The sequence below is a fragment of the Mycolicibacterium tokaiense genome (assembly GCF_010725885.1).
GTDB lineage: Bacteria > Actinomycetota > Actinomycetes > Mycobacteriales > Mycobacteriaceae > Mycobacterium > Mycobacterium tokaiense.
On the sequence record NZ_AP022600.1, the window covers coordinates 1,650,814 to 2,569,172 of the forward strand.

Genomic DNA, 918,359 nt, shown 5'->3' on the forward strand with positions numbered 1-918,359 from the left:
CGTCACCCTCCCACAATGGCGCGCAGCACCACGTAGAACACCGACGGGCCGAGCAGACAGCCGATGCCGGTGTAGAAGGTCGCGGTCATGGCGCCGTAGGGCACCAACCGTTTGTCGGTGGCGGCCAGACCGCCGGCGACCCCGGACGTGGTACCCATCAGCCCGCCGTACGCCATCGCCGACTTCGCATTGTTCAGACCGATCAGCCGGGCGATCATCGGTGTTCCCACCATCACAACCACCGACTTCACCAGACCGGCGGCCACCGACAGCGCGATCACCTCCGACGACGCTCCCACCGCGGTTCCGGTCACCGGTCCGACGATGTAAGTGGCCGCACCGGCCCCGATGGTCGCCAACGATTCTGCGTCGCGATAGCCGAACGCAGCGGCGACCGACGCTCCGACCACGAACGAGACCACCACCCCGAGCAGGATCGACAGCGCGCCGGCCAGGCCGGACCGCCTGATCTCCTTGAGGTCAACGCCGAAGGCGGTGGATACGATCGCGAAGTCGCGCAGCATCGAACCGCCCATCAGCGCCAGGCCGGAGAACACGGCGAAGTCGGCCAGCCCCTTCTCACCCCCGGTCGCCGCACCGCCCCAATAGGCGAGGGCGAGTCCGAAGATGATGGCGATGGCCGAACCGTGCAACCTGCCGCGGGTCAACGTCTTCGACAGCCACCCCGACAGCAGCATCAATGCACCCACCACGACGAAGGCAACGAGGAGGCCGTTCTTCTCCATGACGGAACTGATCACGTCCATGTCAGGCCTCCTGCTTCGCTTCTTCGTCCAGCGGCGGCAGCGGTTCGGCGGGTTCGCCGATTCGTGCCATCACGGGGACCAGGGCGGCACCGGCGACCAGGGCGCCTAAACCGGCCAGGATCGCCATCGGTCCGCCGGTGACGGCCGCGACCACGTTCTGCGTCGAGGCCATCGCGATGACGATCGGGATGTACATCGCGCTCCAGAACAGCACGCCCTGCTCGCTGACCTCGGGGAACTTGCCTCGCCGGCGGAGCCAGTCGGTGGCGACGATCAGCATGATCATGGCGAAGCCCACTCCGCCCACATTCGCGTCGACATTGATTGCAATGCCGAGGAATTCGCCGATGAGCGTGCCTGCCAGCAGGCAGAGTGCCAGCGCTGCCACTCCGTAGATAACCATCGTGTACTCCTAACTCGTAGAAACTTCGGTCGAGGCATCCGCGCCCTCGAACAGGCCGGCGTAGCGCTCTCGAAGTTGGGCCTTCTGGACCTTCCCCATGACGTTGCGTGGGAGCTCCTCGAGGAAGCGCACCGCGCGAGGTTGTTTGAAGCGGGCAAGATCGCCGGCGACGAAGCTCAACAACTCGCCTTCCTGGGGCTGCTCGCCGGGTGTAGGGACCACGACGGCGACGACGCTTTCACCGAACTCGGGGTGGGGTACGCCGATGACCGCGGATTCCAGCACCTGGTGATGGGAGTCGAGTAGTTCCTCGATTTCCTTCGGATAGATGTTGTAGCCGCCCGATATCACCAGGTCCTTGTCCCGCCCCACGATGCACAGGTAGCCGTCCTCGTCGATACGACCGAGGTCGCCGGTGATGAAGTAGCCGTCCGACCGAAACTCGGACGCCGTCTTCTCGGGCATCTTCCAGTAGCCGGAGAACACGTTGGGTCCGCGGACCTCGACGATACCCACCTCACCGTCTGGCACAGTCTGCCCGGTGGCGCGATCCACCACCCGAATAGCGATGTCCGGCAGCGGCTTTCCCACCGTTCCGGGTTTGCGGGGGCCGTCCGAGTACGGGTTTGTGGCATTCATTCCCGTTTCGGTCATGCCGTATCGCTCGACGATCTGGTGGCCGGTGCGCGCTGCGAATGCCTCATGATCGCTGGCGAGCAGTGGCGCCGAACCTGATACGAAGAGCCGCATCGCCGCGCAGTGCTGCGGTGTGAGCCGCGCACTCCTGAGGAGACGGCTGTAGAACGTCGGCACGCCCATCAGCACCGTCGCCCGCGGCAGCAGGTCGAGGATGGCGTCGGCGTCGAACTTGGGCAGGTAGTACATCGACGCACCCGAACAGAGCGTCATGTTCGCCGCGACGAAGAGCCCATGGATGTGGAAGATGGGCAGCGCATGAATGAGTCGGTCCTCGTCCGTGTACTGCCATTCTCCGAGCAGCGCCTGACAATTGGACGCGAGGTTGCCGTGGGTCAGCACCGCTCCCTTGGAGCGTCCCGTGGTGCCGGAGGTGTAGAGGATCGCCGCCGGATCCTCGGCCGCGGCGTCATGGACCTGGTGGTGGCGGTCCTGACCCTGCATGAGGGTGCCGTCGCCGGTCTCTCCGAGTGTTTCGATGACAAGCGTGGACTCGTACTCGGCGTAGTCGGGTCGGCGCTCAGGCGCACACACGAGCACTCGAGGCTGCGCATCGCCGAGGAAGTAGCGCATCTCCGCGCCGGTGTAGGCCGTGTTGAGCGGCAGGAAGACGGCACCGATCTGCAGCGTCGCCAGGTAGAGTGCGACGGCCTCCGGCGATTTCGAGACCTGCATGGCCACCCGATCACCGGGCTCTACCCCGTCGGCGATCAGACGGGCGGCGATCCGGTACGCGAGTTCGGCGGTCTGGCGGTAGCTGACGGTGCGACCGCCGGCCAGTTCGAAGAGCGGTTTGTCCGGTCGTTGATCCACCTGATGGTGGAAGGCCCGGTAGATGGTGGTGAAGGGCGCCACCGGCAAGCTCCTTTCTTGTCGTCTGTGTTGTCGACGTGCGGTTACGAAGATGCGCGCAGGCGCTGAAGCGGACCGCTGACGGCCACGCTGCCCCGCCGGACAAAGTCCTCGTGGCGGCGTTCGAGCTGTTCGGGCTCGTAGCGGTAGTTGACCATCGCTCCGTAGGACTGCCGCCAGGCTTCCGGCGATGGGTTCGCCGGCCAGTTCAGCCGCCAGGCGGCAGCCCCGTTGCCCAGGTGGAAGCGTGCGACCGGATCGATCGGGCGCCCGTCCTCGCGCCGCTCGTCGACGAGATAGCGGGCCACCATCGGAAGCAACCGGGCGCGGATCCGCTCGGCGTGCGCCGCGTCGAGTTGGTCCACGTCGTCGATGGTCGCCAGCTCGTCGACGAGCACGCCGACGGCGGTGTCGTCCAGCGCACGAGCCTCACACCAGTGCCGGAAGCCCGGGATCGGTGAGAGCGTGACGAACTGCCGGAGATGGGGCAATTGCATGCTGACCTGCTCGATGACCTGTTTGACGAGGAAACTGCCGAAGTAAACGCCGGCCAGCCCGTCCAGGGCGTTGTTGATGGAGTAGAGCGCCGCCGTGTCCGCCGTTGCCGGGTCAAGTGCAGGACCAGGTGCGAGCAGCGGTGCGATGCGGTCGGGGATGCCACGAACCAGTGCGACCTCGACGAAGATCAGCGGTAGCTCCCCGGTGGCGGGGTGCAGAAACGCAAACACCCGGCGGTCTGGGGGTTGCAGCCGGCGACTGAGCTCGGCCTCGGTGGCCATCGGATGGACGGTCTCGTATTGCAGCAGCTGCCGAAGAAGCTGTGGTGGCGAATCCGTGGTGACCTCATCAAGTCGCAGGAAGCCACGGTTGAACCAGGATGTGAGCAGGTGGTGGAAGTCGTGATCGAGGGGCCGCAGCTCGGGGCGGTGGCGCATCAGCCGACGTAGGTCGGAGCGCATCTCAACCAGCGCCAGCGTGGCGCCGGGAGCGTGGTTGAGCAGGCGGAGCAGTTGCTGGCGGGCCGGTTCGACAGCAGCGAAAAGGCGGGTCAGTTCCTCGCCAGCGTCAGACCCGTTGTTGCGCAATTGTTCCCACCGGTGGAAGGTCGCGCGGACCTGGTCGGGGTCGACGTCGTAGGCAGTTGTGACGTGCCTGAAGAAGCTGAGTTTGCCGCCGCCGTCCAGCCGGGAGTAGGCGTCCAGGGCCTGTGCCGCGACCGTGCGCATCGACGCTTCTCCGATATCGCTCATCAGGATCTCGCAAGCGGCAATGGTTTTGGCCAGTGCAGTGTCCGCGCCGTCGTGTTCGAAGGCCGGGGGCGTTGTCGTCACCAACATGCTGTCTTTCCGTCCCATGTGGCGGCCCTTCCCGGGCGTGGATCAGGCGGGCGAATGGACGTGGCGGCCGTCATATCTATCTGCGACCGTGATATATATAACAGCGACGATAGCGTATATGAGTGAGCTGCGCCACCCCCTTCAGCGATAACCTGGGCTGCGGAGGTGCACATGGGTCGAATCCCCGAATCGCAGCGGGTGCGAGACGCGCTGGAGACCGCCGTTCTCGACGGTCATTACCGCCCCGGCGACCGCTTGGATCCGGCTCAGCTGGAACGAGAGTTCGGCTGCTCGCGTACCCCGATCCGTGAGGCACTGCAGGCGCTGGAACGCTCCGGCCTGGTGCAGATTCGGCCCAAGCAAGGCACCTACGTCACTGAGATGAGCATCGCGGAAGTAGCGGAGCGCTTCGAAGTGATGGCAGAACTGGAAGGGATGGCAGCCAGGCTGGCCGCCGGACGCATCGAGCGGGAATCGCTCGCTGAGCTCGAAGACGCGCTGCGGGAATGCGAGAGGCACGCGATCAGCGGCGATGCCGACGCCTACTACTACGCCAACGCCCGCTTTCATGGAATCGTGAATGACTCGTGCGGAAATGAGTACCTGCGCCAGCAGGCCTACGCATTGAAGCGGGTGCTGCAGCCGTACCGACGCCTGCAACTGCGCGTGCCAGACCGCATGCGGCGTTCACTGACCGAGCATCGTGCCATCGCTGACGCCATCGCCAGCGGCGACGCGGGGGCCGCCGAGAACGCCGCCCGGGATCACGTTCTGGTGCAGGTCAAGGAATTCAGCCACCTGGTCCGCACCTGGAAGCACCTGTCGGCCAGCTGAGCGAGGCCGGCACGCAGCTTCGGCGGGAGTGGGCCGACGTCTGCCCAGAGACTCACACATCCCGCTTTGATTCAGCACAGTGACGTGAAGCCACAAGGGCCCACTCGAATAGCCTCTGCGACAACAATTTTTTGCCAATTGCGTCGTACGCGTCGGTGAAAATGATCGCGATGACGGGTTGTGCGGCGGCCAGCTCGGCTCGTCGACGATCTCGAACGCTTGGCCGACCACGGCTATGAACACGTCACCGTCCAGTTCGACTGTCCAAGTGGCGTTGCGAGCGAGCATGTAGAGCAGACCGAGCAGTTTGCGTTCGAGGTCCTAGCCAGATCGCTTGCTGCTGCGCCGATAACACACTGACCCGCCGGGTGAGCATTCTCGCAGGAGGGGAAGCTGCCTTGACGACAGTCATCGCCATCCGAAGTGCCGCAAGCCGATTTGACAGTGAGGGCATCTCACCCGCTACCGCGCGCCGATCAGTTCGTCATCCGAGCCGCGCTGCGGCCGAGCACGCGTGAGAGTGCACTGGAGGATTACCTGTAGCGAACTCCTCTTCGTGGCCCCTGGCATCTTCGGGGTACCTGGGTGGGCGATGATCGCCGCCGGATCACCTGCACCGCGAATCTGTCCATCACGACGACACCTTTCCACGCTGGTTCGCGAAGTGCAGTTTGGCGATGCCTGCTGCGTTCTGGGGAACGCGATCAGTCCACGCAAAAGCGAGACGTGCTGTTGGAGAGGAACTTCGACCAGATCGGCGCATTGTCGGTGATCATTGCACACCGCGAGAACCACCCCGCATTCGCCGCCGAGAGCGCACACCAGCTCACTTCCCGCGGAAGTGTACTATCGAGTACAGTTGTTGTATTGGTCGATACAGCAAGGGGGGAGAGATGCTTGAATGCCGTCGGGCGGGTCGCTCCGGTAAATCGATCGGTAACGGGAGTGACGAGCCGGGGCTGGGCACCTCATGCTGTCTTCAGCATGCCCGAGGCGACGACGGCGAGCGCTATGCGCGTAACACCAAATCTATCCGGCTCCAACACCGGCTCGGCTGACCACGAGCGGCCTTTAGGCACACAGCTTCTCTCGGCGACATCGACCGTTGGCTCGCACCGCGGATGTCTACCGACGAGCGAGCAGGCCACAGACCAACCGCCACTTCAGTTCAATCAGAGCGCAAAGGATGCAGGTAGTGATCTCCAGTAAATTCTTGGCCAGTTCCGCTGTGGCAACGCTTGTTACGGCCGCGCTGTCGGCAGCCGTCGTGCCATCCGCGTCAGCCGCGCCATGCCCCGATGTCGAGGTGATCTTCGCTCGAGGAACCCATGAGCCGCCGGGTACCGGGGCGGCGGGTCAGGCTTTCATCGACGCGCTGCGCCCGCAGATCGGCGAACGATCACTCGAGGTCTATCCGGTTGAGTACCCTGCAACCGACCAATGGGCCACGGGCGTTGACGGCGTCCGGGATGCCGCCGCTCGGGTTGTCTTGATGGCGGAGACCTGCCCACAAACCCAGACGGTGCTTGCGGGCTACTCGCAGGGAGCCGCCGTGGCTGGCTTCGTGACGTCTTCTGCCGTGCCCGCCGGTGTCGATCCCACGACGGTCCCCCAACCGCTGGCCCCGGACGTCGCCGAGCACGTCGTAGCGGTCGTGCTGTTCGCCCTGCCGAACGGTCGTGCCACGAACTTCCTCGGTCAGCCGCCGGTGACGATCGGCCCGCTGTACGAGAGCAAGACCCGCGCGCTGTGCGCCGTCGACGATCCTGTGTGCTCGGATGGGCTCAATTTCGCGGGTCACAACTCGGCCAACTACATCGGCGATCTGGCGAGCCAGGGAGCATCATTCGCTGCCAGTCGCGTGATCGACAGGTCGCAGTGACGCCGTGTTTCGACAACCCCTAGAATCACCGTGGTCATTCTGACGCGGGAACTCACGAACTGCTGGCCATCGTCACCCTGTTGCGGCCGGTCTGCTTGGCGCTGTAGAGCGCTCGGTCCGCGGATTGAAGAAGGTCGCGCGGGGACACGGTGTCCGAGTCGATCGCGGCAACACCGACGCTGATCGTGACCGCGCGTTTCGGCCACGGCGCCCTCTGCACAGCGCGCCGAAACCTTTCCGCGAGCACAAACGCGCCCTTGCATGTGGTCTCAGGCAGCACGATCGCGAATTCCTCTCCGCCATAACGGAACAGAGAATCTGACTCTCGCATTTCTGATCGCAACAGGTGCGCAAGTGACCGGAGCACCTCGTCTCCAGCAGGATGACCGAATTCATCGTTGAAGGATTTGAAGTGGTCAACGTCGATCATGAGCAACGACAAAGTCGTGCGTCTTGATTGCGCACGCATGAATTCCTCTTCGACCGTGAGATCGAAAGAACGCCGATTCTTCACCCCCGTCAGCACGTCCGTGACCGACTGCGACTCCAGGTGCACCCTCACCTTCTCGATATCACGCTGGTACTCCTGGAGGAGTTCGACGTACTTCTCCTGGTCCAGAACGGCCTGTTCGAGTGTTGCAATACTCCGACGAAGCTCGAGCTGCACGATGATCTCGCGGGAAAGAATCTCAAGCGCCTCTCGCTGAGTCTCGCTCAGACTGCGCGGCTCGCGATCGATTACACAGAGCGTGCCCAGCGCCTCGCCCGTCGGTGCCACGAGCGGTGCGCCGGCGTAGAAACGGATGCCGGGGTCACCGGTGACCAGAGGATTCGCGGCGAAACGTTGATCCAAGGTGGCATCCTCAACCGTCATCACGACGCCGGGATCCATGATTGCGTGCGCGCAGAACGCCTGTGACCGGGGTGTCTCGCTGACACCCAGGCCCACATTCGCCTTGAACCACTGCCGGTGGTCATCCAACAACGTGATGAGCGCGATCGGTGTGCCGCAGATCGCCGATGCCAGCTTCGCGAAGTCGTCGTACGCCTGCTCCGGCAGCGAGTCCAGGATGTTGTAATCGGCGAGAATTCGCATCCGCTGGTCTTCGTTCTCGGGTACCGGGAATCCGATGTCCGACATGAGCCCCCTCGCGTGTCAAAGCAGTCGCGGCAACACCCTCACTGCGCCTCCTGCAGCGAGGCCACATGGTATCTCGGCAGGCGGCCCACTCTGGCAATATTCCGCTTGACGAGGACAATACGTGCGGCGAAATTCCGGTGACTGTCAGGTTTGCCAGCCGGGCGTCGTCGCCGTCCCGGGGACGATCACCAGGAAAGCCGCTTCTTGGGACGGATGCAGCCGCAACGGCGGTCCTATCGGGTGTGGTGTTGTGGATCCGTTCTCGCGTTGTTCGACGATCCCGCGGGAACCAGCTCAGCGGCGCCTCGCCGCCGCCTTGGCGGCTTCGGCATTCTGCAAGGTCTAGCGTTTACGCAATGGGTTTGTTCAGCCATGAAGAGTTCCGCGACCCGGACGAGGGCGTGGCCGGTGGCGCTGGTGGCGGGGCCATCGAGAGGGCTCGCCGTGCTGATGTTGACGAATTCGGGTCAGATGATCCGGTGGTCGTTGGTCCGGGGTCACCGCCCGAGGATGGTTCGTGCGGTCAGTTCGCCGTGCAGTTTCACGTGTCGACGTCGATGCTGGCCGGGTTGACACGTATTGCTGGTTTGCGCGGGGTCAGCGTGCCGGAGGTGTGCCGGCAGGTGGTCGGTGTGTTTGTCGCCCAGCAGGAGGGCGAATTGGGTGCGTTGCTCGCTGCTGAAGCCGAGGTGGCGGGCTACCGGCCGAGTTTGGATGACGCATAGGCGCACCCTGCTGGGGTGGATTCCTCTGACAGGCACCCCGATCCCGTCTCGAATCTAGGCCGTTCCGGCTCAACAAGTTCCGGGATCTCGCTGACGGAATCGACTCGGCGCGATTCCGGACCAGCGCTTGAACGCAACGCTGAATGCGCTTTCGGACCGGTAACCGAGCGACGTTGCGAGTTCGGTGATCGACGCCGATCCACCGGCCAGTGCTCGTTCGGCTCGGCGCATTCGCCATCTGAACAGGTAGGTGAGAGGGGGAACGCCGGCGATCTTGGTGAACCGACCGGCAAAGCTGCTCCGCGACATTGCGCACGCCGCAGCGAGTTCTGAGATATGCCAGTCTCTACCCACGTCGGCATGCATGAGCTGCAACGCGGGCCTCAATCGGTCGTCGGCGGCGGCACGGACCCATCCTGAGGGCAGTTCATCTGCTGCTGCCGCCCAGGCCCGGAGAACTTGCACGAAGAGCAGCTGCGTCAGCTGTGCTGAGGCAGTGGTGCTTCCAGCACGTTCGCAGGTGAACTCCTCGAAGAGCTCTTCGAGGAGCCAGCGCGCGGTCGTGGCTTCCCGCGCTTCGCCACGCAGGTGCAGGACGGGTGGAATGGCGTCCCGAAGGAAGTCATCGCCGGCCTCGAACAACTCGATGTGCGCGGTGAGGCATACATGGTCGTCGTCTCGATCGATCGGACGGACCGGATCGGTCTCTCGGAGACGAATGGGTGGTTTGTCGACGTCGCTTCCCAGGTCGAAAGGCGTGCGTCCGTCGACCACCAGTACCTCGCCTTCGGCGACCTGCAGGCCCGCAGGATCCGTAGCGAGTCGAAACGACAGGGGCCCTTTCACCACTCCCATGATTTTGATCCGGCCCGGGGCCGGGGACCGGGCCGACCATCTGCCTGATCCGGAGATACCGCCGGACAGCACGCATCGCGCGCGGGAAATTTCGAGAAGATCAGCAACCAGGTCCACACACCCCAACCTAGGACTCTGGCGAAGGAATTCAGGCGTTTGAATGATTCACAATCCCGGGACAAGCCGTCACGCTGGACAGGACACCAAGACCCCGCGGGCCCTCACTGCGGCGGGGAATGACCAGCAGTGAGCCCGAGCGGCCACCTCCAACCCACCGAGATACCGGAGTTCCACATGGCCTTTACCGTCCTCCTGCATGCCAAAGCCAAGTCTGGGCGCAGTCACGATGTGGTCGACTTCTACCGCGAGACCCTCGCCGCCACCCGCTCTCGGCCCGGCTGCATTGGAGTACGGGTAGTCCGCCGCGCCGACGACGACACCGAATTCGCGCTGATCGAGCAATGGGACGACAGGGCGGATCAAGAGGCCTACGCCGCATGGCGAACCGAGACCAGCGCCGATGTCATGGCGCGATTCGGCGAGCTTCTTGACGGACCGCTCAAGGTAGAGTTCTACGAGGAGATCAACGCCTGAGCCACGTACCCGCCGCCACCCATCTGCGTCAGAGTTTGCAGCCGTGTTCTCCCCGATCAAGCCGGACGGAGAGGTTGGGTGAATTCGGCGCGGCCTGGCAAGACGACCCGCCGAGGCCACATTCTCGGAGTTGAATTCTCCGGTTGAACTGGCCGCCTTGGCTTTTAGCACATTCTTTCCAGCACCGGCGGGCCTTGCGACCCGTCGACCGCTCGAAGAGCGCCGTCGCGTTTATCAAGAGACGAGTCCCGGAGGCGTTACTCCCCGCACGCGGCGACCACGTGACGATCGGCAGCCGGACCGACCACGGACCAGAAGTCGGCGGCGCCAACTACATAGCGCTGGACGCGACGGACGCCGAGGCGCTGACCCGTGCCGCCGAGGGAACCGCCGCCATCTTTCACACCGCAAATCCGGGACCATACCCGGTGTGGGAGAAACTCTGGCCCCCAATGTCATCGGCACTTCTGACCGCCACTGAACGCACCGGGTCGGTGTATGCGATGGCAGGGAACCTCTACCCACTCGGGCCTGTCGATGTGCCGATGACCGAGAACATGGAAGACGCTGCCGTCGACCACAAGGGCCGGCTTCGTGCCCGGATCTGGGCTGCCGCACTCGATGCCCACCGGGCCGGAAGAATCCGTGCGTTCGAAGTTCGCGGATCGGACTACATCGGTGGCAAGAGCATCGCCGGTCACATCGGCCAGGCCCTACCCCGAGCCTTGAAGGGGAAACCTGTCTGGATGGTGGGGCGTGTCGACACTCCCCACACCTTCACCGACGTGCACGATGTCGCGCGGTTGCTCGTTGCCGTCTACGACGCCGGACACCTACGGCCGAACCTGGCACGTACCGAGCAACCCTGCGAAGACGCAAAAAGAAATGATCGGCCAGCTTCTCGAGATGGCGGGGCGGCCGCAGGTGCAGGTGCGCGGCTTGAGACCCATAGTGCTGCGCGCGTTGGGTGTCTTCTCCCCTGAGATGAAGGAGATTTCGCAGCTGAGCTACGTGAGAGGACACGCGTCGCCGTACGCTGCGAGCAGCCGGGTGGACGGGGACCGGATAACCGACACACCGGCGGACGAAATGACCTCGCCGCTCTGCATCCTCCACCGAGAATGGCAGCTGGGTGGTACTGCTGGTCTCTGGCAATCGCCATACCACGGCGGCAAGCTCGGGTGCATGCCCACCACACACTCACATCCAGCCCTTCTCATCGTGGGGGCCGACCGCACGGTACCGATCACCGTGCAGCGCCGCTCCCACATGAAACCTGCCGATGCGATGGCGTTCATCGCGCCAATCGACCTCACGACGATCTTCAAACCGCTGTGTCCGTTTCCCGGTGTAGCCGGTGTCGAGAACCAGATCGAAGCGTGGGATCACTCTGGGCCGTCGCGCAATCCGCAGTTCACCGACGGATCTCAGGTCGACGAGCAGCTGACCGAATGGGTCGAGGGCACGAGCTTCGCCTATCAACTGACCAATTTCACCAACGCGCTCTCGAAACTCGCCGAGGGCGTTCGCGGCGAGTGGACCTTCACACCCGATGGAGAAGGAACCCTGATCCGGTGGAGCTACGAATTCAAGCCGCTTGCGGGCCGCCGTTGGATCATCGCCGGCCCATTCAAGCCACTGTGGGCGCGGTACATGCGCGCAGCACTGAGAGCCAGTGTCAGTGCACTCGAGTCACGCGCTGCACCGACAACTGACGGCGCAAAGGCTCTGCGGACTCAGCGTCGCACTACGGGAGCCCACCCGGGTGACTCATCAATGGTTGTCTCAGTGCGAAGAACCCCACGATGAGTGCGGCGCATGCCGGGGCCGCCCGGGTTTCTCTGCCCGCGTGTCGGCGTCGACTGCGAAGATGGCGTGCAGGATCGTCTCGGCGCCGTTTGCCGCGGAGTCTGGGCTCAGTGATCTTGGCCGGAGTCGCTCCCGTCACCATCACCTTTGCCTCGATCTGTGGTACCCCAACACACACGTTCATTTTCGGCACGTTTCAGGCGTTGGTCGCCGCGCCAGACGTCCCGGAAGTCGCGGCGGGAGGGATGAAGTACTCCCGCATAACGATGATGCGCCCGTCACGGATCTCGGCGACGCCGGCGACGCGCGCAGACATCAGTAATTCGCCGGCGGCACTGTAGAAGTCATCGACACGTTCGGTGAACACGTAAGGACCCTGCGACACAATGAACTTGAAGTCGACGATCATCGTTTCGAACCCTGGTGGCTCGGTGGCGACGAGAGCTTGAGCCTCTTCGATGCCCACCGTGGTGACGAGGCCGACGTTCTCCCATACGGTCTCTGGGGTGAAAAATTCGTCGAAGGCTGCCATCGCGACGGCTTTGGAGATGCTCCAGCGTCCGAAGAACTCGCGGAACACAGCGCTGGGGTCCGTGGCGGAAGAGGTGGTGTTGTTGGTGCTGTGTGCTTGTGTCATGCCGTTCAGCGTGCCGAATGGATCCGCGGCGGGGAACGTCCAGTCTTAGCCCCGACTGCAGGCAACCTAGGACAAATTCTTCCCTCCCCTGGACCGTAATGGCGGGAATAATGGGGAGATGGTCAGTGGTTCGGATTCCGCCGGTTCCCTGGGGAGCTTCCTGCGGGCGCGGCGCGCCGAGTTGGACCCCGGTGAGGTGGGGTTACCTGCGCCGGGGGGCCGTCGGCGCGTTCCCGGTCTGCGCCGTGAGGAGGTTGCTCAGCTGGCGGCCATCAGCCACGACTATTACGCCCGACTCGAACAGGGCCGCGTTGCGCCCTCGCCTGCGGTCTTGAACGCTCTTTGCGATGTCCTGCGACTCGACAGCGAGCAACGTAGTTACCTTTACGAACTCGCCGGCAAGCCCGTCCTTGACCGCCGTGCGCCCACATCGGATCCCTTTCGGCCACAAGTTCAACGCCTCCTCGACGCGATGACGGGGGTTCCCGCCTTCCTTTTTGATCGTCGATTCGACATCCTGGCCTGGAACGCGTTGGCCGCCGCGGTCTACGTCGACTTCAGTACCATCCCGCCTGGCCAGCGCAATTATGTACACCTGGTCTTCACCCACCCCGGCGTCCGCGCGCTCTACGCCGACTGGGATGCCGTCGCCCGGACCTGCGTTGCAACACTGCGCAGATCTGCCGCCCAGAACCCGGATGACCCTCGTCTGCTCGCACTGGTCGACGAATTACGCACCCGCGACGACAGGTTCCGCACCTGGTGGGGAGTGCACGAGGTGGTCAATTTCAGTCGCGGAACCACAATCCTGCGCCATCCGGTCGCCGGCGAGCTCACACTGGACTGGGACATCTTCGCCAGCGACGCCGACCCTGGCCAACGCCTGATGACGATGACCGCACCCCCACACAGCCCCACCCACCAAGCGCTGCAGTTCCTCAGCTCGTGGAACAACAGCACCGTCCAGTAAAGGCTCTCTCGCTGAAGGACTTCACGGCCGAGTAACGTCATTCAGGCTTTTCGCAGCCCGTGCGGTTGTACCTGAACAGGCAGCAGGCGACGGTTACTCGCATGTCGCGATGACTACCCCCGCGTCCCATTTGCTGCTAAGCATGTCCTAGCAGTACCAACGTCGGGAGGGCGCTATGGCACTGGATGTGACCATTGAGGATCTGGCGGCCTCTGGGGTGGCGGTCACCGGGCACGGCGAAGAGGTGGCCACGAAGCACTGCGCGGCGGATAGCCGCATGGAGAGCGCCCGGGGCGGATGGCAAGGCCAGGAGTTCTGGTCGATGGAAGAACGGCACGCCGAGGCACTGAAAGTACGAGAACAGCAAGCAGATACCATCGCCGCACGGATGTAGCGGCTCGCCGTGACCCTCACCTTCGCAGACATTGAGCGCTGGGATGCCGGCGACGTCCGCGAGGTGTTTCACGCTGCCAGCAGCCGCGCCCAGGCCGTCCAGGACGCAGCCGACGGTCTAGCGGAGCTACCCGCCTTCACGACTTGGGGCGGCGAAGCGGCGGAAGCCGCCAAGGAAGCGATCGGCAAGACCCGTGCCGACCTCGATGCTCACGGGCAAGAAGCACTCGCCGTTGCCAATGCCGCCCGCAGTGCGGCCGATGAGATCGACCGCATCAAATCCGAGCTCGCCACCCTCAAAGCTGACGCGGCTGCGCTCGGCATGGAGATCGACCCGGTAACGGGACAAGTGGTGGCCGGACCGGGCGTCAGCGGCCACCCCATGGAGGTACTCCTCAAGCAGCAGCAGCTCCAGCCACGCGTAGATAAGCTCATCGCCGAGGCCAACCAGGTGGATATGGCGCTGGCCAACGCCATCGATATGGCCGGCGGAGACACGCCGATTCCTGCGTCGCCGCATACCAACGATCCCGAGATTCAAGCCGCACTGAATCAGCCGATGCCAGAGGACCCACGCGAGTTCAACGAGCTGTGGGACAAGCTGAACAAAGAGCAGCGCGACTGGCTGTTTGAGCAGGATCCGGGTATCGGTAATCACCCGGGGATGCCGTGGGGCGGTGGCGCGGAAAATCCGGGCAAAGACTTCTACAACCGGCAGCACCTGGAGTCGCTTACCGCCGACGCTCAAGCTGACATTGACCGCCTCACAGCTGCGCATCCCGAGTGGGCCCGAGACCCTGCACTGCTCAGCATGCCGGGGTATCCACCGCCCGGGTGGGAGACCTGGCGGCAGCAGTGGGATAAGGCGCATCACGCGCTGAACGGCTACAAGTCGGTCAACTCGGCGCTGCAATCACCGGACGGCGTTCCGCGACTCCTGGGCGTGATCGACGATCAGGGGCACGCTGCCGTATCAATTGGCAACCCGGACACAGCATCACGCACGGCGACGCTGGTACCGGGGACCGGTCAAGATCTCACGGCGTTCGAGGGCGCTTCGTTCAAGTCAGCGGCGATGTATGACGCCGCAATCCGGGCTGATCGAAGTCTCAGCGGCGAACTGGCGGTGATGACGTGGATGGGCTATGACCGTCCGATGACTCTGATGGAGGCGGGATCGGCGGACTATGCCCGCAACGGCGCTGGAGCGCTCGACGCCTACATGGCGGGTCTTGAGGTCACTCATGTTGGCCCCCAGGCAGTCGATACTGTGATCGGACACAGTTATGGCTCAACCCTGGTCGGTGCGGCCGGCGCCGATGGGCATCACCTTGCGGCCGAGAATGTCATCGCCGTCGGCAGTCCCGGCATCCTGGTCAACCATGCCTCGGAGCTCAGCCTTGATGCGGGTGGCAATGTGTATGCCATGCGCGCCGACAACGACATCATCGAGCTCGTGTCGGGCGCGGTTCTAGGGCTGAATCCGACCTGGGACGGCTTCGGTGCCGTCGAGTTGGCGGCGGCGCCCGGTCCGACGTGGGGGCCTGAGTTCCTGGGTTTGCCGTCGGTTGCGGCGCACAGCAGCTATTGGGACCCGGGCAACCCGGCGCTGCTCAATATGGGGGCCGTCATCGCCGGTCAAACACCGCCGCAGATTGTGCCGAACGGATGAGGGGGCAGCGATGGAGTGGCTAGCTGTCCGGGCCGCAGCGCGCTGGGTCGCTGCCGTCGGCATCGTCGGTAGTGCCGTTCTTGGCTGCAGCGAGTCACCGCCGCTGGGGCCCGCAGTTCCGACGGGAGCAACCGAACTAGAAGGGTCGCCCATGACATCTGGACCCCCACCACCACCCGGATGGCACCTCAATGAGGTGACGCCAAGCAGCGAGCAGGAGGCGCACAGCAGTCTCCTCACCTATGTGAAGCAGACGCTCGCAGCGTTACCGCCAGGCACGACGTTCGATAGCGGAGCGTTCGTGGGTTCGGGCGCGACACCCTGGTGCGATGACCAACCGGATGATCCGGCGACGGCGCCGGTCCGGCTGCAGGCGCTGGGCGATATCAAGGTTCCCGATGGCATGGCTCCAGAAGAGATCATCTCGGCCGCGGGCCAGACGTGGCGCAGCTGGGGTTGGTACGTGTACCAGCGTGATGACTTCAAGAGCCCCAACCAGTTTGGCTACGGGCCTGACGGCTACCGGTTGCAGATCGAGGTGTCGAACCCACCCTCGTACCCGCCGACATTGACGGCGATCTCACCGTGTTTCCCAGGCAACCTTGTGCGCGACGACCTGCAGTTTCCCCGCGTGGTCACGGCGGAATAGGCCGCATTGCGGATAGGCGGACTCTGGCGGAAATCTTGCCGTCGTGTACTCGATCTATGTCTGAGCCACTGCCAGTCATCCTGTCGCAGAAGCTGACCGGACGAACCCGTAGCCTCAGCGTAGCTAGGGGTGCTGCTTTCGGTGTAGTCGATGATCGCAGCGGCCATCGACGCCGGGCCCGGAAAGACTGGCGTGGTGGAAGGCGTATCTCCCGTCGTTGTGTCCGTCGCACTGCGGACCCGACCGCCGCCGAGCTCCCCGAGACGGACAATCTATGGGTATTCCACTTCGGAGCTGACCCTGATCCAGTTCATGGTCGTGGAGTCGACCTGTTGGAGCTCTGCGACGGCGCCATCGTAAAGAGCTGAGTAGCCTAGCTTTCTAGCCTCTCTAGCTGCGTCCTCAAAGTAAACATCTTGAGGTCCGCCGTGAAGTCGTTCCGTGCTTTGTCCAGCCGGGTCGTGGCCCGGCTCCGTCGGACGCTCTCCTTGCGAGGAGCGGTCACGTACTTGGAGATCCCAAAGACACGTGTCCGCCTAGTCGTTCCGGAGAAGTCATCCGCGGACCCCGGCACTACATGCGCGTACTCGCTAGCGAATCTGGGGACCCGAAAAATCCCACTTTCATGTCCAACTGGACATCGCCTGGACATTTGAGCTGGGAAATGGACATCAAACGCGGGAAGCCACAGCTCGTGTGGCTTCTCACGTTTCATGTCCATCACCGCGCCGCTGACCTGCATCGTCGGTGGCGTTCTCAGTCGATGTCCACACCGCAAATTCTCACTTTCATGTCCACACCGTCACTGACGTGAACACGGTCCTGCAAACCCATAGCTCGCGAATCCCGCGCACCAGGCCTCAATTCGTCACTGTGATGCAACGTCACGACATCTCCTCCGCGGGGCCGTGCAACTCTGAAAGTTGATGCACTGCAGCCATTTCGGGATCAACAGGCCTGAAGCTCATTGCGACTTCACCTCTATGCCGGCGGGTGGAAGACATCCGGCGTTGCGATCGATTTACCTGTACCGGTTTAGGGATGTGGCACTGCTCCAGGATGCGATCGCTCCGGCCGGTATCGGTTAGCTGAGCGTGTTGTGCGAGGCTACACGCCCGGTGACGCTTGGCTGGCGGCGGCAGTCTCGGGGTTGAGACTAGCCCGGCGATTGTTCGATCGTCGCGGAAGGTGATGCGCGCTACGAAATCGCCGGCCTCGAACGCCGAAGGTGTGTTGGTGATGGTGATGGTGAAGTCGCCGGCGCGCACGGCCTCGGTCGCCTTGGCTCTCAGAGGAACCCGGCATCCCGGCGAGATAGGCCCACGCCTCGGCGAGCCCCTCCTCGGTCAACCCTGCGCGCATCGTCGAATCGAAGCGCTCGGTGATATCTGCCCATCGGCCGTGCGCATGGTCATCGAGCACTTACCGGGCCAAGTCAATGGCGTCCAGAAGGGGGCTGGTGTTCATGACCTCTCCGTTTCGGGGGTCGGTGGGCTTGCCGTACTTCTGGAAGACGGTCTGACGGGAGACGCCGAGCACCTGACCGATGCCCTGCCAGGTGCTGCCCGCGTCCCGGGCCTGTTGCACCGCCGCAGCCATCAATGCCCCAGCCCCACTGCGGATGTGGGCGGCGTCGCGCACCAGATCGAGCGGATCGTGGTCACTCGCCAAGAGCGGCGCGGCGAGGAGCTGAGCGAGTTGGCGATGGAGCTTCTGACCGGCCACCGCGACTGACGATCCCGACATGCGTCAAGTTTATGTTGACAGATTCGGAGATGTCAGTCTGTGGTTGACGCTCCTCGAGCACCGGCAGCTACGCCTCGCGGTGCCAGCGCCGTCTCGTTGCCGGCCCGTGTCCGTCGTGGAGGATGCACGGCCCTAGGCCGGGATCGGTCATCCCGTGATGGATCTGATTTTTGCGATGAGCGCAGCGGGCGTGGTGGGTGTGTAGTCCTCGCCATTGATGCGGATCGTCGGCGTTGCGTTGACCTCGCTCGCGGCAGCCGTGCCCTTCACCGTGTTCAGATACTGCCCACTGGTGACGCACTCGCGCACGCTGCTGTCGGCGCCCGCTTGACGCGCGATCTCGATGAGTTGGTCATCGGTGGGAAACGTTGTGTCCGTCTCGCTGGGCTGCTGGGCATACAATGCGGCGTAGAAGCGGCGAAACGCCGGCTTGTCGGACGTGGTGTCCTCATCGGCCACGCAGTACGCGGCTGCCCCGGCCCGCGACGAGTGGTTCTGATTGGTCGGACGGTCCAGAATCGCGACCATGGTGTAGTCAGCGGCTACCGCGCCACTGTCGATGAGGTCGTTGATGGTTTGGCCGAACTCCATCTCATAGTTCCTGCAGGCGGGACAGAGGAAGTCCTCGTATATCGACACCACGGCCTTGGGTTCAGCGCTGCCCGGTGTAGTGATCACGGTGTCGGTCACCGCGCGGATTGCCGTGGTCTCCCCGCCAGCGGGGGTGTCCTCACCGCCGATCACCATGGCGAGCACAAGCACCACCGCGCCGACGACCACGGCGACGGTGAGCCCAACCTGCACGATGAGCTTGCGCCTACGGCGGGCTGCCGCTTGCGGCTGGGAACCGGGAACGGGTGAAGGTGAGGCCGCCATGCGGCAACGGTAGGCCGCTCGGTGGCATCAGGGGCACGTAACGCCTGCAGGACATCGTCGGGTCAACCCGTAGATGGATCGCGCCCCGGCAGACCGGCACGCCACGCAACCGCAGCGCTTGGCGCACACCTCTCAACCCGTCCACGCGGGACCGCGCCAGAGACCGGGATACAACCGTGGCATCGGCTGGCGGCCCGCAGCCACACTGGGCAGAACCTCCGTCTCGACTATCTAATAGGCATGGGACGCCATACCGTGACGAGGACACTGTGAGACAACAACTCCGCGCACTCAGTCAGTGCTCGCGGGATTGCTGCAGAACGTGTGGTCGGCGTACTCGAAGTCGGAGATGCGCCGATCCACGACGGTGGCGGTGGGGTGCAGCCGCCCGTGCGGCTCGTCGGCGGGGGTGCCGACGAGGCGATGTTCAGAGTTGGGTCATGCCGCCGTCGGCGACGAGATCGATGCCGGTGATGAAGCTGGAGTCGCTGGAGGCCAGGAAGAGTACGGCCTTGGCGATCTCCTCGGGGCGCCCGATCCGGCCGAGCGGCACCATGCCGATCATCTGCTGTTCGAAGGCTCGCTCCTCCTCGGGGGTGCGCCCCGAGGTGTGCAGGATCGGGGTGTCGATCAGCCCGGGGCTGAGCGTGTTGACGCGGATGCCGCGGTCCTTGAATTCGGCGGCCCAGGTTCGCGCGAACGAGCGGACCGCCGCCTTGGACGCGGAGTAGGGTCCGAAGCCCGGAATGCCGAGATAGTGGGCGTTGGAGGCGGTCAGGACGATCGAGGCGCCGTCGCTGAGGAGGTCGACGGCCTTCTGGACGGTGAAGAACACGCCGCGCGTGTTGGCGTTGAAGACCTTGTCGTAGTGTTCGGGTGTCGCGGAGGCTCCTTCGGGTGCCAGACCGCCGACGGCGGCGTTGGCGAAGATGACGTCGACGCTGCCCTTCTCGCGCCGGACCACCTCGTAGAGTCTGTCGAGGTCGTCGAGTTCAGCGACGTCGCCTTGAACCGGGGTGACGTTGTGCCCGATCTCGGTGGCCGCCTTGTCGAGTTCGGTCTGGCGGCGACCGGTGATGTAGACGTGGGCGCCTTGGGCGACGAACTCCGTGGCTGTGGCCAGACCGATGCCGCTGGAACCGCCGGTGATGACGGCTACTTTGCCTTCGAGTTTCCCGGACATGGGTGAACCTTTCTTTGGTGTTGTGCCGCACTCTCTTTCGGCATGCGGTGATCGTCTGGATCGGGTGGCGACAGCTCACGCCCCGTTGCTGGGCGGCATCGGCTGTCGCACCGCGAATCACACCGCTGCGACGGCACCCCCGATGGTCGCGTCGGTGATGCCGTAACGGTCGGACAGGTCGGCCGCCAGTGCGCGCAGTGCGTCTGCGGGCTGTGCGGGGATCAGGATGCGGGTGACGCCGATGGCGGCGTAGCCGTCGGCGGTACGGGAAAGCTCGTCGACGATCGCCCGGCGCCGCGTGCCGTCGTCGAGGCCGGTGAGGTCCCCGCCGTAGGGGACCGTCACCTCGATGGCGTCCGCGTCACGTCCGGCGGCGTCAGCTTCGGTGCGGATGATGGCGAGCAGTGGTTGCAGCGCGTCAGGCCCGGCGACGGTGGGGAAGAAACCGTCTCCGATGCGTCCGGCACGGCGCGCCGCGCGTTCGGAGCCGCCGCCGATGACGATAGGGACGCCGCCGTTGACCGGGTGGGGCAGGCTGACGGCGTCGGTGAAGGTGGCGTAGGTGGTGTCCACGGTGGCCTTGGTGTCGCGCCACAGCGCGCGCAGCGCGGTCACGTAGTCGTCGTGGCGGCGGCCGCGGTCCGCGAACGGCACCCCCACCGCGGTGAACTCCTCCTCGAGCCAGCCGACACCGACACCGAGGTGTACGCGCCCACCGGAGAGCACGTCGAGGGAGGCGGCCTGTTTGGCCAGGACCAGCGGATTACGTTGCGGGAGAACGAGAACACCGGTGGCCAGGATGACGCGCTCGGTGACGGCGGCGGCGTAGGCCAACCAGATCAGCGGATCGGCGAGGTCGAACTCGACCTCGCCGCCCATCATCTTGCCGCTCTCGTCGTAGGGGTAGGTGGTCTCGTAGGTGGCGGGGACGACCACGTGGTCGATCGCCCACACCGAGTCCAGCCCGATCTCTTCGGCGAGGCGAGCGGTGCTCGCGGCAGCGGCGGGGTGAGCACCGTAGAAACTGTTCACGCCTAGCAGGCCGAATCTCATGGTGTGCGTCTTCCCGTCGTCGATGGGGTGAGGTGGTGGGTCAGGGCCGGGCGACGCGGAGCAGGAGTTTTCCCGCCAAGCGGCCGGTGTCGAGGATGCGGTGCGCCTCCCGCACGTCGTCGAAGTCGAGCACCCTGTCGATGCCAATGTTCAATGCGCCGCGCCTGCCGGCGTCGGCGATGTAGGCCTTCGCGGCGGCGAGACGGTCGGGGGATTCGACGAGTTCGAACAGGTCGACGAAGGCGACAGATTTGCGGTCGAGGGCGACCAGGGGCACGTCGACGCGGGCCGCGCGGATGTCCGGTGAGGTCTGCGCGCCGTAGCAGAACACGTGCCCGAACGGCGCGGTGGCGGTGATCAGTTGAGCCAGCAGGGGTCCGCCCACCGTGTCGTACACGACCGTCGCGCCGCGCCCGGCGGTGATCGCGGCGACGACGGCGGCGAGGTCCTCGTCGTCGGTGGCGATGGCGTGGTCAGCTCCCAGCGCCAGCAGTTCGGGCTTGCGGGCGGCGGTGCGGGTGGTGGCGATGACGGTGGCGCCGAAGTCGCGTGCGATCTGAATCAACGCGGTACCGACCGACGATGTTGCGGCGGTGACGATCACGGCGTCCCCGGCGCCGATGGGCACCTTGGTGGCCAGGGTGTAGGCCTGCAGGCCGGCCATCCATGTCGCGGCCTCCTGCTCGTCGGAGCGGTCAGCGGGCACCGGGACCAGGGCCCCGACGGGGACGTCGGCGTGGGTGGCGTAGGTGCCGGTACCGACCGTCGGGGACTGGATCGGCAGGATCGCCACCCGCTGGCCCATGGCGAATCCGTCGACGTCGGGTGCGGTGTCGACGACGGTGCCCACGGCTTCGACCCCGAGCGTCGCCGGCAGGGTGGGGGCGATGACGTAGTGGTCTCGCCGGAACAGGGCCTCGAAGCGGTTCACCCCGATGACGTGGATCGCGACGCGCACGTGCCCGGGCTCGAGTGCCGGCAGCTTCAGCGGCACCATCTCCAGCACCTCGGGGCCGCCGAGGTGGGTGAACTGCACCCGCCTCATGGCGTCATCGGAAGGACGTTCGTCGATTGTCAACGGCTCGGCCATGTTTCGCTCCATTCCGGTGGTGTCACCGCATGCGTCAGCGGTTGCCAGCATATGTAACTATCACTGTTACATCAGACCATATGTAATGATGGTGGTTACAGTCAAATGGTGTGAGGAGATGCAGGTGAGCGCGAACAGCCGGATGAGTCTGGCGGTGCACGTGTTGACGTGGATCGCCTTCGATCGCCGCGGGACCGACAAGGAGATCGCCACCTCGGCGCGCATCGCGACCAGCGTCAACACCAACCCGGTGGTGATCCGGCGCAGCCTGGGAGAACTGCGTAAGGCGGGCCTGGTGCAGGCCACGCGTGGTCGCGACGGCGGATGGACCCTGACCCGCGATGCCGCCGACATCACCCTGCTCGACGTCTATCTGGCCGTGGGCGGTGAGCCGATCTTCGCGATGCACACCACCCCGCCGGATGCCGAGTGCTACGTCGGGTTCGGCATCCAACCCGTGTTGACGCGGGTGTACGCCGATGCCACCGCCTCGCTGTGCAGCACGCTGAAGAACACGACGATCGCCGACGTGCTACGCGACGCGGTGGCCGAGTACGCCGCCAACGCCGCAGTCTCCTAGCTGGCCGCTATGGCGCGCCGGCCACGCAGAACACGTTGCCGTCCGGGTCGGCCAGCACCACCCACCCGAAGTCCGGGCCGGCGGTGTGCCGGCCCACCTCCACAGCGCCCGCGGCGATCAGACGGGCCGCGTCGCGGTCCTTGTCCGGCGAGTGCAGGTCCAGGTGCAGTCGGTTCTTCCCCGGTGCGGGGTCGGGCACCTTCTGGAAGCCCAGCCGCAGACCGGTTGCCAGCGTGACCATCACGAATTCACCTGCCGCCGCGACGGTCACCCGACCGTCGAGGGCGCGGGCCCACCACGCCGCCAGCGCTTCGGGGTCGGTGCAGTCGACCGTCACCATCGACACCTCCAGTGTCGGCGTGTCTCCGTTGCTCATCAGCGGTTCTCCTCTGTTCGTATATCGGCGTGCAGCACAGCCGTCTCGCTGCCCGGCTACGGGGTGAAGACGTCGGCGGCGTGGATGGTGTCGAGGTATTCGCGCACGGCCGCGATCAGCCCGTCGCGCAGGTCGAATACGCACACGATGCGGTTGTCGTAGTCCACGCCGGTCGCCGATCGGCCGGTGGTGTGAGTTTCCACCACGATCCGCTCCTCGGTTGCGGTCACCGAGGTGACGTCGACCCGCGGCCCGTCAGGCAGAGCCGTCGCGACCCGGCCGAGCATCGCCGGGAACTGCTCCCGGTCGTAGGTGCCCGCCAGGGCGAACCGCCCGCCGGGCCTACCGGGCACCGTCCAGGTGAAGTCCGGCGTCGTGCGTGCCAGTGCCGCCTCGATGTCGCCGGCGCCCAAGTCGGCGAAAAAGCCGCTCGCTGTGTCCATGTTCGTCTCCTGTGTGTTCGTCAGCGGTCGGTGATGCGGGTGTCGGCGACCGTTTCGGCGAACCCGACGCCGAACACCTCGACGGGATTGCGGAAGCCTGGGCGTACCTCGCTTTCCAGCACCCGGCGCGCGGCATGGACCGCGGCCAGCGGGGTAAAGGTGTAGCCGTTCACGGTGTCGAGCACTGAGCGCACGATCCGGCCGTCGCGTCCGGTGGCCTCCGCGGCCGCGTGATAGCGGTTTGCATCGCGTTGCTGCGCGCTGGGACCGTCGGGCAGGTCGGCCAGCGCCCCGTCGGGGAACGCGTCACCGGAGGCGTACACGTAGGTGTCGATGTTCGGGATACCGGTCGCCCGCCCAATGGTGATCAAGTCCGGCAGCGTAATCGGCGTGCACTCCACGTCGCCGAACCCGAAATCGAAGTGCCGCACCGCCTTCGGGTCCCCGGTGACCAGGTGTCCGTCGACGCGGTGCAGGGTCTCGGTGGTGAGGTTCTCGCTGGCGCTGATGGCCGAGCCCCGCGACATCGACCCCGCCACGTGCAGAGCGATCCGCAACCGCTGCGGCGCCTCGACGCGGGCGGCGGTGTGCGCGGCCAGACATCCCAGCATGGCCACACTGCCGCCGCTGCCCGGCAGGAGCATGACGCCCGCGGCGGTCGCGGCGGTGTCGAGGGTTTCGGCTAGCCGGTAGCTGTCCAACTCGGCGGCGATGTCGAGGTAGTGGGTGCTGGTGCGGATCGCCGCCTCCATCAGCGGCCGCGCCGTGCGCAGGTAGGGACCGGCACAGTTCAGCAGCACCGTCGTGCCCTTCAGAGCCTCGTCGACCGCGCTTCTGTCGTCGACAGCGAATGCCCGGTTTTCGCAACCCAATCGGTCGGCGACAACGGCGATCGTTTCGCCGTTGCGACCACCGAGCACCGGGTTCAAGCCAAGATCGCGGGCATGCTCGGCGGCCATCGTGCCGGTGTAACCCGTTGCGCCGTATATCAATAACTTGCCCACGTCAGTGCTGCCAACTCTTGTACACGAATTCCAGGCTGTAGCCGTCGGGGTCGAGGACGTTGGCGGCGTAGTAACGCGGGTCGTAGTGCAACCGCGGACCCGGTGACCCGTTGTCGATGGCGCCCGCGGCGATCGCCGCGGCGTAGGCGGCGTCCACCTCGGCCTCGCTGTCGGCGACGAACCCGATGTGGGCGGCGCCGCCGTCAGCTGTACCGCGGCGCAGCCAGAAGATCATCCGTCCGGTGTCGGCGTCACCGAGCCCGTATAGGTCGGGGTGTCCGGGTGGGCCGTCCTCGCCGGCGTAGTCCAGTCGGGTGGTGATTCCCAGCGGGGCCAGCGCGACAGTGTAGAACGCAGTCGACGCCTGCGGGTCGGACACGGTGAGGAAAACGTGGTCGAGCACTTGGGAGTCCCCCTTCTAGATGATGTAGCCGCCGGCGACTTCGATGGTCTGCGCGTTGATCCACCGGTTGTCGTCCGACAGCAGGCTGGCGATCACGGTGCCCACCTCGTCGGGTTCTCCAACGCGACCCAGTGCGGTTTGGGCGGCCAGTGCAGCCTCGAACTCGTCTGTCAGGCCGCCGCCGAGCTCGGTGCGGATCGGTCCCGGCGAGATGGCGTTGGCCCGGATTCCGCGCTCGCCGAACTCCTTGGCCTGATACCGGGTCAGCACGCCCAGGCCGCCCTTGAAGCTGGCGTACGGCGCCACGCCGGGCGTCGCCACCCGAGTGGTCGCGCTGGTCATGTTGACGATGTGTCCCCCGTCGGCCAGCAGGGGCAGCAGCGTCTGGGTCAGGAAGAACGGGCCCTTGAGGTGCACGTTGAACAGGCCGTCGAACTGCGCCTCGGTCACCGAGGCGATCGGCGTGAACTCGCCGTAGCCGGCATTGTTGACCAGCCCGTCGAACTCCTCACGCTGCCACGTCGCACTCAGCGCCGCGCGCAGAGAATCCCGGAATTCGCCGAACGAGGCGACGTCGGCGACGTTGAGAGGCAACGCCACGGCGGTGCCACCGCCTGCGGTGATGTCGTCAACGACGCGCATCGCCGACTCCGGGCTGGCGTTGTAGGTGAGCACGACACCCATGCCCCGGTTCGCGCAGGCCCGCGCCGTGGCCGCGCCCAAGCCGCGACTTCCGCCGGTGACGACGATGATCGTCATATCTGTGGTTCCTTCCGTCCTGTGGCTGACGGAAATGAGTCAACGCCGCACGCGCATAGTGAAGAAGGGCGGGACTTCCTGGGTGCGCCACACCCAGGATCAGCGGTCGTGCTGCGCGTGCTCCTGGCGGCGGGTGGCGCCCAGCGATCCCAACAGTGCCAGCGCGTCCGCGCTGGCCGATCCGGTGGCCGCGGTGGCCACCGTCAACTGCTGCCCCGGAGCGTTGTTGACGTCGAAGGTTTGAAAACTCAACTCGAGCAGCCCCACATCGGGGTGGCGGATCGTCTTGCGGGTCGCCGACAACCCGGCCACCCGCTGGTCGTCCCACATCGTCCGGAAGGCCTCACTGCGCTGATGGAGACGCTCCACCAGCTCGTCCACCTCGGGCACCGGTGGAACGAAGCCCTGCGCCAGGCGCAGCGCGCTGACCGCAGCGCGGGCCACTTCATCCCAGTTGACGTAGTAGTCGCGCGCCACGGGGTCAACGAAGATCGCCGCGAGCATGCTGCTGTTGCGTCGTTGCAGGGGCGCGATCAGCGCTGCGGCAATGGGATTGGCGATCAGGACCCGAAACGACGCGTTGGTCACGTATGCCGCGGTGTGCGCAAACGCCTCCATGGTCTGCAACAACTCGGGGCTGATCATCTCGTCCTCACGGTCCACCCTCGGCGCCAGCCGGGCCAGGCGGAACGCGTGGTCGCGGGCATCCACTGTCATCCGCAACGCCTCGCAGATCGAATCGAGCACGGGGGCAGACGGACTGCGTTCCCGCCCCTGCTCCAGCCGGGTGTAGTAGTCCGCGCTCACCCCAGACAGCACCGCGACCTCTTCGCGCCGCAGCCCGGCCACACGGCGGCCCGGTGCCGCCGGGAGCCCCGCGTCCTGGGGAGACACCCGCGCGCGCTGGGCCCGCAGGAACGCTCCGAGGTCACGCGACGACTCACCGGCTGACACCATGATGCGGACGGTACTCCCCGCGGTCCCGGCGCGGGCACTTCGGCGGAGCCTGCGGAGCCCGGAGAGGGGTCCGCCGTCTCCGTGACGTCCGCGGTTACGGACCCGTGGCGTCGGAGCCGGTGATGTCCGGGCGCTCACCGGGGGGGCCACGGTGACGGCACGCTGGTTTCGAGGCGGTGATGTCCGGGCGCTCACCGGGGGGCCACGGTGACGGCACGCTGGTTTCGAGGCGGTGATGTCCGGGCGCTCACCGGGGGGGCCACGGTGACGGCACGCTGGTTTCGAGGCGGTCGCAGCGTGCGCGGCGTCCCAGTGGATATCGGCCAGCATCTCGGGCTGCGCAGTGGGGAATTCGAGCCCTCGGCCGAGGAAGTCCTCGAATTTGCAGATGGTCCAGCAGATCGGAGGAGCCCTCGGCGTCGGCGTGGCGGTGTCGGTATACGCCGCCGGCGCCGTCGACGATCAGTTCGTACCAGGACTTCGCGACGCCTTCCCGGCCGGGGGGATGACAGCAGCGGCGGCGATCAGCGCCGCGATCACCGTCAGACGTCCCAGTCGGACATCACCTGCACCGGCCAACGCGACGCAGGACGGAACGGACATGTGTGAACCGTTGCGGTGTCACAGTGTTGAACCCACTGGATAGCGACAGGATAAGCCACACGCAGCAGCGGTGTGACTTCTCACGTCTGATGACCACGCCTGTTGCCGCGACCTGCGCTGATACGCACGTTCTCACTGGATGTCCATCTCTGGAATTCTCAGTTTTATGTCCACGCTTAGCGCCGACCCGAGTTGCCCTCAGGGGCTGTGAGCTGAGGCGAGAGCCACAGGCACTCAGCGAATTGGTATCTGTGGTGTGTTGCCGGATTGCTCTGAGCCCTGTGTAGGCCGATCCGGTACCGGAGCTGTGGATAGGGCTCTCACTGCACGGCCAGGACGTCGGGTAGTTCCCAAGCCTCGCCCTCGCGCCATGCGTCCTCAAACGCTTTGCGCGACAGAGTTTCCCGTGTGCGTCTGAGCAGGTCGGCGGTGAGAGGGCGGCGTGGCCAGACCATGGCGCCCGTCGGGTGTGGGTGTGGGCGGCGGCGTAGAGGCGGGCGGCCTGCCGGTGTGAGCCCCGCTGGGTTTCGTAATTGGCGCGGTTCTCGATGAACATCCCCGCCGACGACGTTCCGCCTGCGGCCACGTGGGCGCGCATGACTTTGCGTACCCAGAAGATTCCACGCTCGGGGTCGTCGTGTAGCAGCGCGGCTGTCATGGGCGTGGCGGCGCTCAGCCAGGCTGCAGCGTCGTTGCCGGCGGCGATGGCCTCGTCATGGAGTTCCTCGGCCCGTGTCGCTGCCTCGGCGAGCCGGCCCGCTAGCGCCGTGACGCTGCATCCTTGGATGTCGGTGAACAGCTGGAGATCGGGATCTCCGCTACGCGTCGCGATCTGCTGTAGCCCAGCGTGAACGTCGGTGATCAGCGCGGCGTCGGGATGCACCCATAGCGCGCCGCCGAGAGCGATCAGTCCCTCGCCGACGACGATCAGGGCCTCGTCCTCAAGACCGGCGAGCCGGCCCAGCACCTCCTTGACCAAGGGCCGGGCGGTCTCGACACGTCCTTGCGTCGCAAGCGCGGATGCGAGCACCACCGTGGCCGCCACCCAGTGCGCGGGGTCGTGCCCGGCCGCGGCGTCGCGGGCCAGTCCCAACCACCGCGCGCCCTCGGTGACCCGGGCGCGGAAGTACCAGTAGAAGCCCAGCGGCGTACAGAGCTCGGCGGCCCGGGGATCTGTGCGGTCGATCAGGTTGGCCGCCAGGGTGGCCCGTACTGTCGCCTCGTCGCTGTCGAGCGCGGCGAACCAGGCGTTCTCGTCGGCTCTGCCGAGCCGTGGGCGCGACGCGATCACCGGTCGCGGCGCTCCGTGGCGGCGGCGGGGTCGTCCTGTCCCTGCAGCGTGTGCGCGGCGTGGGCGCGCACTGTGGCGAGTTGGCGAAACGCGGTACGGCCGCCGGCCGCCTGGGTGGCTGTCGAGGTCAACATGGAGCAGTGCACCAGCGCAGCAAGGGCATCGTTGACCTCGGCCGTGGCGAGGTCACCGGCCACGGCCGTGGCCGAGGCGACGCTGAACCACCCCGGCAGCACCGCGAGGCGGCGATGGACCAGCGCCGCTGACGAGTCGAGCGTGGCGTAGCTGGACTCGATCGCCGAGCGCACGGTGTCGCGCCGGCCAGGCCGGCCCAGTGCGCCGGCGTCGGCCTGCGACTGCTCACGAATATCGTGCAGGCTGTGGCTACGGGCGCGGGCCGCGGCCAGCTCGATAGCCAGGGGCAGGCCGTCGACGGCGACGCAGATGTCGGCAGCGGCTCCGCGCACCTCGTCGTTGATCGTCAGGCTCGGGTCCACCCGGCTGAGCCGATCGAGGAACAGGTGCACCGCGTCACCGCCGCGATCGGTCGTGCCGGAAACCGGAAGCGACAGGGGCGCAACGGTCCACGTCACCTCGGAGTCGACGTCCAGAGGGGTGCGACTGGTGGCCAGCAGCGTGCTGTGTCCGTGACCATGGCCCAACAACGCCGTGGCGAGGGTCGCCACCGCCTCGACGACATGCTCGCAGTTGTCGAGAATCAACAGCAGACGGTGGCCGCGGCCATAGTGGGCAAGGCCCTCGAGTGAGGTGGCGGCCGGCGACGACGTGATCCCCAGGGTCGACACCACCGCCTCGACCACCAGCGCGGCGTCCGTGACGGCGGCCAGGTCGACGAACCAGACGCCATCTGCGAAGCGGTGGGCCGTGGCGCGGCCGACCTCGACAGCCAGGCGAGTCTTGCCGACACCGGCAGCCCCGGTCAGCGTGACCAGTGCGTTCGGTTCCAGCAGGGCGCTCACCCGGGCCAGGTCACGGTCGCGTCCCACCAGCGCAGTCAGACTCACCGGAAGGTGAACCTTGTTGGTGGACACCGCGATCGGGGCGGTCCGCGGTGCACTGTCGAGGCTGACGTCCTGATCGAGTATCCGTGCGTGCAGGTCGCGCAGTTCAGGGCCAGGCTCGGTGCCGAGTTCGTCGATCAGCGTCGCTCGGGTCCGCTGGAAGACCGCGAGCGCCTCGTCGGCGCGTCCACTGCGGTAGAGCGCCAACATCTGCTGGGCGCGCAGCCGCTCCCGCAACGGCGCCTCGGCGACCATCGTCTCGAGGTCGGCCAGCGCCTGGTCAGCACGACCGGTGGCAATGAGCCCGTCGAGGCGGATCTCGGCGGTGTGCCGGCGCAGTTCCTCCAGGCGCGCGACGGCGGGCTGCGCCCAGGTCTCGTCACCCAGCGCGCCGTAGGGCTTTCCGCGCCACAGCTGCAGCGCTTCGTCGGCGCGGGTGATCGCGGCGTCGGCTCGCCCGGCCGCCAACAGGTCGCCGGCGTCGCGGGCGATGTGTGCCAACGACAGCGAGTCGATCGTGTGACCGTCGGCGACCAGGCGGTAGCCCGCGTTCTCATTGATCAGCACGGTCGGCGGTTGCCGCTGCGCGCGGTGGGGTTCCAGCAGTTGTCGCAGCCGCCAGATGTGCGACTCCAGCGTCGAGACCGTCGCGTCGGTGGCGCGCTCGCCCCACGTGGCCTCGAGCAACGCCTGCACCGATACCCGCCGATTGACATTGATCACCAACACCGCGAGGATCGCCGCCGCCCGCGAGCCGGCCACCGGACGATCGATCCCGTCGACGGTCACCGTCAACGAGCCCAGATCACGCACGCGCATGGTCTCGAATCTAGCCGTGAGCGGGTGGAGTGCGGTTGGAGCGATATTGGAGCGGCCGCTGCCACTGTGAGGACACACCGCCACCGAGCCCCGGTGCGGACCAGAGAGGAAAGCGAGCCGTCATGCCCGTCTACCAGTGCGTCACCGCCGGAATCGATCTCACCGAGAACCAGCGTGAGCGGATTGCCACCGGTATCACCACCATCCACCACGAAGAGACCAACGCCCCGGAGCCCTTCATCCGCGTCGCGTTCCAGCCGCTGCCGCTGGGCCTGATGTACACCGCAGGCAAGGTCGAACCGTCGATCATCATCACCGGTGGAATCCGTTACGGCCGCGGCGAAGTAACGCGCCGCCGGATCATGCAGCGGCTGCACGAGTTAGCCGTCGAGACCACGGGCAGCCCCGAAGACCACGTGTTGATCGTTGTGTCAGACACCCCGAACGGGTGGGCGATGGAAGCCGGGATCCTGATGCCCGAGCCGTTCCCCGAGGCCGAGGCCGCATGGTTCCAAGCCCTCGCCGACAAGCTGCCGGAGCGCTTCGCCGGCGCCACGCAGCCCACCACGCTCTGATGCCACCGCGATGACGGGAACACCCCTGCTCACCGCAGTAATCGGAGCCGTCGTCGTCCTCACCGGCGCCCTGGTGGCGCGGGGCGCCACCCGCTACGCAGCCCAACTCCAAGCCGCCCAGCGACGCCGCGACGCCGAACTGATGTCGCTGCGGGAGTTTCGTGACGTTCTGATCAGTGCGCTGGGACGACTCAGCGCGTTCCGATACGCACTGTCTCGGGTGGACTCGGACACTCCGGCCGACGAACAGTTCGAGGCAGCCAACCGCCTCCTCGAAGAGGTCGAGGGATACCGCGGCTTCCGTGTGGAGATGGCCGAACACCTCGAACGATTACGCACCCTCGCGCAGTGTCTTGTATGGGCAGACCTGCGCGAAGCCTTTGGGCCGCTCGACCGCATCCTCAACGAAGCCACCCGTCCGCGCGAAGCCGCGGTGCGCATCGAAGAGGACTCGACCCTGCTGGAGCACTTCGTGAGCCTGCTGGCCGACCGACAGCGACAACTGCTCGAGCAGTACCCCGTGCGGCCCCAGAGGTAATTCCTTGCTATCGGTTACCAACGCCAGGGTGGCTATCGATGAGGTCGTTGATGGTTGTGCCGAACTCCATCTCAAAGTTCCTGCAGGCGGGACAAAGGAAGTCCTCGTATATCGACACCACGGCCTTGAGTTCAGCGCTGCCCGATACCCTGCCCCGAAAACGGGTCGAGATTCGAGCCCAGCTGCGGCGCAATGGCTTCTATGAGCGATTCCGCGATTCGCCTGGTCGGCCACAGGCTCATCCTGCGCGGATTCGTCGACACCGACGAGAACGGTGTTGGAAACGCGGTTCATGACCTGTGGACCCCACAGCCTCCAGGACACTCGAGCCGTCCTCCGTGAGGCGATCGCACAGGCAGGCACACCGTCGCGTACCAGTTTCGATTTTGCGGTGGTGGACGTCGAATCGCGGGCGCTGATCAGCAGCGCAGCCCTAGCCATCACCAGCACTGAACACCGCCGGGGCGAGATCGGCTACGTTCTACACCCCGACTTCTGGTCGAAGGGACTGGCCACCGAAGCGGCGCGCATTGCTCTATTGCGACGGGCGGGCTGGGCGCTCGTCGCCGGCAGCCTCGGCCAGCAATTTATCGCAAGCGTACTTGCGTTAATTGGCCTGCCCGGATACCGTGACCTCACGGTGACGCGTCCCGTGCAGCAGATCGCGGAATCAGAATGAATGCGGGTCTGCCAGACGCTGGGCTCGGACAGCGGTCATGGCAGCCTATGAACGAGGAGCGGGGTTGTATCGTGCGAGTTCTCATTACTGGTGGTTCCGGATTCATCGGTCGGGTCGTTGTAGCCGACTTGCTGAGGAATGGGCATGAAGTGCTCGGGCTTGCGCGTTCGCGTCAGGCCGCCGAAGCATTGGAGGAGTTGGGCGCTCAAACCGTAAGTGGGTCGATCGAGGATCTCGGTGTATTGTCATCGGCTGCAGGACAAGTCGATGCTGTTGTGCACCTTGCGTTTCGTCATGATGTGGCACTTGCAGGCAATTTTGGACACGCGGTGGCTTCGGATTTGGCGGCCATCGATGCCCTCGCCCGAGGTTTGCCCCCTGCAGGGGCGTTGACGATTGCCGGGGCCGCTCTGGGGTTGCAGGCTGAGAACGGTTCGCCCGCAACCGAAACGTCGCGCCCCAACGCCTTGGGGCTCAAGCGTCAACCGCCCACTGACGCGATCCTCGACCTCGCCCACCGAGGTATCCGGTCATCTGTGGTGCGGCTTGCCCCGACCGTCCATGGCGTGGGAGACGCGATGTTCATGCCCACCATGATTCGGATCGCTCGGGAGAAAGCGTTCTCGGGGTATCCGGGCGATGGAACTGCACGCTGGTCAGCAGTGCACGTCGAAGATGCCGCAAACTTGTTTCGCCTTGCAGTCGAAAAGGCACCTCCTGGCTCGATTCTGCATGCGGTCGCCGAGGAAGGCGTCCGCGTCCGCGATATCGCGGACGCGATCGGTCGCCGGCTCGGCGTGCCCGCTCGTCCTGTCGCCGACGACGAGGTAGAAAACCACTTTGGGTTCCTTGGCACACTTCTGGCGACAGACGGCCCTGTCTCGAGCGCTCGAACACGGGAGATCACTGGCTGGCAACCGCACAGGAACGGGCTACTCGAAGAGCTCAATCGCGATCACTACTTCGTTCACGACTAGACCCTCGCTCGCGTGATGGCAACGAGTGTCGGCGGGTCGCGGGCGACGGCGACGGGAGCATGTCAACCATGGCGCCAACACCCGACGATCTGCCGTCGCGTCGAGTTCCTCCGGTTGCAGAAAAACTCTCCGGATATCAGACGGCTCGTCATCCCACCAGATCGGCTCAGTACTTCGACGAGTTGCACCTCCTCAACCGTCGCGGTGGCGCGGCTGCCCTGCTGCGCTCGTCGCTGGCTGAAGGGCCGTCCAGCGCCCGCGTCAGTGCACCCGTCAAGGACGACTACACCGCACTCCGTCGAAGACCGCCTTCGCCAGCGTGACAGCCAGGTCCGGTCCGAGTTCCTCCTTCAACACCAAAGCCCGCCAATGAATCGGCGCTACCAGTAATTCGATCACCAATCTGGGATCTGTGTTCTCAGGTACTTCTCCGCGATCGATAGCCCGTTTCACAACCACGGCAGCCGCGGCGGTACGTTCGCGCCACACCCCACCTTGCATCTCTGCCACCGCAAGATCTTTCACAGGCCACGACAGCAACTGCGCGACTGCCAGCCCCAGAGGGGTTGACAGATAACGACACAACTCCGTCGCCAGGATAGTCAGATCCTCGCGGAACGAGCCGGAGTCGGGAACCGGCAGATCTGATTCACTCAGGTCGAGAATGGCTTCGACGAGGAGCTTTTCGCGACTTCCCCAACGGCGATAGATCGACGTTTCGTGCACACCGGATCGCGACGCCACCTGCGCGACAGTGAGCTGATCGATCCCGCCTTCCCGAATGAGCTCGAGCGTGGACTCGATTACGGACTGACGCACTCGTGCTGAGCGGCCATTCACCCGGCGTCGAACATTGGATTCCGCCACCACCCGAGGATAGCTCCGCTCATTTTGCCGCTTGCGGGCCGTTCGAACCCTCTGTACGGTTACAAACGCAAGTCGCCTTGCGTTAATGATCATCGTAGAGGAGGCCCGCATGGACTTGGGCATCACTGATCGCGTCGCACTTGTCACGGGTGCCTCCAGTGGTATCGGCGAGGCCTGCGCTGTGGCGCTCGCCGTCGAGGGTTGCTTGGTGGTCGGCACCGACATCTCCAAGGATGGCCTCGAACGCCTGGAAGCCCGCGATCCCCGTCGGTTCAGGTCCGTGGTCGCCGACCTGGCCGACCCGGAAGGACCCGCCCGCGCGGTGGCTCGTACCGTGGAGCACTTCGGCGGAATCGACATCTTGGTCTGTGCCGGAGGGGTTTTCGGCACAGCGCGTGGCGGTGTCTTCACCGCCGAGGCAGGATCGGCCGCCAGCGAGATCTCCCCGGACGACTGGAATCACACCTTGAACGTGAACCTCCGCGGGTCCTTTCTTGCTGCTCAGGCGGCGATTCCGATCATGGCGAAGAAGCACTGGGGTCGGGTAATCCTGATCAGCTCGGTTTCCGGACAGATGGGTGGCTTCGGGGCGGGCGCCGATTACGCAGCATCCAAGGCTGCACTCGGTGGGATGGCACGGTCCATGGCACTCACCGCCGGCCCGTCCGGAATCACCGTCAACTGCGTCAATCCGGGGATGATCGAATCCCCGATGCTGCTGAACAATCACGACACCAGCAGCACCGACAGGGTGGCTGGTCAAGCGGCGATGCGACGGCTCGGTCAACGCGAGGAAGTCGCCGCGATGGTCACCGTGCTGGCGTCGGAACAGGCCGCCTACGTCACCGGAACGCATCTAGATATCAACGGAGGGTACTACTTTGGCTAGTCTGACCAACCCCCTAGATGGCTTCTCCATCACCCGGGCCGACTTCGATTACGTCGGCGACGATCTCCATCGGCCCGAGTGCGTGCTCGCCGAACCCGACGGCACGCTGTGGTCGGCAGATGCCCGAGGAGGTGTCATGCGGATAGCGGTGGACGGCACCCAAGAGCTGATCGCGCAAACCCCCGCCGGGCCTGCCGATGCCGCGAACCGAGATGCCGGAGCTCGGCTGGTCGACGGCACACTACCCAACGGTCTCGCCTTCGATCGCGACGGCAATTTCCTAATCTCCAACTTTGGCACCGATCGGCTGGAACACATGACGCGCGACGGCAGGACCACGCCCATCGCCGAGACGCTCGACGACTTACCGATCGGAAAGGTTAACTTCGTCTGCCGAGACAGCCGCGACCGCGTGTGGGTCACGGTGTCCACCAAAGCGCACGACTGGCGCCGCCAGATGACACCTGACGTCGAAGACGGACAGCTCCTGCTCTACACCCAGGGGAGCCTGCGCGTCGTCGCGGACGGCCTCCGCTTCGCCAACGAATGCAAGCTCGACGCAGCCGAGGAGTACATCTACGTCGTCCAGACCTGTGGGCGCAACATTCTGAGGTTCCGTGTCCACGAGGACGGCACCCTCTCAGATCGCGAGATCTACGGACCCGCTGACCACGGACGATTCATCGACGGCATCGCGTTCGACCAATTTGGGAACCTCTGGGGCACCTATATTTTCACCGACGGGATCTTCGCGATCACGCCCGAGCGTGACGTCCGCATTCTCTTCGAGGACTCGACCCCGGAGGAGATACACAGCTTCGATCTCCGCTTCCGCGCTGGCACTGTCGACATGGATCTGCTGCTCTCGATGGGCGGACCGGTGGCGACGTGGTGCGCATCGATCACTTTCGGCGGTCGAGACCTCGAAGACGTCTACGTCGGCAGCCTGCGGCAGACGCGCCTTCCCCACTTCCGCTCTCCCGTTGCGGGGCTCCCACTGGTGCACTGGTCCGAGATGGCAGACAGGTAGACGATCATGCGCTGGGCAACTTTTCAGACATCAAATATCACAACACCTCTGGTGGGTCTGCTCCGAGACGGGGCGCTGTACGCGCTCCCGCCGCCGGAAACACTCATCGACGTCATCGCCGACGGCGACGCCGGTCAGGCCGCCGCCGCACAACGCGCGATACGCGAGCCGTTCCACGTGGCCGAACTCGGCGACGCTGAACTGTTGGCGCCGATCCCGCGCCCACCGTCGGTGCGGGACTTCATGGCCTTCGAGAACCACTACGTGACGTCGATGGCAGCGCTCGGTGTGCCGACACACCCGCTGTACTACCAGCAACCGGTCTTCTACTTCAGCAACCCTGCCGCCATCCAGGGTCCCGCCGAAGACGTCCGAATGGCCCCCGGCAGCACGGCTTTCGACTACGAGCTCGAGGTCGCCGCGGTGATCGGTCGCCCCGGAAGCAATATCAGCCCCGCCGAGGCGCAGGACCATATCGCCGGTTACACCATCCTGTCGGATTGGAGCGCCCGTGATGTCCAGGAAGCCGAGATGAGCTTCCAGATCGGACCCGCGAAAGGCAAGGACACCGCTACCAGCCTGGGACCGTATCTGGTGTCCAAGGACGAACTGGCGCCGTACGCGACCGAGCGAGGGTTCGACCTGGCGATGACGGCGAGTGTGAACGGGGTGCAGTACAGCAGTGGTAACTGGTCGTCGCTGTATTGGTCGTTCGCGGATCTGATCGCCTATGCCTCCCGCGGCACCACCCTGGTGCCAGGCGATGTCGTCGGGGCCGGGACGGTCGGGACGGGGTGCATCATCGAGCTGTCGCGGGTGCACGGGGCCGAGCGGTATCCGTATCTGGTCGAAAACGATGTCGTCGAGTTGACGATTGCCGAACTCGGTTCCATCACAGCGACAGTGACTGCCGCGCAGGAGCTCATCCCCCTCAGCCGCACCAGTCGTTCAGCAGACGGGCGCTGATGGAGGCCATTGTGATGGAGCGTTTCGGTGCTGCAGACGTCCTGCGTCCCGCAGCGGCGCCGTTTCCCCAGAGCCGGCCGGGCTGGACCACCGTGCGCCTGCACGCCGCCGCGCTGAACTGGCACGACACTCTGGTGCGCCGTGGGCTCTACGGCTCGCCGCTGCCGCACGTGCCCGGCGCCGATGGCGCCGGTACCACTCTCGCCGGAGAGCAGGTCGTTGTTCTGCCCGCGCTGTTCTGGGGCTCGCGGGAGGCGGCACCCGCACCCGGCTGGGAGCTTCTCGGAGACGCCCGCCCTGGTACCTACGCCCAGTATGTGTCGGTACCAGACGAGTGCCTTGCACCTAGGCCCGCCGGCTTCTCGTGGGTGGAGGCAGCAGCCCTGGCCCTGGTCGGCGGCACCGTCTTTCGGGCACTGGTGACGCGTGCTCAGCTGGTGGCAGGCGAATCCGTGCTGATTCTCGGCGCCGGCGGCGGCATCGGACCCGGCGCCACGGCGCTGGCGAAAGCGATCGGCGCGCTACCCTTCGTCACCTCCTCCAGCCGAGAAAAGATCGCGGCTGCGCAGTCGCACGGGGCAGTCGACGGGGTGCGCTACACCGACGAGGACTGGATTGATCAGGCGCGGGCGATGAGCCCGTCGCGCGACGGCTACGACGTGGTGCTCGACGGCATCGGTACGTGGGCGCAGTCGCTGAAGACACTTCGCCCCGGCGGACGACTGGTGGTGCTCGGCGCCTCGCAGTCCGAACAGTCGACGCTGGCTGCGCGAACCTTCTTCTTCGGCCAGTATTCGTTACTCGGTACGACAATCGGCAGTCCCACCGACTTTCGGAGCTTGTTTCGTCTCGTCACCGAGGGACTACTCGGCGCTCCCCCCATGGATTCGACCTTCGCCCTGACGGAGGCCGCCGCCGCCCACGAGCGGCTGGAGAGCGGCCGCGCCTACGGGAAGATCGCACTCGAAATCAACTGAGCAGCACCGTTTCTGGCCGCATACGGCCATGTGGATATCAACAGGAAGAGAGCAGCACATGACGTACAAGTGGTCACTGTCACCGGAGGTCATCTGGCCTGCCCGGTACGCACAGATGGTGAATTTCGGGTTGCCTGCCGCAGATGTCGAGTCGGTGCGCGAGTCGGTTTTGGATATGTGGTCGGACGGGCCCGGTGGCTGGGTCACCGAATGGTCGAAACTGGGCGCGCGATATGCCGACGACGGAAACCCGACCCTGGCAGCTTTGGCTTACGGATACGCCAAATTCCCCGTGCTCGCCGACGATGCCCGACGCACCGCGCTACAGCACCAGATCCACCAGTACGTGCTTGCGGCACCCTCGTTCCCGGTGGATTTCGAACGCCGTGTGCTCGACATCCCCTATCAGGGTTCGACTACTGCTGTTGCAGTGCACATCTTCTCGGCCCCGGACCTGCCGGCCGATACGCCGGTCATTCTCGCCAGCGGCGGAGCGGACGGCCACAAGATCGACATCCACCACATGTTCATGGGATTCGCGCAGGGAACCAAGGCCCGTATCGTGGCCTTCGACATTCCCGGTACCGGCGAGTCCGAGATCGCGATGACCCCCGAGAGTCGGGAGGTCATCGATGGGCTGGTCAGCTTCTGCCGGTCACTCGGCAACGGACGGGTGGTGCACTTCGGACTGTCGATGGGCGGGTATTTCGCAGCCTACTCGGGGCTGTCCGGACTTGTGGACGCCGCGGTCAACTGCGGGGGCCCCGTCGAGGCAGCCTTCGCGCCAGGCAAGACCTGGGCAGAAGGCGCCATCGGCATCATCGGAAATCTCTTCGGCTTCGATCGCGAACCCACACCGCAGGAGCTGGCCCACCAGGTCGGACCCCACTCCCTGCGGCCACTGCTCGACAAAGACGACAACTGCAAGATGCTCGTCATCAACGGCACCGCCGACGCACTGGTACCGATCGAAGACAGTCTTGTCTTCTCCGGACGCCGCGACACCCTGGTGGTGATGGCCGACGGCGAAACGCACTGCGTGGTCACCAAATGGGATGACACGATCGCACTGATCACCGGCTGGCTGGCCCGCGAAGTCACCTAACTCGGCGAATCTGATCGTGTCGAGCGCCTCGCGGGTGAACGCGATCCGTTGGGCCTCGTCGTCGGTAGTGATGCCGTTCTCGGCGACGATGATCGGGACCTCCCCGACCAATTGGACATCGTCTGGACTTTTACTTGAGAATTGGACATCAAACCTGAGAAGCCACACCCTGGCGGCTGGCCCGCCCGCTATCCCCCGTGCGCCATATTGGTGAACCGCGAGAAATGCAGTTGGTGCGCAACGGTAATCGTCTTCGTCGGACCGTTACGGTGCTTACCCAGAATGATGTCGGCTTCACCGCCGCGCGGGTCGTCTCGGTCGAAGGCGTCGGGCCGGTGCAGCAGGATCACCATGTCGGCGTCCTGCTCCAGCGATCCTGACTCACGGAGGTCGGAGACCTGGGGACGCTTGTCCGTGCGCTGCTCGGGGCCACGGTTGAGCTGACTGATCGCGATCACCGGAACTTCGAGCTCCTTGGCCATCAGTTTCAGGTTTCGGGAGAACTCCGAGACCTCCTGCTGCCGCGACTCGATCTTCTTGCCCGAACTCATCAGCTGCAGGTAGTCCACGACGATCAGCCGCAGGTCCGCTTTCTGGTGCAGGCGCCGGGCTTTCGCGCGGATCTCCATCATCGTGAGGTTCGGCGAGTCGTCGATGTAGAGCGGCGCCTCGCTGATCTCGCTCATCCGCCGGGCCAGCCGGGTCCAGTCGTCGTCGGTCATCCGCCCGGAGCGCATGTCGCCCAGCTTGATCTTGGCCTCGGCCGAGAGCAGGCGCATGACGATCTCGGACTTGCTCATTTCCAGCGAGAAGATGACGCTGGCCATCCGGTGCTTGATGGAGCAGGACCGCATGAAATCCAGCCCAAGAGTCGAATTGTGGGTGGGCACCATCGACTCGCCCGCAAGGTACATGTGCGACTCGTTGCTGACCTCGACACAGCGCACCGGGACGGACTCGATGCGCCGGACGTCGCAGATGAATCGGCTACCGGAACGCACCTCGCTTGCGGAGGCACGTCGTTCTTTGTGCAGCAGAGCTTTTCGCGGTAGGCCGAACACCGTGTCGTCGGTGGCAAACGTCAGCGTGTAGGCGGTCGACGAGGTTTCACGTCGACCGTGGACCCGCTTGGTGCTGACGTGGACCCGGTATCCCAGGCTCACCACCAGTTCCCGTACATCCATTGCCAACCGCTGGTCGGTGACCGAGAACTGCACGCTGCCACCGGCCGTGACCGTTCCGTCGGTATCGAGCAGACCCGCCAGCAGCCGGCGCCGCTGCGCCTCAGACCCCCGCAGGTAGGCGACCGGGATGTGATTGTTGCCGAGAACCCCTACCGTGCGCAGGCGGGCCTGCAACGCAGCCTGGGCAGACCGGCTTACCTCGATGCCCTCGGCCTCGATCTGCATGATGATTTCGGGATCGGCGCAGGTGAGTTGCGCAGCGGCAGTGGTGCCGTCGCCCAACCACGCGCCCAGCGTGTACGGCGGCACCAGGAGGTCCTGTGCCGGCAGCCGAATCGCCTTGGTATTGGTCACCGAGTGGTTGAGACGCCGATCCGCGGTGGCGCAGCGCACCGTCCGCGCGATCTCCTCGGTGGTGCGTACCGCGGCGAGGGTGCGCTGGTTGCGAGAGCGGTTGTAGCCCGCAGCGGCGGCCTGGGCCGACTTGCGCGAGGCGCGGGTATCGGTCAGCCACTGGTGCTCACCGTCGGCGACGATCACGGTGCCGTCGGAGAACTCGACCTCATAGCAGGGTCGACCGAGCATGACCTCGGTCGCGGCCACCACCCGGGTCGGAAGGCCGTCCGGGCCCACCAACTCGTCACCCACGGCGACCTCACCCATGGTGGTCCAGCCGGTCGGCGTCGGCAACGGTGTATCGAGGGCCAGCGCCTTGCCCACACCAGGCCTGGCCGCCACGATGCACATCTGCCCGGCGTGCAGGCCGTTGGTGACCTCATCGAGCTCGGTGAACCCGGTGGGCACACCGCGGGCGAGGCCGCCGTTGGAGGCGATGGCGTCGATCTCGTCCATGGTGGGCTGGAGCAGATGCTCCAAGGCCACGAAGTCGTCGGAGGACCGGCGCTCCACCACCTCGTAGATTTCCGCCTGGGCCCGGTCCACGACGTCGGCCACGTCGGCGCCCTCGGCACCGGCATAGCCGTACTGCACCACCCGGGTCCCGGCCTCCACCAGACGTCGCAGCAGCGCCTTCTCGGCCACGATGTCGGCGTAGTAGCCGGCGTTGGCCGCGGTGGGCACCGTGGAAATCAGGGTGTGGATGTAGGGGGCCCCACCGATACGTTTGAGCAGCCCGCGGCGATCCAGCTCGGCGGCCACCGTGACCGGGTCAGCCGGCTCGCCGCGGCCATACAGGTCCAGGATCGCGTCGTAGACGTTCTGGTGCGCCGGGCGGTAGAAGTCGTTGGGCCGGAGTCGTTCGAGCACATCGGCGATGGCGTCCTTGCTCAGCAGCATCCCACCGAGCACGGACTGCTCAGCCGCCATGTCCTGCGGAGGCTGACGACCGAAGTCTTCACTTGGTGGGGGTGCATCGCGTTCGGAGTGCCCGAGATCATCCACAACGGCCATACCGCGCTCCCGCCTCCTCCCAGACGTTCTCGAACTCACGTTCGATTCCATGGTTCCGCAGATTAGGTCAAGGCTCCGACAAAACCCGGCCCCGCGATGCGCCCGCATGACGCTAGACGGTTGCTGGAGCCTGGTCCAATGGCGGTTGTTGATAGACCTGTGGACGGTGTGTGGATAGACGTGGACAACGATGTTGAGGGGTTGGGGAGAACCTGTGGAGAACGCGCGAGTTTTTCCCGGTTGTTGCAGATAAACGCACCATAGAACGGGCGCGGCGCTGTGGATGGAAAACTTCACGGCGTGTCGGCGCCGGTTGCGGTTCCGGGCGTGTTGTATTGCGTGCGCCTGAGGCCCGGGTTAACAGCACGTTATGTTCGCTGCCGAAGCGGCAACATGATCAGTTCGCCACAAAGACAGCGAAGCCCCGGTGCAAGCTGGTATGGCTCGCACCGGGGCGGATGACGCTGAGACGGTCAGCGGGTCAGCTGGCGGCAACCACGTCGAGCGACGCGGTGGCCGTGACGTCGCTGTGCAACCGCACCTCGACGCTGTGCGCACCCGTGGCCTTGATGTGGGCCTTGGGCAGGTGCACGGTCCGCTTCTCCAGGGCCGGTCCACCGGCCTTCTTGATGGCGGACACGATGTCGGCCTGGGTGACCGAACCGAAGAGCTTGCCCGAGGCACCGGCGGTCTTGACGGTGAGCTGGACGGTGCCCAGCGCCTCGATGGCGGTCTTCAATTCCTTGGCGTGGTCCAGGTCGCGGACGGCCTTGGTGTCGCGGGCCCGACGGATGTCGTCGGCCTGACGCTGCGCGCCCCGGGTGGCCACGATGGCCAGCCCGCGCGGCAGCAGGTAGTTGCGGCCGTAGCCGTCCTTGACCTCAACGGTGTCGCCGGCGGTACCCAGGTGGTCCACCTCTGCGGTGAGAATGAGTTTCATGATCCTGGTTCCCCTTTAGCGCGTGGCCGACCCGAAGGGCAGCAGCGCCACCTCGCGGGCATTCTTGACGGCCACCGCGACGTCGCGCTGGTGCTGGACGCAGTTGCCGGTGACCCGGCGGGCACGGATCTTGCCGCGCTCGCTGATGTAGGTACGCAGCAGGTTGGTGTCCTTGTAGTCGATGTTCGCCCCGCCCTTCTTGGAGCAGAACACGCACTTGCGGGTCTTGACCGGCTTCTCAGGCGCCGGCCGCCTCTTGTTGCTGGACTTAGCCATAGTGTTTCTCTTTCAGATTCAAACTTTGTGTTGAGTTCTGGACTCAGAAGGGAGGCTCGTCGTCGGCCCCACCGAAGGAACCCGACGCGGGGGCGCTGCCCCACGGGTCCTCGGCCGGAGCGGACGAGGCCGCCGGACGGGAGCTCCCGCCGCCGCCACCACCGAAGCCACCGCCGCCGCCACCGCCGGAACGGCTGGCCTTGTTGACCTTGGCCGTGGCGTAGCGCAGCGAGGGCCCGATCTCTTCGACCTCGACCTCGACCACGGTGCGCTTCTCACCCTCGCGGGTTTCGAACGAGCGCTGCTTGAGCCGGCCGGTCACGATGACACGCGACCCCCGGGTCAGGCTCTCGGCAACATTCTCGGCGGCTTCCCGCCAGATGTTGCAGCGCAGGAACAGTGCCTCTCCGTCCTTCCACTCACCGCTCTGACGGTCGTAGATGCGGGGAGTCGACGCCACCGTGAAATTGGCGACGGCAGCACCCGACGGGGTGAAGCGCAGTTCCGGGTCGGCGGTCAGATTTCCGACGACTGTGATCGTGGTGTCACCAGCCACTGGTGTCCTCCAGGTCCCTTGGATCCAAGCTGGATCGATGTTCGCACAACGCGGTCGCAGGCCAACCTACGGCAGCGCTGTGACGCACACGTTCCTTATCAGTGCTTATCTGTGCGCATCACCTTGGTGCGGAGCACCGACTCGTTCAGGCTGAGCTGACGGTCGAGCTCGGACACCGTGGCGGGCTCTGCCTTCACGTCGACGACGGCGTAGATGCCTTCGGCGTGCTTGGCGATCTCGTAGGCCAGGCGACGCCGGCCCCAGATATCCACCTTGTCGACCGATCCACCGTCTTTGCGGATGACGTTGAGGAACGTCTCCAGCGACGGAGCAACAGTGCGCTCGTCGAGTGTGGGGTCGAGGATGACCATGATTTCGTATGGACGCATGAGGAACCCATCACCTCCTATGGTCGTTGCGGCCACGGCGTGTCCGTGGCAGGAGGGTCGCCTGCGTCGGCAACCGGGCCAGGTTACAGGAAAACACCTGGTGAACTGAAATCGCCGCAGTTCAGCTCTGCAGCTCGACCGGCAGTCCGGCCGGCGGCATGTTCTGGAACGCGACCGGGCGGACGAACCGCAGCGCAGCGGCGGTGCCCACCGCGGTGGCGCTGGGGACGGTGGCGGCGGGCCAGGGTCCGCCGTGCTGCTGGGCGTCGGTGACCGCCACCTCGGTGGGCCACTGATTCCAGATCACCCGGCCCGCCCGCTCGGCGAACAGATCGAGCGCAACCGCCGCCTGCGCGTCGATCTCCGCACCGCCCTGGACGGTGGCCGCCCAGATGCCCTCGAACAGCTCGAGCACGCGGTGCGCCTCGGCCTGGTCGCTGTAGCCCACCAACAGCGCAGCGGGACCGAAGAATTCGGAGCCGATGATGCTGGGATCGGCCAGCACCTGCCCAGCGGTGGTGGCGAGGACCCGGGCGCCGGGCGCGCTCTTGGCCGCCGGGCCGATGATGGCCAACTCAACCCCCGGGTGATGCGCCGCGGCGTCGGCAGTGGCCGCAAACCCGTCACCCACACCACGGCCCAGCGGCGGCCCGATCTCCGGGATATCAAGCCGCGCAAGAAAATCCCGCAGGTCAGGCACCAGTACCACCCCGGGATGGGTACGAAAGCGCCCGGCGTCGACGGTGAAGGCGTCGACGAACTCCTTGGCGATGATGTCGGCGCGCTCCCGCCACCCCGCGTGGGTCACCAGGACGGGATTGGTACTGCCCAGCTGCCCGTAGAACGGGATGGGGTCCGGCCGTGACATCGCCAGATCGAAGAGTGTGCGTCCGCTGACCCTCGACCCGGTGAATGCCGCGGCCCGGATCCGGGCATCCTGCAACGCCGCCGCGCCGTCCCGGCGACCCTCGATCAGTCCGAACAACCCTGTAGGGGCGTCGATGCCGGCCAACCTCTCAGCAACGACCCGGGCGATTGCCCGCGAAACGTCCGGATGCCCGTGGTGCGCTTTGACCACCACGGGGCAGCCTGCGGCGAGCGCGCTGACGGTGTCGCTGCCCGCCACCGAGAGCGCAAACGGGAAGTGGCCCGCGGCGAACACCAGGACCGGGCCCACTGCGACGTACCCGCGCCGCAGATCCGGTCGGGGGCCCAGCGGCCAGTCCGGGTCCTCGTGGTCGACGCGGACGTCGAACAGCGTGCGGGCGAGCAACCGCTTGGCAAACAGGCGGGCCTGAAATGCGCTGCGGCGCAGTTCGATTCGAAGCCGGGTGATGGGGAGCCTGGTCTCGTGAGCGGCCATCGCCACCAGGTACTCAGCGTTGGCGTCCAGACCGTCGGCAATGGCGTTGAGCCAAGCAGCCCTGGTCTTCGCGGGGGCGCGGCGGGCCGCCGGGGCCGCCGCAGCCGATGCGCGCAGCACCGCTTCGAGTTCGCCGTCGGTCCCGACCACAGTCTTCGTCTCCTCAGGCGCTCACCGTGCTAGCAGATGTTAGCGCCACCATCGCCGCTCGCACAATCGCAACACCCTGCACAGGTAGCTCTGACAGGACCATTCCGCGATGCGGCGTCACCCCAGCAATCGCTACCGTCACCGGTCCGGGTCGAAGCTCACCTGGCTGCGCCCCGTCACCGGATTGGGTGCCACGGCGGCGGTGACGTCATAGACCCGGGCGAGCAGGTCCGGAGCCAAAACCACCTCGGGCGGACCGGATGCCACCACCCGGCCCTGCTGGAGCACGTACACCACATCGCAGTAGTGCGCGGCGAGGTTCAGATCGTGCAGCGCCACCACAGCGGTGACCCCCAGGCGCCGCGGCAACGCCAGTGCGTCGAATTGGTGGCGGATATCGAGATGGTTGGTCGGCTCGTCGAGCACGAGCAACCTCGGCTGCTGGGCCAGAGCCCGCGCGATCAGCACCCGCTGGCGCTCCCCGCCCGACATCAGGGCAAACGGCTGCCAACGCAGGTGCCCCGCCCCGACCAGTCCCAGTGCCTCGGCCACCAGACGGTCATCGGTGGCATCGTCACGCTGAAAGACCCTCTTGAACGGAGCACGTCCCATGGCCACCACATCGTTGGCCCGCAGATCAAAATCGCCTGCACTGTCCTGCAGTACCGCCGCGACGCTGCGGGCGAACTGCCGACTCGACAGAGCGGCCACGTCCACCCCGTCCAGGAACACCTGCCCGGCCGACGGCGCCAGGATCCGGACCAGCGCCCGCAGCAGGGTGGACTTGCCGCACCCGTTGGGACCCACGATGCCCACCATCGCGCCCGGGTCTGCCACCACCGACACGTCGTCGACCACCACCCGGCCGCCGAGCCGGACAGACACCCCACGGGCCTCGATGCGGGCCGCGGTCACGCCGCCACCGCCCGGCGCGCGTCGCGCCGGATCAGCCACAGGAAGAACGGACCCCCGCACAGCGCCGTGAGGACACCCACTGGAATCTCCTGCGGTGCGGCCAGAGTGCGGGCGGCCAGGTCGGCGAGCACCAGAAACGACGCGCCCGCCAGCGCGGTGGCAGGCAGCGCCCGGCGGTGGTCGCTGCCCACCACCAGGCGCATGGCGTGCGGCAGGATCAGCCCCACGAAGCCGATGGGACCGCTGACGGCCACCAGAGTTCCGGTGATCAGGGAGGTCAGGATGAACATTTGCACGCGAAACCTGTTGGTGTCCACGCCCATCGTGACGGCGGCCTCGTCGCCGGCCAACAGCACGTTGAGGGTGCGCGACTGTGCCAGGAGCACCGCCACGCCGGCGGTCACCGCGGCGGCCGGCAGCCACAGTGACCGCCAGTCCGCACCGCCGAGGCCGCCGAGCAGCCAGGTGAGCACCTGCCGGGCCTGGTCCCCGGTGCGGGCCAGGATGAGCATCAGGCTGGTGACCGCGGACAGGACGTAGGCCACCGCCACCCCGGCCAGGACGAGGCGGGTGGTGGTGATGCGGCCACCGGCGCGCGACAGCAGGTACACCACCACCAGGGCTGCCAGGGAACCGAGAAAGGCGGCGACCGACGTGGACGCGGCACCGAAGACCATGGCGCCGGTGAGGATCACGGCCACTGCTCCGACGGACGCACCCGACGACACCCCCAGCAGATACGGGTCGGCCAGCGGATTTCGCACCAGCGCCTGCAACGCCATGCCCACGACGCCCAGGCCCGCACCCACCACCGCGCCCAGGAGCACCCGGGGTGCACGGGCCTGCATCACGATGCTCTGGTACTGCGGCGCAACCGGCTGCTGCAGAAGGGCTTTGAGCACCTCTCCCGGCGGGACCGCAACCGAACCGACGGCCAATCCCGCCACCACCGAGCCGGCAAGCAGCGCAACCAGCACCAGGATCACCACGGCATACGGCGGATGACCTCTCACGCAGGCACTTTCGGCAGCGGACAGTCGCTACAGGTGCGTCCGGCAGCAGTCCGGTAGTACAGACAACAGCTGCGGCGTTTCGGTGTCGCGATGGGGCCGGTGAGCCGACCCGCCAGCGGCGCTCGTTGCAACAGCAGGGCTGTCGCGGCGTACGAGGACCGGACCCGGCTGGCCGAACGGGTGGCCAGCACCAGCGCGGTGGCCGCATTGCCCCACAGCAGTCCGTCAGCCATCTTGACCGCTGATCGGAGCTCCCGGTGAAACGCCGCGAGCTGGATGTCGACGACGTTGTGAAACAACAACTCTGCCGTCTCCTCGGCGGTGGTGGCGGAGGTGCCTGACAGCGTGGTGAAGCCGACCGCCAGCCTGCCGTCGTGAACGCTGCCATAGCGCAGCGACCCCAGATCGAGCACCTGCCGGGCAATGGCCCATGTCCCCAGCGATACCGTCCACAGGCGTTCGGCGAACTCATACTGCAGAGCCGAGGCGGCCACCCGGGTTTCGGTGGCGCCGAGCCGCGCCGCCGTGGCGCGCACCGCGGCATCCATGTCGAACGCGGGGATGGCGCCGCTGTCGTGGGTGGCGAAGTAGTCGCCGTAGCGGGCCGCCCGGGACAGGGCGGCGGCCAGGGTCACCGGAAGCTGTCCGGGTGCAACTGAGCGGCCAGTTCCCCGACCGCCTGCGGTGCGCGGATGCCGAGCACCGCGTCCTGCAGGGTGAGGACCGCAAATCGACGGTCGCGAATCGCGGTGACCCCGGCCAGTTCCGGCCTGCCGGTCAAGAACGCCTTCTTTTCCTCCACCGACGGCGTGCCGAAGTAGTCGTAGATGACAATGACCTCGGGATCCCGCGCGATGACCTGCTCCCAGGACACGTCGGCGAACGTGTCGTCCAGGTCGGCGAAAACGTTGGTGGCACCGGCCAGTTCGAGGATCTGGTTACCGATCCCCTGACCGCCGGCGGTGAATGCGGTGTCGTCACCGGAGTCGTAGACGAACGCCCGCAGCGGGGTCACGTCCTGCACGGCAGCACTGGCGCGGGCGACGCTGGTCTTCATCTCGTCGGTGAGGGCGCCGGCCCGTTCGGGCACCCCGAAGATCTCGGCGATCCGGGCGACCTCGGCGTAGACGTCGTCCATCGTGATCGGGGCGGTGGCACAGTATTCGGGGTTGAGGTAGGTGGTGACGCCGGCATCGGCGAACGCCGTCCGGGACCGGCCCTGCGCGTCGTCGAAGGCGCTGCGGTAACCGCCGTAGATGAAGTCGGGATCCACCGCGATCAGCTGTTCGAACGAGGCGTCCTTGTCCGAGATGTCCGGAATCGCCTCATAGGCCGCGGCGTATCGGGGCAGCGGCGGATTGTCCGGGTACACCCTGCCGACGATCGAATCCTGCAGGCCCAGTGCGAGCATCAGCTCCGTGGCGTGCTGGTAATACCCGACAGCCCGGGTGGGTGGCTGGTCGACGACGACCTCGACCCCGCAGTTGTCGATGGCCGATGCTGTGGCGCTATCGGCCGGTGGTGAACCGCAGCCGGCGAGCAGCACCGTGGTGATGAGAAAGGCAACGCAGAAGCGCACAGACACACTGACTCCATCCGGGATGTCCTCGTCCCAGGGCAGATTGTCCGGTGGGGGCAGTATCGGACTTCCGGGTTGTCACCCGGTCACCGTGGCGGGACCGCGCCGGATTCGCACCGGCTTCCTGCTTGCCCATCGGAGTCGGCGGTTGAGCCGACAGTGCTGACAGTAACCGATCGGGGGCGCAACCAGGACGGCAGCCATGACGGGGCGGCATCGGGGGCCCGGTCGAAGAGCCCGCCGGCGGGATCGTCGAGCCGGCCGCCGCTGCGCACCAGGTCATCAGCCGGCCGGTAGATCTGGCGGATGATCAGGACACACAGGCCGATGACCGCGAGATCGCGCAGCAGCACGGTGGTGGTGAGGGCCTGCTCCGGCAGCCCCTTGTTCTGCTCGCCGAACAGGAACAGCATCCGCGGCACCCACACCAGGGCGTCGATGGTCATCCAGGCCAGCAGCAGCCGCCGGTGCGGCAACGCCAGCACCGCCAGCGGTACCAGCCACAACGAGAACTGCGGGCTCCACACCTTGTTGGTCAGCAGGAACGCCGCCACCACCAGAAACGCCAACTGCGCCAGCCGGGGCCGCTGCGGCGCCGTGAGTGCGATGTAGACGATTGCGGCACAACACAACCCGAAGAGCACCGCGGTGATGGTGTTGAGAATGATCGGCGGTTCCCAGAACCCCAGCCCGGTGTCGAAACCGGGCCAGCCGGTGAAGCTGCCGAAGACGTTGTACAGCGAGTCCATGTCCTCGCCGCGTCGGCTGTTGAGCCGGAAGAACTCGGCCCACCCCGCCGGGTACAGCAGCATGATCGGCAGGTTGACCACCAGCCAGGCGGCCAGCGCGGCAGCAACGGTCTTCCCCGCCTCGGCCAGCCGGTTGGACCGCAGCGCCAGCACCACGATGGGCAACAGCAACAGCAGCGGATACAGTTTGGCCGCCACCCCGAGGCCGATCAGCACACCGGCCAGCACCGGCTTTCGGCGGGCCCACGCCAACAGCCCGCCCATCGCGAAAGCCGTTGCCAGCGCGTCGAAGTTGGTGAAGATCTGGAAGATCAGCAGCGGTGAGCCGGCCACCAGCGCGGCGTCCCAGATGCGCCGGCCGGCGAGCATCGCGGTGGCCCACACCGTGGTCAACCACGCCAGCGCCAACCCGAAGGCGGCGATGTTGAAGAACATCACCACCTCGGCGACGCCGTTGAGCACCGGCCACGACACCGCCCGCGACAGCGCCGAGTAGGTCTTGGCCAGCGCCATCGACACGTACTGGTACACCCCGGTGAGCACGGGATACTCCATGTAGCGCACCGCGGCGGTGCCGTCGTACTGCGTTCGGGGCTGGCCGTTCTCGTCGGTCTCCAGCCAGCTGGACTTGTACGGGAACTTGCCCTGGCTCAACAGTTCCGCGGTGTACAGCGGCACGGTGTCGGAATAGCAGAGGCTGTAGTACGCGCGCTGATTCTCCCAGTTGGCCACCCGCTGGTCCGATGTGCCGGTGCCGACGGTCTGCAGACAAGGGGACTTGGTGGCCCAGCCCAACGCCATGAACACCAGGGCGATCGCGAAGATCACCCGCAGCGGCGTGAAGAACCGCTGCCTGCCGATCAGCGCGTGCCGTCCCACCGGGCCGCCGACCACGTCGGACATGGCCGCGACCATGGGATCGGTGCGGGTGGGTAGGTCACGGTCGTCGGCACTGCGCGTATCCGCAGCCACCGGCTGCGGGGAGACGTGCTCCGTCACGGAGCCGGCGGACCCGGCGGCGGGACAAGCGCGTTGGGGTCACCTGGCGGCGGGACCGGCGCGTTGGGGTCACCCGGCACCGGCGGAGCACCCGGCGCGGGCGCGGGCACGGTGGTGGGCGGGCCCAGCGGGATGGTGATGCCGGGCGCGAGCTCGATGCTCGGTTGGATGACGGTGCCGGGCGGCGGCGTCGGCGGGGCCGTCGGAGTGGGCCGCGGCGGCGGGGCGGCCGGGACGCCCGCATAGCCGCCGATCTCCGTCGGCTGCGGGAAGTCCTCGTCGTCGGTGCCCTCGAGGGCGCCGTCCATCGTCTCTTTCCAGATGTCGGACGGCAGACCCGAGCCGTACACCGGCGAACCCCACTGGTTCACCAGCGGCTTGGTGCCGTCGGTGGTGCCCACCCAGACCGCGGTCGACAGCGACGGCGTGTACCCCACCATCCAGGCATCCCGGTTGTCGCCGGTGTCGCCGAGCTGGTTGGTGCCGGTCTTGGCGGCCGACGCACGCCCACCGGCGAGATTGTGTCCGTTGGAGTATCCCGCGATGGGCCGCATGGCGGCGGTCACGTTGTCGGCGACCGCCTTGTCGATGCGCTGCTCACCTTCGGTGTCCTGGTTGGCGGCGTCGAAGAGCACCTGGCCCGCAGAGTTGACCACCTTCTGCACAAAATGCGGCCGGTGGTAGACCCCCGAGTCGGCCAGCGTCGCGTACGCCGAGGCCATGTCGATCACCCGGGACTGGTACTGGCCGAGCACCACACCGTTGTTCGGCGGGCCGCCCTGGCCGTCCTCGCTGAGGGTGTGGTCCACCCCGGGGAAGCTCTCCGCGATCCCGGCGCGATGAGCGGCGTCGGCCACATCCGACGGGCCGTTCTCGAGCTCCAGCATCAGGCGGTAGTAGCTGGTGTTGAGCGATCGCTTGAGCGCCTCGGCGATGTTGCAGGTGCCGCAGCTACCGCCCTCGACGTTGCCGATCTGGATGCCGTTGACCGTCAGCGGCGACGAATCCACCTGATAGCCCAGTCCCTTGCCCTGCTCCAAGGCGGCAACCAGGGCGAACACCTTGAACGACGAGCCGGTGGGCAGGCCGGCCTGCGCGAAGTCGAAGCCGTTGGCGTCGGCACCGCCGTAGTAGGCCTTCACCGCTCCGGTCTTCGGATCGATCGACACCACCGCCGAGCGCATGTCGGGGTCCTGGCCCTCGAGCGTCTCGGTGACCGCGGCCTCGGCGGCGGCCTGCGCCTTCGGGTCGATGGTGGTGGTGATCTGCAGACCCTCGGTGTTGAGCTGCTGCTCGTTGATGTCGAACAGATCCAGCAGTTCGGCGATCACCTGACGTTCGATCAGGCCGTTGGGCCCGGTGGTCTGGTTGGCGGTCTGCGCCTGATCCGGCGGAATGGTGGCGGGGAACACCTGGGCCGCGCGGTCCTGCGGGGACAGCGCCCCGATCTCGACCATGCCGTCGAGCACCCAGTTCCACCGGTCCGTCGCGCCCTCCAGATCCACCGACGGGTCCAGGGCCGAGGGCCGCTGGATCAGCGCGGCCAGCAGCGCCCCCTCGGCAACGGTGAGCTGTTCGACGGGTTTGGCGAAGTAGGCCTGCGACGCCGCGGCCACTCCGTAGGAGCCGCGACCGAAATAGATGATGTTCAGATACGACTGCATCACCTGGTCTTTGGACCACTCGCTGGACATCTTGGTGGAGATCACCAGCTCTTTGGCCTTGCGGATCACACCGCCGATACCGGAGCGGGCATCACCGACCAACGCGTTCTTCACGTACTGCTGGGTGATGGTGGACGCTCCCTGCAGATCGCCGCCGGTGAGGTTGTTCTTCGCGGCGCGCAGGAACGCGGTGAAGGAGAAGCCCGGATTGGAGTAGAAGTCCCGGTCCTCGGCTGCCATCACCGCGTCGCGCACCGACACCGGGATCTGGTCGATGTTGACGTCCACCCGGTTGCCTTCGGGCGGAATGATCCGGGCCAGCTCGGAGCCGTCGCTGGCCAGGATGGTCGAGACCTGGGCGGTGCGGATGTCGCCGGGCTTGGGCACCTCGACGATGAAGTAGGCCATGCCGAACGTGATGATCGGCAACAGGATCAGCACTGCGGCCGAGATCACCGCGCCGCGGCGCACCCACTTCCAGTTGATCTGGAACGGCTTCTTCTGCGGCGGCTCTCCGCCACCCGGCGGCCGGCCGCCGCCGTGCGGCGGCTTGGGCGGCGGGGTGCCGTCGAGGGCGGCCTTGACCACATCGATCGGGTCACGCAGGCGCGGATCGGGGACGTCGCGCACCGGCGGGATGACCGACGTGGGCCGCTGGTCCTGGCGGTGCTGCGGGGGCGATGGCAGACGACGGGTCTCACGCTCGGATCTGGCGTGCGCAGGACCGGCCCCTGACCCGCGCTGGTTCTCAGAAGCCGACCTGTCGTGCCGTCCCGGGTTACTCACTGGCCGTTCGCGCGCCCTTGCGCGCTGTCCGGGTGCGCGGCGCCTTCTCGGTGCGGGGCAGACCCAGCACGTACGACTTGACCAGATGGTTCCAGCTGCAGGTTCGACATACCTCCACCACGTGTACGGAGAACTCTTCGTGCTTGGTCGCGAGCAACACCAGTTCCTCGGCGGTGCGAGCGGATCCCGACACCGGCCCCAGGTGGTCACCGAACACCCAGGACACCAGCGTCAGCTGCTCCTTGCGGCAGATCGGGCACATCACCGAGCTGGTCTTGCCGTGGAACTTGGCGGCGCGCAACAGGTAGGGGTTGGCGTCGCAGACCTCGGAGACGCCCGTGCGGCCGGAATACACCTCGGCCAGCAGGGATCGTCGCCGAAGCGCGTAATCCACCACCTGTCGCTGTAATCGCACGATCACAAGAGTACGTCGGGCCCTCGGGCATCGAGGCGGGACGGGCCGGGGCCGGGCATCGTCTTACCGTCACCGCAACACCTGACGCCTGCTGTCGGGGTCTCCTACGATCATCGCGTGGCAACGCGTCAAACAGCTGGTACACGGGCCAAAGACACCAATCGCAACGACACCTGCACCGTGCTCGACGGCGCGCTGGCCGACGGTCAGCTCTCGATGGAAGAGCACCGACAACGAGTGGCCGCGGCCACCACCGCCGCCACCCTGGGCGAGCTGCAGGCACTGGTCGCCGATCTGCAGATCGAGAATTCGCCTGTCAAACTGCCCGACCTCAAGAAGCCCGTGAGCGCGGGTGTCGGACCGGGCGCCGGCTGGGGTCTGCGCGCTGCGGTGGCCGGCGTGCTGGTGGTGCTGGGCATCTGTATCGGGTGGGGTCTGTACGGCAACACCAGCTCGCCGTTGAGTTTTCAGACCGACCCCGGGGCGAAGTCCGACGGCGTGCCCGCGACGGTGCTCACGCCGCCGCGGCAACTGCACTCCCTGGGCGGGCTGACCGGCCTGTTCGAGCAGATGCGCCAGACGTTCGGCGACACCATGGGCTACGACCTGACGATCTACTCCGACTACGCCTCGCTGGAGCGGGCCGACCCGGCCGAGCCGCGGCGGGCCCTGAGGTACTCCTACCGGGGTGGCTTCGACGACCCGTCGGAGACCAGCATGGGCAGCGACGCCCGGGTGGTGGACCTGGCGGCGTTCGACATCCCCACCTTTGTCGGCATCCTGCGCGGCGCCCCGGAAACCCTGGGCATCGACCCGGCCGAGGTGGAGACCGTCTACATGACGATTGGCCCCAGCGATGACATCACCGCCGGCCCCGACGCTCTGGAGATCAGCATCTACGTGTCCCCTGAGTTCGGAAACAGCGGCTATCTGGTGCTGGGTGGCGACGGGCAGATCAAGCGGGTCTCGTACCCCAGTTCGTAGGCGCCGAGACCGACGTTTCGCCGGTTCGTTTTCGCACTTCCGGGCCCATTCGATCGATTGGGCGTGTTCCCGATGTAGCGGTGTATATATCGGCGCGATACACTTTGCCGAGGTGTCGAACCGCCGTAACGGACGAACAGGGAGGTGATTGGGGTGTTGGAACTCGCGATTCTCGGTCTCCTGCTCGAATCACCGATGCACGGCTATGAACTCCGCAAACGGCTGACCGGACTCCTGGGTGCATTCCGCGCCTTCTCCTACGGTTCGCTGTACCCGGCGCTGCGCCGGATGCAGACCGACGGGCTCATCGTCGAGGATGCAGCTCCCGAGGGAACCACCAAGGTGCGGCGGGCCCGCCGCGTCTACCAGCTCTCCGATGCCGGGCGGCAGCGGTTCAACGAGCTGGTGGCCGACACGGGTCCGCAGAATTACACCGACGACGGATTCGGTGTGCACCTGGCCTTCTTCAACCGCACCCCGGCCGAGGCCAGGATGCGGATCCTGGAGGGCCGCCGCCGCCAGGTCGAGGAGCGCCGCGAAGGTCTCCGCGAAGCCGTCGCGCGGGCCAGCAGTTCGTTCGACAGGTACACCCGTCAGCTCCACCAACTCGGGCTGGAATCCAGCGAGCGCGAGGTGAAGTGGCTCAACGAGCTCATCGCCGCCGAGCGCGTCGCCAACGGCCGTACCGACCAGCCGTAAACAACGTCACAACACAGCAGTTATCTGATTGAAGGGATACGTCCATGACTGACCAGGACATCCGGGTCGCGATCGTCGGCGTCGGAAACTGCGCGTCCTCGCTGGTGCAGGGTGTGCAGTACTACAAGGACGCCGACGAGAACGCCAGCGTCCCCGGCTTGATGCATGTGAAGTTCGGGCGCTACCACGTGCGCGACGTGAAGTTCGTCGCCGCCTTCGACGTGGACGCCAAGAAGGTCGGCTTCGACCTGTCCGAGGCCATCTTCGCCTCGGAGAACAACACCATCAAGATCGCCGACGTGCCGCCCACCGACGTCATCGTGCAGCGCGGCCCGACCCTGGACGGCATCGGCAAGTACTACGCCGAGACCATCGAGGTGTCCGACGCTGAAGCCGTCGATGTGGTCAAGGCCCTCAAGGACGCCGAGGTGGACGTCCTGGTGTCCTACCTGCCCGTCGGCTCCGAAGAGGCCGACAAGTTCTACGCCCAGTGCGCCATCGATGCCGGCGTGGCCTTCGTCAACGCCCTGCCCGTGTTCATCGCCTCCGACCCGGTGTGGGCCAAGAAGTTCGAAGACGCCGGCGTGCCGATCGTCGGCGACGACATCAAGAGCCAGGTGGGCGCCACCATCACCCACCGCGTGATGGCCAAGCTGTTCGAGGACCGCGGCGTGCAGCTCGACCGCACCATGCAGCTCAACGTCGGCGGCAACATGGACTTCCTGAACATGCTGGAGCGCTCGCGGCTGGAGTCGAAGAAGATCTCCAAGACCCAGGCCGTCACCTCCAACCTGCAGCGCGAGTTCAACACCAAGGACGTGCACATCGGCCCGTCCGACCACGTCGGCTGGCTCGATGACCGCAAGTGGGCCTACGTCCGCCTCGAAGGCCGCGCCTTCGGTGACGTGCCGCTGAACCTGGAGTACAAGCTCGAGGTGTGGGACTCCCCCAACTCTGCCGGCGTCATCATCGACGCGGTGCGCGCCGCCAAGATCGCCAAGGACCGCGGCATCGGCGGCCCCGTCGAAGCCGCGTCGGCCTACCTGATGAAGAGCCCGCCCAAGCAGCTGGCCGATGACATCGCCCGCGCGCAGCTCGAGAACTTCATCGAGGGCTGAGTTTTCTCGTTGACTCTGCGTTCACCGCGACGATTACTCGCACTTCGTCGCGGTGAACGCAGTGTCAACGTATAGGTTCGCAGGCGTGGTCTCTGACGACGAGTTGCCCGGTCTCGACGAGTTCGCCCTGCTGCCGGAGAACGCCGCCCAGGCCGGCGTCCCGACCGTCCCGCCGGTGCAACGCCTCGCCGCCGGGGCGATCAGCTTCCTCAAGTTCGGCGAGAGCCCGCCTCGCGTGGTGTTCCTGCACGGCGGCGGGCAGAATGCGCACACCTGGGACACCGTGATCCTGGGCCTGGGCGAACCGGCGCTGGCGATCGACCTGCCCGGGCACGGCCGCTCCGCCTGGCGCGAGGACGGCGACTACGGCCCGAAGCTGGCCGCCGCCAGCATCATCCCCCTGCTGCGCGAGCACGCTCCGGACCCAACCCTGGTGGTCGGGATGTCGCTGGGCGGACTCACCGCGCTGCGCATCGCCGCGACCGCTCCCGACCTGGTGCCGCAGCTGTTGCTGGTCGACGTCACCCCGTCGGCACCGGAACGACACACCCAGATGACCGACGCCCAGAAGGGCACCGTGGCGCTGGTCCAAGGTGAGCGCACCTTCCCCAGCTTCGCCGCCATGCTCGAGGTGACGGTGGCCGCCGCACCACACCGAGACCGGGATTCGTTGCGGCGCGGGGTGTTCCACAACTCCAAACGTCTCGACGACGGCACCTGGACATGGCGCTACGACTCCTTCCGCAAGGCGGACGGATTCGACGGCCTGTGGGATGACGTCGCGTCGATCACCATGCCCACGACCCTGGTCCGCGGCGCGCACTCGTTCTTCGTCAACGACGACGACGCCGCCCAGTTCGCCGCCGAGGCACCCGGATTCCAGCGCACCATCGTCGTCGAGAACTCCGGGCACTCGGTGCAGAGCGATCAACCGCTGCGCCTGGTCGAGATCCTGCGCGACGTACTCGGGTAGCGCACTACGCACGACTTCCCCCTGTGCGCGTGACAGGTTCGACGCACGGCACACCGAGGGGGAAGCCATGACCGTCATCGAAGACGCCGCCGCACAGGCGCAGGCGGAATCGGAGTTCGACCGACTGCACCGCGAGCAACAGGAGGCGGCCGCCGAACGCATCCGGCACCGCGAAGCCGAACGCGCCGCCAACGAGCAGGCGCTGCAGGGCCCCGACGGCATCGCCCGCGCCAACGATCCGCTGCGGGTGGAACGCCGCTGTCAGCGGATGAGCAAGTACCGTGCCCAGTCGCTGCTGCCCGTCGCCGAGGTGAGCCCGGCGACGCTCGAGAAGGTGGTGGGAACCGCCGATTTCCTCAGCGTGCGCTACCTCGAGGACGGGGTGGCCGCGGCGCGGGCCATCGGCCGGATCAACGTCCGAAGTGCCACCGGGCCAAGCGGCTTCGGCACCGGGTTCATGGTGTCACCGCGGCTGATGCTGACCAATCACCACGTGCTGCCCGATGCCGTCACCGCGCAGCGCAGCTACGTCGAGTTCAACTATCAGGACGGGCCCGGTGGCTTCCCCCTGCAACCCGTGCCCCTGCGGTTCGCCCCCGGGGTGTTCTTCGTCGCCGACGCCGGCCTGGACTTCGCGCTGGTGGCCGTGGACGCCCCGGCAGAGCAGCTGACGCAGTTCGGCTACAACCCGTTGACCGCCGCGCAAGGCACGGTGACGATCGGCGAGCCCGTGACGATCGTGCAGCACCCCGGTGGGGAGCGTAAGCAGATCGTGTTGCGCGAGAACAAGACCATCGACATCCCGGAACTGCACGTGCACTACGAGGCCGACACCCAGCCGGGCTCGTCGGGCTCCCCGGTGTTCAACAACCAGTGGGAAGTGATCGCGCTGCACCACGCCAGCGTCGCCACGCCCACCAACCCGACGTACAAGTTCGTCAATGAAGGTGTGCGGATCAGCCGCATCCTGCATTTCCTGGCCCAGGCGCAACTGGCACCGGACCTTCGCGCGATCGTCGACACCGATCTGCCGGTGCACACCTCGCCCGAACCGGTCCGACCGTCTGCGGTGACACTGCCCAAACCCGAATCCATGACGGCCATGTCCATCGAAATCCGTTACGACGGAACCATTGTGCGCGCCATCGGCACTCCGAAACCCGACGTGGCCCCGGCCGTGGAAGCACAGCGCACCGACTACTCCGACCGCGGCGGTTACGATCCGCAGTTCCTGGGCCCCACGCTGCCGCTGCCGTCGCCCGGTCCCGGGGTGGCGCTGTCCCCGGAGCTGAAGTATCTGCACTTCAGCGTTCGGATGAACACCGCACGTCGGCTGGCCGCCTACACCGCGGTCAACATCCAGGGGCCGATCACCCGGATAGAGCGGCAGCGGGACCGCTGGATCCTCGACCCGCGCCTGCCCGCCGACCAGCAGACCGGCGAGGCCGTGTACCGGGACAACCCCCTGGATCGCGGGCACCTGGTCCGCCGGCTGGACCCCGCCTGGGGCCCGGATGCCGAGACCGCCAACGCCGACACCTTCCACTTCACCAACTGCGCACCCCAGCACCACGACTTCAACGCCGGCGCCACCAAATGGCTGGGCCTGGAGGACTACGTGCTGACCAACGCCGACAACCATCGGCTGGCGGTCAGCGTGCTGATCGGGCCGGTGCTGGCCGACGACGACCCGCCCTACCGGGGCGTGCTGCTGCCGCGGCAGTACTGGAAGGTGGTGTCGATGATCAAGGCCGACGGCACCTTGTCGTGCACCGGGTACCTGCTCAGCCAGGCCGCGCTGCTGGACTCGGTGGTGAGCCGGGAGGCCTTCTCCTTCAGCGCCTACCGCACCTTCCAGGTGCCGGTGGCCACCATCGCGCAGCTCACCGGCCTGGATCTGGCCTCCTACACCGCGGCCGACCCGTTGGAACGGCTGGAGGCCCTGGCGCTGCCCCGCGAGATACTGCGCGCCGTCGACCTGGTGTTGTGACCCGACCCGGGGATGTCGTTGCCCGTTGTTCACCTTGTGATTGACAACTGCTTGCCCAGCTCCCGTAACTTTCCGCCCTGTTCCGGCCTCAGCCCCGGCCGGTATCTGTCTGCGGAAGGACCATCAGCCATGGCGATCGTGCCGTTGAACCTGTTCGTCAATCACAACGGGCAGTCATCCCGGCAACGCATCACCTGTCGCTACAAGTGCGGCGACCAGTGCGCCCACCCCGCTCCCAACAAGACCGACAACGCCTATTTCGGCGACGTGGTGCGCCAGGCGATGTCGCGGCGCTCCGTGCTGCAGGCCGGCGGTGTGGCCGTGCTGGCCGTCGGCGGCGGCTCGCTGCTGGCCGCCTGCTCTACTGACGAATCGCCCACCGCAGCAAGCACATCCAGCAGTGCCGCCCCGGCCGAACTGGAGCCGTTGCCCGGCATGAACTTTGCCGCGGTGGCACCCAACAGCGACGACGCCGTGGTGATCCCGGACGGATATCGCCAGGGTGTGGTGATCAGCTGGGGTGACCCGGTGCTGCCCGGCGCCCCGGCCTTCGACGTCGCCAACCAGACCGCCGCCGCGCAGCGCGGACAGTTCGGCTTCAACAACGACTTCGCCGGACTGCTGCCCATCGAGGGCTCACCCAACCGCTTCCTGCTGGTGGTCAACCACGAATACACCACCGAGCAGTTCATGCACACCGGCTACGACGCCGACGCTCCCACCAGGGACCAGTTCGAGATCGGCGTGGCCGCACACGGGTTGACAGTGGTGGAAGTGGAACGCACCGCCGACGGCCTCAAGCCGGTCATGGGTCGCTACAACCGGCGCATCACCGCCGACAGCCCTTTCACCCTGACCGGCCCCGCCGCCGGCACCGATTTCGTCAAGACCGCCGCCGACCCGACCGGTCGCACCGTGCTGGGCACCGTCAACAACTGCGCCGGCGGGGTGACGCCCTGGGGCACCGTGCTGTCCGGCGAGGAGAACTTCAACAGCTACTTCGGCGCCCCCGAGGGCGCCCCCGCACCCGGACCCGTCGACGCCGACCGTCTGGACCGTTACGGCGTGAAAGTCGAACCCACCGAACGTAAATGGGAGACCTTCGACCCCCGCTGGGACGTCATCGCCTCCCCCAACGAGGTCAACCGGTTCGGCTACGTCGTCGAGGTCAACCCGTGGGACCCCGAATCGGTTCCGGTGAAGCACTCGGCTCTCGGGCGGTTCAAACACGAGGCCGCCAACATCTTCGTCACCGATGACGGCACCGTCGTCGCCTACTCCGGCGACGACGAGCGCTTCGACTACATGTACAAGTTCGTCTCGTCGAAGAAGATCCAGCCGGGTACCTCGCCCGAGGCGATCGCGGCCAACATGACCATCCTCGACGAGGGCACGCTCTACGTCGCGCAGCTCACCAGCGACATCCCGGACAGCGAGATCGACGGATCCGGTGAGTTGCCGTCGTCGGGTTCCTTCGCGGGCACCGGCACCTGGATCCCGCTGCTGCGGTCCGGGCCCGGCGGGCAAGCCGAGTCGCTGGTCGACGGCATCAGCCCGCAGGAGGTCGCGGTCTTCACCCGGTTCGCCGCCGACAAGGTGGGCGCCACCAAGATGGACCGGCCCGAGGATTTCGAGGCCAACCCGGTCTCCGGCAAGGTGTACGTGGCACTGACCAACAACAGCGACCGCGGCGCCGAGGGCAAAGCCGGCCCCGATGCGGCCAACCCCCGCAACGACAACAAGAACGGCCAGGTGCTCGAACTCACCGACGACCACGCCGGCACCTCGTTCACCTGGGACCTGCTGCTGGTGTGCGGTGATCCGGCCGCAGCCGACACCTATTTCGGGGGCTTCGACAAGACCAAGGTCAGCCCCATCTCCTGCCCGGACAATCTGGCCTTCGACAGCCACGGCAACCTGTGGATCTCCACCGACGGCAACGCGCTGGACTCCAACGACGGGCTGTTCGCGGTCGCGCTGGACGGTCCCAACCGCGGTGAGACCAAGCAGTTCCTGACCGTGCCGCTGGGTGCGGAGACCTGTGGGCCCATCGTGATGGACGACCTGGTGACCGTGTGCGTGCAGCACCCCGGCGAGAACGACGACAACAGCATCGACGACCCGCTGTCGCGGTGGCCCGAGGGTGACAACGGCACCGCCCGGCCCTCGGTGGTGGCGGTGTGGCGCGACGGCGGCAACATCGGCGTCTGACCCGGGTTTCGGCGCGCTGGTGACCGCACAGCGGTTACCAGCGCGCCGAAATGGCTACGTTGGGAACATGACTCATCCCATCCGTATCGGTGTCCAACTCCAGCCCCAGCACGCGCCCGAATACGGCCTGATCCGCGACGCGGTCCGCCGCTGCGAGGACATGGGCGTCGACGTCGCCTTCAACTGGGACCACTTCTACCCGCTCTACGGCGATCCCGACGGCGCCCACTACGAGTGCTGGACCATGCTCGCCGCCTGGGCGGAGCAGACCTCGAAGATCGAATTCGGGGCGCTGGTGAGTTGTAACTCGTACCGCAATCCCGACCTGTTGGCCGACATGGCCCGCACCGTGGACAACATCAGCGGCGGTCGGCTGATTCTCGGCATCGGGTCCGGCTGGAAAGACAAGGACTACCAGGAGTACGGCTACGACTTCGGTACCGCGAGCAGCCGGCTCGACGACCTGGCCGCTGCCCTGCCCCGGATCCGTTCCCGGCTGGGCAAGCTCAACCCGTCGCCGGTGCGTGACATCCCGATCCTGATCGGCGGCCAGGGCGAGAAGAAGACGCTGCGACTGGTGGCGGAGTACGCCGACATCTGGCATGGCTTCACCGATCGCAGCACCTATCCGGGCAAGGCCGCGGTGCTCGACGGTCACTGCGCCGCTGTCGGCAGGGCGCCGGAGGCCATCGAACGGTCCTCTGGTGTGCCAGAACGAAACGTCGACGACATGCTTGCCGAAGCCGACGCGCTGGTGGAGCTGGGAGTGTCACTGTTGACAATCGGGGTCAATGGACCCGACTACGACCTCAGCGCGGCCGAGGCCCTGGTCAGGTGGCGCGATCAGCGCGCCGACTGACGGCATTCACACAGGTTTCACAGATGACATGAACGGTCAGTTTCCGGTGAGTTTCCTGTGAAGATGTAATTGTCTTGGCCTTGACGTGCCCAAACAGATTCAAAGCGGCTAGTCTCGGCTGTGTAGACCCGGTGAACCAGCTGGCACGCCTGTCGAAACAGCGGCAGATTTCACACGTGCCCCACACGAGAGCCGGGGTGCGGGAGGTGCAGATGCCCAAGAAATACGGTGTCAAAGAGAAGGATCTGGTGGTGGCCCACGTGGTCAGCCTGATCCTCACCGGCAAGCTGCGATCGGGGGATCGCATCGACCGCAACGAGATCGCCCACACCCTCGGCCTGAGCCGGGTCCCCATCCAGGAGGCCGTGGTCCAGCTGGAGCACGACGGCATCCTCAGCACCCGCTACCACCGGGGGGCCTTTGTCGAACGCTTCGACGAAGCCGTCGTGATGGAGTACCACGAGGTGTACGGCATGCTGAACGGGATCGCTTCGGCGCGGGCGGCCGCCGACCCCGAATGCCGGATCATCGAACGGTTGGACGCCCTGCTGCCGACCCTGCGCACGGCGTACTCCAGTCCGGCGTTCGCCGAGGCCGGGTGGGAGTTCCGCCGCATCATCACCGAGGAGTACGCGGGGCCGCGGCTGCTGGCCAACATCCGCGCCTCGCAGGCGTTCATCCCGCGCGAATCCTGGGTGACCTACCTGGGGGTGGCCGAGGAGCTGCTGCCGCTCTACGAGCAGGAGACCGAAGCCATCCGCCATCATGACGTCGACGCGGCCCGGGCGGTCAACCTCGAGCGGGCGAACCTGATGGCCCGCGTGATGCTCGACGATCTGCGCCGCCGCGGCGTACTGGGGTCAGCCGCCATCCTTGCGGTCTGAGTGAGTCGAACTCCTGTTCGGCAGGGGTTCGACCACTAGGTTGCTCACGGTGAGGTTTTTTGCCGGCCGCGTTCTGGCCATCACCGTCGTCATGCTGATCGTCGCGGGGTGGGTGTCCACCGCCCCCGCGTCGGCCGCCGATCAATGCGCGCCGCCCGGGGTCACCAGCGCCAGCGCGCTGCCGAACAACCTCGCCGCCGCCAGCACCGGACCGGAAGCGGACCAGTACACCACCGCCTCGGTGGTCCCGCTCGATTCGGTGGACCCTGCGGCCCTGGGTCTGACCACTCCGGGCACCTTGACCGTCGGAACGCTGTCCGATGCTCCGCCGAGCATCTGCATCAACGCCGCCGGGCAGTTCACCGGCTTCGACAACGAGCTGCTGCGCGCCATCGCCGACAAGTTGGGCCTGCGCATCGACTTCGTGGGCACCGACTTCTCCGGGCTGCTGGCCCAGGTGTCCACCCGGCGCTTCGACGTGGGGTCCTCGTCGATCACCACCACCGACGCCCGCCGCCAGACGGTCGGCTTCACCAACGGTTATGACTTCGGCTACTTCTCCCTGGTGGTTCCCACCGGCTCGCCGATCACCGGGTTCTCCGATCTGGCACCGGGCCAACGCATCGGCGTGGTGCAGGGCACCGTGCAGGAGGCCTACGTCGTCGACACCCTCGGCCTGGACCCGGTGAAGTTCCCCGACTACAACACCGTCTACGCCAGCCTGCGCACCAACCAGATCGATGCCTGGGTGGCCCCCTCCCAGCAGGCGGTGGGCACGGTGCGCCCCGGGGATCCCGCCGAGATCATCGAGAACACCTTCAGCCTCGACAACTTCATCGCCTACGCGGTGGCCAAGGACAACCAGCCGCTGATCGACGCCCTGAACTCCGGGCTCGACGCCGTGATCGCCGACGGGACGTGGTCGCGGCTGTACTCGGACTGGGTGCCCCGTGCCCTGCCGCCCGGCTGGAAACCCGGTTCGAAAGCCGCGCAGGTACCCCAGCTGCCGGACTTCGCCGCGATCGCCGCGGAGAATCAGCCCACCGGACCTGTCCCGGCCGCGGTGGCCCCGAAGTCGACGCTGTCCCAGCTCGGTGACGCGTTCTTCTCCTGGGACCTCTATCGGCAGGCCATTCCCGACCTGGTGAAAACGGGGTTGCCCAACACCTTGATACTGACCGTCAGCGCCGCGGTGATCGGCCTGGCGCTGGGACTGGTGCTGGCGGTCGCCGGCATCTCCCGCTCGCGTTGGTTGCGCTGGCCGGCAAGGATTTACACCGACATCTTCCGCGGCCTGCCCGAGGTGGTGATCATCTTGCTGATCGGTCTGGGCTTCGGCCCCGTGGTCGGCGGGCTCACCGGCAACAACCCCTACCCCCTGGGCATCGCCGCGCTGGGGCTGATGGCGGCGGCCTACATCGGCGAGATCCTGCGCTCGGGCATCCAGAGCGTGGAGGCGGGCCAGCTGGAGGCCTCCCGCGCGCTGGGCTTCAGCTACCGGTCCTCGATGCAGCTGGTGGTGGTGCCCCAGGGCATCCGCCGGGTGCTGCCGGCGCTGGTCAACCAGTTCATCTCGCTGCTGAAGGCCTCGTCGCTGGTGTACTTCCTGGGCCTGATCGCCAGCCAGCGTGAGCTCTTCCAGGTGGGGCGCGACCTCAACGCCCAGACCGGTAACCTGTCACCCCTGGTCGCGGCCGGACTACTGTATCTGGCGCTGACCATTCCGCTGACACACCTGGTGAACTACATCGACGACCGGTTGCGACGCGGACGACCACCCACCGAGGCCGACGATCCGCTGGCCCCGTCGACCGGCCGGGAGATGGTGTGATGACGTCGCCGGTGTCGTTGCAAGCCAACGATATTCACCTCGCCTTCGGGACCGCCAAGGTACTGCGCGGCGTCGACATCGACGTGCCCGCCGGCACCACCGCCGCCGTCATCGGCCCGTCCGGTTCCGGCAAGTCGACGCTGTTGCGGACCCTGAACCGGCTCTACGAACCCGACCAGGGCGACATCCTGCTGGACGGCAGATCCGTGCTGCACGACGACCCCGATGCGCTGCGCCAGCGGATCGGCATGGTGTTCCAGCAGTTCAACCTGTTCCCGCACCGCAGCGTGCTCGACAATGTGACCCTGGCGCCCCGCAAGCTCAAGAAGATGTCCACCGAGGCGGCCCGCGAGCTCGCGCTGACCCAGCTGGAGCGAGTGGGGTTGCGGCACAAGGCCGAAGTACGCCCCGGCACCCTGTCCGGCGGACAGCAACAACGCGTGGCGATCGCGCGGGCGCTGGCGATGTCACCGCAGGTGATGTTCTTCGACGAGGCCACCTCGGCCCTGGACCCGGAACTGGTCAAGGGCATCCTGGCGCTGATCGCCGAACTGGGTGCCGACGGCATGACCATGGTGGTGGTGACCCACGAGATGGGCTTCGCTCGTTCGGCCGCGGACACCGTGGTGTTCATGGACCACGGCACGGTGGTGGAGTCGGGGCCGCCTGAGCGGCTGTTCGAGGCCGCCGAGACCGACCGTCTGCAGAGGTTCCTGTCCCAGGTGTTGTGAGGCTCACGGCCACCGCGTTGACCTGCGAGAATTTCGCCTGCAATTCCGTCGGCCGGAGCGAACGACGGGCGTCGAGAGGTTAGACTGGCGAACTATGACAGAGAGCGAAGTCGGCGTCGCGGACGTAGCTGACGTCACCGACCTTGCCGAGGGTCTGCACCGTGCGTTGTCGAAGCTGTTCACCGTGCTGCGCCGCGGTGACAAAACCGCCGCCACCCCGGCCGACGACCTGACACTCGCTCAGCTCTCGATTCTGGTCACGCTGCTGGATCAGGGTCCCATGCGGATGACCGAACTGGCCGCGCACGAGAAGGTCCGCACGCCCACCACCACCGTGGCGATCCGCCGCCTCGAGAAGCTGGGTCTGGTCAAGCGCACCCGGGATCCGTCTGATCTGCGCGCTGTGCTGGTCGAGATCACCCCCAAAGGCCATGCCGAACACCGCGAAGCGCTGACCAACCGCTATGCCGCGCTGGCCTCGATGCTGCGCGGGCTCACCCATGAGGAACTCGAGACGCTGCAACGCGCTCTGGAACCGCTGGAGAAGCTGGCCACCAAGAAAGTCCAGGTCTAACCCAGCCCGGCCGACGATGCGGCGACGAAGGAGCCGGGGTGTAACTAACCCAGCCAATCCAGCACTGCCGCCGCGGTCCAGGACTGTTGCATACTGCCCAACGGTTCCCCGGTGAACGGTTCGTAGTACTCCGCGAAGGTGCCGTCGCTGGCTTGCCGTAAACCTTCGCGCCGCAAGCTGTTCGACCGTTCGGCCCACCCGCGGCGGGCGAAGCACCAGGAGTACAGCCAGGTCAGCACGGGCCACACCGGTCCGCGCCAGTATTCGCGCGGGCGAAAGTCCCGCGACACCGGTGACGTCGACGGAATCAGTGCGTACTCCAGATCCGGATGGCCGCAGAACCGCGGTCCCTCCAACAGCCGCAGCAGGGCGCGCTCCTTGTCGTGCGACAACCCGCCGCACAGCAACGGCGCGAACTGCGCCGCCGTCTCGGTGGCGATCCACCGTTGCGCCCGCACGTCGTAATCCCTTGCCGCCCCGGTCCTTTGATCGGTGGCATCGATGACCCCGGCACGGAACCGATCCGCCCAGGAGTACAGGTCACGAACATCGGAGTGCGGGCGCTTGTAGTCTTCGCCGATCTCAGCGAGCACCGTGCACGCCACCGAGAAGACGGCGGAGACGAACACGTCCTCGACCGCAAAGCTCATCACCTTCGGCAGCAGCGCATCGTCATAGCGCGCTGCCTTCATCTCCTCGAGCAGCCACAGATAGCGGTCGTATTCGGTGTCCGACGGCCGCTGCGTCGCGTCGGTATTGATCTTGTTGTCCTCGCGCTGGTATTCCGGCACCGGACCCGGAATCACGTTGGCGTACGCGGCGTCCCAGCGCGGTGAGTTGTCCATCCCGGACTCCCAGCCGTGGTACACGGTGATCCGCCCGCGGGATTCCTGATCGCGCGCCTCGGCCAGCCAGCGATGCCAGCGCACCATGTCCGCCCAGCGGCGGTCCAGGAACGCCTCGGCCACCGCACGGGTGGACCGCCCGCGGGTACGGGCATGGTCCAGGATGCGCTGCACCGCGATGGCGTGCACCGGCGGCTGCGTGATACCCGAGGTGTGCCGGTTGCGCGGGGCATTGGGCGACAACGCCGAACACGCCCAGCGCGCCGGGCCGGGGAAGTAACCGTCCACCCCGTTGGCGAAGACGATGTGCGGGATCATCCCGTTGGCCCACTGCGCCGAGAGCAGCGTGTCGAGTTCGACCACAGCCCGTTCCACCGACAGGGGGGCCAGACCCACCGCCACGAACGCCGCATCCCAGCTCCACATGTGTGGATAGAGCAGGGGGGCCGCCGTGGTCATCACCCCGAGATCGTTGCCCCGCAGCAGATAGGCCGCGCGGGCCGCGAGCTGGGTCGGCGCGAAGCTGGGGTCGGGTGCCACGGGTCCATTCTGCGTTCCGGGCGCGCAGGGCGCTCGTTAAGGTGGGCCGCATGCCTTCCGCGCTCATCACCGGTGCCTCCCGCGGCCTGGGTGCGGCGATCGCCGCCGCCCTGGCTCCCACCCATACGCTGCTGCTCGCAGGGCGGCCGTCGGCCGAGTTGGACGCCGTGGCTGCCGAACACGGCGCCACCACCTGGCCCCTGGACCTCACCGACGAAGAGTCCCTGGAGGTCAGCAGTGAGGTGCTGACCGAACTGGACGTGCTGGTGCACAACGCCGGCGTGATGTACCCGGGTCGGGTCGGCGAATCCAGCGTGGACGAATGGCGGGCCACCATGGAGGTCAATCTGATTGGCGCCGTTGGTCTCACCCTGGCCCTGCTGCCGGCCCTGCGGGCCGCAGGCGGCCAGGTGATCTTCATCAACTCCGGTTCGGGGCGCAACGTGTCAGCGGGGATGGCGTCCTACTCGGCGAGCAAGTTCGCCCTGCGGGCGTTCGCCGACTCCCTGAGGGCCGACGAACCGGGCCTGCGCGTGACGTCGATCCACCCCGGCCGCGTCGACACCGACATGCAGCGCGATCTGGTCGGATACCACGGCGGAGAGTACGATCCGTCGACGTTCCTGCGGCCCGAGACCGTCGCGGCGGTGGTGGCCCAGGTGGTGGCCACCCCGCCCGACGGACACACCCACGAAGTGGTGCTCAGGCCTCGCTGACGGCAAAGCCCAGCGCCGTCAGCTGCGCCCGCATCAGCTCTTGTTGATATCCGGCCGGCAGCCGGGTCGGGAACAGCTGCGCGTGCACGGACAAGCCGTCGATGGCGGCGATGAGCAACTCGGCGATGTCACCGTCGGCGAGGTCGCTGGTCAGCTGGCCGACACCCCGGACGCCCGCGACCAGGCCGCGGAGATCAGCGAGCAGCTCATCGGCAGCCTCGCGCTGGAACTCGCGCAATGCAGGATTGGACAGCGCCCGCGGCCAGAACGTGATCTCCATCGTGGTCTCGACACTACGGTCGCCGTCGAGGGGCAGATTCTGCATCAACATCGCCCAGAGCCGGCCGAACTCGTCCTTGCCCCGCATGCTGTCCTCGACCCGGTTCCGGAACTCCCGGTGCGTCTTGACGAGGATGGACTGCAGGATGTCGTCCTTGTCCTGGAAGTAGTGGCTCAGCACGCCATTGGAGTAGCCGGACTCGTGCGCGATGGCGCGGGTGGTGGTGTTGTCGAGGCCGACGCTGTCGATCACACGGATCGCGGCGCGCAAGATCTCCGCCCGGCGTTCGTCGTGGTCGACGATCTTCGGCATCACATCCCCTTGCTGATCGGCTGGACCGAGTCTAGGGGTTGGCCGAAGTCACGTCCTCAGTGTGCACCGCACCGGCCGCCACCCAACGGCTTTCACTGCCCGTAGGCCAGCGCAGCTGCCTGGGCGGCCACCGCGTCCAGGTCACCGTCGGTCAGCAGCGCCGGTGTGCCCAGGGTGTTCGCCGCCAGGTAGACGTCGCAGAGCCACTCGAGCAGGCAGGCATGTTCGACGGCCTCCCCGAGGGATCCGGCGCTGCTCACCGCACCATGGTTGCGCATCAACACGGTGCCGAACCCGTCGGCGACGGCGTTGCCGACCGCCACGGCCAGCTCGTCGGAGCCGAACAGCAGGTAGGGCACGGTCGGCACCCGGCCACCGAGGCGGCGGAGGTTGTAGTGCACCAGCGGCATCTGGTCACACACCAGGCCGACGGCCACAGAACTGCGGCCGTGGGTGTGCACCACTGCGCCCGCACCGGTGCGCGCGTAGACACCCAGATGCAGCCCGATCTCCGACGACGGTCTGGCCCCCTCCAGCACCTCCCCGGCATGGGTGACGATCGTGATGTCCTCGGCGACGGCGTCTTCGAGGCGCAGCCCCGAGCGGGTGATCAGCACCAGGTCGTCGGTGCGGACACTGACATTGCCGGCACCCGCCAGCGCCACCCCGTGGCCGGCGAGTTCGCGGCACCGTGCGGCCACCTCGGCACGCGCACTCCGGTCAGGCACGCGGATGACGTTGCCGGAGTGCGGCGAAGGCACCGTCGAGACCGGTGAGCGCCATGTCCAGATCGTCCGGCGTCGTGGCCGCCGACACGAACCAGTTGTGCTTGGGGTGTACGTACACCCCCCGCGCTTGCGCCTCGGCGCTGAATGCGGTGGCCAGCTGGTAATCGGTGTCGTCGACAAACAACAGGTTCGGCATCTGGGCGGGTCCGGTGTAGTGAATGTCGAAGCCCCACCTGCTCGCACTGTCGGCGATGCCGGAGCTCAGTTGCAACCCGACCTCCCGCATCCGGGCCACCGCATCGCGACTGCCGAGCTCGGTAATGGTCGCCAGCCCGGCGGCCATGGCCACCGCCCCCATCCAGAAGGAGCCCGTCACGAAGATGCTGCCTGCCGCGTCGCGGTAACGATCGGTTCCGGTGACCGCCGCCAGCGGGTAGCCGTTGGCGATCGCTTTGCTCCAGGGGGTCAGATCCGGGTGCACCCCCAGCGGTTCCCAGCTGCCGCCGTGGTGCAGACGGAACCCGGCACGGACGTCATCGAGGATCAAGGCCGCGCCGATGGTGTCGCAGTAGGCCCGCACCTCACGGGCGAACGACGGTTCGACCAGTTCCTGGTCGAACCCGGCGTCATGCCGGAACGGGCTGACGATGATGGCGGCAACGTCGTCGGCGTGCTCCCCTACCGCGGCGCGGATCGAGGCGATGTCGTTGTAGTCGTATTCCAGCAGATTCGCCCGGTCGGCCGCGGTGACACCGGCCGGGAACGGCGTGCACCACGGCGCAGCACCGTGATACGCGCCCCTGGCCACCAGGATCATGGCGCGGCTGGTGTGGGCGCGGGCGATGGTGCAGCACATGGTGGTGGCGTCGGTACCGTTCTTGGCGAACATCACCCAGTCCGCGTGCGCGACGGTGCGCACCAGCGTCTCCGCCAGCTCGACCATGACCGGCGCCGCACCGTTCACGCAATCACCCTGTCGCCGTTGCTGTTCGGCGGCTGCCTCGACTGCGGGGTCCTGGTGGCCGAGAATCACCGGTCCCCAGCTGCACATCAGGTCGACGTACTCGTTGCCATCGACGTCCCACAGGCGTGCACCGCGGGACCGCGCGATGTATTGCGGAATCGCCGGGAAGGCGCGCATGTCGAGGTGGCCGTACATCCCGTTGGGCACGACGGCACCTGCGCGCCGGCGCAGCTCGCTGTCGGCACTGCGCTGTCGCAGGTCGGTGCCGACGTTCAGATCGGTGGTCACAGGTTCTCCTTCTCGAGGCGCTCACGGATACGGTGCACAGCCGGGGTGTCGACGGCTGCGAGCACGCTCAGCACACCGTCCAGGTTCTCGATGCCGGCATCCGAGCCCAGCCCGGTGGCGACCAAAGCCCCACAGGCACAGCCGATCAGCGCAGCGTCGGCCGGATCGCAGCCCACCAGGAGGCCGGTGATCATGCCGGCGTTGAACGAATCGCCGCAGCCGGTGGTGTCGACGACGGTGGTGGGCAGAGCGGGCACCGACACGGGCGCAGCGTCGGGCATCACGATGATCGCGCCCTCGGCACCGACCGTGACCGCGACGGCACCGACTCCCCGCGCCAGCAGGCTGTGCGCTGCGGCGACGAGGTCGTGGATCCCGGTGAGCCCGCGCAGTTGCTGGTCATTGGGCAGGAACCAGTCCACCAGCGGCAGTACCGGAGCCAGCAGATCCAGCGTGTCCGGCCTGCCGGGATACAACAGGTCCATGTAGATCGGTGTGCCTGCCGCACCGACGGCCTCGAACAGGTCGAGCCCATCTGAATTCAGCAGCAGCGGAGTGGTTTCCGGGCCGCCGAACAGGACGGCGTCGGCGGCCATGAGAGCAGCGGAATCGACCTCCGAAGCGCTCAGCGTGGCCATCGCGCCAGGAACGTGCAGGGCCGGTCGTTCACCATTGGGGCGGATGGGCAGGATGGTAGACGCGGTGACCGCGCCCGAACGTGGCACCAGCCCGGTGGTGTCGATGCCGTGGGACTGCAGTTGCATGGCGAGCAGGCGACCCAGGAGATCGTCGCCGATGGCGCCGAACGACGAGACGGAATGTCCCAGCTTGGCCAGGTCGACGGCCGCCCCGCCACCGGTTCCGGCCACGGTGGCCCGGATTTCGTCGAGCACGACACTGCCCTGCCCCTCCGGAATGCCCGATACCGGTCGGCCGAGGATGTCCACGATGTGCGGACCGAGCACCGCAACAGTGCCCAGGATGGTGGAGTCGTTCTGGCCCATCGACTTTCACCCCTGCACGGAAGGCGCCGGAGCGGGGTCGAAGTCGACCACCGCGTCCCGTCTCATGCGGTGGACCACGAACCCGGCGACGAAGGCCAGGGGAATCAGGAACGGCAGCAAGTTGGGGATCACGTCTTCGGTGCCGGTGAGCACCGAGTAGTTGGCGATGATCAGACCGGTGGCGGTCAGCAGCCCCAGCGCACCGATAGCGGGTGCCACCAACGTCTTCCACACATGACCGTCCTTACGCCGGCGGAAGAACACCACCACGGTCACCGCGACCACGCCCTGCATGGCGACGATACCGACAGTGAACAGGCCGCCCAGGCTGGTGTAGATGCCGAGGTACGGGTCGGCGCCGACCACCACGAAAACAACCAGGAGAACGGCCGTCAGAATGGACATGGCCTCACTGGCCCGCGCGGGGCCCTGGTAGCGGGGGTGCAGGGCCCCCAACGCTTTCGGCATGGTTCCCTGGGATCCCATGGTCTGCAGGTAGCGGGTGGTCGCGTTGTGCAGGGCCACCAGCGATGCCAGCAGGCTGGTGCAGAAGAAGATCTGCATCAGCGCGGTGAGCCAATCGCCACCCTGCTCCCCCGACAGCACGAAGAGCAGATCACCTTGGGTCTCCTCGGTGGTGGGAACGATCTGGTTCACTCCCACCGAGCCGACGATGAGCCACACGGTGAAGAAGTAGAACGCGGAGATGACGCCGACGCACAGATAGATAGCGCGCGGCACCGTCTTGCCTGGATTGCGTGCCTCGTTGGCGTAGATGACGGCGGACTCGATCCCGATGAACGACGTGAAGGCGATCATCAAGGCCGGGCCGATGCTGCCGGAAAACACCTGTTCAGGCGCAAATATGTCCAGGGGCAGCGCGGCCAGTCCGCTGTGCGCGAGGATCAGGATGTCGAGGATCACCAGCATGGCGAACTCGGCGAAGATGAGGATCAACAGCACCTTGGCGCTGAGATCGGCCGCGTGTCTGCCGAGTAGTCCGACTATCAGCAATGCGGCCACCGAGTACACCCACCACGGCAGGTCCACGCCGTAGTCCAGGGCGATGACATCGACGAAATAGCCTGCAGCTGTGGTGATTGCGATGGTTCCGGAGCCGTAGGCCAAGGTGGTTGCGTAAGCCGCGCCCAACCCGGCGCCGGGCCCGAAGCCGGCGTGGACGTACCGGGCGAACCCGCCGCCACCGGGCACCGCCCGGTTGATGGCAACATAGCCGGCGGCAAAACACCCCAGCACCAGGCCCGCGACCAGGAAGATGATGGGCAGCCCCGCCCCGTTTCCCAGCGTGAAGCCGATCGGGGTGTTGCCGATCATGGAGCCCAAGGGGGCGGCGCAGGCCACCACGAGCAGCGAGACCTTGATGGGTCCCATGTTGGCCCGGAACTGCGGCTGGCCCGGTGCAGTCTGAGCATTCGGTGTGGGTAGTGACATGTGTTGTCTCCCAGGGGAACTTGCAGCGTACGGGGATGGCCAAGCGGCCGGGGACACGGTTCGGGTCCGGCCGCTCATCGTCGACGGCACAGGCCCGCCGGCCCGGCCCCGCAGTGCGGGCCGCAGCCGTGAAAGTTACTTTAGACGGACGTCCGAAATAGAACAACGGTTTGCCCGAATTCGTAACGTGGGCGAAACCGACCGCGCCCAGCACGCCATGAACGCACGCACCGATGCTGCGCGAGAGTGAGAGCAGACCGCGACGGGTCTCACACCACCAGGTTGACCAGACGGCCGGGCACCACGATGACCTTCTTCGGCTCCGCGCCGGCCAGGAACGCCAGCACCTTCTCATCGGCCCGCGCCAGCTGCTCCACCGCACTCTTGTCGGCGTCGGCGGGCACCGTGATGCGCCCGCGCACCTTGCCGTTGACCTGGACCGGGTATTCGACCGTGTCCTCCACCAGGTAGGCCGGGTCGGCCACCGGGAACGGGCCGTGGGCCAGAGACCCCTCGTGACCCAGCCGCTGCCACAACTCCTCGGCGAGATGGGGCGCCAACGGAGCGACCATCAACACCAGGGGTTCCAGCGCCGCGCGGGCACTCACCACCTCCTTGGTGAGGTGGTTGGTGTACTCGATCAACTTGGCCGCGGCGGTGTTGTTGCGCAGATGCGCGTAGTCGTCGGTGACGCCGTCGATGGTCCGGTGCAGCACCTTGAGTGTGGCATCGTCGAGCTCGCCGTCGGTGACCCGGGCGGCTCCCGTCGCCTCGTCGACCACCAGGCGCCACACGCGCTGCAGAAAGCGGTGCGCCCCAACAACATCCTTGGTGGCCCAGGGCCGTGACGCCTCCAGGGGTCCCATCGACATCTCGTAGACACGCAGGGTGTCGGCGCCGTAGTTGTCGCAGATCTCGTCCGGCGACACGGAGTTCTTCAGGCTCTTGCCGATCTTGCCGAATTCCTGGTTGACCTGCTGGCCCTCGTAGTAGAACGCGCCGTCGCGTTCGACCACCTCGGCGGCAGGCACATAGGAACCGCGGGAATCGGTGTAGGCGAACGCCTGGATGTAGCCCTGGTTGACCAGCCGGCGGTACGGCTCGCTGGAGGAGACATGCCCCAGATCGAAGAGCACCTTGTGCCAGAACCGGGAGTAGAGCAGGTGCAGCACCGCGTGCTCCACGCCGCCGACGTAGAGATCGACCCCGCCGGGGTCATCGGGACCGTGCTCGGCGGGTCGCGGACCCATCCAGTACGCCTCGTTTTCCTTGGCGCACAGTTCATCCGGGTTCTGCGGGTCGGTGTAGCGCAGCTCGTACCAGGAACTGCCCGCCCACTGCGGCATCACGTTGGTGTCGCGGGTGTAGGTCTGCAGACCATCGCCGAGGTCCAGCTCGACATGGACCCACTCGGTGGCCTTGTTCAGCGGCGGCGACGGCTCGCTGTCGGCGTCATCAGGGTCGAACGACACCGGTGCGTAATCCGGCACGTCCGGGAGTTCCACAGGCAGTGCAGATTCCGGCAACCCGTGCGCTCGGCCCTGCGCGTCGTAGACGATGGGGAACGGCTCCCCCCAGTACCGCTGCCGGGCGAACAGCCAGTCGCGCAGTTTGAACTCCACGCGGCCCTGCCCGCGGCCGTCGGCCTCCAGCCGCTCGGTGACCGTGGCCTTGGCAGTGGCGACGTCCATGCCGTCGAGGTAGTCGGAGTTCACCAAGGTGCCGTCCCCGGTGTAGGCGGCCGCGGAAACGTCCCCGCCGGACACGACTTCGACGATGGGCAACCCGAACTCGGTGGCGAAGTCCCAGTCCCGCTGGTCGCCGCCGGGCACCGCCATGATGGCACCGGTGCCGTAGCCGGCCAGCACGTAGTCGGCGATGAAGATCGGCACCTGCGCGCCGTTGACCGGGTTGGTGGCGTGCACGCCCAGGAACACCCCGGTCTTGGTCTTGTTCTCCTGACGCTCCAGATCCGACTTCGCCGCAATGGCCGCGCGGTAGGCGGCCACCGCCTCGGCCGGAGTCGCGGCGCCGTAGGTCCAGCGCGGGTCGGTGTCCGTCGGCCACTGCCCCGACACCAGGGCGTCGACCAGGTCGTGCTCGGGTGCCAGCACCAGATACGTTGCGCCGAACAGGGTATCGGGGCGAGTGGTGAACACGCCGATGTCGCCGGCGGGAGAGGCGAACTGCACGGACGCACCGACGGAGCGGCCGATCCAGTTGCGCTGCATGGTCTTGACCTTCTCGGGCCAGTCCAGGTAGTCGAGGTCGTCGAGCAGACGGTCGGAGTAGGCGGTGATGCGCATCATCCACTGCCGCAGCCGTTTGCGGAACACCGGGAAATTGCCACGGTCACTGCGGCCGTCGGAGGTCACTTCCTCGTTGGCCAGCACGGTACCCAGACCAGGACACCAGTTGACCATCGAATCTGCCCGGTACACCAGGCGGTAGCCGTCGATCACGTCGGCACGCTCACCGGAGGTCAGGCTGGACCAGTCCCGACCGTCATCCAGAGTCCTTGCACCGGAATCGAATTCGGCTACCAGCTCGTCGATGCGGCGGGCCCGGTTGACCGCCGGATCGAACCAGGCGTTGAAGATCTGCAGGAAGATCCACTGCGTCCACTTGTAGAAGTCGACGTCGGTGGTCGAGAAGCTGCGACGGGCGTCGTGGCCCAACCCCAGCCGGCCCAACTGCCGCTTGAAGTTGACGATGTTGGCCTCGGTGCGGATGCGGGGGTGGGTGCCGGTCTGCACCGCATACTGCTCGGCGGGCAGGCCGAAGGAGTCGAACCCCAGCGCGTGCAGCACGTTGCGGCCCTGCATGCGGTAGTAGCGGGCGTACACGTCGGTGGCGATGTAGCCCAGCGGATGGCCGACGTGCAGGCCTTCCCCCGACGGGTACGGGAACATGTCCTGGACGAACATCTTGTCCGCCGGGAGGGCCGCGCCGTCGGTGGGTGCCAGGCTGCCGACGGGGTTGGGCACGTGGAAGGTCCCGAGACGCTCCCACTTCTGCTGCCAGGCCTGCTCGATCCGCCCGGCGAGATCCGCCGAATAGCGGTACTCGGGCGTATCGGAGTCGGCGGCGGAGGTGGTCGTGTCGGTCACGCTGAACAGGGTATAAGGGCACCTCCGAGCGCCAAAAACGCGCTGCGCGCCGGCACCGGGATCACGGGGGCGTCTCGGTTGCGTTGCGGGGGAGTCAGCGCATGGTTGCAGGTCGGTTCCAGCTCTGGGAAACACCGGGCGGGCGGGGATACAGTCGGCGCCTGACCTGGGATGGCGCGCACTGTCGGGAGTGCCACGTCAACCGCGGAAACAGAAAGGACCGATTGGCATGTTCGCCTCTGTCACCGGCCGAGTGCTCGCCGGTGGTGTCGTCGCAGGCATCGCCGCTGTGATGGGTTTCGCGGTGTCGCCGGCAGCCGCCGAGCCCACACTGCCGCTGCCGCCAGCGCCTGCGCCCATGGTGGAGCAGGCGGGTGTCTCCCCGTTGGCCCCCGGCATCCCGGCACAACCGGCCGCTGCTCCCATCGCGCCGCAGGCACAGTTGGCCCCGCAGACGCAGTACGCGCCGCAACTACAGCGGGCGGCCCTGCCGGCCCAGCCGACGTTGACGCCGGCCACCTCGGGCACCATCCGGGAGTTCCTGGCCGGCAAAGGGGTGACCCTCGAACCGCAGGACCCACGCACGTTCAACGCCCTGCACATCACGCTGCCGATGCCGTCGGGCTGGACCCAGGTGCCCGACCCGAACGTGCCCGATGCGTTCGCCGTCATCGCCGACCGGGTCGGGGGTGACGGGCTGTACACCTCCAACGCGCAGGTGGTGATCTACCGGCTGGCCGGGGGTGCCTTCGATCCGGCCGAGGCCATCACCCATGGCTTCATCGACAGCCAGCAGCTGACCAGCTGGCAGACCACCGACGCCTCGCTGGCCCCGTTCGGCGGGTTCCCCTCGTCGTTGATCGAAGGCACCTACCGGCAGAACGAGATGGGGCTGAACACGTCGCGCCGGCACGTGCTGGCCCGCTCGGGTGCCGACAACTACCTGGTGTCGCTGTCGGTGACCACCTCGGTCACCCAGGCGGTGGCCGCGGCAGACGCCACCGAGGCGATCGTCAACGGCTTCAAGGTCACCGGACCCGTCCCGGCCGCGCCTCCCGCCACCGCGCCCTGAGATTTTCTGAGGACCGGTCTGACCTCGTATGGTGAGGTCATGCTGATTGCCGGTGTGGTGTGCCTGTGCGCAGCGTTGGCCGCCGCGGCCTCGGGCGTGTGGACGCTGACCCGACCCAAGAGTGCCGATCTGACGCAGCAGGTGCTGCGGGCGGTGGCCCCTGTGCAGCTGGCAGCTGCGGTGATGCTGGCCGCCGGCGGCGTGGTCGCCGTCGCGGTCCCGGCACCCACCGGGCTGGTGGTGCTCATCGTCTGCGTGGTCGGTGCCGTCGGCACCATCCTCGCCGGGTCATGGCAGGGCGCCCGCTTTGCGACGCGCCCGCAGCCGGCGGCCGACTGCGGCAGCAGCTGCGGCTCGTGCACGTTGTCGTGCAGCAGCGCGCTAGTTCCGGCTGACGTCGATGGGGTGCGTGGCCAGTAGCGACATCGGCATCGGCTGCCGTCGCAACACCCTGGACCACAGATCGACCCGCTGTTCGATCAGCACATCCGACGGCAGCGCCGACAGCACCATCCAGTCGTTGCGTTCGATCTCGCCTTCCAGCTGACCGATGGTCCAGCCGGAGTAGCCCGCGAACACCCGCACCCCTTCGAGCACCGGGATCAGGGAGTCGGGATCGGCGTCGAGGTCCACCATCACCATTCGGCCGGACACGTGGCGCAAGCCGGGGACGCCGGTGGCGTCCGTACCGACCCGCAGGGTGCCCAGGCACAGGGCGGCGTCCCGCTTGACCGGTCCGCCGATGAACATCGTCTTGGGTTTGGCCGCCAGCTTGGCCCACTGCGGCAGCACGTTGTACACCGCGGTCTCGCTGGGACGGTTGAGCACCACACCCAAGGTGCCGCCGTCGTTGTGCTCGACGACGTAGATGACGCTGCGGCGAAACGTCGGCTCCAGGAGATCCGTGTTGGCCAGCAGCAACGTCCCCGCGCGTACCCGGTGGGCCGCGGGTGCGACGAAATCCTCGGGGTCTTCGGACGGGGACACGCACCCATCATGGCACCAGCACAACGCTGTGGTGGCGAACAACATCGGTGTGACGGATATTTGTAGGCTGGTCGTCTGTCGTGGCGCAGAGGCGTCCATCCGCGTGCAAGGGAAGTGGTCTCGTGGTCGACGCCCGTGGCGCCGCTGCGTTGTGGCGTTCGGTGCGGGGCCTGCCGCAGTTCTGCCGTCTGATGGAGCTGCGACTGGCCAGTCAGTTCGGCGACGGCCTGTTCCAGGCAGCCCTGGCGGGGGCACTGCTGTTCAACCCCGACCGCGCCGCCACCCCGTGGGCCGTGGCCGGCTCGTTCGCGGTGCTCTTCCTGCCCTACTCGCTGCTGGGCCCGTTCGCCGGGGCGCTGCTGGACCGCTGGGACCGTCGGCTGGTCCTGGTGGGCGCCAATGTGGGACGGCTGGTCTCGATCATCGCCGTGGGCGTGCTGCTCGCAATCGGCGCCGGGGACCTACCCATCCTGTGTGGCGCATTGATCGTCAACGGCTTCACCCGCTTTGTCGCCTCCGGACTGTCCGCGTCACTGCCGCACGTGGTGCCCCGGGCGCAGGTGGTGACCATGAACTCGGTGGCCACTGCGGCGGGTGCGGTCGCGACGTTCCTCGGTGCGGACTTCATGCTGCTGCCGCGCTGGTTGATCGGCGCCGACGACGCCGGGGCCGCCGCGGTGATCTTCATGGTGACCATCCCGGTGGGGCTTGCGCTGGTCCTGGCGCTGCGCTTCCCGGCCCATGTGCTGGGCCCCGACGACACCATCCGCGCGATCCACGGGTCGGTCTTCTACGCGGTGGCTACGGGCTGGATCCACGGTTTCCGCACCGCGGCCGCGGTGCCGTCGGTGGCGGCGTCGCTGCTGGGTCTGGCCGCGCACCGGATGGCGTTCGGCATCAACAGCCTGCTGGTCCTGGTGATCGTGCGGCACACCGACACCCCGCAGGTGGCCGTGGCGGGCCTGGGGACGGCGGTGCTGTTCCTGTCGGCCACGGGGCTCGGCGCCTTCCTGTCCAACCTGTTCACCCCGCTGCTGGTGCGGCGCTGGGGGCGCTACGCCAGCGTCAACGGTGCGCTGGCGGTGGCCGCGGTGATCCAGCTGGCGGCGGTGCCGCTGCACCTGCCGGTGATGGTGGTGTGCGGATTCCTGCTGGGTTCGGCCGGCCAGGTGGTCAAGCTGTGCGTCGACAACGCGATGCAGATCGACGTCGACGACGCGCTGCGCGGGCACATGTTCGCGGTGCAGGATTCGCTGTTCTGGGTGTCGTTCATCGCGGCGATCGCGTTGGCCGCCGCGGTGATTCCCGATGACGGCCATTCGTCGGGGCTGGTGGTGGCGGGAGCCGGGTTCTATCTGCTGGGGTTGGCGGCGAACGCGGTCCTGGGACGGCGCGGCCAACTAGGGTGACGCCATGGCTGATGCCGGTCCGCTGATCGACGAGCTCACGGCCGAGAGCGAAGAGCTCGACGCGCTGGTGGCCGACCTGTCCCCGGCGCAGTGGCAGATGCCGACGCCGGCGCCGGGCTGGACCATCGCCCACCAGATCGCGCACCTGCTGTGGACCGACCGGGCGGCTGTGCTGGCCGCCACAGACGAGCCGGGCTTCGCGCAGCTGGTTGCCTCGGCGGCCGCCGATCCTCTGGGATTCGTCGATGCGGGTGCCGAGGAGGTGGCCGCCTCCCCCGAGCTGCTCGCGTCCTGGCGATCCACCCGCGCGACGCTGGCCGCCGCGCTGCGCGCGGTACCGGCGGGCCGCAAGCTGCCGTGGTTCGGTCCGCCGATGGGTGGGGCATCGATGGCCACCGCGCGGCTGATGGAGACGTGGGCGCACGGGTTGGACGTCGCCGACGCGCTCGGGGTGCGCCGGGCGCCGACCTCACGATTGCGGTCCATCGCGCACCTGGGTGTACGAACTCGTGACTTTGCCTTTACCGTTCATGGCTTGACACCGCCGGCGGAATTGTTTCACGTGGAACTACGCGGACCCGCAGGTGAGCGGTGGTCCTGGGGTCCCGACGACGCGGCCCAGCGGGTCAGCGGCTCGGCGGAGGACTTCTGCCTGCTGGTGACGCAGCGGCGCCCGCCCGGCGAATTGGACGTGACCGCAACGGGTTCCGAGGCGCAGACGTGGTTGACCATCGCGCAGGCGTTTGCGGGGCCACCCGGCGGGGGCCGATGAGCGCTTGCGCGAAGAGGAGCCCCGCCGCATCAGCCTGAGCGGGGGCCGATGAGCGCTTGCGCGAAGAGGAGCCCCGCCGCATCAGCGTGAGCGGCGGCCGATGAGCGTGCGCTTTCTGCACACTTTCGCCGGCGTGTCGGCCGGGAACACGCACGCTCGGCGTCAGAGGGACTGGGCGTCGTCGGCCGCGCCGTCACCATCGGTGTCGACCAGCTTGACGTCCCAGCGACCGTCGCCGTCGGTGTCGACGTACCCGACCCGGCCGTCGTCGCCGAACACCCGGTCCGCGGCGCCGTCCCCGTCGCTGTCGACCAGGAGATCGTCGGCCTCCCCGTCGCTGTCGAAGTCGACGCTCGGGCCACCGGTGGACTCCAGGCCGTCGAGCGTCAGCCACCGCAGGGGGCGACTCGAGGCATCGGCGGGCACGGTCCAGGTCCCGGTGCCGTCGTCGGTGAACCAGGTGGCCTGCCCATCCAGATCCAGCACCGCGTGCTCGGCGAGGCCGTCGCCGTCCAGGTCGGCCAGCGCGTCGTCCAGCAGACCGTCGCGATCGAAGTCCAGCGCCACCCCGTCGAAGACGCCGTCACCGTCGGTGTCGACGTCCGGCGTGCCCGACCACATCGAAGCGGTGCCGTCATCGGCACCCAGGCAGTAATCCATACCTGTCAGTCGGCGGACGAGCCCCTCCGGTTCCACCACGCCAACAACTCGGCCACCGCCTCGTCGTGCTCCAGCGGCCCACGCTCCATCCGCAGGTCCTTCAGGTAACGCCAGGCCTGGCCCACTTCGGGGCCGGCCGGGATGCCGAGCAGCTCCATGATCGCGTTGCCGTCCAGGTCGGGCCGCACCCGGGCCAGATCCTCCTGCTCGGCGAGTTCGGCGATCCGGTGTTCCAGATGGTCGTAGTTCGCCTGCAGCCGCGCGGCCCGGCGCTTGTTGCGCGTGGTGCAGTCGGCGCGGACCAGCTTGTGCAGCCGCGACACCAACGGACCGGCGTCGGTGACGTAGCGACGCACCGCTGCATCGGTCCACTTGCCGTCCCCGTAGCCGTGGAAACGCAGATGCAGGTACACCAGCTGGGACACGTCATCGACCATCTGCTTGGAGTACTTAAGCTCACGCATCCGCTTGCGGGCCATCTTGGCGCCCACCACCTCGTGATGGTGGAAGCTGACCCCGCCGTCGGGCTCGTGCCTGCGGGTGGCCGGCTTGCCGATGTCATGCAGCAGCGCCGCCCAGCGCAGCACGAGATCGGGGCCGTCGTCTTCCAGGTCGATCGCCTGCCGCAGCACGGTCAACGAGTGCTCGTAGACGTCCTTGTGCTGATGGTGCTCGTCGATCGCCATCCGCATCCCGCCGATCTCCGGCAGCACCTGCTCCCCCAGCCCGGTGTCCACCAGCAGCTGGATCCCGGCCACCGGATCGGCGCCGAGCATGAGCTTGTCGAGTTCGGCACTGATGCGCTCCGGCGTGATCCGCGCCATCTGCGGAGCCATCTCGGTGATGGCCGCCCGCACCCGCGGCGCCACGTCGAAACGCAACTGCGAGACGAACCTGGCCGCGCGCAGCATCCGAAGGGGGTCATCGCCGAACGAGGTCTGCGGCGCCGACGGGGTGTCCAACAGCCGGGAGCGCAGGGCGGACATCCCGTCGAGCGGGTCGAGGAACTCCCCCGGCCCGGCTCCGGTGATGCGCACCGCCATGGCGTTGACAGTGAAGTCACGGCGCACCAGGTCATCGGCGAGGTTGTCCCCGAACCGCACCTGCGGGTTGCGCGACACCTGGTCATAGCTGTCGGCGCGGAAGGTGGTGATCTCGACCCGGACGCCGCGGCGCGCCGCACCGATGGTCCCGAATTCGATTCCGGTGGTCCACACCGCGTCGGCCCACGGCCGCAGGATCTTCTGGATGTCCGCCGGCGGTGCGTCGGTGGTGAGGTCCAGGTCGTAGGCCACGCCGTCGCCGGGCTGCGGCAGCCGGCCCAGCAGCGCGTCACGCACCGGCCCACCCACGAGGTAGAGCTGCCGGCCGGCGGCGTCAAACGCCGCTCCGAGGGCGCACAGCACATCCGCATGGCCGTTCAGCGTCACCGCGGCACGGGCCAGCAGTTCGGCTTCGGTCAGGGCGTCGGACACGTTCACCGAGCCTAGATGGCCGCAGGCGCCCATCGGTCACCGACCGGCGAGTGAGGCAAGAGGCACAGCTGACGGCAGCTACTATCGCTTGGGTGTCGGACGGCGAGCAGGCCAAACCCCGACGGCGCCGCGGTCGCCGTCGTGGTCGTCGTGCCGCCGGACCACCGCAGAACGCCCCCGAAGCCGCCGCCGCCGCCGAGGCCGCTCCGGCGCCACCCGGGGACCAGGCTCCCGCCAAGCCCCGCCGCCCGCGCCCCCATCAGAAGAACCAGGGCCGGTTGCGTACCGTCCACGAGACCTCCGCCGGCGGCCTGGTGATCGACGGGCTCGACGGTCCGTTCGAAGAACAGGTGGCCGCGCTGATCGGGCGCATCGACCGCCGCGGCCGCATGCTGTGGTCGCTGCCCAAAGGACACATCGAACAGGGTGAGACGGCCGAGCAGACCGCCATCCGCGAGGTGGCCGAGGAGACCGGGATCGAGGGAAAAGTGCTGGCCGCGCTCGGCAGCATCGACTACTGGTTCGTCACGGAGGGCAGGCGCGTGCACAAGACCGTGCACCACTATTTGATGCGCTTCTCCGGCGGCGAACTCTCCGACGAGGACGTCGAGGTGACCGAGGTGGCGTGGGTGCCGGTGCGGGAGCTGCCGTCGCGGCTGGCCTACGCCGACGAGCGGAAGCTTGCCGAAGTGGCCGGTGAGTTGATCCAGAAACTGCAGACCGACGGCCCGTCGGCCCTGCCGCCGTTGCCGCGCAGCGCTCCGCGCCGCCGGCCGCAGACCCATTCCCGGGCGCGCAGGCGGGGTCAGTCCCGCGGTCCCGACGAGTCCGCTCCCGGCCGGGCGGGCGGCTGCGGACAGGGCCCGTGACGCCGCGGCGGCGCCGCTTGCGCACGTTTTCGATCACGGCGCCCCGCTTCATCACCATCATGATCCTGCTGGCCATGCTCGTGCTGCCGGCCGCGCTGCCCCAGGCCGCCGCCGGTGAACCCGGCGAGGCCCGGTTCCTGGTGATCCATGTCGACCTCATCACCCCCGACACCGTCACCACCACGGGCCCGCCGACCGTCACTGTGACGGGCAGTGTGGAGAACATCGGCGATCGTCCGGTTCGGGACGTCGTGGCCCGGCTCGAACGCGCCCCGGCGGTCACCGACTCCAGCCGCCTGCGCACCGATCTCGGCGGGGAGAACACCCAGTTCAGCCCGGTCGGAGAATTCATCGACGTCTCGACCGAGCTGCAGCGCGGCCAGCAGGCGCCCTTCCGGCTGTCCTATCCCCTGCGCTCAGCCACCGAACCCGCTCTCGACATCCAGACCCCGGGCATCTATCCCCTGCTGGTCAACGTCAACGGCACCCCGGACTACGGTGCCGCTGCGCGGCTGGACGACGCCCGCTTCCTGCTGCCGGTCCTCGGGCTGCCCCGGGAGGACACCCCGGTCGGTGCGGAACTCGGTGGTGACGTTGCCGATGTGGTGGCCCCCGACACCTCGCGTCCGGTTCCGGTGACCATGCTGTGGCCGCTGGCCGACCGACCCCAACTGGCGCCCGGGGTTCCCGGCGGAACCACCCCGGTGCGGTTGTCCGACGACTCACTGGCCACGTCGCTGGCACCCGGTGGGCGGCTGGACATGCTGCTGGGTGCCGCCGAGTTCGCCACCGGACCCACCGTGGACCCCGGCGGAGAGATCACCCGGGCCCTGTGTCTGGCCGTGGATCCCGACCTGCTGGTCACCGTCAACGCGATGACCGGCGGGTATGTGGTGAGCAGCGCCGCCGATCCGCTGACGCCGCCCGGCCAGCCGGGCAGTGGACAGGCTGCGGCGTCGGCCTGGCTGGATCGGCTGCGGGCACTGGCCGGCCGGATGTGCGTGACGGCCATGCCCTATGCCCAGGCCGACCTGGACGCCGTGGCCCGCGTGGGTGACCCGAACCTCGGCGCCTTCGCCACCACCACTGTCTTCGATCTGGTGGACCAGATCCTCGGGGTCACCTCCACCCGTGGGGTCACAGTCGTGGGCGACGGTCCGCTGACCACCCGCGCCACTCAGCTGCTCACCGAGCACGGCCCGACCGTGGCGATCGCCGCCGCAGACAGCCTCGCCACCGACGAGACCACGGGCGAGGGCGTCACCGCCGACCTGGCCCCACGACGGCTGTCGGGTCAGGTGGTGGCTGTCCCGTTCGACCCGACAGTCGGGGCCGCGCTGGCCGCCGTCGGCAGCCAGCCGACGTCACCGTCGTACCTGGACTCGTCACTGGCAGTCCCGGTCGACAACGATTCCGAGGTGTCCCGTCGCCAGGATGCCCTCGCGGCCATGCTGTGGCGCAGCCTGAACCCGGAGATCGCGCCGCGGGCCCAGGTGCTGGTGCCGCCACTGAACTGGGACCCCGACGACGGCGACGCCCAGGCCGTACTGACCACCCTGGCCACCAGTATCCGCTCAGGCCTGGCGGTACCCGCGCCGCTGGCCGATGTGATCGCCCAGGCCGACGCCGTGCACGGCCCACTGCAGCCGGTATCGGCCGCGGCCGACAACAACGTGCAAGGCCGCATCGACGACGCGGTGGTGGGCCAACTCTCCGGCCAGCTGAGCCGGCTCTGGGGCCTGACGGCGGCGCTGACCACCAACACCCAGACCGGTCTGACGGGTGTGGCCTACACCGCCCCGCTGCGGGAGGACATGCTGCGGGCGCTGAGCCAGTCCGAGCCCGCGCCGTCGCGCAACGACCTGGCCCGGCGGCGCCTCGGCGTGGTCGGCGGCACCATCGATGACCTGTTCGGCGCCGTCACCATCGTCAATCCCGGCGGTGCCTACACCCTGGCCACCGAGCGCAGTCCGCTGCCGCTGGCGCTGCGCAACGACCTCGCGGTGCCCATCCGGGTGCGCCTCGATCTGGCCGTGCCCCCGGGGATGACGGTCGAGGACATCGGTGAGCAGGAACTGCCGCCGGGCTTCCTGCCGATCCGCGTGCCCATCGAAGTGCACTTCACCCAACGGGTGGCCGTCGACGCCTCGCTGCGCACGCCCGGCGGGCTGCCGCTGGGCGAACCGGTGCGCCTGTCGGTCAACTCGAACGCCTACGGACAGGTGTTGTTCTTCATCACCCTGGCCGCGGGCGCAGTGCTGGCGCTGCTGACCGGACGCCGCCTGTGGCACCGGTTCCGCGGCCAACCCGACCGCGCCGATCTCGACCGTCCCGAGCCGGGCCGCCCGTGAGCACCACCGGACGTCAACCACCCCAGCGGATCCCGGCGCGGCCGGAGCCGCCCCGCCGCCCGCCGCCCCCGCAGCCTGCCCGCCCCCAACCCGTCTACGTCAAACGCACCCCCGCCACCAAGGCGGTGCGCGCCGAACTGTCCGACGCGGCGGTGGTCTCGCGGTCCTGGGGCATGGCGTTCGCGACGCTGATCAGCCGGATCACCGGTTTCATCCGTATCGTGTTGCTGGCCGCGATCCTGGGCGCTGCCCTGTCGAGCACGTTCACCGTGGCCAACCAGTTGCCCAACATGATCGCCGCGCTGGTGCTCGAAGCCACCTTCACCGCGATCTTCGTGCCGGTGCTCACCCGTGCCGAGCGCGACGATCCCGACGGTGGAGCGGCGTTCGTCCGACGGCTGGTCACCCTGGCCACCGCGCTGCTGCTGGCCACCACGGTGCTCTCGGTGCTCGGCGCGCCGCTGCTGGTCCGGTTGATGCTCGGCGACGACCCGCAGGTCAACGAACCGCTGACCACCGCATTCGCGTATCTGCTCCTGCCGCAGGTGATCTTCTACGGTCTGGCCTCGGTGTTCATGGCAATCCTGAACACCCGCAACGTCTTCGGCGCCCCCGCGTGGGCACCGGTGGTGAACAACGTCGTCGCGATCGCCACCCTCGGGGTGTATCTGCTGGTACCGGGTGAGCTGTCGGTGGACCCGGTGCAGATGGGCAACGCCAAGCTCCTGGTCCTGGGTATCGGCACCACGCTGGGCGTGGTGGCGCAGACCGCGATCCTGTACGCCGCGATCCGCAGGCAGCGGATCAGCCTGCGGCCGCTGTGGGGCATCGACGAGCGCCTCAAGCGTTTCGGCGCGATGGCCTCGGCGATGGTGCTCTACGTGCTGATCAGCCAGGTCGGCCTGGTGATCGGCAACCAGATCGCCAGCACCGCAGCGGCTTCCGGGCCGGCCATCTACAGCTACACGTGGCTGGTGCTGCAACTGCCCTTCGGCATCATCGGCGTGACAGTGCTCACGGTGGTGATGCCCCGACTCTCCCGCAACGCCGCCGCCAACGACACCAAGGCCGTGCTGGCCGACCTGTCGCTGGCCACCCGGCTGACGATGATCACCCTGATCCCCATCGTCGCGGTGATGACCGTGGGCGGCACGGCGATCGGCAGTGCACTGTTCGCTTACGGCAACTTCGGGCAGGTCGACGCGAACTACCTGGGCCTGGCCATCGCCATGTCGGCGTTCACCCTGATCCCCTATGCGCTGGTGCTGCTGCAGCTGCGGGTGTTCTACGCCAGGGAACAGCCGTGGACCCCGATCGCGGTCATCGTTCTCATCACCGTGGTCAAGATCGCCGCGTCGTTGGCCGCCCCGCACCTGACCGACGATCAGGAGCTGGTCGCCGGCTATCTGGGCCTGGCCAACGGTCTGGGGTTCCTGGCCGGCGCCGTCCTGGGCCACGTGCTGCTGCGCCGCACCCTGGTCCCGCGCCGGCAGCGGCTGCTGGAGCTGCCGGTGGTGCGCACCATCCTGGTCACGCTCACAGCGTCGTTGCTGGCCGCGCTGGTGGGCGTGGTGGCCGATCAGCTGCTGGGGCTGGAGTCGCTGACCGAACGGGCCGGTCCGGCGGGTTCGCTGCTGCGGCTGTTCCTGCTGGCCGTGGTGATGCTGGGAATCGTGGCGGTGGTGCTGGTGTGGGCGAAGGTCCCGGAAGCGATGGCAGCGATGGCGGTGGTGTTGCGCCGAATGAGACCCGGTACCGACCGCCTCGACCCCGCATCCACGCCGGCAGCGGTCCCGTACCCTGAGCACAGGAATCTGCCGGGCGCACGGTCTGACCGTGCGCCGGCACAGCACAGCGGAATGGGTAGAGAACCGATGGCGAGCGACGAGAACTCGGGCAACCCCGACACTGGGGCCCCGACGACCAAGTTGCCCCGGCAATCGGCCGATGACTTCCAGCCCGACTTCGCCGCCGACGTCGAGCCGAAGACGGCGCGGGTGGGTTCCGTCCCGGAGCCGGAACCCCCTAATCGACCCAACGCCGACTTCGCCGGCGATCCGACCCGCGAGCCCATGGCCTTCGACGCCCCGCGCGAGCCTGCCATGGACGGCGCCGACAACGACGACGACGTCCACCTGATCCCGGGCGCCAGCATCGCCGGCGGCCGGTACCGCCTGCTGGTGTTCCACGGCGGGCCGCCGCATCTTCAGTTCTGGCAGGCGCTGGACACCGCACTGGACCGCCAGGTGGCGTTGACGTTCATCGATCCGGACGGCACACTGCCCGGCGACGAACTCGATGCCACTCTGAGCCGCACCCTGAAGCTGTCCGGGATCGACCTGCCCGGCCTGGCCCGTGTGCTGGACGTCGCCCGCAGTGGGTCGGGTGGGCTGGTGGTCTCGGAGTGGATCCGCGGCGGGTCGCTGCAGGAGGTGGCCGACACCGCCCCGTCGGCCATCGGCGGTGCACGGGCCATCCAGTCGCTGGCTGCGGCGGCGGAGGCCGCCCACCAGGCGGGGGTGGCACTGGCCATCGACCATCCCAGCCGCGTGCGGGTCAGCATCGAAGGCGATGTGGCGCTGGCATTCCCGGCCACCCTGCGGGATGCCAGCCCCGAGGCGGACATCCGGGGTATCGGAGCGGCGCTCTACGCGCTGCTGATCAACCGTTGGCCCCTGCCCGAGCGCGGCACCCCCAGCGGACTCAGCGCCGCGGACACCGACCCCGCAGGCAACGCGGTGGAACCGGCAACCGTGGACCGCGACATCCCCTTCCCCATCTCGGCGGCAGCGGTCCGCTCGGTGCAGCCCAATGGTGGGATTCGCAGCGCCGCAACACTGTTGAACCTTCTCCAGCAGGCCACCGCGGAGGCCGACCGGACAGATCTGCTGGATCCGGTACCCGCTGACCCGCGGCCGTCGGGTCGGGCCCGGGAAACCGAACCTGCGCCGAACAGCCGCAGGCGCCGCGGGGTGCTGATCGGTGTCGGTGCGGCGGCAGTGGTGATCGTGGTGGCGCTGGTGCTGCTGGCCACGGTGCTCAGCCGCATCTTCGGCGACGTCGGCGGCCCCAGCATCGGCGACCAGTTGGGGCTCAACCCGCCGTCGGAGGAGTCCTCGGGCACCTCGGCCGCCGCGGCTCCCGGCCAGACCGTCCAACCCGTGTCCGCCACCGTCTTCTCCCCGGCCGGCGGCGCCGACAACCCCGACCAGGCATCCGCGGCCATCGACGGCGACAGTGCCACCGGCTGGCCGACCGACACCTACTCCGACCCTGACCCCTTCCCCAGCTTCAAGAACGGCGTCGGGCTGATCCTCACGCTGCCCTCGCCCACCCGGGTGGCCACCGTGGAACTCGAGGTACCGAGCACCGGAACCCAGATCCAGATCCGTTCCGCGGCCACGGCCTCCCCGGCGACGCTGGAGGACACCACGGTGCTGACCCAGCCGCAGACCATGCAGACCGGCGAGAACACCATCGAGGTGAACGCCGAGGCACCCACCACGTATCTGGTGGTGTGGATCTCGAAGATGGGTACCACCGACGGTCAGAGCCGCACCGACCTGAACAACATCGTGGTCAGGGCCGCTTCCTGAGCTGTGCACAGGCCGGCGCCCCGGTGAAGTGTCCGGCGCCGGCCGGGGTCCTAGCGTCCCTGGCGTGCCCAGCTCCACCGCAGACCACGCCCGCGCCGACGCCGACCTGCTGGCCGCCCACGCCGCCGGCGACCCGGATGCCTTCGCCGTGCTGTTCCACCGCTACCACGCGCCGCTGACCCGCTTCGCCCGCAGGCACTGCCGCAGCCCCGAGGACGCCGCCGACGCCGTGCAGGAGGCCATGCTGGCGGTGCACCGCGGCGCCCCTGGCTTCCGCAGTCACGCCACCGTGAGCACCTGGTTGTTCCGGATCGTGTCGCACAAGTGCATCGACCTGCGCCGCCGCGACCTGCGCCGGCTGACCGTGGACCCCGCTGAGGTGCTGGTCATCGACCCCACCGAGGCCATCCCGACGGCTCACCTGGTGCATCTGGCCCTGGGCCTGGTGCCGGTGGATCAACGGGCCGCGGTGGTGCTGGTGGACATGCTGGGCTACCCGGTGGCCGATGCCGCCCGGCTGCTGGAGATTCCCACCAACACGGTCAAGAGCCGGTGCGCGCGGGGGCGCGCCAAGCTGTCGGCCCTGCTTCAGGCGGCCGGTGCGGGACACTGAGGGGGTGCAGTCGGAGCCACCCGCCCACGCCGTCCGTCCGCCGGGCACGCGCCTGCGGACCGCCGGCGTGCTGGCCGGCGTGTCGGCCATCGCCGTCGCGGTCGCGGTGGCGGTGCCCTCGCTGGGCGGTGATCCGGCACCGGCCGCCGGCACCGTGGTCACTGCGCGGTCACTGACGGTCACGGTGCCGCAGAACCGCGTGCCGCTGTCCGAGGACGAGCTGGCCGCGCTGCTGGGCACCCCGGCGGAGCTGGGCCCCCTGGGGGCGGCCCCACGGCTGTCATCGTGTCTGGACGGGTTGGGGTACGGCTCGGGCACCGCCGTTCTGGGTGCGCGCCCTGTCGAGATCAACGGCCGACCCGCGGTGGTCCTGCTGCTGCCGGGCGACGACGCCGCCGTGGCGGCCGCGCTGGCGGTGTCACCGCAGTGCAGCGCCGCGGATACCGGTCTGTTTGCTGAGACCTCGGTGCGCCGGGTACCCGCACCATGACCCGGACGTCGCGGCGCACCGGGGAACAGCCCCGCCTACCCTGTTGTTACAGAACCAGACGATTCGCCACCGATGCGCGCATCGTCGACATGTGTGAGAAAGGCCCGCATGACTGAGTCCCAGAAGGACGTCAAGTCCATCCACGACGTCATCATCATCGGTTCCGGCCCCGCCGGTTACACCGCGGCCGTTTACACCGCGAGGGCGAACCTGTCCCCTGTTGTGTTCGAGGGGACGTCGTTCGGCGGCGCGCTGATGACCACCACGGAAGTCGAGAACTTCCCCGGTTTCAAGAACGGCATCATGGGCCCCGAGCTCATGGACGAGATGCGGGAGCAGGCGCTGCGGTTCGGCGCCGACCTGCAGATGGAAGACATCGAGTCGGTGGATTTCACCGGCCCCGTCAAGGTCGTGACCACCGCCGGCGGTGAGGTGTACCGCGCCCGCGCGGTCATCCTGGCCATGGGCGCGGCAGCGCGCTACCTGGGTGTGCCCGGGGAGCAGGAGCTGCTGGGGCGCGGCGTCAGCGCGTGCGCCACCTGCGACGGATTCTTCTTCCGCGACCAGGACATCGCCGTCATCGGCGGCGGCGACTCGGCCATGGAGGAAGCCACCTTCCTGACCAAGTTCGCCCGCAGCGTGACGCTGGTACACCGCCGCGACGAGTTCCGTGCCTCCAGGATCATGCTGGAACGCGCCCAGGCCAACGACAAGATCCGCTTCCTGACCAACACGGCCGTGGTGGCCGTGGAGGGTGAGGGCACCGTCAGCGGCCTGCGGGTACGCGACACCGTGAGCGGGGAGGAGTCCACCCTGGCCGTGACCGGCGTCTTCGTCGCCATCGGCCACGATCCCCGCTCGGCGCTGGTCCGGGGCGTCGTCGACCTCGACCCCGAGGGCTACGTGCTGACAAAGGGCCGCACCACCGCCACCTCGGTGGAAGGGGTGTTCGCCGCCGGTGACCTGGTGGACCACACCTACCGGCAGGCCATCACCGCTGCCGGGATGGGCTGTTCGGCGGCCATCGACGCCGAACGCTGGCTCACCGACACCCCGGCCCCCAGCGAAGAATCCACCGACCTGATTGGAGCACCTCAATGAGCGACAACACCGTGACCGTGTCCGACGACTCGTTCGCCGACGACGTCCTGGCCAGCAGCACACCGGTACTGGTCGACTTCTGGGCGACGTGGTGCGGGCCGTGCAAGATGGTGGCCCCGGTGCTCGAGGAGATCGCCAGCGAGAAGGCCGGCAAGTTGACGGTGGCCAAGCTCGATGTGGATGCCAATCCGGAGACCGCCCGGGACTTCCAGGTGGTGTCCATTCCGACGATGATCCTGTTCCAGAACGGCGAGGCCGTGAAGCGGATCGTGGGCGCCAAGGGCAAGGCCGCGCTGCTGCGCGAACTCGGCGACGTCGTTTCCTGAATTCATTTTTGTCGGCAGCGCGCGTGCCCCGGCGGCACGCGCGCTCGCCTGGCGTTTTCCGGAAACGGGCGCCGGTCTGAGACAATACTGACTAGTCTTCCTGCCCTGGTTGGCTGCTTCTTCGGCCGCCTACCACCGTGACCGAAGGGCCCTACATGTCGAGTCCGCCCCGCGGAGAAGCCGGTGACGCCTTGCGTCTCGGCGATCGTGGTGTCGCGGTTGCCGAGATCAGGGGTGCACTTGGCGCACTGGGTCTGATCCAGAACCCCGACGACGATCTGACGACTGGCCGCCACGTCGCGGCCGACGTCTTCGACTCCGATCTCGACCATGCTGTGCGCGATTTCCAGCAGCGCCGCGGCCTCTTGGTGGATGGCATCGTCGGAGAGGCGACCTACCGCGCCCTGAAGGAAGCGTCCTACCGACTGGGTGCGCGCACACTGCATCACCAATTCGGAGCGCCGATGTACGGCGACGACGTCGCCACCCTGCAGGCCCGCCTGCAGGATCTCGGCTTCTACACCGGCATGGTGGACGGCCACTTCGGCCTGCAAACCCACACTGCGCTGAGTTCGTATCAGCGGGAGTACGGGTTGGCCTCTGACGGCATCTGCGGTCCGGAGACTCTGCGGTCGCTGTACTTCCTGGGCGCCCGGGTCACCGGTGGCTCGCCGCATGCCATCCACGAAGAGGAACAGGTGCGGCGTTCCGGGCCCAAGCTGTCCGGCAAGCGCATCATCATCGATCCGGGCCGCGGCGGTGCCGATCACGGTCTGATCACCCAGGGCCCCGATGGTCCGATCAGCGAAGCAGATATTTTGTGGGACTTGGCAAGTCGGCTCGAAGGCCGTATGACGGCCATCGGCATGGAGACGTTCCTGTCCCGGCCCGCCAACCACAGTCCCTCGGACGCCGAGCGCGCGGCGACCGCCAACGCGGTGGGCGCCGATCTGATGATCAGCCTGCGCTGCGACACCCAGGCCAGCCCCGCCGCCAACGGTGTGGCCACCTTCCACTTCGGCAACTCACACGGCTCGGTGTCCACCATCGGCCGCAATCTGGCCAGCTTCATCGAGCGTGAAGTGGTGGCGCGCACCGGTTTACGCGATTGCCGCACTCACGGTCGGACATGGGACCTGCTCCGATTGACGCGGATGCCCACGGTCCAGGTGGACATCGGCTACATCACCAATCCCCGCGACCGGGCGATGCTGGTGTCCGCACAGACCCGCGACGCCATCGCCGAAGGCATTCTCGCGGCCGTGAAGCGGCTGTATCTTTTGGGCAAAAACGACCGTCCCACAGGCACTTTCACGTTCGCCGAGCTCCTGGCCCACGAAGCGGCCATGGGTCAGGCGGCAGCTCGCGTCAGCGGTTCCTGACCATCCGCTGGCCCACCTGAGCAACCCGGCCTGCACCGGCACCGGCGCCCACGGGCACCTGCATCTGCGCGCTCTCCAGCAGTCGCTCCAGCGCCGCTTCCACCTCGGCCTTCCAGCCCAGCCCCTTGTCCAGCTCCAACCGCAGCCGGGGGAAGTAGCGGTGTGGAGACACCACAACGAATCCGACCTCCTGGAGGAAGTCGGCCTCGATCATGCACTGCTCCACCGCGCAGTCTCCCAACGCCTGCACCACCGGGTCCAGGGTCGGGTCGGCCATTGCGGGATCCAGTAGCTCGACGGTGTCGGGGGTACGGCCGAAGGCCTCGAGCGCGCGGACGCCACGGCGCACCATCTCGGTGACCACCTGCGCCACCAAGCTGTGCGCCAGGCCTTCGGCATCGGGACCGGGTTCGACTGCCATCGACGTCAGCAGTACCGCGTCGGCGCTCACCGGAGCGGTCGGAAAACGCTGAGCGCGTGGCACGGCGTAGGGCGGCGCGTAGAGGATGTAGCCCAGGCAGGGCAGCTCGGAGTCGTCTTCGTCACCGGTCCCCGCCGCGGTGGCCACCTGACCGCATGACCCCCACTCGAGCATGACCATCGACAGCCACGCTTCCTTCTCGAACTCCGGATCGGTCAGGTGATCCTCGCCGGCGGCCGTCTCCGGTTCCATCTCCCAGAACACACACCGGCGCGCGTGCTTGGGCAGCTGCTCGAACGCTTCGAGACGGAGCGGCGATATACGAGCAGACACTTAGCTTCCCGAGCCTTTCTGCGGTGCGAGCCCCTCCAGGATAGGAGAAAATCGCCGCACCCGGCCATGAGCCATCGCCATTGCGGGAACCCCGGCCCGTTGATCGCGAAACAGGTTGCGGTACAACTGATTTGCCCACTGCTCGGGAAATGTGGCGCTGCCGAAACCCGCTGGCGTCACAGTGACGTTTCTCCCCCGGGTCCCTGGTCACCGGAAAACAGCATCATCACGGCTTGGTTCGGTCCATCATGTCGACGATGCGCTGCAGATCATCAACCGACCCGAACTCCACGACGATCTTGCCCTTGCGCTTGCCCAGACTGACCGTCACCCGGGTATCGAACGCACCGGACAGCCGTTCGGCCACATCCTGCAGCCCGGGCATCTGGATCGGCTTGCGGCGCGGGGCCGACGGGGCCTTGCCGTCCCCGCGGTTGGCCAGCGTCACCGCCTCCTCGGTGGCGCGCACCGACAAACCCTCGGCCACGATGCGCGCGGCCAGTTCCTCCTGAGCCTCGGCGCCGGCCTCCAGCGCCAACAGCGCCCGGGCGTGCCCGGCCGAGAGCACCCCGGCGGCCACCCGGCGCTGCACCGCGATGGGCAACCGGAGCAGTCGGATCATATTGGTGATCAACGGGCGGGACCGACCGATACGCGACGCCAGTTCATCGTGGGTGACCCCGAACTCGTCGAGCAGCTGCTGGTACGCCGCAGCCTCTTCCAACGGGTTCAACTGGGCGCGGTGGATGTTCTCCAACAGCGCGTCGCGGAGCATGTCATTGTCGGTGGTCTCGCGCACGATCGACGGAATGGTCGCCAATCCCGCTTCCTGCGACGCGCGCCACCGCCGCTCCCCCATCACCAGCTGGTAGCGCGCCGGCGCTCCTGGGGCGGTGTTCGGCAACGCACGCACCACGATGGGCTGCATCAAACCGAACTCTTTGATGGAGTGCACCAGCTCGTTGAGCGCCTCTTCGTCGAACACCTGACGCGGCTGACGAGGGTTGGGCTCGATGGCTGCGGGATCGATCTCCCGGTACACCGCGCCGACTTCGCTCACCGCCGGCGGCGGACCGCCGATCAGGACGTCCGCCGCAGCGCTGCCCAATTTCGGACTCAGCGAACCAGTGTCACCGTCGGCCGGTCCGGTCGGGATCAGCGCACCGAGACCCCGTCCGAGGCCACCCTTGCGTCGCGATGCTTGCGTCATGCGTGTCCCTTCGGTGTGGCGGCACCGCGCTCGGCGAGTTCGCGGCTGGCGTCGAGATAGCTCATGGCACCCCGCGAACCGGGGTCGTAGTCAATGATGGTCATGCCGTAACCGGGCGCTTCGGACACCTTCACACTGCGCGGTATCACCGTCCGCAGCACCTTGTCACCGAAGAAGCGGCGCACCTCGTCGGCGACCTGGTCCGCGAGCTTCGTGCGCCCGTCGTACATCGTCAACAGCACTGTGGTGACATTCAAAGTGGGGTTCAGATGCGCCTTGACCATCTCGATGTTGTTCATCAGCTGGGACACACCCTCGAGTGCGTAGTACTCGCACTGGATGGGGATCAACACCTCCGGTGCCGCTACCAACGCGTTCAACGTGAGCAGTCCCAGCGACGGTGGGCAGTCGATGAACACGTAGTCGAAGTCGGAGTCGGCGAGCTCAGTCAACGCATTGCGCAGCCGGTTCTCCCGTGCCACCAGTGAGACCAGTTCGATCTCCGCACCGGCCAGGTCGATGGTCGCGGGCACACAGAACAGGCGCTGATTGTTCGGGCTCTGCTGGACCGCCTCATGCAAGGTGACCTCACCGATGAGCACCTCATAGGACGACGGCGTCCCCGACTGGCGACGCTCGATGCCCAAGGCGGTGCTGGCATTGCCCTGGGGATCGAGGTCGATCACCAGAACCTTCAGGCCCTGGACCGCCAGGGCCGCAGCCATGTTGACCGCCGTGGTCGTCTTACCCACGCCGCCCTTCTGGTTGGCGATGGTGAAGACCCGGCGATGCAGCGGGCGTGGTAAGAGATTGGCGGTGTGGAGTACGTGCATGGCACGCTCGGCGGCCGCACCGATCGGGGTGTCCGAGCCGCTCCCCCCGGTCCACGTTTCACGTGAAACAGTTTCACGTGAAACATCGGCCCCCCGCGGTGGCACGCTCATCGACCCCTCCTGCCCGACGGCTTGCGCTGCCGCTGTCTCGACTCCGCCGTGCGACGCGCCACTACGACGGTCGCCGGCGGCTCTAGATACTCCACGCCACATCTCATCACCTTCGGGTCTACAACACCTAACGATGCCATGGCGGCGCTGTGTTCGGCGATCTCGGACTCCGCCCGGTCACCCTTGAGCGCCAGCATCAGCCCATCCGCCTTCAGCAGCGGCGCGGTCCAGCGCGTCAGCTTGTCCAGCGCGGCGACCGCGCGAGAGGTGACGAAATCGAAGTCTGCGCCCTCGCGCGCGGCCGGCTCCTCCGCGCGATGCCGAGACACCCGCACTCCGTCCAGCGCAAGCTCATCGATCACGTACTCCAGAAACACGGTGCGGCGCAGCATCGGCTCGATCAGCGTGACGTCGAGGTCCGGCCTGGCGATCGCGAGCGGGATACCGGGCAGCCCCGCACCGCTTCCCACGTCCGCACCGCGTTGTCCCTCGGGGATCAGCTCGGCGATCGCGGCGCTGTTGAGAACATGGCGATCCCACAGTCGCTCGGTCTCGCGAGGTCCGATCAGACCCCGCTCCACTCCGTCCGTCGCAAGAATCTCGACATACCGCTGCGCCAACGCCAAACGGCCGCCGAACACGTCGGCGGCCGCTTCTGGGACACTCGCCGCGTGGTCGTGTTTCACGTGAAACATCCTCCCCGATCGACGAGAACTACATCAATGTAACTAGCTCAATCAACCAGGATCACGACACGGCGAGACGGCTCCACACCCTCACTCTCGCTGTGCACCCCCGCAACCGCGGCCACAGCGTCGTGCACGATCTTGCGCTCGAACGGCGTCATCGGAGCCAGCTGCTCGCGCTCCCCGCTCTCGAGCACTCGTCGGGCCACCTTGTCCCCGAGCGCCGCCAACTCATCACGGCGGCGACGACGCCAGCTGGCGATGTCCAGCATCAACCGGCTACGCTCCCCCGTCTTCTGGTGCACGGCCAGCCGGGTCAGCTCCTGGAGTGCATCGAGCACCTCGCCCTTACGACCGACCAACTTCACCAGGTCCTCACCGCCGTCGATGCTCACCACCGCGCGGGACCCTTCCACGTCGAGATCGATGTCACCGTCGAAGTCCAGGATGTCCAGGAGCTCTTCGAGGTAGTCACCGGCGATCTCGCCTTCGGCCACCAATCGGTCTTCCTGATCACCCGGCTTGCCCGTGGACTCAGCCTGGTCCTCGGTGACGACGGCCGTCTCGTCGACCTCGACGGGCTGTTCGGTGGTCTCTGCTTCAGTCATTTCCATCCCTCTCAGTCACACTGTGGCTTCCACACCGTGCCGATGAACCCGGAGGTCGTCAGGCACAACAGTGTCGGTCTTCACTTGGCGGCGGCTCTGGGTTCCCTACCCGCGCCTGCCGTGCGGTCAGCGTTTGCGTTTTTTGGGTTTGGCCCCGGGCCGCGGCGTGTTCGTCGGGGCGGCAGCGCCATTGGTCTTCGCCGTCGGAGTCTCGGGCGCCGTGTCAGCGACCGGTGCCTCGTCCTCGGTGGACGAGGTGGCGGCCGTACCGGTGCCGGGCTTCTTCTTCGGCTTCTTACCGGGGGCCGGGGCATTGGCAGCCCGCCGCTCGATGGCTTCCTGCTTCTTGGCTTCTTCTTCTTCCTCGATCTTGCCGAAGACGTAATGCTGCTGCCCGAAGGTCCAGATGTTGTTGGCGAACCAGTACAGGATGATCGCCAGCGGAAGGAACGGACCACCCACGGTCACGCCCAGGGGAAAGACGTAGAGCGCCAGCTTGTTCATGATCGCGGTCTGCGGATTGGCAGCCGCCTCAGGGCTCTGCCGCGCGATCGAGGCGCGGCTGTTGAAATAGGTCGCCACACCGGCGGCGATCATCACCGGTACACCCACCAGGATCACGGCCACCCGGTCGAATTCGGTGAACGCGTCCAGACCGGTGGTCTGGATCATGGTGGCGCCCAGCGGCGCACCGAAGAGGTTGGCATCCAGGAAGTTGCGGACGTCGGCGGCGCTGAAGAAGTAGTTCGCTGTCTGTGCGTTCTCGGCCACCGACAACTGCAGCTGACCGAAACCGCCCTGGGTGCGGTTGAAGGAGCGCAGCACATGGAACAGGCCGATGAACACCGGGATCTGCGCCAGCATCGGCAGACAGCCGAGGATCGGGTTGAAGCCGTGTTCACGCTGCAGCTTCTGCATCTCCAGCGCCATGCGTTGGCGATCCTTGCCGTACTTCTTCTGCAACGCCTTGATCTGCGGCTGCAACTCCTGCATCTGCCGCGTGGTGCGGATCTGCCGCACGAACGGCTTGTAGAGGATCGCGCGGAGCGTGAACACCAGGAACATCACCGCCAGCGCCCACGCGAAGAAATTCGACGGCCCGAGCAGGAAAGCGAACGCCTTGTACCAGACCCACATGATCCCGGAGACCGGGTAGTAGATGAAGTCCAGGCTGAACCAATTAAACATACGACTCGTTTCTGCCGCCGCTCACGGCATCTGTATCTGGAGTCCTGTCGGGACGGTCGGGGATCGGGTCCCATCCTCCCCGATGCCATGGTCCACACTTCGCCAGGCGAACCACTGTCAGCCAAGAGCCTCGGAGCAGACCGAACTCGGTGAGCGCATCGACGGCGTACTGGCTACAGGTCGGGGTGAATCGGCACGTGGGCAGGCGCAGCGGCGAGACCGTGTGGCGGTAGAGCTGAATGAGGAAGATCAGCGCGCGGGTGGGGAATCGCCGATTCATCGGCGTGCACCCGGTGAACGGTGAGCGCGGTCGAGACCCGCCCGCAGTTGACGGTCCAGCACGGGTGAGGACGCCGCCGCACTGCCGGGAAGTGCCCGGATGACCACCCGGTCACACGGATCCAGATTGTCGACGACAGCGCGAGCCACGTGCCGCAACTTGCGGGCGACCCGGTGGCGGACCACCGCCGTACCCACGGATTTGGCGACGACGAGCCCGATACGGGGACCGTCAGGATGTCCCTCGTCGTGATGTCGATGGACTACGAGATCAGACTGCGCCGCCCGGGCGCCACGTCTGACAGTGGTACCGAACTCGGCGGACCGGGTCATCCGATACTGCGCGGGGAGCAACGTCGGAGACTGCCTGTGTGAATCAGGCAGTCAGCGAGCGACGCCCCTTGCGGCGCCGGCCGGTCACGATCGCGCGGCCCGCGCGCGTGCGCATCCGGAGCCGGAATCCATGCACCCGTGCGCGGCGCCGGTTGTTCGGCTGGAAGGTCCGCTTGCCCTTGGCCACGGCTGTCTCTCCTTGTTGCGTTTGGCCAGCGACACTGCGCCTGCAGTTCACAGGCGAGCGCGATGGCCGTTGGTAAGCTCACTGCGTCTTGCTCGAAACCGGCGCGGTTCACACGGATCGACAAACCTGATCCGGGTTCGCTGCCGTGCCGCCGACGTTCGGGCGACTGTTCGAGGGTACTGACGCGGTTGCGCTGGGTCAAACCTGCTTGTTCCCGCCTGCGCCAGCGCCGGAAACCTCAACCTCAGACGGGTCACCGGCGGCAACGGTCGTGAGCCCGCCCAGCGCCCGCCGGAAGCTTTACGGAATGTTGTCGAACGGTTGGCACCCCGAGATAAAACTGTTAGCTTCTGCCAATGCCGTTTCCGACCGGGACGGCCACGACAACCAAGCGAGGATGCCGGGTCGAGAGCCTCCGCGGATTGCACCATCTGCGAATCGAACCCACATCGCGTCGCCGCTAGACTGCCAGGCGAGGACCAACCGCCGACACTGTCCACACCTGTGGATAACTCTGTGGATGGTTGGACTCGACCCGTCGGTTGTGTACCAAATCAGTTCGAATCAGGGGGATCCGTCGTTGACTGATGACCCCGGGACCGGCTTCGCGACCATGTGGAGCGACGTCGTCTCCGAACTCAACGGTGACCTCCCCAGTAACGGCACCAACGGCGAGAGCCTGGTTCGTCCCCTCACACCGCAACAGCGGGCGTGGCTCAAGCTCGTCAAACCTCTGACCATCGTGGAGGGCTTCGCCCTGCTCTCGGTGCCCAGCAGTTTCGTGCAGAACGAGATCGAACGGCATCTGCGGATCCAGATCACCGACGCCCTGAGTCGCCGGCTCGGTCAACGCGTCGAACTCGGCGTCCGCATCGCGCCCCCCGACGACAACGACGACGGTCTGGCTCTGGTCACCGATCTCAACCCCGAGATGGCCGACACTCCCGCCGAGTCCGACGAGGTCGATGAGGACAGTGAGGCGCTGGCCAGCGCACACGAGAGCTGGCCGTCCTACTTCAACGGCCATCGCAACACCCAGCCCTCGCCGGCCGCCGAAGGTGCCAGCCTGAACCGTCGCTACACCTTCGACACCTTCGTCATCGGCGCCTCCAACCGCTTCGCCCACGCCGCCGCGCTGGCCATCGCCGAAGCGCCCGCGCGCGCCTACAACCCCCTGTTCATCTGGGGCGAATCCGGGCTCGGCAAGACCCACCTGCTGCACGCCGCAGGCAACTACGCCCAGCGTCTCTTTCCGGGCATGCGGGTGAAGTACGTCTCCACCGAGGAATTCACCAACGACTTCATCAACTCGCTGCGCGACGACCGCAAGGTCGCGTTCAAGCGCAGTTACCGCGACATCGATGTGCTGCTGGTCGACGACATCCAGTTCATCGAGGGCAAAGAAGGTATCCAGGAGGAGTTCTTCCACACCTTCAACACCCTGCACAACGCGAACAAACAGATCGTGATCTCGTCCGACCGCCCGCCCAAACAGCTGGCCACCCTGGAGGACCGGCTGCGCACCCGCTTCGAATGGGGTCTGATCACCGACGTCCAGCCGCCGGAGCTGGAGACGCGTATCGCCATCCTGCGCAAGAAGGCGCAGATGGAACGCCTCGATGTGCCCGACGACGTCCTCGAGCTCATCGCCAGCAGCATCGAACGCAACATCCGCGAACTCGAAGGCGCGCTGATCCGCGTCACGGCATTTGCCTCGCTGAACCAGACGCAGATCGACAAGGCACTGGCCGAGATCGTCCTGCGCGACCTGATCGCCGACGCCGGCACCATGCAGATCAGCGCGGCCACCATCATGGCCGCCACAGCCGAGTACTTCGACACCACCGTCGAGGAACTGCGCGGCCCCGGCAAGACCAGGGCCTTGGCGCAGTCCCGCCAGATCGCCATGTACCTGTGCCGCGAGCTGACCGACCTCTCCCTCCCCCGCATCGGTCAGGCCTTCGGCCGCGACCACACCACGGTGATGTACGCGCAGAAGAAGATCCTCAACGAGATGGCTTACCGCCGAGAGGTCTTCGATCACGTCAAAGAGCTCACCGCGCGGATCCGCCAGCGCTCCAAGCGCTGAAGCACACCCCGATCGACCCGCTCCGCCGACCATGTCGGCGTGTCGCCCCCTGCGTGCCGTCGCCAATATTTCGTCACAGTGACCCCAGCGGTCCCACGCCACCATGTGGACGCCCCTGTGTACAACCTGGTTGCCGGTGGGATGAAATCCGGGACAGTCGCGCACAACCACACGTTCTCCACAGCTGCCCGATGTTGTGCGCACAACCATCCACCGGTTCTGCACACCCCCGCAGCGGTCTGGTCAGCACCGGAACCCTGTCATCCCCAATGTGCACAGCCCCTAATACTGTTGCTTATCTTTATCTCTAATCTTCTTTCCAACAGAAGGGGCTTGGGGACATCGTCGTCTCACCGGCCCAACGGCGGCATGCAGCGCAGGTGTCGGCCCGATCGGTTAGCTTTCAAGTTCCAGGAGAAAGCTCTACGGTGAGTCTTCGACTGCGGCTACGGTCGTTGTGCTGGACGTGATCGTGTGATTGAAGGGACGCTATGGCCGTGGCCACCACCGTGGGACTGACCGACTTGAAGTTCCGCCTGGTTCGAGACGACTTCGCCGACGCCGTGGCGTGGGTGGCGCGCAATCTGCCGTCCCGTCCCACCGTGCCGGTGCTGGCCGGAGTGCTGCTGACCGGGTCCGATGAGGGCCTGACCATTTCCGGGTTCGACTACGAAGTGTCCGCCGAAGTCCAGGTTGCCGCCGAAATCGCCTCTCCTGGTGCAGTTCTGGTCTCCGGGAGGCTGCTCTCCGACATCACCCGGGCCTTGCCGAACAAGCCGGTGGACGTCAGCGTGGAAGGCACCCGGGTGTCGCTCACCTGCGGCAGCGCCCGCTTCTCCCTGCCCACCATGGCTGTCGAGGATTACCCGACCCTGCCGACCCTGCCCGAGGACACCGGGGTGGTGCCCTCGGATCTGTTCGCTGAGGCCATCGGCCAGGTGGCGGTGGCGGCCGGCCGCGATGACACCCTGCCGATGCTGACCGGCATCCGCGTGGAGATCTCCGGCGACAACGTGGTGCTCGCCGCCACCGACCGGTTCCGGCTGGCGGTCCGCGAGGTGACCTGGTCGACCACCGGCCCGGAGACCGAGGCCGCGGTGCTGGTCCCGGCCAAGACGTTGGCCGAGGCGGCCAAGACGGGCACCGGGGGTGCCGATGTGCACCTGTCGCTGGGCTCCGGCGCGGGCGTCGGTAAGGAGGGTCTGCTGGGTATCCGCAGCAGCGGCAAACGCAGCACCACCCGACTCCTCGACGCGGAGTTCCCGAAGTTCCGGCAGCTGCTGCCCAGTGAGCACACCGCCGTGGCCACCATCGGGGTGGCCGAACTCACCGAAGCCATCAAGCGTGTGGCCCTGGTTGCCGACCGCGGTGCGCAGGTGCGCATGGAATTCGGTGACGGCGTGCTGCGGCTGTCCGCCGGCGCCGACGATGTCGGGCGGGCCGAGGAAGACCTGCCCGTGGAGTTCGCCGGGGAACCCCTGACCATCGCCTTCAATCCCACCTATCTCACCGACGGGCTCAGCTCGTTGCACTCGGAGCGGGTGTCCTTCGGGTTCACCACCCCGAGCAAGCCGGCGGTGCTGCGCCCGGCGTCCGGAGATGACGCCGACGCGACACCCACCGGTAACGGTCCGTTCCCGGCCGAGCACACAGACTATGTGTATCTGCTGATGCCGGTCCGACTTCCGGGCTGACCGTCGTCCGAGTTCCGTAGAGGAAGGTTTTTGCATGCAGTTGGGTCTCGTGGGTTTGGGCAAAATGGGTTTCAACATGCGCGAGCGACTGCGCGAAGGTGGCCATGAGGTAGTGGGCTTCGACCCCCGTCCCGAGGTCAGCGACGTGCCGGATCTCGCCGGACTCGCGGCGAGCCTGCAGGGGCCCAGGGTGGTCTGGGTGATGGTCCCGTCGGGGCCGATCACTCGCGAGACCATCGTCGGACTGGCTGACGTGCTCAGCGAGGGCGACCTGGTGATCGACGGCGGCAACTCCCGCTACACCGAAGACAAGCCGCATGCAGAACTGTTGGCGCACAAGGGCATCGGCTTCATCGACGCCGGCGTGTCCGGCGGTATCTGGGGCCTGACCGAGGGCTACGGCCTGATGGTCGGGGGCAGCGACGACGACATCGCACGCGTGATGCCGATCTTCGACACGCTGCGCCCCCCCGGCCCCCGCGAAGACGGATTTGTCCACGCCGGACCTGTCGGCGCCGGGCACTTCACCAAGATGGTGCACAACGGCATCGAGTACGCGTTGATGACCGCGTACGCCGAGGGTTACGAGGTGCTGGCAGCCGAGGACCTGGTCAAGGACCCGCAAGCGGTGTACCAGGCCTGGACCAACGGAACGGTGGTCCGCTCCTGGCTGCAGCAGTTGCTGGCCAAGGCACTCAAGGAAGATCCGGAGCTGGCTCAGATCAGCGGGTACACCGAGGATTCCGGTGAGGGCCGCTGGACGGTGGAGGAAGCGATCCGGCTCCGCGTGCCGGTTCCCAGTATCGCCGCTTCGCTGTTCGCCCGGTTCCTGTCCCGTCAAGACGACTCCCCGACCATGAAAGCTGTTGCTGCGCTGCGTAATCAGTTCGGCGGCCACGCGGTCAAGCGGGTCGGGCTGTCCGGCTGACCTTGTTCGTCCGCCACCTCGGGCTACGCGATTTCCGTTCGTGGGAGACCGCCGACCTCGATCTGGAACCGGGACGTACTGTCCTGATCGGGCCCAACGGCTATGGCAAGACCAATCTCGTTGAGGCACTGTGGTATTCGTCGACGCTCAATTCGCACCGGGTGGCCACTGACGCTCCGTTGATCCGAGCGGGCGCCGGCCGTGCGCTGGTGTCCACCATCGTGGTCAACGACGGCCGGGAACTGGCCGTGGATCTGGAGATCGCGGCGGGCCGGGCCAACAAGGCCCGGCTCAACCGATCCCCTGTGCGCACCCCCCGGGAAGTCCTCGGTGTGCTGCATGCGGTGCTGTTCGCCCCTGAGGATCTGGCGCTGGTGCGCGGGGAACCCGGCGAGCGCCGGCGGTATCTCGATGATCTCGCGACCATCCGCCGTCCTCGGATCGCCGCTGTGCGTGCCGATTACGACAAAGTGCTCAAGCAGCGGACCGCGCTGCTGAAGACCGCGACCGGAGGCCGTTATCGCCGGGATGGTTCGGTCCTGGACACCCTGGATGTCTGGGACGGGCACCTGGCCGCCCACGGCGCCGAATTGATCGCCGCACGGCTGCAGCTGGTGGCCGCGCTGGCCCCGGAGGTCGAGAAGGCCTACCAGGTGTTGGCACCGTCGTCGCGTCCGGCCGCGATCAGTTACCGCAGCGCGGTGGAGCAGGTGCGCGAAGCCGGCGCCGCGGAGGATGTGGAATTTCTGGAAGCCGCACTGCTGGATGCCCTGGCCCGGCGCCGCGACGCGGAGTTGGAGCGTGGCGTGTGCCTGGTCGGGCCGCACCGCGACGACCTGGACCTGATACTGGGTGACCAGCCCGCCAAAGGCTATGCCAGCCACGGCGAATCGTGGTCGATGGCGCTTGCACTGCGGTTGGCCTCCTACGAGCTGCTGCGGCAGGAAAGTGGCGACCCGGTGCTGTTGCTCGACGATGTTTTTGCCGAACTCGACACCGCGCGCCGGCGCGCCCTGGCCACCGTCGCGGCCTCCGCCGAGCAGGTGCTGGTGACCGCGGCCGTGGAGGACGACGTGCCGCCGGAGTGGGATGTGCGGCGGATCCACATCGATCTGCAGGAGTCGGAGCAGGGCCGGATGTCGGTGGTGAGGCAGTGAGCGACGACGAGGACGACGGCCCGGTCAAGCCGCCCGCCCATCTGGCCCATCTGTCGGGCATGGATCTGGTGCGCCGCACCCTGGAAGAAGCCCGGGGCGCCGCCCGCAGCCAGGGCAAGGACACCGGACGCGGGGGTCGCTCCCCCGCACCCAAGCGCATCGCCGGCAATCGCAGCAGACGGACCTGGTCGGGTCCGGGCCCGGACCGCCGGGATCCGCAGACACTGGCTGCGGCGGTCAAGGACCTGGCCGCCACGCGCGGCTGGAACAAGCAGGTGTCCGAAGGTGCGGTGTTCGGGCAGTGGGAGTCGGTGGTGGGCGAGCAGATCGCTTCCCACGCCACCCCGACGACACTGCGCGAGGGCGTGCTCAGTGTGGCGGCCGAGTCGACCGCCTGGGCCACCCAGCTGCGGATGGTGCAGTCCCAGCTGCTGGCCAAGATCGCCGCGGCGGTCGGCGACGGTGTGGTGACGTCGTTGAAGATCACCGGCCCGACCGCTCCGTCGTGGCGCAAAGGCCCCCGGCACATCGCCGGACGGGGGCCTCGGGACACCTACGGCTGAGAGCCGCAATAAGCGCAGATTCTCGCCCGCACGCCGTCGTGACGCTCCCATATCCGAGAAATCTTGTGCACGGCGCGACTAGCTGGCTGGAAACGCGCCCTGAGCATCGGTGCTGTGTGTTGCAAGCGGTAGAATCGACCAGTAACACCTGCAGCGGTGCTCGGCCGCGCATGCACAACCCCAAGGAGACGCGTCCGACGTGGCTGCCCAAGACCAGTATGGTGCCGATTCGATCAAGGTTCTCGAAGGACTCGAGGCAGTTCGTAAACGGCCCGGCATGTATATCGGTTCCACGGGTGAACGAGGACTGCACCACCTCATCTGGGAGGTTGTCGACAACGCCGTGGACGAGGCCATGGCCGGCTTCGCGACCAAGGTCGATGTACGCATCCTCGAGGACGGCGGCGTCGAGGTCACCGATGACGGCCGCGGTATCCCGGTGGCCATGCACTCCACGGGCATTCCCACCATCGACGTGGTGATGACCGTGCTGCACGCCGGCGGCAAGTTCGAAGAAGGTGCCTACCAGGTGTCCGGCGGTCTGCACGGCGTGGGCGTTTCCGTTGTGAATGCCCTGTCCACCCGGTTGGAGGCCGATGTCCGCAAGGACGGCCACGAGTGGTTCCAGACCTACGAGCGCTCGGTGCCCGGGACCCTGCGCCAAGGTGAGAAGACCCGGGAAACCGGCACCACCATCCGGTTCTGGGCCGACCCCGACATCTTCGAGACCACCACCTATGACTTCGAGACGGTCGCGCGCCGCCTGCAGGAGATGGCGTTCCTGAACAAGGGGCTGACCATCAACCTCAGCGATGAGCGGGTGACCGCTGACGAGGTGGTCGACGAGGTGGTCAGCGACACCGCCGAGGCACCCAAGACCGCGGAGGAGAAAGCCGCGGAATCGGCTGCGCCGCACAAGATCAAGAAGCGCACCTTCCACTACCCCGGTGGCCTGGTCGACTTCGTCAAGCACATCAACCGCACCAAGACCGCCATCCAGGGCAGCGTCATCGACTTCGACGGCAAGGGCCCCGGCCACGAGGTCGAGATCGCGATGCAGTGGAACGCCGGTTACTCGGAGTCGGTGCACACCTTTGCCAACACCATCAACACCCACGAGGGCGGAACGCATGAAGAGGGCTTCCGCGCCGCCCTGACGACGGTGGTCAACAAGTACGCCAAAGACAAGAAGCTGCTCAAGGACAAGGATCCGAACCTCACCGGTGACGACATCCGCGAAGGTCTGGCCGCGGTCATCTCGGTGAAGGTGTCTCAGCCCCAGTTCGAGGGTCAGACCAAGACCAAGCTGGGCAACACCGAGGTCAAGTCGTTCGTGCAGAAGATCTGCAACGAGGAGTTGCAGCACTGGTTCGACGCGAATCCCGCGGAAGCCAAGATCGTGGTCAACAAGGCGGTGTCCTCGGCGCAGGCGCGGATGGCCGCCCGCAAGGCGCGCGAGCTGGTGCGGCGCAAGAGTGCCACCGACCTGGGTGGTCTGCCCGGCAAGCTGGCCGACTGCCGCTCCACCGATCCCAGCAAGTCCGAACTGTATGTGGTGGAGGGCGATTCGGCCGGCGGCTCGGCCAAGAGCGGCCGCGACTCCATGTTCCAGGCCATCCTGCCGCTGCGCGGCAAGATCATCAACGTGGAAAAGGCGCGCATCGATCGCGTGCTGAAGAACACCGAGGTCCAGGCCATCATCACCGCTCTGGGCACCGGCATCCACGACGAGTTCGACCTCGCCCGGCTGCGGTATCACAAGATCGTGCTGATGGCCGACGCCGACGTCGACGGCCAGCACATCTCCACGCTCCTGCTGACCCTGCTGTTCCGGTTCATGCGCCCGCTCATCGAGAACGGCCACGTGTTCCTGGCACAGCCGCCGCTGTACAAGCTGAAATGGCAACGCAGCGAACCCGAGTTCGCGTACTCCGACCGGGAGCGGGACGGTCTGCTCGAAGCCGGCCGGGCCGCGGGTAAGCGGATCAACGTCGATGACGGCATCCAGCGCTACAAGGGTCTGGGTGAGATGGACGCCAAGGAACTGTGGGAGACCACGATGGATCCGTCGGTGCGGGTGCTGCGTCAGATCACCCTCGACGACGCCGCCGCAGCCGATGAGCTGTTCTCGATCCTGATGGGCGAGGACGTCGAGGCCCGCCGCAGCTTCATCACCCGCAATGCCAAAGACGTTCGCTTCCTTGATGTTTAAGACTGAGGATCAATTGAATGACTGACACCATGCCGCCCGAGGGTGAAGCAGGCGACCGGATCGAACCGGTCGACATCCAGCAGGAGATGCAGCGCAGCTACATCGACTACGCCATGAGCGTCATCGTCGGCCGCGCCCTGCCGGAGGTCCGCGACGGCCTCAAGCCGGTGCACCGTCGCGTGCTCTACGCCATGTACGACTCGGGCTTCCGTCCCGACCGCGGGCACGCGAAATCCGCACGCTCGGTTGCCGAGACGATGGGTAACTACCACCCGCACGGCGACTCCTCGATCTACGACACCCTGGTGCGCATGGCGCAGCCGTGGTCGCTGCGTTATCCCCTGGTCGACGGGCAGGGCAACTTCGGTTCGCCGGGTAACGATCCGCCAGCCGCCATGCGGTACACCGAGGCGCGGCTGACCCCGCTGGCCATGGAAATGCTGCGCGAAATCGACGAGGAGACAGTCGATTTCATCCCCAACTACGACGGCCGCGTGCAGGAACCCACGGTCCTGCCCAGCCGGTTCCCCAACCTGCTGGCCAACGGCTCCGGCGGTATCGCCGTCGGTATGGCCACCAACATCCCGCCGCACAACCTGCGCGAGTTGGCCGAGGCCGTCTACTGGTGCCTGGAGAACCACGAGGCCGACGAGGAGGCCACGCTGGCCGCGGTGATGGAACGGGTCAAGGGGCCCGACTTCCCCACCCACGGCCTGATCGTCGGCTCCTCGGGCATCAACGACGCCTACACCACCGGACGCGGTTCCATCCGGATGCGCGGCGTGGTGGAGATCGAGGAAGACAGCAAGGGCCGCAATTCCCTTGTCATCACCGAACTTCCGTACCAGGTCAACCATGACAACTTCATCACCTCCATCGCCGAGCAGGTCCGCGACGCCAAGCTCACCGGTATCTCCAACATCGAGGACCAGTCCTCGGATCGGGTGGGTCTGCGCATCGTCGTCGAGCTCAAGCGCGACGCCGTGGCCAAGGTGGTGCTGAACAACCTCTACAAGCACACCCAGCTGCAGACCAGCTTCGGTGCCAACATGCTGTCCATCGTCGACGGGGTGCCGCGCACCCTGCGGCTGGACCAGATGATCCGCCTGTACGTGGCGCATCAGCTCGATGTGATCAACCGGCGCACCCGGTACCGGTTGCGCAAGGCCAACGAGCGGGCCCACATCCTGCGCGGTCTGGTCAAGGCCCTCGACGCGCTGGACGAAGTGATCGCCCTGATCCGGGCGTCGGCCAGCGCCGACGTCGCGCGTACCGGCTTGATGGAGCTGTTGGACGTCGACGAGATCCAGGCCCAGGCCATCCTCGACATGCAGTTGCGTCGCCTGGCCGCCCTCGAGCGTCAGCGCATCGTCGACGACCTGGCCAAGATCGAAGCCGAGATCGCCGACCTCGAGGACATCCTGGCCAAGCCGGAACGCCAACGCGCCATCGTCCGTGACGAGCTCAAGGAGATCGCCGACAAGTACGGCGACGACCGTCGCACGCGCATCGTCGGGGGCGAGGGCGACGTCACCGACGAGGATCTGATCCAGCGCGAGGACGTGGTGGTCACCATCACCGAAACGGGCTACGCCAAGCGCACCAAGACCGACCTCTACCGCAGCCAGAAGCGCGGCGGCAAGGGCGTCCAGGGTGCGGGTCTCAAGCAGGACGACATCGTCGCGCACTTCTTCGTGTGCTCGACGCACGACTGGATCCTGTTCTTCACCACACAGGGCCGGGTGTACCGGGCGAAGGCCTACGAGCTGCCGGAGGCGTCACGCACGGCGCGCGGTCAGCACGTGGCCAACCTGCTGGCCTTCCAGCCCGAGGAACGCATCGCCCAGGTCATCCAGATCCAGAGCTACCAGGACGCGCCGTACCTGGTGCTGGCCACCCGCAACGGCCTGGTGAAGAAATCCAAGCTGGAGGACTTCGACTCCAACCGTTCCGGCGGCATCGTCGCGGTGAACCTGCGCGACGGCGACGAACTGGTGGGCGCAGTGCTGTGTTCCGCCGAGGACGATCTGCTGCTGGTCTCGGCCAACGGCCAGTCCATCCGGTTCTCGGCAACCGATGAGGCACTGCGACCGATGGGCCGCGCCACCTCCGGTGTGCAGGGCATGCGCTTCAACGAGGACGATCGGCTGCTGTCGCTGAACGTGGTGGTCGAAGGGACGTATCTGCTGGTCGCGACGGCCGGTGGTTACGCCAAGCGGACCGCCATCGACGAGTACACGGTGCAGGGGCGTGGCGGCAAAGGCATCCTCACCATCCAGTACGACCGCAAGCGTGGCAGTCTGGTCGGTGCATTGATCGTCGATGACGAGACGGAGTTGTACGCCATCACCTCGGGCGGCGGGGTCATCAGGACCGCGGCCCGTCAGGTTCGCAAGGCAGGACGCCAGACCAAGGGCGTCCGCTTGATGAACCTGGGTGAAGGCGACACGCTGTTGGCGATCGCACGCAATGCCGAGGATTCCGACGCCGAGGAACTCGAGGCCGTGACCGATGCCGAACCGGGCGTCGAGAGCGGCGACGAGACCGAAGCCTGATCGTCCCCGCACGAGGAGCACAGTGAGTTCACCGAAGGACCCGGGCCACGCCGCACCCGGGGAAGGCCCTGCCAACGGCCATGGGGGCGAGCGGACCGCAGCGGGCACCCGCCCGGCCGGCCCGCCCGCTCGCGCGGGTGAGGGCGGCGCCGAGGCACCGCCGTGGCAACGCGGCGCCGGCCGTCCGCAACAGTCCGGCCCCGCGCGTCCGGTGGAACAGCAGCGTCCAGCGGAGAAGCCACGCTCGCCGGCCTCCGGTCCGGAGCGGCCCACGCGCTACCTCGCCGGGACCGCGGCGCCGGGCGCTCAGCAGAGCACCGATGCCGACCAGGTCCGCACCAAGGAGTACGCCAGCGAACTGCCGGACCTCTCCGGACCGGCACCGCGTTCACCGCGCAAGCCGTCCGAGCCGGCTGCGGCGCAGCGCTCGGGCGGCGGCCGGGTGCAGGTGGCCCCCAGCACCAGGAGCGGCGGTCCGGTGCGGGCCAGCATGCAGATCCGGCGCATCGACCCGTGGAGCGCGCTGAAGGTTTCGCTGCTGCTGTCGATCGCCCTGTTCTTCGTGTGGATGATCGCGGTGGCGTTCCTGTACCTGGTGCTCGGCGGGATGGGTGTATGGACCAAGCTCAACAGCAACGTCGGTGACCTGCTGACCAGTACCAGCGGCAGCACGGGCGGCGAACTGGTGTCCAGCGGCACCATTTTCGGCGGAGCGCTGCTGATCGGGTTGGTGAACATCGTGCTGTTGACTGCGCTGGCCACCGTCGGCGCGTTCATCTACAACCTGACGACCGACATCGTGGGCGGTGTGGAAGTCACCCTGGCTGACCGGGACTGACGCCGTTTTGGTCGGGATGGCATCGGTGCGGTAATCTCGCTGCTCGGTCGTACCGAGTACGGGCCTATAGCTCAGGCGGTTAGAGCGCTTCGCTGATAACGAAGAGGTCGGAGGTTCGAGTCCTCCTAGGCCCACCAGAGCCCGCGGACGGCCGGCAGGAGGGATGCACCGTGAAACGGTTGCTGTTCCTGTCGGCGGTCGTGATCGTGGGCTTGGCGGTGATCCGGTCCCGCCGCGGTGTCGAGGTCTGGCACAGCGTCGACGACACCACCTCCGACAAGGGGCCTTAGCTCAGTTGGTAGAGCGCTGCCTTTGCAAGGCAGATGTCAGGAGTTCGAATCTCCTAGGCTCCACAAGAAGTCCATTCCCGGCCGGCACCCTAGGGTTGTCCCATGGCCGATGACTCCACCACGGTGACACCGGTGCCACGGGTGCGCTCGTCGGAGTACTTCGTCGCCCGCGCCCATCACGGCAAGCAGGCCCGCCAGCAGGCTCCCCGCCGCAAGGCCGCGCACTGGGACGCCGGAGTCCGCCAGGTGCGTGCACTCGATCGGTTACGCGCCCAGGAGGCGGTCCGTGACCCCCGGCTGCTCCCCCTGCGGTACGCGCGCATGGCGTCGTCGCCATGGGCGTACCTGCGGGGTGCGGCGGCGGTGATGGCGGCGGATCTGGCGGCCGCGCCGCACTCCGATCTGACCGTGCAGATGTGCGGCGACGCCCACGTGCTGAACTTCGGCCTCTGGGCCTCCCCCGAGCGCCAGTTGCTGTTCGATGCCCGCGATTTCGACGAGACCCTGCCGGGCCCGTTCGAATGGGATCTCAAGCGTCTGGTGACCAGCATCTACGTGCTGGCCGATGCTGAAGGACTGGGCGGGGTGTGCGCCTCGGACGCCGGTGCGGCGGTGGTGGCCGGGTACCGGGCGGCGATCAAGAGGTACGCGCAGCTCGGTGAACTGGATATCTGGTACGACAAGATCGACACCAGCGTGCCGCTGGGTGACCTGACGTCGGAGTTCGCGGAGTCCGCCGTCCGCAACCTCGACAAGCACGCCGAGAAGCGCACCCACCACGGCGTGGCCCGCCAGCTCGTCGTCGAGGTCGATGGGCAGCGGCGGATCAGCCTGGACCCGATGAAGCGCTTCGATGAAGGCTTCACCCCCGAAGAGCGGATCCGGGTCTACGAGCAGGTGTACGACACCTACCTGGCCTCCATCCCGCCGCACCTGCGCCGACTCGTCGAACGGTTCCAGCGGGTCGACTCTGTGCGCCAGATCGTCGGGGTGGGCAGTGTCGGAATGCGCGTGTGGCTGCACCTGATGGAGGGCGACAGCGGCCGCCAGCCGGTGTTCTTCCAGGTCAAGCAGGCGACTGCGTCGGTGTACGAGGAGTTCCTCGGCCCCAGTGAGTTCGCCAACCACGGCGAGCGGGTGGTGGTGGGTCAGCGCCTGATGCAATCGGCCAGCGACATCTTCCTGGGCCACATGCGGGTGGATGGCAACGACTACTACTCACGCCAGTTCCGGGACATGAAGATCATCCCCAGCGGCAAGCAGATCGCCGGGTACCTGCCGCAGTTCGCCGCCGTGTGCGGGCAGGCGCTGGCCAAGTCACATGCGCGCAGCGGCCACCCGGAGGCGATCGACGGCTACATCGGCAAGGGTGACGCGTTCGCGTCGGGCGTCATCGGTTTTGCGCGCGCCTACGCCGCGCAGACCCACGCCGATCACGCCGACCTGGTCACCGCGATCGCAGCCGGCGAGGTGCCGGCCGCCGAACGCGGTTGGTGAGCGCCGGTCAGGGTGCCGGGTCCACCTGCACGCTCGGGGGCAACGGAGACGGTTCAGGCTGGCGTGAGCGACGCAGGATGGAGAACGTGATGGCGCCGAGGCCGAGCACCGCAACGCCGGAGACAACGATGAGCAGCCGGCGGGACCGCTTGGGTTTGCGGGCATCGGCGATCACCTCGGGCAAGCTGGTCACCACGTCCTGGGCGGCCGCCAGCTCGCGGGCCACCACGTCCTGGGCGGCTTTCAATTCACGGCGCAGCTGACTCTTGGCGTACTGGCGCCGAATCCCGGATGCGGTGGCGCACAACGATTGTGCGCTCAGGCCCAGACTGCCACGGGCGATGTCGACCGGCCCCGCCGCGGTGTGGGCTAGTCCGCGGCCGAGGCGCTGGCGCGGAGTCAACCGAGCGTCGGTTCTGAAAGTCATCGGGGTGCCTCTCTGGAGGGAAACACAAGCCTGCCATGACACCGTAGGCACACGGGCCGAAAGCGGCGCACTGCGGGTGCCGCCAGAGCGAAATGCGGCGAGTGGCAGACTGGGAAAGGTGACTAGCTCCATACAGACTGCCACTGCAACGCTGCACACCAACCGCGGCGACATCAAGATCGCGCTGTTCGGCAACCACGCCCCCAAGACCGTCGCCAACTTCGTCGGCCTGGCTCAGGGCACCAAGGAGTACTCGCGCGAGAACGCTTCCGGCAGCACGTCCGGACCGTTCTACGACGGGGCGGTGTTCCACCGGGTGATCGACGGCTTCATGATCCAGGGTGGCGACCCCACCGGCACCGGCCGCGGCGGCCCGGGTTACCAGTTCGCCGACGAGTTCCACCCCGAGCTGCAGTTCGACAAGCCGTACCTGCTGGCCATGGCCAACGCCGGGCCGGGCACCAACGGCTCGCAGTTCTTCATCACCGTCGGCAAGACGCCGCACCTGAACCGTCGGCACACCATCTTCGGTGAGGTCGTCGATCCCGAGTCGCAGAAGGTGGTGGATGCCATCGCCACCACGGCCACCGATCGCAACGACCGCCCGAACGAGCCGGTGGTCATCGAATCGATCACCATTTCTTGATGTGATTTCGGCGCGCCCGTAACCGCTGACCGGTTACGGGCGCGCCGAAGTCCCAAAACCGGCCGCGGTGAGGGCGTCGAGCACCTCGAGCGGGCTGGTCCCCAAGTCCCACCGCGTGAACACGTGCAGCCGGTCGTCGGTGGATTCGATCTCGAGTAACTGATTCTTGCGGCCGATCCGCCTGAACTCGGTGATGCGGATCAACGAGATGTCAGCGCGCTCCAGCACCCGCGCCGAGAACCAGCCGCGAATCTGTAGCCCAGCTTCGGTGATAGCCAGCTTGGGCCGTGCACGCCACGAGAAGCTTGCAAACACAATCAGACCCAGTGCGGCAACCCCCACCAGAAGACGGCCCGGCGGGTCTGTGACCACAGTCACACCGGCGATAGCCATCAGCACACCCACGGCACCCAGAGCTGCGACGCCGATTGGTTTGGGTCCCCAACTAGTTTGCTGGGCAGAAGTCATACAGCGCCTCACCACCACAGACAGAGTTATCCACAGGTGCTATCCACAATGGGGATGAATCACACGCGTGTGATTGAGCAAGTCATGGTTGCCGGGCCGTCAATATCCCACGCGCACAATTGAATTCAAAGAGGCCCACTCAACTGTCACCGCCACCGCATCGTCAGCAAAAGACCGGTGATCATGAAAGCAAAAGCGATCGCGTAGTTCCACGGCCCCAGATCCGCCATCCACTGCAGCTCGGACGAGGCCAGTTGGTACACCAGCAGCCAGGCCAGGCCGATCAGCATCAGGCTGATGAAAAACACGACGAACCACACCGGTGACGGCCCGGCTTTCACCTTCACCGGGGTGCGGCTGACCGGGTTGACGGTGAAGTCGTTCTTCTTGCGAACCTTGGACTTGGGCATGGTTACCTTCGTGGGCAGTCAAACGGGTGCGACGATGGATACGGACCAACGACGAGCGTAGCCCAGGGGGCCCGCTTGCCGAGAATCTCGCCGCCGAAGGACACCATGGAATCGCAGCCCACCCGAACCCGCGCCGGTGTGTGGCGCTGGGGTGTGCCGGTGGTGTGCCTGCTGGCCGGTCTGCTGTTGGCGGCCACGCACGGCGTGTCCGGCGGCGACGAGATCCGCCGCAGCGACGCTCCCCGCCTGGTGGACCTGGTGCGCCAATCCCAGCGGTCTGTGGACCGCCTCAGCGCCCAGCGCGACGAACTCGCCGCGGCCGTCGACAACACCCACGGCGGGTCCTCCGACCGCGCCCTGGCCGCCATGGAGCAGCGGGCCGCGGAGCTGTCCGAAGAAGCCAGCGTGGACCCGGTACACGGCCCAGGCCTGGTGGTCACCCTCACCGACGCGCAGCGCGACGCCAACGGGCGCTTCCCGCGCGACGCCTCCCCCGACGACCTGGTGGTGCACCAGCAGGACATCCAGGCGGTGCTCAACGCCCTGTGGACGGCCGGCGCGGAGGCCATCCAGATGCAGGACCAGCGAATCATCGGCACTTCGGCACCGCGCTGCGTCGGCAACACCCTGTTGCTGAACGGCCGGACCTACAGCCCGCCCTACACCGTCACCGCCATCGGCGACGTCGATGCCATGCAGGCCGCGCTGGCCGATGCCCCGCTGGTCACGCTCTACAAGCAGTACGTGGTGCGCTTCGGCCTCGGCTACACCGAGCAGGTGAGCGACGACCTCGAGATCGTCGGGCACACCGCGCCGCTGCGGATGCGCTACGCCCAGCCGATCGGGCCGATCGGCTACTGAAGACCCCGCCACCAAAAGGCCAGGTAGCCTGTCTTCCGTGCGTGTCCTCGTCGTCGACAATTACGACAGCTTCGTGTTCAACCTCGTGCAGTACCTCGGCCAGCTGGGCGTCGAGGCCGAGGTCTGGCGCAATGACGACCAGCGGCTGGCCACCGATGCCCTGATCGCCCAGGCTGCCGCCGACTTCGACGGCATCCTGCTGTCCCCCGGCCCGGGCACCCCGGAGCGGGCCGGCGCCTCCATTCCCCTGGTCCGTGCGACCGCGGACACCGGCACTCCCCTGCTCGGTGTCTGCCTGGGTCACCAGGCCATCGGGGTGGCGTTCGGCGGCACCGTGGACCGGGCACCTGAGTTGCTGCACGGCAAGACCAGCACCGTGTTCCACACCAATGTGGGGGTCTTCCAGGGCCTGCCGGACCCCTTCACGGCCACTCGCTACCACTCGCTGACCATCCTGCCCGAGACCGTGCCTGATCAGCTCGAGGTGACGGCGCGGACCGAGAGCGGAGTGGTGATGGGCGTGCGGCACGCCGAGCTGCCCATCCACGGCGTGCAGTTCCACCCGGAGTCCATCCTCACCGAGGGCGGCCACCGCATGCTGGCCAACTGGCTCGCGGTGTGTGGGCAGGCCCCCGACGAGGGCCTGGTCACCCGGCTGGAGACCGAGGTGGCCGACGCAGTAGCTGCGGCTACTGCGCGAAGCTCAGCGTGATGTTGGCGTCGTTGTTGACCGCTTCCCCGGACGCGGGGTCCTGAGTCACGACCCCATTGGTGGGCACACCGCTGTTCTGCGCATTCGGCAGCTTGATCATGGTGCCCGTCCAGCCGAGTGAGCGCAGCAACGGCTGAGCGTCGTCCCAGAACTGGCCCCGCAGGTTCGGCATGGTGAACTGGTTGCCGCGTGACACCTGGATCTGGACCACCGTGTCGACGGGGACGTTCTGCCCCGCGGCCGGGTTGGTGCCGAGGATGGTGCCCGCGGGCCGGGTGCTGTCGACGTCCACCGGCGTGATGTTGGTGAAGCCGGTCTGGGTCAGCACCGTCCGGCAGTCGTCGACGCTGAGCCCGGTGCAGTCGGGCACCACGCGGCTGCCCGGTCCAGAACCGATGACCACCGTGATTTGGTTGGTGATGGCCGAGGTCTGGTTGGCCGGCGGGTTGGTCTGCAGCGCCCGGTCCTTGAGCTCCGGGGTGGATACCGACGCGCTGCGCGTGACGTTCTCGAAGCCGGCCTCGTTGAGCCGCTGCCGGGCGTCGTTGTAGGACAGCCCGGAGACATCCGGCACCGACCGTTGCTCGGGGCCGGTGGAGATGTTCACGGTGATCTCATCGCCTGCGGCCACCGACGCTCCGGAAGCCGGATCGGTGCCGATGACCCGGTCCGGGGGGACCTCGGAGTCGGGCTGGTTCTGGGTCCGGGTGCGGAACCCGGCGTTCTGCAGCACCACGATGGCGTCGTCGGCGGACTGACCGGTCACGTCGGGGACCTGGACGGCACGTGTCTCGCCCCCGAGGAAGTTGATCGCCAGCGTCACCGCCACGGTCAGCACCGCCAGCACCGCGACGGCCACCACCCACTTGGCCACCGACCCACCCGAGCGGTCCTCCGGCGGCGGCTCGACGTAATGCGCCTGGGCACGGGACAGCTGATCGGTGGCCTCGCGGTCGCGGGGTGCCACCGGGGAGGTCAGGAACGACGTGCGCTCGGCGTCGGTGAATACCTTGGGTGCTTCCGGGGGCTGCCCGGAGTGCACGCGGACCAGGTCGGAACGCATCTCCGCCGCGCTCTGGTAGCGATTGTCCGGGTTCTTGGCCAGCGCCTTGAGCACCACGGCGTCCAGCTCGGGCGGAATGGAGGAACGGCGGGCCGACGGCGGCACCGGATCCTCGCGAACGTGCTGGTACGCCACGGCCACCGGGGTGTCCCCGACAAACGGCGGCTCACCGGTGAGCACCTCGTAGAGCACGCAGCCCAGGGCGTATACGTCGGAGCGGGCGTCCACGGACTCGCCTTTGGCCTGCTCGGGTGACAGGTACTGGGCCGTGCCGATGACGGCGGCGGTCTGGGTGACGCTGTGGGAATCGGCCAGCGCGCGGGCGATGCCGAAGTCCATCACCTTCACCGCGCCGGTCTTGGAGATCATGATGTTCGCCGGCTTCACATCGCGGTGGATGATGCCGTGCTGGTGACTGAAGTTCAGTGCCTGACAGGCGTCGGCGATCACCTCGATGGCCCGCTTGGGCGGCATCGGGCCGTCGTTGTGCACGATGTCGCGCAACGTCACACCGTCGACGTACTCCATGACGATGTACGGCAGCGGACCAGTTGCGGTCTCGGCCTCGCCGGTGTCGTAGACCGCCACGATGGCCGGGTGGTTCAGCGCGGCCGCGTTCTGCGCCTCACGGCGGAAGCGCAGGTAGAAGCTGGGGTCACGGGCCAGGTCGGCGCGCAGCACCTTCACGGCGACATCGCGGTGCAGACGGGTGTCGCGGGCCAGGTGCACCTCGGACATCCCGCCGAAGCCGAGGATCTCGCCGAGCTCGTAACGCCCGGACAGCAGCTCAGGGGTGGTCATCGCACTATCTCGTGAGGCTCATAGAGCAGGTCGGTCACCAGGAAGGGCTGCCCTGGCTTTTCACCAGGATTACCGATCTGCGCGTCCGGAGTCCAGTTCGACGGCGTGGCGGGGGCCGGTTCGGTGCTGTCGGGCTCCCCCGGCGGCGGGGGTGTCACGGTGTCGGTCACCGTGGGCGGCGTCTCGTTCTGGTCCAGGTTGTTCTCGCGGGCGTTGACCACGATGAGCACCGCGATCACGATCGCGAGCGCGCCGAGCACACCCGCCGCCCACAGCAGGGCCCGCTGGCCGCTGGAGAAGGTGCGCCGGGCCGGCGGCGGCCGGTGGCTGCCGGAGGCGGGCCGCGCACGGGTGCCGGCCGCGCGGGCATTGGTGGGCGGGCCGGCCGGGATCCGGGGCGACGATCCGGGGATGGCCGCCGGCGCAGCGCGGCCGATGGTCGGAGCCTGGTTGGGACGCGGTGGACGCCGGCCCGCGCGGACGGCGGCCACGGCGTCGGCGAACGGCCCGCCGCTGCGGTAACGCATGCCGGGGTTCTTCACCAAGGTGATCTCGATGAGCTCGCGCACGTTGGGCGGCAGATCCGCCGGCAGCGGTGCCGGGGTCTCCTTGATGTGCTTCATCGCCACGGTCAGGGCGCCGTCACCGGTGAACGGACGCTTGCCCGAAACCGCTTCGTAGCCAACGACTCCCAACGAGTAGACGTCGGAGGCGGCGGTGGCGTCATGGCCCAGGGCCTGCTCGGGGGCGATGTACTGCGCGGTGCCCATCACCATGCCGGTCTGCGTCACCGGGGCGGCGTCGACGGCCTTCGCGATGCCGAAGTCGGTGAGCTTCACCTGCCCGGTGGGCGTGATCAGGATGTTGCCCGGCTTGACGTCGCGGTGCACCAGCCCGGCGGTGTGGGCCACCTGCAGCGCGCGACCGGTCTGCTCCAGCATGTCCAGGGCGTGGCGCAGCGACAGCCGCCCCGTGCGTTTGATCACCGAGTTCAACGGTTCGCCGTTGACCAGTTCCATCACCAGGTAGGCAGTGCGGCCTTCGCCGTCCATCTCGGTCTCACCGTAATCGTGCACGCTGGCGATCCCGGGGTGGTTGAGCATCGCGACGGTGCGGGCCTCGGCGCGGAACCGCTCGACGAACTCCGGGTCCGACGAGTACTCGGCCTTGAGGACCTTCACGGCGACGCGTCGACCCAGCCGGCTGTCGACGGCCTCCCAGACCTGGCCCATGCCGCCGGTGGCGATCAGGCGCTGCAGGCGGTAACGGCCGGAGAGCGTCACTCCAACGCGGGGACTCATCTACGACCCTCCCTGCAATGCTGCCGCGATCACCGCGCGTCCGATGGGTGCCGCCACGGCGCCACCGGTGGCATCAAGGCGATCGCCGCCGTTCTCGACCAGCACGGCGACGGCCACCTTGGGATCCTTGGCGGGCGCGAACGCGATGTACCACGCGTGCGGCGGGGTGTTGCGGGGGTCGGTACCGTGCTCGGCGGTACCGGTCTTGGATGCGATCTGCACGCCGGAAATCGCCCCTCTCTGCTGTGTGTTCTGCTCGGCGGCGACCATCAAATCCGTCAGTTTAGTCGCGACCTGCGCAGACACCGCACGCCGCTGCTCAGTGGGTGCGGTGGTGCTGATGTTGGACAGATCGGGCGCCTTCAGGCTGTCCACCAGGTACGGGGTCATGGTCACGCCGCCGTTGGCCACGGTGGCGGCGACGACGGCGTTCTGCAGCGGCGTCATCGCCACGTCCTTCTGACCGATGCTCGACATGCCCAGGGCGGCGCTGTCGGTGATCGGGCCGACGGTGGATTCGGCCACCTGCAGCGGGATGGTCGGCGGGGGGTCGTCGAGGCCGAAGGATTCGGCAGTGTTGCGCAGCGCCTCGGAGCCCAGCCGCAGACCCAGCTGGACGAACGCCGTGTTGCAGGACCGGGCGAACGCTTCCTGCAGGGTGGCCGTGGGTCCGGAGCCGCAGGGGTTGCCGCCGTAGTTCTCCAGGGTGACGGTGCTGTCCGGCAACGGGATCGACGGCGCCGAGGTGAACTGGTCACCGACGTCGATGCCGTTTTCCAGCGCGGCGGCGGTGGTCACCACCTTGAAGGTGGATCCGGGTGGGTAGCGCTCGGAGACGGCGCGGTTGGTCAGTGGCGAGGCCGGGTCGTCGCGCAGCTGCTCCCAGGCGGCGTTCTGCTTGGTGATGTCGTGGGTGGCCAGCTGATTCGGGTCGTAGGACGGGGCCGACACCAGTGCCAGGATCTTGCCGGTGGCCGGTTCGATCGCCGCGACGGCGCCGACGCACGGGCCGCCGTTGCACCCCTTCTCCATGGCGTCCCAGGCGGCCTGCTGGACCCGGGGCACGATGGTGGTGTCGACGTTGCCGCCGCGCGGGTCGCGGCCGGTGAAGAAGTCGGCCAGCCGGCGGCCGAACAGTCGTTGGTCGGAGCCGTTGAGCACGGTGTCCTCGGCGCGCTCCAGACCGGTGCTGGAGAAGCTCAGCGAGTAGAACCCCGTGATCGGCGCATACACAAAGGGATTCGGGTACGTCCGCAGGAAACGGTAGCGGCCGTCGGTGGACTGTGAGTAGGCCATCAACTGCCCGCCTGCGGAGATCTGCCCGCGCTGACGGGAGTATTCGTCGAGCAGCACCCGCTGGTTGCGCGGGTCGGCGCGCAGACCGTCGGCGGTGAAGACCTGCGTCAGGGTGGCGTTGGCCAGCAGCACGACGATCAACGCCATGATGGTCACCGAGACGCGGCGCAGAGAGGTGTTCATACCTTCGAGATCACCTCGGTGCCCGCGGATGCGATGGGCTGCTGGTTACCGGGCCCCATGATCGGGCGGCGCGCCGCGTGCGAGATGCGCACCAGCAGCGCCAGCAGCAGGTAGTTGGCCACCAGCGACGACCCGCCGTAGGACATCCACGGCGTGGTGAGCCCGGTCAGCGGGATCAGCTTCGTCACGCCGCCGACCACGATGAACAGCTGGATGCCCAGCGTGCAGGCCAGCCCGGCGGCCAGTAGCTTGCCGAAGCTGTCGCGCACGGCGATCGCGGTGCGTAGCCCGCGGATGATGACGATGGCGTAGAGCATCAGCACACCCGCCAGGCCCACCAGGCCCAGCTCCTCCCCCACCGCGGCGATGATGAAGTCGGTGGAGGCGGCGGGCACGGTGCCGGGCTGGCCGTTGCCCAGGCCGGTGCCGAAGATGCCGCCGGTGGCGAAGCTGAACAGCGACTGCACCATCTGGTAACCGGCGCCGTCGGGGTCGGCGAACGGGTCCAGCCAGTTCTGCACCCGGACCTGGACATGGCCGAAGAGGTTGTATGCCGCAATGCTTCCTGCGGCGAACAGCGACAGCCCGATGATCACCCAGGACAGCCGGTCGGTGGCGATGTAGACCATCAACAGGAACGACGCGTACAGCAGCAGTGAGGTGCCCAGGTCTTTCTCGAAGACCATCACGCCGATGGAGACGATCCAGGCGGCCAGCAGCGGCGCCAGGTCGCGTGGGCGCGGCAGGTCCATGCCCAGCACGTGCTTGCCGGCGCTGGTGAACAGGTCGCGTTTGGCCACCAGCACGGCGGCGAAGAACACCAGCAGCAGGATCTTGGAGAACTCGGCGGGCTGAATCGAGAAGCCGGGCAAGCGGATCCAGATCTTGGCGCCGTTGGTCTCGGAGTAGGCGGCGGGCAGCACCGCGGGGATCATGAGCAGGATGATTCCGGCCAGGCCGCACACGTAGCCGTAGCGTGAGAGCTGTCGGTGGTCCTTGAGGAGGATGAGCACCAGGGAGAAGCCGATCACCCCCACCAGCGTCCAGAGCACCTGCTGATTGGCGCTGGGACCCGAGGACACCTCGGCGGCGCCGATGGCCAGGTCGAGGCGGTGGATCATCACCAGACCGAGACCGTTGAGCAGCGCCACCACCGGCAGCAGCAGCGGATCGGCGTAGGGGGCGAATCGGCGGATGGTCAGGTGCGCACCGGCGAACAGCGCCAGGTAGGCCACGGTGTAGCTGATCAGGTCCAGGCTCAGCCCCTGTTCCTGATTGGCTTCCACGATCAGCAGCGCCACCGCGGTGATCACGGTGGCGAAGCACAGCAACAACAGTTCCGCGTTGCGCCGGTTGGGGAGTGGGGGAGTGACGGCTACCGGCGACTGAGGCGCGGTGGTCACGTCGCCGCCCGGCAGTTGACGCCCGGCTCCGGCGCCGCGGTGGGCAGCGCGGTGGCGGTCGGTGACGGCGAGGTGGTGACCGGCGGCGGGGGTGGGGTGGCCGCGGTGGGGGAGGCGGTGGGCTCGGAGTCCTGCGGGGCCGCGGGCCGCGTGGTGGTGGCGGGTGCCGGCGTGGCCGACGGGGACGGCTGGGCTGACGGCGAGGGCGACGGCCCGATTCCCGGTGTGGCAGAGGGGTTCTGGGGCAAGGTTGCCGACGGCGACGGCGACGGCCGGCGGGTGGTGGTGGGCGTCGGCGGGGCAGGGACGACGCACGGCGGCAGCAGCGAGCTACGGGCCCGTTCACGCAGCTGGTCGATGGCCTCGTCGAGCGATCCGCCGGGCAGGCCCGCGGCCACTTGGGTGCGCTCGGACGGGCGCAGGTCCTGCAGCTGCATGAGTCGGCAGTTGAGATTGTCGCCGGCCTGCCCGTAGCTGATCTGGGACAGCTCGTTGCGGTCGTTGAGGCAGCCGAGCAGGTGCGGTTCTTGCAGCGGGATGCCCAGGAACGAACTCTGGATGCCCCGCATCACCGACACGGTGCCGTCGTATTCGGCCACGTAGTAGTTACTGCGGATGATCTGGCGGGTGACCACCAACCCGGCCAGCACCAGCAGCGCGATCACGGTGATGGCGAGGATCAGTCTGCGCCGTGATCGGGGTCTTTTGGAAGGCGGCTCCGGTTGCGGGACAACACGTTTGGCGGCCGCAGCGCGTTTGGGGTTGAAGGCCGCGGCCCGGCCGGCCGCGGTGTTGGGCGCCGGGCCGTCGTCGTCCTGGCCGGACACTGCGCCGGCCAGGATGGGCTGGGTCTGGCCGTAGTCGTAGTCGACCACGTCGGCCACCACGACGGTGACGTTGTCGGGTCCGCCGCCGCGCAGCGCGAGTTCGATCAGCCGGTCGGCGCTGGCGGTCACGTCCTCGATCTGCAGCGCTTCGGCAATGGTCTCGAAGCTCACCGGATCGGACAGGCCGTCGGAGCACAGCAGGTAGCGGTCGCCGGTGCGGGCCTCGCGCATGATCAGCGTGGGCTCCACCTCGTGGCCGGTGAGCGCGCGCATGATCAGGGAGCGCTGCGGGTGACTGTGTGCCTCCTCGGCGGTGATGCGACCCTCGTCCACCAGGGTCTGGACGAAGGTGTCGTCCTTGGTGATCTGGGTGAGCTCACCGTCGCGCAGCAGGTAACCGCGGGAGTCGCCGATGTGCACCAGGCCAAGTCGATTGCCGGCGAACAGGATTGCCGTCAGCGTGGTTCCCATGCCCTCGAGCTCGGGTTCCATCTCGACATGGGCGGCAATGGCGGCGTTGCCGTCGTGGACCGCGGACTCGAGTTTGCTCAGCAGGTCGCCGCCGGGCTCGTCGTCATCCAGGTGGGCCAGCGCGGCAATCACCAGCTGGGAGGCCACCTCACCGGCGGCGTGCCCGCCCATGCCGTCGGCCAGGGCCAACAGCCGCGCCCCGGCGTACACCGAGTCCTCGTTGTTGGCGCGAACGAGGCCGCGGTCGCTGCGGGCGGCGTAGCGCAGAACCAACGTCACGGGCGCAGCTCGATCGTCGTCTTGCCGATTCGCACCGGCGTTGCCATCGGAACTCGTACCGCCGTCGTCACCTTTGCCCTGTCGAGGTATGTACCGTTGGTCGATCCTAGATCCTCGACGTACCATTCCGAGCCTCGCTGGGACAGTCGCGCATGGCGCGTCGAGGCGTAATCGTCGGTGAGTACGAGCGTGGAGTCATCGGCGCGGCCGATCAGCACAGGTTGGGTGCCCAGGGTGATCCGGGTGCCGGCCAGCGCGCCCTCGGTGACCACCAGGTAGCGGGGGGTGGTGCGACGCTGCCGCGACGGCAGCAGCGCGCCCCGGAACGCCATGCCCCTGCGCACCATCACCGCCCCGGTGGGGGCGTAGATGTCGTTACGCAGGATGCGCAGTACCGACCAGATGAACAGCCACAACAGCAGCAGGAAACCGGCGCGCGTCAGTTGCAGCACTAGTCCCTGCATCTGACGTCCTTCCCGTCGCACCCGTATCGAGCCCGCTGCCCGGCACCGTCACGATACTTGGGCACCCACCCACACGAGCGGGAAGCGCACCGCGGTGTGCCGGGGGAGTTGGTCGCGTGTGTCGGCGAGACCTCAGTGAACCCGGACGACGATCTCGGAGTGTCCGAGTCGGATGACGTCACCGTCGGCCAGCTGCCACTCCTGCACCGGGGCGTTGTTCACGGTGGTGCCGTTGGTGGAGTTCAGGTCCGAGAGCAGGGCCACCTGGCCGTCCCAGCGGATCTCCAGGTGGCGACGCGACACCCCGGTGTCCGGCAGCCGGAACTGGGCGTCCTGCCCGCGTCCCACCACGTTGGCGCCTTCGCGCAACTGGTAGGTGCGGCCGCTGCCGTCGTCGAGCTGCAGGGTGACGTTGGCGCCACCGGCGTAGCCCGCCGGGCCGGCCTGGCCGTAGTCGTAGCCGCCCTGGGCGGGCTGGTCGTAACCGGGTTGGTCGTAGCCGGGCTGGCCGTAATCCGGCTGAGCGTAGCCCTGGTTCTGGCCTTCGTACTTCTGGCCTTCGTATTTCTGGCCGTAGTCGTAGTCGCCGCGCGGCGGTTCGCCGTAGCCACCCTGGTCGGGGTAGCCGCGGCCGTAGTCCGGGCCCTGGCCGGGTGCCGGGCGGCCGTAGCCCTGATCCGGGTAGCCCTGGCCGTAGCCGCCCTGGTCGGGGTAGCCACCCTGGTCGGGATAGCCGCCGCGGCCATAGTCGTCATAGCCGCGGCCGGGAGGCTGCTGCCGGCCGTAGTCACCGCTGGGCGGACCGTACGGGTTGCCCTGTGGCGGCTGGCCGTAGCCGCCGGGGCCACGACCGTAGCCGGGGTCGTAACCACCCGAGGGCGGGCCGTAGCCGGCGGGCGGGCGCTGGTCGTAGGACGGCGCGTATCCGCCCTGCTCGCCGTAGCCGCCCTGCTCGGGGTAGCCCTGCCGCGGCGGGTAGTTGGGCTCGCGCGGCGGGTAGCCACCCGGCTCCTGGGCGCGGGGATCGTCCTGCGGACGGCCTTCCTGGGGGCGACCTTCCTGGGGACGGCCGTAACGGTCGTCGTAGTACTCGTCGCCGGACTGCCCCTGCCCCTGACTGCCGCGGTAACTGGGATTGTCGGTCATCGCTGGTACTCCTGGTTCTGCGGTAAACGCCTGGTCTGATTCTGACGGGGCGGGCTCGGCGGTGCGGTGTCGGGGTGCGGGGCCGGCGGGCGCGTGCGGGATGGCGTCGGGGTTGACTACCCCGCGTGCCCGTACCTGACCGGTGTGCAGCTGCGACGATTCCGCGAACCGCACAACCACGTCACCATACGTTTGCCACCCCTGATCGCTGATGTACCCGGCCAGATGCTTGGCGAACGCGTCTGCCGTCAGCTCACGGTCGGCCACCACCTTCTGGTGGTCTGAGGTGCTGAGCGTAATGACGTACTCGTTGGGCGCCAAAAGCCGGCCACCCTGCAGAGAACGCACACCGTCGGCGGCCTCGCGCCGCAGCATGCCCTCGACTTCCTGCGGCACGATCGAGCCGCCGAACACCCGGGCGAAGGCGTCGCCGACAGTGGACTCGAGCTTGCGGTCGAATCGCTGCACCAGCCCCATGTCACCGCCCACCTGTTCTCGTTGTCGCCCACGATCCGGCGCAGGGACGTGTCGCGTCCCTGCGTCATTCCTCTTGCATGGTATCGGCAGTAACGGCGGCAGTGGCACCATCTGCCCTCTCCTGATGCCAAGAGGGCAGGTCAGCGGGCTGTCAGGGGTCTCAGTTTGGGATCTGAGGGGCTGTGCGTGCTAGTCTCTCCCGGTTGTTTTGGGCGAGTGGCGGAATGGCAGACGCGCTGGCTTCAGGTGCCAGTGTCCTTCGGGACGTGGGGGTTCAAGTCCCCCTTCGCCCACAGTGAGCGGAAGCCGCGAACTCTTCGGAGTTCGCGGCTTTGTGCTTTTCGCTGGGGATTTTCAGCGCCGGCCCGGAAACCCGCCGCCTCTGCGAGCGTCTTGCCCCGAGGATGGTTCGGTGTGCCCGATGCGGCTCTCCGGGGAGACGCAGCTCGCCGCCGCCGGAGCCAGTGTGTTTCGTCCCGGCGAGTACTGCGTCCGTTATGTGGGGGTCTGAGGGTCACTGGGCAGGGTGCCGCCGCTGCCGTAGCGGCAAGACGGGTCTACGAGGTCGAACCGGACTGGTGCGGCCTGTCCATCGACGACCCCGGGCCATGGTGCGCGTCGCCGCGCATCGCGACGGGAACCTGACGGGATGCGAAAGTCGAGCTCGAGCATTTCGTGCGGAACACTCTGGAGCACAGGGGTTCATCGACCACCGCGAGTCCTCTGAGGTTGCGCAGACGGCTTTCCGGGCGATCGACAAACTGCACTCCCACCTCGACGACGGGTCCGCGGACATGGCGCGTCCGGCCTTGTTGTACACACTCACCGCGCTGTAGACCATCGTCGGCCAGGCCGATGACTCCCCGGGCGTGATGGCCGACGAATGTCAGCGCGCCGCAGAGCTGTACGCGCGGACATGCCGGCTCGGCTCCCCTGATTCGGCCGAGCTCGCACCGGCGCTGATGACGGCCCTGGACGCAGCGGGATTCCGGGCTCGCGAACCTGTCGGTGGCCGGGCGCATGCTGACCACAACTTCCGACAGGACAGAAAGGCCGCCCATGTGCTGGCAATGCGATCACCCCGAAAGCACCCTCGATGACTATCTGGACCACCTCCGCGGCATCATCGCCGATCACCGCTGGGCGGTGCAGTGCGTCGAGGACGACAAACGGCCGCTGGCCTACACGGTGGGACTGCACAAACGCGGGCTACCCGAACTCGTGGTCACCGGCCTGCCCCCGCTGGTGGCACACCGGTTGCTCACCAAGACCGCGCACCTGATGGTCGACCACGGCGAGCCTGTCGAGGCTGCCACAGTCATCGACGACGACGCCGAGCTTCTCCTGGAAGTGGTCGACGTCGATCATCCAGATGTGCACCTGCTGATGGCCGTCAACCTGTACGGCCCGAGAATCCGTGCGCTGCAACTGGTGTGGGCGGACAACCGTGGCCGCTTCCCCTGGGAGCCCCGCTGGGCCCACGGCCGGCGTCATCAACCGGTGCTCGGCCGGCGGGTGGAGGCGGCGTAGCGCGCCCGATCGTGGACGGATCCCGACGTTGCCTCCGCCGGGCTCCCGTCGCTGGGCCCGTTCCAGGGGAATGTGGCCATCCGTGGTCGTTGTAAAACCAGGTAGCTTGCTTGCATGCGATCCTCGGCGCTGCTTCTGATTCCCGAAGCCATGGACCGCTTCGGGTCCCTGGTGCACGCCGTCCCCGGTGATCGCTGGAACGACCCGACACCATGCGCCGAATGGGTGGTCCGCGATCTCGTCAATCACCTGGTTTTCGAACACCTCTGGGTGCCGCATGTCCTGGCGGGCGAGACTCTCGATCAGGTGGGCGCCCGTTACGACGGTGACATGGTCGGCACCGACCCCGTCAGCGCCTGGGAACGCGCAGCGAACCGCTCCCGCCCGGCGTGGGCGGGAGCAGAGGCCTCGTCGACGGTGCATCTCTCCTACGCAGATGTGCCACTGTCGACCTACGCGGATCAGATACTCGTCGACTTGACAGTTCACCAGTGGGACCTGGCTCGCGGTTCCGGCCAAGACGAGTCGCTCGATCCGGAGGCGGTCGAGCTCGCCTTGGGCTACGCGCGGGACAACATCGGCCAGTTCGCTGGGTTGGGGATCATCGACCCGCCGATTCCATGCACCAGCGACGACCCCGCGGTGCAGCTGCTGGCGTTACTCGGCCGCGAGGCCTCCTAGTTTGTCTACGGGCGACCAGGGCCCGCCACGCACGGATCGACGAATACCGGCCTGCGACAACCTTTGTTCGCGTCGAGCCGCGCCGACCAGCGCCGCGCGGCTACATGCGCAAGACGGCGGTCACGAGCGCGGCCGCAATCACGGTGGGCAGAAAAGGCACCTTGAAATAGAAGAGCACCGCAGCTGTCAGCAGGCCGGCGGCCGGCGGGCCGATGTCGAGGTGCCCCTGGTCGGTGGCGATGCCGGTGCTGATGAGTCCGGCAAGCAGCGCGGCCGGGACGAGGTCCGCGCTGCGCCGCACGGGCCCGGATTCGAGGACCTTCTCCGGCATGACGTAGCCGATGGCCTTGGCCGCCACACAGGCAAGCGAGGCGAGCACCACGACGGTCCACGAGTTCACGCTGCCCGGCCCTTCTCACCGAACACGTTGGTGACACCGACGACGACGGCGACCGCCACGGTCAGGAGGACGGGGACGCCGGCGGCGAGGTAGGGAGTCGCGGCAACCGCCAACCCCGCCGCCGCCACGGCGACCACGAGCGACTGCCGCCGTCGCAGGCGCGGCCAGAGCAGTCCGAGAAATGCTGCCGGCGCGGCCGCGTCCAACCCGAGGGCTTCGACATCACCAATGGCGTCGCCCAGCAAGGCTCCCAGCAGGGAGCTGACATTCCACACCACAAACACTCCACCGCCCGTGAGCCAGAACCCGTGGCGCTGCAGCGCCGTCGTCGACTGGGCAACGGCCACGGCGGTGGACTCGTCGATGGTGAGGTGCGCGGCCACCCACCGCCGCCACCCCGTGACTCCCAGGGTGGGAGCGAGGGTCACTCCGTAGAACGCGTTGCGCATACCCAGCAATGCAGCGTTGGCAATGGCACTGGGACCCGCTGCCACGCCTCCCGTCGCGATGATCCCGATCAGCGCGAATTGCGAGGCCCCGGTGAACATCACCAGACTCAGAAAGCACGTCTGCCAGACATTGAGCCCAGCCGCAACGGAAAGCGCGCCGAAGGGCAGCCCGTAACTCGCCACGGTGAGCGCCACCACCGCGGCGACGCGCTGCACCCGAGCGTGCTCCGAGGGCATTCAGGCGCCTCGTCCGTCGCCGTTGACTGTGCGCTCGAGAGGGTCACGATCCACGCCGAGGATCAACGTCGGTGGGGCCGCATCCGTTCCCTGGCCAGCCGCGCCGCTCGCCGGCACCACGTCGAACACTTCAGCAGCCGGGTGCGTTCTGCTGAGGCAACTGCTGCCGATCACAAAGCGGCTCCCCTACTGGAAGCGGGCGGCCATACCGCCGTCATGGTTGACCTTCCCTCCCTGGGGCGCGACACGACGCCGATCACCGAGGTGTCGCTGCAGGTGTGGCGTGACCACGTGGTCAACATCGTTGATGCACAACCTGATCCGGTAGTGCTGGTCGGTCACAGCCGAGGTGGATTGTCATGAGCGAAGTGGCCGAGCACCGCCCCGAACGCATCGAGGCGCTGGTCTACGTCGCCGCATTTCTGCTGTCTTCGACCGGTTGCAGCAACTCCCGTGAGCATTGCAGTCACGATCAGCGACCACCGGTTCGATCGGCTTCCCCCCGATTACGTCGAATGTTTACGCGACAACGCCATTTCCCTATCGGCCCAACGCCGTATGCAGGCCGCGCAGCCATGTCGACGAACCTCGGCGCTCGACACGGACCACTCCCCGTTCTTCTCCGCACCACTTCAGCTGGTGACGTTCCTCGTGGGGGCGTCATCAGCACGCGGGGTGAAACTCCAGGAATTGATGCCTTGCGAACGGTTGGGTCCGCGGCGACGTTGTATACCCGGTGACTTTCAACGATTCGCGCAGTAGCCACCAGTTCATGCCGCCCCAGGCGCTTGCGCCCACCCCCGAGCTCTCCGACCTCATGGTCGGGGACACCATGGAGAAGCTGGCCACGGCAAGCCTGGAGCTGGCGCCCGCCGTGACCTCCGGTGCTGTTGTCCATGACAACGGCTGCGGTACCGGCGCGGCCACCACTGCCGTCATGCGCCTCGCCGACCGTGCCGGCGCGCAGGTCACCATCGAAGGGACCGACGTCGACGATGCGGCATTGACCATCTACCGCAACACCATCGCGGCTCGGGGCTGGCCCGCGACTGCCAGCCGGATGGATTCCCAGCACTTGTCGTTCGCCGACAACACGTTCACCCACTCCGTCGCCAACGCCCTGGTGTTCGTCCTGCCCGGCGACGGCATATCCGCCGTGCAGGAAGCTCACCGGTGCCTGCAGCCCGGCGGAACGCTGGTCGTGAACTCCTGGCACTACGTTCCCAACCTCGCGCCGGTGCAGACCGCGGCCCGCGTCACCAGACCTGCCGGTACGCCCGTGCCCCGGGAAGGCATGGACAAGTGGTCGGACCCCGACTTCCTGTACGACGTGGTCGTTCGTGGGGGCTTCACCGGGAACCGGGTTGTGCTCGGTCAGGCCGATGTGGAGGTCACCACGCCGGAGCTGAGGCGTTACGCCACCATGTTGTGGTCGTTCATCGGCGGCACATCCGAATCGGGGTGGCTGACCTCTGACATCGAGAACTGGGACGCGGCAACAGGAATCGTCATCGACGAATTGCGCACAACGCCCGGTTTCCGGGACCTCGGTGATGGACGGGCGACGCTGAAGTTCGTGGCCAATGTGGCTGTGGCGACCAAGTAATTTCCCGAGACATCAACTGTCCTGCCTGACGGCGGTGATGAGACGTTCGAGGGTGTTCCAGTCGACGCTGGGGGCGCGGTCGAAGGTCAGGTAGTCGATCCCGAGTTCGCGCAGACGCCGGATCTTCGCGATGGCCTCGTCGAGCGAACCGGTGAGCACGGCGGGTAAGGCCAGCAGCTCTTCTTCGGTCAGGTCCGGCCGGACCGCGCGCAAGAGACCGAGGTCGGGCGCTGCGCCGTCCAGGGCGATGTCAGTGAAGGAGTGGCAGAACGTGATGTCATCAGCGCGCCCGCCAGCCTGGGCTCGCGTGTAGTCGATGCGCTCGGCGAGGACGGGTTCGGTGACACCTGGATTGATCAGCACCATGTCCGCGTAGTGAGCCGCGGACGCCAAGAGCCGGTCCCCACTGCCGGCAATTCGGATGGGTGGTGCCGGTATGTCGGACTGCGTGACGAAGGCCGGGTCGGCAAGGATCTCACGGATGGCTGTTGCCGTCCTGGCGACCCCGCGCACGCGCTGGCCTGCTGAGGGGAACGGAATCCCAGCGGTCGCAAACTCCTGCTCGGCGTAACCCGCACCGAGACTCGTGATGAACCGACCCCCGCTGAGCTGGTGCACCGCCGCAATGTCCCGGGCCAGCAGGTGGGGGCGGTAGAACGACGCATTGAGAACAAGATTGGTCACCCGCACCCCGGGCACCGCTGTCGCGATGGCCGCGAGGGTGGGCAGCGGTGCGACCATTCCGAGGTGATCGGCGATTTCGATCACGTCAAAGCCGAGCTCGGCAGCGCGGTGGGAATCGTCGATGTAGTCCGTGATGGGAGTCGGACCCAGAAACAACCCCAGTCCCACGATCAGCTTGCCTGTCACGTTGTGCACCATCTTCCGGTCGCGTCACCGTCGACCCGACGGCGTCCTTGTGCACGAACAAACGTCACCGCCGGGGCTTTCGTCCCGTGACGGGCTGAGGCGGCCAGCGCCGATCCGCACGACCTGTGCGTATTCTGCTAGCACCGATCGTGGGCGAGCGGGGGCACACACCACATGGTTGCAGAGGTTCCGATAGTCACCTCACTGAAACGTTGGTGGCGGCAACCAGACTCGTACAACTGGATCAGCAGCTACCTGCGCAACCGCGGCATGTTCACCATCAGCCGCGCTCTCATCGCCTCCATCACCGCGATGGTGGCCGTGGTGGGCGCGGTGCTGATGGCCAGCCCCACCGCAGTGCAGGGCACCGGGCTGCGAGCCCTGGCCTGGACCGCGATCGTGGGCCTGCTGGGCTGCACCGCGCTGTGGATCCGGGGTTGGCCCACCAAACGGCAATCCATCGCCTTCCTGCTGGTGTTCAACCTCTGCATCGCGGTGCTGATCCAGGCGCAGTCGGATCCGATGGTGGGCCTGGTCGGTGTGGTGGCGCTGGCCATCCCCGGTGGGTACATCGCGTGCTTCCACAGCGCCGGCTTCATGGCCTACAACTTCGCGGTGGCGGTGTACCTGTGTGCGCTGCAGGTGTTCCGGCACGGATTCGGGGTGGACGCCGCCGAGGTGGTGGCCGCGCTGCTGTTCGTCCTGTTGATGAACACGGGAGTTCCCTTCGGCGTCCAGGCCGTGGTGCATGTGCTGGGCATCGATCTGCTGCAGGCCCGCCACGATCCGCTGACCGGCCTGCTCAACCGGCGCTCGTTCTTCGACCGCATCGACGAGATGCTCTACGGCAGCCGGGTGTCACCGCGCTACCTGGTGATGATCATGGTGGACCTGGACCGGTTCAAACTGCTCAATGACACCCGCGGCCATGCCGTCGGCGATCAGGCCCTGATCGCGGTGGGCCAGGCGCTGACCGAGATCGCCCGCGGCCGGGTGGTCACCGGCCGGGTGGGCGGCGAGGAGTTCATGATCGCCGAGCTGACCGCCACCGAGGAGCGCACGCCGCTGGCTCAGCAGGTGTGTGACGCGGTGGCGGCCTTACCGTTCCCCATCACCGCCAGCGTGGGTGCGGTGGTGAGCCGGGTGGATCACCTCAGCGACCGCGTGCGCCAGGACGTCGTGGAAGATCTGTGCACCAAAGCGGATGCCGCCATGTACATCGCCAAGCGATCCGGCGGCAACCAGGTCCGCCACGTATGACGGTTGATCCCGTCAGCTACATACTGCCGGGCCCTGACTCCCCGGCTCGCCCCCTCGCTTCGCTGGGGGGACCCCCATCGTCGCCGCCTCGTCGACCCGTCAGTTACATACTGCCGGGCCCTGACTCCCCGGCTCGCCCCCTCGCTTCGCTGGGGGGACCCCCATCGTCGCCGCCTCGTCGACCCGTCAGTCGTCGGGCCGGTTGATCACCCGCAGCGGCGGGCATTCGACGTAGCGCACCTGATTGCCCCCGGCCAGGCGGGCGTCGAACATGGCCACGGTCGCGATGGTCACCAGCTCGTCGAGGACGTCGTAGGAGGGGGCGTTGGACAGTGCGCGCAGCGGGGTGCTGACCACCCCGATGCTGGCGGTCAGCTTGGGTGGGCTGGAGGCGATGGCCCCGCTGAGCCGGTCGGTGAGCGGGCTGACATCGGTGGTCTGGAACGCGTCGGCGATCAGGAACTCCTCCTCGCCGACGTGCGCCACCACCGCGCCGCGGCGCGTCACGTCCCGCAGCGTCTGTGCGACGGCCACCCGGGCCCGGTCGGTGGCCACCTTGCCCTTGGCCTCGCCGAGGGCGCGGAACTGGTCCAGCGTGGTGACCACGATGACGAGATAACGATCGTCGCCGCGGTTGCGCGCACCCAGCAGTTCACTGGTCTGGACGTAGAAGGCGTCCTTGTTCAGCAGCCCGGTGATGGTGTCGATGTCATCGGTCAGCACGTCCACTTCGAGCATGTGCACCAGCGTCTGGCAGGACACCGGCACGGCGATGTTGACGAAGACGATGAACACCGCAGTGGCCAGGGCGAAGACGATGTCGCGGTCGTAGGCCAGCTGGACGGCAGTGATGATCAACGTCAGCAGCGCGATCGTGAGGTTCAGTACCACCAGCCGAGCGGCGTGGAACAGCCCGATGTAGGCGCCCAGGATGGCGAACGCCGCCACGGCGGTGGTGTTGGCCAGCACGTCGCCGCCGGTGAGGCAGGTCAGCGAGATCAGCAGGCTGGAGCAGATCACGAAGGCGGTGGAAGCGCCGCGGCTGGGCCAGGTGGGCCGCAGCCAGAAGCCGGCCATGATCAGACAGCCCACGGTGATGAACACCGAAGCGCTGCGGCCCAGCACATCCTGGGGCCCGACCGGGCTGGTCAGCATCACCAACGGCACCAGGCCCATCACCGTGGTCGTCAGAGCCACGACCCGGCAGGTCGCCGTCTGAACACCCTGGGCGGCCAGGTACGCCGTCATCCAGTAGTAATGGTCGGGGTGGTGCCACCACCGCTGCAGCCCGTCTGGCATCGACTGCCTCTCACCCCCCCGCGCCGACCTGAACACAGCGAGGGTACCTGGGACGTGAGACGAATGGTCTCCGTAGCGCTACCGCCCGGCCGCCCGGTCCGGGGTGCTGTCGCGCAGGACGACGGTGGTCTTGATCCGTCGGATCCGCGGTTGCGGTCCCGGTTCCTGCAGCACCAGACGCAGGGCCTGCACGCCCACCTCGGTCAGCGGAATGCGGACGGTGGTCAGGCCCGGGGTGAGATCCCGCAGGGTGGCGATGTCGTCGAACCCGGCCAGGGCCACGTCGGCGGGCACCGAGACACCGTGATCGCGCAGGGCGGCCATGGCGCCGACGGCCATCACGTCGTTGACGGCGAAGATGCAGTCGATGTCGTCGAGGTGGTCGAGCAGTCTCTCCGCAGCCCGGTAGCCGCCGTCGCGGGTGAAGTCACCTTCCACCACGAACTCGGCGGGCACGCTGATCTTGGCGCCGGTCAGTCCGCGCCGGTATCCGGTGGCGCGGTCGGAGGCGGTGAGCAGGGTGGGCGGGCCGGTCAGGATCGCGTGCCTGCGGTAGCCGAGTTTGACCAGTTCGCCGGCCAGATCGCGGGCACCGGACTGGTTCTCCACCACGATGGTGTCGGTGTCGAGCCGGTGCTGGCTCACCAGAACCGCGCGGCCACCCCCGCTTTCGAAGGCCCCGATCTCCTGGCCCAGGGGCCCGCGCCGGTCGGTGTTGAACTCGCGACTGCCGACGATGATGACGCCCTGGGCCCGTTGCGCCCGCAGGTTGGCCACGTGCTGGACCTCGCGCTGCGGTGAGCGGCCGGTGCTGGCCAGCGTGACGAGCAGGCCTTCGGCGTCGGCGGTGTCGATGACGCCCGCGGCGATGCTGGCGAAGTACGGGTCGGCGATGTCGTGCACGATCAGCCCGATGACGTTGGTGCGGCCCCGCGCCATGGCCTGAGCCTGCGCATTCGGGGTGTAGTTCAGCACCGCGGCCGAGGCCAGCACCCGCTCCTGCAGGTCGGCGCGCACCTTGCGCTCGCTGCCGTTGAGCGCACGCGACGCGGTGGCCAGCGACACCCCGGCGTGGCGGGCCACGTCCTCCAGGGTGACCTGGCCCCGACGGTCAGCTTTCATGACACGGACCTTTCCCCGCCTCAGCGCATGTGGGCTCAATGAAACCACTGGACACAGCGTTGCTCCGGCAAGACCGGAGCAGGTGAGTCGGCACCGACCACAAGGACACGTCCGGTGCTGCTCACGGTGCCTCCTGTGGGTGCGGAAAGGGCTTTCCAGAGAGGATAGCCTGCCGCACCGGCGGTGACGAGGTGGTTGCCTACACTCCCGGTATGCCGCTCACGCTCGACCCGGATGACCGGCCCCACGCGGAGCAGCTGATCAAGAAATCACGGTTCGTCGCGCGGCTGCGGCAGGTGACCGACGAGCGGGGAGTGGCGGACCTGATCGCCGAGGCGCGCACACAGGAGCGCGGCGCCGGGCACCACTGCTTCGCCTACATCCTCGAGGCCCACGTGCGTACCGAGCGCAGCAGCGACGACGGGGAACCCGGCGGCACGGCGGGTGCACCCATGCTGGCGGTGCTGCACGCCCGCGAGCTGGTCAACGTCGCCGCCGTGGTCTCCCGGCACTTCGGCGGCGTCAAACTCGGCACCGGTGGCCTGGTCCGCGCCTACGCCGGAACCGTCTCGGCGGCACTGGATTCCGCCGTGCTGCGACCCAGGATCCGGTGCGAGCGCTACCGGCTCGAGGTGGACCACGCCGACGCCGGCCGGCTGGAGGCCGAGTTGCGGGGCCGGGGCTTCGAGGTGGCGGACGTGACCTATGCACAGCGGGCGGCCTTGACCGTCGTCGCCGACGGGCCCGCCCGGCTCGAGGCGGCTGTGGCGGCGCTGACCGCGGGCAGCGGGCAGTTGGTTCACCTCGGCCATACCTGGCGATGACGGGTTTGGTTCACTGGACCCCATGCGTGCCATACAGATTGCCCGACTGGACGGACCCGAGGCCGCCGAGGTGGTCGAGATCGACGAGCCTGCCGCCGACGGTGTGGTGATCGAGGTGCACGCGGCCGGAGTGGCATTCCCAGATGCCCTGCAGTCGCGTGGGCTCTACCAGTACAAGCCCGAACTTCCCTACACCCCGGGCGGCGAGATCGCCGGGGTGGTCCGCAGCGCTCCCGCCGGGGCACACGTGTCGGCGGGGGACCGGGTGGCCGGGCTGACCATGCTGTGCGGCGGCATGGCCGAGGTGGTCACCCTGCCCGCCGAACGCGTCTTCGCCCTGCCCGACGCGGTGTCCTTCGAGGCCGGTGCCGGGCTGCTGTTCAACGATCTGACGGTGTTGTTCGCCTTGCGCGAGCGCGGGCGCCTGGCCGCCGGGGAGACCGTGCTGGTGCACGGGGCGGCCGGCGGCATCGGCACCTCGACCCTGCGGCTGGCCCCCGCGCTGGGTGCCGGGCGCACCATCGCCGTGGTCAGCACCGAGGCCAAGAAAGAGATCGCCCGCACCGCCGGGGCCACCGACGTCGTGCTGGCCGACGGGTTCAAAGACGCGGTCAAAGAGCTCACCGGCGGCCGCGGTGTGGACATCGTGCTGGATCCGGTGGGCGGTGACCGCGTGACCGACTCGCTGCGCTCGCTGGCGCCGGGCGGGCGGCTCCTGGTGGTCGGCTTCACCGGGGGAGACATTCCCACCATCAAGACAAACCGGTTGCTGCTCAACAACGTCGACGCCGTCGGCGTCGGCTGGGGTGCCTGGACCATGACCCACCCGGGTTATGTAGCCCAGCAGTGGGCCGAGCTCGCACCGCTGCTGGCATCGGGCGCGGTCACCGCCCCCGAGCCGGAGATCTACCCGCTGGAGCGTGCCGGCGAGGCCATCGCTGCGCTGGAAAACCGCACCGCGAAGGGCAAAGTGGTGGTCCGGCTGCGGTAGCCGCCTGCTCAGCCCAGCCCGGAGTCGGTGATCAGCATCGTGCCGTCGGCCGGTTCGATCTCGAACCAGCGTGTCTCCGAACTGGTCCGGCCGTTGGACAGGGTGTAGGTCAGCTGGGCGGAGACGCTGGTGGCGTCGCGGGGAGACACCGCGCCGACGCTCACCGCATCGATCGATCGCCAGAACCGCTGGTACTCCCGCATGCCGCCGGTCTGGGCCTGATAGCCGGACGACAGCATCTGCCAGGCATCGTCGGTGTCCTCCGGCAACAGGCCGTAGTACTCGGTGACCACGTCCCGCATCGCGTCGAACTCCGAGGTCTCGGTGGTGGCCGTCGTCGTCGTCGACGACGACGCGGTGGAGCCGGCGACCGGCGGGATGGTGACCGGCGCGGCGGTCTGTTCGGGCCCGGAGTTGGCGTCGATGACCAATGCCACCAGCACCGCCACGGCCACCGCCGCGGCAATCACCAAGGGCCACAGCAGGGCCGGGGGCTTCGTCGTGCGCGCCCGCGGTGGCGTCGGTGCCACCGCCGGCGGCGTCACCAGCGCCCTGGTGCCGCGGTGGCCGTGCTGCAGATGCGCACGCAGGGCATGCACGAAGTCCTCACACCGGCTGTAGCGGTCGCCCGGATACTTCGACAGCGCCACGGCGAACGGAACGTCGAGTGCCGCCAGATCGGGGCGCACCGCGGCCAGCGAGGGCGGCGGCGCGGTGAGGTGCTGGCTCATCACCACCGCCGGGCTGGGATCGTCGAACGGCGCCCGGCCGGTGAGCAGCTCGAATGTGGTTGCGGCCAGGGAATACTGGTCGGTGCGGCCGTCCAGCGGTTGGTTGCGCAACTGTTCGGGCGAGGCGTAGTGCACCGTGCCCAGGGCCATGTTGGTGCGGGTGAGCTGGGTGGATTCGGCCATCGACCGCGCAATGCCAAAGTCTGCCAGCAGGATTCGGCGTTTGCCCGCCACCGGGTTGCCCAGCAGGATATTGCCGGGTTTGACGTCGCGGTGCAGCAGCCCGCGGGCATGTGCGTAGTCCAACGCCTCGGCGATGCCGGTGGCGATCTCGATGACGTCACCCACCGGGAGTCCGCCGGGATGGAACTCATGGACCAGCCGGCCGGCGTCGGTGCCGTCGATGAAGTCCATCGCGATCCAGAGCTGGCCGCGGTACTCGCCACGATCGTGCACCCCGACGATGTGGGGGTGGAACAACGACGACGCCAGGTCGGCTTCCCGGATGAACCGGTCCCGGAAGTCGCTGTCGCCGGACATGTGCGCGGGCAGCACTTTGAGCGCGTCCTGCCTGGGCAGACGCGGATGCTGGGCCAGGTAGATCTCGCCCATGCCGCCGGAACCGATCATCTTCAAGATCCGGTACCCGGCAAACTGTTCGCCGCCGGTCAGCGGCATCGACGGCCCCCCAGCAAACCTGCGGTGACGGTGTGCATCGGTTTCCTCCTCCCTGCACGATAGCGAGGACGCTGCGCGAGAATCATTTCCGTGACGTCCCCCACGTTCGATCCCCACGCACTGCTGGCGCAGAGTTCCCTCGGCGTGCTGGCCACCATCAAGGCCGACGGGCTGCCGCAGCTCTCGCCCGTGACCCCCTTCTACGACCCGGATGAGCGCGTCGTCTACGTCTCGATGAGCGCACGACGGGCCAAGACGGCCAACCTGCGCCGCGACCCGAGGGCCGCCCTGGAGGTGACCCGCGCCGACGGGTGGGCCTGGGCGACCGCCGAGGGCACCGTCACCCTCAGCACACCCGGCAGCGATCCGCACTCACCCGAGGTGGACGTGCTGGTGGAGCACTACCGACGATTCGCCGGTGAGCATCCCGACTGGGACGAATACCGGGCGGTGGTGGTGGGCGAACAACGGGTGCTGATGGCGTTGGCGGTGCAGCGGGTCTACGGGCAGGCGCTGAAGTAGGTAGGCCCTGTCGGTGCGCTGTGCGAAGGTCTGCACTGCCTAGGATCACTAGACCGACTCCACGACAGGACCCAGCACATGCCACCCCGCGCCGCACGCTCCCGCACGGCAGCCCACCCGCTGCGGGTGGTCGGTGGCACCCGGGCCCCGTTCACCCTGCACCGCGGCGATGCGCGCGAGGCGTACGCCGGCTGGCCCGCGCCGGACACCATCATCAGTGACGGCGCCTACGGGGTGCGCGGATTCCACGGCGACACAATCGATTCCGACGGGCTGATCAGCTGGTACGACGAGCACATCACGGCGTGGACGCAGGCGTCACACCCGGGGACCACACTGTGGTTCTGGGGTACCGAGGTGGGCTGGGCCACCGTGCACGGCGAACTGAACCGCCGCGGCTGGGACTACGTGCAGACCGTGGTCTGGGACAAGGGTCTGTCGCACATCGCGGGCAACGTCAACGGAAAGACCATCCGGCAGTACCCCGTGGTCACCGAGGTCTGCGCGCTCTACCAGCGGCGCTTCGAGGTGCCCGTCGAGGGGGAGGTGCTGGGGGTGCAGGACTGGCTGCGCCACGAGTGGATGCGCTCCGGTCTGCCGCTCTACCTCTCCAACGAGGCCTGCGGCGTGCGTAATGCCGCCACCCGCAAATACCTCACCCGCGACTGGCTGTGGTACTTCCCGCCGGGTCTCATGGTGGCCAGGATGGCCGCCTACTGCAACCAGCACGGCTTCGAGTCGGGCCGGCCGTACTTCTCCCTCGACGGGTCGGCGTCGGTGACGGCCGAACAGTGGGATGCCATGCGCTACCCGTGGACGCACACCCATGGCCTCACCAATGTCTGGCGCCGCGGTCCACTGCATGACGGTGAGCGGCTCAAGGGGTCGATGCGCCGTTCGGCTCCGCGGGTCTACAAGCCCACGCGGGCATCATCGACTCATCTGAACCAGAAGCCGCTGGAGTTCATGGAGCGCCTGGTGCACGCGGTCACCCGCGAAGGTGACGTGGTGTGGGAACCGTTCGGGGGCCTGGCCTCGGCCTCGGTGGCCGCCGTCGCGCTGGGCCGCAGAGCTTTTGTCGCCGAACGTGATCCGCACTTCGCCGAGATCGCCCACGAGCGGCTCTCCGATGCCGTGGCCAACCGGCACATCGCCGCGGAGACCGACGCCATCGAGGGCTCGGAATGACCCTGTTCGGCGGCTACAACGCGCCCACCCCGCCGGTGCGCGACGAGCCCGACCCGGCAACCCCGCGCGGCACCCTGGTCGGCGACGTCCGCGACGCGCTGGCGGCCCTGCCGGTGCACTTCAGCTCGCAGACCTTCATCGAGGGGCTGGAGGCCGGCGATCTGTTCTCGCTGAACTCGATGCTGGGCGGCAGCATCGAGATCCAGGTGGTGGAGACGCTGAACCGGTTGCGCGCGGTGTGGGATCCCGACGGGGCGTGGGCCGAGTACAAGTTCGTCCGCTCGGCGCAGACGTTCCCGGATGTCCGGCTGGTCACCAACAACGCCACCCTGATCGCCGCCGGTCACGGCGTGGCGATGGGCATCGAGCTCAAGGGGTGGTACCTGCTGAGCCGCGAGGCCGAACCGTCGTTCCGCTACGCCGTGAACCGCGAGGTGTGCGACGTGCACGATCTGCTGGTGGTGGTGCCCTGGCATCTGAAGAACGTGCTGTCCGGGCATCCCGTGGTCTACCGGCCGTTTGTCGAATCCGCCCGTCACGCCGCCGACATGCGCAACCACTACTGGTCGGTGGGACGGCGCGCCAAGGATGCGCTGAGCGGACACGAGAAGAGCGACGACTACTACGCGATCACCCCGCCGCCGGACCCGAGACCGTATCCGCTGCCCAAGACCAACATCACCGACAAGGCCAAGCAGGACTCGGGCGGCAACTTCGGCCGGGTGGCGCGCGCCGAGGGCCTGATCGACGGCTACGTCACCGAGATCCTGGCCGAGCGGGTGGCCGGCATCGAAGCCGGCCACTGGGTCCGGTTCTTCAAGACCTACGCCGAGTCGGCCGAGCGGGAAGAGTTGAACGCCAAGATCATCCGGCAGATCGCCCGCTACCGGCAGACCCAGCGGCTGGACACCGACGAACTGGAGTCGCTGCTGCGGGAGTGGGTCAACCGGCTGCCGGACTACTGAGTCAGCGCGGCTCCGGCCCCGTCACCGCCGGCCGTGCCGGATCGTTCGACCACTCCGACCACGACCCGGGATACAGCGTGGCGTCGATGCCGGCGAGGGCCAGCGCGGCGATCTGGTGGGTGGCCGTCACGCCGGAACCGCAGTACACCGTCACCGGTGTCGCTCCCACCGTCCCGAAGCGGGCCTGCAGCTCGGCCACGGGCCGGAAGGTGCCCTCGGCGGTCAGGTTGTCGGTGGTGGGCATCGACACCGCACCGGGGATGTGCCCGGCGCGGGGATCCAGGGGTTCCTCGTCACCGCGGTAGCGGGCCGCGGCCCGGGCGTCGAGCAGCACCCCGGCGCCCGCGGCCACGTCGTCGGCGGTGGCCGTCGGCAGGCCGGTCAGTTCGGTGATCGTCACGTCACCGGCGTCGGGCACCACCTCGCCGGTGGCGGTGGGCAGGCCGGCGCGCTGCCAGGCCGCCCACCCGCCGTCGAGCAACCGCACGTCGGCCACGCCGCCTGCTCGCAGCAGCCACCACGCGCGCGCAGCGGCCTGCCCGCCCCAGTCGTCGTAGACCACCACGGTGTCCCCGGCGCAGATCCCCCAGCGGCGCGCGGCTTCCTGCAGCGCCGCAGCACCCGGGAGGGGATGGCGACCCCGGCCGGTCACCGAGTGATCGGACAGTTCGGTGTCCATATCCACGAAGACCGCGCCCGGGATGTGCCCGGCCAGATAGTCGTCGCGGCCGTCGGGTGCCATCACCTTCCAGCGGACGTCGAGCACGCGGACCTCCGAAAGCTGCTCGGCCAGTTCGGTTACCGAGATCAGGACATCCACGGGTGCCTCCTAGGTGGTATCGGTGCGGGGGTTGAACGCGTCCGGTGGCTGGGCCAGCGCGATCGCGACGGCCGTGCCGATGGGCCCGCTGGTGTCGAACACCGTGGTGGTGCCGGTGGCGATGCCCGCGGCGCTATGCTGGCTCATGGCGGCCAGTCCGATGTACTCGCCTTCGGGCAGTCGGCTCAGCGTCAGGGTGTAGTCGGCGTTGATGTGCCGAAGCCCGCCGGTGCCCCAGTGCGTCATCGGGCTGGTGACCTCACCGCACATCACCGCCCGCGTGAACGGCGTGACCTCCTCTCCGGCGACCAGCGGTCGCACCTGGCGGATCCAGGCGAACTTCTGGTGCTCGGCCTGCTGCCACTCGTGTGCGCCCAGGCCGGCCTCACCGGTTTCGGGGTGGGAACCGTAGGCCCGCAGGAACATCGGCGAACCGGGCGGCAGTTCTTCGGATTCCTCTGGTAGCGGCGGCATGCTCAGCTCCGGCGACCACACTCGGGTGTCGGGTTCCTCGGTGCGGCGCAGGAACACCGCGCTGGCCCGGGACACCACGGTGTCGCGCTGGATCAGCGTCACGTCGGCCACCTTGATACGCCTGCCCTCGCGGTGGACCGTCGTCTGCAGTCGCACCGGTTCCATGAAGGTGGGTCGCAGCAGATCCACGGTCAGTCGGGCGGGCAGGAAGTCCGGGTCGCCGGCGTCACGCTCCACGCCCCAGCCCAGCAGGCCGCTGACGAGTTGGCCGCCGATGGTGGCGCCCCATGGGCCCTGGGCGGCTGCGGTCGGGACGAAGGTGTCGCCGTCGCTGGTGAAAAAAGCATCGGTCACCATCGTCACGATAGGTCACGCCCCCTCAGACCCGGCCCCGCAGTTCCCGTTTGAGCAGCTTGCCGCTCTGGTTGCGGGGCAGCGAGTCCACGAACACCACCCGCTTGGGCACCTTGAACGAGGCGAGGACGTCCCGCACGTGCTCGACGATGACGTCCGGGCCGACGTCGGCGGCATCGTCGCGCAGCACCACCACCGCGGTCACCGCCTCGATCCACTTCTCGTCGGGAGTGCCGATCACCGCCACCTCGGCCACCGCCGGGTGGGTGTAGACGGCGTCCTCGATCTCGCGGGAGGCCACCAGGATGCCGCCGGTGTTGATGACGTCCTTGATGCGGTCGACGATGGTCAGGTAGCCCTGCTCGTCGCGGGTGGCCAGATCGCCGGAGTGAAACCAACCGTCCCGGAACGCCTCCGCCGTCGCCTCGGGGTTGTCCCAGTACCCGCAGCACAGTTGTGGAGACCGGTAGACCACTTCACCGGGCTGCCCGGCGGCGACGTCGGCACCGCTCTCGTCGACCACCCTGGCTTCGACGAACAACACGGCGGTGCCGCAGGACGCCGGCCGGTCGCGGTGCTCCTCGGGACGCAGCACGGTGGCCAGCGGGCCGATCTCGGACTGGCCGAAGCAGTTGTAGAAGCCGATGTCCGGGTAGCGGCTGCGCAGCCGCTCGAGCACCGTGACCGGCATGATCGACGCACCGTACTGCGCCTTGGTCAGCGAGGACAGGTCGAAGGACTCCAGGTCGTCGCGGCCGGCCAGCGGCACCCAGACGGTGGGGGCCAGGAACAGTGACCCAATGCGCCGGTCCTGGATGCAGTGCAGGATCTCGGTGATGTCGGGCTTCTCGATCAGGTGCACGGTGGCCCCGATCGACAGGTAGGGCAGCATGAAGACGTGCATGCCGGCCGAGTGATAGAGCGGCATCGCCACCAAGGGATTGTCATCGCGGTCGAAATCCAGTGCGTCGATGCAGGATATGTATTCGTAGACCAACGCCTCGTGGGTCATCATCGCCCCCTTGGGACGTGAGGTGGTGCCCGAGGTGTAGAGCAGCTGCGCCAGGTCACCGGCATCCGCCGCCGACGACATCTCGGGTACCGCACCGATGGCGGCGACCTCGGCCAGTGACCCCGCGCCGTCGCGCAGCGTGACGACGTGCTCCACTGCGGCGGCCGTCGAGAAGTCCTGGGCCAGAACAGGATCCACGAGCGCCGCCCGCGCGCCCGACTGCGAGATCAGATAGCTGAGCTCGTCGTTCTTGAGGGCGAAGTTGACGGGCACGTGCACCAGACCCGCACGGGCACAAGCCAGGAATCCGATGACGTAGGCGTCGGAGTTCAGCCCGTAGGCCGCCACCCGGTCACCCGGCCGCAACCCGAGCGACAGCAGGTGTGCCGCAGCGCGGGACACCCCGTCGTCGAGCTCGCGGTAGGTCCACCTGCGCTGAGCGAATTGCAGTGCGGTCCGCGCGGGCGTGCGCGCCGCCGAGCGGCGCAGCATCCCGTCGATGGTGTGGCGGCGTGACAGCATGATCGGGGCGTCGTTGCTCACCCTGGCCACCCTAGTCAGGCGATGCCGAAGTCCTTGATCTTGCGGTAGATGGTGGCCCGCGACATCCCCAGCGCCTCGGCGGCGTCGGCCTTGCTGCCGCCGTTCTCGGCGAGGCTGCGCACGATGGCGTCGCGTTCCAGGGCTTCCAATTGAGTGAGTTTGCGCCGGGCCAACGACCGGCACGCGGCGGGCAGTTTGTCCACGCCGATCACCCCTGAGCGTTGCCGGGCCACGGTGGCTGCCAGCACGCCGCGCAACTGCGCCACGTTGCCGGGCCAGGCCATCTTGCTCAGCTGGCGCATGGCTGCGGAGTCCATGCGCACATCGGCGCCGCGGGTCAGCTCGGCCAGCAGCATGGGCACCAGTTCCTCGAGGTCCTCGATGCGGTGGCGCAGGGCCGGCACCGTCACCGTGTGGGTGAAAAACGGCAGGACCAGCATGTCCACCAACGGCGAGCGCCGTTCGGTGCCCATGGTCGCCGCGATCCACCCGCGACCTGCGCACGACTGCATGGCAGCGGCCAGCGGCTGCAGGGCGGCATCGGACAGTTCGTCGACCCCGGCGATCACCACGGCAAAATCGTCACCGTCGGTTTCGGCGTCGAACTCGGCCACGAACTGCTCGGCGCTGCCGAAGGAAACGGGCCGCAGGATGCGCACCGTGCGTTCAGGGGTGACGAACTGGGCGACCGCCTGGCCCAATCGGCTGCGCCCGGAGCCTGTTTCGCCTTCGATGACCACCCAGTCACGGTCGCGGTAACACCGCTCGACCTGCTGACAGCAGCGCCGCCATGAGCTGCTGCGCCCGGCCAACCGGGGGATGGACTGCACCCCGGTGCTCGCGGGGAAGCTCTCCGCCAGGTGCAGGGCCACATGGAACACCACGTTGTCGGCACGCACACCGGCGGAGATGCGCTCGGCTGCCGAGATCTTGACGTTGGTGCCGCTGGGCAGCGCGGCCACGGCGGTGGTCCGGAACGAGGCCCGCGCCATCTCGGCGGCGTGATCGAGCAGCGCGGCCTGGTCGGCGGAATCCAGCGACTGGCGCAGGTACGGATTCATCAGCACCACGTCACCGCCGATGGCGAGCACACCGCCCGGATACCGGCGGGTCTGTTTCAGATAGGCGTCCAGCAGCGCGGTCTCGGTCTCGTTGTTCATCGCACGGAGGCGGTCTTCGATCTGACTGCCTGCGCTCTTGGCGAGGACGAACAGCAACGGATCGGAGTTGCCGGCCCAGCACGTCAGATCGACGACCCCGAGGATGCGCCGGGTGACCGGGTCGCGGATCGGCGAACCGGCGCAGGCCAGCTGACCGAGCGTGCCGACGTAGTGCTCGCTGCCGCGGATGAACACGGGCTGCCCGGTCTCCAGAGTGGTGCCGATGCCGTTGGTGCCGGCGAACTCCTCGGCGTAGCTGTAACCCCGCGCCAGCCGCACCTCGTCGAGGGTCCGGGCGATGCGCGGATCGGCGGCGATGCGGTCGAGCACCAGACCGTCGGCCGAGGTGAGCACCACGCTGACCGCCTGGGAGGACAGATCGTCGGCGATGCGGCGCAACACCGGGGCGGCGGCGTGCGTCAACGGGGTGTCGGTGTCCGGGTCGCGCAGGTAGGGCAGTTCCACCCGGTCGGGATGCACCTGCAGATCCCGGGAGCGACGCCACGAGTTCAGTACGTCGGGCGCCACCGCGTCGGTGCGCAGCGCACCCGCGGTCAGGAACTGTTCGCGGGCGACGTCGACGTTGTTGACCATGGTGGCGCTACCTCGGTCCTGGGGCTGTGGAACCGGAGCCTAGGCGGCTGATCGGGGTCCGGCGTCTCAATCTGAGAATATCGGCCTACCCGCCAACAATGTGAGCTGTGTCTCAGAGTGAGACGCCTGTGTGCTGCAACACACGGTTGTATCGGTCCCGTCGCCGGCATCCAGCCGGCATTGCAGCCCAGGAGGCACACGTTGAGTAGGCAAAGCCTGACCAAGGCGCACGCGAAGATCACCGAGCTGTCGTGGGAACCGACGTTCGCCACGCCCGCCACCCGATTCGGCACCGACTACACCTTCGAGAAGGCCCCGAAGAAGGACCCGCTCAAGCAGATCATGCGCTCCTACTTCCCGATGGAGGAGGAGAAGGACAACCGCGTCTACGGCGCCATGGACGGCGCCATCCGCGGCAACATGTTCCGCCAGGTGCAGCAGCGCTGGCTGGAGTGGCAGAAGTTGTTCCTGTCCATCATTCCGTTCCCGGAGATCTCCGCGGCGCGGGCCATGCCGATGGCCATCGACGCCGTGCCCAATCCCGAGATCCACAACGGGCTGGCGGTGCAGATGATCGACGAGGTCCGGCACTCGACGATCCAGATGAACCTCAAGAAGCTGTACATGAACAACTACATCGACCCCGCCGGCTTCGACATCACCGAAAAGGCGTTCGCCAACAACTACGCCGGCACCATCGGCCGCCAGTTCGGTGAGGGCTTCATCACCGGCGACGCGATCACCGCCGCCAACATCTACCTGACCGTGGTGGCCGAAACCGCTTTCACCAACACCCTTTTCGTGGCCATGCCCGACGAGGCCGCGGCCAACGGCGACTACCTGCTGCCGACGGTGTTCCACTCGGTGCAATCCGATGAGTCCCGCCACATCTCCAACGGCTACTCGATCCTGCTGATGGCCCTGGCCGATGAGCGCAACCGCCCGCTGCTGGAGCGCGACCTGCGCTACGCCTGGTGGAACAACCACTGCGTGGTGGACGCGGCCATCGGCACCTTCATCGAGTACGGCACCAAGGACCGCCGCAAGGACCGGGAGAGCTATGCCGAGATGTGGCGGCGCTGGATCTATGACGACTACTACCGCAGTTACCTGCTGCCGCTGGAGAAGTACGGCCTGACCATTCCGCACGACCTGGTCGAGGAGGCGTGGAAGCGCATCGTCGACAAGCACTACGTGCACGAGGTGGCCCGCTTCTTCGCCACCGGCTGGCCGGTCAACTACTGGCGCATCGACGCCATGACCGACAAGGACTTCGAGTGGTTCGAGGAGAAGTACCCCGGCTGGTACAACAAGTTCGGCCGCTGGTGGGAGGACTACAACCGGCTGGCCTACCCGGGCCGCAACAAGCCGATCGCCTTCGAAGAGGTGGGCTACCAGTACCCGCACCGCTGCTGGACCTGCATGGTGCCGGCGCTGATCCGCGAGGACATGGTGGTGGAGAAGGTCGACGACCAGTGGCGCACCTACTGTTCGGAGACGTGCTACTGGACCGACGCGGTGGCCTTCCGCGCTGAGTACGAGGGCCGCCCGACGCCGAACATGGGCCGGCTCACCGGTTTCCGCGAGTGGGAGACCCTGCACCACGGCAAGGACCTGGCCGACATCGTCGCCGACCTCGGTTATGTACGCGACGACGGCAAGACCTTGATCCCGCAGCCGCACCTGGATCTGGATCCCAAGAAGATGTGGACCCTCGACGACGTGCGCGGCAACGTCTTCAACAGCCCCAACGTGCTGCTCAACGAGATGAGCGATGCCGAACGGGACGCCCACGTCGCGGCCTACCGGGCCGGCTAGTTGCGATTTCGGCGCGCTCGCGACCGCTGAGCGGTTACGAGCGCGCCGAGATCCACGAGAAAGGACACAGCGTGGCCGACGTTCACCGCATCAACTTCGAACCCGTCGACATCGAGATGGAGGTTCGCGAAGACGAGAACATCCTCGACGCCGCGTTCCGCCAAGGCATCCACCTGATGCACGGCTGCCGGGAGGGCCGCTGCTCGGCGTGCAAGTCGTTTGTCCTCGACGGCGACGTGCAGATGGCGGGCCACTCGACGTTCGCGTGCAACGACGCCGAGGCCGACGAAGGCTTCGTGCTGCTGTGCCGCACCCACGCCTACAGCGACGCCACCATCGAACTGCTCAACTTCGACACCGACGAGCTGCTGGGCGGGCTGCCGATCCAGAACGTCCGGACCCGGATCACGGCCCTGCACAGCATGACCCGTGACATCGTGTCCCTGCGGCTGGAGGCGATCGAGCCGGCGGCCTTCGAGTTCAAGCCGGGACAGTACGTCGACATCCACCTGCCCGGCAGCGACGAGCACCGGTCCTTCTCGATGGCCGGCACCCAGGCTGCCCCCGGGCAGCTGGAGTTCCTGATCAAGAAGTACCCGGGCGGTCGGTTCGCCGCCCTGCTGGAGGACGGTCTGGCCGTCGGCGACGAACTGAGCATCACCGGGCCGTACGGGACGAGCACCCTCAAAGACGGTCATGTGCTGCCGGTGGTGTGCGTCGCCGGCGGAGCCGGCATGGCGCCCATCCTGTCGCTGCTGCGACACATGAGCGAGACCGGGTGCACGCGGCCGGTGCGTTTCTACTACGGCGCACGCACCGCCGCCGACCTGTTCTATCTCGACGAAATCGCCCGGGTGGGAGCCGGATTGAGAGACTTCACCTTCACCCCGTGCCTGTCGGAGTCCCTGGCCGAGGCGCCCGACGCGGCGGTGGCCGGCAATGTCACCGACGTGGTGTCCGCACATGAGACCGACATTGCCCGCACCGAGGTGTACCTGTGCGGCCCGCCGCCGATGGTGGACGCCGCGCTGGCACTGCTGGACTCCCGTTCGGTGCCCACCGATCAAGTGTTCTACGACAAATTCACCAGCCCCGCATTCGACTGACCGGCCCCCCAGAAAGAAGGATCACGTGTCCGCTCCAGCGAAACAGCGCAGTTTCCCGAAAATCGAGTTCACCGACTCCGAAGCCGGCGCACAGGAGTTCCCCAGCTCGCGCAGCCGCGCCTACTCCTACTACAAGCCGGCCAAGCTGCGGGCCACCATGTACGAAGACGTCACCGTCGACGTGCAGCCCGACCCGCAGCGGCACCTGTCGCAGGGCTGGATCTACGGCTTCGGTGACGGGCCCGGCGGTTATCCGCAGGAGTGGACGGCCGCGAAATCGTCGAATTGGCATGCCTTTCTGGACCCCAATGAGGAATGGGACCAGACCATCTACCGCAACAACTCCGCGGTGGTGCGCCAGGTCGAACTGTGCCTGAAGAACGCCAAACGCGCCCGGGCCTACGACAGCTGGAACTCCGCCTGGCTGCGCTTCCTGGCCAACAACCTGGGAGCGTGGATGCACGCGGAGAACGGGCTCGCGCTGCACGTGTTCACCTCGATCCAGCGCTCGGGGCCCACCAACATGATCAACACCGCCGTCGCCGTCAACGCCGCACACAAGATGCGCTTCGCCCAGGATCTGGCGCTGTTCAACCTCGACCTGTCCGAGGAGGTCGGCGAGGGGTTCGACGGCTCGGCCCACAAGCAGGTGTGGCAGTCGGCACCGGAATGGCAGCCCACCCGCGAGGTGGTCGAGCGGCTGACCGCCGTCGGAGACTGGTGTGAATTGTTGTTCGCCACCAACATCGTCTTCGAGCAGCTGGTGGGCTCGCTGTTCCGCAGTGAGCTCGTGATGCAGATCGCCGCGCGCAACGGCGACTACATCACCCCCACCATCGTCGGCACCGGCGAGCACGACTACGACCGCGACCTGGCCTACACCCGCAACCTGTTCCGGATCCTGACCCGCGACGAGCAGCACGGGTCGGCGAACAAGGAACTGTTCGGCCAGTGGCTCGACGTCTGGGTGCCGCGCTGCCTGGACGCCGCCCGCGCCCTGCAGCCGCTGTGGAGTCAGCCGGCCGAGAAGGCCGTCACCTTCGCCGACAGCCTGGCCGCCGCCGAAGACAAGTTCGCCTCCCTGCTGGAATCCATCGAACTCGAGGAGCACACCAAGTGACCATGCAATTCGGATCCGCCACCGAGTTCTCCAACAAGTGCGGCGTCACGCTGATGAACACCCCCATCGGGCGGGTGGTCGCCGACGTGATGGGCGCCAAAGACGGCGTGGAACTCACCGAGTACCCGTCGATGATCCGGGTGGACGGTACCCGCCTCATCGAGTTCGACTACGCAGAGCTGACCGACGCCCTCGGCCAGGAGTTCGACGGGTCCATCTTTGAGGAGATCAGCTCCACGCACTACGGCCGCATGGTGCACCTCGACGACAAGACCATGTTGTTCGCCAGCCCCGAGGACGCCGCCGAATACATCGGCTTCGATCTGACCGCCCGCTCATGAAAGCGCTGGTGTTCCACGGCCCCGGAGAGAAGTCCTGGACCGACGTGCCCGACGCCCGACTGGTGGACCCCACCGACATCGTGGTCCGGGTGGACACCACCACCATCTGCGGCACCGACCTGCACATCCTGAAGGGGGACGTGCCTGCGGTGACCGCAGGCCGGGTGCTCGGGCACGAAGCCGTCGGCACCATCACCGAAGTCGGCTCTGCGGTCAGCGATCTCAGCGTCGGTGACCGGGTGCTGGTGCCGGCGATCACCAGCTGCGGCAAGTGCGGGCCGTGCAAGGTGGCCATGCCGTCGCACTGCGCCTCGGTGGGCGGTATCGGCTGGATCTTCGGCCATCTGATCGACGGCACCCAGGCCGAGTACGTCCGGGTCCCCTATGCCGAGACCAGCGTGCACCGGCTGCCGGAGACCATCAGCAACGCCGAGGCCATCTTCCTGGCCGACATCCTGCCCACCGGGTTCGAGATCGGTGTGCAGAACGCCGCGGTGCGCCCAGGAGACTCGGTGGTGGTGGTCGGCGCCGGGCCGGTGGGGCTCTCGGCCATCGCCACCGCCGGGTTGTTCGGCGCCGCGTCCGTGATCGCCGTCGACCTGTCGGATTCGAGGCTCAAGCGGTCGGTCGCCTTCGGCGCCGACCAGACCGTCAACAGCGGACGCGAGGATGTCCGGGCCCGCATCATGGAGCTCACCGATGGGCACGGCGCCGACGTGGCCATCGAGGCGGTGGGGATCCCGGAGACCTTCGAGCTGTGCACGCAACTGGTGCGCCCCGGCGGCCGCGTCGCGAACGTGGGAGTGCACGGCAGGCCCGTCACCCTGCGCCTGGATGAGCTGTGGATCTCCAACATCTCGATCACCACCGGTCTGGTGAACGGCACCACCGTGCCCAAACTGCTGGATCTGCTGGCGCACAACAAGATCGATGCCTCCGCATTCGGAACACACGCGTTCGCGCTGGACCAGATGCTCGACGCCTACGACGTCTTCGCCAACGCCGACACCCACGACGCCCTGAAAGTCGTCATCTCCCGTTAGCCCCCGCAAGCGACAGGAACAGCTGAGCATGTTTTCCCCTGTGACCCTGACGGTGGCCGGCATCCGCGACGAGGTGCTGACAGCCCTGCACACCGTCACCGACCCCGAGGTGGACCGACCCATCACCGAACTGGGGTATGTCCGTTCGATCCTGGTGGACGACGAGGGTGTGGCGGTGCACCTGCGGCTGCCGACAGCGGATCGCTCGCCGAACTTCGCCTATCTTGTGGTCTCGGATGCGCTGGACGCAGTGCGGGATGCCGAGATCGGCGAGGTGAGGATGCTGCTCGACGATCACCACCAGGTTCACGTTCACGACCATCTGGACCGCGCCTTCGCGGTCAAGGCGCACACCGCCGCGATGCAACGCTGCGTCACCGAGTTGGTCCGCCGGGACGGCGTTCCGGAAAGCGAGCTGTGCCATCTGACGCTGCGCGATCTGCCCCCGGGCCCCGGCAAGGTGGCGCTGCTGCGTCGCCGGATGAGCATCGGGCTGAGCACCTGTCCCAACAGCCGGGTGATGGTGGGCGAGGACGGCCGCCCGCTGACCGCCGGGCACGCCAATCCGATTCCCTGACAGAACGCTTCACGAGAGGACAGAAACCATGGCAAAGGAGCTGCGGTACAACAGCGACGCCCGGGCCCGCCTGGAGTACGGCGTCAACGCCCTGGCCGATGCGGTCAAGGTGACGCTGGGGCCCAAAGGTCGCAACGCGGTGCTGGAGAAGCTGACCGGCCCGCCCACCATCACCAACGACGGCGTCACCATCGCCAGGGAAATTCAGCTGAGTGACCCGTTCGCGAACATGGGCGCACAGCTGGTGAAGGAAGTGGCCATGCAGACCAACGGCATGGTGGGCGACGGCACCACCACCGCCACGGTGCTGGCGCAGGCGATGGTGCGCGAAGGCCTGCGCGCGGTGGACGCCGGCGCCAATCCGATGCGATTGCGCCGCGGCATCGAGAAGACCGTGCCGGTGGTGTTGCGGAGCCTGACCGAGCAGTCCGTGGCGCTCGGCGGGCGCAGCGACCTGCTGCGCATCGCGACGCTGGCGGCCAGTGACGACGAGTCCATCGGCGAGGTGATCGCCACCGCCGTCGAGCATGTGGGCGAACCGGGCGTCATCACCACCGAGGAGAGCGACACCCTGGGCCTGCGCGTCGACGTGGTCGACGGCATCGAATTCGACCACGGCTACATCTCGGCCTACATGGTGACCGATCCGGACCGGATGGAGGCGGTGCTGGACAACCCGGTGATCCTGCTGACCAACCGCAAGATCTCGGCGGTGCAGGACATCATGCCCACCATCGAAGCCGCGAAGCGGGCCGACCGTCCGCTGGTGGTGTTGGCCGAGGATGTCGACGGCCCGGCCTTGCAGCTGCTGGTCGGCGGCAACATGCATAAGACCATGCAGTCGGTGGTGGTGCGGGCCCCGGGGTTCGGGCACCGGCGCATCGCCGAACTCGAAGATCTGGCGGTGGCCCTCGGCGGGCACGTGATCGCCAAGGACACCGGCCTCGAACTGAGCGAGGTCCGCGGGGAACACCTGGGCTCGTGTGACCGGATCACCGTCACCGAGAACGCCACCACCATCGTCGGCGCCCGCGGGGAACCCGCTCGCGTCACCGCCCGCGTCGGTCAGCTGGAAGCGCAGCGCGAACGGGCCCGCATCGACGCCGACCGCGACACCCTCGACCTGCGCATCGCCCGGCTGACCGGGCGCGTGGCGGTGATCCGGGTGGGCGGTGCCACCAGCGTCGAACTCAAGGAGCGCATGCTGCGTGTCGAGGACGCGCTGGCCGCCACCCGCGCCGCCGCCGAGGCCGGCATCGTCGCCGGCGGCGGCACCGCGCTGGCCCAGGCCCACCGTGCGCTGACCGAGCTGGATCTGCCCGGTGACGAGGGCATCGGGGTGCAGGTGGTGCGCCGGGCGCTGGCCGAGCCCCTGCGGTGGATCGCCACCAACGCCGGCTTCGAGGGCGACGACGTGGTGCAGATCGTCGAGGACCTGCCGCTGGGACACGGCTTCAACGCCCTGACCGGTGAGTACGGCGACATGTTCGACGAGGGTGTGATCGATCCGCTGAAGGTGACCCGTGCGGCGCTGGAGAGTGCGGCATCCATTGCCGCGCTGCTGATCACCACCGAGACGGCCATCGTCGAACAGGTGGTGGGCCACCCGGGCGCCATCATGGCTCCGGGGTTCGGGGATCTGGCCGAGGGCATGGTGCGGCCGTCCAACATCTACTGAGTGGCTCTCACGCGGCTGCGCGCCGGGTCAATGCCGAGCGGATGAGCTCGAAGTCGTGGGTGTTGACCCGGAACAGGCCGAACCGGAACCGAAAGCCCCAGTGCTGCTTGTCCTCGATGAACTCGAGGTGCTCGATCAGGGGGCGGATGGGCACCGGGGTGCAGGTGACGAACTCCATGCGGCGGCGGAAAGGCCGGAAGTCCGGCGTCACCTCGGCCTGATACGGCGCGTCGTCGACCACCTGACCGAGCGCGGTGAACATCCGTAGCGGCTCACCCTCCGGATAGTCGGTCTTGGGGGAGTAGAAGGCGATCCAGTCGCCCCGGGCGAGTCGGCTGAGCCGGTCTGACTTGCCGTGATCGGCCTGCGTGAAGCCGCCCGCGACGCCGCGCGCGACGTGCTGGGCGCTGATGGTGTTGATCCATGCGGTCATGAGGTCACGGTAGAAGCGGGGTCCGACAAGTTCTGGTTCTGGAACGTGTTCTAATTTGCACAGACCAGGAGGTGCCCATGGCCACTGTTGCCACGATCCCGGCCGGTCCCGCCGAGGTGACCCGCGACTGGCTCTCGTCGGTGCTCGGCGTCGAGGTCGTCGCCGCCACGGTGAGCCCGGTCGGAACCGGGCAGACCGGCGCCACCTACCGGGTGGCGCTGGACTACGCCACGGCCACGGAACTGCCGGCGACCCTCATCGTCAAGTTGCCCTCGCAGGACGAGGCGGTCCGCGAACGGGTGGCCCTGGGCTACCGCTCCGAGCACGCCTTCTACACCGAGGTGGCCCACACCCTGGCCGTGGCGCTGCCGCACTGCTACCACTGCGACATCGACCGCGACGGCGCCGATTTCGTGATGCTGCTGGCGGATCTGGCGCCCGCCGTCCAGGGGGATCAGCTGCGGGGCTGTTCGGTGGCCGAGGCGCAGCTGGCCGCCCGCGCCCTGGCCGGGCTGCACGGTCCCCGGTGGTGCGACCCGGCGTGGCTGACCTTCACCGGCGCCACCATGCCGCGGCCCGACGCCGACTTCGCCCGCGGCCTCGGAGAACTCGCCGTGATGGCCGCCGACACCACCTTGAGCCGGCTCGGGGACCGGGTGTCGACGCAGGACCGCGAAACGCTCTCCGCCACCGCAGCTTTGGTGGGCCAGTGGTTGCTGCTGGAACCGGACCGGTTCAGTCTGCTGCACGGTGACTACCGACTGGACAACCTGCTGTTCGACCCGGACCGCACACGGGTCACCGTGGTGGACTGGCAGACGTTGACGGTGGGATTGCCCGCGCGCGACCTGGCCTACTTCGCCGGTACCAGCCTGCTGCCCGACGACCGGGCCGCGGCCGAACGCGGCCTGGTGGCCGACTACCACGACGAACTGCTGACCCACGGCGTCACCGCCTACGACCTGGACACCTGCTGGCAGGACTACCGCCTCGGCATGCCGCAGATCCCGCTGATCACCACCTTCGGCTTTGCCTTCTCCGCCGCCACCGAACGCGGTGACGACATGGTGGCCACCATGCTGGAGCGGGGCTGCCGGGCTATTCGCGAACTCGCGACGCTGGAGCTGATCGAGGACCGCCTGCGCTGAGTCCCGCGTCGTTTGCGTCGGCGAAGGCCCGGATCCGGGCGAGTGTCCCGGGCGGGATCACCCCGTGGTTGCGGATGGACCAGATCTGCTCGGCGGTGATGTCGAGAAGTTCGGAGATGACGTGCTCGGGGAGCTCGGATGCGCGGCACGCACGGTCGAAGCGCGCGCCGAGGCTCTCGGGCAGCTTGGCCATCAGCTGCGTGCGGGTGCTCTCCAGCGCCTTGATGAGATCCATCAGCTGGCCGTGTGGGTCGGCGCCGGTGTTAACGGCCACCCGCCACGAGTTGGCCGCCAACAGCTCGGCCTTGACGCATTGATCGATGACCGAGCGGACTACGTTTTCGTATTCGCTTGACGTGGGTGCCGGCAGGCGGCTGATCACCGAATTGATGGACTCCAGTTGCGCCGCGGCGAACCCCTCGAACACCTCGGTGTCCGCCCGTCGGGTGACCACGATCGGCGATGCCGCTGCGGGGCGTGGACGGGCCGCACCCGCATCCACCACCGCCGCCAACTCGGCAGCCGGATCCGGGGCCAGCACCAGCCGCGCGTAGGTTCCCGGCGGCAGGCCCAAACCATTTTCGAGCTTCTGAACAGTACCTTTGTGTGCCTTCCTGGTCCCGCGCTCCAGGTAGCTCAGTCCCATGATGCTCACACCGGTGGCCGCGGCCAGGTCGGCCAGGGACAAATCACGCGACTCCCGCAGCGCGCGGAGTGCGGCGCCGGCTGCCTCCCGGCTCACGCCTGCGTTCCGGACATGCAGGGATGGTAGCAGCGGCCGGCGTCTCCGCTTTTCTATATGTTTTTGTATTTGTTTCTTGCCAACGGATCGTGGGAGTTATACGCTTTTGTCATCGCTTCAGACCAAGGAGACGCTCACATGGACCGACCCTGCGCCTCGAATCCAGACCTCTGGTTCGGCTATTCCGACAACGATGGCGCCGACGGTGCCGCCAAGGCCCGCGCCTACGAAACCGCATCGATCGAAGCGCGCACCCTCTGCCTGCGGCGGTGTCCCTTGGCCCAGCAACGGATGTGCGCGCAACGCGCCGTCGAGCACGGTGAGGAATACGGTGTCTGGGCCGGGGTGAAGCTGCCCGGCGGGCAGTACCGCAAGCGCCACCAGCTCGCCGCGGCGCACGACACCCTGCGCAGCATCGCCGCGGGTGAGATCAGTGCGCGGCAACTGCCCGAGAACGCCGCGCTGCTCGAACGCCGTCAAGCAGAGCCGGTTCCGATGGCCGCGGCCGTCATCCATCTGCCACTGCTGCGTCTCACCCCGCGCACCGCGGCCTGACGGCTCGCCATGAGCGAGCTGGACATCCTGAGCCGCGCACACCACCTGTTCTCCGGAGCGGGCCGCGACCTCCCGCCCGCGGGGGACGTAGGCCATCTCGATGCGGCTCTGCGCCGGGCCGCCGAGTTGAACAGCGGCCAGGGGATGGGGCCGTACCGGGCCACCGTGGAGACGGCGCGGGAACTACTGCGCCGCACTGCCGGTACGGACGCAGAGTTCGCGGAACTGGTGTCGCGCGCACGCCACGACCACGTCGTGGCCCGCAGGCTCACCCGAGCGGTGCTGGAGGCCGCCCGCGCCGATCTCGGCGCCGGCGGAGATTCCCCGGTGGCCCAGCGGGAGGCCGTCCGACGCAGCATCGCCCGGCTGCGGGCCCAGCAGGACCACGTGCTGGCGGCCCGTCGCCGTGCCCGTCGCCGTCTCGCACTGCTTCTGCTGCTGCGCTACCGGCGCGGCCGCGGTGTGCGCGGCCTGGGGCCGGTGGGCACGCCCGAGTCGGGCGGGCGGGCCGCCGTCGCCGTCCGCGCGGCGCTGTCACGTCTGGGAATGCCGTACGTGTGGGGGGCGACGGGGCCCGACCGGTTCGATTGCTCCGGGCTGGTCCAGTGGGCCTACCAGCACGCCGGCATCAACCTGGACCGCACCACCTACGACCAAATCCATCAGGGTGTTGCCGTGTCCCGCAGCCAGATTCAGCCCGGCGATCTGGTCTTCCCCCATTCCGGGCACGTTCAGATGGCGATCGGCAACGGCATGGTGGTCGAAGCGCCGTACTCCGGTGCGAACGTGCGCATCAGCCGGCTGGGTTCCGACGTGGTGATCCGCCGGGTTGCATGAGGCCGGCGATGAATTGTCTGCGCCCCCCGGCGGGGGTACCTTCGCAGCATGTCAGACGATCCGGGCACCCAGGTGTCCGCGATCGTGGCGAGGCAGGGTGAGTTGTCCGACCGCCACCAGAGCTTGGTCGCCGCCGACGAAGCGCTGGCGGCCGCCGTCACCGGCGCGCACGATCTCACCGTCGAATCCCGGCGGCGCCTGGATGCCATCGGTGCCGACATCGAGAATGCGGTGGCGCAGCAGCACTCGTGGGCATTGGATACCGCTGCGGGTGTCCGGGAGTTCCAGCTGTTTCTGCTCGCTCGCCACCGCGAGATCACCACGGTGGTCACCGACGCGGTGACGGCAGCCGAAGCGCGGGTGCGCGAGGTACAGCAGTTGGTGGACCGCTACCGCTGACGTCAGTCCGCGGTGGCCAGGGCCGTCGGCGCCGGTTCCGCAGCAGGCAGCGGTTCGGCGTCCGCACTGAAGCAGAACACCGCAATGATGAAGCTGATCGCGGCGATGACGCCGGCGACGACGGCGAACCCGGTATCTCCGTCGCCCAGGCCGGAAGCCAGCGCGATGGCCCCTGCGATGACCGCGGTGAGGGTCAAGAACAGCGCAGTAGCGCTACGGGCCTCGGCGTAGGTGCCGTTGGCGGGCGTACGGTCGGACATCGGTATGCACTCCTGGTCGCAGGACTCCGGGAAACTGCCTGGTTTTTACCCCCACCGCCGAAAACCAAACTCACCTGTGCACATGTGAATTGTCGGCGTTGTGGGCCCTCGGTAGTGTCCGCGCCATGGTGGGGATCGGGTGACGACACAGCAGGACCTCCTCGACGCCGTGGCGCACATCGACCGTGTCACCGGCGACGCGCACGCGTGGAGACAGGGGCTGACGCCGGCCGAGGCCGCGGTCCTCGGGCTGGTGGTGGCGCCCGAGGCCGAGGTCGCCGCCGTACTGGCCAAGGTGAGAGCCAACCACCCGACGCTGTTCGACACCCGCACCGGTGCGCCGGTGGTGCCGACCGCGCCGGTGCCGCCTTCGGCGGACGAACAGCGGGGGGTGGGCGCAGCCGCCATCAAAAAAGCGGAAACCGATCTGGCCCATCAGAACTCGGCGACCGCGCAGCTGGACCTGCTGGTGATCGCGGCCGTGCTGAACGCGCACAGCACCACCGCCCACGGTGGTGCCGAGCTGCGTCGGCTGCAATCGGAGATCGAGAACGCGGTGCAGGTGCGCACCGATCTGGACACCCCTGCCGGTGCGCGGGACTTCCAGCGCTACCTGATCGGCAAGCTGCGCGAGATCGGCGCCGTGGTGCACAACGCCAGCTTGGACGACACGTCGAAAGCCGTGCTGGCCAGTGCCTGGACCGCGCTGTATGAGTCCGCGGCTGCGCCGAAGGCGGCGGAGCCGGCAGCACCTGGGCCCGCGCAGAGCGCTGCCCCGGCGCCCGCCCTGGACGCTCTGCCCGCCTACGGTGCCGAGCTTGGTCCGGATCCGCTGCTCGAGCAGCTGCTCGCCGCCGAACCCGCTTCGGCACCGGCCGCTGCCGCCGCGCCAGCACCTCCACCGGCCTCGCAGGCGGCTGCACCGCCCCTGGGGTTGCCGGGCCTGCCCACGCTGGGGGGTTCCGGCGGCGCGATGCCGCCGTCGGCTGCGGGATGGCCACGGGCAGAGGAACTTCCGATAGCGTCGGAGCGCCGCGGCGCGGCGGAGACCTCCACTCTGGACGATCTGCTGGCCGATGCCGACGCCGCTCTGCAGCAGGAGTTCTCCGACGGCCTCGACGCCGGTGACGAACCACCGGAGGAAGACGATCCGGGCACCGAGGAGCCGGAGAACGAGCCCGACGACGACGTCGCGGCCGAGGAATCCACCCAGGTCAGGCTGCCCGACGGCGATGTGGTCACCGCCGCGAGCCCACAGCTGGCCAAGGCCATCACCAGCGCCCTGGCCGGTACCCCGATCGGCGACGCGTTCCATGACAACGGCCTGCGTGTTCCCCCGCCGGGAACGCCGGTGGCCGACCCGGTAGACCCAGCCGACGTCGACACCGGTGCCGTCGGCATGTTCACCGACCGCCTGGCGGTGGCACTGGACCGCACCCGCGTCCTGCACGGCGGGCAGGTCGGCCCGTTGTCCGACGTCAGCGGACCGAGCTTTTTAGGCTGGATGCCTGCGCCCACACCCGCTGCGACCCCGGCCCCCACCCGCCCGGCAACCACCCCCGCCACCTAGGAGAACCCATGGACGACAACATCGTCATCGATCCGGAGAACCTCCGCGAGGCTGCCCGGCGCCACTCCGAGGCTGCCGAGTACCTGCGGACCGTTCCCGGTACCCATGACGCCATTCAGGAGAGCCTCGATTCGCTGGGCCCGATCTTCGCGGAACTGCGCGACGCCGCCCGCGAGCTGCTGGAACAGCGCCGCCTCTGCTACGACGGCCAAGCCGACGAACACGCCGAGATGGCGGATAATCTGGCGCAATCAGCCACGATGTGGGAGGAGCACGAGGCAGACAGCGCCACCCGGATGCGCGGGCTGCTCGACGAGGACAGATGACGGAACCCAACCCGGACTTCGACACGATGCACCCCAGCGGCCAGGTGCTGTTCCGCAGTTGCCGCGGCGGGTACCTGCACAGCGTGCTGCTGTCCGAGGCGGTGCTGTCTGCTGATGCCGAAAACCTCGCCACTGCTATCCAATTGACCGCCGACGTGTCCTACCTGCGGGCGCTGATGGAGGTTCGTGCGGAGATCATCGCGGCCGGGCACACCCCGTCGGACGAGGTGCCCACCGAAGCCGAGCTGGCCGCCGCGTCAGCGGCGCTGGCCGAGCATCAACTGCACGAGTAGCGTGCGCTCAGCGCACCCAGGTCTGCACCGCGTCGGGCGCCGGAGCGATGTCGACCGGCGGTGCCACCGGGGCGTCGCCGAACAGCTCCCTGGCCCGGGCCAGCAGGGCGCGAACCTCGTCGAGCTGGGCCTGCAGCGTGGAGTCCGTCACCACGGCGACGCTACCGGCGGCGCCGCGGCCCCACAATTCACCCGGTATCGGGGTGGCCGGCCGCCGGTACGCTTGGCCAGTGGCAGTTTTCGGGCGGCGTTCGGCGCGTCAGCGCTTGAAGAGGGCGACCGAACAAGCCTTGTCGGTGCCGACATTCCGGATGCCCGACGACTGCACGCCGTGGGTGCTGGGCGGGGTGTGGCCGGCTGAGCTGGACCACCTCACTGCGGACACGGTGCCGCTGGCGGAGTACCTGAGGCGGGATCTGCAGCGCATCGCGGACTCGGCCAACCACAAGCTGCGGGTGCTCAACGAGACGGTCATGCCGCCGCATGCCCGTGCGGCGGAGCAGAACCGGGTGGTCGACGCTGCCCGCGCTTTCGCGGTGCAGCGGGTGGCCTCGACCCTGCGGCAGCTGAGTCAGCAGAACGACGCCGACACCCAGGTGTTGCCGCAGCTGGACCCGCCGACGCTGGCATTTGCCGCACCGATCATGCCCGCCGAACCCGAGGAAACGCCGGCGGAGACAGTCGAGCAGCGCCTGCGCAGAATGGTCGACAGTCTTGCCCGCCAGGAACCCGGGTTGCGCTGGGCGGTGGGCGTACGAGCCGACGGCAGCACTGTCGTGGTCACCGATCTGGCGCAGGGCTGGGTGCCGCCGGGGATCGTGCTGCCGGCCGGCACTGTGACGCCGTCCCCCGCGCAGCGCGCTGCCGGCCTGCGCGGGCTGCTCGCCGACACCGAGACCTCGGCGCGCTACAACCCCGGCGACCCGTTCGAGCGCGGTCGCCCGGCTGAGCCCGATCACCCACCGGGCGCGGTGGAAGCACCCGCCGTCGAGAGTCTGGGCCGGCAGCTCTGCGAGGCCACCCGCTCTCGCGACGGGCTGCCCCGCCTCACCCACACCCTCGCCGAGGCCGCAGTGGCGGGCACCGGTGTGGCCGAGGCCGAATTGGATGTCTTGCGTGTTCACCTCGATACGGCGCGATATCAACTGCTGGCGCGCTATCCGGCAACGGATTCCGCACTGCTGCTGAATTGTCTGCTGCTCGCGGCCACCACCGCGCTGGCCGCCGGCGACCACACCGTCGCCAACTACCACTTCGCCTGGTTTCACGAGCTCACTGGCAATCACCCGCCTGGCCCGTGACCCGAGGTTGCTGAACGCGGCCGCAATGAATTGACGGGGTTCGCCGCGCGTGGACATACTGGCGGAATGTCGGGGTCGGGCCGAGGCGCACGACGTTGCCGGGGGGCGGTCGCCGATGGATGACCGCGCTCTGGTCGACGACGTGCTCCGAGAATTGAATGCTGCTGCAGACCGGTGGGAGAAATTGGTCGCCGAGGCGGAGAAGATCACCTACAGCGTTGATTTGGGGGATGTCCAGGCAGTGGCCAATTCCGACGGCAAATTGCTGCACTTGACTTTGCATCCGCGCGTCACCCGCGAATACAACCACAGTGAACTCGCGGATCGGCTCAATGCCGCCTTTGCCGCCCTGCGCGAGGAGGCGCGGGCCGACAACGAGGCACGATACGGCGGCGAACTGCGATGAGTACGTCGTGCAACATCCGCCACTTCCGGCGCTGCCGTACCTCGGCAACCACGGAATTGGTGTCACCGGTGCGCCACAACCGCCCTTATCGTGAAAACGTGCAGACGGTGGGACGCGGCGTGCGGAAGGGGCATTCGGCGTGCCACTGAATCTCTCCAATCGCGACCAGAATTCGGGTCACCTGTTCTACAACCGCAGATTGAAAGCCGCCATCACCCGGTTCTCCGTCCGGATGAAACACGATGACAGAAAGCAACAGGCCGCCGTCGCGCTCGGCATCGTCTTCGTCCTCATCGGCATCGCCTGGATGGCGTTGCTGAATGTGCTCAAGCCCGCGGGGCTGGTGGGCGATTCATCGATCATCGGCGACCGCGAGACCGGCGCGGTGTACGCGAAGATGAACGGCAGGCTCTACCCGGCGCTCAACCTGACATCGGCGCGGTTGGTCACGGGCAGCTCGAATGCGCCCGCCTGGGTGAGCGCCGACGAGATCGCCAAGTACCCCACCGGTCCCATGGTCGGAATCCCGGGCATCCCCAGCGATCTGCGGATCTCCGGCGGCACCTCCGCGTGGACGGTCTGCGACACCGCGCCGGTGCGGGGCAGCAGTGGGCCTCCGGTGGTGACCTCGATCGCGGGCCCCCTGTCGGCGGGGGGCCGGGCGGCTGCCATGGCGGCCGACCAGGCGGTGCTGGCGCGCCACGGTGAGGACACTTATGTCATCTGGGGCGGGCACCGGTCGTTGATCGATGCCGGGGACCGGTCGTTGACGTTCAACCTGGGTCTCGATCCGGGCGCGACGTCGCCGGTGGCCATGTCGAACGCGTTGTTCGACGCCCTGCCTGCCACCGAACCCCTGGTGGTGCCGCAGATTCCCGACGTGGGTGCACCGTCGCGGTGGCTGCCCGGCACAGCGGTGGGCTCGGTGCTGGAGTCCCGTGATGCCGGCGGAGCCGTCAACGGCTTCTATGTGCTTCTGCCGCAGGGGATCCAGCAGATCAGCGGATTCGTCGCGGATCTGATCCGCACATCGCAGAGCCAGGATTCACCCACCCCGCAGCTGATCTCGCCGGACCGGCTGGTGGACATCCCGGATGTGGACATCCTCAACGTCGACTACTACCCCGAAACAACCCTGAACTTCATCGACACCGCCGCCAACCCGGTGACTTGCGTGGGATGGTCGAAGATGTCCACCGACCGGCAGGCGACGGTGACCGTGCTGAGCGGGCGTGGGCTACCGGTCTCCCCGGCGATGGACGTCAACATCGTCAAGCTGGTGCGCGACGATCGGGCGCCGGATTCCGTGGTCGCCGATCAGACCCTGGTGTTGCCCGGCGCCGCCAACTTCGTCGCCACCACCAGCGGTGTAGTGACCTCGGATACCCGGGAGTCGTTGTACTGGCTCTCACCCCAGGGTGTGCGATTCGGGATCAGCTGGGACGAAGCGACGCTGCGCGCGTTGAATCTGAATCCGGCCGGCGCCGCGCAGGCGCCCTGGCCGATCGTGCGGACGTTCGCCGCCGGACCGGCGATCAGCCGGGACTCGGCGCTGCTCGCGCGCGACACGTTACCGGGGGGCGGTCAGGTGGCGCTGATACCCGATGCGGCACAAGCGGGAGGTTAGGGATGTCGAAACGGGGATTCGTCCGGGGTCCACGCACTCCCGTGCCCACGGTGCCGCCGGCGCGGGTGGCGGTGGCCGCGCCGCTGGAGCTGCCCGAACGCGAACCGCGCAACATCCTGCTGATGATCGCCATCCCGGCGCTGCTGGTGGGCATCATCGGAACCCTGGTGGTGATGTACACCTCGGGCGTGCGGTCGCTGCGGTCCGGCATCTTCCCGATGATCGGCCTGATCGGCTTTGCGGCCATGATGTTCAGCGGGCGGTTCGGCCGGGCCCGCAAGATCAGCTGGGGCGAGCAGGAGAAGCAGCGCCGGGTGTATCTGCGCCAGCTCGACGATGACCGCGACGAGGTGCAGCGCGCCGCGCAGGACCAGCGCCGCAGCCAGCTGTTCGTGCACGGGGACCCGCACCAGCTCGACACCGTCATCGGCGGACCCAGGATGTGGGAGCGGCGCCCGAGCGACCAGGACTTCCTCGATGTCCGGCTGGGTCTCGGGGTCCAGCAGGCCGCGGACTCCGCGGTGTCGTTGCAGTGGCCGGACGTGCCCGTCGGCGAAGAACTCGAGCCCGTCACCGGCGGCGCGCTACGCGATTTCATCTTGGAGCAGAGCAAGATTCGTGGCATCGGCAAGGTGTTGAGCCTGCGGTCGCGGCCCGGTTTCAGCATCCTGGCCGAGGAGGTGGACCAGGGCCGGGCCCTGCTGCGGGCGATGCTGTCGAGCCTCGCGGTGTACCACAGCCCCAGTGAAGTGAAGTTGATGGTCGTCACCCGCCACCCGGAAGCGTGGCAGTGGATGGTCTGGTTGCCGCACAACCAGCACGACGAGATGTTCGACGCCTGCGGCCTGCGGCGACTGATGTTCTCCTCGCCGATGGAACTCGAAGAGGCTCTGGACTCCGAACTGCACCGCAAGGGCCGCGGCCCGTGGGCGCCCCCGGCCGGCAGCAGCCCGCTGTCCATGCCGTCGCCGATGGAGGCGGCCGCCGGTGGGTCGGCACTGGGCCCGCACTGGGTGATCATCGATGACAACACCGGAACCCCCGAGCAGTGGGAGGGCGTGACCGGCCTGAAGGGCCGGGCCGGAATCACCGTGCTGCGACTGGCGACCCGACCCGGCTCCGGCATCGGGTTCAGCTCCGACGACGAAAAGTTCGAGCTGCGGGAGGGGCGGCTGGCGCATCGCGGCGCGTTCTACGCCGTGGCGGACATGCTTCCCGACACCACCGCCGACCGCTACGCCCGAGCCTTGGCGCGCTGGGCGCCGATGAGTGCGGGAGAGCTGTCCGAGATGGACAGCCAGGGCGGAGAGCTGTTGCGCGCGTTGGGTATCAACGATCCCCGTAACCTCGATGTCGACCGGCTCTGGGCCGAGAGCCGCGGCCGCGGCGACCCCAAGTGGGCGATGGTGCCGGTGGGCGTCAAGCCGGGCGGCGAGTTGCAGTATGTGGTTCTGCGCGCCAAGGATTTTGGTGGCTTCGGCTTCCACTCGGTGGTCGTCGGCACGTCGGGTTCGGGCAAGTCCGAGTACTTCCTGTCGTTGTGCAACGGTATCGCGCTGACACATTCGCCGGAGACCTTCACGGTGATCTTCGTCGACATGAAGTTCGAATCGGCCGCCCAGGACCTCGAGGGGCTTCCGCATGTGGCGGGCTCACTGTCCAACCTCGGCAAGGACGACAGGCACCTGGCCGCTCGGATGCGCAAGGCCATCGACGGGGAGATCGCCCGTCGCTACGCCCTGTTCAAGAACGCCGGTGCGCGTGACGCCAACGAGTACGAGGAGATGCGCCTGGCCGGGCGCGATCTCGAACCCGTGCCGATCCTGCTGGTCATCATCGACGAGTACCTGGAGTTGTTCCAGCATCACCCCGAATGGATCGACCTGGTGATCCACATCGGACAGGAAGGGCGCGGCTGCAACGTCTTCTTCACTCTCGGCGGGCAGCGCCTGGACCTGTCGTCGCTGAGCAAGGCCAAGAGCAACATCTCGTTCCGCGTCGCGCTGCGCGCCGAGACCGCCGAGGACTCCCGTGACGTGATCGGCAGCGACGCCGCCCTGCACCTGCCGTCGAAGGAGGCGGGGTACGCGCTGATGAAGGTGGGTCCCCGTGAACTGGAACAGTTCCGGTGCTTCTACGTCTCGGCGCCGTTCGTGGTGCCGAAGAAGAACGTCGACCTAAACCAGACGGTCGACGTCAGCTTCCGCCAGCCCCGCTCGTTGACGTGGGAGTACCAGCCGCTCTCCGAGGAGGACAGCGCGGCGCTGGCCGTCGCCGATGAGCCGGAAGAACCGGACGAATTCCTGTTCCACGACGATGGATTCAAAAAGAAGAAGCTGCTCGACGTCATCCGCGAGTCACTGCGCGCGCACCCGGCACGTGCTCCGCACCAGATCTGGCTGCCGCCGCTGGAGGTGAGTTCGCGGGCCGACGACCTGGTGTACCGCTGGCGCGGAAAGCCGTGGCACGTCGACTACGGCGACAATCCCGGGCTGGTGTTCCCCATCGCCATCGAGGACATCCCCGAAGACCACCTGCAGCGGGTGCACGTCATCGACGCCGAGATGGACAACGTCATGGTGGTGGCCACCGCCCAGCGTGGGAAGTCGACCACGCTGATGACGCTGATCACCACGGCCGCTCTGATGTACCGGCCTGAGCGGGTGACCTTCTTCTGCATCGGCGCATCGCTGTACCCCGTCGAGGACTACCCACATGTGGCCGGTGTGGTGAGTCTGACCGACACCGAGGGGGTATCGCGAACCATCGCCACCATCGAGGGGCTGATCAGGGCCCGGGAGGCGTCGTTCAAGCAGTATCAGATGGACATCTCCGAGTTCCGCGAACGGCGCTTCGGCCCGGCCGGGGGAGCGGGCACGGATCCGTCGGACAAATTCGGCGACGTATTCCTGGTGATCGACAACTTCGGCGAGCTGTACGAAAAGGACTACGGGTTGGGGGACCGTGCCATCGCGATCGCCCGGCAGGGATTGTCCTACGGCATCCACGTCATCACCAGCGCCAGCGCCTGGCTGGTGGGGCAGAAACAGGCACTGCTGAACGTCTCGAATGCGCGAATCCAGTTGCGCCTCAGCAATCCCGACGAAACCCAGATGGGTACCGGGATGGAACACCGCCGCGCCGCCCGCAACACTCTGGACCGGCCCGGCTTCGGGTTGACCCGCCACGGCCACGAGATCCTGGTGGGGATACCGGAAATCGTCGGACCGTCCGGCCAGGTGATCCCCGTGCGCCAGGTGGGCGCGATGATCGCCGGCAGCACCGGCACCGACAAGGTGGAGAAGCTGGCCCGACTGCCCGAGAAGGTGGCGCTGCGCCAGGTGATCGACGCCTACGCCGCCACCCCGGGAGCTGCCGAGCCGCTGAACATCCCGTTCGCGATCGGGGAGAGCGGGCTGCAGCCGGTGGTGTTGCCGGCCCGGACGACGCCCAACATGCTGGTGGTGGGCCGCGCGCAGTGCGGCAAGACCAGCACCTTGGCCGCGCTGGGCCAGGCCGTCACCCGGCTGTACACCCCTGAGCAGGCGCAGATCACCATCATCGACCCGAAGACGACGCTGATCGGGAAGATCCAGGGGCCGCACGTGCGGGCCTACGCCTACACCGTGGATGACATCGACCAGGTGATCGGTGAACTGGCCGCCGAACTCTACACACGGTTGCCGCCGTCGGGCCTGACCCAGGAGGAACTGCTGAACCGGCAGCGCTGGGACGGCCCGCACCACTTCATCCTGATCGATGACGAGCAGGAGCTGCGGCCCAATGGTGTGCTGGGCAAGCAGGCGGCCACCGCGCCGCTGTGGGGCCTGATCGAGCGCAGCCGTGAGATCGGCCTGCATGTGATCGCCGCTCGCCTGCCTGGCAATTGGGCAGGAGTGTCAGTTATGAATCCGTTCATGCAGAAGCTGACTGGTTCGAGGTCTCCCACTCTTTTCATGGACAACGACCCCGCAACGGTCAAGGTGTTCGCGAGGATCAGCGCCCAGCAACTGCCGCCGGGGCGCGGCATGCTCGTCACCACCGAGGGCGACATCGAGGGGGTCTTGGTGGGCAGCCCCGAGTGATCGTTCGCTCCCGATTCGCTGGGTGCTGTGAAAACTGGTGTCGACCGCACTGCGCAGCACACCTTAGACTCGAGACATCACGCAGACGGTCACCGTCTGCCTTCGTTGCACCTGGACCACAGGGAGGGTTCACATGATGGACGTACAACCGGCGGCCGTCGGACTGTCGTCGGCCACCGAGGCCGGGATCACCGCCTCGATGTCAGCCAGCGCGTCGGCCGCGTCGGCCGCGCTGCTCGGTGCCACCCCCATGGGCGCCGACGGTGATTCCGCCCAGTTCGCCGCCGCGCTCAACGCTGCTGGTGCGGCCTACCTGGCGACCGCGGCCGAGCACGCCGGCCAGCGCAGCGCGTACTCCGGTGCGCAGTCGCTGGCCGGGGCCACCTACACCGCCACCGACGTGATCACCAAGAGCGCGTTCCTGACGTAAATGGAGGTCGCATGGATCCGCTCTGGCCGGTTCTTCGACCCGAGGACAACTACACCCGGCTGACGGCCGGCACCGGCACGGCGACCACGCTGGCCAACATGGCGGCCTGGATCAGTCAGCTGGCCAGCCACGAGATGTCCTTCGGGATGTCGATGATGAACAGTGCCGCCACCATGGCCAGCTGGCAGGGCGAGGGTGCCACCGGCTCTGCCCAGACCGGGATGAGCCTGAACACCGCCCTGCAACTGTTGGCGGGGTGGGTGACGGAGAAGCCGCCGCTGGCCAACGCCGCGGTAGCTGCGTACGAGGCGGCGGTGTCGACCATGGTTCCCTCGCCGGTCGCGGTGGCCAACCGCGTGGACGAGGCGACCTGCCAAGGCATCAACCCGTCGGTCTGGGGCATGCTCACGCCGCGGATCGCCGAGCTGAACCTCGAGTATCACGGCGTCATGTGGCCCAATAACTCGCGGGCCGGCGTGGTGTACGGGGCGGCGCTGGCCGCTCTGACCGCGGCGCTGGCTGTGCCCCCTCCGTTGGCAACGCCGGGTGCGTCGCCGGCCGCGCCGGCCGCCGCTGCCGGTGCGGTCGCCCAGGCGGGGGCCACCCGGGCCGCGGGGGAGGCCATGCAGGCGGGCACGCAGAGCGCCAACCAGTCCGTCCAGGGCATCGGCGGAGGCACGGATGCGATGGGCCAGATGAGCTCGATGGTGGGTCAGGCCCAGGGCATGATGCAGCCGCTGACCGGTCTGATGCAGATGCCCATGCAGATGGCGCAGCAGGGCTTCGGCGCAGCACAGGGCATGATGGGCCAGCTCACCGGCATGTTCGGCAACATGAAGGGCGGCGAAGCGGTGCCCGAGGCGGTGCGCGGAGCGGCCGCGGGTGCACCGGGCGGCGGACTGGGTGGCGCGGGCGGAGGCGCCGGCGGTGCGGTCGGTGGCGGCGTCGGCGGTGCGCACCCGGGTGCCGGGCTCACCAGTTTCACCCGTCCCACCAGCGGTTTCGACCCCGCCGCAGCAGGTCGGGCCACCGGCCTGAAGACCGGTTTCCTGGACGCCGCCGAGGTACGGGGTCCCACGACGGGCGGCATGGGTGGCGGTGGCATGCCGATGTCCCCGGGCATGCTGCAGCGTGGCCAGGGCGGCGACAGCGAGCGGGAACGTGAGGCCAACTATGCCCGGGTGGTGCTCGACGCCGAGCAGGAGCGGCGCCGCACCTGATGCGGCTGCCGCGAACAGCAGTTAACGAAGGGGCGGCTGTGACAGGGGCACATCGGGGTTTGCTCTTTGGTGAAGTGACAGCCGTCGCATAACCCATACACTCGAATGAAGACCCCTCGCTCGGGGGACATACAGCAAGGGAGAGCAAATGTCGCAGATCGTCGTCACCAGCGAGCACCTTCGCTCGGTGTCCAACTCCATCACCACCGCGCTCGAACAGGCCCGCTCCATCGCGCACCAGTATCTGGCCGAGCACGAGAACATCATGAACGCCGCGTGGGCCGGCGGGGGCGCGGGAGCGTCAATGAACACGTCTGTGCAGATCGAGCACGATCTGGCGCAGGCGAACGAGGCCGGAACCCGGTTGTCCACCGGCCTCGCCACCGCTGCCGACCTGATGGACCAGCACGAGGCCGATGCCGCACAGACCTTCAACGGCTTCTCCGGCAACCTCAGCGGTTCCTGACCTCTCACCCCCGAAACCACCTCAGGAGACATCATGGATCAGATCAAGTATGACCACGGCGCGGTCAGCGCGCTGTCTTCCACCGTCAACAGCCAGGCATCACAGCTGCAGTCCATCCACGACGACATCCGCAACCAGACGGAGGCCATCGCGGAGTTCTTCGAGGGCGAAGCGGCCACCACGTTCCGCGAGAGCCAGCTGATGATGCTGCAGGGCTTCCAGGGCCTCATCGAGGTGATGGCCAAGCACGGCCACACCATCGAGGAAGTCCGGGCTTCTGCCCACGGCACCGACCTCGCCATGAGAGGCCTCTTCGGCTAGGCCGCTGCACCACACACAACGTCAAATCCGGTGGGGCGCACGAGATGTGCGCCCCACCGCTCGCCCGGGGGAAGACAACGATGCTGACCACGACGCTGGACGGTCTGTGGGTGCTGCAGATCCTGACGGGGATCGAGGTGGTGGCACCCGAGCTGGGGCTGCGTCCGGTGCTGCCGAGCGTCGAGACCAAGGACATGGCGCTGGCCCATCCCGTCGCTGACGAGCTGAAGGCAGAAGGTGTCATCGACGAGCACGGCGCCGTGGATCCCGCGGTGGTGGAATGGCTCACGGTCCTGGCCCGCCGGGACATGGCCCTCTGGCTGCAGGCCGTTCGACCGGTCGCCGGCGAGGCCGAACCCGTTCCCACCCAGGTGACGCTGGCCCGCTTCGCCCAGTGGTGGGTCTCGCTGGAGCGCAGCGACATCGTGGTCCGCCTCGGCGGTGCGGGCACTTCGAGTTCCGAAGGTGCGGCCAATCAGGTCATCAGCAACCAGCTGGAGCGGCTGTGCGGCCCGGCATCACCCGCGTCGTTCAAGCCCGTCACGGTCGCCACCGACCGGATCCTCGGTGAGGTCAAGGACCGGGACAGCCTGCGCCGGTTCCTGATGTCCACCGGCGAACTCGACGCCGATCAGATGCACATCCTACTGACCACCGCTGACACCGGGCGCTCCGCCCAGGCGTCGATCATCGCGCTGCAGACCGGCGTCGATTCCGGCTCGGAAACCCGTGTGCGCGTAGAGGGCTCGGTGGTCACCGTCATCGATACGCCGGAGGGCCGCGTGATCGCCGAGCACTTCGAGCGCGACGGTCGACGCTGGATGATCATGGCGCCCGGCTCGCTGTCCAACATCGCCGCAGCGGTCAACGACATGGTGCGACGCCTCCCCGCCGCGGCGGACTGGCACGCGTACCGGAAAGTGGTGTAGCTCGTGACCAACCCATGGAACGAACCGCCCAGAGCACCCGAATCGCGTCGCCATGCGCAGCGCGACGTCCCCGGTGCACGGCAGGAGTACCAGGATTCGGTCTCCCAGACACTGCGGATCTCCGACATGGTGGCGCCGCGGAAGATCCCGCCGGGGTCAGGCTGGCGCAAGTTCTTGTACCGCGCCACCTTTCACGCCATCAACCTGGGTGAGTCGCCTCGGGAGCGGCACTACCGCGAACTCAAGGACCGGATCCGCCGCCACATCCGCAAGCAGTACGTCATCGCGGTCATCTCCGGGAAGGGAGGTGTCGGCAAGACCACCATGACGGCCTCCATCGGCGCGGTGTTCCGGGAGTGTCGACCCGAGAATGTGGTGGCCATCGATGCGGCCCCCGGTTTCGGGACGCTGGCCGGGCGCATCGACGAAGCCCCGCCGGGAGACTACTCGGCGGTGCTCAACGACACTGACGTGCAGGGCTATGCCGACATCCGGGAACACCTGGGGCAGAACGCGCTCGGGCTCGACGTCCTGGCCGGCAACCGCGCCTCCGACCAGCCGCGGCCGCTGGTGCCCACCATGTTCACCGGCGTGCTCTCGCGGCTGCGTCGCACCCACAACGTGATCATCGTGGACACCGCCGACGATCTCGAGCATCCCGTCATGAAAGCCGTCTACGACGCCGCCGACACCATCGTTTTCGTCTCCGGGCTCACTGCCGACACCTCCCTGCCGGTCACCCGATCCATCGACCTGCTGCGCGCCATGGGCTACCACGAGTTGGTCTCGCGCAGCATGGTCATCATCAACGACAGCCGCAACAAGTACGACAAAGAAGCGCTGACCTATCTGACGGAGCGGTACAAGCAGTCCGGCGCGAGCGTCGAATTCATGCCCTACGACCCGCATCTGGCCAAGGGCGGGATCATCGACACCCAGCACGAACTCGACAAGAACACCCGGCTGCGGTTGTTCGAGATCACCGCGGCCCTGGCTGACAAGTACACCCCGGACGCCGACAGGCCACAGTGATGGCGAAGGTCAGCTTCCCGGCGCGGTGCGCTGTTGCGGTGGTGTGCGGGGAACATCTCGTCTCGCAGGTGTATCCAGCCTCGGTGCCGATCGAGGTGTTTGTCGATGATGTCGTCGAACTCCTCAACGAGGAGCTGCGCCGGCGCGGCCTGAGTGGGCTGGAGCCCAGCATCGGCTACGAACTCCAGCGCGCCAACGGCGTGCGACTGGACGTCACCAAAACCCTGGACGACCTCGGGGTGGAGGACGGCGCCACGCTGGTGTTGGTACCTGCCGTCCAGGGGGATTCGTTCGAGCCGCAGTACGAATCGTTGTCGACCGGGCTGGCCCGGGTGGGCAAGAGGTTGTTCGCCCCCGTGACCGCCGCGACGGCCGCGCACGTGGCGATCGCCATCCTGGCCATGGTCGCAGCCACGGTGCTGGTGTTCGGTCTGCGCAACCGCGTCACCACCGACGCCCTCGCGGCTGCCATCGTCACGGGTGCGCTGGGCCTGCTGACCCTCGGCGGTGCGGGCGCCGTCGCCAGGTGGTGGCCTGCCCGCAGCGACCTGCTGAGCGGGTTCGGCTGGCTGGCGGTACCGTTGCTGGCCGTCGCGGCGGGCGCCGCGGCGCCCGGGGAGTTGGGCGCTGCGCACCTGTTCATCGCGGGTCTGACGGTGGTGGTCCTGACCTGTGCGCTGACCGCACTGACGCGTAGACACCTGACCGTCGCCGCCGTCATCGTGACGTTGTGCGCACTCGGCGGAATCGTTGCGCTGGTGCGCATGTGGCGCGCCGTACCGGCGCAGTGGCTGGGCATGTGCGCGCTGATCGCACTGCTGTTGCTGCTGACCCTGGGCCCCACCATTGCCCTGTGGGCCGCCAGGATCCGGCCGCCGCACTTTGGGTCCATCACCGGGCGTGATCTGTTCCGGCGCAGCGACGGACTGCCCATCGACGCCGTGGCCCCCGTCGACGACGCCTTCGAGGACCCGGACGGCGACCAGGCCGAGCCCAACCCGGACAACACTCCGCGCGGTGCCCAGATCGCTGACGCCGCACGGCGCGCCAACAGCGTGCTGACCGGCATCTGCATCGCCGCAGCCATCGCCCTGCCCGCCGCCGTGTGGTTCACGCTGATGCCCGGCCGTGAGAAAGCCACCGCGGCGGCGATCCTGGCGGGCCTGTTCGTGCTCATCTTCATCAGCCGGGCCAGGACATTCGCCGACAAGCGGCAGGCGGTCGCGTTGGTGTGCGGCGCCGCGGCCGCGGTGTGCCTGGGCGTCGCGAAATACGTCCTGACCGTGCCTGCCGAGTCGGGCGCCGCGGTGCTGTGGGGCACGCTGGCCCTGGCCGCCTTCGGGTTCGCCGGACTTCTTGCCGCGCTGCTGATCCCTGTCACGCGCTTCACTCCGCTGGTGCGGATGATCACCGAATGGCTGGAGCTGCTGGCGATCGTGGCGGCGCTGCCGTTGGCAGCGTGGATCGGCGGATTGTTCGAATGGGTGCGGATGCGATGAGCGCTGCCAGCGCCGTCCGGCGTGCGGGATCAGCGTTGGCTGTCCTGATGCTCATCGGCATCAGCGCCAATACCCCTGTCGCACAAGCTATCCCACCGCCCCAGGTGGATCCGGCGCTGGTCCCGCCCGACGGCGAACCGGGGCCCGAACGGCCGATGCGGCAGAGCAACATGTGCGCCCAGCCCATGACGGTGGCCGAACCCAGCGTGACCGTCACCGCACCGGGTTTCACGATGCTCAACATCGAGCGGGCGTGGGAGTACTCCACCGGCAACGGGGTGCCGGTGGCGGTGATCGACACCGGGGTCAACCCCAACCCGCGGCTGCCGGTGGTCCCCGGCGGCGACTACATCATGGGCGGCGACGGTCTGATGGATTGCGACGCCCACGGCACCATCATCGCCTCGCTGATCAGCGCGGCTCCGCAGGGCCGTCCCATGCCCGCACCGATGCCGCCGCGGCGGGCGTTCCCGCCGCCGGCCGGCCCGCCTCCGGTGACCGACGCACCGCCCCCGCCGGGCGGAGCACCGCCCCCGCCGGCGCCACCCCCACCGCCGGTGCCGGTGACCATCACCGAAACCCGCACCGAGCCACCACCGCCGCCCCCACCTCCGCCGCCCGTGGCCCCGGCCAATGCGCCGGGGCGCCCCACCATCGGCCGCGAGGACCCGCCCGTCCCGCCGCCGCCTCCGGGTGCGCCGGACGGGGTGGCAGGAGTGGCGCCGCATGCCACGGTGATCTCGATCCGGCAGTCATCGCGGGCTTACGAATACGAGGACCCGGAGCCCGGCGACAACGAGGCACGACGCAAGGCGGGCACCATCGCCACCCTGGCGTCGGCGATCGTGCACGCCGCGAACATGGGCGCCAAGGTCATCAATCTCAGTGTGACGTCCTGCCTGTCGGCGGCCGACCCGATGGATCAGCGCTCCCTCGGCGCCGCCGTCTGGTACGCCGCCACCGTCAAGGACGCGGTGCTGGTGGCCGCCGCGGGCAACGAGGGCGAGGACGGGTGCGCGCAGAATCCGTTGTTCAATCCGTTGAACACCGCCGATCCGCGGGACTGGAGCCAGGTGAAGACCGTCTCGTCGCCGTCGTGGTTCTCCGACTACGTGCTGTCGGTGGGAGCGGTCGACAACGCCGGCGCACCCCTGCCGGCCAGTCTCGCCGGACCGTGGGTGCGGGCCGCGGCACCCGGCGTCGGCATCATGGGTCTGTCACCGCAGGCCGGCACCCCGGTGAATGCCTACCCGCCGGCACGCCCCGGTGATCCGAACATGCCCTTCTGGGGCACCAGTTTCTCGGCGGCCTATGTCAGCGGGGTGGCCGCGCTGGTCCGTGCCAAGTTCCCGGAGCTGACCGCCAACCAGGTGATCAACCGGATCCTGCAGACGGCGCACAACCCGCCGCGGGGCGTCGACAATCAAGTGGGTTACGGCGTCGTCGATCCCGTCGCCGCGCTCACCTTCGACGTCCCGCCTGGGCCGCGGGTGGCGCCGGAATCCCAGAGCCGCATCATCGTTCCGCCACCGCCCGCCCCGCCCCCGGACCACCGGGCGCGTAACGTCGCGCTGGCGTTCGCCGGCGGCACGCTGGGTGTGGTGCTCATAGCCCTGCTGGTCGGACGCGCCAGGCGGGCCCGATGACGGCCCCGGTGCGTCTGGCGGTGATCGTCGGGATCCTACTGTGCGGTCTGCTGGGTTGGTGGGCGGCCGGATACCCCGGTGCTGCAATCGGTGTGGTGGTCGGATCGTTGCTGGGAGCGGTCCGGTACTGGCGTCAGCCGCCGTGGTCCTGGTTGGGTCTGTACTTGCGGCGCAAGCGGGCCACCACCTGGAGCGAGCCGGTGACGGTGGCCAACGACCGCGCCGGGGGCGGGGTCCGTTATCAGGACGACACCGCGATCGTCGCCATCCAGGTGCTCGGGCGGGCCCACGCACCGACGTTCTTCATCGGGTCGACGGCCACCCGCACCCACAACATTCTCGACATCGCCGAGTTGGCGCCCCTGCTGCACCAGAGCCTGGGCCTGACGCTGGAATCGCTGAGCGTGGTCAGTGCCGGATCCCGCCGACGCGCCTCCGGCGACTACCCGCGTGTCTACGACACCCTGATCGGGACGCCGCCGTACGCCGGTCAACGGGAGACCTGGTTGGTGGCGCGCCTGGGCGCACTGGCCAATGCCGACGCGGTGCAGTGGCGCATCTCGGTGGGCACCGCGGCACTGGCGGCAGCACAACGCATCAGCGCGGCTCTGCGGCAGCAGGGCATCCGGGCCAGGGTCGCGACGGCCACGGACATGGTGGAGATGGAACGTCGCTTCGGGGCCTCGGCGCTCGGCGCCGGCCGGCAGCGCTGGCGTTCGGTGCGTTCCGACAGCGGTTGGCTGACCACCTACTGGTACCGCCGGCAGTACATCACCACCGAGATCCTGGAACAGGCCTGGGCGCTGCGCGCGGACGGTTTGGTGCAGAACGTGACGTTGTTCCCCGACGGCACCGCCACCGCCACCGTGACGCTGGTGACTGCGCAGCCACCCACAGCGCCGCCGGCGGTGATCCTCACAGGCCTGCCCGGCGAGCAGGCCGCGGCGGTGGCCGCCAGCCTGTGCGGACCCACCCAGTGGCTGCGGGGAATTCGACGAGCCCCGCTGCCGGCGTCGCTGCGGATCCCGGTGGGTGCCTCCGGGGTGCTGCTCGGCAAGGTGGGTGCCGGTGACCGGATGCTGTTGCCGCTGGGTGATCCCGGGGAGTTGAGCCGGATCCACCTGGCCGCAGAGGATGCGCTGGCCAAACGACTGGTGATCCGGGCGGCCGGCGCCGGCGACCGGGTCACGGTGCACACCAAGGATTTGGCCCGGTGGGCCAGCGTGCGGATGCCCGACATCGCCGTCACCGACCGGCCCCGGCCGATCGCCGGCACGACGCTCAGCGTGGTCGACGGCACCGTCTCCCCGGCGCCGCGGCCCAACACCATCATCTCGGTGGGCGCGCCGGGCCAGGTGGCGCGGGGCAGTGCAGATGTGGTGATCATGCAGAACGGTCCCGCGCACGTCGACGTCACCGCAGCGGGCCGGATGTACCACGTGGAAGTGGAGTTGTTCCGCGCCGAGAACCGTTACGTGTCAACCGAACCGGTCAATCTCTCCGTCGACCGGGAACTCGTGAACGAAAGCAGGGGCTCGTAGATCATGACCAGCAGCGTCGCCACCGCACGCCGGCAGTTCGATCAGGGCATGGCGCTGCTCGAGGTCGATCCCGCCGAGGCGCGCAGCCGGTTCGGTGAGGCCACGCAGATCGACCCCACCATGGCCGACGCGTGGCTGGGGCGCATCGCCGCCGGCGACGACTCCATGACCACGCTGCAGCAGCTGCATGCCTACGGCAGCCGCCTGCACCGGGAGACCAATCGGCTCGGTGCGGGGTTGTCGGCGCACATCAAGGCCGGACCGTATCTCGCCATCACCGTCACCGAGGCCTCGCATGCCGGGCTGGCGCTGGCTTCTGCTTTGATCGACGACGGCCAGTTCGAGAAAGCCGATGGGCTGCTGCAGGATTCGGCACTGCTGGACACCTGGGAGAACCACCAGTGGCAGCAGTACCTGCGGGCGTACCTGATGCTCTCGACGCAGCGGTGGCCCGACGTCATCTCGGTGGCCGCCACGGTGCTGCCGCCCCAGGCCATCATCATGGCCGCGGTGACCGCTGCCACCAACACCCTGGCCGCGCACGCGGCGGCACACCTGGGGCAGGCCCGGGTGGCACTGGACTGGGCCGACCGGGTGGAGTTGCGAGCGGCCAACACCCCGTCGGAGAACCGGCGCCGGGATCTGACGTCGGCCATGGTGGCCGCCATCGACCCCGCCGACTTCCCCTTGATCGCCGCAGACCTGTCCTACGTCCGGGGCATGGCGCACCGCCAGCTGGGCGAGGAGGACCGGGCACAGATCTTGTTGTCGAAGGCGACCATCAACGGCGCTCTCATGCCCGCCGCGCAGCAGGCCCTGGCGGATCCGTCGCTGCAGCTGGTGATCACCGACGAGGACACCATCAACAGCCGCACCAACAAGTGGGACGCCAGCACCGCGCAGTCCCAGGCCGACCGCGAGGAGCTGGAGAACGAGGGCAGGCGCACCGAGCTGCTGGCCGAGGGGCGCGAGCTGCTGAACAACCAGGTGGGTCTGGCCGACGTGAAGCGAGCCGTGGCCGAGCTGGAGGACCAGATCGAGGTGCGCGCACTACGATTGGCGCACGGGCTGCCGGTGAACAACCAGACCAACCACATGCTCTTGGTCGGTCCCCCCGGCACCGGTAAGACCACCACCGCCGAAGCGCTGGGCAAGATCTACGCCGGTCTGGGCATCGTGCGACATCCCGAGATCATCGAGGTCAAGCGCGCGGACTTCTGCGGCGAACACATCGGCTCATCCGGGCCGAAGACCAACGAGCTGATCAGCAGATCGCTGGGCCGCATCTTGTTCATGGACGAGTTCTACTCCCTGGTGGAACGCCACCACGACGGCCGGCCCGACATGATCGGGATGGAAGCGGTGAATCAGCTACTGGTGGCGTTGGAGGTGCACCGGTTCGACTTCTGCTTCATCGGCGCCGGATACGAGAAGGAAGTCGACGAATTCCTCACGGTGAACCCGGGTTTGGCGGGCCGCTTCAACCGCAAGCTGCGGTTCGAGTCCTACAGTCCCGACGAGCTCGTGGAGATCGCGTTGCGCTACGGCCGACCGCGCGCCACCGTCATCGAGCCGCCCGCGCAGGAAGCCTTCAACGCGGGGTGCCGGGTGCTGCGTGCCTATCGCGCGGCCGACGGTGAGCACGGCATCGACGTGATGCAGAACGGCCGCTTTGCCCGCAATGTGGTGGAACGGGCTGAGCGACTACGTGATTCACGAGTGGCCGCGCAGAACCGCACCGACCGCGGGTCGGTCACCATCGAGGACCTCGAGACCATCCGGACGCCCGATATCGTCGCGGCCATGCGTGACGCCTGCGCCGAGAAGCACGTGCCGATCGAGCTCTGACTACTAAAGATCGCGGCGAGTCACGGCGGCCGAGTTGGCGTTGGGTGCGTCGTCGTTTCTGATGGTGGGATATGCGGAGGTGCTGCCGTCGAGGCTGAGGATGGCTCCGGTGGCGCCGGTGAGCTCGATGTGGATGTACTCGTTGTCTTCGTAGGTGGTGTCGCCGTAGACCTGGACGGGCAGCGTGGCGATGGTTTGACCGGGGTGAAGGTGAGGGTGCCGGTTTCCTCGATGAAGTCGGTTCCTGCGGTGGCACTGTTGGTTAGGTAGGCGCGTTCCACTTTGTAGGTGACGGTGATGGTTTCGGTGGAGGCTTCGGACAGTTTGACCCTGACCGGCGTTGTGGTGATTCCGCTGTTGCCTTCGTCGATGGAGTAGACCGACCCGTCGAACGACACCGTGGTGGCGTTGGGTGCGTCGTCGTTTCTGATGGTGGGATATGCGGAGGTGCTGGCGTCGAGGCTGAGGATGGCTCCGGTGGCGCCGGTGAGCTCGATGTGGATGTACTCGTTGTCTTCGTAGGTGGTGTCGCCGTAGACCTGGACGGGCAGCGTGGCGATGGTTTGACCGGGGGTGAAGGTGAGGGTGCCGGTTTCCTCGATGAAGTCGGTTCCTGCGGTGGCACTGTTGGTTAGGTAGGCGCGTTCCACTTTGTAGGTGACGGTGATGGTTTCGGTGGAGGCTTCGGACAGTTTGACCCTGACCGGCGTTGTGGTGATTCCGCTGTTGCCTTCGTCGATGGAGTAGACCGACCCGTCGAACGACACCGTGATGGCGTTGGGTGCGTCGTCGTTTCTGATGGTGGGATATGCGGAGGTGCTGCCGTCGAGGCTGAGGATGGCTCCGGTGGCGCCGGTGAGCTCGATGTGGATGTACTCGTTGTCTTCGTAGGTGGTGTCGCCGTAGACCTGGACGGGCAGCGTGGCGATGGTTTGACCGGGGGTGAAGGTGAGGGTGCCGGTTTCCTCGATGAAGTCGGTTCCTGCGGTGGCACTGTTGGTTAGGTAGGCGCGTTCCACTTTGTAGGTGACGGTGATGGTTTCGGTGGAGGCTTCGGACAGTTTGACCCTGACCGGCGTTGTGGTGATTCCGCTGTTGCCTTCGTCGATGGAGTAGACCGACCCGTCAAACGCCACGGTGATGACCACAATGGCCTTCGGACTGATCGGGATGCTCAGGGGCACCGATGAAGTTCCGCCATGGCCATCAACGACTGTCACGGAAACGATGTCCATGAGATCGGCGTCGGTGCTGCCGGCCTGCGCCGCCTTGTCGCGAGCAGCGGCAGTCGGGGTGTAGGTGAAGGTGCCGTCGGCTGCGACGGTGAGTATGCCCTTGTCGGTTGTGGTGCTGCCCCGGAACTCCAGTGCATCACCGTCGGGGTCTGTCGCTGTGACGACGCCCGTCACGGTTCCTGTGGATTCGTTCGGAACACCGACGGTGGCAGATTCGATGGCAGGCACGCCGTTGGCCGGACTGATGGCGACTTTCACCGTGGTAGTGGCGGTATTGCCGTTCCCATCCGAAACTGTGACCACGAAGCCGTCGACCTTGGCTCCTGCCGACGCATCGAGGGCCGAAGCGCCATGGCGCTGCTCGGAAGTGGGCTTGTACGAGAAGGACCCGTCTTCGTTGACGGTTACGATGCCACCCCCCGAACTGGTTCCAGGCCCACTGAAAGTCAGAGTGTCTCCATTGGGGTCTGAGGCGCTGACTGTCCCGGTTACGACACCGCCGGCGCCGGGCTCCGAGGCGGTGTAACCCGTGATGACGGGGTCCGGTCCGATGGCCGCCACGGTCAGTGGGACCGTCACCGTGATGGTGTCCCGCTGTGCCAAGCCGAAACTCATCGCAAGCGAATGCAGCACTCCCTGGATCGCACCGGCAATGCCGGTCAGGCGAAATCTACTGCCTGCATCGATAGTCACGGTGGCGATGTCGCTGCCCCCGAGTGCGGCTAAGTCAGCGTCGGGAGTGAAGGTGTAGGTGCCGTCGCCCGAGATCTCTACCGTGCCCTTACTCGGCTGATCACTCACCTTATAGGTCAACGTCGCACCGTTGGAGGCGGTGACGTTCAGGTTTCCCGTCACCACGCCGAGTTCGGACTGGCCAGGGGCCTGCTGCGGGTCGGCCTTCGGAGCCTTGTTGAAGAACGTGTACTCGATGATCTGTTGGAAGGAGGGCGGCCCCGGCTGTGCGGTCACGGCCCTGGAAGGCTTATCAGACTCACTCGAATTGTTGACTGATGCTGCGGTGGAGAGTGTTTCAGATTCGGGCGCGTCTTTGTTGATCTGGTCAACAGGGAGTGCTGGCGCGCTCACGTCCGTTTCGGCAAGGTCCGGTTCGTCCTCGTGCCTGGTTTCCGAATCGTCCTCGTCTCCAACCATGTACGGGTCTTCGTCGGGACTATCCGATTCCTTCTCCTGTTGATAGTCCGAGTCGTCATCGAGATCTTCCAGATCTGTCGACGTGGAATCAGTGTCGTCCTGGGTGTCTTCTGTTTCGGATGACTCCGGTGAGTCGTGCTGCGACGATCGGGTAGGCGTGGTGTCGGAGGAGGCGACCTTGGAATCGGGCTTCTCGCTGCTGGCGGGCGCCGGTGTTGTACCGGAGGCGGTTTCGGAGCCGGTACGGGTGGATTGACCACTGTCGGTATCACTATTGGCGTGAGCCGTGCCGGTGGCTCCGCACGCCAGTGCGGCGCCGATGCCGAGCGTGACAGCCCCAGCACCAAGCCACGTGACGGAGCCCCGCTCTTGGCCGATGCGACGATTGCGCTTCGTCGACACCGACGCCTTTGACGCACGGTTCTTCGCCCGGTGCTTACCCGCCATCGCGTTCGCCTTCCCCCCGGCTCAGGCACCCGAGGGGCGCTGAACCACTTCGCTCGGCATGGCCTGCCGGGCGGCGCTCACAGCGCGAGCATAGTTTTACCAGACCGTAAATACAGATGTACCGGCTTCGATGGATTGCGGCTGAGGGTGTCGGCGAATGTTGCATGATGTTCCTGACGGCCTGTCGGGCCTCAGAGTGGCGCTGCAGGAGCAAAAAAGCTGAACCAGCGATCCAAAACCCGCAGCACCAGCAATGAGTCGCTATGTTGCAGTAACCACAGCCTGGCCGGCGATTGCTTCGCCACGTGCCGATCGAGCTCTAACGCACGACGTGCCGCGCGATGGCCGCGGCGATCTCCATGAACCGCGACTTCACGGTCGGCGACATCTCACCGGCGACGTCGATGACGCCGCCGGGGCGCAGGTGCGGATCGAAGGGCACCTCCACCACCACCTGCCCGCGACTGGTGAACTGATAGGCCAGCGACGAGCGGGTCTTCTTGTCGGAGTGTCCGTCAGAGTCGTTGAGCACCACCACGGTTCGCCGCAGCAGCTCGCCGCGTCCGTGATTGGCCAGCCATTCCATGGTCTGCGCGGCTGCTGCTGCGCCATCGGCCCACGGCGAGGACACCACGATCAGCGCGTCGAGGTCGCTGAGTGCCTCCTGGGTGACCGGCGCGTCCATCGTCGAGCCGCAGTCGATCACGGAGATGGTGAAATGCCGGTCCAGTCTTCGGGCGGTTTCGCGGTAGACGGCAGGATCGAGCACGCGGCGCCGCGTGGTCGGGTGCTCTCCGGCCAGCACGTACAGGCCGGTGGCGTTGTGGCCCAGCCGGCGTTGCAGGTCGGAAAACGTGTGCAGGTTCCGGTCGTTGGCCAGTTCCCAGTAGGACCCCTGGACCCGGGGATCGATCCGGCTGGCCAGCCGGCCGAAGGCGGTGTCCGCGTCGATGGCCACCACCCGGTCCGACGGGCGCTGTTCGGCGAAGATCGACCCGATACTGGCGGCCACGGACGTTTTGCCGACGCCGCCCTTGCCCAGTACCCCGATCTTCAGCGGGCCGCGAAACGGGGCGCGCACGACGGCAGCCAACTCGGCCTGGCGGCGCTGGTCCGCCGACGGCCCGGGATTCACCAGGCCGAAGGTGAGCCGGTGCACCACCCGCCGCCAGCCCGAGTCCGGTCGCGGCTTCTGCTGTCGAGGCGGCTGCTGGGGAAGGGGTGCGGGCGCCTGGCGTGGTGGCGCCTGGGGAGACGGCGGGTAGGGCGGAGCCTGCTGCGGATGCCAGGCGGGCCTGGGTGGAGGCCATCCGCCCGCGGGTGGTCGAGGCAGGTTCTCGCGGTCCGGCACTACGTGGCTCCCTCGTGCGTAACGGCTTCTTGACCTCAGTATCCGCCCAGGGCCGTGTGGTCACACAAGCCGTCCCCCACCCATCACAGGCGAGGTTGCTGCTGTGGTTCGCCGCCACCCCAGTACAACCAGCCCCACTCGTCCCCGTTGCGTTCGAAGATGCCGATCGTCACGTACGGCACGACCACCGGCGTTCCGTTTTCGACCGTGTGGGCGTCGATGCGAATCTGCGCCCAGGCGATCTGATCGCGCATCCATGACACCACGACGCGCGGCTCCCACCGCACCTTCGAGGTGGTCACCAGGGAGATGCCGCTCTGTGCCGCGTCCGGGCCCATGAAGTACTCGTCCAGACCGGATCCGGAGATGGCCACGTCGGGGGACGCGAAGAGCTTCGCCACATCCGATCCCGGCGTCGAGAGGCCGGCCAAAGTCTCTGTGATGAATGCGTTGAGCGAATCCCGAACAGCTGTGTCGGTGATCATCGACGGTGAGGTGTAGCCGCGCAGGCTTTCGATCATGATGTCCTCCAGGGTGTGACGACGCACGGGACCTCAGCCTTGGATGTTCTTCTCGGGGTTGAAGCCGTCAGAACTCTCGAATACGTCCATGAAGCCGGTCAACGTTTCGTCGCGATTCCAGTCGCGCTGGAGCTCGCAGTACATCTGCACCCGGCTGATCAGTGTGGCGCCCGCCTGTTCGACACGGCGAAGTGCCGCTCGGTGCGCCGCGACCGAGGTGCCGCCGACCGCGTCGACGGGGATGTAGACCTCGTAACCCTGATCGATGGCGTCCAGGGCAGGAAACGTCAGACACGCCTCCGTCCACAGTGCCGTCATGATCAACTTCCTGCGGCCCGTCTCCTCGACGGCTCGCCTGAACTCCACGTCCTCCCAGCTGTTGATCGACGTGCGGTCATAGGTGGGGTAGTTGCCCAGGACGTCCATGAGGGGCTGTATCGGCGGCTTGTTCCGCCCCGTCTCGATATTCACTGTCGAGTGCACAACCGGTAGCCCGTAATTCACGGCTGCTTTGGCGCAGCCGACGATGTTGAAGACCAGCTCATCCTGCGGAATCGAGCGGATGGAGCTGACCTGAATCGGTTGGTAGTCGATGATGACAAAAGCCGAATTCTCCGGCGTCAGAAGGTTGTCGAACTTCGGGTCGCGAATGGCTTGGCTCGTCATGGAAACTCCTTGTCGTCGAGAGCTTCAGACTCGCGGAGCGGGTGCCGCCTTCGCGTCCGTGAGAATCCCTGAGACACCAGATGCCGCCCCGGATAACGCGGGGCGGCACGGTGATGCGTTCGGTCAGCGGACGTCGACGTACACGGCCTTGGTGTTCACCGGGGCGAACTGGTTGTCGGAGGTGGGGGCGGCCATCGCGAGGGGCGCAGATCCGAAAAGTGTGAGCACGCCCGCGGCGATGGCGGTGGCGAATCCGAACGCAGAAGCGCACCGCCAGTGTCGGCGAGGCGCTGTGTGTCGGGTGTCGGAGTGGCTGAAAGTGGGCAACGCCGCCATCAGCGCCGAGTACCTAGTCTCGATGTGCCCGCCTCTGAGCGACTAATGAGCGACAGCCACCATTGTTACCGGGAGACCCGGGGCGGGACATCGACGGTGTCGCCCGCGACATCGATGGCGACCTTGCCATGCAGCGCATACGCTCGCCGATTCTCCAAGATCTCGTGCGCCTCGCCCACTCGAGCGAGCTCGAGGGTTGCGCCGATGACCGGCTTGACGAGTCCACGCTCCACCAGCGCGGTGAGCGCGTCCAGCTTCGCCTGATTCTGCCGGGTGAAGACGAAGTGGTAGGCGGCGTTCTTGCCCCAGGCCTCGAGGAGATTCTGGGGTTGGGCGATGTCGACGATACTGACGACACGCCCGAAATCGGCCAGTATCAAGGGACTTCGGGTGAGGGTGTCACCGCCGATCGTGTCGAAGACGACATCGACTCCCTGACCCCGGGTCAGCTCGGCTACGGCATCGACATAATCGGCCGAGGCATAGTCGACCGCCGCGTCCGCGCCGAGGGAGCGGACGAAGTCGTGATCGGCGGCTTTCGCGGTGGTGATCACCCGCGCGCCCATTGCTTTCGCCACCTGTATCGCGATCGTCCCCGTTCCACCCGCGCCGGCGTGGATGAGGATCGTCTCCCCCACGGTGAGTCCGGCGCGGTCGACCAGGGCCTCCCAGACCGTTCCACCGACCAGGGTCAGGCTCGCCGCCTCGAGGTGACTGAGGTTGTCCGGTTTGCGGGCGACCAGATCCACGTCGGCGACGTGCTGCTCGGCGTACGAGCCGGGACCGCCGAAGATCTTCGGCGTGTAGTACACCGCATCGCCGATGTGGAACTCGCTGACGTGTGATCCGACTTCCTCGATCACCCCGGAGACGTCGTGTCCGATGATCGCCGGGAGTGCCACGAGGTCTGCGTAGTCACCCCGACGGATCTGGTAGTCAAGCGGATTGACCGCGGTCGCATGAACGCGTACCCGGACCTGGCGGGGCCCGACCTCGGGAACAGCGACGGAGCGCAGTTCAAAACTGTCGGCAGCGCCGAAGCGGGTGAGAACGACGGCGGTCATCATGCTCGTGCTCATGTGCGATTCCTCATCTCGTGGGTGGTTCGTGGACAGGGTGGTTCGGTCAACCGCTGCGCAGCCGCTCGGCAGCGAAATCGGCTGCCCTGCCTGCCATTCCGTTGACCACATAGGCGCTGTGGGCGCTGCGGTCGAACGCACCCGGCTCGCACACCGGATCTTTCGGTGCACACAGATCCAGGGTTTTGTCGAGAAAAGCGGGACCTATCGCCATGGGTGGCGCGTCGTGCCGCAGCAACCGCAGGATCTCCGGCGAGGGTTTACCGAACAGGACCACAGCGGCGACGCTCTCGGCGACGTCCGCGGACAGCGCGGTCAGGGCATATCCGGCGGGAACGGTCTCGCTGGTGACGTACCCGCTCACGGCCGCGCCCTGGGAGTAGCCGCCGAGGACGATCTCGGTGCCGGGGCAGGTGGCTGCGAGGTCACGCAGTCGATTGCTCGCATCCGCGATGCCCTGCGCCGCGAGCTCGAACTGAGCGGATGCGGGGTAACGCACGGCGTGCACGCCGACGGAGCGGCCGGGTAGTCGTTGGCGCAGCGCCTCGATGAAAGCCTCGCCGACCCTCCCGACACCGGGACCCTCGAACGTGCCGCGCGCGAAGACAACTTCGACATCAGAACAGCCGGTGATCGAGACGGCCGGCTCTCCCTCTGCCCGTCCCGGGGTCACGGCGATGAACAGTGCGGCTGCCGCCGCACCGACGGCCATCGCGTAGAGCGATCGGCGTGTCACGCGCGGTCCCCACGATCATCGACGAGGGCGCGCAACAAGACGCGCAACTGGGATCGACCGCGGTGCAGTCGGGACGTGACCGTGCCCACCGGGGTACCCATGATCGCGCTGATCTGCTCGTAGCTCAGGCCCTCGACGTCGGCGAAGTACACCGCCATCCGGTGCTCGATGGGCAGGGCATCCAGGGCTCTGACGATGGCGACGTCGGGCAACGTCTCCAATACCTCGACCTCCGCGGAGCGCAACGCTCCCGGTGCGCCGTCGAGCAGCTGCCGGTCGCCGACGGTGTCGATGGGGACCTCGGCAGGCCGGCACATCCGCTTGCGGTGACCACTGATGTGGGCGTTGGCTTGGATGCGAAAGAGCCACCCCTTGAGGTTCGTTCCTCGTTGAAAGGTCCGAAAACCCGCAAACGCCCGCACCATGGTCTCCTGCACCAGGTCTTCGGCGTCGGCACGCTGCAGGGTCATCCGCATTGCCCCACCCAACAGCGTGTCCATGAGCGGCATCACCTCACGCTCGAACCGTGCGGCCAGTTCGGCGTCGGTACCGTCGGGGTCTGCGCTGTGCAGACGTGCAGCGCTTCGCAGGTTGCTCATGATGATCTCCTACGGCTCTTCGATCAGCGTCAGCGCCGGACGTCCACTCAGGGCTGCCAAGCGGTTCTGCAGTGCGACGATGGCGCGCATCGGCCGCAGATGGCAGGTCATCGAGGCGACTTTGCCTTCAGCGTTGATGCCGATCAGGTCGATACCGTCGAGATCCTCAGAACCCATCCTGGCGTTCGTCACGACCGCAAAATCCCCGTCCCCGATCAGGATTTCGGTGACGGTGACATCATCGACGACCTCGAAGATCGCAGCAAGCATGCTTCCCACCTTGTCGCGGCCGACGATGGGCGCAGCATCGATGGGGGTCTCGAGGATGACGTACTCGGCGATGTGCGCTGCTGCGCCGACGGCATCGCCGGCCTGCAGCGCGGCCAGGAATGCCGAAAGCCCCTGGGGGATGTCGTCCACAAACACAGACTCGCAGGGTCAGCCTTCCCTTCGCGTCGGTGAGAATCCCGTACGCGGTCCGTCGGGCGGGTCAGCGAGCCTGCTGGAAAACGATGCTCAGGATGCGGTCGATGTATGCCGGTTCCAGTGGCATGGCGTGTACCAGCCGGTACTCGATCACCCCGTAGAGCAGGTCGCGCATGGCCTGCCAGTCAGCGTCGGCGCTCATCTCGCCGCGCTGTTGCGCCGAGGCGACACGCGCGCCGAAGTCCTCGATGTTCGGTGCGATGATCTGATCGAACAGCGCGTGCCGGAGGTCGGAGTCGGACTGCCCGGCAGCGATCAGACACCGGTACGCCCCGCCGAAGTCGGTGGTCGTGATCAGCTCCAGGATCGCCGTGAGTTGGGTCCGGACGTCGGCGACGATGTTGCCGGTATCGCGCAGCGATACCACGCTGCCAAGGCTTTCGGTCGCCGCTTCGAGGATCACCGCACCTTTGGATGGCCACCAGCGGTAAATGGTCTGCTTGCTCACGCCTGCCCGCCGGGCGATCGCCTCGATCGAGATGTTGTCGTACGCGAGCTCGCCGATCAGGGACATCGACGCGTCGAGAATGGCGCGACGCGACTGCTCGCTGCGGTTGGCCGGCATAGCAAGAACTTAGACGAGCACCGACATCGCCGGCCTCGTGCCCAGAGGCAGCTGTTGACTCGGTGCGGACCGTCTCGTATCGTTTCTTTGACCCCGCCTCAGGAAGGACTCTTTCGTGTCCGTCGGGCTGAGCACTTCGCAGGACGACGCTGCGCCCTGCGGCCTGCTGGGTCGACGCGCCGAACGCGCTGCGGTCGACACCCTTCTGACTGCGGCTCCGACGGGGCGCAGCGGCGTGCTCGTGGTGCGCGGCGAAGCGGGCATCGGCAAAACGGAGCTCCTGAAGTACGCGCGCGCAACCGCTGTCCCCCTGGGTATTCGGGTGGAATCCGCGGTCGGAGTGGAATCCGAGACGCAGTTTGCGTTTGCGGGGTTGCACCAATTGTGCGGACCGTTGCTGGACCGAATCGACACCCTCCCACCGCCGCAGCACGCCGCAGTCGGTGTGGCGCTGGGCCGTGAGCCGGGTCCCGCACCGGACCGCTTCCTGGTCGGACTCGCCATCCTCAACCTCCTCGCCGAGCACGGGCCGATGCTGTGCCTCGTCGACGATGCGCACTGGCTGGATCAGGCGTCGGCCCAGGTCCTGGCGTTCGTGGCGCGGCGGGTGGCGGCCGAACAGCTGGTGCTGATGTTCTCGGTGCGCGAGCCGGGCAACAGCGGTGCGGACCTGTTGGCCGGACTACCCGAGATACGCCTGGACGGGCTCGCGGACGCCGATGCGCGGGTCCTGCTGAGCAATACTGTGTGCGCACCGCTCGATCGCAGAGTGCGCGAACGCATCATCGCCGAGGCGCGCGGCAACCCGCTGGCCCTGCTGGAACTGCCCAGCGGCGTGCAGATGGCCGGTGGGTTCGAACGCCCCGACATCATGAGCGTGCCACGCCGGATCGAGGACACATTCGCGCGCCGCTCGAGCAGTCTGCCCGCTGACACACAAGAGCTGATGTTGGTGGCCGCCTCTGAACCGACCGGCGATGTGGGGCTGCTCTGGCGCGCAGCGCACCATCTGGGAATCGATTGGGGCGCAATCACTCCCGCGGAAACTGCCGGGCTGCTGGAGATCGACACCCGAGTTCGGTTCCGCCACCCTCTGGTGCGTTCGGCCGTCTGCCGTGTTGCCACCGCACCGGAGCTTCGACGTGCCCACCTCGCCCTGGCGGCCGCCACCGATCCGCAGACCGATCCGGACCGCCGCGCGTGGCACCGCGGACAGTCGGTCCTGGGCACCGACGAACAGGCCGCCACCGACCTGGAACGTTCGGCTGATCGCGCCCTGGCGCGCGGCGGGTTCGGTGCCGCCGCGGCATTCCTGCGGCGGGCAACCGAGCTGACGCCGGACCCCGCTCTACGGGCACGACGTTCCCTGGATGCTGCCAATGCCCAGCACTGCGCCGGTGCGTCGCACGCCGCGCTGACGCTGCTGGAGAGTCTGGACGCCGGTCAGCTGGATGCGCTGCACCGCGCCCGCTTGGAACTGCTGCGCGCTCAGATCACGTTTCACCTCACCCACGGCAGCGAAGCTCCGGGAATGCTGCTGGGCGCCGCTCGGTTGCTGGATCCCCTGGACCCCGCGCTGGCCCGGGAGACCTACCTGCAGGCCCTCGATGCGGCCACCATCACCGGCGCCTCGGGGTCGGGTCCCAGCCTGCTCGAGATCGCCGGAGCTGCCGGCGCGGCACCTGCGCCCACCGAGGCGCCAGGTCCGGCAGACCTGCTGCTGGGCGGGTTGGTGGTGGTGCACAGGCGCGGATTCGCAGTCGGGGCGCCGGTCCTGCGGCAGGCGCTCGATGCGTTTCGCGAGCAGGTGCTCTCGGTCGAGACGGTCCGCGCCGGCGACGCCGGCAACTGGCTGTGGCTCGCCACGCGCACTGCAGCAGCACTCTTCGACGACGAGATGGTCATTGTCCTGGCCGACCGGTACGTACGACTCGCCCGCCAAGCCGGTGCCCTTGCCACGCTGCCCGCCGCGCTGGTCACGGCGTCGTGTGCGCGCATCTACACCGGCGAGCTCTCGCGCGCCGCCGAGCTGGCGGACGAGGCCGCGGCGATATCCCACGCGTTGGGCGTCGTACCGCTGAGCTATGCCCACACCCTGCTGGGCGCCTGGCGCGGCCGCGACATGGAGAACATCACGGCCGCAACACCACGCCCGCGGGGTATCGAAACCACCGTGGCCATGGGTGGGCTCGCGGTGCTGCACAACAGCCGCGGCAACTATCCGGCAGCGCAGGACGCAGCGGCGCGAGCCTGCGAAACATACGACCTGTCGATCAGGAGTCAGGCACTGCACGAGCTCGTCGAGGCGGCCGCCCGCGCCGGCGACCCAGACACCGCTCGGCGCGCCGCCGACGAGCTCGGCGGGCATGCTCACGCCAGCGGCACCGACTGGGCTCTCGGCGTCGCGGCGCGTTCTCGAGCGCTGATCACCGCGGAAGCCGATGCCGAAGAGCACTACCGCGAGGCGATCGACCGGCTGCGACAGTGCCGGATGGGCGTCTTCCTGGCCCGCTCCCACCTCGTCTACGGCGAATGGCTGCGCCGTGAAGGCCGCCGTCATGACGCCCGCGAACAACTGCGCACCGCACACCGGCTCCTGACCGACATGGGTGCAGAAGCCTTCGCCGCCCGTGCGGCGCGCGAATTGCGCGCCACCGGCGAGTCCGCCCGTAAGCGCACCGCCCAACCCACCGATGCGCTCACCGCCCAGGAACTGACCATCGCCCGGCTGGTCGCGACCGGGGCCACCTCCCGGGAAGTCGGTGCGCAACTCTTCCTGAGCCCACGCACCATCGAAACCCACTTGCGAAACATCTTCCGCAAGCTGGGCATCACCTCGCGCCGGCAGCTCAGGGAACTGCCCCTGCTCTGAGCAGACGTCTGCTCCCCGGGGGTGACTTGCCGCGACCTCACCAACCGGGTTGCCTGACCGGCAGGAGCGAAGTGATTACTCACGCAAAGTATCGGGTACACCGCTGCTTACCGTTTCAGTGCTACGGAAACGGGCGCTACGGTTTTATCGGCGCTGCGCGCCTGGGGAGGATTGGCCATGACCCGTGCCCTGCACCACGGTGATTCTGTCGCGGAGATCGTCGGCGCCTGCAGTGCCGACCCCGACCGCTGGATGTCGGCCACTGACGGGCCGTCCGCCGATCTGGCCAAAGCGATCTGCCGGGGCTGCGCCCGGCGCTGGCTGTGCGCGCGGGACGCGGTGGAAACGCCGGGTGCCGAGGGCATCTGGGCGGGAATCCTGCTCCCGGAAGCCGGTCGCGGGCGCACCTTCGCCTTGAAGCAGCTGACCTCGCTGGCTCAGCGCGGCGGCTACCCGGTGCGCAAGCGGCGTCGCCTGCGCCCTGAGGATCTGGGCCTGGCGCCAGACGTCGATCCAGACAGGTAGTGCACTACGCGCGCCGGTGTACCGATCCGCGGGCATCCTGATCTCGCACGGCCGGACCGGAACCATGGCAGGCGGCGCAGGGGGCCGGCGAGGGGTCGCCATGGTTCCGGTCATTCGGGTGCTGTCTAAGAATTGCGTCAGATCTCGCGCAAACCGGGTCTTTGCTGGTGATGGCGACGCGCGCGCACAACAACCTGTTCCGCCGCCGGTCAGGGCGTCGCGCCGCGACGAAATCCGCAGGGCAGCCGCCGGACGGGGGCTTCCAGCTAATTACCTAAGCAATTGATGTGGGGCACGGGGTGACCGGGGTCACTCGCCCATCTAGCTGCACAATGTCCAAAGGTGCTGTTCCGCAGCCGATTTGGCCTTGCAGCCGCGGCGATGGACACAATCGCCGCGGCGGCCCCGCAAACAAAAGTTAGGGTGCGCTAAGTTGGCATGTCAGCCCCCGTTTGGCATATCGTTTTACGACTTTGTCATGACCCCGTGATGGGCCGCCGTTCAGCGCTGCACGGAAGCCGCGGGTCACGACAGCACGAAGGAGCGAACCGAGGGGCCGCAGCCAAAAGCCTCTCGAGTTGCGGTGAGCGTGGACAACCACCGCAAGCAGTACACATAGTCCGTCTCTCTTCATGAAGGGCCAGGTGGGACCGCCGGTGGCAAGAGGACCCCAGGGGATGTACAACCCCGCCTACGAGCACGATTCCTGTGGTGTGGCCATGGTGGCCGACATGCACGGCCGTCGCAGTCGCGACATCGTGGACAAGGCGATCACCGCACTGCTCAACCTCGAACACCGCGGCGCCCAGGGCGCCGAACCCAACACCGGCGACGGCGCGGGCATCCTCATCCAGGTGCCCGACGAGTTCCTGCGCGCGGTAGTGCAGGAGAAGGAGGCCTTTGAGCTTCCGCCGCTCGGCCAGTACGCCACCGGCATCGCGTTCCTGCCGCAGTCGCGCAAGGACGCCACCCGGGCGTGCGAAGCCGTCGAGAAGATCGTCGAGGCCGAGGGTCTCAAGGTGCTCGGCTGGCGCGACGTGCCCACCGACGAGTCGTCGCTCGGTGCGCTCGCCCGCGACGCCATGCCCACCTTCCGTCAGCTGTTCATCGCCGGGGAATCGGGCATGGAGCTGGAACGGCGCGCCTACGTGATCCGCAAGCGTGCCGAGCACGAACTGGGCACCCGCGGACCCGGCCAGGACGGCCCCGGACGCGAAACCGTTTACTTCCCAAGCCTTTCCGGCAACACCCTGGTGTACAAGGGCATGCTGACCACCCCGCAGCTGCGGGCCTTCTACCTGGATCTGCAGGATCAGCGGATGACCAGCGCGCTGGGCATCGTGCACTCGCGCTTCTCCACCAACACCTTCCCGTCCTGGCCGCTGGCGCACCCGTTCCGGATGGTCGCCCACAACGGTGAGATCAACACCGTCAACGGCAACGAGAACTGGATGCGGGCCCGCGAGGCGCTGATCCACACCGACGTCTTCGGGTACCACAACGACCTGAACAAGATCTTCCCGGTCTGCACCCCCGGGGCCTCCGACACCGCCCGCTTCGACGAGGTGCTCGAGCTGCTCTACCTGGGCGGACGCAGCGTCGCCCACGCGATGCTGATGATGATCCCGGAGGCCTGGGAGCGCAACGAGACCATGGACCCGGCCCGCCGGGCGTTCTATCAGTACCACGGCTCTCTGATGGAACCGTGGGACGGCCCGGCCTCGGTCTGCTTCACCGACGGCACCGTGATCGGCGCGGTGCTGGACCGCAACGGCCTGCGGCCGTCGCGCATCTGGGTCACCGACGACGGCCTGGTGGTGCTGGCCTCCGAAGCCGGCGTGCTGGACCTGGAGCCGTCGAAGGTGGTGCGCCGGATGCGGCTGCAGCCTGGCCGGATGTTCCTGGTGGACACCGCACAGGGCCGCATCGTCTCCGACGAGGAGGTCAAGGCGGAACTGGCCGCCGAGCACCCCTACCAGGAGTGGCTGGACGCCGGACTGTTCCACCTCGACGACCTGCCGCAGGGCAACTACGTCCGGATGCCACACCACCGCGTGGTCGCGCGCCAGCAGATCTTCGGCTACACCTACGAGGAGCTGAACCTGCTGGTGGCGCCGATGGCGCGCACCGGAGCCGAAGCGCTGGGCTCGATGGGCACCGACACCCCCATCGCCGTGTTGTCCAAGCGGCCGCGGATGCTCTACGACTACTTCCAGCAGCTGTTCGCGCAGGTGACCAACCCGCCGCTGGACGCCATCCGCGAAGAGGTGGTGACCAGCCTGCAGGGCACCGTGGGTCCCGAGGGCGACCTGCTGAACCCCGACGCCGAATCCTGTCGCCAGATCGTGCTGCCGCAGCCCATCCTGCGCAACGCCGAGCTGGCCAAGCTGGTCAACGTCGACCCTGACCACGAGATCCGCGGCCGCAAACACGGCATGCGCGCAGCCGTGGTGAGCTGTCTGTACCCGGTCGCCGAGGGCGGGGTCGGGCTGCGGCGCGCGCTCGAGGACGTCCGCAAGAAGGTGTCCCAGGCCATCCGCAACGGCGCCCGGATCATCGTCCTGAGCGACCGCGAGTCCAACGAGTGGCTGGCTCCCATCCCGTCGCTGCTCGCGGTGGCCGCCACCCACCACCACCTGGTCCGGGAACGCACCCGCACCCAGGTGGGTCTGGTGGTCGAGTCCGGCGACGCCCGCGAGGTGCACCACATGGCCATGCTCTGTGGCTTCGGCGCGGCGGCCATCAACCCCTACATGGCGTTCGAGTCCATCGAGGACATGATCGACCGCGGCGTGATCACCGGGCTCACCAGCGACCAGGCCAAGGCCAACTACGTCAAGGCCGCGGGCAAGGGAGTGCTGAAGGTGATGTCCAAGATGGGCATCTCCACGCTGGCTTCCTACACCGGCGCCCAGCTGTTCCAGGCCGTCGGCGTCAACCAGCGGGTGCTCGACGAGTACTTCAGCGGGTTGCACTGTCCCACCGGCGGTATCGACCTCGACGACATCGCCGCCGACGTGGCCAGCCGCCACGAGCTGGCCTACCTGGAGCGACCCGACGAGCGCGCCCACCGCGAACTCGAGGTGGGCGGGGAGTATCAGTGGCGTCGCGAGGGCGAATACCACCTGTTCAACCCCGACACGGTGTTCAAGCTGCAGCACTCCACCCGCACCGGGCAGTACAAGGTGTTCAAGGAGTACACCGCGCTGGTGGACGACCAGAGCGAGCGGATGGCCTCGCTGCGCGGCCTGCTGAAGTTCAAAGACGGTGTGCGCGAACCCATCCCGCTCGACGAAGTGGAACCCGCCAGCGAGATCGTCAAGCGCTTCTCCACCGGCGCCATGAGCTACGGCTCGATCTCCGCCGAGGCGCACGAGACGCTGGCGATCGCGATGAACCGCCTGGGCGGACGGTCCAACTCCGGTGAGGGCGGCGAGGACGTCGCCCGCTTCGAGGCCGACCCGAACGGCGACTGGCGGCGCAGCGCCATCAAACAGGTGGCCTCCGGACGGTTCGGTGTCACGTCGCACTACCTGAGCAACTGCACCGACATCCAGATCAAGATGGCCCAGGGCGCCAAACCCGGTGAGGGCGGACAGCTTCCGGGGCACAAGGTGTACCCGTGGGTGGCCGAGGTGCGGCACTCCACCCCCGGCGTGGGGCTGATCTCCCCGCCGCCGCACCACGACATCTACTCCATCGAGGATCTGGCGCAGCTGATCCACGATTTGAAGAACGCCAACCCGCAAGCACGGATTCACGTGAAACTGGTGTCGGAGAACGGCGTCGGGACGGTTGCCGCCGGCGTCTCCAAGGCGCACGCCGACGTGGTGCTGATCTCGGGCCACGACGGCGGCACCGGCGCGACGCCGCTGACGTCGCAGAAGCACGCGGGTGCGCCCTGGGAGCTGGGGCTGGCCGAGACGCAGCAGACGCTGTTGCTCAACGGTCTGCGCGATCGCATCGTGGTGCAGGTGGACGGTCAGCTCAAGACCGGCCGCGACGTCATGGTCGCTGCCCTGCTGGGTGCCGAGGAGTTCGGGTTCGCCACCGCGCCGCTGGTGGTGTCCGGCTGCATCATGATGCGGGTCTGCCACCTCGACACCTGCCCGGTGGGCGTGGCGACCCAGAACCCACTGCTGCGCGAGCGCTTCAACGGCAAGCCGGAGTTCGTGGAGAACTTCATGATGTTCATCGCCGAAGAAGTCCGCGAGCTGATGGCGCAGTTGGGTTTCCGGACCCTCAACGAAGCCGTGGGCCAGGTCAACGCCCTGGACACCACCCGGGCCGCCGAGCACTGGAAGGCCCACAAGCTGGACCTGTCGCCGGTGCTGCACGAACCCGAGTCTGCGTTCATGAACCAGGACCTGTACTGCAGCTCGCGTCAGGACCACGGCCTGGACAAAGCGCTGGATCAGCAGTTGATCGTGCAGTGCCGCGAGGCGCTGGATTCGCAGACGCCGGTGCGCTTCTCGACCACCATCGCCAACGTGAACCGGACCGTGGGCACCATGCTGGGACACGAGGTCACCAAGGCCTACGGAGCCAACGGCCTGCCCGACGGCACCATCGACATCACCTTCGACGGGTCGGCAGGAAACAGCTTCGGCGCTTTCCTGCCCAAGGGCATCACGTTGCGGGTCCACGGCGACGCCAACGACTATGTGGGCAAGGGACTCTCGGGTGGCCGCATCGTCGTCCGCCCGTCGGACACAGTGCCGGCGGACTACGCCGCCGAGGAGAACATCATCGGCGGCAACGTGATCCTCTTCGGCGCCACCAGCGGCCAGGCCTACCTGCGCGGAGTGGTGGGCGAACGGTTTGCCGTGCGCAACTCCGGCGCGCACGCGGTGGTCGAAGGCGTCGGTGACCACGGTTGTGAATACATGACCGGCGGTCGGGTGGTGATCCTCGGCAAGACCGGACGCAACTTCGCTGCCGGTATGTCCGGCGGGGTGGCCTATGTCTACGACCCGGCGGGCGAGCTGGGCGACAACCTCAACACCGAGATGGTGGAACTCGACGCCTTCGACGAGGCGGATCGCACGTGGCTGCACGACACCGTCGGCGCCCACGTCGAGGCCACCGACTCGTCGATCGGCAAACGGATCCTCGCCGACTGGCAGGCAGAGCAGGAGAATTTCGTGAAGGTGATGCCGCGCGATTACAAGCGGGTGCTGCAGGCGATGGCCGAGGCACAGGAGTCGGGCCGCGACGTGTCCGAGGCGATCATGGCGGCCGCTCGTGGGTGACCCGGCCGGCTTCCTGAAGCACACCGTTCGCGAAACGCCGTCGCGCCGACCGGTGATGTTGCGCCTCAAGGACTGGAAAGAGGTCTACGAGGAGTTCAGTCACGACACCCTGCAGGTGCAGGCGTCGCGGTGCATGGACTGCGGGATTCCGTTCTGCCACAACGGCTGTCCGTTGGGCAACTTGATCCCGGAGTGGAACGACCTGGTGTTCCGGAATCGCTGGCGCGAAGCCATCGAACGGTTGCACGCCACCAACAACTTCCCCGAGTTCACCGGCCGGCTGTGCCCAGCGCCGTGTGAGGCCTCCTGCGTGCTGGGCATCAACCAGGATGCGGTGACCATCAAGCAGGTCGAGGTCGAGATCATCGACAACGCCTTCGCCGAGGGCTGGGTGGTTCCGCTGCCCCCGGAGACGCTGACCGGCAAGAAGGTGGCCGTGGTGGGCTCCGGGCCGGCCGGCCTGGCCGCCGCCCAGCAGCTCACCCGCGCCGGACATCAGGTGACGGTGTTCGAGCGCGCCGACCGCATCGGCGGGCTGCTGCGCTACGGCATCCCCGAGTTCAAGATGGAAAAGCGGCACATCGACCGGCGCCTCGAGCAGATGGAAGCCGAAGGCACCGAGTTCCGGGCCGGCGTCAACGTCGGTGTCGACGTCACCGTCGAGCAACTGCAGGAGGACTTCGACGCGGTGCTGCTGTCCGGTGGCGCGACGGCGTGGCGGGATCTGCCGATCCCCGGCCGCGAACTGAACGGCATCCACCAGGCCATGGAGTTCCTGCCGTGGGCCAACCGGGTGCAGCAGGGTGATCCGGTTCTGGGTGAGGACGGCGAACCGCCCATCACCGCCAAGGGCAAAAAGGTCGTGATCATCGGCGGCGGCGACACCGGTGCCGACTGCCTGGGCACCTCACATCGTCAAGGCGCCGCCAGTGTGCACCAGTTCGAGATCATGCCCCGGCCCCCGGAGGAGCGCGCCGACTCGACCCCGTGGCCCACCTACCCGCTGATGTTCCGGGTGTCCTCGGCGCATGAAGAGGGCGGCGAACGGGTGTTCTCGGTCAACACCGAGGCGTTCCTCGGTGACGAGTCCGGCAACGTCCGCGCCCTGAAGGTGCACGAGGTCGAGATGGTCGACGGCAAGTTCCAGAAGGTCGAGGGCAGCGATTTCGAACTCGAAGCCGACATCGTGTTCCTGGCGATGGGCTTCGTGGGGCCGCAGCGGGAAGGTCTGCTGACCGATCTGGGCGTCGAACTGAACGCGCGCGGCAATGTCAGCCGCGGTGACGACTTCCAGAGCACGGTCCCGGGCGTGTTCGTCGCCGGCGACATGGGCCGGGGGCAGTCGCTGATCGTGTGGGCCATCGCCGAGGGGCGGGCCGCCGCCGCCGCGGTGGATGCGTTCCTGGTCGGCGAAACGGCGCTGCCGGCACCGATCACTCCCACGGCGGCGCCGCAGCGGTAACCCGCACAGCGTTCGCCACACAGGTCACAGGCGCACCGGCAGAAACATCAGATGAATCTGTCGGCGCGCCTGTCAGTGTTTGCCATATTCGCGTGATCTGATGTTCTGGCGGAGGGGCCTGCGGTAGCATGAGCCCCGGTTCAGCTATTCCCGATCGCAGGAGTGATAGCGATGCACGTCAACCCGATAACCCGGTCGCGGGTGGGGCGAATCGCCTGGTCATTGTTCCGCCATCCCGTGAAGAGCCGAGAATTCCCCGCCAAGCGGGAGCGCCTGGTCACCGCCGACGAACTGCTGCGCTACGGCGTCTGACCCCGAGCGCGCGCCGTTCGTGAGCGGCGGCCAGCCCTTCTTTGCTCGTTGTTATCGGATTGTTATCCGCGGAGGGCCTCGGCGAGCGGCTCCAGGATGGCCGGGTCGTGCTGCGGCAGATAGATGATCGCCAGGTCCAGGCCCTCGGCGCCCAGGGCGGCAGCCTCGTCGACCACCCGCTGATAGTCCCGGTCCTCGCCGAGGCGCACGTGGGCCGAGAGCATGATCTCCGCGGGGTCGCGACCGATGTCAGCACAGTGTGACGCCAGCACCTCGCGTTTACGGGCGAACTCCGCGGGTGTCCCGCCGACGAAGTTCCAGTGCTGGGCGTACTTGGCGGTGATCTTCAGCGTGCGCTTCTCGCCGTTGCCGCCGATGCAGATCGGCGGATGCGGCTGCTGCGGGCCCTTGGGCTCGTTGCGGGCGTTGCGCAGCTGATAGAAGGTGCCGGCGAAATCGGTGGTCTCGTTGCTCAGCAGGCTGGTGATCACCTCGCACGCCTCTTCGAAGCGGTCGAAGCGTTCCTTGATGGAGCCCAGTTCGATGCCGTAGGCACCCGATTCCTCCTCGTTCCAGCCGGCCCCGATCCCGAGGTCCAAGCGGCCGCCGGAGACGATGTCCAGGGCCGAGGCCATGTTGGCCAGCACCGCCGGATGCCGGTAGTGGATGCCGGTCACCAGCACCCCGACCCGCAGCCGCTCGGTGGCCTGGGCCAGGGCGGTCAGCGTCACCCACCCCTCGAGGCAGGGGCCGGTGGAGTCGGAGAAGATCGGATAGAAGTGGTCGAAGGTCCACCCGGACTCGAAGACGTCGATACCGTCGGCGGCCTGCCAGACCGACAGCATCTCGGCCCAGGTGGTGTTCTGTGGGGAGGTCTTGAAGGCGAATCGCACGTCCACCGACGCTAGTCCTCTTTTCTGGCAGTGCGCGATGAGATAACCGGGCCGGCGGGGTCGGTACTCACATGATCGATCTCACGCACGCCTGCCGCCGCACCGCCGACGTGCTGGCCGATGTCGCAGACCACCACCTCGACGGGCCCACACCGTGCCCGGAGATGACCGTGGGCGACCTGGTGGCCCATGTCGGAATGCTGGCGGTGGCCTTCGCGGCGGCCGCGCGTAAAGATCTGGGGCCGCTGACCGACACGTCCCCGGATGACCAGCCCGCTCAGCTGACACCCGACTGGCGCCACGCCTACCCCGAGCATCTCGCGGACCTGGCGCGGGCGTGGCAGGACCCGTCCGCGTGGGAAGGGATGACGCGGGCCGGTGGGGTGGACCTACCGGGGGACGTGGCCGGGTCCGTGGCGCTGGCGGAGGTGGTGATCCACGGCTGGGACGTGGCCCGCAGCATCGGCCGCCACTACGACGTGGACGACGCCACCGCACGGGCGTGCCTGCAGCACCTCGCGGCTTTCGACACCGCGGGCACCGAGGGTCTGTTCGGGCCCGCGGTGGCCGTCGACGCAGCGGCGCCGGTGCTGGACCGGATCGTCGGCCGCAGCGGTCGCGATCCGCGGTGGTGTCCCTGACCCGGGGCAGACTGGAGCCATGGACCCTGTGACGGCGCTGCGGGAGATCGCGTTCTACAAAGACCGGGCCCGCGAGGAGTCGCGGCGGGTGATGGCCTACCGCAACGCCGCCGACATATTCGAGAACCTGACCGAAGCCCAGCGCCAGAAACACGGCAAGGCCAACAGCTGGCAGACCCTGCCGGGGATCGGGCCCAAGACCGCGACGGTGATAGCCCAGGCCTGGGCCGGCCGCGAGCCGGACACCTTGGCGCAATTGCGTTCGGCGGCAGGTGATCTGGGCGGCGGCGAGATACGGTCGGCGCTGCGGGGGGATCTGCATGTGCACTCCAACTGGTCGGATGGGTCGGCGCCGATCGACGAGATGATGGCCACCGCGGTGCGGCTGGGACATGAGTACTGCGCGCTGACCGACCATTCACCACGGTTGACGGTGGCCAACGGTCTGTCCCCGGAGCGGCTGCGCCACCAACTCGACGTCATCGACGAACTGCGGGAGAGGTTCGCGCCCCTGCGGATCCTGACCGGGATCGAGGTCGACATCCTCGACGATGGGTCGCTGGACCAGGAGCCCGAGCTGCTCGAGCGCCTCGACATCGTGGTGGCCAGCGTGCACTCCAAGCTCAAGATGGACGCCGCGGCCATGACCCGCCGGATGGTGCGGGCGGTGTCCGAGGGCTACGCCGACGTGCTGGGGCACTGCACAGGGCGGCTGGTGACCGGGGGACGGGGCACGCGCGCCGAATCGCAGTTCGACGCCGAGACGGTGTTCACCGCCTGCCGCGACCACGGCACGGCCGTGGAGATCAATTCGCGCCCGGAACGGCGGGACCCGCCGACCCGACTGCTGAAACTCGCCCTGGAGATCGGCTGCCACTTCTCCATCGACACCGATGCGCACGCGCCGGGGCAGTTGGACTTCCTGGGCTACGGCGCCCAGCGGGCGGTGGACAACGAGGTGCCTGCCGAGCGCATCATCAACACCTGGCCGGTGGAGAAGCTGCTGGCGTTCACGGCAGGGTAGGCATCTCCAGCCCCGGGTCGCGGCCGACCAGCACGCCGCGGGTCAACGAGGAGTTGCCGAACTTCTGCCGTACCCGGTCCACAGCCGAGTCCACCGCGAGCAGATCCGGTGCGCTGTCGAAGTTGAGCTCGAGCTGCTGCGCCCCCTCGGTGTCGATGTTGGACACCGCGAAGCCGACCAGGGTGAGCCCACGCTGGCGGATCAGCGGAGCCGCACCGGCCACCAGCTCACGGGCGGCGGCCAGGATGGCCTCGGTGCTGCCGGTGGCCCTGGGCAGGGTGTGTGAACGGGTGGCGCGGCCGAAGTCGTCGAACCGCAGCCGCAGGGTGACGGTGCGCCCGGTCCGGTCCGCGGTGCGCATGCGTCGGGTGATGCGGTCCACGAGGTTGACCACCACGGCGTCGATCTCGCTGTCGGACATGGTGTTCCCGCGGCGGCCCAGCGCACGCTGGGCGCCTACCGAACGCCGCCGCACCCCGGTGACCACGCGGCGCCGGTCGATGTTGTGCGACAGGCAGAACAGTTGGTGCCCCATGCCGCCGCCCACCATGGCCGCCAGCGTGGACTCGCCGAGTTCGGCGACCTGCGCCACCGTGTGGATGCCGTGGGCCCGCAGCTTCTCCTCGGTCTTGGCGCCCACGCCCCACAGCCGGCGTACCGGCAGGGGATGCAGGAACTGCAGTTCGCGGCCGGGCGGTACCAGGAGCAGCCCGTCCGGTTTGGCTTCCTGGCTGGCGACCTTGGCCAGGAACTTGGTGCGTGCGATGCCCACCGTGATGGGCAGCCCCACCTCGTCGCGCACCCGGGAGCGCAACCGGGCGCCGATCCGCACCGGGTCGCCGGCGGTACGGCGCAGCCCGCCGACATCGAGGAACGCCTCGTCCACCGAGACCGGCTCCACCAGGGGTGTGGTGTCCCGGAACACCTCGAACACCGCGGCGCTGGCATCGGAGTACGCCGACATCCGCGGGGGCACCACCACGGCCTGCGGGCACAGCTGCAGGGCCTGGCGCCCGCCCATCGCCGTCTTCACGCCGTACGCCTTGGCCTCGTAACTGGCGGCCAGCACCACGCCGCCGCCGACAATCACCGGCCGCCCGCGCAGCGTGGGATCGTCGCGCTGCTCCACCGACGCATAGAACGAGTCCAGATCGGCATGCAGGATGGTGGCGTCACCGGACACGAACACATGTTCGCATTCGGGGCCGACAGATCAGGGCACCTGGCCGTAGATGCTGTTCAGCCAGATGTGGGTGAGGGTGTCGATCAGGCGGTCCCGGGACACGGCCAGGTCCTCGTCGGCCAGCGCGGCCACCATGGTCCGCTCGTTCATCTCGTTGAGCGCGGTTGCCAGGTCGCGTGCGGGGATGGTCACCGGGGCGGCGCCGCGGGCACGCTCGGCCTCGATCAGCTCGGCGGTCTGACCGATCCAGCGATCCATGAACCTCGACCACAGCGCGCGCAATTCGGGGCCGGTACCGATGGCCTCGGCGGAGGCCTTGCCGAGCACCGGGTCGGAGGCGAAGGCGTCGAAGAAGGTCCCGATGCCGGCGCGCAGGGCCCGGCGCGGTTCGGTGGGCAGGGTCTTCATCGCCGGGAATCCGGTGTCGGCGCGCTGGATCATCGGGTCCAGCAGTGTCAGCAGCACCGCTTCCTTGGACGGGAAGTAGAAGTAGAAGGTGGGTCGCGAGAGACCGGCGCCGCGGGCCAGGTCATCAACGGAGATCTCGGCGTAGGACTTCTCGGCCAGCAGCTGGGCGGCGGTCGCGAGGATGGCCTGTTCCCGGTCCTCGGCGGAGGGCCGGGAGGAGCGCCGGCCGCGTGGCTTGCTGGCAGTGGTCACCGGACAGACTTTACAGGGTGTCGAAATCATCAACAGGGTGTTGACTGCTTCGACACAGCGTTGATACCGTTTGACATATGAGTGAATTTGTCGATGTCGTCATCGTCGGGGCGGGAATCTCCGGAATCAGCGCCGCGTGGCACCTGCAGCAGCGCTGCCCCGGCAAGAGTTTCACCATTCTGGAGGCACGTGCCGACATGGGCGGCACGTGGGACCTGTTCAAGTACCCGGGCATCCGGTCGGACTCCGACATGTTCACCCTGGGGTTCCGGTTCAAGCCGTGGACCTCGGCCAAGTCGATCGCCGACGGCCCGTCGATCCTGGCCTACCTGAAAGAGGCGGCCACCGAGAACGGCATCGACCGGCACATGCGCTTCAACCACAAGGTGGTGGCCGCCGACTGGTCCGATACCGAGAACCGCTGGAACCTGACGGTCGAGGCCAACGGGCAGCGCACCACGATGTCGTGCGGATTCCTGCTGGCCTGCAGCGGCTACTACAACTACGACGAGGGCTACTCACCGCAGTTCCCGGGCGCCGAAGACTTCGCGGGCACCATCGTGCACCCGCAGCACTGGCCCGAGGATCTGGACTATGCGGGTAAGAGGGTGGTGGTGATCGGCAGTGGCGCCACCGCGGTGACGCTCATTCCGGCACTGGTCAATTCGGGGGCCGGACACGTGACGATGCTGCAGCGCACCCCGACCTACATCGGCGCCCTGCCCGACGTCGACCCGGTGGCCGAGAAGGCCAACAAGTACTTGCCGGCCAAGGTCGCCCACGTCATCAACCGATGGAAGGCGATCATCTTCAGCACGTCGCAGTACCAACTGTCGCAACGCTTTCCGAAATACATGCGCAAGACCCTGCTGACCATGGCGGCGCGTCGGCTGCCTGAGGGCTTCGACGTCGAGAAGCACTTCGGGCCCGCCTACAAGCCGTGGGACCAGCGACTGTGCCTGGCGCCCAACGGCGATCTGTTCAAGACCATTCGCAAGGGCAACGCCGACGTCGTCACCGACACCATCGAACGGTTCACCGAGAAAGGCATCCAACTCACCTCGGGTGAGCATCTGGACGCCGACATCATCGTCACGGCAACAGGTTTGAACATTCGCTTCTTCGGCGGTGCCGAGGTGCTGCGCAATGGCGTGCCGATGGACCTGTCGACGTCGGTGGCGTTCAAGGGCATGATGCTCTCCGGTGTGCCGAACATGGTGTTCACCTTCGGCTACACCAATGCCTCGTGGACGCTGAAAGCCGACCTCACCTCCGAGTACGTGGCAAAGCTGCTGAACTACATGGACACCCACGGCTACGACACCGTGGTCCCCGAGGAGCCGGGCGAGCAGGTGGAGCGCCGCCCGTTCGTGGACCTGTCCTCGGGTTACATCCTGCGGGCCATCGACCGGCTGCCGAAGTCCGGCTCGGATGCTCCGTGGCGGCTCAAGCAGAACTACCTGGTGGACCTACGGGTGATCCGGCAGGGCCGGGTCGATGATCCGGCACTGCACTTCACCAAGCACCGTGCGCCGGTGGGGGCTTCGTAGCCCGCTGAACTCGGCCGGCCCTCTCTCCCCCTCGTGCCTCGGGGTCGTCGACCGGCCTAGGGCGCGACCAGGACGATCCCGTCGTCGTCGCTGAAGGCGATATCGCCGGGATGGAAGGTCACCCCGCCGAAGCTGACGGGTACATCACGCTCGCCGGCCCCGGTCTTGGTGCTCTTGCGCGGATTGGTGCCCAGCGCCTTGATACCGATGTCGAGGGTGCGCAGGGTGGCGGCATCCCGGACGGCGCCATTGACGATCAGCCCGGCCCACCCGTTGGAACGGCCCAGCTCGGCGATCAGGTCGCCCACCAGAGCGGTGTGCACCGAGGCGTCGCCGTCGATCACCAGCACCGCGCCACCACCGGGCTCGGAGAGGATGGACTTCAGCAGCGCGTTGTCCTGGAAGCACCGCACCGTCACCACCGGCCCCGCGAAGATGTCGCGACCGCCGAACTGGCGCAGCTGCAGGTCGCAGCTGCGCACGTCGGCGCCGATCTCGTCGACCAGGTCAGCGGTGGCCTTGGGAGTCACAGTCACCGGTGCATGCTAGCCGGGGGTGTTGCGGCGCAGCTGGCGCACCACCAGCACCGCCAGCAGGCTCACCAGCACGGCCACCGCGATCGGCAGTGGCGAGCGTCCCCGCTCCACGGGGACCACCACCGGCGCGGCCACGCTGTCGGAGGCCTTCTCCACCGTCGACTTGGCCTGTGCCGCAGCCTCTTTGGCACCCACGACCACCGACTCGACCGGCGGCGGTGCCTGCGGCGGAACGGCTTCTGGCGCGGCAGCCTTCTTGGCCGGGGCTTTCTTGGCCGGAGCCCTCTTCGCGACCGCTTTCTTGACCGGGGCTGCTTTTTTCGCCGGGGTCTTCTTGGCCGGAGTTTTCTTGGCAACAGCCTTCTTCGCCGGAGGCGCCGGCTGGGCAGGGGGCTCCGGAGCAGCGTCGGGGCGCTTCTCGGGCGGCTCCTGCGGGTCTGCCATCGCACTGCTCCTTCACGTCATCTGCTTGCCGGCCGCATCACCACGATCGTCGACCGCAAGTGCCCCATCATGCCAGGTGGGGCTGTACCCACCGCGGCTCAGCCGGTCACGGTCAGAGCGGCGGCCAAGGTCAGGGCCACCACCATGACGGTCAGCTCGACCACCGACCTGCGGCGCGACTGCGCCGCCGTGACCCGATGCGCGGCCGCCGCGGCCACCCAGCTGCTGCGGTAGCGCGCCGCCAGTGCCACCAGCACCGCGGTGGCCAGGAGCTTGGCCAGCAGGATCCGGCCGTACCCGGTGGTGAACAGGGCGGCCGGCTCCGACAGCCGCAGCACCGCGCTCGCGGTGCCCCCCAGCACCAGGACCGCCACGCAGACCAGCGACAGCCGGGAGTACCGCGGCAGCACCCGCGCCCACTGGCCGCGGGAGCGCACCGTCAGCGCCAGCGCTGCCAGCACCCCGCACCACACCGCCGCGGCCAGCGCGTGCACCACCACGGCCGTGGCGCTGAGAGTGCCCTCGGCCAGGTGCCCCGTCACCGCACGCGCGGTCAACCCGGTGGCTGCGGCACCGGCCGCGGCCAGGCGAACCGCCTGCGAAGGCCGCATCAACATCGCGGTGGCGGCGATGGCGGTGGCCGCCAGCAGGCTGAGCACGCCCGAGCGCCCCGCCGCGGTCAGGGTGACGAATTCCCAGGCGGTGTGCGCGCTGAGCCGGCCGATGCCGACGTCGGACGCCTCGGCCGCGCCGAGCAGCAATCGCACCAGCTCGGCCACCAGCCACAGCGCTGCGGCGGCGACCAGCGGTGTCGATGCGCGGTCCATCAACTCGTCGCGGAACCGGTGCCCGTCGAGCAGATGCACCGCGGCCAGGCCCAGGACCGCGACCGCTGCGACGTCCGCAACCGCACGGACCGCTGCCGCCGACGGCGACAGCAGCGGCTGGGCCAGCAGCCAGGCCACCGCCACGACCACCGCCACCAGCGCGGTGAGCGCCGCGGCGGGACGGACGACGGTCACGACCGGCGCCGGACCGCCCACAGCGCACCACCGGCGACCACCAGGGTGACCCCCACGGCGTACGGCCACACCGGGGCGCCGTCTTCCTGCGGTGCGGGAACCGGTCCCTCGACGGCCGCCGGGGTGGGCGTCGAGGCGGCCGGGGTGGAGGCCGGCGCTGCCGCTTGCGGCGCGGCCTCGGTGGCGGTGAACGACCACGAACCGGAGACCACGTGGCCGTCGGCAGACGTGGCTCGGTAATTCACGGTGTACACGCCGGCCGGGCCCCCGGCCCGCACCGCGATGCCGAGGTCGGCGCCGGTGACGGTGACCTCGCCGTCACCCCACTGGGCGCCGTCGGGGCCGACCACGGTCATGGCGGCGAAAGCGGGCTGCATGTCTTCGTTGAAGGTGGCGGTGACCCGTGGCGGAGGCGTGGGCACCGCGGTGTCCGCGGCCGGGTCGGAGGAGACCAGCGCGGCGTGGGCGGACGCGGCGGGGGCGCAGAGGAAGGCGAGCGCACCCGCCAGCAGGACTGCGGTGACGGCGGCACTCGATGCGCGCAGGAGTGACCGCGATGCGGTTGTCATGGTGATGCGGACTTTCTGGTCGGTGGGTTCGAAGGCGGGGTCAGTACACGCCCGCGGGTGGACCCCGATGCGACAGCGACGCTGCGAGTAACCGAACATGTTGCCGCGGTTGCGGATTCCTGGGGATGCGCGGGACCCGTGGTGGGTGGGCCGGCACCTGCGGCGCCGCCGCGCACCGGCGGACCACCCTGGAGAGCACCTCGGCCGACCTCTGCGCCACGGTCATCAGGGCCGCGCCGACGAGCACCGCGGCGGTGTGTGCGGCGAGCATCAGCTGCCACGAAGCACTCGGCGTCTGGTGCACGTGTCCGGCGGCGGCCAACGCCAGGTGCGCTCCCATCTGCCCGACGGCCAGGATGCCGACCAGGGAGAGTCGCGTGCGGCCATCGGCCACCAGCCCGGTGGTGACGGCGACGGCGGTCAGCAGTGCGGCGGCCGCGCCGGTGGGCCAGCCGCCACCGGCCAGCGCATGTCCGGCGACCGCGAGCGCCGCGGTGAACGCGGCGGCGGTGACAGCACGGAAACCGGACACAGCAGCAGGTGGGTCAGAGCACGCCCAGGCGCGCCATCAGGTCGGCGTCGATGCCGTCGAGCTGCTCGGCGATGGCTGCGTGTGCCGCCCGCCTGCGAGCCGTGGGCATGGATTCGGCGGCGGTGACCGCGGCGGCCAGGTCGGTCAGCCGGTCGCTGATCGCGGAGACGAACTGCTTGGTCTCGGCGTCCTTGGGCTTCTTCTCGGCGACGGTGCGCAGCGACCGCTCGGCACCGGCGATGCGGGCCGAGAGCTGCGCGCCATCTCCGGAGAACTGGCCGAGTTGGGCCAACGGCACCCCGAGCCGGTCGGCGCGGCGTTCGTCGAGCAGACCCCGCGCCGAGGTCGCGGCCCGGTAGACGACGGGCACCAGGATCGGTGCCAGCAGCCGGGTGACGGTCAGTGTGCGCCGGATGCGGGCCGGTGAGAGCAGCTTGCCCTCGCGCGCCGCCTTCAGCTCGGCTTCCGCCACGCGCAGGGCGTTGCGGTCGCTGTCCCGCTGCGCCCGCAGCTGCGCCTTGAGCGACCGGGTCTCGGACCGCATGGCCGACTTGATCCGGCGCTTCTCGTTCTTGGCGTCGAGCTTGGCTTCGAGCTTCGCCTTGGCCTTGATGGCCTTGGCCTCGGCCTTTCGCGTGGCACGGCTCTTTCGCTTGGTGAACAGGCCCATACCTGTCGCCTCCCGGTGCTGTCGTCGCATGTCGCGGCCGATGTCCGCGAGTCCGGGTAAACCCTATCGCCTACTCCGAGGCCGGGTTTTCCGACCTGCGGATATGCGAGAATGGGCCAGAGTTCGAAGCGAACGCCGGGGGTGGCGAGCGCCGCCAACAGGCGCAGGCGTGACGATCGGGATGAACGTGGACGGGTCGCGAGTGCGTGCAGCCGCGATCAGCGCTGCGCTGGCCAGTGGATTGCTGCTCGGCGGCGCCGCCGGTGGTCTGGCGCCGTCGGCCCAGGCGCAGCCCGGTGGACACGGCAGTTCCTCGGACTCCCGTGGCGATGGGAACAAGCCGGGCCGCCCCGACCGACCCGGCAAACCGGACCGACCCGATCGGCCTGACCGCCCCGACCGGCCGGACAAGCCTGATCGTCCGGACAAGCCGGACCGACCCGATCGGCCTGATCGTCCGGACAAGCCGGATCGACCGGACCGACCGGACCGATCGGACCGACCGGACAAGCCCGAACGACCGGATCGCCCCGACGGCCACGGTTGGCCGGGGCACGGCCACGGACCCGATCACGGGGAAGGGCACGGGCACGAGGGTCCGCGCGAAGACCACGAACCCGCAGAACCGGAACAGAATTGCGGGGAGGACCCGGGCGGGGAACCTGGCGAAGAACCCGGAGAAGGCCCCGGTGGTGGTCCGCCGCTCGGCAGCCCGGGCCCGCCCCAGGGCCCGGGGCCGGACAATCCGCCGGCCGGTGGCGGCGGCCATGACGGCTACGACGGGTTCCCCGACGTGCCACGCGGCCCACAGCCGTCGCTGCCGGACATCGGCGACCCCGGTGCCGGCCCGGAAGTCCTCGGCAGCGGGCTCGGGGGCCTGGCCGGGGCGGCCGGTGCACCGGCGCTGGCGCCGATCGCGCCGCCGGTGATCGTCGTTCCCGTTCCGGCAGTGGCCGCCCCCGCCCGCCCCGCGGCGCCGCCGCCGCCCGCGGCCGAACCGGTGGCACCCCGGCCCGCCCAGCAGGCTGCGCCCCAGCCCGCACGTCCCGCCGCACCGCCACCCGGTGCCGGCCCGGTGCGCAACCTCATGCCCGACAGCTACCGCGCCGGTTACCCGCAGTACCTTCGCTCGGCGAAACTCGCCGATATCGCAGGTATTGCACTTCCCGGCGTAGCGGGCATAGTTGCCCTGACGGCGATCGGGGGATTGGTCGGATATCGCCAGGCGAAGGCAGGCCACATCATCCGCGCTGCGGGGACGGTGCGCTTCCTGGAGTGAGGACGTGGGAGGGGGGACATGCCTGCGGGACGACACGTGACCAAAGCGGTCAACGACGTGCTCGAGTTGGCGCCGCGGCGCGGTGAGGTGTCACTGGCGCGCCTGGTCAGCGCGGTGAGCGCGGACCGCGGCCGCCCCATCGAGATCCAGCTCGCCGACCTGCCCGCAGGTGTGTGCGGACAGTGGCGCCAGTACGTCGACCGCGACGTGTTCCTGATCCAGCACGGGCTGCCGACCTGGCAGCGCACCCTCGCCCACGAGCTCGGACACCTGGTGCTCGGACACGAGGGCATCCCGGTGGTCGAAGCGGCGCGCCAAGCCACCGAACTGGCCGGCGAGGACCTCATCGGGTACATGCTCAACCAGCGCACGGGCTGTATGGGCCCCAGCGGCGCCGACGCCGAACAGGAGGCCGAGGACTTCGCCGCGCTGCTGATCTACCGGCTGGGCCGGATGCCGTCGGACCGGTCCTCGATCGTCCAGGTGCGGCTCGGAGAGGCATTTGGTTGACCGTCTGGGTGATCGCCGGGCTGCTCAGCCTGGCGACGGGAGTGCGCATCGGCTGGGCTCTGGTGAACAAGCAATCCCTGGTGAGCACCGCGATGATCATCGCCCTGGGCAGCCTGGCCGCGGTGGCTGCGCTGAACTGGCCGCCCCTGACGCTGTTCCTGGACACGGTGCTGCACTGGCCCAACATCTCGATGGCGTTGAGTCAGGTGGCGCTGATCGGGTGCGCGGCGGGCAGCTGCGTCATGATCACCACCGCCGCGTCCACCCGCAGACCGACGACGGTTCGGCGCATCGCGCTGATCCAGTACGGCGTGGCTGCGGTGATCGCGATGGTCACGCTGGTGCTGTTCTTCGCCGGCGGCCAGCGGCCGGAGATGTCGCCGCAGGAGTACCTCACCCGCACCCTTGCCACGCCCCGCGTGTCGACCTCCTGGCTGCCGCCCCTGCTCTATGTGATGTTGGCGCTGACGCTGGTCTCCTGGGCCGGACTGCGCAATTCCAGCCGCAGTCGGCGGGGCCGCGCCCTGTTCGTGTTCACCGTCGGCATCGTGCTGATCCTCGCTGCCAGCGCCTTCTTCACCATTCAGGCGGTCGGCACCACGCATCTGGTCGGCATCGGTACCGCGGTGACCCTGTTGACCACCGCCATGGTGGTGGTCGCGGCCGGGTCGCTGTTGCCCACCGTCGAGGACTGGGTCGCCGCCCGGCGTGAACTGCGCCTGATCGAACCGCTGCTGGCCGAGTTGGAACGACGGCAACCGGACATCGGCATCGGGGAGCGGCCGCGCGGCCCCCTGGTGTTCCGGGTGGCCGAGCAGCTGTCCCTGATCTCCGACGCCCTGTTCCTCGAGGCGACGTCCGTGCAGCAGTCCGACCGCGACCACCCGCGCGGTGACCGCGCCGAAGCACAGGACGGCACAGCGCCGGAGCAGGCCCGAGCCATCGCCCGCTGGATCCACCAGGGGCCCCGGGCATTTCCCGGTCTGGACACGCTGCGGCAGCCCGACAACTACTCGGACCGGGAATGGATCATCGAGATCGCGCGGCAGTACCGCGATGTCCTGCGGGACGCGTCAGTGCGCGTCTGAGAGTCGCGGACTAATCGTCCAGGTGCTCTTTGCGGCGCAATTCCTCCGCCTTGAGGACCAGATCTTGCTGCGCCTCCGGCGACAACCCGACGGTGCGGGCGGCAATCCGCCGCACGCCCTCGTCGCGCATGTTCGCCAGCCACGTCAGCTCTTTGTCGAGCTTCTCGTAGTACTCGTCGTCGGTGAAGTACGCCGGCTTGATGCGGAAAAAGTTGGCAAGGGCCGTCATCGTTGCGGCGGATGGGTTGGTGCGGTTGCCGGAGCGCAACTGAGACAGGTAGGGCGCAGACATGGTGACGCCCTCCGCCTTGAGTGCGCCGATGACTTCCGCCGACGTATGCGGTCCGCGACCCGGCGGGTACACCGTGTCGAACAGGCGATTCAATCGCGCAGCGAACGTCGTGCTCATTTCTTGGGACCTCCACAGGTGGACATCGCGTTATATCCGTGGCCGTATTTGCTGATCATCGTAGCGAGAGTTGTGACAAGTACCAAGTGCAAACGCCTGACAAATTAACGCCCGTATTCACAGGTTCGCCCGGTAGAACCCGCTCCGGAGCCCTGATCAGGGCGTCAATGGTGATTTGAAGCGCAGGACAGAAGTGTCTGGCCCGAAAATAGCCGGGTTCGTTCGCGTACCGCGTAAACGCTGCCATCGGGGGGTGGCAGCCGATTCGTCCGCGTTACCGGGCAACGATTCCTGAGCGTGAGCTGAGCTGAATTCAGATTTGCTACCGCGCGATGTCACTACGGGATCCGAACCATCTTGACACCACGGGGTTCGCTCTGGGGCTCTCCCGTGTCGTTTACCGGCGGTAATGATCTTCCGTAACCACTCCGGATTCCGTCACCTCAGTGCCCTGCCGGCACCATTGACTCGACACGTGTCAGGTTGGGGCGCAAGGCAGTTGAGGTGACGCGGCATGAGGATAGCCAGAGTGGGTGTGGGGGGTCGCTGCACGTCGAGCTGTGATGATTGCCACAGCGTCGTCGGCCGGACGCAGCGAAGGTCTCAGGCGGCGAGCAGCATCGCCAGGATGGCGGTGTCGGGATGGCTGATCGGGTCGACGCCCACCCGGCTGACCATGGACGTGACCGTACCGTCGTACTCGGCTTCCACCCAGGCGGCGCGGTGCTCAAGGCCCAGGTGCGGCAGCCCCGGCAGCAGGACACAGCCGGAAGCGGCCCCATTGCACTCGGGCAGCGTCGGCGTGGTCTCCGAGGGCGGGTGCAGCATCAGCAGGGCGGGGGGAAACTGGTCAGCGAAGTGGCCGGGCGAGATCGCGGAGTCACCGACTACGGTGCCCTCGGCGAGCACCAGCCCGACGGTGCCCGGGGCAGGCGCCTCGGGAAGCTCCTCGCGGACACCGAAAATCGTTGTGGTGGACAGCAGGCCGGGCCATGAGGCCACCCGAACAGCCACCATCAGCAGTTGCGCCCACTCCTTCGTGGAATCCGGCCAGCGACCCGACACCACAAAACCTTTGAGCGCACCGCCGGAATGGAAGGGGGCGAGTTCGATGGCTCGCCCGGACCCTGAACTCATGTGCCCTCCGCAACTTCGGCTCGGACGGAACGCGCGACACGACGGCGGGTCGGTATCGGACAGGATGAGCCACAGACCCCTTGGCAGGCAAGAGGACACGAGTGCTAACGCGGAACGACCATCTGATGAACAACGGGGCGCCGCGCAGTGCGCGACGCCCCAGTGGGTGAACTGTTCACAAGAGATCAGGCAGGGGGATAGACACCCATCTGCTTGCCCTTGTCGGTCTGCCAGAAGATGTCGGAGATCTCGTCGATGGTGGCCAGCAGTTTCTCGGCGACCGCGGCGTCGAGCGACTTCTTGACGTCGCCCGCGCCGTGGACGCCCTCCCAGAACAGCGTGTGCAGGTTGGGGAACTGCTCGAAGTGGTCCTTGGTGAAGAAGTCGGCCCACAACACCATCAGGTGATGCTTGACCTCTTCGGCCTGACGCTCCTTGATGATGACGGCGCGCGCCTTGAAGTGCTCGTCGTCGGAGTCGTGGTACTTCTGGATGGTCTTGAGGCAGGACAGCGCCTCGATCTTGGCCTGCGCGGGGTCGTAGACACCGCAGTACAGGTCGCAATGGGCATGGGCGGGAGTGGCGTTGGTGAAAAGTCGATGCAGCATGGTCTCAACCTACCCCCGGCGTTGCGGCGCCAAAACCTCGACTGCCGGGTCGTGACCGGGGCGAAACCGCAGCGGCGTTGGCCGGTCCGGCGGTTCCTCGTCGTCGAGCAGTCGATGCTGCCGGCGCTGGCGCCGGGCGACGGGGTGCTGGCCGTGCGGTGCGGGGTGGTGCGGTCCGGTCAGGTGCGGGTTTTTCCGGATCCCGGGCTGCCGTCGCGCTGGTTGATCAAGCGCGTCGGGGCGGTGCACGGAGGAGGTGCCTTCGACGCGGTGTCGGACAACGCCGACGCCGCGGGGGTGGTCGATTCCCGGCAGTTCGGACCGGTGCCGGTGGCCGGTTCCTACGTGGTGGTGTGGACGGTCAGGTCAGGACGACCAGGACCAGGACGCCGAGCAGGATCAATGCGATGACGCCGGCACGCAGGGCCGCCAACAGATAGGAGCGATTGAACGTGGGCGACGACGCATACCAGTGCGGCGGCTGACCCGCGGACTGCGACCCCATCGGTTGCGTTGCCATCACAGACACCTGACCTGCACTATCGATACCGCCCCACGTGAGATGAATCACACGAATAGCCCTGTGACGGCGATCATAAACCGCCAACGGGCCACCAGGAAATTCAGAGCATAACGCCAGCTGCGCGTGGTGCGAAAACGCTCTCGAGCGCCCGGTTACCGCGCAGTCGGCGCCCGGTCGGGCTCGGAAGTTGCCGGAGCTTGTTGATCATGGCTGGACGCTGAGCGGGGTTATCCACAGCCGGGCGCTGTGGAGTGGCTGTATGCGGTGGACAGCGTGCTGGGCAATCGATACGGCCTGTGGACAGAGCTGTGGAAACTGTGGATAGCGGCGATTGCTGCGTGTGCTCCGCTGCTCCGGGGGTGGCTGGGGGATGGCTGGGCCCGCCCGGTGCGTGACAGGATGGCGTCATGGACGACTCGGTTCCCCAGGCAGACGTCCCAGGGCTTCCCGCCGACTTCAGCGCGGACGCGATCCTGCTCGACGTTCGCGAAGACGACGAGTGGCAGCGCGGCCACGCGCCCGGCGCCCAGCACATCCCACTCGGAGACGTGCCGGCGCGCATCCACGAGATCGACGCGGACAAGTCGCTCTACGTCATCTGTCATGCCGGCGGCCGATCGCAGCGTGTCGCCCAGTACCTGCAGCGCCAGGGCTACGAACCGGTCAACGTCAGCGGCGGCATGCTCGCCTGGGCGGGCGCCGGCCGTCCCGTGGTCACCGACGACGGCGGGCCGGGCACCGTCTGATCCTCACCCCCGGACACTCGCCGCGCGCAGTTAGGCTGGTCCGGTGATCCAGGTGTGTTCCGTGTGCGGCACCCGCTGGAACGTGCGTGACAAGCAGCGTCAGTGGTGCCCGCGATGCCAGGGTTCGTTGCTTCCGCCGTCCGCCATGGCCCAACCCGCGCCGGGGCCGCAGCAGACGGGATGGCACCGGCCCGCAGAGGCGCCGAACCAGGCGCACCGGCTGCCGCCGGGCTACCGCTGGATCGCCGTGCGCCCCGGTGCAGCGCCGTCGGCGCCACGACAACGCAGACGGCTCGGACCTACGCCCCGCTACGACGTGATCCCCCGGTGGGGCCTGTTCGACCCGGTCGCGCAACTGCCCCCACCGGCGGAGCCGACGCGCACCGGACCGTCGGCGCGTGCGGTACGGCTGACCCTCTACACCGCGATCGGCATCATGATGGCCGCCGCGGTGCTGCACGCCGTCCGCTATCTCCTGCTCGTCATCAACCGGACCACGCTGCTGCCGCCGTTCGTGGCCTGGACCGCGGTGTGGCTGGGGGTGCTGCTCAGCGTCGCGGTGCTCTTCGCCGTGATCGGCACTGCGGTGGTGATGGCCGGATGGCTGATCCGCCGCCGCGCCGCGGTGTATGCCCACCGCGGCCACGACGATCCGCGGTCGCGGCGGGCCTTGTGGCTCGGCACCCTGATCCCGGTGGTCAATCTGGTCTGGGCACCGGTGTTCGTGATCGAGACCGCGACGGCCGAGGAGGCCTATCCCCGGCTGCGGAAGCCGATCCTGGTGTGGTGGGTGCTGTGGCTGTTGTGCACCGCCGTGTCGGTGTTCGCGATCGCCACCAGCTTCACCAGTGATGCGCAGGGGATCGCGGACAACACCGTGACCGCCACGGTGGCCTACCTGTTGAGCGCCGCCACCGTGGCCGCGCTGATGCGCGTGTACTTCGGATTCGAGCGCAAGCCGGTGGAGCGTCCCGCGCACCGCTGGGTGATCGTCGCCGCCGACACGCAGGGTCCTGACCAGGGCCGCGGCCGGGAAAAAGAGCCTGCGGTTGAGTCAACCGGCCAGGAGCCTGCAGCATAGCGGTATGAGGTCGGCCGATGAGGTGCACGACGGCGGGGACGTCGGTGGGCACCCGTTTGTGGTGGCCCACCGCGGTGCCTCCGCCGATCGGCCCGAACACACTCTCGCCGCCTATGAGCTCGCGCTGCAGGAAGGCGCCGACGGCGTGGAGTGCGATGTACGGCTCACCCAGGACGGCCATCTGGTCTGTGTGCACGACCGGCGGATCGACCGCACGTCGAACGGCACCGGCCTGGTCAGTGAGATGACACTGGCCCAGCTGCGAGAACTGGATTTCGGCTCCTGGCACAGCAACGGCGCCCACGCGAACACCGGGTTGCTGACCCTCGATGATCTGGTGTCGCTGGTGCTGGACTGGAACCGCCCGGTGAAGCTGTTCATCGAGACCAAGCACCCGGTGCGCTACGGCGCTCTGGTCGAGAGCAAGGTCCTGGCCCTGCTGCACCGCTACGGCATCGCCGCACCGGCCTCGGCCGACCGGTCCCGAGCAGTGGTGATGTCGTTCTCGGCCGCCGCGGTGTGGCGGATCCGCCGGGCGGCGCCGCTGCTACCGACGGTGCTGCTCGGGGAGACGTCGCGCTACCTCGGCGGCAGCGCGGCGACGACGGTGGGCGCCACGGCGGTAGGGCCGTCGATCACCACACTGCGTGAGCACCCGGAGCTGGTGGACCGGGCGGCCGCCCAGGGCCGCGCGCTGTACTGCTGGACCGTCGACCACTACGAGGACGTGGGGTTCTGCCGCGATGTCGGGGTGGCGTGGATCGCGACGAACCACCCCGGCCGCACCAAGACCTGGCTCCAGGACGGGCTGACCGGGGCGGGTCGGGACAACTGACCCGACAGCTCAGAGCGCTCCGCCCGCGGCGGCCGGCGCGGTGGCATCGGCGCCGTCTGCTGCGGGCATCTCCCGGGCCACGAAGTCCTCGAGGTGGAACAGGTTGTCGCCGGCCCGCTCGGCGATACGCAGCAGTGTGGTCATCGACGCCACTTCTTCCACCTGCTCCTTGAGGAACCACTGCATGAACTGTTCGCCCAGGTAGTCGCCCTCGTCGCGGGCGGCGGCCGCGAGGTTGGTGATCTGCTCGGTGACGGTGCGCTCCTGCGCCAGGGCCATCTCGATGGCGGCGCGCGGCGTGGCGAAATCGTTGCGCACCGCGTCGATGCCGGGGATCTCGGCGTGGATGTCGCGATCGACCAGGTAGCGCACCAGCATCATGGCGTGGTTGCGCTCCTCGACGGCCTGGCGGTAGAAGTGCTTGGCCAACTGCGGCAGGTCGGCGTCGTCGAAGTAGACCGCCACCGCAATGTATTGCTGCGAGGCGGTGAACTCGTTGCGGATCTGATCGGTGAGCAGCCCGAGGAATTTGGTGTGCTGCGCGTCAGGTGAAGTCATGACGTTGACGATAGTGCAGGTCAGAGCAATTTTCATCCAAGGTCAGCCTTACCGCGGGCAGCCTTTCCTAAGTTGCGCCGCCCTCGCCGTGTGATCTGGTTCACCACTGGGTGGCCTTTGCTCGGCGGCGCGTGTCAGGGCTGGGTGTCCAACGCGGACTGTGGTATCGCCCCATCCGAGGCCAGCGCCGCGAAGAGCTCCGGGGCGGCCGTCTGATCCCAGATCACCACGTCGCCGGAACCGTTGGACGTGTACTCGCCAATGGGAACGGTCAGCGTGGTGGTGTCGCCGCGCAGCGCCCAGCCCAGCCGCGCCAGGTTCCACAGGTGATCGTTGTCGTCGACCGTCAGTGCTCCGACGGCGGCGGCCGGTACGGAATACCAGCGCCACGGGTTCAGCCACACCGCCGGCGCGGCCGCCCGCGCCAGCAGTGCCGACATGAACTGGCGCTGGTTGGTCATCCGGTCCAGGTCGGCGCGGGCGGTGGCGCGACTGCGGACATAGCCCAGCGCCTGAGCGCCGTCGACCGCCTGGCAGCCGGCGGGCAGGTTGATACCCGCGAGGGGGTCGTCGACGGGCTCGGGCGGGCAGACCGTCACCTCGCCGAGCGCGTCCACGATGTCGGCGAAACCGTCGAAGCCCACCTCGGCGTAGTGATCGAGGTGCAGCCCGGTGGCCAGCTCCACGGTCTGCGCCAGCAGCTGCGGCCCGCCGACGGCGAACGCCGCGTTGATCTTGTCGCTGCCGTAGCCCGGGATCTCGACGTAGGAGTCGCGCGGCAGCGACACCATCGTGGTGGGCGCCGACGAACCCAGGCCCGGAATGTGCACCACCATGATGGTGTCTGTGCGGCCGTTGCCGACGTCGCCACCGGTGGCCAGGGTGGCCTGCTGCTCGGGGGACAGGTTGGCCCGGCTGTCCGAGCCCACCAGCAGCCAGTTGGTGCCGCGCCCGGCGTCGGGCCGGCCGGGGTAGTCCGCCAGCGCCGGGATGCGGTGCAGCGATGTCTCGACCCAGAAGCCCACCCCGGCGATCGCGAGGACGGCCACCAGCACCAGCGTCAGCAGCAGGCGCACGATCGGGATGCGCCGGCGTCGCTTGGCGGTGGGCGGGCGCTGCGGTGGCGGCGGCGCGACCGGGCGCTGCGGTGGCGGCCGGCGGGGCGGAGGCGGCGGTGGTGGCGGCCGGCGCTGCTGCGGGGGTGGCGGTGGTGGTGGCGGGCGATGGGCGGGCTCGCGCCGGATCACCTGCGAGGGCTCCCGGATCGGCGGCAGCTGCTGGGGGTGTGGCCGGCGCGGCGGAACCGGAGGAGGCGGTCGCCGCTCGTCGTTCACCTCAGAGAGCTTATGTCGCGCTCGGGCGCCAGCCAGCCCAGATGCTGGGCCAGCAGCGCGTAGCCGACGAACGCCACCACGTCGATCACCCCGTGCGCGATGATCAGCGGCCACAACCGGCCCCAACGCCGGTAGGCGTAGCCGAACACCAGACCCATCACGACGTTGCCGACACCGGCGCCGAAGCCCTGGTACAGGTGATAGGCCCCGCGCAGCAGGCTCGAGGCCACCACCGCCTTGACCGGGTTGACGCCCAGCTGGTCGAGGCGGTTGAGCAGGTAACCGACCACGATGACCTCTTCGGCCCACCCGTTGGCGAAGGCAGCTGCGATCAGCATCGGGACCCGCCACCAGGTGTCGGACAGTTGCGTCGGCACCACCTCGGCGCTCACGCCGAGGGCGCGCGCCGCCACGTACAGACCCAGGCCCGGGATGCCGATCAGCGCGGCCAGCCCCAGCCCGCCCAGGAGATCAGGACGCAGCCGGAAGCGGCCGATCCCGATGCGCGCCGGGGTGAACCCGCTGCGCCACAGCAGGTAGACCGCCAGCGCGCCCCAGGCCACGAGTTGTGCGACGGCAGCCAGGTTCAGCGCCATGTCGATCAGGTCGAAGTACGACCGGCGGGGGTTGAGGGCCACGGACTGATCGGCCAGTCCGCGCAGCACGAAGTCGGTCAGCCGCAGGGTCGCGGTGATGGCGCTGAGGCCGAAGGTGACCGCCAGGACGACGGCGATCTCGATCTTCATGGCCCGGCGTTCGGGCGCGGGCAGTGGGCCGGGTTCGCTCACCCCGACACGGTAGCCGCGGTCAACTCAGGATTGCCGGGCACGCAGACCGTTGACGAACGGGCAGCCCATCAGCACCCGGATGGCCTGGCTCAGCGCGGTCACGTCGTCGACGGGCTTGGCGAACGGCAGCCGGACGTCGTGGTCGCCGTCGTCGCCCTCGACGCGCAGCCGGACACCGTAGCGGTCCAGGCCCAGGGGACGGACGCGGCCGCGGCGCATCGGTCCGGGCAGCCGGCCCGCCAGCCGGGCCACCACGTCGCGGTGGTCGCTGTCGATGTGGCGCAGCCAGCAGGTCTCCATGCTGCAGAAGGGGTCCGGCTCGGCCGCCAGCAGGCTGCTCACCCCGACGGCCTCGGCGCCGGTGGAGTCGGCCACCACCACCGATTCGACCTCCAGCCGCAGCAGCGTGAAGTCGGTGCCGACCTGCAGCAGTACCGGAGCGGGGTGCTCGGCGGCGATCAGGTCCAGCGTCGCGCGGACGGTGCTCGGCGGCACGGGGACCAGCCGGCCCCGGATCCAGACCAGGGAGCGGACGGGTTCGCGCAGCGGCAGGGGTGCGTAGTCGGTGAGCTCCAGCACGGCCTGCACCCCGCCGGTACCCGCGCTGCAGACCCGGGCGGCGGCGACGCTGCCGGTGGGGACCAGGGTGGCGAACGACCCGTCGGCCATCAGATGGTGCACGGGCGTGGATTCCGGGTCGACGCCTTCGAGGGCCAGCAGCGCACTCCCGGCCCGCACGCACGCACTGCGGACGCGTTCGGCGGTGGTGGGTCCGGAACTGGTCACTGCGGTCATCGGGCGCCTTTCGGAGCGTGTCTTCAACTGAGGTAAGCCTAACTTAACTAGCATTTGGCGATCGTGGCAAGCCCCACCGGATAGGCTCGGGGAGTGGTCGGAGTCGCATACCTGGGTCCACGTGGGACGTTCTCGCAGGCGGCGCTGAACCAGATGGCCTCTGCCGGCCTGATTCCCGGTGCCGACCTGAACTCTGAGAACGGCGGCGTCGAACCCCGATCGGTGGACAGCACACCCGCCGCGCTCGATGCGGTACGCACCGGCGCAGCGGAGTACGCGTGCGTGCCGATCGAGAACTCCATCGAGGGGTCGGTGCTACCCACCCTGGATGCCCTGGCCATCGGCTCGCCGTTGCAGGTGTACGCCGAGACCACCTTGGACGTGTCCTTCAGCATCGTCGTCGCGCCCGGCATGGACGCCGCGGCGGTGCGTACCGTGGCCGCCTTCCCCGTGGCCGCCGCCCAGGTGCGCCGCTGGCTGGCCGAACACCTGCCGCAGGCCGCGGTGGTTCCGGCCATCTCCAATGCCGGTGCTGCCGAAGATGTTTCGCAGGGACGCGCCGATGCGGGGGTGAGCACGGCGCTGGCTGCCGACCTCTACGGGCTGAGCGCACTGGCACACGGGGTGGTCGACGAGGCCACTGCCCGCACCCGGTTCCTGCTCGTCGGCGCCCCCGGGCGGCCACCGGCGCGTACCGGAGCCGACCGCACCTCGGTGGTGCTGCGCCTGGAGAACGTGCCCGGGGCCCTGGTGAGCGCGCTGCTCGAGTTCGGCGTCCGCGACATCGACCTGACCCGCATCGAGTCGCGCCCCACCCGCGTCGAGCTGGGCACCTACGTCTTCTTCCTGGACTGTGTGGGACACATCGAGGATTCCGCCGTCGCAGCGGCACTCACAGCGCTGCACCGTCGTTGTGCGGATGTGCGATATCTCGGATCATGGCCGACCGGATCGGCCGCAGGAGCCCTGCCACCCCGACTGGACGAGGCCGCCGCCTGGCTGGCCCGGCTCAAGGAGGGCCGGGCATGAGCGGACGGCTGATCCTGCTGCGGCACGGCCAGACCTACGGCAACGTCGAGAAACGGCTGGACACCCGGCCGCCTGGCGCCGAGCTGACCCCGCTGGGCCGCGACCAGGCCCGCGCCTTCGCCCGCGCTCGCCAGGACCCGCCAGGCCTGCTGGTCCATTCGGTGGCCACCCGCGCCCGTCAGACCGCCGGGGAGGCCGGCGGGCTGTTGCAGGTGGCTCCCCGCGAGTGCGACGGTCTGCACGAGGTGCAGGTCGGGGAGTTGGAGAACCGCAACGACGACGAGGCCATCGAGCAGTTCGGCCAGGTCTATCAGCGTTGGCACGAGGGGGACCTGGACGCGGCGATGCCCGGCGGGGAGAGCGGCAGCGATGTCCTGGCCCGCTACGTCCCGGTGGTGACGGACCTGCGGATGCGCTACCTGGACAACCACGATTGGACCGACGACATCGTGGTGGTCAGCCACGGTGCCGCCATCCGGCTGGTGGGCGCGGTGCTGGCCGGCGTCGACGGCGGCTTCGCGCTGGACAACCATCTGGCCAACACCGAGTTCGTGGCGTTGGCGCCGATCACCGACGGCCGATGGAGCTGCCTGCAGTGGGGATCACTGACCCCGCCGTTCTATCCGGAACCGGACGCCGACGCGGTTCAGGAAGCCCGAACGGCCGCCGACCCGATGGGCTGAGCACATTCGCAGCCCACGGCGTCGCAGTCGACGACGAACGCATGCGCCATGATCTCCGGTGTGGTGCACTGGTCCTCGGTGCAATCCGAGCGGAGCAGTGCGTGCACGATCAACGTGCCGGTGCAGTCTGCTTCCATGCCTTCAGTTCCTACCACCACGGCCTGACAGAACAGTGGCGGCGCGCCCCTCAGGCCCAGCCGAGTTCATGCAGCCGTTCGTCGTCGATGCCGAAATGGTGTGCCACCTCGTGGATCACGGTGATCGCCACCTCGTCGACCACCTGCTGCTCGCTGTCACACATCTGCAGCAGGGCGCCCCGGTAGATGGTGATGGTGTCGGGCAGCGAGCCGGCGTAGAAGGAGTCGCGCTCGGTCAGGGCGACGCCCTCGTAGAGCCCCAGCAGGTCGGGCTCTTCGAGGTTGCGGTCCTCTACCAGCACCACCACGTTGTCGAACGCCGCGGCGAGCTCCGCCGGAATGAGGTCGAGGGCATCGGAGACCAACTCGTCGAACCTCTTGCGGCTCATCCGGACTGCCATCGGCGTCAGGCCGGGGGCGGCAGGACCGGTGCGGGCGGGGCCGGAACGGGTTCCACCGGAGCGGGGGCCGGCGGCGGAGCCAGGGGATCAGGCGCAGGCGCGGGCGCGGGCGGCGGCACCGGTGCGGCCGGCGGCGGCACGACTTCGGGTGCGGGGGCGGGCGCGTCCGGGGGCGGCGGGTTGAAGACGTTGCCCGACGGCGGCGGGGCCGGGGCGGTTGTCTCGGTGACCTGACCCGGCATGTGCTGACTCGGGTCGCGCTCGGTGGTGGTGGCGGTGGTGCCGCTGCTGCTCGAATCCGAGCCCCCGTAGGAGCTCGAGTCGTCGGGGTAGTACTGCTGCGTCGGCTCGGTGAACTCGATGGGCGGCAGGTTCAGCCGTTCGGCCGGGATGTCCGGCGGCGGTACCGGCGGCTGGCCGTTGATCAGCAGCGGGCCCTTGGCGCTGTTGAGCAGCGTCGCCCAGCCGCCGTTGCCCAGGGTGGCGCCGACACTGCACGACACCTGGTGGCTGCCCGCGGTCCAGCTGGGCATCGAGATGGTGCTGTAGATCAGCGTCAGCGTGGTGGTGCGCAACTGGATCGGCGCCAGATAGGCGTCGGTCATCGTGGTGCAGGATTCCTTGATGAAGGCGTCCTGGTCGGCCTCGGGCGGCAGTCCCGGTCCGGGGAACCGCTGCGCCAGGTCCAGCGACCCGGTGATCTCCATGGCGTGCGGCGCCGCGCAGTCCACCGGGATGTCGGTGGGCTGGTTGGTGGCCGGGTCGATCCCCAGACAGGTTCCCGCCGGCCACACCTTCGACTGGTCCACCTCAGCGACCCGGCCCTGGAAGGCGAGCTGCTGGTTGTCCGGGCCCGGCAGTTGCAGACCGCACAACATCCGGCGTTCGCCGGACTGCCGCCAGGCCTTGTCACCCGACCACAGCATGCCGATGGTGAACCGGCTATTCGGGTCGTACCGCGGGCCCAGATAACGGCGCACCGCCACCTGGCACTGCTCCTGGCTGATCTGCTGGATGCGCGTCGGTGAGGGCGGCGCGGCGTCGGGGCCGTACTCGGAGCCCGGGAAGGTGCTCATGTCCACCGACTCGGCGACCTCGAAGCGGTGCTCCTGGGCGCAGTCCACCACCTCGGCGTCATCGGGGGTGGTGTTGGGCCAGTTCAGGCAGTCTCCGGGGTTGGCCTCGTTGAACGTCTTGGTGCCCTTGGAACCGGCGATGGGAATGATGTCGGAGTCCAGGTAGCCCACCAGGCCGTTGCCGGACCCGCTGAGCGGCAGCGCGGTGATGACGCCGGCGATCAGCAGTGCGCCGAGCGCGGTCAGCAGTAGCGCCCGCCGCGTGGCTCGGGCCTGCAGAGTGCGCAGCCAATCGAACCGCTTGCGTTGGGGCTGGTCAGGGGCCGCTTCCGGCGCGTCGGATACTTCGGACATCCGCTCCATTGTGACAGGCGTGTCAGGTGCTGTGACAAGTGATGCGAATGTAACGTTATGTGGTTGTGTCGGGGCGTGCCGATGCCAACCGCCCCGCCCTGACCGGGTCTCCCCGACAAAAGTAGGGTTGGCGGGCGTGATCGACTTGAAGGTGCTGCGCGACGACCCCGATCTCGTCCGCCGTTCTCAGACCAGCCGTGGTGAGGATCCCGCCCTGGTCGATGCGCTCCTGGCCGCAGATGCCGCACGGCGCTCGGCGATCTCCACCGCCGACGATCTGCGTGCCGAGCAGAAGGCCGTCAGCAAGCGGGTCGGGGCGGCCTCGCCCGAGGAGCGTCCTGCCGTGCTGGCACAAGCCAAGGAGCTGGCCGCCCAGGTCAAGGCCGCCGAGGCCGAGCAGGCCGAGGCCGAGCGGGCCTTCGTGACCGCGCACATGGCGATCTCCAACGTGGTGATCGACGGGGTGCCGGCCGGCGGCGAGGACGACTTCGTGGTGCTCGACACCGTGGGGACACCGCCCGACATCGAGAACCCGAAGGACCATCTGGAACTCGGCGAGACGCTGGGCCTGCTCGACATGGAGCGCGGCGCCAAGGTCTCGGGTTCGCGGTTCTACTTCCTGACCGGACGCGGCGCCCTGCTGCAACTGGGCCTGCTGCAGCTGGCCGTGCGGGTGGCCACCGAGGCCGGCTTCACGCTGATGATCCCGCCGGTGCTGGTGCGTCCGGAGATCATGCGGGGCACCGGGTTCCTGGGCGCCCACGCCGACGAGATCTATCACTTGGAGGAGGACGACCTCTATCTGGTGGGCACCTCGGAGGTACCGCTGGCGGGTTACCACTCCGACGAGATCCTGGACCTGTCGCGCGGGCCGATGCGCTACGCCGGATGGTCGTCGTGCTTCCGCCGCGAAGCGGGCAGTTACGGCAAGGACACCCGCGGCATCATCCGGGTGCACCAGTTCGACAAGGTGGAGGCTTTCGTCTACTGCAAGCCGGAGGACGCCGAGGCCGAGCACCAGCGCCTGCTCGGGTGGCAGCGCGAGATGCTGGCCAAGATCGAGGTGCCCTACCGCGTGATCGACGTCGCCGCGGGTGATCTGGGTTCCTCGGCCGCCCGCAAGTTCGACTGCGAGGCGTGGGTGCCCACCCAGCAGACCTACCGCGAGCTGACCTCGACGTCGAACTGCTCGACGTTCCAGGCCCGCCGGCTGTCCACCCGCTACCGCGACGACAACGGCAAGCCCCAGATCGCGGCCACCCTCAACGGCACCCTGGGCACCACCCGGTGGCTGGTGGCCATCCTGGAGAACCATCAGCAACCCGACGGCAGTGTGCGTGTGCCGGCGGCCCTGGTCCCCTACGTCGGCACGGAGGTTCTGACAGCATGATCGATCTGGCTCTGGACGACCTGCGCTCCTGGTTCGGTTTCGGCGTGGCGGGCAACTTCGCCGGTCACCTCGAACAGGCCGGGGAGGCAGCCGATTTCGTGACCGTCGCATCAGTTGGGGACGCGCCCAAGGGGATCTTCCCGTGGTACGCACCAGGCGTCGACGGGTTCTTGTCGCAGTTCCCGCTGTCCCATGACGCCATCGTGCTGCCCGCCAGCGACGAGCCACTGAACCTCCAGATCGAACCCGAGGTGGGACTGGCGTGCCGGGTGGTCTGGGAGGGTGACACCGTGGTGACGCTGCAGCCGTTCGCCTTGGGTGCCTTCAACGACTGTTCGATCCGCCGGCCCGGGGCACCCAAGATCAGCCACAAGAAGAACTGGGGCCCGGCGTCGAAAGGCGTTGCCGCACAGTTCTTCGACATCTCCGACCTGACCCCGGACGGACCCACCGCCACCCTGCGGCTGGTGTGCCACCTGCGCGACTCCTCGGGCGAGGAGCACGCCTACGGCGTGGACAGCCCGCTGCTCGGTTACTCCTACTACGGCGAAGTGCTCCTGGACTGGATCGTTGAGCGACTGGCGAACCAGAAGGGCTCACCGGAGACGCCGTTGGAAGATGTCGGCGCGCTGATGGTGGCGGCGGGGCGGCCCGAGAACGTGCTGATCGGCATCGGCGCCACCCGCTACACCGAACTCGGCGAGTCGACGTTCCTGCAACCCGGCGACCAGGCCATCGTCCGGGTCTACGACACGGCCTCCGAGGCGTTCTCCGAACTGCGGCAGACGGTGTCGGCGGCCGGTTCGTAGGAAATACATCGGCGAGCGGGAGGTAGCGATGGCAGGGCGGACAACGGTGTCGCAGCTGTGGCGCTTCCCGGTGAAATCCATGGGCGGTGACCAGGTCACCCGGTTGCGGGTGGACCGACGCGGCGCCCACGCCGACCGGCTCTGGGCGGTGCGTGATCTCGAGAACGACATCACCGCCTCGGCGCGGCGGATCCCGGCGCTGCTGGGTGCGGTGGCGCGCTACACCGCCGAGCCGGGGCCGGATGCGGGGCCCGGTAATGCCCCTGAGGTGGTCATCACCCTGCCCGGCGGCGAGGACGTCTCCAGCAGTGACCCCACTGTGCACGAACGGCTTTCGGAGTTCGTCGACCGTGACGTGCGGCTGATGCCGCTGCCGCCGCTGTCGGATACCACCGCCCACCGGCTCTCGGTGCGGCAGAGCAAGGCGAACTTCGCCGCTGCCGAGGTGCGCCGCGACTTCGGCCTCGACGACTCCGAGGCGCTGCCCGACACGTCGGTGTTCACCACCAAGCAGATCCTGACCCTGGCCCGGTTCTCCACGCCGCCGGGCACTTTCGTCGATCTCAGTGCGATGCACCTGATGAGCACCACCAGCTTGGCATCGCTGTCGCCCGACGGTGCCGGCTACGACGTCCGCCGGTTTCGGCCCACCGTGCTGGTGGCCGTTGCGGAGCCGGATGACGACTACCCGGAGACGGCCTGGGTGGGTGCCACGGTGCAGATCGGCACCGCCACCGTGTCCGTCACCGTCCCCACCATCCGCTGTGTGGTGCCCACCCGCCCGCAACCGGGTCTGGAGACCGACCGGGCACTGACCCGGCAGCTGGCCGAGCGCACCAACCGCTTCCTCGGGGTGTACGCCGACGTGACCGCAGCGGGGCTGCTGCAGGTCGGCGACGAGCTGCGGGTGCGCCGGCCGCAGCCTCCGGGGGCGCTGCGGGCCGCGGCGTCGGCGGCCGGCAAGGCTGCGGTCCGTCGCGCCCAGTGGGTGCTGGAGAAGACGGTCCTACGGCAGAGCTGACCATGGCCAAGTCGTTCACGCTGGTGCAGCTGCGCTACTTCACCGTGGTCGCCCGGCTGGAGAACATGCGGGCCGCGGCCTACGAACTCAATGTCACTCAGTCCACCCTCTCCGCGGCCATCGGCCAACTGGAGCGCGAGGTGGGGGTGCAGCTGTTCCACCGCCGGTCCAACCGCGGACTGCGGCTCACCCCGGCTGGGCGGCGACTGCTGGTGGGGGCCCGATCGGTGCTCGAGGACGCCGATCTGCTGTACCACTCGGTGCGGGCCGAGCGCGAGGAGTTGGCCGGTGACCTGGTGGCCGGCATCTTCTCGCCGCTGGCACCGTTTCTGGCGCCCCGCATTTTGACCGAATTCGAGCGGCGCCATCCGCAGGTGAAGCTGAGCTTTCTGGAGGTCGATCAGGAGCGCCTGATCCGCGCGCTCGCCGAGGGCACCTGCGAGACGGCGTTGATGTACGACCTGGGGCTGGGCACCGAGTACGCCTACGAGGTGCTGCAGCGGGTGCCGCCACACCTGCTGGTCGCCGAGGACCACCCCCGCGCCGCCACTCCCGATCAGCCGGTGCACCTGCGGGATTTCGAGGCCGAGCCGTTCATCCTGCTGGACCTCAAACACAGCCGCGAGTACTACCTCGACATCTTCAAACGGCTGCAGATCCGGCCGCGGATCCGGCATCTGGTGTCGGGATACGAGACGGTGCGCTCCTACGTCAGCATGGGCCACGGCTACTCGCTGCTGAACTGGCGGCTGTCGCGCGATGTCACCTATGCCGGCGGTCGGGTGGTGTCGCTCGAGCTGGCTGACGACCTGCCGCCCACCGAGTTGGTGCTGGTGCGGCTGCGCGGCGGGCGGGCCACCCGCAAATCCCTCGCCTTCCAGGAGATCTGCATCGAGCTGCTGGCGGATTACTAACAGGTGATCGATTCTGTCGATCAGTGTGACCACTCTTTTTCGTTGGACTCGTTCGACGGCTGCCCGTGACACTGAGGTCGTGCAAACACACGACGACGACGCCGTTGCGGCCGCGTCCACCGCCACCGCGCCGAATACGAGTTCCGGCATGCAGAAGCGAGTGCTGGCCGGCGGCAGCATCGGCCAGTTCATCGAGTTCTACGACTTCACCCTCTACGGGTTGTCCGCGGTCACGTTGTCGCACTTGTTCTTTCCCAGCGAGAACGCCCTGGCGGGGCTGCTGGCCACGTTCGCCACCTTCGGCGTCGCGTTCCTGGCGCGCCCGTTCGGCGGGCTGTTCTTCGGCGCTCTGGGCGATCGGATCGGCCGGCGCAAGGTCTTGTTCGTCACCCTGCTCTCGATCGGCCTGGCCACCACGCTGATCGGGCTGCTGCCCACCTACGCGACCATCGGGGTGTTCGCACCCATCCTGCTGGTGCTCTGCCGGCTCATCCAGGGCTTCTCTGCCGGCGGTGAATCGGTGGGGGCGCCGGCCTTCGTGTTCGAACACGCTCCTCTGGAGCGGCGCGGATTCTGGATCAACGTCACGCTGGCCGCCACCGCACTGCCGTCGGTGGTCGGCGGCACGCTGATCCTGGTGCTCTCCACCACGATGACGCCCGAGGCATTCGACTCCTACGGCTGGCGCATCCCGTTCCTGCTCGCCCTGCCGCTGGCGTTCTTCGGGCTCTGGATCCGCTCCAAGACCGAGGAATCCGAGGCCTTCAAGCAGGTGCTGCGCAAGCACGAACACAAGGAGTACAGCCCCATCCGCGCGGCGTTCCAGGAGAACCGGATGCGGATGGTGCAGGTCATCTGCGTGATGGGTCTGACCGCCATGGGGTTCTACTTCCTGACCGGCTACTTCGTCTCCTACGTCCAGGTCACCGGCGACCTCAGCCGTGAGGCCTCCCTGGGCGCCAATGCCGTGGCCATGGCGATGTACGCGCTGCTGTTGCCCGTCGGCGGCATCATCGGTGACCGGGTGGGCCGCAAACCCATGCTGATCGCCGGCGCCGCGGCCCTGGCCGTGTTGTCCATACCGTGTTTCATGCTGGTCACCAGTGGCTCGCTGGTACTGGCGCTGGCCGGGCAGCTGCTGTTCGTCCTCCCGCTGTGCATCTACGGCGGCGGCTGCTACACCTTCTTCGTCGAGATCTTCACCACCGAGACTCGCTTCACCTCCGCAGCCGTCAGCTACAACGTGGCCTACGCCGCCTTCGGCGGCACCGCCCCGTTCATCGGGACCTGGCTGGTGTCGAGCACCGAAACCGACTCCGCACCCGGGTTCTACATGGCCGGCGCCGCCGTCCTGGTGGGGCTGTTCCTGGTGCTGACCAAGGTGCCCGAGACCCGCCACCGGGTCGGCTGAACCACCCGACACACAAGGAGTCCCCTCATGGGTGCACACGAATTCCTCACCGACTTCCACCACGTGGCCACCTTCGGCGCCACCGACAACAACGGTGTCGACCGCCAGGCCGCGACGCCGGAGGACAAACTCACTCGCGACTGGTTCGCTGCCTTTGTCGCCCAGCGTGATTGGCAGCTGCGGGTGGACGGCATCGGCAACATGTTCGCGCTGGTCGAGCTCACCCCGGGCGCGCCGTACGTGCTCATCGGCTCACACCTGGATTCCCAGCCGCTCGGTGGCCGCTTCGACGGCGCCTACGGGGTGATCGCCGCGCTGCACGCCGCCGAGCGCATCGCGACGCGGGTGGCGGACGAGAACGGCTCACCTGCCTTCAATCTGGCGGTGGTGAACTGGTTCAACGAGGAAGGCGGCCGGTTCCCCCCGTCCATCATGGGCTCCTCGGTGTTCGCCGGGCTGATGGACGAAGCCGAGATGCTGGCGGTGCGCGACCTGGCCGGGGTGTCGGTGGCCGAGGCCCTCGACGCCATCGGCTACCGCGGCACCGACCCGCGCCCGGACGTGGCAGGCTACGCCGAGATCCACATCGAGCAGGGCCGCATCCTCGAGCGCGAGGGCATCGACCTGGGTGCAGTCGACTTCTCCTGGTACACCCAGAAACTCGACATCGAGGTGCTGGGGGAGCAGTCGCACACCGGGGCCACCGCCATGGCCGACCGCCACGACGCGCTGGTGGCCGCCAGCAAGGTGGTGCTGTTGGTGCACGAGGTCACAAAAGCCTTCGAAGCCGAGGCGCTGGTGTCATCGGTGGGCCGCTTCACCGTAGAGCCCAATTCGCCGATCGTGGTGGCCCGGCGCGTGCACCTGGTGGCCGATCTGCGTTCGGCGTCGCCGGCGATCGTCGCCGAAGCCCGAGCCAGCCTGCTGGCGGATATCTCCGACGTGGCACGCTCGCACGACATCACGATCAATGTCCGGGACTTCGACGTCCGCGACATCCAGCGGTTCCCCCAGGCCGGGGTGGAACTGACCGAGAAGGTCGCCGCGGATCTGGGTCTCAGTGTGCGGCCCATCCGCACCATGGCCGGCCACGATTCGGTGCCGATGAACCGCATCGTGCCCACGGTGATGATGTTCATCCCGTCGGTGGACGGGGTGAGTCACTGCGAACGGGAGTTCAGCACCGACGAGCAGATGACCGCCGGTGTCGACGCCCTCACCCAGGTGGCCTGGGAAATGGTCAACGGGGCGCTGGTGCGTCGATGAGCGACATCGCCTTCCTGAGCGCCACCGAGCTCCTGGGCGCATTCCGTCGTCTCGAACTGGCTCCCGCGGAGGTGCTCGAGGCGCAGATCGCCGAGATGCAGACCCGCGGCGCGGACGTCAACGCCTGCACCGAACTGTTGCTGGAGGAGGCCAGGGCGGCGGCCGAGCGGGCCGGTGACACCTACGCCCGGTGTGCGCAGTCCGGGCAGCAACCGCCGGCGCTGCTGGGTCTGACGGTCGCCACCAAAGAAAAGCACGGCATCGCGGGCCGCTCTCTGGAGTCGGGCCTGCTGGCGCACCGCGGCCGCATTGCCGACGCCGATCACCCTGTGGTGCAGCGCATCCGCGGTGCCGGGGGCATCATCCACGCGCGCACCACCAGCCCGGAGTTCAGCTGTGCCACCGTGACGCATTCGCCGATGTGGGGCGTCACCCGCAACCCGTGGAACCTGGAGACCTCGCCGGGCGGTTCGTCGGGTGGCTCCGGAGCGGCGCTGGCTGCCGGGTTCACCACGCTGGCTACTGCCTCGGACATCGCCGGCTCCACCCGCATCCCCGCCGGATTCACCGGCACTGTCGGCTACAAGGCGCCGTTCGGCCGGATCCCCGGGCTGCCCCCGCTGGCTGCGGACTGGTACCGCGGCGACGGACCCATGGGCCGCAGCGTGGCCGACGTCGCGCTGCTGACCTCCGTGCTCTCCGGCCGCCATCCGAGCGACCACGACTCCTGGGGACCCACCGGCGAGCTGCCTGCCCTCGGGGGTGGTGTCGAGGGGCTGCGGATCGGGGTCTCGGTGCGGCTCGGGGACTTCCCCGTCGCGACCGAGATCGCCGCCAACACCCGCACGGTGGCCGACAAGCTCGCCGCCGCGGGGGCGCAGGTGGTCGAGGTGGACCTGCCCTGGACCACCGCGCAGATGCGCCGGACCATCTTCGCCCACTTCGGCCACATTCTCGGTCCGGCGGTGGCGCGGGAGAGCGCGGGCGCGCGGACGTCGAAATACTTGCAGCAGTTCATCGCCGACGCCGCCGCGGGCGCGGCCGACACCTCCCTGGTGGATTCGCTGGCGATGGACGCGCGCATGCGCGGCGAGCTGGCCGCCGCGATGGCCGATGTCGACGTGCTGCTGTGTCCCACCTCGGCGGTGACGTCCCTGCGGGCCGACGGCGACTACCTCGACGGCATCGACGTCGACGGCCGTCACCTGCAGCACTACTGGGAAGCGCACATGACGGCGCCGTTCAATGTGGCCAACGGGTGCCCGGTGCTGGCGGTGCCCAGCGGCATGTCCGGGTGCGGGGTACCTACCGGCGTGCAGGTGGTGGGACACCCGTACGACGAGGCCATGGCGTTCCGGGTGGCACACACCGTGGAACAGCTGGTGGGCTTCGACGGGCGTCCGCCCGCTGGTTCATGAGCGCTGCAGCAGCCCATCGAGCACCGCCACGAATTCCTCGGGGCGCGCCGGGGTGAACGCCGGGCGCAGCTTGAGCCCGGGGACGTCGAGGGTCACCAGCGTGGATCTCAGCGGCCGTTGGATGTCCAGCGGCAGCCACCGCCGCAGATCCGAGCTGCCCCAGATCCGGAACCGCTGCATGAACATGCCGAGCTGGTCCACGTCGTAGCCCCGGATGTCGCGCAGCGGAATCACTTTCGACGTACCCGACGGAAAGTGATAGCGCCGCAACGTGATCGCCGAGCGGTCGAGCGCGACCAAGCCGTCGTCGTAGGACTGCCCGGGTGGGGCGCTCACAACTTACGGCTCCGCAGTTCGTGGCCCTTGGTGGTCAGGCAGCGGCCGTTGGTCAGATTCCACTGCCAGCCGTGCAGATTGCAGGTAAGGGTGTTGCCCTCCACCACACCGAATTTCGATAGATCGGCCTTCAGGTGCGGGCAGCGCCGCTGGATCTCCCAGCCGTCGGTGGTGATGGAAGAGGAGTCGTCGTGGGCCTCGGCGAACCAGCCGTCGGCATAGGCGATGCGCTCGTCGGTCAGGCACTTGAAGAACGTGTAGAGGTACTCGTTGTACCCGCCGACGCGCCACGCCCGGAACCGGGTGGACAAGAAGATGGTGTTCACCCAGTCCGGCTCACCGTCACGCAGCACCGTGCGCACCAGCTCCGGGGCGATCTCGAAGCCGTAGCGGAACTTCTCGTCGGCGATGGGTTCGCGCACAACACGTTTGGGGAAATCGACCACCACGGTCTCAGCGCCTAGACGCAGCTCCACCGGATAGCCGATGCCGTCACAGATCTGATCGGACTGGATCATGATGGGCTCGAACAACTGACGCAGCGGCTCGAGCAGCGGCGGGCCTTCGGCGGGCGCCCACCCGGCCTTCAGCTCGGCCAGCACCGGGGCCATGCGCTCGGCGTAGTCGGCGATGTAGTCCGCCTTGCCGGTGGTGAAGATGGCCTCCACCTCGTCGACGGGCAGCGGATGCACCAGTGAGTTCAGCGTCGAGCCGGTGAAATCCGCCCGGGTGCCGGGCATCATCAGCAGCCCGCGGTCGTGGCCGTGGGTGCGCATCTGGTCCAGGAACACCATCTGGTCCGGGAAGATGTTCGCCGGATCGCCCTGGTCGTCGTTGAGGAAACGCAGCGCGTCGTCGAGGAAACACGGCGGTCCGGCCGAGGGGATCACCCACGTGGCTCCCACCTGCGCGATGTACTGCCGGCAGCGGTCCATCTGACGCTGACGCTTCTGGGTGCCGAAGGCGGCCTTGGCGCGCTCGGGCATGTCGTAGACCATCGGGTACCAGATGGCCCCGGAGAACTGCAGCATGTGGACGTCGACGTGCCCGAATTCGGCCGCCAGCACGTCCAGATCCACCGGGCGGGCGTCATTCATGTTGAACGCCACCGTCTCGCCGTCGGAGACCACCAGCCCGGAGTCGCCGATGGGCCCGTCGGCCGGCGCGCGCAGCGCGATGATCATGACGTCCAGGTCGCCCTTGGGGCCACTGACCCGGTGTTTGGTGGAGTCGACGGTCTCGACGAACCGGTGGAATCCGAGCGTCTCGAGTTCGCGGCGCAGATCCGGCACCGGGTAGTCCGGCAGCAGCACCACGGCGTCCTTGTTGACGTGGCGGCGCAGATTCTCCGGGTCGAAGTGATCCTTGTGCAGGTGCGACACGTAGAGGTAGTCGCAATCGCCGAGCCGGTCCCAATCCAGCGTGCTGTTGTCCGGGAACGGGAACCAGGACCCGAAGTAGGCCGGATTCACCCACGGGTCACACAGGATGTCGCCCGCGGACGTTTCGATCAGGAAGCCGGCATGGCCGACGCTGGTGACCTGCACAAACACCTCTCGTGACACTCGGGCCTCGCTCGAGCAGCAGTGAGGCGCCGCTTCGAGCTTAGCGGCCGCGGTGGCCCACGGCCGTCTGCCACCGCGGCCGGGCGATAGGCTTCACAGTTGTGGAACCGGCATACGCCACCGTGATCGCGCTGTCGCGGCTGGCCTGGAAGATCCAAGGGCTGACCTTCACCGTGACCGGGGTGGAGAACCTGCCGCGCACCGGCGGTGCCGTGGTGGCCATCAACCACACCAGCTACTTCGACTTCACGTTCGCCGGGCTGCCGGCATTTCGCCAGGGCCTGCACCGCAAGGTCCGGTTCATGGCGAAGAAGGAAGTGTTCGACCACAAGATCACCGGCCCGATGATGCGGAGCTTCCGGCACATCCCCGTCGACCGCGAGGCCGGCGCCGAATCGTTTGCCGAGGCGGTCCGCCGGCTCCAGGCGGGCGAACTGGTGGGCGTCTACCCCGAGGCCACCATCAGCCGCAGCTTCGAGATCAAGGACTTCAAGTCCGGCGCCGCGCGCATGGCGATCGCCGCCGATGTGCCGATCGTCCCGCACATCGTCTGGGGTGCCCAGCGCATCTGGACCAAGGACCACCCCAAGAAGCTGCTGCGGCCCAAGGTGCCGATCAGCGTCGCCGTCGGGGAACCCATCGCGCCGACGCTGCCCGCGCCCGAGCTGACCGAACTGCTGCGCCACCGGATGCAGCATCTGCTCGAGCGGGTGCAGGAGCACTACGGTCCACACCCGCCCGGGGAGTTCTGGGTGCCGCACCGCCTCGGCGGGGGAGCGCCGTCGCTGGCCGAGGCCGCCCTCCTCGACGCCGAGGAAGCCGCCCGGCGGGCGCAGGCCAGGACCGAACGGCCGGGCCCGGGGTAGCCGCGGATGGAGCCGGTGTACCGATTCCTCGAAGTGACCGCCGAGTCCCTGGTTGCAGCCACGGGCACGCAGATCACCTTCGGCGGGCTCGAGAACATCCCGGCCTCCGGTCCGGCGGTGGTGGCGATCAACCACACCAGCTACGTCGACTGGCTGCCGGCGGCGCTGGCCGTCAAACGACGTGGCAGGCGGATGCGGTTCATGATCAAGGCCGAGATGCAGCAGGTGAAAGTGGTGAACTTCCTGATCAAGCGGACCAGGACGATTCCGGTGGACCGTTCTCACGGCTCGCAGGCGTATGCGGTTGCCGTGCAACGGCTCCGGGAAGGTGAGCTGGTGGGGGTGTATCCGGAGGCGACCATCAGCCGCAGCTTCGAGCTCAAGGACTTCAAGTCCGGTGCGGCGCGCATGGCGCTGGAGGCCCAGGTGCCCGTGGTGCCTCTGATCGTCTGGGGTACGCAGCAGATCTGGACCAAGGGACATCCGAAACAACTGGGCCGCAGGAAGTTTCCCGTCACTGTGCAAGCGGGGCCCGCGCTGGCGCCGGTCGGCAGTGCGGCCGAGCTCGAGGACACGATGCGAGCGGCCATGTCTGCGGTTCTCACCGAGGCGCAGCGCCACCACCCCCGCCCGCCCGGCGCTCACTGGCTGCCCGCCAGACTGGGCGGCACTGCCCCGACTCCTGAGGAGGCGACCTTGCTCGACCAGGCTGAGCGTGCCCGCAGGCAGGCGGACGGAGGTTGACCGACACCACCCCACCGGCCCTGATCGCCACGGACGTCGACGGCACCCTGCTCGACGACCACGAGCGGGTGAGCCCGCGTACCCGCGCCGCGGTGCGGGCGGCCGTCGACGCCGGCACGACCTTCATCCTGGCCACCGGACGGCCGCCGCGGTGGATCCCGCCGGTGGTCGACGGGCTCGGCTTCGCACCGCTGGCGGTGTGCGCCAACGGTGCAGTGGTCTACGACCCGGCCACCGATCGGATCCTGTCGGCCCGCACCCTGTCCGCGGATGCGCTGGCCGCACTGGCCGACATCGCCCTACGGGTGATCCCCGGGGCCGGTCTGGCCGTCGAACGGGTGGGCCGCAGCGCCCATGACGCCGCCACCCCGCAGTTCGTCAGCTCGCCGGGATACGAACACGCCTGGCTGAACCCGGACAACACCGAGGTGTCCATCGAGGACCTGCTGTCTGCGCCGGCGGTCAAGCTGCTGATCCGCAAGGCCGGTGCCACCAGCGCCGAGATGGCGGTGGAGCTGGAGAAGCACATCGGCACCGAGGGCGACATCACCTACAGCACCAACAACGGCCTCATCGAGGTGGTGCCGCTGGGCATCAGCAAGGCCACCGGTGTCGAGGAGGTGGCGGCCCCGCTGGGCATCGGCGCCGAGGGCATCATCGCGTTCGGCGACATGCCCAACGACATCCCGATGTTGCGGTGGTCCGGGCACGGGGTGGCGATGGGCAATGCGCATCCGGAGGCGGTGGCCGCCGCCGATGAGGTGACCGCGCGCAACTCCGAGGACGGCCTGGCCCTGGTGCTCGAACGCTTCTGGAGCTGAGGGTCAGTCCAGCGAGATCGGGGTGAACCGCTCCAGCTGGATCGGCGGGCCGTCGGGACCCAGCGGCGGGAGTTCCTGTGCCACGCCGTCAACCACCCGGGTTACCAGACCGGTCTCCCGGTCGAAGTTCAGCGTGCCGTGCTGGAAGTTCTGCTTGATCCACTGCGGCTCCTGGATCTCGCCGCTGGTGGGCAACCCGAGCAGGCCGCGCTCGTAGCCCAGCGCCGCCCAGGCGTCGTAGATCGCACCGCCGATGGGCTGAGCTCCGCTCTCAGGTGACCAGTAGATGGCGCCGCGGGTGAAGGCGACGTACCGGGTATTGCCGGTCGCGGTGGCCTCGGGGCCGCGGGGTGCGCCCAGCGGGCTGGTCTCGCCGCCCATCCGCTTCCATTTGGTGTGGATGGCGCCGCCGCGCAGTCGGTCCTCCAGGGTGATCGGCCCGACGGGCTCGTTGAACCGGGAGGCGATGTCGCGGATCAGGTCCATGGCCGCGTACGCCGCATCGCCGGGGCATTCGGTGTTGCCGACGTCGCGGTGGGTGAAGATGGTGGGCAGCGTGGGCGTGGTTCCGCGGGGGAAGTGGGTGTACTGGCCGCCGGCCGAGGTCAGCTTCACGAAGCCCTTGGGGTCCACGTGGTCCAGGCCCAGCCGCCACCCCAGCAGCCGGCCGGTGGTGCGCAGCTGGATGTCGGTGGGCGGGGTCACCTGGAAGTCGCCGATCATGGCCACCCCCCAGGTGTCGGTGTTGAAGCCGCCGGTGTGACCGCCCTCGACGGGCCGGTCCAAGCCGCCCGCCCGGCCCTCGAACACCTGCCCGTACTTGTCCACCAGGGCGTTGTAGGCGATGTCGCACCAGCCCAGGGTGCGGGTGTGATAGGCGTACGCGGCCCGCACGATGGCGGCCGAATCCTGCGGCGCATAGTCGTTGGAACCCGCGGTGTGGTGCACCACGGCCGCGCGGACACCCTTGTCGTAGCGCGGACCGCCGCACTTCATCGACTCGTCGGCGCCCCACTGGGCCCGGCTGATGACGCTGGGCGGCTGGCCGGGTGCCAGCACCCCGGTGGGCGGGGTGAACTGCAGGTCGACGGGCGCCTGCGGCGGTGTGATGAGGATGGCCGACATGTTCTGGGCCAGGCTGCGCTCGGTGCTCGCGGGGCGGTAACCCAGCTCACCGCTGGTGTCGGCGGGTGGGGCGGTGGTGACGGGCGCCCCCGGTGGGCGGGTCACCGAGACCTGCACGGTGTTGGTGAGTCCGACGAAGACGGGGTCGGTGCCGCCCGGGCCGACGTCACCGGGTTCGGTCTGCAGTTCTTCGGCGTCGTACCACGGCCCCCAGCGGCCGTCTCCGTGCTTGGCGCGGACTTTCACCTCGGTGCCGGTCAGGTCGTCGCCGGTCAGCGCCACCATCGAGAACGGGGTGGCCTGGCTGAGCTCGCGGACGGTCTCCCCGCCGCCGAGCCCGGCCAGCGGCTGTTCGACCAGTTTGGTGTCGGCGGCCTGCGGTACGTCGGCGCCCGGGGGGACGCCATCGATGGCCCACGGGACCAGTACCACCGACGCCGCAATGGCGGTCAGGAGCAGAAGTGGTGCAGGACGACGACGCGGCACGGCCCAGATGTTACGTATGTGCCACGTGTTACTGATGTTTCGACACGGCACTATTGGGAATTCTGTGACTTGCTTTCCCGGGGACATGCAACGGCACCGCAGGGTTGTCGTGGGCTCGTTCGAGGGGACGGGGTGAGCCCACCCCTGCGGTGCCGTTTGGTTTCAGGCTTCTCCAGTTATGCCGGCGGCGCGGGCAGCGGTGCGGCGGCCGCGGCCGGCTGGGCCGACTTGATGGCGCCCATGATGCCCGGCATCACCACGCCCTTGAGCAGGTCGATGGCCTGGCCGGCGCCCAGTGAGTTGGCCGCGGCGCTCAGATCGCTGATCAGGCCGCCACCGCCCACCCGGGCGGCGGGCACGCCGAGGCCCAGCGACGGATCACCGAGGATCGGGTAGGTGCCCGCCATCGGGTCCAGGCCGATCGGAGCGCTGATCGGCACCTCGCCGGGCACGCCGAGGCCCAGGCCGGGTGACGACGCCGGCAGTGCGCCCGGCACCGTGAGACTGGGATCGGGCAGCCCGAGGCCCGGGCTGGTCAGCGCCGGGTTGGTCAGTCCCGCATCGGTCAGCGACGCGCCCGGCACCGACACCCCGGGCACGGTGGCCCCCGGTGCGGTCAGCCCCGGTGTGCTCAGGCCCGGCACGTCCAATCCCGGCGTGCTCAGCGCGGGCGTGGTGAGGCCGGGTGTGCTCAGCGCCGGCGTGGTCAGGCCGGGGGTGCTCAGCGCCGGCGTGGTGAGACCGGGCGTGGTCAACCCGGGGGTGGCCAGGCCCGGTGTGGTGAGACCGGGGGAGGCCAGCGCAGGGCTGCCCAGGCCGGCTCCGGTGGGGCTCAGGCTGGTCGGCAGCGTGACCCCGAACTGCGACAGACCCTGCGACAGTGCAGAGATCAGCTCGTTCGGCAGGTCGGTGATCAGGGCGGCCTGGGTGAACTCACGCGTCTGGGGCCCCTCGGGGGTCGACGGCGTGGTAACGGCAACAACGGCAAATGGACTCGCGACTGCCAGGGCGGCGACTGCGCTCATGGCTGTCGAGAGCTTGCGTCGACGTCGGTTCGGCACGGAAGTCTCCTCAATATCTGGACTACGAGTGCTTTCGGATAAGCAACGCTTCCGATGGTAGGGGTGTGACTGGTGTGACCAGAGTGATGAGACCGAACTGTGAACGAATCGCGACCTGGACTCACCGTGCCGTTGCCGGCGCGCAATCCGGCGCCACGCCTGGTCACCCCGGCGTGCCGGGCGCACCCGCCGGGCCAGGTGCGCAACGGTCGGGTAACGGTGGGTTTGCGAGCCGGTGCTCCACCGCGGCGTGATCGGCACGTGCGCCGCGGTCGGATACCCTGACTGCCGATGACCTACGACCTGTATGTAGTCGGGTCCGGATTCTTCGGCCTGACCATCGCCGAGCGCGTCGCAACGCAGCTGGACAAACGTGTCCTCGTCGTCGAGCGGCGCCCGCACATCGGCGGCAATGCCTATTCCGAAGCCGAACCCGAGACCGGGATCGAGATCCACCGCTACGGCGCCCACCTGTTCCACACGTCCAACAAGCGGGTGTGGGACTACGTGCGCCAGTTCACCGACTTCACCGGCTACCAGCACCGCGTATTTGCCATGCACGACGGGCAGGCCTACCAGTTCCCGATGGGGCTGGGGTTGGTGAGCCAGTTCTTCGGCCGCTACTTCACCCCGGACGAGGCTCGCGCCCTGATCCGGGAACAGGCGGCCGAGATCGATACCGCCGACGCCCAGAACTTGGAAGAGAAGGCCATCTCCCTGATCGGCCGCCCGCTGTACGAGGCGTTCGTCAAGGACTACACGGCCAAGCAGTGGCAGACCGACCCGAAGGAACTGCCCGCGGCCAACATCACCCGGCTGCCGGTGCGCTACACCTTCGACAACCGCTACTTCAACGACACCTACGAAGGCCTGCCGGTCGACGGGTACACCGCCTGGCTGCAGAACATGGCCGCCGATGAGCGCATCGACGTGCGCCTGGACACCGACTGGTTCGACGTGCGCGAGCAACTGCGCGCCCAGAACCCCGCTGCCCCGGTGGTGTACACCGGCCCGCTGGACCGCTACTTCGACTACGCCGACGGTCGACTGGGCTGGCGCACCTTGGATTTCGAGGTCGACGTGCTGGACACCGGCGACTTCCAGGGCACCCCGGTGATGAACTACAACGACGCCGACGTGCCCTACACCCGCATCCACGAGTTCCGCCACTTCCACCCCGAGCGGACCTACCCGACCGACAAGACGGTGATCATGCGGGAGTTCTCCCGGTTCGCCGAAAACGACGACGAGCCCTACTACCCGATCAACACCGAGGCCGATCGCGCGCTGCTGGCGTCCTACCGCGAACGCGCGGTCGCGGAGACCGCGCAGGCCAAGGTGCTCTTCGGGGGCCGGCTGGGCACCTACCAGTACCTCGACATGCACATGGCCATCGCCAGTGCACTCACCATGTACGACAACACCCTGGCGCCGCACCTCGTCGACGGTGCGCCGCTGCGTGAGACAGGCACAGAGAATCCATGAGTGACATCCCCTCCGGCGCACTGGCCGCCGACGAGTCGCGCGCCGTGAGCCTGCTCTCGCGCGTCATCCTGCCGCGCCCCGGTGAACCGCTGGACGTCCGCAAGCTCTACATCGAGGAGTCGGACACCAACGCCCGGCGCGCCCACGCGCCCACCCGCACCACGCTGGAGATCGGCGCCGAGTCCGAGGTGTCCTTCGCCACCTACTTCAACGCCTTCCCGGCCAGCTACTGGCGGCGCTGGTCGGTGCTGGAGTCGGTGGTGCTGCGGGTCGAACTGACCGGCAGCGCCCGCGTGGACGTCTACCGCTCCAAGGCCACCGGCGCCCGCATCACCGTCGGCGGCGCCCCGGTCTCCGGCGGCACGGCCGACGCGCCTGCGGTGGTGGAGTTCGACGTCGAGTTGACGCCGTTCGAAGACGGCGGCTGGATCTGGTTCGACATCACCACCGACGCCGGCTCCACCCTGCACCACGCCGGCTGGTACGCCCCGGTGCCCGCGCCGGGCCGGGCCAACGTGGCCGTCGGCATCCCGACCTTCAACCGGCCCGAGGACTGCGTCAACGCTCTGGCGGCGCTGACCTCGGACCCCTTGGTGGACAAGGTGATCAGTGCGGTCATCGTCTCCGACCAGGGCAACAAGAAGGCCGTCGACCATCCCGACTTCGCCGCGGCGGCCGCCGCCCTCGGCGACCGGCTCAGCATCCACAATCAACCCAACCTGGGCGGGTCGGGCGGTTACAGCCGGGTCATGTACGAGGCACTGAAGAACACCGACTGTGAGCAGATCCTGTTCATGGACGACGACATCCGCGTCGAACCCGACTCCATCCTGCGGGCCCTGGCGCTGAGCCGGTTCGCCAAGACCCCGACCCTGGTCGGCGGTCAGATGCTCAACCTGCAGGAGCCCAGCCACCTGCACGTGATGGGCGAGATGGTGGCCGCGCAGAACTTCATGTGGACCAACGCCATCAATACCGAGTACGACCACAACTTCGCCAAGTACCCGCTGGCCGACGAGGAATCCGAACGCAGCCGGCTGCTGCACCGGCGCGTCGACGTCGACTACAACGGCTGGTGGATGTGCATGATCCCGCGCCAGGTGGCGCAGGAGCTGGGCCAGCCGCTGCCGCTGTTCATCAAGTGGGACGACGCCGAGTACGGCCTGCGCGCCGGCGAGCGCGGCTACCCCACCGTCACCCTTCCCGGTGCGGCCATCTGGCACATGGCGTGGAGCGACAAGGACGATGCCATCGACTGGCAGGCCTACTTCCACCTGCGCAATCGCCTGGTGGTGGCCGCCATCCACTGGGACGGCAACATCCGGGGCCTGATCGCCAGTCACTTCAAGGCCACCTGCAAACACCTGCTGTGCCTGGAGTATTCGACCGTCGCCATCCAGAACAAGGCCATGGACGATTTCCTGGCCGGCCCCGAGCACATCTTCTCCATCCTGGAGTCGGCGCTGCCCGAGGTGCGGGCCATGCGCCAGACCTTCCCGGACGCGGTGGTGCTGCCGAGTGCCACCGCGCTGCCCGCCCCGTCGGACAAGCGCTGGCGCAAGAAGGTGACCATTCCGGTGGGCCCGGTGCCCATCGGCTGGCGGCTGGGCCGCGGGCTGCTGCACCAGCTCAAACCCCATGACCCGCAACATCACCAGCGTCCGCAGATCAACGTCGCCACCCAGGACGCCCGGTGGTTCTCGCTGTGCAATGTCGACGGCGTGACGGTCACCACCGCCGACGGTCGCGGCGTCGTCTACCGGCAGCGTGATCGGGACAAGATGTTCGCCCTGCTACGGGAATCGCTGAAACGCCAGCTGCTGCTGGCCCGCCGGTTCAACCGGATGCGCAAGGTCTACCGCGCTGCGGTGCCCACGCTCACCAGCACGCCGAAGTGGGAGACCGTGCTGCTCGAATCGTCGGTCCATGGCTGACACGCCCCACGGCGAGGACGCCGTGTTGGTGGCGGTCCAGGCCGCGCTGGCGCACCGGCCCGGCGTGCTGCCGGTGGCCACGGCCATGTCCCACTTCGGTGAACACAGCCTGGGCTGGCTCGCCGTCTCCGCTGCCGGCGCCGTGGCGCAGCCGTCGCGGCGGCGGCAGTGGCTGGCCGTGGGGGTCGGTGCCTTCACCGCCCACGCCGCGGCCGTTGTCATCAAACGGGTGGTACGCAGGCCCCGCCCACACCACCCGGCGGTCGCGATCAACGTCGGAACACCCAGCAAGCTGAGCTTCCCCTCGGCGCACGCCACCTCCACCACGGCCGCGGCGATGTTGCTGAGCCGGGTCACCGGCCGCCGGTTGACGGTGGTGCTGGTGGCGCCGATGTTGTTGTCCCGCATGGTCTTGGGCGTGCACTACCCCACCGACGTGGCCACCGGCGCGGTTGTCGGCGCCGTCACGGCCAAGGTCGTCCAGAAGGCTTTCGAGCACAGGGAGTCGCGGTCGTGAGTGAAGAAGCCGCACCGGTCGGGGCGCCGCCCAAGAATCTGCCCGCCGGCATCGTCAAGGCGCTGCGGCCCCGGCAGTGGGTCAAGAACGTCTTGGTGTTCCTGCCGGTGGTGCTGGCCCTCGGTGACGAGCGGGTCGGTTACGACTTCCAGGCCGTGCTGCTCAACGTCGTGGTGGCGTTCGTGGTGTTCTGCCTGGCGGCGTCGTCGATCTACCTGATCAACGACGCCCGCGACGTCGAGGCCGACCGCCAGCACCCCACCAAGCGGTTCCGGCCCATCGCGGCCGGGGTGGTGCCGCAACAGTTGGCCTACGGGCTGGCAACGGTTCTCATCGTGGTGTCCCTCGGCGTCTCCTGGTGGGTGACCCCGGACCTGGCGCTGGTGATGGCGGTCTATATCGGCATCCAGCTGGCCTACTGCTTCGGCCTCAAACACCAGGCCGTGCTCGACATCTGCATCGTGTCCTCGGGCTTCCTGATCCGCGCGATCGCGGGCGGGGTGGCCGCCGGAGTCGAACTCAGCCAGTGGTTCCTGCTGGTGATGGCGTTCGGGTCACTGTTCATGGCCGCCGGAAAGCGATATGCCGAACTGCAATTGGCCGAACGCACCGGCGCCAAGATCCGCAAGTCGCTGGAGAGCTACACCACCAGCTACCTGCGCTTCGTGTGGACGTTGTCGGCGACGGCCATGGTGGTCTGCTACAGCCTGTGGGCCTTCCAGCGCGACGGCGCCTCGGCCGGCTGGTTCGCGGTGACCATCGTGCCGCTGACGGTGGCGGTGCTGCGCTACGCGGTGGACGTCGACGGCGGGATGGCCGGGGAGCCGGAGGAGATCGCCCTGCGCGACCGCGTCCTGCAGCTGCTGGCGGTGGCGTGGATCGGGACCATCAGTGCGGCCGTCGTTCTCGGGTGAGCCCCGGGGGGGACTGCAGCAGCTGACCTGGTCCGTGCGGATCAGCCTGGCGTGCAGCGTGCTCACCGCTGCCGCGCTGTTCGCTTGGGGTGCCTGGCAGCGGCGCTGGATCGCCGATGACGGCCTGATCGTGCTGCGCACGGTCCGTAATCTGCTGGCGGGCAACGGCCCGGTGTTCAACGCCGGCGAACGGGTGGAGTCCAACACCTCAACGCTGTGGACCTATCTCAACTACGTGGGCGCACTGGTGGGCGGACCCGTGCGCCTCGAATACATCGCTCTCACACTGGCATACGGCCTCAGCATCATCGGCGTGGTGCTGGTCATGCTCGGCACCGCGCGGCTCTACGCCCCGGGACTGCGCGGCAGGCAGGCGCTGCTGCTGCCCGCGGGGGTGCTGGTCTACATCGCCATCCCGCCGGCGCGGGACTTCGCCACCTCCGGGCTGGAGAACGGCTTGGTACTGAGCTATCTCGGGCTGCTCTGGTGGATGCTGGTGTGCTGGGCGCAGGCACCGGCCACCGCGGCGGCCCGCGGCCGCACCGCCGGTGACGCCACCGGCAGCTGGTTCACCGCGGCCCTGGCCGCAGTCGGCGGGTTGTCGGTGCTGGTGCGTCCCGAGCTCGCCCTCATCGGCGGACTGGCGCTGGTGCTGATGCTGATCGCCGCGCGCAGCTGGCGCACCCGGGCGCTGATCCTGGTGGCCGGCGGTCTGCTCCCGGTGGCCTATCAGATCTTCCGGATGGGCTACTACGCGCTGATCGTGCCGGGCACCGCGGTGGCCAAGGACGCCTCCGGCGCCAAGTGGGGCCAGGGTTGGACCTATCTGACGAACTTCAATGCGCCGTACCTGCTGTGGATCCCGGCCGTGGTGCTGGTGGGTCTGGGGATCGCCGTGGTGGCGGGCCGCGCGCCGCGGGAACTCAGCGTGCCCGCCGGCTACGGCAGGCTGGCCCGCGCTGTGCAGCGCCCGTCGGTGATCGTCGCGTTCTTCGTGGTCAGCGGGCTGCTGCAGGGCGTGTACTGGGTGCGCCAGGGCGGCGATTTCATGCACGGCCGGGTGCTGCTCACGCCGCTGTTCTGCCTACTGGCCCCGGTGGCCGTGATCCCGGTGGTGCTACGGCAGGCCGGGTACCTGCTGGCCGGCGCCACCACCGTGCTGTGGGTGGGGGTGGTCGGTTGGTCGGTGTGGGCGGCGAACTCACCGGGCATGGGCTCCGACGCCACCAAGGTCACCTACTCCGGGATCGTCGACGAGCGGCGGTTCTACGCCCAGGCCACCGGGCATGCGCATCCGCTGACTGCCGCGGACTATCTGGACTACCCGCGGATGCGGGCCATGCTGGTGGCCATCAACAACACCCCCGACGGTGCGCTGCTGCTGCCCTCGGGCAACTACGACATGTGGGACGTGGTGCCTGCGGTGCCGCCGCCCGCGGATCTGACTGCGGCACAACGCCGTAACTACGTCGGCCCGCACACCGTGTTCTTCACCAACATGGGCATGACGGCGATGAACGTCGGCCTCGACGTCCGCGTCATCGACCAGATCGGGTTGGCCAACCCGTTGGCCGCGCACACCCAGCGCCTGGAGAACGGCCGCATCGGCCACGACAAGAACCTGTACGCGGACTGGGCCATCGCCGAGGGGCCCTTCCTCAAGACCGACGAGTGGATCCCGTCCTACATCGACGAGAACTGGATCATCCAGGCCGAGGCAGCGCTGAAGTGCCCCGCCACCGAGGCGGTGCTGGAGTCCATCCGGGATCCATTGGGCGCGCGCCGGTTCGCCTCCAACGTGCTCAACGCCTACTTGTACACGCAGTACCGCATCAACCGAGTGCCCGAGTACGAGTTGCTGCGCTGCGGGCTGCCGGAGCCGGCCCTGGACGAGACCCCCTACACTGGGTTACCGGCAACGGGTCCATGACGTGTGTCGGCGCAGTGTTCGCCGACCGGACCCTTTTCGGTAACGCTGAAGTGTTGTTGCAGCGATACCCAGTCATGTGTGGTGACCACCCGCGAGCTGTGCCACCCGAACAACGAACGGATGGTGTGACCTCGTGACGGCAATCGTGCGCCTGGCGACTGCGCTCCTGGCCGGAGTGATGGCCTGTGCCGCGCTCGTGGCGGCCCCCAGCGCCGCTGCCTTCTCGCGCCCCGGCCTGCCGGTGGAGTACCTGGATGTGTACTCCGCGGCGATGAGCCGGAATGTGCGGGTGCAGTTCCAGCCAGGGAACGTCCCGAACGCGAAGGCGGTGTACCTGCTCGACGGTCTGCGCGCCCAGGACGACTACAACGGCTGGGACATCAACACCGCGGCCTTCGAGTGGTTCCTCGACACCGGTGTGGCCACCGTGATGCCCGTCGGCGGGCAGTCCAGCTTCTACACCGACTGGTACGGCCGCTCGACGTTCAACAACCAGCCCTACACCTACAAGTGGGAGACATTCCTCACCCAGGAACTGCCCGCCTTCCTCGAGACCAGGGGTGTCTCGCGAACCGGCAACGCCGCGGTGGGCCTGTCGATGTCCGGCGGTTCGGCGCTGATCCTGGCGGCCTACCACCCCGGCCAGTTCCGCTACGCGGCGTCGCTGTCGGGCTTCCTCAACCCGTCCACGCCGTTCATGCAGCAGGCCATCCGCATCGCCATGCTCGACGCCGGCGGCTACAACGTCGACAACATGTGGGGCGCGCCGTGGGACCCGGCGTGGAAGCGCAACGACCCGACTGCCCAGGTGGGACGCCTGGTCGCGAACAACACGCGGCTGTGGATCTACTGCGCACCCGGCGGCTCCACGCCCATCGACGACGTGAACGGCGACCCCGGCCAGGCCCTGAGCGCCACCGGTCTGGAGGCGCTGGCGATCGCGAGCAATCTGCGCTTCCAGCGGGTGTACACCGAGGCCGGTGGCCGCAACGCCACCTTCGAGTTCCCGCCCGCCGGCAACCACTCGTGGGGCTATTGGGGCGGTCAGCTCCAAGCCATGAAACCGGACCTACTGGCCACTCTGAACAGCTGAAATGTGCTGTCAGGCCACAGTTTGACCAGAACGAAAGCAGAAGCATCACCAAAGGTGTGGTTGACTGACCGGGCAATGTCGCCCAGTCGTGAAGCCTCCGATGGCGTGCGGCAGAACCAAGGATGGGATGGGTAAGTCTATGAAGTTGGTCGACAAGGTGCGCGGCACCTGGGGCCGGAAGCTGATGGCGGCCGTGGCCGCTGCAGCGGTGTTGCCGGGGCTCGTGAGTGCCGCCGGAGGGTCGGCTACCGCCGGCGCGTTCTCGCGTCCGGGGCTGCCCGTTGAGTACCTGATGGTGCCGTCGGCCGGAATGGGCCGCGACATCAAGGTGCAGTTCCAGAGCGGCGGCCCGAACTCTCCCGCGGTGTACCTGCTGGACGGTCTGCGCGCGCAGGACGACTTCAACGGCTGGGACATCAACACCCAGGCCTTCGAGTGGTACTACGGCTCGGGCCTGTCGGTGGTCATGCCCGTCGGTGGTCAGTCCAGCTTCTACTCGGACTGGTACTCCCCGGCGTGCGGCAAGACCGGCTGCCAGACCTACAAGTGGGAGACGTTCCTGACCCAGGAGCTGCCCGCGTACCTGGCCTCGCAGAAGGGCGTCGACTCCAGCCGCACCGCGGCCGTGGGCCTGTCGATGGCCGGATCGTCGGCGCTGACGCTGGCCATCTACCACCCGCAGCAGTTCCAGTACGCCGCCTCGCTGTCGGGTTACCTGAACCCGTCCGAGGGCTGGTGGCCCTTCCTGATCAACATCTCGATGGGTGACGCCGGCGGCTACGAGGCCAACGACATGTGGGGCAAGACCGAGGACCCCAACAGCGCCTGGAAGCGCAACGACCCGATGGTCAACATCGACAAGCTGGTCGCCAACAACACCCGCATCTGGGTGTACTGCGGCGACGGTGTGCCTGCCGAGGTCAACGGCAACGTCGCGGGTAACAACCTGCCCGCCAAGTTCCTCGAGGGCCTGACCATCCGCACCAACCGGACGTTCAAGGACGAGTACGCCGCTGCCGGCGGCACCAACGGCGTCTTCAACTTCCCCGACGGCGGCACGCACGACTGGCCGTACTGGGGTCAGCAGCTGCAGATGATGAAGCCCGACATCGAGCGCGTGCTCGGTGCAGTGCCCTTCGACCCGGCGGCGGCGGCTCCTGCGCCTGCCGAGCCGGCGAGCATGGGCGGCTAGTTCGCAGTTCGTCAACAGCGGCGGTGACCTCACGGGGTCACCGCCGTTGTCGTCTGTCGGCACCCCGTGATGTGCAACACTGCCTTTCGTGATCAACAAGTTGCTGGCAATGCTGAGCGGGCTGGTGTTGATGGGTGCGCTCGCCACCGCCACCCCCGCGGCGCAGGCCGACACGGTCGAGTACCTGCAGGTGCCGTCGGCGGCGATGGGGCGCTCGATTCCCGTCGCCTTCCAGGGCGGCGGCCCGCACGCGGTCATCCTGCTCGACGCGTTCAACGCCGCACCGGATGTCAGTAACTGGGTGACGGCGGGCAACGCCATGAACACCTTCGCCGGCAAGGGGGTGTCGGTGGTGGCACCGGCCGGCGGCGCCTGGAGCCTGTACACCAACTGGGAGCAGGACGGCGGCAAGCAGTGGGAGACGTTCCTGGCCACCGAACTGCCGAACTGGCTGGCGGCCAACAAGGGCCTCGCACCGGACGGCCACGCCATCGTCGGGGCCTCCCAGGGCGGCACGGCCGCGATCACGCTGGCGGAGTTCTACCCCAACCGGTTCCGGTACGCGGGATCGCTGTCGGGCTTCCTCACTCCGTCGAACACGTTCATGAACGGCGCACTGCACGACGGGATGATGCGCTTCGGCGGCGCCGACACCAACCTGATGTGGGGCCCCGCACAATTCGGGCGGTGGAAGTGGCACGACCCCGACGTGCACACCCAGCTGCTGGTGGACAACAACACCCGGATCTGGGTCTACAGCCCGCAGACCTCCACCGCCAGCGACCCGGCAGCGATGATCGGCTACGCCGACCAGGCCCAGGGCAGCAACCGCACGTTCTACGCGCACTACCGCAGCGTCGGCGGCGCCAACGGCCACTTCGACTTCCCCACCTCCGGTGACCACGGGTGGGGTTCCTGGGCGCCGCAACTGGGCGCGATGTCGTCGGACATCGTCGCAGCTATCGCCTGACCGAGCCGGTACCGTGGAAGGGTGCAGCTGACCCCGGGAACGCGACGACGGCGCGCGTCCGTTGCGATCCTGGCGACGGCGCTGCTCTCCGCACTGGCGGCGGCTGTGATCTCGAGTTGCTCGTCGGGGGAGGACCTGATGACGAGCATGGCTCCGCCGCGGGCCGACGCTCCGGCCTCCCCGAACGGCTCGGATGCCACGCTGCCCAGCGCTCCGAACACCCGCGACCTGTCCATCACGCCGCGGCAGCACGACTACCTCGAGGCGCTCAACGGCTCCGGTGTGCGTCGCTCCAGCGACCTGATGGCGCTCTCGATCGGCAGCTACGTCTGCCAGGCGCGTAACGCCGGGCAGAGTGACCAGGGCGTCTGGGACTTCGTGTTCCCGCTGGTGCGCGGCGAGATCCACGACATGAACCCCAACACCGCGGTGACGGCGATCGCTGCCCAGGTGGACGAGACCACCGCGCAGTACATCCGTATCGCCACCGACCGCCTCTGCTAACCGGAAGAGCCCCCCTTTACCCATGGTCAAGAAGTCCCGTAATACCCGTCGGCGCAGGCACCGGATTCTCGGTCTGGTGGCCGCCGTCGTCGTCACCCTCGCCGTCGCCCTCGTCGTCGCGATCGTGGTCATCGTGGTGCGCCAGCCGGAGAGCCCGCCCACCGCGGTGCCGCCCACGGCGGTGCCCCCGACGGAGACCACCCCGGGCACGAAGCCGCGCCCTGCGTTCCAGGACGCCAGCTGCCCGGACGTGCAGATGATCTCGATCCCGGGTACCTGGGAGTCCTCGCCCACCGACGACCCGCTGAACCCCACCCAGTTCCCGCGGTCGCTGATGCTGGGCGTCACCAATCCCATCGCGGGGTCGTTCCCCGCAGAGCGGGTGCAGGTCTACACCGTCCCGTACACCGCGCAGTTCCACAATCCGTTCTCCGCTGACGGCCAGATGTCCTACAACGACAGCCGTGCCGAGGGCACCCGCGCGGCGATCAAGGCCATCACCGACATGAACACCCGCTGCCCGCTGACCAGTTACGTGATCGCCGGGTTCTCCCAGGGTGCGGTGATCGCCGGTGACATCGCCAGCGACATCGGCAACGGTCGCGGTCCCGTCGACCAGGACCTGGTGCTCGGTGTGACGTTGATCGCCGACGGCCGCCGCCAGGACGGTGTCGGTGTGGACGTCGGGCCCAACCCGCCGGGCCAGGGCGCGGAGATCACGCTGCACGAGGTGCCGACCCTGTCCACGCTGGGGCTGGCGATGACGGGCCCGCGGCCGGGTGGCTTCGGTGCGCTCAACGACCGCACCAACCAGATCTGCGCGTCCGGCGACCTGATCTGCGCCGCTCCGGAGCAGGCGTTCAGCATCGTAAACCTGCCGGCCACCATCGACGTGCTGCTCGGCGGGGCGGGTCAACCCGTGCACGCGCTGTACGCCACCCCGCAGTTCTGGCAGCTCGACGGCCAGCCGGCGACGGTGTGGACGCAGAACTGGGCGCGCGGCCTGATCGAGAACGCACCGCAGCCACCCCACGGCTGACGGGACACACAGATTTGGCGGCCCGCGTCAGCGGACCGTAACATTAAGGAAAAAATAAGACCTGCACGCGTTGCGGTCCGTCGACTTGCATTCGCGGATCTGTACGATCTGTGAGGTTTGAGGTGGGGGCCGAGATCGGCAGTGCATGCCGCCGCCTGCCTCGGCCCAGATGTTCTAAAAGGAGAGTTGTATGCCGTTCCACAACCCATTCATCAAGGACGGGCGCATCACCTTTCCGGACAATGGCAACTTGGTCCGCCACATCGAGCGCTGGGCCAAGGTCCGCGGCGACAAGCTCGCCTACCGCTTCCTGGACTACTCCGTGGAGCGCGACGGCGTCGCCCGCGACCTGAACTGGGCCGAGTTCAGCGCCCGCAACAAGGCGCTGGGCGCCCGGCTGCAACAGGTCACCCAACCCGGTGACCGGGTCGCCATCCTCTGCCCACAGAACCTCGAGTATCTGGTGGCGTTCTTCGGGACGCTGTATTCCGGCCGCATCGCCGTGCCGCTGTTCGACCCGTCGGAGCCGGGCCACGTCGGCCGCCTGCACGCCGTGCTGGACAACTGCACGCCGACGGCCATCCTGACCACCACGGAATCGGCCGAAGGTGTGCGCAAGTTCTTCCGCAGCCGGCCTGCCAAGGACCGCCCCCGTGTGATCGCCGTCGACGCGGTTCCCGTCGAGGTCGGTGCCACCTGGGAGCCGGTGGATATCGACCGCGAGACCATCGCCTACCTGCAGTACACCTCGGGATCCACCCGCATCCCCACCGGTGTGCAGATCACCCACCTGAACCTGGCCACCAACGTCGTGCAGGTCATCGAAGCCCTCGAGGGCGAAGAGGGCGACCGCGGTGTCTCCTGGCTGCCGTTCTTCCACGACATGGGTCTGATCACGGCGATGATCTCGCCGATGATCGGGCACTACTTCACCTTCATGACCCCGGCGGCCTTCGTGCGCCGGCCGCAGCGCTGGATCAACGAGATGGCCCGCAAGCCCGAGGACACCGGCGGCATCATCTCGGTGGCCCCGAACTTTGCCTTCGACCACGCCGCCGCCCGCGGGGTGCCCAAGGAGGGCGACCCGCAGATAGACCTGTCGAACTGCAAGGCCGTCCTCAACGGCAGCGAGCCCATCTCGGCGGCCACCGTGCGTCGCTTCAACGAGGCGTTCGGCCCCTACGGCTTCCCGCCGCAGGCCATCAAGCCGTCCTATGGTCTGGCCGAGGCCACGCTGTTCGTCTCCACCACGCCCGCCGGTGAGCATCCGAAGATCGTCACCGTCGACCGCGACGAGCTGAACAACCACCGCTTCGTCGAGGTGCCCGGCGATTCGCCGAAGGCCGTCGCGCAGGCGTCGGCGGGCAAGGTCGGCGTCGCCGAGTGGGCCGTCATCGTCGACGCGGACACCGCCACCGAACTGCCCGACGGGCAGATCGGTGAGATCTGGATCAGCGGCCAGAACATGGGCACCGGCTACTGGGGCAAGGAAGCCGAGACCCAGGAGACGTTCCAGAACCTCCTCAAGTCGCGCACCACCCCGTCGCACGCCGAGGGCGCCGACGACGACGCCTTCTGGGTGCGCACCGGCGACTACGGCGCGTTTCACGAGGGCGACCTGTACATCACCGGCCGCGTCAAGGACCTGGTGATCGTGGACGGCCGCAACCACTACCCGCAGGATCTGGAGTACTCGGCACAGGAGTCCAGCAAGGCGCTGCGCACCGGGTACGTCGCCGCCTTCTCGGTACCGGCCAACCAGTTGCCCGACGAGGTGTTCGACAACGCCCACGCCGGACTCAAGCGGGATCCCGACGACACCTCGGAGCAGCTGGTGATCGTCGCCGAGCGCGCTCCGGGCGCCCACAAGCTCGATCAGGCACCCATCCACGACGACATCCGTGCCGCCATCGCGGTGCGCCACGGTGTCACGGTGCGCGACGTGCTGCTGACGGCCGCGGGAGCCATCCCGCGGACCTCGAGCGGCAAGATCGGCCGGCGCGCCTGCCGGGCGGCATACCTGGACGGCAGTCTGCGCAGCGGGAAGGTGGCCAACGCCTTCCCCGACGAGACGGACTGACCCCTATTCTCTTCCAGCGCAGTGAGGCCCTGACGATATGAGCGACAACACTCCCGGCAAGCCTGACTTGAGCGTTCCGGAGATGCGCACCTGGCTGCGCAACTGGGTGGCCAACGCCACCGGCCAGTCTCCGGACTCGGTCAACGAGACCGCGCCCATGGTGGAGCTCGGCCTGTCCTCGCGCGATGCGGTGGCCATGGCCTCGGACATCGAGGACTTCACCGGGGTCACCGTCAGCGCCACCACCGCGTTCCGCCACCCCACCATCGAGGCGCTGGCCACGGTGATCGTCGAGGGCGAGCCGGAGGACGAGGACGTCGACGACGACGAGGACTGGTCGCGGTCGCCGGGCAAGCCCGACGGTGAATACGACATCGCGATCGTCGGTCTGGGCACCCGGTTCCCCGGAGAGATGAACACCCCGGGTGAGACGTGGCAGGCGCTTCTGGAAGGCCGCAGCGGCATCTCCGATCTGCCCGAGGGCCGGTGGGAGGAATTCCTGGCCGAGCCGCGCATCGCCGAGCGTGTCGCCAAGGCCCACACCCGCGGCGGCTACCTCTCCGACATCAAGGGCTTCGACGCCGAATTCTTCGCGCTGTCGAAGATGGAAGCCGACAACATCGACCCGCAGCAGCGGATGGCGCTCGAGCTGACGTGGGAGGCGCTGGAGCACGCCCGCATCCCGGCTTCGGCGCTGCGTGGCGGCAAGGTCGGCGTGTTCATCGGCGCCTCCAACAACGACTACAGCTTCATGGCGGTCGCCGACCCGGCTACGGCCCACCCCTACGCGATCACCGGAACCACCAGCTCGATCATCGCCAACCGGGTGTCGTATTTCTACGACTTCCGCGGACCGTCGATGGCCATCGACACCGCGTGCTCGTCCTCGCTGGTGGCCGTGCACGAAGGTGTCCAGGCGCTGCGAACCGGAGAGGCCGACGTGGTGCTGGCCGGCGGTGTCAACGCGATGATCACCCCGCTGGTCACCATCGGCTTCGACGAGGTGGGCGGTGTGCTGGCCCCGGACGGCCGGATCAAATCGTTCTCCGCCGACGCCGACGGCTACTCCCGCGCCGAGGGTGCGGGCATGCTGGTGCTCAAGCGGGTCGCCGACGCGCGCCGCGACGGCGACGAGATCCTCGCGGTGATCGCCGGCAGTGCGGTGAACCACGACGGCCGCTCCAACGGCATGCTGGCGCCGAACCCGGACGCCCAGGCCGAGGTGCTGCGCACCGCGTACAAGAACGCCGGCATCAACCCGCGCAACGTCGACTACATCGAGGCGCACGGCACCGGCACCATCCTGGGTGACCCCATCGAGGCCGACGCTCTGGGTCGGGTGGTCGGCAGGGGCCGGTCCCCCGAGCAGCCCGCGCTGCTGGGTGCGGTGAAATCCAATGTGGGACACCTGGAGTCGGCCGCCGGTGCGGCCAGCTTGGCCAAGGTAGCGCTGTCGCTGCACAACGACAAGATCCCGCCGTCGATCAACTACGCCGGGCCCAACCCCTACATCGACTTCGACCGGGAGCACCTCAAGGTCAACGACACCGTCTCCGACTGGCCCCGCTACAGCGGTCACGCCATCGCCGGTGTCTCCGGATTCGGGTTCGGTGGCGCCAACGCCCACATCGTGGTCCGCGAGGTGCTGCCCAGCGATCTGGTGGAGCCGGAGCCGGCGCCGGAAACCGCTGCGCCGCAGGCAGACAACGCCGACGCCAACGCCGTCTACGTCGGTGGCGTGCGGATGGACGAGTACGGCGAGTTCATCCACGACGACGATGACGCCGATGGCACGCTGGACTTCTACGGCAACGAGTCCGCTCATGGCGAGGGTGAGCACGAGCTGCCCGGCCTCACCGACGAGGCGCTGCGCCTGCTGGCCGTCGCCCGCGAGGAACTCGAATCCCAGGAACCCGTCACACCGATTGTGCCGCTGGCCATCTCGGCATTCCTGACCTCCCGCAAGAAGCTGGCCGCCGCCGAGCTCGCCGACTGGATCGACAGCGAGGAGGGCCGCGCGACCTCGCTGGAGGCCATCGGACGCTCGCTGTCACGGCGCAACCACGGCCGGTCCCGCGCGGTGGTCCTGGCCCACGATCACGACGAGGCGGTCAAGGGCCTGCGTGCGGTGGCCGAGGGCAAGCAGAGCCCGCTGGTGCTGTCCACCGACGGACCGGTCACCAACGGGCCGGTGTGGGTGCTGGCCGGTTTCGGTGCCCAGCACCGCAAGATGGGCAAGAGCCTGTACCTGCGCAACGAGGTGTTCGCGCAGTGGATCAACACCGTCGACGCCCTGATCCAGGACGAGCTGGGCTACTCCATCGTCGAGCTGATCCTCGACGACTCGCAGGACTACGGCATCGAGACCACCCAGGTGGTCATCTTCGCCATCCAGGTCGCCCTCGGTGAGTTGCTCAAGCACCACGGCGCCAAACCCGGTGCGGTGGTGGGGCAGTCGCTCGGCGAGGCCGCCGCGGCCTACTTCTCCGGCGGCTTGTCGCTGGAGGACGCCACCCGCACCATCTGCTCGCGCTCACACCTGATGGGTGAGGGCGAGGCCATGCTGTTCGGCGAGTACATCCGCCTGATGGCGCTGGTCGAGTACTCCGTCGACGAGATCAAAACGGTGTTCTCCGATTTCCCGGACCTCGAGGTGTGCGTCTACGCCGCACCCACACAGACCGTCATCGGCGGTCCGCCGGAGCAGGTGGACGCCATCATCGCCCGCGCGGAGGCCGAGGGCCGCTTCGCCCGCAAGTTCCAGACCAAGGGAGCCAGCCACACCCAGCAGATGGATCCGCTGCTCGGTGAACTGGCCGCCGAGATCCAGGGCATCCAGGCCCGTCCGCTGCAGACGGCCTACTTCTCGACCGTGCACGAAGGTCAGTTGATCCGTGCCGGGGCCGAGCCGATCCACGACGTGGAGTACTGGAAGAAGGGGCTGCGCCACAGCGTCTACTTCACCCAGGGCATCCGCAACGCCGTCGACAACGGCCACACCACCTTCCTGGAACTGGCGCCGAACCCGGTGGCGCTCATGCAAGTCGGGTTGACGACGGCCTCCGCGGGCCTGCATGACGGTCAGCTGATCCCGACGCTGGCGCGTAAGCAGGACGAGGTCGACTCCATGACCACGGCCATGGCGAACCTGTTCGTGCACGGCCACGATCTCGATATCCGAACTCTCTTTGATGCGGGCGATTTCGCGAACATCCCGCCCACCCGGTTCCGGCGCAAGCCGCACTGGCTGGACGTGCACTTCTCCGGCGACAACTCCGGTGTGCTGCCGGGTGCCCACGTGTCGCTGCCCGACGGCAGGCACGTCTGGGAGTACGGCCCGCGCGGCAAGACCGATCTGGCCGCTCTGGTGAAAGCCGCTGCGGTCCAGGTGCTTCCGGATGCCCAGCTCACCGCCTCCGAACAGCGTGCGGTGCCCGGTGACAACGCCCGGCTGGTCACCACCCTCACCCGGCATCCCGGTGGGGCGTCGGTGCAGGTGCACGCGCGGATCGACGAGTCGTTCACCTTGGTGTACGACGCGATCGTGTCCCGCGGTGGGCAGGGTGGGGCACTACCGGTGGCGGCGGCGGTCGGTGTGGCCACCACCCAGTTCGCCGAGCCCGAGCCCGAGGTGGTCGAGGACGACGCCGAGATCCTGAGCGACAACCTCACCGCCGGTGCAGGTCTGGCCGCCGGCTTCGCCAAGTGGTCGCCGGAAACAGGTGAGAGCATCGGCGACCGCCTGGGCGCCATCGTCGGTGGCGCCATGGGCTACGAGCCCGAGGACCTGCCGTGGGAGGTGCCGCTGATCGAGCTCGGCCTGGACTCGCTGATGGCGGTGCGCATCAAGAACCGGGTCGAGTACGACTTCGACCTGCCGCCCATCCAGCTGACCGCGGTGCGCGACGCCAACCTCTACAACGTCGAGAAGCTGATCGCCTACGCGATCGAGCACCGCGACGAGGTGGCGCAGCTGCACGAGTTCCAGAGCACGGCAAGCGAAGAAGAGGTGGCCGCCGCGCAGGCCGAACTGCTGGGCGGGGCCTCCACGGCCGCCGAGATCGAGGAGCGGCTGGCCACGCTGGCCGATCCCGGGGTGGCGGCCGAGGCCGAGGAACTCAACGAGAAGGCGGCGGCCACGGCGGACACCACGCCCGCCGACATCCCGCCCCCACCCACCAACCCTCTGGGTGACACGCCGTTGCCGCCCCCGCCCACCGATCCCACCGGGCAGAACCGGGAAGAGGGCAAGGCGCAGCCCAACCTGGCTGCAGCGGCAGCAGCGCTGAACCAGCAGGCCATCGCGGAGGCGCTCAATTCCGATGTGCCACCGCGTGATGCGGCCGAGCGGCTGACCTTCGCCACCTGGGCCATCGTCACCGGCAAGAGCCCCGGCGGCATCTTCAACGAGCTGCCGCAGCTCGATGCCGACACTGCGGCCAAACTGGCGCAGCGGCTGTCGGAGCGAGCCGAAGGCACCATCACCGCCGAGGACGTCACGTCGGCGCCGAACATCGAGGCGCTTGCCACCACGGTGCGCGAGTTTCTCGAAGCCGGCGAGCTCGACGGCTTCGTGCGCACCCTGCGCAAGGCCGAGAGCGACGACCAGGTCCCGGTCTACGTGTTCCACGCCGCGGGCGGATCCACGGTGGTCTACGAGCCGCTGCTGAACCGCCTGCCGGCCAGCACCCCGATGATCGGTCTGGAACGGGTCGAGGGGACCATCGAGGAACGTGCCGCGGTGTACGTGCCCAAGCTCCTCGAGCTCAATGGGGACAAGCCGTTCATCCTGGCCGGCTGGAGCCTCGGCGGGGCACTGTCCTACGCCTGCGCCATCGGGCTCAAGGAAGCCGGCGCGGACGTCCGCTTCGTCGGGCTCATCGACTGCGTGCGTCCCGGCGTGCCGATCGACACGTCCACCGAGGGCACCCGGGCCCGCTGGGACCGCTACGCGAAGTTCGCGGAGAAGACGTTCAACGTCCAGATCCCGGAGATCCCGTACGAGGAGCTCGAAAAGCTGGACGACGCAGGGCAGGTCGAGTTCGTCCTCAACGCGGTCAAGGATTCCGGCGTGCAGATCCCGGGCGGCATCATCGAGCATCAGCGCACGTCGTACCTGGACCAGCGTGCTCTCGATGTCGCCGAGATCAAGAACTACGACGGGCACGTCACGCTCTACATGGCCGACCGCTACCACGACGACGCCATCACCTTCGAACCCGCCTACGCCACCCGCCAACCCGACGGCGGGTGGGGTGAGTACGTGTCCGACCTCGAGGTGGTGAACATCGGTGGTGAGCACATCCAGGCCATCGACGAGCCCTACATCGCCAAGGTGGGCGCACACATGAGCCAGGCCATCAACCAGATCCAAGCCAACCAGGGAAAGTGAGCGCCCCGTGACGGACGAGAACCCGGTGAAGCAGGCACCTGCGACCACGGCGGAGAAACTCGCCGATCTGCGCGAGAAGCTGGAGCTGGCCAAGGAGCCCGGCGGCGCGAAAGCCGTTGCCAAGCGCGAGAAGAAGGGCATCCCCAGCGCCCGCGCCCGCATCTATGACCTGATCGATCCGGGCAGCTTCTTCGAGATCGGCGCCCTGGCCAAGACGCCGGGTGACCCCAACGCGCTCTACGGCGACGGTGTGGTCACCGGGCACGCCACCATCAACGGGCGCCCGGTCGGGGTGTTCAGCCACGACCAGACGGTGTTCCAGGGCACGGTCGGAGAGATGTTCGGCCGCAAGGTCGCCCGGCTGATGGAGTGGGTGGCCATGGTGGGCTGCCCGATCATCGGCATCAACGACTCCGGCGGTGCCCGGATCCAGGACGCCGCCACCTCGCTGGCCTGGTATGCCGAACTGGGCCGCCGCCACGAGCTGCTGTCCGGTCTGGTGCCACAGATCTCGATCATCCTCGGCAAATGCGCCGGTGGCGCGGTGTATTCGCCCATTCAGACCGACCTCATCGTCGCGGTGCGCGACCAGGGCTACATGTTCGTCACCGGTCCCGACGTGATCAAGGACGTCACCGGTGAGGACGTCTCCCTCGACGAGCTCGGCGGTGCCGATCAGCAGGCCCGCTACGGCAACATCCACCAGGTGGTCGAGGATGAGAAGGCGGCGTTCCAATACGTCCGCGACTACCTGAGCTTCCTGCCGCCCAACACCTTCGACGAAGAGCCCATCGTGAATCCCGGTCTGGAACCGGAGGTCACCCCGCACGACCTCGAGCTCGACACCATCGTGCCCGACGCCGACAACATGGGCTACGACATGCACGAGATCCTGATCCGGATTTTCGACGACGGCGAATTCCTCGATGTGGCAGCCCAAGCCGGGCAGGCGATCATCACCGGTTACGCCCGGGTGGACGGGCGCACCGTCGGGGTGATCGCGAACCAGCCGATGTACAACGCCGGCGCCATCGACAACGAGGAGTCCGACAAGGCCGCGCGCTTCGTCCGCTTCTGCGACTCGTTCAACATCCCGCTGGTGTTCGTGGTCGACACTCCCGGGTTCATGCCCGGCGTACAGCAGGAGAAGAACGGCATCATCAAGCGCGGCGGGCGCTTCCTGTACTCGGTGGTGGAGGCCGACGTCCCCAAGGTCACCATCACCATCCGCAAGTCCTACGGCGGTGCGTACGCGGTGATGGGATCCAAGCAGCTGACCGCGGACATGAACTTCGTCTGGCCCACCGCCCGCATCGCGGTGATCGGTGCCGAGGGTGCCGCGCAGCTGCTGGTGAAGCGGTTCCCCGATCCCAACGCCCCCGAGGTGCAGAAGATCAAGGCCGATTTCATCGAGGGCTACAACCTGAACCTGGCCACCCCGTACATCGCCGCCGAGCGCGGTTACGTCGACGCCGTGATCGAGCCGCACGAGACGCGGCTCAAGCTCCGCAGCGCCATGCGGTTGTTGCGGGACAAGCAGATCCAGCGCGTGCAGCGCAAGCACGGCCTGATCCCGATCTAGTCGTCGAGAGTTCGCTGGCCCACCTCGGTGCGGCGGCGCGGTGACGACCCGATTCCGGTTCTTCTGGCCAGGTCGCCTGCCTTTTGGGCAACTTCGCACTATGCTCTTTCTCGCGATCACTTCATCGGCTCGAATTAGCGGGTTGCGGGTGGGGGGTCCCGTAGACAACCAAGGCGGGTGGAAGTCGGCGTGCTTGTCCCGGAGGCGGCAGGTGAAGTTCTGACGAGCCCGCAGACCGACCCTGCGGAGTTGCATCGCCAGGTTGTCCTGGTGGTCGACGACGATGCCCGGTTGCGTGATCTGCTGGCCACCGTCCTGACGCCGCTGAACTGTGAGATCGTTCAGGCCGCATCTGGTGAGGAAGCGCTCACGCTGCTGCTGCAGCGCCGGGTGTCGGTGATCGTCCTCGACATCAACATGCCCGGAATGGACGGCTTCGAGACCGCGCAGCTGATCCGCGACGTCGAAGAGCTCGCCTCGAAACCGATCATCTTCCTCACCGGCCAGGCCGAGGCCGCCGATCTGCATCGCGGATATGACCTCGGCGCCGTCGACTTCCTGGTCAAGCCCGTCTCCCGGCAGGTGTTCTACGCCAAGGTGAAAGCGCTGCTCGAACTCGACCGGTCTTTTGTGCGGCTGCGCGAGGCCGCGGCCAAGCTGCACGAGCAGCAGCTGCAGGTCGCCCGCGCCGCGGAGATCCGCCAGCGCGACGAATTGGCCTTCACCCGCCGCCGCGAGCGACTCACCAACATCTTCGCCGAGGCCAGCATCGATCTCGCCTCGCTGGAGCAGGCCGTCGTCACCGAGCTGAGCGCGATGTTCGACGCCGACTGTGTGCTCCGGCTGCCGACCACCGACGGAGACTGGCACTACTCGCTGTCGGAATCCGACGGTGATCCGGCGCGGCTGCAGGGCTGGCTCGACGAGCATCTGGCCGGACGGCCTTGCGCTGCACCACATCCTGCGGTGCTGGTGGAGGAGATGACGGCCCGCAGCCAGCGGGTCGGTGCACTGTGCATCGGCAGGTCGCAGGCGTTCACCGAGACCGACGCCGCCCTGTTCCGGGGAGTGTCGGTGGCCGCCGCGCTGGCCATCTCCAACGCCACGCTCTACCGGGTGGCCGCCGAGTACGCCGCCGTGATGCAGGCCACGGGTGACGCCATCCTGGCCGTCGACAAGTCCGGTGAGATCCGCAGCTGCAACAAGGCGGCCACCGCGTTGTTCAGCGGCGAGCACGACGCGCTGATCGGCAGATCCATCGTGGACCTGGCTGCCGAGGACGATCGCGAGCACCTGCGTGAACAGCTGGACGTCACCATGGCCACCCTGCGGGAGCATTCGCTGGAGATGACGCTGACGGCCTTCGACGGCCGCCGGGTGGATGTCACGATCACCTTGTCGCCCATCGGCGAGTCGGTGGACCTGCACGTGGCAGCGGTGGTCCACGACCTCACCGAGATCAAGCAGGCGCAGACCGAGATCCGCCATCTGGCCAGCCACGACCCGCTGACCGATCTGGCCAACCGCCGTCAGCTCAACGAACGTCTGGCCCACCTGGCGCGGCACCGGGATACCGGGTCGGCGCTGGTTGCGATGCTCTACGTCGATGTCAACCACTTCAAGGCCGTCAACGACACCTATGGTCACGACACCGGCGACGAACTCCTGGTGGAACTGGCGGCCCGGTTGCGTGACGCCGTGGATGGGGACACCCTGGTCTGCCGGGTCGGCGGAGACGAGTTCATCGTGGTCTTCGAGGGGGTGTCGTCGACGGCGGCGGCCGTGGCCATGGGCAACCGTGTGCTCGCGCACACCCAGTCCACGCCGGTGCACTGCGGCAACGTGACCATCCAGCCCTCGCTGAGCATGGGCGTCGCGTGCCTCGGCGCCAGCGCCCACACCCCCGAGGAACTGCTCACCCAGGCAGATATGGCGATGTTCGAGGCCAAGCAGACCCGATCCACCGAGTGCGTGCTCTACACCGCGCGCATCGGATCGCAACACCAGGGCAAGGTGTATCTGCGGGCTGAGGTCTCGGATGCCATCGCGCGCTCGGATTTCCGGATGGCCTACCAGCCGATCGTCGATTCCACGACCGGGGCACTGTTCGCGCTGGAAGCCCTGGTGCGGTGGCGGGTCGGCGACGAGGAGATCCCGGCCACCGAGATCATCGCGCTCGCCGAGGATGCCGGTCAGGTGGGGCCGCTGGGCCGCTGGGTCGTCACCCGCAGCTTCGCGGATTTCGTCGCGCTGGGGCGCCGGGATCTGCGCCTGCACGTCAACCTCTCCCCGGACCAGGTCCTGGACGCCGGCTTCCTGGACCACCTCATCGGCGCCCAGCGCGACAATGCGATCCCGCCGCAACGGGTGTGTCTCGAGCTCACCGAGAGCGCGTTCTCCCGCGATCCGGCCCCCGCCCACGCCGCCTTACGGCGCGCCCGGGACTTCGGATTCAGTTTGGCCATCGACGATTTCGGCGTTGAGCACTCCAGCATGACCAACCTGATGCACGTCCCGGTGGACTGGCTGAAGATCGACCGCTCGTTTGTCGCCGAAGTCCCCGGCAACGACCGGATGCAACGGCTGGTGCGCAGCCAGATCGCGGTCGCGGCCACCATGGAGGTGGACCTCATCGCCGAAGGTGTCGAGACACAGCAGCAGGCCGACTGGCTCAGGGAGGCCGGATGCGTTCTGCAGCAGGGATATCTGTACTCCCACCCGATCGAGGCCACGGATCTGGCCACCCGACTGGAAGTCCTGGGGTAGAGCTGCATGACCGTAAGTGAGACGGGCGCCAAGCTGTCGGTGCGACAGCTGATCTGGGTGCTGCTCGGCATGATCACTGTCGTTTTCGTGATCTCGCTGACGGTCACGATCACCGGGCGCATGACGGTGGCAGGTGCTGTCGACGAACTCAGCCAGCGGATGCTGCCCGCACAGGACAATGTCGCCGAGCTCAGCACCGCCTACGTGGACCAGGAGACCGGCCAGCGCGGCTTCCTGCTCACCGGTGACCCACAGTTCCTCGGGCCGTACCAGGAGGGCAAAGAGGTCGCCGATCGGCTGGTGGCCGAACTGCGCGTCGAGCTGGCCGACGACCCCGAAGGCACCCGCCGACTCGATGCCGTGGTGGACGCCGCCTCCGAGTGGGCGATCCAGGCCGGCGATCCGCAGATCGAGGCCCGGCGCGCGGGCCCTCTGACGGCGGAGCAGGCCGAGACGATGACCGCGTCGGGCAAGCAGTTGTTCGACGCGTTGCGGGCAGAGCTGTCCGATCTGCAGGACCGGACCGGGGAACTGATTGCCGCGCAGCTGGATCGGGTGAACGCTGCCCAGCGCTTCTCCAACATCGCCCAAGGGGTGTCGGTGGTGCTGCTGCTGGCCGTGGTGGGGACCACCGCCTGGCTGTCGCGCCGTCTGCTGACCCGTCCGGTCAACAGCGTGCTCGCGGACGTGACCGCGGTCGCCGAGGGTGCCTGGGACCGCCCGATCCGGCGCCTCGGCCCGCGCGAGATCGCGGTGCTCGCCGGTGCAGCGGAAACCATGCGGGCCAATCTGGCCGTCACCAACGAGCGACTCGCCGAGCAGGCCGGCCTGAGTGACAAGGCCCGCATCTCTAAAGAGATCCAGGCCAACCTGATGACCGAGATCCAAGGGGTGTCCGAGCTGGCGGATGCCTGCGGCATCATCATCTCCCGGACCGCGCAGGCCGTCGGCGCTCAGCACGGCGCCCTCTACCTGCAGCAGCCTGACGATCCCGACCGGTACGCCCTCACCGCGTCGTACGCCTTCCACCGCCGCAAGGGCCTGCCCAACTCGTTCGGCCTGGGCGAGGGACTGGTGGGGCAATGTGCGTTGGAGGGCAACCGGATCGAGGTCACCGGAGCGCCCGGCGACTATGTCGAGATCGTCTCGGGCCTGGGCAGGACCGAACCCGTCTCACTGATCCTGATCCCCATCAAGTTCGAGACACAGGTGCTCGGCGTGCTGGAACTGGCCGGGCTGCGGCTGTTCACCGACGAGGACACCGAGCTGCTGGAGAGCATCGCCCTGGGCGCCGGTGTGGCGCTCAGCGCCATCGAGGCAGCCCAGAAGACCCGTGAACTGTTGCGGGTGTCCCAGGCGCAGACCGAGGAGCTGCAGACCCAGGAGGAGGAGCTGCGCGCGGCCAACGAGCAACTGTCGCAACGTGAAGATCTGCTCTCGGCCCAGAACGCCGAACTCGAGGAGACCACCGAGGAGCTGCGTTCCCAGCAGGAGGAGCTGAGAGCCAGCGCCGAGCGGCTCGAAGCCCAGGCCCAGACGCTGGAGACCAAGAACACCGAGCTCGAGCGGCTCAGCGGCTCACTGGAGGCCAAAGCCGAAGAGCTGGCGGTCTCGTCGCGTTACAAGTCGGAGTTCCTGGCCAACATGAGCCACGAGTTGCGCACCCCGCTCAACAGCATCCTGATCCTGGCCGGACTGCTCACCGACTCCGACGAACCGCTGTCGGACAAGCAGCACGAATTCGCGGATACCATCCAGCAGTCCGGCAAGGACCTGCTCAACCTGATCGACGAGGTGCTCGACCTGGCCAAGGTGGAGTCCGGATCGATGTACCTCGAAGAGGAACTGATCGAGGTGAGCGAGCTGGTGAGCTTCCTGGAGCGCACGTTCGGCCCCATTGCCGCCGACAAGGGCATCGGGTTCCGGGTGTCGGTCGACGAGACAGCGCCGCGCCAGATCACCAGCGACTACACCCGTGTCAAGCAGATCGCCAAGAACCTCGTGGCCAATGCCGTCAAGTTCACCGACCAGGGCGCGGTGACCGTCCGCTTCTCCGGAAGCGCCGACGCGCAGGGGAGTCCGGGTACCGGGTTCCTCTCGATGGCCGTCGTCGACACCGGCATCGGGATCGACGAGAAGGATCACAATCTCATCTTCGAGTCGTTCCAGCAGGCCGGGCGCGGGACGGCGCGGCAATACGGCGGCACCGGCCTCGGACTGGCCATCAGCCGCGAACTGGCCCGCCACCTCGGCGGTGACATCACGCTGCGCAGCGCGCTGGGCGACGGCTCGACGTTCACCTGTCACCTGCCCGTCGGCGAGGTGCAGCAGGCCCCGGCCGCCGTCCCGGCACCCAGGCCCGCCGCACCGAAACCCATTGCGCCGCTTCCGGCAACCGATCCGGTCGAGGACGCCGACACCCGTTTCGGGGAAGTGGACATCTCCGCGGTGGCGTGGCCCGCGGGCGGCAAGCCGGTGCTGCTGATCGTGGAAGATGATCCCACCTTCGGCACGATGCTCGCCGAACTGGCGTCCGAGGCCGGGTTCGATTCGGTGGTGACTCCCAGCGGCCGGATGGCGTTGGCGTTGGCCAAACAACACCGGCCGGCGGCCATCACCTTGGACATCGGTCTGCCCGACATGGCGGGGTGGGTGGTGCTCGACGTCCTCAAACATGATCTGGCCACCCGCCACATTCCGGTCAACGTGGTCTCCGGCGCCGATGACGAGGGGCGGGGCCGGCGGATGGGGGCCATCCAGACCCTGCACAAGCCGGCCCCCCTTTCGGAGCTGCGGTCGATGTTCGCCGGCATTGCCGACTTCCTGAAACCCGGTCCGCGCCATGTGCTGGTGGCCGAGGATGACGCCAACCAGCGTCAGGTGGTCAAGCACATGATCGAGAGCGACGACATCGACATCACCACGGTAGGCACCGGGGCTCAGGTGCTGGCAGAGCTGGCGGGCCCGACGTCCTACGACTGCCTGGTGCTGGACCTCGGTCTACCGGACATCGACGGCATCGACCTGATCGAGCGGATCAAAGACCAGCTGCAGCAGAAGAGCCTGCCGGTGATCGTGCACACCGGCCGTGAGCTGACGTCGGCGGAGACCGAGCGGCTGGAGGCCCTGGCCTCGGCCATTGTGCTCAAGAACGCGAAATCACCTGAGCGACTGCTGGATGAGACCGCGCTGTTCCTGCACCGGGTGGCCAACGACATGCCGGACACGGCGCGGGAGATCCTGTCCAACCCGCGTCGGGTCGACGAGTCCCTGGAGGGCAACACCGTGCTGTTGGTCGACGACGACGTACGCAATGTCTTCTCTCTCGGCAGTGCGCTCAAGCGGTACGGCATCACCGTGGTGCCGGCACGCAACGGCCAGGAGGGGCTGGACAATCTGGCCGCGCACCCTGAGGTGGGTCTGGTGCTGATGGACATCATGATGCCGGTGATGGACGGCTATGAGGCGATGCGGCGCATCCGGGCCGACGGGCGGTGGCGCAACCTGCCCATCGTGGCGCTCACGGCCAAGGCCATGAAGGGTGATCGGCAGAAGTGCCTGGACGCAGGCGCTTCGGACTACGTGACCAAACCCGTCGACATGGATCAATTGACGTCGGTGCTGCGGGTCTGGCTGGCAAGCCGGCCGCGCAGCCAGCAGCAGACATCTGAGCGCTGATGAATGAACCTGCGCCCCAACCAGAGTCGGCCAGGGCCCGGGAACTCACGCTGATCGAGGCGGAGGCGTTCTTCTACACGGTCTTCGAATATCTCGGCTACGACTTCCGGCACTACAGCGACGCTTCCCGAAACCGTCGCCTGACCGCATTCGTCGAACGCTACGAGCTGGGTACCATCTCGCAGGCGCAGGGCCGGGTGTTGCGCGAGCCGGCGCTGCTGGCCGCGCTGCTGTCGTCGATGACGGTCAATGTCACCGAGATGTTCCGCGACCCAACGGTGTTCGCGAAGCTGCGCACGGAGGTGTTGCCGCGTCTGGCGACGTTCCCGCGGATCCGGATCTGGGTCGCGGGCTGCGCCACCGGCGAGGAGGCCTATTCGGTGGCGATCCTGCTGGACGAGGCGGGTCTGCTGGAACGCAGCACCATCTACGCCACCGACATCGACGGCGACTCGCTGCGGGTGGCCACCTCGGCCATCTACCCGGCGGACGCGATGGTGCGTGCCACCCGCAACTACCAGGCCAGCGGCGGGCAGCGGCCGTTCTCCGACTGGTACGTCGCCAGATATGACCGCTGCATCCTGAGCCCGCACCTGCGCTCACGCCTGGAGTTCTTCTCCCACAACCTCGCCACCGACAGTGCCTTCGGCGAGTTCAACCTGATCATGTGCCGCAACGTGTTCATCTATTTCGAAGAGACCCTCCAGCGCCGGGCCGAGGCGATGTTCCGAGACAGCCTGGCGCCGTTCGGCAACCTGGTGATCGGGCCCCGCGAGGGACTCACCAGCCACGGGGCCACGCTGTTCACCCCGCTGGACCGCCGACTCGGGATCTTCTCGACGAACCAGCGCCAACATGCCCGGCCCTGAGGTCATCGTGATCGGCGGCAGCGCCGGAGGCATGAAGGCCCTGCGGGGCATCCTGGAGACGCTGCCGCACCTCGGCGACCGCATCGGGGTGGTGGTGTTGCACCGCGCGCCCGACTTCTCACCGTTGACCGAGGTGCTGCAGACCCACACCGAGATCCCCATGTGGGAGCCGCCGGAGAGCCCGTGGCTGTGCCCCCGCGGCGCCATCGTCGTGGCTCCCGCGGGCTATCACCTGCTGCTGGGCCCGGGCCGCCGGCTGTCCCGCGAACCGCAGACACCGGTCGGCCTGTACGAGCCGGCCAGCGGTGTGCGCGCCCACCTGTCGCTCGATGCTCAGGTGGCCTACTCGCGGCCGTCACTGGACGTGGCGTTCTTCAGTGCGGCGCAGTTGCCGAATCCGGTGACCGCCGTGCTGCTGTCGTGCGCCAACGAGGACGGTGCCGCAGGATGCGCGGCGGTGCAGGCGGCTGGGGGCCGGGTGGTGATCCAGGACCCGGCCACCTGTGAGGCGCCGGTGGCGGTCACCGCGGCGCTGCGGGTACTGCAGCCCGACCATGTGGCCGATCCGCGGGGGATCGGCGAATGGCTTGCGCGGGGCTAGGTTTCCACGTTGTCCGCAAGTCGCTCCACGATGGTCTCGAGCTGCCCCGCCGCGGTGTCTCCGCACACGCTGACATCGACGATCACGTTGGTCCGCGTGGTCACCGTCCGCTGGCACTCGGAGCCGGACGACAGCGAGGTACGGGAGATGGACACGGTACGTCCGACTTCGTCCACCACCACCCCACCGAACTGATAGCCGGGGGCGACACCGGTGACCCGGCGCCGCGGGCCCGTCTCGATGACGGCGTCCGCGCACGCGGTCCACGAATCCGGCAGTGCGGCAAGGAATGTGTCGGCGGTTGCTTCGTTGGCCACCGTCACCAGCGCCTGGTGCACCTGCAGCCCGGACCCGTCCGGTGTGTACAGCACCGCGTGCGCCACCCCGGTCGGCGCGGCATCGACATAGGTGTCTTCGACCGCGGGCTCCCAGGCCCACCTGCAATCGGCGGGTACCCCCTCGGTGAGGTAGGTGTCGGCTACCGACGCCTCGGGCAGCTCGACACCGGTGATCTCCCCGACCTGGTCGGCGGTCAACAACAGCGCGGGCAGGTCGGCGTCGTCGACCCGGCTGCCGCTCCACACGGCGGTGCCGGGTGCCGACGCACAACCCGACAACAGCAGAACTCCCGCCAGGCCCAGTGCGCAGCAGCGATGCACACCACGCACTCTAGGACGGGGTGGGGATCGTGTCAGCAGTCCGCGTCCGCAGGAATCCCCACCCGACCAGGATCGCCGCCAGCACCGTCAGGGTCATACCCGCAACAGTCACCGCGGCGTGGAACTGCCCGGTCTGCACCGGTGTCCACGCCGATGCCGTGAGGCTGCCGGCGAACATCGCGGCGAGCACGGTGCCGGACACGGCGACTCCGGCACCGGAGGTCACCTGCGTGACGGTATCGGTGAGGGCGGCGCCGAGAGTGGTCCGGCTCTCGGGCAGGCCGCGCATCACGTTCATCGCGGCTACCACACCCACCACTCGCAGTCCGGCCGCCACCAGGGCCAGCGCGACGGCCACCCAGGCGTAGGTGAGTGTGCCGAAGGCCGCGTAGACCGCCAGTCCCGCCACCACCGCGGTGGCGCTGAGATAGCCGGCCCGTTCCAGCCCGAGGCGCTGCACCAGCGGATTGACGAACAGTCCGCCCGCGAGCAACACCACCACCTGCGGCAGCATCCCCAGCGCGGCCAAGGCGGGTGGCCAGCCCCAGTCCAGCTGCAGCTGCAGCGTCACCAGGTAACCCAGGCCGGCGGTGGCCAGTCCGGCTGCGGCCTTGAATGCCAGGCCGCTGGACACCAGCGGGTGGGTGACCAGGCCGAGGTCCACCAGCGGGTGGCGGGCCAGCCGCTCGCGCAGCACGAACAGCACCGCGGCGACGACGGCGGCTGCGAGCACCACCCAGGACATCGGGGTGCCGGCGACGAACAGCGTCGGTGCAACGAGCGCCAGCACAATCGCCGTTGTTGCCAGGGCAGCGCCCGTCAGGTCCAGCGGAGCACGATGCAGCTCGGTATCGGCGAGAATTCCGTACCGGATCCCGACGATCGCCAGGAGTGCGACCGGCGCGTTGACCAGCAGCAGCGCCTGCCAGGGGGCGACAGCCAGCACCAGCCCGCCCACGGTGGGGCCGACCGCCAGCCCCACCAGCCCCACCGTCGAGATCAGGGTCAGCGCGCGGACCCGCAGGCCGTCGTCGGTGAACAGCCGGAACGCCAGCGCCATCGAGCCGGGTGTCGTCATCGCGGCCGCCACGCCCATGGCCGCCCGCACCGCAATCAGTTCACCGGTGCTGGACACCAGTCCTGTCGCCAGGCTGGCCAGTCCGAGCAGCGTCAGCCCCGCCAGCATGATCCGCCGACGACCGAAGCGATCGGCCACCGCGCCGAACAGCAGCATGAGTCCGCCGAACACCACGGCGTAGGCGCCGGTGACCCATTGCAGGGCGGTGGCCGACGCGTGCAGGTGGCGGCCGATGGTGGGCAGGGCGACAGTGAGGATCGAGTTGTCCAGCATCTCGATCAGGAAGACCGCGCTCAGGCCGAGCAACGCGGGCCAGGCGTCCCGCAGCGAGCGGGGCGGGCGCGAAGATGTAGAGAGCATAGGAGTAAATTAACTGACTAAAGTTAGTGACACAAGATAGTGAGGGTGCAGTGCCACGCACGGGTGAGCGCGGTGGTCCGCAGACGCGGGCCAGGATCTCGGACATCGCCACGCGGATGTTCATCGAGCAGGGCTTCGACGCGGTGACGGTGGCGCAGGTCGCCAAGGCGGCCGGCGTCTCCAGCGTCACGGTGTTCAATCACTTCCCGCGCAAAGAGGATCTGCTGCTAGACCGCGCCGACGAGACCGCCGAGATCCTGCGCTGCGCCGTTCGGGACCGGGCGCCGGGCTCCGACGTGCTGACCTCCCTACGGGCGGCCGCGCTGCACCTGGCCGACCAGCAGCACGCGCTGTCCGGCACCATGCCCGACTCGGCGCCCTTCTTCCGCACCGTCGCCGACTCGCCCGCCCTGCTCGCCCGCAGCAGGGAGATCGCCGCCGAGCTGCAAGCCACCCTGCGCGCAGAACTCGCCCGCGACGCCGCCTTCGACGGCGACAGCGCGCTGTTCGCCGCCCTCGTGATCGCCGGTTACGCCACCGTCCTGACCGAAACCGCCCGCAAGGTCATCGCGGGCGCACCGGACCTGGTGGCCGACCACCGCGCGCGCGTCGAGAGATTGTTCGACGCCTTGCGTGACGGCCTCGGTTAGGGACCGATCCGGATCTGGCCCGGTGAGTACAGCCCCGAGTGTGTCGTGGTGCCGAAGTCCAGGGTCGCCACGGAAGCATCGACGATGGTGTCGAACCGGCGCAGTGAACCCCAGTCCCGGCCCCAGTCGCGGGACAGGTAGCTCGACATCACCTGGGCCCGCAGCAGCAGGTCGGTGATGCCCAGCAGACCGCCGTTCATGCCGTCTTCCCAGCTGTCGGTGTCCAGGCGCTTGGCGTTGTAGTCCGGGGTGATCCGGAAGCGCGGCACCTCGGTGACGCCGTGGGCGTGCAGCATCGGCTGCTGGCACGGGAAGGCCAGGCCCACCGCCCAGTCCATCAGCACCGGCTGCTGCGAGCCCACGTACTCCTGCACCGAGCGCAGCTCGGGCACCCGCGGCGGCGTCACCGCCACCCAGTCGCCAGGGGTCAGCGACAGGTCCTCGACCACGATGCGCACGGCGGTGGCGTCATCCGGAATCTCCGCGCGGTCATACCGCAGATTGCGCCAGGACGGGATCGGGCCCAGGTCGTAGGGCTCCACCCTTCCGCCGGCCACCGGGGCGCCGTCGGGACCCGCTGTGGCGTACTCCAATTCGACAGTCTGGCCCTCGGTGCGGCCGTTGAACACGCTGTTGCCGGTGATGGTTCCTGCAGCCGTCACCACCACCAGGGGGTGGGCGTCGTCACGCGGGGGGAGTTGGTACCACGCCGAGTTCAGGGTGCTCTGCTGCTGCGGGCCCTGGGTGTAGCTGCCGGCCACCGGAACCCGGGCGGGGTCCAGCCCGTAGGGCAGCGGCACCGTGGAGCCGTTGACACCCGGGGTGTCCAGGCGCACCGGGTCGTCCCAGTCCGCGTCGGTGCCCGGCATCGGGAAGGGCTGCCGGATCGCTTCGGCGACAATGCGATCCGGTACTCCGTCGGGGGCGAAGCCCACCGGGTCCACACCGCCCAGCGGACCCAGCGCCCCGTAGTCACCCGGCAGCGGCGCCAGGAAGCCGTCGTTGCTGTCCGGCTCCACCAGCACGTCGTCGGCCAGGCCGCAGCCGCCGGTGAACGCCCGCAGGTTCGACCAGGTGTTGGAGTAGGTCGGGTACTGGCGCACCACGCCGATCGCCATCGAGGCCACGAACACCGCGACCATGAAGCCGGCGATCACCGGGATAGGTGCTGCGGTCACGGCCGCGGCGATGCGGCCGTTGCCGCGGTCGCGCGGGGCGAAGTGCAGCCACAGCGCGTACAGCGCCGTCACCGCGAACAGGGCGAAGAAGATGGTGCTGACCGAGACCGGCCCGATCGTCGGCATCGAGTTGTTGAACGGCACACCGTAACTGGACACATACCACCAGCCGTTGGTGGTGGCCCAGCACAGCGCGAGGATGAACAGCAGCGCGGCCAGGAACGCCATCCGGTTGCGGGCCCAGCGCAATACCAGGGGAGAGACCAGCACCGTGGCCAGTGCGGCCATGGCGCCGCCCACCGCGGCGAACAGGCCCATGTGGTGCACCCACTTGGTGGGGGTGAACATCAGACAGAACACCGTGGCGAAGATGATGCCCATCAGGCGCCAGGCCGGCCCGCGGGCCACCCCGGGAACGCGCTTGCGACGCAACATGATGAACATCGCCGCGAACAGGCTGGTGGCGGTGATCAGGAACCCGAACCGCCGCGACAGCGAGCCGTCGACGGTCGGCAGGATCATGTAGAAGTAGCGCAGGTTCTCGGTGTACCACTCCTGGCTGGGGCCGATCTCGGTGCGGATCCTGGTGGCCTCCAACACTGTTGCCAGGGTCTGGTCGGCGAACACCACCGGCAGGATCACCGTGCCCGCGGCCAGCAGCGGCAGCAGCAGCGGCCAGGTGCCCACCAGCTGGCGGCGCTGGGCGATGATCCGCAGGATGGGCCGGCCGCCGGCCAGCAGGGCCGCCACGGCGATCAGCCCGGTCGGCTGGATCCCGAGGGTGAACGCCGCGGTGATGATCGCCAGCGCGGCGGGCAGCAGGCGACGCCCGGTGACGGCACGTTCGATCAGTACGTAGGTGATCAGGGCGCCGGTGGCGATCTGGCCTTCCGGGCGCAGGCCGTTGTTGAACGGCATCCACGCCGCCAGCAGCACCAGCCCGGCCGCCCAGAGCGCGGGCCGGCTGGCGGCCACCGCGGGTCCGAGTCGGGGCAGCACTTCGCGCGAGAGCAGCAGCCAGCACACCAGCGCGCACACCAGGTCCGGCAGCCGCATCCAGATGCTGGCCGTGCTCACCTGACTCATCAGCGCCAGCAGGTTGTAGTACCAGCCGAACGGGTCCTCGGGGCTGCCGAACCAGCGGAAGTAGTTCGACATGTAGCCGGCGTGCTCGGCCACCCGGGCCATCTGCAGGATGTAGCCGTCGTCGGAGGAGTTGGACCCGCCGATGTACCAGAGCCCGGACAGCCCGATCACCACGGCGTCGACCAGGGTGAAGGTCTTCCATCGGGTGGGGATCAGGCGCTGCATCCGGTGACCGTCGATGCGGTCCAGCCGCCACAGTGCCAGCAGCGCGATCACGGTGCAGACGATGGCCAGCACCATCGACAGCAGTTTCAGCGTGGTCGGTGAGGTGGTGAAGCGGGTGTCGATCTCGGCGGAGAAGCTCAACCCGGGCGGTGCGGGCCCGGTCAGATCGGTGAACACGCCCACGATGGCCGGGCGCAGATTGGGGTCGGCGAAGCCGGTGCGCTGCGGCTGGCCCGCATCGGGGCCCGTGACCTGTGTCAGCCCGACGAACTCGGCGAAGGTGCCCTCTTCGGACGACGTGATCTGCAGCTCGGAGCATCCTCGCGCGCGCTCGCGGGAGACGCTGGCCACCACCACATTGCGGTCGGTGACGTCGACGCGTTCCTCGGTGACGTTGACGAACAGGCCGTTGAGTGCGGCCTGCTTGCCCTCGGCCGGGGCGGTGCCGAGCACCAGCCCGCCGTCGGCCGGCATGGACTGCAGCACCGAGCACGGCACCGTCGCCGTCATCGACACCGGCACCTGCGAGATCAGGGGAGCGGTGACGTTCGACAGTTGACCCAGTTGCGGCCAGTTGAGGTTCGCGGTGGTCTGCGTGACCGGCAGCAGCGGGGCGGCGACGGCGAAGACAAAGCCCAGCAGGCCCGCGATCATGGCGACCCAGCGCGCCACCGTGACGTCCTGGGCGACGTGCCCGCCTTTGAGAGCCTCGGTCATGGCAGTGCTCGAATCGGTCCGGGCCGGCTCCACCCGAACACCTGGGTGGTGCCCTGTTCGATGGTGGCGTCGGGCGCGACGTCGGCGGGCACCACACGTTCATAGCTCTCGATCGAGCCCCAGTCGCGGTACCAGTCGTCGCGCAGGTAGGTCGGGATGGTGGAGGTGCGCAGCAGCGCCTGGATGAACAGGAACGGTCCGCCGTCCTCGGCGGACAGCCACAGGTTCGACGACGCCTGCATCTGCGAGAAGTTGGGCAGGATGCGGTACTCCGGGAGTTCGGCCACACCGAGACGCTCCGCGAACGGGCGCTGGCACGGGAAGTTGGCGGCCACGGCCATGTCCATCAGCACCGGGGTGTCGTCGCCCAGGAAGTCCTGGGCGGTCTCCAGCACCGGGACCCGGGGCGGGGTGAACGCGAACCACTGGTCCTCGCTCAGGTTGGGGTCGTCGGCGACGATGCGCACCACGTTGGCCTCCGGCGGCGCCCACGCCAGCGGGAACCGCAGGTTGCGCCACGCGCGCTGCATGGCGATGTCGATGGGGCCCACCTCGGCGAGTTCGGTGTACGAGCCGTCCGGCTGCCGCACCCCCCACTGCACCTTGAGGTCCTGGCCGTAGCTGAATTCGCCCTCTTCGTTGAAGCTCCAGATGGCGCCCGCCGCGGCGACGGTCACCAGCGGGCGGTCCTCGGTGCGGGGCGGCAGCTCGTACCAGACCGAGGTGGCTTTGGCGGCCACGGTGTTCTCGTCAAAACTGCCCATCACCGGGGTGGTGTCGGGGTCGAGGCCGAAGGGCAGGAACACCCGCGAGCCGTTGACCCCTTCGGGGCCGTAGCCGCCACCGGTGCCGGCCTGGTAGCCGGCGCCGATGTTCGGCTTGTTGGGCGAGCCGTCGGAGTTCGGGGTGCCCGGCTTGATCGACACCGGTTCCACCGGGTCCAGCGAGTCGCTGACACCGTTGGGGGTGAAGCCCACCGGGTCCTCGCCGCCCAGCGGGCCGTACTCACCGAACGGCTGCCCGGGGACGGGCTCCAGCATGCCGGCATTCGGGTCGGGCTCCACCAGCACGGAATCGGCCAGCGCACAGGTGTTGCCCGACAGCGCGGCCACGTTGGCGCTGGCATTGGTATAGGCCGGGTAGCGCTGCGCGGCGGCCTTGACCATGGAGCCCACCTCGAGCACCACCATGATCACCGCGACCACCAGCAGCGGCGTGGACGCCAACACCCGGTTGCGCTTGTTGTTCTTGACCTCGGTGTGGCCGGAGTAGTCCATCCGGAAGTGCAGCCACGCCGCGATCAGGGCGCCGATGATGGCCAGCACCAGGAACATCGTGGTGACCGGTCGTCCGGCGATCACCGGCGGACGGTCGAACCAGGGCACCCCGTAGTTGCCGACGTCGAACCAGGAGTTCCAGCCTGACGTCGCCCAGGCCAGGACGAACAGCAGGGCGGTGATGTAGAGCGCCAGGTTGCGTCGGCTGTGCAGCCCCACCCGGGAGAACGCGAACGCGGTGACGGCGGCCAGCGCCCCGGCCAGCCCGGCGAAGACGCCGTACTGGATGGCCCACTTGGTCGGGGTGAAGGTCAGCAGCAGCAGGCTGACGAAGGTGGTGCCGAGCAGTCGCCACACCGGGCCGCGTGCACCGCCGGGGACATGGCCGCGGCGCAGCTGCACCGCCAGCACGCCGAACAGGCACAACATCAGGATGAAGAAGGCGAAGCGGCGGGTCAGCGACCCGTCGATGCTGTCCTCGACGGTGAGGAAGTAGGGCCGCAGGAAGTCTTGGTACCAGGCGATGGTCGGGCCCACCACGTACTTGATCCGCGCGGATTCGGCGACGGTGGCCAGGGTCTGGTCGCGGAACACCACCACGAACAGCAGCGAGCCGGTGGCCAGCAGCGGCGCGAGCTGGGGCAGTACCCCGTGCGGGCGGGACCTGATGATCCGGGCGATGGCGCGGGCACCCACCAGCAGCGGCGCGATGGCGATCAGTCCCTGCGGCGCGAGCGTCACGCTGAACACGGCCACCAGGATGGCCAGGGCGGCGGGCCAGAGCCTGCGGGTGGCGATGCTGTTCTCGATCAGCATCCAGACCGCTACGGCGCCGAAGGCGATCAACGGTTCGGGACGCAGGCCGTTGTTGAAGGCCAGCCAGCTGGCCAGGAACACCGCGGCACCGGTCAGCACGGTGATCCGGTTGGCGGCCAGGCTGCGGCCCAGGCGCGGGATGACGCAGCGACTCAGCATCAGCCAGGTCGCGATGCCGGCCAGCAGCGCGGGCAGCCGCATCCACACCCCGGCGGTGCTGATGGCCGCCAGGTGGGCGAGCACCGACTGGTACCAGTCGAAGGGCGCCTCGGTGGCGCCGAAGTAGCGGTAGTAGTTGGCGGAGTATCCGGCTTCACCCGAGATGCGGGCGATGGTCAGGTTGTAGCCGTCGTCGTTGGACTGCGGGCCGATGATGTGCCACACCGCCAGCGTGCCGATGACTCCGATGTCCGCGATCCATGTGGTCAGGCCGGCCTTGAAGAACTTGCGGCGCACCCGCGGCACCCGGCGGTCCAAGCGGATCAGCGCGATCACCGACGCGAGGACGCACACGACGCCGAGCACCATTGCGATCAACTTCAGCGCCGTGGGGGTGGTGATGAAGCGGGTGTCGATGTCCACCCGCGCGGACAGCCCGTCCTGCGGGGCCACCTCCAGATCGGTGAACAGGCCGGCCACCTGTGGGCGCTTCTCGGCGGGTTCGTTGCCCGCGGCACCGGGGATGCCCACGAAGTCGGCGTTGACCCCGCCGATGTTCGCGGTGATACGGATGACACTGCAGGCGCCGCTCTCGACGGCGGCTCGGGGCGCGACGGCGGCGACGGTGTCGCGGACGACGACGAACACCGAACCGGCGTTGGCGCGGACGAACAGCCCGTTGCGGCCGGCGTCGATGCCGGCGGCCGGGACGGTGGAGACCACGACGCCGCCGTCGGCCGGCAGGCTGGCCACGGCCAGGCAGGGGATGGAGATGTCGAGGGACTGCGGGGCCCCGGAGACCAGGGGCGCGGTGACGTCGGTGATGTTGCCGTCGGTGCCGGTGCCCTGCGGCCACAGCACGGTCGCCGTGGTCTGACGGACGGGCAGCAGGGGGACCAACGCGCACAGGATCAGCCCGGCGATACCCGCCACAACAGCGATGAGACGGGCTAAGCGGTGTGCGGGCACGAGGCTCGATGGTAGGCGACGTACCTTTGTGGTCCGCGTCGCCAGGCCGGAGTCAGGACAACCGGAGAGGCGCCGGGCTCCACAGGCCGCTGCGTGTCGCGGTCCCCAGCTCCAGTCGGGCGGGCTGCGCATCCGGGTAGAACTGCACCAGCCGCTGCAGCGCTCCCCAATCGCGGGACCAGTCATCCTGCAGATAGGTGGGTACCGTCTCGGCCTGGAACAGCAGTTCGCTGATCCCCAGCGGCCCGCCGCCCAGGTAGTCCATCACCGGTGAGTTGGCCTCGGCGCCGAAGCGGTCGGGCAGGATCCGCCAGCGCGGCACCTCGGTGACACCGTGGTTGTGCCCGAACGGCCGTTGGCAGGGGAATGCCAGCCCCACCAGCCAGTCCAGCAGCACGGGGTCGGTGGAGCCCACCACGTCCTGCAGGCTGCGCAGCTGGGGGATGCGCGGCGGGGTCACCGCGATCCACGCATCGGGGGCCAGGTCGTCCTCGGTGGACACCAGCCGGATCTGGGTGGCGTCGGACGGGATGGCACTCAGCGGTACCCGCATGTTGCGCCAGGCCGGTGCGGCGCCGACGTCGGCGAACCCGACCGATCCGGCGGGTTCGCCCTCGGAATCGGCCCACTGGACCGCGATGTCGCTGGAGTCGAAGCGGCCGGCGACCGAGACCACCAGCAGCGGCCCGGCCTCGTCGCGGGGCGGCAGGGCGTACCAGGCCGAGCGCAGGAACGCCGGCTGTTGCACCCCGGACCGCCAGCTGCCGAGCACCGGTGTGGTGGCCGGGTTCAGCTCGAACGGCAGCCGTGCCCGTGAGCCGTTGACCCCGGTGGTGGCGGTGGTGCCGCCCTCGGTGCCGGCCTCGCCGCTGTCGTTGCTGCTGCCGTCGGTGTCGGCGAAGTTGTCACTGGTCTGAGCGTCGCTCACCGGATCCGGTGAGACGTCGGTGGGAATCCCGTTGGGGGAGAAGCCCACCGATCTCACGGCGCCCAGTGCCTCCCCGACGGGTTCGTCGATGGGCGTCAGCATGCCGGCATTGGGGTCCTGCTCCACCATCACGTCGGTGGCCAGGCCGCAGGTCTTCCCGGTCAGGGCCTGCAGGTTCGAGCGGCCCACGGTCCAGGCCGGGTACTGGATGGCCACCGCGGCGGTCAGCGACACCACTTCGAAGATCACCAGCGCCCAGGCGGCGATGGCCAACGGCGAGTGCAGGATCCGCCCGAGTGGGGTGGGGCGCCAGGGCTTCTCGCCGCGGCCGGAGAAGTGCATCACCGCGGCCACGATCAGCGTCAGCACCGAGCAGCCGAGCAGGATGGTGGTGACGCCGAAGCGGAACTCGGGGAACGAATTCGACCACGGCACACCGAAGTTGGACACATACCACCAGCCGTTGACGCTGGCGAAGCACAGCGCCACCATGAACAACACCACCGCCGCGAACACGGTGCGGTTGCGTCGCGAGCGCATGGCGTGGGCGGTGACGGCGACGGCCGCCAGGGCACCCAGCGAGCCGGCCAGCCCGGCGATCACACCGAAGTGGTGGGTCCACTTGGTGGGGGTGAACATCATCGCCAGGAACAAGATGATGGTGATACCGATGATCCGGCGGCTGGGGCCCGCCGCGGTCCCGGGGATCCGGCCCTTGCGCAGCGACATCGCCACCGCGACCGCCAGCGCCAGCAGCACGGCCAGCACCGCGAACCGGCGGGCGATGGAGCCGTCCGGGGTGGCCATGAACAGCCGCTCGTAGCGGGTGTGCTCGTCGAACCAGGCCAGGCTGGGGCCTATCAGCGTCTTGTACGAGCTGGCCTCGGCCACGGCGGCAAACGTCTGATCACGGAAGGTCAGGAAGATCGACACGGTGCCGGCGGCCAGGATGGGCGCCAGCAGCGGGGCCAGGCCGAACTGCTTGGAGCGACGTTTGAGGATGGTCAGCAGCGGCCCGATGGCCACCAGCAGGGCGCCGACCGACGCGATGCCGGTGGGGCCGGAGAACAGCGTCAGCGCGCCGATGATGCACGCCACCGCCACCGGGAGCAGCCGGCTGGTGGCCACCGCGCGTTCCACCGAACACCAGGTCAGCAGGATGCCCAGCGCGATCAGCGGTTCGGGCCGCAGCCCGTTGTTCAGCGGCAGCCACACCGCCAGGAACATGCCGGCCGCGGTCCACGCCGCCGCGCGGCTGCGTTTGACGGCGTGCCCGAGGCGGGGGATGACCTCGCGGCTGATGATCCACCAGCAGGCCAGCGCCATCAGCAGCGTCGGCAGGCGCATCCAGATGCTGGCCGTGGACACGTGCGCCCACAGCGCCTGCACGTCGTAGAACCAGCCGAACGGCGCCTCCGGGGTACCGAACCACCGGTAGTAGTTGGCCAGGTAGCCGGCGTTCTCCGACACGCGGGCCATGGTGAGGATGTAGCCGTCGTCGGCGGTGTTCGCGCCCACGAAGTGCCACCACACCAGCACCGTGGCCACCACCGCGTCCAGCCAGCCGATGGACCACCAACGCCGGGGCAGCAACCGATGGTGGCGTACCCCGTCGGCGGTGTCGAGGCGGTGCAGCGCCACCAGCGAGGTCAGGGTGAGCAGCACCCCGACGATCATCGTGACCAGCTTCAGCGTCGATGGCGCGGTGCTGTAGCGGGTGTCGATGGTCGCCGAGAACTCCAGCCCGGGCGGCGCGGGTCCGGTGAGATCGGTGAAGACGCCCACGATCTGCGGGCGGAAGTCGTAGCCGCTGCGTTCACCGCGCAGCGGGGAGTCGGGCTCGTCGCCGGTGTAGGACGGCGAGACCTCCTGGGTGAGGCCGACGAATTCGGCGCTCACGCGGTCGGCCTGTGCGCTGAACACCAACTCTCGGCACTGCGGGCTCTCCACCGCGCTCAGGGGTGCGACGACCACCGGGGTGTTGCGCACCACCACCGCCAGGTTGTTGTTGGCGCGTTCGATGAGCAGGCCACGGTCGACGGCGTTGGTGGCCTGCTTGGGCACTGTGGACAGCAGCACGGTGCGCCCGGCGCTACCGGGACCGGTCAGGCCGGCGACGGCCGAGCACGGAATGGTGATCTGCAGGTCGGTCGCGACGTAGCCGATGAGCGGTGCCGTCACGGAGTCCAGGACACCGTTTTGCGGCCAGTTCAGCTGCGCGGTGGTCTGTGTGACCGGCAGGAACGGCGTGGCCAGGGCCATCAGCGTGCCCAGCAGCCCGGTGACGACGGCGACGAGCTTGGCCGTCCGGTAGCTCGATCCCGACACGGAGCTTGATGCTAATTGCCCGCTCGTCACGGCGACTTCCTGATGGCCAGCACGAACGGGCCGATGGTCTGCACGTCGAACTCTGGACTGTCGAACAGCGCGGCATCGAGTTCGACGGTGTAGCGCCGGACGTTGGGCTGGTTGGGGTAGACGTCCTCCGCCAACCGCAGTGTGTAGGTGGACGCGGCGCCGCCCCGCATCAGGAACACTGTCGGCGGCTGCCAGGGCAGCGCATCGAGGGCGGCGGTGAACTCGGCGCTGGTGTCCAGGTCGGCCCAGCTCTCGATCTCGGCGGAGCGCGCCTCGAACTGGGCCAGCGGGTTGGCGTAGTGCGACGTCAGGCCTTGGAAGCCGAAGTACGGATAGAAGGACAGGAAGCTGTAGTCCGCGGTCAGTACCACGGTCTCGTCGCGCGGGCGGCCGGTCTGCTCGGTGATGGCGGCGTCGATCTCGGCGTAGTACTGCTCGGCCCCGGGCGGGCGGCGGTCACCGCGCTGTCCGGCGCCGTCGGTGTCGGTGTACGCGACGGTGATGTCAGGGCCCAGCGTGTCGGGGATGTCCTGGCTGAACGCCATGGCCCCGGCCAGCCCGATCACCGCGGCCACCGGCACCAGCTTGCGCCCCCAGCGGGCGGCGGCCGCCAGACTGACCTCGAGGAATCCGAAGACGCCCGCGGTGGCCAGCAGCACCGTCAGGGTCGGCTGCAGCCGGAAGCTCAGCAGGGTGGTGCCGGCCAGGGTGGTCAGCATCGAGAGCAGCGACCACAGGTACACCGACAGCACGCCAACGGCCAGCGCGCCGGCGCGCACCGAGGACCGGGCCCGGGCGATCAGCCAGATGGTGCCGAGCATGCAGAGTGCGCCCAGCAGGGTGAACTGCAGCATGGGGAAGGTCAGCACGGCGCCGTCAGCGGGCAGGTAGTGCATGGCGCTGCCGGTGTCGCTCAACGGTTCCCGCAGGCTGCGCAGCAGGAACGGCGCCCAGGTGATCAACGCGATGGCGATGGCGATGACGCCGGCGACCGCCAGCTTGATCAGCGGCGCGATGCTGCGCCGGGCCGCGGCCAGCAGCAAGGCCATCACCGTCACCGTCATCGCCGCCAGACCCAGCAGCAGCGTGTAGAAGGTGGCGGTGACGCCCAGGAAGATGCCGGTGCCGACGATGGCGGCCCAGCCGTGCCCTGTGGACCTCAGTCCCGACCAGGCCAGCACGAAGACCGGCGGCAGCAGCACCGTGATGATGGCGCTGTAGGGCTCGGGGGAGGCGTAGGCGATGGTCACCGCGGCGGTGGCGGTGGTGACGATCAGGGCGTAGGTGAAGCGGATCAGCCTGGACCACAACACGAATGCCAGCGCCACCGCGATGGCGATGGAGGTGACGGCCCAGGGCTTGTAGATCTCCCAGCCGGGCACGCCGGCCAGATCCGCGGCCCGGCCGCCGATCCAGAACCAGCCGGGCGGATAGTAGGGCGGCAGCCCGGCGTAGGTCATGTCACGCAGAGCGGGGCTGTCGGTCAGCCGGGTCACGTACTCGGTGCGGAACTGCTGGTCCACCGAGATCCCGAACAGGTACAGCTTGGTGGCGCCCAGCGGCATGCCCAGGGTGGCCACCACGAAGGCGGGCAGGGCCACCAGCGCGGTGCCGTAGGCCAGCCTCTGGCGTCCCCGCACCCAGACCCAGCCGGCGGCGAACAGGGCTGCCAGACAGACGAATTGGCCCACCGTGGTGAGCGCGTGCAATTGGTTCGACGACGGGAACGCCGGCCACTGCACGCGGCCGATCGCGACCAGCGCCACCACCGACACGACAGCGGCAAGCAGAGCCGCCAGCACCATCTGGGTGATGCTGACCAGCGCGTTCCTCATGTCAGATGGGCAGCTTGCGGAAGATGGGCCGCGGGATGTGCCGCAGGATCATCATCACGAACCGGAATGCCCCCGGCGCCCACACCAGGTCCTTGCCTTTGGCCGACGCGCTGACGGCCAGCTCGGCCACGTCTTCCTTGTCCACGGTCAGCGGAGCCTCCTTGGCGCCGGTGGCCTTCCAGTGTTCGATCGTCGTGGTGGTGCGCACCTGCCCGGGCCGGATCACCAGGACCCGGACGCCGTGCTCCTTGAGTGCTTCGCCGAGGCCCAGGTAGAAGCCGTCCAGGCCGGCTTTGGTGGAGCCGTAGACGAAGTTGGAGCGACGGACCCGCTCGCCGGCCGCGGAGCTCATCGCGATGATGCGGCCCGAGCCCTGGGCGCGCATCTTCTCGCCGAGCAGAACCCCGACCGAAACCGCTGCGGTGTAGTTGATCCCGGCGATCTGCACGGCCTTGCGCTGGTTCTGCCACAGTTCCTCGGCGTCGCCGAGCAGGCCGAAGGCCACCACTGCGACGTCGACATCACCCGCGGCGAAGGCCCCGTCGATCACAGCCGGGTGGTTGTCGGTGTCCAGAGCGTCGAAATCGACCCACTCGACGGATTTGGCTCCGGCGCTGCGCATCTGCTCCATCGCCGAGTCCTTGCGGGGATGTCCGGGCAGATCTGCCAGCACGACATGGGCGGGGGCATCACGCAGATAGCGCGCGCCGATGGCCAACGCGATCTCGGAAGTGCCGCCCAGCAGCAGGATGCGCTGCGGGTTGCCAACTGCGTCGAACACCATCTAGAGCAACTCCAAACGTCGGGCCATATCGGAGGCGAACACACCGTCGGGATCGACGCTGCGACGCACCGCGATCCACTCGTCGATCCGCGGGTACATGGCATGGAAGGTCTCGGCGGTGGTGCGCGAGTCCTTGGCGGTGTAGAGGCGGCCGCCGAACTGCAGGACCCGGCGGTCCAGTTCGGTGACGAATTCGTTCAGGCCCGCCTTGATCGGGAAGTCGACGCACACGTTCCACCCGGGGATCGGGAAGCTCAGCGGCGCTTGGTTTCCCGGGCCGAACAGCTTGAACACGTTGAGGAACGAGTAGTGTCCGCTGCCCTGGATGTCGGTGATGATGGTCTTGAACTCGTCGACCGCCTCGGTGGGCACCACGAACTGGTACTGCAGGAATCCAGCCGGTCCGTAGGCGCGGTTCCACTCACCGAACATGTCCAGCGGGTGGTAGAACTGCGTCAGGTTCTGCACCTTGCCCCGGTAGGTGCCCGACTTGCGGTACCAGAGTTCGCCGATGGGTCCGAAGGTGTACTTGTTGGCCAGCCCGTTGGGAAACACGTCAGGCAAAGTGAGCAGTTGCGGGGCATCGAATTTCAGCGGGTCGCGCTGCAGCTTCTCCGGCAGCTGGTCGAGCTTGGCCAGCGACCCGCGCGAGATCGCTGCCCGGCCCAGCTTCGGGGGTGCGCTGATGGCGTCGAACCAGGCGCTGGAGTAGGTGTAGTTGGCTTCGCTGCCGTCGCTGTGGATCGCGATGGTCTCGTCCAGGCTGGCGGTCACGTCACCGTCGGCGATGAAGTACGCCGTCTCCGTGGGCGTCATCGCGACGGTGGCGCGCAGGATGATGCCGGTCAGGCCGTTGCCGCCGACGGTGGCCCAGAACAGGGCCGCGTTCTCGCCGTCCGGCGTCAGGTGACGGATCTGGCCGTCGGCGGTCAGCAGGTCCATCGAACGCACGTGGTTGCCGAAGCTGCCGGCGCTGTGGTGGTTCTTGCCGTGGATGTCGCAGGCAATGGCGCCACCGACGGTGACCTGCCGGGTGCCCGGCAGGACCGGCACCCACAGCCCGAACGGCAGCGCGGCCTTCATCAGCTGGTCCAGGTTCACCCCGGCGTCCACGTCCACTGTGGCTTCGTCGGCGCTGATGGAGTGGATGCGGTTCAGCGCGGGCATGTCGATGACGAGCCCGCCGCCGTTCTGGGCGTTGTCGCCGTAGGAGCGGCCCAGCCCGCGGGCCAGGACGCCGCGGGGGCCGGCCTGGCTGACGGCCTTGGCGATCTCATCGACGTCGGGGGTCGACAGCACTTCGGCGACCGAGGGCGCGGTGCGTCCCCAACCGCTGAGCTGGCGTGTGGTCGTGACAAACATCGAGACGAGGGTACCGCCCTTACCTCAGCCGGAAGATCACCGCGCGCTGCACCACGAAGTTGATGACGGTCGCCGTGCCCTGGGCGATGACGAACGCCACCGGCACCCGCCAGGGCTTGTCGTCCCATCCGGTGTAGAAGAGGTAGTTGATCCCGACCTGCACGGCATAGGTGAGGGCGTAGAGCACCATCACCGCGATGAAGCGGGCCCGGCTGGGGGTGGCCTGGAATGTCCAGCGCCGGTTGATCAGGTATGCCGTGGTGGTTCCGGCGATGAAGCTCACGGTCTTGGCCACGTTCACGTGCCACCCCAGCTGCAGGAACAGCAGGTAGAGACCGAAGTCCACCACGGCGGACAGCCCGCCGGTGACGAGGAATCGCCACACCTGGGTGCCGAGGCTCAGGTTGGGCGGCATAGGGGGCTCGGCCATCGCGGGAAGCCTAGCGGGTGGGGCTGCAACAATGGCTGCGTGCAGGATCTGCTCGAGGTGTGGGACGCGCTGCTGGCGCGGCACACGAGTCACAGCGATGCCGCCGCCGCTGCCGGCAAGGCGCTGCTGGCCCGCTGGTCGGAGCCGCACCGCCGGTACCACGGGCTGTCGCACCTGCGGGACATCCTGGCGTCGGTCGAGGCGCTCGGAGATCACGCCACCGATCTCGACGCAGTGCGGTTGGCTGCCTGGTATCACGATGCGGTGTACGACGGCCGCTCCGACGACGAGGAGCTCAGCGCCCAGTTGGCCGAGGCCGATCTGACGGCCCTCGGGGTGGACGCTGAGCTGGTGGCCGAGGTGGGGCGGCTGGTCCGGTTGACCATCGAGCACGACCCCGCGGCCGGCGACACCAACGGCGAGGCGCTCTCCGACGCCGACCTGGCCGGCCTGGCCCTGCCCGCGGAGCTGTACCAGCGCAACTCGGCGCTGATTCGCCAGGAGTACGGCCACGTCTCCGATGCCGACTTCCGCGCCGGTCGCACGCGCATCATCGAGTCGCTGCTGGCCGGGCCCGGTCTCTATCGCACCCCGCTGGGCCGGCGGGACTGGGAGGCCAAGGCGGTGGCCAATATGAACGCCGAGCTCGCGACGCTACGCTGAGCGGACCACGGTCTGCTCGAGGACGGTTGCCAACGCCTCCACCGCGTGCGGGAAGGCGTGTTCCCCCGGGGTTCCGAAGTTCACCACGACGCCGTCCGGGCGGATAATGTTGTTGTCCGCCAACGGATGTCGTAGCCGGGACAGGCCCGCGATACCCACGCCTGCCGCGCCGGCGCGCCGCAGCACCTCTGGTTCCGCACCGTCGGGCAACATCAGCAGCAGGTGCAGCCCGGCCGACAAACCGGTGACGGTCACCGCGGGTGCCAGCGGGGCGAGACGGCGCACCAGCGCGTCGCGGCGACGCCGGTAGATGGCGCGCATCCGCCGGATGTGCTTGTCGTAGTTGCCCGCAACGATGAAGTCGGCCATCGTCAGCTGGGTGATGCCGTCGACGTAGAACTGCTGACCGCCCGCCGCGGCCACCACCTCGTCCACCAGGGCGGTGGGTGCCACCATCCAGCCCAGGCGCAGTACCGGGGTCAGGCTCTTGCTCGTCGACCCGAGGTAGACCACCCGCTGCGGGTCCAGGCTCTGCAGCGCACCCACCGGTTGCCGGTCGTATCGGAACTCGCCGTCGTAATCGTCTTCCAGCACCAGACTTTCGGTGCGCCCGGCCCACTCCACGATGGCGGTGCGTCGGCTCGGGTGCAGTGGCACCCCATGCGGGTAGTGGTGTGCCGGCGTCACCAGCGCAGCAGGGGTGTCGACGGCGTTCAGGTCGGCGACCGCCGCACCGAGGTCGTCGAAACCGATGGGCACCGTGGTGCCGCCCATCGCGGCGATGCAGTCACGAAAGATGAACAGTCCGTACGCTTCCACGGCGATCGCGCGCTCGGGGCCGAACATCCGCGCCAGGATCTCCACCGAGTGCCGGGTGCCCGCGGTGATCACCACCGAGTCCGGGGTGACGCGTACCCCGCGGGCGCGGGCCAGGTAGCCGGCGAGCGCTTCGCGCAGTTCGAGACGTCCCCGCGGGTCGCCCATCCGCAACGCCTCGGTGGGGGCGGCCGCCAGAGCGCGTCGGGTCGAGGCCAGCCAGGCCGCCCGGGGGAACTGGGCGACGTCCCCGGAGCCCGGCATCAGGTTGTGCCGCGGCGGTGGCAACGCTCCGCGGGGGCGGGCCGGTTGCGGCGCTCCCCGGTGCGGCGAGTCCAGCACCCAGGTGCCCGCGCCCTGCCTGGACGCCAGCCAGCCTTCGGCCACCAGTTCGGCGTAGACATCGGCGACGGTGTTGCGTGCGACGCCCAGGTCAGCAGCCAGTGTGCGGGACGGGGGCAGCGCTGTGCCGGCCGAGAGTCGCCCCGAGCGCACCGACTCGCGCAGCGCACCCAGCAGTTGGTCGCGCACTCCCCGGGCACCCGGTGTGAGGGTCAGGTTCAGGTGGAGGTCTCGCGAATTGGCCCACGAATCCATGTATGAATTGAACCACCATCGCGGGCTTTTTCGGTCCTAGAGTCGAGGCATGACACAGGTACTGGAGACCGAGAAACAACACCGCATCACCCTCAACCGCGTCGCACCCGAATTCTTCGAAGCGATGATGACCATTTCGGCGGCAGCGCAGAAGGGCATCGATCCGCGGCTGGCCGAGTTGATCAAGATTCGCGCCTCCCAGCTCAACCACTGCGCGTTCTGCCTCGACATGCACAGCCACGACGCCCGCAAGAACGGCGAAACCGAGCAGCGCATCTATCTGCTCTCGGCGTGGGAGGAAGCCGGTGACCTCTACACCGAAAAGGAGCAGGCGGCGCTGGCGCTCACCGAGGAGATGACCGACCTGACCCGCGGCGCGCACGTCTCGGACGCGGTGTATGCCAGGGCCGCATCGGTTTTCACCGACGCAGAGCTCGGTCAGGTGATCGCCATGGTCACCGTCATCAACGCCTGGAACCGGATCAGCGTCAGCACCCGGGTGGCGCCGCCGCACCGGCACTGACCTTCGGCCTCACCTGAGAAGCCCCGCGGCCCTTCCGGTCGCAGGGCTGGTGGGCGAAGATGGCGGCATGGATGATGCGGTGACCGCGCTCGACGACGAGACCAGCTGGAACCTGATCTCGGGTGTGCACCTGGGCAGGCTGGTGACCGTCATCGAGGGCTGGCCCGAGATCTTCCCGGTGAACTTCGTGGTGCAGCGCCGCACCATCCTGTTCCGCACCGCCGAGGGCACCAAGCTCTTCGGCGCGGTGACCAATGACCAGGTGTTGTTCGAGGCCGACGATCACACTGTGGCCGAGGGCTGGAGCGTGATCGTGCGGGGCACCGCCAAGGTGCTGTTCGCCGCCGACGACATCGCCGACGCCGAGCAGGCCGGTCTGTATCCGTGGACCGCCACGCAAAAGCTCCGGTTCGTCCGCGTGACGCCGGGTGACATCACCGGCAGGCGTTTCGTTTTCGGGCCTGAGCCGGACTGACGTCAGCCCGCGTGGAGTGCCGGCGGCAACGCGCTGCGCACTCGGTGCCGGGCGGCGCTGACGGTGTCTTCGACCTGGCCGCGGACCGACGACACGGTGGCCAGCACGCCGTGCCATTCCTCGTCGAACACCTCGCGCACGTCCTCACCCCGGGCGGCGGTGGACGCGACCAGGAACGCGGCGTCGAAAGCCGATGCCGCGACGGCGCCCTGCGCCCGGATCGCCGAGCCGGCGAGTTCGGCGGTGCTCACGATCACTGCGTCCGGCAGGGCCGACTGCGTGTTGACGTATGAGCCCACCGCGGCCCGGATGCGGCTGCCGCCTTCGATCGCGGCGTCGGCCAGGGCGTCGCCGGTCAGGCCGAACGCACTCGGCAGCGTGGTCCCGTCCCGCAGCGCGTGGATGACGGCGGCGGGCGACTCGACCAGCGCGGCGGTGACGTCGGTGGCCGCGTCGGTGAGTTGCGCGCTCAACGTCCTGCACGCGATCAGCTGACGCTCGAGGAACCCTCGCACCAGCACGGTGTCGCGTTCGTCCTCGTCCTGGAACTCCGCTTCGTCGGTCTCGCCCATGCGCCCATTGAACGGTCCGTACCCCAATTCCCGGTGGCGCTGAGGTGACCATCTCGGCGTCTTTCGGCGACGGCGGGATGACTCTGTCTCAGGAGCCGGCCCCTGCCTCAATGTCACACCCCGCTGGCATAATCGCACGTATGTTCGAAGAACTTCCGGATCCGGCGACCTGCGGGGAATTGACCCCCATGGAGCTGGTCTCTGCCATCCGGGAGTACCACATCGCGGTGGCCACCAGCACCGCCCGCGTCTGGGCGTTCACCGCCAAACTCGTGGCCGCGCGGGAAGCCGAGGCCGCCGACGAAGAGAAACTCTGGGTCTATGACCCCTGGTCCGGAGCCCGAGATGAAGTCGCCGCCGCCATGGGCCTGAGTCCCCGGCGAGCCTCGGGGCAGCTGCGCATAGCCGAAGCCCTGACCCTGCGGCTACCCAAAGTCGCGGAATTGTTGGAACGCGGGATGATCGACCCCCGCGTGGCTGCCAGCATCGTCTACCGCACCGAGCTGGTCACCCCCACCGCCCAACCTGTCATCGACGCCGAGATCGCCAACCGTGCCGCCCTGTACACCACCTACTCGGATAACGACGTCGAGTTGGCGGTCGATGCGATCATCGAAGAGCACGACCCCGACGCCGTCCGCCGCTACCGCGACGCCACCAAAAGCCTGGATGTGCAGTTCGGCAAACCCGACGACGTCACCGGCACCGCCTCGGTGTTCGGCCGGATCCTGGCCACCGACGCCGAACTGGCCGCCCGCGTGCTCGACGCCATGGCCGCCACGGTGTGCCAGCATGACCCTCGCACCAAAGGTGAACTGCGCCACGCCGGCTTCGGGGCGGTGTTCCGCGGCCACGACCGCCTGGTCTGCCAGTGCGGCAACCCCGACTGCCTCGCCGCGAGCATTCCGTCGAAGGTGACGTCGATCGTGGTGCACATCCTCGCCGAGGCCGGCACCCTGGATGCCGCCCTGGCCGAAGTCGCCGCCGCCCAACACTTCCACCACAACAGCGACCCGGACGCTCCGACGGTCGACCTCGAAGCAATCGCCCGCGACGCAGACGCCGCTACTCCCGACAACGGCAACGGCAACGGCGACAGCCACGACACCCCGCCGCCACCCGAGACGGGATACCACGTCTACCTCACCCCACCTGTCGACAACAGCGATGACGGCGACAACGACGGCGAGGATCCCCCGTGGGCCGCACCCGGACCCGGCACACCACCACCCCCGCCACCGGATCACCCAGACAACGGCACCGCCGCCACCCCCGACACCGCCGAGAGCGACGGCGACGCGTCAGACCCCGCGACCCCCGAAACCCCCGACGCCCGTCACCTTGGCACCGCGGATTCGCCTGCCGCCCTCACCTGCCCACCGGCAGTCAGCACCGGCGGACACATCATCCCCACCCTGCTGCTCGCCGAACTCATCCGCACCGGCGCCACCATCGAACTGCTACCCCCACCCGCAGCTGAGCCCGAACCGCACTACCAGTTCTCCGACCAACTGCGCCGCTTCATCAAGCTCCGCGACCTACGCTGCAGCTTCCCCGGCTGCACCCGCACCGCCGAAAAACTCGACATCGACCACACCATCGCCCACGCCGACCACGGCCACACCCACCCCTCCAACGGCAAACTCCTCTGCCGCGAACACCACCTCGCCAAAACCTTCCCCACCACCGCCGGCACCTGGACCGACGAACAACTGCCCAACGGCGACATCTACTGGACCGCCCCCACCGGCCACTCCTACCTCACCGAACCCCGCAGCCGCATCCTGTTTCCGAACTGGGACTTCACCACCAGCACCATGCCGTTCATCCACCCCAACACACGACGCCGCACCACCACACCCACCGCACCCATGCCCACCCGCCAACGCACCCGCCAACAGGATCGCGCACAACGCATCACCACCGAACGCGAACACAACGCACTACTCCGCGCCCTCGACCACGGCCCACCGGTCCGGTCGCCGTTCCGATGACCGGGTCAGACCCAGTAGGGGACCCGCGCCCGGTACTGCCGCATCGCGAACGCGGTGACCGTCCAGCCGACGATGGTCAACACGATGACCACCACCCAGTGGTGCAGCTGCTGGTCAGCACCCAGCAGAGGTGCGCGCACGATGTCGACGTAGTGCAACAGAGGATTGAACTCGATGATCTTGGCCCAGCCGCCCGCGCCTTGATCGCGCAGTGTCTGGTCGTTCCAGATGATCGGCGTCATGTAGAACAGCAACTGCACCAGGCTGAACAGCAGCGGGCTGATGTCGCGATAGCGAGTGGCCAGAATGCCGAAACACAGCGCCACCCAGATGCAGTTGAGCACGATCAGCGCCAGTGCCGGGATGAACATCAGATCGGTCCAGGTCCAGGGCTGCGGGAAGATGATCGCGATGATCACGAAGATGATGATGTTGTGCGCGAACAGCAGGACCTGCCGCCACACCAATCGGTAGACGTGCACCGACAGCGGCGTCGGGAGCTGTTTGATCAGCCCCTCGTTCGCCACGAAGACGTCCGCCCCTTCGAGGATCGCGGCGTTGATCAGGTTCCAGATGATCAGGCCCAGCGTCACATACGGAAGGTGCACCGCCAGTTCGAGATTGAACAGCTTGGAATACAGCCCGCCGAGCGCCACAGCCATGGTGCCGGTGGCGATGGTGATCCAGATGGGGCCCAGCACGCTGCGCCGGTAGCGCTGTTTGATGTCCTGCCAGCCCAGGTGCAGCCACAGCTCGCGCTTACCGAACCCGTCCACCAGGTCGCGTCGCGCCCGATAGAACGTCTTGGATTGCGCCGCCGCGTCGACGAACGTCATCGCCCGAACCTTTCCCGTCTGCCCAACCGCCGCAATCTGATCCATTCCCGCAGCCCGGCGGGGTCGCGCCGGGAGACCAGGAAGAACCAGCCGAACCGCACCCACTCCTGCGGTATCAGCTTGCGCAAGCCGGGCTGCGACAGCAGGTAGCCGCGGTTGCGGTAGGTGAAGAACCTCTTGGTGGCGTCATCGGGGAACTGCGTGTGCATCCGTCCACCGAGAATCGGTTTGAACTCGTCGCCGCCCTGGGGGTGGACGTACACCGCTTCCAGGCAGGTGCCGAACGGCACGCCGGAGCGCACCAGTCGCCGGTGCAGCTCCACCTCGTCGCCGCGAACAAACAATCGAAGATCCGGCACTCCAACAGCTTCCAGGGTGGCGGCCCGGAACAGCGCGCCGTTGAACAGTGAGGCGATGCCCGGCAGCAGATCGCCGCCGTCGGTCCGCAGCTCCTCGACCCGGCGCCGCCAGACCAGCCCGCGGCGCAGGGGAAAGGCCAACCGGCTCGGGTCGTCGAGGTCGCACACCATCGGCGACACCTCGCCCAGCCCGTGTTTGTGGGCGCAGGCCATCAGTGTGGCCAGCACGTCGGGACCAAGGGGCCGGCCGTCGTCGTCGGCCAGCCAGATCCAGTCGGCACCGCCAGCCAATGCGTGCAACATGCCGAGTGCGAAACCGCCTGCCCCGCCCAGGTTTCGGCGTGATCCCAGGTAGGTGGTGGGCACCGGTTGCCCCTCGACCAGCTGCCGCACCGCGTCGTCGTCGTCGTTGTCGACGACGATCAGGTGGTCCGGCAACCGGCTCTGGGTGGTCAGCACGCCCAGCGATGTCGCCAACTGCTCGGGACGACGATGGGTGACCACCACGGCGTACACCGTGTCGGTCACGTTCGATCCCGGGCGTTTTCTTCGAGGACTTCGCGCACGTGCCTGGCGGCGTCGGGGCCTTCGTAGGCGCCCACCACCTCCTCGATCCCGCCGGACATCCGAATGGTGCCGTGGTCGATCCACATCGCGGTTTTGCACAGCCGTGCCAGGAACTCGTTGGAGTGACTGGCGAACACCAGGATCCCGGACCGCTCCACCAGGGCGGCCAACCGAGTCTGCGCTTTCTTGAGGAACTCGGCGTCCACCGCACCGATGCCCTCATCCAGCAGCAGGATCTCAGGGTCGATGCTGGTCACCACGCCCATTGCGAGGCGCACCCGCATACCGGTGGAGTAGGTGCGCAGCGGCATGGACAGGTACTCGCCGAGCTCGGTGAAGTCGGCGATCTCATCGACTTTGGCCAGCATCTGCTTACGGGTCTGTCCCAGGAACAAGCCGCGAATGATGATGTTCTCGAACCCGGAGATCTCCGGGTCCATCCCGACCCCGAGGTCGAACACCGGCGCCACCCGGCCGCGCACCGTGGCCGAGCCGCGGGTGGGTTCGTAGATCCCGGACAGCAGACGCAACAGCGTGGACTTCCCGGCTCCGTTGTGGCCGACCAAACCCACGCGGTCGCCCATCTCCAGCGACAGCGTGATGTCGCGCAGCGCCTCGATGACGACGACGTTGGAGTCGTTACGTCCGATGGTCCCGCCGGCCTTGCCGAGAAACGCCTTCTTCAGCGACCGGGACTTGGCATCGAAGATCGGGAACTCGACCCAGGCGTCACGGGTCTCGATGTGTGGTCGAGTGGGTGAACTCACGGCGGTGGCTACAGGTATTGCCCGGTGCCGGGGTGCTGTCCACCGCGTTGCTGGCCGGGTACGGCCACACCGGGCGGCAACGCACCCTGGCGCATCTGCTCCAGTTGTGCCCGGGCGGCCATCTGCTGGGCGAACAGTGCGGTCTGGATGCCGTGGAACAGGCCTTCCAACCAACCCACCAGCTGGGCTTGGGCGATTCGCAGCTCGGCGTCCGACGGCACGGCGTCGTCGCCGAAGGGCAGCGCCAAGCGCTCGAGCTCGTCGCGCAGCTCGGGGGCCAGCCCCTCCTCGAGTTCGGCGATGGAGGTCTTGTGAATCTCGCGGAGCCGGTTGCGGCTGGCATCGTCCAGCGGAGCGGCCTTCACCTCTTCGAGCAGTTGCTTGATCATGGTGCCGATCCGCATGACCTTGGCCGGCTGTTGCACCAGATCGGTAACCGACTTGTCCTCGTCGGTTCCAGCCAGGCCGGGGTCCACCCCGATGATCTCGATGTTGTCGTCGTCCGTGCTCACGTCGTCACTGTTCCTTTGCGCCATTGGTCTGCCGCTGTTGTGTAGCGACACTAGTCCGTGGCACCCACACCGCCGTGCTGCGACCGTCGCACGCGCATCTGCCGGCTAGCAGCATCGCGCTGTCAGCAAATCGGAAAAGGCACACTTGCACCACAGATGACCTGTTGGCAATCTTCATCCAGTTAGCGCTCCGCAGTGCGAGGACACTGGACTAGTATTGCTCGCGAGGTGACCCGGTTCGGTCAGCGGCGGTGCGGGTGAGCGCCGCCCGTCTACCACCGGACCGATACCCAGAACTTCTGACGACCTTCTAAGGTGGCTCGCATGGCATTTGACGTCGCCCGGGTGCGTGGTTTGCATCCATCTTTGGGCGACGGCTGGGTCCACTTCGACGCCCAGTCCGGAATGTTGGTCCCCGATTCGGTGTCCACCACGGTGTCCACGGCATTTCGTACCTCGATGGCCAGCGCGGCCGGTCCGCATCCCTCGGCCCGCCGCAGCGCCGCCCTGCACGACGCCGCCAGGCAGGCGGTCGCAGATCTCGTCAACGGCGACCCCGAGGGTGTGGTGCTGGGCGCCGATCGCGCGGTGCTGCTGACGTCCCTGGCGGATGCGTCGTCGTCCCGAGCGGGTCTGGGGTACGAGGTGGTGGTCACCCGGCTTGATGACGAGGCCAACATCTCGCCCTGGCTGCGCGCCGCCAATCGTTACGGCGCGAAGGTCAAGTGGGCCGAGGTCGACATCGAGACCGGTGAGCTGCCCGAGTGGCAGTGGGAAGGCCTGATCACCAAGCCCACTCGGCTGGTGGCCATCGCGTCGGCATCGGCGACGTTGGGCAGCGTCGTGGATCTGCACCCGGTGAGCAAGCTCGCCCACGAGATCGGTGGGCTGGTGGTGGTCGACCACACGGCGGCCGCCCCGTATCGCCTGGTCGACATCCAGGAATCCGACGTCGACGTGGTGGCGCTCAACGCCGTCGGCTGGGGTGGCCCCCCGATCGGTGCGCTGGTGTTCCGTGATCCCGCCCTGATCGACACATTCGGCTCGGTGTCGATGAATCCGTACGCGACGGGCCCGGCCCGCCTGGAGATGGGGGTGCACCAGTACGGCCTGCTCGGCGGTGTGGTGGCCAGCATCGAGTACCTGGCCGGTCTGGACGAGTCGGCCACTGGCAGCCGGCGCGAAAGACTGGCCGTGTCAATGCAATCCGCGTCCGCCTACCTGGACCGGATTTACGACTACCTGTTGACGTCGCTGCGCTCGCTGCCGCTGGTGATGGTCTTGGGCGCTCCCGAGGACCGCATTCCAGTGGTCAGCTTTGCGGTGCAGAACGTACCCGCCGAGCGGGTGGTGCAGCGCTTGGCCGACAACGGTGTGCTGGCCATTCCCAATGCCAACTCCCGCGTGCTCGACGTCATCGGGGTCAACGACGTCGGCGGAGCTGTCACCGTGGGTCTGGCGCACTACTCGACGATGTACGAGGTGGACCAGTTGGTCCGTGCGCTGGCCAGCCTCGGTTAAACCGCCAGCAACACCTTCCCGGTCACCTCGCCGGACTCCAGGAGCCGGTGCGCCCGCCCGGCTTCCGCAATCGGCACCGTGGCACCGATGATGGGACGCACCTGCTCGTCGGCGATCATCGGCCACACCGACTCTGCGACGGCCGCCACGATGGGGCTCTTCCCGGTGGCGCCGCCGATGTGTCGCCCGCGCAGGGAAGTCCCGATCACCCTGGCCCGCTTGGTGATCAGCGCGCCCAGGTTCAGCTCGCCCTTGACCCCGCCCTGCATGCCGATCACGATCAACTGCCCGTCGAGGGCCAGCGCATCGACGTTGCGGCTCAGGTAGGACGCCCCCATGATGTCGAGGATCACGTCCGCGCCCTCGCCGCCACTGGCCTCCTTGACCCGGCTGACGAAGTCCTCGTCGCGGTAGTTGATGGTCAGTTCGGCGCCCAGATCCCGGCACAGCTGTAGTTTCTCGGGGGACCCGGCGGTGACGGCGACGTGGGCGCCCAGGGCTCGCGCCACCTGGATGGCGTGGGTGCCGATCCCGCTGGCGCCCCCGTGGATGAGCACCCACTGGCCGGCGGACAGGTTCGCGGTCATCACCAGGTTGGACCACACCGTGCAGGCCACTTCCGGTAGCGCGGCGGCTTCCTGCAGTCCGATCCCACGCGGCAGGGGGAGCACCTGACCGCGGGGCACTGCAACGTACTCCGCGTATCCACCTCCGGACAGCAAAGCGCAGACTTCTTGCCCGATTTGCCAGCCCGTGGTCGAGTCACCCAGCCCCACCACGGTGCCGGACACCTCGAGGCCGAGAACCGGGCTCGCACCCGGTGGCGGCGGATACTTGCCCGCGACCTGCAGCAGGTCAGCGCGGTTGACGCCCGCGCAAGTGACCTTGATCAGGATCTCCCCGTGATCAGGTGCCACATCGGGCACCTCTCCCCAGGTCAGCTCACCGGACGGTTCCACGACAACGGCACGCATATTTGTCAACCTACTACCTGGAAGTTCGGGCTACCTGGGCGGGCGATATCGCTTACCATCAGCTGATGGAGGGGATGATTGCCGGGCGTACCGCAAGCGATATGCCAGGGCTCGACATCGCGGAAGAGAGGGCGTGGCAACACTTCCTCGACTCGGCGCTTCGGATGTACGCCGCGTTGAACCGGGGGCTCACGGATTCACACCAGCTGACGCTCAGTGACGTGCGCCTGTTGGACATCCTGGACCGCTCGCCCAGCGGCTCCGCCCGCATGGGCGACCTGGCCCAGGCGCTGCTGTCCTTGCCCAGTCGAGTGACACGGCAGATCCGGCGGCTGGAGAAGCAGGGGCTGGTGCGGCGCATGGCCAGTCCCGACGACGGCCGCGGGGTGCTGGCCGCCATCACCGACGAGGGCAGGCGGGTGGTCCGCGAGGCGATGGTCACCTATTGCAACGGGGTGCGCACGCACTTCCTGGGCCAGCTCTCGCGTCCGCAGATGGCCGCGATGGGCGAGAACTGCCGCCGCATCAGCACTGCGCTCAAACACGTCGACCGTCCGGGGAAATTCGGCCGGGCCTGAGCCGCTACGCTTGTCGGCGGTGGCGTGGCAGAGCGGCCTAATGCACTCGCCTTGAAAGCGAGAGACGGCTAACACCGTCCGGGGGTTCAAATCCCTCCGCCACCGCTCTTCGGCCCGGTCGAAAAGCGTTGTGCTGCATCGGCTGCTATTCGCCGGTGAACTCCGGTGGCCGCTTGGCGAACATCGCGGAGATGCCCTCGGTCAGGTCCTTCGACGGCAGGAACGCCGAATTCCAGGCCGCCACGTAGCGCAGGCTGGCAGCGACGTCGGCGGTGCGCTGCTCGTCGAGCACGTCCTTGATGCCCTGGACCACCAGTGGGGGATTGCCGGCGATCTCGGCCGCAGTGGCGCGGGCGGCGGCCAGTGCGGCGTCGGCGTCGTCGTACACGTCGTTGACCAGACCGATCTTCTCGGCGCGGGCGGCGGTGATGTCCTTGCCCGTCAACGCCAGTTCCCGCAGGTGGCCGTCGGACAGGATCCGCGGCAGCCGGGCCAGGCTCCCGACATCGGCCACGATCGCCAGCTTGACCTCGCGCACCGAGAACTTGGCGTCGGCGCTGGCATAGCGAATGTCCACGGCGCTGATCAGGTCCACGCCCCCGCCGATGCACCACCCGTGCACCGAAGCGATGGTGGGGGTGCGGCAGTCGGCCACCGCGGTGATGGAGTCCTGCATGGTCTTCAGTCGCGCGTGGAAGTCGGCGCGGGGCCGCGCCAGGGCGCCGTCGGCCATCATGGGGCCCAACGTGTCACCCATCGCGGCCAGGTCCAGCCCGTAACTGAAGTTCCTGCCCGAACCCGTCAGCACGATGGCCCGCACCTGCGGGTCGGCATCCAGCGCGCGGAACACCACGGGCAACTCGTTCCAGAAGGCCGGGCCCATGGCGTTGCCCTTGCCCGGCCCCAGCAGCGTCACCTGCGCCACGTGGTCGGTGATGTCGACCGACAGCGATTCGTACACCTCACCCATTCCGCCAGGCTAACTGGTTGGTTGGGCGCTGCGGATCAGGGTCCGGCGAATCCGAGCAGAACCTCTTTGAGATCCGCTTCGGGGATGGCCTGGCAGATCACCTGCGCGAGCCCGAAGACGAACACCGGCTGCTGGACGTTCTCGTCGGCCAGGATCTCGTCGATGACGGCCCGGCGGTCCTTCTCACTGAGATCGGCGAACTCGGCGCAGGTCATGCCGTCCACCCGCACCGGTTCGGTGGTCTGGGCCACCACGCCGTCGACGGTGGTGGCGCAGCCCGTGAGGACAGCGACCGCGGCCAGCAGCGCGAGCAGGAACCGCTTCATCGGTTCGACGCTAGTGCCTGTCGGGGAGCGGGCATAACGTGACACCATGGCCGATCCCACGTACACGCAGACGTTCACCCCGCCCGTCGATGAACTGGCGTGCGCCGAAGCCACGCTCACCGTGCTGCACGACGCGGTCCGTCCACTCGCCCGGGACGACATGTCACGTTCGACACCGTGCTCGGAATTCGACGTCGCCGCGCTCACCGACCACCTGATGTCCTCCATCACCACCCTCGGCGGCGCGGCCGGGGCCGAGTTCCCGCAGGACTCCCCGGACGATGCGGTGGACCGCCGGCTCGTCATGGCGGCCCGCCCTGCGCTCGACGCCTGGCACCGGCGGGGCCTCGAGGGAACGGTGGACCTGGGCCCCGGGGCGTTCCCGGCCCGCTCCGCGGTCAACATCCTGGCGCTGGAGTTCCTGGTGCACGGGTGGGACTACGCGCGCGCCGCCGGCCGCGACCTCGAGGTGCCCGACACCCTGGCGGGCTATGTGCTCGACGCCGCGCGGGACATCATCACCCCGGAGGGCCGTTCGGCTGTCGGCTTCGACCAGCCGGTCCAGGTCGGCGACGACGCGTCCGATTTCGCGAAGCTGCTGGCCTTCACCGGGCGGAAACCCTAGATCCAGCCGCGGGCGAAGTCGAGAAAGACGTCGTTCTCGTGCGGCGCACCGATGGTGACCCGCACGCCGTCGGTGCCGTAGGGGCGCACCAGCACCCGGGCGTTGGCGGCCTGCTCGACGAAGTCGGCGGTGCGTTGGGGCCCCAGCGGCAGCCACACAAAATTGGCCTGCGACTCCGGGAGCTCATATCCCGCGTCGCGGAGCGCGGCACTCACCCGGGCTCGCTCGGCCACCACGGCATCGGTGCGGGCCATCAGTTCGTCGGCTGCCTGGATCGAGGCGATGGCCGCGGCCTGGCTGAGGCTGGTCGCGGTGAACGGCACGTAGACCTTGCCCAGCGCGGTGATGATGTCCGGGTCGCCCACCGCGTAGCCCACCCGTGCGCCGGCCAGCCCGTAGGCCTTCGAGAAGGTCCGCAGCACAACCACGTTCGGGTGGTTGCGCACCAGGCCCAGGCTGTCGGGCACCAGGCCGTCGCGGATGTACTCCACGTAGGCCTCGTCGATTGCGATCAGGATGTCGCTGGGCACCGCCTCGACGAACGCGGCGAGCTGGTCCGGATCCACCACCGTCGACGTCGGGTTGTTCGGATTGCAGACGAAGATCAACCGGGTGCGGTCGGTGACGGCGGCCAGCATCGCGTCGAGGTCGTGGGTGTGATCTTTGAGCGGAACCTGCACCGGGGTGGCGCCGGCCACCCGCACCTGCAACGGGTACACCTCGAATGCGCGCCAGCCGAACATCACCTCGTCGCCCACCGTCGCGGTGATTTGAATCAACTGCTGGCACAGGCTCACCGAACCGCAGCCGGCCGCGATGTTCTCGGGCGCGAACCCGACGTGTTTGGCCAGGTGTTCTCTCAGCTCGACGTATCCGTTGTCGGGGTAGCGGTTCAGGGTGTCAGCGGCGTTCTCGATGGCCTTTCGCACGCTCGGCAGCGGCCCGTCAACAGTCTCGTTGCTGGCCAGCTTGATGGCGCCGGGCACGGTTTTGCCCGGTGTGTACGCCGGAAGATCGGCCATCAACGGGCGCAGTCGGGCGGTCATTTGGTCAGCATATGTGAGTACCTGTACGCTTCTCCCTCGGCGGTTCCGGTGCTACCAAGACGGTCCGGTAATCTCCAAGGACGTTCAAGGAGGCGTGCCAGAGCGGCCGAATGGGACTCACTGCTAATGAGTTGTCCGTCTTAAAGCGGACCGGAGGTTCAAATCCTCTCGCCTCCGCCACATAACTGAATAGGTAGTACCCAGCGCCCGTAGCTCAACGGATAGAGCATCTGACTACGGATCAGAAGGTTAGGGGTTCGAATCCCTTCGGGCGCACCACGCATCTTTCTCCGGCGGCTCGCCGGGCATCAATCAGTTAGCTGTTCCGGCGTTTCCGGTGCGCTATCTTGAGCTCTCCTGAAATTGGCGGAGGGGTCAACAGCGTGGCGCGTCGGACCGGTCATCACCGCTGGCTGCAGTTGGGCGCCGCCTCGGCCGGTTTGGGCGCGGCGTTGCTGGGGGTGGGCGTCGCGGGCTTCGCGGCCGCGGACACCGAGAGCCCATCGGCCGCCAGCGCCACCCATACCGAATCCAGCCCCGCGAAGTCGGAGCCATCCGAGTCGGAGTCGGAGTCGGAGTCGGAGTCCGGCGCATCGGACACCTCGGCGCCTTCTGACGCCGAGGAACGGGAAACCGACGAGGACGACGTCGAAGCTGAGTCCAGCGATCGTGACCGTGACCGTGACGAGGAGCCCGAGGCACCGGCCGTTGTCGACGCGGACGAGTCCGTCGAGGCCGAGGACGACACCGACGTCGCAGAGGAAGACTCCCCACCCGTCGAGGCTGCGCCCGCGGCGGTGTCCGGCTCCGAGCGGCCGTGGGCGACGGTGCAGGCGCCGGCGCCCCGGCGCGACCCGGTCGAGAACCTGGTGCGCTCCCTGGTGGCCGGACTGCCGACGCCGGTACGCCGGTCGCTGTTCAACGAGGCGCCGGAGGTCGGCGGCCAGGTGATGCTCGGTGGGGCCGCCGGCGAGGTGATCACCGGCCGTGTCGAGGCGGTGGACCCCGAGGGTGACCGGGTGGTTTACCGGCTCGGTGCACGCCCGGCGGCGGGCAGTGTGGTCCTCGGCGCCGACGGCGCCTGGACGTACACACCGGGGGTCGGCTTCGACGGAGTCGACACGTTCGTCATCGTCGCCGACGACACCGGCTCGCACATCAACCTTCTGGACGTCTTCTGGGCACCGGGCACCCGGTCATCGGTGCTGGTGAACCAGGGGGCCGTCACCTTCGACTTCTCCTACACCACCGGCGCCGAGCACTGGACCGCTGACCGCCGAGCCGCGCTGACCTCCGCGGCAGTGCACTTCGCGGACAACTTCGTGGTGCGCAAGCGGGTGCGCTTGGACTACGAGGTCACCGGCTGGGAGTCGGCCGGCACCGGCGTCCTGGCCAGCGCGAGCAGCGGACTGACCGTGCCTGACGACGACTTCCTGGAGACGTGGGTGCAGAGCAAGCTGCGCACCGGAGTCGACCCCAATGGTGCTGCGGCGGACGGCGTCATCAACTGGAACTTCGCCTACCCCTGGGCCATCGGCGCCACGGTCGCACCCGACGAACTCGACTTCACCACGGTCGTGATCCACGAACTCATGCATTCGTTCGGGCTCCTAACCATGGTGCAGGCAGCGGGCGCCAACACCGGCAGGTACTGGACCGTGTACGACAGCTTCATCTCGGACAGCGCGGGAACCCGGGCCGTCGGCGCCGACCTCACCTGGAATTCGGCGCTGGACCCGAATCTCACCGGCGGCAACGGTGGCCTGTACTTCACGGGACCCAATGCTGTTGCAGCGCAGGGATCACCGATTCCGTTGTATGTCCGGGGTCCGTGGACGGCGAGCAATGTTGCGCATGTCAGTGACGACCTGGACGAGGTGATGAACGCCGGAGTAGACCGCGGGCCCGGCGCCCGCGTGCTCAGCCCGGTGATGGTCGGGATCCTGCGCGACCTCGGTTATGTGGTCATCACCCGCCCGGCAGCCTAGGTCACACCCGGATGTGCCGGGCTGCCACCGAGAGCCGGTGTAGCTGAAAACGCATGGGCGACAGCCGCGGTCGACCCAGCTTCAGTCCGACGTCGTCGGCAACGGCCTCCACTACCTGGTCCAGTGTCCGGTCGTCGGTGGGCACGTGGGTGGCGAACCGGGGGTCGGCCAGTTCGGTGACGCAGCGGTCGATCTGCCGCATGGCCCAGGTGCCGTCGCCGCCGAACACCCGGCTGCCGAGTGCCTCGAGGCGCGTCCCGAGGCGGGCCTGCAGCGTCGCCGGAGAGGCCACCAGCGTGACGTGCCGCAGGTCCACTTCGGTGCGCAGGGCGCCGACGATCTCGTCGAAATAGTCGGCGCGCACGATCGTCATCGGCACGATCACCGGCCCGTCGGCCGCCTGCTCGGTAGCACGCAGCGTTGCCACCACCGCCGCGCGCCACCCCGGCAGGTCCTGGAAATCGTCCCGCGCCGCCGCCGGGAGCATCTTGTGCATCGCGAACCCGATCAGCTCGGGATCGGCGACGTGGCTGCCCGGGAGGCGACGGTGCAGTTCGTGGGCAGTGTGGGTCTTGCCCGCGCCGAAGGCCCCATTGATCCAGATCAACACGGTCTCGACGGTACCGATGATCTAGGAGAACACTCCCGAGTAGGCGTTGAGCGCGGGCTGGCCACCCAGATGTGCGTACAGGACCGTCGAATCCCGGGAGATGGTGCCGTCTTTCACCAGATCGATCAGCCCGGCCATCGACTTGCCCTCGTACACCGGGTCGATGATCATGCCTTCCAGCCGCCCGGTCAGCGTGATCGCGTCCAGCGTGGACTGCACCGGGATGCCGTAGAGGTCGCCGGCCCAGCCCTCGAGCACGGTGATCTCGTCGTCGCGCAGCTCCCGCTCCAGACCGATGAGCGACGCGGTGTGCCGCGCGATGCGCTCCACCTGGGCCCGCGTTTTGTCGAGGGTGGCGGAGGCATCGATGCCGAGCACCCGCCGCGGCCGATCCTGCCCGGCGAACCCGGCGATCATGCCGGCGTGGGTGGAGCCGGTGACGGTGCAGACGACGATGGTGTCGAAGAAGACGCCGAGTTCGGCCTCCTGCTGCGCCACCTCATAGGCCCAGTTGGCAAAACCCAGGCCGCCGAGGGGATGTTCGGAGGCGCCGGCGGGGATCGGGTACGGCTTGCCCCCGGCCTCCTCGACTTCGCGCAGGGCCTCTTCCCAGGAGGAGCGGATGCCGATGTCGAAGCCGGCGGGGTCCAACCGGACATCGGCGCCCATGATGCGGGAGAGCAGGATGTTGCCCACCCGGTCGTTGACGGGATCGTCCCAGTCCACCCACTTCTCCTGTACCAACCGCGCCTTGAGGCCCAGCTTGGCGGCCACCGCGGCCACCTGGCGGGTGTGGTTGCTCTGGTAGCCGCCGATGGAGACCAGGGTGTCGGCGCCCTGGGCCAGCGCGTCGGGGACGATGTACTCCAGTTTGCGGGTCTTGTTGCCCCCGTATGCCAAGCCGGAGTTGCAGTCTTCCCGTTTGGCCCAGATCTGCGCCCCGCCGAGGTGCCGGGTCAGCCGCTCCAGCGGGTGCACGGGGCTGGGCCCGAAGGTCAGTGGGTATCGTGGGAAATCGGAGAGTGCCATGAAATGCAATATATCGCACTATCCTGTTTGACAAAATCCCCTGTGAAAGGCAGAAATGCTGTATGCCGGTACCCCAGAAGACCGCGCCCAAGCGGCAGCTGCTCCGTGATGACGCGTTCAACGCCATCCGGGCGGCCATCGTCGACGGCACGCTGGAGCCCGAAGAAAAGCTGATCGACACCGAACTCAGCGCCTGGCTGGGCGTCAGCCGCACTCCGATCCGGGAAGCACTGGCCCGGCTGGAGGCTGCCGGGCTGGTGCAGACCCGCCCCGGTCGCTACACCATGGTCAGCCCGCTGGACATCCGGGCGCTGCAGGACGCGCAGTCGGTGGTGGCAGCCATGCAGGAGCTGGCCGTGCGCGACGCGGTTCCGGCTATGACGGACGAGCACATCGAGGCCATGCGTCTGGCCAATGACCGATTCAGCCTCGCGCTGCGCGCTCAGGATGTGGACGCAGCGATCGCCGCTGACGACGAGTTCCACGCTGTGGCAGTGGATCTGTGTGCCAACGCCGCGGTCGCCGCGGTGCTGGACCAGTACATGCCGGTATTGCGCCGGATGGAACGGGCGCGTTTCTCCGCGTTGGTCGGGCGCTCGTCGGTGGACCAGCATTCCGAGATCATCACTCTGGCGGAGGCGGGTGACGCCGAGGGCGCCGGCCGCGCGGCGCGGCTGAACTGGATGACGCTGCAGCCTGAATGACGCCTCAGGTGATGGTGAAGCCGCCGTCGACGGTGATGGTCTGGCCGGTGACGTAGCCGCCGGCTCGCGATGCCAACCACACCGCACTGGCGGCCAACTCGGCGGGGTCGCCGGTGCGGCCGAGCACCACACGCGCCATCTGGGTGTCCAGATAACCGGGCTTGTACTCGTCGGTCATCTCGGTCTTGAAGAATCCGGGGGCCAGGGCGTTGACCCGAATCCCCTTGCGGGAGCCCCACTGTTGGGCCAGATCGCGGGTCAGGCCGATGACGGCCGCCTTCGACGCGGCGTAGGCGGCCTGCGGCAACCCAGCGGTGGTGATGCCCAGGACGCTGGCGATGTTGATCACCGAACTGCCCGGCTGCATCACCCGGGCGCACGCCTGCGCCATCCAGTACGAGCCGTCGAGGTTGACGTCGACCACCTTGCGGAACTCGTCCGGGGTCTCCCGGGTGGCGGGGACAGCGGTGCCGATCCCTGCGTTGTTGATCAGCACGTCGACCCGCCCGAACGCCTCCATGGTGGCGTCCACCAGCGCCTGGCAGGCATCGGGATCGGAGACATCGGTGCCGACGGTGATCGCGCGGCGGCCGGCAGATGTCACCAGAGCCGCTGTGTCGGAGAGTCTTTCGACGCGTCGGGCGCCGAGGGCGACGTCGGCGCCGGCTTCGGCGAACGCCTGCGCGAAGGCCACGCCGAGTCCGGAGGATGCGCCGGTGACGATGACCACCGCATCGTCGAGCCGAAACGTGTCGAGAATGGTCATGACGGACTCCTCAGTGCTTGCCGGGCGATCGCGTACTTGTGCACCTCGGTGGGCCCGTCGTAGAGCCGGAAGGCGCGGATGTCGGAGAAAATGGCCCCCACCGGGGTTTCGTCGGAAATGCCGATGCCGCCCAGGATCTGGACACACCGGTCGGCGACCTTGAACAGTTCCTCGGAGACCATCGACTTCACCATCGACGACTCGTGCCTGCCCTTGGCGCCCTGGTCCAGGGTCCAGCAGGCCCACCAGATCGCCAGCCGGCACTGCTGCAGTGCGATCTCGTTGTCGGCGATCATGAAGCCCACACCCTGGTGCTCACCCAGCGGCTTACCGAAAGCCGTTCGGGTGCGGGCATGTTCGACGGCGATGGCGTGGGCGCGGGACGCGGCGCCGAGCCAGCGCATGCAGTGGGTCAGCCGGGCGGGCGCCAGCCGCAGCTGGGCGTAGCGGAACGCCTGACCGATCTCACCGAGCACCGCCGAGGCGGGCAGCCGCAGATCGTTGAACACCACCACGCCGTGGCCCTCGACGTAGTTGCGGTCCATGGTGTCCATGATGCGTTCGATCTCGATACCCGGGGTGTCGCCGTCGCAGAGGAACAACGTGGGGCCGTCGGCGCCGGAGGAGTTGGGGGCCACCCGGGCCATGATGATCCAGGTCCGTGCACCGCGTGCACCGGTGATCAGCCACTTGCGGCCGTTGATCACGTAGTCGGTGCCGTCGAAGATCGCTTCGGTGGCAAGCTGATTGGGGTCGGACCCGGCACCCTCGGGTTCGGTCATCGCGAACACCGATCGCTGTCGCCCCTCGACCACCGGCACCAGGAACTCCTCGGTCTGGGCGGGGTCGGCGATCTTCGACAGCAGGAACATGTTGCCCTCATCGGGAGCAGCGCAGTTGAGTGCCACCGGACCGAGCGTCGACCAGCCCGCCGCCTCGAAGAGCACGGCCTGCTCTACATGGGAGGGCTCACGGCCGCCGAGTCGGCGGGGCGCCTGGAAGGTGAGCAGACCCGCGTCGCGGGCCAGGCCCACCAACTCGGTGCGCAGATCCTCGTTGGGTCCGTGCCGGGTGACGCGGGGGTCGGTCTCGTACGGCACGACCTTGTCGGCCACAAAGGCGCGCACCTTGTCGCGCAGGGCCGCCAGTTCGTCGGGGATCTCGAAGTCGATCACAATCCGCCCTCCATGAATGTCTGTGCGCGGTCGAACAACCGCAGGGTCGCGGTGTGCAGCAGATCGCCGATCTCCTTGGGGGCCTTGCCGGCACACGCGCGGGCGTGGGTGCCTTCCAGGATGACACCGAGCTTGAAGCACGCCATGGCCGCATACCAGGTGATGTTCGACAGGTCGCGGGAACTGTTGCGGCCGTAGTACTCCACGATCTCGGCGGGGGTGGCCAGTCCGCCGGCCTTCATCAGTGCGTGCTCCAGCACCTCGCTCTCGCCGGGTAGGTGCCAGGTGGCCATCATCCAGCCGAGATCGAGCAGTGGGTCGCCGATGGTGCACATCTCCCAGTCGACGATGGCCACCACGTCCGGCCCGGTGGGCGAGAACATCACATTGGCCGAGTGGTAGTCGCCGTGCATGATGCCCGGCGTCCAGTGCGTGGGCAGGTGTGTCTGCAGCCAGGTCGACACCTCGGCGAAGCCGGGGATCTGCGCACCGGGGTAGTTGTCGAAGCTGCTGTAGGACTCCAGTTCTGCGGTCCACCGGGGCACCTGACGTTCCAGGAATCCGTCCGGTTTGCCGAAGTCGGCCAGTCCGACCGCCACGTGGTCCACGGCGCCGAGTCGGGCCAGCGCGTCGGCCATGGACAGGCCCATCCGGTAGCGGATCTGCGGGTCGCCGGCGTGCAGATCCGGCAGCGCGGCACCGGCATTGAAGCCGTCGACGGGCTCCATCAGGTAGAACACCGCGTCCCCGAGTACGGAGGTGTCATCGCACACGGCGATCAGGCGGGGGTGGGGGACGTCGGTGTCGGCCAGCGCCTGTAGCACCGTGGTCTCGCGCAGGATCACCTTGTTGCTGACCGGTCGCAGGTGCAGCGGGCCGCGCCGAAACACATATGGGCGCCCGGAGCGCTCGAAACGCAGCATCACGTTCTGGGTGCCGCCGGTGATGGGCGTGACGGCGGTCAGCGGGCCGTCGCCCAGCCCGTGTTCGGTCATCCACGGGCCCAGCGCTTCGGGGGCTTCCACAGTCGCGAACCTACCGTACGGTTGGTCGACGATCGGGACTGCCTCGATTCCGCTGCTCCGGTTGACGAGTGATCCACAACACCCCACACTGACAGTCATGCGCAGTCAGAAACCCACACAGGCGGGCATCTGACGTGCTGCCGGTCGAACGTCACGAAGCGATCGTGGAGGCGGTCAGCGCCGCGCAAGCGGTCAGCACCGATGAGCTGGTCCGCCGACTCGGGGTGTCGGCGGAAACCGTGCGGCGCGATCTGGCCCTGCTCGAAGGGAAGGGCGCGCTGCGCCGGGTACATGGCGGCGCCGCCCCGGTGGAGAGCAGGCGCGTCATCGAGCCGTCCTACACCGAGCGGTCCATGATCCGGCACCAGGCGAAAGCCCAGCTGGCGCGGCTGGCAGCCGGCCTGCTGGAGAACGGACAGACCGTCGTCATCGACATCGGCACCACCGCGGTGGCGGTGGCGCAGGCCATTCCCCGCAGTTTCACCGGCACCGTCGTCACGCCGTCGTTGCCCGTCGCGATCGAGTTGACCGAGCGCGCCGGGGTCGAGGTCCTGCTTGCCGGCGGGCGGGTCCGCCCGGGAGACCTGGCCTGCTCCAGCGCCCACGCCAAGGCGTTCTTCGCCGACATCTACGCCGACATCGCGCTGCTGGGTTCCGGCGGGGTACATGCCGAAGCCGGCCTCACCGACTTCCACCTCGACGAGATCGACGTGCGGCGCACCATCATCGCCAACAGCGCGCGCAGCTACATCCTGGCCGACTCGTCCAAGGTCGGGCAGGTGGCGCCCTACCGGGTGTGCCCGCTGCGCTCGGTCACCGGCCTGATCACCGACACCGACACCGACGCGGGGGTGGCCGCCGCCTTCGCCGAGACGGGAGGGGTGGTGCTCTCAGCACGTCCGTGAGACGGGTGCGGGCGGCGTTGCAGCGCCGCCCGCGGGACCGAACCAACTCGACCGCACAGTCACAGCCAGTCAGAAAGCCCGATCCGATGACCCATTCTTCCAGACAATCCGAACCCGACGGCGTGGCCCAGTTCGGCTACACCGAATCCCTCGAACGCTCCACCGGTCGCTTCGCGTCCTTCGCCGTGGCGTTCGCCTTCGTCTCCATCGCCACCGGCATCTTCACCACCTACGGCAGTGTGCTGGGCAGCTCCGGACCGATGGGCATCTGGACCTGGCCCATCGTCATCGTCGGGCAGTTGGCGGTGGCCCTGCTGCTAGGCGCGCTGGCCGCCCGCATCCCCGTCACCGGCTACGCCTACCAATGGGTGTCGCGGCTGGCCAACCCGATCCTCGGCTGGATCACCGGGTGGATCTCGTTCACCTTCCTGGCGATCGTGGTGGTCGCGGTCGACTACACCGTCGCCTCCACCGTGGTGCCCGCCCTGTTCGACTTCGAAGGCACCGCGGCTACCGCATTCTTGATCACCGCGGGCGTGCTGCTGCTGCAGGCACTGCTGGTGGGGCTGTCCATGAAGTGGACCGAACGGGTGAACAACTTCGCCGTCACCGCCGAACTGATCGGCATGGTGGCCCTGGTGGTACTGCTGTTCATCGTGGGAGTGGCCGCGCACAAGCTCTCGGCGGACAACCTGTTCTCCACCGGAGCTGTTCCCGCCGAAGGCTATTGGAGCTTCGGCACCGCCACCGCCGCCGGCCCGTGGATGCTCGCCTTCCTGCTGGGCGCATTCACCATCGTCGGGTTCGAGTCGGCGGCCAACCTCGCCGAGGAGACCAAACGCCCGGAAATCGTGGTGCCGCGGGCCATGTGGCAGGCCGTCCTGGCCTCCGGCGTGCTCGGGTTTCTGTTCCTGCTGGTGGTCACGGCCGCCGTCGACGACCCGGTGGCCTTGGCCGAATCCGGGACCCCGATCGCCGACGTCATCCGCGACATCCTGGGCTCGTTCGTGGGCACTGCGCTGCTGGTGCTGGTGGCCATCGCCATCTTCGCGTGCGGCCTGGTGATCCTGCTGTCCGGGGTGCGCCTGGTCTGGGCGATGTCGCGTGACCAACGGTTCCCCGGCTGGCAGGCCCTGAACAAGGTCAACGCCAGGACCAAGACGCCCCTGAACGCCACCATCGCGCTCACCACCATCTCCGCGGTCATCCTCGGCATCTTCTCCACCAGCACCGACGCCCTGTTCAAGCTGTTCGGGGCCGCGACGCTGCTGCCCGCGGTCATCTACGCCATCACCGTCGTGCTCTATATCGCCACCCGCCGTAAGCTGCCGCCCAGCGCCGGATTCAACCTGGGCCGCTGGGAGGTGCCGATCATGGCCGTCGCGGTGATCTGGCTGGTGTTCGCGCTGTCGCTGTTCCGCGACGCGTCATTCCGCGACCCGTGGTTGTACGTGCTGGTCATGGTGGCCATCGGCGCCTGCTATCTGGGCTACCTGCTGGTGACCCGCGGCAAGGACGGATTGCGCATGCCGGACATGCACTCCATCGACGCCGAGCTCGACAGTCAGGGTTCACGTTGACGGTGTTGGCGATCGACCAGGGCACCTCGGGGACCAAGGCCATCGTGGTCGACGACTCCGGGGCCGTGGTGGGGCTCGCCGAGATCCCGGTGCATCCGGTCTATCTCGCCGACGGCGGTGTCGAGCAGGACCCCGGTGAGCTCCTGGAGTCCGTGCTCGGCGCCGGCCGTGCCGCCGTGGCGCAGGCCGGCCGGCGCATCGACGCGGTGTCGCTGGCCAATCAGGGCGAGACGGTGCTGGCCTGGGATCCCGACACCGGCAGCCCACTCAGCCCGGCCATCGTCTGGCAGGACCGGCGCGCCGAAACCGTATGTGCCGCAGTGCAGGACCATGGTGACGAACTTGCCGCGCGGACCGGTCTGGTGCTCGACCCGTACTTCTCGGCGCCGAAGATGGCCTGGCTGCGCCGCGCCGTCACCACCGAGGGCGTGGTCACCACCTCCGACACCTGGCTGCTGCATCAGCTCACCGGGGCCTTCGTCACCGACGCCACCACGGCCAGCCGCTCTCTGCTGACCGACCTCGGCGTGCCCGGGTGGAGCCATGATCTGCTGGCGCTGTTCGGACTCACCGACGAACGCCTGCCCGCGATCGTGGGCAACGACGAGATCATCGGCACCACAGCGGCGTTCGGAGACGAAGCACCCGTCGGCGGCGTCGTGGTGGACCAGCAGGCCGCCCTGCTCGCCGAATCCTGCCTGGACCCCGGGACCGCCAAGTGCACGCTGGGCACCGGGGCGTTCCTGCTGGCCAACACCGGCGGCACCGGGGTGCGCTCGAGCGCGGGCCTCACCACATCGGTGGCGTGGCGGATCGCCGGCCGGGACACCTTCTGCGTGGACGGCCAGGTCTACACCGCGGCCTCGGCAGTGAAATGGCTGACCGCCCTTGGTGTCATCGCCGATGCCGGGGAAATGGACCGGGTGGCCGCCGCGGATGCCGGGTCGGTGATGTGTGTCCCCGCCCTCGCCGGGCTCGCCGCGCCGTGGTGGAAGCCGCACGCCACCGCCACGCTGGCCGGCATGACGCTGTCCACCGAGCGTGGACATCTGGTGCTGGCGGTGCTGCAGGGCATCGCCGCGCAGATCGCGGAACTGGTCACCGCCATCAACGCCGACACCGGCGCACCGCTGACCCGGCTGCGGGTCGACGGCGGGCTCACCCGATCGAGCGTGCTGATGCAGGCCTGCGCCGATCTGATCCAGGTGCCGGTGGACGTGTATCCCTCGCCGCATGCCACCGCCCTCGGTGCCGCCGGCCTGGCGACACTGAGCCTGCACCCGGACCGCCCGCTGGGCAGCGTGATCCCGGACTGGTCACCGGCGGCGACCTTCGACCCGGCGTGGAGCGGTGACCGCGCCACCGAATTCCGTTCGCAATGGCGATTTTTAGCTGATAGGACGTTCCAGTGATTCATGATGTGGCCGTCATCGGCGCCGGCATCGTCGGCTCGGCCGTCGCCCGGGAGCTTTCCGGGCACCGGGTGTCGGTGGCCCTGCTGGAGGCCCGCGACGATGTGGGTGACGGCACCAGCAAGGCCAACACGGCGATCCTGCACACCGGGTTCGACGCCACGCCCGGCACGCTGGAGTCGGAACTGGTGCGCCGCGGTTACCGACTGCTCTCCGACTACGCGCAACAGACCGGTATTCCGGTGGAACACACCGGCGCTCTACTGGTGGCCTGGGACCAGGAGCAACTCGACGCGCTCGCCGGACTGCGGGACAAAGCCGAGGCCAACGGTTACCACCGCTGCGCCATCGTCGACGCTGCCGAGGTGTACCGCCAGGTGCCTCACCTCGGTCCCGGCGCGCTCGGCGGGTTGACGGTCCCCGACGAGTCCATCATCTGCACTTGGACGGTGAACCTGGCGCTGGCCACCGATGCCGTCAACCGCGGTACAACGCTGCTGACCGGGCACCGGGTCGAATCCGTCTCCCGCAGTGGTGATCTCACCACCTTGGGGACCACCGGGGGGACCGTGCGGGCCCGCTGGGTGGTCAACGCCGCAGGGCTGGGCGCCGACAAGGTCGACGCCCTGTTCGGCCACCGCCGCTTCACCGTCACCCCGCGGCGCGGGGAACTCATCGTGTACGACAAATTGGCCCGCGCCCTGGTCGACAAGATCGTGCTGCCGGTGCCCACGTCGCGCGGCAAGGGCGTCCTGGTGAGCCCGACCATCTACGGCAACGTGATGCTGGGTCCGACGTCAGAGGACCTCACTGACCGCTCCGCCACCGCCACCTCCGAGACCGGGTTCGAGTTCCTGCTCGAGAAGGGACGCGTCCTCATGCCGGAACTGCTGGCCGAAGAGGTGACGGCCACCTACGCCGGGCTGCGGGCGGCCATCGACCACCCCGACTACCTGATCGACACCGACGCAGAACAGCAGTACCTGCTGGTGGGCGGCATCCGGTCCACGGGACTCACATCCGGGATGGCGGTGGCCGAGCATGTCCGTGACCAGTTACTCTCAGCGGGAATGGAATTGGTGACACGGACCGATCTGCCCGATCCGCCCGCCATGCCCAACCTGGGTGAGGCCTTCCCGCGGCCCTACCAGCAGGCCGACCGGATCGCCGCCGACCCGGCGTACGGCCGCATCGTCTGCTTCTGCGAGCGGGTCACCGAAGGCGAGGTCCGCGACGCCTGCCACTCGGTGATCCCCCCCACCACCCTGGAGGGGCTGCGCCGACGCACTCGCGTGATGAACGGCCGCTGCCAGGCCTTCTTCTGCGGCGCCGAGGTGCAGGCGCTGCTGGAGGGGAACCGGTCATGACCTACGACGTCGCCGTCGTCGGCGGTGGCCCGGCCGGGCTGACCGCCGCCACCGCACTGGCCGATGACCTGAATGTTGTTGTGCTGGAACGTGAAAGTGTGGCCGGCGGTATCCCGCGGCACAGTGACCATCCCGGATACGGGATCCGGGACCTGCGCAGGTTCCTCAGCGGCCCCGAATACGCGCGCCGGCTGGTGGACCAGGCCGCCCGCGCCGAGATCCGCACCGACACCATGGTCACCGGCTGGGCCGGCGAGCGCACGCTCGAGATCACGTCGCCGCGCGGGCGGGAACAGCTCACGGCCCGCGCGGTGGTGCTGGCCACCGGCGCCCGGGAAAGACCCCGCCCGGCGCGGCTGATCCCCGGTGACCGCGGCGCGGGTGTCTACACCACCGGGCACCTGCAGAACGTCGTGCATCTCAAGCACGGGACGGTCGGCAGGCGCGCGGTTGTGGTGGGTGCCGAGCTGGTGAGCTACTCGGCGGTGCTCACCCTCAAGCACGCCGGTTGCGCCACCGTGCTGATGACCAGCGAGCACGCCAGGCCGGAGTCCTACGCGGTGTTCAATGCGGCCGGACGCACGCCCGCGTTGGGCGCGCGGGTGGCCACCCGCACCCGCGTCACCGCCATCCTGGGCAGCCCGACCGTCCGGGCCGTCGAGATCGAGAACATCGACACCGGCGCCCGCCGCACCGTCGACTGCGACACCGTGGTGCTCACCGGGGACTGGATCCCCGACCACGAATTGGTGCGCGCCGGTGGTCTGGCCCTCGATCCCGGCACGCTGGGGCCGACGGTGGACACCGCCCTGCGCACCAGCCGGCCGGGGGTGTTCGCCATCGGCAACCTGTGCCATCCCGTCGACACCGCCGACATCGCCGCCCTGGACGGCCGGCATGTCGCCCGGCAGGTCCGCGACCACCTCGATGGCCGCCGGTCCGCCGGTGACGGCATCCGCATCGAGGTGGCCGCGCCTCTGCGCTGGGTCTCACCCACGCTGCTGCGCCCCGGTGATCCGGCGCCGTCGCGCGACCGGCTGCTGGCGTGGACCGATCAGCTGGTCCGGTTCCCGACGGTGACCGCGCGGCAGCGCGGCGTCGAGATCGGGCGTCGGCGGCTGCCCTGGCCGGCGGCGCCCGGCCGGGTGTTCCGCATCCCGTCGAGCCTGCTGGACCGGGCCGACCGGCACGGCGGGCAGGTGGTGATCGAAGTTCGCTGACGGGTTTACCCGACCGGTGCTTCGGGCACAGAACAGCCCATGCGCCGCCACGACCTCGTGATCATCGGGAGCGGGTCGGGGAACATGGTGGTCGACGACTCCTTCTCCGACCTCGACGTCGCGATCATCGAGGAACGGAGGTTCGGCGGTACCTGCGTCAATTACGGCTGCATTCCGTCGAAGTTGCTGTCCTACACCGCGGAACTGGCCGACAACATCGCCGGTGCCGCCGACTTCGACATCGACGCCGACCTGCGCCGACTGCGCTGGGCGCAGGTGCGCAACCGGGTGTTCACCCGCACCGACGACATCGCCGCGCAGGGGCAGCGCGGCCGCGAGGACTCCGATTTCGTCACCGTCTACACCGAGCGCGCGGTCTTCACCGGGCCGAAGCGGCTGCGGGTGGGCGACACCGAGATCGAAGCCACCCAGATCGTGATCGCCGCGGGCGGCCGGCCCGCGGTCCCGCAGGTGGTGTCCGGCAGCGGGGTGCCCTACGAGACGTCGGACACCGTCATGCGGATCGACACGCCGCCGCGCCGGCTGGCGGTGCTGGGCGGCGGGTACATCGCCGCCGAGCTGGCGCACGTCTTCGCCGCGGCCGGTAGTGCGATCACGATCATCGAGAAGAACGACTTGCTGCTGGGCGGTCCGCAGGACGACGAGATCCGCACCGTGTTCACCGACCTGATGCGCGCCCGTCACGACCTTCGCCTGGGTGTCGACGTCGGCCGGATCAGCGGCACCGCAGGTGATCTCGTAGTCCACTGCGACGACGGCAGCACCGTCGAGGCGGACATGCTGCTGGTGGCGGCGGGGCGGGTTCCGAACACCGACCGACTCGCCGTCGCCGCCGCCGGTATCGAGGTCGACGACTCGGGTCTCATCATCGTCGACGAGTACGGCCGCACCAGCGCCGACGGGGTGTTCGCGCTCGGGGACATCAGCGTCGGCATCCCGCTCAAACACGTCGCCAACCGGGAAGCCGACGCCGTCAAACACAATCTGCGTCACCCGGATTCGCTTCGTACGCTCGACCGCGACCGGGTGCCGTCGGCGGTGTTCACCCACCCACAGATGGCGTCGGTGGGCATCACCGAGGAGCAGGCCCGCCGCGACCACCCGGGTTACCTGGTGTCGACGTACAGCTACGACGACGTGGCCTACGGGTGGGCGCTGCAGGACAGCGTGGGCCGCTGCAAGGTGATCGCCGACGGCGCCACCGGCCAGATCCTGGGGGCTCACCTGATCGGAGCCCAGGCCGCCACCCTGATCCAGTCGTTCGTCATCGCGATGGAGTTCGGCATCGACGCCGAATCGCTGGCCACCAAGCCCTACTGGATCCATCCGGCGCTGACCGAGGTGCTGCAGAACGCCCTGCTGAACCTCGCGCCCGCGTGACGCTACTGGCGGCGTAGCCGGGCGTGGAAGACGCTCCACCCGATCAGCGTGCCCAGCGCGATGGAGAAGATGGCGGCCACCGTCACACCGAGGGTGGTGACGTCGGGATCGACGTGGGTGGTGACCTCCGAGAGTGACTCGAACCCCAGCGCACCCGGCACCAGCGTCCAGAACGCCACCAGCATCATCACGATGCTGGGTGGTCCGCCCTTGATGTGGCGGACCACCATCACGAACGGCACCACCAGGAAGGCCCCCACCGCCGCGGAGTGCGCGGGGGAGAGGAACAGCCCGCCGATCTGCTGGCCCAGCAGTGCCACCGCGACCGCGGCCATCAGCCAGATCAGCGTTCCCGGCGGCCCGGACAGGTAGAGGTAGAGACCCACCGCGATCACCACGATCGCCACATACAACGACCAGGAGCCCATCTGCGCCGACGGTTGCTGCGGCGCAAGGGGTCCGGCGATGTGGATACCGATCGCCAGCCCGAACACCATCAATCCGAGCTGCGTCACGCCGAACACCACCCGGGCGGTGCCGGCGATGATCGCCGAGCTGGCCAGCTCCAAGGCGCCGATGGTCAACGCGATGCCGGGCAGCACCGCCACCAGCGCGGGGGTGATCACCCGCAGCAGCCCGTCGTTGGCCGCGTCGGCGACAAACCAGGTGGCCAGCAGGGTCACCACCAATGCCGACAGCGGGGGCACCACCGGCTTCAGGGACGGAAAGGGCCGCGCCGCGATCACGATGACACCCACCACCGTGCCCAGGAACACATATCCCCACAGCGACGCCCAGGTCGGGTTCATCACGAGACCGAAACCCAGTGTGGTGACGGCATACCCGGCCACCCCGGCGACCGGGCCGAAGCGGTACGGCGTCTGGCGGGCGGCGGACACCGCCGCCACCGCCTCGGTGGGGGAGATGGCCCCGGCGTCGGCCAGTTCGGCGATCGCATCGACCTTGCCCGCCAGGTTCAGCTGCGTGGTGATCCGGGTGGTCACATCCACCTCGTAGGCGGCGGTGCCCAGCTGGATCATCAGCACCGTCGGCAGGACCACCACGCTGACCTTCTCCGTGGTGTACATCGCCGCGATCTGCCGCAGCCGGATCGCGATCTGATTGGTCGGCTGCTCCACCTCCACCAGCGCGATTCCCAGCTCGCGGAGCATGTCGGCGATGTCGGCGAGGTCGAAGGTGTCCGGTGGGGCCAGCGGGCGCGGTGCCGCCTTGCGGAACGGGTGCAGCGCCCGCGTGACCGGAGAATCGCTCATAGCCGGTGATTGTCGCTCAGTAACCTGAACGGCATGGCCGACAGGCGGGCGCGCGTCACCGACGTCCATCGGATTGCCGCGCAGATGCCACACACCACCCGGATCGAAGGCCCTAAAGGAAACGCCGTCTACCAGGTCGGCGGAAAGTCGTTCGTGTTCTTCCGGACACCTCAACCCGACGCCGTGGACCCCGAGACGGGTGCCAAGTACCCGGATGTGCTGATGCTGTGGGTCGAGGACGAACGCGACAAGCTCGCGCTGCTCCAAGACCCGCGCCGGCTCTTCTTCACCACCGACCGTTTCGACGGACACCCCTCGGTGTTGCTGCGCACCAGCCGCATCGGTGAGATCGGCGTGACGGAGTTGACCGAATTGATTGCCGACGCCTGGTTATCCCGGGCCTCCCACCGGCGGGCGCAGGCGTGGCTGGCGTCCCAGGAGCCCAGCGGTGGCTGCGAGTAATCCGCCGAACACCACGAGTGCGGGGGCCAGGGCCGTCGCCGCGGCCAGCCCGCCGACCAGCAGCGGCCCGCCCGCATCGCCGAGCTCCCGGCCCACCTCGGCCGATCCCATGGTCTGGCCCAGCCGTTCGGCGGGCGACGTCGCGGCCAGGTGCGCAAAGCCCAGCGGGGTGATCACGCCGACGCCCACGCCGATCGCCAAGGCACAGACCACCAGGCCACCTGCGCCGGGGAGCAGCACCGCGACACAACCGGCGCCGGTGAGCACCAGCCCCACCGCCATGCCGGCGCGATCCGGGATCCGGCCGTCGTCGCGCAGGCGCCCGATCCGCGGCTGCACCAGCGAGGTGGCGGCCGCGAGCACCGAGACGACGAGACCGGTGGCCAGCGGGCCCAGGCCGCGGTCGGCGCCGACCACCGGCAGGAATCCGACCCCGACGGACAGCGCCGCGGTCGCGGCCGCCAATGCCGCAGTGGGACGGGTGAATCCGGGGCTGGTGAGGCGCCGGGCCAGATCGGCCACGGTCTGACGGGTGCGGGGCAGCGGCGCCACCGCGGGCACCACCGCCAGCGCCCACACCGCGATCAGGGTCGCGAGCACCGCCAGGGTGCAGAACAGCAACGAGAAGCCCCCGAGGTGGATCAGCACCCCGCCCAGCACCGGGCCCAGGGTGTAGCCCAGTCCTTTCCACGCGCCGTAGTGGCCGAACCCGCGGCCCTGGGCGGCGGCGGGTGTCAGCCGCGACACCAACACCGAGGCGGCGGGGGAGAAGGCCGCTGCGGCGGCGCCCTGCCCGAAGCGGGCCAGGCCCACCCAGGCCGGGTCGCCCGCGATCACGAATGCCGCCGACGCCGCGGCGAATGCCACCAGCCCGCCCAGCAGGACCGGTCGGGCACCCACCCGGTCGGCCAGCGCACCGAACACGGGCTTCAGCAGTACCTCGGCCCCGTCGTAGATCGCGAGCAGCAGTCCGAGCGTCAGCAAATTCTGGTTTCCCGTGAAACCGCCGAGGCTGGCCGCAATGCTGTGGGCGCCGAACGCGGTCACGAAACCGGCCGCGTACAGCGGCAGCAAGGACCGCACGGCTCAGGCGCTCTCGGTCTTCCGGGGTGCTTTCTGCCAGGGCCAGCGTCCGCTGATCTCCACCTCGAGCGACCAGCTGAGGAAGGTCCGGATCACCACGATGCCGCCGAGCACCGCCACGCTCTCCCACGTGGGCGTGACGGCCACCGTCTTGATGATGTCGGCCGCCACCAGCAGTTCCAGTCCCAACAGGATCGATCGGCCCAGCTGTTCGCGGAACTTCGAGTAGGTGCCCGGCTCCCGGCGCAGCAGCCGGCGCACGCCGAACACCGCCGCGATGACGCCACCCACCGCGATGACCGCCACGCCGACCCCGTCGATCACCGTGCCGACGAGTTCGACCCCCTCGATGAAGGTCACGCGCCGGGGTCCAGGTCTGCCCAGAAGCGGCTCAGTGCCCCCGCGGCGCGCACGGGGTCCTGCAGCATCCACCAGTGCCCCAGCCCTTCGAGCACCTCCACCCGGGCGCCGGCGCGGGCCGCGGTGCGCTGCCGCATCTCCTCGGTACCGACGAAGTGGTCCTCGGTGGCGACGATGGCCAGACCGGGCCGCTGTGCGGCGACATCCAGGTGCCGGCCCGCGTCGGTGAGCGCCGGTTGAATGGCCGACCGGTACAGCGCCAGCACCGCGCGGCCCATCGCCTCGTCCTGACCGGCGGCCACCTCGGCCGCCACCGCCGGCGGCATGCCCAGACCCTCGTTGCGTTCGGCGCGCTCGGCGGCGGTGCCGCCCAGCATCGCCTCGATCAGCTCCTCGCCGGCTCCCGGGGTCGCCCAGACCTGCGCCAGGTCGTGCCAGACGTACTCGGGGTCGAAGAGCCCCACCACATCGCTGACCCAGCTGCGCACCAACTCGGGGCGGTGCATCACGACATTGAGCACGTGACCGCCGCCCCAGTCGTGGCCCACCAGGTCCACCGGTCCGTCGAGTCGGCTGAGTTCGTCGGCCAACCAGTCCCGGTACTCCAATTGGGTACACCCGAATCCGTCGGGCACGGGCGCTCCGAAACCGGGCGGGGAGAGCAGTATCACGTCCTGGCGCCCGAGTTCCTCGAGCAGTGGGCCCCAGATGGCGGCCGTTTCGGGATTGCCGTGCACGAAGACCAGCGTCATGGCGTCATCGTCGCACCCGGTGTCACTCCGCGGGCGAAATCACCGTTGCCGTGTCAGTGCCGCCCTGGGCCACGGCGCGGATGGTGGCGGTGTCCCCGGGCTGCACCGGATCACGGCCCTGCCGGGTCTGCGCGGTGATGGTGTAGGTGCGGGTGAAGCCGTCGGCGCTGCGGGCGGTGACCGCCGTTGCGGAGATGTCGGTGACGACACCGGTCTGGGTGAGTTCGGTGGTGTACCCGCCCATTCCGTCGTCGACGACGAACTCGCCGTGCAGGGCTGCGGTCGCAGCGGACCCGGGGCCTGGCCCGAACCCGCCGGGAGGTGGGCCGCCGAAACCGGGGCCGCCGCCGTGCTCGGTGGTGCCCGCGGCGGCGTAGATCACCGCGGCGCCCCCGGCGGCCAGCACGGCTGCGACGGCGACGGCGGCCAGTGTCTTCCGCATCGACCAGTGGGCGGGCTCGGTCTGCGGCGCGCCCCACACGTGGTCGTTCTGGGTCTCCATGCCACCACGGTGGCCCGCTACGCTGTGTGCCCGCTGTGCGGCATCTCGGTGCCCGATATGCGCCGCCGGCTCACAGCCGGCGCATAGGATCGACACAGGGTCGGCCCATCGGCAAACCGAATACTGGGAGCCATGATGTCTGGAGCTGCCGAACGTGTCGTCATGCGCCGAGCCGACGGCAACCCGATCACCGTGCTGGTGGTCGACGACGAGACGGTGCTCGCCGAGATGGTCTCGATGGCCCTGCGCTACGAAGGCTGGAACATCACCACCGCCGCCGACGGGGCCGCCGCCGTCAGCGCCGCCCGTGCCAACCGGCCCGACGTGGTGGTTCTCGATGTGATGCTGCCGGACATGAGCGGACTCGAGGTGCTGCGCAAGCTGCGTGAACAGAACCCGCAGCTGCCGGTGCTGCTGCTGACGGCCAAAGACGCGCTGGAGGATCGCATCGCCGGACTGACCGCGGGCGGCGACGACTACGTCACCAAACCGTTCAGCATCGAGGAGGTGGTGCTGCGGCTGCGCGCGCTGCTGCGGCGCACCGGCGTCACCACCGAGGACAGTGGCGCGCAGTTGGTGGTCGGTGACCTGGTGCTCGACGAGGACAGCCACGAGGTCACCCGGGCCGGTGAGCTGATCACGTTGACGTCCACGGAGTTCGAACTGCTGCGCTTCATGATGCGCAACGCCAAACGGGTGCTGTCCAAGGCGCAGATCCTGGACCGGGTGTGGAGCTATGACTTCGGCGGCCGGTCCAACATCGTCGAGCTCTACATCTCCTACCTGCGCAAGAAGATCGACAGCGGCCGTGAGCCGATGATCCACACGCTGCGCGGGGCGGGGTATGTCCTCAAACCCACCAAGTAACGCGCCCCGGGCCCCGGGCAGCTGGTCACTGCAGGCCCGTCTGCTGCTCGGACAGCTGCTGATGCTGGCACTGGTGTGCGTCGGTATCGGGGCGGCCACCGAACTCGCGCTGTACCAGTATCTGGTGCACCAGCTGGACAGCCAGCTGGTCGAGGCCACCGGCCGCTCGGCGATGATGTCGGGTCTGCCGCCACCCCCGCCGATTCCCGGTGGCATGCCCGGCAGCAGCATCGGGCCGCGACCCCGGCCGGGTCCCGGCCCGGATTTCCTGGACGCCCCGGGCCAGCCCGTCGGGATGGTGGCCGCGGTGGTGAGCCAACAGGGCAGGGTCAACGCCGGGGTGCTGACCACCTTCGGCGAGCGGGCCGATCTGGGGGTGGTCGCCCAGCAACAGCTGGTCTCGGTGACGCCGCACCAGCGGGCGATCACCATTGATCTGGACGGACTGGGGAGCTACCGTGCCGTGGCCACCTACAACCGGTTCGGTGAGACCGTGGCGGTGGGCCTGCCGCTGTCCGACGTACACGGCACCCTGTTGCGGGTGCTGCTCATCTTCGCGGTGGTCACCGTGGTGGCGGTGGCCGTTGCCGCCACTGCCGGGGTGGTGATCATCCGCCGGGCGCTGGCCCCGCTGAACAGGGTGGCGGCCACCGCAGCGCAGGTGGCCAACCTGCCGTTGGATCGTGGCGAGGTGGCCCTGCCGGTCCGTGTTCCCGAGCGTGACGCCAATCCGAATACCGAAGTGGGACAGATGGGTTCGGCACTGAATCGGATGCTGGACCACATTTCGGCGGCGCTGTCGACGCGGCAGGCCAGCGAGACCCGGGTGCGGCAGTTCGTCGCCGACGCCAGCCACGAACTGCGCACCCCGCTGACGGCCATCCGCGGGTACAGCGAGCTGGCGCAACGCCGCCGCGACGAGGTGCCCGCCGAAGTCGCCCACGCCATGGGCCGGGTGGCGTCCGAAGCCGAAAGGATGACACATCTGGTCGAAGACCTCCTGCTGCTGGCCCGGCTGGATTCTGGCCGCCCGCTGGAGCGGGAACCGGTCGACCTGTCGAAGCTGGCCGTGGACGCGGTGAGTGACGCCCACATCGCCGGACCCGATCACGAGTGGAACCTGGACCTGCCCGATGAGCCGGTGCTGGTGACCGGGGATGCGGCCCGGCTGCAGCAGGTGCTGACCAATCTGCTGGCCAACGCCCGCACCCACACCGGTCCGGGTACCACGGTCACGCTGTCGCTGACAGCCGCCGACCGGCACGCGGTGCTCACCGTCGCCGATGACGGGCCCGGCATCCCGGCGCAGCTGCAGTCCGAGGTGTTCGAGCGGTTCGCCCGCGGCGACTCGTCGCGCTCGCGCAAAGGTGGCAGCACCGGGCTGGGCCTGGCCATCGTGGCCGCGGTGGTCAAGGCGCACGGCGGCCGCATCGAGCTGGCCAGCAGGCCCGGCGACACCCGGTTCGTCGTGACGCTCCCCTTCACAGCCGGCACATAGCCGATACCAAGGGTCTGTCCACACGGGCCCAGCACTCTGGCAGGGTGACTCTCCTCGCGCGGCGCGAACCGCTGGCCGTCGCGGCATTGCTGACGGCGACCGCGCTGCTCTACCTGTGGAACCTCGGCGCCACCGACTGGGCCAACAGCTTTTACACCGCTGCGGTGCAGGCCGGTTCCCAGAGCTGGACGGCGTTGTTGTTCGGGTCCAGCGATGCCGCCAACGCGATCACCGTGGACAAGACCCCGGCCGCGTTGTGGGTGATGAGCCTGTCCGCGCGCCTCTTCGGGTTCAGCAGCTGGAGCATGCTGGTGCCGCAGGCGCTGATGGGTGTGGCCACGGTGGCCGTGCTGTACGTCGCCGTGCGCCGGGTGGTCGGTGTCCCTGGTGCCCTGCTGGCCGGGACGGTGCTGGCGGTGACGCCGGTGGCCGCCCTGATGTTCCGGTTCAACAACCCGGACGCGCTGCTGGTTCTCGCGCTGGTGGTGGCGGCCTACTGTGTGCAGCGCTCACTGGACGGTTCGGCGTGGTGGATGGTGGCCGCTGGGACCGCGCTGGGCGTGGGGTTTCTGGCCAAGATGCTGCAGGCCCTGCTGGTGGCACCGGTGTTCGCGCTGGTGTTTCTGATCGCTGCGGAAATGTCTGTGGCGCAGCGCATTCGGCGGCTGTTCCTCGGTGGGCTGGCCCTGGTGGTGTCGGCCGGCTGGTACCTGCTTTTGGTGGAGCTCTGGCCGGCGGATCTGCGGCCCTATATCGGTGGCTCGCAGGACAATTCGATCCTGGAACTGACACTGGGGTACAACGGCCTGGGCCGATTGACCGGCGACGAGGTGGGCGGCCTGGGCAACATGAACCACGACGTCGGCTGGGCGCGGCTGCTGGGCGCTCAGATGGGCGGTGAGATCGGCTGGCTGCTGCCCGCTGCCGTGATCGTGCTGGTGGCCGGATTGTGCTGTGCCCGAGGTATGGTGCGCGCCGCACTGTCGCTGTGGGGCGGGTGGCTGGTGGCCACCGCGCTGGTGTTCAGCTACATGAACGGCATCATGCACTCGTACTACACCGTCGCTCTGGCGCCGGCGATCGCGGCGTGCCTCGGTATCGGGGCGCCGGTGCTCTGGCGCCGCCGCACCGATATCCGGATCGTGATGGTGCTCTCGGGTGCGGTGATCATCACCGCGATCCTGGCGTTCCTGTTGCTGCAACGACATTCGGATTGGCAACCGTGGCTGCGTCCTACGGTGTTGTTCACCGGGCTGGCCGCCGGGCTGCTGCTACTGGTCGTCGGCAAGCTGGCCCCGCGCGCCGCCACGGCGGTGGGTGCACTGGCCTGCGTCGCGGTGCTGGCCGCACCAGCGGCCTACAGCGTCGCCACCGCGGGTACCACGCACAGCGGCGCCATTCCCACGTCGGGGCCGGTGTCCGGGTTCGGTGGGCCGCCCGGCCTGCTCACCGCCGAGCGTCCCCCGGATGAGCTCATCACACTGCTGCGCCAGGACGGGGCGGACTACACCTGGGTGGCGGCGGCGGTGGGCTCCAACAATGCCGCCGGCTACCAGTTGAGCACCGGCCTGCCGGTGATGGCCGTCGGCGGCTACAACGGCACCGACCCGGCTCCCACACTGTCGGAGTTCCAGAAACTGGTGGCAGCCAAGAAGATCCACTACTTCATGGACTCCACCACCCTGCGGATGATGGGGTCGCAGTCCAGCGGCAGTGACGCCGCCCACCGGATCGCGGACTGGGTGCACGCCCACTTCCCCAGCGAGAACATCGCCGGTGTCACCGTCTTCGACCTGACCGCATGACTCATAGCCCGAGCACAGGAAACGCCAATGTCCAACCCACGGCCGACACCGAGTATCAAGACATGACCACAATCGACCTGCCGCGAGCAAAAGCCCGCAATGCCGCCCTCGTCGCCGCCGAGCGCGGCGTGCCTGTCCTGGACGTCGTGGTCCCGGTGTACAACGAACAGGAGCAACTCGCGGACTCGATCCGCCGGCTGCACCGCCACCTGTGCACGGAGTTCCCGTTCGACTTCCGGATCACCATCGCCGACAACGCCAGCGTGGACGCCACGCTCGCCATTGCCGAACGGCTCGCCGGTGAGCTCGACGGGGTGCGGGTGCGTCGGCTTGAACTCAAGGGCCGGGGTCGCGCGCTGCATGAGGTGTGGTCGACGTCGGACGCGCCCGTGCTCGCGTACATGGACGTCGACCTGTCCACCGACCTGGCCGCCCTGGCGCCGTTGGTGGCGCCACTGATCTCCGGGCATTCGGATCTGGCCATCGGCACCCGGCTGGGCCGCGGCTCGCAGGTGGTCCGCGGGCCCAAGCGCGAGTTCATCTCCCGCTGCTACAACCTGATTCTGCGCTCGACCCTGGCGGCGCGTTTCTCCGACGCGCAGTGCGGCTTCAAGGCCATCCGCGCGGACGCGGCCGCACAGCTGCTACCGCACGTGCACGACACCGGCTGGTTCTTCGACACCGAGTTGCTGGTGCTGGCGCAGCGCAGCGGCATGCGGATCCATGAGGTGCCGGTCGACTGGGTGGACGATCCGGACAGCCGCGTCGACATCGTCGCCACGGCTGTCGCCGACCTCAAGGGCATCGCCCGGCTGCTCGGCGGCTTCGCCCGCGGCTCGATCCCCGTGGGCGCCATCGGCGCGCAGCTGACGCCGGCCGCCGAGCCACCACCGTCACTGTTGCGGCAAGTGGTTCGCTTCGCCACCGTCGGCGTGCTGTCCACGCTGGCGTACCTGGTGTTGTTCCTGGCCCTGCGACCGCTCGGCGCCCAGGGTGCCAACCTGGTGGCGCTGCTGGTGACCGCGGTGGCCAACACCGCAGCCAACCGCCGGTTCACCTTCGGCGTGCGCGGGCGTGCCCGGGTGGTGCGCCACCAGTTCGAAGGACTGGTGGTGTTCGGGATCGGGCTGGCCCTGACCAGTGGCTCGCTGGCGGTACTGCACTACTTCGGCGAGCCGGCCCGCGCCGTCGAACTCGCGGTCCTGGTGGCGGCCAACCTGCTGGCCACTGTGGTGCGGTTCGTCCTGCTGCGCGGCTGGGTCTTCCGTTCCGGCAGGAGCGCCTCGTGACAGTCATCGACGACGCCCCGGTGAGTGTCGAAGCCCATCGCGTGCCCACTGCCCGCTGGGAGCGGCCCGCACTGGTGGTGCTGCTGGCCGGTACCGCGGTGCTGTACCTGTGGGCGCTGGGTTCGCTGGGTTGGGCCAATGACTTCTACGCCGCCGCAGCACAAGCCGGGTCGCAGAACTGGAAGGCGTTGCTGTTCGGGTCGCTGGACCCGGGCAATGTCATCACCGTGGACAAGCCACCTGCCTCCCTGTGGGTGATGGGCCTGGCCGGTCAGGTATTTGGATTCAGCTCCTGGAGCATGCTGGTGCCGCAGGGCCTGATGGGGGTGGCGTCGGTGGCGCTGCTCTACGCGGCGGTGAAGCGGACGTCGGGACCGGCTGCCGGCCTGTTGGCCGGGCTGGTGTTGACGCTGACCCCCGTGGCGGCGTTGATGTTCCGGTACAACAACCCGGACGCGCTCCTGGTTCTCTTGTTGGTCGTCGCGGCCTACTGCATCGTGCGTGCGCTGGACGGCAGGGCGGTGCTCTGGACGTCTCTGGCCGGGGTGGCGCTGGGCTTCGCCTTCCTGACCAAACTGTTGCAGGCGTTCCTGATCGTGCCGGTGCTGGCGCTGGTGGTGCTGGTGGCGGTGCCGGTCAGTGTCCGTAGACGGCTGGTTGCCCTGGCATGCGGGCTCATTGCGATGGTGGTCTCGGCAGGCTGGTACATCGCGCTGGTGGCGTTGTGGCCGGCCGATTCCCGGCCCTATATCGGTGGTTCCACGAACAACAGCCTGCTGGAGTTGGCGCTGGGCTACAACGGCCTGGGCCGGGTGTTCGGCGGTGACGGCAATCCCACTCGCGGAGCCGAGAACGGCTCGGCCGTGGGCGGCCCTCCGGGTGGTGGCATGAACATCATGTTCGGGGGCGATCCGGGCATCACCCGCATGTTCGGTCAGTCCATGGGCACGGAGATCTCCTGGTTGTTGCCGGCGGCACTGATCGGTCTGGTGGCCGGGCTGTGGTTCACCCGCCGCGCAGCGCGGACCGACCGCACGCGCGCAGCGCTGCTGTTGTGGGGTGGCTGGACCGTGGTGACGGGGCTGATCTTCAGCTACATGAAGGGGATCATGCATCCCTATTACACCATTGCGCTGGCACCCGGCGTCGCCGCGGTCGTGGCGATCGGCGTGGTCGAGCTGTGGCGTGGGCGTGCCCACCTGCCGGCGCGAATCCCGTTGGCACTCATGCTCGCCGCGACGGGTGTGTGGAGTTTCGTGTTGTTGAACCGGACCCCGGACTGGCTGCCCTGGCTGCGGTGGGTGGTGCTGGTCGGGGCCATCGTGGCGGCCGCGGTGCTCGCCGTCGGTGGACACCAGCTAGGCCGCTACACCGCGGCGTTGGCGCTGGCGGGCGTGCTGTTCGGGCTGGGCGCCACCGGTGCCTACACGGTGCAGACCGTGGTGGGTGGTACCAGCGGCGGCGGGATTCCGCTGTCCGGGCCCGCGCGCGATGTCGGGCTCTTCGGTCCCGGTGGTCCGGGAGGCTCGGGTGGTCCGGGCGGCCCAGGAGGCCCAGGAGGCCCAGGAGGCCCCGGTGGTTCGTCGGAGGAGGTGGAGAACCTGTTGCGCGACAGCGGCGAGCACTGGGCTGCAGCCGCTGTCAGCTCGATGGCGTCAGGGCGCCTGCAGTTGGAGACCGGGCGCCCGGTGATGGCGATCGGCGGGTTCAGCGGCGGGGATCCCGCACCCACGCTGGCGCAGTTCCAGCAGTATGTGGCCGACGGTCAGATCGGCTACTTCCTGGTGAGTGACCGAGGCCCCGGTGGTCGCGGCGGCGGCGATACCGACAGCTCTGCCGCGCAGATCACGCAGTGGGTGAAGGACAACTTCACCGCGCAGACCATCGACGGCACAACGGTTTACGATCTGCACCCTTGACCACGCTCAGAACGGTGGCGGCCGGGTGGCTTCGGCCGCGCGGCCGTCATTGAGTTTGCGCTCGGCGTTGATGCGGTAGATGCGTTGCTTGGCTCGGTTGCGTTTTCGGTATGTGGGGATGTGGTTGATCTTGCCGGGCGGGGTGGGTGTCGGCGGCGGGGTGTTGATGGGAGCTGAGGTGGTGTTGATGGTGGGGAAGTACAGGCGGCTGGCGGGCTTGCTGGTGTAGGTCTGTCCGGTGGGGGTGGTGATGGTGATGGTGCCGTCAGGGGCTTGGCTGTCGGTCCACCCGGTCCAGAAGGTTTTGCCGAAATGGTGCAGTTTGCAGTACATCTTGCCGCCGGAGGCATGGGTTTTGCCGGCCGGCCAGGGGGTGGTGTGGTCCCATTCGCAGAACTGGGCGGGGCGGTCGCAGTTCGGGAACCGGCACGTCAGGTCGCGGGCGGTGGTCCACTCCTGCAGGGCTGTTGACGGTCGGTAGCGGCTTTCGGGATCCGTCCCCGGTGCGGTGAGGTGGCGGACTGGTGCGCCTCGGGCGATGAGCGCGGCGATCAGCGGCGCCGGCATCGCGCCGAAGCCCACCAGGATGCCCGGCGGCGGATTGGGCACGCAGGGTGCTGGTGTGGTCGTCTGGTCGACCTCGGGCTGGTCCTCGGTCTCGGGCTCATTTTCTGCTGCGGGTCGGCATTCGGCAGCCGGGCCGTCGTGGGAGGCCTGGTTCTCGCGGGCGGGTTCGCGAGTGCCGTCGAGGTGCACGCGGGTGCCGTCGGGGTAGACCAGGGTGATGTCACTGCGCGGCTGGCCGGGGTCGGGCGGCAGCGGGGCATCGCCGTCCATCAACGGATCGGGCTGCGCCGCCAAAGTCTCGGCTTCGGTGTAGATGTGCACCACCACCTGCGAGGCCCGGCCATCATCGTCGGCGGCGGCGGGGCAGTCCGGGTTCCCGCACTGGCAGGCCAGGTGGAAGGACCCGGCTCCCAGCGCCCCGTGGGCATCAGCGCGGCGCTGATTCAGGGTCCGGGGGTCGTCTGTGCAGACCCCTTTGGCCATCGCGGTGATCCGCTGCCAATACAGAGCGGCATCGGCACCGGTGAGGCGCAGCAGGACCTCGGTGACCCCGTCTTTGGTTTCCAGGATCTCCACACCGCGGTCGCGGACCCGCACCCGGACCTGGCGCACCGCGGCGGGGTCGTACCGGTTGACCCAGATGTCGATGGCGTTATCGAGTTTCTTGACCGATAGGGCACCCCAGGTGGTGGCGGCCTCGGCGAGGTGGGTTTCGACGACGGCGAGTACGTCGGGGTCGATGATGTTGGTGGTGCGGTGCACGATGCGTCGGGCGATGTATTCCGAGATCTGCCCGCCCAACAACAACTCAGCGACCTTCGGCAACCGAGTCGCCAACGCCAACCCGATTTCCATGTCGTTGGAGGCGCGGCCGTGGCTGGTGTCGCTGGCCAACGAGATCTCGGCGGCGGCGGATTTCCAGGCGGCTTCGGTGTCCTCGACGGTGTCGTAGTCGTCGGTGTAGGTGCGGCTGGTCTTCTCCGCGATGAACAACAACCGGTGCGCGGCGACGGTGGCGGCCAGGGCGGTGTAGGTGGTGATCGCATCGTCGAGTTGCACGTCGGTCATCGGGCGTGTCAGATGGTTTGTGTAGGAGCTGCATGAGCCAGATGGAGCACGATGATGTCCATGGTTGTTCGGCAGGACAGTCAGGCCGGTGACGGCGATAACGGCGAGGAAGTAGACCGGCTGGAGTCAGGCCGGCAGGCGTTCGAGGCGTTGAAGGCCTCGGGCGGTTTCGACGACGTGCTGGCCAAGATCGACGCGGGTGAGCTGCAGTTGACTGGCGAAGGTGGCTTTCTGCAGGAGATGGTCAAGGCGGTCCTGGAGCGCGGCCTGCAGACGGAGCTGACCGGCCATCTCGGCTACGACAAGGGCGATCCCGCTGGGCGGGTACTTCCCAACGCCCGCAACGGTTTCAGCGCCAAGACAGTCTCTAGCGAGGTCGGCGACGTCACCCTGGCCATTCCACGTGACCGTGACGGCAGCTTCATTCCGATGCTGGTTCCGAAGGGCTCGCGGCGCATCGGTGGACTGGATTCGATGATCATCAGCCTCTATGCCGGCGGGATGACCGTCCGCGACATCGAGCATCACCTGGCCACCACGATCGGCACCGAGATCTCGCGGGAGACGATCAGCAAGATCACCGACGCGGTGCTCGAAGAGGTCCTGGAGTGGCAGCGCAGGCCGCTGGATCCGATGTATCCGATCGTCTATCTGGACGCTCTGGTGATCAAGATCCGCGACGGTCATCAGGTCCGAAACAAGTCCGCTCACATCGCTGTCGGAGTCGATATGGACGGGATCCGCCACGTGCTGGGGATTTGGGTCCAGCCCACCGAGGGAGCGAAATTCTGGGCTGGAGTGTGCGCTGAGCTGGCCAATCGTGGCGTTAAGGACGTGCTCATCGCCTGTGTGGATGGGCTAACCGGCTTCGGCGACGCGATTGCCGCGACGTGGCCGCAGACCATCGTGCAAACATGCACGGTGCATCTCCTTCGGTCATCGATGCGTTTTGTTGCCTACGGCGATCGCAAACAGGTGGCCTCTGCGTTGCGCCTCATTTACACCGCACCCACCATCGATGCCGCGGAAATCGCTCTGCACGAGTTCGCCGCGTCCGCTTGGGGGAAGAAGTACCCGACTACGGTTCGAGCCTGGGAGGCAGCCTGGGACCGCTTCATTCCGTTTCTGTCGTTCCCGCCGGCCGTCCGCAAAATTATCTACACCACCAACGCCATCGAGTCGCTGAACTATCAACTCCGCAAAATCATCAAGAATCGTGGTCATTTCCCGAATGATCAAGCGGCAGTGAAGCTTTTGTGGCTTGCGATCTGCGATATCGAAGACAAACGCTCCCGAGAACGCGTTCGTCACCGCGACCGAACGACGCCCCAGCGGTACAAGCAAAGTAACCGTCTCGTCGAAGGCGCCATCGTCACTGGGTGGAAGCACGCACTAGGCGCCCTGGTCCTGGCCTACCCAGACCGACTAGAGCCATACATTTACTAACCAGCGTACTAACCAACGCGGCTCATACACAAAAGTCTTGACAAGCTCCGGTCATCTGCGACCGCGCTGCGCAATCGGGCAACCCTGCGAACATGACCCCACGATATAGACCGGGTCCGACAAAAACTGGCCGCCGAAAACAGCAGTGACAGATGAGTTTTACCGAATCTCGAGTGTGGACTTGACCCCCACCGAACCCCCCAAAGTGGGTCTCAACTCCACACTCGAGAAGCCGGCACCCCCAGTGGCAGAGCAGGATTCACCCGTGCCGAGCGTGCGCACACTGCACACAAACCACGGCGCGCCCCCGTACAAACACGCACGCTCGGCGCCTACACCGTGTCGGCCAGCGCGGACTCCAGGATGTCGAGGCCGGAATGCAGTTCGTCATCGGTGATGGTCAGTGGCGGGGCGATGCGGAAGATCCCACCCATCCCGGGCAGCTGCACGATGTTCATGTGCAGACCGCGCTGCAGGCAGGCCGCCGTCACCGCGGCACCCAGGGCGTCGGCGGGTGCCTTCGAGGTCTTGTCGGCCACCAACTCGACGCCCTGCAACAGGCCGCGTCCGCGGACGTCGCCCACCTGCTCGAAACGCTCTTGCAGCCCGATCAGCCGCGCGGTCAGTTGCTCACCCAGATCGGCGGCGCGGTCCACGAGTTTCTCCCGCTCGACCACATCGAGGACTGTCAGCGCGACGGTCGCCGCCAAGGGATCGGAGGCGTGAGTGGTGAAGAACAGGAAACCGCGTTCGTGGCAGACGCTTTCGATCTCGTCACTGGTGACCACCGCCGCCACCGGCAACCCGGCGCCCAGCGTCTTGGACAGCGTCAGGAGATCCGGTGTCACCCCGTCGCGCTCGAAGGCGTACATCAACCCGGTGCGCCCGATCCCGGTCTGCGCCTCGTCCAGAATCAACAGCATGCCCCGCTCGGCGCACAACTCCTTCAGCCGGCGCAGATAACCCTCGGGTAAATCGATGATCCCGCCGCTGGACAGGATCGGCTCGATCAGACAGGCGGCCAGGCTCCCGGCGGACTGGGCGTCGACGGCAGCGAAACCGTAGGCCAGCTCGGACTCCCAGTCGTGGCTGCCGTCCGCGCGCCGGAAGGGGGAGCGGTAGGCGTTCGGCGTCGGCAGAGTCAGGTTGCCGGGCACCGGCGGTCCGTACCCGCGGCGCCCAGCGCTGTAGGTGGCCGACGCCGCCCCTGAGGTCATCCCGTGCCAGGACCGGTCGAAGGACACGATCTCGTAGCCGCCGGTGTAGAGCTTGGCCATTTTGATGGCCGCCTCGTTGGACTCAGCACCCGTGCTGAGCAGCAGCACTTTCGCCAGGGGATCGGGCAGCGTCTCGGCCAGCCTGCGCGACAGATCCACCACCGGTGCGCTGAGCATGCCGCTGTAGAGATGGTCCAGTGTGCCGACCGCCCCGGACACCGCGGCCACGATCTCGGGGTGCGCGTGGCCCAGCACCGCGCTCATCTGCCCGGACGTGAAATCCAGGATCGGATTGTCCTCGGCGTCGTACACGTAGCTTCCCTTGCCCCGCGCGATGATTCGAGGGACGAATGGCACTCCGTAGCGCAGCACATGTCGATCCACGTCAGTCCAGAAGTCACTCGTTCGCTCCATGTTCAACCATGCTAAGGGCTGAGCGCACTACTGTGATGGCCGTGAAGCCGCCGACTGCCCCCATCGAGAATGCGCACACCGCGCACCTGGCCACTCTGCCGTTCGAGGACACCACCGATTTCGACGACGCAGACCGCGGTTTCATCGCCGCGATGCAGCCCTGTGTGGTCACTGCGGCCGACGGGCGGGTGGTCTGGGACAACGACGCGTACAACTTCCTGGCGGGCGAGGCGCCGACGACCGTGCACCCCAGTTTGTGGCGGCAGTCCCAGCTGGCGGCCAAGCAGGGCCTCTATGAGGTGGTCGAGGGCATCTACCAGGTGCGCGGTCTGGACCTGTCGAACATCACCTTCATCGAGGGTGACACCGGCATCATCGTGATCGACCCGCTGATCAGCACGGAGACCGCCGCCGCGGCGTTGGCGCTCTACCGCGCCCATCGCGGAGAGCGTCCCGTCACGGCCGTCATCTACACCCACAGCCACGTGGACCACTTCGGCGGTGTACTCGGGGTGACCACCCAGGCCGACGTCGACGCGGGCACGGTCGCGGTGATCGCACCGGAGGGCTTCCTGGCCCACGCCGTTCAGGAGAACGTCTACGCCGGCACCGCGATGGCCCGCCGCGCCGGCTACATGTACGGCGCCGCTCTCGAGAAGGGGCCGCTCGGGCAGGTGGGCTGCGGTCTGGGCCAGACGACCTCCGGCGGCGAGGTGGCGGTGATCGTCCCGACGTTGGACATCGCCACCACCGGTGAGACGCATGTGATCGACGGCGTGGAGATCGAGTTCCAGATGGCCCCGGGCACCGAGGCGCCCGCCGAGATGCACTTCTACTTTCCGGGTTTCCGCGCGCTGTGTATGGCCGAGAACGCCACCCACAACCTGCACAACCTGCTGACACTGCGCGGCGCGCTGGTACGGGACCCCCACGGCTGGTCGGGTTATCTGACCGAGGCCATCGACAGCTTCGGCGACCGCACCGACGTGGTGTTCGCCTCGCACCACTGGCCCACCTGGGGTGCGGACCGCATCGTGGAATACCTTGGGCTGCAACGCGATCTGTACGCCTATTTGCACGATCAGACGCTGCGGCAGCTGAACCAGGGGTACACGGGCATCGAGATCGCCGAGAACTTCTTGCTGCCGCCCGCGTTGGAGAAAGCCTGGCACACCCATGGCTACTACGGCTCGGTCAGCCACAACGTCAAAGCGGTGTACCAGCGCTACATGGGGTGGTTCGATGGCAATCCCGCCCGGCTGTGGGCGCACCCGCCCGAGGCGCTGGGTCCACGCTACGTCGCGGCCATCGGTGGCCCGGACCGGGTGGTGGAAGTGGCGCAGCAGGCTTTCGACGACGGTGACTTCCGCTGGGCGGCAACCCTGTTGGATCACGTGATCTTCACCGATGAGAATCACGACGGCGCCCGCCGGCTCTACGCCGACACTCTGGACCAGCTGGCCTACGGTGCCGAATGTGCCACCTGGCGCAACTTCTTCCTGGCCGGCGCCACCGAACTGCGGGTGGGTAATTTCGGCACCCCGGGGGAGACCTCCTCGCCGACCCTGCTGGAGCAGCTGAGCCCGGAGCAGATCTTCGATGCCCTGGCCATCAGCGTCAACGGCCCGCGGGCCTGGGAACTCGAGCTGGCGGTGGACATCTCATTCACTGATCTGGGGTCCAATTACCGGCTGACACTGAGCAACGGGGTGCTCGTCTACCGCAAGACCGCGGCCGACCCAGCTACCGCGGGGGCAACGTTGACCTTGGCCGCGAAGGTGCGCATCCTGGCACTGGCGGCCGGCGATTTCACCTCGCCGGGCTTGGACGTGGGCGGTGATCCGGCGGTGCTGCAGCAGTTGGTCAGTGTGCTGGACAAGCCGGACCCGTCGTTCAACATCGTCACGCCCTGAGAGTTGCCCAGGGCAAGCCCATAGGGTTGCCTGCATGCAATTGCTTCTGATCCGGCATGCACTGCCGCACCGCACCGAGCAGGGACAGGGCTCCGACCCGGATCTGGCGGCGGAGGGGATGGAGCAGGCCCAGCGTCTCCCCGAGGCGTTGCAGCGGTACCCGCTGGCCAGGCTCGTCAGCAGCCCACAGCGCCGCGCCGTGCAGACGGCGCAGCCGTTGGCCGCGGCCCGTGACCTGCCCGTCGACATCGACGACAGGCTGGCCGAGTACGACCGCGACATGGCTGCCTACGTGCCGGTGGAGCTGCTGCGGTCCGAGCGTCCCGAGGACTGGGCCAGGATGGCCGACGGTCACCTGCCCGGCGGCGTGGACGAGGACGCTTTCCGCGCCCGGATCGGGGCCGCGGTCGCCGACATCGTGGCCGAGGCCGAGCACGAGGACACCGTGGCGGTGTTCAGTCACGGCGGCGTGATCAACGTCCTGCTGCACGAGATCCTGGGCACGCGACGGCTGCTGTCCTTCCCTATCGACTATGTGTCGGTGACCCGGCTGCTCTACTCACGCACCGGTTCGGCAACCGTCGTGGCGGTCAACGGCACCGACCACGTCTGGGATCTGTTGCCTCGCAATCGGCGCTGAGCAGCCGGACAAGGTAGCTTTGCCGGATGAAACGTGACGTCGCTGCCGAACTGGACGTGGCGATCACCGCGCCCACCACCCTCGAGTTCCAGATCGCGGTGGCTCCACAACCCGGGGCGCAGGTCACCGAGGAGCTGTCGTTCACGCTGGACGGCACAGAGATCCGGGCGCAGGAGATCACCGGCGAGCACGGCAACCGGATCCACAAGTTCGACGCGGGCACCGGCCTGCTGCAGGCGCGCTACTCGGCCAGCGTCGTCGGCCGCGCGGAACCGGCACCGGTGACCGACATCGACCTGTCCACCTACCTACGGCCCAGCCGCTACGCCGAGGCCGACAAGTTCTTCGGTTTCGCCGCCACTGAGTTCGGCAAGTACGCCGACTCGGTCACGATTCTGGAGAAGGTGTCCTCGTGGGTGGGCACCCGGCTGTCCTATGTACCGGGTTCCAGCGACCCGATCGACGGCGCCGCCGACACGCTCCTGGCCGGTGCTGGGGTGTGCCGGGACTACGCGCACCTGACGATCGCGCTGCTACGGGCGGTCAACATCCCGGCCCGGCTGGTCGCGGTGTATGCACCGGGCTGCGAGCCGATGGACTTCCACGCCGTCGCCGAGGCGTTTGTCGACGGTCACTGGCGGGTAGTAGACGCCACATGCCTCGCTCCGCGTCAGGCCATGGTGCGGATCGCGACAGGTCGCGACGCCGCCGATACCGCGTTCCTGGACAACCACAAGGGATCGATCACCCTCAACAACGCCACCGTCACCGCGGTGGTGGACGGGGACCTTCCGAAGGATTCGGTGGATCAGTTGGTGTCGATCACCTAGGCACACCCGCCTTGAGGTTCTTCTTGGCGGCTCGGCGCAACTGGAAGATCCGCACCGCACCCACCGCCACGGTCAACAGCCCGCCCGCCACAGCGGCAAACAAAATCGCGACCCCAAGCGGCAGGCTCCAGCGCCAGCCGAGGAACGCAAACTCGGCGGACTCCGTGTTCTGTGCAATGAAGATCAGCAGCACGATCAGAATCAGGAAACCGAAGATGAGTGATCCCCACAGGGCGGCAGCGCGGGTGAATTTGACCGCTGATTCCGGAGGCGGTGGAGAGCTGGTCGGGGCAGGGTCCGCGACGGGATCAAACGGTTCCGGCGACGCGGCGGTCGGGTCGGTGCTCATAGGCCCATCTTTGCCCTTTGCGCGACGGAAGCAAACAGTCACGCTAGGGTCGGTTCGATGACCAGGCTGCGCGCCCGCATGCGGATCCTGCTGACAGTGATGGCGACGGCGCTCGCGCTGACCGCCTGCGGCAGTTCCAACCCACTCGGGGGCGGGGAGATATCCGGCGACCTTAAGACGCTGACCGTCGGTTCCGCGGACTTCCCGGAATCGAAGATCATCGCCGAGATCTACGCACAGGCCCTCGAAGCCAACGGCTTCACCATCTCGCGCCAATTCGGGATCGGCAGCCGTGAGACGTATATCCCTGCGCTGCAGGACTTTTCGATCAACCTCGTTCCGGAGTACACCGGCAACCTGCTGAAGTACTTCGATCCCGAGACCACGGCCACCACCCCACAAGACGTCGAGCTGGCCCTACACCGGGCGCTGCCGGGTGCGCTGTCCATGCTCACGCCGTCACCGGCCGAGGACGTCGACACCCTGGCCGTCACAGCCGAGACGGCGCAGCGGTGGAACCTCAAGACCATCGAGGACCTGGCGCGGTACTCACCCGAGGTGAAACTCGGTGCGCCCTCGGAGTTCCTCAACCGCGCCGAAGGCGTGCCGGGTCTGAAAGAGAAGTACGGCCTGGACATCGCCCCCAACAACTTCATCGCCATCAGTGACGGCGGCGGTCCGGCCACCGTGCGGGCCCTGGTCGACGGCACCGTCACCACCGCAGACATCTTCAGCACCTCTCCGGCCATCCCCCAGAACAACCTGGTGGTCCTCGAGGACCCGAAGAACAACTTCCCGGCCGCCAACGTGGTGCCGGTGGTCAGCTCACAGAAGATGTCCGACGAACTGAAGACCATCCTCGATGCGGTGTCGGCGAAGCTGACCACCCAGGATTTGATCGACCTCAACACCTCGGTGGAAGGCAACCAGGGTGTCGATCCGGACGAGGCCGCGCAGAAGTGGGTGCAGGACAATGGCTTCGACACACCGATCGGCGGGTAGATGATCACCTTCGACAAGGTCACCAAGCAGTACCCGGACGGCACCGTCGCCGTCGACACGCTCGATCTCGAAGTGCCGGAAGGCACGCTGACGGTGTTCGTCGGTCCGTCCGGCTGCGGCAAGACCACATCGATGCGGATGATCAACCGGATGATCGACCCCACCTCCGGGACGCTGACCGTCGACGGCAACGACGTCACCAAGGTGGACCCGGTGAAGCTGCGCCTGGGCATCGGCTACGTCATCCAGAGCGCCGGGCTGATGCCGCACCAGCGGGTGATCGACAACGTCGCCACAGTGCCCGTGCTGCGCGGCGAATCCCGCAGAAGCGCACGCAAAGCCGCCTACGGAGTACTCGAGCGGGTGGGCCTGGATCCCAAGCTGGCCAACCGCTATCCGGCGCAGCTCTCCGGCGGGCAGCAGCAGCGTGTCGGGGTGGCCCGTGCGCTCGCTGCCGACCCGCCGATCCTGCTGATGGACGAACCGTTCTCGGCCGTCGACCCGGTGGTCCGCGAGGACCTGCAGACCGAGATCCTGCGGCTGCAGAGCGAGCTGCGCAAGACCATCGTGTTCGTCACCCACGACATCGACGAGGCGATCAAGCTGGGGGACAGGGTGGCGGTGTTCGGTCGCGGCGGCGTACTCCAGCAGTACGACGAACCCTCCCGGTTGCTGTCCAATCCGGCCAACGATGCGGTGGCCGGCTTCGTCGGCGCCGACCGCGGTTACCGGGGGCTGCAGTTCTTCGGCGCCACCGGAATCCCCCTGCATCCGCTCACCCACGTCACCGAGGGCGGCATCGACGCCCTGTCGCTGGCCGACGGGGAATGGTCTCTGGTCACCAGGGATGACGGCACCCCCTATGCCTGGATCGACGCCGACGGCGTGAAGCTGCACCGCGGCGGTAGCTCGTTGTACGACAGCACCATTGCTGGTGGCTCGCTGTTCCGCCCGGACGACACCCTCCGGCAGGCGCTCGACGCGGCGCTGTCCTCGCCGTCGGGACTCGGTGTTGCTGTGGACGCCTCGGGTCAGGTGGCCGGCGGGGTGAAGGCCGACGACGTGTTGAAAGCCCTGGAGTCCCAGCGGTCGAGTCGGAGCTGAGCCGTGAACTACCTGTTCACCCACCTCGACGATCTATGGACGCTCACGGTGATCCACCTCCGGCTGTCCCTGGTGCCCATCGTCATCGGACTGCTGATCGCGGTGCCCGTGGGTGCGCTGGTGCGGCGCAACACCGCCTTGCGGCGGCTGACAACGGTGACTGCCAGCATCATCTTCACCATCCCGTCGCTGGCGCTGTTCGTGGTCTTGCCGCTGATCATCCCCACCCGCATTCTCGATGAGACCAACGTCATCGTGGCTCTCACGCTCTACACGGTGGCGCTGCTGGTGCGGGCGGTGCCCGAGGCGCTGGACGCGGTATCGCCTGCGGTGCTCGACGCCGCGACCGCCGTCGGCTACAAACCCCTGACCCGGCTGCTGAAAATCGAACTGCCGCTGGCAGTTCCGGTGATGGTGGCCAGCCTGCGCGTGGTTGCGGTGACCAACATCTCGATGGTGTCGGTGGGTTCGGTGATCGGCATCGGCGGCCTGGGCACCTGGTTCACCGAGGGGTACCAGTCCAACAAGAGTGACCAGATCATCGCCGGCATCATCGCGATCTTCGTGCTGGCCATCATCATCGACACCCTGATCATGTTCGCCGGGAAGCTGGCGACGCCGTGGGCCCGCCCGGCGCGCGCCACCCGCACCGCGAAGGCAGGTGCCTGATGGGTCCCATGGCGTTCCTCACCGACGCGCTGAGCTTCATCTTCACCGCGGCCAACTGGGGCGGCCCGGCCGGGCTGGGTGCCCGCATCGTCGAACACCTGCAGTACACCGTCGTCGCGGTGTTCTTCTCCGCGCTGGTGGCCATCCCTGTGGGCATGCTGATCGGCCACACCGGTCGCGGCACCTTCCTGGTGGTCACCGGCGTCAACGCGCTGCGCGCCCTGCCCACCCTCGGCGTGCTGCTGCTGGGGGTGCTGCTCTGGGGGCTGGGACTGGTCCCGCCCACGGTGGCCCTGATGCTGTTGGGCATCCCACCCCTGCTCGCCGGTACCTACTCCGGGATCGCCAACGTGGACCGCAACGTCGTCGACGCGGCCCGCTCCATGGGCATGACCGAGACGCGGATCCTGCTGCGGGTGGAAACACCGAACGCGATGCCGTTGATCCTGGGCGGTCTGCGCACCGCGACGCTGCAGATCGTCGCGACCGCCACGGTGGCCGCCTACGCCAGCCTCGGCGGCCTGGGCCGGTACCTGATCGACGGGATCAAGATCCGCGAGTTCTATCTCGCGCTGGTGGGCGCGCTCATGGTCACGCTGCTGGCGCTCATCATCGACGGGTTGCTGGCGCTGGCGGTGTGGGCGTCGGTGCCTGGTACGGGCCGGTTCCGCCGGGTACCGCAGCCCCTGATCGACGACGAGGTTGCCCTCGAATCCCGGCCGCCGTCACATCCGATCAATACAACTGGCCGACCGGGCTACGATCGCGGGGGCCCGTCGCCTACGGTAGAGGAATGAGTGCAGCCACCGCTCACGACGACAGTGCCTGGCCGCAGATCCTGACATGGCGCGCCCACAGCGCGACACGGATGGAATCGGTGCGGGTGCAGTTGTCGGGCAAGCGAATCAAGGCATACGGCCGGATCGTGTCCGCCGCAGACGACACGACCCCGGCGTTCAGCGCGTCCTATGACCTCGTGACCGACGACAAAGGTGCCACCAAACGGCTGTCGTTGACCGTCACCTCGGCTGAGCGGGAACGCCAGCTGTCCATCGCCCGCGACGAAGAGAACATGTGGGTGATCCAGCAGCACTCGGGCCAGACGTCACGCTCGGAGTTCGACGGCGCCCTGGACGTGGACGTGGTGTTCAGCCCCTTCTTCAACACCCTGCCCATCCGGCGCGCCGGCCTCCACGAAGCGGCCGAGACCGTCAACCTGCAGGTTGTCTACGTGCGCATCCCCGAGCTCGAGGTGGCGCCGGCGGCGGTGACCTACGCCAGCGGCCCCGACGGGATCAAGCTGGATTCACCCGTGGCCAACACCACCATCACCGTGGACGACGACGGTTTCATCGTGGACTACCCAGGACTGGCAGAGCGGATCTGATCACGCCGCCGGCGCGACCGGCTGCAGCCAGGGCATCGCGCCATCCGTCGGCGCCGACGGTGACCGACTCGATTCCCGGCCGATCGAACGCGTCATAGGCGGTGCGCCCGGCGTAGCCGGCCTCCACCAGAGCCTGCACGGACTTGTGCTCCGCCAGGGAGCTGCGGGCCTGGTTCAGCAGCTCGAGGGCACGGTCCAACATCACCACCAGGTCTTCGGCGTTGGCCTCACACATCGCGCGCACCAGATCGGGCGCGGTGGCGGCCACCCGGGTGCCGTCCCGGAATGACCCGGCGGCCAGCGCATAGGCCAGCGGGGTGCTCGCGGCCGTCGCGGCAATGGCTTCGGCGGCCAGGTGGGGCAGATGAGAGATCGCTGCGGCGGCGGCGTCGTGTTCGTCGGCGCGCGCCGGCACCACAAACGCCCCGCAGTCCAGGGCGAGTTCGGCGACGGCCGCCCAGACCGCGGGGTCGACGTGGTCGTCGACCGACACCACCCACGGGGTTCCGGTGAACAGGCCGGCGTCCCCGGCGGTCCAGCCGGAGAATGCGGTGCCCGTCATGGGATGTCCACCGACGTAGTTGGCCAGCAGACCGGCGCGGTCGATGTCGGCCAGCACCGCGCCCTTGACGCTGATGACGTCGGTGAGCGGGCAGGTTGGCGCGGTCGCAGCGATGGCGTCCACCAGTTGCCCAACCGCAGGCATCGGCACGGCGATCACGATCAGGGCGTGCTGGGACTCGGCGCGCTGCAGCGTCCGATGCAGGTCGGTGGTCGCGTCGAAGCCGTCGGCGGTGGCTGCTTCGGCTCCCTGGGCCGATCGGTTGTAGCCGTACACGGTCCGGCCGGCCGCGGCCGCGGCGCGCATCAGCGAACCGCCGATCAGGCCGAGACCGAGGACACACACTGCTGGACCGCTCACGCTGCCAGCGTTGCACACCGCCCGCGGCGGCCGGTGCTGCCCTGGTCAACTGCGGTGTGTGCGTATTAGCGTTAGCAACTATGGGACCGCAGCGAGCGTCGAAGCAGGATGTACCGGAAGCGCTCGACGCCGCGGACGGCTTCGGCGTGGCCGTCGTCCGGGAGGACGGCAAGTGGCGCTGTACCCCGATGAAGGCCAAAGCCCTGGGCAGCATCACCGCTGCGGAGACCGAGCTGCGTGAGATGCGCAGCAGCGGAGCTGTTTTCGGCCTGCTCGACATCGACGACGAATTCTTCGTGATCCTGCGCCCGGCACCCGGCACCATCCGGCTGTTGCTCTCGGATGCGACGGCGGCGCTGGACTACGACCTGGCCTACGAGGTGCTGGAGAAACTGGACGTCGATGTCGACGAGGAGGAGCTCGAGGAGTCCGACCCCTACGAAGAGGGTGACCTCGGGGTGCTGGCCGATCTCGGGCTCCCGGGTGCCGTGCTGGGCGTGATCCTGGCCGACAACGACCTGTACGCCGACGAGCAGTTGATGCGGATCGCCCGGGAGATGGGTTTCGCCGACGAACTCACGGCGGTGCTGGACAAACTCGATCGGTGATCGCCGACTCCGAGGCCATCGCCGCAGCTCTGGACGCCGCATCCGAGGTGGGGCCGTTGGACGTGCCGATCGGGGCCGTCGTCTTCGACGCCGCCGGCATCGAGTTGGCCCGCGCGGCCAATGCCCGCGAAGCCCTCGGTGACCCGACCGCTCACGCGGAGATCCTGGCCCTGCGGGCCGCGGCGGTGGCCCATGGGGACGGCTGGCGGTTGGAGGGCGCCACGCTGGCGGTCACCGTCGAGCCCTGCACCATGTGCGCCGGCGCGCTGGTGATGGCCCGGGTGGCGCGGGTGGTGTTCGGGGCGTGGGAACCGAAGACAGGCGCGGTGGGGTCACTGTGGGACGTGGTGCGCGACCGCCGGTTGACCCACCGCCCGCAGGTGCGCGGCGGGGTACTGGCCGACGAGTGCGCCGCCCTGCTGGAGGAGTTCTTCGCGCGGCAGCGGTAATGCCTGATCAGCGCGCGATTAGGGCGCGGCGCAGGAGACCGGTAAGCTGCCACACGGTGGCGTGTCCGAGCGGCCTAAGGAGCACGCCTCGAAAGCGTGTGACGGGTAACCCCCGTCCGAGGGTTCAAATCCCTCCGCCACCGCCATTTTTGTCTAGAGCCCGGCCAGCCACTCCGTCAACGTTGCGACATACGTCGCCGGGGCGGCGCCGTGCATCGAGTGCGGCATCTCGGGGAATTCCCGCAGCGTGAACGAGTTGCCTGCGCCTTCGACCAGCTTGCGGACGTGATTGACCTGGTGGTCGCTGATGGCGCCCAGCAGGTTTCCGGTGTCCGGATCCTCGACGTGGAAGTGGTGCGTGAACAGCACCGGGACCTTGACCTGGCGGAGCATGGCCTCGTGGTCGCAGGTCAGCGCCACCCGGCCGGAGACGAAGGCGTCACCCCATTCCGGGTCGTACTCGAGCAGGTTCTGGGGCGGCTCGTTGGAATCGTGGGACGCCCCGGCGGCCAGCTGCATGGCGCGCATCCATTCGGGGAGTTCGCGGCCCATCGCAGCCTGCATGCCCGCATAGTCGCCGATGCTCCACTGCGGGCCCAGCCACTTGTGCCAGACGCGGAAGATCTCGCCGATGCCCTGCCGAATCGACTGTCCCACCGCGGGAGTGGTCTGCGACGAGAACAGCGGCGGGTCTTCGTAGAACGCGGCGCGCACCTGCCCGGGAGCGGCGAAGGCCGACAGCCAGGCCGCGATCACCCCGCCCGAGGACAGCCCGCACACCACCACCTCGCGGCCGATCACCGGGTCGATGAATCGCACCAGGTCGCCGCCGAACACGTCCAGGCTGTAGCGCCCCGGCGTCCACGTGGAGCGGCCCTGCCCACGCAGGTCGACCGCGAACACCTGGAAGCGGTCGGCCAGCAGCGCCATGGCTTCTTCGTAGCCCCACCATGATTCGCTCTGCCCGGGGATCAACAGCAGAGCCGGATGCGCCGCGTCGCCGGTGACGGCGTAGTTCATCCGGATCTCGCCGAGGTCCACCAACTGCTCAGGGAACGCGTGGTCGACGAACAGGTCGGGGTGGTCGCTGGACTCCAGGTAGGTCACGGCCACCACTGTGCCACCGGCGCCGACGCCGTGGCACGGTCTGTCGGTCAGTGGCTACGCGGCGGCACTGTCGGAGCTGTCGGCGGACGCGGAGGTTTTGGTGTCCTCGGATGCGCCGTCCTCGGAGCTCTCCGCGGACTCGGTGGCTTCGGAAGTGGGCTCATCACTGGCCACCTCCTCATCGGCCGCTTCGTCGTCGGCCACCTCGTCCTCGGTCTCGGTGGACGCGCCCGCATCGTCGAACTCGTCGTCGTCCCAGTCGGTGTTGCCCCCGTCGTCGACGATGAGATCGTCGGGATCGGTGTCGTCCTCGTCGTCGGTGTCGTCGTCGGTGTCGTCGTCGATCGGCGGCACGATGATGGGTTCGTTGTCAGCGGGCTCGTCATCGTCGCCACCCGAAGCGGGCGGGTCGGTCTGCCCACCGGACAGGCCCCCGAGGATGGCGTTCTCGATGTCGTTGGACACGGTGATGATGAGGTCGGTGCCTCCGGAGATGGCGGCGTTGACGTTCGCCAGACCGTCGGCCACCGTGACCGCGGTGCCGACGATCGCCTTGTTCACCTCAATCGCGAACGTCCGCGGAATCTCGGCGATCTCGTCGGGCAGGCCGGCCGCGCTCAGCAAGTTGGACAGCGAGTTCCCGATCTGGAAGGCCTCCACGGTGAGGATCGAGGTCAGGTTGTTGCGCACGCCGTCGGGGTTGATGAGATCGATGCCGAAGGTGAACGGAACCTGAGCCAGCGCGCCCGCGGTGTTGATGCCGATGTTGGCGGCGTCGAAGCTGCCGGCGATCATCAGTGCCGTGGCAGCCAGGTAGCGCTTCGGGTCCAGTGGACCGTGACCGATCTCGTCGATGGAGCTACGCACGGCCTCACCCAGGGCGGTGACGGCCCCGAAGACGTACTCTCCGTCGCTGTCCCGGTAACCGGCGATGCCCCTGAACAGGGTGTTGAACGCCGACTGCGAGGACAGCACAGCTTGCTCGGCCAGGCTGATCGGCAGCCGCAGACCCAGGTACGCCGGCGCCAGCCCGATGGTGCCCAAGGCGGACACGGCGGCCTGGACCACCTCGCTACCGGTGGCTCCGGAGGCCACGTACGCGAGCCGGCGTGCGGCATCCAACGCGGTGGTGGCCTCGGACCGGATGAATTCGAGCGTGCCGTACGTCAGATCAAACGCGGCGTTGCCGGCCTTCTGGGCGATCAGGCTGCCGCCGTTGGTGAACAGGAAGCCGTCGCCGACCACTGCCGCCAGCACATGCGCATACTTCTCGACCGCCAACGGGTTGTTCAGCGCATCGACGGCCGCGGCCAGGACGTTCGACAGCGCGTATGCCATCGTGTCGGTCAACAGATCGGCGATGTCTTCGGCAGCCAGCACAATTGTCTGATTGCCCTGGTCGATGTATGCGGCCAGTGAGCGCAGCGCGCGGTCGTTGGTGATCTCGACGGTTTCCAGCAGTGCCTGCAGCGTCGGATTGCCGACGGCATCGACCAGCGAATCGAAGAACTGATCGTTGAGCGTCATCGCAGTCGTGATGCCGTCCACCACCGTCTGGCCCGGGATCGCTGCTGCCTTGGCCGCCGAGGCGTTGAACGCGTTGATCTGCAGGCGCACGTTGTTGATGAACTCAACGATCTCGGCGGGAGTGACCGTCAGATTGATGTCGGTGACGGTGACTTTCGGGATCGTGACGGTGCGATCGGGGGTGGGCACCGCGACCGGGGTCAGGGCGATGGCGGCGGCTGCGGTCAGCGAGACGCCCGCGGTGAGATACGAACGAGCAGAGATCTGCATGGTGGCGGGTCCTGGTTCCGTGATGTGGCTGATTATTCGGCGGGGGCGGAAGTGCTTGTGCTGTTGGTCTTCTCGGTCGGCATCTCATCGCTCTCGGAGGCGTCCTGGGCTGTGGTGTCGGCGTCCTCGCTGGGCTCGTCTTCGGCCGGGTCCGCGGCCGCATCCTCGAGGGTCTCCTCGTCTGCCGGCTCCTCGTCTGCGACCTCGTCCTCCGCCGGCTCGTCCTCCGCCGGGAGTTCTTCGGCAGCAGTCTCATCGTCCGAGTCATCGACCCCGGAGTCCCCGCTGTCCTCCGACACCGCCAGTGCGGTGACCTGAGGATCGTCGGCGGGCGGCGTATTCGCGCCGAGCAGCGCATTCTCGATGTCGGCGGACACGTCGATCAGGAACCCGGTGGTGCCCCCGATCACCTCGTCGGCGAAGCCCAGGCCATCGACCAGCAGATCGGCCCCGCCGGAGATGACGGTGTTGAGCTGCGTGGCGACCACCCGGGGCAGGTTCGAGATCTCCTCCGGCAGGCCGAGTTCGACGAGCAACCCGGACAGAGCGGTGCCGATCATCTCGTTCATCCGGATCACCGAGTATGTCAGGCTTCCGGTCCCCGGCTCCGGGTTGACGACCCGGTAGACGAGGTCCAGGGGAACTCGGGCGAGGTCACCGGCGGTGGCGACGCTGAGGTTGAAGGAATCGAAGCCTCCGGCGATCAGAGCGCCGGAGGCTTCCAGATAGCGTGCCGGGTCCAGCGGGTTGGCGCCGACCTCGTTGATGGCCAACTGCAGCACGGTGGAGGCGATACCGATCAGGCCGAGGGCGGCTGGGCCAACGCTTGCGACGTTGCCGACGATGCCGTTCAGAAGAATGTTCAGGCCTTCGTCGACCGCACCAATGGTGTTGTTCGCCAACTGAAACGGAGTGTTGAGCACCAGCTGCGCCGGGATCAGCGTGATGCTCTCGATCGCGGTGGCGACCGCACCGATGAGCTCGCTGCCGCTGGCCGACACCACGTCGGTGATCAGTTGACCCACCGCGAACAGCGCGTTGTTGATCTGGCTGGATGCCAGGTGCAGCTGGGTGCGGGTGAGCTCGAGAGGGACATGCGCGGCGCTGCGGATGATCTCACCGGTGTTGGTGCCCACCAGGGCCGCTGAGGCGACGACGCCCGAGGACAGCAGGTTGGCGTAGTTGCCGACTGTCAGCGGATTGTTGAGCACCCCGACCGCGGCCGCAATGACATTGGACAGCGAGCCGGTCACGATGCCGCTGAGCAGGTCGGCGATCTGCTGGTGGGAGTACACCACCGTCTCACCGTTGTCGCCGACGGCGAAGGCGAGGCTCTGCAGCCCGTTGTCGGCGCTGACCTGGAGTGTCTCCAACATCGCCCGCAGCGTCACGTTATTGGTGGCAGCGATCAACGAGTCGTAGATCTGGTTGTTCAGCTCGATCGCGGCCTGCAGGCCCTGGACCACGGTCTGGCTCGGAATTAGGGCGAACTGGGCGACCGCGGAATTGAAGGACTCGATCTCGGCCTGAATGTTGTCGAAGAACGCGGTGACGTCACCGGGGGTGACCGTCAGCTGGATGTCCGCCGTCGTCACCGCCGGCAGGTTGGTCACCCGCTCGTTTGCAGGGACGACGATGGGAGAGAGCGCCAAGGCTGTGGCTGCAGTTAGCGACACGCCAGCGGTGAGGGACGAGCGAGCCGTGATCTGCATGACTGGAACGTCTTTCTGGTTAACGGTCGACAGACTTGACGAGTGTAGGGTAGCTCGCAGAATTCTTTCAAAGAAGTTGAAAATGCGCAGTTCTACCGGTACTCAATCAGTATTCGCGCACAGCTGCAAGTAGATGAATCGAACTCTTTAGCAAACGTAACAGTAGAGCTGCCGTCGCTGGGCTGCGCTATGTGGCAACCATTGCCGGTTCCCATCTGGCTGGAATCCGATCAGGGTAATTGACGTTCGCGAGATCAATGCGACGACGCCGTTGCGGCACTCACACGAACGGGCCCACTCCTCCCCCAGAGTGGGCCCGTTCTGTGTGTGGGTGTTACTCGGTGTCGCTGCCCGAATCCGAGCCGCTGTCAGAGCTACCGGAGTCGGAATCCGAACCGCTGCCGCTGTCCGAACCGCTGTCGGCGTCGCTGTCGTCGCCGGCAGTCGAGTCGGCGTCGGCCGAGTCATCGTCCGCAGCGTCGTCATCGGCAGCGTTGTCGTCGGCGGCATCCTCGTCAGCCGCCGAATCTTCCTCGGCGGCCTCGTCATCGGCAGCCGACTCGTCATCGGCGGCTTCGTCGTCAGCCGGAGCTTCTTCCTCAGTGGCGTCCTCGGCGGGGGCCTCCTCGGCCGGAGCTTCTTCCTCAGGGGTGTCCTCGGCGGGGGCCTCCTCGGCGGGGGCCTCCTCAGACTCGCTCGCCACGGGCACCACGTCGCCGACCGGGTCTCCGGCGGGCTCGGAGGCGGCCCGCAACGCGGGAGCTTCCGTCTCCACGGCCAGCGTGGTGGCACCGGCGCCAACGGGGGGCAGCACGCCGAAGATGGCCTCTTCGATCGAGTTGGACACCTGGATGACGGTGGCCGTGGTACCCGCCACGATTTCCTCGCCGAACTCCAGACCCCCGACGACGATCTCGGTACCGGCGCCGATCACCTCGTTGATCTGGCCGGCGATGAGACCCGGCAGCGCAACGATGTCGTCTGGCAGGCCCAGTGCCTCCAACACGCCGGCGAAGGCCGCGGCGAAGTTGGTGTTGAGGCCCGCAAGCGTGGCGCCCACGCCGGTGGCGATGGTGATGCCCCGATTGAACGGAATCTCTGCCACGCTGCCGACGGTGTTCACGGTGGTGTTGAAGCCGTCGAACCCGCCCGCGATCAGTCCGCCGGTGGCCACCAGGTAGTTCTGCGGGTTCAGCGGGTTGGCGCCGATGGTGTTGATCGCGAATTGCAGGGAGCCGCCGGTGATGGCGATCAGCGCGCCGGCGCCGGCCAGGATGTCGTTGAAGCCCTCCTGGACTCCGCCGATGGCCACCGTCTTGAGGCCGAACACGGCATTGCTCACCACCAGTGCGGGGAACAGCGTGATGCTCTGGATCGCGGTGTTGACGGCCTCCACCAGGTCGCTGCCGGTGGCGTCGGCGGCCACGTTCATCAGCGAGCTCACCGTTCCGATGGCGTTGTTGATCTGGCTCTGGAACAGGTTCAGGCCGGTGTTGACGAAGCCGAAGCCCGAGTTGACCGCCACACCGACGGCGGCTCCGGCGTTGAGGGCGGCGTCCTGGATGGTGTCCACCAGGCCCAGGCTGAGCAGACCGGCGTAGGCGGCGGTGTCCAGTGGGTTGTTGAGCACGTTGACGAAGGAGGACAGCACGTTCGACAGCGAGCCGGTGATGGTGCTGGCCAGCAGATCCGCCAACTCGCCGGTGGTGATCGCGACGTTCTCGGTGGCGCTTTCGACAGCGGTCAGCAGCGAACCGAGGCCGTTGTTCGAGCTGGTCTCGAGGGCATTGAGCAGCGCGGTCAGCGTTGCGTTGCTGGTCAGATCCTTGAGGGTGTCGTAGAAGTCCGTGTTCAGCTCGATGGCGATCTCGAGGCCGCCGGCCAGAGTGGCGCCGGGCAGGGCGATGGCCTCGGCGACACCCTGATTGAACTCCTCGAGCTGGGTCTGCAGCTCGGCGAAGAAGGCCTGAATCTCGGCGGGCGTCACCGTCAGCTGGATGTCGGACATGGTGACGTTCGGGATGGTGACGGCGCGCTCATTTGCAGGGATCGCCAGGGGGGTCAGCACGATGGCGCTGGCTGCAGTTAGCGACACACCGGCTGTCAGGTACGACCGAAGTGAGATTTGCATGATCGGGGCTCCCCTTGGTTACGGATGGGCTGTGTGAGAGATCGTAAGCCTGATCTCAGGTTGCGTTAAGGAAACTAGCAAAATTGCTGCTTAAGAGTTTTTTGAGGTGAATGCAACGGATCAGATTCCGATGCCTAGCTCGGGCTTTTCGTTCGGCTAGCAAACGAACGGAAACGTCAATTCAATAGTCTCTAGTTGCACTAGGTAAAGATTGCCAAAAATTCAACGCGGCAATATTGACGCAGATCAATTGACGTTCGCGAGGTAAACCTACCGATAACCCGCGGCGGCAAGTGGTGTAGATCACACCGTCATGCCGCGTTTACCTCACTGCAACCTCCGGCCCACTGTCCGCCGCGTCCCCGCCGGGCATCTATGACGAAGATCACACTCCGGAAGGGAGGTTCACCCCAGGATGTCGCGCAGCATCGCGGGCTCGATGTTGCCGCCGGAGACCACGATGACGGTGCGGCCCAGCGGGGTGGAGCTCTTGCGGAAGGCGGCCAGCGACACGGCTCCGCTGGGTTCGGCCACCAGGTGGGCGCGCAGCGCCAATTCGCGGACCGCGGAGCGGATCTCGTCCTCGGTGACGGTGATGATGCCGTCCAGCACCTGCTGCAGGTGGGCGAAGGTGAGGTCGGACGGCTGTGAACGCAAGCCGTCGGCGATGGTGCGGTTGCGATCCTCGATGGGCCAGTCCGCGCGGTGCCCCTGCTGAAGGCTCTCGGCGGTGTCGGCCGCCAGCTCGGGCTCGACCCCGAAGACCTTGGCGCGAGGGCACAGTGCCTTGATCGCGGTGCCGATGCCGGATGCCAGCCCGCCGCCGCTGACCGGGATCAGCACCGTCTCGACGTCAGGCATGTCCTCGGCGATCTCCAGACCTGCAGTGCCCTGCCCGGCGATGATCGCGGGGTGATCGAACGGCGGGATCAACACACCGCCGGTGCGCTCGACCACCTCCGCTGCCACCTTTTCGCGCTGACCGGCGCCGCACAGCACCACCTCGGCACCATGATCGCGGGTGGCTGCCACCTTGATCGCGGGCGTCTCTTCGGGCATGACGATGTGCGCCGGGATGCCGTATTGCGCGGCCGCGTAGGCCACGGCCTGCGCATGGTTGCCGCTGGAGTAGGCGACCACGCCACGCGCCCTGGTATCGGGGTCCAGACTGCCGATCGCGTTGAACGCGCCGCGCACCTTGAATGCACCGATGGCCTGCAGGCTCTCCGGCTTGAGCCACAGTCCCGGGGCCCACAACGCCGGCGTCAGGGGTGTCCGCACCACCTGGTGGCGGATCCGCCCGGCGGCGGCGCGGATGTCATCGACGGTGACCAGTTGCATGCGGCGATTGTTCCTGATTTGGCCAAGCGCTGGCGCTGCGGGGCTTTCCGGCGAAGGATGGAGGCCAGACGGATTCTGCGGTCAACCGCTGTTCGGGGCGCCGAATCCGTGCTGAAAATCGGAAATGACAACGAAGGGCAGGGCATGAGTCTGTACGCGGTGGTTGATCCAGCGACCGGTGATGTGGTGAAGGAGTATCCGACCGCGACCGACGAGCAGATCGAGGCAGCGCTGGCCGGGGCGGCCAAGGCCTTCAAGGACTGGTCGAAGACCACGACGGTGGCCCAGCGCGCCGAGCTGATCCGCAAGGTCGCGGACCTGCACAACGAGCGCAAGGACGAACTGGGGGCCATCATCCAGCGAGAGATGGGCAAGCCGCTGGATCAGTCGATCGGTGAGGTGGAATTCAGCGCATCGATCTATGAGTTCTACGCCGACAACGCCGAGAAGTTCCTGGCTGATGAGCCGATCGACCTGCTGGACGGCGAGGGCAGCGCGCTGATCCGGCGCAGCCCGGTCGGTGTACTGCTGGGCATCATGCCGTGGAACTACCCCTACTACCAGGTGGCGCGGTTCGCCGGCCCGAACCTGGTGCTGGGGAACACGATCGTGCTCAAGCATGCTCCGCAGTGCCCGGAGTCCGCCGCGGCGCTGCAGCAGATCTTCCTCGACGCCGGCTACCCCGAGGGCGCCTACGTCAACGTCTACGCCACCAACGAGCAGATCGCCGAGGCCATCGCCGACCCCCGCGTGCAGGGCGTCTCGCTCACCGGATCCGAGCGGGCCGGTGCCGCTGTCGCCGAGATCGCCGGACGCAACCTGAAGAAGGTGGTGTTGGAGCTGGGCGGCTCGGACCCCTTCATCGTGCTGTCCTCCGACGACCTGGATGCCACGGTGGACGCGGCCGTCGACGGGCGGTTCGAGAACACCGGCCAGGCCTGCAATGCCGCGAAGCGGATCATCGTCACCGAGAACATCTACGACCAGTTCGTCGACAAGTTCACCAAGAAGGTGCTGGCCAAGGGTGAGGGGCTGGCGCCGCTGTCGTCGGTGGCCGCCGCCGAGCGACTCGAGGATCAGGTCAAGAAGGTGGTGGCCGATGGCGCCACGCTGACCTCCGAAGGTGAGCGCAAGGGTGCCTTCTTCCCGCCCGGCGTGCTGACCGGGGTCTCGCCGGACAAGCCGTCGGCCCGTGAGGAGCTGTTCGGTCCGGTGGCCACGGTCTACAAGGTGGCCTCGGAGGAGGAGGCGGTGGAGTTGGCCAACGACACCCCGTTCGGCCTGGGCTCGTACGTGTTCACCACCGACTCCGAGCAGGCCAAGCGGGTCGCCGACAAGATCGAGGCCGGCATGGTGTTCGTCAACGCCGTCGGCGCCGAGGGCGCGGAGCTGCCGTTCGGCGGCGTCAAGCGCTCGGGCTTCGGCCGCGAGCTCGGGCGCTTCGGCATCGACGAATTCGTGAACAAGAAGCTCATCCGCATCGCCGGATAACCCCTGCCCGAGCCCGCCGAAACCGACGCACCGGCCCGAAAGTGCGAGTGACTCCGGGCTGTTCGTCGGTTTCGGCGGCGGGCCCTCAGCCGAGCAGGTTGCGCACCTGCTCGGCGAGGGCGACGCCGAGGTTGCGATTGTTCTCTTCGGTGAAGTGGACACCGTCGACGCCGTCGGTGCTGATCACCGATCCGGCGTCGAAGAACGGCACCTTCATGAACGACGCCAGCGCGCTGTAGACCCGCGCCAGCTCCGCGGTTTTCTCCTGCCCTCCGGAGAAGACCAGGTCGAACCATGGGTGCGGCATCGCGGCCAGCGGTGGCGGGGCCACGATCAGGACCGCGGGCGCGGGATACGCCGTCCCCACCCCGCCGGCGCTGGCGAGCACCTGGGTGGCCAGCACGCCCATGCCGGCGGCGATGTCGAACGGGGTGCGGTTCAGGTTCACCTTGGTGTCGTTGGTGCCCAGCATCAGGATCACCAGATCCAGCGGTAGGTGGCTGGCCAGGCATGCGGGTAGATAGGTGGATCCGTTGAGTCGGGGGTCGGCCGGGTCCTCGGCGGTGGTGGTGCGCGCGGACAGACCTTCTTCGAGCACCTCGTAGTCCGGGCCCAGCTGGGCGGCCAACACGCCGGGCCATCGGACGTCTTTCGGGTAGCGGAGGGTGGGCACGCCCTCGTCGACGGGGATCCACCCCCACGTCAGTGAATCGCCGAAACACAGGATCCGTCTGGGACTCATACCGGTCAGGCTACGGTCCCGTCACGGCGGCGCGCGAGTATCGATTTGCACCTACTATGTTGGTGCGTAGAACGCGCTGCGCGTCCCCGACCTCGAGCCCGGAGTTGTGCCTTTGTTCTTCGATCACCGCCGGAACCGGGTGGCCGCCGGCCTCGGCCTGCTCGTCGTGGTCGTCGCCGCGCTCCAAACTGGTTCTTCGGCAACACATTTCGTCGATTCCGTGGCCGCGCCGCAGGTCACGGAGATACCCGAGGTCATCGAGGCGCCCAAGCCGGTGTCGGTGAGCATCGCGCCAGGACCTGATCAGCGTGATGTGGCGCCCGCGGACGAAGTCCTAGTCACCGCCACCTCCGGCACGCTCGCCGATGTCGTGATGATCAACGAATCCGGCCGGCAGGTGCACGGCGTGCTGAGTCCCGATCGCGACCGGTGGACACCCGCCGAGCCACTGGGATACGGACGAACCTACACGCTGACCGCGACGGCCCGGGGGGCCGACGCCGGCCTGGTCACCCGGACATCGACCTTCTCCACGGCCGTTCCGGACCAACAGGCCTCCGTCTCGTTGCGCACCACCCTCGGATCCCGGCTGACCGACGGCGCCAGTTACGGCGTCGGCACCGTCGTGGTGGCCCAGTTCGACACCGACATCGCCGACCGCGCCGCCGCCGAGCGGCAGCTGAAGGTCACCACCACGCCTGCTGTGCAGGGAGCCTGGATGTGGATCAACGATCGCAAGGCCCACTGGCGGCCCAGGGAGTACTTCCCCGCGGGCACCAAGGTCAGCGTCAACGCGGACATCTACGGAGTCGACCTCGGCGACGGGGTCTACGGACTCGAGGACAGCGCAGTCGATTTCGTCATCGGCCGCAAACGTGTGAGCATCGCCGACGACACCACCAAACAGGTCAGCGTGTTCGTCGACGACAAGCTGGTGCGCACCATGCCCACGTCGATGGGCCGGGGCGGCACCACCACCGTCGGGGGCAACACCATCGCGTTCTGGACCCAGCCCGGCATCTACACCGTGCAGGAGAAAGCCAATCCGGTGCTGATGGATTCGTCCACCTACGGTCTGCCCACCTCGGCATCGTCGGGGTACAAGGTCAGCGTCGCGCACGCGGTGAGGATCAGTCCGGATGGCATCTATCTGCACGAGCGTGAAGGCACGGTCTGGGCCCAGGGCAGCCAGAACGTATCGGCCGGCTGCCTGAATCTCTCGGCCGAGAACGCCGAATGGTTCTACGAACTCGCCCAACCCGGCGACGTGGTGGAAGTGCGCAACACCGGCGGCGCCCCCCTGCAGCAATGGCAGAACGGCGACTGGAGCGTGCCCTGGGATACCTGGTTGGCCGGCAGCGCCCTGCACCAGCTCGCCAACCGTTAGCCTCACACCGTGCAACAGCGTGGGTTCGGCGATCTCGAAGCCGTGGTGATGGACCAGGTCTGGGCAGGCGACGGCGCCGTCACCGTGCGTGACGTCTTCGTCGAACTGGCGGCACAACGCGAGATCGCGTACACGACAGTCATGTCGACGATGGACAACCTGCACCGCAAGGGCTGGTTGGAGCGCGAGCGTGACGGCAAGGCCTACCGGTACTGGGCGGCCATGTCGCGCGAGGAGCGCTCGGCCAACCTGATGGCGGAGGCGTTCCATGCCGGCGGAGACACCGACCTGGTGTTGAGTTTTTTCCTGGACACGATGAACGCCGAGGAATCGGACCGACTCCGGGCGGCACTGCGCAAGATCTCACGCGGGCGCCCGGTGTCATGACGGGCGCCGCCTGCATGCTGCTCTACGGGGCCGCGCTGGCATGGCTGGGGCCGGGGTCGCTGGACCGCATCACCCGCAGCGGGGTGAGCCCGCGGCTGTCGGTCGCGGTGTGGCTGTCGGCCATCGCCGTCGTCGCGGTCGTGTGGGTGGTGGCCGGCGCGGGGCTGATCCTCGATGTCGTCCTGCTGCACAGCGGTGCCGATCCCGTGCGTTACTGCATGGACGTTCTGCTGGCGGTACACCGGTTTGGGTGGGTCGGCGATGTGGTGCTGATCGCGGTGGCCGTCGCCGGGGTGTCGGGCACGACGCTGGCCGCCCGGCGCATCGTGGCCGCGATGCACCGGATGTCGGCCCGCAGCTGCGAACACGCCTCCACCGCACACATGCTGGGAGCCCGCGACGGGGTGGTGGTGGTGACTTCCGAGCACCGTGCCGCCTACTGCGTGGCGGGCCGGCCCTCGGCCATCGTGGTCACGTCGGGTGCGGTCTCGAGTCTGGATGCCGCTGAACTCGACGCGGTGCTGGCCCACGAGCGGGCGCATCTACGTGGGCGTCATCCCCAGCTGCTGATGCTGCTGAACGCCCTGCACGGCGCCCTACCCTGGGTACCGCTGGTACGCCGGGCGACCGGCGCGGTGGCACGGTTGGTCGAGATGTGCGCCGACGACACGGCCGCGCGCAGCCACGGCAGCGCCGCACTGCTGCGTGGGTTGGTCGCCCTGACCAGGGCCCCGCGCGTTCCCGGTGGTGCGCTGGCCGCCGGTGACACCGCGATGGTGGCCCGGGCGTGGCGCCTGGCCGACCCGGCTCCCGCCGGCACCCGGTTGTGCCGGCAGCTCGTGCTGTCGCTGACTTTGGTGACGGTGATCGTGACGCCTGTCGCGATGCTGCTGCTGTCGCACCCCTGAACGCTCTACTGTGAGTTATGCAACTCATCTCACCGACCGATGCGATCTTCCTCGTCGGTGAATCCCGCGAGCACCCCATGCACGTCGGCGGTCTGCAGCTCTACCGTCCGCCCGAGGGCGCCGGCCCGGAGTATGTACGCACGCTGCACCAGCAGATGATCGCGCACACCGAGTTCGCGCCGATGTTCCGCAAGCACCCGTCGACCATCCTGGGCGGAATCGCCAATCTGACATGGACTTTCGACGACGAGATGGACATCGACTACCACCTGCGCCGCTCGGCACTGCCGCAGCCGGGCCGGGTGCGGGATCTGCTGGAGTTCACCTCCCGGGTGCACGGCACCCTGCTGGACCGGCACCGTCCGCTGTGGGAGACCTACCTGGTGGAGGGCCTGTCGGACGGACGCTTTGCGGTCCTGACCAAGTGCCACCACGCGCTGATCGACGGGGTGTCGGCACTCAAGCTGGTGGAGCGCTCGCTCAGTGAGGACCCGGGAGACACCGAGGTGGGGGTGCCATGGGATCTGCCCCGGCGCACCCGGCCCGCGCGCGCCGAGCGGGCGTGGCTGCCGGATCTGCTCTCCGGCGCGGGATCGCTTGCCGCTCTTGTGCCCTCGACCCTGGGGCTGGCACGCGCGGCGCTGCTCGAGCAGCAGTTGACGTTGCCGTTCGCCGCACCGAAGACCATGTTCAACGTCAACATCGGGGGAGCCCGGCGGGTGGCCGCCCAGTCCTGGCCGCTGGAGCGGATCCGGCGCGTGAAAACCGCCGCCGGGGTCACGGTCAACGACGCCATCCTGGCGATGTGCGCGGGCGCGTTACGCGCCTACCTGCAGGAGCAGGATGCGCTGCCCGACGCCCCGTTGATCGCCATGGTCCCGGTGAGCATGCGCGGCGACGACGACGACACCAGCGGCAACCAGGTGGGCGCCATCCTGTGCAATCTCGGCACCGATGTGGAGGACGCCGAGCGACGCCTGCGCGTCATCGGCGACTCCATGCGCAGCAACAAGAAGGTGTTCTCCCAGCTGCCGAAGATGCAGGCCCTGGCGCTCTCGGCGGTCAACATCAGTGCCCTCGGGCTGGCCATGGTGCCGGGATTCGTGGGTACCACAAGACCACCGTTCAACATCGTGATCTCCAACGTGCCCGGTCCGCGGAAACCCCTGTACTGGAACGGGTCCCGGTTGGACGGTAACTACCCGCTGTCCATCGCACTGGATGGCCAGGCACTCAACATCACGATGGCCAACAACGGGGACAACCTGGATTTCGGTCTGGTGGGCTGCCGACGCAGCGTGCCCCATCTGCAGCGCCTGCTGGGCCACCTCGAGGACTCTCTCAAGGATCTGGAACGATCGGTCGGTGCCTAAACTCAGCGCCGGGCTGCTGCTGTACCGCACCGGCGACGCCGGCCTCGAGGTCCTGATCGCGCACCCGGGAGGGCCGTTCTGGGCACGCAAAGACGACGGCGCGTGGTCGATTCCCAAAGGGGAGTACAGCGCCGGCGATGATCCGTGGGAGACCGCGCGTCGTGAGTTCACCGAGGAGCTGGGTGTCCAGCCGCCGGACGGTCCGCGCCTGGAGCTGGGCGAGGTCCGGCAGTCCGGCGGCAAGGTGGTCACCGGTTATGCCGTGGCAGGCGATCTCGACATCACCGATGCCCGCAGCAACACCTTCGAGATGGAGTGGCCGCCACGCTCCGGGAAACTCCAGCAGTTTCCGGAGGTGGACAGGGTGGACTGGGTCTCCATCGAGGAGGCTCGGGTGAAGTTGTTGAAAAGCCAACTGCCGCTGCTGGACCGGCTCCTCACCGCAGTCGCCTGACGACCGCTAGGGGCAGGTGACCGCGATCTCGAAGGTCTTGGTCATGGGCTGCATGGGATTGGCCATGTCCACGCCGGTGGCGCTGCCGGTGATCTTGTAGGTGTTGCCGTCCTTCTCGGCGGTCGCCTCGCCGCCGGGCAGTCCTTCGGTGTACCCGATCGCGACACCGTTGACGTTGCCCAGGCCGACCTGCTTGACCACCGGCGGATCGGCCTCGGTGACCTGGGCGCCGATGCCCTGCGTGGCGTTGCCGATGGCGATCTGGATGTTGCCGCCGAGGTTGGTGCAGACCGACTGGCCTTCGATGTTCTGCTCCTGGCCGTCGATGGTGACGGTGGCCGACCCGGGCGGCGGGTTGCCCTTGGCGGCATCGGTGGCCGATGTGATCACGCTGGTGGCCGAGCTCGCTCCGCTCTCCACGGTCTCCGACGCCGAGGACATGGTCTCGTTGGCGGATTGATCACCAGAGCAGCCGACCAGGCCGGCGACCGCGATGGCGGCACCGCTGACCGCCAGTCCGATACCGCGTCCCAATTCACGCTTCACCAGGGTTCTCCTTCATATCGGGACCCGTCGACGTTGACGGGCCTGTCAGCAGTATGGGTCGCTGTCGATTTTCGGTCACGGGGATTGCCCAAAATGCGCCGTCTTACGCGTGCAGCCTCAACACGCGACCCTGATCTCGAACGTGCCCTCGGTGCGGAAGCTGGGATTGTCGGTGGCAAACCCGTCGGCGCTGCCCTTGATCCGGTAGGTGCTGCCGGACAGCTCGACACGCGCCTGGCCCCCGAGGTCGAGGTTGTAGCTGCCGGTGAAACCGCCCAGGTCACGGATGTACACCGACTGTGCGGACAGGCCGTCGGCATTGGACACCACCGAGGTGCTGCCCGAGGTCTCGTCCCCGGTCTCGATGGTCATCAGGGGCCCGGCGGCGGTGCAGGCCACCGAGTCCACCTCACCGAGGTCGCGGTCGTTGATGGTGATGGCAGCGGTGCCGGGCGTCAACGCCCCCTGAGGTAGCGGTTGTTGCTCGGGGCCCGACGAGCAGCCCACCGCAGTCAACAGCAACGCCAGTCCCCACGCCGCGCTTTTCACCCGACGAATGTAGCGTGACGGGTGCGTGTTGAATACCTGTTGTGAGAGACGGCTTCTTCTCGGTACGTGACGTCCTGGCCGGCCGACGTGGCCGAACCGGCGTGATCCGCACCCCGCACGGCGACATCGAGACCCCCGCGTTCGTGGCCGTCGGCACCAAGGCCACGGTCAAAGCCGTACTGCCGGAAACCATGAAGTCGCTTGGAGCGCAAGCAGTTCTGGCCAATGCGTACCACCTCTACCTGCAGCCCGGGCCCGCCATCGTGGACGAGGCCGGCGGACTGGGTGCCTTCATGAACTGGGGCGGGCCGACTTTCACCGACAGCGGCGGCTTCCAGGTGCTGTCACTGGGGTCGGGTTTCCGCAAGGTGCTGGCCATGGACACCACCCGCGTGCAGGCCGACGACGTCATCGCCGCGGGCAAGGACCGCCTGGCCAGGGTCGACGACGACGGCGTCACCTTCACCTCACACCTGGACGGCTCGACCCACCGGTTCACCCCGGAGGTGTCCATGCAGATCCAGCATCAGCTCGGTGCGGACATCATCTTCGCCTTCGATGAGTTGACCACGCTGGTCAACACCCGCGCCTACCAGGAGTCGTCGGTGCAGCGCACCCACGAGTGGGCCATCCGCTGCCTGGCCGAGCACCGTCGGTTGGAGAACGAGCGCGACGACAAGCCCAGCCAGGCCCTGTTCGGGGTGGTGCAGGGTGCCCAGTACGAGGATCTGCGTCGCCAGGCCACCCGGGGGCTGGTCGGGCTGCGCGACGCCGAGGGCCGGGGCTTCGACGGCTACGGCATCGGTGGGGCCCTGGAGAAGCAGAACCTGGCGACCATCGTCGGTTGGGTCACCGACGAGTTGCCCGAGGACAAGCCGCGCCATCTGCTGGGCATCAGTGAGCCCGACGATCTGTTCGCCGCGGTGGAGGCGGGTGCGGACACCTTTGACTGTGTGTCGCCCTCGCGGGTCGCCCGCAATGCGGCGATCTACTCGGCGACGGGGCGCTACAACATCACCGGCGCCCGCTACAAACGTGACTTCACCCCGCTGGACCCCGAGTGCGACTGCTACACCTGCGCGCACTACACCCGGGCGTATGTGCACCATCTGTTCAAGGCCAAGGAGATGCTGGCCTCGATGTTGAGCACCATCCACAATGAGCGCTTCATCATCCGGCTGGTGGACCAGATTCGCGCGGCCATCACCGACGGGACGTTCGACGACTTGCGTGAGCACGTCCTGGGGCGCTACTACCGCTCCTGAACTGCGCGGTTTTCCACACGTGCACAATAAGAAGATGACTGGTGCGCCTGCAGATCCCCAGGAGCTCCTCGTGCGGCTGCTCGATCCGGCCAATCGTGCCGATCCGTACCCGCTCTACCGTGAGATCCGCGAGTGCGGGCCGCTGCTGCTGCCCGGGATGAACCTGGCGGTCTTCTCCCGCTACGACGACTGCTTCGACGTGCTCCGCCACCCGGACTCGGCCAGCGACCGGTTGAAGTCCACGGCCGCGCAGCGCGCCATCGCCGACGGTCAACCGGCCCGGCCATTGGGCACGCCGGCCTTTTTGTTCCTGGACCCGCCCGATCACACCCGGCTGCGCAAGCTGACTCAGAAAGCGTTTGCGCCCAAGGTGATCAAGGCGCTGGAGGCTGACATTGCGCTGCTGGTCGACGGGTTGCTCGACAAGGTGGAGGAGGTAGGGCATTTCGACGTGATCACCGACCTGGCCTATCCGCTGCCGGTTGCGGTGATCTGCCGCCTGCTCGGGGTGCCGTTGGAGGACGAACCCGAATTCTCCCGCGCCTCAGCGCTGTTGGCGCGCTCGCTGGACCCCTTCATCACGTTCACCGGTGAGATCCCCGACGACATGGACGAGCGGATGCAGGCGGGGTTGTGGATGCGCACGTACCTGCACGACCTCATCGACCGGCGTCGCGCCGACCCCGGCGAGGACCTGATGTCGCGGCTCATCGCGGCCGAGGAGGACGGCGACCAGCTCACCGAAGAGGAGATCGTCGCCACCTGCAACCTGCTGCTGATCGCCGGTCACGAGACCACCGTCAACCTGATCGCGAACGCGGTGCTGGCGATGCTGCGCGAGCCGCGCCACTGGGCCACCCTGGGCGCCGATCCCACGCACGCGCCGGCCATCATCGAAGAGACCCTGCGTCACGACCCGCCGGTGCAGTTGGTCAGCCGGGTGGCCGCGGCCGATCTGGAGATCAACGGTGTCACCGTGCCGCGGGGGGACACGGCCATCCTGCTGATCGCTGCAGCGCAACGGGATCCGGCGTCGTTCGTCGACCCGGATGTGTTCGATCCCGACCGGGCGGTCACCAGGCACTTGGCGTTCGGACATGGCCCGCACTTCTGCCTGGGCGCCCCGCTGGCCCGGTTGGAGGCACAACTGGCGCTGACGATGGTGACGGCCCGATTCCCGGACGCCCGCCTGGACGGGTCGGCGGAGTACAAGCCGAATCTGACGCTGCGCGGCCTGGCCGCTCAGGCTGTTCGCGTCTGATCCAGCGCCTCGATGACCTCGCGGGCCGCGCGTTCGCCGGCGTCCACCGCGCCCTCCATGTAGGCGCTCCAGTAGGTGGCGGTGTCGGTGGAGGCCCAGTGGATCACACCGATCGGCACCGACAGGGCCGGGCCGTAGGTGGTCCAGACGTGCGGGCCGTGGTTGGCGTTGTAACAGCCGCGGGTCCATTGGCGGTTGGACCATTCGCCGTCGACGTAGGCCAGCGGCTGCGCAGCCGCGGCGCCGTAATGGCGTACCAGTTCATCGGTGAGCAGTTCGCGGCGCTGCTGCTGGGGCAGCGTGCCGTAGGTACGGGCCTCGTCGCCTTCGAGGAACATCAGGATGACGCCGTGGTCGGTCCCGGGGATGCAGGTGTCGTTGGACATCCGCGCCGGGCCGATGTCGGAGATCAGCTGGCCGTTGAAACCGTCTGCCCGCCAGAAGGGCTGGTCGTAGACGAAGAACGCCTTCATGGCCGAGCCGTTGGGCATGCGCTGGGTCAGCTGGTCGCGGACACCGGGTAGGGGAGGGTCGTACATGATGCGCCCGGCCAGCGTCGGGGAGATCGCCACGATCACCCGGCGGGCGCGTGCCACGGTTCCGCCGCGGCACGTCACCGTGACGGAGTCCGCGGTGTGCTCGATCAGCTGGACCGGAGTCTGCAACACGATGTGCTCGGAGATCAACGCTGCCAGCCGGCGCGGAATCTCGCCGGTGCCGCCGACGAACCGGGTGGTCTGCGCGCCACCTTCGGACTCGGCGAACAGCTCCGAGGTCACACCGCAGGTCTGGATGGTGAACAGCAGGTGCAGGAAGGACACCTCGGCGGTCGGCACGGCCAGGATGCCGACGGTGCAGATTTCGAGCAGCGTCCGCGCGACCGGTGAAAGCCCTTGGCTGTCATACCAGAAGCCGGCGGTGATCGCGTCCCACTCCAGTGCCCGCGGGGCGTCCCACGGCGCCTGCACGGGTACTTCCGCGGCCAGCTCGTCGAGCACCCGCAGCACCCGCTCCAGCTCGCCCAGTTCGTCGGCGAACCGGGTGTGGAACTCGTTCTCGCCCAGCACGCCCGTGCCGCACAGCTCGTAGGAGGTCTGCCCCTCGTCGTACTGCGGGTAGGTCTCGACACCCAGTTCGGCGGCCAGGTCGAACATCCGCTGATGGGTGTCACCGATCCACTGGGCGCCGATCTCCACCGGCACCCCGGGCAGCACCTCCTCGGTGAGGATGCGTCCGCCCACCCGGTCATCGGCCTCGAGTACCAGCGGTCGCAGCCCTGCCGCCAGCACAGTGCGGGCGGCGATCATCCCGGACAGGCCGGCTCCGACAATGACGACATCTGCTTCCATGGCGGGCATCCCGCCATCCTGCTACAAGGGGTTCAGGATCCGCTGCAGAAATTGCCGGGTGCGGTCCTCCTGCGGATCGCCCAGCACCTTCTCCGGCGGGCCCTGCTCCAGGATGACGCCGCCGTCGGTGAACAGCACCTGGTTGGACACCTGGCGGGCGAACTGGATCTCGTGGGTGACGATCACCATGGTCCAGCCTTCGACCGCCAGATCTTTGATGACGGAGAGCACCTCGCCGACCAGTTCCGGATCCAGCGCGGAGGTGGGTTCGTCGAACAACACCAGTTTGGGTTTGAGTGCCAATGCCCGGGCGATGCCGACCCGTTGCTGTTGACCACCGGAGAGTTGATAGGGGTACTGGTCTTTCTTCTCGGACAGCCCCACCTGCTCGAGCAGCGTGATGGCGTCGGCGATCGCCTGATCCTTGGGCTGCTTCTGCACCACCACCGGACCTTCGATGATGTTCTGCAGCACCGTCTTGTGCGGAAAGAGGTTGTGGGACTGGAACACAAAGCCGCTGCGGGACCGGAACTGGCGGAGCTGCTGTTTGGACACCGGTTCGGCGAAGTCGATCTCGATGTCGTCGATGCGGATGACGCCGGCGTCCGCGCGGTCCAGTGCGTTGAGGGTGCGCAGCAGGGTGGTCTTGCCCGACCCGGATGGCCCGATGATCGCAGTGGCCGTGCCCCGTTGCACTGTGAACGAGATCCCTTGCAGCACCTTGTTGTCGCCGAACGCCTTCTCCACACCCGCAGCGGTGACGCGGTAATCGATCTCATCGGAGGTCATCGGACCACATACCTTTCCAGCCGGTGCTCCAGGCGGCTCTGGCCGAACGACAACACCAGGCAGATCACCCAGTAGTAGATCGCGGCGGTGCCGTACAGAGCGAAGAACTCGAATGTCGGGGCGGCGATGATCTGCGCCTGCCGCAGCAGCTCGGTGACCAGGATGGTCGACGCCAGCGAGGTGTCCTTCACCAGCGAGATGAGGGTGTTCGACAGCGGGGGCACCGCCACCCGGGCGGCCTGCGGCAGGATGATCCGGCGCAGCGCACCCACGTAGTCCAGGCCGATGGTCTCGGCCGCCTCCCACTGCCCCTTCGGGATGCTCAGGATGGCCGAGCGGATGATCTCCGCGGCGTAACCGCCGACGTTCAGCGAGAACGCGATGACCGCGGCCGGGAAGGGATCGATCCTCACCCCGAATTCGGGCAGCGCATAAAACACGATGAACAACTGAACCAGCAGCGGGGTGCCGCGGATGATCGAGATGTAGAGGCGGGCCACATTGGTCAGCACCACATTCGACGAGAGCCGGGCCAACGCCACGGCCAGCGCGAGCACCAGGCCGATCGCGAAGCTGATGATGGTCAGCGGGATCGTCATGGTGATGGCCGCTTTGGCCAACGGCCACAGGTTGTCGCGCACCAGGTCCAAAGCCGACCGCGTCGGCGGTGGTCCCTGGTCCTGGGCGGCTGGCGCCGTGCCCGTGGCGTCGGCCTTGAGGTAGCGCTGCGAGATCTCGGTGAGTGTGCCGTCGGCGCGCAGCTGGTCGAGGGCGCCGTTGAGTTCGGGCAGGAAGCCGCTGTCTTTGCGGGCGGCGAAACCCTGCTCGCTGCGCTCGCCGGTCTCGGCGGCGATCTTGACCGAGGTGTCCCCGGTTTCGGCGAGGTAGGCGTAGACGGCGATGCTGTCGTTGACCGTGGCATCGACCCGGCCCTGGTTCAGCAGCGTGATCGCCTGGGCGAAACCCTCGACCCCTTCGACGGTGGCACCGGAGTCCCGCGCCACCTGGGCCCAGTTGCTGGTGATCGATTGCGCGGTGCGCTTGCCGCTCAGGTCCTCCAGTGAGGTGATCGAGTCGTCATCGGCGCGTGTGACGATCACTCCCTCGCCGATCGAATACGGCGTCGACAGATCGTATTTGGCTTGCCGTTCCGGGTTGATGGTGACCTCGTTGGCCACCACGTCGAAGCGGTTGGCCTCCAGTGCGGCGAAGATGGAGTCCCACGGGGTCTCCACGAACTCGACCGGCACGCCCAGCTTGTCGCCGACGGCCCGCGCCACGTCCACGTCATAGCCGGTGAGCTCGCCGGTGGTGGGTTCGTGGTAGCTGAACGGCGCGTAGGTGCCCTCGGTGCCGACGCGCAGCACACCGGCGTCCCGGATGGGGGTGGACGCCGGTGCCCCCGTGGCGTCGGCCTTGAGGTAGCGCTGCGAGATCTCGGCGAGGGTGCCGTCGGCGCGCAGTTCGTCGAGCGCGCCGTTGAGTTCGGGCAGGTATCCGCTGTCCTTGCGGGCGGCGAAGCCCTGTTCGCTCTTCTCCCCGACGGTGCCCGCGATCTTGACGGAGGTGTCGCCGGTTTCGGCGAGGTAGGCGTAGACGGCGATGCTGTCGTTGATGACCACGTCGACGCGGCCCTGGTTGAGCAGGGTGATGGCCTGGGTGAAGCCTTCGACGGCCTCGACGTTCGCGCCGGCCTGGCGGGCCACCTCGGACCAGTTGCTGGTGGCGTTCTCGGCGGCGGTCTTGCCGGCGATGTCGGCCAGCGATCGGATCGAGTTGTCGTCGGCGCGGGTGACGATCACGCCCTCACCCACCGAGTACGGCTGCGACAGGTCGTACTTGGCCTGGCGCTCGGGGTTGATGGTGACCTCGTTGGCGACGATGTCGAAGCGGCCGGCCTCCAGCGCGGCGAAGATCGAATCCCAGGGTGTCTCGACGAACTCGACTCGCACCCCGAGTTTCTCGCCGACGGCCTTGGCGACGTCGACGTCGTAACCGACGAGTTCGCCGGTGGCGGGGTCGTGGTAGCTGAACGGCGCATACACACCCTCGGTGCCCACCCGCAGCACACCGGCGGACTTGATGGGGTCGGATTCGCCGCCTGAGGACCCGCCGCACGCCGCGGTGACCAGAACAGCCAGCACGAACACGGCCAGCAGGGCGCGACGGAGATGGTGGCTCACCGGCGCAACGTAACCGCTGGGGCCGCTGCGGCCAAGGCTTCTGCTCACGCGGGCAGGTATACCCACGGTTCGCGCGGAAGGCGCTGCGGGTCGAACTCAGCCAGCATGCCCTCGAGCCGCCGCGCCCGCATACCCAGGGAATCGGCGATCTTCGCCAGCGCCGGCTCGACACCGATCTCGGCCAGCGTCACCGCGCCGTCGCGCTTGGCCAGCCGCTTGCCCTCGGCATTGAGAACCAACGGCACATGGGCGTACGCCGGCTGTGGATGGCCCAGCAGCGCCCCCAGGTACGCCTGCCGCGGCGCAGAGGACAGGAGATCGTCACCGCGCACCACCTGGTCCACTCCTTGGGCGGCATCGTCGACGACGACGGCCAGGTTGTAAGCGGGCACTCCGTCGCCGCGGCGCAGCACCAGGTCGTCCACCACACCGGTGTAGTTGCCGTACAGCAGATCGGTAACGGTGTAGCTGTAGGTGTCCGAGCGCAGGCGCAGCGCGGGTGGGCGGGTGCGCCGTTGCCGGCGCTGCGCGTCGGTGAGGTCGCGGCAGGTCCCGGGGTATGCGCCCTCGGGTGCGTGCGGCGCACGCGGTGCCTGCTGGATTTCCCTTCTGCTGCAATAACATTCGTAGACCAGTCCACGACCCTGCAGTTCCGCGATGACGCCGTCGTAGCGTGCTGCATGAGCGGTCTGGTATTCGGGCGGGCTGTCCCACGTCACCCCGATGGCCGCCAGGTCGGCGATCTGGCGGGCGGCGATGTCGGGGGAGGTGCGGTCGTCGAGGTTCTCGACCCGGATCAGGAAGCGCCGCCCCGACGAGCGGGCGAACAGCCAGGCCAGCACCGCGGTGCGCAGGTTGCCGATGTGCAGGTCGGCCGACGGGCTGGGGGCGAACCGGCCTGCGGGGGCGGGGCGGGTCATCCCTGGAAATCTAGTGCCTGCCCGCGTCCACGCTCAGACCACCGCGCGCAGGCCCTCCCGGGCGGCCGCGATACAGGTGCTCCAGGACTCCGCATCGACGGCGTGCACGGCAGCGTCGCTGGGGAAGGCGCTGGAGATCACCAGGTCGGGAGCCAGCGCCGCCAGCGTGGTCAGACTCTGCAGCAGCGTGGCCGCGTCGCTCATCGGCGGGAGGTAGCCTGCCGCCCAGCGGCCGTCGGCACCGTGGAACAGGGTGTCGCCGGTGAACAGCATCCGGGTCCCGTCAGCGGCGGTCACCAGGTAACAGGTGCTGCCGACGGTGTGACCGGGGGTGGGGATCACCTCGATGCCGTTGTCGTCGACGTGCCGGGTCGACAGCGCGACGTGCACGGACGCGTGTGTGCCGATGGTGGTCTGCTCGGCCGCGGGGGCGTGCAGTCGGGCGCCGAACCGGCCCTGGATGCGGGCCAGTGCCGGACCCGCCTCGTCCTGGTGGGACAGGTACTGATGGGCCACCCCACCCAGCTCGTCGAGGGTGTTGAAATCGGCGTCGGTGGCCGGGCAGTAGAACAACACGTTGCCGTGCGGGCCGCCGGTCCAGAGATAGGCGTGGGTGGTCAGGCCGGGAAACGGGCTGTCGACCTGGGTCTCCCAGAGATCGTGGCGGATGCGCCGCATGGGTTCCTCCTCGTGAGCGGTGGAACCCAGGCTGCACCCTGAACCTCACTTGAGGTCAAGGTCGATGTCAGCTGGCTTTGGTGCTGCTCTGCAGCGTCACCGAGGCGATGTCGGCGGCGGGCACGCCGATGCCGCGGCCGTTGACGGTGACCGCCAACCGGGTGCGATCGCCCCGGAACAGATCGTGGGAGAACTCGCACGGGGCGCCGTCCTGGTCGTAGGCGGTGCGGGTGATCAGCAGCAGCGCGGAGTTCTTCTTGATTCCCAGGAGGGTGGCTTCCTCGGAGGTGGCGTTGACCGCCTCGATGCGCTCGTCGGCACGCGAGGTGACCAGCCCGTACTGCGACTCCAGTACCTCATAGATGGACCCGCCGAGTTGCTGCTCGAGCAGACCGGGGAACCGGTCGGCGGGAAGTTGCGCGCGCTCCAGCGAGATCGGCGAGCCGTCGGCCAGCCGCACCCGCTGGATCTCGACGACGAATTCGCCCTCCTGCAGTTGCAGGGCCTGGGCGGTGGTCCGGTCGGGGATGGCGATCTTGGTCGACAGCACCCGGGTGCCGGCCACATAGCCCTGGCTGGCCAGGAACGCGGGGACACCGACGACGTCGGTGAGGCTGCGTTGCACCTGGACGTGGCTGATGAAGATGCCCCCGGCCCGTCCGATCACCCGCTCCACCAGACCGGCTTCCTCGAGAGCGGCCAGCACCTGGCGCAAGGTGGACCGGCTGGTCGAATACCGTTCGGCGAGTTCGCGTTCACTGCCGAGCTTGGAGCCCGGGGTGCCGGCGTTGACATCGGCGACGAGCTGGCGCCGCAACTCTTCCACTCGCGATGCCACCGCGGCCCCCTGTCATTTGGTCGTACCAAATACTACACCGCGTCACATCGCGGCGATGGCCTCGGCGGATTCGGGCAGGATCTGCCCGCCGTCGACCACCAGCGTCTGACCGGTGACGTAGGACGCTTCGTCGGTGGCGAAGAAGAGGGCGGCGTTGCCGATGTCGGCGGCGCTGCCGAGCCGGCCCGCGGGTACCGACGCTGCCATCGTGGCCATGTACTCCTCACCGAGGTCGATCAAGCCCTCGGTGGCGATGTTGCCGGGCAGCACCGCGTTCACGGTGATGTTCTTCGGGGCCAGTTCCATGGCCGCAGTGCGGAGGAAGCCGAGCTGGGCGGCCTTGCTGGCGCCGTAGTGCGACCAGCCCGGGTAGCCGGTGATGGGTCCGGTGATCGACGAGGTGATGATCACCCGGCCGTGCCCGCTGGCGGTGAGCGCCGGCAACGCGGCCTGCACGCTGAACACCGTGCCCTTGAAGTTCACCCCCATCACCAGGTCGAGGTCCTCGGGTGTCATGTCCTCCAGGCGGTTCGACGGAAAGACACCGGCGTTGGCGCACAGGATGTCCAGCCCGCCGTGACGCTCGACGGCCTCGTCCACCACCCGCCGGCACTCCTGCGGGTTCGCCACGTCGGCGGCCACCCCGGACACGGTTCCCGGTGTGTCCGCCAATTCGGTCACGGCACGGTCGATGTCGGCCTGGTTACGTCCGGTGAGCACGACGTTGATGCCGGCCCGGGCGAAGGTCTCGGCGATGCCCCGCCCGATTCCCTTGCTGCCGCCGGTGACGATCGCCGACCGGCCCTGCAGTGATGCGAACATGTGTGCCTTTCTGATCAGGCCAGTCGTCGGCCGTCGTGGGTGAGATAACGCTCGGCCAGTACGCAACTACCTGCCGCGTAGGTGACCGACATGGCCTGGGATTCCCGGCTGTGGCTGTGCGAGCCCATCCACGCCAGCAGCAGCAGCCGGCGCAGCAGGACGAACGACGGCAGCATGGCCTCGTGCTCGGCGGCCAGCGGCGCGCGGGTGCGGTAGCCGGCGGTCCACGCGTCCTGCCACTCGGGCAGCGCCGGGTCATCCTCCATGAAGGACACCGCGGTGCCGAAGTCATAGAAATACCAGCCGAATCCGCAGTCGTCGAAGTCGATGACGGTGATGGTGTCGTCGTCCACCAGCAGATTGGCCAGCCGCAGGTCGGCGTGCACCAGCCCGAAGGTGTCGGGGCCGGTGCCGTACTCGGACAACCGGCGCCGCAGCAGCTGCTCGGCCCGCTTCAGGACGGCGGCCTCACCCGGGCCCACACCTACCGCGTCGGACCAGCGGCCCCAGCGCGGCCGGTCTCCCAGGCAGTGCTCCCAGTCCCAGGAGAACCGTGCGAAATGGGGCGGGCGGGTCCACGTCCGGGCGTGGTCGTGCAGCGCCGCGGTGATGCGCCCCAACGTGTGGAAGTCGGTCACCGCCAATGTTTCCGGATCCGGCTCGGCGCCGGGCACCATCGCGAAGTGCACCACATGGCGGGCCACGCCCTCATGCTCGACGGTCACCACCCGCTGCCCGTCGCGGGTCGGAAGCACAGTGGGCACGGTGACGTCGCTGCCGGAGTCCAGGGCCGCCAGCCAGTCCAGCTCGGACTCGATCTCTGCAGCCCGGTGGTAGTCCCGCCGGTGCACCCGCAGGATCGATCGTTCCCCGGTCTCGGAGTCCTCGACCGCGTACGTGGCGTTCTCGGAGAGGTTGAGCAGACGCAGCGTCGAGGTGGGCGGCAGGTCGTAGTTCTGCAGCGCCTGTTCGGCGACCGCCAGGTCGTCGCCGATGAACCCGGCCGCGGCCATCAGTGGTCGCGGCCTTCGATACCGGCCAGCACCGCGGTGATGCGGTCACGGGCGGTGGTGACATCGACTGTGCTGCCGCCGATGTAGAGCCGGCCCGCTGCCCCGATCATCTGGACGTCGACGAGGTTGAGCCCGGGGGCGGCCCGTTCGGCCTCGTTGGCGGCGACCGCGGCGAACAGTGCCGGCGTCATCTCGTACACCAGCAGCGATTCCCCGGGCAGCACCATCGAGGCCTGTCGGTTGCGGTTCAAGATCACCGCGTGCTGGTCGGTGATGTCCTCGATGATGTCGTGGTAGAGCACCCGGGGCCGCAGCTGATCGGCTGCGGCGTTGCCGGTGCCGGTCAAGATGGCGTCGCCGGCGCGGCGGATGTCGGACAGCTCGCCCGAGTGGATCTCCAGGACACCGAACTGCCGCTCCACGTACAGGATTCCGGGCTGGATACCGGGCACCTCGCGCAGCGCCAGATCGATGACGCGCTCGATGGCCAGCGCGGGGGAGACCTCGACGATGAGGGCGTGTTCCCCGGCGTAGGGCGGATAGCCGCGCGCCCGGGTGGGTGTTCCCAGGTAGGCGGCGAACTGCGGTTGCAGGTCCTCGACCGGCAGATAGACCCGGATGTCGGTGCGGGTGCCGGTGCTTGTGGGTTGCTCGGTCACGGCCATCGGCGCACTACTGCGTGGTGACGGAGAAGTGTGCGCCGAGTTCGTTGTGCGGGCGCGGAATGACGTGCACGCTCACCAGTTCGCCGACCTGCGAGGCGGTTTCGGCGCCGGCCTCGGTGGCGGCCTTGACTGCTCCCACCTCGCCGGTGACGGTGATGGCCACCAGGCCGTCGCCGACCTGCTGGCGGTCGGTGATGGTGACATTGGCTGCCTTCACCATCGCGTCGGCCGCGGCGAGTGCGGCGACGTAGCCTTTGGTCTCGATCATCCCGATCGCATTGCTGGCCATGATGTTTCTCCTTCTTCCGGGGTGCTGGGAACTGCTATTCGGTGGTGCCGGGGTCGATCGAGCCGACGATGAGGGCGTCGATGGGCGGCGGGGTGCCGGCGAACCAGCCGGCCGCCACCGAGCCCTGGGTGATCAGGACGCGCTCGCCGAGCCCGCTGCCCAGGACGTCGAACGCGATGAGCTTGCTGCCGCTGCCGTCGGTCTCCACTTCGAGCAGCGCCCCGGCGGGCATGCCGTCCACGCAGCGGGTGGACCAGATGTGGCCGGTGACCGTGCCGGTGATCATGAGCGCTCCTTCGAGACGGTGATGCCGAGGGCTCTGGCCTTCTCGCGGGCCAGCGGGGTCAGCACGGCCCTGGGCCCGAGCACCAGGGTGGCGCCGGTGCCCGCGAGGTCGGCGATATGGCGTTCGGTGACGGCGCCGCGGTCGATACGGTGGCTACCTGCGCCGGTGGTCGCCGTGCGGGCCAGCCGGAACTTCAGCCGCCCCTGCCGTAGGTCGGCGCGTGTCTTCGGGTTCTCGAACAGCGCTAGCAGGGTGCGCACGAAGCCGTCCAGATCGACGTCGGTGGCGATCCGGACGGTGTCGGTGCGGGCCTTCTCGTCGGCGGCCAGCGGACCGGTGGGGACGACGGTGGCAGCCGGCGGGGGTGGGGGTGTGGCGGGTGCGGAGCGGCTGCGGGAGCGGGTGGTTTGACGTCCCTGACGGCATCGCGAACGACCTCGCGGACCAGCAGTCGCAGTTGTTCGCGGTCGATCATCCGACACTCCGGCGCAGCGCATCCTCGGCCGCGGACGCAGCCTGGCGGACGTCGGCCTCGGTGCCGGAGAGGTACACCCGCCCGGTGGCGCCGATCATGCGGAAGTCGACGACCTTGATGTCGGCGGCCTTCTCGGCCTCGTTGGTGGCCAGGATCGCGTAGCTGGCCGGCGCCACCTCCAGGACGTAGAGCGACTCCCCGGCCAACACCATGGATCCGATCTTGTTGCGATTGATCAGGAACGCGTGCTGCTGGTCGATGCTGGAGATGATGCGCGAGGCCAGGATGCTCGGCGGCAGCGCGGACCCGGCGTTGCCGCCGAGCTCGTCGAGCGCGGCGTCGGCGGAGGCCTTGACCGCTCCGGTCTCGCCGTGGAACTCCAGGTAGCCGAACTGACGCTCCACCACCAGCACCCCGGCCTTCACCTCGGCGTGCTTGAGCGCCACGTCGGTGACGGCTTCGATGTCCAGACCCGGCGCCACCTCGATGATCTGAGCGGCCACGTCGGCACGGGGCAGGGCACCTTTGATCCAGGTGCCCAGATACGACATCGTCTGCGGCTGCAGCCGGTCGATGAAGATGAACGAACGCAATTCAGCCACGAATCACCTCTTGATCAGTTGGGCGAGTTCTTCGACGACCAGCGCGCGCAATTCGGCGCGCAGCGCCTCGATGCCGGGATCGCCCGAGCGGGCGGGCGGGTGCGCCCTGGGCGCGGGTGCCGCGGGCACCGCACCCAGGTCATTGGAGGCCCGGGGGTAGGCCGGAACCGGACCGGCCGGCGACCGCCACGGCGAGACCCCGGCGAAGTTCGGCATGGTGACCCCGGCATCGGCGTTGTAGGCGATGCGGGTCCAGTTGACCAGATGCCCCGGCTGCAGGTTCTCCCCGATGGAGCTGCGCCCGACGAAGCCGGTACCAATCGTCATCGACGGTGCCAGGTTGGTCTCCAGACCGGAGCTGCCGGTGCTGTTGCCCACGTTCACCGACACCCGCAGCACCGGAACCTGTGCCGCGAAATCCGCTATCACCCGCGCGTTTTCGCTGTGGATGGCCGCAGAGTGGCCGGCACCGGCAATGCGGATGACAGCGCGCGCGGCGCGGATGCCACGGTCGGCGTCGGCCACCGTCGTCATCCCGAGCACCGGCGAGAGCTTCTCGTGGGTCAACATCTCCTCGGCGAGCACATCGGTGAACGGCGCCACCAGCACGCGGGTCTTCGCAGTGACGCGGATGCCCGCCTGCTCGGCGATCCACGCGGCGTCGCGTCCCACCACGTCGGTGTTGAGTCTGCCGTCACCGAACATGTAATGCCGCAGCCGCCTGGTGGCGTCCTCGTCGAGAATGGCTGCACCATTGCGGTTCATTGCCGCGGTGAGCTTCGCGGCGATGGACTCCTCGGCGATCAGCACCGACTCGTTGGTGCACAGCACCGAGTTGTCGAAGGCCTTGCTGTCGACGATGCGTCGTGCCGCCGCGTCGATGTCGGCGCTGGCATCGACGAACACCGGAACGTTGCCGGGACCGACACCGAGCGCGGGGTTGCCCGAGGAATAGGCCGCCCGGACCACCGCGTTGCCGCCGGTGGCCACGATGACATCGGTGCGGGCATCGCCCATCAGGGTCTCGACCAAGGGGATGGACGGCTCTGCGATCACAGAGACGATGCCGTCGGGCGCCCCGGCCGCCACCGCCGCCTCGGCGAGCACCAGGGCGGCATCCACCGAACACTGCCGGGCCCGGGGGTGCGGCGCGACGACCACCGCATTGCGTGTCATCAACGCCAGCAGCACCTTGAAATACACCGTAGCAACGGGATTGGTGGTGGGGGTCAGTGCCAGCACCACCCCTGCAGGCCTGGGGATCTCGACGATCTTGCGGGCGGCGTCGATGCGAGGCGAGACGAAGTCGTCGTCGCGGTAGTACTCCACGATGCCGCGCGAGCAGGCCCGGTTCTTGACGATCTTGTCGGCCACCACCCCCATGCCGGTCTCGGCGACGGCGGCCGCGGCGAACCGCTCGGCCTCGCGGTAGGCGGCGTCGGCCACCGCGGTGACCACGGCGTCGACGTGCGCGCGGTCATATTCGGCGTACGCGGCCGCGGCCCAGCGCGCACGCTCCAGGATCTGACCCACTGCAACGGTGTTGTTCACGCCGACCTCCGTCCCATCGCGGCCCGCCGCGCCTGGCCGATGGCCAGCTCCATGCGGTCGAGTACGTCCTCGCACAGCTCGCGGTCCATCAGCAAGCCCGGTTTGAGCTGCAGCACACGGGGATCCAAGGTCGAGAAGATCGCCCAGACACCCCTCTCGTAGAGCTCGCGCATGACGAACTTGGCGCCTTCGGGGTGGTCGAACTCGCACCCGATCACCACGCCGTTCTGCCGGATGCCGGTGAACCAGTCTGGATTGTCGGCCTGGATCCGGCCCAGGCCGGCGGCGAACAGGTCGGCGATGTAGTGCACCGAGGACCTGATTTCGGGCCTGCCGCTGATCTCGAGGGTCTTGATGGCGGCCACGCAGCCGAGTTCGGCGCCGCCGAAGGTGGAGATGTGCCCGAACCCGTCCTGGTTGAGCCAGGCGGCGGCGCGCTCACTGAGCATGGCCGCGGTGATGGGGTACATGCCGCCGGAGAGTCCCTTGCCAGTGACGATGATGTCGGGCTCGATACCGTGCTTGGTGATCGCCCACATCTCGCCGGTGCGCATCAGGCCGGTCTGTACCTCGTCGGCGATGTAGAGCGCGTCGTAGCGCACGCACAGATCCTTGACCGTCTCCAGGTAACCCGGTGGGGGCAACGGGAATCCGTAGGTCGCCGGGATGGTTTCCATGATCACGGCTGCGACGTCGCGCCCGCGCAGGGCCTGCTCCATGGCATCGAGGTCGCCGAAGGTGACCTGCACGAACTCGTCGGGGCGGTCGGCGAGGAACAGTTTGGCGAAGCGGTCGTCGCCGGTGGCCACCGCCAGGCCGGTGTGGCCGTGGTAGGCCTTGACGATCGAGACGATCTTGCGGCGCTGCATGGCGTGGCGGGCGCTCTTGAGCGCGATGTCGATCGCTTCGCCGCCGCCGGAGCCGAAGGCGACCTTGGTGATGGATGCCGGTGCGGACTCCACCAGTTTCTGGGCCAGCGCGGTGCGGGCGACGGAGGGAAAGTGGTGGTTGCCCACGTCGAAGAATTCCATGCCCTGCGAAAGTGCCTGCACCACTTCGGGATTGCGGTGTCCGAGGCTGTAGGTGCCGCCGTTGAGGTGCATGTCGATGAGGCGTCGGCCCCCCATGTCCCAGAGGAAGTAGCCTTCGCGGCGGTCGATCACCAGGTCCACCCCGGCGTCGGTCCAGAACTGGGTCTTGTCCGGGTTCCAGAAGGTCTTGGCCCGTTCCAGGACCTGTGCCTTCGACTCGAACGAGAAGGTGCCGTAGTCGTACACGAGTCTCCCTGCGTGTCGTCTGGCCGTGTCGGGCACCACGCTAAATGGAAGGACCATTTATGTCAATGGTCAGAAAAGTCGGGCCAAATCTGAAATCGATACGGCGCTACCGCTTGCGCTCGCTATTTGGTAGTGCCAATATAACCGAGTTCACTGTGGCCTGGGCCACACACCGGGCGCAGTCGCTGCCCCCTCTGGAAGGTACTCCCAACGATGACCGATCGAGTGTTGTCACGCGACGAAAACGCCGGCGGCGGGGTCCAACGACTCAAACGCAACGCCGTCGGAACCTTCGGCGTCATCTTCATGGCGGTGGCCACGGCCGCGCCCATCACCGCGATGGTCGGCAACGTGCCGATCGCGGTCGGTTTCGGCAACGGCTCCCACGCCCCGGCGGGCTACCTGGTCGCCACGATCGTGCTCGGCCTGTTCGCCATCGGCTACGCCACCATGGCCAAGCACATCACCGCCACCGGCGCCTTCTACGGCTACATCTCCCACGGACTCGGCCGCGTCATGGGGATGGCCAGCGGCCTGATCATCACGATGGCCTACATCGTGTTCGAGGGATCGCTGATCGGCATCTTCGCCTACTTCTTCCAGAACCTGTTCGCCTCGCAGCTCGGGATCACCATCCACTGGCTCATCCCGGCTCTGCTGATGCTGGTGCTCAACTGCGTGCTGACGTACTTCGACGTGAACCTGACCGCCAAGGTGCTCGGCGTCTTCCTGATCACCGAGATCGTCATGCTGGCTCTGGGCGCGCTGGCCGTGTTGTTCCGCGGCGGCGGTCCCGAGGGCTTCGCCGTGGCCGAGACGCTGAACCCCATCGGTGCCTTCACCCCGGCCGCCATCGCCGGCGCCAGCGCCGGACTGGGCCTGTTCTTCGCCTTCTGGTCATGGGTGGGCTTCGAGTCCACCGCCATGTACGGCGAGGAGTCCAAGGACCCGAAGCGAATCATTCCCCGCGCCACCATGATCGCCGTGCTGGGCGTGGGTATCTTCTACATCTTCGTGTCCTGGATGGCCATCGCGGGCACCGGCCCCCAACAGTCGGTGGAACTGGCTCAGGACCCGGCCACCGCCGGTGACATCTTCTTCAACCCGGTGCGCAGCACCTACGGTGAGTGGGCCATCACGGTCTTCAACATCCTGTTGGTGACGGGCTCCTTCGCCTGCGGGATGGCCTTTCACAACTGCGCCTCGCGGTACCTGTACGCCCTGGGCCGCGAGGGATTGTCCACCGGCCTGCAGAAGACCCTGGGCGCCACCCACCGCACCCACGGATCGCCGTACATCGCGTCCTTCGTCCAGACCGGTATCACCCTGGTGCTGATCCTGGCGTTCTTCTTCGCCGGCATGGACCCGTACGTGCACCTGTACACACTGCTGGCCATCCTGGGCACCATGGCAATCCTGATCGTGCAGTCGCTGTGCGCCTTCGCGGTGATCGCCTACTTCCACTTCCACAAGAACCATCCCTCCAGTGCGCACTGGTTCAAGACCTTCTTGGCGCCGCTGCTCGGTGGTATGGGCATGCTCTACGTGGTCTACCTGCTCTGGGAGCACAAGGACGCCGCGGCCGGTGCGGCGTCGGGCACACTGCTGTTCAAGCTGACACCGTGGATCGTCGTCGGTGTGTTCGTGATCGGCGCGCTGCTCGCGCTGTACTTCAAGTTGCGTGATCCGCGGCGTTATGAGCTGATCGGTCGGGTTGTGTTCGACGACAGCGAAATCCGCGACTGACAGATCCAGGACCTCAGGAGGGCGCCGTGGCGCAGGAGTTGGGCCGGTTCCGGGTTCTGAACGCGAAGCCGGTCAACCTCGACGGGTTCAGTGTGGCCGACGCCGAACTCGGCCTGGTGGCGATGCGCAGCCCGCACGACCCGGCGCCGTCCCTGGTGATCCAGGACGATGTGATCGTCGAACTCGACGGCAAGACCACCGCCGAGTTCGACGTCATCGACGAGTTCATCGCCCGCTACGGCATCGATCTGGCCGTGGCTCCGGAGGCGATGGCTCTCGACGACGCGTCCCTGGCCCGGATGGCAGTGGACGTCAACGTGCCGCGGGCGGAGGTGGTGCGGCTGATCGGCGGCACCACCCCCGCCAAACTCGCCCGCGTCATCGCCCTGATGACGCCGGTCGAGATGCAGATGGCGATGGCCAAGATGCGCGCCCGGCGCACGCCGAGCAATCAGGCCCACGTGACCAACCAACTCGACGACCCCCTGCTGATCGCCGCGGACGCGGCCAGCGCCGTGGCCTACGGGTTCCGCGAAGTCGAGACCACCGTGCCGGTGCTCGGCGACGCGCCCTCGAATGCGGTGGCCCTGCTGATCGGCAGCCAGGTCGGCACCCCCGGCGCCATGGCACAGTGCTCCATCGAGGAGGCGCTGGAGTTGCGCCTCGGCTTGCGTGGGCTGACCAGCTACGCCGAGACCATCTCCATCTACGGCACCGAGCAGGTGTTCGTCGACGGCGACGACACCCCCTTCAGCAAGGCCGTACTCACGTCGGCGTACGCGTCACGCGGCCTGAAGATGCGGGTCACCAGCGGCGGCGGCGCCGAGGTGCTGATGGGAGCGGCCGAGAAGTGCTCCATCCTCTACCTCGAGTCGCGATGCGTCTCCCTGGCCCGGGCGCTCGGCAGCCAGGGCGTGCAGAACGGCGGCATCGACGGCGTCGGCGTGGTGGCCGCGGTCCCGGAGGGCATGAAAGAGCTGCTGGCCGAGAACCTGATGGTGATGATGCGTGACCTCGAGTCATGCGCGGGCAACGACAACCTGATCTCCGAGTCCGACATCCGCCGCAGCGCCCACACGCTCCCGGTGCTGCTGGCCGGCGCGGACTTCATCTTCTCCGGCTTCGGCTCGATACCGCGCTACGACAACGCCTTCGCCCTGTCGAACTTCAACTCCGACGACATGGACGACTTCCTGGTACTGCAACGGGACTGGGGCGCCGACGGTGGCCTGCGCACGGTCTCACCCGAGCACCTCGAGGCCGTGCGCCGGCGGGCGGCCACCGCAGTGCAGGCCGTCTACCGGGATCTGGGGCTGGCCGACTACGACGATGCCCACGTCGAAGACGTGGTGTGCGCCAACGGTTCCCGCGACCTGCCGGCCGGGCATCCCACGATGGTGGCCGAGGCCGCGGCCTCGATCGAAGCCAGACAGTTGACGGTGTTCGACGTCATCGCCGCCTTGCAGCGCACCGGCTTCGCCGAGGAAGCCGAGGCGATCGCCCGGCTCACCCGCGAACGCCTGCGCGGAGACCAGCTGCAGACCTCGGCGATCTTCGATTCCCGGTTCCAGGTGTTGTCGAAGCTGACCGACCCCAACGACTACACCGGGCCGGGCACGGGGTACACCCCGACACCGCAGCGCCGTGCAGAGATCGACACCATCCGGCAGGCGCGCAGTGCCTCCGAGCTGACCGCCGATCAGGAGGAGCACCGCGGCCACGTGAGCGTCACCGACGGCGAGATCGCCGGGCAGAGCGCCGATCCGCGGGAGGTGTGCATCGGGTTGTCCCCGGCCTGGGGTCGCAGTGTGTGGCTCACCTTGTGCGGCCTGCCGATCGGCGAGGTGTTGCGGCAGATCTCCGCGGGCCTCGAGGAGGAGGGCTGTGTGCCGAGGCTGGTGCGCGTGCGCTCCACCATCGACGTCGGTCTGATCGGCCTGACCGCGGCGCGGTTGTCCGGGTCCGGCATCGGAATTGGATTGCAGGGCAAAGGCACATCGTTGATCCACCGCCGGGACCTGGCACCACTGGCCAACCTCGAACTGTTCAGCGTGGCCCCGCTGCTGACCGCGCAGATGTACCGCGACCTCGGCAAGAACGCCGCACGTCACGCCAAGGGCATGGCCCCGGTGCCCATCTTCACCGGGGGCACCGACGAGTCCATCTCGGCGCGCTACCACGCCCGCGCCGTCGCGCTGGTGGCCCTGGAACGCCAGGCCTGTGAACCGGGTGAACCGCCGGTGGCCGTGGAGGTGGTGCGACGATGACACCGGAACACATCAGCGTGGGCAACGCCGTCGACGGCAAGCTGGGCTTGTCGGATCTGCGGATGGACCCGGCCGTGCTGGCCCACCAGGCGGTGGTGGCCGCCGAGGGTGGCAATCCGCAGTTGGCCGAGAACTTCCTGCGCGCAGCCGAACTGGCCACGATGGACGACGACGACGTGATGAACCTCTACGAAGCGTTACGCCCCCATCGGTCCACCGCCGAGGAGCTCGAAGCGCTGCGGATCAGCCTGGAGAACCAGGGTGCCGCACGGTGTGCGGCCCTGGTGGAGCAGGCCGCACAGGCGTATGCCCGCCGGGGTCTGTTGCGTTGAGCCCCGTGGTGGCGGGCATCGACATCGGCAACCACACCACCGAGATCGTGCTGGCCCGCGTCGACGGCGCCGCCGTGACGCCGGTGACCCACGGCCAGGCGGCGACGCGGGGACGCAAAGGATCCCGGGAATCGCTGGAAGGTGCTGCGGCACTGCTGCATCGCCTCGAGGTGCAGGCAGGTGTGTCGGCCGATGAGCTGGCGCTGGCGGTGCTGAGGCCGGTGGACACCGCCACCGCGCCCATTCCCCGCGCGTACATCCCCGACGCGCCGGTGCGCAGCCTGCGCGCCGCCGCGGCCAGTACCGCGGCCGGGCACGGGCACGGGGTGGGCGTGCACGTGCCCCTGCGCGACCTGAGCGGGCCAGCTGCCGACGCCCCGGTGATCGTCTCCGTGCCTGCCGGTGTCGATTTCGAGGATGCCGCAGCGCAACTCACCGCAGGGGCGGCCCGCGGCTGGCTGATCGCCGGCGTGCTGGTCGCTGCCGACGACGCGGTGCTGATCGCCAACCGGATCCCGTTGGCCGTCCCCGTGGTCGACGAGGTGGCACTCGACATCGCCCCAGGTGCGCTGGTGGCGGTGGAGGTCATCGAGGCCGGCCGGGCGTTCCGGGCGTGGGCGGACCCGATCGCGCTGAGCGCGGCGCTGCACCTGCCCACCGAGCGCTTGGCGCAGGTCGCGGAGTTCTGCCGCGAACTCTCCGACGCCTCGGCCATCGCCGTCACCGCCCGCACCGCCGCGGACCCGCCGCCGGACGGCGGTGCGGACTATGTCGACGTACAGACCGGAGGGACACTCACCCGCTACACCCCGGCGCAGGCCCACTCGGTGCTGCGCCAGTGCATCCCGGGCAGCGCCCGGCAGGTCCGACTGGCAGCGCTGGCCGCGGCCCGGGACGGGTTGGCGGTCCACGACGCGTTCTTCACCGACCTGTCCGCCATCGACAACGGGGTGTGGTTGCGCCGCGGGGTCGCCGATACGCAGGGCACCGTGGTGGCGCTGCTGGCCGCTGACGAGATCACCGACGCCGCAGCAACATTGGCCGAACTCACCGGGCGACCCGCGCTCACGCTGGCCGACGAACCCGAGGCGGCCGCGCGCGGGGCGCGCACCACTGTCGGCCTGCCGCCGGGTGCGCTGGTCTGCGATATCGGCGGCGGCACCATCGACCTCGTCGGCGCAGAGAACACCGTGGTGGCCGCCGGAGCGGGGGAGACGATCACCGTGGCGGTGGCGCGGGTACTCGGAGTCCCCAAGGCGCTGGCCGAGACGGTCAAGCGCACTCCCGCGGTGCGGGTGGAGGGTCCGCACGTGGCGCACGAAGAGGACGGCAGGCGGGTGTTCCTCGATGCGCCAGCGCCGGCCGACGCGATCGGCAGATTGTGTACCCGGGGTGGTGCCGGCCTGGTGCCGTTCTCCAGCCGGCTGGCCGCCGAGGAGTGGCGCAGCCTCCGTCTGGCGGTCAAGCAGGAGACGGTGGCCGCCAATATCGCCCGCGCGTTGCGCGCCTTCCCGGTGCCGCCGCCGGTGATGGTGCTCGCCGGGGGTGGTGCGCTGGACGACGAACTGCTGCGCACCGTCACCGAGGCGCTGCGGGCGGTGCCGGTGGTGGTGGGCCGGGCGAATGTGGACGGTATCCACGGCCCCCGTTTTGCGGTGGCCTCCGGCCTGGTGCACCTGCTCGCTGAGCGTGCGTGAGCGGGACGTGGTGGGTTATCCACAGGGGTTATCCACAGTGTGGATGAATCACACCAGTGTCATTCGGCGGCTCAACAGAGGCCGGGCACCACGTCACTGAGCCGGAATGTCGCCGGTCGCTCCAGTTGCTCGAAGGTGCAGGACCGGGGATCGCGGTCGGGCCGCCAGCGGTTGAACTGGGCGGTGTGCCGGAACCGGTCACCTTCCATGTGGTCGTAGCGGACCTCGACCACCCGCTCGGGGCGCAGGGGGACAAACGACAGGCTCTTGCCGGCATTCCAGCGCGAGCCGACGTTCTTGGCCAGCGCGGTGTTCTCGGCCACCTGGGCCGCCCAGTTCCACGGATGGCCGTCGAACGTGGTGACCAGGGGCTGTAGCTCCTGGAACAGGGAGCGCCGGATGGCCATCGGGAACGCGCCGATGACGCCTACCGAGGCCAGCCGGCCGCGGGCGTCGTACAGCCCCAGCATCAGCGACCCCACCGCGTCGTCGCCCGACTTGTGCAACCGGTACCCGCCGACCACACAATCGGCGGTGCGTTGATGCTTCACCTTGAACATCACCCGGCGGTCCGGCTGGTAGGTCAGCGTCGGCGGCTTGGCGATCAGCCCATCGAGTCCCGCCCCCTCGAACTCCCGGAACCAGCGCCGCGCCGTCGTGGCGTCGGTGGTCGCCGGGGTGAGGTGGATGGACCGCCCGGCGCCGGACATCGCCTGTTCCAGTGCTGCCCGCCGTTCGCCGAACGGGCGCTCCGTGTAGTCCTGGTCACCGAGTGCCAGCAGGTCGAAGGCGATGAAGGCCGCCGGGGTCTTCTCCGCCAGCATGGTCACCCGGCTGGCGGCCGGGTGCAGCCGCAACTGCAGGGCCTCGAAATCCAGCCCGTGCTCCGCGGCGATCACGATCTCACCGTCCAGCACACACCGCGTCGGCAGCTCCGCCCGGGCCGCGGCGACGAGCTCGGGAAAATACCGGGTCAGCGGACGCTCGTTGCGGCTGCCGAGTTCCACCTCGTCCCTGTCGCGGAACAGGATGGATCGGAAGCCGTCCCATTTCGGCTCGTACCAACAGTCGGCCGGGAGATCGGTGACCGCCTTGGCCAGCATCGGCGGCACCGGCGGCTGCACAGGCAGATCCATGGGGCTCTAGGAACTGCACAGCCGGACGGTGAACCCGTCATCGGCGGCCATCAGATCCACCCGGATACCGAGCTGGTGGATCAGCCACAGACCCAGGCCGGCCCCGAGGGTGCTGTTTACGGGCATGAGTCCGGCCAGGCAGTCGAGGGGGCCGAGGCCGCCGTCGCGCACGTGGACCACCACACGCCCGTCCTGTGCCCACAGCCGCAGGGCGGCCGGCGGCTTGCCGTGCACCAGGGCGTTGGTCACGGCCTCCGAGGTGGCCAGCACCAGGTCGTGCAGGGTGACGTTATCGAGATGACCCACCGCGGCACGGTGTATCACCTCCCGCGATTGCCCGGCGGTGATATCCGGGATGTCCAGTAGTGGGGTGGCGGACTCCAGCGGATCGGGCACCACAGGCGCCAGCACGAAGGACGCCGGATCCTGGTAGCGCGGGCTCGGCGTGCGGACGCCGGCCGACAGCAGACTCGGATGAGCCCGCTCGATGACGTCACGGGCCTCAGGCGAGGCCCGGTTGGTGTCGTAGACGCACAGACTCAGCAGGGGGAAGTCGTCGTAGGCGGTGTTGACCGCGGACTCGTAGCGCGACCATGCGCGCAGCTGATCGGCGCTGCCCGCCAGCGGCACCTGACCGGAGGTGCGCACCTGGTGGGCGCCGGCGGCCACCTGCTGGGCGTAGAGCTTGCGATAGCTGGCGATCGCACGCGCCGGTGTGGCGTAGTGGTCCCCGCCGTCGACAAAGGTCACCAGCTCCGAGGCCGGCAGGGCCCGGCGCAGCAGGGTGGTGCTGTGCTGATCGAACCCCAGCACCGAGGGCTCACCCGCCTCGATGCCTTCGGCGACGAACGGCACCACCAGCTCCAGCAGTTCGTCATCGCTGCCGTAGAAGCCGGCCTCGTGGAAATGCCCGGTGTACCCGGCGGACACTCCGGCCCTCATTCCCCTGCCTCCCGCTCCGGTGCGGCCACCACGCTGACGGCCGTCAGATCCAGCAACTCGATCAACCGGGCCGGGACGAGCGCTCCGGTGTGCAGCACCGCCGTCTGACGGTGGCGGCGGGCCACGTTGTCGAGCACCATCAGCGACCGGTGGTCGATGAATGTCAGCCCCGAAGCGTCGATGTGCAGTGTGGTGCCTTTTGATGTTGGCCAGATCCGCTCGAGGGTGGCGGCAAATGCAGACCGGTTCGACGCGTCGAGTTCCCCGGTGAGGACAAACGATATGGCCGCCAGCGGGTCGGCGAACACCTGGAATCCCACGGCAGCGGCATTGACGAACGGATGCAGGCAGATCACTTCCGCTGCCGCCGCACCCAGTTCTGCGACGTTGTAGGCGCACAGCGCCGAAAACGGCAGCACCGCCATCTGCTGATCGACCTGGAATTCGAGCCGGGTCAGAGCGTCGCGCTGCACGATGGTGCGGGCCACGGACGTCACGTCGACCACCGCTCGGAATCCGGTGTAGCCGCGGGCCACGGCATCTTCGGCGGTGGCGAGATACCGGCGCACGGCTTCCTCGGCGTCCAAGACGTCGGTCCCGGGCACGAAGGGGTAGTAGTCGGCGGCAGAGAACACCGCGATCTCGTTGCGGCCGGGCAGCCCCGTCAGCTGGGGCATCGAGAGAAGTTCGGCCTTCAACTGCTCCGTGGTGGCCTCGCCCACGTAGGCCACCAGCTGGTGCTGGCGCAGACCGTCGGCAATGTACTCACCAGCGCGGGTCAGGAACTCGGCGCGGTTCCGGAAACCCCAGCCCATGTGACCGAAGGGGACGACGCCGGCCGCGGAGTCCACGGCGCCGTGCAACCGCGTCACCTGGCATCCGTCGGGGTGGGATCAGCGGTCATGTTCGGCAACCCTACGCCCACGAGCAGGCGCCGAAGGACTGCAGCTGTGGCCGGAGCGGCGTGTGAAACATGCCGTGGGGGGTATGGCCCTTGGAGTGAATATACCCCTAGGGGTATAATTTGAGACGTGATGGGTCCTCGCGAGGATCGCCCGGATACCGACTGAGAGGACTTGTGGTCAACTGTCATGGCAATCGTCACCGGCCTGGGACTCGGGGCCCTCATCGGGGTGCTGCTGGGTCTGCTCGGCGGCGGGGGCTCCATCCTCGCCGTGCCGGCCCTGGTCTATGGGATGGGTTTGGACATCGCGCACGCCATCCCCATCTCGCTGATCGTGGTCGCGGCGGCCTCAGCGGTCGGCGTGCTTCCCAAGATCCGGGCCAAACAAGTCCGGTGGCGCATGGCCGGGATCTTCGCCGCCACCGGGATACCGGCGACGATTGCCGGCAGCGCCATCAGCGCTCACCTGCCCCAGTCCGTGCTGATGGTCGGATTTGCGGTTGTCATGGTGGTCGCCGGAGTCCGCATGCTCACCGACCAGGGCGCCACCGGCACCGCCTGCACGATCGAGGCCGGCCAGGTCAACTGGCGGCGCTGCGCACCACGGTCGATCGGGGCCGGACTGTTGGTCGGGCTCCTCACCGGACTGTTCGGCGTCGGCGGCGGATTTCTCATCATCCCGGCACTGGTCGTCATGCTCGGTGTCGAAATGTCCACGGCCATCGGCACATCGCTGCTGATCATCATCGCCAACTCGGTCGCCGGCATCGCCTCTCACCTCGACGGCATCACCGTCGACTGGCAGATCACCGCTGCGTTCGTCGCCGCCGCGATGGCCACGTCACTGGGCGCCGGATACTTCGGCACCACAACCGACACCGCCCGCCTGCAGCGCTGGTTCGCCTACCTGGTGTTCGCCGTCGCCGCCTACGTACTCGTCGACACCCTGATCCTCCGCTGACCCAACCAAGAAGGAGCAGAACATGGACGTCTCCATCATCGAAACCTCGGGACTCGGTGACCGCAGCTACCTGGTCGCCCACCACGGCATCGCAGTGGTCATCGATCCGCAACGCGACATCGACCGCGTGCTCGCGCTGGCCGACAAGTTTCAGGTCCGCATCACCCACGTGCTGGAGACACACCTGCACAACGACTACGTGACCGGCGGACTGGAACTCTCCCGCACCGTCGGCGCCGACTATGCAGTGCCCGCAGGCGACGACGTCGACTATGCCCGCCGCGCTGTCACCGACGGCGACATCATCGACGCAGGACCAATTCACCTCGAAGTGATCCACACCCCTGGCCACACCCACCACCACGTCAGCTATGTGCTGCGCGACGCCACCGGCACCGTCCACGGTGTGTTCACCGGCGGCTCGATGCTGTACGGCACCACGGGACGCACCGACCTCATCGGGCCCGACGACACCGAGAACCTTTCACACGCCCAGTATCACTCGGTCCACAAGCTCGCCGACCGCCTGCCGCCCGACACCCCGATCTACCCGACCCACGGCTTCGGCAGCTTCTGCTCGGCGACCCCGGCGTCCGGAGACTCCTCGACCATCGCCGAACAACGCAGTACCAACCCGGCATTGACACAGGACGAACAGAGCTTCGTCGACGAACTGCTGGCAGGACTGTCGCCTTACCCCGCGTACTACGCCCACATGGGGGTCATCAACCGCGAAGGGCCCGCACCGGTCGACCTGACGCCACCGGTGTTGATCGACCCCGCCGAGTTGCGCCGCCGGATCGACGCCGGTGAATGGGTGGTGGACCTGCGCACCCGGACGGCATTTGCCGCCGGTCACCTACCGGGCACCCTGGGTTTCGAGCTGTCCGGATCGTTTGTCAGCTACTTCGGCTGGCTCTACGACTGGGGCGCACCGATCACGGTCATCGGCGACTCGGCCGAACACGTCGCCGAGGCCACACGCGAATTGGTGCGCATCGGCGTCGACCGGCTCACCGGTGCTGCCACCGATCGCATCGACACACTCGCCGCCGGCAGCCGGCTGGCGTCCTACCCGGTCGCCGATTTCGCCCGCCTCGCCGACGAACTCAGCTCAGGGTGGGTGTCCATCCTGGATGTTCGACAAAGCCACGAATACGACAAGGGGCACATTTCAGGAGCCGTCAACATTCCCCTGCACGAGCTGCCGAACCGAATCGGCGACCTACCCGAAGGACCCGTCTGGGTCCACTGCGGATCGGGTTACCGCGCCTCTATCGCAACGTCACTGCTGGACCGCGCCGGCATGGACGTCGTACTGATCGATGACGCCTTCGCGAAGGCGGGCGAGCACGGCCTGACAGGTCAGTAGCCGGCGGGCCCACCGCGATCGATGACATTGTCGGGGTACCCGGGTCTACGTGAGTATGAAGAGCATGGACCTGCCGGTGCTGCCTCCGCTGGAACCGATGCTGGCCAAGGCGGTGGCGAAGGTGCCGACCGAGGACGGGGTGTGGTCCTACGAGCCGAAGTGGGACGGTTTCCGAGCGCTGGTGTTCCGTGACGGCGACGAGGTGCGGCTGATCTCGCGCAGCGGCAAGGAGCTGGGCCGCTACTTCCCCGAAGTGGTGGTGGCCCTGCGCGACGAGCTGGCCCCGCGCTGCGTCCTCGACGGCGAGGTGGTGGTGCCGCGGGAGATCGACGGCCGGGTCCGGCTGGACTGGGAGTCGCTGAGCCAGCGGATCCACCCGGCGCAGAGCCGGGTGACGCTGCTGTCGCAGGAGACGCCGGCACACTTCATCGGATTCGACGCCCTGGCCCTCGGGGACCGGTCCATCCTCGGCGAGCCGTTCCGCGTCCGACGGGAGGTACTGCGCGAGGCCGTGACGCCGGCGACCTGGTGCCACGTCACCCGCACCACCGAGGATGCGGCGCTGGGGCAGGAGTGGTTGACGACGTTCGAGGGCGCCGGCCTGGACGGGGTGATCGCCAAGCGGCTCGACGGCGCCTATCTACCCGGCAAGCGTGACATGGCCAAGATCAAACACGCGCGCGATGCCGATTGTGTGGCCATCGGCTATCGCATCCACAAGAGCGGCGAGGGCATCGGGTCGATCCTGCTCGGTCTGTACCGCGACGACGGCGAACTGCAGATGGTGGGTGGGGCGGCGTCATTCACGGCCAAGGACCGGGTGAAGCTGCTGTCCGAGCTGGAACCGCTGCGCGACGGCGATGTCCGAGACGGGGACCCGAGCCGGTGGAACTCCGCGGCCGACAAGCGCTGGATCCCGGTGCGGCCCGAGAAGGTGGCCGAGGTGGCCTACGACCAGATGGAGGGCAACAGCGTGCACGGCAGGCGTTTTCGGCATGCGGTGAAATTTCGGAGATGGCGCCCCGATCGGGAACCGGCCAGCTGCACCTTCGAGCAGCTGGACGTACCACTGAACTACGACCTGTTCGACGTCTTGGAGCAGGCCTGAGATGGCAACCCCGGCACAAGAACTCGATGTCCTGGGCACCTCGGTCCGCCTCACCAGTGCGGACAAGCCGTACTTCCCCGCACTGGGTTCCGGCGGTGTCAAAGGGGCGCTGGTCGAGTACTACCGCGCGGTGTCGGTGGCGGGTCCGATGATGGACGCCCTGCGGGACCGCCCGACCCATCTGCAGCGTTTCCCGGATGGCATCGACGGCGAGGAGATCTACCAGAAACGGCTGCCGCAGAAGCATCCCGATTACCTGCAGACCTGCCAGGTGACTTTTCCGTCCGGTCGAACGGCGGATGCCCTGAAGGTGACCCACCCGTCGGCCATCGTCTGGGCCGCCCAGATGGGCACCGTCACGTTCCACCCCTGGCAGGTGCGCTGCCCGGAAGTCGAACACCCCGATGAGCTGCGCATCGATCTGGACCCGCAGCCGGGCACCGGTTTCCGGGAGGCCGCCCGCGTGGCCGTCGAGGTGCTCGAACCACTGCTCACCGAACTGGGGCTGGCGGGCTACGCCAAGACCTCGGGTGGGCGCGGCGTACACGTCTATCTGCGCATCGCCACCGACTGGGATTTCATCGCGGTCCGGCGCGCCGGCATCGCGCTGGCCCGCGAGGTCGAGCGCCGGGCCCCGGATCTGGTGACCACATCCTGGTGGAAGGAAGAGCGCGGCGAACGCATCTTCATCGACTTCAACCAGAACGCCCGCGACCGCACCATGGCCTCGCCGTATTCGGTGCGCCGCACCCCCATCGCCACGGTGTCCACACCGCTGCCCTGGGCCGAGCTGGCCGATGCCGACCCCGACGACTACACCATCGCCACCGTGCCGAAACTAGTTGCAGAACGCGATGATCCGTGGGCCGGCATGGACGACGTGGCGCAGTCGCTGCAACCGCTGCTGGACATGGTGGCCGCCGACGAGGAGCGCGGGCTGGGCGACATGCCCTACCCGCCGAGCTATCCCAAGATGCCGGGCGAGCCACCCCGGGTGCAGCCGAGCAAGAAGGTGGCCGCCCACTGGGACGACGAGGGCAACCGCATCTGAGCTACTGCGGGGTGGGCCGGTGCTCGGCCAGGGTGCGGAAGTTCTCTACCGGCGAGGCGGTGGGGTCCTCGCTCAGCACCTGGATGCCGACATGGTCGGCGCCCGCCGAGAGGTGCTGGTCGATCTCGGCGTAGATGGCCTCCGGGGAACCGTGGGCAACCAGGGCATCGATGAGTCTGTCGCTGCCGGGACGGTCGATATCGGCCTGCGCGAACCCGTGCCGCAGCAGGTTGTCGGTGTAATTGCGCAGACCGAGATAGGGGTTGTCCACCAGAGACCGGCCGATCTTGCGCGCCTGATCGCGGTCCTGGCACAGCACCACTTTGTGCTCCGGAGCCAGGAAGGCAGTGCTGCCCAACAGTTCTCGCGCGTGACGTGTGTGGTCAGGGACGGTGAGATAGGGGTGTGCCCCCAGGGTCGTCTCGCCCGCCAATGTCAGCGTTTTCTTGCCCAGCGCCGCGATGACGATTGCCTCGGCCGGAACGCCGCCGTGCAGCAGCGCATCGACGTAGTTGGCCATCCGCTCGTAGGGCCGTTCGTAGGTGTCCCGGCTCTCGGGGTGGCCGAGACCGACACCCAGCAGCAACCGGGGTCCGTGGCGGTCGACGATGCGGTGGTAGTGACGGGCGATGCTGCGCGGGTCGTCGTTCCACATGTTGATGATGGCCGTGGCGATCATTGCGGTTTCGGTCGCGGCGATCATCTGCTCGAGCAGGGCCATGTCACCGACGGGATCCGCGCCGATCCCCACCCAGATCGTCTGGTAACCCAGCTCTTCGAGCGCCGGTGCGTACCCGATCCGGGGGGCGTCACCCAGTGCGGGATTGAGCCACGCTCCGTAGGTGCCGAAACGCTGGTGCATGTCTGTCATGTCGACGGCGCGATCGTGCTGAAGATCGGCCAGCAGATCTCGGTGGCGGTGAACCCTCCGGGATCTGAGGGCGTACTACCGAGGTAATGTTCGCGGATGGGCCCCTGACTGCTGATCAGGTGCTCGTTGACATGGATCCCCAAGGCCGCGTAACTGCGGTCGATGCCCTCGTGTCCGCCGGGATGGGTGAGCACCGCGAATTCGGTCTTCGGCAGGACCTCGGCCCGGATACCTTGTGGGGGATTCGCAGAAGGTGGTGCTGCGACGAACATGGTTGCGCTGCCGGTCTGTTCGAGGAACAACGCCCGGTCGTAGAGACCGCCCGGCACCACCGCGGTCGGTGCGCCTGCGGCCTGAGCGACGGCTGCACGCAGTGTGGTCAGCGACTCCCCGAACCACTCGTCGATCGTAGAGACGTCGATGGTGGCACTGACGGACCACACGGCCAGCTCAGGTTCGTGGCGCAGCGTCACGTCGGCGGGACTGCGCACGGGGGAGAGCAATTCGCGCAGGGCACCCACCGTGTCGCGGGTCTGCTGCAGCTGCGCCTCCATCTGCTCGAGATGGGTGGTGATGATGTCGGTGCGGGCACCGGCGTCGTCGGTGCTCAGCAGTGCCTTGATGTCGGGAATGGACATGCCCAGGGACCGGAACCGCCGGATGATGTGCGCATGATCCACCTGGCTGGTGTCGTAGAAGCGGTAGCCGGTGTAGGGATCGATGTGAGCGGGTTCGAGAATGCCGATGTCGTGGTAGTGGCGTAGCGCCTTGCGACTCAGGCTGGTCATCACCGCGAAGTCCCCGATCGAGACCTGTGCGCCCATGGCGCCCTCCTCTGTGTTCTGCCGTCGTGATCGAGCACGACCATCCTGAAGTCTCCCCTTGGGGCAAGGTCAATCTCTCGGCGACATGTGGATCATCGCTTGACCTTCCCGTTGGGGGAAGTTCCATCGTTGGCTCATGACCACAACAGATTGGGACACGCTCCCAGACACCGTGACAACGTTCATGACTGCCGTCGACGCCCGTGAGGTGGACAAGGTGCTGGCCACCCTGACCGCCGATGCCGTGGTGACCGATGAGGGCCACGACCACAAGGGGCACGAAGAGATCGGGAACTGGGTGGCCAACGCGGCCTCCGAATTCACCTACACCACCGAGATCACCGGGGCCATGACCACCGACGCAGGCTACGACGTCGCTCAGCACCTGGAGGGCGACTTCCCGGGTGGGGTCGCCGATCTGCACTACCGCTTCACCCTCGACGGTGCGCTGATCACCCGGGTGGTGATCGAGCCATGACGCGGCGGTGGTTCATCACCGGTGCCACGCCCGGCAACTTCGGGGTGGCCTTCGCCGAGACCGCGCTGCAGACCGGGGACAGTGTCGCGGTCACCTCGCGGCGCCCACAGGAGCTGGCGCAGTGGGCCCAGCAGTACGGCGATCGCGTCCTGGTGGTACCGATGGATATCACCGATCCCGCGCAGGTCGCCGAAGCGGTGCGGACCGCCGAGGAGCGCTTCGGCGGTATCGATGTGCTGGTCAACATGGCCGGCCGGGGCTGGTTCGGCTCGATCGAGGCCATGGACGAGTCCACGATGCGGGCGATGTTCGAGCTCAACTTCTTCGGACTGCTGTCGGTGACCCGCGCGGTGCTGCCGGGGATGCGGGCCCGCGGTGACGGGTGGATCGTCAACATCTCCTCGGTGGCCGGCCTGGTGCCCGCGCCCGGGTTCGGCTACTACAGCGCGACGAAGTTCGCCGTCGAGGCCGTCTCGGAGACACTGCGCGACGAGGTCGCCCCCCAGGGCATCTCGGTGCTGACGGTCGAACCGGGCGCATTCCGCACCAATGCCTATTCCGGCTTCGCCGCCGAACCCGTCGCCGAGCCTGTCGCGGAGTACCACGACATGCTCAAGCAGGTGCAGGCCACCTTCGTGGAGATGGACGGTAAGCAGCCCGGTGATCCGCACCGAGGCGCCCGGGCGGTCATCGCGGCGATGGAACAGGACACCCCGCCGAAACGGCTGGTCCTGGGCAACGGCGGATACGACGCCGTGGTCGAGACCCTGGAAGGCGCACTGGCCGACATCCGGTCCGGCGAGGCACTGTCCCGCAGCGCGGATTTTCCCTCGAATTAGCTGGTGGCGCCGCTGCCGAGCACTGCCTGGGCGACACGTTCGGCTCCGGCGCGGTCGCGCCAGGTGATCTCGATGTTGTTGCCCGGGTAGCGCTGGTCCAGGACGCTGGTCAGCGCGTTGGCCGAGGTGATCGGCACGCCGTCGATGCGCAGCAGGGTGTCGCCCGGGCGCACGCCGGCCACCTCGGCCGGCCCGCCGCGCAGCACGGATTGGATGGGCAGCCCGTCGCCCTCGTCGACGGCGTTCACGCCGACACCGAGGATGGCCGACGGGCCGATGTGCACCTCGGGGCTGGCCGCGCCGGAGCGGATCTGGTTCACGATGCTCATCGCGTCGTTGATGGGGATGGCGAAGCCCTGCCCGCCGGGCGTGGACTCCCCGTTGAGCCGGAAGTTGTAGGTGGCCGCGGCGTTGAGCCCCACCACCTGGCCGGCGCCGTTGATCAACGCGCCGCCGGAGTCGCCGGAGCGCAGATTGGTCGAGGACTCGATGAGGTTGTCCAGGCTGTGGGAGCTGCCGGTCAGTTCATCCTCGGCGCTGATGGTGGCACCGAGTTCGGTGACGGCACCCTGTTCGCGGGTCAGTGGGTTGCCGGTGCCGTTGGCGTTGCCCATGGTGGTCACCGGCTCACCCACTCGCAGCGCCGACGAGTCGCCGATCGGGGCGGGGATCAGCCCGGCCGCCCCGCGCAGCTGGATCACGGCGACGTCGTTGTTGCGGTCGTAGCCCAGCACGTCGGCGTCGTAGGTCTGCCCATTGCTCAGCGTCAGCGCGCGGATGGCGTCGGCGCCCTGGATGACGTGGTGGTTGGTCAGCACCACCCCTTCGGGGGTGAGGATGATGCCGGTGCCGTTGCCGACAACGCCCTGGAAGTCGGCTCGGGTGGAGATCTGGACCAGGCTGTTCTCGACCGGTAGCGGCTCGGCTTGCGCCAGGGGCGCGCCGGTCAGGGGGACAACGAGTGCCACCAGGGCAGCCAGGGTCCAGAGCAGAGAGCGATATGCGGCCATCACTTGCCTCTCGGGGCAGGGGGTCGAAGTGTTACCACCCATATTGCCTGGACCCGCCGACGCGAGACCGTGGGCTCAGTCGTCGGAGACGGCCACCCCGCCGCGTGAGCGGGTGCGACTCTTGCCCGACGGACGACGGTTACGCAGCCGGCCACCTGCGGGTTCGTCCTCTGCGGGCGCGTCCTCGGCGGGGATATCGGGCTCGTCCGAGGCCGATTCGTCGGTCTGGCCGTCGGCATCCGTCGGTTCCTCGGGCACGTCGGCCTGCTCGGTTTCGCTGGCGACCTCGGTGACGGTCCCGGCCTCCGAGACAGGCTGGTCGGCCTTCTTCGACCTCTTGACCTTGAGAGGTTTCGGCGGCGGGGGCGGAGTCTCTGCCACAAAGGCCAGGTGGAAGGTGGCGGCGGCCAGCACCGCAATGGCTGCGGCGGCGCCGTAAACGCCAAACAGCCACTGCCCGGCCTGGTCCAAACTCAGCCAGATCTCGGCGACAGCTGCTCCGATGATCAGCACACCCGCCACGATGTGGCCGATGACCGACCACAGCCGCAGCGTCAGCGACAGCTGGGGATTGCCGAATTCAGGTCGCCGGGCCCGCACCAGGTTGAGGGCGACAGGCAGTGCGCTCAGGCCCACCAGGATGCCGGTGACGATGCGCAGCACCGTGCCGACGGTGTGGGAGACGTCGCCCATCAGTTCCCACCAGCGCGGCAGGACGAAGACGAAATACAGGACCGCGGCGACCAGGAACGACACTCCGTGCCATGACAAGGCGATCCCGCGGCGCATACCCCTCCTTGGGTTGGGTTCCGGGGTGTCACACCAGGTGACACCCCGGAACCGAGTGCGGAGGATAGGGGATTTGAACCCCTGAGGGCTATTAACCCAACCCGCGTTCCAGGCGAGCGCCATAGGCCACTAGGCGAATCCTCCGTCGGACATGCTAGCGGAGTCACCCCCGAAGCCCAGAATCGTTGGTCGCGGGGGCCGGGTATTACACTCGTGGCGGACCCCGCGCGGCGTCCATCCTGTGAACTCCCCCAGGGCCGGAAGGCAGCAAGGGTCAACGGGCTCTAGCGGGTGCGCGGGGTCCCCTCATGTGTGTGTCCTGCCGCGAAAGGCCCCAGGTGTCGTTCCTCTCCCTCGGCCGCGACGAGCTGGTTGCCGAGCACGAACAGCAGCAGCGCAACTACGCCGATCTGCAGGCCAAGAAGCTGTCGCTGGACCTGACGCGCGGCAAGCCGTCGGCCGACCAGCTCGACCTGTCCAACGCGCTGCTGGAGCTGCCCGGCGCCGGCACCTTCCGCGACGGCGAGGGCACTGACACCCGCAACTACGGCGGCCTGCACGGCCTGCCCGAGCTGCGGGCCATCTTCGGCGAGCTGCTCGGCATCCCGGTGCAGAATTTGATCGCGGGCAACAACGCCAGCCTGGAGTTCATGCACGACGTGGTGGTGTTCTCCCTGTTGCACGGTGGCGTGGACTCGCCACGGCCGTGGATAAGGGAGCTCGAGGGCGGTACCGGCGTGAAATTCCTGTGCCCGTCACCGGGTTACGACCGCCATTTCGCGATCACCGAGACCCTCGGCATCGAGATGATCCCGGTGCCCATGCGCGAGGACGGCCCGGACGTCGACCTGATCGAAGAACTGGTGGCCGCCGATCCCGCCATCAAGGGCATGTGGTGTGTGCCGGTGTTCTCCAACCCGACCGGCACGGTGTACTCCTGGGAGGTGGTGCGCCGCCTGGTCCAGATGCGCACGGCAGCAGCCGATTTCCGGCTGTTCTGGGACAACGCCTACGCGGTGCACACGCTCACCCACGATTTCCTGCGCCAAGTCGACGTGCTGGGACTCGCGGCGGCCGCCGGGAATGCGAACCGCCCGTACGTCTTCGCATCGACGTCGAAGATCACCTTCGCCGGCGCCGGTGTCAGCTTCTTCGGCGGATCGCTGGGCAACATCGCCTGGTATCTGCAGTACGCAGGCAAGAAGACGATCGGCCCCGACAAGGTGAACCAGCTGCGGCACCTGCGGTTCTTCGGCGACGCCGACGGGGTGCGGCTGCACATGCAGAAACACCAGCAGCTACTGGCACCCAAGTTCGCGGTGGTGGCCGAGATCCTCGACGGGCGACTGGGCGACTCCAAGGTGGCGTCGTGGACCGATCCCAAGGGCGGCTACTTCGTCAGCCTCGACGTGCTGCCCGGCACGGCCAAGCGGACCATCGCCCTGGCCAAGGATGCCGGTATCGCGGTGACAGAGGCGGGGGCTGCGTTCCCCTACCGAAAAGACCCGGACGACAAGAACATCCGGATTGCGCCGACGTTCCCGTCGGAACCGGATCTGCGCGACGCGATCGACGGCCTGGCCACGTGCACGCTGCTGGCCGCCACCGAGTCGCTGCTGGCGCGGGACAACTAGTCGGTCTGGGTAGGTAGCCTGCTTCCGTGGCTCTCTATCGCAAGTACCGTCCGGCGACGTTCGCCGAAGTGGTGGGCCAGGAGCACGTCACCGCGCCCCTGTCCGTTGCGCTGGAAGCCGGCCGCATCAACCACGCGTACCTGTTCTCGGGTCCGCGCGGGTGCGGCAAGACGTCCTCGGCGCGGATCCTCGCGCGCTCGCTGAACTGTGTCCAGGGCCCCACCCCGACGCCGTGCGGCGTGTGTGACTCCTGCGTTGCACTGGCGCCCAACGGGCCGGGCAACGTGGACGTGGTGGAGTTGGACGCGGCCAGCCACGGTGGTGTGGACGACACCCGCGAGCTGCGGGACCGCGCGTTCTACGCCCCGGCGCAGTCGCGCTACCGCATCTTCATCATCGACGAAGCGCACATGGTCACCACCGCGGGCTTCAATGCGCTGCTCAAGATCGTCGAGGAGCCGCCGGACCACCTGATCTTCGTCTTCGCCACCACCGAACCGGAGAAGGTGCTGCCCACCATCCGGTCGCGCACCCACCACTACCCGTTCCGGCTGCTGGCACCGCGCACCATGCGCACCCTGATCGAAGGCATCTGCGCCAGCGAAAGCGTGAGCGTCGACGACGCGGTGTACCCGCTGGTGATCCGGGCGGGCGGCGGGTCGCCCCGTGACACCCTGTCGGTGCTCGACCAGCTGCTGGCCGGGGCCGAAGGCAACCGCGTGGTGTACCAGCGCGCGCTGTCGCTGCTGGGGGCCACCGACGTCGCCCTGATCGACGACGCGGTCGAGGCGCTGGCCGCCAACGACTCCGCGGCGCTGTTCGGGGCGGTGGAGGCGGTGATCGATGCCGGCCACGACCCGCGGCGTTTTGCCACCGACCTGCTGGAGCGGTTCCGCGATCTGATTGTGCTGCAAGCAGTTCCGGATGCCGCCGCACGCGGGGTGGTGGACGCCCCCGAAGACGAGCTGGAGAAGATGCGCTCGCAGGCCAGCCGGATCGGCATGGCGACGCTGACCCGCTACGCCGAGGTGGTGCACGCCGGCCTCGGCGAGATGCGCGGCGCCACCGCGCCGCGGCTGCTGCTGGAAGTGGTGTGCGCCCGGCTGCTGTTGCCGTCGGCCAGCGACACCGAGGCGGCGCTGCTGCAGCGGGTGGAACGTATCGAAACCCGCCTGGATCTGTCCATCCCCGCAGGGGAGGCCGCCGTCGGCCACACCCCGGCACCCACCGGTAAGCAGTTCGTGCGCAAGAGCGCCCAGAGTGAGGCGCCGGCCGCGGCGCCCGAGCCCGCTGCCCCGGCACCGCCACCGCAGCCGCCGACCCCGCCGGCACCTGCGCCGGCAGCCCCGCCACCTGTCGTGGCGCCCCCTGCCGCGCGCCCGGAGCCTCCGCTGCCGCCGGAGCCCGATCCCGAACCGGCTCCGCCCGAACCCGAGCGCGCCGCGCCGCCACCTCCGGCCGAGGCGCCCGCCGCTGTTGCGCCGCCGGCCACCGGCGAGCCTGACGCCGCAGCGGTCCGCAGCATGTGGACCACGGTGCGGGAGAAAGTGCGTCAGCGCAGTCGCACCACCGAGGTCATGCTGACCGGCGCCACCGTCCGCGCCGTCGACGGCGACACCCTGGTGCTCTCCCACGAGTCGGCGCCGCTGGCGAAAAGACTGTGCGAGCAACGTAATACCGACGTCATCCGGGAAGCGCTCAAAGATGCGCTGGGAGTCAACTGGCGGGTGCGTTGTGAACCCGGCGGTCCGGCGGGGGCACCTGCGGCGCCCGCCCCGGCGCCAGCTGACGCACCCGAGGTGCAGGTCGGACGCCAGGCCGAGGTGTGCGCCGAGGAAGACGCGATGATGGCCGAAGCCGCCGACACCACGGCCGGTCCCCGTCGGGACCCCGAGGAAGTGGCGTTGGAGCTGCTGCAGAGCGAACTGGGCGCCCGCAAGATCGAGGGTTAAGCGTTCCGGCCGCGGAACGGCCGGAAAAATTCACGAAGTTCGTCGGCGAAGATGTCGGGTTGTTCGAACGGCGCGAAGTGGCCGCCCCGCTGCGGTGTATTGACGTAGACCAGGTTGGTGGTGCGTTCCAGCCAACGCCGGGGTGGAGTGGCGATGTCGACGGGAAACAGCGAGAACCCCGAGGGCGTGGCGATGAAGCGGTTGCGTTCCGACGGCGGAATTGCCGCGTTGGCGTTGTACATCCGCATCGATGATCCGATGGTCTCGGTTGCCCAGTACTCGGTGAGCAGGGCCAGAACGTCATCGCGGGTGTACACCGACCACAGATCACCGCCGCAGTCACTCCACGAGCGAAGCTTTTCGAGCACCCACGCTGCCAGTCCCGCAGGCGAATCCGTCAGGCCGACGGCGGCGGTCTGCGGTTTGGTGCGGTGCATGGCGGCATAGGCGCCCTCGGCGAGAGCCCACTGCTGTCCGTCGGCGATCCAGCGCTGTTCGTCGTCGCTCAGGTCGGTTGGATCGTCGACGACCGGTAGACCGGCGTCTGTGCGGTGCACCGCGATCACCCGGTCGGGATGATCCAGGGCCAGGTGGCGGGCGACATGACTGCCGATGTCTCCGCCGGACACCACGAACTTCGGGTAGCCCAGCGAGGTCATCAGCTGTGCCCACATGGCGGCCACCGCACGTGAATCGGGCGCGGGACCTGTGGGGCGGTCGGAGAATCCGTACCCCGGCATATCGGGGATCACCACGTGGAAGCGGTCCCCGGCGGGGATACCGTAGGCCGACGGTTCGGTCAGGCGCGAGATGACCTTGCGGTAGCGCCACCCCGAGTCGGGCCAGCCGTGCGCCAGCAGCACGGGCAGGACATCGGTACCCCGCTCGGCTTCGGCGTGGATCACGTGCACCCCAACGCCGTCGACCGTCACCCGCACGCTGGGCAGGGACGCCAGCTCCGCGTTGTGCGCCGCGAAATCGAAGCCGTCTGCCCAGTACCGGATCAGCTCGGCCACGGTGTCGACATCAATGCCGAGAGACCAACCGGCCGCCTCAGGAGCGTCGGGTAACCGGGTGGCCTGTAGCCGGGCCCGCAGGTCGGCGATGGTGTCAGCGCTGATGGTGGGTGTGTAGCGCTGCACTCGTCAGGCGTTCCACCAGGGTCGCAACGGCAGTCCGCCGTCAGAGCCCTTGTCGTCGATCTTCACTGCCAGAACCTGGTGCAGCTGAACCACATTGGTTTCGAAGCCCAGGCGGGAACCGGCCATGTACAGGCCCCACACCTTGGCGGTGGCCAGCCCGACCTCGGCCACGGCCTCATCCCAGTGCTCGACGAGGTTGGCACACCAGTCCCGCAGCGTCATCGCGTAGTGGTGGCGCAGGTTCTCTTCGTGCAGCACTTCCAGCCCGACGTCCTGAGCCTCGGTGATGATCCGGCCGGAGCCGGTGAGTTCGCCGTCGGGGAAGACATAGCGGTCGATGAAACCCCCAGCAACCGACGTCGATCTGTTGTCGGGACGGGTGATGCAGTGGTTCAGCAGCAGGCCGCCGGGGCGCAGCTTCGACTGCAGGAACGTGAAGTACGCCCCGTAGTTCTGCACTCCGATGTGCTCGGTCAGCCCGATCGAGGACACCGCGTCGAAGCCGGACTCCGCGATGTCGCGGTAGTCGCTGTGGCGTACCTCGGCCAGATCCGACAGCCCCTCTTCGGCGATGGCCTTCTGCGCCCAGGCGGCCTGTTCTGCCGACAGGGTGGCGCCGATGACCTTCACGCCGCGGCGGGCGGCGTAGCGGACCATGCCACCCCAGCCGCACCCGACGTCGAGCAGGCGATCCCCCGGCTGCAGGCGCAGCTTCTCGAACACCAGTCGGTACTTGTTCTCCTGCGCTTCTTCCAGCGAGGCGTCCGCGTCGGGATAACACGCGCAGGTGTAGGTCATGGACGGCCCCAGCACCCATTCGTAGAAGGTGTTGGATACGTCGTAGTGGTGGTGAATGGCGTCGGCGTCCCGGGACTTACTGTGCCGCAGGCCTTCTGCGACGCGGCGCCACCGCGGCAACGCCTCCTGCGGCGGTGGCGCGATGGGTTTGAGGTGTTCGATGCCGATGGAACGCACGATGTTGGCCAGCACCCGCGCCGGGGGGAGCTTGAACTTCAGCTTGTCGGCCATGGCTTTGAGCAGCGGGTAGGGATCACCGGGGTGGACACCGCGGGTGTCCAGGTCGCCGGCGATGTAGGCGCGGGCCAACCCCAGATCGCCGGGGGCGGTGGCCAGGTAGGTGGTGCCGCGCGGAGTCAGCAGGTCCAGACCCAGCCCGGCGTCCTCGGGTCCGGCGGTGCTGCCGTCGTAGGCGGTGAACTTCAGCGGCAGTTCGCCGCTGGCGGTGAAGATCTCCAGGATCTCGGCCAGGGTGAGCCGCCCGGCCCGTGGGGAGGAAGCGGGTTCCTTGAACAGGGTCATCGTCGTTGCACCGCCTTCGCGTACAGATCGAGCAGCCGGTAATCAGGGTCGTAGGCCTTCTTGACCGTCTTGTAGGCTTCACCGCCGTACAAAGCGTCGAACTCCTCCGCAGAGTAGTAAGCGTCGGAGTACAGCGATTTATGCCCCTCCAGTTCGCTGACTTTGCGCTCGATCAGCTTGTTGGTGTGGCCGTCTTCGGGACCGACCGGAACCGAGGACCAGAACCCGATGTTGACGTACGTGTGCCCGGGCCGGATGGGATACAGGGGCCATCCCTGGCTGTCCCGTAACCGCAACGGGCACAACCAGATGGGCTCGATGGGCACGGTGTCGAGGAACCAGTGCACGAAGTCGGCGGTGCGCTCGATCGGCACCTCCACGTCCTGCACCACCCGTTCCCTGGGCGGCCTGCCGTTGCGCTTCTCGATGCGATCGGCGATGTCGAAGCGCTGGTCGTAGCCAATCAGCTTCCAGTAGAAGCTGCTGCGGCGGTACCGGCGTGGCCAGAAGCGACGGATCCGGGGGTCTTGGGCACCGAAAGCCCGTGAGCACCAGAACCAGTCGGTGTCCCAGCGCCACAGGTAGTCGTGGATGGTCAGGCGGTCGCGGGCGGCGCCCTCAGCGTGCCGGATGGACTGATAGTAGACGTCCATTCCTGTGTAATCGCTGACAGGACCTGGTGCGGCCGTGCGCATTCCGAGGATCAGGTAGGACTCGTCGGCGCTGAACACCACCGCGTCGACGTAGTCCACCCGGGTGCCGTCGTGGGTGCCGGTGGACACGGTGCGTTCCATGGCCGACACCAGTTCGGCCACGTCGTGGAACCGGAGGTGGGTGAGTGCGACAAAGGGCTTGACCTGCTCCAACTCGATCTTGAGCCGCACCGAGTAGCCCAGCGTTCCATACGAATTCGGAAACGCCCGGAACAGGTCGGGGTGCTGTTGGGGTGAAGCGGTGACCAGCTCGCCACTGCCGGTGAGGATGTCCATCTCGAGCACCGATTCGTGCGGCAGGCCGTTGCGGAAGGACGCCGATTCGATCCCCAGCCCGGTCACCGCACCACCCAGGGTGATGGTCTTCAGCTGCGGTACCACCAGCGGCGACAGGCCGTAGGGCAGCGTCGCGGCCACCAGATTCTCGTAGGTGCACATACCGGCGACATCGGCGGTTCGGTTCGCCGGGTCCACCGCGATCACACCGGTGAGCCCCGACGTGTCGAGCCCAGGGGCGTCGCGCTTGGCGCGGGCGCGGAACAGGTTGGACGTCGGTTTGGCGAGGCGCACCGTGGCGGTGGGCGGAATGGCGCGGTAGCTGGCGAGCAACCGGTCCACGCCGGCAGCGTGATCCGAATGCGCGTCGGCTGCGGGAACGGACACGCATATACGCTAGTCCCGGACGGCAGTCGGTGCGAGCGCACCACTGCTCCCCGAATCGTCACAATTCCGCCACAGAGGAGTTTCACCTGATGGGACAGGTCACCGCGGCCAGCACGGTCCTGATCGACGCCACCCCGGAAGCAGTGCTCGCTGCCGTCGCCGACTACGAGAACGTCCGGCCGAAGATCCTGTCCGCCCACTACAGCGAATACAAGGTGCTGCAAGGCGGGCAGGGTGCAGGCACCGTCGTCACCTGGAAGTTGCAGGCCACCGAGTCCCGTTCGCGGGTGGTGAAGGCCGACGTCGACGTGGCGGGGCGCACCGTCATCGAGAAGGACGCCAACTCGTCGCTGATCACCAACTGGACGGTTGCGCCGGCCGGCACCGGATCAACGCTCACCACCAAGACGTCGTGGAACGGCGCAGGCGGCATCAAGGGCTTCTTCGAGAAGACCTTTGCACCGCTGGGCCTGAAGAAGATCCAGGCCGAGGTGCTGGCCAACCTGAAGAAGGAAGTGGAGACCCCGGCCTAACCGGCAGGCCGGTCGCCGAGGCGGGCGAGGGACGAGCCCGGGGAGGTAGGGCCGGCCTAACCGGCAGGCCGGTCGCCGAGGCGGGCGAGGGACGAGCCCGGGGAGGTAGGGCCGGCCTAACCGGTCTGCAGGAACGCCGCGATCCCACGCACCACGGCCTCGGCGTACTTTTGCCGGCCCTCGGGCGTGGTGATCAGTGCCTTGTCGGCGGGGTTCTTCATGTTGCCCAGCTCGACGAGCACCGAAGGGTACTGCGCGAGGTTCAGCCCGGCGATGTCCGAGCGCGGATTCAGCCCGCCCTGGCCGATGTAGTTGGCCGCCGGTATCCCCGAGGACTGCAGCTGGTTGGCCATCAGCTGCGCGAACCGCACCGACGGCCCGGCCTGGGCCTGGTTCAGCGGCGGCGACGAGTAGAGGACGTGGAAGCCGCGCCCGGTCGGCGGACCGCCGTCGGCGTGGATCGACACGATGGCATCGGGTTGCAGCGCGTTGGCCATGGCGGCGCGTTCGTCCACGCACGGCCCCAGCCCGGTGTCGTCGCCGCGCGACATCGCGGTGCGGACGCCGAGCGCGCTGAGCGCCTGCCGGATCCGCAGCGTGGTCTCCCAGGTGAAGGAGTGCTCGGGATAGCCCTCGTCGGTGCTGGTGCCGCTGGCCTGGCAGTCCTTGGTGCCGCCGCGACCGGTGGGCACCTGCCTGCTGATGGAGGCGTCGTTGGCGCCGTTGTGGCCGGGGTCGAGGAACACGATCTTGCCGGCCAGACCGGCGGGGGCGGCAGCCGCCGGGGTGGCGGTCAGAACGGAGGCGGCGACGAGCACAGCGGCGGCCGTCGCGGCCCCGACACGGAGGCAGGCTGGGGCTGGCACGGCGCCACCGTAGCGGCCGGGCGTCTAGGCTTGAAAGAGCAAAAGCCCGTCACGGCGCAGTCGAGACCAACACGACATCAAGATGCAAGGGGACTGTCATGCAACCCGGAGGCACGCCGGACATGTCGGCACTGCTGGCCCAGGCTCAGCAGATGCAACAGCAGGTGATGGAAGCGCAGGAGGCCCTGGCCAACGCGGAGGTGCACGGCCGGGCCGGCGGCGGTCTGGTGCAGGTGACGGTTAAGGGCAGCGGTGAGGTCGTGGGTGTCTCCATCGATCCCAAGGTCGTCGACCCCGAGGACGTCGAGACCCTGCAGGACCTGATCGTCGGCGCGCTGGCCGACGCGTCCAACCAGGTGGCCGCCCTGGCCAAGAGCCGCCTCGGTGGGCTGGCCGGAATGGGCGACGCCCTGGGGATCCCGGGCTTCTGAATTGTTCGAAGGACCGGTCCAGGATCTGATCGACGAGTTGGGCAAGCTGCCGGGCGTCGGTCCCAAGAGCGCGCAGCGCATTGCCTTTCACCTGCTGTCGGTGGAGCCGCCGGACATCGACCGGCTGACCGCGGTGCTGGGCCGGATCCGCGACGGGGTCACCTTCTGCGACATGTGCGGCAACGTCTCCGACGCGCAGCGGTGCCGCATCTGCAGCGACCCGCGCCGCGACGGCACGCTGGTCTGTGTGGTCGAGGAACCCAAGGACGTGCAGGCCGTCGAACGCACCCGCGAGTTCCGCGGCCGCTACCACGTGCTGGGTGGGGCGCTGGATCCGCTGTCCGGGGTCGGGCCTGAACAGCTACGCATTCGCGAGCTGCTCAACCGCATCGGCGAGCGCATCGACGGCGTCGACATCACCGAGGTCATCATCGCCACCGACCCCAACACCGAGGGCGAGGCCACGGCCACCTACCTGGTGCGCATGCTGCGCGACATCCCCGGCCTGACCGTCACCCGCATCGCCTCCGGTCTGCCGATGGGCGGTGACCTTGAGTTCGCCGACGAGCTGACCCTGGGCCGCGCCCTGGCCGGCCGCCGCGCGATGGCCTGATTGCAGTTTTCTCACCACGCGACACGTAACCTCTTGCGACGACACGCCGTCAGCTCTCGCAGAGGTTTACGTCTCGAGGCGCTGTCGGCCTGCGCTGGCACAGTCGCGCCATGGACGACGTCTTTCTCGGCAGTCGAGCAGTGCGCGACGGGTTGCTCACGCCGTACCAGCTGCGGACCGGTTTCGTGGCGCTCTATCCCGGCGTCTACATGGCCGACCACACGTGGGCGTCGCTGCGGGTGCGCACCGTCGGGGCGTGGAAGTGGTCCCGGGAGCGTGGCGTCGTCGCAGGACTGGCCGCCGCCGCCTTACGGGGTTCCGACTGGGTGGACCACGACGTGCCGATCGAGCTGATCTCGCCGAACACGAATCCGCCGACCGGCATCATCACCCGCAACGAAAAGCTCCGGGCCCAGGAAATCGGGCGCTCGTGCGGCGTGCTCGCCACCACCGCGGAGAGAACCGCCTTCGATCTGGGTCGGTGGTACGGCAGGGCAGAAGCGTTGGGGCGCCTGGACGCGCTGAAACGAGCGACCGCTTTCACCACGACCAAGGTAGAAGCCCTGGCCGCGCATCACCCCGGTGCGCGCGGGTTGCGTCAGCTGCGCGGGTTGCTGCCGCTGGTTGATGCGGGAGCGGCCTCCTTGCGGGAGAGCAGGTTGCGATTGCTGCTGCTCGATGACGGCCTGCCCCGCCCGAGCACACAGATCGCCGTGGGTGCCGATGGGCACCTGATCGGGATTCTCGACATGGGCTGGGAGCAGTACAAGGTCGGTGTCGAGTACGACGGTGATCAGCATCGGTCTGACCGGCGACAGTACGTGCGGGACCTCGGTCGGCTGCGGCGTCTGCAGGAAGCCGGGTGGATCATCATTCGTGTGATCGCCGAAGACGGCAACGCGGACGTCCTCACGCGCGTGCGCACAGCGCTGCACCGGCGGGGCTACCGCGACACTGAAGCCTCTGCGACGACACGCCGAAAGACGGCGCACACGTTGACGTCTGGGCAGGGAAAGGGTGACGCGGCCTAGGCGCCACGCCTAGGGCCGGCGCGGGGCCGCCAGTCGCTCTCGGCGCAGCTGATCGACCTCGGGCAGTGGCAGCGGAGGCAGCTCACCCACCACCTGGGTCAGCAGGTGATCGGCGAGTTCGGGATTGCGGGCCAGGCACGGACCGTGCAGATAGGTGGCGACGACGCTGCCCTGCACCGCACCGTCGAAGCCGTCGCCGGCGCGGTTGCCCGCACCCTTGGTGACCGCCGCCAGGGGTTGCGCCGACGGGCCCAGAACCGTGCCGCCGCGGTGGTTTTCGAAACCGGTCAGCGGCTGGGAGAGCCCGGCGAGCAAGGGCGTTCCGGACACTTCGCCGATGGTGCGTGACGCCTGCGGCGAGGTGGTCACATCGAGCAGCCCCACGCCCTCGACACGTTCACCCGCCGAGGTCTCATACCAGTGCCCCAGCACCTGGATGGCCGCGCAGATGGCCAGCACCGGTGCGCCCCGCGAGGCGGCCTGCTGCAGACCCGGGTAGCGCAGCAGGTGTCTGGTGGCCAGCCGCTGGGCGTAGTCCTCGGCGCCGCCGAGGGTGTAGAGGTCGAGTTCGGCGGGCACCGGGTCACTCAAGGTGATCTCGACGATCTCGGCGTCGATGCCACGCAGCCGCAGCCGCTGCCGCAGCACCACGGCATTGCCGCCGTCGCCGTAGGTGCCCATCACGTCGGGCAGCACCAGCCCGATCCGTACCGTCACGAGATGACCCGGTTCAGCGCCAGGAACGCGGTGTAGTTGGCGACCACTTCGACATGCCCGGGCGGGCACGAGGCGATGGCGGCCAGGGTGTCGTGGACCAGGGTGTGCTCGACCCCGGCGTAGCCGAGCCGAACGGCGAGGTCGGTGCCGCGTTCACCGGCGGCGACCACCTGGGTGCCCTCGAAGTGTTCGAAGCGCACATCCCACAGCCACGACAGGTCCTCACCGTCGGGCACCTGTCCGTTGACCGCGATCACCACACCTGCCGCCTGCTTGTCGATCATCGACAGCGCCTCCTGCCACCCCGCGGGGTTCTTGGCCAGCAGCACCCGCACCGTGTGCGCGCCGACCTGCACGGTGCGGTAGCGCCCGGCCACCTCGTCGACCAGCGACACCGCGGCCACCGCCTCGGCCGGCGCTGCGCCGAGCGCCACCGCCGCGGCCACCGCCTGGGCTGCGTTGCCGCGGTTCACCGTGCCCGGCAGAGCCAGCGACATCGGCAGCACCAGGCCGTCGGGCCCGTACAGCGACTCGGCGTCGTACCACCACTGCGGAGTCGGGCGCGTGAAATCGGTGCCCGTCGAATGCCAGTCCACACCGTCGCGGACGATGATCTCGCCGCTGCGCGGGCAGCTCACCGAGTCGTTGGCCCAGCCGCCACCGGCGGCCACCCACACCACGTTCGGACTGTCGTAGGCGGCCGAGGTCATCAGCACGTCGTCGCAGTTGGCCACCACCACCGCCGACGGGTGTCGGGCCAGCCCGGCGCGCAGGGTGCGTTCGATGTGGTTGATCTCACCGACCCGGTCCAGCTGGTCGCGGGACAGGTTGAGCAGCACGATCACGGCGGGCGCCACCGCGTCCGCGACATGCGGCACGTGCATCTCGTCGACTTCCAGGGCGGCCAGGCCGGCGGTGCGGTCGGCGGCCAGGGCGGCGATCAGGCCCGCATCCATGTTGGCGCCCTCGGCATTGGTGGCGACGGGGCCCAGGGTGGCCAACGCGGCAGCGGTCATCCGGGTGGTGGTCGACTTGCCGTTGGTGCCGGTCACCACCACCGAACGACGGCCCTGGCCCAGCTGGGCCAGGATGGAGCGGTCCAGGGTCATCGAGACCAGGCCGCCGATCATGGCGCCGGCGCCGCGCCCGGTCACCCTCGAAGCCCAGCGCGCGCCGGCACCGGCGGCCAGGGCGAGGCGCCCACGGGGTGAGATCACCCGGGTGAGTCTAGATCCGTTGCAGCCCGGCCCGCCCTCCCCGGCTCGCCCCTCGCTCCGCTGAGGGACCCCTCGTCGCCGCATCGGCGACCGGGCTGGATCGACACGCTTTTCCACAGCGCAGCGAAGAACCCGGATTGTCAGAGCCGCGTGCCATCCTGGCTGCGTGAGGCATGAATGGGGCCGACCTGCGGCAGACGCCGCCGAGGGCTGGGTGGTGGTGGATCTCGAGACCACGGGATTCAGCCCCGGCCAGGCCCGGGTCATCAGCCTCGCCGCCCTCGCGCTCGATGACGCCGGCCGGGTCGAGGAGTCCGTCGTCAGCCTGCTCAATCCGGGCGTCGATCCCGGACCCACCCACGTGCACGGCATCACCTCGTCGATGCTGGAAGATCAGCCCACCTTCGGCGACATCGTGGGCGATGTGGCGCAGCTGCTGAAGGGCCGCACGCTGGTCGCCCACAACGTGGCCTTCGACTATTCGTTCCTGGCGGCTGAGGCCGAACTGATCGGCGCGGAGCTGCCCACCGAGACCGTCATGTGCACCGTGGAGCTCACCCGCCGGCTCGGCCTGGAACTGGAGAACTTCCGGCTGCAGACCCTGGCCCGGCACTGGGGTGTCCAGCAGCTGCGGCCGCACGACGCGTTCGACGACGCCTCAGTGCTGGCCCAGGTGCTGCAACCGGCGCTGCACCGCGCCCGCGAGCGGGGTATCTGGCTGCCGGTGCGCCCGGTCACCCGCCGAACCTGGCCCAACGGCCGCGTCACCCACGACGAGCTGCGGCCGTTGAAGATGCTGGCCGCGCGGATGCCGTGCCCGTATCAGAACCCCGGCCGCTACGTCCGCGGGCGTCCACTGGTGCAGGGCATGCGGGTGGCGCTGTCGTCGGAGGTCCGCCGCACCCACGAGGAGCTGGTCGAGCGCATCCTGGCGGCCGGGCTGGCCTACTGCGACACCGTTGACCCGGAGACGTCGCTGGTGATCTGCAACGAGGACACCCCCGAGCAGGGCAAGGGATTCGTCGCCCGCGAACTGGGGGTGCCCGTGGTCTCCGACACCGAATTCATGGACTGCGTCACCGGCGTCGTCGGTGGCACCGGTATCGATCAATTCACCGATGCCACCGTCGACGGGGAGCAGTTCGCGCTGTTCTGACCGCGGTCGGCTCAGACGAGCGCTTTCGATTTCAGGGACTCGAACTCTGCGGGGGAGATCGTGCCGGCATCCAACAGCTGTTTCGCCTCGGCGATCTCCGTGGCCGGCGACCGCCCGGCAGCCTGCTTGATGTAGTCCTCGGTCTCCCTGCGCACCTGCGCGGCGGACTCCTGCGCCCGCACACTCATCCCGCGGCCCCGCGCGATGAGGTAGACCACAGCCGTCAGGTACGGCAGCACGATCAGCAACACCACCCAGATGGCCTTGACGATCCCCGACGTCTTGTGATCTCGCCAGAACAGGTCCACCAGGATGTTGAACAAGACCATCAGGTAGGCGATGAACGCGAAGACGACGATGAGAGACCAGAAGTAGTCCCAGAATGAATCCCACATGGAGGGCTCCTTGACGACGGACGCGCGGATTGCGCGACCGTCAGTCAACCCGGGACAGACTCCCTGGGGTCAGGGGCGAAATGCCTCTTTGGCCAGGGACTTCGGACTCAACTGCGCGCAGCGCGGTTCACCGCGGAGACCACAGCCCGCAGCGAGGCGGTGGTGATGGACGTCGCGATGCCCACACCCCACACGGTCTGCCCGCCGATGGACGCCTCGACGTACGCGGCGGCCTGGGCCTCTTCCCCGGACGACATGGCGTGCTCGGAGTAATCCAGCACGTTGACGTCGAAACCGATGGCGCCCAGGGCATCACAGAACGCCGCCAGCGGTCCGTTGCCGGCGCCGACGATCTCACGCTCCTCGCCGTTGACCTTGACCACGGCGGTGATGGTGTCGGTGCCGCCGTCGACCTCGGAAGCGTCGACCTTCTGGCGCATCCGCTCCAGCGGGACCACGGGTGCGATGTACTCCTCGTGGAAGGCGTCCCACATCTCCTTGGGGGAGACCTCGCCACCCTCACCGTCGGTGATCTTCTGGATGGCCTGGCTGAACTCGATCTGCAGCCGTCGCGGCAGGGCCAGCCCGTGGTCGGCCTTCATGATGTAGGCGACGCCGCCCTTGCCGGACTGCGAGTTCACCCGGATCACGGCCTCATAGGTGCGGCCGACATCCTTGGGGTCGATGGGCAGGTAGGGCACCTGCCACAGGATGTCGTCGACATCGGCGCCGGATTCGTCCGCGGACACCTTCATGGCGTCCAGGCCCTTGTTGATGGCGTCCTGGTGGCTGCCGGAGAACGCCGTGTAGACCAGGTCGCCGCCGTAGGGGTGACGCTCGTGCACCGGCAGCTGGTTGCAGTACTCGACGGTGCGGCGGATCTCGTCGATGTTGGAGAAGTCGATCTGCGGGTCCACCCCGCGGCTGAACATGTTCAGGCCCAACGTCACCAGGCACACGTTGCCGGTGCGCTCGCCGTTGCCGAACAGACAGCCCTCGATGCGGTCGGCGCCGGCCTGGTAGCCCAGCTCGGCCGCGGCCACGGCAGTGCCGCGATCGTTGTGCGGGTGCAGGCTCAGGATGATCGAATCCCGTGGCGCCAGATGACGATTCATCCATTCGATGGAATCGGCGTAGACGTTGGGGGTGGCCATCTCGACGGTGGCGGGCAGGTTGACGATCAGCGGCACGTCCGGCGTGGGTTTCACGATGTCCGCCACGGCGTTGCACACCTCAACCGCGTACTCCAGCTCGGTGCCGGTGTAGGACTCCGGCGAGTACTCGAAGCGCCACAGCGTGTCCGGGTACTTCTCGGCCTCCTCGACGCACATCTGGGCGCCGTCGGTGGCGATCTTCTTCACCGCGTCGCGGTCGGCGCGGAACACCACCCGGCGCTGCAGGATCGACGTCGAGTTGTAGAAGTGCACGATGGCGCGGGGTGCGCCCTGGCAGGCCTCGAAGGTACGGGTGATCAGCTCCGGCCGGCACTGCGTCAGCACCTGGATGGTCACGTCGTCGGGGATGGCGCCCTGTTCGATGATCTCCCGGACGAAATCGAAGTCGGTCTGCGATGCCGAGGGGAAGCCGACCTCGATCTCCTTGTAGCCCATCCGGACCAGCAGATCGAACATGCGGCGCTTGCGCTGCGGGCTCATGGGGTCGATCAGCGCCTGGTTGCCGTCGCGCAGATCCACCGCGCACCACGACGGGGCACGGTCGATGACCTTGTCCGGCCAGGTGCGGTCGGGCAGCGCCACGTTCTCCACCTCGGCGGCGAAGCTGCGGTACCGGTTCACCGGCATCGAGGTGGCGCGCTGGGTGTTCCACGCAGGCTGGCCGGGGTTGTGAGCTCCGGCGGGAGTGTTGATGGTGCGTACCGAGCTGAAGGCATCGGTCGAGGGGTTGAAGTTCTCAGTCATGGGATGGCTCCGGATTCGTCTGGATTGACATCAGACCGGCGCATCGCGAAACACCCGCGACGGGAGGCCAGTCTGGATCAGACCCCGTCGCGGCGTCCGAGGAGGAGCACCCGCTGCACGAGCCCACTGTACCGCTGTCGCCCGCGGTGCCAAAACCCGCCTCGGGCTGCCACACTGTCACCGTGAAATGGCTGGTGGGCGGTCTGACGGCCGCGGCCCTGCTCACCGGGTGCAGCGCCATCGACGGGACGCCCCGCTCGGCGCCTGATGATCCGGCGGTCTTCTTCGACGGTCCTGCGGCGTCCTACGGCCAACAGGTGAGTTCCGCGGACCGCATCCGTCTCACGTACCTGCGCGCACTGCGCCGCATCGATGTCTGCGGGCTCACAGACCGTGCAGCATTGGCCCGGATAGGTGAAATCCAAACGCTGGGTTCACTTTTCGCGCTGAACCAATGCGATGTGGAGATCAAGATGCCGGGCCGGGCTGCGCCGAGCTACCTCTCAGCCGCCCTCGAACTGTCCGCACCGGAGGGCCCGGAGGTGCTCAGCGTCTCAGGACTGCCGGTGTCGGAGGCCTACGACGGGGCCTGTGAGTACCTGATCCCGATCGACCTGGCCGCTCTGCCCGACGCCGCCCCCCTGTTCGGGCCGGAGCAGCCCCACCTTCGGGTCAGCATGGTGGCCGCACCCGACTGCGCGACCGTCCGCCGGGTGGTGTCGGGGCTCGCGGCCCGAGTGGCAGACGGGCGGCTGCCGGTGCGCGACGGCGCCGCCACGTACACCACCTCGCTGGCCGAGCGGGATCCCTGCGAGATCCTGGCCGCGCTGCCCGCCGGCGACGTCGGCTACTGGAATGTCCCTGGCACCGGGCCCTACCGCTGCGAGTTCGGGATGGTGCGCGACGCCGGCGACGGTGCGGTGGAGATGGCGCTCTCGCTGCGACCCCGGTTGGTCGATGCCGTCGAGGGACGTGAACGCACCGGCGACGACGTATACCTGGATCGTCGATCCTGCTCGGCGCTGGTGTTCGTCGGCCCGCAACTGCAGCGGCGAGTGGGCAACGGTGCCCTGGTGGACACCGGGGACATCTCGATCAGGCAGAGCGTGGAGGTCACCAGCGGCGAAGCGCCGTGCACGGAAAACCTGCTGGTGACATCGGTGATGCACCAGGCGGCGGAGCTGTTCGGCTGAACCCGCCGCTACAGTGGCGCCGGTGAGGACGCTGGACCGGCGCTGGTGGGTGGCGATCGCCGCGGTGGCGGTGGTGGCCGTGGCGTTCGTGGTGTCGGAGGTCTTCTTCCGCGGGCCGTCGCAGGAATGCCGGCCGGTGGTCGAGTTGCTGGAGTTCAACAAGGCCCAGAGCGAGCAGATCGCCGCGCACGCCGGCGACGCGGACACCCTTCCCACCGTCGCCGACGATGCCGCCTACCAGCAGTGGGCCGACGGATTGGCCCAGCGGGCGCAGCAGATCAACGACCCGAACCTCAGCGGTACCGCGATCCGGTTGGCAGATCTGGCCTCGCAGTTCGTGGCCAAGCTGCCGCAGATGCGTGCCGCCGCGGAAACGCACACCCCTGGTGCCCCCACCCCGGACGTGGTCCACGACATGAACTTCCTCAACGCCCGGATCAGTCAGGAGACCGCCGAGCTCACGGCGGCGTGCGTCAACTAGAGCGGCCAGTTGAGCACCACGTCCGACAGCGGCAGGCGACGGCGGGGGCGGCGGTCCCGCTCGGCGACGTTCTCGGGTGCCTGCGCGTAGTCGCCCAGACGCCCTATTGCGACGATCGCCAGGGGGGTCAGTCCGCCGGTCAGGTCGCGGGCGCCGTCGACGTCGAAACCGGCCATCGGGTGCACGATCAACCCCCGCGACACCGCCTCCACCGACAGGTTTGCCATCGCCGCGCCGGCGTCGACCCGGGCGTACCGCGCGGTGGTGTCGTCCTCGCCGTCGTCGACGCACACCAGCACCAGTGCGCCCGCCGCTGTCGCGTAGGCGTTGCCCCTGCTCAGGAGTTCTCTCAGCTGCGTGAACGCCTGGTCTCCGCGGCGCCCGACGAGGAAGCGCACCGGTTGGCGGGCGCCCCACGTGGCGGCCCAGCGGGCCGCCTCCAGCACGGCGGTGAGGTCCTCGTCGGCCAGGTCGGCTCCGGGGTCGAAGACGCGCGGGCTCCACCGGGCGGCGATATCCGGATGAATGGGTACCGACGTGGATGCGCTGCGGTGGTCCGGGGTGCTGGCCATCGCCTCAATGTAGCGAGGGAAAAACCACGTGCCGGTCTCCCTTATCCTTGGTGGGACCGAATTCCGCTGTGAAAGGGCAGATAGTGGCGCTCGTCGTGCAGAAATACGGCGGTTCCTCGGTGTCGGACGCCGACCGGATCCGGCGCGTCGCCGAGCGGATCGTCGAGACCAAGAAGGCGGGAAACGACGTCGTCGTGGTGGTCTCGGCGATGGGCGATACCACCGATGACCTGCTGGATCTGGCCAAGCAGGTGTGCCCGGCGCCCCCGGCTCGGGAACTCGACATGCTGCTGACCGCCGGGGAGCGGATCTCCAACGCGCTGGTCGCCATGGCCATCGAGTCGCTGGGCGCGCAGGCCCGCTCGTTCACCGGGTCGCAGGCCGGCGTCGTCACCACCGGCACGCACGGCAACGCCAAGATCATCGACGTCACGCCCACCCGGTTGCGCGCCGCCCTCGACGAGGGACAGATCGTCCTGGTCGCCGGGTTCCAGGGCGTCAGCCAGGACACCAAGGACGTCACCACGCTGGGTCGCGGCGGCTCGGACACCACGGCCGTGGCCGTGGCGGCCGCCCTGAACGCCGACGTCTGCGAGATCTACACCGACGTCGACGGGGTGTACACCGCCGATCCGCGCATCGTGCCCAACGCCCAGAAGCTCGACACCGTGAGCTTCGAGGAGATGCTCGAGATGGCGGCGTGCGGGGCCAAGGTGCTGATGCTGCGCTGCGTCGAGTACGCCCGCCGCTATGACCTGCCCATCCACGTGCGTTCTTCGTACTCCGACAAGCCCGGCACCATCGTCAAAGGATCGATTGAGGACATCGCCATGGAAGACGCAATCCTGACCGGAGTTGCCCACGATCGCGGCGAGGCCAAGGTGACCGTTGTCGGTCTGCCCGACGTACCTGGCTACGCCGCCAAGGTGTTCCGCGCGGTCGCCGATGCCGATGTCAACATCGACATGGTGCTGCAGAACATCAGCAAGATCGAGGACGGCAAGACCGACATCACCTTCACCTGCCCCCGGGACAACGGCCCCGGCGCCGTGGAGAAGCTGACCTCGCTGCAGAGTGAGATCGGCTTCACCCGCGTGCTCTACGACGATCACATCGGCAAGGTGTCGCTGATCGGCGCGGGTATGCGCAGCCACCCCGGCGTCACCGCAAAGTTCTGCGAGGCGCTGGCCGAGGTGGGAGTCAACATCGATCTGATCTCCACATCCGAGATCCGAATTTCGGTGCTGGTCAAGGACACTGAGCTGGACAAGGCCGTCGCGGCGTTGCACGAGGCGTTCGGCCTGGGCAGCGACGAAGAGGCTGTCGTCTACGGCGGGACGGGACGCTAGACATGGTGAACATCGCAGTAGTGGGCGCCACCGGCCAGGTGGGCCAGGTCATGCGGACCCTGCTGGAAGACCGCAACTTCCCGGCTGACAGCGTCCGCTTCTTCGCCTCGGCGCGCTCGGCGGGCAAGAAGCTGAGCTTCCGCGGACAGGAGATCGAGGTCGAGGATTCCGAGACCGCCGACCCGTCGGGCATCGACATCGCGCTGTTCTCTGCCGGCGCCACCATGAGCCGCGTGCAGGCGCCGCGGTTCGCAGCGGCAGGCGCCGTGGTGGTGGACAATTCGTCGGCGTGGCGCAAGGATCCGGAGGTACCGCTGGTGGTCTCGGAGGTCAACTTCGATCGCGACGCGGGCAATCGTCCCAAGGGCATCATTGCCAACCCGAACTGCACCACCATGGCCGCCATGCCGGTGCTCAAGCCGTTGCACGACGAGGCGGGGCTGACCCGGCTGGTGGTGTCGAGTTACCAGGCGGTGTCCGGTAGCGGACTGGCCGGGGTGGACGAACTGGCGACGCAGGCCCGCGCGGTGATCGACGGTGCCGAGCAATTGGTGCACGACGGTTCCGCACTGGAGTTCCCGGCGCCGGTGAAATACGTTGCGCCCATTGCCTTCAACGTGGTTCCGCTGGCCGGTTCGCTGGTGGACGACGGAACCGGTGAGACAGACGAAGATCAGAAGCTGCGCAACGAGAGCCGCAAGATCCTCGGTATCCCGGATCTGCTGGTCTCGGGCACCTGTGTGCGGGTGCCGGTGTTCACCGGACACTCACTGAGCATCAATGCCGAGTTTGCGCAGCCGATTTCGCCGGCCCGTGCCCGTGAGATCCTGGCTGACGCGGCTGGGGTGAAGCTGACCGACGTGCCCACCCCGCTGGCTGCCGCCGGGGTGGACGAGTCGCTGGTGGGCCGGATCCGCCAGGATCCGGGCGCCCCCGACGGCCGCGGCCTGGCGCTGTTCGTCTCCGGGGACAACCTGCGTAAGGGTGCGGCGCTCAACACCATTCAGATCGCCGAACTGCTGGCCGCCCAGCTCTGACCCCAGTGCGCCGAAATCGACGCATGGGCCCGTGTGTTCGGGTGGGCGCCGTCATTGTGTCGGTTTCGGCGGTGATGTGGGCGCCGCCTGCGCACGCCACCCCGCTGGCGCCGGGCCAGGTCATCCGCATCGGCCCGATCGCAGGCACTGGCACGCCGACAAGCGACTACGGGATCGGCGCCACCGACCTGTGTGAGTTCATGGAGTTCACCACCGAGCTGTTGCAGGTGTGCGGCGACAGTTTCGCCGGGCAGGGGGTCGGCTTCGGCGGGTGGTACTCGCCGGTGGCGCTGCATGTGGACCGGGCCTCCCTCGACAACCCTGACGGGGTTCGCTACACCGGGGTCAGCGGGGTGTTCTCACCGTTGCTGGCCGACCCCACCCCGCGGGGATCATCTCAGCTGCCCGCCGGGGTGGTGTCGATCAACCGAGAGAATTGGCTGCTGGTGACCACCACGGCCAGCCTGCGTCCGCAGAGCTCTCGGCTGGTGAAAGCCGAAGCGGCCGAGGATCACTGGGCGACGGTACCGGGATCCGTTCGCGATGCGGGGTACGCGGCTGGTGGGCAGTCGCAGATCAGCGGCTTCTACGACCCCATCCCACGGCCCGACTCCGAGACCGGCTGGGTGTACATCGTCGCCAACAACTTCGACCGCACCGCACCGGTGACGCTGTACCGTGTGCCGCCGGCGGACTTCAGCGATCGATCGCGCTGGCAGGGGTGGTCGCCAGCTGGGTGGGGGACCACGCCGACCCCGCTGTGGGGCGACCGGATCGGCGAGATGAGTGTGCGCCAGATCGATGGAATGACGGTGTTCTCGTACTTCAACGCCAGCACCGGCAACATGGAGGTCCGGGTGGCCGCAGATGCGACCGGGCTGGGGTCCGCACCGGTGACGACGGTGGTGCGTGCATACGCGTGGCCGGAGCCCGCCGACAGTCTGCCGCCACCAGAAGTGAACCAGCTGGCGCAACCGTACGGTGGCTACATCGCACCCGGATCAACGCTCGACAACGTGCGGGTGTTCGTGAGCCAGTGGAACACGCAGTCGCGCGAGCGGGCACCCTACCGCGTCATCCAGTTCGCGGTGAATCCCCTGCGCTGACAGGCTGATAACAAGACAAAGCCCCGCGGCACAGGTGCTGGTTTCTCAACACTGATGCAGCGGGGCTTTGCTGGGCCATGCTCTGTGATTGTGCGTCGATAGAGCAGCGGGGCCCGCAGCTTGGATAGCCGCCCGGGGGGCGGGCAAACCAATTACTTGAAGACGTCCTTGACCTTTTCGGCGGCGTCCTTCACTCCGGCCTTGGCCTGATCCAGCTTGCCTTCGTTCTCCGTGCTCTTGTCGCCGGTGACCTTGCCGAGGCCTTCCTTGGTCTTGCCGCCGAGGTCGTCGATCTTGTTCTCTGCACTCATGGTGGTCTCCTAGACACTGGTGAACAGTCCGGCTCGTGATGAACCCGGTCAGGGAGTACCTCGATGGGGCGGCGTTTGAAACATGTTGGCGCTGTGAGTTGCGCCGTCCATCTCATAGCCGTTACACAGCGAACACCTAACGGGCTCTGTGGTCAGCCCGGGGATCATCGCTGACATGAGCGAAACGTCAGAACCGAGAACCGAACCGGTCACCCCGGCCACCGTCCCTCCTCACGAGGAGACGCGCAGGGAAACCGTGGTGGTCCCGAAAGAGCGACAGCCGAGCCGGGTGACGCAGGTGGCCGCGGTGGTGGGCATCGTCGCCGGCGTGGTGTTCATCGTCGCGGTGGTCTTCTTCTCCGGGTTCATCCTGGGCAAGCAGTCCGGCGGCGGGTCAGGTCCCGGCGGGGGTCCACGGCCCAACCACGAGATGATCTTCCGGCAGGGTCCGCCCCCGGGTCCGCCGATGATGTGGCCCGGCCAGGAGCCGGGCCGCGCCGAGCTGGGGCCCGGGCCAGGTCCAGGCCCGGGTGAGGGGCCGGCGCAATCCGAGACCGGTGTCGGACCGCGCCAACCGGGCCAACCGCCGACACCGCCGGCGCGTCCGTGATTACCGGCCACCGAATGGGGTAATCCCTCGCTGAACCATGTGGACAGCCCTCCACAAGCGAAGGGGAAATGAGTCACCCATGACCGAGAAGATCGCAACCACGGACGGTGGGGCGCCGGTACCCAGCGTCGAACATTCGTTGTCCGTCGGCCCGGACGGCCCGCTGCTCCTGCAGGATCACTACCTCATCGAGCAAATGGCGAACTTCAACCGGGAACGCATCCCGGAGCGCCAGCCGCACGCCAAGGGAGGCGGTGCGTTCGGACACTTCGAGGTCACCGCAGATGTCAGCAAGTACACCCGCGCGGCGTTCCTGCAGCCTGGCACCAAAACCGACACCCTGATTCGGTTCTCCACGGTGGCCGGCGAGCGGGGCAGCCCAGACACCTGGCGTGATCCCCGGGGTTTCTCGCTGAAGTTCTACACCTCCGAGGGCAACTTCGACATGGTGGGCAACAACACCCCGGTGTTCTTCCTGCGGGACCCGATGAAGTTCCAGAACTTCATCCGCAGCCAGAAGCGCATGCAGGCCACCAACTTGCGTGACCACCACATGCAGTGGGACTTCTGGACGCTGGTCCCGGAATCGGCCCACCAGGTGACCTGGCTGATGGGCGACCGCGGCATCCCCAAGACGTGGCGCAACATGAACGGTTACTCCAGCCACACCTACAGCTGGGTCAACGCCGAGGGCGAGATGTTCTGGGTGAAGTACCACTTCAAGACCGACCAGGGTGTGGACTTCCTGACCCAGGAGGACGCCGACCGCCTCGCCGGTGAGGACGGTGATTACCACCAGCGGGATCTGTATACCTCTATTCAGGACGGCAACTTCCCGAGTTGGTCGCTGAAGGTGCAGATCATGCCGTTCGAGGAAGCCAAGACCTACCGCTTCAACCCCTTCGATCTGACCAAGGTGTGGCCGCACAGCGACTACCCGCTGATCGACGTCGGCAAGCTGGTCCTGGACCGCAACGTCACCGACTACCACGCCGAAATCGAGCAGGCGGCCTTCGAACCGAACAACATCGTGCCGGGCACCGGGCTCAGCCCGGACAAGATGTTGCTCGCCCGCGGCTTCTCCTACGCCGACGCCCACCGGGCCCGGCTGGGGGTCAACTACAAGCAGATCCCGGTCAACGAGCCGCACGTCGAGGTGAACAGCTACAGCAAGGACGGGGCGATGCGTATCCGCAACGTCACCGACCCGGTGTACGCCCCTAACTCGATGGGTGGCCCGGTGGCCGACGCCCGCCGCGCCGCCGAGGCGCACTGGGTGTCCGACGGTGACATGGTGCGCACCGCGTACACCCTGCGAGCCGAAGACGACGACTGGGGCCAGGCCGGCACGCTGGTCCGCGACGTTCTCGACGACGAACAGCGGGACCGACTGGCGCACAACATCATCGGCCACGTCTCGAAGGGAGTGCGGGAGCCGGTGCTGTCACGGGTGTTCGAATACTGGCACAATGTGGACCCCGACCTCGGCAAGAAGGTCGAAGACGGGGTGCGCAACGGCTAGCGGTCCTGACCCGGGTAGGGCAGCAGCGCCATCTCGCGGGCGTTTTTGATGGCCGTGGCCACGTGGCGCTGCTGCTGCACCGTGAGACCGGTGACGTTGCGCGAGCGGATCTTTCCCTTGTCCGAGATGAACACCCGCAGCGCGTTGGTGTCCTTGTAGTCTACGGTCTCCAGGCCCATGCTCTTGAGCAGATTCTTCTTGGGCCGCTTGGCATCTGGAGCGGGACGGGGACGGCGCGCCATCACCAGCTCGACTTCCGGACGCCGGGCAGCTCGCCGCGGTGCGCCATCTCGCGAACGCGAACCCGGGACAACCCGAACTTACGCAGATGTCCGCGCGGGCGGCCGTCGGCCGCATCCCGATTGCGGACCCGCACCGCGCTGGCATCGCGAGGTTGACGCGCCAACTCGGCCTGAGCGGCGATCCGCTGCTCGACAGAACTGCTCGGAGACTTGATGATCCGCTTCAGCTCTGCACGCCGGTCGGCATAGCGTGCGACGATTTCCCGGCGCAAGTCGTTCTTGACGATCTTCGATCGCTTGGCCATCTCAGCGTTCCTCGCGGAAGTCGACGTGCTTGCGTACCAAGGGGTCGTACTTGCGCAGTACGAGCCGGTCCGGGTCGTTGCGGCGGTTCTTGCGGGTGACGTACGTGAAGCCCGTCCCTGCTGTTGACTTCAATTTGACGATGGGCCGGATGTCGGTGCTCTTGGATGCCATCAGATCTTCTGTCCTTCCTTGCGGAGTCGGGCGACCACGGCTTCGATGCCGTCGCGGTCGATGGTCTTCATGCCCTTGACGCTGACCCGCAGTCGTACATTTCGGCCTTCAGACGGCAGATAGTAGGTCTTCATCTGGATATTCGGTGACCAGCGCCGCTTTGTCCGCCGGTTCGAGTGCGAGACGTTGTTACCGAACCCCGGCGAGCGTCCGGTGACCTGACAGATCGCAGACATCAACACCCTCCTGATGAAAATCGTTTTCGACAAGTGCCGTGACGCACTGTAGCGTGAACATCGGCTAGATGAAAATGATTCCCGATAGTGGAGGTGCGATGCGTACGCCGGTAGTGCTGGTCGCGGGCCTGGGGGACACCGATGCGACCTCGGAAGTGCTGGCCCATCAGCCGGGAACGCTGCTGATCCGGCATCGCTTCGACGGCCATGTGGTCCGTCGCAGCCTGACGACCTCTCAGCACCTCACTGCTGAGGTGGCTTTGGAGCTGGCGCACGGGTGCGTCGCCTGCACCATCCGTAACGATCTGCTGATCCTGCTGCGCCGTGTGCACCGCCGAGACGACGTGACCCGCATCGTGGTGGCGCTGCCGTCGGAGATGGAGCCCGAACCGGTGTGCTTCGCGATCAACCGGGTCCCGGTGCGCGTCGGCCCGGGTTACATCGACGGACCCGCCGCCCGCGATGTCCGGATCCACGCGGTGGTGGTGTGCGTCGACGCCGACAGTTGGCTGGCCACGGCGCTGGGTGACGAGGAACTGCCCGACGGGCGCACCGCAGCACAAGTGGCGGTGTGCCAGGCCGAGTTCGCCGACGTGCTGGTGGTACCGCGGCCGCAGCCGGTGGAACTCGCGGTGCTGCGCCGCCTGGCCCCGCGGGCACGGATCACCGCCGATGCTGACCGGGTGGAGATGGCTTTGGCGAACCTGGAGCCCGACGCCCGGCGCGGACGCAGCGACCACCCGCACGGACCGTTGCTGGCCGGGCAGCCTCCGCTGGCTGCAGACGGCCCGGTGAAGCTGGTGGAGTTCAGTGCCCGGCGTCCGTTCCACCCTGCCCGGTTGCACGAGGCACTGGACCGGCTGCTCGACGGCGTCGTTCGGGCCCGCGGGCGGTTGTGGCTGGCGAGTCGGTCCGAGCACGCCATGTATCTCGAGTCCGCCGGTGGGGGACTGCGGGTGAGCAATGCCGGGAAGTGGCTGGCCGCAATGACATCGGGGGAGATGGCCTACGTGGATCCGGAGCGACGGGCGCTGGCGGATCTGATGTGGGAGCACCGCTTCGGTGACCGCCACACCTCGATGGCGGTACTGGTGTGCGGCGCCGACCCCGCCGAGATCTCGGCCGCCCTGCACCATGCCCTTCTCACCGACGACGAGATGAACCGGCCCAATGGCTGGGCCGAGTATCCCGATCCGTTCGGCGACTGGCACACCGAACCCTGCACGGCCGCAGACGATCTCGCCACCGAAAGCACCCACTCAGTCGAAGGAGACCGATGAAACCCGACATCCACCCCGACTACCACCCGGTGGTGTTCCAGGACGCCACCACCGGCAAGACCTTCCTGACCCGCTCCACGATCACCAGTGACCGGACCATCGACTGGGAGGGCCAGACCTACCCCCTAGTGATGGTCGACGTCACCGCCGACTCACACCCCTTCTGGACGGGTGGCAACCGGATCCTCGACAAGGCGGGTCAGGTGGAGAAGTTCCGTAAGCGGTACGGCGACGGTGGGCGTCAGTACACGTCGCGCACGTAACGCTTCTCGCGTTTGAGGTCGTTGACGTACTCGGTGGTCTGTTCGGTGCCCATCGCCCCGTGCTCGGCCACGATGTCGTGCAGGGCCTTGTCCACGTCCTTGGCCATCCGGGTTGCGTCACCGCAGACGTAGAAATGCCCGCCGTTCTGCAACCAGGCGAACAGGTCCGCGCCGTGCTCGTGCATGCGGTGCTGGACGTAGACCTTGCGGGCCTGATCCCGGGAGAAGGCCAGATCCAGGCGATCGAGCAGCCCCGAGGAGTGCCAACTCGCCAGCTCGTCGGCATAGATGTAGTCGTGCTCGCGGTGCTGGTCGCCGAAGAACAGCCAGTTGTCACCACCGGCCCCGCGTCGCTCGCGCTCCTGCAGGAACGCGCGGAACGGGGCGATGCCGGTGCCGGGGCCCACCATGATCATCGGGGTGTTGTCATCGGCCGGCACCCGGAACGACTTGTTGGGCTGCAGGAAGATCTTCGCGGTGGCGCCCCGGTCGGCCAGGAAGGTCGAACACACCCCGCCGCGTGAGCGACCCGCGCTCTGGTAGCGCACCGCCGCGACGGTCAGATGGATGCTGTCGGGGTGGGCCAGCGAGCTCGACGAGATCGAATAGGCCCGATGCTGGAGGGGTTTGAGCAACCCGATGAACTCCTCGATGCTCAGCTGGTCGCCGCCGATACGCAGGATGTCGAGGATGTCCTTGCCCCACAGCCAGCGATCCAGCGTCTCCTTCACGCCGCCGCGCAGTACATAGGAGAATTCCTCGTTCTCGGCGCGGCTCTCCACCTCACCGAGGAGATCCTTCGACGGCGCGCTGATCTCATATCGATGCCCGAGAAGTTCGCCGAGAGGCTCGCCGTCCACCAGGGTGTCGACGGACACCCGGAAGTGATCGGCGATGGCCTCCACCAGAGCGGGGTCGTTCTCGGGGATAACGGCCAGCGCATCGCCGGCCTCGTAGGTGATGCCGCTGTCGGCCAAGGCGAACTCGAAGTGCCGGATCTCCTTGTCCGACTGGGCACCCGAGAGCAGCCGGTTGACCGCCACCTCGGCGGGGAAGGGATGCTTGCGCGTCCAGCCGGAGCGGGCGGCGATGCTGGGCGGCGGTGTCGCGGGCGTACCGCTGGCGCCGGTGAGGCTCACCAGGCTGCCCACTGCCGACTGCACCCATTCGGCGGCCGGCGCCTCGTAGTCGATGTCGCAGTCGACGCGGCCCACCAGCCGATTCGCGCCGAGCTGCTCGAGCCGGGTGTCGAACAGCTTGCCGGCCTGGCAGAACCCGTCATAGCTGGTGTCGCCGAGAGCGAGCACGCTGTAGGAGACCCCCTCCAGCCGCGGCGCCGTGCTGGCAGACAGTGCCTCCCAGAACAATTCGGCGTTGTCGGGCATCTCGCCCTCACCGTAGGTGGACGTGACGATCAGCACGTGGTTGAGCCCGGCGAACTCGTCGAGTTCGATCTCGTCGAGCCCGCTGACCGTGACGTCGAAACCCTGCAGCCGGGCGGCAGCCGCGGCGTCGTTGGCCACTCCTTCGGCGTTGCCGGTCTGCGTGCCGTAGAGGATGCGCAGCGGCGGCCGCGGCGCGTCGGAGTCCGCGGCGACCGGGGGCGGCGCCGTCATGTTCATGGCGACCCGGGAGTGCAGGCCGGCCAGGAACCCCGAGATCCAGGCGCGCTGGTCCTCGTTGAACGGCGCGTCTTCGGGGATGTAGGCGATTTTCATGGGACTTTCACCGGGGTCTGCGCCGACGTCTCGGGAGTCAGACCCGCGGCGACGGTCGGAATCGTCTTGCACGCGAACAGTTCTTCGAACGACGGCAGCCGGCCGATCCTGTCGACGTTCTTGGCGCTCTGGTGCAGGATCCAGCCGTAAGTGCCGGGGCTGTCCATCGACAGGACGTTGCGCTGCGCCAGTGCCTCTTTGTAGTCGGTGATGCGTTTGTTGGCGATCAGCACCGCGAGATCCTCGTCGGGGAAGATCTCGATGGCTTCCCGCGCGTACCGCTGCAACTTGTTCACCAGGAAGAAATCCTCGGTGAGCACCAGGTTGCGCACCGCCTTGCCGATGCGTGGATCGGTGACGTCCGTGACTCCGGGGGTGCGCGTCAGCGCGAGCTGCTGGGCCATGTTCAGCACTGTGTAGGTGTTCAGCAGCGCGAACATCTCCTCGGTGTCGGTGTCCCCGTAACCGGGCACCGACCCGCCGTGCACCAGCGTCTGATCCCGGTAGGAGCGCTTGAACTTGTGCACCTGGTAGCCCGCCAACGCGGTGGCCAACTCGTCGAGCAGTTCCTTGCGGGTCTTGGCCGCCAGGATGGCGTCGGCGTCCTGGTACTGCAGCAGCGCCCGTGGCATCACGAACACGACGTGCTGACGGGTGGTGGACCAGCCCTGCAACAGTGCCCGCGCCTTCTCCGATCCGGTGGCCTCGGCGTGCCACTCCAACAGTGTGCGCGCGGCGACCTCGTGGAACGCTGCGTCGCTGATCGGAGCCAGCACCACCGAATCGGCGCTGACCTTGCTCGCCAGTTCACCGGCTGGGTCGTACTGGTACAGGAAGCCGCCGCTCATGCCGTTGGCGACACCCTTGCCGAACCCGCCGATGTTGAACACCGCACCGTTGGTCATGTACTCGCAGAGGAACTCGCCCACGCCCTCGACCACCGCCGTCGCGCCGGAGTTGCGGACAGCGAAGCGGTCGCCGGCCTCACCCTCGACGAACAACCTGCCGCCGGAAGCTCCGAAAAGTGCGAAGTTGCCCACCAGGACGTTGCCGCCCGGCGTCTGCGCTCCGCCGCCGGGAGAGCGCACCGTGATGGTGCCGCCGCTGGCACTTTTGCCCACCCCGTCGTTGCAGGTTCCGGTGTGCGTCATGGCCATTCCGTCGTTGCAGAATGCGCCGTAGCTCTGTCCCGCCGATCCGGTGGTGGTGATGACCACGCTCTCCGGGGCCAGGTAACGCCGGCCGCGTTCATCGGTGCATACCGACGACCCCTGTGCTCCCTCGTGATTGAGCATTCGCTCGATGTCGATGGCCAGCTGCCCGCCCACACTCTTGTCGCCGTTGGTCAGCGCTATCGCGGGGTACTGCACCCCGTCGAGCGAGAGTCCGTGCAACAGCTCGTCGTCGACCCGGTAGTCCTTCTCCATGTAGATGGGGTTCTCGACGACGAACTCGTCGACCACCGCCAACATCGCCCGCAGGTCCAGACGTCCGATGCTGGAGGGGTGTTCGAGCAGGTGCAGCAGGTCGCTGCGACCGCGGGCGGCGCGCAGCGACGGCAGTCCGAGGGTGGCCAGGATCTCGCGCACCTCGTGGGAGATGTTGAGCAGGTACTGCGCCAGCGCCCGCGGATCACCTTCGAACACCTCGGCGTTGGTGGTGAGGCCGGCGGGGCACTTGATGTTGCAGTTCTTGGCCATGACGCACTTGAGCATCATCAGCGCGGTGGTGCCGAATTCGTAGCTGTCGGCGCCCAGCAGGGCGGATTTGACGACGTCGCCGGCGGTCTGGTGCGCGCCCGAGCAGCGCAGCACGACCTTTTGCCGGATTCCGTTGGCGCACAGAGCCTGGTGCACCTCGGCGACGCCGATCTCGGCCGAACGTCCGGCGTACTTGAGGCTGGTGACCGCCGCGGCTCCGGTGCCGCCGGTGTTCCCGGCGACGTTGATGACGTCGGCGCCGGCCTTGGCGACGCCGACGGCGATGGTGCCGATGCCCTCCGAGGACACCAGCTTCACGATGACCCGCACCCGGGCGGCCTTGCAGTCGTGGATCAGCTGGGCCAGGTCCTCGATGGAGTACGTGTCGTGGTGCGGCGGCGGCGAGACCAGCTCGACACCGGGGGTGCCGCCGCGGGCAGCGGCGATCTGCACGGTCACCTTGGGCGCCGGAAGCTGGCCTCCCTCACCGGGTTTGGCGCCCTGGCCGATCTTGATCTCGAGTTCCTGCAGCATGGGGTCGGCCAGGTAACCCGCCCACACCCCGAAGCGGCCTGAGGCGAACTGCTTGATCCGGGAGCCGCGGATGGTGCCGTAGCGGGTGATGTGCTCACCGCCTTCACCGCAGTTCGACAGTCCGCCCACCATGTTGGTGCCGTGTGCCACCGCCTCGTGGGCCGGCGCCACCAGCGCACCGTGGCTCATGGCCCCCGATGCCAGAGTGGCCGCGATCTCGTTGGCCGGCTGGATATCCGAGAGCGGAATGGAGTCCGGCGCGGTGCGCAGGCGGCGCAGATAGGCCGCAGCCGACCCGGTGGCGCGGATCCGCAGGCTGTCGCCGATCACGGCACTGTCGGCGATGTCGTCGGCGAAACGGTCTGCCAGGGACTGGGCCAGCGCCTCGAGTCGCTGGGGGCCGTGGCTCAACCGCAGGGTGAACTCGTCGCCGTCGGCGTCGCACGTCAGCCCGCGCACCAGGAAGCTGTTGTTGCCGAACCGGGCGAACTGCCCCATCTCCGAGGTGAACTCGTCGGCGGTGTGCAGGAAGTTCACATCGGCGGGCAGCGCCAGCACATCGCGCAGCGCGGCCGGGCGCCGCGTGCGTTCGGCGTTCATCGCGAAGACGAAGGCGCGGTAACCGGGGGTGATGTCGAAGCTGTTGATGGCCCGGGGGGTCAGCTCGGAGAAGCTGTTGTTGCGGTAGGCCTGGTCATCGAGTCCGAAGGCGCCTTCGAGTTGGTGCAGCGGCAGACCGCGCAGAAATGCGGGGTCGGCCATGTCCGGATTGTCGGGCCGGGCCTCGTCGTCGAAACTGATGGACTCTTCGGTCATGTCGACGAAGCCGCGCACCGCGGTGGTGCCGTACGAGTGGCCGGCCCCCTCGGCACGCTCCTTGAACAGACCCAGCAGCGGCACATCCTTCTCGTCGTGCACGGCCAGCGCACGGGTGTGCCATTCGGCCACCGTCTCGGCCAGGGTGGTGAATCCGACGCCGGCGACCGCGGAGACGACGTTGGGGAAATAGCGCCTGAGCACCGGGTCACCGGTGTCGAGATAGTTGGGCTCGAAGAACTCGCCGCCGATGTAGCTCTCGACGGTGCACAGACCCACCCGGCCCATGGTCTTCATCAGCGATTTCTCGGCGGCCTTGGCGAACTGCTTGAAAGCCTTGCGGACGTTGTCCTCATCGGGCCCGAACTTCTCCTCCGCACGCATCTGCACCGCCAGCGGATACACCGCGGACGCGCCGAAGCCCAGTGCCGTGGCCACGTGGTGCGACGAACATATCTGACCGCTCTCGGCGATCACCGACACCCGCAGTCGCAGGCCCTCTTCGATGAGGCGCTGGTTGATCGCCGACATCACGATGGTCAAGGGCATTGCCGCACGGGCACTCTCGACATGACGGTCGGAGATCACGGCAATGCCGCCGGTCTCCCGGGCGAAGGCCTCCACCTCGTCGCAGAGCGCGTCGATGGCACGCACCAGCGAGTCGGCATTGGCCTGCGGATCGGTGAGGTCGATCCGGTAGCGCATCCCGAACCGGCGCACCGGCGTCTGCTTCTGGTCCCGGATCTTGAGCATGTCCAGGTGCGTGAGAATCGGTGAGGGGACCACGATCTGGGGCGCGGGGACGGCTCCACTGTTGGGTTTGGCGCCCAGGGCGACCCGCAGGGTCATACCGTCGGCCTCGCGGATGCTGTCCAGCGGTGGGTTGGTCACCTGCGCGAACTTCTGCGAGAAGTACCGGGCGATGCCGCCCTCGTGGTTGGACAGGGCGTTGATGGCTGCCCCGTAGCCCATCGCGGAGATCTTCTCCTGGCCGGTGGCCAGCATCGGATCCATCAGGAACTTGAAGCTCTCCTGGTTCAGCGAGTAGGCGACGTAGCGCTGGTGCCGGTTGAGGTCGCCGTTGTAGCGCGCGGGGGACAGCTGCCCTTCCGGGGGTACCGGGGGGAGGTCGGCCAGGTCCACCCGGGCCTCGGCCAGCAAGGCGGGGTAATCATGGCGCGCGGCAAGCATTTCCAGCGCTTCGGTGGTGGTGTACGAGCGGGCGGCGCTGTGGTCGTAGTACAGCATGCCGCCGGCCTCGATACGGCCCCGGGTGAGCACTTCTTCGGGAGGGAAGTACACCTGGCCGGCCTCGGACATCACGCCCAGGTACTCGGCGGTCTCGACGGTGCGCAGCGGCCGCAGGCCGAGGCGGTCCAGACGCGCGCCGATGATGGTGCCGTTGCCGAAGATCAGCGCGGCGGGTCCGTCGTTCTTCTCCTCGTAGAGGCTGAAGAACTCCAGCATGGCCCGCACCTGCGGCGAGAGCGTGGTGTCGTTCTCCCAGGCCGGCGGCATCATGGCCACGACGGCGGACACCACGTCCAGTTCGTCCTCGTAGACCCGGTTCTGCAGGGTCTGGTCCAGCCGGCAGCTGTCGGACTGGCCCAGCGGCCGCACGATCGACCGGTTGCGGGCACGGGCGATGGCGTTGTCGGAGAGCCGGTTCTTCTTGTCGGTATTCAGCTCGCCGTTGTGGGCCATCAGCCGGAACGGTTGCGCCATCATGGCGTTGGGCACGGTGTTGGTGGAGAACCGGGTGTGGAAGAACATCGAGTGCACTTCCATCCGGGGATCGGACAGGTCGGTGAAGTAGGGCACCACCTCGCCCGAGTTCAGCCGGCCCTTGAGCACCTGGGTACGTGCCGACAGGGAAAGCGGGTACAGACCCAGCAGCTCCGGTCGGGTGTAGGCGATGGCCTCGATCGCCATCAGCGCGTCGTGGATGGCACGGTCGGAGGCCGTGGAGAAAATCCACTGCCGGATGGGCAGCTGGTACTTCACGGCCGCGGGACGGATGGCCGAGTTGTCCACCGGCACATCACGTTTGAGTAGGATCTCCAGGCCGTGGGCGGCCAGCGCCGCCTCGATCACCGCTTCGGCCTCGCCGTGGAACGCGGGATCGGTGGGCAGGAAGAAGTTGCCCACGCCGAACTCGCCGAGGCGCAGGTCGGGGCGGCCGGTCAGCTCGGAGAAGAAGCGCAGCGACAGATCCAGGTTCACCCCCGCTCCGTCGCCCACACCCTCTGAGGACATGCCGCCGCGGTGCGGCACCGCGCACAGGGCTTCGTGCAGCTTGCGGACCACGTCATGGGTCTGCACGCCGTCCTTGCGGGTGAGGAAGCCGACACCGCAGCTGCTGTGTTCGATGTCGGGGTTGTACAAACCGCTCAAGCGAGGTTCTCCTGCCAAATCCAGCGCAGACGGCGCAGCCGTCGAGGTGGTGCGCGCCGTTGCGCCGCCCATCGGAGGCAGCACAGATCGCCGCCTGGGGGCCAGGCAAGCCTAGCCTAACTGTCAGGGCACGATTCCGGGCCGGGTGCCGCGCAGATCGCGGGCCCGGAGACGGGAACCGGTCCGAGCCTAGCTGGCATGATCGAAAACATGAGCATCGAAGTGGTGTACACCGCAGAGTCCACAGCCTCCGGCGGCGGCCGGGACGGTCATGTGAAGTCCACGGACGGCAAGATCGATCTCGACACCCGGCCCCCCAAGGAGATGGGCGGCAGCGGCGAGGGCGTCAACCCCGAGCTGCTGTTCTCGGCCGGTTACTCCGCGTGCTTCCTGGGCGCGCTGCGACTGGTCGCCAAGAACGAGAAGATCAGCATCGACGACGCCAGCGGCATCACCGCCCAGATCGGCCTCGGCAAGAATTCCGAGGGCGGCTTCGGCCTCACCGCCCACCTGGTGGGTTACCTGCCAGGACTCGAGCAGGACGTCGCCGATGACCTGATGGAGAAGGCACACGAGGTCTGCCCGTACTCCAGGGCCACCCGCGGCAACATCGACGTGACCCTCACCGCGAAGGTCTGACGTGCGGGTTGTGGCGCTGGCCGCGTGCGCAGCGGTCTCGGTGACGCTGGCCGCCCCGGCCGCCGCCCGCCCGTCCGATCCCGGCGTGGTCAACTACGCCGTGATGGGCAAGGGCTCGGTGGCCAACATCGTCGGTGCGCCGATGACCAGCGAGTTCATCTTCACCACCCCCGTACAGGCCTTCACCGTCACCGTCCCGGTGTGCAACAACTGGGCCGACATCGGCCTGCCCGAGGTGTTCAACGACCCCGACCTGGCGTCCTTCAACGGCGCCACCACGCAGACGTCGGCCACCGATGTCACGCACCTGGTCAAGCAGGCCGTCGGGGTGTTCGCCACCAACGAGGCGGCCGCGGCGGCCTTCGCCCGGCTGAACGACCGGACGGTGGGCTGCTCGGGGCAGACCGCGGTGATGGGCTTCGGCAACGGCACCTCACAGGTGTGGAGCTTCAGCGGAGCGGGGCCGGACGGGCAGCAAGCGGCCTGGGTCAAGCAGGAGGCGGGCACCGACCGGCGTTGTTTCACCCAGACCAGGCTCCGGGAGAATGTTCTGCTGCAGGCGAAAGTCTGTCAGTCGGGCAACGGTGGTCCGGCGGTCAACGTGCTGGCCGGGGCCATCCAGAACAGCCTGGGCCAATAATTCCGGGGTTGGCCGTCGGCCGCCCGGGTAACTGTCACCACAATGTCAGCCGATGAACCCGCGAACTTTGTCGGTGACCTCACCCAAGATGGTCACATGACGTTTGTCGTCGCACCGCCCGCCACGGCAGGCGAAACACAGGCGCGTGCGTTGGTGAATTCCGCCGACGCCGCGCAGCACATCGCCGAGGGCAGCCTCACCGACGCCCCGCTGGGCCGGGTGGGCCTGGAGATCGAGGCCCATTGTTTCGACCGGGCCGACCTGCAGCGCCGGCCCGGCTGGCAGCAGATCACCGATGTCATCGCCGGGTTGCCGACCCTGCCGGGCGGCAGTGCTGTCACCGTCGAACCCGGCGGGGCCGTGGAACTGTCCGGCCCGCCGTTCGAGGGAGCACCGGCGGCCATCGCCGCCATGGCCGCTGACCGGGCCGTCCTCGACGTGGCGTTCGACGCTGCCGGGCTGGGGCTGGCTCTGCTCGGGGCGGACCCGTTGCGGCGGCCGCAACGCGTCAACCCCGGCCCTCGCTACCAGGCCATGGAGCAGTTCTTCGCTGCCAGCGGCACCGGTGAGGCCGGCGCGGCCATGATGACCTCAACGGCCTCCATCCAGGTCAATCTGGATGCCGGCCCCCGGGCCGGCTGGGGTGCGCGCGTCCGCCTGGCGCACGCGCTGGGCCCCACCATGATCGCGATCAGCGCCAACTCGCCGCTGCGCGGCGGCCAGTTCACCGGCTGGGCATCCTCGCGCCAACAGGTCTGGGGACAACTCGACTCGGCACGCTGCGGCCCGATTCTGGGCCACAGCACCGACGACCCCGCCGCCGAGTGGGCGCGCTATGCACTGAAAGCGCCGGTGATGCTGGTGCGCGACGGTGCCGAGGCGACGCCCGTCCTGGACTGGGTGCCCTTCGCCGAATGGGCCGACGGCAGCATCCCGCTCGGCGGCCGCCGCCCCACCACAGCCGACCTCGACTACCACCTGACCACCTTGTTCCCCCCGGTGCGTCCGCGCCGCTGGCTGGAGATCCGCTATCTCGACAGCCTTCCGGACACGCTGTGGCCCGCGGTCGCCCACACCATGACCACCCTGCTCGACGACCCGGTGGCCGCTGACCTGGCGGCCGAGGCGGTCGAGCCCGTGGCCACCGCCTGGGACACCGCGGCGCGGGCGGGGCTGGCCGACCGGCATCTGCGGGAGTCCGCAGTGCGGTGCCTGGAGATCGCGGCCGAGCGCGCGCCCGGGGAATTGATCGGGTCGATGCAGCTGTTGGTCGATCTGGTGGCCCAGGCCCGCAGTCCCGGGGACCAGTTTTCCGACACCGCGGTGCGCCTGGGAATCGACGCCGCCATCGCCGACCTGTGGCAGGAGCGCTGAGTGAGTACCCGAGAGTTGTTGGCCGACGGTTTGTCCCGCGCCCGTGAGCGCACCCGCGCGCTGGTGGCGTTCGAGGACGACGAGCTGCGCCGGCAGTACCACCCGCTGATGAGCCCACTGGTGTGGGATCTAGCGCACATCGGGCAGCAGGAGGAGCTGTGGCTGCTGCGCGACGGCAACCTCGAGGTGCCCGGCCTGCTGCCCCGCAACATCGAGGGGCTCTACGACGCCTTTGTGCATTCCCGCGCCAGCCGGGTGGATCTGCCGCTGCTCTCCCCGGCGGAGGCACACCGGTATCTGGAGACCGTGCGGCGCAAGGCCCTCGATGTCCTCGACGCCGCGGACGAGGACCACGAGTTCCGCTTTGCGCTGGTGATCAGCCACGAGAACCAGCACAACGAGACCATGCTGCAGGCACTGGCCATGCGCACCGGGGCGCCGCTGCTGAGCGCCGGAACAGCGCTGCCGGGCGGCAGACCCGGCGTCGCCGGAACGTCGGTCGAGGTGCCCGCCGGTGACTTCGTCCTCGGCGTCGATCCCGCCGACGAGCCGTTCTCCCTGGACAACGAGCGGCCCGCGCACACCGTGTTCGTCCCGGGTTTCCGCATCGGCCGGGTGCCCGTCACCAACCGCGAATGGCGGGCATTCCTCGACGACGGTGGCTACCGGCGGCCCGAGCTGTGGTCCACCCGGGGCTGGGACCACCGCACGAAAGCCGGCCTCGATGCGCCGATGTACTGGAACACCGACGGCACCCGCACCCGGTTCGGGCATCTCGAGACCATCCCGGACGACGAGCCCGTGCAGCACGTCACGTATTTCGAAGCGCAGGCCTACGCCCGGTGGGCGGGCGCGCGGCTGCCCACCGAGATCGAATGGGAGAAGGCCGCCGCCTGGGATCCGGCCGCCGGTCGTCGCCGCCGGTTCCCCTGGGGTGCCGCGACGCCCACCGCCGCCGTGGCCAACCTCACCGGCGAGGCGCTGCGCCCCGCCCCCGTGGGTGCCTACCCGGCCGGCGCGTCGGCCTACGGCGCCGAGCAGATGCTGGGCGATGTGTGGGAATGGACCAGCTCCCCGCTGCGGCCGTGGCCGGGGTTCACGCCGATGATCTACGACCGCTATACCGAGCCCTTCTTCGAGGGGGATTACCGCGTACTGCGCGGCGGATCGTGGGCGGTGGCCGCGGACATCCTGCGCCCCAGCTTCCGCAACTGGGACCACCCGATCCGGCGGCAGATCTTCTCCGGTGTGCGATTGGCCTGGGATCTGTAGATGTGCCGCCACCTCGGCTGGCTGGGTGAGGCCGTGTCCGTGTCCAGCCTGGTGCTCGAACCGCCCAACGGATTGCTGGTGCAGTCCTACGCCCCGCGCCGGCAGAAACACGGGACCATGAACGCCGACGGCTGGGGTGTCGGCTTCTTCGACGGCGACACCCCGCGCCGGTGGCGGGGCGCCGCGCCGCTCTGGGGAGACAGCTCGTTTGCCTCGGTGGCACCCGCGCTGGCCAGCACGTGTGTGGTGGCGGCGGTGCGCTCGGCCACTGTGGGCATGCCCATCGATGTCAGCGCGGCTGCGCCCTTCACCGACGGACGCTGGCTGCTGTCCCACAACGGTGTGGTGGACCGGTCGGTGCTGCCCGCGGACTCGGGTGCCGAGTCGGTGGTGGACAGCGCGCTGCTGGCCGCGCTGATCTTCCGGCGCGGGCTGGATCAACTGGGCCCGACCATCGCCGAAGTGGGTGCCGCCGACCCCCTGGCGCGTTTGAACATTCTGGCCGGCAACGGGTGTCGTCTCCTGGCCACCACCTGGGGTGACACCCTGTCGATGTTGCGCAGGCCCGATGGGGTGGTGGTGGCCAGTGAGCCCTACGACGATCACCCGGATTGGGAGGACATCCCCGACCACCACCTCGTCGACGTCCACGACGGCACCGTGACCGTCACCGCCCTGTAGGAAGGTCCACGATGACCAGTCACACCTCCATCACCGTCGCCAACCATCTGGCCGCCGACCACGCCGCCCGTGCTCTGCGTGAAGATGTCCGCACCGGGTTGACTGCCAGCCCGAAGTCGTTGCCGCCCAAGTGGTTCTACGACGCCGTGGGCAGCGACCTGTTCGACCGGATCACCCGGCTGCCGGAGTACTACCCCACCCGGGCCGAGGCGTCCATCCTGGCGCAGCGCGCCGCCGAGATCGCCGTCGCCAGTGGCGCCGACACCCTGGTCGAACTCGGCAGCGGCACCTCCGAGAAGACCCGCAGGCTGCTCGATGCTCTTCGTGAGCACGGCACGCTGACCCGCTTCATCCCGTTTGATGTCGACTCGTCGGTGCTGGTGGCCGCAGGTGCCGCGCTGACCGCGGAGTATCCCGGCCTGGACATCGACCCCGTGTGCGGGGACTTCGAAGAGCACCTGGGCGAGATTCCCCGCGGTGGCAGTAGGCTTTTCGCGTTTCTGGGCTCCACCATCGGCAACCTCACCCCCGGACCGCGCGCACAGTTCCTGGCATCACTGGCGGCGGTGATGAACCCCGGCGATTCCCTGCTGCTGGGCACCGACCTGGTGAAGGACACCGAGCGTCTGGTGCGCGCCTATGACGACAGCGCGGGAGTCACCGCCGCGTTCAACCGCAATGTGCTGTCGGTGGTGAACCGGGAGCTGCACGCCGACTTCGACCTGGACGCGTTCGCCCACGTGGCCAAGTGGAATGCCGGCGAGGAACGCATCGAGATGTGGCTGCGGGCCGCCACCGCCCAGCAGGTGCACATCGGCGAGCTGGACCTGCGCGTCGACTTCGCCGCGGGTGAAGAGATGTTGACCGAGGTGTCGTGCAAGTTCCGCTCCGAGGGCGTGGCCCGCGAACTTGCCGCCGCCGGGCTTACCCGCACCCACTGGTGGACCGACGCCCCCGGTGATTTCGGTCTGTCGCTGGCCGTGCGGTGACCGAGCTGGCCGGGTCGTGGCGTGCCGCCCGGCCGCAACCGGCTGGTATTCACCTGGACTCGGCGGCCTGTTCCCGCCAGAGCTTCGCGGTCATCGATGCGCTCGCTCAGCACGCGCGGCACGAGGCCGAGCTGGGGGGATACGTCGCCGCCGCGGCGGCCGAACCCGTGCTGGCCGCCGGGCGGACCGCGATCGCGGCGTTGACGGGCCGGGCGGGCGAGGACGTCGTCTTCACCACCGGGTCCACCCACGCGCTGGACCTGCTGCTGGGGTCCTGGCCTGGGCGGCGGACGCTGGCCTGTGCGCCCGGCGAGTACGGGCCCAACCTGGCGGTGATGGCCGCCAACGGATTCGAGGTGCACGCGCTGCCGGTCGACAGCCTGGGCCGGGTGATCGTGGAGCAAGCCCGGGAGATGCTGGCCGCCGACCCGCCGGCGCTGGTGCACCTGACCGGAGTCGGGAGTCACCGGGGGGTGGCCCAACCCCTGCATGAACTGGTGCACGGGTGCCGGGGGCTGGGCATCCCGGTGGTGCTGGACGCCGCGCAGGCTTTTGGCCAGATCGACTGTGCCGTGGGCGCGGACGCGGTGTACTCCTCGTCGCGCAAGTGGATGGCCGGACCCCGCGGGGTCGGGTTCCTGGCGGTCGCGCCCGAACTCGCGGGCCGGTTGATCCGCCGGCTGCCGCCCCCCGACTGGGATGTGGCGGTGGGGGTGCTGGAATCCTTCGAGCACCACGAGGCCAATGTCGCTGCCCGGCTGGGTTTCTCGCTCGCCGTTGGCGAGTACGTGGCGGCGGGTCCGGCTGCGGTGCGGGCCCGGCTCGCCGAGCTGGGGACCGCGGCGCGCATTGCGGTCGACGGGGTGGCCGGCTGGCGGGTGGTCGAACCCGTCGACGAGCCCACCGCCATCACCACGTTGGTGCCGCCGGATCATGTCGACCCGGTTGCGGTGCGGGAGTGGCTGACCGGCGAGCGCGGAATCGTCACCACTGTGGCTCTACAGGCCCGCGCGCCGTTCGAGCTGACCGGCCCGGTGCTGCGGATCTCGCCGCACGTCGATACCACCGAGGCCGATCTGGACATGTTCGTCGCCGCGCTTGCGGACGGCACGGCTGCAGCCCTCTCGGATCGCCAGGTGTGATCGCGGCCACTTCGGGGAACCCCCGTCTGCGGCGGTGACGATCAGGGGCTGAGGAGTCGGGGATGGCTAGTGCAGGGGAACCAGGGGCGGACACTGCTGCAGAGGCGGAGAAGCCCAAGAAGAAAGACCGCACGCACTGGCTCTACATCATGGTCCTGGTGGCCATCGTGGCCGGGATCATCGTCGGTCTGGCGTCGCCGGACACCGGGGCGTCGTTGGGCGTTCTCGGCACTCTGTTCGTCGCCTTGATCAAGATGATGATCAGCCCGGTCATCTTCTGCACCATCGTCTTGGGCATCGGGTCGGTGCGCAAGGCGGCCTCCGTCGGCAAGGTGGGTGGGCTGGCGCTGGGCTACTTCCTGGTGATGTCCACCTTCGCCCTGGCCATCGGCCTGTTGGTGGGCAACATCATCCATCCCGGTGACGGGCTGAACGCGACCGGTGATCCGGCTGCCGGTGCCGAGTTGGCCGCAGAGGCCGAAGGCGAAGGCGGGACCATGGAGTTCATCTCCGGGATCATCCCGACCTCACTGCTGAGCTCGCTCACCGAAGGCAATGTGCTGCAGACGTTGTTCGTGGCATTGCTGGTCGGATTTGCCGTGCAGGCCATGGGCCGCACCGGCGAGCCGCTGCTGCGCGGCATCGGGCTGTTGCAGAAGCTGGTCTTCCGCATCCTCGCCGGCATCCTGTGGCTGGCACCCATCGGTGCGTTCGGCGCCATCGCAAAAGTTGTGGGCGACACCGGTTTCCAAGCTGTTATCCAGATGGGCGTGCTGATGGGCGCCTTCTACCTGACCTGTGTGGTGTTCGTCTTCGGCGTGCTCGGGGTGCTGATCCGGCTGATCGCCGGCCAGTCGATCTTCAAGCTGGCCCGCTATTTGGCCCGGGAGTACCTGCTGATCGTCGCCACGTCGTCCTCGGAGTCGGCGCTGCCGCGTCTGATCGCCAAGATGGAACACGCCGGCGTGCAGCCCACCACCGTCGGAATTGTTGTGCCGACCGGCTATTCGTTCAATCTGGACGGCACTGCGATCTACCTGACGATGGCGTCGCTGTTCATCGCCGACGCGCTCGGCGACCCGCTGACCATCGGCGAACAGCTTTCGCTGCTGGTGTTCATGATCATCGCCTCCAAGGGTGCGGCCGGGGTCAGCGGTGCCGGACTGGCCACCCTGGCCGGCGGGCTGCAGGCCCACCGTCCCGAGCTGCTCGACGGCATCGGCCTGATTGTCGGCATCGACCGGTTCATGTCCGAAGCCCGCGCCCTGACCAACTTCTCGGGCAATGCCGTGGCCACCGTCCTGGTGGGTTCGTGGACCGACACGGTGGACAAGGACCGGCTGAGCAAGGTGCTCGACGGGGAGATCCCGTTCGACGAGCAGACGATGGTCGACGACGACTCCCACGACCGCAAGCCGGCCATGTCCGGCTCGGAGACGAGCTGAGTCAAGTGTCCCGCAACGGATTCACTGCTCGCCGGTGATCTCGAGCTGGTGGTCGGCGACAGCCTGCAGGTTGTCCAGGAACTTCGTGTACTCGGCCTCGCCGAGGAGCGCGGCGTGGCGGTGGGTGATGTCGGCGAGGATGGCCTGCGACGCCCGCAGCAGCCGGCGCCCCTTCGCAGTGGGCACCACCAGCTTGGCGCGGCGGTCTTCGGGATCAGGTTTGCGGGTGACGTAACCGAGGCGCTCCAGATCGTCGACGATGTGACCCACCACCTGCTTGAGTTGGCCACACTTGCGGGCCAGTTCGGTGGCCCGGACGCCCTCGGGAGTCAGATACGCCAGCACGGCGCCGTGGCGCGGACCGACGTTGGGGTAACCCGCCCGGTGCAGGCGGTCGAAGTGTTCGTTTTGCACCGCGAACATCACCTGCCCGGCGAGGGTGCCGAGGTCATGCCCATCTGTCACTGCCGCCTCCAATGTCACAGCATGGAGTGCACTGTATCGGGTGTCTAATTAAGCCGATACCGCACCTGCGGCCGGCCGGCCTTGCCGTACTCCGTCACCCGGGTGACCACACCGTCGTCGGCCAGCCGTTCCAGATATCGCCACGCCGTGACCCGCGAAATACCCAGCTGTGCAGCAGCTTCGGAGGCGTTCAGGCCGGTGGGTGCACCCCGGATCGCGGCGGTGACCAGGTCCAGAGTGTCCGCGGACACGCCCTTGGGGGTGGATGCCTTTTGGTCGGCGGTGCGCAGCGCATTGATGGCGCGATCGATCTCGTGCTGCCCGGCCGCGGCGCCGCCGGCACCGAGGGCCTCCCGGTATTGCTGATAGCGCTCCAGCTTGTCGCGAAAGGCCGCGAAGGTGAACGGTTTCAGCAGATAGAGCGCCACCCCGTGGGCCACCGCCGAGCGCACCACCTCGAGGTCCCGTTCCGAGGTGATGGCGATGATGTCCGGGGAGGGCCGGATACCGCTGAGTGCGGAGGCGACGTCGATACCGCTGGCATCAGGCAGCCCGATGTCCAGCAGCACCAGGTCGATCGGCGAATCGCCGGCAGCGGCGCCGGCCACGGTTCGCACCGCCGCGCTGCCGGTACCCACCACACCGTGCACCGCGAAGCCGGGCAGGCGATCGACGTAGGCCCGGTGCGCCTCCGCGATCAGTGGCTCGTCGTCGACGATGAGGACCCGGATCACGCGCGCACCGTCGGGATGGTGGCGGTGATGACCGAACCGTAGGAGTTCTGCGAGGTGATGGTGCCGCCGTGCGCGGCGATCACCTGCCACACCAGGGCAAGGCCCAGGCCGCGATCCCCGGATTTGGTGGAATGGCCCCGCATCCGGGCCTGCTCGAAGGCGTCCGGCGTCATACCCGGTCCGCTGTCGGCGACGCTGACCGTCAGCGAGTCCGACGTTCCGCGTACGGTCACCTCGACCCAGCTGGGTTCGGCCACTCTTGCGGCTTCAATCGCGTTGTCGACGAGATTGCCCACCAGCGTGACCAATTCGCCCTGGGTGAGGCCGATGTTGTCCGGATCGTCGAGCAGTGACTCCTCGGTGACCGTCAGCTCGACCCCGCTGTCGCGGGCCTGGCTGATCTTGCCCAGCAGTAGCGCCGCCAGCGCCGGCTCGGCGACGGTGGCCATCAACCGGTCGATGAGGTGCTGCGAGACGGCCAACTCGGCGGTGGCGAACGCGACGGCCTGTTCGGCGCGGCCCAACTCCACCATGGTGATGACCGTGTGCAGGCGGTTGTCCGCCTCGTGCGCGCGGGAGCGCAGTGATTCGGTGAACTGCGTCAGTGAGCTCAACTCGCCGGACACCCGCTGCAGGTCGGTGCGATCACGCAGCGTCATGACCGTGCCGACCTTGCGGTTCTCCCACTGCACCGGTTGCTGGTTGACCAGCAGCACCCGGTCGGCGGTCACGTGGGTCTCGTCGGTCAGCGTCTCGTCTCCCGAGGTGCCCAGCGAGCCCGGCAGCCCGGCGCGCGTCACCGGCCCCTCGGGAAGTGAAAGCAGCCGTCGCGCTTCGTCGTTGACCACCTCGGCGCGGCCGTCGGCGTTGAACACCAGCAGACCTTCCCCGATGGCGTGCAGCACTGCCTCCCGCTGCTCGTACAGCGCGGACAGATCGCCGAACGACAGTCCCAGCGTGCGTCGCCGCAACCGTCGCTCCAACAAGTAGGCCCCGGTCAGCGCCATCACCAGCGCGACCCCCAACGCCAACCCGATGGCCGGCAAGGTGGCCATCACGCTCTGGGAAACCTTGGTGCGGGTGACGCCCGCAGAGACCAGGCCGACGATGGTTCCGGAATCGTCGCGCACCGGCGCCACCGCCCGGATGGACGGGCCGAGGGTGCCCGGGTAGGTCTCGGTGAACGTCGTCCCGGCCAGCGCCCGGTCGATGTTGCCGGTGAACTGGCCGCCGATGCGGTTGACGTCGGTGTGGGTGAAGCGGGTGCGATCCGGTGCCATCACCACGATGAAATCCGCCCCGGTGGCCTTGCGGATGGCCTCGGTCTGCGGTTGCAGGATGGCCGTGGGATCGGGCGACTCGATGGCTTCGGCGGTGGAGCGCATCAACGCCACCGACTCGGTGATCGCGATGACCTTCTGCGTCGTCAGCTCGTCGGCGTCGCGCCGGGCGTCCAGCACGGCGACCCCGCCCGCGCCCAGGATGAGGATCAACAGCAGAGCCAACTGCCACCGGAAGAGCTCCCGGGCGACACTGCGGGACGACGAAGCCGGCGAGGTACGAGGCGGGTGAGGAGTCACGCCATCGACACTGCGGGACGACGAAGCCGGCGAGGTACGAGGCGGGTGAGGAGTCACGCCATCGACACTGCGGTCCGTTGTCATCGTGACGACCTTATTTCCTGCGAACTGAAATCAATGAACTTATTGGTGACTTGAGTCACGGCGGGGCTGACAGTGATCTGCAGCAAGTGACCCCCAACACACAGGAGTGCAGACATGGCTGACACCGCCACCGCACCTCCGCGGAAACGCGACCGTACCCATTGGCTCTACATCGGCGTCATCATCGCGGTGCTCGGCGGCATCGTCGTCGGCCTCGTCTCGCCGGACACCGGCTCCGAACTGGGCGTGCTCGGCACCATGTTCGTCAGCCTGATCAAGATGATGATCAGCCCGGTCATCTTCTGCACCATCGTCTTGGGCATCGGCTCGGTCCGCAAAGCAGCTTCCGTCGGCAAGGTCGGCGGTATGGCGCTGGGTTACTTCCTGGCGATGTCCACCGCTGCACTGGCCATCGGCCTGGTGGTCGGCAACCTGATCAGCCCCGGAACCGGGCTGAATGTCGCCGCTGACCCGGCGGCAGGCGCCGAACTGGCCGAGAAGGCCGAAGGCGCCGGCGGCACCATGGAGTTCATCTCGGGCATCATCCCGACCTCGCTGCTGAGCTCGTTGACCGAGGGCAGCGTGCTGCAGACCCTGTTCGTCGCGCTGCTGGTGGGCTTCGGCCTGCAGGCCATGGGCGAGGCCGGTGAGCCGATCCTGCGTGCAATCGGTCTGATCCAGAAGCTGGTCTTCCGCATCCTGGCGGGCATCCTGTGGCTGGCCCCGATCGGTGCCTTCGGTGCCATTGCCAAGGTGGTCGGCGACACCGGTTTCGCCGCGGTGGTGCAGCTCGGTGTGCTGATGGGTGCGTTCTACCTGACGTGCACGATCTTCGTCTTCGGTGTCCTGGGCGGACTGATGCGCATGGTGTCCGGCATCTCGATCTTCAAGCTGGTTCGGTACCTGGCCCGGGAGTACCTGCTGATCGTCGCCACGTCATCCTCGGAGTCGGCGCTGCCGCGTCTGATCGCCAAGATGGAGCACGCCGGCGTGCAGCCCACCACCGTCGGAATCGTTGTGCCGACCGGCTATTCGTTCAACCTGGACGGCACCGCGATCTACCTGACGATGGCGTCGCTGTTCATCGCCGACGCAATGGGCAACCCGCTGTCGATCCCCGAGCAGCTCAGCTTGCTGCTGTTCATGATCATCGCCTCCAAGGGTGCGGCCGGCGTCAGCGGTGCCGGGCTGGCCACCCTGGCCGGCGGCCTGCAGAGCCACCGTCCCGAGCTGCTCGACGGCATCGGCCTGATCGTCGGCATCGACCGGTTCATGTCCGAGGCGCGCGCCGTCACCAACTTCTCGGGTAACGCGGTTGCCACCATCCTGATCGGCACCTGGACCAAGACGTTGGACAAGGCCCGGATCAACGACGTGCTCGACGGCAAGGCCCCGTTCGACGAGCAGACCATGGTCGACGACCATCCGGCACCCGCCGACTCCAAGAAGGAGGCCGTCGGCGTCTGACGGCCCACGAGCAACCGAGCGCCGGTCCGAAATGGACCGGCGCTCGGTCATTTTTTCCCGGTGCCCCCGTTCTCCCGGCACACATGTGTGCCCAGCTGCGGTGCCACGGCGTGTCGCTCGGTAAATCGCACATATGTGGCCCGCACCTGCCCGATCGGGTAGGTGCGGGCCTGCCCGGTCGAGCTGAAAATCACTGCCGTGGGACGGGTTTGCACCCGTAACTGTTCCGCAGATCACAGTGCGTCGCGGACTCTGGTGGCCGACACCGGAGAGAACCGAGAGGACGCACCGATGAAGGTCGAGGATCTGCTCAAGCCGTTCCCCATCAAGGAGTTCCACCCCTTCCCCCGCGCCATGATGGGGCCCGGCGCCCACGAGATGGTGGGCCCGGAGGCGTTGAAGATGGGCTTCAAGCGCACCCTGCTGATGAGCTCGGGACTGCGCGGCACGGACATCGTGCACAACATGGCCGAATCGTTGAAGTGGCACGGCCTGGAGGTGGTGGTCTACGACCAGGTGGAGTCCAATCCCAAGGACTACAACGTCATGGACTCGGTGAAGCTCTACCAGGAGAACGAGTGCGACAGCTTCATCTCCATCGGTGGCGGCTCCACCCACGACGCCTGCAAGGGTGCCCGCATCTCGGTGGCCCACGACGGTCGTAACGTCAACGACTTCGAGGGCTTCAACATGAGCGAGAACCCGAAGAACCCGCCGCACATCGCGATCTCCACCACCGCGGGCACCGGTTCGGAGACCTCCTGGGCCTACGTCATCACCGACACCACCACCGACCCGGGCAACCCGCACAAGTACGTGGCCTTCGACGACGCGTGCGTGGCCACCCTGGCCGTCGACGACCCGGTGCTCTACTACGACTGCCCCGTCGACTACACCGCCCAGTGCGGATTCGACGTGCTGGCCCATGCCTCGGAGCCGTATGTCTCCCGGCTGAATTTCGAACCGTCGCTGGGCAACGCCATCCGTGCGATCAAGCTGACCGCAGAGAACCTGCGCGAAGCCACCTGGAACGGGCAGGACCTGGCCGGCCGCCAGGGCATGATGTACGCGCAATACATTGCCGCACAGGCCTTCAACTCCGGCGGCCTGGGCATCATCCACTCCATCAGCCACGCCGTGTCCGCGTTCTACGACACCCACCACGGCCTCAACAACGCGATCGCGCTGCCGCGGGTGTGGGCGTTCAACATGCCGGTGGCCTACAAGCGGTTCGCCGACATCGCGGTGGCCATGGGCGTGGACACCTACGGCATGACCGACGTCCAGGCGGCCGACGCCGCGTTGGCGGCCGCCATCCGGCTGCTGCGCGACGTCAACATCATCGAGCGCTTCGTCGACGTCAAGCAGGACAGCTACTCCAAGAACCGGCTGGGCCAGGGCCCCACCGAGTTCTACAAGAACGCGCCGCAGATCTTGGGCGACAAGGCCGACGTCGACCGCATCACCAACCACGTCCTCGGTGACGCGTGCACCCCCGGCAACGCCAAGGAATGCACGTTCGACACCGTCCGCCCCGTCGTCGAGCACTGCATGAACGGCGACCTGGACGAGTTGCTGCCCTGATGTTCGCGTCGGTCGACGAGGTACGCGAGGCGCTCGCCGGGCAGGGCTACATCGCCGACGAGCGGCTGGCGACCACGGTGTTCCTGCAGACCCGGCTGGACAAACCCCTCCTGATCGAGGGTCCGGCGGGGGTGGGCAAAACCGAACTGGCCAAGGTCCTGGCGGCAGCCACCGGGCGGCGGCTGCTGCGCTTGCAGTGTTACGAGGGTCAGGACGAAACCAAGGCGCTCTACGAGTGGGACTACGGCAAGCAACTGCTGTACACCCAGATCCTCAAGGAGAAGATCGGCCAGCTGGTGGAAGACGCTGCGACGCTGGAGGAGTCGGTGGAGCGGATCAGCAGCCAGGAGAGTGTGTTCTTCTCCGATCGCTTCCTGGCCGCCCGCCCACTGCTGGAGGCTGTGCGGTCAGAGGAACCCGTGGTGTTGCTGATCGACGAGATCGACCGCGCCGACGAGGCATTGGAGGCGGTGCTGCTGGAACTGCTGGGTGAATACCAGGTCTCGGTTCCCGAGGTGGGTACCTTCACCGCGCGGCATGCGCCCTATGTGGTTCTGACGTCGAACAACACCCGGGATCTGGCGGCCGCGTTGAAGCGCCGCTGCCTGCATCTGTTCCTCGATTACCCGGCGGCGCAACGGGAACTGGAGATCGTGCGGTCCAAGCAGACCGGCCTGACCGAAGCGTTGGCCGCGCAGCTGGTGGAGGTGGTGCGCGGCCTGCGGGAGCTGGATCTGCGCAAGTCGCCGAGCATCTCCGAAACCATCGACTGGGCCCGCACGCTCGCGGTGCTGGGGGTCGACGAACTCAACGCCGCGGTGCTGGCCGACACCGTGTCGGTGGTGGTCAAGTACGACAAGGACGTCCGTAAGGCACTCGACGCCCTGCCGAAGCTGGTGGACCCGAATGCGACCGTGCCCGAGACCGGGCATCACCACCACTCCCACAACGGCCACCACCACCATCACGACCACCACGATGAACCCGACGGCAAGGAGGTCCGGGAAGCCAAGGACCAGCCGGGGCGGTTCACCGACGGCTACTACGGCACACCGAAAACTGCTGCGCTGGGCCGACGCAGGCCGTTCTGATGGAGGCGACGGTGCACCGCTTCGTCCGGCTGCTGCGCCTGGCCGGGGTGCGCGTGTCGGTGCCCGAGGCGCTGGATGCGATGCGGTGCGCCGCCGCACCCGGGGTGCTGACGTCGCGGGGGATGCTGCGCACCGCGCTGCGGGTGGCCCTGGTCAAGGACCACCGCGACGAGCCGGTGTTCGACGAGATCTTCGACGCCTTCTTCGCGCTGGTGCGGGTAGGTCCAGAAGATGGAGCCGGCGACGGGCATTCGCATGCCCACGACGATCTGGTCGACACCGGCGAACTGGACTCGTTCACCCTGTCCGAGGAGCCCAGCGACACCCCGCAGGAAGGACACGAACACGGCAAGCCGCACAGCATCCGGGAGTACTTCAAACAGGAAGATCTGGCGCAGCGGTACAACCTGCACCAGGAGGCCAACAAGATCGACCTGGCCGCGCTGACCGACCAGATCGTCTTCTCCGATGACGCGGTGGGCGACGACGCCGACAAATACCGGGTGGAGCTCTCCGCCGACCGCATCCACGGCGCCGGCCCGCCGGGCGAGCTGTCCTCGGGCACCGGCACCAGCGTCGAGGCCGACCTCACCATCGCCCAGCAGGAGGCCCTACTGGGCTGGCTGAACGGGCTGGACGACGGCGGGGGCGACGAGTCCGACGCGGCGGCGCTGCGCCGCCGGCTCACCGGGATGCTGGAGAACCTGTCGCAGGCCCTCAAGCGCCACCTCGAAGCGCTGCTGGCGCTGGAGAACACCATCATCGAACGCCGCGAGCAACGCGAAGCCCAGGTGGCCCGCATCGCCGAGACCGAGCGCGCCGAACTGGAGGACTCCCTGCGCCGGCTGGCGCATACGCTGCACGGCGCGCTCACCCACCGGCGCCGGATCGCCGCCGCAGGCCGGGTGGATCCGGGGCGGACGATGCGGCGCAACATGCGTTTCGACGGGGTACCGTTCCAGCCCGTCACCGTCCGGCGCGGCGAAGACCGGCCCCGGCTGCTGGTGCTCGCCGATGTCAGCCTGTCCGTGCGGGCCACCTCACGGTTCACCTTGAACCTGGTGCACGGCCTGCAGGACCTGGTCACCGCGGTACGGTCCTTCGCGTTCGTCGATGAGATCGTGGAGACCACGGAGCTGTTTCGTGACCATCCCAGCGAGCGGGCGCTGGGCCTGATCTTCGGCGGGGACGTCCTCGACGTGGACGCCAACTCCGACTGCGGCGCGGTGTTCGGGGAGTTCCTCGCCGAGCACTCGTCGGCGTTGTCCCGGCGCACCACGTTGTTGGTGCTCGGCGACGGCCGCAACAACGGCAAGGACCCCAACCTGGCGGCGTTCCAGGAGATCAGCCGGCGTGCGCGCGAGACCATCTGGCTGACCCCGGAGCCCCGGTACTCGTGGGGGCTCGGCGGGTGTGACCTGCCGCGATACGCGGAGTTCTGCGACCGGGTACGGGTGGTCGGCGACCTCAGCGGGCTGGAACACACCGCGGCAGAATTCGCCGCGGAAGCGGTGGGCCGATGACCGGCGGTGGCCGTACGCTGGAGACCACCATGTTGTCCGGATCACAGTCGACGATGCGTCCCGGACGGACCGGCCAGCCCGGCCGCGTCCTGAAGTTCCACGCGCCGGAGATCGTCTTCGGTGTCGATTCGATGGTGGAGGCCGCCCACGCCGCGCTGCGGTTGGGCGCACTGCGCCCGATGCTGATCACCGACCCCGGCCTGATCGAGGCGGGCTGGGTGGACGAGATGCTCATGCACCTGCGTGAACAACTCGTCGAGGCGCATGTCTGGAGCGGACTGACCCCCAACCCCAAGGACCACGAGATCGCGGCCGGCTACCAGATGTACGCCGAGCGTGGCTGCGACGTCCTGCTGGCGGTGGGTGGCGGTTCGGTGATCGACGCCGCCAAGGGGGTGGCGATCCTGGCGTCCAACGGCGGGCACATCCTGGACTACGAGGGTGTGGACAAGGCGCAGGTGCCCATCCCCCCGTTGGTGGTGGTGCCGTCGACCTCGGGTACCGGCGCCGACGTCTCGCAGTTCTGCATCGTCACCGACACCACCCGCAACGTCAAGATCAGCATCCTGGGGCGCGCACTGGTGCCCGACGTCACGGTGATCGATCCGCGACTGCTGACCACCATGCCCGAAAACCTCAATGCTGCAACGGGTCTGGATGCGCTGACCCACGGCATCGAAGCCTTCGTCTCGCTGGGGCACAACCAGCTGACCGACCACCACGCACTGCGGGCGGTGCAGATGGTCACCGAGAACCTGGTAGCCACCATCGAGCGTCCCACCGACATGCCGCCGCGGGTGCTGATGGCGCAGGCGGCCCTGGAAGCGGGTCTGGCCTTCACCAACGCGATCCTGGGCGCCACCCACGCGATGAGCCATCAGGTGGGCGGGCTGCTGGACCTGCCGCACGGCGTCATCAACGGTGTGCTGCTGCCGCACGTCATCCGCTTCAACGCCGAGGCCGACCCGCAGCCCTTCGCCGTGATCGCCGACGCGCTGGGGGTGACGCAGCCCGGGATGCCGGCGGCGGAGGCGGCGCAGGCGCTGGCTGAGCGCATCGACCGCCTGGCCGCTGAGGTGGGTGTGCCACGGGGGCTGGCGCAACTCGGTGTCAGCGACGCCGATGTGCCGATCCTGGCGAAGAACGCGCTGCACGACGCCTGCATGACCACCAACCCGCGGGCGGTCGACGAGCAGCAGGTGCAGGCGTTGTTCCGGGCGGCCATGTGAGCGCGATGCCGGAGCGGGCCACCGCCACCGAGTTGGAGCGGTTGACCGGGCTGCGCTCGGGCAAGAGTTCCTTCTACAGCGAGTTCCGGGCCACTGCACAACGTCTGGACCGGGTGGTGGCGGCCTTGGACACCATCTCGCGCGCCCTGGTGCAGACGGTGCACGGTTCGGAGAACCTGGTGCGCGCCGTCGCCGAGGCGGCCCGGGTCCACCTGGACGCCGAATGGGTGGTGCTGGCGCTGGCCGACGGCGCCCTGCCCGACGCCCATCCGCGCCACCTCATCCTGGACTCCGCGGGGCGCGCCTACGCCTTCGAGGGACTGCGTGATGCGCACGACCCGGGTCCGCACCTGCCCGACGCCGTGCTCAACCGGCTCAACGACATCCTGCGCGGGCAACTGGCCCAGTTCCGGCTCCCGGTGATCGAACGCCACCACGCGCACGTCCCGATCGAGTTGGACGGTGAGGTGATGGGTGCGTTCGCCGCGTGGACGGCACCGCCGCGGACGCTGGACGCCACCGATGCCGCGGTGATGCGCATCCTGGCCAGCCAGACCGCCGTCGCACTCCAGAACTCGTCACTGTTCTCCACGTCGGTGAACCTGCTGGCCGAATCCGAGGCGCGCAACGCCGAATTGCTGGCCACCCAACGCGAACTCGGCGCCGTGCAGCGGCATCAGGTGCTCGACAACGAGCGCCACCGCATCGCCCGGGAGCTCCACGACAGCGTGGCGCAGACAGTGCTGTCGGCCGGCATGCTGATCGAGGTGTGCCGCAGTGAGGCCGCCGCGCCGGAGCTGGCGGCCCGGCTGGACCTGGCCAAGGACCTGACCCGCTCGGCCACCGAGCAACTGCGCTCTGCCATCTATGCACTCAACCACCCCGACGACGCCGACCGGTCCAGCCTCATCGAGATGCTGGCGCAGCTGGCCACGGTGCACATGCCCGAGGATCTGCGGGTGGATCTGCGGGTGACGGGGCAGGCCGGTGAACTGCCCGGCGATGTGGAGCATGCGCTGCTGCGGATCGCCGGGGAGGCGCTGTTCAACACCGCGATGCACGGTAGCGCCAGCAGAGCCATCGTGTCGCTGACGTACGGTGAACATGCTGTGACGCTGTCCATCTCCGATGACGGGGTGGGCGATCCCGATCGGCTGCGACTGACCCTGGCCGTCGCCGAGGCCGCTGATGTCGACGGCCGCCATCGTGGGTTGGCCAACATGCGGGCGCGGGCCCGCGAGCACGGCGGCACCTTTGAGGTGTACCGCTCCCGCCTCGGCGGGGTGCGGGTGGCGGCCAGGATTCCCCGAGGAGGGATGGCGTGACGGTGACCACAACACCCAGGACGACCACGACCATTCGGCTGGTGCTGGTGGACGACCACGCCATCCTGCGCCAGGGATTGCGCTCGATCCTGGAGCGCGAGCCGGACCTGCAGGTGGTGGGGGAGGCGGCCTCCGAGGCGGAAGCCGAGGCGGTGGTTTCGGCGATGCGGCCCGATGTGGTGCTGCTGGATCTGAAGCTCTCCGCGGGCTCGGACTTCGAGGGACTCTCGTTGTGTGCCAAGCTGTCCGAGGCCTACCCGCAGTGCGGTCTGCTGGTGCTGACGACGTTCCTCGATGAGAGTCTGGTGCTGCGTGCGGTGCATGCCGGCGCCCGGGGCTATGTGGTCAAGGACGTCGACACCACCGAACTGGTGCGCGCCATCCGTGCGATCTCGGTGGGGGAGAGCGCCTTCGACTCCCGGAGTGCTGCCGCGGTGGTGCGATCGCTGTCCGGACGTGCCGAGCCTCAGCAGCAGCTCACCGACCGTGAGGTGGAGGTGCTGCGGCTGCTGGCGACGGGACTGTCCAACAGCAAGATCGGTGAGACGTTGTTCATCTCGGCCACCACCGCGAAGTTCCACGTCAGCAACATCATGCGCAAGCTCGGTGTCAGCCGTAGGGCCGAGGCGGTGTACGCCGCCAGCAAGCGTGGCCTGATCTGAGACCGCCGAGCGTGCGTATCGGCACGGCGACACGCGGGGTTCAGGGGTACAGACACGCGCGCTCGGCGTTGGTCAGAGGTCGAGAATCAGCCAGCCGCCGTGGAATTCGTCCACCGTCGCGGTGAGACCCGGGAACTCGGGGCACCACCGGGCACCGAGCTGCTGCAGCCTGGTCAGGTCGAACCGCTGGATGTGCCCGTAGCACTCCCGCGGCCGGTCCTCCATCGGCACCGCCACCACCACGCGCCGGCGCGCCAACCGCAGGGCCTCGCCCAGTGCAGCGTCGATGGTGTGGTCGTCGAGATGCTCCAGCAGGTGCAGCGCTGTCACGGTGTCGGCGCAGTGGTCGGGCAACGGCACCGCAGCCGCATCACAGCGAGCGGTGTGCACAGGTCGCTGCAGCGCTGCTGCGGCCAGGTCCAGCAGGTGCATGGCCGGACCGCTGAGATCGGTTGCCACCACGTCGAACCCGTGCCGCGCCAGGCGCAACGGGAAGAAGCCGAAGCAGGATCCCAGGTCCACCACCCGATTCCCGGCGACCAGCGTCTGGGCCCGCGCGTGCACCGGAGCGAACGCCGCGGCGCCGGACTCCAGCAGGGCCAGCGAGTTGCGGTAGAAGCGCAACCAGGCCGGTAGCGCCCCGTCGACGGTCGAGCGCACCACCCCGGTGAACACCGCTTCGAACTCCGAGCGTCCGCGCAGGGCACCACCGTCGATCAGGTCGGCGACCAACAGAACGGCCAGCTCATCGGACAGTTCGTCGGGGCGCACATCGTGCTCGACGGTGAGCCAGACGTCCCCACGGTGAACACAGAAGCGTGGTGTGCACCAGCGGCGGTGGCCGCCGCAGCGGTGCGATCCGGAGCGCCGACGCACCCGGATCCCGTCGGCGCACCACCAACCGTTTCGGGTGGGTGCCATCGGGTCGAACGCGGTGTTCATGCCCGACAACGCTATTGGTTTCGGTGGCTACCTCACCCGCGCCGATCAGGTGCAAAACGGGTGCTCACCGGGTGGGTACCGGCCTACCCGATCGGTCAGGCCGGTGACGCCCCGGCGGCGGCGATGGACCGCCACACCAGATCGGCGACAGTGCGGCAGTAGTCGTCGCTGACCGGTTCGCCGGTGTAGAGCACCCGCATGTTGATCGGCGCGAACAGCATCTCCAGGGACGTCTCGGGGCTGATCCCGCTGCGCACCTCCCCGCGGGCCTGCGCCCGGTCGAACACCACCCGCAGCGCCTCGGCTCGCGACTTCCACACGGCCCGCCGGATGTCGACCGTCTGCAGATAGGGGTCGGTGATCAGGTGGGCGCCATGGAGTTTCGGTCCGTCGGTGGAGCTGATGAGGCGAGCCATCCCGCGGGCCAGCTGGAAGAGGTCCTCGACCAGAGAGCCGGTGTCGGGCGGGCCGTCGTCGTCCGAGCGGTGAGTGAGCGCATCGACCACCAGAGCGGAGGTGTCCGGCCACGTGCCGGAGATGTACCGGTCGTCGAGTCCGTGTCGCGCGACGGTGGCGGCGAGATCGAAACGGTCGATCCCCCAACGGCCCAACTCGGTGCGAACGGCCTGGAGCACCGTGCCGCGTTGATCGTCGGATGTCGCGTGGTCGCGCGCCATGAAGCGATTCTCCTCGTCAGAGCGGTATGCGTCGCCGGGCTTTGGTGTCCACCCGCAGGACGGTACGTACCGCCACGGCGTCACCGAGCATCAGTGCCATCGTACGGGCGACGTCGGTGGTGGTGGCCACCGCAGTGTCGAGTGAGTTGCGGGCGGCGACGGTGACGGTCAGTGTGATCGTGGGGAAGTCGCGTTCGGCAGCGGCGCGCCCGGTGGCCTTCACCACCCCGGGTTGCTGAGCCAGCAGGTCTGCGGCGACGTGCGCCACCGCGTTGGGGTCGGCGCTGAGGCCTTGTTCGTCGGGCAGCGGCAGCCGGGTCAGGCGCGGTGCCTGGTGGTGGGCCATCAGCCAGCGCAGCGCGGCCAGCGCCAGCAGCACGCCCGCTGCGGCCTGGGCCCACGGCCACCACGAGGTGCCGGTGACGGCGGTGAGCGCCGAGAGGTCCAGCGGCCCGCCCTGCCACAGCATTCCGCGCTGCCAGGCGACGGCGCCCAGGCCCAGAGCGAACAGCCCGATCCCGATGAGGAACACCATCATTCGGTCGAATACCAAAGCGAGGCGGCTCATGATCGGCCCTCCTTTCGGGTGCGCACCACGACCCGCGGTCGGTGCGCCAGCGGCTGCAGTGCGATGTCCACGGCGGCGGCGATCGATGCGTGCGTCTGACCGTCGTCGGTGACGGTGCACCGGACGGTCACCGTGCGGCGGGTGGCGGTGGAGGTGGCCCGCAACACGCCGGGTGTGTCCTCGGCTGCCGCGCTGGCGAGCTTGGCGATGTCGCCGAGCCCGATGTACACGCCTTCCTCGGCACCGACGGATTGGGCGTCGACGCGCCGGGGTGCGACCGCGATGATGACGGCGGCCATCCCGAGGAGCATCACCACGACGCCCACCGGTTGCACCCAGGCCTGGGGAGTCCATCCGTCGGCGGCGGCCACGGCGGAGGTGATCCACGGGCTGCCGGTCAGCCACCCTGCGGCCACCGCGGCGTCCCGCAGTGCGACCGCGGCGGCGCCGAGCAGCGCCAGCGCGACGATCACCGCGAGGTAGCTGGCGCGCGCGGTGGTACGCGGTGCGGAGGCGGCACGCGGCCGGGGATGCGACACCGAGGTATCGGTGGAGGTCATGTCAGCTCCCGGGAGAAGTCAGGGGCGATGATCGCGGCGACGTGCACCGTCACCCCGTCGACCACGAGACCGCTGTGGGTTTCGAGGGCGGCGGTGACGTCGTTGCGGACGGCGGCGGCGGTCTCGAGGAGCCCGCGGCCCCATTCCACGGCGATGTCGACATCGGCGCGGACGTGGTCACCGGCGACCACCGTGTCGACGCGGGGGAGTTCACGGCCGGTGACGCGGCTGAGGCCGTTGCCATGCCGGTGCACACCGTCGGCGGCCAGTGCGGCCGCCGTGGCGATGCTCTGCACGGCGCGGTCGCGGATGGTGAGCCGACCCCTCGCCTCGGGCTCGACCAGCATCGGCGCGGGAGCGGCGCTGTCAGCCACGGCCCCGCCCCCGGAACCAGGTGGAGGCATCGAACTCGCCGTCACGGTGTCCGCCGATGACGTAGCCGACCGCCCCGAGCACGAGCGCCAACAGGAATCCGGTCAGGCCGCCTGCAGCGGCCGCCACGCCGAGTAGTACACCGGCGAGCATCCCGGCAGTTGCGGTGGTCATGACGTTCTCCTCGTGCTGTGGTTGTCGGTGGGGGACTCGGGAACCAGGTCCGCGACGGTGACGTCGACCCGGTGCCCTGGGACGGCCGCGGCGACCGCGGCGCGTACTGCGGCTGCCGTCTGCCGGATTCCGGTGTCACCGCGGACGCTGATGTGCACGTCGATCTGGTCGGCGTGTACGCGCACCCCGGTGACCCGCCGGCCGGGCAGGTACGTCGCGACCTCGCCGAACATGCCAGAGTGCAGTCCGGCGACGCCGGGCACGGCGCGGGCGATGCCCGCCACCGTGTCGGCGATCGTGCTCGGCTCGGTCATCACTCGACCCGGGCCGGGCGACTCTCGACGGGTTCGTCGTCGTCGGTCGCGACGTGCACGTCGTGCACCGTGATGTTGACCTCGACGACCTCCAGGCCGGTCATCCGCTCCAGCGCGGCGATGACGTTGCGCCGGATACCGGAGGCCAGGTCGGCGATGGAGACGCCGTACTCGGCGACGATGTCCACGTCGACGGCGGCCTGCTTCTCGCCCACCTCGACCGACACGCCCTGGGCGTAGTTGGTGGTGGCACCCGGGATGCGCTCGCGGAGCGCGCCCACCGCGCGGGAGGTGTTGCCACCGAGGTCGTAGACGCCGTTGACCTCACGGGCGGCCAGGCCGGCGATCTTGGACACCACGGTGTCGGCGATGGTGGTGCGGCCGTGGCTGGTGGCCAGCGGTCCGTTGGCGGCGGGCGCCGCGGTGCGTGCGGTGCTGACGGTGGCGTTTTCTGTGGAAGCCATCTCACGGTCCTTTCTCGTGGTTGTGGGTACGTGAGTAGGTCGGTGCCCGCTTGCGGAACCGAACGTGGCCGGTGTGTGTTCTGTGACACAATCCCCCCGGCGTCGGGGCCATGGCAAGGAAGGAACTGGGTGGACGACGAGGTGGCCGAGGCTCCCTCGCCGGACGTCGATGATCGGGGTCTGGCGGCCGCGGCGCGGGCCGGTGACGTCGAGGCGTTCGAGGAACTGGTCCGGCGGCACGGCCCGGCGATGTACCGGTACGCCCGGCGGATGACCAGGGACACCGACGCGGTAGCCGACATCGTGCAGGAGACGTTCGTGGCCGCGTGGCGCCGCATCGCGACCTTCCGGGGGGAATCGACGGTGCGCACGTGGCTGTTCTCGATCTGTGCCCGCAAGGTGGTGGATTCCCAGCGCGTCAAGCGGGCCATCCCGGTGGACGACCGGCTGATCGAGCCGATCAGCAGGGACGCCACCAGCCAGCCGTTCGAGACGGTCTCCAACACCGAATTCCTGGACGCACTGGAGACCGCGCTGGCCGAACTGCCGCCCCGGCAGCGTGCCGTCTGGATGCTCCGCGAAATCGAGGAGTTGACCTTCCCTCAGATCGGCACCATATTGAATCTCAGCCCGGACGCCGCTCGAGGGCATCACCACCGGGCCCGGTCGACCCTCCAGCAAAGGCTTCAGCAATGGCGGTAGGTGACTACCACAACCACGAGACCACGTACCGGCGTGCGCGGCAGATCCTGCGTGCCGTGCCCGAGCCCGGGTGGGAGGCCATCGAGTCGTCTGTGGTGGCGGCGGTACGCGCCACACCCCGCGGTGGGTGGCCGCTGGACGTCGACGATCCCGACCCCGCAACAACATCCGGCGTGCTGCGCGTCAGTGACCTCGCCCTCGGTGCCGCACTGGGCCGTGCGCTGCGCGGGGACCCCGACTACGTGGTGACCGACATCGAGCATCCGTCGGATGACGGTGTGCTGCAAAGAGTTTCGATCTTCATCAGCGGCCGGTACGGGGCCGATCTCACCGCTGCGGCCGGGCGGGTCCGCCGGCGCGCCGCAGCGGTGGTGGCCGACGTGCTGGGTCCGTCGCGGGTCCCGGAGGTCGAGGTCGAGGTCACCGACGTCCACCGCTGATCATCAGCGGGTGTGAGCCACAGCACACAAAATCTCATCGTCGTCGCGTGCGGTTGCCCGCCGCGTGCCCGTCTCACTCACGTGAACCTGGCACGAAAGGGGAATCGCACGATGCCCGATCTTTGAAAGCTCCCGGATCCACCGGTCACGTTGTGGTTCGAACCCGGCGACACCTGTGCCGGCGTCCGCAGCGCTCTGGGCTCGGTCAACGGTGTCCTGCCGGTCACCCTCGTCGACGGGCACTGCGCGAGCCGCACACAGTGCACGATCGTGCAATTCCATCCCGGCCGCCTGGTGGTGCTCCCCTGCGCGATGCTCCAGCAGCTGAAGAGCTCCGGGCACGCACGCTGGCACGGGGACCGCACCGAGGTGCGTGTGAGCCTGGCCATGGATCACACCTGTACCGGCGAGCCGATGACCCTGGAGTTCCTGGTGATGCCCGTCCGCTGGCGGGACCGCCCCGACCACATCGATTCCGATCTGGTGCTCGGGGTGTCCCCGGAGCTAGCCCTGCGCCCGCGCTGAGTGCACCCGGGCCGCCTCGCGCACCGCAGAGGCATTCGCTTTGCCCTGCCGCGAACCGGCCAGCTTGGCCGCGATGTGCGCGCCGACCGTGATGGGCTCATAGGCCAACCCGCCGTCGGCATCCAGGAATGCCGGCGCGGTGCTGATCACCGCGTCGACATTGCCGTCGTGGAAGAAGGCGGCCGAGCGCCTGCGCCGGATGGTGCCGTCCACGATGGGCGGCTTCACCCGGTGCAATGTCGACATCCACTGGTCGTTGGTGATGCGTGCCGTCAGGTCACCCAGGTTGACCAGCAGAGCCCCGTCGGCGGGAGAGACATCGTGCCACAGCGAGTCGGTGCCCAGCACCTGCAGGCCCGCCACGTGATCTGCCCACAACACTGTCACGATGCCGAAATCGGTGTGCTCGCCCATGCCGGTGAGTTCGCCGTCGAGGGTGACCGTGCCTTCCGGCAGCGCGTAGTTGTTCATCCGCAGCACATCCACGGAGTGGTCGGTGAGGCGGTCGAAGTAGCCGGGTTCGAGTCCCAGTGCTGCGCAGAAGATGTCGGTCAGTACGCGGGCGACCCGGGCGGCCTCGGTGAAGTAGGTCAACACCGCCGGCTCGAATGCCGCCACCTCGGAGGGGAACACGTTGATGCCGTAGTCGGACTCGTCGAGGTCCAGGCCGACGAACGAGCGGGCTTCGACCCCGATGTTGAACGCTTCGAAGAAATCGTTCATCCGGGTGGCCGACTCGACACCCAGCGACAGGCTCAGCGATTCGCTCTTGGGCGGGCTGTACCCGCGGTTGGCGCCGCTGATCCGGTAGCTGTTCTTGATCTCGGGGGCCAGCCCGAAGAATCCGTCCATGGCCGCGCCCAGCCCGTCCTGCACATCGACAGGGATGCCGTGGCCCAGGATTTGCATGAAACCCACTCGGCGGCAGGCGTTGTCGACCGCGCGCGCCACGGCGGCGGGGTCGGTGCCGTCCAGCCACGGCGTGAGGTCGATGGCCGGTACTTCGAACGTGCTCACAAGTCGCTCCCGGTGGTCTGCATCCAGGTGGTCAGGCGCTGCCGCAGCCGCGCCTTGTCGGTGTCGTCGAGCCAGCAGGCGTCGATGGCGTTCGCGGTGAAGGCCGCCAGCTGAGGGATGTGGTAGCCGAGTGCCGTGCCCACCGCGACGTAGTCGTTGGTGGGATCCGTGCCGAACATGGGTGGATCGTCGGAGTCGATGCAGACCTTCAGCCCGGCATCGACCATCTGCGCAATGCGGCGATGGCTGCCGTCGCCGGAGCCGCTGTAGCGTCCGATATCGGAGCTCACCGGGGTGCAGGTGAAGGGGACCTGCTCGTCGACGCATCGCTGGGTGATGGCCGGGTCTGTCACCACATGGTAACCGTGATCGATTCGGCTACAGCGTAATTGGTCGAGAATCACCTCGATGTGGTCCGGTGGGCCGCTCTCGGAGTGGGCGGTACGGTGCAGGCCCGCCTGTTCGGCCAGTGCGTACGCCGGCGCGAACGGCGCCGGTGGGCCCAGGATCTCCTGGTAGTCCAGTCCGATGCCGACCACCTCGTCGATCCGGTGGTCGATCACCTCTTGGACCAGCGAAACAGCCTCGGCCACAGTGTGTTCCCGATGGATCGCCACGATGATCCGGCTCTCGATACCGGTGTCGCTCTGCGCGTCGCGCATCCCGTCGAGGATCCCGGCCAGCGCGGTGGCGTACGGCAGCGGGCTGGGCTGGGGTGAAACGAAGATCTCCCGGTACCAGACGGTGTGCTCAGAACCGAACACGGTCAGCGATTCATAGGTGATCCGACGGTAGTCGTCACGGTGCTGCAGCGCGGCGCCGATCAGGTCGTAGACCGACAGGAACTCGCCGAGGTCCTCGTAGGCCGCACTGTCATAGACGGTGTGGGCGTCCGGGTCACCTGGGATGGCGATACCACTGCGACGGGTCAACTGGACGGCCGTTTCGGCCGGGACCGAGCCCAGCAGATGGCAGTGCAGGCTCACCTTCGGAATGGACTGTGCCACAGCTTCGGTGATCATGGAACCGAGATGGCCGCGTAGCGCGAGCGAAGGTAGTCGCCTGCGGTGACGGGCTGATAGTCGTGGGCACGGCCCAGCGGGGGCGGGAAGGACTCGATGAGCTGCTCCAGGTTGGCCTCAAAAAAGAAGATCAACGAGATGAGCTCCTCATCCGGTGCATCGGGGCTCGGCGGTAGCACCCGGTGCATGGTCGACGTCCAGCGGTCTCCGGTCCAGCGGGCCATCAGGTCACCGATGTTGATGGTGTACGCATCGGGGATGACCGGTGCATCGATCCACTCCCCCTCGCGGGTGCACACCTGCAGCCCGCCGTAGCCGGCCTCCCGGTCCAGGATGGTGATGGTGCCGAAATCGGTGTGCGGCGCGATGCGGTACTGGCCCTCGGCCACCGGCCCGGTCCGGTTCAGCGCCGGGTAGCGGTTGATGTTGAACGAGTGCGGGGACTGCATGCACCGGTCGGTGAACCAGGTGGGCTCCAGGCCCGCCGCGGTGGCGAGCAACTCCAACAGCTCGGCGGCAAGCCGGCGCATCGCGTCCGCATAGATCACGCAGAGCTCCTGCAGCGCAGGCACTTCGGTGGGCCACACATTGGGCATGAACCACTCGGCGTCGACGTCTGCGTCGCCGCTGCGGAACTCGTAGCCGGAGACGAACGTCTCCTTGAGGTCCGGCGGGAGTTCTTCCCCGCCCAGCAGGTAGCCGTTGGCCTCCTTGCCGGGCGGAATCCAGCCGCGACCCCCGACGGCCGTGGTGTACGGCTCTTTGTCGGCGAGGGTGAAGAATTCGCGTGCCGCATCGCGTATCCCGGCGCGCAGGGCAGGGGGGACCCCGTGGCCGCTGACCATCAGGAAGCCACTCTCGATCAGCGCCCGGTCCACAGTGGCGGCCAGGGCGGCCCGCTCCTCGGTCGATCCGGACCGCCACAGTGTGAGGTCGACCAGGGGGATGCTGCTGTTGGTGCTCATGCGGATTCTCCTTTTGTCGAGAGGGTAGTCAGAATGACGTAGGTGAGCGCGCCGACGAGCAGTCCGGCGAAGATGCTCAGATCAGCACCGCCGAGCGCGGCGGCCACCGGACCGACGAACAACGTGGTGCTGATGCACAGGGTTGCCGCCACCATACCGAGGGCCTGTGCTGCCACACCAGGGAACGAAAAGCTCTGCAGCACAGCGTCGCAGGCGCGCGGGTAACGGCCGCGGCGCAGGGCCATATCGGTGAGGAACACCGCGGCCCACGGCGCGAACCAGACGATCATGAACAAAAGGAAGTTGCTGACGAATTGATAGAAGCTGCCCGACAGCACCACCGCGGCACCCACGACGGCGCACAGCACGCCGTCGACCAGCACGGCCTGCCACCGCGCCAGCCGCACCCCCAGCGCCTGCAGGGTGACCCCGGAGGAGTACAGGTCGACACCGTTGAGGGACACCATCTGCACGATCACCAGCAGCAGGTAGATCACCACCAACCAGGCCGGGAACACAGTCGAGAGCCCCGACACCGGGTCGGTGGCATCGGGCATGGCGATCGCGATGGCCACCCCCAGGGCCATCAGCAGCATCTGCGGAACACCCGCGCCCAGCGTCACCGCGGTGACGATGCGCCACCGCGGCGTCGCGGCAGGCAGATAGCGGGAGTAGTCGGCCGCGGTGGACGCCCAGCCGAGGCCCGAACCGCTGGCCGTCAACGCGATGCCGCCCAGGAACAACGCCCACGAGCCGGGGGCGCTGTCGGCCAGTTCGACATCCCCGGCCACCAGCACGGCCATCAGCACAAAAATCACGGCGAACGGGACAGCCAGCAGCCGAAGCACTCTGGTGATGGCGGCATGGCCGAGCAGCGGCAAGACGGCCTGGATCACCGAGAGTGCGGCCACGATCGCGACCTGGCCGGCGGGCGACACCGCGATACCCGCCAGCTCCAGCAGCGCGTTGGTGGCCAAGACCATCACCACCAGGTCGAGTACCTCGAAGCCGAGCATCATGATCCAGTTGAAGAACGCCACCGGCCGCACGCCGTGGCGCCCGAAGAGCAGCTGGGACACCCCGAACGTCGTCGTCCCCGCCGCGGGGCCTGCCACGGACACCAGGCCCGCGATGAGCCACGTCAGATTGCCCAACACGATGGCCAGCAGCGCCTGCCACCAGTTCAGACCCATCGTCACCAGCAGTGAGCCGTAGACCACGGTGAGGACGTTGAGCACCAGGCCGGACCACATGCCGCCGAGTTGCCACGGTTTGCCGTGGCGTTCGGCGTCGGGGATGTACTCGACGCCCCGTTTCTCGATCTGCAGGCCGATCTGATAGCTGCGGCCTATCTGCTCGTCGGCCGGATCCTGATCTATCGTGGTCATCGGCTGGTTCCTGTCGTCGAGGTGATGACCTCAGAGAGGTGATAAGTGACGGCTATCAGAGTGCGGTTCTGATATGTCAGAGCTATCAAAATTCTGTTGCGAGGATGTTAATGAGCGCCTTGGATGAACAGGCTCTGGCGGCCCGCACCGGCGCGGCGATCCGTGCGGTGCGCGAGAAGTCAGGCTTATCGATGCGGGAAGTCGCGGGCCGGGCCGGCATCAGTCAGCCGTTCCTCAGCCAGATCGAGCGCGGGCAGAGCATGCCGTCGATGATCACTGTGTACCGGCTGGCGGAGACCCTGGCTGTCACACCCGGTGATCTACTGCCGACGAGCACCGCCGCCAAGGTGACGGTGGTGCGCAGCACCGAGGGCAGGATGCTGCCGGTGGCGGACCGGGCCGACGCGGCGCTGGGCCGTGTGCTGATGCTCAGCGCGGATGACCGGCTGCAGATCATCGAGTACCGGATCGAACGCGACCAGTACATCGGCGAGTGGTTCCAGACGCCGGGGCTGTTGGCGCTGTACATGATGTCCGGTGAACTCGACGTCGTGGTGGAGGGGGCGGGCACCTATCGAGTCGGGGCCGGTGACCTCATCAGCCATCCCTCGCCACTGCGGCACCGGTGGCTGTTGGTGGACAACCAACCTGCTGATGCACTGCTGGTGATCGCGGAGTAGCTGCTCAGCCCTTGTGTGCCGAGAGCAGGAACGCCGGCACCTTGGTGCGACCCTCGTCGTCGCGGTCGAACGGCATTGTGGGGACGCCGGGGATGTCGGGCATCCGGGCGTGGATGAAAGCCGGACGCACCTCGTCGATCACCCAGTACTTGCCGACGGCCTGCCGCAGCTCGTCCTCGCCGACCGCGTTGGGCTTCTGCTCCAGCTCGGCGGGGAACGCACCGACGGCGAACACCAGGATGAAGTACGACGCTCCCGGCGCCGCCGCGGCGAACACCCGCTGCTGATAGGCGTCGCGGGCGTCCACCGGCAGCGAATGGAACAGGGTGCTGTCGACGATGGTGTCGAAGCGGCCGTCGAAGCCGGTGAACGTGGTGATGTCGTCCTGCACGAAAGTGGCATTCGTCAGCCCGCGCTCCTGCGCGGCCCGGGTGGCGGCGGCCACCGCGGTGGGGGTGAGTTCGATGCCGACCACGGTGTAGCCGTCAGCGGCCAGGGCCAGCGACAATTCGGCGTAGCCGCAGCCGGCGTCGAGCACGGTGCCGCGGATCCTGCCCGCTGCGATCAGCGCCGCGAGTTCGGGTTGGGGTTCACCGATGTTCCAGGGCGGGGGACCGTCGAAGCCGGCCTCACCCTTGTACGTGCTGTCCCAGTCGATCTCGGAAACCCCGTCGCGTTCCATGCCCAATTGTTCGCCTCGTTCCCATCTCTCGCTGCGCTCGTTCTGCTCACTCGACTCACTGACATCCCACGCTACGCCGGACCGTCCCAGGTGTGCACCGGCTCGTTGCTGTGCATCCGCTCGCAGTACAGCCGCAGCATCTCCGCCAGCGCCTGCGGCCGGGCCAGACCTCGTTCCTGCAGCGCTCGCACCGTGTCGACCTGCCAGGCGGCGCCGGTACGGCCGGTCTTGGCGCGGCCTTCGATGACCCCCAGGAAGCGGTCACGGACCTCGGCTGCGACCCCCCAACGGCGCAACCCCTCGTGGGCCATGGGCAGCAGTCGGCGCAGGATCAACTCATCCGGGGTCACCTGGCCTTCGCCTGGCCAGTACAACCGGGCCTGCATGCCGGCGCGGGCTGCGGACAGGAAATTCGCTTCGGCGGCAGCGAAACTCAGCTGCGTCCAGACCGGCCGGTCCTCCTCCGAGAGGGTGCGCAGCAGACCGTAGTAGAACGCCGAGTTGGCCAGCATGTCGACGACGGTGGGACCGGCTGGCAGCACCCGGTTCTCCACCCGGAGATGGGGACGCCCCTGCACCACGTCGTACACCGGGCGGTTCCAGCGGTAGACCGTGCCGTTGTGCAGGCGCAGCTCCGACAGTGACGGGGTGCGACCGGCGGCCAGTTCGGCCACCGGATCCTCGTCGGAGAGTTCGGGTAGCAGCGAGGGGAAGTAGCGCACGTTCTCTTCGAACAGGTCGAAGATCGAGGTGATCCACCGCTCGCCGAACCACACCCGCGGCCGGACCCCCTGGGTCTTGAGCTCGTCCGGTCGGGTGTCGGTGGCCTGGGCGAACAGCTCGATGCGGGTCTCGGCCCACAGTTGGTGGCCGTAGAAGAACGGGCTGTTGGCCCCCACGGCCAGCTGCGGGCCGGCGAGCACCTGCGCGGCATTCCAGTTGTCGGCGAACTCGCCCGGCGAGACCTGCAGATGCAATTGCATGCTGGTACAGGCGGATTCGGGGGCGATGGACGGCGACTGCACGCTCAGCGGCTCGGGCCCGGCGATGTCGATCATGATGTCCTCACCGCGGGCGGTGAAGATCGAGTCGTTGAGCGCCTGGTAGCGGGTGGATTCGCTCATCCAGTCCTGGGACAGATGCTCGGGCATCAACGTGGGCAGGATCCCGATCATCACGATGTGCGAGCCGCTGGAATTCGCTTTGCCCTCAGCAGCATTGAGGCTGGCGCGGACGTCCTTCTCCAGCTCCAGCGCGGAGCGGCCCGGCAGCGGGCGGGGTGGGACGTTGAATTCGATGTTGTAGGCGCCCAATTCGGTCTGGAACGCCGGATCGGCGATGGAGGCCAGCACATCGGCGTTGCGCATGGCCGGCTGATACTCATTGTCGACCAGGTTGCACTCGATCTCCATCCCGGTCAGCGGCCGGTCGAAGTCGAAGCTGGCCGCAGCCAGCATGTCCTCGAAGACATCGAGGCACAGCTGCACCTTGCGTCGGTACTGCTGCCGGTGCGCACCGCTGAATTCGGTCTGCGTGACCTCTTCGCCCACGCCCCTGATCGTAGTGACTACAGCTCCGACAGCGCCCGCGGTTTGAGCAGCCGCGTCGCCACGACGCTGATCACCGCGGTCCCCACCAGGTAGGTGCAGGCCAGCCAGGGGCTCCCGCCGGTCGCGGCGATCAGGGCGGTGAGGATCAGCGGCGTCAGGCCCGAGGCGTACACACCGGACAGCTGGTACACCGTCGACAGGCCGGTGTAGCGGACCCGCGTGTCGAACAACGACGCGTACAGCGTGCCCTGCGCCCCGTAGAACAGCGCGTGGATGACGCCGAACACCAGCACCATGCCGATGGCGTAGGCCACCAAGCTTGCGGTGTTGAACAGCGCGAACACCGGAAACACCGCCACGCCGTAGGCGGTGATCCCGATGCCGTAGATCGGTTTGGCGCCGTAGCGGTCCACCAGCATGCCCGACACCGGTAACAGCACGGCCATCAGCAGGGCCGAGACCGTCACCACCACCAGCACCGGCACCTTGTCGAAGTGCAGAGTCGCGGTGGCGTAGGAGATGGCGAATACGCCCCAGGTGTTGAACGCCGCGCCCTCGCCCCACCGCGACAGCATGCCCAGCACCGTGGTGCGCAGCACCGGCGGGCGGAAGATCTCCTTGATGGGGACCTCGGAGCGGCCCTCCTCGCTGCGGATCTTCTCGAAGGCCGGGGTCTCGTCGGCCTTCAGGCGCACCACCACGCCGAAGATCACCAGCACGACGCTGACCAGGAAGGCGATCCGCCAGCCGTAGCTCAGGAACGCCTCCTCGGGCATGGCCACCTGGAGGAACGCGAACACCCCGGTGCCCAGTGCCAGGCCCAGCGCCAGACCCACCTGCGGCACGCTGCCGGAGAAGCCGCGCTTGCGCGGGGTGCTGTGCTCGACGGCCAGCAGCACCGCCCCGGCCCACTCGCCGCCGAGGGCGAAGCCCTGCACCACGCGCAGCAGGAGCAGCAGTATCGGGGCCAGCACACCGATCTGGGCGGCGGTCGGCAGCACGCCCATCAACGCCGTCGCCCCGCCCATCAGGAACATCGTCAGCGCCAGCGTGCGCTTGCGGCCGATCCGGTCGCCGATGTGCCCGAACACGAAACCGCCGATGGGCCGCACCACGAAGCCCACCGCGAACGTCGCGAAGGACAGCATGGTCCCGACGTATGAGCTCTGGTCGGGGAAGAACGCCTGATTGAACACCAGGCTCGCGGCGGTGGCGTAGAGGAAGAAGTCGTACCACTCGATGGTGGTGCCGACCAGACTGGCCAGCAGCGCGGTGCGCACCGTGTTGGGGTCGGTGGCGGCGTGCGGCGGGTCGGCGATGGTCACGCTGCCCTATGTAGCCCGTTGCGCCGCCCTGCACACCAGGGTTTGACGCACCACGATTCAAACCCTGTGCGCCACAACCACCTGGGGTGAGGTGATGCCGCCACGCAGGGTGACCTGGATGTTCGGGTCGGCGTGGGCGGCCAGGGCGCGCAGCGCCGACGGGCTGTAGCTGCGCAGCGAACTGATCACACCGTCGTGTACGAACGGGTGCACCGGCGCCCAGGGCAGCATGCTCGCCAGCCGCATCAGGTGCAACGGGGCCGGTGGCCGTGGCAGGTCGATGATCACCAGCTTGGTGGCCACCCGGGTGCCCTCGGCGAACACCTGCGCGGCCTGCGGCGGCGCGAGGTGGTGGAAGGACAACGCGAACAGCGCCAGATCGAAGGCGCCGTCCGGGGCGTCGATGGCGGTGGCGTCCATCTGACGCACACTGACCCGCGGGTCGTCGGCGAGCTGGGCCATGGCCGCGACCGACTCCGCGTTCAGATCGGTGACCGTCAGCCGGGCGGTCGGGTGGTTCTCCAGCAACAGCGCCGACACCGCGCCGTGCCCGGCACCCAGCTCGAGGATCGCCGGATCAGGCACCTCGGCGACCTCGGCCAGCGCGATCTCGGCGAACCGCCGGTGGTTGCCGAAGACGCGGCCGGTCCAGTCCAGGGCGCCGATGACGCGGCGTTTCACCGCGTCGTCGATGTCGTCGCGGTCCAGGTACTCCAGGCGATCAGTCTCCAGCAACCGGTCCAGACAGGAGGCGTCCGGCCCGCCGCGAGGCATGGATTCGATCTCGACACGGCTCATGTAGTTCATCATGGACGAATGCCGGCCGACTTCGTTGCAGCCATTGACCAAGGCACCACCAGCACCCGCGCCATGATCTTCGACCACAGCGGCACCGAGATCGGCCGACACCAGCTCGAACACGAGCAGATCCTGCCCAGGGCGGGGTGGGTGGAACACGATCCGGTGGAGATCTGGGAGCGCACCTCCTCGGCGCTGACGTCGGTGCTCAACCGGACGGGGCTGCAGGCCTCCGATCTGGCTGCTCTCGGCATCACCAACCAGCGTGAGACGGCGTTTGTGTGGGACCGCACCACGGGACGGCCGTACTACAACGCCATCGTCTGGCAGGACACCCGCACCGACCGGATCGCCTCCGCACTCGACCGCGACGGCCGCGGTGACGTGATCCGCCGGGTCGCCGGGCTGCCGCCGGCCACCTATTTCTCGGCGGGCAAGGTGCAGTGGATCCTGGAGAACGTCGACGGGGTTCGGGCGGCAGCCGAACGCGGCGACGCGATCTTCGGGACGTCGGAGACCTGGTTGTTGTGGAACCTGACCGGCGGGGTGCGCGGAGGCGTTCACGTCACCGACGTCACCAACGCCAGCCGGACCATGTTGATGAACCTGGAGACCCTGGACTGGGACGAAGAACTGTTGGGGTTCTTCGGGATTCCTCGGTCGATGCTGCCGGAGATCCGGTCGTCGTCGTCACCGGAGCCCTATGGGACCACGGCGTCCGGCATCGCGTTGACGGCGGCCCTGGGCGATCAGCAGGCCGCCATGGTGGGTCAGGTGTGTCTGTCGGCGGGGGAGGCCAAGAACACTTACGGCACAGGCAATTTCCTGCTGCTGAACACCGGGGAGAAGATCGTCCGCTCGTCCAACGGCCTGCTGACCACCGTGTGTTACCGCTTCGGCGACGCCGCTCCGGTGTATGCGCTGGAGGGTTCGATCGCGGTGACGGGTTCGGCCATCCAGTGGTTGCGTGACCAGCTGGGCATCATCAGCGGCGCTGCCCAGAGTGAGGCCCTGGCCCGTCAGGTCGACGACAACGGTGGGGTCTATTTCGTCCCGGCGTTCTCGGGACTCTTTGCGCCGTACTGGCGTTCGGATGCCCGGGGCGCCATCGTGGGGTTGTCCCGGTTCAACACCAACGCACATCTGGCCCGGGCGGCGCTGGAGGCGATCTGCTACCAGAGTCGCGACGTGGTGGACGCCATGGAAGCCGATTCCGGGGTGCACCTGGAGGTGCTGAAGGTCGACGGCGGCATCACCGCCAACGAGTTGTGCATGCAGATCCAGGCCGATGTCCTGGGGGTGGACGTGGTGCGCCCGGTGGTGGCCGAGACGACGGCGTTGGGGGCGGCCTACGCTGCGGGCCTGGCGGTGGGGTTCTGGTCGGATCCCGAAGAGCTGCGGGCCAATTGGCGCGAAGACAAGTGCTGGACCCCGTCCTGGGACGAGGACCAGCGCGCCGCCGGGTACGCCGGGTGGCAGAAGGCCGTGCAGCGCACCCTCGATTGGGTGGACGTGGAGTGATTTGTGGAGTTTCACCGGCGCTGGGCGCCGGTGAAACTCCACAAATCCTAGTCTTCGCCGAGGATCTGGTAGATCTCGCGGCGGGCGTTGTTGAGGATCTCGATGATCCGCTGCTGCTGCTCCTCGGAGGCTGCGTGCGCCGACTGCGCGACGGCTCCGAACAGCTGGCCGGTGGCCGAGCGCAGGTTCAGCGCGGCCGGGTCGGCGTTGTCGTTGATCTCGTCCCACGGCGCGGTCTCGACCTTCTCCGCCGCGGCGCGCCCGTCGGCGGTGAGCTCGAAAAGCTTTTTGCTGCCGTCAGTTTCGGCGGCGGTGATCAGGCCCTCGTCTTCGAGCAGCTGCAGGGTGGGGTACACCGAGCCGGGGCTGGGCTTCCACAGGCCGTTGCTGCGGGCGGCGATCTCCTGGATCATCTCGTAGCCGTGCATGGGTCGCTCGGAGAGCAGGGTGAGCAGGGCCGCACGCACGTCACCGCGCTTGCCGCGACCGCCGCGACTGGCGCCGCGACGGCCACCGCGGCCGCCGAAACCGCCGGGCCCGAATCCGAAGCCGGGGCCGAACCCGGGAAACTCGCGACCGAAACCCGGGCCGAAGCCGGGGCCGCCGTGCTCGCGGACGTGATCGCGGAATTCGCGGCGGGCGCCGCGGCGGTGCTCATGCAGCGCTCGACGATCGCCAGGGCCGAAGCCGAAGGGGCCGGGCTGGCCGCCGAAGGGGCCGGTAGGGGGAGTGAAAGGGGTGTTCATGGGGTGTCTCTCTTTTCGATGAGGGAAGCTCGGGAACCGCTTCCGATACGTTTACGATATATCGATAACTATCGGGATGCAACGTTTGTTCCCCACTATCCTCGAGAACCGTGACAGTGGACGTGGTGGACGGTGTGGTCATGCTCGAGGGCGCTCCCCTGCGCGGCGGTATCAGCGCCGACGGCTTCGCCGTGATCCACCTCCACCGCGACGGCTGGCTCACGGCCGGCTACCTGCGCGACGCCGCCGGGGTGTGGTGGTTCCACGAACGCACCGGCAAGGCCGTCCGACTCAGCGACAGCACGCAGTTCCGGGTGCTCGACGACGACTACGGCCTGTCGGCCACCACGGTGTACCTCGAGGACACCCCGATTCCGGGCGCCGACCCGGCAACCTTCGAGCTGCTGGAGCACTCACCGTACTTCGCGCGCGATCGGCGGCGCATCTATGTCAAGGGCGGCAAACGGTTCTGTCACTTCGACAAGGCCGATGCGGCAACGGCGGTGGCCAACGGCGCGTACCTGGCCGACAAGGACCACCTTTATCACCACTACTCGGCGATCACACTGGCCGACGACCAGAAGGACACTGCGGAAGCCCAGGACGGTACGCGGTTGCGGGACTGGCTGCACCGGCACCACCCCGGCATCGTGGGCTGGTGGCACCCGGAGTACATCGCGCCGCCCGCGGAACCCGAGGCGGAGCTGTTGACCCGCGACGGCGCGCGCATCTTCTACAACGGCTACCCGGTCGACGGGGCGGATCCGGCGACCTTCGAGATGGTCAGTGAGCGCTTCGGCAAGGATGCCCACCGGGTGTACCGCCGGGACTTCACCAGGACCAGTTGGCCTTTCGGCCATCCCGACGATGTGCTGGTGGCTGTCGAGAAGTCGGATCCGGCCACCTTCGAGGTGTTCAGCACCGCCTGGGCACGCGATGCCACCACGGTGTATCTGTGGGGCGCGCCCAAGAAGAAGCTGGACCCGGCGAGCTTCCGCTTCCTCGGGAACACGCCGACCAACAGTTGGGCCTGCGACGACCATGGCCTGTACCGGTCCAACGGAACGCTGCGGGTGGCCGGGGTCAACGGCGCGACGTTTCGCAGGCTCGACGACGACTGGGGCACCGACGGGCAGGTGGTGTTCTGCCTACGTACCGGCGCGGTGACGCGGGCCGCCGACGCGGCCAGCTTCCGGCTGGTCAACGGCGGCGCCGAGGACGACCATGCCACCTATCGGATCACCGGCGGGTCGGTGCGCCGCGTCAGGAAGTAGCGCGGCGGTCGATCTCGCCCAGCAGCCAGTGCGCCCACTCGGCTTCCAATGTGGCGCTGCGTATTCCGTACTCGAGCGCCGCGCGGGCGTAAAAGTCGCCGGCGGAGTCGTCCCATGGCACGGAGTCCCGGATGGCCTCGAACCGGGCCAGCGCCTGTTCGGCGTGGTCTGCGATACCGCCGACATGGGCGCGGGCGTCGGCCCCGGGTACTTCACTGAGCAGGAACACCCGCAGGATGTCGGGCCGACGGATCGGGGTGGGATCCGCGGTCCGGGTGACCCAGGCCCGCAGATCGGCGCGCCCGGCGTCGGTGACGGCGTACTCCTTGCGGCCGCGGGCGCCCACGGCGGTCACCTCGATCAGACCGTCGGCGGCCAGCTTGTTCAGCTCGCCGTAGAGCTGGCTCTGGGTGGCCGGCCACACGTTGCCCATCGAGGCTTCGAATCGCTTGAGCAGGTCGTAGCCGCTGGCGGGGTGCTGGGCCAGCAGCCCGAGGGTGGCGTACCGAAGGCTCACCGCGCACATGGTACGGCCACCGCGGGCCGCTCAGCCCTCGACCAACTCCGCACCCTGGGCAAGCCGCAGTGCGGACATCCGCCACGGACCCCGCGTGGCCAGCACATAGAACAGGGCGAACGAGACGCCGCAGCCGATGAACCAGCTGTACTGCGCGGCAACCCCGAGTGCGTCCACCGCACTGCCGAACAGCACCGGGATGACGGCCAGCACCGCCCCGACGACGGTGGCCAGCACCGCAGGCGGGTTGTAGCCCTTGGTGTACCAGTAGTTTCCGGTCTCGGTCATGGTGAACAGGTCGTCGACCACGATCTTCTGCTTGCGCACCAGGTAGAAGTCCGCAATCAGCACACCGAACAGCGGACCGATGAAGGCGCCCAGGGTTTCCAGCGTGTAGTGGATGACCTCCGGGTTGTTGTACAGATTCCACGGAGTCAGCAGCACCGAGCCCACGGCCGCGATCATGCCGCCCATCCGCCAGCTGATCTTCTGCGGGCTGACATTGGAGAAGTCGAACGCCGGCGAGATGAAGTTGGCGACGATGTTGATGCCGATGGTGGCGATGGTGAAGGTCAAGGCGCCCAGCACGATTGCCATGGTGTTGTCGATGCGGGCCACCGTCTCCACCGGATCGGTGAGCAGTTCACCGAACACCGGAACCGTGGCGGCCGCGGTGACCACCACCAACAGTGAGAACACCAGGAAGTTGACCGGCAGACCCAGGAAGTTGCCCTTCTTGACCGCTGCGAAACTCTTGCCGTACCGGGAGAAGTCGCCGAAGTTCAGCATGGGTCCGGAGAAGTAGGACACCACCAGGGCGATGGCGCCCAGCATGACGGCGATGGTGCTGCCCTGCTTCTCCCCGCCGAGGGTGAGGCTGACGTGCCAGTCGGATCGGTACAGCAGGTAACCACACAGGATGAACATCACGACGTACACGGCCGGGCCGCAGAAGTCGATGAACTTGCGGATGGACTCCATGCCACGCCAGAAGACGCAGGCCTGCAGCACCCACAACAGTGCGAAGCTGCACCAGCCCAGCAGCGACAGGCCGGTGAACCCGTATTGCTCGGGGTCGGCGTACGGGGTCAGGGCCGGAAACAGCTTGAGCAGCACCACGTCGAGTGCCGCAGAAGCCAGGTAGGTCTGGATGCCGTACCAGGCCACCGCGATCAGACCGCGGATGATGGCCGGGATGTTGGCCCCCAGCACTCCGAAGGAGCTGCGGCACACCACCGGGTAGGGCACCCCGGCCTGCTGGCTGGGTTTGGCCACCAGGTTGCAGAAGAACTGGACGATCACGATGCCCACCAGCAGCGCGATCAGCACCTGCCAGCTGGCCAGGCCCAGCGCGAACAGGCTGCCGGCGGTGACATAGCCGCCGACGCTGTGCACGTCGGACATCCAGAACGCGAAGATGTTGTACGACGACCAGGACTGCTTGCCCAGTGGGGCGAGGTCCTCGTTGGTCAGGCGGGGATCGTAGTGCGATTTGATGACGCCGCCGCCGACCGGGTGACCGGACGCTTCGACGAGGTCGCCGGCGCCGACCACGGCGCTCGGGGGGAGGTCCCTGGTGTCAGACATGGCTGAAGTTGACCAAAGTCGTGTTTCCCGCCCGTTGCGCCGAGGATATATTTTCGCTGATCAGTCGTCGTGGATGACCAGGCCGGTGTCGGTGGGCAGATCGGCCACCACCGTGTTGAGTCGCTGGTTGTGCACCGCTGCGGCCGCCAGCAGGGCCGCGGCATCCCGGGCGAGGAACGCTCGCAGCATCACCCGGTGATCGTCGTGCAGCAGGGTGCGCTCGGTCGCGCCCACATGCACCATCAACTGCACGGGTTCGGTGATGTTCCATGCCGATTCGAGCATGTGCACCAGGCGCAGCATGCGTGACGGCCGGCTCAACGCCAGATGGAACTGCCTGCTGTGCCGGTGGTAGGCCTGCGCATCATCGAATTTCAGCGCCCCTTCCAGCATCTGGTGCACAGCCACCAGATGGGCCCGGTCGGCGTCGGTGGCGTGCTGCACGGCTGCGGCCATGGCGGCGGATTCGAGGCTCTCGCGCACCAGGTACATCTCGGCCAGTTCGCTGGTGGTCAGCTGCGCCACCGCATAGCCGGCGTTGGGCCGGTGCTGGACGAGTCCTTCTGCGGTCAGGGTTTTCAAGCTCTCCCGCACGGGGATGTGGCTGACGCCGAACATCTCGGCCACCTCGCCCACCGGGATGGGCGTGCCGGGCGGTACGGCGCCGTCGAGGATGACCCGGCGCAGCTCGTCGACCACACCGGGATGGGAGTTGCCGTCGCGCCCCACCACGGCCCGGAACAGGGCGGCGGAATGTCGTCGATCGGCCATCCTGCGATCTTCCTCCGACGTGCGAGATCTCGCGCTCCAGCAATATTCCACTATTGACATGTCAGTTATGGACGGTGATAGTGGAGGCATCAGCCCCATCCTGCCCCGGAGGCCTCTGCCATGACCGACCTGTCCGAGCGCGACGAGCAGTCCGTCGACGTGCCGTTCTTCCGCACCGGCAACTACGCTCCCGTCGACGACGAGCTCACTGAATTCGACCTGCCCGTGGTCGAAGGTGCCATCCCGGCGGAGCTGGACGGCTGGTATCTGCGCAACGGGCCGAACCCCCGTCAGGAGAATGCGCACTGGTTCACCGGCGACGGCATGATCCACGGCGTGCGCCTCGAGGGTGGGCGGGCGGGGTGGTACCGCAACCGCTGGGTGCGCACCGAAAGCTTCGAGAACGACTTCGACGTCTACAACGCGGACGGCACCCGCAATCTGCACTCCAGCGTGGCCAACACCCACGTGGTCAATCACGCGGGCAAGACGCTGGCCTTGGTCGAATCATCGCTGCCCTACGAGGTGTCCACCGACCTGGAGACCCTGGGTGTCTACGACTTCGGCGGCAAGCTGATGGATTCCATGACCGCCCACCCGAAGATCTGCCCCACCACCGGCGAGTTGCACTTCTTCGGCTACGGCAACCTGTCCAGCCCGCACGTCACCTATCACCGCGCCGACGCCCAGGGCAACCTGGTGATCAACCGCGGTGTCGAGGTGCCGGCGCTGACCATGATGCACGACTTCGCGATGACAGCCGACCACGTCGTCTTCATGGACCTGCCCATCGTGTTCAACATGGACATCGCGATGAACGGCGACATGCCGTATCGCTGGGATGACAGCTACGGCGCCCGGCTGGGTGTGCTGCGCCGTGACGATCCCTTCGGCGAGATCCGCTGGTTCGACATCGATCCCTGCTACGTCTTCCACGTGTCCAACGCCTACGACCTCGGTGATTCCCTTGTGCTGCAGGCGGTCCGGTATCCCGAGCTGTGGCGCCGGGGCGGGGGCTTCGAAGAAGACGCCGTGATGTGGAGTTGGACGCTGGATCTCACCACCGGGAAGGTGACCGAACGCCAGGTCGACGACGCCGCCGTGGAGTTCCCCCGCATCGACGACCGCCTCGCCGGCATGAACGCCCGCTACAGTGTGGCGGTCGCCGGCGCGGACCTGATCCGATACGACATGGAAACCGGAGCGGCACAGCGGCATACATTCGATGCGGGAATCCCGGGCGAGGCCGTGTTCGTCGCCTCGTCATCCGGTCCGGCAGACGAGTCCAACGGCTACTACCTGAGCTATGTCTACGACCGCGCGCGCGACGGCAGCGACCTGGTGATCCTGGCCGCCGACGACTTCGGCGGCGCTCCGGTGGCCACCGTTGCGCTGCCGCGCCGGGTGCCCTTCGGGTTCCACGGCAACTGGATCACCGGCTGATCAGCCGGCGTGGCCTGAACGCGAACCGGTTAGCGGGCCGCCCGCGGGGGTAGGCCGCAGACATGTCTGCTGCCAAGTCCGAGCTCGGCACCCGCACCCGCCCCGCCGCCACCATGCTGAACTGGGCGTTGGCGTTGGCCACCATCCTGGGCGCCGTCGCCCTGGTGGTGCTGGCCTACGGCAAGGTGATGGCGACCGCCGCGTGCACTGCCGACACGTGCGAGGTGCCGTCGGAGGGCGTGTTCACCGTGTTGCTGTACGGTCCGCCGGTGGTGGCAGCGGTCGCGGTGTTGCTGTCCTTCGTCACCGCCCGGCGCCCCCGGGGCATCCTGGTGCCCATCGCAGCCTGGGTGCTGCTGGCCGTCGACCTGGTGGTCCTGACGCTCACGTTCCGCACCTGATCGTTTCCTGTGAACTTCCTGTCGGAACGGGTACCCGCTCCCCGGCCGCACCGTGCGGTCGCAGTGGCTGAGCGGAGATGACGTGGCACACCGGTTCCTCGCGACGATGGCAGCATGCCTCACGCTTGTATTGCCCGCAGCGGCCGTGGTTGTCGCACCCTCGGCGACTGCCGAGCCGGTTTTCACCCTGCCGCCACTGCCCTACGCGCCCAGCGCCCTGGAACCGGTGATCGACACCGAGACCATGACGATCCACCACGACCGGCACCACCAGGCGTACGTCGACGCGCTGAATGTGGCCGTCAGCGCAGATCCCGCCCTCGGGGGCATGTCCCTGGAGCAACTCGTGGCCTCGGCCGGGACGCTGCCCACCGCGGTGCGCAACAATGCCGGCGGGCATTGGAACCACTCCTTCTTCTGGACCACCATGACCGCACCGGCGCAGACCGGTGAGCCCTCACCCGAACTGCAGGCCGCGTTGCAGAACCGGTTCGGCTCCATGGAGGAGTTCCAGAGCCAATTCAACGCGGCAGGCACCCAGCGCTTCGGCTCGGGCTGGGCGTGGCTCATCGTCGGCCAGGACGGCCAACTGGCCATCACGTCGACGCCCAATCAGGACAACCCGCTGATGGACGTCGCTGACGTCAAGGGCACCCCCCTGATGGGCAATGACGTCTGGGAGCACGCGTACTACCTCAAGCACCAGAACCGGCGCGGCGACTACCTCTCCGCGTGGTGGCAGGTGGTGGACTGGAACGTCGTCTCGCAACGGTTCGCCGACACCGCCTGACCTGCATCGGGTTGTCCGCCGGCAAGGCGGTCGCGCAGCGGGCCGGTCACCACGGTTCGTGGACACGACGGAACCACGTGCGTACCGTCGGATGCCTGCTCGCCGGTGTCAACCTCGGGTTTCCGGTGGAACGAGACACTGACCACCACCGCGGCCAGCAGCGCCAGGGTGGCGGCGATGATCGCGGTGGGTGCGATGCCTGAATCGAACGCCGTACGAGCCGATTCCAGCAACCTGTCACCCACGCCCTGGGGCAGGGTGGCCGCCACCGACGTCGCGCCGCCGATGCTCTCGGCTGCCGCGTTGGCCTGCTCCGGGCTCAGGCCCGCGGGCACGGTCACGTTGTTGCGGTAAAAGGCCGTGAAGATGGTGCCCAGGGTCGCCGTGCCGATCACCGCGCCCAGCTCGTAGGCGGTTTCCGACACCGCCGACGCCGCACCGGCTTTCGCCGGGGGCACCGAGGACACGATGGCGTCGTTGGACATGGTTTGCGACATGCCCACGCCGAGTTCGAGCACCACGAAGGAGACGATGACCGCCACCACGGTGAGGTCGTGGCGGAACAGCAGGATCAACCCGAAGCCGGCTGCCAGCAGGACCAACCCGAACGCCATCAACGCCTGCGGGGTGAACCGTCTGGCCAGCCGCACCACCGCCAACCCGCCGATCACCGACACCACCGCACCGGGCAGCGTCACCAGCCCGGCGGCCAGCGGGCTCATCCCCAGTACCAGTTGCAGATGTTGGGAGATGAAGAACAGGAACCCGATCAGGCCCACGATGGACAGGAAGTTCGCGAGGATCGACGACGTGAACGGGGCGTAGGTGAACAGGTTCATGTCGAGCATCGGTGTGGCACTGCGGTTCTGACGCATCACGAACCAGGTGCCCGCGGCCAGCCCGCTCACCACGGCCGCCACGATGGACAGGGAGAACCCGTCGTGGGCGGCGGTTTTGATGGCCCACACCAAGGGCAGCATGGTGGCGAACGACAACAGCACGCTCACCAGATCCAGTGGGCCCGGGTGGGGGTCGCGGGACTCCGGCACCAGCCGCGGTGCCAGGATCAACAGCGGCAGCAGGATGGGTACGGCGATGAGAAATACTGCGCCCCAGTGGAAATGCTGCAGCAGTGCGCCGCCGACGATCGGGCCCAACGCCGAACCCGCAGTAAAGCCCGAGGCCCAGATGGCGATGGCCAGCCGGCGGGCGGACGCATCGACGAAGATGTTGCGCAGCAGCGACAGCGTGGACGGCATCAGCATGGCGCCGAACACGCCGAGCAGTGCGCGCGCTGCCACCAGTGCCTCGGCGCTCGGAGCGAAGGCGGCGGCGATGGAGACCACGGCGAAGCCGCTGGATCCGATCATCAGCAGCCGGCGTCGGCCGATCCGGTCACCGATGCCACCCATCGCCACCAGCAGTGCTGCCAGCACCAGGGCGTAGACGTCGACGATCCACAGCTGGGTGGCTGCCGGCGGCTGGAAGTCCTGGGCGATCAGCGGCAGCGCGAAGGTCAACACGGTGTTGTCGACGGCGATGAGCGTGACCGGCAGCATCAACACCGCCAGCGCCAGCCAGGCGCTGCGGGGAGTGGAGGCCGAGACCGTGCGGTCGAGGCCGATGGACGTGGACATGTGCGTGTACTCCTACCGAACTGAGGTGACGTGGAGCGGGGGCTCTACACGTCGGAGGTGATGGTGCCCTGCGTGAGGGTGGTCATGATGGCGTCGACGATGCGGTGCTTGGGGGTGCCGTCCTGCTTGGCGGCCTGGTTGCCGGCGTCGAGCAGGGCCCAGAACGCGCGTCGAGCCCATCCCGGAGGTGCGGTGTCGGGCTGGGTGGAGACCTTGGCCAGCATCTCGGCGATCACCTCGTCGCCGGTGTCCAGGTGCGCCATCAGCTCGGTATCGGCGTTGACGATCGGCTCGGTGAAGACGTAGACGACGATGGGGCCGAGGTCCAACTGGCCTTCCACCACGCGGCGCAGCGCCGCCAGGGGCGGACCGCACTCCGGCTCCGCTTCCACGATGGCGGCGGTGCTCAGCTCGTGGACGTGTAGGGCCAGCGCACGGATCAGGTCGGCACGCTCGGTGAAGTACCGGTGCAGCGTGCTGCGGCCGACGCCGGCGGCGGTGGCGATGTCGCTCAGGGGGGCGGCCGGATTGTCGGCGAGCACCGTCATCGCCGCCTCGATGATCGCCCTACGGGTACGGCCGCGTGCGCCACCCTCGATCAAAGCCACTTCGCCCATGGCTCAATTTATAGCACAGAATCATCAAAATGAGACAGCAATGTCTCACTTTAGGTCGGTGGTGCAAAACCTCCGGTCGCCGGCGGGGTCCGCACCGGGGGTGGTGCTGCAGGCGGTTGAGCCGCCGGAGGGTGGCCGGGACCACCACTGACGGGCCCGGCCAACCGGTGCAACTCCCGGCGGTGCCGTTCGGCCAGCACCGCCGCCAGCACGAACTGCGGCGGGGTGCCCGGCGGCGGGGGCGGCGAGATGCGTGCGGTCACCTCTCCGGCGATCCGGTAGGCCATCTCGTCACGGATGGCCGGATCCAGCTGGGCCGCCCGGTCCAGGAACTGCCGCGCCAACTCCGCCTGCTCGGCACCCAACCCGGACAGCTGCAGGGAGGCCGCCCACCACGCCAGTGTCGGCGGCATCACCGGCGGCGGTGCCGGACGCGGCCCGCGCTCGCTGATCACCACGGTGCCCGCGAACACGTCGCCGATCCGCTTGCCCTTCGGTGAGATCAGGCTGCAGATCACCGCGGGGCCCCCGAAGAACATCCAGATCTCGATCACCGCCGCGAGTGCACGGAACAGGGCCTGGCGGAAGCGTTCTGGGCCACCGTCCTCGGAGACCACCCGCAGGCCCAGCGCCATCTTGCCCAACGACCGGCCGCGTGTGGCCATCTCGAAGACCACCGGATATCCCAGCAGGACCAGCACGGTGAAGATGATCACCACCGCCGCGGTGAGCGCGGGGTCGTAGTCGGCCAACGTGGCCGCCCACATCAGCAGGCCCAGGATGTAGAAGACGAACATCACGGTCAGGTCGATCAGCGCGCCGGCCGCCCGCACCGGCAGCTGAGCCAGGGCGACGTCGAGGACCACCGCGTCTCCGGTGACCACGGAACCATGGGCAGGTTGATACGGCGAGGTCACGTTGGCGACGCTACTAGACTCGGCAGGCGTGGATGTCGATGCGTTCGTGCTGGCCCACCGCCCGGCATGGGATCGACTCGAGGCCCTGGTCAAGAAGCGGCGCACCCTCTCCGGCGCCGAGGTCGACGAACTCGTGGAGCTCTACCAGCGGGTCTCCACCCACGTCTCGGTGTTGCGATCGTCCTCGACCGACTCGGTGTTGGTGGGCAAGCTGTCCACGCTGGTGGCCCGGGCCAGGGCCGCGGTCACCGGCGCGCACGCCCCGCTGTGGAGTGAGTTCGTCCGGTTCTGGACGGTGTCCTTCCCGGTGGTGGCCTACCGCGCCTGGCGCTGGTGGCTGGGCTCGGCCATCGGCTTTTTTGTCGTGTCCGCCATCATCGGTGTCTGGGTGATGCGCAATCCCGAGGTGCAGGCCGCCATCGGAACTCCCTCGGAGATCGACGAACTGGTCAACAGCCAGTTCGCCTCCTACTACAGCGAGAACCCGGCGGCGTCGTTCGCCCTGCGGGTGTGGGTGAACAACTCGTGGGTGGCCGCACAGTGCATCGGATACGCGATCCTGCTGGGCATTCCGATTCCCTACGTGCTGTTCCAGAACGCCGCGAACCTCGGCGTCACCGGCGGATTGATGTTCCATCACGGCCAGGGGGAGGTGTTCCTGGGGCTGCTGACCCCCCACGGGCTGCTGGAGCTGACCGCGGTGTTCCTGGCCGCCGCCGCCGGCATGCGGCTGGGCTGGACGGTGATCTCCCCGGGCAACCGCCCGCGCGGACAGGCGCTGGCCGAGCAGGGCCGGGCCGTGGTGTCGGTGGCCGTGGGACTGGTGGTGGTGCTGCTGATATCCGGGTTGATCGAAGCCCTGGTGACGCCCTCGCCGTTCCCGACGTTCGTCCGCATCGCGATCGGTGTGCTGGCCGAGGCCGCCTTCTTGGCCTACGTCATCTACTTCGGACGCAAGGCGGTGGCCGCCGGTGCCACCGGCGACGCCGAGGACGCCCCCGACGTGGTGCCCACCTCCTGACCGCTGCCCAGGGTCAGAGCCTGCCGGTGGCCTTCATCGCCAGATAGCTGTCCGCCAGCGCGGGCGCCAGGTCCTCGCCCACGGCGTCGACCACGTCAACGCCGGCCGCACGGAGGCGGGAGGCGATGGCGCGCCGGTCATTACGGGACTTCTCCGCCGCCGCCGCGTCGTACACCGCAGCGGCGTCGGTGCGCCCCGCGGCCAGGTCGTCGATCCGCGGGTCGCTGACCGCCGCCACCACCACCTGGTGCTTGGCCGCCAACCGCGGCAGCACCGGCAACAGACCCTCGTCGAGGGCGGCGCCGTTGAGGTCGGTGAGTAGGACCACCAGCGCGCGGCGGCGGACGCGGCGGGAGATGGCGGCCACCAGTGCGCGAGAATCGGATTCGACGAGCTCGGGTTCAAGGGGAGCCATCGCCTCGACCAGGTGCGCCAGCAACTCGGTGCGGGAGGCGTTGACCACGGCGGCACGGGTGGTTCGATCATGGGCCAGGAAATCGACGTGATCTCCGGCGCGCGCGGCCAGGGCCGCCAGCAGCAGGGCGGCGTCGAGGTACCAGTCCAGGCGCGGCCAGCCACCGGGATCACCCGCAGTGGGATCGACGCCCACCCGGCCCGCCGACGTCCGCCCGGTGTCGACGACGATCACCACCCTGCGGTCGCGTTCGGGCCGCCAGGTGCGCACCACCACGTCGCTGCGCCGAGCGCTAGCCCGCCAATCGATGGACCGCACATCGTCGCCGACGACATATTCACGCAGCGAATCGAATTCGGTGCCCTGACCGCGGATCAGCACCGGGACCATGCCGTCGAGTTCACGCAGCTTGGCCAGCCGGGAGGGCAGGTGCTTGCGGGACAGGAACGGCGGCAGGATCCGCACCGTCCACGGGGCCCGCTGCGAGCGCTGCCGCCCGGCCAGGCCCAGCGGCCCGACACACCGCGCGGTGACCGCGGCGCTGAGCTGATCTCCACGACGGATCGGTTGCAGCGACGTGTGCACCTGATGCTGCTGGCCCGCTGCGATGCTGACCTGGTGGGCCCGGGGGGTGGCGCGCGCACTGGGTGCCCAGGCGTCGCGCACCGCGCCGCGGAATGTGCGCGAACCGCCGTTGCGGATCAACAGGTCCACCCGCACCGGCTCACCGAGACGCGCCGAGGTGTCCCCGGAGTGGGTGTACTGCAACGCCCGCGGGCTGGCGGCCAAGGCCACGTCGAGTGCCACCGCGGCCGCCAAGACCGCCAGTAGGATCGCGAAAGCCGTTGCCGGCCAAGGGGCCACCGCGATCGGCAGTACACAGACCAGGGCCAGCAGCCCGGTGCGCCCGGTGAGGATCATTACCGCGGCACCGGCACCGAGGCCAGGATGCCGTCCAGCACGCCGTCGGGCGTGGCACCTTCGAGTTCGGCCTCCGGGCGCAACGCGATGCGGTGGCGCAGGGTGGCCCGCGCCATCGCCTTCACATCGTCGGGGGTCAGGTAATTGCGGCCTGACAGCCACGCCCAGGCTCGCGCGGTGCCCAGCAGGGCAGTGGATCCGCGCGGCGACACCCCGAGTTGCAGCGCGGGGGAGTGCCGGGTGGCGCCCACGATGTCGACGATGTAGCCCAGTACCTCGTCGGCGACCAGCACCCTGGCGGCTGCCTCCCGCCCGGCGCGCAGGTCGTCGATACCGGCCACCGGCCGGATGGCCGACAGGTCGCGCGGATCGAACCCGTGCGCATGCCTGCTGAGGATCGCGACCTCCTGATCACGCGGCGGCAGTGGCACATTCAGCTTGAGCAGGAAGCGGTCCAACTGGGCCTCGGGCAGCTGATAGGTGCCTTCGTACTCGATCGGGTTCTGGGTGGCCGCCACGATGAACGGATCAGGCAGCAGCCGCGGATCGCCGTCGACGCTGACCTGCCGCTCCTCCATTGCCTCGAGCAGCGCAGCCTGGGTCTTCGGTGGCGTCCGGTTGATCTCGTCGGCCAGCATCAGGTTGGTGAAGACCGGACCCTCGCGGAACTCGAACTCCGCGGTGCGGGCGTCGTACACCAGGGAACCGGTGATGTCACCGGGCATCAGGTCCGGGGTGAACTGCACCCGCTTGAAGTCCAGCTGCAGCGCCGCGGCCAGCGATCGCACCAGCAGTGTCTTCGCCACGCCGGGAACACCTTCCAGGAGCACGTGCCCACGGCACAGCAGCGCGATCACCAAACCGCTGACCACGGCGTCCTGGCCCACCACGGCTTTGGCGATCTCACTGCGCAGGGCCAGCAGGGCCGTACGGGCGGAATCTGGCTGTGTCACGAGTGGGCGACCTGCCTTTCGATGTCGTCGAGTGCGTGGGCGAGTTGGAGCAGTTCGGCGTCCGAGGCCGGTGCCGGCCCGAACAGGGTGTGGCCCACGGTGAACGGATCAGCCCCGGTGCGTTGGGCGACGGCCAGGACCAGCGTGGAGTCCTGCGCGCCGGCGCCCAGCCCCAGCCGTGGGGCCAGCCGCTGCAGGGCCGCGGAGCGCAGGGCGTCGGCGGCGCGGTCACGGGCGCGGTGGGCTCGGTAGAGGCGGGCCCGGCCCTCTGCCGTCTCGGAGGCGCGGACCACCACGGGCAGCCGTTCGGCCACCAGCGGACCGAGGCGGCGGCCCTTCCAGATCGCCACCAGCGCCACCGTCAGCCACAGCTGCCAGACCACCCAGTTCCACTGCGGCGGGATCATATCGAAAACGGTTGAGGTACCTAGGTTTTCACCTTCGGCACGCTGCGGTGCGTACCAGATCAGGCGTGGGTGCTCACCTGTGAGATTCATCGCCAGCGCGGCGTTGCCCTCGTCGAGCAGCATGCCGTTGGTCAGGAATCCGGCGGAACTGACCACCGTGACGGTGCGGCCGTCGTCGCGATAGCGCACCAGTGCACCGGAGTAGCAGCTGGTCAGATCCACCCCGGAAGCCTCGGCCGCTTCAAAGGTGCCGGTGGGGCCGAATTGGGCCACCCCCGCCCGCTGCGCCGCGGGCAGCTCGCAGTCCGGCTCACCGCCGTAGGTGGTCGAGGTCGCCGTCCGGACGGCGGGTGCCAGTGCCTCGCGGGTGAAGGAGTTCGGTTCGACCAGCAGGAGATCGCCGGGAGCCGCGGCCAGCTCCGCGAGGGCGTCGTCGTCGGCGGTGAACGGGGTCTGCGCCACCAGCGTCAGCGAATCGGGGCGCGCCGCCGCCCGGGCCTGCGCCACGGTGTCGGCCACCTCGACATCGACGCCGGCTTCGCGCAGCAGCGTCACCAACGCGCGGGCGCCCTCGGCGGAGGTGGCGGTGGGGTCCATGCGGCCGCCGGGGCGCGGTGCGGTCAGCCAGGCGGTCAGGACCGCCAGGGCCACGATCAGCACCACGGCGGTGCCCACCCAGCGGACGGTCTTGCGGCGGGTGGTCACCGTACGTGCTCCCAACCGCCGGATGGTGCGGTGGGGGTGGCGATCGCGGCGTGCAGCGAACGACGGCCGAGGTGCTGGTCGAGGTCGCTGATCATCCGGTACGCCGCCTCGGTGCCAGGCAGCTCACCATAGGTGACATCATTGAAAGCAGTTGCAGCCGAGGACAATTCGTCGGTCAGCTCGGGCAGTGCCGCCCCTGCATCTCTGGCCAACTCGGTGGCGGTGCGGCCGGGCACCGAGGTCAGCACCCCGGTTTCCTCGAGGTGGCGGGCGACGGCGCGCAGGCGGTGCCGGATGGCGGCCGCCCAGTCTCCCCGGGTGGCACTCTGCTGCGCCAGCTCCCGGTGCTGCGCCGCGGAGAGTTCGACCGCTCCGAACAGCTGGGGGTCGCCACCGCGCCGGGTGTGCAGGGTCCGGCGGGCGATGCGGACGGCGACGATGACGGCAATCACGGCGATGATGGCCAGCACGGCGAGGGTGAACCATCCGCCGGGCAGCAGGTCGCCCTTGGCCACGATGCGGAATATCAGCTCGTCGATCCACTGATTGAACTGGTCGGTGAGCGAACCCCTCGGGTAGATCGGCTTGGTCAGTTCGTTCTCGGCGGCCTCACGGGCGGCCTCACGGTCGATGTCGATCGGCGGCATCAGGTCCCTAGCGCCGCACCAGCCACAGGCTGTCCGTCGACCGGGTGTCGGCGGGGCCCGCGGCAGCACCGGTGCGCAGCACCAGATCGAAGGCTTCGGCGCGGATCCGCCGGTCGGTGTACAGCAGGACCACCACGCCCGCGGTGAACGGCGCAGTGATCACCTGGCCGACGATGGCGCCGACGCTGGCCGCAACCGTGCCGAGCACGATCGCGGCCGTGGACGCCGAGCCCACCAGCAGCTGCGCGAACGTGAAGGGCATCGCGACGGCGGTGGCGATGGCGCCCACGACGACGCCGGCCAGCAACCGGATCCCGAACACGCGCAGGAAGTCGTGGCGCACCAGCGCGAAAGACCGCTTGACGGCATCGATCACCGGCATGCGCTCCAACACGATGGCCACCGGCGCGAAGGACACCATGGTGTACAGGTACAGCGTGCCCAGCACGGCCGCGATGCCCAGGGGGATTCCGACCACCGCGGCGACCGCGCCGGAGACGCCGACGGCCAGGCCCACGATGATCAGCGTGAGTACGCCGAACAGCAGCAACACAGCCAGTAGTTCCAGCAGCGCCAACCCCAGAAGCGGCAGGATCCGGTCCTTGATCTTCGCCCAGGCCTCGGAGATGGTGATCGACGAGCCGAACACCGCCCGCCCCACGACGACGGTGAGCATGCCGGACAGGATCACCGCTGCCAGCGCCTGCATCAGCGCCGCCACCACCGAGGTGGCCGCCAGTCCGACCAGCCCGGCCACGGATTCGGTCTCGCCGCGCAGAGCGTCGAGTTCACCCATCGCCGCCAGCGGGCCGATCTGCAGGATCAGCCCCAGGGCCTGGGTGACGATGACGACGGCGGCGGCCAGCCCCAGCGTGGCTTTCGGATTGACGCGGACGTACCGCACGGCCCCGTTGAAGATGTCGCCGAGCGTGAGCGGGCGCAGCGGAATGACCCCCGGCTGCAGGGCGACCGGCGGCAGCGTCGGATATCCGGGCGGGGGATAGCCGGGCGGTGGATAACCCTGGTGGGGGTAGCCGGGCGGTGGATAACCCTGGTGGGGGTAGCCGGGCGGTGGATAACCCTGTTGCGGGTAGGGCTGTTGCGGGTAGGGGGGCGGATAGGGAGGCGGCCAGCCAGGCCCGGTCGGCGGCTGGGTCACAGTGAGCGTCCCCCGTCGTTGTGCATGATGACCATCCTGTCGACGGTCGTCCGATATGACAACGATACGAGGGCCGCCCACGCGTACCGTCTCAGGTATGGCAGAGCTCAAGGCCCGACTGCGCACCGACCTGACCGCGGCGATGAAGGCCAGGGACACCCTGCGGACCGCTACGCTGCGCATGGTGCTGGCTGCTGTGCAGACCGAGGAGGTGTCCGGCAAGCAGGCCCATGAGCTCTCCGACGCCGAAGTGCTCGCCGTGCTCACCCGCGAGGCCAAGAAGCGGGGTGAAGCCGCGCAGATCTACACCAGCAACGGCCGTGGCGAGCTGGCGGCCAATGAGCGGGCCGAGGCCGCCGTGATCGAGGAGTACCTGCCGACCCAGCTCGACGACGACGAACTCGCCCACGCGGTCGAGACGGCCATGGCGCAGGTCGCGGAGCAGGTGGGCGAGCGGCCCGGCCCCCGCCAGATGGGCTTGGTGATGAAGGCGGCCAACGCCATCGTCGCAGGACAGGCCGACGGCGCGCGGGTGGCAGCCGCGGTGAAGGCGCGACTGTAACGGTTTGCCCGCTGCGGCCCCGGGTATCCGCTTGCCATGACCCGGTTCGGATATACCTTGATGACTGAGCAGGCTGGACCCAAAGATCTTGTCCGCCATGCTGTTTCGGCTGAGCAGGTCGGCTTCGACTTCGAGGTGTCCAGCGACCACTTCTCGCCGTGGCTGTCGGCGCAGGGCCATGCTCCCAACGCGTGGGCGGTCCTGGGTGCGGTGGCACACGCGACCGAGCGGGTGGACCTGTACTCCTACGTCACCTGCCCGACCATGCGTTACCACCCCGCGATCGTCGCGCAGCAGGCCGCCACTGTGCAGATCCTGGCCGACGGCCGGTTCACCCTCGGGCTGGGCACCGGTGAGAACCTCAACGAGCACGTGGTGGGTAAGGGTTGGCCGAGCTTGCATACCCGTCAGGAGATGTTGGTCGAGGCCGTTCAGATCATCAGGGAACTGTGGACCGGCTCCCTCGTCGACTGGCGTGGCCAGCACTTCCAAGTGGACTCGGCGCGCATCTGGGATGTTCCCGACGATCCGATCGGCATCGGCATCGCGATGGGCGGTGGCCGGGCCATCGATATGTTCGCCACGCTGGCCGATCACCTGATCGAGGTGCAACCCGACGCCGACCGGTTCAAGGCGTGGCAGCAGGCGCGGCAGGGCACGGGACTGCCCAGCGGCGGTCGTGTAGTCGGGCAGATCCCGGTGTGCTGGGACCCCAGCCGGGACGCCGCGATCGAGCGGGCGCACGAGCAGTTCCGCTGGTTCGCCGGAGGTTGGTCGGTGAACGCCGACCTGCCGACCACCGCCGGCTTCGCGGGCGCCACCCAATTCGTGCGGCCCGAAGATGTCGCGGAGTCGATTCCGTGTGGCCCTGATCTCGACGCGATCGTGGAAGCGGTCCGCGAGTACTGGGAGGCCGGATTCACCGACATCGCGCTGGTGCAGATCGGCGGAGACCACCAGGACGCTTTCTTCAAGGAAGCCGCCGAACCATTGCTCGCGGCGCTGCGTTCGGCAGCGTCGTAGGAACCCCGGAGGACGACGATGACCGACGATCACAGCCAACACGTCGCGACCAGCCCCCACGAGGTCAAGGGGGTGCCGGACAAGGATCGTCCTGGGCCCGCCGACCACGGTCACGAGGGTGGAATGGCCACCCGGGAGGTGGCCCCGGACGTGGCCGAGGGCCAGGAGCCGCCGGACTGATCAATCGTCGCGTCGTCCCTGACGGCTGCCGCGGTACGCGCCCCGGCGCAGCGCCGTCAGCCACCCCGGCGACAGTGTCACTCCTGGCGCTGAGTTCCGGGTCGGGTCGAAGGCGAGAGTTTCCTGTTCGCCCTCCGGCAGCAGATGCGTGAAGGTCAGGATCGCCAGGGACGTCGGAGCCTGGCCGAAGGTGGCCTGCCGGATCTCGATGCGGATCGGCCGCCCGTTGCGCAGTTGCTCGGAAATCGTCTGCAGCGCCAGTGCTGTCCGGCATAGCCCAACGGCATGTCGGCGTGCGGCCAGGCCGTGGCAGGCCGGAGTACCACACGGCCGAGTGCCGACGACCCAGCGGACACCGTCAGCACATCCCACGGTGCAGCGCCGGCGACTGGGGCACCATCCGCCATGCCGGACCGGCGAAGTCGGCCAGTCCGCCGGGCAGGCCTACGCCTTGGGACAACCTGCCGATCACCTCGCCGAAGGCCACCGGCAGGCCCGTCATTTCGGGGGCTGTGCGTTCGATTCGTCCGACGGCCGTCACCCCGTCCGGATGAACGCGCGCTTGTGACGCAGTCCGGCGCCGAGTTTGAACACCAGGCCCCCGATGTCGATGAGGTGCACGGGCTGTGGGTGTCCGGCCGTTTCGGAGGTAAACGGCTCTGAAGCCGTTTAACGCCCCGGAAACAGGGCATCAATCAACCCACGTGTCGCGGAAACAGGTGCGCACAACATCAGTCGAGAGGCCCACTGTGACAGTTATGCTCCCCGATACCCGCAGGCCCATCGTGGCAGCAGCGGGTGTGTACCGACCGCAGGAGGATTCACGACTACTGATCGACACCCTGGAACGCAGCACCGTCGTGGTGGGCAGACGGGTCGCCGATCTGTGCACCGGCAGCGGGATCGTGGCGATCGCGGCAGCCGAGTTGGGAGCAGAATCGGTTACCGCTTGGGACATCTCGGAACCGGCTGTGCTCTGCGCCCGTCGGAACGCCGACGCGGCCGGGGTGGCGGTGGACGTTCGCCTCGGGGCATTCGATGGCGCACTGGCCGACGGCCCGTATGACGTCGTGGTCACGAATCCGCCCTATGTGCCAACCTCTTCCGGCGCCGGCATCGATGTGCCGTCCGGTGCCGACCCCGCCTGGTCCTGGGATGGCGGCGACGACGGGCGCGCCATCGTGGATCCGTTGTGTGCCATTGCGCCTGATCTGCTGGCCGACGGTGGCACAATGCTGATGGTGCAATCGGAGTTCACCGGAGTCGAGCAGTCTGTGCAGGCGCTGCGTGACGGTGGTCTGAGTGCCGAGGTGATCGCCTGGCAGCTGATCCCGTTCGGTCCGGTGCTCTCATCGCATGCGGGCTGGCTCGAGCAGACGGGGCGTCTGACCGGAGGACGGCGAACGGAGGAACTCGTGGTCATCAGGGCTGACAAACGGTGAGTGACGGGCAGGTCCGACGCGTGCGGATCGTGCCGAAGGGCCCGATCATGGTGGAGGGCCCGGTGTGCATCGAGATGCCCGACGGCGCCACGGTGGAATCAGACCGGTTCATGGTCGCGATCTGTGCCTGTCGCCGCAGCAAGACATATCCGTTGTGCGACACCAGTCATCGTCGCACAGTGCGTCGCTGACCTGAGACGGAGAAAGCCCGCCGCGAGGCGGGCTTTCTCCGTTGGTGTCAGGCCAGCGGCCGCCGCAAGGTGGTTTCTCCTGCGGCCCACTGTGCCATCAGGAGGTCGGCGAGCCGGTCTTCCACTACCGCATGGGCGCGAATACCGAACACCACGTCGCGCTCGAGTTGCGGTTCGGCACAGACGAGTTCACCCACCACGTCGGTACGTACCACCTGCTCGTGCACAGCATCGGCCTCGACATGTTCGCGATAGAACCGTACGCACTCCTCCGGCGCGCCGAGCCGCTGCAGGCCCTCGACCAGCCGAGCCGAACCGGGCGGTGAGGTGATTTCGGTGGATGCGAAGTGCCCCACCGCAGCCCCGCGGAATGCACGGTGCAGACCGAAGATGGACATCAGATTGACCGCCGAAAGAGCTTCCGCCGGAACGTGATCGATATAGCCGAGATAACTGGAATCCAGCCCTGCCGCAGCCATCAGATCGGCGAACAGCTGCTGGTGCAGGTTCTCACCGCGGCCGCCGCCGTACTCGTCGAACTCCACTGCCACAAAGGACGCCTTGGCCTGGCCGCTCAGGCGCGGGATGGCGAACGCATGTGGATCGGCTTCTTTGAGGTGGTACAGCGAGCGGTGGACGAAGTACTCCTGCATCTGCTCCCACGTTGCGGTGTCGCGGATGTGGAACGAGGGGCCGGTACCACCGGCGTGCTCGACGGAGATCTCATCCATGGCCTCGATCACCGATGCATCGTCGACCGAGCCCACGGCGTCGGTCACCGCGTCCATGAAGGCGATCTCGAGCTGGGACCGCAGGTGCAGTAGGCCGGGATTCCATTCCCACGCGGGGTCCACGTCCCGGAAACCGCGGTAGTGCAGTTCGTAGCAGACGTACAGGGCCATCTGCAGATCCAGGCCCCACGGATCGGAATCGATGACGGGAGCAGGGATACGCGTGAGTTGTCGCCGAGGCGGCCTCTCACCGAGAACCTCGATCACCGCGGCCGATACGGGGCCGACAGAGGCGGGCAGCAGGGGTTCGAGGCGGGGGGTCGCAAGAGTCACGGTGATGAGGTACCCGGGAGGTACCGGCGAAAACCACTTTTGGCCCATCTCACACGCGCCACAACGCTTCCTGCGTCATGCTGGCGATCAGCTGATCGTCGTGGCGGTACATCGAGCCCATCACCAGTCCGCGACTGTCGTTGTTGTTGACGCGCCGGACCTCGTAGCGGTGCCAGGCGGCGGGATCGAACGGCCGGTGGAACCAGACCGAATGGTCCAGGCTGGCTGCGAAACCCACGTCCGGGCGCAGCGGGGTGCCCTCCGGGCGCGCAGCGGGCACCGGACCCAGATCGGTGACGAACGTCAGCGCGCAGGCGCGCAGCAGCGGGTCGTCTTCGACGTGGTCCCGGAATCGGACCCAATACGGCGGCACCGCGAATGCCGAGGGATCCGACGGTGCGGTCCGGATCTCCAGATGCTCGGTGATCGACAGGTTCGGCTGCTTCGGCTGGGCAGCGTCGAGTTCGAGGGATGCAGCCGGTGCGGGGTGCCAGTCGGCGCCGGTCTCGGGCCGGTGGAACGACGCGATCATCTCGAGGATGACCTGACCCTCCTGCACGGCGGTGACCCGGCGGGTGTCGAATGAGCGGCCGTCGCGGGTCCGTTCCACGTGGAACTGCAGCGCCACCGCGTGCCGACCGCCGCGGACGAAGTAGGCGTGCAGCGACTGGGGCAGCTTGTCCGGTTCCACGGTGGCACCGGCGGCACCGAGCGCCTGGGCGGCGATCATCCCGCCGAACAGCCGCTCACCGCGCCCGCCCGCGGGATCGGTCACCACGAAGACGTCGCCGTCACGGTCGAAGGACAACAGGTCGCCGATCCAGCTCATGGTGAGCTGACTCTAGCTGTCGGCGAAGTACCTCTGGCCATCGGCGGCCATCCGCCCGAACCCGGCCCGCAGAAGCGGAGCCAGCACCTGGAACGGCACGCGCAGCGCGCTCTTCGGATCGATGGCCACCGTCCAACTGAACCGGGTGCCCGCACCGTCGGTCGTCACCGCGTAATCCTCGGCGAACCGGCGAAACAGCGGGGCGTTGGACTCGTAGACGAAAAACGAGTAGCCCGACCCCTCGTCCCACCGGAAGAACTCCTCGCGCACGCGGGCGACCCCGGCGGGCAGCACGACCTCGCGGCAGGTGCCGATCCCGAACGGTCGCGGCGTCGTCCACGTCACCGATTGCACCGAGGATCCCCAGTCGGCCAGGCAGCGATCCGACGTCAGCGACATCCACACCGTCTCGGGGTCGGCGTCGAAGTGCCTCTCATACCGGAAAATGTGGGCAGCGGTGTCGAACACCGTCGCGTCGGTGGGTTCCAGCGGATACCAGCGGGCCATGGTGACCAGCTTGTCACCAGTACTCACTCCGGGCGGGAGCCGGCGTACATTTCCGCGGGCGGTGCCGACAGCTTCGCCTTGACCGCCCTGGTTTCCGCATCGGCCAGCACCTCGTCGGCTCCCGATTCCAATCCGTCCAGCGCGGCGCGGACGACGTCGGCCGGGTCGTTCTTCGCCATCTCGATACCGGCGAGCATGTCGGTGTCGGTGGCCGACAGGTGCAATCCCATCACCTGGGTTCCCTGCGCCGCCAACTCGAGCCGGGTGCTGTTGGTCAGCTGCCACTGCGCCGCTTTGGCCGCAGCGTATGCGCCGTTGCCGGGATACACCTGGAAAGAGCCGATCGACATCACGTTGAGGAGGGCGCCGCCGCCGTTGCTCGCCAGGACCGGGGCGAAGGCGCGCGTCATCAGCAACGTTCCCCAGAAGTGGGTGGCCATCTCGAGGCGGATGTCGTCGAGGTCTCCGGTCACCACGTTCTGCATCGTCACGATCCCGGCATTGTTGATCAGCAGATCGACATCCGTCGCGGCCGCGGCCACGTCCGTCACCATCGCCTCGTCGGTGATGTCCAAACGGATCGGCACGATGCGGGAGTCTCCGCCGGCGAGGCTCTCCGGCCGTCGAGTGGCGGCGTAGACCCTCGTGGCGCCTCGGGCGAGCAGCTGGCGGACGAACTCCGCACCGATGCCGCGATTGGCCCCGGTGACCAGTGCCGTCGCGTTGTTGATATCCATACCTCGAGACTAAAATCTCACACCGATGTCAGCTTCAATCCCAGCACGCCGTGATGTGGCACACATGAAAATCGGGGAACTCGCCCGGATCACCGGCGCCAGCGTGCGGTCGCTGCGCTACTACGAGCAACGGCAACTGCTGTTGTCGCGTCGCACCCCGGGTGGGCAGCGCATCTACAATCACGACGCGGTGGAACGGGTCCGGCTCATCAAGGAACTCTTCGCCGCGGGTGTCAGCAGCGATGCCGTGGTGCAGTTGTTGCCCTGCATCCATTCGGGCACTGCGACGCCGGCAATGGTGGAGCGTCTGGTGGCCGAACGCGCACGGATCGACGCCGAAGTGCGCAAGCTGGCTGCCACCCGTGATCGTCTCGACCGGCTCATCGTCACAACGCGAGCCGCTGCCGTATAGGCAAAACGTCTGTCTAGCGGGTAGCGACAGCGGCCGCAATCCGGTCGAAAGCCTCGGAGTTGAGGCGGTAGTAGGCCCACTTCCCGCGTTGATCGCGGCCGACCAGTCCGCTGTCGACCAGCAGTTTCATGTGATGGGACACGGTGGGCTGGCTCAATCCGAGCGGTTCGGTGAGGTCGCAGATGCACGCTTCGCCGCCGTCGGAGGCCGCGATGAGGGACACCAGCTTGACCCGCGCCGGGTCGGCGAGCGCTTTGAACACGGCGGCAAGGCGTTCGGCGGCTGCGGTGTCCAGCACGCCGCCGGTCAGCGGTGAGCAGCACGCCGCCACGTCAGCACCGGTCAACGGGGCGGTCACGGTGGGCATGCCGTCCATGATGACATACGCATTGACAAACATCGATGGGTCGAGCAGCATCGATCGCATCGAAGATTGTCGATGAAAGGAGCCGAGCATGTCGGAGCTGCCCGTGGTTGTGATCGGGGCCGGCCCGCTGGGTCTGGCGGCGGCCGCGCACCTGCTGGAACGTGAACTGACGCCGCTGGTGGTGGAGGCCGGCCACAGTGCCGGTTCGGCCATCGCGCAGTGGGGGCATGTCCGCACATTCTCGCCGTGGCCCGAGCTGGTGGACCCCGCCGCTGCCCGCCTGCTGGAGCCGACCGGCTGGACCGCTGCAGATGCCGGGTATCCGACCGGTCGGGAGTGGATCGACGAGTACCTGGCGCCGCTGGCGGACGCGCTCGGTGAGCGGGTGCGGTTCGGCTCCCGGGTGGAGGCGGTGTCTCGGCAGGGGCGGGATCGACTGGTCAGCCCGGGCCGGGCCGAGGCGCCGTTCGTGGTTCACCTCCGTGACGCGCAGGGGTCGGAATCGCGGGTGCAGGCCCGCGCGGTCATCGACGCCACGGGAACCTGGGGCCAACCGAATCCTGCTGGCGCCGACGGTGTTCCCGCGATCGGTGAACGCGCAGCCGCAGCCGCGGGTGTGCTGAGCTACGTCCCGCCGACGTCGCGTCAGGCCTGCGCCCTGGCCGGTAGGCATGTCGTGGTGATCGGCAGCGGGCACTCGGCGATGACCGCAGTGATCCAACTCGGTGAGGTGGTGCGTCAGGATCCGTCGACGACGGTGACGTGGGTGCTTCGCCGCGGCGTGGTCGGTGACACCTTCGGTGGTGGTGCGGCCGATGAACTGCCGCAGCGGGGCGCCCTGGGAGTGCGCTCCAGGGAAGCGGTCGATGCGGGACTGGTGGCACTGCAGACCGGTTTCCGGACCGAGCGCGTCGACCTCACCGGCGGCCGCGCCGTCATCACAGCCGAGGACGGGCGGGCTGTCCCGGCGGCCGACCATGTGATGGTGCTGACCGGTTTCCGCCCGGACCTGTCATTCCTGTCGGAGATGCGTATCGAACTCGACCCGATCCTGCAGGCCCCACTCAAACTGGCGTCCTCGATCGACCCGAACATGCACTCCTGCGGCAGCGTGTTGCCGCACGGCGCCGCTGAACTGGCACATCCCGAGCCGGATCTCTACATCGTGGGGATGAAGTCCTACGGACGCGCCCCGACGTTCCTGGCGATGACCGGGTACGAACAGGTGCGCAGTATCGCTGCTGAGCTCGCCGGTGACCACGAGGCGGCCGGCCGGGTGGAACTCACGCTGCCCGATACGGGGGTCTGCAACGGGGCGGGCTTGTTCGACAGTCCCGAGGTGGAGAATGCGGGCGGATGTTGCGGACCGGCACCCTCGGCACCGCAACCGTTGTCGCTCAATACTATTGGCGGATGACGAAGGCTGAATCCACATCAGCACCCCCCGCGGCCCACCGGCTGCGTTGGGTGCTGATGACGCTGTGCGTCACCGAGATCACCAGCTGGGGCGTGTTGTACTACGCCTTCACGGTGTTGTCCCCGCAGATCAGCGCCGACACCGGTTGGTCGGCACCGTCGGTCACGGCGGCCTTCTCCGCCGGGTTGGTGACCTCAGCGCTGGTGGGGATCCCGGTCGGGCGCTGGCTGGACCGGTTCGGCCCGCGATGGATCATGACGGGCGGTTCGGTGCTCGGCGTGATCTCCGTGGTGGCGGTGGTGGGCGCCCCCGATTTCGGCTGGTTCGCCGCCGCGTGGATTCTCGCCGGTGTCGCGATGAGCGCCATCTTCTACGCACCTGCGTTCGCCGCGTTGACCCGGTACTTCGGCGTCGATGCGGTGCGTGCACTGACGGTGCTGACGTTGGTGGCCGGGTTCGCCAGCACTGTCTTCGCCCCGTTGACCGCCGCACTGGCTGACCAGTTGAGTTGGCGCCACACTTATCTCGTCCTGGCGGCGGCCCTGGCGGTGATCACCGTGCCCGCACACTTCTTCGGGCTCCGGCGGCCGTGGCCCGCAGTGCCCAGAGAGCATCATGTGGAGTCCCCGACCCGCATCGCACGCAGTTGGTCGTTCCTGGCGCTGGTGGCGGCGTTTGCGTTGGCGGGCCTGGCCTCGTACGCAGTGATCGCGAACTTGGTGCCCCTGATGATGCAGCGCGGCATCAGCACCGGCGCCGCTGCGGTTGCCCTCGGCCTCGGCGGCGCGGGACAGGTCCTCGGTCGCCTCGGCTACCAAACCCTGGTGCGTCGGGTCGGCGTCGTACCCCGCACCATGTTGATCATGCTCGGCATCGCTTCCACCACCGCGCTGCTCGGGGTGTTCACCGCGTACGCCGCACTGGTGGCGGTGGCCATCGGGGCAGGAGTGATGCGCGGCATCATGACGCTGCTGCAGGCCACGGCGGTCACCGAGCGTTGGGGCGCAACCCATTACGGCCATCTCAGCGGAATCCTGAACGCGCCGATCATGATCGCCACTGCCGTCGGTCCCTTCGTCGGCGCGGCCCTGGCCAGCGTGCTCGGCGGCTATGCCGCCATGTTCGTCGCACTCGGCGCCATCGCTGCCGCGGGTGCGTTGCTGGCGGTGGCCACGTCGCCGTAGGGGAGGCCACGGGGTGCCGTGTTCAGATCCCGGTGCCCTTGGTGAGCGTTGCGTGCAACTGGCGCACGCGGACAGCGATGTCGTTGCGGACCAGGCGCATGCGTTCGATGCCGTCGATGCCGCGTTCGGACGGTTCGTCGGTATCCCAGTTCTCCACCCGCATGCCGGGCAGCGGGTCGAGTTGCGCTTCCCGGCCGAGGGTCACCACCACGTCGACGTCGCGGGCAAGCTCGTAATCCACCGGTTTGGGCGTTTCGGCGGTGATGTCGACTCCCACCTCGAGCAGAGCTTGCGCGGACAGGTCATTGATCGAGCTGCCGGGCTTGGTGCCGGCCGAGTGCACAATCACGGTGTCACCGGCGAGCTGGCGCATCAGGCCGGCAGCCATCTGCGACTTACCGCCGTTCTTGACGCAGACGAACAGCACCGACGGCGTGGTGAGTTCGGTCATCGGTTCAGCCCTGTCGGGCGGTGACGTTGAGGTCGGTGAGTAGGCGCCGGACACGTTCTTCGATGTCGTCACGGATGGGGCGCACCGCATCGACGTCCTGGCCGGCAGGGTCGGGCAGCTCCCAGTTCTCGTAGCGCTTGCCGGGGAAGATGGGGCAGGCATCACCGCAGCCCATGGTGATCACCACATCGGCGGCCTGGACGATCTCGTCGGTCCAGGGTTTGGGGAACTCGCCTGTGATGTCGATGCCGACTTCGGTCATCGCCGCCACCGCAGAGGGGTTGATGTGGTCGCCGGGTTCGGATCCACCCGACCACGCCACGGCATTGTCGCCGGCGAGGTGGGTGAAGAAGCCGAGCGCCATCTGGGAACGTCCGGCGTTGTGGGTGCACAGGAACAGCACGGTGGGTTTGCCGTCGCTGATCTTGCCTTCCACCCGGGCCAGTGCATGCAGGCGTTGGCGGGCGAACCGTTCGGCCAGCAGCGGGAGGAAGTTGGGAACCGTTGCGCGGCCCGCGAATTGGTCATAGGAGGTGTGTAGGAACCGTTGGATCGTTGCGACGCCGAAGCTGTCGCCGAAGTCGCGTTCCAACCGGGTGGCAGCGGTTGTCAGCGCGTGCTGTTGATCGATGGACAGATCGCGGTGCGGGCGCAAGGCGGCGGGGCTGTCGGACATGGTGTTACGACTCCTGTGTCGAGGGGGCTGACGGAGCGGCGCTCTGATCGGAGAAACGTCGCCGCAGGGCCAGTGATACGTAGACCAGGGCGACCAGGACCGGAACCTCGATGAGCGGGCCGACGACGCCGGCCAGGGCCTGTCCTGAGGTGGCGCCGTACGTGGCGATGGCGACCGCGATGGCGAGCTCGAAGTTGTTGCCTGCGGCCGTGAACGCGAGTGTGGTGGTGCGTTGGTAGCCAAGTCCGATTGCGGCGCCGAGGAGATACCCACCGACCCACATGATGGCGAAGTAGGCCAGCAGGGGCAGCGCAATGCGCACCACGTCGAGGGGGCGGCTGGTGATCTGTTCGCCCTGCAGTGCGAAGAGAATCACAATGGTGAACAGCAGTCCGTAGAGTGCCCACGGCCCGATCCGGGGCAGGAACGTGGTTTCGTACCAGTCGCGGCCCTTGGCCTTCTCGCCGAGTCGACGCGAGAGATAGCCCGCCAACAGCGGGATGCCGAGGAAGATCAGCACCGATTTGGCGATCTGCCAGGGCGAGGTGTCGATGGTGGTTTGTTCGAGGCCCAGCCAGCCGGGCAGCACCGACAGGTAGAACCAGCCCAGGACGGCGAACATGACGACCTGGAAGATCGAATTGAGCGCGACCAGGACAGCCGCGGCTTCGCGGTCACCGCAGGCGAGGTCGTTCCAGATGATGACCATGGCGATGCAGCGGGCCAGCCCGACGATGATCAGCCCGGTGCGGTACTCGGGCAGGTCCGGAAGCATCAGCCACGCCAAGGCGAACATCAGGGCCGGTCCGAACACCCAGTTCAAGAACAGCGAGCTCAGCAGCAGTGTGCGATCGCCGGTCACGGTGTCGAGGCGGTCGTAGCGCACCTTTGCCAGCACCGGGTACATCATGATCAGCAGTCCGAGTGCGATCGGGAGTGAAATGCCGTCGATCTGAACGCTTTCCAGCGCTGTGTTCAGACCGGGGATCCAGCGCCCGAGAAGCAGGCCGCCGACCATCGCGATGCCGATCCACACCGGCAGGAACCGGTCCAGGGTGGAGAGCTTCGCGACGACCGGTGTTGACGACGCCACTGTCCCGGTCACGCTGTCGCCTCGGCCAGTGCCGCGGCGTTGAACGCCAACAGATCCGACAGCTCGCCGAGGGCGGCGGGGACCACGGCGTAGTACACCCAGGAGGCGCGACGCTCGGAAGTCAGTAAGCCGGCGTCGCGCAGGACCTTCAGGTGGTGCGAGACGGTGGGCTGCGAGACGTCGATGCCTCCGGAGATGTCGCACACGCACGCCTCACCACCGGCGTGGCTGGCGATGGCGCTGAACAGCCGCAGCCGCACCGGATCGGCCAAGGCCTTGAGCTTCCTGGCCATCTCGGCGGCGGCCCGCTCGGTCAGCGGCTCCTTCAGCAGGGGCGCGGTGACGCAACAAGCGTCCGCAGCATCGACTGGATTCGACATTCATCGATATTGACATCTATCGAATCAGGGTGCAAGCGAACGTTTTGTGAACGACGGCTGGGTGTGCACCTCAGCCGCACCACCGTCTCGCTGCTTGGTGGTGCGGATCAGCTGTGCGCCGGACAGCAAGAAGGCCCCGACCGGTTCCCCAGTCAGGGCCTCTCACCTGCGATCACACGAGTCGGGGTGGCGGGATTCGAACCCACGACCTCTTCGTCCCGAACGAAGCACGCTACCAAGCTGCGCCACACCCCGTGAAGCCACGACAGCCTATCGCACGGGTAGCCCGCGGTGCCAAACGCATAAAGATCCGGCGATCTGGGAACAGGACCACCGAGGACCGATACGCACGCAAAACCCGCGATGGGGATGGAAATGGCGTGTCGTAGACGTTGTGCACGGTAAGCGAGCGCACACTGCGCAATAGATAGACGACACGAGAAGGTGGACGGCCATGACTGCTCTGGGTGCAGCTATCTACGGCGGCTTCTTTGCGCTGGCCGCTCTCTGGCTCTTCCTGACCGCCGATGAGGGCGATCAGACCCAGGAGCAGGATCTCTCGAACTCCGACAGCTTCGCGGCCGGGCCGCTGGTGTCAAGCTCCATGGTCTCCAGCCACTCAGGCGAGAAGTAGGTATCGGCGTAGCGGTCGCCGCTGTCGGCCAGCAACGTCACCACCGATCCACTGCGGCCCTGCTCCACCATCTCTGCCAACAGGCCGAATGCCCCCCAGATGTTCGTGCCGGTGGAGGCGCCCACCCGTCGGTCCAATACGCGGCTGACGTGGTGAGCCGCTGCCACGGACGCCGCATCGGGCACGCTGACCATTCTGTCGACCACGTGCGGGAGGAACGACGGCTCCACGCGGGGGCGTCCGATGCCTTCGATGCGTGAGGAGGCTCCCGTCACGACGTCCTCGCCCCGTTCGTAGGACTCGAAGAACGCAGAGTTCTCCGGATCCACCACGCACAGCTTGGTGCTGTGCCGCCGGTAGCGGATGTAGCGCCCCAATGTCGCGCTGGTGCCCCCGGTGCCTGCGCCCACCACTATCCACTCCGGAACCGGGTGCTGCTCCTGCTGCATCTGCGAGAAGATGGACTCGGCGATGTTGTTGTTTCCCCGCCAGTCCGTGGCCCGTTCGGCGTTGGTGAACTGGTCGAGATAGTGGCCGCCGGTCTCCTGGGCCACCCGCTGCGCCTCGGCATACACCTCGGAGGAGCGCTGCACGAAATGGCATCGCCCGCCCTGCGCTTCGATCAGTGCGACCTTCGACGAACTGGTGGAGGCCGGCATGACGGCGACGAACGGCAGTCCCAGCATCGCTGCGAAATACGCCTCGGACACTGCGGTCGACCCCGAGGAGGCCTCGACGATGGTGGTGCCCTCGTGCACCCAGCCGTTGCACAACGCATAGAGAAACAGTGAGCGCGCCAACCGGTGCTTGAGACTGCCGGTGATGTGCGTCGTCTCGTCCTTCAGATACAGCGCGACGTCCACACCGTCACACCACGACGCCGGCAGCGGATACCTCAGCAGATGGGTGTCCGCGCTTCGGCGCGCGTCGGCTTCGATCAGCCGGATGGCGTTGTCCAGCCAGTGCCGCGGGCCCCCGCGATCGACGACTCGGCTCAATGCACCGACGACGCGGTGGGGTGCGACTGTCCGACCGTGCGGCCGGAATCCCGGCCGCCGGTGGGGGCCGCGATGAGCGTCAGCAGCGTCGCCTCCGGCCGGCAGCAGAACCGCACCGGCGCGTACGGCGAGGTACCGATGCCCGCGGAGACATGCAGCGCGGTGTCGGCACCCCAGCGCGAGGCGCCCTTCACCCGCGAGCGGTCCAGGTCGCAGTTGGTGACCAGGGCGCCGTAGAACGGCAGGCAGAGCTGCCCGCCGTGGGTGTGGCCGGCCATAATCAGCTGGTAACCGTCGGCGGCGAAGCGGTCCAGCACCCGGGTGTACGGCGAATGCGTCAGACCCAGACGCAGATTCGCCGCAGCGCTGGCCGGTCCGGCGACGGTGTCATAGCGGTCCCGGTCGATGTGCGGATCATCCACTCCCGCGGCGGCGATCGTGACCCCGCCCACCTCGAGCTCACGGCGGGTGTGGGTCATGTCCAGCCACCCGCGTTCGGTGAACGCCGCGCGCAGGTCCTGCCACGGCAACGGCGTGCCGTGGGTGCGGAAGCCCTTGTCGTACAGGTACTTCGCGGGGTTCTTCGGAGTGGGCGCGAAGTAGTCGTTGCTACCGAACACGAACAGCCCCGGCACCGAGAGCAGGTCGCCGAGTGCCTGCACCACGGCTGGCACGGCCTTGGGATGCGACAGGTTGTCGCCGGTGTTGACCACCAGATCGGGCTCCCAGCCCGCCAGGTCACGCAGCCACGCCTGCTTGCGGCGCTGCCCGGGACGCATGTGAATGTCCGACAGGTGCAGCACCCGCAACGGCGACGACCCCGGCGACAGCACCGGCATGGTGACCTCGCGCACGACGAACGCATTGCGTTCGATGACCGCGGCATAACCGATGCTCGCGGCCGTCGTGCCGAGCGCCACTGCTGCGGTGTTCTTCAGAACCTGCAATGCGGCAGCCATGAGTCCAGCCTACTGCCGCACCCTGGGACCGTCGCGAGTTACGGGGGTGGTGGCGGAGGCGGAGCGGGCGCAGGCGGGATCAGCACCGGCACCGTGATGGGCGGCAGCCCTGGGATCTGCACCACCGTCTGGCCGAACTCCGGTGGTGCGCCGGGCGGCGGAACACCGGCAGGCGGCGGCGGGGGCGGCGGCGCGATGCCGTTGCTGATCTGGATCGTGATGATGGAGCCCGGGATGGTCTGGCCGCTGGGCGAGGTGCCCACCACGGCGCCCTGCGGCGACGAGCTGTTGACCGGTGTGGCCTGGTCGGCCACCTGGAATCCGGCGCTGCGCAGGCGCTCACGCGCGGCGTCCTGCGTCAGCCCGGCCACGCTGGGTACCCGCCCGCCCGGTGCGCCGTCGACGTACCGGGGATCGGTGGGCGGCAACGCCACTTCGCCGTAGTTGGTGGCGATGGGCGCCATCGCGGTGAACCAGGTGCGGGCCGGCTCGTTGCCGCCGAACAGGCTGCCGGATCCACACTGGCGCAGCGGGAACGAACAGAGCTCGCTGGGTGTGGTCGAGTCGTCGTAGATGTAGTTGGCGGCTGCCAGCTGGTTGGTGAACCCCAGGAAGCCCGAGGACCGGTTGGCCTCGGTGGTGCCGGTCTTGCCCGACATCGGAAGGGTCCAGCCCGCCGAGGCCGCGGCCGACGCGGCGGTACCGGAGCCGCGGTCGTCCTCACTCATGGCGTTGGCCAGGGTGTTGGCCAGGCCCTCGGGAACCACCTGCTCGCAGGTGGAGGTGGTGACGGCCACTTCGTTGCCGTCGCGGTCGAAGACCTTGTCGATGGGGTTGGGCGGGCACCACACCCCGCCGGAGGCCAGGGTGGCCGCGACGTTCGACAGTTCGAGGGCGTTGACCTCGATCGGTCCCAGGGTGAACGATCCGATGTTCTGGCGCTTGACGAAATCGGCCAGGCTCTCGTTGCTGTCCGGGTCGTAGTCGCGGGCGGTGCCCGGCTCGGCGTAGGACCGCAGCCCCAGCCGGACCGCCATGTCGACCGTCTTCTGCACGCCCACCTGCGAGATCAGCTTGGCGAATGCGGTGTTGGGTGAGGTGGCCAGGGCGTCGGTGATGCTCATCTGGCCGCGGTAACCGCCCGCGTTCTGCACACACCAGGTGTCGCGCGGGCAGCCCCGGGCGCCGCCGCTGCCCAGGCCCTTGGCCTCGAACCGGCTGGGCACGTCGAGGGTGGCGTTGATGCCCATGCCCATTTCCATCGCCGCGGCGGTGGTGAACACCTTGAACACCGATCCCGCGCCGTTGCCGACCAGGGAGAACGGCTGCGGCTGCATGGTCTCGCCGGCGTCCAGGTTCAGCCCGTAGGTGCGGTTGCTCGCCATGGCCAGGATGGGATGGTTCTGTTTCCCGGGGCGGATCACGCTCATCACGCTGGCCACACCCTCGAGATCGGCGGGGGCGAACTCGTTGATCGAATTCTTGACCTGGGCCTGCACGTCCGGGTCGAGGGTGGTGCGGATCAGATACCCACCCTTGGCCAACTGTTCCTTGGTGATGCCCGCCCGCGCCAGGTACTCCTGCACGTAGTCGCAGAAGAACCCGCGGTCACCGGCGGCGATGCAGCCCCGCGGCAGCTCCTGGGGCTGGGGCAGGATGCCCAGCGGCTCGGCTTTCGCGGCGCGCAGTGCGTCGGCGTGCTCGGGCACGTTCTCGATCATAGTGTCGAGCACCACGTTGCGGCGGGCCAGCGCACCTTCGGGATTGGTGTACGGATTCAGCGTCGAGGTGGACTGCACGAGCCCCGCGAGCAGGGCGGCCTGCTGCCAGTTCAGGGCGGCGGCGTCGATGCCGAAGTAGGTCTGGGCGGCATCCTGGATGCCGAAGGCGTTGTTGCCGAAAGACACCAGGTTCAGGTAGCGGGTCAGGATCTCGGGCTTGGTGAATGTCTTGTCCAGCGTCAGCGCCATCCGGATCTCGCGCAGCTTGCGGGCCGGGGTGGTCTCGATGGCCGCGCGACGCTCGGCGTCGGTCTGGGCGGTGACCAACAGCTGATAGTTCTTCACGTACTGCTGCTCGATGGTCGAACCACCGCGGGTGTCGGGGTCGCCCGACAGGTATCCCGACAGGCCGGTCAGCGTGCCCTGCCAGTCGACACCGTTGTGTTCGGCAAACCGACGGTCCTCGATGGACACGATTGCCAGTTTCATCGTGTCGGCGATTTTGTCGCTCGGAACCTCGAAGCGGCGCTGGGTGTAGAGCCAGGCGATGACGTTGCCACGGGCGTCCACCATCGTGGTGACGCCGGGAATCTCACCTTCGACGAGTTGCGACGATCCGTTGGCGACGACGTCGGAGGCGCGATTGGACACCAATCCCAGACCGCCGACGACCGGGAACATCAGCGCCGCCGTCAGCACACTGGCCAGCAGGCAGCACCAGGCCAGCTTGATCAGCGAGACGGCGACCGGGGGGCGGTCCGACATGGTCTACAGAGTAATGGGATCTGCGCGGGCCCCGACTCTCGCAGGTACCCGGCGGGACGTGCAGAAAAACGGTTTCGTACCCCACGAAACCAAGTTTTGGCTGAGGGACTGCACGGTTGTGCCAAAAAAGTCGCGATCTGACTGTTGCCAAAACGCGACCTGACCACCTAACTTAGACACACAGTGCGACACAGGTAACAGAAAAGTGCGCAATGTGGCGTAGATCGCAACAGCGGTTTGCACACGGACACTGGCCGAGGTATCGGCCTGAGCGAAGGGGAGTTCGCTATGTCAGGAGTTCGGACCGCATCGGGGACGATCGCCGCCACCGCCGTGACCGCACCCATTCCGAGCCCGCTGCAGGGCGCCGAGGGTGAGGCCCGGATCGCCTGGGTCTCCCAGGCCCGCTGCCGCGGAGCCGACCCTGACGAGCTGTTCGTGCGAGGCGCCGCCCAGCGCAAGGCCGCCGTGATCTGCCGGCACTGCCCGGTGATCGCCGAGTGCGGTGCCGACGCCTTGGACAACCGCGTCGAGTTCGGCGTCTGGGGTGGCATGACCGAACGCCAGCGGCGCGCTCTGCTCAAGCAGCACCCCGAGGTTGTTTCGTGGGCTGACTTCTTCGCCGCCCAGCGCAAGCACCGCAGCGCTGGCTAATTCTGTCGCCGGCGTCAGTGCGTGATCTGATCGGCGATGGCGCGCAGCGCCTCGAGGTCGGAGACGTCGAACGGCAGTGACGGCACCCCCACCAGCGCCACCTTCGGGTTGGCGCCGGTGAACCGGCCGAGCAGACGCACCTCGCGTTTGGCCGTCAGCGCCCGGTCCGCATGCACCCGCAGCATGGCCGCGGTCAGCGAATCGGGATCGTCGGCCTCCAGCGCCTCGGCGCCGTCGGTCGCCCGCTCCACCGTCAGCGAGCACAGCGTCGGATGGGTGCGGTTGAGGATCAACCCGGCCAGCGGCATGCCCTCCTGGGACAGCCGGTCGACGAAGAACGACGCCTCGCGCAGTGCATCGGGTTCGGCCGCCGAGACCACCACGAACTGAGTGCCGCGCCGCTTCAGCAGTTCGTAGGTACGGTCCGCCTTCTCACGGAACCCGCCGAACGTCGAATCCAGTGACTGCACGAAAGCCGAAGCGTCCGAAAGCATCTGGCTTCCCAGAATGGTCGACATGCCCTTCATGGCCAGGCCCACCGCACCGGTGACCAGCCGGCCGATGCCGCGGCCGGGGGCCAGCAGCAGCCGCCACAGCCGACCGTCCATGAAGCTGCCCAGCCGCTTGGGGGCATCCAGGAAATCCAGGGCGTTGCGCGACGGCGGCGTGTCCACCACCACCAGGTCCCACCGGTCCTCGGCGAGCAGCTGGCCCAGCTTCTCCATCGCCATGTACTCCTGCGTGCCGGCCAACGACGTCGCCACGGTCTGATAGAACTGGTTGTCCAGAATCGATTGTGCGCGTTCGGATCCCGAGTACTCGACCACCATCTCGTCGAAGGTGCGGCGCATGTCGAGCATCATCGCGTGCAGTTCGCCGGACACCTCGGCGCCCAGGGGCACCTCCTGCGGGGTGTTGCCCAGGTCCTTGATGCCCAGCGCCTGGGCCAGTCGCTTGGCCGGGTCGATGGTCAGCACCACCACCGAGCGGCCGTACTCCGCGGCGCGCAAAGCCATCGCGGCCGCCGTGGTGGTCTTGCCGACACCGCCGGCGCCGCAGCAGACCACGACGCGGTTGGAGGTGTCGCGCAGGATGGACTCCATGTCCAGTGCCGGTGGTGTGGTGCTCATGGCTATCGAACCCCCTGTGCTGCGAGCGCCTCGGCCAGCTCGTACAAGCTGCCCAGGTCGATCCCGTCGTTGATGGCCGGCAGTTCCAGCCGCGGCACCTTGATGGCGTCCAGTTGTTCGGCGCTCTCGGCGCGGGCCCGGATGCGGGTGGCGTGCTGGATGGTCTCGGTGAGCAGCCCCGCGAAGTCGTCGTCGGACAACGTGATGGCGGCCTTGGCCAACTCCGCGCGCACCGCGTCGGCGTCCACGTCGCCCTCGGCGGCCTTGGCCAGCGCGTCGGGCGGCAGGAACGCCGGGATGTTGCGGTTGACGATGACGCTGCCGATGGGCAGGTCCAGCTGCTGCAACTCGTCGATGGCCTCGACCGTCTCCTGGATCGGCAGCGCCTCCAGCAGCGTGACCAGGTGGATGGCCGTCTGCTCGGAGTGCAGCAGCTTGACCACGCCCTCGCTCTGCGAGTGCACCGGCCCGCCCTTGGCCAGGTCGGCGACGGCCTTGGTGACATCGAGGAAGCGGGCGATCCGGCCGGTGGGCGGCGAGTCGACCACGATGGCGTCGTACACCGGCTTCTTGTTGCGGTCCAGCCGCACCACGGATTCCTTGATCTTGCCGGTCAGCAGGACATCGCGCAGCCCCGGCGCGATCGTCGTCGCGAACTCGATGGCTCCGATCCGGCGCATCGCCCGGCCGGCCAGGCCGAGGTTGTAGAACATGTCGATGTATTCGAGGAAGGCCGCTTCGGTGTCGATGGCCAGCGCGTTGACCTGACCGCCCTGTTCGGCGGTGGCCACCTTGACTTCCTGGTAGGGCAGCGGTGGTACGTCGAACAACTGGGCGATACCCTGTCTGCCCTCGACCTCGACCAGCAGAACCTTGCGCCCGCCCGCGGCCAGCGCCAGGGCCAACGCGGCGGCCACGGTGGATTTTCCGGTACCGCCTTTGCCGCTGACGAAGTGCAGTCGGGCTTTCGTCAACCGGGAGGGCCAACCGACGCTGGTCGGGCCGCTTGCTGTGGACGCCATGGTTTGCATGCTAACCATGCGGATGAGGGCGGCGGCTAAGCTCTGCCCATGAGCGAACCGACCATCTGGGAGTACGCCACCGTGCCGCTGCTCACCCACGCCACGAAACAGATTCTCGACCAGTGGGGAGCCGACGGGTGGGAGCTGGTCTCGGTGCTGCCCGGCCCTACCGGCGAGCAGCACGTCGCCTACCTGAAGCGGCCCAAATGAGCTGGTCGGCCACGCTCTCCGAACTCGGCATCGAGCTGCCCCCGGTGGTCGCACCGCTCGCGGCGTACGTCCCCGCGGTGCAGACCGGCAACCTCGTCTACACCTCCGGCCAGCTACCGATCACCGACGGTCAGTTGCTGAGCTCGGGCAAGGTGGGCGCCGACGTCACCGCCGAGGACGCCAAGCAGCTGGCCCGGGTGTGCGCGCTGAACGCCCTGGCCGCCGTGCACGCCCTGGTGGGTATCGACGCGGTGGTCAAGGTGGTCAAGGTCGTCGGCTTCGTGGCCTCGGCCCCCGGCTTCGACGGCCAGCCCGGTGTCATCAACGGCGCCTCGGAACTCTTCGGTGAGGTCTTCGGGGATGCGGGCGCACACGCCCGCTCCGCCGTCGGTGTCGCCGAGTTGCCCCGCAACGCGCCGGTCGAGGTAGAGATCGTCGTCGAGATCGCGTGACCCTCGAGCACCCGGCCTACGCGCAGCTGCGTCCGGTGACGGACTCGGCCTCGGTGCTGTTGTGTGACAACCCCGGTGTCATGACCCTCGAGGGCACCAACACGTGGGTGCTCCAGGGTCGGGGCAGCGACGAGCGGGTGATCGTCGATCCCGGACCCGACGACGACGCGCACATCGAGCGGATCGCGGCGCTGGGCCGCATCGCTCTGGTGTTGATCAGTCACCGCCACGGTGATCACACCGACGGCATCGACAAGCTGGTGGAGCGCACCGGCGCGGTGGTGCGCTCGGTGGGCAGCGGCTTCCTGCGCGGGCTCGGGGGGCCCCTGCGCGACGGCGAGGTCATCGACGCCGCCGGCCTGCGGATCACGGTGCTGGCCACCCCGGGCCACACCGCGGATTCGGTGTCCTTCCTCAGTGACGGCGCCGTGCTGACCGCCGACACGGTGCTGGGTCGCGGAACCACGGTGATCGACACCGAAGACGGCAGCCTGCGGGAGTACCTGGATTCGCTGCACCGGTTGCGCGGGCTGGGGAAGCTGCGGGTGCTGCCCGGCCACGGCCCTGATCTCGACGACCTCGAGGCCGTCAGCGACCTGTACCTGGCGCACCGCCAGGAGCGCCTCGATCAGGTGCGCGGTGCCCTGCGCGAGCTGGGGGACGATGCGTCGGCGCGCCAGGTTGTCGAGCACGTCTACACCGACGTCGACCAGAAGCTGTGGGAGGCGGCGGAGAAATCCGTGCAGGCCCAGCTGGACTACCTCAACGAGTGATCTGTGGAGTCTCAGCGGCGGTGCGCACCGCTGAAACTCCACAAACCACAAGAACTAGCGAGCCCGGCGGGCCAGCCGCTCGGAGTCGCTGATCAGCACGCTCTTGCCCTCGAGGCGGATCCAGCCGCGGTGGGCGAAATCGGCCAGAGCCTTGTTCACCGTCTCGCGGGAGGCGCCGACGAGCTGTGCGATCTCCTCCTGCGTCAGGTCGTGCGTGACGCGCAGCGCGCCGCCCTCCTGGGTGCCGAAACGCTGAGCGAGCTGCAGCAGCTGCTTGGCCACGCGGCCGGGCACGTCGGTGAAGATCAGGTCGGCGAGGTTGTTGTTGGTGCGGCGCAGGCGGCGTGCCAGCACGCGCAGCAACTGCTCGGCGATCTCGGGGCGATCGGCGATCCACGCGCGCAGGGCATCGCGGTCCATCGACACTGCGCGCACCTCGGTGATGGTGGTGGCGCTGGAGGTGCGCGGACCCGGGTCGAAGATCGACAGCTCGCCGAACATGTCGGACGGACCCATGATCGTCAGCAGGTTCTCGCGACCATCGGGTGAGCGACGGCCGATCTTCACCTTGCCGGAGATGATGATGTACAGCCGGTCGCCTGGTTCGCCCTCGGCGAATACGGTGTGCCCACGCGGGAAGTCGACGGGCTGCAGCTGCTTGGTCAGCGCTGATACGGCGCTGGGTTCGACTCCCTGGAAGATTCCGGCCCTGGCCAGGATCTCGTCCACGTTGCCCCTCTTAAACTCTTGGCTGGTTGTGATGTGCGCCGACCAGCCTCTACCTGTGATTTCGATCTAAGTCTAGAGGTAAGCGGTGGAGCAACGAGCCAACGCTACACACGATCGGCATGGCGAGTCGGCTGAAACTGCGGATTCCCTTCCACCGGGATCCGCGCCGACGGGCTCAACCGGGTGGGCAAACCGGGTTCACCGTCGAGCGCCTCGAAGGCCGCGCGCAGCGACGGGAACGACGGGAAGTCCGATTCGAAACGCGGTGCGGGCGTCGGCGCCGGCCGCAGCGCGGGCTGTTTGGTCAGCTCAGCGCCGTCGCGGGCGTTGCCGGGGCAGATGCCGGACTCCAGTCGCTGAAGCCCGAAGGTCGCCAGCATGAGCAGGCCGGGAACCGACGCCGCGAGCAACCAGGACACGACGAGAAGTAAACACGCGCGAGGTCTCAGCAGGATCACGGTTTGTCAACCGCTCGGACATGGCGGTAACGAATTCTGTCGGAGCCGGTCAGTAGCCTGAGAACGTGGCGAGCAGGACGAAGTCGAGTGCCCAGTGGGACCAGGAGACGCACCGGGGATTGGTGCGCCGCGCGCGACGGATGAATCGCACGCTCGCCATGGCGTTTCCGCACGTCTACTGCGAGCTGGATTTCACCACCCCGCTGGAGCTGTCGGTGGCCACCATCCTCTCGGCGCAGTGCACCGACGTCCGGGTCAACCAGACCACCCCCGCGTTGTTCGCCAAGTACCGCACGGCCGCGGATTACGCCGGCGCCAACCGGGCCGAACTCGAGGAACTGATCCGGCCCACCGGCTTCTACCGCAACAAGGCCAACTCGCTGATCGGGCTGGGCCAGGCGCTGGTGGACAAGTTCGACGGCGAGGTCCCCCGCACCCTCGACGAGTTGGTGACGCTGCCGGGAATCGGCCGCAAGACCGCCAACGTGGTGCTCGGGAATGCGTTCGACATCCCCGGCATCACTGTGGACACGCACTTCGGGCGGCTGGTCCGGCGCTGGCGCTGGACGGCCGAGGAGGACCCGGTGAAGGTGGAGATGGCGGTCAGCGAGCTGATCGAACGCCCGGAGTGGACGCTGCTGAGTCACCGCGTGATCTTTCACGGCCGCCGTGTCTGCCACGCCCGCAAGCCCGCCTGCGGGGTCTGCGTCCTGGCCAAGGACTGCCCGTCGTTCGGTGCCGGACCCACCGACCCGCAGCTGGCCGCCCCGCTGGTCAAGGGCCCTGAGACCGAGCACCTGCTGGCCCTGGCCGGGTTGTGAGCAAGGCGGGCCTGTGGACCGTCGCGACGCTGGTGCTGGTCGCGGTGCTGGTGGGGGCGTTCCTGTCCGAACTTCGCGACCCGCCGCAGGCCGGCGCGCCGAATGGTCTGCCCGCTGCCGCTGAGCTGACCCAGGACCCCGCCGACCTGGCTCAGGCCCGCCAAGCCGCGGATCTGCCGCCGTGCCCGGCGGGTCAGGGCCCCGGTCCGGCCGCGCTGCGGGGGGTGTCGGCATCCTGTGCGGCCGACGGCGCTGCAGTGGACGTGGCCCAGTCGCTCGCCGGTCGCCCGGTGCTACTGAACCTGTGGGCGTACTGGTGCGGTCCCTGCGCCGACGAGCTGCCCGCCCTCGTCGAGTACCAGCAGCGGATGGGGGAGCGGGTCCTGGTGGTCACCGTGCACCAGGACCCCAATGAGGAGGCTGCGCTGGACCGGCTCGCCGAATGGGGGGTGCGGCTGCCCACCCTGCAGGACGGTGACCGGCGCATCGCCGCCGCGCTGAAGGTTCCCAACGTCATGCCTGCGACGGTGTTGATCGGTTCGGACGGTAGCGTGACCGAAGTCCTACCCCGCGCGTTTGTCAGCGCCGACGAGATCGCCGAGGCGGTGGGCGACCGACTTCGATGAGAGGGGTACCGCCGGTGAGCAGTGCGGTCCCCGTGGCGCCCGACATCGGTCCGGACTGGTTGCGGCCGCTGCTGGACAACGTGCACGAGGTCCGTGCTGCCTACCGGCGGCGGGTGCCTCCGGAGCTGCTGGCGTCGATATCCCAGGCCGCCGAGACCACCGGCAGCGGCCGCGATGCCGCGGTGCTGGTGCTGTTCTCCGGCCCGGACACCGCAGCGCCCGACTCCGTGGTGCCGGGCCTGCCCGACGAGGCCGACCTGCTGGTGACCGTGCGGGCAGCCACGCTGCGCCACCACGCCGGGCAGGCGGCCTTTCCCGGCGGCGTCAGCGATCCAGGTGATGATGGACCGGTTGCCACCGCCCTGCGGGAGGCCTGGGAGGAGACCGGGATCGACGTCACACGGCTGCGCCCGCTGGCCACGCTCGAGCGCATGTTCATCCCGCCGACGGGCTTCTTCGTGGTGCCGGTGCTGGCCTATTCGCCTGACCCCGGTCCGGTCGCGGTGGTCGACGAGGCCGAGACCGCGATCGTCGCCCGGGTGCCGCTGCGGGCCTTCATCAACCCGGAGAACCGGCTGACCGTCTACCGGACCACCAACACCCGCCGCTTCGCCGGACCGGCGTTCCTGCTGAACCAGATGCTCGTGTGGGGGTTCACCGGACAGGTGATCTCCGCACTGCTCGACGTGGCCGGATGGTCGGTCCCCTGGGACACCACCAACGTCGTCGAACTCGAGGAGGCACTCGCGCTCGTGGGCGGCGGACAGACTCACGGAGACCTCCGGTGAACCCCTCGCAGTGGTTGGACATCGCGGTCGTCGCGCTCGCGTTCATCGCAGCGGTGTCCGGCTGGCGTTCCGGGGCCCTGGGTTCGGTGATGTCGTTCATCGGTGTCATCCTGGGCGCTGTTGCCGGGGTGTTGCTGGCCCCCCACCTGGTCAACCACATCGACGGGGCTCGCACCAAGCTGTTCGCGGCGCTGTTCCTGATCCTGGCGCTGGTGGTGGTCGGCGAGGTGGCCGGCGTGGTGCTCGGCCGCGCAGTACGTGGTGCTGTGCGCAATCCCGCTGTGCGACTTGTCGATTCACTCATCGGGGTGGGTCTGCAGGTGATCGTGGTGATGGTCGCTGCGTGGTTGCTCGCCACCCCGTTGACGTCGTCGGATCAGACCAATCTGGTGAATGCCGTCAAGGGTTCCAAGGTGCTGGCCCAGGTGGACGAGGTGGCGCCGGAGTGGTTGCGGGCAGTGCCCAAACGCCTCTCGGCCCTGCTGGACACCTCGGGTCTGCCGGCCGTGCTGCAGCCGTTCGGCCGCACCCCGATCGTGGAGGTGGCCCCGCCGAATGCAGTGCTGGCCACCGACGCGGTGGTGGCGGCCGTGCAACCGAGCGTGGTGAAGATCCGCGGCGTGGCGCCGGGATGCCAGAAGGTGCTCGAGGGAACCGGATTCGTGGTCGGGCCCCAGCACGTGATGTCCAATGCGCACGTGGTCGCCGGATCCGACACGGTCACCGTCGAGTCCGCCGGCCAGACCTACGACGCCGTGGTGGTGTCCTATGACCCCAACGCCGACATCTCCATGCTGTTCGTGCCCAATTTGCCTGCCGCGCCGCTGGACTTCGTCGACGAGCCCGCGGCGACGGGTACCGACGCGCTGGTGCTGGGCTACCCCGGTGGCGGCGACTTCACGGCCACGCCCGCCCGGGTGCGCGAGATCATCGAGCTCAACGGTCCCGACATCTACCGCTCCACTACGGTGAACCGCGAGGTGTACACCATCAGGGGCACTGTGCGCCAGGGTAATTCAGGCGGGCCGCTGATCGACGGGCAGGGCCGCGTACTGGGCGTGGTGTTCGGCGCTGCCGTCGACGACACCGACACCGGGTTCGTGCTGACCGCCAAGGAGGTGGAGCGTCAGATGTTGAAGGTCAACGCCACCGAACGGACGCCCACCGGATCTTGCGTCAGCTGACCGACAGGAACCGCATCAGGTGCTCGTTCACCTGATCGGGCGCCTCTTCGTGGCCGAAATGGCCCGCCTCCGAAAGGGACACGAACCGCCCGTGCGGGGCGTAGCGCTGGGTGCGGTCCACCGGATCGGCCAGCACGTACGGATCGGCATCGCCGCGCATGTGCAGCACCGGAATCCCGATCTGCCGCTTCATCTGTTTCATGAAGCGCCTGCCCTCGCTGCGTAGCTGACTGCGCACCGCCCAGCGCTGGTACTCCAACGCGCAGTGCGCCGCGCCCGGGATCCGGATCGCAGTGCGCAGGTGATTGATGGTCTCCGCGAAGTCCTCCGACGCCAGCCACTTCTCCGAGGCGCGGCTACGCACCAGGGCTTCCAGATCGTCGGCGCCGCGGCGGGTCAGCACGCGCTCGGGCCAGCGGGGCAGCTGATAGGCCAGCAGGGAGGGCAACAACGCCCGGCCCTGATCACGACGTGTCAGCGCGGCGCGGCGCAGCGCCGTCGGGTGTGGGGAACTGACCAGCGCGATGGACCGGACCAGCCGCGGGTGCAGCACCGAGGTGGCCCAACACACCAGGCCGCCGTCGGCGTGGCCCACCAGCGTGGCCGAGGTGTGCCCCAGCGCGCGGATCAGGCCGCCGGTGTCGCCGGCCAGCGTCCAGCCGTCGTAGCCGCGCGGAGGTTTGTCGCTGGCGCCGTAGCCGCGCAGATCGACGGCCACCACCCGCGCTCCGGAGAGCCCGCGCAGTTGGTGGCGCCAGGACCACCAGAAGGAACCGAAGCCGTGCAGCAGGACCACCAGCGGGGCATCATGATCGGGGGACCCGGCCTCGGCCTCGACGACGTGGAACCGGATACCGTTCGCGTGGACGTCGTGGTGACGCCACGGCCCGCCGATGCGGACGGCGGACGGATCCGGGGGCGGCACTACCAGCCTGAGGGGTCAGTGGTCGCCGGAGCTTTGGTTGCCGGTGCCTGCGGCGTCTTGTCACCCGGGGTGAACGCGGCCTTGGTCTCTTTCACCGTTTCGATGGTCTGCTGCGGGCCGCGGATCTTGCGCACCTTGCGGTAGCCGAGCAATGCCAACAGTGCAGTGGTCAACACCATCACACCGAAGACGATCAGGAAGGCCGCCCACCGCCACAACCAGGTGTCCAGCAGCTCGGCGACGAAGAAGAAGAAGAAGAAGGTGGAGTAGAACAGCACCACCAGGGCGAGGATGAAGAAGACGCTGCCGGTCAGCCCTTTCTTGACATCCCGGGTGATCTCCGCGCGGGCCAGTTCCACCTCGGCCCGCACCAGCGTGGAGACCTGCGTGGTGGCGTCTTTGACCAGGTCGCCGATCGACGGATCCGCGGGCACGGCGTTGGGATCGATCAGCGGGATCGACGTCACGGTCGCGGGCACACCATTCTTGCGGTCACCATTGCTCACGGCTTCATGGTGCCATGTCTGGTTCACTGGGGACGACCCCGGCCAAACCCCGACTTGGGAGTTCGCTTGAAACTCGCGCGCCTCGCGATCTGTGTTGTCACGGCATTGACGTCGCTGTCGGTCGCCACGGCCGGCTCGGCAAACGCCGCGCCCGTCACCCTCGGAGGGGGCTCGGGCATCGTGATCAACGGCGAGTCGTACTGCACGCTGACCGCCATCGGCACCGACAACCGAGGCGATCTCGTCGGATTCACCTCGGCGCACTGCGGTGGGCCGGGCGCACAGGTCTCCGCTGAGGGCGCCGAGAGCTCGGGCCCGGTCGGGGTCATGGTGGCCGGCAACGAGGCGCTGGACTACGCCGTCATCCGCTTCGACCGCAGCAAGGTCATCCCCACCAACAATGTCGACGGCTTCATCATCGACGGGCTGGGACCCGACCCCGCGTTCGGTCAGGTGGTCTGCAAGCTCGGGCGCACCACCGGCACGTCGTGCGGCGTGACGTGGGGTCCCGGCGAAGATCCCGGGACCGTCCTGAACCAGGTGTGCGGCGCCCCTGGGGATTCGGGTGCGCCGGTGACCGCGAACAACAAGCTGGTCGGGATGATCCACGGCGCGTTCAGCAATGACCTGCCCAGCTGTGTCATCAAGTTCATCCCGCTGCACACACCAGCGGTAACCATGTCGTTTCCGACGCAATTGGCCGACATCACGGCCAAGGGCAGGCCGGGAACGGGATTCGTCCCGGCCTGATCCCCCGGCATAGGACTACTTGCTGGCGCGGATGGCCTCGAAGACGCTGGGGTCGACCAGGGTTGAGGTGTCGCCGAGTTCGCGGCCTTCGGCGACGTCGCGCAGCAGACGGCGCATGATCTTGCCGCTGCGGGTCTTCGGCAGCTCGGGAACCACGTGGATCTCGCGGGGTTTGGCGATCGGGGAGATCTCCTTGGCGACTTCGGCGCGCAGTTCGTCGATCATGTTCGACTCGCCGCCGTGGGCGGAGGTTTTGAGGATGACGAACGCACAGATGGCTTGGCCGGTGTGTTCGTCGGTGGCGCCGACGACGGCGGCCTCGGCCACCCCGGAGTGCCCGACGAGAGCGGATTCCACCTCGGCGGTGGAGATGCGGTGCCCGGAGACGTTCATGACGTCATCGATGCGCCCGAGCACCCAGATCTCGCCGTCGCTGCCGTAGCGGGCGCCGTCGCCGGCGAAGTACCAGCCCTGCTCGGCGAACCGCGACCAGTAGGTGTCTTTGAAGCGTTCCTCGTCACCCCAGATGCCGCGCAGCATCGACGGCCACGGCTTGTCGAGCACCAGGTAGCCGGAGGCCTGCTCGCCGTGGTCGGTGCCCGTGGCGAGTTCGTTGCCGTCATCATCGACGATCTTGGCCGAGATCCCCGGCAGGGCACGCATCGCCGAGCCCGGTTTGGTGTGGGTGACCCCCGGCAGCGGGGAGATCATGATGGCGCCGGTCTCGGTTTGCCACCAGGTGTCCACGATGGGGGTTGTGTCGGCGCCGAAGGCCATCCGGTACCAGCGCCAGGCTTCGGGGTTGATGGGCTCACCGACCGAGCCCAGCAGTCGCAACGACGACAGGTCGTGGGCGGCGGGGATCTGGCGACCCCACTTCATGAAGGTGCGCACCAGCGTGGGAGCGGTGTAATAGATTGTCACCCCGTAGGTTTCGATGATCTGAAAATGCCGGTGCTCATCGGGGGAAGCCGGGGTGCCCTCGTAGACCACCTGGGTGACGCCGTTGGACAGCGGGCCGTAGACGATGTAGGTGTGCCCGGTGACCCAGCCGATGTCGGCGGTGCACCAGTAGACGTCGGTCTCGGGCTTGATGTCGAAGACATTGAAATGGGTGTAGGACGCCTGGGTGAGGTAGCCGCCCGAGGTGTGCATGATGCCCTTGGGCTTACCGGTGGTGCCCGAGGTGTAGAGCAGGAACAGCGGATGCTCGGAGTCGAAGGCCGCCGGGGTGTGCTCGACGGAGGCCTTGGGCACCGTCTGGTCCCACCACAGATCGCGGCCCTCGGTCCACTCGACGTCGATGCCGGTGCGGCGCACCACCAGAACGTGTTCGACGGGGCTGTCCTCGCCCAGACCGGCAATGGCCTCGTCGACGCCGGCCTTCAGGGAGACGGCCGCACCGCGGCGGTACTGCCCATCGGTGGTGATGACCATCTTGGCCGAGGCGTCCTCGATGCGGGCCTTGAGCGCGCTGGCGGAGAAGCCGGCGAACACCACCGAGTGCATGACACCCAGGCGCGCACACGCCAGCATCGCGACGATGGCCTCGGGCACCATCGGCATGTAGATCGCCACCCGGTCTCCGGCGACCAGACCGAGCTCGGTCAAGGTGTTGGCGGCCTGGCTCACCTCGTCCTTGAGTTCGGCGTAGGTGATGGAGCGGTGGTGCTCGACCGGCTCACCCACCCAGTGGATCGCCACCCGGTCGCCGTTGCCGGCCTCCACGTGGCGGTCCACGCAGTTGTACGCGACATTGAGCTTGCCGTCGCCGAACCACTTCGCGAAGGGAGCGTTCGACCAGTCGAGCACCTCGGTGAACGCGGTGTCCCACGACAGCCGGTTGGCCTGCGCCGCCCAGAACGCCAAACGGTCCGCTTCGGCCTCGTCGTACAGCGCCGCGGTGGCATTCGCCTGCTCGGCGAACTCCGCGGCGGGCGGATACGCTGACAGAACTTCGATGTGCGTCTCGGTCATGGTTGTGAGCGTAGTCACCCAAGGTTGCAACGGCGTTGGCATGTCACAACGACGCCGCGGGCGGTGGCTGCGGTGCGCCGAACGGTAGGGTTGCGCGCCGTGAGTGGTGATCCGTTGGCCCCGCTGGTGGACCTGCCAGGAGTGGCTGACGCTGCCGAGCAGGCCCGGGATGCGCTGGGCCGCGCCCACCGGCATCGTGCCAACCTACGCGGCTGGCCGGTCACTGCAGCCGAGGCGGCGCTGCGGGCGGCCAGGGCGTCGTCCGTGCTCGACGGCGGGACTCCGCAATTGGACGAGACCACCACTTCCGATCCGATCTTCGCCGGTGCGCTGCGGGTGTCGCAGGCCCTGGAGGGCGGGGAGACGACGCTGGTGGGCGTGTGGCGCCGGGCTCCGTTGCAGGCTCTGGCCAGGTTGCACATGCTGGCCGCCGCCGACGTGGCCGAGGAGAGCGCGCTGGCGCGTCCGCGTGCCGACCCCGAGGTGGCGGCTCGGCTGGACCTGATGTCTCAACTGGTGACCGGTCGGTCCGCGGTTCCCGCCCCTGTCCTGGCCGCCGTCGCGCACGGCGAACTGCTGACCCTGGCCGCGTTCGGCAGCGCCGACGGTGTGTTGGCGCGCGGTGTGGCTCGGCTGGTCACCATCGCCACCGGTCTGGATCCGCACGGCATCGGAGTGCCTGAGGTGTACTGGATGCGCCGGGCCGCTGAGTATCGGGCGGCGGCGCAGGGCTTCGCGACCGGCACGGAAAAAGGTCTCACCGAATGGTTGTTGCTTCACTGCCGGGCACTGCAAGCCGGTGCCCGCGAAGCGATTTCGATCGCGGACCAGAAGAAGTGACGGACCGGTACGCACAAAGCGGGCGGCGCTCCGAGCACTGGGCATCCAGTTCTCAGTTCGCCGCCCGCTAGCACGGATCTCCGGTTACCAAGCGTCCATAGGTGGGCTGCGTGGGTTGGCCTCGGCGATTGTGCGACGCGGTGTGAAGCTGACCTCAACCCAAGAGGTCCTGGTTCATCCGCTCTTCGCAAATTCGCAGGCCCGCAACGCTTCTGCCTCTATAGCGGCTCTGGCTCCGCGTGGGTACCGGGATCCGTGCTGGGTTACCTGATGCGGGAGATCGACCCTTCTCTTCCGAGTCGGTCTTGGCCTCACCGGGCTTCCGTGCCTTCCTTTGTACTCCGTGACCGCGGTCACAGCAAGGGTGAACTTCGGATCGTTATCCCGGTGTGTCAGAGCGCGAATCGACGTAGCAGTGAGTACGTCAGCGCGCCGGCGGCCAGTGCACTGATTCCCACCGCGGCGGTGGTGGCCACGGCCGCGCCGGATGGTGCGGGGATGCGGTCGCGCAGCGAGACGGGTCTGCTGAAGGTCAGGACCGGCCACTGCCGACTGACGGCCTCGCGGCGCAGGCTGCGGTCCGGGTTGACGACGGTGGGGTGCCCCACGCACTCCAACATCGGCAAGTCGGTGATCGAATCCGAGTAGGCGTAGCAGTGCTCCAACGGGTAGCCCTCGCGATGCGCGAGCTCCCGGATGGCCTGCGCCTTGCCTTCGCCGTAGCAGTAGAAGGCCACCTCGCCGGTGTAGCGGCCGTCCTCGACCACCATCCGGGTTGCCATGGCGTGGGTGGCGCCCAGCGCCCGGGCGATCGGCGCCACGATCTCCTCGCCCGAGGCGGAGACCACCACCACGTCACGGCCGCACAGTTTGTGATCGGCGATCAGATCGGCGGCCTCGGCGAATACCAGCGGATCGACGATCCCGTGCAGGGTCTCTCCCACGATCGACTTCACCTGCTCGACATCCCAGCCGGTACACATGGCGGTGACATAGGACCGCATCCGATCCATCTGTTCGTGATCCGCGCCGGACATCAGAAACAGGAATTGCGCGTAACTCGATTTCAGCACTGCTCGCCGATTCAGCAGACCTTGATCGAAGAATGGTTTGCTGAAAGCAAGCGTGCTCGATTTGGCAAGAATCGTCTTGTCCAGATCGAAGAAGGCGGCGGTCCGGGTGTGGTCCGCGCTCGCCCCATCCGTTTGCAGTGGGGTTAGCTGCACGGCGTCCCCGTCGGAGGCGGTCACGACCCCAGAATAGGGGCGCAGACCCGAAGAACCGGGAGAGCATCAAAAATGGCAGTTCAAGCCACCTTCTACTGACCGTCGTGTTGCGCGCACCCCGGCCCGCGTGTCGAGATTCGACACTTGCGCCAGTGTGCTGGGTCGTGTGTATAGTGAGTATTACTCGGCTTGTGCCGGGTGTGCATCAGCCCGACCCCCCGGGGCTGATACACGACGACCCTCGCCTCCTCCCCCCCTGGCGAGGGTCGTCTTTTGTCTGGACCAATGTTTCGCCAGCGGCGGACGACGGTCCCTGGTAGCAGCCCGGTTTCGCTGAGAACGAAATTCCGCGGTTGTCCCCAGTTGGCAATTCATCCACAGATCGCATTTGGTGACTGGTGGCCGGCCGCGGCGCCCGGCGACGGTGGAGCGGTGACCGACACCGCTGCACTCCTGACCCTCCTGAACGACACCTCTCTGCGCGACGACGTCGAGCGGGCCGCTGCCGCCGCCGGGGTGCGGGCCGCCCATCTGGATCCCTCGCGGCCGCCGGTGCGCGCGGTGTGGTCGGCAGCTGCAGCGGTGGTGCTCGACCGAGAGGCCGCCACGGGCTGCACCTGCGCCGGGCTGCCACGTCGCCCGGCGGTGTTCGTCTGCGGTCTCACCGAGCCTGATGCAGCCACTTTGCAGGTGGCGATTTCCCTTGGGGCGCAGAGCGTTCTGCTCCTGCCCGAGCAGACCGAGGTGCTGGTGAGGGCCATCGCCGACGCCCGCCTGCCCGCCGCTCACCCCGACAGTGGCGTCACGGTGGCAGTGATCCCGGGACGCGGCGGTGCCGGCGCGTCCGTTTTTGCGGCCGCGTTGGCGCACTGTTTCCCGCGCGCCCTGTTGGTGGACCTCGACCCGTGGAGCGGTGGGGCCGATCTGCTGCTGGGCGCCGAACACACCACCGGCCTGCGCTGGCCCGAGCTGGCGGTGCAGAGCGGGCGGCTGTCGTGGCCGGCCGTGCACGCCGCGCTGCCGAGCGTCGGCGACATCACGGTGCTGTCCGGGGCGCGGCGCAGCCACGACGTGCCCGCCGGCGCCGTCGCGGCGGTGCTCGGCGCGGGCCGCCGCGACGGCGTGACCGCGGTCTGCGATCTACCGCGAAGCATCAGCGACCCGGTCGCGACCGCGCTCGACGACGCCGATCTGGTGGTCGTGGTCACCACCTGCGATGTGCGCGCGTGCGCCGCCACGGTCGCCATGGCGCCGGCGATCTCGGCGGTGAACCCCAACGTCGGATTGGTGGTCCGGGGGCCGGCGCCGGGCGGGCTGCGGGCCGCGGAGATTGCCGAACTCACCGGACTGCCGCTGCTGGCGGATATGCGACCGGAACCGCTGATCGCCGAGAAACTCGAGCACGGCGGGCTGCGCCTGCGGGCCCGTTCACCGCTGGCCGCGGCGGCGGGCCGGGTCGCCGCCCTGCTGCCGAATCGCGGTGTGGGGAAGGCCGCGTGACCGAGTCACTGATCGATCGTGTCCGGGAGCGTCTGGCCGCCGACGCCGGGCGGGGTTCGCTGCAGGCCGGGGCGGTGGCCCGGGCCATCCGTGCCGAATCGGCGGGCCTGCTCGGCGACACCGAGGTGTTGTCGAGCCTGCGCGCGGTGCAGACGGAACTGACCGGTGCGGGGGTGCTCGAACCGCTGTTGTGTGCACCGGGCACCACCGACGTCCTGGTGACCTCACCGTCGCAGGTGTGGATCGACGCCGGAAACGGTTTGCGGCGCACCCCGGTGGAGTTCGCTGACGACGCGGCTGTCCGGCGCCTGGCCCAGCGTCTGGCGCTGGCGTGCGGCCGGCGGCTCGACGACGCGTCCCCGTGGGTGGACGGCCTGCTCGCCGACGTGGGTCCGCGGCGGCTGACAGTCCGGGTGCACGCGATCTTGGCGCCGGTCGCCGCCGCCGGCACCTGCATCTCGCTGCGCGTGCTGCGGCCCGCCACGCACGATCTTTCGGCGCTGGCCGCCGCCGGAGCGCTCACGCCGGACGCCGCGGCGCTGTTGCGCGAGATCATCCTGGCCAGGTTGGCGTTCCTGGTTTCCGGCGGCACGGGTGCGGGCAAGACGACCCTGCTCTCCGCGCTGCTCGGGGCGGTGCCCGCCGGTGAGCGCATCGTCTGCGTCGAGGATGCCGCGGAACTGGCCCCGCCCCACCCCCATCTGGTGTCGCTGGTGGCCCGCGGGGCGAACATCGAAGGTGCCGGGGAGGTCACGGTGCGCCAACTGGTCCGCCAGGCACTGCGGATGCGCCCGGATCGCATCGTCGTCGGGGAGGTCCGGGGCGGCGAGGTGGTGGATCTGCTGGCCGCGCTGAACACCGGCCATGACGGCGGCGCCGGCACGGTGCACGCGAACAGCCCGACCGAGGTTCCGGCTCGGCTCGAGGCGCTCGGAGCGCTAGGCGGTCTGGACCGCGCCACGCTGCACAGCCAGCTCGCCGCGGCGGTGCGTGTCCTGCTGCACGTCTCGCGCACACCCGACGGCTCCCGCCAGCTCAACGAGATCGCCCTGCTGGAGCGTGACGACGGTACCGGCACCTGTCGGGTACGCACGGCCTGGCACGCCGAGCATGGCCGGGTCGAGGGGTTTGCCGAGCTGCGCCGCCGACTCGACGGCGTCGCATGATCCCCGCCGCCGCGCTGTTGCTGGCCGCCGCGGTGCTGATCCGCCCGCGCAGCCGGGCCGCGCCCACCCGCGTTACAGCGCGGCGGCGGGTACCGGTGCCGGTTGTAGCGGCGGCGCTGATCGCGGTTGTCGTGATCGGCACGCCTGCACCGGTGGCCATCTCGGTCACGGTCGCGGCCGGCACCGGTTGGCTGCGGCGCCGTCGGCGGCAGGCCCGCCGCCACATCACCGAGGAGGGCCGGATCCTCGCCGGCGCCCTGGAGTTGCTCACCGCGGAACTGCGGGCAGGGGCCCACCCGGTGCGGGCGTTCGAGGCCACCGCCGCGGAGACACCGGGTCCGGTGGGAGCCGGACTGGCCGCGGTGGCCGCCCGCGCCCGGCTCGGGGCGGACGTGGCCGCGGGCCTTCGCGCGGTTGCGGACAGATCCGGGATTCCCCGGCACTGGGAACGGCTGGCCGGCTGCTGGCAGCTGGGCAGCGACCACGGTCTCCCGATCGGGATGCTGATGCACACCGCTCATCTGGACCTCGCCGAGCGCGCGCGCTTCGCGGCGCAGGTGGATGCCGGCATGGCTGGAGCCAGGGCCACTGCAGCCATTCTCACCGGACTGCCGGTGCTCGGGGTGGTCCTCGGCGAACTGTTGGGCGCCGCGCCGGTGGCTTTCCTGGTGCGCGGCGCCGGCGGTGGGTGGGTGCTGGTGGTTGGTGTGGTGCTGGTGTGCGCCGGTGTGCTGTGGTCGGGCCGGATCACCGACCGGGTGCCGGCATGAGTACTGCAGCGTTGTTACTCGCGCTGGCGCTGCTGGTGGGGAGCCGGCCGCGGGTTGCCCGGCTACGGGCCCCGTCGGGCCGGGCCACCCGTGCAGACCATCCGGGATCGCGGACGGTGGATCCCCTGGCCGGCGCCTCAGCGCTGGATGTGATGGCGGTGTGTCTGCGCGCCGGTATGGCCGTGCCCGCCGCCGCGCGGGCCGGCGCCCGCCACGCGCCCCCGGCACTGGCCGCAGTACTCACCCGAGCCGCCGACCTGCTGGCCCTTGGAGCTGACCCCGATACTGCCTGGGCAGCAACAGAATCCGACCCCCACGACCTGCACGGGCAGGCGCTGCTGCGATTGGCGCGGCGTTCGGCGGCGTCGGGCACCGCGCTGGCGGCGGGCGTGGCAGAACTGGCCGATCAGATTCGCGCCGACGCGGGCCACGCGGCCTCGGCGTCGGCAGAACGGGCCTCGGTGTTGATCGCTGGTCCGCTCGGTGTGTGTTTTCTGCCGGCGTTCGTGTGCCTGGGCATCATCCCCACCGTCGCCGGGTTGGCCGGCGACGTCTTCGGGTCAGGTTTGTGGTGAACACCCCAACAGAATGGAGATCCCTTGATGAACACCATGATTGCGCGGCTGCGGCTGCGGTTGACCATGCTGGCGGTCGACGAGGCCGGTATGTCGACCGTGGAGTATGCCATCGGCACCATTGCTGCGGCGGCCTTCGGGGCCATCCTGTATTCGGTGGTCACCGGCGACTCCATCGTGTCGGCGCTCACCGGGGTGATCGGCCGCGCCCTCAACACCAGCGTCTGAGCGATGACCGGGGTATCGCCACCGTCGAGGCCGCGCTGGCTGTCGCCACTCTGGTGGTGGTGTTGGTGCTCTGTCTCGGGGCCATCGCGGCGGTGGCTGCGCAGATCCGGTGCATCGACGCCGCCAGGGAAGCGGCGCGCCTGGCGGCACGTGGCGATCCGTCGGCAGTTGCGGTGGCCCGGCGCGTCGCTCCGGTGGGGGCGGGCATCACCGTCCGCTCCGACGGCGGGTACGTCACGGCGACAGTCACCGTCGCGGCCACCGGACTGCCGGGCCTCACCCTGTCGGCCGAAGCGGTCGCGGCGGCCGAGCCTGGCGGATGACCGGGGTGCGGGCAGCGTGCTCGCCGTCGCCATGGTGGCCGCGGTGATGGCGGTGACCATCGCGGTGGCGCACCTGGGGGCTGCGGTGGTGGCCCGGCACCGCGCGCAGGCGGCCGCCGACCTCGCCGCACTGGCGGCGGCCGTGACACTGGTCGAGGGCAGGGCACAGGCCTGTGCGACTGCGGATGCGGTGGCCGCGGCGATGCGGGCGCGCGGTACCGAATGCTCGGTGCACGGCGCCGATGTGACTGTCGCGGTGCAGGTTCCGGTCCACCTCGGGCGGTGGGGGACCGGGCGGGCGGGCGCGCGGTCGCGGGCCGGGCCCGTTTAGAAGGAGCTCCGTGCCAGCTCGGTCGCGGTGGGCGCGCGCATGGTGATCATCCCGGCGAATATGCCCGGTTCCAACTGCACACGGTGCACCGTCACGTGCAGGGCAACCCATTCGGTGTCGAGGCCGGGCAGTCGCAGCACCCGTTCGGTGACGCCACTGTCGAGTTCGGCGGTCATCGCTGCGAGCAGTGGTGCGTCGTCGGGATGGACCCACCGGGTGTCAGAGCGGCTTTGCCAGTCGTAGAGTGGGCACGGTTCGTCGAGCCAGCGCAGCAGAGTCCAGGTGTTGATGTCCACTAGGGCGCGGTAACTGCCCGGCCGGGCCAGGCTGTCGAGGATTCTCTGCGCCAGGGTGTCCTGCGATGTCACCGGACCGGGGCGGCTGCTGCGCCAGTTCATCGCCCGGGCTATCAGATGTTCGGTGCCGTCGGCGGCGCGTTCCATCGCGGTGCGGGCGACGAAGCCGACCGTGATGATGGTGCCGTTGCGGTCGGGCACATCCCAGGTGTTGCAATAAGTCCGGCCCGGACGGTTGTTCACCGCCAGCGCCAGCACCTCGGTCTCGTCGGCCTGCAGGGCCCTGGTGGGCATGTCTTGGGCGAATGTCCTGCCGTGGGTCTTCTCGACAGCGGGGTCCATGCCGCTGTTGGCCAGGGACTGCGCGGTGTCGGTGGCCAGCCCGGTGGTCAGGTCCCACAGCAGGGGTCCGGGCACCGGTCGCTGCGGTGGACGGGCGTCGGTGGGGCCCACCCAGATGTGTACCCCGTGCACCCGGCCGTCGGACATCACCACCGGCTCGGTCTGCACCACGCGGCGGTCGGCAGCCGTCTGCCGACGCACCGCCACTCCACCGGCGATGGTGTCGGCCACCGCTTTCCGGAAGACGTCCACCGCCGGATTGCGCCGCAGGAACACCCCCAGCGGCACCAGATTCTTCAGCTGATCACCTTGAGCCACCACCACGGGTTCGCCGTCGAGGGTCTGCATGCCCAGCGTCTCGACGAGGAGCCAGTCATGGGCCATGGAGGGACTCTACTGCGGGATTGAGGGCACAAAGCCGCCTGCACCACTGAATCCGTAGCTGAATCGTTGCAACCACGCGGTGACCACCAGGAACCTTTGTTTTTTGATTTGCGCCGGACTTGCGCGCAGGGTAATTTTTGCGATGCGCCCGACATGTCGGGTTGGGGAACGGATCGTGATGTCCGACCGTTCGATCGCACCTTTGCCACGGTGGAGTGGCGCCTCATGAGGCGGCCGTCGAGGGGTCGGTCGTCGCCCATGATCACGTCCACCGTGCCAGCGGTCAGCCCAGTCGTGCTATCTCGTTCAGCACAGAGCGAAGCACGACAACCGCGCCCGCCTTGTCGAGCGGGTCGTTTCCGTTGCCGCACTTCGGTGACTGAACGCAGGACGGGCAGCCCTGCGGGCATTCGCAGGCCTCGATCGCCGCGGCGGTGGCGGCCAGCCACGTCTGGATCTGGCGGTACCCGCGTTCGGCGAAACCCGCCCCGCCCGGGTGCCCGTCGTAGACGAACACAGTAGGCAGCCCGCTGGGGCCGACGGCCGTGGACACCCCACCGATGTCGCCGCGGTCGCAGCTGGCCACCAGTGGCAACAGACCGATGGCCGCGTGTTCGGCCGCATGCAGCGCACCCGGGATCCGCAGGAGCTCGATCCCGTTGCGTTCCAACAGTTCCGGGGTCAGTGTGTACATGACCGCCACCGTCTGCAGAGTCGACGTCGGCATGGCGAGTTCGACGTAATCGAGCACCTCGCCGGCCGGTGTGCGGCGCAGGTAACCGACCACCGTGTTGGTCACCGCCACCGGCACCAGTCCCACCGTGACGTCGCCGAGCTCGACCTGCTCGCCGGGAGCCGTGACGCTGATGTCGGTGACCTCGCGAGCGTGGGTGGTGTATCCCGGCTCCTCGGCGTGCACGAACGCCACCGCCGACTCGAAGTCCAGGTCGTCGACGACGTAGGTTTCGCCCTGGTGCAGGTACACCGCCCCCGGATGCACGGTGGCGGGGGCCTGTCCGGCGCCGGTGCTGCCGAGCATCCGCCCGGTGCCGGACTCCAGAATGGCGATCTGCCCACCGATGGACCCGCGGATGTCCACGGCGGGATGCGGATCCACGCCCGGTGCGGGGTAGTAGAGGCCTCCCCGGTGCCGCAGCAGACCGTCGTCGATCAGCCCACCCACCACGGTTTCGGCGCCCCACATCCGCACTTCGGCGTCGCTGACGGGCAGTTCCACTGCGGCGCAGAGCAGCTGAGGTCCCAGCACATACGGGTTGCCGGGATCGATGACCACCCGCTCGATCGGTCTGTCCAACAACGCCGACGGATGGTGCACCAGGTAGGTGTCCAGGGGGTCGTCGCGGGCGATCAGCATCACCAGCGAGCCCTGACCCCGGCGGCCCGAGCGGCCGGCCTGCTGCCAGAACGAGGTGACGGTGCCGGGGAACCCGGCCATCACGACGGCGTCCAGGCCGGAGATGTCGACACCGAGTTCGAGGGCGTTGGTGGTCGCGACGCCGCGCAGGCGCCCGTCGGACAGTGCCGCCTCCAGTGCCCGGCGGTCCTCGGCGAGGTAGCCGGCCCGGTACGACGCCACCGTTTCGGCCAGTTGCGGTGCGGTGTCCTCGAGTCGGGCCCGGGCACCCAGTGCGGTGAGCTCGGCCCCGCGCCGAGATCGGACGAAGGTCAGGGTGCGGGCTCCCTCGGTGATCAGATCCGCCATCACCCGCGCGGCCTCCGCGCCCGCCGAGCGCCGCACCGGGGCGCCGTTCTCACCGGTGATGTCGGTGCGCAGCGCGGGCTCCCACAACGCGACCGTGCGGGCGCCGTGCGGCGAACCGTCTGCGGTGACCTCGGCGACGGTCTCGCCGATCAGCTCGGCCGCGGTCTCGCCGGGCGAGGCGGTGGTGGCGCTGGCGAACACCACCGTGGGTGCGCCGGAGTAGCGGCGCGACAACCGCAACAGCCGGCGCAGCACCATTGCCACGCCGGAACCGAAAATGCCGCGGTAGTAGTGGCATTCGTCGACCACGATGTAGCGCAGGCCGCGCAGGAACACCGCCCACCGGGCATGGTTGCGCAGCAGCGAGAGGTGGATCATGTCGGGATTGGAGAACAGCCAGCGCGACCGTTCCCGGGCGAACCGGCGGACCTCGGGCGCGCTGTCGCCGTCGTAGGCGGTGGGGGCGATCTCGGCCAGCAGCGGAAGTGTCGAGCACAGCTCGTGGGCGGTGCGCAGCTGGTCGTGGCCCAGCGCCTTGGTGGGCGACAGGTACAGCACCCGGGCCTGCCGGTCGGTGGCCAGGGTCTGCAAGATCGGCAGTTGGTAGGCCAGTGATTTCCCGGACGCGGTCCCGGTGCTGAGCACCACGTGCCTGCCGGCGTGTGCCAACTCGGCGGCCTCGGTCTGATGCGACCAGGGTGCGGTGATGCCGCGGTCGGTGAACAGTGCCACGATCTCGGGATCGGCCCAGGTCGGCCACGGTGCGGTGCGGGCCGTGCGAGCAGGCATTTCGGCGACGTGGCGGATGGGATCCTCACCCGGCCCAGCGCCGGAAACGGCTGCTGAGAGCAGTTCGCTGCCGAAATTCACCGTCACGTCCGCCAATTGTTCACGAGTCTGTAGCAACGAGACTGTCGCGTCGGCCACGAACGTGCTTGGATATGGGTGGTCGCAGCTTCTGTGTGGTGTCAAAGCTTTCGCAGGATCGACGTTGCGGTCGCGGTTCCTGCGAAGGATGTGCGGTCGGAACGGGCCCGGTACACCGAGACTCGGTGCACCGCACCCGGTAGGTACGAGTTAAGGAAAGATCGAAAGATGCCACAGGGAACTGTGAAGTGGTTCAACGCGGAGAAGGGCTTCGGCTTCATCGCCCCCGAGGACGGCTCCGCTGATGTGTTCGTCCACTACACGGAAATCCAGGGTTCGGGCTTCCGCACCCTGGAAGAGAACCAGCGAGTCGAGTTCGAGGTCGGCCAGAGCCCCAAGGGCCCCCAGGCCACCGGCGTCCGCGCCGTCTGAGTCAGCACAGCTGACGACACACCCCCGCACGGATGATCCGGCGGGGGTGTTCCCTTTCCGGGCTGGCTTACTGTCAGTGGCGTGTCCCAGCTGTCCTTCTTCTCCGCGGAGTCGGTGCCCCCTGCCGTCTCCGATCTGACGGGACTGCTGGCCGCCAGTGGGCAGGTGGTGTTGCTGGATGCCGGTGCCCGGCTGTCGGTGGTGGTCGACGCGGTGTGGCGGGCCGCCGCCCTGGCCGAGATGATCACCGAGGCGGGTCTGCAGCCGGAGATCGGCCGCACCGAGGAGAACAGTCCCCTGGTGCGCACCGCGGCCGACCCCCGGCTGGTGGGCATCGCCCGGGAGTGGACCCGCGGGGCCGTCAAGACCGTGCCGCCGTACTGGCTGCCCGGGCCCAGGGAGCTCCGTGCGTGGACCCTGGCGGCCGGTTCGCCGGAAGCCGACCGCTATCTACTCGGCCTGGACCCGCACGCTCCGGACACCCATTCGCCCCTGGCGTCGGCGTTGATGCGGGTCGGGATTGCGCCGACTCTGATCGGTACCCGCGGTGCGCGGCCGGCGCTGCGGATCAGCGGCCGTCGACGGCTGTTGCGCCTGGTAGAGAACGTGGGGGAACCTCCGGGGGACGTCGACGCGTTCACCCAGTGGCCGCGCACCCAGGGGTCGTAACGTACAAAAGAGACGGATTGCCGGTTTGCGTCACGAGGTCCGCAATGCAAAATTGGCAGTTGCCCGCAGGGTTCGGGGGCCTGAGGGTGTGCACAAGAGCAGGAGTGGAGCGTAGGCGCTGGTGGCTGGCGATGGCCGTGAGAACGGTGGCAGAAGCGGTGGGGTTCGGCGGCTCGTCATAGTCGAGTCGCCCACCAAGGCGCGCAAGATCGCCCAGTACCTGGGCTCCAACTATGTCGTGGAGTCTTCTCGTGGGCACATCCGCGATCTGCCCCGCGCGGCAGCCGACGTCCCCGCCAAGTACAAGTCCGAGCCCTGGGCCCGGCTGGGGGTCAACGTCGACGCCGACTTCGAGCCCCTCTACATCGTCTCTCCCGAGAAGAAGAGCACGGTCACCGAGCTCAAAGGCCTGCTGAAGGACGTTGACGAGCTCTACCTCGCGACGGACGGTGACCGCGAAGGCGAGGCCATCGCCTGGCACCTGCTGGAGACCCTGAAGCCGCGCATCCCGGTCAAACGGATGGTGTTCCACGAGATCACCGAGCCGGCCATCCGCGCTGCCGCGGAATCGCCGCGCGACCTGGACAACGACCTGGTGGATGCCCAGGAGACCCGGCGCATCCTGGACCGGCTCTACGGCTACGAAGTGTCGCCGGTGCTCTGGAAGAAGGTCGCGCCGAAGCTGTCCGCGGGCCGCGTGCAGTCGGTGGCCACCCGGATCATCGTGCAGCGCGAACGCGAGCGGATGGCGTTCCGCAGCGCCGAGTACTGGGACATCGCCGCCGAGCTGGATGCCAGCGTCTCCGATCCGTCCGCGCAGCCGCCGGTGTTCAACGCCCGGCTGGTGACCGTCGACGGTCTGCGGGTGGCCAGCGGCCGCGACTTCGACTCCCTGGGTGCGGTGCGCAAGCCTGCCGAGGTCACGGTGCTCACCCAGAGCAGCGCCGGTGCCCTGGTGCAGGGCCTACAGGGCGCCACGCTGGCGGTCTCGTCGGTGGAGGAGAAGCCTTACACCCGCAAGCCGTACCCGCCGTTCATGACCTCGACGCTGCAGCAGGAGGCCGGCCGCAAGCTGCGGTTCTCCTCCGAGCGCACCATGAGCATCGCCCAGCGGCTCTACGAGAACGGCTACATCACCTACATGCGTACCGACTCGACCACGCTGTCGCAGTCGGCCATCAACGCGGCCAGGACCCAGGCCGCGCAGCTCTACGGCGAGCAGTATGTGCACCCGTCGCCGCGGCAGTACACCCGCAAGGTGAAGAACGCCCAGGAGGCGCACGAGGCCATCCGCCCGGCCGGCGACACCTTTGCCACCCCGGATGGGGTGCGCCGCGAACTCGAGAACGACGAGTTCCGCCTCTACGAGCTGATCTGGCAGCGCACCGTCGCCTCCCAGATGGCCGATGCCCGCGGGACCACGCTGAGCCTGCGGATCTCCGGCGAGGCCAGCACCGGGCAGCAGGTCACCTTCGCGGCCAGTGGTCGCACGCTGACCTTCGCCGGCTTCCTGAAGGCCTACGTGGAGAGCCTGGACGAGCAGGCCGGCGGTGAGGCCGACGACGCCGAACGCCGGCTGCCCAATCTGACCCAGGGCCAGCGGGTGCAGGCCAACCAGCTGACCCCCGACGGGCACTCGACGAACCCGCCGGCGCGCTACACCGAGGCCTCGCTGATCAAGGCGCTCGAAGAGCTGGGCATCGGCCGGCCGTCGACGTACAGCTCGATCATCAAGACCATCCAGGACCGCGGCTACGTGCACAAAAAGGGCAGTGCCCTGGTGCCCTCGTGGGTGGCGTTTGCCGTGATCGGCTTGCTGGAGCATCATTTCGGGCGGCTGGTGGACTACGACTTCACCGCGGCCATGGAAGACGAACTGGACGCCATCGCCTCCGGCAACGAGCAGCGCACCAACTGGCTGTCCAATTTTTACTTCGGCGGCGATCACGGCGTGGACGGCTCGATCGCCCGCGCCGGCGGTCTGAAGAAGCTGGTGGGTGGCAACCTCGAGGAGATCGACGCCCGAGAGGTCAACTCCATCAAGCTCTTCGACGACACCGAAGGTCGCGCCGTCAATGTCAGGGTGGGTCGCAACGGGCCGTACCTCGAGCGCATGATCGACGACCCCGACAACCCGGGTGAACTGAAACCGCAGCGCGCCAACCTCAATGACGAGCTGACCCCCGACGAGCTGACGCTGGAGCTGGCCGAAAAGCTTTTCAGCACACCGCAGGAGGGCCGTTCGCTGGGTATCGACCCCGAGAGCGGGCACGAGATCGTCGCCAAGGACGGCCGTTACGGCCCGTACGTGACCGAGGTGCTGCCCCCGCCGCCGGACGAACCGGAAGACGGCGTCGGCGCCAAGAAGGGTAAGAAACCCACGGGGCCCAAGCCGCGCACCGGATCGCTGCTGCGCACCATGGATCTGGAGACCGTCACCCTCGAGGACGCGCTGAAGCTGCTCTCGCTGCCGCGCGTGGTGGGGGTGGACCCGGCCAATGGTGAGGAGATCACCGCGCAGAACGGCCGCTACGGCCCATACCTCAAGCGCGGCACCGACTCCCGCTCGCTGGCGACCGAGGACCAGATGTTCACCATCACCCTCGACGAGGCGCTGAAGATCTACGCCGAGCCCAAACGCCGTGGGCGCCAGGCCGCGGCGACGCCGCCCCTGCGAGAGCTGGGCAACGATGCGGCCTCCGGTAAGCCGATGGTGATCAAGGACGGCCGTTTCGGCCCCTACGTCACCGACGGTGAGACCAACGCCAGCCTGCGCAAGGGTGACGACGTGCTGTCGATCACCGACGAGCGGGCCTCGGAACTGCTGGCAGACCGTCGCGCCCGCGGCCCGGTGAAGAAGAAGGCCGCCGCGAAGAAAGCGCCGGCCAAGAAGACCGCGGCCAAGAAGGCTCCGGCGAAGAAAGCCGCCAAGAAGGCCTAGCTGTACTCGGCCATCAGGTTGGTCGCAGTCGGCTGATCGGTGGTAGCCCGTCGAGTGCGCTGTGGCGGCGTTGAGTGTTGTAGAACTCGACCCAGGGTGCAAGGGCTTGGGCTCGGTGTGCGTTTGATGCGAACACCCGGTGATAAGACCATTCTGTTTGCAGGGTGCGGTTATAACGCTCCACTTTGCCGTTTTGCCAGGGGCAGTGCGGCTTGATGAATAGATGCCGGGCGTTGAGTGCGTCGATGGCCGCAGCGACCGCTGCTGAGCGGCGATAGCTCAGATGGTTGTCTGTGATGACCCGTTCAATGTGCGGAATGCCCTGGGATTGAAAGTATTGCGCGGCCCGAGAGATGAACCCGCGCAGGTCGCGCCTTTCTCGTCAGCGTGGATCTCTGAGTACGCAAGCCGGCTGTGGTCATCGATCATGGAGTGCACGTAGTCATAGCCGATTCCGCGGCCACGGACGTCTTCGCTGCGCCCGTGGGCACGCCATCCGCCACCGTCGGGGATACGGCCAAGCTTCTTGACGTCGACGTGCACCAGTTCGCCGGGGTGTTCGCGTTCATAGCGTCGTGTGCTGGCCCGGGAGGCTTTGATCACCGCACCGGTCATCGGATCGCAATCACGCAGGTACGGCACGCCGCGGCGCCGCAGAATCCGTGCCACTGTCCGGGCAGGGATTCCCAGCTCAGGGCCTAGCCAGTCCTGGCCCCGGCGATGCTTGCGCCGCGCGGCGACTACTTGGCGTTCTACCCGTGCCGAGGTGCGCGTAGGGCTGTGGTGCGGCCGCGAGGACCGGTCGTAGAGTCCGGCTTCGCCTTCGGCGGCGAACCGGCTAATCCAGGTGTGGACACACTTGCGGGAGATCCCCATCGCGTCGGCGATATGGGCCTGTTTCCAGCCCTGCTGGTAGCGCTCGACGATGAGCCTTCGCCCATGCAGCGTGGTGCGGGCATTACGGTGAGACACGAGAACCTCCGGGTTGGTGATGGGCCTTCGACAAGCCACACCTCACCCGGAGGTTCTCCTCACATCAAGCCAACACGCCCGCTACCAACGTCACGGCTGAGTACACCTAGCCGCCCGGGCGACGATGCGGCTGTGAGGGACGAGCCGCCGGGGAGGAGAGCCGCGGCAAGGTGATCGGGATCTCGCCGGAGACGGCGAGGTTCACCGGCCGGGCCAGCTGGGTGGGCGCGATCCGCCCGCGCAGTTCCACGATCTCGCCGACGTCCCAAGCCAGTGCCTCGGCGTCGACGGCGTTGCTCACCGCGGTGGCCGAGGCCAGCACGTGCCCCGGCTCGAGCTTGGCCAGTTCGGTCAACCGGGCCGCCTCGTTCACCGGGTCTCCGATCACGGTGTACTCGAAGCGGGCCTTGGCGCCGATGTGCCCGGCGATGGCCCGCCCAGCGGAGACCCCGATGCCGAACTCGGCGTTGCCCAGCACGGGCAGCAGTTCGTCGTGCATGTCGCGGGCGGCAGCCAGTGCGGCGCCGGACGAGTCCGGGTGCTCGATCGGGGCCCCGAAGATGCACAGTGCAGCGTCACCCTGAAACTTGTTGACGAACCCGCCGTGGCGAGCCACGGTGTCGACGACCACGCGGAAGAACTCGTTCAGCAGGATCACCACCTCGCCGGGAGCCCGGGTGGCGGCCAGATTGGTCGAGCCCACCAGGTCGACGAACAGCACCGCGACGTCGCGCTCCTGGCCGCCGAGCTCGGTGCCGCGCTCCAGGGCGCGCCGGGCCACGTCCTCGCCCACGTAGCGGCCGAACAGGTCGCGCAGCCGCTGCCGTTCGGCCAGGTCGCGCACCATGTCGTTGAAGCCGGCCTGCAGCAGGCCGAGTTCACTGGCGTCGTAGATCTGCATGTGTGCGTTGTAGTTGCCGCGCTGCACCTCGCCGAGGGCCCAGCGCAGCTGGCGCAGCGGATCCGCGATGGACATGGCCACCAGCACGGTGCCGGCCAGTCCGATCACCAGCGCGGCCAGCGCCATCAGCAGGATCGGGATCAGCGTGCTGTCGGCGGTGGCGCGGAACAGCGACAGCTTGCTGGCCCCGACGCTCAGGATGATCGCCAGCAACGGCACGCCGGTCGAGAGCACCCAGGTGAGCACCTGGCGCAGGATCACCCCGGGGGCCTGGAAATTCTCCGGCACCCCGCCGCGCAGCGCCGCAACGGCCACCGGGCGCAGCACCCGCTCGGACTGCAGGTAGCCGATGATGGCGGTGGCCGTGGCGCCCAGGGCGGTGGCCACACCCAGCACCGGCAGGGAGTGCTTGGCGGTGGACCAGGCGGCCAGCGCGAAGACGATGCCGCCGATGCACCAGTTGGCCAGGCTGATCAGGGTCCGGTAGATCGGCATCCGCAGGGCGCGGGTGCGCGCCAATTCGGTGGACACCAGGTCGTCGTCGGCGAGCAGGCCGTCGCGGCGCTGCCAGCGGAACACCGGCATCAGCAGCCGCAGGCTCACGTAGGCCCCGATGGCGAACGACACCATCAGCACGGCCAGGAAGATCATCAGGTTCGCCGCGGGCAGGTCCTGGAGCTGCACCCGGTCCTCTGGAGGAAGCCCGAAACGCAGGAATCCCAGGACGAACAACGCGCCGATGATGTCGGCCTGCAGCATGCCCAGGGTGAACACCGGCCACGGTGTGCGCACGACCCAGTGGACGAATGCGCTCATTCGTCCTCTCGGTGCCGGCTCGGTGGTCACCCGGTTACCGTATCGGTCGGCACTGCTGTGTCGCTGCCAGCGGTTAGGGTTGGCAACGATGTCCGGGGTTTTCACACGCTTGGTGGGCCAGCACGCCGTCGAGGCCGAGCTGGTGGCCGCTGCCACCGCCGCGCGCAGCGGCGCCACCCACAGTGGACTCACAACAGGCTCCATGACCCACGCCTGGCTGATCACCGGCCCGCCCGGGTCGGGGCGCTCCATCGCGGCGCTGTGTTTCGCCGCGGCGCTGCAGTGCACCTCCGACGGCGTTCCGGGGTGTGGACAGTGCCGGTCCTGCACCACCACCATGGCGGGCACCCACGGTGACGTGCGCAGGATCATCCCGGAGGGGTTGTCCATCAGCGTCAGCGAGATGCGCTCCATCGTGCAGATCGCCTCACGGCGGCCCAGCACCGGACGCTGGCAGATCGTGGTGGTCGAAGACGCCGACAGGCTCACCGAAGGCGCGGCGAACGCGCTGCTCAAAGTGGTCGAGGAGCCGCCCCCGTCGACGGTGTTCCTGCTGTGCGCACCGTCGGTGGATCCGGAGGACATCGCGATCACGCTGCGGTCGCGCTGTCGGCATGTGGCGTTGGTGACGCCCACCACGGACGCCATCGCCCAGGTGTTGATGGATTCCGATGGGCTGCCTGCCGAGCAGGCGGCCTGGGCGGCCTCGGTCAGCGGCGGTCACGTGGGCCGAGCCCGGCGCCTGGCCACCGATTCCGATGCCCGGGACCGGCGCAAACGTGCGCTGGGGATGGCGCGTGATGCGGCCACCCCAACGCGCACCTACGCCGCCGCCGAGGAGCTGGTGGCCGCCGCCGAGGCGGAGGCCAAGGCGCTGACAGAAGGCCGCAACGAGGTCGAGACCGAGGAACTGCGCACCGCGCTGGGTGCGGGCGGCACCGGCAAGGGTGCGGCGGGGGCCATGCGGGGTGCCGCCGGGGCCATCAAGGATCTGGAGAAGCGGCAGAAGTCCCGGCAGACCCGGGCCTCGCGGGACGCGCTGGACCGGGCGCTGATCGACCTGGCCACCTACTTCCGCGACGCGCTGCTGGTGGCCTCCGGTGTACAGGGGGTGGCGCCGCATCACCCCGACATGAGCGACCAGGTGTCAGCGATGGCAGCGCACGCTGCGCCGGATCGATTGCTGCGGTGCATCGAGGCCGTGCTGGAGTGCCGCGAGGCGCTGGCGGTGAACGTGAAGCCGAAGTTCGCCGTCGACGCGATGGTGGCGACGGTGGGACAGGCGCTGCGCCGCCAGTAGTGGTTTGGTGCGCCGCACGCGCTCCCGTAGACTCATCCCGCCCGGTTCGCCGGGCGCGCCACCCTAGCTCAGTCGGTAGAGCAATTCACTCGTAATGAATAGGTCAGGGGTTCGATTCCCCTGGGTGGCTCTCTGTATCACCTGATGTGCGCAGCTCGAACAACAGTGTCTCAGTGACGATGGCGGTTCGCAGCGCAGAGTGCCCTGTGCTCGCACAGACACCGGAGCCATGCCATTCGTCGACGATTGTCTGCACCAAGGGTTCGTGGACGTGACGGGGGTCTGTCTCGGTGATCAATTCGCGGATGTCACCACGGACGAGCTCTATCGGTTCCGGCGCCGAGATGGACAGGGAGATGGAGCCGAGTGTGCCGACGATCGAGGTCCGATCGAGATTCAGACCTGTATCGAATGCCCAAGTGCCGCTGCCGATCACACCATCGCCACATCGGTACGTCGCCACGACGGTGTGCTCCGCCTTCGGAGTCTGCCCAGCGGCGTGACCCCGCACGTCTCGTAGCGGACCGAATTGATGGTCCAACCAGTCGAGGGTGTGACACGCAGCGTCGAAGAACCAGCTTCCTCCGGAGAGCTCGGCGCGGTTCTGCCAGGCGTCAGGACGCGGAGTTTGGTACCGGACGCTGTTGACGGCGCGCACGTCGCCGATCGCACCGTCAGCGATCAGATGCTGCACTCGTCGGAAGCGGGGTAACTCACGGCGGTAGTACGCGACCCACAGTGGCACGCCCACCGCCGTGCATGCGGCGATCATGGCCTGACATTCCTCGACGTTGGTGGCCATAGGCTTCTCGACGTAGACAGCCTTGCCCGCGGCGGCGGCGCGGAGGGTGTACTCGGCGTGGGTGTTGGGGTGTGTCGCGATGTAGACGGCGTCGATATCAGTGGCTTCGAGAACGTCATCGGCGTCGGAGTGCCAGCGGGGGACATCGTGACGCCGGGCGTAGTCTTCGGCCAGTGCCGAGGTTCGGCGCATCACGGCGACGAGTTCTGATCGGGGTATCCGCCGGAAGGCCGGTCCGCTCTTGACCTCGGTGACGTCGCCGCAGCCGATGATGCCCCAACGCATCGACGGCGAATCTGAGCGTCTCCGCGAAGTTGTCACGATCAGGCGCCGTAGTTTCGAGCGGCCTTGTAGCCCTCGAGGGTGAATTCCTCACTCTCGATGTACTCGATGTCCGAGGATTCCCGACTGCGGATGGTGTCGACGGCATCAGACAGTTGGGGCAGGATCTGCCACGGGATCACCACGACACCGTTGCAGTCTCCATGCAGAAGGTCGCCGGTCTGGATGGGCTGACCACCGACGACGACAGGGACGCCCACAGATGCGATCTCGAAGTTGGCGTGCGAGACCACCGGGTATGGCATGAAAAAGTGAAAACCCAGTGCGCGGACCTCGTCGAGATCACGCAGCCCGCCGTCGGTGATCATGCCTACCGCACCGAGCCGTCGTGCCATTCGGACCATGATCTCGCCGGCATAGGCGACGCGATCTGGGCTGCCGCTCTCATCGGCGATGACGACGACGACTGGGCCTTCAGCAGATTCGAGTGCCTCCCACAGTTTCCAGAAGCCGTTGCCGTCGGCCGGCCGGTCTACAGGACTGCGCATCGTGACGGTCAGTGCACGACCGACCATGACGCCGAGGTCGGGGAACGCCGCTCGGATGGGCCCGGCGAGATACCCCTCGTGGCGGGGCCGGACGCGGAATTGCTCGATCGCGTTGGCGATGGTCGGGCTGTCGGTGCTCTGCAGAAATGCCAGTTGGCCATCGGTGAGTCTGTGTGGCGAGTTCACACGCGCGCTGCCGCCTCTCCGTATCGTATCGTTTCCAAAGACTACAACGTCGAGCGCCGTGCTTGTACCGAACTGGGAAAGGCGGGGCGCGCAACCAGAGTGATGAGGGCCGGGCTGAAGGACGCCGCCACGGGTGAAGTGACCCCGTGATAGTGGTGAACCCCCTTGCCACATAGCAATTATCGCTGGTTGAATGTGTCGGTCCGGCAAAGTGGAAGTGAGAAAGAAGACATGTCAGCACCCAATCTCCGCGGGTTGACCCCCGCCATCGTCACCCCCTTCGACGACCAGGGGGATGTCGATCTCGACAGCTTGGTTTCCTACGTGTCGTGGTTGAAATCGATTCCAGGAGTGGTGGCGGTGGTGCTCAACTCGCACGCGGGGGAGGGAAGTGCACTGACATCTGACGAGCGGGCCCTCATCGTGCGGACCGTCAAGTCGGAGTTCCCCGACCTGCACGTCGTCGCCGGCATCATCGGTGACGGCACAAGGCTGGCCGCCGGAGAAGCCGAGCGGGCAGCGGCTGCCGGAGCCGATTCCGCACTGATCTTCCCGCCTCCTTCGGCGAACCGCTTCGGTTTCCAGGACGGGTCGGTGCAGGATCGTTTCAAAGCGGTGTGGTCGGCCTCGAGCCTGCCCATGATCGCGTTCCAGTTCCCGAACATCACCAAGGCCACGTTCAACCTCCCGTTGCTTCTCGAGCTCTGCGCGCTCGACGGTGTGTTCGCGCTCAAAGACGGTGGGCGCGACATGATCAGGTGGGATGTCGAGGTGCCGGTCATCCGGGCGAACTTCCCGGAACTGCAGATCCTCACCTGCCAGGACGAATTCCTGCTACACACGATGTGGGAGTCCGACGGTGCGCTGGTGGGATTCGGGGCCTTGATCCCGGAGTTGCTCGTCGAGGAGCTGACACTGGCGAAAGCGCATGACTACACCGGCGCCAAGGCCGTACACGACAAGATCCTGCCCATCACCAAGGCGGTCTACCACCGGGCCTCGCACATCGAGTCCACGCCCGCAATGAAGCTCGGCCTGGTGGACCGCGGCATCCTGCGATCGGCGAACGTCCGTTCCCCGATCATGCCGCTGGAAGACGTTGCACGCGAGAGCATTCGACGGGCCATGATTGCGGCCGACATCGAGCTCCCGGTAGTTGTCTGACGGCCCAGCGACCGGCATCTACCGAACCCACACGTACGGGCCGGGCATTCCAGCGCCGCAAGCGTGGTGAGGCCCTCGGCGCCGCCCCCCGGGTCCGGCGGGCCGCGCCGTCCGGTGGATGTGGCTTTCGGCACTCTGTTGGCAGCCAATCTGATTGCGGTGCCGGCGTCGCTGGTGGCGCCGGTGCTGGACTCTGTCGCCGGCGCGATGACGTTGGCCGCTGCTGCGGTGGGGTTGCTCAAGGTCCGCCCGATGCAGCGCCTCCTCGGGTGGGCACTCATCGGGTGCGGGGGCGCCGCCCTGGCCGCGGCCGGTGTCCTGGGTGCGCGTCCGGCGTGGACAGATCTGCTCGCGTTGAACCAGACGCTGCTCGGCATGCTCGCCGCAGTCACCTTCGTCAGGTTGATCACGCGGAACGGCCCCGAAGCGGCAAGCCGGCTGACCGGTGTCGGGGCCGTCTGGCGCACCGCCGCGATTGTCCAACTACTGGGCTCGGTCATCAATGCCAGCGCGGTGGCCCTCGTCGGAGATCGTCTGCGCCGCGGCGGCAAGCTGGATATGGCAGATGCCTCGTTGCTGTCCCGGGCCTACTCGCCGGGGGCGTTCTGGTCGCCGTTTTGGGGAGCCAGTGCCGCGGCGCTGACATATGCCGCGGGTGCCCAATCCGGTGCGCTGCTGGTGTGCGGGGGACTGCTGGCGGCGGCGACATTCGTGTGCAGTGTCGCGATGGTGGTGCCGCGGTTCGGCCGACACCTCGCGCATTATCGCGGCTACCCGATGTCGCCGTCGGTGCTCGTGCTGCCGGGTGCGATGGCCGCCTTGGTCATCGGACTGCACCTCTTGCTGCCATCCGTCAGGCTGGCGGTGGTGGTCCTCGTGGTGTCCCTCGTGGTGCCCTTGGCGGTCCTCGCCGTGGTGTCGCCCCGCCGGCTGCCGAGCATCGTCGGCGGGCACATCGTCGACGGCCTCAGACCGATGCACGGTGAGGTGGTGCTCTTCACCGGCGCGGGTGTGCTTTCCGTCGGCCTCCGGATCCTCTTCGACACCCTGGATGTCACCATGCCGATCGAGCACTACACGGTATGGCTGGCGTGGATCTCGGTGATCCTGATGACGGCGGTTTCCCTGGTCGGTGTCCACCCGGTCATCTCGATCGCGGTGAGTGCGAGTTTGCTGGGGTCAACAGTCCTGGAGGAACCCACCCTATTTGCCTTCGCCGGGACGATCGCCTGGGGAACCTCGGCGGCGGTAGGGCCGATCAGCGGCCTCAATGTGTTTCTGGCCGGCCGGTTCGGAATCAGTGGATTCGAGGTGGCGCGGCACAATACGTCTTACCTCGCGGTGGTTATCGTGTTGTCTTTACCTGCGTTGGCCTTGTGTGCGAAGCTGACCTGACGTCGCCCGACTGGGCAAGGAGTTGATGTGGCCACCATTCGAGAGGTCGCCACGAAGGCGGGCGTATCCCCTTCATCGGTGACCAGAGTGCTGTCCGGGCATCCGAACGTCAGAGTCGAGTTGCGGGAACGCGTGCTCGCGGCGGTGCGCGAGGTGGGCTACGAGCCGGATCTCGTTGCCGCCGGTCTACGCCGCGGCTACACGAAAACGGTTGGGATGGTGGTGAACGACATCCTGAACCCGGTGATCGCGCAGATGATCGACGTTGTGGAAAGCGAACTACGACAGGCCGGATACGGGGTTCTGCTCGCGAACTCCCACGGCCAGGCCAAGAACGACGTGGAGAACGTGCGCCTGCTGCAGCAACGCCGTGTGGATGCGCTCTTGGCGGCTTTCTCTGACGACACCAATCCTGATCTGCCCCTGGCGTTGTCCGCACTGACCATCCCGGTGGTGCTGCTCGACCGCGAGATCGAGCCGCACGAATTCAGTGGCGTCCTCAGCGATCACCGTGGGGGTGCGATGCTCCTGGCCGAGCACCTAGTCTCCCGCGGGCACCGCGACATCGCCATGATCAGCGGTTCCCTGACGGCGTATCCGAGCCGGTCGCGTGTCGAAGGAGTGGAAGCGGTGCTGGCCCGCCACGGGATTCCCTTGCGGCCCGAACTGTGCATCGCCGGCCGTGGGTCCGAGGAGTTCGGCTCGAGAGCTGTCACGCGTCTGCTCGAGGATGCCCGGCCCCCGACGGCGATCATCATGGGTAACGGGAACATGGGTGCCACCGCAGGAGTCATCGCGCAGCTCAGAAGCCGTGGAGTACAGGTGGGGCAGGACATCGCACTGGCCGGCGGTGACGACGGTCCGCTGCTGGCCTTGCATTCGCCGGGTATCACCGCGATCGCCCGTGACGTCGAAGACCTCGCCCGGCGTGCAGCGGCACTGGTTCTCCAACGTATGGAGCACAAACGGCTCGGTGGCCATACGGTTCTCCTCCCGACCAGGTTGGTCATCCGGCCCTCCACCGAGCACTCGGTGGAGGTTGCCAGCTTTGCGTCCTAGCCACGAGTTCTTCTTTGTGCGCCGGGCCTTGCGCACAACGGCCATGTGACCGTAGTCTCTTTACGACACTTGCTGAAAACGGTTTCTGAACTAACCCAGGTGCTGCGCCCATCAGTGCCCGCTCCGCCGAGGCGGCCAGAACAGTTGGAAACGACTTCTGAACAACATCTTTCGGCACATTTTGTACGAGTTTGTGTAAGTACGTCGCGTTACGTCTTGGAATCGATTCCAAGACCTAAACAGTGAGATGGAGGATTTCTCAGTTGTCATCGGTCACGTTCGCGGAGTGGACGATTCTGTCGGAGGGAACCGGCGGAGTTCGCCCCGGTGAGGTCGCCCCGGTCCGACGGATAGAGCTGTCATCAGATCGACTCGGCGCCGTGGCGCAAGCCGGTGGGCGAGTGCTGGGGGACATCTGCAGTCCGGTCTCCGGCATCGCAACCGTATGTCCGGACCCCCTGGTGTTCGCACTGGAAGCCGGCCTCCCTCGGTTGACCGCCGATGGCTCGTGGATCGACGGAGGTAGTCGGTGGTGCGATCTTGCGCCGATCGGCGGCGAGTTGCTCTACGCCGTGTCATCGGTCAACGAGGTCGCCTCCAGGACCACCTCAAACGGACGGACCCTGGTGCGAGTGGTGTACCGCACGCGCTTCACCGATCTGACGGGTGTCCCCGTCGGCACGGCCGACGGAACCAGTCTGCACGTGGGGAATGCACGATGAGCAAAACTGCTGTGCAGCTTCCCCGGGACTTCGACGTCCACACTGTGACGCCCTCCACGGAGGAACTGTTGCGGTGGGCGGCGGCAGTCCGAGACTTCTCGCCGATCCATTTCGATGCCGATGTCGCCCGCGCCCGAGGATTCGAAAGGCCGGTGGTGCACGGACCGTGGAAGGCTGCGGTCTTGCGTGGCCTCCTGCAGGGTTGGCTCGGCCCGAACGCGCAGATCGAAAGCTTCTCGGCCCGTTACCTCCGGCCCGACAGTGTGGGTCAGCCATTACATTTCGGAGGACAGTTGACCGAGGTGACGGTACGTCCAACGGGCACCGAGGAGCTGCGTTGCACGGTGTGGACTCGCGACAGTGAGGGTCGCGTCAGCGTGGAGGGCGAATGCGTGGCCGAGGTCAACCCGGCGGTCGGAGACCGGCTTCCCCTCGAAAGGCTGCGTGCTGCTGTCAAACTCGGTGAGGACGCGGGAACATTTGTTTACCGGGTCGAGAGCAATGACGTCGAGCACTTCCTGGAGGCCATCGGCTCGAGGTCGCTGGACCACGACCCATCACAGATTCCGACCATCGCGCCGGCAACGTACTTCGCCGCACTGGATCCCGTGGAACGTCGCAACCTCGATCTCGACAGTTTCCTACAGGACCTGCCATACCCCAAAACCGGCGGCGGCAACGCATTCAACGAAGTCGAGTACGAACGGCCGATCCGCGTAGGCGAGGTCATCGCGGTCACCACCCGCTACACCGAGGTCTACGAGAAGGTCGGATCGCGGGGAACATTGTTGTTTCGAACGCGCATCAACGAAATGCGCGACACAGCAGGTGAACTCGTGGCGACAAGCCGGTGCGGACATGTCCTGAGCTTCCGTCTACCCGGAGAAGGGGATGCCAGATGATCACCGAGCGACACACCGGTGTCAGCATCGGCGCCGAGCTGCCGGCCAAGGTGCACACCACCACGGCAGCCCAGCTCGTGCGTTATGCGGCCGCCGCCCAGGACTTCTCGGGTATCCACTACGACGTGGAATACGCACGGCGTCGCGGCTTTCCCGGCGTCATCGTCCACGGCCTGCTCAAAGCCGCCTTCCTGGCCGAACTCGGGCAAGCCTGGGCAGGCGAGGAGGCGTGGTTCCGCTCCTTCAAAGCCAGATACACCGGAACCGACCTCGTCGGAGCGCCCATTGTCTGTCGAGGACGCGTGACGAGCGTCGACGACGAGCTCGACCGGGTGGGGCTGGAGCTGTGGACCGAAAACGTCGAGGGCCGTACCACCACGACGGCCACTGGAGTCATTCAGCTCTCCTCTCGGACAGATCTGCCCGAGCAGGGGCAGACCGACACAGCCACGAATGCTCACCATGACCACTGAAATCGAAGGCACCAACCAGGCACAGGAGGCGCAGCGCGTAATGCCAGAAGCGAAGAGGTTCGCCGGTGATCCGATTCTCATCACGGGCGGCACAGGAGGCATGGGCGCGGCGATGGCACGCCGGTTCGCATCGTCGGGCGCACGAGTGGCCATCGTCGACCTTGCACCGGATGCGGTCACCCGGGTGGCGGCCGATCTGCGCCAAGAGGGCCACGAGATCATCGGCGTCGCAGCGGACACCACCGACGAGGACTCCATGCAGGCCGCCGTCGCGGCGACGGTGCAATCGTTCGGCAGCCTGCGCGGCCTCGTCACTGCGGCAGGAGTTCGGCAGACCGCAGCCAGCTTCGACCAGCTGAGCCTCGCAACCTGGCAGAACATATTCGACGTCAACGTCACCGGTACCTTCGTCGCGATCCGGGCCGCTGCGGCCGCACTGATCGAGAGCCGGGGTTCGATCGTGACCGTGTCCTCGGTGACCGCTCTCGGTGCGCGGATGAATCAATCAGCCTATGCCACCAGCAAAGCAGCAGTACTCAACCTGACCCGGCAGATAGCACTCGAACTCTCGTCGAAGGGCGTTCGCGTCAACTGCCTGTGCCCCGGGGTGACGTCCACACCGATGATCGAACAGGCTATCCGTACCGACGGCCCGAACCTACTCGTCGAGAAGCTACAGGGATCACTCGAACAGTTCCGGCCCGGTATTCCCCTGGGGCGTCTCGCCGAGGCCGAAGAACAGGCCATAGCAGCCGAATTCCTACTCTCCTCCGATTCCTCGTTCATCACCGGTGCGGGCCTACCCGTTGACGGTGGCGTATCGATGCTGGGATGACGCGATGACTGCTCTGGCCCGAGTGGGGCGTTTCGCCTGGACCCACAAGCTGACCACCGTTGCCATGATCGTCCTCGGGGTGGCGATCGTGAGCGCGGTGTTCGCGCATCAGCTGGCCCCCTTCGATCCGTACGCACAGGATCTGTCCCTGCGCAACATGCCGCCTCTGACGTCTTCTGCCGGCGGAGTCCACATCCTGGGCACGGATGCGCTGGGTCGTGACGAGTTGTCCAGATTGATGCTCGGAGCGCAGATCTCGATGGCGGTGGGTATTGCCAGTGTCATCGTGTCCGGATTGATCGGAACCTTCATCGGGCTGATCGCCGGCTACTATCGCGGCTGGTTCGACGATGTGGTGATGCGCTTCGTCGACCTGCAGATGAGTGTGCCCTCGCTTCTGATCGCGCTCCTGGTTCTCTACCTCGCCGGCCCCAGCTTCCTCAACGTGGTTTTGGTGCTGGCCGTGACCCGGTGGATGGTCTATGCGCGCGTCGCCCGAGGATTGATGCTCTCGATGCGTGAGGTCCTCTTCGTCGAGGCATCACGGGCGCTCGGGGCATCGAACTTCAGAATCATCGTCAAACACCTCCTGCCCAATCTGGCGGCACCCATCATGGTGCTGGCCACGCTCGAGTTGGCGGTGATGATGCTGACTGAGGCTTCGCTGAGCTTCCTGGGCCTGGGGATCCAGCCGCCGGAGTCATCCTGGGGATTGATGCTCGCGGAAGGCCGTGAATACCTGACTTCGGCACCCTGGTTGGTGGCCGTCCCGGGTCTGGCCATCCTGTTCACCGCATTGAGCGTCAACATCATCGCCACGTGGTTGCGCAGTCGTTCCACGCAGGCGACGTACTCCCGTGGTGGTTCCGCCCACTCGACCGAGAGGTCCTCCAGTGCCACGTGATGACACCTCACCGACCACCGCGCCGGGCCCACTCGACGGCATCGTCGTCGTGGACTTCACCGAACGCGTCCAGGGTCCATACGCCACGCAGATGCTCGGGGATTTCGGGGCCGACGTCATCAAGATCGAACGTCCGTCTGCGCTGACCCCTGATGGGCGACCTGATGAGCGCTACACCACCGCGGACGGCGCCACCCCGACCTCGCTGTACCGCGCCACCTTCCTGGCCAACAATCGCAACAAGCGCTCCTTCGCAGTCGATCTGAAGTCCGGCGAAGGTGTCGCCGCGGTCCGGACGCTGATACGCGATGCGGACGTGGTGTACGAGAACTTCCGGCCCGGCGTGATGGACCGGCTCGGCCTGGGTTACCAGCACTGCCGCGAGGTGAACCCCGGAATCGTCTACGTGTCGGCGTCGGGTTACGGCCCGGACGGTCCTCGCGTGGCCAAGCCGGGACAGGACGTGCTCATCCAGGCCATGAGCGGGATGGGTGCGGCGAACGAGTCATCCTCCGGCAGGCCGACACCGATCGGCATGTCCATCACCGACATCCTCGGGGGCCTCAATGGCGCCGCTGCACTCCTGGCGGCGCTGGTGCACCGGGAACGTACCGGCGAGGGGCAGCAACTGTGGGTCGACCTGCTCGGCGGAGCCTTCGCCGCGCTGGGGGAGCACCTGGTCCATCTGCTCAACAACGACGCCCCAGAACCGGCCAGGCTCACCGAGATGCACGGCCACGGCTACATCGCTCCGCCCTATGGCTTCTACGCGACCAAGGACGGCTACCTAGCGCTCTCCAGCGGCGCCCAGATTCCGCGGATCTGCGGACTCATCGGTATCCCGGACCTGTCGATGGATGCCCGATTCGACAGCTACGACAAGCGTTTGGCCAACCAAGAGGAATTCGAGGCGCTCATCGAGGAGGCCTTGCAGGCTCGGACCACCGAGGAATGGCTGTCCGTCATGGAGCCGGCCGACATTTTCGCCGCCCGGGTCAACACCCTGCAGGAGGCGGTGCGGGAACCCCAGGTGTCGGCCACCGACCGGATCGTGACTGTAGCCGGCCCACACGGGCCGATCCAGCTGATCGGGCCGGTGGCCCGATTCTCCCGTACTCCGGCAGCGGTACGGCTTGCTCCACCACAGCACGGTGAGCACACCGACGAAATCATGAGCGAACTACGGCAGCGCAGTTCTGCCGTGGCTGGCGCCACCACTCAGACGGAAGGGACACCTGGGTGACGACCGCGATGACAAACCCGAATCTGCGCGAGACAACCGCGTCCGGCAACAAGCTGCTCGAAGTGGAAGACCTGACGATATCTTTCGCCACACCGAACGGCAGAGTGCGCGCCGTCAACGGCATGACGTTCTCCGTGGCCCCCCGCGAACGGGTGGCGATCGTCGGCGAGTCAGGATCAGGAAAGTCGGTGACCGCGCAGTCCCTGCTCGGGCTCCTCCCGTCGGCCACCATCGACGGCAGCATCAAGTTCGATGGCCAGGATGTGCTGACCATGCCTGCTGCCCGACTACGCGAGCTGCGTGGCTGGGAGATGTCCTATGTCTTCCAGGATCCGCTGTCGTCACTCGATCCTGTCCGGACGATCGGTGATCAGGTGAGCCAAACCCTGCGTCTGCGTGGTATCAGCCGCAAGGTGGCCAAGGCGCGGGCACTGGAAGCGTTGGCCGATGTGGGCATCCCCGAGCCCGCCCGGCGTTACAACGAGTACCCGCACCAGTTTTCCGGCGGCATGCGCCAACGGGTGATGATCGCAATGGCCCTGATCGGTGAACCTCGCCTGATCGTCGCCGACGAGCCCACCACCGCGCTCGACGTCCGGGTGCAGGCGAAGATCATCGACCTGCTGTACACCCTTACCGAAGAGCGTGGCGTCGCAGTCGTGTTCATCACCCATGACCTCGGCATCGTGGCGGGCTTCGCCGATCGGGTCATGGTGATGTATGCCGGCAGAGTGGTCGAGAGCTGTGCTACCGACGAGCTCTATTACCGATCCATCAACCCGTACACCTTGGGTCTGTTGCAGTCGCTGCCCCGAATCACCGGTGACATCCCGACCGAGCTGGCCACCATCGGTGGTCGACCTCCGTCACCGACGGATCACCTCACGGGCTGCGCGTTTCACCCGCGCTGCAGTTATGTCGAAGACCGCTGCCGCACGGAGCAACCCGCACTGTTGACCCCGGCGAACGGTAATCACCCCAGTGCGTGTCATCGCTCAGAATGGCTCGCCGAGAAGCCAGGGGTTCTGCGATGAGCGAGGTGATGCTGGAGGTGCGGAACCTCGTCAAGGAGTTCGGTGTCGGTCGCCACACGACACGTGTGCTCGATGACGTGAACCTCACGGTACACCGCGGCGAAACCGTAGGACTGGTGGGTGAATCCGGCTCAGGCAAGTCCACCACCGCCCGTTGTGCGCTCCGGCTCATCGAACCCACGAGCGGGTCGGTGCGGTTCGAGGGAGCAGAGGTTCTCGACTTCAACCGCCGCAAGCTCAAGGAATACCGGTCGCAGGTTCAGATGGTCTTCCAGGATCCGTACTCGTCGCTAGATCCTCGGATGTATGTCGAAGAGATCGTCGCCGAGGGTATTCGGATCCACCGGCCCGGGATGAAGCGCGACGCGATTCGTGACGAAGTGGTCGAACTGCTGGAATTGGTCGGATTGCGGCCTGAGCATCTGGAACGGCGGCCCGCCGCCTTCTCTGGGGGACAGCGGCAGCGAATCGGCATCGCACGGGCATTGGCGGTCAAGCCGAGGCTGCTGGTCTGCGATGAACCGGTGGCCTCTCTGGACGTGTCGATCCAGGCGCAGATCCTCAACCTCTTCGCTGACCTCAGGAAGCGACTCGGACTGACCATGCTCTTCATTGCTCACGATCTGGCCACCGTGCGGCATCTCTGCGACCACATCGTCGTCATGCAATCCGGGCAGGTCAGGGAGAGCGGTACCCGGGAGCAGGTGTACGGCGCCCCCGCGGACCCCTACACCATCGCGCTCATGGAGGCTGTGCCCGAACCCGATCCCATTGCCGCCAGGAAGCATTCGGCAGACAGGCGAGCGGCCGCCCGCGCGGTCGCCGACAACGGGGTGTCGGCATGACAAGTGACGGAACTCCCGGTACAGAGGTGGGCGAGGATCGCGTCGCGGTCATCACCCTGCGCCGACCCGAGGTCCTCAACGCCCTCGATTCGTCCTGCCATCGTGCTATCGGCCGAGCAATTGTCGAGCTCGAGCGCAACGACCGGGTGGGGGCCATCGTGATCGCCGGTCAGGGAAGGGCATTCTGCTCGGGCTCCGACCTTTCCGAGATCGGTCAGCTCACCGGACAGGCCGAACAAGATTACGTCGCACTTGATTTCGCCACCAAGAACCGTATCGCCGGATGCATCAAACCGGTGATAGCCGCTGTCCATGGTTATTGCGTGGGCGGTGGCCTGGAACTGGCGCTGGCCTGCGACTTCCGGGTGGCCGCGCAGGACGCGATCTTCATGCTGCCCGAGGTGACACTGGGCAGTCTGCCGGGATCCGGTGGTCTGCAACGACTTCCCCGTATTGTGGGGGTGGGCGTCGCCACTGACTGGATCCTGACCGGCCGTAAGGTCGATGCGCAGGAGGCGCACCGTCACGGACTGGTGGCGCGGTTGGTTCCCACCGGCGAACATCTCCTGGCTGCACGGCGTCTGGCCGCCGAACTGGCCGGCAAGAGCGCGCTGGCGATGCGGTTGGCGAAGGTCGCGCTGACTCCTGAGCCACTCGCCGACCGCGGGATGGTAGCGGCCTTCCAGATGCTCGCCGGCGACGCCGGGCACCGGCAGCCGTCCTATTCCGCGGCCACCAAGAAGTTCGAAAAGAACCCCAGCGGCCGATCGGCCTAGTACTCGAGTCCGCCGGTGCGGCGGTCCGGAATCGAAGAGGAGAACGTGGTGTACGGATCCGAGGCAACGAAGTGGTTGCGACGACGGAGAACAGTGGGGCTCATCGGGGCGGTGATGTCAGTAGGTCTGGTCCTCTCCGGTTGCTCCGGTGGGGGCGGCGAGACGACATCGGGCACCCAGGTCACGGTGGCGCTACCGGAGGAACCCCGAACCCTTGCGAGCTGGAATGCCTACTCCAACGATGCCCATCCGGTTCTGCGGAACATCCAGGAGGCGTTGGTCAATCGTGACCCGAAGACCAACGAACTGGTCCCCGAACTGGCACTGGAGTGGACCCAAATCGATCCGTTGAACTGGCAGTTCACGCTGCGTCCCGATGTCACATTCACCGACGGAACCCCCTTCGACGCCGCCAACGCCGCCACCTCCATCAACTACGTCCTGGACCCCGGCAACGCTTTCGGTATGCGGACCTTCCTGGGACCCGATGTCGAGGCCAGCGCGGTGGATCAGTACACCCTGAACCTCAGGACCGAGACACCGGACCCGATTCTGCCGACCCGGATGTATTTCGTCACCGTTCCCTCGTCCACGCAGATCACCGAAGGCCTCGACAGCTATGACACCGGCCCGATCGGTACCGGCCCCTACAAGCTGGCGGCCTGGGATCGGGGGCAACAGATCGTCCTGGAAGCCAACGACGACTGGTGGGGTAAGGACGCCCCGGACGCCCACGGCACGCAAACCGTCACACGCGCCACGTATCTGTTCCGGACCGAGAGCGAGGTGCGCTCGGCCATGGTCGGTCAGGGCGAGGCGGATCTGGCCCCGAAGGTGACCGCCGAGCAGTGCGAGGTGGCGCCTAAGTGCGAGTCCACCCCGACCGTGGAGACCGTGATCCTACGCCTCGACACCAAGAACCCGGTTCTGTCGGACATCCGTGTGCGAGAGGCCATCTCGATGGCATTCGACAAGCAGCAGATCATGGATGACATCATGGGAGGTGGTGAGATCGTCGGCCAGATCGTTGGACCGTCCGCGGTCGGCTACGCCGACCTGCCGGCCTACCCCTACGATCCGGAGAGGGCCAAGGCGTTGATCGCGGAGGCCGAAGCCGACGGGGTTGATGTGTCGATCCCCATCGAGGTGACCGCCCGCGAGGCCTACCCGACCCGCTCCAACGAGATCGTGCAGTTGATCGCCAACAGTCTCACCGCGATCGGGCTGACCGGTGCACGAAGCGACACCAAAGAGGTCGGTTCCTTCCAGGAGCAGTGGGAGCTCGGTTACGACCAGATTCCTCCGCAGCGGGCGATGCTCGGTCTCATGCAGCACGGCCAGGAACTGATGGATTACTCCGGCAGCGTCGTCAGCTACTACGACTGCAATGGCAAGACCGCGGCCTACTGCGATCCGCAGCTGGGGGCAATGCTCGCCGATGCCAACGCCAAGATGGGGCAGGAACGTCAGGACGCACTCGCGGCGATCGCGGAGTATGTCTACAAGACGGTGCCCGTGGTACCGATCGGGTTGCCGAAGTTCAACTTTGCGCTCTCCGAGCGCCTGAACTGGATGCCGCGCCAGGACGGCTTCATTCTCCTCAAGGAAATGACCTTCACCAACTGACCCACCCGGGGGTACCGCGGGCGACCGGCCCCTGCGGTACCCCCGGAGCGGCGGATTCCTGAGAGGGGACGTCATGCTTGCTCGCTATTTCTTCAAGAGAGTCCTGTACTCGCTGGCTGTGATGCTCGTCGTCCTGGTCCTGGTGTGGATCCTGGTCAATCAGGTCGGCGATCCCGCCCGCCTGATCCTGCCGCCCTCGGCGGACCAGCAGCTCTATCTCGATACCCGCGCGGCAATGGGTCTCGATGATCCACTGCTGGAGCAGTTTTGGCGGTCTTTCTCGGGGTGGCTGCAGGCAGATTTCGGAAACTCGCTGTGGCAGAAGGTGCCGGCTCTCCCGCTGGTGTTGGACCGAATCCCGGCAACATTGTTGCTGACGCTTTGTACCTTCCTCATCGCGATCCCGCTGGCGCTGGCCCTGGGCGTGGTCTCCGCGCTGCGCCCCGACGGACTGCTGGATCGGGTCCTGACCACGGTGTCGCTCGCGGGCGTCTCGATCGCCGACTTCTGGCTCGGCCTGATGCTCATCCTCGTGGTGGGAGTCCAGTTCCATCTGCTACCCACATCCGGATACGGCGGCCTGGAGTACGTCATCCTGCCTGCCCTCACCCTTGCCTTCAGGCCGATCGGTCGCCTGGCGCAGGTGGCGCGGTCGGCGTTGGTGGAGGAGATGCAGAAGCCTTACATCGTCACATTGCGGGCGCAGGGGATGAGTGAGGGACGCATCATCCGCCGGCATGCACTGAAGAACAGCATGATCCCGATCATCACCGTCGGCAGTGACGAACTCGCCAGCTTCCTCAACGGCGCCGTGGTGATCGAGACAATTTTTGCGTGGCCTGGGATCGGGAGTCTGTTCATCCAGGCGATCAACCGACGGGATCTGCCATTGGTGCTCGCTTGCGTGTTCGTGATCGCTGCAATGGTGATCCTGGTCAACCTGGTGGTCGACCTGGCCTATGCGTGGATCGATCCGCGCGCCACCATCACGGGCGGAGGAGGGTTACGGCGTCGCCGGCGGCGGATGCGCCAGAGCGCCGCGGCGGTGGCCGAGTCGCCCACCGGCCAGGCGCCGGCCCAGTTGGCCACAGCGTCGTCTGGAGCTGTGGAGCCGTCGAGAATGTCGTGAGCACTGCCGCTCTCAGGATCCAAAACAACTGTGAAACAACCAAAACAAGTACCGAGGAGAATGATGAGCGAGGCGTTGGCAACCGGTCCCCTGGCCGGAGTCCGGGTTCTGGACTTCACCGAGCGGATGCAGGGTCCCTACGGCACTCAGATTCTGGCTGACCTGGGCGCCGAAGTCATCAAGGTGGAGCGGCGGGTGTCCTTGACCGTGGATGGCCGACCCGATGAACGCTACGGCCCCAACGGTCGCTACGGGCTGGACCCGGAGGACACCACCTTCTATGCCGCGGGGTTCTTGGCCAACAATCGCAACAAGAAGAGCGTGCCGATCGATCTGAAGAACGAGCACGGCAAGGAGCTGGTCAAGCGACTGGTCGCCGCCAGTGATGTGGTGTACGAGAACTTCCGGCCCGGAGTGATGGCCCGGTTGGGATTCGGCTACGAGGACTGCGTGAAGCTGAACCCGTCGGTGATCTATGCGTCGGCGTCCGGCTTCGGCCCCGATGGGCCGTACCAGCGCCGGCCCGGACAGGATGTGCTGACACAGGCGATCAGCGGCTTCGGCGCCATGAACGTATCGGCGGACGGCAGGCCCACTCCGGTGGCCATGTCGATCACGGATCTTCTCGGCGGGATGAACGGTGCGATCGCGGTGCTTGCCGCGCTGCATCACCGGCAGCGCACGGGTGAGGGGCAGCTGGTCGAGGTGAATCTGTTGGCCAGCGGTATTGCTGCCCAGTCCGAGCAGGCGGTTCACTTCCTGAACTCCGATGTCGGTGAGCCCAGCCGGCGGACCGTCATGCATGCCCACGCCTACATCCCCGCCCCGTACGGCTTCTATGCCACCAAGGACGGTTATCTGGCGTTGTCGAGCGGCAAGCAGATCCCCGAGCTGTGCCGCATCCTGGAGATCGACGACCTCAGCGAGGACCCCCGATTCTCCGACCCCCGCTCACGCGACCGGCACCGCGAAGAATTCGAGGCATTGCTCGAGGCGGCATTGCAGTCCCGGACCACCGCAGAATGGCTCGGTCTGATGATTCCCGAAGGACTTTTTGCGGCCCAGGTCAATTCGTTCGCCGAGGCGTTCTCCGACGAGCAGGTGGAGCAGCAGGGAATGATCACCACAGTGGACTCCCCGGTGGGGCCGCTCAAACTGCTGGCTCCGCCGTACTCACTCTCGCGCACCCCGGCCACCATCCGCACAGCACCGCCACGCCACGGCGAACACACCGATGAGGTGCTCCAGGCGGTGGGGCTGACGGCGGAGGAGATCAGTACGTTGCGCGCCGCAAGGGCGATCTAGGTGGACGTGGTACCGGGACCCCTCACCGGCATCCGCGTGCTCGACTTCACCGAACGCATGCAGGGCCCGTACGCCACGCAGATGCTCGCCGACATGGGAGCAGATGTGGTGAAAGTCGAGCGCCGTGTTGCGATTACCGCCGATGGTCGCGCCGATGATCGTTACGGCGTATCCGGCAGCTATGGCACCGACGCCGCGGACTCCACGATCTACTCAGCCGGCTTCCTGGCGAACAACCGGAACAAGCGCAGCGTGACCGTCGATGTGAAAATGGCTGCGGGTCGGTCGATCATCGAACGTCTGATGGCCGGCTCCGACGTTGTGTACGAGAACTTCCGGCCCGGCGTGATGGATCGGCTGGGCCTGGGGTACGAGCGCTGCCGAGAACTCAACCCGGCTGTCGTGTATGTGTCCGCGACGGGTTACGGACCGGTGGGGCCGCATGCTGACAAACCCGGCCAGGACGTGCTGGTCGAGGCGCGTACGGGCTGGGGTCACCTCAACAGTGTCGACGGCCATCCGGTACCGGTGGCGACTGCGGTCGCCGACACACTCGGGGCGATGAACGGGGCGTTCGGCACTGTTTGCGCGATCGTGCACGCCGTTCGCACCGGGCGGGGGCAGCGTGTCCGCACGAGTCTCTACGAGAGCGCGATAGCGGGTATGGCGGAGTGGGGCTTTCACTTTCTCAATTCCCCGGCGGGCGCGCCGCGGCGTCCACGGTCCGGCCATGCCAGTCCGTACACACCCCCGCCGTATGGGTTCTACTCCACCGCTGATGGTCACCTGGCGCTGTCGAGCGGACGTAAGCTCGACGTCCTGTCATCGGTGCTCGGGATCCCGAATCTTGCTGACGACAAGCGGTTTTCCACACACTGGTCCAGAATCGAGAACGAGGAGGCGTTCACCAGCGTCATCGAAACCGCCCTCGGTACCAAGACCACAGCGGAGTGGGTGATTCTCATGGAGGCCGAGGATCTGTTTGCCGCGCCGGTGAATTCGATGGGGGAGGCGTTCGCCGACTCCGCGGTGGTGGCCACCTCGATGGTCGTCGAGCTCGAGACGCCGGCCGGTCCGTTGAAGTTCCTCGGCGTTCCCTACAAGCTCGACGAGACACCTGCCAGTATCCGAACCCCGCCTCCGCTGCACGGTCAGCACACCGATGAGGTGCTGTCAGAGGCCGGCTTCTCCGAGGCGGAGATCGCCGAGTTTCGGCGTAAAGCAGCGATCTAGGATGTGGGCCCGGCTGTGGGTCGGATCTACTGGTCGTCGATACGCGAGCCGAGTTGTGCAGCGAGAAAGTGGATCAGCTCGTCAACTCGTCGTGGAGTGTGCTCAGCCGCACTGTGAACAGCCATGATGTCGGCACTGGGTGTCGGAACGTCTGCAAGCACCTGTACCAGCTCGCCGGACCGGAGCAGAGGGGCGACATGCCACAGTGAGCGCATCATCAACCCATGCCCGTCGCAACACCACTGTGTCACGACGTCTCCGTCCGTAGCCGCCAGATTTCCCTCGACCTCGACCGTCGTAATGCTGTCATCGGAGCCGAACTGCCAAGCGGCGTAGCGCCCGTCGTTCTCTCGCAGCACGATGCAGTTGTGCCCTCGCACGTCGGCGGGTGTCGCCGGAGTGCCGGCACGCGCGATGTACTCCGGTGCGGCGCAAACGATCCGCCGATTTCGACGTAGACGTTTCGCGCGGAGCCGGGAGTCTTGCAAGGTTCCGACACGGATAGCGACGTCGAAGGGCGCGTCGGGGTTGCTCATGGGCAACGGTGAGAGATCGAGCTCGACCCTCAGTCGAGGGTGCAGGATGCAGAACTGCGCGACCAGTGGCGCGATGTGATGCCGACCGAGCCCAACGGTCGACAGGACCCGAATACGTCCAACCAGCTCGCTGCGTTCACTCAGTGAATCTTCCAGCGCTACGAGATCGTCGGCTATCGCTGCCACTCCCCGGGCGTAACGCTCCCCTTCCGAAGTGAGCGTCAGCCGCCGGGTGGTTCGTTGGATCAGCTGCACCCCGAGCCTCTTCTCGAGGTGGCTCAGTCGCTTGCTGACGGTGGAGACGGAAGTTCCCATCTCGCGCGCAGCCGCGGTGAGGCTCGGCGATGTCGCCACCATCTCGAAGAAGAACAGATCGTCGGTGGCTGCATCAATCTTGCGCACCCGCCGATTGTTGCACGAAAAGAAAAGGTGATTGGCAAGTCTGCTGGTTGTGGCCGGCGATTCTTGCGCATTAGGTTGGTGGTGGCGAGGTCGGGCGGCTGTGCCCGGCGACTACCCCGGACGGGATGGACACTATGGCAACTACACATCGAATCGCCGTCATTCCAGGTGACGGCATTGGCAAAGAGGTTGTCCCCGAAGGCATTCGAGTCTTGGAGGCCGCGGCGTCGATGTTCGATTTCGCACTCGACTACCACGAGTTCGAATACGCCAGTGCCGACTACTACTCGAAGCACGGGACGATGCTACCGGTCTCGTGGTTCGAGGATCTGAACAAGTTCGATGCGCTCTTCTTCGGTGCCGTCGGCTGGCCGGAGGTGGTTCCCGACCACGTGTCGCTGTGGGGGAGCCTGCTGATGTTCCGTCGCCACTTCGACCAGTACGTCAACCTGCGTCCGGTCAAGTTGATGCCGGGCGTGACCAGCCCCCTGGCCGGCCGCAGCCCCGGCGACGTGGACTTCTACGTGGTACGGGAGAACACCGAAGGCGAGTACTCCAGCATCGGCGGCAAGATCTTCGAGGGCACCGATCGTGAGACGGTGCTGCAGGAAACGGTCATGACGCGGGTGGGCGTCGACCGCATCCTGGAGTTCGCTTTCAACCTCGCCGAGCGGCGGCCGAAGAAACACCTGACCTCTGCGACCAAGAGCAACGGAATCTCGATCTCCATGCCGTACTGGGACGAGCGGGTCGAGGCGATGTCCGCCCGTTTCCCCGATGTCGATGTCGACAAATACCACATCGACATTCTCACAGCGAACTTCGTGCTGCACCCGGACTGGTTTGACGTCGTTGTCGCCAGCAACCTCTTCGGCGACATCCTGAGCGATCTCGGCCCTGCCTGCGCGGGCACCATAGGCATCGCGCCCAGTGCAAACATCAACCCCGAGAAACGCTTTCCCAGTCTTTTCGAACCGGTCCACGGTTCCGCGCCCGACATCGCCGGCCGCGGTATCGCCAATCCGATCGGACAGATCTGGAGTGCCAGCATGATGCTGGATCACCTGGGCGAACACGAGGCGGCCGCGGCGATCGTCACCGCCGTCGAGCAGGTATTGGCCGCGGGTGGCCCGAGCCTGACTCCCGACATGGGCGGCACCGGCTCCACCACATCTCTGGGCACTGCCGTCAGCGAACATCTGCGCGCTTGATCGACCTCACACCGGCGCGACGAAGCCCACCGGGCCCGAGGCCAGGCAGATCGACAGTGCGGCGGTCTGCGCCTCGACGGTGATCGCCGATCCCGCGCCCGGCAGCCGCACGAACACCCGGTTCAGTCCCGGGCGCACCGGCACCCTGGTCTGGGTGCCCTCATCGAGTGACACCAGGATGGTGCCGTCGCTGTTGGCCAGGTAGTTCAGCTCGGCGGTCCAGTCGGCAGGCAGCAGCGGCCCGTCCAGGGCGATGGTCACCGGTTGGTCGGGCTGGGCCAGATAGCCGCAGCCCGGCACCGGACCCTGGCGCATCGAACGCACCCAGGTCACCTGCGCGTCCACCAATCGCCCGGAAACGTCGAGCATGCGCAGATCGGTTGTGCTGGAGGCGAATTCGGGGCGATCTGAGAGCAGGGCGAACATGTGCGAGGCCAGGTTCTCCGGCCACGCCACCCGCTGCAGGATCAGCGGATCCACCTCCTGGTTCAGCATCGGGGCCCCCGACTGGGCGGCCTGCGACAAGGCCGCCTCAGCGTTGCGCAGGTAGGCCTTGGTCGGGTTGTCGCGCCAGCTGGTCCAGAACGTCGCGGTGGAGTACAGGCTGCTGGCCAGGAAGGCGACCGCCACGACGCTCACCGCCGCGGTGCGCCGCCGCGACGGGTCCAGCGCGGGCGACGGCCGGTTCGCTGCCGTCAATCCGATGGCGGTCAGCAGGGCCAGCACCACCACCAGATCCGGCAGATAGCGCAGCGTCTGTGCCAGTTCCAGCGCGGTGAACCGCGACGACCGCATCAGATAGATCGGGATCTGGCACGCCACCGCATAGCCCAGCGCGGTGGCCAGCACCAGCCCGATCCGGCGCTTGCGGGCCAGCGCCAGTGCCAGCACGGCGGCCAGTGCCAGCCAGCCGAGCACCATCACCGTCGGTGGCGGCAACGCCCACGGGGATGCCGGGGCCCAGCGCTGCCAGTCCCACGGACCACCGGCCAGGCCGGGGACGATCCCGTGGGTGAAGCTGCGGGTCAGCAGATCCCACGTCATCCCGAGATCGGTGCTCCAGCGCTGCTGATCCACCACCACCACATAGACGGCGATCCACGCGGCCGTCACCGCCAGCATCGGGACCCACAGTGCGCGGCCACGGCGCCATGCCGCGCGTAGCCAATCCTGCTCGGCGCCAACGTAACCGATGAGTGCAAGGACGGCGAATGCCACGAACGGGATGACGGCGGCCTTCTCGAAGAACAGCAGACCGCCCACGTACGCCGCCGTACCCGTCACGGCGTGGCGCCGGGCACCCTTGCGCGCCAACAGGATCGCATCCCCGCACACCCACGCCAGGGCCGCGAGCATGGGCAGTGAATTCAGCCCGGCTGCCCACCAGGCGAAACCCGGTAACCCGAGCGGGGTGAACAGCGCAAAGAGCAGTGGCAACAGCAGTACCGGCCGCCAGCCCAGGATCAGGTACAGGGTGCGCAGCAGCGACAGCGAGGCCAGGGCCTGCAGGATCACCAGGCTGATCGCCGGTCCCGCCCACACCAGCGGGGCGAGCCGCGTGATCAGCCCGCCGAGCAGAAAACCCGCGGGCATCACATGGCCGTCGTGGTCGTCGAACAAATACCCCGGCGCCCACAGGTCCTGGGTTCCGGCGCGGCCCACCAGGATCAGGTCGTCCCAGTAGAAATAGCCGCCGAACGCCAGCACCCCCCGGACCACCAGGGACAGCGCGATCAGCCCGAAGGCCGCGTTCCTGACGAGGATGTCTCTACCGGGGATAGGCGTCTCCGGCCTTCCTGCGGGCCTGCCACGCCGATGCCACCATGTCCTGCAACGAATGCCGCATGGTCCAGCCCAGGTCGCGGGCCGCCAGGTCACCGGCGGCGACGATCCGGGCCGGGTCACCGGGGCGGCGCGGGGTGATCTCGGGCTCGAAGTCGATGCCGGTCACCTCACGGATGGCCGTCATGATCTCGCGCACCGACGTGCCCGCACCGCTGCCCAGGTTGTACACGGGCTCCACCGGTCGGCCGGCCTCCAACCGCTGCGCCGCCGCGACGTGGGCCAGCGCCAGGTCGGCGACGTGAATGTAGTCGCGCACACAGGTGCCGTCCGGCGTCGGGTAGTCGTCGCCGTTGATTCGGGGGGTGGCACCGCGGACCAGCATGTCGAACACCAACGGGAACAGATTGTGCGGGCTGGCGTCGAACAGGTCGTCGGAGCCGGACCCGACGACGTTGAAGTAGCGCAGGCTGGTGTGCGCCAGACCGGTGGCCCGCGCCTGGTCCGCCAGCAGCCATTCCCCGATCAGTTTGGTCTCGCCGTAGGGCGACTGCGGTGCCACCGGCGTGCTCTCGTCGACGATCTCGACGTCGACGGCGCCGAAGGTGGCGGCGCTGGAGGAGAAGACCAGTTTGTCGACGCCGGCGCGCTCCATCGCCCGCAGCAGGATGACCATGGCGGTCACGTTCTGCTCGTAGGTGTGCAGCGGCAGCTTGACCGATTCGCCGGCGTACTTGTACCCCGCGACGTGGATGACACCGCGCAGGTCGTGACCGGCCACCGTGCTCTCGACCAGGTCCGCGTCCAGCAGCGTGCCCCGCACGAAGGTCGCCTGCTCGGGCACGAAGCGCTCGAACCCGGTGGACAGGTCGTCGAGCACCACGACGGGGATGCCGGCGTCCAGCAGGGCGCGGACCACGTGGGCACCGATGTACCCGGCGCCACCGGTCACCAGCCAGCTCATGTCGTCTCCTCGGTAGAAGGTCCTCTGGCAGCGTAGGTGAGGGCCGTGATGTGCACGCCGATGCCCACCAGCGGACCACACAGCAGGGCCACCACGGTGCGGGTCTCCAGGGCGACCGGCAAGGTGAGCAGCAACCCCGACGCCACGGTGGCGCTCACCCAGCCCAGCGAGTAGGCCCGATGCAACGCCGCCGCCACGGTGGCCGCTCCGGTGACCGTCAGCAGGGCGATCGCCACCGCACCCGCCGTCAGCCAGGCCAACAGCGACCCCGGTGCCACGTAGTCGGGGCCGAACCCCACCCGCAGCAGCCACGGTCCGGCCAGCCCCGCCGCCACCACGCACACCGCACCGCAGGCCGCCACCAGCGCGGCCGGCGCGGCCAGCGCGCGGACCCGGTGGCTGCGCTGGTCGACGAAGTGGGCGATCAGATTGCCCTGCATCGCGGTCAGCGGCACCAGGAGCGGCGCGCGGGTCAGGGTGACGGCCAGGATCACCACCCCACCGGTGGCGCCCAGGTCGCCGGCGGTCGCCTTCAGCAGCACCGGGAAGCCCATCACCAGGATGGCGCTGGCGCCGGCGGCGGCCACGGCATGGGCGGCGCCGCGCAGGAAGGAGCCGGCGCTCTCGTGCGCCACCAGCGCGGCGGCGGCGCGGGTGCTGGGCGAGAGGATCAGCAGCGCCAGCCAGGAGGCCGCACCGGCCACCGTCGCCCACAGAAAGCCCACCAGGCCCCAGCCCGCCAGGACGGTCGCCGCGGCCACCGCCACCCGCAGCACGGCGTCGGTGACCATCAGCGCGCCGTACTGGCTCCAGCGGCCGGAGCCGGCCAGCACCCCCAGCAGCGTGGAGTGCACGCAGAACCCGGCCAGCCCGCCGGCCAGCAAGAGCACCGACAGCGTGCGGGCTTCGGTGAACACGTGCGGGCCCCACCACAGGGCGGTGGCGGCCAGCACCGCGGCGGTCAGCACACCCGCCGCGATCCCCAGCTGCAATGGACGGGTGGTCGACGGACCGCCCGCGGGACTGGTTGCCGCCAAACGGATCTCGCGGGTGGTCTGCTGCAGCAGGCCGAAGGCGGCGCCGGAGACCAGGCCGAAGGCGCCCCAGAAAACCGCGAACACCGAGAAGCCGGCCGGGTCCAGATCGCGGGCCGCCAGGTAGAGCACCAGGTAACCGCACACCGCGGTCACCGCAGTAGCGACGCCCACTTTCGCGACGCTGCTGCCGGTGACACTCACAGGTCCGGGACTGCCGTGGAGTAGAGCCAGGCCTGCCACAGCGGGCGTAGCGACTGATCGGAGTAGTTGGCCGCCAGGCCGGTGAAGTCGTCGGTGACCACGGTGGAGTGGCGGTAGCGCGTGGTCCAGTTCTGCAGTAGCGCAAAGAAATTCTTGTCACCGATCCGGGTGCGCAGGGCGTGCAGCAGCAGCGCACCGCGCTTGTAGACCCGGTCGTCGAACATGTCGGCCGGCCCGGGATCGGCCAGCAGCAGGTTCTGCGGCGAGGCCTTCAGGCGTTGGTGGTAGCGGCGGGCCCATTCGGCGGTGTCCGGACCGCCGGACTCCTGCGACCACAGCCATTCGGCGTAGCAGGCGAAGCCCTCGTGCAACCAGATGTCGCGCCAGCGGCGCGCGGTCACACTGTTGCCGAACCACTGGTGGGCCAGTTCGTGCGCGATCAGGCGCTCGGCGCCGCGCTTGCCGTCGCAGTGATTGGCGCCGAACACCGAAAGTCCCTGTGCCTCCAGCGGAATCTCGAGATCGTCGTCGGTGACCACCACCGTGTAGCCGCTGTCCACCGGGTATTCGCCGAAGAGCTTGATGAAGGTCTTCATCATCTGCGGCTGCCTGCCGAAGTCGTGGTCGAAGTCGCGCCGCAGCCGTTCGGGCAACACCGCCGACATCGGCACCGGCGATTTGGGCAGCTTGTGCCGGACGTAATCGCCGATCTGCAGGGTAGCCAGATAGGTCGATGTGGGTTCGGCCAATTCATAGGTCCACGTGGTCATGCCGGCGCGGACCTTCTTGCTCAGCAGTTCGCCGTTGGCCAGCGCGTAGTACGGGCTGTCGGTGCTCACGGCGATGCGGAAGCTCGCCTTGGCTGCCGGGTGGTCGTCGCAGGGGAACCACGACGCCGCGCCATTGGGCTGGCCCGCCACCAGCGCACCGTTGCTCAGTTCCTCGAATCCGACGTCGCCCCAATGGGTTCGGATGGGGCGCGGCGATCCGTTGTAGCGGATGTCGACGGTCAAGGCGGCCCCGGCGGGCAGTTCGGCGGCCAGGGTGATGGTCAGCTTGCCGGCTGCGGACTTGTAGTTCGCCGGGCGTTTGCCGTTGACCGACACCTTCGACACCGCGAGCGCCGGTGAGAGATCCAAGGAGAACGAGCGCAATTCGGCCAGGGTCACCGCGGTGATCGACACCGCGCCGGCCAGGCGGTTGATCGCCATCTTGTACTCGAGGTCGAGTTCGTAGCGCGACACCCGGTAGCCGAAGTTGCCGTTGTCCGGCAGATACGGGTCGATCACCGGTCCCTTGGTGGTTTTCTTCTTCCTCAAGCGTTCGACTTCTTCTTCTTGGTCACCCACGGGGCAATGGGATTGCCCTGCCAGCGCGTCGAGGCCGGCACCTCGTCACCGCGCATCACCAGCGACGCCGGTCCGATGGTGGCGCCGGCACCCACCTTGGCGGCGGGCAGTGCCACACAGTGGGTGCCCAGGGTGGCGCCTTCCTCCAGAGTTACCGTGTCCATCCGCATGATGCGGTCGTGGAACAGGTGCGTCTGGACCACACATCCGCGGTTCACGGTGGCGCCGCGGCCCAGGGTCACCAGGTCGGCTTCCGGGAGCCAGTAGGTCTCACACCAGACGCCGCGGCCGATCTTTGCACCGAGGCCGCGTAGCCACAGGTTCATCACCGGGGTGCCACTGGCCGCGCGGGCGAACCACGGGGCGGCCACCGTCTCGACGAAGGTGTCGGCCACCTCGTTGCGCCAGACGAACGACGACCACAGAGGATACTCGATCGCCGGGATCCGGCCCACCACAAGCCATTTGGCCACGACGGCGATCAGGCCGGCGACGGCGCCCGCGGTCAGCAGCACGGCCCCCCCGGCCGCAGCGGCCCACAGGTAACCGTGGTCGGTGATGATGATCTGCAGTGCGGCCAGCACGGCGACGCCGATGCCGAAGGTGACGATCATCGGGATCAGCCGGCACGTCTCGACCGCGCCGCGCATCATCTTCAGTCGCGGGGGCGGTGCGAACGTGCGCAGCGCATCACCTTCGGTGGGCTGGCGGCGCAACCGGATCGGGGGGCTACCCAGCCAGGACGAGCCCTTCTTCGCCTTGTGCGGCGTGGCCGAGAGCACCGCCACCAGCCCGTCGTCGGGCACCCGGCGTCCGGGCTGGGTGATGCCCGAGTTGCCGAGGAACGCGCGCTTGCCCACGGTGGCTTTGGCGACGTGTATCCAGCCGCCGCCGAGTTCATAGGAAGCCACCATGGTGTCGTCGGCCAGGAAGGCGCCGTCTTCGACCACGGTGAACTTCGGGGTCAGCAGGGCCGTCGAGATCTCGGTGTCCTTGCCCACCGTCGCGCCCAGCAGCCGCAACCACCAGGGGGTCAGCAGGCTGGCGTACAGCGGGAACAGGTAGTTGCGGGCGGCGTCCATCAGGCGCTCGGTGGCCCACAGCTGCCAGCCGACCCGGCTGCGCACCGGGTGGTACCCCTCATGCAGACCCAACGCCATCACCCGTACCCCGAGCACGGTGATCCCGGCGTAGACGACGATCGCCGCAAAGGTGGCCACCGGGATCCAGGGCAGCGCGGTCAGCGCCGCCTCCACCGGATCGGCAGTGTCACGGACCGCCCACCCGATGACCGCCAGCCCCGCCGCCAGGGCGGCCAGGGGCAGCGAGCCCAGCAGTACCGAGGTGAGGCCGTACATCGCCACCCAGACCGGTGCCCGCGCCGGCCGGTGATCGGGCCAGGGATGTTTGGCCTTGCCGGATTTCACCGCCGGCGAGCCCTTCCAGTACTGGCCGTTCTTGACCTTGCCCACCACGCCGGAGCCTGGCGCGACGTCGGCGTTCTTGCCGATCACCGCACCCGGCAGCAGCGTGGTGCGGGCGCCGACGGTCGCGTCGTTGCCGATGGTGATCTCGCCGACGTGGAACAGGTCGCCGTCCACCCAGTGTCCGGACAGGTCGACCTCCGGTTCGATGGAGCTGCGGTGACCCAGCGTCATCATCCCGGTCACCGGAGGTGCCGAATGCAGGTCGACACCCTTGCCGACCTTGTTACCCAGCGCGCGGGCGTAGTAGACCAGCCACGGCGCGCCGGCCAGGTTCTCGGCACCGCTGGCGTCGGCCAGGCGTTCGGCCAGCCACACCCGCATGTGTGCGGAGCCGCCCCGTTTGTAGGTGCCGGGTTTGAGGCCGGAGAGCATCATCTGCGCCCCCAGCACGGCGATGGCCATGCGCCCGACGGGTGAGATGAACAGCAGGAACCCGGCCAGGACCCACCACCAGCTGACCGGGGTCAGCCAGCTCACCTGTGCCGAGAAGAGGTTGTTGAGCAACGCCAGCCACGTCACCCACTGCAGCCCGGTGAGCGTGGCGAGCGGCCACGACAGCACCACCTGCGCGGCCTGGGTGAACAGAGGTGTGGGCGTGACGTGGCGGGTCTCGACCTCGACGGGCGGGTCCAGCTCGTCGAGATAACCGGCCAGCGATCCCAGGCGCGGGTGGTCGTAGAGATCGGCGACCGTCACCTGCGGGTAGCGCTGGCGCAGTGCAGCCACCAGCTGCGCGGCCGACAGCGACCCCCCGCCCTCGGCGAAGAAGTCGGCCTCGGGGCCTTCGATGTGCGCCCCCAGGACGTCGCGCCACAGCCCGGCCAGCCAGCCCAGGGTGCCACCCAGGTCGTCGGCCTCCTCGTGGACGTCCAGACCCGGCGGCGGCCAGGGCAGAGCGTTGCGGTCGACCTTGCCCGACGTGCGGGTGGGCAGTTCGTCCACCAGCACCAGGCGCGGCACCAGGGCGGCGGGCAGCGCCTCGGCCAGGGCCCCGCGCGCGGCGTGGATGTCGAAATTCGGGTCGGCGGACGCGATGTAGCCCACCAGCAGCGGGGTACCGCTGGTCGTCTTGCGCACCGCCGCGGCACCGCCGGAGACCCCGGGCAGGTTCACCAGGGCGGCGTCCACCTCACCCAGTTCGATCCGACGGCCGCCCACCTTCACCTGGTCGTCGGCGCGGCCCTGGAAGTAGAGCCCGTCGGGTTCCAGCCGCACCAGGTCGCCGCTGCGGTAGGCGCGCGCCCACCCCAGCGTCTCCATCGGGGCGAACTTCTCGGCGTCCTTGGCCGGGTCGAGGTAGCGGGCCAGCCCCACACCACCGATGACGAGCTCGCCCACCTGGCCGTAGCCCACCTGATTGCCGGCGGCATCGACCACGGCCAGGTCCCAGCCGGGCAGCGGCAGCCCGATGCTGACGGGTCCTCGGCCGTCCAGGGGAGCGGCGCAGGCCACCACGGTGGCCTCGGTGGGGCCGTAGGTGTTCCAGACCTCACGACCGTCGACGGCCAGCCGTTCGGCGAGTTCCGGAGGGCAGGCCTCGCCGCCGAAGATGAGCAGCCGCACCGCTTCCAGGGCCTCGGCCGGCCACAGCGCGGCCAGGGTGGGCACCGTCGAGACCACGGTGACGTCGCGCGACACCAACCATGGGCCCAGGTCCATTCCGCTGCGCACCAGCGACCGCGGCGCCGGCACCAGGCAGGCGCCGTTGCGCCAGGCCAGCCACATCTCCTCGCACGATGCGTCGAAGGCGACCGACAGGCCGGCCAGCACCCGGTCGCCGGGGCCGATGGGACTGTTCTTCAGGAATGTCTGGGCCTCGGCGTCGACGAATGCGGCGGCACTGCGGTGTGTCACCGCCACACCCTTGGGGGTGCCGGTGGAGCCGGAGGTGAAGATGATCCAGGCGTCGTCACGGCCCAGCGGTGGAGCGGCGCGCCAGCCTCGGGACTGGCCGGTCCGCCGGGCCAGACCGGCCTCGGTGATGACGGCCACCACGTCGGCCTCGCCGAAGACCAGATCGGCGCGCTCGGGCGGGTCGTCGGCGTCCACCGGGACGTAGGCGGCACCCGCGGCCAGCGTCGAGAGGATCGCCACGTACAGCGCGTAGGAGCCCGACGGCATCCGGATGCCGATGCGATCGCCGCGCCCGATCCCACGGGCGGCCAACCAGCCCACACTGTCTTCGATGTCGGCGATCAGCTCGCTGTAGGTGAGCTGGACGGTGCCGTCGTCGAGGGCGGGCGAGTCCGGGTAGCGGGCGGCCGTGTCGTAGAGGATGTCGATCAGCGTCCGGGGTTTCGGTGCCGCCGTCGACAGCAGGTACTGCGACGGGATTGCGGTGCTGGGATCGGCGGACACAATCAGAGGATCCTAGGCGTCGGTGGTGTCGGCGGGGTGCCATGCACGCCCGGCGTGGGTACTCCGTTTGGCGGAAATGCCAGACCACCTGACAGAATGTCTGTCAGAGGGGAGTATTCCTTCGCTGCGGTGTCGTCAATACGTCGACCGTCCATACGGACGACCGGCGCCGTGGACCGCCTTGGCGTGACGCAGCGGTGGAAGAGACCTCTGGCGTTTCGCTGACGACCGGAGGCTTTTCTGCATGAATGTTTCGGGGCTCGAATGGGCCATCACGCTGGGTGTGACCATCGCGATCATCGTGTTCGACGTGATCGTGATCGCCCGCAATCCGCACGAACCCTCGATGAAGGAGTGCGGTAGGGCGCTGTCGGTCTACGTCACTCTGGCGATTCTGTTCGGCCTCTGGACGTGGTTCTTCCACGGCGGTCAGTACGGCCTGGAGTTCTTCGCGGGCTGGCTCACCGAGTACAGCCTGTCGGTGGACAACCTGTTCATCTTCATCATCATCATGGCCAGCTTCAATGTGCCGAGGAAGTATCAGCAGGAAGCCCTGATGGTGGGCATCATCTTGGCGCTGATCTTCCGCGGCATCTTCATCGCCCTGGGCGCGGTGGCCATCAACCAGTTCTCCTGGGTGTTCTACATCTTCGGCCTGTTCCTGGTGTACACCGCGTGGCAGCTGATCCGCGGCAACGACGAGCACGACGACGGTGACAACGCCGTGGTGAAGTTCGCGCGCAATCACCTCAACACCACCGACAAGTGGGACGGTCTGCGGCTGTGGATCAAGGAGGACGGCAAGCGTCTGATGACGCCGATGTTCCTGGTGATCGTCGCGCTCGGCACCACCGATCTGATCTTCGCGCTGGACTCCATCCCGGCCATCTACGGCCTGACCCAGGAGCCCTACCTGGTGTTCGCGGCGAACGTGTTCGCGCTGATGGGCCTGCGTCAGCTGTACTTCCTGCTGGGTGGTCTGGTGCAGCGGCTGGTCTACCTGTCCTACGGGCTGGCCTTCATCCTGGCGTTCATCGGCGTCAAGCTCTTCTTCCACGCGCTGCACGAGAACGAGCTGCCGTTCATCAACGGCGGTGAGCACGTGATGGTGCCGGAGATTCCGACGCTGCTCAGCCTCGGTGTGATCATCATCACGCTGGCCATCACCACGGTTGCCAGCCTCTACAAGACCCGCTCCGATGAGAAGAAAGCCGTGGACCCGGACGTTCCGGTGCAACCCACCGAGAATTCCGCGGTGAATCCCTCGGAGGAAGCGCCGGGGAGTTCGCGTCCCGCTGATCCCAACCACTGACACAGTGCCGACGGTGTCTTACCGTCGGCGTTGTGGGTCATCAGAGTGGGTTGCGCGTGTTCATCGCCGATGACGTCTGGACCGAACTGACGGCGGGCACTGCGCCCGCCGTCAGGTTCAACGCACCGGATCTGCAGCAGGCGCAGCGCATGCGTCGGGGGCTCGCCAGTGCCGCGATCCTGGATGTCACCGTCGTGGTGGACGCCGACTTCCGTGCGGCGCAGCAACAGCTGTCTTCGGCCGGCGTCGACAACACCCTGTCTTACGGGGGCACGCTCGACGGGTTGGCCGGGCTGCTGGTTGACATCTACCTCGCCGGCGTGGCCGATGGGGTGACGCTCATTCCCGCGGTGCCGCAGCAGGACGCCCGCGCGCTGGCCGAGGCGGTCTCAGCGCGGGTGGCCCAGCGGTTGCGCACGGCCGCCTGACGCCTTCACCCGTCAAAAGGGTGGATCGTCGCTGTCGTCGGTCGTCGGTCGGCGGCGGTGGGGGTGGTGGTCGCCAGTCGGCGGTGATGGATTCGTCTTCCCACGGATCGTTGATCCAGGGGCACCAGCTGGCGGTGCGACGGCGGCCACTGAGGACCAGCCGTTTGAAGCGGACGTCGTTGCGCCGCACCCGCTGCTTGATCTCCTGCGCCCGCCCCTGGTTGATCCACCGGGTCTGCTGGTTGGCGGCTTGTTTGGCGGCCAGCCCGGCCCGAGCGGCGGCGATCCGGGCGGCCTTCTCCACCTTGGGGTCCCGTGGTCGGGTCCACGGTGTGGGGCGGCACGCTGCGGCGAGGTCGTCGAACAACTCCGCCCCATCCGGGGTGCACCGGTACGTGCGCCCCGTGGGTGAGGTCCATTCGATGGTGCCGCCGGTGAGTTGTCTGGTGCTCCAGCCGCCCTCGCCGGACAGGAACGTCTTAATCCTGTGATGGGTGCGGCATTTCGGATCCAGGTTGAACCCGGCGGTCCACCCGCCGCGCAGCGGATGCTGGTGATCGAACGGGATGCTGTGGTCGAGGTCGGCGTTCCAGGCGGGCTGGTTGCAGAACGGGAACGAGCACGTCAGCCCCCGGACGCGGACCCAGCGGTCCATCGCGGCGGACCAGTGGTGGCGCAGGAGCACCGAGGTGCCGTCGCGGGTTTCGGTGGGGGCATTCGGGTCGGTGTCGGGGTTGCGCACATCCCGGCATACGGTGCCCGGCGCATCGGCCAGCTCACGTACTTGGTCGGCGTCGATGACGCCGTAGCCCTGCAGGAAGCCGGGTTCGTCGCTGTCGCCGGTGACGGTGGCGGCGGGGGCGATGACGTTGATGACGTACTGCGCCGCCGCGGCCGTAGTCACAGCAGCGGTGGGTTTCGGGGCGGGGCAGTCCTCGCGCCCGCACGCGCACGCCAACACAAAGCTGCCGTCGGCGATGGCCTCCGCCGCATCCACCCGCCGCTGCACCAACGTTCGCGGATCCTGGCCGCACACCGCCTTGGCCATCTGATCCAGCCGGGCATCGACTTTGGCGATCACCGGAGCGCCGGCGTAGAGGCGGATTTCACCCATTCCGTTGGGTAGTGCCTTCGCGCTGACTCGGCGTTCGGTGTCGGCGGCGACCCGACGCTCTTTGGCGCCGTCGGGATCGACGTGCAGGATGGCTCTGTCGACGGCACCTTGGAGGCGGGTGCGGGACCAGCAGTCCCAGGTCGCGATCTTCGCCGCCAGATTGCGGTCCACGTCCCGGATCGCGGTGTCGGTGACATGGGCTGTGCGGTTGATGATCAGTTTGGCGGATTCCCAGTCGAGTCGTCCCGAGGCCAGCAGACCGTAGATCTGCGGCAGCCGCTCATCAAGGGCGTCGGCATAGCCCACGATCTTCATGGCCACCGCCGGCGGTACCCCCAATGCCGGTCCGACTTCGGCGGCGGTACGCACGAACCCGGAGATCAACCCGAAACCGGGGTCGCCGTCGGGCAGCAGGGCTTGTTGGTCGAAGCCTTCGTTCATCCGCTGGGTCAGCAGTGCGGCGATGGCGGCCATCCGATGCGCCCACACCGCGGACTCATCGAGGCGGGAAGATTCCACCTCGGTGAGCAGCGCTCCGGGATCACATCCTTCGAACATACGTGCGATTCTACCGGCTCTGCGACGCCTCTGCCAGCGAAAATGTCCAAATTACGCGGGTTGTGGATGAAGTCAGGACTGTGGATAACCGCCCGGTGCCGTCAGCGTTCCAGTTCCCCGGCCACCCGCCGTTCAAGGCTGAGCACCGTGGCCGCAGGCAGCGCGATCAAACCGTCCAACTCACCCCGGGCCCGGGTATAGGCGCTGCGCCGTTCGGCTGCCGTCGCGCCGGAATCGGCGGCCAGCCGCAGCAGGTTCTGGGCGCGGGCCAGTCGCTCCTGATCGGAGGCGGAGAAGTCGCTGCGCCTGCGCCGGATCGCCTCGGCTTCGGCGATGTCGAAGGCCGACACGTAGTCGTGCACGGCGTCCCGGTACTCCAGCTGCGCCGCACGATCACCGGAAAGCTCGTCAACCGACTCCGGCCGCAGCAGGTCAGCACGCCGCTTCGCGCGATGGAAATCGGCCGTCAATGGATCGCGCATGTCGGTCATCAGCGGGAAGTCCAGCAGCTTGGCGACGTCCATCTCATAGGACAACCACCGCTCATCGGTCGAGGTGTGTGCCACCAGGAGCTTCTGCATCTCGCGCCGCCGCAGGGCGTCGTCCTCACGGCCCCGCCCGGCGGCCTCGGCCATCGCGACCTTCGTCTGCTGCTTGATGCGGTAGCGCTCGAGGCGGCGTTCGGCGCGCCGCTCGTTGGCGGCCGAGACGGCCTTCCAGGCGCCGCCCGCGACGCCACTCAACGGAAAGATCAGCCACCAGAAGTTCTGCGCGAAATGCAGCAGAGGTTCCACGCCACCCAGGTTAGGCGCTGGCGTCCCACCGGCCCCGCAGGCCATCCAGGCCGGTATCGGTCAGAGCGCCGAACAGCCGCACCCGCGCCATCCCGCCGTCGGGGTAGATGTCCAGCCGCGCTTCGGTGATCGGCCGGTCGGCATTGACCAGGAAGCGGTGCCGGGTGTCGGGCAGCAGATCGGTCACTGGCAGCAGCTCGAACCAGTCGCCGTCGCCGTCGTGCCCAGACAGCCGGGCCGAACCCGGGGCGTTTCCAACGAAATACGAGGTGTCCAGCTCGACGGCATCCAGCATGCCCTGGCCGGCCAGGCGGATCTGCACCCAGTCGTTTCCGCTGTCGCGCCGCCGCGACGTCTCCCAGCCCTCGCCCATGTTCCGCGGCCCGCCCGACAGCAGGAGATTGTTCGGCGAGCTGTAGAACATGTTGGAGCAGGCCGTGATTCGGCCACCATTTTCCAGTGCTGCCAGATCCAGCGTGCGCTTCTCGGCGAACCGGGGATCGAGCATGCCCTCGCCGTGCACACGGAACCGGGCGACGCCGCCGTCCGGATAGATGGACAACCGCAGATGAGTCCAGCGCCGAGTCGATGTGACCTCGAACGGGTTTCGGGTGTCTCCGTCGACCTTGCTGCGCTCGACGATGGTCTCCCACGCCGCCTGCTGCACCAGTTCCTCGGTGGACGGGTATCCGTCGATCTGGGCCGCTTCCACCGAGATCTGCGGCGGGTAGTTGCCGGTGAACCACGCCGTATCGACCACCACGCCACGGACCACCGCGGGTACACCGAGGCGCACGATGGCCGCGTCGCAGGTGTCGGGCCCGGCGCCACGGCGGCGGCGGGTCTCCCAGCCGTCGTAGATCTGGCCCTTGTGTCCGAATGTGGCAGGCCGGAACTCCGCAGCCTTCGGGGTGATCAGGTTCTCCCGCTCGGCGAACAGATCGTCATTGGCCCACAGCACGGCGCCGCCCGAGGAACGGGCGGCCAGGTCGGGCAAGGACAGGAAATGCGACGGTCCGGGGGAGGTGCTCACCGGGCGAAGCTTAGTGGAATACCGCTACCAGTTGGAAAAGCCGCCCTCGGGGCCGAGCATGCGCTCCAACCGGGTCCGGTTGATCTTGGCCAGCTCGTTGCGCACCACCTTGCGCTCGGTTTCCAGCTCGTTGTGCATGCGCTCGGCCATCGCGGCGGACACCTCGGCGCAGCCCACGCCGCCGACGAACATCACGAACTCGAACCCGAACCGCTCGCGGTACCGGACGGAGCCCTCGCGCAGCGCCGTCATCACGGCTTCATCGTCGCTGCTCACCGAGCACTGCTCCGCGGCCGACTTCACGCTGCGCGGACGCGCCCCGACCTGGGGATACGCCTCCAGAATGACGTCGATGGCCTCGTCGGGCAGCGAGAACAGCAGCGCATCCGCCCGTCGGAACAGTGCGGCATGGCTGCCGTAAGCGCGTCCGCGGGCCAGGGCACGAGCCAGTGAGAGGCTGTTGCAGCACTCGTAGAGTGCGTGCACGGCGCGACGCTCGGGCAGCGTGTTGAACGCCTCGAGGCCGATCCCCTGATGCAGCAGCACACAGACATGATCCGAGCGCCAGAGCACGCCGGCGTTACGCCGCGTTACGGCTGTGCTAAATCAGTGGCCCGAGCTCTTGAAGCGCTCCACCGAACGCTGGTATTCGGCCTCCGCTTCGGCGCGGCCCACCCAGTCGGAGCCCTTGACGAACTTGTTGGGTTCGAGGTCCTTGTAGTGCACGAAGAAGTGCTGAATGGCGTCGAGTTCGAACTTCGAGACGTCGCCGATGTCCTGGATGTGGTCCCAGCGCTTGTCGCCGGCGGGCACACACAGCACCTTGTCGTCGCCACCGGCTTCGTCGACCATCTTGAACATGCCGACCGGGCGGGCCTCGACCAGCACGCCGGGGAACACCGACTCCGGCAGCAGCACCAGGGCGTCGAGCGGGTCGCCGTCCTCGCCGAGGGTGTCTTCGATGAAGCCGTAGTCGGTCGGGTAGGCCATCGGCGTGTAGAGGTAGCGGTCCAGCTTGACCCGTCCGGTCTTGTGGTCCACCTCGTACTTGTTGCGCTGTCCCTTGGGGATCTCGATGGTCACGTCGAATTCCACGCGGCAACTCCTTGCGTCTGTGATCGTCGGGTCAAACCCTAGTGCAGGGCTACTCTGCACTGCATGCGTCCTGGCCGTTGGCGGAAGTCCACGCATATGGCGCTCGGCGCCACCGTGGTGGCGGTGGTCGCCATCGTGGTGGCCGTCGCCGCGCTGGTCACCGGTGGGTCCGAGCAGCCCGACCCGCGGATCACCGCCCAACCCGCAGCCGTCACCGCCGATCCCGCCGTGATCCCGGTGGCCGACGGGGCCCCGGTACCCACCCGAGCCGGGCTGGCCCGGGCCCTGGCCGTGGCGCTGGCCGACCCCAACCTCGGCAACCTGACCGGGCGCATCACCGACGCGCTGACAGGTGAGGTGCTCTGGCAGCAGCGCGACAACGTGCCGATGCAGCCTGCGTCGACCAACAAGACGTTGACGACGGCCGCGGCGCTGCTGTCGCTGGATCGCGATGCCCGGCTGACCACCACCGTGTACGCCGGCACCAGACCGGGGACGATCATCTTGGTCGGCGGCGGCGACCCGGTGCTCTCGGCCGCGCCGGCCGACGAGGACACCTGGTACCGCGATGCCGCGCGGATCAGTGATCTGGTGGACGGCGTGCGCGCCCGTGGAACCCGGGTGACCGACATCCAGGTCGACACCTCGCTGTACTCCGGCCCCGAGCTGGCACCGGGGTGGGACCCGATCGACATCGACCTCGGCGACATCGCCCCCATCCAGCCGGTGATGCTCGACGCGGGGCGCACCCAGCCCACCAGCTACGACTCCCGCCGCTCCCATACCCCGGCACTGGACGCCGGCCGGGCGCTGGCCGCCGGTTTGGGCGTCGACCCGGCCAGGGTCACCGTGACCACCCGTGCACAGCGCGGCGCGGAGATCGCGTCTGTGCAGTCGGCGCCGCTGATCGAGCGGCTACGCCAGATGATGGGGGCCAGCGACAACGTGATGGCCGAGACCATCGGCAGGGAGGTCGCGGCCGCCGCCGGCAAGCCACTCAGCTTCGCCGGCGCTGCCGCCGCGGTCCTGGCGCAGTTGCGCGACGCCGGCATCAACCTCGACGGTGCCCAGCTGCTCGATTCCAGCGGCCTGTCCATCGACGACCGGCTGACCGCACGCACCCTGGACGACGTGGCCCTGGCCGCTTCGGGGGAGGGCCAGCCGCGGCTGCGGCCACTGCTGGACCTGCTGCCGGTGGCCGGGGGCAGCGGCACCCTGTCCAACCGGTACCACGACGACGTGACCGGTACCGCCGCCGGCTGGCTGCGGGCCAAGACCGGGAGTCTGACGGGAACGAATACGCTGGCGGGAGTGATCACCGACGCCAGCGGCCGGGTCCTGACCTTCGCCTTCGTCTCCAACGACGCCGGCCCCACCGGTCGCGTCGCACTCGACGTGCTGGCCGCCACGCTACGGTCGTGTGGGTGCGAGAGATGAGCGGCAACTCGATCGGCGCGGCCGTCGACTGGGGCTTTGCTGCCTCCATCGGGGCCAAGCTTGCCCGCTCGGCGGCGCCGGTGACCGAATACACCCGTCAGCAAGCCATTTCGCAGCTGGCCGAGTCCGCCCGGGCGGCCGAACCTCCGGTGCGCGAGGTCACTCGGCTGATCACCGAGGGTGCGGTACCCGAGGCCCGCATCGTGGACCGGCCCGCCTGGATCCGGGCCGCCACCGAATCGATGCGGGCGATGACCGGTGGGGCGGCGACGCCCAGGGGGGTGCTCACCGGACGGGTCACCGGCGCGCAGACCGGGGCGGTATTGGCCTTCGTGTCCTCGGGCATCCTCGGTCAGTACGACCCGTTCGTCTCCCCGACCGACGACGGCGGCGGGTGTCTGCTGCTGGTGTACCCGAACATCATCGCCGTGGAGCGTCAGCTCCGGGTGTCGCCCAAGGACTTTCGGCTCTGGGTGTGCCTGCACGAGGTGACCCACCGGGTGCAGTTCACGGCGAATCCCTGGCTGGCCGGCTACATGAAATCCACCCTCGAGATCCTCACCCAGGACAGCACCGACGACGTGACGGCCGTCGCCGGCCGGCTCGCGGATTTCATCAAACAGCGCCGCTCGCAACAGGATTCAAGCCCCAACGGCATCCTGGACCTGATGCGCGCCGTGCAGTCGCCGCAGCAGCGCGACGCGCTGGACCGGCTGCTGGTGCTCGGCACCCTGCTCGAAGGGCACGCCGATCATGTGATGGACGCTGTGGGGCCGGCGGTGGTGCCCACCGTGGCGTCCATCCGGCATCGTTTCGAGGAGCGTCGACAGCGCAAACAACCACCCTTGCAACGGATTCTGCGGGCGCTGCTGGGCGTCGACGCCAAGCTGGCGCAGTACACCAGGGGCAAGGTCTTTGTCGACGACGTGGTGGGCCGCGTGGGGATGGACCGGTTCAACGCGGTGTGGGCCGGCAGTGACAACCTCCCGCTTCCCGACGAGATCGAACACCCGGAGAAATGGATCGCCAGAGTCCTCTAGGGCGCGTCGTCGCAGCGGTGGCGGCCTTCGCCGGGGACCACGTCCCCGAGGTGGAATGCTGGTGTGTCGCGCTGTCGGGCGGTGCCGACTCGCTGGCGCTCACCGCCGCGGCCGCCCGGGTACGGCCCACCACCGCACTGGTGGTCGACCATGGCCTGCAGCCCGGCTCGGACACCGTGGCAGAGCAGGCGCGCGCGATCGCGCTGGAACTGGGTTGTGTTGGCGCACAGATTATCTCGGTTGAGGTGGGCGTCGCCGGCGGACCGGAAGCGGCCGCCCGGACAGCCAGGTACGCGGCATTGGAGCAGGCCCGCGCACAGGCCCCGGTGCTGATCGGCCACACCCTCGACGACCAGGCCGAGACCGTGCTACTGGGGTTGGGCCGCGGCTCGGGCCCGCGGTCCATCGCCGGCATCCGGCCCTACGACCCGCCGTGGTGCCGGCCGCTGCTGCAGCTGCGCCGGCAGCACACCGAGGCGGCATGCCGCGAGCTCGGGCTCACGCCGTGGCAGGACCCCCACAACACCGACAGCCGCTTTACCCGCGTGCGGCTGCGCGGCGAGGCGCTGCCGCTGCTGGAAGACATCCTGGGCGGTGGGGTGGCACCGGCGCTCGCCCGCACCGCGGCCGCGCTCCGAGAAGACGGCGAGGTTCTCGACTCGCTTGCCGAGCAGGCGTGGCGAGACGCCGGCAGCGACCGGCCGGCGGTCGCGGCGCTGGTGGGGCAACCGGCGGCCATCCGACGCCGGGTGATCCGGCTGTGGCTGCTGGCCGGCGGCGCCGTCGACCTCACCGACACCCACATCCGCGCTGTGGACGCCCTGGTGATCACGTGGCGTGGCCAGGGCGGCGTGGCCGTACCCAGTCAGCTGCGCGATCAGCGCTTGTTTGCCCGGCGCCGGGACGGCTACCTGGTGCTCTCCTGTGAGCCCGTCCGGACGTAGCAGTTAGGCTGTTCCTCGTGCCTGCGCATACCGCCGAGTTGTATCCAGGAGACATCAAGTCGGTCTTGCTGTCGGAGGAACAGATCCGCGACAAGACCGCCGAACTCGCCGCGACCATCGGCGCGGACTATCGAGAGGCAGCCGGTGATCAGGACCTGCTGCTGATCACAGTCCTCAAGGGCGCGGTCATGTTCGTCACCGATCTGGCCAGGGCCATCCCGGTGCCCACCCAGCTGGAATTCATGGCCGTCAGCTCCTACGGCTCGTCCACGTCGTCGTCGGGTGTGGTGCGCATCCTCAAAGACCTCGACCGCGACATCCACGACCGCGACGTGCTGATCGTCGAGGACATCATCGACTCGGGGCTCACACTGTCCTGGCTGCTGCGTAACCTGGCCACCCGCCACCCCCGCTCACTGCGGGTGTGCACGCTGTTGCGCAAACCCGAAGCGGTGCGGGCCGAACTCGACGTCACCTATATCGGGTTCGACATCCCCAATGAGTTCGTTGTCGGCTACGGACTCGATTACGCCGAACGCTACCGGGATCTGCCGTACATCGGGACACTGGAGCCGAAGGTCTACAGCCACTAGCGCATCCCGGGAGCCCCATGTCGCACACCGCCCTGCGAATCTGTCCACTGTGTGAGGCGACGTGCGGGTTGGTCCTCACCATCGACGACAACCGGGTCACCGGGGCGCGCGGCGACCGCGACGACGTGTTCAGTGCGGGCTTCATCTGTCCCAAGGGCGCCAGCTTCGCCGAGCTCGACAATGACCCGGACCGGTTGATGCGTCCGTTGGTGCGCCGCGACGGCGCACTGGTGGAGACGACGTGGGAGGAGGCATTCCAGGCGGCCGCCGACGGTCTGAGCCGGGTCGCCGGCCGGCAGACCGCTGTGTATCTGGGCAACCCCAACGCCCACACCATCGCCGGTGCGCTGTACGCGCCGCTGGTCATCAAGGCGCTGGGCACCCGCTACGTGTTCAGCGCCAGCACCCTGGACCAGATGCCCAAGCAGGTCGCCCAGGGTTATCTCTACGGCAACGCCTTCGCGTTCACCGTGCCCGACATCGACCGCACCGACCACCTGGTGATCATCGGCGCCAACCCGCTGGTGTCCAACGGAAGTGTGGCCACCGCGGCTGATTTCGGCGGCAAGCTCAAGGCGCTGCGGCGCCGCGGCGGCCGGCTCACGGTGATCGACCCGAGCCGCACCCGCACCGCGGAGTTGGCCGACTGCCACCTGGCGCCGCGCCCGGGCACCGACGCCGCGCTGCTGTTCGCGGTGGTCAACGTGCTGTTCGCCGAGGGTCTCACCGCACCCGACCTCGGCGGCATCGCCGAGCACGTCACCGGCGTCGAGCAGGTCCGCGCCCTGGCCGCCGACTTCCCGCCCACCGCCGTCGCCCCGTACTGCGGCATCACCGTCGACGACATCCGCGATCTCGCCCGCTCCATCGCCGCGGCGCCGCGGTGCGCGGTGTACGGCCGCATCGGGACCTCGACCGTCGAATTCGGCACCCTCGGCAGCTGGCTCATCGACGTCATCAATCTGCTGACCGGGAATCTGGACCGACCGGGCGGGGCGATGTTCCCGCTGGGGCCCACCGCGCCCGCCCCACGCGAGCCCAAGCCCGGCCGCGGTTTCAGCACCGGCCGCTGGCACAGCCGGGTGTCCGGGCACCCCGAGGTGGCCTCGGAGTTCCCGGCCACCGCGCTGGCCGAGGAGATCGAGACACCCGGAGAGGGCCAGGTGCGGGCCATGATCACCGTGGCCGGCAACCCGGTGCTGTCGGCGCCGGACGGGCACCGGCTGGCCGCTGCGCTGGACGACATCGAGTTCATGCTCAGCATCGACCCCTATCTGAACGAGACCACGCGCCACGCTCACGTGGTGCTGCCGCCGCCCCCGCCGTCGCAGAGCGCCCATTTCGACTTCGCGCTGAACAATGTCGCCGTGCGCAACAACGCGCGGTACTCACCACCGGTCCTGCCCTTGGCCGACCGGCCCAGCGAGCCCGAGATCCTCTCGCGCATAGCACTTCTGATCATGGGCGCCGGTCTGGACGCCGACCCGACGGCAGTCGATCAGCAGGTCATCGCAATGACGCTGGGCAAGGCCGTCGCCGATCCGCAGTCCGCGGTGTCCGGCCGTGACGTCGCCGAGTTGACCGCCATGCTGGCCGGGGACACCGGGTACGAAAAACGGCTCGACATGATGCTGCGGCTGGGGGCCTACGGTGACGGCTTCGGCGCCGATCCCGACGGGCTGAACCTGGACCGGTTGAAGGCCGCGCCGCACGGCATCGACCTCGGACCGCTGCAGCCGCGTATCCCCGCGGTGCTCCGAACCGCTTCGGGGACAGTCGAACTCGCTCCCGACGCGCTGGTGGTCGACGCGCAGCGGCTGGCCGCCGCCCTGGATGCAGTGCCCAGCCAGTTCGTGCTGATCGGGCGCAGGCATCTGCGGTCGAACAACAGCTGGATGCACAACATGCCTGCGCTCGCGGGCGGATCCAACCGCTGCACGCTGCAGATCCATCCCGATGACGCGCAGATGCTGGGGCTGGGCGACACCGCCGTGGTGAAGGGTCCCGGCGGCGAGCTGATCGTGCCGGTCGAGGTCACCGACACCATCCGGCCCGGCGTGGTGTCCATCCCGCACGGCTGGGGCCACGGCCAGGACGGCACCCGGTTGGAGGTCGCGGCGACGCAACCGGGCGTCAATGTCAACCAGCTCAACGACGGCAGCTACCTGGACCCGCTCTCGGGTACGGCGGTGCTCAACGGATTACCGGTCGAGGTCTCCCCGGCTTAGTTACGTGAGCTCCCAGACGGCGGTGACGGAGAACGACACCGTCTGTTGACCCGGCGACAGCGGCACCGGGCTGGCGGCCATGGCCCGCTCCATCGGCATCGGCGTGGGCGGGGGTGCGCCGCCGCCGGTTTCGGAGATCGAGATGATGCGGCCCAGTTGCATGCCGGACAGGTCGGCGTACTGCTGGGCGCGGGCCTGGGCGTCCTCGAAGGCGCCTGTGCGGGCGTCGCGGACCAATTCGGAGTCGTCGGCGAAGGAGTAGGCCACCGAGTTGATACGGGTGGCGTTGCCCCCGCTGGATTGGATCAGGGCCAGCACACGACCGGCGACACCGGTATCGCGGATGGTCACGTTCATGGTGTTGCTCGCCTGGTAGCCCACGGGTTCGGTCGAGATGCCGTCGGGTCCGTACTGGGGTTGCAGCGTGAAATCCGCGGTGCCGATGTCCGCTTCGTCGATTCCGGCCTCCACCAGCGCGGTGCGGACCGCGTTCACCCGCTCGTTCGACTGGTTCATCGCATCGGTGGCATCGGTGGCCAGGACGCTGATCCCGGCGCTGGCGGTCATCAGGTCCGGCGTGCCCTGCACATCACCCTCTCCGACCACCGTCACCTGACGTGCGGTGTCCCCGGGGAGTGCCGGTGCGGGCGGCGCCGCGTCACAGGCGGCGACGGTGACAGCGGTGACACCGGCGAGCAGGATGGCGGTCAGACGGGTCGGCATGCCCAGACCCTATCTGGTCAGCACCGTGCTGGCGATGGAGTTCGCCCGGTCAGGCGAATCGCCAAGGGCTGCAGGCTTTCTACGGGTCTGATCAGTGAGAGGCGAGGTCGAGGTCGGTGCGGCGAACTTCGGAAGCGCCGATGCCGGCGACGGCTGCGGCCGCCTGCTCTGCAGTGATCTCGCGGTTCTGCAGCGCCATCCCGATGCGGGTGACCTCGACGAACTCGCTGATGGTCTGGCGGGCCTGGTGGATTCGCTGCGCGAAAGTCATCGTCGTCCTCTGTGTTTGCTCGGTTACGCACTCCATTAAACGTCCGGCGGCGGTGCCCAGGCACCCTCAGGCGTGGTTAGATTGCTCACGTGACCTGCGACAATGATGCAGATCACAACTGCGGGCACCATCTTCGGGCGCACCCGGCTACGGCGTCACCAGGATTTTGCAGTGCCGTTCGGGGTCGGACAAACCGTCGAACGCCGCACCCACGTCGTCGAGTCCCACCGTCGAGGTGATCATCGGAGCCACGTCGACCACGCCGTCGGCGATTGCGGTCAACGCCGCCGCGAACTCCTTCGGGCTGTGCCCGAACACGAACCGCACGCTCAGGTTTTTCATGGCGGCAAACGCCGGACGCACGCTGTCGGGCTGCATCGACATGCCCACCGACACCAGCCGGGCGCCACTCGGCGCCATCCGCACGGCCTCGTCGAGGATGCCGGGCACTCCGACGGCTTCGAATATCACGGTGGGTCGCACCACGTCGAACGGGGATCGCACGGCGGGGTCGACGGCTTCGGCGGCTCCCATGGCCTGCGCCAGGGTGCGCCGCACGGGGGAGAAGTCGCTGGACACAACATGTTCCACCCCGGCAGCTCGCAGCGCGGCGATGATGGAGATGCCCACCGGGCCTGCGCCGATCACCAATGCGGCGTCGCCGGGGCGGATGCGGGATGCGTTCACGGCGTGGATGCCGACGGCCAGTGGCTCGGTCAACGCGGCCCGCTGGGCGTCGAGGCCGTTCGGTACCGTCAGCAGCAGCGGCGCCGAGAGCAGCATGCGCTCGGCGTACCCGCCGATCACAGTGTTGCTGAACACGATTCCATCGATGCGTTCACCGGAGATCAGGATGGGTTGGGAGGTCACCAGCGTCCCGGGGGCCGGGGCGGTGGTGCCGGGTCCGGCCTCGAGGATCTCGGCGCTGAATTCGTGGCCCATGAACACGTCGGCGTCCAGGTCGAGGCGGGTGTCCATGGGTGCATCGCGGACGTCGCGGGCCAGTTCGATCATCTCGGCGCCGTGCTGGGCGAAGTGCAGGTCGGATCCGCAGATTCCGCAGGCCCGGACCGCCACCAGGACCTGGCCGGGTCCCGGCGCCGGTTCGGGAACGTCGTCGCGCGCGACCATCCTGGATTCGCGTAACACGCTGGCGCGCATCAGTTCCCGGCCTCCCGGGTGTGCTCGGCGATGGCGTTCACCACGGCCTCGCCGGCGCGGCCCAGCAGCTCGCCGCGTTTGCCCTTGGCCCACTCGTGGGACAGCCGGGGCGGGGTCAACTGGCCCTTGAAGTGTGGGATGACTCTGCGAGCGAACAGGTCATAGGAGTGCCGGGTGGCTTCGGGGTCGGCCCAGTCGTGGCCGAGCATGAGGAATGTCCCGAACCCGCCCGACTGGTCGAGCAGTCCGGAGATGTAGGCGATCGCGTCGTCGGCAGTGCCGATACAGCAGTTGCCCTTGGCGGCGTACTCGGCCACGAACTCCCGCGGGCTGGGCGGGGTGCCGTCGACGGAGTTGGACAGCGGGACGAAGCCCGCCGCCCCGAAGTAGTTCGCGAAATCCTGCAGACCGTAGGTGCAGTCATCGATGGCCTGGTCGCGGGTGTCGGCCAGGTGCACGATGCCCAGCACCCGCCAGTTGGCCCGGTCCGGCTCGGCGCGGCCGGCCTTGTCTGCCTGTTCGGTGACGATCTGCCAGGCGTTCTCCAGCGCGGCGAAGCCGCCGGGCACCGACATCGACAACGACAGCAGTGACGTGCCCAGAGCCCCGGCCAGTCGGGGACCCGACGGCGACACCATCGCGGCCGTGGATATCTCCGGGTAGGGCCACGTGTACGGCCGCATCTGCAGGGCCGCGTCCCGCAGGGTGAACCAGTCGGTCTGCCGGTGGATCCGCTCGTCCGGCGCGGCGCGGAACAGGGCCAGGATGGCCTCCAGCGACTCCTGCATCATCGGCCGCTGCCGCACCGGATCGATGCCCATCATGTAGGCGTCCGACGGCAGGGCACCCGGACCGGTCCCGAACATCACCCGACCACGGGTCAGGTGGTCCAGCAGTACCCAGCGGTCGGCCACCATCAGCGGGTGGTGATAGGGCAGCGACACCACCCCGGTTCCCAGCCGGATGTGTCTGGTGCGCTCGGCAGCCGCGGCGATGAACACCTCCGGGCAGGCGATCAGCTCATATCCGCCCGAGTGGTGCTCACCGAACCAGGCCTCGTCGAAACCCAGCCGGTCCAGCCAGCCCACCCGCTCCAGGTCGTATTCCAGCGCCACGGTGGGTGACTGGCCGACGGGGTGGAACGGCGTGACGAAGACACCGAAGTTCAGCGGCCGGTTCATCGCACCTCTTCCAGGAAGTCCAGCAGGATCGCGGTCACCTCGTCGGCGCGTTCCTGGTGCACCCAGTGCCCCGCGCCGTCCAGCAGCACCTCGCGGTAGGGCCCCACCGCCACTTCGGTGGCCCGCTCGGGGCGCATGAACCCCAGCACGGGGTCGGCCGTCCCGCCGACGAACAGGGCGGGCACGGTGATGCGGGTGCTGTCGAGTGCACCGGTGGTCGCCCAGTTGCGGTCGTAGTTGCGGTACCAGTTCAGGCCGCCGGTGAAACCGGTGCGGGTGAACTCCCGGACGTAGACCTCGAAGGTTGCGGTGTCGAGCCACGGCGGCAGGTCGGCATCGGGTGCGCCGGCGAACAGCCCGCGCATGGTGGCGGCCACATCGGCGCCCAACATCGCCTCGGCCGGCCCGGGTTCCTGGAATTGCAGCATGTAGAAGTCGTCGCCGAACTTCTCCCGCCACCGCTCGGTGGGCCGGCTGCGCGGACGCGGCACCGGCGGCACGCTGATTCCCGCCACGGCGCGCACCCGGTCCGGGTGCAGCAGCGCGGTGTGCCAGGCCACCATCGCGCCCCAGTCGTGGCCCACCACCACGGCCTGCCGCGCCCCGGCCCAGTCCAGCAGCGTCACCAGATCTGCGGTCAGGTGATGGATGTCGTAGGCGGTGACGTCGGCGGGCCGGCTGGAACCGCCGTAACCCCGCTGATCGGGGGCCAGAACGTGGAACCCGGCGCCGGCGAGCGGGGCGATCTGGTGGCGCCAGGTGTGCGCCAGGTCGGGGAATCCATGGGCCAGGACCACCAGCGGTGCGCCGGGTGTGCCGGCCTCGACCGTGCGCAGCCGCACCCCGTTGCGCTCGACCAATCGTTCGGTTGAGGTGGGCACGGTCTCACCAAATCATGTTTCTGTAGCCGTGGGAACTGCCGATCGTTGGGCTAGCGGTAGCCTTGAAGTTCTCTCCCCGCGCGCATTGGAAGGACCTGGCCGGCAGGACATGGATGCCGGCCGACGAATTTGATGAATCGAAAAACCCTGATCCGCACGCTCACGGTGATCGCCGTGGTGCTGTTGCTCGGCTGGTCGTTCTTCTATTTCTCCGACGACACCCGCGGTTACAAGCCCGTGGACACGTCCGTCGCGATCGCCCAGATCAGCGACAACAACGTCAACAGCGCGCAGATCGACGACCGCGAGCAACAGGTCCGCCTGGAGCTCAAGGAAGGCAACGGCGACACCGAGAACTCCACCCAGGTGATCTCGAAGTACCCCACCGGGTACGGCGTCACGCTGTTCAACGATCTCAGCGAGAAGAACGTCAAGATCAACACCGTGGTGAACCAGGGCAGCGTGCTCGGCTCACTGTTGATCTACATGCTGCCGCTGCTGCTGCTCGTCGGCCTGTTCATCATGTTCTCGCGGATGCAGCGTGGGGGCGGGATGGGCTTCGGCTTCGGGAAGTCGAAGGCCAAACAGCTCAGCAAGGACATGCCCAAGACCACCTTCGCCGACGTGGCGGGTGCCGACGAGGCTGTCGAAGAGCTCTACGAGATCAAGGACTTCCTGCAGAACCCGGCGCGCTATCAGGCCCTGGGAGCCAAGATCCCCCGCGGTGTGCTGCTCTACGGCCCGCCCGGAACCGGTAAGACGCTGCTGGCCCGTGCCGTCGCCGGCGAGGCCGGCGTCCCGTTCTTCACCATCTCGGGTTCGGACTTCGTCGAGATGTTCGTCGGTGTGGGCGCCTCCCGCGTGCGCGACATGTTCGAGCAGGCCAAGCAGAACAGCCCGTGCATCATCTTCGTCGACGAGATCGATGCGGTGGGCCGCCAGCGCGGCGCGGGTCTGGGCGGCGGGCACGACGAGCGCGAACAGACGCTGAACCAGCTGCTGGTCGAGATGGACGGCTTCGGCGACCGCCAGAACGTCATCCTCATCGCCGCCACCAACCGGCCCGACATCCTGGACCCGGCGCTGCTGCGCCCCGGCCGCTTCGACCGCCAGATCCCGGTGACCGCGCCCGACCTGGCCGGCCGCCGCGCCGTGTTGAAGGTGCACTCCGAGGGCAAGCCGATCGCGGGCGACGCCGATCTCGAGGGTCTGGCCAAGCGCACCGTGGGCATGTCGGGTGCCGACCTGGCCAACGTCATCAACGAGGCCGCCCTGCTGACCGCGCGCGAGAACGGCACCATCATCACCGGCGCCGCCCTGGAAGAGGCCGTCGACCGCGTGATCGGCGGCCCCCGCCGCAAGAGCCGCATCATCAGCGAGGAAGAGAAGAAGATCACCGCCTACCACGAGGGCGGACACACCCTCGCCGCGTGGGCGATGCCGGACATCGAGCCGATCTACAAGGTGACCATCCTGGCTCGCGGGCGGACCGGCGGCCACGCCGTCTCGGTCCCCGAGGACGACAAAGGTCTGATGACCCGTTCGGAGATGATCGCCCGGCTGGTGTTCGCGATGGGGGGGCGCGCGGCCGAGGAACTGATCTTCCGCGAGCCCACCACCGGTGCGTCGTCGGACATCCAGCAGGCCACCCGGATCGCGCGCGCCATGGTGACCGAGTACGGCATGAGCGCCAAACTGGGCGCGGTCAAGTACGGCACCGAACACGGTGACCCGTTCCTGGGCCGCTCCATGGGCACGCAGGCCGACTACAGCCACGAGGTGGCTCGCGAGATCGACGAAGAGGTCCGCAAGCTGATCGAGGCCGCCCACACCGAGGCGTGGGAGGTGCTCAGCGAGAACCGCGACGTGCTCGACGTCCTGGCCGGCGAGCTGCTGGAGAAGGAGACCCTGCACCGGGCCGAGCTCCAGGTCATCCTCGGGGATGTCCGCAAGCGTCCCCGCATCACCGCGTTCGACGATTTCGGTGGTCGCGTGCCGTCGGACAAGCCGCCCATCAAGACGCCGGGCGAATTGGCCATCGAGCGCGGCGAGGAGTGGCCCAAACCGCTGCCCGAACCGGCGTTCAAGCAGGCCATGCGCGAGGCCGAACGCAGGAACAACGGCTCCAACGGTGCCACCAACGGCTCCAACGGTTCCAATGGTGCCCAGGGGCAGGGCCCCAAGCAGCCGGACTACGGTGCCCCCGCCGGGTGGCACGCTCCGGGCTGGCCGCCGCGCGGTGGCCAGCCGCAGCCCCCGCAGCAGCCGCAGCAACCCTGGTACCCGCCGCCGGGCCAGCAGCCCCCCGGGCCGCCGTCGGGTGGCTGGGGTCCGCCGTCGGGCGGGTACCCCGGGCAGCACTCGGGTGGGTATCCCGGCCCGCCGTCCGGCGGCTATCCCGGACAGCAGCAGCCTTACCCGTATCAGCCCTACCCGCCGCAGTATGGTCAGCCTGGACCCGAGGACCGCGACCGATCGGACCCCCGGGGTGAGGAGTCAGGCCGGCACACCCGGCCGGACCACGGCTGACGGAAGCTGAGGCTGGAATGACCACACAGAGTCGTCCGGTGTTCGACCAGGTGCGGGCAGAGAAGGCCGTCCGCGAACTGCTGTACGCCGTCGGGGAGGACCCGGACCGCCACGGTCTGATCGACACCCCGGCGCGGGTGGCCCGCGCCTATCAGGAGATGTTCGCCGGGCTCTACACCGATCCCGACGACGTGCTCAACACCACGTTCGACGAGCAGCACGACGAACTGGTGTTGGTCAAGGACATCCCGATGTACTCGACCTGCGAGCACCATCTGGTGTCGTTCCACGGCGTCGCCCATGTCGGCTACATCCCCGGCAAGGACGGTCGGGTGACCGGCTTGTCGAAGCTCGCCCGGGTGGTCGACCTCTATGCCAAGCGACCGCAGGTGCAGGAGCGGCTCACCGGCCAGGTGGCCGACGCGTTGATGCGCAAGCTGGACCCCCGCGGGGTCATCGTGGTGATGGAAGCCGAGCATCTGTGCATGGCCATGCGCGGTATCCGCAAGCCGGGTGCCTCCACCACCACGTCGGCGGTGCGCGGGCAGTTCAAGACCGACAAGGCATCTCGGGCCGAGGCGCTGGAACTCATCCTGCGCAAGTGAACGGTGCTGACGTGCAGGTGATGGGTGTCGTCAACGTCACCGAGGATTCGTTCTCCGACGGCGGGCGCTACCTCGTGCCGGACGCCGCGGTTGCACACGGGCTGCGTCTGTCGGCTGACGGCGCGGCGATCATCGACGTCGGCGGTGAGTCCACCCGCCCCGGAGCTGTCCGGATGGAGTCCTCGGTGGAGCAGGCCCGGGTCTTGCCCGTCGTCAAAGAGCTTGCCGCCCAAGGACTGACGGTCAGCATCGACACCATGCACGCCGAGGTTGCCGCCGCGGCGCTGGAACACGGCGCCGGCATCGTCAACGACGTCTCCGGGGGCCGGGCCGACCCGGCGATGGCCGGCGTGGTGGCCTCGGCGGGCGTGCCCTGGATCCTGATGCACTGGCGCTCGGTGTCGGTGGACGAGCCGCACACGGTGCCCCGCTACGGCGACGTGGTCACCGAGGTGCGCGACGAGCTGCTGCGTGCGGTCGACGGCGCGGTGGCCGCCGGCGTGGACCCCGCAAAGGTGATCATCGACCCGGGGCTGGGTTTCGCCAAGACGGCCCAGCACAATTGGCAGCTGCTGCGGGCCCTGCCGGCATTCGTCGACACCGGGTTGCCGGTGCTGATCGGTGCATCGCGCAAGAGGTTTCTGGGTGCGCTGCTGGCCGGCCCCGACGGGGTACGGCCGCCCGACGGCCGGGAGACCGCCACCGCGGTGCTCTCCGCCCTGGCCGCGATCCACGGCGCGTGGGGGGTCCGGGTGCACGACGTGCGGGCCTCGGCGGACGCGCTGGCTGTGGTGGCCGCCTGGAATTCCGGAGGTGAAGAGCATGGCTGATCGAATCGAGTTACGCGGGTTGACCGTTCGCGGACGTCACGGTGTCTTCGAGCACGAGCGCCGCGACGGCCAGGACTTCATCGTCGACATCACGGTGTGGATCGACCTGGCAGCCGCGGCCGCCTCGGACCAGCTCAGCGACACCGTCGACTACGGGGTGCTCGCGGCGCGCGCCGCCGACATCGTGGGTGGCGAGCCGCGAAACCTGATCGAGACCGTCTCCGCCGAGATCGCCGAGGACGTCATGACCGACGAGCGCGTGCACGCCGTCGAGGTGGTGGTGCACAAACCCAAGGCGCCCATTCCGCTGGACTTCGCCGACGTAGCTGTGGTGGCGCGACGGTCGCGGCGGGGAAGCCGGGGAGCGTCATGAGCACAGTGGTGTTGTCCGTCGGATCCAACCTCGGTGACCGGCTGGCCCGGCTGCAGAGCGTCGTCGACGCACTCGGGACGCGGGTGAGCGCCGTCTCGCCGGTCTACGAAACCGACCCGTGGGGCGGGGTGGAGCAGGGCCCGTTCCTCAACGCCGTCGTGATCGCCGAGGATCCGGACCTCGACGGACGCGGGTGGCTCGATTGTGCGCAGGCCCTGGAGCGGGCGGCCGAACGGCTGCGCGGACAGAAGTGGGGGCCGCGCACCCTCGATGTCGATCTGGTGACCTGCAGGGATGAGAGCGGCGACGTGATCTCCCGGGAGGACGGCCTGACCCTGCCGCACCCGCTGGCCCATCTGCGCGCCTTTGTGCTGATTCCCTGGCTGGCCGTCGACCCGGACGCCACGTTGACCGTCACCGATGCCGTGGTGCCGGTGTCGCGGCTGCTCGCCGACCTGCCGGCCGGGGACCGGGCCGGCGTCCGGGTGACCCCACTGGTGCTCGGTGTCGCCGCCTGATGGGACCCACTCGCAAGCGTGACCTCGCCGGCGGTGTGGTGGCCGCTGCTGTGCTCGGCTACCTGCTGGTGCTCATGAGCTATCGGTACTTCCCTCCGCTGACGGTGTGGACAGGACTGTCGTTGGCGGCGGTGGGCGTCGCCGAGGCGGTCTGGGGCTGGCACATCCGGGCCAAGATCGGTGCCGGTGAAATCGGTGTCGGTGGCGGGCGGGTGCACCCTCTGGCGGTGGCGCGCAGCGTGGTGATCGCCAAGGCCTCGGCGTGGATGGGTGCGGTGGTTCTCGGCTGGTGGATCGCGGTACTGGCGTATCTGATCCCGCGGCGCACCACCATCAGGGTGGCCGGTGAGGACACCGCAGGCGCGGTGGTGGCCGCGCTGTGCGCCCTGGTGCTCGTCGTCGCGGCGCTGTGGTTGCAGCACTGCTGCAAGTCGCCGCCCGATCTCACCGACGCCGAGGAAGGCGTCACGGACTGAGGTCCCTGCTTCACCGGCGTGCCGATCTGTGACGTAATCGAATGTTTCGCTGAGATCACCGCGGGCAACACCGGTGCTGATTGACGAGGCCGTCACCATCTGGGCCGACTACGCAGAAAGCGGTGGATGTGGCGGTACAGCCGGTGCCGGGCGAACGGGTCGAGTCGTTGCTGCGGGCGCTGTCGAGAGGTCTCGCCCCGCGGTTCACCATCCCGATGGGCGCACTCGGTGTGCTCATCAAACTGTCCGCGGACGTGGTGATGGCCTCCATCGCGTCGCTGGCCGGCATGGTGTGGGCGCAGCGCAGCGGCCTGCCCATACCCCCGGTCTGGATGATGTCCTGCTACGCCCCGCTGCTCATCGCGCTGTTCGCGGCCCGCTCGGCCTACCGGCGCAAGTTGCACAACACGCTGCTCGAAGAGTTCATGTCGGTGCAGACGACGGCCGCGCTGGCGGCCATGATGCTGCTGGCCGGGATGGTGGTCACCGACGTGCGCGGCGACCTCGGCGACACCGTGGCCAAGGTGTGGCTCGCCACCGCCGCCCTGCTGCCCATCGGCCGGCTCTCGGCGGTGACCGCCAAGCGCGACCTCAGACGCAGGCATCGGCTGCAATCGCGCACCCTGATCGTGGGCAATGGTGTGGTCGCCACGCACCTGGCCCAGCGCTTCACCGACAACCCGCAGTACGGCATCCTGCCCGTCGGCCTCATCGACGCCGATCCGGAGTCGGCGGGTATGCCGCGTTCGGTGTGCACGCTGCCGCCGGTCGGGACTCCGGAGACGATGGCCGCGGCGATCCGCGACACCGGGGCCGAAGCGGTGGTGGTCGCGTTCTCGCAGACCCGCGACGAAGATCTGGTCCCGGCCATCCGGGCGGCGCGGCTGGCCGGCCTGACGGTCTGGGTGGTCCCGCGGATGTTCGACGCCGTCAACAAGCGCTCCCGGGTCGACTACGTGGGCGGCATGCCGGTCCTGGACCTGTCCAGCACCAACCCCCGCAGCTGGCAGTTCACCGTCAAACACGTCGCCGGTCGGATGCTGGCCGCGGTCATCCTGCTGGTGATCGCGCCGCTCTTCGCGGCGTTGGCGGTCGCGGTCGGGGTGTCATCGCCGGGACCGGTGTTCTACCGGCAGCCGAGGATCGGCCGGGACGGGATCGTGTTCGACTGCCTGAAGTTCCGCTCGATGAGCTCGCCCGTGGCCGATCACAACTTCGTGCCCCGGCAGGGGGCCGCACCCGGCGGTGTCGAAGGCGCCGACCGGCGCACCGCAGTCGGCCGGTTCCTGCGCAGCAGCTCGCTCGACGAGCTCCCGCAGCTGATCAATGTGATCAGGGGGGACATGAGCCTGGTCGGCCCGCGTCCCGAGCGCCCGGAATACGTGGAGCTGTTCAACAACCAGATCCGGCGGTACGGAGAACGTCATCGCGTCAAGGCGGGGATGACCGGATGGGCGCAGGTGCACGGCCTGCGTGGCCAGACATCCATCGACGACCGGGCCGAGTGGGACAACTACTACATCGAAAACTGGTCGCTGGCACTGGATCTGCAGATCCTGCTGATGACGGTGCCCGCGGTGCTGCGCAGTCGGGAGCAGGTCTCGCCACCGGCCTGACACGTCACTGATGACGACAACCGCGGCGAATCGCCGCGCGCGGCGACACGCTGGATGACCTGGCACGGGTACAGTCGCCCCATGACCGTTCTGTCCCGCGGCGCCCGGGCTCGGCGCGGCGGCCGCAGGCCGGGCTGGGCACTACTGACGGTGTTGCTGATCCTGGCCATCGGGGCCAGCTGCGCACTGGTGTTCACCGATCGTGTCGAGTTGTTGCGTCTGGCGGTTCTTCTCGCGCTGTGGGCCGCGGTGGTGGCGGCCTTCGTATCCGTGATCTACCGGCGCCAGAGTGACACCGATGCGGCCAAGGTCCGAGACCTCAAGCACGTCTACGACCTGCAGTTGGACCGGGAGATCTCGGCGCGGCGCGAATACGAGCTGAGCGTGGAGGCGCATCTGCGCCGCGAACTCTCTGCCGAGCTGCGCGCGCAGCAGGCCGATGAGGTGGCCGCGCTGCGTGCCGAATTAGCCGCTCTGAGAACGAATTTGGAGATCCTGTTCGACACCGACCTGGCGCACCGCCCGGCGCTGGAGACCGACCGCAGCTATCAACCGCCCAAGCCGGACCGGGTGGCCAGCAGCCGGATCTACCCCGAAACCCCTCCTGAACCCGCCGAGAGCCCGATCATCGACGTTCCCGAGGAGCCGCTGACGCAGCAGTCGCGCGGGCCCGAGGACGGCTACCGCGGTTCGCACCGGCGCTTGAGCGATGAGACCACGTGGATCCCGCCGGTGCGGCCCGGGCCGCCGCCGCAGGTCTCCGCACCACCCCCGCCGACTCCGAGGCCGGCCCCGCCGCAGGAACGTCAGCAGGAACGTCAGGCGCCCCGGCCCGTTCCGAGGCAGGCGCCGCCGACTCAGCAGAGCGCACCCACCCCCGCGCCCGAGCCGAAGGCTCCGCCCGTGCAGAAAGCTCCCCCCGAGCCGCAGGTCCCGCCCGCGCCGCCCGTGCAGAAAGCTCCGCCTGAGCCGCAGCCCGAGCACACCCCCGAGCCGCCACGCCGTGGCCGGCATTCCGGCACCGGCGGTGCAGATGACGCCGACGCCGGACCCGAGGTGCCCCGCGGACGGCACTACGCGCCGGCAGCGGAGGTACCCACCGCACCGCCGTCGCGACACCGTGGCCCGGATTCCGAGGACGAGAGCGCCTCCGGCGGGCAGTCGGTGGCCGAACTGCTGGCCAGGCTGCAGGCAGCCAACACCGGTAGCGGTGGCCGTCGCCGCAGACGAGAGGACTGATTCCCACTCGCCGCTCGGGTGGGACTAACCTTTGCCAGCATGGGGACCCCCAACGGGTTGCGCCCGGCCCGGCTCAAGGTCGGCATCATCTCCGCCGGCCGGGTCGGTACCGCACTCGGCGTCGCGCTGGAGAGCGCCGAGCACGTGGTCGTCGCCTGCAGCGGCATCTCGAGCGCGTCGCGCCTGCGTGCTGAACGTCGGTTGCCCGATACCCCCGTGCTGCCGGTCGACGACGTCGCCCGTGCGGCCGAGCTGTTGATCCTGGCGGTGCCCGACACCGAACTCGCCGCTCTGGTGGCCGGCCTGGCCGCCACGTCGGCGGTGTCACGCGGCGCCATCGTGGTGCACACCTCCGGCGCCAACGGCGTGGGCGTGCTGGCACCGCTGGCGGCGCAGGGCTGTGTGCCGCTGGCCATCCACCCGGCCATGACCTTCACCGGGGCAGACGAGGACATCGACCGTCTGCCGGGCACGTGCTTCGGGATCACTGCGGCCGATGAGATCGGCTATGCCATCGCCGCGTCGCTGGTGCTCGAGGTCGGTGGGGAGCCCTTCCGGGTCCGCGAGGACGCCCGTGCGCTCTATCACGCGGCGCTGGCGCATGCGAGCAACCACCTGGTCACCGTGCTCGCCGACGCGCTGGAAGCCCTGCGGGCGGCCATCGCCGGCCAGGAGTTGCTGGGCCAGGAACTGGTGGTCGAACAGCCGGGCGGGCTGGCCGAGCGGGTGATTGCCCCGCTGGCCCGGGCGGCACTGGAGAACACCCTGCAGCGGGGTCAGGCCGCCCTCACCGGCCCGGTGGCGCGCGGCGACGCCGCGGCGATCAAGGCCCACCTGTCCGCGCTGGCCGAAGTCGATCCCGAACTGGCACAGGCCTATCGCGTGATGTCGCTGCGCACCGCGCACCGGGCACACGCCCCCGAGGAGGTATTCGAGGTGCTCAACAGGTGATGGCGAAACCGCCGGCGTTCACGGCCGGCCAGCTCAACGTCTACACCGCGCCGCAGGCGGTGACCGATGTGACCAAGGCCCTGCGGCACATCGGCCGCAGGATCATGCTGGTGCCCACCATGGGCGCCCTGCATGACGGGCACCTGTCGTTGGTGCGCGCGGCCAAGAAGGTGCCGGGCGCAGTGGTGGTGGTGTCCATCTTCGTCAACCCACTGCAGTTCGGCGCCGGCGAAGATCTCGACGCCTACCCGCGCACCCTCGACGCGGACCTCGAACTGCTGCGCGGCGAGGACGTCGAGATCGCCTTCACCCCGACTGCTGCGCTGATGTACCCGGATGGTCCGCGCACGTCGGTGCACCCGGGTCCGCTCGGCGCTGAGCTCGAAGGAGCTTCGCGGCCAACCCATTTCGCCGGCATGCTGACCGTGGTGCTGAAATTGCTGCAGATCGTGGGGCCGGACCGGGCGTTCTTCGGGGAGAAGGACTACCAGCAACTGGTGCTGATCCGGCAGATGGTCGCCGATCTGAACGTCGACACCCGCATCGTGGGAGTACCGATCGTGCGCGAAGCCGATGGGCTGGCCATGTCCTCGCGCAACCGCTATCTCGACGCCGAGCAACGCGAGCAGGCCGGGGCGCTGTCGGCGGCTCTGCTGGCGGGCATGTATGCCGCCTCCGGCGGTGCCGAGGCGGCCATCGACTCCGCCCGGGCGGTGCTCGACGAGGTGCCGGCGATCGACGTCGACTACCTGGAGGTGCGCGGCACCTGGCTGGAGAAGAACCCGGCTCCCGGCACCGGCCGGATGCTGATCGCGGGTCGGTTGGGCGGCACTCGACTGCTGGACAACATCGCGATCGAACTGGGCAACGCCGCCGGCGCCCAGGGTGAGTACGCCGGGGCCGATCAGCACCGCGAACTGCCCTGGAGGAACTGACGTGCTGCTGGCCATCGACGTTCGCAACACCCACACCTTCGTCGGCCTCATCGCCGGTTCCGGGGACCATGCAAAAGTGGTCCAGCACTGGAGGATCCGTACCGAAGCCGAGGTGACGGCCGACGAGCTGGCGTTGACGATCGACGGGCTGATCGGTGACGACTCCGATCAGCTCACGGGGGTGGTCAGCCTGTCCACGGTGCCGTCGGTGCTGCACGAGGTCCGGGTGATGCTGGGCCAGTACTGGCCGACGGTCGCCCATGTGCTGATCGAGCCCGGTATCCGTACCGGCGTGCCGTTGCTGGTGGACAATCCGAAAGAGGTGGGTGCCGACCGGATCGTCAACTGTCTGGCCGCATTTCACAAGCACCAGCGACCGGCCATCGTGGTGGACTTCGGCTCGTCGATCTGTGTCGACGTGGTGTCGGCCAAGGGGGAGTTCCTCGGCGGAGCCATCGCCCCGGGTATCCAGGTGTCCTCCGACGCCGCGGCCGCCAGGTCGGCGGCGCTGCGCCGGGTGGAGCTCACCCGGCCGCGTTCGGTCATCGGCAAGAACACCGTGGAGTGCATGCAGTCCGGTGCGGTGTTCGGTTTCGCCGGTCTGGTGGACGGATTGATCGGCCGGATCCGCAGTGACATCGAGGGTTTCGGGGGTAACGACGTGGTGGTGGTGGCCACCGGGCACACGGCACCGCTGCTGTTGCCCGATCTGCGCACCGAGGCCGTGCTGGACCGTCACCTGACCCTCGACGGACTGCGGCTGGTGTACGAGCGCAACCGGGACCACCAACGCAAACTGCGTTCGGCCACCTAGCTCGGTCGCCGATTCAGAAGAAGGTTCGCACCAGATCCACCACGCGATGTTCGGCGTCGAGCACCGGGATCATCGGCCACTTGTCGAAGGTGGTGCAGGGGTGCGAGATGCCGAACTGCATCCAGTCGCCCACCGCGGGCGCGGCGTCGGCGGGCACCCGGACGAAGGCGTGCTGGTCGTTTAGGGCGCTCACCTGTGCCCCCGCCGGTGTGTGCGGCACCGGCAGGCCTGCGTCGAAGGACACGTCGCGGCGGCCCAGGCCGGCCAGGACCAGACCGGGTTCCGGGGCGGACAGGACTCGGGCCCACACACTCAGTGCCGGTCGCAGTCCCGCGGGGTCGTGGCGGGTCAGCGGTGAGCTCCGCAGGTACAGGCCCTCGTCATGGGTGAGGTAGCAGCCGCTGCGCAGGACTGTGCGCACCCGCAGGCCCGCCGGCCACCGGGTGAGCAGTTGGGCCACCAGGTCGAAATGCGTGCTGCCCCCGGCGGTGACCAGGATGTCGTCGGCCTGGATCAGCGGGGCCAGTCGCACCACGGCATCGCGCAGCGTCGACAGGTAGCCGGCGATCACGGAGCGGGCCGGTTCGGAGACGTCCTGCCCCAGTGCCGCTTCGTATCCGGCCACCCCCACCAGGCGCAGCTGCGCCGACGCCGACACCGCCCGCGCCACCGCGTCCGCGTCGGCCGCGCTGCGGCACCCGGTCCGGCCGCCGCTTGCCCCCACCTCGACGCACACGTCGAGTCGCCGCGCGGTCCCGGCCAGCTCGCGGTCCATCAGCGCCACCCCGGCGACCGAATCCACCCAGCACACCGCCCGGAATTCCGGATAGGTGTCGAGTTCGGTTGCCAGCCAACGCAATCCGGCCGGATCCACCAACTGATTGGCCAGAATCACCTCCCGCACGCCGAACGCGCGGTAGATGCGCACCTGACTGATGGTCGCAGCGGTCACCGCGGTGGCGCCGGCGGCGAACTGACGGGCCAGCAGCTGTGGTGACATGTGGGTCTTGCCGTGCGGAGCCAGCTGCACACCGTGCTCGGTACACCACCGGGCCATGGCCGCCAGATTGTGCGACAGCGCAGGCTCGTCCAGGACGCACACCGGTGCCAGCGGGCCGTCGATGAACAGATCCGGCGCCGCCGCCACGATCTCGGCGGGCGTACGCCCCGCCCACGCTGCGGGCAGGCCCTTGAACCGCGGGTCGACCGGTCGGTCGGCGAGGGCGGCTACGGCTGCGGCGTCGATGGGCGGGTTCACCCGTTCATTTAAGCTGGACCGTCGTGAGCTCTGCAGACATCGACCCCGCCGACGACTCCGACGACCTCCCCGAACAGTTCCGGATCCGACAGGCCAAGCGGGAACGTCTGCTCGCCGCGGGGGTGGACCCCTATCCCGTCGAGGTCAGGCGCACCCACACCCTGGCGCAGATCCGCGCCGCCTATCCGGAGCTGGCGGCCGACACCGCCACCGGCGACGTCGTCGGGGTGGCGGGCCGGGTGGTGTTCGCGCGCAATTCCGGCAAGCTCTGTTTCGCCACGCTGCAGGACGGTGACGGCACCCACCTGCAGGTGATGATCAGTTTCAACGAGGTGGGGCAGGAGTCCCTGGACGCCTGGAAGAGCGACGTCGACCTCGGCGACATCGTCTTCGTCCAGGGTGAGGTGATCAGCTCGAGGCGCGGGGAACTCTCGGTGCTCGCAGACAGCTGGAACCTGGCCGCCAAGGCTTTGCGGCCACTGCCGGTGGCGCACAAGGAGATGAACGAGGAGTCCCGGGTACGTCAGCGCTACGTCGACCTCATCGTCCGCCCCCAGGCCCGCACGGTGGCCCGCCAGCGCATCGCCGTGGTTCGGGCGGTGCGGTCGGCGTTGGAGCGGCGCGACTTCCTCGAAGTCGAGACACCGATGCTGCAGACCCAGGCCGGCGGGGCGGCTGCCCGGCCGTTCGTCACCCACTCCAACGCCCTCGACGCAGATCTGTATCTGCGTATCGCCCCCGAACTGTTTTTGAAGCGGTGCGTCGTTGGTGGGCTGGACAAGGTGTTCGAGCTGAATCGGAACTTCCGAAACGAAGGCGCGGATTCCACGCATTCCCCGGAATTCTCGATGCTCGAGACATACCAGGCATATGGAACTTATGACGATTCCGCGGTCGTCACCCGCGAAGTAATTCAGGAAGTCGCCGACGCGGCCATCGGAACCCGGCAACTGCCACTGCCCGATGGCAGCATCTACGATATCGACGGGGATTGGACATCGATTTCGATGTACCCCTCCCTGTCGGAGGCGCTGGGCCAGGAGATCACACCGGAAACTCCCGCCGACGAACTGTGGGCAATTGCGGAGCGGCTCGAGCTCGAACTGCCCAGGGACAAGGGCTACGGTCACGGCAAGTTGGTCGAGGAATTGTGGGAGCACCTGGTTGGCGACCATCTGTGGGCCCCGACGTTCGTCCGCGACTTCCCGGTCGAGACAACACCTCTGACCAGGCAACACCGCAGCATCGCTGGAGTCACGGAGAAGTGGGACCTCTATGTCCGCGGATTCGAATTGGCCACGGGCTATTCGGAGTTGATCGATCCGATCGTGCAACGCGAGCGATTCGCCGCCCAGGCGCGTGCCGCCGCGGCCGGTGATGACGAGGCGATGGTGCTGGACGAGGATTTTCTGGCCGCCATGGAATATGCGATGCCGCCCACCACCGGAACGGGAATGGGTATCGATCGCCTGTTGATGGCCTTAACCGGGCTGTCCATTCGTGAGACGGTTTTGTTCCCGATTGTCCGACGGCAGAGCTAGCCGCCGATCTGCAAAGTCGACTGCGGCGGAGTTGGTGAATGGTAGATTGCTGTGGCAGATTGAATACTCACGGGTAGCTCGCCAATCGCGGCGCACCCGGGCGCGGGTCGACTTCTAGAAGGGTTCTGAGAGCGAATGGCGAAAAAAGTAACCGTCACCTTGGTCGATGATTTTGATGGTGAGGGTGCCGCCGACGAAACTGTCGAATTCGCGATCGATGGCGTGACATACGAGATCGACCTCTCGAATAAAAACGCCACAAAGCTGCGTAATGCGCTCAAGCCGTGGGTGGAGGCCAGCCGTCGCGTCGGGGGCCGCCGCCGCGGCCGCGCCACCGCTCCCGGCAAGGGGCGCGGTGCCATCGACCGCGAGCAGAGCGCCGCCATCCGGGAGTGGGCCCGCCGCAACGGACACAACGTGTCGACGCGCGGCCGCATCCCCGCCGACGTCATCGACGCGTTCCACGCGGCCACGTAACGGGGTTTGTGCACCGCTTTCGCTAGCGGCGAAGCGCGCTGTCGCGACCACGGGAAACGAATCCGGGATTCCCTACGTTGCTCTGATGCGTCCACAAGGTAGGCACCCAAGGTCAAGCACCTCAGGCAGCCGCCCACTACAGTGGACAGCAGGTGCTGTGCGCTCGCCGCGTTGGCGCCCGCCTAGTCAAGGAGAGCAGGTAAACACGGATGTTCGAGAGATTCACCGACCGTGCCCGTCGGGTCGTCGTCCTGGCTCAAGAAGAAGCCCGGATGCTGAACCACAACTACATCGGTACCGAGCACATCCTGTTGGGACTTATCCACGAGGGCGAGGGCGTAGCCGCCAAGTCGCTCGAGTCGCTGGGCATCTCCCTGGAGGGAGTGCGCAGTCAGGTCGAAGAGATCATCGGCCAAGGTCAGCAGGCGCCGTCCGGTCACATTCCGTTCACCCCCCGCGCCAAGAAGGTGCTCGAGCTGTCGCTGCGTGAGGCGCTGCAGCTCGGCCACAACTACATCGGCACCGAGCACATCCTGCTCGGGTTGATCCGCGAGGGTGAGGGCGTGGCTGCCCAGGTGCTGGTCAAGCTGGGAGCCGAGCTGACGCGGGTGCGCCAACAGGTCATCCAGCTGCTGTCCGGCTACCAGGGCAAGGAGACCGCCGAGGCCGGCACCGGTGGCCGCGGTGGCGAGGCGGGCAATCCGTCGACGTCACTGGTCCTCGACCAGTTCGGCCGCAACCTCACCGCCGCCGCCATGGAAGGCAAGCTCGATCCGGTCATCGGCCGTGAGAAGGAAATCGAGCGCGTCATGCAGGTGCTGAGCCGGCGCACCAAGAACAACCCGGTGCTGATCGGTGAGCCCGGCGTCGGCAAGACCGCCGTGGTGGAGGGCCTGGCCCAGGCCATCGTGCACGGCGACGTGCCAGAGACGCTGAAGGACAAGCAGCTCTACACCCTGGACCTCGGGTCCCTGGTGGCGGGCAGCCGCTACCGCGGTGATTTCGAGGAGCGCCTCAAGAAGGTGCTCAAGGAGATCAACACCCGCGGCGACATCATCCTGTTCATCGACGAGCTGCACACGCTCGTGGGTGCAGGTGCGGCCGAGGGGGCCATCGACGCCGCCTCGATCCTGAAGCCGAAGCTGGCCCGCGGTGAGCTGCAGACCATCGGCGCCACCACCCTCGACGAGTACCGCAAGTACATCGAGAAGGACGCCGCCCTGGAACGCCGCTTCCAGCCGGTGCAGGTGGGCGAGCCGACGGTCGAGCACACCATCTTGATCCTCAAGGGTCTGCGCGACCGCTACGAGGCACACCACCGGGTCTCGATCACCGACGGTGCCATCGCCGCCGCGGCCACCTTGGCCGACCGCTACATCAACGACCGGTTCCTGCCGGACAAGGCGATCGACCTGATCGACGAGGCCGGTGCCCGGATGCGCATCCGCCGGATGACCGCTCCGCCAGACCTGCGCGAGTTCGACGAGAAGATCGCCGATGCCCGCCGGGAGAAGGAATCGGCCATCGACGCCCAGGACTTCGAGAAGGCCGCGAACCTCCGCGACCGCGAGAAGCAGCTGGTGGCGCAGCGCGCCGAGCGCGAGAAGCAGTGGCGCTCCGGTGATCTCGATGTGGTCGCCGAGGTCGATGACGAGCAGATCGCCGAGGTGCTGGGCAACTGGACCGGCATCCCGGTCTTCAAGCTCACCGAGGAGGAGACCACCCGTCTGCTCCGCATGGAAGACGAGCTGCACAAGCGGATCATCGGTCAGGAAGACGCGGTCAAGGCTGTTTCCAAGGCCATCCGCCGCACCCGCGCCGGCCTGAAAGACCCGAAGCGTCCGTCCGGTTCGTTCATCTTCGCCGGCCCGTCCGGTGTGGGTAAGACCGAGCTGTCCAAGGCGCTGGCCAACTTCCTGTTCGGCGACGACGACGCGCTCATCCAGATCGACATGGGCGAGTTCCACGACCGCTTCACCGCGTCGCGGCTGTTCGGTGCCCCTCCCGGGTACGTCGGCTACGAAGAGGGCGGCCAGCTCACCGAGAAGGTGCGCCGCAAGCCGTTCTCGGTGGTGCTGTTCGACGAGATCGAGAAGGCACACCAGGAGATCTACAACACCCTGTTGCAGGTCCTGGAGGACGGTCGTCTCACCGACGGCCAGGGTCGCACGGTCGACTTCAAGAACACCGTGCTGATCTTCACCTCGAACCTGGGCACCTCCGACATCTCGAAGGCGGTGGGCCTCGGCTTCTCCTCGGGTGGCGGTGAGAACAACTACGAGCGGATGAAGCTCAAGGTCAACGACGAGCTCAAGAAGCACTTCCGGCCGGAGTTCCTCAACCGCATCGACGACATCATCGTCTTCCACCAGCTGACTCAGGACGAGATCATCGCGATGGTGGACCTGATGATCGGCCGGGTCGGCAAGCAGCTCGCGGCCAAGGACATGACCATGGAGCTGACGCCCAGGGCCAAGTCGCTACTGGCCAAGCGTGGTTTCGACCCGGTGCTGGGCGCGCGGCCGCTGCGTCGCACCATCCAGCGCGAGATCGAGGACCAGCTCTCGGAGAAGATCCTCTTCGACGAGGTCGGTCCCGGCCAGAACGTCACCGTCGACGTCGAGAACTGGGACGGCGAGGGGGCCGGGGAAGACGCTCGGTTCACCTTCCACGGTGCGCCGAAGACGGCTGCCGAGCCTGATCTGGCGGCGACCGCCGCCGAGTAGTTCAACGGTTCGTGAGACGGCCGGTCACCTTCGGGTGGCCGGCCGTTTCGCATCTGTACGGGGCAGTGGCTCACGAAAGAGCCACCGGGTGCTTAGGATGTGCGATGTAATCGACGGACGAGGAATCTGGTGAGAATCCAGAACGGTCGCGCCACTGTTGACAGTCAGACCCGACTCCGTCACCACACCTGGGACGCGAAATCCCTGAAAGGAACCGTGAGAATGACTTCACCAGAGGCTCACCGGGGCAAAGCTCCGGCCATCGATTTCTCGGCCACCAAGGCGGCGCTGTGGCTGTCGCTGACGGCGTTCTTCGCTCTGCTGGTGCTCTATTTCATCGGCATGGACCAGGGGGCGACGTCGGTATTCGGCGCCAACACCGCCATCCACGAGTTCGTGCACGACGCGCGCCACCTCCTCGGCTTCCCCTGCCACTGAGTGCCGGGGGACAAGTGAATATGGAAAAGCAGATCATCGGGCGCGGCGTGCTGGCAGGGTTCGTGGCCGGCATCCTGGCCTTCGTGTTCGCGCGGATCTTCGTGGAACCGCAGATCGAGCAGGCCATCGCATACGAGGACGGCATCGGCGCCGCCCACGAGGCCATGGAGAACGCGGCCGGGGTGGCCGCTCACAGTCACGGTGCCGACGGCGGCGGGTTCACCCGGTCCGTCCAGATGAACATCGGGATGGGCCTGGGTGTGCTGCTGTTCAGCCTGGCCATCGCCGCGCTGTTCGCGGTGGTGTTCGCGGTGGCCTATGGCCGCGTCGGCGACGTCTCGGCCCGGCTGCTGTCGCTGTACATTGCGGGCGGCATGCTGCTCAGCCTGTACATCGTCCCAGCGCTGAAGTATCCGGCGAGCCCGCCGGCGCTGAGCCTGGACGAGACCATCCAGCAGCGCACCCTGCTGTATCTGGCGATGGTGGTGCTCTCCGGGGCCCTGCTGGTCGGTGCGGTGCTGCTGGGTCGCAGCTGGGTGCCGAAGTTCGGGATCTGGAACGCAACGCTGGCAGCCGGGGCCGCTTACCTCGCGGCGGTGGCCGTGGTGATGCTCATCCTGCCGACCATCGACGAGACGCCGGGTCCGCTGGTCGACGACGCGGGTGTCATCGTCTACGAGGGCTTTCCGGCCGACGTGCTCTACGAGTTCCGGCTGTACTCCCTGGGGACCCAGGTGGTGATCTACGCCGCCATCGGACTGGTGTTCGCCGCGCTGGTGTCCAGGCTGCTGGACGGTAAGCGGCAGGACGCGCTGCGGTAGTGAGTGAGGTCGTCCGGCTGACGCTCGTGTCCCACGGCATGACGGAGGCGATGTCAGCCGGGCGATTCCCCACCGACGAGCCACTCAACGCGCTCGGCATCCGGCAGGTCGAGTCCGGGATCGACCTCGACGCGGCGGACAGCGCGGCGTGCGGGCCCGAGAAGAGGGCCCGCCAGACCGCCGAGCTGTTGGGTCTGCAGCCGCGCACCGAACCCGACCTGGCCGATCTCGATCACGGGCGCTGGCGCGGTGATCATCTGGGCCGGGTGGACCCGGCGGAGTTGGCGCTGTGGCTCACCGACGCCGGTGCGGCCCCGCACGGGGGCGAATCGGTGGTGGATCTGATGGTCCGGGTGCGACGCTGGCTGGACGCAGTGAGCGTGCAGCGGGGCCGGATCGTCGCGGTGACCCATCCGGCGGTCATCCGGGCCGCTGTCCTTGTCACGCTGGACGCGCCACCGAAATCGTTCTGGCGCATCGACATTGGCCCCGCATCCGTCAGCGTGCTGCACTTCCGCGGCCATGCGTGGACGTTGCGGGTGACGTGAACCCCTACCGGATGGCCACCCGGTTGCGTCCGTCGCGTTTGGCCCGTGCCAGCGCGGTGTCGGCCCGCCTGACCAATTCGTCGGGGTCGGGGTGCCCGTCGTGGGCGGCCACGCCGATCGAGACCGTGACGATCATCCGGGTCTGGTTGGACATGATCGGTGTCTCGGCGACAGCGGTGCGGATGGCTTCGGCGGTGGAGATGCTGTCGCGCAGATCGGTCTCGACCAGCAGGACGAAGAACTCCTCGCCGCCGTAGCGGAACACGAAGTCGGTGGAGCGGACGTTGTCGGCCAGGATCGTGGCCAGTGTCCGCAGGGCTGCATCGCCGGCGTGGTGGCCGTGCGCGTCGTTGATGTCCTTGAAGTTGTCCACATCGATCATCAAGCCGCACAGACTCATTCCGGTTCTGGCCGCAAAACCGATCTCGCGCAACAGGATCGACGGCAGGAACCGCCGGTTCAGCGTGCGGGTCAGCGCGTCGCGGCCCACCTCGAGCTCGGACAGCCCGGCGAACATGTCACCGAGCAGCGCCAAGATCGCCTCCACCTGCGCACCCAGGGCCGCCAGCGCGTCGCCGCGGTCGCCGCGGTCGGCCGCGTGCACCGCCGGCAGCAGCACGCTGTCGACGTGGGTGATGGCCTCGCTGATCTCCCGCAGTTGGGGCGCGGTCCCGAACATCAGCTCGGCGCGGTGACGGATCCAGCGCCCGAAGGTGGCCAGCGACAGGGGCCCGGGCCCGGTGTCGACCGCACCGTTGACCGCGGCGAACAGGGTGGACTGGGACCACTCCAGCAGACTGGACCGCTGCCGCTCCCGCTCCAGGTTCATGTCCTGGTCCAAGGCGAAGAGGCGGTAGGACTCCTCGAGTCGGGTGCGGTCGACGATGCGCCGGATGCCGGAGCGGGTCATCGCGGTGATGGCACCGTCGATCCACTCGTCCAGGAACCGCATGACGTCGTAGCGGTCGGCCCATGGTTGGTCCGTCCGGGCGCGCACCAGCTCGGAGATCTGGATGCGCAGGCGGGCGGCCGCCAGGTTCACCAGGTGGATCGGGATGCGCAGCCGGGCGTGGATGTGGCCGATCTGATGCTGGCGTGCCTCGAACGTGGCCACGTCGGCGAAAGCCTCGGCGGAGAACACCTGGTGCAGCCAGCGCACCAGTTCGGCCTTCAGCCGGGTCTGCACGTCGTCGTTGTTCAGATAGCGGTGCGATTCATCGCGCTGCATGAGCGTCGAGTAGAAGTCGGTGGCCAGGGTGTCGGCACTGTCCAGGATGGCGGGCAGGTAGGCGGCGGCCAGCGCTACCCGATCGGGCGGTGGCTGCGTGACCACCGGCTCGTCGTCGGTGACCGTCTCCCGATTGTCCACGCTCGAATTTTATTCAGGGCTCGATCATCGCGAACATCGGCTTGATCACCGACATCAACCAGCCCGCGGTCCCCGGTCCGTGGAAGCGGGGGAAGTTGGTCTGCAGACTCACCACCCAGCCCTGGCCGGTGCGGTCCTCGGCATACCAGCTGAAGGTCAGATCACCGGGCAGGTTGCCGGCTTTTGCGCCGATGTAGGGCCACTGCTGCGGGTCCAGGTCGATCCCTGGGATGGCGGACATGATGTCGCGCACCGGTGCGGCAGCGGGGTCCAGCGCGATCTGCTGCAGGGCGGCATGGACTCGGCAGATGTCCTCGGCGTTGCCGTACCACTCGGCGCCGAACGCCGACGCCGGCGAGGTGTTGCGGGTCGGATCCGGCTGATAGGGGCGCGAATTCGTCGCCTCCAACAGCTCGGCGCGACGCGCCGGGGTGGCATTGCGCCACTCTTCGCGCACGTCCGGCTTGCCCCATCCGATCGAGAACAGTTCGTGCATGGTGGGGAAGGGGGTCATGCTCGCCGGATCGTGGTGCCCGGTGCTGGCCAGCGCGCGCTCGACCGCCTGGTGGCCCACCCGGTCGATCAGCAGATCGGTGGCCATGTTGTCGCTGTTGGCGATCATCTTCTCGGCCAGCAGTCGCACCGGGACCCGCGATCCCGGCGCCAACTTGTCGAAGCCCGACGATCCCACGGCCTTGGCCTCGCTGGTGATGGTCAGTTCCTCGTCCCACGACAGGGTGCCCGCGCGTGCCGCATCCGCCACGGCGTACAGCACGTAGGTCTTGAAAATCGATGCCAGCGGCAGGGTTTCGGCGGTGTTGCTGCCCGCGACCTGCACGCAGCGACCGTTGTTGACCTTCGAGACCCGGTAGGAGTACTTGCCGCCGATCTTGGACAGGGCGGCGTCCACGTCGTCCCAGGAATCGATCTGCGGCGGTTGGTTGGTGACCCGGAACCGGTCCAGCAAGGTGGAGTCCTGGTCGACCCGGATCTCGATGTCCTGGCGGCCGCCGTAGGACGTGACCAGTCGCAGCTTGGCCGTGCCGGCACCGTAGTCGACACCGGCCAGGGTGTAGGGCCGGTCGTACCACATGGAATCCATAGTCAGCCAGACGTACTCGACCAGATCCGGGTCGGCCAGTGTCCTCGTTCCGTCGGGTCCGATGGGCCAGCCCGAGTTGAGCATGTCCATGATCTGCTGGGCACGGACACCCTGCGGGGTGCCGGTGCTGATGCGCACACCGGCGTCCCCGGCGTTGGCCGACGGCGTCGAGCTGGGAGTGCAGCCGCTGACCACCGAGGCGGTCAGGACGGCGGCGCCCAGCAGCGCCAGCGAACTACGGTTTGGTGGCGGCAACGTCGAGAACAACCTCGAATTCCAGCAGCGAGGCGCCGGTGGCCACCGGCTTGGTCTGCTGGCCCTTGTGGGCGTCGACCGCGGGGCCGGTGGCCCACGCCTGGAACGCCTCTTCGGACTCCCACTGCGTAACCACGAAGTAGCGGTCCTCGCCCTTGACCGGGCGCAGGAGCTGGAACCCCAGGAAACCGGGCTGGTTGTCGACGGCATGCGCGCGGTGGGCGAAGCGCTTCTCCAGCTCCGGCCCGGCGTCGGCGGGTACCTCGATTGCGTTGATCTTCACCACGGACATGGCGCTAGGCTACCGCCTGGGCTATGACGACTGAACCGTTGACATACCGGGGTGGGCGCGGCGATCCGCTGGTGCTGGTGCACGGGTTGATGGGGCGTGGTGCCACCTGGTCGCGGCAGTGGCCCTGGCTGTCGCGCCACGGCGCGGTGTACACCTACGACGCCCCGTGGCACCGGGGGCGCGACGTCGCCGACCGGTATCCGGTCAGCACCGAGATGTTTGTCGACGACCTCGGCGAGGCCGTGGCGGCGCTGGGCGCACCGGCCCGGTTGATCGGTCATTCGATGGGGGCGCTGCACAGCTGGTGCCTGGCCGCCCAGCGGCCCGAGTTGGTGTCGGCGCTGGTGGTCGAGGACATGGCGCCGGACTTCCGCGGCCGGACCACCGGACCGTGGGAGCCCTGGTTGCTCTCCCTGCCCGTCGAATTCGCCGACGCACAGGCGGTTTCGGCAGTCTTCGGCGATGTGGCGGGTCGCTACTTCCTGGAGGCCTTCGACCGGACCTCCACCGGGTGGCGGTTGCACGGTCACGTCGAACGCTGGGTGGAGATCGCCGCCGAATGGGGGCGCCGGGACTACTGGGAGCAGTGGGCTGGGGTGCAGGCTCCGGTCCTGCTGATCGAAGCGGGAGACTCGGTGGCCCCGCCCGGGCAGATGCGTCGTATGCAGCAGACCGGGCACCGGACCGAGTACCTGTTGATACCGCAGGCGGGACATCTCGTTCACGACGATGCGCCGCAGGCCTACCGCCGGGCCGTCGAGGATTTCCTATCGGCGCTCACCCAGGGCGCCTGAGACGGGCCAGCAGGGGTGCCGCTCGAACTCCGACCGCACCGGATCGTCGTCGAACAACCGCCCCACCATGGGCGCGCTGAACCGGAACTGGTCCAGATGCCAGCGCAGGTGGCCGTCGCGGTGGGCCCAGGCGGCCAGCGCGGCTGTCACGGCGAACGGCGCCAGCAGCAGGATCACGAGGAGTAGATAGCTCATGGCAGTAAGTGTGCGGACGTCAATATCCGGTAAACAGTGGCAGCACTGCCGACGGGAGATAAGATGCTGCCATGATCAGAAGTGTCTCGGCGCTGGTGATGGACGGCGTGGCCCCTTTCGAGTTCGGCGTCGTCGCCGAGGTGTTCGGAATCGACCGTTCCGCGCAGGGCGTGCCGAATTTCGACTTCAAGATCTGCGGTCCGGAGGTGGGCAGGCCACTGCGTATGTCGGTGGGGGCCACGATGACCCCCGAATACGATTTCGACGCGCTGCAGGGGGCCGACCTGGTGGCCATCCCGGCCATCGCCGCCGCGGAGTATCCGCAGGAGGCTCTCGATGCGGTGCGGGCTGCCGCCGACAGCGGATCGATCATCCTGACGGTGTGCTCGGGCGCGTTCGTGGCCGGGGCGGCCGGTCTGCTGGACGGCCGGCCCTGCACCACGCACTGGATGCACGCCGATGAGTTGGCGCGGCGCTATCCCACCGCGCGGGTGGACCGCAACGTGCTCTTCGTCGACGACGGCAACCTGATCACCAGCGCGGGCACCGCAGCCGGTATCGACGCCTGCCTGCATCTGGTGCGCCGCGAGATCGGCAGCGCGGCCACCAACACCATCGCCCGGCGTATGGTGGTGCCGCCCCAGCGCGACGGCGGACAGCGCCAGTACATCGATCAGCCCATCCCGGTCAGTCATTCCGAAGGCTTTGCGCCGCAGCTGGATTGGATCATGGCCAATCTGCAGAAGCCGCATACGGTGGCGTCACTGGCCAACCGGGCGCACATGTCGGCCCGCACCTTCGCGCGCCGGTTCGTCGAGGAGACCGGGCGCACCCCGATGCAGTGGGTGACCGATCAGCGGGTCCTCTACGCCCGTCGCCTGCTCGAGGAGACCAACCTGGACATCGACCGGATCGCCGACCGGGCCGGTTTCGGCACCGCCACCCTGCTGCGACACCACTTCCGCCGGGTCATCGGCATCACGCCGTCGGACTACCGTCGCCGCTTCGCCTGCGAGGACTGCCAGGCCACCGCCTAGCCTTCGCTGTTGTCTGCTCGGCTTCTCAGCGGCTGCATCCGCCCCCTCGCTCCGCTGGAGGGTGCTCCCGCACCCGCATCGGCGCCTTCGCCGGCCAGCGCGAACCGGCCGTCCTCGGTCTGCTCCACCAGCCCGTCCACCAGCAGTGAATCCAGTGCCCGGTCGCGCTGCGCGGTGTCGGTCAGCCACGCCACGTCCAGTTGCGCCCGCGTCACCGGGGCGTCGCTGGCGCGCAGCACGTCCATCAGCCGCCCCCGCACCTGCCGGTCGGTTCCGGCGTACTTCTGCACCTTCTTGACCGGGGCGGTCGACGGTGGGAAACCCGCTGTGCGCCAAGCACAGTGCGACAGCGGACAGACACCGCACTTCGGGTTGCGCGCGGTACACACCAGCGCGCCCAACTCCATCAGCCCGGCCGAGAACCGCGGCGCGGTGTCGTCGTCGGGCAGCAGTGCCGCCACGTCGGCCTCATCGCGTTTCGCCGACGGGTTGCCGGCGTCGGCCAACCCGTGCACGGCCCGCGCCACCACCCGGCGGACATTGGTGTCGACCACCGGCACCGACTGCTGATAGGCGAAGCAGGCGATGGCCCGCGCGGTGTAGCTGCCTACCCCGGGCAGGGTGAGCAACACCTCGACGTCCTCGGGCACCACGTCGCCGTGCTCGGCGGCGATCACCGTCGCACATTCGTGCAGCCGTTTGGCCCGGCGGGGATAGCCGAGCTTGCCCCACGCCCGCAGCACGTCGGCGGCGCCGGCAGCGGCGGTCGCCGACGGAGTGGGCCAGCGGGCGATCCAGTCCCGCCAGATCGGCTCGACCCGGGCCACCGGCGTCTGCTGCAACATGAACTCGCTGACCAGGATCTGCCAGGCGCTGACCTCGGGTCGCCGCCACGGCAGATCACGGCGCACGCGGTCGAACCAGCCCACCACTTCCCGGGGATCGATACTCACCGCAGCGCGCTCGCATGTCCCGTGCACAATGTGTCCCATGCCGAACACCAGTCCAGTGAACGCTTGGAAGGCACTCAAGGAGGGTAACGAGCGGTTCGTCGCCGGCGAACCGCAGCACCCCAGCCAGAGCATCGAGCACCGAGCCAGCCTCACTCTGGAGCAGCGGCCCACGGCCGTGGTGTTCGGGTGCGCCGACAGCCGCGTGGCTGCCGAGATCATCTTCGATCAGGGGCTCGGCGACATGTTCGTCGTCCGCACCGCCGGACACGTCATCGACTCCGCGGTGCTCGGCTCCATCGAGTACGCGGTGGGGGTGCTCAACGTGCCCTTGATCGTGGTCCTCGGACACGACAGCTGCGGCGCCGTCAAAGCCACCATCACCGCGCTCGACGAGGGCTCGGTGCCCGGCGGTTACATCCGCGACGTGGTCGAGCGCGTCACGCCCTCGATCCTGCTCGGACGCAGGGACGGACTGAGCCGGGTGGACGAGTTCGAGGCGCGCCACGTCGTGGAGACCGGGGCGCAGCTGATGGGACGCTCCACCCTGATCTCGGAGCGGATCAAGGACGGCACGCTGGCCATCGTCGGCCTGACCTATCACCTCGCCGACGGGAAGGTGGCCTTGCGCACCCATCTCGGCGAGATCGGCGAATAGCACACCGACACCCGAATTCCCGGGAGACGACACGCCGACCGAGGTCGGACACCTCGCGGTGACCTGGCCTTACCGTGATTGAGTGCTGGAAACCGAACCTCCCCGCCAACTCCCGCCGGAGATCTATCGCCGACGCCGGGCGTTGGCTCTGGGTATCGCGGTTTTTGTCATCGTCGTCGTGGTGGCGATCGTCCTTGTCGTGGTGACCAGCGGCGGGTCCTCCGAGCCGCAGAACACCGCCGACGACCAGCCCAACACCGCTCAGGGACCGCTGGCGCCCACGCCCACTCCCGAGGTGAAGTCGCCGGTCGTGCCACCGGCGGTGGACGCCCCGGCGGCCACGCCGACGCCCACCGTGGCGGTCGTGCCGCCGCCGGTGCTGCAGGAGGGCGAGGACTGCCCGGATTCCACGCTGGCCGTCAAGGGCATCACCAGCCAGCCCCAGTACGCGATGGGCGACCAGCCGAAGTTCACCATGGTCGTCACCAACATCGGTCTGGTGGCCTGTCAGCGCGACGTCGGCGCTGCCGTGCTGGCTGCCTACGTCTACTCACTGGACAACCAGCGGCTGTGGTCCAACCTGGACTGCGCGCCGTCCAACGAAACCCTGGTCAAGACGTTCGCCCCGGGCGAGCAAGTCACCACCGAGGTGACCTGGACCGGGATGGGTTCCGAGCCGCAGTGCCCGCTGCCCCGTCAGCCGATCGGTCCCGGTACCTACAACCTGGTGGTTCAGTTGGGCAACCTGCGGTCGGCCACCGTGCCGTTCATCATGGCCGATCCCAACGCGCCGCCGGCGGGCGTGCCGGCACCGGTGGGTCCGCTGCCGGGGCCTGCGCAGGCTCCGGCGCCCGCCCCGGTCGGCTGATCGGCTAAGCCAGCCGGTCGGCGATCGTCGACTCGGCGAGCTGGGAGAGCCCCTCCCGAACGTGGCGGGCCCACATGGCGCCGATGCCCTCCACCTGCTGCAGGTCGGTGGCGCTGGCGGCCAGCAGCCCCTGCAGCGATCCGAACGACCGGACCAGCAGGTCCACGTGGGCGAACTGCAGTCGCGGGATGCCGGCCATGGCGCGGTACCCCCGGGCGGCAAGCGAGATGTCTTGCGCCTCCGCGGTGGACGGATAGCCGAACACCCGCGCCAGCGCCGTGAAATCCAGCAGCTCGGTGTCCGACAGGGTGTCCAGCTCGTCGAGGGTGCTGGCCACCTGCGCCTTGGTCGGCGGTTCGGGGTTGGCATGGTAGTCGCGCATGATCAGCTCGCGGGCGGTGTCATTGCCACCCAGCAATTCCTCGAGCTGCAGCCGCAGCTGCCGGCCGTCGGTACCGAGTTCCACGGCGTCGTTGTCGATCTCCTGGCTGATCCGCCGCACCATCTCGAGTCGCTGCACCACCGTCATCACGTCCCGCAGTGTCACGAAGTCCTCGATCTCCGCGGTGGACAGCTGCCGGCTCACCTCGTCGAGCCGGGTCTTGTAGCGCTCCAGGGTGGCGATGGCCTGATTGGCCCGCGACAGGATGGTCGCCGAGTCCGCCACCACGTGCCGCTCGCCGGCGACGTACACCGTGACGATGCTCATCGAGTGGCTGACCGAGATCACCGGATACCCGGTCTGGATGGCCGAACGTTCCGCCGAGCGGTGCCGGGTGCCCGATTCGTCGGTGGGGATCGACGGGTCCGGCACCAGCTGCACGTTGGCCCGCATGATCCGGCTGCCGTCGGAGGACAGCACCACCGCGCCGTCCATCTTCGACAGTTCGCGCAGCCGGGTGGGCGCGTAGCGGACGTCGATGGCGAAGCCACCGTCGCAGATGGCCTCCACGCTGTCGTCGTACCCGAGCACGATCAGCGCCCCGGTGCGGCCGCGCAGGATGCGTTCCAAACCGTCGCGCAGCGCGGTGCCGGGCGCCAGGCGCCCGACTGTCTCACGCAGTGTCGGCTTGTTGGTCGGCGTCACAGGAAGTCATTGTCGCCTGTGCCGTCGACTCGTGTGCCACCGTCCACCACTTTGAGGTCCGGCCGCGCACCCATGCGTACCTCCAGGGGTTTGCTGGACGGCTGGACGGCGATGTTGAACATGGCCCGCAGGGCGGCGCTGACGGTGGACGCCTCGAGGATGTGCATGTTCTTGATGCCCTTGTTCTTCGGTGGCATGGCACCCGGCGGGACGATCGCCCGGGTGAAGCCCAGCCGTGACGCCTCGGCCAGGCGGCGGTCCATCCCGGTGACCCGGCGCAGATCCCCGGCCAAACCCACCTCCCCGAAGACGATGGTGGACGCCGGCAGGCAGGTCTGGGCGTAGGACGTGGCCATGGCCATGGCCACCGCGAGATCGGCCGAGGGGTCGGTCAGGCGCATACCGCCGACGGTGGACAGGTAGATGTCGCGCCTGCCGATGCTCAACCCGGCCCGGGCCTCCAGGACCGCGGCGATCATGGCGGCCCGCGACTGGTCGATCCCGCTGACCGCCCGCCGGGGCGAGGCCGCCTCCTGCCCGATGAGCGCCTGGATCTCACCGATCAACGGCCGCTTGCCGTCGAGGGCGACGGTGACAGCCGTGCCGGGAACCGGCTCGGGACGCTGGTCCAGGAACAAGCCCGATGGGTCGGCAACACACTCGATTCCGTTGTCGTGCAACACAAAACAACCCACCTCGTCAGCGGCGCCGAAGCGGTTCTTGACTCCGCGCACCAGCCGCAGGGTGGTGTTGCGATCACCCTCGAAATGCAGCACCACGTCCACCAGGTGCTCCAGCGAGCGTGGGCCGGCGATCGCACCCTCCTTGGTGACGTGGCCGACCAGGATGATCGCCACCCCGGGACCCGCTGCGGACTTGGCGTAACCGGTCAGGGCGGTGGTGATGGCGCGCACCTGGGTGACCCCGCCGGTGACCCCGTCGGTGTCGGTGGTGGACAGCGTCTGTACCGAGTCGACGATCACCAGGGACGGTTTGACGGCCTCGATGTGCGCCAGCACGGTGTGCAGGTCCGACTCGGCGGCCAGGAACACCTCGTCATGGCTGCAGCCCGTGCGCTCGGCACGCATCCGGATCTGACCGGCCGACTCCTCGCCGGAGATGTACAACGCACGCCGGCCCGAGCGAGCCCAGCGGCTCACCACCTCGAGCAACAGGGTGGACTTGCCCACCCCGGGCTCACCGGCCAGCAGGGTCACCGAGCCGGGGACGATTCCACCGCCGAGGACACGATCGAGTTCGCTGACCCCGGTGACGACGTGCCGGGTGCGGGCCGGATCGACGGCGCTGATGGGCACGGCGGCCGACGCGGGGGCGATGGCGCGGTGGGTACCGCCGCCGAGGGCCGTGAGGACCGGAGCCTCGTTGACGGTGCCCCAGGTGCCGCACTCGGGGCACCGGCCCACCCACTTGGCCATGACGTGCTGGCACTCCGAACAGCGGTACTGCGAGCGCGCCTTGGTGCCACCGGTTTTAGCCACGGCGTGACCGTATCCGCTGGGTCCGACACATCAGGTGTCGGACACGCGTGGCCGTGAAGCTGATGCCGGTGGGCCGGCCCGCCCTCCCCGGCTCCTCGGTCGCCGCATCGGCGACCGACCTAGTGCCCGCCCTCGTGGCTCTCGCCCGGACCGACGCCGGTGGCCGCCTGCCGTCCGGCGTTGCCCGCCGAGATGGGAACGTCGAGCACCTTGTCGCCGGCCCGCTCGAAGGTGAACGTGAACGGGTACGTCAAACCATTGCTGATGGGCTCGGAGAGCGCCACGGTGGCCTCGGCGCCGTCGGCGCTCTCCTTGAGCGCAGCCAACTCCTCGACACCATCGGGCATGCCCACCTCGAGCAGGCCGTTGGGAGCGATCTCGGTGTTGCCGGTCAGCGTCACCGTGCCCACGTCGGAGGTGATGCGCACCAGACGATCGGCGGTGTCGGGCGACTGGTTGGTGGCGGTGAAGATCAGGTCGACATCGGTGCCGGGTTCCAGTGCGTCGGTGGTCTGCACGGCCTGGATGTGCACGTTGCGCAACGTCACGCTCTCGACGGTGCCGCCGGTGCCGTTGATGGCGGGCTCCTGGGTGGCCACCTGTGAGATCTGGCCTGCGCCGCACCCCACCAGCGCGGTGACGGCGCACGCCGAGAGCAGGGAGATCCCGAAGGTCTTCTTGATGGTGCTGTCCATCGGCACTGAGAGCCTCCTGCTGCTGGCCGCCACGAGATCGTCTACGGATGTCGACTATGCAGAGTAGTAGGTGCGCTCACGCGGCGGTAGCCAAGGGTTCTTCCGCGCTGTTCACGATCACCTGACGGGCATTGCTGAACTCCTCCGGGGCCGACACGCGGACCGCCCGCCACGCCGCCCCGTTGCACGGTTTCTGGCCGCTGTCAACCCCCTGTGGCGGCGGTTGTGCCCCCTGACCTGCACCGTTGGAACACGCGTGCTTCGCTGCCGTGCTATCCTGGCTAGGCGAAAGGGGCTCGAAACTGATGATTTTTAAGGTCGGAGACACCGTCGTCTATCCACACCACGGTGCTGCATTGATCGAGGCGATCGAAACCCGGACCATCAAGGGCGAGCAGAGGGAATACCTCGTTCTGAAGGTCTCCCAGGGCGATCTCACGGTTCGTGTTCCCGCCGACAATGCTGAGTACGTCGGGGTGCGTGATGTCGTCGGACAGGAAGGTCTGGACAAGGTTTTCCAGGTCCTGCGTGCGCCTCACACCGAGGAGCCGACCAACTGGTCGCGTCGCTACAAGGCCAACCTCGAGAAGCTGGCGTCGGGTGACGTGAACAAGGTCGCCGAAGTGGTTCGTGATCTGTGGCGCCGCGATCAAGAACGCGGTCTGTCCGCCGGTGAGAAGCGCATGCTGGCCAAGGCCCGGCAGATCCTCGTCGGTGAGCTGGCGCTCGCCGAGAACACCGACGACGCCAAGGCAGACATCATTCTCGATGAGGTTCTGGCCACCGCGTCCTGACGGTGTCCACTGTTGCGATAGTTCCGGCCGCCGGTTCCGGTGAACGGCTGGCGGCCGGAATTCCCAAAGCCTTTGTCCATCTGGGCGGGCTCACCCTGATCGAACGGGCCATCACGGGTCTGCGGGAATCGGGCGTGGTGGACGCCGTCGTGGTGGCGGTGCCACCCACCCGCACCGACGAATCGTCGCTGATCCTCAAGCATCCGGACTTCGACGTCCGCGTGGTGGCCGGTGGTGCCGACCGCACCGAATCCGTCCGTGCCGCGCTCGACGCCGCGTCGGACGCAGATCTGGTGCTGGTCCACGATGCCGCCCGTCCACTCACACCGCCGGCGCTGATAGCTCGCGTGGTCGAAGCCCTCCGGGCGGGACACACCGCCGTGGTGCCCGCGATCCCGCTGGCGGACACCATCAAGGCGGTCGACGCCAACGGCGTGGTGCTCGGTACCCCCGAGCGCGCAGGTCTGCGTGCGGTGCAGACACCCCAGGGCTTCAGCGCCGACGTGTTGCGTCGCGCCTATGGCCGTACCGGTGCCTTCACCGACGACGCCTCCATGGTCGAGAGCATCGGCGGTCAGGTACAGACGGTCCCGGGGGATCCGCTGGCCTTCAAGATCACCACGCCGATGGACCTGGTGCTGGCCGAGGCCCTGGTGGGCGCGTGACGATCCCCAGAGTGGGTTTGGGCACCGACGTGCACCCCATCGAGCCCGGTCGGCCCTGCTGGCTGTTGGGCCTGCTGTTCGACGGCGCTGACGGCTGCGCCGGCCATTCCGACGGCGACGTGGCCGCCCACGCCCTGTGCGACGCGCTGCTCTCGGCGGCCGGGCAGGGCGACATCGGCGGCGTGTTCGGCGTCGAAGATCCCCGCTGGGCCGGGGTGACGGGCGCGGCCATGCTGCGCCACGTGCGCACCCTGCTGTCCGAAAACGGCTACCAGATCGGCAATGCCGTGGTGCAGGTGATCAGCAACCGTCCCAAGGTCGGCCCGCGCCGCAACGAGGCGCAACGGCTGCTCTCCGAGCTGTTGGGCGCGCCGGTGTCGGTGTCGGCCACCACCACCGACGGCCTCGGGCTCACCGGTCGCGGCGAGGGGATGGCCGCGGTGGCGACCGCTCTGGTGTTGCCGATGACGGCCGGGGCGTAATCGGCCGGTAAGCTGGCACGTCGTGACCGGCCTGCGACTCCACGACACCATGACCGGTGCCGTGCGTGACTTCGCCCCGGTGCGCGAGGGCCACGTCTCGATCTACCTGTGTGGCGCCACGGTGCAGGGGCTGCCGCACATCGGGCACGTCCGCAGCGGGGTGGCCTTCGACGTGCTGCGGCGCTGGTTGCTCGCCAAGGGCTTCGACGTGTCCTTCATCCGCAACGTCACCGACATCGACGACAAGATCCTCACCAAGGCGGCAGCGGCTGGACGGCCGTGGTGGGAATGGGCGGCCACCCACGAACGGGCGTTCTCCGCCGCCTACGACGCGCTCGGAGTGCTACCGCCGTCGGCCGAACCCCGGGCCACCGGGCACATCACCCAGATCGTCGAACTGATCGAGCGGCTGATCGACGGCGGACACGCCTACACCGGCGCCGGTGACGTGTACTTCGACGTCATGAGCTTCCCCGAATACGGTGCGCTGTCCGGGCACCGCGTCGACGACGTCCATCAGGGCGAAGGCGTGGCCACCGGCAAGCGGGACCAGCGCGACTTCACCCTGTGGAAGGGCGCCAAACCCGGCGAGCCCGCCTGGCCGACGCCGTGGGGGCGCGGGCGCCCGGGATGGCATTCCGAGTGTGTGGCGATGGCCCACGAGTACCTGGGTGCCGACTTCGACATCCACTGTGGCGGCATGGATCTGATCTTCCCGCACCACGAGAACGAGATCGCGCAGGCGCGGGCGGCGGGCGACGGTTTCGCCCGGTACTGGCTGCACAACGGCTGGGTCACCATGGGCGGCGAGAAGATGAGCAAGTCGCTGGGCAACGTGTTGTCCATTCCGGCTGTGCTGCAACGCGTCCGGCCCGCCGAGCTGCGGTATTACCTGGGCAGCGCGCACTACCGTTCCATGCTCGAGTTCACCGAGGTGGCGCTGCAGGACGCGGTGAAGGCCTACACCGGCATCGAGGATTTCCTGCACCGGGTCCGCACCCGGGTGGGAGCCGTGGTCCCCGGGACCTGGACCGAGAAGTTCGCCGCCGCACTCGACGACGACCTGGCCGTGCCGATGGCGCTGGCCGAGGTGCACAGCACCCGCGCGGACGGTAACCGCGCGCTCGACGCCGGTGATCACGACGCGGCCATGGCGGCGGCCACCTCCATCCGGGCCATGATGGGCATCCTCGGCTGCGACCCCCTCGACGAGCGTTGGGAATTGCGCGACGAGACCTCGGCCGCGCTGGCCGCGGTGGATGTCCTGGTGCACTGGGCGCTGGCCGGCCGCGCCGAGGCCAGGGCGGCCCGCGACTGGGCGGCTGCCGATCAGATCCGGGACCGGCTCAAGGAAGCCGGCATCGACGTCACCGACACCGCCGACGGCCCGCAGTGGGCCCTGTTGGACGGCAACCGAAAAGAAGAGGTCTAGAGGTGGCGGGCAACTCGCAGCGGCGCGGCGCAATCCGCAAAGCCGGAACCAAGAAGGGCCCCACCGTGGGCTCGGGCGGTGTTCGCCGCCGGGGGCTCGAAGGCCGTGGCGCGACGCCGCCGGCCCACGAACGTCCCAACCACCCCGCCGCCAAGCGGGCCAACAAGGCCGCCCGATCGGCGCAGGGGCGGCAGAAGAAGACCGACGAGACCGAGATGGTGCTCGGTCGCAACCCGGTGGTCGAGTGCCTGCGGGCCGGGGTGCCCGCCACCGCGCTGTTCGTGGCACTGGGCGCCGACGCCGATGAGCGGCTCACCGAATCCGTCACCCGCGCAGCTGATTCCGGCATCCCGATCCTGGAGGTGCCGCGCACCGACCTGGACCGGATGAGCACCAACGGGCTGCACCAGGGCATCGCCCTACAGGTGCCCCCGTACATCTACGCCCATCCCGACGACATGCTGCGCAACGCCAAAACCGACGTGCATCCCGCGCTGCTGGTCGCGCTGGACAACATCTCCGATCCGCGCAACCTCGGCGCCATCGTGCGTTCGGTGGCGGCCTTCGGCGGGCACGGTGTGGTGATCCCGCAGCGCCGGTCGGCATCGGTGACGGCCGTCGCCTGGCGCACCAGTGCCGGGGCCGCTGCCCGGTTGCCGGTAGCCCGCGCCACCAATCTCAATCGGACACTGAAGGATTGGGCCGACGCCGGCCTCACCGTCATCGGCCTGGATGCCGAGGGTGACACCACGCTGGACCAGCTCGATGCCACCGGCCCCACGGTGGTGGTCGTCGGGTCCGAAGGCAAGGGTCTATCACGGTTGGTGCGCGCACACTGCGACGCCATCGTCTCGATCCCGATGGCCGGCCCCACCGAATCGCTGAACGCCTCGGTGGCCGCCGGCGTGGTGCTTGCCGAGATCGCCCGCCAGCGCCGCAGTTGAACTTCCGGTGACATCTGTCCTTCGTAGTGCTCTCCGGCGCTGAACGCCGCTAACGTCTCAGGGTGTGCGCACTTTCGCCGCAGCGGCGGCTCTGATGTTCGCGGTCTCCCAGGCGCCGGTGGCGTCGGCGGATCCGGGGGAATTCGATCTGCAGTCCCACCGCGGCGGTCGGGGGGAGACCACCGAGGAGTCCCTGCGCGCATTCGCCAAATCACTCGAACTCGGTGTCAGCACACTGGAACTCGACATCGTGGTCTCCGCGGACAACCAGCCGATGGTGTGGCACGACCCGATGATCCAGGCCGACAAGTGCGCCGATACCGCGCCGGCGTTCCCCGGTGACCCCGCCTATCCGTACGTCGGCAAGCTGGTGGTGGATCTGACCACCGCGCAGCTGCGCACCTTGGACTGCGGCAAGCTGCTGGCGGCGTATCCCGATGCCGAAGTGGTGCACGGCAACCGGATTGCCACCTTGCCCGAGGTGTTCGCGCTCGCGGACTCCTACGGGGCGCAGGTCCGCTACAACATCGAGACCAAGGTGGAGGCGGATGCACCGGAGAAGTCGGCGCCGCCGCAGCGTTTCGTCGAGGTGATCCTGGCTGCGGTGCGGGCGGCGAACAAGACCCCGTACGTCGAGATCCAGAGCTTCGACTGGCGCACGCTGCCGATGGTCCGGGCCGCGGATCCCACGATCCCGCTGGTGGCCCTGTGGGACGACACCACCTGGGTGCCGGGGTCGCCGTGGCTGAACGGGGTGGATCCCGCGGTGGTCACCGACCCGATCGAGGGTGTGCTGGCGGTGGGTGCCGACGTCGCCTCACCCAATTACAAGCTGGTAAACGCCGCCCTGATCCAGCGGGCGCACGCGGCGGGGTTGACGGTGGTGCCGTGGACGGTCAACGACGCCGACTCGATGAACGCGCTGATCGACCTGGGCGTCGACGGCCTGATCACCGACTACCCGACGCTGTTGCGTCAGGTGATGGCCGAACGAGGCATGCCGCTACCGCCGGCCTACCAGCGGCGCACCTAACCCACTCCGAACACCGCGACCGAACCCCAGAGCGCCAGCACGGCCAGCACCAGCGATGCCGGCACCGTCAGCAGTCCCAGCAGGCTGAACTCGACGGCGTTGGTGCGGGCGCCGCGGTCGGTCAGAACCCGGCGCCACAACAGGTTCGACAGCGAACCGACGTAAGTCAGGTTGGGTCCGATGTTGACCCCGATCAGCACAGCCAGCACCGCTGCGGGCCCGGCCGGCATCACCAGCGGCAGCAGCACCAGCACCGCGGGCAGGTTGTTGACCACGTTGGCCAGCACGGCCGCCACCGCGGCATACGCCAGTAGTGCCGCCAGCCCCGTTCCCGACGGCAACACCCGCTGCATGGCCGATTCCAGACCGGCGGCCATCACGGCCTGCACCACCACGCCCAGTGCCAGGACGAAGGCCAGGAACGGCACATTGGCCGACCGGAGGATCCCGGTCAAGGTGCTGCGCTTCTGGGCCAGACTGCGGGCCCCCAGCACCAGGACACCGGCCAGCGCCGCCCACACCGGCTCCACCCCCAGGAACGAGGTGGCCGCGAACCCGGCCAGCGTCAGCCCCAGCACCACCAGGACGAACACCGGCAGCTCGGGTTTGTTGACCGGGTCGGTCTGCGGCACCGGGGCCAGGTCCTTGCGCAACGCCAGCCGCAGCAGCACGTACTCCGCAGCCACGGCCACCACCCAGGGCGCGGCCATCAACAGGGTGAACTGCACGAAGGACAGGTCGAGCACGGCGAAGGCCAGCAGGTTGGTCAGGTTCGACACCGGCAGCAACAGCGACGCGGTGTTCGACAGGTGCGCGGTGGCGTAGGCATGCGGGCGTGCCGGTACCCGCAGGGTCGCCGCGGTGGCCAGCACCACCGGGGTCAGCAGCACCACCGTGGCGTCCAGCGACAGCACGGCGGTGGTGGCCGAGGCGAGCAGGAAGACCTGCCCCAACATGCGGGTCGGCGCGCCGGCGCTGGCCCGGGCCATCAGCGCCCCGAACGCGCCGAAGAGCCCTTCGTCGTCGCAGAGCTGCGCCAGCACCAGCACCGCGGCCAGGAACGCGACCACCGGCAACAGCCGCTCCGTCTCGGCCAGCGCGTCCTCGGTCGAGACGGCGCCGATCAGGATCAGCAGCAGCGCGGCAGGGACCGCGGCCACCGCCTCTGGCCAGCCGCGGGGCCGGGCGATCGCGAACACGAGCACCAGGATCAGCAGCGCTGCCGACAGCAGCAGGGTGCCGGTCACGCCCAGGGGTCCTCGCGGCGCCAGACCGTCGGCAGGTGCAGGCTCACTCCGTCGGTGTCGGCCAGCGCCCGCAGCACCCGTATCGAGCGATCCAGGTCGTCGGCGGCAAAAGGCAACGCCCGCAGTGGTTTCGACAGCGGACGGAAGAAATCATCCCAGTGGATGCCGATGACGGTGCGCGCACCCACCGCCCGGACGGTGTGTTCCCAGTAGTCGCGCAGGTAGTTCTCGGGCAATACGCCGAGCTGGCCCACCCCGAGGTAGGCCACTTCGGCGCGCTGCCCGGTCAAGGCTCCCGGCGCGAAGCCGGCGCTGCCCTGGATCAGCAGGCGGCGCCCGGTGGGCTGATGCGTCACCACCAGAGACCAGGCTTCGCCGCATCGGTAGGCCGATGCCCGTGCCGGGGCGCGCAGCGGCGCGGTGATGACACCGGGAAACCGGTCCGGGGGACAGTGCTGCGACGCGATCGGGGTCACCGCAAAACTGCCCAGCTCCACCGCGACGCCCGAGGAGACGATGCGGATGCGGTCTTCGGGCAGGCCGTACCCGCGGCCGATGTTGGCGGTGGATTCGCCGCCGACCAGTTCGGCTCCGGTGCGCTGGGCCACCGCGGCGCTGTCGAGTGCATGGTCGAAGTGAGTGTGCACCGGCAATACCGCGTCGAGGCGGCGGATACCGGCGCGAGTCAGACAGCCCTCGATGCGGGGAGTCGACGGCGCGATCCGGCCCAGCCCCACCCGGGCCAGGCTGGGCCGGGAGAAAAAACCGTCGGTCAGGATGGCCGAGGTGCCGTCGTCCACCAGCAGCGTCGAGACGCCCAGCCAGGTCACCGACAGCGGTGCCCGCGCGGATGCGGTAGGTATGTCGAACATCGCGGCATGTCCCGTGATCTCGGGCCGGCCGAGTCGAAGTCGCACCGGACAGACTGTATAGGCCGTCAGGACGCGTACGGATTCGGTGGCGTCTCGATCTGCTCGACGGAGTCGATCTGCAGTACCGGGCCGGGCTGGACCGCGCCTTCGACCCGCAACCAGGTGTCGTCCGGGTGGCTCGCGGCGGCGCCGGCGGCCGGGCCGACGAGGCGAAGCCGGGCCAGCTGGGCATCGGCGGCGCAGCAGATGATCACCACTCGACCGAGGTCCACGCCGTCACCGGTGTGGAGGACAAAACCGGAAACGGATATCCGGCGCCCGTCCAACGTGCCTGCGCTGTCCTGCGCCACCCGCATCAGCACGTCGGGGACGCTGACATCCGGCGCCGGGCCAGGTGGCAGCGCCGGGAACGGGTGGCGGACCGCGGCGGGGGTGACTGAGGCGGTGGTGTCGACGGCGTGCGCGCCGATGGGAGGCGGGCTGACGAACAGCAGCACCACCACCGGTACCGCCAGCAGCCAGAGCATCCGCGACGGGTGGTCGTGCTGGTGCCGGGGTGCCCCGCCGCGGCGGATGTCGGCGACGATCGCGAACACCGCCAGCAGGATGACCACCATCGAGCCGGTGAGCAGCCAGGGCAGCATCGAAGGTTTGACGTAGCGGGTGTACGTGCCGGACCCGATGATCAGCACGCCGCTGACACCGACCAGGAGCAGCAGTACGTTCTCGGTCTCGCGGTTCATCCGACAACCACCAGGCCCACCGCGGTGGCCACGGCGGTGGCCACCAGGAACGTCGTGGGTGCGAATCGCACCGCGAAAGCCCGTCCGAACATCCCGGCCTGCATGGCGAACAGCTTCAGGTCGACCGCGGGCCCCACCACCAGGAACACCAGGCGCGGCACCAGCGGCAGCATGGACAGGCTGGCGGCGACGAAGGCGTCGGCCTCCGAGCACAGCGACAGCACCACGGCCAGCACCGCCATGGTCAGGATGCCCAGCAGCAGTTGCCCGGCCAGGTGGTCGTAGACCCACGCGGGAACCAGCACATGCAGCAGCGCCGCGGCCAGTGCTCCCAGTACCAGGTAGGCCGCGGCCTGCAGGAAGTCGTGACGGGCCGCCTCGACGAACACCGTGGTGCGGGCTGACCCGGGAGCGCTGACGGTGGGTGGCCGACGGGTGATCCACCCGGGACGGCCCCAGCGTGACCAGAGCAGCCCCATGATCACCGCGGTCAGTAGGGACGCGGCGCACCGGGCTACCACCATGGCCGGATGGCCGGGAAACGCGACCGCGGTGGACACCAGCACCACCGGGTTGATGGCCGGCGCGGAGAGCATGAACGTCAACGCGGCCGCACCCCGCCCGTCGTCGCCGTACAGACGGCGGGCCACCGGAACCGAGGCGCATTCACATCCAGGCAGAGCGGCACCGCCGATGCCCGCCGCCAGCACGGCGGGGGCCGTGCGCCGTGGCAGCCAGCGGGCGACCACCTCGGGGGTGACGAACGTGGCCACCAGCCCGCTGATCACCACCCCGAAGGCCAGGAATGGCAGCGCCTGCACAAACACCCCACTGAAGACGGTCGCGGCGGTGGCCAGGCGGGGCCGCTCGCGCACGATCTCGTGCAACACGCCGCCGGTCAGCGCGGCCACCAGCAGTCCGCCGATCAGCAATGTCATCGACAGGTTCCCGGAGCGGCTGCCCGTGCGCGTCGACATGGAGGTAGGTTATTGGTAATCGTTGCCAACTTCCTGAGGAAGGTGCCATGGTCTTGTCCGGTTTTCTCGGCAAAGCTGCATCCACGGTGGTCACCGGGGCCGTCGGGGTCGCGGCCTACGAACTGGTCCGCAAGGCCGTCGCCACAGCGCCACTGCATGAGGCGGCGGTGACCACCACCGCGGCGGCGCTGCGCGGCGCGCGCAAGGTTGAAGAGGGCGCCGAGGCTGCGCGCTTGAAGGTGGCGGACGTGGTAGCCGAGGCCAAGGAGCGCATCGGTGAGGAAGTCGCCCCGCCCGCGGTGGCCGTCGAGCACGACCACGAACACTGACCTGTGCCGGACCTGACACTGCTGTCCGACGCAGCGGGCCGACTGCGCGTGCAGGTGCCTGCGCTGCGGGGCGATTCGCTGCGCGCGGTCGCCGTCGAGGACGCCGTCGACGAGGTGGCCGGGGTACGCACCGTGCATGCCTATCCACGCACCGGTTCGGTCGTGGTGTGGTACTCACCGTCGCGATGTGACACCGTCGCGGTGCTGGACACCTTGCGTGCGGCGATGACCGTCGACCGGAACCTGGTTCCGGCCCGCACACCGCGCTCGGCCGACATCCGTAACGGTGACGTGGTGCGGATCGCACTCGGCGGTGCGGCGTTGGCGCTCTTGGGTTTCCGGCGCTACGGCCTGCGCCGTCCGCCGCTGCTGGGCCCGGCCAGCCGCACGTTCGCCGCCGGTGTCACCATCGTCACCGGGTATCCGTTTCTGCGCGGGGCGCTGCGGTCGCTGCGCGGGGGCAAAGCGGCGGGTACCGATCTGTTGGTCTCGGCCGCGACGGTCGCCAGCCTGGTGCTGCGCGAGAACGTGGTGGCGTTGACGGTGCTGTGGCTGCTCAACATCGGTGAATACCTGCAGGACCTGACGTTGCGCCGGACCCGCCGCGCCATCGCCAACCTGCTGCAGGGCAACCAGGACACCGCGTGGACCCGGCTGTCGGACGGCGCCGAGGTGCAGGTACCCATCGATGCGCTGCGCGTCGGTGACCACGTGGTGGTGCACGAACAGGTGGCGGTTCCGGTCGACGGGCACATCATCGACGGCGAGGCCGTGGTGGACCAGTCGGCGATCACCGGGGAGAACCTGCCGGTCACGCTCACCGCGGGACACACGGTGCACGCCGGCTCGGTGCTCATGCGTGGTCGGCTGGTGATCGAGGCGGTCGCGGTGGGACGCGACACCACCATCGGCAGGATCGTCAGCCGGGTCGAGGAGGCGCAGCAGCATCGCGCGCCGATTCAGACTGTGGGAGAAAACTTCTCGAGGCGGTTCGTGCCGGCGTCCTTTGTGGTGTCCGGGATCACCCTGCTGCTGACCGGGGATGTTCGCCGGGCCATGACGATGCTGTTGGTGGCCTGCCCCTGCGCGGTGGGGTTGTCGACGCCGACCGCGATCAGCGCGGCCATCGGCAACGGCGCCCGGCGCGGCATCCTGATCAAGGGCGGCGCGCACCTCGAAGAGGCCGGCCGGGTGGACGCCGTTGTCTTCGACAAGACCGGCACCCTGACCAATGGCCGACCGGTGGTCACCAACACCGTGAGCTTCCACGATGATTGGCTGCCCGAGCAGGTGCTGGCCTACGCCGCGAGCTCGGAGATCCATTCCCGTCACCCGCTGGCTCAGGCAGTCATCAGGTCCACCGAGGAACGACACATCGCCATTCCGCCGCACGAGGAGTGCGAGGTGCTGGTGGGTCTGGGAATGCGTATCCAGGCTGACGGCCGGGTGCTGCTGCTGGGCAGTCCGGCGCTGTTGGCCCGGGAGAACATCGACGTCTCCATGGACGCGCAAAACTGGGTGCACCGTTTGCGCGGCGAGGCGGAAACGCCGCTGTTGTTGGCCGTGGACGGTGTGCTGGTCGGACTGATCAGTCTGCGTGACGAGGTGCGAACAGAAGCCAGGCCGGTGCTGGAGGCGTTGCGGGCCAAGGGAGTCGAGCGCATTGTCATGCTGACCGGTGACCACGCCGAGACCGCCCGCGCAGTGGCCGCAGAACTCGGTATCACCGAGTGGCGTGCCGAGGTGCTGCCCGAGGACAAACTGGACGCGGTCCGGATGCTGCACGACGAGGGTTACGTCGTGGCCATGGTCGGCGACGGCATCAACGACGCACCCGCGCTGGCGGCGGCCGACATCGGCATTGCCATGGGTATGGGCGGAACCGACGTCGCGGTGGAGACCGCCGATGTGGCGCTGGCCGGCGACGATCTACGCCGCTTGCTCGACGTGCGGGCCTTGGGCGGGCACGCGGTCGAGGTGATCCGGCAGAACTACGCGATGTCGATCGCGGTCAACGCCTTCGGCTTGTTGCTCGGCGCCGGCGGGGGTCTGTCGCCGGTGATGGCCGCAATCCTGCACAACGCATCATCGGTGGCAGTGGTGGCCAACAGTTCCCGGTTGATCCGCCACGAGCTGGCGGCGCCGGTCACACGAACGGGGTGATCTGCACACCCGCGGCGGTCAGCCGCTCCCGGACGGCGTTGGTGATCTGCACCGCGCCGGGCGAATCCCCGTGCACGCACACCGATTCGGCGTTCACGGTGGTGGTGGTTCCGTCGATGGCGGTGATTGTGCCCGTTTCAATCAGGGCGAGAACACGGTCGGCGATCTCGGCCGCGTCGTGCAGCACGGCACCGGGCTCACGACGGGACACCAGCCGGCCGTCCGGGGTATAGGCACGGTCGGCGAAGGCCTCGGGCACGGTGCGCAGACCCAGGCGCCGCGCCTCCTCCAGAAAGGCCGAGCCGGGTAGTCCCAGGACGGCCAGAGTGGTATCCAGTGATGCCACCGCTTCGGCCACGGCGCGTGCCTGCTCGCGGTGGCTGACGATTGAGTTGTACAGTGCACCATGTGGTTTGACGTAACTCACCGATGACCCGGCGGCGCGTGCCAGCGCGTCGAGCGCTCCGATCTGGTACACCACCTCGGCGCGCAGGTCGTCGGCCTCGACGTCGATGAACCGTCGGCCGAAGCCGGCCAGATCGCGATAGCTGACCTGCGCGCCGATGCGTACCCCCCGGCCGGCGGCCGAGCGGCAGGTGCGTGCCAGCCGCGCCGGATCGCCGGCATGGAAACCGCACGCGACGTTCGCGCTGGTCACCAGGGCCAGCATGGCCTCATCCTCACCGAGGTCCCAGACCCCGAAGCCCTCGCCCAGGTCTGCATTCAGATCAACCGATTCCACTCCGTCAGGGTAGGCCCGACGGCACGATCACACCGCGATCAAGGCGAATGCAGCATTCGCACTCCTGGGCCAAGTCGAGGTCATGGGTGGCGGCCACCACCGTGCTTCCTGCCGCAATGAGCTCGCGGATTCCCTCCAGGACCTTCGCCTTGGACTCGTCGTCCACGCCGGTGGTGGGTTCGTCGAGCGCCACGATCGGGGCCTGCTGGGCGAACGCCTGCGCCACCAGCGTGCGCTGGCGTTGCCCACCGGACAGCTCACCGATGCGGCGACGACGGAGGTGGCCGAGGTCGAGAGTGGCGATCCAGTGATCGACAATCTGGCGGTCTTCGGCGGTCGGCCGCCGCAACAGCCCCAGCTTGCCCCAACGCCCCATCATGACTGCCTCTGCCACGGTGATCGGGAACACGTCGCTGACCTTGCTGTGCTGGGGAGCCAACGCGACGTCCGCGTTGCGGTGCACTCGCCCGGCCTGCGGGCGAAGTACCCCCGCCAGCAGGCCCAACACGGTCGACTTTCCAGAACCGTTGTGTCCCAACAAAGTTGTGGCGCTACCCGCGACGATATCGAGCGAGAAATCGGAAAGCACGGGGGCGGCGCCGTAACCGAACGACACTGATTCGAACGAAATGGGAGTTGTATTCATGCACGCTTACTTATTGGAAACGATTGTCATTACTATCTAAAGTCTAGCCAATGCTTGGCTTGCTCACAGAACCGTTCAGTTCTGCGCTGGTCCGACAAGCGCTCGTCGCCGGCCTCATCGCCACGGCCATTTGCGCCATTGTCGGCACCTGGGTGGTGCTGCGCGGATCGGCTTTCCTGGGAGATGCCATGTCGCATGGGGTGCTGCCTGGTGTGGCGCTGGCGTCGCTGCTGGGAGGCAACATCGTCGTCGGCGCTCTGATGGCGGCGCTGGCGATGGCCTACGGGGTATCGGCACTCGGAACGTCGACTCGGCTGTCTCCCGATACCACCATCGGTCTGCTGCTGGTCGGCATGCTGGCGTTGGGCGTCATCGTCGTATCGCACTCCCGGAGCTTCGCCACGGACCTGACCGCGCTGCTGTTCGGTGATGTCCTCGCCGCCACGAACTCCGACATCATCGGGTTGGCGGTGGCGCTGGTGGTGATCGCCATGACTGCCTTCCTGGGCCGACGTGCGTTCATCGCTGCCACCTTCGACAGCCGCAAAGCGGCAACGCTGGGCCTGCGCCCCACTGTCGCACTGGCCACTCTCACCGTCCTCATGGCATTGGCCATCGTGGCGTCCTTTCAAGTGGTGGGCACGCTGTTGATGCTGGGTCTGCTGGTGGCCCCGCCGGCCGCAGCGATCCTGTGGGCCCGCAGCGTCCCGCAGATCATGTTGGGAGCGGCCGTGATCGGTGCGATCTCGGTGATCGTCGGACTGGTCATCTCTTGGCACGCGGCCACCGCCGGAGGTGCCACGATCGCGATCACCGCCGTGGCGTTGTTCTTCGTCTCCCTGGCGGCCACAGCGCTGGCCCCTCGGGTGCGCAAGAGCTCGGCCGCTGCCGCAACTGCCATCGTCGCCGTGGTCGGACTGGTCGGCTGTAGCAGCCCTGAACAATCACCGGCCCCCGCGCCGGAAGGCGCCGAGCACAATCTGGACTCGGCAGGCACCGTCGAGCTGGATGGCGCGCCCACCCGGTTGATCGTCGTCGATTCCGGCACCGGCGCCGCCGAGGTGCTCGACGCACTCGAGGAGACCGGCGCGCCGCTGGGTGAATTCGGCCCGATGGAGAACCTCGTCGGCGACGGCCGCTTCGGTTACCTGCTCGGCCGCAGCGGGGTGGCAGTGGTGGACTCCGGGGCATGGACCTTCGACCATGGCGACCACAGTCACTACTACGCCAAGCCGCCGGCTGCTCTCGGTGACAGCAACGTCGGTGCGGTCGCCGTGGCGGCCGACACCGACCGCGTTGCGCTGCGTTCGGCCGACGGCAACGTGGTGCTCTGGGACCGGGAATGGTTGGAGGACGGGGAGATCCGCTCGATGGACGGCCCCCCGGTCGAGGGCGCCCGAGTGGCGGTGCCCTACCAGGGCGTGCTGGTGGTCGCGACCGAAACCGGAGAGCTTCTCGCAGTCGATGACGATGGCACCGCAGCTCCGTTGCCGGTCCGCTGCGAGCAGGCCGGTGGCGTGGCGACCACCCGCACCGCCGTGGTGCTGGCATGCCGCGACGGGGCGGTCCGGGTCAGTGGTGATGAGGATCTTCCGCAAGCCGCACTGATCCCGTTCCCGGCCGGCCAGACACCCGCACTGCCCCTGCTGACGAACCTCGGCAGCGAGGGGACGGTCGTCGGCCTGTCGGGCGAGCAGCTGTGGGCGCTCGACAGTTCGCGAGCGATGTGGAGCTCTGTCGAGGTGCCTGATGCGGTCGCGGCCAATTCTGTCGGCGATGGGCACGCGCTGGTGCTGACCCGCGACGGCATGCTGAGGACCGTCACCCTGGCGGACGGTAATCAGGTCGCCGAGCTGCCCTTGTTCGCCGGTGGTGTGTCCATCGATGGGCCCATGCCGGTGATCGAGGTGGACAGGGAGCGTGCCTACGTCAACAACGCTGCAGCGCAGGCAATCTACGAGATCGACTACCGCGACGGATTGCGGCTGGCCCGCACGCTGACCACAACGGTGACGCCCGATCTGATGGTGGAGACCGGCCGGTGAACCGCATGCCCATAGCGGCGCTCGCGCTCTCCCTTGCACTGACCGGCTGTGGCGCCTCGGGCGGGCAGGATGACGGTGCGGCGCACATCGTCGTCACCACCAACATTCTCGGCGATGTGGTGGAGAACATCGTCGGTGACACCGCCGACGTCACGGTGCTGATGAAGCGCAACGCCGACCCGCACTCTTTCGAGTTGTCGGCCCAGGAGGCCGACGCCACGTCGCAGGCCGACCTGATCGTCTACAACGGCCTCGGGCTCGAAGAGGGAGTGCAGCGACACGTCGATGCCGCTGCCGGCCGTGGCGTACCCACGCTGGCCGTGGGTGATCACGTGAGCGCCATCAGCTTCGCCGACGGAGACACCGCCGGCGCGCCCGACCCGCACTTCTGGACAGACCCGGACCGCATGATCGCCGCAGTCGATGCCATCGAGACTGCGCTGATCGAGGAGTTGCCGGACGCCGACACCGAGCAGATAAGCACGAATGCCGACGCGTATCGGGCTCGACTGCAGGAGCTCTCGGCGGACATGGAGGAACAGTTCGCCGCAGTTGCGCCAGAACGTCGTCGGTTGGTGACCAATCACCACGTGCTCGGCTACCTCGCTCAGAGGTACGGCTTCACGGTCGTCGGCGCCGTGGTTCCCAGCGGCACCACGCTGGCCTCGCCGGCGCCGTCTGATCTCGAGTCACTGTCCGGTGCCATCCGGGACGCCGGTGTGAGAACCATCTTCGTCGACACCAGTCAGCCGGACCGGCTGGCCCGCGCCCTGGCCTCGCAGTCTGGCATCGACGTGTTCGTGGTGTCGCTGTACAGCGAGTCGCTGGACGAACCGGGCACCGAGGCCGGGACGTACATCGACATGATGACCGCCAATACGAAGACCATCGTCGAAGGACTCTCGGCGAACTGAAACAGGCTCGACCACAACTAGATAGGAGCGATACATGGCAACAGCGAAACAGCTCGCGCTCACCTCGAGCGCGGTGCTGACCGCACTCGTGCTGGCCGGCTGCAGTGGGGGAGGCGGCGCCGAGCAGGCATCGGAGTCCCCCGCCGCCGACGGTGCGGCCTCCGAGGCGCCGGCCGAGTTGGCCGTCAACGAGCCGGTGGTGGTGACCTACGACGGCGGACTTGCCGTACTGGACGGCGAGACTCTGGAGGTCAAGAACCAGATTCCCATGGACGGGTTCCTCCGGATCAATCCCGCAGGTGACGAGGGGCATGTCATGGTGTCCACCAGCGAGGGCTTCCAGGTCCTGGACGCCACTCGCGCCCAGCTGACTGACGTGGTTTTCCCGGCGCAGGAACCCGGTCACGTGGTGCCCCACGGTGAGACCACCGCATTGTTCGCCGACGGTACCGGCGAGGTGACGCTGATCGATCCGCATGATCTGTCCGAGGCAGAGCCGGCCACCGAGAAGTTCACGACGCCGAGCCCCCACCACGGTGTGGCGGTGGTCCTCGAAGACGGCACCCGGGTGCTCAGTGAGGGCACCGAAGAGGGGCGAACCGGAGCCGTCGCGTTGGATGCCAACGGTCAGCAGGTCGCCAGCAGCAGTGACTGCCCGGGACTGCACGGGGAGACGGTGGTGGCTGACGAGACCGTCGTGTTGGGTTGTGAGAACGGGCCTTTGGTCTTCAAGGCAGGGGAATTCACCAAGATCACCGCTCCGGACGCGTACGCGCGTAGCGGAAACCTGCGCGGGTCCGCTGAATCGCCGATCGCACTCGGCGACTACAAGGTGGACCCCGACGCGGAGCTGGAGCGGCCGGATCAGTTCGCCCTGATCGACACCACCACCAACCAGCTCCGGGTTGTTCCGTTGCCCGAGGGGGTCAGCTACTCCTTCCGGTCCCTGGCCATGGGGCCGCATGCCGAGCCGATGATCCTGGGCACCGACGGCAAGCTGCACGTCTTCGACGCAGGCACCGGTGACGTGGTGCGCAGCATCGACGTGGTGACGCCGTGGACCGAGCCGGATGAGTGGCAGCAGCCGATGCCGACCGTCTTCGTCCGCGGCCATGATGTGTACGTCACCGACCCTGCCTCCAGTGAGATCCACGTCGTCGACGTCGAAACCGGCGAGGTGACGCAGACCGCGCAACTCCCGGTCACTCCGAACGAACTCAGTGGCCCGGTCGGCCACGAGCACTGACCGACGTCAGTACCGGTTCTCGGTGACGAACTCATCGAGCGGCCGCCCGAACGCCCAGTGATCGATTTCCAGCGCTGGGCGTTCGGGAAACTCCGGCACCGGACCGAGGCACAGCACCGCCACCGGTTCGGCGCCATCGGGGATGCCCAGCAGCTCGGCCAGCCGCTGCGGGTCGAACAGCGAAACCCAGCCCAGTCCAAGGCCTTCCACCCGCGCCGCCAGCCACATGTTCTCGATGGCGCAGGACACCGAGGCCAGGTCCATCTGCGGCAACGTGCGTCGGCCGAACACGTGGCGCGGCCGGTCGTCGCACAGCGCCACTACCAGCAACTCGGCGCACTCCAGAATGCCCTCGACCTTCAAGGCCATGAACTCGTCGGACCGTTCACCTAGGGCGTCGGCGGTCAACTGACGCTCCTCGTCGACCAGCCCGTGAATCGCGCGGCGCAGCTGGTGGTCGGTGATCCTGATGAACCGCCACGGCTGCATCAGTCCGACGCTCGGAGCCGCATGCGCTGCACCCAACAGCCGCGCCAGCACGTCGTCGGGCACCGACGCCCCGGGAACGAAGCGGCGCATGTCGCGGCGTTCGGTGATGGCGCGGTACACCGCGTGGCGCTCTTGTTCGGTGAAGACATGCTGGCTCACAGCACGAGGCTAGTGACGGGGCGGTCAGCCGCAGCTCCGACTGGCTTAAATGAATTGGTAACCGTTATCGTTACCGCATGACTTGTGTGAAAGGACTGCTGGCCGCGGCCGTGCTGGCTGCGCCCTTCGTCCTGGCCGCCTGCTCGGGCGGCGGCGACAGCCCCGCCGACACCTCGGCGCCCGCAGCAGCGCCGGGCGACTGCCCGGTCAGCCCGGTGTCCGTGGTGGTCAGCGTGGACCAGTGGGGCGACATCGTGTCCGATCTCGGCGGCGCCTGCGCCGACGTCAAGACCGTGCTGGCGTCGTCGTCGGTGGACCCGCACGATTACGAACCGTCCCCCTCGGATGCCGCCACCTTCGAGGGCGCCCAACTGGTGGTGATCAACGGCGGGCACTACGACGAGTGGGCCACCAAGCTGGCCGCCACCTCAGCGCCCGACGCGCCCGTGATCGCCGCGCTGGCGGAATCCGGTGAGGATCACGCCCACGAGGGTGACGAGCACGGTGAGGGCCACGACCACGATCACGGCGAGGAGGGCGTCAACCCGCACGCCTGGTACAGCCCCACCGCGGTGATGACCCTGGCCGACTCGGTGACCGCCGAATTGGGCAAGCTAGCACCTGAGGCCGCGGACTACTTCGAGGACCGCCGCGAGCAGTTCACCACCGACATGGCGCCCTACACCGACCTGGTCGCCAAACTCGAGGGCGAAGTCGGCGGAAAGCGTTATGTGGCAACCGAAAGTGTCTTCGATGACATGGCGGGGGCAATCGGACTGGTCAACGTCACACCGCCCGGGTACCAGGCGTCGTCGGCCAACGAGACCGATCCGTCGCCTGCCGACCTCCAGGCCGTCCTGAGTCTGCTGGACGCCAAAGGCGCCGACGTGCTGGTCTACAACACCCAGACCGAGGGATCGGTACCCGAACAGATCCGCGCCGCGGCAGAGAGCGCGGGCGTCCCGGTGGTCGATGTCACCGAAACCGTGCCGCCGGGCACCGACTCGTTCGAAGCTTGGCAGGTGCAACAACTCGAAGCCCTGGCCGAGGCTCTTGGTGTCCAGTCCTGAACCGGCGCTGTCGTTCGACGATGTCAGCGTGGTTCGCGGGGGACGCCTGATCTGGTCCGAAGGCACCTTCGAGGTGCCCGCCGGCGGGATCACCGCCGTGATCGGTTCCAACGGTTCGGGCAAGACCACCCTGCTGCAGGTGGTGCTCGGGCTGCTGCGGGTGGCCTCGGGCACGGTGCGGGTGCTGGGCCGCCCGCCCGGCCAGGCCACCGAGCTGATCGGCTACGTGCCGCAGAACTACGCTGCCGCGGCGGGTAACGCGATCCGGGCCGCCGACGCCGTGATGCTGGGTCTGATCGGCAACCGGTGGGGATTCGCCGCACCGTCGGCCGACCAGCGTCGCCGCGTCGCCGAGACCCTGGACGCGGTAGGAGCCGCCGACTTCGCCGGGCGCAGGCTCTCGGAACTGTCCGGCGGCCAACGCCAGCGGGTGGCCATCGCCGAGGCCTTGGTCAGCCGCCCGCAGCTGCTGATCCTCGACGAGCCGCTGGCCGCCATCGACCTGCGCAATCAGCGCGAGATCGTGCGGCTGCTGGACCGCATCCGGGACGAATTCGGTGTCACCATCCTGGTGGTGGCCCACGATCTCAACCCGCTGCTCGGGGTGCTGGACAGCGCCATCTATCTGCTCGACGGCCACGCGCACTTCGACAAGATGAACCAGGTGGTCGACGAGCAGTTGCTCAGCCACCTGTACGGGACCTCGATTCAGGTGGTGCACACCCCGCAGGGCGAGCTGTACATGAGGAGCGTCTAGTGGGCACCCAGGTGATCGCCCTGGGCTACCAGGAGAACTGGTGGGACATCCTCACCTCGGCCTTCATGCGCAACGCGCTGATCGGCGGCACCCTGGTGGCGCTGGCGGCCGGCCTGATCGGCTATTTCATCGTCGTACGCAACACCGCGTTCGCCGCGCACGCCTTGGCGCACATCGGGTTTCCCGGCGCCACCGGCGCGGTCCTGCTCGGGGTGCCGGTGACGGTGGGCCTCGGGGTGTTCTGCATCGGCGGGGCGCTGGTGATCGGAGCGCTGGGCAAGAAGGCCGACGAGCGTGAGATCGCTACCGGCACCGTGTTGGCCGCTGCCACCGGCCTGGGCCTGTTCTTCAGCTCGCTGGCCACCAAGAGCAGCAGCACCGTCACCAACGTGTTGTTCGGCAACCTGCTCGCGGTCACCCACGAACAGCTCATCGTCTTCGCGATCCTGGTGGCGGTGCTGGCCGTCACCATCGCCGCCATCTTCCGGCCGCTGCTGTTCGCCTCGGTCAACGCCGAGGTGGCCGAGGCCAAGGGCGTGCCGGTGCGCGCGCTGTCGATGGTCTTCATGGCGCTGCTGGGTCTGGCCATCACCATGGCCGTGCAGGCCGTCGGCACGCTGCTGCTGTTCGCGCTGGTGGTCACCCCGGCAGCCACCGCGATCATGCTGACCGCGCGGCCGGTGGTCGCAATGCTGGTCTCGACCGTGTTGTGCCTGCTGGCGGTATGGGCCGGCCTGGTGCTGTCGTCGATCTTCGATCTGCCGCCCAGCTTTGTCGTCGTGGCCATCGTGTGCACGGTGTGGCTGGTGGTGTGGTCGGTGGTGCAGCGCGCCGGCACGGTGCCGAGGGTCAAGCCCTCGGGTCACATGAACTAACCTCACAGAGCATGTCCAGAAGTCCGGTCCCGCGCAGGCGGGCCACCCTGGCTTCGCTGGCCGCAGAACTCAAGGTCTCGCGCACCACCATCTCCAACGCCTACAACCGCCCCGACCAGCTGTCGGCCGACCTGCGTGAGCGGATCTTCGCCACCGCGAAGCGGTTGGGCTACGCCGGTCCGGACCCAGTGGCGCGGTCGCTTCGCACCCGCAAGGCCGGTGCGGTGGGTCTGGTGGTCACCGAACCGCTGACCTATTCCTTCCGTGATCCCGCAGCGCTGAACTTCGTCGCCGGTCTCGCCGAATCCTGCGAAGAGGCCGGCCAGGGACTGCTGCTGGTGGCGGTCGGGCCGGGCCGCAGCCTGGCCGACGGCGCCGGTTCCGTGCTCTCGGCCGGGGTGGACGGCTTCGTGGTCTATTCCGCCTCCGATGACGACCCCTATCTGCAGACGGTGCTGGACCGCCGGCTGCCGGTGGTGCTGGTCGACCAGCCGCGCGATGTCCCCGGCACGTCCCTGGTGTGCATCGACGACAGAACCGCAATGCGTGAGATGGCCGAGTATGTCTTCGAACTCGGCCACCGCGAGGTGGGACTGCTGACCATGCGGCTGGGCCGTGAGCCCACCACGCCCGCGGACTCGGCCGCACTGGTGATCCCGGAGCGGTTGAGCGACAACCGTTTTCACGTCCAGTGTGAGCGCATCGGCGGCGTGCAGGACGCGATGGCGGCCGCCGGCCTGGACCCGGCGGGCCTGACGATCGTGGAGAGCTTCGAGCACGGGCCGGCCTCCGGCGGCCGCGCGGCCGAGGTGGCGTTGCAGGCCAATCCGCGGATCACCGCGCTGATGTGCACCGCCGACGTGCTGGCGTTGTCGGCCATGGACTTCCTGCGTGCGCGGGGCATCTACGTGCCGGGGCAGATGACCGTGACGGGCTTCGACGGGATCCCCGAGGCACTCAAGCGGGGGCTGGCCACCGTGTCGCAGCCCAGTCATGAAAAGGGCAGGCGCGCAGGCGCTCTGCTGCACAGCCCGCCGCGTGACGGACTGCCGGTGGTCGACGTGCTGCCGTGTGAGCTGATCCGCGGCCGTACCGCGGGACCGCCCGGCTAACGGCGGGCCGCGGCCAGGAACTCCAGGCAGGCGGCGACGTCCTCGGGGGAGTCGATGCGGTGGCCGGCGGCGGTGTCACCCGGCCCGACTTTGATACCGACATCACCGTCGCGCAGACGCCGGAAGGCCTTCTCGTCGGTGACGTCGTCGCCGAAGAACACCACCACGTCGGCAGCCTCGCGCTGACGCAGGATGTCGATCGCCTCACCCTTGTCGGTGATGATGACCGCGAACTCCAGGACTGCCTTGCCCGCGGTCTGCTGGGCTGTCCAGGATTCGCCCGCAGCGTGTGCCGCGGCCAGGGCGGCCTCGGCGTCGGCGGGGGCGGCGTTGCGCACGTGCAGAGCGACGCTGGCCGGCTTCGGTTCCACGGTCACACCCGGGTGCTGCGCGGCGATGGCGTTCAGCGTGTCGGTGATGGTCTGCAGCAGGGCGGTGTCGATGTCGTGGCCGAAACCCGATTCGAATTCCGCACCGTGGCTGCCGACCAGGTGCACTACCTCGGACAGGCCGGACAACGTGCCCAGATCAGCCAACGCGCGGCCGGAGATCAGTGCCGCCGCGGTGTCCGGCGCCGCGGCCAGGCGGCGCAGCGCGTCGGCCGCCGCAGGCAGCGGGCGCGCGTCGGCGGGGTGGTTCACGATCGGTGCCAGGGTGCCGTCGAAGTCGCACGCGACCAGGATGCGCGGCGCCTGCGCGGCCCGGGTCAGAGCGGCGGTGACGTCATCGGGGAGGCCCACCCGTCAGATCTTAGGGTGGTCCCCGTCGCCGATGAGCAGCCGCACCGCCAAGTCCAGGCGTTTGCTCACGTCCGTGGCCGAGGCCCGCCGGGTGAGCCAGGCCAGCAGGTTGGACAACCAGACGTCGGAGATCACCCGGGCGATGTGGAACTGGTCTTCGCTGGGTTCTCCGTCGGCCATTGCGCGGGCGAACATCGAGTCGATGATCTTTTCCACGTGATCAACTTCACCGGCGGCGGAGGCGTCGGCGAACACGTAGGCGCGGGTCATGGCCTCGGTCAGCAGCGGGTTGCGCTGCATGGCCCGGTTGAGCTTGCTGACCATGAAGTTGAGCCGCTCGTAGGGGCTCTCGCCGGCCATCGGGCTGCGATCGGTGCGGGCGTCGATGCGCTCGAACTCCCGGCCCAGCGCGGACACCAGCAGGTGGACCTTGGACGGGAAGTAGCGGTACAGGGTGCCCACCGCGACGTCGGCGCGGTCGGCCACGGCCCGCATCTGCACGGCTTCGTAGCCGCCCTTCGAGGCGATCGCCATGGTGGCGTCGAGAATGCGTTTACGGCGTTCGCGCTGCGCTTCGGACCCGAGTTCGGACTCGGCGAGGACGGCCACGGTCATGACCTCCCGCGGCTGTGCCGCGGAGGTTTGCGTTGGCGTGGAGGCCTGAGACATGCGGCCGACAGCTCCTTCTTCTCACGTATCGATGGAGACGATACGCACCGCAGACCTGAAATTCCCACCTCCGCGCCCCCGAGACATCCGTGAGAGTCGTCTGTGTACTGGTGTAACGGTGGTCGACTTGACGGTCGGCCACTGGCACTATTAGAACACGTTCTAGTGGGCCGCACCGGCCAACTGCCGTGAAAACCGAGGAGTGTGCGGTGTCTGGAGTTGCTGGCGCTACCGCCGCAGAACAATTAGCTGCGCGTGAACTGGTGCGGTCCTGGGCCTCCGGTTCCGGTGCCATTGCCGCCATCCGCGACGTCGAGGAGGGCAAATCCGAGGCCTGGCGGCCGGTGTTCGGCGCGCTGACCGAGCTGGGGCTGTTCGGTGTCGCCGTCCCCGAGGACCTCGGCGGCGCCGGCGGCAGTGTCGCCGACCTGTGCGCCATGGTCGACGAAGCGGCGGCAGCGCTGATCCCGGGACCGGTGGCCCCCACCGCGGTGGCCGGCCTGGTGGTGCACGACGCCAATCTGCAGGCGCTGGCCTCCGGTGAGCGCGCGGCGGGCCTGGCACTGGCTGCGGACCTGACTTTCGACGGCTCGGTGGTGTCCGGCACCGCCGAGTACGTCCTGGGCGCCGATCCCGGGGCGCTGCTGCTGCTGCCCGCGGGCGGGCAGTGGTTGCAGATCGACTCCAATGCCGCCGGGGTCGAGATCGAACTGCACGACCCGACCGACTTCTCCCGCCAGTTGGGCCGGGTCACCCTGACGTCGGTTCCCGCCGTCGAACTGGACATCCCGGCGCAGCGGCTACGTGACCTGGCCGCGACGGTGTTCGCCGCCGAGGCGGCCGGCATCGCGCGGTACGCGCTGACCACCGCATCGGAGTACGCCAAGGTGCGCGAGCAGTTCGGCAAGCCGATCGGCAGCTTCCAGGCCGTGAAACACATGTGTGCCGAGATGTTGCTGCGCTCGGAGCAGGCCGCCGTCACCGCGTCCGACGCGGCGCGTGCGGCATCGGAATCCGACGACGACCAGCTGGCCGTGGCCGCCGCGGTGGCCGCGGCCACCTGTATCGAGGCCGCTGTCGACAATGCCAAGGACTGCATCCAGGTGCTCGGCGGCATCGGGTTCACCTGGGAGCACGACGCGCACCTCTACTTCCGCCGCGCCTACGCCATCAATCAGCTGCTGGGCGGCCGGGCGGTCTGGTCGCGGCGGGTGGCGGAGCTGACCACCGGAGGTCTGCGTCGCCGCCTGGGCATCGACCTGTCCGAGGTCGAGGACCAGCGCGCCGGGCTGGCCGCCGAGATCGCCGAGATCGCCGCGCTGCCCACCGAAGCGCGCCACGGCGCACTGGCCGAGGCCGGGTTGTACGCGCCGCACTGGCCGGTTCCGTTCGGCCGCGAAGCCTCCCCGGCCGTGCAGCTGCTGATCGACGAGGAACTGGCCGCCGCCGGGGTGGACCGCCCCGACATCTCCATCGGCTGGTGGGCGGCACCCACCATCCTCGAACACGGGACCGAAGAGCAGGTCGCCCGGTTCATCCCGGGGACACTCTCCGGGGAGATCTATTGGTGCCAGCTGTTCTCCGAGCCGGGCGCGGGTTCCGACCTGGCCGCGTTGCGCACCAAAGCTGAACGGCGCGAGGGCGGTTGGTTGCTGACGGGCCAGAAGGTGTGGACGTCGAACGCCCAGAAGGCGAACTGGGGGGTGTGCCTGGCGCGCACCAACCCGGATGCCCCCAAGCACAAGGGCATCACCTACTTCATCGTGGACATGAGTGCCCCCGGCCTGTTGATCCGGCCGCTGCGGGAGATCACCGGTGAGGCCCTGTTCAACGAGGTCTTCCTCGACGAGGTCTTCGTGCCCGACGAGCTGGTGGTGGGCCCGGTGGACGGCGGCTGGCCGCTGGCGCGCACCACGCTGGCCAACGAGCGGGTGGCCATGGGCGGCGGGGGCAAGCTCGACAAGGGCATGGAGGACCTGATCGGTGCCGTCGGCGAGCTCGAACTGGATGTCGCAGAACAGGATTCGCTGGGCCGGTTGATCGTCGCCGCGCAGATCGGGTCACTGCTGGATCAACGCATCGCCGAGCTGGCGGTCGGCGGTAAGGATCCCGGAGCCCAGTCCAGCATCCGCAAGCTTGTCGGGGTGCGCTACCGGCAGGCGCTGGCCGAAAAGGTGATGGAGCTGTCGCCGGGGGCAGGGCTGGTGGACAACCCCGAGGTCCGGTACTTCCTGAACACCCGGTGCCTGACCATCGCCGGTGGCACCGAGCAGATCCTGCTGACCCTGGCCGGCGAGCGGCTGCTGGGACTGCCCCGGTAGGGCTAGAACCCGGTCTGCGCGCAGGCGCCGCGGGTGGTGACGTTGTGCCCGCCGTAGACCACCTGGATCTGGGAGCACACGATGAAGCTCGCGGCGGTGTCGGGCCGACCGGTGGTCCACGATGTCGGCACCGAACTGCCGTCGGTCCGGAAGCGTTCCAGCCCACCACCGCCGAAGTAGGTCACCGAGATCTCCACCCCGCTGGGGTTCTTCAGCATCCGGGACAGCACGTTGTCGTGGTTGGCGCCCTTGGTTTCCCGCGGCATGCCCGCAGGGGCGCTGTACTCCGCTTCCTGCCAGACGTTGCGGTCGTTGCTGCGCAGGGTGATCGTCTGGCGGGCCCAGAATTCGCCCGGGAAACCCGTGGGGCCGCCGGGGGTGAGCAGGTTGGCCTGGGTGTCGAAGTAGCACCGGGCTTCTGCGGCCACACAATTGGCGTTGACGTGCATCTCCACCTGGGTTGCCGGGTCCACCGGAAAAGACGACATGCCCGAGTCCGCAGCCGCTGACGCGGGGGCGCTGGGGGCCAGCAGCGCCGCAGCGACCGCCAGCGGGATTGCTGCGAACCGTTTCATCCGACGAAAGTATCCCGTCGTCATTCGTCGTAGGTCACTTCGACGGAATCCGATGCCGGCAGGGCCTGGCAACCCAGGATCAGACCCTCCTCGAGATCCGAGGGCTCCAGCACGTCGTTGATCTCCATCGTCACCTCGCCGCTGGTCTTGAGCACCGCGCAGGCCCCGCAGTGCCCTTCCCGGCAGGAGAACGGCGCATCCAGCCCCTTGTCCAGCAGGACGTCGAGCAGCTTGGCGGTGCGCGGCCAGCTCAGTTCGTGAGTGGTGCCGTCCAGCGTCACCACCGCGGTGGCGGCCGGTTGGTCATCTCCCGCGTCATCCTCGATGGTCACCGCGGCGAACGGATCGGTGTCCAGCGAACGGAACACCTCGACGTGCACCTGCTGGTCCGGCATGCCCAGCGACTGCAGGGCCTCGCGGGCGGCGGTCATGAAAGGACCCGGCCCGCAGATGAAGGCCTGTTTGGCGGTGTGGGCCCCGGCCAGGTGCGCCAGGGCGCCGACACTGGGCAGCCCCTGCACCGATTCAAGCCAGTGGATCACCGAGAGCCGGTCGGGATACCGGGCCGCCAGCTCGCGCAGTGTTTCGGCGAAGATCACCGACTTCTCATCGCGGTTGGCGTAGATCAAGGTGACCTGGCCACTGCCCTCGGAGAGCGCGGATTTGCAGATCGCCAGCATGGGGGTGATGCCGCTGCCCGCCGCGATCAGCAGGAAGTCGCCGTCGAGGCTCTTGGGCACGAACGTGCCCGACGGCGCGAGTACGTGCATGGTCATGCCGGGGGCGGCGTTGTCGCACAGCCAGTTCGAGGCGTACCCGTCGACGGTGCGTTTGACGGTGACGGTCAGCGAGGTGTCGGTGTGCGGCGAGCTGCACAGCGAATAACAGCGAGCCACCGATCCGGTGCGCTCGCTGGGAATCCGCAGCGTCAGGAACTGGCCCGGGGTGTAGCGCAGCTTGTCCGCGGCGACGTCTGCGCCGTCGGGGACCTTGAAGACCAGCGACCGGGCATCGTCGGTTTCGGCGATGACGTCGGCGATCTCGAGTTCCAGAACGTGGCTACCGAGCGGCTCCGTCACCGGCGCACCCCCTCTTCTGCGGCGGTCTCATAACTAGAACAGGTTACAGAAACGGTCCGCTGCAGGTCCAGCGCCTGCGCAGGGCCGGTTCTCGACACAAATCGTAACGTGTTCTAGTCTTGAACCCAGTTCTTACGGGTCCCGCACCCCCTGGGAGGAAATGCAGTGACTTCCATTCAACAACGTGACGCACAGTCCGTGCTGGCCGGTATCGACGATCTGCTCCCGCTGATCGCGAAACGGGCCCAGGCGGCCGAGGAGTTGCGGCGCATTCCGGACGACACCATCAGCGATCTCGACGAGGTGGGCTTCTTCAAGCTGCTGCAGCCCGAGCAGTGGGGTGGCTTCCAGACCGACCCGGCGGTGTTCTACGAAGCCGTGCGCCGCCTGGCCACCGCCTGCGGTTCCACCGGGTGGGTGTCGTCGATCATCGGCGTGCACAACTGGCACCTGGCGCTGTTCGACCAGCAGGCCCAGGAGGACGTCTGGGCCGACGACCCGACGGTCCGGGTGTCCTCGTCGTATGCCCCGATGGGCGCCGGTGAGGTGGTCGACGGCGGCTACAAGGTCAGCGGTGCCTGGCAGTGGTCTTCCGGGTGTGACCACGCCACCTGGGCGTTCCTCGGCGGACCGGTCATCAAGGACGGCCGGCCGGTGGACTTCGGCAGCTTCCTGATCCCACGCAGCGACTACCGCATCGACGACGTGTGGAACGTGGTGGGACTGAAGGCGACCGGCAGCAACACCGTAGTGGTCAAGGATGTCTTCGTGCCCCGGCACCGGTTCCTGTCCTACCGCTCCATGAACGACGGCAGCGCGGGCGGCTACGAGCGGAACACCGCGCCGGTCTACAAGATGCCGTGGGGCACCATGCATCCCACCACCATCTCGGCGCCCATCGTCGGCATGGCCTACGGCGCCTACGACGCGCACGTCGAGCACCAGGGCAAGCGGGTGCGTGCGGCCTTCGCCGGAGAGAAGTCCAAGGACGATCCCTTCGCCAAGATCCGCATCGCCGAGGCGGCCAGCGACATCGACGCCGCGTGGCGCCAGCTGGCGGGCAATGTCAGCGAGGAATACGCGTTGCTCAGCGCCGGCAAGGAGATTCCGTTCAGCCTGCGTGCGCGGGCCCGGCGCGACCAGGTGCGTGCCACCAAGCGCGCCATCGAGTCGATCGACCTGCTGTTCGAGGCCTCCGGTGCCACCGCACTGAACCTCGATCAACCCGTGCAGCGGTTCTGGCGTGATGCCCATGCCGGGCGGGTGCACGCCGCCAACGAGCCCGAGCGCGCGTACCTGATCTACGGAAACGACGCCTTCGGTCTCCCGCCGCAGGACACGATGGTCTAGTGACGTCGTTCGCCGCGGAAGCGGCCCAGCAGCAGGAGATCACCTTCGAGTCCACCTCGAGGTACGCGCAGGTCCGCGATGACATGCGGCTGCACTACCACGAAGCCGGTGACCCGGCCTCTCCCACGGTGGTGCTGCTGCACGGCGGCGGGCCGGGGGCGTCCAGCTGGTCGAACTTCAGCCGCAACATCCCGGTGCTGGCCAAGCATTTTCACGTGCTGGCCGTTGATCAGCCGGGCTACGGGCACTCGGACAAACACACCGAACACGAGCAGTACAACCGCTACAGCGCCACCGCGCTGCTCAACCTGTTCGACCACCTCGGCATCGACCGCGCCGAGCTGGTCGGCAACTCACTCGGCGGCGGAACCGCGGTGCGGTTCGCCCTGGACAACCCGAAGCGGGCCGGCCGGCTGGTGCTGATGGGCCCGGGTGGGCTCAGCGTCAACCTGTTCGCGCCGGACCCCACCGAGGGCGTCAAGCTGCTGGGCCGCTTCGCCGCCGACCCCACCCGCGAGAACATCGAGAAGTTCCTGCGGATCATGGTGTTCGACCAGAGCCTGATCACCCCGGAACTGGTGGAGGAGCGCTTCGCGATCGCCAGCACCCCGGAGTCTCTGGCTGCCACCAAGGCGATGGGGAAGTCCTTCGCGGGCGCCGATTTCGAGCTCGGCATGATGTGGCGCGATGTCTACAAGCTGCGGCAGCGGGTACTGCTGATCTGGGGCCGCGAAGACCGGGTGAACCCGCTGGACGGCGCGCTGGTGGCGCTGAAGCAGATTCCGCGGGTGCAGCTGCACGTCTTCGGTCAGTGCGGGCACTGGGCGCAGCTGGAGAAGTTCGACGAATTCAACAAGCTCACGATCGACTTCCTGGGAGGTTCGAGGTGACGATCACGTCGTTGGGGTATCTGCGGATCGAGGCCACTGATGTCGGGGCCTGGCGCGAGTACGGCCTCAAGGTGCTGGGCATGGTCGAGGGCAAGGGCCCGACCGATGGTGCCCTGTACCTGCGGATGGACGAGTTCCCGGCCCGGCTGATCATTGTCCCCGGTGAGCACGACCGGCTGCTGGAGTCCGGCTGGGAGACCGCCAATGCGGCAGCGCTGCAGGACATCCGGACCCGGCTGGACATGGCGGGCACGCCGTACAAGGAAGCCACCGCCACGCAGCTGGCCGACCGCCGTGTCGACGAGATGATCGTCTTCGACGACCCGTCGGGCAACACCCTCGAGGTGTTTCACGGGGTGGCATTGGAGCACCGCCGGGTGGTCAGCCCCTACGGACACAAGTTCGTCACCGAGGAGCAGGGGCTGGGCCATGTGGTCCTGACCACCCGTGACGACGCCGAGACTCTGCACTTCTACCGCGATGTGCTCGGCTTCTTCCTGCGCGATTCGATGAAGCTGCCGCCGCAGTTGGTGGGCCGCCCAGCCGACGGTGCACCTGCGTGGCTGCGCTTCCTCGGGGTGAACCCACGCCACCACAGCCTCGCGTTCATGCCGGGTGAAACCCCCAGTGGCATCGTGCATCTGATGGTCGAGGTGGGTGAGGCCGACGACGTGGGCCTGTGCCTGGATCGCGCGCTGCGCCGCAAGGTGAAGATGTCGGCCACGCTGGGCCGCCACGTCAACGACAAGATGCTGTCCTTCTACATGAAGACCCCGGGCGGGTTCGACATCGAATTCGGTTGTGAGGGACTCGAAGTCGACGACGATGACTGGGTGGCGCGGGAGAGCACCGCGGTCAGTCTGTGGGGTCACGACTTCAGCGTCGGCTTCAAGTAGTCGTCATGACGTCAGCGGATATCGACCCGCGCACATTCCGCCACGTGCTCGGGCAGTTCTGCACGGGCATCACCATCATCACCACCGTGCACGACAAGGAGCCGATAGGCTTCGCCTGCCAGTCGTTCGCCGCCCTGTCGCTGGACCCGCCGCTGGTGTTGTTCTGCCCCACCAAGGTGTCGCGCTCCTGGGCCGCCATCGAGGCCAGTGGCCGCTTCTGCGTGAACATCCTGCACGAAAAGCAGAAGGACGTCTCGGCGCGGTTCGGGTCGCGGGAGCCGGACAAATTCGCCGGAATCGACTGGACCCCATCCAAGCTCGGCTCCCCGGTGATCGACGGCTCGCTGGCCCACATCGACTGCTCGGTGGCATCGGTGCACGACGGCGGTGATCACTTCGTGGTGTTCGGGGCGGTGCATTCGCTCTCGGAGGTGCCCAAGAAGAAGCCCCGTCCGCTGCTGTTCTACCGCGGTGAGTACACGGGCATCGAGCCGGACAAGAACTCGCCGGCGCAGTGGCGTGACGATCTGGAAGCGTTCATCACGGCCACCACGCCGGACACCTGGTTGTAGCCCGCTCCTCAGCTCGCCATGACAACGCGGTCTCCGCCTTGGCCTTTGGCCTCGTACATGGCGGCGTCCGCGGCTGATATGACGCCGTCGATCGTCTGGTCGATGCATGTCGCGGCGGCCATTCCGATGCTGACTGTGACGGCGGGCTGAGCCGGGGCTGACACGGCGAGTCGGATACGTTCGGCGACTCGGCACGCATGCTCCGGTGTGACGCGGTCGACCACGAGGAATTCCTCCCCGCCCCATCGCCCCACCTCGGCTTCGCTGCGCACACTTGATCGGATGCAACGCGCGATGCGGATCAGTACCTGGTCACCGACGGCGTGCCCCAATGTGTCGTTGATCCGTTTGAACCCGTCGACGTCGATCAGCAGCGCGCACAGCGTCGTGCCTGGCGTTGCGTTGCTGTTGAGTCGCTCCATCGCGATCGACAGGCCGCGCCGGTTGGTCAGCTCCGTCAACGGATCGATCAAGGCCAGTCGGGAGCTGTGCTGAAGCGCCCAGAAGCCGAAGTGCAGCGCCGGAAGGATGCATACCGTGACCAGCAGGGCGATGACGGCCCGCGACAGCGCGATCTGCAGTCCGTCCTCCGCTGTCGTCTCTGCCAGCCAGATCGCGACGCCGATGACGGCAGCCGTGCTCCAAGCGATGTGGGCCAGGTGCAGCCTGGGGCCGTGAAAGAAGACTATGTAGCCGCCGCCGCACAGCAGTAGCGGCATCCCTGACATCGCCAGGTTGGGGTCACCGAACAGCAGGGTCGACAGGGTCATGATGACGTCGACGAAGATCAGCAACCCTGCTGATTCCCGCGCGCTCGGCCACCCCCGCAGAGCCCATCGCGCGGCCCACAGCAGCGAACCTACAGCGACCACGCCCCACCCGATCCGGATGATGACGGTGTCGGTGACCGGCGGCGCCACCACGTTGACCGCGGCGAGTACACCCATGATGACGCCAATACCGGCGATGAGTCTGCGCAAAACGGGGAGGATGCCACGGCTGCCCAGGAATTCGGTCCGCCACTCATAGTCAGCGCGCTCACGCCACCACCGCATCAGCAGGCCGTCGACGGACCCATTTGAAACCGTGGGTGTGGGTCGTCGGGGTTGTTCGCTCACTGTGGGGTGACCCTTCTACACAGATAGAAAGGCCAGGATGGCAGCCCGCGTCGGCGGCGGTGTTCTGTTGTGCCCGACTGCCCTGAGGTAGGGCGCGGAGCGCATCGCGTGCAGTTCTCTAGATGCAGCCCAGCGCGCAGGGATCGGCCACCTGATCCTCGGGTAACGAGTTGGCCGGCGGCTTGTCCTGGCTGAGGTCGATGTCGCCTTCCAGATCCGGCGCCACCGGCAGCATGCTGCACAGGAACGAGAGCCCGAATTCGCACGGCGGCATCGGCTCGGCTCCGGCCGGGGCGGCCAGCGTGCCGCCGGCGAGCAGCAGGGCGGCGGTGGCAAGCGTGATCCGTCGCAGCATCGGGTGAGCCTATCCCAGGACCCGCTCCAGGAACTCGACGATGGCCGCGGCGACCTCCCGGTGCACGGTTTCGTTGAGGATGTCGTGGCGGGCACCGGGGAATTCCACGATCTCCAGCGACTCGATCTGTTCGGCGTAGGCGCGCACGGCACCCACGGGAGCGATGGCGTCGACTTCGCCGTGCACCGCCAGCGTGGGCACCGCCAGGGTCGGCAGCTCGGCGCCCAGACTGTCCCAGATGGTGTCCAGCGCCCGGGCCAGCGCGCCGCCGTCAGCGTCGGTGAACCCCAGCGGGTCGTTCTCCAGGGCGTCGAGATAGAACGGGTCCGCCGACAGGATCGCCAGGTCCAGCTCGAAGCTGCTGTCGGGGTTCAGCAGCTCGGGCACGGGCACCAGCGGTGCCCCGGAGAGCACGCCGGCGGCGTAGCGCTGCGGCGCGTCCAGCAGGATCGAGATGGCCACGGCGGCACCGAACGAATGTCCCTGCAGCACAAGGGGAATTCCGGGGGTGGCCTCCTCGGCCAGCGCGGTCAGCGCCTCGGCCAGGCCTGCACTGTGCGAGATGGGTCCGAAGTCACCGCGCTCACCCGGGCTCAGTCCGTGGCCGCGCTGGTCGACGGCCCAGAAGTCGAAACCGGCGGCATTGAGCGTGAACGCCAGCCGGTGATACAGCGAGATGTTCTCCCCGAAACCGTGCAGGAAGATCACCGCGGCGCGGGGCTGCTCGGCGGCCCAGTGGCGGTAGTAGAACCGTCCGGAGTCAGCGTCGATGTATGGCATCTGACGACTGCACCAGGCCAGGGCGCGCACCGCAACCGTTGTACTCAGCCGGTTGCCTCGAGGATCAGCGCGGCGGTCTCCTGTGGCTGGTCCCAGTGCGGGAAATGGCCGGAGCGGTCGAACCAGTGCAGCCGGGCGTCGGGGAACCGTTGCAGCGCGCGGCGGGCCTGGCGGGGGAACGTCACCCGGTCTTTGCGTCCCCAGCCGATGGTGACCCGGCCCGCCACGGGCCCGCCCTGCTGCGCGGGCCCGTGGATGAGGGCACTCACCGCGTCGTCGAGGCTGGGGGAGGAGGCGAAGTTGCGGAACTCGCGCAACACAAGGTCGGGATCCAGCGCCCACGGGCGGGCGGAGAACTGCGCCAGCAGGGCGGTACGCCCCACCGCCGAGCCGACCAGCGTCGGCAGCAGCGGCTGGATGCGTTTGACCAGACCCAGCGACGGTCGCAGGGTCGCGGCGAAGTAGCGCACCTCGGCGTCAGTCCAGAATCCCCCGGGGTTCAGCGCCACCACGGCGCCGCGGTGTCCGCGCCGCGCCAGTTCGAGGGCCATCCGGGCACCCATCGAGCTGCCCACCACGTCCACCTCGGTGAGGTCGTGGTCGGTGAGGAAGGACTGCACGGCGTCGGTCAGGCTGGCCACCGACACCTCGCCCGGGAGCGCCGGGCTGTCCCCGAACCCGGGCAGGTCCACGGCGTAGACCTCCCGGCGGGCGGCCAATGCGGGCAGTACCGGGTCCCAGTTGTGCAGGTGGGAGATGCCGTGGATGAGCAACAGGGGGGCACCGGAGCCGGTACGCAGGTATTTCACCCCGACCGGATACCCAGAAGTACGTCCTGCTGTCGACGCACCCGGTCCCGGATCGCATCGACGAAGGCGCCCACCTCCGGGCGCCGCAGCGTTTCCGCCCGCGCCACCAGCCAATAGCTCAGCTGGATGGCCACGGAGGCGGTCAATACCCGCTGCAGGTCGTCATGCCGGTCGGCCATGAAACACGGCAGCAAGCCCAGGCCGGCGGCCGCGCGGGTGGCCTCGACGTGCACGAAGACATTGGTGGACGACACCGACTCGCGCATCAGCGGGGCGAATGTGCGGGCCAGATCCAGGTCGTCGACCTGCAGCATGGAGTCGATGAAGTAGATCAACCGGTGCTCGGCCAGGTCGGCCACCGTGGCCGGCACCCCGCGCTCGGCCAGGTAGTCGGTGGCGCCGTAGAGCCCCAGCCGGTAGTCACCCAGCCGGATGGCCTCGGCGCGGTGCACCTGTGGCTGTCCCACCACCACCTCGATGTCCAGTCCGGAGCGCTGCTGGGTCACCCGGCGGGTGGCTGCCACGATCTCGACGGCGATGCCCGGGTGACGACGCTGGACCGCCGCCGCGGCCGGTGCGGCGATATAGGCGCTGAAGCCGTCGGTCGCCGACATCCGAACCACGCCCTCGAGCCGCGTCCCGGCCCCGTCGGGCGCCGACAGCGTGTGCACGGCTGTCTCCACCGCCTCCGCCGCGGCCAGGGCCTGGCGGCCGAGGTCGGTGAGTTCCCAGCTGCCACCCACCCGCGCCAGCACCCGGCCGCCGAGAGCCTGTTCGAGGGCGCTGATGCGGCGGGCCACCGTGGTGTGGTTGAGCCCGAGTTCGTCGGCGGCGGTGATGTAGCGGCCGCTTCGGCCCACTGCCAGCAAGATCAGCAAATCGTCGGCGCTGAGGCGCTGCGTACCAGCCATATCTGCATTTTTGCAGACCGCGGCTGCGGGTTTGGTCATTGCAGTTCACGGGAACCTGCACCACTATTCAGCAGAGTTGTGGTGGGCATCACAGGGCAGGAGTGGGGATGAGTCAGCCGATATCAACCGGTCTGAAGCGGGTGGTCGCCGCCTCGATGGCCGGCACCGTCGTCGAGTGGTACGAGTTCTTCCTCTACGGCACCGCGGCCACACTGGTTTTCAGCAAGGTGTTCTTCTCGGAGACCACCAGTGAGCTCAACGCGATCTTCCTGGCGTTTGCCACCTATGCCGTCGGCTTCGTCGCCCGCCCGCTCGGCGGTGTGGTGTTCGGCCACTACGGCGACAAGTACGGCCGCAAGAAGCTCCTGCAGTTCAGCTTGGTTCTGGTGGGTGCGGCCACGTTCCTGATGGGCTGCCTGCCCACCTACGGCCAGATCGGCTACTGGGCGCCCGGCCTGCTGGTGGCTCTGCGCTTCATCCAGGGCTTCGCGGTCGGCGGTGAATGGGGCGGCGCGGTGCTGCTGGTCGCCGAGCACAGCCCGGACCGCCAGCGCGGGTTCTGGGCCAGCTGGCCGCAGGCCGGGGTGCCCGCGGGCAACCTGCTGGCCACCGTCGTGCTGCTGGTGCTCACCACCACGCTCTCGGATGCCGCGTTCCTGTCGTGGGGCTGGCGCGTTGCGTTCTGGCTGTCCGCCGTGGTGGTGCTGGTCGGTTACTACATCCGCACCAAGGTCACCGATGCGCCGATCTTCGTTGCGGCGCAGGAGGAAGCCGAGCGCATCAAGGAATCCAGCTTCAGCGTGGTCGAGGTGCTCAAGCGCTACCCGCGTGGCGTCTTCACCGCCATGGGCCTGCGCTTCGGCGAGAACATCATGTACTACCTGGTGGTCACCTTCACCATCACCTACCTCAAGGTGCAGGTGGGCGCGGACACCTCGTCCATCCTGTGGTACCTGCTGGTCGCCCACCTGGTGCACTTCGCCGTCGTGCCCTTCGTCGGGCACCTCGCCGACAGGTTCGGCCGCCGCCCGGTCTACATGACCGGTGCCATCGTCGGCGCGACGTGGGGCTTCTTCGCCTTCCCCATGATGGATTCCGGAAACTACGCGGTGGTGACGGCAGCAGTGACCATCGGCCTGATCTTCCACGCGCTGATGTACGCACCGCAGCCGGCCATCATGGCCGAGATGTTCCCGACCCGGATGCGGTACTCCGGTGTCTCCCTTGGGTATCAGGTCACCTCGATCGTCGCCGGCTCGCTCGCGCCCCTGATCGCGGTCAAGCTGCTCGACATCTACGGCTCCTCGGTGCCGATCGCGATCTATCTGGCCGGCGCCTGCCTGGTCACGCTAATCGCGGTGCTGTTCGTCCGCGAGACCAACGGCCTGGACCTCGAGTCGCTCGACATCGCCGACGCCGAGGACGTCAAGAACTCCGCCAGGACGTCCGCGTGAGCGAGCTCGCGGGCAAGACCGCTCTGGTCACCGGCGGCGGTAGCGGGATCGGTGCCGCGTGCGCGCGGGATCTCGCCGCCCGCGGCGCCGCCGTCACCGTGGCCGACGTCGATGAGACCGCGGCCAAGACCGTCGCCGACGAGGTGGACGGAACCGCCTGGGCGGTGGACCTCCTGGACGTCGCACAGCTCGAGGAGCTGCGACTGCAGACCGACATCCTGGTCAACAACGCGGGCATCCAGGCCATCAACCCCATCCAGGACTTCGAGCCGGCGATGTTCCGCCGGATCCAGGCCCTGATGGTGGAAGCCCCCTTCCTGTTGGTACGGGCCGCGCTGCCGCACATGTACGCGGGTGGTTTCGGCCGGATCATCAACATCTCGTCGATCCACGGGCTGCGCGCCAGCGAGTACAAGGTGGCGTACGTGACCGCCAAGCACGCCCTGGAAGGCATGTCCAAAGTCACTGCGCTGGAAGGCGGTTCGCACGGGGTCACCAGCAACTGCGTCAACCCCGGATACGTGCGCACCCCCCTGGTGACCAAGCAGATCGCCGATCAGGCCCGCACCCACGGTATCGGTGAGGACGAGGTGCTGGCCAAGATCATGCTCACCGAGAGCGCGATCAAGCGCCTTGTGGAGCCGGAAGAGGTTGCCGCCCTGGTGGGTTGGCTGGCCTCACCTACCGCAGGCATGGTCACCGGCGCTTCCTACACCATGGACGGCGGCTGGTCGGCCCGCTAGTGTACCCAGGCCCCGATCCGCGCGACGGCCTCGTCCACGTCGGCGGTGGGCCCGGCGAACGACAACCGGACATAGGAACCCCCGCGCACCGGGTCGAAGTCGATGCCCGGGGCGATGGCCACCCCGGTCTCGGCCAGCAGCTTGGCGCAGAACGACAGCGAGTCGTCGGTCAGATGTGACACGTCGGCGTAGACGTAGAAGGCACCGTCGGTCGGCGCCAGCTTGTCGATACCGATGCCACGCAACCCGTTCAACAGCCGCTCGCGGTTGCGGCCGTAGTGTTGCAGATGGCTGTCGGCTTCGGTCACCGCCTCCGGGCTGAAGGCCGCCACGGCCGCCCGCTGGGACAGCACCGGCGGGCAGATGGTGAAATTGCCGGTCAACCGGTCCACGGCCCGCTGCAACGACTTCGGCACCACCATCCACCCCAGCCGCCAGCCGGTCATGGCGAAGTACTTCGAGAAGCTGTTCACCACCACGGCGTCGCGCGATGTCGACCATGCGCAACTGGTCTGCGGCGCACCGGGATACACCAGACCGTGGTACACCTCGTCGCTGATCAGCCGTACCCCGGTCTCGGCGCACCAGGTCGCGATGGCCGCCAGTTCCGACGGCGCGATCACCGTTCCGGTGGGGTTCGCCGGGCTGGCCACGATCACGCCGTCCAGGGGCGGGTGCACCGCGGCGAGCATGTCCGCGGTGGGCTGGAAGCGGGTGTCGGGTCCGCACGGGAGTTCGACCACCTCGCAGCCCAATGCGGTGAGGATGTTGCGGTAACACGGATAGCCGGGGCTGGTCACGGCCACGCGGTCACCGGCGTCGAAACAGGCCAGGAACGCCAGCAGGAAACCGCCGGAGGACCCGGTGGTCACCACCACGTCGTCGGCGTCCACGTCCAGCCCGTGCGCGCTGCGGTAGGAGTCGGCGATGGCCGTGCGCAGTTCCGGGATGCCGAGCGCGACGGTGTAGCCCAGCGGGCCGCCGTCGAGCGCGGCCAGCGCCGCGGCCCGCACGGGAACCGGTGCGCCCGCACCGGGCTGGCCCGCCGACATGTTCACCAGGTCACCGTGGGTGCGCTGACGTTCGGCGGCGGCCAGCCAGACATCCATCACATAGAACGGCGGGATACCGGCCCGCAGCGCGGTCTTCACCGCCTCAGAGTACGGGCTCCTCGACATCCATCGAGAGCGCCTCGGTCTCCAACCTGCGCAGGTGCTCACGCACCGGACCCAGCAGTTGCGAGGTGCCGTGTGCGCGTTTGAAATACAGCTGGATGTCGTGCTCGGCGGTGATGGCGATACCACCGTGGATCTGGATGGCGTCGGCCGCCGTCTCGGTGAACGCTTCACTGGCGACGACGAAGGCCAGTTCCGCCACCGGGGACGCCGGCTGTTCTGTGTAGGTCGCGATGGCCTCGTCGACCACGGCTGCTGCGGTCTGCACCGTGACGTAGAGATCGGCCATCCGGTGTTTGAGCGCCTGGAAGCTGCCGATGGGTCTGCCGAACTGCACACGTCCCTTCGAGTAGGCGACCGTGAGCTCCAGTGCCCGGTCCGCGGCTGCCACCGCCTCAGCGGCCAGCAGCAGCGCGGCGACGTCGGCCAATCCCGGGTCGGCGCCCAGCGGCGTGGCCACGCCTGCCTCGACGCGGGCCACCCGGCGGGTCGGGTCCATCGTGGTCAGTGGACGGGCGGTGAACTCCGTCAGGCGCACCAGCTGACCGTCCTGCACGGCGATCACCACGTCGGCGCCCGCGCCGCCCACCACGTGCCCGGGGGCGAACACCACCGCACCGGTGGCCTCGCCCGCGGCCAGTGCCTCCAGTGTCTGCGCATCGGGGTCCTCGGCCGACAGCAGCGCCCACTCGGCCAGCAGTGTGCCGAACAGCGGCGTGGGCACCAGGTGGCGACCCAGTTCGGCCAGCGCGGCCGCCGCGTCACCGAGTTCGCCGCCGGCGCCACCGAGTTCCTCGGGCACCAGCAGCGCCGCCACCCCGACCTGTTCGCAGAGTAGCTGCCACAGCTTGGTGTCATAACCGGCATCGGAGTCCATCGCGGCCCGAACTGCCTCGGGTGCAGCATGTTTGCCCACCAGATCCCGGACGGTCTGGATCAGGAGCGCGCGTTCTTCAGACACTTATGGCCTCCAACAGCCGTCGACGGTGTGCGGCCGGGTCGCCCCAGGCCGAGCGCAGGGCCTGCACCCGCAGCAGCCACAGGGACAGGTCGTGCTCGGAGGTGAAGCCGATGGCGCCGTGGGTCTGCAGCGCCGAACGCGCGGCCAGCAGCGCGGCGTCCGAGGCCGCCACCTTGGCGGCACTGATGTCGCGCTTGATGTCCGGAGAGTCCTCGGCCAGGGACAGCGCGGCTCCGTACACCAGTGGGCGCGCCAGCTCCAGCGCGATGTGGACGTCGGCGAGCTTGTGCTTGATCGCCTGGTAGCTGCCGATCACCCGGCCGAACTGGCTCCGTTGCTTGGCGTAATCGACCGAAGAGTCCAGCATGGCCTGCCCGGCACCCACCAGCAGCGCCGCAGTGGCCAGCGCTCCGAACTCGACCGCACGCCCGACGTCGGCGGTCCACGGGTCGCCGGTGGGGGTCACCTCGGTCAGCGTCCGGCTGAGGTCGACGGAGCGGCGCTGCGCACCGGCGATGCCCTCACGCACCTCGGTGCCCTCGGCGCACAGGATCAGCCCCGCGACACCGGTGTCGACCGCGCGCGGCTGCACCCCGGGTACCGCCACCGTGGCGATCAGCTCACCGGCGGCCAGCGCGGCGGCGCGCTCATCGCCGGCCAGCAGAACCGGTGCCACAGCGATGGATTCGGCCACCGGGCCGGGAACACACCACCGGCCCAGGCGCTCCAGCGCGACCATCAGGTCCACTGGGTGGGCGCCGATGCCGTCCTGGTCCTCCGGCACCGTCAGCGCGGTGACACCGAGGTCGGTCAGCGTGGCCCAGATTTTGCGACCCGGTCCGGTGTCGCCTGCCGACCAGGCCCGCACCGCGGCCGGCAGGTCGGCGGCACCCAGCGCGGCATCGATGCTCTTGGCGAAATCGCGCTGATCCTCGTCGATCTCGAAGTTCACTTGGCCTGCCCCTGACTCTCCCGCGGCAGACCCAACAGCCGCTCGGCGATGATGTTGCGCTGAATTTCATTGGTACCGGCGTAGATCGGACCGCCGAGGGAGAACAGGTAGCCATCGGTCCAGGCGTCGGCCAATTCGCCGTCAGCGCCGCGCAGGTCCAGCGCGGCCTGGTGGATGTCGACATCCAGTTCCGACCAGAAGACCTTCGTCACCGACGATTCGGCGCCCAGCTCGCCGCCGCCGGCCACCCTGGTGACCGTACCGAAGGTGTGCAGTCGGTAGGCCTGCGCCTTGATCCAGGCGTCGGCCACCCGATCGGTGAACTCCGGCAACGGATTCTGTTTCCACTGCGCCACCAGCTTCTCGGCGGGCGCCAGGAACCGGGCCGGGCTGCGCAGCGACATCCCGCGTTCGTTGCTGGAGGTGCTCATGGCTGCTTTCCAGCCCTGGTGCGGCTCGCCGATCACATCCTCGTCGGGCACGAAGACGTCATCGAGGAAGATCTCCCCGAACCCGGTGTCGCCACCGAGTTGAGCGATGGGCCGCACCGTGACACCCGGTGCGTCGAGGTCGAACATGACATAGGTCAGACCCTTGTGGCGCTGGGCCTGCGGATCGGAGCGGAACAGCCCGAAGGCGCGCTCGCCGAACACCGCGCGCGAACTCCAGATCTTCTGCCCGTTGAGCGTCCAGCCACCCTCGGTCCTGGTGGCGGTGGACCGCAGTGAGGCCAGATCGCTGCCGGATTCCGGTTCCGACCAGGCTTGAGCCCAGATCTGTTCACCGCTGGCCATTTTCGGCAGGATGCGGTCGCGTTGTTCGGCGGTGCCGTGGGCGAAGAGGGTGGGCGCCAGCATCGACGTGCCGTTGGCGCTGGCCCGCCCGGGGGCGCCGGCGCGGAAGTACTCCTCCTCGTAGACCACCCACTGCAGCAGGCTGGCATCACGGCCGCCGTACTCCACCGGCCAGGTGATCACCGACAGACCCGCATCGAAGAGGATCTTGTCCCAGCGCCGGTGCTGCTGGAAACCCTCTGCGGTGTCGTAGGACTCGGAGGGGAAGTCGTCGGTGTGGTCGGCCAGGAACTGCCGGACCTCCGCGCGGAAGGTCTCGGTGTCCTCGTCGAAGTGCAGATCCATCAGGCTCTTTCTCTCAGCAGGGGTTTGACCACCTTGCCCCCGGGGTTGCGGGGCAGTACGTCGAGAAACTCGACCGAACGGGGGGTCTTGAAGTTCGCCAGGTGGGCCTTGGTGTAGGTGATGACAGCGTCCTCGTCGAGGGTGGCCCCGGGTTTGGCGACCACGAACGCCTTGCCCACCTCGCCCAGTCGGTCGTCCGGCACGCCGATGACCGCGGCCTCGGCCACCCCGTCCAGGCGCGCGAGCACCTGTTCGACCTCGGCGGGATAGACGTTGAAACCGCCGCAGATGTACATATCCTTGAGCCGGTCGGTGATGCTGAGATTGCCTGCGGCGTCCACGGTTCCGATATCGCCGGTGTGCAGCCACCCGTCGGCGTCGATGGCAGCGGCGCTGGCCTCGGCATCGTCGAGGTAACCCAGCATCACGTTGGGTCCGCGCAGCAGCACCTCGCCCGGCTCGCCGGGGTCGGGGGAGTCGATGCGCAGTTCGAAGTTCGCGATGGGACGCCCGCAGGTGGTGGCCACCGTCACCGCGTCGTCGTCGGCGCGGCACATCGTGCCGAAGCCGCTGGCTTCGGTCAGCCCGTAGGCGGTCAGCACGATGTCGATGTCCAGTTCGGACTGCATTCGCTCGATCAGCACCACCGGCACCACCGCGGCTCCGGTGACCGCGAATCGCAGCGACGACAGGTCGTAGTCGGCGCGCCGGGGATGGTCGAGCAGCACCTGGTAGATGGTGGGTGGGCCGGGCAGCACGGTGGCACGGTGCTCGGCCACGGCGGCCATCGTCTTCTCGGGGTCGAAGGTGAGCATCGGGATCAGAGTGGCCCCGGTCTGCAGGCACGCCAGGATGCCGGCCTTGAAGCCGAAGTTGTGGAAGAACGGGTTGATGCACAGGTAGCGGTCGGCACTGGTCATCTCGCCGCAGGCCGCCCACGCCGCCGGCGCCGAGAGCGACTGCCGGTGCGCACACAGCACCCCCTTGCTGCGCCCTGTGGTTCCCGAGGTGAACAGGATGTCGGAGATGTCGTCGGGTGTCACCGCCGTGGCGCGTGCGTCTACAGCATCCAGATCGGTTCCCCTGGACACGAATTGGTCCCAGGTGCCGTCGTCGGTGTCCAGCGGCACACGCACGATGTGCCGTAGTGCCGGCAGCGCGGCGCGGTCGAGGTCGGCCACCCGGTCGGTGCCCAGGAACGTCCCCATCGCGATCAGCAGCGGCGCCTGGGTGCGGGCCAGGATGTCGGTGGCCTCGCCCGCGGTGTAGCGGGTGTTCAGCGGGACCACGATGGCACCGGCGTAGTGCGTGGCCAGGCAGGCCACCACCCAGTGCCAGGTGTTGGGGGACCAGATGGCCACCCGGTCGCCGGCAGCCACCCCGAGGTCGATCATGGCCGCCGCGGCCCGGCGCACCTCGGCGCGCAGCTGGGCGTACGTCAGTGTCTTCTCGGCGGTGACCAGCGCTTGGTGCTCGGGCAATTCGCGTGCGATCCGGTCCAACACCGCAGGTGTCGTCTGCGCGACGGTCATCAAAGGCTCCTGTAACAAAGCAAGTGCTTGGTAGGTTAGCCTACAGGGATGGAGGAGGTCCAGAAGTTCCGGGCGGAGGTCCGCGAGTGGCTGGCCGACAATTTGGTCGGCGAATTCGCGGAGCTCAAAGGCCTCGGCGGCCCGGGCAGAGAACACGAGGCGTTCGAAGAGCGGCGGGCCTGGAATCAGCACCTGGCCAAGGCCGGCCTGACCTGTCTCGGGTGGCCGGTGGAGCACGGTGGGCGCGGATTGTCGGTGGCGCACCGGGTCGCGTTCTACGAGGAGTACGCCCGCGCCGATGCTCCGGACAAGGTGAACCACCTCGGCGAGGAACTGCTGGGGCCCACCCTGATCGCGTTCGGCACACCCGAGCAGCAGCAGCGTTTCCTGCCGCGCATCCTCGATGTCACCGAGCTGTGGTCGCAGGGGTATTCCGAACCGGGTGCGGGCAGCGACCTGGCCAACGTGTCGACCACCGCGGAACTCGACGGTGACAGCTGGGTGCTCAACGGCCAGAAGGTGTGGACGTCGCTGGCGCACTGGGCGCAGTGGTGCTTCGTGGTGGCGCGTACCGAGAAGGGCTCCAAGCGGCACGCCGGGTTGTCGTATCTACTGGTCCCGCTGGACCAGCCGGGGGTCGAGATCCGCCCGATCATCCAGCTCACCGGCGACTCGGAGTTCAACGAAGTGTTCTTCACCGGGGCCCGCACCGATGCCGATCTGGTGGTGGGGCAGCCGGGGGACGGCTGGCGGGTGGCGATGGGCACGCTGACCTTCGAGCGGGGTGTGTCCACCCTGGGTCAGCAGATCCGTTACGCGCGTGAGCTTTCCGGTCTGGTGGAACTGGCCCGGCGCAACGGCACCGTCGATGATCCGGCGATCCGGGAGCGGCTCACCCGCGCCTGGGTGGGATTGCGGGCCATGCGGTCCTACGCGCTGGCCACCATGGACGTGGAGAAGCCCGGTCAGGACAACATCTCGAAGTTGTTGTGGGCCACCTGGCATCGCGGCCTGGGCGAGCTGGCCATGGACGTCGTGGGCGCCTCCGGGCTCACCCTCGACGGCGGCGAGTTCAGCGAGTGGCAGCGGTTGTACTTGTTCTCCCGCGCCGACACCATCTACGGCGGGTCCAACGAGATCCAGCGCAACATCATCGCCGAGCGGGTGCTCGGACTGCCCAGGGAGGTCAAGGGATGAGTCTGGCGGAGGCGCCGAAGGAGATCGACGGCCACGGATTGTTACGTGGCAAGGTCGTGCTGGTCACCGCGGCTGCCGGCACCGGCATCGGGTCGGCGACCGCGCGCCGCGCGCTCGCCGAGGGCGCCGACGTGGTGGTCTCCGACTATCACGAACGCCGGCTCGGGCAGACGCGCGACGAGTTGGCTGCCCTGGGGCTCGGCAAGGTCGACGCTGTGGTGTGCGACGTGACATCGACGGCGGCGGTGGACGCCCTGATCACCGAAACGGTGGCGACCGCGGGACGCCTGGATGTGTTGGTGAACAACGCCGGACTGGGCGGGCAGACCCCGGTGGTCGACATGACCGACGACGAGTGGGACCGCGTCCTCGACGTCACCCTGACCTCGGTCATGCGGGCCACCCGCGCGGCGCTGCGGTACTTCCGCGGTGCCGGCCACGGCGGCGTCATCGTCAACAACGCCAGCGTGCTCGGCTGGCGGGCCCAGCACTCCCAGGCCCACTACGCCGCGGCCAAGGCCGGCGTGATGGCGCTGACGCGGTGCAGTGCCATCGAGGCGGTCGAATTCGGGGTGCGCATCAATGCCGTCTCGCCGAGCATCGCCCGGCACAAGTTCCTGGAGAAGACCAGCTCAGCTGATCTGCTGGACCGGTTGTCGTCCGACGAGGCGTTCGGTCGGGCCGCCGAGCCGTGGGAGATCGCCGCCACCATCGCCTTCCTGGCCAGCGACTACTCCAGTTATCTCACCGGGGAAGTGATCTCCGTGTCGAGTCAGCGCGCCTGACAGTTCGCCAAGCAAGTGCTTGGTTGGTACTCTGACGTGATGGACACTGCCGCGCCGACCCGCCGTGACGAGCTGCTGGCGCTCGCCGCGACGATGATGGCCGAGCGCGGGCTGCGGGCCACCACCGTCCGCGACATCGCCGACGCCGCCGGGATCCTCTCCGGAAGTCTCTATCACCATTTCAAGTCCAAGGAAGAGATGGTCGACGAGGTGTTGCGCACCTTCCTCGACTGGCTCTTCGAGCGCTACCAGCACGTCATCGACACCGAAGCGGATCCACTGGAACGGCTCAAGGGCCTGTTCATGGCGTCCTTCGAGGCCATCGAGCACCGTCACGCCCAGGTGGTCATCTACCAGGACGAGGCCAAGCGCCTGTCCGGGCAGCCGCGGTTCGCCTATCTGGAGGCACGCAACCGCGAGCAGCGCAAGATGTGGGTGGACGTCCTGAATCAGGGCATCGACCAGGGCTGCTTCCGCGCGGACATCGACGTCGACCTGGTGTATCGCTTTATCCGCGACACCACCTGGGTGTCGGTGCGCTGGTATCAGCCTGACCGCGGACTCACCGCCGAACAGGTTGGCACCCAATATCTTTCGATTGTTCTCGGCGGAATCACCGCCGACAGACACTAGAGGAGCTCCTATGCCCGAGGCGTACGTCGTCGAAGCCGTGCGGACCGCGGTCGGCAAGCGCAACGGATCGCTGGCCGGCGTGCATCCCGTGGATCTGGGTGCGGCTGCCTGGCGAGGCCTGTTCGACCGAGTCGACGTCGATCCCGGCGCGGTCGACGATGTGATCGCCGGCTGTGTCGACGCCATCGGTGGTCAGGCCGGCAACATCGCCCGCCTGTCCTGGCTGGCGGCCGGGTACCCCGAAGAGGTTCCGGGAGTGACCGTCGACCGCCAGTGCGGCTCCAGTCAGCAGGCCATCTCCTTCGGCGCCCAGGCGATCATGTCCGGCACCGCGGACCTGATCGTGGCCGGCGGCATGCAGAACATGAGCCAGATCCCCATCTCCTCGGCCATGACCGCGGGCCAGCAGTACGGGTTCACCACTCCCACCAACGAATCCAAGAGCTGGCTACATCGCTACGGCGACCAGGAGATCTCCCAGTTCCGCGGTTCGGAGCTGATCGCCGAGAAATGGGAACTCTCCCGCGAGGAGATGGAGCGTTACGCGCTGACCAGCCATGAGCGGGCCTTCGCCGCCATCCGGGGCGGGCACTTCGACAACGAGATCATCAGCGTCGACGGATTCAGCATGGACGAAGGTCCCCGCGAATCCTCGCTGGAGAAGATGGCCGGGCTCAAGACCCTGGTCGAGGGGGGTCGGTTGACCGCCGCGATGGCCAGCCAGATCTCCGACGGTGCCAGCGCGGTGTTGCTGGCGTCCGAGCAGGCCGTCAAGGACCATAAACTGAGGCCGCGCGCCCGCATTCACCACATCAGCGCTCGCGGTGCCGATCCCGTCTTCATGCTCACCGGGCCGATCCCCGCGACACGGTACGCGCTGGAGAAGACCGGGCTCTCGATGGACGACATCGACACGGTGGAGATCAACGAGGCCTTCGCTCCCGTGGTGATGGCCTGGCTCAAGGAACTGAAGGCCGACCCGGCAAAAGTGAACCCCAGCGGCGGTGCGATCGCGCTCGGTCATCCGCTCGGGGCCACCGGAGCCAAGTTGTTCACCACCATGCTGAACACGCTGGAGCGCACCGGCGGTCGCTACGGCCTGCAGACGATGTGCGAGGGTGGCGGCACCGCCAACGTCACCATCATCGAGCGCCTCTGACCCAGGTCAATGGTCGTGAATGATGACGCCGCGGATGTTGCGTCCGGCCAGCATGTCGTCGAAGGCCACGTTGACGTCACCGAGCTTGTACTCGGTGGTGACCGCTTCATCGAGCAGCAGCTTGCCCTCGCGGAACAACCGCAGTAGCCGGGGGATGTCCGAGCGCGGGTTCGCCTCGCCGTACAGGCTTCCCAGCAGGCGCTTCTGGAACAGCGTGAACATCGCCATGGGAAGCGTGGGGGTGACGTCGGCTGCGGCGGCGATGCCGGTGAGCACCACCGCCCCGCCCTTGCGTACTGCGTCGAGGGCCTGGCCGATCATCGCACCCTCGACCAGTCCGACGGTGATGATGGCGGCGTCGGCCATCACGCCGCGGGTGGTCTCGGCCACCAGCGCGGTGGCTTCCTCCAGCGACGTGACGAAGTCCGTCGCGCCCAATTCGAGTACCTTGTCCCGCTTTTCGGCCACCAGGTCCACCGCGACGATCCGCTCGGCACCGGCGATCCGGGCACCCTGGATGGCCCCGCTGCCCACCCCGCCGCAGCCGATCACCACCACGGTGTCGCCGGGGGCCACCTTGGCGGTGTTGACCGCCGACCCCCAGCCGGTGGTGATGCCGCAGCCCAGCAGGCAGGCCCGCGACAGTGGCAGGTCGTCATCGATCTTGACCAGGGAGGCGTCCGAGACCACGCCGTACTGGGCGAAGGTGCCCAGCAGCAGCGATACCCCGATGTCCTGCGTCCCGATGTGCCTGCGGTAGGTCCCGTCCAGTTGGGTGCCGGACAGCAGCAGTGCCCCCAGGTCGCACAGGTTCTGGTGGCCGCTGGCGCACCACCGGCACTTGCCGCAGGCCGGCAGGAACGAGGCCACCACGTGGTCGCCGGGCTTGAGGTCGCGGACGCCGGGGCCGACCTCGACGACGATGCCGGCTCCCTCGTGTCCGCCCACGATGGGAAACGGCGCCGGGAAGTCGCCGGTGCGCGCGTGGTGGTCGGAGTGGCAGAGACCGGTGGCCTCGAACGACACTAGGACCTCACCGGCTTGCGGCGGGTCGAGATCCATCTCCTCGATGCTCCAGTCGCCGTGCACATCCCACAGAACCGCCGCATTCATCTTCATGGGCCGTGAGTGTAGGAAAATTCGGCATCTCAGCAGCCGGTATCGGCCGAACTCAGGGCAGGACGAGGGCCAGCCCGGCCATGGCGAGCAGCCAGCTGGCGAAGCTGCCGACCAGGAAGTACTCGGTGACCTCGTCGATCCCGGGGCCGCCGGTGTCCTTGTGTGCGGCGTTGAGTTCGGGGAACCGGATGATGCTCTTGGCCGCCACCACGACCGACGCCGCGGCCAGCTGCCCGCCCAGGCCCAGGCCCAGGATGAGCAGCCGTTCCATCGGTCCCAGCAGCCGCCCGCCCTTGATCCGGTCCGACGGCTGCGGAAGCGGGCCCGGCCGCACCGCGCCCACCGAGCCCAGCACCAGGCGGACCAGTTGGTTGCCGGTGGCCAGCTGTACCAGCGTGACCCCGGCGATCATCAGCGCGCGGGTGGGTTCGAGGTCCGGCTGCCCCACCCACTGCAACCACTGCGCCAGTGGGCCCGCCGCCGGGGTTGCCAGCCCGGACATCAGGAGCAGGGCGACGGCCACGGCGCCGAAGAGCAGCAGCGGCGCCACCTGCCCGGTGCCGCGGGTCTCGGCGCGGCGGCACCACAGTGTCCAGCTGACCGTGGCGGCCGCGACGATCAGCAGCAGCGCGATGTCGCTGAGGTGCCAGAGGCCGGCGAGCGCGGCGCACACCACCGTCGCCGCCGGGCCCGCCGCCAGGGCCGGCCAGTGCGCCGGCAGGGCGGTGCGGCAGATGTCCGTCATGCCCACGGCCACCAGGAACACCGCCAGGACGCTCATCGGAGATCCCGAAGGTGTTGTGCGGCAAGAACAATGAGATCGAGACCGTCCCGGACGGCACGCTGGGACACCGCTGATGCGCTGATGCCCTCGGCCACGGCCAGCTCCTTCTTGGATCGGCCCTGCCGCAACCCCGTCAGGATGCGCAGAGAACGTTCATCGAGAGATCCAAGCAGATGGTCCCGACACCACAGAGCGGCGTTGACGGCGTCCGGGGCGGGCGCCTGCGGTGCCTGCGCGCGGTAGGCGGTGCGGATGTGGGCCAGCCCCGGCTGGGTCTGCGCTGTCGCCACCCAACCGATCGCCTCCCGGGCGGCCCACCAGCCCGGTCCGTCCTGGATCCCCGAGTCGGCGTCCAGGATGGTGACCTGCCCCCAGCCGAGTCCGAATCGGATGTCGACGGTGGGCGCCAGCGCCAGCCGGATCGTCAGCGCAGCATCGATGGCGGCGCCCAGGTCAGGGTAGGTGGCCTGGAACTCGTCGCCGACCGTGAGCGCGGGAGGTTGGCCGGCCGTGGGGCTGCCGTGTTCCAGCGCCTCGGTCAGGAGGCGGTGCAGCCGACGCCGATCGGCAACGGCGCGGGAACCCACCACGTCACCGATGAGCGTCGCGCACAGCTGCGGTGAAGCGCTGTGCTTGATATCGACCATATGAAGATCTTAGCTTCATTCGCAGATAATGAAGCTATACGCTTGATTACGGCCGAATGAACCCGGTTGCCGACTGCAGCTGCTGCACCGCATCACGAACGATCTGGTCGATCAATTCTGCGCACGAGGGCAGATCGTCGAGGATGCCGGCCACCTGACCCGAGGCCAGGACGCCGGCGTCGGTGTTGCCCTCGACCAGTCCCGCCTTCAGCAGCATCGGGGTGTTGGCCGCCATCACCACCTGCGACCAGGTGAGATCCTTGCCGTGGCGCATGGCCAGGCCGTCGGTGATCATGGATTTCCACGTCATCCCGGACATCTTCTTGAACTTCCCCGCGTTGCCGACCGCGGCGGCGAAACCACGCACCCGTGAGCCGCCCTCCAGCTTCTGCACCAGGCCGGTGCGAAGCACGCGGTGCGGCATCCCGTCCACGCGGGTGGACACCACCGTGCCGTCCAGGGCGGCAGACAGATACTGCTGTTTCACGGCGTCCGGCACCGTCGAGTCGGAGGTCAGCAGGAAGCGGGTGCCCATGGCCACCCCGGCGGCACCGTAGGACAGGGCCGCGGCCAGACCGCGACCGTCGAAGAAACCGCCTGCGGCCACCACCGGCATTCCGGTGCCGGCCACCGCATCGAGGACCGACGGCAACAGCAGTGTGGTCGCGATGGGGCCGGTGTGGCCGCCACCCTCGCCGCCCTGCACGATCACCGCGTCGGCCCCCCAGCCCGCGACCTTCTTGGCGTGCTTGGCCAGACCGACCGACGGGATCACCACCACCCCGGCGTCCTTGAGTTTGGCGATCAGATCGGGTTTGGGGGCCAGGGCGAAGGAGGCGACCCTGACGCCCTCGCGGATCAGAAGGTCGACGCGCTCTCCTGCGTCCCCCGCGTCCGCGCGGATGTTGATGCCGAACGGTTTGGTGGTGGCGGCTTTGACCTTCGTCACGGCGGTCTGCAGTTCGGCCAGCGTCATGGTCGCCGATGCCAGGATCCCCAGTCCGCCTGCGTTGGAGGTGGCTGCCACCAACCGTGCGCCCGCCACCCAGCCCATGCCCGTCTGCACCACGGGATGCTCGATGCCCACCAGCTCGGTCAGGGGGGTGACGAGCCTGCTCACGACTTGATCTCCCGGTCCCGCAGCGATTTCGGATCGATGGTCGAGATGAGCTCGAGTTCCTCGGCAGTGGGCGTCCTGGTGGTCTCGGCGCTGTCCAGTCCGTGCACCTCGAAGCCGGTGTTCTCGGCCACCTGGGCTGCGTCCACGCCGGGATGCAGTGACACCGCGCGCATCTGGTGTTCGGGTCCGGAGAAGTCGAATACCCCGAGATTGGTCACCACCCGGTAGACGTTGGCGAAGCGGAATGCCGGGTTGTCGGGATCGATCTTGTCCCAACCGATTCCGGAGACGATGTCGACGGACTCGCCGAACACCCGGGACGTGTGATTGCCCACCCAGTAGCTGGTGGCGTGGTTGATGGTGTTGCCCGGTGCACCGCGGACCCCGAACATCTGCCGCGTGGGGTGTTGTAGCGGCCCGAATGCCGACAGGTTCTGGTTGCCGTACCGGTCGATCTGGTTGGCGCCCATCACCACGTGGCGGCGTCCCCAGGACAGGGTCTCGAAGACCCGGCCGAACGGCATCCAGCCCTCGACGGCGCCGGTGGCGCCCAACGCCGGCGTGTCCGCCAGTATCCGGGCTTCACCGTCGGTCAGCACGATGTCGGGGGCGAAGGTCAGCCGTGCCAGCCGGGCCCCGATCGACACCATGGTGGCCATCGGGCTGACCATGATCTCGCCGGCATCGCGGAACAGCTCGGCGCAGGCGACGGCGCAGATCTCGGCGCGGGTCGGTTCGCTGCCGCTCATGCCTGGGCCTCCTTGAAGGCACGCACCGCGGCCTGGTAGTCGTCTTCACTGCCGGACAGATAGGTCGAGACGAACTGCTGCCAGGTCTCGTCGCTACCGGCGGACTCGGCGTAATGCCGCTGGAACTTCTCGTCGCGGCGGTAGTCGGGTTCGGCGGTGGTGAAGTGCGCTCCGCCCGGCGCCTCGACCACGGCGTCCACCATCATCCGGTTCACCAGCAGTGCCTGCGGTGGAACGGCTTTCACCAGTTCGTCGGTGGTGACCAGCTTCTCGACGCTCATCAGGCGGGTGGTGGCCGCCATCAGGTAGAGGTCGTCGAAGTAGGGATCGATGCCGGTGTAGGCGGCGTTGCCGCGTTCGTCGCCGAGGTTGAGGTGGGTCAGTGCCACGTCCAGGTTCAGCGCGGGCATGGCGATCAGTTCCTCGAACCCGTCGCCGGTGGGGTACGGCGAGCGCACCGTCTTGAGCTCGTCCCCCCAGAACGCGCGCACGTCGCTGCCCAGGCCGGCGCGGATGGGCAGGAACGGCAAGCGCTGGGCGGCGGCCTGCAGGCCGCAGCGCAACATGCCCTCGTCCATCTCGCGGGCCTCGATGGCGCCGGTGGTACGGGCCTTGGCGAACCAGGGATCGTAGAACGGCGGCGAGTCCAGCGACACGAAGCCGTAGTACACCCGCTTGACCTTGCCTGCGGCGCAGAGCAATCCGAGATCGGGTCCGCCGTAGGTGACCACCGTGAGGTCGGTGGCGTCGGTGCGCAGCAGTGCCCGCACCAGCGCCATCGGCTTGCGCCGGGAGCCCCAGCCGCCGATGCCGATGGTCATCCCGCTCTTGATGACCGAGACGGCTTCATCCAACGAGGTTGTCTTGTCTGACATTATCGGGAGTCCTTCTTCGAAGTCCCGGCGAAGGCGTCCCGATGCTCATCGGACACCCCGGCCAGGTTCAGCTCGAACGTGAAGCCCTGCTCCATGCGGTACCGCGCATTGACCGGTTGGATGTCGATGAAGTTCAGCGCTTCCTTGGCGGCGCGGATCACCCGGGTGTCCTTGGCGGCGATGTCGCGGGCCACCCGCAGGGCGGCTTCGTCGAGGTCAACCCGCGGCACCACCTCGTGCACGGATCCGAAGTGGTGCAGGGTGTCAGCGCCCACGGTGGCGGCGGTGAAGAACAGCCGTCGCATCAGGTGCTGGGGGACCAGGCGGGACAGATGCGTCGCCGCACCCAGCGCACCCCGCTCGACTTCGGGCAATCCGAATGTCGCGTCGTCGGAGGCGACGATGACGTCGGCGTTGCCCACCAACCCGATTCCGCCGCCCACGCAGAAGCCGTTGACGGCAGCCACCACCGGGACTGCGCATTCGTAGACGGCGCGAAACGCCTCGAAGCAACCGCGATTGGCGTCGATGAGGGCGGTGAAGCCGGCGGTCTTCTGCATCTCCTTGATGTCGACGCCGGCGTTGAAGCCGCGTCCCTCCGCACGCAGGATCACCACGTGCGTGCTGGGGTCCCGCCCGGCGGCGGTGATGGTGTCCGCCAGTTCGAACCAGCCCCGCGACGGGATGGCGTTGACCGGCGGATAGTCGACGGTGACCGAGACGATGCCCGGCTCCACGGTCGTGGACGAAATCGGCATTCCAGACTCCTGCGATACCTGAGCAAGCACTTGCTTGGTACGCTAGCACAGTGACCGACGCCGCCGACAAGGCAATCCAACTGGGGCTGCAGGGCCGCGTCGTGCTCGTGACCGGCGGCGTTCGCGGGGTCGGCGCTGGGATCAGCGCCGTGTTCGCCGGTCAGGGCGCGACGGTGGTGACCTGCGCCCGCCGCGCTGTCGAGGGGGTGCCGTATGAGTTCCACGCCTGCGACGTCCGTGACGACGGCGCCGTCAAGGCGCTGATCGACGCCATCGTGGAGCGCCACGGGCGCATCGACGCAGTGGTGAACAATGCCGGTGGGTCGCCCTACGTGGCGGCCGCAGAGGCGTCGGCGAGGTTCAGCGCCAAGATCATCGAGCTGAACCTGCTTGCGCCGCTGTCGGTCTCGCAGCACGCCAATGCGGTGATGCAGAACCAGGACGGCGGCGGCTCGATCGTGAACATCTCCAGCGTCAGCTCGCGCCGGCCCACGCCGGGCACTGCCGCCTACGGCGCGGCCAAAGCCGGTGTCGACAGTTTGACCAGCACCCTGGCCGTCGAGTGGGCGCCCAGGGTGCGGGTCAACTCCGTCATCGTCGGCATGGTGGAGACCGAGCAGTCCGAGTTGTTCTACGGTGACGCCGACTCGGTGGCCGCGGTGGCCGCCACGATCCCGCTGCGCCGGCTGGCCCAACCCGCCGACATCGGTTGGGCGGCAGCGTTTCTCAGCTCAGATGCGGCGTCGTACATCAGCGGCGCCACCCTCGAGGTACACGGTGGCGGAGAGCCGCCGGCGTACCTCGAGGCCTCCAACGCCAACAGATGAGGGAGATATCGACCATGTCATTGCTGGACGGCCGGGTGGTCATCGTGACCGGTGCAGGTGGCGGTATCGGCCGCGCACATGCGCTGGCCTTCGCCGCCGAGGGTGCTCAGGTGGTGGTCAACGACATCGGTGTCGGCCTCGACGGATCACCGGCCGGTGGTGGCAGTGCGGCCCAGGCGGTGGTGGACGAGATCACCGCCGCCGGTGGACACGCCGTCACCAGCGGTGCCAACGTCGCCGACTGGGCGCAGGCCGAAGGGCTGATCCAGACGGCGATCGATTCCTTCGGCAGGCTGGACGTCCTGGTCAACAACGCCGGGATCGTGCGTGACCGGATGTTCGCCAACACCAGCGAAGACGAGTTCGATGCCGTCATCGCCGTCCATCTCAAGGGGCACTTCGCCACCATGAAGCACGCCGCGGCCTACTGGCGGGCGCAGTCCAAGGCCGGCCAGACGGTGGATGCGCGCATCATCAACACCAGCTCGGGCGCCGGCCTGCAGGGCAGCGTGGGCCAGGCCAACTACAGCGCGGCCAAGGCGGGCATCGCCGGGATGACGCTGGTGGCCGCCGCCGAGATGGCGCGCTACGGCGTGACCGTCAACGCGATCGCTCCCTCGGCGCGCACCCGGATGACCGAGACGGTGTTCGCCGACATGATGGCCACCCAGGGCGACGACTTCGATGCCATGGCCCCGGAGAACATCTCACCCCTGGTGGTGTGGCTGGGCAGTACGCACTCGCGTGACGTCACCGGCGCGGTGTTCGAGGTCGAGGGCGGCAAGATCCGGGTGGCCGAAGGCTGGGCACACGGGCCCGAGGTGGACAAAGGCGCGCGGTGGGACCCCGCCGAGCTGGGGCCGGTGGTGGCCGATCTGCTGTCCCGGGCGCGACCCGCGGTGCCGGTCTACGGAGCCTGAACGGGTGCTGGATCGACCTAAGTGAGACTGGGTGTCGGACCGTCTCCCACTTGACCCGGCGCGGTGATCCAGCGCACAGCAGAACGTTCGAACTGGGGGCGACGGCCACTAGTTATATGAACTAATCTAAGCCGATCGTTAGAGAAGGCTTAGTGCTGCGGAAGTCGGGTTTGCATGACCAGGGTGTTGAGGCGGGCATGGATCCCTCTGCTCATCGTCGTCGTGGTGGTGATCGCGGGGTTCACGGTGCACCGCATTCGGGGGTTCTTCGCGTCCGAACCGCCGCTGGTGACGCCGGTCAACTTCGCCGACGACCCTGAGCCCTTCGAACCCAAGGTGGTCGAGTACGAGGTCGAGGGCCTCGGCGGGACCGCCAACGTCAACTACCTCGATCTGGAGGGCAAGCCGCAGCGCGTCGATGGTGCGGCCCTGCCCTGGCGGGTCCGGCTGGAGACCACCAATCCCTCGGCCATGGCCCAGGTGGTGGCCCAGGGCGCAGGCAGCAGCCTGACCTGCCGGATCATCGTCGACGGTGAGCTCAAAGAGGAAAGGACCGTCGACGGCGTGAGCGCCCAGACCTTCTGCATCGAGAAGTCCGCATGAGTTCGCCGATCAACGAGCCGACCACTGACGAGATCCCGGTGGCCGCGCCCCCGCACCGCCCGCTGATCCCACGCACCATCCGTGCGCTCGCCGTGCCGATCATCCTGGTGTGGATCGCGCTGATCGCGCTGGTGAACATCACCGTGCCGCAGCTGGAGACCGTCGGGCAGATGCAGGCCGTCTCCATGAGCCCGGACGAGGCGCCGTCGGTCATCGCGATGAAGCGCGTCGGCGACCTCTTCCAAGAGGGCACCTCCGACAGCGCGGTGATGATCGTGCTGGAGGGGCAGGAGCCCCTCGGCGACGACGCGCACCGGTTCTACGACGAGATGATCGCCAAGCTCCGCGAAGACCCGGAGCACGTGCAGTCGGTGCAGGACTTCTGGAGCGACCCGCTGACCGCGCCGGGCTCGCAGAGTCCCGACGGCAAGGCCGCCTACGTGCAGGTCAAACTCGCCGGCAACCAGGGCGAAGCGCTGGCAAACGAGTCGGTGGAAGCCGCCCAGGCGATCGTCAACAGCATCACCCCGCCCGACGGCGTGAAGGTCTACCTCACCGGCCCCGCGGCTCTGGCCGCCGACCAGCAGATCGCCGCGGACCGCAGCCTGCGGCTCATCGAGGCTGTCACCTTCACCGTCATCATCGTGATGCTGCTGCTGGTCTACCGGTCGATCGTCACGACCATCCTGATGCTGGTGATGGTGGTGCTGTCGCTGGCGGCCACCCGCGGCATCGTCGCGTTCCTCGGCTATCACGAGATCATCGGGCTCTCCAGCTTCGCCACCAACCTCCTCGTCACGCTGGCCATCGCGGCCTCCACGGACTACGCCATCTTCCTGATCGGCCGCTATCAGGAAGCCCGAAGTATGGGCGAGGACAAGGAAGCCGCGTTCTACACGATGTTCCACGGCACGGCGCACGTGGTCGCCGGCTCGGGTCTGACCATCGCCGGCGCCACGTTCTGCCTGAGCTTCACCCGGCTGCCGTATTTCCAGACCATGGGCATCCCGCTGGCCATCGGCATGTGTGTCGGCATCATCTCCGCGCTCACGCTGGGCACCGCGATCATCACGGTCGCCAGCCGCTTCGGGTTGTTCGAACCCAAGCGCGCCATGCGTATTCGCGGGTGGCGCAAGGTGGGTGCCGCGGTGGTGCGCTGGCCCGGGCCCATCCTGGTGGGCGCCACGGCGCTGGCGCTGGTCGGCCTGCTCACCCTGCCGGGCTATCGGACCAACTACAACGACCGCGCCTACCTGCCTGCGGATCTGCCGGCCAACGAAGGGTACGCCGCGGCCGACCGGCACTTCAACAACGCGCGGATGAACCCCGAACTGCTGATGGTGGAAAGCGATCGGGACCTGCGCAACCCGGCAGACTTCCTGGTCATCGAGAAGATCGCGAAGGCCATCTTCCAGGTGGACGGCATCGCCCGCGTCCAGGCCATCACGCGGCCGCAGGGGCAGCCGATCGAGAACACCTCGATCCCGTTCATGATGAGCCAGCAGGGTGTCATGCAGACGCTCAACCAGAAGTACACCGACGACATGATGGCCAACATGCTCAAGCAGGCCGACGACATGCAGACCACCATCGACAACATGGAAAAGATGTCGAGCATCACCGAGCAGATGGCCGACACCACCCACCAGATGGTCGGCCAGATGAAGAACATGGTGGTCGACATCGCGACCCTGCGTGACAACATCTCCACGTTCGACGACTTCTTCCGGCCGCTGCGCAACTACTTCTACTGGGAACCGCACTGCTACGACATCCCGATCTGCTGGGCGTTGCGGTCCATTTTCGACACCCTCGACGGCATCCAGATCATGACCGAGGACATCCAGCAGCTCATGCCGCAGATGGAGCGCCTGGACACGTTGATGCCGCAGATGGTGGCGTTGATGCCGTCGATGATCGACACGATGAAGTCGATGAAGACCATGATGCTGACGATGCACCAGACCCAGTCCGGGATGCAGGAACAGCAGAAGATCATGTCGGAGAACGGCACCGAGATGGGCGACGCGTTCAACGCCGCCAAGAACGACGACTCGTTCTACCTGCCGCAGGAAGCGTTCGACAATCCGGACTTCCAGCGTGGTCTCGAGCAGTTCCTGTCGCCGGACGGGCACGCGGTGCGGTTCATCATCAGCCACGACGGTGACCCGTTGTCACCGGAGGGCGTGGCCCGCATCGACTCGATCAAGACGGCTGCCAAGGAGGCCATCAAAGGCACCCCGTTGGAAGGATCGACCATCTACCTCGGTGGGTCGGCGGCCACCTTCAAAGACATGTCCGACGGAAACACCTACGACCTGCTGATCGCCGGGATCTCCTCGCTCTGCCTGATTTTCATCATCATGCTGATCATCACGCGGGCGGTGATCGCCTCGGCGGTGATCGTCGGCACGGTGGTGTTGTCGCTCGGTGCATCCTTCGGCCTGTCAGTTCTGTTGTGGCAGCACATCCTCGGCATCGAGCTGCACTGGATGGTGCTGGCGATGTCGGTCATCATCCTGCTGGCGGTGGGTGCGGACTACAACCTGCTGCTCGTGTCCCGTCTCAAAGAGGAGATACACGCCGGGCTCAACACCGGCATCATCCGCGCCATGGGCGGCAGCGGCTCGGTGGCCACCGCCGCCGGCCTGGTGTTCGCGTTCACCATGATGTCCATGGCCGTCAGCGAATTGACCGTGATCGGTCAGGTGGGAACCACCATCGGGCTGGGGCTGTTGTTCGACACCCTGGTGGTGCGTGCGTTCATGACCCCGGCGATCGCGGCCCTGCTGGGCCGCTGGTTCTGGTGGCCGCAGAACGTGCGCAGGCGCCCGCGGCCGTCGCCGTGGCCGTCACCGCCGCAGCAGCGGGAACCGACCCCGGTCTGACGATCGGGGGTCGGGCTACCAGGTCCAGACGGTGGGATCCACCGGTGGGTAGTTCATGCAGACTTCGGTGCCGTGGGCGACAACGCCTTTGTTGTTGAAGAACAGCTTGGCCCAGTTGGGCCAGTTCCAGGCCAGGGTCTCGTAGAAGGCGTTGGTGGCGGTCTCTTCGGAGTAGGCGCGCCGGCCGGCGTAGTCCATGGAGAAGAACCAGGTGATGCGGTCGCGGGCCCACTTCTGCACGTCGGGGGACTTGTTGTTGTAGTCGATGATGTAGCGCTCGTAGTACACCGGGTCGGTGTCGCGGACAGCGGCCATGTACTGATCGACGGTGCAGGTGGTCTTGAGCATCCGCGACGGGATCGGATACTCGTCGGTGGCATCTGCGGCGGCCGGGGCGGCTGTGGCCAGGGCGGTGAAGGCGAGCGCGGTCACCAGGATTCGACGCATCAGTTCCTACTCTCGGCGGCGCGCTGCAACACGAACGTCTGGTCGGGGCAGTAGATCGGGATACCGGCGCCGACGAACTGCCAGGCCTGATCCGTGGTGGAGCCCTTCTGCAGCTGGTCGTGCACGAACTTCGCCGAGGCGAAGGCATCCGGGTCGTGGCCGTTGCGCAGCCGCTTGCACATGATCTTGCCGATCCAGGCGTTGTAGTCCTTCTGCCCGTAGATCCCGAAGGTGTGCAACTGCTCGGCGAAAGCCTCGTCCGGATCAGCTGCCGCGGTGGGGGCCAGCGCCAGGGCCAGGGCAGCGCCGGCGGCCAGCACCGCCACTCGTAGTCCACGCATTGCGAAATCGTAACGTAAACGATCTAAGTATTCAGCCGCCTAAACCGGATCGCAGATGACGATCGGGATCGTGCGGTCGGTGTAGGACCGGTAAGTCGCGAAATCGGGATACATCGCGTCGAGTTTCGGCCAGTACTCGTCACGTTCGGCATCGGTGGCGTCCCGGGCGGACAGGCGCAGCACCTCGTGTTTGGTCTGGAAGGTCACCGCTGGGTTGGCCTTGAGGTTGAGGTACCACATCGGGTTGTTGGCCCGTCCGCCCTGCGACGCCACCAAGATGATGCGCCTGCCCTCCTGCAGGAACAGCAGCGGGCTCTCCCTGGGCTCACCGGACTTGCGCCCGGTGGTGGTCAGGATGCCCACCGGGGCGCCGCGCAGGAACTTGTCGCCGAAGCGGCCGCCGGTCTTCTTGAAGATCCAGGTGTTGGCCCGCGACATCCACTTGATGAGGGTGCCGGTCTGGGTGGAGTTCAGCGCGCGGGGCGGATTGGCCATCGATGCCTCAGCTCGTCAGGAACGGCCGGATACCGGCCCGGATGTGATGGATCTCGGCCCTACCGCGGCCGCTGGCGGGAATCACGAAGGTCTCGTCGATGCGCGCGCCCACCCGCCGGCCCGCGAACCGGGGCTTGGTCAGCAGTTCGAAGCGGGCCCGCACGGTATCTCCGTCGACGGTGAACACCGGCGCCGACCCGGAGGCGATGACGCGGTACTGCGGCCCGCGATTGAGGCTGCGGCGCAGGTGTTCTCCCGAGAAACCGGTCTTGAGCCCCATTTCCACGCGGGTGCACCCCGGTGCGAACGGCACCGCGTTGGCGTCGTGACTCACCAGTGCCTCGATGTAGGACCGCGCGGCCGCGATGCGTTCGGACTCGGTGAATTCACGAACCTCGTTGACGGACATCGACATCAGATTCGCTCGATGATCGTCCCGGTAGAGAGAGCACCGCCGGCGCACATGGTGATCAGCGCGGTGGTCTTGTCGCTGCGCTCCAACTCGTGCAGCGCGGAGGTGATCAACCGGCTGCCGGTGCTGCCCACCGGGTGTCCCAGTGCGATGGCTCCGCCGTTGACGTTGACGGTGTCCATGTCCGGCTCGTGCACCCGCGCCCAGGACAGCACCACCGAGGCGAACGCCTCGTTGATCTCGGTGATGTCGATGTCACCGATCTTCATGCCCGCCTTCTCCAGCACCTTGGCCGTCGACTGCACCGGGCCGTCGAGGTGGTAGTAGGGCTCCGCGCCGACGAGGGCCTGGCTGACGATCCGCGCCCGCGGCGTCAGACCCAGCGCCCTGGCCTTGGCCTCGTCCATCCACAGCACCGCCGCGGCGCCGTCGGAGATCTGGGAGGAGGTGCCTGCGGTGTGGATGCCGCCCTCGAGTACCGGTTTCAGCGACGCCAACCCCTCGAGTGTGGTGTCGCGCAGCCCCTGGTCCTTGCTCACGATGTGACGATCGGCGGTGGGCTGCTTCAGCTCGTCGAGCACCGGGGCCTCGATGCCGCTGATCTCGCGGTCGAAGCGCCCCTCGGCCCAGGCCTGCTTGGCCTTGCGTTGCGAGTCGAAGCCGAACTGGTCGATGTCCTCGCGGGAGATGCCGCGGCGCTTGGCGATTCGTTCGGCGGCGGTGAACTGGTCGGGCATGTCGATGTCCCAGGACGCCGGCCGGATGATGCTGCGATCGGGGCCGGCATTGGCGCCCAGACCGACGCGACTCATCGCCTCGATACCGCAGGCGATACCGACGTCGATGGCGCCCGCAGCGATCAGGCCGGCGATCAGTCCGTTGGCCTGCTGGCCGCTGCCGCACTGGCAGTCCACCGTCATGGCGCCTACGTGATCGGGCAGACCGGCGACCAGCCACCCGACCCGGGTGATGTTGTTGGACTGCTCGCCGAACTGGGTGACGCAGCCGCCGATCACCTGCTCGACGATGCCTGCGTCGATGCCGGCCTTGTCGACCAGCGCCTTCTGCGTGGCCCCCAACAACTCGGTGGCGTGCAGTCCGGACAACCAGCCGCCGCGCTTGCCGATGGGGCTGCGGGTGGCTTCGACAATGACAGGGGTACCCATTCCGTCAGGCTAGAACACGTTTCATTACTCTGACAAGCAGCGATGCCGCCATGCCTTTCATCTGCAGTGGAGGCATGTTTTACTGGCACTAGAACACGTTGCATTTGAGGAGCGCACAAGCATGCCCACCCCGAAGTCCAGCCCCATTCCCGCCGAATTCGATTTTCTCGACGCGAACCTGAACCTCGAGCGGCTGCCGGTCGAAGAACTCGCCGAGCTGCGCAGGTCCGAGCCTATCCACTGGGTCGACGTCCCGGGAGGGACGGGTGGCTTCGGTGACCCGGGCTACTGGCTCGTCACCAAGCACGCCGATGTCAAGGACGTCTCCAAGCGCAACGACGTCTTCGGCAGCTCGCCCGACGGCGCCATCCCGGTGTGGCCGCAGGGCATGGAGCGCTCGGCGATCGATCTGCAGAAGGCCGTGCTGCTGAACATGGACGCCCCGCAGCACACGCGGCTGCGCAAGATCATCTCGCGCGGGTTCACGCCTCGCGCCATCGGCCGCCTGGAGGACGAACTGCGCACCCGCGCCCGCCAGATCGCCGAGACCGCGGCCGCCGAGGGCAGCGGCGATTTCGTCGAGCAGGTCTCCTGCGAGTTGCCGCTGCAGGCCATCGCCGGGCTGCTCGGGGTGCCGCAGGAAGACCGCGACAAGCTGTTCCGCTGGTCCAACGAGATGACGGCGGGGGAGGACCCGGAGTACGCCGACATCGATCCGGCCATGTCCTCCTTCGAGCTCATCACCTACGCCATGAAGATGGCCGAGGAGCGGGCCAAGAACCCCACCGACGACATCGTCACCACCCTTGTCCAGGCCGACCTCGACGGCGAGAAGCTCTCCGACGACGAGTTCGGCTTCTTCGTCGTGATGCTGGCGGTGGCCGGCAACGAGACCACGCGTAACTCCATCACCCACGGCATGATTGCCTTCTCTCAGCACCCCGAGCAGTGGGAGCTGTACAAGCGGGAGCGCCCGGAGTCCGCGGCCGATGAGATCGTCCGCTGGGCCACCCCGGTGTCGGCGTTCCAGCGCACCGCCCTGGAAGACACCGAGCTGTCCGGAGTGCAGATCAAGAAGGGCGAGCGCGTCGTGATGTCCTACCGCTCGGCCAACTTCGACGACGAGGTGTTCGACAACCCGCACGAGTTCAACATCCTGCGCAGCCCCAACCCGCACGTCGGGTTCGGCGGCACCGGAGCGCACTACTGCATCGGAGCCAACCTGGCCCGGATGACCATCAACCTGATCTTCAACGCGGTCGCCGACGCGATGCCCGACCTCAAGCCCATCGGCGAACCCGAGCGGTTGATGTCGGGCTGGCTCAACGGGATCAAGCACTGGCAGGTGGACTACACGGGTAAGGGCGCCTGATGGACTTCACCCCCGACGAAGGCCAGCAGGCTGTCGCCGACGTGGTGACTTCGGTGCTGGATCGTGACAACAGTTGGGACGCACTGGTTTCCGGCGGTGTCACCGCACTCGGGGTGCCCGAGCATGTCGGCGGCGACGGCGTGGGACTCGCGGAGATCGCGACGGCGCTGACCGAGATCGGTCGGCACGGCACCGTCGGTCCTGCACTGGCGACGCTGGGTGCCACCGCGGTGTTGCGTGACGCGGCGACCGACAGTCAGCAGCAGCGCTACCTGGCGGATGTGCCAGGAGGCGCCATCGTGACGCTGGCGCTCAACGAGCCGGGCAGATCGTTGCCCGAGCATCCGGCTGTCACTTTCGCCGCGGGGGTGCTCAACGGCACCAAGATCGCGGTCAGCCATGCCGCACAGGCCAAGTGGATCGTGGTGAGCACCGACAGCGCCGTGGTGGTCGTGCCCGGTGACGCTGCGGGTCTGACGGTCACCAGCACCCCGTCGTCGACCGGCGCCGAAGAATGCGTCGTGACGTTCGCCGACGTGGCGGTCGGTGACGACGATGTACTGGCCGACGTCACCGCTACCCGCGTCAATCAACTGGCACTGGTCACCATCGGCGCCTTCGCCGCGGGTCTGGTGGCCGGCGCGCTGCGTCTGACCGCCGATTATGTGGCCACCCGCGAACAGTTCGGCAGACCGCTGTCGACGTTCCAGACGGTGGCCGCGCAACTGTCCGAGGTCTACATCGCCTCACGCACCATCTCGCTGCTGTCCACCTCGGCGGTGTGGCGACTGTCTCAAGGGCTCGACGCCGACGAAGACCTTGCGGTGCTGGGCTACTGGCTGTCGTCGCAGGCTGCCCCCGCCATGCGGCTGTGCCATCACCTGCACGGCGGGATGGGCATGGACATCACCTACCCGATGGACCGCTTCTACTCCTCGATCAAGGACCTGACGCGGATCCTGGGCGGGCCGACACACCGATTGGATCTGGTGGGAGTGTAGATGTACATCGAACTGACACCCGAGCAGCGGGCGCTGCAAGCCGAACTGCGGCAGTACTTCTCGACGCTGATCACGCCGGAGGAGGCGGCAGCGATGGAGTCCAACCGGCACAACGAGGCCTACCGCGCGGTGATCAAGCGGATGGGTACCGACGGCAAATTGGGCGTCGGCTGGCCGAAGGAGTACGGGGGCCTGGGCTTCGGTCCGGTGGAGCAACAGATCTTCGTCAACGAGGCCAACCGCGCCGACGTGCCGCTGCCGCTGGTGACGCTGCAGACCGTGGGGCCCACCCTGCAGGTGTACGGCACCGAGGAACAGAAGAAGAAGTTCCTGCCCGGAATTCTCTCCGGTGACATCCATTTCGCGATCGGCTATTCCGAGCCCGAGGCCGGTACCGACCTCGCGTCGCTACGCACGTCCGCGGTCCGCCACGGCGACGAATACATCGTCAACGGGCAGAAGATGTGGACCACCGGCGCCCACGACGCCGACTACATCTGGTTGGCCGTGCGTACCGACCCCGATGCCGCCAAGCACAAAGGCATCTCGATCCTGATCGTCGACACGAAGGACCCAGGGTTCTCCTGGACGCCGATCATCCTGTCCGACGGGGCGCATCACACCAACGCGTCGTACTACAACGACGTGCGCGTGCCCGCCGACATGCTGGTCGGCGAGGAGAACGGCGGCTGGAAGCTCATCACCACCCAGCTCAACCACGAGCGGGTCGGGCTGGGGCCGGCCGGCCGCGTGGCCGGCATCTACGACCAGGTGCGCGCCTGGGCCTCCAAGCCCGGCTCGGACGGCGTCACACCCATCGAGAACCAGGACGTGGCGCGGCTGCTCGGGCAGATCAAAGCCATCTGGCGGGTCAACGAGCTGCTGAACTGGCAGGTCGCGGCCTCCGGGGAGACCATCGCCGTCGCCGACGCCGCAGCCACCAAGGTCTTCTCCACCGAGCGCATCCAGGAGGTCGGGCGACTGGCCGAGGAGATTGTGGGCACCTACGGCAACCCGGCGGACCCGGAGACCGGCGAGCTGCTCGACTGGCTGGACAAGATGACCAAACGCAATCTGGTCATCACCTTCGGTGGAGGTGTCAACGAAGTGATGCGGGAGATGATCGCGGCGTCCGGGCTCAAGGTTCCCCGGGTGTCCCGGTGAGTGACCTGCAGGCCGGCATCGACGCGCTGCTGGCCGACGGGCGCAGCGCGCCGACTCCTGCCCGGGACCCGGTGAATGAGCCCATGATCCACCACTGGGTGGACGCCATCGGCGACACCAACCCGATCTACGTCGACGAGGACGCCGCCCGGGCCGCCGGCCATGAGGGCATCGTCGCACCACCGGCGATGATCCAGGTCTGGACGATGATGGGGCTGGGCCGCACACGCTCCGGCGATGACCCGCTGGGACGCGCGATGACGATGTTCGACGACGCCGGGTACGTCGGCGTTGTCGCCACCAACTGCGACCAGACCTACCACCGTTACCTCAAACCCGGCGAGCAGGTGGTGATGAGTGCCGAGATCGTCGGCATCGTCGGACCCAAGCAGACCGCCCTGGGCGAGGGGTACTTCATCAACCAGAAGATCCGCTGGCACGTCGGTGATGAAGAAGTGGCCGACATGGACTGGCGCATCATGAAGTTCCGGCCGGCAGCCAATCAGAAACCGGCCGAAACCAGCGCGCTGCCAGAAGATCTCGACCCCGACAAGCTGATGCGTCCGGCGTCGTCGCGCGACACCAAGTTCTTCTGGGACGGCGTTGCCGCGCACGAGCTGCGCATCCAGCGGCGCCCCGACGGCACCCTGCAACATCCGCCGGTGCCTGCGGTGTGGGCCGACAAAGACGCACCCGTCGACTATGTCGTCGCCTCCGGCAAGGGCACGGTGTACAGCTACGTGGTGCACCACGCGCCGAAGGTGCCCGGCCGCAGCGTGCCGTTCGTGATCGCACTCATCGAGTTGGAGGAGGGTGTGCGTATGCTCGGCGAGCTCCGCGGCGTGGACCCGGACCAGGTGAAGATCGGAATGCCGGTCAGCGCAACATATCTCGACTTCCCAGACAGTGACATCAGCCCGGCCTGGACCTTGTACGCATGGGAGCCGCAAGCGTGAGCGCAACACTCGAGGTGGGAACCCAACTGCCGGAGCTGAAGATCTACGGCGACCCCACCTTCATCGTGTCCACGGCCATCGCCACCCGCGACTACCAGGACGTGCACCACGACCGGGACAAGGCGCAGGCCAAGGGGTCCAAGGACATCTTCGTCAACATCCTCACCGACACCGGGCTGGTGGGCCGGTACGTCACGGACTGGGCCGGCCCCCGCGCCGTCGTCACCTCGATCAAGTTGCGACTCGGGGTGCCGTGGTACGCCTACGACACCATCACGTTCACCGGTGAGGTCACCGAGATCGACGGCGACCGAGTGACGCTGAAAGTGGTGGGCGCCAACAGTTTGGGCAATCACGTGATCGCCACCTCCACACTCACTCTGGGGGCGCAGTGACTCTGTCAGGTAAAGCCGCCATCGCCGGGATCGGCGCCACGGACTTCTCCAAGAACTCCGGCCGCAGCGAATTACGGCTGGCCGCCGAGGCGGTGCTCGACGCGCTCGACGATGCCGGCCTGCAACCGTCCGACGTCGACGGCCTGGTGACCTTCACCATGGACTCCAACCTCGAGACCGCCGTTGCCAGGGCCACCGGCATCGGTGATCTCAGCTTTTTCAGCCAGATCGGTTACGGCGGCGGTGCAGCGGCCGCCACGGTGCAGCAGGCCGCCCTCGCCGTCGCCGCGGGTGTGGCCGAGGTGGTGGTGGCCTACCGCGCCTTCAACGAACGTTCGGAGTTCCGCTTCGGCCAGGTGATGACCGGGCTGACGGTCAATGCGGACTCCCGTGGCGTCGAGTACAGCTGGTCCTATCCGCACGGACTGAGCACGCCGGCGGCGTCGGTGGCCATGATCGCCCAGCGCTACATGCACGAATTCGGCGCCACCAGTGCGGATTTCGGTGCTGTCTCGGTGGCCGACCGCAAGCACGCTGCCACCAACCCGAAGGCGCACTTCTACGGCAAGCCGATCACCATCGAGGATCACCAGAATTCGCGGTGGATCGCCGAGCCGCTGCGGTTGCTGGACTGCTGCCAGGAAACCGACGGCGGGGTGGCCATCGTGGTCACCACCCCGGAGCGGGCGCGCGATCTCCGGCACCGGCCGGCGATCATCGAAGCGGCCGCCCAGGGTGCTGGTGCCGACCAGTTCACCATGTACTCCTACTACCGCGACGAGCTGGGCCTGCCGGAGATGGGTCTGGTGGGCCGGCAGCTGTGGGGGCAGAGTGGGCTGAGTCCGGCCGACATCCAGACCGCCGTGCTCTACGACCACTTCACCCCCTACACCCTGATCCAGTTGGAGGAGCTCGGCTTCTGCGGCAAGGGCGAGGCCAAGGACTTCATCGCCGGCGGCGCCATCGAGATCGGCGGGAAGCTGCCCATCAACACCCATGGCGGGCAGCTCGGCGAGGCCTACATCCACGGCATGAACGGCATCGCCGAGGGCGTGCGTCAGCTTCGGGGCACGTCGGTCAACCAGGTCGACGGCGTGGAACACGTGCTCGTCACCGCAGGCACTGGAGTGCCGACTTCCGGGCTGATTCTGGGTTGAACGAATCCCTAGCTTGCGGGCCCGTTTGCGCGAACGGCAACGTGAATTTCTAGCAAACAGACATCAGAGCAGCCCAGTATCGCGACGATATTGACGGCAACGTTGCTCAGCACCGGCGCCGAGTCGTCGGCTGAGAAGAAGATTACAGAAGCGTCATAGTTGGCGGGTTTTGGCGTGCTGAATTCTGAGAGTCACATAAGGTTTGCGAGGGATACGGTCGCGCAGGGGGCCTCCCACTCCGCCCTATTGCCCCGACATACACCCCTGAACTGCGTTAACGCGAGATATCGCACGTGATGGATTCATCGAGGTCTAGTTCCATATTCAAAATCTGGCCGGATCTGGCGATACCGTCGCGTTGACCTGGGTGAAGTGGAACACTTACCATTGCTTGAGACTGTCAGCAAACTTCACTCCAGTAGCGTCGAAGAGCCAAGGTGGAAAGTCGGCACAGTCGTGGCAGGTTCTGCCATATTTGGTCGGCTTGAAACTGAGCCGGGGCGAGGGGGCCCGTGTTCGGCCTTCGACAAGTTGATACGAGAATCTCATCGTGCAGCACTGAAGGTGGAATCATGGCAATGGTTCATTGTCAATCCGGTCAACACGCGACATCGTTAGACCAACAGGCCAGCGATCGAAATCGCCTCCGGTCCACGGCGCTGTCGCCTGTGCCCCTCCCGGTGGAGCCGGCGCTTCCACCTCTGCCCGTCGCGACGCTGCTCGTTGATGACAGCACTCTTCACCGGGAGAACCTGGCCGCGATCCTGACCACCGCGGGTCTGCCTGAGCCGTTGATGGCGTGGGATCTCGACTCCGTGCAGAGGGTCCTGCGGGAGTCGGTGCCACACATTGCGCTGATCAACATGGTCACCCGCGACAATGTGGCGCTGGTACGGCTCATCCGGGAGAGGTGTCCGGATGCGAAGGTGATCATCGTTGGAGCCGCAGTCGAGGACGAGGCGGCCATTGTGTCCTTCGCCGAAGCCGGCGTAGCGGGCTACCACTTGCGCAGTCACTCTCTCGGTGACCTCGTGCAGCTCATCCGCGCGGTCAGTAACGGTCAACCCAGTTGTCCGCCTTCGGTTTCCGCGATCCTGCTCAAGCGTCTGTCGTCGCTGGCGACACAACACGAACCGGTGGCCAGAGACCCTTTCCTGACGGCTCGCGAGGTCGAGATCCTCCGCATGTTGGAGGCGGGCCTGTCGAACAGGGAGATTGCCGACCAGCTCTGCATCGCGTTGCACACAGTCAAGAACCACGTCCACAACATCCTCGGGAAGCTCGGTGTCAGTACCAGGATGGAGGCCGCAGCCCTCTCCCGCGCCTCGCAATCGGACCGGGAACTAGTTCCCGGGTTCAACCCAAAATGGCCCCGTTGATCCATGGACACCGCAGCGTGAGTCCTCGATAGTCACAGACGGTGGCGAGTCGCCTTCCGCGGCAACGCTTCCAGATCGGTGGACGGGGAGGACGATGAGAGTTGCACATGTCGGATCGGCTGCTGTGCCGGTCGGATACCCGTTCGGTAGTGCGGCTGAACGCCGTATCGTGGATCTGGCCGTGGCGCAGCAGGATCGCGGTGACACGGTGCTGGTGTTCTCGGCGGCCCCGCCGGCGCCGGGGCCCCGTCCACCCGGACCGGCGCGTCACCTGAACATCGTCGACCTGGAGTGCCGGACGCAGCCACCGCTGAACGACATGGAACTCGCGCTCCGGACCCGCGCAGCGATGCTGAGGGTCGAACCCGACGTCATACACGTGCACAACAATTTCACTGCGGCACTGTGTCTCGCCGGGATCAATGGCGCCAAGGTGCTCAGCTTCGATCATCTTCGCGTACCGGGTTCGGACCATCCGGTGGTGAAGGCGCTGTACCGGCGGGCGCTGCGTGCGTTCGACCTGCTCATGCCCGTTTCGCAGTTCTGTGCGCAGGCCGCCGCCGAATACTGGTCGTTGCCGTTGTCGGAGCTTCGGGTTCTCCCGGTCGGCGTCGACACTGGTTCCTCGGGTCACGACGGCACCCGCAGACACCGTGGCAGCCGCCTGCGGATCGGCTATCTCGGTTGGCTCCATGATCAGGCTGGCATCGACATCCTCACCGAGGCAATCCAATTGGTGAAGGCGGTGCACCCCTCGGTGACCCTGCTGTGTGTCGACCTCGCCGAGGGGCAGATCACCGGGGGGCTGTTCGAGGCGGTCGACATCTGCGTCATGGCAAGCCCCGCGGTGTTCGAAATGGCAGCGGCGGAAGCGCTTTCAGCGGGCACCGCGGTGGTGTGCGGCACGCCGGGACACCTCGGTGAAGGTGGGGCACGCGCCGCCATGGCGCTCGCGGACGAACTGATCGCACTGTGCGACGAACAGGCTGTACTGGCCCAGGCGGCCGGCGCTGCGACCGGAGAAGCCGACCGGTTCAGGTGGCACTCGATCGCGGACAGGGCTGATGCCCTCTACCGGGAGACGCTCAGCTGATGCGTCGTCGTCGCATCCATGCGATGGCGGCGACGGCGGCCAGCACCACCACGAAAGCTGCCCCGGCGCCCCAGAGGAGCTTCGGGTCGGTGCCCGACTGCGGAGCGGCCGCGGGCTCGTAGACGGCCGCGACGTCGCGGATGCTGACGTTGGTGGGGAGCCCTGAGGGCCCGGCCGCCAGCACGTCACCGGTCAGCGACGACCAGCCGGCATCAGCACGGGAGATCCGGTCCAGCAACGGATCCACCAGCGACCACTCGCCGGTGGTGGTCACCAGGATCACCGTGCGATTGCGCTGTCCATCCGCGAACGCCTGAATCGAAGCCAGACCACCCTCGATGCTGGCGCGCAACTCCGTGGGCAAACCGATGTCGACGCCTGCGTCCGCGGCGAGGATCGGCGGATTCAGCGATGTCTGGGCAATGGCATCCGACGCGGCGACGATCAGCGCGCCGGTGTCGGCATCGGCCGCGGTCGCCACATCCACCACTTGCGGGGTCAGCGGCGCAGTGGTCAGGCGCGCGATGGCGGCGACCACCCGGGCCGCGTAGCGCAGCTGATCGGGTCCGCTGCCGTCGAACGCGACCAGGAAGGCGGGGCTGAACTCCGAGGGCAGGGCGCCGAAGCCGCCGAGCGGCGGGCCACCGCGGGTCATGGTCAGCGTCGATCGCGGATCCACCTGGAAGGTGACGGGCGCGATCAGCGGGCCGCACACCACGTTCGGGGTATAGGTGAGCGCGAAGTCCAGATTCAGCCACTGCCCGAAGGCGGGTCCGTCGACGTCGAAGGTCGCATCGAGGCGGCCCGAGGAATCGAGGGCCGCCCGGTAGACCACGATGCCGTTCGAGCGGATGAGCACGGTTGCGACATCATCGCCGGGCACCGGCGTGTAGTCGGCCAGCAGATGAACCTGCACGGCGGAGATCCGGCCGGGGCCCAGCGCGGAGCGATCGGCCCCCACCGACAGGCTCGCGGTGCGCACCACCTCGGTGGAGCCACTGATGTCCAGCTGGCTGAACGTCAGGGTGTCACCGCTGAGCTCCGGCTCTGCGCCGGCCTGGTCCACCCGGGTGGCCGCCGTCTGGACCAGTGTCTGCAGCTGATTCACCAGCAGCGACACCTGGGTGGTCAGCTCGTCCCCGGTGCCCGCGACCCGGAGGTAGGCCCCGGGCGTCCCGGCGTTCTCGACGCTCATGCCTGCGGTGTCCCCGGCCTCCACCAGGATGGCGCGGGCCAGATCGCCTGCCGGTGGCGGCGGCAGGCCCCGCCGCACGGAGTCGACGGTGATGGCCACCGGCTGAGGGTGATACAGCCGGGTCAGGGTGGAGACCAACGTCAGCGCGGCCTGTTGTTCACCGGCGTCGGCGTCCTCCGGGGTGAAGATGGCCACGCGCTGCAGCACCGGCGGAAAGAACGTGGCGATGGTGTCCGCCGGTGCCGCGGTGCCCGCGAAAACGGTGGACAGATCGCTGAGCATGACCTGTTGCAGAGGTCCGCAGAACCGGTCGGCCGTGTCGAGGGTGCGCAGCGTGATCGCCAGCTCCACCGCCGACGACAGCACCGGTGCCGCCGAGATGTCGACGTCCAGCGGGGTGGCCGGCTGGGTCGGAGGTGGCAGGTCGACCGTCGCCAGCAGATCGCCGTCCGCGGTGTCGATTTCGAGATAACCCGCGTTCACATTCATCGGGGCGTTGATGGTGCCGCGCAGTCGCGCGGCGCTCAGACCTTCGGGGACCTGCACTGTGAACGTGGAGGTGGCATTGGGGCTGAGATAAATCTCCGGCTCCAACCCCAGCGTGGCCCAGTCCAAGTTCACATCAGCGGTCGGCGCGGGTTCGGCCTCACCCGGCTCGGCCTGCGCGGCTCCCGTCATCAGCAGGGGGAGCACCAGCACCACCAGCGCCGCCAGCGTGCCCGCTCCGGCTCGAAGTTGCTGGACAACCAGTGGCGACATTGAACTGACCGGGTGCACGCTGTTTCACTTTCGGGTGTCCGAGAACCGTAGAACCGACAGGGCTGGGACTATACCGCCGCCCTTGCGGGTTGATGCGCTAACGGCCAGCTCTTGTCACGTCGAAACCATGATGTTGCCAGCGAAGTGCCGGTTACCTTGGCCTGCATCCCGTTGTGGGATACCGTGACGCTCACACTCGGTGGATCGGCGATGAAGGGTCGCAGTTGACTGTCCATGACTTCGCGCAGGTTCTGCGTACCCGGTGGAAGTCGATCTGTGCCATCACGGCCATCGTGATCCTCGGTGCCTTCGCCTATACCTTCATCATCACGCCGCAATACGAGTCGACGACACGGCTTTTCGTGTCCACCACCTCCGACGGCACCAACAGCCAGACCTACGACGGCGGACTGTTCGCCGAACGCCGTGTGCTGTCCTACACCGAATTGCTGACCGGTGAGGTGCTCGCGCAGCGCACCATCGACAAGCTCGGACTCGACATGAGCGCCGCTGACCTCCAGGAGGAGGTGGAAGCCGAGGTGCCCGCGGACACCGTGCTGATCGACGTCACGGTGCTGGACTCCTCAGCAACCCGGGCGCGCGACATCGCCAACACCATGGCCGACGAGTTCGTGGTCATGGCAGCGGAGTTGGAGACTCCCGAGTTGGGGGCGGCGCCCAACGCCAGGGTGATAGTGCAGCAACGAGCCGAGATCTCCAGCACGCCGGTGAATGCCAAGACCACGCGCACCCTGGCGCTGGCCGCGGTGATGGGTCTGCTGCTCGGCGTCGTGGTGGCTTTCCTGCGTGACCGGCTCGACAACTCGGTGCGCAGCCCGGCCGTCCTGGAGAAGGCGACCGGGGTCGGGCTGCTGGCCGGCATCCCGGCCACCAAGGACGCCGACACCCTCGCCGACGCCTACCGCGAACTCCGGATCAGCCTGCGCTTTCTCCACGTTGCCGACGGACCCCGGGTGCTCGTGGTGACCGGCGCCGACGGCAGTGACGGGCACACTTCCGTGGCGGTCAACCTGGCGCAGGCACTGGCCGGGGCCGGGCACCGCACGGTGCTCGTCGACGCCGACCTGCGCCACCCGGCGGTGACGTCGTCCTTGGGGCTGCCGGGATCAACCGGTCTGAGCACCGTGCTCGCGGGTGAGGCCACGCTGCGCGACGCCCTGCAGGAGTCGTCCGGGCTGCAGGTGCTTGCTGCCGGCGCAACCGCAGCCAATCCGACAGACCTCATCGAATCCACCGCTGCGGCCGACCTTCTGGAGGAGCTGAGCGCACAGTTCGACTACGTCGTGGTGGCAGCGCCCTCGCTGCCGGCCGCCGATGCCGCACTGTTGGCCTCGCGTTCGCAGGGCGTTCTGCTGGTCGCACGCTACGGCCGCACCACCACCAAGCAGCTGACCGACGCGGTGTACCGGCTCGAGCGCGCCGGTGCACCGCTGCTCGGCACGGTGCTGACGATGATGCCGACGAAGAAGCGGTGAGATGTCCGCCGGCGTGTACACCACGTTCTCGGCCGCACCGCCTCGCCTGCTGCAGGAGAGGCCGCCCGACCCGCGACTGCTGGACCGCGCTTTCGCGGCATTGATCATCGGGGCGATCGCCCTGGTCGTCACGCCCGACCTGATCACCTATCTGAGCGTTCCGCACGAGCCGATCCTTCCCCCGGGAGAGGCCGCCACGTCTGCGGATCTTCCACTGGCGCAACTGGTCAGCTTGGGTGGTTCCGCACTCCTGCTGCTGGTGACCGCCGCGGTCGTGGCCATGCGGGGCCATCCCAACCGCGCCATCGGCGGGCTGTTGGTGGCACTGCTGGCGGTGAACCTGCCCTATGTCATCAGTCCCGAACTGCCCCCCACGGCGGACTATCCAAAGATCCTGCTGGCCAACCTGTTCGTACTCGCACTGTGGAATGTCGGTGCGCCGATCTCCGGGCTGCGCTGGGTTCCGTACACCGTCGCGGTGATTGCGGTCTACTCACTGATCGTCGGGCTGATCATGCCCGACTTCGCGATGTACAACGTGGTCTCGGAGAAGGACATCATCCCGGGCTGGGAACTGGCCGGACCGTTCGGGCACGCCAACGTCCTGGGGATGTACTGTGCGGTGGCGTTCGCGTTGACCCCGCTGATCACCGACCGCCGGGTGCGGTGGGTGGTCGGTGCCCTCCTGTTCCTGACCCTGCTGGCGGCCGCATCGCGGACGGCATTGCTGGCGGCTCTGGTGGTGGTGGTGTGGTGGCTGGTCTGCTGGGTCCGTTCCGGGGCATCGGTGCGGCTGGCCGGTACCGTGCTGGTGGCTGTCGCTGCGACGACGACATTCGTGTTCCCGTTCGTGGCATGGGATCCCGATGCTTTCACCGAGCGGGCGCACGTCTGGGCCGAGAGTCTCAAGATCTGGCACGAGTCGGTGCTGGTGGGCATGGGCATCAACTGGTTTCTCGAGGACGCGCAGCAGTACGCGAACATCGCCAAGTGGGCCTATGTCGGCACCGGGCACAACATGGTGGTCGACACGCTGGTGAAGTCCGGCCTCCTGGGCCTCGCCGCGCTGGTGCCGCTGCTCGTCGGGGCGGTGCTGGCCACCCGAGCGTTGAAGATCACCGCCGCGCAGATCGCCTGCTTCGGTTTTCTGGCGGCGTTTTTCGTGGCGGCCACCACTGAGGCGGTCTGGGCGTTGTTGCCCAACCTGCAGCTCTTCCCGATCAGCGGCATGATCTTCGCCGTCCTCATCCTGAGCAGACGTGACGACCCGGTCGACCAAGGACTGCCATGACCTCCGCGCCCACTGTCAGCGTCGTCATCCCCACCATCGGGCGCACCAGTCTGCGCGCGGCGGTGGAATCTGCTCTCCAGCAGACGGTTCCGCCGGTCGAGGTGATCGTGGTGCTCGACGCGGACTGCGAGCCCGACCTGCCCGCCGATCCGGCTGTGCGGGTGGTGAAGACACCGGGGCGGGTGGGGCCCAGCCTTGCCAAACACCACGGAATCGGTGCGGCCACCGGAGATGTCATCGCATTACTCGATGACGACGACGTGTGGCGGGCGGACAAACTCGCGATTCAACTGGCGGCTGCGCCTGCCGGCGAGCACTGGGTGGTGGCATCCCGCTTCCGGGTACACATCGACGGCCGCGATCCCGTTGTCGGTCCGCGCACCCCGATCACCCGCACCGAGCCGGTGGCACCGTACCTGTTCGAGCTGCGTCAGACGCAGGGCTTCAACATGGTCCAGACCTCCACACTGGTGTTCCCGCGGGCGTTGTCCACGGCGGTGCCGATGTCGGTGGCGGCGGGATCCATCCACGACGATCCCAAGTGGCTGATGGAGGTGCGGCGGATGTTCCCGGACCTGCCGATCATCCAGGTCACCGAGCCGCTGGTGGACATCATGTGGGGTGCGGCATCGCTGTCCCGGTCGGGCACCGACCGCAGTGCTGAACTCATCGAGTGGGGCAAGCGTGAACTCGCCGGGGAATCGCCGCGGGTGCGCGGCGACTACATGCTGACTTCGGCAGTGGGCTCGGCGCTGGGAGCCGGGTCGTGGCGGGGTGTCATCACGGCGATTGTGACCGGTGCCCGGTTCGGCAAACCGGGGGCCTTGGCCTGGGCCAGCGCCGCCAAATCCCTGCTGAGACTGGGCCGTGGACGGCTCAGGGCACTCGCTGGTCGCTGATGCCGTCGTTTGCCCGCAACACCCTGCTCGGGTTCTCCTCCGGCGCCATGGTGGCGCTGGCCGGCTTCATCGGCAATGCCATCACCGCGCGACTGCTGGGCCCGGACAATCTGGGCGTCTTCGCTTACGTGGTGTTCTGCGTGACCATCGCATCGATCGTGGCGAGCCTGGGTATCGGGGTGGTGCAGCAGCGGTTCATTCCCAACCTGCGGGCCGAGGGCCGCGACGACGAGGCGGACGGTTTGACGGGGGCGGTAACCCGATTGTCGTTGTGGGCCACGGTCATCGGCGCCGCGGTCCTGTTCGGCTACCTGTACTGGCCCGGCCGCGACGCCATTGCCGGGCCGTCACCGACCACGCAGACGGTGGTCATCGCCTTTGCCCTGGCGTGGTTCGTGTTCTGGCGGATGGCCGAGGTCTACCAGTTCTATCTGCGCGGTGAGCAGCGGTTCGCCGAACTGGCCCGGCTGTCCGCCATCTCGGCACTGCTGAAGCTGGGTGTGATCGCGGTGGGCGCCTGGTTGTTCGGGATCCCGGGTGCGCTGGCGGGGTTCATCGCAGGCAACCTGCTACCCGCGTCCCGCATCCACCGGCTGATACGGATGCGGCCGCACGTGACGGACCTGCTGCGGGGCAACGTCTTCCGCTTTGCGGCTGCCAGCTGGGCCACCGGTGTGCTGGGCGGGCTGGTGTTCGGGCGCACCGAGATCCTGTTCCTGGAGCACTACACGGGGATCGGCGCCGTGGGTCTGTTTGCCGCCGCGGTCACCGTGGCGGAGATGGCGGTGCAATTGCCACCTCTGCTGCTGTCGGCGCTGCTGCCGCGGTTCAGCGAACAGCACGGCCTGGGCGCCCAGGAGGACATGCGCCGGCTCTACCGCACCATGACGGCCCTGATCGCGATGTTGATCGTTCCGCTGTGTCTGGGTCTGGCGGCGGTGGCACCCGCGCTGGTACCGCTGCTGTTCGGGGCTGATTTCGCCGATGCGGTACCGGTGGCATCGGTGCTCCTGGTGGCCGCCGCCGTCAGCAGCCTCGGCGTGACCACCTTCTACCTCCTGCAGAGCATCGGCAAGACCGGTTTCCTGTTGCTGTCCAACGGGCTGGGCCTGATCGGCACGATCGCGCTCGGATTCCTGCTGGTGCCGCAGTTCGGGCTCATCGGCGCCGCCTGGTCGCGCGGAGTCGTCCAGGTGTTCGTGGTCCTGGTGGAAACCTGGTACGTCACACAGAAACTGAAGATCTCCCCGCCGTACCGCGCCCTCGGACTGATCACGCTGGCTGCGGTGGCCCAAGCCGTGGTCGCCTACGTCATCTGCGGCGAGATCGATGGGGCGGTGGCGCTGCTGGTCGCCATACCGGCCGCGGTGCTCACCTATGTGCTGGCGCTGCGGGTGCTCTCGGTGATGAAGGTGGTGGACCCCGGTCTGCGGAATCGGATCATCGACAAAGCTCCGGGCCGGGTCAAGCCGGTGCTGTCGCGCCTCATGTAGCCCCGTCCATCAACGCCACCGCTGCGGGCTTGGGGGTCAGGTCCCGGCGCACCACACCGAAGTTCTGTTCCGGGTCGGCCGGATCGGTTCCGCCGTCGGCCAATTCGTAGTAGATGAGCGGTCCCGCCCAGTCCCAGTCCGCTACCTGACGGCGGGCCTGCAGCAGCATCTGCGTCTGGGTGTCGTCGGACACCGCGTTGGGTCCGGTACCCGTGGGAGCTCCGTACTCGGTGATCCAGATCGACTTGTCGCCCTCGCCGTGGCGCTCCATGACCGAACGCAGCGCGGGCAGGTCGGCGAAGCCCCCTGTCATCCGCTGTGGGGTTTGCATGGGCAGCGCCGGGAAACTGTACGGGTGCGCGGCGACGGCGTCGGCGCGGTAGGCGGCACCGTTGGCGTAGAGCTGCTCGAGATACTCACCGGGTTCTATCTCGCGGCCAGGCGTCTCGAACTGGGGCCCGAGCCCTCCGATGAGCAGGGTGGCCTGCGGGTCCACATCGCGGATCGCGTCGGCGGCCACCCAGAACAACGTCCCGTACTCATTGGCATCCGGTTGCGGCGGCCAGAACTTGGCGGTGTTGGGTTCGTTCCAGATCTCCCAGCTGTGCACGCCGCGCGGCGCGTACCGGGTGGCGGCGGCCCGCGTGAAGTCGGCCCACTGCGAGAGTTGTTGCGGGCGCTGGTGGTGGGCGATGGCGGCATCGCCCACGGCCGCCGAGCGTGCCCACGGCGGGGTGAAGGCGAGCACGAAGAGCACCTGCATTCCCCTGGCGTCGGCCTCGTCCACCACCATGTCCGGATAGGACCAGTCGGGGCTGCCCTGCGTGCGCTCGACCACCGACCAGTCGATGTCCATCCTCACCCAGGTGACGCCCATTTCCGCCATCAGGTCGAACTTCTCCGCCAACACCTCCGCGTCGCGGACATGCACGGTCATCCCGATCGCGGAGTCGTCGGGCGGTTGGCACGAGATGGTGGCCAGCGCGAGCAGGGCCACCACCGGCAGGTGTGACAGCCGGCGCCGCACACTCACCCGGCGCTCACCGCAGCACGGCACGGTGGTCGCCGCCTGAGAACGGTCTGCCCGCCAGCCCCTCGGCACGACCCACGAAGAGCGCCATGGCATCTCGCACGGTGAACTTGTCGGGATTGCGCAGTGGCATCAAGGCGGCGGCCACCAGATGCGCCACCTTGTACCACAGCGGATAGCGCCAGGTGCGCAGCACGTTGCCCGCGCCCCTGCCGTAGTTGCGCAGTTTGCGGCGCCGCTCCTCCGGGGGAAGGTGCGCAAACTCGGTCTGTGCCTTCACCACGACGTCACCCACCCACTCGATGGAGAAACCGTCGCGTTCGGCGAGCCGCAGCAGCAGGTCGGGGCCCTCGCCGGATTGCCACGGGCTCGCCGATCCCGAACCACGCAGGGGGTCGTACCCCCCGACCGCCAGATAGTCAGCACGGCGGTACAGCGTGGCCGGTTCCATGGCCCCCCACGCCGATCGGCGCGTGAGCGGAGAACCTCTCGGCGGGAGTGGATTCCGGGGCCCCTCACGATCCACCAGCTGGACGGCGACCACCGACCTGCCCGGGATGCAGTGCGGTGTCAACCGCTCGAAGAAGTCCGGGTCGACGCGACTGGTGTCGTTCGGGAACCAAGCCCATTCCACGTCATCCCCGAGGGTGATGGCCGCGATGTTGCGGCCGTTGGACACCCCACGCGGGCTGACCGCGGTCCGCAGGGTGAGCACACCCGAGTATTTCTGCACCAGCGCCCGCAGGCCCGAGTCATCCTCGCTGCCGTGGTGAGCGATCACGACGACGTGTGGCGGGCGGGTCTGCGCGGCCAGGTCGTCGAGCAACAGGCCCAGTTCGTCCCACCGGCCCACCGTGGTGACTCCCACCCCGAAGCGGGGGGTGTCGGTCACGTCAGGCGGCCCTGCAGTGTCGGCAGGAACTCCGGGTCCGCCCAGGTGCGCTTGAGGGTCTCATCCAGTTGGTGGACCGGCCGCCACCCGAAAATCTCGCCGATCCGGGTGATGTCGCTGCCGAGGAACGGCCGGTCCACCGCCCGGGCGCGCGCCGGATCCTGGCGCACCTGGAAGTCGAGGCCCAGCACCGCACGCATGCGCGCCAGGATCTCGTCCACCGAGTACTGGTGTCCGCTGCCGAGATTGACCACCTCGCAGGCCACCCCGTCGCGATTGGTGCCCAGCGCCGCCGCGGCGAAACCGGCTGCGGCGTCCAGCACGTCGATGTAGTCGCGTTTGGGCCAGGTGTTGCCCAATCCGATCGATTCCGGCTTCGCTCGCAGCTGGGCGACGATGGCGGGCAGCAGGTGCGGATTGGTCTCACCGGGGCCGATGACGTTGAACAGCCGCACGATGGCAGCGGCGATACCGCGCTCCTCGGCGAAGATCCGGACGTACTGCTCGCCCTGCAGCTTGGTGAAGCCGTAGATGTCGGCGGGTCCCAGTTCGGACTCGTACTCCCGGTGGGGCTGCTCATCAGGCTTGTACACCGCGCCACTGCTGGCGAACACGAACCGGACTCCCGGCGGGCAGGCGGCCAGCAGGTTGACGGTGCCGGTGACGTTGGTGGACACCGCATTCGACGGGTCGGTGTCACATTCGGGGATGTAGTGGATGGCCGCCAGATGGACGATCACGTCGGGCTTGAAGTACTCGATGAGCGACCGGGTGGCAGCGCTGTCGCGGATGTCCAGCCGGTGGAAGCGGAAACCGGGGGACTCGAGCGACAGCCAGTCCGGCGCGCCGTACCGCAGCAGATCGGCCACCAGTACGTCGGCGACCGGGGCCAGGGCGCGCACCAACTCGCGTCCGACGAAACCGGCCCCGCCGGTGACCATGACCTTCGTGCGGGGCTGCTCTGCTTGCGTCATCTCACTGCCGCCTTCCATTGACCTCGAGTGCACGAGTCTCCAGTGACTGCGCAATTCCTGACCAGTCCAGGGCCTTGGCGCCGGTGAGGCCGGCCTGGGAGAACTGATCCCACTGCGCCTGGGCGGCCAGCAGGGCGTCGGCGAATTCGCTCGGATCGGTGCCGCACACCACTCCGGCGCCGTACTGCGCCACAACGTCTTTGGCACCGTTCTCGGCGAAATCAGCGGTCACCACCGGAAGGCCACTGGCCATGGCTTCGGCGATCACCCGGGGAAACCCCTCCCGTTGGCTGGACATGCCCAGCACGGCGGCACGGGACAGCAGATCGATCTTCTGCTCCTCGGTCACCGACCCCGGCACTCGGATGCGGGACGCGAGGGCGGACCGTTTCGCGTACTCCTCGATGTCCGACCGGGACGGGCCGTCGCCGGCGATCACCAGGTCACCGGCGAAGCCGCGGTCGGCGGCGAGGACGAACGCGTCGATCAGCAGCTGCAGGTTCTTGTGCGGGGCCACACGGCCGACATACAGCGCCCCGGAGCGTTCGTCTCGCGGGGCCGACCGGTAGCGGCTCAGCTCGATGCCGCTGGGCAGTACTCCGCACTCGCGCCCCGACTGTTCGGTGATGGCCACCGCCACCGCGTTGCTGACGGCGAAGTTGGAGCCTGCCAGCAGCGGTAGCCGGCGCTGCGCGCGGGTCAGGATCGGGTCTTCGCGGATCTCGCACCAGTGGATTGCGGTGCGTGGCCGCAGCTTTCGTGGCATGGCCGGGATGTGCAGCAATGGCCACTGGTTGAGCAGATGGAAGTCGTATCCGCCGGCGATCACCTGGCGCCGGACCCAGTTGCTGTACCGGGTCACTGCCCCCCAGTTGCGGCGCAGCGCCGGGAAACGCGGTGTCAGGTAGGTGTCCGTGAGCGGATTGCGTTGCAACCGGACACCGTTGATGGTTTCCGCGACGGGCAGCGCGCGGTCGTGGCCGATGCAGAAGACGTCGACGGAGTGGCCGCGCCGCACCATGGCCTCGGCGAGCTCCTGGAAGAAGACCTCCTGGCCACCGAGGTTGGGGTAGTAGAGCTCGGTGAGGAAGGCGAATCGCATCGGTTGGCCCCGTCGGTCTCCGTGTGAGTGCATGGTGGTTGCTCACCGCCGGCGCCGCGGCACCGTCGTCGGACCATCTCAGCAAAAAATGACGCAGTGTGCAAGGAATGCGTTCCGCAGCAGCACCCTGGCTCCGTTGTGCTGGTTGCTGGCTCAGCAGAGGCGTGCGCGGCAAACCACTTCCGGCCACGTCGCACGCTGCCGTCGGCTACCGTCGGCCTTCGCTGGCGAGGGCGGCGACGATGGTATCGGCGGCGGCGGTCACATGAATGCGCTGCTGGCGGGTCCGTACGTGGGCGGCGCCGCGTGCGGCCAGCTCGGTCCGGGCTGCGTCGTCGGTGGCGAACCTCGTCAGCAGCCGGGCGAGTTGTCCGGGGTCGTGCGGGTCGAAGTACTCGGCACCGGAACCGCAGGTCTCGCGCAGCGACGGGATGTCCGAGCACAGCACCGCGGTACCCGAGGCCATGGCCTCCAGCGGTGGCAGACCGGCACCCTCGTTGAACGACGGCATCACCAACAGGTCCGCACCCGCCACCAGGGCGTGCAGGGCATCGAATTCCAGGCGGCTGATGAACTGCACCCGATCACCGAGAGCGGTGGCCTGCTCCTGGACCCGCCCGTCGAGCGTGCGTACCGACGCGCCGCTGCCGGCGATCATCAGCCGGTGCGGAATGGACTGCTGCACTTGCGAATACGCCTGCAGCAGCGCGAGGACGTTTTTGTGCCGCTTCACGTTGCCGAGGTACAGGATGTACCGGCCCGTTACGGGGGACAGGGTGGAGTCCGGGGGCTGCAGCCACTGGCGACTCACCGGAATCTCGGTGACCACGAACCGCGCGGCGGGAACGTAGCCGGCCAGTGCGTCGGCGGAGGCTTGTGAGGGCGTGAAGATGGTGTGGCAGCGGCGCGCATCGGCTTCGAGCATGGCCCGCGCGTAGAGCCGGCGGGCGCGGCTCATCCCGCTGATCTGTTCGGGCAGCAGGTAGTTGTCGTCGTGCACGGTGGAAAAGGCGAGGACGGAGCGGTGGCGCGGTCGCAGCAGGGTGAGGGGATGCGGGAAGTGGGGCGTCCAGAACGACCCGGGCCGGACCGTGCCGATGGCGTGGTCCCAAGCGCGCTGCTCGCCGAGGGAGAACATGGCAGCCCGGGCCGGTTCGGCGTACACCACCTCGGTTTTCGCCGCGACGTCCGGGACGTTGCCGCGATCCGCAAGGACCGCCAGCGTGCGACCGTGCTGGCTCAGTACCTCCTCCAGAGCCGGGATCTGGACACCGATGTAGGTGCCGATGCCGCTCTGCTCGATGTGCCTGACGTCGAAGAGCAGGTCGGCCCGCATGACGATGAAGGCTACCGGGACGGGGCGTGGGCGGCCTTCCGGGGAGCAGGACTGTGGATTCCGCGTGGTTGCTCGATCGCGCGAGTTTGAGGTCTGGCGACGCGCCGCGCAGCCGTGAAATAGTCCATGAATAATAAGTATGGCAAATACTATCAATCGCGTTAGATGTACTAGCGCTGCAGGAAAGCGCTGGGTCGGGTTCATGATCATCCAGAAAACGAAGTGTTCAAAGCATATACGCGGCCGTAAAATGTGATCGAGCATTACTTGTGAATTGTCCGCGGGCAACGCAGTCGGTTAAACTTGTGCGATTGTGGCAAACCTTTAGGAAGAGTGAATCTGTTTTGCGGTAGTGATGACAGGCTGCCGCCGATGTGCCCACAATGGGGAGTGCGGGAGGACCACCGGCTGCGGTGGAAGGCGCAGGGAGGCTGCAATGAAACGTCTACTCGTCCCACCGGGCGGTAATGGGCAAAGGCCATGACCATGGCGGGATCCGCGGTCACACCTGACGCCCGACTCATCGATTGGGTTCGCACCAGCACCGCATCGGATGGCTCGGACACTCCGAGCACCGACCCGCTCTGTGGTATCCGCGTGCTCGTGGTCGACGATTGCACGTTGCACCGGGAGGGCTTGGCCGCATTGATGGCGACCAACGGTGCTCCCGACGTCAGCGTGGCCTGGGACCTGCCCACGGTGACCGCAGCTGTTCGAGACAAACCCGTGAACGTCGTGTTGTTGAACGTCAGCACCCTCGACGGCGTCATTCTGTTGCGGGCCGTTCAGGACATCGCCCCGTACGTACGGGTCATCGTGGTAGGGGTCTCCGAGGAGGATGACCACGGGATCGTTGCGTGCGCCGAGGCAGGTGCCGCGGGATATCACACCCGCAACGAGTCCATCGAGGAGCTGATCTCGCTGATCTCGCGCCTGGTGGCCGGAGAATCTGTGTGCTCACCCCGGGTCTCGGCGGTGCTACTGCGCCGTCTCTCCACCCTTGCCGCCAAACGCCCGCTGGTGCCTGATGACCTGATGCTCACCACTCGCGAAGTCGAGATCCTGGAACTGTTGGAGCACGGCTTGTCGAACCGGGACATCGCCGAACACCTCTGCATCGCCGTTCACACCGTCAAAAACCATGTGCACAGTCTGCTGACGAAGCTGGGTGTCAGTACGCGTGGGCAGGCTGCGGCGCTTGCGCACACAGTGCGGTGATATCCCAAAAGAGCTATAGATAACCATCTTTCGCTGGTTCAGCTCTGCCTTGGGTTAGTTCTCGTCGTCCAGAGGAGCCACCTGGAATTGGGCCGAAAGGTTCATTTACGAAGAGTCGCAACCGGGGCCATAGTGGAGCGATGCGGACGATCCTGCCCAGGGCTGCGGTGGCCACCGTGGTCGCGTCGGCACTGGGCGTCGGAGTATTTCTGTTCCCGCTGGATGCCTCGGGTCTCATCGGAGACTCAAGCGCGGAACGCGGCGCACGGGAACTCGATGCGCTGGTCGCTGCGGTCTATCCCCGGCCTGGTCGAATCGACGTGGATGTGCCACGCGTGCCGGACCGGGACGGCTTGCCCGCCGGTGCTGGCCACGAGGTGCTGGCGGCCGAGATGCTGGAAGTGGATGGAACGTACAGTCCACCTGAGTTGTTGCGAGCACTCCACGTCGTGCGGTCCCTGCGAGCGCTCCCGCACAGCGGGACGGACGCTGCCACCGGCAGACGGGTAGAGGGTCGGGCCCTGCCGCTGTCGCCGGAGGATCTTCTCGAACTGGTTGTCCTGGTGGAGAATTTCCTGCAGTCCATGGCCAGGACCCCGGAACCCGACCTCGCCGAGCTGCTGACCAACGTCCTGGCGACAGTCGCGGACGAGATGAAGGCCCCGGTTGCCGCCGCGGTTACAGCGCCGCCTCCGGCAGCGGGAGCTGCTGTGCCGCAGGCACCCACTGTTGCGCCGATACCCGTGCCTGCTGTGGTCGAGCCTGCCTCCGAACCGCCGGAGCTCGAGCCGTCCGCAGCGCCCGCTGCGCCGATGCCGACCCCACAGCAGGTGAACCCGACCCCCGTCGTACCAAGCGTTGATGTCGTGGGTGCGGGCCACCCCCCGCCGGCCGAGGTGACGTCGCAGCCCTCGCCTGCGGTGGACGCGGAGTCCGACGAAGAGACGGCCGTGGGTTCGCAGCCAGAACTGCGGGATCCCGCCGAACCGGGCCGCGAACCTGACAAGCCGGATCTGAACACGAATGATGTTGACCCGCAGAGAGAAGCACCTCAAAGCAGCGACTTAACGAGTGACAACGGCGCCGACAGTCAGAGTTCGTCGCAGGACAAAGACGCGTCCAACGAGTGATACGGCGGCCCTGCCGTGTGAGAGTGCCCATGACACGAGGCCGGAGATGATGGATGGAACACAGCTCGGCCCCGGACTTCCGGTGAACCGGCGATCAGGACACGATGGCGAGCGCAAGCTGGTCAGCGCCGGCGACAGCAACTTCGTGCCATGGCAGGATGCGTCGTATCAGGAGCAGGCACTGGATGAGCGGATCCTCGTCGTCGACGATTGCACCTTGTTCCGGGACAACCTCGTCGCAGTGTTGGCGGTGAGCGGGTTTCCCACGCCGAGCTCCGCGTGGGACCTGCCGTCGCTGGTCACCGCCCTGGAGGACCCCGAAATCAGGGTTGTGTTGGTCAACATGAAGTCGCGGGGCAGTGCTCTGCTCCTGAAGGCGGCGATGGACATCAACCCAGGGTCACGGGTGATCGCTGTGGGTGCCTCCGTAGCAGATGAAGCAGATATCCTTGCCTGCGCGGAGGCCGGCGTCGCCGGTTATCACATGCGATCGGATGCTCTCGGCGCCCTGATTGTCTTGATACAGGACGTCGCCGCTGGAATTTCATCGTGCCCTCCGGCGGTCTCTGCGATTTTGCTCAAACGCCTCTCATCCCTTGCTGCACAGACGAAGAGCGCAGACCGGGAACTAGCTCTGACGGCGCGTGAGATCCAGATCCTTCGGATGATCGAAAGAGGCCGGTCGAACCGAGACATCGCCACCGAACTCGACATCGCGATCCACACGGTCAAGAACCACGTGCACAATCTACTCACCAAGCTGGGCGTGGGCACCAGGGCCGAGGCCGCAGCACTGTCGCGCACCATTGGAGCCGAGGCGGGGCGAATCCGGGCGAACTAGACCGGGAGCTACCGAAAATGGGCTCGCATGGTCCATGTACGCGGCGGTTGCGGAGCCCGATAGTGAGAGTGTTCCGCCGCAACAGCTGGGCGGCACTCGCACCGGGGGCATCAAAATCCAGATTCACCTGGTTGTTTGGGTGAAAAGTTCCGATGGGAGGCGGACTCAGATGTGTGGAATTATTGCGTGCCGAACACATGGTCCTGCCGCTGATTACCTGCTTGCGGGCCTGCACAGACTGGAGTACCGGGGTTACGACTCGGCCGGCCTGGCAGTCCGGTCTGCGACAGGCGACGTCACCCGCCTGCGTGCGGTCGGTCGTGTCGCGGCACTGGAACACGCCGTCGGCGAGTGGGGTGGACCCCTGACCGGTACCACGGGGATAGGCCATACCAGATGGGCTACCCACGGCGCGGTCAGCGAGCAGAACACCCATCCACACAGTGACTGTAGCGGTCGGATAAGTCTGGTACACAACGGGATACTCGGGGGGTGTGACGGCCTGCGGCAAACGCTGACGCTGTCGGGGCACCACTTCAGTTCCGAGGTGGACAGTGAGATCTTCTGTCATCTGATCGAAGACGAGCTCGCCGCCGGTGGGGATCTGCGGGGCGCGGTCCAGGCAGCGTTGACATCGCTCGAGGGCTCCTGGGCGCTGGCGGTGATGGATCAGTTGACCGGCCAGATAGTGGTGGCTGCGCAGCGTTCGCCGCTTCTGATAGCGGAGAACGAACACGGTGTGTTCGCCAGCAGTGACATCTCTGCCATTGCCGATTGGGTGGAGGAGTTCAGAGTTCTCGATGACGGGGAGGTGATCGAACTCACCGGCGATCTCAGCACTCATCATCGAGCGCATCTGACCTCCTACCTGTGGCACCGTCAACCGGCGGATCTCGCCGGTTACGTGGATTACATGGCCAAGGAAGTGGACGAGCAACCGGCGGCGGCAGCACGCGCTCTGGCAGAGCTCGGCGGCGCGGTCGCCGATGGCTCGCTGTGGAATGATCTGGGGATCGGTGACTTCGAGCGACTCCAGGTCATCGGGTGCGGCACCTCGCTGAACGCAGGCCACGTGCTTGCCAACCTCCTTCGCCGAGTGGGACGAGTTCCGGTGACGGTGGAGGCGGCGAGCGAGGCGGCCAGCAGTCTGGTCGAACCCAAGACCCTGTGCTTGGCCATCAGCCAGTCAGGTGAGACCGCTGACGTGCTCAACGCGTTGGCCGATCGCCCATCAAAGGGCACTGTCCTGGCGCTTACCAACAATCCGCACTCCACCCTTGCGCGGCGCGCGGACGCGTTCCTCGACTGTGCGGCAGGCCCGGAAATCGGGGTCGCCGCCACCAAAACGTTTGTCTGCCAGGTGATCAGTGGGTCAGCTCTGTTGCTGTCTGGTCTCGTAGCGACCGGACGGATCTCGCCGGGGATGGCCACCGTCCTGGTCGAGTCGCTCTCTCTGATGCCCGAGCGTCTGGCCGACGCGGGCGCGGTGGCCAAGTGCGTAGTACCGGCCATCGCGGAAGAGCTCTGCACTGCAACCGGTTTCATCTTCATCGGGAGGGGCACGGGTGTTCCGTACGCCGCCGAAGGGGCTCTGAAACTCAAAGAACTCACGTATCGCTGGGCCGACCACTATCCGGCCGGTGAACTCAAGCACGGCCCGCTGGCGCTGGTCGACAGCGGAACTCCGGTTGTGGTGGTGGACAATCTGGATGCCAGGCTGCACGCCAACGTCGCCGAGGTGGCGGCACGCGGTGGGCGGGTGGTCCGGATCGGAGCGGCGGGTAGCACGGTGCCCGTCCTGGAGGGGCCGGTCGGCCCCTGGGGGCCACTGGAGAGTGTAGTGCCCATGCAGATACTTGCCCGCACCATTGGGCTGTCGTTGGGCTGGGACGTGGACAGGCCCCGCAATCTGGCCAAGTCCGTAACCGTGGACTGATTCTCAGCACCACCATATTTCATCTGGATTGGAGTCCTCATATGGTCGCAATTGCTCGGTCGCACAGAGACCCCGAGCTGAAAGTGAGCCTGGTGATCCCGGTGCGCAACGAAGCGCGCAACATCGCCTGGGTTCTGGAGCAGATCGTCGATGACGTGCACGAGATCATTCTGGTCGACGGTGAATCCACCGACGCCACCTTGACAACCGCGTTGAGTTACCGTTCCGACCTCGTGGTCGTACCCCAGCAAGGACAGGGCAAAGGTAGCGCGCTGCGAACCGGTTTTCTGGCGGCCACGGGTGACGTCATCGTCATGATGGACGCAGACGGCAGCATGTCTCCTCACGAGATCAAGCATTATCTGCATTTCCTGGCCAACGGTTTCGATTTTGTCAAGGGTTCCCGATTCATCTGTGGCGGTGGATCTCTGGACATCACCCGCTTCCGCCGCCTCGGGAACCGGTTTCTGCTCGATGTGTTCAACTTTTTGTACGATGGTGAGCTCACCGACCTCTGCTACGGTTTCTGCGCATTTCACCGTAGGTACCTCGATCACCTGGACCTGACGGCCACCGGTTTCGAGATCGAGGCGGAGATGACCGTTCGAGCGATGCAGGCCGGCCTGAGGATCGCCGAGGTGCCCAGTCTCGAGATGCCGCGTAGGGCAGGGAAATCGAACCTCCACGCGATCAGTGACGGCTGGCGGGTACTGTCCACCGTGGTCGCCGGCCGGCGGCGCAGGCCGAGCCCGCCCCCGGCTCCGCCACGTCCGCGGCAGGCTCCCACATTGGTAGAGATTCCGGCTCCGGACCCCACTCTCGATGCCGCGGAATTCCTGGGACGCGAGGAGATCTCGTCATGACCCGGGCAATGGTGACGGGTGCAGCCGGCTTCATAGGGTCCGCGCTCGTGGACAGACTGTTGCTCGAGGGTTACGACGTGATTGCGATCGACAACCTCAGCACCGGTAACATGGCGAATCTCGACCACGCCATCCGGGCCAACCGAACCACGCCTGGCCGGTTCGCGTTCCACCAGCTCGATGTTCAGGCACCCGAACTCAGAGGTATCGTGGTCGGCAGTAACCCGGATGTCATCTTCCACTTGGCCGCGCACATCGACGTGCGCCGTTCAGTAGCAGATCCGATGTTCGATGCACGAACCAACGTGCTGGGTACGGTCAACATATGCGAGGCGGCAAACCTTGCAGGCGTGCGCCGGATCGTCTACGCCGCGTCAGGCGGTTCGCGTTACGGTGCGCCTCTGCGACTGCCTGCTGACGAGCAGAGCTCCTTGGCGCCGGAATCACCCTATGCGGTCAGCAAGATCGCCGGGGAGCTGTACCTGCAGGCGTATGCGCACATGTACGGAATCACACCGATCTGCCTGGCTCTGTCGAATGTCTACGGGCCGCGCCAGAGCGTGGCCGGCGAGGCCGGCGTGATCGCGGCGTTCGCAAGTGCGCTGGCCTCGGGCCGTAACGTGACCGTGTTCGGAGACGGCAGTGCAACCAGGGATTACATCTATGTCGATGACGTGGTGCGGGCATTCACCGCCTCGGCGGAAGCGCCACCGGAGGTCACCGGCACATTCAACATCGGAACCGGCAGGCAGATCAGCGTCGTAGACCTGCACAGAGTCATTGCCCTGCTGTTCGATGGGGCACCCCCACCGTTCTTTGCACCTGCGCGCACCGGCGAGGTGCAGAACAGCGCGCTGGATGCCCGCAAGGCTTTTCGCGAACTCGGGTGGGTTCCGGCCGTGAATCTGATTGACGGCATCGAACGCACGGTCGCGTGGCTGCGGTCTGCGCAGGGGGCAGACCAGCCTGCCGAGCTGGGTGCGTGAGGGAGATCATCTGTGGCTGATCCGCGATGGCGACGAAAAGCGTTGTCTGACAGCGCTACCGGATCGTATTACGGCCAGAGATTGGCTCTTGTGGCCCATGGACTGGCCGAGCTGTCAGCCAGATAGTGGAGATGCGGTCGACATGGCTGCATTTGTTGATCACCAACGATTTTCGAAGCAAGACTGAACAAAAAGGAGGGGCTCCGTGTCCAGAAAGAGTTCGCGTACACCAAAACTCTCGGCTCGCCGATATGTCACCACAGGCGTCACAGGGTCGGCGATGGTCGGTCTCGGCCTGCTGTTGGCCGCGTCGCCGGAGACTCCGGTATCGATGTCCCCGGACATCGCGTTGATGTCAAACGAACTGGCGATTCTCTCCGGCGCGGAGTGCACGCCCGGGGTTGACTGCCCTGGTTCCTACACCAGCGGCCTGGGGGCCTCGGCCCAGCTGTCCCTGGCACCAGGGAATTACCTTCTGCCGACGATCATCGGTCCGGGAGGCTTCCTCATCGGTGATGGGCTCGACGCCGACGCAGCGACGTGCACGGCCCCGTGTAACGGAGGCAACGGCGGGTTGTTCTGGGGCAACGGCGGCGACGGTGCGCTGGGGGGCAACGGCGGCAACGGAGGCTTGTTCTATGGGAGCGGTGGCAACGGGGGGAACGGAGTGGACGCCGTATACGACGCGATGGGGCTTCTGATCTCCCCGGCCACTGCCGGTGGCAACGGTGGTTCGGCCGGAGCGGTCGGCAACGGCGGCAGTGGCGGCAGTGGCGGCAACGACATCCAGGAAGTGAACCCGGCGAATCTGTCTGCCGCTGGTGCCTCGGGTGGCAACGGCGGCCGGGGCGGCTTCCTGATCGGTGGCGCCGGTGACGGGGGCTCAGGGGGCAACGGTTATGCCGCGGGCACAGGGGCGACTGCCACCGGCGGCAACGGCGGATCCGGTGGACAGGCCTTTGTGGGCAACGCGGGTGATGGTGGAGCGGGCGGCTACGGAAACTCCGATCTGGGCGCGGGCACGGGTGGATCAGGCGGAGCCGGCGGAAGCGCGGTCCTCCTGGGCGAAGGCGGCGCGGGGGGCGCCGGCGGCGACAGCTACAACAACTCACCGTCGGTCGATGACCCCGCCGACATCGCGGGCGGCACCGGTGGGGCCGGCGGCAGCGGCGGTCTGCTCAGTGGGGGCGGCGGTGCCGGTGGTAGCGGTGGTTTCGCCGAGTCCACCTCCGGAAACGCCACCGGTGGAGCAGGTGGTCAGGGTGGCGGCGCCACGAACGGCGCCGGAGGCGGCGGCGGTGGCGGCGGTGTCGGAATTGCCAACGGCGACGGTGCGACTGCAGCGGGTGGCGACGGTGGCTCTGGCGGGTCGTCCTTCAACGGCGCCGGAGGCAGTGGCGGTGCCGGCGGTGGTAGTGGCGCCGAAGCCGACGACGGTGTCTCCAACGGCGGTGACGGAGGAGCGGGCGGCGCGGGTGGATTCGGACTGGGCGGCAACGGTGGGTCGGGCGGTCAAGGTGGTGACGCAACCGGTGGGGGCACCAACAGCGGTGGTGACGGAGCAGACGGTGGCGATGGCCGCGGCCTCGGCGCCAACGGTGGCAGTGGCGGTGGCGGTGGCAGCGCTTCCGGCGGCTCGACGAACAGCGGTGGCTTGGGTGGCTCAGGTGGTTCAGGTGGACCCGGCGGTTCCGATGGCGCCGGCGGTTCGAACGGCACCGGCGGCAGTGGTGACGAGTAGCTCGTTGTGACTCGGTGCGGGTGTCGGTGGCTCCGGCCATCGGCACCCGCACGTGGACTCGGAGATGGTGATGTGATGCCACGCAGTGTGAAGAAACCCAAAGGTCGGCCGAATCGGGCCATCTCCGCTGTGCCGCGAAGATCACCAGGGCGGTCGGCTGTTGTTGCCATCGTCGCAGCAGCATTCGGATTTGCCGTTTCGCTCTACCCGGTACCGGAATCCCTGCGACCGTTGACCGCCTCACCGCTGCGCGATGGCGCGTCGCAGGCCCCGGGTGCTGATTCGACGTACTTCGCCACCCGGCGGGCGGCGCACGCCTCGGCGCTTCGGCTGACTGCCCTGGTTCAGCTCTCGCAGGACCTCGATGACGAAACGCTCTACGCCGGTGCCGAAACGCTCACTGTCCTGGTCCGGGAGTTCGGGCTGCGAGACGTGATGAGGTCGTACGTTTTGTTGCGGTCGATCCAACCGGAAACACGCGACTTTCCACAGGTGTACAGCGGGGGCGGTGGCAGCGGTCAGTCGGGGGAGCTCGTGCCGATGGCGACACTGCTGGAATATCTTCTCGAGTTGTTTCCAGACAGGTTGCCCGAACTCATCCAACGGCTGGAAGCTGTTGTGGTCGAGCACCTTCTGCCTCATCATGCACCGGAGGCCGGCGTCGGTGAAGCGCCCGCGCCCGCGCCCGCGCCGGAGCCGGCGCCAGCACCGGCACCGGCACTGGCGCCCGCGCCGGAGCCGGCAGTGCCGGTGGGGCATGCTCCCACCCCCGATCGGGTGCCTTCTCCGCCAACAGCGGAGGTGACGCAGCCAACTGTGCCGGTGTCCGTTCCGGTGACCGAGCCGACTCACGAGCTCGAACCACCCACCGTCACCGCCGAATCTTCGCCATCCGCTCCGCCGTCGGGTCCTCCCGATGATGTCGCGACGGAGACGTCCCAAGACCCGAGCTCGGCGCGACCGTCCGAGTCGCCGCAGGATCCGCAGCCGCAGAGCGATGATTCGGCTGGTTCACCATCGGATCGCGACAACAACCCGGAATCGCACGACAGCTCACCGGCCGCGAACTCGTCCTCCACCGACTCGGATCCCACCGGTGGTGAGTGAGTACTCGCACAGGAGCTAGTCCACGAGCTAGGCAAATTTGGCTCTGATGGTCCATATACGCCGGCGTTGCGGACACAGATAGTTAGTGGTGTCGCAACGTTTGCTCTGCACCGAGAAGCTGTACCGCAAAGCACTATTCGTTCCAGACTTGATCGATCGGGATGCTCCCGAGCAGTATCTCCGGGGAGGAAGCCACGTGACGCAGACCAGGGTGCTGCCGCCGGTGTCGTCGATCCGGGAGATCGACGAACAGGTGCTACCCATACCTCGTGTCGAGATCGAACTGAGTGACATCGAGGACGACCTTGCCTCCGCCTCCGATTGGGGTGATGCATCGAGGGTGATGGCATTGGTACGGCTGCACACTTATCCGCTAGGTGTGGTGTATCTCGATGGCAGGCTGGGCCCCTCACGGCGGCTGCACGCCGCAGGGATATGGACAGTGCTGAACGAGGCGATCAATGCGCATCTGTCTGCGGACGGTTTGCCTGTCGCGAGTCGGATCGACGATGTGGTTGTGGCGTCGACATCAGGTTCCCCGCGTTGCCTGCAGTACCGGGACAGCGTGCTTTCCCGCGGTTCTTTCATCAGTGTTGTCGTCGCCACTCGGGATCGGCCCGACAGTCTCGCAGCCTGTCTGAAGTCACTGCTGAGATCGAGCTACCAGCATTTCGAGATCATCGTGGTGGACAACGACCCGACCAGCGATGACACGGAGCTGATGATCCGGCGGCGTTTTCCGTCGGTCCGGTATGTCCGGGAGTGCCGGCGCGGCCTGGCATCGGCACACAACTGTGGTCTCTCGCTGGCACAGGGCCAGATAACCGCATTCGTCGACGATGACGTTCTCGTGGACGCACAGTGGTTGGTCTCGATCGCTGAGGGATTCGCGGTGACAGACCGTGTTGGTTGTGTGACCGGCCTCATCCTGCCCGCCCAACTGGACACTCCGGCGCAGTTGCTGCTGGAACACCGGGGAGGTTACGGCAAGGGGTTCGATCTCCAGATCTTCGACACCCACGACAATCGGCCGGCCGACCCATTGTTCCCGTTTGCCGCCGGTCGCCTCGGCTCTGGGGCGAACATGGCCTTCGACACCCGAAAGCTGCGCGAATTGGGCGGTTTCGATGCAGCGCTCGGTGTGGGGACGTTCGCTCGCGGTGGTGACGACCTGATCGGTATCTTCCGCACGATCGTCGCAGGCCATCGGGTCGTGTACCAGCCTGCCGCCATCGTGTGGCACCGCCATTACCGCGATCTCACCGCCCTGCGGAACATGGCCCACGGCTGCGGAGTCGGTATGGGTGCGTTCTTGGCGAGTGGACTCGTGCACGAGCCGCGGATGCTCATCAGCTTCGTGCGTTGTCTGCCGGCATGCTTCGTCCATCTCGCGCGACAGGCCGGGACGGGTCAGCGAGGACGGCCCGGTGCGTGGCCGGCTGAGTTCGTGCGGGTCGAGAGGCGCGGTCTGCTCACGGGCCCAGTCGCCTACGCAGTCAGCCGTTGGAGGGCGCGCCGAGCTGTTGCGGACAGGGGCGACAAGTGAAAACGCGCGTGCGGCGGTCCCCGGATTTCGGCTCACTCACTCGCGTGTTCCGTAACCCGCTCCTGCGCAACGGACACCTGCTGACGCTGAGCTCGGCACTGGTGGCGCTCATGGGTCTGTGCTTCTGGACGATCGCCGCCTGGAGATACGACGCCGCTGCAGTGGGTAGCAACTCTGCTGCCATCTCGTTGATGATGTTGTTGGTTTCCATCTCTCAACTCAACCTCTCGAGCGCGGTGGTCCGCTTCGTGCCGGCTGCGGGTCGGCACACCAAGATGCTGGTGGCCATCGTTTTTGTGGTCGGTGGATGCGTTGCTCTCGTGGTCGGTGTCTGCGCAGTCATCGTCGTCGATGTCGTCTCGCCTGGGACGAACATGTTCGGCGGGTCGAAGGCGCACGCGATCTTCGTGGTCGCCACCGTGGCGTCGACGATCTTCATCATCCAAGAAGGAGTTCTGACAGGGTTGCGCCGCACGGGGCTCGTGCCGTTGACGAACTTCGCTTTCGCAGCAGCGAAAATGCTTCTCATCACCCTCTTTGCTGCATCGATGCCATCGGACGGGATCCTCGCAGCGTGGGCCCTGTCCGCGGTCGGCATCGTCACCGCAATCGGTGTATTCCTCTTTGCGAAAGCCATTCCCGGTTGCCGCGCCGCCGCCTCGGCAGTCGGCAGCCTGCCACCACTTCGCCGCCTGGTCAGGTTTGCCGCGCTCGACTACGTGGGTGCCATCAGTGCGACGGCCTCTCTGACCCTGATGCCGATCATGGTGTTGACGGTGCTGGGCGCAGAGCAGAACGCCTACTTCTCCATGGCGTGGTTGGTGGCGTGCTCCATCTTCCAGATAAATCTGAACATGGGGATGTCCTTGGTGGTCGAATCATCGGTCGATCAGTCCGATCTGGCACGGCAGGCACGCCACGTTCTCGCCCACACCGGCAAGCTCCTCGCGGTGGTGGTGGCGGGGTTCGTGATCTTCGCTCCGTATCTGCTCGGCATCTTCGGTGGTTCATATCACGAGGCGGACAACGCACTTCGGCTCTTTGCCCTGGCTGCGCTGCCCCATCTCGTGGTGATGACCGCAGTCAGTTCGGCGCGTGCGCAGCAGCGAATGGACCTGGTGCTCTGGTGCCAGGTCCCACAGTGCCTCGTCGCGGTGCCGCTGACATGGTTCCTGCTGCCGGTCATGGGTATGGCGGGGGCCAGTCTTGCGTGGTTGATCACGATCTCGCTGATCGCCGGTGGGCTGCTCGTCCAGAGACACCTGTGGCTGTCCGTCGTCGTTCCCGTGACCAAGCCCCCGAACCCAACCGAACAGAAAGTTCCGCTGTGACCACCGTTCCCATCCTCCTGTATCACTCGATTTCGACGGATCCGCCGGGGTGGATCGCGCCCTATTCGGTGACCCCCGCGGTTTTCGGCCACCACCTGGAATTGATCGCAGAGAGCAATGCAACGGTGCTGAGCGTCTCGCAATTGGTCGGCGCGTTGCGCGGGCTGGTGCCCTTGCCGCCGCGGCCGGTTGTGATCACCTTTGACGACGGCTTCGCCGATATCTGCTCTGCCGCAGTGCAACTCGCTTCTCACAACATGTGCAGCACGCTCTACATCACCACCGGGGCGATCCGCGGGAGCGGGGCGCGGCCCGCAGACATGGCGCTCCCCCCCGCTGAGATGTTGGACTGGTCCCAGGTTGACGAGCTTGCGGAGATGAACATCGAGATCGGGGCTCACACCCACACGCATCCGCAGCTGGACGCGATGCGTATCTCAGAGGCACGCAATGAGATCCGGAGTTCCAAGCACATTCTCGAGGACCGCCTGGGGCGTCAGGTTCCGAGCTTCGCCTACCCCCATGGCTTCCAATCGGCACGCCTGCGGCGCGAGGTCGAGGCAGCCGGATACACCTCGGCATGTGGGGTGATGAATGCGTTGAGTTCCCATTCGGACCAGGTCTTCTGTTTGGCACGTCTGACTGTCCGGAACACCACTTCGACCGCGGCGATGGCCGCGTGGCTCACGGGGCGGGGCGCCCGTGTAGCCCCCTATCCGGAGGCATTCCGCACCAAAGCATGGCGCGCTTACCGGCGCGGCCGCGGTCCGCGGTCGACGCGAGGTGTGATCGACGATCGGACCTCGAAGTCGGAGGTACGGCCATGACGATCAACCGCAGCGCGGACGTCGTCATCTGCACCTACACGGAAGCGCGTTGGGACCTGCTCGTCCGTTCCGTGAGTTCGGTTCTCGTGCAGAGTGTGGCGCCCGAACAGGTGATCGTCGTCGTCGACCACAACAGCGACCTCGCGGCGAAGTGTCGTGACCAGTGGCGTGCGGGCACCACCGGGTCGTCGGTGCCGGTGGTGGTCGTCGAGAATCGCTTCGTCGGCCGACTCGGTTCAGCCCGCAACACCGGCCTGCTCCTGGCCGCCGCTGATATCGTTGCCTTCCTCGACGATGACGCTGAGGCGGCAGAAGAGTGGCTGGAGCGTCTCCTGGCCGTGTATCGGCGGTACCCGTCTGCTGTTGCGGTCGGCGGAGCTCCGTTGCCGAACTATGCTGTGCCGCGGCCCAGTTGGTTCCCCTCTCAGTTCGATTGGATCTTCGGCTGTCACTACCAGTCGATGCCCGCGGAGCTGGCGCCCGTGCGTCATCTCATCGGTGCGAGCATGTCTGTCGAGCGCGAGTTCATGCTCGAGGTGCGGGGATTCCATGCCGATGACCACGATGACATGGATCTGTCGCATCGGGTACGGCACGCGCATGGTCGGTCTGGTCTCCTCTACGAACCGCTGGCCCAGGTTCATCACTACGTCCCGTCCGAGCGATTGACCTGGAGCTACTTCTGGCGCCGGTGTTTCTACGTGAATCGGGGCAAGGTCGCAGCGGTTGCCGTGCTGGGCGATGCGGGAAATCTCCGTGCCGAACTCGGCTTCGCCGCGCGCACCCTGATCGAGATCGGACCGGCGTCGGTGGCGGCGGTCACCGGTGAGACGGCGCGGTTGCGGCAGTGGTTCGTCGCCATGGCGGGCACCGTGCTGGCAGGTCTCGGCTACCTCGCGGGCAAGGCCCAGGTGATCCGCGGTGTCACGCCGGAACTCCTGACCACCGGACTCACCGTCGAGGACGTAGCCCGGGTACGTGCGAAGGTTCGAGTCGCTGATGCATAGCGTCATCGTCGGGTCGGGCCCTGCTGCTGCCGCCGCGCTTCTGGCCCTGGCCGACGACCCGTCCCAGCAGATCACCATCGTCGATCTCGGCGAACGACTTTCTGATGAGACTGCAGCGGTGATCGAACGGATGAGTGGGATGGAACCGCAGCAGTGGGGTGACACAGACCGCCAGTTGGTTGCCGCGCAGCCTGCTGCGGTTGCCGGTGCGGCCGTCCCCGAAAAGCGTTCCTACGGCTCCAATCACATGTTCGTCGATCAAGGACAGCAGCGTGGACTGACGATGCCGGATCGTGGGAACCGCGCTGCGGTCTCCGCTGCGCTGGGCGGGTTCTCGACTGTATGGGGTGCCCAGGTCATGCCGTTCTCGCGGGCCACCTTCAGACGGTGGCCGTTCGGTTGGGACGTGATCGAACCGCACTACCGGGCCGTGTTGCAGGAGGTCCGGCTCGCGGGTGAAGTGGACGACTACGCCGAGGACTTCCCGTTGATCGCGCCCCACGCTTCCCTGCCTCCGGTCTCGGAGCGCACCCTCGCTGTATTGGCCCGGTACCAGCGGTACCGCGGTGATATTAGGTCGATGGGCATCGTGGTCGGCAAGGCCCGCCTCGCCTTCGCCGCGGATTCCTGCCGGAGATGTGGGCTGTGCATGACGGGTTGCCCCTATTCCCTGATCTACTCCGCCCGGCAGACTATTGATCGTTTTGTTGCCAGCGGGCGCGTGCGGCACTTACCCCAGATCCTCGTGACGGGCGTCGAGCAGCAGGCCGACAGCAAACCCGCGATCCGCGGCATCGACCTTGGCAACCAACGTGCGGTGCGGTTCGAGGCGGATCGGATCTTTGTAGCGGCCGGTGGTCTCGGCAGCACCCGCATCGCCCTCAACTCGCTGGGCGCGCCCCCGCCGTACCTCGGATTGCAGGAGTCGCAACAGTTTCTGGTGCCGTTCGTTTCGCGGCACGCCACGGCCGATCCGCGTGACCGGGGCGACTTCACCCTGAACCAGTTCAACATGCTCCTGAAGTTCGACGACGAAGCGTACACCACCTCCCAGATCCACTGCTATCCCTACAATCCGGCGGTGGCCGCAGCTCTTCCCGGCTGGCTGTCCCCACGGATGACGGGCAGCGTTCTCGGTCGAGTCACAGCAGCCCTCGGGTATCTGCCATCATGGGAATCCCCCAAGATGCGTATCGAACTCCGGGCCCAGCGTGCCGAGGCACTGCCGGACATCCACGTGCGAGTCGTCGCGGATCGGCACCCTGCCATGCTTCGATCGGTGTTGACCAAGCTGACCCAGGTTGGGTCCAAACTCGATCTCTTTCCGGTGCTTCCGATGGTGCGGTTGTCCGGACCCGGTAAGAGCTACCACTTCGGCTCGACGTTTCCGCACGGCAAGGACTCTGATCTGCTGGGCCGTGTAGGGGGGTTCCGGAACATCCACCTGATCGACGGATCGGTACTGCCGTCGGTGCCGTCGACGACGTTCACCCTCACCGTGATGGCCAATGCGCACCGCATTGCGGAGGAGAGCCGCAATGTGTGAGACGACCAACCCCACCGTCGCGGTCACCGGGGCCAGCGGGTATGTGGGTGGCGCGGTGTGTTCGGCTTTCGCCGCTGCGGGCTACCGGGTGATCGCACTACAACGGTCGGTACCCCGGGACGGCCACGTCCACGACCACATTCCGTACTCACTCGAGGGTGGGCTCGAACGTGCGCTGCCAGACGGCGTGGCGGCCGTGATCCATTGCGCATACGATCTGCGCGAGCGCGACCCCGAACTCATCACTCGCGTCAACGTCGGTGGCACCGCACGACTACTGGCGGCGGCCGGGACAACCCCGATGGTCCTGATGTCCTCGATGTCCGCCCATGCCGGTACATCGCAGATCTACGGTCAGGCCAAGCTGGCATGTGAGCGGCTTGTAACCGATTGTGGTGGAACCGCGTTGCGCCTTGGGCTCGTCTACGACGATGCAGCCAGCGGCGGTATGGTGGGGGCCCTGCGCAAGGTCTCCAGCGCCCCCATCGTGCCCATGCCGCATCCAGAACCTTCTCAGTACACCGTGCACGTCCACGACATGACGAGATGCGTGCTCTCCGTGGTCCAACAAGCCCCCCCGCAACGGATTCTCGGGGTCGCCCACCCCCGGCCGGTCCCGCTCAGCGAGATCGTCTCGCATCTGCGGGCGATGACGAAGGACACTCCGCTTCGTTCAGTGCGGGTGCCCACGGCCATGATTCATCGACTGCTCCGTGCGATCGAAGCAGTCGGACTGTGGATCGGCTTTCGCGCTGATTCGGTGGTCGGCCTTGCCAACCCGGCGCCGGTGGTGCCGCACGTGGGATATTGGCAGGACCTGGGAATCATGCTGCGCGACTTCGGTAGTGGTCGTGCGGCGCAATCGATGATCACCGCCGACTGTGATGTGTCCGGCAGCTCATGACCTCAACCCCCGACGGCGACACACTCCAGACATCGACGGTGAAGGATTCCGGCACACGCCATCGGCTCGCCGCGGTGGGCTGTCCGCGCCCCCTTGCTCAGATCAGTGTTCTGGCCGGAGTCTCGGGTGTCATGTCCACCATCCCGTCGTCGCCAGTCGTGCAGTCGTTGCTACTGCTCGTCCTGATCACGACGGGTGCCGGCAGTGCGGCACTGTGCTGGGTGAACATTCCGGCCGGCGCGGCAGGGTCGGGTGTCATCGGGGTCAGTCTTGCGGCCGTCGTGATCCTCACGACCACACCGGCACAGTGGGAGTTGTGGCGGCCGGTGGAATCGTGCGTGATCTTGTCGGCAATGGTCGCCTGCAGCGGCCTGGTTCGTCTCTGGAGTCTGCGGCGAAGTGCGAACCCGATCAGTGGCATCAGGCCGCGTCCCGTCGGGGTTGGAGTACCTCTGCGCGCCGCGTTCCCACTCGCTCTGGCGATCGCGTTGTGGTTGCTGTCGTTGTCGCTGCTGGCAGGCGAGGACATCGGACAGTACGGTCTCCTCGGCAGTGCTGGTGGGGTGCTGCTCATGCTGGCGGCGGCAGCCGTGGTCACGTCGTTCGTGTCGGCAATGATCCTGGGCCGCAGGACTATCGCCGCACTGGCCATTCTCATGATGGTGTGTGTGGGAAGAGTGACGGCGACGCTGCTCACCGAAGTGCCCACCAACGCCTATACGTACAAGCACATAGGCGTCGTCGACTACGTGCTCACCGAGCATGCACTGGCCCCGTACTGGACCGATGTGTATGTGCGCTGGCCGGGATTCTTCACCACCATGGCGTGGTTCAGCTCCATCACCGGACTGGATCCGATGAACACTGCCCACTGGTTCGCCGTCGTCACCGACATCGTGATCGCGATCGTCGTCGCCGCGTTGGCATTCGGTGTCACCAAGAGCAAAGATGTCGCGCTCGTCGCAGCCTTGGTGGTGCAGATGGTGAATTGGGTAGGTCAGGACTACTATTCGCCGCAGGCGCTGAGTCTGATCATGGCGTTCTCGATTCTGTCGCTGTTGTTGTGTTCCCGAGACTCGGACACCTCGGGGTACGTCTCGATCCCGATCTTCGCGGCGATGGTGGCAACGCACCAACTCACCCCGGTATGGGTTTGCGCGGTGGTCGCGGCGCTGGCGCTGTTCAGACTCGCCAAGCCACGTTGGCTGCCGATTGTGTATGTCGGAGTCTGGGCGATCTACGTGATACCGCGCCTGGACTCGGTGATGCAATACGGAATCTTCAATTTCGATCCGCTGGCGAACAGTGCGGGCTCCACGTTGGGTGTGCGGACCGAGTCGGCCGGTTACCAGTTCACCGTGATCGTGGATCGGATTCTCACGGTGGGGTTCTGGGTGTTGGCCGCGGTCTGTGTGGTCGTTCTCTGGCGCCGTGGCGCCCGACCCTGGGCCGCGGCAATCTGCGCCTTCTCGCCGATGCTGCTCATCGCCGGACAGAGTTACGGCGGTGAAGTGAGTATGCGGGTGTTCCTGTTCTCCCTCGCGGGTTGCTCGACCCTGATTGCCTGGGTTCTCGTCGACATGCTGTCGAATTCCAAGGCTGCGCCGAACCGAATCCTGCAATCAGGGGTGTTGGCCCTGCTCACTGCGTTCGCGCTCGCCGGATTGCACGGTTACTACAGCAGCTGGTCGTTCAGCACCATCACCCGAACGCAGGTGGAGCAGTCCCGGATGGTGTTGTCGGACAATCGGAATGAGACCGTGATCACCGTGTGGGCCTCATCGGCGGGCTGGCCGGCACGGCCGAGTTCGGACTATGTGAAATTCGCCCTCGCGGACTCTCTCTATGACGTGCCGCTCGACGAACTTCGCCACTCGATCCTGGCAGATGTGCCAGACAGTGACGACATGGCGGAACTGGAAGCGGGACCGAACTCGACCGGACACCCGATGTATGTGGTGTTGCCGCGGCAGCTCTATGCGTACGACGCTTGGATCGGATTGTTCGTGCCGGGTGTACTCGATGGCCTGAAGCATCAGATCGAGACGCGTCCCGGATGGACCGAGGAGATCAACGACGCCGACACGGTCGTGTATCGGTACTCCCCTGAGGAAGAGGCACCATGAAATTCCCCAACCGCAACATCAGAGCTGTGGTGGTCACCGGTCTCGCCGTGGCGCTGTTGGCGTTCGGTACGGGATCATCCAGCGGCGAGCCGGTCGACCTACACGCTGATGCTTCCCTGTCGGCACTCATCGATGTGCACGCCCTCTACGCGCACGACGACTTCGATGGCCCGGTGAACTCTCCTCTTGACCCTGCGATGTGGCACATCGAGACCGGTGGGGTCGGCTGGGGCGGGTCCGAGGCGCAGGCGTACACAGCCGCTCCGGACAACGTGCGGCTCGATGGGTCGGGCAATCTGGTGATCGAAGCCCGGGAAGACAACGGCCACATCACATCGGCGCGCGTCAACACCCAGGACTTGGTTGAGCTCACCACCGGTCTGGTGGCCGCGCGGATCCAGATGCCCGCCGGCCAAGGGCTACACCCGGCGTTCTGGATGCTGGGGCGGTCGATTCGTGATGTCGGCTGGCCCGCTTCCGGCGAGATCGACATCGTCGAGTTGCTGAACGAGGGATCCACCGCCTACTTCACCGTACTGGGCCCGCCGGTTCCCGCAGGGCCAGGTCCGGGTACGCACTCGCAGGCCCAATTCACCTTGAGATCAACTGATCTGGTCAACAGTTTCCATACGTACTGGCTCTACAAGCAGCCCGAAATGTTGGTCTTCGGTATCGACGAGACCCCGGTCGCCACCGTCACTCCCGCCGAGCTCGCCAGCGGCGCGCCGTGGATCTACGACACGCCCTTCTTCGCGGTTCTCAATCTTGCGGTGGGTGGAACGTGGCCCGGACCGGTGGGTGCCGGTGTGCTGCCTGCGCGCATGACCGTCGACTGGGTCAGATTTTACCGCTGAGACGAAATTGATCAACCGACAAGGAGTGAAAGCCAGATGAAACCATATGAAGCCGGTGTGTATTGGGATGATGTCGGTCGAGAGGTGTTGCAGCGCAGCGGTGCCGAGAGGTCCGGTATCGCCAGCGACCACACGCCGTTCTACGCCCTGCGTCAGACGCAGTTCTTCGACCAGTACCTGGACTCCGCACTGGCCGATGCTTCCAGTGTGCTGGAGGTGGGACCTGGCCCGGGTGACAACCTGAACAGACTGCGCGATCAGGGAAAGACCGTTTTCGGCGCAGACGTGTCACGCGTGATGATGAGCGTCGCTGCTCAGAACGGATTGCACTGCATCGCGGCGATGGACGGAATGCGGATTCCCTACCGAGACAACTTCTGCGACGCGGTCTTCACCTCGACCGTGCTCCAGCACAACAACCACCATCAAGCCGAACAACTGCTCATGGAGATGGCGCGGGTGGCTTCTCGCGACATTCACCTGTTCGAGGACACGGCCGTCGTTGCTGTTCGGGACCGTAGATCACACTGGCTGCGGCGGTCATCCTGGTACATCGACAGACTGCAGGAGCGGGGATTCGAGCTGACCTATCACAGCACACTTCCACTGGCGGGCCAGGAGATCGCGGCGGTGCTCGCCAGGCTGGCGGTGGATCGCACGCGGGCACAGGGCGCGCCGCCATCGGCTCGCAGGCTGAAGCTCGAGAAGGCATTGCTGCGCATGGCACGCCCGATAGACCGCCACGTTCCGCCCGTCCTGGGTCTGTCGCGGATGTCTTTCCGGCGCATGCGATGTGACGGGTAAACAGATGCAGGTCGAGGTGATCACACCAGCGGAGCTGGACTCTGCCGGTCGATCTCACTGGAAGAACGTCCAAGCTGCCAACCCGCATATGGGTAGCCCGTTCCTGAGTCCGACGTTCGTCGAGACAGTGGGTAGGGCACGCAAGGACACGCGCGTCGCGGTGATCTCCGATGGGTCCGCCACGGCCTATCTTCCCTTCGAGAAGGGGCGACACGGACACGCACGCGCGGCGGGGATGGGGCTTTCCGATGTCCAGGGGATCGTTGCGCCCGAGGGCATGGTGCTCGATGTGTCTGCGGTGTTGAACGCCGCAAGTCTCAGATCCCTGACGTTCGACCACCTGGTGGCCGAGCAGGAAGGCTGGGTGGCGACAGGGCCGGCCGCCTTCGAGCGGGACATCTCCGCGATCATCGACCTGCGAGGCGGGTTCGATACATATATGGCTGTACTGCAGGAGAACTCGAAAAGTCTGGCTCGGTCGACAGCACGGAAGGAACGCAAGTTGGAACGTGAACACGGGCCGCTGCGTTTTGTCTTCCACGAGCGCGATCATCGTTCGCTCGACGTGCTGCTCCATTGGAAATCGCAACAGTATCGCAGCACCGGACGTCGCGATCGGTTTGCGAACCCGAATACACGAAGGCTTGTTCACGAGCTCCTGGATGCACAAGAGGACACCTTCACAGCCCCCTTGTCGGTGTTGATGGCCGGCGATCGGGTGGTGGCAGCGCATTTCGGGTTGCAGTCGAACGGGGTGCTGGCATGGTGGTTTCCCGCCTATTATCCGGCCTTCGCCCCCTATTCGCCAGGTCTGATCCTGACCCTGCGCACCGCACAGGCTCTGTCCGACGAGGGTCTGTCCGTCCTCGACCTGGGCAAGGGCGACGAGTCCTACAAGCGCCGATTGTCCAACTCGCATCTGAATCTGATTGCGGGTTCGGTGGCTGTCAATCGGCGCACCCATGTGGTGATGAAAATGCGGCGGTGGCCTTACGAACGGACGATGGCCGCCGTACTCGCGTCCCCTCGGTTGCGGTCTGCCAGTCGGTCGATGCTCGCCCGGGCAGGTGCCGCGCGCCAACGGGCGTTGCCGATGAGGGGCACAGAACCTGCGAGCACCCGGGTGCCCGTCAGTACGTAGGAGAAGCGTTACCAGCGGAGAACGGAGGAGTGCCCGATGTTGTCAATCCAGGATGGACTCCGAATGCTGTGCTCTACCAGCGGACGTCGTTGGCTGCGGCAGGGTGTTCGGGTACGGTTCTCGTCCCGTCGTGACGCGATCGGTCTGCGCCGCGACGTGGAGGTGCCGTTCGTGGCACCGGCGGCCAAGGTCCCCGTCACCGTCCGGCGGCTACAGCCGGACGATGATGTCTCATTTCTCGATCGGGTACCGGCCCTCGATCTGGAGGTCGCCAACGAGCTCATCGGTCGCCGCAGGCTGGTGGACTCCAGGGTGGCCACGTGCTGGATCGCGGTGGATTCCGCCGGGGTGCCCTGCTACCTGCAGTGGCTCATCGGACCGAGTGACAATGCGTTCATCCGGCGGTGGTGGAAGGGTCTGTTCCCGCAGCTCGGGCCGAACGAGGCGCTGCTGGAGGGCGCCTACACCGCGGAGACCCATCGCGGGCAGGGCATCATGGCGCATGCCATGGCCAAGATCACCGAGCAGGCGAGCGACATCGGGGCCCGCTATGTGATCACGTTCGTGGGCACAGACAACATCGCCTCACTGAAGGGCTGCGAGCGAGCCGGTTTTGTTCCCTACCTCGAACGCGAGGACATCTGGTCGGGATTTCGGCACCAGGTCCACTTCCGGCCCCTGGCGCCGGACCGGACCCCCGGCTAGGCCGGCGTCAAGTGCACATCGGCGAGTGCAGTAGCGCCATCACGACCCGGCGCCACCACCGTGGCGACGAACCGTCCGTCTTCCTTCCACACCCGCGCGCTCAATGTCTCACCCGGGTAGACCACCCCGGCAAAACGCGCGCCGTAGGAGCCGACCGCCGCGGCGTCACCGTCGAGCAACGCGTCGGTGATGGCCTTGCAGGTCATGCCATAGGTGCACAGGCCGTGCAGGATCGGCTTGGGAAAGCCTGCCGCAGAGGCGAACGCGGGGTCCGAGTGCAGCGGGTTGCGGTCACCGCACAGGCGGTACAGCAGGGCCTGCTGGGGCAGCACCGGGATCGGCAACTCGAGGTCAGGCGCGCGGTCGGGGACCATCGAGCCCCCCGACGGGCCGCGGTCACCTCCGAATCCACCTTCGCCCCGGGCGAAGATGGACCGCTTCTGCGTCCACAGCAGGGTGCCGTCGGGTGCGGTGACCTCGGTCTCGGACCAGATGACCGCGGCCTTGCCCTTGTCCCAGATGTCGGTGAAGCGGGTGACCGCGATCCCCGTGCCCGCGGGCGGCAGCGGCGCAGCAGGCGTGATGCCCTCACTGGCATGCAGCACGCGGGAGAGTTCGATGTCGATGCCTGGAAAGCTGACCGTCGGTGGCTTGGTCATGTGAAAGCTCTGCGCCACGTTGCCGAAGGTGGGCAGCACCTGCGGGGTGTCGTCGGTCAGGTACCGCAACTCGCGGGGACTCACCGGGTCGGCACCCGCTCCCAGGCCCAGGTGGTAGAGCTGGACGTCACTGCTGGTCCAGGAGAACTCGGCGGGCGGCAGTTGCGCGCTCAGTGCGACATCGACATCGATCGGCATGTCAGGCCTTTCCGGCGATATGCAGTGCGGCCAGGTACCCGAAGGTCATGGCGGGTCCGATGGTCCCGCCCGGGCCGGGGTAGGTGTGACCCATCACCGGTGCGCTGACGTTGCCCGCGGCGTAGAGGCCCTCGATGACCGACCCGTCGTCGCGCAGCGCGCGGCCGTGGACGTCGGTCACCACACCGCCCTTGGTGCCCAGGTCGCCCGGCACCATTTTCGCCGCGTAGAACGGGCCGTGGCTGATCTCACCGAGGTTCGGGTTCGGCTTGTTGGTGGGGTCGCCGTAGTAGCGGTCGTAGGCGCTCTCGCCGCGGTGGAAGTCCTGGTCCACCCCGGAGCGGGCGAAGCCGTTGAAGCGTTCGATGGTGGCCGCAAACGCATCGGCGGGCAGGCCCGCCTTGTCGGCCAACTCGGCCAGCGTGTCGGCCTTGACGATGACGCCGGACTCCAGCCACTTCTTCGGAATACGTTGTCCTGGTTGTAATCCCGCGAAGATGTAGCGGTCGCGGTACTGCTGGTCGAAGATCAGCCAGGACGGGACGTTCTCACCGGGGCCCTCGCCCTGGCCGTACTGGCCGCCGTACATGTGATGGCATGCCTCGACGTACGGCATGGATTCGTTCATGAATCGCTTGCCGGCCATGTTGACGATGATCGAACCGGGGGAGTTGCGCTCGGAGAGCGCGAACCACGGTGCGTCCACCAGTGGAACGGTGGGCCCCCACCAGGCGTCTTCCATGACGTCCAGGGCGGCGCCCATTTTCTCGGCGGCCAGGATGCCGTCACCGGTGTTTGCCTTGGCACCCACGGTCCACTCGGTGGTGATCGGCGCCCGCTGGTACTTCACCCGCATCTGTTCGTTGTGCTCGAAGCCGCCGCTGCCGAGGATCACCCCGCGGCGGGCGCGGATCAGTTGTGGCTCAGCGGATTCCGGTGCGTCGGTGGACTTGACGTAGATGCCGCGGACCACACCGTCCTCGACGTAGAGGTCGGTGAAGGCGGTGTTCAGGCGTACCGGCACACCGGCCTGCTGCAGGCCGATGCGTAGCGGGGCGATGAGCGCACGGCCCATGCCCACCAGGTTCTTCCCGGTGGACTTGGCCCACACGGTGCGGGCCCCGATCTTGAGGCTGCGGAGCACCCCGCGCGGGTGCCGCTTGAGCTGGTTGAGCCGCACGTAGTCCTGCTGCATCACCACCACGTTGAGGGGCACCTTGCCGTAGGGCGGTTCCAGCCCGGCCAGGTCCGCCCCGAGCTTCTTGGCATCGAACGGTTTGGGCTCGACGGACCGCCCGCTGGGCTTTCCGCCTGGGGTCTCCGGGTAGTAGTCGGAGTATCCCGGCACCCAGCACAGCTTCAGCGGTGAATGCGCGGTGACGAACGAGAGCATCTCCGGCCCGCGCCGCAGATACGTGTCGATCTTCTCGGCGGGCACCACGTCGCCGATGATGGCGTGCAAGTACGTCCGGGCGGCCTCCGGGGTGTCGGTGACCCCGGCACGCTTGAGGACTTCGTTGTTCGGAATCCACACACCGCCGCCGGAGCGGGCGGTCGAACCGCCATAGTGTGCGGCCTTCTCAACAACTAGTGTTGATAGCCCCTGGTGAGCGGCGGTGAGGGCGGCGACCATGCCAGCGCCGCCACTGCCGACGACGATGACATCGAACTCCTGACCAGTCATGTAGAACACGTTATAGAATTGCCCGGGCCGCGAACAACTGCCCCGGTCAAACAAGTGAGGGGAATTCACGACATGCTGGGCGAACAGACCCGAGCGAAGCTGGCCGCCGACCTGGCCGAGGCCGAGCGCAGCCGGGTGCCGATCGATCCCTTGACTGCTGCGTATCCGGATATCGATGTTGTGGACGCGTATCAGATCCAGTTGATCAACATTCGTTCGCGGGTGGCCGAGGGAGCTCGGGTGGTGGGCCACAAGGTGGGTCTGTCCAGCGAGGCGATGCAGAAGATGATGGGCGTCGACGAGCCGGATTACGGGCATCTGTTGGCGGAGATGCAGGTCTTCGAAGACGTTCCCGTCGCGTCGTCGAGGTTTTTGTACCCGCGGGTGGAGGTCGAGGTGGGTTTCATCCTGGCTGATGATCTGCCCGGGGCGGGGTGCACCGAGGATGACGTGTTGGCGGCGACGGCTGCGTTTGCGCCGTCGATCGAGTTGATCGACACCCGGATCAAGGACTGGAAGATCGCGTTGTGTGACACCATCGCCGACAATGCCTCGTCGGCGGGCTGGGTGCTCGGTGAGGCGCGGGTCTCGCCGAAGGACATCGACATCCGCACCATCGACGCCGTGCTGACCAACAACGGTGAGGTGGTGGCGCAGGGGCGCAGTGATGCAGTGTTGGGTAATCCGGTGACCGCGGTGGCGTGGTTGGCGCGCAAGGTCGACCAGTTCGGGGTGCGCCTGCGGGCGGGCGACATCGTGTTGCCGGGGTCGTGCACGCGCGCGATCGATGCACCGCCGGGCAGTCATTTTGTAGCTGATTTCACCGGGTTGGGTTCTGTAGAGCTGACTTTCGAATAGGAGCGTCACATGGGTGACAAGGCGACGGTGGCGATTGTGGGGTCGGGCAACATCAGCACCGACCTGTTGTACAAGTTGTTGCGTTCGGAGTGGTTGGAGCCGCGTTGGATGATCGGTATCGACCCCGAGTCTGAGGGTTTGGCGCGGGCGCGCAAGTTGGGGTTGGAGACCAGCCATGAGGGGGTGGATTGGCTGCTGGCGCAGTCGGAGAAGCCGGATCTGGTGTTCGAGGCCACCAGTGCGTATGTGCACCGCGATGCGGCGCCGCGGTATGCCGAGGCCGGGATTCGGGCGGTGGATCTGACGCCGGCGGCGGTGGGTCCAGGGGTGATCCCGCCGGCCAATCTGCGTGAGCATCTCGACGCCCCGAACGTCAACATGGTGACCTGCGGTGGGCAGGCGACCATCCCGATCGTGCACGCGGTCAGTCGTGTGGTGGAGGTTCCTTACGGCGAGATCGTGGCGTCGGTGTCCTCGGCGTCGGCTGGCCCGGGTACGCGGGCGAACATCGATGAGTTCACCAAGACCACCAGTGCGGGGGTGCAGAACATTGGCGGTGCCAAGCGGGGGAAGGCGATCATCATCCTCAACCCCGCTGATCCGCCGATGATCATGCGCGACACCATCTTCTGCGCCATCCCTGAGGACGCCGACCGCGACGCGATCGCGGCGTCCATCCGTGAAGTGGTGGCCGAGGTGCAGACCTATGTGCCGGGCTACCGCCTGCTGAATGAGCCGCAGTTCGATGATCCGTCGATGAACTCCGGTGGGCAGGCGGTGGTGACGACGTTCATCGAGGTCGAAGGTGCCGGGGATTATCTGCCGCCGTATGCCGGCAATTTGGACATCATGACCGCGGCGGCGACCAAGGTGGGCGAGGAGATCGCCCGCGAGGTGCTCGCCGCGACGACGGGAGGCCACGCATGAGCACCGAGGAGATCTACTTCGACCCGATGTGGGACATCCGGATGACGGATACCTCGCTGCGCGACGGGTCGCATCACAAGCGGCATCAGTTCACCGCCGCCGAGGTGCAGGCGATTGTCGGGGCGTTGGACACCGCGGGGGTTCCGGTCATCGAGGTCACCCACGGTGACGGCCTGGGTGGGTCGAGCTTCAACTACGGGTTCTCCAAGACCCCCGAGCAGGAGCTGATCAAGCTGGCCGCGCAGACGGCCAAGACCTCCAAGATCGCCTTTTTGATGCTGCCGGGTGTGGGGACCAAGGAGGACATCAAGGAGGCGCAGAACAACGGTGGGTCGATCTGCCGGATCGCCACCCACTGCACTGAAGCTGATGTGTCGATTCAGCACTTCGGGCTGGCCCGCGAACTCGGTCTGGAGACCGTCGGGTTTCTGATGATGAGCCACACCATTTCCCCGGAGAAGCTGGCCGCTCAGGCGCGGATCATGGCCGATGCCGGGTGCCAGTGTGTGTATGTGGTGGATTCCGCGGGTGCGTTGGTGCTCGAGGGGGTCGCCGATCGGGTGGCGGCGTTGGTCGCCGAGCTCGGTGATGACGCGCAGGTGGGTTTTCATGGGCATGAGAATCTCGGTTTGGGCGTGGCGAATTCGATCGAGGCGGTGCGGGCGGGGGCCAAGCAGATCGACGGGTCGTGTCGGCGGTTTGGTGCCGGGGCCGGTAATGCTCCGGTGGAGGCGTTGATCGGGGTGTTCGACAAGATCGGCGTCAAGACCGGGATCGATTTCTTCGACATCGCCGACGCCGCCGAAGAGGTGGTGGCGCCCGCGATGCCGGCCGAATGTCTGCTGGATCGCAACGCGCTGATCATGGGCTACTCCGGGGTGTACTCCAGTTTCCTCAAGCACGCCATCCGCCAGTCCGAACGCTACGGCGTGCCTGCCCACCAGCTGCTGCACCGGGCCGGACAACGCAAGCTCATCGGCGGCCAAGAAGACCAACTCATCGACATCGCCCTGGAAATCAAACGCGAGATGGAGGCCGCCACCTAAAACGGTGGTTCTTCGCTGTCGTCTGCCGGTGGTGGTGGGGGTGGTGGTCGCCAGTCGGCGGTGATGGATTCGTCTTCCCAGGGGTCGTTGATCCAGGGGCACCAGGAGGCGGTGCGGCGCCGGCCACTGAGGACCAGTCGTTTGAAGCGGACGTCGTTGCGGCGCCCCCGTTGTCTGATTTCGTGGGCGCGTTGCTGGTTGACCCACCGGGTCTGCTGGTTGGCGGCGTGTTTGGCCGCCAACCCGGCCCGGGCAGCCGCGATCCTGGCGGTCTTCTCGGCCTTCGGGTCCCGAGGTCGGGTCCACGATTTCGGGCGGCACGCTGCGGCGAGGTCATCGAACAACTCCGCCCCATCCGGAGTCGACCGGTACGTCCGGCCGGTGGGGGAGGTCCATTCGATGGTGCCGCCGGTGAGTTGTCTGGTCGTCCAGCCGCCCTCGCCGGACAGGAACGTCTTGATCCGGTGATGACACCGATAAGCCAAAGAACCTTCAAGCCTGAGGCGGCTAACGTGTGAGGCTGTGCTCCATCTGCTGATCGACACCTCGACGTGGCTCGACCTTGCCAAGCGGCGCGACGGCCAGCGGCTAATCGTGCCCATCCGCGTCCTGGTCTTCCAGGGGAGGCTTGACGTTCTGGTGCCCCAGCTCGTGATCGATGAGTTCGAGCGCAATCGGCCCAGGGTCGAAGCGTCGATGACTTCGGAGGTCACCCAGCGGTTCAAGCTCATCCGCCGCGACCTGGTGCAATACGGGAACGACCAGCAGGGCGAGGCTCTGGAGATGATCGACCAGCTTGCTCACCAGGTGCCGCTGATAGGAGCGATGACGACGCGGAACTTCGAGGAGATCCGCGAGCAGCTGGAGCGCAGCACCAGGATCGATCCGACCGCCGCCGAGCAAGCGCGCGTCGTTGAACGCGGCCTGGCGAAGTCCGCACCGTTCCACCGCTCCCGCAATAGCGTCGCGGATGCGCTGCTGATCGAGATGTACTCGACCGCTCTGGCGAGTGCGGGCGAACATGATCGATACGCCTTCATCACATCGAACTCCGAGGACTTCTCCGCGGTGGGCGGCGACAACCGCGAGCCGCATGCCGACCTAGCTGGCCTCTTCGCCGGGGTGAAGTCCACCTATGGCCTGGGCGTCGAGGGCCTGGAGCGTGTCCTGGCTGACGAGTTCGGCGAGGAGTGGCCGGAGATCTTGGAAGACAACTACTTCGAGGAGGAGCCCCGACGCCTCGACGAGATCCTGGCGGCTGAGCAGGAGATGTTCGATCGAGTCTGGTACGACCGCTCGATGCTCCACGAGCAGAAGGCCATCGACGCTGGTGACGATGCTGATCTGGAGCACCTGCGCAAGGTGGCCGGACCAGCTCGCGCCCGCGTCGAGGAGACCTACGGCGTCGAGAATCTCGGCCCCTACGACAAGTTCGAGTGGGGAATGATCAACGGCAAGCTCTCCGCGCTGCGCTGGGTGCTCGGCAGCGAGTGGGATTTCCTCGACACCTAGTTATCACCGAGGTCGAGCTGTCCCGCGCGGTCTACCCCCGCGGATCCGGATCGTTTGCGCAGCTCAGAGTTTCGCGGCGGCGAAGGTCGAGCCGGGGTGGTAGCAAACGGGTGCGGCCAACCGCGGTTGGAGTCCTGGTCTGCTGTTGGGAGGGAAGCCTCGGAAACTCCCCCCGGAGAGCCGAACCAGCCTGCGCTGGAAAGTCTGGGGTGTTGTACCTGGTCAGGTGGGGTGATTGCGGGGTTGTACCTGACCGTTTCGGGCCATATTCGGGGTGAGAACTTTCCACGGGGAGATGCTGGGTCGAAGGGCTCAGCTACCGCTATTCGTATCCGTTCGGCGCTGCTCCGCCCGCAAGCGATGGAGGCCGCGGCAGCGGTGCTGATCCATCAGCCCTGTTCAGGGCGGTATGTTGCTGGGGATCGGCCCCTGTAGCTAGGGAGTGAGCACGTGCGGCGGGACTGGCCAGCAACAGATCCGCGCCCGGTACCCCAGCAACATCCGCTGCCGCTGGAAACCCTTTGGAAACTCTCGCCGCAGCGCCCCGACCCGGCCTAAAAGCCCAGTTCAGAGAGGTTCGGTACCTGGAAACCCGGCCTGGGGGGAGGGAGGTTGCTGGCTCTAGCTACCCGGAAACTTTGCCGGGGGGAGAGCAGACCGCCTGCGTCGGGCCGGTGGTGTTGCTGGCGTGAACTTTTGACCCCCCTATCCCCCGTGGGTGGGTGGTACCTGGGCCTGTATGCCCTGTTCAGGGGCGTTTCTGGGTGGGCCACGGTGATCGGGTGATCGGCGGCGGGCTGTCGGGTGATGTACCCAGGACCGCGTGGTCGGGCTTGGTCGGCGGTGTTGCGGCGTTCGCTGGCGATGTTGCTGGGCTGTTGGAGGTGTTGCGGGCGTCTCGGGTCGGTACCTGGCGGGGGTGTTCGGCGGGTGGCGATGTACCTGGACGCCATGCTGTGCGCGGCGTTGGTACCTGGATGTCGGGGCCAGAGCCGATCATGTTGCAGATGGCACGGACACTCGATGACCTGCGGCAGCTGCGTTACCTGCGGCGTGTGGCTGCTCGACAAGGCTTGAGGCTCGTCAAGTTCGGGCCGCATTCGCAGCGCACCCTGCATCAGCAGCATGGCCCGATCGCTCTCGTCCGCGCCGCGGATGGCGAGCTGATCAAGTCGAGGCTGGACCTGTGCTCGGCGTGGAACTACCTGGTCACCGACATGGACGATGACGAGCCGAACTGGACGAGTTCACCGCCGCGTCGTCGGCACGCCTGAGCTGAGCTGTCGCCGATCACCGCGTGGGTGGCTGATCCACCTTCGCTTTGCGCAGGCCCCTCTGCGCTGGTTTCTATGAGCTTCAGCGCCTCGGCAACCGACGCGCTTGCGGCGGCGAACTGGTGGGTGCGGGCTCCGGCGTGGTCCTCGAATTCCACGCCGGAGCCGCGCGAGAGCCCCCCGGCCCGCGACCTGGTGAGAGTCATGGGGGATCCCGTCCAAGCCGCCCGTGCAGGCGGGTGTGGTGGGCCGAGGGGCTCGATCTGGGGAGGCGCGGCCAGCGCACCCGAGCGGATCGCCGCTGCTTGACGATCTCGGAGTGGAGGTGGGTTCCACTGCCCAGGGTGCGCTGGCCGCGCCCGACTGCTGAGCGGTGCGGTCGCTGTCTCGTGCGCCCCGAAGCTGCGCACGATGCATCGACACTCGCTCAGCTGGTTGCCTGCCACGCGATCCACGGTCGAGGCTTCCGTGGTGCCGCGCCCGAGAGCGCGCAGCAGGACACTCATTTGGTCGTCACTCCGGCGACGATGGCCGGTTCGACCATCAGCTCCCCGTACACCCGCTGGGCGCGCAGGATGCCGCCCAGGGCCAGCGCGCGGACCTCGCGCTGGGTCAGTTTCATTCGCCGCGCGCATTCGGCGACGGTGAGCCAGTCCCGGTCTTCGTCGTCGTAGGCGGTCACCGGAGCGCTCGCTGCTGCGCCCAGGCGTCGCCCTCACGAAGCGCGGAGTCCTCGTCGGGATGGATCCGCGCTCCGTGGTGCTGCGCGCCGCTGGGGCCGCGCCAGCGCCAACGCCAGCCACCGGCCACCGCTTCGGTGGACAGCTGGCCAGCGTCGGGCGTCAGCGGCATGTCAGCCGATCACCGTGTCGATCACCGCGAACGCGGACGGGCGCAGGTGGGCCACGCCGAACCGGCCCTCAGCGCGGGCGCGGAACTGGTTCTTGTTGAACAGCTCACCGCCAGCGTCGATCTGGATGTTCACGTCCTCGCGGACGTGCAGCTGGACCCGGCTGAAGTCACCGAGCACGGCCAGGCCCGCAGGCATCGACGGCGACACCACGCGGGTGATCGTCGGACCGCCGAGGACGTTGCCGCCGGGGGTCGTGGACAGGGCACCGCCCATCAGCCAGCCGCCCTCGGTGCTCTCCCGGAGCAGGTCCAGCGCCTCGGCGTCATCGGGTGCCAGCACGAGCGCGTTGGGCTGCTCCCCGGCGTTCTGCATCACCGTGAGCGCTTTGCGCAGCGTGCGTGGCAGCGAGGTCTCCGAGGCCACCTGGCGCGTTCCCGCGATCTGGGTGATGCCGTCGAAGTTCTCGCCCTCGCCGTCGCCGGAGATGATCTGGCGCTCCAGGGCATCGAGCACACCCTCGGCCATCTCGGTGGACAGCCAGTCCTCGAAGCCGTTCACGTCATCGAGCAGGCGCAGCGGCACCGGCTCGGACAGATGCGCGACCACACGGGCGCGGTCGACGATCGGTGCCAGGGTCAGCACCGAGGTCGGCTTGAGCGCGTTGTCGGCGACCGGGGCCGCGTTGTTGGTGCGGACCGTCTGCCGGTGGTACTCGAACGCATTGCCCGCGAGGGGAAGTCGATTCACCAGCAGATCGATCAGCCGCTGCGGACGAGCCATTGGCGTGATGCTGGGGTTGATCAGCACCGGGACATCGAGTGAGCCCGAGCTGATAGCGCGCGATTCACCGCCCTTGACCTGGAGCGCCCGAGCTGCGCGACGACCCCAATCGCGGGCCTCGGTCAGACCAGCACCTACGCCGCCGTTGAGCTGCGCCTGGCGCACCCGCTGCACGCGGGTGTCGTAGCGACCGGCGCGCGCGATCTCAGCTTGCGTGTCGGCGATCCGAGTGTCGAGCGCAGCGATGCTGCCGCTGAGTTCATCGAAACGGTGCTGCTCGTCTTCGGTGAGCTGCCCTGCCCCTGAGCGCTTCGCAGCGTCCAGGATGGCCACCCGTTCGGCGGTCACCTCGGCCCGCTTCTCCATCAGCTGCGAGAGAAAGATCTCCATGTTGTGTTGGCTCCTAGCCGTCGTTGGTCGGGCGGAACCGGGCGCGTCGCGCCGCTGGAAGAGGGACGGGCGACGCGACCGGTTCCTTCGACAGATCTGGGGAGCGCGCGGAGTGCCACCGTCGACCCGGCCAGCTGGGCACGTGAGGTTCGTGACCGCCGAGAGATGCCGAAGCCGATTTGTCTTGCCTGCCTCACCCTGACGGATCGGCCTGCTCAGCTATTCCCACCTGCGAGACCGGACGCTACGCCCGCGCTGGGGCAACCTCGCCGCGGCACGCCCTATCCAAGTTCGCTTATACGAGAACAGGTCTCAGCGTTACCCGCCGGAGGCTTCGCGCCAGGACGGCAGCCTCGACAGGTCTGATTCCGGACGGCTGGCCTGGCGCTCGCGCTCGATCTCGGCGTCCATTGCGGCGGCCTGAGCGCGATGCAGAGCGGCGTTCGGATCGTCCGGGGCGAATGCGTCCTGCGCGGCCTCCCGGCGGTCCAGCTCTCGCTCGGCCAGCGCCAGCAGTTTGGTCAGCCAGCGACCCCCGGATCCCGGTTCGCTGGCCGGTCCCCGGAGGACGCCGTGGAGGACCTCCAACTCGACGACGTGGAGCGATCTGAAGTCGACGTGCTGCTGGGGTGTTTCGGTGGCGGCATCTGGTGAGCCCAGGAGGCGATCGGCGGAGCGTAGGCGGGCTGCGTGTTCGGTTTCGATGGCGTTGGCGATCTGGTCGAGCCAGCGCCGCACTTCATCGTGCTTCTGGACGCGATCGGCGAGTAGCGCGAACAGCTGGGCGGTGCGCTCCAGGTCGCGAAGGCGGACCGGGCTCAGATCGGGTAGGGGGGTCATCGGGAACTTCCTTTCAGGCCGGTCTCAGCTGCGAATTTGAACCAGGCGCGTTCGGCGCGGATCCGCCCTGCGGCTACCTCGCTCAGCAGCTCGGCGGCGCGCGGGTGGGTCGCGGTGTAGGTCACCAGACGCGCCCGGAACGTATTGTCGCGCTTGCGTGTCAGATCGTTATTGCGGTGCCGCGCCTTGTGTCCGTGCATCGGTTTCTCCTACTGATCTGTTGCGTTTTCACGCAATGGGGTGCTGCGGACTCTCCAGCGGCCCAAGCGGTCTCGGAACACCACCTGATGGGATCCCTGGCAACCCTCTCCGCACGGGACGATCGCTGCGGCCTCGAAGGTCTCGGCGGGGCTGTCCCAGAACGTCAGCTGCGCGAACGCCGTCCGGGTGTGGGGGCTCAGCGCGCTGCACACCAGCGCCGCCGCCGAACCCGGGCGGACCGGCTCGCTCCGGCACAACCCGCATAGCCCCTCCATGAACGAGTTCAGCCCGCGCAGCGCCACTCCGCAGGACGCACACAACCGGGGCGCGCGAGGACTCATGGCTGGTCGGGCTCTCGTGCGGATCGGTCGAGCACCGCGAGCAGCGCCCCTTCGATCCGGACCTCGGCAGCTTCGCCGCCCTCGAAGTGTCGGAGCGCTCCCGCAAGGTTCAGGGCCAGCCGCTCGGCGATCTGCCAGAGGCAGCCGGGGCAGTCCTCGGCGGTGTCCAGCGCATCCGCCAGCGCACCGTGGTCACCACGGGTCGCGGCCAGCGCGGCGCGCAGCCCGATCGCTGCCAGGTCGAGCCGATCATCATTGGCGGGGTCGTGAAGCATCGGGCGTGTGATCCTCTCTGGACTGACACTCGGCGGTGTCGGCTGATTGCCTCTCTGCGGCGTCGAAACGAGCTGTGCGGGTTCATCCCTCACCGGACGGGCCAATCGCGCGCAGGACGGCCAGCTGGGCGCTGATTCGGGCGTGCCCGCGTCGATGGCTGGGTCGCCGCTCGGCGCAAGCGCTGATCACGAGCCACCCAGCGGCATTCCGCACAGAGGCCAGCCCGGAGGGAATCCGGACGCCAGAGCACCTCGGGGCAGTTGGCGCAGACGCGCTCGGTCTCAGGCGTCATCGACCGCTCCGAACGGATCCCGGGCAGACCCAGCCAGCCGGTACATGCGGGTTGTCGAGCTGGCGCTCACGTCGGCCTGGAGGTCACCCCGTGCCAGCATCAGCTCTCTGACGACGGGCCAGAGCTTCCGCTGAGCGCTCGGTAGAGCCTCGCGCAGCGTGCGGTTGTCGGCGCTGCCGACTTTCCGGAGCTTGAGCACGATGCGCTCCTGGACGGATCCGAGCTTGGACCGGTCGCTCTCGGAGAGACCCGATTCGGCGGCGTCGAGAGGGTGAGAAGCACTTCCCCCAGACCCCCTACACAACGAGAGATTCCCCCCGTCAAGGAAACCGTCAAGGTAACCGTCATGTAGATCACCCTGGGTGAGCTGAGCACCCTCTCGATTTGAGCTGAGCACCCCCTCGTTTTGAGCTGAGCACCCTCTCGAATTGCTCTGCGCTGGGTTCGCTTTGGGTGATCCGTGCACATCCCTCTCGTCGCTCTGCGCTGGGAGCGTTCTGGGTGAGCTGAGCACTTCGGCTTCTGCTGGGATCATTCTGGGTGAGCCGAGCATCCCGACCTCGTAGACGGTAGCGAAGCCGATCCCATGAGATTTGTATCCGCGCTTGACTTCTCGGATGAGACCGAGATCTCGGAGTCTCCGGGTGGCACGCTTCGCGGTCGCATCGGACTTGCCCATGGCGGACCCGATCCGCGCGACTCGCACCGATCCTTGCCGGTCGGTGGTGTGGCACTTTTCGGCGATGGCCAGCAGCGCGAGCATCTCGCCTGGCGAGAGTCTGTCGAGCAAGCCAGCTTCGCGGGCGTCGAGGACTTCGCCGATCAGTTGTCCACTCACCCGCCAGCCTCTCCGGCGATCGACGCGGGCAGCTGTGCGCTATCGGAGTCCACGGTCACGCGGCATCACCAGACGCCTGACGCTCGGGACGAATCCGCACGGGGCGCAACAGCTCGGCGAGCTTGGCGCGGCGGTCCTCGGACAGGGGCGGCGCACCGGCCAGGATCTCGGCCACATACGCGTCGATCGCGGCCTCGCGGTCCGCTGCGGCGGCGCTCACGATGCCGCCTCTCCAAAGATCAGGGCGAGGACATCCTCCCGCCGGATTCGCACCAGACCGCCGATCTTGCGGCTGGCCAGCGAGCCGTCTCGGAGGCGCTTATCTAGCGTGGCCGTGGAGATGCGCAGCAGCGCTGCGGCTTCCACGCGGGTGAGGAGTGGCGGCAGCGCATCACGATCGTGTTCGTCGGACACAGGGGGCGGACCTTCCGAGGTGACGGAACCCGAGGCAGGCGGAATCGGTCATCGGGACCGGTTCCGCTGCTGATCGGCCTTCACCCCGACACCGCGCCCGGTCGGATGAATCCGCAGATCACCGGGCGATGGAGTCAGGCTGGCGTGTGTCGGTGGGCTGTGTGGATCGCCCGAGAATGACGCGCAGCTGGTTTCCTAGTTCGTGCGGAAGAATCTAAGCCGCTCTCACTCCATGCGCAACTATCGAAATCTGTTGTGCGCGTTCAAGTCCACTTGAATCAGGCGAGCATCGCGACCTGGATCCGCTCCGGTTTGAATGAGTGTCCACCCTTACCAACTGGGGCGATGACGATCGTCATCAGCAGATCGATCACCGCGCGCAGGCGATCCGGGGAGAGCTTGCCGACCGCCTCGTGGGCTGCTTTGGTGCCCAGCTCCAGGCCGTCGAGCACCCGTTTGCGCTCCTCGCTCTGCTCGCGGGAATCGAGGACAGCGAGTTTGGCGGTGATCCGTTCGGTGGCGCGCTGGGCCTGCTGGCCGGTGAGCATCCCGTCTGCGCGCTCGTCGGCGATCTCATCGAGCCGGGTGTTCAGCGTCAAGCGCTCGGCGCGCATCTGGGCAGCCTCGGCTGGATCGTGCAGCTCCGAGCGCAGAAGATTGATCGCGTCCGCTTTGGCGAGGCGACCACCGACCAGCTTGATCACAATTGGCTCGACGAACTCAGCGCGGATGGAGCAGCCGCGGCAGGTTTTACAGCTGTAGGCCAGCGTGTAATCGCGCTGCCCGCTCTCGGCGGCGGTCTTCGTCGCGAACTGCCAGTTCCCAGACAGGGTATTGCCGCATTTGCCGCACTTGAGAATCCCGGTGAGCAGGTGCGCGCGGACCGATTTGCGGCCCGGAGCGCGCCCAGGAGCGTTCAGCACGGCTTGCACCGAGCGCCATGTCGCCTCGGGCACCAACGCTGGCCAGTTGGCTTTCCCGACGATCTCCTGCTCCCCGTCGAGCGGGCAAGGTCGGTGCCCCAGAGTGGCGCAGTTGTGCTTGTGGGAGCGCAGGCCCGCATTTCGAGCCTTCCGCAGGAATAGCGAGACGGTCGTGGCGGTCCACGGACGCCCGGTGAGCCCGAATGCTCCAGCCCCGTTAAAGGTTCGCGCCACCTCTCCGAGGCTGGCACCGGCCAGGATCGCTGTGTAGGCCTGCTCCACCAGGGGCGCGGTAACCGGATCCGGCTCGCGGGTGTCACCCGCATATCCGAACGCCCGACGCCACTGGGGCTCCCCGCGCTCGGCTTTCTGCCGCGCCGCGCGCAGCTGCCGCGCCCGCTTCCGCTCGATCTCCTTGCGAGCCACAGCGCCCATGATGCGAGCTGTGAACCGCCCGTCATCGGTCGAGAGGTCCACATCACCGGTCACCGTCGCTAACGCCACGCGATGCACGTTGGCCAGATCAACGAAGGTCTCCAACTCGATCGGCTGGCGATGCAACCGGTCCAGGTGCCAGCACACCACCGCCCCGATCCGGCCCTGTCGGATGTCGTTCAGCATCCGCTCGTAGGCGGGCCGCTTGCGCCCGGAGGATGCGCTCACGTCGTTGTCGACGTACTCCACGGGCAGCCACCCGCGATCCTCACAGAGGCGAATGCAGTCCTCCCGCTGGCGGGTAACGCCGAGCTGCTGGCCGGACGGATCGCTGGACATGCGCAGGTAGACCGCTGCGCGGGTCGTGCTGGGGGTGTTCATTCCTTAAATGTATTCGAGCAAGTCGGTGGTGGGTGCGGCATTTGGGGTCCAGGTTGAACCCGGCGGTCCAGCCACCGCGCAGCGGATGCTGGTGATCGAACGGGATGCTGTGATCGATATCCGCGGCCCAGGCGGGCTGGTTGCAGAACGGGAACGAACACGTCAACCCCCGCACGCGGACCCAGCGGTCCATCGCCGCCGACCAGCTGTGGCGCAGCAGCACCGAGGTGCCGTCGCGGGTTTCGGTCGCCGCGGTGGGGTCGGTGTCGGGGTTGCGCACATCCCGGCATACGGTGCCCGGCTGGTCGACGAGTTCTCGGACTTGGTCGGCGTCGATGACGCCGTAGCCCTGCAGGAAGCCAGGTTCGTCGCTGTCGCCGGTGACGGTGGCCGCCGGGGCGATCACATTGATGACGTACTGCGCCGCCGCGCCCGCAGTCGCGTCCGTGGTGGGTTTCGGTGCCGGGCAGTCCTCCAGCCCGCACGCACACGCCAACACAAAGCTGCCGTCGGCGATGGCCTCCGCCGCATCCACCCGCCGCTGCACCAACGTTCGCGGATCCTGGGCGCACACCGCCTTGGCCATCTGATCCAGCCGGGCATCCACTTTCGCGATCACCGGAGCGCCGGCATACAGGCGGATCTCACCCATCCCGTTGGGTAGTGCCTTGGCCGACACCCGCCGCTCGGTGTCGGCGGCGACGCGGCGTTCTTTGGCACCGTCGGGATCGACGTGCAGGATCGCCCGATCGATCGCGCCCTGCAGGCGGGTGCGCGACCAGCAGTCCCAGGTCGCGATCCTCGCCGCCAAATTCCGGTCCACGTCCCGGATCGCGGTGTCGCTGACATGGGCCGTGCGATTGATGATGACTTTCGTCGACTCCCAGTCCAACCGTCCCGACGCCAGCAGGCCGTAGATCTGCGGCAGCCGCTCCTCCAACGCATCGGCGTAGCCGACGATTGTCATCGCCACCGCCGGCGGTACCCCCAATGCCGGCCCGATTTCGGCGGCGGTGCGCACGAACCCGGAGATCAACCCGAAACCCGGATCGCCGTCAGGTAGCAGGGCTTGTTGGTCGTAGCCTTCGTTCATCCGCTGGGCCAGCAGCGCGGCGATGGCGGCCATCCGATGCGCCCACACCGCGGACTCATCGAGGCGGGAAGATTCCACCTCGGTGAGCAGCGCTCCGGGATCACATCCTTCGAACATACGTGCGATTCTACCGGCTCTGCGACGCCTCTGCCAGCGAAAATGTCCAAATTACGCGGGTTGTGGATGAAGTCAGGACTGTGCACAACCAGGAGCTCAGTCGGCTACAGTTCGTCGCGCCACCCACCCGGCGAGCAGCTCGTTGAAGAGGTCGGGTTCCTCCCACATCGGGCAGTGACCGCTGTGGTCGAAGACATGCAGTTCGGCGTCGGCCAGGGCCTCGCTCAGCCAATCCGCCGAGGCGACCTTCACCACCTTCTCGTCGACGCCCCAGATCAACAGATGGGGCACATCGAGGCCCGTCAAGAAGCCGCGGTAGTCCCGCAGGGTCTGATCGGCCAAGATCACGGTCCCTGGGTTGGGCTCGATCTTGGTGATCTCGGCGAGCAGCAGTGCCGCATCCGCATCGGCGAGCGGGTCTTTGAACATCTCGGCCAGGAACTCTGAGAAGAAACCGGAGAAGTCGGACTGCATGGCGTCGACGAAGCTGCCGAGTTGATCGGGGTCGGCGATGCCGTGTGGCCAGTCGGGCCGGGTCAGGTCCGCGGGACCCTGTGATACCACCGCCAGCCGGGCGAGTCGGTCGGTGCCGAACTGGCTCAGGTGGTCCCACCAGACGAAGGAGCCCATGGACCACCCGACACCCGTGACATCGTGGAGGTCGAGGGCAACCATGAGCTCGTGGAGGTCGCGGGCGTACCGGGCGACGGTGTTCCCGGAGGAGGACGTCGGCGAATCCCCGTGCGAGCGTAGGTCGACGGCGATGACCCGATGATCGACGGCCAGGGCGTCGATGTTGCGCGCGAAGAACGCGCTCGTCATGCACACGCCGTGCACCAGGAGCACCACAGGCCCACTGCCCCGGTCCAGGTAGGTCAGCACCGCACCGTCGGACAACCGGAGTTCACGCTTGTCTGCCTCGATCACACCCTCACCTAACACCCTCGTTGTCACCCCCGCAGGGCATGCTGGGAACCATGGCAACCCGAGCTGACGCGCAGTCCCTGCTGGAACAACTGGCAGGCCCGGGCGCCACCCTGCGCGACGACCAGTGGACGGCCATCGAAGCGCTGGTGGTGCACCACAAACAGGCCTTGGTGGTCCAGCGCACCGGATGGGGAAAGTCGGCCGTGTACTTCATCGCAGCCAAGCTGCTGCGCGCCGCGGGTCGCGGCGCCACGGTCATCGTCTCGCCGCTGTTGGCGCTGATGCGCAACCAGGTCGCGGCGGCAGAGCGCGCGGGTGTACGGGCAGCCACCATCAACTCCAGCAATGTCGCAGACTGGGATGACGTGCACCAGCAGGTCAAGGGGGGCGACCTGGATGTGCTGCTGGTCAGCCCAGAGCGGTTGAACAATCCCGATTTCCGGGACACGGTGCTGCCTGCCCTGGCCGCCGACGCGGGTCTGGTGGTCATCGACGAGGCGCACTGTGTGTCGGATTGGGGGCATGACTTCAGACCCGACTACCGCCGGATCAGGACGCTGATCGCCGAGCTGGGGTCCGACATCCCGGTGCTGGCCACCACGGCCACCGCCAACAACCGCGTGGTCACCGACATCGCCGATCAGCTGGGCGTGGGCGGCCGGGAGACGCTGGTGTTGCGCGGAGGGCTGGATCGGCAATCGCTGCGGTTGTCGGTCGTCAACGCCGGCGGTGGAGCGCAACGGGCGGCATGGATTGCCGCGCAACTGCATTCACTGCCGGGCTCTGGCATCATCTACACCCTCACCGTCGCCCAGGCGCACGATGTCGCGACCCTGCTGCGCGAAGGCGGACACCAGGTGGCGTCCTACACCGGTGCCACCGAGGCTGCCGAGCGCGAGCAACTCGAGGCCGACCTGCTGGCCAACCGCGTCAAGGCGCTGGTCGCCACGTCGGCGCTGGGCATGGGGTTCGACAAGCCGGACCTGGGGTTCGTGGTGCATCTCGGGGCGCCGTCCTCGCCGATTGCCTACTACCAGCAGGTCGGCCGTGCGGGCCGTTCCACCGACAGCGCCGAGGTGATCCTGTTGCCGGGTCGCGAAGACCAGGACGTGTGGCGCTACTTCGCGTCGGTGGCGTTTCCGTCTGAGGCCATGGTGCGCAACGTCATCGATGCGCTGGATCCCGAGCGTCCGCAGTCGACGCCGGCGCTGGAGCCGCTGGTGGACCTCGGGCGCACCCGACTGGAGATGGTACTCAAGGTGCTCGACGTCGACGGGGCCGTGCGGCGGGTCAAGGGCGGCTGGATCAGCACCGGTGAACCGTGGAGTTACGACGAGCAGCGCTATCGCAACCTCGACGAGGCCCGGCGTCGGGAGCAGCAGGCGATGCTCGACTACCAGAGCACCGCGGACTGCCGAATGTCCTTTCTGCGTGGACAACTCGACGACCCTGAGCTCACTCCCGGCGAACGGTGCGGCCGCTGTGACAACTGCGCCGGAGCCACCTACACCACCCAGGTGGACGACGCCGCGGTCGAGGACACCCGGGCGCGCCTGCTGCGGCCCGGGGTGGAAGTCGCGCCGCGCAAGCAATGGCCCACCGGGTTGGCCAAGATCGGCGTGTCCTTGTCGGGGAAGATCAGCGACGGTCCTGAACCCGGCCGCACCATCGGTCGCCTGACCGACCTCGGCTGGGGTGAGCGGTTGCGCCGCTGCCTCGAGGGCGCGGATGCGCCGGCGCCCGAGGCGATCGTGCGCGCGGCGGTGGATGTGCTGGCCGCCTGGCAGTGGGACCGCAGGCCGGTCGCCGTGATGGGCCTGGACTCCGACCGCCACCCACTGCTGATTTCGTCGGTGGTGGACCGGCTGGCGGAACTCGGCAGGCTCGCCAATCTGGGCATCCTGCGTTACGCCCCGACCCGACGACCGGTGACCGCTGCGAACTCGGCGTACCGTGTTGCTGCGCTGCGGGATTCGTGGGAGATACCGGATCTGGGGCAGCTCGACGGTCCGGTGCTGTTGGTGGACGACCTCATCGACAGTGGCTGGACCATGACCATGGGCGCAGTGGCCCTCAGGCAGGCGGGCGCTCCGGCGGTGCTGCCGTTTGCGCTCGCCGGCGTCAGCTGACCGGAGCCCGCCCGCCCAGTTGTGCGCTCAAGGCTGCTGCGGTGGTCATCAGCCCCTTGGCGTGACGGGTGATATCGGTGTCGGTGAGCGACCGGCCGATCTGCAGCGAGACCACCATCGCCTGTCTGCCGTGATGGTCGAACACGGGGGCCGAGATCACGCCGACGTCGTGTCGCCGCCCGCGGGTGCTGTCCTCCTCCGGCAGGTACACCCGCTCGCCGATGTCGGAGATCATCTCGCCCAGCAGGGCCCGAAGCTCATCGGGCAGGGTCGACGACATCCCGGCCATCAGGGCGTAGAGCCGCCGACCCGCGGGGGTGAGCAACTCGACCAGATGGCCCGACGCGCGACACTGTGCGACCACCTTGTCCAGGCGCGCACCGTCGGTGCGCAGCGGAATGGTGGGCGGGCGCGCCAGCCAGGCCTGTAGCGCTGCGGGGTCCCACAGCACGAACATCAATCCCACCGGCGGCGCGAAGGGATAACTTTGACCCACCTGCACGCCGGGGCGGACTCCCGGTGGCGCCACCATCTCCAGCAGTGTGATCCGGTCATCCACCACGGCAGACAGTGCCGCCGTGGTGTCATACTGATGCGACAGAGCCCGAAGTGCCTCACGCGCAGCCGGGTTGACGCGAAGCGACTCCTGGGCGCTGTGTCCCAGGGAGATGAGCATCGGACCCAGGCGGTAGGTCTTGTCCTGCGCGTCGCGCACGAGGTAACCCGCGTTGGTGAGGGTGGCCACGATGCCCAGGCAGGTGGGCTTGCTCAGGCCCGTGTGGCGGCTGAGTTCGGACAGGCCGTAGCGGCGTTGGGGATGGGCGGCCAGTAAGTCGAGCACCGTGACCACCCGTTGGGTGGGCGGAGACGACCGGCCGGACTCGGAAGCCGTCACGGCGCACCTCCTGACGTTGACTCGAATTGGAACACGTTCTAGTGTGCAGTCGGAAACTCTACCAGCGCGGTCCAATATTGGACCGGGAGGATGTGGCCGAATGTATGCCCAGCCGTTGACCGATGCCATAGCCGAGGCCGAGAAACTCGTCACCGCAGCACCGTTCATCGAGTCGGAGGCGGATCTGCTGGAAGGTCTGCAGTACCTGGCCGGGTGTATCGCCGCATGCACGCATGTGGCCTTCGACTACGACCGCGACCACCCGTTCCTGCACAGCGGGACCGGCCCGTTCACCAAGATGGGCCTGGACAACCCCGACACCATGTATTTCGGCACCCGGGTGCAGCCCGGATACGAGTACGTCGTCACCGGCACCCGGGGTACCACCACTGATGTCAGCTTTCAGCTGCTGGGCGGGGACTACACCGACGAGGTGGTGCCCGACAGCGAAACCGCCTTCGATGATCGCAAACTCGACATCGCAGCCGACGGCAGCTTCGAATGGCGTTTCACCCCAGATACCCCCGCGCAGTTGGTGATCCGCGAGGTCTACAACGACTGGTCGGCGCAACGGGGCTCGTTTGCGATCGCGCGGTCCGACACCGCGGGCACGGCTCCGCCGCCGCTGAGCAAGGAACTGATCGAGAAGCGCTTTGCCGTGGCAGGCAAGCAACTGGTTCAGCGGGTCAAGACCTGGTTGCAGTTCCCCAAGTGGTTCTACGACAACCTGCCGGTCAACACCTTGACTGCGCCGCGGCTGACCCCGGGCGGCCTGGCCACCCAGTACTCCTCGGTGGGTCACTACGACCTCGCCCCTGGCCAGGCGATCGTCATCACCCTCCCGGTCACCGATGCCCCGTATCTGGGCTTCCAGCTCGGCAGCCTGTGGTACATCTCGCTGGACTACATCAATCACCAGACCTCGCTGAACGGCACTCAGGCGCAGGCGGATCCGGACGGCAAGATCCGCATCGTGGTCTCCGACACCAATCCTGGAGTGACCAACTGGGTTGAGACCCTGGGCCACACCAAGGGATACCTGCAGTTCCGCTGGCAGCGGGTGTCCCGGGCGCTCACCGAGGCCGACGGGCCCACCGCCGAGATCGTCGACCTGGACGCGGTGGCATCGATGTTGCCCTATTACGAGTCGAACAAGATCTCCGAAGAGGATTGGCGGGCGCGGATTGCGCTGCGACAGAAGCAGATCGGCGAGAGAATGGTGGGCTGACATGGGGTTGCTCGATGGCAAGGTCGTGGTGATCAGTGGGGTGGGTCCCGCGTTGGGAACCACACTGGCGCGCCGGTGCGCCGAGAGCGGGGCCGACCTGGTGCTCGCGGCGCGGACGGTCGAACGGTTGCAGGACGTGGCAAAGACCGTCACGGATCTGGGGCGGCGGGCGGTCACCGTGGGGACCGACATCACCGACGACGCGCAGGTCGACAACCTGGTGTCCGCCACGCTGGAGGCCTACGGCAAGGTGGATGTGCTGATCAACAACGCGTTCCGGGTGCCGTCGATGAAGCCCCTGGCCAACACCACTTTCGAGCACATGCGTGATGCAATCGAACTCACCGTGTTCGGGGCCCTGCGCCTGATCCAGGGCTTCACCCCGGCCCTCGCCGAGGCCAAGGGTTCCGTGGTGAACGTCAACTCCATGGTGGTGCGGCATTCGCAGGCCAAGTACGGGGCGTACAAGATGGCCAAATCGGCGCTGCTGGCGATGTCGCAGTCCCTGGCCACCGAGCTCGGCGATCAGGGAATTCGCGTAAATTCGGTTCTGCCCGGCTATATCTGGGGTGGGACGCTGGAGAGCTACTTCACCCACCAGGCAGGCAAGTACGGCACCACCGTCGAAGAGATCTACAAAGCCACCGCAGCGGCGTCCGATCTCAAGCGGTTGCCCACCGAGGACGAGGTGGCGTCGGCGATCCTGTTCATGGCCAGCGACCTGTCCAGTGGGATCACCGGGCAGACGCTGGACGTCAACTGCGGGGAGTACAAGGCGTGAGTGAGGGCAAGGCGTGAGTGCGAGAACCGATGTCGGCACCGTCGAGGACCTGCATGCCTCGGCGGTCAAGGCGTGCGGGCTCGATGATTTCGGCTCCGACGACGACAACTACCGCGAGGCGCTGGCGGTCCTGCTGGAGTCCTATCAACGCGACGCCGACCTGACCGAACTCGGCAGCAAGATGCAGCGCTTCTTCGCGCGCAACGCGCTGGTGGCCCGGTTGGTGTCCGAGGCGGCGTTCAAGCAGTACCCCGAGCACGCGCAGGTGCCGATCGAACGGCCCATCTTCGTCACCGGGCTGCCCCGGACCGGAACCACTGCGGTGCACCGGCTACTGGCGGCCGACCCGCGTCACCAGGGGCTGGAACTGTGGCTGGCGGAGTTTCCGCAGCCGCGGCCGCCTCGCGAAACCTGGTCGCAGAACCCGGTTTTCCAGCAGCTCGATGCGCAGTTCACCAAGGCGCACGAGGAGAATCCCGACTACACCGGCCTGCACTACATGACCGCCGACGAGGTGGAGGAATGCTGGCAGCTGCTGCGGCAGTCACTGCACTCGGTGTCGTATGAGACCCTGGCGCATGTGCCCACCTACTCGCAGTGGCTGGCGCGCCAGGACTGGACCAAGTCCTATCAACGGCATCGCAAGAACTTGCAGCTGATCGGTCTCAATGACCCCGAGAAGCGGTGGGTGCTAAAGAATCCCAGCCACCTGTTCGCCCTCGACGCGCTGTTCGCGACGTATCCCGACGCCCTGGTGGTGCAGTGCCACCGGCCGGCGGAGACCATCATGGCGTCCATGTGCTCACTGGCCGAGCACACCACCGCGGGCTGGTCCACCAGGTTTGTCGGCGACGTGATCGGCGCCGATTCCATGGAGACCTGGAGTCGCGGACTGGAGCTGTTCAATGCCGAGCGGGCGCGCCGCAACCCGGCCCAGTTCTACGACCTCGACTATTTCGCCTTGATCAAGGACCCGATCAGTGTGGTCGAGGACATCTACTCCACGTTCGGCATCGACTTCCCCGAGGACGCCAGGGCGGCGATGGTGCGCACCCACGAAGAGAGCAAGAAGGGGCCCCGCGCGCCCAAACACACGTACTCGCTGGCCGATTACGGGCTCACCGACGAGCAGGTCAAGGAACGCTTCGCAGGTCTGTGACGGCGTGCCCTAGAGAGTGTTGTCCGCCAGGGCTTCGATCCGCTGCAGGGCCCGCTCGGCCTGGTCCAGCACGTCGAACCCGTTGGTTTCAGCACATGTGGTGATCTCGACGGCCGCGTTGTGGGCGGCGACGAAGGCGTTGTCGCACGCCCAGTCCGGGCTGGTGAACGACCACAGCACGATCTGGTCCGAACCCGACTCGGGTGTCGAGGTCAGGGTGAAGTCATAGGACCTGTCGACCATGCTGGTGACCGTGAACGGCACGTCCCGGCAGTCGTTGATGACGTCGCGGGCGGCGGCCAGGGCGGCCGGCGCGTCGTAGTTGGCGCGGTACACGCCGACGATCTCCTCGATGTAGACGTCCGGGCGCCCCGGTGCGATCCAGTGCCCGCCGGCGTGCGCGGCGGGGTTGCGATCGAACACGAACGGAGCGTCGACCTCCTGCGCGAGACCACTGCAGCGCTGCGGTTCCACCGTCACGAAGAGATTGCCGTCCTGCTGCGCCACCTCGTCGCTCATCAGGTCGGCCACCTGCCCGGCGGCGATCGGTGCCACCGGGATGCCGGGCAGCGCCTGTGGGGGGTCCACGGTTCGTGTGCAGCCCACGAGCGATGCCCCCAGCACCAGGACCGGAACCAGGCGGCCGATTTGCATACCCGTCAGCGTAGGGAGAAAAACGGCGCAGGTGGGCTCCTGGGCCAGACTGTGTGGGCGCCGTCTGTTTGAATCGACGTATGGGGAACACCACACAGCGCCGCCACGCCGATTGGCTGATGAGCTTCGTCGGCATGACGCACCGCCGTTTCGGCAAGCTGATTTCGAGCTACGGCTACCGGATCATGACGAAACGGCTCGGCGACGACGAGGCGCACTTCCTGAACTGGGGATACGAAGAAGACCCGCCGATGGGGATTCCGCTGGAACCGGCCGACGAGATCGATCGCCACTCGATCCAGCTGTATCACCGCACCGCCGCTCAGACCGACCTCGCCGGCAAGGACGTCCTCGAGGTCAGCTGCGGGCACGGCGGCGCGGCGTCGTACATCTCCCGGTACATGAAGACCAACAGCTACACCGGTCTGGACCTGAACCCGGCGGGTATCGAGTACTGCCGGTCGCGGCACCCGCTGCCCGGCCTGAAATTCGTGCACGGTGACGCCGAGAAGCTGCCGTTTCCGGACGCGTCGTTCGACGCGGTCATCAATGTCGAGGCGGCGCACCTCTACCCGCACTTCCCGGTGTTCCTGGCCGAGGTGGCCAGGGTGCTGCGCCCCGGGGGGCACTTCCTCTACGCCGACCTGCGCGGCCACGATCAGATTGCGCAATGGGAAGAGGACATGAAGGCCTCACCCCTGCGTGAGGTGTCGCGGGCGGACATCATCGCCAATGTGCAGCGCGGGCTGGAGAAGAACTCGGCCCGGCACACCGAGCTGATCGCCAAGCACGCGCCCAAGCCGCTGCGCAAGATCATGCGCGACATCAGCGGTGTCCAGGGTCAGAAGCTGCACCAGTCGGTGGAGAAGGGCGAGCTGGTCTACCTGGTGTTCGACTTCGTCAAGGACTGATCAACCGTCGCCGGGGGAGGGGGCGCTGGAGATCTCCTCCAGGCACCCCTCCGCCACGGCGTGTTTGATGCTGTCGGACAGCCGCGGGCAGTTGCGGCTGCGGCTGCTGGAGCCGCCTTCGGCGCGCACCTGCTCGAAGACCGCGCACCGCCGGGTGGCCTCGGAGTTCCACTGCACGGCGGTGTGACCGGGGCCGAGTTTCTTGACCGCCACGGTGGCGTGGCAGAAGCGGCAGTCCACCGGCGCCAGACCGGCGGTGAGATAGCGTTCGCGGTCTTGCGCGCTGGCGGCCTTCACGGCAGCTGCCCGGTCCGGATCGGACGCGAAATCCGGTGCCTTGCGCCACGATCCGCCGGCGTGGCCGTCCGCCTCGGCGGGGGTGTGGTGGTCCTCGTGATCCTCGCCGAGCAGCTGCAGCATCGAGCGCGCCAGCCGGTCCACATCCGGCGGGGTGGTCCGCTCGTCGCCCAGCGTCATCGCGCCGGCTGCTCCTCGGGAGACTTCTCTGCTTCCTGCCGCTTGAGGTTCTCCTGAACTTCAACGGCCCACTTCTCGTTGGCCGCAGTCGTGTCGACCTCGATCTCGAACCGGTCGGTCATGTCGGGCGTGACATCGGCGACGTCGACGTAGAACTGCTGGTACCACCGGCGCATCTGGTAGACGGCGCCGTCTTCCTCGACCAGCAGCGGGTTGTCGATGCGCGTCTTGTGCTTCCAGATCTCGACGTCCTGCAAAAAGCCCTTGCTCACTCCTTCGGTGAACACCCGGGCCAGCTTGTCGGTGGTCTTCTCATCCAGGCCCTTGGGCTTTTCGACGATGACACCCCACTGCAGCACGAACGCGTCCTGGCTCACCGGGTAGTGGCAGTTGATCAGGATGGACTCGGCCTTGTAACCGCCGTAGTTGTTGTGGAGCCAGTTGATCATGAACGACGGACCGAAGTACGACGCTTCGGAATCCAGGTGCGCCTCACCGTAGGTGGTGCCGAGGTCGTTGACGTCGGGACGGCCCACGTTGTGCAGATACTGACTGGCGACATGACCTTCGAAGACGTTCTTGAAGTACGTCGGCAGCCCGTAGTGGATGTAGAAGAAGTGGGCCATGTCGGTGACGTTGTCGATGATCTCGCGGCAGTTGGACCCCTCGATGAGCATCGTGTTCCAGCGCCACTCGGTCCACTCGTCGCTGGCAGCCTCGGGGATCTCGGGGATCCGCACCTCGTCCGGGGGTGGGTTGCCCTCGTGGTCGTGCCACACGAACAGCAGACCGCCGCGGACGTCGGTGGTCCAGGCCCGGGTGCGGGCCAGTCGCGGGGTGCGCTTGGCGTACGGCACCAGCTTGCACTTGCCGTCGCCGCCCCAGCGCCAGTCATGGAACGGGCAGGCCACCTCGTCACCCTTGATCTGGCCCTGGGCCAGGTTGCCGCCCATGTGGCGGCAATACCCGTCGAGAATTTTCACCTCACCGTGGGAGTCGGCGAACACCACCAGCATGGTCCCGAAGATCTCGACGCCGTGCGGCTTGCCGTCCAGGTAGTCCTTCACCGGTCCCAGGCAGTGCCAACCGCGGGCGAAGCGATCCGGCAGAGCACCGGTGTCGATCTCGCGAATGCCCGCCGGGCCCGAAGCGGTGTCGGTAGCCATGACGCCTCCAGTCGTTGCCGTGCCCGAAATCGTCGACCGGGCTGACTAGAACACGTTACAGTTTTTCCCGAGGGCCGCGCAATCCACACGGCTGCGACCTGCTCATTCGGGGTTGGTGAGGCCCGTCCGCAGCGCGATCTGCTGCATCTTGCCGACAGTGGCGACAAACGGGTCGGTGGTGGCGTCCCCGGTGGCGCTCTCGAAGCGCAACCGGACCAGCGCCCGGCCCTCGGTGAAGACCAGCAGGGTGACGTCCTTGCTGCCGTCGGGGGCGGTGCCGCGCAGCAAGGTGCCGCCGGTGCCGACCGGGAACGGCTGCGGGGTGCCGCCGATGATCACCGCGGACGGGTCCGCCACCACCTGCTGCAGGGCCGCTGTAGCAGCCTGGGGATCCGGGTAGGCGATGATCGTGTCGGTGATGGCGCGGGTGTCTTCGGCATTGACGAAAAATGCGCTGGCACCGGGAGTGCCGTCGGCGTCGGGAGTGGACGACCGCTGGGTGAAGGTGTCCTCGTGATCGCTGAGGTCGGCCGCGGTCAACAGCAGCCGGCTGTAGTCGGCCGGCTGGGCAGCGGCACTGGTGGTTGTCGTACTGGTCGTGAACGCGGGCAACGTGGGGGCTGCCGGCGTCGACGACGTGGCGGAGCCGCCGGTGGAGGACTGTTCGGTGGGGCTGCAGGCGCCGACGATCAGCGTGAGCGTGGCGGCGGCGACAGCCACTGTTCGAGGTGAGCGCATAACGCAACCCGACGGTACACGGATCAGACTTTGGTGGCAGTGGCCGCCGCTTTGTCCAGCTCCCAATACGCGCGCAGGGCAACGATCTTGCCGTCGTCGTTCACGCGGTAGGTGAAAACGCCCTCGGCGATCACGCGGTAGCCGGCCGCGGTGATGACGATGTGGCCGACGTTGGCCTCCTCGTTGCCGCACACGTAGGACCGCTCGAAGACGAACTCCAGCTCACTGGGCGCGATCGCCATGTCGAAGAACGCCGCGATGGCCTGCTTGCCGCGGTGGCCCTTGCCCTCGGGATCGAAGTGCGACGGCCCGATCGGGTCCTCGACAACAGCATCGTCGGCGAACAGCGCCAGCCAGGCATCTTTGTCCCGGGCCATCGCGGCGGCCCGGGACTTCGCGCCGGCGTCGTGGACCAGGCTCACGCCGGCTTGTCCGCGCCCACCACCCACATGGAGTAGTACTGTGAACCGCCGCCGTAGGCGTGGCCCAGGGCCTTTCGGGCGCCCGGCACCTGGTGATCACCGGCCTTGCCCATCACCTGAATGGCGGATTCGGCGAACCGGATCATGCCCGAGGCGCCGATCGGATTGGACGACAGCACGCCACCGGACGGATTGAACGGGATCCGACCGCCGATCGCCGTCTCGCCCGCTTCGGTGAGCTTCCAGCCTTCGCCCTCGGCGGCAAAGCCGAGGTTCTCCAACCACATCGGCTCGAACCAGGAGAACGGCACATAGACCTCGCCGACATCGATCTCGTCGATGGGGCTGGTGATGCCCGCGGCTTTCCACAGGGCCGCGGCGGCGTCCCGGCCGGCCTGCGGGTTCACCTGGTCGCGACCCGAGTAGGCCAGCGGTTCGGTACGCAGTGCGGTGGCATGGACCCAGGCCACCGGGTGACCGTCGGCCACCCGGGCGTCGGCGGTGGCCTCGTCGCCGATGACGATGGCCGCCGCACCGTCACTGGACGGGCAGGTCTCGTCGAAGCGGATGGGGTCCCACAGCATCTGCGAGGCCATCACCTTCTCCAGGGTGATGTCCGGCTGGTGCAGATGGGCCAGCGGATTCTTGGCGCCGTTGAGCCGGTCCTTCACCGCCACCATCGCGCCGATGTGGTCGGGCGCCCCGGAGCGGCGGATGTAAGCGCGCACGTGCGGAGCGAAGTAGCCGCCCGCGCCGGCGCCCACCGGCTTGGTGAACGGCACCGGGATGCTCAGCGCCCACATCGCATTGGACTCCGACTGCTTCTCCCACGCCATCGACAGCACCCGGCGGTACTTGCCGGACTGCACCAGCGAGGCAGCCACCACAGCCGTGGAACCGCCCACCGAGCCGGCGGTGTGCACGCGGATCAGCGGTTTGTTGGTCGCCCCCACCGCGTCGGTGAGGAACAGCTCGGGCATCATCACGCCCTCGAAGAAATCGGGCGCCTTGCCGACCACCACGGCGTCGATGTCGGCCATCGTCTGGCCGGAATCGGCCAGGGCCTTGTCGATGGCCTCGCGAACCAGGCCCGCCATCGACACGTCGAGGCGTTTGGCGACGTACTTGGTCTGGCCCGTCCCCAGGACGGCTGCGCGCTGGCCTGCCATCAGTTGTTTCCTTCCAGGACGGCGACCAGGTTCTGCTGCAGCGCCGGTCCGCTGGTCGCGTGGGCGAGGACGCGCTGGGCGCTGCCGTTCCAGATGTGCTCGGCGGCGAAGCCGATGCGCTCGAGACCGGCGACGAACATGGGGTTGGCGGCCAGGGCACCGCCGGAGGGGTTGATCTTCGTGGACCCGGTCAGCCCGATCGCCTCGGTGAGGATCAGGTGCTGATGGGTGAACGGAGCGTAGATCTCGGCGACGTCGATGGAGCCGAGGTCACCCCCGGTCGCCGCCTGGGCCGATGCGGCCGTCGACGGCGAGGTGGTGAGATCGCGTGCGCCCAGGACCGGGGTCTCGATGCGGTGCTCGATGCCGGTGATCCAGGCCGGGTTCTCGCGCAGCTCACGCGCTTTGTCGCCGGACGCCAGCACGATGGCCGCGGCGCCGTCGGTGATGGGCGCGATGTCGTGGCGGCGCAGCGGGTCGGCGAAGTAGGGCTGGGCCAGCAGGTCCTCGATCGACCCCTCGACCTTCTCGCGGTCGGTGCGCCCGCCTGAGGCGTACGCATCGAGGGCCACCTGCGCCATCTGCTCGGCGGTCCAGGTGCCCGCGTCCAGTCCGAAGCGCGCCTGCAGCCCGGCCATCGACACCGAATCGGGCCACAGCGGTGCGACGGTGTACGGGTCGGTCTGCAGTGAGAGCACGCGGCGCAGCGTCCCCGCGCTGGACTTGCCGAAGCCGTAGACCAGGGCGGTCTCGACCTCGCCGGTCAGCAGCTTGATGTAGGCCTCGTACAGCGCCCACGCGGCGTCCATCTCCACGTGCGACTCGTTGATCGGCGGCACCGCGCCGATGGAATCGATGGCGGAGATGAACGAAAATGCGCGTCCGGCAAGGTAATCCGACGATCCCGAGCACCAGAAGCCGATGTCGGTCTGCTGCAGCCCCAGGTCGTCGTAGAGCTTGGCGAAGCACGGCATCAGCATCTCGACACCGTTGGTGGTACCCATGGTTTTGCGCACATGGGGTGCGTGGGCGAAGCCGACCACAGCAATCTCAGTCACGGCAATCCTCTACAGGTGGTGGCGGTAGGAGTCGTAGTCGGCGTCGGGCTCACCCGTCGGCCGGAAGTGGTCGATGTTGTCGATGCCCAGCCCCCATTCCTCCTGGGGCTTCCACACGGCTTCGACCCGCATGCCCATCCGGACCTCCGCTGCCTCGATCTCGGTGACCAGGTGCAGGAACGGGATGTCCGCGCCGTCGAGCAGCACGTAGGCGGCGACGTACGGCGGTTTGATGCGCTGGCCGGCGAACGGGATGTTGATGATGGCGAATGTGGTGACGGTGCCCTTGTCGGGCAGTTCGACGAACTCGTCGAGTGCCCTGCCGGTGGCCGGGTCGGCCTCCTTGGGCGGGAAGTACACCTTGCCGTCGGCGCCGGAGCGGGCCCCCAGCAGCTTGCCCTCCTCCAGCGCCTTCAGAAAGCGCGTCTCGGGCAGTGATGCGGTGTGCTCGATCTCCATCGAGGTCGGCGTGACCAGCATGGTCACCGGGTCTTTGTCCGACGGGGCACCCTCGGGTTCGGTGTCCTCGCCCGGCAGGAAGTACGCGATGTCGGTGATCGCGCCGACGGTCTCGTCGGCCCAGTGCACGTGCACCCGGTCGCCGGTGGTCACTTTCGCGTCCACGGCGTGCAGCATCGGGGTGTCGGCGCCGTCGAGTTTGATCAGCGCCCAGGAGAACGGATGGTCCAGCGGCTGACCCTCCAGCGGTGTGGATTGCCATGTCCACGACAGCACCGTTCCGACACTGGCCACCGGTACCATCTCCGTCAGCTGTTCATAGGTGACGGGGTCGTATTCGGCCGGTGGCACATGCACCCGGCCGTCGGATCCACGGTTGCCCAGGATGCGCCGATCACGCAGTGCTGTGAAGAACTGTCCGAGGATCGGACCTACTGAACGGGTGTAGTCAAATGACAGTTTCAACGGTGCGGACAGCGGCGGCTCATGCTGATCGATCAGCGCCGGGCTGCTCTGGCTGGCGGTCACAGCATCGAGTAGAACAGGTTCTAACAATCGTGGCAAGAAAGGATGCGGACATGAACCGTCGGGTTGGTGGGTGGGAATGAAACTCGGTTTGCAGCTGGGGTACTGGGGCGCGCAGCCGCCGACCAACCACTCTGAACTCGTGGCCGCTGCCGAGGAGGCCGGGTTCGACACCGTGTTCACCGCCGAGGCGTGGGGGTCGGACGCCTACACGCCGCTGTCGTGGTGGGGGTCGCAGACCTCGCGGATGCGGCTGGGCACGTCGGTGGTGCAGCTGTCGGCCCGCACTCCGACCGCGTGCGCCATGGCGGCCCTGACGCTGGATCATCTGTCCGGCGGGCGGCACATCCTCGGTCTCGGGGTGTCCGGGCCGCAGGTGGTCGAGGGTTGGTACGGCGCCAAGTTCCCGAAGCCGCTGGCCCGCACCCGGGAGTACGTCGACATCCTGCGCCAGGTCTGGGCGCGCGAGGCCCCGGTGACCAGCGCCGGCCCGCACTATCCGCTGCCGCTGACCGGGGAGGGCACCTCCGGCCTGGGCAAGCCGCTCAAGCCGATCACCCATCCGTTGCGTGCCGACATCCCGGTGATGCTGGGCGCGGAGGGGCCCAAGAACGTGGCGCTGGCCGCCGAAATTTGCGACGGCTGGCTGCCGATCTTCTACACCCCGCGGATGGCCGACACCTACAACGCCTGGCTGGACGAGGGTTTCGCGCGGCCGGGCGCGCGGCGCACCCGCGAGACGTTCGAGATCTGCGCGACCGCGCAGGTGGTGGTCACCGACGACCGGCCCGCGGTGTTCGAGATGATCAAGCCGTTCCTGGCGCTCTACATGGGCGGGATGGGGGCCGAGGACACCAATTTCCACGCCGACGTCTACCGACGGATGGGTTACTCCGAGGTGGTCGACGAGGTCACCGAGCTGTTCCGCAGTGATCGTAAGGACGAGGCTGCCAAGGTGATTCCCGACGAGCTTGTCGACGACGCCGCCATCGTCGGCGACGAGGAGTACGTCAAGCAGCAGATCAAGCTGTGGGAGGCGGCCGGCGTCACCATGATGGTGATCGGCGCTCGGTCGGTGGAGCAAATCCAGGACCTCGCCAAACTCGTATAAGCCCCTCGTTGACACGGCGTCCACCGCGACTCCCACTCGTACTTCTTCGCGGTGGCCGCAGTGTCAACGCAGCCGTCGTGTAGACACATCTTGCGATCTGTCTAGAACGCGTTCTAGATTGTCGGTGTGACCCAAGCCACGCAGCACACCATCGCCGGAACCGTGTTGACGATGCCGGTGCGCGTGCGCACCGCGCATCAGCACACCGCGATGTTCGCGGTGGACGCTGACGCCGCACAGCGGATGATCGACTACAGCGGGCTGCAGGTGTGCCGCTTCGGGCGCAACAGGGCCATGGTGGTGCTGATGCTGATGCGCTACGAGGACACCGATCTGGGGCAGTACTACGAGTACGGCACCAACGTGATGGTGAACCCGCCGGGCTCGCAGGCCAGTGGATTCGCCGCCCTCAAGGACGCCGGCGCCTTCGTGCACCATCTGCCGGTGGATCAGCCGTTCACCCTCGAGGCGGGCCGGACCATCTGGGGTTACCCGAAGGTGATGGCGGACTTCACCATTCGTGACGGTCGCCGCTACGGCTTCGATGTGACCATCGACGGACGCCACGTCGTGAGCATGGAGTTCGCGCCGGGGCTGCCCGTGCCCTCCGGGCGTCCGCAGACCCACGCCACCTACTCACACCTGGACGGCGTCACTCGCGAAACCGCCGGGCAGATGGTGCTTTCCGGGGTGCGCTACCGGCCGGGCGGGGTGCGCCTGCGCCTCGGTGACCATCCCTATGCCCGGGAGCTTGCGTCCCTTGGGCTGCCCAAGCGTGCGTTGGTGTCGAGTTCGGCGGCCAACGTGGACATGACTTTCGCCGACGCCACACTGGTTTAGAACAAGAGGGAGATCCTGATGACGAGCACGCTGCCCGGCCTCGATGTCGACCTCGCCGACGGCAACTTCTACGCCGACGGCAACGCCCGCGAGGCCTACCGGTGGATGCGGGCCAACCAGCCAGTGTTCCGCGACCGCAACGGCCTGGCCGCGGCCGCCACCTACCAGGCGGTGCTCGACGCCGAACGTAATCCGGAGCTGTTCTCCAACACCGGCGGTATCCGGCCCGATCAGCCCGGCATGCCCTACATGATCGACATGGACGATCCCGCTCACGTGCTGCGGCGCAAACTGGTCAATTCCGGCTTCACCCGCAAGCGGGTGATGGACAAGGTGCCGTCCATCGAGCGGCTGTGCGACACCCTGATCGACGGGGTGTGCGAGAAAGGCGAGGCCGACTTCGTCCGCGACATCGCGGCGCCGCTGCCGATGGCCGTCATCGGGGACATGCTGGGTGTCCTGCCCGAAGAACGCGACATGCTGCTGCGGTGGTCCGACGACCTGGTCTGCGGGCTGTCGTCCACCGTCGACGATCTGGCGATCCAGAAGCTGATGGAGACCTTCGCCGCGTACACCGCCTTCACCATGGAAGTCATCGCCGACCGGCGGGCCGCGCCGCGGGATGACCTGTTCTCCATCCTGGTGAACGCCGAGGTCGAGGGACAGCGGATGTCGGACGACGAGATCGTCTTCGAGACACTGCTCATTCTCATCGGGGGCGACGAGACCACCCGGCACACCCTGTCCGGCGGCACCGAACAGCTGCTGCGACACCAGGACCAGTGGGCACAGCTGGTGGCGAACCCGGAACTGCTGCCCGGCGCCATCGAGGAGATGCTGCGCTGGACCTCGCCGGTGAAGAACATGTGCCGCACGGTCACCGCCGACACCGAGTTCCACGGCACCGAGCTCAAGGCCGGCGAGAAGATGATGCTGATGTTCGAGTCGGCCAACTTCGACGAAGCGGTGTTCGGCGATCCGGAGAATTTCCGGATGGACCGAAACCCGAACAGCCATTTGGCTTTCGGCTTCGGTACCCACTTCTGCCTCGGCAATCAGCTGGCCCGGCTGGAACTGAAGCTGATGCTCACCAAAGTGCTCGCGCGGCTACCCGATCTGCGGCTGGCCGATCCCGGTGCGCTGCCGCTGCGCCCCGCCAACTTCGTCAGCGGCTTGGAGTCGATGCCGGTGGTGTTCACCCCGAGTTCCAAGTCCGCCGGTTAGGCCGTTGCTGAGTCTGACTGTTTTACGTGCCAGTGAATAGTTTGTGAGAGTCGTCTTCGGGCGCGGAGAACGCCTCATCGGTTCTCTTGGCGGTGCGCCAGTGTTTGCCTGGGTTGCCGCTGAATCCGACGCGGACGGGTCGGCGTCTGCGGGAGGCTCAAAGCTGGTCACGGGGTGATCCTCGGCGTCAACGGTGGCCCACTCTGGCAGGCTTGACAGCCTGGATATGCCAGCGATGGCTTCCGCAGTTCCAACCATGCAATCGTTGTGCCCGCTGTCGATCCTGCGCGCGGTCTGTGTACATCAACGACAGCGGATACAAGGACAACCGTGTCCGGCAATGCGCACCATCTATTGCGCAGCAGTCGTGTGGTCGTGGCAATGCAGTGGATATGAGGTACTCGTCCCCAGGCACCCGGCAGTCGCGGAACCCGCGATGGCAACTCGAGAGTGGGCTGGGGCTCGTCGGCGAATTCATCGAGGAACCACCGTGAATTCATAGCTAATTGACGCTTACGTAGGTACAGTGCTCCCAGCAACGTCAATCGACTGGCAGCGGATTGGGGATTTCGGGTGGCTTCAGATCGGGTTCTGGCTCGGGCGAGCGCGGGTGTCGTTGCGTTCGGTGTTGGCCTGTTGGTTGCCACCGGTGGGGCAGCAGTCGCGTCGGCAGAGTCGGGCGACGGCGGGAGTTCGTCTTCACGGTCTTCTGATCGCGACAGCTCATCCAGTGGAAGTAGCTCGTCGAGTCGTCCCCGAGGTGATTCTCCGTCGCGTTCGTCGGACTCGGGTAGCGACTCATCGAGCCGTCGCGCCGCGAGTTCTGACCGCTCAGCAACGGCGGATCGGCAACGTTCGGCTGCCCCGGATTCGGCTCGCGAAAACTCCGGCGAGCCCAGGACCTCGCCAGCCGCATCGTCTGGGGAGTCGGACCCCACCGACACCGAGGGCTCGGCGCTGCCCAGTCGTTCGTTCGGTTCCCACGAGCAGCGGGACCGAGTGGACGTCACCGAGTCCGACTCGACGCCCGACGCTTCACCCGTCGGCTCGATCGGTGCAGAATCGCACGACGCCGCACATTCCGCGGCCGCGAAGCCGCGGCCAGAGGCGGTGGCACAGCCGGAGTCGGCCCCGGCTGACGTTGTGCCCTCCGTGCGGACTGTCGCCGCGCCCGTGGTGCGGATCTCGGCGCCGAGGGTTGCCGAAGACTCGCGCACTCGTGTGATGGCGCTGCGCGAGTCAGCGACTTCACTTGCGGCGGTGACTGTTTCACCGAATGACCCGGGCGACCCGGCGGTGCCGGCATCGGCGGCTCTGGTCAGTGCACTGACCGTGGCTCGTCGGGACCTCGAATTGCAGCAGATGTACGGCGATCCCAGCCGCAACGCCCGCTTCTACGTCACGCAGAGCTCGGGCAACTGCGTCTTGATGGCCACCGCGATGATGATCGGTCAGCTCACGGGGAAGACACCCACCGAACGTCAGATCGTCTTCGAGGCCATGCGCACTCCCAGTGGAGCTCTGCCCGGCAAGATGATGTACTGGGGCCTGAAGAACGACTCACGCTGGGCCTACTACTCGGATGCGCAGAAGCTGCTGCAGCACCATGGAATCGAATCCGACCGCACCACGTACGCAGGTCGGCCCGACGATGCGCTCGAGGCGCTCAAGACCTCGCTGAATGATCCGGACAACGCCGTCTTGGTCTCAGTTCACAGTCCGACCATCTACCAGGCGTTGTGGGGACGTGGGTATGTTCCCCCCGGCCCTGAGGTCCGGCAGAACCACGCCATTGTCGTCCTCGGTGTCGATACCGTCACCAACACCGTGTACGTCAACGACAGCGCGGCCATCTACCACTACCTGGGAAAGGCGGTCCAAGACGGGCAGAACATGGCGGTTCCTCTCGATGTCTTCATGGGAGCCTGGGGTACCGGTGACTACATGTCGGTGGTCGGCAAACTGACGAGTGACCCGGTGGCTCCCACGACGTGGCTGAACAACAGCCCTCGTCGGAACTCGCTGGATCCTGGCAGGCAGGATCACCTGGACCACTTCCGTAACAGTTGAGGGCGCGGTCTCGACGGTGGACGGCGTGTTGGCGGCGGTGGCGACGACAATCGGTCGGTTGACCGGTCGTGTGCCCACCGAGCCGCAGATGGTCTTCGATGCGATGCACACGCCCAGCGTCGTGAAACCGGGGGCGATGATGTACCGCGGCAGCAAGACTCAAGACCGTGTTGACCTCGCCGACGGATTGCGACTGCTACAGGGGCATGGCATCAGAACCACTCGAATGGTCTGTGAAAAGGTTTGTTCCGCAGCAGATTTCCTGGACCTACAGCAGATGTTGTCAGCCCGTGGTGTAGAGGTGCTGGTGGGGGTCGATGAAACCTTCGCGGTGGTGTGCGGGTCTGATCGTGCCGGCGGCACGTTGACGTTGTGCAGTCCCCGCGATGGCGTGTCGGAGGTGCCGTTGGACGAGTTCCTGTCGAGGTGGGACCTGCAGATCATCACTGCCCAACTGTGCTCGGAACCCGAGGCGCGAACCGTGACCTGGCGCAAGCTCCGTCCGCGGCGCGAGTCTGCGGGTTCGGTGCCGGTGGACCGTTCACATCATCTCCGGGGCAGGCGGTAGCCTGCCGGCTCCTGAGTTGGTTTGCTGCAGTCGCTCCGATATGGCCCTGCGGATAGTGCCTGGTGCTGGCCAAATTAGTCGCAGATCTCGACTGCTGACTGCGAAATAAGCTGTAGTAGCGCTAGTTAGGCTGTGTTCTGCGCTCGCAGGTGGCCGAGGGCGAGATGCGTGATCGACATGGATGAGATGCCTTCACCATTGTGCTTGACACTTTGCTGTGAAGATCTTAGATTTATGGTGCCCAGCCATGCTCGGGCGTTACCAGGCCTGCCGGAACCGCGATGGGCCACTACACTCTAGGGGGCCTCCGCGTGTCCAAAGACTCTGTGACACAAACACAGTCGACATCGGTATCGGTACGCTCCTACCTCGCAGCAGGAGTCATGGGCACTGCGATGGTGGGATTGGGTGTCGCGCTGGCGACCGCGCCGGCGGAGCCTGCGTTCTCGGGCATCGAGATTCGGCTTGTGTCGAATGAAGCGGAGCTCGCAACGGAATGCGCGCCATCCGGGGCAGCGGCCGGCGAGAACTGTGGTGTGTCCTCTCGCGTCGGGAGCTCCGTGGCGCCGGCGGCGTTCGTCGCGACGCTGCCGACGGTGATCGGCTCCGGGGGTTGGCTGATCGGTGACGGACTCGATGCCGTCGAGGGTTGCGTGGGGACAGCGTGCAACGGTGGCAACGGTGGACTGCTCTGGGGTAATGGTGGCGACGCACTCAATGGTGGTCGCGGTGGCAACGCCGGGTTCCTGTTCGGCGACGGTGGAGCCGGTGGTGCGGGTTACGCCGCCTACTACGATCCCGAAACCGGTGAACGCCTGGCCCCTACGGCCGGTGGCCGTGGCGGTAACGGTGCGTTCCTGTTCGGCAACGGCGGCATCGGCGGCGACGGTGGTAGTGACGTCAACGCGCTCAACTCCTCAGTGGCCGCGGAGAACGACGCTGTGGGTGCGCGTGGCGGCAACGGCGGTAACGGCGGGATGTTCGGCGGCAGCGCCGGTGACGCCGGGTGGGGCGGAGATGCGTTTTCTGCCAACGGAAATGCTACCGGGGGGGCCGGCGGCACTGGAGGCTCGGCGACCAGGGGCAACGGCGGCTGGGGAGGTGATGGCGGCAACGCCGAGGCCTATGTCGGTGACGCGACAGCGGGCTCGGGCGGAACCGGCGGCAACACCGTCAACGGGAACGGCGGCGCAGGCGGTTGGGGTGGCGACGCGGTGGCCTATTCGAAGGGTGCCGTCGCGACGGGCGGCAACGGCGGACGCGGCGGCGATGCGGTGCTCGGTTCAGGAGGTGCCGGCGGACGCGGCGGCATCGGGACACCGGAGGACGAAGCCGACGGGTTCGGTGGTAACGGCGGAAGCGGTGGCTCCGTCGTCGTCGGCAACGGTGGCAACGGCGGCAACGGCGGTGGGGGCGACGCCCTGAACGGTGGCGGTACCGGTGGCAAGGGTGGCAACGGCGGCGATTCCGCGCTGGCCGGTACCGGTGGTAACGGCGGTGCCGGTGGTTACGGCCAGGTATGGGGCGATGATGAGGGCGTTTCGAGCGACAATGCCACCGGCGGCGCGGGCGGTTCAGGCGGGCGCGGTGGTCTCGTTGCCGGAGAGGGCGGCGACGGTGGTGACGGAGGCGACGCGACCATCCCGGCGGAGCCAGGCGGAACCGGTACCCCGACGGCGGGTGCGGGCGGAAGCGGTGGATCGGGTGGGCTCGGCGGTAGCCGCGGTGAAAGCGGCGAAGACGGCACCGCAGGTCGCAGCGATCCGGTGAGCGACAACTCGGGCGACGACGACTGAGGTCGCCGGTCCGGACACCGCGAGCAGACGCAAACTCGGATTGAGCGGGCTCGGATCACCCGAGTTCGCGTCTGCTCGGCAATGGTCCCTACTTCATCTGGAAGTTGGGCGCCCGCTTCTCTTTGAAGGCGCGCGGGCCTTCCTTGGCGTCATCGGAGAGGAACACCTCGATACCGATCTTGGTGTCGATCTTGAACGCGTCGTTCTCGTGCATGCCCTCGGTCTCGTGGATGGACCGCAGGATCGCCTGTACGGCCAGCGGCCCGTTGTTGTTGATCACCTCGGCGATCTCCAGCGCCTTGTCCAGGGCGGACCCGTCGGGCACGACATAGCCGATCAGCCCGTAGTCCAGTGCCTCGGCGGCGGTGATGTGGCGCCCGGTCAGCAGCAGATCGCAGGCGATGGTGTACGGGATCTGACGCACCAGGCGCACCGCGGAGCCACCCATGGGATAGAGGCTCCATTTCGCCTCGGAAATTCCGAATTTGGCGCTCTCCCCGGCGATGCGGATGTCGGTGCCCTGCAGGATCTCGGTACCGCCGGCGATCGCCGGACCTTCCACCGCCGCGATCAGCGGCTTGGTCAGCCGGCGGCCCTTGAGCAGCCCGTCGATCCGCGAGGGGTCATAGCTGCCATCTTTGAACGAATCGCCCGGCGGCTTGGCGGTGGCGGCCTTGAGGTCCATGCCCGCGCAGAAGTAGCCGCCGGCGCCGGTGAGGATGCAGGTGCGGATCTCCGGGTCGTTGTCCACCCGGTCCCACGCCTCGACCATGATCGAGAGCATCTCAGTAGAAAGCGCGTTGCGGGCCGCCGGCCGGTTCAGCGTCACGATCAGAGTGTGTCCGCGCTGCTCAACGAGGGCGTCGGGCTCTTTCTGGGGCTCGCTCACGGGCATCCGCCTTCCTGCATCATCGCCAGAGACTTGTCTAGAAATGTAACACGTTCTAGTTTAGGTTCTGTGGCCCTGAACATTGCCGATCTCGCCGAGCACGCCATCGACGCTGTGCCAGACCGTGTCGCCCTGATCTCGGGTGACGAGCAACTGACCTACGCCGAACTGGAGGACAAGGCCAACCGCCTCGCCCACTATCTCATCGACCATGGTGTCAAGAAGGACGACAAGGTCGGGTTGTACTGCCGCAACCGCATCGAGATCGTCATCGGCATGCTCGGCATCGTCAAGGCCGGCGCCATCCTGGTCAATATCAACTTCCGCTACGTCGAGGGCGAGCTGAAATACCTGTTCGAGAACTCCGACATGGTGGCGCTGATCCACGAGCGCCGCTACGCCGACCGGGTGGCCAATGTGCTGCCGGAGACGCCGAACGTCACGACGGTGCTCGTGGTCGAAGACGGATCCGAGGACGACTACTCGTCCTACGGCGGTGTGGAGTTCGAGGCGGCGCTGGCCGAGGGTGCACCGGAGCGTGACTTTGGCCCGCGCAGTGAAGACGACATCTACCTGCTCTACACCGGCGGCACCACGGGGTTCCCCAAGGGCGTGATGTGGCGGCACGAAGACATCTACCGGGTGTTGTTCGGCGGCACGGACTTTGCGACGGGCGAGCCGATCAAGGACGAGTACGACCTGTCCAAGCAGGCCGCCGAGAACGCGCCGATGATCCGGTACCCGATTCCGCCGATGATCCACGGCGCCACGCAATCGGCCACCTGGATGGCGCTGTTCTCCGGCCAAACCGTGGTGCTGGCACCGGAATTCGACGCCGACGAGGTGTGGAAGGCGATCCACGAGCACAAGGTGAACCTGCTGTTCTTCACCGGTGACGCGATGGCACGCCCGCTGCTCGATGCCCTCGAGGCCAACCAGGACAGCTATGACCTGAGCTCGCTGTTCCTGCTGGCCAGCACGGCGGCGCTGTTCTCCACCAGCCTGAAGGAAAAGTTCCTGGAGCTGCTGCCCAACCGGATCATCACCGACTCCATCGGATCCTCCGAAACCGGGTTCGGTGGCACCAGCGTGGTCGCCAAGGGGCAATCGCACACCGGCGGGCCGCGGGTCACCATCGACAAGAACACCAAGGTGCTCGACGAAGACGGCAACGAGGTGAAGCCTGGCTCGGGCGTGCGCGGCATCATCGCCAAGTGCGGTCATATCCCGGTCGGCTACTTCAAAGACGAGAAGAAGACCGCCGAGACCTTCAAGACGTTCAACGGCGTCCGCTACGCCATCCCCGGCGATTTCGCCGAAGTCGAGGCCGACGGCACCGTGACCATGCTGGGTCGTGGCTCGGTCTCCATCAACTCCGGCGGCGAGAAGATCTACCCCGAAGAGGTGGAGGCCGCACTCAAGGGCCACCCGGATGTCTTCGACGCTCTGGTGGTCGGGGTGCCGGACGAACGTTTCGGTCAGCATGTGGCCGCCGTGGTGCACCCGCGGGAAGGCGCCCGACCGACGCTGGCGGAACTGGATGCGTTTGTGCGCACCGAGATCGCCGGGTACAAGGTGCCGCGCAGCCTCTGGCTGGTGGACGGGATCAAACGCTCACCGGCCGGGAAACCCGACTACCGCTGGGCCAAGGACACCACCGAGGAACGTCCCGCCGATGACGTCCACGCCAAGCATGCAGGAGTGAAGGCATGAAAACAGAGCTTTGTGAGCGCTTCGGAATCGAATACCCGATTTTCGTCTTCACGCCGTCGGAGAAGGTGGCAGCCGCGGTCACCAAGGCCGGCGGGCTGGGGGTGCTCGGGTGTGTGCGGTTCAACGACGCCGACGACCTGGAGGACGTCCTGCAGTGGATGGACGCCAACACCGACGGCAAGCCGTACGGCGTCGACATCGTGATGCCCGCCAAGGTCCCCACCGAGGGCACCAGCGTCGACATCAACAAGCTGATCCCGCAGACCCACCGCGACTTCGTCGCCAAGACCCTGGCCGACCTCGGGGTGCCGCCGCTACCCGAGGACGAAGCCAAATCCGAAGGCGTACTGGGGTGGCTGCACTCGGTGGCCCGCAGCCACGTCGAGGTGGCGCTCAAGCACCCCATCAAGCTCATCGCCAACGCGCTGGGTTCCCCTCCCAAGGACGTCATCGACCAGGCGCACGCGGCCGGGGTCCCGGTGGCCGCGCTGGCCGGGTCGGCCAAACATGCCCGACGACATGTCGACAACGGCGTCGACATCGTCGTCGCCCAAGGCCATGAGGCCGGCGGGCACACCGGTGAAATCGGTTCGATGGTGCTCTGGCCCGAGATCGTCGACGCAGTCGGCGACAGCGCTGCGGTGCTGGCGGCCGGCGGGATCGGGACGGGCCGTCAGGTGGCCGCCGCGATGGCACTGGGCGCCCACGGCGTCTGGATGGGCTCGGCCTTCCTGACCTCGGCCGAGTACGACCTCGGGGTGCGCACCGAGGGCGGCACCTCGGTGATCCAGCAGGCGTTGCTGGCCGCCGATTCCAGCGGGACCGTGCGCCGCAAGATCTACACCGGCAAGCCGGCGCGGTTGCTCAAGAGTCGCTGGACGGACGCCTGGGACGCCGAGGGTGCCCCCGATCCGCTGCCCATGCCGCTGCAGAACATCCTGGTCAGCGAGGCCCACCAGCGGATGAGTGAGTCCAGCGACCCGACCACGGTCGCGATGCCCGTCGGGCAGATCGTGGGCCGGATGAACGAGATACGGCCGGTTGCCGACATCATCGCCGAACTGGTGAGCGGTTTCGATCAGGCCAGCAAGCGGCTCGACGACATCCGGGAAGGCTGAGCGCCCGTCATCCGGGCAGCAGCTCGAATTCCGCTCGCGTCGAGGGTTTTCCGTTGACCCGCAACTCGATGGCGTGGCCACCCGGGTAGTACGTGCGGGTGGTGATCGCGCGGAATGAGTGCACCTTGCGCACCGTGTGCTCCTCACCCGGGCCCAGGGTGGTGGTGGTCAGCTTGAACACCTTGTGCGACTGTCCGCCGTTGGCTCGGCGGTGGTGCACCGCGTAGTCGATGGCCAGCCGGGCCGGTTCCGCACCGTCGTTGCGGACGGTGGCGGAGAACTCGACCTCGCCGCCGAAGGGTACTGCTGAGCGGGTGAGCACCGGCCCGTCGACGGTGACGGTGGCCGCGGCGAACCCCAGCAGTTCCAGCGCCCCCGGATCGCCGCGTTTGACCAGGGTGCGTAAGGCGTGGCGCACCAGGGCCGGGGTGTTGTCGTCCGGCGCGGCGAGCCAGCGTCCCGCCGCGTCGACCACCAGGGCGGGGTGGTCGCGGCTGAGGTCGTTGAGGTGGTTGGCCACCGACCGGCGGACCACCGGATCGGGATCGCGGTACAGCGCATCGAGGACCGGAACCATGATGCCGGGCGCGTTGAGGATCTGCGGGACCCGGATGGCCCAGGGCAGATACGGGCGGGTGCCCTCCGAGGCGAGGCGGCGCACGGCGGGGTCCGGCGAGCCGGTCCACTTCACGATGATGGGCAGGGCCCGGTCGATGTCGTGACGCAGCAGGGTGCGGATGGCGAACTCGGCGCTGAGCTTTCCGGTGATCTCGGCCAACAGTGCCATCGCATCGTCGAAAGCCACTCGGGTGCCGTCGGATACCGCGCGCTGGGCGACGGCGGTGCTGACCGGCCAGACCATCCAGCCGTCGAGCTCCGCGGCCCGGACCACCTCGGCCAGGACTGCGGGATCACCCGGGACGTCGGCCAGCAGCGCATCGCGCAACAGGTCAGCCCTGGCCCGCAGGGGCAGCGGTGCCAGTGCCGCGCCCGCAGCGCGCAGCTGCGGCGCACTGCCGGTCACCGCCTCGACGGCATCGGCCAGCGCGTCGGCGGTCGCGCGGTTGATCAGTTCCTCGGCCAGCGGCATGGCGCGATGGTAGCGGCGACCTCGGACAGTGCGGGCGTATGTTGGCAGCGTGAACGGAGCCCGGGCACTGCTGAACACGCTCGTCGACGGCGGTGTGCAGGTGTGCTTCGCCAATCCCGGCACCTCGGAGATGCACTTCGTGGCCGCGCTGGACGCGGTGCCGCAGATGCGCGGGGTGCTGGGCCTTTTCGAGGGTGTGGCGGCGGGCGCCGCGGACGGCTACGCGCGGATCACCGGGAGACCGGCTGCGGTCCTGCTGCACCTCGGTCCGGGGTTGGGCAATGCGATCGCCAACCTGCACAACGCGCGCCGTGCCCGGGTTCCCGTCGTCGTGGTGGTCGGCGACCACGCCCTCGATCACAAGAAGTACGACGCGCCCCTGGAGTCGGATATCGATGCGCTGGCAGCCACCGTGTCGGGCTGGGTGCGGCGCAGCATGCGGGTCGAGGATGTCGCCGCCGACGCGGCCGAGGCCATCGCGGCCGCGCGCAGCGGTCAGGTGGCGACGCTGATCCTGCCCGCGGACGTGTCGTGGTCCGAGGGAGCCGCGCCGGCCCCGCACACGGCACTCGGTGCTGATGCCCCGGTTGACACCGCTGCGGTGGACGACGCCGCGGAGACCCTCACCTCCGGTGCCCCGGTGGTGGTGCTCACCGGGGGAGACGCCAACCGGCGCCCCGGCTTGGACGCGGCGGCGCGGGTCGCCACCGTCGGCGAGACCCGGTGGCTGTGCGAGACGTTCCCCACTCGGCTGGAGCGCGGCGCCGGACTGCCCGCCGTGGACCGGCTGGCGTACTTCGCCGAGGCGGCCGAAGAGCAGCTCGCCGGGGCGTCGCACCTCATCCTGGCCGGAGCCGCCTCGCCGGTGTCGTTCTTCGCCTACCCGGGCCGGGCCAGTGACCTGGTGCCCGCCGGCTGCCAGGTGCACCGCCTGGCCGGGCCCGAGGGTGCGGCCGCCGCGCTGTCCGCGTTGGCCGAGACGGTGGCTCCCGGCGCGTCCGCGCCGCTGGCCGCCGCGGTCCGGCCGGAACGGCCGACCGGCCCGCTCACCTGCTTTGCCATCGCCCGGGCCGTGGGCGCGCTGCTGCCCGAACGCGCGATCATCGTCGACGAGGCCAACACCGGTGGCGTCGGACTGCCTGCGGCCACCGCCGGTGCGCCGGCCCACGACGTCCTGACCCTCACCGGCGGCGCCATCGGCTTCGGGATGCCGGCCGCCATCGGCGCTGCCGTGGCCGCGCCTGACCGTCCGGTGCTCTCGCTGCAGGCCGACGGCTCGGCCATGTACACGGTGTCCGCACTGTGGACGCAGGCCCGCGAGAAACTCGACATCACCACAGTGGTGTTCAACAACGCGGTCTACGACATCCTGCGGGTGGAGCTGGCACGCGTGGGCGTCGACGGTGGCGCCGGCGCCAAGGCGAGCGATCTACTCGACATCGGCCGTCCGACACTCGATTTCGTGTCGATTGCCCAGGGGATGGGTGTTCCCGCCCGCCGGGTCAGCACCGGCGAGGAGCTGGTGGCCGCACTCGAGGAGGCATTCGGCGAGCCCGGACCGCACCTCATCGACGCGGTGGTGCCGTCACTGCTGGGCTGACGACGTTGTCCGATTCGTCCACGACCCGCCCGACCGCTGCTGCCTACCGTTGCTCCATGAGCATCACCTTGACCGCCGCCTGCATCGAGATCGTCGCGTCCGATCTGGACCGTTCGCTGGCCTTCTACCGGCTACTGGGACTCGACATCCCCGCAACCGAGGGACCGCACGTCGACGTGGAACTACCGGGCGGCAACACCCTCGCCTTCGACACCGAGGACACCATCGCAGCGATGCACCCGGGCTGGAGCCCGCCGGCCGCCGCGGGCCGGGTCACCATCGGCTTCCAACTGCAATCCCCGGCCGACGTCGACGCGCTGTACGAGACGGTGACGTCCGCCGGACACCACGGTGTGTTGACACCGTTCGACGCCCCGTGGGGACAGCGCTACGCGACGGTCGCCGACCCGGACGGGACGTCGGTGGATCTCTACGCGCTGTCGCCGAGCTGACGCAGCGGAACACCCGCCAGGGCGCGGCACTCGCGGTGCAGGTGCGGGTGATCGGCGTAGCCGGCCCGGGCCGCGGCGTCGCCCAGGCTGACTCCGGCATCCATCAGCGCCAGTGCCCGACGCAGCCGCAGGATTCGGCGCAGCATCGCCGGGGGGTAGCCGTACACCGTGACGCACTGGCGTTGTAATGTGCGGGCGCTGTAACCGGCGTGGGCGGCCACTGTGCTCACCGCGGCACCGGTGGCCAGCCCGTGGGTGATCGACCGCAGCACCGGCAGCGACCACGGGGCTGTGCTCGAACACGCCTGCGTCGCAGCCAGTTCCATCACCGCAGCAGGCAGCTCGGCGCCCGCCAGGTCGGGACGCACCTCGCTCAGCGGCACCCGCAGATCACGCAGCTCCGCGGCGGACACACCGAGCAGCCGCGGCAATACGCCGGGACGGAAGCGCACACCTCGGGCGTGGGACCGCTGACGACTCAGGTGCGCACCCGTGTCCGGCCCGGCGACGACGAGCCGACCGTCGAGGTCGATCAGATCCATGCACCCGTCCGGCAGCACCCGAACCTGCCGGGACCCGCGCGATGACCACACACACTCGGCGAGCTCGCGCAGCGGTGCCGGTGGCCGGGCCTCGCGATAGCTCACGTCTCGACGGTAACCCGTCTGGCCAGGTTCTGCCGCACCTCGTCCTGCCAGATGTCGTAGGCGTGCGTGGTGTCGACCTCCTGCTCGAAGCGGTCGGTCATCTCCGGTGCGACATCGGCAGCGTCGACGTAGAACTGCTCGTACCAGCGGCGGTGCTGGTACACCGCACCGTCCTCCTCGGTGAGCAGCGGATTGTCGATCCGGGTCTTGTTCTTCCAGATCTCCACGTCCTCGAGGAAGCCGTCGCCGAACGACTTGCTCATGGCGGCAGCCAGCTTGACCGCTTTGTCGGCGGGCAGGCCCTCCATCGCCTGCACGGCCACCCCCCACTGCAGGCGGAACGAGTTGTGCGTGACGGGATAGTGGCAGTTGATCAGGGCCACCTCGACGGTGAAGCCGGGCGCGAGGTCGTTGTGCAGCCAGTTGATCATGTAGGCGGGCCCGAAGTACGTGGCTTCCGATCGCAGATACGTTCCCTCCCACACCTTGTCCGGATCGGCCATGTAGTCGGCGCGGGGTTTGGATTCCATGAACTGGCTGGCCGTGTGACCTTCGATGACGTTCTTGAAGTAGGTCGGGTAAGCGTGGTGGATGTAGAAGAAGTGCGCCATGTCGACGTTGTTGTCGACGATCTCACGGCAGTGCGCGCCCTCGATGAGGACCGAGCTCCATTGCCACGGTGACCATCGGCCGTCGTCGTAACCCTCGATGGTGGGCGGGGTCAGTTCCGGTGCCGGCGTGGACCCTTCGGGGTCGTGCCAGACCAGCAGCTGTCCGTTGACCTCGGTGGTGAGCCAGCTGCGGGTGCGCGCCAGCCGCGGGGTGCGTTTGGCGTAGGGCACCAGCGTGCACCGACCGTCGCCACCCCAGCGCCAGTCATGGAAGGGACACGCCACCTGGTCACCTTTGACGCTGCCCTGGGCCAGATCACCGCCCATGTGCCTGCAGTAGCCGTCGAGTACGTGCAGGGCACCGCCGGAATCGGCGAACACCACGAGTCTGCTGCCGAAAGCGTTGATGCCGTGCGGTTTGCCGTCCCGGAACTCCTCGGCCAGTCCCAGGCAGTGCCAGCCTCGGGCGAAGCGGGTCATGGCGGCGCCGGTGTCGATCTCGCGGATCTCGCTCACGCTGGTTGTCCTTTCACCATGTCCAGCACAGCCAGGTGGCTGAAGACCATGCTGGTGCCGATCGGGTTCCCGCCACCGGGATAGGTGGTTCCGCTGGGGGCGGCCATCGTGTTGCCCGCGGCGTAGAGCCCGGGGATGACGTCGCCGCCGGTGTCGAGCACCCGCGCGGTGGCATCGGTGCGCAGCCCACCCTTGGTGCCCAGATCCGAGACCCCGAACGCGGCGGCGTGGAAGGGTGGTGTCACGATCGGCGCCAGCGGCGACGCACCGCCGGAGAAGGCGCGGTCATACGGCTCGTCACCGCGGCCGAAGTCCTCGTCGATCCCGCGTGCGGTGAACTCGTTGAACCGTGCCACCGTCTGCACCAGATTGTCTGCGGGAACACCGATCCGGGCGGCCAGCTCGTCCAGGGTGTCCGCGGTGTGCCACAGGCCGGCGTCGACGTAGCGCTGCGGTTCCATCATCGAGACATTGGTGGCCTTGACCGGCGGCACGAGGCCTTCGGCGTCGTCGTAGACCATCCAGTACGGCAGCGTCACCGCGCCGTCGGCCATCGCCGCCAGCACGCTGCGGCCCAGCCGGTCATAGGCCTGGGACTCGTTGGTGAACCGACGGCCCGCGTCATCGACGAAGATGCCGCCGGTGAACCACAGTGAGAACGCAGACCGTCCATCGGGGTGCGTCAACCCGGGTGACCACCACGCCTGGTCCATCAGATCGGTGTCGGCGCCGGCGGCGATGGCCGCCAGATGCGCCAGACCCTGATTGCCCCACGGTCCCATGGTGTCGCGAGAGGATCCGGGCACGTGGTACTCGGCGCGCATCTGCTGGTTCTGTTCGAACCCGCCCGCCGCAAGCAGCACGCCGCAGCGGGCACGGATGGAGCGGGTGGTGTCGCCCTCGGTGATGACGGCACCGGTGACCCGGCCGTCCTCAAACACCAGCTCGGTCAGGGCGCTGTTCAGCGAGACGGCGCTGTGCGGATACTGCCGGGCCGCCAGCAGCAGCCGGGCCACCAGGGCCCGACCGCCGACGAAGTAGTCATCGGGGATGGCGGCACCGCGCCATTCGGTGTCCAGCGGACCGCGCACCAGCTCGCGCAGATCCGCTGCCGCCGAGACCCGAAGCGCCTTGGCGGCGATGTGGCGCATCCCGTCGCCGCGGGCCTTGGGCGCCGTGCCGAAGTAGTCGGGCCACGGCAGCACCTGGAACCGCAGCAACTCGTCGGACTCCAGGTAGTCGATCAACGGTGCCCCGGCGCGGACGTAGGCCTCCTGCAGCGCGCGCGGTGTGCGGTCGCCCACCACCGCGGTGTAGTACTCCAGAGCATCGGCGATGGTGTCGTCACCGCCGGCGCGGGCCAGAACGGCGTTGGCGGGAAACCACATTCCGCCTCCGCCGGAGTATGCGGTGGTTCCGCCGAACTTCTCGGTGGCTTCGACGAGCTGGACCTGCAGGCCTTCCCGGGCGGCGGTGTACGCCCCGGTGAGCCCGCCCGCCCCGGACCCGGCCACCAGGACGTCGCATTCACTGTGCCAGTCGACCATCAGCGAGCCCTGCGGTGGTGTGCGAACACCGCGTCCATGGTGTCGCGGTCGGCGGCCGTCATCAGCCGGTAGTTCGGGGCGCCACGGCCGACCCGGAGATGGACAGGATCACCGCAGTCGTCCCAACGCTGCTCCTGCAGTTCGCGTTTGAGGATCTTGCCCGATCCCGTCACGGGAAGACCGGTGGACAGTCGCACCATCTGCGGCACGCCTTTGCGGCCCAGATCGGCCGCGGAGGCCAGGAATCCGGCGAACGCGGCCATGTCGAAGGCAGCCGGATCGCCCACCTCGACTGCGGCCATCACCTGGTCTCCGGAGCGTGGGTCGGGGACGGCGTAGACCGCCGCGGCGATCACCTCGGGGTGACGTCGCAGCACCCGCTCGATGGTGAGCGCGGAGGTGTTCTCCCCGTCGACCCGGATCCAGTCGCCGCGCCGGCCGGCGAAGTAGAGGAAACCGTCACCGTCGACGTAACCGAGGTCGCCGGTCCAGTACCAGCCGTTGCGGAGTCGCTCGGCGTCGGCGGCGTCATTGCGGTAGTAGCCTTCGAAGTCGCGTGCACCGAACTTGTCGACGATCTCGCCCACCGCGGCCTCGGCGTTGCGCACCCGGCCGTGCGCGTCCAGAATCGCTGTGGCGCAGGTCTTCAGATTCTCTGGATCCACGATGGTGATGCCGGCGTGTGCGGGCCGCCCCAGAGCCCCGGCCGGGGCGGATCCGTCGGGCACCGCCGCGTTGCCGCCCTCGCTGGAGCCGTAACCTTCGAACAGCTCCGCCCCGAATCGCCGCCGGAATTCGGCCTGGTCTTCCGGCGAGGCCTCGGTGCCGAAGCCCCGGGTCAGGGTGTTCTCGCCGTCGTCCGGAGCCTCGGGGGTGGACAGCAGGTACGCCAGGGCCTTGCCGACGTAGGTGAAGAACGTGGCGCCGTAGTACCGCACGTCGGGCAGGAACGCCGAGGCCGAGAACGTCGGGGTGAGGCAGACGGTGGCACCCACGGCCAGCGCCGGTGCCCACAGGGCCATCAGGGCGTTGCCGTGGAACAGCGGCATGCAGCAATAGTCGACATCGCCGCGGTGGTGCCCGAACTTGTCCACCGCGGTGGCGGCGATGCGGGCCAGCCTGCCCTGGCTGCACCGGACAGCCTTGGAGGTGCCGGTGGTACCCGAGGTGAACAACAGCAGCAGCAGTGACTCCGCACTCACCCCGTCGGCCATCGATGGGGTGCTGCGATGCCGGTCCACCAGCGCGCGGTAGGACGGGTCGTCGATCACCAGGGTGTCGAGGGCAATGCCGGACAGGCGGCTGCGGCCGGCGGTGTCGGTGACGATGAAGGCGCAGTCGGCGTGGTCGATGTCGGCGGCGAGGTCACCGTCACTACGGGTCGGGTTGAGGCCGACCACCGTGGCGCCGGACAGGGCTGCTGCGCCCAGCCAGAAGACGAAGTCCGCGACGTTGGGCAGCAGGATGCCGATGTGCAGCGGTGCGTCCGGAAAACGACTGCGGTGCAACTCCGTTGCCAGGGCTGCCCGGCGTGCGGATTCGATGACCACCTCGTCCCACGTCCAGTCTCGATCCCGGGTACGTAGTCCTGGGTGCTGGTCACCCACCCGGGACATCAGCATCGCCGCGATGCTGTCGGCCATCTCAGACCGCTGCCCGGCGCCGGGTGATGGCATGCACCTCATCAGAGCACTGCGTGCCTTCGGCCGACAGGTGGCGCTTGAGGATCTTGAAGGTCTCGGTGCGCGGAAGCGTGTGTGCCAAACGGACATACGACGGCCACTGCTTGGGGCCGAGGTCCTCCTGCCGGGACAGGAAGTCGCCGAAGGCCTCGACGTCGAAGGCGGCGCCGTCGGCCAGCACCAGGGCGGCCATCACCTGGTCTCCCACGGCCGGGTCGGGGATGGGATACACGGCTGCTTCGAGGACGTCGGGGTGGCGCAACAGGATTCGCTCGATCGGCGCGGTGCCCAGGTTCTCGCCGTCGACCCGCATCCAGTCGCCAAGGCGGCCCGCGAAGTAGGCGAACCCATCCGCGTCGCGGTACGCCAGATCACCGCTGTGGTAGACGCCGCCGGCCATCCGTTGCGCGTCGGCCGCGGGGTCGTTGTAGTACCCCATGAACTGTCCGGGGCCCGTGCGGTTCACCAGCTCACCCACCACACCCGGCGGGCAGGGTTCGCCGGTCTCGACGTCGGCGATGTCGACTCCGTTTGTCAGGGGTCCCAGGGCGCCGTCGGGAGTGTCGGGGGTACGCGCAATCGCCACGCCGCCCTCGCTGGAGCCGAAGCCGTCCACCACCTGCACATCGAACCGCCGGGCGAACCGGTCGAGATCACCGGGTGCGCCTTCGTTTCCGTAGGCGACCCGCAGCGGGTTGTCGGCGTCATCGGGCCGGGGCTCGGCGGCCAGGATGTACGACAGCGGCTTGCCGACATAGTTGGCATAGGTGGCACCGAACCGGCGCACGTCGGGGAAGAACTGCGATGCCGAGAAGCGGCGGCGCAGCGCGATCGAGGCACCCGCCGCCACGGCAGGACCCCAGCCCGCCATGATGGCGTTGGAGTGGAACAGCGGCATCGACAGATAGCAGGTGTCCGAGGGGCCCAGGCCGAACCGCTGCGCCAGCATCACACCCGGGAAGGCCACCTTGGCGTGGGTACACCGCACGGCTTTGGGGTCACCGCTGGTGCCGGAGGTGAAGATCAGCATGAACAGCTCGTCGGGATCCACCGTCGGGAACTGCACGGGCGCGCCGCGAAAAGAGTCCAGTTCGTCAATCCACGAGTCGGATTCGACGTCCAGCGCAGCGATACCCGCCTGCGCTCCGGTGCGGTCGGACAGGACGAACTGGCAGTCCGCGTGATCGATGTCGCGCCGCAGCGCCGCCCCACGCCGGGTCGGGTTGAGCCCCACCGGGACCAGCCCGCCGAGGGCGGCGGCCACCAGCACGGAGCTGAAGAAGGGGGTGTTGCCCAGTAGCACCCCGACGTGCGGCGGCTTGTCCGGATCCAGGCGGGCGCGCAGCGCCGCGGCCAGGTCGGCCCCATCCTGAATATGCCTGCGCCAGCTGCGCAGCGGCGTCTCGGTGCTGCAGACACCCTGGGCGTCGACGTCCGCCAGCGGAGCCAGGAGCCCGGTGACGGTGGGCTGATCCATGATCAGACGGGAGTGTCGGCCAGCTCGCGGCCGATGGACAACAGCGCACCCGTGGCGCTGCCGAGGGCGAACTCGGTCTGTTTGGCTGCCAGGAAGTACCGGTGCACCGGGTGATCGACATCGATGCCGACACCGCCGTGGACGTGCACCGTGGTGTGTGCCACCCGGTGCCCGGCTTCGGCCGCCCAGAACGCCGCGGAACGCACGTCGATGTCGGCGGGCAAATCCTCGGACAGCCGCCAGGCCGCCTGGGTGAGCGTCAGCCGCAGCCCCTTGATGTCGATGTAGCCGTCGGCCAACCGTGACGACACCGCCTGGAAGCTGCCGATGGGCCGGTCGAACTGTTCGCGCTCGCGCGCGTAGGCGGCCGTCAGCTCCAGCGCGCGCTCCAGTACACCGAGCTGGAAGGCGCTGCGGCCCAACAGCATGGTGGTGTGTAGCCAGTCCAGCACGTCCTGGCCGCCGACCAGCCGGTCGGCACCGAGCTCGACGCCGGCCAGTTCGAGGTGGCCCACACTGCCCAGGCCGGTGGTCTCCAGCGGAACCAGAGTCGCGCCGGCATCGTCCTTGGCGACCAGGAAAACAGCGGTGCCCGAGCTGGTTTCCGCCGGAACCAGATAGGCATCGGCCACCGGGCCGTAGGCCACCTGGGTGCGGGTGCCGGTCAGGCGATACCCGCCGTCGGCCTCGGTGGCTTGCACGGGGCCGTCGCCCATGTCCCCGTCGAGGGCGATGGTCAGGATCTTCTCACCCCGGACCGCCGGTGCGGCCCACTGGTCCTGCAGCTCGTTGCCGCCGAACCGGGCCAGCGCGCCGGCACCGGCCACCGCGGATTCCAGGTACGGCACGGCGGCGATCTGGCGCCCGAGTGCCACCAGGACGGCAACCTGTTCCAGGATGCCGAAGCCGCCCCCGCCCAGGGATTCCGGAGCGGCGGTGGAGACGATGTCGGCGTCGTTCAACTTTCGCCACAGCTCGGTGTCGAAGCGGTCGGGCAGCCCGTCGAGTGCGCGCTGATGCTCGGGCGTGCACACCGATTCGGTGATGGTACGGGTGAGCCCGCCCAGATCGTCGGCGGCTTCTGTACTGGAGAAGTCCATGAAAAGTCCTGTCCTACCGGTTCACTCGGGGCAGGCCGAGAGCAACCATGCCGATGATGTCGCGCTGGATCTCGTTGGTGCCGCCGCCGAAGGTGAGGATGAGCGCCGAGCGGTGCATCCGTTCGATGCGGCCACGCAGCAGCGCACCGGGTGACCCGGCCCGCAGCGTCGCGGACGTGCCGAGGACCTCCATCAGCAACCGGTAGGCCTCGGTGGCCAGCTCGGTGCCGTAGACCTTGGCAGCCGAGGCGTCGGCGGGGGAGGGCGCAGCGTCGGCGGCGGACGCCAGCTCCCAGTTGATCAGCTTGAGCACCTCGGCCTTGGCGTGCACCCTGGCCAGGTTCAATTGCACCCATTCGGAATCGATGAGCCGTTTGCCGTGGATGTCCTTGGTGTTCTGCGCCCACTCCCGGACTCCGCCCAGAGCGACATAGATGGGTTGTGCGGAGACCAGGGCCACCCGTTCGTGGTTGAGCTGGTTGGTCACCAGCTTCCAGCCGGCGTTCTCCTCGCCCACCAGGCTCGAGACCGGGACGCGCACGTCCTGGTAATACGTGGCGCTGGTGTCCACGCCGGACATGGTGTGTACCGGGGTCCAGGAGAAGCCCTCGGCCGTCGTGGGCACGATCAGCATCGAGATGCCGCGGTGCTTCTTGGCCTCGGGGTTGGTGCGCACGGCCAGCCACACGTAATCCGCATAGGCGATCAGCGAGGTCCACATCTTCTGACCGTTGATGACGTAGTCGTCGCCGTCGCGAACAGCGGTGGTGCGCAGCGACGCCAGATCGGTGCCTGCGCCGGGTTCGGAGTACCCGATCGAGAAGTGCAGTTCGCCGGCGGCGATCTTGGGCAGGAAGAACTGCTTCTGTTCGTCGGTGCCGAAATGCATGATCGTGGGCGCGACGCTGTTGATGGTGAGGAACGGCACCGGGACGTTGGCGATGGCTGCCTCGTCGTTGAAGATCAGGCTCTCCATCGGCGTGCGTTCCTGGCCGCCGTACTCCTTGGGCCAGTTGAGGGTGAGCCAGCCGTCCTTGCCCATCTGGGCGACGGTCTCGCGGTAGACGTTGCCGCGACCCATCTCGCCGTCGCCGGACGCCAGCGCCTCGGCGCGCTCGGGGGTCATCAACGCGGAGAAGTACGACCGCAATTCGCGGCGCAGATCCTCCTGCTCGGGGGTGTAGCCGATGCGCATTGCCCTCTTCCTCACTGCTCGGGTACGTCCGCAACCGGGCTCGGGTTTATCATCCTCGTTGTAACACGTTCTAGTCTTGGGGTCCAGGATGGGCCGAGCGGCCTGCGAGGCCGCCGGGTCGCGAGGAGGGTGTCATGCGCGTTGAGGTTGACCGGGATCGGTGTGAGGGCAACGCCGTCTGTGTGGGAATTGCGCCGGATCTGTTTGATCTGGACGACGAGGACTACGCCGTCGTGAAGGTGGACGAGATTCCCGAAGATCAAGAGGATCTGGCCGAACAATCGGTGGCCGAATGCCCGCGCGCCGCCCTGATCCGCAAAGACTAGAGGTAATCGTAAAAGTGACTTCCGCAGCAGCCGGTATCGATCTGTCCGGCAAGGTCGCCGTGGTGACCGGGGCCGCAGCCGGGCTGGGCCGCGCCGAGGCCATCGGCCTGGCGCAGTCCGGCGCCGTCGTCGTCGTCAACGACATGGCCGCGGCGATCGACAAATCTGACGTGATGGACGAGATCGCCGCCGCCGGTTCCAAGGCCGTCACGGTGGCCGGGGACATCAGTGCCCGCGCCACCGCCGACGAGCTGGTGGCCACGGCCGACGGCCTCGGCGGTCTGGACATCGTGGTCAACAACGCCGGCATCACCCGCGACCGCATGCTGTTCAACATGTCCGACGAGGACTGGGATGCGGTGATCGCGGTCCACCTGCGGGGACACTTCCTGCTGACCCGCAACGCGGCCACCTACTGGCGGGACAAGTCCAAGGAGGCCGGTGGCCCGGTGTACGGCCGGCTGGTCAACACGTCGTCGGAGGCGGGGCTGGCCGGCCCGCCGGGGCAGGCCAACTACGGGGCCGCCAAGGCGGGCATCACCGCGCTGACCATGTCGGCCGCGCGTGGGCTGGAGCGGTACGGGGTGTGCGCCAACGCCATCTGCCCCCGCGCCCGGACGGCGATGACGGCCGACGTGTTCGGCGCTGCACCCGAACTCGGCGACGGAGAGGTGGACGACCTGTCGCCGGAGCACGTGGTGACCCTCGTCCGATTCCTGGCCTCGCCGGCCGCGGCCCGGGTCACCGGTCAGGTGTTCATCGTCTACGGTCCGTCGGTGACGCTGGTCGCCGCACCCGTGGCCGAGCACCGGTTCACCGCCCCCGGATCGTCGTGGGCACCGGCAGACCTCAGCGACGCGCTGGCCGGGTACTTTGCTGAACGCGATCCGCAGGATGGCTTCTCGGCAGTCGGCTTGATGGGCAACTGAGGTAGTCATATCGTCCCGCGCGTCAGAACCGTTAACTAGAACACGTTTCAGGATGAGATTTGCCTCAGGGTGGCTGACCTGGACAAACCTGACAAATATGTCTCATCTGGCCGTTCTTTGACACTGTGAACGTGTTCTAGTTACTATGATCCGGCTCACAGGGATCGGCGTGCAAAAACCCGGTGTGACCGGCACAAGTCCGGGTTGGTCGATTAGCCCCATGAGCCTTCGCCAAGCCTGTTAGAGTCCGGAATCCGAACCCAGTGCCGACGAGAAGGGGACCGACGTTGATCTCTCGTCTGGCGGTTCCCGCGCGGGCGGTCGGTGGGTTCGTCGAGATGACCTTCGACACCTTCCGGGCGTGCTTCCAGCGGCCGTTCCAGTTCCGCGAGTTCCTCGACCAGACCTGGATGATCGCGCGGGTGTCCCTGGTGCCCACGTTGCTGGTCGCCATCCCCTTCACCGTGCTGGTGGCGTTCACCCTCAACATCCTGCTGCGCGAGATCGGCGCGGCCGACCTGTCCGGCGCCGGAACGGCTTTCGGCACCATCACCCAGCTGGGCCCGGTGGTCACGGTGTTGGTGATCGCCGGGGCGGGGGCCACCGCGATCTGCGCAGACCTGGGGGCGCGCACCATCCGTGAAGAGATCGACGCCATGCGGGTGCTGGGTATCAACCCGATCCACCGCCTGGTCGTTCCCCGGGTGCTGGCTTCCACTTTCGTCGCCCTGCTGCTCAACGGCCTGGTGTGCGCCATCGGCCTGTCGGGCGGTTATGTCTTCTCGGTGTTCCTGCAGGGGGTCAACCCCGGTGCCTTCATCAACGGGTTGACCGTGTTGACCGGGTTGCCGGAACTGCTGCTGGCGGAGGTGAAGGCGCTGTTGTTCGGCGTCGTCGCCGGGCTGGTGGGCTGCTACCGCGGCCTCACCGTCGCAGGCGGTCCCAAGGGCGTCGGCATCGCCGTCAACGAGACCGTGGTCTACGCGTTCATCTGTCTGTTCGTCATCAACGTGATCATGACGGCCATCGGCGTCCGGGTGCTGGACTCATGACGGGATCGGACTCATGAGCTACGACGCCACGCTGCGGCTCAAACGGTTCCTGTCCGGTGCCCCGCGGGCGGTGGACAGCTTCGGTGAGCAGGCGCTGTTCTACGGCGAGTCCATCCGCTACATCCCCAACGCCCTGACCCGCTACCGCCGCGAGACGGTCCGGCTGATCGCCGAGATGACCATGGGTGTCGGGGCGCTGGCGATCATCGGCGGCACCGTCGGTGTGGCTGCGTTCATGACATTGGCCTCCGGCGGTGTCATTGCGGTGCAGGGATATTCATCGCTGGGCAACATCGGCATCGAGGCACTGACCGGCTTCCTGTCGGCCTTTCTCAACGTGCGCATCGTGGCCCCGGTGATCGCGGGCATCGCACTGGCCGCCACCATCGGGGCCGGCACCACCGCGCAGCTGGGCGCCATGCGCGTGGCCGAGGAGATCGACGCCGTGGAATCGATGGCGGTGCACTCGATGTCGTATCTGGTGTCCACCCGCCTGATCGCCGGGCTGATCGCCATCGTGCCGCTGTACGCACTGTCGGTCCTGGCGGCGTTCTTCGCGGCCCGCTTCACCACGGTCTTCATCAACGGACAGTCCGCCGGCCTGTACGACCACTACTTCAACACCTTCCTGGTGCCCACCGATCTGCTGTGGTCGTTCCTGCAGGCCATCGTGATGTCCGTGGCGGTGATGCTGGTGCACACCTACTACGGCTACAACGCCTCCGGCGGCCCGGTGGGCGTCGGCATCGCGGTGGGCAAAGCGGTACGCACGTCCCTGATCGTGGTGGTCACGATCGTCCTGTTGATCTCACTCGCCGTCTACGGCGGGTCCGGCAACTTCAACCTGTCGGGGTAGCGGGTCATGGCTGACGGACAATCCCGGCGCACCCGCGTGCGGATCGCGGCGCTGGTCCTCGCCGCGGTGATCGCGGCGGCCGCCGTGGTGACCTATCTGGGGTACACAGCCGCGTTCACCTCCACCGATACCGTCACCGTGCTCTCACCGCGGGCGGGCCTGGTGATGGAGCAGGACGCCAAGGTCAAGTACCGCGGCATCCAGATCGGCAAGGTCAGCGACATCGAGTACGCCGGCGAGCAGGCCAAGCTGACACTGGAGATCGACTCCAGCGAGCTGTCCTACGTTCCGGCCAACGCCGAGGTGAAGATCGCAGGCAACACCGTCTTCGGTGCCAAATCGGTGGAGTTCGTACCCCCGGAGTCGCCGCTGGGCAGCGCGCTGCGCCCGGGAGCCACGGTCGAAGCATCCTCGGTGCAACTGGAAGTCAACACGCTGTTCCAGACGCTCACCGACGTCCTGCAGAAAATCGACCCGGTGAACCTGAACGCCACCATGACCGCACTCGGTGAGGGCCTGCGGGGCAACGGCGACAACCTGGGTGCCACCATGACCGGGCTGAACAGCTATCTGGCGCAGCTCAATCCGAAACTACCGGCCGTGCAGCGCGATCTGCAGCAGACGGCGCAGGTGGCCGACATCTACGCCGATGCGGCACCGGACCTGGTGACGGTGCTCAACAACGTGCCCACCCTGAGCCAGACCATCGTGGACCAGCAGGACAACCTCAACGCCACCCTGCTGGCCGCAACCGGGCTGGCCAACAACGGTTTCGACACCCTGGCGCCGGCGGCCGAGGACTACATCGCCGCCATCAACCGCGCCCGCGCCCCGCTGAAGGTCGTCGGCGAGTACTCACCGATCATCGGGTGCGTACTCAAAGGCACCGGCGAGGCCGTCGACAAGTTCGCCCCGGTGCTCGGCGGCACCCGGCCGGGGCTGTTCGTCTCGTCGAACTTCCTGCCCGGCGCTCCGGCCTACACCTACCCCGAGAGCCTGCCGGTCGTGAACGCCTCCGGCGGACCCAACTGCCGCGGCCTGCCGAACATGCCGAACAAGCAGGTCGGTGGCACCTGGTACCGCTCGCCGTTCCTGGTGACCGACAACGCCTACGTGCCCTACCAGCCCAACACCGAGCTGCAGTTCGACGCTCCGTCCACCCTGCAGTTCCTGTTCAACGGCGCCTTTGCGGAAGGCGACGACTACTGATGGAATCGCGCGGTACGACAGTCAAAGTCGGTGTGTTCACCGTGGTGATGCTGCTGGTGGCAGCGGGCCTGGTGGTGGTCTTCGGGGAGTTCCGCTTCTCCTCCGGCAACACCTTCCACGCCAACTTCAGCAATGCCGCCCGGCTCAAGGCCGGCCAGGACGTCCGCATCGCCGGGGTGCCCGTGGGCTCTGTGCAGGCGGTGTCGCTGAACCCCGACAACACCGTCGACGTCGCCTTCGACGTCAACGACCGCTACCAGCTCTACACTTCGACCCGCGCGGCGATCCGCTACGAGAACCTGGTGGGCGACCGGTACCTGGAGATCACCTCAGGCCCCGGTGAACTGCGCAAGCTGCCCGCCGGCGCCACCATCCCGCAGGAGAACACCGACCCCGCACTCGATCTCGACGCCCTGCTGGGTGGTCTGCGCCCCGTGCTCAAAGGGCTCGACGGCAGCAAGATCAACGAGATCAGCAATGCAGTGATCGAACTGTTGCAGGGCCAGGGCGGCGCGCTGCAGCAGTTGCTGTCGAACACCAGCACCTTCACCACCGACCTGGCGGCCCGCGATCAGCTCATCGGCGACGTGGTGAACAACCTCAACACCGTGCTGGGCACCGTCGACGCCAAGAGTGCCGAATTCGATGCCAGCGTCGACCAACTGCAGCAGCTGATCACCGGGCTGGCGCAAGGTCGCGACCCCATCGCCGGGGCCATCGGTCCGCTGTCGTCGGCCTCGACCGACCTGACGCAGATGCTGGAGAGTGGGCGCCGTCCGCTGCAGGGCGTGCTGGAGAACCTGCGTCCGCTGGCCGGCGAGATGGACCGGCGCAAGGCGGAGATCAACGAGGTCATCGAACCGCTGGCCGAGAACTACCTGCGGCTCAACGCTCTCGGCGCCTACGGCTCGTTCTTCAACATCTACTACTGCTCCATCCGGATGAAGATCAACGGTCCGGCCGGCAGCGACATCCTGATCCCGTTCGGCGGACCGCCGGACCCGTCCAAGGGGAGGTGCGCTCCTGTCCCAGAGTGACGACGGACGCAACCCCGTCCGCACAGGAATCTTCGGCATCGTCCTGGTGGCATGCCTGGTGCTGGTGTCCTTCGGGTATACCGGGCTGCCCTTCTGGCCGCAGGGCAAGAAGTACGACGCCTTCTTCACCGACGCCGGGGGCATCACCCCCGGCAACGACGTCAACGTCTCCGGCATCAAGGTCGGTCAGGTGCAGTCCGTCGGGCTGGCCGGCACCGCCGCGCGGGTGACGTTCACCGTGGACCGCGACATCGCCGTCGGTGACCAGACATTGGTGGCCATCAAGACCGACACCGTGCTGGGCCAGAAGTCCCTGGACGTCACGCCGGCCGGTGGCGGTGCCTCGAGCACCATCCCGCTGGGGCGCACCACCACGCCGTACACCCTGGCCACCGCGCTGCAGGATCTCGGCGGCAACACCAAAGCTCTGGACAAGCCGAAATTCGAACAGGCCCTGGGCATCCTGACCGACACGCTGCGCGACGCCACCCCGGAGCTGCGTGGCGCGCTGGACGGGGTCACCTCGTTGTCGCGCAGCCTCAACGCGCGTGACGAGGCACTCGGACAGCTGCTGTCGCGCGCGCAGACGGTCACCGCGTCGCTGTCGCGCCGGGCCGATCAGGTCAACAAACTGATCGTCGACGGCAACCAGCTGTTCGCCGCGCTCGACGAACGCCGACAGGCGCTCAACACCCTGATCGCCGGTATCGACGACGTGTCACAACAGATCTCGGGGTTCGTCGCCGACAACCGTGAACAGTTCGGTCCCACGCTGACCAACCTCAACCTGGTGCTGGACAATCTCCTCGAGCGCCGCGATCACATCAGTGAGGCCCTGCGCCGTCTCCCGCCGTATGCCACCGCGCTCGGTGAGGTGGTGGGTTCGACCTCCGGGTTCCAGATCAACCTGTACGGTCTGCCGCCGGCCACCATCTCGGAAGTGTTGTTGGACACCTACTTCCAGCCGGGCAAGCTGCCCGACAGCCTGTCGGACTACCTGAAGGGCCTGATCGCCGAACGTCTCATCATCAGGCCGAAGTCGCCATGACGCGCAACAGGGGAGCACTCGTCGCAGTGGCCGTCGTCCTGGTGCTGGCACTGGGGATCGGTCTGTACCTGGTGTGGCCGGGCCGCACCACCCACAAGGTGGTCGCGCTGTTCTCATCGGCGGTCGGGCTCTATCCCGGCGACGACGTCCGGGTGGTCGGAGTGCCGGTGGGCACCATCGACTCGATCGAACCCACCGCCTCCGACGTCAAGATCACCATGTCGATCGACGACGGTGTGCAGCTGCCCGCCGACGCGCGGGCCATCATCGTGGCGCCGAACCTGGTGTCGGCGCGGTTCATCCAGCTGACACCGGCCTACGACACCTCCACCGGCGCACCCACCCTGGCCGACGGTGCCACCATCGGCATCGACCGCACGGGCGTGCCGGTGGAATGGGACGACGTCAAGACCGAACTGACCAAGCTCTCGCAGACGCTCGGGCCGCAGAACGGCGGGCTGCAGGGACCGTTGAGCGAGTTCGTGGACCAGGCGGCCAGCACGTTCGACGGCAACGGCGACTCGTTCCGCAATGCGCTACGCGAATTGTCCCAGACCGCAGGCAGACTCGGTGATTCCAGCACCGACCTGTTCGGCACGATCAAGAACCTGCAGGTGCTGGTGAATGCGCTGTCGCAGAGCAACGAGCAGATCGTGCAGTTCTCCAACCACGTGGCGTCGGTGTCGCAGGTGCTGGCCGACAGCACCCAGGGTCTCGACGCCACCCTGGGCACGCTGAACACCGCCCTGGCCGATGTCCGCGAGTTCATCGGGGAGAACAACCAGACCCTGATCGACTCGGTGAACAAGCTGACCGACTTCACCAACATCCTGACCGAGCACAGCGATGACATCGAGCAGGTCCTGCACGTCACGCCCAACGGCCTGGCCAACTTCTACAACATCTACAACCCGGCTCAGGGCACCGTCGGCGGAGCGCTGTCGCTGCCCAACTTCGCCAACCCGGTGCAGTTCATCTGCGGCGGCACTTTCGACACCGGTGCCAACCCGGACAACTACAAGCGCGCCGAGATCTGCCGCCAGCGCATGGGTCCGGTGCTGCGCCGCATCACCATGAACTTCCCGCCGCTGCTGTTCCACCCGATCAACAGCATCACCGCCTACAAGGGACAGATCATCTACGACACCCCGGCCACCGAGGCCAAGGCCCAGACGCCGGTGCCGTACCTACAGTGGCAGCCCGCACCGGGGGTCACGCCCCCGTCCATTCCGCCGGGAGCCACGCTGGGCGACATGGTGCTGCCCCCGCCCGCCGTCGAAGGCCAGATCTCACCCGGGCCGCCCCACATCGTCGGCAGCGGGCCGCCGCCGGGACCGCCGGTGTCCCCGGACGCACCCGGGGTGCTCGCCCCGCCGCCGCCCGGTACGCCGTCGCTGCCGCCACCGCCGTGGCCGGTGCCGCCACCGCTGCCGGCAGGGACGGGAGGGTGATGGTGAAGCACAGGCTGTTCCAGGCCACCGCACTCGGGACCGGCATCGTGATGCTCTCGGGCTGCTCGTTCGGCGGGCTCAACTCGCTGGACATGCCGGGCACCCGCGGGCACGGCTCCGGCTCCTACACCGTGACGGTGGAGTTGCCGGATGTCGCCACCCTGCCGCAGAACTCGCCGGTGATGGTGGACGACGTGACCGTCGGCAGTGTCTCCGGGATCGATGCCATGCAACGTGCCGACGGCACGTTCTACGCGGCGGTGACGCTGTCGTTGGACTCGAATGTCGACCTGCCGGACAACGCCACCGCCCGGGTGGCCCAGACGTCGCTGCTGGGCAGCCAGCACATCGAACTGGTGCCGCCTGCGGCCGATGCGTCGGCGGCGCGCCTGCGGCAGGGCTCCCACATCCCGGAAGCCAGAGCGGGACGCTACCCGACCACCGAAGAGGTGCTCGCCTCTCTCGGTGTCGTGGTGAACAAGGGTAATCTCGGTGCACTGCAGGACATCACCGAAGAGCTCTACGCCTCGGTGGCCGGCCGCGCCGGGCAGTTCGCCGACCTGATGCCCCGGCTGGCCGAGCTCACCGACTCGCTGAACCGCCAGACCGCCGACATCATCGCCGCGGCGGAGGGCCTGAACCGGTTCGCCGGGATCCTGGCCCAGAACACCGACGCGCTGGGGCGCGCGCTGGACAGCCTGCCCGAGGCGCTGACCGTGTTGAACAACAACAGGTCCAACATCGTGGACACCTTCGCCGCACTGCAGAACTTCGCGGGCGTGGCCGCCGACATCCTGGCCAAGACCAAGGTGGACTTCGCCGAGGACCTCAAGGACTTCTACCCGGCGATCAAGGCGCTCAACGACAATGCCGACTACTTCATCAAGGACCTGGCGTTCCTGCCGACGTTCCCCTTCCACTACAAGTACCTGCGGCAGGCGGTGCGTGGTGACTACCTCAACGTGTTCGTGACGTTCGACCTCACGCTGCGCCGACTCGGCGAATCGATTTTCACCACGTCCGGGTTGGACCCGAACATGAAGCACATGGCTGAGGTGCTCACCCCGCCGGACTTCCTGACCGGCGCCATGGCCAACCTGTCCGGCCAGGCCGCGGATCCGTTCCAGATCCCGGCGGGGACGGCGACCCAGCACGGTGACGGAGGTGGCGGCTGATGCTCGATCGACTTGCCCGCATCCAGTTGACGATCTTCGCGATCGTCACCGTGCTGACCGTCGGCGCCATCGCGATCTTCTATCTGCACGTCCCGGCCAAGGTGGGCATCGGTTCCTACAACATCGACGCCAACTTCGCCGCCGGTGGCGGTATCTACGAGAACGCCAACGTCACCTACCGCGGGGTCACCATCGGGCGGGTGGAGTCCGTCGGGCTCACCCCCGACGGGGTGGTGGCCAACATGCGGCTCAACAGCAACACCCCCGTCCCGGACAACGTGACGGCCACGGTGAAGAGCGTCTCGGCGGTCGGCGAGCAGTACATCGACCTGGTGCCGCCGCAGGACCCGTCGACCCAGATGCTGGCGGGCGGCGCCTCGATCGGCCAGGATCGCACTGCCATCGGCCAGGACATCGCCAGCATGCTCGCCGAGGCCGACCGGCTGGTTAGCAGTATCGACAACAGCCGGCTGCAGGACCTGCTGCGCGAGACCTTCAACGCGTTCAACGGCTCCGGACCGGAACTCGCGCGGTTGATCCAGTCGTCTCGGCTGCTGATCGACGAGGCCAACAACAGCTACGGCCAGACGTCGGCGCTGATCGACCAGGCCGGACCGTTCCTGGACGCCCAGATCCGCAGCGGTGACGACATCAAGTCGTTGGCCGACGGGCTGGCCCGGCTCACCACCCAGGTCACCCAGGCCGACCCCCAGGTGCGCCAGCTGCTGCAGACCGCCCCCGGCGCGGCCGATGTCGCCTCCACCGCGTTCAGCGGAATCCGGCCCAGTTTCCCGGTGTTGGCGGCCAACCTGGCCAACCTCGGCCGGATCGGCGTGATCTACCACAAGTCACTGGAACAGGCGTTCGTGATCTTCCCGGCCCTGATGGCCGCGCTGCTGACCGTCGGCGGCGGCAGCCCGGTGGACGAGGGTGGCAAGCTCGACTTCAAGCTCGCCCTGGGAGATCCGCCCACCTGCAACGTCGGTTTCATCCCCGCCACCGAGATCCGTTCACCGGGTGACGAGACCGTGCGCGATCTGCCGACCGACCTGTACTGCAAGGCGGCGCAGAACGATCCCGCCGTCGTACGTGGGGCCCGTAACTATCCCTGCATGGAGTTCCCGGGCAAGCGGGCGCCCACGGTGCAGCTGTGCCGCGACCCGAAGGGCTTCGTGCCGATCGGCAGCAACCCGTGGCGCGGGCCTCCCATCCCGTACGGCACCCCCGTCGAGGACGGCCGCAACCTGCTGCCGCCCAACAAGTTCCCGCTGACCCCACCGGGGGCCGACTACGATCCGGGCGACCCGGTGGTGCAGCTGCCGCCCGGGGTGCAACCGGGCCCGGGTCCGGCTCCCAATGCGCCGTTCCCGCTGCCGGTGCCGCCCAACAACAACGCACCGCCCCCGCCGTGGCCGTTCTTCGCGCCGCCGGATCAGATCGTGCCGCCGTACGGTCGGCCTGCGCCGCCGCCCCCGCCGGGTGCACCCGCTCCGCCGCCGGCTCCGGCGCCGCCTGCGGGTCCGCTGCCTGCCGAGGCTCCGATGCCGATGGCCGACGGCCCGGCGTACGCTACCTACGACCAGGACGGAACGTTCATCGATCCGGCAGGTGGCACCGGCGTGTACGCTGCGGGCGACTCCAAGCACACACCTGCCGAGAATTGGGTAGATCTCATGCTCGATCCGAGACCGGCTTGATGACTGAAGCCGAATCGAAGGACACAGCCGAACAACAGCAGCGGAAACCGGTGCGGCGCCGCGCGTCTCGCGCGGCCGGCCCGGTGGGAGACGCCGCGGCCACGGCAGTCACCGCCGTGGTCGACAGCGCCCCCGCACCGGTGAGCGCGCCCGCGCGGCCACTGGGCCCGCCGCCGCGGCGCCGGCCCAACCAGGCCCGCGTGGCGCTGGCCGCCGGGGCGGTGGCGGTGGTGTTGATCGTCGCGCTGACCACCGTCGTGCTGGTGCTTGCGGGGCAGAAGCGGGACGCCCAGGCTCTGGCCGAACGGGACCAGCGTTTCGTCGACACCGCCACCCAGACGGTGGTGAACATGTTCACCTACACCCCGGACACCGTGGACGAGAGCGTGAACCGCTTTGTCGACGGCATCAGCGGCCCGCTGCGCGACATGATGAGCCAGGAGAACAACGTCGACAACCTCAAGGCCCTGTTCCGTGATACCAACGCCAGCTCCGAGGCTGTGGTCAGCGGGAAGGCGCTCGAAGAGATCGACCCGGACACCGACAACGCGTCGGTGCTGGTGGCGGTACGGGTGACGGTCACCGACATCGACGGGGTGAACAAGCCGTCCCAGGCCTACCGAATGCGCGTCATCGTGCACGAGGACGACAACGGCCGGATGACCGGATACGACCTGAAGTACCCGGACGGAGGCAACTGATGCGGCGCAGGGCGACCTGGCTTTTCGCGGCGGTGGCGGTCCTGGTGTCGGCCGGAATCGTGGCACTGTCGGCCATGGGCGGGGCGCTGTACTGGGACCGGGTGCAGAACACCGCGCAGCAGAGCACCCGCGCTGCGCTGGGTCCGCTTGCCGAAGAACAGATCCCGAAGGTGTTCGGCTACGACTACCAAACCGTCGAAGGCAGCCTCACCGACGCCTACAACCTGCTGACGCCGGACTACCGGCGCGAATTCCAGGCCAGGGCCACCGAGCAGATCATCCCCGAGGCCAGGGAACGGCAGGTGGTCAGCCAGGCCAGTGTCGTCGGCGTCGGAGTGCTGGACGCGCAACGGGATTCGGGTTCGGTCATGGTGTACATGAACCGCACGGTCACCGACAAGTCCAAAGAACCGTTGTATGACGGCAGCAGACTCAAAGTCGACTATCAGAAGGTCGACGGCAAGTGGCTGATCAGTTACATCACGCCGATCTGACGAGCGGTCACATCCTGTCGCCCTGCTCGGTGTTCACCAGCGCCGCGGTGTCGGCGTCGCCCTTGTCGGCCAGGGCGTCCAGGAACGCCCGCGCCCAGCGGTCGACGTCGTGGGCCAGCACCTGACGGCGCAGCGCGCGCATCCGGCGTCTGCCGTCCTCGGGGTCCTGGCTCAGTGCGGTCTCGATGGCGTCCTTGACGCCGTTGAGGTCATGCGGGTTCACCAGGTAGGCCTGACGTAATTCGGCTGCAGCGCCGGTGAATTCGCTGAGTACCAGCGCTCCGCCCAGATCGCTGCGGCAGGCGACGTACTCCTTGGCCACCAGGTTCATCCCGTCGCGCAGCGGCGTGACGAGCATGACGTCGGCGGCGACGAAGAACGCGATCAGGTCGTCGCGGGGAACGGGCCGGTGGATGTACTGCACCACCGGGTGGCCCACTTCGCCGAACTCGCCGTTGATGTGCCCGACCTGCCGTTCGATGTCGTCGCGCAGCAGCCGGTAGCTCTCCACCCGTTCCCGGCTGGGGGTGGCCAGCTGGATGAACACCACGTTCTCGCGGTCGGCCCGGCCTTCTTCGAGCAGTTCGGTGAACGCCTCGAGCCGGACGTCGATGCCCTTGGTGTAGTCGAGCCGGTCGACCCCCAACATGATCTTCTTCGGGTTGCCGAGTTCGGCACGCAGTTCGCGGGCCCGCTTGCGGATGTCGCGGTGGCGGGCCTTCTGATCGAGCTCGTCGGAGTCGATGGAGATGGGGAAGGCCCCGACCTTGACGTTGCGGAAGCCCACCTGGACCTGGCCGAAGCGGGAGCGCACCCCGACCGTTCCGCGGGAGGTGTTGGCGCCGATGAGGCGCCGCGACAGGATCATGAAGTTCTGCGCACCGCCGGGGAGGTGGAAGCCCACCAGATCGGCGCCCAGAAGGCCCTCGGTGATCTCGGTGCGCCACGGCATCTGCATGAACAGCTCGACCGGCGGGAACGGGATGTGCAGGAAGAACCCGATGGTCAGGTCCGGCCGCAACATGCGCAGCATCTTCGGGACCAGCTGCAGTTGGTAGTCCTGGACCCAGACCGTCGCGCCGCGGGCGGCCACGCGGGCGGTGGCCTCGGCGAAGCGGCGGTTGACGTCGACGTAGCGGTCCCACCACTTGCGGTGATAGGTGGGCTTGACGATCACGTCGTGATACAGGGGCCACAGGGTGGCGTTGGAGAAGCCTTCGTAGTACTCGGCGACGTCGTCTGCGGACAGCCGCACGGGGTAGAGCAACAGGTCGTCGTCGACGATCGGCTCGCTGTGGTCGACGTCGTCGACCGAACCGGCTTCGTCGTCCTCCTCGGCGATGATGCCCGGCCACCCGATCCACGCGCCCTTGCGCTTGCGCAGCAGGGGCTCGAGTGCGGTGACCAGACCGCCCGGGCTGCGCTTCCAGGTGGTGGAGCCGTCGGGCAGTTTGACCTTGTCGACAGGCAGTCGGTTGGCGACGACGACGAAGTCGGAGTCGCCCACCGGCTGATCGGTGGCCTGGGACTCCCCAGCCGTCATCTAGGCACCGAGCTTCGCCGGTCCGATTCCCAGCATCGAGAGAAACACCCGGCACTCGTCGGCGTCGGTGGCGTAGGCGGCGACGACGCGGCGCGCCATGCTGGCAGTGTCGTCGGGCAGGGGTTCGACGTCGTCGATCTCGGTGGGATCTGGTTTAGAAGCCATGCCTCAACCATAAGCGATGTCCCGCCACGTAGACAGTTTCTCGATTCTGTTCACACCGGCATTCGGCCCGTGCTTCGATAGCGGCGTGCAGCTATCTGTCGAGAATCGGACGTATCTGGTCACCGGTGGTGGCAGCGGCATCGGCAAGGGTGTGGCGGCCGCGCTGGTGGATTCGGGCGCCAACGTGATGATCATCGGTCGTAATGCCGACCGGCTGGCCGCGACCACCGACGAGATCACCGGCGCCGGTGCCGCGGGCTCCATCCGCTACGAACCGGCCGACGTCACCAACGAGGACGAGGTGGCCCGTGCCGTCGAAGCCGCCACCGCCTGGAGCGGCAGGCTGCACGGCGTCGTCCACAGCGCGGGTGGCAGCCACACCATCGGCCCGATCACCCAGATCGACTCGGCGCTGTGGCGTAGCACCGTCGACCTCAACGTCAACGGCACGATGTACGTGCTCAAGCACGCCGCACGGGAGATGGTGCGCGGCGGTGGAGGCTCGTTCGTCGGCATCTCGTCGATCGCCGCCAGCAACACCCACCGTTGGTTCGGCGCCTACGGCCCGGCCAAATCGGCCCTCGACGCGCTGTTGCAGCTCGCCGCCGACGAGCTCGGCCCGTCCTGGGTCCGGGTGAACGGCATCCGCCCGGGACTGACGCGCACCGACATGGTGGAGCCGATCATGGCGTCGGCAGAGGTCAGCGCCGACTATGCCGCGTGCACGCCGCTGCCGCGGGTGGGGGAGGTGGCCGACATCGCCAACCTGGCGCTGTTCCTGCTCTCTGATGCCGGCGAATACATCACCGGCCAGGTGATCAACGTCGACGGCGGGCACGGTCTGAGGCGGGGTCCGGACATGTCCGGCCTGCTGGGGCCGATCTTCGGCGACGCCGCGCTGCGCGGGGTGGTCTGATCTAGGGTCGACGGTCATGAGGTGTGGACGGACTGCGCTGCTGGTTGCGGTGTGTTGCCTGGCGGCGACCAGTCACCAGGCCTGGGCATCGCCCGTCCCGCCGGTCTCCGACGCGGCCGCGGCCGCCGGACTGGTCGACGTGCGGGCCGTGGTACCCGACGCCGTGGTCGATCTGCGGTACACCACCGCGGACAACTTCGTCGGTATCCCGCTCTATCCCGCCGGGGCGCGGTGCCTGGTGCACGAGTCCCTGGCCCCGGGGCTGGCGATCGCGGCCGCGATCCTGCGCGAACGCGGAGACGTGCTCGCGTTCTGGGACTGTTACCGCCCGCACCCGGTACAGGTGACGATGTTCGAGCACACCCCCGATCCGGCCTGGGTGGCCCGACCGATGCCCTACGCGCGCAGTCACACGGCGGGACGGTCGGTGGACGTGACCATCGCCGGCGCTGACATGGGTACCGACTTCGACGACTTCACCCCCCGGGCGCTGGCGTATGCGACCGAGGGGGTCAGTGCGGTCGCACAGGCCAACCGGGCCCGATTGCGCGACGCCATGGAGGCCGGCGGGTTCACGGTCTACCCGGGGGAGTGGTGGCACTTCGACGGGCCGGGGGCCGCGGAGAACCGCCCCATCCTCGATGTCCCGGTGACCTAGGGGGCCAGCAGCGAGGGGACCAGCAGCGTCTTGCCGGGCAGGTGGCCGTCGTCCGAGGCCCGGTGCACGGCGGCGGCATCGCTCAGCGGCCGGCGTTCGGCGATGTCGATGTGCAATGCACCCGCGTCGACCCGGCGGACCAGATCGGCGAGCTGCGTGGCGTCGCTGCGGACGAACACCCGCTGGGCGCGCACCCCGCGCGCCGGATCCGGAGTTCCCGTGGTCATGGTGCCGATGTAGTAGCCGCCGTCGGCGACGACGCCCATCAGCGCGTCGGTCTGCGCGGGGTCGGTACCGAGCAGGTTCAGCACCACGTCGAAGGACTGTCCGGCGAGGACCGACGGCGTTGCCGTGTAGTCCAGGTAGGCGACCGTGTGATCTGCCCCGCGCGCCCGCAGGCGGGCGGCGGATCGAGGGTTGGCAGTCGCGGTGACCACAGCACCCGCGGCGTGGGCGAGCTGCACCGCAAAGCCGCCGACCGCCCCGCCCGCCCCGTTGATGAACACGGTCTGGCCTGCGCGCAGCTGCGCCAGCTCGAAGAGCGCCTGCCATGCGGTCAGGCCCACCGTGGGCAGCGCCGCGCCATCGGTCATCGCTACCGCGTGTGGCGCGGCGGTCAGGGTCTGCGCCGGAGCCAGGGCGTACTCGGCTGCCGCACCGTCGGCGTCCATCGGCAGGAGCGCCACCACGGCGTCGCCGCGCTTCCACCCGGTGACTCCCTCCCCGATCTCCGCGACCGTGCCGGCGACGTCGATGCCCGGGGTGTGCGGTAGGTCGAGGACGAAGACCTGCTGCAGATACCCACCGCGGATACCGGCGTCCACCGGGTTGAACGAGGTCGCCGCGACCTGCAGGAGCACCTGCCCCGGGCCTGGAACCGGTTGTGCCACGTCCGTGTACTCGAGCACGTCGCTGTCGCCGTAACGGTTGAACCGCATTGCCTTCATGATCATCTCCCTTGGCTGGTTGCTTCGATGTCGAAGCACTTACCCACTCCGGAACATGCTTCGACTTCGAAGTAATTCCGGCTCGGCCTGTGATCCCTGTCGCACTGCTTCGACTTCGAAGCGTTTAAGATCTGACGATGCCTTCAGCGCTGCGGCCCGAACAGATGCGCGCGTACTTCGCGCTCACCGAGGCGGTGAGCCTGCTGCAGTACGCCGTCGCGCAGCAGCTGCAGGCCGACGGTGGGCTCAGCTACGTGCAATTCGAGATCCTGGCCACGGTGGCCGACGCGGAGGCGGCGCTGACCATGACCGATCTGGCCGACCGGGTGGTCTACAGCCGCAGCGGCCTGACCCATCAGGCGCGGCTGCTCGAAGACGCCGGCCTGATCACCCGCGCGCCCAGCCCCGACGATCAGCGGGCCACCCTCGTGGACATCACCGAAGCCGGTCGCGCGCGGCTGGCTGCGGTACTGCCCGGACATGTCCAGGTGGTCCGTGACCTGCTGTTCGAGCCCATGTCGGCCCGCGACGTCCGCACCCTCGGCGATCTCATGACCCGCACGCGTGACCACATGCGGGCCCGCCCGCCGCGCTCGGCGCTGCGGCGGTCTGCAGGTGGGATTACGGCCGACTCTGGGCACCCCAGGGGACATGACCGCGCGTAACGACCCGCCCGCCAAGCCCGAGGACGCCACCGAGGCGACTGACGAGCAACGAGAGATGCAGCAGCTTCTCGAGCATCAGGACGACGACCCCGATGCGCCGGGACAGCATCAGGACCGGCACGGGATCGCCGACGAGACCTGACCGGCCTGCCGCCACGCCCGGTCGGTCAGCAGCCGTAAACCGTTGAGCGCCACCAGGATCGTGGATCCCTCGTGCCCGGCCACGCCCAGCGGCAGTGGCAGGTGACCCACCAGATCCCAGGTGACCAGCACGGCGATCACCGTCGCGGCGATCACCAGGTTGGCCATCACCACGCGGCGCGCCCGGCGGGCCAGGGTGACGATGGTGGGGATCACGATGAGCTCGTCGCGCACCGTCACGGCGTCGGCGGTCTCGAGCGCCAGGTCGGAGCCGGACCGGCCCATCGCGACCGAGGAGTGTGCGGCGGACATGGCCGGCGCGTCGTTGATCCCGTCGCCCACCACGAGTATGCGCAGGCCGTGGTCGTGCAGCGCGCGCACGGTTTCGGCTTTCTGGTGCGGCAGCAGTTCCGCGCGCACCTCGGCAATTCCGGCGTGCTGCGCCAATGCTGTTGCTGCGCCGGTGTTGTCGCCGGTGATGAGCATCGGCGGGACACGGGTGAGCCCAGTGAGCGTGGCGACCGTACTGGCGGCGTCGTCGCGGAGCTCGTCGTACAGGCTCAGCTCCGCGATCCGGTCACCGTCACGGAGCAGGCTGATGACGGTGGCGCCGTCGTTGCCGTGGTGGTCCGCGGACGCATGCACCTCGATGAGGTGGCCGTCGACCCTGGCGCGCACCCCGCGTCCGGTCAGCGCCTCGAAATCCTGTGCCGGCGGAATCTCACAGCCCCGGTCCCGGGCCGCGGACACCACCGCCCGGCCGATCGGGTGTTCGCTGTATTGCTCAGCGGCAGCGGCCCAACGGAGTACATCGTGCTCGGAGAACCCGGTCGTCTGCACGGAGACCAGGTGCGGCGTACCGCGTGTGAGGGTGCCGGTCTTGTCCAGGGCGACGGCGTTCACGTCGGCCAGGCGCTCCATGGCGACGGCCGACTTGACCAGGACGCCGTGGCGCCCGGCGTTGGCGATGGCCGACAGCAGCGGCGGCATGGTGGCCAGCACCAGCGCACAGGGGGACGCCACGATCATGAACGTCATCGCCCGCAGCAACGTCGATTCCAGGTCGGCGCCGAACACCAGAGGCGTCGCCAGCAGCGCCACGGTGGCCACCACCACGCCCACCGAGTACCGCTGTTCCACCTTCTCGATGAACAACTGGGTCTGCGCCTTGGTGGCGGCGGCTTCGCCGACCAGAGCGACGATACGGGCCACGACCGTCTGCGACGGGTCCTGGGTGACGCCGACGGTGAGTGTCCCCGTCCCGTTCAGGGTTCCGGCGAATACGGTGTCACCCAAGGTCTTCGGTACCGGTAGCGGCTCGCCGGTGATCGAAGCCTGGTCGACGTCGGAGTGTCCGGAGGTCACCACGCCGTCGGCGGCGATGCGCTCACCGGGGCGCACCCGCACCGTGTCGCCGACCGTGAGGTTGGTCGCCGCCACCACCCGACCATCGGCCAGCACCGCCGTGTCGGGAGCCAGATCCAGAAGCGCGCGCACCGAGTCCGCGGTCCGCGAGGTGGCCAGATCCTCCAGTGCACCCGAGGTGGCGAAGATGACGATCAGCAGCGCACCGTCGGTGACCTGTCCAATGGCCGCCGCGGCCGCCGCCGCGACGATCATCAGCAGATCCACGTCGAGGGTCCGCTCACGCAGGGCCAGCACGCCCGACCACGCCGACTCCCAGCCGCCCACCGCATAACACGCCAGGTAAGCCGCCCACCACAGCGGTGCGGGTGCCCCAGAGAGTTGCAGGAGCAGTCCGACGGCGAACAGCGCCAGAGCTGCGCCGGCCCACCGCGCCGAGGGAACCGCCCACAGGGCGGCACCCCACCGGGTGACGCGGGAAAGTGGCTGTGGCGATGCGGTTTCGGTGGTTACCAAGCCCATGGTGCGAGGACGCCCTTCCGGCGATGGTGAGTACAGAGATATAGGTTGAGACATATACAGTTGTATATGTCTGTTCGGGTGTCAAGCCGCTGTGTTTGAATGGGCGCATGGGTCACGGCCTGGAGAGCTCAGCGGGCACGCCCGCCGCCTCGCTGGATGCCGCTGCGGCGGCCAAGGTCGCCGAGACGCTGCAGGCGTTGGCCTCACCCAACCGGCTGCTGATCCTCACCCGACTGCGGCAGTCGCCGTGCACGGTCACCGAACTCTCGGCCGCGGTCGGGATGGAGCAACCGCAGGTTTCGCATCAGCTGCGATTGCTCCGGGCGCTGGGCCTGGTGGCCGGTGAGCGGGCGGGCCGCAACATCGTCTACCGGCTCTATGACAACCACGTCGCCGCACTGCTCGACGAAGCGGTGTATCACATCGAGCACCTGCGCCTCGGCGCCCGCGACTCCTCCGCCTGAGTTTCTGCCTGCGGCTTGCCCAGGGGCCGCCTTGCCTTAGTATCTACGTATGCACGCAGATACTAAGGAGTGTGTGCACGAGACGGGCGTGCTGGCCAACCGGACGTTCCGGCGCCTGTTCGCCGCCCAGGTGGTCGCGCTGCTGGGTACGGGCCTGCTCACCGTGGCGCTCGGGCTGCTGGCCTACGACCTGGCCGGCGACGCCGCGGGTGCGGTGCTGGGTACGGCGCTGGCCATCAAGATGGTCGCGTATGTGGTTGTGGCGCCGCTGGTTTCGGCGACCTTGCACCGGGTGCGCCGGCGGGTGTTGATGGTCGGCGCCGACGTGGTGCGGGCGGTGTTCGCGTTACTGCTGCCGTTCGTCGACCAGGTATGGCAGATCTATGTGCTGATCTTCGTTCTGCAGGCGGCATCGGCCACATTCACACCTGCCTTCCAAGCCGTCATCCCGAGCGTGCTGGTGCGCGAGCAGGACTACACCCGTGGGCTGTCGCTGTCGCGGCTGGCCTACGACCTCGAAACGCTGGTGAGCCCGGTGCTCGCGGCCGCGCTGCTGTCCGTACTGACCTACAGCCACTTGTTCCTGGGTACGGTTGCGGGTTTCGCCACGTCGGCGGCCCTGGTGTTCGGGACTGCCGTTCCGGTGGTGAATCCTGTTGTGACTGAGTGCTTTCGACGCCGGGTCACCGCGGGGGTCCGGGTGATGGCAGGCCAACCGGCGCTGCGGGCCCTGATGGGCCTGAACATGGCGGTGGCCGCCGCCACCGCGCTGGTGGTGGTCAACACGGTGGTCTATGTACACCGGTTGCTCGACGGATCGACCCCGGCCGTGGCCCTGCTGCTGGCCTGCTACGGCGGCGGTTCGATGATCGTGGCCCTCGCCCTGCCCCGGCTGCTGGTGTCGATGTCCGACCGGCGGGTGATGCTGGCCGGGTCGGTGGTGATCACCGGCGCACTGGCGGTCGCCGCGATCGCTTTGTGGGCACACCCCGCCGCCGGGTTCGGCCGGGTGGTCTTCCCGGTGGTCTGGGCGGCGCTCGGCATGGGTGCGTCGTTGATCAACACCCCGTCGGCGCGCCTGATGCGTTACCACTGCGGTGACGCCGAGCGCGCGGCAGTGTTCGCCGCCCAGTTCTCGCTGTCGCACGCGTGCTTCTTCGTCACCTACCCGCTGGCCGGCTGGCTGGGAGCACTCGTCGGTCAACCGGTGGCCGCGGCCGCCCTGGCGGTGCTGGCCGGTGTCGCCGCCGCAGTGGCGGCACGGATGTGGACGAGTGGTCACCGCGAGGCGGTGCTTGCTTAGATGAGCCGGTGGGCGACTATCCCCTGACGCCGTCGCAACAGTGGACGTGGTTGCAGTACATGCAGGTGTACCACCGGCTGGAATACGAGATGAACCGTCAGCTGCAGACGGATTCCGGGGTGTCGCTGGGGGATTACACGGTGATGAACGCCATTTCGCAGGCCCCGCAGGGCCGGACCCAGTTGACGGCGCTGGCGACCGTGATCGGGTGGGAACGCAGTCGGCTGTCCCATCACCTGGTGCGGATGGAACGCCGCGGTCTGGTCCAGCGCATCCCGTCGGCGACCGACCGCCGCAGCACCGATGTCGAGCTCAGCGCGGCGGGCTGGAACCTGCTGCGTGAGGCAGCGCCCCTACACGCCGAGTGGGTGCGGCAGGCGTTCTTCGAGGACCTGGAGCCAGACCAGGAGAGAGCGCTCGGCGCCACGCTGGCCGCGGTGTACGAGAGCCTGTTGCGCGCCGGCACACTCCCGCGACCGGATTACCCGCGTCAGACCTGATTGGCGCCGCCGTCGACCACCAGTTCGGCGCCGGTCATGAAGCTGCTCTGGTCCGAGGCCAGGAACAGCACCGCATTGGCCAGTTCCGCCGGTTGGCCCACCCGGCCCATCGGCACCTTCGCCGCTTCCCCGTCCAGGATCTGCTGCTCCTGGCCCGCGGGCATCAGGCCGGTGAGTCCGGGCGTCTCGATGGGTCCGGGGATGACGGTGTTGACGCGGATGCCGCGGTCGACCAGTTCGGCGGCCCAGGTGCGTCCGAGCGAGCGGATGGCGGCCTTGGACGCGGCGTAGGCGCCGAACGCGGGGGTGCCGCGGGTGGCGGCGGTGGAACCGGCCAGGATCACCGAGGCGCCGCGGTTGAGCAGGGGAAGCATGGTCTGCACGGTGAAGGTGGTGCCACCGACGTTGCGGGTCAGGGTGTCGGTCAGGTGCTCGGGGGTCTCCTCCTCCAGCGTGGCGAACTCACCGCCGCCGGCGTTGGCGAAGATGATGTCCAGACCTGCACCGTGGCCGCGGATCTCGTCGGCGAGCCGGTGCAGGTCGTCCAGGCTGGTGATGTCGCTGCGGACACCGACGGCGCCGTTGCCCACCTCGGCGGCGGCCTTGTCGACACCGGCCTGGCTGCGGCCGGTCAGGAAGACGTGCGCGCCCTCCTCGGCCAGCCGGGTCGCCGCGGCCAAGCCGATGCCCGAGGTGCCGCCGGTGACCAATGCCGTCTTGCCTGCCAAAAGTGCCATGTCGCTTCTCCTCGCTGTGGTCCCCGAGCTGTTCGCGGGGCTACACCGAGTCAATGCGTGACATGTCACCTTTATTCCGGTGAGGGTGCGTCGAGAATCTGGTTGGAGCCCCCTGTCAGGATTGAACTGACGACCTTCGCTTTACAAGAGCGGTGCTCTACCACTGAGCTAAGGAGGCGGGTGGAACGGGCCACAGCTTAGTCGGTCACTCGTCGTGCTCGATCACCCGCTGCGATGACACCGGTCGCGACGGCGGCCTGCGGTCGAAACGCCGAGGCAGCGGTATGCGGTCGGCGATGTTGGACAGCGGGTTGACCACCGAGCTCAAGGTGATGACGGCTTCCCGCAGGGTCTCGATGGTGGGCGCCAGTGCCTCCAGGCCCGGGGCCAGCCGGTTCAGCGTGTCTGCCACGTCCGCCAACTGCTCCAGGGGGCCGTTGCGAGCGGTCAGCTTCTCGACCAGACCGCCTTCGGCCAGCAGCCGGTCGGCCAACCCGTCCTCGGCCAGCACGCGTTCGATCAGCCCGTCCTCGGACAGCAGCTGATCAACCAGCCCGCCAGGGGCCAGCGCCCGTTCCAGACCGCCGCCTTCGGCCGTCAGCTTGTCCAGCAGGCCGTCTTCGGCGGTCACCCGGTCCAGGACACCGCCGGGGGCGGTCAGGCGGTCGACCAGCCCACCCGGGCGCAGCAGCCGGTCGATCGGACCGTCCGGCGCCAGGGCCCGGCCCAGCGGCGCGTTGTCGTCCATCATCGCCGCGATGCGGTTGGCCCGGGCCACGGTGTCGTTGATGGCGAAGATGTTGGTCACCCCGGCGATGGGGGTGCCGTCGTCGCCGAGTGCGCGTTTGGCCACGTCGAGAGCACCGCCGGCCACCCCGAGGCCGGCTTCGGCGGCAGCGAGTCCGATGCGGACCGGCGCCGTCGCCAGTGCCAGAAGGTTCATCCGGCCAGTTTAGGTCCGCGGACCACCGTTACCGGCGGTATCGTGAAGAAGCGGACTCACAGGAAGTGCACAGCTGACTACCTGGTGCTGCACAAGGAACTGGTAGGAGATTGGATGCTCATGGGAGCGCCAGCATCAGCAGTCACCAAACCCGAGGCCAGGGTGCTGGTCGTCGATGACGAGACCAACATCGTCGAGCTACTGTCCGTGAGCCTGAAATTCCAGGGTTTCGAGGTGTACACCGCGGTCAGTGGCCCGGCGGCACTCGACCGGGCCCGTGAGGTCAAACCGGACGCGGTCATCCTCGACGTGATGATGCCCGGCATGGACGGATTCGGAGTGCTGCGAAGGCTGCGAGCCGACGGCATCGACGCCCCTGCGTTGTTCCTGACCGCCCGCGACAGCCTCCAGGACAAGATCGCCGGTCTGACCCTGGGCGCCGACGACTACGTCACCAAGCCCTTCAGTCTCGAAGAGGTGGTGGCCCGGTTGCGCGTGATCCTGCGCCGTACCGGCAAGACCACCGAGGAGCCGAAGAACTCCCGGCTGGTCTTCGCCGACATCGAACTCGACGAGGACACCCACGAGGTCTGGAAGGCCGGCGAGCCTGTCTCGCTGTCGCCCACCGAATTCACCCTGCTGCGCTACTTCGTCATCAATGCAGGCACCGTGCTGTCCAAACCGAAGATCCTCGACCACGTGTGGCGCTACGACTTCGGCGGCGACGTCAATGTCGTGGAGTCTTACGTGTCCTACCTGCGTCGCAAAATCGACACCGGTGACAAGCGACTGCTGCACACCCTGCGCGGTGTCGGATATGTCCTCAGAGAGCCGCGGTAGTCGCGGACACTGTTTTCATGGCCCAGTACTTACGCCGAGGAGTGCCACTGCGGGTGGCGCTGGTGGCGGCGACCCTGGTGCTGGTGGCATTGGGGCTGCTGGCCTCGGGCATCGCCGTCACCACGATCATGAGCCACAGCATGATGAGCCGCGTCGACCAGACCCTGGTGGACGCGTCGCAGAGCTGGGCGCAGGAACCACGGCCCATGTCGGCGCCGCCGTACGAGGGTCCCAACCCGCAACGTCCCCCGTCGAGCTTCTACGTCCGGGGCATCAGCAGCGACGGCCGGGTCTGGATGGCGGTCAACGACCGCGACGCCGAACCCGCCCTGCCCAATCACAACGACGTCGGACCCATCCCGACCACCGTCGGTTCCCTGGACGGGTCGCACGTGCAGTGGCGGGCGGTCTCGGTCCGCGGCTCCCACGGTGAGCTGACCACCGTCGCCATCGACCTCTCCGATGTGCAGTCGACCATGCGCTCCCTGGTCTACACCCAGTTGGGTATCGGGGTGGCCGTGCTGCTGGTGTTGGGCGTGGTCAGCTTCGCCGTGGTGCGCCGCAGCCTGCGACCGTTGGCCGAGGTCGAGGAGACTGCCGCCGCCATCGCCGCCGGCGAGCTCGATCGTCGTGTGCCGCAACGGGACCCGCGCACCGAGGTGGGCCGGCTGTCGTTGGCGCTCAACGGCATGCTGGCCCAGATCCAGGGAGCGGTGGCCGCGTCGGAGGACTCCGCGGAAAACGCTCGCCGCTCCGAAGAACGCATGCGCCGCTTCATCACCGACGCCAGCCACGAATTACGCACCCCGCTGACCACCATCCGCGGGTTCGCCGAGCTCTACCGCCAGGGCGCCGCCCGGGACGTCGAGATGCTGATGTCCCGCATCGAAAGCGAATCCAGCCGGATGGGGCTGCTGGTGGAAGACCTGCTGCTGCTGGCCCGCCTGGACGCGCAGCGCCCGCTGGATCAGCACCGGGTGGATCTGCTGGCGCTCGCCACCGACGCCGTGCACGACGCACAGTCGGTGGCTCCGCGGCGCCGGGTCGCGATGGAGGTCTTCGACGGCCCGGGCACCCCCGAGGTGATCGGCGACGAACCCCGGCTGCGTCAGGTGCTGGGCAACCTGGTGGCCAACGCCATCCAGCACACCCCGGAGACCGCCGGCATCACCGTGCGGGTGGGCACCGAGGGTGACAGCGCCATCCTCGAAGTGGCCGACGAGGGCCCGGGTATCAGCGAGGACGACGCCCAGCGGGTATTCGAGCGGTTCTATCGCACCGACTCCTCACGCGACCGCGCGAGCGGGGGAACCGGGCTGGGCCTGTCGATCGTCGACTCACTGGTGTACGCGCACGGCGGCACGGTGAAGGTGACCACCGCACCCGGACAGGGATGCCGGTTCGAGGTCCGGCTCCCGCGCTTCAACGACGTGGGCGCCGACGTCGCCGAAGACGCTCACGCCACCGTCAGCTGAGCTCCGCCAGCGCGGCGACGATCTTGGCCTGCGCCTCGTCCAGCGATTCCGCGGACGGGTTGGGATCGGCGTTGGAGATGTTGACGTCATCCAGGGTGTAGGCCGGGAAGACGTGCAGATGCAGGTGCGGCACCTCGAGGCCCGCAATCAGCAGGCCCGCGCGGGGAGCGTCGAAGGCCTTGATCACTGCCTGGCCGATCCGCTGTGTCAGCGCCGTGATACGCCCCCACACCGCGGGATCGACGTCCTGCCACTGGTCGATCTCCGCGCGCGGCACCACCAGCACGTGGCCCTGGGTCACCGGGGCGATCGTGAGGAACGCGACGAACTCGTCGTCCTCGTAGACGAAGCGCCCCGGCAACTCCCGGTTGATGATCTTGGTGAAGACAGATGCCATGCAGCCCAGCCTATGGGCTCAACCTCAGCGGTCGGCGTCGGTGTACCGGATGACGCCGCGGATGTTGCGGCCCTCGAGCATGTCCCGGTAGCCGTCGTTGATCTGCTCCAGCTGGTACTGGCGCGTCACCATGTCGTCGAGGTTCAGCCGTCCCGCCTTGTACATCGACAGCAGCTGCGGGATGTCGTGGTGCGGGTTGCCGCCACCGAAGATGGTGCCCTGCAGGTTCTTCTGCAGCAGCGTCAGCATGGACAGGTTCAGCGTCACGTCCGACTTGGCCATGTTCGCCACCGCGGTCACGACGCAGGTGCCGCCCTTGGCGGTGATGTTGAGGTAGTTGTCGATCTCCTCGCCGTGCAGCTCACCGGTGGTGATGATCGTCTTGGCCGCCATCCGTCCCGCAGTGATCTCCGCGACGCCGGCCATGGCGGCGAAGATATCGGGGTAAGCGTGCGTGGCGCCGAATTTCAGCGCCTGGTCCCGCTTCCACTCGACCGGGTCGACGGCGAAGATGTTGCGCGCGCCGGCGTTCAGCGCGCCCTGTAGCGCTCCCATGCCGACACCGCCGATGCCCGCGATCACGACGTCGTCACCGGGGCGGACGTTGGCGCTGCGCACCGCGGAGCCGTACCCGGTGGTGACGCCACAGCCGACGAGGCACGCGACCTCGAACGGGATCGACGGGTCGATCTTCACCACCGAGCTCTTGTGCACCACCATGTAGGGGCTGAACGTGCCGAGCAGGGTCATCGGGATCACGGGCGTGCCGTCAGCGGAATGGATGCGGTGGGTGTTGTCGGAGACGGCGGTGCCCTGGAGCAACATCGCTCCCAGGTCGCAGAGGTTACGCAGGCCGGCCTGGCAGGACGGACACGCACCACACGACGGGATGAACGAGAGGACGACGTGATCCCCCGGCTCGATGCCTTCGACGCCGGGGCCCACTTCGGTCACCACGCCGGCACCCTCGTGGCCGCCCAGCACCGGGAACCCTGCCATCGGGATGTCGCCGGTGACCAGGTGGTGGTCGGAATGGCACATGCCCGACGCTTCCATCTGGATCTTCACCTCGTCCTTGACGGGGTCACCGATCTCGATCTCCTCGATCGTCCACGGTTGGTTGAACTCCCAGATGAGTGCGCCTTTGGTCTTCATCTCTCCTGCTTTCGAACGTGCGGTCCTGCTAACAGACTAGAGGCTCTAGTTAGCCACATCACAGGGTCCCGAGCAAGCGCTTGGCTGATGCGTCACCACAGCGGGACGGGCGCGGCGCCCAGCGGGTAGTAACCGGGCAACTTCTCGCCGGCCAGGCTGCGCTCGATGCGCTTCTGCATGGTGGGGGTGAGGTCGCCGGATTCGATCAGTTTCATGAACGCCTTCTGCACGTGCCCGAAGTCGAAGAAGTCGCGTTGCCACTCGATCAACAGCTGATCGTTGAGCCGGAACCAGCTGCCACCGATACCGTAGATCTCGTCGGTGGAACCGTCGCCCTTGTGGGCGACCTGCTTCCAGAAGCCGACGATCTCACCCTGCACCTCGTCGATCAGGGTCTTCTGGTACTCGTAGACCCAGTTCTCCAGGCCTTCCATCTCCAATCCCAATGCCACATCGCGGATCTCGTCACGACCGATGCACATGACGTCCTCTTTGGGGCCGATGTTCCACCCGTATGTGGCGTCCTCGGTGTAGAAGTCAGCCATGGGCTTCCAGTCCCCGGCTGCCTCGGCGTCCCGGTTGGCCTGCAGCCAACGGTCGACCCAGGCTTCGTAGTCTGCGCGTGACGGCATCGTCATTCCTTGTCTGTGAGGGAAAGTGCTCGGGTGGGACACATCTCGATGGCTCGCTCCACGTCGTCACGGAGCTCGTCAGGGGGTTCTGCGTCGAGGATCTCGACCACGCCGCGTTTGGGCACCCGGAAGACATCCGGTGCCTCCAGCTCACACATGGCGTGCCCCTGGCACAGGTCGTCGTCGAGTTCGATTCGGTAGCAGCCCATCTCGGTTCAGCCCCGGGCTCGCCTGCGGTACCGGACGGTGGCCGGGCGGGCCAGCTGCACCACCATCTTGCTGTGGTCGTTGCGGTAGGTCTCCGGGGGCTGCGCCATCTCGAACTCATAGTCGCGCAACAAGACCGAGAAGATGGCCTTGATCTGCATCTGGGCGAAGGCGGCGCCCACGCAACGGTGCTTGCCGGCCCCGAACGGGATCCAGGTCCAGCGGTTGATCAGGTCTTCCTGGCGCGGCTTGTTGTAGCGGTCCGGATCGAAGGCGTCCGGATCCGGGAAGTCCTCCGGGATCCGGTTGGAGATCGCCGGAGAGGCTGCCACCATCTGACCCTTGTGGATGGGGTGGCCCGCGACCTCGAATTCGTCCTGAGCCACCCGCATCAGGATGATCAGCGGCGGGTGCAGCCGTAGCGTCTCCTTGAGAGCGTTGTCTATCTTCGGAATCTGGCGCAGCGCATGGAAACTCACCTCCTGGCCGTCGGAGTACAGCTCGTCGAGTTCGGCCTGTACCTGGGCGTAGTACTCGGGGTGGCGCAGCAGCTCGATCAGCGTCCAGCTCGAGGTGCCCGAGCTGGTGTGGTGCCCGGCGAACATCAACGAGATGAACATGCCGGTGACCTCATTGGCCGAGAACCGCGGATTGCCCTCGTCGTCGGTGATCGAGACCAGCACGTCGAGCAGGTCGCGGTCACTCTTGTCCGTCGGCGGATTGGCGATCCGGCCGTTCATCACCTCGGCCACCAACTCCACCAGGTTGGCGCGGGCCTCGTCCCGGATGCGGAAGCTCTCGATCGGCAGGTACGGGTCGACGTAGCACAGCGGGTCGGTACCCCGCTCCAGCAGGTGGTAATAGTTGGCGAACCTGGAATCCAGCTGGTTGCGGAACTTCAACCCGATCAGGCAGGCGGTCGAGGTGTAGATGGTGAGTTCGGCGAAGAACTCCAGCAGATCGATCTCGCCGGCATCACCCCAGTTCTCGATCATCCGGCGGACTTCGTTCTCGATGGTCGCCGCGTGACCCTTCATCTGCTCGCCGCGCAACGCGGTGTTGTGCAACATCTCCGCCCGCCGCTCGGGGTCGGCGTCGAACACCACCCCTTCACCGAAGATCGGCGTCATGAACGGATACGCCTGCGCCTGGTTGAGCTCGCTGTCCGAGGACCGGAAGAAGAACTCGTTGGCCTCGGCGCCCGACAGCATGACTACCTGCTTGTCGGCCAGCTGGAACCACCCGACGTCGCCGCATTCTTCGCGGATCCGGGTCATCAGGCCGATCGGGTCGGTGCGGAACTCCTCGAGATGGCCGTGTTCCTCTTCACCCCCGGAGACCCGGGGAACTACCGCGGTGGTCATGTGCTCGGCATTCCTTCCTCGCCCAGGGCGAGTTTCTGGCGGTCGGTGGTGGTGGCCAGCGGGGCTTCGGGCTGTAGCTCCATGGTGGCGATGAACCCGCCGCGTGGGGTCTCGGCGACGAAGGTGATGGCGCGGGCCAGGTCCGACGCGCGCAGGAAGTAGTCGTGGCGGGCCTGCCCCCACTTGGCCCAATCCTGGAGTGCAGGACCGATTTTCTCGGCAGGCAGGCTCCACCCCATAGAGGTTTTGGTGGGGCCGGGGTGCACGATGGACGCCCGCACGCCGGTGCCTTCGAGCTCCATCTGAAAGTTGTTCACCATGGCCACCAATGCGGCCTTGGCGGCGCCGTAGGCGCCCATGTGGGGCCGCTGCCGTAGCGAGACGTCGGAGCCGACGAAGATCAGGTCGCCGCGCTGACGCTCGAGCATCCCGGGCAGCACTGCGGACGCGAGCTGGAATGCACCGACCAGATGGATCTGCAGTTGTGACTCGAATTCGGCGCCGGTGATCTCGGCGAGCTTGCCGAAGTAGGTGTCGCCCGCGCCGGCCACCAGCACCTCGATGTCGCCGAGCGCGGCAGTCGCCTCTGCGACAAAGGATGTCACCGAGTCGGGGTCGGTGACATCGAGGTGGAAGCCGACCGCCTCACCGCCGTCGGCGTTGATCTTGCCCACCAGGTCGGCGATCTTCTCGACGCGCCGGGCGCCCAGGGCCACCGGGAAGCCGCGGCGGGCGAGTTCGATGGCGGTGGCCTCGCCGATTCCGGACGAGGCGCCGGCCACGATGGCGGGCCGGCGTTCGGGCAGGGGTGCGAAACGGGGCATCAGCCGATCTCCAGTCTCATGGGCAGGGTGGCGAATCCGCGGACGTTGCTGGAGTGGACCCGTACGGCGTGGTCCTCGTCCACCTCGAATCCGCGGATGCGCTTGAACAGTTCGGTGAGCGCCACCCGCGCCTCCATCCTGGCCAGGTGCGCGCCCAGGCAGAAGTGGGCGCCGCTGCCGAAGCTCATCAGTCTGGACCCGATCTCCCGGCCGATGATGAAATCGTCCGGATTCTCGAAGACCCGCTCGTCGCGGTGTGCCGAACCGGGCAGCAGCAGCAGAACGTCACCGTCGGCGAGGGTGGTGCCGTAGAGCTCCAGTTCGCCTTGCACCGTGCGCGCGAGGATCTGACTGGATGTGTCGTAGCGCAGCGTCTCCTCGACCCACAGCGGGATGCGGCTGAGGTCGTCGTACACCGGTTGCAGCTGATCAGGATGACGATGCCCCCAGAAGGCGGCGTTGGCCAGCAGTTTGGTGGTGGTCTCGTTGCCGGCGATGACCATCAGGAACATGAAGCCCAGCACTTCGTCGTCGGTGAGGCGGTCGCCGTCGATCTCGGCGGCCAGGAGCGCGGACGTCAGGTCGTCGGTGGGGTTCGCCCGGCGCTGCGCCACCATGTCCTGGTAGTAGACGATCAGGTTGAGCGACGCCTCGATGGCCTCCGGCGGCACATCGGTGACGCCTTCGTCGCGGTGCATCACCCCGTCGGCCCACGCCCGCACCTGATCGCGGTCGGCGTGCGGGACGCCCATGAGCTCGGAGATGACGTCCATCGGCAGCTTGCCGGCGAACTCGTTCACATAGTCGACGCTTGCCCCGCCGGCGGCTTTGTCCACCATGGTGTCCAGGTGTTCGACGGCGATCTCGGTGACCCGTGATTCCAGCTCGCGAATACGCCTGGGGGTGAAGCCTTTCGACACCAGGGTGCGCAGCCGCAGATGGGCCGGGTCGTCCATCGCCAGGAAGGACATGGTTTTGGCGGCGTGCGGTCCGCGTGAGGCGGGGTCCAGCGACACGCCGAACTTGTTCGACAACGTCGTGCTGTTCCGGAATCCGGCCAGGACGTCGTGGTGCCGCGACAGCGCCCAGAATCCGAGGTCGTCGTTGCGGTAGAGGGGGGCCTGGTCGCGCAACCGCCGGTAGTACGGGTACGGGTCCTCGTGGAAGTCGTAGTCATAGGGATCGAGAACGACCTTCTCGGCTGAAGCAGTCATCGGTCTCCCAGGACGAGGCCGACCATGTAGGTCAACCGGTTGGTGATCTCGTGGTAGGTGAAGGCCCCGCTGCCGGCCTGGACCAGGGCGCCGAAGAACGCCATCTCCAGTGCCGCCACCGCCCGCGGATCGGCCTCCGGGCCGAAGGCGGACACCACCCGGCGGTGCACCTGCGCGCCGATGCGGTCCCGCACCGCCTTGACGCCATCGTCGTTGCCGGACATCAGGGCCGCGGTGCAGGCTGCGGCCACCTCCGGTTCGTCGGCCACCACCAGGGCCAGGGCGTGCAGCACGTTGTCCACCCGGGTCACCACGTCGACGTTGACGTCGGTGAAGAACGGGACCTGCTTGATCAGATCGAGGTACACCTCGGCGATCAGGTGGTTCTTCGACGAGAAGTAGGTGTAGGCGGTGGCCGGTGCCACCGCGGCCCGCTTGGCGACGGCCCGCACGGTGAGATCTGCGTACGAGGACTCGCGCAGCATCTCGACGCCGGCCGCCAGCACCCTGCGGAACGTCTCCTCCTGCCGGCGGTTGCGGGGAACCTCGCCGGCGTCCGGGGTGACTGCCGCAACAGCTTCGCTGGACACATGTCCAAGTTATCGGCGGAGTGGTCCCGACGCAAGATCTGATCCCGAAAAGCCTGCACACGAGAGCAGTTCCGGGCTGTTCGACATGGCTCTTGCCTTCGACGCCGACACCCGGCTATCTTCGGAACGCAGTCCATCAGACACCTGTCCAGCATGTCGCGCGCAGTTCACGAGGGAGTGACCCATGGGATTACCGGCCGACGGAACCAGTGAGTTGCTGATCGACGGCAAGCTGGTGCCCGGTAGTGCCGGAACCTTCCCCACGGTCAACCCGGCCACCGAAGAAGTCCTGGGTGTCGCCGCCGACGCCGACGCCGCGGACATGGGCGGGGCCATCGAGGCGGCACGCCGCGCGTTCGACGACACCAGCTGGTCCACCGACCACGCGTTCCGGGTGCGCTGTATCCGCCAGCTACGCGACGCGCTGCGCGAGCACATCGAGGAGCTGCGAGAGCTCACCATCGCCGAAGTGGGCGCACCGCTGATGCTCACCGCGGGAGCCCAGCTGGAGGGGCCGGTCGACGATCTGGCTTTCTCCGCCGACACCGCGGAGAACTTCGCCTGGAATCACGACCTTGCCGACGCTGCGCCGCAGGGGATTCCGACCCGCCGAACCGTGGCCAGGGAGGCGGTGGGGGTGGTCGGCGCGATCACCCCGTGGAACTTCCCTCACCAGATCAACTTCGCCAAACTGGGGCCTGCGCTCGCGGCGGGCAACACCGTGGTGCTCAAGCCGGCGCCGGACACCCCGTGGTGCGCTGCTGCGGTGGGCCGAATTGCCCTGGAACACACCGATATCCCGCCCGGTGTGCTCAACATCGTCACCTCCAGCGACCACGGCGTGGGCGCCTTACTGGCGCAGGATCCGCGGGTGGACATGGTGTCGTTCACCGGTTCCACGGCCACCGGTCGCGCGGTGATGATCGACGGCGCGGCCACCATCAAGAAGGTGTTCCTGGAACTCGGCGGCAAGTCGGCATTCCTGGTGCTCGACGACGCCGATCTGGGCATGGCGGCGTCCATCTCGGCGTTCACCGCGGCCATGCACGCGGGACAGGGCTGCGCCATCACCACCCGTCTGGTGGTTCCGCGGGCGCGCTATGACGAAGCGGTGGAGGCGGCGGCCGCCACCATGGGCGGTATCCGGGCCGGCGACCCGACCCACAAACGCACCGTGTGCGGCCCGGTGATCAGCGCGCGTCAGCGCGACCGCATCCAGGGCTACCTCGACCTGGCCCTCGATGAGGGCGGCCGATTCGCCTGCGGCGGTGGACGTCCGGCCGACCGCGAGGCCGGGTTTTTCATCGAGCCCACCGTGATCGCGGGCCTGACGAACGAATCGCGCGTGGCTCGGGAGGAGATCTTCGGTCCGGTCCTGGTGGTCCTGGCCCACGACGGGGACGACGACGCGGTGCGCATCGCCAACGATTCGCCCTACGGGTTGTCCGGCACCGTCTACAGCGGCTCCGACGACCGCGCGCAGACGGTGGCCCGGCGGCTGCGCACCGGAACCGTGAACGTCAACGGCGGCGTCTGGTATTCGGCCGACGCCCCGTTCGGCGGTTACAAGCAGTCCGGGGTCGGCCGCGAGATGGGTGTGGCCGGCTTCGAAGAATACCTCGAGACCAAACTCATTGCCACGGCCATCAATTAGGAGAACCCCATGGGCCTGTATGGAGAGCAGTTCACCGACAAGGTGGCCATCGTCACCGGAGCGGGCGGTGGTATCGGCCAGGCCTACGCCGAGGCCCTGGCCCGCGAGGGCGCCGCGGTGGTGGTGGCCGACATCAACACCGACGGAGCGCAGAAGGTGGCCGACGGGATCACCGGCGAGGGAGGAACCGCGCTCGCAGTCCGGGTGGACGTCTCCGATCCCGAGTCCGCCAAGGAGATGGCAGCCCGGGCGCTGTCGGAGTACGGCGGCATCGACTACCTGGTGAACAACGCCGCGATCTTCGGGGGGATGAAGCTCGACTTCCTCATCACCGTCGACTGGGACTACTACAAGAAGTTCATGAGCGTGAACCTCGACGGCGCCCTGGTGTGCACCCGCGCGGTCTACCGGAAGATGGCCAAGCGCGGTGGCGGGGCGATCGTCAACCAGTCCTCGACGGCGGCGTGGCTGTACTCGAATTTCTACGGGCTGGCCAAGGTGGGGATCAACGGGCTGACCCAGCAGTTGGCCACCGAACTGGGCGGTCAGAACATTCGCGTCAACGCCATCGCGCCCGGGCCCATCGACACCGAGGCCAACCGCACCACCACCCCGCAGGAGATGGTGGCCGATATCGTCAAGGGAATTCCTCTGTCGCGCATGGGCGAACCCGAAGATCTGGTGGGCATGCTGCTGTTCCTGCTGTCGGACCAGGCCAAATGGATCACCGGGCAGATCTTCAACGTCGACGGCGGACAGATCATCCGGTCATGACTGTCACGCTCGGTTACATCGGGTTGGGCAACCAGGGTGCGCCGATGGCCCGCCGATTGGCCGGCTGGCCCGGCGGGCTGACCGTCTTCGATGTCCGCGCCGAGGCCATGGCACCGCTGGTGGAACTCGGAGCCGTCGCTGCGGACAGCATCGCCGATGTCGCCACGGCGGACGTCATCAGCGTCACCGTCCTCACCGACGCCCAGGTGCGCGAGGTGGTGACGGCCCTGGCCGAGCACGCCGGGTCGGGAACGGTGATCGCGATCCACTCCACCATCGAACCCGATACCGCGGCGAACCTGGCAGAACAGCTGGCGCCCAGCGGGATTCACCTCGTGGATGCGCCCGTCAGCGGTGGTGCGGGTGCGGCGGACAAGGGTGAACTGGCCGTCATGGTCGGCGCCGGCGACCAGGCCTACGAGATCGTCAAGCCGGTGTTCAAGCAGTGGGCGTCGATGGTGGTGCGTGCCGGCGAGCCCGGCGCCGGGACCAGAATGAAGCTGGCCCGCAACATGTTGACCTTCATCGGCTTCGCCGCCGCCTGCGAGGCGCAGGCGCTGGCCGAGGCGGCCGGCATCGATCTACAGAAGCTGGGCCGGGTGGTCCGCCACAGCGACGCCCAGAGCGGCGGGCCGGGCGCGATCATGGTCCGCGACGACACCGCACCGCTTCCGCCGGACCATTTCCTGTACGACATGTTCGTGCACACCCGGGGCCTGGGCGAGAAGGATCTGAGGTCGGCGCTCGGGCTGGGCCGGCAGACGGGCGTAAACCTGCCGCTGGCCGAGATCGCCCTGCACAATCTGGCCGCCGGTCTCGGCGTCCCGCACACGAAGGAGTGACCATGGACGAGATACGCCGCGCGGGTCTGGCGAAGATGAACGAGGTCTACGCCTGGGAGATGCCCAACATCGAGGGTGACCCGTACTTCGACCTGACCGTCGACCATCTCTTCGGGGCCATCTGGACCAGGCCGGGGTTGTCGATGCGGGACAAACGGTTGATGACCCTATCGGTGGTCACCGCGCTCGGGTTGCAGGACCTGACCGAGGTGCAGGTCAATGCCGCGCTGGACAACGAGGAGCTCACCGAGGACGAGCTCAAGGAGATGGCGGTGTTCCTGACCCACTATGTGGGCTTCCCGCTGGGCTCCGGGCTCAACGGGGTTGTCGGGCGGGTGGCCGCCAAACGCCGCAGGGCCGCCGAGAAGGGCGGCGGCGTGGACAAGAAAGCGAACGTCAACGACGCGGTCCGCATGCACACCGGCAAGGACCTGGGGGACGGCTGACCGATAAGCTGTGACGTCGTGCGCGTCCTCGTGATCGGATCCGGTGCCCGTGAACATGCCCTGCTGCTCGCTCTGAGCAAGGATCCCCAGGTGGAGGCGCTGACCGTGGCGCCGGGTAATGCCGGCACCGGGGCGCTGGCGCAGCAGCGTGACGTCGACATCACCTCCGGTCCGGCCGTGGTGGCCCTGGCCCGTGACGTAGGCGCCGACCTCGTGGTGATCGGGCCGGAGGTGCCGCTGGTCCTCGGCGTCGCCGACGCCCTGCGCGCCGCGGGCATCGCCTGCTTCGGCCCGTCCAAGGATGCCGCCCGCATCGAGGGGTCCAAGGCGTTCGCCAAGGACGTGATGTCGGCCGCCGGGGTGCGTACCGCGGTCAGCGAGATCGTCGACAACCCGGGACACCTCGATGCCGCGCTGGACCGCTTCGGCCCGGCCGTCGGACAGCAGGCGTGGGTGGTCAAGGACGACGGTCTGGCCGCGGGCAAGGGTGTGGTGGTCACCGCCGATCGTGCGGTGGCCCGCTCACACGCGGCCGGGCTGCTCGACGGCGGACACCCGGTTCTGCTCGAATCCTTCCTCGACGGCCCCGAGGTATCGCTGTTCTGCGTGGTCGACGGCGCGACGGTGGTGCCGTTGCTGCCCGCCCAGGACTTCAAGCGGGTGGGCGACGGGGATGCCGGCCCCAACACCGGCGGGATGGGTGCCTACACGCCGCTGCCGTGGCTGCCGGACGACGTGCTGGCCCGGATCGTCGGCGAGATCGTCGAACCCGTTGCCGCGGAAATGGTTCGGCGGGGCAGCGCGTTCTCAGGGCTGCTCTACGCCGGCTTGGCCATCACGTCGACCGGACCCGCGGTGGTGGAATTCAACTGCCGCTTCGGTGATCCGGAGACCCAGGCGGTGCTGGCACTGCTGGACTCCCCGTTGGGGCAGCTGCTGTATGCCGCGGCCACCGGCAGCCTTGCCGACGTCGGCCCGCTGCAGTGGCAGGACGGCTCCGCGGTCGCCGTGGTGATCGCCGCCGAGAACTACCCGGGCCGGCCCCGACTCGGTGATGTGATCACCGGTGCCGAGAAGGCCGGGGTACTGCACGCGGGTACCGAGCGCCGCGCCGACGGGGCCGTGGTCTCCTCCGGCGGGCGGGTGCTCTCGGTGGTGGGCACCGGCGCTGACCTGGCGGCAGCACGGGCGGCCGCGTACGAGACCGTGGGCGCGGTTCGGTTGCCGGGCAGCCACTTCCGCACCGACATCGGTCTGGCCGCCGCGCAGGGCCGCATCCAGCTCTGACGCCGTTTCCCGGGTTTTGGCGGACGTCAGAATTCGTTGACGTATGTCAACCGCGGCGTTAATGTCCTTGCATCGAGGACAGGAGGCCGCCGATGGTCCAGTCTCACCCGCGCACGGCGGTGATCGGCGCCGGTATCAGCGGCCTGACCGCGGGCAAGATGCTCTCCGACTACTGCATCCCCTACACCACCTTTGAACTGTCCGACCGGATCGGCGGTAACTGGGCCTTCGGCAACCCGAACGGCCACAGCAGCGCCTACCGTTCACTGCACATCGACACCTCGCGACATCGCCTGTCGTTCAAGGACTTTCCGATGCCGGACAGCTTCCCGACGTTTCCGCACCACTCCGATGTCAAGGCCTATCTGGACGACTACGCAGCCGCGTTCGGGCTGCTGGACAACATCGAATTCAGCAACGGCGTGGTGTCCGCGCGACCGGTCGGCGGCGGGTGGGACATCACTGACCAGGCCGGGGCGGTTCGGCACTTCGACCTGCTGGTGGTGGGCAACGGCCACCACTGGGATGCCCGGATGCCGGATTTCCCAGGCACTTTCACCGGTGAGGTGATCCACTCCCACCACTACATCGACCCCCAGAACCCATTGTCGCTGACCGGGAAACGGATCCTGGTGGTGGGTATCGGCAACAGCGCGGCCGACATCACGGTGGAACTGTCCTCGAAGTCGCTGCGCAACGAGGTGACGTTGTCCACCCGGTCCAGCGCCTGGATCGTGCCGAAATACATCGCCGGGCAACCCGGTGACACGCTGGTGCGCACCACCCCGTACCTGCCGTTGTCGTGGCAGCGCAAAGCGGTGCAGATGCTGGCCCCGCTGCTGGGCACCGATCCCACGTCGTACGGGCTGCCGCCGGCCAATCACAAGCTGTTCGAGGCACATCCCACCCAGTCGGTGGAACTGCCGCTGCGACTGGGCTCCGGCGACGTCACCCCGAAGCCGAACGTCACCCGCCTCGACGGGGACACGGTGCATTTCGACGACGGCACATCGGCGGTGTTCGACACCATCATCTACGCCACCGGCTACAACATCACCTTCCCGTTCTTCGACCCCGAGTTCCTGAGTGCGCCCGACAACCAGATTCGTTTGTACAAGCGGATGTTCAGGCCGGGCATCGACAACCTGGTGTTCATCGGATTCGCCCAGGCCATCCCGACGCTGTTCCCCTTCGTCGAGTGCCAGGCACGGCTGCTGGCCGCCTATGCAGCCGGGAAGTACGCGCTGCCCCCGGTCGAGGAGATGGAACGGGTGATCGACGCCGATCAGCAGGTGCATGCCGGGCACTGTGTGGACCGGCCGCGGCACACCCAGCAGGTCGACTATTTCTACTACGAGCATGACCTGCGGGTCCGGGAGCTCCCGGCAGGGATGCGGCGCGCTGCAGTGGTGGCACGATCTACGCCCGTCGCGGCGGTGTCGGACCGGTCCTGAGGAGACAGCCGTGACCCACACCGACATCGTCTTCACCTCGGCGGGAACCACCTGCAGCGGCTGGCATTTCCCGGCGGCCGGATCCGGACCCAGGCCGCTGGTGGTGATGGGCCACGGCTTCGGCGGCACCAAGGACTCCGGCCTGCAGTCGTTCGCGCAGCACTTCCAGGCTGCGGGGATCGACGTCCTGGCCTTCGACTACCGTGGCTTTGGTGCCTCAGGAGGTCAACCGCGCCAACAGATCTCGATCGATCGTCAGATCGGCGACTATCAGGCCGCAGTGGCCGCAGGCAAGGAACTCGCCGGCGTCGACCCGGGCCGGATCGTGCTGTGGGGATCGTCGCTGTCCGGTGGCCATGTCATCCGCGTGGCGGCCGGACGCCACGACATCGCCGCGGTGATCGCGATGACTCCGCTGACCAACTCGCTGGCCACGGCGCGCACGATTCTCGCTCAGTACCGCGGGCTGGGCGCGCTGCGGGCGACGGCCAACGGCGTACGCAGTCGTCTGGCGGTGGCCCGGGGCCGCTCGCCGATCATGATGCCCGTGGTGTCAGCGCCGGGCGGGGCGGGTGCGCTGGCACTCGACGGCGCCTACGACAGTTATGTGTCCATGTCCGGCCCCACCTGGCGCAACGAGGTGGATGCCGCCGTCGGCCTGGAACTCGCCACCGTCAAGACCAAGGCGGCGGCCAAGGCTCTGCGCGCCCCGCTGCTGGTGCAGATCGCGGACTTCGACCGCTTCATCCCGGCCGACTCCGTGGCCCGGACCGCTGTCCACGGCCGCGCTCAGGTGCACCACTATCCGTGTGATCACTTCGATGTGTGGCCGGGCCACGACTGGTTCGACAAAGCCTGCGCCGATCAGCTCAGGTTCCTGCGCCGCGTGCTGGGCTAGCGTGGGACCCCGTGGCCAATGAGGAGATGAGGGCGGCCTGGTCGGATCGCGGGGCCGGCTGGGTGGAGAACGAGCGCGTCTTCGACGCCGTGCTGGCCCCGTTCAGCGAGCCGCTGTTGGCGGGGGCGCAGGCGGGCCAGCGGGTGCTCGACATCGGCTGCGGCGCAGGCGCTCTGCTGGAACGTCTCACCGCGGTCGGGGCGGCTGCGGTGGGCGTCGACATCTCGGACACCATGGTGGCCGCCGCCGGCGCCCGAGTGCCGTCGGCCACCGTGCTGCAGGCCGACGCCCAGACCGCCGATCTGCGCGCGCACGGCCCGTTCGACCGGGTGGTGTCCCGGTTCGGTGTGATGTTTTTCGACGATCCGGTGGCGGCGTTCACCAACATCCGCTCCGCGACTGCTGCCGGCGCCCACCTCACGCTGGTGTGCTGGCGCGACGCCGAGAACCCCATGTTCACCCTGGGCAACAGTGTGCTCACCGCACGGATGGCTGACGCCGCGGTGCCGTCGGCGTCGGATCCGGTGGGCCCGCTGGCTTTCGGGGACGCCGAACGGGTGCGGGCGGTACTCAGCGGGGCGGGGTGGCACGACATCCGCATCGAGCCGTTCGACGGGATCTGCGACTACGGCATCGACGGCAGCGACGGTGTGGAGGAACGGCTGGCGGTGGTGCTGTCGAGCTCGACCGGTCGCGCCGCCCGCGCCCAGCTGGCCCCGGCGCTGGGTGCGGGCGGCTGGGCGACGCTGGTCGATGACGTGCGGGCCGAGGTGCGCCGTCACCTCGTCGGCGGGGTGGTGAAGTTCGTCGGCCGGGTGTGGGTGGTGACGGCCCGCAGCACCTAGAACACCGTCGCGCCCAGGTCCACCGCGATCCGGGCGGCGGTCACCATCCGGGATTCGTCGGAGGCCAGCCAACAGACCGCGTCGGCGATGTCCTCCGGCTGGGCGATGTAGTCCGGCAGGAACGGCGTCACCATGTTCATCAGCCCCGGGTTGGTGTCGTTGGCCCGGTTCAGCGCGGCCACCATGTCGCCGGTGCCCATCGGGGTGTTCACCGCACCGGGATGCACGCTGTTGACCCGCACCTTGTGCCTGCCCAGTTCGGCGGCGAACGCGCGGGCCATACCGGTGACGGCGTGCTTGCTGGCGGTGTAGTGCACCATGAACGGCTGCATCTTCAGCCCGGCCGCCGAGCTGATGAGGATGATCGAGCCGCCGCGGCCGCCGTCGATGATCCGCTGCGCGCCGGCCATCACCGTGTTCCAGGTCCCGGTGACATTGACGTCCATGACGTCTTGGAAAGACTCCGGTGTGGTCTCGTTCCAGGGCTCGGGCACCGTGATGCCGGCATTGGCGACGATGACGTCCAGCCGGCCGAACGCGGCGACGCCCTGATCAACCGCTCTGGTCAGTCCGTCCAGGTCGCGGACGTCCACCGCGGTGGCCTGGATCCGTCGGCCCGTCTGCTCGACGAGGCGGACCGTCTCCGCCAGATCCGCCGGGGTGGCCGAGTCGTAGGGGACGCTGGGCGGCAACGGCCCGGCGAGGTCGACGGCGATGATGTCGGCACCTTCCCGCGCCAGCCGCACAGCATGCGCGCGGCCCTGCCCCCGTGCTGCTCCGGTGATGAAAGCGACTCTGCCCGCCAGTTTTCCGTCCATCGACTCTCCTTGCCCTCGTCAACACCTTCAATTAGCCAGGCTAACTGAACTGTGGGCCGGGGCGGCGGCTAGGCTGCGGGCAAGCCTGGACCCGAGGGGGCGTGCCGATGATGGCAGAGTCCACCGAAGTCGCCGACGACGACTTCCGCGACATCCTGGCGCAGACCCGCCACTTCATCCGCACGGTGGTGGTGCCCCGCGAGCCGGAGATCCTGGCCGACGACCAGGTTCCCGATGATCTGCGCGAGCAGGCTCAGAAGATGGGCCTGTTCGGCTACGCCATCCCCCAGCAGTGGGGCGGGCTCGGGCTGAACCTGATGCAGGATGTCGAGCTGGCCATGGAGTTCGGATACACCTCGCTGGCGTTGCGTTCGATGTTCGGCACCAACAACGGCATCGCCGGTCAGGTGCTGGTGGGCTTCGGTACCGACGAGCAGAAATCCGCGTGGCTGGCAGGCATCGCCAGCGGCGAGGTGGTGGCGTCGTTCGCGCTCACCGAAGCCGGTGCTGGTTCCAACCCCGCGGGATTGCGCACCAAGGCGGTGCGCGACGGGACCGACTGGGTGATCACCGGGGAGAAGCGGTTCATCACCAACGCTCCCACCGCCGATCTGTTCGTCGTCTTCGCCCGGACCCGGCCCGCCGACGCCGATGGCGCCGGCATCGCCGTGTTCCTGGTGCCCGCCGACGCCCCCGGTGTCGAGGTCGGAGCCAAGGACGCCAAGATGGGGCAGGAGGGGGCGTGGACCTCGGATGTCGGGTTCACCGATGTGCGGGTGCCGGGCGCGGCGCTGGTGGGCGGCAGCGAGGACCATGGCTACCGGGCGGCGATGACCTCGCTGGCGCGTGGGCGGGTGCACATGGCCGCGCTTGCGGTCGGGTCCGCGCAACGGGTGCTCGACGAGTCGGTGGCCTACGCTGCCACCGCCACCCAGGGCGGTGCGGCCATCGGCAGTTTTCAACTGGTGCAGGCCATGCTCGCCGACCAGCAGACCGGTGTCATGGCCGGGCAAGCCCTGGTGCGCGAGGCCGCGCGCAAGTGGGTCACCGACGAGGACCGCCGCATCGCACCGTCGGCAGCCAAGCTGTTCTGCACCGAGATGGCCGGGCAGGTGGCCGATCTCGGGGTGCAGATCCACGGCGGCACCGGGTACATGCGCGGGGTGCCGGTCGAGCGGATCTACCGTGAGGTGCGCCTGCTGCGCCTCTACGAGGGCACCAGCGAGATCCAACGGCTGATCATCGGCGGCGGCCTGATCAAAGCCGCCCAGAAAGGGAACTGATGGCATTGTTGTCCGGTCGTGCCGCCGTGATCACCGGTGGCGCACAGGGTCTCGGCTACGCGATCGCCGAGCGCTTCGTCGCCGAGGGGGCCCGGGTGGTGCTGGGTGATCTCGATCTGGAGGCCACCGAGGCCGCGGCTGCGCGACTCGGCGATGCCGTCGCGGTGCGCTGCGACGTCACCTCCTCCGACGAGGTGGCCGCGCTGGTGGACACCGCGGTGAGCACGTTCGGCAGCCTCGACGTGATGGTCAACAACGCGGGCATCACCCGCGACGCCACCATGCGCACGATGACCGAGGACCAGTTCGATCAGGTGATCGCCGTACACCTGAAAGGCACCTGGAACGGGTTGCGGCACGCGGCGGCCGTCATGCGGGACGCCGGATCCGGTGCCATCGTGAACATGTCGTCGATCTCGGGCAAGGTCGGCATGGTGGGCCAGACCAATTACTCGGCAGCCAAGGCCGGCATCGTCGGGATGACCAAGGCGGCTGCGAAGGAACTCGCCCACCTCGGGGTGCGGGTCAACGCCATCCAGCCGGGGCTGATCCGGTCAGCGATGACCGAGGCCATGCCGCAACGGATCTGGGACAGCAAGGTCGCCGAGGTGCCGATGGGGCGTGCGGGAGAGCCCGCTGAAGTTGCCGGGGTGGCACTGTTCCTGGCGTCGGACCTGTCGTCGTACATGACCGGCACCGTGCTCGAGGTGACGGGTGGGCGGCACCTGTGACTGCTTGCCGAGACCGACGAAAAGCCGGATCTCACCCGCACTTTCGGGCCCATGCGTCGGTTTTGGGCGTGGTGACGGTGGGGGTAGCATGACCAGGCTTGCTCAGACGCTGGGTCTTTCGGAGTTCCAGACCGAGATCGTCACCACGGTGCGGCAGTTCGTCGACAAAGAGGTGATCCCGCAGGCGGGGGAGCTGGAGCGCACCGACACCTATCCCCAGGCCATCGTCGACGCCATGAAGGAGATGGGCCTGTTCGGGTTGATGATCCCCGAGGAGTACGGCGGCCTGGGGGAGTCACTGCTGACGTACGCGCTGTGTGTCGAGGAGCTGGCGCGCGGCTGGATGAGTGTGTCGGGCGTGATCAACACCCACTTCATCGTGGCCTACATGATCCGCCAGCACGGCACTGACGCCCAGAAGCAGCATTACCTGCCGCGGATGGCCACCGGCGAGACGCGGGGTGCCTTCTCGATGTCCGAGCCGGAGCTCGGATCGGACGTGGCGGCCATCCGGACCCGCGGCGTGCGCCGCGACGACGGCACCTACGCCATCACCGGGCAGAAGATGTGGCTGACCAACGGTGGCAGCTCCACGCTGGTGGCGGCGCTGGTGCGCACCGACGAGGGCGCCCGGAAACCGCACCACAACCTGACGGCGTTCCTGGTCGAGAAGCCGGCCGGCTTCGGAGAAGTGTTGCCGGGCCTGACGATTCCCGGAAAGCTCGACAAGCTGGGCTACAAGGGCATCGACACCACCGAGCTGATCTTCGACGGGTACACCGCCGCCGCCACCGACGTGTTGGGAGACAAGCCGGGGCACGGGTTCGTCCAGATGATGGACGGCGTGGAGGTGGGCCGGGTCAACGTGGCGGCCCGGGCCTGCGGGGTCGGGATTCGCGCCTTCGAACTGGCCGCCCGCTACGCCCAGCAGCGCCAGACCTTCGGCAAGCCCATCGCCGAGCACCAGGCCATCGCCTTCCAGTTGGCCGAGATGGCCACCAAGGTGGAGGCCGCGCATCTGATGATGGTCAACGCGGCCCGGCTCAAGGATTCCGGCGAACGCAACGACGTGGCGGCGGGCATGGCCAAGTATCTGGCCAGTGAGTTCTGCTCCGAGGTGACCCAGCAGAGCTTCCGGATCCACGGCGGGTACGGCTATTCCAAGGAGTACGAGATCGAGCGCCTGATGCGCGACGCCCCCTTCCTGCTGATCGGCGAGGGCACCAGCGAAATCCAGAAGAACATCATCAGCAAACGCCTGCTGAATGATTACCGAATTTAGACACATTTCCCAACCCCGTTACGCGGGCGTTAAAAATGCTCTAGCTTGACAGTCGTCAACGAATGACGACGACCCTCGGGAGATCACTGTGCACTTGTCGGCGTGGATGGGAGCAGGGGTTCTGGCGGCGGGTGTGTCCGCGGCCCTGGTGGCAGGGGCCGACGTGGCCAGTGCGGACACCGGTACGGACACCACCAGTTCGAGCCCGAGTTCCGATGACTCCGCCAGCTCCTCCACCGGCAGTGACGATCGGGCAAACGAGACCAGCTCGGATGCCGACACGGACACCGACACCGACAGCGGCGCCGACGACGGTACTGACACCGACGTCGCCGACGATGATGCCGAGGACGACACCGATGCCGAGGACGTCGACGGTGAGACCGACATCGACGACTCGTCCGAGGGGGACGCGGCTGAGGATGAGGCTGACGGCGGCGTGGCGACCGGGGGTTCCGACAGCTCCACAGACGAGCAGTCCGATGACACCGAGATCGCCGACGAGGAATCCGAGGCGGAGCCCGAGCCCGTCCGGGTCGACGAAGATGTTGACACGGCCACCGACGCGGAGGTGATTGCCGAGGACACGCCGTCGCAGGAGCCCGCCGAAACACCGGCCCCGGTCGTCGACGCTGACGACACCGACACCGACACCGCGGTGACGCTCGCCGGTGCCAAGAACGCGACAAGTGCCGCAACGACGTTCGCCTCTGCGTCGCGCCAGCCCACGCTGCTGGAGGCCATCAGCTCGGTGATCTTCGATGTCGTCGGAGTTGCCGTCACCTTCATCGCCGGGCCGCCGGTGGTTCCGCACGGCAGCACGGTGACTGTGCGCCAGTCGTCACTGGAGATCACCGACGGCCGCAAGGTGCCCGCGCACTGGTACTACCCGGAAGGTGACGAGCCGCCGCAGCGGATCATCTACCTGCAGCACGGGTTCCTGGGTGTCGGCGCCATGTACAGCTACACCGCGGCAAACCTGGCCGAGAGCACCAACAGCATTGTCGTGGTGCCCACGCTGACCTCCAACCGCTATGTCAGCGACGGCTTCTGGCTGGGTTCCGATCAGGCGCTGCGCGCCACGGCAGCGCTGTTCGAGGGTGATCGGGAAGCGTTGACCGCCAGCGCAATTGCGGCCGGCTTCGCCAAGCGTTACGGCACCGAGGCCGTGCTGCCGGGCAGATTCGCGCTGGTCGGGCATTCACTGGGTGGCAACCTGGTGGCCGGCACCGCGGGCTACTACGCCGATGCGGTGACCGCCGGCGGCACCGAGAATCAGTTGGCCGGAGTGATCCTGCTGGATGCCGCGCCGCAGGGCTCCGTGCTGTCCGACGCCCTGGACAAGCTGGACAGTCTGGACACCTACATCCCGGTGATCGAACTCGGCGCGCCCAAGGAAGCGCGGCGGGTGGATGCGGCGCTCAACTCCCACCGGCCCGGGAAGTTCAACGGCGTGGTCCTGGCCAACGGTGAGCACCTCGATTCCATGGAGGGCGGGACCTGGCTGATCCAGTTCATTTCGCATCTCTACCAAGGCTTCCCGACCGCTCAGAACCAGGCTGCCGCGCAGATCCTGATCGACGGCTGGGCTGCCGACATCCTGGACGGCCGTATCGACCCCACCACCGGGCGTTGCGACGGCGAGGACTGCGCCGGCATCTACGGCGGCCCCGGGCAGGTGCTGGAACTCGACACCCCGGCCGGGCCCACCAGCGGCACCGTGATCGGTGTACCGGCACCGGCGCGCTCGGCTGTCTTCGAACCGTGGGCCGCCACTGCCACGGTGGCGCCGCGGCCGCCGCGCGGCAGCGGGCTGCTGCTGACGCTCTGATCAGATCAGCAGTGACACTCACACGTCGATGAAGCGGGCCCGAACCTCCGGCGACGGAATGGGGCAGCTGTCCTTGACGCCGAACACTCGGTAGCGGATCTTGGCGAAGCCGTCGTACACCCTGTCCCGAATGGGAGACGGGATGACGGCGGCCGCGGAGAACACCCGCCACGGCCCGCCCAGATAGTCGGCCACCCGTAGCAGGGCGGCCGACCGGACGCTCACGCGTTCGCCGGGGAGACCGGGCTGGTCGACGAACACCACGGAATCCACTTCGGCGAGTTCGGGATGCCGCTCGATGACGGCCTTGGCGAACGGGCTGTCCAGCGCGGCGAACCGCAAGGTGCCGTGCGCATCCAATTTCAGGATGGTCTGCACCGCGGTATTGCAGAAGCCGCAGATGCCGTCGTAGAGCAATACCGGTGTCGCATCGGAATCAGCCATGTCCCAGGCATACCCGGTGGTCAGGGCCTGATGTGCGGCGCACGGTGTGAGATCCGGTACGTCGCCGGCACGCCCGAAGGACTCCACATTGTGGAGAGCTTGACGCCGTCGCTATCGCCCGCCTATGGTCTAGCTCACATCCACAATATGGATATGGAGACCACATTATGGAGATCGCGGGAGCGCAGAGCGCGTACCGGGTCCTCGACGTCCTGACGGAAGTCTCGCTCAATCCGGGCTCGACCGCGGGCGAAGTCGCCAAAGCAACACATTTGACCGCCCCGACAGCCCACCGGCTGCTGCGTGTGCTGTGCGATCGCGGGTTCGCGGTGCAGAACGAGGCGGGCAAGTACGTACCAGGTCCCCAGATGCGGGTGCTGGTCGGCGACCGCGTCGATCACGCCACCCTCGAGGAGATCGGCCGTCCGCTGCTCGCGCAGCTGCGGGACCGCTCCACCGAAACGGTGTTCCTGGCCGTTCGGGAAGGTCTGCAGCTCACCTATCTGGTGGTGATGACCTCATCACACTCCGTGCAGATGTACGGCGAAGTCGGGCAACAGATTCCGCTGCACGCGACCAGCCAGGGCAAGGTCATCCTGGCATTCCTGCCGCCCGGTGTCGGAGAACGGATCATCGACCAGCTGGAGATGCCGCGCTACACCCCGTCCACCATCACCTCTGCCGCGGAGCTGCATGAGGCGATGTCACGAATTCGCCGCGACGGGTACGCCCTCAACCTCGAGGAGCGTGAGCTCGGCGTGCGGTCCGTCGCCGCGCCGGTGCTCGATCCTTCGGGCAACGTGGTGGCCTCGGTGTGCGTGGGTGGGCCCATCTTCCGCTTCTCCGAAGAGGACCTGCGTGGGAAGTTCGCCGACCTGGCGTGCGAGACCGCCGAAGCCATCAGCGCCGAACTGCTGCGGCGGTTCAAACCCGTGGAGCAGCTGGCCGACATCGACGGCGAGCGGTCCGTTCAGTGACGCAACAGGCCATGAAGACCTTCCACGATATGGAGATCGGGGTCCGTGCCGAGCACTCGGCAGTGGTCTCCGCCGACATCATCGGGGCCTACGCCCAGCTGTCGGGGGACCACAATCCCATCCACGAGGACGCCGACTATGCGGCCCGCACCCGCTTCGGCCGGCCGGTGGCGCACGGCATGCTGGTCGCCGGCTACGTCCAGACAGCGCTGACCCGTCTCGTCGCCCCCGGCGGCGTGTCCACCAGCTACCAGTTCGATCTTCTGGCGCCGGCTTTCGAAGGCGCCGCCATCACCGCGCAGGCAGTGTGCGCACAGCTCGATCCGGTGGCCCGACGGGCCACATTCACCATCACAGTCGTCGACGACACCACTCGGAAGCAGTTGATCAGCGGGTCCGCCGTCGTCGCGTTTCCCAAAGGAGAGAAATGAAGATCCGGACCATCCTGCCCGCCGCCGTCTGCCTCACCACCGCGCTCGCGATGACGGCATGCAGCTCGAGTGTGAACAACAACGCCGACCCGTCCGATACCGCCGCGCCCGCCTCGGAAGTTGAGGTCGACGACGGCGGATGCGCCGAGAACCGGGACCAGATCGCACAGCTGCAAGCCGACCTGAGCAAGAACCTGTACGGAATTGCCGCCGCTGAATCAGGCAAGGACGAGCGCACCAACCCCAACCCGATTCCCGAAGGTGAGCCCATCAAGATCACCTTCTCGGTGGAAGGCCTCAGCCACCCGTTCCTGGTCAAGCAGAAGCAGCTCGCCGAGGAGACCGCTGCGAAGCTGGGCGCCGAGATCAACGTGGTGAGCGCCAACGACGATGTGAACCAGCAGTTCAACGACATCCAGACCGCCATCGCGCAGGGCACCGATGCGCTCATGATGATGCCCGCCACCACCCAGGGTCTGGACGCCGTGCTCACACAGGCTCAGGCCGCCGACATCCCGTACTTCTTCTCGCAGAAGGGAATGCTGGGTGTCGACCCGGTGTCTCAGGTGCTCGCCCCCTACTCCAACGAGGGCCAGCAGCTCGGCGAGTGGGTGGTGGAGCACTACCAGGGCCAAGAAGACGTCAACGTCGCGGTGATCTCCGGCATCCCCGGCGACCAGTCCAGCGATGCCCGGGTGAACTCGTTCCTGCTGCCGCTGCTGCGCTCGTGCAACTTCAACATCGTGGCCAACCAACCGGGCCAGTACCGCCGCGGGGACTCCGAGAAGGCCGCGCAGAACATGCTCGCTGCCAACACCGACATCGACCTGCTCTTCGGTGCGAATGACGAAGCGGCCCTGGGCGGCATCGCAGCGCTGAACTCCAGCGGTCGCGAGGGTGTGGATGTGGTGGGCCTGGATGGCCAGACCGACATGTTCGCCGCCATCCAGGCCGGCGACGCACTGGCGACGGTGATCCACAAGCCCACCGCCGGGATCGTCGTCGAGGAAATCGTCGACTACCTGCGCGGCAATCCGGTACCCGAGTACCGCGTTCTCGACGAGGACCTGGTGACCAAGGAAACCATCGAATCCGGCGCACAGCCGGCGTTCTGACCGACTTCTCACACGACGGAGCAGTGATGACCACTACCTCGGCACCACCTACGCCGCCAGATGCGCTGGAGCGCAGAGGAAAAGGACGAACCGGTCCCAACCTGCGCCAGCTCGCCCAGCTGGGTCCGGTTGTCGCCCTGGTGCTGCTGGCCGCGGTGTTCGCTTTCAGCGCACCGAACTTCACCAGCGGCGCCAACCTGACCAACGTCCTGCAGCAGGTGTCGATCACAGCGATCGCGGCGGTGGGCGCGACGGTGGTGATCCTGGTTGCGGGAATCGACCTGTCGGTCGGCTCGGTGGTGGCGCTCACCGGCAGCATCGCGGCGCTGTATCTCCAACACGCGATCCTCTCGACGGGGGCGTCGGCGGTGGTCGCGGTGCTCCTGAGCCTGGTGGTCGGCACCGCCTGCGGCTTCCTCAACGGGGTGCTCATCACCGTGTGCCGGGTGCCGGCCTTCATCGCCACCTTGGCGACGCTGACCGCGCTGCGGGGGATCGCCCTGCTCGTCACCGACAGCTACCCGATCTCGATCGGCAACAGCACCTTCAACCAGATCGGTGTCGGCAAGGTGGGCCCGGTGCCGATCCCGGTGATCATCATGGCGGTGACGTTCGCCGTGGGGTATGTGATCCTGCACCGGCTCAAGATCGGGCGGCGCATTTACGCCGTCGGTGGCAATCGCGAAGCGGCCCGTCTGTCCGGCATCCGGGTCAATCGAGTGTTGTTGTTTGCGTTTACCTTTGCCGGACTGTGTGCCGGGATCGCCTCGGTGATCCTCACCGCCAAACTGTCCTCGGGCCAGCCCGCCGGTGCAGTCGGCTTCGAGCTCGACGTCATCGCCGCGGTGGTGGTGGGCGGCACCAGCCTGTTCGGTGGACGCGGCCGGCTGGCCGGCACCTTCCTCGGTGCGTTGGTGATAGCCGTGCTGGGCAACGGGCTGACGCTGATGAACGTCCCGTTCTACTGGCAACAGATCGTCACCGGAGCCGTCGTGGTGGCTGCCGTGGTGCTGGACCGGGTTACCCGAGGGGAGCCGGGCGAATGAGTGTGGCCGCGCCGGCGCGCACCGGACTCCTCCAGGCGACCGGCATCTCCAAGCACTACGCCGGTGTCGCTGCGCTCGAAGACGTCTCGGTGACGCTGGAGCCCGGCAAGATCCACGCGCTGGTCGGTGAGAACGGCGCGGGCAAGTCAACGCTGTCGAAGATCCTGTCGGGATTCGCGACCGCGGACACCGGCACCGTCACCCTCGACGGTCAGCCGATCAACCCGAAGAATCCCACGCAGGCCGCCGGGTTGGGTATCGGCATCGTGCACCAGGAGCTGTCGGTGATCGGGTCCATCTCGGTTGCCGAGAACGTCCTGGTGAACGCCGAACCGTCGCGCTGGGGTGTGATCGACCGCCGGGCCCTGGCTGCGCAGGCCCGCGATCACCTGGCCCGGGTGGGCCTGGACGTCGATCCCCGCCGCCAGGCCGGCGAGCTGTCCATCGCCGAACAGCAACTCATCGAGATCGCCCGCATCCTCGCCCAGGACGCCCACGTCGTGTTCTTTGATGAGCCGACATCTTCTCTGCCACACGATGATTCGGTACGGCTCCTGGGGTTGCTGCGGGAACTGCGCGACGACGGCGCCGCGGTGGTACTGATCAGCCATGACCTGCCGGAGGTGTTGGAGTATGCCGATACCGTCAGCGTGCTGCGCGACGGCCGGCACATCATCACCGCCCCGGCCGCCGAGTTCACCGAAGACTCGCTGATCAAGCACATGATCGGGCGGAACCTTGAGTCGGTCTATCACGGCCACGAGGTGACAGCCGACCACAAACCGGCGGTGCTGTCCGTAGACCGGATCAGCGCGCCCGGCGTGGTGTCCGCGTCGCTGCAGGTGAGCCCCGGAGAGATACTCGGCATCGGCGGCCTGGTCGGCAGCGGCCGCACCGAGGTGCTGGCGGCGATCTACGGTGCCACTCGAATCACGGCAGGCGCCATGTCATTTCACGGAAAGTCACACCGTCCGAGCCATCCCGGGGCGGCTCTGAACACCGGTATCGCACTGGTGCCCGAAGACCGCAAGAACCAGGGTCTGCACCTGGGTCTGCCCATCAGTACCAACATCGAACTCGCCAGCCTGGCTGCCATGAGCACCGGGCCGTGGCTGCGCCGCCGCAAGGGCGCGAAGATCGTCGACCACTTCTTCAAGGAGCTGCGCATCAAAGCGGCCAGCGCCGCCATGCCCGTGGGAGCGTTGTCCGGCGGCAACCAGCAGAAGGTGGCACTGGCCAAGGTGTTGGCCACCAAACCTGCGGTGCTGCTGCTCGACGAACCCACCCGTGGAATCGATGTGGGCGCCAAAGCTGAAGTGCACCGGCTGATCCGGAGCTTGGCCGACGAGGGCATGGCCATCATCATGGTGTCCTCAGTGCTGCCCGAACTGCTCGGTGCGTCCGACCGCATCGTGGTGATGCGGGCCGGCCGCACCGTGGGCGAACTCAGCCGAGCCGAGGCCTCAGAGGAGGCCGTCATGAAGCTGGCGTTCCAGGGGGCGGTGGCCGATGACTGACAAAGTCGCAGTACTCACCGGCGCCGACGGCGGCCTGGGGCGCGCCGTGGCCCACCGGCTAGCCAAGGACGGCTTCTCACTCGTACTCGGGTATCACCCGGGCAGTGCGGCGCCGTCGATTCCCGGGGCGCTGGCCGTGCCTGCCGACGTCACCTCCGAAACCGATGTCGCCGAGCTGATCTCGGCCGCCATTGGAGAGTTCGGTCGTATCGACGCCCTGGTCACGCTGGCGGGAGTGATGGAACAGACCCTGCTGCCCGACCTGGATCTGGTGACCTGGAACCAGACCATCGCCGTCAACCTCACCGGCACGTTCCTGTGCGTCCAAGCGGCAGCTGAGGCGTTGACGCACACACAGGGCGCAGTGGTCACCATCGGTAGCCAGATCGGATACGTCGGCGGCATCAACTGCGCCGCCTACACCGCGTCCAAGGCGGGAGTCGGGGGCCTGACCCGGGCGCTCGCGCGCGAACTCGGACCAGCGGTCCGCGTCAACTGTGTGGCGCCTGGGCCCATCGAGACTCCGATGACAGCCGTGCACGCCACCCCGGAGTGGAGGGAACAGAAGACCAGAGCACTGGTCATGGGACGCTTCGGCACCCCCGACGAGGTGGCCACCGCGGTCGCCTGGCTGGTGTGTGACGAAGCGAGCTTCGTCACGGGGCAGACCATCAATGTCAATGGGGGAGGGGCGATGCCATGAGGCTCAGTCAACTGACCACACCGGAGTTCCTGTCCGCACACGACGCGGTGGAACGGATCCCGGACCGGGCGCGGCTGCTCGTGGAGGCTTCCGGGGGTGGTGTCATAGAGCCGTCCGGGCTGTTGAACGCGCTGGCCGAGCGTTACCGCCGCACCGGCGGCCCCGGTGAGCTGGCCGCATACTTCTGCAGCGGGGTGGGGGACCGTAACGGGTCCGGCATGGACGTGCTGGCGCAGCCGGGGCTGTTGCGCAGCGCGATCGCCGGGCACTGGGCCATGACGCCCACGCTGTCCAAGATGGCCCATGACGGGGACATCGAGGCCTACAACCTGCCCCAGGGTGTGCTGGCGCAGTTGCTGCGCGAAAGTGCAGCCAAACGGCCAGGTTTGATCACCAAGGTCGGATTGGGCACGTTCTGTGATCCGCGGCAGGGCGGTGGGCGGCTCAACAGTGCCACCACGACCGATCTCGTGGAGGTCCTGGAGATCAAGGGTGAGGAGTACCTGTTCTACCCCAGCCCGTCCTTCGATGTCGCTTTCATCCGCGGCACCACCGCCGATGAACACGGCAACCTGACACTCGAGCACGAGACAGCCAAGCTGGGGGTGCTGGCGGCCGCAACGGCGGCGCGCAACTGTGGCGGACTGGTGATCGCGCAGGTGAAGCGGGTGGCCGCGGTGCACACCCTCAACCCCAAGAGTGTGGTGGTGCCCGGTCATCTGATCGACATCGTGGTGGTGCAGGAAGACCAGTGGCAGACCGCGATCAACGAGTACAACCCGGCCTTCTCCGGCGAGGTGTATGTGCCGTTCGGCCGGTCGCCGGCAATGCCCCTTTCGGAACGGAAAGTGGTGGCACGCAGGGCACTCGACGAGATCAAGCCGGCCTCGGTGGTCAACCTCGGGGTCGGAATGGCCGACGGGGTGGCCACCGCTGCGCTGGAAGAGGATCGGCTCAGCGAAATCACGCTGACGGTCGAGCAAGGCATGGTCGGCGGCGTCCCGGAACGCGGCGTCATCTTCGGAGTGTCCTGGAACCCGGAAGCCGTGATCGAACACGCCTCGCAGTTCGACTTCTACGACGGCGGCGGCCTGGATGTCGCCTGCCTGGGGTTCGCCGAGGTGGACTCCGACGGCAACGTCAACTCATCGCTGGTCGACGGCCGCATTTTCGGCGCCGGTGGCTTCATCAACATCTCGCAGGCCGCCAAGAAGGTCGTGTTCTGCGGGACGCTCACCGCAGGCGGGCTGCGCATCGACCTCACCGACGGACACCCGAGGGTGACCTCGGAAGGCAGACACCGCAAGTTCATCGACAAGGTCCGCCAGGTCACCTTCAACGCCCATCTGGCCCGCGAACGTGGTCAGGAGGTCATCTACGTCACCGAACGCGCGGTGTTCGCCCTCGGCGAGGACGGTCCTGTCCTGATGGAGGTCGCTCCCGGCTGGACCGCGGAGCAGGTGATCGCACTGATGGACTTCCGCCCCAAACTCGCCGACGACATCACCACCATGTCGGCGTCGCTCTTCACCTCCCAACGACGCACCCCCCAAACCCCGACCCAAGAGGAGAACTGACATGCGCACCCGAGCCGCGGTCACCTACGGATTGAACACCCGCTTCGAGGTCAAGGAAGTCGAGCTCGACGAGCCCGGCCCCAACGAGGTGCTGGTGCACCTGGTGGCCTCCGGCATCTGCCACTCCGACATGCATCACGTCACCGGCGACCAGATAGCCGCGCTCCCGATGATCTTCGGCCACGAAGGCGCCGGCGTCGTGGACAAGGTGGGCCCGAACGTCACCCACGTGGTCCCCGGCGATCACGTGGTGATGTCCTACCTCCCGTCCTGCGGTACCTGCCGGTGGTGCACCGACGGGCAGACCAACCTCTGCGATCTGGGTGCCCACACCGTGGAGGGGCCGCAGATCGACGGAAGCTACCGCTTCCATGACGACGACGGCGTGAACCTCGGACAGTTCTGCCTGGTGTCCACCTTCAGCGAATGGACGGTGGTACCCGGTCAGTCGGTTGTCAAGGTGGACAAGCACTACCGGCTGGAGCGGGCCTGCCTGGTCGCCTGCGGTGTCACCACCGGCGTGGGTACCGCGATCTACCGCGGCGGGGTCGAGCCCGGTGAGGACGTGATGGTCTACGGCGTCGGCGGGATCGGTATGAACATCGTGCAGGGCGCCAAGATCGCCGGGGCCAAGCGCATCATCGCCTGCGATACCAACGACTGGAAACTGGAGCAGGCCAAGTTGTTCGGCGCTACCCACACGGTCAACCCGAACACCCAGGATCCGGTCGAGTTCGCCACCGAGTTGACCTGGGGTGTGGGCGTGGACAAGGCCTTCGAGGCCATCGCCACCGCCGAGACCATCGGTCAGGCCGTGCGCTCGGTCCGCAAGAGCGGCACCGTCGCCGTCGTCGGCCTGACGCGGCACGATCAGCCCAGCATCCCAGTGAACCCGTCGGACTTCGTGCTGTGGCAGAAAACCCTCACCGGTTCACTCAACGGTGGCTGCAACCCACGCAATGACATTCCGAAGATGCTCAAGCTGTGGGATTCCGGGCAGATCAATCTCGATGGTCTGGTGACCAAGGAGTACCGCATCGAGCAGATCAACGAGGCCTATGACGACCTGCTGGCCGGCAAGAACCTGCGCGGCGTGATCCGTTACGAATGGGCAGACAACGGAGTTCCGCAGTGACACTCACGTATTCACTGGACGCCGATGCCGCGCAGTTCCTCGCCGTGGTCGGGGACTTCTGCACCAGCCGGGTGGGTCCGCGCGCCCAGGACATCGATCTGTCCGGAGAGTTCTTCCCCGACCTGCTCTCCGATGCCGCGGATCTCGGCCTGCAGGGCCTGATCTTCGGTGACGACGGCAGCATCGACCCCACCATGTTCGCCCTGGCACACGAGACCACCGAGCTTGTCGCGTCGTACTCCGGCGCGGTGGCGCTGGGTATCTCGATCGCCCGGCTGCACGGATACCTGCTGGCCGCGTACGCACCGCCCGACGTCCGGGACCGGTGGCTGCCGGGACTGATCGACGGCTCGCTGCGCGGTAGTTTCGCGCTGAGCGAGCCCCACTCGGGCACCGACATTCGGGCCGGGCGGACCGTGGCCGTCGAACACCCCGATGGAACGGTGACCATCACCGGCGAGAAGGCCTGGATCACGCAGTCTCCTGAGGCGCACTTCTGCATCGTGCTGGCCAAGCTGGGTTCGGCAGACCGTGACGCCCCCACCGCGGCGTTTGTCGTCCCGCTGGACGCTGCCGGGGTCACGGTCGGCAAGGACGAGCCGATGTCCGGTTTCCGCGGAATGCCGATGGCAAATGTGCATTTCGACAACTGCCGGGTGCCGTCTGACTGGCGGCTGCAGACGGATGGATTCCGCGGCATGCTGGAAGGACTCAACCTGGCCCGGCTCGACGCGGGATGTTACGGCGTCGGGTTCATGCGGGCGGCGCTGCGGGAATGCGGCGCCTACGTGCGCGATCGGCAGGCGTTCGGCAGGCCCCTGGCCGAATTGCAAATCGTGCAGGAGAAGCTGGGGAAGATGCACGCCGACTATCTGGCCGCGCGGGGACTGCTCCGGGACGGGGTCACCAGCTACGCCGCCGGCGGCGGCGGTGACTCCCACCTGATCTCGGCTGCCAAGATGTTCGCCACCGACGCGGCCATGCGCAACACCGTCGAGGCCGTTCAGTTGCTCGGCGGGTACGGCGTCCACCTTCACTACCCCGTCCAGCGACTGATGCGCGACGCCAAGATCACCCAGATCATCGACGGCACCAGCGAGATCCACGCCTTGATGCTCGGCCGCGCCGCAGCGCGTGCCGACTGGACCTGACCTCGAGGAGAAGACATGACACTGAGCGGATCCCTGCAGCGGGCCCTGTTCATCGACGGCGAGTTCGTCGGTTCCGACGGAGAGATCTCACCGGTCACCGACAAGGCCAGTGGTGAGGTGATCGGCGAGTCGATCACCGCCACCGATGTCGATGTGGACCGGGCCGTCGCCGGAGCGGTTGCTGCGCAACGGGAGTGGTACACCACCCCCGCCACCGAACGGGCAGCCATCCTGCGCCGGGGCGGTGCGATCCTGGAGCGGGAGGCGGGTCGGTTCAAGGAGATCCTGATCCGCGAGGGTGGTGCGATCGGGCCCAAGGCCGAGGGCGAGATCGGCGCCAGCGTCATCGAGTTCTTCCAGGCCGCCGAGCTGGCCACCACCCCGTTGGGCGAGATCATCCCCTCCGGTCAGCGGGGTCGGGTCAACATCGTCGAACGTCGTCCCGTCGGGGTGGTGGGACTCATCACCGCGTGGAACGCGCCGGTGCACATCGCCATGCGGGTCCTGGCCCCTGCCATCGCGCTGGGCAACACGGTGGTGCTCAAACCGGCGCCGGAGACCCCGTTCACGGGCGGATTGATGCTGGCCGAAGTGTTGGCCGAGGCCGGCCTGCCCGCTGGTGTGGTCCAGGTTCTCACCGGCGGACCCGCTGGAGCCCGACTGGTGAGCCATCCCCAGGTGGACATGATCCACTTCACCGGCTCCGAGGACACCGGGCGCCGGATCAACGTGGCGGCCGCGCCGCTGCTCAAACGGGTGGCGCTGGAACTCGGCGGCAACAACGCCAGCATCGTATTGTCCGACGCCGACGTGGAACTGGCCGCGCGGTGCGGTGCGGGCTCGTCGTTCGGGCACCAGGGGCAGGTGTGCATCGCCACCGGGCGGCACATCGTGCTGGCCGACGTCGCCGCGGACTATGTGGCGGCGCTCTCGGCGGAAGCGGCGAAGCTGACCGTCGGCGACCCCTACACCGCTGCGGTGGACCTCGGTCCGATGCTGTCGCAGCGCCAGGTCGACAAGGCCCTGGCCATGGTGAGCAGCAGTGTCGAGCTGGGTGCCCGGGTGGTCGAAGGCGGCACCGCCGACGGCGTGTTCCTGCGCCCCACCGTGGTCGACCAGGTTCGCCCCGGCATGGTCCTGCACGACGAGGAGGTGTTCGCCCCGATCGCGCCGGTGACGGTGGTGGACTCCGTGGACGAAGCCCTCAAGATCGTCAACGGCACCCGCTTCGGACTGTCCACCGCGGTGTTCAGCCGTGATCTCGATACGGCCTGGAGTGTGGCCGACCAGGTGCGATCTGGCATGGTCCATGTCAACGACGGCACCGCGCTGCACGAGTCGCAGGTGCCCTTCGGCGGCACTGCGGCCTCGGGGTTGGGTGATGACCTCGGCGGCCGCGCCAACATCGACCTGCTCACCGAGCGTCGGTGGACCAGCCTGCAGCGGAATGTGTTGTGACCGACGGTGCTGTGCGACTGGAGATCTCGGGCCCGGTCGCCCGGATCGTGCTGGACCGGCCGCGCAAGCGCAATGCGCTCAGCGCCCATCTGGTCGCTGAACTAGGGGACCGGCTCGAGGACATCGCGGGCTCCGATGCCCGGGTGGTGCTGCTCACCGCCGAGGGGTCGGTGTTCTGCGCCGGCGCCGACACCGTCGAGTTCAGTGCAGCTTCGGCAGAAGCGGTGCGCGGCCGGTGGACGCGGCTGGGGCAGCGGGTGTTCCGGTCACTGGCGGAGCTGCCGCAGACCACCGTCGCGGTTCTTGCGGGCGGCGCTTATGGCGGCGGCCTGGAACTGGCCATGCACTGCGATTTCCGGGTGGCCTCCGACACCGCGGTCCTGGCGCTGCCGGAGGCCACGCTGGGCACCACCCCCGGATGGTCCGGCCTGAGCAGGATCCGGGAGATCGCGGGGGTGGCCGCTGCCCGTCGACTGGCCCTGGTGGGACAACCCGTCAGCGCCGCAGAAGGGCACCGGCTCGGCATCGTGGACATCGTGACCGCCGACGTGCAGTCCGCCGCAGACGACCTGGTGCAGGATCTGCTGAACACCGCCCCCGGCGCGCAATCGATTCTCAAACGCGTGCTCGCCTGCGACGCGTCGGCACTCATCGACTCGCTGGCAGGTGGCTACCTCGTCGCCTCCGGCGAAACCAATTCCAGGAGACACTCATGACCAGAACAGTTCTCATCGCCGGATCCTCCCGCGGGATCGGCGCCGCCGCCGCCCGCCACGAGGCCGCCCGCGGATCCCGGGTGATCCTGCACGGCCGCAGTGATTCGGTTGCGCTGAAGGAATTCTCGGGAGAGCTGGATGCACCGGCCTACCACTGCGACGGGCAGGATGCGGCCGCGGTGCAGCAGCTGGTGGACACCGCGTTGGCCGACGTGGGCGCCATCGACGCGCTGATCTGCACGCTGGGCAGCGTGTCGGCCACCGACGCCCTGGCGGGGTCCACCGAGGACTGGATCGCCGAATACCGCTCCAATGTCCTGGGACCGGTGAACTTCATCCGGGCGGTGGCGCCCTCGATGCTGGCCAACGGTGGTGGCCGCATCGTCACGGTCTCCTCCATCCGGGGCCGCGACAACCTGGCAAGCCCCGAGGTGACGGCGTACAGCGCCGCCAAGGCGGCACTGGAGAACGTCACAGTGTCGTTCGCCAAGGCGCTGGCACCGTCGATCACCGTCAACTCCGTCGCCCCGGGCTTCGTCCTGACCGACATGTCCGAAACGTGGTCGGACGAGGTGCGCAAGGAGGTGGCGACCAATCTGCTGGGCCGCGCCGCGCAGCCGCAGGAGATCGCCGCCCTGCTGTGTTTTCTGGTCAGCGACGGCGCCAGTTTCATCACCGGCCAGACCGTCCTCGCCGACGGTGGACTGGACGCCCGCTGATGACACACCTGATGCTGCCCGCCTCCGACGGCACTGTCGCACCGGTGGAGCTCGTGGCCCCGCCGGTTCTGGTGACCGGCTCCGCCCCGCCCACCAGCCGCGTCGTGTACGCGGCGGCCCATGTGGTGGCCGACCCTCTGCGGGCGTGCGATGCGGTGGCAGGTGTGGAGCAGATCGACTGGGACGCCACACTAAAATTGCGCCGTCGCCTGTGGTCACTGGGGCTCGGTGTCGCGGAGTCCATGGACACCGCCCAGCGCGGGATGGGTCTGGACTGGGCCGGCGCCCGCGAGTTGGCGCTACGGACCCTCGCCGACGCCCCCGCGCACGGCGGTGACGTGGTGGTGGGGGTGGCCACCGACCAGATCGAAGGCCCGACAACCGATCTCGGCCTCATCCGAGATGCCTACCTGGAACAGATCGCCGATATCGAGAGCGCCGGTGGCGCTGTGGTCATGATGGCCAGCCGGCACCTGGCCGCAGCGGCCCGCAGCCCGGACGACTATGCCAAGGTCTACGGCGAGGTGCTGGCGCAGGCCGGCCGCCCGGTCATCCTGCATTGGCTTGGATCCATGTTCGACCCCGCGCTTGCCGGCTACTGGGGACACGACGAGCCCAAGGCCGCGATGGCAACCGTCGTCGACATCATCGCCGCCCACGTGGACAAGGTGCACGGCATCAAGGTCTCGCTCCTGGATGCCGCACTGGAATCACTGCTGCGCGAGCAGATCCCCACACCCGCACGGGTGTTCACCGGCGACGACTTCAACTACGTCGACCTGATCGCCGGTGACGGCACCAGACACAGTGACGCATTGCTCGGCGCCTTTGCCGCGGTGCCCCGGTTCGCGTCAGCGGCCTTCGCCCGGTTGGACGCCGGTGACGTCCGCGGGTTCCGTGAGATCCTGGAGCCGACGCTGCCGCTGAGCCGCCTGGTGTTCCGCGCCCCCACCCAGTACTACAAGGTGGGCGTTGCCTGGCTGACGTACCTCGACGGCGGGCAGGACCACTTCCGGATGCTGAAGGGCTTCGAGACCGGTCGCAGTCTGCTGCATCTGGCCGAGCTGGTACGGGTGGCAGGCGGGCTGGGGCTGTTCGCCGACCCTGAATTGGCCGCGGCGCGGGTGTCGGCCTACTTCGCCGTGCAGGGCATCCGGGTGTGAGTGTGGCGGAGGTGGGTACAGGAGCACAGTGTCAGCCCCACGCGCCTCCGCGGCCCCCGAAGACCTGCGCCGCCTGGCGGCCGCCCACGGCGTGGCCACGTCCTACAACAACGAGCGGCGTGAGCCCGTAGAGGTCGACGCCGACGTCATCATCACCGTGCTCGGACTCCTCGACGTGGAGGCGGCCACCGAAGCGGACCGGCGCCGCGAACTTGCCAAAGTCGCTGAACTCGATCAGGCCGGCATGATCGCCCCCACCGTCGCGGTGCGGGTCGACGGTGGCACCCACACCGTGCCCGGCGCCCGGTTGTTGGTCGGTGAGGACGGAACGCAGATCGAGGTGGAGGATTCTCTCCCGGTGGATCTGCCGGTCGGCTGGTACCGGTTGCACACCAGTCAGGGCCAGGAGGTCACCCTGGTTGCGGCGCCGCCGAAGGTGCCGACTGCGCCGGTGAGCTGGGGGTGGATGCTGCAGCTGTACGCGCTGCGCTCGGCTCGGTCGTGGGGCATCGGCGATCTGGGTGATCTGCACGAGTTCCTGGACTGGACAGCTCGTGAGCACGGCGCCGGCGCGATACTGCTGAACCCCCTGCACGCGCCTGGGCCCACCCATCCGGTGCAGCCGTCGCCTTACACCCCGTCGAGTCGCCGGTTCGCCAACCCGCTGGCTCTTCGGATCGAGGACCTCGACGCCTATCTTCAGGCCGACCCCACCACCCGCGCCGAGGTGGATGCCCTGCGGGTCAGCGCCACCACCGAACGCATCGACCACGACCTGGTCTGGGCCGCCAAACGTGATGCGCTGGAGCTGTTGTGGCGTTCGGCGGGACGGCCCGACGCGATCGCGGAGGCGTCGGCGGGGTTGCGGGACTGGGCCACCTATTGCGCTCTGGCAGAACGGCACGGGGGCCGGTGGAGCCGGTGGCCGTCGGAGCTGCGTGACGTCGGCAGCCCGGCGGTGGCCGCCGCTCGGCGAAATTTGGCTCCTCGGGTGGCATTTCACGCATGGGTGCAGCAGCAGTGCGCCGACCAGCTGACGGGTCTGCGGCGCCATGCCCATGACTCCGGCATGGCGGTGGGTGTGCTGCATGATCTTGCGGTGGGGGTGGACGCCGACGGCGCCGACGCCTGGGCGTTGGCCGAGGTTCTGGCCACGGGGGTGAGCGTGGGAGCGCCGCCGGACAACTTCACCCCGCGCGGGCAGGACTGGGGTCTGCCGCCCTGGCGACCGGACCGGCTGGCCGCCACCGGATACGCCGCGCTGCGCGACATGCTGCGTGCTGTCCTGCACCATGCCGACGGACTGCGTATCGACCATGTGGCCGGTCTGTGGCGGCTGTGGTGGATCCCGCCGGGCGACACCCCCGACCGCGGCACCTACGTGCACTACGACGCCGAGACCATGCTGGCCGTACTCGCCTTGGAGGCGCACCGCGCCGACGCCATCGTGGTGGGGGAGGATCTGGGTACCGTCGAACCCGAGGTGACCCAGGCCCTCGCCGACAACGAGATGCTGGGGTGCGCGGTGTCCTGGTTCACCCGCGACCAGTCGCAACCGGGGGAGCCGCTGCTGCCGCCGTCGCGGTGGCCGTCACGCGCGGCTGCCAGTCTGTCCACCCACGACCTGCCGACCGCGGCCGGCTTCCTGCAGGGGGAGCACGTGCGGGCGCGGGCCGAGCTGGGCCTGCTCGACGACGTGCCGGCCGAGCAGGCCACTGCGGACCGCGAGCGGGCCGAGTGGCTGGAACTGTTGCGCAGCGAGGGCGTCCTGGACGGGGCGCAGCCCGACGACGCGGAGATCATCACGGCCATGCACCGTCTGCTGGCGCGTACGTCGAGCCGGCTCAAGCTGATCTCGCCGTACGACGTGCTCGGTGAGGTCCGGCAGCCGAATCTGCCCGGCACGGTGGACGAATACCCGAATTGGCGCCTACCGCTGCCGCAGACGCTCGAGGAGTTGATGGCCGATCCGCGCGTCGCCGATGTGATCAAGGCGTTCCGGGGCGCGCTGCCGGACTGCTAGCTTACTGGGCGTGGCGGAACGGGTGCTGGACGAGCTGGGTTACTACCTGTTGGCGGGCGCCGGCGGCGAGGGGCCAGCGACGCTGACGGATGAGGCGCGCCGCGGTGAGCAACTGGGTTTCGGAACGGCGTTCATCTCCGAGCGCTGGAACGTCAAAGAGGCCTCATCCCTGGTGGGTGCCGCCTGCGCGGTGACCGAACGGATGCAGATCGCCACCGCCGCAACCAATCACAACACCCGCCACCCGCTGATCACGGGATCGTGGGCCACCACCATGCACCGGCTGTCTGCAGGACGCTTCACCCTGGGCATCGGCCGCGGCATCGGCGCTCTGTACTCGGCCTTCGGCGTGCCCGCGGTGACCACCGCGCAGATGGAGGACTTCGCTGCGGTGATGCGGCGGCTGTGGCAGGGCGAGATGATCTTCAACCACGACGGTCCCATTGGAAAATACCCGGTGTTGTTCCTCGATTCCGACTTCCGCGAGAACATCCGGCTGGCCATCGTGGCGTTCGGACCGCAGACGCTGGCCCTGGGCGGCCGGGCCTTCGACGACGTCATCCTGCACACCTACTTCACCCCGGAGACGTTGCAGCGCAGTGTGAAAACGGTCAAGGCCGCCGCCGAAGAGGCGGGCCGCGACCCGGCATCCGTGCGGGTGTGGTCCTGCTTGGCCACCGTCGGTGACCACCTGCCCGAGGAACTGCGGTTGAAGAAGACCGTCGCCCGGCTGGCGACCTACCTCCAGGGCTACGGCGACCTGCTGGTCGACACCAACAGATGGGATCGTGCAGTGCTGCAACGATTCCGCGATGACGCCGTGGTGCAGTCGATTCACGGCGGCATCGACCACAAGGCCAGTGCCGAGCAGATCGAGCACATCGCCACCCTGATTCCCGACGACTGGCTGAAGCCCGCGGCCACCGGCTCGGCCGCGCAGTGTGTGGGCCGGGTGCGCCAGGAATTCGACTACGGCGCGGACGCGGTGATCATGCACGGCGCCACCCCCGATGAACTGGCGCCCATTGTGGAGCAGTACCGGGCTGGTTGAGTCAGCTCTCCAGCTGCGCCACGCTCCTGCTTTCGAGGTGCGGGTTGATCATCTCCTTGATGATGCGCTGATGCTCGGGGTTGTCCCGGTAGGTGAGGAAGCTGTCGCGGTCGTCGAACGTGCCGACCACGGCGAAGTCGAAGCTGCCGGGGGAGAGGTTGACATCGGGTCCGCAGACGTAGCTCTGCACCCCGTCGATGGCGGCGACCGCGGACTGGAGTGCCTCGGCCACGGCCTGAGCATCGAAGGACTCGTCTTTCCACTTGAACATCACGACGTGTGTGAACGACATGTGCAGCAGCCTCCTCGGATCGGGGTGCCCATCCTACGGGCGCGGCCGGGCACGCCGGTCGGGCGTGCTCTGAGAGGATGGGACGCAGCCCGCCCCGGACCGGGAAAGGAGAGTCTGTGAGCGACGATGGTGGGGACACCAGATCGCTGACCGATCTGGATCTGCCGCAACTGCGGGCGCTCCATGCGTTGTTGACCGAGCGAAGCGTCACCGCCGCCGCTCATCGCCTGGCTCGCAGCCAACCCACTCTGTCGAGTTCCCTGGCGCGGTTACGCCGCCATTTCGGTGACGAGCTGCTGACTCGCTCAGGCAACCACTACGTTCTGACTCCGTTTGCGCAACAGATTTTCCCGCTGACCGGAGTTGCGGTCGCGGCAGTCGACCGGGTCTTCGCGGCAGAGGCCGACTTCGAACCACACCGCACTCAGCGCGAGTTCACGATCGTCTCCTCCGATTTTGGGATCAGCGTGATGGGCGGGCTCCTGGCCGCGCGACTCCTGCGTGACGCCCCGTCGTCGAGGATCAGGTTCCTGCCTCCCACGCCGGCCGTTTTCGGCCGCGAAGGTGATTACTTCCGTACGGTCGACGGTGCCTTCATGCCCGATGGCTACCTCAACCTCGCACGCCGCCTGGACCTGTACACCGACCGTTGGGTGTGCGTCGTGTGGTCAGGCAACAGTCGCGTGAAAGGGCAACTGACCATGGCTGATCTCAGGGAGCTGCCCTGGGTCACGACCTCGGTGGATCCGGTGAACAGGTCGCCGGCCTGGCGGCAGATGGAGTTGCTCGGTGTGGTGCCGCGTGTGTGTGCCATCGCGGACTCCTTCGTGTCGATGCCGAGGCTGATCATGGGGACAGACGCCGTGGCGATGCTCCAATCGCGGGTGGCCGCCTTTGCCGCGCCCCGCCCCGAGTTCACCGTGCTGGACTGCCCGTTCGATGTTGTGCCGCTTGTCGAGTCCTTCTGGTGGCACCCGATGTATGACGAAGACCCGGCCCATCTCTGGCTGCGGTCGGTGTTCGAGGAGATCCGGACCGCACTATAGGTCCCATCAATACTCTGCATCAGCAGAATTGGCTTCCTTTGGTACGTGCATACGGCGCACACTGATCCAGCAGATGTGATCTGCGTCTACCGGATCAGGAAATCGGAGGAAGCGCCATGTCGTCGCCAGCGCTAGATGTGCACGCCCACTTGTGGCTGGACGCGGTGGAAGCTGTCGCTGCGTCCGGCAACGGGTACGTTAATGCCGTTGCGCTGGAACTGCATCGGTTCGGTACCGAATCAGTCGCCGAGAGTGCGTCGTCCGCAGCCGAAGTCAGGGACAAGCTGACCGATCCCGCCGCTCGCCTTGCTGCCATGGATCAGGCGGGTGTGGGGGTGCAACTGGTGTCGGTCGCGCCGACGCAGTATTACCCCTGGGCGGAGGCGGATCTGGCACTCGAGTTGAGCGCACTGACGAACGCGGGTGTGGCCGAGCACTGCGCCACTGCGGCTGATCGGCTTCTGGGACTTGGCGTCGTCCCGCTGCAGTGTCCTGAGCGCGCCGTGAAGGCTCTCGAGGACGCCGTTCTCGGACACGGTCTACGCGGAGTCGAAATCTCCTCCCATGCACCGAATCCGAACGGCGGCACCGTGGAACTCTCCGACCGTCGGCTCGACGCCTTCTGGCATCGTGCCGAACAGTTGCGCGCCGTGGTGTTCCTTCATCCCTGGGGATGCACGCTGGATGCACGACTGGACAGTTGGTACTTCGGCAACACCGTGGGGCAACCCGTTGAGCATGCGGTGGCCCTGTCGCACCTCATCATCTCCGGTGTCCTGGACAGACATCCCGACCTGCGACTGGTTGCTGCTCACGGCGGAGGGTATCTGCCGACATTCATGGGCCGGGCAGATCACGCATGGCGCCATCGACGGGACGCGCGAGGCTGTCGGGAATTGCCCAGCAGCTACCTGCAGAGAATGTGGTTCGACTCGCTGGTACACACCCCGGAGGCGCTTCGCCGGCTCGTCGACGCAGTGGGAGAACGACGGGTCGTCCTCGGATCGGATTTTCCGTTCGACATGGGGGACAGCGATCCGATCGGAAAGGTCAGGGCCGCGGGCCTGACCGAAAGGGTGCAGCGGGCGATCATCGCGGACAACGCGCGAGATCTCGGCCTGACTGTCGAGACAGCAGCAGCACGACATGCCTGATCAAGAAGGAGACACACACCTCGTGAACACAAGCGAACCGCGGCGGCTGCCGTGGTCGTCCGATGATCCTGCCGATCACTTCGTGGTCGACAACCCGGCCACCGGAGCGCCTTTGGTGACGCTCGCTGGTTCCGGAGCCGCACAGGTCGATGAGGCGGTGCGCGGCGCCCATGCGGCGCACGTGCGCTGGAAGGCCCGCCCGCCGCGGGAACGCGCGCAGTATCTGCGACGAATCGCCGAGGCCATCCGTGCCGACGCAGACACCATCGCAGCCTTGGAGACTTCCGACAACGGCAAGCCGCTTCACCAGTCACGAGGGTTCGACACCGAAGCGGCCATCGCGATCTTCGAGCTGTTCGCGTCGCTGTGTGAGGCGATGCCCGGTGCGGTCCGTGATGTCGGGCCGATCGTGGACGTGACGCTGCTGGAACCGTTCGGTGTGATCGCGGCGATCGTCCCGTTCAACTGGCCGCCACTGCATGCTGCGGGCAAGCTGGCCCCCGCCTTGGCCGCCGGCAACGCCGTCGTCATCAAACCGCCGGAACAGGCACCGCTGTCGGTGCTGCACGTCGTCGATATCGCGCGGTCGATCCTGCCGGACGACATCGTGCACGTGGTCGCCGGTGGTGGAGCCGTGGGAGCAGCGCTGGCCGGACATCCGCTGGTGGGCAAGATCTCCTTCACCGGCGCTCCCGGTACCGGAGCAGCCGTATTGCGGACTGCTGCAGACAATCTCACGCCGACACTGATGGAGCTCGGCGGCAAGAACCCGTTCATCGTCTTCGCCGACGCTGACCTGGAGTCGGTCATCCCGTGGGCTGTCGAAGGTGCTTTCTTCAATCAGGGCGAGGCCTGTACGGCTGCGTCTCGCATCCTGATCCATCGCGAGATCTACTCCGAGGTCGCCGAACGGATGGCCGAGGCGGTACGCCGGCTGCGGGTGGGCGACGGTGCTGATCCGGCCACCCACGTGGGTCCCTTAGTGACCGCCGAGCATCAGCGGCGTGTCGAGGACTATCTGGCCATCGGCGTCAAAGAGGGGGCCACGCTGTTCGCCCAGGCGGCAATCCCCGCTGATCCGCGGCTCGCCGGCGGGCATTACGTGGCACCGTCGGTCTTCACCGATGTCACCCCCGGTATGCGCATCGCGCAGGAAGAGATCTTCGGGCCCGTGACGTGCCTGATTCCTTTCGATACCGAGGACGAGGCGGTAGACATCGCCAATGGCACCGAGTTCGGGCTGGTGGCAGCAGTTTTCACGGCCGACAGCGAGCGTGCCATGCGGGTCTCCCGGTCGATCAGAGCGGGCATGGTGTTCGTCAATCACTACAACAGGGCCTTTGTCGGCACACCCTTCGGAGGCGTCGGCCATAGCGGCTTCGGCCGCGAGCATGCACTCGAGACCCTGCACGAGTTCGGCTACAGCAAGAGTCTGCGACTGCCTTCCGGGCTTTCCCCGATTCCGCGGTGGGCACCATCAATCAGTGTGTGCCACAACTCTTCTGCTCAAATCTGACCCTCTGAGACCACACGTGTCCGCCCAAAGACGAGAAAGGCACGCCATGACCGTGACCACCAGAACACCCAACACCACCCTGCGGCGTGCTGCCGTCGCCAGCCTCGCCGGCAGTGCCGTGGAGTTCTACGAATTCACCATCTACGGATTCCTGGCCGTGGTGTTCGCTCCGCTGTTCTTCCCCTCGAGTGATCCCACGGCATCAACGCTGGCCGCTCTTGCGGTGTTCGGCGGTGGCTACCTCGCTCGGCCGCTTGGCGGCATCATCTTCGGTGCGCTCGGTGACAGAGTCGGGCGGCGCAGCATCCTGCTGGCCACCATCTTCCTGATGGGCGGCGCTTCAACCCTGATCGGTGTACTGCCGACCTACGCCCAGGCCGGTCTCGTGGCTCCGCTGTTGTTGCTCGTCATGCGGATTCTCCAGGGCGTTTCGGCAGGAGGTGAATTCGCCGGCGCCCAGACCTACATCGTTGAAATGGCACCCGAACGCCGCCGCGGGCTCTACGGCTCGCTTCCGGTCTTCGGTGCGGGCCTGGGTTTCGCCTCCGCCGCGTTGGTGGTTGCTTTGGCATACGCCAGTCTCGATGCCGATCAGATGCGAGAATGGGGTTGGCGAGCGCCCTTCCTGCTGTGCCTGCCGCTCACCCTGGCATGCCTGTTCCTGCGTCTGCGGCTCGAGGACTCTCCCGAGTTCAAGGCGATGGTGGCCGACGCCAAGGTCACCAGAACACCTGTCCGAGATGTCCTGCGAACCCAATGGGCCGACGTCATCCGGATGGCTTTCATGACGATTGCAGTGCTCGGACCGAGTTTCCTGGTCAAGGTGTACATGGGGATTCACCTCGTGACGGTGAAGGACCTTCCCCCGGCGCAGGTCTACACCGTCCTGGGGCTCGTCCTGCTGGCGACCGCGCTGTTGTTCCCGGTGATGGGCAAGCTGGGCGATCGGAGGGGACGGCTTCCGATCATCAAGGTGGGATACGCGGCTTACCTCGTGCTCTCGGTCCCGCTGTTCCTTGTGGTGAATGCCAGCACCAACTGGTGGCAACTGATCCCCGCTCTGGTGGTGTTCGCGGTGATCGAGCCCGTGGTGGCCGGATCGGTGTACACCTCGTTCGCCGAGCGGTTCCCAGGCCGGGTGCGCTACACCGGAACAGCGCTGAGCTTCAACCTCGGCGCAATCGCCGCTGCCGGTTTCGGGCCCTACATCTGCGGGCAGTTGATCGCATCGACGGGGTGGGCCGCGTCGCCGGGGCTCTGGGGAAGTCTGTGCGCACTACTGGGGCTCGTCGCAGTGTTGCGGTCCCGGGAGACCAGCCAGGTCGAGCTCGCGCGCTGACGTGGCCGCACATCGAGTACAAAAGTGGGAAATGCCATGACAACCGCAACTTTCGGAACGAATGCCGTCGATTGGGAGCAGCGGGTCGACTTCGACCGGCTGCATGCCCAGTGCCTGGCTCGGCGTAAGCCCGAGCGGGATCACTCGGACCTCGGAACCGAAGATCCCCTGGTCGCGGGGCAGAGGTACTTCTCCGTTGCCGGGTCGCTGCCGGGTCTGCGCCACTCTCAGTCACACCGCAGCACCGCGGCCGGCCGGCGCGAACCGCTTGTGTGAAACGAGCGGGGTGCGGTTCGCGCTTCTCAATTAGCCTTTGACGTTCATAACGTGGCTGTGCGATGATCATTTGCACACAAAGGAAACGTTCGTGAACGTTCAAAGGTGAGGTCGGCAAGCTCGGTGACAACGTGTCTGCACTGTTCGGGGCGATGGAATGATGCTGCGCGTCGGCGGGCCCTCGTCGAGGATGGATGCTCATGAGCAGCCATCCCGCCACGGTCCGTTCCACCGATATGTTCGACGTGGCTGTCATCGGCGGCGGAGTGCTCGGGACGGCCGTCGCGGCCAGGCTGAGCGCCACGTCGGCCACGGTGGTGTTGTTGGAAGCCGAAAGCGACGTGTGCGAGGGGGCCAGCAAGGGCAATGCCGGTGTGGCCGTGTCCTATTACGGCCCACCCGGCACGGTGGAGACCGCCCTGATCAACGAGAGCTGCCCGCGCTGGGAAGACATCTGCACCCGGCTGAGCGTCCCCTATCGCCGCCTCGGCGCGGTGATGATCGCGCTCGACGACGAGCAGGCTGCCACCCTCGAGACCACCCTGGGTGAGCTCACCGCGACCGGGGTACGCGGACGACTGCTGAGCCCGCGCGAGGTCCGCGAGACCGAACCGCTGGTCACCGAGTCCTGCGTGGGCGGGCTGCTCATGCCGGACGAGGGCGTGATCGATCCCATGGCGTTGACTTCGGCCTTTGCGAATCTTGCTGCGGTCAACAGAGTCTCGATCCGCCTGAGCTCACCGGTCACCCGCATCGACCGGACCGACAGCGGCGTGCTCTCGCTGCACACCCCGACCGGCACCGTACGCGCGCGGTACGTCGTCAACGCCGGGGGCGTGGGCGCCGGTGCGGTGAGTCGGATGGCCGGGGGCGAACCGCTGGACTACTGGCCGAGGAAGGGGCAGTACGCCGTTGTGGACCGGGCTTTCGCCGGTCGGTTGCGAAAGATCGTCTTCTGCACGCACTCCGCCACCACCAAGGGCATCAACGTCGTCCCCACCACGCACGGGTCCGCGTTGCTGGGTCCTACCGCCACCGATCACGACAATCCTCGCGACACGAGCACGGACGTAGCCACCGTCGAGGCGCTGATCGACAGCGCGCGCCGACTAGTTCCCGCCCTGCACCGGGACATGGTGATCAAGACCTTCGCGGCAAATCGCCCGGCCAGTGACGAGCAGTTCAGGCTCAGGTTCGACCTGCAGGTGCCCAACCTGCTGCACTGCACGGACCGGTCGGCCGGGGTGAGCATTTCCCCCGCCGCCGCCGACATGGTGTTGGAACTGCTGCGGGAGGCCGGACTGCCGGCCGACGAGAGGAACGACGCGACCGCGGTGCTGCCGCCCAATCCGCGCGTACGGGTCAGCGACGAACCGGAGACGCTCATCCGGACTGATCCGCTCTACGGTCAGATCGTCTGCGCCTGTGAACATGTCAGCGCCGCCGAGATCAACCGGGCACTCGCCGGTCCGGTCCCGGCCACCTCGATGGACGGCGTCCGCAAACGCACCGGTGCGGCGTACGGGCGGTGCCAGGGGTCGCTGTGCTCGGCCGGGATCTCGTTCATGACCGCCCAGAAGACCGGCACCGGCCCCGCCACCGTCAAGCAGACGACCCGGGGGACGATCGGCCGATGACCCGCCCTTCCTATCTCGTGGTCGGCGCCGGCCCCAGTGGTCTGGGTCTGGCTGCCGAGCTGCGCACGGTCGCCGATGTCACTGTTGTCGAACGGATTCCGGTGACCGGAGGTGCAGCCGGGTGGAGCAGCCGGGCAGTGCGGCGGCTCACCGACGAACTCGTGGCCGACGGCGTACGCTTCGAACTCGGGCAGACGGCGTTGCGCTGGGACGGACGCCGGTTGACGGTGGCCGGGCCCGGATCGTTCACGTGCCACACCGGCGATCACCTGTTCTTCGCCGGCGGCCTGCGCCCGGCGACGCTGTCCGATCTGGGGGCCGACGGTGACCGGCCCGCCGGAGTCCTGCCCGCCACCGTGGCCGAACACCTCCTCCACGCCGGAGTGAAGCTCTGGGACCGGGTTGTCATCCTCGGCGACGGACCCTGGTCGAAGCCGGTGGCTGCCCAGGCGCGCCGGCTGGGCTCCGAGGTGCTCGCGGTGCCGGCCGATGGACGACGACACCGCATCGTGGGTGACGACCGGGTACGGGCGTTGCGGTGGTACAGCGATGACGAGGAGCGCGAGATCCCCTGCGATGCTGTGGTTCTGGCCGCCGATCCCCGACCGAATCGCAACATCGAAGGAGCACTGGCCGCAAGCGACTCCGTGACCTGTCACCAACCGGTGGCGCCGCAGCGATTCGATCAACGCGTCACGGCCGCCCGCGACGCCGTCCGCCAGTGGATCACCACACAGAAAGTCGCCACATGAAGGTCAGTTCACCGATCGGCGACCTGCCGTTCGAACCGCGCAGCGTCCGGATCCGCAACGGCGGCATCCGCATCGACGGCGTGATGGGGGCGTGGCCGGCCACCGTACAGGTGACCGCCGCCGACGTCCCGGCGTTGAGTCGGCTACTGGCCAAGCCTGCGATCACCGCGGCGGCCGCCGCGATCACCCTTGCCGGATTGGTCACCGCCATCCGCACCACAACCCGCACCAACAGTTGAACCAGGAGGTACACATGGGCACCGTCAAATTCGAGGAAATCCGCGAGAAGGTCATCATCTACTCGCGCAAGCTCCAGATGGAGCGGCTGGTGTATTCGTGCGCCGGCAACATCAGCATCCGGATCCCGGAGGAGCCGGAGCTGCTGGCCTGCACCCCGAGCTCCACCCAGTACGACCTGCTCGAGCCCGAGGACATCGCGATCGTGGACCTCGACGGCAACCTCGTCGACGGGCGTCGCAAGCCGACGTCCGAGGTGGCCATGCACACGCTCTACTGCAAGAACCGGCCGGAAATCGGTGGCATCGTGCACACCCACGGAAAAGCCGTCATGACGTTCGCCACCCTGGGCTGGACCCTCCCGCCGATCCTCACGGGGCTGTGCGAGGCGACCGGCGGCGCGGTGTACACCTCCCCGTACTCCCAGCCCGAGACCGACCAGATGTACACCTACACCGAGCCGTACCTGCGGGATCGTGGTGCCACCTTCCTGGCTCACCACGGACTGCTGGCCATCGGTGCGGACCTCGAGCACGCCTTCCACACCGCGTCGGTGGTCGAGGGCGCCTGCGAAGTGTACCTGTCGGCCCGCCAGTTCGGCGAGGTCCCCGAACTGCCTGCGCCGCAGGTGGAGTGGATCGCCTCCTACTTCCGGGCCCAGTTCCCAGGTGCACCCGAGCCGCTGCCGGCGCCCGACCCGATCCCCGCGCCGGAGTTCCAGCCGGCCTCATGAGCGGGTACGTGGTGGGGGCCGACATCGGGACGTCGGCCCTCAAGGCGTCGCTGGTGCACCCTGACCGCGGCGTGGTCGCGGTGGCCGAGCGCACCTATCCGCTGAGTCGTCCGCACCGGGATTGGGCGGAGAACGACCCCGATGACTGGCTGCGGGCGCTGGCTGCGGCGGTGCCCGAAGTACTTGCTGCCGCGGGGGTCTCGGCCGCGGACGTGTGCGCGCTGTGTCTGGTGGGACAACGCGACATCGCCGTTCTGCTCGACGAGGACGGCGAAGTGCTCACCCCGTGCATCCACTGGACCGACCGCCGGGATCTGGACGAGTCCAGCGAACTGTACGACCGGTTGGGCCGGCGCACCCTCGTCGAGCGCAGCGGCACCCACCCCATTCCCGGTCTGGTACTGGCCAACCTGGTCTGGACGCAGCGGCACCTGCCCGATGTCTGGCGTCGTGCCCGGCACGCACTGCAACCCAAGGACTACCTGGCCTACCGCCTCACCGGCGACATCGGCACCGACCCCAGCAGTCCGACCCGCAGTCTGCTCAACGACTGGCGCACCGGCGACTGGAGTCAGCAGACGTGTGACGATGCTCGTATTCCGCGAGAGATGTTGCCAGAGGTCAAGTATCAGCCGTGGGAACCGCGCGGAACCCTGGGGTCCGCCGCCGCCGTCGTCGGCCTGCTCCCTGGCACCGTGTTGGTGGCCGGCGGTGGCGACGACCCTGCGGCCGCGCTGGGCTCCGGTGTGGTGAACTGCGGTGACGTGAGTATCGGCACGGGCTCGTCGATGAGCTGGCGGGTGGTGGCCGACCAACCGATCTTCGACCCCAGCGGCCTGGTGGGGCTGATGCCGCACCTGGTGCCGGGACGCTATCTGCACGAGATGGTGGCCACCGGCACGGGCACCACACTGCGGTGGTTTCGCAGCGTGTTCGGCCAGAACCGCACCTACGAGCAGCTGATCGCCGCCGGCGCAGACGTGCCGCCCGGAAGTGATGGACTGCTGTGCTTTCCCTACGTCGAAGGTGCCAGCGTTCCGGTCCAGGACGACACCGCCCGGGCGGTGTACTACGGCATCGGCGGTCACCACACCCACGCGCACTTCACCAGGGCGACCTTGGAGGGCATCGCCTACCAGTACCCGGGGTTGCTCGGCGTGCTGCGGGACCGCGGGCACCGGCTGGGACCGATGACCATCTCCGATGGGGAGGCCCGCAGTCTGCTGTGGAATCAGATCAAGGCCGATGTCATGGGTGAGACCATCACCCCGTCACTGCGGGTGGAGGCACCCTCGATCGGGGCCGCGATACTCGCCGGTCTCGGTACCGACCTGTTCGCCTCCGAGGAGGAGGCCTTGGCTGTCGTCCTCGAACTCGCCCCGCCCGTGCACCCGGATCCGGGCCGGGCCGGGCGCTACGACGAACTCCGCGAACACTGGACCCAGGTGCGCGGCAACGTTTTCCCGAATCTCGCCCGCTGACCGCACTCGCGACAGAAAGAGACCCACCGTGACACCTGCCCTTCCTCCCTCCGTCCGAACCCAGGCCTTCATCGACGGAGAGTTCGTCGATGCCGCCGACGGCTCCACCTTCGACAGCCTGTCCCCGGCCACGGGGGAGCTGATCGCAGCCGTCGCCTCCTGCGCAGACCAGGACATCGACCGCGCCGTCGCCTGCGCCCGCGCTGCGTTCGTCCGCGGCGACTGGAGCCGCATGGCGCCCGGCGAGCGGAAGAAGATCCTGTTCGCCTTCGCCGATCTGATCGAGCAGAACCGCGAGGAGTTGGCGCTCACCGAATCCATCGACGCGGGCAAGCCCATCTCCGACTGCCGCGATTTCGACATCCCCGATGTGGTGAACACCCTGCGCTGGTATGCCGAGGCCGCCGACAAGGTGTTCGGCAAGGTGTCCCCGACAGGTGAGGACCATCTGGGGCTCATCGTCCGCGAGCCGGTCGGGGTGGTCGGTGGAGTGCTGCCGTGGAACTTCCCGATGGCGATGCTGGCCTGGAAGATCGGCCCGGCCCTGGCCACGGGGAACTCCGTGGTGATCAAGCCACCCGAGCTGGCCAGTCTGACCATGTTGCGCCTCGCCGAGTTGGCCTTTGCGGCCGGCGTTCCGCGCGGGGTGTTCAACGTGGTGCCCGGGCTGGGCCATATCGCCGGCAAGGCGCTGGGCCTTCACATGGACGTCGACATGGTGACGTTCACCGGCTCCACCGAAGTGGGTCGGGCGTTTCTGCGGTACTCCGCGGACAGCAACCTCAAGGGCATCGTGCTCGAGTGCGGAGGCAAGAGCCCGCAGATCGTGATGCCGGACTGCCGGGACGACATCGAGACCGTTGCCGCTGATCTCGCCGAGGCCGCGTTCTGGAACGCGGGGCAGAACTGCAGTGCCGGATCCCGCATCCTCGTCCACCGCTCGATCAAGGACGACCTGGTGGCGGCGCTGGCCAGGGAGGCCGAGAAGCGGGTGGCCGGCGAACCCACGGCGGATCAGACGTCACTGGGACCGCTGATCGAATCGCCGGCTCTGGACCGCGTTCTGGGCTACATCGACGCGGCCCGCGCCGATGGGGCACGGATCGTCACGGGTGGCGAGCGGATACTGACCGAGACCGGTGGCTGGTTCGTCGGTGCCACTGTGCTGGACGAGGTGCGGCCGGACATGAGCGTGGCCCGCGAGGAGATCTTCGGCCCGGTGGTCGCGGTGCTGGCGTTCGACACCGACGCCGAGGCACTCGAGCTGGCCAACGACACCCAGTACGGGCTGGCCGCCACCGTGTGGTCGAAGGACATCGACGTGGCACTGCGGACCGCCCGCGGTGTGCGGGCCGGGACGGTGGCCGTCAACGGCTACAGCGAGGGTGACATCACCACCCCCTTCGGGGGCTACCGGATGTCGGGGTTTGGCGGCCGTGACAACGGCCTCGAGGCTCTGGAGCAGTACACCGAACTCAAGACTATCTGGATCACCTTGCACTGAGCGGTGTTTGGCCCACGGCCCGGCGGCATCACCTGACGGTGGTGGCGCCGGGCCGTTGTCGGCTGTGGGCGTGAAACAGGCGACCCCGAGTTTACAGAGAAAACATGTTCATATGAACATTTTTGGTTGACGTTTGATCTCATTAGTTGTTCACTTTTCTGCAAGGTCGGTAATCCGATCACGATCTGTGGTGGTGTTTGAAATACGAAGGGGCACTCGATGAGTCACGACATCTCCGGCAGCGCGCGATCCGACGAGGAACATCTGGCGCGGCTGGGTTACAAACAGGAGCTGCGCAGAACGCTGGGCTCGTTCTCCACGTTCGCCGCGGGCTTCGCCTTCATCTCCATCCTCACCGGCGCGTTCCAGCTGTTCTTCTTCGCCTATGGTGTTGCCGGCCCGGCCTTCTGGTGGACGTGGCTGATCGCGTTCGCCGGGCAGATGCTGTTCGCGCTGTGTTTCGCCGAGTTGGCCACGCACTATCCGATGGCCGGCTCGGTGTACAACTGGAGCAAGCAGATCGGCGGCCGGGGACCCTCCTGGATAGCGGGCCTGTCCCTGACGCTGGCCCTGATCGTCTCGACGGCCGGCGTCGGGCTGGCCATGCAGTTCGTCCTGCCCACCATCTCCGACGTGTTCTGGATCTACGGCGACGGCAGCGGGCCGTACGACGCCGCCACCAACGGCGCCATCCTGGGCTCGATCTTCATCATGTTGACCACGGTGCTGAATTCCCTTGGCGCCAAGGTGGTGTCGTTCGTGAACAACGTCGGCGTGGTGGTCGAGCTGATCGCCACCGTCTTCCTCATCGTGTTCTTCTTCGCCGCCGCCAAGCGGGGGCCGCAGGTGGTGTTCGAGTCGCTGGGGCGCGGTGACGACAACGGTCTGGGTCTTCCCGGCGCGATGCTCATGGCGCTGCTGCTCGGTTGCTACATCATGTGGGGGTTCGACACCGCCGGATCGCTCGGTGAGGAAACCGTCAACCCCCGCCGCAACAGCCCCCGCGCCATTCTGCGGGCACTGTTCGCCGCGGGTATCGGCGGCGCGCTGCTGATGCTCGGAGCGTTGATGGCCACCAGCGACCTCAACGCCGAGGAACTGTCGGTCAGTGGATTGCCCTACGTGGTGCAGAGCGTGCTGGGCGAGACCCTGGGCGGCATCATGCTCACCTGCGTCGCGATCGCCATCTTCATCTGCATCCTGGCGAATCAGACCGGCGCGATGCGGATGATGTTCGCGATGAGCCGCGACAACGCGCTGCCCGCCAGTCAGCGGCTGGGCCGGGTCAACAAGACCACCAAGGCCCCGGTGCTGACTGCGGTCATCACCGGTGTCGTCGCGATCGCGATCCTGATCCTCAACATCCGCCAGCCGCAGATCTTCCTCGTCGTCACCAGCACCACGGTGGTGCTGGCCCTGGTGGCCTACACCATCGTGGCGGCATCCTTCGCCCGCCGTCGGCTCAGTGGCACGTGGGTGACCCAGCCCGAGTTCTTCCACCTTGGCAGGTGGGGGGTGCCTGTCGCAGTGGCCGCGGTGGTCTGGGGTGTTGCGATGATTGTGAACATCGCCTGGCCGCGGCAATCGATCTACAACCCCGCCCCGCCGTTCCAGTGGTTCCTGCAGTGGGGTGGCGTGCTGTTCGTCGTCATCGCGCTCGGCGCCGGCCTGATCTACTACCTGGCCGTCCAGCGGCACAAGATTGGCATCCTGCCCCAGCACGCCGCGAACTCGGGTCAAAGTTCAACCCGAACAGTCGAATCCGGCGAGCCGGCTATCTGATCGCCCGCCGGCGCCCGCCGGCTCCACCGCAGTCGACCCACCGTCTAGACTGTGCAAACGAACAAGTTTCGAACACAAACCAGATCAGCGGTGATCTCGGAGACGGAGTGACGTGGTGGCAGCGGGCGCCGGCGGCGACGCCGATGACGACGATGTGGATGAAGGTCGCAGCGGTGTGGCCGAACGTCGGCGGTTGATCCTCGAGCGCCTGCAGGAACAGGACTTCGTATCCGTCAAGGAGCTGGCCGAAGAGTTTCAGGTGACGGGGATGTCACTGCGTCGCGACCTGTCCGCGTTGGCCGAACGTGGCCTGCTGTCGCGGGTTCGCGGAGGTGCCACCCGGGCGCGCACGGCCGCCACCTCCCGCGTGTACTGGGAATCCGAGCGCCGCAATGCCCAGGCCAAGGCGCGCATCGCGCGGGCGGCCGCCGAACTTCTGGTCGGCAAGACCAGCGCACTGTTCTACTCCGGCTCCACGGTCGCAAAGGTGGCCGCGGCGCTCGACGAGCGCACCCAGGCCACGCTGACCGTGGTCACTCCCTCACTGCCGGTGATCAATGAAGTCAGCTCCTGGCCGGAATCGCACCTCGTGGTGGTCGGTGGGGTCTATCTACCGGCGTACATGGCCCAGGTGGGCCCGCAGGCGGTGGCCACTCTGGGCCGGATCAACGCCGAGGTCGCGGTGATCGGCTGCGACGGGCTGACCGCCGACGAAGGACTCACCACCCCACATCAACTCGTCGCCGAAGTGGGTGCGGTCATGGTGCAGCGTGCGCGTGAGGTGGTGGTGGTCGCGGATTCCAGCAAGGTGGGCCGGCGCGGATTCGCCCCGATCGCACCGAGTTCCGCCGTGACGAAGCTCGTCACCGATTCCGCTGCCGATGCCGGTGAGGTGGAGGCTCTGCGCCGCCACGGCGTCGACGTGATCCTGGTGTGACGGCCGTCAGGGGCGCATCGTCACGCCGCCGTCGACGGCGAGCACCTGACCGGTGACGAACGCGGCGTCGTCGGACATCAGGAACGCGCCCATGGCGGCGATGTCCTCGGGCGCACCGAAACGGTGCTTGATGGCGGCCAGGGCCTTCGCGGACGCGGCGACGTTCTCGGGCAACGCAGGCAGATTGTCGTGCAGGATCAGGCCGGGGGTGATGGCGTTGGCACGCACCTTCTTCGACCCGTACCGCGCCGCGACCGTGCGCATCAACGCGTGCACGGCGGCCTTGCTCATCCCGTAGGCCACCCGGACCGGGCTGCCGGTGCTGGCCTGCGCCGACGAGGTGTAGACCATCGAGCCGCCGCCGGACTCCACCAGCGCGGGCACGGCGTGGCGCGAACACAGGAAATAGCCGCGGGCATTGGTGTTCATCACCGCGTCGAAGTCCTCCAGCGGCAGATCCACCCCGGCGGTGGACAACCCGTCGGCGAAGTTCGCGTAGTTGGCGTGGAAGCCGTCCAGCCGTCCGTGGGTGGACACCGCCAGCGCCACCAGAGCGGCCACCGAGTCGTCGTCGGCCCCGTCGAGATGGGTTCCCACACCGCCGATCTCAGCGGCCACGGCGGCAGCCCGGTCGGCGTCGAGATCGCCCAGCACCACCTGTGCGCCCTCGGCTGCGTACCGGCGCGCCAGCGCGTCACCGATCCCGCCGGCCCCCGCGACGACGATGACCTTGCCGGCCAACCTCCCGGACATCATCACGCGGCCAACAGTGGTGCGATCCAACTGATCTCGGCAGGCAGCTGCGAACTCCAGTACGCGCCGTCATGCCCGCCGGGAGAGAACCCGCCTGCCGGTGGGGTGGGCAGCTGGGCGATGTACTCACCGGTGGCGGCGAAGAACGGATCGCTGTTGCCGCAGTCGATGCGGATCGGGATGGAGGCCAGTGCCGGGCGCCCCCAGACAGAGTTGGCCGCGTAGTCGTCGGCCGAATCGAACGCCCCCGGAGCTGCCGCACCCGACGATGTCCACAGCGCCGGGCTCACTGCGCAGATGGCAGCAGTACGGGTCGGGCCCAACCGCGAGCCCAGCAACAGGGCTCCGTACCCACCCATGGACCAGCCGATGAATCCCACCCGGGAGGTGTCCAGGCCCTGCGCGGACAGCATCGGGATCAGCTCGTCGAGCACCATGGCGCCGGCGTCCTCACCCGAGGCGCGCCGGTGCCAGTACGTTCCCCCACCGTCGACGGCCACCACCGCAAACGCCGGCAGTCCCGCATCGACGGCCTGGGCCAGGCCCTGCTCGACTCCGCCGGCCATCACCGTGGCCGCATCGCTGCCTTTGCCGTGCAGGGCGATCAACGGTCGCAGCGGAGCGGTCTGCCCGGGCGGGCGCGCGATCGCCCAGTTGGTGGCGACGCCGCCGCGGGCGGCCGAGACAAACGATCCGGTGACCATGGTGGGCGCCGCGGGAGCCGCCCCCGCGGCGGGCGCGCCCAGGGCACCGGCGGCCGTGGCCGCCGCCACCGAGGCCCCGAGTCGCAGAACGGTGCGCCGGCTCAGCTCAGGCATGGCGGCCATCTAACCACCGCACCAGCAGAAGAGCATCCACAGGTTGGTTTGAGCGAAAAGGCCCAGCGTGGCCAGGGTGGCTGGCAGCATACAAACCGTGACGGCAGCGGTGACTCCGAAAGGAGAACGTCGGCGGTACGCGCTCGTGCGCGCCGCCGCCGAACTGCTGTGTGAAGGCGGATTCGAGGCTGTCCGCCACCGTGCGGTCGCCAGCCGCGCCGGACTGCCGCTGGCGTCGACCACTTATTACTTCGCGTCGTTGGACGACCTGATCGTCGCCGCCGTCGAACACATCGGGCTGGTGGAAGCGGCCGCGATGCGCGGGCAGATCGAGGGGTTGTCGCGACGCAGGCGGGGCCCCGAGGCCACCGTCGACGTCCTGGTCGACTTGCTGGTGGACGACAACCCCAGCGGCGACCAGCTGATCTCGCGGTACGAGCGCTACATCGCCTGTGCCCGCCAGCCCGCGCTGCGCGGCGTACAGCGCAGGATCCTGCAGCAACGCACCGAATCGGTGGGCGAGGTGCTGGAACGCTGCGGACGGTGCGCCCGGGGGGAGACCCTGTCTGCGCTGGTGTGCGCGGTGGACGGAGCGGTGGTGTCCGCACTGGTGGACAACGCCGGCAGCCCCCGGGAAACGGCGCGCGCGACGTTGATCGACGTCATCGACGTTTTCGCACCGTACGACAAGCGCGCCGTGCGGGTTTGACGATCGGCACCGGTGGTTACCTCTCCGCTCATGCATGTGACCGCTGTGGTGGACGCGGCGCTGGACCGGTCGGTGGTCCTGGGCTACACCAAGGTGGGCTCGGCCCTGCGTCGGCACTGGTGGGCGGCTGACCCGACCCCTGCGGAGCTGGCGGGTCAGCGGGTGGCGGTCACCGGTGCGACGTCGGGCATCGGGGAGGCCATGGCGCGGCGCTTCGCTGAGCTCGGTGCCCTGGTGCACCTGGTCGGTCGGTCCGAGGCCAAGGTGGCGGCCTCCGCCGGGGCCATCCGGGGCGCCGTTGCAGGAGCGCAGGTGATCGAAGAGATCTGCGATGTCGGCGACCTCGACGCGGTGCGGGCCTGGACCGCTGATCTGTCCGCGCGCATCCCCGCCCTGCGCGGCCTGGTGCACAACGCCGGCGCCATGCCGCCGCAGCGGCGTGAGACCAGACAAGGGCATGAGTCTCAACTGGCGACGCACGTGCTGGGTCCGCACCTGATGACCGAGGGATTGCTGCCACTGTTGCGGGCCGCGGGCGGCGCCTCGGTGGTGTGGATGTCCTCGGGTGGGATGTACACCGCACCGCTGGTCGATGACGATCTGGAGTTCCGCACCGGTTACACCGGCACCAAGGCCTATGCCCGCACCAAACGCATGCAGGTGGTGCTGGCCGACGCCTGGGCGCAGCGACTGGCCGACACCGACATCCGGGTGGAGAGCATGCACCCCGGGTGGGCCGGCACCCCCGGCGTCACCCAGTACCTGCCGACGTTCGACAAGGTGACCCGGCCGTTGCTGCGCGACCCCTCTGATGGCGCCGACACCGCCGTGTGGCTGGTGGCCACCCGGCCGTCGTCGCGACCCGGGCACTTCTGGCACGACCGGGCGCAGCGTCCCACCACGTTCGGCTGGCAGCGATCCGAGGACCCGGCCAAGGTGCGCCGTTTCCTCGAGCAGGTGACCACCGTGACCGGCACGACGGCCGATTGGACCGGTTTGCGCGATTGAACAGGCACATCCACGTGCGCTGACCGATGATGAAAAGCGCATTCCACCCCCGCTAGGAGGAGATATGGCGCAGTCGGAGACCACAGCAGAGCAACCCAAGCTGAAACGGGTGATGGGCCCGGGGCTGCTCCTGCTGTTCGTGGTCGGAGACATCCTGGGTACCGGCGTCTACGCGCTGACCGGGCAGGTGGCCGGCGAGGTGGGCGGAGCGGCCTGGCTGCCGTTCCTGGTCGCCTTCCTGATCGCCACCATCACCGCCTTCTCCTATCTGGAACTGGTCACCAAATATCCGCAGGCCGCCGGAGCTGCGCTCTACGCGCACAAGGCTTTCGGTATCCACTTCGTGACATTCCTGATCACGTTCATCGTGATGTGCTCGGGTATCACATCGGCTTCCACCGCCTCGCGGGCGTTCGCCGCCAACGCCGTCGAGGGCTTCGGGCTGGACTGGGGCAAGCTGGGCGTCGCGGCCATCGCCCTGGTGTTCATGGCCGCCCTGGCCGCCATCAACCTGCGCGGGGTCAGTGAGAGCGTCAAACTCAACGTCGGCCTGACCATCGTGGAGATCACCGGTCTGCTGACCGTGATCCTGGTGGGTCTGTGGGCCTTCACCCAGGGCGGCGACAACATCGACTTCTCGCGGATCGTCATGTTCGAAAGTGAGGACGAGCGAGGCGCTTTCGTCGCCGTGACGGCAGCCACCTCATTGGCCTTCTTCGCCATGGTGGGCTTCGAGGACTCGGTGAACATGGCCGAGGAGACCAAGGACCCGGTGCGGATCTTCCCCAAGGTGCTTTTGTCCGGCCTGTCGATCGCCGGCGTGGTCTACATCCTGGTGTCCATCATCGCGGTGGCGCTGGTGCCGGTCGGGGATCTGACCGAGACCGAGACCCCGCTGGTGGACGTGGTGCGCGCCGCCGCCCCGAACCTGCCGATCGACGAGATCTTCCCGTTCATCACCATGTTCGCCGTGTCGAACACCGCGTTGATCAACATGCTGATGGCCAGCCGGCTGATCTACGGCATGGCCCGCCAGCACGTGTTGCCGCCGGTGCTCGGCGCGGTGCACCCCCGCCGCCACACCCCGTGGGTGGCCATCCTGTTCACCACCGTCATCGCCTTCGGCCTGATCCTCTACGTGTCCGGCTTCGCCAGCTCGAATGCGATCTCGGTCCTGGGCGGCACCACCTCACTGCTGCTGTTGATGGTCTTCGCCGTGGTCAATGTCGCAGTGCTGGTGTTGCGCAAGGACATTCAGAACAACGGTGAGCACTTCAAGACCCCGACCGTGCTGCCGATCATCGGCTTCGTGGTGTCGCTGTACCTGGTGACGCCGCTGTCAGGACGCGACCCCCAGCAGTATCTGGTGGCCGGCGTCCTCATCGTGATCGGCATCATCCTGTTCTTCATCACCACGCTGATCAACAAACAGATGGGACTGAAGGGTCAGATCACCGATCCGAGTCATCTGACGGACGCACCGGATTGAGCTTCGCCGCCCTGGCCTCGAGCTGCTCCACCCGGTGGGCGTTGCCCTCGAGGTCGATGTAACGGCGGCCGAAGGCACTGAGCAGGGCGTCGTCGAGGCGGCGTACCGCGCCCGGCGGGAAGCGGTAGTCCATCGCGGCGTTCACCGCGTCGACGTCGATCCCGTCGAGGACCGTGTCCAGCTGTTCGAGGGAGTCGATGCCGAGTTCGTGCAGCAGACCCGAGATCCAGCTGTAGTGGTCGGTGCGCGACCAGCCTGCGTCGCGGAACCGGTTGCCCAGGTAGGTGGCCAGTACAGCCGTCGCGATGCCCGGCTCCTGGCCGGTCTCCACCGGCGCGGGCGTGGTGGACCGCAACCGCTCCCGGATGGCGGAGAACTCGCGGTCGGCGAGCTCGAGCAGCCCGGCGGCGAGGGTGAAGCGGCGGTCCAGGTCGGGTGCGTCGTACTCGGGTACCGAGCCCTTGTAGCGGATGTCGTGCTCGAACTCCGCCCACGCATGCTGCAACACGGTGCGGACCTGAATCGACGCCGGTTGTTGCTCACCCTCGACGGCCACCAGCAGATGTCTGCTGGCATACCCCCAACGACCGGCACTTGCGGTCTCCAGACCCATGTCACGGTCGTCGAGCAACCGCATCCCGTCGGCCAGCAGCGTCGCGACCGTGGCGACGTCGTCGCGCACATAGGTGATGATCCGCAACCCGATCTGGTCGGTGATCTCGGTGAGCGGGTCGGTGTAGAGCCGACGGCCGTCGACCGTGCGGTCGGCTTTCGCGGCGAACGAGGCGATGGTCTTGGTGCGGGCGGTGGCGCTGAGGTAGTTGATACCGGCGTCGTCCAGCAGCGCGGTCACCAGATCCAGATAGTGGGCGGTGCTCACCGTCAGCGCCGGCCGGCGTCGGGCATATTCGGTTATGGCGTCGTGCACCGCGCCGGGGGTGGCCTCCGGAGCGGCCGGTTCCAGATCGGCCGGCAGCGTCGGCGTCACGATGTAACCGGTCTCGAGGTCGCCGTAGACCGTGACCTCGGCCGGCGACTCGTGGGCGATACGGGCGATGTAGGCGCAGACCACCGCGTCGATCGGGTCCTCGGCCTTGCGCAGCTCGCTCTTGCGGGTGGCCTGCTCGACGCTGTCGCGCAGCTCGCCCCACTGGGCGCACTCGGTGACCTGCCCCAACCCCTCGATGTGGTCCATCAGGCGTAGCAGCTCCGAGCGGAGCTGGGCGACGTTGCGGCCGGGCTTGGCCTTGTACTTCAGGGTGCGGCCCAGGCGGAACAGCGCGACCGTCGCCGGGTGCGGGTACACCTCGATGGCCCGCCGGGACGAGGTGGACATCGGGTCGATGTCGAGCTCCAGATCATCGGCCAGCCGGCGGGCCCGCGGTGTGCCCGCGAACTCCGGTTTGCCCTTGTTGGCCGGATGCGCCCCGGCCTGGAACCGGCCGAAATCGGCGTTGAGGGCTTTCTCGCACGGCCGCTGGCCGGTCTCGTTCTCGACCACCAGCGGTGCGTCGATGGCGACCAGGCAGTCTCCCTCCACAAACGGCTGCAGCGCGGCGCGGATACTGGCGTCGTCGGTGGCCTGACCGACGAACACCAGCTTGCCGCTGTCGTCCACGGCGGCCACCCCGCTGGGCTTGCGTTGTCCCCACGCCAGGTCCAGGCCCACGAAGTACATGCGCTCAGTGTGCTGCATGCGGACCGTAAGCTGTGTGTTCGTGAGTATTCCGAACGTCCTGGCCTCGAGGTATGCAAGCGCGGAGATGACGGCCATCTGGTCGCCGGAGGCCAAGATCGTCGCCGAACGGCGGTTGTGGCTGGCGGTGCTGCGCGCGCAGGCCGAGCTCGGGGTGTCGGTGCCGGATGGGGTGGTGCAGGACTACGAGCGGGTGCTCTCCGACGTCGATCTGGCGTCGATCGCCGCCCGTGAGCGGGTCACCCGCCACGACGTGAAGGCGCGCATCGAGGAGTTCAACGCCCTGGCCGGTCATGAGCACGTGCACAAGGGCATGACCAGTCGCGACCTCACCGAGAACGTCGAGCAGCTGCAGATCCGGCAGTCGCTGGAGCTGGTGTTCGCCCACGGCGTGGCGGTGGCGGCCCGGCTGGCCGCGCGCGCCGTGGAGTACCGCGATCTGGTGATGGCCGGGCGTTCGCACAACGTCGCCGCGCAGGCCACCACGCTGGGCAAGCGCTTCGCGTCCGCGGCCGAGGAGACGCTGGTGGCGCTGCATCGGGTACGAGAGCTGATCGACCGTTACCCGCTGCGTGGCATCAAGGGCCCGATGGGCACCGCCCAGGACATGCTGGACCTGTTCGACGGCGACGCGACCCGGCTGGCGGAACTGGAGTCGCGGGTGGCGTCGTTCCTGGGCTTTGCGAATGTCTTCAGCAGTGTCGGGCAGGTGTACCCGCGCTCATTGGACCACGACGTGGTCTCGGCGCTGGTGCAACTGGGTGCCGGGCCGTCGTCGTTCGCCCACACCGTGCGGCTGATGGCCGGCCATGAGCTGGTGACCGAGGGCTTCGCGCCTGGGCAGGTCGGATCGTCGGCCATGCCGCACAAGATGAACACCCGCTCCTGCGAGCGGGTCAACGGCCTGCAGGTGGTCCTGCGTGGTTACGCCTCGATGGCTGCGGAACTGGCTGGGGCGCAGTGGAATGAGGGCGACGTGTTCTGCTCGGTGGTCCGCCGGGTGGCGCTGCCCGATGCGTTCTACGCCCTGGACGGACAGACCGAGACCTTCCTGACGGTGCTCGACGAATTCGGCGCCTACCCCGCGGTGATACAACGCGAGCTGGACCGGTACCTGCCGTTCCTGGCCACCACCCGAATCCTGATCGCTGCGGTGCGTGCGGGCGTCGGCCGCGAGACCGCGCACGAGGTGATCAAGGAACACGCGGTGGCGGTGGCGCTGGCGATGCGCGAAAAGGGTGCAGAGCCAGACCTTCTGGACCGCCTGGCCGCCGACGAGCGGTTGCCGCTGGACCGGGCCGCCCTGGACGCCGCACTGGCCGACAAGGGGGCATTTGTCGGAGCGGCGGCCGATCAGGTGGACCGGGTGGCCGCAGCCGTGTCGGAGCTGGTGGCGCAGCACCCCGACGCCGCCACGTACACCCCCGGCGCCATCCTGTAGTCCCATGCGCGCGGACCTGACGGATCTGGCGAACTTCTCGTCGGGGTTCCCGCACGAGATCTTCGCCGCCCATCGCCGCGACGCCCCGGTGTTCTGGCACGAACCCACCGAGCACACCCCCGACGGCGAAGGGTTCTGGTCGGTGGCCACCCATGCCGAAACCCATGCCGTGCTGCGGGATCCGGTGCTGTACTCGTCGGTGACGGGCGGCACGCGCGCCTACGGCGGCACGCTGCTGCAAGATCTGTCGATCGCCGGTCAGGTGCTGAACATGATGGACGATCCGCGGCATGCACAGATCCGCCGTCTGGTCAGCTCCGGGCTGACACCGCGGATGATCCGGCGCGTCGAGGACGATCTGCGAGTGCGCGCTGCTGCTCTGCTGGATGCGGTGCCGGTGGGGGAGCCGTTCGACTTCCTGGTGTCGGTGGCCGCCGAGCTGCCCATGCAGATGATCTGCATCCTGTTGGGAATCCCTGACACTGAACGACATTGGCTGTTCCAGGCCATCGAGCCGCAGTTCGACTTCGGCGGTTCCCGGTCAGCGACGGTGGCGCAGCTGTCCGCCGAGGACGCGGCCTCGCAGATGTACACCTACGGCATGGAGTTGATCGCCGCCAAGCGTGCTCAGCCCGCCGACGACATGCTGTCGGTGGTGGCCGCTGACCCGTCGCTGAGCGATCTCGAGGTGTACCTGTTCTTCAGCCTGCTGTTCTCCGCGGGTGCGGAAACCACGCGCAATGCGGTGGCGGGGGGACTGCTGGCGCTGGCGCAGCACCCGTCGCAGTGGGCCCTGCTGCAGTCCGATACCTCGTTGCTGCCCACGGCCGTCGAGGAGATGGTGCGGTGGACGTCGCCGTCACCGTCGAAGCGGCGCACGGTGACGGCGTCCACCCTGCTGGGAGGGTGTGCACTTGCGCCCGGGGACAAGGTGGTGGTGTGGGAGGCCTCGGCCAACCGCGACCCGCTGGTGTTCGCCGACGCGGGTGTCTTCGATGTGGCCCGAAAACCCAATCCACACCTGGGTTTCGGGCACGGGGTGCACTACTGCCTGGGTGCCAACCTGGCCCGGCTGGAGCTGCGGGTGCTCTTCGAGGAACTGCTGGCGAGGTTTGCCGTGGCGGAGGTGGAGTCCGTCGAGTGGACCCGCAGTAACCGCCACACCGGCCTGCGTCACCTCTTCCTGCGATTTGTGGAGTCTCACCGGCGGTGAGCACCGGTCAGACTCCGCAAATCGCTCGTTTGACGGTGGCGATGACGGCGTCAGGGCGTTCGGTCAGGTCCCACCAGGTGAAGCGGAGAACTCGCCAGCCCATCAGGATCAAGGCGTTCTGACGTGTCCGGTCCTTGCCGAAAGTCACAGCGTCGCTGTGGTGGGCCAGGCCGTCGATCTCGACCGCGACCATCGCCGCGAGGAAAGCGACGTCGACGACGTATTCCCCGACGTGGTGGTTGGCGACCCATCCGGTGATGTGGTGCCGTTTGAGCAGACTGATGAACAGCCGCTCGGCCTTCGACCTGGTGTTGTCGCCGGCTGCTTGCAGGTAGATGCGCGCCCGGGGTGATCCGTGGCGGCCCTTGTTGCGCAAGTGTGTGGACCACAACCGGGGCAATTCGGTGTGCCGCTGAAGTGCGGTGTCCAGGATCGCGGGGCCCCCTCCGCGTCGGACCGGAGCCTCGATTGAGGTGAGATCCAGCGATGTGACACGGAGTCCCCGGTGTTCCACGACGTCGGCCGGTGTGAGGTCCCGACGGCGAAGCCGTGTCCCTGGCCGGTGCGCGAGTCGGCGATTGCGGGGCACGGTCACTTCGACAATTGACGGGGGAACCGGGATCAGCTGGTGCCACCACGCCGCGGTCAAGCCGGAAGCGGCCGCGTCGTTGCCATAGGCCCACACCCCGGCGCGGATCCGGGCGGCGTCGGTGAAGGCATGGTCTTCGGCGAAGTAGACGCCGGAGGAACACCGACGCCATCGGCCGGAGCGCAGGCGGCGGTTCACCGCGTCCTGGCTGAGGCCGGCCTGGCGTGCCTGGGCCGTTGTGATGACGCCGTCATGGCGGCGAAGGAAATCGTTGAGCATGCTTGTTCAGGCGCTTCGGGCGGGAGTTTGGTTCCGTCCCGGGTGATTTGTGGAGTCCCAGCGGCGGTGTGCGCCGGTGAAACTCCACAAATCACTGCTTGACGCGGATGCCGGAGGCGCGGAGTTCGAGGGCGGCCAGCCCCCGGATGGTGACGGCGTCCTCGCGGCGCCAGGCGCCCACCGGGTCCAGGCTCACCGACGTCAACTTCCGCAGCGGACGGTTGGCCAGCGCGCGCATGGCCAGCAACTGCTCACCGGCCGGGGTCGCCGCCAGGGTCAGCGCGGTCCACTTGCGCCGGGCGAAGCGGATGCGCAGGGCCAGCCACGGCATGGCGATCGCCAGAATGGGCGGCGACGCCACGGCCAGCGCCAGCACCCACGCCAGCCAACTCGCCGTCGAGTTCAGCTCGCCGCCGGCACCGGCCACATCAAGTGCTGCCTCGCCGGCCGAGACCAGCCCGCCGCGCAGATCGTCGCCGATCCAGGGCACGCCGCTCACGCTGTCGCCGGCGGACTCCAGATTGTCGGCCAGACCATTGGCGCCGGACTGCACCTGCCTGCCGACCGCGGCGATGGTGGCGATGGCCGAATGCACCGCCACCCCGACCGTCACCCAGATCACGCTCCAGGTGAGCACCACCGCATCGCTGATCAACTGGACCAGCAGCCGGCGCGGTGTCGTGGCGTAGGGCAGAAACCGGGTGCGTGAGGTCATGGGGTTGATCCCAGCACGTCGCGGCGGGATGTGTGGCCGTTAGGCTGGCCCGATGCGTCCTGCTCTGTCCGACTACCAGCACATAGCCAGCGGCAAGGTCCGCGAGCTGTACCGCATCGACGAGCAGCACCTGCTGTTCGTGGCCTCGGACCGCATCTCCGCCTACGACCACATCCTGGCCAGTGAGATCCCCGACAAGGGGCGCATCCTCACGGCGATGAGCGTGTTCTTCTTCGACCTGATCGACGCGCCCAACCACCTTGCTGGCCCGGCAGACGATCCGCGCATCCCGGCCGACGTGCTGGGCCGTGCGCTGGTGGTGCGACAGCTGGAGATGATGCCCATCGAGTGCGTGGCCCGCGGCTACCTCACCGGATCGGGACTGCTGGACTACCAGGCCACCGGGTCGGTGTGCGGGATCGCGCTGCCGCCCGGCCTGGGCGAGGCCAGCCGCTTCGCCGAACCCCTGTTCACTCCGGCCAGCAAGGCCGACCTCGGGGATCACGACGAGAACATCACCTTCGACCAGGTGGCCGAGAAGGTGGGCGCGGATCGCGCCGAGCAACTGCGGGACGAAACCCTGCGGATCTACACCCAGGCTGCCGATCATGCGTTGACGAAGGGAATCATCATCGCCGACACCAAGTTCGAGTTCGGGGTGGACACCGACGGCACGCTGCGGCTGGCCGACGAGGTGTTCACCCCCGACTCGTCGCGGTACTGGCCCGCCGACACCTACACCCAGGGTGTGGTGCAGCCCAGCTTCGACAAGCAGTTCGTCCGCAACTGGCTGACCGGACCCGAATCCGGATGGGACCGCAAGGGAACCGAGGCGCCACCACCGCTGCCCGCCGAGATCGTCGAGGCCACCCGCAGCCGTTACATCGAGGCCTACGAACGGATCTCCGGTCTCAGCTTCGCCGACTGGATCGGAGTCCAGGCATGAAACCGCCGGTTGCCAAGCGTGTCGACACGCGCCGCGAGTTCCACGGGGACGTGTTCACCGATCCCTACGAATGGCTGAGGGCCAAGGACGACCCCGAGGTGATCGGCCATCTCGAAGCCGAGAACGCCTACGCCGACAGCATCACTGCCGATCAGGAACCGTTGCGGCAGAAGATCTTCGACGAGATCAAGGCCCGCACCAAGGAAACCGACCTCTCGGTGCCGACGCGTCGGGGTGACTACTGGTACTACGGGCGCAGTTTCGAGGGCAAGCAGTACGGCGTGCACTGCCGCTGCCCCGTCCGTGGGGCCGACGACTGGACGCCCCCGGAACTCGACGAGAACACCGCGGTGCCCGGTGAGTTGGTGCTGCTCGACGAGAACATCGAGGCCGAGGGCCACGACTTCTTCTCTCTGGGTGCTGCGAGTGTGAGCCTCGACGGCAACGTCCTGGCGTTCTCGGTCGACGTCGTGGGCGACGAGCGGTACACCCTGCGGTTCAAGGATCTGCGCACCGGCGCGATGTACGACGACGAGATCGTCGGGATCGCCGCCGGTGTCACCTGGTCGGCGGACAACGAGACGGTGTACTACACCACGGTCGACGACGCCTGGCGCCCCGACACCGTGTGGCGACACCGGCTGGGCAGCGGGCTGCCGGCGGAGAAGGTGTTCCACGAGCCGGACGAAAAATACTGGGTGGGGATGGGACGCACCCGCAGCAACAAATACATACTGATCGCCGCGGGCTCGGCCATCACCTCTGAGGTGTTCTACGCCGACGCCTCCGACCCGACCTCCGAGTTCACCAGCATCCTGCCCCGCCGCGCGGGGGTCGAGTACTCCGTCGACCACGCGGTGGTGGGTGGGCAGGACCGGTTTCTCATCCTGCACAACGACGGTGCGGTCAACTTCACGCTGGTGGAGGCCCCGGTCGCCGACCCCACCGCGCAGCGCACCCTGATCCCGCACCGCGACGATGTGCGGCTCGAAGGGATGGACGCCTTCGCCGATCACCTGGTGGTCAGTTACCGGCGCGAGGCATTGCCCCGAATCCAGTTGTGGCCCATCACCGATGGTGACTACGCACAACCCCAGGAGCTCGAGTTCGAATCCGAGTTGATGTCGGCCGGGCTGGGCGGCAACCCGAACTGGGACGCGCCGCGGCTGCGGATCGCGTGCACGTCGTTCGTCATCCCGGTACGGGTCTACGACCATGACCTGGCCACCGGCCAACGCACCCTGCTGCGGGAGCAACCGGTGCTGGGTGACTACCGCCCGCAGGACTACACCGAGCGCCGCGACTGGGCCATCGCGCCCGACGGCACTCGGGTGCCGGTATCGGTGATCAGCCGCGTCGGTGTCGAGTTGCCCGCTCCGGCACTGATCTACGGCTATGGCGCCTACGAGTCGTGTGAGGACCCGCGGTTCTCCATCGCCCGGCTTTCGCTTCTCGACCGCGGCATGGTGTTCGCCATCGCCCACGTCCGCGGTGGCGGCGAGATGGGCCGGCTGTGGTACGAGCACGGCAAACTGCTGCAGAAGCGCAACACCTTCACTGATTTCATCGCTGCCGCAGAGCATCTGGTGGAATCCGGGGTCACCCGTCCGGAGCAGCTGGTGGCACTCGGAGGTAGCGCCGGCGGCCTGCTGATGGGTGCGGTGGCCAACATGGCGCCGCAGGCCTTCGCCGGGATCCTGGCGCAGGTGCCCTTCGTCGACGCACTGACCACCATCCTGGACCCGTCGCTGCCACTGACCGTCACCGAGTGGGACGAGTGGGGTAACCCCGTCGACGACGCGGAGGTGTACGCCTACATGAAGTCCTACACGCCGTACGAGAACGTCGAGGCCAAGGAGTATCCGCCGATCCTGGCAATGACCTCCCTCAACGACACCAGGGTGTACTACGTGGAGCCGGCCAAATGGGTTGCCGCGCTGCGTCACACCAAGGCCGACGCCAACCCGGTGCTGCTGAAGACGCAGATGACAGCGGGTCACGGCGGGATCAGCGGCCGCTACGAACGGTGGAAGGAAGTGGCGTTCCAGTACGCCTGGCTGCTGACCACAGCAGGGGTGGATGACAGTGAGCCGGGCCAAGTACCACCACGGTGACCTGCGGGCGGTCATCCTCGCCGAAGCGGCGCGCCTGATCGCCGAACGCGGCGCCGAGGCACTGTCCTTGCGGGAACTGGCCCGCGAAGCCGGGGTGTCCCACGCCGCGCCCGCCCACCACTTCACCGACCGGCGGGGGCTGTTCACCGCCCTGGCGACGCGGGGGTTCCAGAAGCTGACACAGGCGCTGGCCGAGAGCGGGCCCGACTTCTCCGCCGCGGCACTGGCCTACGTCCAGTTCGCAGTACAGAATCCCGGCGAGTTCGCCGTGATGTTCGCCAAATCACTGGTGGACGACCAGGATCCGGAGCTGGTTGCCGCGCAGGTGGCCGCGCGCCAGGAGCTCGGCCGCGGGGTGGCGACCCTGACCGACCCGCACGCCGCCGCCGACCCCGACGCCGCGGCGCTGGCCGCGTGGGCGATGGTGCACGGCTACGCCATGCTGTGGCTGAACGAGGCGGTGCCTGCCGATGATCCGGTGGCCACTGCCGGCAGGCTCACCGAGATGCTGTTCCGGGGTTGACGGGTAGCGTCGACGACCATGAGCATCACCGACATTCCCCTGACCACGCTCGCCGGCGAGCCCACCTCGCTGGCCGACTACGCCGACCGCGCGGTCCTGGTGGTCAACGTCGCCTCCAAGTGCGGCCTGACCCCGCAGTACAGCGCGCTGGAGACCCTGGCCCGCGACTACGCCGACCGCGGGCTCACCGTGCTGGGCGTGCCCTGCAACCAGTTCATGGGTCAGGAGCCGGGCAGCGCGGAGGAAATCCAGACCTTCTGCTCCACCACCTACGGTGTGACGTTCCCGCTGCTGGAGAAGACCGACGTCTTGGGTCCGCAGCAGCACCCGCTGTACGCGGAGCTCACCAAGACGCCCGATGCCGACGGGGTGGCCGGCGACGTCGCATGGAACTTCGAGAAGTTCCTGCTGGCCCCCGGCGCCACCGTCACCCACCGGTTCCGGCCGCAGACCGTGCCCGATGCGCCCGAGGTGATCAGCGCCATCGAAGCGGTGCTGCCCAAGTAGACAGCCGGCGCACACGTGTCTGACACCGGTTGGACACCTGCGGTTGTCAGACTGCGGGCATGGCTGGGCAACTGATCGTCTCGGTATCCGGGATCGACCACCGCACGCTCGACGATGTGGTGGCTCTGCACGAGCGCCTGGCCGCCAGGTCGGTGCCGCTGTCGCTGTTCGTGGCGCCGCGGCTGAAGGGAAACTATCGCCTGGACGCCGACGCCCCCACCGTGCGGTGGCTGACCGAGCGTCGCGCCGGCGGGGATGCGATCGTGCTGCACGGCTACGACGAGGCCGCCACCAAGCTGCGGCGCAGCGAGTTCGCGGTGCTGCAGGCCCACGAGGCCAATCTGCGCCTGATGGCCGCCGACCGGATCATGGACCACCTGGGCCTGCGTACCCGGCTGTTCGCGGCACCGGGCTGGTCGGTCTCGCCCGGCGTGGTGACGGTGTTGCCGCGCAACGGCTTCCGCATGCTGCCCGGCCTGACCGGGATGACGGATCTGATCCGTCAGACAACGGTGCGGGCGCGGGTCCTGGGTATCGGGGCGGGTTTCGTGACCGAGCCATGGTGGTGCCGCACCCTGGTGCTCTCGGCCGACCGCACGGCCCGCCGTGGCGGCATCGTGCGGCTCGCCGTCTCGGCGCGTCAGCTGCGCAAGCCGGGCCCCCGCCAGGCAGTGTTCGACGCGGTGGACCTCGCGCTCATGCACGGGTGTGTGCCGACGGTGTACCGGTGGTCACCGCGTACAGCTCTGCTGGATGCTGCTTGAGAGAAGTACCGTGGGCGTCATGGACGCTGACGTCATCGTGGTCGGAGCGGGCATCGCCGGGTTGGTGGCCGCCTGTGAGCTGGCCGAACGCGGCCGCAGTGTGCTGCTGGTGGACCAGGAGAACGAGGCCAACCTGGGCGGGCAGGCCTTCTGGTCCTTCGGCGGGCTGTTCCTCGTCGACAGCCCGGAGCAGCGCCGCCTCGGCATCAAGGACAGCCACGAGCTGGCGCTGCAGGACTGGCTGGGCACTGCCGGGTTCGACCGCGACGAGGACTACTGGCCGCGGCAGTGGGCCCACGCCTACGTCGACTTCGCCGCCGGGGAGAAGCGCAGCTGGCTGCGCGAGCGCGGACACCAGCTCTTCCCGCTGGTCGGGTGGGCCGAGCGGGGCGGCTACAACGCGCTCGGACACGGCAATTCGGTCCCGCGCTTCCACCTCACCTGGGGCACCGGACCCGGCCTGGTGGAGGTCTTCGCCCGCCGGCTGTTGGGCAATCCCCGCGTGCGGTTCGCCTACCGCCACCAGGTCGACGAGCTGCTGGTCGACGGCGGCGCCGTCACCGGCGTCCGGGGCACCGTCCTGGAACCCTCGTCAGTCGCGCGCGGGGTGGCGTCCTCGCGAGTTGGTGTCGGCGAGTTCGAGTTCCGCGCCTCGGCGGTGATCGTCGCCAGCGGCGGCATCGGCCACAACCTGGACCTGATCCGCAAGAACTGGCCCGCCCGCATGGGCCGGGTGCCCGATCAGCTGCTCGCCGGAGTCCCGGCCCACGTCGACGGTCGCATGATCGGTATCACCGAATCGGCGGGGGGCCGCGTCATCAACCGGGACCGGATGTGGCACTACACCGAGGGCATCACCAACTACGACCCGATCTGGCCGCACCACGGCATCCGGATCCTGCCCGGCCCGTCGTCGCTGTGGCTGGACGCCACCGGAACCAGACTGCCGGGACCGCTCTACCCCGGATTCGACACCCTGGGCACGCTGGAGCACATCGTGGCATCCGGGCACGACTACACCTGGTTCATCCTCAACCAGCGCATCATCGAGAAGGAATTCACCCTCTCAGGCCAGGAGCAGAACCCCGACCTGACCGGGCGCGACGTCCGGATGGTGCTGCAGCGCGTCCGCCCCGGGGCGCCCGCGCCGGTGCAGGCCTTCGTCGACCGCGGTGTCGATTTCGTGAGCGCCTCGACCCTGCGGGAGCTGGTCACCAAGATGAACGCCCTGCCCGACGTCGAGCCCCTCGACTTCGCCACCGTGGAGGCCGAGGTGACCGCCCGCGACCGCGAGGTCACCAACCGGTTCAGCAAGGACGGTCAGATCACCGCGATCCGGGGAGCCCGGTCCTACCTGGCCGACCGCATCACCCGGGTGGTGGCCCCGCACCGGCTCACCGATCCCAAGGCCGGTCCGCTGATCGCCGTCAAACTGCACATCCTCACCCGAAAGACGTTGGGCGGCCTGGAAACCGATCTGGACGCCCGGGTGCTCGGGGTCGGCGGAGCGGCCATCCCCGGCCTGTACGCCGTCGGCGAGGTGGCCGGCTTCGGCGGCGGGGGTGTGCACGGCTACCGCGCGCTGGAGGGCACCTTCCTGGGGGGTTGTATCTTCTCCGGCCGGGCCGCGGGCCGGGGCGCGGCCCGCGACATCGCCTGATCGACGGTCACAGGTCGATGGTGGTGGTGACCGACACCAGTTGCGGCAGTGGGGGAGCCGAGGAGAAGCCGAACTCGACCGGCGGCGACAGCTCGGCCAACCCGCGCAGGGGCGTCGTCTCGAAGCGTCCGGACACCGAGGTGATGAGCCGGGCGCGTCGCACGCCGTAGAACTCGCGGCGGCCGTTGCCTGCGGTTCCGGCGGTGTGCACGCCGGGGACCAGCCGACTGGCCACGGGGTCGATGGCGCGCAGCCACCACGGGGCCGTCGCCAGGAACCCCGGCACCAGCCGCAGCAGCCGGTCCAGCGGTGCCGGCGCGCCCACCGAGAATTCCGCCTGCAGGCGGGCGTTGTCGATGACCACCCGGTCCACCGTCCTGGCCGTCTGCACCGGACCGAGCACTACCTCATCGAAAGAGTAAGTGGCGGAGATGAACTCGGCGACCTGCGTGGTCGGGGCCAGCAGCGTGCGCACGCCGTCCGACGTCTGCACCATGACATCGGAGAAGCGGCCGAACGGCGACTGCTCCCACATCCCGACCACCAACCGGATGCCGGCCAGGGTGCCGAACCCGCCGATGTGGCCGGTGAACCTCACCCTGCTCACAAGGCGGTCTCGGTCTCTTCCTCCAGCACGCGGAAGTCGGTGTCGGTCATCTCCGACAGCCTGCCGAAATAGATGCCGCGGGCCTCGGGGGCGATGATGCTGTGGTGGATCGGCACGGCGTGGGTGGGCGCCACCGCGCGGAGATAGTCCACAGACTCGGAGATCTTGCACCACGGCGCGGCGGCCGGGGTGGCCAGCACATCCACCGGCTCGTCGGGCACGAACAGCGCGTCGCCGGGGTGCATCAGCCGCGCCCGGTGCTCGCCGTCACCGATCAGGTACGAAATGTTGTCGATGACAGGGATTTCGGGGTGGATGACGGCGTGCCTGCCGCCGACGCCGCGCACGGTGACGGTGCCGACACCGAACTCGTCACCGACGTTGACGGCCTGCCACGCGCCGCCCAGCTGCGCCGCGGTCTGCGGGTCGGCATACAGCGCGGCCTGCGGGTTGGCCTCGACGAGGGCTGGAAGTCGCTCGGGGTCGGCGTGATCGGGGTGCTGATGGGTGATCAGGATGGCGGTCAGGCCGGTCATGCCTTCGAAGCCGTGCGAGAACGTTCCCGGGTCGAAGAGAATGGTGGTATCCGGAAAGCTCGCCAGAAGGCACGAATGCCCGAAATGCGTCAGTTCCATGCCTACGATTGTGCTCCCCGGGGGAGGTCAAGGGGGTGAGGAGGGGGACGTGGTCCGACTGATCCTGACCGGTGTCCTGGTGGGATGGCTGCTGACGGCGGCTCCGCCGGTGCGCGCCGAGCCCGCACCGCAGACCTGCCCGCCTGCGTGCGACGTTATCCCCGCCGCTGCCTGGCCGGCGCCGCAGACCCTGCCGCTGGCCACGGTGGCCCGGTGGCCGGCGCTCGCCGGGCTCGCGGTACCGGTGCGCCAGCCGAGGTTCTTCTCCGAGGAGATCTGCGTCACGCCGTTGCCGGCCGACGACCCCCGCGGGTTTGTGGTGGCCGCCAGGGCCGAGGTCCCGGCGCCGCCCGGGCAGTGGCAGATGCGCGCCCAGGTGCTGCACTGGCGCGGCGAGACCTGGCTCGGCGGCGATCTGGCCATGTCGGTGTTCACCTTCGCCAAGGCGGCGCTGCGGGCGTGCGCCGTGCCAGGGGTCTCCCCGTCCATCACCACCGACGAGGACGTGCGGATGGCCGCGGTGATCACCGGTCCGCAGATCGTGCACCAGTACCTGGTGGCCCATCCGCAGAGCAGTTCGATCGTCGAGCTGGTGTTCTGGCGCAGCGCTGCACCCGGTGCGCCGCCTGCCCCGGCATGGGCGCCGATCCCCGACGTACGCGTGCTCGACGCGATCACCGCGCCACTGTGCGAGGCCTACCTGTCGTCGTGTGGATAGAATTGGGCGCCGTAGCACCCCCGAACCAGTGAGGAGCCCCCGTGGCCCGGGTAGTAGTCCATGTGATGCCCAAGGCCGTGATTCTCGACCCGCAGGGCCAGGCCATCGTCGGCGCCCTCGGCCGGCTCGGACACGGTGGGATCTCAGATGTGCGGCAGGGCAAGCGCTTCGAGCTCGAGGTCGACGACAGCGTCAGTGACGACGCGCTCGCCGAGATCGCCGAGTCGCTGCTGGCGAACACCGTGATCGAGGACTTCACCGTCACCCGGGAACCGTCGTGAGCGCCCGCGTCGGCGTCATCACCTTCCCGGGCACTCTCGACGACATCGACGCCGCCCGGGCGGCCCGGCTGGCCGGCGCAGAGGCGGTCAATCTGTGGCATGCCGACGCCGACCTCAAGGGCGTCGACGCCGTGATCGTGCCCGGCGGGTTCTCCTACGGCGACTACCTGCGCTGCGGAGCCATCGCCCGGTTCGCACCCGTGATGGGTGAGGTGGTCAAGGCCGCCGAGGGCGGAATGCCGGTGCTCGGCATCTGCAACGGCTTCCAGGTGCTGTGCGAATCCGGCCTGCTGCCGGGGGCGCTGACCCGCAACGCCGGGCTGCACTTCGTCTGCCGCGACATCTGGCTGCGGGTGGACAACAACCGGACGGCCTGGTCGTCGCGCTATGAGGCCGGCGCCGAGATCCTGGTGCCGCTGAAATCGGGAGAGGGCCGCTACGTGGCGCCCGACGCCGTTCTCGACGAACTCGAGGGCGAAGGCCGGGTGGTGTTCCGCTACGCCGAGAACCCCAACGGTTCGCAGCGCGACATCGCCGGGATCAGCTCCGCCAACGGCCGCGTCGTCGGCCTGATGCCGCATCCCGAACATGCCACCGAGGCGCTCACCGGGCCGTCGGACGACGGCCTCGGCATCTTCTTCTCTGCCCTGGACGCGGTCCTCACCGCCTGAGCCCGGCGGGGCTAGCCCAGCGCCACCGACGCTTCGGCGGTGTAGCACAGGAATGTCAGCGTCTCGTCGAGGTACAGCTGCACGGTCTCCGCGTCGTGGGACAGGTAGCCGATCGACACATCGGTACCGAGCTGGAGATCAAAATCCCCACCGCGCGTGGACAACACGAATGCCCCGTCGATGGCGGGCGCCCAGATGATCTCCCCGTCGATCATGCGGTTGATGTGCTCGAGGATCGGATAGCCGTGCGCAGTGGTCTCCGACACTTGGGTGTACACCCCCGCCGACAGCAGCACCGAGTAGGGGCCGTCGACGCCGGCGAGGCGCAGTTCCGACAGGGCCTGGGCGATCTTGTCGGGGATCTCCCGCGGGTCTTCGGGCAGTGCGAGCGCAGCATTGGAGCTGCACCGGCGGATACCGTCGATCCCCGCCGCCTCGTATCCTTCGAAGATGGCGCGGTCTTCGGCGAATGCCAGCTTGCGGGCGGCCTCTTTCACGGGGTCCCAGTCGGAGTCCTGCGAACCGCGCTCGACATCGTCGATGTCACTGCGGTTCACCGTGAACGGCACCCGCAGCCGCACCAGTGGACGGCTCTCCCGCAGGTGGGCGATCACCCCGTCGCTGGGCGACGGCGCGTCCAGCAGATGTCCGGTGCTCACCGCCGCGGTCACCGGCCCGCCGGGCTCGCTGACATCCACCACCCGGCGACCGGCGATGTGGCGCTTGAACGTTCGGGTGGCCTCCAGTTCGATCTCCGCCCACGCTGCCGCGGTGACGGGCGCCAGCTCGCGGTAGAGGTTGTTCATCAACGGTGTCCTTTCAGGCTGCCGATGGCCAAAGAGCCGTCAGAGGTCGGTGTTTCGACGATGTCACGCGAGGCGGGGAGCGGGGGTGGATCGTCCAGGAAATCGGCCGGCGGGGAGAAGAACAGGGTGCCGGTGAGCGCGGTGGAGAAATCCAGGATCCGGTCGGTGTTGCCGGGCGGGTCACCGAGAAACATGTTGTCCAACATGCGTTCGGTGACCGCCGGGGTGCGCGAGTACCCGATGTAGAAGGTGCCGAACTCGCCCTTGCCGATCTCACCGAACGGCATGTTGTGCCGCACGATCTTGAGTTCGTTGCCATCGGCGTCTTCGATGACATTCAGCGCCAGATGGGAATTCGCGGGTTTGGTGGCATCGTCGAGTTCGATGTCCTCCAGCTTGGTGCGACCGATCACCCGCTCCTGTTCGGTGACGCTCAACGCGTTCCAGGCATCCATATCGTGCAGGTACTTCTGCACGTGTACATAACAGCCACCCGCGAAATCGGGGTCTTCCTCGCCGACGGCGGTGGCGCTGACCGCGACCGGACCGTCCGGATTCTCGGTGCCGTCGACGAAGCCCATCAGGTCCCGGTTGTCGAAGAACCGGAAGCCGTGCACCTCGTCGACCACCGTCACCGCTCCGGCCATGGACCCGATCACATGACGGGCGAGTTCGAAGCAGAAGTCCAGTGTTTCGGCCCGGATGTGGAACAGCAGATCACCCGGTGTGGACGGGGCGTGGTGGCGCGGGCCGGTGATCTCGACGAACGGGTGCAGCTGCGCCGGGCGGGGGCCGCTGAACAACCGGTCCCAGGCGTCCGAGCCGATCGAGGTGACCATCGACAGGCGCTTCGACGGGTCACGGAAACCGACCGCACGCACCAGAGAGGACAGATCCGCGAGGGCGTCGTGCACCGTCTCCTCGCCGCCGTCGGCGATGGTGGCCACGATGAAGATGGCCGCGGGAGTCAACGGCGCCAGGATCGGTTGGGGCAGTCCGTCAGGCACGATGTGACCCTAACGGCAACAACTGCGTTCGGAGCGACAAAGATGGTGAAGATGCCTGCTAGCCCCCAGAGCCTGTGTGAGTTCATCGACGCGTCGCCGTCGCCGTACCACGTGTGCGAGACGGTGGCCGCGCGATTACGCGACGCCGGCTACACCGAGTTGTCCGAATCCGACCTGTGGCCCGGCAGCGGCCGGTACTTCGTGCTGCGCGCCGGATCGCTGGTGGCGTGGGACAGCAGCGGGGAGACCGGTCGACCCTTCCGGGTGGTCGGCGGGCATACCGACAGCCCCAATCTCCGGGTCAAGCAACACCCGGACCGGGCGGTCGCGGGATGGACGGTGGTGGCCCTGCAGCCCTACGGCGGGGCGTGGCTGAATTCCTGGCTGGACCGCGATCTGGGCATCAGCGGACGGTTGTCGGTGGCCAGCGGCGCGGGTATCACGCATCATCTGGTGCGCATCGACACCCCGCTGCTGCGGGTGCCGCAGCTGGCGATCCACCTGTCCGAGGACCGCAAGGGCGTCAGTCCGGACCCGCAGCGGCACGTCAACGCGGTGTGGGCCACCGGCGGACCCGGCGACTTCGTCGCCCACGTCGCGCACGAATGCGGCATCGACCCCGCCGACGTGCTCGCGTTCGACCTGATGACCCACGACCTGACCCCCTCGGTGGTCTGGGGCAGCCACAACGAGTTCGTCAGCGCGCCCCGGCTGGACAACCAGGGCACCTGCTATGCCGGGCTGGAGGCGTTCCTGGCCGCCGAGTCGGGCGCTCACATCCCGGTGCTCGCCCTGTTCGACCATGAGGAGGTGGGCTCGACCTCCGATCACGGCGCGCAGTCCGATCTGCTCATCACCACACTGGAGCGCATCGTGCTGGCCGGGGGCGGTCAGCGGGAGGACTTCCTGCGGGTGCTGACCGGCTCCCTGGTGGCGTCCGGGGACATGGCCCACGCCACCCATCCGAACTACCCGGAGCGCCACGAGCCCGGCCACCAGATCCAGGTGAACGGTGGACCGGTGCTCAAGGTGCAGCCCAACCTGCGGTATGCCACGGACGGGCGCACCGCCGCGGCGTTCGAGCTGGCCTGCCGCCAGGCCGGGGTGCCGTTGCAGCGCTACGAGCACCGCGCGGATCTGCCCTGCGGGTCGACCATCGGGCCCATGACGGCCGCGCGCACCGGTATCCCCACCGTCGATGTGGGCGCCCCGCAGCTGGCCATGCACTCGGCACGGGAGCTGATGGGCGCCGACGACGTGGTGAGTTACGCCGCGGCGTTGCGGGCTTTTCTGTCACCGGGCTGACCTAGCCTCGCAGCCATGACGACATTGGCTGTGGAGATGATCACGTTCGACTGTCTGGACCCCGACGCCCTGGCGCAGTGGTGGTCCCGGGTCCTCGAGGCTCCGGTCAACGCGGTGGCGCCGGGAGAGTTCGTGATGGTGGTGCAGGAGTCGGGCCCGCGGTTGGGGTTCCAGCGCGTCGCGGACCCCACGCCAGGGAAGAACCGGGTGCACCTGGATTTCGCCGCCCCGGATCTGGAACAGGAGGTGCAGCGCCTGGTCTCCCTCGGGGCCGTGGAAGCCGGGCGCCACGACTTCGGGCCGGAGTTCACCTGGGCGGTGCTCCGCGATCCCGACGGCAACGCGTTCTGCGTGGCCGCGGCGTCCGGTGACTGAGAGCGTCACCGGCTAGATTCGCTGCGTGCTGCTGTCGATCGTCGCCATCTCGATGGTGCTGGCAGCGTGGGCGCTCACCGCCCGGCGGCTCGAGGCCCTGCGGGTGTCCACCCCGCTGCTGCTGGTGGTCGTGGGCGCGGTGGTGGAATACACCACCCACGGCACCTTGGCGGACACGCTGAACTCGGAGACCGCCGAGCACGCGGCGCAGATCATCCTGGCGGTGCTGCTGTTCGTCGACGCCAACGCCATCCGCTCCGGTCTGTTGGGGGCCTACCCGCGCTCGGCCACCCGGCTGCTGTTCCTGGCCTTGCCGTTGAGTCTGGGAATGGCTGTGGCGCTGGGGCTCTGGCTGCTTCCGGGGCTGTCGTGGCCGATCGTGCTGATCATCGCCTGCATCGTGGTGCCCATCGACTTCGCGCCGGCGCCGTCGGCCATCCGCGACGGGCAGTTACCGGGCCGGGTCCGCAAGCTGCTCAACGTCGAAGCCGGGTACAACGACGGCATCGTCTCGCCGATCTTCGTGTTCGCCCTGGCGATGGCCGACCACCAGGACGGCGCGGACACCTTCGCCGAACAGCTGCGCGCCGCGGTACCGGAGGCGGTGCTGGCCATCGTGGTCGGGCTGTGTGTGGGCGGGGGCCTCGCCGTGGCCGCCAACGCCGCCGACCGGGCGGGGCTGACCACCCGCCAGTCGGGCCGGGTGCTCGTGGTGGCCGCACCGGCGCTGGCGTACACGCTGAGCCTGGTGGTGGACGCCAACGGCTTCGTGGCCGCTTTCCTCTGCGGCATCGGGTACCACGTCTTCCGGCACGCGGCCGACCCCGAGGAGCAGCTGGAACTGCTCGACGACATCGGCTTCCTGCTCACCTCGGCCATGTGGTTCGTCCTCGGCGGTGTGGCGTTGATCGCATACTGGCGCGCCGACCTGACCGTGGGCATCGTGGTGTTCTGCCTCCTCGCTCTGACGGTGGTTCGGATGCTCCCGGTGGAGATCGCGATGCTGAAATCTGGTTTCCCCTGGTCAGAGCGATTGCTGCTGGGCTGGCTGGGGCCGCGGGGCGCGTCGTCGATCGTGTTCGGGCTGCTGGCGTTCAACGTCATCGACGGCAGCGAGGAGAACACCATCCTGTTGATCCTGGTGGTGGTGGTGCTGGGGAGCGTTGTGGTGCACGGAATCGGGGCCCCCGCGGCGGCGCGGGCATTCGCCCGCGCGCGGAGCGAATAAACTGTTCCGGTGACGTCTGAGCTCACCCAAGACCTGGACACGGTGGAGCGGGCAGCCGCCACCCCCGAGCAACCGCAGCCCTTCCGCGAGTTGGGCCTCAAAGACGACGAGTACGAGCGGATCCGCGAGATCCTCGGTCGCCGTCCCACCGATGCCGAACTGGCCATGTACTCGGTGATGTGGAGCGAGCACTGCTCCTACAAGTCCTCGAAGGTGCATCTGCGCTACTTCGGTGAGACCACCACCGACGAGATGCGCGCCGGCATGCTGGCGGGCATCGGCGAGAACGCCGGCGTCGTCGACATCGGCGACGGCTGGGCCGTCACCTTCAAGGTGGAATCGCACAACCACCCGTCCTACGTCGAGCCCTACCAGGGCGCGGCCACCGGCGTCGGCGGCATCGTCCGCGACATCATGGCGATGGGTGCCCGGCCGGTCGCGGTCATGGACCAGCTGCGCTTCGGCGCCGCCGACGCCCCCGACACCCGCCGGGTGCTCGACGGGGTGGTCCGCGGGGTCGGCGGCTACGGCAACTCGCTGGGCCTGCCCAACATCGGCGGCGAGACCGTCTTCGACGAGTCCTACGCGGGCAACCCCCTGGTGAACGCGCTGTGTGTGGGTGTGCTGCGCAAAGAGGACCTGCACCTGGCCTTCGCCTCGGGCAAGGGCAACAAGATCATCCTGTTCGGCGCGCGGACCGGCCTCGACGGCATCGGCGGGGTGTCGGTGCTGGCGTCGGACACCTTCGGCGGCGACGAGTCGGGTGCCGGCCGCAAGAAGCTGCCCAGTGTGCAGGTGGGCGACCCGTTCATGGAGAAGGTGCTCATCGAGTGCTGTCTCGAGCTGTACGCCGCCGGCGTGGTGATCGGCATCCAGGATCTTGGCGGCGCCGGATTGTCCTGTGCGACTTCGGAACTCGCTGCCGCCGGCGACGGTGGCATGGCCATCGAGTTGGACCAGGTGCCGCTGCGGGCAAAGGTGATGACCCCCGCCGAGATCCTCTCCAGCGAGTCCCAGGAGCGGATGTGCGCGGTGGTGGCCCCGGAGAACGTCGACGCCTTCATGGCCATCTGCCGCAAGTGGGAAGTGCTGGCGTCGGTCATCGGCGAGGTCACCGACGGTGACCGCCTGCACATCACCTGGCACGGCGAGACCGTCGTCGACGTGCCGCCGCGCACGGTGGCTCACGAGGGCCCCGTCTACTCGCGGCCGGTGCAACGCCCCGACAACCAGGACGCCTTGATTGCCGACACCACCGCGGCGCTGCCGCGCCCGCAGACCGCTGACGAGTTGCGGGCCACCGTCCTGGCCATGCTCGGCAGTCCCCACCTGTGCAGCCGCGCGTTCATCACCGAGCAGTACGACCGCTACGTGCGCGGCAACACCGTGCTGGCCGAGCACGCCGACGGCGGGGTGCTGCGCATCGACGAGCAGACCGGCCGCGGCATCGCGCTGTCCACCGACGCCTCGGGGCGCTACACCCAGCTGGACCCCTACACCGGTGCGCAGCTGGCGCTGGCCGAGGCCTACCGCAATGTCGCTGTCACCGGTGCCGCGCCCGTCGCCGTGACGAACTGCCTGAACTTCGGCTCGCCCGAGGACCCGGGTGTGATGTGGCAGTTCTCCCAGGCGGTACGCGGGCTCGCCGACGGCTGTGCGGCCCTGGGCATTCCGGTGACCGGGGGCAACGTCAGCTTCTACAACCAGACCGGTTCGACGGCCATCCTGCCCACCCCGGTGGTGGGTGTGCTGGGCGTGATCGACGACGTGGCCCGGCGGATCCCGACCGGCTTCGGTACCGAACCCGGCGAGACGCTGATCCTGCTGGGTGACACCCGCGACGAGTTCGACGGATCCATCTGGGCGCAGGTCACTGCGGGCCATCTCGGTGGCGTGCCGCCGAAGGTGGACCTGGCCCGCGAGAAGCTGCTGGCCGAGGTGCTGGCCGCGGCCTCGCGTGACGGACTGGTCTCCGCGGCCCACGATCTGTCCGAAGGCGGTCTGATGCAGGCTGTCGTCGAGGGTGCGCTGGCCGGGGAAACCGGGTGCCGGATCCTGCTGCCCGAGGGCTCGGATGCGTTTGTGCAGCTGTTCTCCGAGTCCAGCGGCCGCGTGCTGGTGGCCGTGCCCCGCACCGAGGAGAGCCGCTTCGTCTCGATGTGCGAGGCCCGCGGCCTGCCGGCCGTGCGGATCGGCGTGGTGGACCAGGGGTCCGACAGCGTCGAGGTCCAGGGCCAGTTCAGCATTCCGCTGACCGAACTGCGCAGCACCTGGGAAGGTGTGCTGCCGGCTCTGTTCGCGTGACGTCATTGCGATGACCACGCAGCGCCACCCCCTGCTCGAGTGGGCCTGGGGGCTGGTGCGGCTGGATTTTGTGGGCGCAGCGGTGGGCACACTCTTCTTCTGCCTGTCGCTCACACCGTCGCTGCTGCCGCGGGACTGGCTGTTCGCCGGGCTGATCGGTGGCATCAACGCCGCCATCGGCTACGGGCTGGGGGTGGCCGTCGGGAAACTGTTCCGGCGCTTGGTGCTTCGTCGCAAGACGTGGTGGCCACCGTCGAAACGGGTGCTGTGGGTGCTGAAGACGACCACCGTGGTGGCCTCGGTGGTTGCCTGTCTGGTCATCGTGGTGCCCGCCGCGGCGTGGCAGCGTCAGGTCTCGGCGCTGATGGGTATCCAGGGTCCGGCCACCGCGGGCTACTACCGGACGGTGCTGCTGGCCGTGGTGGTCGGCGGCGCCCTGGTGGGGGTGGCACGCATCCTGCTGGACGCGGTGAAGGTGATGGCCCGCTTCCTGATCCGGCGCTGGCGGGTCAACGACGAGGTGGCGCTGTTCATCGGCACCGCGGTGGTGGCGGTGGTGGTGATCACCTTGGTCAACGGCGTGCTGCTGCGGGGGTTCCTGGTCGGCGCCAACTGGCTGTTCCAGCCGCAGGACTACACCACCCGCCCCGGTGTCGAGCAGCCGCTGGCCTCCGAAAGATCAGGGAGCCCGCAGTCTTTCGCCGCCTGGGACACCCTGGGCTTCCAGGGCCGGAACTTCGTGGCGGGCGGGCCCGACGCCGCCGAGCTGGAGCAGATCAACGGCCGGCCCGCGCAGGAGCCGGTGCGGGTGTACGCCGGCCTGCAGACCGCCGAGACCGCCGAACAGCGCATGGCCGTGCTGCTTTCGGAACTCGAGCGCACCGGGGCCTTCGAGCGCGAGCTGCTGGTGATCGTCCCCACCACCGGCACCGGCTGGGTGAACCCGGTGGCGGCCCGCGCGCTGGAGCTGATGTACAACGGCGACACCGCCATGGTGGCGCTGCAGTATTCGTATCTGCCCAGCTGGATCTCGTTCCTGGGGGACCGCGAGACGTCGATGGACTCGGGTCGCATGCTGATCGACGCCGTGCACGAGCGGTGGGTGCGGCTGCCGCAGGAGCAGCGCCCACAACTGGTGCTCTACGGCGAGAGTCTGGGATCGATGGCCGGGCAGGCGGCATTCGACTTCCTGCCGGACATCAACCGGATGGGATTCGATGCGGTGCTCTGGGTGGGGCCGCCGAACGCCAGCCCGCTGTGGGATGCGCTGGTGGTGCGCCGGGACCCGGGCACGCCCGAGGTGCATCCCCGCTACGACGGCGGGCGCACCGTCCGGTTCTCTCCGGCCAACGATCCCGCCGACATCGTGGCCGACACCGCGGCGCCGTGGGACGGCACGCGAGTGTTGTTCCTGCAGCACCCTTCCGATCCGATCGTCTGGTGGTCCCCGGAACTGCTGTTCTCCGAACCGGATTGGCTGCAGGAACCGGCGGGCCGCGATCGGACGAAATCCATGCGGTGGTATCCGATCGTGACCTTCTGGCAGGTGGGGGCCGACATGACCAACGCGGCCTCGGTGCCGGGTGGGCACGGCCACAACTACGGCGAATCCGTCCTCGACGGCTGGGTGGCGGTGGCTCCGCCGCCGGGGTGGACGCCGGCGGACACCCAGCGGGTCAGGGCCGCGCTGGACGAATCCGCGGCCGACGATGAATCGTGACAGGCGGACAGCGCTGACGGTGGCGGCCGCGCTGGTGGGCTGGAGCTTCACCGCCGGGCTGGCGATCCCGGGGCGCCGGGGGGTGCAGGCCGGTCTGGCCAGCGCGCTGGCGCGGCGGGCGGGTGTGCGCGCGCAACCCGGCCGGGGTGCGGCCCACGGAGCGGTCGCGGCGGCGGTGGTGGCCCTCGGCGTGGCAGCCTCGACTGCCCTGCCTGCGGTGCGAGAAGGCATGCGGCAGCGGGAGTTGCCCCGTCCGACATGGCGGTGGCTGGCCGTCGACATCCCCGTGGGCACCGTCTGGTCCGAAGAGGCGGCCTACCGCGGGGCGTTGGCGACCTATGCGGCACGAGGTTTCGGCCCCCGCTGGGGAAAAGTGTTGCAGGCCATGGCCTTCGGTCTGAGTCACATCGCGGATGCGCGCGCGGCGGGCGAGCCGGTGGCCGGTACTGTGCTGATCACCGGCCTGGCGGGCTGGGTGTTCGCCACCCTGGCCGAGCGCAGTGGCAGTCTGTTGGCGCCCGCCCTGGTGCACCTGGCCGTCAACGAGGCGGGTGCGATCGCCGCGCTGGTGGTGCAGCGCCGCTAGTCCGCGGTGGTGGGCACGTCCCGGCTGTCGACCTTCAGCAGATGGGCGTCGGTGTCGGTGTCGTCGATGCCGAAGCTGATGATGCGGCGCGGCGTGATCCTGATGATCGCCGCATCCCCGGCCTCGGCTTGCTGGGCGGTGCCGCGGATCTCCAGACAGCGCACCCGCCACGGATCGCGGGACGCGATGTCGTCGACCACGAACGCGACCACGCCGTTGGTCGTCAGATTGCGGAACTTCTGGCTGCGCTCCATTCGGTAGCCGTGGATGTCGATGGTGCCGAGGTCTGGGTTGTAGGTGAACCCCACGGGGCTGTTCTGCAGGGTGCCGTCCGGTTGCCGGGTGGCCAACCGGCCCAGGTCCGCCGATTCCAGATAGGCGATTTCGTGCGGTTTGAAGGTCATGGCGCCACGGTAGGTACTCAACAAGGGTTGAGGTCAATACTGGGGACATGCCCGCCCGCAACGCCGCCGACCCGGCGAAGACCCGCACCGCAGTCCTGGCCGCCGAGGCCTGGCTTCGAGACGCCGCGCTGCCCCAGCCGCCGCGCGCGGCGCTGGCGGAGGCGGTGCGACTGACCGCGCGCAGCCTGGCCGCATCGGCACCCGGCGCCTCCGTGGAGGTGCGGGTGCCGCCCTTTGTCGCAGTGCAGTGCATCGAGGGACTGCGCCACACCCGCGGCACCCCACCCAACGTGGTGGAAACCGATCCGCGCACCTGGTTGCTGTTGGCCACCGGTCTGGTGACCCTGGACGACGCGGTGGCCCGTGGCAGTCTGCAGATGTCGGGATCGCGTGCCCGCGAGATCGCCGCGTGGTTGCCGGTGGTGCCGCTGAGCGCGGCGTGACAGAGATCACCGGAACCGGCGCTGCGCCGGTTGTTTCGCTGCGGGGCGCTGGTCACCGCGGAATGGGGGACGACGGCGTGGCGTTACACGACACGCAAACCGCCTTGTCACTGGTATGAATACGTCCGCATCAGACCGTAGACTGAGGCGCGTCACCCGAACGCTTCCCAGGAGCAGCCCCCACGTGACCGCTGAACCGATCGAACTCGAGAACGCCCCTGCTGAAGAATGCGGGGTGTTCGGAGTCTGGGCCCCTGGCGAGGACGTAGCCAAGCTCACCTACTACGGCCTCTACGCACTGCAGCATCGCGGGCAGGAGGCGGCGGGCATCGCGGTCGCCGACGGCTCGCAGGTGCTGGTGTTCAAGGACCTCGGGCTGGTCAGCCAGGTCTTCGACGAGCAGACCCTGGGCGCCATGCCCGGTCACGTCGCCGTCGGGCACTGCCGCTACTCCACCACCGGTTCCACCACGTGGGAGAACGCCCAGCCGGTGTTCCGCAACACCGCGGCGGGCACGGGAGTGGCGCTGGGGCACAACGGCAACCTGGTCAACACCGCCGAGCTGGCTGCGCGCGCCCGCGACGAAGGTCTGATGAGCAACCGCGGCGAGACCGCCGCCACCACCGACTCCGACATCCTGGGAGCGCTGCTGGCCCACGGCGCAGCCGACTCCAGCCTGGAGCAGGCCGCTCTGGAACTGCTGCCCACGGTGCGGGGCGCCTTCTGTCTCACCTTCATGGACGAGAACACCCTCTACGCCGCCCGTGACCCGCACGGTGTGCGCCCGCTGTCGCTCGGACGGTTGGACCGCGGTTGGGTGGTGGCCTCCGAGACCGCCGCGCTCGACATCGTGGGCGCGTCCTTCGTCCGCGACATCGAACCCGGTGAGCTGTTGGCCATCGACGCCGACGGTGTGCGGTCCAGCCGCTTCGCCAACCCCACCCCGAAGGGCTGCGTCTTCGAGTACGTCTACCTGGCCCGGCCCGACAGCACCATCGGCGGCCGGTCGGTGCATTCCACCCGCGTCGACATCGGCCGGCGCCTGGCCCGGGAACAGCCCGTCGACGGTGACCTGGTGATCGGAGTGCCGGAATCCGGTACCCCGGCGGCCGTCGGGTACGCCCAGGAGTCCGGCATCCCGTTCGGGCAAGGCCTGATGAAGAACGCCTATGTGGGCCGCACCTTCATCCAGCCGTCGCAGACCATCCGCCAGCAGGGCATCCGGCTCAAGCTCAACCCGCTGCGCGACATGATCCGGGGCAAGCGCCTGATCGTCGTCGACGATTCGATCGTCCGCGGCAACACCCAGCGTGCCCTGATCCGCATGCTCCGCGAGGCCGGCGCCGTCGAGGTGCACGTCCGGATCGCGTCGCCGCCGGTGAAGTGGCCGTGCTTTTACGGCATCGACTTCGCCTCACCCGCCGAGCTGATCGCCAACGCGGCCAATGACGGCGGCGGCGAGATGCTCGAGGCGGTGCGCCACGCCATCGGTGCAGACACCCTGGGTTACATCTCCATCGACGGCATGATCGGCGCCACCGAGCAGCCCGCGTCACGCCTGTGCGCGGCCTGCTTCGACGGCAACTATCCGATCGAACTGCCCAGCGAGACGGCGCTCGGTAAGAACGTCATCGAGCACATGCTGTCCAATGCGGCCCGCGCCGGCGTGGTGCAGCCCGAGAACGACAACGCCTCGGCGCTGCGCCGGCCCTGACGTCAGCTCGGCTGCGCCCGTTGCCACCGCCGACGGCGCAGTTGCCACACGCTGAGCGCGTACAGCCGCCCCGGCAGGCCGCGGGGGGCGAACTCCGCAGTCTGCGCGTAGTCGGTCCGGCCGTCCTCGCGTGCGCTGACCTCAACATTCAGGGAGATCACGCCCGGCACGCGGCCGCGGTAGCGCAACCGCGCGGACGAACCCGACTGCTGAGAGATGGCCTGCCACCGGTGCCCGCGATGCGTCAGGTCCTGCCACACGGCGTCCGGGCTGCGGTCCGTCGTCCCTGTCACGGAGTCCCGCAGCACCAGGTCCCCGGCCCAGTCGGGATCGCTCGGCCGCGGGCCCGACGGGCCGTCCGTCGACCAGGACGGCTGGAAGCCGCGCTGCTCGCTGAACTCCAGGGCGCGCTGCGCGGCCTCCCGGTACGGCAGCAACCCACCCGCGGGCGGCGCGATGACGTCATCGATGTCGTGCTCGTCGGCCACCGCGTCGCAGTGCAGCGACTCGACCAGGGGCTGGGCCAGCCCGGGCGGGATCGGGGTCACCAGACCCACCCACCAGCTGGCGATCGTCGGCGTCAGGAAGGGCAGCACGATGATGCCGCGGCGGTGCAGACCGGCCGCCTCCGCGTAACCCTGCATCATCTCGCCGTATTCGAGGACGTCGGGTCCGCCGATGTCCCAGGTGCGCGACTCCGGCACCGTGGCCGTCGCCGACTCGGCGAGGTAGTGCAGGACGTCGCGCACCGCGATCGGCTGGATCTTGTTGTGCACCCACTTCGGGGTGGTCATCACCGGCAGCAGTTCGGTGAGGTGGCGGATCATCTCGAACGACGCCGAGCCCGACCCGATCACCACACCGGCCTGCAGCACGATGGTCTCGATGCCGGAGCCCAGCAGAATGTCTCCGACGGCGGTGCGGGAGCGCAGGTGACGGGACAGGTCGGCGCCGGCGGGATGCAGGCCGCTCAGGTACACCACCCGCCGGACCCCGGCCTCCTTCGCGGCCTCCACCACGTTCATCGCCGTGCGCCGCTCCTCCTCCACGAAATCCTCGGAGGTCCCCATCGAATGCGCCAGGTAGAACACCACGTCGACGGCATCGAAGGCGCGGGTGAGCGAGTCGGGGTCGGTGAGGTCGCCCTGGGCCACCTCGACATCCGAGCGCCAGGGCACGTTGTCGAGTTTCGAGGTGGTGCGGGCCATGGCCCGCACCTTGTGGCCGCGGGCCAACAGTTCGGGGATCAACCGTCCGCCGATGTAGCCGGTCGAGCCTGTCACGAGACATTGCACCTGAGCTGATTCCACGGTGATGCGTAGCCGCGAAAGCGGTCGACGAAACCAGCACAGGCACCCGGCTGATACCGGCTGACACCGGCGACCGGTAGATTGAGGCACGATGACCGATCGCGCTGACGAACAAGGTATTTCTTACGCATCGGCCGGAGTCGATATCGAGGCCGGGGACAGGGCCGTCGAACTCTTCAAGCCGTGGGCGAAGAAGGCGACCCGGCCCGAGGTACGCGGGGGACTCGGTGGCTTCGCCGGACTGTTCGCCCTCCGCGGCGACTACCGCGAGCCGTTGCTGGCAGCCTCCACCGACGGGGTGGGTACCAAGCTGGCCGTCGCGCAGGCGATGGACAAACACGACACCGTGGGCCTCGACCTGGTGGCCATGGTGGTCGACGACCTCGTGGTCTGCGGTGCCGAACCACTGTTCCTGCAGGACTACATCGCGATCGGGCAGGTGATCCCGGAGAAGGTGCAGTCGATCGTCGCGGGAATCGCCGAAGGTTGCGTGCAGGCCGGTTGTGCGCTGCTGGGCGGGGAGACCGCGGAGCATCCCGGGCTGATGGCGCCCGATCACTACGACCTGTCTGCGACGGGCGTGGGCGTGGTCGAGGCCGACGACGTGCTGGGCCCGGACCGGGTGCGCCCGGGCGACGTGGTGATTGCCATGGGCGCCTCCGGCCTGCATTCCAACGGGTACTCACTAGCGCGCAAGGTGCTGCTCGAGATCGACCGGATGAGCCTGGAAGGCCACGTCGAGGAGTTCGGCCGCACGCTCGGTGAAGAGCTGCTGGAGCCCACCCGCATCTACGCCAAGGACTGCCTGGCGCTGGCCGCCGAAACCCAGGTACGGACGTTCTGTCACGTCACCGGCGGCGGCCTGGTCGGCAACCTCGAGCGCGTGATTCCGCACGGACTGGTCGCCGAACTGGACCGCGGTACCTGGACGCCCGCTCCCATCTTCGGCATGATCGCCCAGCGCGGGCGGATCGAGCGCGTCGAGATGGAGAAGACGTTCAACATGGGCGTCGGCATGGTGGCCGTGGTGGCGCCGGAGGACACCGACCGCGCACTGGCCATCCTGACCGCCCGCCATCTGCACTGCTGGACGCTGGGGACCATCGGCAAGGGTGTGAAGGACGGACCTCGCGCCACCCTGGGTGGGCAGCACCCGCGCTTCTAGGCGCGGGTGTCACACCTGCCGAGGGGCCTGCTCTTCAGCGGAACTCAGCGACGCCACGCGTCCTCATCGCTCCAACGGTCGTCGACGAGCCCGTCGTCGACATCCGAGCTGTCGTCCGCCTCCGAGCCCGACAGCTCCTTGCGGAGCCGTTCAAAATCGGTTTGCGGAGAGCTGTATTTCAACTCTCGAGCAACCTTGGTCTGCTTTGCCTTTGCCCGGCCGCGGCCCATGGGGGAACCCCCTCGCGCAATAACGGAGCGGCCCAACAATGTGAGCGGCTCCGATCTGTGTGTTTATTGTCCTGCGTTCACTTTACCGTGCCACGACCGGCTGCGCTGGCAGGCCCGTCGACGGTGAGTGTCGGAGGTGTTGATGCCCTGCCTCGCAGCCGGTCGATGGCTGCGCGGCCGGCCCCGGCGACATCGGCGGGGGGCAGCGAATCGACGTCGATCACGGCGGCCACCTGCACGTCGCCACCTGTGGTCAACTCGGTGTCGGCCGGCAGTCCGCGCTTGACCAGCGCGAGCGCCACCGGGCCGAGGTCTACGTGGTCCACCACGGTGCCGAGCCGGCCCACCGCGCGTCCGCCGGCCAGCACCGGATCGCCGGTGGCCGGCCGGTCGACGGAACCGTCCAGGTGCAGCAGCACCAGCATCCGCGGCGGTTTGCCCAGGTTGTGGACCCTGGCCACGGTCTCCTGGCCGCGGTAGCAGCCTTTGTCGAGGTGCACCGCGCCGTCGCCCGGGCCCCCGATCCAGTGCACCTCGTGCGGGATGGTCCGCTCGTCGGTATCGACGCCGAGCCGGGGCCGCAGCGCAGCCACCCGGCGCGCCTCGTACGTCCACATCCCGGCGCGGCGTACGCCCGCGGCCTGCAGCCGGTCCAGCCAGGAATCCAGGGCGGCGCGCGGTACCAGTAGATCGATCTCATCCGGGCCGGTGCGCCGCGCCAGTCCGCCGCCGGGCAGCGCCACCGCGGTGGGTCCGGGCAACGCGTCGAGCCCGAGGGCATCCGCACCCAGCTGCGGGCCGAGGACTGTCAGTACCGCCAGGTCGGCGGGCTCGATCACCACATCGGCCCAGAACACCATCTTGCGCAGGAAGGCCACCAGCGGTTCGCCCCGCCAGGGTTCGGTGTCGAGGTAGGTGACGCCGTCCAGATCCGTCTGCACCCAGTGGTCCTCGACGCGGCCCTGGCCGTCCAGGCTGAGGTTCTCGACGGTGCTCCCGTCCGACTGGGCGCTGACATGCTGGCTGGAGATGCTGTGCAACCAACTCAGCCGTTCAGGACCGGTGAGGGTCAGTACCGCCCGGTGCGAGCGGTCCACCACCACCGCGGCGGTGGCAGCGCTGCGCTGCTCGCCAAACGGGTCGCCGAAGTGCCACACGGCGCCGGCATCGGGTCCGGTTTCGGGGGCGGTTACCGCAGACACATCTCAACACTACGGCCCGCCGATGCGGGTTATTCCCGGCTCCCCGCCGGATTAGGCTTGGACCCCATGGCTGTGTTGGTGACGCTCGACGGAATGGTCTGCGATCCCGACGCCCCGCTGCTGTATGCCGATGACCTGGCAGCGGTCCGCGGGGACGGGGTTTTCGAGACCCTGTTGGTCCGCGACGGCCGGGCGTGCCTGGTCGAGTCCCACCTGCGGAGGCTGGCCGCTTCGGCGCACTCGCTGCAGTTGCCCGAGCCCGACCTGGCGGCCTGGCGGGCCGCGATCGACACCGCCGCCCGGCACTGGGCAGCGGGCAGCTCCGACGAAGCGGCCCTGCGGCTGGTCTACAGCCGGGGCCGCGAGAGCGGTTCGGCACCCACGGCCTATGTCAGCGTGAACCCGCTGCCTGCCCGCATCGCGGCGGCGCGCCGCGACGGGGTGTCGGCGCTGTGCCTGCAACGCGGCCTGCCCTCGGCGGCCGACGAGATGCCGTGGCTGTTGGCGGGGGCGAAAACGCTGTCCTATGCGCTGAACATGGCTGCCCTGCGCCACGCTGCCGGCGCGGGAGCCGACGATGTGGTGTTCGTCAGCTCCGACGGCCACATCCTGGAAGGCCCGCGGTCCACCGTCGTGATCGCCACCGACAGCGTGGATGGGGCGCAGGGACAGATCTGCCTGCTGACCCCGCCGCCGTGGTATCCGATCTTGCGGGGCACCACCCAGCAGGCGCTCTTCGAGGTGGCCAGGGCCAAGGGGTACGACTGCGACTACCGGGCCCTGCGGCCTGCGGACCTGTTCGCCGCCCAAGGGGTGTGGTTGATCTCCGCCATCACCCTGGCAGCCAGGGTGCACACCCTCGACGGTCAGGAGCTGGCGGCGCCATCACCGGCGGCCGACGTGGCCGGTTTGGTGGACGCGGCGATCGTCTGCGATCGCTGACCGCTAAATCGGTTGTCGGTCTTTGAATTCGAGGGTAACTTCGTCGGTACACAAGAAGGGAGGTGGTCCGAGATTTTGAGTGACTTATGGACATGTGAGGTGGCTGCTAGCTAGCAGCACCAGGCTGAGGATTCACCTGCGAGCGCTGGCGAATTCCAAGCAGCCACCCGGCCCCCGAGCCCTTGGTTTGTCCAACCAGGAACTATGGCTCGGGGGCCGCCCATTTTTTTCTGCAGATCAACGCGAGATCATCGCGCGGGAGGTGTCGGTGCGAGGGACCGGCAAGACTGCATCGCCGAATCCCAGGTGCCCTGGTCGACACCGGGCGGAGCAGGTGGCGGTCCTTCCGAGCGTGATTCTTCGGCCGGCGGCGGTCCACTCGGGGGTGGCCCCTCCGGTGGGGGACCCTCATGCCCGCCGGGACCGCCCGGCGGCGGCGCGGGAACTCCGTTGTCGCTCAGACATTGGGTTAAGGCGTCGTCGGGCGGGCTGGCCGCCGATTCTGCCGAGCAGGCCGCGCCGAACCCGACCACCGCGCAGGCGGCGAGTGTGACGGCAGCGCTGCGACGGGCCGAGAGCTTCATGTGTTTCTCCTTCGTGTGTGAATGCGCTGTCGGCGACCCTAGGAGCGCAGTGTGGGCGCCAGGTAGCCCGCGAATATCAATCAGCTGTACGCGCATTGGTGGCGCGCCGGACCGGCGTAGGCGATGATGCGGCGATGCGATACACCTGGCTGCCCGCGGTCGTGGCCACCCTGGCCCTCGCCGGCTGCGCCCCGGCCGACGAAGCGGCGACACCGCAGACCAGCGGCGGCGGCGACAGCTGCGCGAAGGACTCGCTGCAGACGCTGACCGCCGGGACCCTGACCTTCGGCACCGACCAGCCCGCGTACCCGCCCTGGTTCATCGACGACAACCCGGCCAGCGGCGAGGGATTCGAGTCGGCGGTGGCCTATGCGGTGGCCGACAAGCTCGGGTTCGGCACCGACGAGGTGACCTGGGTGCGTGTGCCGTTCAACGCCGCCATTGCTCCCGGTGTGAAGACCTTCGACGCCAACCTGTCGGAGTTCAGCATCACCGAGGAGCGCAAGCAGGCCGTCGACTTCTCCTCGCCCTACTACGACGTCACGCAGGCCGTCGTGACTGTCGCGTCTTCGCCCGCGGCCCAGGCCGAGAATCTCGAGGCGCTCAAGGGACTGCGGCTCGGCGCCCAGGTGGGCACCACCAGCTACAACGCCGCCGAGGCACTGGCCCCCACCCAGCCGGTCAGCGTCTACAACAACAACGAAGACGCCAAGGCCGCGCTGACCAGCGGTCAGATCGACGCGGTGGTGCTCGACCTGCCCACCGCCTTCGCGGTCCAGGCCGAACTGGACGGCGGCGTCATCCTCGGGCAACTCCCCGGGGCGACCGAGAACCCGGAGCAATTCGGCATCGTGCTGGACAAGGGCAGCCCGCTGACGGCGTGCGTGTCCGCGGCCGTCGACGAACTCCGCTCGGACGGGACGCTCGCCGAACTGCAGCAGACATGGCTCGACAAAGCCGGTAATGCACCTGTGCTGAAGTGACCGCACTGGCGCAGCAGCGCCGCGCGTACCACCGCTCGCGCGCGCGGCGCTCAACCCTGGTGGCGCTGGCGTCGACGCTGGTGTTCGCGACGGTCGTGGCGCTGACCGTGATGGCCTCGCCCGGGTGGCCACGGGTTCGCGACTCGTTCTTCGACCTGCGGATCGGGTGGGACAGCCTGCCTGCCGTCCTGGACGGGCTGTGGCTCAACGTCCGCGTGCTGGTGGTCTGCGAGATCCTCATCGTCGCACTCGGTCTGCTGCTGGCCACCTTGCGCACGCTGCGGGGGCCGGTCTGGCTGCCGGTCCGGGCGGCCGTCGTCGGCTACATCGATCTGTTCCGGGGGCTGCCGCTGCTGATCGTGCTCTATCTGATCGGCTTCGGGCTGCCCGGGTTGCGCCTCGAAGGGGTGCCCAACAACCCGGTGCTGCTCGGCGGACTGGCCCTGGTGCTGGTGTACTCCGCCCTGGTGGCCGAGGTGTTCCGGGCAGGCATCGATTCGGTGCACCCGTCCCAGCTCGCCGCGGCCCGCTCGCTGGGGCTGAACTACCGCCGCACCATGCGCCTGGTGGTGCTGCCGCAGGCGGCCCGGCGCGTCACCCCGGCCCTGCTCAACGATTTCGTGGCGTTGCAGAAGGACTGCGGTCTGATCTCCGTACTGGGGGCCGTCGACGCGGTGCGGGCAGCACAGATCCAGGTGGCGACGTCCTACAACTTCACGCCCTACGTGGTGGCGGGCCTGCTGTTCGTCGCGCTGGCGGTGCCGTCGGCGCGGCTGGCGGACTGGGCCACCCGGCGGGCCGCGGCACGGCAGGGTGGGCTGTGAGGGACGCGGTCCTGAGCCTGCGGGGCGTGACGAAGAGTTATGGCGAGCGGACCGTGCTGAACGGGATCGACCTCGACGTCGCCGAACACCAGGTGGTGGTGTTGATCGGGGCCTCGGGCTCCGGGAAGTCGACCCTGTTGCGGTGCATCGATCTGCTCGACGAGATCGACGACGGGCAGATCCTGCTCGACGGCCGGGACATCAGCGACCCGCGGGTGGACGGTGATGAGGTGCGCCGCTCGATGGCGATGGTGTTCCAGTCGTTCAACCTGTTTCCGCACATGAGCGTGCTGGACAACATCACGCTGGCACCCCGGGTGGTGCACGGGCGCAACCGCGGTGAGGCCGAGCAGCGGGGCCGCGAGCTGCTCACCCGGGTGGGTCTCGGGGACCGGGCCGACGCCTACCCCGATCGCCTCTCCGGCGGCCAACAGCAGCGCGTCGCCATCGCCCGGGCGCTGGCCTACGACCCGCGGGTGCTGTTGCTCGACGAGGTGACCAGCGCGCTGGATCCCGAACTGGTGGCCGAGGTGTTGGAGCTGATCTCCGAGCTCGCCACCTCGGGACGCACCATTGTGATGGCCACCCACGAGATGGGGTTCGCGCGCCGGGTCGCCGACGTGGTGTGCTTCCTCGACGGCGGCCGCATCCTGGAATCGGGTCCGCCCGAGCAGGTTCTGGATGCGCCGGAGCAGGCCCGCACCCGCCAGTTCCTGGCCCGGCTGGGCGGGGTGGGGCGGGACTGAGATCCGGTCAGGACGCCGGGCCGGGCGCGTGGTCGGCGCAAGCGGCGGTGGCCTCGTCCCAGGCGCCGGGATCGACACCGGGCGGGGGACCGAGCGGGGAGGCCCCTTCGATGCCGTGCTCGGCCAGACACTGGGCATAGGACCCGTGTTCGGTGGTCGGCGCCGCGGAGGTCGGGGCCGGCGTCTGCGGCTCGGTGGATGTGGCACAGGCCGTGCCCAGGGCCATGACCGTCAGGGCGCACCCCGTGAGGAGAACGAACCGCACGGTCAGCCGACGAACCGGGACAGCCGCGCGGACAGATGCGGGACCAGGCCGCCGTCGGCGTCCACCCGCTCTTCGACGTACGCCAGGTCGCCGCCCTCGACGATGCCGTACAGGCGCTTGGCGCCACCCACCAGCATCCCGGACTTGCTGCGCGCCAACGCATCGGTCACCAGTTCCCAGGACGCCTGATTGCGCGGATGGCCGTAGAAGAGCTCCACGTAGCCGGCGGAATGCGCCAGCAGCAGTTCGATGGCCTGGGTCTCGTTCGGATCAGCGGGGTCGTTGACGAAGCGCCAGAAGCCGGTTTCACGCAGGCCCACGGAGTCGTAGCCGCCGTCATCGTCGAGCCGCCAGGAGCGGGCTTCCCAGATCAGGTAGTCGCCGCCGTCGTGGGACACCACGATCTGCTGGCCGAAGCGGTAGTCGCCCTGGGCGCCGCGGCCCTCACCCTCGCCGCGCCACACGCCGACCAGCGGCAACAGGGCGAGCAGGGCATCGTTGAGATCGGCCCCCTCACGCAGGTTGGCGGTGTCCGGGGGCAGCGGCAGGTCGTCGAAAGCGGGGATGTTGCGGGCCGCGGTCTCCTTGGCGCGCTCGGCCGCAGCGGCAACCGCGCGGTCGCCTGAACCTGGTTGCGGTTCAGCGTCAGTCACGACTCGTCGGTGATGAGCCGGTAGAGCGCGTACAGGGCGAACCAGGTGATCACGACAACGGCCGCGACGAGCAGGAGTTCGAAGAACAGCACCACGGTGTAGATCCTAGTTCGTCAGACGGTCTGTGATGACCCCGGGCCCCGCCGCGGGCGTGCGTGATTGGACACATTCTCCGTCCATCGCACACCCGCGGCGGCAGGGACCTAAGCGACCTTGACGTCGACTTCGGTGATCCCGGCGCCGGAGGGCACCACCACGACATCGCCGTTGCCGACCTTCGACAGCGCGCGCACGCGCCAGGTGCCGGGGGCGGCGAAGAAGCGGAAGTCACCGGTGGCCGAGGCCACCACCTCGGCGGTGAACTCGTCGGAGGAATCCAGCAGGCGCACGAAGGCGCCGCCCACCGTCTGTCCACTGCCGTCCACCACGCGTCCGGTGATCACCGTCTCCTTCTCCAAGTCGACGCTGGAGGGCAGGGTCTGGCCTTGCTTCGGGGCTGAGCACATGTTCTTAACTTCCCAACTCGATCGGGGCGCCCACCAGGGAGCCGTATTCCGTCCAACTGCCGTCGTAGTTCTTGACGTTCTGGTGTCCGAGGATCTCCTGCAGCACGAACCACGTGTGCGACGAGCGCTCACCGATGCGGCAGTAGGCGATGGTCTGCTTCTCGCCGTCGAGGCCGGCGTCGGCGTAGAGCTTGGCCAGTTCCTCGTCGGACTTGAAAGTGCCGTCCTCGTTGGCGGCCTTGCTCCAGGGCACGTTGATGGCCGTGGGGATGTGGCCGGGGCGCTGGCTCTGCTCCTGCGGCAGGTGGGCCGGCGCCAGGATCTTGCCGGAGAACTCGTCGGGGGAGCGGACGTCGACCAGGTTCTTGGTGCCGATCGCGGCGATGACCTCGTCGCGGAAGGCGCGGATGTCGTTGTTCGGGGCCTGCGCGGTGTACGAGGTGGACGGACGCTCCACGGTGTCGGTCGACAGCGGGCGGCCATCGAGTTCCCACTTCTTGCGGCCGCCGTCGAGCAGCTTGACGTCCTGGTGTCCGTACAGCTTGAAGTACCAGTAGGCGTAGGCGGCGAACCAGTTGTTGTTGCCGCCGTAGAGGACCACGGTGTCGTCGTTCGAGATGCCCTTGTCCGAGAGCAGCTTGGAGAACTGCTGCTGATCGACGAAGTCACGCTTCACCTGATCCTGCAGTTCGGTCTTCCAGTCCAGCCGCACGGCGCCGGCGATGTGACCGCCGTCGTAGGCGCTGGTGTCCTCGTCGACCTCGACGAACACGGTGTTCGGTGCGTCGAGATTGCTCTCGGCCCAGTCAACGGAGACCAGGACGTCGGAGCGTGCCATGGAATGGTCCTTTCAGTTCAGTTGGGTACGGACGGTCGACGCAGACGAACTGCGACGGGGTAGATCTGGCAGCCCAGGCAGATGCCGAAGGCCGCGTTGAGAAAGGCCGCGAACAGCGCGAACGCCGTCGCGATGAGGCCGAGCAGTGGCGCGCCCAACGCGAAGCCGGCGATGCCGACCACAGCGAAGACCAGACCCACCAGCTGGGCGAACTTCAGAGGGGCGACTGGTTCCCGCTCGGTGACGGGGCCCAGTCGCGGTGCGACGACGGCGGCGAAGACACGGCCGTAGGGATGCTGCCGGGGACCGCGCCACGCGCCGACCGCGAACACCGCCGCCTGCAGTCCCAGCACCATCGCCGCAGCGACCGTGCTGACGGTCGACAGGAGCACGGTGATGACGAGGACGCCGGTGGTGACCCAGGCGGCGAACCGCGGACCGCGCACGTCGACGGATGTCTGCTCGGTATCGGGTGCCACTGGAAGGTGCTCCTATGCGTGAGATCTGTTGTGTCGGAAGGCCGGCTGGAGACAGTCCGGGACGGTCTGCTCGAGGCGGCGCGACAGGGCGCGGCTACTCAGCAGCTGCGACAACAACAGCAACAACCCGCAACGCGGCACAGGTCCACTGCGCGGCGCTTGGTGAGCACAAGCTCGAGGCGGGCTGACACAGCGCCCACCATACCCAATGACTGCCTGATCAGGCCAATAGTGGTGAGAGAGCGGAACGCAGATCCGCGACGCTGGGCACCCCCACGCTGCGATAGCGCTGCCTGCCCTCCGCGTCGAAGACGAACGTGGTGGGCAACGACAGCACCGACAGGCGCCTGGCGGTCGCCGGGTCGGCGTCCATGTCGATCTCGACGTGCGCTACGCCGGGGTTGTCGGCGCAAACCCGGTTGACCACCTGCCGGACCCCCGCGCACGGCCCGCACCAGACGGCGCTGAAATGCACGATGGTGGGTCCGGTGCGGGACAGGCCGAGGTCGCCGAGGTCCACCGCAGCGACGTCCTCGGTGACGGGGCGCAGCACCCCGGAGCGGCGGTTGAGCAGCCAGCCGGCCGCGGTGGCCGCAGCCAACGCGGTGACGAGGGCGATCGCGGCGTATGTCACAGAGCTCACCTCTGAGTGAACCCCTCGGGCGTGATGGTTAGTCCCTCGACGATGCCCTCGATGATGATGTCGGATCCGCGCGCGCCCTGCGCGGTGGGCGCCACGCCGAACGGCAGCTTCTGGTTGGGCAGGGTCGAGGCGAATGCGGCCAGCACCGCGCCCACCTTCTCCTCGGGTACTTCTTCATCGGCCGTGCCCGGCCCGGTGAGGATGCCGGTGGGAGTGAACACCAGCGTGGTCTGATCGCTGCCGGCGATGGAGAGGTCCACGGCCACGCTCACGCGCTCACCGACGTCGGCTGCCGTGGGGGTACCGGTGAACACCAGGCCCTTGCTGCCCGAGATGCCGGACTCGGTGGTGCCGCCGGTGGCGTCGTTGGTCTCCACCGGCGGGGCCTCCACCATCAGGTCCGGGATGCCGATGTAGCGGCCCAGATGCGCGGAGTCGATGATGATGCGGCTCTCCACCTTGCCGACGGGGAGCTGGGCACCGGGGTTGATCAGCCAGCCGGATTCGGCCAGGTCGACGGAGTGCAGCGTGGCTTCCAGGGCCGCGCGGCCCACCTCGGGGTGCTCGACGTCATGCGCGCGGATCTCCACTTCGTCGTAGTGCCGCCCGGCGGCCTGGGGGATGAACGGGAATCCGAGGATCGCCACCGACGGGTCCCAGCTCAGCCGGGCGGCCGTGCGCACGGTCTGCGACAGCCGGTATTCGGCGGTGATGGCCGCGCCGAAGTCGACGCCGACGGCTCCCAGGATGATCGAGACGACCGCCGCTGCGAGGCCGATCAGCAGTTTGCGCACGCCGAACATTGTCGCCCAGACCCGCGGCGGAGCCGGCGGTGATGCCCGCCCAGCCGCCTCAACCCGGCCAAATAGCAGGTTGGGCGCTATCGTTAGTGAATCTCGGTCGGTAACAGCGATGTGTCGGCCATGAATCTGGGAGATGTTCTCTCGGTTGCTGGAGGGTTCAGTTGGATCTACTGCTACTCACGGTCGACCCGCATCCGGAGTCAGTTCTGCCCTCGTTGTCTCTGTTGGCACACACGGTGCGGTCGGCCCCGACAGAGGTCTCGTCGCTGCTCGAGGCGGGCACGGCAGACGTGGCGATCGTCGATGCGCGTACCGACCTGGCCGCCGCGCGCGGGTTGTGCCGGCTGCTCGGTTCCACCGGCACCTCGGTCCCCGTGGTCGCCGTGGTCAATGAAGGCGGCCTGGTGGCGGTGAACGTCGAGTGGGGTCTCGACGAGATCCTGCTGCCCACCACAGGGCCGGCGGAGATCGACGCCCGGCTGCGGCTGCTGGTCGGCCGGCGTGGCGGCATGGCCACTCAGGAAAGCGCGGGCAAGGTCAGCCTCGGTGAGTTGGTGATCGACGAGGGCACTTACACGGCGCGGCTGCGCGGCCGCCCGCTCGACCTGACCTACAAAGAGTTCGAACTGCTCAAGTACCTCGCCCAGCACGCCGGCCGGGTCTTCACCCGTGCGCAGTTGCTGCAGGAGGTGTGGGGGTACGACTTCTTCGGCGGCACCCGCACGGTGGACGTCCATGTCCGGCGCCTGCGGGCCAAGCTGGGTCCGGAGTACGAAGCGCTGATCGGCACGGTGCGCAACGTCGGCTACAAGGCGGTGCGGCCGGCGCGCGGACGTCCTCCCACCGCGGCGGAAGCCGATCTGGGCGACGACGATCTCGACGATGGCGACGACGGTTTCGCCGATGCGCCGGACGAGCTGAGCGGGTCGTTGGCCGAGCAGCTGCGCAAGTGACCGAGGTTCACTGGCGGTCGGTGCTGTCCGCCGACGAGCAGTCTGCGGTTGCCGAGATCATCGCTGCCGCAACGGAATTCGATGGCGTCGCGCCGGTCGGGGATCAGGTGCTGCGCGAGCTGGGCCAGCAGCGCACCCGGCACCTGGTGGCCACCGACGACGCAGGCGCGGTGCGCGGATACCTGAATCTGACCCCGGAGATGGCGGAGTTGGTGGTGGCGCCGCAGGCTCGGCGCGCCGGCGTCGGGACCGCGCTGATCCGGGCTGCCGAAGCGCAGACCGGTGGGCGGAACAGCTTCTGGGCGCACGGCACCTTGTCCGCTGCAAAGGCCACCGCGGCGGCACTGGGACTGCACCCGGTACGCAGCCTGCTACAGATGCGGCGTTTGCTGAGCGAGGTTCCCGACGTCGAGGTGCCCGACGGCGTGCAGATCAGGGCCTACGGCGGCCCGGCCGACGACGCCGAGCTGCTGCGGGTCAACAACGCCGCCTTCGCCTGGCATCCGGAGCAGGGCGGCTGGACCGCGGCCGAGATCGCCGAGCGCAAGGCCGAACCGTGGTTCGACCCGGCCGGGCTTTTCCTGGCGTACGACGAGACCGGGGACCGCCTGCTCGGGTTCCACTGGACCAAGATCCATGACGAAGGCCTGGGTGAGGTGTACGTCGTGGGGGTCGATCCCGATGCGCAGGGCAAGCGTCTGGGCCACACGCTGACCGCGCTCGGACTGCAATACCTGGCACAGGAACTCGCCCGAGCCCCCGAACCCGCCGTGCTGCTCTATGTGGAGTCCGACAACACCGCGGCGGTGCGTACCTATGAGCGTCTCGGCTTCAGCGTGTACAGCGTCGACACCGCTTACCGCGCTTCTACCACAGTCGTGCAGTGATATCGCCCACCATTAGCTGACTCACAGCTGGGCGAAAGCCCACGTTCACGTGGCTGTTCACCTTGTGTTCATCTGCCATCGGGGTGCCGTCCATGACCGCCGCATAACTTCCCCGGAGGAACAGCACTCAGAAGGCCGGTCAGAAGACCGGCGTGCTCATGAGAAAGCGGGAAAGTGAAGCGCAACCTCTTCGGCAAGGCATTTCTGACCACCATCTCGGCGACCGCCATCGCCGGCCTGACCCTGACTGCGTGTGGCAGTGACAACAACAGCGGATCATCGGGCTCGTCCGGTTCCGCCAGCAGCGGCACCGCCGCGGCCGGGTCCGCCGAGTGCGGCGGCAAGGAGTCTGTCAACGCCGAGGGTTCGTCGGCCCAGCAGAACGCGGTCGCCGTGTTCAATCAGGTCTGGGGCCAGGTGTGCCAGGGCAAGAACCTGTCCTACAACCCCACCGGATCGGGCGCCGGGCGCCAGCAGTTCATCGCCGGCAACGTCGACTTCGCCGGCTCGGACTCGCCACTGTCCGAGGAGCAGGTCCCGCAGGCTGCGGAGCGCTGTGGCGGCAACCCGGCGTGGCACCTGCCGCTGGTGTTCGGGCCCATCGCCATGGCCTACAACGTCGAGGGCGTCGACGGCCTCGTGGTCAACGCCGACGTGCTGGCCCGCATCTTCCAGGGCCAGATCACGAACTGGAACGACCCCGCGATCGCCGGTCTGAACGAGGGCAAGACGCTGCCGGATCAGCCCATCACCCCCATCTACCGGTCGGACTCCTCGGGCACCACCGACAACTTCCAGAAGTACCTGAGCGCCGCAGCTCCGCAGACCTGGACCAAGGGCGACGGCAGCGAGTTCCAGGGCGGCGCCGGTGAAGGTGCGCAGAAGTCCGCCGGTGTGGTGCAGGCGGTGCAGGCCACCCCGGGTGCCATCGGCTATGTCGAGAAGGGCTTCGCCGAGCAGGCCGGGCTGCCTTTCGCGCAGGTCGACAACGGCAGCGGTGCGGTCGAACTGACCGACGAGTCGGCGGGTAAGGCCATCGACGCCGCGACATTCGCCGGTGAGGGTGAGGACCTGGTGCTCAACCTCGATGAGCTGTACGCCTCGACCGAAGAGGGTGCCTACCCGCTGGTGCTGGCCACCTACGAGATCGTGTGCTCCAACGGCTACGACGCCGAGACCGCCGAGGCCGTGAAGTCGTTCCTCACCGTGGCGGCCAACGACGGCCAGGGTGGTCTCTCGGCCGCCGGCTACGTGCCGCTGCCCGATCGATTCAAGGAGCGTCTGCTCGGATCGATCGACGCCATCGCCTCGACGGCATAGTCGCGGTAGCGCCACACCAGGATTGAGGAGAAGATTGGGTGCCCGAGTATGACCGATAGGCTGGATGTGACGACACCAGATCCGACCAAATCAGGTTCCGGAGCAGCCACCGCTGCACCCTTTCCGGAACCGGAACCTCTGTCCACCGACCCCTCGAAGAACTCGACGGTTCGCCCCGGCGACCGTATCTTCCGATTCCTCTCGGAGGGCTCGGGTGTCCTGATCGTCACGCTGATCGCGGCGATCGGCTTCTTCCTGGTGTGGCGCGCGGTGCCGGCACTGGCCCGCAACACCGAGAACTTCTTCCTCTTCGGAGGGACCTGGAACACCTCCGACCCGGCGGCCATGCAGTTCGGCATTTTCGAGCTGCTTCAGGTCACCGTGTTCGTCTCGGTGTTTGCCTTGGTGCTGGCCATGCCGGTGGCGCTCGGCATCGCGATCTACCTGACCCAGTACGCCCACGCCCGCGTCAAGGGGCCCCTGGCCTACATGGTGGATCTGCTGGCCGCGGTGCCCTCGATCATCTACGGCGTGTGGGGCCTCTATGTGCTGGCTCCGGTGCTGAGCCCGTTCGCCCTGTGGCTCAACGAGAACCTGTCCTGGTTCTTCCTCTTCAAGACCGGCAACGCCTCGGTGGCCGGCGGCGGCACCATCTTCACCGCGGGCATCGTGCTGGCGGTGATGATCCTGCCGATCATCACCGCGGTCACCCGCGAGGTGTTCGTCCAGACCCCGCGCGGTCAGATCGAAGCCGCGCTGGCACTCGGCGCGACGCGGTGGGAGGTCGTGCGCACGACGGTTCTGCCGTTCGGTATGTCGGGCTACATCTCGGGCGCCATGCTCGGCCTGGGCCGTGCGCTCGGTGAGACCATCGCTTTGCTGATCATCCTGCGTGGCACCCAGACAGCGTTCCAATGGACGCTGTTCGACGGTGGCTACACCTTCGCCAGCCTGATCGCCTCGGCGGCATCGGAGTTCAACAACGAATACAAGGCCGGCGCCTACATCGCCGCAGGCTTGGTGCTGTTCATCCTGACGTTCGTGGTGAACTCGTTGGCCCGTGCCGCGGTCGCCGGAAAGGACAGGTCCGCCTCATGACCTCGACTCTCGATCGGCCGCTGAAGTCGCCGACGTTCCAGGCCGTGAGCGGCCGCCGCAAATTCACCAACAACCTGGCCACCGTCCTGGTGACGGCCTCGGTGCTGGTGGCCGTGGTGCCGCTGGTCTGGGTGCTGTGGACCGTGATCGCCAAGGGCATCGGCGCGGTGACCTCCAGCACCTGGTGGCTGAATTCGCAGTCCGGCATGACCGCGTTCGCACCCGGTGGCGGTGCCTACCACGCGATCGTGGGTTCGCTGCTGCAGGCCCTGGTCTGCGCCATCATCTCGATTCCGATCGGCGTGTTCGTCGGGATCTACCTGGTGGAGTACGGCGGCGGGACCCGATTGGGCAAGATCACCACCTTCATGGTCGACATCCTGACCGGCGTGCCGTCCATCGTGGCCGCGCTGTTCATCTATGCCCTGTGGGTGGCCACGCTCGGTTTCGAGCGTTCCGGTCTTGCGGTGTCACTGGCTCTGGTGCTGCTGATGATTCCGGTGATCGTGCGCTCCACCGAGGAGATGCTGCGCATCGTCCCGATGGACCTGCGGGAAGCCAGCTACGCGCTGGGGGTGCCGAAGTGGAAGACCATCTCGGCCATTGTCATTCCGACCGCGCTGTCGGGCATCGTCACCGGCATTCTGCTGTCCCTGGCCCGTGTCATGGGTGAGACGGCGCCGCTGCTGATCCTGGTGGGCTACGCCCAGGCGATCAACTTCGACATGTTCGGCGGGTTCATGGGCTCGCTGCCCGGCATGATGTACGACCAGGTTTCCGCCGGCGCCGGCGCCAATCCTGTTCCCACGGACCGGCTCTGGGGTGCGGCCTTCACGCTGATCGTCGTCATCGCCGCGCTCAACGTGGGCGCCCGCTTCATCGCCAAGTTCTTTGCCCCGAAAAAGGTCTAGGAGTCCACTGATATGGCCAAGCGTCTCGACCTCAAAGACGTCAACATCTACTACGGCTCGTTCCACGCCGTGCAGAACGTGTCGCTGGCGGTGCCGCCGCGCAGCGTGACCGCGTTCATCGGCCCGTCGGGCTGTGGCAAGTCCACGGTGCTGCGCACGCTGAACCGGATGCACGAGGTGATCCCGGGCGCCTACGTCAAGGGCTCGGTGCTGCTCGACGGCGACGACATCTACGGCTCCGGCGTCGACCCGGTGGGGGTGCGCAAGACCATCGGCATGGTGTTCCAGCGGCCGAACCCGTTCCCCACCATGTCGATTCGTGACAACGTGGTGGCCGGGCTGAAGCTGCAGGGTGTCCGCAACAAGAAGACCCTGGACGAGACCGCGGAGCGCTCCCTCAAGGGCGCCAACCTGTGGAACGAGGTCAAGGACCGCCTCGACAAGCCCGGTGGCGGCCTGTCCGGCGGTCAGCAGCAGCGCCTGTGCATCGCCCGCGCCATCGCGGTGCAACCCGATGTGCTGCTGATGGACGAGCCCTGCTCGGCCCTGGACCCGATCTCCACCCTGGCCATCGAGGACCTGATCTCCGAACTCAAGCAGGACTTCACCATCGTCATCGTGACGCACAACATGCAGCAGGCAGCGCGCGTCAGTGATCAAACGGCGTTCTTCAACCTGGAGGCCACCGGCAAGCCCGGCCAGCTCATCGAGGTCGACGACACCGAGAAGATCTTCTCCAACCCCACCCAGAAGGCCACCGAGGACTACATCTCGGGACGCTTCGGGTAAACCGCCCGCAGATAGCAAAATCCCCTGAAACCACGAGGTTTCAGGGGATTTTGCTATCCGGTGCGGCTCAGTGCGTCGAGTACAGGTCGTTGTCGACGGGCAGTTCGCCGGTGGTCTGGAAGATCACCCGGCGGGCGATCTCGACGGCATGATCGGCGAAACGCTCGTAGAACCGGCCCAGCAGGGTCACGTCCACGGCCGCGGCCACGCCGTGGCGCCATTCACGGTCCATCAGCACGGTGAAGAGGTGCTTGTGCAGGTCGTCCATCGCGTCGTCTTCTTCACGGATGCGGGCGGCCTTCTCGGGGTCGCCGGTCCGCAGCACCTCTTGGGCGCTGTGCCCGAGTTCGACCGCCACCCGGCCCATCTCGGCGAAGTAGCCGTTGACCTCTTCGGGCAGCGCGTGCTGCGGGTGACGGCGGCGGGCGATCTTGGCGACGTGCAGAGCCAGTGCGCCCATCCGGTCGATGTCGGCGACGATCTGGATGGAGCCGACGATGGCGCGCAGATCACCGGCGACCGGGGCCTGCAGGGCCAGGATGTGGAAGGCGCGCTCCTCGGCCTGGGCGCTGAGTGTGGAGATCTGATCGTGGTCGCTGATCACCTGCTCGGCGAGCACGAGGTCGGCCTGCAGCAGAGATTGGGTGGCTCGTTCCATCGCAACTCCGGCCAGACGGCACATCTCACCGAGTTGCGCGGCCAGCGAAGCAAGCTGCTCCTGATAAGCGGTACGCATGTGCCAAGCCTACGACGTGCAGCTGCCAAAGGTCATGATGTGCCAGGTGAACGGCCGGTGAATGGCACAAGACCCTCCGAGGGGCCGGTTTGCTAACCGCTACTCACACGTGGTGTCGGCGCCGTTGGTGACGGTGAGATCCTCGGGCAGTTCTGCCGCGGCACCGGCGCCGGCGTCCTCGGTGACCTCCATGCTCACCGATGAGCCGGCAGGCTCGGGCGAGCCCACAGACATGAAGTCGGAGCCCAGCACCACGTTCACGGTGTCACCGAGTCCGGTCACCGACTCCACCGCCGGGACACCGAGCGCCGACGCGACGGTGGCGGCGGCCTGCTCGTTGCCGGGGGAGTACATCACCGTGGTGCGGTCCAGGGCCACCGGATGATCATCCGGGGAATCGACGGTGAACCCGTACTGCTGGAATCCGGCGCTGGCCGAGGATCCCAGCCCGGTCTGGCCGGTCGAATTCGAGACGTGGACGCTGACGTCGCCCGCGTCCAGAGTCACCGCGTCGACCATCTGTGTGGAGGGTTCCGCGGGTGCCGCGGTTTCGGTGGTCGGAGCCATCGCGGCGATCTCGCTGGAGGTCACCGGGGTGGTGGTCTCATTCTGGTCGTTCTCACCGGGCAGTGGTGAGTCGTTGATGATGGCGCTGAAGAGGGCCTTGATGTCGTCGGTTCGGGGCTGCTCGTTGCCGTAGTCGTCGGCGTACCCGGTGGTGGGGACGGTGATGAAGGTGATGCGGCCGGCGGCGATGCCCTGCAGCGACTGGCCGAGGTCCACCAGGTCCTTGGTGCCGATGTTGTCGACGTAGCTGTCGGCGATGAAGGTGTTGACCACGTTGTTGAGCTTCTTGAGGGAGAAGAAGGTCTCCTTGGAGATCAGCGAGCGCAACAGCGACGACAGGAACAGCTGCTGGCGCTTGATGCGGCCGTAGTCGCCGTTGAACTCGGTCTTGACCTGCCGGGCCCGCACGTAGTTCAACGCGGTGTCCCCGTTGACCACCTGACGGCCAGGGGTGGCCAGGACGGTGCCCAGTTCGTAGTCCTCCAGCGGGGTGGGGGAGCAGACCTCCACACCGCCGAGGGCGTCGACCATCTTCTCGAAGCCGGCGAAGTCGACGGCCATGAAACGGTTGACGGACAGCCCGGAGATCTTCTGGATCACCTTGACCAGGCACTTCGGCCCGCCATAGGCGTAGGCCGAGTTCAGCTTGGTCTCGGTGTACCAGGTGTCGGGCCCGTAGGTGCCGGTGTCCTCGTCGTAGAGCGGGCCGTACTCACCGGTCTCGGGATTCCACGGCTCGCATTCCATCGGCGTGATGGCGAGGTCACGGGGGAACGACACCGCCACCACCCGCTCGCGGTTGGCCGGGATGTTCACCAGCATCACGGTGTCCGAGCGGGTGCCGCCGGCGTCCTCGGTGGTACCCGCGCCCATCTCACCGTTGACGCCGAAGCGGCTGTCGGTGCCGACGATCAGGAAGTTCTCGTCGCCGAACTGCGCATTGGGGTCCACGATGTCGCGGGAGTCGAGATCAAGCGCAGCGACGTTGTTGAGGTTGTTGTTCTTGGTCGAGTTCCACTGCCAGGCCGCGCCGGTGACCACCAGCGCCATGATGGCGACGAGGGCAGCGGCGACGCGGCCCGCCACCAGCGCGGCGCGGCGACGGCGTTTCGGGGGTGCGGCGGATGCGTCGTCCGGCAGCGCGAGGTCGGTCCCCGCCCGCAGGGCGGGCAGGCGGTCGTCGTCGGAGATCACGGGCAGCACCGCGGTCTGCTCGGCGGAATCGAGGTCGGGGATCTCCGAGGCGTACGCCGACATGGTCGGTGCGGTCGGGGGGGCGGCGCCGGCGTCAGCGGGCTGTTCGGACGGGGTGTGGGCGCGCTGGAGCGCGGCGGGGACGTCGCCGGTCAGTTTGGCGAAGAGGTCTGCGACGGTGACAGCACCCGGGGGCACGTCACGGGAATCATCGTCACCGGAATCATCGTCTGGTTCGTCGGGCAGCGGATCAGCTGCGCGCTCCCACGGCGCGGCGGCTGGCGTCGGCTGCGACGATCGGGTAAGCCACTCATTGTCCCCGTCAGGCTCGCTGGCGCGGTGCTGGCCAGGAGTGGCGTTGTCGCCGTCACTCATGTCCGCATCCGGCCTCCGACTCCGACGACTGTTCCGTGCCCGGGTTCGGGCCGACGCGAGGCACGGCGCTGTGTCGCGTCAAAGGTTCCCTAGTCTTTAGCAGCACACAAGGCATCTCCGCCACCCGAGCGGGGGAACGCTCACATGTTACTGACGCAAGCTGAGAAGACTCGTGTCGAATGAGTCTCGATTCAGCCTCCGGAATGCATGGCATCGGCCCCGGCGGGCACCGTGCAGTCATCGGGGTCGTCGAGCCAGCCCTCGGGCAGCGTGACCGAACCCGGTGAGCCCTGCCGGCCGCGTGGACCTTCGGCCGCCGGGGGGAACGGCACGTCGGCGTCCAGTCCCGACAGCAGGGTGTCCAGTTCGGCACGGGTCTTGACCAGCGCCAGGGCGCGACGGAGATCGGAACCGACCGGGAAGCCGTGCAGATACCAGGCCACGTGCTTGCGGATGTCGCGCATGCCCTTGTCTTCGCCGAAGTGCTCGGACAGCAGCTCCCCGTGGCGCCGGATGATGTCGGCGACCTCGCCGAGCGTGGGTGGTGTCGGGATCGGGGTGCCCGCGAAGGCCGCGGACAGCTCGGCGAACAGCCAGGGTCTGCCGAGGCATCCCCGGCCGATCACCACGCCGTCGCAGCCCGTTTCGTCCATCATGCGCACGGCGTCCTCGGCGTAGAAGATGTCGCCGTTGCCCAGCACCGGAATGCCGCTCACGTGCTCCTTGAGCCGGGCGATCTGCGACCAGTCCGCGCTGCCGGAGTATCGCTGCGACGCGGTGCGGGCGTGCAGTGCCACCGCGGCGGCGCCCTCGGCGGCGGCGATGCGGCCCGCGTCGAGGTGGGTGTGGTGCTCGTCGTCGATGCCGATGCGGAACTTCACGGTGACGGGGACGTCCGTGCCCTCGGTGGCCTTGACGGCAGCGGCCACGATCTGGCCGAAGAGCCGTCGTTTGTAGGGCAGGGCCGCGCCCCCGCCGCGGCGCGTGACCTTGGGCACCGGGCAACCGAAGTTCATGTCGATGTGGTCGGCGAGGTTCTCCTGCACCACCATGCGGGCCGCTTCGTAGGTGTAGTGGGGGTCCACGGTGTAGAGCTGCAGCGAGCGCGGTGATTCCTGCGGCGCGAACGTCGTCATGTGCATGGTGACGGGGTGGCGCTCGTACAGGGCGCGGGCGGTGACCATCTCGCAGACGTACAGTCCGCTGACGGTGCCCATGCGGGCGAGTTCCAGTTCGCGGCACAGGGTGCGGAACGCGACGTTCGTCACGCCGGCCATCGGCGCCAGTACGACGGGGGACGGCAATGCGAAGGGCCCGATCCGCAGTGCAGCGGATCGGGCCGATTCGGTGGTTACCGCTGTCACGCCGTCGACGCGGTCGTGACCAGGAGGTTCTTCATGGCCTTCTTCTCGGCGACCTGACGCTCGCGCTCGAGGCGGCGGTGCTTGGCCACCTCGAACTTGTCGCAGGCGTCTTCGAGTTCTTCGATCAACTTGCCGAGGTCGTCGCGCAGGGCGGCGGCTTCGCCGGTGAAGTCCTCACGTTCGAAGATGCGCCACTTCTTGAGGATCGGCATCACCACGTCGTCGAGGTGGATCCGCGGGTCGTACACCCCGCCGACGGCGATGATGACGGCCTTGCGACGGAACGCCGGCACGGTGTATCCGGGCATCTTGAAGTTGCGCAGCACCCGGTGCAGCGATGTCATCGCCTGGTTGGGGGCGATGTCCAGGCCGGCGGCCGAGACGTCGCGGTAGAAGATCATGTGCAGGTTCTCGTCAGCGGAGACACGCGCCAGCAGCTGATCGGCAATCGGGTCGTTGCATTCCTTGCCGGTGTTGCGGTGCGACACGCGGGTCGCGAGCTCCTGGAAGGACACGTACATCACCGAGTCGAACAGGCTCTCGGCGAAGAGGTCGCCCTGCTGGTTCTGGCCGGGCGAGAAGCCGCGGGTGACCTGCTCCATGCGGGTGATCTCGAGGTCCACCGGATCGATGGCGCGGGTCACCACCAGGTAGTCGCGCAGGGCGATGCCGTGCCTGTTCTCTTCGGCCGTCCACCGGTTGACCCAGTAGCCCCAGGGGCCGTCCATGCTGAAGTTCATCGCGATCTCGCGGTGGTACGACGGCAGGTTGTCCTCGGTCAGGAGATTCTGGACCATCGCGGTCTGCGCGACTTCGGAGAGCTTCGACTGGCCGGGCTCCCAGTCCTGGCCGCCGAGGGCATACCAGTTCTTGCCTTCTTGCCACGGGATGTAGTCGTGCGGATTCCAGTCCTTGCGCATGGCCATGTGCCGGTTGATCTTCTGTTCGACCACGGGCTCGAGCTCATGAAGAAGTTGCAGGTCGGTCAGGTCTTGCGACATGCGTCCTCCGGTTATCTGTACCTGTTGGTTGCAGTCAATATATCTGTGTACCTCAGTACCATTCAAGTTCCCCCCGTCGGTGTGTCCAGAACTCCACACACCTGTGACGTGTGACCGCAGACATGCGGATACCCCGTCGAGCCGATTCTGAAATTCGTCAGACCGCGGCGCGGCTCATGATGGTGTCGACGCAGAAGTCGATGAACTGCTGCCTGGTGGCCCCCAGTCGCCGCTCCAGGTATGCAGTGAACAGCGCACTCAAGCCGCCGATCAGGCTGGTGGCCTCCATGTGCGCCACCACCGGGTCGGTGATGGTGGTCAGCTTGCGCTGCAGCAGGTCGATGAAGGTGGGCATCCACTCCGCACCCGAGCGGGCCAGCACCGGCTCCACTTCGGGGGCCAAAAGCAGCACCCGGCCTCGTACGGGGTCGTCGACCATGAGGGCCACGAACCGCTCGACCGCCTCGCGGGGGGTGGAAGCCGAGACCAGGGTGGCCATCGCCTTGGTGCACACCGCGTCGTACACGGCCCGGACGAACTCGTCGCGGTCGGCGAAGCTCTCGTAGAAGTAGCGCTCGGTGAGGTTGGCGCGGCGGCACACCGCCCGGACGGTCAGCGCGGGGCCGCCTTCCCCGCCGAGCAGGTCGATGCCGGCGTCCACCAAATCGTCTCGCCTGCGGGCCTGGCGATCCTCCAGTGGAACACCGGACCAACGGCCACGGCTTTGACCGGACGTCACTTCGCTCCTAAACTTCTGACAACGTGGGTAGTCACTATGCTCGACCAACGACGGGACATTTCATTGGTGACTCAAGATACTTCCGGGGCGTCATCACCTGCCAGTAGCGCACCGGCCGCGGGCTGTCCGGTCTCCGCCGCGGGATACGACGCACCACCGCAGCCGCTGGGACCCGACAGCCTCACCTGGCAGTACTTCGGAGACTGGCGGGGGATGCTGCAGGGGCCCTGGGCAGGCTCGATGCAGAACATGCACCCGCAGCTGGGCGCAGCCGTGGAGCAGCATTCGATCTTCTTCACCGAACGGTGGCCACGGCTGCTGCGCTCGCTGTATCCCATCGGGGGTGTGGTGTTCGACGGCGACCGTGCCCCGGCCACCGGCGCCGAGGTCCGCGACTATCACATCGGCATCAAGGGCACCGACGCCCAGGGCCGGCGGTACTCGGCGCTGAACCCCGACGTCTTCTACTGGGCGCACTCCACCTTCTTCGTGGGTACCCTGATCGTCGCCGAGCGATTGTGCTGGCGCGGCATCACCGACGCGCAGCGGCGGCAGCTCTTCGAGGAACACAAGCAGTGGTACCGGATGTACGGCATGAGCATGCGCCCGGTGCCGCAGACCTGGGAGGACTTCCAGGCCTACTGGGAGCACATGACCACCGAAGTGCTGGAGAACAACTGGGCCGCCCGTGAGGTGCTGAACCTCGACGACCTGCCCAAGCCGCCGTTCGCCGCGTGGATGCCGAACTGGGTGTGGGCCGTGGCGCGCCGGTTCTTCGTCAAGCCCTTCTTCGTCTGGTTCACCACCGGCCTCTACGACCCGGCCGTGCGCACGCTGATGGGCTACAGCTGGTCGGCCCGTGACGAATGGGTGCACCGCCGCCTCGGCAAGCTGATCGGCCTGGTGTTCGAGGTGGTGCCCAAGCGGTATCGCATGCACCCCCGGGCCCGCTCGGCCTGGGACCGCGTGACCGGCCGGCTGCCCGCCGACGCCCCGTTGGTGCACACGCCCGCACGCAACCTGCCGCCGGTCGGACACCGCGACAACGGCATGCATTACAGCCCCGACGTCTGACGGCGCGTTGCCCGGGTCCGGCCCCCGGACCGTGATTCGATGGGCGTACCTGCGAAAGGTGGCGCCCATGTCCGCGATGGTCACAGCCTGGCTGGTCGGCCCGCCGCTGGCCGTCGGGTACGGGCTGCTGATGCTGCGCGGGACCTCGTGGGTGGCGCAGGCGTGGGAACGCCGGCACCCGCACTGACCGTCTGGGGGCCCGCCGGCCCGACCGGCTACGGTGGATCCATGTATGCCCCCGAGCTGCTCGGCGGCCGCTACGAGCTGAGGGGCATCCTCGGCCGCGGAGGCATGGCCGAGGTGCGGGAAGGCTGGGACGTCCAGACCGGCCAACCGGTGGCGATCAAGCTGCTGTATCCCGGCTACAACTCACACCCGGACTATCTGCGCCGGTTCTGGGTGGAGGCGCAGTCCGCGGCGGCGCTGCGGCACCCCAACATCGTCACCGTCTACGGCAGCGGCGAGCACCACGGCACCCCGTTCATCGTCATGGAGCGGTTGCCCGGCCGCAGCCTGGCGGACCTGATCGCCCAGGGCCCGGTGCCGCCGGACTATGTGCGGACCATGCTCGACGAGGTACTCAAGGCGCTCGGCACCGCCCACGCCATGGGCATCCTGCACCGCGACATCAAGCCTGCCAACATCCTGTTCTCAGCCGGCGGGACGGCCCAGGTGGCCGACTTCGGTCTGGCCAAAGGGCCGGACACGCACCGCACCGAGACCGGTCAGATCATGGGCACCATGGCTTATATGAGTCCCGAGCGCCTGGCCGGGCGCGACGCCACGGCGGGCGACGACCTCTACGCCGTGGGCGTGGTGGGCTACGAGGCACTGACCGGCCGGCGGGCCTTCCCCGAGGAGAACCTGGTGGCGCTCGCGCAGGCCATCACCGAGAACCCGCCGCCGCCGGTGTCGGTGCTGCGACCCGACATCGATCCGCAGCTGTCCGCGTTCGTGGACCGTGCCATGGCCCGCGAGGAGTCGCTGCGGTTCCAGGACGCCGAGATCATGCGCGCGGAACTCAACAACGTCGACGGCGAGCCGATCACCGGTCCGATCCCGATCGTGCGCCCGGCGCCCGTCATGACGCCGGTGTCGCCGATGGCCGTGCCGATGCCGATGTCCGGTCCGCCGCAGCGCACCCGGCGCTCCGGGCGGTCGGTGCTGCTGCTGGCGTTCGTGGTGTCGTTCCTGGTGGCCCTGATCGTGGGGGCGGCCGCATTCGTCCTCGGCGCGGTGACTCAGCGTTCGGAGGACGGCGCGATGGCACTCACGACCTCACACGTTGTGCCGTCAATTCCACTGCCGTAGCGGAGATGTCGATCCCCAGCCACGACCGCCCCAGCTCCCGGGCGGCCACCAGGGTGGTGCCGCTGCCGCAGTAGGGGTCCAGGACCAGATCGCCGGGGTTGCTCGACACGGTGACGATGCGGCGCAGCAGGGCCAGCGGTTTCTGCGTCGGATAACCCAGAGCCTCGGCCTGATTGCCGCGCAGCGCATCGATGGACCAGACATCGCGCAGGCCCACCATGGTGTAGTAGCGCGAGTCCGGTGCCGGCTCCCGGTGGATCTCGACGTTCTTGAACCCATAGCGGTGGGTCAGGTAGGACTTCTCTTTGCCTGCGTTGAAGGTATGTGCGGCAACATCTTTGACGTAGAGCAGCAACACGTCGTGTTTGCGGCCGAACCACCTTTTACCGGCACCGCCGGTGCGGTAACTCCACACGATCTCGTTGAGGAAGCCACCGGCGTCCTCGGCGAAGAGCGTATCGAGGGCCACCTTGGCGTAGTGGCTCATGGTCGGATCGCAGTGCAGATACAGCGATCCCGTGCGCGCCAGCACCCGGTGCAGTTCCACCAGGCGGGGGACCAGGTGCACCAGGTAGGCCAGCTGTGGGCCCGGTCCCAAGAGCGTGTACATCACCTCGAGCACCTGGGCGGGGCGGTGGGCGGCAGCGGCGACGGTGTCGGTATACGCCGCCGGGTCCCAGCGCCAGGTGTCGGCGAAGGTCGCGTAGTCCCGGTTGGAGTTGAACGGTGGGTCGGCGTAGATCAGGTCCACCGACGCATCGGCGACCTCGGCGCGCAGGATGTCGAGGTTGTCGCCGTGGAGCAGCCGGTCGGGCAGCGGCGCTACCGCCCCATGACGGAGCCGAACTGCGGGCAGTACACCGCAGCGGAGGCCCGCATCACCTGAACGGCCTGGCCCTTCTGGAGCCCGCCGTTGGTCAGGGTTGTCACCACGCCGCGGACCACCGGCACCGGGTTGGGGCCGCCGGCACCGTTCTCGGCGAGCAGTCGGCAGATGTGGTTGCCCAGCAGGGCCGCCTGCTCGGGGTTCTCGTGCGGGATGTCGAGCTGGGTGAGGATGTTGGCGAACTGTTCGTCCTGCTGCGGGGTGGCCCCCGCGGCTCCGGTGCCCGTCGCCAGTGCACCGCCGAGCGCGGCTGCGGCGAACACCGAGGCTGCGATGCGGGTGGTCAGGCGGCTGGACATCGGGGCTCCTCGGTCGTCGACGGCAGACTGCCCATGACCATAGCGGCCCGGACAAGGTCCTTCGCGTTGAGTATCGCCACGCGTGTGTCCGCTGTTACCGGTGTTTCCTGTGACAACATGACCCGCATGTCGCGCTGGTCGGGGGTTCGGGCACTGTCGGTGATGGCGGGGGCGTGGGCGGTGGTGTTGCCCATGGCGGGGGCCGGTCCCGCCGGTGCTGCGCCGCAGACGGCACTGCAGTGGGGCTCCTGCGAGCAGTGGTTTGACACCGCGGAGGTGCCCACCGCCGAGTGCACCACGGTGGCGGTGCCGGTCGATTATGCGAACGCGCAAGGCCCTCAGGCGAATCTGGCGGTCCTGCGGATCCCGGCCTCCGGTGACCGGATCGGCACCCTGATCTCGAACCCGGGCGGCCCCGGGATCTCGGCGGTGGACGTGATGACCCGGTTCGGGCCCATCCTGGCCGAGACCGCGATGGGCGAGCGCTTCGACCTGGTGGCCATCGACCCTCGGGGCGTCGGGTTCTCCACCCCGGAACTGCGGTGTGAGACCGACGCGGAGCGCGACGAGGACCGGCGTGACCCGAACGTTGACTTCAGCCCCGCCGGCGTGGCCGCCATGGAGCAGGAGAGCCGCGAGGACGCCCAGCGCTGTCTGGATCGCATGGGCGCGCCGTTCCTGGCGAACATGACCACCGAGATCACCGCGCGGGATATGGACGCTGTGCGAGCGGCCCTGGGCGAGGAGCAGATCAACTTCCTCGGCTACTCCTACGGCACCCGGCTGGGCACGTCCTACGCCGACCAGTTCCCGGACCGGGTGCGCGCGATGATGCTCGACGGCGTCGTTGACCAGAGCGAGACCTCCACCCAGGAGATACTGACCTCCGCAGCCGGATTCCAGCAGGCCTTCGACGCCTACGCCGCCGACTGCACTCTGGACGCAGACTGTCCGCTGGGAACCGACCCCGCGGACACCATCGCACGCTTCCACGAGTTGGTGGATCCGCTGGTCGCCCACCCCGCGCCGACCGCCGACCCGCGTGGGCTCAGTTACCAGGACGCGCTGACGGCGACCGACTCGGCGATGTACAGCGACGAAGACTGGCCGGCGCTGACCGAGGGGCTGGCGGCCCTGCGGGACGGGACGGAGGCCGACGCGCTGCTCGAGCTCGCCGACAGTTACTACGACCGCACACCGGACGGGCGCTACCCGAATGTGGAGGACGTGTTGCAGGCGGTGCACTGCGTCGACGAGACCTATTCGCCGGACCCCGCGGTGTGGGTGGAGGCCGATCGACAGCGGCGCGAGCTCGCACCGTACGAGAGCTACGGGCCCTTCACCGGATTCGCGCCGCGGCCGCAGTGTGTGTTCTGGCCGGTGCCCTCGGCCGGTGATGCCAAGCCGGCGACCTCGCCCGGCCCGGGCAAGGTGGTGGTGGTGTCCACCACCGGCGATCCCGCCACGCCGTACCAGAGCGGGGTGGACGTGGCCGCCGCACTCGGCGCGCCGCTGATCACCTACGAAGGCGAGCAGCACACCGTGGCGTTCACCGGCGTGGAATGCATCGACCAACCGTTGATCGACTTCTTCGTCGACCGGGTGCAGCCGCCGGCCGATCTGCGCTGCTGAGTGCCCCCACCAGGGCTCGAACCTGGGACCTGCGGATTAAAAGTCCGTAGGAGAACCGTCGAAGCGGACGCGGAAACGCGCTTCCAGGATCCAGCAGGGCCGGAAAACCGCATGTCAACGCTACTTTACGGTTCAAAGAAAGGGCCATGCAGCCCCTGCTGGAACGTTGCCGCAGGCAGTCGGACCGAAGCCGCACTGCTGGCACGCTGCTGGCACGCTCGTTTAACCGCCCCGCCTCTGATGTCGCGCTTCCGCCATACCATAAATCTGAGGCGGACTATGTGATGCAACTCACAGTTGTGTAAGCAGCAAAATTAGACAGGCTAAGTCAGGCACCTTTCTGCCGCCTCTGGACTCGTGTCAAATAACCATCACCGCAGGTCAAGGTCCCAATTCTTAGCGGAAATGGGTAAGAAAAAAGTCCCAGCAAACAGTGCGAGTCGCTCGTGCAGGCATGACCGGGTGACAGCAACCAGTACCAGCCGTAATCTCTTCAGCGAGGCCTCAACTCACTTCCAAGATCGACGGAAAGAGCTGAGGGGCATGACAATTCAAGAGGACGCCCGGGTATTCGGGCAGCATTTCGAGGTCGGCTGGCAACTGGGGTTGCTTGTCGCCCGCAGTGTTCACAAACGGGCGCAGGCCGGTAGGCCGTCAAAAACCGAACCGGTTCGCAATAAGGTCTCCTGTGCGCAGTTCGCAAAACTAGCCGGAGTGTCTACGCGAACCGTCCAGTTGGTTTATGACACATGGCAATTAGCAGCTGAAGAGCACCACTGCACGCCAGCAGAGCAGCTGATACCTGGCATGGACGATCCCAGACTGTCGGGTATCGACTTAGCTGACCAGGAACACCGCGAGATGTGGCGGAAGTTCTACCGACAGGTCAGGGAACGACAACCACGAACCAGCGGGAAACGGACTCACCGCGGAGGAAGTACGTCTCGCGGTGCCAAGCAACCTGGTGGCAACGCTGAGAGCGAATCATTCTCTGCACCAGAAGACCACCCTCTGTACGGACTGCTGATCGCGATCAACCGCCTCGCCGATGAGTTGAGACGTCATAGCCCGTCGGCGTCGGTTCTGGAGGCTGCCGGGAAGGTTGCGTCAAAGCAACACAGGGCCGCACTGCGCCGCGCTACGGGTGCGCTGTAGCGGCCCAGATGAGACTTCGCCGACGTCGCACAAAGGGACGCCGGGGAGAAACGAAGAAGATCAAATCTGAAAGGAATCAGCTGTGAGTACCGTCGACGACGATCAACCAATTACGCTGTCGCAGGTCGCTTATTCGCTTGTCTCGATGACCGAACTTCGGCCACAAATGGCGGAAAAGTTCGTGCAGGACTGGCTAGCCGATTGGGCGCAACTAGGAGAAGGTCCTTCCAGCGTGGTTGGACAGCTCGATGGCGAGACACTCACCCGGCTTACCGTCGGCTACATGTCTCGCTACATCGAGTACCTAACGCCAACACAACAGGTCAGGTTTGTGATGACGAATCTTCCCAACCAGATTGCGAAAGACAACTTTCAACGGTGTATGGCGCTCTTGATCGAGCGGTGTGCTGACCCCGAGGCAGCTGAAGTGCTGCGGGAGGCGTGTGAGGCAGCGAAGCTCCTAACTAGTGACCGTCTCCACTGCGCGGTCGTGCACGCGGGAGGGCTTGATTTCGCGGAGGCCACTGATTCCTGACGGTTCTGATTTGCCTGCGTCTCGTGGCCCCCCAGCCCCTGCCTACGGGCTAGACAGCACTCAGCCGCCCTGAGCACGTTGGCAGACTTAGGGCGGCTGAGTCGACGGAGGCACCCACGCGTGGAAACTTCACACGCGGGGATCACGACTCAGGTTGACTTCGCGAGGTCGCGGATAATCCTCTGTCGCCTCGCGTCCGCGGTAGCGACCGCCCTGTGCAGGTGACGCTCCACGGACAGAAGGAGGCTCAAGACCTGCGCCCCAGCAGTATTCGCTCGGTTCAGCGTCTAAGTCATCAGAGAGGTTCATTCGTCGCATGTCGTGCTCAGACATGTGCGACGGGTGTATTCCACTCCTGCGCATCGATTTCCTCCTGACACATTCTGGCGGTCGCGTTACGCCGAGATGTCAGCGGCGACAATGGACGGCGCCGTGTAGGTCGGCTCGTCGGTGAACTGAGTGATCAGAGCAGCACCGCGATGTCGGGTGCCAACACCAAACGTCCTTGTGAAGAAGGAATCCTGGAGCGGGTAGCCGGGTTGCGCACCGGGAAGCTGGCGGAAACCCTGATATGCCCGATTTGGGTGCTGACGCACACCGACTGCGTTGGAGGAGGAACCGGGGCCGGCAGTGGCTACCACCGCCATGTAATGCTCTGGAATGAAGTTCGACTCGACAATCCACAGCGGTCCGTATTTACCTACGCTCGGCAGTCCGAAAACCGTTCCGGGTGGCTGAGTCCCGACAAGCTGGCCACCCGTGGAGATGATGAACGCGGGTTGGTTGGCCGCAGGGATGAAGTCCCACTTCGCGATCTGGGAGTTGTTGTTCTCAACGCCAGCGTGGAAGCCCTGGATCACCTCTGACTCGGTGGGATGGACAAAGCAGATCAACTGCTCCTGGCTGTCGGTCAAACCATAGCCATGCTCGCGGATGTGCTTAATCGCCACCTCAAGATCACCGGAGTCGACTGCATCGTTTCCTGAGGTGAGGTAGTGCGTGTGATTGGCGTCGAACGTCTTGCCCAGAGTAGACGGAGGGGCCAAACCATCTGTGCCATTCCACAATCCGTAGCAGGTGTGCCCCTGTTCGTTCAGTTCGGCTGACGGGTTGAACAGACGGTTGAGGATTCGGCGAGTCACGGTGGTGTTGTCGCTGCGCATCGCTTCATCCAGCACCGCGCGGACTTGGCGCGCGTCGGCGTCTCGCAGAAATCGCCAGGTGAACCGAGCCGCACGATCCCAGTCGAGCATCGTGTAACCAAGCAGTAGATACTCACTAGGCGGACCCATGCTTTCGGGCTCGCCGAACTCGGATGCCAATTCCAGCTCGGACTCAATCAGGCCCTGCGGAACGGCATCTGCCGGTGATGTGTGCCAGTAGGAGACCAGATCGACAATCTTGGACCGCTCTTGGTTCCATTTGCCAAGCGCTTCTTGCATCTCCTGCCAAATGACGTTGAGATCTACGTTATCGAGCGTCTGCGTCACCCGAGGCAAGATGTCACCCTCGGTGCTGTAGCCGCCGACTTCGCCGCCGAAGGGCGGCAGCATTACTAACTCTTGCAGGGTTGGGACTTCTGGGCGGAGTGTTCTGTGAATGCTCATGTTGCGCTTTCTCGCAATAGGTTCCGGTGGAACCGTCTATGCGAAGGCGGCGAGCTGAAAGGGGTAACTGCAACCGCCTTCGCGACGGCGGCCTTTTCTGGCTGCGCTAGCTCGTGGCGAGAGCCGACCAGATGCCTCAGGTTCCTTACACGGTGATCCGATGCCCGTGAAAACCGTTATAGCCCAATATTCCCCACCGCGCAGACCTCCTTGACGCACGGGACACGTCGGCCGAGGTCGGCTACCATCGGTTCCAGCGGGCCGCATATCCCCTACATTTCATAAAGCATTGGCAGAAAGCCGAATACAGCTATGACAAGAACCTCAACGTTCGCACAGTATCTCGATGTGGATGAAGCGGCCAGGTACCTCAACACCCTTGGCTTCGGAAGCGCAACCGCCGAAACGGTTAAGTACCACGCCTACGAGACCGGCAAGCTGGATCGCCCGAAGGTTGTTGCTCGCAAGTCTTATTGGAGCCGAGAAGCGCTCAACGCCTTGGTCGAGGCGCTGTGAGGGTCGCCAGCGTCACCTATCACGAAGACGGTCAACGCACCGTCGGCGTGATCTGCAACTGCTGCCTGACAACCCACCAGCTTCGATGGCCCAGCGGCTGCACGGTGCTGCACAGTCAACTGGAGTGCGGCAATACCGCCGTAGTCGACATTCCACTGTGGGCTCGCAATCCCAGACGAGACAGACGAACCCATCGCTTCGATTCCGCAGGGCCACATGTGGTCAGCGGTGAACAACGGTCCGACCGGGACGACAGCGCCATGCACGAATTTGTGCCCAACTGGGACGAATGAGACAGCCACAGGCCGCAGAGGGCCGACCACCCTTGAGAGGAACCCCATGTACAACGATGATGACACCTGGAATCGCATCGCTGAGGCCAACGCCGCTGCGGGTATCGACACCGACTGGTCGGTGGCAGAGCGCGACCAGACAGAAGCACTAGCTGATGACCTAAACCGCGAGCTTGAGCGGTTCCCGGTAGTCCACGCTTGGCGCAACAAGAGTGGCTCTCAACTGCAGTTTTGGTGCCGGTTCTGCAAGAGCCACCATTTCCACGGTCGACACGGTGGCAATCCGGACACCCGAGGTCCGGGCGCGGGCTCCGTGCTGCCAGTGCGCCTGTGGAAGCGTTACATCAAGAAGTTCGATGACTGCACTTTTCGGTTCGGACGGGGCTTCTGCACGTGTCCCGCAGGCTGCGCCGACGGTCACCGCGCACCGCATTGCAGTAATCGTCAAGGCGACTACTACACGCGCGGGTACATCCTGCACGAGGTGGAACCCAACGATTACAGAGCAACCTCCCGGAAGCCACCATCACCTGATTCCGGCAACGATGCCCCATGGAGATTCGGGTCCAACAGCGGGCCTTCGAGTCCGTAGATGTTCGACACCGAGATTTCAAACCTGTCGCGGCAAGGGATGACCACCGGCGGCATCGCCCTGCACCTGGGCTTGGAACCACAGTATGTGCGCCAGATGGTCAGCGCCGAGGTCACCGGTCTAAACGGCAAACCCGTCTACATCGACACCGCAGCGGAACCGCTGCCGAAACTAGCGTCCGCACCGCCACCGCAAAAGCGGCAGCCCACGGCTTCGAGGGTCAACCGCCGCGCTGCGGCTGAAAAGAGGCGCGCTGCGATTCTGCAGAAGCTGGCCGAACTGAACACCGCGCTGGAGGCTTGACGTGGCTGTGGTGTTCCCTGACGTCACGGACCTGGACGTGCTCGACGCCGCCTGTGCATATGCCAGATCCGGCATTCCGATTGCCCCGTTCGACCCGGCAAAGGGCAAAGGCAAGTCCTGCTGGAACCTGGTCGGCTACCGGGACATCACCACCGACGTCGCGCAGCTGGCGCGCTGGCGCGCCCAGTTTGGCCCCTTCGAGGCTTTGGCCACGTCCCCAGGAGCGTTCGGCTGCATCGTCATCGACGTAGACCGCCCGCACGCTACTCCCCAACACTTGCGTGCGCTCCTGGCCTCCGGCGTGTACGTCAACACCCGACCAGACGAGAGCCCGAACCGCGGTCACTATTGGTTCGTCCTGCCGCGTGGCCTGCAGCTGGGCAATCCGACACTGCCGTTCGGTGAGGTACGCGGGCTGGGTGGCGGTATCGTGCTGCCTCCGTATGGCAACCGCCGCGTGGTGCGGGCGGGAAAAGTGCCGGCTGCATCCGCTGAGCTGATCGAGTACCTAGGAACACATGTAGTTCAGGCAGGGGCCGGGAGGTTGCGCACAAATGTCGGTGACGTGAGTGTGGACCAGTTCTGCCGCACGTATCGAGGTAATGCCCGACCACACAAGCTGGACGCGCTGCTGTCCATGCATGCGGCTCTTCTGCGGCGGGGCCGCAGTCCACACGACGCCATGCGGGAAGCTCTGAAGGTAGGCATGCAGGAGGCCCGCATCGGGTATGTGCCCGCTACAGCCGTGATCGTGGTGCTGCGCGATCTGTGGGACCGGGACCGCAAGGAGTTCACCCGCTTGGTGCAGTGGGCAATTGCAGCAGCCGAATCCGGCGACATTGAAAAGCTGCAGTTAAAGAGCGACCGGTGTCCCGGCACCGACTCCAGGATGTACCGCCTCCCGGCACCAGTTCCTGGCAGCTCCGTCGAGTTCTAGCGTCTCCAGATAGCCCAACCCCGTACAAAAATCTTTGACACGTCGGCCCGCTACAGCGTCCACGTTGTCCAATCAGGACGGCCTGTGCGCTGTATTACGTTGTTGTGCAATACCTTACGGACATGTTTTCGAGCGCGCGCCGCGTTGATCGCCTACGCTTGAGTTCTCGCTGGTCAGTGGCGCCACGTGCATCAGCGTGCGACTCGAAAGGGAGACAGATGGAAGTGAACACCCCCACCCAAAAGTACTACGACCGTGCCGGAGTAGTGGCCTTCGCGCACGAGCTCGGCTTGACACACATCACCGAGCACTCGGTGAATTCGGCTGCTTATCACAATGATCGGCCTTTGAAGCGCACCAAGGTTCACGGCCGCATCTACTACGCCCAGAGGGATATCGAGGCGTGGCTGTCCGGCGAACGGATAGAGGACTAAGAGATGCATCTGACGATCCGCGTGTAATTCGGCAGTGGCACAAAGGCGGTGAAGCCTAGTCAGAACACAGACGTGACCCGCCAATTCTTGGTGAGAGCAGGCGGGTCACGTCGCGAAAGGAAAGTGTCTGCAATGTTAGCAGATTCGCACGTCCGCATCGGCTTCCCCAATAGGACGAAGCGGTGACCACCAACGACGGCAACGGCGTCTACCTGCCGCCACAAGGCACGATTGTCGACTCCCCGAGCAGACCCTCCGCATTGGCCGATTGGTTGCTCGATTTTTGGGCGAAACAAGACCGACCCGTGATTGTCCGCATGCGAGAGCTTTATCAGTACAACGGCAAGTTTTGGGAACACTGCGCCGAGGATGACGTGTACCGCGAGCTGTATGCCGTTCTCGACCGCTGTCAGTTCAACAAGATGGTCCAAGGTGCCCCCACACCCACCGATTGGGACCCCGACGAACCGAAGCTGAAAAAGCTTCTCCATGCCTTGAAGAACAAAGCTTCCAATTACACTGGTCTGCAGGAGAACACGTGGTTCGACGGGCGGGAACAGTTGGTTCTGCCGTGCCGCAACGGTCTGGTGTGTTGGCCTGACCGCCAGATGCTGAACCACACATCAGACTACTTCTGCACCTACGTTTTGCCGGCCGACTACGATCCACAAGCCAGATCGCCTCAGACGGACCAGTTCATCAGACACCTCGCCTCTGATGATCCGGAAAGCATGCGCCTGCTCTACCAGTGGATGGCCTACTGCGTAACCGGGTCCAAGAGGTATCAGAAGGGCCTGATTCTCAAAGGGCTGTCCGGTTCCGGCAAGGGCGTGTTCGGTCGCCTCATGAATCTGATCATGACCGACGACAACTACGCCGGACACAAGGTGGCGGACTTCAAACGCAATGGGTTCCCGAAAGAGCCGCTCTTCGGCAAAAGCGTGGTGACATTCTCCGACAACCGCGCCGACTTCAGAGACGGCGAATTTCTGGATCTGCTGCTGGAGGTCATCGGCAACGACCCAACATCCATCCGCCTGCCCTACGCCAGGCGCTCACTACACCTGTACTTGCCCTGCCGCTTCATGATCTTCACCAACCTCATGCCAAGCGTTCAGGACAACTCTGGTGCCTTCATCCGACGATTCGTTGTCATTGACTGCAAGACCAAGCCCAGCGGCGAGATACCCGATTACGAAAAGGCATTGTTCGCGGAGCTGCCGGGAATCATCAACCGGATGCTGCAGGGACTGGACAACCTGGTCAAACAAGGTGGGTTCAAGCAGCCAGAACAACACGCCTGGATCCTCAAAGCTATGAGGGAGACATCAAGTGTGGAAAGCCAGTTCGTCACCGAGAAATGTGACACCGGGCCGACTGAGACGGTCAGGGAAGTCCGAGAGGTGCTGTACGCCGAGTACCAGGTTTACTGCAGCGAGGCGAACGAAAAGCCACTGTCGAAGACCCGGTTCGGCGAAGAACTTGTCGGAATGGGCGGAATTGAGTTGCACCGCAGAGGCTCCCGTGCCGACAAGAACAAGGAGGTCTACTACCTGGAAGGCATCAAGCTGAAGACAACCAGGATCGGCCTCAAGGCGGTCAACCAGTGACAGCGGCGGTCGGGGGACGTCGGGGCACCGTCGGGCAACGGTCGGGCGATGAAAGACATATTCTGACCTCGATGTCGGGTGAGTCGGGCAACTTCTTACGGAAGATTTTCCGCGAGATTGACGCCCCTCGTCATATCGACAATGTTCGGCAGAAAACTGCCCGACCGGCCGACGCGCAGGTCAGAGCGCTGGCCGTCGGGGGATGCACCGCATCGTCACAGGTCACAGCGTTGCACGATCACCCGACCAACCCCCGACGCGTCACTCGACAGTGCGCAGGCTGCCCGAAACCAAGCACCGTCGGCCGAAACAGTCACAGCAAGATTGGACACCTGAAATGAATGACGATAGAGAGATTATTGACGTTGAGGAGGTAGAACTGGTCGAGACGGCCAATCTCCCGGCTTTGGTGGGTGACGAGGAAGAGTCGACACCTGCACGCATGGACACGTCTCCACCGCCGCGATGGAGCGAACGATGGTGGGCGAGCGTCTCTCCCGAGACACGAGGCCGCAGATGCGTGGGACACAAGCGAGACGGCAACCAGTGCCAGAAGCTTGCAATCAAAGGTGCGACGGTGTGCCGAACACACGGTGGTGCAACTCGACACGTCAAAGCGGCAGCGCGTGTGCGAATCGAGAACGCGCAGAACAAGCTCGTAGGCAAGCTGATCCAGTTTGCATTTGACGACACCAAGCCGCCAGAAGTGCAGCTGCGTGCAATCCGCGACGCACTGGACCGTGGCGGGCTGAAGCCTCCTGCCGAAGTTGTTCTGTCCCAGGGCGAGAGCAAGCCCTATGAGTCTGTATTCGAGGGTATCTATAGCGGTCCTCCCGGCATTGCACCTACTGACGAGCTTCCCACGGGCTACACGGGTTACGGGCCTGAGGGCCTTGAGGATGCACACCCCCCGGCCCCTGCCTACACCGACGGGCACTCAGGGCTGGAGGCAGGTGCTGGGGAGGTGCAAGCCACCTCGGGCGATAGCGGATACGGTGATCTGCATCCGGATTACACACCGAGATACACGGACTCGCCAAGCTGGGCAGAACACTACGAGTCTTCGGGCCTCGGGTCGGCCCGACCGTCTCGCCGCCGCGAGTTCGACCGCGACACGCCCCGTCAGGCCCCCGAGCACCACATCACAGGTGAGGACGCTCTTCGCCTGGCCGCTGACGCAAATCGGCAAATAGGCGCGCTGCCGCCAATGCCGGAGCTGGAGTCGGGGCACAAGCGCTACCTGCGCCCCTGACCGCGTTTGCCCAGTTCAGACATTGTAGCGACCTTTGTATTGCGTCGGCTATAACTTGAGGCGTAAGGCGCAACCGCTCGGTTACGCCCCGACAGCAGCGAAGGGGACAAGACATGCCGACGAAGGCAGATAGACCAGAGACGATGCAACCGTTGATGTTTGGGTACACCCGAGTGTCCACCGAGGAACAGGCCGAGACTCGCAACGGGTTAGAAGCGCAGCGCCAGACCATCGACACCACGGCTGAACATCGCGGCTGGACCGTGGAGCACTTCGCTGACGAAGGTGTGTCCGGAAAGGCCATCGGACCGAAGCTGGCGGAAGTGCTGCAACTGTTGGCCTCTGGACAGGGGGACGGCCTGGTGGTTGCCAAGCTGGACAGATTGAGCAGGTCGATTGTCAACGCTGCCAACATTATCGAGTCAGCTCAGACCCAAGGGTGGTCGCTGGTGATCCTGGACCTGGGTGTGGACCTGACCACCGCAGCGGGCCGGATGATGGCCATGAACCTGGTCAACTTCGCGCAGTACGAACGCGAGCTCATCAGCGAGCGTACGAAAGCCGCGCTGGCCGCGAAGAAGCGTAGGGGTGAACGCATCGGACGGCCAAGAGCTGCATCGCCTTCCGTGGTGCGGCACATCGTTCAGGCCCGGCAGGCCGGTTCAACCTACGACGCTATCGCTTCGGACCTCGCGGCATCCAACGTCCTATCGCCACTGGGCAAACCGACCTGGCAGCCGTCCACCGTTCGGCGCATCTACACCAGTGCCACCGCTGAACAGGCGATGGCTGCAGCCTCTGAAGGGACGGGGTAATGGCGTACATCAGAGTTCGTGAGACGAAGGCCAGAGCCAAAGGCCGTGCAGTCAAAAGCTACGTGGTGTGCTGGCGTGAGCCAGTGCGAGACGAATTCGGTGCCATCGTGCCCGGCAAGACTATCCAGCGGACGGACACCTATGACACCGAAAAAGCGGCGAAGTCGCGACTGCTGGAAGTGGAGAACGGCCTGGCCGGAACCAAGGGCATCGACCCGTCCAGCGCCAAGGCGAAGGCCAATCGGCCGTTGGGGGAGTACGCCCGTCAATACCTGGACACCTTGGTTGGCCAGATGGAGCAGTCGACCATTGAGGGATACGAGAAGCTTTATCGCACTCACATCGGCCCGGTATTCGGCAGTCGCCCCGTTGCGGCCATCACCGCCGCAGAGGTGGACAGCTTCCGCGCAGCTCTGTTCGCTCCACACCCACGCCGCAGCTTCGTCACTCGCGGTACGGCCAAAGCTGCGACGGCCGACACTTCGCCTCCAACTCCCGGCACCTGCCTCGTGTCCCGCAGTCCAAAGACCGTCAAGCACATTGTCGGAACGCTCAAACGCATTCTCGACGTAGCCGTTCGAGACGGTGCCATCGACGCGAACCCGGTATTGCCTGGACCGCGACGGACCACCAAGCGACGCGCTCGGCGGCCTGGCGCCCGAACTTTCGCGCACCACCCGCTGACCGCCAACCAAGTAGCAGCGGTTTACGACTGGATTGCAACGCACGCGTCCAACGGTCAAGGTAACTCGGTGTACGCACTGGCGGTGCTGTTCGCCGCGCATACCGGTGTTCGCGCAGCCGAGCTGCAGGGCCTTCAGGTCCAAGATGTGGTGCTGTCGGACATTCCAGGAACCGTAGGGTCCATACGCGTCACGCGGACCATGAAGCGCGGAAGGCCCGAAGGGGCCACCGAAAGCGCACCGCTTGAATGGATCGAAGGAACACCGAAATCTGACGCCTCCACTGATCGCGTAGTACCCCTAGCGCCCTGGTTGGCCGACGAACTGCGCGAATACCTGACTACGGTTCACCCGTTCGCCGGCAAGTACGGCCACGCTCCGCTGTTCCCCGGTCGCCGCAGCCGCTCCAATTTCGACTGGGCCAAGCCAATAGTGGCCGACAACCTGTACGACAATTACCTGCAGCCTGCGACCAAGGCTCTTGCCCTTGGGAGCGTTCGCTTTCACGACCTTCGCCACACCTTCGCCACTATGAACCTGAGCGCCGGGGAGCACTACATGGTCGTCAGCCAGTGGCTCGGCCATAGCAGCTACGTGCTAACCCTGATGACCTACGCGGACTACATCACTGAGGACGAACAGGCCGCACCGAAGGTTGGTCGTGGCGTCTCTGATCGCAGCGGCGGGGTCGCCAACGTCGTTCAGCTTCAGCACCGCACGGGAACGTAAGCCGCACCTTGCGAGCCGCTCCGGTAGGTGCCTACTAGACACAAGCTCAGGGGCTACTTCGCGGACGCAACGAAGGAACGCAGAGGTTCTAGGTCATGCTCCCAGAGAATGATCACGCCAGCAGTCTGGGCGGCTTTGATGCAAGAGAGGTCAAATACTCCGGCCAAGATTACGCCGGTAAGCGCCTGTGAGCCAAAGTGCGCTCGCCATGTTTCAGCTTTGCCTCCCACCTCTCGGTTGACACGTTTCCAACCGTTCTTTGGGCCATTTGAGACCTTGCACTCCAACGCGAGCAGTCGTCCATCAAGAAGGCGGGCAGGTACATCGCATTTCGCTCCCGCGAGGCGCCGCTCGCGGCTGTAACTGCCGCGCGGCATGTCATCGATGAACTGGACCGCAGTGCGAGACTCCTCAAGCTCTAATCCCGAGTCGCTTAGCGCTTGCGCTGTTAGAGATTCCTGCCGTGATGAGGCCTCACCGCGACGTTCAGTGCCGATCTGCTGAGCTGCCCAAAGAACTGTGGTGGCCAAGATGGCCGTTTCTCGTTCATCCTCGGTTGGCGCGCGCTGCTCCTCCAGCCATGGAAATCGCACCGGGTCTATCACAACTCGAATTGCCTCAGCGGTTGCGTCAGCTAGGTTCGCTGGCACAGACCTGAATTTCGAACCGCCGACCAGGGTCCAGAGATCTTCTTGGCTAATTGGTGGACCGCAAAGATAGCGACACGCCTGCCATGCCTGCGGGTCGCCGATGAACAGATCTCCGGTGAGGTTTCGAACGTTGTCCGAGTTCTTGAAGACTTGTTCGACACGCGGTCGAAGTGATCGGTGCATTCGCTCGAAAGTCTTCGGTCCTTCTTCGCGTCGCAACTGGGTAAACGCGGCTTCTGACCTATCACGGGCGCTCTTAAGCTCCGCATCCGTCCACTTCGGCGGCTGCGTGAACGATGCTGGCACCGTCGCAGTCTGCCACTATTCACGGACAGATTCGAGAACCTGCTACGTTGCGTCGCAAACGGCCCTATTCGACTTAGTGTGAATCCGCGTGCGTAGAGCCCCGTTCACGCGGTGCTCGGCCTCAGTCCCACGTACGCGCCGGACTAGGTAATCGGGCCACGGCGGCATAGGGGGCGGTTCGTCTAAAGGCCCTTTGCGGAGACTGTCAAGCAGATTCCGGCCGATCGCCTCCACGGCATCGATTTGAACGGCGTTGCCGATAAGCCTAAAAAGACCACCAGAGTTGCTGCAGAATTCCCAGCTTAACGGGAAGCCTTGCAACGCAGCGCATTCCTTCCACGTCAGTCGTCGCAAATCATCACCGGGCAGCTTGATCCAGTCGGGAGTTGGTGCCGCCCTGATTGTGCGAGAAGGTCGACCTAGATCGGCAAGAAAGCCATCCTGCCGGTACCCCCACTGCCCACTTGGGCGATTGTTCATGACCCGGCCGACTGTTCGAATCCCCGTCCCTGGTGTGAGCTCGCGAAGTTCGGTTTCCCACTTACCACTCGGTCGTACAACAACTTCGTTGTCGGCTGGAGGGGGCACTGAGTCGAGGAGTTCGCCTAATGTGACCCACGGCTTTAGGCCGTTAAGACCAAGCTGATGGTGAGTTGGATTCGGGAAATCAGGCAATTCATGGTCTTTGCTCGCGATTAGGTATAGACGGACACGGCGCTGAGGAGCGCCGTAGTCGGCAGCATTCAAGGTCGCGATACGGCTTGAATAGCCGAGCTCGCGGAAATCCTCTTGAATGCTACGCAATACTTCGCCCGGGCTTGCGGTAGCGCCAGTCGCAGTGACAAGTCCGCGGACGTTCTCGAAGAGCACATATCGAGGCTGAAGCTCGGACACTAGGCGGATCATGTGCCAGATCAGCTTTCCGCGGGCGTCGTTCAGGCCCTTCTGGTGTCCTGCTGAAGACCACGGCTGACAAGGTGGACCCCCAGCCAGCAGGTCCGGACGCCAATCTGCGTCAGCGAGCGCTGGGCGCAGATCTGTCGCGGTTAACGTGGCGACATCGGCCTCTATGAGACGCGTTTTCGCCAAGTGGCGCCCACGCCTGCCTCTGATTGCAATCTTTGCCAGTTTGCTAGCTCGCAACGTGTCCATCGCGTCAGACGCGACATCGGTGGCAGTGACGACGTTCCAACCTGCTCGTTCCAGGGCGATGTCGAAACCGCCCGCACCGGAGAAAAGGCTCACTACCTCAGCCGATCGCGACTTGCGCGGTGCCACTCCAGCCCCTTTCGTACGGCGCAGCTGTGCGCTCTAGCGGTCCACCTTGCCACCGGTGTCAGACAAGAATTACACAAGTGTAAGACCGGTTCCGGGGGACTTACTGATTCTGACCGATAGCGACGGGCAGGCGATGTCGACGCGCCGGGGTCGGTCTTCTGCCGTGCGAGGGGGAGCGTTTTGGTTACACGACGGATCAGTCCACGCGCTCAACCAGAGCTGATTCGCCTTGCTGCTGCCGTGTCGCTGTCACGCCGCTGTCACGGGACGGATAGTGGACACCTGGAGAAGGGTGCAGCCCGGCGGAAAAACTACCCCTGAACTGCGGAAATGGAGGTGCCCCCACCAGGGCTCGAACCTGGGACCTGCGGATTAAAAGTCCGTAGCTCTACCAACTGAGCTATAGGGGCGCGATGTCACAGGATAGCGGGTGTCCGCCGAACCCCTGAACCACGTCTGCAGACAGCGGGTTTGAGGATTTGGCAACCTGTGCCCTAAGCTATCGAAGCTCCCAACGCGAAAGCGTCGTGAGAACCCCGGAGAGATTCGGATTAGGCCCCCATCGTCTAGTGGCCTAGGACGCCGCCCTTTCACGGCGGTAGCACGGGTTCGAATCCCGTTGGGGGTACGCGTCGGCGGAAACGTCGGAGCATGCAGTACACGCAGGAAAGCAAGGCCCTGTGGCGCAGTTGGTTAGCGCGCCGCCCTGTCACGGCGGAGGTCGCGGGTTCGAGTCCCGTCAGGGTCGCAAGTTTGCGACGTGAGGCACTTCGGTTGCCTTCCGGCCAGGTAGCTCAGTTGGTACGAGCGTCCGCCTGAAAAGCGGAAGGTCGCCGGTTCGATCCCGGCCCTGGCCACCACAATTCGGCGGTATCGTCCGTGCCGATGCCCAGAGAACTGATCGACATCTCGGTGCCCCTGCAGTCGGGCATCGCCTCCGATCCGCCGGGCCTGCTGCCCGAGATCGAGTATCTCGACCACTCCCAGACCGTCGGCGACATCCTGTCGTTCTTTCCCGGCGCGACGCCCGAGGACCTTCCTGACCGCGAGGGCTGGGCGCTGGAATGGGTCAGGCTCACCACCCACAACGGCACCCACCTGGATGCGCCGTACCACTACTCGGCCACCATGGACGGCGGCGCGCGGGCCATCACCATCGACGAGGTACCGCTGGACTGGTGCCTGCAGCCGGGCGTCAAGCTCGACTTCCGGCATTTCCCCGCCGGGTACGTCGCCACCGCCGACGACGTGGCGGCCGAGTTGGCCCGGATCGGCCACGAGCTCGCGCCCCTGGAGATCGTGGTGGTCAACACCGCCGCCGGCACGCGCTACGGCCACGACGACTATGTGTCCGCCGGTTGCGGCATGGGCCGCGACGCCACCTTGTACCTCCTGGAGCACGGTGTGCGGCTGACGGGCACCGACGCGTGGAGCTGGGACGCCCCGTTCGTCTACACCGCGGCGCGCTACGCCCGCGAGGGTGACGCCGCGATCATCTGGGAGGGTCACCGCGCCGGGCGTGAGATCGGTTACTGCCACATCGAGAAGCTGCACAACCTGGAGGCGCTGCCGTCCACCGGGTTCGAGATCTCCTGTTTCCCCGTCAAGGTGCACGCGGCGTCGGCGGGGTGGACCCGGGCGGTGGCGATCGTGGCGGGTGACTGACGTCACGGGCTCATCACGGTTCCCCGATCGCAGGTTTGGACACATGTCTTACCGGTAACAAGAGGGTCCGGTACGGAAGGAACTGTGTGCAATGAAGCGCTTGTCGATGTTGGCTGTCTCGGGTCTGGCCGCTGTCGCACTCCTCAGTGGGTGCTCCGGCGACGTGATCAACCAAGGCGGTGACACCAAGTGCAAGGACTTCCTCACCGCGGAGGAGAAGGACCAGAACGAGTCCGTGAGCAAGATGCTCAAGGACGAGAACGGCACCGACCCGTCGAACCTGGAGATCACCGCTACCCGCGTGGCAGCCCAGGGCTACTGCCAGATCCTGGGTAACGAGGAAACCATGATCAAGGAAGCCCCGCACGGCTGACGCCCAAGACTATGTATCCCCCAGTGGCCGCCCCGGCATCCAGGGCGGCCACTGATTCTTTTTGGGGTCAGGCGTCGTCGGGATCGGTGGCGGGCCCTTCCGACGTGGCGCCGCCCTCGTCGGCCCAGTCGGCGCGGTCTTCGGCGCCCTTACCCGGGTCGCTGATCACATCGTCTTCGGCATTCTCTTTTTTCATCTGGCCTGGATACCCCACTACTTGATGGTGTATCCGCCGTCGATCACCAGATCCGCGCCGT

884 protein-coding genes, 16 tRNA genes, 1 other RNA gene, 7 pseudogenes and 1 riboswitch (1 of these 909 running past the window's edge) are annotated in these 918,359 nt (G+C 67.7%); of the genes and pseudogenes, 506 read left to right on the plus strand and 402 right to left on the minus strand.

What is annotated here, in order from left to right; all coding sequences use genetic code 11:
- Positions 1-2 precede the first annotated feature (2 nt).
- Genes madM through G6N58_RS07925 form a run of 4 tightly spaced genes read right to left on the minus strand, consistent with a single transcriptional unit; the run spans position 3 to position 4,073 of the window.
- Positions 3-767, minus strand: coding sequence for a malonate transporter subunit MadM (madM, locus tag G6N58_RS07910; RefSeq protein WP_115279103.1), 765 nt, complete (start codon positions 765-767; stop codon positions 3-5).
- Between the two features lies 1 nt (position 768).
- Entirely contained in the window at positions 769-1,170 is a 402-nt protein-coding gene (madL, locus tag G6N58_RS07915; RefSeq protein WP_115279102.1) for a malonate transporter subunit MadL, read from the minus strand.
- Positions 1,171-1,179: 9 nt separating this feature from the next.
- Positions 1,180-2,721 (minus strand): AMP-binding protein, encoded by a 1,542-nt coding sequence (locus G6N58_RS07920; RefSeq protein WP_115279101.1) that lies wholly within the window; start codon positions 2,719-2,721, stop codon positions 1,180-1,182.
- A 41-nt stretch (positions 2,722-2,762) separates the two neighbouring features.
- Positions 2,763-4,073, minus strand: a complete 1,311-nt coding sequence (locus tag G6N58_RS07925; RefSeq protein WP_115279100.1) for a malonyl-CoA decarboxylase domain-containing protein — start codon at positions 4,071-4,073, stop codon at positions 2,763-2,765.
- A gap of 153 nt (positions 4,074-4,226) precedes the next feature.
- Between G6N58_RS07925 and G6N58_RS07930 the strand changes: the two genes are divergently transcribed.
- A complete protein-coding gene (locus G6N58_RS07930; protein WP_115279099.1) occupies positions 4,227-4,889 on the plus strand; it encodes a GntR family transcriptional regulator in 663 nt (220 codons plus the stop codon).
- Positions 4,890-6,075: 1,186 nt separating this feature from the next.
- Positions 6,076-6,771, plus strand: coding sequence for a cutinase family protein (locus G6N58_RS07935; RefSeq protein WP_115279097.1), 696 nt, complete (start codon positions 6,076-6,078; stop codon positions 6,769-6,771).
- Between the two features lie 52 nt (positions 6,772-6,823).
- Here the strand turns inward: G6N58_RS07935 and G6N58_RS07940 are convergent, their stop codons facing one another.
- Positions 6,824-7,912: a sensor domain-containing diguanylate cyclase gene (locus G6N58_RS07940; RefSeq protein ID WP_115279096.1), complete on the minus strand. Its 1,089-nt coding sequence runs from the start codon at positions 7,910-7,912 to the stop codon at positions 6,824-6,826.
- Positions 7,913-8,268: 356 nt separating this feature from the next.
- Between G6N58_RS07940 and G6N58_RS07945 the strand changes: the two genes are divergently transcribed.
- Positions 8,269-8,637 (plus strand): hypothetical protein, encoded by a 369-nt coding sequence (locus G6N58_RS07945; protein WP_115279095.1) that lies wholly within the window; start codon positions 8,269-8,271, stop codon positions 8,635-8,637.
- A 69-nt stretch (positions 8,638-8,706) separates the two neighbouring features.
- Here G6N58_RS07945 and G6N58_RS07950 read toward each other — a convergent pair whose 3' ends face one another.
- Positions 8,707-9,609: an AraC family transcriptional regulator gene (locus tag G6N58_RS07950; protein ID WP_147289349.1), complete on the minus strand. Its 903-nt coding sequence runs from the start codon at positions 9,607-9,609 to the stop codon at positions 8,707-8,709.
- Between the two features lie 177 nt (positions 9,610-9,786).
- Here G6N58_RS07950 and G6N58_RS07955 point away from each other — a divergent pair, with 177 nt between their 5' ends.
- The 3 genes from G6N58_RS07955 to G6N58_RS07965 all read left to right on the plus strand — a co-directional run bounded on the left by G6N58_RS07955 (position 9,787) and on the right by G6N58_RS07965 (position 11,895).
- Positions 9,787-10,086, plus strand: a complete 300-nt coding sequence (locus G6N58_RS07955; protein ID WP_147289348.1) for a putative quinol monooxygenase — start codon at positions 9,787-9,789, stop codon at positions 10,084-10,086.
- A gap of 281 nt (positions 10,087-10,367) precedes the next feature.
- A complete protein-coding gene (locus G6N58_RS07960) occupies positions 10,368-11,069 on the plus strand; it encodes a Rossmann-fold NAD(P)-binding domain-containing protein (protein WP_147289347.1) in 702 nt (233 codons plus the stop codon).
- 202 nt (positions 11,070-11,271) lie between these two features.
- Positions 11,272-11,895 (plus strand): SRPBCC family protein, encoded by a 624-nt coding sequence (locus tag G6N58_RS07965; RefSeq protein ID WP_115281662.1) that lies wholly within the window; start codon positions 11,272-11,274, stop codon positions 11,893-11,895.
- A gap of 196 nt (positions 11,896-12,091) precedes the next feature.
- On the opposite strand, the gene G6N58_RS07970 is transcribed toward G6N58_RS07965, so the two are convergent.
- Entirely contained in the window at positions 12,092-12,532 is a 441-nt protein-coding gene (locus tag G6N58_RS07970; RefSeq protein ID WP_115279093.1) for a limonene-1,2-epoxide hydrolase family protein, read from the minus strand.
- Positions 12,533-12,650: 118 nt separating this feature from the next.
- On the opposite strand from G6N58_RS07970, the gene G6N58_RS07975 reads away from it, so the two are divergent.
- The 4 genes from G6N58_RS07975 (at position 12,651) to G6N58_RS07990 (ending at position 16,216) form a co-directional block, all read left to right on the plus strand.
- Positions 12,651-13,502, plus strand: coding sequence for a helix-turn-helix domain-containing protein (locus G6N58_RS07975; RefSeq protein ID WP_163907995.1), 852 nt, complete (start codon positions 12,651-12,653; stop codon positions 13,500-13,502).
- Between the two features lie 175 nt (positions 13,503-13,677).
- Positions 13,678-13,896, plus strand: coding sequence for a hypothetical protein (locus G6N58_RS07980; RefSeq protein ID WP_115279092.1), 219 nt, complete (start codon positions 13,678-13,680; stop codon positions 13,894-13,896).
- A 9-nt stretch (positions 13,897-13,905) separates the two neighbouring features.
- A complete protein-coding gene (locus G6N58_RS07985; RefSeq protein ID WP_115279091.1) occupies positions 13,906-15,567 on the plus strand; it encodes an alpha/beta hydrolase in 1,662 nt (553 codons plus the stop codon).
- Positions 15,568-15,718: 151 nt separating this feature from the next.
- Positions 15,719-16,216, plus strand: a complete 498-nt coding sequence (locus G6N58_RS07990; RefSeq protein WP_068919327.1) for a hypothetical protein — start codon at positions 15,719-15,721, stop codon at positions 16,214-16,216.
- 1,422 nt (positions 16,217-17,638) lie between these two features.
- Here the strand turns inward: G6N58_RS07990 and G6N58_RS07995 are convergent.
- From G6N58_RS07995 to G6N58_RS08015, 5 genes are all read right to left on the minus strand, one after another.
- Positions 17,639-17,962, minus strand: coding sequence for a hypothetical protein (locus G6N58_RS07995; RefSeq protein WP_232067784.1), 324 nt, complete (start codon positions 17,960-17,962; stop codon positions 17,639-17,641).
- A 147-nt stretch (positions 17,963-18,109) separates the two neighbouring features.
- The gene (locus tag G6N58_RS08000) at positions 18,110-18,742 is read right to left on the minus strand and encodes a DsbA family protein (protein ID WP_308213268.1); all 633 of its coding nucleotides are present in this window, start codon (positions 18,740-18,742) and stop codon (positions 18,110-18,112) included.
- Between the two features lie 523 nt (positions 18,743-19,265).
- On the minus strand, positions 19,266-20,021 hold the full coding sequence (locus G6N58_RS08005) for an SDR family NAD(P)-dependent oxidoreductase (protein ID WP_115279089.1): 756 nt from the start codon (positions 20,019-20,021) through the stop codon (positions 19,266-19,268).
- A gap of 117 nt (positions 20,022-20,138) precedes the next feature.
- Entirely contained in the window at positions 20,139-21,053 is a 915-nt protein-coding gene (locus tag G6N58_RS08010) for a TIGR03619 family F420-dependent LLM class oxidoreductase (RefSeq protein WP_163907997.1), read from the minus strand.
- Positions 21,054-21,114: 61 nt separating this feature from the next.
- Positions 21,115-22,164, minus strand: coding sequence for a zinc-dependent alcohol dehydrogenase family protein (locus tag G6N58_RS08015; RefSeq protein ID WP_163907999.1), 1,050 nt, complete (start codon positions 22,162-22,164; stop codon positions 21,115-21,117).
- 124 nt (positions 22,165-22,288) lie between these two features.
- Here G6N58_RS08015 and G6N58_RS08020 point away from each other — a divergent pair, with 124 nt between their 5' ends.
- The gene (locus G6N58_RS08020) at positions 22,289-22,744 is read left to right on the plus strand and encodes an Rrf2 family transcriptional regulator (protein ID WP_078022159.1); all 456 of its coding nucleotides are present in this window, start codon (positions 22,289-22,291) and stop codon (positions 22,742-22,744) included.
- Between the two features lie 7 nt (positions 22,745-22,751).
- On the opposite strand, the gene G6N58_RS08025 is transcribed toward G6N58_RS08020, so the two are convergent.
- The 8 genes from G6N58_RS08025 to G6N58_RS08060 form a co-directional block, all read right to left on the minus strand.
- A complete protein-coding gene (locus tag G6N58_RS08025) occupies positions 22,752-23,120 on the minus strand; it encodes a VOC family protein (RefSeq protein WP_078020243.1) in 369 nt (122 codons plus the stop codon).
- Between the two features lie 56 nt (positions 23,121-23,176).
- Complete coding sequence (locus G6N58_RS08030) at positions 23,177-23,563, minus strand: nuclear transport factor 2 family protein (protein ID WP_078020244.1); 387 nt, start codon at positions 23,561-23,563, stop codon at positions 23,177-23,179.
- Between the two features lie 20 nt (positions 23,564-23,583).
- A complete protein-coding gene (locus G6N58_RS08035; RefSeq protein WP_115279086.1) occupies positions 23,584-24,567 on the minus strand; it encodes a saccharopine dehydrogenase family protein in 984 nt (327 codons plus the stop codon).
- 1 nt (position 24,568) lies between these two features.
- The gene (locus G6N58_RS08040; RefSeq protein ID WP_115279085.1) at positions 24,569-24,970 is read right to left on the minus strand and encodes a VOC family protein; all 402 of its coding nucleotides are present in this window, start codon (positions 24,968-24,970) and stop codon (positions 24,569-24,571) included.
- A 15-nt stretch (positions 24,971-24,985) separates the two neighbouring features.
- Complete coding sequence (locus G6N58_RS08045) at positions 24,986-25,729, minus strand: SDR family NAD(P)-dependent oxidoreductase (RefSeq protein ID WP_115279084.1); 744 nt, start codon at positions 25,727-25,729, stop codon at positions 24,986-24,988.
- A 99-nt stretch (positions 25,730-25,828) separates the two neighbouring features.
- Entirely contained in the window at positions 25,829-26,686 is an 858-nt protein-coding gene (locus G6N58_RS08050) for a helix-turn-helix transcriptional regulator (RefSeq protein ID WP_115279083.1), read from the minus strand.
- 562 nt (positions 26,687-27,248) lie between these two features.
- Positions 27,249-28,580, minus strand: a complete 1,332-nt coding sequence (locus tag G6N58_RS08055) for a hypothetical protein (protein WP_115279082.1) — start codon at positions 28,578-28,580, stop codon at positions 27,249-27,251.
- Entirely contained in the window at positions 28,577-30,421 is a 1,845-nt protein-coding gene (locus G6N58_RS08060) for an AfsR/SARP family transcriptional regulator (protein WP_115279081.1), read from the minus strand. Before G6N58_RS08060 ends, G6N58_RS08055 begins: the two co-directional genes overlap by 4 nt.
- 122 nt (positions 30,422-30,543) lie before the next feature.
- Between G6N58_RS08060 and G6N58_RS08065 the strand changes: the two genes are divergently transcribed.
- Positions 30,544-30,996 carry a tautomerase family protein gene (locus G6N58_RS08065; RefSeq protein ID WP_115279080.1) on the plus strand — a complete coding sequence of 151 codons (453 nt, stop codon included), beginning with the start codon at positions 30,544-30,546 and terminating at the stop codon, positions 30,994-30,996.
- A gap of 10 nt (positions 30,997-31,006) precedes the next feature.
- Positions 31,007-31,534: a hypothetical protein gene (locus tag G6N58_RS08070; protein ID WP_115279079.1), complete on the plus strand. Its 528-nt coding sequence runs from the start codon at positions 31,007-31,009 to the stop codon at positions 31,532-31,534.
- A gap of 7 nt (positions 31,535-31,541) precedes the next feature.
- Here the strand turns inward: G6N58_RS08070 and G6N58_RS31300 are convergent, their stop codons facing one another.
- Complete coding sequence (locus G6N58_RS31300; protein ID WP_115279078.1) at positions 31,542-31,727, minus strand: thioredoxin domain-containing protein; 186 nt, start codon at positions 31,725-31,727, stop codon at positions 31,542-31,544.
- Between the two features lie 99 nt (positions 31,728-31,826).
- On the opposite strand from G6N58_RS31300, the gene G6N58_RS08080 reads away from it, so the two are divergent.
- Both G6N58_RS08080 and G6N58_RS08085 read left to right on the plus strand, forming a co-directional pair.
- Positions 31,827-32,213 carry a GNAT family N-acetyltransferase gene (locus tag G6N58_RS08080; RefSeq protein ID WP_147289346.1) on the plus strand — a complete coding sequence of 129 codons (387 nt, stop codon included), beginning with the start codon at positions 31,827-31,829 and terminating at the stop codon, positions 32,211-32,213.
- Positions 32,214-32,284: 71 nt separating this feature from the next.
- Positions 32,285-33,190, plus strand: coding sequence for an SDR family oxidoreductase (locus tag G6N58_RS08085; protein ID WP_115281658.1), 906 nt, complete (start codon positions 32,285-32,287; stop codon positions 33,188-33,190).
- A 273-nt stretch (positions 33,191-33,463) separates the two neighbouring features.
- Here G6N58_RS08085 and G6N58_RS08090 read toward each other — a convergent pair whose 3' ends face one another.
- Entirely contained in the window at positions 33,464-34,057 is a 594-nt protein-coding gene (locus G6N58_RS08090) for a TetR/AcrR family transcriptional regulator (protein ID WP_163908001.1), read from the minus strand.
- Positions 34,058-34,166: 109 nt separating this feature from the next.
- Between G6N58_RS08090 and G6N58_RS08095 the strand changes: the two genes are divergently transcribed.
- The 5 genes from G6N58_RS08095 to G6N58_RS08115 are packed head-to-tail and all read left to right on the plus strand — an operon-like array spanning position 34,167 to position 39,024.
- Entirely contained in the window at positions 34,167-34,946 is a 780-nt protein-coding gene (locus G6N58_RS08095) for an SDR family NAD(P)-dependent oxidoreductase (protein ID WP_163908004.1), read from the plus strand.
- Positions 34,939-35,976 (plus strand): SMP-30/gluconolactonase/LRE family protein, encoded by a 1,038-nt coding sequence (locus G6N58_RS08100; protein ID WP_115279075.1) that lies wholly within the window; start codon positions 34,939-34,941, stop codon positions 35,974-35,976. The genes G6N58_RS08095 and G6N58_RS08100 overlap by 8 nt, the downstream gene beginning before the upstream one ends.
- Positions 35,977-36,027: 51 nt before the next feature.
- Entirely contained in the window at positions 36,028-36,942 is a 915-nt protein-coding gene (locus tag G6N58_RS08105; RefSeq protein WP_197746410.1) for a fumarylacetoacetate hydrolase family protein, read from the plus strand.
- The gene (locus G6N58_RS08110) at positions 36,942-37,919 is read left to right on the plus strand and encodes a quinone oxidoreductase family protein (protein WP_115279073.1); all 978 of its coding nucleotides are present in this window, start codon (positions 36,942-36,944) and stop codon (positions 37,917-37,919) included. Before G6N58_RS08105 ends, G6N58_RS08110 begins: the two co-directional genes overlap by 1 nt.
- A 58-nt stretch (positions 37,920-37,977) precedes the next feature.
- Complete coding sequence (locus G6N58_RS08115) at positions 37,978-39,024, plus strand: alpha/beta hydrolase (RefSeq protein ID WP_197746411.1); 1,047 nt, start codon at positions 37,978-37,980, stop codon at positions 39,022-39,024.
- Between the two features lie 188 nt (positions 39,025-39,212).
- Here G6N58_RS08115 and dnaB read toward each other — a convergent pair whose 3' ends face one another.
- From dnaB to G6N58_RS08180, 13 genes and pseudogenes are all read right to left on the minus strand, one after another.
- Positions 39,213-41,618 (minus strand): replicative DNA helicase, encoded by a 2,406-nt coding sequence (dnaB, locus tag G6N58_RS08120; protein WP_163908005.1) that lies wholly within the window; start codon positions 41,616-41,618, stop codon positions 39,213-39,215.
- Between the two features lie 481 nt (positions 41,619-42,099).
- Complete coding sequence (gene rplI / locus G6N58_RS08125) at positions 42,100-42,558, minus strand: 50S ribosomal protein L9 (protein ID WP_115279072.1); 459 nt, start codon at positions 42,556-42,558, stop codon at positions 42,100-42,102.
- Between the two features lie 15 nt (positions 42,559-42,573).
- A complete protein-coding gene (gene rpsR / locus G6N58_RS08130; protein ID WP_068919364.1) occupies positions 42,574-42,834 on the minus strand; it encodes a 30S ribosomal protein S18 in 261 nt (86 codons plus the stop codon).
- 43 nt (positions 42,835-42,877) lie between these two features.
- On the minus strand, positions 42,878-43,390 hold the full coding sequence (locus G6N58_RS08135; RefSeq protein WP_115279071.1) for a single-stranded DNA-binding protein: 513 nt from the start codon (positions 43,388-43,390) through the stop codon (positions 42,878-42,880).
- A 98-nt stretch (positions 43,391-43,488) separates the two neighbouring features.
- Positions 43,489-43,779, minus strand: coding sequence for a 30S ribosomal protein S6 (rpsF, locus tag G6N58_RS08140; RefSeq protein ID WP_068919366.1), 291 nt, complete (start codon positions 43,777-43,779; stop codon positions 43,489-43,491).
- Between the two features lie 121 nt (positions 43,780-43,900).
- Positions 43,901-45,292, minus strand: coding sequence for an aldehyde dehydrogenase family protein (locus G6N58_RS08145; RefSeq protein ID WP_115279070.1), 1,392 nt, complete (start codon positions 45,290-45,292; stop codon positions 43,901-43,903).
- A 138-nt stretch (positions 45,293-45,430) separates the two neighbouring features.
- Positions 45,431-46,207: an ABC transporter ATP-binding protein gene (locus G6N58_RS08150; protein WP_115281652.1), complete on the minus strand. Its 777-nt coding sequence runs from the start codon at positions 46,205-46,207 to the stop codon at positions 45,431-45,433.
- Positions 46,204-47,220 carry a FecCD family ABC transporter permease gene (locus G6N58_RS08155; RefSeq protein WP_115279069.1) on the minus strand — a complete coding sequence of 339 codons (1,017 nt, stop codon included), beginning with the start codon at positions 47,218-47,220 and terminating at the stop codon, positions 46,204-46,206. Before G6N58_RS08155 ends, G6N58_RS08150 begins: the two co-directional genes overlap by 4 nt.
- The gene (locus tag G6N58_RS08160) at positions 47,217-47,855 is read right to left on the minus strand and encodes a (2Fe-2S)-binding protein (RefSeq protein ID WP_115279068.1); all 639 of its coding nucleotides are present in this window, start codon (positions 47,853-47,855) and stop codon (positions 47,217-47,219) included. Before G6N58_RS08160 ends, G6N58_RS08155 begins: the two co-directional genes overlap by 4 nt.
- On the minus strand, positions 47,852-48,805 hold the full coding sequence (locus G6N58_RS08165; RefSeq protein WP_232067785.1) for an ABC transporter substrate-binding protein: 954 nt from the start codon (positions 48,803-48,805) through the stop codon (positions 47,852-47,854). The genes G6N58_RS08160 and G6N58_RS08165 overlap by 4 nt, the downstream gene beginning before the upstream one ends.
- 32 nt (positions 48,806-48,837) lie before the next feature.
- Positions 48,838-48,972, minus strand: a riboswitch (cobalamin riboswitch).
- Positions 48,955-50,547: pseudogene (locus G6N58_RS08170) on the minus strand (glycosyltransferase family 87 protein); the annotation flags it as partial. Its footprint overlaps the riboswitch before it by 18 nt.
- A complete protein-coding gene (locus G6N58_RS08175) occupies positions 50,544-52,997 on the minus strand; it encodes a transglycosylase domain-containing protein (RefSeq protein WP_083230991.1) in 2,454 nt (817 codons plus the stop codon). The pseudogene G6N58_RS08170 and the gene G6N58_RS08175, both read right to left, overlap by 4 nt.
- Complete coding sequence (locus G6N58_RS08180) at positions 52,990-53,412, minus strand: DUF5318 family protein (RefSeq protein ID WP_083231184.1); 423 nt, start codon at positions 53,410-53,412, stop codon at positions 52,990-52,992. The genes G6N58_RS08175 and G6N58_RS08180 overlap by 8 nt, the downstream gene beginning before the upstream one ends.
- Before the next feature lie 117 nt (positions 53,413-53,529).
- On the opposite strand from G6N58_RS08180, the gene G6N58_RS08185 reads away from it, so the two are divergent.
- The 11 genes from G6N58_RS08185 (at position 53,530) to G6N58_RS08235 (ending at position 66,266) form a co-directional block, all read left to right on the plus strand.
- Positions 53,530-54,396: a DUF1707 SHOCT-like domain-containing protein gene (locus G6N58_RS08185; RefSeq protein WP_115279067.1), complete on the plus strand. Its 867-nt coding sequence runs from the start codon at positions 53,530-53,532 to the stop codon at positions 54,394-54,396.
- 153 nt (positions 54,397-54,549) lie between these two features.
- Positions 54,550-55,095 (plus strand): PadR family transcriptional regulator, encoded by a 546-nt coding sequence (locus G6N58_RS08190; RefSeq protein ID WP_068919372.1) that lies wholly within the window; start codon positions 54,550-54,552, stop codon positions 55,093-55,095.
- A 44-nt stretch (positions 55,096-55,139) separates the two neighbouring features.
- A complete protein-coding gene (locus G6N58_RS08195) occupies positions 55,140-56,213 on the plus strand; it encodes an inositol-3-phosphate synthase (RefSeq protein ID WP_068919373.1) in 1,074 nt (357 codons plus the stop codon).
- A gap of 85 nt (positions 56,214-56,298) precedes the next feature.
- A complete protein-coding gene (locus G6N58_RS08200; RefSeq protein ID WP_115279065.1) occupies positions 56,299-57,186 on the plus strand; it encodes an Rv0045c family esterase in 888 nt (295 codons plus the stop codon).
- A 67-nt stretch (positions 57,187-57,253) separates the two neighbouring features.
- Positions 57,254-59,176, plus strand: coding sequence for a DNA/RNA non-specific endonuclease (locus G6N58_RS08205; protein WP_115279064.1), 1,923 nt, complete (start codon positions 57,254-57,256; stop codon positions 59,174-59,176).
- Between the two features lie 129 nt (positions 59,177-59,305).
- The gene (locus G6N58_RS08210; protein ID WP_115279063.1) at positions 59,306-61,387 is read left to right on the plus strand and encodes a PhoX family protein; all 2,082 of its coding nucleotides are present in this window, start codon (positions 59,306-59,308) and stop codon (positions 61,385-61,387) included.
- Positions 61,388-61,454: 67 nt separating this feature from the next.
- On the plus strand, positions 61,455-62,246 hold the full coding sequence (locus G6N58_RS08215; RefSeq protein ID WP_115279062.1) for an LLM class F420-dependent oxidoreductase: 792 nt from the start codon (positions 61,455-61,457) through the stop codon (positions 62,244-62,246).
- A 212-nt stretch (positions 62,247-62,458) separates the two neighbouring features.
- On the plus strand, positions 62,459-63,130 hold the full coding sequence (locus tag G6N58_RS08220) for a GntR family transcriptional regulator (protein WP_115281648.1): 672 nt from the start codon (positions 62,459-62,461) through the stop codon (positions 63,128-63,130).
- Between the two features lie 91 nt (positions 63,131-63,221).
- Positions 63,222-64,961: an ABC transporter substrate-binding protein/permease gene (locus G6N58_RS08225; RefSeq protein ID WP_115281646.1), complete on the plus strand. Its 1,740-nt coding sequence runs from the start codon at positions 63,222-63,224 to the stop codon at positions 64,959-64,961.
- On the plus strand, positions 64,961-65,692 hold the full coding sequence (locus G6N58_RS08230) for an amino acid ABC transporter ATP-binding protein (RefSeq protein ID WP_068919379.1): 732 nt from the start codon (positions 64,961-64,963) through the stop codon (positions 65,690-65,692). The genes G6N58_RS08225 and G6N58_RS08230 overlap by 1 nt, the downstream gene beginning before the upstream one ends.
- A gap of 94 nt (positions 65,693-65,786) precedes the next feature.
- On the plus strand, positions 65,787-66,266 hold the full coding sequence (locus tag G6N58_RS08235) for a MarR family winged helix-turn-helix transcriptional regulator (protein ID WP_115279061.1): 480 nt from the start codon (positions 65,787-65,789) through the stop codon (positions 66,264-66,266).
- Between the two features lie 44 nt (positions 66,267-66,310).
- Here the strand turns inward: G6N58_RS08235 and ggh are convergent, their stop codons facing one another.
- Positions 66,311-67,651, minus strand: coding sequence for a glucosylglycerate hydrolase (gene ggh, locus G6N58_RS08240; RefSeq protein ID WP_115279060.1), 1,341 nt, complete (start codon positions 67,649-67,651; stop codon positions 66,311-66,313).
- A gap of 50 nt (positions 67,652-67,701) precedes the next feature.
- Here ggh and G6N58_RS08245 point away from each other — a divergent pair, with 50 nt between their 5' ends.
- Entirely contained in the window at positions 67,702-68,367 is a 666-nt protein-coding gene (locus G6N58_RS08245; RefSeq protein ID WP_115279059.1) for an SDR family oxidoreductase, read from the plus strand.
- Here the strand turns inward: G6N58_RS08245 and G6N58_RS08250 are convergent.
- The 6 genes from G6N58_RS08250 to leuS form a co-directional block, all read right to left on the minus strand.
- Entirely contained in the window at positions 68,354-68,959 is a 606-nt protein-coding gene (locus G6N58_RS08250; protein WP_068919383.1) for a TetR/AcrR family transcriptional regulator, read from the minus strand. The two genes, G6N58_RS08245 and G6N58_RS08250, sit on opposite strands and share 14 nt — an antisense overlap.
- A gap of 92 nt (positions 68,960-69,051) precedes the next feature.
- Positions 69,052-69,687 carry a class II aldolase/adducin family protein gene (locus tag G6N58_RS08255; RefSeq protein ID WP_115281644.1) on the minus strand — a complete coding sequence of 212 codons (636 nt, stop codon included), beginning with the start codon at positions 69,685-69,687 and terminating at the stop codon, positions 69,052-69,054.
- The gene (locus G6N58_RS08260; protein ID WP_232067786.1) at positions 69,680-70,939 is read right to left on the minus strand and encodes an aminotransferase class III-fold pyridoxal phosphate-dependent enzyme; all 1,260 of its coding nucleotides are present in this window, start codon (positions 70,937-70,939) and stop codon (positions 69,680-69,682) included. Before G6N58_RS08260 ends, G6N58_RS08255 begins: the two co-directional genes overlap by 8 nt.
- On the minus strand, positions 70,936-71,943 hold the full coding sequence (locus G6N58_RS08265; RefSeq protein ID WP_115279058.1) for a carbohydrate kinase family protein: 1,008 nt from the start codon (positions 71,941-71,943) through the stop codon (positions 70,936-70,938). Before G6N58_RS08265 ends, G6N58_RS08260 begins: the two co-directional genes overlap by 4 nt.
- Positions 71,944-71,949: 6 nt before the next feature.
- Positions 71,950-73,395, minus strand: a complete 1,446-nt coding sequence (locus G6N58_RS08270; RefSeq protein WP_163908008.1) for an APC family permease — start codon at positions 73,393-73,395, stop codon at positions 71,950-71,952.
- Positions 73,396-73,664: 269 nt separating this feature from the next.
- Positions 73,665-76,505, minus strand: coding sequence for a leucine--tRNA ligase (gene leuS / locus G6N58_RS08275; RefSeq protein ID WP_115279056.1), 2,841 nt, complete (start codon positions 76,503-76,505; stop codon positions 73,665-73,667).
- A gap of 229 nt (positions 76,506-76,734) precedes the next feature.
- Between leuS and G6N58_RS08280 the strand changes: the two genes are divergently transcribed.
- The gene (locus tag G6N58_RS08280) at positions 76,735-77,577 is read left to right on the plus strand and encodes an LpqN/LpqT family lipoprotein (RefSeq protein WP_115279055.1); all 843 of its coding nucleotides are present in this window, start codon (positions 76,735-76,737) and stop codon (positions 77,575-77,577) included.
- Positions 77,578-77,616: 39 nt separating this feature from the next.
- Complete coding sequence (locus G6N58_RS08285) at positions 77,617-77,997, plus strand: hypothetical protein (protein WP_068919388.1); 381 nt, start codon at positions 77,617-77,619, stop codon at positions 77,995-77,997.
- On the opposite strand, the gene G6N58_RS08290 is transcribed toward G6N58_RS08285, so the two are convergent.
- Complete coding sequence (locus tag G6N58_RS08290) at positions 77,959-78,564, minus strand: YqgE/AlgH family protein (RefSeq protein WP_115281642.1); 606 nt, start codon at positions 78,562-78,564, stop codon at positions 77,959-77,961. The genes G6N58_RS08285 and G6N58_RS08290 overlap by 39 nt on opposite strands.
- A gap of 122 nt (positions 78,565-78,686) precedes the next feature.
- Here G6N58_RS08290 and G6N58_RS08295 point away from each other — a divergent pair, with 122 nt between their 5' ends.
- Both G6N58_RS08295 and G6N58_RS08300 read left to right on the plus strand, forming a co-directional pair.
- Positions 78,687-79,973, plus strand: a complete 1,287-nt coding sequence (locus G6N58_RS08295; protein WP_163908011.1) for an MFS transporter — start codon at positions 78,687-78,689, stop codon at positions 79,971-79,973.
- A gap of 4 nt (positions 79,974-79,977) precedes the next feature.
- A complete protein-coding gene (locus tag G6N58_RS08300; protein ID WP_115279054.1) occupies positions 79,978-80,745 on the plus strand; it encodes a TIGR03084 family metal-binding protein in 768 nt (255 codons plus the stop codon).
- Positions 80,746-80,907: 162 nt separating this feature from the next.
- On the opposite strand, the gene G6N58_RS08305 is transcribed toward G6N58_RS08300, so the two are convergent.
- Both G6N58_RS08305 and G6N58_RS08310 read right to left on the minus strand, forming a co-directional pair.
- Positions 80,908-81,405 (minus strand): pullulanase, encoded by a 498-nt coding sequence (locus tag G6N58_RS08305; RefSeq protein ID WP_115279053.1) that lies wholly within the window; start codon positions 81,403-81,405, stop codon positions 80,908-80,910.
- A 5-nt stretch (positions 81,406-81,410) separates the two neighbouring features.
- Positions 81,411-82,880 (minus strand): CCA tRNA nucleotidyltransferase, encoded by a 1,470-nt coding sequence (locus tag G6N58_RS08310; protein ID WP_068920299.1) that lies wholly within the window; start codon positions 82,878-82,880, stop codon positions 81,411-81,413.
- 92 nt (positions 82,881-82,972) lie between these two features.
- Here G6N58_RS08310 and G6N58_RS08315 point away from each other — a divergent pair, with 92 nt between their 5' ends.
- The 8 genes from G6N58_RS08315 (at position 82,973) to G6N58_RS08350 (ending at position 93,608) form a co-directional block, all read left to right on the plus strand.
- Positions 82,973-83,749 carry an NUDIX hydrolase gene (locus G6N58_RS08315; RefSeq protein ID WP_172544991.1) on the plus strand — a complete coding sequence of 259 codons (777 nt, stop codon included), beginning with the start codon at positions 82,973-82,975 and terminating at the stop codon, positions 83,747-83,749.
- 59 nt (positions 83,750-83,808) lie between these two features.
- Positions 83,809-86,100 (plus strand): hypothetical protein, encoded by a 2,292-nt coding sequence (locus tag G6N58_RS08320; RefSeq protein ID WP_115281638.1) that lies wholly within the window; start codon positions 83,809-83,811, stop codon positions 86,098-86,100.
- A complete protein-coding gene (gene murJ / locus G6N58_RS08325; protein ID WP_435406154.1) occupies positions 86,097-89,696 on the plus strand; it encodes a murein biosynthesis integral membrane protein MurJ in 3,600 nt (1,199 codons plus the stop codon). Before G6N58_RS08320 ends, murJ begins: the two co-directional genes overlap by 4 nt.
- Before the next feature lie 64 nt (positions 89,697-89,760).
- Positions 89,761-90,309 carry an RNA polymerase sigma factor SigM gene (gene sigM / locus G6N58_RS08330; RefSeq protein WP_068919394.1) on the plus strand — a complete coding sequence of 183 codons (549 nt, stop codon included), beginning with the start codon at positions 89,761-89,763 and terminating at the stop codon, positions 90,307-90,309.
- 4 nt (positions 90,310-90,313) lie between these two features.
- Positions 90,314-90,799: an RsmA family anti-sigma factor gene (locus tag G6N58_RS08335; RefSeq protein WP_147289344.1), complete on the plus strand. Its 486-nt coding sequence runs from the start codon at positions 90,314-90,316 to the stop codon at positions 90,797-90,799.
- Positions 90,800-90,907: 108 nt separating this feature from the next.
- Positions 90,908-91,900 (plus strand): thioredoxin-disulfide reductase, encoded by a 993-nt coding sequence (gene trxB / locus G6N58_RS08340; RefSeq protein ID WP_179968212.1) that lies wholly within the window; start codon positions 90,908-90,910, stop codon positions 91,898-91,900.
- Entirely contained in the window at positions 91,897-92,226 is a 330-nt protein-coding gene (trxA, locus tag G6N58_RS08345; protein ID WP_115279048.1) for a thioredoxin, read from the plus strand. The genes trxB and trxA overlap by 4 nt, the downstream gene beginning before the upstream one ends.
- 155 nt (positions 92,227-92,381) lie before the next feature.
- Complete coding sequence (locus tag G6N58_RS08350; RefSeq protein ID WP_068919398.1) at positions 92,382-93,608, plus strand: N-acetylmuramoyl-L-alanine amidase; 1,227 nt, start codon at positions 92,382-92,384, stop codon at positions 93,606-93,608.
- Here G6N58_RS08350 and G6N58_RS08355 read toward each other — a convergent pair.
- From G6N58_RS08355 to rpmH, 9 genes and pseudogenes are all read right to left on the minus strand, one after another.
- Positions 93,595-94,362 carry an acetyltransferase gene (locus G6N58_RS08355; RefSeq protein ID WP_068919399.1) on the minus strand — a complete coding sequence of 256 codons (768 nt, stop codon included), beginning with the start codon at positions 94,360-94,362 and terminating at the stop codon, positions 93,595-93,597. The genes G6N58_RS08350 and G6N58_RS08355 overlap by 14 nt on opposite strands.
- Positions 94,363-94,588: 226 nt before the next feature.
- A complete protein-coding gene (locus G6N58_RS08360; protein ID WP_115279047.1) occupies positions 94,589-95,572 on the minus strand; it encodes a ParB/RepB/Spo0J family partition protein in 984 nt (327 codons plus the stop codon).
- A pseudogene (locus G6N58_RS08365) lies at positions 95,569-96,477 on the minus strand (ParA family protein); the annotation flags it as partial. The gene G6N58_RS08360 and the pseudogene G6N58_RS08365, both read right to left, overlap by 4 nt.
- A gap of 35 nt (positions 96,478-96,512) precedes the next feature.
- A complete protein-coding gene (gene rsmG / locus G6N58_RS08370) occupies positions 96,513-97,211 on the minus strand; it encodes a 16S rRNA (guanine(527)-N(7))-methyltransferase RsmG (RefSeq protein WP_068919402.1) in 699 nt (232 codons plus the stop codon).
- 38 nt (positions 97,212-97,249) lie between these two features.
- Entirely contained in the window at positions 97,250-97,810 is a 561-nt protein-coding gene (locus G6N58_RS08375) for a Jag family protein (protein ID WP_115279045.1), read from the minus strand.
- A gap of 126 nt (positions 97,811-97,936) precedes the next feature.
- Positions 97,937-98,998 carry a membrane protein insertase YidC gene (gene yidC, locus G6N58_RS08380; RefSeq protein WP_115279044.1) on the minus strand — a complete coding sequence of 354 codons (1,062 nt, stop codon included), beginning with the start codon at positions 98,996-98,998 and terminating at the stop codon, positions 97,937-97,939.
- Positions 98,991-99,278 (minus strand): membrane protein insertion efficiency factor YidD, encoded by a 288-nt coding sequence (gene yidD / locus G6N58_RS08385; protein ID WP_115279043.1) that lies wholly within the window; start codon positions 99,276-99,278, stop codon positions 98,991-98,993. The genes yidC and yidD overlap by 8 nt, the downstream gene beginning before the upstream one ends.
- Positions 99,275-99,631: a ribonuclease P protein component gene (gene rnpA / locus G6N58_RS08390; RefSeq protein ID WP_115279042.1), complete on the minus strand. Its 357-nt coding sequence runs from the start codon at positions 99,629-99,631 to the stop codon at positions 99,275-99,277. The genes yidD and rnpA overlap by 4 nt, the downstream gene beginning before the upstream one ends.
- A gap of 22 nt (positions 99,632-99,653) precedes the next feature.
- Positions 99,654-99,797, minus strand: a complete 144-nt coding sequence (rpmH, locus tag G6N58_RS08395) for a 50S ribosomal protein L34 (protein ID WP_005142265.1) — start codon at positions 99,795-99,797, stop codon at positions 99,654-99,656.
- A gap of 580 nt (positions 99,798-100,377) precedes the next feature.
- Between rpmH and dnaA the strand changes: the two genes are divergently transcribed.
- The 11 genes from dnaA to G6N58_RS08450 all read left to right on the plus strand — a co-directional run bounded on the left by dnaA (position 100,378) and on the right by G6N58_RS08450 (position 113,620).
- Positions 100,378-101,886, plus strand: a complete 1,509-nt coding sequence (gene dnaA / locus G6N58_RS08400; protein WP_115281635.1) for a chromosomal replication initiator protein DnaA — start codon at positions 100,378-100,380, stop codon at positions 101,884-101,886.
- Positions 101,887-102,377: 491 nt separating this feature from the next.
- A complete protein-coding gene (gene dnaN / locus G6N58_RS08405; RefSeq protein WP_068914317.1) occupies positions 102,378-103,580 on the plus strand; it encodes a DNA polymerase III subunit beta in 1,203 nt (400 codons plus the stop codon).
- 34 nt (positions 103,581-103,614) lie between these two features.
- Entirely contained in the window at positions 103,615-104,508 is an 894-nt protein-coding gene (gene gnd / locus G6N58_RS08410) for a phosphogluconate dehydrogenase (NAD(+)-dependent, decarboxylating) (RefSeq protein WP_115279041.1), read from the plus strand.
- Between the two features lie 2 nt (positions 104,509-104,510).
- Positions 104,511-105,665, plus strand: coding sequence for a DNA replication/repair protein RecF (gene recF / locus G6N58_RS08415; protein ID WP_068914319.1), 1,155 nt, complete (start codon positions 104,511-104,513; stop codon positions 105,663-105,665).
- On the plus strand, positions 105,662-106,228 hold the full coding sequence (locus G6N58_RS08420) for a DUF721 family protein (RefSeq protein ID WP_115279040.1): 567 nt from the start codon (positions 105,662-105,664) through the stop codon (positions 106,226-106,228). Before recF ends, G6N58_RS08420 begins: the two co-directional genes overlap by 4 nt.
- Before the next feature lie 199 nt (positions 106,229-106,427).
- Positions 106,428-108,440 (plus strand): DNA topoisomerase (ATP-hydrolyzing) subunit B, encoded by a 2,013-nt coding sequence (gyrB, locus tag G6N58_RS08425; RefSeq protein ID WP_068914321.1) that lies wholly within the window; start codon positions 106,428-106,430, stop codon positions 108,438-108,440.
- A 17-nt stretch (positions 108,441-108,457) separates the two neighbouring features.
- A complete protein-coding gene (gene gyrA / locus G6N58_RS08430) occupies positions 108,458-110,995 on the plus strand; it encodes a DNA gyrase subunit A (protein WP_115279039.1) in 2,538 nt (845 codons plus the stop codon).
- A gap of 22 nt (positions 110,996-111,017) precedes the next feature.
- The gene (locus tag G6N58_RS08435) at positions 111,018-111,833 is read left to right on the plus strand and encodes a DUF3566 domain-containing protein (protein ID WP_115279038.1); all 816 of its coding nucleotides are present in this window, start codon (positions 111,018-111,020) and stop codon (positions 111,831-111,833) included.
- A 60-nt stretch (positions 111,834-111,893) separates the two neighbouring features.
- Positions 111,894-111,970, plus strand: a tRNA-Ile gene (locus G6N58_RS08440).
- Positions 111,971-112,113: 143 nt separating this feature from the next.
- Positions 112,114-112,186, plus strand: a tRNA-Ala gene (locus G6N58_RS08445).
- Positions 112,187-112,225: 39 nt separating this feature from the next.
- Entirely contained in the window at positions 112,226-113,620 is a 1,395-nt protein-coding gene (locus G6N58_RS08450) for a DUF2252 domain-containing protein (RefSeq protein WP_197746412.1), read from the plus strand.
- Between the two features lie 7 nt (positions 113,621-113,627).
- Here G6N58_RS08450 and cwsA read toward each other — a convergent pair whose 3' ends face one another.
- Entirely contained in the window at positions 113,628-114,047 is a 420-nt protein-coding gene (gene cwsA, locus G6N58_RS08455; RefSeq protein WP_068914324.1) for a cell wall synthesis protein CwsA, read from the minus strand.
- Positions 114,048-114,165: 118 nt separating this feature from the next.
- On the opposite strand from cwsA, the gene G6N58_RS08460 reads away from it, so the two are divergent.
- Positions 114,166-114,693, plus strand: coding sequence for a peptidylprolyl isomerase (locus tag G6N58_RS08460; protein WP_068914325.1), 528 nt, complete (start codon positions 114,166-114,168; stop codon positions 114,691-114,693).
- Positions 114,694-114,726: 33 nt separating this feature from the next.
- On the opposite strand, the gene G6N58_RS08465 is transcribed toward G6N58_RS08460, so the two are convergent.
- Together G6N58_RS08465 and crgA are read right to left on the minus strand one after the other, a co-directional pair.
- Positions 114,727-115,161 (minus strand): PH domain-containing protein, encoded by a 435-nt coding sequence (locus G6N58_RS08465; protein ID WP_115279037.1) that lies wholly within the window; start codon positions 115,159-115,161, stop codon positions 114,727-114,729.
- A gap of 146 nt (positions 115,162-115,307) precedes the next feature.
- Positions 115,308-115,571 (minus strand): cell division protein CrgA, encoded by a 264-nt coding sequence (crgA, locus tag G6N58_RS08470; protein ID WP_068914327.1) that lies wholly within the window; start codon positions 115,569-115,571, stop codon positions 115,308-115,310.
- Between the two features lie 105 nt (positions 115,572-115,676).
- Here crgA and G6N58_RS08475 point away from each other — a divergent pair, with 105 nt between their 5' ends.
- Positions 115,677-116,432, plus strand: coding sequence for a DUF881 domain-containing protein (locus G6N58_RS08475; protein ID WP_115279036.1), 756 nt, complete (start codon positions 115,677-115,679; stop codon positions 116,430-116,432).
- Positions 116,433-116,469: 37 nt separating this feature from the next.
- The gene (locus G6N58_RS08480; RefSeq protein ID WP_115279035.1) at positions 116,470-117,144 is read left to right on the plus strand and encodes an aminodeoxychorismate/anthranilate synthase component II; all 675 of its coding nucleotides are present in this window, start codon (positions 116,470-116,472) and stop codon (positions 117,142-117,144) included.
- Here the strand turns inward: G6N58_RS08480 and pknB are convergent.
- From pknB to G6N58_RS08515, 7 genes are all read right to left on the minus strand, one after another.
- A complete protein-coding gene (gene pknB, locus G6N58_RS08485; protein WP_115279034.1) occupies positions 117,122-119,008 on the minus strand; it encodes a Stk1 family PASTA domain-containing Ser/Thr kinase in 1,887 nt (628 codons plus the stop codon). The two genes, G6N58_RS08480 and pknB, sit on opposite strands and share 23 nt — an antisense overlap.
- Positions 119,005-120,309: a protein kinase domain-containing protein gene (locus G6N58_RS08490; RefSeq protein WP_115279033.1), complete on the minus strand. Its 1,305-nt coding sequence runs from the start codon at positions 120,307-120,309 to the stop codon at positions 119,005-119,007. The genes pknB and G6N58_RS08490 overlap by 4 nt, the downstream gene beginning before the upstream one ends.
- Entirely contained in the window at positions 120,310-121,788 is a 1,479-nt protein-coding gene (pbpA, locus tag G6N58_RS08495) for a D,D-transpeptidase PbpA (RefSeq protein WP_115279032.1), read from the minus strand.
- Complete coding sequence (locus G6N58_RS08500; protein WP_115279031.1) at positions 121,785-123,191, minus strand: peptidoglycan glycosyltransferase RodA; 1,407 nt, start codon at positions 123,189-123,191, stop codon at positions 121,785-121,787. Before G6N58_RS08500 ends, pbpA begins: the two co-directional genes overlap by 4 nt.
- Entirely contained in the window at positions 123,188-124,768 is a 1,581-nt protein-coding gene (locus G6N58_RS08505) for a PP2C family protein-serine/threonine phosphatase (protein ID WP_163908013.1), read from the minus strand. Before G6N58_RS08505 ends, G6N58_RS08500 begins: the two co-directional genes overlap by 4 nt.
- Complete coding sequence (locus G6N58_RS08510; protein WP_115279029.1) at positions 124,765-125,232, minus strand: FHA domain-containing protein FhaB/FipA; 468 nt, start codon at positions 125,230-125,232, stop codon at positions 124,765-124,767. Before G6N58_RS08510 ends, G6N58_RS08505 begins: the two co-directional genes overlap by 4 nt.
- A 132-nt stretch (positions 125,233-125,364) precedes the next feature.
- The gene (locus G6N58_RS08515; protein WP_163908616.1) at positions 125,365-126,855 is read right to left on the minus strand and encodes an FhaA domain-containing protein; all 1,491 of its coding nucleotides are present in this window, start codon (positions 126,853-126,855) and stop codon (positions 125,365-125,367) included.
- A gap of 210 nt (positions 126,856-127,065) precedes the next feature.
- Here G6N58_RS08515 and G6N58_RS08520 point away from each other — a divergent pair.
- The 3 genes from G6N58_RS08520 (at position 127,066) to G6N58_RS08530 (ending at position 129,066) form a co-directional block, all read left to right on the plus strand.
- Positions 127,066-127,148, plus strand: a tRNA-Leu gene (locus G6N58_RS08520).
- Positions 127,149-127,914: 766 nt separating this feature from the next.
- A complete protein-coding gene (locus tag G6N58_RS08525; protein WP_083230457.1) occupies positions 127,915-128,385 on the plus strand; it encodes a DUF4262 domain-containing protein in 471 nt (156 codons plus the stop codon).
- Positions 128,386-128,499: 114 nt separating this feature from the next.
- Positions 128,500-129,066, plus strand: coding sequence for a TIGR03086 family metal-binding protein (locus G6N58_RS08530; RefSeq protein WP_115279027.1), 567 nt, complete (start codon positions 128,500-128,502; stop codon positions 129,064-129,066).
- 100 nt (positions 129,067-129,166) lie between these two features.
- Here G6N58_RS08530 and G6N58_RS08535 read toward each other — a convergent pair whose 3' ends face one another.
- Both G6N58_RS08535 and G6N58_RS08540 read right to left on the minus strand, forming a co-directional pair.
- Entirely contained in the window at positions 129,167-129,466 is a 300-nt protein-coding gene (locus G6N58_RS08535) for a branched-chain amino acid transport AzlD family protein (RefSeq protein ID WP_115279026.1), read from the minus strand.
- The gene (locus G6N58_RS08540) at positions 129,463-130,152 is read right to left on the minus strand and encodes an AzlC family ABC transporter permease (RefSeq protein ID WP_115279025.1); all 690 of its coding nucleotides are present in this window, start codon (positions 130,150-130,152) and stop codon (positions 129,463-129,465) included. The genes G6N58_RS08535 and G6N58_RS08540 overlap by 4 nt, the downstream gene beginning before the upstream one ends.
- Positions 130,153-130,293: 141 nt before the next feature.
- Here G6N58_RS08540 and G6N58_RS08545 point away from each other — a divergent pair, with 141 nt between their 5' ends.
- Entirely contained in the window at positions 130,294-130,515 is a 222-nt protein-coding gene (locus G6N58_RS08545; protein ID WP_163908015.1) for an alpha/beta fold hydrolase, read from the plus strand.
- Between the two features lie 373 nt (positions 130,516-130,888).
- Positions 130,889-131,758: a class I SAM-dependent methyltransferase gene (locus G6N58_RS08550; RefSeq protein WP_147289343.1), complete on the plus strand. Its 870-nt coding sequence runs from the start codon at positions 130,889-130,891 to the stop codon at positions 131,756-131,758.
- Between the two features lie 12 nt (positions 131,759-131,770).
- Here G6N58_RS08550 and G6N58_RS08555 read toward each other — a convergent pair whose 3' ends face one another.
- Complete coding sequence (locus G6N58_RS08555; RefSeq protein ID WP_163908017.1) at positions 131,771-132,628, minus strand: TIGR03621 family F420-dependent LLM class oxidoreductase; 858 nt, start codon at positions 132,626-132,628, stop codon at positions 131,771-131,773.
- A gap of 174 nt (positions 132,629-132,802) precedes the next feature.
- Here G6N58_RS08555 and G6N58_RS08560 point away from each other — a divergent pair, with 174 nt between their 5' ends.
- Positions 132,803-133,888: a GGDEF domain-containing protein gene (locus G6N58_RS08560; RefSeq protein ID WP_115279022.1), complete on the plus strand. Its 1,086-nt coding sequence runs from the start codon at positions 132,803-132,805 to the stop codon at positions 133,886-133,888.
- Between the two features lie 186 nt (positions 133,889-134,074).
- On the opposite strand, the gene G6N58_RS08565 is transcribed toward G6N58_RS08560, so the two are convergent.
- Both G6N58_RS08565 and G6N58_RS08570 read right to left on the minus strand, forming a co-directional pair.
- Entirely contained in the window at positions 134,075-135,187 is a 1,113-nt protein-coding gene (locus G6N58_RS08565) for a GGDEF domain-containing protein (protein ID WP_115279021.1), read from the minus strand.
- 78 nt (positions 135,188-135,265) lie between these two features.
- Positions 135,266-136,309 carry a LacI family DNA-binding transcriptional regulator gene (locus G6N58_RS08570; protein ID WP_068914354.1) on the minus strand — a complete coding sequence of 348 codons (1,044 nt, stop codon included), beginning with the start codon at positions 136,307-136,309 and terminating at the stop codon, positions 135,266-135,268.
- A 212-nt stretch (positions 136,310-136,521) separates the two neighbouring features.
- On the opposite strand from G6N58_RS08570, the gene G6N58_RS08575 reads away from it, so the two are divergent.
- Together G6N58_RS08575 and G6N58_RS08580 are read left to right on the plus strand one after the other, a co-directional pair.
- Entirely contained in the window at positions 136,522-137,133 is a 612-nt protein-coding gene (locus G6N58_RS08575) for an IMPACT family protein (protein ID WP_115279020.1), read from the plus strand.
- 22 nt (positions 137,134-137,155) lie between these two features.
- Positions 137,156-138,124, plus strand: coding sequence for an NADPH:quinone oxidoreductase family protein (locus tag G6N58_RS08580; RefSeq protein ID WP_115279019.1), 969 nt, complete (start codon positions 137,156-137,158; stop codon positions 138,122-138,124).
- 8 nt (positions 138,125-138,132) lie between these two features.
- Here the strand turns inward: G6N58_RS08580 and G6N58_RS08585 are convergent, their stop codons facing one another.
- The gene (locus G6N58_RS08585) at positions 138,133-139,533 is read right to left on the minus strand and encodes a serine/threonine-protein kinase (protein WP_178057580.1); all 1,401 of its coding nucleotides are present in this window, start codon (positions 139,531-139,533) and stop codon (positions 138,133-138,135) included.
- Between the two features lie 90 nt (positions 139,534-139,623).
- Here G6N58_RS08585 and G6N58_RS08590 point away from each other — a divergent pair, with 90 nt between their 5' ends.
- From G6N58_RS08590 to G6N58_RS08600, 3 genes are all read left to right on the plus strand, one after another.
- A complete protein-coding gene (locus G6N58_RS08590) occupies positions 139,624-140,055 on the plus strand; it encodes a PPOX class F420-dependent oxidoreductase (RefSeq protein WP_115279018.1) in 432 nt (143 codons plus the stop codon).
- A gap of 78 nt (positions 140,056-140,133) precedes the next feature.
- Positions 140,134-141,243 carry a DNA methyltransferase gene (locus G6N58_RS08595; protein ID WP_115279017.1) on the plus strand — a complete coding sequence of 370 codons (1,110 nt, stop codon included), beginning with the start codon at positions 140,134-140,136 and terminating at the stop codon, positions 141,241-141,243.
- Positions 141,240-142,208: a hypothetical protein gene (locus tag G6N58_RS08600; protein ID WP_115279016.1), complete on the plus strand. Its 969-nt coding sequence runs from the start codon at positions 141,240-141,242 to the stop codon at positions 142,206-142,208. Before G6N58_RS08595 ends, G6N58_RS08600 begins: the two co-directional genes overlap by 4 nt.
- 1 nt (position 142,209) lies before the next feature.
- Here G6N58_RS08600 and G6N58_RS08605 read toward each other — a convergent pair whose 3' ends face one another.
- From G6N58_RS08605 to G6N58_RS08620, 4 genes are read right to left on the minus strand one after another with little or no spacing between them, the layout of a single operon-like run.
- Positions 142,210-143,028, minus strand: coding sequence for a sulfurtransferase (locus tag G6N58_RS08605; RefSeq protein ID WP_115279015.1), 819 nt, complete (start codon positions 143,026-143,028; stop codon positions 142,210-142,212).
- Positions 143,029-143,037: 9 nt separating this feature from the next.
- On the minus strand, positions 143,038-143,859 hold the full coding sequence (locus G6N58_RS08610; protein ID WP_068914362.1) for an acyl-CoA thioesterase domain-containing protein: 822 nt from the start codon (positions 143,857-143,859) through the stop codon (positions 143,038-143,040).
- A 22-nt stretch (positions 143,860-143,881) separates the two neighbouring features.
- A complete protein-coding gene (locus G6N58_RS08615) occupies positions 143,882-145,390 on the minus strand; it encodes a fatty acyl-CoA synthetase (protein WP_115281633.1) in 1,509 nt (502 codons plus the stop codon).
- 35 nt (positions 145,391-145,425) lie between these two features.
- On the minus strand, positions 145,426-147,165 hold the full coding sequence (locus G6N58_RS08620) for a sigma-54-dependent Fis family transcriptional regulator (protein WP_115279014.1): 1,740 nt from the start codon (positions 147,163-147,165) through the stop codon (positions 145,426-145,428).
- A 201-nt stretch (positions 147,166-147,366) separates the two neighbouring features.
- On the opposite strand from G6N58_RS08620, the gene G6N58_RS08625 reads away from it, so the two are divergent.
- The 7 genes and pseudogenes from G6N58_RS08625 to groL all read left to right on the plus strand — a co-directional run bounded on the left by G6N58_RS08625 (position 147,367) and on the right by groL (position 154,848).
- Positions 147,367-148,983 (plus strand): ferritin family protein, encoded by a 1,617-nt coding sequence (locus tag G6N58_RS08625; protein ID WP_068914364.1) that lies wholly within the window; start codon positions 147,367-147,369, stop codon positions 148,981-148,983.
- Between the two features lie 71 nt (positions 148,984-149,054).
- Positions 149,055-150,089: a 2Fe-2S iron-sulfur cluster-binding protein gene (locus tag G6N58_RS08630; RefSeq protein WP_115279013.1), complete on the plus strand. Its 1,035-nt coding sequence runs from the start codon at positions 149,055-149,057 to the stop codon at positions 150,087-150,089.
- Positions 150,090-150,114: 25 nt separating this feature from the next.
- Entirely contained in the window at positions 150,115-151,209 is a 1,095-nt protein-coding gene (locus tag G6N58_RS08635; protein ID WP_115279012.1) for an aromatic/alkene monooxygenase hydroxylase subunit beta, read from the plus strand.
- The gene (mimD, locus tag G6N58_RS08640; protein WP_068914367.1) at positions 151,206-151,550 is read left to right on the plus strand and encodes a propane 2-monooxygenase effector subunit MimD; all 345 of its coding nucleotides are present in this window, start codon (positions 151,206-151,208) and stop codon (positions 151,548-151,550) included. Before G6N58_RS08635 ends, mimD begins: the two co-directional genes overlap by 4 nt.
- Positions 151,547-152,593, plus strand: a complete 1,047-nt coding sequence (locus G6N58_RS08645) for a zinc-binding dehydrogenase (protein ID WP_115279010.1) — start codon at positions 151,547-151,549, stop codon at positions 152,591-152,593. Before mimD ends, G6N58_RS08645 begins: the two co-directional genes overlap by 4 nt.
- 28 nt (positions 152,594-152,621) lie before the next feature.
- Positions 152,622-153,143: pseudogene (locus G6N58_RS08650) on the plus strand (iron-sulfur cluster assembly protein); the annotation flags it as partial.
- 55 nt (positions 153,144-153,198) lie between these two features.
- Positions 153,199-154,848 (plus strand): chaperonin GroEL, encoded by a 1,650-nt coding sequence (gene groL, locus G6N58_RS08655; RefSeq protein WP_115279008.1) that lies wholly within the window; start codon positions 153,199-153,201, stop codon positions 154,846-154,848.
- A 7-nt stretch (positions 154,849-154,855) separates the two neighbouring features.
- On the opposite strand, the gene G6N58_RS08660 is transcribed toward groL, so the two are convergent.
- Positions 154,856-155,281: an EVE domain-containing protein gene (locus G6N58_RS08660; RefSeq protein WP_068914371.1), complete on the minus strand. Its 426-nt coding sequence runs from the start codon at positions 155,279-155,281 to the stop codon at positions 154,856-154,858.
- A 77-nt stretch (positions 155,282-155,358) separates the two neighbouring features.
- Here G6N58_RS08660 and G6N58_RS08665 point away from each other — a divergent pair, with 77 nt between their 5' ends.
- Complete coding sequence (locus G6N58_RS08665; RefSeq protein WP_115279007.1) at positions 155,359-156,429, plus strand: phosphotransferase family protein; 1,071 nt, start codon at positions 155,359-155,361, stop codon at positions 156,427-156,429.
- Here G6N58_RS08665 and G6N58_RS08670 read toward each other — a convergent pair.
- The gene (locus G6N58_RS08670) at positions 156,380-157,171 is read right to left on the minus strand and encodes a helix-turn-helix domain-containing protein (RefSeq protein WP_115279006.1); all 792 of its coding nucleotides are present in this window, start codon (positions 157,169-157,171) and stop codon (positions 156,380-156,382) included. The genes G6N58_RS08665 and G6N58_RS08670 overlap by 50 nt on opposite strands.
- Positions 157,172-157,309: 138 nt before the next feature.
- Here G6N58_RS08670 and G6N58_RS08675 point away from each other — a divergent pair, with 138 nt between their 5' ends.
- Genes G6N58_RS08675 through G6N58_RS08685 form a run of 3 tightly spaced genes read left to right on the plus strand, consistent with a single transcriptional unit; the run spans position 157,310 to position 158,962 of the window.
- Positions 157,310-157,726 (plus strand): WhiB family transcriptional regulator, encoded by a 417-nt coding sequence (locus tag G6N58_RS08675; RefSeq protein WP_068914374.1) that lies wholly within the window; start codon positions 157,310-157,312, stop codon positions 157,724-157,726.
- Between the two features lie 9 nt (positions 157,727-157,735).
- The gene (locus tag G6N58_RS08680; RefSeq protein WP_115279005.1) at positions 157,736-158,563 is read left to right on the plus strand and encodes a C40 family peptidase; all 828 of its coding nucleotides are present in this window, start codon (positions 157,736-157,738) and stop codon (positions 158,561-158,563) included.
- A gap of 48 nt (positions 158,564-158,611) precedes the next feature.
- A complete protein-coding gene (locus G6N58_RS08685) occupies positions 158,612-158,962 on the plus strand; it encodes a DUF4226 domain-containing protein (protein ID WP_115279004.1) in 351 nt (116 codons plus the stop codon).
- Between the two features lie 2 nt (positions 158,963-158,964).
- Here G6N58_RS08685 and G6N58_RS08690 read toward each other — a convergent pair whose 3' ends face one another.
- Entirely contained in the window at positions 158,965-159,222 is a 258-nt protein-coding gene (locus G6N58_RS08690) for a hypothetical protein (RefSeq protein ID WP_115279003.1), read from the minus strand.
- Between the two features lie 139 nt (positions 159,223-159,361).
- Between G6N58_RS08690 and G6N58_RS08695 the strand changes: the two genes are divergently transcribed.
- Genes G6N58_RS08695 through G6N58_RS08705 form a run of 3 tightly spaced genes read left to right on the plus strand, consistent with a single transcriptional unit; the run spans position 159,362 to position 161,411 of the window.
- The gene (locus G6N58_RS08695; RefSeq protein WP_115279002.1) at positions 159,362-160,792 is read left to right on the plus strand and encodes a DUF4226 domain-containing protein; all 1,431 of its coding nucleotides are present in this window, start codon (positions 159,362-159,364) and stop codon (positions 160,790-160,792) included.
- An 8-nt stretch (positions 160,793-160,800) separates the two neighbouring features.
- Positions 160,801-161,118 (plus strand): ESX-1 secretion-associated protein, encoded by a 318-nt coding sequence (locus G6N58_RS08700; protein WP_068914379.1) that lies wholly within the window; start codon positions 160,801-160,803, stop codon positions 161,116-161,118.
- Entirely contained in the window at positions 161,115-161,411 is a 297-nt protein-coding gene (locus G6N58_RS08705; protein WP_115279001.1) for a DUF2694 family protein, read from the plus strand. The genes G6N58_RS08700 and G6N58_RS08705 overlap by 4 nt, the downstream gene beginning before the upstream one ends.
- Before the next feature lie 7 nt (positions 161,412-161,418).
- Here the strand turns inward: G6N58_RS08705 and G6N58_RS30450 are convergent, their stop codons facing one another.
- A complete protein-coding gene (locus tag G6N58_RS30450; RefSeq protein ID WP_170314332.1) occupies positions 161,419-161,562 on the minus strand; it encodes a hypothetical protein in 144 nt (47 codons plus the stop codon).
- A 145-nt stretch (positions 161,563-161,707) separates the two neighbouring features.
- Here G6N58_RS30450 and G6N58_RS08710 point away from each other — a divergent pair, with 145 nt between their 5' ends.
- From G6N58_RS08710 to eccA, 14 genes are all read left to right on the plus strand, one after another.
- Positions 161,708-162,712, plus strand: coding sequence for a DUF5631 domain-containing protein (locus tag G6N58_RS08710; RefSeq protein ID WP_308213269.1), 1,005 nt, complete (start codon positions 161,708-161,710; stop codon positions 162,710-162,712).
- Between the two features lie 58 nt (positions 162,713-162,770).
- Complete coding sequence (locus tag G6N58_RS08715) at positions 162,771-163,118, plus strand: YbaB/EbfC family nucleoid-associated protein (RefSeq protein ID WP_494337750.1); 348 nt, start codon at positions 162,771-162,773, stop codon at positions 163,116-163,118.
- Between the two features lie 139 nt (positions 163,119-163,257).
- On the plus strand, positions 163,258-164,745 hold the full coding sequence (gene eccB, locus G6N58_RS08720) for a type VII secretion protein EccB (protein WP_163908019.1): 1,488 nt from the start codon (positions 163,258-163,260) through the stop codon (positions 164,743-164,745).
- 2 nt (positions 164,746-164,747) lie between these two features.
- Complete coding sequence (gene eccCa, locus G6N58_RS08725) at positions 164,748-168,830, plus strand: type VII secretion protein EccCa (RefSeq protein WP_115278998.1); 4,083 nt, start codon at positions 164,748-164,750, stop codon at positions 168,828-168,830.
- A 133-nt stretch (positions 168,831-168,963) separates the two neighbouring features.
- Complete coding sequence (locus G6N58_RS08730) at positions 168,964-169,260, plus strand: PE domain-containing protein (RefSeq protein WP_115278997.1); 297 nt, start codon at positions 168,964-168,966, stop codon at positions 169,258-169,260.
- An 11-nt stretch (positions 169,261-169,271) separates the two neighbouring features.
- Complete coding sequence (locus tag G6N58_RS31040; protein ID WP_115278996.1) at positions 169,272-170,480, plus strand: PPE domain-containing protein; 1,209 nt, start codon at positions 169,272-169,274, stop codon at positions 170,478-170,480.
- Between the two features lie 148 nt (positions 170,481-170,628).
- Positions 170,629-170,946, plus strand: a complete 318-nt coding sequence (locus G6N58_RS08740; protein ID WP_115278995.1) for a type VII secretion protein EsxD — start codon at positions 170,629-170,631, stop codon at positions 170,944-170,946.
- 33 nt (positions 170,947-170,979) lie between these two features.
- The gene (locus G6N58_RS08745; protein WP_232067787.1) at positions 170,980-171,267 is read left to right on the plus strand and encodes a WXG100 family type VII secretion target; all 288 of its coding nucleotides are present in this window, start codon (positions 170,980-170,982) and stop codon (positions 171,265-171,267) included.
- A gap of 80 nt (positions 171,268-171,347) precedes the next feature.
- Positions 171,348-172,196: an ESX secretion-associated protein EspG gene (locus tag G6N58_RS08750; protein WP_115278993.1), complete on the plus strand. Its 849-nt coding sequence runs from the start codon at positions 171,348-171,350 to the stop codon at positions 172,194-172,196.
- 3 nt (positions 172,197-172,199) lie between these two features.
- The gene (locus G6N58_RS08755) at positions 172,200-173,228 is read left to right on the plus strand and encodes a CpaE/TadZ family protein (RefSeq protein WP_308213270.1); all 1,029 of its coding nucleotides are present in this window, start codon (positions 172,200-172,202) and stop codon (positions 173,226-173,228) included.
- Complete coding sequence (gene eccD / locus G6N58_RS08760) at positions 173,228-174,727, plus strand: type VII secretion integral membrane protein EccD (protein WP_115278992.1); 1,500 nt, start codon at positions 173,228-173,230, stop codon at positions 174,725-174,727. Before G6N58_RS08755 ends, eccD begins: the two co-directional genes overlap by 1 nt.
- Positions 174,724-176,373: a type VII secretion-associated serine protease mycosin gene (mycP, locus tag G6N58_RS08765; RefSeq protein ID WP_115281631.1), complete on the plus strand. Its 1,650-nt coding sequence runs from the start codon at positions 174,724-174,726 to the stop codon at positions 176,371-176,373. Before eccD ends, mycP begins: the two co-directional genes overlap by 4 nt.
- Complete coding sequence (eccE, locus tag G6N58_RS08770; protein WP_115278991.1) at positions 176,370-177,914, plus strand: type VII secretion protein EccE; 1,545 nt, start codon at positions 176,370-176,372, stop codon at positions 177,912-177,914. Before mycP ends, eccE begins: the two co-directional genes overlap by 4 nt.
- Positions 177,915-177,917: 3 nt before the next feature.
- A complete protein-coding gene (gene eccA / locus G6N58_RS08775) occupies positions 177,918-179,762 on the plus strand; it encodes a type VII secretion AAA-ATPase EccA (protein ID WP_115278990.1) in 1,845 nt (614 codons plus the stop codon).
- A 20-nt stretch (positions 179,763-179,782) separates the two neighbouring features.
- On the opposite strand, the gene G6N58_RS08780 is transcribed toward eccA, so the two are convergent.
- The 10 genes from G6N58_RS08780 to G6N58_RS08825 form a co-directional block, all read right to left on the minus strand.
- Complete coding sequence (locus G6N58_RS08780; protein WP_163908021.1) at positions 179,783-182,596, minus strand: cadherin-like domain-containing protein; 2,814 nt, start codon at positions 182,594-182,596, stop codon at positions 179,783-179,785.
- A gap of 319 nt (positions 182,597-182,915) precedes the next feature.
- Positions 182,916-183,947 carry a MinD/ParA family ATP-binding protein gene (locus tag G6N58_RS08785; protein WP_435406153.1) on the minus strand — a complete coding sequence of 344 codons (1,032 nt, stop codon included), beginning with the start codon at positions 183,945-183,947 and terminating at the stop codon, positions 182,916-182,918.
- Positions 183,948-184,030: 83 nt separating this feature from the next.
- On the minus strand, positions 184,031-184,495 hold the full coding sequence (locus G6N58_RS08790) for a nuclear transport factor 2 family protein (RefSeq protein ID WP_115278987.1): 465 nt from the start codon (positions 184,493-184,495) through the stop codon (positions 184,031-184,033).
- Between the two features lie 6 nt (positions 184,496-184,501).
- A complete protein-coding gene (locus G6N58_RS08795) occupies positions 184,502-185,134 on the minus strand; it encodes a hydrolase (protein WP_115278986.1) in 633 nt (210 codons plus the stop codon).
- Positions 185,135-185,257: 123 nt separating this feature from the next.
- Positions 185,258-185,470 carry a hypothetical protein gene (locus G6N58_RS08800; protein WP_115278985.1) on the minus strand — a complete coding sequence of 71 codons (213 nt, stop codon included), beginning with the start codon at positions 185,468-185,470 and terminating at the stop codon, positions 185,258-185,260.
- Positions 185,471-185,535: 65 nt separating this feature from the next.
- Complete coding sequence (locus G6N58_RS08805; protein WP_232067788.1) at positions 185,536-186,549, minus strand: zinc-dependent alcohol dehydrogenase family protein; 1,014 nt, start codon at positions 186,547-186,549, stop codon at positions 185,536-185,538.
- A 46-nt stretch (positions 186,550-186,595) separates the two neighbouring features.
- Positions 186,596-187,261, minus strand: coding sequence for a cutinase family protein (locus tag G6N58_RS08810; protein WP_115281629.1), 666 nt, complete (start codon positions 187,259-187,261; stop codon positions 186,596-186,598).
- Between the two features lie 20 nt (positions 187,262-187,281).
- Entirely contained in the window at positions 187,282-187,884 is a 603-nt protein-coding gene (locus tag G6N58_RS08815) for a sigma-70 family RNA polymerase sigma factor (RefSeq protein ID WP_163908023.1), read from the minus strand.
- Positions 187,885-187,893: 9 nt separating this feature from the next.
- Positions 187,894-188,304 carry a nuclear transport factor 2 family protein gene (locus G6N58_RS08820; RefSeq protein ID WP_163908025.1) on the minus strand — a complete coding sequence of 137 codons (411 nt, stop codon included), beginning with the start codon at positions 188,302-188,304 and terminating at the stop codon, positions 187,894-187,896.
- 70 nt (positions 188,305-188,374) lie between these two features.
- A complete protein-coding gene (locus G6N58_RS08825; protein ID WP_115278982.1) occupies positions 188,375-188,935 on the minus strand; it encodes a TetR/AcrR family transcriptional regulator in 561 nt (186 codons plus the stop codon).
- A gap of 115 nt (positions 188,936-189,050) precedes the next feature.
- Here G6N58_RS08825 and G6N58_RS08830 point away from each other — a divergent pair, with 115 nt between their 5' ends.
- The 5 genes from G6N58_RS08830 to G6N58_RS30455 all read left to right on the plus strand — a co-directional run bounded on the left by G6N58_RS08830 (position 189,051) and on the right by G6N58_RS30455 (position 199,358).
- Complete coding sequence (locus G6N58_RS08830; RefSeq protein ID WP_232067790.1) at positions 189,051-191,807, plus strand: AAA family ATPase; 2,757 nt, start codon at positions 189,051-189,053, stop codon at positions 191,805-191,807.
- A 177-nt stretch (positions 191,808-191,984) separates the two neighbouring features.
- A complete protein-coding gene (locus G6N58_RS08835) occupies positions 191,985-192,332 on the plus strand; it encodes a WhiB family transcriptional regulator (protein WP_115278981.1) in 348 nt (115 codons plus the stop codon).
- A 632-nt stretch (positions 192,333-192,964) separates the two neighbouring features.
- Complete coding sequence (gene gltB / locus G6N58_RS08840) at positions 192,965-197,584, plus strand: glutamate synthase large subunit (RefSeq protein WP_115278980.1); 4,620 nt, start codon at positions 192,965-192,967, stop codon at positions 197,582-197,584.
- A complete protein-coding gene (locus G6N58_RS08845; RefSeq protein WP_115278979.1) occupies positions 197,577-199,046 on the plus strand; it encodes a glutamate synthase subunit beta in 1,470 nt (489 codons plus the stop codon). Before gltB ends, G6N58_RS08845 begins: the two co-directional genes overlap by 8 nt.
- 171 nt (positions 199,047-199,217) lie before the next feature.
- Positions 199,218-199,358 carry a hypothetical protein gene (locus tag G6N58_RS30455; RefSeq protein WP_115278978.1) on the plus strand — a complete coding sequence of 47 codons (141 nt, stop codon included), beginning with the start codon at positions 199,218-199,220 and terminating at the stop codon, positions 199,356-199,358.
- Positions 199,359-199,420: 62 nt separating this feature from the next.
- On the opposite strand, the gene G6N58_RS08850 is transcribed toward G6N58_RS30455, so the two are convergent.
- Complete coding sequence (locus tag G6N58_RS08850; RefSeq protein WP_115281627.1) at positions 199,421-200,251, minus strand: LLM class F420-dependent oxidoreductase; 831 nt, start codon at positions 200,249-200,251, stop codon at positions 199,421-199,423.
- Positions 200,252-200,322: 71 nt separating this feature from the next.
- Between G6N58_RS08850 and G6N58_RS08855 the strand changes: the two genes are divergently transcribed.
- Together G6N58_RS08855 and G6N58_RS08860 are read left to right on the plus strand one after the other, a co-directional pair.
- On the plus strand, positions 200,323-200,892 hold the full coding sequence (locus tag G6N58_RS08855; RefSeq protein WP_115278977.1) for a TIGR03086 family metal-binding protein: 570 nt from the start codon (positions 200,323-200,325) through the stop codon (positions 200,890-200,892).
- A gap of 19 nt (positions 200,893-200,911) precedes the next feature.
- Positions 200,912-201,916 carry a PHP domain-containing protein gene (locus G6N58_RS08860; RefSeq protein WP_115278976.1) on the plus strand — a complete coding sequence of 335 codons (1,005 nt, stop codon included), beginning with the start codon at positions 200,912-200,914 and terminating at the stop codon, positions 201,914-201,916.
- Here the strand turns inward: G6N58_RS08860 and dinB are convergent.
- Positions 201,903-203,105, minus strand: a complete 1,203-nt coding sequence (gene dinB, locus G6N58_RS08865; protein ID WP_115278975.1) for a DNA polymerase IV — start codon at positions 203,103-203,105, stop codon at positions 201,903-201,905. The two genes, G6N58_RS08860 and dinB, sit on opposite strands and share 14 nt — an antisense overlap.
- Positions 203,106-203,129: 24 nt before the next feature.
- Positions 203,130-203,789, minus strand: a complete 660-nt coding sequence (locus G6N58_RS08870) for a TetR/AcrR family transcriptional regulator (protein ID WP_163908027.1) — start codon at positions 203,787-203,789, stop codon at positions 203,130-203,132.
- A gap of 47 nt (positions 203,790-203,836) precedes the next feature.
- On the opposite strand from G6N58_RS08870, the gene G6N58_RS08875 reads away from it, so the two are divergent.
- On the plus strand, positions 203,837-205,309 hold the full coding sequence (locus G6N58_RS08875; RefSeq protein ID WP_068914402.1) for a flavin-containing monooxygenase: 1,473 nt from the start codon (positions 203,837-203,839) through the stop codon (positions 205,307-205,309).
- A gap of 56 nt (positions 205,310-205,365) precedes the next feature.
- Here the strand turns inward: G6N58_RS08875 and rraA are convergent, their stop codons facing one another.
- The 6 genes from rraA to G6N58_RS08905 form a co-directional block, all read right to left on the minus strand.
- Positions 205,366-205,845 (minus strand): ribonuclease E activity regulator RraA, encoded by a 480-nt coding sequence (rraA, locus tag G6N58_RS08880; RefSeq protein ID WP_115278973.1) that lies wholly within the window; start codon positions 205,843-205,845, stop codon positions 205,366-205,368.
- Between the two features lie 9 nt (positions 205,846-205,854).
- Positions 205,855-206,289, minus strand: a complete 435-nt coding sequence (locus G6N58_RS08885) for an Rv3852 family protein (RefSeq protein ID WP_115278972.1) — start codon at positions 206,287-206,289, stop codon at positions 205,855-205,857.
- A 98-nt stretch (positions 206,290-206,387) separates the two neighbouring features.
- Entirely contained in the window at positions 206,388-207,311 is a 924-nt protein-coding gene (locus G6N58_RS08890) for a CopD family protein (protein ID WP_232067791.1), read from the minus strand.
- Entirely contained in the window at positions 207,308-207,880 is a 573-nt protein-coding gene (locus tag G6N58_RS08895) for a copper resistance CopC family protein (RefSeq protein ID WP_115278970.1), read from the minus strand. The genes G6N58_RS08890 and G6N58_RS08895 overlap by 4 nt, the downstream gene beginning before the upstream one ends.
- A 40-nt stretch (positions 207,881-207,920) precedes the next feature.
- Complete coding sequence (locus G6N58_RS08900; RefSeq protein ID WP_115278969.1) at positions 207,921-208,412, minus strand: hypothetical protein; 492 nt, start codon at positions 208,410-208,412, stop codon at positions 207,921-207,923.
- A 13-nt stretch (positions 208,413-208,425) separates the two neighbouring features.
- Positions 208,426-209,082, minus strand: a complete 657-nt coding sequence (locus G6N58_RS08905; protein ID WP_115278968.1) for a DUF6474 family protein — start codon at positions 209,080-209,082, stop codon at positions 208,426-208,428.
- Between the two features lie 169 nt (positions 209,083-209,251).
- On the opposite strand from G6N58_RS08905, the gene G6N58_RS30765 reads away from it, so the two are divergent.
- From G6N58_RS30765 to G6N58_RS08925, 3 genes are read left to right on the plus strand one after another with little or no spacing between them, the layout of a single operon-like run.
- The gene (locus G6N58_RS30765; protein ID WP_232067792.1) at positions 209,252-210,361 is read left to right on the plus strand and encodes a hypothetical protein; all 1,110 of its coding nucleotides are present in this window, start codon (positions 209,252-209,254) and stop codon (positions 210,359-210,361) included.
- A gap of 18 nt (positions 210,362-210,379) precedes the next feature.
- Positions 210,380-210,871, plus strand: coding sequence for an ImmA/IrrE family metallo-endopeptidase (locus G6N58_RS08920; RefSeq protein WP_115278965.1), 492 nt, complete (start codon positions 210,380-210,382; stop codon positions 210,869-210,871).
- The gene (locus G6N58_RS08925; protein ID WP_115278964.1) at positions 210,868-211,959 is read left to right on the plus strand and encodes a hypothetical protein; all 1,092 of its coding nucleotides are present in this window, start codon (positions 210,868-210,870) and stop codon (positions 211,957-211,959) included. The genes G6N58_RS08920 and G6N58_RS08925 overlap by 4 nt, the downstream gene beginning before the upstream one ends.
- 10 nt (positions 211,960-211,969) lie before the next feature.
- Here G6N58_RS08925 and G6N58_RS08930 read toward each other — a convergent pair whose 3' ends face one another.
- From G6N58_RS08930 to sodN, 3 genes are all read right to left on the minus strand, one after another.
- Positions 211,970-212,368, minus strand: coding sequence for a helix-turn-helix transcriptional regulator (locus tag G6N58_RS08930; protein WP_068914412.1), 399 nt, complete (start codon positions 212,366-212,368; stop codon positions 211,970-211,972).
- 603 nt (positions 212,369-212,971) lie between these two features.
- Positions 212,972-213,505, minus strand: a complete 534-nt coding sequence (locus tag G6N58_RS08935; protein ID WP_068914413.1) for a peptidase — start codon at positions 213,503-213,505, stop codon at positions 212,972-212,974.
- Between the two features lie 185 nt (positions 213,506-213,690).
- The gene (gene sodN / locus G6N58_RS08940; RefSeq protein WP_068914414.1) at positions 213,691-214,113 is read right to left on the minus strand and encodes a superoxide dismutase, Ni; all 423 of its coding nucleotides are present in this window, start codon (positions 214,111-214,113) and stop codon (positions 213,691-213,693) included.
- Positions 214,114-214,164: 51 nt separating this feature from the next.
- On the opposite strand from sodN, the gene G6N58_RS08945 reads away from it, so the two are divergent.
- On the plus strand, positions 214,165-214,524 hold the full coding sequence (locus G6N58_RS08945) for a S24/S26 family peptidase (protein ID WP_308213284.1): 360 nt from the start codon (positions 214,165-214,167) through the stop codon (positions 214,522-214,524).
- Here G6N58_RS08945 and G6N58_RS30460 read toward each other — a convergent pair.
- Positions 214,475-214,633: a hypothetical protein gene (locus tag G6N58_RS30460; RefSeq protein ID WP_170314333.1), complete on the minus strand. Its 159-nt coding sequence runs from the start codon at positions 214,631-214,633 to the stop codon at positions 214,475-214,477. The genes G6N58_RS08945 and G6N58_RS30460 overlap by 50 nt on opposite strands.
- Positions 214,634-215,043: 410 nt before the next feature.
- Here G6N58_RS30460 and G6N58_RS08950 point away from each other — a divergent pair, with 410 nt between their 5' ends.
- Genes G6N58_RS08950 through G6N58_RS08960 form a run of 3 tightly spaced genes read left to right on the plus strand, consistent with a single transcriptional unit; the run spans position 215,044 to position 217,298 of the window.
- The gene (locus tag G6N58_RS08950) at positions 215,044-215,382 is read left to right on the plus strand and encodes a rhodanese-like domain-containing protein (protein ID WP_115278963.1); all 339 of its coding nucleotides are present in this window, start codon (positions 215,044-215,046) and stop codon (positions 215,380-215,382) included.
- Between the two features lie 43 nt (positions 215,383-215,425).
- Positions 215,426-216,463 (plus strand): DUF4328 domain-containing protein, encoded by a 1,038-nt coding sequence (locus G6N58_RS08955; RefSeq protein ID WP_163908031.1) that lies wholly within the window; start codon positions 215,426-215,428, stop codon positions 216,461-216,463.
- Complete coding sequence (locus tag G6N58_RS08960; RefSeq protein WP_407664176.1) at positions 216,453-217,298, plus strand: glycerophosphodiester phosphodiesterase; 846 nt, start codon at positions 216,453-216,455, stop codon at positions 217,296-217,298. Before G6N58_RS08955 ends, G6N58_RS08960 begins: the two co-directional genes overlap by 11 nt.
- Before the next feature lie 9 nt (positions 217,299-217,307).
- On the opposite strand, the gene G6N58_RS08965 is transcribed toward G6N58_RS08960, so the two are convergent.
- The 4 genes from G6N58_RS08965 to G6N58_RS08975 all read right to left on the minus strand — a co-directional run bounded on the left by G6N58_RS08965 (position 217,308) and on the right by G6N58_RS08975 (position 220,773).
- Positions 217,308-217,856 carry a ferritin gene (locus G6N58_RS08965; protein WP_115278962.1) on the minus strand — a complete coding sequence of 183 codons (549 nt, stop codon included), beginning with the start codon at positions 217,854-217,856 and terminating at the stop codon, positions 217,308-217,310.
- A 134-nt stretch (positions 217,857-217,990) separates the two neighbouring features.
- Positions 217,991-219,190, minus strand: a complete 1,200-nt coding sequence (locus G6N58_RS08970) for an LCP family protein (protein WP_197746413.1) — start codon at positions 219,188-219,190, stop codon at positions 217,991-217,993.
- Positions 219,187-219,936, minus strand: coding sequence for a CPBP family intramembrane glutamic endopeptidase (locus G6N58_RS30620; protein WP_068919420.1), 750 nt, complete (start codon positions 219,934-219,936; stop codon positions 219,187-219,189). The genes G6N58_RS08970 and G6N58_RS30620 overlap by 4 nt, the downstream gene beginning before the upstream one ends.
- Positions 219,937-220,002: 66 nt before the next feature.
- Positions 220,003-220,773 carry a DUF2470 domain-containing protein gene (locus tag G6N58_RS08975; protein ID WP_115278960.1) on the minus strand — a complete coding sequence of 257 codons (771 nt, stop codon included), beginning with the start codon at positions 220,771-220,773 and terminating at the stop codon, positions 220,003-220,005.
- Positions 220,774-220,866: 93 nt separating this feature from the next.
- Between G6N58_RS08975 and pheA the strand changes: the two genes are divergently transcribed.
- The gene (gene pheA / locus G6N58_RS08980; RefSeq protein ID WP_083230468.1) at positions 220,867-221,802 is read left to right on the plus strand and encodes a prephenate dehydratase; all 936 of its coding nucleotides are present in this window, start codon (positions 220,867-220,869) and stop codon (positions 221,800-221,802) included.
- Positions 221,799-222,485 (plus strand): histidine phosphatase family protein, encoded by a 687-nt coding sequence (locus G6N58_RS08985; protein ID WP_068914420.1) that lies wholly within the window; start codon positions 221,799-221,801, stop codon positions 222,483-222,485. Before pheA ends, G6N58_RS08985 begins: the two co-directional genes overlap by 4 nt.
- Here G6N58_RS08985 and G6N58_RS30465 read toward each other — a convergent pair.
- The 3 genes from G6N58_RS30465 to G6N58_RS08995 are packed head-to-tail and all read right to left on the minus strand — an operon-like array spanning position 222,449 to position 224,462.
- Positions 222,449-222,622, minus strand: a complete 174-nt coding sequence (locus G6N58_RS30465) for a hypothetical protein (protein WP_170314334.1) — start codon at positions 222,620-222,622, stop codon at positions 222,449-222,451. The genes G6N58_RS08985 and G6N58_RS30465 overlap by 37 nt on opposite strands.
- Positions 222,623-222,672: 50 nt before the next feature.
- The gene (locus G6N58_RS08990; RefSeq protein WP_068914421.1) at positions 222,673-223,023 is read right to left on the minus strand and encodes a metallopeptidase family protein; all 351 of its coding nucleotides are present in this window, start codon (positions 223,021-223,023) and stop codon (positions 222,673-222,675) included.
- Positions 223,024-223,028: 5 nt separating this feature from the next.
- On the minus strand, positions 223,029-224,462 hold the full coding sequence (locus tag G6N58_RS08995; protein ID WP_115278959.1) for a septum formation family protein: 1,434 nt from the start codon (positions 224,460-224,462) through the stop codon (positions 223,029-223,031).
- A gap of 127 nt (positions 224,463-224,589) precedes the next feature.
- Between G6N58_RS08995 and serS the strand changes: the two genes are divergently transcribed.
- From serS to G6N58_RS09030, 7 genes are all read left to right on the plus strand, one after another.
- The gene (gene serS / locus G6N58_RS09000; RefSeq protein WP_115278958.1) at positions 224,590-225,843 is read left to right on the plus strand and encodes a serine--tRNA ligase; all 1,254 of its coding nucleotides are present in this window, start codon (positions 224,590-224,592) and stop codon (positions 225,841-225,843) included.
- Entirely contained in the window at positions 225,840-226,652 is an 813-nt protein-coding gene (locus tag G6N58_RS09005; protein ID WP_068914423.1) for a DUF5718 family protein, read from the plus strand. Before serS ends, G6N58_RS09005 begins: the two co-directional genes overlap by 4 nt.
- Before the next feature lie 28 nt (positions 226,653-226,680).
- Positions 226,681-227,673, plus strand: a complete 993-nt coding sequence (locus G6N58_RS09010) for an MOSC domain-containing protein (RefSeq protein WP_115278957.1) — start codon at positions 226,681-226,683, stop codon at positions 227,671-227,673.
- A gap of 2 nt (positions 227,674-227,675) precedes the next feature.
- The gene (locus G6N58_RS09015) at positions 227,676-228,587 is read left to right on the plus strand and encodes a LysR family transcriptional regulator (RefSeq protein ID WP_068914425.1); all 912 of its coding nucleotides are present in this window, start codon (positions 227,676-227,678) and stop codon (positions 228,585-228,587) included.
- A 79-nt stretch (positions 228,588-228,666) separates the two neighbouring features.
- Entirely contained in the window at positions 228,667-229,998 is a 1,332-nt protein-coding gene (locus G6N58_RS09020) for an MFS transporter (RefSeq protein WP_232067793.1), read from the plus strand.
- 27 nt (positions 229,999-230,025) lie between these two features.
- Positions 230,026-231,264 (plus strand): M20 family metallo-hydrolase, encoded by a 1,239-nt coding sequence (locus tag G6N58_RS09025; protein ID WP_115278956.1) that lies wholly within the window; start codon positions 230,026-230,028, stop codon positions 231,262-231,264.
- Positions 231,261-232,682: an amidase gene (locus tag G6N58_RS09030; protein ID WP_115278955.1), complete on the plus strand. Its 1,422-nt coding sequence runs from the start codon at positions 231,261-231,263 to the stop codon at positions 232,680-232,682. The genes G6N58_RS09025 and G6N58_RS09030 overlap by 4 nt, the downstream gene beginning before the upstream one ends.
- On the opposite strand, the gene G6N58_RS09035 is transcribed toward G6N58_RS09030, so the two are convergent.
- Together G6N58_RS09035 and G6N58_RS09040 are read right to left on the minus strand one after the other, a co-directional pair.
- Positions 232,677-233,018 (minus strand): hypothetical protein, encoded by a 342-nt coding sequence (locus tag G6N58_RS09035; RefSeq protein ID WP_115278954.1) that lies wholly within the window; start codon positions 233,016-233,018, stop codon positions 232,677-232,679. The two genes, G6N58_RS09030 and G6N58_RS09035, sit on opposite strands and share 6 nt — an antisense overlap.
- The gene (locus tag G6N58_RS09040; protein ID WP_115281624.1) at positions 233,015-234,565 is read right to left on the minus strand and encodes a Rieske 2Fe-2S domain-containing protein; all 1,551 of its coding nucleotides are present in this window, start codon (positions 234,563-234,565) and stop codon (positions 233,015-233,017) included. Before G6N58_RS09040 ends, G6N58_RS09035 begins: the two co-directional genes overlap by 4 nt.
- A gap of 119 nt (positions 234,566-234,684) precedes the next feature.
- Here G6N58_RS09040 and G6N58_RS09045 point away from each other — a divergent pair, with 119 nt between their 5' ends.
- The 3 genes from G6N58_RS09045 to G6N58_RS09055 are packed head-to-tail and all read left to right on the plus strand — an operon-like array spanning position 234,685 to position 237,014.
- Positions 234,685-235,449, plus strand: coding sequence for a lysophospholipid acyltransferase family protein (locus G6N58_RS09045; RefSeq protein ID WP_068914430.1), 765 nt, complete (start codon positions 234,685-234,687; stop codon positions 235,447-235,449).
- 6 nt (positions 235,450-235,455) lie between these two features.
- Positions 235,456-236,193: a lysophospholipid acyltransferase family protein gene (locus G6N58_RS09050; protein ID WP_115278953.1), complete on the plus strand. Its 738-nt coding sequence runs from the start codon at positions 235,456-235,458 to the stop codon at positions 236,191-236,193.
- Positions 236,190-237,014, plus strand: a complete 825-nt coding sequence (locus tag G6N58_RS09055; protein WP_115278952.1) for an HAD family hydrolase — start codon at positions 236,190-236,192, stop codon at positions 237,012-237,014. The genes G6N58_RS09050 and G6N58_RS09055 overlap by 4 nt, the downstream gene beginning before the upstream one ends.
- Before the next feature lie 3 nt (positions 237,015-237,017).
- Here G6N58_RS09055 and G6N58_RS09060 read toward each other — a convergent pair whose 3' ends face one another.
- Both G6N58_RS09060 and G6N58_RS09065 read right to left on the minus strand, forming a co-directional pair.
- Positions 237,018-238,625, minus strand: a complete 1,608-nt coding sequence (locus G6N58_RS09060) for an N-acetylmuramoyl-L-alanine amidase (RefSeq protein WP_068914433.1) — start codon at positions 238,623-238,625, stop codon at positions 237,018-237,020.
- Between the two features lie 176 nt (positions 238,626-238,801).
- Entirely contained in the window at positions 238,802-239,686 is an 885-nt protein-coding gene (locus tag G6N58_RS09065) for a hypothetical protein (protein ID WP_115278951.1), read from the minus strand.
- Positions 239,687-239,977: 291 nt separating this feature from the next.
- On the opposite strand from G6N58_RS09065, the gene glf reads away from it, so the two are divergent.
- The 17 genes from glf to G6N58_RS09150 all read left to right on the plus strand — a co-directional run bounded on the left by glf (position 239,978) and on the right by G6N58_RS09150 (position 268,232).
- Positions 239,978-241,171: a UDP-galactopyranose mutase gene (gene glf, locus G6N58_RS09070; protein WP_115278950.1), complete on the plus strand. Its 1,194-nt coding sequence runs from the start codon at positions 239,978-239,980 to the stop codon at positions 241,169-241,171.
- The gene (locus G6N58_RS09075; protein ID WP_115278949.1) at positions 241,168-243,105 is read left to right on the plus strand and encodes a glycosyltransferase; all 1,938 of its coding nucleotides are present in this window, start codon (positions 241,168-241,170) and stop codon (positions 243,103-243,105) included. The genes glf and G6N58_RS09075 overlap by 4 nt, the downstream gene beginning before the upstream one ends.
- Positions 243,098-243,622, plus strand: a complete 525-nt coding sequence (locus G6N58_RS09080; RefSeq protein ID WP_115278948.1) for a phosphatase PAP2 family protein — start codon at positions 243,098-243,100, stop codon at positions 243,620-243,622. The genes G6N58_RS09075 and G6N58_RS09080 overlap by 8 nt, the downstream gene beginning before the upstream one ends.
- Positions 243,619-244,536, plus strand: a complete 918-nt coding sequence (locus G6N58_RS09085) for a decaprenyl-phosphate phosphoribosyltransferase (protein WP_115278947.1) — start codon at positions 243,619-243,621, stop codon at positions 244,534-244,536. Before G6N58_RS09080 ends, G6N58_RS09085 begins: the two co-directional genes overlap by 4 nt.
- Positions 244,514-246,466: a terminal beta-(1->2)-arabinofuranosyltransferase gene (gene aftB / locus G6N58_RS09090; protein ID WP_308213285.1), complete on the plus strand. Its 1,953-nt coding sequence runs from the start codon at positions 244,514-244,516 to the stop codon at positions 246,464-246,466. Before G6N58_RS09085 ends, aftB begins: the two co-directional genes overlap by 23 nt.
- Positions 246,467-246,644: 178 nt before the next feature.
- Positions 246,645-247,559 carry an alpha/beta hydrolase gene (locus tag G6N58_RS09095; protein WP_083231002.1) on the plus strand — a complete coding sequence of 305 codons (915 nt, stop codon included), beginning with the start codon at positions 246,645-246,647 and terminating at the stop codon, positions 247,557-247,559.
- A 139-nt stretch (positions 247,560-247,698) separates the two neighbouring features.
- Positions 247,699-248,751, plus strand: a complete 1,053-nt coding sequence (locus tag G6N58_RS09100) for an esterase family protein (protein ID WP_068914439.1) — start codon at positions 247,699-247,701, stop codon at positions 248,749-248,751.
- Between the two features lie 109 nt (positions 248,752-248,860).
- Entirely contained in the window at positions 248,861-249,721 is an 861-nt protein-coding gene (locus G6N58_RS09105; RefSeq protein ID WP_068919426.1) for an alpha/beta hydrolase-fold protein, read from the plus strand.
- 21 nt (positions 249,722-249,742) lie between these two features.
- A complete protein-coding gene (locus G6N58_RS09110; RefSeq protein WP_232067794.1) occupies positions 249,743-250,225 on the plus strand; it encodes a DUF732 domain-containing protein in 483 nt (160 codons plus the stop codon).
- A 22-nt stretch (positions 250,226-250,247) separates the two neighbouring features.
- Positions 250,248-251,264 carry a carboxylesterase Culp6 gene (culp6, locus tag G6N58_RS09115; RefSeq protein ID WP_115278946.1) on the plus strand — a complete coding sequence of 339 codons (1,017 nt, stop codon included), beginning with the start codon at positions 250,248-250,250 and terminating at the stop codon, positions 251,262-251,264.
- A gap of 190 nt (positions 251,265-251,454) precedes the next feature.
- Positions 251,455-253,344 carry a long-chain-fatty-acid--AMP ligase FadD32 gene (gene fadD32, locus G6N58_RS09120; RefSeq protein ID WP_115278945.1) on the plus strand — a complete coding sequence of 630 codons (1,890 nt, stop codon included), beginning with the start codon at positions 251,455-251,457 and terminating at the stop codon, positions 253,342-253,344.
- Between the two features lie 37 nt (positions 253,345-253,381).
- Positions 253,382-258,736, plus strand: a complete 5,355-nt coding sequence (gene pks13 / locus G6N58_RS09125) for a polyketide synthase Pks13 (RefSeq protein WP_163908033.1) — start codon at positions 253,382-253,384, stop codon at positions 258,734-258,736.
- Between the two features lie 25 nt (positions 258,737-258,761).
- Positions 258,762-260,318, plus strand: coding sequence for an acyl-CoA carboxylase subunit beta (locus G6N58_RS09130; RefSeq protein WP_068919428.1), 1,557 nt, complete (start codon positions 258,762-258,764; stop codon positions 260,316-260,318).
- Between the two features lie 189 nt (positions 260,319-260,507).
- Positions 260,508-263,084: a two-component system response regulator gene (locus tag G6N58_RS09135; protein WP_232067795.1), complete on the plus strand. Its 2,577-nt coding sequence runs from the start codon at positions 260,508-260,510 to the stop codon at positions 263,082-263,084.
- A gap of 6 nt (positions 263,085-263,090) precedes the next feature.
- Positions 263,091-266,762, plus strand: a complete 3,672-nt coding sequence (locus tag G6N58_RS09140; protein ID WP_163908037.1) for a response regulator — start codon at positions 263,091-263,093, stop codon at positions 266,760-266,762.
- Complete coding sequence (locus G6N58_RS09145) at positions 266,762-267,631, plus strand: CheR family methyltransferase (RefSeq protein ID WP_115278944.1); 870 nt, start codon at positions 266,762-266,764, stop codon at positions 267,629-267,631. The genes G6N58_RS09140 and G6N58_RS09145 overlap by 1 nt, the downstream gene beginning before the upstream one ends.
- Positions 267,618-268,232, plus strand: a complete 615-nt coding sequence (locus G6N58_RS09150; RefSeq protein WP_115278943.1) for a chemotaxis protein CheB — start codon at positions 267,618-267,620, stop codon at positions 268,230-268,232. Before G6N58_RS09145 ends, G6N58_RS09150 begins: the two co-directional genes overlap by 14 nt.
- Here G6N58_RS09150 and G6N58_RS09155 read toward each other — a convergent pair.
- Together G6N58_RS09155 and G6N58_RS09160 are read right to left on the minus strand one after the other, a co-directional pair.
- Complete coding sequence (locus tag G6N58_RS09155) at positions 268,229-268,891, minus strand: sensor domain-containing protein (RefSeq protein WP_163908039.1); 663 nt, start codon at positions 268,889-268,891, stop codon at positions 268,229-268,231. The two genes, G6N58_RS09150 and G6N58_RS09155, sit on opposite strands and share 4 nt — an antisense overlap.
- Positions 268,892-268,901: 10 nt before the next feature.
- Positions 268,902-270,329 carry an MFS transporter gene (locus G6N58_RS09160; RefSeq protein WP_115278941.1) on the minus strand — a complete coding sequence of 476 codons (1,428 nt, stop codon included), beginning with the start codon at positions 270,327-270,329 and terminating at the stop codon, positions 268,902-268,904.
- 50 nt (positions 270,330-270,379) lie between these two features.
- Here G6N58_RS09160 and G6N58_RS09165 point away from each other — a divergent pair, with 50 nt between their 5' ends.
- The gene (locus G6N58_RS09165) at positions 270,380-270,979 is read left to right on the plus strand and encodes a TetR/AcrR family transcriptional regulator (protein WP_115278940.1); all 600 of its coding nucleotides are present in this window, start codon (positions 270,380-270,382) and stop codon (positions 270,977-270,979) included.
- Here the strand turns inward: G6N58_RS09165 and G6N58_RS09170 are convergent.
- From G6N58_RS09170 to G6N58_RS09200, 7 genes are read right to left on the minus strand one after another with little or no spacing between them, the layout of a single operon-like run.
- Positions 270,976-274,185, minus strand: coding sequence for an arabinosyltransferase domain-containing protein (locus G6N58_RS09170; protein ID WP_115281621.1), 3,210 nt, complete (start codon positions 274,183-274,185; stop codon positions 270,976-270,978). The genes G6N58_RS09165 and G6N58_RS09170 overlap by 4 nt on opposite strands.
- Entirely contained in the window at positions 274,182-277,406 is a 3,225-nt protein-coding gene (locus tag G6N58_RS09175) for an arabinosyltransferase domain-containing protein (RefSeq protein WP_232067796.1), read from the minus strand. Before G6N58_RS09175 ends, G6N58_RS09170 begins: the two co-directional genes overlap by 4 nt.
- Positions 277,407-277,458: 52 nt before the next feature.
- On the minus strand, positions 277,459-280,662 hold the full coding sequence (locus tag G6N58_RS09180; RefSeq protein WP_272866077.1) for an arabinosyltransferase domain-containing protein: 3,204 nt from the start codon (positions 280,660-280,662) through the stop codon (positions 277,459-277,461).
- A gap of 26 nt (positions 280,663-280,688) precedes the next feature.
- Positions 280,689-282,527, minus strand: coding sequence for a galactan 5-O-arabinofuranosyltransferase (locus G6N58_RS09185; protein WP_115278938.1), 1,839 nt, complete (start codon positions 282,525-282,527; stop codon positions 280,689-280,691).
- Position 282,528: 1 nt separating this feature from the next.
- The gene (gene dprE2 / locus G6N58_RS09190) at positions 282,529-283,311 is read right to left on the minus strand and encodes a decaprenylphospho-beta-D-erythro-pentofuranosid-2-ulose 2-reductase (protein ID WP_068914455.1); all 783 of its coding nucleotides are present in this window, start codon (positions 283,309-283,311) and stop codon (positions 282,529-282,531) included.
- Positions 283,312-284,673, minus strand: coding sequence for a decaprenylphosphoryl-beta-D-ribose oxidase (gene dprE1, locus G6N58_RS09195; RefSeq protein ID WP_068914456.1), 1,362 nt, complete (start codon positions 284,671-284,673; stop codon positions 283,312-283,314).
- Between the two features lie 19 nt (positions 284,674-284,692).
- Entirely contained in the window at positions 284,693-285,088 is a 396-nt protein-coding gene (locus tag G6N58_RS09200; RefSeq protein WP_115281620.1) for a GtrA family protein, read from the minus strand.
- A gap of 54 nt (positions 285,089-285,142) precedes the next feature.
- Between G6N58_RS09200 and G6N58_RS09205 the strand changes: the two genes are divergently transcribed.
- A complete protein-coding gene (locus tag G6N58_RS09205) occupies positions 285,143-285,766 on the plus strand; it encodes an HD domain-containing protein (RefSeq protein ID WP_068914458.1) in 624 nt (207 codons plus the stop codon).
- Here the strand turns inward: G6N58_RS09205 and pdxR are convergent.
- Positions 285,758-287,179 (minus strand): MocR-like pyridoxine biosynthesis transcription factor PdxR, encoded by a 1,422-nt coding sequence (gene pdxR / locus G6N58_RS09210; RefSeq protein ID WP_115278937.1) that lies wholly within the window; start codon positions 287,177-287,179, stop codon positions 285,758-285,760. The genes G6N58_RS09205 and pdxR overlap by 9 nt on opposite strands.
- Before the next feature lie 49 nt (positions 287,180-287,228).
- Here pdxR and G6N58_RS09215 point away from each other — a divergent pair, with 49 nt between their 5' ends.
- Both G6N58_RS09215 and G6N58_RS09220 read left to right on the plus strand, forming a co-directional pair.
- On the plus strand, positions 287,229-287,702 hold the full coding sequence (locus G6N58_RS09215; protein WP_115278936.1) for a carboxymuconolactone decarboxylase family protein: 474 nt from the start codon (positions 287,229-287,231) through the stop codon (positions 287,700-287,702).
- Between the two features lie 67 nt (positions 287,703-287,769).
- Positions 287,770-288,177 (plus strand): pyridoxamine 5'-phosphate oxidase family protein, encoded by a 408-nt coding sequence (locus G6N58_RS09220; RefSeq protein ID WP_068914461.1) that lies wholly within the window; start codon positions 287,770-287,772, stop codon positions 288,175-288,177.
- 2 nt (positions 288,178-288,179) lie between these two features.
- Here G6N58_RS09220 and G6N58_RS09225 read toward each other — a convergent pair whose 3' ends face one another.
- Positions 288,180-288,749 carry a hypothetical protein gene (locus G6N58_RS09225; RefSeq protein ID WP_115278935.1) on the minus strand — a complete coding sequence of 190 codons (570 nt, stop codon included), beginning with the start codon at positions 288,747-288,749 and terminating at the stop codon, positions 288,180-288,182.
- 140 nt (positions 288,750-288,889) lie between these two features.
- Here G6N58_RS09225 and G6N58_RS09230 point away from each other — a divergent pair, with 140 nt between their 5' ends.
- Positions 288,890-290,743 (plus strand): HNH endonuclease signature motif containing protein, encoded by a 1,854-nt coding sequence (locus G6N58_RS09230; RefSeq protein ID WP_163908041.1) that lies wholly within the window; start codon positions 288,890-288,892, stop codon positions 290,741-290,743.
- Positions 290,744-290,748: 5 nt separating this feature from the next.
- Here the strand turns inward: G6N58_RS09230 and wzm are convergent, their stop codons facing one another.
- From wzm to G6N58_RS09250, 4 genes are read right to left on the minus strand one after another with little or no spacing between them, the layout of a single operon-like run.
- Positions 290,749-291,579: a galactan export ABC transporter permease subunit Wzm/RfbD gene (wzm, locus tag G6N58_RS09235; RefSeq protein WP_115278933.1), complete on the minus strand. Its 831-nt coding sequence runs from the start codon at positions 291,577-291,579 to the stop codon at positions 290,749-290,751.
- Positions 291,576-292,466, minus strand: a complete 891-nt coding sequence (glfT1, locus tag G6N58_RS09240; protein ID WP_115278932.1) for a galactofuranosyltransferase GlfT1 — start codon at positions 292,464-292,466, stop codon at positions 291,576-291,578. The genes wzm and glfT1 overlap by 4 nt, the downstream gene beginning before the upstream one ends.
- Positions 292,463-293,272 (minus strand): galactan export ABC transporter ATP-binding subunit Wzt/RfbE, encoded by an 810-nt coding sequence (wzt, locus tag G6N58_RS09245; RefSeq protein ID WP_068914466.1) that lies wholly within the window; start codon positions 293,270-293,272, stop codon positions 292,463-292,465. The genes glfT1 and wzt overlap by 4 nt, the downstream gene beginning before the upstream one ends.
- Before the next feature lie 8 nt (positions 293,273-293,280).
- A complete protein-coding gene (locus tag G6N58_RS09250) occupies positions 293,281-293,808 on the minus strand; it encodes a bacterial proteasome activator family protein (RefSeq protein WP_068914467.1) in 528 nt (175 codons plus the stop codon).
- Between the two features lie 300 nt (positions 293,809-294,108).
- Here G6N58_RS09250 and G6N58_RS09255 point away from each other — a divergent pair, with 300 nt between their 5' ends.
- On the plus strand, positions 294,109-295,305 hold the full coding sequence (locus G6N58_RS09255) for a cysteine desulfurase-like protein (protein WP_068914468.1): 1,197 nt from the start codon (positions 294,109-294,111) through the stop codon (positions 295,303-295,305).
- On the opposite strand, the gene G6N58_RS09260 is transcribed toward G6N58_RS09255, so the two are convergent.
- Complete coding sequence (locus G6N58_RS09260; RefSeq protein ID WP_115278931.1) at positions 295,302-296,279, minus strand: NAD(P)H-quinone oxidoreductase; 978 nt, start codon at positions 296,277-296,279, stop codon at positions 295,302-295,304. The genes G6N58_RS09255 and G6N58_RS09260 overlap by 4 nt on opposite strands.
- Positions 296,280-296,344: 65 nt before the next feature.
- Here G6N58_RS09260 and G6N58_RS09265 point away from each other — a divergent pair, with 65 nt between their 5' ends.
- Positions 296,345-296,857: a MarR family winged helix-turn-helix transcriptional regulator gene (locus G6N58_RS09265; protein ID WP_115281619.1), complete on the plus strand. Its 513-nt coding sequence runs from the start codon at positions 296,345-296,347 to the stop codon at positions 296,855-296,857.
- Positions 296,858-296,875: 18 nt separating this feature from the next.
- A tRNA-Ser gene (locus G6N58_RS09270) sits at positions 296,876-296,962 on the plus strand.
- Positions 296,963-297,002: 40 nt separating this feature from the next.
- Here G6N58_RS09270 and G6N58_RS09275 read toward each other — a convergent pair.
- Both G6N58_RS09275 and G6N58_RS09280 read right to left on the minus strand, forming a co-directional pair.
- Positions 297,003-297,827 carry a crotonase/enoyl-CoA hydratase family protein gene (locus tag G6N58_RS09275; RefSeq protein ID WP_068914471.1) on the minus strand — a complete coding sequence of 275 codons (825 nt, stop codon included), beginning with the start codon at positions 297,825-297,827 and terminating at the stop codon, positions 297,003-297,005.
- A gap of 35 nt (positions 297,828-297,862) precedes the next feature.
- Positions 297,863-298,153, minus strand: a complete 291-nt coding sequence (locus G6N58_RS09280) for a hypothetical protein (protein WP_115278930.1) — start codon at positions 298,151-298,153, stop codon at positions 297,863-297,865.
- Between the two features lie 46 nt (positions 298,154-298,199).
- On the opposite strand from G6N58_RS09280, the gene G6N58_RS09285 reads away from it, so the two are divergent.
- Positions 298,200-298,778 (plus strand): TIGR03086 family metal-binding protein, encoded by a 579-nt coding sequence (locus G6N58_RS09285; protein WP_068914473.1) that lies wholly within the window; start codon positions 298,200-298,202, stop codon positions 298,776-298,778.
- On the opposite strand, the gene hisC is transcribed toward G6N58_RS09285, so the two are convergent.
- A complete protein-coding gene (gene hisC, locus G6N58_RS09290) occupies positions 298,775-299,824 on the minus strand; it encodes a histidinol-phosphate transaminase (RefSeq protein WP_115278929.1) in 1,050 nt (349 codons plus the stop codon). The two genes, G6N58_RS09285 and hisC, sit on opposite strands and share 4 nt — an antisense overlap.
- Positions 299,825-299,912: 88 nt before the next feature.
- On the opposite strand from hisC, the gene G6N58_RS09295 reads away from it, so the two are divergent.
- From G6N58_RS09295 to G6N58_RS09305, 3 genes are all read left to right on the plus strand, one after another.
- Positions 299,913-300,004: transfer RNA gene (locus G6N58_RS09295), tRNA-Ser, on the plus strand.
- 23 nt (positions 300,005-300,027) lie between these two features.
- Positions 300,028-300,103 (plus strand) — tRNA-Arg (locus G6N58_RS09300).
- Positions 300,104-300,207: 104 nt separating this feature from the next.
- Complete coding sequence (locus G6N58_RS09305) at positions 300,208-301,812, plus strand: Ig-like domain-containing protein (protein ID WP_115278928.1); 1,605 nt, start codon at positions 300,208-300,210, stop codon at positions 301,810-301,812.
- Position 301,813: 1 nt separating this feature from the next.
- Here G6N58_RS09305 and G6N58_RS09310 read toward each other — a convergent pair whose 3' ends face one another.
- Positions 301,814-302,422 carry an AAA family ATPase gene (locus tag G6N58_RS09310; RefSeq protein ID WP_115278927.1) on the minus strand — a complete coding sequence of 203 codons (609 nt, stop codon included), beginning with the start codon at positions 302,420-302,422 and terminating at the stop codon, positions 301,814-301,816.
- A gap of 21 nt (positions 302,423-302,443) precedes the next feature.
- A complete protein-coding gene (locus G6N58_RS09315; RefSeq protein ID WP_068914476.1) occupies positions 302,444-303,451 on the minus strand; it encodes a 1-aminocyclopropane-1-carboxylate deaminase in 1,008 nt (335 codons plus the stop codon).
- Positions 303,452-303,513: 62 nt separating this feature from the next.
- Between G6N58_RS09315 and G6N58_RS09320 the strand changes: the two genes are divergently transcribed.
- Positions 303,514-304,155: a GntR family transcriptional regulator gene (locus tag G6N58_RS09320; protein ID WP_115278926.1), complete on the plus strand. Its 642-nt coding sequence runs from the start codon at positions 303,514-303,516 to the stop codon at positions 304,153-304,155.
- Positions 304,156-304,159: 4 nt separating this feature from the next.
- Here the strand turns inward: G6N58_RS09320 and G6N58_RS09325 are convergent, their stop codons facing one another.
- Genes G6N58_RS09325 through G6N58_RS09335 form a run of 3 tightly spaced genes read right to left on the minus strand, consistent with a single transcriptional unit; the run spans position 304,160 to position 307,091 of the window.
- Positions 304,160-304,921 (minus strand): SDR family NAD(P)-dependent oxidoreductase, encoded by a 762-nt coding sequence (locus G6N58_RS09325; protein WP_115278925.1) that lies wholly within the window; start codon positions 304,919-304,921, stop codon positions 304,160-304,162.
- Complete coding sequence (locus G6N58_RS09330) at positions 304,918-306,096, minus strand: acyl-CoA dehydrogenase family protein (RefSeq protein ID WP_115278924.1); 1,179 nt, start codon at positions 306,094-306,096, stop codon at positions 304,918-304,920. Before G6N58_RS09330 ends, G6N58_RS09325 begins: the two co-directional genes overlap by 4 nt.
- Positions 306,093-307,091 (minus strand): phosphotransferase family protein, encoded by a 999-nt coding sequence (locus G6N58_RS09335; RefSeq protein ID WP_115281618.1) that lies wholly within the window; start codon positions 307,089-307,091, stop codon positions 306,093-306,095. The genes G6N58_RS09330 and G6N58_RS09335 overlap by 4 nt, the downstream gene beginning before the upstream one ends.
- A gap of 164 nt (positions 307,092-307,255) precedes the next feature.
- On the opposite strand from G6N58_RS09335, the gene G6N58_RS09340 reads away from it, so the two are divergent.
- The 6 genes from G6N58_RS09340 to G6N58_RS09365 all read left to right on the plus strand — a co-directional run bounded on the left by G6N58_RS09340 (position 307,256) and on the right by G6N58_RS09365 (position 315,006).
- On the plus strand, positions 307,256-308,026 hold the full coding sequence (locus G6N58_RS09340) for a DeoR/GlpR family DNA-binding transcription regulator (protein ID WP_068914480.1): 771 nt from the start codon (positions 307,256-307,258) through the stop codon (positions 308,024-308,026).
- A gap of 86 nt (positions 308,027-308,112) precedes the next feature.
- Positions 308,113-309,606: an amino acid permease gene (locus G6N58_RS09345; RefSeq protein ID WP_068914481.1), complete on the plus strand. Its 1,494-nt coding sequence runs from the start codon at positions 308,113-308,115 to the stop codon at positions 309,604-309,606.
- Positions 309,603-311,018 (plus strand): FGGY family carbohydrate kinase, encoded by a 1,416-nt coding sequence (locus tag G6N58_RS09350; RefSeq protein ID WP_115278923.1) that lies wholly within the window; start codon positions 309,603-309,605, stop codon positions 311,016-311,018. The genes G6N58_RS09345 and G6N58_RS09350 overlap by 4 nt, the downstream gene beginning before the upstream one ends.
- Entirely contained in the window at positions 311,015-312,385 is a 1,371-nt protein-coding gene (locus G6N58_RS09355; RefSeq protein WP_163908043.1) for an NAD(P)/FAD-dependent oxidoreductase, read from the plus strand. Before G6N58_RS09350 ends, G6N58_RS09355 begins: the two co-directional genes overlap by 4 nt.
- On the plus strand, positions 312,382-313,605 hold the full coding sequence (locus tag G6N58_RS09360; protein ID WP_115278922.1) for an NAD(P)/FAD-dependent oxidoreductase: 1,224 nt from the start codon (positions 312,382-312,384) through the stop codon (positions 313,603-313,605). The genes G6N58_RS09355 and G6N58_RS09360 overlap by 4 nt, the downstream gene beginning before the upstream one ends.
- A 39-nt stretch (positions 313,606-313,644) precedes the next feature.
- Positions 313,645-315,006 (plus strand): mycothione reductase, encoded by a 1,362-nt coding sequence (locus tag G6N58_RS09365; RefSeq protein WP_115278921.1) that lies wholly within the window; start codon positions 313,645-313,647, stop codon positions 315,004-315,006.
- 2 nt (positions 315,007-315,008) lie between these two features.
- Here G6N58_RS09365 and G6N58_RS09370 read toward each other — a convergent pair whose 3' ends face one another.
- Positions 315,009-316,280 carry a threonine/serine exporter family protein gene (locus tag G6N58_RS09370; protein ID WP_068914486.1) on the minus strand — a complete coding sequence of 424 codons (1,272 nt, stop codon included), beginning with the start codon at positions 316,278-316,280 and terminating at the stop codon, positions 315,009-315,011.
- A gap of 33 nt (positions 316,281-316,313) precedes the next feature.
- Here G6N58_RS09370 and G6N58_RS09375 point away from each other — a divergent pair, with 33 nt between their 5' ends.
- Positions 316,314-316,742 carry an MmcQ/YjbR family DNA-binding protein gene (locus G6N58_RS09375; protein WP_115278920.1) on the plus strand — a complete coding sequence of 143 codons (429 nt, stop codon included), beginning with the start codon at positions 316,314-316,316 and terminating at the stop codon, positions 316,740-316,742.
- On the opposite strand, the gene G6N58_RS09380 is transcribed toward G6N58_RS09375, so the two are convergent.
- The 4 genes from G6N58_RS09380 to G6N58_RS30770 are packed head-to-tail and all read right to left on the minus strand — an operon-like array spanning position 316,671 to position 319,439.
- Complete coding sequence (locus tag G6N58_RS09380) at positions 316,671-317,816, minus strand: MFS transporter (RefSeq protein WP_197746479.1); 1,146 nt, start codon at positions 317,814-317,816, stop codon at positions 316,671-316,673. The two genes, G6N58_RS09375 and G6N58_RS09380, sit on opposite strands and share 72 nt — an antisense overlap.
- A gap of 12 nt (positions 317,817-317,828) precedes the next feature.
- Positions 317,829-318,185 carry a DUF1622 domain-containing protein gene (locus G6N58_RS09385; protein WP_115278918.1) on the minus strand — a complete coding sequence of 119 codons (357 nt, stop codon included), beginning with the start codon at positions 318,183-318,185 and terminating at the stop codon, positions 317,829-317,831.
- The gene (locus G6N58_RS09390; protein ID WP_115278917.1) at positions 318,182-318,937 is read right to left on the minus strand and encodes an alpha/beta fold hydrolase; all 756 of its coding nucleotides are present in this window, start codon (positions 318,935-318,937) and stop codon (positions 318,182-318,184) included. Before G6N58_RS09390 ends, G6N58_RS09385 begins: the two co-directional genes overlap by 4 nt.
- A gap of 22 nt (positions 318,938-318,959) precedes the next feature.
- Entirely contained in the window at positions 318,960-319,439 is a 480-nt protein-coding gene (locus G6N58_RS30770) for a hypothetical protein (protein WP_115278916.1), read from the minus strand.
- A 162-nt stretch (positions 319,440-319,601) separates the two neighbouring features.
- Between G6N58_RS30770 and G6N58_RS09400 the strand changes: the two genes are divergently transcribed.
- From G6N58_RS09400 to G6N58_RS09420, 5 genes are all read left to right on the plus strand, one after another.
- Positions 319,602-320,306 (plus strand): response regulator transcription factor, encoded by a 705-nt coding sequence (locus G6N58_RS09400; protein ID WP_068914492.1) that lies wholly within the window; start codon positions 319,602-319,604, stop codon positions 320,304-320,306.
- Positions 320,284-321,804, plus strand: a complete 1,521-nt coding sequence (locus tag G6N58_RS09405; protein ID WP_163908044.1) for a sensor histidine kinase — start codon at positions 320,284-320,286, stop codon at positions 321,802-321,804. Before G6N58_RS09400 ends, G6N58_RS09405 begins: the two co-directional genes overlap by 23 nt.
- A 44-nt stretch (positions 321,805-321,848) precedes the next feature.
- Positions 321,849-323,609: an ArnT family glycosyltransferase gene (locus G6N58_RS09410; protein ID WP_232067798.1), complete on the plus strand. Its 1,761-nt coding sequence runs from the start codon at positions 321,849-321,851 to the stop codon at positions 323,607-323,609.
- 62 nt (positions 323,610-323,671) lie between these two features.
- Positions 323,672-324,898 carry a bifunctional glycosyltransferase family 2/GtrA family protein gene (locus G6N58_RS09415; RefSeq protein ID WP_083230479.1) on the plus strand — a complete coding sequence of 409 codons (1,227 nt, stop codon included), beginning with the start codon at positions 323,672-323,674 and terminating at the stop codon, positions 324,896-324,898.
- Positions 324,895-326,817 carry an ArnT family glycosyltransferase gene (locus G6N58_RS09420; protein WP_115278914.1) on the plus strand — a complete coding sequence of 641 codons (1,923 nt, stop codon included), beginning with the start codon at positions 324,895-324,897 and terminating at the stop codon, positions 326,815-326,817. The genes G6N58_RS09415 and G6N58_RS09420 overlap by 4 nt, the downstream gene beginning before the upstream one ends.
- A 6-nt stretch (positions 326,818-326,823) precedes the next feature.
- On the opposite strand, the gene G6N58_RS09425 is transcribed toward G6N58_RS09420, so the two are convergent.
- Complete coding sequence (locus G6N58_RS09425) at positions 326,824-328,452, minus strand: DUF222 domain-containing protein (protein ID WP_115278913.1); 1,629 nt, start codon at positions 328,450-328,452, stop codon at positions 326,824-326,826.
- Between the two features lie 60 nt (positions 328,453-328,512).
- On the opposite strand from G6N58_RS09425, the gene G6N58_RS09430 reads away from it, so the two are divergent.
- Positions 328,513-329,898, plus strand: a complete 1,386-nt coding sequence (locus G6N58_RS09430) for an IS256 family transposase (RefSeq protein ID WP_115277645.1) — start codon at positions 328,513-328,515, stop codon at positions 329,896-329,898.
- 332 nt (positions 329,899-330,230) lie between these two features.
- Here the strand turns inward: G6N58_RS09430 and G6N58_RS09435 are convergent, their stop codons facing one another.
- The gene (locus G6N58_RS09435) at positions 330,231-331,529 is read right to left on the minus strand and encodes an aspartate aminotransferase family protein (protein ID WP_115278912.1); all 1,299 of its coding nucleotides are present in this window, start codon (positions 331,527-331,529) and stop codon (positions 330,231-330,233) included.
- Between the two features lie 35 nt (positions 331,530-331,564).
- On the opposite strand from G6N58_RS09435, the gene G6N58_RS09440 reads away from it, so the two are divergent.
- The 3 genes from G6N58_RS09440 to G6N58_RS09450 are packed head-to-tail and all read left to right on the plus strand — an operon-like array spanning position 331,565 to position 334,912.
- A complete protein-coding gene (locus G6N58_RS09440; RefSeq protein WP_115278911.1) occupies positions 331,565-333,442 on the plus strand; it encodes an alkyl/aryl-sulfatase in 1,878 nt (625 codons plus the stop codon).
- Between the two features lie 34 nt (positions 333,443-333,476).
- The gene (locus tag G6N58_RS09445) at positions 333,477-334,082 is read left to right on the plus strand and encodes a histidine phosphatase family protein (protein ID WP_068914498.1); all 606 of its coding nucleotides are present in this window, start codon (positions 333,477-333,479) and stop codon (positions 334,080-334,082) included.
- A gap of 26 nt (positions 334,083-334,108) precedes the next feature.
- Positions 334,109-334,912 (plus strand): transglutaminase-like domain-containing protein, encoded by an 804-nt coding sequence (locus G6N58_RS09450; protein ID WP_115278910.1) that lies wholly within the window; start codon positions 334,109-334,111, stop codon positions 334,910-334,912.
- Here the strand turns inward: G6N58_RS09450 and G6N58_RS09455 are convergent.
- Positions 334,905-335,261, minus strand: a complete 357-nt coding sequence (locus G6N58_RS09455; protein WP_068914500.1) for a LapA family protein — start codon at positions 335,259-335,261, stop codon at positions 334,905-334,907. The genes G6N58_RS09450 and G6N58_RS09455 overlap by 8 nt on opposite strands.
- 57 nt (positions 335,262-335,318) lie before the next feature.
- Between G6N58_RS09455 and G6N58_RS09460 the strand changes: the two genes are divergently transcribed.
- From G6N58_RS09460 to G6N58_RS09480, 5 genes are read left to right on the plus strand one after another with little or no spacing between them, the layout of a single operon-like run.
- A complete protein-coding gene (locus tag G6N58_RS09460) occupies positions 335,319-336,263 on the plus strand; it encodes an ABC transporter substrate-binding protein (protein ID WP_068914501.1) in 945 nt (314 codons plus the stop codon).
- The gene (locus G6N58_RS09465) at positions 336,264-337,367 is read left to right on the plus strand and encodes an ABC transporter ATP-binding protein (RefSeq protein WP_115278909.1); all 1,104 of its coding nucleotides are present in this window, start codon (positions 336,264-336,266) and stop codon (positions 337,365-337,367) included.
- Between the two features lie 3 nt (positions 337,368-337,370).
- Positions 337,371-338,036, plus strand: a complete 666-nt coding sequence (locus G6N58_RS09470; protein WP_068914503.1) for an ABC transporter permease — start codon at positions 337,371-337,373, stop codon at positions 338,034-338,036.
- A gap of 8 nt (positions 338,037-338,044) precedes the next feature.
- Complete coding sequence (locus G6N58_RS09475) at positions 338,045-338,833, plus strand: ABC transporter permease (protein ID WP_115281617.1); 789 nt, start codon at positions 338,045-338,047, stop codon at positions 338,831-338,833.
- Entirely contained in the window at positions 338,830-339,423 is a 594-nt protein-coding gene (locus G6N58_RS09480) for a putative glycolipid-binding domain-containing protein (RefSeq protein WP_068914504.1), read from the plus strand. Before G6N58_RS09475 ends, G6N58_RS09480 begins: the two co-directional genes overlap by 4 nt.
- On the opposite strand, the gene G6N58_RS09485 is transcribed toward G6N58_RS09480, so the two are convergent.
- Entirely contained in the window at positions 339,386-340,330 is a 945-nt protein-coding gene (locus tag G6N58_RS09485; RefSeq protein ID WP_115278908.1) for a prephenate dehydrogenase, read from the minus strand. The genes G6N58_RS09480 and G6N58_RS09485 overlap by 38 nt on opposite strands.
- A gap of 95 nt (positions 340,331-340,425) precedes the next feature.
- Here G6N58_RS09485 and G6N58_RS09490 point away from each other — a divergent pair, with 95 nt between their 5' ends.
- From G6N58_RS09490 to G6N58_RS09500, 3 genes are all read left to right on the plus strand, one after another.
- Positions 340,426-340,953 (plus strand): tRNA adenosine deaminase-associated protein, encoded by a 528-nt coding sequence (locus tag G6N58_RS09490; protein WP_115278907.1) that lies wholly within the window; start codon positions 340,426-340,428, stop codon positions 340,951-340,953.
- Complete coding sequence (locus G6N58_RS09495; protein ID WP_068919436.1) at positions 340,953-341,402, plus strand: nucleoside deaminase; 450 nt, start codon at positions 340,953-340,955, stop codon at positions 341,400-341,402. The genes G6N58_RS09490 and G6N58_RS09495 overlap by 1 nt, the downstream gene beginning before the upstream one ends.
- 55 nt (positions 341,403-341,457) lie before the next feature.
- Positions 341,458-341,548, plus strand: a tRNA-Ser gene (locus G6N58_RS09500).
- A 7-nt stretch (positions 341,549-341,555) separates the two neighbouring features.
- On the opposite strand, the gene G6N58_RS09505 is transcribed toward G6N58_RS09500, so the two are convergent.
- The 5 genes from G6N58_RS09505 to G6N58_RS09525 form a co-directional block, all read right to left on the minus strand.
- Positions 341,556-342,509 (minus strand): alpha/beta hydrolase, encoded by a 954-nt coding sequence (locus tag G6N58_RS09505; protein ID WP_232067799.1) that lies wholly within the window; start codon positions 342,507-342,509, stop codon positions 341,556-341,558.
- 54 nt (positions 342,510-342,563) lie between these two features.
- Positions 342,564-344,306, minus strand: a complete 1,743-nt coding sequence (locus G6N58_RS09510) for a hypothetical protein (protein ID WP_163908046.1) — start codon at positions 344,304-344,306, stop codon at positions 342,564-342,566.
- Positions 344,307-344,338: 32 nt separating this feature from the next.
- Positions 344,339-345,919, minus strand: coding sequence for a hypothetical protein (locus G6N58_RS09515; RefSeq protein ID WP_115278905.1), 1,581 nt, complete (start codon positions 345,917-345,919; stop codon positions 344,339-344,341).
- Between the two features lie 433 nt (positions 345,920-346,352).
- Positions 346,353-348,149, minus strand: coding sequence for a hypothetical protein (locus G6N58_RS09520; RefSeq protein WP_147289341.1), 1,797 nt, complete (start codon positions 348,147-348,149; stop codon positions 346,353-346,355).
- Between the two features lie 405 nt (positions 348,150-348,554).
- Positions 348,555-349,490 (minus strand): threonine ammonia-lyase, encoded by a 936-nt coding sequence (locus tag G6N58_RS09525; protein WP_115278903.1) that lies wholly within the window; start codon positions 349,488-349,490, stop codon positions 348,555-348,557.
- A 144-nt stretch (positions 349,491-349,634) separates the two neighbouring features.
- Here G6N58_RS09525 and G6N58_RS09530 point away from each other — a divergent pair, with 144 nt between their 5' ends.
- The gene (locus G6N58_RS09530) at positions 349,635-350,981 is read left to right on the plus strand and encodes an NAD-dependent succinate-semialdehyde dehydrogenase (RefSeq protein WP_068919438.1); all 1,347 of its coding nucleotides are present in this window, start codon (positions 349,635-349,637) and stop codon (positions 350,979-350,981) included.
- A gap of 85 nt (positions 350,982-351,066) precedes the next feature.
- Here the strand turns inward: G6N58_RS09530 and G6N58_RS09535 are convergent, their stop codons facing one another.
- Positions 351,067-351,723, minus strand: a complete 657-nt coding sequence (locus G6N58_RS09535; RefSeq protein ID WP_115278902.1) for an SGNH/GDSL hydrolase family protein — start codon at positions 351,721-351,723, stop codon at positions 351,067-351,069.
- Between the two features lie 106 nt (positions 351,724-351,829).
- Between G6N58_RS09535 and G6N58_RS09540 the strand changes: the two genes are divergently transcribed.
- Genes G6N58_RS09540 through G6N58_RS09560 form a run of 5 tightly spaced genes read left to right on the plus strand, consistent with a single transcriptional unit; the run spans position 351,830 to position 356,232 of the window.
- Complete coding sequence (locus G6N58_RS09540) at positions 351,830-353,110, plus strand: L,D-transpeptidase (protein ID WP_264037345.1); 1,281 nt, start codon at positions 351,830-351,832, stop codon at positions 353,108-353,110.
- A gap of 9 nt (positions 353,111-353,119) precedes the next feature.
- A complete protein-coding gene (locus G6N58_RS09545) occupies positions 353,120-353,497 on the plus strand; it encodes a BlaI/MecI/CopY family transcriptional regulator (protein ID WP_068914513.1) in 378 nt (125 codons plus the stop codon).
- Positions 353,494-354,405: a M56 family metallopeptidase gene (locus G6N58_RS09550; RefSeq protein WP_115278901.1), complete on the plus strand. Its 912-nt coding sequence runs from the start codon at positions 353,494-353,496 to the stop codon at positions 354,403-354,405. Before G6N58_RS09545 ends, G6N58_RS09550 begins: the two co-directional genes overlap by 4 nt.
- Positions 354,406-354,422: 17 nt before the next feature.
- Positions 354,423-355,778, plus strand: coding sequence for a WS/DGAT/MGAT family O-acyltransferase (locus G6N58_RS09555; protein ID WP_115278900.1), 1,356 nt, complete (start codon positions 354,423-354,425; stop codon positions 355,776-355,778).
- Entirely contained in the window at positions 355,771-356,232 is a 462-nt protein-coding gene (locus G6N58_RS09560) for an NUDIX hydrolase (protein WP_115278899.1), read from the plus strand. The genes G6N58_RS09555 and G6N58_RS09560 overlap by 8 nt, the downstream gene beginning before the upstream one ends.
- Before the next feature lie 6 nt (positions 356,233-356,238).
- Here the strand turns inward: G6N58_RS09560 and G6N58_RS09565 are convergent, their stop codons facing one another.
- Together G6N58_RS09565 and G6N58_RS09570 are read right to left on the minus strand one after the other, a co-directional pair.
- The gene (locus G6N58_RS09565; protein ID WP_172545091.1) at positions 356,239-356,766 is read right to left on the minus strand and encodes a lipoprotein LpqH; all 528 of its coding nucleotides are present in this window, start codon (positions 356,764-356,766) and stop codon (positions 356,239-356,241) included.
- A gap of 129 nt (positions 356,767-356,895) precedes the next feature.
- Complete coding sequence (locus G6N58_RS09570) at positions 356,896-357,327, minus strand: lipoprotein LpqH (RefSeq protein WP_232067800.1); 432 nt, start codon at positions 357,325-357,327, stop codon at positions 356,896-356,898.
- Positions 357,328-357,368: 41 nt separating this feature from the next.
- Between G6N58_RS09570 and tgt the strand changes: the two genes are divergently transcribed.
- The gene (gene tgt, locus G6N58_RS09575) at positions 357,369-358,592 is read left to right on the plus strand and encodes a tRNA guanosine(34) transglycosylase Tgt (protein ID WP_115278897.1); all 1,224 of its coding nucleotides are present in this window, start codon (positions 357,369-357,371) and stop codon (positions 358,590-358,592) included.
- A gap of 34 nt (positions 358,593-358,626) precedes the next feature.
- Positions 358,627-359,853 carry a cytochrome P450 gene (locus G6N58_RS09580; protein WP_115278896.1) on the plus strand — a complete coding sequence of 409 codons (1,227 nt, stop codon included), beginning with the start codon at positions 358,627-358,629 and terminating at the stop codon, positions 359,851-359,853.
- Here G6N58_RS09580 and G6N58_RS09585 read toward each other — a convergent pair.
- The 15 genes and pseudogenes from G6N58_RS09585 to G6N58_RS09655 all read right to left on the minus strand — a co-directional run bounded on the left by G6N58_RS09585 (position 359,835) and on the right by G6N58_RS09655 (position 373,590).
- Positions 359,835-361,211 carry a flavin monoamine oxidase family protein gene (locus G6N58_RS09585; protein WP_115278895.1) on the minus strand — a complete coding sequence of 459 codons (1,377 nt, stop codon included), beginning with the start codon at positions 361,209-361,211 and terminating at the stop codon, positions 359,835-359,837. The two genes, G6N58_RS09580 and G6N58_RS09585, sit on opposite strands and share 19 nt — an antisense overlap.
- Before the next feature lie 12 nt (positions 361,212-361,223).
- A complete protein-coding gene (locus tag G6N58_RS09590; RefSeq protein ID WP_068914521.1) occupies positions 361,224-361,991 on the minus strand; it encodes an amino acid ABC transporter ATP-binding protein in 768 nt (255 codons plus the stop codon).
- Positions 361,988-364,240 (minus strand): ABC transporter permease subunit, encoded by a 2,253-nt coding sequence (locus G6N58_RS31305; protein ID WP_435406368.1) that lies wholly within the window; start codon positions 364,238-364,240, stop codon positions 361,988-361,990. Before G6N58_RS31305 ends, G6N58_RS09590 begins: the two co-directional genes overlap by 4 nt.
- Entirely contained in the window at positions 364,219-365,094 is an 876-nt protein-coding gene (gene gluQRS / locus G6N58_RS09600; protein WP_115278894.1) for a tRNA glutamyl-Q(34) synthetase GluQRS, read from the minus strand. Before gluQRS ends, G6N58_RS31305 begins: the two co-directional genes overlap by 22 nt.
- A gap of 33 nt (positions 365,095-365,127) precedes the next feature.
- Positions 365,128-365,772 (minus strand): MBL fold metallo-hydrolase, encoded by a 645-nt coding sequence (locus tag G6N58_RS09605; protein WP_115278893.1) that lies wholly within the window; start codon positions 365,770-365,772, stop codon positions 365,128-365,130.
- A gap of 67 nt (positions 365,773-365,839) precedes the next feature.
- Positions 365,840-366,610 (minus strand): GntR family transcriptional regulator, encoded by a 771-nt coding sequence (locus G6N58_RS09610; protein WP_115278892.1) that lies wholly within the window; start codon positions 366,608-366,610, stop codon positions 365,840-365,842.
- Between the two features lie 42 nt (positions 366,611-366,652).
- Entirely contained in the window at positions 366,653-367,432 is a 780-nt protein-coding gene (gene fabG / locus G6N58_RS09615) for a 3-oxoacyl-ACP reductase FabG (protein WP_115278891.1), read from the minus strand.
- A gap of 14 nt (positions 367,433-367,446) precedes the next feature.
- Positions 367,447-368,445: a phosphotransferase enzyme family protein gene (locus G6N58_RS09620; RefSeq protein WP_115278890.1), complete on the minus strand. Its 999-nt coding sequence runs from the start codon at positions 368,443-368,445 to the stop codon at positions 367,447-367,449.
- Positions 368,445-369,110, minus strand: a complete 666-nt coding sequence (locus G6N58_RS09625; protein WP_115278889.1) for a microcompartment protein — start codon at positions 369,108-369,110, stop codon at positions 368,445-368,447. The genes G6N58_RS09620 and G6N58_RS09625 overlap by 1 nt, the downstream gene beginning before the upstream one ends.
- 7 nt (positions 369,111-369,117) lie before the next feature.
- The gene (locus tag G6N58_RS09630) at positions 369,118-369,399 is read right to left on the minus strand and encodes a BMC domain-containing protein (RefSeq protein ID WP_068914528.1); all 282 of its coding nucleotides are present in this window, start codon (positions 369,397-369,399) and stop codon (positions 369,118-369,120) included.
- A gap of 34 nt (positions 369,400-369,433) precedes the next feature.
- The gene (locus G6N58_RS09635; RefSeq protein ID WP_068914529.1) at positions 369,434-369,685 is read right to left on the minus strand and encodes a EutN/CcmL family microcompartment protein; all 252 of its coding nucleotides are present in this window, start codon (positions 369,683-369,685) and stop codon (positions 369,434-369,436) included.
- Positions 369,682-370,160: pseudogene (locus G6N58_RS09640) on the minus strand (hypothetical protein). The gene G6N58_RS09635 and the pseudogene G6N58_RS09640 overlap by 4 nt, the downstream one beginning before the upstream one ends.
- Positions 370,157-370,762 (minus strand): BMC domain-containing protein, encoded by a 606-nt coding sequence (locus G6N58_RS09645; RefSeq protein ID WP_068914531.1) that lies wholly within the window; start codon positions 370,760-370,762, stop codon positions 370,157-370,159. The pseudogene G6N58_RS09640 and the gene G6N58_RS09645 overlap by 4 nt, the downstream one beginning before the upstream one ends.
- Before the next feature lie 3 nt (positions 370,763-370,765).
- Positions 370,766-372,313 carry an aldehyde dehydrogenase family protein gene (locus tag G6N58_RS09650; RefSeq protein ID WP_115278887.1) on the minus strand — a complete coding sequence of 516 codons (1,548 nt, stop codon included), beginning with the start codon at positions 372,311-372,313 and terminating at the stop codon, positions 370,766-370,768.
- The gene (locus G6N58_RS09655; RefSeq protein ID WP_115278886.1) at positions 372,310-373,590 is read right to left on the minus strand and encodes a class-III pyridoxal-phosphate-dependent aminotransferase; all 1,281 of its coding nucleotides are present in this window, start codon (positions 373,588-373,590) and stop codon (positions 372,310-372,312) included. The genes G6N58_RS09650 and G6N58_RS09655 overlap by 4 nt, the downstream gene beginning before the upstream one ends.
- A gap of 213 nt (positions 373,591-373,803) precedes the next feature.
- Here G6N58_RS09655 and G6N58_RS09660 point away from each other — a divergent pair, with 213 nt between their 5' ends.
- From G6N58_RS09660 to G6N58_RS09675, 4 genes are read left to right on the plus strand one after another with little or no spacing between them, the layout of a single operon-like run.
- Positions 373,804-375,336, plus strand: coding sequence for an APC family permease (locus G6N58_RS09660; protein ID WP_115278885.1), 1,533 nt, complete (start codon positions 373,804-373,806; stop codon positions 375,334-375,336).
- 26 nt (positions 375,337-375,362) lie between these two features.
- Positions 375,363-377,603, plus strand: a complete 2,241-nt coding sequence (locus G6N58_RS09665; RefSeq protein ID WP_115278884.1) for a propanediol/glycerol family dehydratase large subunit — start codon at positions 375,363-375,365, stop codon at positions 377,601-377,603.
- Positions 377,600-377,935: a diol dehydratase small subunit gene (locus G6N58_RS09670; protein WP_115278883.1), complete on the plus strand. Its 336-nt coding sequence runs from the start codon at positions 377,600-377,602 to the stop codon at positions 377,933-377,935. The genes G6N58_RS09665 and G6N58_RS09670 overlap by 4 nt, the downstream gene beginning before the upstream one ends.
- A 5-nt stretch (positions 377,936-377,940) precedes the next feature.
- On the plus strand, positions 377,941-379,632 hold the full coding sequence (locus tag G6N58_RS09675; RefSeq protein ID WP_115278882.1) for a diol dehydratase reactivase ATPase-like domain-containing protein: 1,692 nt from the start codon (positions 377,941-377,943) through the stop codon (positions 379,630-379,632).
- Between the two features lie 71 nt (positions 379,633-379,703).
- Here the strand turns inward: G6N58_RS09675 and G6N58_RS09680 are convergent, their stop codons facing one another.
- Genes G6N58_RS09680 through G6N58_RS09690 form a run of 3 tightly spaced genes read right to left on the minus strand, consistent with a single transcriptional unit; the run spans position 379,704 to position 382,582 of the window.
- Positions 379,704-380,768: an ATP-dependent DNA ligase gene (locus G6N58_RS09680; protein ID WP_115278881.1), complete on the minus strand. Its 1,065-nt coding sequence runs from the start codon at positions 380,766-380,768 to the stop codon at positions 379,704-379,706.
- 6 nt (positions 380,769-380,774) lie between these two features.
- A complete protein-coding gene (locus G6N58_RS09685; protein WP_115278880.1) occupies positions 380,775-381,710 on the minus strand; it encodes an anti-sigma factor RsbA family regulatory protein in 936 nt (311 codons plus the stop codon).
- Positions 381,707-382,582, minus strand: a complete 876-nt coding sequence (locus G6N58_RS09690) for an MEDS domain-containing protein (protein WP_115278879.1) — start codon at positions 382,580-382,582, stop codon at positions 381,707-381,709. The genes G6N58_RS09685 and G6N58_RS09690 overlap by 4 nt, the downstream gene beginning before the upstream one ends.
- Positions 382,583-382,801: 219 nt before the next feature.
- Between G6N58_RS09690 and G6N58_RS09695 the strand changes: the two genes are divergently transcribed.
- From G6N58_RS09695 to G6N58_RS09710, 4 genes are read left to right on the plus strand one after another with little or no spacing between them, the layout of a single operon-like run.
- Positions 382,802-383,575: a sulfite exporter TauE/SafE family protein gene (locus G6N58_RS09695; RefSeq protein ID WP_115278878.1), complete on the plus strand. Its 774-nt coding sequence runs from the start codon at positions 382,802-382,804 to the stop codon at positions 383,573-383,575.
- A gap of 22 nt (positions 383,576-383,597) precedes the next feature.
- A complete protein-coding gene (locus G6N58_RS09700; protein ID WP_115278877.1) occupies positions 383,598-384,947 on the plus strand; it encodes an MBL fold metallo-hydrolase in 1,350 nt (449 codons plus the stop codon).
- 55 nt (positions 384,948-385,002) lie between these two features.
- Positions 385,003-386,055 carry an ATP-dependent DNA ligase gene (locus G6N58_RS09705; protein ID WP_163908624.1) on the plus strand — a complete coding sequence of 351 codons (1,053 nt, stop codon included), beginning with the start codon at positions 385,003-385,005 and terminating at the stop codon, positions 386,053-386,055.
- A 1-nt stretch (position 386,056) separates the two neighbouring features.
- Positions 386,057-387,106, plus strand: coding sequence for a DNA polymerase domain-containing protein (locus G6N58_RS09710; RefSeq protein WP_115278876.1), 1,050 nt, complete (start codon positions 386,057-386,059; stop codon positions 387,104-387,106).
- 1 nt (position 387,107) lies between these two features.
- Here the strand turns inward: G6N58_RS09710 and G6N58_RS09715 are convergent, their stop codons facing one another.
- Together G6N58_RS09715 and G6N58_RS09720 are read right to left on the minus strand one after the other, a co-directional pair.
- Positions 387,108-387,977 (minus strand): TIGR03620 family F420-dependent LLM class oxidoreductase, encoded by an 870-nt coding sequence (locus G6N58_RS09715; RefSeq protein ID WP_232067801.1) that lies wholly within the window; start codon positions 387,975-387,977, stop codon positions 387,108-387,110.
- Complete coding sequence (locus G6N58_RS09720) at positions 387,974-388,801, minus strand: MerR family transcriptional regulator (protein WP_115278875.1); 828 nt, start codon at positions 388,799-388,801, stop codon at positions 387,974-387,976. The genes G6N58_RS09715 and G6N58_RS09720 overlap by 4 nt, the downstream gene beginning before the upstream one ends.
- Positions 388,802-388,937: 136 nt before the next feature.
- Here G6N58_RS09720 and G6N58_RS09725 point away from each other — a divergent pair, with 136 nt between their 5' ends.
- Complete coding sequence (locus tag G6N58_RS09725) at positions 388,938-389,279, plus strand: nuclear transport factor 2 family protein (RefSeq protein WP_232067802.1); 342 nt, start codon at positions 388,938-388,940, stop codon at positions 389,277-389,279.
- Positions 389,276-390,118: an SDR family NAD(P)-dependent oxidoreductase gene (locus G6N58_RS09730; protein WP_115278873.1), complete on the plus strand. Its 843-nt coding sequence runs from the start codon at positions 389,276-389,278 to the stop codon at positions 390,116-390,118. Before G6N58_RS09725 ends, G6N58_RS09730 begins: the two co-directional genes overlap by 4 nt.
- On the opposite strand, the gene G6N58_RS09735 is transcribed toward G6N58_RS09730, so the two are convergent.
- From G6N58_RS09735 to G6N58_RS09745, 3 genes are all read right to left on the minus strand, one after another.
- Positions 390,115-391,128, minus strand: coding sequence for a S1C family serine protease (locus G6N58_RS09735; RefSeq protein WP_115278872.1), 1,014 nt, complete (start codon positions 391,126-391,128; stop codon positions 390,115-390,117). The two genes, G6N58_RS09730 and G6N58_RS09735, sit on opposite strands and share 4 nt — an antisense overlap.
- A gap of 75 nt (positions 391,129-391,203) precedes the next feature.
- Positions 391,204-391,917: a lipid uptake coordinator LucA gene (gene lucA / locus G6N58_RS09740; RefSeq protein ID WP_115278871.1), complete on the minus strand. Its 714-nt coding sequence runs from the start codon at positions 391,915-391,917 to the stop codon at positions 391,204-391,206.
- A 58-nt stretch (positions 391,918-391,975) separates the two neighbouring features.
- Positions 391,976-392,061 (minus strand) — tRNA-Ser (locus G6N58_RS09745).
- Positions 392,062-392,132: 71 nt separating this feature from the next.
- Between G6N58_RS09745 and ffs the strand changes: the two genes are divergently transcribed.
- From ffs to G6N58_RS09760, 3 genes are all read left to right on the plus strand, one after another.
- An RNA gene (ffs, locus tag G6N58_RS09750) (signal recognition particle sRNA small type) lies at positions 392,133-392,227 on the plus strand.
- A gap of 28 nt (positions 392,228-392,255) precedes the next feature.
- Complete coding sequence (locus tag G6N58_RS09755; RefSeq protein WP_068914549.1) at positions 392,256-393,551, plus strand: aspartate aminotransferase type Ic; 1,296 nt, start codon at positions 392,256-392,258, stop codon at positions 393,549-393,551.
- 26 nt (positions 393,552-393,577) lie between these two features.
- Complete coding sequence (locus G6N58_RS09760) at positions 393,578-395,503, plus strand: DNA polymerase III subunits gamma/tau (RefSeq protein WP_115278870.1); 1,926 nt, start codon at positions 393,578-393,580, stop codon at positions 395,501-395,503.
- On the opposite strand, the gene G6N58_RS09765 is transcribed toward G6N58_RS09760, so the two are convergent.
- The 3 genes from G6N58_RS09765 to G6N58_RS09775 are packed head-to-tail and all read right to left on the minus strand — an operon-like array spanning position 395,500 to position 399,341.
- The gene (locus G6N58_RS09765) at positions 395,500-396,645 is read right to left on the minus strand and encodes an epoxide hydrolase family protein (protein WP_115278869.1); all 1,146 of its coding nucleotides are present in this window, start codon (positions 396,643-396,645) and stop codon (positions 395,500-395,502) included. The genes G6N58_RS09760 and G6N58_RS09765 overlap by 4 nt on opposite strands.
- A gap of 3 nt (positions 396,646-396,648) precedes the next feature.
- Positions 396,649-397,965, minus strand: coding sequence for a class I SAM-dependent methyltransferase (locus G6N58_RS09770; RefSeq protein ID WP_115278868.1), 1,317 nt, complete (start codon positions 397,963-397,965; stop codon positions 396,649-396,651).
- Complete coding sequence (locus G6N58_RS09775; RefSeq protein ID WP_115278867.1) at positions 397,962-399,341, minus strand: FAD-binding oxidoreductase; 1,380 nt, start codon at positions 399,339-399,341, stop codon at positions 397,962-397,964. Before G6N58_RS09775 ends, G6N58_RS09770 begins: the two co-directional genes overlap by 4 nt.
- Before the next feature lie 89 nt (positions 399,342-399,430).
- Between G6N58_RS09775 and G6N58_RS09780 the strand changes: the two genes are divergently transcribed.
- Positions 399,431-399,874, plus strand: coding sequence for an SRPBCC family protein (locus tag G6N58_RS09780; protein WP_115278866.1), 444 nt, complete (start codon positions 399,431-399,433; stop codon positions 399,872-399,874).
- A gap of 116 nt (positions 399,875-399,990) precedes the next feature.
- Here G6N58_RS09780 and G6N58_RS09785 read toward each other — a convergent pair whose 3' ends face one another.
- The gene (locus tag G6N58_RS09785; protein WP_068914555.1) at positions 399,991-400,740 is read right to left on the minus strand and encodes an Rv3717 family N-acetylmuramoyl-L-alanine amidase; all 750 of its coding nucleotides are present in this window, start codon (positions 400,738-400,740) and stop codon (positions 399,991-399,993) included.
- A gap of 98 nt (positions 400,741-400,838) precedes the next feature.
- Between G6N58_RS09785 and G6N58_RS09790 the strand changes: the two genes are divergently transcribed.
- The 3 genes from G6N58_RS09790 (at position 400,839) to G6N58_RS09800 (ending at position 402,815) form a co-directional block, all read left to right on the plus strand.
- On the plus strand, positions 400,839-401,171 hold the full coding sequence (locus G6N58_RS09790; RefSeq protein ID WP_115278865.1) for a YbaB/EbfC family nucleoid-associated protein: 333 nt from the start codon (positions 400,839-400,841) through the stop codon (positions 401,169-401,171).
- 1 nt (position 401,172) lies between these two features.
- Positions 401,173-401,784 carry a recombination mediator RecR gene (gene recR / locus G6N58_RS09795; protein WP_068914557.1) on the plus strand — a complete coding sequence of 204 codons (612 nt, stop codon included), beginning with the start codon at positions 401,173-401,175 and terminating at the stop codon, positions 401,782-401,784.
- A gap of 110 nt (positions 401,785-401,894) precedes the next feature.
- On the plus strand, positions 401,895-402,815 hold the full coding sequence (locus G6N58_RS09800; RefSeq protein WP_232067803.1) for a putative endonuclease domain-containing protein: 921 nt from the start codon (positions 401,895-401,897) through the stop codon (positions 402,813-402,815).
- 9 nt (positions 402,816-402,824) lie between these two features.
- Here G6N58_RS09800 and G6N58_RS09805 read toward each other — a convergent pair whose 3' ends face one another.
- Both G6N58_RS09805 and G6N58_RS09810 read right to left on the minus strand, forming a co-directional pair.
- Positions 402,825-403,532, minus strand: a complete 708-nt coding sequence (locus G6N58_RS09805; protein WP_115278864.1) for a type 1 glutamine amidotransferase — start codon at positions 403,530-403,532, stop codon at positions 402,825-402,827.
- Entirely contained in the window at positions 403,529-404,749 is a 1,221-nt protein-coding gene (locus tag G6N58_RS09810; protein WP_115278863.1) for a Mur ligase family protein, read from the minus strand. The genes G6N58_RS09805 and G6N58_RS09810 overlap by 4 nt, the downstream gene beginning before the upstream one ends.
- A 166-nt stretch (positions 404,750-404,915) precedes the next feature.
- On the opposite strand from G6N58_RS09810, the gene G6N58_RS09815 reads away from it, so the two are divergent.
- Positions 404,916-405,905 (plus strand): DEDDh family exonuclease, encoded by a 990-nt coding sequence (locus G6N58_RS09815; protein ID WP_115278862.1) that lies wholly within the window; start codon positions 404,916-404,918, stop codon positions 405,903-405,905.
- 11 nt (positions 405,906-405,916) lie between these two features.
- Here the strand turns inward: G6N58_RS09815 and G6N58_RS09820 are convergent, their stop codons facing one another.
- Both G6N58_RS09820 and leuA read right to left on the minus strand, forming a co-directional pair.
- Complete coding sequence (locus tag G6N58_RS09820) at positions 405,917-406,300, minus strand: SHOCT domain-containing protein (protein WP_115278861.1); 384 nt, start codon at positions 406,298-406,300, stop codon at positions 405,917-405,919.
- Between the two features lie 107 nt (positions 406,301-406,407).
- Complete coding sequence (leuA, locus tag G6N58_RS09825; RefSeq protein ID WP_115278860.1) at positions 406,408-408,219, minus strand: 2-isopropylmalate synthase; 1,812 nt, start codon at positions 408,217-408,219, stop codon at positions 406,408-406,410.
- Between the two features lie 182 nt (positions 408,220-408,401).
- Here leuA and G6N58_RS09830 point away from each other — a divergent pair, with 182 nt between their 5' ends.
- Both G6N58_RS09830 and G6N58_RS09835 read left to right on the plus strand, forming a co-directional pair.
- Positions 408,402-409,412, plus strand: a complete 1,011-nt coding sequence (locus tag G6N58_RS09830; RefSeq protein ID WP_115278859.1) for a hypothetical protein — start codon at positions 408,402-408,404, stop codon at positions 409,410-409,412.
- A gap of 22 nt (positions 409,413-409,434) precedes the next feature.
- The gene (locus G6N58_RS09835; RefSeq protein WP_232067804.1) at positions 409,435-409,893 is read left to right on the plus strand and encodes a hypothetical protein; all 459 of its coding nucleotides are present in this window, start codon (positions 409,435-409,437) and stop codon (positions 409,891-409,893) included.
- Here the strand turns inward: G6N58_RS09835 and G6N58_RS09840 are convergent.
- Positions 409,890-410,465 (minus strand): nitroreductase family protein, encoded by a 576-nt coding sequence (locus tag G6N58_RS09840; RefSeq protein WP_115278858.1) that lies wholly within the window; start codon positions 410,463-410,465, stop codon positions 409,890-409,892. The two genes, G6N58_RS09835 and G6N58_RS09840, sit on opposite strands and share 4 nt — an antisense overlap.
- Before the next feature lie 83 nt (positions 410,466-410,548).
- On the opposite strand from G6N58_RS09840, the gene G6N58_RS09845 reads away from it, so the two are divergent.
- From G6N58_RS09845 to G6N58_RS09855, 3 genes are read left to right on the plus strand one after another with little or no spacing between them, the layout of a single operon-like run.
- Positions 410,549-411,814, plus strand: coding sequence for an aspartate kinase (locus tag G6N58_RS09845; RefSeq protein WP_068914565.1), 1,266 nt, complete (start codon positions 410,549-410,551; stop codon positions 411,812-411,814).
- A gap of 2 nt (positions 411,815-411,816) precedes the next feature.
- The gene (locus G6N58_RS09850) at positions 411,817-412,851 is read left to right on the plus strand and encodes an aspartate-semialdehyde dehydrogenase (protein ID WP_115278857.1); all 1,035 of its coding nucleotides are present in this window, start codon (positions 411,817-411,819) and stop codon (positions 412,849-412,851) included.
- A 23-nt stretch (positions 412,852-412,874) separates the two neighbouring features.
- On the plus strand, positions 412,875-413,957 hold the full coding sequence (locus G6N58_RS09855) for a DUF4185 domain-containing protein (RefSeq protein WP_115278856.1): 1,083 nt from the start codon (positions 412,875-412,877) through the stop codon (positions 413,955-413,957).
- 152 nt (positions 413,958-414,109) lie between these two features.
- Here the strand turns inward: G6N58_RS09855 and G6N58_RS09860 are convergent, their stop codons facing one another.
- Positions 414,110-414,268, minus strand: coding sequence for a CsbD family protein (locus tag G6N58_RS09860; protein WP_115278855.1), 159 nt, complete (start codon positions 414,266-414,268; stop codon positions 414,110-414,112).
- Between the two features lie 175 nt (positions 414,269-414,443).
- Between G6N58_RS09860 and G6N58_RS09865 the strand changes: the two genes are divergently transcribed.
- Both G6N58_RS09865 and G6N58_RS09870 read left to right on the plus strand, forming a co-directional pair.
- Positions 414,444-414,878, plus strand: a complete 435-nt coding sequence (locus G6N58_RS09865; RefSeq protein ID WP_115281610.1) for a hypothetical protein — start codon at positions 414,444-414,446, stop codon at positions 414,876-414,878.
- Positions 414,879-414,957: 79 nt separating this feature from the next.
- Positions 414,958-416,400: a catalase gene (locus G6N58_RS09870; RefSeq protein WP_115278854.1), complete on the plus strand. Its 1,443-nt coding sequence runs from the start codon at positions 414,958-414,960 to the stop codon at positions 416,398-416,400.
- Here the strand turns inward: G6N58_RS09870 and rpsR (G6N58_RS09875) are convergent.
- The 4 genes from rpsR (G6N58_RS09875) to rpmB are packed head-to-tail and all read right to left on the minus strand — an operon-like array spanning position 416,397 to position 417,355.
- The gene (gene rpsR, locus G6N58_RS09875) at positions 416,397-416,642 is read right to left on the minus strand and encodes a 30S ribosomal protein S18 (RefSeq protein ID WP_115278853.1); all 246 of its coding nucleotides are present in this window, start codon (positions 416,640-416,642) and stop codon (positions 416,397-416,399) included. The two genes, G6N58_RS09870 and rpsR (G6N58_RS09875), sit on opposite strands and share 4 nt — an antisense overlap.
- Complete coding sequence (rpsN, locus tag G6N58_RS09880) at positions 416,642-416,947, minus strand: 30S ribosomal protein S14 (protein WP_068914579.1); 306 nt, start codon at positions 416,945-416,947, stop codon at positions 416,642-416,644. The genes rpsR (G6N58_RS09875) and rpsN overlap by 1 nt, the downstream gene beginning before the upstream one ends.
- Position 416,948: 1 nt before the next feature.
- The gene (rpmG, locus tag G6N58_RS09885; RefSeq protein ID WP_115278852.1) at positions 416,949-417,119 is read right to left on the minus strand and encodes a 50S ribosomal protein L33; all 171 of its coding nucleotides are present in this window, start codon (positions 417,117-417,119) and stop codon (positions 416,949-416,951) included.
- Positions 417,119-417,355, minus strand: coding sequence for a 50S ribosomal protein L28 (rpmB, locus tag G6N58_RS09890; protein WP_068914581.1), 237 nt, complete (start codon positions 417,353-417,355; stop codon positions 417,119-417,121). The genes rpmG and rpmB overlap by 1 nt, the downstream gene beginning before the upstream one ends.
- 98 nt (positions 417,356-417,453) lie before the next feature.
- On the opposite strand from rpmB, the gene mrf reads away from it, so the two are divergent.
- Both mrf and G6N58_RS09900 read left to right on the plus strand, forming a co-directional pair.
- The gene (gene mrf, locus G6N58_RS09895; RefSeq protein ID WP_115278851.1) at positions 417,454-418,635 is read left to right on the plus strand and encodes a ribosome hibernation factor-recruiting GTPase MRF; all 1,182 of its coding nucleotides are present in this window, start codon (positions 417,454-417,456) and stop codon (positions 418,633-418,635) included.
- The gene (locus tag G6N58_RS09900) at positions 418,632-418,898 is read left to right on the plus strand and encodes a type B 50S ribosomal protein L31 (protein ID WP_115278850.1); all 267 of its coding nucleotides are present in this window, start codon (positions 418,632-418,634) and stop codon (positions 418,896-418,898) included. The genes mrf and G6N58_RS09900 overlap by 4 nt, the downstream gene beginning before the upstream one ends.
- Here G6N58_RS09900 and G6N58_RS09905 read toward each other — a convergent pair.
- Together G6N58_RS09905 and G6N58_RS09910 are read right to left on the minus strand one after the other, a co-directional pair.
- A complete protein-coding gene (locus tag G6N58_RS09905; protein WP_115278849.1) occupies positions 418,877-420,616 on the minus strand; it encodes a diflavin oxidoreductase in 1,740 nt (579 codons plus the stop codon). The two genes, G6N58_RS09900 and G6N58_RS09905, sit on opposite strands and share 22 nt — an antisense overlap.
- Positions 420,613-426,060 carry a glutamate synthase-related protein gene (locus G6N58_RS09910; protein ID WP_232067805.1) on the minus strand — a complete coding sequence of 1,816 codons (5,448 nt, stop codon included), beginning with the start codon at positions 426,058-426,060 and terminating at the stop codon, positions 420,613-420,615. Before G6N58_RS09910 ends, G6N58_RS09905 begins: the two co-directional genes overlap by 4 nt.
- Before the next feature lie 210 nt (positions 426,061-426,270).
- Here G6N58_RS09910 and G6N58_RS09915 point away from each other — a divergent pair, with 210 nt between their 5' ends.
- From G6N58_RS09915 to G6N58_RS09950, 8 genes are all read left to right on the plus strand, one after another.
- Positions 426,271-426,699, plus strand: a complete 429-nt coding sequence (locus tag G6N58_RS09915; protein WP_179968215.1) for an organic hydroperoxide resistance protein — start codon at positions 426,271-426,273, stop codon at positions 426,697-426,699.
- Position 426,700: 1 nt separating this feature from the next.
- A complete protein-coding gene (locus G6N58_RS09920; protein ID WP_068914586.1) occupies positions 426,701-427,339 on the plus strand; it encodes a sensor domain-containing protein in 639 nt (212 codons plus the stop codon).
- Positions 427,340-427,435: 96 nt separating this feature from the next.
- Complete coding sequence (gene egtA, locus G6N58_RS09925) at positions 427,436-428,713, plus strand: ergothioneine biosynthesis glutamate--cysteine ligase EgtA (protein ID WP_115281609.1); 1,278 nt, start codon at positions 427,436-427,438, stop codon at positions 428,711-428,713.
- Entirely contained in the window at positions 428,714-429,985 is a 1,272-nt protein-coding gene (gene egtB / locus G6N58_RS09930) for an ergothioneine biosynthesis protein EgtB (RefSeq protein ID WP_115278847.1), read from the plus strand.
- Positions 429,986-430,666 carry an ergothioneine biosynthesis protein EgtC gene (egtC, locus tag G6N58_RS09935; RefSeq protein ID WP_115278846.1) on the plus strand — a complete coding sequence of 227 codons (681 nt, stop codon included), beginning with the start codon at positions 429,986-429,988 and terminating at the stop codon, positions 430,664-430,666.
- A gap of 11 nt (positions 430,667-430,677) precedes the next feature.
- Positions 430,678-431,655 carry an L-histidine N(alpha)-methyltransferase gene (gene egtD / locus G6N58_RS09940; protein ID WP_115278845.1) on the plus strand — a complete coding sequence of 326 codons (978 nt, stop codon included), beginning with the start codon at positions 430,678-430,680 and terminating at the stop codon, positions 431,653-431,655.
- Positions 431,652-432,797, plus strand: a complete 1,146-nt coding sequence (egtE, locus tag G6N58_RS09945) for an ergothioneine biosynthesis PLP-dependent enzyme EgtE (protein WP_115278844.1) — start codon at positions 431,652-431,654, stop codon at positions 432,795-432,797. Before egtD ends, egtE begins: the two co-directional genes overlap by 4 nt.
- Positions 432,798-432,859: 62 nt before the next feature.
- Positions 432,860-434,242, plus strand: a complete 1,383-nt coding sequence (locus G6N58_RS09950) for a cation:dicarboxylate symporter family transporter (protein WP_115278843.1) — start codon at positions 432,860-432,862, stop codon at positions 434,240-434,242.
- Positions 434,243-434,263: 21 nt separating this feature from the next.
- Here the strand turns inward: G6N58_RS09950 and G6N58_RS09955 are convergent, their stop codons facing one another.
- From G6N58_RS09955 to G6N58_RS09965, 3 genes are read right to left on the minus strand one after another with little or no spacing between them, the layout of a single operon-like run.
- A complete protein-coding gene (locus G6N58_RS09955; protein WP_197746414.1) occupies positions 434,264-434,707 on the minus strand; it encodes a MarR family winged helix-turn-helix transcriptional regulator in 444 nt (147 codons plus the stop codon).
- Between the two features lie 44 nt (positions 434,708-434,751).
- Positions 434,752-435,441 carry a response regulator gene (locus G6N58_RS09960; RefSeq protein WP_068914592.1) on the minus strand — a complete coding sequence of 230 codons (690 nt, stop codon included), beginning with the start codon at positions 435,439-435,441 and terminating at the stop codon, positions 434,752-434,754.
- On the minus strand, positions 435,438-437,021 hold the full coding sequence (locus tag G6N58_RS09965; protein WP_232067806.1) for a sensor histidine kinase: 1,584 nt from the start codon (positions 437,019-437,021) through the stop codon (positions 435,438-435,440). Before G6N58_RS09965 ends, G6N58_RS09960 begins: the two co-directional genes overlap by 4 nt.
- Positions 437,022-437,219: 198 nt before the next feature.
- Between G6N58_RS09965 and G6N58_RS09970 the strand changes: the two genes are divergently transcribed.
- The 7 genes from G6N58_RS09970 (at position 437,220) to G6N58_RS10000 (ending at position 445,986) form a co-directional block, all read left to right on the plus strand.
- On the plus strand, positions 437,220-438,572 hold the full coding sequence (locus G6N58_RS09970) for a cation:dicarboxylate symporter family transporter (RefSeq protein WP_115278841.1): 1,353 nt from the start codon (positions 437,220-437,222) through the stop codon (positions 438,570-438,572).
- A gap of 291 nt (positions 438,573-438,863) precedes the next feature.
- Complete coding sequence (gene mdo, locus G6N58_RS09975) at positions 438,864-440,156, plus strand: NDMA-dependent methanol dehydrogenase (protein ID WP_115281607.1); 1,293 nt, start codon at positions 438,864-438,866, stop codon at positions 440,154-440,156.
- Positions 440,156-441,247, plus strand: a complete 1,092-nt coding sequence (locus G6N58_RS09980; RefSeq protein WP_068914595.1) for an AAA family ATPase — start codon at positions 440,156-440,158, stop codon at positions 441,245-441,247. The genes mdo and G6N58_RS09980 overlap by 1 nt, the downstream gene beginning before the upstream one ends.
- Positions 441,247-442,770, plus strand: coding sequence for a VWA domain-containing protein (locus G6N58_RS09985; RefSeq protein ID WP_115278840.1), 1,524 nt, complete (start codon positions 441,247-441,249; stop codon positions 442,768-442,770). Before G6N58_RS09980 ends, G6N58_RS09985 begins: the two co-directional genes overlap by 1 nt.
- Before the next feature lie 29 nt (positions 442,771-442,799).
- Positions 442,800-443,999, plus strand: coding sequence for an iron-containing alcohol dehydrogenase (locus G6N58_RS09990; RefSeq protein WP_068919449.1), 1,200 nt, complete (start codon positions 442,800-442,802; stop codon positions 443,997-443,999).
- 5 nt (positions 444,000-444,004) lie between these two features.
- Entirely contained in the window at positions 444,005-445,324 is a 1,320-nt protein-coding gene (locus tag G6N58_RS09995; protein WP_068919450.1) for a MadS family sensor histidine kinase, read from the plus strand.
- Entirely contained in the window at positions 445,321-445,986 is a 666-nt protein-coding gene (locus G6N58_RS10000; protein ID WP_068914597.1) for a MadR family response regulator transcription factor, read from the plus strand. Before G6N58_RS09995 ends, G6N58_RS10000 begins: the two co-directional genes overlap by 4 nt.
- Before the next feature lie 72 nt (positions 445,987-446,058).
- Here G6N58_RS10000 and mftM read toward each other — a convergent pair whose 3' ends face one another.
- From mftM to G6N58_RS10040, 8 genes are all read right to left on the minus strand, one after another.
- On the minus strand, positions 446,059-446,928 hold the full coding sequence (gene mftM, locus G6N58_RS10005; protein WP_115278838.1) for a mycofactocin oligosaccharide methyltransferase MftM: 870 nt from the start codon (positions 446,926-446,928) through the stop codon (positions 446,059-446,061).
- Positions 446,929-447,023: 95 nt separating this feature from the next.
- Positions 447,024-447,605: a TetR-like C-terminal domain-containing protein gene (locus G6N58_RS10010; protein WP_115278837.1), complete on the minus strand. Its 582-nt coding sequence runs from the start codon at positions 447,603-447,605 to the stop codon at positions 447,024-447,026.
- A gap of 16 nt (positions 447,606-447,621) precedes the next feature.
- Complete coding sequence (locus G6N58_RS10015; protein ID WP_147289340.1) at positions 447,622-448,173, minus strand: hypothetical protein; 552 nt, start codon at positions 448,171-448,173, stop codon at positions 447,622-447,624.
- Positions 448,170-448,733: an Asp23/Gls24 family envelope stress response protein gene (locus G6N58_RS10020; RefSeq protein WP_115278835.1), complete on the minus strand. Its 564-nt coding sequence runs from the start codon at positions 448,731-448,733 to the stop codon at positions 448,170-448,172. The genes G6N58_RS10015 and G6N58_RS10020 overlap by 4 nt, the downstream gene beginning before the upstream one ends.
- Positions 448,730-449,107: an Asp23/Gls24 family envelope stress response protein gene (locus tag G6N58_RS10025; protein ID WP_163908053.1), complete on the minus strand. Its 378-nt coding sequence runs from the start codon at positions 449,105-449,107 to the stop codon at positions 448,730-448,732. The genes G6N58_RS10020 and G6N58_RS10025 overlap by 4 nt, the downstream gene beginning before the upstream one ends.
- Complete coding sequence (locus tag G6N58_RS10030) at positions 449,100-449,279, minus strand: hypothetical protein (protein ID WP_068914603.1); 180 nt, start codon at positions 449,277-449,279, stop codon at positions 449,100-449,102. The genes G6N58_RS10025 and G6N58_RS10030 overlap by 8 nt, the downstream gene beginning before the upstream one ends.
- Positions 449,276-449,593, minus strand: a complete 318-nt coding sequence (locus G6N58_RS10035) for an Asp23/Gls24 family envelope stress response protein (protein ID WP_115281605.1) — start codon at positions 449,591-449,593, stop codon at positions 449,276-449,278. The genes G6N58_RS10030 and G6N58_RS10035 overlap by 4 nt, the downstream gene beginning before the upstream one ends.
- Positions 449,593-450,057: an Asp23/Gls24 family envelope stress response protein gene (locus tag G6N58_RS10040; RefSeq protein WP_068914604.1), complete on the minus strand. Its 465-nt coding sequence runs from the start codon at positions 450,055-450,057 to the stop codon at positions 449,593-449,595. The genes G6N58_RS10035 and G6N58_RS10040 overlap by 1 nt, the downstream gene beginning before the upstream one ends.
- 129 nt (positions 450,058-450,186) lie before the next feature.
- Here G6N58_RS10040 and G6N58_RS10045 point away from each other — a divergent pair, with 129 nt between their 5' ends.
- The 3 genes from G6N58_RS10045 (at position 450,187) to G6N58_RS10055 (ending at position 451,724) form a co-directional block, all read left to right on the plus strand.
- Positions 450,187-450,759 (plus strand): RNA polymerase sigma factor, encoded by a 573-nt coding sequence (locus G6N58_RS10045; RefSeq protein WP_068914605.1) that lies wholly within the window; start codon positions 450,187-450,189, stop codon positions 450,757-450,759.
- Positions 450,750-451,199, plus strand: coding sequence for a hypothetical protein (locus tag G6N58_RS10050; RefSeq protein WP_068914606.1), 450 nt, complete (start codon positions 450,750-450,752; stop codon positions 451,197-451,199). The genes G6N58_RS10045 and G6N58_RS10050 overlap by 10 nt, the downstream gene beginning before the upstream one ends.
- Positions 451,200-451,469: 270 nt before the next feature.
- Positions 451,470-451,724: a hypothetical protein gene (locus G6N58_RS10055; RefSeq protein WP_163908055.1), complete on the plus strand. Its 255-nt coding sequence runs from the start codon at positions 451,470-451,472 to the stop codon at positions 451,722-451,724.
- On the opposite strand, the gene G6N58_RS10060 is transcribed toward G6N58_RS10055, so the two are convergent.
- The 4 genes from G6N58_RS10060 to G6N58_RS10075 are packed head-to-tail and all read right to left on the minus strand — an operon-like array spanning position 451,704 to position 456,116.
- Positions 451,704-452,741: an isopenicillin N synthase family dioxygenase gene (locus G6N58_RS10060; RefSeq protein WP_115278832.1), complete on the minus strand. Its 1,038-nt coding sequence runs from the start codon at positions 452,739-452,741 to the stop codon at positions 451,704-451,706. The genes G6N58_RS10055 and G6N58_RS10060 overlap by 21 nt on opposite strands.
- Positions 452,738-453,763 (minus strand): adenosine deaminase, encoded by a 1,026-nt coding sequence (gene add, locus G6N58_RS10065; RefSeq protein ID WP_115278831.1) that lies wholly within the window; start codon positions 453,761-453,763, stop codon positions 452,738-452,740. The genes G6N58_RS10060 and add overlap by 4 nt, the downstream gene beginning before the upstream one ends.
- Positions 453,760-454,728, minus strand: a complete 969-nt coding sequence (locus tag G6N58_RS10070; protein ID WP_115278830.1) for an isopenicillin N synthase family dioxygenase — start codon at positions 454,726-454,728, stop codon at positions 453,760-453,762. The genes add and G6N58_RS10070 overlap by 4 nt, the downstream gene beginning before the upstream one ends.
- Entirely contained in the window at positions 454,725-456,116 is a 1,392-nt protein-coding gene (locus G6N58_RS10075; RefSeq protein ID WP_115278829.1) for a purine-cytosine permease family protein, read from the minus strand. Before G6N58_RS10075 ends, G6N58_RS10070 begins: the two co-directional genes overlap by 4 nt.
- A gap of 110 nt (positions 456,117-456,226) precedes the next feature.
- Here G6N58_RS10075 and G6N58_RS10080 point away from each other — a divergent pair, with 110 nt between their 5' ends.
- Positions 456,227-456,796 (plus strand): type II toxin-antitoxin system RelB family anti-toxin, encoded by a 570-nt coding sequence (locus tag G6N58_RS10080; protein ID WP_115278828.1) that lies wholly within the window; start codon positions 456,227-456,229, stop codon positions 456,794-456,796.
- A 4-nt stretch (positions 456,797-456,800) separates the two neighbouring features.
- Here the strand turns inward: G6N58_RS10080 and G6N58_RS10085 are convergent, their stop codons facing one another.
- From G6N58_RS10085 to G6N58_RS10100, 4 genes are all read right to left on the minus strand, one after another.
- The gene (locus tag G6N58_RS10085) at positions 456,801-457,478 is read right to left on the minus strand and encodes a class I SAM-dependent methyltransferase (RefSeq protein WP_115278827.1); all 678 of its coding nucleotides are present in this window, start codon (positions 457,476-457,478) and stop codon (positions 456,801-456,803) included.
- A gap of 71 nt (positions 457,479-457,549) precedes the next feature.
- Positions 457,550-459,028, minus strand: coding sequence for a glutamate-cysteine ligase family protein (locus G6N58_RS10090; protein WP_115278826.1), 1,479 nt, complete (start codon positions 459,026-459,028; stop codon positions 457,550-457,552).
- Between the two features lie 17 nt (positions 459,029-459,045).
- Positions 459,046-460,353: an MFS transporter gene (locus tag G6N58_RS10095; protein ID WP_068914615.1), complete on the minus strand. Its 1,308-nt coding sequence runs from the start codon at positions 460,351-460,353 to the stop codon at positions 459,046-459,048.
- Between the two features lie 57 nt (positions 460,354-460,410).
- The gene (locus G6N58_RS10100) at positions 460,411-461,160 is read right to left on the minus strand and encodes a class I SAM-dependent methyltransferase (protein WP_115281604.1); all 750 of its coding nucleotides are present in this window, start codon (positions 461,158-461,160) and stop codon (positions 460,411-460,413) included.
- A 9-nt stretch (positions 461,161-461,169) separates the two neighbouring features.
- On the opposite strand from G6N58_RS10100, the gene glpK reads away from it, so the two are divergent.
- Positions 461,170-462,672 (plus strand): glycerol kinase GlpK, encoded by a 1,503-nt coding sequence (gene glpK, locus G6N58_RS10105; protein WP_115278825.1) that lies wholly within the window; start codon positions 461,170-461,172, stop codon positions 462,670-462,672.
- 47 nt (positions 462,673-462,719) lie between these two features.
- On the opposite strand, the gene G6N58_RS10110 is transcribed toward glpK, so the two are convergent.
- Entirely contained in the window at positions 462,720-463,418 is a 699-nt protein-coding gene (locus G6N58_RS10110) for a PadR family transcriptional regulator (protein ID WP_115278824.1), read from the minus strand.
- A gap of 110 nt (positions 463,419-463,528) precedes the next feature.
- Between G6N58_RS10110 and G6N58_RS10115 the strand changes: the two genes are divergently transcribed.
- On the plus strand, positions 463,529-464,692 hold the full coding sequence (locus G6N58_RS10115; RefSeq protein ID WP_147289339.1) for a DKNYY domain-containing protein: 1,164 nt from the start codon (positions 463,529-463,531) through the stop codon (positions 464,690-464,692).
- Here the strand turns inward: G6N58_RS10115 and G6N58_RS10120 are convergent.
- The 3 genes from G6N58_RS10120 to G6N58_RS10130 are packed head-to-tail and all read right to left on the minus strand — an operon-like array spanning position 464,682 to position 467,567.
- Entirely contained in the window at positions 464,682-465,218 is a 537-nt protein-coding gene (locus G6N58_RS10120; protein WP_068914618.1) for a PadR family transcriptional regulator, read from the minus strand. The two genes, G6N58_RS10115 and G6N58_RS10120, sit on opposite strands and share 11 nt — an antisense overlap.
- 21 nt (positions 465,219-465,239) lie before the next feature.
- Entirely contained in the window at positions 465,240-466,796 is a 1,557-nt protein-coding gene (locus G6N58_RS10125; RefSeq protein ID WP_068914619.1) for an NCS1 family nucleobase:cation symporter-1, read from the minus strand.
- Positions 466,797-466,856: 60 nt separating this feature from the next.
- On the minus strand, positions 466,857-467,567 hold the full coding sequence (locus G6N58_RS10130) for a GntR family transcriptional regulator (RefSeq protein WP_115278821.1): 711 nt from the start codon (positions 467,565-467,567) through the stop codon (positions 466,857-466,859).
- Positions 467,568-467,687: 120 nt separating this feature from the next.
- On the opposite strand from G6N58_RS10130, the gene G6N58_RS10135 reads away from it, so the two are divergent.
- From G6N58_RS10135 to G6N58_RS10145, 3 genes are all read left to right on the plus strand, one after another.
- Positions 467,688-469,010, plus strand: coding sequence for a carotenoid oxygenase family protein (locus G6N58_RS10135; RefSeq protein ID WP_115278820.1), 1,323 nt, complete (start codon positions 467,688-467,690; stop codon positions 469,008-469,010).
- A 62-nt stretch (positions 469,011-469,072) separates the two neighbouring features.
- Positions 469,073-469,411 carry a hypothetical protein gene (locus tag G6N58_RS10140; protein WP_115278819.1) on the plus strand — a complete coding sequence of 113 codons (339 nt, stop codon included), beginning with the start codon at positions 469,073-469,075 and terminating at the stop codon, positions 469,409-469,411.
- A gap of 82 nt (positions 469,412-469,493) precedes the next feature.
- Positions 469,494-470,201 carry a superoxide dismutase gene (locus G6N58_RS10145; RefSeq protein ID WP_232067807.1) on the plus strand — a complete coding sequence of 236 codons (708 nt, stop codon included), beginning with the start codon at positions 469,494-469,496 and terminating at the stop codon, positions 470,199-470,201.
- Here G6N58_RS10145 and lfrA read toward each other — a convergent pair.
- The 3 genes from lfrA to G6N58_RS10160 are packed head-to-tail and all read right to left on the minus strand — an operon-like array spanning position 470,132 to position 473,339.
- Positions 470,132-471,838 (minus strand): efflux MFS transporter LfrA, encoded by a 1,707-nt coding sequence (gene lfrA / locus G6N58_RS10150; RefSeq protein ID WP_115278818.1) that lies wholly within the window; start codon positions 471,836-471,838, stop codon positions 470,132-470,134. The two genes, G6N58_RS10145 and lfrA, sit on opposite strands and share 70 nt — an antisense overlap.
- A 44-nt stretch (positions 471,839-471,882) precedes the next feature.
- Positions 471,883-472,455: a TetR/AcrR family transcriptional regulator gene (locus G6N58_RS10155; RefSeq protein WP_068914623.1), complete on the minus strand. Its 573-nt coding sequence runs from the start codon at positions 472,453-472,455 to the stop codon at positions 471,883-471,885.
- Between the two features lie 50 nt (positions 472,456-472,505).
- Positions 472,506-473,339: an RDD family protein gene (locus tag G6N58_RS10160; protein WP_115281602.1), complete on the minus strand. Its 834-nt coding sequence runs from the start codon at positions 473,337-473,339 to the stop codon at positions 472,506-472,508.
- A 61-nt stretch (positions 473,340-473,400) separates the two neighbouring features.
- On the opposite strand from G6N58_RS10160, the gene G6N58_RS10165 reads away from it, so the two are divergent.
- Positions 473,401-474,393, plus strand: a complete 993-nt coding sequence (locus tag G6N58_RS10165) for a stage II sporulation protein M (RefSeq protein WP_068914625.1) — start codon at positions 473,401-473,403, stop codon at positions 474,391-474,393.
- A 13-nt stretch (positions 474,394-474,406) separates the two neighbouring features.
- On the opposite strand, the gene G6N58_RS10170 is transcribed toward G6N58_RS10165, so the two are convergent.
- Genes G6N58_RS10170 through G6N58_RS10190 form a run of 5 tightly spaced genes read right to left on the minus strand, consistent with a single transcriptional unit; the run spans position 474,407 to position 479,699 of the window.
- Positions 474,407-475,729, minus strand: coding sequence for a DUF58 domain-containing protein (locus G6N58_RS10170; protein ID WP_115278817.1), 1,323 nt, complete (start codon positions 475,727-475,729; stop codon positions 474,407-474,409).
- The gene (locus G6N58_RS10175; protein ID WP_197746415.1) at positions 475,729-476,682 is read right to left on the minus strand and encodes an AAA family ATPase; all 954 of its coding nucleotides are present in this window, start codon (positions 476,680-476,682) and stop codon (positions 475,729-475,731) included. Before G6N58_RS10175 ends, G6N58_RS10170 begins: the two co-directional genes overlap by 1 nt.
- On the minus strand, positions 476,679-477,809 hold the full coding sequence (locus G6N58_RS10180; protein WP_115278816.1) for a DUF4350 domain-containing protein: 1,131 nt from the start codon (positions 477,807-477,809) through the stop codon (positions 476,679-476,681). The genes G6N58_RS10175 and G6N58_RS10180 overlap by 4 nt, the downstream gene beginning before the upstream one ends.
- Positions 477,791-478,441, minus strand: a complete 651-nt coding sequence (locus tag G6N58_RS10185) for a DUF4129 domain-containing protein (RefSeq protein ID WP_115278815.1) — start codon at positions 478,439-478,441, stop codon at positions 477,791-477,793. Before G6N58_RS10185 ends, G6N58_RS10180 begins: the two co-directional genes overlap by 19 nt.
- Positions 478,442-478,448: 7 nt before the next feature.
- On the minus strand, positions 478,449-479,699 hold the full coding sequence (locus G6N58_RS10190; protein WP_435406194.1) for a DUF7847 domain-containing protein: 1,251 nt from the start codon (positions 479,697-479,699) through the stop codon (positions 478,449-478,451).
- Here G6N58_RS10190 and G6N58_RS10195 point away from each other — a divergent pair.
- Genes G6N58_RS10195 through G6N58_RS10205 form a run of 3 tightly spaced genes read left to right on the plus strand, consistent with a single transcriptional unit; the run spans position 479,698 to position 481,365 of the window.
- Positions 479,698-480,162 carry a GatB/YqeY domain-containing protein gene (locus G6N58_RS10195; protein ID WP_115278813.1) on the plus strand — a complete coding sequence of 155 codons (465 nt, stop codon included), beginning with the start codon at positions 479,698-479,700 and terminating at the stop codon, positions 480,160-480,162. The genes G6N58_RS10190 and G6N58_RS10195 overlap by 2 nt on opposite strands.
- 36 nt (positions 480,163-480,198) lie before the next feature.
- A complete protein-coding gene (locus G6N58_RS10200) occupies positions 480,199-481,185 on the plus strand; it encodes an LLM class F420-dependent oxidoreductase (RefSeq protein WP_115278812.1) in 987 nt (328 codons plus the stop codon).
- 18 nt (positions 481,186-481,203) lie between these two features.
- A complete protein-coding gene (locus G6N58_RS10205) occupies positions 481,204-481,365 on the plus strand; it encodes a hypothetical protein (RefSeq protein WP_163907771.1) in 162 nt (53 codons plus the stop codon).
- On the opposite strand, the gene G6N58_RS30780 is transcribed toward G6N58_RS10205, so the two are convergent.
- Positions 481,366-481,737 (minus strand): hypothetical protein, encoded by a 372-nt coding sequence (locus tag G6N58_RS30780; RefSeq protein WP_232067808.1) that lies wholly within the window; start codon positions 481,735-481,737, stop codon positions 481,366-481,368.
- Positions 481,724-481,867 (minus strand): hypothetical protein, encoded by a 144-nt coding sequence (locus G6N58_RS30785; protein WP_232067809.1) that lies wholly within the window; start codon positions 481,865-481,867, stop codon positions 481,724-481,726. The genes G6N58_RS30780 and G6N58_RS30785 overlap by 14 nt, the downstream gene beginning before the upstream one ends.
- A gap of 256 nt (positions 481,868-482,123) precedes the next feature.
- Between G6N58_RS30785 and G6N58_RS10215 the strand changes: the two genes are divergently transcribed.
- Positions 482,124-482,807: a HemK2/MTQ2 family protein methyltransferase gene (locus tag G6N58_RS10215; protein WP_115278811.1), complete on the plus strand. Its 684-nt coding sequence runs from the start codon at positions 482,124-482,126 to the stop codon at positions 482,805-482,807.
- A complete protein-coding gene (locus G6N58_RS10220; protein ID WP_170314335.1) occupies positions 482,804-482,998 on the plus strand; it encodes a CDGSH iron-sulfur domain-containing protein in 195 nt (64 codons plus the stop codon). The genes G6N58_RS10215 and G6N58_RS10220 overlap by 4 nt, the downstream gene beginning before the upstream one ends.
- Before the next feature lie 47 nt (positions 482,999-483,045).
- Here the strand turns inward: G6N58_RS10220 and G6N58_RS10225 are convergent, their stop codons facing one another.
- The 4 genes from G6N58_RS10225 to G6N58_RS10240 are packed head-to-tail and all read right to left on the minus strand — an operon-like array spanning position 483,046 to position 486,135.
- Entirely contained in the window at positions 483,046-484,062 is a 1,017-nt protein-coding gene (locus G6N58_RS10225; RefSeq protein WP_232067810.1) for an iron-containing redox enzyme family protein, read from the minus strand.
- A 49-nt stretch (positions 484,063-484,111) separates the two neighbouring features.
- Complete coding sequence (locus G6N58_RS10230) at positions 484,112-484,891, minus strand: acyl-CoA thioesterase (protein WP_068914635.1); 780 nt, start codon at positions 484,889-484,891, stop codon at positions 484,112-484,114.
- Positions 484,892-484,903: 12 nt separating this feature from the next.
- Positions 484,904-485,425 (minus strand): SRPBCC family protein, encoded by a 522-nt coding sequence (locus tag G6N58_RS10235; protein ID WP_308213272.1) that lies wholly within the window; start codon positions 485,423-485,425, stop codon positions 484,904-484,906.
- Positions 485,422-486,135, minus strand: a complete 714-nt coding sequence (locus G6N58_RS10240; protein ID WP_115278809.1) for an SDR family oxidoreductase — start codon at positions 486,133-486,135, stop codon at positions 485,422-485,424. The genes G6N58_RS10235 and G6N58_RS10240 overlap by 4 nt, the downstream gene beginning before the upstream one ends.
- Before the next feature lie 64 nt (positions 486,136-486,199).
- On the opposite strand from G6N58_RS10240, the gene G6N58_RS10245 reads away from it, so the two are divergent.
- Complete coding sequence (locus G6N58_RS10245) at positions 486,200-486,547, plus strand: MerR family transcriptional regulator (RefSeq protein WP_115281600.1); 348 nt, start codon at positions 486,200-486,202, stop codon at positions 486,545-486,547.
- 13 nt (positions 486,548-486,560) lie between these two features.
- On the opposite strand, the gene G6N58_RS10250 is transcribed toward G6N58_RS10245, so the two are convergent.
- Positions 486,561-486,923 carry an ArsR/SmtB family transcription factor gene (locus G6N58_RS10250; protein ID WP_163908625.1) on the minus strand — a complete coding sequence of 121 codons (363 nt, stop codon included), beginning with the start codon at positions 486,921-486,923 and terminating at the stop codon, positions 486,561-486,563.
- Between the two features lie 79 nt (positions 486,924-487,002).
- On the opposite strand from G6N58_RS10250, the gene G6N58_RS10255 reads away from it, so the two are divergent.
- On the plus strand, positions 487,003-488,331 hold the full coding sequence (locus G6N58_RS10255; protein ID WP_115278808.1) for an NAD(P)-binding domain-containing protein: 1,329 nt from the start codon (positions 487,003-487,005) through the stop codon (positions 488,329-488,331).
- Entirely contained in the window at positions 488,328-489,515 is a 1,188-nt protein-coding gene (locus G6N58_RS10260) for an MFS transporter (RefSeq protein ID WP_115278807.1), read from the plus strand. Before G6N58_RS10255 ends, G6N58_RS10260 begins: the two co-directional genes overlap by 4 nt.
- Before the next feature lie 22 nt (positions 489,516-489,537).
- Here G6N58_RS10260 and G6N58_RS10265 read toward each other — a convergent pair whose 3' ends face one another.
- From G6N58_RS10265 to ponA2, 8 genes are all read right to left on the minus strand, one after another.
- Entirely contained in the window at positions 489,538-489,966 is a 429-nt protein-coding gene (locus tag G6N58_RS10265; protein ID WP_115278806.1) for an arsenate-mycothiol transferase ArsC, read from the minus strand.
- Positions 489,967-489,970: 4 nt separating this feature from the next.
- Positions 489,971-490,642, minus strand: coding sequence for an arsenate reductase ArsC (locus G6N58_RS10270; protein WP_115278805.1), 672 nt, complete (start codon positions 490,640-490,642; stop codon positions 489,971-489,973).
- A gap of 4 nt (positions 490,643-490,646) precedes the next feature.
- Positions 490,647-491,747 carry an ACR3 family arsenite efflux transporter gene (gene arsB, locus G6N58_RS10275; RefSeq protein ID WP_115278804.1) on the minus strand — a complete coding sequence of 367 codons (1,101 nt, stop codon included), beginning with the start codon at positions 491,745-491,747 and terminating at the stop codon, positions 490,647-490,649.
- On the minus strand, positions 491,744-492,115 hold the full coding sequence (locus G6N58_RS10280; RefSeq protein WP_115278803.1) for an ArsR/SmtB family transcription factor: 372 nt from the start codon (positions 492,113-492,115) through the stop codon (positions 491,744-491,746). The genes arsB and G6N58_RS10280 overlap by 4 nt, the downstream gene beginning before the upstream one ends.
- Before the next feature lie 181 nt (positions 492,116-492,296).
- Positions 492,297-492,370, minus strand: a tRNA-Pro gene (locus G6N58_RS10285).
- A gap of 282 nt (positions 492,371-492,652) precedes the next feature.
- On the minus strand, positions 492,653-493,747 hold the full coding sequence (cds1, locus tag G6N58_RS10295) for an L-cysteine desulfhydrase Cds1 (protein ID WP_115278802.1): 1,095 nt from the start codon (positions 493,745-493,747) through the stop codon (positions 492,653-492,655).
- The gene (locus tag G6N58_RS10300; protein ID WP_115278801.1) at positions 493,744-494,706 is read right to left on the minus strand and encodes a metallophosphoesterase; all 963 of its coding nucleotides are present in this window, start codon (positions 494,704-494,706) and stop codon (positions 493,744-493,746) included. The genes cds1 and G6N58_RS10300 overlap by 4 nt, the downstream gene beginning before the upstream one ends.
- A gap of 38 nt (positions 494,707-494,744) precedes the next feature.
- A complete protein-coding gene (gene ponA2, locus G6N58_RS10305) occupies positions 494,745-497,192 on the minus strand; it encodes a transglycosylase/D,D-transpeptidase PonA2 (RefSeq protein ID WP_068914646.1) in 2,448 nt (815 codons plus the stop codon).
- Positions 497,193-497,480: 288 nt separating this feature from the next.
- Here ponA2 and G6N58_RS10310 point away from each other — a divergent pair, with 288 nt between their 5' ends.
- A complete protein-coding gene (locus tag G6N58_RS10310) occupies positions 497,481-497,846 on the plus strand; it encodes a WhiB family transcriptional regulator (protein ID WP_068914647.1) in 366 nt (121 codons plus the stop codon).
- 14 nt (positions 497,847-497,860) lie between these two features.
- Here the strand turns inward: G6N58_RS10310 and bagB are convergent, their stop codons facing one another.
- Positions 497,861-498,976: an ATPase BagB gene (gene bagB, locus G6N58_RS10315; protein ID WP_068914648.1), complete on the minus strand. Its 1,116-nt coding sequence runs from the start codon at positions 498,974-498,976 to the stop codon at positions 497,861-497,863.
- Between the two features lie 2 nt (positions 498,977-498,978).
- Complete coding sequence (gene bagA / locus G6N58_RS10320; protein ID WP_068919458.1) at positions 498,979-499,998, minus strand: ATPase BagA; 1,020 nt, start codon at positions 499,996-499,998, stop codon at positions 498,979-498,981.
- A gap of 48 nt (positions 499,999-500,046) precedes the next feature.
- On the opposite strand from bagA, the gene sp36 reads away from it, so the two are divergent.
- From sp36 to G6N58_RS10335, 3 genes are read left to right on the plus strand one after another with little or no spacing between them, the layout of a single operon-like run.
- Complete coding sequence (gene sp36 / locus G6N58_RS10325) at positions 500,047-500,208, plus strand: Sp36 family protein (RefSeq protein WP_115278799.1); 162 nt, start codon at positions 500,047-500,049, stop codon at positions 500,206-500,208.
- Positions 500,205-500,660, plus strand: a complete 456-nt coding sequence (locus G6N58_RS10330) for a RidA family protein (protein WP_068914649.1) — start codon at positions 500,205-500,207, stop codon at positions 500,658-500,660. Before sp36 ends, G6N58_RS10330 begins: the two co-directional genes overlap by 4 nt.
- Positions 500,657-501,433 (plus strand): MBL fold metallo-hydrolase, encoded by a 777-nt coding sequence (locus G6N58_RS10335; RefSeq protein WP_115278798.1) that lies wholly within the window; start codon positions 500,657-500,659, stop codon positions 501,431-501,433. Before G6N58_RS10330 ends, G6N58_RS10335 begins: the two co-directional genes overlap by 4 nt.
- 54 nt (positions 501,434-501,487) lie before the next feature.
- On the opposite strand, the gene crp is transcribed toward G6N58_RS10335, so the two are convergent.
- Together crp and G6N58_RS31175 are read right to left on the minus strand one after the other, a co-directional pair.
- Positions 501,488-502,162 (minus strand): cAMP-activated global transcriptional regulator CRP, encoded by a 675-nt coding sequence (crp, locus tag G6N58_RS10340; protein ID WP_005138643.1) that lies wholly within the window; start codon positions 502,160-502,162, stop codon positions 501,488-501,490.
- Between the two features lie 104 nt (positions 502,163-502,266).
- Positions 502,267-502,581: a hypothetical protein gene (locus tag G6N58_RS31175; protein ID WP_115278797.1), complete on the minus strand. Its 315-nt coding sequence runs from the start codon at positions 502,579-502,581 to the stop codon at positions 502,267-502,269.
- Between the two features lie 104 nt (positions 502,582-502,685).
- Between G6N58_RS31175 and nth the strand changes: the two genes are divergently transcribed.
- From nth to marP, 4 genes are read left to right on the plus strand one after another with little or no spacing between them, the layout of a single operon-like run.
- The gene (gene nth / locus G6N58_RS10350) at positions 502,686-503,441 is read left to right on the plus strand and encodes an endonuclease III (protein WP_232067811.1); all 756 of its coding nucleotides are present in this window, start codon (positions 502,686-502,688) and stop codon (positions 503,439-503,441) included.
- Positions 503,438-504,067 (plus strand): TlpA family protein disulfide reductase, encoded by a 630-nt coding sequence (locus G6N58_RS10355; protein WP_115278795.1) that lies wholly within the window; start codon positions 503,438-503,440, stop codon positions 504,065-504,067. The genes nth and G6N58_RS10355 overlap by 4 nt, the downstream gene beginning before the upstream one ends.
- Positions 504,064-504,855, plus strand: a complete 792-nt coding sequence (locus G6N58_RS10360) for an NUDIX hydrolase (protein WP_115278794.1) — start codon at positions 504,064-504,066, stop codon at positions 504,853-504,855. The genes G6N58_RS10355 and G6N58_RS10360 overlap by 4 nt, the downstream gene beginning before the upstream one ends.
- Complete coding sequence (gene marP, locus G6N58_RS10365; protein WP_115278793.1) at positions 504,852-506,039, plus strand: acid resistance serine protease MarP; 1,188 nt, start codon at positions 504,852-504,854, stop codon at positions 506,037-506,039. The genes G6N58_RS10360 and marP overlap by 4 nt, the downstream gene beginning before the upstream one ends.
- Here the strand turns inward: marP and G6N58_RS10370 are convergent.
- Positions 506,032-506,964 carry an alpha/beta fold hydrolase gene (locus G6N58_RS10370; protein WP_115278792.1) on the minus strand — a complete coding sequence of 311 codons (933 nt, stop codon included), beginning with the start codon at positions 506,962-506,964 and terminating at the stop codon, positions 506,032-506,034. The two genes, marP and G6N58_RS10370, sit on opposite strands and share 8 nt — an antisense overlap.
- Positions 506,964-507,470 carry a phage holin family protein gene (locus G6N58_RS10375; RefSeq protein ID WP_068914658.1) on the minus strand — a complete coding sequence of 169 codons (507 nt, stop codon included), beginning with the start codon at positions 507,468-507,470 and terminating at the stop codon, positions 506,964-506,966. Before G6N58_RS10375 ends, G6N58_RS10370 begins: the two co-directional genes overlap by 1 nt.
- A 66-nt stretch (positions 507,471-507,536) precedes the next feature.
- Between G6N58_RS10375 and G6N58_RS10380 the strand changes: the two genes are divergently transcribed.
- Positions 507,537-508,220, plus strand: a complete 684-nt coding sequence (locus G6N58_RS10380) for a S1 family peptidase (protein WP_115278791.1) — start codon at positions 507,537-507,539, stop codon at positions 508,218-508,220.
- Positions 508,221-508,235: 15 nt separating this feature from the next.
- Here the strand turns inward: G6N58_RS10380 and acs are convergent, their stop codons facing one another.
- On the minus strand, positions 508,236-510,197 hold the full coding sequence (acs, locus tag G6N58_RS10385) for an acetate--CoA ligase (protein WP_115278790.1): 1,962 nt from the start codon (positions 510,195-510,197) through the stop codon (positions 508,236-508,238).
- Positions 510,198-510,296: 99 nt separating this feature from the next.
- Here acs and G6N58_RS10390 point away from each other — a divergent pair, with 99 nt between their 5' ends.
- Positions 510,297-511,037, plus strand: coding sequence for an oxidoreductase (locus tag G6N58_RS10390; RefSeq protein ID WP_115278789.1), 741 nt, complete (start codon positions 510,297-510,299; stop codon positions 511,035-511,037).
- 392 nt (positions 511,038-511,429) lie between these two features.
- Here G6N58_RS10390 and G6N58_RS10395 read toward each other — a convergent pair whose 3' ends face one another.
- Positions 511,430-512,287 carry an HAD-IB family hydrolase gene (locus G6N58_RS10395; RefSeq protein WP_083230493.1) on the minus strand — a complete coding sequence of 286 codons (858 nt, stop codon included), beginning with the start codon at positions 512,285-512,287 and terminating at the stop codon, positions 511,430-511,432.
- A gap of 408 nt (positions 512,288-512,695) precedes the next feature.
- Between G6N58_RS10395 and ssd the strand changes: the two genes are divergently transcribed.
- Genes ssd through G6N58_RS30800 form a run of 7 tightly spaced genes read left to right on the plus strand, consistent with a single transcriptional unit; the run spans position 512,696 to position 517,156 of the window.
- Positions 512,696-513,763 carry a septum site-determining protein Ssd gene (ssd, locus tag G6N58_RS10400; RefSeq protein ID WP_232067812.1) on the plus strand — a complete coding sequence of 356 codons (1,068 nt, stop codon included), beginning with the start codon at positions 512,696-512,698 and terminating at the stop codon, positions 513,761-513,763.
- Entirely contained in the window at positions 513,760-514,929 is a 1,170-nt protein-coding gene (locus G6N58_RS10405; protein WP_115278787.1) for a TadA family conjugal transfer-associated ATPase, read from the plus strand. The genes ssd and G6N58_RS10405 overlap by 4 nt, the downstream gene beginning before the upstream one ends.
- Positions 514,926-515,699, plus strand: coding sequence for a type II secretion system F family protein (locus G6N58_RS10410; RefSeq protein WP_115278786.1), 774 nt, complete (start codon positions 514,926-514,928; stop codon positions 515,697-515,699). Before G6N58_RS10405 ends, G6N58_RS10410 begins: the two co-directional genes overlap by 4 nt.
- On the plus strand, positions 515,696-516,274 hold the full coding sequence (locus G6N58_RS10415; protein ID WP_115281599.1) for a type II secretion system F family protein: 579 nt from the start codon (positions 515,696-515,698) through the stop codon (positions 516,272-516,274). The genes G6N58_RS10410 and G6N58_RS10415 overlap by 4 nt, the downstream gene beginning before the upstream one ends.
- A 27-nt stretch (positions 516,275-516,301) precedes the next feature.
- The gene (locus tag G6N58_RS10420) at positions 516,302-516,502 is read left to right on the plus strand and encodes a DUF4244 domain-containing protein (RefSeq protein ID WP_068914665.1); all 201 of its coding nucleotides are present in this window, start codon (positions 516,302-516,304) and stop codon (positions 516,500-516,502) included.
- Positions 516,499-516,825, plus strand: coding sequence for a TadE family type IV pilus minor pilin (locus G6N58_RS30795; RefSeq protein WP_272866094.1), 327 nt, complete (start codon positions 516,499-516,501; stop codon positions 516,823-516,825). Before G6N58_RS10420 ends, G6N58_RS30795 begins: the two co-directional genes overlap by 4 nt.
- 16 nt (positions 516,826-516,841) lie before the next feature.
- The gene (locus tag G6N58_RS30800; protein WP_068914666.1) at positions 516,842-517,156 is read left to right on the plus strand and encodes an Rv3654c family TadE-like protein; all 315 of its coding nucleotides are present in this window, start codon (positions 516,842-516,844) and stop codon (positions 517,154-517,156) included.
- On the opposite strand, the gene G6N58_RS10430 is transcribed toward G6N58_RS30800, so the two are convergent.
- Entirely contained in the window at positions 517,153-518,178 is a 1,026-nt protein-coding gene (locus tag G6N58_RS10430) for a PAS domain-containing protein (protein WP_115278784.1), read from the minus strand. The genes G6N58_RS30800 and G6N58_RS10430 overlap by 4 nt on opposite strands.
- A gap of 283 nt (positions 518,179-518,461) precedes the next feature.
- Positions 518,462-520,777 carry a DNA 3'-5' helicase SftH gene (locus G6N58_RS10435; protein WP_435406151.1) on the minus strand — a complete coding sequence of 772 codons (2,316 nt, stop codon included), beginning with the start codon at positions 520,775-520,777 and terminating at the stop codon, positions 518,462-518,464.
- A 219-nt stretch (positions 520,778-520,996) separates the two neighbouring features.
- Between G6N58_RS10435 and G6N58_RS10440 the strand changes: the two genes are divergently transcribed.
- The 3 genes from G6N58_RS10440 (at position 520,997) to topA (ending at position 524,810) form a co-directional block, all read left to right on the plus strand.
- Positions 520,997-521,200 carry a cold-shock protein gene (locus G6N58_RS10440; RefSeq protein WP_005138711.1) on the plus strand — a complete coding sequence of 68 codons (204 nt, stop codon included), beginning with the start codon at positions 520,997-520,999 and terminating at the stop codon, positions 521,198-521,200.
- A gap of 81 nt (positions 521,201-521,281) precedes the next feature.
- The gene (locus tag G6N58_RS10445; protein WP_068914669.1) at positions 521,282-521,869 is read left to right on the plus strand and encodes a hypothetical protein; all 588 of its coding nucleotides are present in this window, start codon (positions 521,282-521,284) and stop codon (positions 521,867-521,869) included.
- A 121-nt stretch (positions 521,870-521,990) separates the two neighbouring features.
- Positions 521,991-524,810: a type I DNA topoisomerase gene (gene topA / locus G6N58_RS10450; RefSeq protein ID WP_115278782.1), complete on the plus strand. Its 2,820-nt coding sequence runs from the start codon at positions 521,991-521,993 to the stop codon at positions 524,808-524,810.
- A 13-nt stretch (positions 524,811-524,823) separates the two neighbouring features.
- Here the strand turns inward: topA and G6N58_RS10455 are convergent.
- A pseudogene (locus G6N58_RS10455) lies at positions 524,824-525,782 on the minus strand (IS481 family transposase).
- Positions 525,783-525,888: 106 nt separating this feature from the next.
- The gene (locus tag G6N58_RS10460; protein WP_163908057.1) at positions 525,889-527,499 is read right to left on the minus strand and encodes an adenylate/guanylate cyclase domain-containing protein; all 1,611 of its coding nucleotides are present in this window, start codon (positions 527,497-527,499) and stop codon (positions 525,889-525,891) included.
- An 88-nt stretch (positions 527,500-527,587) separates the two neighbouring features.
- On the opposite strand from G6N58_RS10460, the gene G6N58_RS10465 reads away from it, so the two are divergent.
- Both G6N58_RS10465 and G6N58_RS10470 read left to right on the plus strand, forming a co-directional pair.
- Entirely contained in the window at positions 527,588-528,799 is a 1,212-nt protein-coding gene (locus tag G6N58_RS10465; RefSeq protein WP_115278781.1) for a DNA polymerase III subunit delta', read from the plus strand.
- Positions 528,800-528,856: 57 nt separating this feature from the next.
- Positions 528,857-528,929, plus strand: a tRNA-Thr gene (locus G6N58_RS10470).
- Here the strand turns inward: G6N58_RS10470 and G6N58_RS10475 are convergent.
- Complete coding sequence (locus G6N58_RS10475; protein ID WP_115278780.1) at positions 528,903-529,886, minus strand: Gfo/Idh/MocA family protein; 984 nt, start codon at positions 529,884-529,886, stop codon at positions 528,903-528,905. The two genes, G6N58_RS10470 and G6N58_RS10475, sit on opposite strands and share 27 nt — an antisense overlap.
- 38 nt (positions 529,887-529,924) lie before the next feature.
- Positions 529,925-530,617 (minus strand): RraA family protein, encoded by a 693-nt coding sequence (locus G6N58_RS10480; RefSeq protein ID WP_163908059.1) that lies wholly within the window; start codon positions 530,615-530,617, stop codon positions 529,925-529,927.
- A 231-nt stretch (positions 530,618-530,848) separates the two neighbouring features.
- Between G6N58_RS10480 and G6N58_RS10485 the strand changes: the two genes are divergently transcribed.
- From G6N58_RS10485 to G6N58_RS10560, 16 genes are all read left to right on the plus strand, one after another.
- The gene (locus G6N58_RS10485) at positions 530,849-531,781 is read left to right on the plus strand and encodes a dihydrodipicolinate synthase family protein (RefSeq protein ID WP_115278778.1); all 933 of its coding nucleotides are present in this window, start codon (positions 530,849-530,851) and stop codon (positions 531,779-531,781) included.
- 120 nt (positions 531,782-531,901) lie between these two features.
- Complete coding sequence (locus G6N58_RS10490; RefSeq protein WP_163908061.1) at positions 531,902-533,176, plus strand: hypothetical protein; 1,275 nt, start codon at positions 531,902-531,904, stop codon at positions 533,174-533,176.
- A gap of 27 nt (positions 533,177-533,203) precedes the next feature.
- Positions 533,204-534,235: a LacI family DNA-binding transcriptional regulator gene (locus G6N58_RS10495; protein ID WP_115278776.1), complete on the plus strand. Its 1,032-nt coding sequence runs from the start codon at positions 533,204-533,206 to the stop codon at positions 534,233-534,235.
- Positions 534,236-534,615: 380 nt separating this feature from the next.
- A complete protein-coding gene (locus G6N58_RS10500; protein WP_147289337.1) occupies positions 534,616-534,957 on the plus strand; it encodes a hypothetical protein in 342 nt (113 codons plus the stop codon).
- Positions 534,954-535,859 (plus strand): FAS1-like dehydratase domain-containing protein, encoded by a 906-nt coding sequence (locus tag G6N58_RS10505; protein ID WP_115278774.1) that lies wholly within the window; start codon positions 534,954-534,956, stop codon positions 535,857-535,859. The genes G6N58_RS10500 and G6N58_RS10505 overlap by 4 nt, the downstream gene beginning before the upstream one ends.
- Positions 535,856-536,332, plus strand: coding sequence for a MaoC/PaaZ C-terminal domain-containing protein (locus G6N58_RS10510; RefSeq protein ID WP_115278773.1), 477 nt, complete (start codon positions 535,856-535,858; stop codon positions 536,330-536,332). The genes G6N58_RS10505 and G6N58_RS10510 overlap by 4 nt, the downstream gene beginning before the upstream one ends.
- Positions 536,322-537,167 carry an SDR family NAD(P)-dependent oxidoreductase gene (locus G6N58_RS10515; protein ID WP_163908065.1) on the plus strand — a complete coding sequence of 282 codons (846 nt, stop codon included), beginning with the start codon at positions 536,322-536,324 and terminating at the stop codon, positions 537,165-537,167. Before G6N58_RS10510 ends, G6N58_RS10515 begins: the two co-directional genes overlap by 11 nt.
- Before the next feature lie 4 nt (positions 537,168-537,171).
- Positions 537,172-538,071 (plus strand): ABC transporter permease, encoded by a 900-nt coding sequence (locus tag G6N58_RS10520; protein ID WP_197746416.1) that lies wholly within the window; start codon positions 537,172-537,174, stop codon positions 538,069-538,071.
- A complete protein-coding gene (locus tag G6N58_RS10525; RefSeq protein WP_163908067.1) occupies positions 538,061-539,314 on the plus strand; it encodes a CaiB/BaiF CoA transferase family protein in 1,254 nt (417 codons plus the stop codon). Before G6N58_RS10520 ends, G6N58_RS10525 begins: the two co-directional genes overlap by 11 nt.
- 8 nt (positions 539,315-539,322) lie before the next feature.
- Positions 539,323-540,348, plus strand: a complete 1,026-nt coding sequence (locus G6N58_RS10530) for an ABC transporter ATP-binding protein (RefSeq protein WP_115278769.1) — start codon at positions 539,323-539,325, stop codon at positions 540,346-540,348.
- A complete protein-coding gene (locus tag G6N58_RS10535; protein WP_197746417.1) occupies positions 540,345-541,193 on the plus strand; it encodes an ATP-binding cassette domain-containing protein in 849 nt (282 codons plus the stop codon). Before G6N58_RS10530 ends, G6N58_RS10535 begins: the two co-directional genes overlap by 4 nt.
- Positions 541,190-541,969, plus strand: a complete 780-nt coding sequence (locus G6N58_RS10540; RefSeq protein WP_115278768.1) for an enoyl-CoA hydratase/isomerase family protein — start codon at positions 541,190-541,192, stop codon at positions 541,967-541,969. Before G6N58_RS10535 ends, G6N58_RS10540 begins: the two co-directional genes overlap by 4 nt.
- Before the next feature lie 15 nt (positions 541,970-541,984).
- A complete protein-coding gene (locus G6N58_RS10545) occupies positions 541,985-543,595 on the plus strand; it encodes an ABC transporter substrate-binding protein (RefSeq protein WP_147289336.1) in 1,611 nt (536 codons plus the stop codon).
- Between the two features lie 73 nt (positions 543,596-543,668).
- Positions 543,669-544,724, plus strand: coding sequence for an ABC transporter permease (locus tag G6N58_RS10550; protein ID WP_115278766.1), 1,056 nt, complete (start codon positions 543,669-543,671; stop codon positions 544,722-544,724).
- A 63-nt stretch (positions 544,725-544,787) separates the two neighbouring features.
- Positions 544,788-546,029, plus strand: a complete 1,242-nt coding sequence (locus G6N58_RS10555; protein WP_163908069.1) for a CaiB/BaiF CoA transferase family protein — start codon at positions 544,788-544,790, stop codon at positions 546,027-546,029.
- Positions 546,030-547,262 carry a CaiB/BaiF CoA transferase family protein gene (locus G6N58_RS10560; RefSeq protein ID WP_115278762.1) on the plus strand — a complete coding sequence of 411 codons (1,233 nt, stop codon included), beginning with the start codon at positions 546,030-546,032 and terminating at the stop codon, positions 547,260-547,262.
- 26 nt (positions 547,263-547,288) lie between these two features.
- Here G6N58_RS10560 and G6N58_RS10565 read toward each other — a convergent pair whose 3' ends face one another.
- Positions 547,289-548,200: a LysR family transcriptional regulator gene (locus G6N58_RS10565; protein ID WP_232067814.1), complete on the minus strand. Its 912-nt coding sequence runs from the start codon at positions 548,198-548,200 to the stop codon at positions 547,289-547,291.
- Positions 548,201-548,334: 134 nt separating this feature from the next.
- On the opposite strand from G6N58_RS10565, the gene G6N58_RS10570 reads away from it, so the two are divergent.
- Positions 548,335-549,411: a tartrate dehydrogenase gene (locus G6N58_RS10570; protein WP_115278760.1), complete on the plus strand. Its 1,077-nt coding sequence runs from the start codon at positions 548,335-548,337 to the stop codon at positions 549,409-549,411.
- 6 nt (positions 549,412-549,417) lie between these two features.
- On the opposite strand, the gene G6N58_RS10575 is transcribed toward G6N58_RS10570, so the two are convergent.
- From G6N58_RS10575 to G6N58_RS10595, 5 genes are read right to left on the minus strand one after another with little or no spacing between them, the layout of a single operon-like run.
- Complete coding sequence (locus G6N58_RS10575) at positions 549,418-551,190, minus strand: hypothetical protein (RefSeq protein WP_172545083.1); 1,773 nt, start codon at positions 551,188-551,190, stop codon at positions 549,418-549,420.
- A complete protein-coding gene (gene galE, locus G6N58_RS10580; protein WP_115278758.1) occupies positions 551,180-552,157 on the minus strand; it encodes a UDP-glucose 4-epimerase GalE in 978 nt (325 codons plus the stop codon). Before galE ends, G6N58_RS10575 begins: the two co-directional genes overlap by 11 nt.
- Positions 552,154-553,425, minus strand: coding sequence for a hypothetical protein (locus tag G6N58_RS10585; protein ID WP_115281593.1), 1,272 nt, complete (start codon positions 553,423-553,425; stop codon positions 552,154-552,156). Before G6N58_RS10585 ends, galE begins: the two co-directional genes overlap by 4 nt.
- Complete coding sequence (locus G6N58_RS10590) at positions 553,392-554,714, minus strand: M1 family metallopeptidase (RefSeq protein ID WP_232067815.1); 1,323 nt, start codon at positions 554,712-554,714, stop codon at positions 553,392-553,394. Before G6N58_RS10590 ends, G6N58_RS10585 begins: the two co-directional genes overlap by 34 nt.
- Positions 554,711-558,589, minus strand: coding sequence for a Pls/PosA family non-ribosomal peptide synthetase (locus G6N58_RS10595; RefSeq protein ID WP_435406150.1), 3,879 nt, complete (start codon positions 558,587-558,589; stop codon positions 554,711-554,713). Before G6N58_RS10595 ends, G6N58_RS10590 begins: the two co-directional genes overlap by 4 nt.
- A gap of 244 nt (positions 558,590-558,833) precedes the next feature.
- On the opposite strand from G6N58_RS10595, the gene G6N58_RS10600 reads away from it, so the two are divergent.
- Positions 558,834-559,901: a TerC family protein gene (locus G6N58_RS10600; protein WP_068914676.1), complete on the plus strand. Its 1,068-nt coding sequence runs from the start codon at positions 558,834-558,836 to the stop codon at positions 559,899-559,901.
- 32 nt (positions 559,902-559,933) lie between these two features.
- A complete protein-coding gene (locus G6N58_RS10605; RefSeq protein WP_435406149.1) occupies positions 559,934-560,329 on the plus strand; it encodes a hypothetical protein in 396 nt (131 codons plus the stop codon).
- Here G6N58_RS10605 and G6N58_RS10610 read toward each other — a convergent pair.
- From G6N58_RS10610 to G6N58_RS10630, 5 genes are all read right to left on the minus strand, one after another.
- The gene (locus tag G6N58_RS10610) at positions 560,241-562,001 is read right to left on the minus strand and encodes a DUF222 domain-containing protein (protein WP_115278752.1); all 1,761 of its coding nucleotides are present in this window, start codon (positions 561,999-562,001) and stop codon (positions 560,241-560,243) included. The genes G6N58_RS10605 and G6N58_RS10610 overlap by 89 nt on opposite strands.
- Positions 562,002-562,102: 101 nt before the next feature.
- A complete protein-coding gene (locus G6N58_RS10615) occupies positions 562,103-562,795 on the minus strand; it encodes a hypothetical protein (protein WP_172544988.1) in 693 nt (230 codons plus the stop codon).
- A 10-nt stretch (positions 562,796-562,805) separates the two neighbouring features.
- On the minus strand, positions 562,806-563,828 hold the full coding sequence (alc, locus tag G6N58_RS10620) for an allantoicase (protein ID WP_115278748.1): 1,023 nt from the start codon (positions 563,826-563,828) through the stop codon (positions 562,806-562,808).
- A 24-nt stretch (positions 563,829-563,852) separates the two neighbouring features.
- Positions 563,853-564,374: a 2-oxo-4-hydroxy-4-carboxy-5-ureidoimidazoline decarboxylase gene (locus G6N58_RS10625; protein ID WP_232067816.1), complete on the minus strand. Its 522-nt coding sequence runs from the start codon at positions 564,372-564,374 to the stop codon at positions 563,853-563,855.
- 60 nt (positions 564,375-564,434) lie between these two features.
- Positions 564,435-564,923 carry an inorganic diphosphatase gene (locus G6N58_RS10630; RefSeq protein WP_068914679.1) on the minus strand — a complete coding sequence of 163 codons (489 nt, stop codon included), beginning with the start codon at positions 564,921-564,923 and terminating at the stop codon, positions 564,435-564,437.
- 63 nt (positions 564,924-564,986) lie between these two features.
- On the opposite strand from G6N58_RS10630, the gene dacB reads away from it, so the two are divergent.
- Genes dacB through G6N58_RS10655 form a run of 5 tightly spaced genes read left to right on the plus strand, consistent with a single transcriptional unit; the run spans position 564,987 to position 571,165 of the window.
- Positions 564,987-566,360, plus strand: a complete 1,374-nt coding sequence (gene dacB / locus G6N58_RS10635; protein ID WP_115278747.1) for a D-alanyl-D-alanine carboxypeptidase/D-alanyl-D-alanine endopeptidase — start codon at positions 564,987-564,989, stop codon at positions 566,358-566,360.
- A complete protein-coding gene (locus G6N58_RS10640; protein ID WP_115278746.1) occupies positions 566,357-567,400 on the plus strand; it encodes an Rv3626c family coenzyme F420 biosynthesis-associated protein in 1,044 nt (347 codons plus the stop codon). The genes dacB and G6N58_RS10640 overlap by 4 nt, the downstream gene beginning before the upstream one ends.
- Positions 567,379-568,344 carry a tRNA lysidine(34) synthetase TilS gene (gene tilS / locus G6N58_RS10645; RefSeq protein WP_115278745.1) on the plus strand — a complete coding sequence of 322 codons (966 nt, stop codon included), beginning with the start codon at positions 567,379-567,381 and terminating at the stop codon, positions 568,342-568,344. Before G6N58_RS10640 ends, tilS begins: the two co-directional genes overlap by 22 nt.
- Positions 568,345-568,361: 17 nt before the next feature.
- Positions 568,362-568,937, plus strand: a complete 576-nt coding sequence (gene hpt / locus G6N58_RS10650) for a hypoxanthine phosphoribosyltransferase (RefSeq protein WP_115278744.1) — start codon at positions 568,362-568,364, stop codon at positions 568,935-568,937.
- Positions 568,938-568,954: 17 nt separating this feature from the next.
- Positions 568,955-571,165: a molybdopterin-dependent oxidoreductase gene (locus tag G6N58_RS10655; protein WP_115278743.1), complete on the plus strand. Its 2,211-nt coding sequence runs from the start codon at positions 568,955-568,957 to the stop codon at positions 571,163-571,165.
- Here G6N58_RS10655 and G6N58_RS10660 read toward each other — a convergent pair whose 3' ends face one another.
- The 5 genes from G6N58_RS10660 to G6N58_RS10680 form a co-directional block, all read right to left on the minus strand.
- Entirely contained in the window at positions 571,166-571,888 is a 723-nt protein-coding gene (locus G6N58_RS10660; protein ID WP_115278742.1) for an SIMPL domain-containing protein, read from the minus strand.
- A 91-nt stretch (positions 571,889-571,979) separates the two neighbouring features.
- Positions 571,980-572,159: a hypothetical protein gene (locus G6N58_RS10665; RefSeq protein ID WP_115278740.1), complete on the minus strand. Its 180-nt coding sequence runs from the start codon at positions 572,157-572,159 to the stop codon at positions 571,980-571,982.
- A 147-nt stretch (positions 572,160-572,306) separates the two neighbouring features.
- Positions 572,307-573,320 carry a zinc-binding dehydrogenase gene (locus tag G6N58_RS10670; protein WP_115278739.1) on the minus strand — a complete coding sequence of 338 codons (1,014 nt, stop codon included), beginning with the start codon at positions 573,318-573,320 and terminating at the stop codon, positions 572,307-572,309.
- Positions 573,320-574,501 (minus strand): LLM class flavin-dependent oxidoreductase, encoded by a 1,182-nt coding sequence (locus G6N58_RS10675; protein WP_115278737.1) that lies wholly within the window; start codon positions 574,499-574,501, stop codon positions 573,320-573,322. The genes G6N58_RS10670 and G6N58_RS10675 overlap by 1 nt, the downstream gene beginning before the upstream one ends.
- Complete coding sequence (locus G6N58_RS10680; RefSeq protein WP_115278735.1) at positions 574,498-575,382, minus strand: alpha/beta fold hydrolase; 885 nt, start codon at positions 575,380-575,382, stop codon at positions 574,498-574,500. The genes G6N58_RS10675 and G6N58_RS10680 overlap by 4 nt, the downstream gene beginning before the upstream one ends.
- 132 nt (positions 575,383-575,514) lie before the next feature.
- Between G6N58_RS10680 and ftsH the strand changes: the two genes are divergently transcribed.
- The 11 genes from ftsH (at position 575,515) to G6N58_RS10735 (ending at position 586,268) form a co-directional block, all read left to right on the plus strand.
- Positions 575,515-577,911 (plus strand): ATP-dependent zinc metalloprotease FtsH, encoded by a 2,397-nt coding sequence (gene ftsH, locus G6N58_RS10685; protein WP_115278733.1) that lies wholly within the window; start codon positions 575,515-575,517, stop codon positions 577,909-577,911.
- Between the two features lie 17 nt (positions 577,912-577,928).
- Positions 577,929-578,516, plus strand: coding sequence for a GTP cyclohydrolase I FolE (gene folE, locus G6N58_RS10690; protein WP_115278732.1), 588 nt, complete (start codon positions 577,929-577,931; stop codon positions 578,514-578,516).
- 20 nt (positions 578,517-578,536) lie between these two features.
- Positions 578,537-579,346 carry a dihydropteroate synthase gene (folP, locus tag G6N58_RS10695; RefSeq protein ID WP_115281590.1) on the plus strand — a complete coding sequence of 270 codons (810 nt, stop codon included), beginning with the start codon at positions 578,537-578,539 and terminating at the stop codon, positions 579,344-579,346.
- Positions 579,339-579,719 carry a dihydroneopterin aldolase gene (gene folB / locus G6N58_RS10700; RefSeq protein ID WP_115278730.1) on the plus strand — a complete coding sequence of 127 codons (381 nt, stop codon included), beginning with the start codon at positions 579,339-579,341 and terminating at the stop codon, positions 579,717-579,719. Before folP ends, folB begins: the two co-directional genes overlap by 8 nt.
- Positions 579,716-580,237, plus strand: coding sequence for a 2-amino-4-hydroxy-6-hydroxymethyldihydropteridine diphosphokinase (gene folK / locus G6N58_RS10705; RefSeq protein ID WP_115278728.1), 522 nt, complete (start codon positions 579,716-579,718; stop codon positions 580,235-580,237). Before folB ends, folK begins: the two co-directional genes overlap by 4 nt.
- Positions 580,237-580,713 (plus strand): DUF3180 domain-containing protein, encoded by a 477-nt coding sequence (locus G6N58_RS10710; protein ID WP_115278726.1) that lies wholly within the window; start codon positions 580,237-580,239, stop codon positions 580,711-580,713. The genes folK and G6N58_RS10710 overlap by 1 nt, the downstream gene beginning before the upstream one ends.
- Before the next feature lie 122 nt (positions 580,714-580,835).
- A complete protein-coding gene (locus tag G6N58_RS10715; RefSeq protein WP_163908071.1) occupies positions 580,836-582,329 on the plus strand; it encodes a sugar transferase in 1,494 nt (497 codons plus the stop codon).
- Between the two features lie 81 nt (positions 582,330-582,410).
- Positions 582,411-583,568, plus strand: a complete 1,158-nt coding sequence (locus G6N58_RS10720; protein WP_172544987.1) for a DUF6779 domain-containing protein — start codon at positions 582,411-582,413, stop codon at positions 583,566-583,568.
- A 39-nt stretch (positions 583,569-583,607) separates the two neighbouring features.
- Positions 583,608-584,519 carry a Rossmann-like and DUF2520 domain-containing protein gene (locus tag G6N58_RS10725; protein WP_068919470.1) on the plus strand — a complete coding sequence of 304 codons (912 nt, stop codon included), beginning with the start codon at positions 583,608-583,610 and terminating at the stop codon, positions 584,517-584,519.
- A complete protein-coding gene (gene panC / locus G6N58_RS10730; RefSeq protein ID WP_115278719.1) occupies positions 584,519-585,454 on the plus strand; it encodes a pantoate--beta-alanine ligase in 936 nt (311 codons plus the stop codon). The genes G6N58_RS10725 and panC overlap by 1 nt, the downstream gene beginning before the upstream one ends.
- Before the next feature lies 1 nt (position 585,455).
- Entirely contained in the window at positions 585,456-586,268 is an 813-nt protein-coding gene (locus G6N58_RS10735) for a type III pantothenate kinase (protein ID WP_115278718.1), read from the plus strand.
- Between the two features lie 13 nt (positions 586,269-586,281).
- On the opposite strand, the gene G6N58_RS10740 is transcribed toward G6N58_RS10735, so the two are convergent.
- Complete coding sequence (locus G6N58_RS10740; RefSeq protein ID WP_115278716.1) at positions 586,282-587,526, minus strand: alanine racemase; 1,245 nt, start codon at positions 587,524-587,526, stop codon at positions 586,282-586,284.
- 38 nt (positions 587,527-587,564) lie between these two features.
- Between G6N58_RS10740 and lysS the strand changes: the two genes are divergently transcribed.
- From lysS to G6N58_RS10770, 6 genes are all read left to right on the plus strand, one after another.
- Complete coding sequence (lysS, locus tag G6N58_RS10745) at positions 587,565-589,067, plus strand: lysine--tRNA ligase (RefSeq protein ID WP_068919471.1); 1,503 nt, start codon at positions 587,565-587,567, stop codon at positions 589,065-589,067.
- A gap of 135 nt (positions 589,068-589,202) precedes the next feature.
- Positions 589,203-589,544, plus strand: a complete 342-nt coding sequence (lsr2, locus tag G6N58_RS10750; RefSeq protein ID WP_068914698.1) for a histone-like nucleoid-structuring protein Lsr2 — start codon at positions 589,203-589,205, stop codon at positions 589,542-589,544.
- A gap of 209 nt (positions 589,545-589,753) precedes the next feature.
- Positions 589,754-592,270, plus strand: a complete 2,517-nt coding sequence (clpC1, locus tag G6N58_RS10755; RefSeq protein WP_068914699.1) for an ATP-dependent protease ATP-binding subunit ClpC — start codon at positions 589,754-589,756, stop codon at positions 592,268-592,270.
- Between the two features lie 222 nt (positions 592,271-592,492).
- Entirely contained in the window at positions 592,493-592,708 is a 216-nt protein-coding gene (locus tag G6N58_RS10760) for a CbtB domain-containing protein (protein WP_115278712.1), read from the plus strand.
- Positions 592,709-592,728: 20 nt separating this feature from the next.
- On the plus strand, positions 592,729-593,529 hold the full coding sequence (locus tag G6N58_RS10765) for a CbtA family protein (protein WP_115278710.1): 801 nt from the start codon (positions 592,729-592,731) through the stop codon (positions 593,527-593,529).
- Complete coding sequence (locus G6N58_RS10770) at positions 593,529-594,077, plus strand: histidine phosphatase family protein (protein ID WP_068914702.1); 549 nt, start codon at positions 593,529-593,531, stop codon at positions 594,075-594,077. Before G6N58_RS10765 ends, G6N58_RS10770 begins: the two co-directional genes overlap by 1 nt.
- A gap of 4 nt (positions 594,078-594,081) precedes the next feature.
- On the opposite strand, the gene G6N58_RS10775 is transcribed toward G6N58_RS10770, so the two are convergent.
- Genes G6N58_RS10775 through mhuD form a run of 3 tightly spaced genes read right to left on the minus strand, consistent with a single transcriptional unit; the run spans position 594,082 to position 597,095 of the window.
- The gene (locus G6N58_RS10775; protein ID WP_115278709.1) at positions 594,082-595,446 is read right to left on the minus strand and encodes a GGDEF domain-containing protein; all 1,365 of its coding nucleotides are present in this window, start codon (positions 595,444-595,446) and stop codon (positions 594,082-594,084) included.
- Positions 595,447-595,459: 13 nt separating this feature from the next.
- Positions 595,460-596,803 (minus strand): serine hydrolase, encoded by a 1,344-nt coding sequence (locus G6N58_RS10780; RefSeq protein WP_232067818.1) that lies wholly within the window; start codon positions 596,801-596,803, stop codon positions 595,460-595,462.
- Complete coding sequence (mhuD, locus tag G6N58_RS10785; RefSeq protein WP_068914705.1) at positions 596,784-597,095, minus strand: mycobilin-forming heme oxygenase MhuD; 312 nt, start codon at positions 597,093-597,095, stop codon at positions 596,784-596,786. Before mhuD ends, G6N58_RS10780 begins: the two co-directional genes overlap by 20 nt.
- Positions 597,096-597,118: 23 nt before the next feature.
- Here mhuD and G6N58_RS10790 point away from each other — a divergent pair, with 23 nt between their 5' ends.
- Positions 597,119-597,889, plus strand: a complete 771-nt coding sequence (locus tag G6N58_RS10790) for an alpha/beta fold hydrolase (RefSeq protein ID WP_115278708.1) — start codon at positions 597,119-597,121, stop codon at positions 597,887-597,889.
- Here G6N58_RS10790 and G6N58_RS10795 read toward each other — a convergent pair.
- Positions 597,863-598,084 carry a hypothetical protein gene (locus G6N58_RS10795; protein ID WP_068914707.1) on the minus strand — a complete coding sequence of 74 codons (222 nt, stop codon included), beginning with the start codon at positions 598,082-598,084 and terminating at the stop codon, positions 597,863-597,865. The genes G6N58_RS10790 and G6N58_RS10795 overlap by 27 nt on opposite strands.
- 71 nt (positions 598,085-598,155) lie before the next feature.
- Here G6N58_RS10795 and G6N58_RS10800 point away from each other — a divergent pair, with 71 nt between their 5' ends.
- Entirely contained in the window at positions 598,156-599,121 is a 966-nt protein-coding gene (locus G6N58_RS10800) for a GlxA family transcriptional regulator (RefSeq protein WP_115278707.1), read from the plus strand.
- Here G6N58_RS10800 and G6N58_RS10805 read toward each other — a convergent pair.
- Positions 599,118-600,074, minus strand: a complete 957-nt coding sequence (locus G6N58_RS10805; RefSeq protein ID WP_174904645.1) for an iron-sulfur binding domain-containing protein — start codon at positions 600,072-600,074, stop codon at positions 599,118-599,120. The genes G6N58_RS10800 and G6N58_RS10805 overlap by 4 nt on opposite strands.
- 37 nt (positions 600,075-600,111) lie before the next feature.
- Here G6N58_RS10805 and G6N58_RS10810 point away from each other — a divergent pair, with 37 nt between their 5' ends.
- Together G6N58_RS10810 and G6N58_RS10815 are read left to right on the plus strand one after the other, a co-directional pair.
- Complete coding sequence (locus tag G6N58_RS10810) at positions 600,112-600,729, plus strand: carbonic anhydrase (protein ID WP_068914709.1); 618 nt, start codon at positions 600,112-600,114, stop codon at positions 600,727-600,729.
- A gap of 82 nt (positions 600,730-600,811) precedes the next feature.
- Positions 600,812-601,597, plus strand: a complete 786-nt coding sequence (locus G6N58_RS10815) for a hypothetical protein (RefSeq protein WP_115278705.1) — start codon at positions 600,812-600,814, stop codon at positions 601,595-601,597.
- Positions 601,598-601,601: 4 nt separating this feature from the next.
- Here G6N58_RS10815 and disA read toward each other — a convergent pair whose 3' ends face one another.
- The 3 genes from disA to G6N58_RS10830 form a co-directional block, all read right to left on the minus strand.
- Positions 601,602-602,684, minus strand: coding sequence for a DNA integrity scanning diadenylate cyclase DisA (disA, locus tag G6N58_RS10820; protein ID WP_068914711.1), 1,083 nt, complete (start codon positions 602,682-602,684; stop codon positions 601,602-601,604).
- On the minus strand, positions 602,681-604,120 hold the full coding sequence (gene radA, locus G6N58_RS10825) for a DNA repair protein RadA (RefSeq protein ID WP_232068097.1): 1,440 nt from the start codon (positions 604,118-604,120) through the stop codon (positions 602,681-602,683). Before radA ends, disA begins: the two co-directional genes overlap by 4 nt.
- Positions 604,121-604,302: 182 nt before the next feature.
- Positions 604,303-604,878, minus strand: a complete 576-nt coding sequence (locus G6N58_RS10830; RefSeq protein ID WP_068919472.1) for a copper chaperone PCu(A)C domain-containing protein — start codon at positions 604,876-604,878, stop codon at positions 604,303-604,305.
- Between the two features lie 305 nt (positions 604,879-605,183).
- Here G6N58_RS10830 and carD point away from each other — a divergent pair, with 305 nt between their 5' ends.
- From carD to G6N58_RS10860, 6 genes are all read left to right on the plus strand, one after another.
- Positions 605,184-605,672 (plus strand): RNA polymerase-binding transcription factor CarD, encoded by a 489-nt coding sequence (gene carD / locus G6N58_RS10835; RefSeq protein ID WP_068914712.1) that lies wholly within the window; start codon positions 605,184-605,186, stop codon positions 605,670-605,672.
- 2 nt (positions 605,673-605,674) lie between these two features.
- Complete coding sequence (ispD, locus tag G6N58_RS10840; RefSeq protein WP_068914713.1) at positions 605,675-606,337, plus strand: 2-C-methyl-D-erythritol 4-phosphate cytidylyltransferase; 663 nt, start codon at positions 605,675-605,677, stop codon at positions 606,335-606,337.
- Positions 606,334-606,819 (plus strand): 2-C-methyl-D-erythritol 2,4-cyclodiphosphate synthase, encoded by a 486-nt coding sequence (gene ispF / locus G6N58_RS10845; protein ID WP_115278703.1) that lies wholly within the window; start codon positions 606,334-606,336, stop codon positions 606,817-606,819. Before ispD ends, ispF begins: the two co-directional genes overlap by 4 nt.
- A 22-nt stretch (positions 606,820-606,841) precedes the next feature.
- Positions 606,842-608,251, plus strand: coding sequence for a cysteine--tRNA ligase (gene cysS, locus G6N58_RS10850; protein ID WP_068914715.1), 1,410 nt, complete (start codon positions 606,842-606,844; stop codon positions 608,249-608,251).
- A 2-nt stretch (positions 608,252-608,253) separates the two neighbouring features.
- A complete protein-coding gene (rlmB, locus tag G6N58_RS10855) occupies positions 608,254-609,195 on the plus strand; it encodes a 23S rRNA (guanosine(2251)-2'-O)-methyltransferase RlmB (RefSeq protein ID WP_068914716.1) in 942 nt (313 codons plus the stop codon).
- Between the two features lie 94 nt (positions 609,196-609,289).
- Positions 609,290-610,228, plus strand: a complete 939-nt coding sequence (locus G6N58_RS10860) for a glycerophosphodiester phosphodiesterase (RefSeq protein ID WP_115281589.1) — start codon at positions 609,290-609,292, stop codon at positions 610,226-610,228.
- Here G6N58_RS10860 and G6N58_RS10865 read toward each other — a convergent pair.
- Genes G6N58_RS10865 through G6N58_RS10880 form a run of 4 tightly spaced genes read right to left on the minus strand, consistent with a single transcriptional unit; the run spans position 610,225 to position 614,067 of the window.
- Positions 610,225-611,463, minus strand: coding sequence for an SLC13 family permease (locus G6N58_RS10865; protein ID WP_115281588.1), 1,239 nt, complete (start codon positions 611,461-611,463; stop codon positions 610,225-610,227). The genes G6N58_RS10860 and G6N58_RS10865 overlap by 4 nt on opposite strands.
- A gap of 8 nt (positions 611,464-611,471) precedes the next feature.
- Positions 611,472-612,392 (minus strand): MBL fold metallo-hydrolase, encoded by a 921-nt coding sequence (locus tag G6N58_RS10870; protein WP_115278702.1) that lies wholly within the window; start codon positions 612,390-612,392, stop codon positions 611,472-611,474.
- 20 nt (positions 612,393-612,412) lie between these two features.
- Positions 612,413-613,090, minus strand: a complete 678-nt coding sequence (locus G6N58_RS10875) for a TIGR03943 family putative permease subunit (protein WP_115278701.1) — start codon at positions 613,088-613,090, stop codon at positions 612,413-612,415.
- Entirely contained in the window at positions 613,087-614,067 is a 981-nt protein-coding gene (locus G6N58_RS10880; protein ID WP_232067819.1) for a permease, read from the minus strand. The genes G6N58_RS10875 and G6N58_RS10880 overlap by 4 nt, the downstream gene beginning before the upstream one ends.
- Before the next feature lie 47 nt (positions 614,068-614,114).
- On the opposite strand from G6N58_RS10880, the gene G6N58_RS10885 reads away from it, so the two are divergent.
- Together G6N58_RS10885 and G6N58_RS10890 are read left to right on the plus strand one after the other, a co-directional pair.
- The gene (locus tag G6N58_RS10885) at positions 614,115-614,396 is read left to right on the plus strand and encodes a DUF1490 family protein (protein WP_115278700.1); all 282 of its coding nucleotides are present in this window, start codon (positions 614,115-614,117) and stop codon (positions 614,394-614,396) included.
- 3 nt (positions 614,397-614,399) lie between these two features.
- Positions 614,400-616,559 (plus strand): heavy metal translocating P-type ATPase, encoded by a 2,160-nt coding sequence (locus tag G6N58_RS10890; RefSeq protein ID WP_115278699.1) that lies wholly within the window; start codon positions 614,400-614,402, stop codon positions 616,557-616,559.
- On the opposite strand, the gene G6N58_RS10895 is transcribed toward G6N58_RS10890, so the two are convergent.
- Positions 616,543-617,301 carry a LamB/YcsF family protein gene (locus tag G6N58_RS10895; RefSeq protein ID WP_115278698.1) on the minus strand — a complete coding sequence of 253 codons (759 nt, stop codon included), beginning with the start codon at positions 617,299-617,301 and terminating at the stop codon, positions 616,543-616,545. The two genes, G6N58_RS10890 and G6N58_RS10895, sit on opposite strands and share 17 nt — an antisense overlap.
- Before the next feature lie 4 nt (positions 617,302-617,305).
- Positions 617,306-617,947 carry a zinc ABC transporter ATP-binding protein AztA gene (aztA, locus tag G6N58_RS10900; RefSeq protein ID WP_232067820.1) on the minus strand — a complete coding sequence of 214 codons (642 nt, stop codon included), beginning with the start codon at positions 617,945-617,947 and terminating at the stop codon, positions 617,306-617,308.
- A 50-nt stretch (positions 617,948-617,997) separates the two neighbouring features.
- Between aztA and aztB the strand changes: the two genes are divergently transcribed.
- Genes aztB through aztD form a run of 3 tightly spaced genes read left to right on the plus strand, consistent with a single transcriptional unit; the run spans position 617,998 to position 622,152 of the window.
- A complete protein-coding gene (aztB, locus tag G6N58_RS10905; RefSeq protein WP_115278697.1) occupies positions 617,998-619,992 on the plus strand; it encodes a zinc ABC transporter permease AztB in 1,995 nt (664 codons plus the stop codon).
- A 5-nt stretch (positions 619,993-619,997) separates the two neighbouring features.
- The gene (aztC, locus tag G6N58_RS10910) at positions 619,998-620,906 is read left to right on the plus strand and encodes a zinc ABC transporter substrate-binding protein AztC (protein WP_115281586.1); all 909 of its coding nucleotides are present in this window, start codon (positions 619,998-620,000) and stop codon (positions 620,904-620,906) included.
- A gap of 34 nt (positions 620,907-620,940) precedes the next feature.
- Entirely contained in the window at positions 620,941-622,152 is a 1,212-nt protein-coding gene (gene aztD, locus G6N58_RS10915; RefSeq protein ID WP_115278696.1) for a zinc metallochaperone AztD, read from the plus strand.
- A gap of 6 nt (positions 622,153-622,158) precedes the next feature.
- On the opposite strand, the gene bluB is transcribed toward aztD, so the two are convergent.
- The gene (gene bluB, locus G6N58_RS10920; protein WP_115278695.1) at positions 622,159-622,800 is read right to left on the minus strand and encodes a 5,6-dimethylbenzimidazole synthase; all 642 of its coding nucleotides are present in this window, start codon (positions 622,798-622,800) and stop codon (positions 622,159-622,161) included.
- 77 nt (positions 622,801-622,877) lie between these two features.
- Here bluB and G6N58_RS10925 point away from each other — a divergent pair, with 77 nt between their 5' ends.
- The 4 genes from G6N58_RS10925 (at position 622,878) to G6N58_RS10940 (ending at position 626,614) form a co-directional block, all read left to right on the plus strand.
- Positions 622,878-623,870 (plus strand): metal ABC transporter solute-binding protein, Zn/Mn family, encoded by a 993-nt coding sequence (locus G6N58_RS10925; RefSeq protein WP_115278694.1) that lies wholly within the window; start codon positions 622,878-622,880, stop codon positions 623,868-623,870.
- The gene (locus G6N58_RS10930) at positions 623,857-624,627 is read left to right on the plus strand and encodes a metal ABC transporter ATP-binding protein (RefSeq protein ID WP_163908074.1); all 771 of its coding nucleotides are present in this window, start codon (positions 623,857-623,859) and stop codon (positions 624,625-624,627) included. Before G6N58_RS10925 ends, G6N58_RS10930 begins: the two co-directional genes overlap by 14 nt.
- 65 nt (positions 624,628-624,692) lie before the next feature.
- Positions 624,693-625,502: a metal ABC transporter permease gene (locus G6N58_RS10935; protein ID WP_115281585.1), complete on the plus strand. Its 810-nt coding sequence runs from the start codon at positions 624,693-624,695 to the stop codon at positions 625,500-625,502.
- An 11-nt stretch (positions 625,503-625,513) separates the two neighbouring features.
- Complete coding sequence (locus G6N58_RS10940; RefSeq protein WP_068914742.1) at positions 625,514-626,614, plus strand: Rv3575c family transcriptional regulator; 1,101 nt, start codon at positions 625,514-625,516, stop codon at positions 626,612-626,614.
- Here G6N58_RS10940 and otsB read toward each other — a convergent pair.
- Together otsB and kstR are read right to left on the minus strand one after the other, a co-directional pair.
- Entirely contained in the window at positions 626,611-627,354 is a 744-nt protein-coding gene (otsB, locus tag G6N58_RS10945; protein WP_115278692.1) for a trehalose-phosphatase, read from the minus strand. The genes G6N58_RS10940 and otsB overlap by 4 nt on opposite strands.
- A gap of 3 nt (positions 627,355-627,357) precedes the next feature.
- Positions 627,358-628,023 carry a cholesterol catabolism transcriptional regulator KstR gene (gene kstR, locus G6N58_RS10950; RefSeq protein WP_068914744.1) on the minus strand — a complete coding sequence of 222 codons (666 nt, stop codon included), beginning with the start codon at positions 628,021-628,023 and terminating at the stop codon, positions 627,358-627,360.
- Positions 628,024-628,232: 209 nt separating this feature from the next.
- Between kstR and G6N58_RS10955 the strand changes: the two genes are divergently transcribed.
- Positions 628,233-630,344, plus strand: coding sequence for an acyl-CoA dehydrogenase family protein (locus G6N58_RS10955; RefSeq protein WP_115281584.1), 2,112 nt, complete (start codon positions 628,233-628,235; stop codon positions 630,342-630,344).
- A gap of 2 nt (positions 630,345-630,346) precedes the next feature.
- On the opposite strand, the gene G6N58_RS10960 is transcribed toward G6N58_RS10955, so the two are convergent.
- The gene (locus G6N58_RS10960) at positions 630,347-630,919 is read right to left on the minus strand and encodes a hypothetical protein (protein ID WP_068914747.1); all 573 of its coding nucleotides are present in this window, start codon (positions 630,917-630,919) and stop codon (positions 630,347-630,349) included.
- A 20-nt stretch (positions 630,920-630,939) separates the two neighbouring features.
- Positions 630,940-631,998, minus strand: coding sequence for a ferredoxin--NADP reductase (locus G6N58_RS10965; protein WP_115278691.1), 1,059 nt, complete (start codon positions 631,996-631,998; stop codon positions 630,940-630,942).
- A 165-nt stretch (positions 631,999-632,163) separates the two neighbouring features.
- On the opposite strand from G6N58_RS10965, the gene hsaA reads away from it, so the two are divergent.
- Genes hsaA through hsaB form a run of 4 tightly spaced genes read left to right on the plus strand, consistent with a single transcriptional unit; the run spans position 632,164 to position 635,706 of the window.
- Positions 632,164-633,348, plus strand: coding sequence for a 3-hydroxy-9,10-secoandrosta-1,3,5(10)-triene-9,17-dione monooxygenase oxygenase subunit (gene hsaA, locus G6N58_RS10970; RefSeq protein WP_068914749.1), 1,185 nt, complete (start codon positions 632,164-632,166; stop codon positions 633,346-633,348).
- Positions 633,348-634,238 (plus strand): 4,5:9,10-diseco-3-hydroxy-5,9,17-trioxoandrosta-1(10),2-diene-4-oate hydrolase, encoded by an 891-nt coding sequence (gene hsaD / locus G6N58_RS10975; RefSeq protein ID WP_115278690.1) that lies wholly within the window; start codon positions 633,348-633,350, stop codon positions 634,236-634,238. Before hsaA ends, hsaD begins: the two co-directional genes overlap by 1 nt.
- Positions 634,235-635,134 carry an iron-dependent extradiol dioxygenase HsaC gene (gene hsaC, locus G6N58_RS10980; protein ID WP_115278689.1) on the plus strand — a complete coding sequence of 300 codons (900 nt, stop codon included), beginning with the start codon at positions 634,235-634,237 and terminating at the stop codon, positions 635,132-635,134. Before hsaD ends, hsaC begins: the two co-directional genes overlap by 4 nt.
- A gap of 5 nt (positions 635,135-635,139) precedes the next feature.
- The gene (hsaB, locus tag G6N58_RS10985; protein WP_115278688.1) at positions 635,140-635,706 is read left to right on the plus strand and encodes a 3-hydroxy-9,10-secoandrosta-1,3,5(10)-triene-9,17-dione monooxygenase reductase subunit; all 567 of its coding nucleotides are present in this window, start codon (positions 635,140-635,142) and stop codon (positions 635,704-635,706) included.
- Between the two features lie 8 nt (positions 635,707-635,714).
- On the opposite strand, the gene G6N58_RS10990 is transcribed toward hsaB, so the two are convergent.
- The 5 genes from G6N58_RS10990 to G6N58_RS11010 form a co-directional block, all read right to left on the minus strand.
- Entirely contained in the window at positions 635,715-636,686 is a 972-nt protein-coding gene (locus G6N58_RS10990; RefSeq protein WP_232067821.1) for a GGDEF domain-containing protein, read from the minus strand.
- A gap of 256 nt (positions 636,687-636,942) precedes the next feature.
- Positions 636,943-637,179: a fibronectin-binding protein gene (locus tag G6N58_RS10995; RefSeq protein WP_115278686.1), complete on the minus strand. Its 237-nt coding sequence runs from the start codon at positions 637,177-637,179 to the stop codon at positions 636,943-636,945.
- A 9-nt stretch (positions 637,180-637,188) separates the two neighbouring features.
- Positions 637,189-637,959, minus strand: coding sequence for an alpha/beta hydrolase (locus G6N58_RS11000; protein WP_115281583.1), 771 nt, complete (start codon positions 637,957-637,959; stop codon positions 637,189-637,191).
- Between the two features lie 44 nt (positions 637,960-638,003).
- The gene (locus G6N58_RS11005) at positions 638,004-638,768 is read right to left on the minus strand and encodes an alpha/beta fold hydrolase (protein WP_115278685.1); all 765 of its coding nucleotides are present in this window, start codon (positions 638,766-638,768) and stop codon (positions 638,004-638,006) included.
- Positions 638,765-639,679, minus strand: a complete 915-nt coding sequence (locus G6N58_RS11010) for a LysR family transcriptional regulator (RefSeq protein WP_435406148.1) — start codon at positions 639,677-639,679, stop codon at positions 638,765-638,767. Before G6N58_RS11010 ends, G6N58_RS11005 begins: the two co-directional genes overlap by 4 nt.
- Before the next feature lie 107 nt (positions 639,680-639,786).
- On the opposite strand from G6N58_RS11010, the gene G6N58_RS30630 reads away from it, so the two are divergent.
- Entirely contained in the window at positions 639,787-641,133 is a 1,347-nt protein-coding gene (locus G6N58_RS30630; RefSeq protein ID WP_115278683.1) for an MFS transporter, read from the plus strand.
- Positions 641,130-641,876, plus strand: a complete 747-nt coding sequence (locus G6N58_RS30635) for a 3-hydroxybutyrate dehydrogenase (RefSeq protein ID WP_115278682.1) — start codon at positions 641,130-641,132, stop codon at positions 641,874-641,876. Before G6N58_RS30630 ends, G6N58_RS30635 begins: the two co-directional genes overlap by 4 nt.
- On the opposite strand, the gene G6N58_RS11025 is transcribed toward G6N58_RS30635, so the two are convergent.
- Genes G6N58_RS11025 through fadD3 form a run of 5 tightly spaced genes read right to left on the minus strand, consistent with a single transcriptional unit; the run spans position 641,873 to position 647,635 of the window.
- Entirely contained in the window at positions 641,873-642,985 is a 1,113-nt protein-coding gene (locus G6N58_RS11025) for a pyridoxal phosphate-dependent aminotransferase (protein WP_435406377.1), read from the minus strand. The genes G6N58_RS30635 and G6N58_RS11025 overlap by 4 nt on opposite strands.
- Before the next feature lie 46 nt (positions 642,986-643,031).
- Entirely contained in the window at positions 643,032-644,012 is a 981-nt protein-coding gene (gene ipdE2 / locus G6N58_RS11030; protein ID WP_115278680.1) for an acyl-CoA dehydrogenase IpdE2, read from the minus strand.
- Positions 644,005-644,964, minus strand: coding sequence for an acyl-CoA dehydrogenase family protein (locus tag G6N58_RS11035; RefSeq protein WP_115278679.1), 960 nt, complete (start codon positions 644,962-644,964; stop codon positions 644,005-644,007). Before G6N58_RS11035 ends, ipdE2 begins: the two co-directional genes overlap by 8 nt.
- Positions 644,961-646,103, minus strand: coding sequence for an acyl-CoA dehydrogenase family protein (locus G6N58_RS11040; protein ID WP_115278678.1), 1,143 nt, complete (start codon positions 646,101-646,103; stop codon positions 644,961-644,963). Before G6N58_RS11040 ends, G6N58_RS11035 begins: the two co-directional genes overlap by 4 nt.
- Positions 646,103-647,635: a 3-((3aS,4S,7aS)-7a-methyl-1,5-dioxo-octahydro-1H-inden-4-yl)propanoate--CoA ligase FadD3 gene (fadD3, locus tag G6N58_RS11045; protein ID WP_115278677.1), complete on the minus strand. Its 1,533-nt coding sequence runs from the start codon at positions 647,633-647,635 to the stop codon at positions 646,103-646,105. Before fadD3 ends, G6N58_RS11040 begins: the two co-directional genes overlap by 1 nt.
- 48 nt (positions 647,636-647,683) lie before the next feature.
- Between fadD3 and ipdE1 the strand changes: the two genes are divergently transcribed.
- The 4 genes from ipdE1 to fadA6 are packed head-to-tail and all read left to right on the plus strand — an operon-like array spanning position 647,684 to position 651,409.
- Complete coding sequence (ipdE1, locus tag G6N58_RS11050; RefSeq protein WP_068914776.1) at positions 647,684-648,832, plus strand: acyl-CoA dehydrogenase IpdE1; 1,149 nt, start codon at positions 647,684-647,686, stop codon at positions 648,830-648,832.
- A complete protein-coding gene (ipdF, locus tag G6N58_RS11055; RefSeq protein ID WP_115278676.1) occupies positions 648,829-649,617 on the plus strand; it encodes a (5R,7aS)-5-hydroxy-7a-methyl-1-oxo-2,3,5,6,7,7a-hexahydro-1H-indene-carboxyl-CoA reductase in 789 nt (262 codons plus the stop codon). Before ipdE1 ends, ipdF begins: the two co-directional genes overlap by 4 nt.
- 39 nt (positions 649,618-649,656) lie before the next feature.
- The gene (gene kstR2 / locus G6N58_RS11060) at positions 649,657-650,250 is read left to right on the plus strand and encodes a TetR family transcriptional regulator KstR2 (protein ID WP_115278675.1); all 594 of its coding nucleotides are present in this window, start codon (positions 649,657-649,659) and stop codon (positions 650,248-650,250) included.
- 10 nt (positions 650,251-650,260) lie between these two features.
- Complete coding sequence (gene fadA6, locus G6N58_RS11065; protein ID WP_115278674.1) at positions 650,261-651,409, plus strand: steroid 3-ketoacyl-CoA thiolase FadA6; 1,149 nt, start codon at positions 650,261-650,263, stop codon at positions 651,407-651,409.
- 6 nt (positions 651,410-651,415) lie between these two features.
- Here fadA6 and G6N58_RS11070 read toward each other — a convergent pair whose 3' ends face one another.
- The 7 genes from G6N58_RS11070 to echA20 are packed head-to-tail and all read right to left on the minus strand — an operon-like array spanning position 651,416 to position 657,461.
- Positions 651,416-652,528 (minus strand): NDMA-dependent alcohol dehydrogenase, encoded by a 1,113-nt coding sequence (locus G6N58_RS11070; RefSeq protein ID WP_115278673.1) that lies wholly within the window; start codon positions 652,526-652,528, stop codon positions 651,416-651,418.
- A 52-nt stretch (positions 652,529-652,580) separates the two neighbouring features.
- The gene (locus G6N58_RS11075; protein WP_115278672.1) at positions 652,581-653,309 is read right to left on the minus strand and encodes a hypothetical protein; all 729 of its coding nucleotides are present in this window, start codon (positions 653,307-653,309) and stop codon (positions 652,581-652,583) included.
- Positions 653,306-653,959: a SatD family protein gene (locus G6N58_RS11080; RefSeq protein WP_115278671.1), complete on the minus strand. Its 654-nt coding sequence runs from the start codon at positions 653,957-653,959 to the stop codon at positions 653,306-653,308. Before G6N58_RS11080 ends, G6N58_RS11075 begins: the two co-directional genes overlap by 4 nt.
- Positions 653,960-654,005: 46 nt before the next feature.
- Complete coding sequence (gene ipdC, locus G6N58_RS11085) at positions 654,006-655,079, minus strand: (3aS,4S,5R,7aS)-5-hydroxy-7a-methyl-1-oxo-octahydro-1H-indene-4-carboxyl-CoA dehydrogenase (protein ID WP_115278670.1); 1,074 nt, start codon at positions 655,077-655,079, stop codon at positions 654,006-654,008.
- Positions 655,076-655,828 (minus strand): cholesterol ring-cleaving hydrolase subunit IpdB, encoded by a 753-nt coding sequence (gene ipdB / locus G6N58_RS11090; RefSeq protein WP_115278669.1) that lies wholly within the window; start codon positions 655,826-655,828, stop codon positions 655,076-655,078. The genes ipdC and ipdB overlap by 4 nt, the downstream gene beginning before the upstream one ends.
- Positions 655,825-656,703: a cholesterol ring-cleaving hydrolase subunit IpdA gene (gene ipdA, locus G6N58_RS11095; RefSeq protein ID WP_115278668.1), complete on the minus strand. Its 879-nt coding sequence runs from the start codon at positions 656,701-656,703 to the stop codon at positions 655,825-655,827. Before ipdA ends, ipdB begins: the two co-directional genes overlap by 4 nt.
- Positions 656,703-657,461 (minus strand): (7aS)-7a-methyl-1,5-dioxo-2,3,5,6,7,7a-hexahydro-1H-indene-carboxyl-CoA hydrolase, encoded by a 759-nt coding sequence (gene echA20 / locus G6N58_RS11100; RefSeq protein ID WP_115278667.1) that lies wholly within the window; start codon positions 657,459-657,461, stop codon positions 656,703-656,705. Before echA20 ends, ipdA begins: the two co-directional genes overlap by 1 nt.
- Before the next feature lie 14 nt (positions 657,462-657,475).
- On the opposite strand from echA20, the gene G6N58_RS11105 reads away from it, so the two are divergent.
- The 4 genes from G6N58_RS11105 to G6N58_RS11120 all read left to right on the plus strand — a co-directional run bounded on the left by G6N58_RS11105 (position 657,476) and on the right by G6N58_RS11120 (position 662,699).
- Positions 657,476-658,288, plus strand: a complete 813-nt coding sequence (locus G6N58_RS11105) for an SDR family oxidoreductase (RefSeq protein WP_172545080.1) — start codon at positions 657,476-657,478, stop codon at positions 658,286-658,288.
- 14 nt (positions 658,289-658,302) lie between these two features.
- Positions 658,303-659,208 (plus strand): SDR family oxidoreductase, encoded by a 906-nt coding sequence (locus G6N58_RS11110; protein WP_068914787.1) that lies wholly within the window; start codon positions 658,303-658,305, stop codon positions 659,206-659,208.
- A 174-nt stretch (positions 659,209-659,382) separates the two neighbouring features.
- Positions 659,383-659,811, plus strand: coding sequence for an MmpS family transport accessory protein (locus G6N58_RS11115; RefSeq protein WP_068914788.1), 429 nt, complete (start codon positions 659,383-659,385; stop codon positions 659,809-659,811).
- On the plus strand, positions 659,808-662,699 hold the full coding sequence (locus G6N58_RS11120; protein WP_115278665.1) for an MMPL/RND family transporter: 2,892 nt from the start codon (positions 659,808-659,810) through the stop codon (positions 662,697-662,699). The genes G6N58_RS11115 and G6N58_RS11120 overlap by 4 nt, the downstream gene beginning before the upstream one ends.
- Before the next feature lie 15 nt (positions 662,700-662,714).
- Here G6N58_RS11120 and G6N58_RS11125 read toward each other — a convergent pair whose 3' ends face one another.
- Genes G6N58_RS11125 through G6N58_RS11145 form a run of 5 tightly spaced genes read right to left on the minus strand, consistent with a single transcriptional unit; the run spans position 662,715 to position 665,560 of the window.
- Positions 662,715-663,146, minus strand: a complete 432-nt coding sequence (locus G6N58_RS11125; RefSeq protein ID WP_068914790.1) for a DUF5078 domain-containing protein — start codon at positions 663,144-663,146, stop codon at positions 662,715-662,717.
- Positions 663,146-663,487 carry a DUF732 domain-containing protein gene (locus tag G6N58_RS11130; protein WP_115278664.1) on the minus strand — a complete coding sequence of 114 codons (342 nt, stop codon included), beginning with the start codon at positions 663,485-663,487 and terminating at the stop codon, positions 663,146-663,148. Before G6N58_RS11130 ends, G6N58_RS11125 begins: the two co-directional genes overlap by 1 nt.
- A 39-nt stretch (positions 663,488-663,526) precedes the next feature.
- Entirely contained in the window at positions 663,527-663,982 is a 456-nt protein-coding gene (locus G6N58_RS11135; protein ID WP_115278663.1) for a nitroreductase family deazaflavin-dependent oxidoreductase, read from the minus strand.
- 7 nt (positions 663,983-663,989) lie between these two features.
- Positions 663,990-664,391, minus strand: a complete 402-nt coding sequence (locus G6N58_RS11140; RefSeq protein WP_115281582.1) for a DUF8021 domain-containing protein — start codon at positions 664,389-664,391, stop codon at positions 663,990-663,992.
- A gap of 5 nt (positions 664,392-664,396) precedes the next feature.
- Positions 664,397-665,560: a steroid 3-ketoacyl-CoA thiolase gene (locus G6N58_RS11145; protein WP_068914793.1), complete on the minus strand. Its 1,164-nt coding sequence runs from the start codon at positions 665,558-665,560 to the stop codon at positions 664,397-664,399.
- Between the two features lie 121 nt (positions 665,561-665,681).
- Between G6N58_RS11145 and G6N58_RS11150 the strand changes: the two genes are divergently transcribed.
- The 8 genes from G6N58_RS11150 (at position 665,682) to G6N58_RS11185 (ending at position 674,077) form a co-directional block, all read left to right on the plus strand.
- Positions 665,682-666,932, plus strand: coding sequence for a cytochrome P450 (locus G6N58_RS11150; RefSeq protein ID WP_115278662.1), 1,251 nt, complete (start codon positions 665,682-665,684; stop codon positions 666,930-666,932).
- Positions 666,932-667,933 (plus strand): acyl-CoA dehydrogenase family protein, encoded by a 1,002-nt coding sequence (locus G6N58_RS11155; RefSeq protein ID WP_115278661.1) that lies wholly within the window; start codon positions 666,932-666,934, stop codon positions 667,931-667,933. The genes G6N58_RS11150 and G6N58_RS11155 overlap by 1 nt, the downstream gene beginning before the upstream one ends.
- Positions 667,934-669,097, plus strand: a complete 1,164-nt coding sequence (gene fadE29, locus G6N58_RS11160) for an acyl-CoA dehydrogenase FadE29 (RefSeq protein WP_115278660.1) — start codon at positions 667,934-667,936, stop codon at positions 669,095-669,097.
- Entirely contained in the window at positions 669,094-670,053 is a 960-nt protein-coding gene (locus G6N58_RS11165) for a bifunctional MaoC family dehydratase N-terminal/OB-fold nucleic acid binding domain-containing protein (RefSeq protein WP_115278659.1), read from the plus strand. The genes fadE29 and G6N58_RS11165 overlap by 4 nt, the downstream gene beginning before the upstream one ends.
- Entirely contained in the window at positions 670,035-670,448 is a 414-nt protein-coding gene (locus G6N58_RS11170; protein WP_172544985.1) for a MaoC family dehydratase, read from the plus strand. The genes G6N58_RS11165 and G6N58_RS11170 overlap by 19 nt, the downstream gene beginning before the upstream one ends.
- Before the next feature lie 2 nt (positions 670,449-670,450).
- Positions 670,451-671,605 carry a 17-hydroxy-3-oxo-4-pregnene-20-carboxyl-CoA lyase gene (ltp2, locus tag G6N58_RS11175; protein WP_172545078.1) on the plus strand — a complete coding sequence of 385 codons (1,155 nt, stop codon included), beginning with the start codon at positions 670,451-670,453 and terminating at the stop codon, positions 671,603-671,605.
- Between the two features lie 572 nt (positions 671,606-672,177).
- Positions 672,178-672,984, plus strand: a complete 807-nt coding sequence (locus G6N58_RS11180) for a response regulator transcription factor (protein WP_115278658.1) — start codon at positions 672,178-672,180, stop codon at positions 672,982-672,984.
- 94 nt (positions 672,985-673,078) lie between these two features.
- A complete protein-coding gene (locus G6N58_RS11185) occupies positions 673,079-674,077 on the plus strand; it encodes a glycosyltransferase family 4 protein (RefSeq protein WP_115278657.1) in 999 nt (332 codons plus the stop codon).
- Here G6N58_RS11185 and G6N58_RS11190 read toward each other — a convergent pair.
- The gene (locus G6N58_RS11190) at positions 674,070-676,031 is read right to left on the minus strand and encodes a hypothetical protein (RefSeq protein WP_115278656.1); all 1,962 of its coding nucleotides are present in this window, start codon (positions 676,029-676,031) and stop codon (positions 674,070-674,072) included. The two genes, G6N58_RS11185 and G6N58_RS11190, sit on opposite strands and share 8 nt — an antisense overlap.
- Before the next feature lie 224 nt (positions 676,032-676,255).
- Between G6N58_RS11190 and G6N58_RS11195 the strand changes: the two genes are divergently transcribed.
- The 4 genes from G6N58_RS11195 to G6N58_RS11210 are packed head-to-tail and all read left to right on the plus strand — an operon-like array spanning position 676,256 to position 681,210.
- On the plus strand, positions 676,256-677,527 hold the full coding sequence (locus tag G6N58_RS11195) for a tyrosine-protein kinase domain-containing protein (protein ID WP_232067822.1): 1,272 nt from the start codon (positions 676,256-676,258) through the stop codon (positions 677,525-677,527).
- A 1-nt stretch (position 677,528) separates the two neighbouring features.
- On the plus strand, positions 677,529-678,818 hold the full coding sequence (locus G6N58_RS11200) for an O-antigen ligase family protein (protein ID WP_115278654.1): 1,290 nt from the start codon (positions 677,529-677,531) through the stop codon (positions 678,816-678,818).
- Positions 678,815-679,717 (plus strand): glycosyltransferase family 2 protein, encoded by a 903-nt coding sequence (locus tag G6N58_RS11205; protein WP_115278653.1) that lies wholly within the window; start codon positions 678,815-678,817, stop codon positions 679,715-679,717. Before G6N58_RS11200 ends, G6N58_RS11205 begins: the two co-directional genes overlap by 4 nt.
- Positions 679,717-681,210, plus strand: a complete 1,494-nt coding sequence (locus G6N58_RS11210) for an oligosaccharide flippase family protein (protein WP_115278652.1) — start codon at positions 679,717-679,719, stop codon at positions 681,208-681,210. The genes G6N58_RS11205 and G6N58_RS11210 overlap by 1 nt, the downstream gene beginning before the upstream one ends.
- Here the strand turns inward: G6N58_RS11210 and G6N58_RS11215 are convergent.
- The 5 genes from G6N58_RS11215 to G6N58_RS11235 all read right to left on the minus strand — a co-directional run bounded on the left by G6N58_RS11215 (position 681,203) and on the right by G6N58_RS11235 (position 686,544).
- Positions 681,203-682,243: a cellulase family glycosylhydrolase gene (locus G6N58_RS11215; RefSeq protein ID WP_232067823.1), complete on the minus strand. Its 1,041-nt coding sequence runs from the start codon at positions 682,241-682,243 to the stop codon at positions 681,203-681,205. The genes G6N58_RS11210 and G6N58_RS11215 overlap by 8 nt on opposite strands.
- 7 nt (positions 682,244-682,250) lie before the next feature.
- A complete protein-coding gene (locus G6N58_RS11220; protein ID WP_115278650.1) occupies positions 682,251-683,132 on the minus strand; it encodes a glycosyltransferase family 2 protein in 882 nt (293 codons plus the stop codon).
- On the minus strand, positions 683,129-684,106 hold the full coding sequence (locus tag G6N58_RS11225; RefSeq protein WP_115281581.1) for an NAD-dependent epimerase/dehydratase family protein: 978 nt from the start codon (positions 684,104-684,106) through the stop codon (positions 683,129-683,131). The genes G6N58_RS11220 and G6N58_RS11225 overlap by 4 nt, the downstream gene beginning before the upstream one ends.
- Before the next feature lies 1 nt (position 684,107).
- Entirely contained in the window at positions 684,108-685,208 is a 1,101-nt protein-coding gene (locus tag G6N58_RS11230; RefSeq protein ID WP_115278649.1) for a glycosyltransferase family 4 protein, read from the minus strand.
- A gap of 208 nt (positions 685,209-685,416) precedes the next feature.
- A complete protein-coding gene (locus G6N58_RS11235; RefSeq protein WP_115278648.1) occupies positions 685,417-686,544 on the minus strand; it encodes a glycosyltransferase family 4 protein in 1,128 nt (375 codons plus the stop codon).
- 480 nt (positions 686,545-687,024) lie between these two features.
- Between G6N58_RS11235 and G6N58_RS11240 the strand changes: the two genes are divergently transcribed.
- The 19 genes and pseudogenes from G6N58_RS11240 (at position 687,025) to G6N58_RS11330 (ending at position 709,157) form a co-directional block, all read left to right on the plus strand.
- Entirely contained in the window at positions 687,025-687,762 is a 738-nt protein-coding gene (locus tag G6N58_RS11240; protein ID WP_115278647.1) for a LuxR C-terminal-related transcriptional regulator, read from the plus strand.
- Positions 687,763-687,902: 140 nt separating this feature from the next.
- Entirely contained in the window at positions 687,903-688,892 is a 990-nt protein-coding gene (locus G6N58_RS11245; RefSeq protein WP_147289335.1) for a hypothetical protein, read from the plus strand.
- Between the two features lie 46 nt (positions 688,893-688,938).
- On the plus strand, positions 688,939-689,733 hold the full coding sequence (locus G6N58_RS11250; RefSeq protein WP_115278645.1) for a LuxR C-terminal-related transcriptional regulator: 795 nt from the start codon (positions 688,939-688,941) through the stop codon (positions 689,731-689,733).
- A 169-nt stretch (positions 689,734-689,902) separates the two neighbouring features.
- Positions 689,903-691,669 carry a glutamine--fructose-6-phosphate transaminase (isomerizing) gene (gene glmS / locus G6N58_RS11255; protein ID WP_115278644.1) on the plus strand — a complete coding sequence of 589 codons (1,767 nt, stop codon included), beginning with the start codon at positions 689,903-689,905 and terminating at the stop codon, positions 691,667-691,669.
- Between the two features lie 77 nt (positions 691,670-691,746).
- Positions 691,747-692,532 (plus strand): annotated as a pseudogene (locus G6N58_RS11260) (glycosyltransferase family 2 protein); the annotation flags it as partial.
- Positions 692,529-693,518 carry an NAD-dependent epimerase/dehydratase family protein gene (locus tag G6N58_RS11265; protein WP_115278642.1) on the plus strand — a complete coding sequence of 330 codons (990 nt, stop codon included), beginning with the start codon at positions 692,529-692,531 and terminating at the stop codon, positions 693,516-693,518. The pseudogene G6N58_RS11260 and the gene G6N58_RS11265, both read left to right, overlap by 4 nt.
- A gap of 280 nt (positions 693,519-693,798) precedes the next feature.
- Positions 693,799-695,259 (plus strand): hypothetical protein, encoded by a 1,461-nt coding sequence (locus tag G6N58_RS11270; RefSeq protein WP_163908078.1) that lies wholly within the window; start codon positions 693,799-693,801, stop codon positions 695,257-695,259.
- 231 nt (positions 695,260-695,490) lie between these two features.
- Complete coding sequence (locus G6N58_RS11275; protein ID WP_163908080.1) at positions 695,491-696,366, plus strand: hypothetical protein; 876 nt, start codon at positions 695,491-695,493, stop codon at positions 696,364-696,366.
- Positions 696,367-696,562: 196 nt separating this feature from the next.
- Positions 696,563-697,912, plus strand: a complete 1,350-nt coding sequence (locus G6N58_RS11280) for a glycosyltransferase family 2 protein (protein WP_163908082.1) — start codon at positions 696,563-696,565, stop codon at positions 697,910-697,912.
- Between the two features lie 44 nt (positions 697,913-697,956).
- Positions 697,957-699,243 carry a lipopolysaccharide biosynthesis protein gene (locus G6N58_RS11285; RefSeq protein ID WP_163908084.1) on the plus strand — a complete coding sequence of 429 codons (1,287 nt, stop codon included), beginning with the start codon at positions 697,957-697,959 and terminating at the stop codon, positions 699,241-699,243.
- Positions 699,240-700,070, plus strand: coding sequence for a polysaccharide deacetylase family protein (locus G6N58_RS11290; protein WP_163908086.1), 831 nt, complete (start codon positions 699,240-699,242; stop codon positions 700,068-700,070). Before G6N58_RS11285 ends, G6N58_RS11290 begins: the two co-directional genes overlap by 4 nt.
- On the plus strand, positions 700,067-701,077 hold the full coding sequence (locus G6N58_RS11295) for a glycosyltransferase (protein WP_115278636.1): 1,011 nt from the start codon (positions 700,067-700,069) through the stop codon (positions 701,075-701,077). The genes G6N58_RS11290 and G6N58_RS11295 overlap by 4 nt, the downstream gene beginning before the upstream one ends.
- Positions 701,070-702,623 carry a GMC family oxidoreductase gene (locus G6N58_RS11300; protein WP_197746418.1) on the plus strand — a complete coding sequence of 518 codons (1,554 nt, stop codon included), beginning with the start codon at positions 701,070-701,072 and terminating at the stop codon, positions 702,621-702,623. Before G6N58_RS11295 ends, G6N58_RS11300 begins: the two co-directional genes overlap by 8 nt.
- Positions 702,616-703,527, plus strand: coding sequence for an NAD-dependent epimerase/dehydratase family protein (locus G6N58_RS11305; RefSeq protein ID WP_163908088.1), 912 nt, complete (start codon positions 702,616-702,618; stop codon positions 703,525-703,527). Before G6N58_RS11300 ends, G6N58_RS11305 begins: the two co-directional genes overlap by 8 nt.
- Complete coding sequence (locus tag G6N58_RS11310; RefSeq protein ID WP_115278634.1) at positions 703,524-705,653, plus strand: putative glycosyltransferase family protein; 2,130 nt, start codon at positions 703,524-703,526, stop codon at positions 705,651-705,653. The genes G6N58_RS11305 and G6N58_RS11310 overlap by 4 nt, the downstream gene beginning before the upstream one ends.
- On the plus strand, positions 705,650-706,507 hold the full coding sequence (locus G6N58_RS11315) for a glycoside hydrolase family 16 protein (protein WP_115278633.1): 858 nt from the start codon (positions 705,650-705,652) through the stop codon (positions 706,505-706,507). Before G6N58_RS11310 ends, G6N58_RS11315 begins: the two co-directional genes overlap by 4 nt.
- Before the next feature lie 36 nt (positions 706,508-706,543).
- Positions 706,544-707,311, plus strand: a complete 768-nt coding sequence (locus G6N58_RS11320) for a class I SAM-dependent methyltransferase (protein WP_115278632.1) — start codon at positions 706,544-706,546, stop codon at positions 707,309-707,311.
- A gap of 4 nt (positions 707,312-707,315) precedes the next feature.
- Complete coding sequence (locus G6N58_RS11325; RefSeq protein WP_115278631.1) at positions 707,316-708,452, plus strand: GNAT family N-acetyltransferase; 1,137 nt, start codon at positions 707,316-707,318, stop codon at positions 708,450-708,452.
- A gap of 63 nt (positions 708,453-708,515) precedes the next feature.
- Complete coding sequence (locus G6N58_RS11330) at positions 708,516-709,157, plus strand: GNAT family N-acetyltransferase (RefSeq protein ID WP_163908090.1); 642 nt, start codon at positions 708,516-708,518, stop codon at positions 709,155-709,157.
- On the opposite strand, the gene G6N58_RS11335 is transcribed toward G6N58_RS11330, so the two are convergent.
- Together G6N58_RS11335 and kstD are read right to left on the minus strand one after the other, a co-directional pair.
- Positions 709,154-710,014 carry an enoyl-CoA hydratase ChsH3 gene (locus G6N58_RS11335; RefSeq protein ID WP_115278629.1) on the minus strand — a complete coding sequence of 287 codons (861 nt, stop codon included), beginning with the start codon at positions 710,012-710,014 and terminating at the stop codon, positions 709,154-709,156. The two genes, G6N58_RS11330 and G6N58_RS11335, sit on opposite strands and share 4 nt — an antisense overlap.
- Before the next feature lies 1 nt (position 710,015).
- Positions 710,016-711,698: a 3-oxosteroid 1-dehydrogenase gene (gene kstD / locus G6N58_RS11340; protein ID WP_115281579.1), complete on the minus strand. Its 1,683-nt coding sequence runs from the start codon at positions 711,696-711,698 to the stop codon at positions 710,016-710,018.
- 72 nt (positions 711,699-711,770) lie between these two features.
- Here kstD and G6N58_RS11345 point away from each other — a divergent pair, with 72 nt between their 5' ends.
- The 3 genes from G6N58_RS11345 to dmpG are packed head-to-tail and all read left to right on the plus strand — an operon-like array spanning position 711,771 to position 714,529.
- Entirely contained in the window at positions 711,771-712,556 is a 786-nt protein-coding gene (locus G6N58_RS11345; RefSeq protein WP_115278628.1) for a 2-keto-4-pentenoate hydratase, read from the plus strand.
- A 9-nt stretch (positions 712,557-712,565) separates the two neighbouring features.
- On the plus strand, positions 712,566-713,483 hold the full coding sequence (locus tag G6N58_RS11350) for an acetaldehyde dehydrogenase (acetylating) (protein WP_115278627.1): 918 nt from the start codon (positions 712,566-712,568) through the stop codon (positions 713,481-713,483).
- Complete coding sequence (gene dmpG, locus G6N58_RS11355; RefSeq protein WP_115278626.1) at positions 713,480-714,529, plus strand: 4-hydroxy-2-oxovalerate aldolase; 1,050 nt, start codon at positions 713,480-713,482, stop codon at positions 714,527-714,529. Before G6N58_RS11350 ends, dmpG begins: the two co-directional genes overlap by 4 nt.
- Here dmpG and G6N58_RS11360 read toward each other — a convergent pair.
- On the minus strand, positions 714,526-715,014 hold the full coding sequence (locus G6N58_RS11360; RefSeq protein WP_163908093.1) for a hypothetical protein: 489 nt from the start codon (positions 715,012-715,014) through the stop codon (positions 714,526-714,528). The genes dmpG and G6N58_RS11360 overlap by 4 nt on opposite strands.
- Positions 715,015-715,051: 37 nt before the next feature.
- Here G6N58_RS11360 and G6N58_RS11365 point away from each other — a divergent pair, with 37 nt between their 5' ends.
- Positions 715,052-716,041 (plus strand): PIN domain-containing protein, encoded by a 990-nt coding sequence (locus tag G6N58_RS11365; RefSeq protein ID WP_115278625.1) that lies wholly within the window; start codon positions 715,052-715,054, stop codon positions 716,039-716,041.
- Positions 716,042-717,048: 1,007 nt separating this feature from the next.
- Positions 717,049-717,315 carry a hypothetical protein gene (locus G6N58_RS11370; RefSeq protein WP_147289334.1) on the plus strand — a complete coding sequence of 89 codons (267 nt, stop codon included), beginning with the start codon at positions 717,049-717,051 and terminating at the stop codon, positions 717,313-717,315.
- A gap of 502 nt (positions 717,316-717,817) precedes the next feature.
- Here the strand turns inward: G6N58_RS11370 and G6N58_RS11375 are convergent.
- From G6N58_RS11375 to G6N58_RS11430, 12 genes are all read right to left on the minus strand, one after another.
- Positions 717,818-717,997, minus strand: coding sequence for a hypothetical protein (locus G6N58_RS11375; protein ID WP_115278623.1), 180 nt, complete (start codon positions 717,995-717,997; stop codon positions 717,818-717,820).
- Positions 717,994-718,167, minus strand: a complete 174-nt coding sequence (locus tag G6N58_RS11380; protein ID WP_163908095.1) for a hypothetical protein — start codon at positions 718,165-718,167, stop codon at positions 717,994-717,996. Before G6N58_RS11380 ends, G6N58_RS11375 begins: the two co-directional genes overlap by 4 nt.
- Before the next feature lies 1 nt (position 718,168).
- Entirely contained in the window at positions 718,169-719,338 is a 1,170-nt protein-coding gene (locus tag G6N58_RS11385; protein ID WP_115278622.1) for a phage major capsid protein, read from the minus strand.
- Positions 719,339-719,656: 318 nt separating this feature from the next.
- Entirely contained in the window at positions 719,657-720,178 is a 522-nt protein-coding gene (locus tag G6N58_RS11390) for a hypothetical protein (RefSeq protein WP_163908097.1), read from the minus strand.
- Positions 720,175-720,378, minus strand: a complete 204-nt coding sequence (locus G6N58_RS11395; protein ID WP_115278620.1) for a hypothetical protein — start codon at positions 720,376-720,378, stop codon at positions 720,175-720,177. The genes G6N58_RS11390 and G6N58_RS11395 overlap by 4 nt, the downstream gene beginning before the upstream one ends.
- Before the next feature lie 338 nt (positions 720,379-720,716).
- Positions 720,717-720,995, minus strand: coding sequence for a hypothetical protein (locus tag G6N58_RS11400; protein ID WP_115278618.1), 279 nt, complete (start codon positions 720,993-720,995; stop codon positions 720,717-720,719).
- 282 nt (positions 720,996-721,277) lie between these two features.
- Complete coding sequence (locus G6N58_RS11405) at positions 721,278-722,126, minus strand: hypothetical protein (protein WP_115278617.1); 849 nt, start codon at positions 722,124-722,126, stop codon at positions 721,278-721,280.
- Between the two features lie 55 nt (positions 722,127-722,181).
- Positions 722,182-722,346, minus strand: coding sequence for a hypothetical protein (locus G6N58_RS11410; protein WP_163907774.1), 165 nt, complete (start codon positions 722,344-722,346; stop codon positions 722,182-722,184).
- The gene (locus G6N58_RS11415) at positions 722,343-722,540 is read right to left on the minus strand and encodes a helix-turn-helix domain-containing protein (protein WP_115278616.1); all 198 of its coding nucleotides are present in this window, start codon (positions 722,538-722,540) and stop codon (positions 722,343-722,345) included. The genes G6N58_RS11410 and G6N58_RS11415 overlap by 4 nt, the downstream gene beginning before the upstream one ends.
- Positions 722,541-722,818: 278 nt before the next feature.
- Entirely contained in the window at positions 722,819-724,279 is a 1,461-nt protein-coding gene (locus G6N58_RS11420) for a recombinase family protein (RefSeq protein ID WP_115278615.1), read from the minus strand.
- The gene (locus tag G6N58_RS11425) at positions 724,167-725,489 is read right to left on the minus strand and encodes a DUF222 domain-containing protein (protein WP_115278614.1); all 1,323 of its coding nucleotides are present in this window, start codon (positions 725,487-725,489) and stop codon (positions 724,167-724,169) included. The genes G6N58_RS11420 and G6N58_RS11425 overlap by 113 nt, the downstream gene beginning before the upstream one ends.
- A 96-nt stretch (positions 725,490-725,585) precedes the next feature.
- Positions 725,586-726,416, minus strand: coding sequence for an alpha/beta fold hydrolase (locus G6N58_RS11430; protein ID WP_115278613.1), 831 nt, complete (start codon positions 726,414-726,416; stop codon positions 725,586-725,588).
- Between the two features lie 50 nt (positions 726,417-726,466).
- On the opposite strand from G6N58_RS11430, the gene G6N58_RS11435 reads away from it, so the two are divergent.
- Positions 726,467-728,545, plus strand: coding sequence for a RecQ family ATP-dependent DNA helicase (locus G6N58_RS11435; RefSeq protein ID WP_115281578.1), 2,079 nt, complete (start codon positions 726,467-726,469; stop codon positions 728,543-728,545).
- Here the strand turns inward: G6N58_RS11435 and G6N58_RS11440 are convergent.
- Positions 728,538-729,440 (minus strand): IclR family transcriptional regulator, encoded by a 903-nt coding sequence (locus tag G6N58_RS11440; RefSeq protein WP_232067825.1) that lies wholly within the window; start codon positions 729,438-729,440, stop codon positions 728,538-728,540. The genes G6N58_RS11435 and G6N58_RS11440 overlap by 8 nt on opposite strands.
- A 100-nt stretch (positions 729,441-729,540) precedes the next feature.
- Here G6N58_RS11440 and G6N58_RS11445 point away from each other — a divergent pair, with 100 nt between their 5' ends.
- From G6N58_RS11445 to G6N58_RS11455, 3 genes are read left to right on the plus strand one after another with little or no spacing between them, the layout of a single operon-like run.
- Positions 729,541-730,668 (plus strand): hypothetical protein, encoded by a 1,128-nt coding sequence (locus G6N58_RS11445; protein WP_115278612.1) that lies wholly within the window; start codon positions 729,541-729,543, stop codon positions 730,666-730,668.
- Between the two features lies 1 nt (position 730,669).
- On the plus strand, positions 730,670-731,449 hold the full coding sequence (locus G6N58_RS11450; RefSeq protein ID WP_068914832.1) for an SDR family oxidoreductase: 780 nt from the start codon (positions 730,670-730,672) through the stop codon (positions 731,447-731,449).
- Between the two features lie 13 nt (positions 731,450-731,462).
- Entirely contained in the window at positions 731,463-732,608 is a 1,146-nt protein-coding gene (locus G6N58_RS11455; RefSeq protein WP_115278611.1) for a sulfotransferase family protein, read from the plus strand.
- Positions 732,609-732,617: 9 nt separating this feature from the next.
- On the opposite strand, the gene G6N58_RS11460 is transcribed toward G6N58_RS11455, so the two are convergent.
- A complete protein-coding gene (locus G6N58_RS11460; protein WP_115278610.1) occupies positions 732,618-733,262 on the minus strand; it encodes a sensor domain-containing protein in 645 nt (214 codons plus the stop codon).
- A 119-nt stretch (positions 733,263-733,381) separates the two neighbouring features.
- Here G6N58_RS11460 and G6N58_RS11465 point away from each other — a divergent pair, with 119 nt between their 5' ends.
- Complete coding sequence (locus G6N58_RS11465; RefSeq protein ID WP_115281576.1) at positions 733,382-734,173, plus strand: phthiotriol/phenolphthiotriol dimycocerosates methyltransferase; 792 nt, start codon at positions 733,382-733,384, stop codon at positions 734,171-734,173.
- On the opposite strand, the gene G6N58_RS11470 is transcribed toward G6N58_RS11465, so the two are convergent.
- The 7 genes from G6N58_RS11470 to G6N58_RS11500 all read right to left on the minus strand — a co-directional run bounded on the left by G6N58_RS11470 (position 734,174) and on the right by G6N58_RS11500 (position 740,190).
- Entirely contained in the window at positions 734,174-734,650 is a 477-nt protein-coding gene (locus tag G6N58_RS11470; RefSeq protein ID WP_068914835.1) for a hypothetical protein, read from the minus strand.
- Entirely contained in the window at positions 734,647-735,816 is a 1,170-nt protein-coding gene (locus G6N58_RS11475) for a 3-ketosteroid-9-alpha-monooxygenase, oxygenase component (RefSeq protein WP_115278609.1), read from the minus strand. Before G6N58_RS11475 ends, G6N58_RS11470 begins: the two co-directional genes overlap by 4 nt.
- A 102-nt stretch (positions 735,817-735,918) precedes the next feature.
- On the minus strand, positions 735,919-736,536 hold the full coding sequence (locus tag G6N58_RS11480) for a hypothetical protein (protein WP_308213296.1): 618 nt from the start codon (positions 736,534-736,536) through the stop codon (positions 735,919-735,921).
- A gap of 41 nt (positions 736,537-736,577) precedes the next feature.
- Positions 736,578-736,931 (minus strand): nuclear transport factor 2 family protein, encoded by a 354-nt coding sequence (locus G6N58_RS11485; protein WP_115281574.1) that lies wholly within the window; start codon positions 736,929-736,931, stop codon positions 736,578-736,580.
- A gap of 41 nt (positions 736,932-736,972) precedes the next feature.
- The gene (locus G6N58_RS11490; protein ID WP_068914837.1) at positions 736,973-738,145 is read right to left on the minus strand and encodes a thiolase family protein; all 1,173 of its coding nucleotides are present in this window, start codon (positions 738,143-738,145) and stop codon (positions 736,973-736,975) included.
- Positions 738,145-739,203, minus strand: a complete 1,059-nt coding sequence (locus tag G6N58_RS11495) for a thiolase family protein (RefSeq protein WP_163908099.1) — start codon at positions 739,201-739,203, stop codon at positions 738,145-738,147. Before G6N58_RS11495 ends, G6N58_RS11490 begins: the two co-directional genes overlap by 1 nt.
- A 9-nt stretch (positions 739,204-739,212) precedes the next feature.
- On the minus strand, positions 739,213-740,190 hold the full coding sequence (locus tag G6N58_RS11500) for a Zn-ribbon domain-containing OB-fold protein (protein WP_115278608.1): 978 nt from the start codon (positions 740,188-740,190) through the stop codon (positions 739,213-739,215).
- A gap of 76 nt (positions 740,191-740,266) precedes the next feature.
- Here G6N58_RS11500 and G6N58_RS11505 point away from each other — a divergent pair, with 76 nt between their 5' ends.
- From G6N58_RS11505 to G6N58_RS31045, 6 genes are all read left to right on the plus strand, one after another.
- A complete protein-coding gene (locus G6N58_RS11505) occupies positions 740,267-741,298 on the plus strand; it encodes an LLM class F420-dependent oxidoreductase (protein ID WP_115278607.1) in 1,032 nt (343 codons plus the stop codon).
- Positions 741,299-741,469: 171 nt separating this feature from the next.
- Positions 741,470-742,138 carry an acetoacetate decarboxylase family protein gene (locus G6N58_RS11510; protein ID WP_115281572.1) on the plus strand — a complete coding sequence of 223 codons (669 nt, stop codon included), beginning with the start codon at positions 741,470-741,472 and terminating at the stop codon, positions 742,136-742,138.
- An 18-nt stretch (positions 742,139-742,156) separates the two neighbouring features.
- Positions 742,157-743,362: a cytochrome P450 gene (locus G6N58_RS11515; RefSeq protein WP_068914841.1), complete on the plus strand. Its 1,206-nt coding sequence runs from the start codon at positions 742,157-742,159 to the stop codon at positions 743,360-743,362.
- Positions 743,363-744,622: 1,260 nt separating this feature from the next.
- Positions 744,623-745,432, plus strand: coding sequence for a cysteine peptidase family C39 domain-containing protein (locus tag G6N58_RS11520; protein ID WP_147289333.1), 810 nt, complete (start codon positions 744,623-744,625; stop codon positions 745,430-745,432).
- Between the two features lie 16 nt (positions 745,433-745,448).
- Positions 745,449-746,000 carry a hypothetical protein gene (locus tag G6N58_RS11525; RefSeq protein ID WP_115278605.1) on the plus strand — a complete coding sequence of 184 codons (552 nt, stop codon included), beginning with the start codon at positions 745,449-745,451 and terminating at the stop codon, positions 745,998-746,000.
- Positions 746,001-746,536: 536 nt separating this feature from the next.
- Positions 746,537-747,796: a hypothetical protein gene (locus tag G6N58_RS31045; RefSeq protein WP_163908101.1), complete on the plus strand. Its 1,260-nt coding sequence runs from the start codon at positions 746,537-746,539 to the stop codon at positions 747,794-747,796.
- Positions 747,797-747,884: 88 nt separating this feature from the next.
- Here the strand turns inward: G6N58_RS31045 and G6N58_RS11535 are convergent, their stop codons facing one another.
- The gene (locus tag G6N58_RS11535; RefSeq protein ID WP_115281571.1) at positions 747,885-748,685 is read right to left on the minus strand and encodes a crotonase/enoyl-CoA hydratase family protein; all 801 of its coding nucleotides are present in this window, start codon (positions 748,683-748,685) and stop codon (positions 747,885-747,887) included.
- 69 nt (positions 748,686-748,754) lie between these two features.
- Between G6N58_RS11535 and G6N58_RS11540 the strand changes: the two genes are divergently transcribed.
- Both G6N58_RS11540 and G6N58_RS11545 read left to right on the plus strand, forming a co-directional pair.
- Complete coding sequence (locus G6N58_RS11540; protein ID WP_115278604.1) at positions 748,755-750,398, plus strand: medium/long-chain-fatty-acid--CoA/3-oxocholest-4-en-26-oate--CoA ligase; 1,644 nt, start codon at positions 748,755-748,757, stop codon at positions 750,396-750,398.
- Positions 750,395-751,516: an NAD(P)H-dependent flavin oxidoreductase gene (locus G6N58_RS11545; RefSeq protein ID WP_068914845.1), complete on the plus strand. Its 1,122-nt coding sequence runs from the start codon at positions 750,395-750,397 to the stop codon at positions 751,514-751,516. The genes G6N58_RS11540 and G6N58_RS11545 overlap by 4 nt, the downstream gene beginning before the upstream one ends.
- Positions 751,517-751,523: 7 nt before the next feature.
- Here G6N58_RS11545 and G6N58_RS11550 read toward each other — a convergent pair whose 3' ends face one another.
- A complete protein-coding gene (locus G6N58_RS11550) occupies positions 751,524-752,606 on the minus strand; it encodes a DNA alkylation repair protein (RefSeq protein ID WP_115278603.1) in 1,083 nt (360 codons plus the stop codon).
- 49 nt (positions 752,607-752,655) lie between these two features.
- Between G6N58_RS11550 and G6N58_RS11555 the strand changes: the two genes are divergently transcribed.
- Both G6N58_RS11555 and G6N58_RS11560 read left to right on the plus strand, forming a co-directional pair.
- Positions 752,656-754,206, plus strand: coding sequence for an acetolactate synthase large subunit (locus G6N58_RS11555; RefSeq protein WP_115278602.1), 1,551 nt, complete (start codon positions 752,656-752,658; stop codon positions 754,204-754,206).
- Positions 754,207-754,262: 56 nt separating this feature from the next.
- Positions 754,263-754,658: a VOC family protein gene (locus G6N58_RS11560; protein WP_163908103.1), complete on the plus strand. Its 396-nt coding sequence runs from the start codon at positions 754,263-754,265 to the stop codon at positions 754,656-754,658.
- Here the strand turns inward: G6N58_RS11560 and G6N58_RS11565 are convergent.
- The 7 genes from G6N58_RS11565 to G6N58_RS11595 are packed head-to-tail and all read right to left on the minus strand — an operon-like array spanning position 754,637 to position 763,433.
- A complete protein-coding gene (locus tag G6N58_RS11565) occupies positions 754,637-755,305 on the minus strand; it encodes a helix-turn-helix domain-containing protein (protein ID WP_115278601.1) in 669 nt (222 codons plus the stop codon). The genes G6N58_RS11560 and G6N58_RS11565 overlap by 22 nt on opposite strands.
- Positions 755,302-756,396, minus strand: coding sequence for a 3-ketosteroid-9-alpha-monooxygenase, oxygenase component (locus G6N58_RS11570; RefSeq protein ID WP_115281569.1), 1,095 nt, complete (start codon positions 756,394-756,396; stop codon positions 755,302-755,304). Before G6N58_RS11570 ends, G6N58_RS11565 begins: the two co-directional genes overlap by 4 nt.
- Positions 756,397-756,428: 32 nt before the next feature.
- Positions 756,429-757,979 (minus strand): FAD-binding protein, encoded by a 1,551-nt coding sequence (locus tag G6N58_RS11575; protein ID WP_115278600.1) that lies wholly within the window; start codon positions 757,977-757,979, stop codon positions 756,429-756,431.
- On the minus strand, positions 757,979-759,622 hold the full coding sequence (casI, locus tag G6N58_RS11580) for a steroid-22-oyl-CoA synthetase (protein ID WP_115281568.1): 1,644 nt from the start codon (positions 759,620-759,622) through the stop codon (positions 757,979-757,981). The genes G6N58_RS11575 and casI overlap by 1 nt, the downstream gene beginning before the upstream one ends.
- 1 nt (position 759,623) lies before the next feature.
- Positions 759,624-761,138, minus strand: coding sequence for a long-chain-fatty-acid--CoA ligase FadD17 (gene fadD17, locus G6N58_RS11585; protein ID WP_115278599.1), 1,515 nt, complete (start codon positions 761,136-761,138; stop codon positions 759,624-759,626).
- Between the two features lie 2 nt (positions 761,139-761,140).
- Complete coding sequence (locus G6N58_RS11590; protein ID WP_115278598.1) at positions 761,141-762,238, minus strand: acyl-CoA dehydrogenase family protein; 1,098 nt, start codon at positions 762,236-762,238, stop codon at positions 761,141-761,143.
- 13 nt (positions 762,239-762,251) lie between these two features.
- The gene (locus G6N58_RS11595) at positions 762,252-763,433 is read right to left on the minus strand and encodes an acyl-CoA dehydrogenase family protein (protein ID WP_068914854.1); all 1,182 of its coding nucleotides are present in this window, start codon (positions 763,431-763,433) and stop codon (positions 762,252-762,254) included.
- Between the two features lie 134 nt (positions 763,434-763,567).
- On the opposite strand from G6N58_RS11595, the gene G6N58_RS11600 reads away from it, so the two are divergent.
- The 12 genes from G6N58_RS11600 to G6N58_RS11655 all read left to right on the plus strand — a co-directional run bounded on the left by G6N58_RS11600 (position 763,568) and on the right by G6N58_RS11655 (position 775,408).
- On the plus strand, positions 763,568-763,759 hold the full coding sequence (locus G6N58_RS11600; protein ID WP_068914855.1) for a ferredoxin: 192 nt from the start codon (positions 763,568-763,570) through the stop codon (positions 763,757-763,759).
- 14 nt (positions 763,760-763,773) lie between these two features.
- The gene (locus G6N58_RS11605; protein ID WP_068914856.1) at positions 763,774-764,688 is read left to right on the plus strand and encodes a 3-oxoacyl-ACP reductase; all 915 of its coding nucleotides are present in this window, start codon (positions 763,774-763,776) and stop codon (positions 764,686-764,688) included.
- Between the two features lie 287 nt (positions 764,689-764,975).
- Positions 764,976-765,740, plus strand: coding sequence for an MlaE family ABC transporter permease (locus G6N58_RS11610; protein ID WP_068914857.1), 765 nt, complete (start codon positions 764,976-764,978; stop codon positions 765,738-765,740).
- A 13-nt stretch (positions 765,741-765,753) separates the two neighbouring features.
- The gene (locus G6N58_RS11615; RefSeq protein WP_068914858.1) at positions 765,754-766,596 is read left to right on the plus strand and encodes an MlaE family ABC transporter permease; all 843 of its coding nucleotides are present in this window, start codon (positions 765,754-765,756) and stop codon (positions 766,594-766,596) included.
- Positions 766,597-766,602: 6 nt separating this feature from the next.
- Positions 766,603-767,805, plus strand: a complete 1,203-nt coding sequence (locus tag G6N58_RS11620) for an MCE family protein (RefSeq protein WP_115278597.1) — start codon at positions 766,603-766,605, stop codon at positions 767,803-767,805.
- Entirely contained in the window at positions 767,805-768,842 is a 1,038-nt protein-coding gene (locus G6N58_RS11625) for an MCE family protein (RefSeq protein ID WP_068914860.1), read from the plus strand. The genes G6N58_RS11620 and G6N58_RS11625 overlap by 1 nt, the downstream gene beginning before the upstream one ends.
- On the plus strand, positions 768,829-769,890 hold the full coding sequence (locus G6N58_RS11630; RefSeq protein WP_068914861.1) for an MCE family protein: 1,062 nt from the start codon (positions 768,829-768,831) through the stop codon (positions 769,888-769,890). Before G6N58_RS11625 ends, G6N58_RS11630 begins: the two co-directional genes overlap by 14 nt.
- On the plus strand, positions 769,887-771,341 hold the full coding sequence (locus G6N58_RS11635) for an MCE family protein (protein ID WP_115278596.1): 1,455 nt from the start codon (positions 769,887-769,889) through the stop codon (positions 771,339-771,341). The genes G6N58_RS11630 and G6N58_RS11635 overlap by 4 nt, the downstream gene beginning before the upstream one ends.
- Entirely contained in the window at positions 771,341-772,516 is a 1,176-nt protein-coding gene (locus tag G6N58_RS11640) for an MCE family protein (RefSeq protein WP_115281567.1), read from the plus strand. The genes G6N58_RS11635 and G6N58_RS11640 overlap by 1 nt, the downstream gene beginning before the upstream one ends.
- Positions 772,516-774,213: an MCE family protein gene (locus G6N58_RS11645; protein WP_115278595.1), complete on the plus strand. Its 1,698-nt coding sequence runs from the start codon at positions 772,516-772,518 to the stop codon at positions 774,211-774,213. Before G6N58_RS11640 ends, G6N58_RS11645 begins: the two co-directional genes overlap by 1 nt.
- Positions 774,213-774,914: an Rv1363c family protein gene (locus G6N58_RS11650; protein WP_115278594.1), complete on the plus strand. Its 702-nt coding sequence runs from the start codon at positions 774,213-774,215 to the stop codon at positions 774,912-774,914. Before G6N58_RS11645 ends, G6N58_RS11650 begins: the two co-directional genes overlap by 1 nt.
- Entirely contained in the window at positions 774,914-775,408 is a 495-nt protein-coding gene (locus G6N58_RS11655; protein ID WP_068914865.1) for a mammalian cell entry protein, read from the plus strand. Before G6N58_RS11650 ends, G6N58_RS11655 begins: the two co-directional genes overlap by 1 nt.
- 7 nt (positions 775,409-775,415) lie before the next feature.
- On the opposite strand, the gene G6N58_RS11660 is transcribed toward G6N58_RS11655, so the two are convergent.
- Together G6N58_RS11660 and G6N58_RS11665 are read right to left on the minus strand one after the other, a co-directional pair.
- A complete protein-coding gene (locus tag G6N58_RS11660) occupies positions 775,416-776,951 on the minus strand; it encodes an alpha,alpha-trehalose-phosphate synthase (UDP-forming) (protein WP_115278593.1) in 1,536 nt (511 codons plus the stop codon).
- On the minus strand, positions 776,952-777,116 hold the full coding sequence (locus tag G6N58_RS11665; protein WP_115278592.1) for a hypothetical protein: 165 nt from the start codon (positions 777,114-777,116) through the stop codon (positions 776,952-776,954).
- A gap of 85 nt (positions 777,117-777,201) precedes the next feature.
- Between G6N58_RS11665 and G6N58_RS11670 the strand changes: the two genes are divergently transcribed.
- Both G6N58_RS11670 and G6N58_RS11675 read left to right on the plus strand, forming a co-directional pair.
- A complete protein-coding gene (locus G6N58_RS11670) occupies positions 777,202-778,032 on the plus strand; it encodes an SDR family oxidoreductase (protein ID WP_163908105.1) in 831 nt (276 codons plus the stop codon).
- Positions 778,033-778,126: 94 nt separating this feature from the next.
- Positions 778,127-778,690 (plus strand): annotated as a pseudogene (locus G6N58_RS11675) (M15 family metallopeptidase); the annotation flags it as partial.
- On the opposite strand, the gene G6N58_RS11680 reads toward G6N58_RS11675, so the two are convergent.
- Entirely contained in the window at positions 778,687-779,637 is a 951-nt protein-coding gene (locus G6N58_RS11680) for an NADP-dependent oxidoreductase (protein ID WP_163908107.1), read from the minus strand. The pseudogene G6N58_RS11675 and the gene G6N58_RS11680 sit on opposite strands and share 4 nt — an antisense overlap.
- 137 nt (positions 779,638-779,774) lie before the next feature.
- Here G6N58_RS11680 and G6N58_RS11685 point away from each other — a divergent pair, with 137 nt between their 5' ends.
- Together G6N58_RS11685 and G6N58_RS30470 are read left to right on the plus strand one after the other, a co-directional pair.
- The gene (locus G6N58_RS11685) at positions 779,775-780,302 is read left to right on the plus strand and encodes a MarR family winged helix-turn-helix transcriptional regulator (protein ID WP_115278590.1); all 528 of its coding nucleotides are present in this window, start codon (positions 779,775-779,777) and stop codon (positions 780,300-780,302) included.
- On the plus strand, positions 780,289-780,444 hold the full coding sequence (locus G6N58_RS30470) for a hypothetical protein (protein WP_170314338.1): 156 nt from the start codon (positions 780,289-780,291) through the stop codon (positions 780,442-780,444). Before G6N58_RS11685 ends, G6N58_RS30470 begins: the two co-directional genes overlap by 14 nt.
- Here G6N58_RS30470 and G6N58_RS11690 read toward each other — a convergent pair.
- The gene (locus tag G6N58_RS11690) at positions 780,411-782,330 is read right to left on the minus strand and encodes a heavy metal translocating P-type ATPase (RefSeq protein WP_115278589.1); all 1,920 of its coding nucleotides are present in this window, start codon (positions 782,328-782,330) and stop codon (positions 780,411-780,413) included. The genes G6N58_RS30470 and G6N58_RS11690 overlap by 34 nt on opposite strands.
- Before the next feature lie 107 nt (positions 782,331-782,437).
- Here G6N58_RS11690 and G6N58_RS11695 point away from each other — a divergent pair, with 107 nt between their 5' ends.
- The 3 genes from G6N58_RS11695 to G6N58_RS11705 are packed head-to-tail and all read left to right on the plus strand — an operon-like array spanning position 782,438 to position 784,597.
- Positions 782,438-782,794: an ArsR/SmtB family transcription factor gene (locus G6N58_RS11695; protein WP_068914871.1), complete on the plus strand. Its 357-nt coding sequence runs from the start codon at positions 782,438-782,440 to the stop codon at positions 782,792-782,794.
- Positions 782,795-782,843: 49 nt separating this feature from the next.
- Positions 782,844-784,097 (plus strand): MFS transporter, encoded by a 1,254-nt coding sequence (locus tag G6N58_RS11700; RefSeq protein WP_115278588.1) that lies wholly within the window; start codon positions 782,844-782,846, stop codon positions 784,095-784,097.
- An 8-nt stretch (positions 784,098-784,105) separates the two neighbouring features.
- Entirely contained in the window at positions 784,106-784,597 is a 492-nt protein-coding gene (locus tag G6N58_RS11705; protein ID WP_232067826.1) for a MarR family winged helix-turn-helix transcriptional regulator, read from the plus strand.
- On the opposite strand, the gene G6N58_RS11710 is transcribed toward G6N58_RS11705, so the two are convergent.
- The 3 genes from G6N58_RS11710 to G6N58_RS11720 form a co-directional block, all read right to left on the minus strand.
- Positions 784,588-785,334: an SDR family oxidoreductase gene (locus G6N58_RS11710; RefSeq protein ID WP_115278587.1), complete on the minus strand. Its 747-nt coding sequence runs from the start codon at positions 785,332-785,334 to the stop codon at positions 784,588-784,590. The genes G6N58_RS11705 and G6N58_RS11710 overlap by 10 nt on opposite strands.
- Positions 785,335-785,437: 103 nt before the next feature.
- A tRNA-Thr gene (locus G6N58_RS11715) sits at positions 785,438-785,512 on the minus strand.
- A 27-nt stretch (positions 785,513-785,539) separates the two neighbouring features.
- Entirely contained in the window at positions 785,540-786,277 is a 738-nt protein-coding gene (locus G6N58_RS11720; RefSeq protein ID WP_115278586.1) for a hypothetical protein, read from the minus strand.
- 120 nt (positions 786,278-786,397) lie between these two features.
- On the opposite strand from G6N58_RS11720, the gene G6N58_RS11725 reads away from it, so the two are divergent.
- Positions 786,398-787,117 (plus strand): response regulator transcription factor, encoded by a 720-nt coding sequence (locus tag G6N58_RS11725; RefSeq protein WP_115281564.1) that lies wholly within the window; start codon positions 786,398-786,400, stop codon positions 787,115-787,117.
- Positions 787,118-787,134: 17 nt separating this feature from the next.
- Positions 787,135-788,592, plus strand: coding sequence for a sensor histidine kinase (locus G6N58_RS11730; RefSeq protein ID WP_068914876.1), 1,458 nt, complete (start codon positions 787,135-787,137; stop codon positions 788,590-788,592).
- On the opposite strand, the gene G6N58_RS11735 is transcribed toward G6N58_RS11730, so the two are convergent.
- The 8 genes from G6N58_RS11735 to G6N58_RS11770 all read right to left on the minus strand — a co-directional run bounded on the left by G6N58_RS11735 (position 788,585) and on the right by G6N58_RS11770 (position 794,975).
- Positions 788,585-788,989: an HIT family protein gene (locus tag G6N58_RS11735; protein WP_068914877.1), complete on the minus strand. Its 405-nt coding sequence runs from the start codon at positions 788,987-788,989 to the stop codon at positions 788,585-788,587. The two genes, G6N58_RS11730 and G6N58_RS11735, sit on opposite strands and share 8 nt — an antisense overlap.
- Before the next feature lie 24 nt (positions 788,990-789,013).
- The gene (locus tag G6N58_RS11740) at positions 789,014-790,144 is read right to left on the minus strand and encodes an NDMA-dependent alcohol dehydrogenase (RefSeq protein ID WP_115278585.1); all 1,131 of its coding nucleotides are present in this window, start codon (positions 790,142-790,144) and stop codon (positions 789,014-789,016) included.
- A 92-nt stretch (positions 790,145-790,236) separates the two neighbouring features.
- A complete protein-coding gene (locus G6N58_RS11745) occupies positions 790,237-790,776 on the minus strand; it encodes a nuclear transport factor 2-like protein (RefSeq protein WP_068914879.1) in 540 nt (179 codons plus the stop codon).
- Positions 790,777-790,778: 2 nt separating this feature from the next.
- Positions 790,779-790,985: a ferredoxin gene (locus G6N58_RS11750; protein ID WP_068914880.1), complete on the minus strand. Its 207-nt coding sequence runs from the start codon at positions 790,983-790,985 to the stop codon at positions 790,779-790,781.
- 6 nt (positions 790,986-790,991) lie between these two features.
- Positions 790,992-792,347: a lanosterol 14-alpha demethylase gene (locus G6N58_RS11755; RefSeq protein WP_115278584.1), complete on the minus strand. Its 1,356-nt coding sequence runs from the start codon at positions 792,345-792,347 to the stop codon at positions 790,992-790,994.
- The gene (locus tag G6N58_RS11760) at positions 792,344-793,171 is read right to left on the minus strand and encodes an SDR family oxidoreductase (RefSeq protein ID WP_115278583.1); all 828 of its coding nucleotides are present in this window, start codon (positions 793,169-793,171) and stop codon (positions 792,344-792,346) included. The genes G6N58_RS11755 and G6N58_RS11760 overlap by 4 nt, the downstream gene beginning before the upstream one ends.
- Entirely contained in the window at positions 793,171-794,385 is a 1,215-nt protein-coding gene (locus G6N58_RS11765) for a cytochrome P450 (protein ID WP_115278582.1), read from the minus strand. The genes G6N58_RS11760 and G6N58_RS11765 overlap by 1 nt, the downstream gene beginning before the upstream one ends.
- On the minus strand, positions 794,382-794,975 hold the full coding sequence (locus G6N58_RS11770; RefSeq protein WP_068914884.1) for a TetR family transcriptional regulator: 594 nt from the start codon (positions 794,973-794,975) through the stop codon (positions 794,382-794,384). The genes G6N58_RS11765 and G6N58_RS11770 overlap by 4 nt, the downstream gene beginning before the upstream one ends.
- Positions 794,976-795,159: 184 nt before the next feature.
- Between G6N58_RS11770 and G6N58_RS11775 the strand changes: the two genes are divergently transcribed.
- From G6N58_RS11775 to G6N58_RS11810, 8 genes are all read left to right on the plus strand, one after another.
- Positions 795,160-796,629 (plus strand): aldehyde dehydrogenase, encoded by a 1,470-nt coding sequence (locus tag G6N58_RS11775; RefSeq protein WP_115278581.1) that lies wholly within the window; start codon positions 795,160-795,162, stop codon positions 796,627-796,629.
- Between the two features lie 9 nt (positions 796,630-796,638).
- A complete protein-coding gene (locus G6N58_RS11780) occupies positions 796,639-797,403 on the plus strand; it encodes an SDR family oxidoreductase (RefSeq protein ID WP_115278580.1) in 765 nt (254 codons plus the stop codon).
- Positions 797,400-798,245 carry an NAD(P)-dependent oxidoreductase gene (locus tag G6N58_RS11785; protein ID WP_163908109.1) on the plus strand — a complete coding sequence of 282 codons (846 nt, stop codon included), beginning with the start codon at positions 797,400-797,402 and terminating at the stop codon, positions 798,243-798,245. The genes G6N58_RS11780 and G6N58_RS11785 overlap by 4 nt, the downstream gene beginning before the upstream one ends.
- 2 nt (positions 798,246-798,247) lie before the next feature.
- Positions 798,248-798,691 carry a carboxymuconolactone decarboxylase family protein gene (locus G6N58_RS11790; protein WP_115278578.1) on the plus strand — a complete coding sequence of 148 codons (444 nt, stop codon included), beginning with the start codon at positions 798,248-798,250 and terminating at the stop codon, positions 798,689-798,691.
- 18 nt (positions 798,692-798,709) lie between these two features.
- Complete coding sequence (purD, locus tag G6N58_RS11795) at positions 798,710-799,978, plus strand: phosphoribosylamine--glycine ligase (protein WP_115278577.1); 1,269 nt, start codon at positions 798,710-798,712, stop codon at positions 799,976-799,978.
- A 92-nt stretch (positions 799,979-800,070) separates the two neighbouring features.
- Positions 800,071-801,432 carry a flavin-containing monooxygenase gene (locus G6N58_RS11800; RefSeq protein WP_115278576.1) on the plus strand — a complete coding sequence of 454 codons (1,362 nt, stop codon included), beginning with the start codon at positions 800,071-800,073 and terminating at the stop codon, positions 801,430-801,432.
- Positions 801,433-801,442: 10 nt separating this feature from the next.
- A complete protein-coding gene (locus G6N58_RS11805; RefSeq protein WP_115278575.1) occupies positions 801,443-802,330 on the plus strand; it encodes an alpha/beta hydrolase in 888 nt (295 codons plus the stop codon).
- Between the two features lie 11 nt (positions 802,331-802,341).
- Positions 802,342-803,175: a class I SAM-dependent methyltransferase gene (locus tag G6N58_RS11810; RefSeq protein WP_197746419.1), complete on the plus strand. Its 834-nt coding sequence runs from the start codon at positions 802,342-802,344 to the stop codon at positions 803,173-803,175.
- On the opposite strand, the gene G6N58_RS11815 is transcribed toward G6N58_RS11810, so the two are convergent.
- Positions 803,172-803,993 carry a mycofactocin-coupled SDR family oxidoreductase gene (locus G6N58_RS11815; protein ID WP_115278573.1) on the minus strand — a complete coding sequence of 274 codons (822 nt, stop codon included), beginning with the start codon at positions 803,991-803,993 and terminating at the stop codon, positions 803,172-803,174. The genes G6N58_RS11810 and G6N58_RS11815 overlap by 4 nt on opposite strands.
- Positions 803,994-804,103: 110 nt before the next feature.
- Between G6N58_RS11815 and G6N58_RS11820 the strand changes: the two genes are divergently transcribed.
- From G6N58_RS11820 to G6N58_RS11835, 4 genes are all read left to right on the plus strand, one after another.
- Positions 804,104-805,276 carry an acyl-CoA dehydrogenase family protein gene (locus tag G6N58_RS11820; protein ID WP_115278572.1) on the plus strand — a complete coding sequence of 391 codons (1,173 nt, stop codon included), beginning with the start codon at positions 804,104-804,106 and terminating at the stop codon, positions 805,274-805,276.
- A complete protein-coding gene (fabG, locus tag G6N58_RS11825) occupies positions 805,276-806,007 on the plus strand; it encodes a 3-oxoacyl-ACP reductase FabG (RefSeq protein WP_115278571.1) in 732 nt (243 codons plus the stop codon). The genes G6N58_RS11820 and fabG (G6N58_RS11825) overlap by 1 nt, the downstream gene beginning before the upstream one ends.
- 88 nt (positions 806,008-806,095) lie before the next feature.
- Positions 806,096-807,289 carry an acyl-CoA dehydrogenase family protein gene (locus tag G6N58_RS11830; RefSeq protein ID WP_115278570.1) on the plus strand — a complete coding sequence of 398 codons (1,194 nt, stop codon included), beginning with the start codon at positions 806,096-806,098 and terminating at the stop codon, positions 807,287-807,289.
- An 88-nt stretch (positions 807,290-807,377) separates the two neighbouring features.
- Complete coding sequence (locus tag G6N58_RS11835) at positions 807,378-809,120, plus strand: alpha/beta hydrolase family protein (protein WP_163908111.1); 1,743 nt, start codon at positions 807,378-807,380, stop codon at positions 809,118-809,120.
- Between the two features lie 18 nt (positions 809,121-809,138).
- Here G6N58_RS11835 and G6N58_RS11840 read toward each other — a convergent pair whose 3' ends face one another.
- The gene (locus G6N58_RS11840; protein ID WP_115281563.1) at positions 809,139-809,564 is read right to left on the minus strand and encodes a thiol-disulfide oxidoreductase DCC family protein; all 426 of its coding nucleotides are present in this window, start codon (positions 809,562-809,564) and stop codon (positions 809,139-809,141) included.
- 167 nt (positions 809,565-809,731) lie between these two features.
- Here G6N58_RS11840 and G6N58_RS11845 point away from each other — a divergent pair, with 167 nt between their 5' ends.
- Genes G6N58_RS11845 through G6N58_RS11915 form a run of 15 tightly spaced genes read left to right on the plus strand, consistent with a single transcriptional unit; the run spans position 809,732 to position 826,346 of the window.
- Positions 809,732-810,541, plus strand: coding sequence for an IclR family transcriptional regulator (locus G6N58_RS11845; RefSeq protein WP_068914897.1), 810 nt, complete (start codon positions 809,732-809,734; stop codon positions 810,539-810,541).
- An 11-nt stretch (positions 810,542-810,552) separates the two neighbouring features.
- Positions 810,553-810,972 carry a MaoC/PaaZ C-terminal domain-containing protein gene (locus G6N58_RS11850; RefSeq protein ID WP_068919505.1) on the plus strand — a complete coding sequence of 140 codons (420 nt, stop codon included), beginning with the start codon at positions 810,553-810,555 and terminating at the stop codon, positions 810,970-810,972.
- Complete coding sequence (locus G6N58_RS11855; RefSeq protein WP_068914898.1) at positions 810,969-812,087, plus strand: substrate-binding domain-containing protein; 1,119 nt, start codon at positions 810,969-810,971, stop codon at positions 812,085-812,087. Before G6N58_RS11850 ends, G6N58_RS11855 begins: the two co-directional genes overlap by 4 nt.
- Positions 812,088-812,113: 26 nt before the next feature.
- Positions 812,114-813,133 carry an ABC transporter permease gene (locus G6N58_RS11860; protein WP_068914899.1) on the plus strand — a complete coding sequence of 340 codons (1,020 nt, stop codon included), beginning with the start codon at positions 812,114-812,116 and terminating at the stop codon, positions 813,131-813,133.
- Positions 813,130-814,650 (plus strand): sugar ABC transporter ATP-binding protein, encoded by a 1,521-nt coding sequence (locus G6N58_RS11865; RefSeq protein ID WP_115278568.1) that lies wholly within the window; start codon positions 813,130-813,132, stop codon positions 814,648-814,650. Before G6N58_RS11860 ends, G6N58_RS11865 begins: the two co-directional genes overlap by 4 nt.
- On the plus strand, positions 814,643-815,353 hold the full coding sequence (locus G6N58_RS11870; protein WP_115278567.1) for an SDR family NAD(P)-dependent oxidoreductase: 711 nt from the start codon (positions 814,643-814,645) through the stop codon (positions 815,351-815,353). The genes G6N58_RS11865 and G6N58_RS11870 overlap by 8 nt, the downstream gene beginning before the upstream one ends.
- Positions 815,350-816,930 (plus strand): acyl CoA:acetate/3-ketoacid CoA transferase, encoded by a 1,581-nt coding sequence (locus tag G6N58_RS11875; protein ID WP_115278566.1) that lies wholly within the window; start codon positions 815,350-815,352, stop codon positions 816,928-816,930. The genes G6N58_RS11870 and G6N58_RS11875 overlap by 4 nt, the downstream gene beginning before the upstream one ends.
- Before the next feature lies 1 nt (position 816,931).
- The gene (locus tag G6N58_RS11880; RefSeq protein ID WP_115278565.1) at positions 816,932-818,065 is read left to right on the plus strand and encodes a Zn-dependent alcohol dehydrogenase; all 1,134 of its coding nucleotides are present in this window, start codon (positions 816,932-816,934) and stop codon (positions 818,063-818,065) included.
- Complete coding sequence (locus G6N58_RS11885) at positions 818,062-819,216, plus strand: acyl-CoA dehydrogenase family protein (RefSeq protein ID WP_115278564.1); 1,155 nt, start codon at positions 818,062-818,064, stop codon at positions 819,214-819,216. Before G6N58_RS11880 ends, G6N58_RS11885 begins: the two co-directional genes overlap by 4 nt.
- Before the next feature lie 15 nt (positions 819,217-819,231).
- Positions 819,232-820,674, plus strand: a complete 1,443-nt coding sequence (locus tag G6N58_RS11890) for an aldehyde dehydrogenase family protein (RefSeq protein WP_115278563.1) — start codon at positions 819,232-819,234, stop codon at positions 820,672-820,674.
- Entirely contained in the window at positions 820,671-821,390 is a 720-nt protein-coding gene (locus tag G6N58_RS11895; RefSeq protein WP_232067827.1) for an enoyl-CoA hydratase/isomerase family protein, read from the plus strand. Before G6N58_RS11890 ends, G6N58_RS11895 begins: the two co-directional genes overlap by 4 nt.
- Entirely contained in the window at positions 821,387-822,109 is a 723-nt protein-coding gene (locus G6N58_RS11900) for an SDR family NAD(P)-dependent oxidoreductase (protein WP_115278562.1), read from the plus strand. The genes G6N58_RS11895 and G6N58_RS11900 overlap by 4 nt, the downstream gene beginning before the upstream one ends.
- On the plus strand, positions 822,109-823,272 hold the full coding sequence (locus G6N58_RS11905; protein ID WP_115278561.1) for a dihydrodipicolinate synthase family protein: 1,164 nt from the start codon (positions 822,109-822,111) through the stop codon (positions 823,270-823,272). The genes G6N58_RS11900 and G6N58_RS11905 overlap by 1 nt, the downstream gene beginning before the upstream one ends.
- A gap of 28 nt (positions 823,273-823,300) precedes the next feature.
- The gene (gene malQ / locus G6N58_RS11910) at positions 823,301-825,295 is read left to right on the plus strand and encodes a 4-alpha-glucanotransferase (protein ID WP_232067828.1); all 1,995 of its coding nucleotides are present in this window, start codon (positions 823,301-823,303) and stop codon (positions 825,293-825,295) included.
- A 10-nt stretch (positions 825,296-825,305) separates the two neighbouring features.
- Complete coding sequence (locus G6N58_RS11915) at positions 825,306-826,346, plus strand: TIGR03857 family LLM class F420-dependent oxidoreductase (RefSeq protein WP_115278560.1); 1,041 nt, start codon at positions 825,306-825,308, stop codon at positions 826,344-826,346.
- 1 nt (position 826,347) lies between these two features.
- Here the strand turns inward: G6N58_RS11915 and G6N58_RS11920 are convergent, their stop codons facing one another.
- Positions 826,348-826,638 carry a Dabb family protein gene (locus G6N58_RS11920; protein WP_115278559.1) on the minus strand — a complete coding sequence of 97 codons (291 nt, stop codon included), beginning with the start codon at positions 826,636-826,638 and terminating at the stop codon, positions 826,348-826,350.
- Between the two features lie 116 nt (positions 826,639-826,754).
- Here G6N58_RS11920 and G6N58_RS11925 point away from each other — a divergent pair, with 116 nt between their 5' ends.
- From G6N58_RS11925 to G6N58_RS11985, 13 genes are all read left to right on the plus strand, one after another.
- Entirely contained in the window at positions 826,755-827,684 is a 930-nt protein-coding gene (locus G6N58_RS11925; RefSeq protein WP_232067829.1) for a LysR family transcriptional regulator, read from the plus strand.
- Between the two features lie 116 nt (positions 827,685-827,800).
- Positions 827,801-828,838: an amidohydrolase family protein gene (locus tag G6N58_RS11930; RefSeq protein ID WP_115278557.1), complete on the plus strand. Its 1,038-nt coding sequence runs from the start codon at positions 827,801-827,803 to the stop codon at positions 828,836-828,838.
- A gap of 22 nt (positions 828,839-828,860) precedes the next feature.
- Positions 828,861-830,354, plus strand: a complete 1,494-nt coding sequence (locus G6N58_RS11935) for an aldehyde dehydrogenase family protein (protein WP_232067830.1) — start codon at positions 828,861-828,863, stop codon at positions 830,352-830,354.
- A gap of 46 nt (positions 830,355-830,400) precedes the next feature.
- Positions 830,401-831,693: an MFS transporter gene (locus G6N58_RS11940; protein WP_115278555.1), complete on the plus strand. Its 1,293-nt coding sequence runs from the start codon at positions 830,401-830,403 to the stop codon at positions 831,691-831,693.
- A gap of 36 nt (positions 831,694-831,729) precedes the next feature.
- Entirely contained in the window at positions 831,730-831,969 is a 240-nt protein-coding gene (locus tag G6N58_RS11945; RefSeq protein ID WP_147289331.1) for a hypothetical protein, read from the plus strand.
- 200 nt (positions 831,970-832,169) lie between these two features.
- Positions 832,170-833,606, plus strand: coding sequence for an NAD(P)/FAD-dependent oxidoreductase (locus tag G6N58_RS11950; RefSeq protein ID WP_163908114.1), 1,437 nt, complete (start codon positions 832,170-832,172; stop codon positions 833,604-833,606).
- Positions 833,603-834,358, plus strand: coding sequence for an NAD(P)-binding protein (locus tag G6N58_RS11955; RefSeq protein ID WP_115278552.1), 756 nt, complete (start codon positions 833,603-833,605; stop codon positions 834,356-834,358). The genes G6N58_RS11950 and G6N58_RS11955 overlap by 4 nt, the downstream gene beginning before the upstream one ends.
- Positions 834,355-834,597 (plus strand): hypothetical protein, encoded by a 243-nt coding sequence (locus G6N58_RS11960; protein ID WP_115278551.1) that lies wholly within the window; start codon positions 834,355-834,357, stop codon positions 834,595-834,597. The genes G6N58_RS11955 and G6N58_RS11960 overlap by 4 nt, the downstream gene beginning before the upstream one ends.
- 14 nt (positions 834,598-834,611) lie before the next feature.
- Complete coding sequence (locus G6N58_RS11965) at positions 834,612-835,328, plus strand: class II aldolase/adducin family protein (protein ID WP_115278550.1); 717 nt, start codon at positions 834,612-834,614, stop codon at positions 835,326-835,328.
- Positions 835,325-836,809: a xylulokinase gene (locus G6N58_RS11970; RefSeq protein WP_115278549.1), complete on the plus strand. Its 1,485-nt coding sequence runs from the start codon at positions 835,325-835,327 to the stop codon at positions 836,807-836,809. The genes G6N58_RS11965 and G6N58_RS11970 overlap by 4 nt, the downstream gene beginning before the upstream one ends.
- Positions 836,810-836,837: 28 nt before the next feature.
- Positions 836,838-838,313 carry an aldehyde dehydrogenase gene (locus G6N58_RS11975; protein WP_115278548.1) on the plus strand — a complete coding sequence of 492 codons (1,476 nt, stop codon included), beginning with the start codon at positions 836,838-836,840 and terminating at the stop codon, positions 838,311-838,313.
- A gap of 219 nt (positions 838,314-838,532) precedes the next feature.
- Positions 838,533-840,095, plus strand: a complete 1,563-nt coding sequence (locus tag G6N58_RS11980; RefSeq protein ID WP_115278547.1) for an APC family permease — start codon at positions 838,533-838,535, stop codon at positions 840,093-840,095.
- A gap of 115 nt (positions 840,096-840,210) precedes the next feature.
- The gene (locus G6N58_RS11985) at positions 840,211-841,032 is read left to right on the plus strand and encodes a DeoR/GlpR family DNA-binding transcription regulator (RefSeq protein ID WP_163908116.1); all 822 of its coding nucleotides are present in this window, start codon (positions 840,211-840,213) and stop codon (positions 841,030-841,032) included.
- 6 nt (positions 841,033-841,038) lie between these two features.
- Here the strand turns inward: G6N58_RS11985 and G6N58_RS11990 are convergent, their stop codons facing one another.
- Together G6N58_RS11990 and G6N58_RS11995 are read right to left on the minus strand one after the other, a co-directional pair.
- Positions 841,039-841,788: an SDR family NAD(P)-dependent oxidoreductase gene (locus G6N58_RS11990; RefSeq protein ID WP_068914910.1), complete on the minus strand. Its 750-nt coding sequence runs from the start codon at positions 841,786-841,788 to the stop codon at positions 841,039-841,041.
- Positions 841,788-842,612, minus strand: a complete 825-nt coding sequence (locus G6N58_RS11995) for an alpha/beta hydrolase (RefSeq protein ID WP_115278545.1) — start codon at positions 842,610-842,612, stop codon at positions 841,788-841,790. Before G6N58_RS11995 ends, G6N58_RS11990 begins: the two co-directional genes overlap by 1 nt.
- 79 nt (positions 842,613-842,691) lie before the next feature.
- Between G6N58_RS11995 and G6N58_RS12000 the strand changes: the two genes are divergently transcribed.
- The 3 genes from G6N58_RS12000 to G6N58_RS12010 all read left to right on the plus strand — a co-directional run bounded on the left by G6N58_RS12000 (position 842,692) and on the right by G6N58_RS12010 (position 845,809).
- Positions 842,692-843,312 (plus strand): TetR/AcrR family transcriptional regulator, encoded by a 621-nt coding sequence (locus G6N58_RS12000; protein WP_115281560.1) that lies wholly within the window; start codon positions 842,692-842,694, stop codon positions 843,310-843,312.
- A gap of 30 nt (positions 843,313-843,342) precedes the next feature.
- Positions 843,343-844,320, plus strand: coding sequence for an SDR family NAD(P)-dependent oxidoreductase (locus G6N58_RS12005; RefSeq protein WP_115278544.1), 978 nt, complete (start codon positions 843,343-843,345; stop codon positions 844,318-844,320).
- Between the two features lie 64 nt (positions 844,321-844,384).
- Entirely contained in the window at positions 844,385-845,809 is a 1,425-nt protein-coding gene (locus G6N58_RS12010; RefSeq protein WP_068914914.1) for an APC family permease, read from the plus strand.
- On the opposite strand, the gene relZ is transcribed toward G6N58_RS12010, so the two are convergent.
- Complete coding sequence (relZ, locus tag G6N58_RS12015; RefSeq protein ID WP_115281559.1) at positions 845,772-847,487, minus strand: bifunctional ribonuclease/(p)ppGpp synthase; 1,716 nt, start codon at positions 847,485-847,487, stop codon at positions 845,772-845,774. The two genes, G6N58_RS12010 and relZ, sit on opposite strands and share 38 nt — an antisense overlap.
- 40 nt (positions 847,488-847,527) lie before the next feature.
- Between relZ and purB the strand changes: the two genes are divergently transcribed.
- Entirely contained in the window at positions 847,528-848,946 is a 1,419-nt protein-coding gene (gene purB / locus G6N58_RS12020; protein WP_115281558.1) for an adenylosuccinate lyase, read from the plus strand.
- A gap of 4 nt (positions 848,947-848,950) precedes the next feature.
- Positions 848,951-850,159, plus strand: coding sequence for a cytochrome P450 (locus G6N58_RS12025; protein ID WP_115278543.1), 1,209 nt, complete (start codon positions 848,951-848,953; stop codon positions 850,157-850,159).
- A gap of 7 nt (positions 850,160-850,166) precedes the next feature.
- On the opposite strand, the gene G6N58_RS12030 is transcribed toward G6N58_RS12025, so the two are convergent.
- Both G6N58_RS12030 and G6N58_RS12035 read right to left on the minus strand, forming a co-directional pair.
- A complete protein-coding gene (locus G6N58_RS12030; protein ID WP_115278542.1) occupies positions 850,167-851,027 on the minus strand; it encodes a DUF559 domain-containing protein in 861 nt (286 codons plus the stop codon).
- Between the two features lie 91 nt (positions 851,028-851,118).
- On the minus strand, positions 851,119-851,742 hold the full coding sequence (locus tag G6N58_RS12035) for a hypothetical protein (RefSeq protein ID WP_115278541.1): 624 nt from the start codon (positions 851,740-851,742) through the stop codon (positions 851,119-851,121).
- Between the two features lie 52 nt (positions 851,743-851,794).
- On the opposite strand from G6N58_RS12035, the gene G6N58_RS12040 reads away from it, so the two are divergent.
- Genes G6N58_RS12040 through G6N58_RS12065 form a run of 6 tightly spaced genes read left to right on the plus strand, consistent with a single transcriptional unit; the run spans position 851,795 to position 858,256 of the window.
- Positions 851,795-852,688 carry a phosphoribosylaminoimidazolesuccinocarboxamide synthase gene (locus G6N58_RS12040; protein WP_115278540.1) on the plus strand — a complete coding sequence of 298 codons (894 nt, stop codon included), beginning with the start codon at positions 851,795-851,797 and terminating at the stop codon, positions 852,686-852,688.
- Positions 852,685-854,802, plus strand: a complete 2,118-nt coding sequence (locus G6N58_RS12045) for a S9 family peptidase (RefSeq protein ID WP_115278539.1) — start codon at positions 852,685-852,687, stop codon at positions 854,800-854,802. The genes G6N58_RS12040 and G6N58_RS12045 overlap by 4 nt, the downstream gene beginning before the upstream one ends.
- Positions 854,774-855,325 (plus strand): TetR/AcrR family transcriptional regulator, encoded by a 552-nt coding sequence (locus G6N58_RS12050; protein WP_068914921.1) that lies wholly within the window; start codon positions 854,774-854,776, stop codon positions 855,323-855,325. The genes G6N58_RS12045 and G6N58_RS12050 overlap by 29 nt, the downstream gene beginning before the upstream one ends.
- 18 nt (positions 855,326-855,343) lie before the next feature.
- Complete coding sequence (locus G6N58_RS12055) at positions 855,344-855,832, plus strand: glutathione peroxidase (RefSeq protein WP_115278538.1); 489 nt, start codon at positions 855,344-855,346, stop codon at positions 855,830-855,832.
- 59 nt (positions 855,833-855,891) lie between these two features.
- A complete protein-coding gene (locus tag G6N58_RS12060) occupies positions 855,892-856,596 on the plus strand; it encodes a DUF2334 domain-containing protein (protein WP_115278537.1) in 705 nt (234 codons plus the stop codon).
- Between the two features lie 19 nt (positions 856,597-856,615).
- Entirely contained in the window at positions 856,616-858,256 is a 1,641-nt protein-coding gene (locus tag G6N58_RS12065) for an FAD-binding dehydrogenase (protein WP_115278536.1), read from the plus strand.
- Positions 858,257-858,263: 7 nt separating this feature from the next.
- On the opposite strand, the gene G6N58_RS12070 is transcribed toward G6N58_RS12065, so the two are convergent.
- Both G6N58_RS12070 and G6N58_RS12075 read right to left on the minus strand, forming a co-directional pair.
- Entirely contained in the window at positions 858,264-858,863 is a 600-nt protein-coding gene (locus tag G6N58_RS12070; protein ID WP_170314339.1) for a hypothetical protein, read from the minus strand.
- Entirely contained in the window at positions 858,860-859,498 is a 639-nt protein-coding gene (locus tag G6N58_RS12075) for an MBL fold metallo-hydrolase (RefSeq protein WP_115278535.1), read from the minus strand. Before G6N58_RS12075 ends, G6N58_RS12070 begins: the two co-directional genes overlap by 4 nt.
- Before the next feature lie 49 nt (positions 859,499-859,547).
- Here G6N58_RS12075 and G6N58_RS12080 point away from each other — a divergent pair, with 49 nt between their 5' ends.
- Genes G6N58_RS12080 through purQ form a run of 3 tightly spaced genes read left to right on the plus strand, consistent with a single transcriptional unit; the run spans position 859,548 to position 861,168 of the window.
- On the plus strand, positions 859,548-860,216 hold the full coding sequence (locus tag G6N58_RS12080; protein WP_232067831.1) for an ATPase: 669 nt from the start codon (positions 859,548-859,550) through the stop codon (positions 860,214-860,216).
- 41 nt (positions 860,217-860,257) lie between these two features.
- Entirely contained in the window at positions 860,258-860,497 is a 240-nt protein-coding gene (purS, locus tag G6N58_RS12085; RefSeq protein ID WP_068914928.1) for a phosphoribosylformylglycinamidine synthase subunit PurS, read from the plus strand.
- The gene (gene purQ / locus G6N58_RS12090; protein WP_068914929.1) at positions 860,494-861,168 is read left to right on the plus strand and encodes a phosphoribosylformylglycinamidine synthase subunit PurQ; all 675 of its coding nucleotides are present in this window, start codon (positions 860,494-860,496) and stop codon (positions 861,166-861,168) included. The genes purS and purQ overlap by 4 nt, the downstream gene beginning before the upstream one ends.
- Before the next feature lie 11 nt (positions 861,169-861,179).
- On the opposite strand, the gene G6N58_RS12095 is transcribed toward purQ, so the two are convergent.
- Positions 861,180-861,974: a family 1 encapsulin nanocompartment shell protein gene (locus tag G6N58_RS12095; protein ID WP_115278533.1), complete on the minus strand. Its 795-nt coding sequence runs from the start codon at positions 861,972-861,974 to the stop codon at positions 861,180-861,182.
- Positions 861,974-862,981, minus strand: a complete 1,008-nt coding sequence (locus G6N58_RS12100) for a Dyp-type peroxidase (RefSeq protein ID WP_115278532.1) — start codon at positions 862,979-862,981, stop codon at positions 861,974-861,976. The genes G6N58_RS12095 and G6N58_RS12100 overlap by 1 nt, the downstream gene beginning before the upstream one ends.
- Before the next feature lie 51 nt (positions 862,982-863,032).
- On the opposite strand from G6N58_RS12100, the gene G6N58_RS12105 reads away from it, so the two are divergent.
- The 6 genes from G6N58_RS12105 to G6N58_RS12130 are packed head-to-tail and all read left to right on the plus strand — an operon-like array spanning position 863,033 to position 870,499.
- Entirely contained in the window at positions 863,033-864,286 is a 1,254-nt protein-coding gene (locus G6N58_RS12105; RefSeq protein ID WP_115281556.1) for a M18 family aminopeptidase, read from the plus strand.
- Positions 864,287-864,301: 15 nt separating this feature from the next.
- Positions 864,302-864,661, plus strand: a complete 360-nt coding sequence (locus G6N58_RS12110) for a VOC family protein (protein WP_068914932.1) — start codon at positions 864,302-864,304, stop codon at positions 864,659-864,661.
- A 25-nt stretch (positions 864,662-864,686) separates the two neighbouring features.
- Entirely contained in the window at positions 864,687-865,889 is a 1,203-nt protein-coding gene (locus tag G6N58_RS12115; protein WP_115278531.1) for a cation:proton antiporter domain-containing protein, read from the plus strand.
- Positions 865,890-865,898: 9 nt separating this feature from the next.
- A complete protein-coding gene (purL, locus tag G6N58_RS12120; protein ID WP_115278530.1) occupies positions 865,899-868,193 on the plus strand; it encodes a phosphoribosylformylglycinamidine synthase subunit PurL in 2,295 nt (764 codons plus the stop codon).
- 10 nt (positions 868,194-868,203) lie between these two features.
- Positions 868,204-869,913 (plus strand): alpha/beta hydrolase, encoded by a 1,710-nt coding sequence (locus tag G6N58_RS12125; RefSeq protein ID WP_115278529.1) that lies wholly within the window; start codon positions 868,204-868,206, stop codon positions 869,911-869,913.
- Positions 869,903-870,499, plus strand: a complete 597-nt coding sequence (locus tag G6N58_RS12130) for an Rv0804 family intramembrane glutamic endopeptidase (protein WP_115278528.1) — start codon at positions 869,903-869,905, stop codon at positions 870,497-870,499. The genes G6N58_RS12125 and G6N58_RS12130 overlap by 11 nt, the downstream gene beginning before the upstream one ends.
- On the opposite strand, the gene G6N58_RS12135 is transcribed toward G6N58_RS12130, so the two are convergent.
- A complete protein-coding gene (locus G6N58_RS12135) occupies positions 870,496-870,903 on the minus strand; it encodes a PPOX class F420-dependent oxidoreductase (protein WP_115278527.1) in 408 nt (135 codons plus the stop codon). The two genes, G6N58_RS12130 and G6N58_RS12135, sit on opposite strands and share 4 nt — an antisense overlap.
- 47 nt (positions 870,904-870,950) lie before the next feature.
- Between G6N58_RS12135 and G6N58_RS12140 the strand changes: the two genes are divergently transcribed.
- Positions 870,951-871,346, plus strand: a complete 396-nt coding sequence (locus tag G6N58_RS12140) for a sterol carrier family protein (protein WP_115278526.1) — start codon at positions 870,951-870,953, stop codon at positions 871,344-871,346.
- 184 nt (positions 871,347-871,530) lie between these two features.
- Complete coding sequence (purF, locus tag G6N58_RS12145; RefSeq protein WP_068914939.1) at positions 871,531-873,060, plus strand: amidophosphoribosyltransferase; 1,530 nt, start codon at positions 871,531-871,533, stop codon at positions 873,058-873,060.
- 2 nt (positions 873,061-873,062) lie between these two features.
- Here purF and G6N58_RS12150 read toward each other — a convergent pair whose 3' ends face one another.
- Entirely contained in the window at positions 873,063-874,370 is a 1,308-nt protein-coding gene (locus G6N58_RS12150; protein ID WP_115278525.1) for an NAD(P)H-binding protein, read from the minus strand.
- A gap of 91 nt (positions 874,371-874,461) precedes the next feature.
- Between G6N58_RS12150 and purM the strand changes: the two genes are divergently transcribed.
- Positions 874,462-875,535, plus strand: a complete 1,074-nt coding sequence (gene purM, locus G6N58_RS12155; RefSeq protein ID WP_068914941.1) for a phosphoribosylformylglycinamidine cyclo-ligase — start codon at positions 874,462-874,464, stop codon at positions 875,533-875,535.
- A gap of 44 nt (positions 875,536-875,579) precedes the next feature.
- On the opposite strand, the gene G6N58_RS12160 is transcribed toward purM, so the two are convergent.
- Together G6N58_RS12160 and ygfZ are read right to left on the minus strand one after the other, a co-directional pair.
- The gene (locus G6N58_RS12160) at positions 875,580-875,765 is read right to left on the minus strand and encodes a DUF3073 domain-containing protein (RefSeq protein WP_068914942.1); all 186 of its coding nucleotides are present in this window, start codon (positions 875,763-875,765) and stop codon (positions 875,580-875,582) included.
- A gap of 77 nt (positions 875,766-875,842) precedes the next feature.
- Positions 875,843-876,967, minus strand: a complete 1,125-nt coding sequence (gene ygfZ / locus G6N58_RS12165; protein WP_115278524.1) for a CAF17-like 4Fe-4S cluster assembly/insertion protein YgfZ — start codon at positions 876,965-876,967, stop codon at positions 875,843-875,845.
- 72 nt (positions 876,968-877,039) lie between these two features.
- Here ygfZ and G6N58_RS12170 point away from each other — a divergent pair, with 72 nt between their 5' ends.
- The 4 genes from G6N58_RS12170 to G6N58_RS12185 all read left to right on the plus strand — a co-directional run bounded on the left by G6N58_RS12170 (position 877,040) and on the right by G6N58_RS12185 (position 881,046).
- On the plus strand, positions 877,040-877,909 hold the full coding sequence (locus tag G6N58_RS12170; protein WP_232068100.1) for an aminodeoxychorismate lyase: 870 nt from the start codon (positions 877,040-877,042) through the stop codon (positions 877,907-877,909).
- 718 nt (positions 877,910-878,627) lie between these two features.
- Complete coding sequence (locus tag G6N58_RS12175; RefSeq protein ID WP_115278522.1) at positions 878,628-879,476, plus strand: ABC transporter substrate-binding protein; 849 nt, start codon at positions 878,628-878,630, stop codon at positions 879,474-879,476.
- Positions 879,473-880,300 carry an amino acid ABC transporter permease gene (locus G6N58_RS12180; RefSeq protein WP_068914945.1) on the plus strand — a complete coding sequence of 276 codons (828 nt, stop codon included), beginning with the start codon at positions 879,473-879,475 and terminating at the stop codon, positions 880,298-880,300. Before G6N58_RS12175 ends, G6N58_RS12180 begins: the two co-directional genes overlap by 4 nt.
- Positions 880,297-881,046, plus strand: a complete 750-nt coding sequence (locus G6N58_RS12185; protein WP_115278521.1) for an amino acid ABC transporter ATP-binding protein — start codon at positions 880,297-880,299, stop codon at positions 881,044-881,046. Before G6N58_RS12180 ends, G6N58_RS12185 begins: the two co-directional genes overlap by 4 nt.
- 7 nt (positions 881,047-881,053) lie before the next feature.
- Here the strand turns inward: G6N58_RS12185 and G6N58_RS12190 are convergent, their stop codons facing one another.
- The 8 genes from G6N58_RS12190 to lmeA all read right to left on the minus strand — a co-directional run bounded on the left by G6N58_RS12190 (position 881,054) and on the right by lmeA (position 885,224).
- On the minus strand, positions 881,054-881,272 hold the full coding sequence (locus G6N58_RS12190) for a hypothetical protein (protein WP_115281554.1): 219 nt from the start codon (positions 881,270-881,272) through the stop codon (positions 881,054-881,056).
- Between the two features lie 41 nt (positions 881,273-881,313).
- The gene (locus G6N58_RS12195; RefSeq protein ID WP_068914947.1) at positions 881,314-881,964 is read right to left on the minus strand and encodes a heme-binding beta-barrel domain-containing protein; all 651 of its coding nucleotides are present in this window, start codon (positions 881,962-881,964) and stop codon (positions 881,314-881,316) included.
- Positions 881,965-882,167: 203 nt separating this feature from the next.
- Positions 882,168-882,470: a DUF1416 domain-containing protein gene (locus tag G6N58_RS12200; protein WP_068914948.1), complete on the minus strand. Its 303-nt coding sequence runs from the start codon at positions 882,468-882,470 to the stop codon at positions 882,168-882,170.
- A 4-nt stretch (positions 882,471-882,474) separates the two neighbouring features.
- A complete protein-coding gene (locus G6N58_RS12205; protein ID WP_068914949.1) occupies positions 882,475-883,308 on the minus strand; it encodes a sulfurtransferase in 834 nt (277 codons plus the stop codon).
- Between the two features lie 17 nt (positions 883,309-883,325).
- Positions 883,326-883,787, minus strand: coding sequence for a DUF4395 domain-containing protein (locus tag G6N58_RS12210; protein ID WP_115278519.1), 462 nt, complete (start codon positions 883,785-883,787; stop codon positions 883,326-883,328).
- Positions 883,788-883,885: 98 nt separating this feature from the next.
- Positions 883,886-883,990 carry an Ms5788A family Cys-rich leader peptide gene (locus tag G6N58_RS31215; protein ID WP_353961417.1) on the minus strand — a complete coding sequence of 35 codons (105 nt, stop codon included), beginning with the start codon at positions 883,988-883,990 and terminating at the stop codon, positions 883,886-883,888.
- A gap of 17 nt (positions 883,991-884,007) precedes the next feature.
- A complete protein-coding gene (locus G6N58_RS12215) occupies positions 884,008-884,430 on the minus strand; it encodes a TlpA family protein disulfide reductase (RefSeq protein ID WP_115278518.1) in 423 nt (140 codons plus the stop codon).
- Entirely contained in the window at positions 884,427-885,224 is a 798-nt protein-coding gene (lmeA, locus tag G6N58_RS12220) for a mannan chain length control protein LmeA (RefSeq protein WP_232067832.1), read from the minus strand. Before lmeA ends, G6N58_RS12215 begins: the two co-directional genes overlap by 4 nt.
- Before the next feature lie 170 nt (positions 885,225-885,394).
- Here lmeA and G6N58_RS12225 point away from each other — a divergent pair, with 170 nt between their 5' ends.
- From G6N58_RS12225 to pstB, 6 genes are all read left to right on the plus strand, one after another.
- Positions 885,395-886,186, plus strand: a complete 792-nt coding sequence (locus G6N58_RS12225) for a winged helix-turn-helix transcriptional regulator (protein WP_068914953.1) — start codon at positions 885,395-885,397, stop codon at positions 886,184-886,186.
- A complete protein-coding gene (gene mshD, locus G6N58_RS12230) occupies positions 886,183-887,073 on the plus strand; it encodes a mycothiol synthase (RefSeq protein WP_115278516.1) in 891 nt (296 codons plus the stop codon). The genes G6N58_RS12225 and mshD overlap by 4 nt, the downstream gene beginning before the upstream one ends.
- A gap of 174 nt (positions 887,074-887,247) precedes the next feature.
- The gene (pstS, locus tag G6N58_RS12235) at positions 887,248-888,393 is read left to right on the plus strand and encodes a phosphate ABC transporter substrate-binding protein PstS (RefSeq protein WP_115278515.1); all 1,146 of its coding nucleotides are present in this window, start codon (positions 887,248-887,250) and stop codon (positions 888,391-888,393) included.
- 48 nt (positions 888,394-888,441) lie between these two features.
- Positions 888,442-889,491 carry a phosphate ABC transporter permease subunit PstC gene (gene pstC, locus G6N58_RS12240; protein ID WP_115278514.1) on the plus strand — a complete coding sequence of 350 codons (1,050 nt, stop codon included), beginning with the start codon at positions 888,442-888,444 and terminating at the stop codon, positions 889,489-889,491.
- Positions 889,488-890,402 carry a phosphate ABC transporter permease PstA gene (gene pstA, locus G6N58_RS12245; RefSeq protein WP_115278513.1) on the plus strand — a complete coding sequence of 305 codons (915 nt, stop codon included), beginning with the start codon at positions 889,488-889,490 and terminating at the stop codon, positions 890,400-890,402. Before pstC ends, pstA begins: the two co-directional genes overlap by 4 nt.
- 12 nt (positions 890,403-890,414) lie before the next feature.
- The gene (pstB, locus tag G6N58_RS12250; RefSeq protein ID WP_068914958.1) at positions 890,415-891,191 is read left to right on the plus strand and encodes a phosphate ABC transporter ATP-binding protein PstB; all 777 of its coding nucleotides are present in this window, start codon (positions 890,415-890,417) and stop codon (positions 891,189-891,191) included.
- A 67-nt stretch (positions 891,192-891,258) separates the two neighbouring features.
- On the opposite strand, the gene phoU is transcribed toward pstB, so the two are convergent.
- The 5 genes from phoU to G6N58_RS12275 form a co-directional block, all read right to left on the minus strand.
- A complete protein-coding gene (phoU, locus tag G6N58_RS12255) occupies positions 891,259-891,927 on the minus strand; it encodes a phosphate signaling complex protein PhoU (RefSeq protein WP_163908121.1) in 669 nt (222 codons plus the stop codon).
- A 99-nt stretch (positions 891,928-892,026) separates the two neighbouring features.
- A complete protein-coding gene (locus G6N58_RS12260) occupies positions 892,027-894,063 on the minus strand; it encodes an LCP family protein (RefSeq protein ID WP_115278512.1) in 2,037 nt (678 codons plus the stop codon).
- A gap of 191 nt (positions 894,064-894,254) precedes the next feature.
- Positions 894,255-895,388, minus strand: coding sequence for a tRNA dihydrouridine synthase DusB (dusB, locus tag G6N58_RS12265; protein WP_068919513.1), 1,134 nt, complete (start codon positions 895,386-895,388; stop codon positions 894,255-894,257).
- Between the two features lie 35 nt (positions 895,389-895,423).
- Positions 895,424-896,428 carry an acyl-ACP desaturase gene (locus tag G6N58_RS12270; protein WP_068914961.1) on the minus strand — a complete coding sequence of 335 codons (1,005 nt, stop codon included), beginning with the start codon at positions 896,426-896,428 and terminating at the stop codon, positions 895,424-895,426.
- 157 nt (positions 896,429-896,585) lie between these two features.
- Positions 896,586-897,167, minus strand: a complete 582-nt coding sequence (locus tag G6N58_RS12275) for a TetR/AcrR family transcriptional regulator (protein WP_083230516.1) — start codon at positions 897,165-897,167, stop codon at positions 896,586-896,588.
- A gap of 66 nt (positions 897,168-897,233) precedes the next feature.
- Between G6N58_RS12275 and G6N58_RS12280 the strand changes: the two genes are divergently transcribed.
- Positions 897,234-898,241, plus strand: coding sequence for an oxygenase MpaB family protein (locus tag G6N58_RS12280; protein ID WP_435406147.1), 1,008 nt, complete (start codon positions 897,234-897,236; stop codon positions 898,239-898,241).
- Between the two features lie 228 nt (positions 898,242-898,469).
- Entirely contained in the window at positions 898,470-899,552 is a 1,083-nt protein-coding gene (locus G6N58_RS12285) for a serine/threonine-protein kinase (RefSeq protein ID WP_232067833.1), read from the plus strand.
- Here the strand turns inward: G6N58_RS12285 and G6N58_RS12290 are convergent.
- Together G6N58_RS12290 and G6N58_RS12295 are read right to left on the minus strand one after the other, a co-directional pair.
- Positions 899,512-900,303, minus strand: coding sequence for a DNA-methyltransferase (locus G6N58_RS12290; protein ID WP_068914964.1), 792 nt, complete (start codon positions 900,301-900,303; stop codon positions 899,512-899,514). The genes G6N58_RS12285 and G6N58_RS12290 overlap by 41 nt on opposite strands.
- 71 nt (positions 900,304-900,374) lie before the next feature.
- Positions 900,375-900,737 carry a DUF732 domain-containing protein gene (locus G6N58_RS12295; RefSeq protein ID WP_068914965.1) on the minus strand — a complete coding sequence of 121 codons (363 nt, stop codon included), beginning with the start codon at positions 900,735-900,737 and terminating at the stop codon, positions 900,375-900,377.
- A gap of 117 nt (positions 900,738-900,854) precedes the next feature.
- Here G6N58_RS12295 and G6N58_RS12300 point away from each other — a divergent pair, with 117 nt between their 5' ends.
- Positions 900,855-902,369, plus strand: a complete 1,515-nt coding sequence (locus G6N58_RS12300) for an alpha/beta hydrolase (RefSeq protein WP_179968216.1) — start codon at positions 900,855-900,857, stop codon at positions 902,367-902,369.
- 1 nt (position 902,370) lies between these two features.
- Here G6N58_RS12300 and G6N58_RS12305 read toward each other — a convergent pair.
- Positions 902,371-902,470 (minus strand) — tRNA-Lys (locus G6N58_RS12305).
- A 442-nt stretch (positions 902,471-902,912) separates the two neighbouring features.
- On the opposite strand from G6N58_RS12305, the gene G6N58_RS12310 reads away from it, so the two are divergent.
- Positions 902,913-903,524, plus strand: coding sequence for a hypothetical protein (locus G6N58_RS12310; RefSeq protein ID WP_147289329.1), 612 nt, complete (start codon positions 902,913-902,915; stop codon positions 903,522-903,524).
- A gap of 82 nt (positions 903,525-903,606) precedes the next feature.
- Complete coding sequence (locus G6N58_RS12315; protein WP_115278510.1) at positions 903,607-904,059, plus strand: hypothetical protein; 453 nt, start codon at positions 903,607-903,609, stop codon at positions 904,057-904,059.
- 395 nt (positions 904,060-904,454) lie between these two features.
- Here the strand turns inward: G6N58_RS12315 and G6N58_RS12320 are convergent, their stop codons facing one another.
- Positions 904,455-905,612, minus strand: a complete 1,158-nt coding sequence (locus tag G6N58_RS12320) for a hypothetical protein (RefSeq protein WP_232067834.1) — start codon at positions 905,610-905,612, stop codon at positions 904,455-904,457.
- A 402-nt stretch (positions 905,613-906,014) separates the two neighbouring features.
- On the opposite strand from G6N58_RS12320, the gene G6N58_RS12325 reads away from it, so the two are divergent.
- From G6N58_RS12325 to G6N58_RS12360, 8 genes are all read left to right on the plus strand, one after another.
- Positions 906,015-906,182, plus strand: coding sequence for a DNA-binding protein (locus G6N58_RS12325; RefSeq protein WP_232067835.1), 168 nt, complete (start codon positions 906,015-906,017; stop codon positions 906,180-906,182).
- A gap of 885 nt (positions 906,183-907,067) precedes the next feature.
- On the plus strand, positions 907,068-907,370 hold the full coding sequence (locus G6N58_RS12330; protein WP_115278507.1) for a hypothetical protein: 303 nt from the start codon (positions 907,068-907,070) through the stop codon (positions 907,368-907,370).
- 1 nt (position 907,371) lies between these two features.
- A complete protein-coding gene (locus G6N58_RS12335) occupies positions 907,372-908,307 on the plus strand; it encodes a bifunctional DNA primase/polymerase (protein WP_115278506.1) in 936 nt (311 codons plus the stop codon).
- 218 nt (positions 908,308-908,525) lie between these two features.
- Entirely contained in the window at positions 908,526-908,741 is a 216-nt protein-coding gene (locus G6N58_RS12340) for a DNA-binding protein (RefSeq protein ID WP_115278505.1), read from the plus strand.
- A 182-nt stretch (positions 908,742-908,923) separates the two neighbouring features.
- Complete coding sequence (locus G6N58_RS12345) at positions 908,924-910,351, plus strand: DNA primase family protein (protein WP_147289328.1); 1,428 nt, start codon at positions 908,924-908,926, stop codon at positions 910,349-910,351.
- 628 nt (positions 910,352-910,979) lie between these two features.
- A complete protein-coding gene (locus G6N58_RS12350; RefSeq protein ID WP_232067836.1) occupies positions 910,980-911,603 on the plus strand; it encodes a hypothetical protein in 624 nt (207 codons plus the stop codon).
- Positions 911,604-911,746: 143 nt separating this feature from the next.
- Positions 911,747-912,418 (plus strand): recombinase family protein, encoded by a 672-nt coding sequence (locus tag G6N58_RS12355; protein ID WP_115278503.1) that lies wholly within the window; start codon positions 911,747-911,749, stop codon positions 912,416-912,418.
- Positions 912,418-913,830, plus strand: coding sequence for a tyrosine-type recombinase/integrase (locus G6N58_RS12360; RefSeq protein WP_115278502.1), 1,413 nt, complete (start codon positions 912,418-912,420; stop codon positions 913,828-913,830). The genes G6N58_RS12355 and G6N58_RS12360 overlap by 1 nt, the downstream gene beginning before the upstream one ends.
- Positions 913,831-913,883: 53 nt before the next feature.
- On the opposite strand, the gene G6N58_RS12365 is transcribed toward G6N58_RS12360, so the two are convergent.
- From G6N58_RS12365 to G6N58_RS12375, 3 genes are all read right to left on the minus strand, one after another.
- A complete protein-coding gene (locus G6N58_RS12365; protein ID WP_147289327.1) occupies positions 913,884-914,786 on the minus strand; it encodes a XamI family restriction endonuclease in 903 nt (300 codons plus the stop codon).
- Between the two features lie 42 nt (positions 914,787-914,828).
- Positions 914,829-916,064, minus strand: a complete 1,236-nt coding sequence (locus tag G6N58_RS31220) for a DNA cytosine methyltransferase (RefSeq protein ID WP_163908123.1) — start codon at positions 916,062-916,064, stop codon at positions 914,829-914,831.
- A 337-nt stretch (positions 916,065-916,401) separates the two neighbouring features.
- Positions 916,402-916,474, minus strand: a tRNA-Lys gene (locus G6N58_RS12375).
- Between the two features lie 145 nt (positions 916,475-916,619).
- On the opposite strand from G6N58_RS12375, the gene G6N58_RS12380 reads away from it, so the two are divergent.
- From G6N58_RS12380 to G6N58_RS12400, 5 genes are all read left to right on the plus strand, one after another.
- Positions 916,620-916,692: transfer RNA gene (locus G6N58_RS12380), tRNA-Glu, on the plus strand.
- A 46-nt stretch (positions 916,693-916,738) separates the two neighbouring features.
- Positions 916,739-916,812: transfer RNA gene (locus G6N58_RS12385), tRNA-Asp, on the plus strand.
- Between the two features lie 35 nt (positions 916,813-916,847).
- Positions 916,848-916,924 (plus strand) — tRNA-Phe (locus G6N58_RS12390).
- A gap of 25 nt (positions 916,925-916,949) precedes the next feature.
- Positions 916,950-917,729: a cyclase family protein gene (locus G6N58_RS12395; protein WP_115278499.1), complete on the plus strand. Its 780-nt coding sequence runs from the start codon at positions 916,950-916,952 to the stop codon at positions 917,727-917,729.
- 91 nt (positions 917,730-917,820) lie between these two features.
- Positions 917,821-918,102 (plus strand): hypothetical protein, encoded by a 282-nt coding sequence (locus G6N58_RS12400; RefSeq protein ID WP_068914967.1) that lies wholly within the window; start codon positions 917,821-917,823, stop codon positions 918,100-918,102.
- Positions 918,103-918,169: 67 nt separating this feature from the next.
- Here the strand turns inward: G6N58_RS12400 and G6N58_RS31050 are convergent, their stop codons facing one another.
- Together G6N58_RS31050 and G6N58_RS12405 are read right to left on the minus strand one after the other, a co-directional pair.
- Positions 918,170-918,298 carry a hypothetical protein gene (locus tag G6N58_RS31050; protein ID WP_264038766.1) on the minus strand — a complete coding sequence of 43 codons (129 nt, stop codon included), beginning with the start codon at positions 918,296-918,298 and terminating at the stop codon, positions 918,170-918,172.
- A 17-nt stretch (positions 918,299-918,315) separates the two neighbouring features.
- A protein-coding gene (locus G6N58_RS12405; RefSeq protein ID WP_115278498.1) for a GolD/DthD family dehydrogenase crosses the window boundary here: on the minus strand, positions 918,316-918,359 show its end. 694 nt of this gene lie beyond the right edge of the window; only the last 44 of its 738 coding nucleotides appear in the window; the start codon falls outside the window, past its right edge — the gene reads right to left on this strand; its stop codon occupies positions 918,316-918,318.

Coding starts and splice junctions, on each gene's coding strand:
- madM (WP_115279103.1), bottom strand. CDS start 767: ATGGACGTGATCAGTTCCGTCATGGAGAAGAACGGCCTCCTCGTTGCC.
- madL (WP_115279102.1), bottom strand. CDS start 1,170: ATGGTTATCTACGGAGTGGCAGCGCTGGCACTCTGCCTGCTGGCAGGC.
- G6N58_RS07925 (WP_115279100.1), bottom strand. CDS start 4,073: ATGGGACGGAAAGACAGCATGTTGGTGACGACAACGCCCCCGGCCTTC.
- G6N58_RS07930 (WP_115279099.1), top strand. CDS start 4,227: ATGGGTCGAATCCCCGAATCGCAGCGGGTGCGAGACGCGCTGGAGACC.
- G6N58_RS07935 (WP_115279097.1), top strand. CDS start 6,076: ATGCAGGTAGTGATCTCCAGTAAATTCTTGGCCAGTTCCGCTGTGGCA.
- G6N58_RS07940 (WP_115279096.1), bottom strand. CDS start 7,912: ATGTCGGACATCGGATTCCCGGTACCCGAGAACGAAGACCAGCGGATG.
- G6N58_RS07945 (WP_115279095.1), top strand. CDS start 8,269: ATGGGTTTGTTCAGCCATGAAGAGTTCCGCGACCCGGACGAGGGCGTG.
- G6N58_RS07955 (WP_147289348.1), top strand. CDS start 9,787: ATGGCCTTTACCGTCCTCCTGCATGCCAAAGCCAAGTCTGGGCGCAGT.
- G6N58_RS07965 (WP_115281662.1), top strand. CDS start 11,272: ATGCCCACCACACACTCACATCCAGCCCTTCTCATCGTGGGGGCCGAC.
- G6N58_RS07970 (WP_115279093.1), bottom strand. CDS start 12,532: ATGACACAAGCACACAGCACCAACAACACCACCTCTTCCGCCACGGAC.
- G6N58_RS07975 (WP_163907995.1), top strand. CDS start 12,651: ATGGTCAGTGGTTCGGATTCCGCCGGTTCCCTGGGGAGCTTCCTGCGG.
- G6N58_RS07980 (WP_115279092.1), top strand. CDS start 13,678: ATGGCACTGGATGTGACCATTGAGGATCTGGCGGCCTCTGGGGTGGCG.
- G6N58_RS07990 (WP_068919327.1), top strand. CDS start 15,719: ATGACATCTGGACCCCCACCACCACCCGGATGGCACCTCAATGAGGTG.
- G6N58_RS07995 (WP_232067784.1), bottom strand. CDS start 17,962: ATGTCGGGATCGTCAGTCGCGGTGGCCGGTCAGAAGCTCCATCGCCAA.
- G6N58_RS08005 (WP_115279089.1), bottom strand. CDS start 20,021: ATGTCCGGGAAACTCGAAGGCAAAGTAGCCGTCATCACCGGCGGTTCC.
- G6N58_RS08015 (WP_163907999.1), bottom strand. CDS start 22,164: ATGGCCGAGCCGTTGACAATCGACGAACGTCCTTCCGATGACGCCATG.
- G6N58_RS08025 (WP_078020243.1), bottom strand. CDS start 23,120: ATGAGCAACGGAGACACGCCGACACTGGAGGTGTCGATGGTGACGGTC.
- G6N58_RS08030 (WP_078020244.1), bottom strand. CDS start 23,563: ATGGACACAGCGAGCGGCTTTTTCGCCGACTTGGGCGCCGGCGACATC.
- G6N58_RS08045 (WP_115279084.1), bottom strand. CDS start 25,729: ATGACGATCATCGTCGTCACCGGCGGAAGTCGCGGCTTGGGCGCGGCC.
- G6N58_RS08050 (WP_115279083.1), bottom strand. CDS start 26,686: ATGGTGTCAGCCGGTGAGTCGTCGCGTGACCTCGGAGCGTTCCTGCGG.
- G6N58_RS08060 (WP_115279081.1), bottom strand. CDS start 30,421: ATGCGCGTGCGTGATCTGGGCTCGTTGACGGTGACCGTCGACGGGATC.
- G6N58_RS08065 (WP_115279080.1), top strand. CDS start 30,544: ATGCCCGTCTACCAGTGCGTCACCGCCGGAATCGATCTCACCGAGAAC.
- G6N58_RS08070 (WP_115279079.1), top strand. CDS start 31,007: ATGACGGGAACACCCCTGCTCACCGCAGTAATCGGAGCCGTCGTCGTC.
- G6N58_RS08080 (WP_147289346.1), top strand. CDS start 31,827: ATGACCTGTGGACCCCACAGCCTCCAGGACACTCGAGCCGTCCTCCGT.
- G6N58_RS08095 (WP_163908004.1), top strand. CDS start 34,167: ATGGACTTGGGCATCACTGATCGCGTCGCACTTGTCACGGGTGCCTCC.
- G6N58_RS08110 (WP_115279073.1), top strand. CDS start 36,942: ATGGAGGCCATTGTGATGGAGCGTTTCGGTGCTGCAGACGTCCTGCGT.
- G6N58_RS08115 (WP_197746411.1), top strand. CDS start 37,978: ATGACGTACAAGTGGTCACTGTCACCGGAGGTCATCTGGCCTGCCCGG.
- dnaB (WP_163908005.1), bottom strand. CDS start 41,618: ATGGCCGTTGTGGATGATCTCGGGCACTCCGAACGCGATGCACCCCCA.
- rplI (WP_115279072.1), bottom strand. CDS start 42,558: ATGAAACTCATTCTCACCGCAGAGGTGGACCACCTGGGTACCGCCGGC.
- rpsR (WP_068919364.1), bottom strand. CDS start 42,834: ATGGCTAAGTCCAGCAACAAGAGGCGGCCGGCGCCTGAGAAGCCGGTC.
- rpsF (WP_068919366.1), bottom strand. CDS start 43,779: ATGCGTCCATACGAAATCATGGTCATCCTCGACCCCACACTCGACGAG.
- G6N58_RS08195 (WP_068919373.1), top strand. CDS start 55,140: ATGACTGACCAGGACATCCGGGTCGCGATCGTCGGCGTCGGAAACTGC.
- G6N58_RS08205 (WP_115279064.1), top strand. CDS start 57,254: ATGACCGTCATCGAAGACGCCGCCGCACAGGCGCAGGCGGAATCGGAG.
- G6N58_RS08210 (WP_115279063.1), top strand. CDS start 59,306: ATGGCGATCGTGCCGTTGAACCTGTTCGTCAATCACAACGGGCAGTCA.
- G6N58_RS08215 (WP_115279062.1), top strand. CDS start 61,455: ATGACTCATCCCATCCGTATCGGTGTCCAACTCCAGCCCCAGCACGCG.
- G6N58_RS08220 (WP_115281648.1), top strand. CDS start 62,459: ATGCCCAAGAAATACGGTGTCAAAGAGAAGGATCTGGTGGTGGCCCAC.
- G6N58_RS08225 (WP_115281646.1), top strand. CDS start 63,222: ATGCTGATCGTCGCGGGGTGGGTGTCCACCGCCCCCGCGTCGGCCGCC.
- G6N58_RS08230 (WP_068919379.1), top strand. CDS start 64,961: ATGACGTCGCCGGTGTCGTTGCAAGCCAACGATATTCACCTCGCCTTC.
- G6N58_RS08235 (WP_115279061.1), top strand. CDS start 65,787: ATGACAGAGAGCGAAGTCGGCGTCGCGGACGTAGCTGACGTCACCGAC.
- G6N58_RS08245 (WP_115279059.1), top strand. CDS start 67,702: ATGCCTTCCGCGCTCATCACCGGTGCCTCCCGCGGCCTGGGTGCGGCG.
- G6N58_RS08250 (WP_068919383.1), bottom strand. CDS start 68,959: ATGCCGAAGATCGTCGACCACGACGAACGCCGGGCGGAGATCTTGCGC.
- G6N58_RS08265 (WP_115279058.1), bottom strand. CDS start 71,943: ATGGGCCAGAACGACTCCACCATCCTGGGCACTGTTGCGGTGCTCGGT.
- G6N58_RS08270 (WP_163908008.1), bottom strand. CDS start 73,395: ATGTCACTACCCACACCGAATGCTCAGACTGCACCGGGCCAGCCGCAG.
- G6N58_RS08280 (WP_115279055.1), top strand. CDS start 76,735: ATGTTCGCCTCTGTCACCGGCCGAGTGCTCGCCGGTGGTGTCGTCGCA.
- G6N58_RS08285 (WP_068919388.1), top strand. CDS start 77,617: ATGCTGATTGCCGGTGTGGTGTGCCTGTGCGCAGCGTTGGCCGCCGCG.
- G6N58_RS08300 (WP_115279054.1), top strand. CDS start 79,978: ATGGCTGATGCCGGTCCGCTGATCGACGAGCTCACGGCCGAGAGCGAA.
- G6N58_RS08305 (WP_115279053.1), bottom strand. CDS start 81,405: ATGGATTACTGCCTGGGTGCCGATGACGGCACCGCTTCGATGTGGTCG.
- G6N58_RS08320 (WP_115281638.1), top strand. CDS start 83,809: ATGATCCTGCTGGCCATGCTCGTGCTGCCGGCCGCGCTGCCCCAGGCC.
- trxB (WP_179968212.1), top strand. CDS start 90,908: ATGACTGAGTCCCAGAAGGACGTCAAGTCCATCCACGACGTCATCATC.
- trxA (WP_115279048.1), top strand. CDS start 91,897: ATGAGCGACAACACCGTGACCGTGTCCGACGACTCGTTCGCCGACGAC.
- G6N58_RS08350 (WP_068919398.1), top strand. CDS start 92,382: ATGTCGAGTCCGCCCCGCGGAGAAGCCGGTGACGCCTTGCGTCTCGGC.
- G6N58_RS08360 (WP_115279047.1), bottom strand. CDS start 95,572: ATGACGCAAGCATCGCGACGCAAGGGTGGCCTCGGACGGGGTCTCGGT.
- rsmG (WP_068919402.1), bottom strand. CDS start 97,211: ATGTTTCACGTGAAACACGACCACGCGGCGAGTGTCCCAGAAGCGGCC.
- G6N58_RS08375 (WP_115279045.1), bottom strand. CDS start 97,810: ATGACTGAAGCAGAGACCACCGAACAGCCCGTCGAGGTCGACGAGACG.
- yidC (WP_115279044.1), bottom strand. CDS start 98,998: ATGTTTAATTGGTTCAGCCTGGACTTCATCTACTACCCGGTCTCCGGG.
- yidD (WP_115279043.1), bottom strand. CDS start 99,278: ATGAATCGGCGATTCCCCACCCGCGCGCTGATCTTCCTCATTCAGCTC.
- dnaN (WP_068914317.1), top strand. CDS start 102,378: ATGGCCGTGGCCACCACCGTGGGACTGACCGACTTGAAGTTCCGCCTG.
- gnd (WP_115279041.1), top strand. CDS start 103,615: ATGCAGTTGGGTCTCGTGGGTTTGGGCAAAATGGGTTTCAACATGCGC.
- gyrA (WP_115279039.1), top strand. CDS start 108,458: ATGACTGACACCATGCCGCCCGAGGGTGAAGCAGGCGACCGGATCGAA.
- G6N58_RS08450 (WP_197746412.1), top strand. CDS start 112,226: ATGGCCGATGACTCCACCACGGTGACACCGGTGCCACGGGTGCGCTCG.
- cwsA (WP_068914324.1), bottom strand. CDS start 114,047: ATGACTTTCAGAACCGACGCTCGGTTGACTCCGCGCCAGCGCCTCGGC.
- G6N58_RS08465 (WP_115279037.1), bottom strand. CDS start 115,161: ATGACTTCTGCCCAGCAAACTAGTTGGGGACCCAAACCAATCGGCGTC.
- crgA (WP_068914327.1), bottom strand. CDS start 115,571: ATGCCCAAGTCCAAGGTTCGCAAGAAGAACGACTTCACCGTCAACCCG.
- G6N58_RS08475 (WP_115279036.1), top strand. CDS start 115,677: ATGGAATCGCAGCCCACCCGAACCCGCGCCGGTGTGTGGCGCTGGGGT.
- pknB (WP_115279034.1), bottom strand. CDS start 119,008: ATGACCACCCCTGAGCTGCTGTCCGGGCGTTACGAGCTCGGCGAGATC.
- G6N58_RS08490 (WP_115279033.1), bottom strand. CDS start 120,309: ATGAGTCCCCGCGTTGGAGTGACGCTCTCCGGCCGTTACCGCCTGCAG.
- pbpA (WP_115279032.1), bottom strand. CDS start 121,788: ATGAACACCTCTCTGCGCCGCGTCTCGGTGACCATCATGGCGTTGATC.
- G6N58_RS08510 (WP_115279029.1), bottom strand. CDS start 125,232: ATGCAGGGACTAGTGCTGCAACTGACGCGCGCCGGTTTCCTGCTGCTG.
- G6N58_RS08515 (WP_163908616.1), bottom strand. CDS start 126,855: ATGGGGCTGGTGCAGCGATTCGACCGCAAGCTCGAGTCCACTGTCGGC.
- G6N58_RS08525 (WP_083230457.1), top strand. CDS start 127,915: ATGTGCTGGCAATGCGATCACCCCGAAAGCACCCTCGATGACTATCTG.
- G6N58_RS08530 (WP_115279027.1), top strand. CDS start 128,500: ATGCGATCCTCGGCGCTGCTTCTGATTCCCGAAGCCATGGACCGCTTC.
- G6N58_RS08540 (WP_115279025.1), bottom strand. CDS start 130,152: ATGCCCTCGGAGCACGCTCGGGTGCAGCGCGTCGCCGCGGTGGTGGCG.
- G6N58_RS08560 (WP_115279022.1), top strand. CDS start 132,803: ATGGTTGCAGAGGTTCCGATAGTCACCTCACTGAAACGTTGGTGGCGG.
- G6N58_RS08565 (WP_115279021.1), bottom strand. CDS start 135,187: ATGCCAGACGGGCTGCAGCGGTGGTGGCACCACCCCGACCATTACTAC.
- G6N58_RS08570 (WP_068914354.1), bottom strand. CDS start 136,309: ATGAAAGCTGACCGTCGGGGCCAGGTCACCCTGGAGGACGTGGCCCGC.
- G6N58_RS08575 (WP_115279020.1), top strand. CDS start 136,522: ATGCCGCTCACGCTCGACCCGGATGACCGGCCCCACGCGGAGCAGCTG.
- G6N58_RS08580 (WP_115279019.1), top strand. CDS start 137,156: ATGCGTGCCATACAGATTGCCCGACTGGACGGACCCGAGGCCGCCGAG.
- G6N58_RS08585 (WP_178057580.1), bottom strand. CDS start 139,533: ATGCCGCTGACCGGCGGCGAACAGTTTGCCGGGTACCGGATCTTGAAG.
- G6N58_RS08595 (WP_115279017.1), top strand. CDS start 140,134: ATGCCACCCCGCGCCGCACGCTCCCGCACGGCAGCCCACCCGCTGCGG.
- G6N58_RS08600 (WP_115279016.1), top strand. CDS start 141,240: ATGACCCTGTTCGGCGGCTACAACGCGCCCACCCCGCCGGTGCGCGAC.
- G6N58_RS08610 (WP_068914362.1), bottom strand. CDS start 143,859: ATGGTGACCGATGCTTTTTTCACCAGCGACGGCGACACCTTCGTCCCG.
- G6N58_RS08615 (WP_115281633.1), bottom strand. CDS start 145,390: ATGCTGTCACGCCGCCACACCATCGACGGGATGCTGCGCCGCTCGGCG.
- G6N58_RS08620 (WP_115279014.1), bottom strand. CDS start 147,165: ATGGTCAACAACGTCGACGTCGCCCGCGAACAGTTCCTGACCGCGGGT.
- G6N58_RS08645 (WP_115279010.1), top strand. CDS start 151,547: ATGAAAGCGCTGGTGTTCCACGGCCCCGGAGAGAAGTCCTGGACCGAC.
- groL (WP_115279008.1), top strand. CDS start 153,199: ATGGCAAAGGAGCTGCGGTACAACAGCGACGCCCGGGCCCGCCTGGAG.
- G6N58_RS08660 (WP_068914371.1), bottom strand. CDS start 155,281: ATGACCGCATGGATCAACACCATCAGCGCCCAGCACGTCGCGCGCGGC.
- G6N58_RS08665 (WP_115279007.1), top strand. CDS start 155,359: ATGGCCACTGTTGCCACGATCCCGGCCGGTCCCGCCGAGGTGACCCGC.
- G6N58_RS08675 (WP_068914374.1), top strand. CDS start 157,310: ATGGACCGACCCTGCGCCTCGAATCCAGACCTCTGGTTCGGCTATTCC.
- G6N58_RS08680 (WP_115279005.1), top strand. CDS start 157,736: ATGAGCGAGCTGGACATCCTGAGCCGCGCACACCACCTGTTCTCCGGA.
- G6N58_RS08685 (WP_115279004.1), top strand. CDS start 158,612: ATGTCAGACGATCCGGGCACCCAGGTGTCCGCGATCGTGGCGAGGCAG.
- G6N58_RS08690 (WP_115279003.1), bottom strand. CDS start 159,222: ATGTCCGACCGTACGCCCGCCAACGGCACCTACGCCGAGGCCCGTAGC.
- G6N58_RS08700 (WP_068914379.1), top strand. CDS start 160,801: ATGGACGACAACATCGTCATCGATCCGGAGAACCTCCGCGAGGCTGCC.
- G6N58_RS08705 (WP_115279001.1), top strand. CDS start 161,115: ATGACGGAACCCAACCCGGACTTCGACACGATGCACCCCAGCGGCCAG.
- eccCa (WP_115278998.1), top strand. CDS start 164,748: ATGTCGAAACGGGGATTCGTCCGGGGTCCACGCACTCCCGTGCCCACG.
- G6N58_RS08730 (WP_115278997.1), top strand. CDS start 168,964: ATGATGGACGTACAACCGGCGGCCGTCGGACTGTCGTCGGCCACCGAG.
- G6N58_RS31040 (WP_115278996.1), top strand. CDS start 169,272: ATGGATCCGCTCTGGCCGGTTCTTCGACCCGAGGACAACTACACCCGG.
- G6N58_RS08740 (WP_115278995.1), top strand. CDS start 170,629: ATGTCGCAGATCGTCGTCACCAGCGAGCACCTTCGCTCGGTGTCCAAC.
- G6N58_RS08745 (WP_232067787.1), top strand. CDS start 170,980: ATGGATCAGATCAAGTATGACCACGGCGCGGTCAGCGCGCTGTCTTCC.
- G6N58_RS08750 (WP_115278993.1), top strand. CDS start 171,348: ATGCTGACCACGACGCTGGACGGTCTGTGGGTGCTGCAGATCCTGACG.
- eccD (WP_115278992.1), top strand. CDS start 173,228: ATGGCGAAGGTCAGCTTCCCGGCGCGGTGCGCTGTTGCGGTGGTGTGC.
- mycP (WP_115281631.1), top strand. CDS start 174,724: ATGAGCGCTGCCAGCGCCGTCCGGCGTGCGGGATCAGCGTTGGCTGTC.
- eccE (WP_115278991.1), top strand. CDS start 176,370: ATGACGGCCCCGGTGCGTCTGGCGGTGATCGTCGGGATCCTACTGTGC.
- eccA (WP_115278990.1), top strand. CDS start 177,918: ATGACCAGCAGCGTCGCCACCGCACGCCGGCAGTTCGATCAGGGCATG.
- G6N58_RS08780 (WP_163908021.1), bottom strand. CDS start 182,596: ATGGCGGGTAAGCACCGGGCGAAGAACCGTGCGTCAAAGGCGTCGGTG.
- G6N58_RS08795 (WP_115278986.1), bottom strand. CDS start 185,134: ATGACGAGCCAAGCCATTCGCGACCCGAAGTTCGACAACCTTCTGACG.
- G6N58_RS08800 (WP_115278985.1), bottom strand. CDS start 185,470: ATGGCGGCGTTGCCCACTTTCAGCCACTCCGACACCCGACACACAGCG.
- G6N58_RS08805 (WP_232067788.1), bottom strand. CDS start 186,549: ATGAGCACGAGCATGATGACCGCCGTCGTTCTCACCCGCTTCGGCGCT.
- G6N58_RS08810 (WP_115281629.1), bottom strand. CDS start 187,261: ATGGCCGTCGGTGCGGCGGCAGCCGCACTGTTCATCGCCGTGACCCCG.
- G6N58_RS08815 (WP_163908023.1), bottom strand. CDS start 187,884: ATGAGCAACCTGCGAAGCGCTGCACGTCTGCACAGCGCAGACCCCGAC.
- G6N58_RS08825 (WP_115278982.1), bottom strand. CDS start 188,935: ATGCCGGCCAACCGCAGCGAGCAGTCGCGTCGCGCCATTCTCGACGCG.
- G6N58_RS08835 (WP_115278981.1), top strand. CDS start 191,985: ATGACCCGTGCCCTGCACCACGGTGATTCTGTCGCGGAGATCGTCGGC.
- gltB (WP_115278980.1), top strand. CDS start 192,965: ATGAAGGGCCAGGTGGGACCGCCGGTGGCAAGAGGACCCCAGGGGATG.
- G6N58_RS30455 (WP_115278978.1), top strand. CDS start 199,218: ATGCACGTCAACCCGATAACCCGGTCGCGGGTGGGGCGAATCGCCTGG.
- G6N58_RS08855 (WP_115278977.1), top strand. CDS start 200,323: ATGATCGATCTCACGCACGCCTGCCGCCGCACCGCCGACGTGCTGGCC.
- G6N58_RS08860 (WP_115278976.1), top strand. CDS start 200,912: ATGGACCCTGTGACGGCGCTGCGGGAGATCGCGTTCTACAAAGACCGG.
- G6N58_RS08870 (WP_163908027.1), bottom strand. CDS start 203,789: ATGATTTCGACACCCTGTAAAGTCTGTCCGGTGACCACTGCCAGCAAG.
- G6N58_RS08875 (WP_068914402.1), top strand. CDS start 203,837: ATGAGTGAATTTGTCGATGTCGTCATCGTCGGGGCGGGAATCTCCGGA.
- G6N58_RS08885 (WP_115278972.1), bottom strand. CDS start 206,289: ATGGCAGACCCGCAGGAGCCGCCCGAGAAGCGCCCCGACGCTGCTCCG.
- G6N58_RS08895 (WP_115278970.1), bottom strand. CDS start 207,880: ATGACAACCGCATCGCGGTCACTCCTGCGCGCATCGAGTGCCGCCGTC.
- G6N58_RS08905 (WP_115278968.1), bottom strand. CDS start 209,082: ATGGGCCTGTTCACCAAGCGAAAGAGCCGTGCCACGCGAAAGGCCGAG.
- G6N58_RS08920 (WP_115278965.1), top strand. CDS start 210,380: ATGCCTGCGGGACGACACGTGACCAAAGCGGTCAACGACGTGCTCGAG.
- G6N58_RS08930 (WP_068914412.1), bottom strand. CDS start 212,368: ATGAGCACGACGTTCGCTGCGCGATTGAATCGCCTGTTCGACACGGTG.
- G6N58_RS08935 (WP_068914413.1), bottom strand. CDS start 213,505: ATGAGTTCAGGGTCCGGGCGAGCCATCGAACTCGCCCCCTTCCATTCC.
- sodN (WP_068914414.1), bottom strand. CDS start 214,113: ATGCTGCATCGACTTTTCACCAACGCCACTCCCGCCCATGCCCATTGC.
- G6N58_RS30460 (WP_170314333.1), bottom strand. CDS start 214,633: ATGGCAACGCAACCGATGGGGTCGCAGTCCGCGGGTCAGCCGCCGCAC.
- G6N58_RS08950 (WP_115278963.1), top strand. CDS start 215,044: ATGGACGACTCGGTTCCCCAGGCAGACGTCCCAGGGCTTCCCGCCGAC.
- G6N58_RS08965 (WP_115278962.1), bottom strand. CDS start 217,856: ATGACTTCACCTGACGCGCAGCACACCAAATTCCTCGGGCTGCTCACC.
- G6N58_RS30620 (WP_068919420.1), bottom strand. CDS start 219,936: ATGAAGATCGAGATCGCCGTCGTCCTGGCGGTCACCTTCGGCCTCAGC.
- G6N58_RS08975 (WP_115278960.1), bottom strand. CDS start 220,773: ATGACCGCAGTGACCAGTTCCGGACCCACCACCGCCGAACGCGTCCGC.
- G6N58_RS08985 (WP_068914420.1), top strand. CDS start 221,799: ATGAGCGGACGGCTGATCCTGCTGCGGCACGGCCAGACCTACGGCAAC.
- G6N58_RS30465 (WP_170314334.1), bottom strand. CDS start 222,622: ATGGAAGCAGACTGCACCGGCACGTTGATCGTGCACGCACTGCTCCGC.
- G6N58_RS08990 (WP_068914421.1), bottom strand. CDS start 223,023: ATGGCAGTCCGGATGAGCCGCAAGAGGTTCGACGAGTTGGTCTCCGAT.
- G6N58_RS08995 (WP_115278959.1), bottom strand. CDS start 224,462: ATGGAGCGGATGTCCGAAGTATCCGACGCGCCGGAAGCGGCCCCTGAC.
- G6N58_RS09005 (WP_068914423.1), top strand. CDS start 225,840: ATGATCGATCTGGCTCTGGACGACCTGCGCTCCTGGTTCGGTTTCGGC.
- G6N58_RS09010 (WP_115278957.1), top strand. CDS start 226,681: ATGGCAGGGCGGACAACGGTGTCGCAGCTGTGGCGCTTCCCGGTGAAA.
- G6N58_RS09015 (WP_068914425.1), top strand. CDS start 227,676: ATGGCCAAGTCGTTCACGCTGGTGCAGCTGCGCTACTTCACCGTGGTC.
- G6N58_RS09025 (WP_115278956.1), top strand. CDS start 230,026: ATGGGTGCACACGAATTCCTCACCGACTTCCACCACGTGGCCACCTTC.
- G6N58_RS09030 (WP_115278955.1), top strand. CDS start 231,261: ATGAGCGACATCGCCTTCCTGAGCGCCACCGAGCTCCTGGGCGCATTC.
- G6N58_RS09050 (WP_115278953.1), top strand. CDS start 235,456: ATGGAGCCGGTGTACCGATTCCTCGAAGTGACCGCCGAGTCCCTGGTT.
- glf (WP_115278950.1), top strand. CDS start 239,978: ATGACCTACGACCTGTATGTAGTCGGGTCCGGATTCTTCGGCCTGACC.
- G6N58_RS09075 (WP_115278949.1), top strand. CDS start 241,168: ATGAGTGACATCCCCTCCGGCGCACTGGCCGCCGACGAGTCGCGCGCC.
- G6N58_RS09080 (WP_115278948.1), top strand. CDS start 243,098: ATGGCTGACACGCCCCACGGCGAGGACGCCGTGTTGGTGGCGGTCCAG.
- G6N58_RS09095 (WP_083231002.1), top strand. CDS start 246,645: ATGGCCTGTGCCGCGCTCGTGGCGGCCCCCAGCGCCGCTGCCTTCTCG.
- G6N58_RS09100 (WP_068914439.1), top strand. CDS start 247,699: ATGAAGTTGGTCGACAAGGTGCGCGGCACCTGGGGCCGGAAGCTGATG.
- G6N58_RS09105 (WP_068919426.1), top strand. CDS start 248,861: ATGCTGAGCGGGCTGGTGTTGATGGGTGCGCTCGCCACCGCCACCCCC.
- culp6 (WP_115278946.1), top strand. CDS start 250,248: ATGGTCAAGAAGTCCCGTAATACCCGTCGGCGCAGGCACCGGATTCTC.
- fadD32 (WP_115278945.1), top strand. CDS start 251,455: ATGCCGTTCCACAACCCATTCATCAAGGACGGGCGCATCACCTTTCCG.
- pks13 (WP_163908033.1), top strand. CDS start 253,382: ATGAGCGACAACACTCCCGGCAAGCCTGACTTGAGCGTTCCGGAGATG.
- G6N58_RS09140 (WP_163908037.1), top strand. CDS start 263,091: ATGACCGTAAGTGAGACGGGCGCCAAGCTGTCGGTGCGACAGCTGATC.
- G6N58_RS09145 (WP_115278944.1), top strand. CDS start 266,762: ATGAATGAACCTGCGCCCCAACCAGAGTCGGCCAGGGCCCGGGAACTC.
- G6N58_RS09150 (WP_115278943.1), top strand. CDS start 267,618: ATGCCCGGCCCTGAGGTCATCGTGATCGGCGGCAGCGCCGGAGGCATG.
- G6N58_RS09160 (WP_115278941.1), bottom strand. CDS start 270,329: ATGCTCTCTACATCTTCGCGCCCGCCCCGCTCGCTGCGGGACGCCTGG.
- G6N58_RS09170 (WP_115281621.1), bottom strand. CDS start 274,185: ATGACCGAGGCTCTCAAAGGCGGGCACGTCGCCCAGGACGTCACGGTG.
- G6N58_RS09185 (WP_115278938.1), bottom strand. CDS start 282,527: ATGAGGAACGCGCTGGTCAGCATCACCCAGATGGTGCTGGCGGCTCTG.
- dprE2 (WP_068914455.1), bottom strand. CDS start 283,311: ATGGTGTTCGACGCAGTTGGCAACCCGCAGCGCATCCTGCTGCTGGGC.
- dprE1 (WP_068914456.1), bottom strand. CDS start 284,673: ATGTTTGTCACGACCACACGCCAGCTCAGCGGTTGGGGACGCACCGCG.
- G6N58_RS09200 (WP_115281620.1), bottom strand. CDS start 285,088: ATGCCGCCCAACCTGAGCCTCGGCACCCAGGTGTGGCGATTCCTCGTC.
- pdxR (WP_115278937.1), bottom strand. CDS start 287,179: ATGGATTCGTGGGCCAATTCGCGAGACCTCCACCTGAACCTGACCCTC.
- G6N58_RS09215 (WP_115278936.1), top strand. CDS start 287,229: ATGACACAGGTACTGGAGACCGAGAAACAACACCGCATCACCCTCAAC.
- G6N58_RS09220 (WP_068914461.1), top strand. CDS start 287,770: ATGGATGATGCGGTGACCGCGCTCGACGACGAGACCAGCTGGAACCTG.
- G6N58_RS09225 (WP_115278935.1), bottom strand. CDS start 288,749: ATGGGCGAGACCGACGAAGCGGAGTTCCAGGACGAGGACGAACGCGAC.
- G6N58_RS09230 (WP_163908041.1), top strand. CDS start 288,890: ATGTTCGAAGAACTTCCGGATCCGGCGACCTGCGGGGAATTGACCCCC.
- wzm (WP_115278933.1), bottom strand. CDS start 291,579: ATGACGTTCGTCGACGCGGCGGCGCAATCCAAGACGTTCTATCGGGCG.
- G6N58_RS09250 (WP_068914467.1), bottom strand. CDS start 293,808: ATGGCGCAAAGGAACAGTGACGACGTGAGCACGGACGACGACAACATC.
- G6N58_RS09255 (WP_068914468.1), top strand. CDS start 294,109: ATGGCATTTGACGTCGCCCGGGTGCGTGGTTTGCATCCATCTTTGGGC.
- G6N58_RS09260 (WP_115278931.1), bottom strand. CDS start 296,279: ATGCGTGCCGTTGTCGTGGAACCGTCCGGTGAGCTGACCTGGGGAGAG.
- G6N58_RS09265 (WP_115281619.1), top strand. CDS start 296,345: ATGGAGGGGATGATTGCCGGGCGTACCGCAAGCGATATGCCAGGGCTC.
- G6N58_RS09275 (WP_068914471.1), bottom strand. CDS start 297,827: ATGGGTGAGGTGTACGAATCGCTGTCGGTCGACATCACCGACCACGTG.
- G6N58_RS09280 (WP_115278930.1), bottom strand. CDS start 298,153: ATGAAGCGGTTCCTGCTCGCGCTGCTGGCCGCGGTCGCTGTCCTCACG.
- G6N58_RS09285 (WP_068914473.1), top strand. CDS start 298,200: ATGGCCGATCCCACGTACACGCAGACGTTCACCCCGCCCGTCGATGAA.
- hisC (WP_115278929.1), bottom strand. CDS start 299,824: ATGACCGCCCGACTGCGCCCGTTGATGGCCGATCTTCCGGCGTACACA.
- G6N58_RS09315 (WP_068914476.1), bottom strand. CDS start 303,451: ATGGCACTCTCCGATTTCCCACGATACCCACTGACCTTCGGGCCCAGC.
- G6N58_RS09320 (WP_115278926.1), top strand. CDS start 303,514: ATGCCGGTACCCCAGAAGACCGCGCCCAAGCGGCAGCTGCTCCGTGAT.
- G6N58_RS09325 (WP_115278925.1), bottom strand. CDS start 304,921: ATGACCATTCTCGACACGTTTCGGCTCGACGATGCGGTGGTCATCGTC.
- G6N58_RS09335 (WP_115281618.1), bottom strand. CDS start 307,091: ATGACCGAACACGGGCTGGGCGACGGCCCGCTGACCGCCGTCACGCCC.
- G6N58_RS09345 (WP_068914481.1), top strand. CDS start 308,113: ATGACCCATTCTTCCAGACAATCCGAACCCGACGGCGTGGCCCAGTTC.
- G6N58_RS09360 (WP_115278922.1), top strand. CDS start 312,382: ATGACCTACGACGTCGCCGTCGTCGGCGGTGGCCCGGCCGGGCTGACC.
- G6N58_RS09365 (WP_115278921.1), top strand. CDS start 313,645: ATGCGCCGCCACGACCTCGTGATCATCGGGAGCGGGTCGGGGAACATG.
- G6N58_RS09370 (WP_068914486.1), bottom strand. CDS start 316,280: ATGAGCGATTCTCCGGTCACGCGGGCGCTGCACCCGTTCCGCAAGGCG.
- G6N58_RS09375 (WP_115278920.1), top strand. CDS start 316,314: ATGGCCGACAGGCGGGCGCGCGTCACCGACGTCCATCGGATTGCCGCG.
- G6N58_RS09390 (WP_115278917.1), bottom strand. CDS start 318,937: ATGACGCTGGTCTTCGTGCACGGCAATCCCGAAACGGCCGCCATCTGG.
- G6N58_RS30770 (WP_115278916.1), bottom strand. CDS start 319,439: ATGGAGACCCAGAACGACCACGTGTGGGGCGCGCCGCAGACCGAGCCC.
- G6N58_RS09400 (WP_068914492.1), top strand. CDS start 319,602: ATGCGCCGAGCCGACGGCAACCCGATCACCGTGCTGGTGGTCGACGAC.
- G6N58_RS09405 (WP_163908044.1), top strand. CDS start 320,284: ATGTCCTCAAACCCACCAAGTAACGCGCCCCGGGCCCCGGGCAGCTGG.
- G6N58_RS09415 (WP_083230479.1), top strand. CDS start 323,672: ATGACCACAATCGACCTGCCGCGAGCAAAAGCCCGCAATGCCGCCCTC.
- G6N58_RS09425 (WP_115278913.1), bottom strand. CDS start 328,452: ATGACCGACGTGCAACTCGACGATGCGATCACCACCTACACCGCCCTG.
- G6N58_RS09430 (WP_115277645.1), top strand. CDS start 328,513: ATGGTTGTTCGGCAGGACAGTCAGGCCGGTGACGGCGATAACGGCGAG.
- G6N58_RS09435 (WP_115278912.1), bottom strand. CDS start 331,529: ATGGAGCGAACGAGTGACTTCTGGACTGACGTGGATCGACATGTGCTG.
- G6N58_RS09440 (WP_115278911.1), top strand. CDS start 331,565: ATGGCCGTGAAGCCGCCGACTGCCCCCATCGAGAATGCGCACACCGCG.
- G6N58_RS09445 (WP_068914498.1), top strand. CDS start 333,477: ATGCAATTGCTTCTGATCCGGCATGCACTGCCGCACCGCACCGAGCAG.
- G6N58_RS09450 (WP_115278910.1), top strand. CDS start 334,109: ATGAAACGTGACGTCGCTGCCGAACTGGACGTGGCGATCACCGCGCCC.
- G6N58_RS09455 (WP_068914500.1), bottom strand. CDS start 335,261: ATGAGCACCGACCCGACCGCCGCGTCGCCGGAACCGTTTGATCCCGTC.
- G6N58_RS09460 (WP_068914501.1), top strand. CDS start 335,319: ATGACCAGGCTGCGCGCCCGCATGCGGATCCTGCTGACAGTGATGGCG.
- G6N58_RS09465 (WP_115278909.1), top strand. CDS start 336,264: ATGATCACCTTCGACAAGGTCACCAAGCAGTACCCGGACGGCACCGTC.
- G6N58_RS09475 (WP_115281617.1), top strand. CDS start 338,045: ATGGCGTTCCTCACCGACGCGCTGAGCTTCATCTTCACCGCGGCCAAC.
- G6N58_RS09480 (WP_068914504.1), top strand. CDS start 338,830: ATGAGTGCAGCCACCGCTCACGACGACAGTGCCTGGCCGCAGATCCTG.
- G6N58_RS09490 (WP_115278907.1), top strand. CDS start 340,426: ATGGGACCGCAGCGAGCGTCGAAGCAGGATGTACCGGAAGCGCTCGAC.
- G6N58_RS09510 (WP_163908046.1), bottom strand. CDS start 344,306: ATGCAGATCTCTGCTCGTTCGTATCTCACCGCGGGCGTCTCGCTGACC.
- G6N58_RS09520 (WP_147289341.1), bottom strand. CDS start 348,149: ATGCAAATCTCACTTCGGTCGTACCTGACAGCCGGTGTGTCGCTAACT.
- G6N58_RS09525 (WP_115278903.1), bottom strand. CDS start 349,490: ATGCAACTGGTCACCGTCGATGACATCCGCGCCGCCGCCGGGCGGATC.
- G6N58_RS09530 (WP_068919438.1), top strand. CDS start 349,635: ATGAGTCTGTACGCGGTGGTTGATCCAGCGACCGGTGATGTGGTGAAG.
- G6N58_RS09535 (WP_115278902.1), bottom strand. CDS start 351,723: ATGAGTCCCAGACGGATCCTGTGTTTCGGCGATTCACTGACGTGGGGG.
- G6N58_RS09550 (WP_115278901.1), top strand. CDS start 353,494: ATGACGGGCGCCGCCTGCATGCTGCTCTACGGGGCCGCGCTGGCATGG.
- G6N58_RS09555 (WP_115278900.1), top strand. CDS start 354,423: ATGCAACTCATCTCACCGACCGATGCGATCTTCCTCGTCGGTGAATCC.
- G6N58_RS09580 (WP_115278896.1), top strand. CDS start 358,627: ATGACTGGTGCGCCTGCAGATCCCCAGGAGCTCCTCGTGCGGCTGCTC.
- G6N58_RS09585 (WP_115278895.1), bottom strand. CDS start 361,211: ATGCCCGCCATGGAAGCAGATGTCGTCATTGTCGGAGCCGGCCTGTCC.
- G6N58_RS09590 (WP_068914521.1), bottom strand. CDS start 361,991: ATGACCTCCGATGAGATCGATTACCGCGTCACCGCTGCGGGTGTGGAG.
- gluQRS (WP_115278894.1), bottom strand. CDS start 365,094: ATGACCCGCCCCGCCCCCGCAGGCCGGTTCGCCCCCAGCCCGTCGGCC.
- G6N58_RS09605 (WP_115278893.1), bottom strand. CDS start 365,772: ATGCGGCGCATCCGCCACGATCTCTGGGAGACCCAGGTCGACAGCCCG.
- fabG (WP_115278891.1), bottom strand. CDS start 367,432: ATGTTCGCATCACTGCAGGGCCGGTCGGCGATCGTCACCGGCGGCAGC.
- G6N58_RS09620 (WP_115278890.1), bottom strand. CDS start 368,445: ATGGCCGCGGCCGGGTTCATCGGCGACGACCTGGCGGTCGCCGAACAG.
- G6N58_RS09625 (WP_115278889.1), bottom strand. CDS start 369,110: ATGGCCGTGACCGAGCAACCCACAAGCACCGGCACCCGCACCGACATC.
- G6N58_RS09630 (WP_068914528.1), bottom strand. CDS start 369,399: ATGGCCAGCAATGCGATCGGGATGATCGAGACCAAAGGCTACGTCGCC.
- G6N58_RS09635 (WP_068914529.1), bottom strand. CDS start 369,685: ATGATCACCGGCACGGTCACCGGCCACATCTGGTCCACCCGCTGCGTG.
- G6N58_RS09660 (WP_115278885.1), top strand. CDS start 373,804: ATGACCGATCGAGTGTTGTCACGCGACGAAAACGCCGGCGGCGGGGTC.
- G6N58_RS09670 (WP_115278883.1), top strand. CDS start 377,600: ATGACACCGGAACACATCAGCGTGGGCAACGCCGTCGACGGCAAGCTG.
- G6N58_RS09680 (WP_115278881.1), bottom strand. CDS start 380,768: ATGGATCTGCCTGTGCAGCCGCCGGTGCCGCCGATGCTGGCCAAGGCG.
- G6N58_RS09685 (WP_115278880.1), bottom strand. CDS start 381,710: ATGAGGGCCGGAGTGTCCGCCGGGTACACCGGGCATTTCCACGAGGCC.
- G6N58_RS09695 (WP_115278878.1), top strand. CDS start 382,802: ATGGCAATCGTCACCGGCCTGGGACTCGGGGCCCTCATCGGGGTGCTG.
- G6N58_RS09700 (WP_115278877.1), top strand. CDS start 383,598: ATGGACGTCTCCATCATCGAAACCTCGGGACTCGGTGACCGCAGCTAC.
- G6N58_RS09705 (WP_163908624.1), top strand. CDS start 385,003: ATGAAGAGCATGGACCTGCCGGTGCTGCCTCCGCTGGAACCGATGCTG.
- G6N58_RS09710 (WP_115278876.1), top strand. CDS start 386,057: ATGGCAACCCCGGCACAAGAACTCGATGTCCTGGGCACCTCGGTCCGC.
- G6N58_RS09715 (WP_232067801.1), bottom strand. CDS start 387,977: ATGACAGACATGCACCAGCGTTTCGGCACCTACGGAGCGTGGCTCAAT.
- G6N58_RS09720 (WP_115278875.1), bottom strand. CDS start 388,801: ATGGGCGCACAGGTCTCGATCGGGGACTTCGCGGTGATGACCAGCCTG.
- G6N58_RS09725 (WP_232067802.1), top strand. CDS start 388,938: ATGACCACAACAGATTGGGACACGCTCCCAGACACCGTGACAACGTTC.
- G6N58_RS09730 (WP_115278873.1), top strand. CDS start 389,276: ATGACGCGGCGGTGGTTCATCACCGGTGCCACGCCCGGCAACTTCGGG.
- G6N58_RS09735 (WP_115278872.1), bottom strand. CDS start 391,128: ATGGCCGCATATCGCTCTCTGCTCTGGACCCTGGCTGCCCTGGTGGCA.
- lucA (WP_115278871.1), bottom strand. CDS start 391,917: ATGCGCCGCGGGATCGCCTTGTCATGGCACGGAGTGTCGTTCCTGGTC.
- G6N58_RS09770 (WP_115278868.1), bottom strand. CDS start 397,965: ATGACCCTGTTCAAGGAACCCGCTTCCTCCCCACGGGCCGGGCGGCTC.
- G6N58_RS09780 (WP_115278866.1), top strand. CDS start 399,431: ATGGGACAGGTCACCGCGGCCAGCACGGTCCTGATCGACGCCACCCCG.
- G6N58_RS09790 (WP_115278865.1), top strand. CDS start 400,839: ATGCAACCCGGAGGCACGCCGGACATGTCGGCACTGCTGGCCCAGGCT.
- G6N58_RS09800 (WP_232067803.1), top strand. CDS start 401,895: ATGGACGACGTCTTTCTCGGCAGTCGAGCAGTGCGCGACGGGTTGCTC.
- G6N58_RS09820 (WP_115278861.1), bottom strand. CDS start 406,300: ATGTGGGATTCATTCTGGGACTACTTCTGGTCTCTCATCGTCGTCTTC.
- leuA (WP_115278860.1), bottom strand. CDS start 408,219: ATGACTGAGAACTTCAACCCCTCGACCGATGCCTTCAGCTCGGTACGC.
- G6N58_RS09840 (WP_115278858.1), bottom strand. CDS start 410,465: ATGGCCAGCACCCCGGACCACCGCAGCGCATCCACGTCGGTACCCATT.
- G6N58_RS09850 (WP_115278857.1), top strand. CDS start 411,817: ATGGTGAACATCGCAGTAGTGGGCGCCACCGGCCAGGTGGGCCAGGTC.
- G6N58_RS09855 (WP_115278856.1), top strand. CDS start 412,875: ATGGGCCCGTGTGTTCGGGTGGGCGCCGTCATTGTGTCGGTTTCGGCG.
- G6N58_RS09860 (WP_115278855.1), bottom strand. CDS start 414,268: ATGAGTGCAGAGAACAAGATCGACGACCTCGGCGGCAAGACCAAGGAA.
- G6N58_RS09865 (WP_115281610.1), top strand. CDS start 414,444: ATGAGCGAAACGTCAGAACCGAGAACCGAACCGGTCACCCCGGCCACC.
- G6N58_RS09870 (WP_115278854.1), top strand. CDS start 414,958: ATGACCGAGAAGATCGCAACCACGGACGGTGGGGCGCCGGTACCCAGC.
- rpsR (WP_115278853.1), bottom strand. CDS start 416,642: ATGGCGCGCCGTCCCCGTCCCGCTCCAGATGCCAAGCGGCCCAAGAAG.
- rpsN (WP_068914579.1), bottom strand. CDS start 416,947: ATGGCCAAGCGATCGAAGATCGTCAAGAACGACTTGCGCCGGGAAATC.
- rpmG (WP_115278852.1), bottom strand. CDS start 417,119: ATGGCATCCAAGAGCACCGACATCCGGCCCATCGTCAAATTGAAGTCA.
- rpmB (WP_068914581.1), bottom strand. CDS start 417,355: ATGTCTGCGATCTGTCAGGTCACCGGACGCTCGCCGGGGTTCGGTAAC.
- mrf (WP_115278851.1), top strand. CDS start 417,454: ATGCGTACGCCGGTAGTGCTGGTCGCGGGCCTGGGGGACACCGATGCG.
- G6N58_RS09900 (WP_115278850.1), top strand. CDS start 418,632: ATGAAACCCGACATCCACCCCGACTACCACCCGGTGGTGTTCCAGGAC.
- G6N58_RS09905 (WP_115278849.1), bottom strand. CDS start 420,616: ATGAAAATCGCCTACATCCCCGAAGACGCGCCGTTCAACGAGGACCAG.
- G6N58_RS09915 (WP_179968215.1), top strand. CDS start 426,271: ATGAGCATCGAAGTGGTGTACACCGCAGAGTCCACAGCCTCCGGCGGC.
- egtA (WP_115281609.1), top strand. CDS start 427,436: ATGACGTTTGTCGTCGCACCGCCCGCCACGGCAGGCGAAACACAGGCG.
- egtC (WP_115278846.1), top strand. CDS start 429,986: ATGTGCCGCCACCTCGGCTGGCTGGGTGAGGCCGTGTCCGTGTCCAGC.
- egtD (WP_115278845.1), top strand. CDS start 430,678: ATGACCAGTCACACCTCCATCACCGTCGCCAACCATCTGGCCGCCGAC.
- G6N58_RS09950 (WP_115278843.1), top strand. CDS start 432,860: ATGGCTAGTGCAGGGGAACCAGGGGCGGACACTGCTGCAGAGGCGGAG.
- G6N58_RS09970 (WP_115278841.1), top strand. CDS start 437,220: ATGGCTGACACCGCCACCGCACCTCCGCGGAAACGCGACCGTACCCAT.
- mdo (WP_115281607.1), top strand. CDS start 438,864: ATGAAGGTCGAGGATCTGCTCAAGCCGTTCCCCATCAAGGAGTTCCAC.
- G6N58_RS09980 (WP_068914595.1), top strand. CDS start 440,156: ATGTTCGCGTCGGTCGACGAGGTACGCGAGGCGCTCGCCGGGCAGGGC.
- G6N58_RS09985 (WP_115278840.1), top strand. CDS start 441,247: ATGGAGGCGACGGTGCACCGCTTCGTCCGGCTGCTGCGCCTGGCCGGG.
- G6N58_RS09990 (WP_068919449.1), top strand. CDS start 442,800: ATGTTGTCCGGATCACAGTCGACGATGCGTCCCGGACGGACCGGCCAG.
- G6N58_RS09995 (WP_068919450.1), top strand. CDS start 444,005: ATGCCGGAGCGGGCCACCGCCACCGAGTTGGAGCGGTTGACCGGGCTG.
- mftM (WP_115278838.1), bottom strand. CDS start 446,928: ATGAACACCGCGTTCGACCCGATGGCACCCACCCGAAACGGTTGGTGG.
- G6N58_RS10010 (WP_115278837.1), bottom strand. CDS start 447,605: ATGGCGCGCGACCACGCGACATCCGACGATCAACGCGGCACGGTGCTC.
- G6N58_RS10015 (WP_147289340.1), bottom strand. CDS start 448,173: ATGAGCCGCCTCGCTTTGGTATTCGACCGAATGATGGTGTTCCTCATC.
- G6N58_RS10020 (WP_115278835.1), bottom strand. CDS start 448,733: ATGACCTCCACCGATACCTCGGTGTCGCATCCCCGGCCGCGTGCCGCC.
- G6N58_RS10030 (WP_068914603.1), bottom strand. CDS start 449,279: ATGACCACCGCAACTGCCGGGATGCTCGCCGGTGTACTACTCGGCGTG.
- G6N58_RS10035 (WP_115281605.1), bottom strand. CDS start 449,593: ATGACCGAGCCGAGCACGATCGCCGACACGGTGGCGGGCATCGCCCGC.
- G6N58_RS10040 (WP_068914604.1), bottom strand. CDS start 450,057: ATGGCTTCCACAGAAAACGCCACCGTCAGCACCGCACGCACCGCGGCG.
- G6N58_RS10050 (WP_068914606.1), top strand. CDS start 450,750: ATGGCGGTAGGTGACTACCACAACCACGAGACCACGTACCGGCGTGCG.
- add (WP_115278831.1), bottom strand. CDS start 453,763: ATGATCACCGAAGCTGTGGCACAGTCCATTCCGAAGGTGAGCCTGCAC.
- G6N58_RS10070 (WP_115278830.1), bottom strand. CDS start 454,728: ATGAGCACCAACAGCAGCATCCCCCTGGTCGACCTCACACTGTGGCGG.
- G6N58_RS10075 (WP_115278829.1), bottom strand. CDS start 456,116: ATGACCACGATAGATCAGGATCCGGCCGACGAGCAGATAGGCCGCAGC.
- G6N58_RS10080 (WP_115278828.1), top strand. CDS start 456,227: ATGAGCGCCTTGGATGAACAGGCTCTGGCGGCCCGCACCGGCGCGGCG.
- G6N58_RS10085 (WP_115278827.1), bottom strand. CDS start 457,478: ATGGAACGCGACGGGGTTTCCGAGATCGACTGGGACAGCACGTACAAG.
- G6N58_RS10100 (WP_115281604.1), bottom strand. CDS start 461,160: ATGAACTACATGAGCCGTGTCGAGATCGAATCCATGCCTCGCGGCGGG.
- glpK (WP_115278825.1), top strand. CDS start 461,170: ATGCCGGCCGACTTCGTTGCAGCCATTGACCAAGGCACCACCAGCACC.
- G6N58_RS10110 (WP_115278824.1), bottom strand. CDS start 463,418: ATGAACACCCCTTTCACTCCCCCTACCGGCCCCTTCGGCGGCCAGCCC.
- G6N58_RS10120 (WP_068914618.1), bottom strand. CDS start 465,218: ATGTGCGCGGTGAGCCTTCGGTACGCCACCCTCGGGCTGCTGGCCCAG.
- G6N58_RS10125 (WP_068914619.1), bottom strand. CDS start 466,796: ATGTCTGACACCAGGGACCTCCCCCCGAGCGCCGTGGTCGGCGCCGGC.
- G6N58_RS10130 (WP_115278821.1), bottom strand. CDS start 467,567: ATGGCCGATCGACGACATTCCGCCGCCCTGTTCCGGGCCGTGGTGGGG.
- G6N58_RS10135 (WP_115278820.1), top strand. CDS start 467,688: ATGACCGACCTGTCCGAGCGCGACGAGCAGTCCGTCGACGTGCCGTTC.
- G6N58_RS10140 (WP_115278819.1), top strand. CDS start 469,073: ATGTCTGCTGCCAAGTCCGAGCTCGGCACCCGCACCCGCCCCGCCGCC.
- lfrA (WP_115278818.1), bottom strand. CDS start 471,838: ATGTCCACGTCCATCGGCCTCGACCGCACGGTCTCGGCCTCCACTCCC.
- G6N58_RS10155 (WP_068914623.1), bottom strand. CDS start 472,455: ATGGGCGAAGTGGCTTTGATCGAGGGTGGCGCACGCGGCCGTACCCGT.
- G6N58_RS10170 (WP_115278817.1), bottom strand. CDS start 475,729: ATGATCCTCACCGGGCGCACCGGGCTGCTGGCCCTGGTCTGTGTACTG.
- G6N58_RS10185 (WP_115278815.1), bottom strand. CDS start 478,441: ATGCCGCCGATCGACATCGACCGTGAGGCCGCCCGTGAGGCCGCCGAG.
- G6N58_RS10195 (WP_115278813.1), top strand. CDS start 479,698: ATGGCAGAGCTCAAGGCCCGACTGCGCACCGACCTGACCGCGGCGATG.
- G6N58_RS10200 (WP_115278812.1), top strand. CDS start 480,199: ATGACCCGGTTCGGATATACCTTGATGACTGAGCAGGCTGGACCCAAA.
- G6N58_RS10205 (WP_163907771.1), top strand. CDS start 481,204: ATGACCGACGATCACAGCCAACACGTCGCGACCAGCCCCCACGAGGTC.
- G6N58_RS30785 (WP_232067809.1), bottom strand. CDS start 481,867: ATGACGGGCCTGCCGGTGGCCTTCGGCGAGGTGATCGGCAGGTTGTCC.
- G6N58_RS10215 (WP_115278811.1), top strand. CDS start 482,124: ATGCTCCCCGATACCCGCAGGCCCATCGTGGCAGCAGCGGGTGTGTAC.
- G6N58_RS10230 (WP_068914635.1), bottom strand. CDS start 484,891: ATGAGCTGGATCGGCGACCTGTTGTCCTTCGACCGTGACGGCGACGTC.
- G6N58_RS10240 (WP_115278809.1), bottom strand. CDS start 486,135: ATGGATATCAACAACGCGACGGCACTGGTCACCGGGGCCAATCGCGGC.
- G6N58_RS10245 (WP_115281600.1), top strand. CDS start 486,200: ATGAAAATCGGGGAACTCGCCCGGATCACCGGCGCCAGCGTGCGGTCG.
- G6N58_RS10250 (WP_163908625.1), bottom strand. CDS start 486,923: ATGGACGGCATGCCCACCGTGACCGCCCCGTTGACCGGTGCTGACGTG.
- G6N58_RS10255 (WP_115278808.1), top strand. CDS start 487,003: ATGTCGGAGCTGCCCGTGGTTGTGATCGGGGCCGGCCCGCTGGGTCTG.
- G6N58_RS10260 (WP_115278807.1), top strand. CDS start 488,328: ATGACGAAGGCTGAATCCACATCAGCACCCCCCGCGGCCCACCGGCTG.
- G6N58_RS10265 (WP_115278806.1), bottom strand. CDS start 489,966: ATGACCGAACTCACCACGCCGTCGGTGCTGTTCGTCTGCGTCAAGAAC.
- G6N58_RS10270 (WP_115278805.1), bottom strand. CDS start 490,642: ATGTCCGACAGCCCCGCCGCCTTGCGCCCGCACCGCGATCTGTCCATC.
- G6N58_RS10280 (WP_115278803.1), bottom strand. CDS start 492,115: ATGTCGAATCCAGTCGATGCTGCGGACGCTTGTTGCGTCACCGCGCCC.
- G6N58_RS10300 (WP_115278801.1), bottom strand. CDS start 494,706: ATGGCTGCCGCATTGCAGGTTCTGAAGAACACCGCAGCAGTGGCGCTC.
- ponA2 (WP_068914646.1), bottom strand. CDS start 497,192: ATGTCGGACCGCCCCCCGGTCGCCGTCTCGCTGATCAAGCTGGCCTGG.
- G6N58_RS10310 (WP_068914647.1), top strand. CDS start 497,481: ATGTCAGGAGTTCGGACCGCATCGGGGACGATCGCCGCCACCGCCGTG.
- bagB (WP_068914648.1), bottom strand. CDS start 498,976: ATGAGCACCACACCACCGGCACTGGACATGGAGTCCATCCTGCGCGAC.
- bagA (WP_068919458.1), bottom strand. CDS start 499,998: ATGGCGTCCACAGCAAGCGGCCCGACCAGCGTCGGTTGGCCCTCCCGG.
- sp36 (WP_115278799.1), top strand. CDS start 500,047: ATGAGCGAACCGACCATCTGGGAGTACGCCACCGTGCCGCTGCTCACC.
- G6N58_RS10330 (WP_068914649.1), top strand. CDS start 500,205: ATGAGCTGGTCGGCCACGCTCTCCGAACTCGGCATCGAGCTGCCCCCG.
- G6N58_RS10360 (WP_115278794.1), top strand. CDS start 504,064: ATGAGAGGGGTACCGCCGGTGAGCAGTGCGGTCCCCGTGGCGCCCGAC.
- acs (WP_115278790.1), bottom strand. CDS start 510,197: ATGACCGAGACGCACATCGAAGTTCTGTCAGCGTATCCGCCCGCCGCG.
- G6N58_RS10410 (WP_115278786.1), top strand. CDS start 514,926: ATGATCCCCGCCGCCGCGCTGTTGCTGGCCGCCGCGGTGCTGATCCGC.
- G6N58_RS10415 (WP_115281599.1), top strand. CDS start 515,696: ATGAGTACTGCAGCGTTGTTACTCGCGCTGGCGCTGCTGGTGGGGAGC.
- G6N58_RS10420 (WP_068914665.1), top strand. CDS start 516,302: ATGAACACCATGATTGCGCGGCTGCGGCTGCGGTTGACCATGCTGGCG.
- G6N58_RS10430 (WP_115278784.1), bottom strand. CDS start 518,178: ATGGCCCATGACTGGCTCCTCGTCGAGACGCTGGGCATGCAGACCCTC.
- G6N58_RS10440 (WP_005138711.1), top strand. CDS start 520,997: ATGCCACAGGGAACTGTGAAGTGGTTCAACGCGGAGAAGGGCTTCGGC.
- G6N58_RS10460 (WP_163908057.1), bottom strand. CDS start 527,499: ATGAGCGCATTCGTCCACTGGGTCGTGCGCACACCGTGGCCGGTGTTC.
- G6N58_RS10465 (WP_115278781.1), top strand. CDS start 527,588: ATGTCCGGGGTTTTCACACGCTTGGTGGGCCAGCACGCCGTCGAGGCC.
- G6N58_RS10475 (WP_115278780.1), bottom strand. CDS start 529,886: ATGCGTTGGGGCATCATCGGCTGCGGCGACGTCACCGAGGTCAAGAGC.
- G6N58_RS10485 (WP_115278778.1), top strand. CDS start 530,849: ATGTCAGCACCCAATCTCCGCGGGTTGACCCCCGCCATCGTCACCCCC.
- G6N58_RS10505 (WP_115278774.1), top strand. CDS start 534,954: ATGAGCAAAACTGCTGTGCAGCTTCCCCGGGACTTCGACGTCCACACT.
- G6N58_RS10510 (WP_115278773.1), top strand. CDS start 535,856: ATGATCACCGAGCGACACACCGGTGTCAGCATCGGCGCCGAGCTGCCG.
- G6N58_RS10515 (WP_163908065.1), top strand. CDS start 536,322: ATGACCACTGAAATCGAAGGCACCAACCAGGCACAGGAGGCGCAGCGC.
- G6N58_RS10520 (WP_197746416.1), top strand. CDS start 537,172: ATGACTGCTCTGGCCCGAGTGGGGCGTTTCGCCTGGACCCACAAGCTG.
- G6N58_RS10530 (WP_115278769.1), top strand. CDS start 539,323: ATGACAAACCCGAATCTGCGCGAGACAACCGCGTCCGGCAACAAGCTG.
- G6N58_RS10535 (WP_197746417.1), top strand. CDS start 540,345: ATGAGCGAGGTGATGCTGGAGGTGCGGAACCTCGTCAAGGAGTTCGGT.
- G6N58_RS10540 (WP_115278768.1), top strand. CDS start 541,190: ATGACAAGTGACGGAACTCCCGGTACAGAGGTGGGCGAGGATCGCGTC.
- G6N58_RS10550 (WP_115278766.1), top strand. CDS start 543,669: ATGCTTGCTCGCTATTTCTTCAAGAGAGTCCTGTACTCGCTGGCTGTG.
- G6N58_RS10555 (WP_163908069.1), top strand. CDS start 544,788: ATGAGCGAGGCGTTGGCAACCGGTCCCCTGGCCGGAGTCCGGGTTCTG.
- G6N58_RS10570 (WP_115278760.1), top strand. CDS start 548,335: ATGGCAACTACACATCGAATCGCCGTCATTCCAGGTGACGGCATTGGC.
- galE (WP_115278758.1), bottom strand. CDS start 552,157: ATGAGCTGGCTGGTGACCGGTGGCGCCGGGTACATCGGTGCCCACGTG.
- G6N58_RS10600 (WP_068914676.1), top strand. CDS start 558,834: ATGAATGTTTCGGGGCTCGAATGGGCCATCACGCTGGGTGTGACCATC.
- G6N58_RS10610 (WP_115278752.1), bottom strand. CDS start 562,001: ATGTTCGAAGGATGTGATCCCGGAGCGCTGCTCACCGAGGTGGAATCT.
- dacB (WP_115278747.1), top strand. CDS start 564,987: ATGCGTCCTGGCCGTTGGCGGAAGTCCACGCATATGGCGCTCGGCGCC.
- G6N58_RS10640 (WP_115278746.1), top strand. CDS start 566,357: ATGAGCGGCAACTCGATCGGCGCGGCCGTCGACTGGGGCTTTGCTGCC.
- tilS (WP_115278745.1), top strand. CDS start 567,379: ATGGATCGCCAGAGTCCTCTAGGGCGCGTCGTCGCAGCGGTGGCGGCC.
- G6N58_RS10655 (WP_115278743.1), top strand. CDS start 568,955: ATGTCGCACACCGCCCTGCGAATCTGTCCACTGTGTGAGGCGACGTGC.
- G6N58_RS10660 (WP_115278742.1), bottom strand. CDS start 571,888: ATGCCGACCCGTCTGACCGCCATCCTGCTCGCCGGTGTCACCGCTGTC.
- G6N58_RS10665 (WP_115278740.1), bottom strand. CDS start 572,159: ATGACTTTCGCGCAGCGAATCCACCAGGCCCGCCAGACCATCAGCGAG.
- G6N58_RS10670 (WP_115278739.1), bottom strand. CDS start 573,320: ATGCGCGCCAGCGTGTTACGCGAATCCAGGATGGTCGCGCGCGACGAC.
- G6N58_RS10675 (WP_115278737.1), bottom strand. CDS start 574,501: ATGAACCGGCCGCTGAACTTCGGTGTCTTCGTCACGCCGTTCCACCCC.
- ftsH (WP_115278733.1), top strand. CDS start 575,515: ATGAATCGAAAAACCCTGATCCGCACGCTCACGGTGATCGCCGTGGTG.
- folE (WP_115278732.1), top strand. CDS start 577,929: ATGACCACACAGAGTCGTCCGGTGTTCGACCAGGTGCGGGCAGAGAAG.
- folP (WP_115281590.1), top strand. CDS start 578,537: ATGGGTGTCGTCAACGTCACCGAGGATTCGTTCTCCGACGGCGGGCGC.
- folB (WP_115278730.1), top strand. CDS start 579,339: ATGGCTGATCGAATCGAGTTACGCGGGTTGACCGTTCGCGGACGTCAC.
- folK (WP_115278728.1), top strand. CDS start 579,716: ATGAGCACAGTGGTGTTGTCCGTCGGATCCAACCTCGGTGACCGGCTG.
- G6N58_RS10710 (WP_115278726.1), top strand. CDS start 580,237: ATGGGACCCACTCGCAAGCGTGACCTCGCCGGCGGTGTGGTGGCCGCT.
- G6N58_RS10720 (WP_172544987.1), top strand. CDS start 582,411: ATGACCGTTCTGTCCCGCGGCGCCCGGGCTCGGCGCGGCGGCCGCAGG.
- G6N58_RS10725 (WP_068919470.1), top strand. CDS start 583,608: ATGGGGACCCCCAACGGGTTGCGCCCGGCCCGGCTCAAGGTCGGCATC.
- panC (WP_115278719.1), top strand. CDS start 584,519: ATGGCGAAACCGCCGGCGTTCACGGCCGGCCAGCTCAACGTCTACACC.
- lsr2 (WP_068914698.1), top strand. CDS start 589,203: ATGGCGAAAAAAGTAACCGTCACCTTGGTCGATGATTTTGATGGTGAG.
- clpC1 (WP_068914699.1), top strand. CDS start 589,754: ATGTTCGAGAGATTCACCGACCGTGCCCGTCGGGTCGTCGTCCTGGCT.
- G6N58_RS10760 (WP_115278712.1), top strand. CDS start 592,493: ATGACTTCACCAGAGGCTCACCGGGGCAAAGCTCCGGCCATCGATTTC.
- G6N58_RS10765 (WP_115278710.1), top strand. CDS start 592,729: ATGGAAAAGCAGATCATCGGGCGCGGCGTGCTGGCAGGGTTCGTGGCC.
- mhuD (WP_068914705.1), bottom strand. CDS start 597,095: ATGTCCGTGGTGAAGATCAACGCAATCGAGGTACCCGCCGACGCCGGG.
- G6N58_RS10790 (WP_115278708.1), top strand. CDS start 597,119: ATGACGACTGAACCGTTGACATACCGGGGTGGGCGCGGCGATCCGCTG.
- G6N58_RS10795 (WP_068914707.1), bottom strand. CDS start 598,084: ATGAGCTATCTACTCCTCGTGATCCTGCTGCTGGCGCCGTTCGCCGTG.
- G6N58_RS10800 (WP_115278707.1), top strand. CDS start 598,156: ATGATCAGAAGTGTCTCGGCGCTGGTGATGGACGGCGTGGCCCCTTTC.
- G6N58_RS10810 (WP_068914709.1), top strand. CDS start 600,112: ATGCCGAACACCAGTCCAGTGAACGCTTGGAAGGCACTCAAGGAGGGT.
- radA (WP_232068097.1), bottom strand. CDS start 604,120: ATGGCCAAGTGGGTGGGCCGGTGCCCCGAGTGCGGCACCTGGGGCACC.
- G6N58_RS10830 (WP_068919472.1), bottom strand. CDS start 604,878: ATGGACAGCACCATCAAGAAGACCTTCGGGATCTCCCTGCTCTCGGCG.
- carD (WP_068914712.1), top strand. CDS start 605,184: ATGATTTTTAAGGTCGGAGACACCGTCGTCTATCCACACCACGGTGCT.
- G6N58_RS10860 (WP_115281589.1), top strand. CDS start 609,290: ATGTTCGCGGTCTCCCAGGCGCCGGTGGCGTCGGCGGATCCGGGGGAA.
- G6N58_RS10875 (WP_115278701.1), bottom strand. CDS start 613,090: ATGAACCGCGAGACCGAGAACGTACTGCTGCTCCTGGTCGGTGTCAGC.
- G6N58_RS10880 (WP_232067819.1), bottom strand. CDS start 614,067: ATGTCGACGCGCACGGGCAGCCGCTCCGGGAACCTGTCGATGACATTG.
- G6N58_RS10885 (WP_115278700.1), top strand. CDS start 614,115: ATGGTCTTGTCCGGTTTTCTCGGCAAAGCTGCATCCACGGTGGTCACC.
- aztA (WP_232067820.1), bottom strand. CDS start 617,947: ATGAATACAACTCCCATTTCGTTCGAATCAGTGTCGTTCGGTTACGGC.
- aztB (WP_115278697.1), top strand. CDS start 617,998: ATGCTTGGCTTGCTCACAGAACCGTTCAGTTCTGCGCTGGTCCGACAA.
- aztC (WP_115281586.1), top strand. CDS start 619,998: ATGCCCATAGCGGCGCTCGCGCTCTCCCTTGCACTGACCGGCTGTGGC.
- aztD (WP_115278696.1), top strand. CDS start 620,941: ATGGCAACAGCGAAACAGCTCGCGCTCACCTCGAGCGCGGTGCTGACC.
- G6N58_RS10925 (WP_115278694.1), top strand. CDS start 622,878: ATGACTTGTGTGAAAGGACTGCTGGCCGCGGCCGTGCTGGCTGCGCCC.
- G6N58_RS10935 (WP_115281585.1), top strand. CDS start 624,693: ATGCGCAACGCGCTGATCGGCGGCACCCTGGTGGCGCTGGCGGCCGGC.
- G6N58_RS10940 (WP_068914742.1), top strand. CDS start 625,514: ATGTCCAGAAGTCCGGTCCCGCGCAGGCGGGCCACCCTGGCTTCGCTG.
- kstR (WP_068914744.1), bottom strand. CDS start 628,023: ATGTCTCAGGCCTCCACGCCAACGCAAACCTCCGCGGCACAGCCGCGG.
- G6N58_RS10960 (WP_068914747.1), bottom strand. CDS start 630,919: ATGAAACGGTTCGCAGCAATCCCGCTGGCGGTCGCTGCGGCGCTGCTG.
- hsaB (WP_115278688.1), top strand. CDS start 635,140: ATGACGTCAGCGGATATCGACCCGCGCACATTCCGCCACGTGCTCGGG.
- G6N58_RS10995 (WP_115278686.1), bottom strand. CDS start 637,179: ATGCTGCGACGGATCACGCTTGCCACCGCCGCCCTGCTGCTCGCCGGC.
- G6N58_RS11000 (WP_115281583.1), bottom strand. CDS start 637,959: ATGCCATACATCGACGCTGACTCCGGACGGTTCTACTACCGCCACTGG.
- G6N58_RS11010 (WP_435406148.1), bottom strand. CDS start 639,679: ATGGCTGGTACGCAGCGCCTCAGCGCCGACGATTTGCTGATCTTGCTG.
- G6N58_RS30630 (WP_115278683.1), top strand. CDS start 639,787: ATGAGTCAGCCGATATCAACCGGTCTGAAGCGGGTGGTCGCCGCCTCG.
- G6N58_RS11025 (WP_435406377.1), bottom strand. CDS start 642,985: ATGGATGTCTGGCTGGCCGCCGCCGAACGTCAGCGCACCCACGGTGAC.
- G6N58_RS11040 (WP_115278678.1), bottom strand. CDS start 646,103: ATGGATCTGCACTTCGACGAGGACACCGAGACCTTCCGCGCGGAGGTC.
- fadD3 (WP_115278677.1), bottom strand. CDS start 647,635: ATGACCGTCGCGCAGACGACACCTGCGGTGTTGGACCGGATCGCACGC.
- ipdE1 (WP_068914776.1), top strand. CDS start 647,684: ATGGAGGAGGTCCAGAAGTTCCGGGCGGAGGTCCGCGAGTGGCTGGCC.
- ipdF (WP_115278676.1), top strand. CDS start 648,829: ATGAGTCTGGCGGAGGCGCCGAAGGAGATCGACGGCCACGGATTGTTA.
- kstR2 (WP_115278675.1), top strand. CDS start 649,657: ATGGACACTGCCGCGCCGACCCGCCGTGACGAGCTGCTGGCGCTCGCC.
- fadA6 (WP_115278674.1), top strand. CDS start 650,261: ATGCCCGAGGCGTACGTCGTCGAAGCCGTGCGGACCGCGGTCGGCAAG.
- G6N58_RS11070 (WP_115278673.1), bottom strand. CDS start 652,528: ATGAAGATGAATGCGGCGGTTCTGTGGGATGTGCACGGCGACTGGAGC.
- G6N58_RS11075 (WP_115278672.1), bottom strand. CDS start 653,309: ATGAGCGTCCTGGCGGTGTTCCTGGTGGCCGTGGGCATGACGGACATC.
- G6N58_RS11080 (WP_115278671.1), bottom strand. CDS start 653,959: ATGGTCGATATCAAGCACAGCGCTTCACCGCAGCTGTGCGCGACGCTC.
- ipdB (WP_115278669.1), bottom strand. CDS start 655,828: ATGAGCGGCAGCGAACCGACCCGCGCCGAGATCTGCGCCGTCGCCTGC.
- ipdA (WP_115278668.1), bottom strand. CDS start 656,703: ATGTCAGACAAGACAACCTCGTTGGATGAAGCCGTCTCGGTCATCAAG.
- echA20 (WP_115278667.1), bottom strand. CDS start 657,461: ATGCCGATTTCGTCCACGACCGTGGAGCCGGGCATCGTCTCGGTCACC.
- G6N58_RS11110 (WP_068914787.1), top strand. CDS start 658,303: ATGTCATTGCTGGACGGCCGGGTGGTCATCGTGACCGGTGCAGGTGGC.
- G6N58_RS11115 (WP_068914788.1), top strand. CDS start 659,383: ATGACCAGGGTGTTGAGGCGGGCATGGATCCCTCTGCTCATCGTCGTC.
- G6N58_RS11120 (WP_115278665.1), top strand. CDS start 659,808: ATGAGTTCGCCGATCAACGAGCCGACCACTGACGAGATCCCGGTGGCC.
- G6N58_RS11125 (WP_068914790.1), bottom strand. CDS start 663,146: ATGCGTCGAATCCTGGTGACCGCGCTCGCCTTCACCGCCCTGGCCACA.
- G6N58_RS11130 (WP_115278664.1), bottom strand. CDS start 663,487: ATGCGTGGACTACGAGTGGCGGTGCTGGCCGCCGGCGCTGCCCTGGCC.
- G6N58_RS11135 (WP_115278663.1), bottom strand. CDS start 663,982: ATGGCCAATCCGCCCCGCGCGCTGAACTCCACCCAGACCGGCACCCTC.
- G6N58_RS11140 (WP_115281582.1), bottom strand. CDS start 664,391: ATGTCCGTCAACGAGGTTCGTGAATTCACCGAGTCCGAACGCATCGCG.
- G6N58_RS11145 (WP_068914793.1), bottom strand. CDS start 665,560: ATGGGTACCCCTGTCATTGTCGAAGCCACCCGCAGCCCCATCGGCAAG.
- G6N58_RS11150 (WP_115278662.1), top strand. CDS start 665,682: ATGCCCACCCCGAAGTCCAGCCCCATTCCCGCCGAATTCGATTTTCTC.
- G6N58_RS11155 (WP_115278661.1), top strand. CDS start 666,932: ATGGACTTCACCCCCGACGAAGGCCAGCAGGCTGTCGCCGACGTGGTG.
- fadE29 (WP_115278660.1), top strand. CDS start 667,934: ATGTACATCGAACTGACACCCGAGCAGCGGGCGCTGCAAGCCGAACTG.
- G6N58_RS11170 (WP_172544985.1), top strand. CDS start 670,035: ATGGGAGCCGCAAGCGTGAGCGCAACACTCGAGGTGGGAACCCAACTG.
- G6N58_RS11180 (WP_115278658.1), top strand. CDS start 672,178: ATGGCAATGGTTCATTGTCAATCCGGTCAACACGCGACATCGTTAGAC.
- G6N58_RS11185 (WP_115278657.1), top strand. CDS start 673,079: ATGAGAGTTGCACATGTCGGATCGGCTGCTGTGCCGGTCGGATACCCG.
- G6N58_RS11190 (WP_115278656.1), bottom strand. CDS start 676,031: ATGTCGCCACTGGTTGTCCAGCAACTTCGAGCCGGAGCGGGCACGCTG.
- G6N58_RS11200 (WP_115278654.1), top strand. CDS start 677,529: ATGTCCGCCGGCGTGTACACCACGTTCTCGGCCGCACCGCCTCGCCTG.
- G6N58_RS11205 (WP_115278653.1), top strand. CDS start 678,815: ATGACCTCCGCGCCCACTGTCAGCGTCGTCATCCCCACCATCGGGCGC.
- G6N58_RS11210 (WP_115278652.1), top strand. CDS start 679,717: ATGCCGTCGTTTGCCCGCAACACCCTGCTCGGGTTCTCCTCCGGCGCC.
- G6N58_RS11225 (WP_115281581.1), bottom strand. CDS start 684,106: ATGACGCAAGCAGAGCAGCCCCGCACGAAGGTCATGGTCACCGGCGGG.
- G6N58_RS11230 (WP_115278649.1), bottom strand. CDS start 685,208: ATGCGATTCGCCTTCCTCACCGAGCTCTACTACCCCAACCTCGGTGGC.
- G6N58_RS11235 (WP_115278648.1), bottom strand. CDS start 686,544: ATGCGGGCCGACCTGCTCTTCGACGTCAGGCACATCGAGCAGAGCGGC.
- G6N58_RS11240 (WP_115278647.1), top strand. CDS start 687,025: ATGACCATGGCGGGATCCGCGGTCACACCTGACGCCCGACTCATCGAT.
- G6N58_RS11245 (WP_147289335.1), top strand. CDS start 687,903: ATGCGGACGATCCTGCCCAGGGCTGCGGTGGCCACCGTGGTCGCGTCG.
- G6N58_RS11250 (WP_115278645.1), top strand. CDS start 688,939: ATGATGGATGGAACACAGCTCGGCCCCGGACTTCCGGTGAACCGGCGA.
- glmS (WP_115278644.1), top strand. CDS start 689,903: ATGTGTGGAATTATTGCGTGCCGAACACATGGTCCTGCCGCTGATTAC.
- G6N58_RS11265 (WP_115278642.1), top strand. CDS start 692,529: ATGACCCGGGCAATGGTGACGGGTGCAGCCGGCTTCATAGGGTCCGCG.
- G6N58_RS11270 (WP_163908078.1), top strand. CDS start 693,799: ATGGTCGGTCTCGGCCTGCTGTTGGCCGCGTCGCCGGAGACTCCGGTA.
- G6N58_RS11295 (WP_115278636.1), top strand. CDS start 700,067: ATGACGATCAACCGCAGCGCGGACGTCGTCATCTGCACCTACACGGAA.
- G6N58_RS11300 (WP_197746418.1), top strand. CDS start 701,070: ATGCATAGCGTCATCGTCGGGTCGGGCCCTGCTGCTGCCGCCGCGCTT.
- G6N58_RS11305 (WP_163908088.1), top strand. CDS start 702,616: ATGTGTGAGACGACCAACCCCACCGTCGCGGTCACCGGGGCCAGCGGG.
- G6N58_RS11310 (WP_115278634.1), top strand. CDS start 703,524: ATGACCTCAACCCCCGACGGCGACACACTCCAGACATCGACGGTGAAG.
- G6N58_RS11315 (WP_115278633.1), top strand. CDS start 705,650: ATGAAATTCCCCAACCGCAACATCAGAGCTGTGGTGGTCACCGGTCTC.
- G6N58_RS11320 (WP_115278632.1), top strand. CDS start 706,544: ATGAAACCATATGAAGCCGGTGTGTATTGGGATGATGTCGGTCGAGAG.
- G6N58_RS11325 (WP_115278631.1), top strand. CDS start 707,316: ATGCAGGTCGAGGTGATCACACCAGCGGAGCTGGACTCTGCCGGTCGA.
- G6N58_RS11330 (WP_163908090.1), top strand. CDS start 708,516: ATGCTGTGCTCTACCAGCGGACGTCGTTGGCTGCGGCAGGGTGTTCGG.
- G6N58_RS11335 (WP_115278629.1), bottom strand. CDS start 710,014: ATGCCGATCGATGTCGATGTCGCACTGAGCGCGCAACTGCCGCCCGCC.
- kstD (WP_115281579.1), bottom strand. CDS start 711,698: ATGACTGGTCAGGAGTTCGATGTCATCGTCGTCGGCAGTGGCGGCGCT.
- G6N58_RS11345 (WP_115278628.1), top strand. CDS start 711,771: ATGCTGGGCGAACAGACCCGAGCGAAGCTGGCCGCCGACCTGGCCGAG.
- G6N58_RS11350 (WP_115278627.1), top strand. CDS start 712,566: ATGGGTGACAAGGCGACGGTGGCGATTGTGGGGTCGGGCAACATCAGC.
- dmpG (WP_115278626.1), top strand. CDS start 713,480: ATGAGCACCGAGGAGATCTACTTCGACCCGATGTGGGACATCCGGATG.
- G6N58_RS11370 (WP_147289334.1), top strand. CDS start 717,049: ATGGCACGGACACTCGATGACCTGCGGCAGCTGCGTTACCTGCGGCGT.
- G6N58_RS11380 (WP_163908095.1), bottom strand. CDS start 718,167: ATGCCGCTGACGCCCGACGCTGGCCAGCTGTCCACCGAAGCGGTGGCC.
- G6N58_RS11385 (WP_115278622.1), bottom strand. CDS start 719,338: ATGGAGATCTTTCTCTCGCAGCTGATGGAGAAGCGGGCCGAGGTGACC.
- G6N58_RS11390 (WP_163908097.1), bottom strand. CDS start 720,178: ATGACCCCCCTACCCGATCTGAGCCCGGTCCGCCTTCGCGACCTGGAG.
- G6N58_RS11395 (WP_115278620.1), bottom strand. CDS start 720,378: ATGCACGGACACAAGGCGCGGCACCGCAATAACGATCTGACACGCAAG.
- G6N58_RS11400 (WP_115278618.1), bottom strand. CDS start 720,995: ATGCTTCACGACCCCGCCAATGATGATCGGCTCGACCTGGCAGCGATC.
- G6N58_RS11420 (WP_115278615.1), bottom strand. CDS start 724,279: ATGAACACCCCCAGCACGACCCGCGCAGCGGTCTACCTGCGCATGTCC.
- G6N58_RS11425 (WP_115278614.1), bottom strand. CDS start 725,489: ATGTTCGAAGGATGTGATCCCGGAGCGCTGCTCACCGAGGTGGAATCT.
- G6N58_RS11435 (WP_115281578.1), top strand. CDS start 726,467: ATGGCAACCCGAGCTGACGCGCAGTCCCTGCTGGAACAACTGGCAGGC.
- G6N58_RS11445 (WP_115278612.1), top strand. CDS start 729,541: ATGTATGCCCAGCCGTTGACCGATGCCATAGCCGAGGCCGAGAAACTC.
- G6N58_RS11450 (WP_068914832.1), top strand. CDS start 730,670: ATGGGGTTGCTCGATGGCAAGGTCGTGGTGATCAGTGGGGTGGGTCCC.
- G6N58_RS11460 (WP_115278610.1), bottom strand. CDS start 733,262: ATGCAAATCGGCCGCCTGGTTCCGGTCCTGGTGCTGGGGGCATCGCTC.
- G6N58_RS11465 (WP_115281576.1), top strand. CDS start 733,382: ATGAGCTTCGTCGGCATGACGCACCGCCGTTTCGGCAAGCTGATTTCG.
- G6N58_RS11470 (WP_068914835.1), bottom strand. CDS start 734,650: ATGACGCTGGGCGACGAGCGGACCACCCCGCCGGATGTGGACCGGCTG.
- G6N58_RS11475 (WP_115278609.1), bottom strand. CDS start 735,816: ATGGCTACCGACACCGCTTCGGGCCCGGCGGGCATTCGCGAGATCGAC.
- G6N58_RS11485 (WP_115281574.1), bottom strand. CDS start 736,931: ATGGCCCGGGACAAAGATGCCTGGCTGGCGCTGTTCGCCGACGATGCT.
- G6N58_RS11490 (WP_068914837.1), bottom strand. CDS start 738,145: ATGGCAGGCCAGCGCGCAGCCGTCCTGGGGACGGGCCAGACCAAGTAC.
- G6N58_RS11505 (WP_115278607.1), top strand. CDS start 740,267: ATGAAACTCGGTTTGCAGCTGGGGTACTGGGGCGCGCAGCCGCCGACC.
- G6N58_RS11510 (WP_115281572.1), top strand. CDS start 741,470: ATGCCGGTGCGCGTGCGCACCGCGCATCAGCACACCGCGATGTTCGCG.
- G6N58_RS11515 (WP_068914841.1), top strand. CDS start 742,157: ATGACGAGCACGCTGCCCGGCCTCGATGTCGACCTCGCCGACGGCAAC.
- G6N58_RS11545 (WP_068914845.1), top strand. CDS start 750,395: ATGAAAACAGAGCTTTGTGAGCGCTTCGGAATCGAATACCCGATTTTC.
- G6N58_RS11550 (WP_115278603.1), bottom strand. CDS start 752,606: ATGCCGCTGGCCGAGGAACTGATCAACCGCGCGACCGCCGACGCGCTG.
- G6N58_RS11560 (WP_163908103.1), top strand. CDS start 754,263: ATGAGCATCACCTTGACCGCCGCCTGCATCGAGATCGTCGCGTCCGAT.
- G6N58_RS11570 (WP_115281569.1), bottom strand. CDS start 756,396: ATGACCCGCTTCGCCCGAGGCTGGCACTGCCTGGGACTGGCCGAGGAG.
- G6N58_RS11575 (WP_115278600.1), bottom strand. CDS start 757,979: ATGGTCGACTGGCACAGTGAATGCGACGTCCTGGTGGCCGGGTCCGGG.
- casI (WP_115281568.1), bottom strand. CDS start 759,622: ATGGCCGACAGCATCGCGGCGATGCTGATGTCCCGGGTGGGTGACCAG.
- fadD17 (WP_115278599.1), bottom strand. CDS start 761,138: ATGGATCAGCCCACCGTCACCGGGCTCCTGGCTCCGCTGGCGGACGTC.
- G6N58_RS11590 (WP_115278598.1), bottom strand. CDS start 762,238: ATGGACTTCTCCAGTACAGAAGCCGCCGACGATCTGGGCGGGCTCACC.
- G6N58_RS11595 (WP_068914854.1), bottom strand. CDS start 763,433: ATGCGCATCGGCTACACCCCCGAGCAGGAGGATCTGCGCCGCGAATTG.
- G6N58_RS11600 (WP_068914855.1), top strand. CDS start 763,568: ATGCGCGTTGAGGTTGACCGGGATCGGTGTGAGGGCAACGCCGTCTGT.
- G6N58_RS11615 (WP_068914858.1), top strand. CDS start 765,754: ATGAGCTACGACGCCACGCTGCGGCTCAAACGGTTCCTGTCCGGTGCC.
- G6N58_RS11620 (WP_115278597.1), top strand. CDS start 766,603: ATGGCTGACGGACAATCCCGGCGCACCCGCGTGCGGATCGCGGCGCTG.
- G6N58_RS11625 (WP_068914860.1), top strand. CDS start 767,805: ATGGAATCGCGCGGTACGACAGTCAAAGTCGGTGTGTTCACCGTGGTG.
- G6N58_RS11635 (WP_115278596.1), top strand. CDS start 769,887: ATGACGCGCAACAGGGGAGCACTCGTCGCAGTGGCCGTCGTCCTGGTG.
- G6N58_RS11640 (WP_115281567.1), top strand. CDS start 771,341: ATGGTGAAGCACAGGCTGTTCCAGGCCACCGCACTCGGGACCGGCATC.
- G6N58_RS11645 (WP_115278595.1), top strand. CDS start 772,516: ATGCTCGATCGACTTGCCCGCATCCAGTTGACGATCTTCGCGATCGTC.
- G6N58_RS11650 (WP_115278594.1), top strand. CDS start 774,213: ATGACTGAAGCCGAATCGAAGGACACAGCCGAACAACAGCAGCGGAAA.
- G6N58_RS11655 (WP_068914865.1), top strand. CDS start 774,914: ATGCGGCGCAGGGCGACCTGGCTTTTCGCGGCGGTGGCGGTCCTGGTG.
- G6N58_RS11660 (WP_115278593.1), bottom strand. CDS start 776,951: ATGACGGCTGGGGAGTCCCAGGCCACCGATCAGCCGGTGGGCGACTCC.
- G6N58_RS11665 (WP_115278592.1), bottom strand. CDS start 777,116: ATGGCTTCTAAACCAGATCCCACCGAGATCGACGACGTCGAACCCCTG.
- G6N58_RS11680 (WP_163908107.1), bottom strand. CDS start 779,637: ATGAAGGCAATGCGGTTCAACCGTTACGGCGACAGCGACGTGCTCGAG.
- G6N58_RS11685 (WP_115278590.1), top strand. CDS start 779,775: ATGCCTTCAGCGCTGCGGCCCGAACAGATGCGCGCGTACTTCGCGCTC.
- G6N58_RS30470 (WP_170314338.1), top strand. CDS start 780,289: ATGACCGCGCGTAACGACCCGCCCGCCAAGCCCGAGGACGCCACCGAG.
- G6N58_RS11690 (WP_115278589.1), bottom strand. CDS start 782,330: ATGGGCTTGGTAACCACCGAAACCGCATCGCCACAGCCACTTTCCCGC.
- G6N58_RS11695 (WP_068914871.1), top strand. CDS start 782,438: ATGGGTCACGGCCTGGAGAGCTCAGCGGGCACGCCCGCCGCCTCGCTG.
- G6N58_RS11700 (WP_115278588.1), top strand. CDS start 782,844: ATGCACGCAGATACTAAGGAGTGTGTGCACGAGACGGGCGTGCTGGCC.
- G6N58_RS11710 (WP_115278587.1), bottom strand. CDS start 785,334: ATGGCACTTTTGGCAGGCAAGACGGCATTGGTCACCGGCGGCACCTCG.
- G6N58_RS11720 (WP_115278586.1), bottom strand. CDS start 786,277: ATGAACCTTCTGGCACTGGCGACGGCGCCGGTCCGCATCGGACTCGCT.
- G6N58_RS11725 (WP_115281564.1), top strand. CDS start 786,398: ATGGGAGCGCCAGCATCAGCAGTCACCAAACCCGAGGCCAGGGTGCTG.
- G6N58_RS11730 (WP_068914876.1), top strand. CDS start 787,135: ATGGCCCAGTACTTACGCCGAGGAGTGCCACTGCGGGTGGCGCTGGTG.
- G6N58_RS11735 (WP_068914877.1), bottom strand. CDS start 788,989: ATGGCATCTGTCTTCACCAAGATCATCAACCGGGAGTTGCCGGGGCGC.
- G6N58_RS11740 (WP_115278585.1), bottom strand. CDS start 790,144: ATGAAGACCAAAGGCGCACTCATCTGGGAGTTCAACCAACCGTGGACG.
- G6N58_RS11745 (WP_068914879.1), bottom strand. CDS start 790,776: ATGCCGTCACGCGCAGACTACGAAGCCTGGGTCGACCGTTGGCTGCAG.
- G6N58_RS11750 (WP_068914880.1), bottom strand. CDS start 790,985: ATGGGCTGCTACCGAATCGAACTCGACGACGACCTGTGCCAGGGGCAC.
- G6N58_RS11755 (WP_115278584.1), bottom strand. CDS start 792,347: ATGACCACCGCGGTAGTTCCCCGGGTCTCCGGGGGTGAAGAGGAACAC.
- G6N58_RS11760 (WP_115278583.1), bottom strand. CDS start 793,171: ATGCCCCGTTTCGCACCCCTGCCCGAACGCCGGCCCGCCATCGTGGCC.
- G6N58_RS11765 (WP_115278582.1), bottom strand. CDS start 794,385: ATGACTGCTTCAGCCGAGAAGGTCGTTCTCGATCCCTATGACTACGAC.
- G6N58_RS11775 (WP_115278581.1), top strand. CDS start 795,160: ATGGGATTACCGGCCGACGGAACCAGTGAGTTGCTGATCGACGGCAAG.
- G6N58_RS11780 (WP_115278580.1), top strand. CDS start 796,639: ATGGGCCTGTATGGAGAGCAGTTCACCGACAAGGTGGCCATCGTCACC.
- G6N58_RS11785 (WP_163908109.1), top strand. CDS start 797,400: ATGACTGTCACGCTCGGTTACATCGGGTTGGGCAACCAGGGTGCGCCG.
- G6N58_RS11790 (WP_115278578.1), top strand. CDS start 798,248: ATGGACGAGATACGCCGCGCGGGTCTGGCGAAGATGAACGAGGTCTAC.
- G6N58_RS11800 (WP_115278576.1), top strand. CDS start 800,071: ATGGTCCAGTCTCACCCGCGCACGGCGGTGATCGGCGCCGGTATCAGC.
- G6N58_RS11815 (WP_115278573.1), bottom strand. CDS start 803,993: ATGGACGGAAAACTGGCGGGCAGAGTCGCTTTCATCACCGGAGCAGCA.
- G6N58_RS11820 (WP_115278572.1), top strand. CDS start 804,104: ATGGCAGAGTCCACCGAAGTCGCCGACGACGACTTCCGCGACATCCTG.
- fabG (WP_115278571.1), top strand. CDS start 805,276: ATGGCATTGTTGTCCGGTCGTGCCGCCGTGATCACCGGTGGCGCACAG.
- G6N58_RS11830 (WP_115278570.1), top strand. CDS start 806,096: ATGACCAGGCTTGCTCAGACGCTGGGTCTTTCGGAGTTCCAGACCGAG.
- G6N58_RS11840 (WP_115281563.1), bottom strand. CDS start 809,564: ATGGCTGATTCCGATGCGACACCGGTATTGCTCTACGACGGCATCTGC.
- G6N58_RS11845 (WP_068914897.1), top strand. CDS start 809,732: ATGGAGATCGCGGGAGCGCAGAGCGCGTACCGGGTCCTCGACGTCCTG.
- G6N58_RS11850 (WP_068919505.1), top strand. CDS start 810,553: ATGAAGACCTTCCACGATATGGAGATCGGGGTCCGTGCCGAGCACTCG.
- G6N58_RS11855 (WP_068914898.1), top strand. CDS start 810,969: ATGAAGATCCGGACCATCCTGCCCGCCGCCGTCTGCCTCACCACCGCG.
- G6N58_RS11860 (WP_068914899.1), top strand. CDS start 812,114: ATGACCACTACCTCGGCACCACCTACGCCGCCAGATGCGCTGGAGCGC.
- G6N58_RS11865 (WP_115278568.1), top strand. CDS start 813,130: ATGAGTGTGGCCGCGCCGGCGCGCACCGGACTCCTCCAGGCGACCGGC.
- G6N58_RS11870 (WP_115278567.1), top strand. CDS start 814,643: ATGACTGACAAAGTCGCAGTACTCACCGGCGCCGACGGCGGCCTGGGG.
- G6N58_RS11875 (WP_115278566.1), top strand. CDS start 815,350: ATGAGGCTCAGTCAACTGACCACACCGGAGTTCCTGTCCGCACACGAC.
- G6N58_RS11880 (WP_115278565.1), top strand. CDS start 816,932: ATGCGCACCCGAGCCGCGGTCACCTACGGATTGAACACCCGCTTCGAG.
- G6N58_RS11890 (WP_115278563.1), top strand. CDS start 819,232: ATGACACTGAGCGGATCCCTGCAGCGGGCCCTGTTCATCGACGGCGAG.
- G6N58_RS11900 (WP_115278562.1), top strand. CDS start 821,387: ATGACCAGAACAGTTCTCATCGCCGGATCCTCCCGCGGGATCGGCGCC.
- G6N58_RS11905 (WP_115278561.1), top strand. CDS start 822,109: ATGACACACCTGATGCTGCCCGCCTCCGACGGCACTGTCGCACCGGTG.
- G6N58_RS11920 (WP_115278559.1), bottom strand. CDS start 826,638: ATGTCGTTCACACACGTCGTGATGTTCAAGTGGAAAGACGAGTCCTTC.
- G6N58_RS11930 (WP_115278557.1), top strand. CDS start 827,801: ATGTCGTCGCCAGCGCTAGATGTGCACGCCCACTTGTGGCTGGACGCG.
- G6N58_RS11940 (WP_115278555.1), top strand. CDS start 830,401: ATGACCGTGACCACCAGAACACCCAACACCACCCTGCGGCGTGCTGCC.
- G6N58_RS11945 (WP_147289331.1), top strand. CDS start 831,730: ATGACAACCGCAACTTTCGGAACGAATGCCGTCGATTGGGAGCAGCGG.
- G6N58_RS11950 (WP_163908114.1), top strand. CDS start 832,170: ATGAGCAGCCATCCCGCCACGGTCCGTTCCACCGATATGTTCGACGTG.
- G6N58_RS11955 (WP_115278552.1), top strand. CDS start 833,603: ATGACCCGCCCTTCCTATCTCGTGGTCGGCGCCGGCCCCAGTGGTCTG.
- G6N58_RS11960 (WP_115278551.1), top strand. CDS start 834,355: ATGAAGGTCAGTTCACCGATCGGCGACCTGCCGTTCGAACCGCGCAGC.
- G6N58_RS11965 (WP_115278550.1), top strand. CDS start 834,612: ATGGGCACCGTCAAATTCGAGGAAATCCGCGAGAAGGTCATCATCTAC.
- G6N58_RS11970 (WP_115278549.1), top strand. CDS start 835,325: ATGAGCGGGTACGTGGTGGGGGCCGACATCGGGACGTCGGCCCTCAAG.
- G6N58_RS11980 (WP_115278547.1), top strand. CDS start 838,533: ATGAGTCACGACATCTCCGGCAGCGCGCGATCCGACGAGGAACATCTG.
- G6N58_RS11990 (WP_068914910.1), bottom strand. CDS start 841,788: ATGATGTCCGGGAGGTTGGCCGGCAAGGTCATCGTCGTCGCGGGGGCC.
- G6N58_RS11995 (WP_115278545.1), bottom strand. CDS start 842,612: ATGGCCGCCATGCCTGAGCTGAGCCGGCGCACCGTTCTGCGACTCGGG.
- G6N58_RS12005 (WP_115278544.1), top strand. CDS start 843,343: ATGCATGTGACCGCTGTGGTGGACGCGGCGCTGGACCGGTCGGTGGTC.
- G6N58_RS12010 (WP_068914914.1), top strand. CDS start 844,385: ATGGCGCAGTCGGAGACCACAGCAGAGCAACCCAAGCTGAAACGGGTG.
- relZ (WP_115281559.1), bottom strand. CDS start 847,487: ATGTACTTCGTGGGCCTGGACCTGGCGTGGGGACAACGCAAGCCCAGC.
- G6N58_RS12025 (WP_115278543.1), top strand. CDS start 848,951: ATGCGCGCGGACCTGACGGATCTGGCGAACTTCTCGTCGGGGTTCCCG.
- G6N58_RS12030 (WP_115278542.1), bottom strand. CDS start 851,027: ATGCTCAACGATTTCCTTCGCCGCCATGACGGCGTCATCACAACGGCC.
- G6N58_RS12035 (WP_115278541.1), bottom strand. CDS start 851,742: ATGACCTCACGCACCCGGTTTCTGCCCTACGCCACGACACCGCGCCGG.
- G6N58_RS12040 (WP_115278540.1), top strand. CDS start 851,795: ATGCGTCCTGCTCTGTCCGACTACCAGCACATAGCCAGCGGCAAGGTC.
- G6N58_RS12045 (WP_115278539.1), top strand. CDS start 852,685: ATGAAACCGCCGGTTGCCAAGCGTGTCGACACGCGCCGCGAGTTCCAC.
- G6N58_RS12055 (WP_115278538.1), top strand. CDS start 855,344: ATGAGCATCACCGACATTCCCCTGACCACGCTCGCCGGCGAGCCCACC.
- G6N58_RS12060 (WP_115278537.1), top strand. CDS start 855,892: ATGGCTGGGCAACTGATCGTCTCGGTATCCGGGATCGACCACCGCACG.
- G6N58_RS12065 (WP_115278536.1), top strand. CDS start 856,616: ATGGACGCTGACGTCATCGTGGTCGGAGCGGGCATCGCCGGGTTGGTG.
- G6N58_RS12075 (WP_115278535.1), bottom strand. CDS start 859,498: ATGGAACTGACGCATTTCGGGCATTCGTGCCTTCTGGCGAGCTTTCCG.
- G6N58_RS12095 (WP_115278533.1), bottom strand. CDS start 861,974: ATGAACAACCTCTACCGCGAGCTGGCGCCCGTCACCGCGGCAGCGTGG.
- G6N58_RS12105 (WP_115281556.1), top strand. CDS start 863,033: ATGCCTGCTAGCCCCCAGAGCCTGTGTGAGTTCATCGACGCGTCGCCG.
- G6N58_RS12110 (WP_068914932.1), top strand. CDS start 864,302: ATGACGACATTGGCTGTGGAGATGATCACGTTCGACTGTCTGGACCCC.
- G6N58_RS12125 (WP_115278529.1), top strand. CDS start 868,204: ATGACCACGCAGCGCCACCCCCTGCTCGAGTGGGCCTGGGGGCTGGTG.
- G6N58_RS12130 (WP_115278528.1), top strand. CDS start 869,903: ATGAATCGTGACAGGCGGACAGCGCTGACGGTGGCGGCCGCGCTGGTG.
- G6N58_RS12135 (WP_115278527.1), bottom strand. CDS start 870,903: ATGACCTTCAAACCGCACGAAATCGCCTATCTGGAATCGGCGGACCTG.
- G6N58_RS12140 (WP_115278526.1), top strand. CDS start 870,951: ATGCCCGCCCGCAACGCCGCCGACCCGGCGAAGACCCGCACCGCAGTC.
- purM (WP_068914941.1), top strand. CDS start 874,462: ATGACCGATCGCGCTGACGAACAAGGTATTTCTTACGCATCGGCCGGA.
- G6N58_RS12160 (WP_068914942.1), bottom strand. CDS start 875,765: ATGGGCCGCGGCCGGGCAAAGGCAAAGCAGACCAAGGTTGCTCGAGAG.
- G6N58_RS12175 (WP_115278522.1), top strand. CDS start 878,628: ATGCGATACACCTGGCTGCCCGCGGTCGTGGCCACCCTGGCCCTCGCC.
- G6N58_RS12190 (WP_115281554.1), bottom strand. CDS start 881,272: ATGGCCCTGGGCACGGCCTGTGCCACATCCACCGAGCCGCAGACGCCG.
- G6N58_RS12200 (WP_068914948.1), bottom strand. CDS start 882,470: ATGTGCTCAGCCCCGAAGCAAGGCCAGACCCTGCCCTCCAGCGTCGAC.
- G6N58_RS12205 (WP_068914949.1), bottom strand. CDS start 883,308: ATGGCACGCTCCGACGTCCTGGTCTCCGTTGACTGGGCCGAGAGCAAT.
- G6N58_RS31215 (WP_353961417.1), bottom strand. CDS start 883,990: ATGGTGGGCGCTGTGTCAGCCCGCCTCGAGCTTGTGCTCACCAAGCGC.
- pstC (WP_115278514.1), top strand. CDS start 888,442: ATGACCGATAGGCTGGATGTGACGACACCAGATCCGACCAAATCAGGT.
- pstA (WP_115278513.1), top strand. CDS start 889,488: ATGACCTCGACTCTCGATCGGCCGCTGAAGTCGCCGACGTTCCAGGCC.
- pstB (WP_068914958.1), top strand. CDS start 890,415: ATGGCCAAGCGTCTCGACCTCAAAGACGTCAACATCTACTACGGCTCG.
- phoU (WP_163908121.1), bottom strand. CDS start 891,927: ATGCGTACCGCTTATCAGGAGCAGCTTGCTTCGCTGGCCGCGCAACTC.
- G6N58_RS12260 (WP_115278512.1), bottom strand. CDS start 894,063: ATGAGTGACGGCGACAACGCCACTCCTGGCCAGCACCGCGCCAGCGAG.
- G6N58_RS12270 (WP_068914961.1), bottom strand. CDS start 896,428: ATGTCGCAAGACCTGACCGACCTGCAACTTCTTCATGAGCTCGAGCCC.
- G6N58_RS12285 (WP_232067833.1), top strand. CDS start 898,470: ATGTATGCCCCCGAGCTGCTCGGCGGCCGCTACGAGCTGAGGGGCATC.
- G6N58_RS12295 (WP_068914965.1), bottom strand. CDS start 900,737: ATGTCCAGCCGCCTGACCACCCGCATCGCAGCCTCGGTGTTCGCCGCA.
- G6N58_RS12300 (WP_179968216.1), top strand. CDS start 900,855: ATGACCCGCATGTCGCGCTGGTCGGGGGTTCGGGCACTGTCGGTGATG.
- G6N58_RS12310 (WP_147289329.1), top strand. CDS start 902,913: ATGACAATTCAAGAGGACGCCCGGGTATTCGGGCAGCATTTCGAGGTC.
- G6N58_RS12320 (WP_232067834.1), bottom strand. CDS start 905,612: ATGCTGCCGCCCTTCGGCGGCGAAGTCGGCGGCTACAGCACCGAGGGT.
- G6N58_RS12330 (WP_115278507.1), top strand. CDS start 907,068: ATGTTCGACACCGAGATTTCAAACCTGTCGCGGCAAGGGATGACCACC.
- G6N58_RS12340 (WP_115278505.1), top strand. CDS start 908,526: ATGGAAGTGAACACCCCCACCCAAAAGTACTACGACCGTGCCGGAGTA.
- G6N58_RS12355 (WP_115278503.1), top strand. CDS start 911,747: ATGCAACCGTTGATGTTTGGGTACACCCGAGTGTCCACCGAGGAACAG.
- G6N58_RS12360 (WP_115278502.1), top strand. CDS start 912,418: ATGGCGTACATCAGAGTTCGTGAGACGAAGGCCAGAGCCAAAGGCCGT.
- G6N58_RS12395 (WP_115278499.1), top strand. CDS start 916,950: ATGCCCAGAGAACTGATCGACATCTCGGTGCCCCTGCAGTCGGGCATC.
- G6N58_RS12400 (WP_068914967.1), top strand. CDS start 917,821: ATGAAGCGCTTGTCGATGTTGGCTGTCTCGGGTCTGGCCGCTGTCGCA.
- G6N58_RS31050 (WP_264038766.1), bottom strand. CDS start 918,298: ATGAAAAAAGAGAATGCCGAAGACGATGTGATCAGCGACCCGGGTAAG.